The 907,848-nt window shown below is 69.9% G+C and carries 862 protein-coding genes, 17 tRNA genes, 1 other RNA gene, 4 pseudogenes and 2 riboswitches (2 of these 886 cut by a window edge); of the genes and pseudogenes, 554 read left to right on the top strand and 330 right to left on the bottom strand.

The genetic code is table 11. The features are described 5' to 3' along the window. The 8 genes from QNO21_RS10960 to tmk all read left to right on the top strand — a co-directional run. Nucleotides 1-767 carry the 3' portion of a type II secretion system F family protein gene (locus tag QNO21_RS10960; RefSeq protein ID WP_257517956.1) on the top strand. Its footprint begins 121 nt before the window's first position, so the window shows 767 of its 888 coding nt (coding positions 122-888); the start codon falls outside the window, past its left edge; the stop codon is at nt 765-767. A 34-nt stretch (nt 768-801) separates the two neighbouring features. Next, nucleotides 802-1,011 carry a DUF4244 domain-containing protein gene (locus QNO21_RS10955; RefSeq protein ID WP_257515365.1) on the top strand — a complete coding sequence of 70 codons (210 nt, stop codon included), beginning with the start codon at nt 802-804 and terminating at the stop codon, nt 1,009-1,011. Beyond that, on the top strand, nt 1,011-1,352 hold the full coding sequence (locus QNO21_RS10950) for a TadE family type IV pilus minor pilin (protein ID WP_257517955.1): 342 nt from the start codon (nt 1,011-1,013) through the stop codon (nt 1,350-1,352). Before QNO21_RS10955 ends, QNO21_RS10950 begins: the two co-directional genes overlap by 1 nt. Continuing rightward, nucleotides 1,352-1,690, top strand: coding sequence for an Rv3654c family TadE-like protein (locus QNO21_RS10945; RefSeq protein WP_257515363.1), 339 nt, complete (start codon nt 1,352-1,354; stop codon nt 1,688-1,690). Before QNO21_RS10950 ends, QNO21_RS10945 begins: the two co-directional genes overlap by 1 nt. 230 nt (nt 1,691-1,920) lie before the next feature. Further along, nucleotides 1,921-4,305 (top strand): thioester domain-containing protein, encoded by a 2,385-nt coding sequence (locus QNO21_RS10940; RefSeq protein WP_257517954.1) that lies wholly within the window; start codon nt 1,921-1,923, stop codon nt 4,303-4,305. A 223-nt stretch (nt 4,306-4,528) separates the two neighbouring features. Next, on the top strand, nt 4,529-6,280 hold the full coding sequence (locus QNO21_RS10935; protein WP_257517953.1) for a thioester domain-containing protein: 1,752 nt from the start codon (nt 4,529-4,531) through the stop codon (nt 6,278-6,280). Nucleotides 6,281-6,420: 140 nt separating this feature from the next. Further along, nucleotides 6,421-9,138 carry a type I DNA topoisomerase gene (gene topA / locus QNO21_RS10930; protein WP_257517952.1) on the top strand — a complete coding sequence of 906 codons (2,718 nt, stop codon included), beginning with the start codon at nt 6,421-6,423 and terminating at the stop codon, nt 9,136-9,138. Next, on the top strand, nt 9,135-9,833 hold the full coding sequence (gene tmk, locus QNO21_RS10925) for a dTMP kinase (RefSeq protein WP_257517951.1): 699 nt from the start codon (nt 9,135-9,137) through the stop codon (nt 9,831-9,833). The genes topA and tmk overlap by 4 nt, the downstream gene beginning before the upstream one ends. A 46-nt stretch (nt 9,834-9,879) precedes the next feature. Here tmk and QNO21_RS10920 read toward each other — a convergent pair whose 3' ends face one another. From QNO21_RS10920 to QNO21_RS10905, 4 genes are read right to left on the bottom strand one after another with little or no spacing between them, the layout of a single operon-like run. Continuing rightward, on the bottom strand, nt 9,880-10,578 hold the full coding sequence (locus QNO21_RS10920) for a response regulator (protein ID WP_257518382.1): 699 nt from the start codon (nt 10,576-10,578) through the stop codon (nt 9,880-9,882). Between the two features lie 2 nt (nt 10,579-10,580). Next, nucleotides 10,581-11,834: a sensor histidine kinase gene (locus QNO21_RS10915; RefSeq protein ID WP_257517950.1), complete on the bottom strand. Its 1,254-nt coding sequence runs from the start codon at nt 11,832-11,834 to the stop codon at nt 10,581-10,583. Continuing rightward, nucleotides 11,831-12,676, bottom strand: coding sequence for an ABC transporter permease (locus QNO21_RS10910; protein ID WP_257516254.1), 846 nt, complete (start codon nt 12,674-12,676; stop codon nt 11,831-11,833). The genes QNO21_RS10915 and QNO21_RS10910 overlap by 4 nt, the downstream gene beginning before the upstream one ends. Further along, complete coding sequence (locus tag QNO21_RS10905; protein WP_257516253.1) at nt 12,673-13,602, bottom strand: ABC transporter ATP-binding protein; 930 nt, start codon at nt 13,600-13,602, stop codon at nt 12,673-12,675. Before QNO21_RS10905 ends, QNO21_RS10910 begins: the two co-directional genes overlap by 4 nt. Nucleotides 13,603-13,765: 163 nt before the next feature. Between QNO21_RS10905 and QNO21_RS10900 the strand changes: the two genes are divergently transcribed. The 6 genes from QNO21_RS10900 (at nt 13,766) to QNO21_RS10875 (ending at nt 20,593) form a co-directional block, all read left to right on the top strand. Continuing rightward, nucleotides 13,766-14,929, top strand: a complete 1,164-nt coding sequence (locus QNO21_RS10900; protein WP_257517949.1) for a DNA polymerase III subunit delta' — start codon at nt 13,766-13,768, stop codon at nt 14,927-14,929. Beyond that, nucleotides 14,926-16,482, top strand: coding sequence for an alpha/beta hydrolase (locus QNO21_RS10895; RefSeq protein ID WP_257517948.1), 1,557 nt, complete (start codon nt 14,926-14,928; stop codon nt 16,480-16,482). The genes QNO21_RS10900 and QNO21_RS10895 overlap by 4 nt, the downstream gene beginning before the upstream one ends. A gap of 73 nt (nt 16,483-16,555) precedes the next feature. Further along, a tRNA-Thr gene (locus QNO21_RS10890) sits at nt 16,556-16,628 on the top strand. Between the two features lie 66 nt (nt 16,629-16,694). After that, complete coding sequence (locus tag QNO21_RS10885) at nt 16,695-17,087, top strand: hypothetical protein (RefSeq protein ID WP_257517947.1); 393 nt, start codon at nt 16,695-16,697, stop codon at nt 17,085-17,087. Nucleotides 17,088-17,131: 44 nt separating this feature from the next. Further along, nucleotides 17,132-19,558: an MMPL family transporter gene (locus QNO21_RS10880; protein ID WP_257517946.1), complete on the top strand. Its 2,427-nt coding sequence runs from the start codon at nt 17,132-17,134 to the stop codon at nt 19,556-19,558. Nucleotides 19,559-20,011: 453 nt separating this feature from the next. Next, nucleotides 20,012-20,593, top strand: coding sequence for an isochorismatase family protein (locus QNO21_RS10875; RefSeq protein WP_257517945.1), 582 nt, complete (start codon nt 20,012-20,014; stop codon nt 20,591-20,593). A 3-nt stretch (nt 20,594-20,596) separates the two neighbouring features. Here the strand turns inward: QNO21_RS10875 and QNO21_RS10870 are convergent, their stop codons facing one another. Together QNO21_RS10870 and QNO21_RS10865 are read right to left on the bottom strand one after the other, a co-directional pair. Further along, a complete protein-coding gene (locus QNO21_RS10870) occupies nt 20,597-20,722 on the bottom strand; it encodes a methionine/alanine import family NSS transporter small subunit (RefSeq protein ID WP_257517944.1) in 126 nt (41 codons plus the stop codon). Beyond that, nucleotides 20,719-22,317 (bottom strand): sodium-dependent transporter, encoded by a 1,599-nt coding sequence (locus tag QNO21_RS10865; protein ID WP_257517943.1) that lies wholly within the window; start codon nt 22,315-22,317, stop codon nt 20,719-20,721. Before QNO21_RS10865 ends, QNO21_RS10870 begins: the two co-directional genes overlap by 4 nt. A gap of 145 nt (nt 22,318-22,462) precedes the next feature. Between QNO21_RS10865 and QNO21_RS10860 the strand changes: the two genes are divergently transcribed. Continuing rightward, nucleotides 22,463-23,821: a D-alanyl-D-alanine carboxypeptidase family protein gene (locus QNO21_RS10860; protein WP_257517942.1), complete on the top strand. Its 1,359-nt coding sequence runs from the start codon at nt 22,463-22,465 to the stop codon at nt 23,819-23,821. Between the two features lie 20 nt (nt 23,822-23,841). Here the strand turns inward: QNO21_RS10860 and QNO21_RS10855 are convergent, their stop codons facing one another. Then, nucleotides 23,842-24,408, bottom strand: a complete 567-nt coding sequence (locus QNO21_RS10855) for a DUF2510 domain-containing protein (RefSeq protein ID WP_257517941.1) — start codon at nt 24,406-24,408, stop codon at nt 23,842-23,844. A gap of 338 nt (nt 24,409-24,746) precedes the next feature. Then, on the bottom strand, nt 24,747-24,947 hold the full coding sequence (locus tag QNO21_RS10850) for a hypothetical protein (RefSeq protein ID WP_257495480.1): 201 nt from the start codon (nt 24,945-24,947) through the stop codon (nt 24,747-24,749). Nucleotides 24,948-25,282: 335 nt separating this feature from the next. Here QNO21_RS10850 and QNO21_RS10845 point away from each other — a divergent pair, with 335 nt between their 5' ends. From QNO21_RS10845 to QNO21_RS10815, 7 genes are read left to right on the top strand one after another with little or no spacing between them, the layout of a single operon-like run. Further along, nucleotides 25,283-25,372 carry a potassium-transporting ATPase subunit F gene (locus tag QNO21_RS10845; RefSeq protein WP_257495481.1) on the top strand — a complete coding sequence of 30 codons (90 nt, stop codon included), beginning with the start codon at nt 25,283-25,285 and terminating at the stop codon, nt 25,370-25,372. Next, nucleotides 25,372-27,045, top strand: a complete 1,674-nt coding sequence (kdpA, locus tag QNO21_RS10840) for a potassium-transporting ATPase subunit KdpA (RefSeq protein WP_257517940.1) — start codon at nt 25,372-25,374, stop codon at nt 27,043-27,045. Before QNO21_RS10845 ends, kdpA begins: the two co-directional genes overlap by 1 nt. Before the next feature lie 2 nt (nt 27,046-27,047). Next, complete coding sequence (gene kdpB / locus QNO21_RS10835; protein ID WP_257518380.1) at nt 27,048-29,195, top strand: potassium-transporting ATPase subunit KdpB; 2,148 nt, start codon at nt 27,048-27,050, stop codon at nt 29,193-29,195. 22 nt (nt 29,196-29,217) lie between these two features. Beyond that, the gene (gene kdpC / locus QNO21_RS10830) at nt 29,218-29,826 is read left to right on the top strand and encodes a K(+)-transporting ATPase subunit C (RefSeq protein ID WP_257517939.1); all 609 of its coding nucleotides are present in this window, start codon (nt 29,218-29,220) and stop codon (nt 29,824-29,826) included. A gap of 21 nt (nt 29,827-29,847) precedes the next feature. Beyond that, the gene (locus QNO21_RS10825; RefSeq protein WP_257517938.1) at nt 29,848-32,385 is read left to right on the top strand and encodes a DUF4118 domain-containing protein; all 2,538 of its coding nucleotides are present in this window, start codon (nt 29,848-29,850) and stop codon (nt 32,383-32,385) included. Continuing rightward, nucleotides 32,382-33,074 carry a response regulator gene (locus QNO21_RS10820; RefSeq protein ID WP_257517067.1) on the top strand — a complete coding sequence of 231 codons (693 nt, stop codon included), beginning with the start codon at nt 32,382-32,384 and terminating at the stop codon, nt 33,072-33,074. The genes QNO21_RS10825 and QNO21_RS10820 overlap by 4 nt, the downstream gene beginning before the upstream one ends. 53 nt (nt 33,075-33,127) lie before the next feature. Beyond that, on the top strand, nt 33,128-33,811 hold the full coding sequence (locus tag QNO21_RS10815) for a hypothetical protein (protein ID WP_257517937.1): 684 nt from the start codon (nt 33,128-33,130) through the stop codon (nt 33,809-33,811). 51 nt (nt 33,812-33,862) lie between these two features. On the opposite strand, the gene QNO21_RS10810 is transcribed toward QNO21_RS10815, so the two are convergent. After that, nucleotides 33,863-34,126 (bottom strand): hypothetical protein, encoded by a 264-nt coding sequence (locus tag QNO21_RS10810; protein ID WP_257517936.1) that lies wholly within the window; start codon nt 34,124-34,126, stop codon nt 33,863-33,865. A 795-nt stretch (nt 34,127-34,921) separates the two neighbouring features. Here QNO21_RS10810 and QNO21_RS10805 point away from each other — a divergent pair. Next, on the top strand, nt 34,922-35,671 hold the full coding sequence (locus QNO21_RS10805; protein ID WP_257516856.1) for a hypothetical protein: 750 nt from the start codon (nt 34,922-34,924) through the stop codon (nt 35,669-35,671). Nucleotides 35,672-36,125: 454 nt separating this feature from the next. On the opposite strand, the pseudogene QNO21_RS10800 reads toward QNO21_RS10805, so the two are convergent. Both QNO21_RS10800 and QNO21_RS10795 read right to left on the bottom strand, forming a co-directional pair. Then, nucleotides 36,126-36,476 (bottom strand): annotated as a pseudogene (locus QNO21_RS10800) (recombinase family protein); the annotation flags it as partial. A 70-nt stretch (nt 36,477-36,546) separates the two neighbouring features. Beyond that, nucleotides 36,547-37,011: a GNAT family N-acetyltransferase gene (locus QNO21_RS10795; protein WP_257516859.1), complete on the bottom strand. Its 465-nt coding sequence runs from the start codon at nt 37,009-37,011 to the stop codon at nt 36,547-36,549. A 173-nt stretch (nt 37,012-37,184) separates the two neighbouring features. Between QNO21_RS10795 and QNO21_RS10790 the strand changes: the two genes are divergently transcribed. Together QNO21_RS10790 and QNO21_RS15400 are read left to right on the top strand one after the other, a co-directional pair. Next, on the top strand, nt 37,185-37,448 hold the full coding sequence (locus QNO21_RS10790; protein WP_257517935.1) for a tautomerase family protein: 264 nt from the start codon (nt 37,185-37,187) through the stop codon (nt 37,446-37,448). Between the two features lie 3 nt (nt 37,449-37,451). Next, the gene (locus tag QNO21_RS15400; protein WP_350338831.1) at nt 37,452-37,580 is read left to right on the top strand and encodes a tautomerase family protein; all 129 of its coding nucleotides are present in this window, start codon (nt 37,452-37,454) and stop codon (nt 37,578-37,580) included. A gap of 155 nt (nt 37,581-37,735) precedes the next feature. Here QNO21_RS15400 and QNO21_RS10785 read toward each other — a convergent pair whose 3' ends face one another. The 3 genes from QNO21_RS10785 to QNO21_RS10775 form a co-directional block, all read right to left on the bottom strand. Continuing rightward, nucleotides 37,736-38,128, bottom strand: coding sequence for a hypothetical protein (locus tag QNO21_RS10785; RefSeq protein WP_257517934.1), 393 nt, complete (start codon nt 38,126-38,128; stop codon nt 37,736-37,738). 205 nt (nt 38,129-38,333) lie between these two features. Beyond that, the gene (locus tag QNO21_RS10780) at nt 38,334-39,026 is read right to left on the bottom strand and encodes a hypothetical protein (protein WP_257516343.1); all 693 of its coding nucleotides are present in this window, start codon (nt 39,024-39,026) and stop codon (nt 38,334-38,336) included. 149 nt (nt 39,027-39,175) lie between these two features. Beyond that, complete coding sequence (locus QNO21_RS10775; protein ID WP_257516342.1) at nt 39,176-39,403, bottom strand: hypothetical protein; 228 nt, start codon at nt 39,401-39,403, stop codon at nt 39,176-39,178. A gap of 136 nt (nt 39,404-39,539) precedes the next feature. On the opposite strand from QNO21_RS10775, the gene QNO21_RS10770 reads away from it, so the two are divergent. Beyond that, nucleotides 39,540-39,947 (top strand): hypothetical protein, encoded by a 408-nt coding sequence (locus tag QNO21_RS10770; RefSeq protein WP_257516341.1) that lies wholly within the window; start codon nt 39,540-39,542, stop codon nt 39,945-39,947. Between the two features lie 35 nt (nt 39,948-39,982). Here the strand turns inward: QNO21_RS10770 and QNO21_RS10765 are convergent, their stop codons facing one another. Next, nucleotides 39,983-40,732 (bottom strand): hypothetical protein, encoded by a 750-nt coding sequence (locus QNO21_RS10765; protein ID WP_257516340.1) that lies wholly within the window; start codon nt 40,730-40,732, stop codon nt 39,983-39,985. Nucleotides 40,733-41,375: 643 nt separating this feature from the next. Here QNO21_RS10765 and QNO21_RS10760 point away from each other — a divergent pair. Next, nucleotides 41,376-42,446 (top strand): serine hydrolase domain-containing protein, encoded by a 1,071-nt coding sequence (locus tag QNO21_RS10760; protein WP_257516339.1) that lies wholly within the window; start codon nt 41,376-41,378, stop codon nt 42,444-42,446. A gap of 171 nt (nt 42,447-42,617) precedes the next feature. Here the strand turns inward: QNO21_RS10760 and QNO21_RS10755 are convergent, their stop codons facing one another. Further along, nucleotides 42,618-43,328, bottom strand: a complete 711-nt coding sequence (locus QNO21_RS10755) for a hypothetical protein (protein ID WP_257517933.1) — start codon at nt 43,326-43,328, stop codon at nt 42,618-42,620. A gap of 225 nt (nt 43,329-43,553) precedes the next feature. Between QNO21_RS10755 and QNO21_RS10750 the strand changes: the two genes are divergently transcribed. Beyond that, on the top strand, nt 43,554-44,222 hold the full coding sequence (locus QNO21_RS10750) for a VOC family protein (RefSeq protein WP_257517932.1): 669 nt from the start codon (nt 43,554-43,556) through the stop codon (nt 44,220-44,222). A gap of 261 nt (nt 44,223-44,483) precedes the next feature. On the opposite strand, the gene QNO21_RS10745 is transcribed toward QNO21_RS10750, so the two are convergent. The 5 genes from QNO21_RS10745 to QNO21_RS10725 form a co-directional block, all read right to left on the bottom strand. Then, entirely contained in the window at nt 44,484-44,783 is a 300-nt protein-coding gene (locus QNO21_RS10745; protein ID WP_257517931.1) for a winged helix-turn-helix transcriptional regulator, read from the bottom strand. Beyond that, nucleotides 44,780-45,184, bottom strand: coding sequence for a VOC family protein (locus QNO21_RS10740; protein WP_257516744.1), 405 nt, complete (start codon nt 45,182-45,184; stop codon nt 44,780-44,782). Before QNO21_RS10740 ends, QNO21_RS10745 begins: the two co-directional genes overlap by 4 nt. 105 nt (nt 45,185-45,289) lie before the next feature. Continuing rightward, nucleotides 45,290-45,362 (bottom strand) — tRNA-Lys (locus QNO21_RS10735). A 23-nt stretch (nt 45,363-45,385) separates the two neighbouring features. Beyond that, the gene (locus tag QNO21_RS10730; RefSeq protein WP_257517930.1) at nt 45,386-46,855 is read right to left on the bottom strand and encodes a serine/threonine-protein kinase; all 1,470 of its coding nucleotides are present in this window, start codon (nt 46,853-46,855) and stop codon (nt 45,386-45,388) included. Nucleotides 46,856-47,043: 188 nt separating this feature from the next. Beyond that, a complete protein-coding gene (locus QNO21_RS10725) occupies nt 47,044-47,697 on the bottom strand; it encodes a fasciclin domain-containing protein (RefSeq protein WP_257517929.1) in 654 nt (217 codons plus the stop codon). 129 nt (nt 47,698-47,826) lie between these two features. On the opposite strand from QNO21_RS10725, the gene QNO21_RS10720 reads away from it, so the two are divergent. The 5 genes from QNO21_RS10720 (at nt 47,827) to QNO21_RS10700 (ending at nt 53,491) form a co-directional block, all read left to right on the top strand. Continuing rightward, nucleotides 47,827-49,545, top strand: coding sequence for a cytochrome c biogenesis protein CcdA (locus QNO21_RS10720; RefSeq protein ID WP_257517928.1), 1,719 nt, complete (start codon nt 47,827-47,829; stop codon nt 49,543-49,545). Between the two features lie 35 nt (nt 49,546-49,580). After that, nucleotides 49,581-50,180 (top strand): ECF RNA polymerase sigma factor SigK, encoded by a 600-nt coding sequence (gene sigK / locus QNO21_RS10715; RefSeq protein ID WP_257517927.1) that lies wholly within the window; start codon nt 49,581-49,583, stop codon nt 50,178-50,180. Next, nucleotides 50,177-51,412, top strand: a complete 1,236-nt coding sequence (locus tag QNO21_RS10710) for an anti-sigma factor (RefSeq protein ID WP_257517926.1) — start codon at nt 50,177-50,179, stop codon at nt 51,410-51,412. Before sigK ends, QNO21_RS10710 begins: the two co-directional genes overlap by 4 nt. 47 nt (nt 51,413-51,459) lie before the next feature. Further along, entirely contained in the window at nt 51,460-52,101 is a 642-nt protein-coding gene (locus QNO21_RS10705; RefSeq protein WP_257517925.1) for a DNA-directed RNA polymerase subunit beta, read from the top strand. A gap of 505 nt (nt 52,102-52,606) precedes the next feature. Continuing rightward, the gene (locus QNO21_RS10700) at nt 52,607-53,491 is read left to right on the top strand and encodes an aminotransferase class IV (protein WP_257517924.1); all 885 of its coding nucleotides are present in this window, start codon (nt 52,607-52,609) and stop codon (nt 53,489-53,491) included. 34 nt (nt 53,492-53,525) lie between these two features. Here the strand turns inward: QNO21_RS10700 and pstB are convergent, their stop codons facing one another. The 7 genes from pstB to QNO21_RS10665 all read right to left on the bottom strand — a co-directional run bounded on the left by pstB (nt 53,526) and on the right by QNO21_RS10665 (nt 61,596). Next, nucleotides 53,526-54,305, bottom strand: coding sequence for a phosphate ABC transporter ATP-binding protein PstB (gene pstB, locus QNO21_RS10695; RefSeq protein ID WP_257516453.1), 780 nt, complete (start codon nt 54,303-54,305; stop codon nt 53,526-53,528). Nucleotides 54,306-54,345: 40 nt separating this feature from the next. Then, nucleotides 54,346-55,458 (bottom strand): phosphate ABC transporter permease PstA, encoded by a 1,113-nt coding sequence (gene pstA, locus QNO21_RS10690; protein ID WP_257517923.1) that lies wholly within the window; start codon nt 55,456-55,458, stop codon nt 54,346-54,348. Further along, nucleotides 55,458-56,414 carry a phosphate ABC transporter permease subunit PstC gene (gene pstC / locus QNO21_RS10685; protein ID WP_257517922.1) on the bottom strand — a complete coding sequence of 319 codons (957 nt, stop codon included), beginning with the start codon at nt 56,412-56,414 and terminating at the stop codon, nt 55,458-55,460. Before pstC ends, pstA begins: the two co-directional genes overlap by 1 nt. A 73-nt stretch (nt 56,415-56,487) precedes the next feature. After that, complete coding sequence (gene pstS, locus QNO21_RS10680) at nt 56,488-57,588, bottom strand: phosphate ABC transporter substrate-binding protein PstS (RefSeq protein ID WP_257517921.1); 1,101 nt, start codon at nt 57,586-57,588, stop codon at nt 56,488-56,490. 144 nt (nt 57,589-57,732) lie between these two features. Then, nucleotides 57,733-58,677, bottom strand: coding sequence for an NUDIX hydrolase (locus QNO21_RS10675; protein WP_257517920.1), 945 nt, complete (start codon nt 58,675-58,677; stop codon nt 57,733-57,735). Further along, nucleotides 58,674-60,842 carry an RNA degradosome polyphosphate kinase gene (locus tag QNO21_RS10670; RefSeq protein WP_257516077.1) on the bottom strand — a complete coding sequence of 723 codons (2,169 nt, stop codon included), beginning with the start codon at nt 60,840-60,842 and terminating at the stop codon, nt 58,674-58,676. The genes QNO21_RS10675 and QNO21_RS10670 overlap by 4 nt, the downstream gene beginning before the upstream one ends. A gap of 52 nt (nt 60,843-60,894) precedes the next feature. Then, nucleotides 60,895-61,596, bottom strand: a complete 702-nt coding sequence (locus QNO21_RS10665) for a response regulator transcription factor (RefSeq protein ID WP_257516076.1) — start codon at nt 61,594-61,596, stop codon at nt 60,895-60,897. Nucleotides 61,597-61,710: 114 nt separating this feature from the next. Here QNO21_RS10665 and QNO21_RS10660 point away from each other — a divergent pair, with 114 nt between their 5' ends. The 3 genes from QNO21_RS10660 (at nt 61,711) to ygfZ (ending at nt 63,820) form a co-directional block, all read left to right on the top strand. Next, complete coding sequence (locus tag QNO21_RS10660; protein ID WP_257516075.1) at nt 61,711-62,001, top strand: hypothetical protein; 291 nt, start codon at nt 61,711-61,713, stop codon at nt 61,999-62,001. Nucleotides 62,002-62,135: 134 nt separating this feature from the next. Then, complete coding sequence (locus tag QNO21_RS10655) at nt 62,136-62,735, top strand: nitrobindin family protein (RefSeq protein WP_257517919.1); 600 nt, start codon at nt 62,136-62,138, stop codon at nt 62,733-62,735. Continuing rightward, nucleotides 62,735-63,820, top strand: coding sequence for a CAF17-like 4Fe-4S cluster assembly/insertion protein YgfZ (gene ygfZ / locus QNO21_RS10650; RefSeq protein WP_257517918.1), 1,086 nt, complete (start codon nt 62,735-62,737; stop codon nt 63,818-63,820). The genes QNO21_RS10655 and ygfZ overlap by 1 nt, the downstream gene beginning before the upstream one ends. Nucleotides 63,821-63,871: 51 nt before the next feature. Here the strand turns inward: ygfZ and QNO21_RS10645 are convergent, their stop codons facing one another. Beyond that, a complete protein-coding gene (locus tag QNO21_RS10645) occupies nt 63,872-64,687 on the bottom strand; it encodes a class I SAM-dependent methyltransferase (RefSeq protein WP_257517917.1) in 816 nt (271 codons plus the stop codon). A 51-nt stretch (nt 64,688-64,738) separates the two neighbouring features. Here QNO21_RS10645 and QNO21_RS10640 point away from each other — a divergent pair, with 51 nt between their 5' ends. Continuing rightward, on the top strand, nt 64,739-65,488 hold the full coding sequence (locus tag QNO21_RS10640) for a phosphoglyceromutase (RefSeq protein WP_257517916.1): 750 nt from the start codon (nt 64,739-64,741) through the stop codon (nt 65,486-65,488). Nucleotides 65,489-65,547: 59 nt separating this feature from the next. Here QNO21_RS10640 and phoU read toward each other — a convergent pair whose 3' ends face one another. Next, nucleotides 65,548-66,228, bottom strand: coding sequence for a phosphate signaling complex protein PhoU (gene phoU / locus QNO21_RS10635; protein ID WP_257516904.1), 681 nt, complete (start codon nt 66,226-66,228; stop codon nt 65,548-65,550). Nucleotides 66,229-66,417: 189 nt separating this feature from the next. On the opposite strand from phoU, the gene QNO21_RS10630 reads away from it, so the two are divergent. Beyond that, nucleotides 66,418-67,644: a sensor histidine kinase gene (locus QNO21_RS10630; protein WP_257517915.1), complete on the top strand. Its 1,227-nt coding sequence runs from the start codon at nt 66,418-66,420 to the stop codon at nt 67,642-67,644. Beyond that, nucleotides 67,641-68,324, top strand: coding sequence for a response regulator (locus tag QNO21_RS10625; protein ID WP_257517914.1), 684 nt, complete (start codon nt 67,641-67,643; stop codon nt 68,322-68,324). The genes QNO21_RS10630 and QNO21_RS10625 overlap by 4 nt, the downstream gene beginning before the upstream one ends. A 39-nt stretch (nt 68,325-68,363) precedes the next feature. Here the strand turns inward: QNO21_RS10625 and QNO21_RS10620 are convergent, their stop codons facing one another. Continuing rightward, nucleotides 68,364-68,876 (bottom strand): DNA modification methylase, encoded by a 513-nt coding sequence (locus QNO21_RS10620; protein ID WP_257517913.1) that lies wholly within the window; start codon nt 68,874-68,876, stop codon nt 68,364-68,366. Nucleotides 68,877-68,995: 119 nt separating this feature from the next. On the opposite strand from QNO21_RS10620, the gene QNO21_RS10615 reads away from it, so the two are divergent. Both QNO21_RS10615 and ispD read left to right on the top strand, forming a co-directional pair. After that, nucleotides 68,996-69,478: a CarD family transcriptional regulator gene (locus QNO21_RS10615; protein ID WP_257516966.1), complete on the top strand. Its 483-nt coding sequence runs from the start codon at nt 68,996-68,998 to the stop codon at nt 69,476-69,478. A 35-nt stretch (nt 69,479-69,513) separates the two neighbouring features. Continuing rightward, nucleotides 69,514-70,713 (top strand): 2-C-methyl-D-erythritol 4-phosphate cytidylyltransferase, encoded by a 1,200-nt coding sequence (ispD, locus tag QNO21_RS10610; protein ID WP_257517912.1) that lies wholly within the window; start codon nt 69,514-69,516, stop codon nt 70,711-70,713. A gap of 142 nt (nt 70,714-70,855) precedes the next feature. Here the strand turns inward: ispD and QNO21_RS10605 are convergent, their stop codons facing one another. Together QNO21_RS10605 and QNO21_RS10600 are read right to left on the bottom strand one after the other, a co-directional pair. Then, nucleotides 70,856-71,323 carry a GNAT family N-acetyltransferase gene (locus tag QNO21_RS10605; protein ID WP_257517911.1) on the bottom strand — a complete coding sequence of 156 codons (468 nt, stop codon included), beginning with the start codon at nt 71,321-71,323 and terminating at the stop codon, nt 70,856-70,858. 11 nt (nt 71,324-71,334) lie between these two features. Next, nucleotides 71,335-72,285, bottom strand: coding sequence for a DMT family transporter (locus QNO21_RS10600; RefSeq protein WP_257517910.1), 951 nt, complete (start codon nt 72,283-72,285; stop codon nt 71,335-71,337). 220 nt (nt 72,286-72,505) lie between these two features. Here QNO21_RS10600 and cysS point away from each other — a divergent pair, with 220 nt between their 5' ends. Continuing rightward, nucleotides 72,506-73,924 carry a cysteine--tRNA ligase gene (gene cysS, locus QNO21_RS10595; protein ID WP_257517909.1) on the top strand — a complete coding sequence of 473 codons (1,419 nt, stop codon included), beginning with the start codon at nt 72,506-72,508 and terminating at the stop codon, nt 73,922-73,924. After that, nucleotides 73,917-74,903 carry a 23S rRNA (guanosine(2251)-2'-O)-methyltransferase RlmB gene (gene rlmB / locus QNO21_RS10590; protein WP_257517908.1) on the top strand — a complete coding sequence of 329 codons (987 nt, stop codon included), beginning with the start codon at nt 73,917-73,919 and terminating at the stop codon, nt 74,901-74,903. The genes cysS and rlmB overlap by 8 nt, the downstream gene beginning before the upstream one ends. Nucleotides 74,904-74,913: 10 nt before the next feature. Here the strand turns inward: rlmB and QNO21_RS10585 are convergent, their stop codons facing one another. Then, nucleotides 74,914-76,341 carry an amidohydrolase family protein gene (locus QNO21_RS10585; protein ID WP_257517907.1) on the bottom strand — a complete coding sequence of 476 codons (1,428 nt, stop codon included), beginning with the start codon at nt 76,339-76,341 and terminating at the stop codon, nt 74,914-74,916. Between the two features lie 282 nt (nt 76,342-76,623). Between QNO21_RS10585 and QNO21_RS10580 the strand changes: the two genes are divergently transcribed. From QNO21_RS10580 to QNO21_RS10520, 13 genes are all read left to right on the top strand, one after another. Further along, nucleotides 76,624-77,514, top strand: coding sequence for a cupin domain-containing protein (locus QNO21_RS10580; RefSeq protein WP_257517906.1), 891 nt, complete (start codon nt 76,624-76,626; stop codon nt 77,512-77,514). Next, nucleotides 77,511-78,218: an SDR family NAD(P)-dependent oxidoreductase gene (locus tag QNO21_RS10575; RefSeq protein WP_257517905.1), complete on the top strand. Its 708-nt coding sequence runs from the start codon at nt 77,511-77,513 to the stop codon at nt 78,216-78,218. The genes QNO21_RS10580 and QNO21_RS10575 overlap by 4 nt, the downstream gene beginning before the upstream one ends. A gap of 49 nt (nt 78,219-78,267) precedes the next feature. Next, entirely contained in the window at nt 78,268-79,656 is a 1,389-nt protein-coding gene (locus QNO21_RS10570; protein ID WP_257517904.1) for a M24 family metallopeptidase, read from the top strand. 110 nt (nt 79,657-79,766) lie between these two features. Then, complete coding sequence (locus QNO21_RS10565) at nt 79,767-80,633, top strand: branched-chain amino acid ABC transporter permease (RefSeq protein WP_257517903.1); 867 nt, start codon at nt 79,767-79,769, stop codon at nt 80,631-80,633. Then, nucleotides 80,633-81,718 carry a branched-chain amino acid ABC transporter permease gene (locus QNO21_RS10560; protein WP_257517902.1) on the top strand — a complete coding sequence of 362 codons (1,086 nt, stop codon included), beginning with the start codon at nt 80,633-80,635 and terminating at the stop codon, nt 81,716-81,718. The genes QNO21_RS10565 and QNO21_RS10560 overlap by 1 nt, the downstream gene beginning before the upstream one ends. Continuing rightward, on the top strand, nt 81,715-83,016 hold the full coding sequence (locus QNO21_RS10555) for an ABC transporter substrate-binding protein (protein WP_257517901.1): 1,302 nt from the start codon (nt 81,715-81,717) through the stop codon (nt 83,014-83,016). The genes QNO21_RS10560 and QNO21_RS10555 overlap by 4 nt, the downstream gene beginning before the upstream one ends. Beyond that, nucleotides 82,944-83,816, top strand: coding sequence for an ABC transporter ATP-binding protein (locus QNO21_RS10550; protein ID WP_308211283.1), 873 nt, complete (start codon nt 82,944-82,946; stop codon nt 83,814-83,816). Before QNO21_RS10555 ends, QNO21_RS10550 begins: the two co-directional genes overlap by 73 nt. 8 nt (nt 83,817-83,824) lie before the next feature. Next, nucleotides 83,825-84,529, top strand: a complete 705-nt coding sequence (locus QNO21_RS10545) for an ABC transporter ATP-binding protein (RefSeq protein ID WP_257517899.1) — start codon at nt 83,825-83,827, stop codon at nt 84,527-84,529. An 11-nt stretch (nt 84,530-84,540) separates the two neighbouring features. Continuing rightward, the gene (locus QNO21_RS10540; RefSeq protein ID WP_257517898.1) at nt 84,541-86,184 is read left to right on the top strand and encodes an amidohydrolase; all 1,644 of its coding nucleotides are present in this window, start codon (nt 84,541-84,543) and stop codon (nt 86,182-86,184) included. Between the two features lie 25 nt (nt 86,185-86,209). Next, the gene (locus tag QNO21_RS10535) at nt 86,210-86,701 is read left to right on the top strand and encodes a RidA family protein (RefSeq protein ID WP_285178393.1); all 492 of its coding nucleotides are present in this window, start codon (nt 86,210-86,212) and stop codon (nt 86,699-86,701) included. Further along, nucleotides 86,698-88,008: a M24 family metallopeptidase gene (locus QNO21_RS10530; protein ID WP_257517896.1), complete on the top strand. Its 1,311-nt coding sequence runs from the start codon at nt 86,698-86,700 to the stop codon at nt 88,006-88,008. Before QNO21_RS10535 ends, QNO21_RS10530 begins: the two co-directional genes overlap by 4 nt. A gap of 100 nt (nt 88,009-88,108) precedes the next feature. Then, nucleotides 88,109-88,774, top strand: a complete 666-nt coding sequence (locus QNO21_RS10525) for a cupin domain-containing protein (RefSeq protein ID WP_257517895.1) — start codon at nt 88,109-88,111, stop codon at nt 88,772-88,774. A 16-nt stretch (nt 88,775-88,790) separates the two neighbouring features. Further along, nucleotides 88,791-89,426, top strand: coding sequence for a helix-turn-helix domain-containing protein (locus QNO21_RS10520; protein WP_257517894.1), 636 nt, complete (start codon nt 88,791-88,793; stop codon nt 89,424-89,426). Nucleotides 89,427-89,455: 29 nt separating this feature from the next. On the opposite strand, the gene QNO21_RS10515 is transcribed toward QNO21_RS10520, so the two are convergent. Genes QNO21_RS10515 through QNO21_RS10505 form a run of 3 tightly spaced genes read right to left on the bottom strand, consistent with a single transcriptional unit; the run spans nt 89,456 to nt 92,065 of the window. Next, complete coding sequence (locus tag QNO21_RS10515; RefSeq protein ID WP_257517893.1) at nt 89,456-90,832, bottom strand: NADP-dependent succinic semialdehyde dehydrogenase; 1,377 nt, start codon at nt 90,830-90,832, stop codon at nt 89,456-89,458. Nucleotides 90,833-90,852: 20 nt separating this feature from the next. Next, nucleotides 90,853-91,536, bottom strand: coding sequence for a GntR family transcriptional regulator (locus tag QNO21_RS10510; RefSeq protein WP_257517892.1), 684 nt, complete (start codon nt 91,534-91,536; stop codon nt 90,853-90,855). 4 nt (nt 91,537-91,540) lie between these two features. After that, nucleotides 91,541-92,065 (bottom strand): VOC family protein, encoded by a 525-nt coding sequence (locus tag QNO21_RS10505; RefSeq protein ID WP_257517891.1) that lies wholly within the window; start codon nt 92,063-92,065, stop codon nt 91,541-91,543. Nucleotides 92,066-92,239: 174 nt separating this feature from the next. On the opposite strand from QNO21_RS10505, the gene QNO21_RS10500 reads away from it, so the two are divergent. Genes QNO21_RS10500 through QNO21_RS10490 form a run of 3 tightly spaced genes read left to right on the top strand, consistent with a single transcriptional unit; the run spans nt 92,240 to nt 97,354 of the window. After that, nucleotides 92,240-94,429: an alpha-ketoacid dehydrogenase subunit alpha/beta gene (locus QNO21_RS10500; protein ID WP_257517890.1), complete on the top strand. Its 2,190-nt coding sequence runs from the start codon at nt 92,240-92,242 to the stop codon at nt 94,427-94,429. Next, nucleotides 94,429-95,802 (top strand): pyruvate dehydrogenase complex dihydrolipoamide acetyltransferase, encoded by a 1,374-nt coding sequence (locus QNO21_RS10495; protein WP_257517889.1) that lies wholly within the window; start codon nt 94,429-94,431, stop codon nt 95,800-95,802. Before QNO21_RS10500 ends, QNO21_RS10495 begins: the two co-directional genes overlap by 1 nt. A 37-nt stretch (nt 95,803-95,839) precedes the next feature. Then, nucleotides 95,840-97,354 (top strand): aldehyde dehydrogenase family protein, encoded by a 1,515-nt coding sequence (locus QNO21_RS10490; RefSeq protein WP_257517888.1) that lies wholly within the window; start codon nt 95,840-95,842, stop codon nt 97,352-97,354. A 22-nt stretch (nt 97,355-97,376) separates the two neighbouring features. Here QNO21_RS10490 and QNO21_RS10485 read toward each other — a convergent pair whose 3' ends face one another. Continuing rightward, nucleotides 97,377-98,255 carry a substrate-binding domain-containing protein gene (locus tag QNO21_RS10485; RefSeq protein WP_257517887.1) on the bottom strand — a complete coding sequence of 293 codons (879 nt, stop codon included), beginning with the start codon at nt 98,253-98,255 and terminating at the stop codon, nt 97,377-97,379. Between the two features lie 166 nt (nt 98,256-98,421). On the opposite strand from QNO21_RS10485, the gene QNO21_RS10480 reads away from it, so the two are divergent. From QNO21_RS10480 to QNO21_RS10445, 8 genes are all read left to right on the top strand, one after another. Continuing rightward, nucleotides 98,422-99,546, top strand: a complete 1,125-nt coding sequence (locus tag QNO21_RS10480) for an MFS transporter (protein ID WP_257517886.1) — start codon at nt 98,422-98,424, stop codon at nt 99,544-99,546. A 27-nt stretch (nt 99,547-99,573) separates the two neighbouring features. Then, nucleotides 99,574-100,602, top strand: coding sequence for a LacI family DNA-binding transcriptional regulator (locus QNO21_RS10475; RefSeq protein ID WP_257517885.1), 1,029 nt, complete (start codon nt 99,574-99,576; stop codon nt 100,600-100,602). Nucleotides 100,603-100,750: 148 nt separating this feature from the next. Beyond that, the gene (locus tag QNO21_RS10470) at nt 100,751-101,977 is read left to right on the top strand and encodes an amino acid ABC transporter substrate-binding protein (RefSeq protein ID WP_257517884.1); all 1,227 of its coding nucleotides are present in this window, start codon (nt 100,751-100,753) and stop codon (nt 101,975-101,977) included. Between the two features lie 21 nt (nt 101,978-101,998). After that, a complete protein-coding gene (locus tag QNO21_RS10465; protein ID WP_257517883.1) occupies nt 101,999-102,880 on the top strand; it encodes a branched-chain amino acid ABC transporter permease in 882 nt (293 codons plus the stop codon). After that, on the top strand, nt 102,877-104,748 hold the full coding sequence (locus tag QNO21_RS10460) for a branched-chain amino acid ABC transporter ATP-binding protein/permease (protein WP_257517882.1): 1,872 nt from the start codon (nt 102,877-102,879) through the stop codon (nt 104,746-104,748). Before QNO21_RS10465 ends, QNO21_RS10460 begins: the two co-directional genes overlap by 4 nt. Next, the gene (locus QNO21_RS10455) at nt 104,745-105,536 is read left to right on the top strand and encodes an ABC transporter ATP-binding protein (protein WP_257517881.1); all 792 of its coding nucleotides are present in this window, start codon (nt 104,745-104,747) and stop codon (nt 105,534-105,536) included. The genes QNO21_RS10460 and QNO21_RS10455 overlap by 4 nt, the downstream gene beginning before the upstream one ends. Then, on the top strand, nt 105,533-106,462 hold the full coding sequence (locus QNO21_RS10450; protein ID WP_257517880.1) for an NAD(P)-dependent oxidoreductase: 930 nt from the start codon (nt 105,533-105,535) through the stop codon (nt 106,460-106,462). Before QNO21_RS10455 ends, QNO21_RS10450 begins: the two co-directional genes overlap by 4 nt. A 210-nt stretch (nt 106,463-106,672) precedes the next feature. After that, entirely contained in the window at nt 106,673-107,311 is a 639-nt protein-coding gene (locus tag QNO21_RS10445) for an NAD(P)-dependent oxidoreductase (RefSeq protein WP_257516235.1), read from the top strand. A gap of 9 nt (nt 107,312-107,320) precedes the next feature. Here the strand turns inward: QNO21_RS10445 and QNO21_RS10440 are convergent, their stop codons facing one another. Then, entirely contained in the window at nt 107,321-108,634 is a 1,314-nt protein-coding gene (locus QNO21_RS10440; RefSeq protein ID WP_257517447.1) for a DUF4032 domain-containing protein, read from the bottom strand. 71 nt (nt 108,635-108,705) lie between these two features. Then, nucleotides 108,706-109,809 carry an ABC transporter ATP-binding protein gene (locus tag QNO21_RS10435; RefSeq protein WP_257517879.1) on the bottom strand — a complete coding sequence of 368 codons (1,104 nt, stop codon included), beginning with the start codon at nt 109,807-109,809 and terminating at the stop codon, nt 108,706-108,708. Nucleotides 109,810-110,010: 201 nt separating this feature from the next. Between QNO21_RS10435 and QNO21_RS10430 the strand changes: the two genes are divergently transcribed. The 3 genes from QNO21_RS10430 (at nt 110,011) to QNO21_RS10420 (ending at nt 111,795) form a co-directional block, all read left to right on the top strand. Beyond that, on the top strand, nt 110,011-110,982 hold the full coding sequence (locus QNO21_RS10430) for a DsbA family protein (RefSeq protein ID WP_257516062.1): 972 nt from the start codon (nt 110,011-110,013) through the stop codon (nt 110,980-110,982). Between the two features lie 90 nt (nt 110,983-111,072). Next, nucleotides 111,073-111,148: transfer RNA gene (locus QNO21_RS10425), tRNA-Thr, on the top strand. 482 nt (nt 111,149-111,630) lie between these two features. Beyond that, on the top strand, nt 111,631-111,795 hold the full coding sequence (locus tag QNO21_RS10420; RefSeq protein WP_257517878.1) for a hypothetical protein: 165 nt from the start codon (nt 111,631-111,633) through the stop codon (nt 111,793-111,795). A gap of 44 nt (nt 111,796-111,839) precedes the next feature. On the opposite strand, the gene QNO21_RS10415 is transcribed toward QNO21_RS10420, so the two are convergent. Both QNO21_RS10415 and QNO21_RS10410 read right to left on the bottom strand, forming a co-directional pair. Beyond that, nucleotides 111,840-112,088: a hypothetical protein gene (locus QNO21_RS10415; protein WP_285178392.1), complete on the bottom strand. Its 249-nt coding sequence runs from the start codon at nt 112,086-112,088 to the stop codon at nt 111,840-111,842. Nucleotides 112,089-112,133: 45 nt separating this feature from the next. Beyond that, nucleotides 112,134-112,520, bottom strand: coding sequence for an ArsR/SmtB family transcription factor (locus QNO21_RS10410; protein ID WP_257517876.1), 387 nt, complete (start codon nt 112,518-112,520; stop codon nt 112,134-112,136). Between the two features lie 121 nt (nt 112,521-112,641). On the opposite strand from QNO21_RS10410, the pseudogene QNO21_RS10405 reads away from it, so the two are divergent. The 5 genes and pseudogenes from QNO21_RS10405 to QNO21_RS10385 all read left to right on the top strand — a co-directional run. Further along, nucleotides 112,642-112,842: pseudogene (locus QNO21_RS10405) on the top strand (flavoprotein); the annotation flags it as partial. Beyond that, a complete protein-coding gene (locus QNO21_RS10400; RefSeq protein WP_257517875.1) occupies nt 112,839-113,186 on the top strand; it encodes an eS19 family ribosomal protein in 348 nt (115 codons plus the stop codon). The pseudogene QNO21_RS10405 and the gene QNO21_RS10400, both read left to right, overlap by 4 nt. Then, on the top strand, nt 113,183-114,286 hold the full coding sequence (gene arsB / locus QNO21_RS10395; protein WP_257517874.1) for an ACR3 family arsenite efflux transporter: 1,104 nt from the start codon (nt 113,183-113,185) through the stop codon (nt 114,284-114,286). Before QNO21_RS10400 ends, arsB begins: the two co-directional genes overlap by 4 nt. A 51-nt stretch (nt 114,287-114,337) precedes the next feature. Continuing rightward, on the top strand, nt 114,338-114,742 hold the full coding sequence (locus tag QNO21_RS10390) for an arsenate reductase ArsC (RefSeq protein WP_257517873.1): 405 nt from the start codon (nt 114,338-114,340) through the stop codon (nt 114,740-114,742). A gap of 328 nt (nt 114,743-115,070) precedes the next feature. Further along, nucleotides 115,071-115,367 (top strand): LacI family DNA-binding transcriptional regulator, encoded by a 297-nt coding sequence (locus QNO21_RS10385; RefSeq protein WP_306813219.1) that lies wholly within the window; start codon nt 115,071-115,073, stop codon nt 115,365-115,367. Between the two features lie 229 nt (nt 115,368-115,596). Here the strand turns inward: QNO21_RS10385 and QNO21_RS10380 are convergent, their stop codons facing one another. Next, complete coding sequence (locus QNO21_RS10380; protein WP_257517872.1) at nt 115,597-116,598, bottom strand: SDR family oxidoreductase; 1,002 nt, start codon at nt 116,596-116,598, stop codon at nt 115,597-115,599. 178 nt (nt 116,599-116,776) lie between these two features. Between QNO21_RS10380 and QNO21_RS10375 the strand changes: the two genes are divergently transcribed. After that, nucleotides 116,777-117,661, top strand: a complete 885-nt coding sequence (locus QNO21_RS10375) for a DMT family transporter (protein ID WP_374211400.1) — start codon at nt 116,777-116,779, stop codon at nt 117,659-117,661. A gap of 5 nt (nt 117,662-117,666) precedes the next feature. Here the strand turns inward: QNO21_RS10375 and QNO21_RS10370 are convergent, their stop codons facing one another. Then, complete coding sequence (locus QNO21_RS10370) at nt 117,667-118,203, bottom strand: nitroreductase family protein (protein WP_257518379.1); 537 nt, start codon at nt 118,201-118,203, stop codon at nt 117,667-117,669. A 14-nt stretch (nt 118,204-118,217) separates the two neighbouring features. Beyond that, nucleotides 118,218-118,625, bottom strand: a complete 408-nt coding sequence (gene msrB / locus QNO21_RS10365) for a peptide-methionine (R)-S-oxide reductase MsrB (protein WP_257517870.1) — start codon at nt 118,623-118,625, stop codon at nt 118,218-118,220. Nucleotides 118,626-118,693: 68 nt separating this feature from the next. Here msrB and QNO21_RS10360 point away from each other — a divergent pair, with 68 nt between their 5' ends. The 5 genes from QNO21_RS10360 to groL all read left to right on the top strand — a co-directional run bounded on the left by QNO21_RS10360 (nt 118,694) and on the right by groL (nt 122,716). Then, entirely contained in the window at nt 118,694-119,704 is a 1,011-nt protein-coding gene (locus tag QNO21_RS10360) for a DUF2332 domain-containing protein (RefSeq protein WP_257517869.1), read from the top strand. A gap of 9 nt (nt 119,705-119,713) precedes the next feature. After that, nucleotides 119,714-119,974: a DUF3263 domain-containing protein gene (locus QNO21_RS10355; RefSeq protein WP_257517337.1), complete on the top strand. Its 261-nt coding sequence runs from the start codon at nt 119,714-119,716 to the stop codon at nt 119,972-119,974. A 9-nt stretch (nt 119,975-119,983) separates the two neighbouring features. Beyond that, the gene (locus QNO21_RS10350; protein ID WP_257517868.1) at nt 119,984-120,556 is read left to right on the top strand and encodes a LytR C-terminal domain-containing protein; all 573 of its coding nucleotides are present in this window, start codon (nt 119,984-119,986) and stop codon (nt 120,554-120,556) included. A 163-nt stretch (nt 120,557-120,719) separates the two neighbouring features. Beyond that, nucleotides 120,720-120,920 carry a cold-shock protein gene (locus QNO21_RS10345; RefSeq protein ID WP_257495561.1) on the top strand — a complete coding sequence of 67 codons (201 nt, stop codon included), beginning with the start codon at nt 120,720-120,722 and terminating at the stop codon, nt 120,918-120,920. A gap of 176 nt (nt 120,921-121,096) precedes the next feature. Beyond that, complete coding sequence (gene groL / locus QNO21_RS10340; protein ID WP_257495562.1) at nt 121,097-122,716, top strand: chaperonin GroEL; 1,620 nt, start codon at nt 121,097-121,099, stop codon at nt 122,714-122,716. A 68-nt stretch (nt 122,717-122,784) separates the two neighbouring features. On the opposite strand, the gene QNO21_RS10335 is transcribed toward groL, so the two are convergent. The 4 genes from QNO21_RS10335 to QNO21_RS10320 form a co-directional block, all read right to left on the bottom strand. Beyond that, entirely contained in the window at nt 122,785-123,072 is a 288-nt protein-coding gene (locus QNO21_RS10335) for a WXG100 family type VII secretion target (protein WP_257495563.1), read from the bottom strand. A gap of 122 nt (nt 123,073-123,194) precedes the next feature. Then, entirely contained in the window at nt 123,195-124,934 is a 1,740-nt protein-coding gene (locus QNO21_RS10330) for a sensor histidine kinase (RefSeq protein ID WP_285178391.1), read from the bottom strand. 40 nt (nt 124,935-124,974) lie between these two features. Further along, on the bottom strand, nt 124,975-125,667 hold the full coding sequence (locus tag QNO21_RS10325) for a response regulator transcription factor (RefSeq protein ID WP_257495566.1): 693 nt from the start codon (nt 125,665-125,667) through the stop codon (nt 124,975-124,977). A gap of 274 nt (nt 125,668-125,941) precedes the next feature. Next, nucleotides 125,942-127,087 carry an ROK family transcriptional regulator gene (locus QNO21_RS10320; RefSeq protein ID WP_257517866.1) on the bottom strand — a complete coding sequence of 382 codons (1,146 nt, stop codon included), beginning with the start codon at nt 127,085-127,087 and terminating at the stop codon, nt 125,942-125,944. A 103-nt stretch (nt 127,088-127,190) separates the two neighbouring features. Between QNO21_RS10320 and QNO21_RS10315 the strand changes: the two genes are divergently transcribed. The 6 genes from QNO21_RS10315 (at nt 127,191) to QNO21_RS10290 (ending at nt 134,587) form a co-directional block, all read left to right on the top strand. Then, nucleotides 127,191-128,582, top strand: a complete 1,392-nt coding sequence (locus tag QNO21_RS10315; RefSeq protein WP_257517865.1) for an ABC transporter substrate-binding protein — start codon at nt 127,191-127,193, stop codon at nt 128,580-128,582. 140 nt (nt 128,583-128,722) lie between these two features. Next, nucleotides 128,723-129,610, top strand: coding sequence for a carbohydrate ABC transporter permease (locus tag QNO21_RS10310; RefSeq protein WP_257517864.1), 888 nt, complete (start codon nt 128,723-128,725; stop codon nt 129,608-129,610). Beyond that, nucleotides 129,607-130,512: a carbohydrate ABC transporter permease gene (locus QNO21_RS10305; protein WP_257517863.1), complete on the top strand. Its 906-nt coding sequence runs from the start codon at nt 129,607-129,609 to the stop codon at nt 130,510-130,512. The genes QNO21_RS10310 and QNO21_RS10305 overlap by 4 nt, the downstream gene beginning before the upstream one ends. A 21-nt stretch (nt 130,513-130,533) precedes the next feature. After that, nucleotides 130,534-131,586: a zinc-dependent alcohol dehydrogenase gene (locus QNO21_RS10300; protein ID WP_257517862.1), complete on the top strand. Its 1,053-nt coding sequence runs from the start codon at nt 130,534-130,536 to the stop codon at nt 131,584-131,586. Then, nucleotides 131,583-132,863, top strand: coding sequence for a glycoside hydrolase family 36 protein (locus QNO21_RS10295; RefSeq protein ID WP_257517861.1), 1,281 nt, complete (start codon nt 131,583-131,585; stop codon nt 132,861-132,863). Before QNO21_RS10300 ends, QNO21_RS10295 begins: the two co-directional genes overlap by 4 nt. After that, nucleotides 132,860-134,587, top strand: a complete 1,728-nt coding sequence (locus QNO21_RS10290; RefSeq protein WP_257517860.1) for an alpha-amylase family glycosyl hydrolase — start codon at nt 132,860-132,862, stop codon at nt 134,585-134,587. Before QNO21_RS10295 ends, QNO21_RS10290 begins: the two co-directional genes overlap by 4 nt. A 248-nt stretch (nt 134,588-134,835) precedes the next feature. Here the strand turns inward: QNO21_RS10290 and QNO21_RS10285 are convergent, their stop codons facing one another. Then, nucleotides 134,836-136,509 (bottom strand): DNA repair helicase XPB, encoded by a 1,674-nt coding sequence (locus QNO21_RS10285; protein ID WP_257517859.1) that lies wholly within the window; start codon nt 136,507-136,509, stop codon nt 134,836-134,838. 77 nt (nt 136,510-136,586) lie between these two features. Between QNO21_RS10285 and QNO21_RS10280 the strand changes: the two genes are divergently transcribed. After that, nucleotides 136,587-136,877, top strand: a complete 291-nt coding sequence (locus QNO21_RS10280; RefSeq protein WP_257517858.1) for a DivIVA domain-containing protein — start codon at nt 136,587-136,589, stop codon at nt 136,875-136,877. A gap of 1 nt (nt 136,878) precedes the next feature. Here the strand turns inward: QNO21_RS10280 and QNO21_RS10275 are convergent, their stop codons facing one another. Continuing rightward, entirely contained in the window at nt 136,879-138,585 is a 1,707-nt protein-coding gene (locus tag QNO21_RS10275) for a helicase-associated domain-containing protein (RefSeq protein WP_257517857.1), read from the bottom strand. Nucleotide 138,586: 1 nt separating this feature from the next. Then, on the bottom strand, nt 138,587-138,853 hold the full coding sequence (locus tag QNO21_RS10270) for a multidrug ABC transporter ATPase (protein ID WP_257516885.1): 267 nt from the start codon (nt 138,851-138,853) through the stop codon (nt 138,587-138,589). 102 nt (nt 138,854-138,955) lie between these two features. On the opposite strand from QNO21_RS10270, the gene QNO21_RS10265 reads away from it, so the two are divergent. Together QNO21_RS10265 and QNO21_RS10260 are read left to right on the top strand one after the other, a co-directional pair. Next, on the top strand, nt 138,956-139,339 hold the full coding sequence (locus QNO21_RS10265; protein WP_257517856.1) for a cold-shock protein: 384 nt from the start codon (nt 138,956-138,958) through the stop codon (nt 139,337-139,339). After that, entirely contained in the window at nt 139,323-139,964 is a 642-nt protein-coding gene (locus QNO21_RS10260; RefSeq protein WP_257517855.1) for a DUF3027 domain-containing protein, read from the top strand. The genes QNO21_RS10265 and QNO21_RS10260 overlap by 17 nt, the downstream gene beginning before the upstream one ends. A gap of 62 nt (nt 139,965-140,026) precedes the next feature. Here QNO21_RS10260 and serC read toward each other — a convergent pair whose 3' ends face one another. Continuing rightward, nucleotides 140,027-141,139 (bottom strand): phosphoserine transaminase, encoded by a 1,113-nt coding sequence (gene serC, locus QNO21_RS10255; RefSeq protein ID WP_257517854.1) that lies wholly within the window; start codon nt 141,137-141,139, stop codon nt 140,027-140,029. Between the two features lie 108 nt (nt 141,140-141,247). Between serC and QNO21_RS10250 the strand changes: the two genes are divergently transcribed. From QNO21_RS10250 to QNO21_RS10225, 6 genes are all read left to right on the top strand, one after another. Continuing rightward, nucleotides 141,248-141,949 carry an iron-dependent transcriptional repressor DtxR gene (locus QNO21_RS10250; protein ID WP_257513667.1) on the top strand — a complete coding sequence of 234 codons (702 nt, stop codon included), beginning with the start codon at nt 141,248-141,250 and terminating at the stop codon, nt 141,947-141,949. 362 nt (nt 141,950-142,311) lie between these two features. After that, complete coding sequence (locus tag QNO21_RS10245) at nt 142,312-143,103, top strand: M23 family metallopeptidase (protein ID WP_257513668.1); 792 nt, start codon at nt 142,312-142,314, stop codon at nt 143,101-143,103. A gap of 313 nt (nt 143,104-143,416) precedes the next feature. Further along, nucleotides 143,417-143,914, top strand: a complete 498-nt coding sequence (locus tag QNO21_RS10240; RefSeq protein WP_257513670.1) for an HNH endonuclease — start codon at nt 143,417-143,419, stop codon at nt 143,912-143,914. A gap of 254 nt (nt 143,915-144,168) precedes the next feature. Then, nucleotides 144,169-144,873, top strand: coding sequence for a DnaE2-dependent mutagenesis accessory factor ImuA' (gene imuA' / locus QNO21_RS10235; protein ID WP_374211393.1), 705 nt, complete (start codon nt 144,169-144,171; stop codon nt 144,871-144,873). After that, a complete protein-coding gene (locus QNO21_RS10230; protein WP_257517853.1) occupies nt 144,870-146,405 on the top strand; it encodes a DNA polymerase Y family protein in 1,536 nt (511 codons plus the stop codon). The genes imuA' and QNO21_RS10230 overlap by 4 nt, the downstream gene beginning before the upstream one ends. 30 nt (nt 146,406-146,435) lie before the next feature. Beyond that, nucleotides 146,436-149,930 carry an error-prone DNA polymerase gene (locus QNO21_RS10225; RefSeq protein WP_257517852.1) on the top strand — a complete coding sequence of 1,165 codons (3,495 nt, stop codon included), beginning with the start codon at nt 146,436-146,438 and terminating at the stop codon, nt 149,928-149,930. Between the two features lie 65 nt (nt 149,931-149,995). Here QNO21_RS10225 and QNO21_RS10220 read toward each other — a convergent pair whose 3' ends face one another. Both QNO21_RS10220 and QNO21_RS10215 read right to left on the bottom strand, forming a co-directional pair. Next, nucleotides 149,996-152,164, bottom strand: coding sequence for an alpha-galactosidase (locus tag QNO21_RS10220; protein ID WP_257517851.1), 2,169 nt, complete (start codon nt 152,162-152,164; stop codon nt 149,996-149,998). Nucleotides 152,165-152,361: 197 nt separating this feature from the next. Then, nucleotides 152,362-153,477 (bottom strand): ROK family transcriptional regulator, encoded by a 1,116-nt coding sequence (locus QNO21_RS10215; RefSeq protein ID WP_257517850.1) that lies wholly within the window; start codon nt 153,475-153,477, stop codon nt 152,362-152,364. 289 nt (nt 153,478-153,766) lie between these two features. Here QNO21_RS10215 and QNO21_RS10210 point away from each other — a divergent pair, with 289 nt between their 5' ends. The 4 genes from QNO21_RS10210 to QNO21_RS10195 all read left to right on the top strand — a co-directional run bounded on the left by QNO21_RS10210 (nt 153,767) and on the right by QNO21_RS10195 (nt 159,050). Next, nucleotides 153,767-155,062 (top strand): ABC transporter substrate-binding protein, encoded by a 1,296-nt coding sequence (locus QNO21_RS10210; protein ID WP_257517849.1) that lies wholly within the window; start codon nt 153,767-153,769, stop codon nt 155,060-155,062. A gap of 66 nt (nt 155,063-155,128) precedes the next feature. Then, the gene (locus QNO21_RS10205; RefSeq protein ID WP_257517848.1) at nt 155,129-156,064 is read left to right on the top strand and encodes a carbohydrate ABC transporter permease; all 936 of its coding nucleotides are present in this window, start codon (nt 155,129-155,131) and stop codon (nt 156,062-156,064) included. Continuing rightward, nucleotides 156,061-156,960 carry a carbohydrate ABC transporter permease gene (locus QNO21_RS10200; protein WP_257517847.1) on the top strand — a complete coding sequence of 300 codons (900 nt, stop codon included), beginning with the start codon at nt 156,061-156,063 and terminating at the stop codon, nt 156,958-156,960. The genes QNO21_RS10205 and QNO21_RS10200 overlap by 4 nt, the downstream gene beginning before the upstream one ends. A gap of 68 nt (nt 156,961-157,028) precedes the next feature. Next, nucleotides 157,029-159,050 (top strand): beta-galactosidase, encoded by a 2,022-nt coding sequence (locus QNO21_RS10195; protein WP_257517846.1) that lies wholly within the window; start codon nt 157,029-157,031, stop codon nt 159,048-159,050. A 179-nt stretch (nt 159,051-159,229) separates the two neighbouring features. Here the strand turns inward: QNO21_RS10195 and QNO21_RS10190 are convergent, their stop codons facing one another. Next, entirely contained in the window at nt 159,230-159,511 is a 282-nt protein-coding gene (locus tag QNO21_RS10190; protein WP_257517845.1) for an iron-sulfur cluster biosynthesis family protein, read from the bottom strand. 171 nt (nt 159,512-159,682) lie between these two features. Here QNO21_RS10190 and QNO21_RS10185 point away from each other — a divergent pair. Then, nucleotides 159,683-159,754 (top strand) — tRNA-Arg (locus QNO21_RS10185). 57 nt (nt 159,755-159,811) lie between these two features. Here QNO21_RS10185 and QNO21_RS10180 read toward each other — a convergent pair. Further along, nucleotides 159,812-160,444, bottom strand: a complete 633-nt coding sequence (locus QNO21_RS10180; RefSeq protein WP_257517844.1) for an SHOCT domain-containing protein — start codon at nt 160,442-160,444, stop codon at nt 159,812-159,814. Nucleotides 160,445-160,607: 163 nt separating this feature from the next. On the opposite strand from QNO21_RS10180, the gene QNO21_RS10175 reads away from it, so the two are divergent. Then, nucleotides 160,608-161,495: a YDG/SRA domain-containing protein gene (locus tag QNO21_RS10175; RefSeq protein ID WP_257517843.1), complete on the top strand. Its 888-nt coding sequence runs from the start codon at nt 160,608-160,610 to the stop codon at nt 161,493-161,495. Here the strand turns inward: QNO21_RS10175 and QNO21_RS10170 are convergent. Beyond that, nucleotides 161,492-161,890, bottom strand: a complete 399-nt coding sequence (locus QNO21_RS10170; protein ID WP_257517842.1) for a (deoxy)nucleoside triphosphate pyrophosphohydrolase — start codon at nt 161,888-161,890, stop codon at nt 161,492-161,494. The two genes, QNO21_RS10175 and QNO21_RS10170, sit on opposite strands and share 4 nt — an antisense overlap. 922 nt (nt 161,891-162,812) lie before the next feature. Here QNO21_RS10170 and QNO21_RS10165 point away from each other — a divergent pair. The 3 genes from QNO21_RS10165 (at nt 162,813) to QNO21_RS10155 (ending at nt 167,110) form a co-directional block, all read left to right on the top strand. Then, nucleotides 162,813-163,625 (top strand): hypothetical protein, encoded by an 813-nt coding sequence (locus QNO21_RS10165; protein WP_257517841.1) that lies wholly within the window; start codon nt 162,813-162,815, stop codon nt 163,623-163,625. 1,056 nt (nt 163,626-164,681) lie between these two features. Beyond that, nucleotides 164,682-166,370, top strand: coding sequence for an Eco57I restriction-modification methylase domain-containing protein (locus QNO21_RS10160; RefSeq protein WP_257517840.1), 1,689 nt, complete (start codon nt 164,682-164,684; stop codon nt 166,368-166,370). After that, complete coding sequence (locus tag QNO21_RS10155; protein ID WP_257517839.1) at nt 166,370-167,110, top strand: PaeR7I family type II restriction endonuclease; 741 nt, start codon at nt 166,370-166,372, stop codon at nt 167,108-167,110. The genes QNO21_RS10160 and QNO21_RS10155 overlap by 1 nt, the downstream gene beginning before the upstream one ends. Nucleotides 167,111-167,221: 111 nt before the next feature. Here QNO21_RS10155 and QNO21_RS10150 read toward each other — a convergent pair whose 3' ends face one another. Next, nucleotides 167,222-168,088, bottom strand: coding sequence for a hypothetical protein (locus tag QNO21_RS10150; protein ID WP_257517838.1), 867 nt, complete (start codon nt 168,086-168,088; stop codon nt 167,222-167,224). A 607-nt stretch (nt 168,089-168,695) separates the two neighbouring features. Between QNO21_RS10150 and QNO21_RS10145 the strand changes: the two genes are divergently transcribed. Together QNO21_RS10145 and QNO21_RS10140 are read left to right on the top strand one after the other, a co-directional pair. After that, nucleotides 168,696-169,178, top strand: a complete 483-nt coding sequence (locus QNO21_RS10145) for a hypothetical protein (RefSeq protein WP_257517837.1) — start codon at nt 168,696-168,698, stop codon at nt 169,176-169,178. After that, on the top strand, nt 169,175-169,345 hold the full coding sequence (locus tag QNO21_RS10140; protein WP_257517836.1) for a hypothetical protein: 171 nt from the start codon (nt 169,175-169,177) through the stop codon (nt 169,343-169,345). Before QNO21_RS10145 ends, QNO21_RS10140 begins: the two co-directional genes overlap by 4 nt. A gap of 286 nt (nt 169,346-169,631) precedes the next feature. Here QNO21_RS10140 and QNO21_RS10135 read toward each other — a convergent pair whose 3' ends face one another. Beyond that, entirely contained in the window at nt 169,632-170,456 is an 825-nt protein-coding gene (locus tag QNO21_RS10135; RefSeq protein WP_257517835.1) for a CPBP family intramembrane glutamic endopeptidase, read from the bottom strand. A 200-nt stretch (nt 170,457-170,656) separates the two neighbouring features. Between QNO21_RS10135 and QNO21_RS10130 the strand changes: the two genes are divergently transcribed. The 4 genes from QNO21_RS10130 to QNO21_RS10115 all read left to right on the top strand — a co-directional run bounded on the left by QNO21_RS10130 (nt 170,657) and on the right by QNO21_RS10115 (nt 175,603). Continuing rightward, nucleotides 170,657-171,904 carry a hypothetical protein gene (locus QNO21_RS10130; protein WP_257517834.1) on the top strand — a complete coding sequence of 416 codons (1,248 nt, stop codon included), beginning with the start codon at nt 170,657-170,659 and terminating at the stop codon, nt 171,902-171,904. 116 nt (nt 171,905-172,020) lie between these two features. After that, complete coding sequence (locus tag QNO21_RS10125; RefSeq protein ID WP_257517833.1) at nt 172,021-173,226, top strand: SNIPE associated domain-containing protein; 1,206 nt, start codon at nt 172,021-172,023, stop codon at nt 173,224-173,226. Between the two features lie 29 nt (nt 173,227-173,255). Further along, nucleotides 173,256-174,503, top strand: a complete 1,248-nt coding sequence (locus QNO21_RS10120) for an MFS transporter (RefSeq protein WP_257517832.1) — start codon at nt 173,256-173,258, stop codon at nt 174,501-174,503. A gap of 197 nt (nt 174,504-174,700) precedes the next feature. Continuing rightward, nucleotides 174,701-175,603 carry an Ltp family lipoprotein gene (locus QNO21_RS10115; protein WP_257517831.1) on the top strand — a complete coding sequence of 301 codons (903 nt, stop codon included), beginning with the start codon at nt 174,701-174,703 and terminating at the stop codon, nt 175,601-175,603. 134 nt (nt 175,604-175,737) lie between these two features. Here the strand turns inward: QNO21_RS10115 and QNO21_RS10110 are convergent, their stop codons facing one another. After that, nucleotides 175,738-176,304, bottom strand: a complete 567-nt coding sequence (locus QNO21_RS10110) for a TetR/AcrR family transcriptional regulator (protein ID WP_257517830.1) — start codon at nt 176,302-176,304, stop codon at nt 175,738-175,740. 59 nt (nt 176,305-176,363) lie between these two features. Here QNO21_RS10110 and QNO21_RS10105 point away from each other — a divergent pair, with 59 nt between their 5' ends. Genes QNO21_RS10105 through QNO21_RS10095 form a run of 3 tightly spaced genes read left to right on the top strand, consistent with a single transcriptional unit; the run spans nt 176,364 to nt 178,999 of the window. Further along, nucleotides 176,364-177,542 (top strand): DUF418 domain-containing protein, encoded by a 1,179-nt coding sequence (locus QNO21_RS10105; RefSeq protein WP_257517829.1) that lies wholly within the window; start codon nt 176,364-176,366, stop codon nt 177,540-177,542. 33 nt (nt 177,543-177,575) lie between these two features. Next, a complete protein-coding gene (locus QNO21_RS10100) occupies nt 177,576-178,112 on the top strand; it encodes a PadR family transcriptional regulator (protein WP_257517828.1) in 537 nt (178 codons plus the stop codon). Next, nucleotides 178,109-178,999 carry a CPBP family intramembrane glutamic endopeptidase gene (locus tag QNO21_RS10095; RefSeq protein ID WP_257517827.1) on the top strand — a complete coding sequence of 297 codons (891 nt, stop codon included), beginning with the start codon at nt 178,109-178,111 and terminating at the stop codon, nt 178,997-178,999. Before QNO21_RS10100 ends, QNO21_RS10095 begins: the two co-directional genes overlap by 4 nt. On the opposite strand, the gene QNO21_RS10090 is transcribed toward QNO21_RS10095, so the two are convergent. The 4 genes from QNO21_RS10090 to QNO21_RS10075 all read right to left on the bottom strand — a co-directional run bounded on the left by QNO21_RS10090 (nt 178,996) and on the right by QNO21_RS10075 (nt 181,935). Next, a complete protein-coding gene (locus QNO21_RS10090; RefSeq protein WP_257517826.1) occupies nt 178,996-179,247 on the bottom strand; it encodes a DUF3626 domain-containing protein in 252 nt (83 codons plus the stop codon). The two genes, QNO21_RS10095 and QNO21_RS10090, sit on opposite strands and share 4 nt — an antisense overlap. Before the next feature lie 174 nt (nt 179,248-179,421). Beyond that, on the bottom strand, nt 179,422-180,183 hold the full coding sequence (locus QNO21_RS10085; RefSeq protein WP_257517825.1) for a hypothetical protein: 762 nt from the start codon (nt 180,181-180,183) through the stop codon (nt 179,422-179,424). 106 nt (nt 180,184-180,289) lie between these two features. Beyond that, on the bottom strand, nt 180,290-181,150 hold the full coding sequence (locus QNO21_RS10080; RefSeq protein ID WP_257517824.1) for a hypothetical protein: 861 nt from the start codon (nt 181,148-181,150) through the stop codon (nt 180,290-180,292). Between the two features lie 83 nt (nt 181,151-181,233). Beyond that, the gene (locus QNO21_RS10075; RefSeq protein ID WP_257517823.1) at nt 181,234-181,935 is read right to left on the bottom strand and encodes a hypothetical protein; all 702 of its coding nucleotides are present in this window, start codon (nt 181,933-181,935) and stop codon (nt 181,234-181,236) included. A 162-nt stretch (nt 181,936-182,097) separates the two neighbouring features. On the opposite strand from QNO21_RS10075, the gene QNO21_RS10070 reads away from it, so the two are divergent. Then, complete coding sequence (locus tag QNO21_RS10070; protein ID WP_257517822.1) at nt 182,098-184,992, top strand: helix-turn-helix transcriptional regulator; 2,895 nt, start codon at nt 182,098-182,100, stop codon at nt 184,990-184,992. A 9-nt stretch (nt 184,993-185,001) separates the two neighbouring features. Here QNO21_RS10070 and QNO21_RS10065 read toward each other — a convergent pair whose 3' ends face one another. Further along, nucleotides 185,002-185,274, bottom strand: coding sequence for a nickel-binding protein (locus QNO21_RS10065; protein ID WP_257517821.1), 273 nt, complete (start codon nt 185,272-185,274; stop codon nt 185,002-185,004). A gap of 152 nt (nt 185,275-185,426) precedes the next feature. Between QNO21_RS10065 and QNO21_RS10060 the strand changes: the two genes are divergently transcribed. Continuing rightward, nucleotides 185,427-185,630, top strand: coding sequence for a hypothetical protein (locus QNO21_RS10060; protein ID WP_257513687.1), 204 nt, complete (start codon nt 185,427-185,429; stop codon nt 185,628-185,630). Next, the gene (locus QNO21_RS10055; protein ID WP_257517820.1) at nt 185,627-185,995 is read left to right on the top strand and encodes a type II toxin-antitoxin system death-on-curing family toxin; all 369 of its coding nucleotides are present in this window, start codon (nt 185,627-185,629) and stop codon (nt 185,993-185,995) included. Before QNO21_RS10060 ends, QNO21_RS10055 begins: the two co-directional genes overlap by 4 nt. 73 nt (nt 185,996-186,068) lie before the next feature. On the opposite strand, the gene QNO21_RS10050 is transcribed toward QNO21_RS10055, so the two are convergent. Beyond that, the gene (locus QNO21_RS10050) at nt 186,069-186,467 is read right to left on the bottom strand and encodes a CPBP family intramembrane glutamic endopeptidase (protein WP_257517819.1); all 399 of its coding nucleotides are present in this window, start codon (nt 186,465-186,467) and stop codon (nt 186,069-186,071) included. A gap of 90 nt (nt 186,468-186,557) precedes the next feature. Here QNO21_RS10050 and QNO21_RS10045 point away from each other — a divergent pair, with 90 nt between their 5' ends. Together QNO21_RS10045 and QNO21_RS10040 are read left to right on the top strand one after the other, a co-directional pair. Further along, nucleotides 186,558-187,442, top strand: coding sequence for a PaaX family transcriptional regulator (locus QNO21_RS10045; RefSeq protein WP_257517818.1), 885 nt, complete (start codon nt 186,558-186,560; stop codon nt 187,440-187,442). A gap of 142 nt (nt 187,443-187,584) precedes the next feature. Next, nucleotides 187,585-190,356, top strand: coding sequence for a DUF6351 family protein (locus QNO21_RS10040; protein ID WP_285178390.1), 2,772 nt, complete (start codon nt 187,585-187,587; stop codon nt 190,354-190,356). A gap of 52 nt (nt 190,357-190,408) precedes the next feature. On the opposite strand, the gene QNO21_RS10035 is transcribed toward QNO21_RS10040, so the two are convergent. The 5 genes from QNO21_RS10035 to QNO21_RS10015 all read right to left on the bottom strand — a co-directional run bounded on the left by QNO21_RS10035 (nt 190,409) and on the right by QNO21_RS10015 (nt 196,278). Beyond that, a complete protein-coding gene (locus QNO21_RS10035; protein WP_257517816.1) occupies nt 190,409-190,804 on the bottom strand; it encodes a GNAT family N-acetyltransferase in 396 nt (131 codons plus the stop codon). 49 nt (nt 190,805-190,853) lie between these two features. After that, nucleotides 190,854-191,726: an ABC transporter permease subunit gene (locus QNO21_RS10030; RefSeq protein WP_257517815.1), complete on the bottom strand. Its 873-nt coding sequence runs from the start codon at nt 191,724-191,726 to the stop codon at nt 190,854-190,856. Then, a complete protein-coding gene (locus QNO21_RS10025; RefSeq protein WP_257517814.1) occupies nt 191,723-192,637 on the bottom strand; it encodes an ABC transporter ATP-binding protein in 915 nt (304 codons plus the stop codon). Before QNO21_RS10025 ends, QNO21_RS10030 begins: the two co-directional genes overlap by 4 nt. 129 nt (nt 192,638-192,766) lie before the next feature. After that, on the bottom strand, nt 192,767-193,474 hold the full coding sequence (locus QNO21_RS10020; protein ID WP_257517813.1) for an NAD(P)H-binding protein: 708 nt from the start codon (nt 193,472-193,474) through the stop codon (nt 192,767-192,769). Between the two features lie 50 nt (nt 193,475-193,524). Continuing rightward, on the bottom strand, nt 193,525-196,278 hold the full coding sequence (locus QNO21_RS10015; RefSeq protein ID WP_257517812.1) for a helix-turn-helix transcriptional regulator: 2,754 nt from the start codon (nt 196,276-196,278) through the stop codon (nt 193,525-193,527). A gap of 160 nt (nt 196,279-196,438) precedes the next feature. Here QNO21_RS10015 and QNO21_RS10010 point away from each other — a divergent pair, with 160 nt between their 5' ends. The 4 genes from QNO21_RS10010 to QNO21_RS09995 are packed head-to-tail and all read left to right on the top strand — an operon-like array spanning nt 196,439 to nt 198,740. Next, a complete protein-coding gene (locus QNO21_RS10010) occupies nt 196,439-196,630 on the top strand; it encodes a hypothetical protein (RefSeq protein WP_257517811.1) in 192 nt (63 codons plus the stop codon). 9 nt (nt 196,631-196,639) lie between these two features. After that, a complete protein-coding gene (locus QNO21_RS10005; RefSeq protein WP_257517810.1) occupies nt 196,640-197,401 on the top strand; it encodes a helix-turn-helix domain-containing protein in 762 nt (253 codons plus the stop codon). A 51-nt stretch (nt 197,402-197,452) separates the two neighbouring features. After that, nucleotides 197,453-198,037: a small multidrug efflux protein gene (locus tag QNO21_RS10000; RefSeq protein ID WP_257517809.1), complete on the top strand. Its 585-nt coding sequence runs from the start codon at nt 197,453-197,455 to the stop codon at nt 198,035-198,037. 7 nt (nt 198,038-198,044) lie between these two features. Continuing rightward, on the top strand, nt 198,045-198,740 hold the full coding sequence (locus QNO21_RS09995; RefSeq protein ID WP_257517808.1) for a hypothetical protein: 696 nt from the start codon (nt 198,045-198,047) through the stop codon (nt 198,738-198,740). 209 nt (nt 198,741-198,949) lie between these two features. Here QNO21_RS09995 and QNO21_RS09990 read toward each other — a convergent pair whose 3' ends face one another. Next, entirely contained in the window at nt 198,950-199,312 is a 363-nt protein-coding gene (locus QNO21_RS09990) for a cupin domain-containing protein (RefSeq protein ID WP_257517807.1), read from the bottom strand. Nucleotides 199,313-199,623: 311 nt separating this feature from the next. Between QNO21_RS09990 and QNO21_RS09985 the strand changes: the two genes are divergently transcribed. Next, nucleotides 199,624-200,295 (top strand): VOC family protein, encoded by a 672-nt coding sequence (locus tag QNO21_RS09985; protein WP_257517806.1) that lies wholly within the window; start codon nt 199,624-199,626, stop codon nt 200,293-200,295. An 8-nt stretch (nt 200,296-200,303) separates the two neighbouring features. On the opposite strand, the gene QNO21_RS09980 is transcribed toward QNO21_RS09985, so the two are convergent. Beyond that, nucleotides 200,304-200,465 carry a helix-hairpin-helix domain-containing protein gene (locus tag QNO21_RS09980; protein ID WP_257517805.1) on the bottom strand — a complete coding sequence of 54 codons (162 nt, stop codon included), beginning with the start codon at nt 200,463-200,465 and terminating at the stop codon, nt 200,304-200,306. A gap of 100 nt (nt 200,466-200,565) precedes the next feature. Further along, on the bottom strand, nt 200,566-201,582 hold the full coding sequence (locus QNO21_RS09975; protein ID WP_257517804.1) for a zinc-dependent alcohol dehydrogenase: 1,017 nt from the start codon (nt 201,580-201,582) through the stop codon (nt 200,566-200,568). Between the two features lie 92 nt (nt 201,583-201,674). Between QNO21_RS09975 and QNO21_RS09970 the strand changes: the two genes are divergently transcribed. Together QNO21_RS09970 and QNO21_RS09965 are read left to right on the top strand one after the other, a co-directional pair. Continuing rightward, nucleotides 201,675-202,286 (top strand): TetR/AcrR family transcriptional regulator, encoded by a 612-nt coding sequence (locus QNO21_RS09970; RefSeq protein WP_257517803.1) that lies wholly within the window; start codon nt 201,675-201,677, stop codon nt 202,284-202,286. Between the two features lie 43 nt (nt 202,287-202,329). After that, the gene (locus tag QNO21_RS09965) at nt 202,330-202,722 is read left to right on the top strand and encodes an ester cyclase (protein WP_257515485.1); all 393 of its coding nucleotides are present in this window, start codon (nt 202,330-202,332) and stop codon (nt 202,720-202,722) included. A 53-nt stretch (nt 202,723-202,775) separates the two neighbouring features. Here the strand turns inward: QNO21_RS09965 and QNO21_RS09960 are convergent, their stop codons facing one another. Then, nucleotides 202,776-203,138: a nuclear transport factor 2 family protein gene (locus QNO21_RS09960; RefSeq protein WP_257517802.1), complete on the bottom strand. Its 363-nt coding sequence runs from the start codon at nt 203,136-203,138 to the stop codon at nt 202,776-202,778. A gap of 74 nt (nt 203,139-203,212) precedes the next feature. On the opposite strand from QNO21_RS09960, the gene arfB reads away from it, so the two are divergent. After that, complete coding sequence (gene arfB, locus QNO21_RS09955; protein ID WP_257515007.1) at nt 203,213-203,650, top strand: alternative ribosome rescue aminoacyl-tRNA hydrolase ArfB; 438 nt, start codon at nt 203,213-203,215, stop codon at nt 203,648-203,650. Between the two features lie 108 nt (nt 203,651-203,758). After that, entirely contained in the window at nt 203,759-204,418 is a 660-nt protein-coding gene (locus QNO21_RS09950; protein WP_257517801.1) for a DUF6226 family protein, read from the top strand. Between the two features lie 147 nt (nt 204,419-204,565). Here QNO21_RS09950 and QNO21_RS15420 read toward each other — a convergent pair whose 3' ends face one another. Both QNO21_RS15420 and QNO21_RS09945 read right to left on the bottom strand, forming a co-directional pair. Beyond that, a complete protein-coding gene (locus QNO21_RS15420; RefSeq protein WP_502883128.1) occupies nt 204,566-204,679 on the bottom strand; it encodes a DUF8730 family Cys-rich protein in 114 nt (37 codons plus the stop codon). Between the two features lie 53 nt (nt 204,680-204,732). Beyond that, complete coding sequence (locus QNO21_RS09945; protein WP_257517800.1) at nt 204,733-204,918, bottom strand: DUF8730 family Cys-rich protein; 186 nt, start codon at nt 204,916-204,918, stop codon at nt 204,733-204,735. Nucleotides 204,919-205,027: 109 nt separating this feature from the next. Between QNO21_RS09945 and QNO21_RS09940 the strand changes: the two genes are divergently transcribed. Further along, entirely contained in the window at nt 205,028-205,321 is a 294-nt protein-coding gene (locus QNO21_RS09940; protein WP_257515490.1) for a metal-sensitive transcriptional regulator, read from the top strand. 8 nt (nt 205,322-205,329) lie between these two features. On the opposite strand, the gene QNO21_RS09935 is transcribed toward QNO21_RS09940, so the two are convergent. The 3 genes from QNO21_RS09935 to QNO21_RS09925 are packed head-to-tail and all read right to left on the bottom strand — an operon-like array spanning nt 205,330 to nt 209,980. Next, nucleotides 205,330-206,304, bottom strand: a complete 975-nt coding sequence (locus QNO21_RS09935; RefSeq protein WP_257517799.1) for an NAD-dependent epimerase/dehydratase family protein — start codon at nt 206,302-206,304, stop codon at nt 205,330-205,332. Next, complete coding sequence (locus tag QNO21_RS09930) at nt 206,301-208,961, bottom strand: alpha/beta fold hydrolase (protein ID WP_257517798.1); 2,661 nt, start codon at nt 208,959-208,961, stop codon at nt 206,301-206,303. Before QNO21_RS09930 ends, QNO21_RS09935 begins: the two co-directional genes overlap by 4 nt. Then, entirely contained in the window at nt 208,958-209,980 is a 1,023-nt protein-coding gene (locus tag QNO21_RS09925) for a 3-oxoacyl-ACP synthase III (protein WP_257517797.1), read from the bottom strand. The genes QNO21_RS09930 and QNO21_RS09925 overlap by 4 nt, the downstream gene beginning before the upstream one ends. 288 nt (nt 209,981-210,268) lie before the next feature. Between QNO21_RS09925 and QNO21_RS09920 the strand changes: the two genes are divergently transcribed. The 4 genes from QNO21_RS09920 (at nt 210,269) to QNO21_RS09905 (ending at nt 213,411) form a co-directional block, all read left to right on the top strand. Continuing rightward, a complete protein-coding gene (locus tag QNO21_RS09920; RefSeq protein WP_257517796.1) occupies nt 210,269-210,892 on the top strand; it encodes a hypothetical protein in 624 nt (207 codons plus the stop codon). Nucleotides 210,893-210,999: 107 nt separating this feature from the next. Next, nucleotides 211,000-211,599, top strand: coding sequence for a copper resistance CopC family protein (locus QNO21_RS09915; protein WP_257517795.1), 600 nt, complete (start codon nt 211,000-211,002; stop codon nt 211,597-211,599). Between the two features lie 31 nt (nt 211,600-211,630). Then, nucleotides 211,631-212,170 carry a copper chaperone PCu(A)C gene (locus tag QNO21_RS09910; protein ID WP_257517794.1) on the top strand — a complete coding sequence of 180 codons (540 nt, stop codon included), beginning with the start codon at nt 211,631-211,633 and terminating at the stop codon, nt 212,168-212,170. Next, nucleotides 212,170-213,411: a Dyp-type peroxidase gene (locus QNO21_RS09905; RefSeq protein WP_257517793.1), complete on the top strand. Its 1,242-nt coding sequence runs from the start codon at nt 212,170-212,172 to the stop codon at nt 213,409-213,411. Before QNO21_RS09910 ends, QNO21_RS09905 begins: the two co-directional genes overlap by 1 nt. Nucleotides 213,412-213,526: 115 nt before the next feature. Here QNO21_RS09905 and QNO21_RS09900 read toward each other — a convergent pair whose 3' ends face one another. After that, nucleotides 213,527-214,270, bottom strand: coding sequence for a phosphotransferase (locus QNO21_RS09900; RefSeq protein ID WP_257518377.1), 744 nt, complete (start codon nt 214,268-214,270; stop codon nt 213,527-213,529). A 96-nt stretch (nt 214,271-214,366) separates the two neighbouring features. Beyond that, complete coding sequence (locus QNO21_RS09895) at nt 214,367-216,745, bottom strand: HAD-IC family P-type ATPase (RefSeq protein ID WP_257517792.1); 2,379 nt, start codon at nt 216,743-216,745, stop codon at nt 214,367-214,369. Nucleotides 216,746-216,986: 241 nt separating this feature from the next. Here QNO21_RS09895 and QNO21_RS09890 point away from each other — a divergent pair, with 241 nt between their 5' ends. The 3 genes from QNO21_RS09890 to QNO21_RS09880 are packed head-to-tail and all read left to right on the top strand — an operon-like array spanning nt 216,987 to nt 220,148. Continuing rightward, nucleotides 216,987-218,258 (top strand): ABC transporter substrate-binding protein, encoded by a 1,272-nt coding sequence (locus tag QNO21_RS09890; RefSeq protein WP_257517791.1) that lies wholly within the window; start codon nt 216,987-216,989, stop codon nt 218,256-218,258. A 22-nt stretch (nt 218,259-218,280) separates the two neighbouring features. Continuing rightward, complete coding sequence (locus QNO21_RS09885; RefSeq protein WP_257517790.1) at nt 218,281-219,228, top strand: carbohydrate ABC transporter permease; 948 nt, start codon at nt 218,281-218,283, stop codon at nt 219,226-219,228. Beyond that, complete coding sequence (locus tag QNO21_RS09880) at nt 219,228-220,148, top strand: carbohydrate ABC transporter permease (RefSeq protein ID WP_374211392.1); 921 nt, start codon at nt 219,228-219,230, stop codon at nt 220,146-220,148. Before QNO21_RS09885 ends, QNO21_RS09880 begins: the two co-directional genes overlap by 1 nt. A gap of 18 nt (nt 220,149-220,166) precedes the next feature. Here the strand turns inward: QNO21_RS09880 and QNO21_RS09875 are convergent, their stop codons facing one another. The 4 genes from QNO21_RS09875 to QNO21_RS09860 form a co-directional block, all read right to left on the bottom strand. After that, a complete protein-coding gene (locus QNO21_RS09875; RefSeq protein ID WP_257517789.1) occupies nt 220,167-220,838 on the bottom strand; it encodes an esterase/lipase family protein in 672 nt (223 codons plus the stop codon). Beyond that, a complete protein-coding gene (locus QNO21_RS09870) occupies nt 220,835-221,572 on the bottom strand; it encodes an alpha/beta fold hydrolase (RefSeq protein WP_257517788.1) in 738 nt (245 codons plus the stop codon). Before QNO21_RS09870 ends, QNO21_RS09875 begins: the two co-directional genes overlap by 4 nt. Nucleotides 221,573-221,619: 47 nt before the next feature. Then, entirely contained in the window at nt 221,620-221,976 is a 357-nt protein-coding gene (locus tag QNO21_RS09865; protein WP_257517787.1) for a histone-like nucleoid-structuring protein Lsr2, read from the bottom strand. A 66-nt stretch (nt 221,977-222,042) separates the two neighbouring features. Beyond that, on the bottom strand, nt 222,043-222,900 hold the full coding sequence (locus QNO21_RS09860; protein WP_257517786.1) for a helix-turn-helix transcriptional regulator: 858 nt from the start codon (nt 222,898-222,900) through the stop codon (nt 222,043-222,045). 178 nt (nt 222,901-223,078) lie between these two features. On the opposite strand from QNO21_RS09860, the gene QNO21_RS09855 reads away from it, so the two are divergent. Together QNO21_RS09855 and QNO21_RS09850 are read left to right on the top strand one after the other, a co-directional pair. After that, nucleotides 223,079-223,429 carry a DUF485 domain-containing protein gene (locus QNO21_RS09855; RefSeq protein WP_257517785.1) on the top strand — a complete coding sequence of 117 codons (351 nt, stop codon included), beginning with the start codon at nt 223,079-223,081 and terminating at the stop codon, nt 223,427-223,429. After that, nucleotides 223,426-225,042 carry a monocarboxylic acid transporter gene (locus QNO21_RS09850; RefSeq protein WP_257517784.1) on the top strand — a complete coding sequence of 539 codons (1,617 nt, stop codon included), beginning with the start codon at nt 223,426-223,428 and terminating at the stop codon, nt 225,040-225,042. Before QNO21_RS09855 ends, QNO21_RS09850 begins: the two co-directional genes overlap by 4 nt. A 61-nt stretch (nt 225,043-225,103) precedes the next feature. Here the strand turns inward: QNO21_RS09850 and QNO21_RS09845 are convergent, their stop codons facing one another. Next, nucleotides 225,104-225,613, bottom strand: coding sequence for a methylated-DNA--[protein]-cysteine S-methyltransferase (locus QNO21_RS09845; RefSeq protein WP_257517783.1), 510 nt, complete (start codon nt 225,611-225,613; stop codon nt 225,104-225,106). Nucleotides 225,614-225,788: 175 nt separating this feature from the next. On the opposite strand from QNO21_RS09845, the gene QNO21_RS09840 reads away from it, so the two are divergent. Continuing rightward, a complete protein-coding gene (locus QNO21_RS09840; protein WP_257517782.1) occupies nt 225,789-229,520 on the top strand; it encodes a DEAD/DEAH box helicase in 3,732 nt (1,243 codons plus the stop codon). 190 nt (nt 229,521-229,710) lie between these two features. Here the strand turns inward: QNO21_RS09840 and mscL are convergent, their stop codons facing one another. Genes mscL through QNO21_RS09825 form a run of 3 tightly spaced genes read right to left on the bottom strand, consistent with a single transcriptional unit; the run spans nt 229,711 to nt 231,121 of the window. Then, on the bottom strand, nt 229,711-230,121 hold the full coding sequence (gene mscL, locus QNO21_RS09835) for a large conductance mechanosensitive channel protein MscL (RefSeq protein WP_257517781.1): 411 nt from the start codon (nt 230,119-230,121) through the stop codon (nt 229,711-229,713). Nucleotides 230,122-230,153: 32 nt separating this feature from the next. Then, entirely contained in the window at nt 230,154-230,504 is a 351-nt protein-coding gene (locus tag QNO21_RS09830; protein WP_257517780.1) for an FmdB family zinc ribbon protein, read from the bottom strand. A gap of 20 nt (nt 230,505-230,524) precedes the next feature. Continuing rightward, nucleotides 230,525-231,121 carry a 5-formyltetrahydrofolate cyclo-ligase gene (locus tag QNO21_RS09825; protein WP_257517779.1) on the bottom strand — a complete coding sequence of 199 codons (597 nt, stop codon included), beginning with the start codon at nt 231,119-231,121 and terminating at the stop codon, nt 230,525-230,527. A gap of 66 nt (nt 231,122-231,187) precedes the next feature. Here QNO21_RS09825 and galU point away from each other — a divergent pair, with 66 nt between their 5' ends. The 4 genes from galU (at nt 231,188) to QNO21_RS09805 (ending at nt 234,155) form a co-directional block, all read left to right on the top strand. Continuing rightward, entirely contained in the window at nt 231,188-232,072 is an 885-nt protein-coding gene (galU, locus tag QNO21_RS09820) for a UTP--glucose-1-phosphate uridylyltransferase GalU (RefSeq protein ID WP_257517778.1), read from the top strand. A 20-nt stretch (nt 232,073-232,092) separates the two neighbouring features. Next, nucleotides 232,093-232,719 carry a GNAT family N-acetyltransferase gene (locus QNO21_RS09815; protein ID WP_257517777.1) on the top strand — a complete coding sequence of 209 codons (627 nt, stop codon included), beginning with the start codon at nt 232,093-232,095 and terminating at the stop codon, nt 232,717-232,719. Nucleotides 232,720-232,804: 85 nt separating this feature from the next. Further along, nucleotides 232,805-233,872, top strand: a complete 1,068-nt coding sequence (locus QNO21_RS09810) for a SepX/GlpR family protein (RefSeq protein ID WP_257517776.1) — start codon at nt 232,805-232,807, stop codon at nt 233,870-233,872. Between the two features lie 210 nt (nt 233,873-234,082). Then, nucleotides 234,083-234,155 (top strand) — tRNA-Ala (locus tag QNO21_RS09805). Between the two features lie 52 nt (nt 234,156-234,207). On the opposite strand, the gene QNO21_RS09800 is transcribed toward QNO21_RS09805, so the two are convergent. After that, a complete protein-coding gene (locus QNO21_RS09800; protein ID WP_257517775.1) occupies nt 234,208-235,518 on the bottom strand; it encodes a cellulase-like family protein in 1,311 nt (436 codons plus the stop codon). Next, nucleotides 235,515-238,775, bottom strand: coding sequence for a DUF5107 domain-containing protein (locus QNO21_RS09795; RefSeq protein WP_257517774.1), 3,261 nt, complete (start codon nt 238,773-238,775; stop codon nt 235,515-235,517). The genes QNO21_RS09800 and QNO21_RS09795 overlap by 4 nt, the downstream gene beginning before the upstream one ends. A 94-nt stretch (nt 238,776-238,869) precedes the next feature. Here QNO21_RS09795 and QNO21_RS09790 point away from each other — a divergent pair, with 94 nt between their 5' ends. Next, nucleotides 238,870-239,733, top strand: a complete 864-nt coding sequence (locus tag QNO21_RS09790; protein WP_285178389.1) for an AraC family transcriptional regulator — start codon at nt 238,870-238,872, stop codon at nt 239,731-239,733. Between the two features lie 10 nt (nt 239,734-239,743). On the opposite strand, the gene QNO21_RS09785 is transcribed toward QNO21_RS09790, so the two are convergent. The 3 genes from QNO21_RS09785 to QNO21_RS09775 form a co-directional block, all read right to left on the bottom strand. Further along, the gene (locus tag QNO21_RS09785) at nt 239,744-240,610 is read right to left on the bottom strand and encodes a carbohydrate ABC transporter permease (protein ID WP_257517773.1); all 867 of its coding nucleotides are present in this window, start codon (nt 240,608-240,610) and stop codon (nt 239,744-239,746) included. Further along, nucleotides 240,604-241,518 carry a carbohydrate ABC transporter permease gene (locus QNO21_RS09780; RefSeq protein ID WP_257517772.1) on the bottom strand — a complete coding sequence of 305 codons (915 nt, stop codon included), beginning with the start codon at nt 241,516-241,518 and terminating at the stop codon, nt 240,604-240,606. Before QNO21_RS09780 ends, QNO21_RS09785 begins: the two co-directional genes overlap by 7 nt. Before the next feature lie 64 nt (nt 241,519-241,582). Continuing rightward, the gene (locus QNO21_RS09775; RefSeq protein WP_257517771.1) at nt 241,583-242,899 is read right to left on the bottom strand and encodes an ABC transporter substrate-binding protein; all 1,317 of its coding nucleotides are present in this window, start codon (nt 242,897-242,899) and stop codon (nt 241,583-241,585) included. A 185-nt stretch (nt 242,900-243,084) separates the two neighbouring features. Between QNO21_RS09775 and QNO21_RS09770 the strand changes: the two genes are divergently transcribed. Beyond that, complete coding sequence (locus QNO21_RS09770) at nt 243,085-245,205, top strand: beta-galactosidase (protein WP_257517770.1); 2,121 nt, start codon at nt 243,085-243,087, stop codon at nt 245,203-245,205. 147 nt (nt 245,206-245,352) lie between these two features. Here the strand turns inward: QNO21_RS09770 and QNO21_RS09765 are convergent, their stop codons facing one another. The 3 genes from QNO21_RS09765 to QNO21_RS09755 all read right to left on the bottom strand — a co-directional run bounded on the left by QNO21_RS09765 (nt 245,353) and on the right by QNO21_RS09755 (nt 247,752). Continuing rightward, entirely contained in the window at nt 245,353-246,078 is a 726-nt protein-coding gene (locus QNO21_RS09765; protein WP_257517769.1) for a VIT1/CCC1 transporter family protein, read from the bottom strand. Between the two features lie 51 nt (nt 246,079-246,129). After that, entirely contained in the window at nt 246,130-247,203 is a 1,074-nt protein-coding gene (locus QNO21_RS09760) for a Glu/Leu/Phe/Val dehydrogenase family protein (protein WP_257517768.1), read from the bottom strand. A gap of 105 nt (nt 247,204-247,308) precedes the next feature. After that, complete coding sequence (locus tag QNO21_RS09755; RefSeq protein WP_257517767.1) at nt 247,309-247,752, bottom strand: pyridoxamine 5'-phosphate oxidase family protein; 444 nt, start codon at nt 247,750-247,752, stop codon at nt 247,309-247,311. A 23-nt stretch (nt 247,753-247,775) separates the two neighbouring features. On the opposite strand from QNO21_RS09755, the gene QNO21_RS09750 reads away from it, so the two are divergent. Continuing rightward, on the top strand, nt 247,776-248,252 hold the full coding sequence (locus QNO21_RS09750) for a YbaK/EbsC family protein (protein ID WP_257517766.1): 477 nt from the start codon (nt 247,776-247,778) through the stop codon (nt 248,250-248,252). Nucleotides 248,253-248,255: 3 nt separating this feature from the next. On the opposite strand, the gene QNO21_RS09745 is transcribed toward QNO21_RS09750, so the two are convergent. The 5 genes from QNO21_RS09745 to QNO21_RS09725 form a co-directional block, all read right to left on the bottom strand. Further along, nucleotides 248,256-249,302, bottom strand: a complete 1,047-nt coding sequence (locus tag QNO21_RS09745) for a 2,3-butanediol dehydrogenase (protein ID WP_257517765.1) — start codon at nt 249,300-249,302, stop codon at nt 248,256-248,258. 104 nt (nt 249,303-249,406) lie between these two features. Further along, nucleotides 249,407-251,302: a glycogen debranching N-terminal domain-containing protein gene (locus QNO21_RS09740; RefSeq protein ID WP_257517764.1), complete on the bottom strand. Its 1,896-nt coding sequence runs from the start codon at nt 251,300-251,302 to the stop codon at nt 249,407-249,409. Then, nucleotides 251,299-252,210 carry a carbohydrate ABC transporter permease gene (locus QNO21_RS09735; protein WP_257517763.1) on the bottom strand — a complete coding sequence of 304 codons (912 nt, stop codon included), beginning with the start codon at nt 252,208-252,210 and terminating at the stop codon, nt 251,299-251,301. The genes QNO21_RS09740 and QNO21_RS09735 overlap by 4 nt, the downstream gene beginning before the upstream one ends. After that, nucleotides 252,207-253,328, bottom strand: coding sequence for a carbohydrate ABC transporter permease (locus QNO21_RS09730; RefSeq protein ID WP_257517762.1), 1,122 nt, complete (start codon nt 253,326-253,328; stop codon nt 252,207-252,209). The genes QNO21_RS09735 and QNO21_RS09730 overlap by 4 nt, the downstream gene beginning before the upstream one ends. Nucleotide 253,329: 1 nt before the next feature. Continuing rightward, complete coding sequence (locus tag QNO21_RS09725) at nt 253,330-254,595, bottom strand: sugar ABC transporter substrate-binding protein (RefSeq protein ID WP_257517761.1); 1,266 nt, start codon at nt 254,593-254,595, stop codon at nt 253,330-253,332. Between the two features lie 140 nt (nt 254,596-254,735). Between QNO21_RS09725 and QNO21_RS09720 the strand changes: the two genes are divergently transcribed. Then, the gene (locus QNO21_RS09720) at nt 254,736-255,713 is read left to right on the top strand and encodes a LacI family DNA-binding transcriptional regulator (RefSeq protein WP_257517760.1); all 978 of its coding nucleotides are present in this window, start codon (nt 254,736-254,738) and stop codon (nt 255,711-255,713) included. A gap of 21 nt (nt 255,714-255,734) precedes the next feature. On the opposite strand, the gene QNO21_RS09715 is transcribed toward QNO21_RS09720, so the two are convergent. Genes QNO21_RS09715 through QNO21_RS09695 form a run of 5 tightly spaced genes read right to left on the bottom strand, consistent with a single transcriptional unit; the run spans nt 255,735 to nt 259,789 of the window. Further along, nucleotides 255,735-256,208: a SixA phosphatase family protein gene (locus QNO21_RS09715; protein WP_257517759.1), complete on the bottom strand. Its 474-nt coding sequence runs from the start codon at nt 256,206-256,208 to the stop codon at nt 255,735-255,737. After that, nucleotides 256,205-256,555 carry a gamma-glutamylcyclotransferase gene (locus QNO21_RS09710; protein WP_257517758.1) on the bottom strand — a complete coding sequence of 117 codons (351 nt, stop codon included), beginning with the start codon at nt 256,553-256,555 and terminating at the stop codon, nt 256,205-256,207. Before QNO21_RS09710 ends, QNO21_RS09715 begins: the two co-directional genes overlap by 4 nt. Nucleotides 256,556-256,568: 13 nt before the next feature. After that, nucleotides 256,569-257,840: a DUF445 domain-containing protein gene (locus QNO21_RS09705; RefSeq protein ID WP_257517757.1), complete on the bottom strand. Its 1,272-nt coding sequence runs from the start codon at nt 257,838-257,840 to the stop codon at nt 256,569-256,571. Nucleotides 257,841-257,861: 21 nt separating this feature from the next. Then, nucleotides 257,862-259,031, bottom strand: coding sequence for an acyl-CoA dehydrogenase family protein (locus QNO21_RS09700; protein WP_257517756.1), 1,170 nt, complete (start codon nt 259,029-259,031; stop codon nt 257,862-257,864). Next, the gene (locus QNO21_RS09695) at nt 259,028-259,789 is read right to left on the bottom strand and encodes an alpha/beta fold hydrolase (RefSeq protein WP_257517755.1); all 762 of its coding nucleotides are present in this window, start codon (nt 259,787-259,789) and stop codon (nt 259,028-259,030) included. The genes QNO21_RS09700 and QNO21_RS09695 overlap by 4 nt, the downstream gene beginning before the upstream one ends. Before the next feature lie 84 nt (nt 259,790-259,873). Here QNO21_RS09695 and QNO21_RS09690 point away from each other — a divergent pair, with 84 nt between their 5' ends. Then, nucleotides 259,874-260,281 (top strand): pilus assembly protein CpaE, encoded by a 408-nt coding sequence (locus QNO21_RS09690; protein WP_257517091.1) that lies wholly within the window; start codon nt 259,874-259,876, stop codon nt 260,279-260,281. An 18-nt stretch (nt 260,282-260,299) separates the two neighbouring features. Here the strand turns inward: QNO21_RS09690 and QNO21_RS09685 are convergent, their stop codons facing one another. Continuing rightward, nucleotides 260,300-261,505: an MFS transporter gene (locus tag QNO21_RS09685; RefSeq protein WP_257517754.1), complete on the bottom strand. Its 1,206-nt coding sequence runs from the start codon at nt 261,503-261,505 to the stop codon at nt 260,300-260,302. A gap of 343 nt (nt 261,506-261,848) precedes the next feature. On the opposite strand from QNO21_RS09685, the gene nrdH reads away from it, so the two are divergent. From nrdH to QNO21_RS09625, 12 genes are all read left to right on the top strand, one after another. Then, the gene (nrdH, locus tag QNO21_RS09680) at nt 261,849-262,082 is read left to right on the top strand and encodes a glutaredoxin-like protein NrdH (RefSeq protein WP_257496167.1); all 234 of its coding nucleotides are present in this window, start codon (nt 261,849-261,851) and stop codon (nt 262,080-262,082) included. A gap of 51 nt (nt 262,083-262,133) precedes the next feature. Beyond that, a complete protein-coding gene (nrdI, locus tag QNO21_RS09675) occupies nt 262,134-262,565 on the top strand; it encodes a class Ib ribonucleoside-diphosphate reductase assembly flavoprotein NrdI (protein WP_257517468.1) in 432 nt (143 codons plus the stop codon). Nucleotides 262,566-262,570: 5 nt separating this feature from the next. Then, entirely contained in the window at nt 262,571-264,703 is a 2,133-nt protein-coding gene (gene nrdE, locus QNO21_RS09670; RefSeq protein WP_374211399.1) for a class 1b ribonucleoside-diphosphate reductase subunit alpha, read from the top strand. Nucleotides 264,704-264,745: 42 nt separating this feature from the next. Continuing rightward, nucleotides 264,746-265,720 (top strand): class 1b ribonucleoside-diphosphate reductase subunit beta, encoded by a 975-nt coding sequence (nrdF, locus tag QNO21_RS09665; RefSeq protein WP_257517752.1) that lies wholly within the window; start codon nt 264,746-264,748, stop codon nt 265,718-265,720. Between the two features lie 289 nt (nt 265,721-266,009). Further along, the gene (locus tag QNO21_RS09660) at nt 266,010-266,282 is read left to right on the top strand and encodes a hypothetical protein (protein ID WP_257517751.1); all 273 of its coding nucleotides are present in this window, start codon (nt 266,010-266,012) and stop codon (nt 266,280-266,282) included. Continuing rightward, nucleotides 266,279-268,102: an alpha/beta hydrolase gene (locus QNO21_RS09655; RefSeq protein WP_257517750.1), complete on the top strand. Its 1,824-nt coding sequence runs from the start codon at nt 266,279-266,281 to the stop codon at nt 268,100-268,102. The genes QNO21_RS09660 and QNO21_RS09655 overlap by 4 nt, the downstream gene beginning before the upstream one ends. An 82-nt stretch (nt 268,103-268,184) precedes the next feature. Then, nucleotides 268,185-268,571, top strand: coding sequence for a hypothetical protein (locus QNO21_RS09650; RefSeq protein WP_257517749.1), 387 nt, complete (start codon nt 268,185-268,187; stop codon nt 268,569-268,571). Between the two features lie 523 nt (nt 268,572-269,094). Then, entirely contained in the window at nt 269,095-270,294 is a 1,200-nt protein-coding gene (locus tag QNO21_RS09645; protein WP_257517748.1) for a CaiB/BaiF CoA transferase family protein, read from the top strand. After that, on the top strand, nt 270,291-271,040 hold the full coding sequence (locus tag QNO21_RS09640; RefSeq protein WP_257517747.1) for an enoyl-CoA hydratase/isomerase family protein: 750 nt from the start codon (nt 270,291-270,293) through the stop codon (nt 271,038-271,040). The genes QNO21_RS09645 and QNO21_RS09640 overlap by 4 nt, the downstream gene beginning before the upstream one ends. 145 nt (nt 271,041-271,185) lie before the next feature. Continuing rightward, nucleotides 271,186-271,980 (top strand): SDR family NAD(P)-dependent oxidoreductase, encoded by a 795-nt coding sequence (locus QNO21_RS09635; protein ID WP_257517746.1) that lies wholly within the window; start codon nt 271,186-271,188, stop codon nt 271,978-271,980. After that, nucleotides 271,977-273,605 (top strand): FAD-binding protein, encoded by a 1,629-nt coding sequence (locus tag QNO21_RS09630; protein ID WP_257517745.1) that lies wholly within the window; start codon nt 271,977-271,979, stop codon nt 273,603-273,605. Before QNO21_RS09635 ends, QNO21_RS09630 begins: the two co-directional genes overlap by 4 nt. Before the next feature lies 1 nt (nt 273,606). Beyond that, entirely contained in the window at nt 273,607-275,052 is a 1,446-nt protein-coding gene (locus QNO21_RS09625; protein ID WP_257517744.1) for an NAD-dependent epimerase/dehydratase family protein, read from the top strand. A gap of 44 nt (nt 275,053-275,096) precedes the next feature. On the opposite strand, the gene QNO21_RS09620 is transcribed toward QNO21_RS09625, so the two are convergent. Then, nucleotides 275,097-276,689, bottom strand: a complete 1,593-nt coding sequence (locus QNO21_RS09620; protein ID WP_257517743.1) for an ABC transporter substrate-binding protein — start codon at nt 276,687-276,689, stop codon at nt 275,097-275,099. A 117-nt stretch (nt 276,690-276,806) separates the two neighbouring features. After that, nucleotides 276,807-278,270, bottom strand: coding sequence for an FAD-dependent oxidoreductase (locus QNO21_RS09615; protein WP_257517742.1), 1,464 nt, complete (start codon nt 278,268-278,270; stop codon nt 276,807-276,809). A gap of 147 nt (nt 278,271-278,417) precedes the next feature. Here QNO21_RS09615 and QNO21_RS09610 point away from each other — a divergent pair, with 147 nt between their 5' ends. After that, nucleotides 278,418-278,774 (top strand): ArsR/SmtB family transcription factor, encoded by a 357-nt coding sequence (locus tag QNO21_RS09610; RefSeq protein WP_257517741.1) that lies wholly within the window; start codon nt 278,418-278,420, stop codon nt 278,772-278,774. Nucleotides 278,775-278,786: 12 nt separating this feature from the next. Here QNO21_RS09610 and QNO21_RS09605 read toward each other — a convergent pair whose 3' ends face one another. The 3 genes from QNO21_RS09605 to QNO21_RS09595 are packed head-to-tail and all read right to left on the bottom strand — an operon-like array spanning nt 278,787 to nt 281,409. Beyond that, complete coding sequence (locus QNO21_RS09605) at nt 278,787-279,905, bottom strand: ferredoxin--NADP reductase (protein ID WP_257517740.1); 1,119 nt, start codon at nt 279,903-279,905, stop codon at nt 278,787-278,789. Then, entirely contained in the window at nt 279,902-280,222 is a 321-nt protein-coding gene (locus QNO21_RS09600; protein ID WP_257517739.1) for a hypothetical protein, read from the bottom strand. Before QNO21_RS09600 ends, QNO21_RS09605 begins: the two co-directional genes overlap by 4 nt. Continuing rightward, nucleotides 280,222-281,409 (bottom strand): 3-ketosteroid-9-alpha-monooxygenase, oxygenase component, encoded by a 1,188-nt coding sequence (locus QNO21_RS09595; RefSeq protein ID WP_257517738.1) that lies wholly within the window; start codon nt 281,407-281,409, stop codon nt 280,222-280,224. Before QNO21_RS09595 ends, QNO21_RS09600 begins: the two co-directional genes overlap by 1 nt. 348 nt (nt 281,410-281,757) lie before the next feature. Between QNO21_RS09595 and QNO21_RS09590 the strand changes: the two genes are divergently transcribed. From QNO21_RS09590 to QNO21_RS09555, 8 genes are all read left to right on the top strand, one after another. Then, nucleotides 281,758-282,933 carry an acyl-CoA dehydrogenase family protein gene (locus QNO21_RS09590; protein ID WP_257517737.1) on the top strand — a complete coding sequence of 392 codons (1,176 nt, stop codon included), beginning with the start codon at nt 281,758-281,760 and terminating at the stop codon, nt 282,931-282,933. Between the two features lie 45 nt (nt 282,934-282,978). Beyond that, the gene (locus QNO21_RS09585; protein WP_257517736.1) at nt 282,979-284,013 is read left to right on the top strand and encodes a VOC family protein; all 1,035 of its coding nucleotides are present in this window, start codon (nt 282,979-282,981) and stop codon (nt 284,011-284,013) included. After that, entirely contained in the window at nt 284,010-284,888 is an 879-nt protein-coding gene (locus QNO21_RS09580; protein ID WP_257517735.1) for an alpha/beta fold hydrolase, read from the top strand. Before QNO21_RS09585 ends, QNO21_RS09580 begins: the two co-directional genes overlap by 4 nt. Nucleotides 284,889-284,954: 66 nt before the next feature. Continuing rightward, nucleotides 284,955-285,695 carry an IclR family transcriptional regulator gene (locus QNO21_RS09575; RefSeq protein ID WP_285178388.1) on the top strand — a complete coding sequence of 247 codons (741 nt, stop codon included), beginning with the start codon at nt 284,955-284,957 and terminating at the stop codon, nt 285,693-285,695. A gap of 86 nt (nt 285,696-285,781) precedes the next feature. Further along, the gene (locus QNO21_RS09570; RefSeq protein ID WP_257517733.1) at nt 285,782-286,564 is read left to right on the top strand and encodes a 2-keto-4-pentenoate hydratase; all 783 of its coding nucleotides are present in this window, start codon (nt 285,782-285,784) and stop codon (nt 286,562-286,564) included. Then, nucleotides 286,548-287,510 carry an acetaldehyde dehydrogenase (acetylating) gene (locus QNO21_RS09565; protein WP_257517732.1) on the top strand — a complete coding sequence of 321 codons (963 nt, stop codon included), beginning with the start codon at nt 286,548-286,550 and terminating at the stop codon, nt 287,508-287,510. Before QNO21_RS09570 ends, QNO21_RS09565 begins: the two co-directional genes overlap by 17 nt. Nucleotides 287,511-287,512: 2 nt before the next feature. Then, the gene (gene dmpG, locus QNO21_RS09560) at nt 287,513-288,553 is read left to right on the top strand and encodes a 4-hydroxy-2-oxovalerate aldolase (RefSeq protein ID WP_257517731.1); all 1,041 of its coding nucleotides are present in this window, start codon (nt 287,513-287,515) and stop codon (nt 288,551-288,553) included. Nucleotides 288,554-288,698: 145 nt separating this feature from the next. Beyond that, on the top strand, nt 288,699-289,019 hold the full coding sequence (locus QNO21_RS09555) for a hypothetical protein (RefSeq protein ID WP_257517730.1): 321 nt from the start codon (nt 288,699-288,701) through the stop codon (nt 289,017-289,019). Here the strand turns inward: QNO21_RS09555 and QNO21_RS09550 are convergent. After that, complete coding sequence (locus QNO21_RS09550; protein WP_257517729.1) at nt 288,965-289,576, bottom strand: TetR/AcrR family transcriptional regulator; 612 nt, start codon at nt 289,574-289,576, stop codon at nt 288,965-288,967. The two genes, QNO21_RS09555 and QNO21_RS09550, sit on opposite strands and share 55 nt — an antisense overlap. A gap of 180 nt (nt 289,577-289,756) precedes the next feature. On the opposite strand from QNO21_RS09550, the gene QNO21_RS09545 reads away from it, so the two are divergent. The 7 genes from QNO21_RS09545 (at nt 289,757) to QNO21_RS09515 (ending at nt 295,635) form a co-directional block, all read left to right on the top strand. Beyond that, complete coding sequence (locus QNO21_RS09545) at nt 289,757-290,692, top strand: SMP-30/gluconolactonase/LRE family protein (RefSeq protein ID WP_257517728.1); 936 nt, start codon at nt 289,757-289,759, stop codon at nt 290,690-290,692. Nucleotides 290,693-290,735: 43 nt separating this feature from the next. Then, nucleotides 290,736-291,626 (top strand): SDR family NAD(P)-dependent oxidoreductase, encoded by an 891-nt coding sequence (locus QNO21_RS09540; protein WP_257517727.1) that lies wholly within the window; start codon nt 290,736-290,738, stop codon nt 291,624-291,626. 47 nt (nt 291,627-291,673) lie between these two features. Beyond that, the gene (locus QNO21_RS09535; RefSeq protein WP_257517726.1) at nt 291,674-292,888 is read left to right on the top strand and encodes a cytochrome P450; all 1,215 of its coding nucleotides are present in this window, start codon (nt 291,674-291,676) and stop codon (nt 292,886-292,888) included. A 19-nt stretch (nt 292,889-292,907) separates the two neighbouring features. Next, the gene (locus QNO21_RS09530) at nt 292,908-293,228 is read left to right on the top strand and encodes a 2Fe-2S iron-sulfur cluster-binding protein (protein WP_257517725.1); all 321 of its coding nucleotides are present in this window, start codon (nt 292,908-292,910) and stop codon (nt 293,226-293,228) included. A 126-nt stretch (nt 293,229-293,354) separates the two neighbouring features. Next, on the top strand, nt 293,355-293,573 hold the full coding sequence (locus tag QNO21_RS09525; protein WP_257517724.1) for a hypothetical protein: 219 nt from the start codon (nt 293,355-293,357) through the stop codon (nt 293,571-293,573). A 74-nt stretch (nt 293,574-293,647) separates the two neighbouring features. Beyond that, nucleotides 293,648-294,079, top strand: a complete 432-nt coding sequence (locus QNO21_RS09520) for a nuclear transport factor 2 family protein (protein WP_257517723.1) — start codon at nt 293,648-293,650, stop codon at nt 294,077-294,079. Beyond that, nucleotides 294,076-295,635: an FAD-dependent oxidoreductase gene (locus QNO21_RS09515; RefSeq protein ID WP_257517722.1), complete on the top strand. Its 1,560-nt coding sequence runs from the start codon at nt 294,076-294,078 to the stop codon at nt 295,633-295,635. Before QNO21_RS09520 ends, QNO21_RS09515 begins: the two co-directional genes overlap by 4 nt. Nucleotides 295,636-295,703: 68 nt before the next feature. On the opposite strand, the gene QNO21_RS09510 is transcribed toward QNO21_RS09515, so the two are convergent. Next, nucleotides 295,704-296,726 (bottom strand): enoyl-CoA hydratase/isomerase family protein, encoded by a 1,023-nt coding sequence (locus QNO21_RS09510; protein WP_257517721.1) that lies wholly within the window; start codon nt 296,724-296,726, stop codon nt 295,704-295,706. Between the two features lie 41 nt (nt 296,727-296,767). On the opposite strand from QNO21_RS09510, the gene QNO21_RS09505 reads away from it, so the two are divergent. From QNO21_RS09505 to QNO21_RS09485, 5 genes are all read left to right on the top strand, one after another. Further along, nucleotides 296,768-297,964: a CoA transferase gene (locus QNO21_RS09505; RefSeq protein WP_257517720.1), complete on the top strand. Its 1,197-nt coding sequence runs from the start codon at nt 296,768-296,770 to the stop codon at nt 297,962-297,964. Then, entirely contained in the window at nt 297,961-299,373 is a 1,413-nt protein-coding gene (locus QNO21_RS09500; protein ID WP_257517719.1) for an amidohydrolase family protein, read from the top strand. The genes QNO21_RS09505 and QNO21_RS09500 overlap by 4 nt, the downstream gene beginning before the upstream one ends. 75 nt (nt 299,374-299,448) lie before the next feature. Then, nucleotides 299,449-300,960 carry a class I adenylate-forming enzyme family protein gene (locus tag QNO21_RS09495; RefSeq protein ID WP_257517718.1) on the top strand — a complete coding sequence of 504 codons (1,512 nt, stop codon included), beginning with the start codon at nt 299,449-299,451 and terminating at the stop codon, nt 300,958-300,960. Continuing rightward, entirely contained in the window at nt 300,950-302,230 is a 1,281-nt protein-coding gene (locus QNO21_RS09490) for an NAD(P)/FAD-dependent oxidoreductase (protein WP_257517717.1), read from the top strand. The genes QNO21_RS09495 and QNO21_RS09490 overlap by 11 nt, the downstream gene beginning before the upstream one ends. A gap of 55 nt (nt 302,231-302,285) precedes the next feature. Further along, on the top strand, nt 302,286-303,785 hold the full coding sequence (locus tag QNO21_RS09485; RefSeq protein ID WP_257517716.1) for a CoA-acylating methylmalonate-semialdehyde dehydrogenase: 1,500 nt from the start codon (nt 302,286-302,288) through the stop codon (nt 303,783-303,785). Nucleotides 303,786-303,849: 64 nt separating this feature from the next. On the opposite strand, the gene QNO21_RS09480 is transcribed toward QNO21_RS09485, so the two are convergent. From QNO21_RS09480 to QNO21_RS09465, 4 genes are read right to left on the bottom strand one after another with little or no spacing between them, the layout of a single operon-like run. After that, nucleotides 303,850-304,782: a TIGR03619 family F420-dependent LLM class oxidoreductase gene (locus QNO21_RS09480; RefSeq protein ID WP_257517715.1), complete on the bottom strand. Its 933-nt coding sequence runs from the start codon at nt 304,780-304,782 to the stop codon at nt 303,850-303,852. Continuing rightward, nucleotides 304,779-305,327, bottom strand: coding sequence for a nuclear transport factor 2 family protein (locus QNO21_RS09475; RefSeq protein WP_257518372.1), 549 nt, complete (start codon nt 305,325-305,327; stop codon nt 304,779-304,781). Before QNO21_RS09475 ends, QNO21_RS09480 begins: the two co-directional genes overlap by 4 nt. A gap of 5 nt (nt 305,328-305,332) precedes the next feature. Further along, nucleotides 305,333-306,565 (bottom strand): cytochrome P450, encoded by a 1,233-nt coding sequence (locus QNO21_RS09470; protein WP_257517714.1) that lies wholly within the window; start codon nt 306,563-306,565, stop codon nt 305,333-305,335. Nucleotides 306,566-306,603: 38 nt separating this feature from the next. Then, nucleotides 306,604-306,906 carry a hypothetical protein gene (locus QNO21_RS09465; protein ID WP_257517713.1) on the bottom strand — a complete coding sequence of 101 codons (303 nt, stop codon included), beginning with the start codon at nt 306,904-306,906 and terminating at the stop codon, nt 306,604-306,606. Nucleotides 306,907-306,988: 82 nt separating this feature from the next. On the opposite strand from QNO21_RS09465, the gene QNO21_RS09460 reads away from it, so the two are divergent. Genes QNO21_RS09460 through QNO21_RS09440 form a run of 5 tightly spaced genes read left to right on the top strand, consistent with a single transcriptional unit; the run spans nt 306,989 to nt 313,825 of the window. Continuing rightward, nucleotides 306,989-307,918, top strand: a complete 930-nt coding sequence (locus QNO21_RS09460; protein WP_257517712.1) for a cyclase family protein — start codon at nt 306,989-306,991, stop codon at nt 307,916-307,918. Nucleotides 307,919-307,942: 24 nt separating this feature from the next. Beyond that, entirely contained in the window at nt 307,943-309,088 is a 1,146-nt protein-coding gene (locus tag QNO21_RS09455) for an acyl-CoA dehydrogenase family protein (protein ID WP_257517711.1), read from the top strand. Further along, nucleotides 309,085-311,136 (top strand): acetate--CoA ligase family protein, encoded by a 2,052-nt coding sequence (locus QNO21_RS09450; RefSeq protein ID WP_257517710.1) that lies wholly within the window; start codon nt 309,085-309,087, stop codon nt 311,134-311,136. The genes QNO21_RS09455 and QNO21_RS09450 overlap by 4 nt, the downstream gene beginning before the upstream one ends. Further along, nucleotides 311,133-312,185, top strand: coding sequence for an MBL fold metallo-hydrolase (locus QNO21_RS09445; RefSeq protein ID WP_257517709.1), 1,053 nt, complete (start codon nt 311,133-311,135; stop codon nt 312,183-312,185). The genes QNO21_RS09450 and QNO21_RS09445 overlap by 4 nt, the downstream gene beginning before the upstream one ends. A 53-nt stretch (nt 312,186-312,238) precedes the next feature. Next, nucleotides 312,239-313,825 carry an ABC transporter substrate-binding protein gene (locus tag QNO21_RS09440; protein WP_257517708.1) on the top strand — a complete coding sequence of 529 codons (1,587 nt, stop codon included), beginning with the start codon at nt 312,239-312,241 and terminating at the stop codon, nt 313,823-313,825. Between the two features lie 30 nt (nt 313,826-313,855). Here the strand turns inward: QNO21_RS09440 and QNO21_RS09435 are convergent, their stop codons facing one another. The 3 genes from QNO21_RS09435 to QNO21_RS09425 all read right to left on the bottom strand — a co-directional run bounded on the left by QNO21_RS09435 (nt 313,856) and on the right by QNO21_RS09425 (nt 316,114). Continuing rightward, the gene (locus tag QNO21_RS09435) at nt 313,856-314,647 is read right to left on the bottom strand and encodes an enoyl-CoA hydratase/isomerase family protein (RefSeq protein WP_257517707.1); all 792 of its coding nucleotides are present in this window, start codon (nt 314,645-314,647) and stop codon (nt 313,856-313,858) included. Beyond that, complete coding sequence (locus QNO21_RS09430) at nt 314,644-315,078, bottom strand: HtaA domain-containing protein (protein WP_257517706.1); 435 nt, start codon at nt 315,076-315,078, stop codon at nt 314,644-314,646. Before QNO21_RS09430 ends, QNO21_RS09435 begins: the two co-directional genes overlap by 4 nt. 94 nt (nt 315,079-315,172) lie before the next feature. After that, nucleotides 315,173-316,114 (bottom strand): MarR family transcriptional regulator, encoded by a 942-nt coding sequence (locus QNO21_RS09425; RefSeq protein ID WP_257517705.1) that lies wholly within the window; start codon nt 316,112-316,114, stop codon nt 315,173-315,175. 55 nt (nt 316,115-316,169) lie between these two features. Between QNO21_RS09425 and QNO21_RS09420 the strand changes: the two genes are divergently transcribed. The 7 genes from QNO21_RS09420 to QNO21_RS09390 all read left to right on the top strand — a co-directional run bounded on the left by QNO21_RS09420 (nt 316,170) and on the right by QNO21_RS09390 (nt 324,885). Then, nucleotides 316,170-316,862, top strand: a complete 693-nt coding sequence (locus tag QNO21_RS09420; protein WP_257517704.1) for a nitroreductase — start codon at nt 316,170-316,172, stop codon at nt 316,860-316,862. After that, entirely contained in the window at nt 316,859-319,249 is a 2,391-nt protein-coding gene (locus tag QNO21_RS09415) for a CaiB/BaiF CoA transferase family protein (RefSeq protein WP_257517703.1), read from the top strand. The genes QNO21_RS09420 and QNO21_RS09415 overlap by 4 nt, the downstream gene beginning before the upstream one ends. Then, a complete protein-coding gene (locus QNO21_RS09410; RefSeq protein ID WP_257517702.1) occupies nt 319,246-320,055 on the top strand; it encodes a crotonase/enoyl-CoA hydratase family protein in 810 nt (269 codons plus the stop codon). The genes QNO21_RS09415 and QNO21_RS09410 overlap by 4 nt, the downstream gene beginning before the upstream one ends. Then, entirely contained in the window at nt 320,052-320,816 is a 765-nt protein-coding gene (locus QNO21_RS09405; RefSeq protein ID WP_257517701.1) for an enoyl-CoA hydratase/isomerase family protein, read from the top strand. The genes QNO21_RS09410 and QNO21_RS09405 overlap by 4 nt, the downstream gene beginning before the upstream one ends. Before the next feature lie 176 nt (nt 320,817-320,992). Continuing rightward, on the top strand, nt 320,993-322,570 hold the full coding sequence (locus QNO21_RS09400; protein WP_257517700.1) for an ABC transporter substrate-binding protein: 1,578 nt from the start codon (nt 320,993-320,995) through the stop codon (nt 322,568-322,570). Nucleotides 322,571-322,660: 90 nt separating this feature from the next. Further along, nucleotides 322,661-323,440, top strand: a complete 780-nt coding sequence (locus tag QNO21_RS09395) for an SDR family oxidoreductase (RefSeq protein ID WP_308211272.1) — start codon at nt 322,661-322,663, stop codon at nt 323,438-323,440. After that, nucleotides 323,428-324,885, top strand: coding sequence for an aldehyde dehydrogenase family protein (locus QNO21_RS09390; RefSeq protein WP_257517698.1), 1,458 nt, complete (start codon nt 323,428-323,430; stop codon nt 324,883-324,885). Before QNO21_RS09395 ends, QNO21_RS09390 begins: the two co-directional genes overlap by 13 nt. Here the strand turns inward: QNO21_RS09390 and QNO21_RS09385 are convergent. From QNO21_RS09385 to QNO21_RS09375, 3 genes are all read right to left on the bottom strand, one after another. Beyond that, complete coding sequence (locus tag QNO21_RS09385) at nt 324,875-325,423, bottom strand: TetR/AcrR family transcriptional regulator (RefSeq protein ID WP_257518370.1); 549 nt, start codon at nt 325,421-325,423, stop codon at nt 324,875-324,877. The genes QNO21_RS09390 and QNO21_RS09385 overlap by 11 nt on opposite strands. Nucleotides 325,424-325,490: 67 nt before the next feature. Next, nucleotides 325,491-326,627 carry an acyl-CoA dehydrogenase family protein gene (locus QNO21_RS09380; protein ID WP_257517697.1) on the bottom strand — a complete coding sequence of 379 codons (1,137 nt, stop codon included), beginning with the start codon at nt 326,625-326,627 and terminating at the stop codon, nt 325,491-325,493. 1 nt (nt 326,628) lies between these two features. Beyond that, nucleotides 326,629-327,666, bottom strand: a complete 1,038-nt coding sequence (locus tag QNO21_RS09375; RefSeq protein WP_257517696.1) for an acyl-CoA dehydrogenase family protein — start codon at nt 327,664-327,666, stop codon at nt 326,629-326,631. A gap of 307 nt (nt 327,667-327,973) precedes the next feature. On the opposite strand from QNO21_RS09375, the gene QNO21_RS09370 reads away from it, so the two are divergent. The 11 genes from QNO21_RS09370 (at nt 327,974) to QNO21_RS09320 (ending at nt 338,112) form a co-directional block, all read left to right on the top strand. Further along, complete coding sequence (locus QNO21_RS09370; protein ID WP_257517695.1) at nt 327,974-328,738, top strand: SDR family NAD(P)-dependent oxidoreductase; 765 nt, start codon at nt 327,974-327,976, stop codon at nt 328,736-328,738. Beyond that, nucleotides 328,735-330,849 carry an acetate--CoA ligase family protein gene (locus QNO21_RS09365; protein WP_257517694.1) on the top strand — a complete coding sequence of 705 codons (2,115 nt, stop codon included), beginning with the start codon at nt 328,735-328,737 and terminating at the stop codon, nt 330,847-330,849. The genes QNO21_RS09370 and QNO21_RS09365 overlap by 4 nt, the downstream gene beginning before the upstream one ends. Beyond that, a complete protein-coding gene (locus QNO21_RS09360; protein WP_257517693.1) occupies nt 330,846-331,310 on the top strand; it encodes an FAS1-like dehydratase domain-containing protein in 465 nt (154 codons plus the stop codon). Before QNO21_RS09365 ends, QNO21_RS09360 begins: the two co-directional genes overlap by 4 nt. Next, nucleotides 331,307-331,702: a MaoC/PaaZ C-terminal domain-containing protein gene (locus QNO21_RS09355; protein ID WP_257517692.1), complete on the top strand. Its 396-nt coding sequence runs from the start codon at nt 331,307-331,309 to the stop codon at nt 331,700-331,702. Before QNO21_RS09360 ends, QNO21_RS09355 begins: the two co-directional genes overlap by 4 nt. Continuing rightward, nucleotides 331,699-332,094 (top strand): Zn-ribbon domain-containing OB-fold protein, encoded by a 396-nt coding sequence (locus tag QNO21_RS09350; RefSeq protein ID WP_257517691.1) that lies wholly within the window; start codon nt 331,699-331,701, stop codon nt 332,092-332,094. Before QNO21_RS09355 ends, QNO21_RS09350 begins: the two co-directional genes overlap by 4 nt. Further along, a complete protein-coding gene (locus QNO21_RS09345; RefSeq protein WP_257517690.1) occupies nt 332,091-333,248 on the top strand; it encodes an acetyl-CoA acetyltransferase in 1,158 nt (385 codons plus the stop codon). Before QNO21_RS09350 ends, QNO21_RS09345 begins: the two co-directional genes overlap by 4 nt. Then, nucleotides 333,248-334,024: an enoyl-CoA hydratase-related protein gene (locus tag QNO21_RS09340; RefSeq protein WP_257517689.1), complete on the top strand. Its 777-nt coding sequence runs from the start codon at nt 333,248-333,250 to the stop codon at nt 334,022-334,024. The genes QNO21_RS09345 and QNO21_RS09340 overlap by 1 nt, the downstream gene beginning before the upstream one ends. Next, complete coding sequence (locus QNO21_RS09335) at nt 334,021-334,821, top strand: enoyl-CoA hydratase/isomerase family protein (protein ID WP_257517688.1); 801 nt, start codon at nt 334,021-334,023, stop codon at nt 334,819-334,821. The genes QNO21_RS09340 and QNO21_RS09335 overlap by 4 nt, the downstream gene beginning before the upstream one ends. Nucleotides 334,822-334,914: 93 nt before the next feature. After that, a complete protein-coding gene (locus tag QNO21_RS09330; RefSeq protein WP_257517687.1) occupies nt 334,915-336,036 on the top strand; it encodes an NAD(P)H-dependent flavin oxidoreductase in 1,122 nt (373 codons plus the stop codon). Nucleotides 336,037-336,091: 55 nt separating this feature from the next. Then, nucleotides 336,092-337,297 carry a cytochrome P450 gene (locus QNO21_RS09325; RefSeq protein ID WP_257517686.1) on the top strand — a complete coding sequence of 402 codons (1,206 nt, stop codon included), beginning with the start codon at nt 336,092-336,094 and terminating at the stop codon, nt 337,295-337,297. Continuing rightward, nucleotides 337,294-338,112 (top strand): SDR family NAD(P)-dependent oxidoreductase, encoded by an 819-nt coding sequence (locus QNO21_RS09320; RefSeq protein ID WP_257517685.1) that lies wholly within the window; start codon nt 337,294-337,296, stop codon nt 338,110-338,112. Before QNO21_RS09325 ends, QNO21_RS09320 begins: the two co-directional genes overlap by 4 nt. 28 nt (nt 338,113-338,140) lie before the next feature. Here QNO21_RS09320 and QNO21_RS09315 read toward each other — a convergent pair whose 3' ends face one another. Beyond that, nucleotides 338,141-338,827 carry a GntR family transcriptional regulator gene (locus tag QNO21_RS09315; RefSeq protein ID WP_257517684.1) on the bottom strand — a complete coding sequence of 229 codons (687 nt, stop codon included), beginning with the start codon at nt 338,825-338,827 and terminating at the stop codon, nt 338,141-338,143. 183 nt (nt 338,828-339,010) lie between these two features. On the opposite strand from QNO21_RS09315, the gene QNO21_RS09310 reads away from it, so the two are divergent. From QNO21_RS09310 to QNO21_RS09220, 19 genes are all read left to right on the top strand, one after another. After that, nucleotides 339,011-340,072, top strand: a complete 1,062-nt coding sequence (locus tag QNO21_RS09310) for an ABC transporter permease (RefSeq protein ID WP_257517683.1) — start codon at nt 339,011-339,013, stop codon at nt 340,070-340,072. Beyond that, entirely contained in the window at nt 340,065-340,958 is an 894-nt protein-coding gene (locus QNO21_RS09305; RefSeq protein WP_257517682.1) for an ABC transporter permease, read from the top strand. Before QNO21_RS09310 ends, QNO21_RS09305 begins: the two co-directional genes overlap by 8 nt. After that, nucleotides 340,955-342,100, top strand: a complete 1,146-nt coding sequence (locus tag QNO21_RS09300) for an ABC transporter ATP-binding protein (protein WP_257517681.1) — start codon at nt 340,955-340,957, stop codon at nt 342,098-342,100. The genes QNO21_RS09305 and QNO21_RS09300 overlap by 4 nt, the downstream gene beginning before the upstream one ends. Next, a complete protein-coding gene (locus QNO21_RS09295; protein ID WP_257517680.1) occupies nt 342,097-343,080 on the top strand; it encodes an ABC transporter ATP-binding protein in 984 nt (327 codons plus the stop codon). Before QNO21_RS09300 ends, QNO21_RS09295 begins: the two co-directional genes overlap by 4 nt. Before the next feature lie 31 nt (nt 343,081-343,111). Then, nucleotides 343,112-343,966, top strand: a complete 855-nt coding sequence (locus QNO21_RS09290) for an enoyl-CoA hydratase/isomerase family protein (protein ID WP_257517679.1) — start codon at nt 343,112-343,114, stop codon at nt 343,964-343,966. 12 nt (nt 343,967-343,978) lie between these two features. Then, entirely contained in the window at nt 343,979-344,914 is a 936-nt protein-coding gene (locus QNO21_RS09285) for an amidohydrolase family protein (protein ID WP_257517678.1), read from the top strand. A 40-nt stretch (nt 344,915-344,954) separates the two neighbouring features. Beyond that, on the top strand, nt 344,955-346,076 hold the full coding sequence (locus QNO21_RS09280; RefSeq protein WP_257517677.1) for an LLM class flavin-dependent oxidoreductase: 1,122 nt from the start codon (nt 344,955-344,957) through the stop codon (nt 346,074-346,076). Nucleotides 346,077-346,079: 3 nt separating this feature from the next. Continuing rightward, nucleotides 346,080-346,886, top strand: coding sequence for a hypothetical protein (locus QNO21_RS09275; protein WP_257517676.1), 807 nt, complete (start codon nt 346,080-346,082; stop codon nt 346,884-346,886). A gap of 46 nt (nt 346,887-346,932) precedes the next feature. After that, nucleotides 346,933-347,790, top strand: a complete 858-nt coding sequence (locus QNO21_RS09270) for an enoyl-CoA hydratase/isomerase family protein (protein ID WP_257517675.1) — start codon at nt 346,933-346,935, stop codon at nt 347,788-347,790. Nucleotides 347,791-347,793: 3 nt separating this feature from the next. Then, nucleotides 347,794-348,981 carry an acyl-CoA dehydrogenase family protein gene (locus QNO21_RS09265; protein ID WP_257517674.1) on the top strand — a complete coding sequence of 396 codons (1,188 nt, stop codon included), beginning with the start codon at nt 347,794-347,796 and terminating at the stop codon, nt 348,979-348,981. 13 nt (nt 348,982-348,994) lie between these two features. Continuing rightward, nucleotides 348,995-350,062 carry an acyl-CoA dehydrogenase family protein gene (locus QNO21_RS09260; protein ID WP_257517673.1) on the top strand — a complete coding sequence of 356 codons (1,068 nt, stop codon included), beginning with the start codon at nt 348,995-348,997 and terminating at the stop codon, nt 350,060-350,062. Then, on the top strand, nt 350,059-352,371 hold the full coding sequence (locus tag QNO21_RS09255; RefSeq protein WP_257517672.1) for a CaiB/BaiF CoA-transferase family protein: 2,313 nt from the start codon (nt 350,059-350,061) through the stop codon (nt 352,369-352,371). The genes QNO21_RS09260 and QNO21_RS09255 overlap by 4 nt, the downstream gene beginning before the upstream one ends. A 24-nt stretch (nt 352,372-352,395) precedes the next feature. Further along, nucleotides 352,396-353,334, top strand: coding sequence for an SMP-30/gluconolactonase/LRE family protein (locus QNO21_RS09250; protein WP_257517671.1), 939 nt, complete (start codon nt 352,396-352,398; stop codon nt 353,332-353,334). Then, the gene (locus tag QNO21_RS09245; protein WP_257517670.1) at nt 353,331-354,497 is read left to right on the top strand and encodes a CaiB/BaiF CoA transferase family protein; all 1,167 of its coding nucleotides are present in this window, start codon (nt 353,331-353,333) and stop codon (nt 354,495-354,497) included. The genes QNO21_RS09250 and QNO21_RS09245 overlap by 4 nt, the downstream gene beginning before the upstream one ends. Continuing rightward, nucleotides 354,490-355,425, top strand: a complete 936-nt coding sequence (locus QNO21_RS09240; protein ID WP_257517669.1) for an SDR family NAD(P)-dependent oxidoreductase — start codon at nt 354,490-354,492, stop codon at nt 355,423-355,425. Before QNO21_RS09245 ends, QNO21_RS09240 begins: the two co-directional genes overlap by 8 nt. Next, a complete protein-coding gene (locus QNO21_RS09235) occupies nt 355,422-356,051 on the top strand; it encodes a PaaI family thioesterase (RefSeq protein ID WP_257517668.1) in 630 nt (209 codons plus the stop codon). Before QNO21_RS09240 ends, QNO21_RS09235 begins: the two co-directional genes overlap by 4 nt. A 4-nt stretch (nt 356,052-356,055) precedes the next feature. Beyond that, on the top strand, nt 356,056-356,721 hold the full coding sequence (locus QNO21_RS09230) for an NUDIX hydrolase (RefSeq protein ID WP_257517667.1): 666 nt from the start codon (nt 356,056-356,058) through the stop codon (nt 356,719-356,721). Continuing rightward, complete coding sequence (locus tag QNO21_RS09225) at nt 356,718-357,842, top strand: FAS1-like dehydratase domain-containing protein (RefSeq protein WP_257517666.1); 1,125 nt, start codon at nt 356,718-356,720, stop codon at nt 357,840-357,842. Before QNO21_RS09230 ends, QNO21_RS09225 begins: the two co-directional genes overlap by 4 nt. 76 nt (nt 357,843-357,918) lie before the next feature. Continuing rightward, nucleotides 357,919-358,212, top strand: a complete 294-nt coding sequence (locus tag QNO21_RS09220) for a hypothetical protein (protein ID WP_257517665.1) — start codon at nt 357,919-357,921, stop codon at nt 358,210-358,212. Between the two features lie 78 nt (nt 358,213-358,290). Here QNO21_RS09220 and QNO21_RS09215 read toward each other — a convergent pair whose 3' ends face one another. The 5 genes from QNO21_RS09215 to QNO21_RS09195 are packed head-to-tail and all read right to left on the bottom strand — an operon-like array spanning nt 358,291 to nt 363,355. Next, the gene (locus QNO21_RS09215; RefSeq protein ID WP_257517664.1) at nt 358,291-359,382 is read right to left on the bottom strand and encodes a flavin reductase family protein; all 1,092 of its coding nucleotides are present in this window, start codon (nt 359,380-359,382) and stop codon (nt 358,291-358,293) included. 24 nt (nt 359,383-359,406) lie between these two features. Next, complete coding sequence (locus QNO21_RS09210; RefSeq protein WP_257517663.1) at nt 359,407-360,180, bottom strand: SDR family NAD(P)-dependent oxidoreductase; 774 nt, start codon at nt 360,178-360,180, stop codon at nt 359,407-359,409. 29 nt (nt 360,181-360,209) lie between these two features. Continuing rightward, the gene (locus QNO21_RS09205; protein ID WP_257517662.1) at nt 360,210-361,157 is read right to left on the bottom strand and encodes a cyclase family protein; all 948 of its coding nucleotides are present in this window, start codon (nt 361,155-361,157) and stop codon (nt 360,210-360,212) included. A 48-nt stretch (nt 361,158-361,205) separates the two neighbouring features. After that, nucleotides 361,206-362,579, bottom strand: coding sequence for an MFS transporter (locus QNO21_RS09200; protein ID WP_257518369.1), 1,374 nt, complete (start codon nt 362,577-362,579; stop codon nt 361,206-361,208). Between the two features lie 5 nt (nt 362,580-362,584). Continuing rightward, complete coding sequence (locus tag QNO21_RS09195) at nt 362,585-363,355, bottom strand: enoyl-CoA hydratase/isomerase family protein (protein WP_257517661.1); 771 nt, start codon at nt 363,353-363,355, stop codon at nt 362,585-362,587. 103 nt (nt 363,356-363,458) lie between these two features. On the opposite strand from QNO21_RS09195, the gene QNO21_RS09190 reads away from it, so the two are divergent. Then, nucleotides 363,459-364,220: an SDR family NAD(P)-dependent oxidoreductase gene (locus QNO21_RS09190; protein WP_257517660.1), complete on the top strand. Its 762-nt coding sequence runs from the start codon at nt 363,459-363,461 to the stop codon at nt 364,218-364,220. Between the two features lie 32 nt (nt 364,221-364,252). Here the strand turns inward: QNO21_RS09190 and QNO21_RS09185 are convergent, their stop codons facing one another. Further along, nucleotides 364,253-365,245: an NADPH:quinone oxidoreductase family protein gene (locus tag QNO21_RS09185; RefSeq protein ID WP_257517659.1), complete on the bottom strand. Its 993-nt coding sequence runs from the start codon at nt 365,243-365,245 to the stop codon at nt 364,253-364,255. A 35-nt stretch (nt 365,246-365,280) separates the two neighbouring features. Continuing rightward, the gene (locus tag QNO21_RS09180; RefSeq protein ID WP_257517658.1) at nt 365,281-366,135 is read right to left on the bottom strand and encodes an SDR family oxidoreductase; all 855 of its coding nucleotides are present in this window, start codon (nt 366,133-366,135) and stop codon (nt 365,281-365,283) included. 78 nt (nt 366,136-366,213) lie between these two features. Here QNO21_RS09180 and QNO21_RS09175 point away from each other — a divergent pair, with 78 nt between their 5' ends. The 3 genes from QNO21_RS09175 (at nt 366,214) to QNO21_RS09165 (ending at nt 369,698) form a co-directional block, all read left to right on the top strand. Next, a complete protein-coding gene (locus tag QNO21_RS09175) occupies nt 366,214-366,900 on the top strand; it encodes a TetR family transcriptional regulator (protein ID WP_257517657.1) in 687 nt (228 codons plus the stop codon). Further along, nucleotides 366,897-368,090, top strand: coding sequence for an NADH:flavin oxidoreductase (locus tag QNO21_RS09170; protein ID WP_257517656.1), 1,194 nt, complete (start codon nt 366,897-366,899; stop codon nt 368,088-368,090). Before QNO21_RS09175 ends, QNO21_RS09170 begins: the two co-directional genes overlap by 4 nt. A gap of 69 nt (nt 368,091-368,159) precedes the next feature. Continuing rightward, nucleotides 368,160-369,698, top strand: a complete 1,539-nt coding sequence (locus QNO21_RS09165) for an ATP-dependent DNA ligase (RefSeq protein WP_257517655.1) — start codon at nt 368,160-368,162, stop codon at nt 369,696-369,698. A gap of 32 nt (nt 369,699-369,730) precedes the next feature. Here the strand turns inward: QNO21_RS09165 and QNO21_RS09160 are convergent, their stop codons facing one another. Beyond that, a complete protein-coding gene (locus QNO21_RS09160; protein ID WP_257517654.1) occupies nt 369,731-370,102 on the bottom strand; it encodes a VOC family protein in 372 nt (123 codons plus the stop codon). A gap of 186 nt (nt 370,103-370,288) precedes the next feature. Between QNO21_RS09160 and QNO21_RS09155 the strand changes: the two genes are divergently transcribed. Beyond that, nucleotides 370,289-370,669 carry a cupin domain-containing protein gene (locus tag QNO21_RS09155; RefSeq protein WP_257517653.1) on the top strand — a complete coding sequence of 127 codons (381 nt, stop codon included), beginning with the start codon at nt 370,289-370,291 and terminating at the stop codon, nt 370,667-370,669. A 10-nt stretch (nt 370,670-370,679) separates the two neighbouring features. Continuing rightward, nucleotides 370,680-370,970 (top strand): DUF4287 domain-containing protein, encoded by a 291-nt coding sequence (locus tag QNO21_RS09150; protein WP_257513412.1) that lies wholly within the window; start codon nt 370,680-370,682, stop codon nt 370,968-370,970. Nucleotides 370,971-370,979: 9 nt separating this feature from the next. On the opposite strand, the gene QNO21_RS09145 is transcribed toward QNO21_RS09150, so the two are convergent. Then, entirely contained in the window at nt 370,980-371,645 is a 666-nt protein-coding gene (locus tag QNO21_RS09145; protein WP_257517652.1) for an SDR family oxidoreductase, read from the bottom strand. A 152-nt stretch (nt 371,646-371,797) separates the two neighbouring features. On the opposite strand from QNO21_RS09145, the gene QNO21_RS09140 reads away from it, so the two are divergent. Then, nucleotides 371,798-372,067 (top strand): hypothetical protein, encoded by a 270-nt coding sequence (locus QNO21_RS09140; RefSeq protein WP_257518367.1) that lies wholly within the window; start codon nt 371,798-371,800, stop codon nt 372,065-372,067. 77 nt (nt 372,068-372,144) lie between these two features. After that, nucleotides 372,145-372,477 (top strand): DUF7882 family protein, encoded by a 333-nt coding sequence (locus QNO21_RS09135; RefSeq protein WP_257517651.1) that lies wholly within the window; start codon nt 372,145-372,147, stop codon nt 372,475-372,477. A 34-nt stretch (nt 372,478-372,511) separates the two neighbouring features. On the opposite strand, the gene QNO21_RS09130 is transcribed toward QNO21_RS09135, so the two are convergent. Further along, complete coding sequence (locus QNO21_RS09130; RefSeq protein ID WP_257513408.1) at nt 372,512-373,018, bottom strand: hypothetical protein; 507 nt, start codon at nt 373,016-373,018, stop codon at nt 372,512-372,514. Between the two features lie 118 nt (nt 373,019-373,136). On the opposite strand from QNO21_RS09130, the gene QNO21_RS09125 reads away from it, so the two are divergent. From QNO21_RS09125 to QNO21_RS09075, 11 genes are all read left to right on the top strand, one after another. Then, nucleotides 373,137-373,286, top strand: coding sequence for a hypothetical protein (locus QNO21_RS09125; protein ID WP_257517650.1), 150 nt, complete (start codon nt 373,137-373,139; stop codon nt 373,284-373,286). Between the two features lie 75 nt (nt 373,287-373,361). Continuing rightward, nucleotides 373,362-373,796, top strand: coding sequence for a MarR family winged helix-turn-helix transcriptional regulator (locus QNO21_RS09120; RefSeq protein ID WP_257513482.1), 435 nt, complete (start codon nt 373,362-373,364; stop codon nt 373,794-373,796). A 9-nt stretch (nt 373,797-373,805) separates the two neighbouring features. Beyond that, the gene (locus QNO21_RS09115) at nt 373,806-374,267 is read left to right on the top strand and encodes a DUF3817 domain-containing protein (RefSeq protein ID WP_257513406.1); all 462 of its coding nucleotides are present in this window, start codon (nt 373,806-373,808) and stop codon (nt 374,265-374,267) included. 31 nt (nt 374,268-374,298) lie between these two features. Next, nucleotides 374,299-374,706, top strand: coding sequence for a DoxX-related protein (locus QNO21_RS09110; RefSeq protein WP_257517649.1), 408 nt, complete (start codon nt 374,299-374,301; stop codon nt 374,704-374,706). A gap of 1 nt (nt 374,707) precedes the next feature. Continuing rightward, nucleotides 374,708-375,475 (top strand): LLM class flavin-dependent oxidoreductase, encoded by a 768-nt coding sequence (locus tag QNO21_RS09105; RefSeq protein ID WP_257513404.1) that lies wholly within the window; start codon nt 374,708-374,710, stop codon nt 375,473-375,475. A 76-nt stretch (nt 375,476-375,551) separates the two neighbouring features. Then, nucleotides 375,552-376,304 carry a DUF1684 domain-containing protein gene (locus tag QNO21_RS09100; RefSeq protein ID WP_257517648.1) on the top strand — a complete coding sequence of 251 codons (753 nt, stop codon included), beginning with the start codon at nt 375,552-375,554 and terminating at the stop codon, nt 376,302-376,304. Between the two features lie 105 nt (nt 376,305-376,409). Further along, nucleotides 376,410-377,924: an ABC transporter substrate-binding protein gene (locus QNO21_RS09095; RefSeq protein ID WP_257513402.1), complete on the top strand. Its 1,515-nt coding sequence runs from the start codon at nt 376,410-376,412 to the stop codon at nt 377,922-377,924. 32 nt (nt 377,925-377,956) lie between these two features. Continuing rightward, nucleotides 377,957-378,904, top strand: a complete 948-nt coding sequence (locus QNO21_RS09090) for an ABC transporter permease (protein ID WP_257517647.1) — start codon at nt 377,957-377,959, stop codon at nt 378,902-378,904. Further along, a complete protein-coding gene (locus tag QNO21_RS09085) occupies nt 378,901-379,776 on the top strand; it encodes an ABC transporter permease (RefSeq protein WP_257517646.1) in 876 nt (291 codons plus the stop codon). Before QNO21_RS09090 ends, QNO21_RS09085 begins: the two co-directional genes overlap by 4 nt. Further along, nucleotides 379,773-380,600 carry an ATP-binding cassette domain-containing protein gene (locus QNO21_RS09080; RefSeq protein ID WP_257517645.1) on the top strand — a complete coding sequence of 276 codons (828 nt, stop codon included), beginning with the start codon at nt 379,773-379,775 and terminating at the stop codon, nt 380,598-380,600. Before QNO21_RS09085 ends, QNO21_RS09080 begins: the two co-directional genes overlap by 4 nt. Beyond that, the gene (locus QNO21_RS09075; protein WP_257517644.1) at nt 380,597-381,382 is read left to right on the top strand and encodes an ABC transporter ATP-binding protein; all 786 of its coding nucleotides are present in this window, start codon (nt 380,597-380,599) and stop codon (nt 381,380-381,382) included. The genes QNO21_RS09080 and QNO21_RS09075 overlap by 4 nt, the downstream gene beginning before the upstream one ends. A gap of 57 nt (nt 381,383-381,439) precedes the next feature. On the opposite strand, the gene QNO21_RS09070 is transcribed toward QNO21_RS09075, so the two are convergent. Both QNO21_RS09070 and QNO21_RS09065 read right to left on the bottom strand, forming a co-directional pair. Then, nucleotides 381,440-382,561, bottom strand: coding sequence for a class I SAM-dependent methyltransferase (locus QNO21_RS09070; protein ID WP_257517643.1), 1,122 nt, complete (start codon nt 382,559-382,561; stop codon nt 381,440-381,442). Continuing rightward, nucleotides 382,558-383,817 carry a DUF4921 family protein gene (locus QNO21_RS09065; RefSeq protein ID WP_306813166.1) on the bottom strand — a complete coding sequence of 420 codons (1,260 nt, stop codon included), beginning with the start codon at nt 383,815-383,817 and terminating at the stop codon, nt 382,558-382,560. Before QNO21_RS09065 ends, QNO21_RS09070 begins: the two co-directional genes overlap by 4 nt. A gap of 105 nt (nt 383,818-383,922) precedes the next feature. On the opposite strand from QNO21_RS09065, the gene QNO21_RS09060 reads away from it, so the two are divergent. Beyond that, nucleotides 383,923-384,312: a DoxX family protein gene (locus QNO21_RS09060; RefSeq protein ID WP_257517641.1), complete on the top strand. Its 390-nt coding sequence runs from the start codon at nt 383,923-383,925 to the stop codon at nt 384,310-384,312. Between the two features lie 40 nt (nt 384,313-384,352). Here the strand turns inward: QNO21_RS09060 and QNO21_RS09055 are convergent, their stop codons facing one another. From QNO21_RS09055 to QNO21_RS09045, 3 genes are read right to left on the bottom strand one after another with little or no spacing between them, the layout of a single operon-like run. After that, nucleotides 384,353-385,222, bottom strand: a complete 870-nt coding sequence (locus QNO21_RS09055) for an NYN domain-containing protein (RefSeq protein WP_257514501.1) — start codon at nt 385,220-385,222, stop codon at nt 384,353-384,355. Between the two features lie 2 nt (nt 385,223-385,224). Then, nucleotides 385,225-386,208, bottom strand: a complete 984-nt coding sequence (locus QNO21_RS09050) for a Gfo/Idh/MocA family protein (RefSeq protein WP_257517640.1) — start codon at nt 386,206-386,208, stop codon at nt 385,225-385,227. Then, nucleotides 386,205-386,804, bottom strand: coding sequence for a hypothetical protein (locus QNO21_RS09045; RefSeq protein WP_257517639.1), 600 nt, complete (start codon nt 386,802-386,804; stop codon nt 386,205-386,207). The genes QNO21_RS09050 and QNO21_RS09045 overlap by 4 nt, the downstream gene beginning before the upstream one ends. A 179-nt stretch (nt 386,805-386,983) precedes the next feature. Between QNO21_RS09045 and QNO21_RS09040 the strand changes: the two genes are divergently transcribed. From QNO21_RS09040 to mmsB, 5 genes are all read left to right on the top strand, one after another. Then, on the top strand, nt 386,984-388,000 hold the full coding sequence (locus QNO21_RS09040; RefSeq protein ID WP_257517638.1) for a LacI family DNA-binding transcriptional regulator: 1,017 nt from the start codon (nt 386,984-386,986) through the stop codon (nt 387,998-388,000). A gap of 170 nt (nt 388,001-388,170) precedes the next feature. Further along, nucleotides 388,171-388,872 carry an L-ribulose-5-phosphate 4-epimerase gene (locus QNO21_RS09035; RefSeq protein WP_285178417.1) on the top strand — a complete coding sequence of 234 codons (702 nt, stop codon included), beginning with the start codon at nt 388,171-388,173 and terminating at the stop codon, nt 388,870-388,872. Nucleotides 388,873-388,941: 69 nt separating this feature from the next. Beyond that, a complete protein-coding gene (gene chvE, locus QNO21_RS09030; RefSeq protein WP_285178387.1) occupies nt 388,942-390,069 on the top strand; it encodes a multiple monosaccharide ABC transporter substrate-binding protein in 1,128 nt (375 codons plus the stop codon). Between the two features lie 89 nt (nt 390,070-390,158). After that, a complete protein-coding gene (gene mmsA, locus QNO21_RS09025) occupies nt 390,159-391,685 on the top strand; it encodes a multiple monosaccharide ABC transporter ATP-binding protein (RefSeq protein ID WP_257514505.1) in 1,527 nt (508 codons plus the stop codon). Between the two features lie 23 nt (nt 391,686-391,708). Then, entirely contained in the window at nt 391,709-392,956 is a 1,248-nt protein-coding gene (gene mmsB, locus QNO21_RS09020; protein WP_257519320.1) for a multiple monosaccharide ABC transporter permease, read from the top strand. 101 nt (nt 392,957-393,057) lie between these two features. Here mmsB and QNO21_RS09015 read toward each other — a convergent pair whose 3' ends face one another. The 21 genes from QNO21_RS09015 to QNO21_RS08915 all read right to left on the bottom strand — a co-directional run bounded on the left by QNO21_RS09015 (nt 393,058) and on the right by QNO21_RS08915 (nt 428,534). Then, the gene (locus QNO21_RS09015) at nt 393,058-394,377 is read right to left on the bottom strand and encodes an O-acetylhomoserine aminocarboxypropyltransferase/cysteine synthase family protein (protein ID WP_257519319.1); all 1,320 of its coding nucleotides are present in this window, start codon (nt 394,375-394,377) and stop codon (nt 393,058-393,060) included. A gap of 91 nt (nt 394,378-394,468) precedes the next feature. Further along, entirely contained in the window at nt 394,469-395,416 is a 948-nt protein-coding gene (locus QNO21_RS09010) for a quinone oxidoreductase family protein (protein WP_257519318.1), read from the bottom strand. Nucleotides 395,417-395,443: 27 nt separating this feature from the next. Beyond that, nucleotides 395,444-399,442 (bottom strand): ATP-dependent RNA helicase HrpA, encoded by a 3,999-nt coding sequence (hrpA, locus tag QNO21_RS09005; protein WP_257519317.1) that lies wholly within the window; start codon nt 399,440-399,442, stop codon nt 395,444-395,446. Between the two features lie 205 nt (nt 399,443-399,647). Next, on the bottom strand, nt 399,648-400,274 hold the full coding sequence (locus QNO21_RS09000) for a hypothetical protein (protein WP_257519316.1): 627 nt from the start codon (nt 400,272-400,274) through the stop codon (nt 399,648-399,650). Beyond that, nucleotides 400,271-400,750 carry a hypothetical protein gene (locus QNO21_RS08995; RefSeq protein ID WP_257515677.1) on the bottom strand — a complete coding sequence of 160 codons (480 nt, stop codon included), beginning with the start codon at nt 400,748-400,750 and terminating at the stop codon, nt 400,271-400,273. The genes QNO21_RS09000 and QNO21_RS08995 overlap by 4 nt, the downstream gene beginning before the upstream one ends. Further along, entirely contained in the window at nt 400,747-402,375 is a 1,629-nt protein-coding gene (locus QNO21_RS08990) for a hypothetical protein (RefSeq protein ID WP_257519315.1), read from the bottom strand. The genes QNO21_RS08995 and QNO21_RS08990 overlap by 4 nt, the downstream gene beginning before the upstream one ends. Then, a complete protein-coding gene (locus QNO21_RS08985) occupies nt 402,372-403,085 on the bottom strand; it encodes a hypothetical protein (RefSeq protein ID WP_257519314.1) in 714 nt (237 codons plus the stop codon). Before QNO21_RS08985 ends, QNO21_RS08990 begins: the two co-directional genes overlap by 4 nt. Nucleotides 403,086-403,157: 72 nt before the next feature. Then, nucleotides 403,158-403,451 (bottom strand): WXG100 family type VII secretion target, encoded by a 294-nt coding sequence (locus tag QNO21_RS08980; RefSeq protein WP_191717944.1) that lies wholly within the window; start codon nt 403,449-403,451, stop codon nt 403,158-403,160. 52 nt (nt 403,452-403,503) lie between these two features. Further along, entirely contained in the window at nt 403,504-408,021 is a 4,518-nt protein-coding gene (locus tag QNO21_RS08975) for a type VII secretion EssC family protein (protein WP_257519313.1), read from the bottom strand. Further along, nucleotides 408,018-408,764, bottom strand: coding sequence for a hypothetical protein (locus QNO21_RS08970; RefSeq protein ID WP_374211412.1), 747 nt, complete (start codon nt 408,762-408,764; stop codon nt 408,018-408,020). Before QNO21_RS08970 ends, QNO21_RS08975 begins: the two co-directional genes overlap by 4 nt. A 20-nt stretch (nt 408,765-408,784) precedes the next feature. After that, nucleotides 408,785-410,380: a serine/threonine-protein kinase gene (locus QNO21_RS08965; RefSeq protein ID WP_257519311.1), complete on the bottom strand. Its 1,596-nt coding sequence runs from the start codon at nt 410,378-410,380 to the stop codon at nt 408,785-408,787. Further along, nucleotides 410,377-411,519 carry an FHA domain-containing protein gene (locus tag QNO21_RS08960; protein ID WP_257519309.1) on the bottom strand — a complete coding sequence of 381 codons (1,143 nt, stop codon included), beginning with the start codon at nt 411,517-411,519 and terminating at the stop codon, nt 410,377-410,379. The genes QNO21_RS08965 and QNO21_RS08960 overlap by 4 nt, the downstream gene beginning before the upstream one ends. Further along, on the bottom strand, nt 411,512-412,372 hold the full coding sequence (locus tag QNO21_RS08955) for a PP2C family protein-serine/threonine phosphatase (RefSeq protein ID WP_257515864.1): 861 nt from the start codon (nt 412,370-412,372) through the stop codon (nt 411,512-411,514). The genes QNO21_RS08960 and QNO21_RS08955 overlap by 8 nt, the downstream gene beginning before the upstream one ends. Then, nucleotides 412,372-413,739, bottom strand: a complete 1,368-nt coding sequence (locus QNO21_RS08950; protein ID WP_257519308.1) for a DUF5684 domain-containing protein — start codon at nt 413,737-413,739, stop codon at nt 412,372-412,374. Before QNO21_RS08950 ends, QNO21_RS08955 begins: the two co-directional genes overlap by 1 nt. A gap of 66 nt (nt 413,740-413,805) precedes the next feature. After that, complete coding sequence (locus QNO21_RS08945; RefSeq protein WP_257519307.1) at nt 413,806-416,340, bottom strand: transglutaminase domain-containing protein; 2,535 nt, start codon at nt 416,338-416,340, stop codon at nt 413,806-413,808. Beyond that, nucleotides 416,337-417,692 (bottom strand): DUF58 domain-containing protein, encoded by a 1,356-nt coding sequence (locus tag QNO21_RS08940; protein WP_257519306.1) that lies wholly within the window; start codon nt 417,690-417,692, stop codon nt 416,337-416,339. The genes QNO21_RS08945 and QNO21_RS08940 overlap by 4 nt, the downstream gene beginning before the upstream one ends. Beyond that, on the bottom strand, nt 417,689-418,654 hold the full coding sequence (locus QNO21_RS08935; protein ID WP_257519305.1) for an AAA family ATPase: 966 nt from the start codon (nt 418,652-418,654) through the stop codon (nt 417,689-417,691). The genes QNO21_RS08940 and QNO21_RS08935 overlap by 4 nt, the downstream gene beginning before the upstream one ends. A gap of 34 nt (nt 418,655-418,688) precedes the next feature. Continuing rightward, on the bottom strand, nt 418,689-424,688 hold the full coding sequence (locus QNO21_RS08930) for an Ig-like domain-containing protein (protein ID WP_257519304.1): 6,000 nt from the start codon (nt 424,686-424,688) through the stop codon (nt 418,689-418,691). Nucleotide 424,689: 1 nt separating this feature from the next. After that, complete coding sequence (locus QNO21_RS08925) at nt 424,690-425,781, bottom strand: serine/threonine-protein kinase (protein WP_257519302.1); 1,092 nt, start codon at nt 425,779-425,781, stop codon at nt 424,690-424,692. 173 nt (nt 425,782-425,954) lie between these two features. Then, nucleotides 425,955-426,917, bottom strand: coding sequence for an FHA domain-containing protein (locus tag QNO21_RS08920; protein ID WP_257519301.1), 963 nt, complete (start codon nt 426,915-426,917; stop codon nt 425,955-425,957). A gap of 36 nt (nt 426,918-426,953) precedes the next feature. Further along, on the bottom strand, nt 426,954-428,534 hold the full coding sequence (locus tag QNO21_RS08915; protein ID WP_257519300.1) for a dolichyl-phosphate-mannose--protein mannosyltransferase: 1,581 nt from the start codon (nt 428,532-428,534) through the stop codon (nt 426,954-426,956). A 23-nt stretch (nt 428,535-428,557) separates the two neighbouring features. Between QNO21_RS08915 and rsmI the strand changes: the two genes are divergently transcribed. Beyond that, entirely contained in the window at nt 428,558-429,385 is an 828-nt protein-coding gene (gene rsmI / locus QNO21_RS08910) for a 16S rRNA (cytidine(1402)-2'-O)-methyltransferase (RefSeq protein ID WP_257516846.1), read from the top strand. 1 nt (nt 429,386) lies between these two features. On the opposite strand, the gene QNO21_RS08905 is transcribed toward rsmI, so the two are convergent. From QNO21_RS08905 to QNO21_RS08890, 4 genes are all read right to left on the bottom strand, one after another. Then, on the bottom strand, nt 429,387-430,295 hold the full coding sequence (locus tag QNO21_RS08905) for a sugar ABC transporter permease (protein ID WP_257519299.1): 909 nt from the start codon (nt 430,293-430,295) through the stop codon (nt 429,387-429,389). Further along, on the bottom strand, nt 430,295-431,929 hold the full coding sequence (locus QNO21_RS08900; protein WP_257517097.1) for an ABC transporter permease subunit: 1,635 nt from the start codon (nt 431,927-431,929) through the stop codon (nt 430,295-430,297). Before QNO21_RS08900 ends, QNO21_RS08905 begins: the two co-directional genes overlap by 1 nt. Before the next feature lie 79 nt (nt 431,930-432,008). Further along, complete coding sequence (locus QNO21_RS08895) at nt 432,009-433,241, bottom strand: sugar ABC transporter substrate-binding protein (protein WP_257519298.1); 1,233 nt, start codon at nt 433,239-433,241, stop codon at nt 432,009-432,011. Between the two features lie 105 nt (nt 433,242-433,346). Continuing rightward, entirely contained in the window at nt 433,347-435,365 is a 2,019-nt protein-coding gene (locus tag QNO21_RS08890; RefSeq protein WP_257519297.1) for a beta-galactosidase, read from the bottom strand. A 151-nt stretch (nt 435,366-435,516) separates the two neighbouring features. Here QNO21_RS08890 and QNO21_RS08885 point away from each other — a divergent pair, with 151 nt between their 5' ends. The 13 genes from QNO21_RS08885 (at nt 435,517) to QNO21_RS08825 (ending at nt 447,680) form a co-directional block, all read left to right on the top strand. Next, a complete protein-coding gene (locus tag QNO21_RS08885; protein WP_374113635.1) occupies nt 435,517-436,533 on the top strand; it encodes a LacI family DNA-binding transcriptional regulator in 1,017 nt (338 codons plus the stop codon). A 470-nt stretch (nt 436,534-437,003) separates the two neighbouring features. Further along, nucleotides 437,004-437,504 carry an ArsR/SmtB family transcription factor gene (locus QNO21_RS08880; protein ID WP_257519296.1) on the top strand — a complete coding sequence of 167 codons (501 nt, stop codon included), beginning with the start codon at nt 437,004-437,006 and terminating at the stop codon, nt 437,502-437,504. 42 nt (nt 437,505-437,546) lie between these two features. Continuing rightward, nucleotides 437,547-439,124: a methionine--tRNA ligase gene (gene metG / locus QNO21_RS08875; RefSeq protein ID WP_257519295.1), complete on the top strand. Its 1,578-nt coding sequence runs from the start codon at nt 437,547-437,549 to the stop codon at nt 439,122-439,124. Then, entirely contained in the window at nt 439,121-440,008 is an 888-nt protein-coding gene (locus QNO21_RS08870) for a TatD family hydrolase (RefSeq protein WP_257519294.1), read from the top strand. Before metG ends, QNO21_RS08870 begins: the two co-directional genes overlap by 4 nt. Continuing rightward, nucleotides 440,005-440,859, top strand: a complete 855-nt coding sequence (gene rsmA, locus QNO21_RS08865; RefSeq protein ID WP_257514466.1) for a 16S rRNA (adenine(1518)-N(6)/adenine(1519)-N(6))-dimethyltransferase RsmA — start codon at nt 440,005-440,007, stop codon at nt 440,857-440,859. Before QNO21_RS08870 ends, rsmA begins: the two co-directional genes overlap by 4 nt. Before the next feature lie 9 nt (nt 440,860-440,868). Continuing rightward, the gene (locus tag QNO21_RS08860; protein WP_285178386.1) at nt 440,869-441,933 is read left to right on the top strand and encodes an aldo/keto reductase; all 1,065 of its coding nucleotides are present in this window, start codon (nt 440,869-440,871) and stop codon (nt 441,931-441,933) included. Next, on the top strand, nt 441,930-442,862 hold the full coding sequence (locus tag QNO21_RS08855) for a 4-(cytidine 5'-diphospho)-2-C-methyl-D-erythritol kinase (RefSeq protein WP_257519293.1): 933 nt from the start codon (nt 441,930-441,932) through the stop codon (nt 442,860-442,862). The genes QNO21_RS08860 and QNO21_RS08855 overlap by 4 nt, the downstream gene beginning before the upstream one ends. Nucleotides 442,863-442,877: 15 nt before the next feature. Then, complete coding sequence (locus tag QNO21_RS08850) at nt 442,878-444,200, top strand: GNAT family N-acetyltransferase (protein WP_257519292.1); 1,323 nt, start codon at nt 442,878-442,880, stop codon at nt 444,198-444,200. Between the two features lie 93 nt (nt 444,201-444,293). Continuing rightward, nucleotides 444,294-444,584 carry a DUF427 domain-containing protein gene (locus tag QNO21_RS08845; protein WP_257519291.1) on the top strand — a complete coding sequence of 97 codons (291 nt, stop codon included), beginning with the start codon at nt 444,294-444,296 and terminating at the stop codon, nt 444,582-444,584. A gap of 1 nt (nt 444,585) precedes the next feature. Then, nucleotides 444,586-445,323: an ABC transporter ATP-binding protein gene (locus QNO21_RS08840; RefSeq protein ID WP_257519289.1), complete on the top strand. Its 738-nt coding sequence runs from the start codon at nt 444,586-444,588 to the stop codon at nt 445,321-445,323. Continuing rightward, nucleotides 445,320-446,006 (top strand): ABC transporter permease, encoded by a 687-nt coding sequence (locus QNO21_RS08835; RefSeq protein WP_257514471.1) that lies wholly within the window; start codon nt 445,320-445,322, stop codon nt 446,004-446,006. The genes QNO21_RS08840 and QNO21_RS08835 overlap by 4 nt, the downstream gene beginning before the upstream one ends. Beyond that, nucleotides 446,003-446,740: an ABC transporter permease gene (locus QNO21_RS08830; RefSeq protein ID WP_257519288.1), complete on the top strand. Its 738-nt coding sequence runs from the start codon at nt 446,003-446,005 to the stop codon at nt 446,738-446,740. Before QNO21_RS08835 ends, QNO21_RS08830 begins: the two co-directional genes overlap by 4 nt. A gap of 25 nt (nt 446,741-446,765) precedes the next feature. Beyond that, nucleotides 446,766-447,680, top strand: a complete 915-nt coding sequence (locus QNO21_RS08825; protein WP_257514473.1) for an ABC transporter substrate-binding protein — start codon at nt 446,766-446,768, stop codon at nt 447,678-447,680. A 42-nt stretch (nt 447,681-447,722) separates the two neighbouring features. Here the strand turns inward: QNO21_RS08825 and QNO21_RS08820 are convergent, their stop codons facing one another. From QNO21_RS08820 to QNO21_RS08810, 3 genes are all read right to left on the bottom strand, one after another. After that, nucleotides 447,723-449,546, bottom strand: coding sequence for an ABC-F family ATP-binding cassette domain-containing protein (locus QNO21_RS08820; protein ID WP_257519287.1), 1,824 nt, complete (start codon nt 449,544-449,546; stop codon nt 447,723-447,725). Nucleotides 449,547-449,608: 62 nt separating this feature from the next. Beyond that, the gene (locus QNO21_RS08815) at nt 449,609-450,559 is read right to left on the bottom strand and encodes a pseudouridine synthase (protein WP_257519286.1); all 951 of its coding nucleotides are present in this window, start codon (nt 450,557-450,559) and stop codon (nt 449,609-449,611) included. Nucleotides 450,560-450,579: 20 nt separating this feature from the next. After that, nucleotides 450,580-451,077 carry a MarR family winged helix-turn-helix transcriptional regulator gene (locus tag QNO21_RS08810; RefSeq protein ID WP_257519285.1) on the bottom strand — a complete coding sequence of 166 codons (498 nt, stop codon included), beginning with the start codon at nt 451,075-451,077 and terminating at the stop codon, nt 450,580-450,582. A gap of 160 nt (nt 451,078-451,237) precedes the next feature. Between QNO21_RS08810 and QNO21_RS08805 the strand changes: the two genes are divergently transcribed. From QNO21_RS08805 to QNO21_RS08770, 8 genes are all read left to right on the top strand, one after another. Next, entirely contained in the window at nt 451,238-454,810 is a 3,573-nt protein-coding gene (locus tag QNO21_RS08805) for a glycosyl hydrolase 53 family protein (protein ID WP_285178385.1), read from the top strand. A 44-nt stretch (nt 454,811-454,854) separates the two neighbouring features. After that, a tRNA-Gln gene (locus QNO21_RS08800) sits at nt 454,855-454,926 on the top strand. A gap of 1 nt (nt 454,927) precedes the next feature. Then, on the top strand, nt 454,928-456,388 hold the full coding sequence (glmU, locus tag QNO21_RS08795; RefSeq protein ID WP_257519284.1) for a bifunctional UDP-N-acetylglucosamine diphosphorylase/glucosamine-1-phosphate N-acetyltransferase GlmU: 1,461 nt from the start codon (nt 454,928-454,930) through the stop codon (nt 456,386-456,388). Next, nucleotides 456,363-457,397, top strand: a complete 1,035-nt coding sequence (locus QNO21_RS08790; protein ID WP_257517117.1) for a ribose-phosphate diphosphokinase — start codon at nt 456,363-456,365, stop codon at nt 457,395-457,397. Before glmU ends, QNO21_RS08790 begins: the two co-directional genes overlap by 26 nt. 7 nt (nt 457,398-457,404) lie before the next feature. Next, nucleotides 457,405-460,155: an HAD-IC family P-type ATPase gene (locus tag QNO21_RS08785; RefSeq protein ID WP_257519283.1), complete on the top strand. Its 2,751-nt coding sequence runs from the start codon at nt 457,405-457,407 to the stop codon at nt 460,153-460,155. After that, the gene (locus QNO21_RS08780) at nt 460,152-460,577 is read left to right on the top strand and encodes an FMN-binding protein (RefSeq protein ID WP_257519282.1); all 426 of its coding nucleotides are present in this window, start codon (nt 460,152-460,154) and stop codon (nt 460,575-460,577) included. The genes QNO21_RS08785 and QNO21_RS08780 overlap by 4 nt, the downstream gene beginning before the upstream one ends. Next, nucleotides 460,574-461,455 carry an FAD:protein FMN transferase gene (locus QNO21_RS08775; RefSeq protein ID WP_257519281.1) on the top strand — a complete coding sequence of 294 codons (882 nt, stop codon included), beginning with the start codon at nt 460,574-460,576 and terminating at the stop codon, nt 461,453-461,455. Before QNO21_RS08780 ends, QNO21_RS08775 begins: the two co-directional genes overlap by 4 nt. A gap of 61 nt (nt 461,456-461,516) precedes the next feature. Next, nucleotides 461,517-463,058 (top strand): FAD-dependent oxidoreductase, encoded by a 1,542-nt coding sequence (locus tag QNO21_RS08770; RefSeq protein ID WP_257519333.1) that lies wholly within the window; start codon nt 461,517-461,519, stop codon nt 463,056-463,058. 26 nt (nt 463,059-463,084) lie between these two features. On the opposite strand, the gene QNO21_RS08765 is transcribed toward QNO21_RS08770, so the two are convergent. The 4 genes from QNO21_RS08765 to gnd form a co-directional block, all read right to left on the bottom strand. Next, entirely contained in the window at nt 463,085-464,593 is a 1,509-nt protein-coding gene (locus QNO21_RS08765) for a sensor histidine kinase (protein WP_308211350.1), read from the bottom strand. Continuing rightward, nucleotides 464,590-465,324, bottom strand: coding sequence for a response regulator transcription factor (locus QNO21_RS08760; protein WP_257519280.1), 735 nt, complete (start codon nt 465,322-465,324; stop codon nt 464,590-464,592). The genes QNO21_RS08765 and QNO21_RS08760 overlap by 4 nt, the downstream gene beginning before the upstream one ends. Nucleotides 465,325-465,469: 145 nt before the next feature. Next, complete coding sequence (locus tag QNO21_RS08755) at nt 465,470-465,916, bottom strand: VanZ family protein (RefSeq protein ID WP_257519279.1); 447 nt, start codon at nt 465,914-465,916, stop codon at nt 465,470-465,472. An 11-nt stretch (nt 465,917-465,927) separates the two neighbouring features. Then, nucleotides 465,928-467,508, bottom strand: a complete 1,581-nt coding sequence (gene gnd / locus QNO21_RS08750; RefSeq protein ID WP_257519278.1) for an NADP-dependent phosphogluconate dehydrogenase — start codon at nt 467,506-467,508, stop codon at nt 465,928-465,930. Nucleotides 467,509-467,711: 203 nt separating this feature from the next. Here gnd and QNO21_RS08745 point away from each other — a divergent pair, with 203 nt between their 5' ends. Continuing rightward, nucleotides 467,712-469,148, top strand: a complete 1,437-nt coding sequence (locus QNO21_RS08745) for a gluconokinase (protein WP_257519277.1) — start codon at nt 467,712-467,714, stop codon at nt 469,146-469,148. A gap of 19 nt (nt 469,149-469,167) precedes the next feature. Here the strand turns inward: QNO21_RS08745 and QNO21_RS08740 are convergent, their stop codons facing one another. After that, the gene (locus QNO21_RS08740) at nt 469,168-469,836 is read right to left on the bottom strand and encodes a FadR/GntR family transcriptional regulator (protein WP_257519276.1); all 669 of its coding nucleotides are present in this window, start codon (nt 469,834-469,836) and stop codon (nt 469,168-469,170) included. Between the two features lie 66 nt (nt 469,837-469,902). After that, nucleotides 469,903-470,025, bottom strand: a complete 123-nt coding sequence (locus tag QNO21_RS08735; protein WP_257519275.1) for a hypothetical protein — start codon at nt 470,023-470,025, stop codon at nt 469,903-469,905. 212 nt (nt 470,026-470,237) lie between these two features. Between QNO21_RS08735 and QNO21_RS08730 the strand changes: the two genes are divergently transcribed. Together QNO21_RS08730 and pth are read left to right on the top strand one after the other, a co-directional pair. After that, nucleotides 470,238-470,861, top strand: a complete 624-nt coding sequence (locus QNO21_RS08730) for a 50S ribosomal protein L25/general stress protein Ctc (protein ID WP_257519274.1) — start codon at nt 470,238-470,240, stop codon at nt 470,859-470,861. 123 nt (nt 470,862-470,984) lie between these two features. Next, the gene (gene pth / locus QNO21_RS08725) at nt 470,985-471,569 is read left to right on the top strand and encodes an aminoacyl-tRNA hydrolase (RefSeq protein ID WP_257519273.1); all 585 of its coding nucleotides are present in this window, start codon (nt 470,985-470,987) and stop codon (nt 471,567-471,569) included. A 28-nt stretch (nt 471,570-471,597) separates the two neighbouring features. On the opposite strand, the gene QNO21_RS08720 is transcribed toward pth, so the two are convergent. Beyond that, nucleotides 471,598-472,128, bottom strand: coding sequence for a hypothetical protein (locus QNO21_RS08720; RefSeq protein WP_257519272.1), 531 nt, complete (start codon nt 472,126-472,128; stop codon nt 471,598-471,600). Between the two features lie 78 nt (nt 472,129-472,206). On the opposite strand from QNO21_RS08720, the gene mfd reads away from it, so the two are divergent. Continuing rightward, nucleotides 472,207-475,791, top strand: a complete 3,585-nt coding sequence (gene mfd, locus QNO21_RS08715; RefSeq protein ID WP_306813528.1) for a transcription-repair coupling factor — start codon at nt 472,207-472,209, stop codon at nt 475,789-475,791. A gap of 61 nt (nt 475,792-475,852) precedes the next feature. After that, the gene (locus tag QNO21_RS08710; RefSeq protein WP_257514896.1) at nt 475,853-476,038 is read left to right on the top strand and encodes a DUF1918 domain-containing protein; all 186 of its coding nucleotides are present in this window, start codon (nt 475,853-475,855) and stop codon (nt 476,036-476,038) included. 46 nt (nt 476,039-476,084) lie between these two features. Here the strand turns inward: QNO21_RS08710 and gdhA are convergent, their stop codons facing one another. Continuing rightward, entirely contained in the window at nt 476,085-477,443 is a 1,359-nt protein-coding gene (gdhA, locus tag QNO21_RS08705) for an NADP-specific glutamate dehydrogenase (RefSeq protein WP_257519270.1), read from the bottom strand. Nucleotides 477,444-477,715: 272 nt separating this feature from the next. Continuing rightward, nucleotides 477,716-480,385, bottom strand: coding sequence for a phosphoenolpyruvate carboxylase (locus QNO21_RS08700; protein ID WP_257519269.1), 2,670 nt, complete (start codon nt 480,383-480,385; stop codon nt 477,716-477,718). Between the two features lie 133 nt (nt 480,386-480,518). Between QNO21_RS08700 and QNO21_RS08695 the strand changes: the two genes are divergently transcribed. The 5 genes from QNO21_RS08695 (at nt 480,519) to QNO21_RS08675 (ending at nt 484,774) form a co-directional block, all read left to right on the top strand. Beyond that, nucleotides 480,519-481,721: a Na+/H+ antiporter NhaA gene (locus QNO21_RS08695; RefSeq protein ID WP_257519268.1), complete on the top strand. Its 1,203-nt coding sequence runs from the start codon at nt 480,519-480,521 to the stop codon at nt 481,719-481,721. 85 nt (nt 481,722-481,806) lie between these two features. Next, on the top strand, nt 481,807-482,421 hold the full coding sequence (locus tag QNO21_RS08690; protein ID WP_257519331.1) for a MazG nucleotide pyrophosphohydrolase domain-containing protein: 615 nt from the start codon (nt 481,807-481,809) through the stop codon (nt 482,419-482,421). A 39-nt stretch (nt 482,422-482,460) separates the two neighbouring features. After that, a complete protein-coding gene (gene hisS / locus QNO21_RS08685) occupies nt 482,461-483,732 on the top strand; it encodes a histidine--tRNA ligase (protein WP_257519330.1) in 1,272 nt (423 codons plus the stop codon). A gap of 245 nt (nt 483,733-483,977) precedes the next feature. Continuing rightward, nucleotides 483,978-484,232: a hypothetical protein gene (locus tag QNO21_RS08680; protein ID WP_257514900.1), complete on the top strand. Its 255-nt coding sequence runs from the start codon at nt 483,978-483,980 to the stop codon at nt 484,230-484,232. Next, nucleotides 484,229-484,774: a hypothetical protein gene (locus tag QNO21_RS08675; protein ID WP_257519267.1), complete on the top strand. Its 546-nt coding sequence runs from the start codon at nt 484,229-484,231 to the stop codon at nt 484,772-484,774. The genes QNO21_RS08680 and QNO21_RS08675 overlap by 4 nt, the downstream gene beginning before the upstream one ends. A gap of 4 nt (nt 484,775-484,778) precedes the next feature. On the opposite strand, the gene QNO21_RS08670 is transcribed toward QNO21_RS08675, so the two are convergent. After that, complete coding sequence (locus QNO21_RS08670; protein ID WP_257519266.1) at nt 484,779-485,252, bottom strand: DUF4442 domain-containing protein; 474 nt, start codon at nt 485,250-485,252, stop codon at nt 484,779-484,781. Nucleotides 485,253-485,343: 91 nt separating this feature from the next. Here QNO21_RS08670 and QNO21_RS08665 point away from each other — a divergent pair, with 91 nt between their 5' ends. The 15 genes from QNO21_RS08665 to QNO21_RS08595 all read left to right on the top strand — a co-directional run bounded on the left by QNO21_RS08665 (nt 485,344) and on the right by QNO21_RS08595 (nt 500,075). After that, on the top strand, nt 485,344-485,733 hold the full coding sequence (locus QNO21_RS08665) for a GntR family transcriptional regulator (RefSeq protein ID WP_257519265.1): 390 nt from the start codon (nt 485,344-485,346) through the stop codon (nt 485,731-485,733). Further along, nucleotides 485,730-486,761, top strand: a complete 1,032-nt coding sequence (locus QNO21_RS08660) for a DUF1648 domain-containing protein (protein ID WP_257519264.1) — start codon at nt 485,730-485,732, stop codon at nt 486,759-486,761. The genes QNO21_RS08665 and QNO21_RS08660 overlap by 4 nt, the downstream gene beginning before the upstream one ends. A 50-nt stretch (nt 486,762-486,811) precedes the next feature. After that, nucleotides 486,812-487,480 (top strand): O-methyltransferase, encoded by a 669-nt coding sequence (locus QNO21_RS08655; RefSeq protein ID WP_257519263.1) that lies wholly within the window; start codon nt 486,812-486,814, stop codon nt 487,478-487,480. A 109-nt stretch (nt 487,481-487,589) separates the two neighbouring features. Continuing rightward, nucleotides 487,590-488,870, top strand: a complete 1,281-nt coding sequence (gene eno, locus QNO21_RS08650; protein ID WP_257517228.1) for a phosphopyruvate hydratase — start codon at nt 487,590-487,592, stop codon at nt 488,868-488,870. 33 nt (nt 488,871-488,903) lie between these two features. Further along, entirely contained in the window at nt 488,904-489,407 is a 504-nt protein-coding gene (locus QNO21_RS08645) for a septum formation initiator family protein (RefSeq protein WP_257519262.1), read from the top strand. 38 nt (nt 489,408-489,445) lie between these two features. Beyond that, entirely contained in the window at nt 489,446-489,967 is a 522-nt protein-coding gene (locus tag QNO21_RS08640) for a DUF501 domain-containing protein (RefSeq protein ID WP_257517278.1), read from the top strand. Further along, nucleotides 489,964-491,253 carry a S8 family serine peptidase gene (locus QNO21_RS08635; protein ID WP_257517277.1) on the top strand — a complete coding sequence of 430 codons (1,290 nt, stop codon included), beginning with the start codon at nt 489,964-489,966 and terminating at the stop codon, nt 491,251-491,253. Before QNO21_RS08640 ends, QNO21_RS08635 begins: the two co-directional genes overlap by 4 nt. A gap of 25 nt (nt 491,254-491,278) precedes the next feature. After that, nucleotides 491,279-492,700, top strand: a complete 1,422-nt coding sequence (locus QNO21_RS08630) for an NAD(P)/FAD-dependent oxidoreductase (RefSeq protein WP_257516645.1) — start codon at nt 491,279-491,281, stop codon at nt 492,698-492,700. Nucleotides 492,701-492,753: 53 nt separating this feature from the next. Next, nucleotides 492,754-492,826: transfer RNA gene (locus QNO21_RS08625), tRNA-Leu, on the top strand. A gap of 70 nt (nt 492,827-492,896) precedes the next feature. Continuing rightward, on the top strand, nt 492,897-494,798 hold the full coding sequence (locus QNO21_RS08620) for an FUSC family protein (protein ID WP_257519261.1): 1,902 nt from the start codon (nt 492,897-492,899) through the stop codon (nt 494,796-494,798). 119 nt (nt 494,799-494,917) lie between these two features. Continuing rightward, entirely contained in the window at nt 494,918-496,075 is a 1,158-nt protein-coding gene (locus QNO21_RS08615; protein WP_257519329.1) for an alanine racemase, read from the top strand. Beyond that, nucleotides 496,072-497,385: a D-arabinono-1,4-lactone oxidase gene (locus QNO21_RS08610; RefSeq protein WP_257519260.1), complete on the top strand. Its 1,314-nt coding sequence runs from the start codon at nt 496,072-496,074 to the stop codon at nt 497,383-497,385. Before QNO21_RS08615 ends, QNO21_RS08610 begins: the two co-directional genes overlap by 4 nt. An 83-nt stretch (nt 497,386-497,468) precedes the next feature. Further along, nucleotides 497,469-498,038, top strand: a complete 570-nt coding sequence (locus tag QNO21_RS08605; protein ID WP_257519259.1) for a LemA family protein — start codon at nt 497,469-497,471, stop codon at nt 498,036-498,038. 74 nt (nt 498,039-498,112) lie between these two features. Then, nucleotides 498,113-499,000, top strand: coding sequence for a M48 family metalloprotease (locus tag QNO21_RS08600; protein ID WP_257519258.1), 888 nt, complete (start codon nt 498,113-498,115; stop codon nt 498,998-499,000). Between the two features lies 1 nt (nt 499,001). Next, nucleotides 499,002-500,075, top strand: a complete 1,074-nt coding sequence (locus tag QNO21_RS08595) for a DNA glycosylase AlkZ-like family protein (protein ID WP_257519257.1) — start codon at nt 499,002-499,004, stop codon at nt 500,073-500,075. 24 nt (nt 500,076-500,099) lie between these two features. On the opposite strand, the gene QNO21_RS08590 is transcribed toward QNO21_RS08595, so the two are convergent. Both QNO21_RS08590 and QNO21_RS08585 read right to left on the bottom strand, forming a co-directional pair. Beyond that, on the bottom strand, nt 500,100-501,032 hold the full coding sequence (locus QNO21_RS08590) for a hypothetical protein (RefSeq protein WP_257519256.1): 933 nt from the start codon (nt 501,030-501,032) through the stop codon (nt 500,100-500,102). Then, nucleotides 501,029-502,321 (bottom strand): winged helix-turn-helix domain-containing protein, encoded by a 1,293-nt coding sequence (locus QNO21_RS08585; protein WP_257519255.1) that lies wholly within the window; start codon nt 502,319-502,321, stop codon nt 501,029-501,031. The genes QNO21_RS08590 and QNO21_RS08585 overlap by 4 nt, the downstream gene beginning before the upstream one ends. A gap of 88 nt (nt 502,322-502,409) precedes the next feature. Here QNO21_RS08585 and QNO21_RS08580 point away from each other — a divergent pair, with 88 nt between their 5' ends. Together QNO21_RS08580 and ilvA are read left to right on the top strand one after the other, a co-directional pair. Next, nucleotides 502,410-503,600 carry an AI-2E family transporter gene (locus QNO21_RS08580; protein ID WP_257516979.1) on the top strand — a complete coding sequence of 397 codons (1,191 nt, stop codon included), beginning with the start codon at nt 502,410-502,412 and terminating at the stop codon, nt 503,598-503,600. Then, nucleotides 503,597-504,823 (top strand): threonine ammonia-lyase, encoded by a 1,227-nt coding sequence (ilvA, locus tag QNO21_RS08575; protein WP_257516980.1) that lies wholly within the window; start codon nt 503,597-503,599, stop codon nt 504,821-504,823. Before QNO21_RS08580 ends, ilvA begins: the two co-directional genes overlap by 4 nt. A 9-nt stretch (nt 504,824-504,832) precedes the next feature. Here the strand turns inward: ilvA and greA are convergent, their stop codons facing one another. Further along, nucleotides 504,833-505,324 (bottom strand): transcription elongation factor GreA, encoded by a 492-nt coding sequence (greA, locus tag QNO21_RS08570; protein WP_257515725.1) that lies wholly within the window; start codon nt 505,322-505,324, stop codon nt 504,833-504,835. Between the two features lie 87 nt (nt 505,325-505,411). After that, a complete protein-coding gene (locus QNO21_RS08565) occupies nt 505,412-505,807 on the bottom strand; it encodes a DUF4307 domain-containing protein (RefSeq protein ID WP_257515726.1) in 396 nt (131 codons plus the stop codon). Nucleotides 505,808-505,873: 66 nt separating this feature from the next. Between QNO21_RS08565 and QNO21_RS08560 the strand changes: the two genes are divergently transcribed. Continuing rightward, complete coding sequence (locus tag QNO21_RS08560; protein WP_257515727.1) at nt 505,874-506,137, top strand: hypothetical protein; 264 nt, start codon at nt 505,874-505,876, stop codon at nt 506,135-506,137. Here QNO21_RS08560 and trhA read toward each other — a convergent pair whose 3' ends face one another. Continuing rightward, complete coding sequence (trhA, locus tag QNO21_RS08555) at nt 506,138-506,830, bottom strand: PAQR family membrane homeostasis protein TrhA (protein WP_257519254.1); 693 nt, start codon at nt 506,828-506,830, stop codon at nt 506,138-506,140. Between the two features lie 102 nt (nt 506,831-506,932). Here trhA and QNO21_RS08550 point away from each other — a divergent pair, with 102 nt between their 5' ends. The 3 genes from QNO21_RS08550 (at nt 506,933) to phoH2 (ending at nt 510,412) form a co-directional block, all read left to right on the top strand. After that, nucleotides 506,933-507,724 carry an isoprenyl transferase gene (locus QNO21_RS08550; RefSeq protein ID WP_502883127.1) on the top strand — a complete coding sequence of 264 codons (792 nt, stop codon included), beginning with the start codon at nt 506,933-506,935 and terminating at the stop codon, nt 507,722-507,724. A 36-nt stretch (nt 507,725-507,760) separates the two neighbouring features. Further along, nucleotides 507,761-508,879 (top strand): aminotransferase class V-fold PLP-dependent enzyme, encoded by a 1,119-nt coding sequence (locus QNO21_RS08545; RefSeq protein ID WP_257519252.1) that lies wholly within the window; start codon nt 507,761-507,763, stop codon nt 508,877-508,879. 180 nt (nt 508,880-509,059) lie between these two features. Further along, nucleotides 509,060-510,412 (top strand): RNA 5'-3' helicase PhoH2, encoded by a 1,353-nt coding sequence (gene phoH2 / locus QNO21_RS08540; protein ID WP_257519251.1) that lies wholly within the window; start codon nt 509,060-509,062, stop codon nt 510,410-510,412. Between the two features lie 171 nt (nt 510,413-510,583). On the opposite strand, the gene QNO21_RS08535 is transcribed toward phoH2, so the two are convergent. The 7 genes from QNO21_RS08535 to xseA are packed head-to-tail and all read right to left on the bottom strand — an operon-like array spanning nt 510,584 to nt 516,521. Continuing rightward, entirely contained in the window at nt 510,584-511,237 is a 654-nt protein-coding gene (locus QNO21_RS08535) for a response regulator transcription factor (RefSeq protein ID WP_257519250.1), read from the bottom strand. Continuing rightward, nucleotides 511,234-512,235, bottom strand: a complete 1,002-nt coding sequence (locus QNO21_RS08530; RefSeq protein WP_257519249.1) for a sensor histidine kinase — start codon at nt 512,233-512,235, stop codon at nt 511,234-511,236. Before QNO21_RS08530 ends, QNO21_RS08535 begins: the two co-directional genes overlap by 4 nt. A 10-nt stretch (nt 512,236-512,245) precedes the next feature. Further along, nucleotides 512,246-513,640 carry a class II fumarate hydratase gene (locus QNO21_RS08525; protein WP_257519328.1) on the bottom strand — a complete coding sequence of 465 codons (1,395 nt, stop codon included), beginning with the start codon at nt 513,638-513,640 and terminating at the stop codon, nt 512,246-512,248. 38 nt (nt 513,641-513,678) lie between these two features. Next, on the bottom strand, nt 513,679-514,341 hold the full coding sequence (locus QNO21_RS08520) for a carbonic anhydrase (RefSeq protein ID WP_257519248.1): 663 nt from the start codon (nt 514,339-514,341) through the stop codon (nt 513,679-513,681). Continuing rightward, nucleotides 514,338-514,976 carry a DUF4245 family protein gene (locus QNO21_RS08515; protein WP_257519247.1) on the bottom strand — a complete coding sequence of 213 codons (639 nt, stop codon included), beginning with the start codon at nt 514,974-514,976 and terminating at the stop codon, nt 514,338-514,340. Before QNO21_RS08515 ends, QNO21_RS08520 begins: the two co-directional genes overlap by 4 nt. Continuing rightward, nucleotides 514,976-515,212 carry an exodeoxyribonuclease VII small subunit gene (locus QNO21_RS08510; RefSeq protein WP_374113690.1) on the bottom strand — a complete coding sequence of 79 codons (237 nt, stop codon included), beginning with the start codon at nt 515,210-515,212 and terminating at the stop codon, nt 514,976-514,978. Before QNO21_RS08510 ends, QNO21_RS08515 begins: the two co-directional genes overlap by 1 nt. Nucleotides 515,213-515,222: 10 nt before the next feature. After that, nucleotides 515,223-516,521, bottom strand: a complete 1,299-nt coding sequence (gene xseA / locus QNO21_RS08505; RefSeq protein WP_257519246.1) for an exodeoxyribonuclease VII large subunit — start codon at nt 516,519-516,521, stop codon at nt 515,223-515,225. 124 nt (nt 516,522-516,645) lie between these two features. Here xseA and QNO21_RS08500 point away from each other — a divergent pair, with 124 nt between their 5' ends. Continuing rightward, on the top strand, nt 516,646-517,641 hold the full coding sequence (locus QNO21_RS08500) for a 4-hydroxy-3-methylbut-2-enyl diphosphate reductase (protein WP_257519327.1): 996 nt from the start codon (nt 516,646-516,648) through the stop codon (nt 517,639-517,641). Beyond that, a complete protein-coding gene (locus QNO21_RS08495) occupies nt 517,638-518,195 on the top strand; it encodes a DUF6264 family protein (RefSeq protein ID WP_257519245.1) in 558 nt (185 codons plus the stop codon). Before QNO21_RS08500 ends, QNO21_RS08495 begins: the two co-directional genes overlap by 4 nt. Before the next feature lie 108 nt (nt 518,196-518,303). On the opposite strand, the gene fbaA is transcribed toward QNO21_RS08495, so the two are convergent. Further along, nucleotides 518,304-519,335, bottom strand: coding sequence for a class II fructose-bisphosphate aldolase (gene fbaA, locus QNO21_RS08490; protein WP_257516124.1), 1,032 nt, complete (start codon nt 519,333-519,335; stop codon nt 518,304-518,306). Between the two features lie 184 nt (nt 519,336-519,519). Between fbaA and glpX the strand changes: the two genes are divergently transcribed. Together glpX and QNO21_RS08480 are read left to right on the top strand one after the other, a co-directional pair. Then, complete coding sequence (gene glpX / locus QNO21_RS08485; protein ID WP_257516123.1) at nt 519,520-520,509, top strand: class II fructose-bisphosphatase; 990 nt, start codon at nt 519,520-519,522, stop codon at nt 520,507-520,509. 120 nt (nt 520,510-520,629) lie between these two features. Further along, a complete protein-coding gene (locus QNO21_RS08480; RefSeq protein WP_257496076.1) occupies nt 520,630-520,830 on the top strand; it encodes a UDP-N-acetylmuramyl pentapeptide phosphotransferase in 201 nt (66 codons plus the stop codon). Nucleotides 520,831-520,876: 46 nt separating this feature from the next. Here QNO21_RS08480 and QNO21_RS08475 read toward each other — a convergent pair whose 3' ends face one another. Beyond that, nucleotides 520,877-522,154: a DNA recombination protein RmuC gene (locus tag QNO21_RS08475; RefSeq protein ID WP_257519244.1), complete on the bottom strand. Its 1,278-nt coding sequence runs from the start codon at nt 522,152-522,154 to the stop codon at nt 520,877-520,879. Between the two features lie 43 nt (nt 522,155-522,197). After that, on the bottom strand, nt 522,198-522,830 hold the full coding sequence (locus tag QNO21_RS08470) for an exonuclease domain-containing protein (RefSeq protein WP_257516121.1): 633 nt from the start codon (nt 522,828-522,830) through the stop codon (nt 522,198-522,200). An 81-nt stretch (nt 522,831-522,911) separates the two neighbouring features. Here QNO21_RS08470 and QNO21_RS08465 point away from each other — a divergent pair, with 81 nt between their 5' ends. Further along, a complete protein-coding gene (locus tag QNO21_RS08465; RefSeq protein WP_257519243.1) occupies nt 522,912-523,658 on the top strand; it encodes a class I SAM-dependent methyltransferase in 747 nt (248 codons plus the stop codon). A gap of 24 nt (nt 523,659-523,682) precedes the next feature. Here QNO21_RS08465 and QNO21_RS08460 read toward each other — a convergent pair whose 3' ends face one another. Beyond that, complete coding sequence (locus QNO21_RS08460) at nt 523,683-524,039, bottom strand: hypothetical protein (RefSeq protein WP_257519242.1); 357 nt, start codon at nt 524,037-524,039, stop codon at nt 523,683-523,685. 75 nt (nt 524,040-524,114) lie between these two features. Between QNO21_RS08460 and QNO21_RS08455 the strand changes: the two genes are divergently transcribed. Continuing rightward, complete coding sequence (locus tag QNO21_RS08455) at nt 524,115-525,779, top strand: ABC-F family ATP-binding cassette domain-containing protein (RefSeq protein WP_257519241.1); 1,665 nt, start codon at nt 524,115-524,117, stop codon at nt 525,777-525,779. Between the two features lie 17 nt (nt 525,780-525,796). Here the strand turns inward: QNO21_RS08455 and QNO21_RS08450 are convergent, their stop codons facing one another. Next, the gene (locus QNO21_RS08450; RefSeq protein ID WP_257519240.1) at nt 525,797-526,144 is read right to left on the bottom strand and encodes a LysR family transcriptional regulator; all 348 of its coding nucleotides are present in this window, start codon (nt 526,142-526,144) and stop codon (nt 525,797-525,799) included. A gap of 124 nt (nt 526,145-526,268) precedes the next feature. Between QNO21_RS08450 and QNO21_RS08445 the strand changes: the two genes are divergently transcribed. From QNO21_RS08445 to QNO21_RS08435, 3 genes are all read left to right on the top strand, one after another. Continuing rightward, on the top strand, nt 526,269-527,339 hold the full coding sequence (locus QNO21_RS08445; protein WP_257519239.1) for a hypothetical protein: 1,071 nt from the start codon (nt 526,269-526,271) through the stop codon (nt 527,337-527,339). Between the two features lie 42 nt (nt 527,340-527,381). Continuing rightward, nucleotides 527,382-528,455, top strand: coding sequence for a redox-regulated ATPase YchF (gene ychF, locus QNO21_RS08440; RefSeq protein WP_257519238.1), 1,074 nt, complete (start codon nt 527,382-527,384; stop codon nt 528,453-528,455). 382 nt (nt 528,456-528,837) lie between these two features. Further along, nucleotides 528,838-530,004 carry an IS30 family transposase gene (locus QNO21_RS08435; protein WP_257519237.1) on the top strand — a complete coding sequence of 389 codons (1,167 nt, stop codon included), beginning with the start codon at nt 528,838-528,840 and terminating at the stop codon, nt 530,002-530,004. A gap of 101 nt (nt 530,005-530,105) precedes the next feature. Here the strand turns inward: QNO21_RS08435 and QNO21_RS08430 are convergent, their stop codons facing one another. Next, nucleotides 530,106-531,335 (bottom strand): hypothetical protein, encoded by a 1,230-nt coding sequence (locus QNO21_RS08430; protein ID WP_257519236.1) that lies wholly within the window; start codon nt 531,333-531,335, stop codon nt 530,106-530,108. Between the two features lie 293 nt (nt 531,336-531,628). Here QNO21_RS08430 and QNO21_RS08425 point away from each other — a divergent pair, with 293 nt between their 5' ends. After that, nucleotides 531,629-532,009 (top strand): hypothetical protein, encoded by a 381-nt coding sequence (locus QNO21_RS08425; RefSeq protein ID WP_257519235.1) that lies wholly within the window; start codon nt 531,629-531,631, stop codon nt 532,007-532,009. A gap of 297 nt (nt 532,010-532,306) precedes the next feature. On the opposite strand, the gene QNO21_RS08420 is transcribed toward QNO21_RS08425, so the two are convergent. Both QNO21_RS08420 and QNO21_RS08415 read right to left on the bottom strand, forming a co-directional pair. Then, on the bottom strand, nt 532,307-532,537 hold the full coding sequence (locus QNO21_RS08420) for a DUF2188 domain-containing protein (protein WP_257519234.1): 231 nt from the start codon (nt 532,535-532,537) through the stop codon (nt 532,307-532,309). A 233-nt stretch (nt 532,538-532,770) separates the two neighbouring features. After that, nucleotides 532,771-533,325: a P-loop nucleotide/nucleoside kinase family protein gene (locus tag QNO21_RS08415; RefSeq protein ID WP_257519233.1), complete on the bottom strand. Its 555-nt coding sequence runs from the start codon at nt 533,323-533,325 to the stop codon at nt 532,771-532,773. A 412-nt stretch (nt 533,326-533,737) separates the two neighbouring features. Between QNO21_RS08415 and QNO21_RS08410 the strand changes: the two genes are divergently transcribed. Beyond that, nucleotides 533,738-535,213: an ApeA N-terminal domain 1-containing protein gene (locus QNO21_RS08410; protein WP_257519232.1), complete on the top strand. Its 1,476-nt coding sequence runs from the start codon at nt 533,738-533,740 to the stop codon at nt 535,211-535,213. Nucleotides 535,214-535,608: 395 nt separating this feature from the next. On the opposite strand, the gene QNO21_RS08405 is transcribed toward QNO21_RS08410, so the two are convergent. Further along, nucleotides 535,609-536,541 (bottom strand): oxygenase MpaB family protein, encoded by a 933-nt coding sequence (locus QNO21_RS08405; protein WP_257519231.1) that lies wholly within the window; start codon nt 536,539-536,541, stop codon nt 535,609-535,611. A gap of 174 nt (nt 536,542-536,715) precedes the next feature. Here QNO21_RS08405 and QNO21_RS08400 point away from each other — a divergent pair, with 174 nt between their 5' ends. From QNO21_RS08400 to QNO21_RS08380, 5 genes are all read left to right on the top strand, one after another. Beyond that, a complete protein-coding gene (locus QNO21_RS08400; RefSeq protein WP_257519230.1) occupies nt 536,716-537,405 on the top strand; it encodes an SDR family oxidoreductase in 690 nt (229 codons plus the stop codon). Between the two features lie 12 nt (nt 537,406-537,417). Continuing rightward, on the top strand, nt 537,418-537,999 hold the full coding sequence (locus tag QNO21_RS08395; protein WP_257519229.1) for an IMPACT family protein: 582 nt from the start codon (nt 537,418-537,420) through the stop codon (nt 537,997-537,999). Nucleotides 538,000-538,081: 82 nt separating this feature from the next. Next, nucleotides 538,082-538,366, top strand: a complete 285-nt coding sequence (locus QNO21_RS08390) for a PLDc N-terminal domain-containing protein (protein WP_257519228.1) — start codon at nt 538,082-538,084, stop codon at nt 538,364-538,366. Between the two features lie 304 nt (nt 538,367-538,670). Further along, the gene (locus QNO21_RS08385; RefSeq protein ID WP_257519227.1) at nt 538,671-539,282 is read left to right on the top strand and encodes a hypothetical protein; all 612 of its coding nucleotides are present in this window, start codon (nt 538,671-538,673) and stop codon (nt 539,280-539,282) included. Further along, complete coding sequence (locus tag QNO21_RS08380; RefSeq protein WP_257519226.1) at nt 539,257-539,559, top strand: hypothetical protein; 303 nt, start codon at nt 539,257-539,259, stop codon at nt 539,557-539,559. The genes QNO21_RS08385 and QNO21_RS08380 overlap by 26 nt, the downstream gene beginning before the upstream one ends. Before the next feature lie 39 nt (nt 539,560-539,598). On the opposite strand, the gene QNO21_RS08375 is transcribed toward QNO21_RS08380, so the two are convergent. From QNO21_RS08375 to QNO21_RS08360, 4 genes are all read right to left on the bottom strand, one after another. Further along, the gene (locus QNO21_RS08375) at nt 539,599-540,570 is read right to left on the bottom strand and encodes a squalene cyclase (RefSeq protein WP_257519225.1); all 972 of its coding nucleotides are present in this window, start codon (nt 540,568-540,570) and stop codon (nt 539,599-539,601) included. 31 nt (nt 540,571-540,601) lie between these two features. Then, on the bottom strand, nt 540,602-540,874 hold the full coding sequence (locus tag QNO21_RS08370) for a hypothetical protein (protein WP_257519224.1): 273 nt from the start codon (nt 540,872-540,874) through the stop codon (nt 540,602-540,604). 110 nt (nt 540,875-540,984) lie between these two features. Next, nucleotides 540,985-541,410 carry a GIY-YIG nuclease family protein gene (locus QNO21_RS08365; RefSeq protein ID WP_257519223.1) on the bottom strand — a complete coding sequence of 142 codons (426 nt, stop codon included), beginning with the start codon at nt 541,408-541,410 and terminating at the stop codon, nt 540,985-540,987. Nucleotides 541,411-541,468: 58 nt separating this feature from the next. Beyond that, nucleotides 541,469-542,815, bottom strand: a complete 1,347-nt coding sequence (locus QNO21_RS08360; RefSeq protein ID WP_257519222.1) for an APC family permease — start codon at nt 542,813-542,815, stop codon at nt 541,469-541,471. 135 nt (nt 542,816-542,950) lie between these two features. Between QNO21_RS08360 and glsA the strand changes: the two genes are divergently transcribed. Further along, on the top strand, nt 542,951-543,892 hold the full coding sequence (gene glsA, locus QNO21_RS08355; RefSeq protein ID WP_257519221.1) for a glutaminase A: 942 nt from the start codon (nt 542,951-542,953) through the stop codon (nt 543,890-543,892). Nucleotides 543,893-543,912: 20 nt separating this feature from the next. Here the strand turns inward: glsA and QNO21_RS08350 are convergent, their stop codons facing one another. The 5 genes from QNO21_RS08350 to QNO21_RS08330 all read right to left on the bottom strand — a co-directional run bounded on the left by QNO21_RS08350 (nt 543,913) and on the right by QNO21_RS08330 (nt 548,232). After that, entirely contained in the window at nt 543,913-544,605 is a 693-nt protein-coding gene (locus QNO21_RS08350) for a DUF1345 domain-containing protein (protein WP_257519220.1), read from the bottom strand. Between the two features lie 24 nt (nt 544,606-544,629). Beyond that, nucleotides 544,630-546,324 (bottom strand): aa3-type cytochrome oxidase subunit I, encoded by a 1,695-nt coding sequence (ctaD, locus tag QNO21_RS08345; protein ID WP_374211411.1) that lies wholly within the window; start codon nt 546,322-546,324, stop codon nt 544,630-544,632. Between the two features lie 225 nt (nt 546,325-546,549). After that, entirely contained in the window at nt 546,550-547,125 is a 576-nt protein-coding gene (locus tag QNO21_RS08340; RefSeq protein ID WP_257519219.1) for a DUF3618 domain-containing protein, read from the bottom strand. Then, nucleotides 547,122-547,535, bottom strand: coding sequence for a phage holin family protein (locus tag QNO21_RS08335; protein ID WP_257519218.1), 414 nt, complete (start codon nt 547,533-547,535; stop codon nt 547,122-547,124). Before QNO21_RS08335 ends, QNO21_RS08340 begins: the two co-directional genes overlap by 4 nt. Then, on the bottom strand, nt 547,513-548,232 hold the full coding sequence (locus QNO21_RS08330) for a hypothetical protein (protein ID WP_257519217.1): 720 nt from the start codon (nt 548,230-548,232) through the stop codon (nt 547,513-547,515). The genes QNO21_RS08335 and QNO21_RS08330 overlap by 23 nt, the downstream gene beginning before the upstream one ends. 174 nt (nt 548,233-548,406) lie before the next feature. On the opposite strand from QNO21_RS08330, the gene QNO21_RS08325 reads away from it, so the two are divergent. The 4 genes from QNO21_RS08325 (at nt 548,407) to QNO21_RS08310 (ending at nt 553,175) form a co-directional block, all read left to right on the top strand. Beyond that, a complete protein-coding gene (locus QNO21_RS08325; RefSeq protein ID WP_257519216.1) occupies nt 548,407-550,101 on the top strand; it encodes a long-chain-fatty-acid--CoA ligase in 1,695 nt (564 codons plus the stop codon). Nucleotides 550,102-550,359: 258 nt separating this feature from the next. Next, nucleotides 550,360-550,569, top strand: a complete 210-nt coding sequence (locus tag QNO21_RS08320; protein ID WP_257519215.1) for a heavy-metal-associated domain-containing protein — start codon at nt 550,360-550,362, stop codon at nt 550,567-550,569. Nucleotides 550,570-550,585: 16 nt separating this feature from the next. Further along, entirely contained in the window at nt 550,586-552,847 is a 2,262-nt protein-coding gene (locus QNO21_RS08315; protein WP_257519214.1) for a heavy metal translocating P-type ATPase, read from the top strand. A 10-nt stretch (nt 552,848-552,857) separates the two neighbouring features. Beyond that, on the top strand, nt 552,858-553,175 hold the full coding sequence (locus QNO21_RS08310) for a metal-sensitive transcriptional regulator (protein ID WP_257519213.1): 318 nt from the start codon (nt 552,858-552,860) through the stop codon (nt 553,173-553,175). 9 nt (nt 553,176-553,184) lie between these two features. Here QNO21_RS08310 and QNO21_RS08305 read toward each other — a convergent pair whose 3' ends face one another. Then, complete coding sequence (locus QNO21_RS08305; RefSeq protein ID WP_257519212.1) at nt 553,185-553,670, bottom strand: Lrp/AsnC family transcriptional regulator; 486 nt, start codon at nt 553,668-553,670, stop codon at nt 553,185-553,187. A gap of 112 nt (nt 553,671-553,782) precedes the next feature. On the opposite strand from QNO21_RS08305, the gene QNO21_RS08300 reads away from it, so the two are divergent. After that, nucleotides 553,783-555,003 carry a trans-sulfuration enzyme family protein gene (locus QNO21_RS08300; RefSeq protein ID WP_257519211.1) on the top strand — a complete coding sequence of 407 codons (1,221 nt, stop codon included), beginning with the start codon at nt 553,783-553,785 and terminating at the stop codon, nt 555,001-555,003. 68 nt (nt 555,004-555,071) lie between these two features. Here QNO21_RS08300 and adhP read toward each other — a convergent pair whose 3' ends face one another. Further along, a complete protein-coding gene (gene adhP, locus QNO21_RS08295; protein ID WP_257513730.1) occupies nt 555,072-556,091 on the bottom strand; it encodes an alcohol dehydrogenase AdhP in 1,020 nt (339 codons plus the stop codon). Between the two features lie 190 nt (nt 556,092-556,281). Then, a complete protein-coding gene (locus QNO21_RS08290) occupies nt 556,282-556,833 on the bottom strand; it encodes a type 1 glutamine amidotransferase domain-containing protein (protein WP_257519210.1) in 552 nt (183 codons plus the stop codon). Nucleotides 556,834-556,963: 130 nt separating this feature from the next. Here QNO21_RS08290 and QNO21_RS08285 point away from each other — a divergent pair, with 130 nt between their 5' ends. Further along, entirely contained in the window at nt 556,964-557,089 is a 126-nt protein-coding gene (locus tag QNO21_RS08285) for a hypothetical protein (protein WP_257513715.1), read from the top strand. A 10-nt stretch (nt 557,090-557,099) separates the two neighbouring features. Here QNO21_RS08285 and QNO21_RS08280 read toward each other — a convergent pair whose 3' ends face one another. Then, the gene (locus QNO21_RS08280) at nt 557,100-557,285 is read right to left on the bottom strand and encodes a hypothetical protein (RefSeq protein WP_257513714.1); all 186 of its coding nucleotides are present in this window, start codon (nt 557,283-557,285) and stop codon (nt 557,100-557,102) included. 38 nt (nt 557,286-557,323) lie between these two features. Here QNO21_RS08280 and QNO21_RS08275 point away from each other — a divergent pair, with 38 nt between their 5' ends. Next, complete coding sequence (locus tag QNO21_RS08275) at nt 557,324-559,234, top strand: ABC transporter ATP-binding protein (RefSeq protein ID WP_257519209.1); 1,911 nt, start codon at nt 557,324-557,326, stop codon at nt 559,232-559,234. Nucleotides 559,235-559,257: 23 nt separating this feature from the next. Here the strand turns inward: QNO21_RS08275 and QNO21_RS08270 are convergent, their stop codons facing one another. The 6 genes from QNO21_RS08270 to QNO21_RS08245 are packed head-to-tail and all read right to left on the bottom strand — an operon-like array spanning nt 559,258 to nt 565,836. Next, nucleotides 559,258-560,214, bottom strand: coding sequence for a glycosyltransferase family 2 protein (locus tag QNO21_RS08270; protein WP_257519208.1), 957 nt, complete (start codon nt 560,212-560,214; stop codon nt 559,258-559,260). After that, complete coding sequence (locus tag QNO21_RS08265; protein ID WP_257519207.1) at nt 560,211-561,359, bottom strand: cysteine desulfurase family protein; 1,149 nt, start codon at nt 561,357-561,359, stop codon at nt 560,211-560,213. The genes QNO21_RS08270 and QNO21_RS08265 overlap by 4 nt, the downstream gene beginning before the upstream one ends. A 1-nt stretch (nt 561,360) precedes the next feature. Next, nucleotides 561,361-562,215 carry a carboxylating nicotinate-nucleotide diphosphorylase gene (gene nadC, locus QNO21_RS08260; protein ID WP_257519206.1) on the bottom strand — a complete coding sequence of 285 codons (855 nt, stop codon included), beginning with the start codon at nt 562,213-562,215 and terminating at the stop codon, nt 561,361-561,363. Then, nucleotides 562,215-563,795, bottom strand: a complete 1,581-nt coding sequence (nadB, locus tag QNO21_RS08255) for an L-aspartate oxidase (protein ID WP_257519205.1) — start codon at nt 563,793-563,795, stop codon at nt 562,215-562,217. The genes nadC and nadB overlap by 1 nt, the downstream gene beginning before the upstream one ends. Beyond that, the gene (nadA, locus tag QNO21_RS08250) at nt 563,792-565,147 is read right to left on the bottom strand and encodes a quinolinate synthase NadA (protein WP_257519204.1); all 1,356 of its coding nucleotides are present in this window, start codon (nt 565,145-565,147) and stop codon (nt 563,792-563,794) included. Before nadA ends, nadB begins: the two co-directional genes overlap by 4 nt. Before the next feature lie 11 nt (nt 565,148-565,158). Then, on the bottom strand, nt 565,159-565,836 hold the full coding sequence (locus QNO21_RS08245; protein WP_257513728.1) for an NUDIX hydrolase: 678 nt from the start codon (nt 565,834-565,836) through the stop codon (nt 565,159-565,161). A 119-nt stretch (nt 565,837-565,955) separates the two neighbouring features. Between QNO21_RS08245 and QNO21_RS08240 the strand changes: the two genes are divergently transcribed. Next, nucleotides 565,956-567,149 (top strand): MarP family serine protease, encoded by a 1,194-nt coding sequence (locus tag QNO21_RS08240; RefSeq protein WP_257519203.1) that lies wholly within the window; start codon nt 565,956-565,958, stop codon nt 567,147-567,149. Nucleotides 567,150-567,176: 27 nt separating this feature from the next. On the opposite strand, the gene QNO21_RS08235 is transcribed toward QNO21_RS08240, so the two are convergent. From QNO21_RS08235 to QNO21_RS08220, 4 genes are all read right to left on the bottom strand, one after another. Further along, on the bottom strand, nt 567,177-568,112 hold the full coding sequence (locus QNO21_RS08235) for a carbohydrate ABC transporter permease (protein WP_257513707.1): 936 nt from the start codon (nt 568,110-568,112) through the stop codon (nt 567,177-567,179). Next, complete coding sequence (locus QNO21_RS08230; protein WP_257519202.1) at nt 568,109-569,188, bottom strand: carbohydrate ABC transporter permease; 1,080 nt, start codon at nt 569,186-569,188, stop codon at nt 568,109-568,111. Before QNO21_RS08230 ends, QNO21_RS08235 begins: the two co-directional genes overlap by 4 nt. Nucleotides 569,189-569,277: 89 nt before the next feature. After that, complete coding sequence (locus tag QNO21_RS08225) at nt 569,278-570,567, bottom strand: ABC transporter substrate-binding protein (protein ID WP_257519201.1); 1,290 nt, start codon at nt 570,565-570,567, stop codon at nt 569,278-569,280. Between the two features lie 24 nt (nt 570,568-570,591). Continuing rightward, the gene (locus QNO21_RS08220; protein ID WP_257519200.1) at nt 570,592-572,235 is read right to left on the bottom strand and encodes a GH39 family glycosyl hydrolase; all 1,644 of its coding nucleotides are present in this window, start codon (nt 572,233-572,235) and stop codon (nt 570,592-570,594) included. A gap of 167 nt (nt 572,236-572,402) precedes the next feature. Here QNO21_RS08220 and QNO21_RS08215 point away from each other — a divergent pair, with 167 nt between their 5' ends. The 4 genes from QNO21_RS08215 (at nt 572,403) to gcvP (ending at nt 578,230) form a co-directional block, all read left to right on the top strand. Next, complete coding sequence (locus tag QNO21_RS08215; protein WP_257513703.1) at nt 572,403-573,440, top strand: LacI family DNA-binding transcriptional regulator; 1,038 nt, start codon at nt 572,403-572,405, stop codon at nt 573,438-573,440. 145 nt (nt 573,441-573,585) lie between these two features. Beyond that, a riboswitch (glycine riboswitch) is annotated at nt 573,586-573,674 on the top strand. Beyond that, nucleotides 573,675-573,783: riboswitch (glycine riboswitch) on the top strand. It begins immediately after the preceding riboswitch. A gap of 48 nt (nt 573,784-573,831) precedes the next feature. Further along, nucleotides 573,832-574,962 carry a glycine cleavage system aminomethyltransferase GcvT gene (gcvT, locus tag QNO21_RS08210; RefSeq protein WP_257519199.1) on the top strand — a complete coding sequence of 377 codons (1,131 nt, stop codon included), beginning with the start codon at nt 573,832-573,834 and terminating at the stop codon, nt 574,960-574,962. Nucleotides 574,963-574,985: 23 nt separating this feature from the next. After that, complete coding sequence (gene gcvH / locus QNO21_RS08205) at nt 574,986-575,369, top strand: glycine cleavage system protein GcvH (RefSeq protein WP_257513701.1); 384 nt, start codon at nt 574,986-574,988, stop codon at nt 575,367-575,369. Continuing rightward, nucleotides 575,366-578,230: an aminomethyl-transferring glycine dehydrogenase gene (gcvP, locus tag QNO21_RS08200; protein WP_257519198.1), complete on the top strand. Its 2,865-nt coding sequence runs from the start codon at nt 575,366-575,368 to the stop codon at nt 578,228-578,230. The genes gcvH and gcvP overlap by 4 nt, the downstream gene beginning before the upstream one ends. Before the next feature lie 56 nt (nt 578,231-578,286). Here the strand turns inward: gcvP and QNO21_RS08195 are convergent, their stop codons facing one another. Both QNO21_RS08195 and QNO21_RS08190 read right to left on the bottom strand, forming a co-directional pair. Next, nucleotides 578,287-579,282, bottom strand: coding sequence for a type IV toxin-antitoxin system AbiEi family antitoxin domain-containing protein (locus QNO21_RS08195; protein WP_257519197.1), 996 nt, complete (start codon nt 579,280-579,282; stop codon nt 578,287-578,289). 197 nt (nt 579,283-579,479) lie between these two features. Beyond that, on the bottom strand, nt 579,480-580,295 hold the full coding sequence (locus QNO21_RS08190) for a CPBP family intramembrane glutamic endopeptidase (RefSeq protein ID WP_257519196.1): 816 nt from the start codon (nt 580,293-580,295) through the stop codon (nt 579,480-579,482). 145 nt (nt 580,296-580,440) lie between these two features. Between QNO21_RS08190 and QNO21_RS08185 the strand changes: the two genes are divergently transcribed. From QNO21_RS08185 to QNO21_RS08105, 17 genes are all read left to right on the top strand, one after another. Then, nucleotides 580,441-582,066 carry a peptide ABC transporter substrate-binding protein gene (locus QNO21_RS08185; protein WP_257515094.1) on the top strand — a complete coding sequence of 542 codons (1,626 nt, stop codon included), beginning with the start codon at nt 580,441-580,443 and terminating at the stop codon, nt 582,064-582,066. A 72-nt stretch (nt 582,067-582,138) separates the two neighbouring features. After that, nucleotides 582,139-583,068, top strand: coding sequence for an ABC transporter permease (locus QNO21_RS08180; RefSeq protein WP_257515095.1), 930 nt, complete (start codon nt 582,139-582,141; stop codon nt 583,066-583,068). Further along, the gene (locus tag QNO21_RS08175; protein WP_257515096.1) at nt 583,058-584,005 is read left to right on the top strand and encodes an ABC transporter permease; all 948 of its coding nucleotides are present in this window, start codon (nt 583,058-583,060) and stop codon (nt 584,003-584,005) included. Before QNO21_RS08180 ends, QNO21_RS08175 begins: the two co-directional genes overlap by 11 nt. Next, nucleotides 584,002-585,687: a dipeptide ABC transporter ATP-binding protein gene (locus QNO21_RS08170; RefSeq protein WP_257519195.1), complete on the top strand. Its 1,686-nt coding sequence runs from the start codon at nt 584,002-584,004 to the stop codon at nt 585,685-585,687. The genes QNO21_RS08175 and QNO21_RS08170 overlap by 4 nt, the downstream gene beginning before the upstream one ends. Then, nucleotides 585,684-586,256, top strand: a complete 573-nt coding sequence (locus tag QNO21_RS08165) for a PH domain-containing protein (protein ID WP_257519194.1) — start codon at nt 585,684-585,686, stop codon at nt 586,254-586,256. The genes QNO21_RS08170 and QNO21_RS08165 overlap by 4 nt, the downstream gene beginning before the upstream one ends. Nucleotides 586,257-586,410: 154 nt before the next feature. After that, nucleotides 586,411-588,150 carry an ABC transporter substrate-binding protein gene (locus tag QNO21_RS08160; RefSeq protein ID WP_257519193.1) on the top strand — a complete coding sequence of 580 codons (1,740 nt, stop codon included), beginning with the start codon at nt 586,411-586,413 and terminating at the stop codon, nt 588,148-588,150. 94 nt (nt 588,151-588,244) lie between these two features. Continuing rightward, nucleotides 588,245-589,765 carry an ABC transporter permease gene (locus QNO21_RS08155; RefSeq protein WP_257519192.1) on the top strand — a complete coding sequence of 507 codons (1,521 nt, stop codon included), beginning with the start codon at nt 588,245-588,247 and terminating at the stop codon, nt 589,763-589,765. Then, nucleotides 589,762-590,805, top strand: a complete 1,044-nt coding sequence (locus QNO21_RS08150) for an ABC transporter permease (RefSeq protein WP_257519191.1) — start codon at nt 589,762-589,764, stop codon at nt 590,803-590,805. The genes QNO21_RS08155 and QNO21_RS08150 overlap by 4 nt, the downstream gene beginning before the upstream one ends. Continuing rightward, entirely contained in the window at nt 590,802-592,529 is a 1,728-nt protein-coding gene (locus QNO21_RS08145) for a dipeptide ABC transporter ATP-binding protein (protein WP_257519190.1), read from the top strand. Before QNO21_RS08150 ends, QNO21_RS08145 begins: the two co-directional genes overlap by 4 nt. A gap of 149 nt (nt 592,530-592,678) precedes the next feature. Continuing rightward, nucleotides 592,679-594,589, top strand: a complete 1,911-nt coding sequence (gene typA, locus QNO21_RS08140) for a translational GTPase TypA (protein WP_257519189.1) — start codon at nt 592,679-592,681, stop codon at nt 594,587-594,589. 24 nt (nt 594,590-594,613) lie between these two features. After that, entirely contained in the window at nt 594,614-595,381 is a 768-nt protein-coding gene (locus QNO21_RS08135; RefSeq protein ID WP_257516459.1) for an AzlC family ABC transporter permease, read from the top strand. Continuing rightward, nucleotides 595,378-595,692, top strand: a complete 315-nt coding sequence (locus QNO21_RS08130; RefSeq protein ID WP_257516460.1) for an AzlD domain-containing protein — start codon at nt 595,378-595,380, stop codon at nt 595,690-595,692. Before QNO21_RS08135 ends, QNO21_RS08130 begins: the two co-directional genes overlap by 4 nt. Nucleotides 595,693-595,713: 21 nt before the next feature. Continuing rightward, on the top strand, nt 595,714-596,118 hold the full coding sequence (locus tag QNO21_RS08125) for a histidinol dehydrogenase (protein ID WP_257519188.1): 405 nt from the start codon (nt 595,714-595,716) through the stop codon (nt 596,116-596,118). Further along, complete coding sequence (gene fdxA, locus QNO21_RS08120) at nt 596,115-596,432, top strand: ferredoxin (protein WP_257516462.1); 318 nt, start codon at nt 596,115-596,117, stop codon at nt 596,430-596,432. Before QNO21_RS08125 ends, fdxA begins: the two co-directional genes overlap by 4 nt. Before the next feature lies 1 nt (nt 596,433). Further along, nucleotides 596,434-597,540: a succinyldiaminopimelate transaminase gene (gene dapC / locus QNO21_RS08115; RefSeq protein ID WP_257516463.1), complete on the top strand. Its 1,107-nt coding sequence runs from the start codon at nt 596,434-596,436 to the stop codon at nt 597,538-597,540. Nucleotides 597,541-597,641: 101 nt separating this feature from the next. Then, the gene (locus QNO21_RS08110) at nt 597,642-598,952 is read left to right on the top strand and encodes a citrate synthase (protein WP_257519187.1); all 1,311 of its coding nucleotides are present in this window, start codon (nt 597,642-597,644) and stop codon (nt 598,950-598,952) included. A 105-nt stretch (nt 598,953-599,057) separates the two neighbouring features. Next, a complete protein-coding gene (locus QNO21_RS08105) occupies nt 599,058-600,662 on the top strand; it encodes an L-lactate permease (RefSeq protein WP_257519186.1) in 1,605 nt (534 codons plus the stop codon). A gap of 3 nt (nt 600,663-600,665) precedes the next feature. Here the strand turns inward: QNO21_RS08105 and dapD are convergent, their stop codons facing one another. After that, entirely contained in the window at nt 600,666-601,613 is a 948-nt protein-coding gene (gene dapD / locus QNO21_RS08100) for a 2,3,4,5-tetrahydropyridine-2,6-dicarboxylate N-succinyltransferase (RefSeq protein ID WP_257519185.1), read from the bottom strand. A 43-nt stretch (nt 601,614-601,656) separates the two neighbouring features. Here dapD and dapE point away from each other — a divergent pair, with 43 nt between their 5' ends. From dapE to QNO21_RS08085, 3 genes are all read left to right on the top strand, one after another. Continuing rightward, the gene (gene dapE, locus QNO21_RS08095; protein ID WP_257516244.1) at nt 601,657-602,733 is read left to right on the top strand and encodes a succinyl-diaminopimelate desuccinylase; all 1,077 of its coding nucleotides are present in this window, start codon (nt 601,657-601,659) and stop codon (nt 602,731-602,733) included. After that, entirely contained in the window at nt 602,715-603,938 is a 1,224-nt protein-coding gene (locus tag QNO21_RS08090; protein WP_257519184.1) for a putative hexosyltransferase, read from the top strand. The genes dapE and QNO21_RS08090 overlap by 19 nt, the downstream gene beginning before the upstream one ends. An 86-nt stretch (nt 603,939-604,024) precedes the next feature. Next, complete coding sequence (locus tag QNO21_RS08085; protein WP_257493131.1) at nt 604,025-604,198, top strand: DUF3117 domain-containing protein; 174 nt, start codon at nt 604,025-604,027, stop codon at nt 604,196-604,198. A gap of 57 nt (nt 604,199-604,255) precedes the next feature. Here the strand turns inward: QNO21_RS08085 and QNO21_RS08080 are convergent, their stop codons facing one another. After that, on the bottom strand, nt 604,256-604,888 hold the full coding sequence (locus tag QNO21_RS08080; protein ID WP_257519183.1) for an O-methyltransferase: 633 nt from the start codon (nt 604,886-604,888) through the stop codon (nt 604,256-604,258). Nucleotides 604,889-604,958: 70 nt separating this feature from the next. Between QNO21_RS08080 and QNO21_RS08075 the strand changes: the two genes are divergently transcribed. Continuing rightward, nucleotides 604,959-605,342 (top strand): twin-arginine translocase TatA/TatE family subunit, encoded by a 384-nt coding sequence (locus tag QNO21_RS08075; protein WP_257519182.1) that lies wholly within the window; start codon nt 604,959-604,961, stop codon nt 605,340-605,342. An 11-nt stretch (nt 605,343-605,353) separates the two neighbouring features. Here the strand turns inward: QNO21_RS08075 and QNO21_RS08070 are convergent, their stop codons facing one another. From QNO21_RS08070 to QNO21_RS08060, 3 genes are read right to left on the bottom strand one after another with little or no spacing between them, the layout of a single operon-like run. After that, nucleotides 605,354-606,499, bottom strand: a complete 1,146-nt coding sequence (locus QNO21_RS08070; protein WP_257519181.1) for an Mrp/NBP35 family ATP-binding protein — start codon at nt 606,497-606,499, stop codon at nt 605,354-605,356. After that, nucleotides 606,496-607,098, bottom strand: a complete 603-nt coding sequence (locus tag QNO21_RS08065; RefSeq protein ID WP_257519180.1) for a DUF1003 domain-containing protein — start codon at nt 607,096-607,098, stop codon at nt 606,496-606,498. Before QNO21_RS08065 ends, QNO21_RS08070 begins: the two co-directional genes overlap by 4 nt. Next, a complete protein-coding gene (locus QNO21_RS08060) occupies nt 607,098-608,384 on the bottom strand; it encodes a magnesium transporter MgtE N-terminal domain-containing protein (protein WP_257519179.1) in 1,287 nt (428 codons plus the stop codon). Before QNO21_RS08060 ends, QNO21_RS08065 begins: the two co-directional genes overlap by 1 nt. A gap of 73 nt (nt 608,385-608,457) precedes the next feature. Here QNO21_RS08060 and QNO21_RS08055 point away from each other — a divergent pair, with 73 nt between their 5' ends. Together QNO21_RS08055 and QNO21_RS08050 are read left to right on the top strand one after the other, a co-directional pair. Next, the gene (locus QNO21_RS08055) at nt 608,458-609,105 is read left to right on the top strand and encodes a YflT domain-containing protein (protein ID WP_257516442.1); all 648 of its coding nucleotides are present in this window, start codon (nt 608,458-608,460) and stop codon (nt 609,103-609,105) included. Continuing rightward, nucleotides 609,102-609,767 carry an alpha/beta hydrolase family protein gene (locus tag QNO21_RS08050; RefSeq protein WP_257519178.1) on the top strand — a complete coding sequence of 222 codons (666 nt, stop codon included), beginning with the start codon at nt 609,102-609,104 and terminating at the stop codon, nt 609,765-609,767. Before QNO21_RS08055 ends, QNO21_RS08050 begins: the two co-directional genes overlap by 4 nt. Nucleotides 609,768-609,891: 124 nt before the next feature. On the opposite strand, the gene QNO21_RS08045 is transcribed toward QNO21_RS08050, so the two are convergent. From QNO21_RS08045 to QNO21_RS08030, 4 genes are all read right to left on the bottom strand, one after another. Next, nucleotides 609,892-611,274: an HNH endonuclease signature motif containing protein gene (locus QNO21_RS08045; protein WP_257519177.1), complete on the bottom strand. Its 1,383-nt coding sequence runs from the start codon at nt 611,272-611,274 to the stop codon at nt 609,892-609,894. Nucleotides 611,275-611,400: 126 nt separating this feature from the next. Then, nucleotides 611,401-613,197: a gamma-glutamyltransferase family protein gene (locus tag QNO21_RS08040; protein WP_257519176.1), complete on the bottom strand. Its 1,797-nt coding sequence runs from the start codon at nt 613,195-613,197 to the stop codon at nt 611,401-611,403. Then, on the bottom strand, nt 613,194-614,609 hold the full coding sequence (locus QNO21_RS08035; RefSeq protein ID WP_257519175.1) for an aminopeptidase P family protein: 1,416 nt from the start codon (nt 614,607-614,609) through the stop codon (nt 613,194-613,196). The genes QNO21_RS08040 and QNO21_RS08035 overlap by 4 nt, the downstream gene beginning before the upstream one ends. Before the next feature lie 37 nt (nt 614,610-614,646). Then, nucleotides 614,647-615,663 (bottom strand): endonuclease/exonuclease/phosphatase family protein, encoded by a 1,017-nt coding sequence (locus tag QNO21_RS08030; RefSeq protein ID WP_257519174.1) that lies wholly within the window; start codon nt 615,661-615,663, stop codon nt 614,647-614,649. A gap of 82 nt (nt 615,664-615,745) precedes the next feature. On the opposite strand from QNO21_RS08030, the gene QNO21_RS08025 reads away from it, so the two are divergent. Both QNO21_RS08025 and QNO21_RS08020 read left to right on the top strand, forming a co-directional pair. Next, nucleotides 615,746-616,618 (top strand): PHP domain-containing protein, encoded by an 873-nt coding sequence (locus tag QNO21_RS08025; protein ID WP_257519173.1) that lies wholly within the window; start codon nt 615,746-615,748, stop codon nt 616,616-616,618. Nucleotides 616,619-616,638: 20 nt separating this feature from the next. Then, entirely contained in the window at nt 616,639-617,553 is a 915-nt protein-coding gene (locus QNO21_RS08020) for a carbohydrate kinase family protein (protein WP_257519172.1), read from the top strand. 12 nt (nt 617,554-617,565) lie between these two features. On the opposite strand, the gene QNO21_RS08015 is transcribed toward QNO21_RS08020, so the two are convergent. Beyond that, nucleotides 617,566-619,002: a DEAD/DEAH box helicase gene (locus QNO21_RS08015; RefSeq protein WP_257519171.1), complete on the bottom strand. Its 1,437-nt coding sequence runs from the start codon at nt 619,000-619,002 to the stop codon at nt 617,566-617,568. A 154-nt stretch (nt 619,003-619,156) separates the two neighbouring features. Here QNO21_RS08015 and QNO21_RS08010 point away from each other — a divergent pair, with 154 nt between their 5' ends. Continuing rightward, on the top strand, nt 619,157-619,873 hold the full coding sequence (locus tag QNO21_RS08010) for a ferritin-like fold-containing protein (protein WP_257516694.1): 717 nt from the start codon (nt 619,157-619,159) through the stop codon (nt 619,871-619,873). 34 nt (nt 619,874-619,907) lie between these two features. Here the strand turns inward: QNO21_RS08010 and QNO21_RS08005 are convergent, their stop codons facing one another. Both QNO21_RS08005 and QNO21_RS08000 read right to left on the bottom strand, forming a co-directional pair. Next, a complete protein-coding gene (locus QNO21_RS08005; protein ID WP_257519170.1) occupies nt 619,908-620,195 on the bottom strand; it encodes a hypothetical protein in 288 nt (95 codons plus the stop codon). A gap of 4 nt (nt 620,196-620,199) precedes the next feature. After that, nucleotides 620,200-620,424, bottom strand: a complete 225-nt coding sequence (locus tag QNO21_RS08000; protein WP_257519169.1) for a DUF3107 domain-containing protein — start codon at nt 620,422-620,424, stop codon at nt 620,200-620,202. 135 nt (nt 620,425-620,559) lie between these two features. Here QNO21_RS08000 and QNO21_RS07995 point away from each other — a divergent pair, with 135 nt between their 5' ends. After that, nucleotides 620,560-623,706, top strand: coding sequence for an ATP-dependent helicase (locus QNO21_RS07995; RefSeq protein WP_257519168.1), 3,147 nt, complete (start codon nt 620,560-620,562; stop codon nt 623,704-623,706). After that, complete coding sequence (locus tag QNO21_RS07990) at nt 623,703-626,990, top strand: ATP-dependent helicase (RefSeq protein WP_257519167.1); 3,288 nt, start codon at nt 623,703-623,705, stop codon at nt 626,988-626,990. Before QNO21_RS07995 ends, QNO21_RS07990 begins: the two co-directional genes overlap by 4 nt. A 62-nt stretch (nt 626,991-627,052) precedes the next feature. On the opposite strand, the gene QNO21_RS07985 is transcribed toward QNO21_RS07990, so the two are convergent. Further along, nucleotides 627,053-628,348, bottom strand: a complete 1,296-nt coding sequence (locus QNO21_RS07985; protein WP_257519166.1) for a phosphotransferase — start codon at nt 628,346-628,348, stop codon at nt 627,053-627,055. A 65-nt stretch (nt 628,349-628,413) separates the two neighbouring features. Here QNO21_RS07985 and nudC point away from each other — a divergent pair, with 65 nt between their 5' ends. Next, a complete protein-coding gene (nudC, locus tag QNO21_RS07980) occupies nt 628,414-629,325 on the top strand; it encodes an NAD(+) diphosphatase (RefSeq protein WP_257519165.1) in 912 nt (303 codons plus the stop codon). Continuing rightward, the gene (locus QNO21_RS07975) at nt 629,322-631,079 is read left to right on the top strand and encodes an ATP-dependent helicase (protein WP_257516804.1); all 1,758 of its coding nucleotides are present in this window, start codon (nt 629,322-629,324) and stop codon (nt 631,077-631,079) included. Before nudC ends, QNO21_RS07975 begins: the two co-directional genes overlap by 4 nt. 775 nt (nt 631,080-631,854) lie before the next feature. Here the strand turns inward: QNO21_RS07975 and QNO21_RS07970 are convergent. Then, nucleotides 631,855-633,291, bottom strand: a complete 1,437-nt coding sequence (locus tag QNO21_RS07970) for a zinc-dependent metalloprotease (protein WP_257519164.1) — start codon at nt 633,289-633,291, stop codon at nt 631,855-631,857. Nucleotides 633,292-633,408: 117 nt separating this feature from the next. Here QNO21_RS07970 and QNO21_RS07965 point away from each other — a divergent pair, with 117 nt between their 5' ends. Together QNO21_RS07965 and QNO21_RS07960 are read left to right on the top strand one after the other, a co-directional pair. Further along, nucleotides 633,409-634,530 (top strand): YlbL family protein, encoded by a 1,122-nt coding sequence (locus tag QNO21_RS07965; protein ID WP_257519163.1) that lies wholly within the window; start codon nt 633,409-633,411, stop codon nt 634,528-634,530. Between the two features lie 62 nt (nt 634,531-634,592). Next, nucleotides 634,593-637,517 carry a UPF0182 family membrane protein gene (locus tag QNO21_RS07960; protein WP_257519162.1) on the top strand — a complete coding sequence of 975 codons (2,925 nt, stop codon included), beginning with the start codon at nt 634,593-634,595 and terminating at the stop codon, nt 637,515-637,517. 108 nt (nt 637,518-637,625) lie between these two features. On the opposite strand, the gene QNO21_RS07955 is transcribed toward QNO21_RS07960, so the two are convergent. From QNO21_RS07955 to idi, 7 genes are read right to left on the bottom strand one after another with little or no spacing between them, the layout of a single operon-like run. Next, on the bottom strand, nt 637,626-638,492 hold the full coding sequence (locus QNO21_RS07955; RefSeq protein ID WP_257519161.1) for a prenyltransferase: 867 nt from the start codon (nt 638,490-638,492) through the stop codon (nt 637,626-637,628). Further along, on the bottom strand, nt 638,489-638,794 hold the full coding sequence (locus QNO21_RS07950) for a lycopene cyclase domain-containing protein (RefSeq protein WP_257519160.1): 306 nt from the start codon (nt 638,792-638,794) through the stop codon (nt 638,489-638,491). Before QNO21_RS07950 ends, QNO21_RS07955 begins: the two co-directional genes overlap by 4 nt. Continuing rightward, on the bottom strand, nt 638,791-639,117 hold the full coding sequence (locus tag QNO21_RS07945; protein WP_257519159.1) for a lycopene cyclase domain-containing protein: 327 nt from the start codon (nt 639,115-639,117) through the stop codon (nt 638,791-638,793). Before QNO21_RS07945 ends, QNO21_RS07950 begins: the two co-directional genes overlap by 4 nt. After that, nucleotides 639,117-640,676, bottom strand: coding sequence for a phytoene desaturase family protein (gene crtI, locus QNO21_RS07940; RefSeq protein WP_257519158.1), 1,560 nt, complete (start codon nt 640,674-640,676; stop codon nt 639,117-639,119). The genes QNO21_RS07945 and crtI overlap by 1 nt, the downstream gene beginning before the upstream one ends. Then, nucleotides 640,673-641,536: a phytoene/squalene synthase family protein gene (locus QNO21_RS07935; RefSeq protein WP_257519157.1), complete on the bottom strand. Its 864-nt coding sequence runs from the start codon at nt 641,534-641,536 to the stop codon at nt 640,673-640,675. The genes crtI and QNO21_RS07935 overlap by 4 nt, the downstream gene beginning before the upstream one ends. Further along, a complete protein-coding gene (locus QNO21_RS07930) occupies nt 641,533-642,591 on the bottom strand; it encodes a polyprenyl synthetase family protein (protein WP_257519156.1) in 1,059 nt (352 codons plus the stop codon). The genes QNO21_RS07935 and QNO21_RS07930 overlap by 4 nt, the downstream gene beginning before the upstream one ends. Next, nucleotides 642,588-643,142 (bottom strand): isopentenyl-diphosphate Delta-isomerase, encoded by a 555-nt coding sequence (idi, locus tag QNO21_RS07925; RefSeq protein ID WP_257515073.1) that lies wholly within the window; start codon nt 643,140-643,142, stop codon nt 642,588-642,590. Before idi ends, QNO21_RS07930 begins: the two co-directional genes overlap by 4 nt. A gap of 49 nt (nt 643,143-643,191) precedes the next feature. Here idi and QNO21_RS07920 point away from each other — a divergent pair, with 49 nt between their 5' ends. Beyond that, nucleotides 643,192-643,683: a MarR family winged helix-turn-helix transcriptional regulator gene (locus QNO21_RS07920; protein ID WP_257515074.1), complete on the top strand. Its 492-nt coding sequence runs from the start codon at nt 643,192-643,194 to the stop codon at nt 643,681-643,683. A gap of 92 nt (nt 643,684-643,775) precedes the next feature. On the opposite strand, the gene QNO21_RS07915 is transcribed toward QNO21_RS07920, so the two are convergent. Next, nucleotides 643,776-643,852 (bottom strand) — tRNA-Met (locus QNO21_RS07915). 101 nt (nt 643,853-643,953) lie between these two features. Between QNO21_RS07915 and QNO21_RS07910 the strand changes: the two genes are divergently transcribed. Then, nucleotides 643,954-644,475: a DUF6328 family protein gene (locus QNO21_RS07910; RefSeq protein WP_257519155.1), complete on the top strand. Its 522-nt coding sequence runs from the start codon at nt 643,954-643,956 to the stop codon at nt 644,473-644,475. Continuing rightward, entirely contained in the window at nt 644,472-645,281 is an 810-nt protein-coding gene (locus tag QNO21_RS07905) for a carbon-nitrogen hydrolase family protein (RefSeq protein ID WP_257519154.1), read from the top strand. Before QNO21_RS07910 ends, QNO21_RS07905 begins: the two co-directional genes overlap by 4 nt. Before the next feature lie 27 nt (nt 645,282-645,308). On the opposite strand, the gene QNO21_RS07900 is transcribed toward QNO21_RS07905, so the two are convergent. Beyond that, on the bottom strand, nt 645,309-646,511 hold the full coding sequence (locus QNO21_RS07900; protein WP_257519153.1) for a pyridoxal phosphate-dependent aminotransferase: 1,203 nt from the start codon (nt 646,509-646,511) through the stop codon (nt 645,309-645,311). Between the two features lie 98 nt (nt 646,512-646,609). Here QNO21_RS07900 and QNO21_RS07895 point away from each other — a divergent pair, with 98 nt between their 5' ends. The 3 genes from QNO21_RS07895 to QNO21_RS07885 are packed head-to-tail and all read left to right on the top strand — an operon-like array spanning nt 646,610 to nt 650,866. Then, complete coding sequence (locus QNO21_RS07895) at nt 646,610-648,100, top strand: S1C family serine protease (RefSeq protein WP_257519152.1); 1,491 nt, start codon at nt 646,610-646,612, stop codon at nt 648,098-648,100. A gap of 49 nt (nt 648,101-648,149) precedes the next feature. Beyond that, entirely contained in the window at nt 648,150-649,418 is a 1,269-nt protein-coding gene (locus QNO21_RS07890) for a CDP-glycerol glycerophosphotransferase family protein (RefSeq protein ID WP_257519151.1), read from the top strand. Then, a complete protein-coding gene (locus tag QNO21_RS07885; RefSeq protein WP_257519150.1) occupies nt 649,415-650,866 on the top strand; it encodes a CDP-glycerol glycerophosphotransferase family protein in 1,452 nt (483 codons plus the stop codon). The genes QNO21_RS07890 and QNO21_RS07885 overlap by 4 nt, the downstream gene beginning before the upstream one ends. Before the next feature lie 21 nt (nt 650,867-650,887). Here the strand turns inward: QNO21_RS07885 and QNO21_RS07880 are convergent, their stop codons facing one another. Next, nucleotides 650,888-651,988 (bottom strand): glycosyltransferase family 2 protein, encoded by a 1,101-nt coding sequence (locus QNO21_RS07880; RefSeq protein WP_257519149.1) that lies wholly within the window; start codon nt 651,986-651,988, stop codon nt 650,888-650,890. A 40-nt stretch (nt 651,989-652,028) separates the two neighbouring features. Between QNO21_RS07880 and QNO21_RS07875 the strand changes: the two genes are divergently transcribed. Then, nucleotides 652,029-653,306, top strand: a complete 1,278-nt coding sequence (locus tag QNO21_RS07875; RefSeq protein WP_257519148.1) for a CDP-glycerol glycerophosphotransferase family protein — start codon at nt 652,029-652,031, stop codon at nt 653,304-653,306. Here QNO21_RS07875 and QNO21_RS07870 read toward each other — a convergent pair. The 4 genes from QNO21_RS07870 to QNO21_RS07855 form a co-directional block, all read right to left on the bottom strand. After that, nucleotides 653,273-654,703 (bottom strand): maltokinase N-terminal cap-like domain-containing protein, encoded by a 1,431-nt coding sequence (locus tag QNO21_RS07870; protein ID WP_257519147.1) that lies wholly within the window; start codon nt 654,701-654,703, stop codon nt 653,273-653,275. The genes QNO21_RS07875 and QNO21_RS07870 overlap by 34 nt on opposite strands. A gap of 73 nt (nt 654,704-654,776) precedes the next feature. Next, on the bottom strand, nt 654,777-654,998 hold the full coding sequence (locus QNO21_RS07865) for an SCO4848 family membrane protein (RefSeq protein WP_257519146.1): 222 nt from the start codon (nt 654,996-654,998) through the stop codon (nt 654,777-654,779). Between the two features lie 75 nt (nt 654,999-655,073). Beyond that, entirely contained in the window at nt 655,074-656,030 is a 957-nt protein-coding gene (locus QNO21_RS07860) for a hypothetical protein (RefSeq protein ID WP_257513764.1), read from the bottom strand. A 47-nt stretch (nt 656,031-656,077) separates the two neighbouring features. Then, nucleotides 656,078-656,770 (bottom strand): phosphocholine cytidylyltransferase family protein, encoded by a 693-nt coding sequence (locus QNO21_RS07855; protein WP_257519145.1) that lies wholly within the window; start codon nt 656,768-656,770, stop codon nt 656,078-656,080. A gap of 330 nt (nt 656,771-657,100) precedes the next feature. Between QNO21_RS07855 and QNO21_RS15395 the strand changes: the two genes are divergently transcribed. Genes QNO21_RS15395 through QNO21_RS07840 form a run of 3 tightly spaced genes read left to right on the top strand, consistent with a single transcriptional unit; the run spans nt 657,101 to nt 660,274 of the window. Continuing rightward, complete coding sequence (locus QNO21_RS15395; protein WP_308211346.1) at nt 657,101-658,429, top strand: ABC transporter ATP-binding protein; 1,329 nt, start codon at nt 657,101-657,103, stop codon at nt 658,427-658,429. Then, on the top strand, nt 658,405-659,967 hold the full coding sequence (locus QNO21_RS07845; RefSeq protein ID WP_257519144.1) for a hypothetical protein: 1,563 nt from the start codon (nt 658,405-658,407) through the stop codon (nt 659,965-659,967). The genes QNO21_RS15395 and QNO21_RS07845 overlap by 25 nt, the downstream gene beginning before the upstream one ends. Nucleotides 659,968-660,007: 40 nt before the next feature. Continuing rightward, nucleotides 660,008-660,274 carry a DUF3039 domain-containing protein gene (locus tag QNO21_RS07840; RefSeq protein ID WP_257513760.1) on the top strand — a complete coding sequence of 89 codons (267 nt, stop codon included), beginning with the start codon at nt 660,008-660,010 and terminating at the stop codon, nt 660,272-660,274. An 18-nt stretch (nt 660,275-660,292) separates the two neighbouring features. Here QNO21_RS07840 and QNO21_RS07835 read toward each other — a convergent pair whose 3' ends face one another. Beyond that, entirely contained in the window at nt 660,293-661,645 is a 1,353-nt protein-coding gene (locus QNO21_RS07835; protein ID WP_257519143.1) for a nicotinate phosphoribosyltransferase, read from the bottom strand. Between the two features lie 40 nt (nt 661,646-661,685). Between QNO21_RS07835 and murI the strand changes: the two genes are divergently transcribed. The 4 genes from murI to QNO21_RS07815 all read left to right on the top strand — a co-directional run bounded on the left by murI (nt 661,686) and on the right by QNO21_RS07815 (nt 664,858). After that, nucleotides 661,686-662,504 carry a glutamate racemase gene (gene murI / locus QNO21_RS07830; RefSeq protein ID WP_257519142.1) on the top strand — a complete coding sequence of 273 codons (819 nt, stop codon included), beginning with the start codon at nt 661,686-661,688 and terminating at the stop codon, nt 662,502-662,504. A gap of 14 nt (nt 662,505-662,518) precedes the next feature. After that, nucleotides 662,519-663,265 carry a ribonuclease PH gene (rph, locus tag QNO21_RS07825; protein ID WP_257519141.1) on the top strand — a complete coding sequence of 249 codons (747 nt, stop codon included), beginning with the start codon at nt 662,519-662,521 and terminating at the stop codon, nt 663,263-663,265. After that, on the top strand, nt 663,262-663,876 hold the full coding sequence (rdgB, locus tag QNO21_RS07820; RefSeq protein ID WP_257519140.1) for an RdgB/HAM1 family non-canonical purine NTP pyrophosphatase: 615 nt from the start codon (nt 663,262-663,264) through the stop codon (nt 663,874-663,876). Before rph ends, rdgB begins: the two co-directional genes overlap by 4 nt. A 73-nt stretch (nt 663,877-663,949) precedes the next feature. Continuing rightward, nucleotides 663,950-664,858: a cation diffusion facilitator family transporter gene (locus tag QNO21_RS07815; RefSeq protein ID WP_257519139.1), complete on the top strand. Its 909-nt coding sequence runs from the start codon at nt 663,950-663,952 to the stop codon at nt 664,856-664,858. A 9-nt stretch (nt 664,859-664,867) separates the two neighbouring features. Here QNO21_RS07815 and ligD read toward each other — a convergent pair whose 3' ends face one another. Next, nucleotides 664,868-667,705: a non-homologous end-joining DNA ligase gene (ligD, locus tag QNO21_RS07810; protein ID WP_257519138.1), complete on the bottom strand. Its 2,838-nt coding sequence runs from the start codon at nt 667,703-667,705 to the stop codon at nt 664,868-664,870. A 60-nt stretch (nt 667,706-667,765) separates the two neighbouring features. Between ligD and ku the strand changes: the two genes are divergently transcribed. Beyond that, nucleotides 667,766-668,746 (top strand): non-homologous end joining protein Ku, encoded by a 981-nt coding sequence (ku, locus tag QNO21_RS07805; RefSeq protein ID WP_257514622.1) that lies wholly within the window; start codon nt 667,766-667,768, stop codon nt 668,744-668,746. Here the strand turns inward: ku and QNO21_RS07800 are convergent. The 5 genes from QNO21_RS07800 to QNO21_RS07780 all read right to left on the bottom strand — a co-directional run bounded on the left by QNO21_RS07800 (nt 668,743) and on the right by QNO21_RS07780 (nt 671,470). Beyond that, nucleotides 668,743-669,546 (bottom strand): DedA family protein, encoded by an 804-nt coding sequence (locus QNO21_RS07800; RefSeq protein WP_374113638.1) that lies wholly within the window; start codon nt 669,544-669,546, stop codon nt 668,743-668,745. The genes ku and QNO21_RS07800 overlap by 4 nt on opposite strands. A 59-nt stretch (nt 669,547-669,605) precedes the next feature. Next, nucleotides 669,606-669,687, bottom strand: a tRNA-Leu gene (locus QNO21_RS07795). A gap of 14 nt (nt 669,688-669,701) precedes the next feature. Beyond that, a complete protein-coding gene (locus QNO21_RS07790; RefSeq protein WP_257519137.1) occupies nt 669,702-670,550 on the bottom strand; it encodes a formate/nitrite transporter family protein in 849 nt (282 codons plus the stop codon). Between the two features lie 124 nt (nt 670,551-670,674). Then, a complete protein-coding gene (locus QNO21_RS07785; RefSeq protein WP_257519136.1) occupies nt 670,675-671,211 on the bottom strand; it encodes a thermonuclease family protein in 537 nt (178 codons plus the stop codon). Beyond that, the gene (locus tag QNO21_RS07780; protein ID WP_257519135.1) at nt 671,195-671,470 is read right to left on the bottom strand and encodes a hypothetical protein; all 276 of its coding nucleotides are present in this window, start codon (nt 671,468-671,470) and stop codon (nt 671,195-671,197) included. The genes QNO21_RS07785 and QNO21_RS07780 overlap by 17 nt, the downstream gene beginning before the upstream one ends. Before the next feature lie 112 nt (nt 671,471-671,582). Here QNO21_RS07780 and QNO21_RS07775 point away from each other — a divergent pair, with 112 nt between their 5' ends. From QNO21_RS07775 to QNO21_RS07745, 7 genes are read left to right on the top strand one after another with little or no spacing between them, the layout of a single operon-like run. Next, nucleotides 671,583-672,749 (top strand): TadA family conjugal transfer-associated ATPase, encoded by a 1,167-nt coding sequence (locus QNO21_RS07775; RefSeq protein ID WP_257519134.1) that lies wholly within the window; start codon nt 671,583-671,585, stop codon nt 672,747-672,749. Then, complete coding sequence (locus QNO21_RS07770) at nt 672,746-673,603, top strand: type II secretion system F family protein (RefSeq protein WP_257519133.1); 858 nt, start codon at nt 672,746-672,748, stop codon at nt 673,601-673,603. Before QNO21_RS07775 ends, QNO21_RS07770 begins: the two co-directional genes overlap by 4 nt. A 5-nt stretch (nt 673,604-673,608) precedes the next feature. After that, on the top strand, nt 673,609-674,523 hold the full coding sequence (locus QNO21_RS07765; protein ID WP_308211344.1) for a type II secretion system F family protein: 915 nt from the start codon (nt 673,609-673,611) through the stop codon (nt 674,521-674,523). Between the two features lie 47 nt (nt 674,524-674,570). Further along, a complete protein-coding gene (locus QNO21_RS07760; protein WP_257519324.1) occupies nt 674,571-674,753 on the top strand; it encodes a hypothetical protein in 183 nt (60 codons plus the stop codon). A gap of 29 nt (nt 674,754-674,782) precedes the next feature. Then, nucleotides 674,783-675,133, top strand: coding sequence for a TadE/TadG family type IV pilus assembly protein (locus QNO21_RS07755; protein ID WP_257514615.1), 351 nt, complete (start codon nt 674,783-674,785; stop codon nt 675,131-675,133). Then, complete coding sequence (locus tag QNO21_RS07750) at nt 675,108-675,575, top strand: TadE family protein (protein ID WP_257519131.1); 468 nt, start codon at nt 675,108-675,110, stop codon at nt 675,573-675,575. Before QNO21_RS07755 ends, QNO21_RS07750 begins: the two co-directional genes overlap by 26 nt. Further along, a complete protein-coding gene (locus QNO21_RS07745; RefSeq protein ID WP_257519130.1) occupies nt 675,572-675,985 on the top strand; it encodes a pilus assembly protein TadG-related protein in 414 nt (137 codons plus the stop codon). Before QNO21_RS07750 ends, QNO21_RS07745 begins: the two co-directional genes overlap by 4 nt. Nucleotides 675,986-676,168: 183 nt before the next feature. On the opposite strand, the pseudogene QNO21_RS07740 reads toward QNO21_RS07745, so the two are convergent. The 5 genes and pseudogenes from QNO21_RS07740 to QNO21_RS07720 form a co-directional block, all read right to left on the bottom strand. Beyond that, nucleotides 676,169-676,423 (bottom strand): annotated as a pseudogene (locus tag QNO21_RS07740) (ATP-binding cassette domain-containing protein); the annotation flags it as partial. Between the two features lie 102 nt (nt 676,424-676,525). Next, the gene (locus QNO21_RS07735; RefSeq protein ID WP_257519129.1) at nt 676,526-678,193 is read right to left on the bottom strand and encodes an alpha-amylase family protein; all 1,668 of its coding nucleotides are present in this window, start codon (nt 678,191-678,193) and stop codon (nt 676,526-676,528) included. After that, on the bottom strand, nt 678,190-679,155 hold the full coding sequence (locus QNO21_RS07730; protein ID WP_257519128.1) for a TIGR03885 family FMN-dependent LLM class oxidoreductase: 966 nt from the start codon (nt 679,153-679,155) through the stop codon (nt 678,190-678,192). The genes QNO21_RS07735 and QNO21_RS07730 overlap by 4 nt, the downstream gene beginning before the upstream one ends. 352 nt (nt 679,156-679,507) lie before the next feature. Beyond that, the gene (locus tag QNO21_RS07725; protein ID WP_257519127.1) at nt 679,508-679,849 is read right to left on the bottom strand and encodes a hypothetical protein; all 342 of its coding nucleotides are present in this window, start codon (nt 679,847-679,849) and stop codon (nt 679,508-679,510) included. Beyond that, entirely contained in the window at nt 679,846-681,117 is a 1,272-nt protein-coding gene (locus QNO21_RS07720; RefSeq protein WP_257519323.1) for an MFS transporter, read from the bottom strand. The genes QNO21_RS07725 and QNO21_RS07720 overlap by 4 nt, the downstream gene beginning before the upstream one ends. Before the next feature lie 26 nt (nt 681,118-681,143). Here QNO21_RS07720 and prfB point away from each other — a divergent pair, with 26 nt between their 5' ends. The 8 genes from prfB to smpB all read left to right on the top strand — a co-directional run bounded on the left by prfB (nt 681,144) and on the right by smpB (nt 688,050). After that, nucleotides 681,144-682,253, top strand: coding sequence for a peptide chain release factor 2 (gene prfB, locus QNO21_RS07715; protein WP_257519126.1), 1,110 nt, complete (start codon nt 681,144-681,146; stop codon nt 682,251-682,253). Nucleotides 682,254-682,362: 109 nt separating this feature from the next. Next, nucleotides 682,363-683,184 (top strand): DUF4397 domain-containing protein, encoded by an 822-nt coding sequence (locus tag QNO21_RS07710; RefSeq protein ID WP_257519125.1) that lies wholly within the window; start codon nt 682,363-682,365, stop codon nt 683,182-683,184. Between the two features lies 1 nt (nt 683,185). Continuing rightward, nucleotides 683,186-683,836, top strand: a complete 651-nt coding sequence (locus QNO21_RS07705) for a class F sortase (protein ID WP_257519124.1) — start codon at nt 683,186-683,188, stop codon at nt 683,834-683,836. Next, entirely contained in the window at nt 683,833-684,423 is a 591-nt protein-coding gene (locus QNO21_RS07700) for an RNA polymerase sigma factor (protein WP_257516897.1), read from the top strand. The genes QNO21_RS07705 and QNO21_RS07700 overlap by 4 nt, the downstream gene beginning before the upstream one ends. Continuing rightward, on the top strand, nt 684,410-685,360 hold the full coding sequence (locus QNO21_RS07695; RefSeq protein ID WP_257519123.1) for an anti-sigma factor: 951 nt from the start codon (nt 684,410-684,412) through the stop codon (nt 685,358-685,360). Before QNO21_RS07700 ends, QNO21_RS07695 begins: the two co-directional genes overlap by 14 nt. Before the next feature lie 80 nt (nt 685,361-685,440). Continuing rightward, nucleotides 685,441-686,577 (top strand): cell division ATP-binding protein FtsE, encoded by a 1,137-nt coding sequence (gene ftsE, locus QNO21_RS07690; protein ID WP_257519122.1) that lies wholly within the window; start codon nt 685,441-685,443, stop codon nt 686,575-686,577. Then, complete coding sequence (gene ftsX / locus QNO21_RS07685) at nt 686,574-687,488, top strand: permease-like cell division protein FtsX (protein ID WP_257519121.1); 915 nt, start codon at nt 686,574-686,576, stop codon at nt 687,486-687,488. The genes ftsE and ftsX overlap by 4 nt, the downstream gene beginning before the upstream one ends. Before the next feature lie 85 nt (nt 687,489-687,573). Next, entirely contained in the window at nt 687,574-688,050 is a 477-nt protein-coding gene (smpB, locus tag QNO21_RS07680) for an SsrA-binding protein SmpB (RefSeq protein ID WP_191717717.1), read from the top strand. Nucleotides 688,051-688,054: 4 nt separating this feature from the next. Here smpB and QNO21_RS07675 read toward each other — a convergent pair whose 3' ends face one another. Continuing rightward, complete coding sequence (locus QNO21_RS07675) at nt 688,055-688,720, bottom strand: SIMPL domain-containing protein (protein ID WP_257519120.1); 666 nt, start codon at nt 688,718-688,720, stop codon at nt 688,055-688,057. 148 nt (nt 688,721-688,868) lie between these two features. Between QNO21_RS07675 and ssrA the strand changes: the two genes are divergently transcribed. Further along, nucleotides 688,869-689,239: a transfer-messenger RNA gene (gene ssrA / locus QNO21_RS07670) on the top strand. 277 nt (nt 689,240-689,516) lie between these two features. Here the strand turns inward: ssrA and QNO21_RS07665 are convergent. Both QNO21_RS07665 and QNO21_RS07660 read right to left on the bottom strand, forming a co-directional pair. Beyond that, complete coding sequence (locus tag QNO21_RS07665) at nt 689,517-690,176, bottom strand: DUF1345 domain-containing protein (protein ID WP_257514525.1); 660 nt, start codon at nt 690,174-690,176, stop codon at nt 689,517-689,519. An 84-nt stretch (nt 690,177-690,260) separates the two neighbouring features. After that, entirely contained in the window at nt 690,261-690,536 is a 276-nt protein-coding gene (locus QNO21_RS07660; protein ID WP_257519119.1) for a hypothetical protein, read from the bottom strand. 124 nt (nt 690,537-690,660) lie between these two features. Here QNO21_RS07660 and QNO21_RS07655 point away from each other — a divergent pair, with 124 nt between their 5' ends. Then, nucleotides 690,661-691,500, top strand: a complete 840-nt coding sequence (locus tag QNO21_RS07655; protein WP_257519118.1) for an MFS transporter — start codon at nt 690,661-690,663, stop codon at nt 691,498-691,500. Between the two features lie 60 nt (nt 691,501-691,560). Here the strand turns inward: QNO21_RS07655 and QNO21_RS07650 are convergent, their stop codons facing one another. Next, nucleotides 691,561-691,728, bottom strand: coding sequence for a hypothetical protein (locus QNO21_RS07650; protein WP_257514528.1), 168 nt, complete (start codon nt 691,726-691,728; stop codon nt 691,561-691,563). 158 nt (nt 691,729-691,886) lie between these two features. Between QNO21_RS07650 and QNO21_RS07645 the strand changes: the two genes are divergently transcribed. Continuing rightward, nucleotides 691,887-692,051, top strand: coding sequence for a hypothetical protein (locus tag QNO21_RS07645; protein WP_257519117.1), 165 nt, complete (start codon nt 691,887-691,889; stop codon nt 692,049-692,051). Here QNO21_RS07645 and QNO21_RS07640 read toward each other — a convergent pair. Next, complete coding sequence (locus tag QNO21_RS07640) at nt 692,048-692,632, bottom strand: hypothetical protein (RefSeq protein ID WP_257514530.1); 585 nt, start codon at nt 692,630-692,632, stop codon at nt 692,048-692,050. The two genes, QNO21_RS07645 and QNO21_RS07640, sit on opposite strands and share 4 nt — an antisense overlap. A gap of 35 nt (nt 692,633-692,667) precedes the next feature. Next, nucleotides 692,668-693,498 carry an inositol monophosphatase family protein gene (locus tag QNO21_RS07635; RefSeq protein WP_257519116.1) on the bottom strand — a complete coding sequence of 277 codons (831 nt, stop codon included), beginning with the start codon at nt 693,496-693,498 and terminating at the stop codon, nt 692,668-692,670. Nucleotides 693,499-693,592: 94 nt separating this feature from the next. On the opposite strand from QNO21_RS07635, the gene QNO21_RS07630 reads away from it, so the two are divergent. Continuing rightward, nucleotides 693,593-693,668 (top strand) — tRNA-Lys (locus QNO21_RS07630). A 186-nt stretch (nt 693,669-693,854) separates the two neighbouring features. Beyond that, complete coding sequence (locus QNO21_RS07625) at nt 693,855-694,691, top strand: hypothetical protein (RefSeq protein ID WP_257519115.1); 837 nt, start codon at nt 693,855-693,857, stop codon at nt 694,689-694,691. A gap of 57 nt (nt 694,692-694,748) precedes the next feature. Here QNO21_RS07625 and QNO21_RS07620 read toward each other — a convergent pair whose 3' ends face one another. Further along, the gene (locus QNO21_RS07620) at nt 694,749-695,780 is read right to left on the bottom strand and encodes a tyrosine-type recombinase/integrase (protein WP_257519114.1); all 1,032 of its coding nucleotides are present in this window, start codon (nt 695,778-695,780) and stop codon (nt 694,749-694,751) included. Nucleotides 695,781-695,962: 182 nt separating this feature from the next. Further along, on the bottom strand, nt 695,963-696,688 hold the full coding sequence (locus QNO21_RS07615) for a helix-turn-helix domain-containing protein (RefSeq protein ID WP_257519113.1): 726 nt from the start codon (nt 696,686-696,688) through the stop codon (nt 695,963-695,965). Nucleotides 696,689-696,854: 166 nt separating this feature from the next. Between QNO21_RS07615 and QNO21_RS07610 the strand changes: the two genes are divergently transcribed. The 16 genes from QNO21_RS07610 (at nt 696,855) to QNO21_RS07535 (ending at nt 711,349) form a co-directional block, all read left to right on the top strand. Then, the gene (locus tag QNO21_RS07610; RefSeq protein ID WP_257519112.1) at nt 696,855-697,145 is read left to right on the top strand and encodes a hypothetical protein; all 291 of its coding nucleotides are present in this window, start codon (nt 696,855-696,857) and stop codon (nt 697,143-697,145) included. Then, entirely contained in the window at nt 697,142-697,408 is a 267-nt protein-coding gene (locus QNO21_RS07605; RefSeq protein WP_257519111.1) for a hypothetical protein, read from the top strand. The genes QNO21_RS07610 and QNO21_RS07605 overlap by 4 nt, the downstream gene beginning before the upstream one ends. Further along, nucleotides 697,405-697,746, top strand: a complete 342-nt coding sequence (locus QNO21_RS07600; RefSeq protein ID WP_257519110.1) for a hypothetical protein — start codon at nt 697,405-697,407, stop codon at nt 697,744-697,746. The genes QNO21_RS07605 and QNO21_RS07600 overlap by 4 nt, the downstream gene beginning before the upstream one ends. A 9-nt stretch (nt 697,747-697,755) precedes the next feature. Then, nucleotides 697,756-698,712 (top strand): hypothetical protein, encoded by a 957-nt coding sequence (locus tag QNO21_RS07595; RefSeq protein ID WP_257519109.1) that lies wholly within the window; start codon nt 697,756-697,758, stop codon nt 698,710-698,712. A 1,297-nt stretch (nt 698,713-700,009) separates the two neighbouring features. Then, nucleotides 700,010-700,684 carry a hypothetical protein gene (locus tag QNO21_RS07590; protein ID WP_257519108.1) on the top strand — a complete coding sequence of 225 codons (675 nt, stop codon included), beginning with the start codon at nt 700,010-700,012 and terminating at the stop codon, nt 700,682-700,684. Further along, nucleotides 700,681-701,757 (top strand): hypothetical protein, encoded by a 1,077-nt coding sequence (locus tag QNO21_RS07585; RefSeq protein WP_257519107.1) that lies wholly within the window; start codon nt 700,681-700,683, stop codon nt 701,755-701,757. The genes QNO21_RS07590 and QNO21_RS07585 overlap by 4 nt, the downstream gene beginning before the upstream one ends. A gap of 18 nt (nt 701,758-701,775) precedes the next feature. Further along, nucleotides 701,776-702,048, top strand: coding sequence for a hypothetical protein (locus QNO21_RS07580; protein WP_257519106.1), 273 nt, complete (start codon nt 701,776-701,778; stop codon nt 702,046-702,048). A gap of 654 nt (nt 702,049-702,702) precedes the next feature. Continuing rightward, the gene (locus QNO21_RS07575) at nt 702,703-703,908 is read left to right on the top strand and encodes a substrate-binding domain-containing protein (protein ID WP_257519105.1); all 1,206 of its coding nucleotides are present in this window, start codon (nt 702,703-702,705) and stop codon (nt 703,906-703,908) included. 13 nt (nt 703,909-703,921) lie between these two features. Further along, nucleotides 703,922-704,719: an ABC transporter ATP-binding protein gene (locus QNO21_RS07570; protein ID WP_257519104.1), complete on the top strand. Its 798-nt coding sequence runs from the start codon at nt 703,922-703,924 to the stop codon at nt 704,717-704,719. Beyond that, nucleotides 704,716-705,429: an ABC transporter ATP-binding protein gene (locus tag QNO21_RS07565; protein WP_257519103.1), complete on the top strand. Its 714-nt coding sequence runs from the start codon at nt 704,716-704,718 to the stop codon at nt 705,427-705,429. The genes QNO21_RS07570 and QNO21_RS07565 overlap by 4 nt, the downstream gene beginning before the upstream one ends. Next, the gene (locus QNO21_RS07560) at nt 705,426-706,301 is read left to right on the top strand and encodes a branched-chain amino acid ABC transporter permease (protein ID WP_257514535.1); all 876 of its coding nucleotides are present in this window, start codon (nt 705,426-705,428) and stop codon (nt 706,299-706,301) included. The genes QNO21_RS07565 and QNO21_RS07560 overlap by 4 nt, the downstream gene beginning before the upstream one ends. Before the next feature lies 1 nt (nt 706,302). Continuing rightward, nucleotides 706,303-707,442 carry a branched-chain amino acid ABC transporter permease gene (locus QNO21_RS07555; protein WP_257519102.1) on the top strand — a complete coding sequence of 380 codons (1,140 nt, stop codon included), beginning with the start codon at nt 706,303-706,305 and terminating at the stop codon, nt 707,440-707,442. Continuing rightward, nucleotides 707,439-709,043, top strand: a complete 1,605-nt coding sequence (locus tag QNO21_RS07550) for a class I adenylate-forming enzyme family protein (RefSeq protein ID WP_257519101.1) — start codon at nt 707,439-707,441, stop codon at nt 709,041-709,043. The genes QNO21_RS07555 and QNO21_RS07550 overlap by 4 nt, the downstream gene beginning before the upstream one ends. Then, nucleotides 709,040-709,714, top strand: a complete 675-nt coding sequence (locus QNO21_RS07545; RefSeq protein WP_257514538.1) for a TetR/AcrR family transcriptional regulator — start codon at nt 709,040-709,042, stop codon at nt 709,712-709,714. The genes QNO21_RS07550 and QNO21_RS07545 overlap by 4 nt, the downstream gene beginning before the upstream one ends. Then, entirely contained in the window at nt 709,707-710,459 is a 753-nt protein-coding gene (locus QNO21_RS07540; RefSeq protein WP_257514539.1) for a 3-hydroxybutyrate dehydrogenase, read from the top strand. Before QNO21_RS07545 ends, QNO21_RS07540 begins: the two co-directional genes overlap by 8 nt. Then, a complete protein-coding gene (locus QNO21_RS07535) occupies nt 710,456-711,349 on the top strand; it encodes an alpha/beta fold hydrolase (protein ID WP_257519100.1) in 894 nt (297 codons plus the stop codon). Before QNO21_RS07540 ends, QNO21_RS07535 begins: the two co-directional genes overlap by 4 nt. A 284-nt stretch (nt 711,350-711,633) precedes the next feature. On the opposite strand, the gene QNO21_RS07530 is transcribed toward QNO21_RS07535, so the two are convergent. After that, nucleotides 711,634-712,425, bottom strand: a complete 792-nt coding sequence (locus QNO21_RS07530) for an IclR family transcriptional regulator (protein ID WP_257519099.1) — start codon at nt 712,423-712,425, stop codon at nt 711,634-711,636. Nucleotides 712,426-712,531: 106 nt separating this feature from the next. Here QNO21_RS07530 and QNO21_RS07525 point away from each other — a divergent pair, with 106 nt between their 5' ends. From QNO21_RS07525 to QNO21_RS07515, 3 genes are read left to right on the top strand one after another with little or no spacing between them, the layout of a single operon-like run. Further along, a complete protein-coding gene (locus QNO21_RS07525) occupies nt 712,532-713,305 on the top strand; it encodes a CoA transferase subunit A (protein WP_257519098.1) in 774 nt (257 codons plus the stop codon). A gap of 4 nt (nt 713,306-713,309) precedes the next feature. After that, nucleotides 713,310-713,963: a CoA transferase subunit B gene (locus tag QNO21_RS07520; protein WP_257519097.1), complete on the top strand. Its 654-nt coding sequence runs from the start codon at nt 713,310-713,312 to the stop codon at nt 713,961-713,963. Then, complete coding sequence (locus tag QNO21_RS07515) at nt 713,960-715,144, top strand: acetyl-CoA C-acetyltransferase (protein WP_257519096.1); 1,185 nt, start codon at nt 713,960-713,962, stop codon at nt 715,142-715,144. The genes QNO21_RS07520 and QNO21_RS07515 overlap by 4 nt, the downstream gene beginning before the upstream one ends. A gap of 37 nt (nt 715,145-715,181) precedes the next feature. Here QNO21_RS07515 and QNO21_RS07510 read toward each other — a convergent pair whose 3' ends face one another. Continuing rightward, nucleotides 715,182-715,442, bottom strand: a complete 261-nt coding sequence (locus QNO21_RS07510) for a hypothetical protein (protein ID WP_257519095.1) — start codon at nt 715,440-715,442, stop codon at nt 715,182-715,184. A 129-nt stretch (nt 715,443-715,571) separates the two neighbouring features. Between QNO21_RS07510 and otsA the strand changes: the two genes are divergently transcribed. Both otsA and otsB read left to right on the top strand, forming a co-directional pair. After that, nucleotides 715,572-716,987, top strand: a complete 1,416-nt coding sequence (otsA, locus tag QNO21_RS07505) for an alpha,alpha-trehalose-phosphate synthase (UDP-forming) (RefSeq protein ID WP_257519094.1) — start codon at nt 715,572-715,574, stop codon at nt 716,985-716,987. Then, nucleotides 716,984-717,766, top strand: coding sequence for a trehalose-phosphatase (gene otsB, locus QNO21_RS07500; protein ID WP_257519093.1), 783 nt, complete (start codon nt 716,984-716,986; stop codon nt 717,764-717,766). The genes otsA and otsB overlap by 4 nt, the downstream gene beginning before the upstream one ends. Before the next feature lie 13 nt (nt 717,767-717,779). Here otsB and QNO21_RS07495 read toward each other — a convergent pair whose 3' ends face one another. Genes QNO21_RS07495 through QNO21_RS07480 form a run of 4 tightly spaced genes read right to left on the bottom strand, consistent with a single transcriptional unit; the run spans nt 717,780 to nt 720,224 of the window. After that, nucleotides 717,780-718,532, bottom strand: a complete 753-nt coding sequence (locus tag QNO21_RS07495; RefSeq protein WP_257514548.1) for an energy-coupling factor ABC transporter ATP-binding protein — start codon at nt 718,530-718,532, stop codon at nt 717,780-717,782. Then, the gene (gene cbiQ, locus QNO21_RS07490; protein ID WP_285178416.1) at nt 718,529-719,149 is read right to left on the bottom strand and encodes a cobalt ECF transporter T component CbiQ; all 621 of its coding nucleotides are present in this window, start codon (nt 719,147-719,149) and stop codon (nt 718,529-718,531) included. The genes QNO21_RS07495 and cbiQ overlap by 4 nt, the downstream gene beginning before the upstream one ends. 41 nt (nt 719,150-719,190) lie before the next feature. Then, nucleotides 719,191-719,538 (bottom strand): PDGLE domain-containing protein, encoded by a 348-nt coding sequence (locus QNO21_RS07485; protein ID WP_257519091.1) that lies wholly within the window; start codon nt 719,536-719,538, stop codon nt 719,191-719,193. Then, nucleotides 719,535-720,224 carry an energy-coupling factor ABC transporter permease gene (locus QNO21_RS07480; RefSeq protein WP_257519090.1) on the bottom strand — a complete coding sequence of 230 codons (690 nt, stop codon included), beginning with the start codon at nt 720,222-720,224 and terminating at the stop codon, nt 719,535-719,537. The genes QNO21_RS07485 and QNO21_RS07480 overlap by 4 nt, the downstream gene beginning before the upstream one ends. A 139-nt stretch (nt 720,225-720,363) precedes the next feature. Between QNO21_RS07480 and ilvD the strand changes: the two genes are divergently transcribed. The 6 genes from ilvD to QNO21_RS07450 all read left to right on the top strand — a co-directional run bounded on the left by ilvD (nt 720,364) and on the right by QNO21_RS07450 (nt 729,746). Further along, entirely contained in the window at nt 720,364-722,070 is a 1,707-nt protein-coding gene (ilvD, locus tag QNO21_RS07475) for a dihydroxy-acid dehydratase (RefSeq protein ID WP_257519089.1), read from the top strand. Nucleotides 722,071-722,107: 37 nt separating this feature from the next. Beyond that, complete coding sequence (locus tag QNO21_RS07470) at nt 722,108-723,907, top strand: acetolactate synthase large subunit (protein WP_257519088.1); 1,800 nt, start codon at nt 722,108-722,110, stop codon at nt 723,905-723,907. A 1-nt stretch (nt 723,908) separates the two neighbouring features. Next, entirely contained in the window at nt 723,909-724,418 is a 510-nt protein-coding gene (gene ilvN, locus QNO21_RS07465; RefSeq protein ID WP_257493238.1) for an acetolactate synthase small subunit, read from the top strand. Between the two features lie 36 nt (nt 724,419-724,454). Next, on the top strand, nt 724,455-725,480 hold the full coding sequence (gene ilvC / locus QNO21_RS07460) for a ketol-acid reductoisomerase (RefSeq protein ID WP_257519087.1): 1,026 nt from the start codon (nt 724,455-724,457) through the stop codon (nt 725,478-725,480). Between the two features lie 152 nt (nt 725,481-725,632). Next, nucleotides 725,633-728,362, top strand: a complete 2,730-nt coding sequence (gene adhE / locus QNO21_RS07455; RefSeq protein WP_257519086.1) for a bifunctional acetaldehyde-CoA/alcohol dehydrogenase — start codon at nt 725,633-725,635, stop codon at nt 728,360-728,362. Between the two features lie 121 nt (nt 728,363-728,483). Then, nucleotides 728,484-729,746, top strand: coding sequence for an alpha-L-fucosidase (locus tag QNO21_RS07450; protein ID WP_257519085.1), 1,263 nt, complete (start codon nt 728,484-728,486; stop codon nt 729,744-729,746). A 10-nt stretch (nt 729,747-729,756) separates the two neighbouring features. On the opposite strand, the gene QNO21_RS07445 is transcribed toward QNO21_RS07450, so the two are convergent. Further along, nucleotides 729,757-730,914, bottom strand: coding sequence for an ROK family transcriptional regulator (locus QNO21_RS07445; RefSeq protein ID WP_257513878.1), 1,158 nt, complete (start codon nt 730,912-730,914; stop codon nt 729,757-729,759). A gap of 178 nt (nt 730,915-731,092) precedes the next feature. On the opposite strand from QNO21_RS07445, the gene QNO21_RS07440 reads away from it, so the two are divergent. Genes QNO21_RS07440 through QNO21_RS07410 form a run of 7 tightly spaced genes read left to right on the top strand, consistent with a single transcriptional unit; the run spans nt 731,093 to nt 738,816 of the window. After that, nucleotides 731,093-732,355 (top strand): ABC transporter substrate-binding protein, encoded by a 1,263-nt coding sequence (locus tag QNO21_RS07440; RefSeq protein WP_257519084.1) that lies wholly within the window; start codon nt 731,093-731,095, stop codon nt 732,353-732,355. 45 nt (nt 732,356-732,400) lie between these two features. Then, a complete protein-coding gene (locus QNO21_RS07435) occupies nt 732,401-733,306 on the top strand; it encodes a carbohydrate ABC transporter permease (RefSeq protein WP_257513880.1) in 906 nt (301 codons plus the stop codon). Further along, a complete protein-coding gene (locus QNO21_RS07430; RefSeq protein ID WP_257519083.1) occupies nt 733,296-734,219 on the top strand; it encodes a carbohydrate ABC transporter permease in 924 nt (307 codons plus the stop codon). The genes QNO21_RS07435 and QNO21_RS07430 overlap by 11 nt, the downstream gene beginning before the upstream one ends. Beyond that, complete coding sequence (locus QNO21_RS07425; RefSeq protein WP_257519082.1) at nt 734,216-735,178, top strand: ROK family protein; 963 nt, start codon at nt 734,216-734,218, stop codon at nt 735,176-735,178. The genes QNO21_RS07430 and QNO21_RS07425 overlap by 4 nt, the downstream gene beginning before the upstream one ends. After that, entirely contained in the window at nt 735,162-736,739 is a 1,578-nt protein-coding gene (locus tag QNO21_RS07420; RefSeq protein ID WP_257519080.1) for a M81 family metallopeptidase, read from the top strand. Before QNO21_RS07425 ends, QNO21_RS07420 begins: the two co-directional genes overlap by 17 nt. Then, complete coding sequence (locus tag QNO21_RS07415) at nt 736,736-738,079, top strand: alpha-L-fucosidase (RefSeq protein WP_257519079.1); 1,344 nt, start codon at nt 736,736-736,738, stop codon at nt 738,077-738,079. The genes QNO21_RS07420 and QNO21_RS07415 overlap by 4 nt, the downstream gene beginning before the upstream one ends. After that, nucleotides 738,076-738,816: a copper homeostasis protein CutC gene (locus QNO21_RS07410; protein ID WP_257519078.1), complete on the top strand. Its 741-nt coding sequence runs from the start codon at nt 738,076-738,078 to the stop codon at nt 738,814-738,816. Before QNO21_RS07415 ends, QNO21_RS07410 begins: the two co-directional genes overlap by 4 nt. A gap of 53 nt (nt 738,817-738,869) precedes the next feature. Here the strand turns inward: QNO21_RS07410 and QNO21_RS07405 are convergent, their stop codons facing one another. Continuing rightward, nucleotides 738,870-739,697, bottom strand: coding sequence for an amidohydrolase family protein (locus tag QNO21_RS07405; RefSeq protein WP_257519077.1), 828 nt, complete (start codon nt 739,695-739,697; stop codon nt 738,870-738,872). Nucleotides 739,698-739,763: 66 nt separating this feature from the next. On the opposite strand from QNO21_RS07405, the gene QNO21_RS07400 reads away from it, so the two are divergent. The 4 genes from QNO21_RS07400 to serA all read left to right on the top strand — a co-directional run bounded on the left by QNO21_RS07400 (nt 739,764) and on the right by serA (nt 743,068). After that, nucleotides 739,764-740,444 carry a FadR/GntR family transcriptional regulator gene (locus tag QNO21_RS07400; RefSeq protein ID WP_257513887.1) on the top strand — a complete coding sequence of 227 codons (681 nt, stop codon included), beginning with the start codon at nt 739,764-739,766 and terminating at the stop codon, nt 740,442-740,444. A gap of 47 nt (nt 740,445-740,491) precedes the next feature. Next, nucleotides 740,492-740,980, top strand: a complete 489-nt coding sequence (locus QNO21_RS07395; RefSeq protein WP_257519076.1) for a DNA polymerase III subunit gamma/tau — start codon at nt 740,492-740,494, stop codon at nt 740,978-740,980. Next, nucleotides 740,977-741,327, top strand: a complete 351-nt coding sequence (locus tag QNO21_RS07390) for a bacitracin resistance protein (RefSeq protein WP_257519075.1) — start codon at nt 740,977-740,979, stop codon at nt 741,325-741,327. Before QNO21_RS07395 ends, QNO21_RS07390 begins: the two co-directional genes overlap by 4 nt. A gap of 136 nt (nt 741,328-741,463) precedes the next feature. Then, nucleotides 741,464-743,068 carry a phosphoglycerate dehydrogenase gene (gene serA / locus QNO21_RS07385; protein ID WP_257519074.1) on the top strand — a complete coding sequence of 535 codons (1,605 nt, stop codon included), beginning with the start codon at nt 741,464-741,466 and terminating at the stop codon, nt 743,066-743,068. Here the strand turns inward: serA and QNO21_RS07380 are convergent. Next, nucleotides 743,055-743,606 (bottom strand): TetR/AcrR family transcriptional regulator, encoded by a 552-nt coding sequence (locus QNO21_RS07380; protein ID WP_257513891.1) that lies wholly within the window; start codon nt 743,604-743,606, stop codon nt 743,055-743,057. The genes serA and QNO21_RS07380 overlap by 14 nt on opposite strands. Nucleotides 743,607-743,671: 65 nt before the next feature. On the opposite strand from QNO21_RS07380, the gene QNO21_RS07375 reads away from it, so the two are divergent. The 7 genes from QNO21_RS07375 to QNO21_RS07345 all read left to right on the top strand — a co-directional run bounded on the left by QNO21_RS07375 (nt 743,672) and on the right by QNO21_RS07345 (nt 751,242). Beyond that, on the top strand, nt 743,672-745,228 hold the full coding sequence (locus tag QNO21_RS07375) for an MFS transporter (RefSeq protein WP_257519073.1): 1,557 nt from the start codon (nt 743,672-743,674) through the stop codon (nt 745,226-745,228). A gap of 30 nt (nt 745,229-745,258) precedes the next feature. After that, nucleotides 745,259-746,308: a 3-isopropylmalate dehydrogenase gene (locus tag QNO21_RS07370; protein ID WP_257519072.1), complete on the top strand. Its 1,050-nt coding sequence runs from the start codon at nt 745,259-745,261 to the stop codon at nt 746,306-746,308. Between the two features lie 54 nt (nt 746,309-746,362). Then, nucleotides 746,363-747,463 carry a branched-chain amino acid aminotransferase gene (locus QNO21_RS07365; RefSeq protein WP_257519071.1) on the top strand — a complete coding sequence of 367 codons (1,101 nt, stop codon included), beginning with the start codon at nt 746,363-746,365 and terminating at the stop codon, nt 747,461-747,463. A gap of 27 nt (nt 747,464-747,490) precedes the next feature. Further along, entirely contained in the window at nt 747,491-748,258 is a 768-nt protein-coding gene (locus tag QNO21_RS07360) for a fumarylacetoacetate hydrolase family protein (RefSeq protein WP_257519070.1), read from the top strand. Continuing rightward, nucleotides 748,251-749,483 carry an MFS transporter gene (locus QNO21_RS07355; RefSeq protein ID WP_257519069.1) on the top strand — a complete coding sequence of 411 codons (1,233 nt, stop codon included), beginning with the start codon at nt 748,251-748,253 and terminating at the stop codon, nt 749,481-749,483. The genes QNO21_RS07360 and QNO21_RS07355 overlap by 8 nt, the downstream gene beginning before the upstream one ends. An 81-nt stretch (nt 749,484-749,564) precedes the next feature. Next, the gene (gltX, locus tag QNO21_RS07350; RefSeq protein WP_257519068.1) at nt 749,565-751,079 is read left to right on the top strand and encodes a glutamate--tRNA ligase; all 1,515 of its coding nucleotides are present in this window, start codon (nt 749,565-749,567) and stop codon (nt 751,077-751,079) included. A gap of 91 nt (nt 751,080-751,170) precedes the next feature. Beyond that, nucleotides 751,171-751,242, top strand: a tRNA-Gln gene (locus tag QNO21_RS07345). A 55-nt stretch (nt 751,243-751,297) separates the two neighbouring features. On the opposite strand, the gene QNO21_RS07340 is transcribed toward QNO21_RS07345, so the two are convergent. Continuing rightward, nucleotides 751,298-752,176: a M23 family metallopeptidase gene (locus QNO21_RS07340; protein WP_257519067.1), complete on the bottom strand. Its 879-nt coding sequence runs from the start codon at nt 752,174-752,176 to the stop codon at nt 751,298-751,300. After that, complete coding sequence (locus tag QNO21_RS07335) at nt 752,173-752,712, bottom strand: ArsR/SmtB family transcription factor (RefSeq protein ID WP_257519066.1); 540 nt, start codon at nt 752,710-752,712, stop codon at nt 752,173-752,175. The genes QNO21_RS07340 and QNO21_RS07335 overlap by 4 nt, the downstream gene beginning before the upstream one ends. 87 nt (nt 752,713-752,799) lie before the next feature. On the opposite strand from QNO21_RS07335, the gene QNO21_RS07330 reads away from it, so the two are divergent. The 6 genes from QNO21_RS07330 (at nt 752,800) to QNO21_RS07305 (ending at nt 758,992) form a co-directional block, all read left to right on the top strand. Further along, nucleotides 752,800-753,549 (top strand): hypothetical protein, encoded by a 750-nt coding sequence (locus QNO21_RS07330; RefSeq protein ID WP_257519065.1) that lies wholly within the window; start codon nt 752,800-752,802, stop codon nt 753,547-753,549. 308 nt (nt 753,550-753,857) lie between these two features. Further along, a complete protein-coding gene (locus QNO21_RS07325; protein WP_257519064.1) occupies nt 753,858-754,610 on the top strand; it encodes a hypothetical protein in 753 nt (250 codons plus the stop codon). A 227-nt stretch (nt 754,611-754,837) separates the two neighbouring features. Then, complete coding sequence (locus tag QNO21_RS07320; protein ID WP_257515384.1) at nt 754,838-755,623, top strand: DeoR/GlpR family DNA-binding transcription regulator; 786 nt, start codon at nt 754,838-754,840, stop codon at nt 755,621-755,623. Further along, nucleotides 755,620-756,570: a 1-phosphofructokinase family hexose kinase gene (locus tag QNO21_RS07315; protein WP_257519063.1), complete on the top strand. Its 951-nt coding sequence runs from the start codon at nt 755,620-755,622 to the stop codon at nt 756,568-756,570. Before QNO21_RS07320 ends, QNO21_RS07315 begins: the two co-directional genes overlap by 4 nt. Before the next feature lie 28 nt (nt 756,571-756,598). Beyond that, complete coding sequence (locus QNO21_RS07310) at nt 756,599-758,701, top strand: PTS fructose transporter subunit IIABC (protein ID WP_257519062.1); 2,103 nt, start codon at nt 756,599-756,601, stop codon at nt 758,699-758,701. Between the two features lie 21 nt (nt 758,702-758,722). Continuing rightward, the gene (locus QNO21_RS07305; RefSeq protein WP_257519061.1) at nt 758,723-758,992 is read left to right on the top strand and encodes an HPr family phosphocarrier protein; all 270 of its coding nucleotides are present in this window, start codon (nt 758,723-758,725) and stop codon (nt 758,990-758,992) included. 100 nt (nt 758,993-759,092) lie between these two features. Here the strand turns inward: QNO21_RS07305 and QNO21_RS07300 are convergent, their stop codons facing one another. Next, a complete protein-coding gene (locus QNO21_RS07300; protein ID WP_257519060.1) occupies nt 759,093-759,731 on the bottom strand; it encodes an MBL fold metallo-hydrolase in 639 nt (212 codons plus the stop codon). Between the two features lie 99 nt (nt 759,732-759,830). Here QNO21_RS07300 and QNO21_RS07295 point away from each other — a divergent pair. Both QNO21_RS07295 and QNO21_RS07290 read left to right on the top strand, forming a co-directional pair. Then, a tRNA-Glu gene (locus QNO21_RS07295) sits at nt 759,831-759,903 on the top strand. Between the two features lie 89 nt (nt 759,904-759,992). After that, on the top strand, nt 759,993-761,900 hold the full coding sequence (locus tag QNO21_RS07290) for a heavy metal translocating P-type ATPase (RefSeq protein ID WP_257519059.1): 1,908 nt from the start codon (nt 759,993-759,995) through the stop codon (nt 761,898-761,900). A gap of 86 nt (nt 761,901-761,986) precedes the next feature. On the opposite strand, the gene QNO21_RS07285 is transcribed toward QNO21_RS07290, so the two are convergent. Further along, on the bottom strand, nt 761,987-763,198 hold the full coding sequence (locus QNO21_RS07285; protein ID WP_257519058.1) for a DUF4349 domain-containing protein: 1,212 nt from the start codon (nt 763,196-763,198) through the stop codon (nt 761,987-761,989). Further along, on the bottom strand, nt 763,195-763,749 hold the full coding sequence (locus QNO21_RS07280) for an RNA polymerase sigma factor (RefSeq protein ID WP_257519057.1): 555 nt from the start codon (nt 763,747-763,749) through the stop codon (nt 763,195-763,197). The genes QNO21_RS07285 and QNO21_RS07280 overlap by 4 nt, the downstream gene beginning before the upstream one ends. Nucleotides 763,750-763,969: 220 nt before the next feature. On the opposite strand from QNO21_RS07280, the gene QNO21_RS07275 reads away from it, so the two are divergent. The 7 genes from QNO21_RS07275 (at nt 763,970) to QNO21_RS07245 (ending at nt 771,554) form a co-directional block, all read left to right on the top strand. Beyond that, entirely contained in the window at nt 763,970-765,055 is a 1,086-nt protein-coding gene (locus QNO21_RS07275; RefSeq protein WP_257515312.1) for a TerC/Alx family metal homeostasis membrane protein, read from the top strand. A gap of 155 nt (nt 765,056-765,210) precedes the next feature. Next, complete coding sequence (gene leuC / locus QNO21_RS07270; protein WP_257515313.1) at nt 765,211-766,668, top strand: 3-isopropylmalate dehydratase large subunit; 1,458 nt, start codon at nt 765,211-765,213, stop codon at nt 766,666-766,668. Nucleotide 766,669: 1 nt separating this feature from the next. After that, the gene (leuD, locus tag QNO21_RS07265) at nt 766,670-767,266 is read left to right on the top strand and encodes a 3-isopropylmalate dehydratase small subunit (protein WP_257515314.1); all 597 of its coding nucleotides are present in this window, start codon (nt 766,670-766,672) and stop codon (nt 767,264-767,266) included. A gap of 84 nt (nt 767,267-767,350) precedes the next feature. Next, nucleotides 767,351-768,670, top strand: coding sequence for a UDP-N-acetylglucosamine 1-carboxyvinyltransferase (gene murA / locus QNO21_RS07260; RefSeq protein WP_374113647.1), 1,320 nt, complete (start codon nt 767,351-767,353; stop codon nt 768,668-768,670). Further along, nucleotides 768,670-769,437: a lysophospholipid acyltransferase family protein gene (locus QNO21_RS07255; protein ID WP_257515317.1), complete on the top strand. Its 768-nt coding sequence runs from the start codon at nt 768,670-768,672 to the stop codon at nt 769,435-769,437. Before murA ends, QNO21_RS07255 begins: the two co-directional genes overlap by 1 nt. Further along, a complete protein-coding gene (locus QNO21_RS07250) occupies nt 769,427-770,557 on the top strand; it encodes an NAD(P)H-dependent glycerol-3-phosphate dehydrogenase (protein WP_257519056.1) in 1,131 nt (376 codons plus the stop codon). The genes QNO21_RS07255 and QNO21_RS07250 overlap by 11 nt, the downstream gene beginning before the upstream one ends. Further along, nucleotides 770,463-771,554, top strand: coding sequence for a D-alanine--D-alanine ligase family protein (locus tag QNO21_RS07245; protein WP_257519055.1), 1,092 nt, complete (start codon nt 770,463-770,465; stop codon nt 771,552-771,554). Before QNO21_RS07250 ends, QNO21_RS07245 begins: the two co-directional genes overlap by 95 nt. Here the strand turns inward: QNO21_RS07245 and QNO21_RS07240 are convergent. Next, the gene (locus tag QNO21_RS07240; protein WP_257516373.1) at nt 771,547-772,023 is read right to left on the bottom strand and encodes a DUF3515 family protein; all 477 of its coding nucleotides are present in this window, start codon (nt 772,021-772,023) and stop codon (nt 771,547-771,549) included. The two genes, QNO21_RS07245 and QNO21_RS07240, sit on opposite strands and share 8 nt — an antisense overlap. Nucleotides 772,024-772,095: 72 nt before the next feature. On the opposite strand from QNO21_RS07240, the gene thiL reads away from it, so the two are divergent. Beyond that, entirely contained in the window at nt 772,096-773,091 is a 996-nt protein-coding gene (thiL, locus tag QNO21_RS07235; RefSeq protein ID WP_374211410.1) for a thiamine-phosphate kinase, read from the top strand. Nucleotide 773,092: 1 nt separating this feature from the next. Here thiL and rsmD read toward each other — a convergent pair whose 3' ends face one another. Next, a complete protein-coding gene (gene rsmD / locus QNO21_RS07230) occupies nt 773,093-773,656 on the bottom strand; it encodes a 16S rRNA (guanine(966)-N(2))-methyltransferase RsmD (RefSeq protein ID WP_257519054.1) in 564 nt (187 codons plus the stop codon). 4 nt (nt 773,657-773,660) lie between these two features. After that, a complete protein-coding gene (locus QNO21_RS07225; RefSeq protein ID WP_257516376.1) occupies nt 773,661-774,242 on the bottom strand; it encodes a 1-acyl-sn-glycerol-3-phosphate acyltransferase in 582 nt (193 codons plus the stop codon). A gap of 73 nt (nt 774,243-774,315) precedes the next feature. On the opposite strand from QNO21_RS07225, the gene QNO21_RS07220 reads away from it, so the two are divergent. From QNO21_RS07220 to mutM, 6 genes are all read left to right on the top strand, one after another. Further along, nucleotides 774,316-776,478, top strand: a complete 2,163-nt coding sequence (locus QNO21_RS07220) for an ATP-dependent DNA helicase RecG (RefSeq protein ID WP_257519053.1) — start codon at nt 774,316-774,318, stop codon at nt 776,476-776,478. A gap of 43 nt (nt 776,479-776,521) precedes the next feature. After that, the gene (gene coaD / locus QNO21_RS07215) at nt 776,522-777,019 is read left to right on the top strand and encodes a pantetheine-phosphate adenylyltransferase (RefSeq protein WP_257515389.1); all 498 of its coding nucleotides are present in this window, start codon (nt 776,522-776,524) and stop codon (nt 777,017-777,019) included. A gap of 113 nt (nt 777,020-777,132) precedes the next feature. After that, nucleotides 777,133-777,627, top strand: coding sequence for a YceD family protein (locus tag QNO21_RS07210; RefSeq protein ID WP_257515397.1), 495 nt, complete (start codon nt 777,133-777,135; stop codon nt 777,625-777,627). 2 nt (nt 777,628-777,629) lie between these two features. Then, on the top strand, nt 777,630-777,839 hold the full coding sequence (rpmF, locus tag QNO21_RS07205) for a 50S ribosomal protein L32 (protein WP_013586329.1): 210 nt from the start codon (nt 777,630-777,632) through the stop codon (nt 777,837-777,839). A 12-nt stretch (nt 777,840-777,851) separates the two neighbouring features. Then, a complete protein-coding gene (gene rnc, locus QNO21_RS07200; protein ID WP_257515390.1) occupies nt 777,852-778,544 on the top strand; it encodes a ribonuclease III in 693 nt (230 codons plus the stop codon). Then, entirely contained in the window at nt 778,537-779,442 is a 906-nt protein-coding gene (mutM, locus tag QNO21_RS07195) for a bifunctional DNA-formamidopyrimidine glycosylase/DNA-(apurinic or apyrimidinic site) lyase (RefSeq protein ID WP_257519052.1), read from the top strand. Before rnc ends, mutM begins: the two co-directional genes overlap by 8 nt. A 21-nt stretch (nt 779,443-779,463) precedes the next feature. Here the strand turns inward: mutM and QNO21_RS07190 are convergent, their stop codons facing one another. The 3 genes from QNO21_RS07190 to QNO21_RS07180 all read right to left on the bottom strand — a co-directional run bounded on the left by QNO21_RS07190 (nt 779,464) and on the right by QNO21_RS07180 (nt 781,111). Continuing rightward, on the bottom strand, nt 779,464-780,552 hold the full coding sequence (locus QNO21_RS07190) for a GNAT family N-acetyltransferase (protein ID WP_257519051.1): 1,089 nt from the start codon (nt 780,550-780,552) through the stop codon (nt 779,464-779,466). A gap of 43 nt (nt 780,553-780,595) precedes the next feature. After that, nucleotides 780,596-780,844, bottom strand: coding sequence for a hypothetical protein (locus tag QNO21_RS07185; protein ID WP_257515393.1), 249 nt, complete (start codon nt 780,842-780,844; stop codon nt 780,596-780,598). A 141-nt stretch (nt 780,845-780,985) separates the two neighbouring features. Continuing rightward, the gene (locus tag QNO21_RS07180; RefSeq protein WP_257519050.1) at nt 780,986-781,111 is read right to left on the bottom strand and encodes a hypothetical protein; all 126 of its coding nucleotides are present in this window, start codon (nt 781,109-781,111) and stop codon (nt 780,986-780,988) included. Between the two features lie 112 nt (nt 781,112-781,223). Here QNO21_RS07180 and smc point away from each other — a divergent pair, with 112 nt between their 5' ends. The 5 genes from smc to ffh are packed head-to-tail and all read left to right on the top strand — an operon-like array spanning nt 781,224 to nt 788,756. Next, a complete protein-coding gene (gene smc, locus QNO21_RS07175; protein ID WP_257519049.1) occupies nt 781,224-784,715 on the top strand; it encodes a chromosome segregation protein SMC in 3,492 nt (1,163 codons plus the stop codon). 18 nt (nt 784,716-784,733) lie between these two features. After that, nucleotides 784,734-785,606 carry a signal recognition particle-docking protein FtsY gene (gene ftsY, locus QNO21_RS07170; protein WP_257519048.1) on the top strand — a complete coding sequence of 291 codons (873 nt, stop codon included), beginning with the start codon at nt 784,734-784,736 and terminating at the stop codon, nt 785,604-785,606. A gap of 54 nt (nt 785,607-785,660) precedes the next feature. Then, a complete protein-coding gene (locus QNO21_RS07165; protein WP_257519047.1) occupies nt 785,661-786,161 on the top strand; it encodes a DUF2004 domain-containing protein in 501 nt (166 codons plus the stop codon). Nucleotides 786,162-786,215: 54 nt separating this feature from the next. Then, the gene (locus tag QNO21_RS07160; RefSeq protein ID WP_257519046.1) at nt 786,216-787,160 is read left to right on the top strand and encodes a TetR family transcriptional regulator; all 945 of its coding nucleotides are present in this window, start codon (nt 786,216-786,218) and stop codon (nt 787,158-787,160) included. 45 nt (nt 787,161-787,205) lie between these two features. Next, nucleotides 787,206-788,756: a signal recognition particle protein gene (gene ffh, locus QNO21_RS07155; protein WP_257519045.1), complete on the top strand. Its 1,551-nt coding sequence runs from the start codon at nt 787,206-787,208 to the stop codon at nt 788,754-788,756. 150 nt (nt 788,757-788,906) lie between these two features. Here ffh and QNO21_RS07150 read toward each other — a convergent pair whose 3' ends face one another. Next, entirely contained in the window at nt 788,907-790,070 is a 1,164-nt protein-coding gene (locus tag QNO21_RS07150) for a glutamate--cysteine ligase (RefSeq protein WP_257515960.1), read from the bottom strand. A gap of 180 nt (nt 790,071-790,250) precedes the next feature. On the opposite strand from QNO21_RS07150, the gene rpsP reads away from it, so the two are divergent. The 4 genes from rpsP to trmD are packed head-to-tail and all read left to right on the top strand — an operon-like array spanning nt 790,251 to nt 792,299. Continuing rightward, nucleotides 790,251-790,673, top strand: coding sequence for a 30S ribosomal protein S16 (gene rpsP / locus QNO21_RS07145; protein WP_257515961.1), 423 nt, complete (start codon nt 790,251-790,253; stop codon nt 790,671-790,673). A 4-nt stretch (nt 790,674-790,677) separates the two neighbouring features. Further along, nucleotides 790,678-790,908 (top strand): RNA-binding protein, encoded by a 231-nt coding sequence (locus QNO21_RS07140; protein ID WP_257493292.1) that lies wholly within the window; start codon nt 790,678-790,680, stop codon nt 790,906-790,908. A gap of 1 nt (nt 790,909) precedes the next feature. Next, nucleotides 790,910-791,593, top strand: coding sequence for a ribosome maturation factor RimM (gene rimM / locus QNO21_RS07135; protein ID WP_257519044.1), 684 nt, complete (start codon nt 790,910-790,912; stop codon nt 791,591-791,593). Between the two features lies 1 nt (nt 791,594). After that, complete coding sequence (gene trmD / locus QNO21_RS07130; protein ID WP_257519043.1) at nt 791,595-792,299, top strand: tRNA (guanosine(37)-N1)-methyltransferase TrmD; 705 nt, start codon at nt 791,595-791,597, stop codon at nt 792,297-792,299. Nucleotides 792,300-792,366: 67 nt separating this feature from the next. Here trmD and map read toward each other — a convergent pair whose 3' ends face one another. Beyond that, nucleotides 792,367-793,149, bottom strand: a complete 783-nt coding sequence (map, locus tag QNO21_RS07125; RefSeq protein WP_257519042.1) for a type I methionyl aminopeptidase — start codon at nt 793,147-793,149, stop codon at nt 792,367-792,369. 101 nt (nt 793,150-793,250) lie between these two features. On the opposite strand from map, the gene QNO21_RS07120 reads away from it, so the two are divergent. The 10 genes from QNO21_RS07120 to QNO21_RS07075 all read left to right on the top strand — a co-directional run bounded on the left by QNO21_RS07120 (nt 793,251) and on the right by QNO21_RS07075 (nt 800,884). Then, entirely contained in the window at nt 793,251-793,745 is a 495-nt protein-coding gene (locus tag QNO21_RS07120) for an MFS transporter permease (RefSeq protein WP_257519041.1), read from the top strand. A 158-nt stretch (nt 793,746-793,903) separates the two neighbouring features. Beyond that, nucleotides 793,904-794,251: a 50S ribosomal protein L19 gene (rplS, locus tag QNO21_RS07115; RefSeq protein WP_257519040.1), complete on the top strand. Its 348-nt coding sequence runs from the start codon at nt 793,904-793,906 to the stop codon at nt 794,249-794,251. A 155-nt stretch (nt 794,252-794,406) separates the two neighbouring features. Further along, nucleotides 794,407-795,162, top strand: a complete 756-nt coding sequence (lepB, locus tag QNO21_RS07110) for a signal peptidase I (RefSeq protein ID WP_257519039.1) — start codon at nt 794,407-794,409, stop codon at nt 795,160-795,162. After that, complete coding sequence (gene rnhB / locus QNO21_RS07105) at nt 795,159-795,818, top strand: ribonuclease HII (protein ID WP_257519038.1); 660 nt, start codon at nt 795,159-795,161, stop codon at nt 795,816-795,818. Before lepB ends, rnhB begins: the two co-directional genes overlap by 4 nt. 23 nt (nt 795,819-795,841) lie before the next feature. Further along, entirely contained in the window at nt 795,842-796,165 is a 324-nt protein-coding gene (locus QNO21_RS07100; RefSeq protein WP_257493299.1) for a DUF2469 family protein, read from the top strand. Nucleotides 796,166-796,264: 99 nt separating this feature from the next. Next, nucleotides 796,265-796,627 (top strand): YraN family protein, encoded by a 363-nt coding sequence (locus tag QNO21_RS07095; protein WP_257516017.1) that lies wholly within the window; start codon nt 796,265-796,267, stop codon nt 796,625-796,627. After that, nucleotides 796,624-798,156 carry a YifB family Mg chelatase-like AAA ATPase gene (locus QNO21_RS07090; RefSeq protein ID WP_257519037.1) on the top strand — a complete coding sequence of 511 codons (1,533 nt, stop codon included), beginning with the start codon at nt 796,624-796,626 and terminating at the stop codon, nt 798,154-798,156. Before QNO21_RS07095 ends, QNO21_RS07090 begins: the two co-directional genes overlap by 4 nt. Then, the gene (gene dprA / locus QNO21_RS07085) at nt 798,153-799,343 is read left to right on the top strand and encodes a DNA-processing protein DprA (RefSeq protein WP_308211341.1); all 1,191 of its coding nucleotides are present in this window, start codon (nt 798,153-798,155) and stop codon (nt 799,341-799,343) included. Before QNO21_RS07090 ends, dprA begins: the two co-directional genes overlap by 4 nt. 48 nt (nt 799,344-799,391) lie before the next feature. Beyond that, a complete protein-coding gene (locus QNO21_RS07080; protein ID WP_257519036.1) occupies nt 799,392-800,294 on the top strand; it encodes a tyrosine recombinase XerC in 903 nt (300 codons plus the stop codon). A 38-nt stretch (nt 800,295-800,332) separates the two neighbouring features. Further along, nucleotides 800,333-800,884 carry a DUF3060 domain-containing protein gene (locus QNO21_RS07075; RefSeq protein ID WP_257519035.1) on the top strand — a complete coding sequence of 184 codons (552 nt, stop codon included), beginning with the start codon at nt 800,333-800,335 and terminating at the stop codon, nt 800,882-800,884. A 59-nt stretch (nt 800,885-800,943) separates the two neighbouring features. On the opposite strand, the pseudogene QNO21_RS07070 reads toward QNO21_RS07075, so the two are convergent. Then, nucleotides 800,944-801,198: pseudogene (locus QNO21_RS07070) on the bottom strand (peptidoglycan DD-metalloendopeptidase family protein); the annotation flags it as partial. Between the two features lie 555 nt (nt 801,199-801,753). Between QNO21_RS07070 and rpsB the strand changes: the two are divergent. The 9 genes from rpsB to QNO21_RS07025 all read left to right on the top strand — a co-directional run bounded on the left by rpsB (nt 801,754) and on the right by QNO21_RS07025 (nt 808,441). After that, nucleotides 801,754-802,689, top strand: coding sequence for a 30S ribosomal protein S2 (rpsB, locus tag QNO21_RS07065; RefSeq protein WP_257519034.1), 936 nt, complete (start codon nt 801,754-801,756; stop codon nt 802,687-802,689). Between the two features lie 84 nt (nt 802,690-802,773). Then, nucleotides 802,774-803,601, top strand: a complete 828-nt coding sequence (gene tsf / locus QNO21_RS07060; protein ID WP_257517475.1) for a translation elongation factor Ts — start codon at nt 802,774-802,776, stop codon at nt 803,599-803,601. An 83-nt stretch (nt 803,602-803,684) separates the two neighbouring features. Beyond that, the gene (pyrH, locus tag QNO21_RS07055; protein ID WP_374211408.1) at nt 803,685-804,404 is read left to right on the top strand and encodes a UMP kinase; all 720 of its coding nucleotides are present in this window, start codon (nt 803,685-803,687) and stop codon (nt 804,402-804,404) included. 64 nt (nt 804,405-804,468) lie between these two features. Then, nucleotides 804,469-805,023 carry a ribosome recycling factor gene (gene frr / locus QNO21_RS07050; RefSeq protein ID WP_257517418.1) on the top strand — a complete coding sequence of 185 codons (555 nt, stop codon included), beginning with the start codon at nt 804,469-804,471 and terminating at the stop codon, nt 805,021-805,023. A gap of 7 nt (nt 805,024-805,030) precedes the next feature. After that, the gene (locus QNO21_RS07045) at nt 805,031-806,056 is read left to right on the top strand and encodes a phosphatidate cytidylyltransferase (protein ID WP_257519028.1); all 1,026 of its coding nucleotides are present in this window, start codon (nt 805,031-805,033) and stop codon (nt 806,054-806,056) included. Beyond that, nucleotides 806,053-806,667, top strand: a complete 615-nt coding sequence (locus QNO21_RS07040; protein ID WP_257519027.1) for a DivIVA domain-containing protein — start codon at nt 806,053-806,055, stop codon at nt 806,665-806,667. Before QNO21_RS07045 ends, QNO21_RS07040 begins: the two co-directional genes overlap by 4 nt. Before the next feature lie 46 nt (nt 806,668-806,713). Further along, nucleotides 806,714-807,421 carry an aggregation-promoting factor C-terminal-like domain-containing protein gene (locus tag QNO21_RS07035; RefSeq protein ID WP_257519026.1) on the top strand — a complete coding sequence of 236 codons (708 nt, stop codon included), beginning with the start codon at nt 806,714-806,716 and terminating at the stop codon, nt 807,419-807,421. Nucleotides 807,422-807,432: 11 nt separating this feature from the next. Then, entirely contained in the window at nt 807,433-807,717 is a 285-nt protein-coding gene (locus QNO21_RS07030; protein ID WP_257519025.1) for an Rv1322 family protein, read from the top strand. 1 nt (nt 807,718) lies between these two features. Further along, nucleotides 807,719-808,441, top strand: a complete 723-nt coding sequence (locus QNO21_RS07025; protein WP_257519024.1) for an alpha/beta hydrolase — start codon at nt 807,719-807,721, stop codon at nt 808,439-808,441. Nucleotides 808,442-808,467: 26 nt separating this feature from the next. Here the strand turns inward: QNO21_RS07025 and QNO21_RS07020 are convergent, their stop codons facing one another. After that, entirely contained in the window at nt 808,468-809,541 is a 1,074-nt protein-coding gene (locus tag QNO21_RS07020) for an AI-2E family transporter (RefSeq protein WP_257516555.1), read from the bottom strand. Between the two features lie 160 nt (nt 809,542-809,701). On the opposite strand from QNO21_RS07020, the gene QNO21_RS07015 reads away from it, so the two are divergent. Further along, nucleotides 809,702-811,534 (top strand): DUF8094 domain-containing protein, encoded by a 1,833-nt coding sequence (locus QNO21_RS07015; RefSeq protein WP_257519023.1) that lies wholly within the window; start codon nt 809,702-809,704, stop codon nt 811,532-811,534. Continuing rightward, complete coding sequence (locus tag QNO21_RS07010) at nt 811,531-812,478, top strand: tetratricopeptide repeat protein (RefSeq protein ID WP_257519022.1); 948 nt, start codon at nt 811,531-811,533, stop codon at nt 812,476-812,478. Before QNO21_RS07015 ends, QNO21_RS07010 begins: the two co-directional genes overlap by 4 nt. 103 nt (nt 812,479-812,581) lie before the next feature. Here QNO21_RS07010 and glgB read toward each other — a convergent pair whose 3' ends face one another. The 3 genes from glgB to glgX all read right to left on the bottom strand — a co-directional run bounded on the left by glgB (nt 812,582) and on the right by glgX (nt 818,967). Next, complete coding sequence (gene glgB, locus QNO21_RS07005; protein WP_257519021.1) at nt 812,582-814,723, bottom strand: 1,4-alpha-glucan branching protein GlgB; 2,142 nt, start codon at nt 814,721-814,723, stop codon at nt 812,582-812,584. Then, nucleotides 814,720-816,804: an alpha-1,4-glucan--maltose-1-phosphate maltosyltransferase gene (locus QNO21_RS07000; RefSeq protein ID WP_257519020.1), complete on the bottom strand. Its 2,085-nt coding sequence runs from the start codon at nt 816,802-816,804 to the stop codon at nt 814,720-814,722. Before QNO21_RS07000 ends, glgB begins: the two co-directional genes overlap by 4 nt. Before the next feature lie 72 nt (nt 816,805-816,876). After that, entirely contained in the window at nt 816,877-818,967 is a 2,091-nt protein-coding gene (gene glgX / locus QNO21_RS06995) for a glycogen debranching protein GlgX (protein ID WP_257519019.1), read from the bottom strand. Between the two features lie 60 nt (nt 818,968-819,027). On the opposite strand from glgX, the gene QNO21_RS06990 reads away from it, so the two are divergent. Genes QNO21_RS06990 through ligA form a run of 3 tightly spaced genes read left to right on the top strand, consistent with a single transcriptional unit; the run spans nt 819,028 to nt 823,672 of the window. Further along, a complete protein-coding gene (locus QNO21_RS06990) occupies nt 819,028-820,212 on the top strand; it encodes a cysteine desulfurase family protein (RefSeq protein ID WP_257519018.1) in 1,185 nt (394 codons plus the stop codon). 9 nt (nt 820,213-820,221) lie between these two features. Next, nucleotides 820,222-821,319 carry a tRNA 2-thiouridine(34) synthase MnmA gene (gene mnmA / locus QNO21_RS06985; RefSeq protein ID WP_257519017.1) on the top strand — a complete coding sequence of 366 codons (1,098 nt, stop codon included), beginning with the start codon at nt 820,222-820,224 and terminating at the stop codon, nt 821,317-821,319. A gap of 28 nt (nt 821,320-821,347) precedes the next feature. After that, nucleotides 821,348-823,672, top strand: a complete 2,325-nt coding sequence (ligA, locus tag QNO21_RS06980) for an NAD-dependent DNA ligase LigA (protein ID WP_257519016.1) — start codon at nt 821,348-821,350, stop codon at nt 823,670-823,672. Nucleotides 823,673-823,726: 54 nt separating this feature from the next. Here ligA and QNO21_RS06975 read toward each other — a convergent pair whose 3' ends face one another. Beyond that, nucleotides 823,727-825,427: a long-chain-fatty-acid--CoA ligase gene (locus QNO21_RS06975; protein WP_257519015.1), complete on the bottom strand. Its 1,701-nt coding sequence runs from the start codon at nt 825,425-825,427 to the stop codon at nt 823,727-823,729. 96 nt (nt 825,428-825,523) lie between these two features. On the opposite strand from QNO21_RS06975, the gene gatC reads away from it, so the two are divergent. The 6 genes from gatC (at nt 825,524) to QNO21_RS06945 (ending at nt 831,195) form a co-directional block, all read left to right on the top strand. After that, on the top strand, nt 825,524-825,823 hold the full coding sequence (gene gatC, locus QNO21_RS06970; protein WP_257493326.1) for an Asp-tRNA(Asn)/Glu-tRNA(Gln) amidotransferase subunit GatC: 300 nt from the start codon (nt 825,524-825,526) through the stop codon (nt 825,821-825,823). Next, nucleotides 825,820-827,331, top strand: a complete 1,512-nt coding sequence (gene gatA, locus QNO21_RS06965) for an Asp-tRNA(Asn)/Glu-tRNA(Gln) amidotransferase subunit GatA (protein WP_257519014.1) — start codon at nt 825,820-825,822, stop codon at nt 827,329-827,331. Before gatC ends, gatA begins: the two co-directional genes overlap by 4 nt. Beyond that, nucleotides 827,331-828,860 (top strand): Asp-tRNA(Asn)/Glu-tRNA(Gln) amidotransferase subunit GatB, encoded by a 1,530-nt coding sequence (gene gatB / locus QNO21_RS06960; protein ID WP_257519013.1) that lies wholly within the window; start codon nt 827,331-827,333, stop codon nt 828,858-828,860. Before gatA ends, gatB begins: the two co-directional genes overlap by 1 nt. Nucleotides 828,861-828,981: 121 nt before the next feature. Beyond that, nucleotides 828,982-830,259 carry a DNA polymerase IV gene (locus QNO21_RS06955; protein ID WP_257515686.1) on the top strand — a complete coding sequence of 426 codons (1,278 nt, stop codon included), beginning with the start codon at nt 828,982-828,984 and terminating at the stop codon, nt 830,257-830,259. Nucleotides 830,260-830,306: 47 nt separating this feature from the next. Then, a complete protein-coding gene (locus tag QNO21_RS06950) occupies nt 830,307-830,627 on the top strand; it encodes a hypothetical protein (protein WP_257519012.1) in 321 nt (106 codons plus the stop codon). Nucleotides 830,628-830,691: 64 nt separating this feature from the next. Then, nucleotides 830,692-831,195, top strand: a complete 504-nt coding sequence (locus QNO21_RS06945) for a nucleoside/nucleotide kinase family protein (protein WP_257515688.1) — start codon at nt 830,692-830,694, stop codon at nt 831,193-831,195. 25 nt (nt 831,196-831,220) lie between these two features. On the opposite strand, the gene QNO21_RS06940 is transcribed toward QNO21_RS06945, so the two are convergent. The 6 genes from QNO21_RS06940 to QNO21_RS06915 form a co-directional block, all read right to left on the bottom strand. After that, nucleotides 831,221-831,730 carry a DUF2017 family protein gene (locus QNO21_RS06940; protein WP_257519011.1) on the bottom strand — a complete coding sequence of 170 codons (510 nt, stop codon included), beginning with the start codon at nt 831,728-831,730 and terminating at the stop codon, nt 831,221-831,223. Further along, nucleotides 831,727-832,032 carry an ATP-dependent Clp protease adapter ClpS gene (gene clpS / locus QNO21_RS06935; RefSeq protein WP_257515690.1) on the bottom strand — a complete coding sequence of 102 codons (306 nt, stop codon included), beginning with the start codon at nt 832,030-832,032 and terminating at the stop codon, nt 831,727-831,729. Before clpS ends, QNO21_RS06940 begins: the two co-directional genes overlap by 4 nt. After that, nucleotides 832,023-832,373 (bottom strand): metallopeptidase family protein, encoded by a 351-nt coding sequence (locus QNO21_RS06930; protein ID WP_257519010.1) that lies wholly within the window; start codon nt 832,371-832,373, stop codon nt 832,023-832,025. The genes clpS and QNO21_RS06930 overlap by 10 nt, the downstream gene beginning before the upstream one ends. Nucleotides 832,374-832,395: 22 nt before the next feature. Further along, nucleotides 832,396-832,471, bottom strand: a tRNA-His gene (locus QNO21_RS06925). Nucleotides 832,472-832,509: 38 nt separating this feature from the next. Continuing rightward, nucleotides 832,510-833,136 carry an oligoribonuclease gene (gene orn, locus QNO21_RS06920; RefSeq protein ID WP_257515692.1) on the bottom strand — a complete coding sequence of 209 codons (627 nt, stop codon included), beginning with the start codon at nt 833,134-833,136 and terminating at the stop codon, nt 832,510-832,512. Between the two features lie 40 nt (nt 833,137-833,176). Then, a tRNA-Arg gene (locus tag QNO21_RS06915) sits at nt 833,177-833,249 on the bottom strand. Between the two features lie 102 nt (nt 833,250-833,351). On the opposite strand from QNO21_RS06915, the gene QNO21_RS06910 reads away from it, so the two are divergent. Then, nucleotides 833,352-833,564, top strand: a complete 213-nt coding sequence (locus QNO21_RS06910) for a methyltransferase (RefSeq protein WP_257515693.1) — start codon at nt 833,352-833,354, stop codon at nt 833,562-833,564. 3 nt (nt 833,565-833,567) lie between these two features. On the opposite strand, the gene yczE is transcribed toward QNO21_RS06910, so the two are convergent. Both yczE and QNO21_RS06900 read right to left on the bottom strand, forming a co-directional pair. Further along, nucleotides 833,568-834,185, bottom strand: coding sequence for a membrane protein YczE (gene yczE / locus QNO21_RS06905; protein WP_257515694.1), 618 nt, complete (start codon nt 834,183-834,185; stop codon nt 833,568-833,570). A 65-nt stretch (nt 834,186-834,250) separates the two neighbouring features. Then, nucleotides 834,251-834,499 carry a hypothetical protein gene (locus QNO21_RS06900; RefSeq protein ID WP_257519009.1) on the bottom strand — a complete coding sequence of 83 codons (249 nt, stop codon included), beginning with the start codon at nt 834,497-834,499 and terminating at the stop codon, nt 834,251-834,253. Nucleotides 834,500-834,738: 239 nt separating this feature from the next. Between QNO21_RS06900 and ssb the strand changes: the two genes are divergently transcribed. From ssb to QNO21_RS06880, 4 genes are all read left to right on the top strand, one after another. Beyond that, nucleotides 834,739-835,317 carry a single-stranded DNA-binding protein gene (gene ssb, locus QNO21_RS06895; RefSeq protein WP_257515696.1) on the top strand — a complete coding sequence of 193 codons (579 nt, stop codon included), beginning with the start codon at nt 834,739-834,741 and terminating at the stop codon, nt 835,315-835,317. 261 nt (nt 835,318-835,578) lie between these two features. Next, the gene (locus QNO21_RS06890) at nt 835,579-835,908 is read left to right on the top strand and encodes a DUF6993 domain-containing protein (protein WP_257519008.1); all 330 of its coding nucleotides are present in this window, start codon (nt 835,579-835,581) and stop codon (nt 835,906-835,908) included. Nucleotides 835,909-836,067: 159 nt separating this feature from the next. Further along, entirely contained in the window at nt 836,068-837,747 is a 1,680-nt protein-coding gene (gene ettA / locus QNO21_RS06885) for an energy-dependent translational throttle protein EttA (RefSeq protein ID WP_257515666.1), read from the top strand. Then, nucleotides 837,740-838,234 carry an acyl-CoA thioesterase gene (locus QNO21_RS06880; RefSeq protein ID WP_257515667.1) on the top strand — a complete coding sequence of 165 codons (495 nt, stop codon included), beginning with the start codon at nt 837,740-837,742 and terminating at the stop codon, nt 838,232-838,234. The genes ettA and QNO21_RS06880 overlap by 8 nt, the downstream gene beginning before the upstream one ends. Nucleotides 838,235-838,282: 48 nt before the next feature. On the opposite strand, the gene QNO21_RS06875 is transcribed toward QNO21_RS06880, so the two are convergent. After that, the gene (locus tag QNO21_RS06875) at nt 838,283-839,131 is read right to left on the bottom strand and encodes an acyl-CoA thioesterase (RefSeq protein ID WP_257519031.1); all 849 of its coding nucleotides are present in this window, start codon (nt 839,129-839,131) and stop codon (nt 838,283-838,285) included. Nucleotides 839,132-839,215: 84 nt separating this feature from the next. On the opposite strand from QNO21_RS06875, the gene QNO21_RS06870 reads away from it, so the two are divergent. After that, nucleotides 839,216-839,887, top strand: a complete 672-nt coding sequence (locus QNO21_RS06870) for a DUF8185 domain-containing protein (RefSeq protein WP_257515668.1) — start codon at nt 839,216-839,218, stop codon at nt 839,885-839,887. A 9-nt stretch (nt 839,888-839,896) separates the two neighbouring features. Here QNO21_RS06870 and QNO21_RS06865 read toward each other — a convergent pair whose 3' ends face one another. The 4 genes from QNO21_RS06865 to pepN form a co-directional block, all read right to left on the bottom strand. Further along, nucleotides 839,897-841,561, bottom strand: a complete 1,665-nt coding sequence (locus QNO21_RS06865; protein WP_257519007.1) for an FAD-binding dehydrogenase — start codon at nt 841,559-841,561, stop codon at nt 839,897-839,899. A gap of 54 nt (nt 841,562-841,615) precedes the next feature. Further along, the gene (locus tag QNO21_RS06860; RefSeq protein ID WP_257515670.1) at nt 841,616-842,092 is read right to left on the bottom strand and encodes a globin; all 477 of its coding nucleotides are present in this window, start codon (nt 842,090-842,092) and stop codon (nt 841,616-841,618) included. Next, the gene (locus QNO21_RS06855; RefSeq protein ID WP_257515671.1) at nt 842,089-843,168 is read right to left on the bottom strand and encodes a mechanosensitive ion channel family protein; all 1,080 of its coding nucleotides are present in this window, start codon (nt 843,166-843,168) and stop codon (nt 842,089-842,091) included. The genes QNO21_RS06860 and QNO21_RS06855 overlap by 4 nt, the downstream gene beginning before the upstream one ends. A 111-nt stretch (nt 843,169-843,279) precedes the next feature. After that, on the bottom strand, nt 843,280-845,835 hold the full coding sequence (gene pepN / locus QNO21_RS06850) for an aminopeptidase N (protein ID WP_257519006.1): 2,556 nt from the start codon (nt 845,833-845,835) through the stop codon (nt 843,280-843,282). Nucleotides 845,836-845,975: 140 nt separating this feature from the next. On the opposite strand from pepN, the gene QNO21_RS06845 reads away from it, so the two are divergent. From QNO21_RS06845 to QNO21_RS06820, 6 genes are read left to right on the top strand one after another with little or no spacing between them, the layout of a single operon-like run. After that, nucleotides 845,976-847,187 (top strand): ferrochelatase, encoded by a 1,212-nt coding sequence (locus tag QNO21_RS06845; protein ID WP_257515970.1) that lies wholly within the window; start codon nt 845,976-845,978, stop codon nt 847,185-847,187. Between the two features lie 37 nt (nt 847,188-847,224). Next, on the top strand, nt 847,225-847,770 hold the full coding sequence (locus QNO21_RS06840) for a ribose-5-phosphate isomerase (RefSeq protein ID WP_257515971.1): 546 nt from the start codon (nt 847,225-847,227) through the stop codon (nt 847,768-847,770). Continuing rightward, nucleotides 847,770-848,765, top strand: a complete 996-nt coding sequence (locus tag QNO21_RS06835) for an Fpg/Nei family DNA glycosylase (RefSeq protein ID WP_257515972.1) — start codon at nt 847,770-847,772, stop codon at nt 848,763-848,765. The genes QNO21_RS06840 and QNO21_RS06835 overlap by 1 nt, the downstream gene beginning before the upstream one ends. Nucleotides 848,766-848,810: 45 nt before the next feature. Then, the gene (locus QNO21_RS06830; protein WP_257515973.1) at nt 848,811-849,689 is read left to right on the top strand and encodes a hypothetical protein; all 879 of its coding nucleotides are present in this window, start codon (nt 848,811-848,813) and stop codon (nt 849,687-849,689) included. A gap of 27 nt (nt 849,690-849,716) precedes the next feature. After that, nucleotides 849,717-850,358: an FMN-binding negative transcriptional regulator gene (locus tag QNO21_RS06825; protein WP_257515974.1), complete on the top strand. Its 642-nt coding sequence runs from the start codon at nt 849,717-849,719 to the stop codon at nt 850,356-850,358. Beyond that, a complete protein-coding gene (locus QNO21_RS06820) occupies nt 850,355-851,857 on the top strand; it encodes an amidohydrolase (protein WP_257519005.1) in 1,503 nt (500 codons plus the stop codon). Before QNO21_RS06825 ends, QNO21_RS06820 begins: the two co-directional genes overlap by 4 nt. A 68-nt stretch (nt 851,858-851,925) precedes the next feature. Here the strand turns inward: QNO21_RS06820 and QNO21_RS06815 are convergent, their stop codons facing one another. Beyond that, a complete protein-coding gene (locus tag QNO21_RS06815) occupies nt 851,926-852,411 on the bottom strand; it encodes a Dps family protein (protein ID WP_257517045.1) in 486 nt (161 codons plus the stop codon). 121 nt (nt 852,412-852,532) lie between these two features. Here QNO21_RS06815 and QNO21_RS06810 point away from each other — a divergent pair, with 121 nt between their 5' ends. Both QNO21_RS06810 and QNO21_RS06805 read left to right on the top strand, forming a co-directional pair. Beyond that, entirely contained in the window at nt 852,533-853,072 is a 540-nt protein-coding gene (locus QNO21_RS06810) for a gamma carbonic anhydrase family protein (RefSeq protein ID WP_257519004.1), read from the top strand. 556 nt (nt 853,073-853,628) lie between these two features. After that, on the top strand, nt 853,629-854,936 hold the full coding sequence (locus QNO21_RS06805; protein WP_257519003.1) for a GmrSD restriction endonuclease domain-containing protein: 1,308 nt from the start codon (nt 853,629-853,631) through the stop codon (nt 854,934-854,936). A gap of 12 nt (nt 854,937-854,948) precedes the next feature. On the opposite strand, the gene QNO21_RS06800 is transcribed toward QNO21_RS06805, so the two are convergent. Next, a tRNA-Gly gene (locus QNO21_RS06800) sits at nt 854,949-855,022 on the bottom strand. Nucleotides 855,023-855,140: 118 nt separating this feature from the next. Here QNO21_RS06800 and QNO21_RS06795 point away from each other — a divergent pair. From QNO21_RS06795 to QNO21_RS06770, 6 genes are all read left to right on the top strand, one after another. Beyond that, nucleotides 855,141-855,214 (top strand) — tRNA-Pro (locus tag QNO21_RS06795). Nucleotides 855,215-855,288: 74 nt separating this feature from the next. Further along, nucleotides 855,289-856,893 (top strand): trigger factor, encoded by a 1,605-nt coding sequence (gene tig, locus QNO21_RS06790; RefSeq protein ID WP_257519002.1) that lies wholly within the window; start codon nt 855,289-855,291, stop codon nt 856,891-856,893. After that, nucleotides 856,823-857,674: an ATP-dependent Clp protease proteolytic subunit gene (locus QNO21_RS06785; RefSeq protein WP_257519001.1), complete on the top strand. Its 852-nt coding sequence runs from the start codon at nt 856,823-856,825 to the stop codon at nt 857,672-857,674. The genes tig and QNO21_RS06785 overlap by 71 nt, the downstream gene beginning before the upstream one ends. A 23-nt stretch (nt 857,675-857,697) precedes the next feature. Then, on the top strand, nt 857,698-858,366 hold the full coding sequence (locus tag QNO21_RS06780) for an ATP-dependent Clp protease proteolytic subunit (protein ID WP_257516128.1): 669 nt from the start codon (nt 857,698-857,700) through the stop codon (nt 858,364-858,366). A gap of 163 nt (nt 858,367-858,529) precedes the next feature. Further along, on the top strand, nt 858,530-859,795 hold the full coding sequence (gene clpX, locus QNO21_RS06775) for an ATP-dependent Clp protease ATP-binding subunit ClpX (RefSeq protein WP_257516129.1): 1,266 nt from the start codon (nt 858,530-858,532) through the stop codon (nt 859,793-859,795). Between the two features lie 173 nt (nt 859,796-859,968). Then, a complete protein-coding gene (locus QNO21_RS06770) occupies nt 859,969-860,580 on the top strand; it encodes a hypothetical protein (protein ID WP_257519000.1) in 612 nt (203 codons plus the stop codon). 40 nt (nt 860,581-860,620) lie between these two features. Here QNO21_RS06770 and QNO21_RS06765 read toward each other — a convergent pair whose 3' ends face one another. Continuing rightward, nucleotides 860,621-862,675 (bottom strand): M3 family metallopeptidase, encoded by a 2,055-nt coding sequence (locus tag QNO21_RS06765; RefSeq protein WP_257518999.1) that lies wholly within the window; start codon nt 862,673-862,675, stop codon nt 860,621-860,623. 71 nt (nt 862,676-862,746) lie between these two features. On the opposite strand from QNO21_RS06765, the gene QNO21_RS06760 reads away from it, so the two are divergent. Then, on the top strand, nt 862,747-863,556 hold the full coding sequence (locus QNO21_RS06760) for an NADPH-dependent F420 reductase (protein WP_257518998.1): 810 nt from the start codon (nt 862,747-862,749) through the stop codon (nt 863,554-863,556). 9 nt (nt 863,557-863,565) lie between these two features. Here QNO21_RS06760 and QNO21_RS06755 read toward each other — a convergent pair whose 3' ends face one another. Together QNO21_RS06755 and valS are read right to left on the bottom strand one after the other, a co-directional pair. After that, nucleotides 863,566-863,814, bottom strand: a complete 249-nt coding sequence (locus tag QNO21_RS06755; protein WP_257517140.1) for a hypothetical protein — start codon at nt 863,812-863,814, stop codon at nt 863,566-863,568. Between the two features lies 1 nt (nt 863,815). Then, nucleotides 863,816-866,389: a valine--tRNA ligase gene (gene valS, locus QNO21_RS06750; RefSeq protein WP_257518997.1), complete on the bottom strand. Its 2,574-nt coding sequence runs from the start codon at nt 866,387-866,389 to the stop codon at nt 863,816-863,818. Between the two features lie 418 nt (nt 866,390-866,807). Between valS and QNO21_RS06745 the strand changes: the two genes are divergently transcribed. From QNO21_RS06745 to QNO21_RS06725, 5 genes are all read left to right on the top strand, one after another. Continuing rightward, nucleotides 866,808-867,632 carry an endonuclease domain-containing protein gene (locus QNO21_RS06745; protein WP_257518996.1) on the top strand — a complete coding sequence of 275 codons (825 nt, stop codon included), beginning with the start codon at nt 866,808-866,810 and terminating at the stop codon, nt 867,630-867,632. 270 nt (nt 867,633-867,902) lie between these two features. After that, the gene (locus QNO21_RS06740; RefSeq protein WP_257518995.1) at nt 867,903-869,513 is read left to right on the top strand and encodes an ABC transporter substrate-binding protein; all 1,611 of its coding nucleotides are present in this window, start codon (nt 867,903-867,905) and stop codon (nt 869,511-869,513) included. 29 nt (nt 869,514-869,542) lie between these two features. Continuing rightward, a complete protein-coding gene (locus tag QNO21_RS06735; RefSeq protein ID WP_257518994.1) occupies nt 869,543-870,526 on the top strand; it encodes an ABC transporter permease in 984 nt (327 codons plus the stop codon). Next, a complete protein-coding gene (locus tag QNO21_RS06730; RefSeq protein WP_257518993.1) occupies nt 870,523-871,335 on the top strand; it encodes an ABC transporter permease in 813 nt (270 codons plus the stop codon). Before QNO21_RS06735 ends, QNO21_RS06730 begins: the two co-directional genes overlap by 4 nt. Further along, nucleotides 871,332-872,861 (top strand): dipeptide ABC transporter ATP-binding protein, encoded by a 1,530-nt coding sequence (locus QNO21_RS06725; RefSeq protein ID WP_257518992.1) that lies wholly within the window; start codon nt 871,332-871,334, stop codon nt 872,859-872,861. Before QNO21_RS06730 ends, QNO21_RS06725 begins: the two co-directional genes overlap by 4 nt. Nucleotides 872,862-872,871: 10 nt before the next feature. Here the strand turns inward: QNO21_RS06725 and QNO21_RS06720 are convergent, their stop codons facing one another. After that, nucleotides 872,872-873,531 (bottom strand): hypothetical protein, encoded by a 660-nt coding sequence (locus QNO21_RS06720; RefSeq protein ID WP_257518991.1) that lies wholly within the window; start codon nt 873,529-873,531, stop codon nt 872,872-872,874. Between the two features lie 223 nt (nt 873,532-873,754). Here QNO21_RS06720 and ileS point away from each other — a divergent pair, with 223 nt between their 5' ends. The 4 genes from ileS to ndk are packed head-to-tail and all read left to right on the top strand — an operon-like array spanning nt 873,755 to nt 879,361. Further along, nucleotides 873,755-877,192: an isoleucine--tRNA ligase gene (ileS, locus tag QNO21_RS06715; protein WP_285178415.1), complete on the top strand. Its 3,438-nt coding sequence runs from the start codon at nt 873,755-873,757 to the stop codon at nt 877,190-877,192. Next, nucleotides 877,189-878,541, top strand: a complete 1,353-nt coding sequence (locus QNO21_RS06710) for a bifunctional folylpolyglutamate synthase/dihydrofolate synthase (RefSeq protein ID WP_257516681.1) — start codon at nt 877,189-877,191, stop codon at nt 878,539-878,541. Before ileS ends, QNO21_RS06710 begins: the two co-directional genes overlap by 4 nt. After that, the gene (locus QNO21_RS06705) at nt 878,538-878,945 is read left to right on the top strand and encodes a DUF4233 domain-containing protein (RefSeq protein ID WP_257518989.1); all 408 of its coding nucleotides are present in this window, start codon (nt 878,538-878,540) and stop codon (nt 878,943-878,945) included. The genes QNO21_RS06710 and QNO21_RS06705 overlap by 4 nt, the downstream gene beginning before the upstream one ends. A 2-nt stretch (nt 878,946-878,947) precedes the next feature. Then, nucleotides 878,948-879,361, top strand: coding sequence for a nucleoside-diphosphate kinase (ndk, locus tag QNO21_RS06700; RefSeq protein ID WP_257516683.1), 414 nt, complete (start codon nt 878,948-878,950; stop codon nt 879,359-879,361). A 66-nt stretch (nt 879,362-879,427) separates the two neighbouring features. Here the strand turns inward: ndk and QNO21_RS06695 are convergent, their stop codons facing one another. After that, a complete protein-coding gene (locus QNO21_RS06695) occupies nt 879,428-880,003 on the bottom strand; it encodes a vitamin K epoxide reductase family protein (protein WP_257518988.1) in 576 nt (191 codons plus the stop codon). Between the two features lie 281 nt (nt 880,004-880,284). On the opposite strand from QNO21_RS06695, the gene QNO21_RS06690 reads away from it, so the two are divergent. Next, a complete protein-coding gene (locus tag QNO21_RS06690; protein ID WP_257518987.1) occupies nt 880,285-882,810 on the top strand; it encodes an Rne/Rng family ribonuclease in 2,526 nt (841 codons plus the stop codon). 3 nt (nt 882,811-882,813) lie between these two features. On the opposite strand, the gene QNO21_RS06685 is transcribed toward QNO21_RS06690, so the two are convergent. Further along, nucleotides 882,814-883,092, bottom strand: coding sequence for a DUF4031 domain-containing protein (locus tag QNO21_RS06685; RefSeq protein ID WP_257518986.1), 279 nt, complete (start codon nt 883,090-883,092; stop codon nt 882,814-882,816). 226 nt (nt 883,093-883,318) lie between these two features. Here QNO21_RS06685 and rplU point away from each other — a divergent pair, with 226 nt between their 5' ends. The 9 genes from rplU (at nt 883,319) to rsfS (ending at nt 889,886) form a co-directional block, all read left to right on the top strand. Next, a complete protein-coding gene (rplU, locus tag QNO21_RS06680; protein ID WP_257493390.1) occupies nt 883,319-883,627 on the top strand; it encodes a 50S ribosomal protein L21 in 309 nt (102 codons plus the stop codon). Nucleotides 883,628-883,645: 18 nt separating this feature from the next. Continuing rightward, complete coding sequence (gene rpmA / locus QNO21_RS06675) at nt 883,646-883,903, top strand: 50S ribosomal protein L27 (RefSeq protein WP_257516520.1); 258 nt, start codon at nt 883,646-883,648, stop codon at nt 883,901-883,903. Between the two features lie 83 nt (nt 883,904-883,986). Next, entirely contained in the window at nt 883,987-885,489 is a 1,503-nt protein-coding gene (gene obgE / locus QNO21_RS06670; RefSeq protein ID WP_257518985.1) for a GTPase ObgE, read from the top strand. After that, nucleotides 885,486-886,322, top strand: coding sequence for a glutamate 5-kinase (gene proB, locus QNO21_RS06665; protein WP_257518984.1), 837 nt, complete (start codon nt 885,486-885,488; stop codon nt 886,320-886,322). Before obgE ends, proB begins: the two co-directional genes overlap by 4 nt. A 9-nt stretch (nt 886,323-886,331) precedes the next feature. Next, nucleotides 886,332-887,597: a glutamate-5-semialdehyde dehydrogenase gene (locus QNO21_RS06660; RefSeq protein WP_257518983.1), complete on the top strand. Its 1,266-nt coding sequence runs from the start codon at nt 886,332-886,334 to the stop codon at nt 887,595-887,597. Nucleotides 887,598-887,647: 50 nt separating this feature from the next. After that, nucleotides 887,648-887,872: a hypothetical protein gene (locus QNO21_RS06655; protein ID WP_257516783.1), complete on the top strand. Its 225-nt coding sequence runs from the start codon at nt 887,648-887,650 to the stop codon at nt 887,870-887,872. Nucleotides 887,873-887,881: 9 nt separating this feature from the next. Beyond that, nucleotides 887,882-888,475, top strand: a complete 594-nt coding sequence (gene nadD / locus QNO21_RS06650) for a nicotinate-nucleotide adenylyltransferase (RefSeq protein ID WP_257516784.1) — start codon at nt 887,882-887,884, stop codon at nt 888,473-888,475. Then, the gene (locus QNO21_RS06645) at nt 888,472-889,512 is read left to right on the top strand and encodes a hypothetical protein (protein ID WP_257518982.1); all 1,041 of its coding nucleotides are present in this window, start codon (nt 888,472-888,474) and stop codon (nt 889,510-889,512) included. Before nadD ends, QNO21_RS06645 begins: the two co-directional genes overlap by 4 nt. Further along, a complete protein-coding gene (gene rsfS, locus QNO21_RS06640) occupies nt 889,509-889,886 on the top strand; it encodes a ribosome silencing factor (protein WP_257514197.1) in 378 nt (125 codons plus the stop codon). Before QNO21_RS06645 ends, rsfS begins: the two co-directional genes overlap by 4 nt. Before the next feature lie 3 nt (nt 889,887-889,889). On the opposite strand, the gene QNO21_RS06635 is transcribed toward rsfS, so the two are convergent. Then, the gene (locus QNO21_RS06635; RefSeq protein WP_257518981.1) at nt 889,890-890,315 is read right to left on the bottom strand and encodes a VOC family protein; all 426 of its coding nucleotides are present in this window, start codon (nt 890,313-890,315) and stop codon (nt 889,890-889,892) included. Nucleotides 890,316-890,442: 127 nt separating this feature from the next. Here QNO21_RS06635 and QNO21_RS06630 point away from each other — a divergent pair. The 8 genes from QNO21_RS06630 (at nt 890,443) to QNO21_RS06595 (ending at nt 898,738) form a co-directional block, all read left to right on the top strand. Beyond that, nucleotides 890,443-890,518, top strand: a tRNA-Ala gene (locus QNO21_RS06630). 488 nt (nt 890,519-891,006) lie between these two features. Beyond that, the gene (locus tag QNO21_RS06625) at nt 891,007-892,350 is read left to right on the top strand and encodes a 3-phosphoshikimate 1-carboxyvinyltransferase (RefSeq protein ID WP_257518980.1); all 1,344 of its coding nucleotides are present in this window, start codon (nt 891,007-891,009) and stop codon (nt 892,348-892,350) included. A 412-nt stretch (nt 892,351-892,762) separates the two neighbouring features. Then, nucleotides 892,763-893,902, top strand: coding sequence for an alpha/beta hydrolase (locus tag QNO21_RS06620; RefSeq protein WP_257518979.1), 1,140 nt, complete (start codon nt 892,763-892,765; stop codon nt 893,900-893,902). Between the two features lie 102 nt (nt 893,903-894,004). Beyond that, complete coding sequence (locus QNO21_RS06615) at nt 894,005-894,739, top strand: ABC transporter ATP-binding protein (RefSeq protein ID WP_257514187.1); 735 nt, start codon at nt 894,005-894,007, stop codon at nt 894,737-894,739. Further along, nucleotides 894,739-895,557, top strand: coding sequence for a hypothetical protein (locus tag QNO21_RS06610; RefSeq protein ID WP_257518978.1), 819 nt, complete (start codon nt 894,739-894,741; stop codon nt 895,555-895,557). The genes QNO21_RS06615 and QNO21_RS06610 overlap by 1 nt, the downstream gene beginning before the upstream one ends. Nucleotides 895,558-895,585: 28 nt before the next feature. After that, nucleotides 895,586-896,776, top strand: coding sequence for a serine hydrolase domain-containing protein (locus QNO21_RS06605; protein WP_257518977.1), 1,191 nt, complete (start codon nt 895,586-895,588; stop codon nt 896,774-896,776). 67 nt (nt 896,777-896,843) lie between these two features. Continuing rightward, nucleotides 896,844-898,076: a sensor histidine kinase gene (locus tag QNO21_RS06600; protein ID WP_257518976.1), complete on the top strand. Its 1,233-nt coding sequence runs from the start codon at nt 896,844-896,846 to the stop codon at nt 898,074-898,076. Further along, nucleotides 898,073-898,738: a response regulator transcription factor gene (locus tag QNO21_RS06595; protein ID WP_257514183.1), complete on the top strand. Its 666-nt coding sequence runs from the start codon at nt 898,073-898,075 to the stop codon at nt 898,736-898,738. The genes QNO21_RS06600 and QNO21_RS06595 overlap by 4 nt, the downstream gene beginning before the upstream one ends. Here QNO21_RS06595 and QNO21_RS06590 read toward each other — a convergent pair. Beyond that, a complete protein-coding gene (locus tag QNO21_RS06590; RefSeq protein ID WP_374211409.1) occupies nt 898,676-898,906 on the bottom strand; it encodes a DUF1731 domain-containing protein in 231 nt (76 codons plus the stop codon). The genes QNO21_RS06595 and QNO21_RS06590 overlap by 63 nt on opposite strands. A gap of 185 nt (nt 898,907-899,091) precedes the next feature. Between QNO21_RS06590 and QNO21_RS06585 the strand changes: the two genes are divergently transcribed. Next, nucleotides 899,092-900,285 (top strand): glycoside hydrolase family 3 N-terminal domain-containing protein, encoded by a 1,194-nt coding sequence (locus QNO21_RS06585; RefSeq protein ID WP_257518975.1) that lies wholly within the window; start codon nt 899,092-899,094, stop codon nt 900,283-900,285. Here QNO21_RS06585 and QNO21_RS06580 read toward each other — a convergent pair. The 4 genes from QNO21_RS06580 to QNO21_RS06565 all read right to left on the bottom strand — a co-directional run bounded on the left by QNO21_RS06580 (nt 900,270) and on the right by QNO21_RS06565 (nt 904,142). Beyond that, nucleotides 900,270-901,160, bottom strand: coding sequence for a 3-methyladenine DNA glycosylase (locus QNO21_RS06580; RefSeq protein ID WP_257518974.1), 891 nt, complete (start codon nt 901,158-901,160; stop codon nt 900,270-900,272). The genes QNO21_RS06585 and QNO21_RS06580 overlap by 16 nt on opposite strands. Nucleotides 901,161-901,630: 470 nt before the next feature. Continuing rightward, on the bottom strand, nt 901,631-902,347 hold the full coding sequence (locus QNO21_RS06575; RefSeq protein WP_257518973.1) for an SOS response-associated peptidase: 717 nt from the start codon (nt 902,345-902,347) through the stop codon (nt 901,631-901,633). Nucleotides 902,348-902,403: 56 nt separating this feature from the next. Continuing rightward, nucleotides 902,404-903,453 (bottom strand): App1 family protein phosphatidate phosphatase, encoded by a 1,050-nt coding sequence (locus tag QNO21_RS06570; RefSeq protein ID WP_257514179.1) that lies wholly within the window; start codon nt 903,451-903,453, stop codon nt 902,404-902,406. Between the two features lie 5 nt (nt 903,454-903,458). Beyond that, nucleotides 903,459-904,142 (bottom strand): DedA family protein, encoded by a 684-nt coding sequence (locus QNO21_RS06565; protein ID WP_257518972.1) that lies wholly within the window; start codon nt 904,140-904,142, stop codon nt 903,459-903,461. Between the two features lie 42 nt (nt 904,143-904,184). Here QNO21_RS06565 and QNO21_RS06560 point away from each other — a divergent pair, with 42 nt between their 5' ends. Together QNO21_RS06560 and leuS are read left to right on the top strand one after the other, a co-directional pair. After that, nucleotides 904,185-905,510 (top strand): anthranilate synthase component I family protein, encoded by a 1,326-nt coding sequence (locus QNO21_RS06560; protein ID WP_257518971.1) that lies wholly within the window; start codon nt 904,185-904,187, stop codon nt 905,508-905,510. Nucleotides 905,511-905,577: 67 nt separating this feature from the next. Beyond that, a protein-coding gene (leuS, locus tag QNO21_RS06555; RefSeq protein WP_257518970.1) for a leucine--tRNA ligase crosses the window boundary here: on the top strand, nt 905,578-907,848 show its 5' portion. Its footprint extends 306 nt past the window's final position; only the first 2,271 of its 2,577 coding nucleotides appear in the window; it begins with the start codon at nt 905,578-905,580; the stop codon falls past the right edge of the window.

Raw genomic sequence — 907,848 nt, 5'->3', positions numbered from 1 at the left:
CCTCGTCCGGAAACGCCACGGCGGCGGCGGTGTGCGCCCGGGTCGCGAAGGGCGCCGCGCTGGCGGTGGCCATCGCCGCGGCGGGCGGCACGTGGCGTCATGTCGCCGACGCCTGGTCTGTCGCGACGACCGTCGGAGCACCGTTGGCGGTGAGCCTGCGCGCGGTGGCCGAAGCGCTTCGCGATGCACAGGCGGCCTCCGACGACGTGCGGATCGCGCTGGCCGAGCCGGTCGCCACGGCGCGTCTCATCGCTTGGCTGCCGCTGGTCGCCGTCGCCCTCGGCGCAGCGCTCGGTTTCGACACCGTGGGGGTCGTCTTCAGCCAGCCGTTTGGCGCGGCCGCCGTCGTGGCGGGCGCCCTGCTGATGTTCGCCGCGCGCGGATGGACCGCCCGGCTGATCGCCCGAGCGCAGCCGCCGCCGGGCGTTCCCGGGCTGGACGCCGAGCTGCTCGCGGTCGCCCTCGCCGGCGGCGTCTCGATTCCCCGTGCGCGGGATCTCGTCACCGCGACCGGCGCCGACGAGCACCCGCGCACCGCTGCCGTGCTCGAGCTCTCGCGCACGGCCGGTGCCCCGGCGGTCGAGCTGCTGCGTGCCGACGCCGCCCATGCCCGCCACCGTGCCCGCGTCGAGGGGCGGCTGCGTGCGGCGCGACTGTCGTCACGGCTGCTGCTGCCGCTGGGCGTGTGCACGCTGCCCGCTTTTCTGCTGCTCGGGGTGGCGCCCATGCTCCTCGGCGTGCTCGCGACGACGCCGCTCACGCTCTGACCCGTGCCCGAACCACCTCACGACAAGGAGAATCATGACCCGCACACCCGACACCCTTCCCGCACTCACCCGCCGTCGCGCGGCGCGACTGATCGCCGACGAGAGCGGTGCGGCCACCGCGGAGTATGCGGTGGCGACCATGGCCGCCGTCGCCTTCGCCGGACTCCTGGTGGTGATCATGCGCTCCGACGAGGTGCGCGGCATCCTCACCGATCTCGTCCGGCGCGCGCTCACGGTCGCCTGATGAGCAGCCGCCGGTGGGACGATCGGGGGTCGGCCGCCGCCGAGCTGGCCGTCGCCCTGCCGGCGGTGATCATCGTGTTCCTGCTGTTCGCCGGGGCACTGACCGCATCGGGCCGCCAGGTCAGACTCGAGCAGGGCGCGGCGCAGGGTGCCCGGCTGGCCGCGCGGGGCGAAGCCGACGGGCGCGTGCAGGATGCCGTGTCGCGCGCGGTCACCGGGGCTGCCGCCGCCATCGGATCCGACGGCGACCTCGTGTGCGTCACGGCCACCGCGCCCACGGGACTGCCCTTGCCGCTCGGCGAGCTGCGCGCCACGGCGTGCGCGGTGGGAGAGGGACGCTGATGCCCGGTACGGTCGCCGCCGTCGGCGTGCTCGCCACGGGCCTGCTGCTGGGCGCGTCGCTGCTGAGCGTCGGAACCGCGGCGGCGTGGAGCCAGCGGCTCGCGGGCGCCGCCGATGCCGCCGCGCTCGCCGCCGCCGACGCGGCATCCGGTGCCGTCGCGGGCGTGCCGTGCGAACGTGCCGCGCACGTCGCCGCCACCGTGGGGGCGGAGGTGATCGCGTGCGAGCTCGACGGCCTCGTGGCCACCGTCACCCTCGGCGCGACGTACGGGGTCATGCCCGTCTCGGTGGCCGCGCGTGCAGGTCCGCCGCCGGGTGCGCCTCCCGTTGCGCCCTGAAGCACCGCGACGCCCGCGGAGCATGCACGGGCCGAATCGGCGGGCCCGGCGGATGGAGGAGACAGACGCGCTGACGAGTGCTCTCGGCTTTCTCCAAGGGATTGAAAAGCGGCGGTGCTTATCCTTTCGCACCGTTGAGTGAAGGCGCCGACCGTCCGCCGCGTCCGGTCGGCTTCGAGCGGTGCGGCGTGGGATGTCCGCCGCACTGCCACGCACGTTGGAAGGCAGTGATGAACCCGAACTTCTGTTTCCTTCGCGGCTTCCGCCGCCGCAAGCAGGCCCTTCGCGCCGCACTCGGCACCCTCGCCGCGGCCGCACTGGTCGCTGCGCCCTTGGCAGCTGAACCCGCGCACGCGAAACTGGATGACGCGGCACCGGCTGCCGAGGCCGTGACTGGCCCGAACACCGAGGTCGTGTACACCGGCCACGGAGCGGGGTTGGACGTCCAGGGGTACTTGCCGCCGGCGGCAGAGGTACCCGACCCGCTGGCCGCGTATCCCCCCGCCGGTCGGCCGGCAGGGTATGTCGACGAGTCGGCATTCGCCGGGGTACGCAACATCGCGTCCGTCGAAGACCCGTCCAGCACAGGACAGACGTACTGCATCAACCTGCGCGTGTTGACCGCGGTGGGCACCGGCTACGCGTCGGGGACCTGGGCGGAATCGAACATGCCGAATCTCGGCTACGTCACCTACATCCTCCACAACTACTACCCGGCGGTCGAGGCGCCGGCCGGGCTGACCCGCGATCAGCAGGCTGCCGCCGTGCAGTCGGCGGTCTGGTATTTCACCGACGGCTTCGTGTTGGGCGCGACCCCGGCCAAGGTACGCGAGGCCACCGCGGAGATCGTCGCGGACGCTCAGGCCAACGGCCCGGTCACCGAGCCGCCGGCGCCCGACGTGGAGATCGCCCCGGCCTCGGCTTCATCACCCGAGGGGAACGCGGCGGGTCCCTACGTCGTCACCGCCGAGGGCGCAGCGCCGGTCACCGTCAGCGTGCCGGCCGGCTACACGATGTACGAGGATGCAGCTGCCACCGCGCCGCTGGCGAACCCGAGCACCGTCTCCTCCGGCACATCCGTATGGGTCACCGGCCCCGGTGTCACGGGCATCGAAACCGTCCTGACCGCCCGGGCCACCGTCACGGTGCAGGAGGGGACCGTCTATCTCTACGACGGCAACAGCCCGGGTCGAGACGACGCGCAGCGGCTGATCCTCGCCAAGACGACCCAGCTCGAAGCCCTCGCGACCGCGACGGCGGAGTTCTTCACCGCCGGTGACCTCACCGTCAACAAGGCGTTCGCCGGTGCGGCGGTGGGGCAGCAGGGTGCAGCCCAGCTGGTGATCGACTGCGGCGACGGGTACACGTTCACGCAGGAGATCCCCGCGGGGACCAGCACGAGGCAGACCTACACCTTCACCGGCATCCCGGTCGGCAACACCTGCACGGTCACCGAGCCGACCACGGGGGCGACCACCGAGGTGGGCGTCACCACCGACGCTCCGCAGACAGGCACGATGCTGCCCGAGGGGCTGGCATTGACCGTCACCAACACGGTCGAGCTCAACGACGGCTCGCTCAACCTCGTGAAGGTCATCGCGGGCAGTGCGGCCGGTTCGCAGGACGAGGTGTCGGTGGGCATCATGTGCACCAGCGGCCTGGACGAGACCCTCGTGATCCCGGCAGGGTCGGCGGCGGGGGAGTACACGCGGACGTTCGGCGGCCTTCCCGCCGGGGACGAATGCACCGTGACGGAGCTGGCGACCGGGTCCAACGCGGTGGTGGAGGTGACGACCGATGCCCCGGTGACGGTGCAAATCGCAGCCGGTGCTGCCGTCGAGGCGCGGCTGACCAACACCGTCGAGCTCCGACCCGGATCGCTCGCACTGACCAAGACCGTGACGGGTGACGCGGCCGGCTCGCAGTCGGACATCCAGGTCGGCGTCATGTGCGACAGCGGGCTGGATGAGACCTTCACCATCCCCGGCGGCGCGGCGGCCGGTGACTACACGCAGAAGTACGAGCCGATCCCCGCCGGGTCGGAGTGCGTCATCACCGAGCTGGTGTCGGGGTCCACCACCGAGGTCGAGGTCGTGCCCGGTGACCCGGTCACCGTGACGATCGAGCCGGGGGCGACTGCTGAGGTCGGCCTCACCAACACGGTGACCTTCAAGCCGGGCTCGCTCCGCGTGGTCAAGGTCATCAACGGCATGGGAGCCGGGAAGCAGTCCGCGATCTCCCTGTCGGTGATGTGCACCAACGGGCTGGCTGAGACCGTCGATATCCCCGCAGGGGCGGCCGCGGGGGAGTACACGCAGACGTTCGGCGGCCTGCCCGCCGGCACGGAGTGCACCGTCGCCGAGCCGCAGGCCGGTGCGAACGACTCGGTGCGCATCGTCGCCGACGATCCCGTCACGGTGACGGTCGCGCCGGGTGCCGAGACGGATGCGACGCTGACGAACACCGTGCTGCGGCTGCACACTGCGGCCGGTGGAGGGCTGGCGATGTCCGGAGGCGATGCGCCGATGCCGCTGCTGCCAGTGGCTTCGGGCGTGATCGGTCTCGGGCTGCTGCTGATGCTGGCCGTCCGGGCGAACCGCCGCACGGCGGAGTGAGTTGAGGGGTGGGCGGATGCCGCGGCATCCGCCCACCGTCAGCAACGTTCGGCCCGATCACCGGTGGGGTGCGGTGTGAACACATCCGCCGCGTTGCGACACATATCGGAAGGCAATCATGAACTCACCATTCTCTTCCCCTGGGCGCGCAGGCCATCGGAAACCCGGTCTGCTCGCACTTCTCGGCACGCTTGCTGCAGCAGCCCTGGTGGTGACACCGCTGATGCCCGCACACGCGAGCATCGACGACGCGACGCCGGTGGCCGACGCGAGGACCGGATCCGACACCGAGATCGTCATCACCGGCGTCTCCGAGGGCCTGAGGCTTACGGGTTATCTGCCGCCCACGGCCATCGTGCCCGATCCAGCGATCCCGTATCCCGACAGCCCACCGGCCGATTACACCTCACGATCAGGGTTCATCGGCATCATCACGACCGCGTCGGTGGATGACCCGTCCAGCACGGGCGAGATGTACTGCATCGCCGCGCGCACCCCCACGGCCGTCGGCATCGGCTACCAGTCGGGGACGTGGTCGGAGTCCACCGTGCCGAACATCGGTTACGTCACCTACATCCTCAACAACTACTACCCGGCGGTCGAAGCGCCGGTGGGGCTGACGCCCAACGAGCAGGCGGCGGCCACCCAGTCGGCTATCTGGTACTTCACGGACGGGCTCGTGCTGGGGGCCGAGGACGATGTCGTGCGCGCAGCCACCGAGACGATCATCGCGGCGGCCCAGGCCAACGGCCCGGTAGCCGAACCGGAGGCACCCGTGGCGATCAGCCCGGCATCCGTCTCCGCACCGGCGGGGAGCGCGGCTGGCCCCTACGTCGTCACGGCCGAGGGCGCCGCGGCGGTGACCGTGAGCGTGCCGACGGGCTACACGATGTACAGCGACGCCGCCGCCACGACGCCCATCCCGAACGCGAGCAGCGTCCCCTCGGGAACCTCGATATGGATCACCGGGCCAGGGGTGACGGGCGCCGAAACCGTCCTGACCGCCAGAGCCACCGTGACCGTGCAGCGCGGCAACGTCTACCTCTACGACGGCAACACCCCGTCCTACAGCACCGCGCAGCCGATGGTCCTCGCCGACCAGGCGCAGTTCGATGCCGCCGCCACGGCGACCACGGAGTTCTTCTCCGCCGGTGACCTCACCGTCACCAAGGCGTTCGCCGGTGCGGCGGTGGGGCAGCAGGGCGCCGCCCAGCTCGTGATCGACTGCGGCGAGGGGTACACGTTCACGCAGGACATCCCTGCGGGGACCAGCACGAGGCAGACCTACAACTTCCGCGGCATCCCCGTCGGCAACACGTGCACCGTCACAGAACCGCTCACGGGCGCGACCTCCGAGGTGGGTGTCACCACCGACCTCCCGGAGCCGGGCACGATGGCCGAGGCGGGCATCGCGCTGACGGTGACCAACACCGTCGAATTCAACGCGGGCTCGCTGAGCCTGGTGAAGGTCATCGACGGCACGGCAGCCGGGCAGCAGTCCGCCATCTCCCTGTCGGCCACCTGTGACAACGGGCTGGCCGAGACGTTCGACATCCCCGCCGGCGCGGGCGCCGGGGAGTACGCGCAGACGTTCGGCAACCTGCCCGCCGGTACGGAGTGCACCGTGGCGGAGCGGGAGTCAGGCGCGAACAGTTCGGTACGCGTCCTCGCTGATGACCCGGTGACGGTGACGATCGCGCCGGGGGCGGTGACGGAGGCCAGGCTGACCAACACCGTGGAGCCGGTTCCGGCCGTGCCCGGTGGCGAGGCATCGATGCCCGGTGGCGCGGTGTCGTCGTCCGGTGGCGCGGTGTCGCCGTCGGGAGGCGACGCGGCGTCGATGTCGGGAGGCGACGCGCTGGCGAAGACGGGAGGCGATGCGCCGATGCCGCTGCTCGCGGTGGCTTGGGGTGTGATCGGTCTCGGGCTGCTGCTGATGCTGGCCGTCCGGGCGAACCGTCGCGCGGCGGAGTGAGTTGAGGGTGGGGTGGATGCCGCGGCATCCGCCCCGCCCGCACCCAGCGCCCGGACATGAGGGTACTGAGGGTTGAGCGTACTCAGGTTCTGCTCTGCTTGCCGGTGTGTATGGTGTGCACGGATAGAAAGGCGGCCACCGTGGCACAGGGCAAGAAGCTCGTCATCGTCGAGTCCCCGACGAAGATGAAGTCGATCCAGGGATACCTGGGCGATGGCTACGAGGTGCTGAGCTCGGTGGGTCACATCCGCGATCTCGCCGACAAGAAGGACATCCCGGCCGACAAGAAGAAGGCCTACGGCAAATACTCGATCGACGTCGAGAACGACTTCGACCCGCTGTACGTCGTCAACGACCGCAAGACCAAGACGGTCGCCGAGCTGAAGCGGGCGCTGAAGGGCGCCGACGAAGTCCTGCTCGCCACCGATGAGGACCGCGAGGGCGAAGCCATCGCGTGGCACCTGCTCGAGGTGCTCAAGCCCAAGGTCCCCGTCAAGCGCATGGTGTTCCACGAGATCACGAAGGACGCCATCCGCGCTGCCGCAGAGAACACCCGTGAGCTCGACCACGCCCTCGTCGACGCGCAGGAGACCCGCCGCGTGCTCGACCGCCTCTACGGCTGGGACGTCTCGCCGGTGCTGTGGCGCAAGATCGGCAGCGGCCGCGAGGGCCAGGCGCTCAGCGCCGGCCGCGTGCAGTCCGCCGCCACCCGCATGGTCGTCGAGCGCGAGCGCGAGCGCATGGCGTTCGTCTCCGCGTCGTACTGGGACGTCGAGGCGACGGCGGCGAAGGATGCCGCGAGCTTCGGCACCCGCCTGGCGCGCGTCGACGGTCTGCCGCTGGCCCGAGGCACCGACTTCGACGACAAGGGCGAGCTGAAGAAGGCCGTCATCGTCTTCGACGAGCAGCAGGCCCGGGAACTGGCCGATGCGATCGCCGCGAAGGGCACGGCATCCGTCACCGCCGTCGAGGCCAAGCCCGGCACGCGCAGCCCCAAAGCGCCGTTCACGACCTCGACCATGCAGCAGGAAGCCGGCCGCAAGCTCTCGATGAGCGCCAAGCACGCCATGAGCGTCGCCCAGCGTCTCTACGAGAAGGGCTACATCACTTATATGCGTACCGATTCGACGGCGCTGAGCACTCAGGCCATCGAAGCGGCCCGCGCACAGGCCGTGTCGCTGTACGGCGACCGCGCCGTGCCCGACCAGCCCCGCGTCTACCGCAGCAAGAGCCGCAACGCCCAGGAAGCGCACGAGGCCATCCGTCCGTCGGGCGAGCAGTTCCGCACCCCGTCGTCGGTGGCATCCGACCTCGACCGTGACGAGGCGCGCCTGTACGACCTCATCTGGAAGCGCACCGTCGCCAGCCAGATGTCCGACGCCAAGTACGAGACCACCACGGTGACCTTGACGGCCACGGCCGCCGGCCGCAGCGCCGAGTTCACCGCCTCGGGCACCGTCTACACGTTCAAGGGCTTCCTCGAGGCGTACGAAGAGGGCCGCGACGAGAAGCGCGGCGACGCAGACAAGGATGCCGACCAGTCGCTGCCCGCGCTCGCCGTCGGCGACAGCCTGAGCCTGCGCGACGTCGAGCCCAAGGGCCACGCCACGAGTCCCAAGCCCCGCTACACCGAGGCGAGCCTGGTCAAGGCGCTGGAGGAGAGGGGCATCGGCCGCCCGTCGACCTTCGCCAGCATCATCGACGTGATTCTCGACCGCGGCTACGTCACCAAGCGCGGTCAGGCACTCGTGCCGAGCTGGCTCTCGTTCAGCGTCGTGCGTCTGCTCGAAGAGCACTTCGCGGACCTCGTGGATTATGACTTCACCGCCGCACTCGAGGACGACCTCGATGCCATCGCCCGCGGCGAGCAGCAGCGCGTGGCGTGGCTGAAGGACTTCTACTACGGCTCGAAGGACCACGTGGGCCTGCGTCACATCGTCGACAACCTCGGCGACATCGACGCGCGCGAACTCAACTCCACGCCCATCGGCGACATCGCGACGCTGCGCTTCGGCAAGTACGGCCCCTACCTCGAGGTGCCCGACGTGAGCGGCGACCCCGAGGCCAAGCCCCGCATCGTCAACGTCCCCGACGACCTCGCACCCGACGAGCTGACCCCGGCCAAGGCGCAGGAGCTCATCGACGCTCCCGTCGCCGGCGACCGGGTGCTGGGGGAGAACCCCGAGAACGGCAAGCTCATCGTCGTCAAGGACGGCCGGTTCGGTCCGTACGTGCAGGAGGTCGAGCCCGTCGATCCCGATGCCGCCGACCCGCAGACCGGCGAGGTCGAAGCCGAGGCGCCCAAGAAGAAGACCACGCGCAAGAAGGCGGATGCCGCGCCCAAGCCGCGGACGGCTTCGCTGTTCAAGAGCATGTCGGTGGAGACCGTCGACCTCGACACCGCGCTGAAGCTGCTGGCACTGCCGCGCGTCGTGGGAGTCGACCCCGAGTCGGGTGCCGAGATCACCGCGCAGAACGGCCGGTACGGTCCGTACCTCAAGAAGGGCACGGACTCCCGCACGCTGCAGAGCGAGGACCAGCTGTTCTCCATCACCCTCGACGAAGCGCTCGCCGTGTACGCGCAGCCCAAGTACGGTGCCCGCGCGGCATCCAGCGCGCTCAAGGAGTTCGAGGCGGACCCCGTCAGCGGCAAGCCGATCAAGCTCAAGGACGGCCGCTTCGGTCCGTACGTCACCGACGGCGAGACCAACGCGACCATCCCGCGCGGCGAGAACGCAGAAGAGGTCACGTTCGAGCGCGCCGTGCAGCTGCTGGCCGACAAGCGCGCGAAGGGCCCCGCTCCCAAGCGCACGACCCGCAAGCCCGCGGCACGCAAGCCCGCGGCCAAGAAGAAGTGATCGCGCACGGCGACCCGGTCCCTGAGGCCACCCACCGGGTCGCCGAGCCCGTCGAACGGCCGCGCGGCCTCTGGGTCACATTCGAAGGCGGCGACGGCGCGGGCAAGACGACGCAGGCGGCGCTTCTGGAGCAGTGGCTGCAGCAGCAGGGCCGCACCGTCGTACGCACCCGTGAGCCGGGCGGCACCGAGGTGGGCGTGCTCGTCCGCGACATCGTGCTGCACCACCGCGGCGACATCGCGCCCCGGGCCGAGGCGCTCCTCTACGCCGCCGATCGTGCCCATCACGTCGCCACCCTCGTGCGTCCCGCCCTCGCCCGCGGTGAGGTGGTCATCCAGGACCGCTACCTCGACTCGTCGGTGGCCTACCAGGGTGCCGGTCGGGTGCTGGATGCCGAAGAGGTGCGACGCCTGTCGCTGTGGGCGACCGAGGGCGCCCTGCCAGACCTCACGGTGCTGCTCGACCTCGACCCCTCGGCCGCGCGGGCGCGGCTGGACGCGGACGACAAGCCCTTCGACCGGCTCGAGGCAGAACAGGACGACTTCCACCGTCGTGTGCGCGACGGGTTCCTCGCCCTGGCCGCGGCGGAGCCTGCCCGCTTCGTCGTCGTCGACGCCGGGCTGCCGGTGGACGAGATCGCCGCGCGGGTGCAGCGCCGTGTCGCCGAGGTGCTCGCCGGCGAGTCCGGCTCCTAGGCCCCTGGCGGTCGTCGCCGACGGCAGCAGTAGGCGCCGTCCGACATCAGGAGGCGCTCTCGCGTCCCCCGACGGACACCACGCCCGCTTCGTACGCCTTGATAACCGCCTGCACGCGGTTGGGGAGCTGGAGCTTGGCGAGGACCCGGCCGACGTGCGCCTTGACCGTTGATTCGCTCAGGTGCAGGGCCTCGGCGATCTCGATGTTCGTCAGGCCACGCCCGATCAGCAGGAACACCTCCCGCTCCCGCTCCGAGAGCGCGGACAGGTCGGCGTCACGGCCGCCCCGCTGTTCGAGGTGCGGAACGGCCACCTCGATGAGTTTGGCCGTGACCCTGGGCGAGACGACGGCATCGCCGGTCCTCACCGCGCGCACGGCGGCGACGAGCTCATCGGGGCGGGTGTTCTTCAGCAGAAAGCCGGCGGCTCCCGCGGTGAGCGCCCCGAAGGCGAAATCATCGCGGTCGTACGTCGTCAGCACCAGCACGCGGGTGTCGGGGTGGGTGCGCGAGATCTCCCTCGTCGCGTCGATCCCGTTCAGGTCCGGCATCCGCACATCCATGAGCACGACGTCGGGATGCAGGCGGCGGACCGACTGCAGGGCCTCGGCCCCGGTCGAGGCCTCGCCGACGACGGCGATGTCGGGCTCGGCCTCGAGGACGAGGCGCAGCCCGTAGCGCACGAGCTCCTGATCGTCGACCAGCAGAACCCGGATGCCGTCGCTCACGGCCGCCTCCTCAGTCATCGTCATCCGTTCAGGGGGAGTCGGACGAAAACCCGCCAGCCACCGCCGTCGCGAGGGCCGGCTTCCACCTCGCCATCGTAGAACGCCCCCCTCTCGCGGATGCCGACGAGTCCCCGGCCGGGGGAGTCCGTGGGCACGGCCGGCGCGGACGAGTCCTGCACCAGGATGGTCACCTCATCGTCGGCGAGCCTCACCCGCACGAACACGTCCCGCACGTCGCGGGCGTGGCGCAGCACGTTGGTCAGCGACTCCTGGACGATGCGGTAGACGGTCGGGCCGACGGCGGAGTCGGCGGCGACGACGCCGGTGAGCTCCAGCCGCACCGGCAGTCCGGCGGCGACGAATTCGTCGACCAGGGCAGCAAGCTGTGCGGGGCCGGGCGGCGCCATCGTCGCCGCGTCGTCGTCGACCCGCGCCAGGAGCCGGCGAACCTCGCCGAGCGTGCGCCGGCCGGTGTCGGCCACCCGGGCCATCACCCGCCGGGACTCCTCGGGGCGCGTCGGCGCCACGGCGCTCGCCCCGTCGGCGAGGGCGGTCATCACGGCCAGCGAGTGAGCGATCACGTCGTGCATCTCCCGCGCGATGCGCTCGCGCTCCTGTGCGCGTGCGATGCTGGCCTGCTGGTCGCGCTCACGCTTCATCTGCTCCGCGCGCTCGACGAGCCCCGCGACGTGACGCCGCTGGTGGCCCCGGTTGATCCCGAGGAGCGTCGCGATCAGCGCCGCGCCCCCGAACAGCGCCAGGCTGCTGACCCAATCCGTCGGCCACGCCTCAAGATCCGAACGCGGAACGAGGCCGAGGATCGGCGGGCCGACCCGCACCCGGATCGCCAGGATCAGGCCGGCCACGGCGCCCGCCGCCAGAGCGACACCCAGCGCGCGCCACGCATGCCCTGCTCGGCTCGTGAGACCGACCAGGTACAGCGCGACGACGACCAGCACGGTCTCGGCGCCCGTTCCCCACGCGGCCGAGGCGGACAGGAGCACCAGCAGGGCGAGGAATGACGCGCGCGGCCACCGGTGCCGGCAGAGCACAGCGGCCACCCCGCCCGCGGTCACGAGCATGATCGGCCACAGCGGTGTCACGATCGTCGACTCGACCGACAGGTACCCGAACGCCGCGGCGAGCAGCAGATAGCCCACCAGGATCGAGCCGTCGGCCTGTGGCCAGCGCGCCACCCGGGTCCGCGGTGCGGACGCGGCATCGCCGGGCGCCGCGACGGCGGCACCCGGCGAGGAGACGGACGCCGGCCTCACGCGTCGCGCTTCGTCAGCGCGACTGCGCCCGCCGTCAGCGCCGCCGCGACCCAGAGGCAGACGAACAGCCCGCCCGCCTCGGCGCTGATGTGGCCGCCCCACACATCGAGGAAGGGAGCGCCCTCCGGGGCGACGCGTGCCATGGCATCGCCGGCGTTGCCGAGCAACATGACCCGCAGGACGCGCGAGAACAGGCTGTACGGCAGCACCGAGGTCAGCACCGGCCCGAGGAGCGTGACGACGAAAACGATGATCGCACCCGCGGTCGTGGAGCGCACGACCGCGCCGAGGCCCACGCCGAACGCCGCACAGAGCCCGAGGTACGCCGCAGCGCCGAGCAGCGCCGGCAGCACGCCGGGCGCACCCAGCGGCGCGTCGAGTCCGAACCGCGCGTAGAGCGGGTACGTCGCCGCCCACGAGCCGAAGACGGTCACCAGCGCGACCACCGTCACGACGCCGAACGCCACGATCGCTTTGGCCCACAGCGCCCGCAGCCGCGTCGGCGAGGCGAGCAGGGTGGACTGGATGGCGCCCGAGGAGTACTCCGCGCCGATGGACATGACGCCGAGGATACCGGCGATGATCTGCCCGACGACGACCATCGCGATCGTCACCTCGCCGATCGTGCGCTCGATGGACGGCACCGATGGGACTCCCGAGGACTCCAGCGTGAGTGCGAGGAACAGGCTGCCGCCCAGCCCGATGGCGAGGATGCCGCCGAGCGCGAGGAACGACGACGGCAGGCTGGTGAGCTTGATCCACTCGGAACGGAGGGTTGCCGAGAAGGGTGGACGTTGCGTGCGGGCGTCCGCACGGTGCGCCTTGGTGGTGAGCGACATCATCGGTCCGCTCCTTCCCCGGCGACGGGCGCCGATCGGTATTCGACCGCGCCTGCGGTCAGCGAGAGATAGGCATCCTCGAGGGAGCCTTCGACCGTGGTGATCTCGTAGAGCACCACACCGGATGCCGCGGCGGCATCGGCCACCTGCTCCGCGGTCAGCGACGTGATGTCGAGGGCCCCGTCGTGGCGGGTCGACACCGTGACCTCCGGCGCCGCGATGGCGGCGATGAGCCGGTCGACGTCCCGGGTGCGCACGCGGACGGCGGACCGGGTGGCCCCGGCGACCACCTCGCGCATCGGGCCGTCGGCGAGGATGCGACCCTGTCCGATGACGATGAGGTGATCCGCCGTCTGGGTCATTTCGCTCATCAGGTGGGAGGAGAGCAGCACGGTCCGTCCCTGCGCGGCGAGCTCGCGCAGCAGCCCCCGGATCCACAGGATCCCCTCCGGATCGAGCCCGTTGACCGGCTCGTCGAGGATGATCGTCTGCGGGTCGCCGAGCAGCGCGGCAGCGATGCCCAGCCGCTGGCCCATGCCCAGCGAGAAGCCGCCGACGCGCTTTCCGGCGACGGTGTCGAGCCCGGTGAGTTCGATCACCTGGTGCACCCGCGCGGCGCCGATACGGTGCGTCGCCGCGATCGCCAGCAGGTGCTTGTACGCGGTGCGGCGCCGGTGGGCGGCGCGGGCGTCGAGAAGGACGCCCACTTCACGCAGCGGAGCCGGAAGGTCCCGGTACGCCCGCCCGTTGACCTCGGCCGTACCCGATGTGGGGCGGTCGAGCCCCACGATCATGCGCATGGTGGTGGACTTTCCTGCGCCGTTCGGACCCAGGAAGCCGGTCACTCTGCCCGGCTCGACCGTGAAGTCGATGCCGTGCACGGCCACCTTCCGGCCGTATCTCTTCGTCAGGGACTGAACCCGGATCATCTGTGCACCTTTCGTCGCCTTCGACGCTACGGACGCGCCCACAGCGCCACATCGGCCTGCGGTCGCGACTATCGGCATCCGACCAGTACCCAGGTACACACCGGTGAGGGGCCATGCGCTGACACCGCCGACAGAGTCGGTGCCCCCGGTTAGGCTGGACCCCATGGAGTCCGCCGCGATCGTGCACGAGTTGCCGTGGGGCGACGTGTGGGGGCAGGACGAGGCGGTCGCGCAGCTGCAGGACGCGGCATCCGACCCCGCCTCGATGACCCACGCGTGGCTCATCACGGGACCTCCGGGCTCGGGCCGCTCCACCCTCGCCTACGCGTTCGCCGCCCGCCTCATCGCCGGCGATGGCGACGACGTTGACCACGTCATGAGGCAGGTGCTCGCCGGCACCCACCCCGACCTCACGGCGCTGCGCACCGAGGGCGTCATCATCTCGATCAAAGAAGCCCGGGCGCTCGTCGAGCGCTCGTACTTCTCGCCGTCCCTGGGGCGCTACCGGGTGCTCGTCGTCGAAGACGCCGACCGCATGACCGAGCGCACGTCCAACGTTCTGCTGAAGGCGCTCGAAGAGCCGCCGGAGCGCACGGTCTGGATCCTGTGCGCGCCGAGCGACGCCGACCTGCTTCCCACCATCCGGTCCCGGGTGCGCACGCTGCGGCTGCGCGACCCCGAGGTCGACGACGTCGCGCGCCTCATCGTGCAGCGAACCGGAGTCGACCCCGCCGTGGCGGAGCAGTCCGCCCGCCTGGCCCAGCGCCACATCGGCATGGCTCAGCGCCTGGCCACCGACGCTGCTTCCCGCACCCGCCGCGAGCAGATCCTGCGCGCGGTGCTGGGGGTTCGCGGGGTCGGCGACGCGGTGGAGATCGCCGGGCGTATCGTGCAGGCCGCCACCGAAGACGCCAAGGCGCTCACGGCCGAACGTGACGAGGCCGAGCGGGCGTCGCTGCTGCGCACCCTGGGTGTGCCGGAGGGGGCCGCGGTGCCCGCTTCGGTGCGTGGTCAGATCAATGCGCTCGAAGACGAGCAGAAGCGGCGGGCGACCCGCAGTCTGCGTGACGGCATCGACCGAGTGCTCACCGACCTGCAGTCGATGTACCGCGACACGCTCATGCTGCAGTTCGGCCGTGACGGCGACCTGATCAACCGCGAACTCGAGCAGGACCTGCGGGCCCTCGCCGCCGCGTGGACGAAGCAGCGCACCCTCACCGTGCTCGACCAGATCACCCTCACCCGCAGCAACCTCGAATTCAACGCCGCTCCGGTACTGGCGCTCGAGAGCATGCTCATCACCGTCGCAAGTGGAAGGACCCCGTGAGCATTCGCCGCCGCCTCCTCGTCGTCACTGCCGGCCTCGCCGCGCTGACCCTCAGCCTCACCGGCTGTCTCGCCGCGATGATCCCCGACGCGGCCGCGCCGCCCACGGTCGGCCCCAGCAAGCCGCCCGTCACCGACGGCATCTCCGAGGAGCTGCTGCCGTTCTACGAGCAGACGGTGGAGTGGGAGCCCTGCGAGGGCGCCGACGCGGGCTACTACGACTGCGCCACCGTGACCGCCCCGCTCGACTGGGAGAATCCGGATGCCGGCGAGATCGACCTCGCCGTGATCCGTCGCCACGCCGACTCCGGTGAGCCCATCGCGTCGCTGCTGACCAACCCCGGTGGGCCGGGCGCGAGCGGGCTGGAGCTCATCCGCGACTCTGCCGGCTTCGCCACGGGGGCCGCTCTCCGCGAGGCATACGACGTCATCGGATTCGACCCGCGCGGTGTGGGGGAGTCCACCGCGGTGCGCTGCCTCGACGCCGAGCAGATGGACGCATACCTCTACGACGTTCCCGCGAACCCGCGGGGCAGCGCCGAGTGGGAAGACGAGCTCACCGAACGCAACGCCGCCTTTGCCGAGGCGTGCGAGGCCAACAGCGGCGGCATCCTGCCCTACATCACGACGCTTCAGGCGGCCCGCGACCTCGACCTGCTGCGCGGGGTATTGGGCGATGAGCAGCTGCACTACCTCGGCTACTCGTACGGAACGTTCCTCGGCGCCACCTACGCCAAGCTCTTCCCCGAGCGCGTCGGCCGCCTCGTGCTCGACGGCGCCATCGACCCGGCCGTCTCGGGTCTCGAGGTCGGCACCACGCAGGGAGTGGGCTTCGAGTCCGCGCTGCGCGCCTACATGGCACAGTGCCTCGCGGGGCAGGACTGCCCGTTCCGCGGCACCGTCGACGATGCGATGGCCGACCTCGGCACCCTGTTGGCCAGCGTCGACGCGCGGCCGCTGCCCGCAGCGGACGGCCGGCAGCTGGGAGCGGACACGCTGCTGACGGCGATCATCGCGGCGCTGTACTCCCAGGACAGCTGGCCGTACCTGACCGCCGGACTCACCGACGCGCTCGAGGGAGACCCCGAGATCGCGATGCAGCTGGCCGACTTCTACAACGCCCGCCAGGGCGGTGTCTACCTCGACAACTCCACCGAGGCGTTCCGCGCATACAACTGCATGGACTACCCCGTGGGCGACGAGGCCGAAGACGCGGCGGCCGAGGCGCTGCTGGCGGCCGAAGCGCCCACCGTCGCACCCTACTGGAGCGGGCCCGACTCCTGCTCGGTGTGGCCGTATGAGCCCACCGGCGTGCGCGAGCCGATCACCGCCGAGGGAGCGGCCCCCATCGTGGTGGTCGGCACCACCAACGACCCCGCCACGCCGTACGAATGGTCGGTGTCGCTGGCGGACCAACTCGCCTCGGGCGTGCTGGTCACCCGCGTCGGTGAGGGGCACACCGGATACAACAAGGGCAACGCCTGCGTGGATGCCGCCGTCGAGTCCTACCTCGTGGACGGCACCGTGCCCGAAGACGGTCTGACCTGCGAGTGACGGGTCCGAGCGGTTCGCGAGCGCTCTTTTCAGCATGTAAGATCGATGATCGTGCGTAGCGAAAGCGAAGCGCGCCACCTTAGCTCAGACGGCAGAGCGATTCACTCGTAATGAATAGGTCAAGGGTTCGATTCCCTTAGGTGGCTCAGACCGACTGTGGGGCTCTTAGGGGCCCCACAGCCGTATCCGCAGAATGAGCGCAAGGGGGACTCGTGGACGTCGCGCTCGATGCGATCCTCGAGATCTTCTCGTGGGTCGGCCTCGGCGCCGGCGTCGTCGTCGGGGTGATCGCCGTTGTGCTCTGGGCCATCGACGGCTCGTGGCTTCCCGCCACGGGTGTGGTCGAGCACGAGGACGACGGCGTGGTGGTGCGGTGGTTCGATCATGATGGGGGAGTGGGGGCGGCCGCCGCCGGTCACGCCGAATCCGAGCGTCTGGCCGGGCTGCCCACCGCAGACATCTGGTACCGGGTCGGCGGGCGCGATCGTTTCCGGCTGACGAAGCACTCCCCGGCCGTGCGCGCCACCGCCTGGCTCGCCGCAGGCCTCGCCGCGCTGGGTGTCCTGGCATTCGCGGCATCCTGGATCCTGCTTTTCGCGGGCTGACCAGCGGAGTGGCGTTTCCGCAGATTGCTAGATAAGCTAGCAATATGGCAAATGAGCGAACGGTGCCGAAATGGCTCCGAATCGGCATCCCCGTGGTGCTGGTGCTGGTGTGGTTGGTCGGCGGCGCGATCGGCGGTCCCTACTTCGGCAAGGTCGACGAGGTGGCGGTCAATGACCGGTCGGCGTTCCTGCCGTCGAGCGCTGATGCGACGCAGGTCAATGAGCTGCTGCCGGCGTTCCTCGGTGATGACAGCGTGCCGGCGCTCGTGGTCATGTCCACCGACGACGGCGAGCTGACCGAGAGTCAGCTGACCGAGCTGAACGACCTGGCGGCGGGCATCGTCGATCTCGACGGCGTGGTGGGCGATGTGTCGCCTGCGGTGCCGTCGGAAGACGGCGAAGCCGTGCAGGTCTTCGTGCCGCTGGATGCCGAGGGCGAGGTCGCCGAGCTCGTCACCGAGCTGCGTGAGTACCTCGCCGACGGGGCGCCGTCGGGGGTGGACACCTTCGTGACCGGTCCGGCAGGGTTCTCGGCCGACCTGGTCGAGGGCTTCCTCGGTATCGACGGGTTGCTGCTGGGCGTCGCGCTGCTCGCCGTCTTCGTCATCTTGATCGTCGTGTACCGCTCGCCCCTCCTGCCGATCCTCGTGCTGCTGACCTCGGTGTTCGCGCTGTGCGTGGCGCTGCTGACGGTGTGGTGGCTCGCGAAGGCGGGCATCGTCGTGCTGAACGGTCAGGTCCAGGGGATCCTCTTCATTCTCGTCATCGGTGCCGCCACCGACTATGCGCTGCTGTATGTGGCGCGCTTCCGTGAGGCGATCGCCACCGGCAGGAAGCGGTGGGACTCCACGATCACCGCGTGGCGCGGCGCATTCGAGCCCATCCTCGCCTCCGGCGGAACGGTCATCGCGGGGCTTCTGTGCCTGCTGCTGAGCGACCTCGCGACCAACCGCGCTCTGGGCCCGATCGCGTCCATCGGCATCGCGTTCGCCATGCTGTCGGCCCTCACCTTCCTTCCGGCCCTGCTCGCCCTCACCGGGCGCGCGGCGTTCTGGCCGTTCGCCCCGAAGCCCGGCGCCCTCGGCGTGCCCGAGGACTTCTCCCGCCCGGTCAAGGGCCTCTGGCCCCGTCAGGCGCGCTTCGTCGCCCGCCACCCGCGCGCGGTGTGGATCGTCTCGACGGTGGTGCTGCTGGCCGCGTGCGTCGGTGCTCTCCAGCTGAAGGCCGACGGCGTGCCCTCGAGCGAGCTCGTGCTCGGCACCTCGCAGGCCCGCGACGGACAGGCTGAGCTCGCCGAGCACTTCCCTGCCGGTTCCGGCAGCCCGGTGTACGTGATCGCCCCCGAGGACGACCTCACCGCGGCCGTCGAGGTGCTCAGCGACACCGACGGGATCGACTCGATCGCCGTGGCATCCGAGGATTCGCCCAACGGTCAGGCCGTCGTCGAGTTCGAGGGCGGTGAGGCGGTCATCAGTGCCTTCGGTCCTCCCGGAACCGCGGCACCCGAGCCGACCGTCGCCGAGGGCGACGTGCTGCTCATCGGGACGCTCGCCGACGCGGCCGACTCCGTCGCCGCCGAGGACGTCGTGCGCGACCTGCGCGTGCAGCTGTCCGACGACGTGGGCACGGACGTGCTCGTGGGTGGCGAGACCGCGACCGACATCGACACCAATGACACGTCGATCCGTGACCGCACGCTGATCATCCCGATCATCCTCGTGGTGATCCTGCTGATCCTCATCGCACTGCTGCGGTCGCTGCTGGCGCCGATCCTGCTGATCGGCACGGTGATCCTGTCGTTCGGCTCGGCCCTCGGAGTGAGCGCGCTGGTGTTCAACGGCATCTTCGACTTCCCCGGCGCCGACCCGGCCGTGCCGCTCTACGGATTCGTGTTCCTCGTGGCGCTGGGCATCGACTACAACATCTTCCTGATGACGCGCGTGCGGGAGGAGTCTCTGAAGTACGGAACGAGGCTCGGCATCCTGCGGGGGCTCGTGGCCACGGGCGGGGTGATCACCTCTGCCGGTCTCGTGCTGGCGGCCACCTTCGCCGCCCTGGGAGTCATCCCGATCCTGTTCCTGGCGCAGCTGGCGTTCATCGTCGCGTTCGGTGTGCTGCTCGACACGTTCGTGGTGCGCTCACTGCTGGTGCCGGCTCTGTCGTTCGACATCGGCCGTGCGATCTGGTGGCCGTCGAAGCTGTGGCGCAACGACCCGGGCGGTTCGCGCCGGCTGGCGATGAGTCCCAGCGAGGGTGGTCCCGTCGCGGCTCCCGCGCGGGGGAGTGCGCGCCCTGGGGATGACGACCTGGCAGCGGTCGCGGTCGACACCGCCGCGGGCGTGGGCGCCGCCGAGCACGAGGGGGTGGCCGCGGTTGCCGTCGACACCGCCGCCGGCGTCCGCGCCGTCGAGCAGAAGGTCGCCAAAACGGGCGAGCGGTCGGTGACGCGGCGGTCGCTGCGCCGGCGCTGACCCTGGCGACGTTGTGCACGAGGGGCCGCGGCTGATGCCGTGGCCCCTCGGGCGTTCCCGGCGGGCGCGGCGCTGACGCCGGCACGCCCGGCGGGCGCGGCGCTGCCCGGCAGGCGCGCCGCTGCCCGGCAGAGGAGATCTGCCGGAATGAGGATGGATGCCGGGATTCCATCCGCATGTCGGCAGATCGCCGCATCTCGGCGACGGGATGCCGGGATTCCATCCGCATGTCGGCAGATCTCCGCATCTCGGCGACGGTGGGCCGTGGCGAGCCCGTCGCGGGCGACAGCCGTGCACAACGTCGCCGGTCGGGCCGCGAAACCCCTCAGGCGGCGGCCGAGATCCCCGTGCGCGGCCGCAATGGCGACGTTATGCACGCAGGGGCCGCGGCTGATGCCGTGGCCCCTCGTGGTGCTGCCGGCGGCACGCGACCGGTCGGCGTAGGCTCGGCGCATGGGTAAGGCGCTGTTCATCGTCGACGTGCAGAACGACTTCACCGAGGGTGGGGCGCTCGGGGTCGCCGGGGGTGACGCGGTCGCGGCCGCGATCAGCCGGCACCTGGCCGCCTCCGCAGATCAGTACGCACTGATCGTCGCCTCGCGCGACTGGCACGACGCCGACGGTGACAACGGCGGACACTTCGCCGCCGGCGAGCCCGACTTCGTCGACACCTGGCCCGTGCACTGCGTAGCCGGCACCGAAGGTGCCGAGTACGACCCCGGCCTGGTCACCGATGCCGTCACCCACCACGTGAAGAAGGGGCAGGGCGCTCCGGCGTACTCGCTGTTCGAGGGCACGACCGATGACGGCGACACCGTGGCGGACCTGCTGACCGAGCGTGGCATCCTCGACGCCGATGTCGTCGGCATCGCGACGGACTACTGCGTGCGCGCCTCGGCACTGGATGCCATCGACCACGGTCTGCGCGTGCGGGTGCTGACCGACCTGGTCGCCGGTGTCGCCCCCGCCACCAGCGACGCCGCGCTGGCCGAATTGGCCCACGCCGGCGCAGAACTGGCCGAGTCGGGAGCCTGAGCCTCAGGTCGAGGGCGGCTCGTCGTCGAGCATCTCGGGATGGTTGCGCAGCCGCAGCAGGCTCCACGCCAACCCGCCCCACAGCACCCCCATCGACAGGACGAGGAAGCTGATCGCGGTCGGGGTCATCGGCTGGCCTTTCTCTCGTCGCGCTGCTGGAGCGCGCGCTGCCTGTCGGCCTGCACCTCTCGGGCGAGCTGCTCGGTGTCATCCGGCTCGGTCGTCAGCGCGCCCGGGCGCCGGTACGTGCCGAGGCTCAGCACCCCGCTGAGCACGGCCAGCACGGCCAGCACGCCCCATCCGGCGACCCCCAGGAACCAGGTGGGCAGGCCGCCGTAGCCGTCGACGATGTATCCGTACGCGCCCGTGATGAGGATGACGGTGAGGATCACCGGCGTCACCACCGTCACCATGACGCGCCAGAGCGGACCCACCCGCAGCGACGACACCGCGTTGAGGTGGCGGGCGAGCTCCGGCCCCTTGCGCCCCACGATGACCACGAGCAGGAGGGTGAGGATCGCCGACAGCACCACGCCGATGTTGTTCACGAAGGCGTCGACCACGTCGAGCGTGTACAGGCCGCTCGACGTGGCGAACAGCAGGATCGACGGCACGGCGGTGGCGATGCCGAGGGCGACGCCCGCTCGCCGCGTGCTCCACCCGGTCTTGTCCTGCACCGCCGAGGACTGCACCTGCAGGATCGACAGCAGCGAGCTGAACCCGGCGAGCACCAGGGCGACGAAGAAGAGCACCCCGATGATCTGCCCGCCGGGCATCTGCGACAGCAGTGTCGGGTAGGTCATGAACGCCAGCCCCACACCCTGAATGCTCTCCAGCTCGTCGATGGTGCTGCCCTGCGCCGACGCGAGAAAGCCGAGGGTCGCGAACACGCCGATGCCGGCCAGCAGCTCGAAGCTCGTGTTCGAGAACGCCACCACCAGGCCCGACCCGGTGAGGTCGCTCTTACGACGCAGATACGACGAGTAGGTCAGCATGATGCCGAAGGCGATGGAGAACGAGAAGAAGATGTGCCCGTAGGCCGCGATCCACACGGCCGGGTCCGCCAGGGCCGCCCAGCTGGGGGTGAAGAAGGCGTTGAGTCCGTCGACGGCGCCGGGGAGGAACAGGGCGTAGACGACGATCGCGGTGAAGCTCACTGCCAGCAACGGCAGGGTCACGCGGTTGACCCGGTCGATACCCCGGCGGATGCCGAGGGCCAGGGCCACCACGGCCGTCAGCCACACCAGCACGAGCGGGATGAGCACGGCGGGTGCGAAGTCGAACGTGAAGCCGACGGTCTCGGGCCGCCGCAGGTGCTCGGAGAGGAAGAAGTCGACGGCATCCTCACCCCACGCCAGGGTGACGGCGTAGACGGCGTAGGCGAGTGCCCAGGCGATGACGACGGCGTAGTAGATGCAGATGACGTAGCAGAGCCCGACCTGCCACCAGCCGAGCGGCTCGAATCGGCGGTTGATGCGCCGGAACGCCAGCGGAGCCGACGCGCGGTAGCGGTGGCCGATGGCGTAATCGAGGAACAGGATGGGCAGGCCCGCCGTGACGAACGCGATGAGGTACGGCAGCAGGAAGGCGCCGCCGCCGTTCTCGTACGCGACGCCGGGGAAGCGCCAGATGTTGCCGAGGCCGATCGCCGAAGACACGGCGGCGATGATGAAGGCGCTGCGGCCGCTCCAGGTCTCACGGTGCACAGGTGGGGTGGCGCTCATCCCGGGATTCTAAAAGTTCGGATGCCGCGACGCACCCCGGGCGACCTGCCACGTCATGCGGTATACGCACGGCACCCGGCGGCGGGCGCAACAGCGCCGCCTGCCCCGTGGTGCATGATGAAAAGGCATCGGATGGGGGTCCGCAGTGACGACAGAGCAGCCGCACGCAGATGCGCTCGACGACTTCAGCGAGCTGATTCGCCACGAGCAGGAGTTCGCCGGCCGCCGTTCGGGGCGGGAGATCGATCCGGATGCCCGGCGCACACGGCGGCGCCGGCGGCTGTGGGTGACCGCCGCGGTGCTGGTCCTCCTGCTGGCGGGAGGCGGCGGCTACGGCGGCTGGGCGCTGACCGCACCCCTCGCCGAACCGGTCGCCGCCACGCAGGTCCCCGAGGTCGCCGCACCGCCTGCGGCCGACATCGTGCTGCCGCCGGACGGCGCGTCGGCCATCGCCATCTCGGGCGCCGCCGATTACCTCGGCACCGAGGACGGCACCATCTGGGCGACCACCGGCACCGAAGAGCCCCGCCCCATCGCCAGCATCACGAAGCTGATCACCGCGCTGGTCGTGCTCGACGCCTATCCTCTGGCGGATGCCGCAGACCCCGGACCCACCCTGACCTTCGACCGTGCCGACCACGCGCTCTACGACAAGTACTACGTGATGGGCGCGACCATCGCCGCCATGCCGATCGGCAGCTCGATGTCGCTGCACGACGCGCTCGCGACGATGCTGATCCCGTCGGCGTGCAACTACGCCGAGGCCGTCGCCGGCTGGGCGTTCGGGTCGCAGGGCGCATTCCTGCGGGCGGCGCGGGACTGGCTCGCGCTGAACGGGCTGACGCAGACGACGATCGTCGAGCCGACCGGCATCGACCCGCGCAACACGAGTACGCCGGGCGACATGATCACCCTCGGCCGCATCGCGGCGGCGCACCCGACCGTCGCCGAGATCGCCGCGACGGGAGGGCTGTCGCTCCCCGGACCGGGACGGATGAACAACACCAACTCCCTGCTCGGCCAGAGCGGCATCACTGGACTGAAGACCGGCACCCTCGACCCCGGCGGCAGCAACCTGCTCTACACCGCGCGCCTCGACGTCGGCATCGGCGCGCCCCTCGACATCGTGGGCGTCCTCCTCGGCGCCAGCTCGCGCGCCGCCGTCAACCACAGCGTGCCCACCCTGCTCGAGAGCATCGCGGGCGGGTTCACCGAGGTGACCGTCGCGCGCCGCGGCCAGGAGGTGGGTTCCTTCTCGACCCCGTGGGACGGCGCCGCGCGCATGGTCCTGGGGGAGGAGGCCTCGCTGCTGGTCTGGTCGGACACGCCCATCCTCACGACGATGCAGACCTCGACCCCCACGACCAGGGAGGACGGCGAGGTGATCGGCAGTGCCACCTGGACCGCGGGTCCGCACACCGCGACCGTCCCGGTCGAGTTCGACGGCGCCATCGCGCCGCCGACGTCGTGGTGGCGCCTGACGAACCCGGGCGAACTCGGCTAGCGGGCGCGAGGGCCACAGGGCTACTTGCGCAGGTGGTGACGCGAGACGCTGTTCACCCACGCGACGAACTGGCGGGCCTGCAGCCCGAACGCGGGGCTGACCGGTGCCACCCAGAACTGCTCAGGACCGTCGATCGACAGATAGAACTCGCGGCGATCGACCTTCTTGCGGAGCATGGCGCCCGTGATCATCCCTACCGGGCCGAAGAGCAGTCCGCCTGCCGCCGCGCGGGTCAGAGTGGATCGCTCGCCGATCTCGCCGGCAGTTTCGAACGATGCCACCACGCCGGCGATGGGCTGGCTGAGGTCACCGTAGAAGATCCACTCGCCCGCGACGGTGATTCCCGAGAACGTGTGGTGTTCCGCCAGAAACTGCGCACGCTGGGTCCAGGCATCCCCATCCCACCAGCGCAGGCGGCCACGTCCGTCGTCGTACCACCCCATCGGCTGCCGCGCGGCGGGGTTCGACGTGTGCAGCTCGACCGTGGAGCCGCTCATGTCGGCGTAGTCGTCGGTCCAGGCGTCGCCGTCCCACCAGCGCTGGTAGCCCGCCCCGTCGTCGTACCATCCCGCTTCCGCGTTCCCCATGCGCAGATCGTAGCCACTGCCGTCGTCTCAGCCACCCCAGGATGCCGCGCATCAGGCTTGGCCGAAATGAGGGGATCTGCCGAAACGAGGGCGGATGCCGCGCTTTTGCCCTCATCCGGGAGGATCTCCGCATCTCGGCCGATTGCTGGCGACTGGCTTGCGCGGGCGCGGCGAGCTGCAGACTTGGCCGAAATGAGGGGATCTGCCGAAACGAGGGCGGATGCCGCGTTTTGGCCCTCATTCGGGAGGATCTCCGCATGTCGGACACCCCGCAGACGCACGAACGCCGCGGCAGCCGGAAACCGGCCACCGCGGCGCTGTGCGGGTACGCGCGGGCGTCAGCGCCCGGTCGGCGGCAGCTTGTCCACGCCGTGCCGGTTGGGCTTGCCCGGCTCCGCGGCCGTCGCCGGCGTGACGTCGGCGGTGTCCGCGTGGCCGGTGTCGGGGTACTCGGGCTCTTCGACCTCGATCGCCTTGTCCCGCTCGTCGGCCGGCGGCAGATGGTCAAGGGGCTGCTTGATGTCATCTCGATCGCTCATGGCCCCATGATGCGACGACGGATGCCGCGCCCCCAAGGGGTTGCCGGGCCCACCCGATCCGTGGCACTGGGGCGCCGCGGCCAGGCAGAGAAGGACCGCGGCGTGAGGGAACCGTAAGGATCCGCAGCACCCCCGTATGGGTTGCGTGAGGACGGGCATCGGGGCATGCCGGCAGGAGTTGGATCGCACTGCGCCCGCGAATGAGGGCGTGCGATCAGCGTGCGCGCTGACGCCGTCCTTCAGATGGAGCCTGCTGTGCTTGACCTCGTCTACGTGCTGGGCACGATCGCCCTGTTCGTCGTCGTCGGACTGCTGGGGAAGGCGGTGGAGAAGCTGTGATCGTGTTCCAGCTGCTCGCCGGCATCCTCGGTGTCGCGGCGATCGTGTACCTCGTGTTCGCCCTCGTGAAACCGGAGCGGTTCTGATGGCGTGGGTGTCGGCCCTGCTGTCGATCGCCACTGTCGCCGTCGTCCTCGGCCTGCTCTACCGCCCCTTCGGCGACTACATGGCCTGGGTCTACACCTCGCCGAAGGACACCCGGGTCGAAGCCGGCGTCTACCGGGTGATCGGCATCGACGCGAAGGCCGAGCAGACCTGGCCGGCGTACCTGCGAGCGGTGCTGGCCTTCTCGGCCGTCGGACTGCTCATCGTCTACGGCCTGCAGCGGCTGCAGCAGTGGCTGCCGTACTCCCTCGGGTTGCCGGTGCCCAGCGAGCACCTGTCGTTCAACACCGCGGCGTCGTTCGTCGGCAACACGAACTGGCAGTCGTACTCGCCGGAGCTCACCCTCGGCTACACCGTGCAGGCGCTGGGCCTGGTGGTGCAGAACTTCGTCTCCGCGGGCGTGGGCATGGCGGTCGCCATCGCCCTGGTGCGCGGCTTCGCGGCACGCCGGTCGGGCACGCTCGGCAACTTCTGGGTGGACCTCACCCGCGGCACACTGCGCATCCTGCTGCCGCTCGCCGCGCTCGCCGCGGTCGTGCTGCTGATCGGCGGGGTGGTGCAGAACGTCAACGGTTTCACCGAGGTCACCACGCTCGCCGGCGCGACGCAGTCGATCCCCGGCGGCCCTGTGGCCTCGCAAGAGGCCATCAAGCTGCTCGGCACCAACGGCGGCGGATTCTTCAACGCCAACTCGTCGCATCCGTTCGAGAACCCGAACGCGTGGACCAACGTCTTCGAGGTGCTCCTCATGCTCGTCATCCCGTTCGCGCTGCCGCGCACGTTCGGCCGCATCGTGGGTGACAACCGCCAGGGGTACGCGATCCTCGGCGTCATGGCGACGCTGTACCTGGCATCGTTCGCGCTGCTGACCGCCTTCGAGACCGCCGGCAACGGCACCGCGCCGCAGCTGGCGGGAGCGGCGATGGAGGGCAAGGAGCAGCGCTTCGGCATCATCGGCTCGACGCTCTTCGCCACCACGAGCACCGGCACCTCCACCGGCGCGGTCAACTCCATGCACGACTCGTACACGGCGCTCGGCGGCATGATGCCGATGCTCAACATGATGCTCGGCGAGGTCTCGCCCGGCGGAGTGGGGTCGGGGCTCTACGCGATCCTCGTACTCGCGATCATCGGCGTGTTCATCGCCGGTCTGCTGATCGGCCGCACCCCCGAGTACCTCGGCAAGAAGATCGGGCCGCGCGAGATCAAGCTCGCCGCCCTCACGATCCTCGTCATGCCGACCCTCGTCCTCACCGGCACCGCGCTGAGCTTCGCCCTCCCCGGCATCCGCGAAGAGATGGAGTCCACGTCGATCTGGAATCCCGGCATCCACGGCATGAGCGAAGTGCTCTACGCCTTCACATCCGCCGCCAACAACAACGGGTCGGCCTTCGCCGGACTCACCGCCAACACACCGTGGCTGAACACGGCGCTGGGGGTCGTGATCCTGCTCGGCCGCTTCGTGCCGATCGTGTTCGTGCTGGCGCTCGCCGGCTCGCTCGCGGCGCAGGACTCCGTGCCGACGACCGCCGGAACGCTCCCCACCCACCGCCCGCTGTTCGTCGGGCTGCTCAGCACCGTCACCGTTCTCGTGACGGCGCTCACCTTCTTTCCCGTTCTCGCGCTGGGTCCCCTGGCGGAAGGGCTGATCTGATGATGTCCACATTGACCACCGCGCGTCCCGAGACCGCGCCCACGCCTGCACCGCAGCGCGGGTTCTCGCCGGCGCAGGTGCGTGCCGCCGTGCCGGGCGCGTTCCGCAAGCTCGACCCGCGCCTGCAGTGGCACAACCCGGTCATGTTCCTGGTGTGGGTCGGCGCCGCCCTCACCACCCTGCTGGCCATCGCGGAGCCGTTTATCGGGGGACCGGCGCCCTCGGGCGGCACCCCGGTGCCGTGGTCGTTCACGTGGGCGATCGCCGTCTGGCTGTGGCTGACCGTGCTGTTCGCGAACCTCGCCGAATCGGTCGCCGAGGGGCGCGGCAAGGCGCAGGCCGAGAGCCTGCGCAAGACCCGCACCAGTACGACGGCGCGGCGGGTGGATGCCTACGATCCGCTCACCGATCCCGCGGCCGAGCGGTCCGCCACGACCGATGTCGCCTCGGCCGACCTGCGCCTCGGCGACATCGTGGTGGTCTCGCCTCCCGAGCTCATCCCCGGTGACGGCGACATCGTGTGGGGCATCGCCTCGGTCGACGAATCCGCGATCACGGGGGAGTCCGCCCCCGTCGTGCGGGAGTCCGGCGGCGACCGCTCGGCCGTCACCGGCGGCACCCGCGTGCTGTCGGACCGCATCGTGGTGAAGATCACGTCCAAGCCCGGTGAGACATTCGTCGACCGCATGATCGCCCTGGTCGAGGGCGCCGCCCGCCAGAAGACGCCGAACGAGATCGCGCTCAGCATTCTGCTGGCGGGCTTGTCGATCATGTTCGTCGTCGTCGCGCTCACCCTGAACCCGATCGCGTCTTATGCCGCCGCCCCGGTGAGCGTGCCGGTGCTGGTGGCGCTGCTGGTCTGCCTCATCCCGACCACGATCGGCGCGCTCCTGAGCGCCATCGGCATCGCCGGCATGGACCGGCTCGTGCAGCGCAACGTGCTCGCCATGTCAGGCCGGGCGGTCGAAGCGGCCGGCGACGTGACCACCCTGCTGCTCGACAAGACCGGCACCATCACCTACGGAAACCGGCGGGCGAGCGCGTTCCTGCCGGTCGGCGACGTGCCGGCGCCCGAGCTCATCCGCACCGCGGCGCTGTCGTCGCTGGCTGACCCCACCCCCGAGGGGGCGTCGATCGTCGAGCTCGCCCGGGCGAAGGGCATCGACGTCGGCACGACGGCGCCGGGCGACATCGTGCCGTTCACCGCGCAGACCCGCATGTCGGGCCTGGACACCCCCGACGGCATCCGCATCCGCAAGGGCGCCGCCTCGGCGATCGTGGCCTGGCTCGAGGCCGAGGGGCAGGCACCCAGCGCGGCGGACCGCACTGAGATGACCGCCGCCGTCGAGCGGATCTCGCAGACCGGTGGCACCCCGCTCGTGGTCGCCACGAGCACCCCGGATGCCGGGTCGCGCCTGCTCGGCGTCGTGCACCTGAAGGACGTGGTCAAGGAGGGGCTGCCGGCGAAGTTCGCCGAGCTGCGCTCGATGGGCATCCGCACCGTGATGATCACCGGCGACAACCCGCTGACGGCGGCCGCGATCGCGGCCGAGGCGGGGGTCGACGACTTCCTGGCCGAGGCGACCCCCGAGGACAAGCTCGCGTACATCCGCGCCGAGCAGCAGGGCGGGCGGCTCGTCGCGATGACGGGGGACGGCACCAACGACGCCCCCGCGCTCGCGCAGGCCGACGTCGGCGTGGCGATGAACTCGGGCACGTCGGCGGCGAAAGAGGCCGGCAACATGGTCGACCTCGACTCCGACCCGTCGAAGCTCATCGACATCGTGCGCATCGGCAAGCAGCTGCTCATCACGCGCGGGGCGCTGACGACGTTCTCCATCGCCAACGACATCGCCAAGTACTTCGCGATCATCCCGGCGATGTTCCTCGGCGTGTTCCCGCAGCTCGCGGCGCTGAACATCATGGGGCTGCACTCACCGGCATCCGCCGTGCTCTCGGCGATCATCTTCAACGCGATCGTGATCGTCTTCCTCATTCCGCTCGCCTTGCGCGGCGTGGCCTACCGCCCCGGCGGGGCGTCGCAGACGCTGGGGCGCAACCTCGCCGTCTACGGGCTCGGCGGCATCATCGCCCCCTTCATCGGCATCTGGCTCATCGACCTCGTCGTGCGCCTCATCCCCGGCTTCTGACCCTCAGAGGAAACACACTCACATGAACACCTCCACCCGCAGCACCGCCCGCACCGTCGGTGTCGCCGTGCGCGCCATGGCGCTCTTCACCGTGCTGCTCGGCTTCGGCTACACCGTCGTGCTCACCCTCGTCGGTCAGCTTGCGCTGCCCGCCCAGGCGAACGGCTCGCTCCTCACCGACAGCGGGGGCGAGACCGTCGGGTCGTCGCTCATCGGGCAGGCCTTCACTGATGCCGAGGGCGCCCCGCTGCCGCAGTATTTCCAGTCTCGGCCCTCCGCCGCCGGCGACGGCTACGACGCCGGGGCGTCGTCGGGGTCGAACCTCGGCCCCGAGAACGACGACCTCGTCGCCGCGATCGCCGATCGCCGCGCTCAGGTAGCCGAGTTCAACGGCGTCGCCCCCGACGACGTTCCGGCAGACGCCGTCACCGCGTCGTCGTCGGGCCTCGACCCCCACATCAGCCCGGCGTACGCCGAGATCCAGATCGATCGCGTGGCCGCGGAGCGCGGCATCCCCGCCGCCGACGTGCGCGCACTGGTGCAGGAGCACACACACGGGCCGCGACTCGGGTACCTCGGTGACGCCACCGTGAACGTGCTGGAGCTTAACGTTGCCCTTGACCAACGATGACGACGAGTGAGAAGGACGACCATGACCAGACGCGGGCGGCTGCGGGTGCTGCTGGGGGCCGCCCCGGGCGTGGGCAAGACGGTCACGATGCTCGAGGAGGGCCGGCGCCTGCGGGCCGAGGGCGGGGACGTCGTCATCGGCATCGTCGAGACCCACGGGCGCGCCGCGACCGCCGCGATGGCCGAGGGCATCCCGGTCGTGCCGCGCGCCCGCGTCTCGCACCGCGGCGTCGCCCTCGAGGAGATGGACCTGGATGCCGTGCTGCAGCGGATGCCGCAGGTCGCCCTGGTCGACGAGCTCGCTCACACCAATGCCCCCGGATCCCGCAACGGCAAACGCTGGCAAGACGTCGAGGAGCTGCTGGCCGCGGGGATCGACGTCATCTCGACGCTGAACATCCAGCACATCGAATCGCTGAACGACGTGGTCGAGCAGATCACGGGGGTGCCGCAGCGCGAGACCATCCCCGACAGCTTCCTGCGCAGCGCCGACCAGATCGAGGTCGTCGATCTTGCCCCGCAGGCGCTGCGCGACCGGCTCGCCGTCGGTGCGGTGTACCCCGCCGAGCGCATCGACGCCGCGCTGTCGAACTACTTCCGTCTCGGCAACCTCACCGCACTCCGGGAACTCGCCCTCCTCTGGCTGGCCGACGAGGTCGACCAGGCGCTGCAGGGGTACCGCCAGGCGCAGGGCATCGACAGCCGGTGGGAGGCGCGGGAGCGCGTGGTGGTCGCGCTCACCGGCGGGCCGGAGGGCGAGACGCTGCTGCGCCGCGGCGCCCGCATCGCCGCCCGTTCGGCCGGCGGCGAGTTGATCGCGGTGCACGTCACCAGCCAGGACGGGCTGCGGACGGGGAGCCCCGCCGCGCTCGCCGAACAGCGCGCGCTGGTGGAGAAGCTCAACGGCACCTACCACCAGGTGGTGGGGGAGGACATCCCGACCGCCCTGGTCGAGTTCGCCCGCTCGGTCAACGCCACCCAGCTCGTGCTCGGCGCGAGCCGGCGCGGCCGGCTCGCTGCCCTGCTCACGGGCCCGGGCATCGGCGCGACGGTGGTGCGCGAGTCCGGCGACATCGACGTGCACATGGTCAATCACGCGGCCGCCGGCCGCAGCCCCATGCTCCCGCCCCTGACCGGCGCGCTCACGGCGAAGCGCCGCATCCTCGGCTTCGTCGTCGCGCTCGTGGGCGGGCCGATCCTCAGCGCCCTCTTGTCGCTCTTCCGCAGCGTCGACTCCATCACGACCGACGTGCTGAGCTTCCAGCTGCTCGTCGTCATCGTGGCGCTGGTGGGCGGGCTGTGGCCGGCCCTCTTCGCCGCAGTGCTGTCCGGTATCACCCTCGACTTCCTCTTCATCGAGCCGCTGTACACGGTGCACATCCACGAGGGCCACCACCTGCTGGCGCTGGTGCTCTACGTCGTCATCGCGAGCCTCGTGAGCTTCATCGTGGATCGCGCCGCCCGCTACACCCGGGCCGCGCGGCGCTCGGCCGCGGAATCGGAGCTCATCCAGACCATCGCCGGCAGCGTGCTGCGCGGCGAGAACGCGATCCAGGCGCTCGTCGACCGAGTGCGCGAGGCGTTCCACCTTCCCGGGGTGCGGGTCGTCGTCGGCGGCGAGGTGGTGGCCCGCGCGGGGGAGCCGTTGCCGGACGGGCGGTTCACCGACATCCCGCTCACCGACGAGGCGGTGCTCGAACTGCACGGCGCCGACCTCGCGGCATCCGAGCGTCGTCTGCTGGGTGTCGTCACGGCGCAGCTGCGGGCGGCGCTCGACACCGAGCGGCTGGAGAAGACGGCGCAGCAGATCGAGCCGATCGCGGCATCCGACCGGGTGCGCGGGGCGCTGCTGTCGGCGCTCAGCCACGATCTGCGCCGCCCGCTGGCCGCCGCCTCGGCCGCCGTCGGGGGCCTGCGCGCGGCGGGTCCCGAACTCGCCGCCGCCGACCGGCAGGAGCTGCTCGAGACCGCGGACGAGAGCCTCACCGCCCTCGGCACGCTGCTGACCGACCTACTCGACGTCAGCCGGCTGCAGACCGGCGTGCTCACCATCGCCGACATCGCCACCGACCCTGCCGAGGCCATCGCGCCCGCGCTCGACGAGCTGCAACTCGGCCCCGCCGACGTCACGCTGGCGCTGCAGCACGGCGACGCCGTCGCCCACGCGGACCCGGTGCTGTTGCAGCGCGTGCTGGTGAACCTGCTGGCCAACGCGCACCGCTACGCGCCGGCGGGCGTGCCCGTGCACGTCAGCACGAGTACGTTCGGTGACAGGCTCGAGATCCGCATCGTCGATCGCGGGCCGGGTGTGCCGGCCGAGAAGAAGGATGACATCTTCGTGCCGTTCCAGCGTCTGGGTGACACCGACAACTCCAGCGGGCTGGGGCTCGGGCTCGCGCTCTCGCGCGGGTTCATCGAGGCGATGCGCGGCACGCTGACCTCGGAGGACACCCCCGGCGGCGGGCTGACGATGGTGATCTCGCTGCGCACGGCGGGCGAGACGGATGCCGCGGCGGGCGTCGCCGCCGATGTCTCGGTCGGCGAGGGGGAGCGGGCATGAGGATCCTCATCGCCGACGACGACCCGCAGATTCTGCGGGCGCTGCGCATCACCCTGACCGCGAAGGGGTACGACGTCACGACCGCCCTCGACGGCACGCAGGCCATCGCCGCCGCCGTCGATCACCGGCCCGACATCCTCATCCTCGACCTCGGTATGCCGCACCTCGACGGCATCGAGGTGATCCACGCCGTGCGGGGGTGGTCGGCCGCGCCGATCCTCGTCGTGTCGGGGCGTGCGGGCGCGGCCGACAAGGTCGAGGCGCTGGATGCCGGCGCGGACGACTACATCACCAAGCCCTTCGCCGTGGAGGAGCTGCTCGCCCGCATCCGCGCGCTCACGCGCCGCGTGCCGCAGGACGACGCGTCCCCCGTGGTGCGCCTCGGGGACGTCACGATCGACCTCGCCGCCCACAGCGTCGTGCGCACGACCTCCGACGGCGACCGGCAGATCCGGCTGACGCCCACGGAGTGGCAGTTCATCGAGATCCTCATCCGCAACGCCGGCAAGCTGGTGACCCGGCAGACGGTGCTGCGCACGATCTGGGGGACCGACCACGCCGAAGACACCGGCTACCTGCGGCTGTACGTGTCGCAGCTGCGCAAGAAGCTGGAACCCGACCCGAGCACGCCGCGGTATCTGCTGACCGAGCCGGGGATGGGGTACCGGCTCGACGGGGTCGCGACGTGAGTCCGGTCGCATCGGTGCCACGGTAACTATGAGTCTTCTGTGATACTTCACCTATGAAGAGAAGACTCGGCGTCGCAGTTCTCGCAGCGATGATGATGGTCGGTGTGGCGGGTTGCGCCGGGGGAGGGCCCCGCGACGCAGGCCCCACACCCAGCGGCTCGGCCGTCGCTCCATCGGGGTCGCCGACGCCGAGCCCCACTCCGCAGCCGGACCTCGCCTCGATCGTGGTGAGCGCGACGGACGTCACTCTCCTCGATGACAGCGGCGCCCCGCAGGCCACGCTCACTTTCTCGGGTGATGATCCTGCCTCCTACGTGACCGCGCTCAGCGCCTCGTTGGAGATGGAGCCCACCGAGACGACCTCTCCCAACGGCGCCCAGGGGGCGCAGTTCACGACGACGTACGAGTGGCCGGGGCTGCTCATCAGCACCGGTTTCACCGAGGAGTGCCTCCCTGCGTGCCGACACGTCACGATCGTCGTCTCGGTCCCGGAACTCGCCGGCGTCCCTATCCGCACCGTGTCCGGTATCAGAGTAGGCGACAGTGTCGATGAGGCACGGGCGCTCGGTGCGCAACCCACGCCCGAGATCACCCTTGCCGCCGAGCCTGAGGACCCCGCGCTGTTCGGCTCCACCTCTGAGGCGACGCGCATCGTCATTCTGGATCTCGATGAGGATGAGTCGACGATCGCCGGCCTGCGCGCGAACCCATGGTTCTATACCTTCGGCAATCTGTGACCCAGCCCGCCGATCGCGCATGCGCCGCATCGCGCGACGTCGGATCTGGCCTCAGGTCGCAGGGTCTTGCCGACCTGCGCCCTCGCCATGCTCGGCTTCGAACGCCCGGAGCTCTTTTCGGTACGTCACGAGATTGAAGATTCCCAGGCCACCGAGAAGGAAGGGCGTCAGCGCGGAGAGCCAGCCGCCGATGTTCTGCGGGTCGCTGAGAAGCGACACCAGGCTCACCGCGGCCATGATCGCGCCCAGTACGCAGAACAGCACACCGGTGCTGCGCTTGGCTTCGATCTGAAGTCGCTGCTGCTTGAGGCTCACGGTTCGAGTCTCGCACGGCCGGCAGGAGACGCCGGCTGAGCTGGCGCGTGGTGGCGGCCAGCCGGCCGTGCTCGCGCCGGCAGGGACTGCATCCGCCGCGGATTCGTCGGCAGCGCTGTACGGCGCCCATGCCGGGTCCCGCAGGGCGGGGCACTGCTCGGGGGTCGGCGCCAACGCTCTCGGGAAACTCCGCCATCAACTGCCGCATTGTGACAAACGATCGCGCGACGGCCCTGGAGCGATCCCTAGCGGCCCCATACGCGACTATTGACCACGATTCCCGAGGAGCTGCCCGCTGAGGGATCGGTGCACGGGAGCAGACGCCCGCGAGGATTCCTTGCTCGGGATCTAATCGCGGTGATTGTATGGCTCGGTGCACATGAACTGCTGGGGTGGGTGAGCCGCCGGACACTGAGCACTCGCACCTTGTTGGTGCTCGGCGCTGCCGCCACTTTCCTCAGCACGCTCGTGGTGGGATTCGAGATCGAGAGCCCTGTACTCAGGGTCGTCATCGTCCTAGCCGGGTTCGCGCCGAGCTTGGCAGCGATCTTCACGGTGAACGCGCTTGCCAAGCGCCGACGAGAAGCAGCAGGTATTCCGACGAGCATCACTCGCACCGACTCTCCCTGAAGTATCCGCTTTCGAACATTGCATGCGGCCGGCCGAGTGTTTGGGATGCAGTAGATAGCGGGTTCCATCGACGGCACCTCAGCGGCCATCCTTGCGGTGTAAGCCAGCCAGATCCGTCTGCAGGATGATGTGTCGCGCACCGGGGCCGCTGTAGCGTCTCGAGATGTGGACACCCGTCGGCCGTCGTCTTTGAAGAGCCCGTGGCTCATTGGTTTCGGGCTGGTCGCGGTGGCGCAGCTTGCGTCCGTGGCACTGGGCCTGCCTCTGTCGGGCTTTGTCACGTGGCTACTTGCGCCGCTGCTTGCCGTCTGGGTGTGGGGGGAACAGGGTCCGAAACTCCTGGTGCTTGTGCTGATGTTCTTCTGCGCGGGCGACATCTTGGGGAACCCGGCGATGATCGGTGTCGGCCGAATCGGGCTGTTCTTGAGCGTGGCCGCATTTGCTGTTGCCAACGTCCTCCTCATCATCCTGCTTGTCTCAACTCGGGCGCGCCCGACCAAGCCGACACCAATAGGTGGTTCATTGCGCTGGCGGGGCGGTGTCGCGGTGCTGTTCCTCATCCCGGCAGCCATGGGACTCGCGCTGACTTGGGGCAACCTCAGCCCTGTGCTCCGCCTAGTCGGCTCGCTTTACCTGTTGCTGCTGGTGGTCACAGCTACGACCGCGTTCGTGGTGGACATCTGTACCGGTCTCGGAGCGGCGCTGCTCTTCAGCTCTCACCTCCTGGTCGTGTTGGAGGTCGGAGGTCGCATCGATGGCACGGGAACGGTGTTCCGCTTGGCGGTGTTGGCCCTGTACACGCTAGGAATCCTTCTCATCGCCGCTGGAATCGTCAACCAGGGGCTGCGCACCAAACCACGACGTCACGACGGCACCAGAGCATCACGACCGAGGCGCCGACAAGAAGGCTCCTGAGCTCGGACGCTGGCATGATCCCATTCGCTGAACCCAGCGGAAAGACCTCCTCCGCGAAAGCGTGAACAGATGGGTGCGTGCCCACGGCGAGCGGGGCGGTGTTGGGCCATCGCCGGTTCACTAGCTCACGCGCGTCGGTGGATCCGCATGCGGGCTTTCTGGCTCAAGGCCGCAGTTACGCCTCACCGACGCGGCGCGAGCGGGACGGATCGCCGCCGCCACTACGTTGAAGGCATGCCTCTCGACCCTTCTCAGTCGCACTACTGGATCCTGGTGATATCGGCTGGTCTCTTGGGGCTGATCATCAACCTGCTGCTCATCTACATGGTGATTCGGCTCGCGATCACGCACGGGATGTTGTCATATTCCCGGCAGCTCGCAGACGAGCGACGTCTCCCGGTCCACCGGGACTAACTAGTCCGTTGAAGAAGGTGGACTGACCCACCGCGTGACGGGCGCGTCCGCGCGCCACCATGGCGAGCACGTTGAACAGCAGTCGACCAACGGGATCGGTGGGATCGTATCGGTTCCCGGCGAGGCTGAGTGCGACGCCTTTCGACGTCAACTCATCCGCGATCTCGCGCGCATCTCGCAGCGACCGGGCGAGCCGGTCGAGTTTCGTTACGACGAGGGTGTCTCCGCTTCGCACCGCGGCAAGCGCCTCCCGCAATCCCGGTCGGGCGCGATTCGCGCCGGTCATGCCATGGTCGACGTAGATGTGCGCGTCCTGAACGCCCAAACGCAGCAGTGCGTCGCGTTGAGCGGTGAGGTCCTGATCCGTGGTCGAGACCCTGGCGTATCCAATCTTCCAATCTGTATTCCATCCATAGGCCCAGCGTCCTGCCGCGCTACTGACGCCACACGATGAGGGTCCATCAGCGTTCCTGGTTGAGTCGGCGTTCGAGGAGCCGCGGCGATGCTTCGAAACCTGTCCCCAGGTAGAGTCGCGTCGCAGCATCGTTCGAACTGACGGTGATCCGCGGAATTCCTCGCCGGTCGGCCGCATCGACGAGCGAGCTCACCAACGCATGCCCGATTCCTCGACGCCGGAACTCGGGGTTGACGAAGACGCTTTGCACGTCGCCGGTTCTTCGATTCCTATCGCTGAAGTCCGGGACTCGGTCGAAGACGACGAGCCACGCCATGCCGACAAGATCGCCACGGTGCTCCGCTACCCGCGTCAGCAGTGAATCACCCTGTGACGCCATCCACGAGGCGAGGTCTCGGGCGAAAGATTGACTTTCTTCAACGGTCGCGTGATGACGGTTCGCCCATGCGAGCTTCAGTACCGCCAGACTCGGGGCGTCATCCGGAGTGCCGTCGCGAACCACCACGTCCATCACCCGACGAGACTCACTGAGGGATAGAGGGTTCGCAAGTGGGTCCACTTGCGCGCGTTGCGTGGAGGTTGTGTAGAGGTGGAGGGGGGAGGCAGATGAGCGCCACCCACGATGAGTCGACTAGTCCGGGGCCCACCCGTGACGTGGCCGAACGGCGTGGAGATAATGGTGCGATGCCCGCCGTCATCATCGAAGTCCGCCGTCAGTACGCAGCCGACCAAGAGCTTGCCATCATGAACGCCGTCCACGCAGCGCTCGTTCGCGCGTTCGAGATCCCGGCCGAGGACCGCAACGTGCGTCTGGTCGTCCACGAACCAGAGCGATTCATGTGCGCGCCTGAGCTCGCACATCCGGAGTACCGGACCATCATCTCGATCGACTGTTTCGCCGGTCGAAGCCTGACCGCCAAGCGGCGACTCTATCGAGCGATCGTCTAGGGTTTGGAGCCGCTAGGCATTCCCCGCGATCATGTGTCGACCATCCTTCACGAGATCGCTCTCGAAAACTGGGGCGTCGGCGGCGGGCACGCCGCTAGCGACGTCGACCTCGGCTTCACCGTGAACGTCTGATCTCGCCAAGCATCCCTCGCGCTCGCGTACAGGTCTCTGCCGGAAATCCAGACGGGCGCTATCTTCGCTGACCCTCGAACGTGCCTCCCAGATTCGTGGCTTCTCGCCCACTAGCCGGTCGCTACCCGAGCACACCAGCGTCCGCTGCGTTGTACCTATTTTCGGGCAACCCAGACGTTTTCCGAGATCATCTCCCGACCTTCCCCGCCACGGTGGTCGATCTCGGCCGCGACACTAGCGCTGTCGCTGATCCGGACGGATACAGAGTCGCGCCCGCAATCTGTGCTTTGCCAAACGTCATCGAGAACGAGCGAAAGGCACAGCGTCTCGCTGTTGTCAGATGCGCGCGCGAGATAGACGTCGAAGTCATCCGCGTTTCCGACGTATCGAAGAGTCCCGACGTCGATCCTGTCGGCGGACCCGTCGACGACAGAATCTGGTCGATCCGCTGCAGTCTGCTCCCGCGCAAACTCGGCCGGAGGCGAGCAGGCTGTCAACAGGAAGACGGTCGCGACCAGGCCCGGTGCCACGAAGCGTCGTGAGCTCATACGCCGAAATGTACATGCCTACCAGCCGAAGATCACGAGTTTCCCGCGCTGTCGCGACCCTCCACGGCCATGTTTCTTAGCTGTGCGAATGAGATTCGCCCGCGCAAAGAAGAGTGAACCAAGGCGGTTCTCCCGTCGACCGCGGTCCAGGACGAAGCTGAGCCCGCGGCTCCCCGCAAGCCGGTCCGTCAGCGGGCGGTTTGAGTTACCAGTGGGTTCGGCGCTGGACAAACTCAAGGGTGAGGTACGGCAGGTGCTCACGGGGGACGACCGCGGTCAACGTGCCACCACTAGGTAGCTTCGCACCGACCGCGTAGACAAACGGATCGGTGTCGATCTCCGCTCCTGAGAAGACCACCCCATCGATGGCGACGTCGACGCCACGACGAATCACGCGCTCGGACGTGAGCGCTGGTGAATCCCAGTCATGCAGGCCGAGCCCGAGTTCTTCGCGAAACTGGTTAACGAGGATGTAGTTCGCGTGGTGCACCAACCGGGCATCGAGCGCGCTGTACTCGGAATCTTCGCGTTGCCATGTCGTCCGAACCGCCTCCCACAGCATCGGGTATCGCATGCGCTCGATGTACTCGATGAGCCATGCCGGGCGCGGCCATGGCGGCGCCTCTTCAACCGATCGGAGAGTGCCGTCATCAAGGTCAGCGAGATTCGCCGGATCGGACTTATCGATCGGGTTGCGCCACAGCGTCGCGGAGACGGTCACTGACATCTCCTCAACCCCGCCCTCGCCACTGCCCGCCGTCTCCACGCTGAAGTCGGCGAACTTCACAGCGGCCTGCGGAGTGAGCTCGACGATCGGGATTGGCATCGACTTCACCAACTGCTCACGCTCAAGCCGCGGGTCGGGCGCATCCTCAGGGAGAACTCCGGCGATATGCATGACGCCATCATGACCGCGGATTCCAACACCGCGCCAGATCTGGTGGAGCCTTCACGTCCGTGCGTAGAGCACACGGATATGCGTCGCAGGGACGGGACCTGAACCCGTCATGCCCACCGACCGCTTGCCGGTCCTCCGCCGCGCGCGAATCAGTCGGGTTCGTCATTAGCAGCGGCCTCGATCCAGTCGACTGCTTCGTCCGAGAGAAAGAAGCCATCGGGTCCTGACTCGCCGACCCACCACGCGCTTGAGGTCACGGAGCCGCCGGCCGCCGCGATCTTGCGCATCACCTCCGGCGACACTGCTTCGCCGTTGTGGGCGATGAGCCACGCTTTGGCGTCGGAGTCCAGCTTCGGCCACCACTCGATGATCTCCATGCGGCCACCATCGCACCGGATGGAGTCGACCGAAACCCGGTCCTCCAGCGCGACGGACCCCCTCGAACTGGCCAACACGGCGAAGTACACAGTGACGGGCGGCAACCGTTCCGCGGCGGCGTGCAAGACTCCACTCGTGAAACGCATCGTGCCCGCCGCCATCGGCATGGCGACGCTCTCGCTGTTCGTCGTCGGGTGCTCGGGTGAGCGTGGAGTTCAACAGGCTCAAGGAGTCACTGCCATGGTGGCTGGAAGCAGTCCGGGCGCTGCCATGGATGCGCTGATCTCGGGGACCCTGAGGATCACCGACGCGGGGTGCTTCGCCGTGTCGTCGGGCGGAGTCACGTACCCGCTTCAGTTCCCGTTCGGCACTCGACTCAGCAACGATGGCACCGAGGTCGCTGTCCCGGGGTTGGCGTCGCTCCGCGCTGGCGACGAGATCTCGGGCGGCGGTGGGTACCTGAACCTCACGGATGTCCCATCCGTGTGCATCGCCGACAACGAATACGACGAGTACGCCGTCTGGCAGACCGTGGGCAGGTAGCGCGAAAGCCGGTCCTCTACCGGGCGTCCCTCGCGTTAGATCTCGAGGATGCCGTCTCGCGCGCTGCTCGTGTCGGGGAGCGCCATCGTTTCCAAGTCCTCCATGAGGTGGATGGCCGCATACATGGCCGGGCGGATGCGTCCGGCGTCGTCGAAGACGTGGATGCTTCGGCGGAGGCGCCCCTCTGGATAGTGGGGATGCGTGAAGGACACCGCGACGTGGGTTGTCGGCCACTCATCGACGGCCTCGACGCGCGGATTGCTGAGGCCGGGTGAGAGCGGGGACGTGCGGCCGTCGGGAGCGTGCCAGTAATTCGCGAGGTGATCGAACTCGCGGAGGACACTGCGGACGGCCGAGTTCTTGGCGTCCTCGGAGAGCCTGACCATCTTCCAAGGAATGTTCGGATCAACCGGTGGTTCATCGGGCGGCTGCGGTGCCATGCTCGTCATGGCCTCGAGAAGCTCGTGCTCGTCGAACGGCTCGGTCTCGAGGTCCGCGAGGCGGTTGACGACCACAAGCCCGTCGGCGAGTGGGACGCCAACGTACCGGTACGTGTAGGTCGTCCCGCCGAATCGGCCTCGGGTCGCGGCGGGCGCACCGGTGTAGACGATAAGCCGCGACCGGCCGCTGTCATCAATGGCGAACGCGATCCGACGGTCGATCGTGAATGCCCGAGCAGTCCCGTCCGGGCTGAGCACGGCGGCGTCGTGCTCGCCGTGCCACGCGGCTTCGTTCTCCGGGGCGGGAAACCTCTCCGAGGTGAGCCAGAGCCCGTGGCGGGTCACGCCGAGTGGCGGTTGCTCAGTCAGACCAGTGAAGCGCGTCACATGACCATCGACATCTACGTGCACGGCCGCGGCCGTTCCTTCCGGAAGCGCAGGATCCTCCGCAGCCAGAGGACGGTAGAACACCCACGCCCCCGTCGGTGCACCCAGCACTGTGCACGATGTAGCGCGGGGCCCCACATCGAGGTCCGGCCACGAGACGACGACGTCGCGTGACCCCGGTCGGCGTACAACCGCGTAGGGACCGTCCACGCTGACAACGATGCGCACAGCCCCGACGACGACCTCTGACCATCCGCTCGGAGTGACGTGCATCAGATGAGACTGCCAGACCCCACATCGAACTGCCACGGCAGGGCAACTCTGCACCCGCCACCGCCTGCCCCGAGATCGGTCCTCCAGCGGGCCGGCGAGTCCGTCGGCCCGCACGCCGACCGGAGATAGTGGAACCCTGCGGCGGCCGCGGATCACCGGTCTGGTGGCACTGGTGAAAGTCGGGCATTCTGAAGCCAGCACCGCGTCGGTACCGAGAGTCGGCACGCCGGACTCGACGGGTGAGACCGCGTTGCCCGCCACGCCGGCCTAATAGCCCTCGACTGCCGTAGCGGACCACCGAGAGGGTTTTGTCACCCCGGAGGCGGCAATGTGGCGGCTGTCCCGTGTAGCGCGTGTCGCCATCCTTGTCGTTGGGCTCGCCGCGATGTGTGGTTGCGCTGCTGACCCCGTCGAAGCCAAGCGCACGGCGAGCACGACGATTCTCGAGGCGAGCGTTTCGGACGACGAGCCGGGGTGCTCCGCCGCCGTCGCCGTCGACGGTGACGTCGTGTGGGCTGAGGCGCGCGGGCTCGCGAACGTCGATACGGGCGCAGAGTTCGAGACGTCCACCCCGATTCACATCGGCTCGGTGGGGAAGCAGTTCACGGCGATGGCGGTGCTCATGCTCGCTGATCGAGGTGACCTGTCTCTGGACGAGTCGCCTGCCGTCTACCTGGACGGGCTGCCGGCATGGGCGGAAGATCTGACCGTCAACGACCTGATGCACCACACCTCGGGAATCAACGACGTGCTGTCAATGTCCTTGAGCAACTTCGGCACGCCGCCGCTGAGGAACGCCGACGCCCTCGAGTTCGTGAGAACCAGTCCCCTTGCCCATCTCGGCACCCCCGGCGAGTTCGACTACTCGAACACGAACTACGCGCTGCTGGCGGACATCGTCGCCGAGGTCACCGGCACGGAGTTCGCGGCGTGGATGGAGACGAATGTGTTCGCGCCGTTGGATCTGGAGGCCAGGATCGGGCCGCCAGTTCCCTCTGATCCCAGGGGTTATAAGGATGTGGGCGCCGAGTTCAGCGAGGTGGAGGCATGGCCGTGGGTGCTGACTGGACCGGGCTTCGTCACGATGACGCTCTCGGATCTGGTCCGTTGGGGCGATGAGCTGCGTGAACCGTCGCTTGTGAGCGCGGAGACGCTGGCAGATGCCATGAGCAACGGGGCGCCTGTGGACGACGGATATACCTACGGGCCGGGTCTCCTCGTTTCCCCGGATGGCGTACTCGAACACGATGGAGCGGGAGCAGGTCACTACACCGCGTTCGGGGTCAGCGCGGACCGGCACACCGCGGCCGCCGTGTCGTGCAATCAGGACGGGATCGACATGGCCGGTATTGGCGACGAACTCGTAGAAACATGGTTCACCGAGCGAACGGATCACTGAGCCGTCACAGACCCGCCGCCTATGCTCAGGGGAGGGCGAGGACGATCTGAGTCGGCGCGATTGCGGTGGCGACTGTGATGGTGCGCCTGGACGAGGAAGTCTCGAAATCCCAGCGGCGCGCTACCGCAGTCCGTCCGCGGTGTCCCGCAAGCAGGTCCCGTAGCGCGCGGATTAGGTGCTGGCGTGAGTTATCAGTTCGACTTGGATGAATGGGAGTTCGTCGCGGGTTAGGACGACAGTGACTAGGGCAGAGCCGTCGAGTTCGGTTCCGACGGCGAAGACATGCGGATCTGTGTCGATCAGGACCGCGGGGCGGTCGATTCCGTCGATCCGGAGGATGGCATCGTGTTGCACGGCGGCGGTGGTGATGTCGGGTGCCGGGGGGAGGCTGCCGACTCTGCCGTCGAGTCCTCGTTCTGGCCGGAAGCTTGTGTTCAGCACCTCGGCGGTGTGATCGACGAGCGCTTCGGCGATGGAGGGCCGTTCCGCTGGGTCGCGGTACCAGCTGGTCCTCACGGCTTCCCACAGCATGGGGTAACGCTGCCGGTCGGTCAGTTCGATGAGCCATTTCGGTCGCGGCCAAGGCGGGACCTCGTCCAGCGCGCGCAGGGCCTCTTCGTCGAGATCTGCCAGGTTGGTAGGATCAGCCCGATCTGCGGGGTTACGGATCACGATGTACGACAACCCGACCTGCGCGTCACGCAAGCCGGCGCTGTCCGATCCACTGCCGATCTCGGACGGGCCGAACATCTCGATCGTCGGCTGAGGAGCCAACCCGAACACCGGGATCGGCCACTGCGCGATGCGTTCCCACTGTGCGTCCATTGGGTCCGGCGAGTCCATACCGAGGACTCCCTCGAACTCATAACGAGCAGATCCCATGCGACCGAGTCTCCTCCACGTTTGCGCCCAAACACCACGGCGACGATCGATGCGTGGATTCTCTACAGTCGCTGATCTGACTCGGCGACGTTCGGGCGCTGGTTTATCCCCGCGGCGTCGACGGTCTTCGGGGCTGCACCACACGGCGCGCAAGCCGGTCGATGAACGGCGGTCTGCCCGCGGGCGCGCTCCCGCGCGCGGCGCCGCGCGCGTAGGGTGATCGCCATGAGCGAAGACGGGTGGCGTGCGTTCCTCACCGGCGAAGGCGTCGATGACTGGGTGATTCTTCATGGTGGCCCGACCGCCATGTTCAAGGTGGGCTCGCTCCAGGAGGCTGCGCGGCTGGCGGCGGCCGTGGCGGAGATCCCAGGGCTCGGCCCGCGCACGTTGCTGACAGCGGTCTCGGACCGTCTCACGGTAAAGCTGACTCGCGAGATGTGGGGAACCGAACGGTCGCACCTTGATGTGGCTAGGAAGATCTCGACCATCGCCCGCGACCACGGTGCGGTCGCCGACACGGCCCGGGTACAGGAGGTGCAGGTCGCTGTCGCAGCAATGCCCGACGCGATCGATCTGCCGTTCTGGCGAGCGGTGCTGGGATACGCGCCGTTGCACGAGGACAACTGCATCGATCCGCTCGGTCAGGGATCAACGGTATGGATGCAGGAGTTGGACCCTTCAAAGCCCCTCACTCACGCCATGCACATCGACGTCTCGCTGGCCAAGGAGCACATCGAGGCTCGCGTCGCCGCGGCAGTGGCCGCGGGGGGCCGGGTGGTTGAATCCGTCGAGGCGCCCAGCGGATGGATCCTCGCCGACCGGTCGGGAAACAAGGTGTGCCTGGCAGCCTGGCCAGACGGCGCGGAACCCGCCAGCCCAGAGCAAGCCGCATAAAGTCCACAGCGGCGCAACCAGATAGAGGGCGCGGGACTTCGAAACTAATTATGCGACCGATTGCCGGTCCTCGATCGGGCGCGTTCGTATCGGGGGCCGTCAACTATGGGCGTCACGGCAGTCGCGTTGCAGAACACCCGCCCGCACGAATTCTCAACGAGCGGACCCCATGCGATGTCGAGCATCCTGACGGCATCCTCGGCCCCGTGGGGCTCGAAGCCACGACCCGCGGGCTAAAAGTCCGACGCTCTACCGACGGGGCTAGGGGCCCTTCACATCCAGACCCGCGCTCTGCGCCCACCGTCCGAGGGCGGTGATCGCCTCGCGCAAGGCGAGCCCGCGATCCGTCAAGGCATAGGCGCGGGTGTTGTGGCGGAGCGGCAGACGCGACAGCACGCCGGCGGCTTCGAGTTCGCGAAGCCGTGTCGCCAGCACGCTCGCCGGCACTCCCAGGTCGCGCTGAAGATCGCCGTAACGCTGCGGTCCGTCGAGCAGCCGTTCCACGATGAGGAGGGCCCATCGCCCCCCGACGATGTCCAGTGCCGCGGCGAGGTCGCTCACGCGGTCTGATCGTTTTCCGGCTTCATCCAGAACGGCGAGTAGTGGTACCCGTCGGGGTCATCGAACTGACGCTGATACATGAAGGGGTAGTCGTCGGTGTCCCCGACGCGCCCGCCGGCGGCGGCCGCGCGCTCGATCAGATCATCGACCGCCTCCTTGCTGCCGAGGTCGAACGAGACCGTGACCTTCGAGGGGGTGTCGGGAGCGCCGATCAGTTCCTCGGTTGCGCCGACGTTCGCGTACATCTCGCGGCTGCCGAGCATGACGTACTGCTCGGGCGCGATGGCGAAGCAGGACACGTTGTGATCGGACATGTCCGCATTGAGCGTCCAGCCGAGTGCCGTGTAGAAGTCGGTCGACCGCTGGACGCTCTCGACCGGGCAGGTGATGAAGAGGCTCATGCGGCAGACACTTTCAAAATCGAAGTGCTCTGTCAAGACCCCTCTGTGCGCGGCGATGCACGCGCCTGCCTCGGGAGGTTTGTGCGCACGATCATGCGAATGAAGTGGGCCCCGTGGGGCTCGAACCCACGACCCGCGGATTAAAAGTCCGATGCTCTACCGACTGAGCTAGAGGCCCTCGTGTTCCAGCCTAGTAGGCCGTCAGCGGTTCCCGTTTCCGTTCCCGTTGTTGTTGCCGGGTCCGCGGTTGCCGTTCCCGTTGCCGTTGTTGTTGCCCGGGCCCTTGTTCGGGTTCTCCGCACCGGGGCCGCCGGCGTTGCCAGGCTTCTCCGCCGGCGCGTCCACGGGCGTCACGACGATCGGTTCCGGCGCGGGCGCCTCGACCTCGTCAGTCACGACGGCCGGCGCCGGCTCCTCGGGCACCACCTCGGGCTCGGTCAACACAACCGGCGGCTCCACCGGGGCCGGTTCCTCCTGCACCACCGGGGCGGGGTCCTGAGAGACACTCGCGCCGATCACGGCGGAGAACGCCGACACCGACAGCACCGCCAGCACCCCGACCGTGGCGGCGGCGGCGTACACGCGGCGCGGGTACCGGGGAGCGGGGCGAACGACCGAGGTCAGCCCGGGAACCTCAGGAATCGTCGTGTCAGTGATACGGGCCGACACGGCCGTCGACGCCGACCGGGGCGCAGACACGGTAGGCATCTGCAGGGGAGCGGTCGCTGCGGCTGCAGCTGCAGCCGCGAGCGAGCGCCGCGTCATCGGGGCCGGGTGAGCCACCGGCGCCACGGGCGTCGCGGTGTCGTAGGCGATGGCATCCGGTACGGTCAGCCGCGCGGCCGCGACAGCCACCTCGAGGGCACTGGGGCGGTCCTCGGGGCGCATGGAGGTCATCGCCTGCAGCAGCTCGCGCCACGGGGCGGGCAGCGACGCGGGGATCGCGGGCGGGTCGATGAGGCGCGCGGTGATGGCTCCGATGCCCGAGGCGTCGCCGAACGGACGCTGCCCGGTGATGGCCTCGATGAGCAGGATGCCGAGGGCGTAGATGTCGGCGGCGGGGGTCGCCGCCGCTCCGCGCGCCTGCTCCGGCGCGAGGTAGGCGGCCGTGCCGATCACGAGCCCCGGGGCGGTGGCGCGGGTGGTGTTCTGCAGGTAGGCGATGCCGAAGTCGGCGACCTTCGCGCGCCAGCGTCCGTTCGCGAGCGGAGAGCGCCACAGCAGCACGTTCGAGGGCTTGATGTCGCGGTGCACGATGCCCGAGGCGTGGGCGACGTGCAGCCCTTCGGCGATGTCGAGCGCGATGCCCGCGAGCTCCCTGGCATCCATCTCGCCCTGCCTGAGGCGCTCGCTCAGCGTGAGCCCGGGCACGTACTCCATGACCAGGTAGTTCACGTCGTCGTCGGCGTGACCGATGCGGGCATCGAAGAGCGTGACGAGGCAGGGGTGGTTGAGAGAGGCGAGCAGCAGCATCTCGGCCCGCGCGCGATCCACTGATGCGAGGTCGTCGGCGTGAGGGTGCATGACCTTCACGGCGATCTGCCGCTGCAGGTGCAGGTCGTCGCCGCGGAACACCCTGCCGGCGCCCCCTGCGCCGATCAGCTCACGCAGCTGGTACCGGCGCTCCAGCACCGTGCCCTCGGCGATCTCGGTGACACGCGCGTCGATCATGGCCCTCCCAGCCGATCGGCAGCGGCCCAGCCCGCGCTCCGATCTTTGACGACGCTAACGAATGCGGCTTTTGCCCGTGAAAGCTTGACGAACCGCACGAAACGTGAGAGGGCCGCCGGCGCCATCGCAGCGCGGGCGGCCTCACCGCCTACCACGGACCGCGGATTCCCCGCCGCGGCCCGTTCGACTCACTGTGCCGGAGGCATCAGGACCGTGTCGATGAGGTAGACGGTGGCATTGGCGGTCTGTACGCCACCGCAGATGACCATCGCGTCGTTGACCATCCACTCGTCGCCCGAGCCGGTCACCTCCACGTCTTCGCCCTGCAGGGTGGTGTGCATTCCCGCGATGTCCTCGGGGTCGACCTGACCCTCGACGACGTGGTAGGTCAGGATCGACGTGAGCAGGTCACTGTCGGTCTTGAGGGTTTCGATCGTCGCGGGATCGATCTTCGCGAAGGCCTCGTCCACCGGTGCGAACACGGTGTACTCGCCGTCGTTGAGCGTCTCGACGAGGTTGACGTCGGGGTTGAGCTCGCCGCTGATCGCCGCGGTCAGCGTCGTCAGAAGCGGGTTGTTGGATGCCGCGATCGCGACGGGCTCCTGCGACATGCCCTGGATCGAGCCGGCCCCGTCGGGGACCTCCTCGGCGTAGGCCTCGCAGCCGGCGCCGACCAGCATGGCGCTGGGGTCCATCGTCTCCTCGACCATCTCCTCTTCGACGACCTCTTCGGTCGGGTCGTCGGTGGCCGTGTCGCTCCCCATCGTGCATGCCGAGAGCGCGAACGCACTCGCCAGCGTGAGAGTCAGAGCTGCGGTGATCTTCTTCTTGCTGCTGAGCATGATGTCCTCCGGTTTTGGAAGCCGCCAGGACTGCGGCCATGACACCTCTTCGGAGCGGTCGCCCGATCGGATGGGAAACAATCCGATCCATCCGCCGGCACGAAGAACCCCCGACAGAAACGGGGACCCATGGAGCTCATCGTCATCGGCCTGCTCGGGGGTCTCATCACCGGCATCTCGCCGTGCATCCTCCCGGTGCTGCCGGTCATCTTCCTCACCGGAGGCGCGCAGTCCGCGCGCTTCGAGGGGGATGCCACGGTCATCCCCGCCCGCCGCAGCCGCCCCTACCTCGTCATCGCGGGGCTGGTGACGAGCTTCACCCTCGTCACCCTCGCCGGCTCGCTGCTGCTCGGGGCGCTGAACCTGCCGCAGGACGTCATTCGCTGGGTGGGCATCGCGGTGCTCGTGCTCATCGGTGTCGGATTGCTGGTTCCTCGGGTCGAGCAGCTGCTCGAGAAGCCGTTCCAATGGCTGCCCCGCCGCGAAGTCGCCAACAGGGGGAGCGGCTTCGCGGTGGGGCTCGCGCTCGGCGCCGTGTTCGTGCCGTGTGCGGGACCCGTGTTGGCGGCGATCATCGTCGCCGGCGCGACCGGACAGATCGGCGTGGACACCGTCGCGCTCACGGCATCCTTCGCCATCGGCGTCGCCCTGCCCCTGCTGGCCTTCGCGCTCGCCGGGCGCGGTCTCATCGAGCGGATCCGCGCGTTCCGCACCCGCGAGCGGGGACTGCGCATCGCCGCCGGCGTCGCCATGCTCGCCCTCGCCGTGGGCCTCGTCTTCAACGTGCCGCAACTGCTGCAGCGGCTCGTGCCCGACTACACCGCCGACCTGCAGCGGGACCTCACCGAGAACGAGGATGCCGCGCGCGCCCTGAACCTCGGCGGCATCGTCACCGACGAGAACCGCGAGCTCGACAACTGCACCAACGGCGCGACCGAGCTGGAGTCGTGCGGCACCGCCCCCGGCATCCGGGGGATCGAGGCGTGGCTGAACACGCCAGAGGGCGCCGGCATCGACCTGGCGGATCTGCGTGGCCAGGTGGTGCTCATCGACTTCTGGGCGTACTCGTGCATCAACTGCCAGCGGTCCATTCCGCACGTCGTCGCCTGGGACGACGCCTACCGCGATGCGGGGCTTCAGGTCATCGGCATCCATTCGCCGGAGTACGCCTTCGAGAAGGATGCCGCCAACGTCGCCGCCGGCACGGCGGACTTCGGGATCGAGTACCCGGTGGCCCTCGACAACTCCCTGTCGACGTGGACCAACTACCGCAACCGCTTCTGGCCCGCCCACTACCTGATCGACGCCGAGGGCACCGTGCGCCACATCTCCTTCGGTGAGGGCAACTACGCCGCCACCGAGGCGATGATCCGCGAGCTGCTGCAAGACGCCGATGCGGCTGCCACGCTGCCGCAGGCCACCGACGTCGCCGACCTCACCCCCGAGGCAGGGGCGACGACGCCCGAGACGTTCCTGGGCTCGGGCAAGGACGTCAACTACGGCGGGGAGGAGCGCTACCGCGCCGGTGTTCGCGCGTTCGCGTACCCCGACGATCAGCCCGAGGACTCGTTCGCGCTCGAGGGGGAGTGGGATGTGCAGACCCAGTTCGTCACGCCGGTCGGCGACGAGGGCGGCATCCGCCTGCGCTTCACAGGCGGCGAGGTGCGGATGGTGCTGGCCGGGGAGGGACAGGTGCAGGTGCACGTCGACGGCGAACCGGCGTCGACCCTCGATGTCGGCGGCACCCCGCGGTCGTACCCGCTCGTCGAGGCCGGCGAGCCCCGCGACGGCGTCATCGAGATCTCCGTGCCGGCCGGCGTGCAGGCCTATTCCTTCACCTTCGGGTGACGGGCGGAACCGGGCGCGGACGAGGGGATTAGTGCATGCTGGACTGGATGGTCATCGACGGCGTGGATGTGCCGGAGGACGGACCGGCGCACGACCACGCCGCCGACCTCCTCGTTCGTGTTGCCGCCGGGGACCAGGGCGCCTTCGCCCGCCTGTACGACATGCTGTCGCCGCGAGTGTTCGGCTTGATCGTCCGCGTGCTGGTCGACCGGGCGCAGAGCGAAGAGGTGCTGCAGGAAGTGTTCCTGGAGGTGTGGCAATCCGCCGGGCGGTTCGCTCCGAACAAGGGGCAGGGAAGATCGTGGGTCCTGACCATGGCCCACCGCCGCGCGGTGGACCGGGTGCGGGCCTCGCAGTCCAGCGCCGACCGCGACCGCAGAGCGGGCCTGCGTGACCTCGACGTCGCACACGACGACGTCGCCGACCAAGTGGAGCTGAAGGTGGAGGGGCAGAAGGTGGCCAGTGCGCTGTCGACCCTCCCCGTCGCCCAGCGTGAAGCGATCGTCTTGGCCTACTACGGCGGCTACAGCCAGAGCGAGATCGCCGTGCTGGTGGGTGCGCCCCTCGGAACGGTCAAGACCCGGATGCGCGACGGACTGTCGCGCCTGCGCGCCGCGATGGGGGTGACCGCATGACCGAGCAGGAATTCGCCGAGCTCGCCGCCGGTCATGCCCTGAACGCGCTGTCGCACGAAGATGAGGCGCAGTACTGGGAGGCGCTCGCCGCCCACCCGGAGTGGGAGCACGTGGTGCGAGCGGATGCCGCCACCGCCGCAGCCCTCGCCGAAGGCGTGGCGCCCGTTGCGCCGCCGCTGACGGCGCGGTCGATGCTTCTGGTGCGCGTCGCCGCCCTTGCGCGGGAGCAGGGGGCGCCGGCGGGTGCGGGGGTTGGGGACGCAACGGCCGGGGACGCGACGGCTGGGAACGCGACGGCTGGGGCTGGGGGGCTGGCGGCTGGGGAGCCGCCGGCGGCCGGCGCTGGGGGCCCGGCCGCGACGGCGGCTGTGGCGGCTGCGGACCCGCCGGCAGCGCCCGCTGCGGCGCCTGCGAGCCCACCCGGTGCCGCCGCTACGGGCTTGGGCGACGGCGACGTGCTGAACGCCGATGCGGCGGATGCCGGCGCAGCCGATGACGGTGCGACGGACACCGACGCGACGCAGGTCGTGGGAGAAGCGCGCGCCGGACAGGACACGCACGAGGACAGCCTCGACGGCGGGGATGCGACGCAGGTGTCCGAGACCGCGGAGGCGCCGGCAAGCACCGACACCGACACCACGCCGACCACCATGACCGGGCTCTTCAGATGGGCGACGGTCGACACGTCGTCGGCGCCTGTGCAACCGGCATCCAGTTCCCAGGGCGTGGACGAGCCGCCGACCACGACGGCGGTGCAGGCGACGATGCGTCGCCGGTGGACGCGCGGGCTCATTGCGCTCGCCGCCTCCCTGACCCTGCTCGCGGGCGTCGGGTTCGGAGCCGGTGTCGTGCACACCTGGCTGAACCGACCGGCCTCGGTGGTCGCGCTCGACGAGATCAAAGACGCCCCTGACGCGAGGTCCGCCACCGTGGTGATGGATGGCGGCCTGACCGCGACGGCCTACTGGTCCGCGGAGCGCGGCGAAGCGGTGCTGGTGTCGGAGGGGCTGCCGTCCATCCCCGAAGACGAGACGTTCGAGATGTGGGTCATCCGCGACGATGAGCCGCTGTCCGCGGGTACCTTCCTGCCCGAGGCAGGCAGCCAGGCCACGACGGTGATCGACGGCGAAGTGCAGCCGGGCGACGTGATCGCGATCACGGTGGAGCCGGCCGGGGGTGCGCCCGAGGGCGTGCCGACGAGCGATCCCATCGTCGCCGTGCCGACGGCCTGAGCCGGGCGACCAGGCTCGGTTCCCGGGCCGGGCGGTACCCTGTAGTGATGACCGAAGACGCCGGGAACCCGTTCCACAAGCCTGTGAGGCGGCCCTCGGAGACCTTCGATCGGCGGTTCGCGGCGGAGGATCCTGCCGAAGTGTCGCGCGTCGCACACGCGACCGCCCACGCCCTGCTGACCCGGGTGCGTGAACAGCAGGACGCCGATGTCGTGGAGCGGCTCATCGGGTTCACCGATCGCCACGGCATCCACGACATCGCTGAACTGTGGTCGCAGTCGCCCGCACGATCGCTGCCGGGCGCGCTGTGGCGGCTGTACCTGCTGCAGCTGATGATCCACGACGACCCCCACACGGCGGCGCTGCTCTACGACCGCGGCCGGCTGGCGAGCACCACCGTCGACCCCGTGGTGGCGGGGGCGCCCACGCCGGCCGGGCCGGAGGAGCTGGTGACCCTCGTGGACACGATCCTGCGGGGCCTGTTCACGGGCGACTTCGCAGTCGCGCTGGAGCGGGCCGCGGCCTTCTGCCGCGTGCAGGCCAGCGGTGCGACGCACCTGGCCGACGATTACGAGGGCACCGAGTCCGACCGGGCGAGCGCCCTGACCACGCGTGCCCTGCGGCTGTCGACCTACGCCGGCGACCTGACTTCCTGCGCCGCGCTCTGGCGCCGCGACTCGCTGACCTGACCCGTGGCCGGCCCGGCCCGCGCCGCGCGCCGCCCGGCCGCCCGCGCCGCGGCGCGCAGCCCGCCCGGGACCACCCCTGCCGGTGAGACGAAACCTGGCGGACGAGACAGTGGGAAATACCCATGGTCTCGGCCGCCAGAATTCGTCTCACTGCGGGGCACCGTCTCACGGCGGCGGCGGCGGGACGCTGGGGGCTGCACGGACGGCGGATGCCACGAAGCGCGGAAGCGCGCGGCGCGGCGGACCCCAGGGGCGGCGGGAAAGCCGCAGACGCCGGGCCCGACCCAAAGAAAGTGCCGGGCCGCAGAACGCCTCTCGGCGCGAGGCCGCTCATGGCGGCGAAAGATGGAGCCCGGGGTTACTGCGGCCCGGCTGGTCAAGTGTAACCGAGACCGCCGCGCGGGCATTCCCCGGAATTCCTGCTGTGGGCACGCAAACCACGCAAACCCCGCGCACACCGCGCGCACGCCCCCTCCGCCGCCATCCCGGCGCGTAGGCTCGCCCCATGGCCTGGTATTCCGCGCTCATGATCGACCCCGCCGCCGCAGACGACCCCCGCGACGACTTCGCGGCCACGTTCACGGCCATCGACCCGGCTGCGCCGGCGCTCAGCGTGGGTGAGCTCAGCACGCAGCGCGGCGACGGCATCTTCGAGTCGATCGGCGTGGTCGACCGGCATCCGCAAGAGGTCACCGCCCACCTCGAGCGGCTCGCCCACTCGGCCCGCATCTGCGATCTGCCCGCCCCGAACCTCTCGCAGTGGCGCCAGGCGATCGCCGAGGTCGCGGTCGCCTGCGGTCCGGGGGAGTCGGTGATCAAGCTCATCCTCAGCCGCGGTGTCGAGCACGGGCCTGCCCCGACCGCGTGGGTCACGGCCGCAGCGGCATCCGATTTCACGGCCATCCGCCGTGACGGCGTGCGCGTCGTCACCCTGGACCGCGGCTACGCCATCGACGTGCCTTCACGCGCGCCGTGGCTGCTGCTGGGCGCGAAGACCCTCTCGTACGCGGTGAACATGGCCGCGATCCGCGAGGCCAAGCGCCGCCGCGCCGACGATGCCGTCTTCGTCACGTCCGACGGGTTCGTGCTCGAAGCGCCCACGGCCTCGCTCATCATTCGCCGCGGCGACACGTTCGTGACCCCCGCGGCGAACGGCGGCATTCTGCAGGGGACGACCCAGCTCAGCCTCTTCGCGCACCTCGAGCAGCAGGGGTTCGTCACCGCGTACGAGACGATTCCCCTCGATCAGCTCGCGACGGCGGATGCCGCGTGGCTGGTGTCGAGCGTGCGACTGGCCGCGCCCATCACCGCGGTCGACGGCACCCCGCTCGCGGTGGACGCCGAGCTGACGGCATCCGCCAATCGCTATCTGCTGAGCCCGCGCGACTGAGACCCCGGCAATACCCGCGCCGCCCCCGGAAGGCTCAGCCGAAGCGGCCCGAGACGTAGTCCTCGGTGGCCTTCTGCGACGGCGTGGTGAAGATGGTCGTGGTGTCGTCGTACTCGATGAGCTTGCCCGGCTTGCCGGTGCCCGCGATGTTGAAGAACGCGGTCTTGTCGGACACACGCGATGCCTGCTGCATGTTGTGCGTGACGATCACGATCGTGTAGTCCGACTTCAGCTCGTCGATGAGCTCCTCGATCGCGTACGTCGAGATGGGGTCCAGCGCCGAGCAGGGCTCGTCCATCAGCAGCACCTGCGGCGACACCGCGATCGCCCGTGCGATGCACAGACGCTGCTGCTGCCCGCCCGACAGGCCCGAGCCGGGACGGTCGAGACGGTCCTTGACCTCGTTCCAGAGGTTCGCGCCGCGGAGCGACTTCTCGACGAGGTCGTCGGCGTCGGACTTCGAGATGCGCTTGTTGTTGAGCTTCACCCCGGCCAGTACGTTCTCCTTGATCGACATCGTGGGGAACGGGTTGGGGCGCTGGAAGACCATGCCCACCTGCCGGCGCACGAGCACCGGGTCGACGCTCGGGCCGTAGAGGTCGTCGCCGTCGAGCAGCACCTTCCCCTCGACGCGCGCCCCGGGGATCACCTCGTGCATGCGGTTGAGGGTGCGCAGGAACGTCGACTTGCCGCAGCCGGACGGGCCGATGAAGGCCGTGACGCTGCGCGGCTCGATCTCGAGCGAGACGCCCTCGACGGCGAGGAAGTCGCCGTAGTACACGTTCAGGTCGTTGACTTCGATGCTCTTGGACAACTGGGGTTCCTTCAGGTCGGAAGAATCGGGGGATGCCGCGTCAGCGGCTCGTCTTGGGGGCGAACACCCGCGCGATGAGGCGCGCGAGCAGGTTAAGCGCCATCACGGCGACGATCAGCACGAGGGCGCCCGCCCAGGCGCGGTCGACGTACGCCGAACCCGGGATGCCCTGGTTCATGTACTGCGTGTAGACGAACACCGGCAGCGACGCCATGCGGCCTTCGAAGAGGTTGTAGTTCATCGACGTCGCCATGCCGGCGGTGATGAGCAGCGGTGCAGTCTCGCCGATCACGCGGGAGATCGACAGCATGATGCCGGTCGTGATTCCCGCGATGGAGGTGGGGAGCACCACCTTGACGATGGTCAGCCACTTCGGCACGCCCAGCGCGTAGGCCGCCTCGCGCAGTTCGTTGGGGACGAGGCGCAGCATCTCCTCGGTCGAGCGGACGACGACCGGGATCATCAGCACCGACAGCGCCACCGCGCCCATGATGCCCATCCGTACGCCCGGACCGAAGAACAGTGCGAAGAGGGCGAACGCGAACAGGCCGGCGACGATCGAGGGGATGCCGGTCATGACGTCCACGAGGAACGTGATGCCCCGGGCGAGACGCTTTCCGGCGCCGTACTCGATGAGGTAGATCGCGGTGAACAGGCCGATCGGAATCGAGATGGCCGCCGCCGCGAGGGTGATCAGGAGTGTGCCCACGATGGCGTGCAGCGCGCCGCCGCCCTCGCCGACGACGTTGCGCATCGAGTGGGTGAAGAACTCCGCAGACAGTCCGGCCACGCCGTTGGTGACCACCGTGATCGCCACCGACACCAGCGGCACCATCGCGACGAGGAAAGCCGCCGTCACCACGCCGGTGACCAGGCGGTCCTTGCCCTTTCGAGCGCCCTCGATGACGGTCGAGATCGTGGTGCTGAGTGCGAGGTACACCAGTGCCGAGACGATTGCCCAGCCGGCGACGTTGAAGTCGGAGTCGCCCGCGAGGGCGATGACGGCGAACAGCAGTGCGACGCCGGCGGCGGATCCGGCGAGCATCGCCCAGGGCGCCCAGCGCGGCAGGCGGCCGCTGGTCAGGCGCAGCGAGGCGGGCGCCGGTGCCGGGGACGGCGCCGGCGAGGGAGCGGGGGAAGTGGTGACGGTCATCAGTTGGCCCCCGAGAATTCCTTGCGGCGGTTGACGACCCAGCGCGCCAGCGCGTTGACGGCGAACGTGACCACGAAGAGGATCAGGCCGGTCGCGATGAGCACATTGACGTTGGTGCCGTACGACTCGGGGAAGGTGAGGGCGATGTTGGCGGGGATGGTGCTGGGGTTCGACGGGGTGAACAGGCGGAAGGTCACCACGCCCGTGGCCGAGAGGACCATCGCCACGGCCATCGTCTCGCCGAGCGCGCGGCCGAGACCGAGCATGGATGCCGAGACGATGCCGGAGCGACCGAACGGGAAGACGGCCATGCGGATCATCTCCCAGCGGGTCGCGCCCAGGGCCAGCGCTGCCTCTTCGTGCAGACGCGGGGTCTGCAGGAAGATCTCGCGGCAGATCGCGGTGATGATCGGAACGATCATGACGGCGAGCACGATCGCGGCGGTGAAGATGGTGCGTCCGGTCTGCGAGACCGGGCCGGCGAAGAGGGGGAACCAGCCCGCGTTGGTGACGAGCCAGTCGTAGACCGGCTGCACGGTGGGGGCGAGCACGAGGATGCCCCAGAGGCCGTAGACGACCGACGGCACCGCGGCGAGCAGGTCGACGACATAGCCGAGGGCCGCCGCCAGCCGGCGGGGGGCGTAGTGCGAGATGAAGAGGGCCACCGACACCGACAGCGGCACCGCGATGACCAGCGCGAGGAACGACGCCCACACGGTGCCGAACGCCAGCGGCCAGACGTAGTCCCAGAAGTTGGTCGTCAGCAGCGAGGCATTTTCGCTGGTGGCCGTCAGACCGGGGATGGACTGCACGATGAGGAAGATCGCGACCGCGGCCAGCGTCGCGAGGATCATGGATCCGGCGAAGAGCGCGGCGCCCGAGAACCAGCGGTCGCCCGCGCGCTGCGGAGGCTTGCCGGTCGTGGCCTGGTCGGCCGGGGCGGTGGTGGTGGTCATGGGGTCCTGTTCTCGGGTGCGGAGAGCGGGGTGCTGCCCGGCCCCGGACGCGCCGGGGCCGGGAAGAAGGCGGTCACTCGGTGACGATGAGGTCGATGGCGTCGTTGATCTGGTCGCGCAGCGCGTCGGAGATGGGCGCGTTGCCGGCGCTGGCCGCAGCGGCATCCTGTCCCTCGGGGCTCGCAACGTACTCGAGGAAGCCCTTGACGACGGGGGCGGGGGCGTTCTTGTACTCCGCGCACGCGATCATGTAGCTGATCAGCACGATGGGGTAGACCCCGGCGGCATCCGTCGTACGGTCAAGCGCGACGGCGAGGTCACCGTCGGGGCGGTTCTCCTCGAACTCCGAGGCGTCGACGGCGGCCGCGGCGGCCTCGGGGGAGTACGTGACGAACTCGTCCCCGACCTTGATCGCGGCCGTCGACAGCCCCTCTTCGCTGGCGCGCGAGGCGTCGGCGTAGCCGATGGTGCCGTTGCCGGCGGTGACCGAGGAGATGACGCCCGAGGTGCCCTGACCCGCTTCGTTCGCGGCGCCGGTGGCGGGCCAGACGCCGTCGGGCTCCCAGGTCCACTCGGCGGGGGCGGCCTGGTAGAGGTAGTCGGTGAAGTTCTCGGTCGTGCCGGAGTCGTCGGCGCGGTGTACGACGGTCACGGGCAGGTCGGGAAGCGTGACATCGGGGTTGAGCGCGGCGATGGCCGGGTCGTTCCAGTCCGCGATCTTGCCCGAGAACAGGCCCGCGAGGGTGGTGGCATCCAGGTCGAGGGAGTCGACGCCGGCCACGTTGAAGACAACCGCGATGGGGGAGATGTAGGTCGGCAGCTGCAGGATGTCGGAACCCTCGGTGCAGCCGGCGAAGGTGCCTTCGAGCTCCTCGGTCGTGAAGGCGCGGTCTGAGCCGGCGAACGCGACGGCGCCTGCCTGGAACGACTCGCGGCCGGCGCCCGAGCCGGCGGAGTCGTAGGTGACCTCGACGCCGGGGTTGGCGGTCTGGAAGCCCGCGGTCCACGCCTGCACGGCGACCTCCTGCGACGAAGCGCCGGCGCCGGCGATGTCGCCGGACAGATCGCTGTCGCTGACGGCTCCGAGGTTGCGTTCGTTGACCGCGCAGCTGGTGAGGGTCAGGGCGGCCACGGCGGTCAGCGCGCCGATCTGGGCGAAACGGGGGAGCTTCACTGTGATCCTTCGGTGTCGGGCGGGCCCGCGTACGGAACCCGCCGCGACGGTAGAGAGCGACTGTTACGAGAGTGCGCTTTCCAAGTGAACGAAAGGTGAACAGCCCCCGCGAGCACGAATACTCACTCGCCGGCGGCGGCAGACTCAGCGGGAGGGGTTCGGGACGTGCGTCTCGATCGCCACGATGCCGGAACCCGGGTTCGTGGCCGACAGGTGCACCACCGAGAAGGCCCCGACCTCCAGCGCCGAGGCGCTTCCCAGGTACGAACCCCGCATCGTCCCCGTCGCCAGCGCGATCTCGGTGAGGATCTCGGGCAGCACCGGACCGTGGCTGCACAGCACCGCGGCCTTGCGCGCCCGCACGCGTTCGCCCACCACGGCGCGCGCGTCGGAGCGGCCGTCTTCCCAGGCATCCTGACTGATCAGGGGGGTGGTCTCGACGCGCCGCTCGAGGGCGGCCGCCAGCGGCGCCACCGTCGCCGTGCACCGCTCGGCTGGGCTGGTCACGATGCGCCGCACCCCGAACGACGACAGCGGGCCCACCAGCGCCGCGGCCTGCCGCACGCCCTTGGGTGACAGCGGCCGCTTCGCGTCGGCCTTCTTCCAGTCCTCCCGCGGCACCGCCTTGGCGTGACGCAGCACGATCAGGGGGAACGTCTCCAGCACCCCGTCATCGACGAACTGCGCGAACCCGTCGAGGATCTCGATGTCGACCGGGTAGCTCAGCCGCGCGCGCGCCTTCTTCAGGCTCACCCACTCGAGCGCGGCGATCTCCTTGTTCGGCACGAACGTCGACGCGCGGATCGCGGCCTCGGTCGCCTGCGCCGACCAGTAATGCACGATCTTCTGCTTCTTGCTCGGCAGCCGGTACCGCGACACCCCCAGTGCGACGCCGAGGGAGACTCGGATGCCGGTCTCCTCATGGATCTCGCGCACCGCTGTCTCGGCCAGCGTCTCGCCGGGATCGACCTTGCCCTTGGGGAGCGTGATGTCGCGGTAGCGGGTGCGGTGGATCAGCAGCACGCGCAGCTTGCCGTCCACGACGCGCCACACGACGCCGCCCGCGGCGTAGACGGCGAGGTCGGTCATCGCACCGCCCGCACGCGCCGACGTCGCTGGATCGCCGCCATGGTCTGGTCCTGCAGGTCGGCCAGGGGCTTGCCCTTCGCGTCGAGGTGGTGCCGGGTCCATTCGCCCTCGGGGCCGAGGTGCCACGAACTGGTGCGGTCGCTCATCGCGAGGTCGAACAGGTCGACGAGCTCCTTGACGTGCGCGGGCTGGGTGACTCGCACCAGCGCCTCGACGCGCCGGTCGAGGTTGCGGTGCATCATGTCGGCGCTGCCGATGTACACCTGCGGGTCGCCGCCGCCCTCGAAGGCGAAGATGCGGGAGTGCTCGAGGTAGCGACCGAGGATGCTGCGCACGGTGATGTTCTCGCTGACACCGTCGAGCCCCGCCTTGAGGGAGCAGATGCCGCGCACCCACACGTCGACCTTCACGCCGGCCTGGCTCGCGCGGTAGAGCGCGTCGATGATCTGCTCGTCGACCATCGAGTTGACCTTGATGCGGATGGACGCGGGCTTGCCGTCGAGGGCGTTGCGCCGCTCGGCGTCGATGAGCCGCAGCAGCCCTTTGCGCAGGTGCAGCGGGGCCACCAGCAGGCGCTTGAACTTCTTCTCGATCGCGTAGCCGCTGAGTTCGTTGAACAGGCGGGTGAGGTCACGGCCGACCTGCTCGTCGATCGTGAACAGGCCGAAGTCCTCGTAGAGGCGGCTGGTCTTGGGGTTGTAGTTGCCCGTGCCGATGTGGCTGTAGCTGCGCAGCGCGCCGTCTTCCTGGCGGATCACGTGCAGCAGCTTGCAGTGGGTCTTCAGCCCCACGAGGCCGTAGACGACGTGCACGCCGGCCTTCTCGAGCTTGCGGGCCCAGACGATGTTGGCGGCCTCGTCGAAGCGCGCCTTGACCTCAACGAGCACCAGCACCTGCTTGCCCGCCTCGGCCGCATCGATGAGGGCCTTGACGATCGGGCTGTCGCCCGATGTGCGGTACAGGGTCTGCTTGATGGCGAGCACGTGCGGGTCCTTGGCCGCCTGCTCGAGGAAGGCCTGCACGCTCGTGGTGAACGACTCGTACGGGTGGTGCACCAGCACGTCGCCCTTGCGGATCGCGGCGAACAGGTCGGTCCGGCCGTTCTGCTCCACCGGCTGGAAAGCCGGTGCGGTGGTGGGCACGTGGGGCGGGTAGTGCAGCTCGGGCCGGTCGATGCGGGCGAGGTCGAACAGTCCGCGCAGGTCGAGCGGACCGGGGAGCCGATAGACCTCCTGCTGGGTGATGTCGAGCTCGTTGATGAGCAGGTCCAGCGTCAGCTCGTCCATGTCGTCGCCGACTTCGAGGCGGATGGGCGGACCGAAGCGGCGCCGCAGCAGCTCGGCCTCCAGCGCCTGGATGAGGTTCTCGGTCTCGTCCTCCTCGATGACCACGTCTTCATTGCGGGTGAGGCGGAAGGCGTGCTGGTCGAGGATCTCCATTCCGGGGAAGAGATCCTTGAGGTTGTGGGCGATGAGGTCTTCGAGCGGGATGTACCGCACGGTCTCGCCGTCGCTGCGCACCGGCACGAACCGGGGGAGCATGGGCGGCACCTTCAGGCGCGCGAACTCCTGGCGACCCGTGCGGGCGTTGCGGATGCGGATGGCGAGGTTCAGCGACAGTCCGGAGATGTACGGGAAGGGGTGGGCCGGGTCAACGGCCAGCGGCATGAGCACGGGGAAGACCTGCCCCTGGAAGTACTCGTACAGAAGCGTCCGCTCTTCATCGCTGAGGTCGTGCCACGTCACGATGTCGATGCCGACCTCGGACAGCGCCGGACGCACGAGCGTCGTCCACGCGTCAGCGTGACGCAGCTGCAGCGCGTGCGCCTCGGCGGAGATGTCGCCGAGCACGTCCTGCGGGGAGCGGCCGACGTTCGTGGGCACGGCCAGCCCTGTGACGATGCGGCGCTTGAGGCCCGCCACCCGCACCATGAAGAACTCGTCGAGGTTGCTGGCGAAGATGGCGAGGAAGTTCGCCCGTTCGAGGACCGGCAGTGACGGGTCCTCCGCGAGCTCGAGCACGCGCCGGTTGAACGCGAGCCAGCTGAGCTCGCGGTCGAGGTACCGGTTCTCGGGCAGGCGCGAATCGTACGTCTCGACGGCCTGGTCGAAGTCGTCGTCGTCGGCGTCGCCCAGGCCGCTGTCGAGTGCTTCGGAGTGGATCATCAGCCCATCATGTCAGGGGCCGGGGCAGCGGCGGGGACGCATGCCGATCCGTTCAGGCCTGCGATCGTTCGCGGGGCGCGGGGACCTGGTCGTCGTCGTCGTAGACGTTGAAGCGGTACCCCACGTTGCGCACCGTGCCGATGAGCTGCTCGAGGTCGCCGAGCTTGGCACGCAGGCGCCGCACGTGCACGTCGACGGTGCGGGTGCCGCCGAAGTAGTCGTAGCCCCACACCTCGCTCAGCAGCTGCTCGCGCGTGAACACCCGCGAGGGATGCGTGGCGAAGAAGTGCAGCAGCTGGAACTCCTTGTAGGTGAGGTCCAGCGGCTTGCCGTGGACCTTCGCGGAGTACGAGGACTCGTCGATCGTGATGCCGGAGGTCTGGATGCGCGTGGAGACCTGCTCGGCCGACTGGCGGCCGACCGCGAGGCGCACCCGCGCGTCGACCTCGGCGGGACCGGCCGAGACGAGGATGACATCGTCGATGCCCCAGTCTGTGGAGACCGCCGTGAGCCCGCCCTCGGTCACGATGAGCACGAGCGGAGCGTCGAGGCCCGTGGTGGTCAGTATCTTGCACAGCGATTTCGCGCCCACGAGGTCGAAGCGGGCGTCTATGAAGATGACGTCGGCGCTGGGGGCGTTCACCAGCTGCGCGGGCTCGGCGGGAATCTGGCGGACGCGGTGGCTCAGAAGTTCGAGCGCGGGCAGCGGCGGGGTGCCGCCGGGCGCGGAGCTGAGCACGAGAAGCTGGGCCAAAAGAAGATCCTCCCAGGCGCGGCGGGCCGCGTCGTGCCCCCATCCTAGGGCGCGGTGCTCGACCTGCTGGCACCGCTCCCGCACGAGTGGCGGCCGGTGCGTAACAATGGATCCATGACCATTCCCGAGCTGGCACCACGGCGCACCTTCGGGGGCATCGTCGCCGTGTGGGTCGTCGCCGCCGTCGCGGCCGTTCTCATCGGCATCTTCGCCCCGGCTGAGTGGCGAGCCCCGTGGGTGACCGTGGCGCTGGGTGGATGCCTCGTGCTCTCGTTCGCGGTGCAGCTGGCGTACGGCCGGTCGCAGAACTTCACGCAGCGCATGGCCGCCAGCATTCTCGGCGCCCTGCTGGTGATGGGGGTCATCGGGTTCGGGTTCGGTCTGGCGACCCTCGTTCCGGCGTAGAGTGGGCACCATGGATCTCTTTGCCCTCGAGATGTTCTTCGTCGGGTTGCTCGGCCTGGCCGGGCTCGCGATCGCCTTCGTGTCGGCCGTGGTCGTCAAGAACCTCTACCGCGGCCAGCGCTGACGGCTGCCCCGTGATCGAGCTGCCGACCGACCTTCCCGCGGATCTCGTACCGCTGTCGTGGCTGCTCGGCGTCTGGGAGGGCACCGGGGTCATCGACTACGAGACGGCAGACGGACTGCGCCTCGAGGGTGAGTTCTCGCACCGGGTGAGCTTCAGCCACGACGGCGGCGACTACCTCAACTACTCCGCGCAGGCACGGCTGCTCACCGAGCCGCAGACGCCGCTGGTCGCCGAGACCGGCTTTTGGCGTCTGGGTCGTCCCGCCACCGCGTCCGACGCGGGGCCCGGACTGCTCCCGGCCACGGCAGAGGCGCCGCCGCGCACTGTCGACGACATCGAAGCGATGCGCACCCCAGAGGGCGGTTTCGCCATCGAGGTCGCCCTCGTGCATGCCGACGGCGTCAGCGAGTTGTACATGGGCCAGGTGCGCGGCCCCCGCATCGACATCGCGACGGATGCCGTGATGCGCTCGGCATCCACCAAGCCCTACGCCGCCGCGACCCGCATGTACGGCCTCGTCGACAACCACCTGCTGTGGGCGTGGGACATCGCCGCCCTCGGCTCGCCGCTGGCCTCGCACGCGTCGGCCCGCCTGGCGCGGGTGCAGTGATGACCGACCCATTCCTCTCGGTGCCTGCCGCCGTCGTCGACGACGGCCGGCTGCTGCACCTCGGCACCCCCGCCACCGAACAGCGCGCACTCGCCGCCGGCAACGCCCTCGCACCGCTGGGCGACCGCGCCGTGCTGGCCGTCACCGGCGAGGACCGCCTGTCGTGGCTCGATTCGCTGTCGTCCCAGGCGCTCACGGGCCTCGCCGCCGGCGACAGCACCGAGCTGCTCATCCTCGACCCGCAAGGTCACGTCGAACACGCGGCATCCGTCATCGACGACGGCGAGACCACCTGGCTCATCGTCGACCGCGCCGATGCGGCGGGCCTGCTGGCCTGGCTCACCCGCATGCGCTTCCGGCTGCGGGTCGCCCCGCGCGACGCGTCGGACGAGGTCGCCGTCGTCGGCGGCACGGCCGCCGCGGTCGAGCGCGAGGTTCCCGACGCCGTCGCGGTGTGGTCGGATCCCTGGCCCGGCGTCGCCGCCGGAGGCTGGGGATACGCGCCGGCCGATCCGCACCCCGGCGCTGAACGCGACTGGAGCGAGGCCGTCGTGCCGCGCGCGGTGCTCGATCGCCTGGCCGAGGCGGCGAAGGACGGTCGACTGGCCCTCGCCGGCACCCTGGCCGCCGACGCCCTGCGCATCGCCGCATGGCGGCCGCGCGCGTCGAACGAGGCGGGGGAGCGTACGTTGCCGCACGAGGCGGACTGGATGCGCACCGCCGTGCATCTCGACAAGGGCTGCTACCGCGGGCAGGAGACCGTCGCCAAGGTGCACAACCTGGGACACCCGCCCCGGCGCCTGGTCGCCCTGCAGCTCGACGGCAGCGACGCCCTGCTGCCCGAGGTCGGCGCGGCCGTGCGCCGCGACGGCGACGCCGTCGGCGAGGTCACCTCGGTGGCGCGGCACTTCGAAGAGGGCCCGATCGCGCTGGCGTTCGTGAAACGCTCGGTGCCGGTGGATGCCACGCTGACGGTCGACACCGACGGGGGCGCCGTGGCCGCCGCACAGGAGACCATCGTGCCGCCCGACGCCGGCGCCACCGCTTCGATCCCCCGACTGCCCCGGCTCTCGCGCCGACGCTGAACACCCGGCGCGCTCAGACCGACGTGGACCCCGGCCCGCCGGCCGCTGCCGTCAGCGGGGCGCGACCGCGCTCCAGGGCACCGTGACCTCGCCCAGCCGCCACCGCGCGGGCGCGCTCAGTGGCCAGCCGGCATCGACCATGCCCTGCATCGCGGTGCGCCACCGGTGCACGGGGCCGAACGGCGAGACGACCGCGGCTTGATGCCACTGTCCGTCGAGGGCGCGCACGAAGTCGTAGACACGCTCGCCCGGGACGTTGCGGTGGATGAGCGCCTTCGGCAGGCGCTCGGCCGCGATCGAGGGCGACTGCAGCGCGCTCAGCCGCAGCGACAGACTGAGTGAGCGCGGCGCGGCATCCGCCCCGACCTCGACCCACGTCGAGACCCGGCCGATCTCGTCGCAGGTGCCTTCGACGAGGATGCCGCCGGGGGTCAGTCGCGCCGACATCCGCCGCCACGCGGCGGAGACGTCTTCTTCGTCGTACTGGCGCAGCACGTTGAACGCCCGCACGACCGAGGGGGCCCGCGGCGCCGGCACCTCGAAGCCGCCGCGGGCGAACGACACCCGGGCGTCGGGGGAGAAGGAGGTGGCGCCCTGACGCACCTCGGCGAGCTGGGCGTTCGCCCTCGCGACGCGCGCCGGGTCGATCTCGAGTCCCAGCACCTCGACGTCGGGCCGAGCGGTGCGCAGCCGCGCCTCGAGCTCGAGCGCCGTCACGCCGCTCGCTCCGTATCCGAGGTCGATCACGAGGGGGTCGGCGGGGGCTGCGCGCAGCGCAGGGTGACGGGCGATCCAGCGGTCGACACGACGCAGCCGATTGGTGTTCGTCGTGCCGCGCGTGATCTGCCCTATCGGGGAGGGCGTCATACGTCAATCATGTCAGGGGTGCGCTGGGGGCCCGCCGAGTAGGATCGAAGCATGAGTGAGTCGCACACACTGATCCTCCTTCGCCACGGCCAGAGCGAGTGGAACGAGCTGAACCTCTTCACCGGCTGGGTCGATGTCCGCCTGACCGAGCAGGGAAAGGCCGAGGCCGAGCGCGGCGGCCGGCTGATGGCCGAGGCAGACGTGCTGCCCGACGTCCTGCACACCTCTGTGCTCAGCCGCGCGATCCAGACCGCGAACATCGCGCTCGATTCCGCCGACCGGCTGTGGATTCCGGTGAAGCGGTCGTGGCGCCTGAACGAGCGTCACTACGGCGCGCTGCAGGGCAAGGACAAGGCGCAGACGCTGGCAGAGTTCGGCCAGGAGCAGTTCATGCTCTGGCGCCGTTCGTTCGACGTGCCGCCGCCGCCCCTGGCCGCCGACGACGAGTACAGCCAGGTCGGCGACCCGCGCTACGTCGGCATCGACGGCGAGATTCCCGCCACCGAGTCGCTGAAGCTCGTGATCGACCGCATGATGCCGTACTGGCAGAACGACATCATCCCCGACCTGCAGGCCGGCAAGACGGTGCTCGTCACCGCCCACGGCAACTCGCTGCGGGGTCTCGTGAAGCACCTCGAAGGCATCAGCGACGACGACATCGCGCAGCTGAACATCCCCACCGGCATTCCGCTCGTCTACCGCCTCGGTGCAGACATGATGCCGCTGGAGCCCGGACGTTACCTCGACCCCGAGGCCGCCGCTGCGGGAGCTGCCGCCGTGGCCGCGCAGGGCAAGAAGTAACGCGTCACGCACGAGAGGGGCGGATGCCACTGGCATCCGCCCCTCTTCGCGTGTGCGGGTCAGACGTTCTGCTGGGCGCGCAGCAGCATCTCGGGGTCGGCCGCCCAGTCGCCGGTGGCGAGGTAGAGCACCTTCTTGGCCACCGACTCGGCGTGGTCGGCGAAACGCTCGTGGTAGCGGCTCGCGAGCGTGGCATCCACCGTCGCCGCAGCCTCGCCCTGCCAGTTGTCGCCGAGCACCTTCTCGAAGACCGAGATGTGCAGGTCATCGAGCTTGTCCTCGGCGATGCGGATCTGCTCGACCAGCGACAGGTCCTCGGTACGCAGCAACTCGGTCAGCAGGCGCGCCACCTGCACGTCGAGCTCGCCCATCTTGGTGAACGTGTTCTTGAGGCCACGCGGGATCGCGCGCTCAGGAAAGCGCATGCGGGTGAGCTGAGCGATGTGCTCGGCGATGTCACCCATGCGCTCGAGCGAGGCCGACACGCGCAGCGCAGCAACCACGATGCGCAGGTCGCGTGCCACAGGCTGCTGACGGGCGAGGATCTGGATGGCGAGCTCGTCGAGTTCGATCGCCTTGTCGTCGATGACCTGGTCGGCCTCGATGACCTCTTCGGCCAGTGCCACGTCGCTCGTCCCGAAGGCGCGGGTGGCCTTCTCGATCGCGACCGTGACGAGCTCGGCGATCTCAACCAGACGTCCCTGCACGTCCTCAAGGGACTGGTGGAACACTTCGCGCATGGGGGCACCTTCCTTTTCGCGGGGCACAGCACCGCTTCGTCCTCGCGGCTCGGCGTGATTCGCAAGCTCGGCGATTCTGGTCGGCGAAGGTTAACGAACAGTGCCGCCCCAGTGAATAGTATCCCGCACCACCCCGTGCGGGGCTGAAACCGGCCGTTCGCAGTGACACCGCCCGTTTACGCTGGAGACATGGATTCGACGCGGCTGGCGCTGCTCGCCCTGCTGGCCGGCATGCTCGTGGGGGTATCGATCGCACTGCTGATCGCGCTCGCGCTGCGCGCACGCGACCGAGCGGTCGCGCAGGAATCGTCGCACCTGCCCGACGGCCTGCACGCTGTGCTGGAGGGCATGGAGGATCCCGCGGCGGTCGTCGACGCCTCCGCGACCGTGGTCGCGGCATCGGGCGCCGCGGAGCTGTTCGGCATGCAGGAAGGCGCGGTGCTGCCCAGTCAGGCGCTGCGGGCCCTCGTCCGCGTCGCCCGCGCCAGTGAGCGCCCCGCCACCGAGACCCTGCGGCTGGAGCGCGACGCCGACCTCGCGCGGACGCGGCTGGTGGCCGCACGCGCGTACCCCGTGACGCCGCGGCTCGTGCTGCTGGTGGTGCGCGACATCACCGAACGCGAGCGCGTGGAGGAGATGCGGCGGGACTTCGTGACCAACACCAGCCACGAGCTGAAGACCCCCGTGGGCGCCATCATGCTGCTGTCCGAGGCGATCGAATCGGCCGCCGACGATCCCGAGCAGGTGCGCACCTTCGCCGGCCGCCTGCACGCGGAGGCGCAGCGCCTCAGCCGGTTGACCGGCAGGATCATGAACCTCTCCCGCCTGCAGGCCGCCGATGATCTGTCCGAGGTGCGTGACGTCTCGATCGACCAAATCGTCGCGTCGGCGGTCGAGGCCCACGAGACGCAGGCGGATGCCGCGGGCGTCGAACTCGTGCGCGGCGGGGACCGCGGCCTCTACGTGCGGGGTGACGCCCAGATCCTCGGCGAGGCGGTCGGAAACCTCATCGCCAACGCCATCGCCTACTCCTCGGCGGGGTCGCGTGTGGGCGTCGGCGTCAAGGGCACGGACCGCGTTGTGGAGATCGCGGTCACCGACCGGGGCACCGGCATCGCCGAGAGCGAGCAGCAGCGCGTCTTCGAGCGGTTCTACCGCGCCGACGCGGCGCGCTCCCGCCAGACCGGCGGCACCGGACTGGGCCTGGCCATCGTCAAGCACGCGGCGCACCGCCACGGCGGCGACGTGCGACTGTGGTCGCAGCCCGGACAGGGATCGACCTTCACGATCCGGCTGCCGCGCGCTGAGGCGCCGGATGCCGACGCACGGCGCGGCGAACAGCGCCCCGGCAAGAAGAAATCCCGCAGCAAGCCCAGCCGCACCACCGCGGCGGTTCCGAACGGAGAGCCCCGATGACCCGTGTCTTGATCGTCGAGGACGAGCCCGATCTCGCCGACCCCTTGGCCTACCTGCTGCGGCGGGAGGGGTTCGACGTCGATATCGCCGAGGACGGACCCACCGCGCTGCGCGTGTACGGTGCGGACGGCGCGGACATCATCCTGCTCGACCTCATGCTGCCGGGCATGCCGGGTACCGAGGTGTGCCGCCAGATCCGGGCGACCTCCACCGTGCCGATCATCATGCTGACCGCCAAGGACGCCGAGGTCGACATCGTGGTGGGGCTCGAGCTCGGCGCCGACGACTACGTCACGAAGCCGTATTCCTCGCGCCAGCTGCTCGCCCGCATGCGCGCGGTGCTGCGGCGCAGCGCGCCCTCGGACGACCACCTGGACGAGCGGGTGCTCACCGCCGGGCGGGTCACGCTCGACATCGACCGCCACGCCGTGAGCGTCGACGGCACCGAGATCAGCATGCCGCTGAAGGAGTTCGAGCTGCTCGAGGTGCTCATGCGCAATGCCGGCCGCGTGCTGACGCGTGGCCAGCTCATCGATCGGGTGTGGGGCAGCGACTACTACGGCGACACGAAGACGCTCGACGTGCACATCAAGCGCATCCGGTCGCGCATCGAGAAGAATCCCGGTGAGCCGGTCATGCTCGTGACGGTGCGCGGGTTGGGCTACCGCTTCGAGGCGTGACGGCACCCTCGCAGCTCAGGCCGCGGGGGAGGGCCGTGCTCAGTCCTCGATGAACTCTTCTTCGACCGGCTCGAACTCGGTGTAGTACGGCAGCGCGCCGTCGAGCACCGGGATCTGGGCGACCGTGCCGGACTCCAGGCCTGTCTGGAACGCCATCGGCACGGTGGCGCCGGCGGGCACGCCGAGGTCGGTGAAGAGGATCGGCTCGAGGTCGACGCCCAGGCTGACGCTCTCGCCGGCGTCGAGCTCGATGATCTCGGCCTCGCCGTTCTCGAGTGCGACGGTGATCTCCTGCGGCTCGAGCGAGTTGTTCACGAACGCGGCGATGAAGTTGCCGGCGGAACCGTCTTCGTTCGCGATGACCATCGCGTTGAGCACGTCGACGGGACCCGGAGCGGGAACATTGACCCCGTCAGAGGGGGAGTACGCGATGGTGGTCGCCTGAGGGGCGAGCATGTTGCAGCCGGTCGCTCCGAGGACGACGACAGCACCCATAGCGAGCGACGCGAGCAGGCGCGATTTCACGGTTCCTCCCGGAGAAGCAGACGACATCCTGAGCAGTCTACGCGGTGCCGTGCCGCGATCCGGGACGGGTGCATCGACCGCAGGCCGGCAAACCTTAGCGCAAATCGCCTGTGGTATCCTGGAGGTTGCCGAAAGGACACAACTGCATGCTTTTTGAGGTTGGCGAGACGGTTGTCTACCCGCACCACGGGGCCGCAACGATCATCGAAGTCAAAGAACGGGTGATCAAGGGCGAGACGAAGAAGTATCTCAAGCTGAACGTCACGCAAGGCGATCTGGTCATCGAGGTACCGGCGGACAACGTCGATCTGGTGGGCGTCCGCGACGTCATCGGTCAAGAGGGACTGGACCGCGTTTTCGAGGTGCTGCGTGCACCTTTCACCGAGGAGCCGACCAACTGGTCGCGCCGCTACAAGGCGAACCTCGAGAAGCTCGCGTCGGGTGACGTCATCAAGGTGAGCGAGGTCGTGCGCGACCTGTGGCGCCGCGACCAGGACCGCGGCCTCTCTGCCGGTGAGAAGCGCATGCTCGCCAAGGCACGCCAGATCCTCATCTCCGAGCTCGCGCTGGCCGAGAAGACCGACGAGGAGCGCGCGAGCGTCGTCCTCGACGAGGTCCTCGCCAGCTGACACCGGCGCAACCCGTCGGCGGGTAGGTTCGAGGCGTGAGCATCACGCCTGTTCCCCGTGTCGCCGTCATCGTCGTCGCCGCCGGATCGGGCACCCGTCTGGGTGCGGCCGATCCGAAGGCGTTCGTCGGGCTCGACCAGCACACCATCCTGCGTCACTGCCTCGAGGGCGTCTTCACCGCGCCGAGCGCGCAGGTGATCGTCGTCGCCCCGCCGGGACGCGAGGGCGACGCGCAGACCGATGCCCTTGAGGCCGCCGGCGATCGCCGCGACCTCGTGCAGGTCGTCTCCGGCGGCGCGACTCGTCAAGCATCGGTCGCCGCGGGGCTGCACGCGGTGTGGTCGGATGTCGAGGTCGTGCTCGTGCACGATGCCGCCCGCGCGCTCACGCCGCCGGCGGTGTTCGAGCGCGTCATCGCGGCGGTCGGCGCTGGCGCTGCAGGCGCCATTCCGGTGCTGCCCGTCGTCGACACCCTGAAGCGGGTCGACGGTGCGCGCATCATCGCGGGCGTGGACCGTGCCGAGCTGGCAGCCGCGCAGACCCCGCAGGGGTTCCGTCGGGACGTGCTGGATGCCGCGTACGCGGCTGCCGAAGAGGAGTTCACCGATGACGCGGCGGTGGTGGCATCCGCCGGTCATGAGGTCGTGATCGTCGACGGTTCCGAGATGAGCTTCAAGATCACCACTCCCGCCGACCTCGAGCGCGCCCGGTCACTGGTGTCTCCCGTCCACCCGGCGGCCAGCCGCCTGGATGCCCAGCAGCCCGCCGCGCGCGTGGGGGTCGGCACCGACGTGCACGCGGTCGGCGGCGAGGGGACGCTGTGGCTCGCGGGCCTGGAGTGGCCGGGGGAGCAGCCGCTGTCGGGGCACTCCGACGGGGATGCCGTCGCGCACGCCATCGTCGACGCGCTGCTGGCCGCGGCCGGCCTCGGCGACATCGGCACCCACTTCGGCACGGACCGGCCCGAGTACGCCGGTGCGCACGCCGACGCGTTCCTCGCGCGCACCCGCGCGCTGCTCGGCGAAGCAGGCTGGGCCGTGGGCAACGTCTCGGTGCAGGTGCAGGCGCGGCGCCCTCGCTTCGCCGACCGGCGCGCCGAGGCGGAGCGGGTTCTCTCTGCGGCCCTCGGCGGCGCCCCTGTCTCGGTCTCGGCGACGACCACCGACGGATTGGGCTTCACCGGCACCGGTGAGGGCGTCGCGGCGTTCGCGGTCGCGATGATCGTCCCGGCCTGAGCCCGGCCACTTCCTCGCGGCTTCGCGGCTTCGCGGCTTCGGTCGTCGCGAATGGCCCGCCGGGGGCAGGCGAAGGGCGCAGGCGCGACGACCGAAGCACACGTGGCCACGAGCCCCGGGCGCGTCGGGGTCGTGTGGCGCGCTATTGCGGCAGATCTTGCGCGAAGTAGGTCGAGAGTGGGTCGTCGGTGTAGTCGGCGAACGGCCCGCAGGGCGTGAATCCCTCGCCAAGGTAGAGCGCCCGTGCGGCGGCGAAGTCGGCCCCCGAGCCCGTCTCGAGCTGCAGGCGCACCAGCCCCATGGCACGTGCCTCGGCCATGATGTGGCGCAGCAGCGCCCGAGCCACGCCGCGTCGCAGGTGGGTGGGGGCGACCCGCATGGACTTGATCTCGCCGTGGGCGGCATCCCGCCGCTGCAGGGCGCCCACGCCTGCGAGGTCGTCGCTGTCCCAGGCCGACCACACCGTGATGTCGGGATGCCGTAGCTGCTCGACGCCCAGCGCGTGCACGCTCTCGGCCGGGGTCTGCGCGTGCATCGCGTCGAGGTGGGCGGCGATGAGCGCGCAGGTGGCCTCGCCGGTGAGGTCGTCGACGCGTATCTGCAGGGTCATGTGGTGCCTCCTCAGCCTTCGACCGCATACGGTGCGGGGTCTCGGGGCGCGCGCGACCCGACGGCCAGCAGCACCAGGCCCGCAACCAGCACAGCCAACCCGACCATGGCCGCCGTGCTCAGCCGTTCGCCGAGCACGCCGATGCCCAGCAGTGTTGCGGTCAGCGGCTCCGCCAGAGTGAGGGTCGCCGCCGTCGCGGCGGTGAGCCGCAGCAGCCCCCACGTGAACAGCGTGTACGCGATGCCGACCGTCGCGAGCCCGAGCCACAGCGCCATCGCGAGTCCGTCGGGCGATGCCAGCCACGCCAGGTCGGCGAACAGCAGCATGACGACGCCCCAGGCCGCGCCCCCGAGCCCCATGGCCCCGCCGACGGTGAACGGGTCCCAGCCGGCATCCATCAGTCGCCGCTGCACGTTGGCCTGTACGGCGAAGGCGGCGCCCGCCGCGAGGGATGCGAGAAGCCCCAGCGGATCGCTGCCGCCGGAGGCCGCGCCGCCCGCGCCCAGCAGCACTACCCCCGCGGTCGCGAGCGCCGTCGCCACCAGCCACGCGCCCGAGGGGATGCGGCGGGTCAGCGCCCACTCGACCAGCCCCGCGATCACCGGCGCCGAGCCCAGCGCGATCACGGTGCTGACGGCGACGCCGTTGCGCTCGGCGCCGAGAAAGAACAGCGGCTGGTAGAGCGCCAGGCAGGTGCCGGTCGCCGCCATCAGCAGCAGGGCGCGGCGGTTCAGCACCGGCCGCGGGGCGGGGGTGACGGCGGCGGGGCTGCCGGTGGCCGCTGCGCGGCGGCGATGCCGTGCACCCAGCGAGAACGCGAGGATTGCCAGCGCAGCGCCGCCGATCGTCAAGCGCACCGCCCCGACTGCCCAGGGCGTGCTGTCGTCGGGACCCAACGCCTGCGCGGTGCCGGTCGTGCCGAAGAGCACGGCGGCAGCGAGGACGGCGAGGACGGGGAACATCACGTCAGTTCTAGCGGACGCGTGCGTCGCGCGTGTGACGCGCGCCTCAGGCTCTGCCCCGCGGCCCGCCCACACCCCGGGGCTTCGGTCGTCGCAGACGTCCCTTCCGGCGCCCGTAGAGGGCGCAGACGTGACGACCGAAGCGCAGGCCGCCGCACGCGCGCGCCCGTGGCGCCGCGCGCGCCCAGGAACCGAGCGCCGCCGCCGGTAGGCTAGAGCAGTGAGTAATGGCGGTACGGGCGTGAAGCTCTATGACACGAAGGCGCAGCAGCTGCGCGACTTCGTCCCCGCCGACCCCGCGAACGTCACCGTTTACGTCTGCGGACCCACTGTGCAGTCCGGCCCGCACATCGGTCACCTGCGCGGCGCGCTGAGCTTCGACATCCTGCGCCGGTGGCTCGGCCACCGCTTCGGGCGGGTCACGTTCGTGCGCAACGTCACCGACATCGACGACAAGGTGCTCGCGAACGCGACGGCAAGCGAGCCCTGGTGGGCTCTGGCGTACCGCATGGAGCTCGCGTTCTCCCGCGCCTACGCGACCATCGGCATCCAGCCTCCGACGTACGAGCCGCGGGCGACGGCATCCATCCCGCAGATGCTCGAGCTCATCGCCCGCCTCGTCGACGCGGGTCACGCGTACCCCGCCGGCGAAGGCGACGTGTACTTCGACGTGCGTTCGTGGCCCTCGTACGGTGAGCTGACACGCCAGTCGCTCGACGCCATGGAGCCGGCGGCCGACGCCGACCCCCGTGGCAAGCGCGACCCCCGCGACTTCGCGCTGTGGAAGGGCGCCAAGGCCGACGAACCTGCGGATGCCGCATGGGAGTCGCCCTGGGGCCGTGGCCGGCCCGGCTGGCACATCGAGTGCTCCGCGATGTCGCGGCGCTACCTCGGTCCGTCGTTCGACATCCACGGCGGCGGCCTCGACCTGCGCTTCCCGCACCACGAGAACGAGCTGGCGCAGTCCACCGCGGCCGGTGACGCGTTCGCGGCGTACTGGGTGCACAACGGCCTCGTGACCGTCGGCGACCAGAAGATGTCGAAGTCGCTCGGAAACTTCCTGCTCGCCGATGACGTGCTGAGCCGGTACGAGCCGCTCGTCGTGCGCTACGCCCTGGCGGCGGCGCACTACCGCTCCAACCTCGACGTCACGGCGGCGTCCTTCGACGAGGCAGCCGCGGCGCTGGATCGCATCCGCACGTTCCAGACCCGCGCGGCGCGCGTGCTGGGAGCCGGCAGCTGGCTCACCGTCGCCGACCTGCCCGACGCCTTCGCCACCGCGATGGACGACGACCTCGGTGTGCCACAGGCCCTCGCCGTCGTGCACGAGCACGTGCGCGCCGGCAACGCCGCCCTCGACGCCGACGACCGGGATGCCGCAGCTCGCGCTGCCGTGCAGGTGGGCCGCATGACCGGCCTGCTGGGGCTAAACCCCGAAGACCCGCAGTGGCGCACCGGCGACGGGGGAGCGGCGGCATCCGCGCTCGACGCGCTGGTGCAGACGATGATCACCCAGCGCGCGCAGGCGCGCATCGACAAGGACTGGCCTGCGGCCGACCGCATCAGAGATGCGATCGCGGCCGCAGGCATCACTCTGGAGGACACTCCGGACGGAACACATTGGAGTTTCAATGGCTAAGCCAGGGCGCCCCGGCGCAAGCAAGAGCGGCAAGAAGGGCCCGACCAAGGGCACCGGCGGCAAGAACAAGCGGTCCCTCGAGGGTCGCGGCCCGACGCCCAAGGCCGAAGAGCGCGCCTGGCACCCCGCGGGCAAGCGCAAGGCGGCAGCCGAGCGCTACGCCGCCGCAGGAGGCAAGGGCGCGCCCGGGCAGAAGCCCGCGCCGCAGCGCCGTGCCAAGAAGGAAGACGACACCGAGATCGTCACCGGCCGCAACTCGGTGCTCGAGGCACTGCGCGCCAAGATCCCCGCGACGGCGTTCTACATCGCCCAGCGCGTGGAGATGGACGATCGCGTCAAGGAGATGCTGTCGATCGCGACTCACCGCGGCATCCCCGTGATGGAGGTCACCCGCCCGGAGCTGGACCGCATGGCCGGCTTCGACGGCGTGCACCAGGGCGTTGCGATCAAGGTGCCGCCGTACGAGTACGGTCACCCGCAGGATCTGCTGGAGCAGATCATCGACCGCGACCAGGTGCCGCTGCTCGTGGCCCTCGACGGCGTGACCGACCCTCGCAACCTGGGTGCGATCATCCGCTCCACGGCCGCCTTCGGCGGGCACGGCGTGATCCTTCCGCAGCGTCGCAGTGCGAGCGTCAACTCCGCCGCCTGGAAGACCAGCGCAGGAGCTGCCGCGCGCATCCCCGTCGCCATCGCGCCGAACCTCACCAGCACGCTCAAGGAGTTCAAGAAGCAGGGCGTGTTCGTGCTGGGCCTCGACGGCGGCGGCGAGGTGTCGCTGCCCGAGCTGAAGCTCGCCGACCGGCCCGTGCTCATCGTCGTGGGTTCCGAGGGCAAGGGCCTGTCGCGCCTGGTCACCGAGACCTGCGACCAGATCGTCTCGATCCCGATCTCGGCGGCGACCGAGTCGCTGAACGCCGGCATCGCGGCATCCGTCGCGCTTTACCAGGTGTCGACGATGCGCTCGACGACCGAGTAGCCCTCCGCGCTCACTTCTTGTACTGATACGGGTTCGTGAGCACTTCTGCTTCAGGGATGTCGGGGTGCTGTCCGGCGACCCAGTCGTCGCCTACCTCCCGTTCGAGGTAGGCGACGGTGTCGTCGAGCTTGGTCCGGACACCCCGCAGGTCTCCTGCGGTGACCTTGCCGTTCCACTTGACGACCTCGCCGCCGACGAGAACGGTGTGCACGTCGCCGCGTTGGGCCTGGTAGACGATCTGGCCCCACGGGTTGATCAGGGGTGCCCAGGTCGGGGAATCCTCGTTCTTGAGCAGGACCACGTCGCCGAGCTTGCCGACCTGCAGCGACCCGATGACGTCGTCCTTTCCGAGGGCTTGAGCACCGCCTCGCGTCGCCATATGCACGACGTCCTCGGCGCGCAGCCGCACGTGGGTGACGGTCTCGGCCGGCTCACGGCGGTGCGCCTGGTAGTGCTCGAGCACGCGGTCGGCGTTGACGGTCGCGCGCATCGCGGAGAAGAGGTCCGCGCTGAACCACACGCTCGTGTCCACCGACAGCGAGGTCGGGATTCCGTGCCGACGCAATTGATGCAGGGGTGGATAGCCCTGACCACAGGTGTCTTCCGACTCCGTCGCGAGCGAGACGTTTCCGCCGGTCGCGGCGATCATCTGGTACGACTCCTCGGAGAGCGAGGCAGCGTGCACATACGTGAAGCCCGGCTCCATGACGCCGGCCGCATACGCGTTGCGGATGCCCCAGTCATTGGTCGCCCCCCACACGCCGGCATGGGTGGTCACCCGCAGTCCGAGTTCCTTCGCCACCTGGTAGGCAGCCAGCTCGGGGAACTGCTCGTCCTGGTTCGGAACGTCGAACGCGATCTGCGTGCCGAACATCCGGGAATCGTCGCGCGATGCAGCGAGCAGCCGCTGGATGTCGGGGTCCGCCGTCCACTCCCAGGGGGAGCGGTGGATATTGCCGTACGCGAAGACGAAGCGACCGGGGGAGGAGACGAGGGCGTCGTACGCGGCCTCGCCGTGCTCGATGGTGCGCAGACCGTGGGACCAGTCCACGCTCGTCGTCACCCCGGATTCGATCGCATCCAGCGCGGAGATCAGATTGCCGGCCGCGTAGTCCTGGGGTCGGAACTTCGCGCCGTGCTGGAGGTAGTACCAGACGAAGTACTGGGTGAGCGTCCAGTCCGCGCCATAGGCACGCATGGCGGTCTGCCACATGTGACGGTGCGTGTCGACCATGCCCGGCATGACGATGCCGCCTGACGCGTCGATGACGCAGACGCCTTCGGGTGCCGGCACGTCCACGCCGACCTCGACGATGACGCCATCCTTGACGAGCACGTCGCCCCGGGGGAGGACGGTGTGCGCATCGTCCATCGTCAAGACGATTCCATCCTTGAAGAGGACCGGCTGCCCCGCTTGCGGGTTCGGTGAATCCGGCATCGCTCATCTCCTTTGATCAGCTGTCTCATCGGGCGTTCAGCGCTCTGTACAGTCGCACCGAACGCTACGTGGCATACAGCATGGCGCACGCTCGCGCGATGCGAAAGGGCCATTCCGTCAATGCGTGGAAACGCAGGCATGCCGGCCCATCTGGTGCTTGACAATCGTGCGGCGGTGCCGTTTACATGGGGTTTAGTGAGACTGAACAGCGGCCTGCGGGCGGCTCAGGTCTTCGGCGGCGCAACGCTGCGCCGCCTTGTTCTCACCTCGGGGAGGAAGAGCATGACCAGGTTCATCGTCCGTCGCGCAGCGGAGGCCGAGTACGTCGACGCGGGCCCACTCGCACCCGGATCTGTCGGAATGACCCGCTGGCGCGGCGTCGGGGAGGACGACGGCGCGGCGCACACCGACTTCGGGATCACGCGCCTGGCCGCCGGGGGTCGCACGGCGACCCACGTGCACTCCTTCGAGGAGAGCTTCTATGTCATCGAGGGGGAGGTGGTCATCGCCACCCCTGAGGCGACGGTGCGGCTGGTCGCCGGGGACTACGGGGTGATCCCCATCGGTGTGCCCCACGCTTGGCGATCGACCGGCAGCGATGCGGCGTGGGCTGACCTGTTCACCCCGCCCGCTCGCGCCCGCCACGGTTCGGACACATACCGGGTGGAAGAGCTGGCCGAGCGCGAGCCGACCGCCGTCGACACCCGGGATCCTCGTACGCGCTCCTTCGGCAACATCACGACCGAGCACATGGATGCTGGCAGGCAGTCGCAGCAGTTGCTGGCGGTCTCGGCGAGCATGCGCACCGCGCTGCTGGTGTACAGCGGCATCACGCTGAAGATGATGGTCGACTCCGACCTCGGCGCCACTCTCGGCACGTCCTTCATGGTGCGCTATGCGCCGGACGGCAAGGCCGGACCGCACGATCACCCCCTCGAGGAGGCCTACCTCATCACCGAGGGTGAGGTTCGAGCGCACTTCGACGGTCAGGAGTTCCTCCTGACCGCGGGGGACATCGCCTGGGCGGGCGTGGGCTGCGTGCATTCGTTCGAGGCCACCGGCGCCGAAGTGCAGTGGCTCGAGACCCAGTCGCCGCAGATGCCCCCACGACACGCGTATCGATTCGTGCGCGATTGGCAGTACCTGGAAGAACGCCTCGAGGAGAAGCTGTGAGCGGACGCACCATATTCATCGCCGGAGGATCCTCCGGCATCGGACTCGAGCTGGCGAAGGACCTGGTCGCTGCCGGCGACCGGGTGATCCTCACCAGTCGCAGCCGGGAGCGGGCGGAGGACGTGGCGGCGGGGCTCGGCGAGCGGGCGACCGGTGTGGCACTGGACGTGTCGGAGCCGGAAGGCATCGCCGCGCAGCTCGCCGACGTCGGGCCGCTCGATGGGCTCGTCATGGCCGCGATCGAGCGCGACGCGAACAGCATCCGCGACTACGACATCGCGCGTGCGCGCCGGCTGGTCACGCTCAAGCTCATCGGCTACACCGAGACGATCCACGCGCTGCTTGATCGGCTCGAACCGTCGGTGCAAACAGGCATCGTCCTTTTCGGGGGTCGCGCGAAGGACGCGCCTTACCCCGGTTCCACCACGGTGTCCACGATCAACGGCGGCATCGATGGGCTCATGAACACGCTCGCCCTCGAGCTCGCGCCCGTCCGCGTCAACGCACTGCACCCGGGCATCATCGGCGACAGCCCATTCTGGGCGGCCAAGCCGGACGGCGTCGTCAGCGGCTACGAGAGTCGCACGCCGGGTGGTGCTCTGGCGACCATGGCCGACGTCGTGGATGCCGTGAAGTTCCTCCTGTTCAACCGCGGCGTCTCGGCGAACAGCCTCAACGTCGACCGCGGCTGGCGCATCACCTGACCTCCGATACCACCACGACTTCCACGCACACGCGAGCAAGGAGCAGATCATGAGCACGGCCACACGCGGCACGATGGGCGTCGACTGGGAAGCGAGAGTCGACTTCGAGCGGCTGAGGGACGAGCGGCTGGCGCGGCTGCATGCGGAGCTGGAGCGCTCCTCGGTCGGTGCCGTGCTCGCGTTCGACTTCGCCAACATCCGGTACGCCTCCGCGACCCATATCGGCACCTGGGCGATGGACAAGCTCATCCGGTTCTGTCTTGTCACGCGCAAGACGGACCCCATCGTGTGGGACTTCGGTTCGGCGGCGAAGCATCACGCCCTGCTGAACCCCTGGCTGCATGAGACGCATATGGAAGCCGACGCCGATCCCCACGCGCCGCATCACGGCGCGACCCGCCCGCGCCAGGAATCCGGCGCGCGCGCGGGCATCTCGACGCTGCGTGGAGCGTTCCCTCCGGACGCCGGCATCGCAGAGGAGGTGGCGCGCAAGATCAAGCGCGAGCTGGAGCGGTTCGGCCTTGCGGACGAGCCCCTCGGCGTGGATGTCGTGGAGCTGCCGATCCTCTTCGCGCTGCAGCGGGAGGGCATCGAGGTCGTCGACGGCCAGCAGATCTTCATGGAGGCCCGGCGCATCAAGACCCCGGACGAGATCACACTGCTGACGACCGCCGCGTCCATGGTGGATGCCGCCTATGACCAGCTCTACGAGTTCCTGCGCCCCGGTGTCCGGGAGAACCAGTGCGTGGGGCTCGTGGCGAAGTCGCTCTACGACCAGGGGTCCGAGTACGTCGAGGGAGTCAACGCGATCTCGGGTGAGCGGTGCTCGCCGCATCCGCACGTGTATTCCGACCGCGCCGTGCGCCCGGGCGACCCGGCGTTCTTCGACATCCTGCACTCCTATAACGGATACCGCACGTGCTACTACCGCACGTTCGCAGTCGGGTCGGCCAGTCCCGCCCAGCGCGATGCCTACAAGAGGTGCCGTGAGTACATGGATCGGGCCATCGCGGCGGTCAAGCCGGGAGCAACCACGGCCGACATCGTCGAACTGTGGCCCACGGCGCAGGAGTTCGGCTTCCCTGACGAGGAGGCCGCTTTCGCCCTGCAGTACGGGCACGGCGTGGGGCTGTCGATCTGGGAGAAGCCGATCTTCTCGCGTCTCACCTCGCTCGATCACCCGGAGGTGCTCGAGGAGGGCATGGTGTTCGCCCTGGAGACGTATTGGCCCGCCGCCGACGGTTGGGGCGCCGCCCGCATCGAGGAGGAGGTTGTCGTCACGGCGGACGGCTGCGAGGTGATCACCAAGTTCCCGGCCGAGGAGCTCCTCGTCGCCGGCGGCGGGCGCTACTTCACCGTCAATGGGCCGCTCCCCGGCATCCGTGACTCGCAGTCCCACCTCAACACGCCCGAGGGGAGAGGGGAAGCGACGGCCTGACCCTGGGTTCACTGTCACTGGACAGGTGTGCACTGACACTTGACAGCCTGTTCAGTCGTTGATTGACTGAATCCGCCAACTCCCCGACGCAGTGGAAGGCCTGATTAACGGTGCCCGAACCCGTATTCCTCGCCCAGCAGGTCCTCAACGGACTGAGCTTCGGCGCGCTGCTGTTCCTTCTGGCCAGCGGCTTGACCCTTGTCTTCGGACTCATGCGCATCGTCAACATGGCGCACGGGGCCTTCTACATGCTCGGCGGCTACATCGGCGTCGTCATCGCGACCCTCACGGGAAACCTGTTGGTCGCGGTGATCGCGGCGATCGTCGCCGTGGGGGTCACGGCCTTCCTCGTCGAGGTCGTGCTCCTGCGCTTCGTGCGCGGGCAGGAGATGCCCGAGGTCCTACTGACGATCGGCGTGTCGTTCGTCATCGCCGATCTGTGTCTCGCCTTCTTCGGCGGTGACCCCCAGAACCTTCCGAACTCGGTGCGCATCCCCGGGGCCCTCGCCATCGGCGACCTGGTCTACCCGTGGTACCGGATCTTCGTGATCGGACTGGCTGTCGCGATCGGGGTGGCGCTCGCGCTCGTACAGAGCCGCACCCGCGTCGGTGCGATCGTCCGTGCCGGCGTCGACGACCGAGAGATCATCTCTGCGATGGGCGTGAACATCCGCTGGGTGTTCACGGGCATGTTCGTGGTCGGCGCCGCTCTCGCAGCCATCGGCGGCACGATCGGCGCCGGCATGCAGAGCATCCTCCCCGGGGTGCAGAACGAGGTGCTCCTGTACGCCCTCGTCGTGATCATCATCGGCGGGCTGGGCAGTGTCGCCGGAGCAGCGGTCGGCAGCGTGCTGATCGGGCTGATCGACGCCTTCGCCAAGGCCTGGATCCCCGAGCTGGCGTACTTCACCATCTTCCTGCCGATGGCGCTCGTGCTCGTCTTCCGCCCGACGGGCCTGTTCGGAAAGGCTGCCTGATGAGCAACCGCATCGTCGAGACCCGCACCGTCCGCACCTTCGGACCGCCGCGCCGGGATCGCGCCCAGATGACCAACATTGCGCTGCTCGCGCTGCTGCTGGTCGCCGCCATCGCGCTGCCGTACCTCGGAGCATCCGGGTTCATGGTGTCTCTGGCATCCACGATCCTCATCGCGGCGACGCTCGCCTCGAGCGTCAACTTCCTCGCCGGCAATGGCGGCATGGTCTCGCTCGGACACGCCGGCATCGCCGCAGCGTCGGCGTACGGCGCGGGCTGGGCGTCGCGGCAGGGCCTGGATCCCGGGATGCAGGTGCTCGTCGCGCTGGGGATGACACTGCTGGCATCGTGCCTCTACGGTCTGCTGTCGATGCGGACGAGCGGCATCTACTTCCTGATGGTGACCCTCGCCGTGGGGATGCTCATCTACGGCCTCGCATTCCGGCTGTCGTCGGTGACCGGCGGTGAGAACGGCATCTCAGGGATCGCGCGATTCGAGTGGCTCGATTCGTACTGGATCTACTACTACTTCGTGCTCGGCGTGTTCGTCCTGGCGACAGCGGCGCTCTGGATCGTGAGCAACTCCCCGTTCGGAGCGAGCCTGCGCGGCATCCGCGACAGCGAGAGCCGGATGCGCAGCCTGGGCTACAGCGTGCGCTCCTACAAGCTCGGCGCGTTCATGATCTCCGGGAGCGTCGCCGGCCTGGCCGGGCTCCTGTCCGTCTGGCACACCCACTTCGTGAGCCCGTCCTCGGCGGGCGTGGACCGCTCGGTGCACCTCATCGTCATGGTCATCCTGGGCGGGATCGGCACGCTGCTGGGTCCTCTCATCGGTGCCGCTGTGGTCGTGATGGTTGAGAACCTCCTCTCCAGCTACGTCGACCGCTGGCCGACGTTGCTCGGACTCATCTTCATCCTCGTGATCCTCTTCGCTCGCGCGGGAATCGCCGGCAGCGCCGGAAAGCTCTTCCGGCGGCTTCGCGCCCGATCGAAGGCGGCGTCCTCACCCGAAGGGGACGCACCGGGGGGCGCAGCCGCGCCCCCCGGAGACCGCCACGCAGTTCACCAAGGAAAGGACCCGCAATGACGTCAATGAAGACCCGCGGTCGCCGCTCGGCGCTCGCCGCGGCAGGCATCGCGGCCATCACCGCACTCGCGCTGACCGCCTGCGCCCCGCCTGGAGCCAGCGAACCCGCGCCGAGCGCAGGCTCGAACGGCGAGGACGGTGGGGCGCTCAAGGTGGGCTTCATCTCGCCCACGACGGGAAACTTCGCCGTCGCCGGCCAGGAGATGGTCGACGGATGGAATCTGTACTGGGACATCAACGGCGCCGAGGTCGAGGGCATCACGATCGAAACGATCGTGGAGGATGACGCCGGCAACCCCGAGACCTCGCTCACCAAGGCGAAGAAGCTCGTCGAGCAGGATGAGGTCGATTTCATCGTCGGTCCGCTCATCGCCAATACGGCTCTCGCCGTCGCGGCGTACACGGCGAGCGTCGACGTGCCCAATCTCCACCCTGTCGCCGCCTCCGACGACCTCACCCAGCGCGCCGCAAACGACCTCACGGTCCGCACCGGCTCGATGGGAGGTTCTCAGGCGAACTACCCGGGCGGCGAGTGGGCCGCGACGGAGGGGGGCTACGACACGGCCGTCACGCTCTGCGCCGACTATGCGTTCGGCTGGGAGTCCTGTGCCGGTTTCGTGCAGGGGTTCACGCAGAACGGCGGCGAGGTCCTCGAGCAGATCTGGTTCCCGAACACGACCACCGATTTCTCGACCTACGTTTCGCAGATCCAGGCGGCGGGAGCCGACGTCGTGTACGTCGCGACGGCGGGTGGGGCTCCGGGGCCGAACTTCCTCAACGCCTACCTCGGTCTCGGCCTCGACATGGACGACCTGCTGCTGAACTGCTGCGCCGCCGACCAGGGAACGCTGCGCGCGATGGGCGATCAGATCGTCGGACTGAAGTCGGTCAGCTACTGGGCGGAGGGCCGCGACAGCGAAGCCGTCGCCGAGTTCATCGACGCGTACGGGGAGTTCGCCGACGGCAAGGTGCCCGGCGCCTACGTCGCGGGCGGATACATGACCGCGTCGCTGGTCGCATCCGTGCTGGCCGAGCGCGGCCTCGTGACCGGCGAGGACCTCGTCAGTGCGATCACCGAGTACACCTTCGAGGACAGCATCTTCGGGCGGGTCTCCTGGGACGACTACAACCAGATGGTCGGACCGGTGTACGTGCGCGAGGTGACGGCGGGCGATGACGGCAACTTCTACAACACGCCCATCGCGACGTTCGAGGACGTGGACCAGTGGCTGGGTCGTTCTCCCGAGGACGCGCTCGCGCAGCCGACGTACTCGCAGAGCTTCCAGGGGCTCGAGTGATTGCATCGGCAACGGCGGCGACCCCGGATCCGACAGGATCCGGGGTCCCCGCCCCCGCGCTCACGGTCAAAGGCCTCGGCAAGCGCTATGGCGGAGTCCAGGCCGTCGACGACATCTCCCTGCGCCTCGGCGCAGGCGAACGCATGGGCGTCATCGGCCCGAACGGCGCGGGCAAGACCACATTGTTCAAGATGGTGGCGGGCGATGTCGCGCCGACCACCGGCTCCATCGACCTGTTCGGCAGGGACGTCACGAAGCTGGACACCGCGCGTCGCGCTCGGCTCGGCGTCGGGCGCACGTTCCAGGTCTCGAACCTGTTCCGCGACATGACCGTGCTCGACAACGTGCGCGTCGCCGCCCGCGGCGGCTCGGCACAGGCCCGCATCTTCTGGCGAACCCAGGGCCAGCGCGACCAGATCACGACGCGCGCCACCGAGATGCTCGACTCGGTGGGTCTGTTCGACCGCCGGGAGGACACGGTCGCCGACCTCTCGCATGGCGAGCAACGTCAGCTGGAGATCGCGATGGCGCTCGTCGGCGAACCCCGGATCCTGCTGCTCGACGAGCCGGCCGCCGGACTGTCGGCCGCGGAGCGCACCACGCTGCGCCGCCTCATCGAGGCGCTGCCGCGCACCCTCCCGATCCTCCTGATCGAGCACGACATGTCGCTCGCACTGGGGCTGACCGATCGCGTCATGTGCATGGAGAATGGCCGGCACGTCGTGACCGGCACGCCGGACGAAGTGCGGGATCACCCGGTCGTCAAAGAGATCTATCTCGGAAGGCGGGACAAGAAGTGACACTCCAGGTGACCGGACTGCATGTCGGCTATGCCACGGCCCAGGTGCTGCACGGTGTCGACTTCGAGATCGGCGACGCCCAGAGCGTCGCGCTGCTCGGACGCAACGGCATGGGCAAGACGACGCTCGTCCGTGCCATCTGCGGCCTGCGCCCCCCGACGGTGACGGCAGGGTCGATCGTCTACAACGGCGCCGAGCTCACACGGATGCCGGTGTACCGAATCGCCCGCGCGGGAGTCGCCCTGGTTCCGCAGGGCCGGCGCGTCTTCGGCTCGCTGACGACGCTGGAGAACCTCACCGTCGTGCCGCGTCATCGGCGCGCCGAGTCGACGGAACCGTGGACGGTCGAGCGCGTGTTCGAGTTCTTCCCGCGGTTGTCCGAGCGCTCCGGGTCGATGGCCCGGGCGCTATCCGGTGGCGAGCAGCAGATGCTGGCGATCGGCCGCGCGCTGATGACCAACCCGTCTCTGCTGATCATGGACGAACCGAGTGAAGGCCTCGCGCCGAGCGTGCTCGATGTGATCCAGGACCGGCTCGAGGGCCTCCGCGCCTCCGGTCTGTCGATCCTCATCGCCGAGCAGAACGTCGACTTGGCGCTGGACATCGCCGAGACGGCGATCGTCATCGACGACTCGGGAACGATCGCGTGGAGCGGGCCGACGTCGCAGCTCCGTGCCGACGACGTGCTGCTCGAACGACACCTCAGCATCTGAGAGGACGCCGCATGCCCGCCTCCCCCCGCGCCCTTCCTCTGGTCGACCTCGTCCTTCGAGGCGGCCGGATCACGACCTTCGCCGACCCGCAACAGGCGCCCGAGCACGCTCAATCCGTCGCGGTCGCGGGCGGACGCGTCATCGCCGTCGGGACGGACGACGAGCTCGCGCCTCATGCGGACCTCGCCGCCCGAGTGATCGAACTCGAGGGCCGCGATGTGATCCCCGGCCTGAACGACTCCCACATCCACGCCGTCCGCGGAGGGAACTCGTGGAGCCGCTCCCTGCACTGGGAGGGCGTCCGCTCGGTGTCCGAAGCGCTGAACAGCATCCACGACGCGGCCACCCGGCTCGGGCCGGGGCAGTGGATCTCGGCGGTCGGCGGTTGGCACCGATCCCAGTTCGAGGAGGGGCGCACGCCGACGCCGACCGAGCTGGAGGAGGCCGCACCGCACAACCCGGTGTACGTCCAGGAGCTGTACGACGTCGGCATCCTCAACGAGGCGGGTCTGGCCGCATGCGGCTTCGCGGACGGCGCCGAGGATCCGCCGCGCGGGCGGATCGAACGCGACGACACCGGTCGGCCCACGGGCCGCATCCACGGTGTGGGCGCGTTCGCCGCGCCGATCGGCCACGCTCTCGCCGCCGACGAGGCACAGGCCGGGGACGGCTTGCGCTCGATGCTGGCGGAATTCGCACGGCACGGTCTTACGGGGGTGGTCGACGGCGGCGGGCTGCTCATGACGCCACGTGACTACGACCCCGTCTACGGGGTGTGGCGCGACGGCGCCCTCGACGTCCGGGTGCGGCTCTTCTTCTCCGCGTGGACGCGTGGCGGCGAGGTGGGCGACATCGATGCACTCACCTCTCTCGTGCCGGCCGACGTGGGCGACGGTCTTCTCCGCGTGGTCGGAATCGGCGAGATCCCGCACCTCGGATGCCACGATCTGGAGGGACTGGATCCCTTCGCCGTATCCGATGCCGCGTTCGAGGAACTCGTCGACATCGTGCGACTCTGCGCACGCCGCCGGTGGCGGATGAGTATCCACGCCGTCCTGGACGACACGCTCGGCCGGGTCCTGGACGCGTGGGAGCGCATCGAGGCGGAGACGGGTCTCATCGCCGGCCGCGGATGGTCGATCGTCCACGCCGACGAGGCGAGTCGTGCCAACCTCGAGCGCGTCGCGCGGCTCGGTGCAGGCATCCTCGTGCAGAACCGACTCATCCTCAAAGGCGGCGACTACGTCGAGGCGTGGGGGCCGGAGGCAACGGCTCAGGCGCCGCCCCTCGGGACGATGCGTGAACTCGGCATCGTCATCGGCGGCGGCACCGATGCCACCCGCGCGAACTGGTTCTCGCCCTGGGCCTCGATCTGGTGGCTTGCGACGGGAAGAACCCTCGACGGCCGGGGGACGCGCCTCGAGCAGCACCGCCTCACCCGGCGCCAAGCGATCGCCGCGTTCACCCGGGACGCAGCGTGGTTCACCGGTGAACAGGATCATCGCGGCCGCATCGCGCCCGGCTACGACGCCGACTTCTGCGTGCCTTCTGCCGACCCCTTCGGCTGCGCGGACGACGCGCTGCGCGACATCCGCAGCGACCTCACGGTCCTGGCCGGACGCATCACCCATCAATCGACAGCACTCGTCCCGTGACGAGTGCGGAGCAACAGGAGACGACGTGACCCGCATCCCCGCGCCCCGGCGTGTCGGCCAGGCCGACATCATCCACCACGACGGATACGACGACGCCATCGTGAGTCCGTTCGTCCCCGCGATGCGGGTCGTGTCACCGGCCAGCCTCGTCTTCATCAGCGGTGTCACCGGCGCACCCGTCTACCACGATCACCCGCACGTGCCCGAGGTGTTCGATGCGATGCCGATGGACGCGGCGGGTCAGGTGAAGAACGCGTTCGACCACCTCGACCTGGCGCTCGCTGCGGCCGGGTGCGGCCGCAGCGACGTGGTCAACCTCATCCGCTTCTTCACGGACGTCGAGGCCGACCAGGACGTCGTGAACGCGCACCAGAAGGAGTGGTTCGGCGGGCACATCCCCACGAGCACGACGGTGGAGGTGACGCGTCTGGCCACCGATCCGCGGCTGCGGTTCGAGTTCCACGTGGTGGCCGCCGCCCCCGCCGACGCCTCCGCGCAGGCGGGTGCACAGGCATGAGCGGTAACCACGGACACAGCCATGCCACGCGACGATTCGAGCGGCCGGCCGATCGGCCGGCCGGCGTGCGTCCCCTCGGCGCCCCCGGCATCATGGGCGTCGACTACGAGAACCGTGTCGACTTCGATCGCCTCCGCGACTATCGGCTGGGACGTGCGAAGGCCGCGCTCGAGGCGAGCGAATGCGGCGCCTTCCTCCTGTTCGACTTCTACAACATCCGGTACACGACGCAGACCTGGATCGGCGGCGCGCTGGGCGACAAGATGATCCGCTACGCACTGCTGATCCGCGGCCAGGAGCCGATCCTGTGGGACTTCGGCTCGGCGGTGCGCCACCACAAGCTGTATTCCGACTGGGTGCCCGACGAGAACTATCGCGCCGGCTTCCTCGGATTCAAAGGCGCCGTGGCGCCCGAGGGCGGCGCGGACCTCATGAAGACGGCGATCGATGAGATCGAGTCGCTGCTGGCGGCCGCAGGGGTGAAGGATGCGCCGTTGGGTGTCGACATCATCGAGCCGCCGTTCCTGTTCGAGTTGCAGCGCCGCGGCATCCGCATCGCCGATGCGCAGCAGCACATGCTTGACGCGCGCGTCATCAAGAACCAGGACGAGATCATGCTGCTCAATCAGGCGGCGGCGATGGTCGACGGTGTCTATCAGGACATCGCCGAGGCGCTGAAGCCGGGTGTGCGAGAGAACGAGATCGTCGCCCTCGCCAACGCGCGACTCTACGAGTACGGCAGCGATCAGGTCGAGGCGATCAACGCGATCTCGGGGGAGCGGTGCAACCCACACCCGCACAACTTCACCGACCGCATCATCCGCCCCGGCGACCAGGCGTTCTTCGACGTCATCCACTCGTACAACGGCTATCGCACGTGCTACTACCGCACCTTCGGCGTGGGGTGGGCCACGCCCAGCCAGTACGATGCCTACAAGCAGGCGCGGGAATGGATGGATGCCGCACTCGACGCGCTTCGCCCGGGCGTCGGGACCGACGAGGTCGCCGCAGTGCTGCCCAAGGCGCAGGACTTCGGTTTCGAGAACGAGCTGGCCGCCTTCGGCCTCCAGTTCGCGCACGGCCTCGGGCTCGGCCTCCACGAGCGGCCCATCATCTCGCGCCTGAACTCGATGGCCGACCCTGTCGAGCTGCGGGCGGGGATGGTGTTCGCGATGGAGACGTACTGCCCGGCGTCTGACGGTTCGTCTGCCGCACGCATCGAAGAGGAGGTCGTCGTGACCGACTACGGTATCGAGGTGCTCACGAAGTTCCCTGCGCAGGATCTCTTCGTGGCGAACCCCTATTGATCTGCCGTGCCCTGCGGCTGGCCGGCTCGCCGGCCGGCCGCCGTGGCGCTCGGCGGCAGAGATGGGGCCGAGGTAGGGTCGGACACGCGAAAGGACGCTCATGACGGCTCAGTTGGGCGAACGAATACGTGCGGCGCGCACCGCGAGAGGCCTGAGTCTTCGCGCCACCGCGGCGGAGGCGGCCATATCTCCGAGCCTCCTCTCGCAGGTCGAGACCGGCAAGGTGCAGCCCTCGGTGAGCACCCTGTATGCGATCGTGAGCTGCCTCGGACTGTCTCTGGACGAGGTCCTCGGCAATCGTCCTCCCGCGGAGGTCGCTCCGGCGCCACGCGTGCGCAGCCGCCCGGTGCAGGAGCTGTCGGACGCCCCCGAGATCGCCATGCAGAACGGTGTCACCTGGCGCAGCCTCGCGGCCGGAGGCGACGAGGGGCTCGATGCCGTCCTCGCGACGTACGAGCCAGGCGCGGCCAGCTCGCTCGACGAGACCCACATGCGACACATCGGGGTGGAGCACGGCTACATCGTGCGCGGGGAGCTCACACTCAAGCTCGACTTCGACACGTTCGTGCTTCGCGCCGGAGACTCGCTGTGCTTCGACGCGCAGCGCCCGCACTACTACTTCAATCACGGCGACACCGTCGCCGAGGGCGTCTGGTACATCCTCGGATCCCGCCGCACGCCTGCGGTCGATGCGCCCGTCGACATCCGCAACGCCGTGGACGTGCTCGATGCCATGGGTCGTCTGAACAGCCGCAGTTACGGCTGAGTGAGGAGACGATCCCATGTCCGAACTCGAGACGCCGTGGAACACCGTCGGCGAGCGCGTGCGCGAACTGCGCGGCGCCGCCGGGCTCACCGTGCGCGAACTCGCCCGCCGCATCGGCGTATCCGCGAGCCACGTCTCGCAGGTCGAGCGCGGGATCGGCTCTTTCAGCGTGCCCGCGCTGTATGCCGTCGCCGCTGAGCTCCGGGTCCCGATGCACGAGATCCTCGACCCTCAGGCGCCGCCGGCGCCGCCCGTGACGCCGACGCTCGTGCCCGGGGAGCGGGACCTGGTCACTGCGGGCATCGTGCAGAGAGCCCCCGATCATCCCTCGATCAAGCTCAGCTCCGGTCCGCGATGGAGTCGGCTCACCGCGATGGGCGAGCTCGACGCGGAGTTCCTCGAGGTCGTCTATGCGCCGGGCACCGAGGCGCCCGCCGACCACATCGTCCACCAGGGCAGGGAGTACGGCGTCATCATCTCGGGGCAGCTCAGCGTTGAGCTGGAGGGCGAGTCGACGGTGCTTCGCCCTGGCGATTCGATCGTCTTCGATTCGACGATCCCTCACCGGTTCTGGAACGCCGGAGACGAGGAGGTGCGGGCCATCTGGTTCGTGCGGGACCGGAAGGCGAACGACCCCGTCCCGCACGCATAGGCTGTGGGCTGCCGCCGCGCTCGAACCCGTCAGGCCTTCCAGATCGACTTCAGATTGCAGAACTCGCGGATGCCCTCCGCGGACAGCTCGCGGCCTACACCGGAGTCCTTGACTCCGCCGAAGGGCAGCTCGGGATACGACACGGACATGCCGTTGATGAACACGGCGCCGGCTTCGAGCCCTGCCGTGAGCAGATGCTCTTCGGCGGGATCCTGGGTCCATACCGCTGAACTCAGCCCGAAGGTCGTGTCGTTGGCGATGCGCAGCGCCTCGGCGGCGTCGGCCACGCGATAGACGGTGGCGACAGGGCCGAACGCCTCCTCGCGGTAGAGGCGCATTCCGTCGGTGACACCGGTGAGTACGGTCGGAGGGTAGAACCAGCCCTCGCCGTCGGGAGTCCGGCCGCCGGTGACCGCTCGCGCACCGGCGGCCAACGCGTCCTCGACGAGCTCGGCGAGCTCCGTGCGGCCCGATCTCGTCGCCAGCGGTCCTACCTCGGTGCTCTCCTCAAGCGGGTCTCCCACGCGGAGCGCGCGCATGGCGGCGGCGAACTTCTCCACGAACTCGTCGTGGACGTCCGCGTGCACGATGAAGCGCTTGGCGTTGATGCAGGCCTGGCCGTTGTTGGAGGTGCGAGAGGCGACGGCTGTGGCGACGGCTTCGTCGAGCTCGGCGGAAGGCATCACGATGAAGGGGTCCGATCCGCCCAGCTCGAGCACGACGTGTTTGACCTCGGAGCCCGCGATCGAGGCCACCGAACGGCCGGCTGGCTCGGAGCCGGTGAGTGTCACGGCGACGACACGGCGGTCGCGGATCACGTTCTCGACCTTGCCCGCCGAGATCAGCAGCGAGCCGAAAGAACCGGTGGGGAATCCGCCCCGATCGAAGAGGGTGTCGAGGTAGAGCGCCGCCTGCGGCACGTTGGAGGCATGCTTGAGCAGTCCCGCGTTGCCGGCCATGAGGGCGGGAGCGGCGAAGCGCACCACCTGCCAGATCGGGTAGTTCCAGGGCATGACCGCGAGGACCACGCCGAGGGGCTGGTACACGGTGCGCGCGGCCGACGCTCCCACGGCGCTCGGGTCCTCGAGCGCCGAGCCGGACAGGAAGGTCTCGGCATTGTCGGCGTAGAAGCGCATGGCCTTTGCTGACTTGCGCACCTCGCCACGCGCCTGGGCGAGCGTCTTGCCCATTTCGCGGGAGATCAGCTCCGCGACCACATCGACATCGGCTTCGATCACGTCGGCGGTGGAGTGCATCCATGCCGCGCGGGTCGCGAAGTCGGTGGCGCGCAGCGCCTGGTATGCGTCATGGGCCGCGGCGATCCGTGCGTCGATCTCCCGATCATCGTGCTCGTCGAACTCGGCGAAGATCGCTCCTGTCGTGGGGTTGATGGATGCGATGGGCATGAGGGCTCTCCTGATCGGGGTCAGTGCGCGTGGTCGTCGAAGATGTGGGGCGTGCGCGCGAGGTGCCGCCGCGTGCGGCGGATGTGTCCGCCGAGCACGCGTTCGGCCTCCTCGAGGTCGCCGTCCTTGAGGGCGGCGACCATGAGGTGGTGCTCCTCGTGGGCGATGCGGCGCGCATCGGCATCCCAGGATGAGACGTAGGCCCTGCGGTAGGGCGCGGTGGTGTTCCAGAGCTTGCGCACGAGCGGGTCGAGCTGCGAAGTCTGGGCCGTGGCGTAGCTGGCGAGGTGGAACTCGCGATCAAGCCTGAGGAATGTCTCGGTGTCCTCGCCCACCTCGCTGATCCGCTGAGCGAGCTCGGCCAGGCGGCCCAAGTCGTCTGCGCCGAGCTGTGGAGCGGAGTAGCGCAGAAGGAGCGGTTCCAGCCGCTCGCGCATCTGGTAGACCTCCTCGCACTCGGCGAGCGTGAGGCGGGACACCCACGCGCCGGAGTTCGGCACCACCGTGACCAGTCCCTCGTACTCGAGCTGCCGGATCGCCTCTCTGACAGGGACGCGGCTCGCACCGAACTCGGCGGCGACATCCTCCTGGCGGATGCGGGTGCCCGGGGGATAGGTGCCGGCGACGATGCGGCTGCGGATGCCGTCGGCGATGCGCGCACCGGCGTCTCCGTCCCGCGTGCGGGTGGTCTCGAAATCGCTCATCGCTCTACTCTGCCGGATGCGACGGATGCCACAGCTTGGTGTCCGCTTCACTCTCATAGGCCTTGCCTGTGGGGTACGAGACGAGCTCGAACTGCATGCCCCAGGGGCTGCGGAAGTAGAGCCAGCGCTGGCCTGCGGACGCCCCGGCGCTGCGCACCGGCTCGCCCATCACCTCGACGCCGCTCTCGCGCAGGTACTCGGCTGCGGCATCGAGGTCGTCGACGTAGAGGGCGAGGTGGTGGCCGCCGATGTCGCTGTTGCGGGGCTGAGCGCCCTGCCCATCGGCGCTGGCGTAATGGAAGAGTTCGATGTTGCTGCCGTTGCCGAGCCGGTAGAAGCGGATCTCGGTGATCTCCGTGCGCGGGTGGACGCCGAGCTGAACTGCCATGAAATCATCGTCCGCGCGTTTGGGGCCGAGGGTGTAGATGGGCACAGCGCCCAGGATGTCCACGAAGAAGCGCTCTGCCTCGTCGAGGTCCGGCACGGTGAAGCCGACGTGGTCGGTGCCTGTCATTCCGGGGATCGGCATCCCGGCTCCTCTCGTCACGGCGGCGTGAGCGGCCACACCAGGGTGGGCACTGCGATTGTATCCAGATTGCGATCCGAGGCGCCAGTTGTGCGGTAAATCTCCGCCTGAGGGTTGCCATTGGATGCAATCATCGTCTACGTTGAGTCCACTGCATGAAGATCGATGGAGACAGACATGCCGCGACGCCGCAAACTCTCGACCGGGGTGCCCTGGATCGAGCTGAGCACCACCTCGGCCGACTGGAGGGCCGCCGACCCGGCGCTGCTCACGACGATGCTCGCCGAGCTGCACCTGATCCGGGCGTTCGAAGAGAGCGTGCTCGAACTTGCCGGCGCGGGCCTCGTGCATGGTCCCGCGCACTCGAGCATCGGGCAGGAGGGCGGGGCCGTCGGGTCGATCGTCTCCCTCCGCTCCACGGACGCCGTCAACGGATCCCACCGGGGTCACCATCAGTTCCTCGCCAAGGCCATCACCCACGTGGCGGGCGGCGCGCTCGACCCCGCGGCAATCGTCGACGAGCGGATGCAGCAGCTGCTCCAGCGCACGCTGGCCGAGATCCTGGGCCTCGCGCAGGGATTCTCGGGCGGACGCGGCGGGTCGATGCACCTGCAATGGCTGGAAGCCGGCGCCCTCGGCACGAACGCGATCGTGGGAGGCGGTGCCCCCATCGCCACAGGAAACGCGTGGGCGCAGAAGCACTCGGGCACTACCGACGTCTCCATCAATTACTTCGGCGACGGCGCCAGCCAGATCGGATCGGTCCTCGAGTCGATGAACCTCGCAGCGGCCTGGCGGCTGCCGGTCATGTACTTCATCGAGAACAATCTCTACGCAGTCTCGACTCGGGCTGAGGAGGTCACCGCAGACCCCCGATTCTCGGTGCGCGGTCAGGGCTTCGGGATCCCCTCGTGGCGAGTCGACGGGATGGATCCGCTCGCGGTGCATCTGGCGACTCAGGAAGCCCTGGAGCGCATGCGCGGCGGCGAAGGCCCCGCGATCATCGAGGCCGAGGTCTACCGGTTCTTCCACCAGAACGGCCCATACCCCGGAAGCGCATTCGGCTATCGCACGAAAGGCGAGGAGAAGAGCTGGCGCGAACGCGACCCGATCACACGCGTCGCGAAGGAACTCGCTGCCCTCTCCGTGCTCAGCCCTGATGAGGCGGCCCAGATGCGGACCCAGGCGCAGGAGGCGATGGCCCAGGCGGTGGCGCAGCTCGTCGAAGACGACCCCGACAAGCCGGGCAGTCGCCGCATCGTCCCGACCTTGTGGCCGGACCCCGCCGTCGTGGACCGCGGCATCCGCGGCGATGCGTCCGAGCTCGCGGGGCTGTCGACGAACGAGCCCGACCCGGCGTCGGGGTCGTGGACCGACATCAAGTTCGTCGACGCCATCGCGGGCGTGATGCAGCGCCGGATGGCCGCCGACGAGCGCATCATCGTGCTCGGCGAAGACGTGCATCGCCTGAGCGGCGGCACGAACGGGGCCACGAAGGGTCTGCTCGCGGCCTTCGGTCCCGATCGGGTGATCGGCACCCCGATCAGCGAGAACGCGTTCTTCGGTCTCGCCGGCGGCATCGCGCTCGACGGTCGCTTCCGGCCCGTCGTCGAGTTCATGTACCCCGACTTCATGTGGGTAGCGGCAGACCAGGTCTTCAACCAGGTCGGCAAGGCCCGCCATATGTTCGGAGACAACAACACGATGCCTCTCGTGCTGCGCACGAAGGTCGCGATGGGATCCGGATACGGGTCGCAGCACCTCATGGACCCCGCGGGCATCTTCGCGACCGCTCCCGGCTGGCGCATTGCCGCCGCGTCAAGCGCAGCGGACTACATCGGCCTTCTCAACGCGGCGCTCGCACTCGAGGACCCCGTCCTGATCATCGAGCACGTCGACCTGTACGGCGCCGCTGATCGGATCCCCGAGGGCGACCTCGACTACGTCATCCCACCCGGGCGCGCTGCCGTGCGCCGGGAAGGATCCGAGGTGACCGTGCTGACGTACCTGTCGATGGTCGCGCACACGCTCGAGGCGGTTCAGAGCACGGGTGTGGATGCCGAGGTCATCGACCTCCGCTGGCTCGACCGTGCATCGCTCGACTGGGAGACGATAGAGCGCAGTGTCAAGAAGACGGGCGCTGTGCTCATCGTCGAGCAGGGCGCGCGCGGCACGTCGTACGGCGGCTGGCTCGCTGATGAGGTGCAGCGCCGGCTGTTCGACTGGCTCGATCAGCCGGTTGAGCGCGTCACCGGCGGCGAGGCCAGCCCCAGCATCTCCAAGGTGCTCGAACGCGCCGCGATCGCCCGCACCGAGGAAGTCGTCGACGGGCTCGAGCGCGTGCGCACGAACGCGGGAGGCCGCTGATGGCCGCCATCATCCGCATGCCGGCACTCGCAGCGGGAGCCACCGAAGCGGCCGTGCAGTCGTGGCTCGTCGCCGTCGGCGACCGCGTCGAGGCAGGCCAGGAGATCGTCGAGATCGAGACCGAGAAGGCAACCGTAGAGTACGAGGCGGAGCAAGCGGGTGTGGTCGCCGCGATCCTCGTAGATGCCGGCGCCGTCGCCGCGGTCGGGTCCCCGATCGCCGTGCTCGCCGCAGAGGGTGAGTCTGCTGAGGAGGCCGTCGCCGCGGCCGGGGTGTCCTCCTCCGGCGCTGCTCCCCACTCCGCCGCGGTTCCCGCGCTCGCGCCGACGGCTGCTCCCGAGCCGGAGACCGCTCCCGAGCCGGAGACCGCTCCCGAGTCGCCGGGGGAGCCGGCAACCGACCGGACGTCCGCGCCCGAACAGGAGGCCCCGCCGTCGTCGGTTCCGGCACGGCCCGAGCCGGGCGGCAAACCCGTGCGCCTGTTCGCGAGTCCGCTGGTGCGCAAGCTCGCTCATGAGAAGGGCGTCGACCTCACCGGCCTGAGGGGCACGGGACCGAACGGACGCATCGTGCGCCGCGATCTCGACGACTTGCCGGCGAGCTCCGCCCAGGCACCTGCCCCCACCGCCCCGGCACGTGCCCCCACCGCCCCGGCTCCCGCCTCCACCGCCTCGGCGGTGAGGCCGGCCGCCGCCTTCACCGACATCCCGCACACGGGGATGCGGCGGGCCATCGCGCGCCGGCTCACCGAGAGCACCACGACCGTGCCACATTTCCTCCTCTCGGCGGACTGCATCGTCGATGAAGTGCTCGAGCTGCGCGCGCGCATCAACGACCGCTCCGACGTGAAGATCTCGGTCAACGACTTCGTGCTCAAGGCCGTCGCCGCGGCGATGGTCGCGGTGCCGGACGCCAACGCGATCTGGACCAGCGAGGCCACGCGCCGCTTCACCGGGGTCGACATCGGCGTCGCCGTTTCGATCCCCGGGGGTCTCGTTACGCCCGTCGTCCGCGGCGTGGAGGCCCTGCCGCTGAGCGCGATCAGCCGCACCGTGCGGGATCTGGCCGAGCGGGCGCGGGCGGGCGGACTCAAGCAGCCGGAGCTGGAGGGCGGATCATTCGCGGTCTCCAACCTCGGCATGTACGGCACTGCCCGCTTCTCCGCCATCATCAACCCGCCGCACGCGGGCATCCTGGCCGTCGGTGCGGCCGAGAAGCGCCCGGTCGTCGGCCCCGACGGAGAGCTGTCCATCGCGACGGTCATGACCGTCACTCTCTCAGCCGACCACCGTGTGCTGGATGGGGCGCTCGCCGCCCAGTGGCTGGCTACCTTCGCCGACCGCATCCAGCACCCGCTCTCCCTGCTCGTGTAGCGGGCGGCATTCCCATCTCGGACGCAGAGGCGCGCTCATGACATCTATCCCGGCAGCGATGGCCGACATCCACCCGCCCCTCGCGCGAAGGCGCTGGAACTGCTTCATCGACGGACAGTTCCTTCCGGACGGTTCCCGCGACGTCTTCGACGTGCACGAGTCGGCAACGGGAGAGGTGCTGGCGACGGTCGAGGCGGCGGATGAGGTTGTTGTCGATGCCGCGGTCGCATCGGCGGCGAAGGCGCAGCGCGCGTGGGCGGCGCTGTCGCCGCGAGAGCGCGGCACTGTGCTCAGGCAGGTGGCCGACCGGATTCGCGCACATGCCGACGAACTCGCGACGCTCGAAGCGCGGGAGGTGGGAAAGCCCAAACGGGATGCCGGCAGGTTCGACGTGTCGTTCAGTCACGCTGCGTTCGACTATTTCGCCGGTCTCGCCGACACACTGCACGGCGAGCTGCTCGACCAGGGGCCGATCGAGGCCCGCGTGGTGCTGGAGCCCTACGGTGTCGTCGCCGCAATCCTGCCGTTCAACTGGCCGCCCATCCACTTCGCAAAGAAGTGCGCGCCGGCGCTCGCTGCGGGCAACGCCGTCGTCATCAAGCCGGGGGAGCAGGCGCCGCTCACCGTGCTGCGTCTGGTCGAGATCGCGGGCGAGGTGCTGCCTCCCGGCGTCCTCAATGCGGTCACCGGCATCTCTGCGGGAGCTGCTCTGGCCGGCCACAAGGGGGTGCACCGCATTACGTTCACCGGCGCCACGGCGACGGGGCGGCGTGTCCTGCAGTCCGCGGCGGCCCATCTGACGTTCGCGACGATGGAGCTCGGCGGCAAGAACGCCCTCATCGTCCTCGAGGATGCCGACATCGCGCAGTCCGTCGACGTCGCCATCGAGGGCATGTTCTACAACCAGGGTGAAGCCTGCACGTCGACGGCACGCATCCTCGTGCACGACGCCGTCTACGACGACTTCGTCGACGCCTTCAGCCGCAAGGCGGCGGCGCTCGTGGTCGGCGACGGGCTCGACGCCGCCACTGACATCGGGCCCATGGTCGACGCCAGGCAACGCGATCGCGTCCTGGCCTACCTCGACACTGCGCTCACTGAAGGCGCCCGCATCGTCGCGCAGGGCACCCTGCCCGACGACCCGGCGCTCGCCGGTGGCTACTGGGTGGCACCCACGGTGCTCGTGGACGTCACCCCCTCCTCCACGTTCGGCCAGGAGGAGGTGTTCGGACCGATCGCAGGCATCATGCGGTTCTGCGACGAGGAGGAGGCCATCCGGATAGCGAACGGCACGGAGTACGGGCTGACCGCCGCCATCTGCTCCCGGGACGAGCAGCGGGCATGGCGGATGGCCCAGCGGTTGGAGGCCGGGATGGTGTTCGTCAACAACTACATGCGCCGCGCTTTCCTCGGGTCGCCCTTCGGCGGCGTGAAGGGTAGCGGGTTCGGCCGAGAGAACGCGGCCGAGACGCTGCGCGAGTTCGTCCGCTCGAAGAACGTCCGCTTCCGATCCGGACGGGCCACCGTGCCCGTGTGGCCCCCCGCCGACTGATGGGCCGCGCGCAGCCGCCGCTTCAGGCGGCCCGCCCGGAGGCTGTCGCGAGCAGCAGGTCCACCGCGGCGGCCAGCGGTTTCTCTGGCTGGACCCCTCGTCGCAGGCGGGCGAGTGTGAGCAGCGCCTTCCGCTCAAGCCGACCGTCGGGCACCACGCCGGTCTTCGGTGAACAGAGCACGTCGAGGTGACGGCGAGCAGAACTGGGAGACAATCCCAGCAGGCGTTCGGCTGCCGAGACCGCCAGGGCATGGTGGTGGCCGGCGGCGATTTCTGCGCCGGTGTCCACGAGCGCGCTCGCCGCGACATCCGCAGCTCGGGCGCTCTCGGTCGGCGCGTTCGTGAGGCGGCATGCCACCGCCCCGAGGTACTCACCGAGTTCGTCGACGGATGCCACCCGGTGACATCCGTCCTCCTCCGCCCGCAGTTCGTTCCCCGATCCGAGGATTGTCACATCGCAGTCGCCGGCGCCCAGTGCCGCCCGGCGCCGCGGGGTGGATCCGAGCGACACCGTCTCGAGGGCATCGGGATCCACGCCGAGACGCTCCAGGAGGGCCCGGCCTGCGATGGCGAATCCGGAGACCGGAACATCCACCCCGAAAACTCGCGCTTCCGAGAGGCGGATGCCCGGACGCGTCCACAGCGACAGGCCGAGGCCCCGGTCGAGTGCCGCCGTGATCGTCAGGGGCAGACGGCGTCCGCGCGGGTTATCGTCGAACCCCGCGTAGAGCAGCACGTTGTCGGGGCTCGTGACGGCGAGATCGATAGAGCCCTCCTCGAGCGCCGCGAACTGCGCCGGCGACGACGTCATCAGATGCTCCTCCGCGTCGATGCCGAGATCGGCAACGCGACCGATCTGCCGGGCGACGTCGAGCACGACAGAGGGAGTGAAGGTGCCCACACGCACCGTCCGGGCTTGTACGGACACTGGGCTCCGTCTCGTTCGAGGGGCGCTCGTCATCGAGCGGCAATCGATTGTATCGAGGCGCTCGATGGCGTGAGGGCCGTACCTCGAACCCCGCGATCCCATGACTGAGCGTGGGGCGCGTGTGGTCACGGTCGCACTGATGGCTGCAGCCTTCCTCGCGTTCTATGACCGTGCGCTTCTCGCGCCGATGATCACCGCGGCCGCGCGCGATCTGCACGCCGATCCCCCGGAGATCGCCCAGGCGGTCACGGTCTACGTGCTGACGTACGCCGCGACCCAGGTGCCGTGGGCAGCCGTCTCGGGGAGGCTGGGGCAGTTGCCGACGCTCTCGATCGCGGCCGGCATCGCGAGCGCGGGCGCGCTCTTGTCGGGGCTCGCTTGGGACGCGGCGTCCCTCACCGTCGCCCGCGCCCTGAGTGGGGCTGCCCTCGCGGCGATCGTCCCGACGATCCTCGTGCACATCGGCGACACGATGCAGCTCCACCGGCGTGCGGTGGCGGCGGTCAACCTCGCCACGGCGCTCTCGCTCGGGATGACCGTGGGCTCTGCGCTGTCCGCGGCGCTCGCCGAGTGGTGGACGTGGCGGGTCGCCTTCTTCTCCAGCGCCCTTGTCGCCGTCGTGGTGTGCGTCGTCTTCGCCCTGGCGGGCAGAGGCGGCCGCGGAGTACCCGTGGCGTTCTGGTCATCGTTCCCACGTCTGGCACGTAATCCCTGGGTTCCTGTGGTCCTCGTCCTCGCGGTCGTCGAGGGAACGGTCCTGGTGGGCGTCATCAACTTCATTCCGGTCGCCCTCGAGGCGGACGGCGTGCCGGTGAGCATCGCCGGCTTCGCTCTCGCAGCCTTCGGCATCGCGGTGGTGGGCTGGAGCTTCGTCGTGCGGCGCCTCGTGCGGCAGCTCCCCGCATGGGCGCTGCTGGCCGTCGGCGGGTTGGCGGCTGTCGCCGCGTTCGCCGTGCTGTGGGCAACGCGCGGGGTCGGCACAGCGATCGTCGCCGTCGTCCTCCTCGGGTTCGCGTGGTCGTGTGCGCATACCCAGCTGCAGACCTGGGCGACCGACGTGGTCATGGGTGCGCGGCCGCTCGGGATGGCGCTGTTCGCTGTGGCGCTGTTCGGCGGCGGAGTCCTCGGCTCGGCATTGGGGGTGTGGGCGGTCGCCCGGAGCGACTATGCCGCCCTCTTCGCCGTCGCCTTCGCCGTCGCGCTCATCTTCACGCTTGCCGCTTCGCTGCTGCGGGTACGGTACATACCCCGCGAAACCGAGTGAAGGATGTGGATTGGCTAAGGTCGGCTCATGGCGAAACGGGTCACCCTCGATGATGTGGCAGAGCACGCCGGAGTGCACAAGGGCACCGCGTCACGGGCGCTGAACGAGCGCACGCAGCACCAGGTGAACGCCGCGACCCTCACCCGCGTCCGCCGCGCCGCGCGCGAACTCGGCTATCGGCCCGATGTCGTGGCGCGGAGTCTGCGCACGGCATCCACCCGGACGATCGGCATCATCATCCCCGATCTCATGAACCCGATCTTCCCCCCGCTCGTGCGGGGAATCGAGCACTTCCTGCAACCCCAGGGCTACAGCGCGCTCATCACCAACACCGACGGCTTCGACCATGCCGAGTCGGCCGCCTTCGATTCCCTCATGCAGCGACGCGTCGACGGACTCATCCTCGCGACCGGTCGCCTCGCGCCGCAGGACTTCCTCGCCGACGCGAGGGAGCGCGGCGTCCGCATCGTGATGGCCAACCGCGATGCGCAGGCGGGATATCCCGTTGTGATGGCGGACAACGCGGCCGGAATCGCGGCTGCCGTGCACCATCTGGTCGGGCTCGGGCACCGCCGCATCACGCACCTGGCTGGACCGGACGACTTCTCCACCACCCGCGCCCGCGCTCTCGCCTTCGCGCAATCGACCGCGCAGACGCGTGTGGCTGGGGAGGTCATCTCCAACGTCGCCCTCACAGCAGACGCGGGGGAGAAGGCGATGGACGAGCTGATCGCCCGCCCCGGGCCGCGGCCGTCCGCGATCGTCGCCGGCAACGATCTCGTAGCACTTGGGGTCCTTCGCTCGATGCGTGCGCACGGCCTCGACTGCCCGCGCGACGTCAGCGTCGTGGGGTTCAACGACATGCCGTTCGCGGGAGACTTCTCCCCGTCGCTGACCACGGTGCGCGTCCCGTTGCGTGATATCGGAATCGAAGCAGCGCGCCGTCTGCTGGCGGCGATCGAGGGGCCGGAAGCGATCGGGCAGGAGCGCGTGACGATCACCCTGCCGGTCTCGCTCATCGTTCGGCAGTCGACCGGACCTGCCCCGCGCGGGTGACGTCGAGTCGTCGTCTGAGACCGGGACGGCGAACACGGTTGACATTGGATGCAATTGTGTCCTAGGTTCAGTGCAATCGATTGCAGAATCGGTGCGACGGCGCCCGACCCTTCGCGCGCCAGAGGTAGCTAACAGAGAGGTTAGTTCCATGCAGAGGTCCGCCATCACTCGAATCCTGGGGGCAGCCGCCGGCATCGCAGCGGCCACCCTCGTCCTCTCCGCGTGCGCGGCCGACGCGCCCGGTGATACCGACGCCGGTCCGATCCGGATCGGCGCTTCCCTGCCTCTGACCGGCGAGTTCAGCCAGGGCGGCCTCGACACGCGGCAAGGCTACGAGGTCTGGGTTGAACTCCAGAACGAGGCGGGTGGCCTGCTCGACCGCGACGTCGAGATCATCGTCAAAGACGACGCCACCAACCAGAACACCGTCGTCACCAACTACAACACGCTCATCGATCAGGACAACGTCGATCTGCTGCTCGGCAGCCAGTCCTCGCTCCTGAATATCCCCGCATCGTCCGTCGCGGAGCGTGCCGAGATGGTCTTCGTCTGTCCCTCCTGCGGCTCACCCGACATGTACAACCGTGGGTTCGAGTTCATCTTCTTCTCTCAGCAGGCCGTCGCGACCGACCAGGCGAAGGTTTTCGCCGAGTGGGTGGCCGCTCTCCCCGAAGACCAGCGACCGAAGACCGCCGCGTATCCCTCGCTCGACGACCCCTTCGCCGGGCCTGTCGTCGAGGGTGCCGAGGCGATCCTCTCGGCCGCGGGCATCGAGACGGTCTACAAGGACGTCTACCCCGCCACGACGAAGAATTTCGACTCGATCGTCAACACGATCAAGGAGGCCGACGCCGACATCATCGTGCAGGGGGCGCAATACGAGGATGGCGTGAACTTCGTCCGCTCCCTGCTGCGGGCCGGCTTCAGCCCCGAGATCCTGTATCAGTCATCGTCGCCGACCTACGGCCAGCAGTACGCGGAAGGCGTCGGCGCCGAGAACGCCGAGGGCGTCTTCTTCTCCTCGAGCTACCACGTGGCAGCCGACACACCCGGCAACACCGAGTTCGTCGCCAAGTACGAGGAGATGTTCGGGGGAGAGCCCCCCGAGGACGCCGCTGACGGGTTCGCCGCTGCCACCGTGCTCGCCGCCGCCGTCGAAGCGGTCGGCTCGCTGGAAGACCAGCGCGCACTGGCCGACTGGATCCGCGCCAACGAGGTCCCGACGATCCTTGGCACGCTCAGCTGGAACGCCGACGGAAGCCCGAAGGGCGACTTCCTCGTGGGGCAGTGGCAGGACGGCGTCTCCCAGGTCGTGCTGCCGGAGGACGCCTCCACGACCGACACCATCCTCCGCTGGAAGAGCCCGGCGTTCTGACCGCCGGACACCAGTGCACCCATGATCCCCCTCCTGCAGACACTCATCCTGGGGCTGCTCATCGGCGCGGTATACGCCCTGATGGCATCCGGACTCACGCTGATCTTCGGTGTGATGCGCGTCATCAACCTCGCGCATGGCGCTCTCGCCATCTTCGCGGGGTTCCTGACCTACACGCTGTGGAGCGCGTGGGGCTGGGATCCGCTCGTGGCCATCCCGCTGCTCGCCATCGTGATGTTCGGTGTCGGCTGGCTGCTGTACGTGACGGTAATCAAACGCGTCCGCGGTCAGCACGTCAGCATGACGGTGCTTGCGACCTTCGGGATCGCGCTTGTGCTCGAGGGGATCATGGGGTTCGTCTGGGGCAACACATCGCACTCGGTGCGCACGCCGTATACCGACGCCTCGCTGGTCATGGGTCCGTTCTACGCGCCGACAGCCCTTCTCATCGCTGCTGCGGTCGCCGTGGTCGTGCTGGGTGTCCTCGCGCTGGTACTCAACCGCACGTGGCTCGGGCGGGCGATTCGCGCGGCCTCGGTGAATGAGAACGGCGCGCTCCTGGTGGGAGTCAGCGTCGTGACCGTCGCGGCCGCCACCTTCGCGATCGGGATATCGACCCTCGCGGCGAGCGGAGCGATGATCAGCACGATCTACCCGTTCCTGCCCGGCTCCCACTACCAGTGGATCGCGCGTCTGCTCGCCATCGTCGTCCTCGGAGGCCTCGGCAGCCTCCCAGGCGCCGTCGTGGGGGCGCTCGTGATCGGAGTGACGGAGCTGCTGGCCACCGCTTACATCGGTGCCGCATGGCCGGTCGCGGTGCCCTTCATCATCATCTTCCTCGTGCTGCTGGTGAGACCGCAGGGACTCCTCGGCACCCGACTCCGAGAGGACGCCGTCGCATGAGCGCGCCCAGGACCACCCCTTCGCTGCGCGACCGACTGCTCGACGAGCGGCTGTGGAAGATCGGCTCGCGCGTCCTCCTCGTCGTCGCCGCGGTCGTGCTGCTGCTGTTCCCGCTATCGCCGTCCGCCTCGGCCCAGAACACCGTCATCCTCGCCCTCGTCCTCGCAATCGGCGCCGTCGGACTCAACATCATCACGGGCTACGCCGGCTACCTCTCCCTCAGCCAGGGCGCATTCCTCGGCATCGGCGCCTACATCGCGGCGGTGATGACCCGTGTCGCACCTGAGGTGAGCCCGTTCGTCTGGATGCCGCTGTCCGGCATCGGCGCCGCGCTCATCGCGATGCTCCTTGCCCTCGTGACGTACCGCTCACGCGGTCCGTCCTTCGTGATCATCACGATCGCCTTCCTCTTCCTCGTGCAATTCGTCGCGATCGAGTGGACCGAGGTCACCAACGGCAGCGCCGGCATCACCCTGCCCCTGCCGGACTGGCCGCGGGAGTGGCGCAACTGGCCGTTCCACCTCGCGCTCGTCGTGCTGCTCGCCCTGTCGCTGCTCATGTCGTGGGCCATCCGGCGCACCAAATTCGGTACGGGGCTCATCGCCATCCGGGAGGACGAGGGCAAGGCCGGCACGATCGGCATCAACGCTCCGATCTACAAGGTGCTCGCATTCGGCCTCAGCGCAGTGTTCGTCGGCATGGCGGGCGCGGTATACGGGTATTACCTGTCGTTCGTGGACCCGGTGGGCATGTTCTCCATCATCATCTCGGTGCAGATGGTGCTCGCGGTGATCCTCGGTGGTCGGGGAACGCTCTTCGGACCCGTCCTCGGCGCGTTCCTCATCGAGCCGCTCAACGCCCTCGCGAACAACTCGTTCGGTGGCGGCAACGCCCGTCTCGTGCTGTTCGGCGGGCTCCTCGTCCTCCTCGTCGTGCTCCTTCCGCAAGGCATCATCCCCGGCATCCGTTCGGTGCTGGTGAAGGCGCGCACACGGGGGTCGGTCGGACTGTCGGGAGCGCGGCTTGAACCGCGCCCTGCAGTCGTGGTCGAACGCACCGAGCCGAAGGCTGCGGCCCGGCCCCTCCTGGAGGTTCGCGGGCTCCACAAGAGCTTCGGCGGTAATCACGCCGTCGACGACTGCACGTTCACGGTGCCTGAAGGATCGATCACGGCGCTGATCGGCCCCAACGGCTCCGGCAAGACCACCGTGTTCAACCTCATCTCCGGCACCATGACCGCCGACGAGGGACAGGTGCTGTTCGACGGCGAGGCACTCGGGCGCAACCCGTGGTCGCGAGCCCACCGCGGCATCGGACGCACGTTCCAGATCACGCGCCTGTTCCGCGAGATGACGGTCCTCGAGAACCTCGTGGCACCGCTGCGCGACTTCTCGTTCCGCCAGCTCGGCCTGGGCGCGGTGAGCGGGACCGAGGCGGCCAAAGCCGAGGAGCTGCTGTCCTTCGTCGGGATGTCGGCCTACCGCGACGCCCCCGCTTCCTCCCTCAGCTACGGCCAGCAGAAGCTCGTCGAGCTCGCGCAGGTGCTCATGCTCGACCCGAAGCTGATCATGCTCGACGAGCCCGCGGGCGGCATCAATCCGACGCTCATCGCGCGGATGGGCGATCTCATTCGTGAGCTGAACGCGCAGGGCACCACGTTCCTGCTCGTCGAGCACAACATGCCGTTCGTGCTCGACCTGTGCGATCCCATCCGTGTGCTGGCGAAGGGCAAGGTGATCGCGGAGGGGCCGCCTGACATGATCCAGAAGGATCCCGTCGTCCTCGACGCCTACCTCGGCGACGATTATCTGCTCGACCAGCAGTCCAAGACCGGCGGCGTGGCGGTCGTACGGGGGGTGCGGCGATGATCCGTCTCGAAGGAGTCGTCGCCGGCTATGGCGGAGGCAACGTGCTCCAGGGTGTCACCCTCGAGGTCGCCGGCGGGGAGCTCGGCTGCATCGTCGGACCCAACGGTGCGGGCAAATCCACCGTCCTGCGAGTGGTGAGCGGTCTGCTGGCACCCTCGGCCGGGACCGTTCACCTCGACGGCGAGGACATCACCGGACTCCCGCCCCACGAAGTGCTCGCGCGCGGTGTCACCCAGGTGCCGCAGACCAACGGCCTGTTCTCCAACCTGACGGTGCGAGACAACATCCTGATGGGCGCATACGTCATCCGTCGGCAGCGCGCCCTCGTGAAGGAGCGCTACGAACGGGTGCTCGATCTGTTCCCGCTCGTGAAAGACCGCACGGGCATCAAGTGCGGCAACCTGTCGGGCGGGCAGCGCCGCATGGTCGAGTTCGCGCGATCCCTCATGCTCGATCCCGGCCTCGTGCTGCTCGACGAGCCGTCGCTGGGACTCGACCCGAAGTCGCTCGGTGTCATCGACGAAGCCGTCGCGATCATGCTCCAGGAGGGCAAAGCCGTGCTCATGGTCGAGCAGAACGTGCGGTTCGGCCTGCGCATGGCCGACACCGGCATCGTGATGGAGAGCGGGCGCGTGCTGATGACCGCCCCCGCCGACCAGGTGCTGGATAACCCGGAGATCGCCGACCTCTACTTCGGCGGCGCTGTTCGCAAGGACCTCGACACCGACACCGACACCGACACCGCCGTCGTTGCAGACCCCCCACAGAAAGAAGGAAGTACACCATGACCGACAACCTGCCCACCATCGGCTGGATCGGGGCGGGCCGCATGGGCACGCAGCTGATCCAGCGTCTGCTGCATGCCGGGTACGACGTCGCCGTCTACAACCGCACCGCCGCGAAGGTGCAGCCGCTCGTGGACGCCGGAGCGACCCACGTGGCCCGGCCCGCGGACCTCACGGATCGCGACATCGTGTTCAGCATGGTTTCCGCAGACAAAGATCTGGAGGCGGTGCTGCTCGGCGCCGACGGGCTGCTGGCGGGTGCGTCCGGTCCTCGTATCCTGGCGGATGTCTCGACGGTTTCGATGGCGACGAGCGAGAAGGTGCGCTCCGCCGCGAGCGAGCGCGGCACCGCGTTCCTCGCGACGCCCGTCTCGGGAAACCCCGCCGTGATCGCGGCAGGCAAACTGACGGTGGCGGTATCCGGTCCGCGTGCGGTGTTCGACGAGATCGAACCGGTCCTGCAGGAGTTCGGACGCGGCGTGACCTACGTCGGCGAGGGCGAGGTCGCGCGGCTGGTGAAGATTGCGCACAACGTGTTCCTCGGCGTCGTGACCCAGTCTCTTGCGGAGATCACGGTGCTCGCCGAGAAGGGCGGTGTTTCCCGTGCCGCCTTCCTGACTTTCCTCAACGAGTCGGTCATGGGGTCGATCTTCACCGGCTACAAGACGCCCGCGTTCGTGAACCTCGACTTCACCCCCACCTTCACCATGCCGCTGCTCCAAAAGGACTTCGACCTGGGCCTGGATGCCGCCTACCGCCTGGGGGCCCCCATGCCAGTGGCTTCCGCGACGCGCCAGATCGTCGCGCAGCAGGTCGGCGAAGGCAACACCGAACGCGACTTCGCGACGCTGTTGGTCGGTGTCGCGCGCGGCGCCGGCCTCGAGCTGCAGCCCGAGAACGCCGACGTGACGGACGGGCTCGAGGACTGACGTCTCAGAAGCACGGCGGAGATCCCGGCGGTCAGGCGCGCGCCGATGCTGCGCGCACGCCGGGATCTTCGCGTCGACACTGTCGCCGAGGGCGTCCTTCCGGCAGTCCGACGCGTCGTGCCGCCGGTCCTGGCATGATTGCCGGAGCGACGGGAACGCGCTCGCCACCGCGCGCCTTGCTACCGAAGAACGCCTGACGGAAGGAACACCATGACCCGCATCGCCGTCATCGGCGGAACCGGCTTCGCCGGCCGCAACATCGTCACCGAAGCGCTCGAGCGCGGTCACACCGTGATCTCGGTCGCCCGCACCCTCCCCGGCGACCGGATCGAGGGGGCCATGTACCTCGTCGGCACGATCCTCGATGTGCCCACCCTCGTCGGCCAGCTCGAAGGCGTCGAGGTCGTCGTGGTGGCGACCTCGCCGCGCGGCGACATGGAAGGCAAGATGCGTGACGCCGTCGGCGAACTGATCGCCGCCCTCCCCGAGGATGTGCGCGTGGGTGTCATCGGCGGCGCCGGCGGCAGTCTCGTCGCCCCGGACGGCCCGCGGCTCATCGACACCGACTTCCCCGAGGAGTTCAAGTCCGAGGCGTTCGAGGCCATCGGCATCCTCGAGGACCTTCAGGCGACGGATGCCGCGCGCGACTGGTTCTTCGTGCATCCGGCGGCCGGCTTCGGTGCGTTCAACCCGGGCGAGCGCACCGGCAACTACCGCAAGGGCGGCGACGTGCTCGTGAGCGACGAGGCGGGTGAGTCGTACATCTCGGGCCCCGACCTCGCGGTCGCGGTGCTCGATGAGATCGAGAACCCGCGACACGTGCGCGAGCGCTTCACCGTCGGGTACTGACCCGGGGTCTCAGACCAGGTCGCGCCAGTCGATGGCGTCTTCTTCTTCGGTGGTGGCGGGGATCGCCTCGGTCTGCGCCATCATCGCAAGTGACAGGGTCTCGGTCTGTGGGCCGACGACCGTCGCCTCGTCGCGGCGGTGGCGCAGCACGTTCTCGATGTAGCTCGTGAGCGTCTCGGCCAGCGGCACCGAGCGTCCGCGCGCCTGCGACATGTACCAGCGGTGCTCGAGCACCTGGTGGAAGACCTCTGCCGGCTCGAGCTTCGCGCGCAGGTCCCAGGGGATGGCCTTCACGACCGGCTCGAAGACGCGCGTGAGCCATTCGTGGGCGACCATGTCTTCGTCCGACCCCAGCCGTGAGACTCGGGCGGCGAACTCGTCGAGGTCGTTGAGCAGCCGGCGCGCCTGGTTCTCTTCGACGTCGAGTCCCGTCAGCCGCAAGAGGCGTCGCTGATGGTGCCCGGCATCCACGACCTTCGGCTGGATCGACACGCGGGTGCCGTCGGAGGTGGACTCGATCGACATCTCGCCGATGTCGAAGCCGAGGTCGTTGAGGCGCTTGACGCGTTCGGTGATGCGCCACGACTCGTTGGCGGAGAACGTCTCGCGGTCCGTCAGCGCGCCCCACAGCGAGTGGTAGGACGAGACGATGCCGTCGGCGATGGCGACGGCATCCACCCCGCCCTCGAGCCGGCCGCCGGCTTCGAGGTCCATGATCTCGCCGGCGATGTTCGTGCGCGCGACGTCGAGGTCGTGCTCGCGCTGGCCGCGGGTCAGGCCCGACTCGTGCAGCTCGCCGGTCTCGGCGTCGACGAGGTAGGCGGCGAACGCGCCGGCATCGCGCCGGAACAGGGTGTTCGACAGCGACACGTCGCCCCAGAAGAACCCGACGTTGTGCAGACGCACGAGCAGCACCGCGAGGGCGTCGACGAGGCGGGATGCCGTGTCAGGCCGCAGCACCTGGGTGAACAGGGCCCGGTAGGGGAGGGAGAACTTGAGGTGCGCCGTGACGAGCGCGGCCGGCAGCGGGTCGCCGTCGTCGTCGGTGCGGCCGGCGATGACAGCCACCCGGCTGACGCAGGGCACGTCGAGACGGGCGAGGTTGCCGAGCATCTCGTACTCACGCCGGGCCATCTGCTCGGTGGTCTCCTTGATGGCGACCACGCGGTTGGAGAGGTTCGCGAATCGCACCAGGTGGCGCGACAGGCCCTTCGGGAGGAACACGATGTGGTGTGTGGGCCACTCTGCGAGAGAAGTGGACCAGGGGAGTGTCAAGAGGCCGGGGTCGACCGAACTCGCGGTGATGCTGAGGGCTGAAGACACGGGAACTCCTGGCGGAAACGACACGGCGCGGGTAGCCCCAAGGCTACCCGCGCCGCGCGGTTGCTGTCGGATCAGGCCGAGACGACCGGCTTGTCGTTCAGACGCTCGCCGGACTCGATGTCGAACGCGTGCACGTGGCCGGCGCTCGCGGCCAGGGTGACCGTCTCGCCCGCGTTCGGGTGGTTGCGACCGTCGACGCGCGCGACCAGGTCGGCGCGCTTGCCGTTGATCTCGGTGTGGCCGTAGAGGTATCCGTCGGCGCCGAGCTCCTCGACGAGGTCCACCATGACCGAGAGGCCACGGCCGTCGGCGGGGCCGACGACGATGTCCTCGGGGCGGACACCGACGGTCACCTGGCTGCCGTTGGCGCGGCCGACGGTGTCGCGGTCGAGCGGCACGACCTCGTCACCGAAGCGCACGCCACCCTCGGCGAGGTCGGCGGCGAACAGGTTCATCGCGGGCGAGCCGATGAAGCCGGCGACGAACACGTTGTTCGGCTTCTCGTACAGGTCGCGCGGGGTGCCGACCTGCTGCAGCAGACCGTCCTTGAGCACCGCGATGCGGTCACCCATGGTGAGGGCCTCGGTCTGGTCGTGGGTCACGTAGACGGTGGTGACGCCCAGGCGGCGCTGGAGCGACGCGATCTGGGTGCGGGTCTGCACGCGGAGCTTGGCGTCGAGGTTCGACAGCGGCTCGTCCATGAGGAACACCTGGGGCTGACGCACGATGGCGCGGCCCATGGCGACACGCTGACGCTGACCACCCGAGAGTGCCTTCGGCTTGCGGGTCAGGTACTCCTCGAGGTCGAGCAGCTTGGCGGCCTCGAGCACGCGGGCGGCGCGCTCTTCCTTGCCGACGCCGGCGATCTTCAGGGCGAAGCCCATGTTCTCGGCGACCGTCATGTGCGGGTACAGCGCGTAGTTCTGGAACACCATCGCGATGTCGCGGTCCTTCGGCGGCACGTCGGTGACGTCGCGGTCGCCGATGAGGATGCGGCCGGAGTTGACCTCTTCGAGGCCGGCCAGCATGCGCAGCGACGTGGACTTGCCACAGCCCGACGGGCCGACGAGAACGAGGAACTCACCGTCGGCGACCTCGAGGTTGAGCTTGTCCACAGCGGGGCGCGTGCCCCCGGGGTACAGACGCGTTGCGTTGTCGAATGTGACGGACGCCATGGTCTCTTCTCCTTCACCGGCAGGTACGTGCCGGACGATCCGTAGTGAATGAGCGGGGGGATGCCCGCGCGCCCGTCATCGGGCGTGCGTTCAGTATGCCACGTCTGGGTTTTTCCCAGGCACTCTGACTAGCATCGGACCAGCCGCGCACCCCGAGCGGCATCAGCCGGACACCCGGCCGCATTCTTTTAGAAGGTCTCCATGTCCAGCGACGAATCCTCGAACGCCCCCGCCCGGCGCGACGCCCGCGAAGCGGTGCGCGAAAAGGCGCAGCAGGTGCGGGCGCGGCAGGCGCGCATGAGGATCGTGCAGCGATCGCTGATGGCCGCGGTGGGCCTCGCGCTGATCGCCGTCATCTCCGTCTCCCTCGTGTGGGCCTTCTCGTCCGACGCGTCGAAGCCGCAGGCGGCGCCCGAGAACGTCACCGACAATGGATTCGCGATCTCGTCGGTGGCGGGAGCGATCGGCACGGCGCAGGTGCAGGACACCGATGCCGCGGCCGCAGAGGCCACGGCGCAGCCGGCCGAGCCCGCCGCCCCGGCAGCCACCCCCGGAGCGACCGCCCCGGCCGAGGGCGACGCCGCCGTCGACATCCGGGTCTACGTCGACTACCTGTCCGAGGGGTCGCGCACCTTCCAGATGGCCAACATGGCGCAGCTGGCCGCGTGGGTCGAAGACGGCTCTGCGAGCCTCACGTACCATCCGGTGGCGATGCTGAGCGCGAAGTCCAACGGCACCAAGTACTCCCTCCGCGCCGCCAGTGCAGCGGCGTGCGTGGCGACGCACTCGCAAGAGGCCTTCTTCTCCTACACCAACGAGCTGCTCTCCAAGCAGCCGGGCGTGGACGACGCCGGCATGTCCGATGAGGAGCTTGCCGACCTGGCTCAGGCATCGGGCGTGGACGCGCCGAAGGACGTGCGCGCGTGCATCGAAGAGGGGCGCTTCGCCTCGTGGGTGCGCGAAGCCACCGATGGTGCGCTGAAGCGCATTCCGGGCACCGACAACCTCGCCCTCACCGGCACGCCCACCGTGCTCGTCAACGGCGAGCCGTACGTCGGCGCACTCGACGACCCGGCGGAATTCGCCCAGTTCGTCATGACGCTCGCGAGTGACGCGTACTACCAGGGCTCGCCGTCTCCCGCGCCGGCGCCCACCCCGACGCCCACCCCGTAGGCCGGCAGCGGCACGTCGTCGGCGCGAGGATGCCGCGTCGTGACGCTCTAGACTTGTGTGGCCCATCGCTCCTCGCGGAGAAGGGCACCAGCCGGCTTGGCGCAATTGGTAGCGCACCGTACTTGTAATACGGGGGTTGCAGGTTCAAGTCCTGTAGCCGGCACCACACTCCACCTCCGGGCTGTTGGCAGAGCTGAGATGCAAGCGCCGGAGTTCTTCAGGTGCTTTGGGAGTGCTCTGCGAGATATGCCCTCATCCTTTGCAGAATCGATGCCCGAAACGGCCGCTGCTCGCTGCACGCAGCGGTGACAGGCCATCGACAGACTTGGTCGTGAAGTCGAGATGCGGCTGTTCAACCACAAGTCGTATACGGGTTGAAGATCCGCGTCGGCGAGCTTCATCTGTATGACCTCGGTGAAAACAAGCCGGTTCGCGTCGTCCACCGCGTTCACGTCAGCGCCCAGACTGATCAACTGCCGCAGTTACCGGCGCGGTGAGGCCGGCAATGCGTCGCAGCTCCGCAAGGTGGCCGCGTATTGCCCTATACGTTCGAGAGAGACAGCGAGAGCAGCAGCCGGCGGAAGGCAGAGGGTGGGAGTGCTTCGTAGGTTGGGCGCCAGGGTAGGACGCGACATCAAGGATTGCTGGGTGTGGCTGCCCTACCCGGTCAAGGTCAAATGCGTGATTGTCGGTGTATGCGTGATGTTCCTCGTGGTGATCAACATCGAGCTGATCTGGCCTCTGCTCGTGCTTCCGGCGATCATCGGCGTAGTCATCGCTGTGCGGAGAAAGCGCCACAACCGGAGCGGCTGATTCTCCATAGGCCACGGCAGACATCGGCCCACGGACAAGTCGCGCTACTTCGTGGCCACCCTGTGCTCGAGCGCTCCACAGAAGATGGCGACGATGCCCGCGACCAAGACGACGATCCCCGCGATCGTCATGGCCGTGTCTTGGGGGAGCGCAGTGCAGGCGATGGCGACGTCCTCGTTATCGCATGCGCGCCATGGCTGGAATACGAAAACCAGAGCGACGACGAATCCCAGTGAGGCTGCGATCACGCCCGCCGTGATCAGCCGTGCCGCCCCGCGCTCTGTCATGGTCACGAACGTAGCGCAGCCCTCCATCCGGCCGGGGTGCTTGAATGCCCCTCAACCGTGCGGTGGACGGCTGCCGCCGCCAGCTCGACCGCCCGCGGCAAAGACCTCTGCCACGCGCTCGAGCGAACCGGGAACAAGCGAGAAGTATGCCCACGTGCCCCGCTTGCTGCGGCTGAGAAAGCCCGCCGCGGTGAGGACCTTCAGATGGTGCGACACCGTGGGCTGGCTGAGCCCGAGGGGCTCGATGAGGTCGCAGACGCAGGCTTCGCCACCCTCGGATGCCGCGACGATCGACAGCAGCCGCAGTCGAGCCGGGTCGGCCAAGGCCTTCATCATGGTCGCCAGGCGCTCTGCCTCGGCTGCCGAGATCGGCTCACGCGACAGGGTGGCCGTGCAGCACGGAGCACTGACTTCTGATGCGTCGAGGGCGGTGGCCATGCATCGACACTAGCAAATATTGACAAGCATCGATATGTCGGTTAGGACTATATCGACTGTTGTCGATGCCCGGAGGTAACCCGTGACACTGCTGGACCTGGCGCCCCGTGCCGCGACGAGCGAGAGAGGGTTCTTCATCGTCGGGATGAAGTCCTACGGCCGTGCGCCGACGTTCCTGCTGGCCACCGGATATGAGCAGGTGCGCTCGGTCGTCGCGTGGCTCGCGGGCGACACCGCCGCCGCCACTCAGGTGAAGCTGGTGCTGCCTCCAACCGGCGTCTGCTCCACCGATCAGACCTCCGGCGGCGGCTGCTGCTCGTGACCCGTCCGTCAGAACAGACCCACGTCCGCCGGCATCTCACCGGCGTGCGCCGGCGTGTGCTGCAGATCGTAGCCGCGTGCGGACCGATCACCGTCGACGAGATCGCGGTGGAGTGGGCGGCGGCGCAGCCGTCGATGTCCGAGCGCCAGAAGGACGGGCTGCCCCGCATGGCGTCGCAGGTCGTGTGGCGGTTGGAGAACCTCGGGTGGATACGCCGTCACGGCGACGGGTACGTCGCCACGCCGGCGGGACGGTCCCTGGTCGACGGCGCCTGGTTTGAGAACTGTCACGATGGACGCATGTCGAATCAGGATGCCGCGTCGCGCGAGGTGCCACCCGCATGACCGCCGCGACGAGCACCTCCGCGACCGCTCCGTCGCCCACGCGTCGCCTGTCGAAGCTCGACCGGTGGCTGCCGCTGTGGATCGGTCTGGCCATGGTCGCCGGCCTGCTGCTCGGTCAGTTCGTGCCCGCCGTCTCGGATCTGCTGGTCACGCTCGAAGTGGGCGGGCTCTCCATCCCGATCGCGGTCGGGCTGCTGGTGATGATGTACCCGGTGCTCGCGAAGGTCCGCTACGACAAGATCGCCGCCGTCACCGGCGACAAGAAGCTGCTTGTCTCGTCGCTGGTGCTCAACTGGATCGCCGGTCCCGCGCTGATGTTCGCCCTCGCCTGGGTGTTCCTCCCGGACCTCCCCGAGTACCGGACGGGGCTCATCATCGTCGGCCTCGCGCGGTGCATCGCCATGGTCGTCATCTGGAACGACTTGGCCTGCGGCGACCGCGAGGCGGCCGCCGTGCTCGTGGCCATCAACTCGGTGTTCCAGGTCGTCGCGTTCTCGCTGCTCGGCTGGTTCTACCTGACGGTCCTGCCCGGCTGGCTGGGGCTGGATACGCAGGGGCTGGAGATCTCCGTCGGGCAGATCGCCCTGAACGTGCTGATCTTCCTCGGCATCCCCCTCGTCGCAGGATTCGCATCGCGCCTCATCGGCGAGCGCCGCAAGGGGCGGGAGTGGTACGAATGCACCTTCCTGCCGCGTGTGGGACCTTGGGCCCTGTACGGACTGCTGTTCACCATCGTGCTGCTGTTCGCCCTGCAGGGGGAGCAGGTGATCGCCCACCCCGGCGATGTCGCCCGCATCGCGCTGCCATTGCTGGTGTATTTCGCGGTCATGTGGTTCGCCGGGCTGTTCACCGGCAAGGCCCTGGGCCTCACCTACGCCCGCTCGTCCACCCTGGCGTTCACGGCGGCCGGCAACAACTTCGAGCTCGCCATCGCCGTTGCCATCGGCACGTTCGGCGCCGCCTCCGGCCAGGCCCTCGCCGGTGTCGTCGGCCCGCTGATCGAGGTCCCCGTGCTCGTCGGGCTGGTGTACGTCTCGCTGTGGGCGGCGCGCGCCTGGTTCCGCACCGACCCGGTGACCGGCGAACGGGTGACCCCGTGATCATCGTCGCCGACCACCTGACCTGACCGCTCTCTCTCACCGGGAATCACCATGACCACCCACACCACGCCGTCCGTCCTTTTCGTCTGCGTCCACAACGCCGGCCGATCCCAGATGGCAGCCGGGTTCCTCCGTGACATCGCCGGCGACCGCATCGAGGTGCGCTCCGCCGGGTCCATGCCCGCCGAGCAGATCAACCCGATCGCCGTCGAGGCGATGGCGGAGGTGGGCATCGACATCACCGCCGAAGAGCCCAAGGTGCTCACCACTGAGGCGGTGCAGGCATCCGACGTCGTCATCACGATGGGATGCGGGGATGCCTGCCCGATCTTTCCCGGCAAGCGCTACGAGGACTGGAAGCTCGAGGACCCCGCCGGCCAGGGCATCGAGTCGGTGCGTCCGATCCGCGACGAGATCCGCACGCGGATCGAGCAGCTGGTGAGCGAGCTGGTCTGAGCCCGCTGGGCGGCGTCACTCCTCGGTCGCGAGCAGAACCTCGACGGTGGTGAAGGTGTCCTCCGGTGGGGACCCGAACACGCGGATGTGTTGCCCGTCGGCGGTGACCACGTGCATCTCGAAGCGGTCTCCGTCGTGCAGACGCGGGGTACGCGGATCACGGGGCGGGTTGGCAGGCGCACGCGGAAGACCTGGAGGCGCTCGTGGCGGGCGGTGAGCCCGGAAGCTGGCTCGACCGCTGGCGAGAACTCAGCTCGGCATACTCAGCACTCGCCCGCGGGGAGAACGACGCAACGCCGTGAGCATCCGCAGGGCACCGACGCGCGAAATGTCGATCCCCCTGCTCATGATTCGACGTACAAGGGGTACGCCACGTCTTGGAGGTCAATCGATGAGCGTCGAGAAAGCACCCACGATCGAGGATGTCGCCACGGCAGCCCACGTGTCGCGATCGACAGTCTCGCGTGTGATCAATCACGATCCGCGGGTGAGTTTCGCGGTGTGGGAGGCGGTGACCCGCGCGATTCACGAGCTCGCTTACACCCCTGACCCGTCGGCCCAGGCGCTCGCGCGCAGGCGGGGCGCAGCGCCGGTTTCGGAGCCTGACGCGGGTCCCGCTGCCTGACGCGGACGTCAGGCCGACGTCGTGATCACGATGGGCTGCGGCGACGCCTGCCCCCCCCGTGGCGCCGGTCGCCGGCCGACATCGTCGCCCAGGTGCGGCAAGCCGCGGCAAGCTGACCCTGCGCGCACGCCCCTGCGTAGCGGGGCCGCTCCGGTGTCGCGAAAGGCGGGTTCCAGCCGCGGGCCGCCACCATTCGCGACACTCGAGCGATGTCGGCCCTGCCCGGCCCTCAGTCGGCCGTGGCGACACCGTCGGCGTGGGCGACCAGGGCGTCGAAGGCGGCATCCAGCTTCTCGTCGACACGCTGACGGTCGGGGTGCGCGTCGTAGAACGCCAGGATGCGGCGGGCGCCCTCGTCGAACGTGACCGTCGTGCGGAACTCGGGCGCCAGGCGCGTGACCTTCGCGGTGTCGAAGATCATCGAGTGCGCCTTGTCGCCCACGAGCGAGGGACCGACGTCGGGCAGCGCCGCGGCGATCGTGTCGCTGGCTACGTGCACAAAGCGCGGCTCGGAGACCCCCGCGGCATCCGCCAGCCAGCCGTAGATCTGGTTCCAGGTGGGGGCGTGAGTGCCGGTGATGGTGAAGGCGTCGCCGATCGCGGCCGGGTTGCCGAGCAAGCCCGTGAAGGCCACGGCGAAGTCGTCGGAGTGGGTGATCGTCCACAGGCTCGTGCCGTCGCCGTGGATCACGACCGGCTTGCCGGCGCGCATGCGGGCGATGTCGGTCCATCCGCCTGTCGTCGGGATCATCGTCTCGTCGTAGGTGTGCGACGGCCGCACGATCGTCACCGGAAGTGCCCGGTCGCGGTGGGCGCCGACCAGCAGGTCCTCGCAGGCGATCTTGTCGCGGGAGTACTGCCAGAACGGGTTGCGCAGCGGAGTCGACTCGGTGACCGGCAGGTAGCGCGGGGGCTTCTCGTAAGCGGATGCCGAGCTGATGTAGATGTACTGCCCGACGCGACCCTCGATCGCCGAGAGCACGGTCTCGACGTGCTCGGGGACGAACGAGAGGAAGTCCGCCACGACGTCGACGCCCCCGCCGACCGCGGCGCGCACCGCGTCGGCGTCACGCACGTCGCCGGTGATACGGCGAACCCCACCGGGAAGGTCGCGGTCGCGGTTGCCGCGGTTGAGGACGGAGACGTCATGGCCTGCGGCGACGGCAGCGCGCACGCACGCGGTGCTGATGGTGCCGGTGCCGCCGAGGAAGAGTACGCGCAGTGAGCTCATGGGACGACGATAGTCATCTGCGGCATCAGGTCACGGGGCTTGAAGCGGCGCCCGTGGTGTGTCTGAGGCTGCCCGCACCGGGCGCGCCCGCGCCCGCCGCTAGACTTCCTCGGTGCACGACGACGCCCCCCGCCTCCCTGTCTGGGTGGCGTTGACGGGTGCGGTGCTCATCGGCGTGATGACGGCCGTGCAGGCCAGGATCAACGGCCAGCTCGGCGTGCGGCTGGAAGACGGCCTCGTCGCGGCCCTGATCTCCTTCGGATCGGGCCTGCTCATCCTCACCGTCATCTCTGCCGCGCTGCCGGCCGGCCGCCGCGGGTTCGCGCGACTGGCATCGGGGGTGCGGGAGCGTCGCATCCCGTTCTGGATGCTGTGCGGCGGTGCGGCCGGCGCCCTCACCGTGGCCACTCAGGGGCTGGCCGTCGGGATCATCGGCGTCTCGCTTTTCACCGTCGGGGTCGTCGCCGGCCAGACGGTGAGCGCCCTCGTGCTCGATCGCGCCGGCTACGGACCCTCAGGCGTCGTCGCGGTCACCCCGGGTCGCGTGCTCGGGGGCGCGTTGGCGCTTGTCGCCGTGGCGATCGCACTGACAGGGCGCACCGTCGAGGTGCCGCTGTGGATGCTGCTGCTCCCGTTCGCCGCGGGTGTCGGCATCGCCTGGCAGCAAGCGACGAACGGACGACTGCGCCAGCGGGTGGGGACGCCGCTGACGGCGACGCTGGTGAACTTCATCGGCGGCAGCCTGTGCCTGGCGGTGCTTGCCGCCGTGAGCATCGCCGTCTCGGGGGCACCCGCCGCGCTGCCCACAGACCCGTGGCTGTATCTCGGCGGCGCGCTCGGGGTGGCGTACATCTTCCTCGGCGCGGCGCTCGTGGTGCACACCGGGGTTCTGCTGCTCGGACTCGCGTCGGTGGTGGGGCAGCTGTTCGCCTCCCTGGCGCTCGACGCGGCCTGGCCCGCTCCCGCCGGCCCGAGCCTTGCTGCATCGCTGACGATGATCGGCGTCGCCCTCGCCTCGGTCGTCGTCGCGGCGGTGCCGTGGCGCCGGCGCCGCGCGCGCTGACGCCGCTACGTGATCGGCTTCTTGGGTGCCGGCATCCGGCTGACGAACTTCTCGGCGTCGATCACCTTGTCACGCCCCTCGCGGGAGCGCTCCGGCCTCCCGCCGACGTAGAGCCATCCGAGCAGGCGCTCGTTCTTCTTCAGACCGTGCGCCTTCGCGACCGCCTTGGCGCGGGTGTAGTGGCCGGTGCGCCAGATGACGCCCCAGCCGGCTTCGTCGAGCAGCAGGCTGAGGGCGTGGGCGACGCCGGATGCCACGACCTGCTGTTCCCAGTGCGGCACCTTCTCGCTCTTGCGATAGCTGGCGACGACCGCGATCAGCAGGGGAGCGCGCAACGGCTTGGACGACGCGCCCTTCTCGCCGAGAGCCTTGTTGATCGCGCGCCCCAGCGTCAGCCGGTCGTCGCCGCGCAGCTCGATCAGCCGCCAGGGCTTCAGCTCGGAGTGGTCGGCGACGCGACCGGCCGCGCCGACGAGCTCGAGCAGCTCGTCGTGCGTGGGGGCGTCGTCGGTCACCTTCGACAGCGACCGGCGACGCCGCATCGCGTCGCGTGCGGTCACGCCTGCTGTTCCGGCGTGAACTGCAGCGCGAGCGAGTTCATGCAGTAGCGGTCGCCGGTGGGCGTGCCGAATCCGTCGGGGAACACGTGCCCCAGGTGCGAGCCGCAGTTGGCGCAGCGCACCTCGGTGCGCACCATCCCGTGGCTCGAGTCGTCGATCAGCTCGACCGCTTCGGGCCGCACCGACTCGTAGAAGCTCGGCCAGCCGCAGTGCGAGTCGAACTTGGTTCCGCTCTGGAACAGCTCCGCGCCGCACGCCGCACAGGCGTACAGCCCCGCCCGGCTCTCATCGAGTAGCTCACCTGTCCAGGGGCGTTCGGTCCCCGCCTGCCGCAGCACCGCGTACTGCTCCGGGCCCAGCTCCTCGCGCCACTCGTCTTCACTCTTGTTCACCGCGTACGTCATGTCTCTCCTTCGTCACTTCATTCAACCCGACGCAGGGCGGGAGTGTTCCGCTCGCGCAGAATGAAGAGATGACGAGTACTGCGGATGCCGCGTCCACGGCGCGCGAACGCTACGCGCGGTTCGCGCGCGACGAGGCGCCCGGCCGGTCCGAGGTGTACCGGGAGTGGGCCGCCGGGGTCGCCGGCGACCCCGACATGCAGCAGCTGCTCGCACGCATCGCGCCTGCCCGGCGCCAGCCGCCGCTCGTCTTCGCCGTCACGCGAATGCTCGGAGCGCCCGAAGCGGGGTACGCGACCTGGGCCGCGTGGACCCGCGCCCACGCCGACGCCGTGATCGCCGAGTGCGACCGGCGGAGCGTGCAGACCAATGAGCCGCTGCGGTGCGCGGCGCTGCTGCCGGCCCTCGCCCTGGTGCCCGGCCCGATCGCGCTGCTGGAGGTGGGCGCCAGCGCGGGGCTCTGCCTGTACCCCGATCGGTACGGCTACCGGTACCAGCGGGCCGACGGTGACGAGGTGGTGCTCGAGCCCGCCGACGGGCCATCACCGGTGACGCTCACGAGCGAACTGCGGGGTGACCGGATGCCGCCGCTGGCGCTCCCCGAGATCGTGTGGCGTGCCGGAATCGATCTGGAGCCCCTCGACCCGCGCGACCCCGACACCGAGCGCTGGCTCACCGGTCTGGTGTGGCCGGGGGAGACCGGCCGCGCCGAGCGCGTGCGTCGGGCGCTGCGCATCGCGGCATCCGACCCGCCCCTGCTGGTCGCCGGAGACGGGGCGGAGCAGATCGCGCAGGTCGCCGCCCTTGCACCGCCCGATGCCACGCTCGTCGTCACCACTCCCGGCGTGCTCGCGCTCATGCCCTGGCCGGTGCGTCACGCGACGATCGCCGCGGCCCGCGCCGCGGGGCGATGGGTGACCATCGACGCCCCCGCCCTGCACGAGGGATGGACGGCCCCGATCGACGTCGCCGAGTGGCCGGGCGGCTTCGCCGTGGCTCTCGACGGCGAGGTGGTCGCCGCGGCCGACCCGCTCGGCGGGTGGCTGGAGTGGCGCGCGGGCGATGCCGCGCCGCCGCGTTAGCGTGGAGGGGTGCCCCTGACTCCTCGCGACCGCGCGATTCTCGACTTCGAGGCGAACTGGTCACGTCACGGGCCGCGCAAAGAAGAGGCGATCCACACCCATCTGGGTCTGTCGCCGGCGCGGTACTACCAGCTGCTGGGGCGGCTGCTCGACACCACCGAGGCACTGGAGTACGACCCCATGCTGGTGTCGCGTCTGCGCCGCATCCGCGATGCCCGCGAGCAGGCGCGGCGAGCCCGCGTCGCGATGAGCCCGCGCGTGGCCAGGTAGCATTCCAGGGTGGCCAGAACGACCTACCCGAAGGATCGCTTCGACCAGCTTCCGGCCGGCAGCGGCCGCACCGGCGCGCACCGGGCCGAGAATCCGCACATGCGGGGCTGGGTCGTGCTGCTGTGGGCTGCGCTCGCCACGGTGGTGCTCGTCGCCGCGGGAATCTTCGCCACCCTCGTTCTCACCGGGCGAGTGACGCTGTCTCCCGCACCCGAGCCGACGGTGGCCGCGCCCACGGTGGTGGCACCCGAGCTCGACACGACCTATGACGTGCTGGTGCTCAACGCCACACCAGAGACGGGCCTTGCCGCCCGTACGCGAGACGACATCATCGCCGCGGGATGGTCGGCGGACCTCGTGATCGCCGGTGATGCCGGATCCGAGGATTTCCCCACGACGACCGTGTACTACCCCCTCCCGTCGGACGAGCCGGCGGCGCTCGCCCTCGCCGAGGTGATCGGCGGTGCAGAGGTGGTGCAGAGCGACGTGTACCAGCCCGTCGACGCCCCGGACTCGCGGCAGCTGGCGGTCGTGCTGGGCCTGGATCGCGTCGCAGCCGGAGAGTCCACGCCCACGCCGTAGGCTGCGCGCGCCCGCTCACGCCCGTTGTCCGCCCCTGTTGGGGCGCCGTGTTTCGCGCGTGTGAAGACTTCGATGCGCCTGCGTCAAAAGTCCGCTGATCAGGGTGGACGGGTGAATCCTGCTGGATACGCTTTCGTCGTTCCACCAGCAACAGGAGATCCGCATGGCACAGGGCACCGTCAAATGGTTCAACGCCGAAAAGGGCTTCGGGTTCATCACCCAAGCCGACGGCGAGGACGTCTTCGTCCATTACTCGAGCATCGAGATGAGCGGGTTCCGCGTGCTGGAAGAGGGCCAGCAGGTGGAGTTCACCCTCGGCACCGGCCAGAAGGGCCCACAGGCGGAGGCCGTGCGCCCGCTCTGAGCGAGCGGTGGATGCCGGCGGCGCGACCGCGACGGCATCCACCGAACCACGTGTCGATGTGTGTCGGCGCGCCCGGCGTGGCTTGCACTCCCCAGGGGCGAGTGCCAGAATGGCTTAGCACTCACTCCTGTTGAGTGCTAAAGACATTCCGACGTCCGGGAGGGACGAACACACACATGGCAAAGATCATCGCTTTCGACGAAGAGGCTCGACGCGGCCTCGAGCGCGGCCTGAACATCCTCGCCGACGCCGTCAAGGTGACGCTCGGCCCGCGCGGTCGCAACGTCGTGCTCGAAAAGAAGTGGGGCGCCCCCACCATCACGAACGACGGCGTCTCGATCGCCAAGGAGATCGAGCTGGACGACCCGTTCGAGAAGATCGGCGCGGAGCTGGTGAAGGAGGTCGCCAAGAAGACCGACGACGTCGCCGGTGACGGCACCACCACCGCTACCGTTCTGGCTCAGGCGCTCGTTCGCGAAGGCCTGCGCAACGTCGCTGCCGGCGCCGACCCGATCTCGCTCAAGCGCGGCATCGAGAAGGCTGTCGAGGCCATCACCGCCGAGCTGCTGTCGTCGGCCAAGGAGGTCGAGTCCAAGGAGCAGATCGCTGCCACCGCGTCGATCTCGGCCGCTGACGCCTCCATCGGCGAGCTCATCGCCGAGGCGATCGACAAGGTCGGCAAGGAGGGCGTGGTCACCGTTGAGGAGTCCAACACCTTCGGCACCGAGCTCGAGCTCACCGAGGGCATGCGCTTCGACAAGGGTTACATCAACCCGTACTTCGTCACGGACCCGGAGCGCCAGGAAGCGGTCTTCGAGGACCCGTACATCCTCATCGCGAACCAGAAGATCTCGAACATCAAGGACCTTCTGCCCATCGTCGACAAGGTGATCCAGGAGGGCAAGGAGCTCCTCATCATCGCCGAGGACGTCGAGGGCGAAGCTCTCGCGACGCTGGTGCTCAACAAGATCCGCGGCATCTTCAAGTCGGTTGCCGTCAAGGCTCCGGGCTTCGGCGACCGTCGCAAGGCGCAGCTGCAGGACATCGCGATCCTCACCGGCGGCCAGGTCATCACCGAAGAGGTGGGCCTCAAGCTCGAGAACGCCACGACCGACCTGCTCGGCCGTGCGCGCAAGGTCATCATCACCAAGGACGAGACGACCATCGTCGAGGGTGCGGGCGACTCGGCTCAGATCGAGGGTCGCGTGACCCAGATCCGTCGCGAGATCGAGAACACCGACAGCGACTACGACCGCGAGAAGCTCCAGGAGCGTCTCGCCAAGCTCGCCGGCGGCGTTGCCGTCATCAAGGCGGGTGCGGCGACCGAGGTCGAGCTGAAGGAGCGCAAGCACCGCATCGAGGACGCCGTTCGCAACGCGAAGGCCGCCGTCGAAGAGGGCGTCGTCGCCGGTGGTGGCGTCGCGCTCATCCAGGCCGGCAAGAAGGCGCTCGACGCCCTCGAGCTGACCGGTGACGAGGCGACCGGTGCGAACATCGTTCGCGTCGCGATCCAGGCGCCGCTCAAGCAGATCGCCCTCAACGCGGGCATGGAGCCCGGCGTCGTGGCGAACAAGGTCGCCGAGCTGCCGCTCGGCCACGGCCTGAACGCCGCGACCGGCGAGTACGGTGACCTGTTCGCACAGGGCATCATCGACCCGGCCAAGGTGACCCGCTCGGCTCTGCAGAACGCGGCATCCATCGCCGGTCTGTTCCTCACGACCGAGGCCGTCGTCGCCGACAAGCCCGAGAAGAACTCGGCTCCGGCCGGCGACCCCACGGGTGGCATGGACTTCTGATCTGATCAGAACCCGATGAACGAAGGGCCCCTCCTCGCGGAGGGGCCCTTCGCCGTTTCCGGCGGGGGTTACCGGAACAGTCCCGCCGTGGCCGCCTCGGTCTGCGCATACTGCTGCCCGGCGGTGGCGAGGGCGGCGCTGATGTCGGCGAGCGAGGTCTCGACCTCGCGCTGAGTGGCGCGCCAGCGATCGATGACCGACTGGAAGCCGAGGGCGGCGCTGCCGGTCCATGAGGACTGCAGCGCGGTCAGCTGCGCCAGCATGGCTGAGGTTTCGCCGGCCAGGCGGTCGGCGGTGCCGCGCACGGCGGCGGTGGCGGTGAGGACGGCGTCGCTGTCGACGGAGAAGACGGCCATGGGTGCTCCCTTCACGAGCGTTGCGCGCCACGTTAGGGCGCGCGCGTCTCGGGCTGGCCGCTCCCGCATCCGTATCGGGATGGATCCCGCGAGTGGTGCGCTGGGGAGGGGGAGGTGAGCTCTCAGTTCTCGGCGGTCGCTCGGCCGGGGGCGGGTGCGACCTTCGGCATGGGCTGCGTCTCGATCGCGAGGTGCTCGGCGGGCGTGGGGGAGTTGGAGGCCAGGGGGAACGCCACCCGGAACGTCGCTCCGCCGCCGGGGGTGTCGCCGACCTCGATCGTGCCGTGCAGCGACTCGACGATCGCCGCGACGATCGACAGGCCCAGACCCGACCCGCCGGTCTCGCGCGTGCGAGACGTGTCGGCCCGCCAGAACCGCTGGAAGATCTTGTCGCGGATCTGCGGCGGCACGCCCTCGCCGTGGTCGCTCACGGCGATCCACCCCGTGCGCGCCTCGCGGTCCACGCCGACGGTCAGCTCGATCGGCGAGTCCTCGGGACTGTACCGGCGCGCGTTGCCCAGCAGGTTCGCGACCACCTGCCGGATGCCGTTCTCGTCACCGAGCACGATGGGCGCGAGCGGAGTGGTCGCGGCCGGCTCCGACACCCGCGCGCTCGCCTGCGCCTCCGGAGTCGGAGCGGGCTGCTTCGGCCGGCGACGCAGCAGCGACAGGGTCGCGCCGGCGAGGCCTGCCGCGGGAGCGTGCGGGGCGCGCTTGCGCCCGGTGTGGGTATCGGCGTGCTCCGCGGGGGAGTCCGGCGCGGGATGCGGCCCCGGGCCTGGCGCGGCCGTGGTGTCCGACGCCGTCACGGCGCGCTGCGGCGCCGCGGCGCGGGCGTCGAGGGCGGCGTCGCGCGCGATGGGGCGCAGGTCCACCGGGGCCAGGGTCACGCCGCGGCGCTCGTCGAGTCGGGCGAGGGCAAGAAGGTCCTCGACGAGCACCCCCATGCGGATCGCCTCCTTCTCGATGCGATCCATCGACTGGGCGACCTGCTCCTCGCCCGAGATGGCGCCCATGCGGTAGAGCTCGGCGTAGCCGCGGACTGTGACCAGCGGCGTCCGCAGCTCGTGGCTGGCGTCGCCGATGAAGCGGCGCATCTGGCGCACCGTGGCATCCCGTTCGGACAGGGCGCCGTCGATGCGTCCGAGCATCGCGTTGATCGCCGTCTTCAGTCGGCCCACCTCGGTCGTGGCCGGTTCGATGTCGGTCATGCGCAGGCTGAAATCACCCGCGGCGATGGCGTCGGCCGTCGCTTCGACCTGACCGAGGCTGCGGAAGGTGAGGGTGACGATCCACCGCACGAGAAACGCGCTGGCGATCACGGTGATGAGCGCCAAGAAGCTGTAGATGCCGAGGAACGCGGCCAGGAAGCGCTCGTTGGGAGCGGTCGGCAGGGCGACCAGCTGCGTGTAGAAGATGCCCACCGGGGTGTCTTCGACCCCCACCGCCGCCCGGTAGCTGGCTCCGCCCTGGCTGTTGCGCAGATCGAACACCGTTCCGGTGCCGTAGATCGTCGCCTGGGCGAGGGTGAAGGTCTCGGGGAAGATCGGCGGGGGTTCGTCGTTGCCGCCGCCGCTGGTGATGAAGCGGCCGTCGGGACCATACACGGCGACGAAGTACGCCGTGGCATCCGACTTCACCGCGAAGTCGTCACCGTCCTCGGTGACCGTGCCGGTGAAGACGCTGCTGACGGCATCGGTCTCGGCCAGCTGCTGCACCTGGGAGTCGAGGTTGGTCGCCAGGGTGTTGCGGAGGAACCCGAGCGTGCCCACACCCGCGGCGACGAGTCCGATCGCCAGCACCGCGACGGTGACCCCGGTGACCTTCGCGCGCAGGCTGACGCCGCGCCACCAGTCGGTCAACGCGTCGGTCCTGCCTGCGTGTGCGGCTAGTGCCACGAGGTCACGCGGACTTGCCCGCCTTCAGCATGTAGCCGAAGCCCCGCTTGGTCTGGATGAGGGGCTCGGACGAGTGCGGATCGATCTTGCGCCGCAGGTAGGAGATGTAGCTCTCCACGATGCCGGCGTCGCCGTTGAAGTCGTACTCCCACACGTGGTCGAGGATCTGCGCCTTGCTGAGCACCCGGTTGGGGTTGAGCATGAGGTAGCGCAGCAGCTTGAACTCGGTGGGGGAGAGGTCGATCGACACGTCGCCGACGAGCACGTCGTGGGTGTCCTGGTCCATCGTCAGCTCGCCTGCGCGGATGATCGACTCCTCGTCGGCCTGCATCGTACGGCGCAGGATCGCCTGGATGCGCGCGACGATCTCGTCGAGGCTGAACGGCTTGGTGACGTAGTCGTCGCCGCCGGCGTTGAGGCCGGTGATCTTGTCCTCGGTCTCGTCCTTCGCGGTGAGGAAGAGGATGGGCGCGGTGTAGCCGGCGCCGCGCAGACGCTTTGTGACGCTGAAGCCGTTCATGTCCGGCAGCATGACGTCGAGCACGATCAGGTCGGGTTCCTCTTCGAGGACGGCCGAGATGGTCTGCGCGCCGTTTGACACGGCACGCACCTGGAAACCTGCGAAGCGCAGGCTCGTGATGAGCAGGTCGCGGATGTTCGGCTCATCGTCGACGACAAGGATGCGAGGCGCGGTCATGCCCTCATTATGGCCACGGAACCCATGCGCTGTCTGGACATCGGTCGGAGCGCCCGTCATGCGGTATGGCGACCGGGTGTCTGCGGAGCAAGCCGCGCCGGGCCCGACCAAGGGCCAGCGGCCGCCGCAGGCCTCGGCGCCGGCCCGGATGAGGGGATCTGCCGGAATGCGGATCCTTGCGGCCCAAGGGACCGCATCTGGGCGGATCTCCTCGTTACGGCAACGGGGGTCGTCGGTGCCAGGGCGCCGCGCGGACGCGCGGTCGCGGGCGGGGCTATGCGCCCAGCGCGGCGTTCACGGCGCCGGCGGAGTACTCCCGCTCGACCACGAGGGTCGCGAGCCCCACGATCGCGGCGCGCTCGCCGAGGGTGGATTGGCTGATGGCCAGGTGCCGTGTCGCCCGCGGGAGCGAGCGGGGGTAGAGGGTCTCCCGCACGCCGGCCAGCAGCGGCGCCGATGCGAGCATGCCGCCCAGTACGACCTCGGCCGGGTTCAGCAACGTGACCACCGTCGCGACCACCTCGCCGATCACCCTGCCGGCAGCCTGGGTGAGCCGCGCGGCGTCGGCATCGCCGGCGGCGAGGTACGCGCCGACATCCGAGCCGGAGGTCGCGGGCTTGCCGAGCGCGCTGAGCTTGCGGGCGACGGCGCGACCGGATGCCACGGCCGCGAGACAGCCGTGCGCTCCGCACTGGCACGCGTCGTCGTCGTGGCCGGCGAGCTTCACATGACCGATGTCGCCCGCCCCGCCGTCGGCGCCGCGGTAGACCTGGCCGTCGAGGATGATGCCGGTGCCGATGCCGGAGGACACCTTGATGAAGCACAGCGAGCGGGAAGCAGGGTGGGCGCTGCGCTGTTCGCCGAGGCCCGCAGCATCCGCGTCGTTGGCGACGAGCACCGGCGCGCCCAGTGCGTCACGCAGGTGGTCGCCGACCGGGTAGGCGTCCCACCCCGGCATGATGGGGGGCTGGCTGGGGCGCCCGCTGTCGGGATCGACCGGTCCCGGGATGCAGATGCCCACACCGCCGAGCCGCTCCGCGCGCCCGTTCGCGTCCAGGATGCCGCGGGCACTGTCGACGATGGCGTTGAGGGTGCGATCGGGGCCATCGGCGACGGCGACCTCTACGCGTTCCTCGGCGGTCACGCGACCGGCGAGATCAGTGAGGGCGACGGTGGTGTGGGTCGTGTCGACCGTCGCGATCACGAGCGAGGCGCGCGACGTGTTGAACTCCAGGCGTCGCGATGGTCGGCCGCCGGTGACGCGATCAGTCCCATTCTCGATGACGAGGTCGGCGTCCCGCAGGGCGTCGACGCGCGCCGACACCGTCATCCGCGACAAGCCTGTCACCTCGAGGATTTCCCCGCGGGTGACGGCGCGACCGCTGCGCACCAACTCGAGGATGTCACCGGGTCCCGGCATGGAGTCTCCCTACTTATGCTTGACAGCTAGACATTACACGCCTAGTTTCTAGGCATTACGGCGCCTGGCGCCACCGGCAACATCCAGCGCAAGGAGGCGCGCGATGAAGACTCGTGCCACAGCAGTCACGATATCGGCGGCCTGCGCCGTGATCCTGCTCGGTGGGTGCACCGCCGGCAGTGACGACGGCGGGGGCGACGGCGGCGGCGCGCTGACGTTCTGGGTGCAGGAGGACCTGCCCGATCGGGTCGCCGCCACCCAGGAGATCGTCGACGCGTTCACGGCGGACAGTGGCATCGAGGTGGAGATGGTGTCGGTCGCCGAAGACCAGTTCAGCCAGCTGATCACCTCCGCAGCCGCGGCGGGCGATCTGCCCGACGTCATCGGCGGCATTTCGCTGCCGCAGGTGCGGACGCTCTCGGCTAACGAGCTGATCGACACCGACGCCGTCGCTGCCGTCATCGACGCCCTCGGCCCGTCGACCTTCTCCGAGAAGGCTCTCGAGCTCACGGCCGACGGCGACATGGCGCTCGCCGTGCCGAGCGAGTCCTGGACGCAGATGCTCTACTACCGCACCGATCTGTTCGACGCGGCGGGACTCGATGCGCCCGACTCGTATGACGCCATCCTGGAGGCGGCGGCGGCCCTGGACAGCGACGAGGTGGCCGGCTTCGTCGGTGCGACGGCGCCCGGCGACGCGTTCACCGAGCAGACCTTCGAGCACATCGCACTCGGCAACGGCTGCGAACTCGTCGATGACGAGGGCGAGACCCAGCTCGATTCGGATGCCTGTGTGGCGGCATTCGACTTCTACGGCGACCTGGTCACGAACTACTCGGTGCCGGGTGCGCAGGATGTCGACACCACCCGCGCGACCTACTTCGCCGGGGATGCCGCCATGTTCATCTGGTCGAGCTTCGTGCTGGACGAGCTTGCAGGGCTGCGAGAGGATGCCAAGCCGTCGTGCCCGGAGTGCGTCGACGATCCGGCGTTCCTGGCGGCCAACACCGGGGTCGTGACCGCGATCGCTGGCCCCGATGCCGATGCGCCCGCGCAATTCGGAGAGATCACGTCGTGGACCGTGACCGAGGGGGCGGACACCGAAGGGGCCCAGACATTCATCGAGTACATGATGAGCGACGGCTACGAACCGTGGATCGCCATCGCGCCGGAGGGCAAAGTGCCGGTGCGCACCGGGACATCCGACGAGCCGACCCTGTACGCAGACCTCTGGAGCACGCTGCCTGCGGGGGTCGACACGAAGGCGCCGCTGTCGGATTTCTACGCACCGGAGGTGCTCGAAGCCGTCGCCGCCGGCCCGGAGGACCTCGCACGCTGGGGCATCACCCAGGGTCAGGGCACCCTGCTGGGCGCGCTGCAGGGCGAACTGCCCGTCGCCGAAGCGGTCAGCCAGGTGGCGCAGGGCGACGACCCGGCCACAGCCGCAGCGAACGCCGCAGAGGCGGTGCGCGCCGTCGCGGAGTCGATCCAGTGACCCAGGTGGCCGGGGGGCCGGGGCTCGTCGGCGCGGCTCCGCGCCCACCGGCGCCGCCGACGCCGGGTGGAGCCTCCCGCGCGCGCCGGGGACGCCGGTCGAGGCGGAGCGCGGAGGAGAATCGCGCCGGTCTGCTGCTGATGTCCCCGACGCTCATCATCGTGACCGTCGCGGTCGTGCTGCCCATTCTGTGGGCCGTCGCCCTGGCCTTTCAGGACGTGCGGCTGATCAACATCCGTGGCACCGGGTTCTTCGGCGAATACACCCTGGAGAACTTCGCCAACGTTCTGACGTCCCCCGGATTCCTCGGCGCGTTGTGGACGACCCTGGTGTATTCGGTGTGCGGCACGGCCCTGGCCGTCGGCATCGGGCTCGTCGCCGCGCTCGCGCTGCGCTCGCCCTTCCGGGGACGCGGCTTCATCCGGGCGTCGCTGCTGCTGCCCTATGTCGCTCCAGTCGTGGCGGCCACCTTCGTCTGGTCGACCGCGCTCAATCCGCAGTACGGCATCGTCAACTGGTTCGGAACGACCGTGCTCGGCTGGGCCGAACCGGTCGCGTTCCTCTCCGACCGCGCCCTGCCGGTGTCGATCTTCGGGTGGCAGGTGGACCTGCCTGTCGCGCTCATCACCGTCATCTGCTTCGAGGCGTGGCGGTCCTTCCCCTTCGCCTTCCTCTTCCTCACCGCGAGGCTCCAGGCCGTTCCGGAGGTGCTCGACGAGGCCGCCCGCATCGACGGCGCGACCCCCACGCAGCGCTTCCGGCACATCCTGCTCCCGCAGCTGCTGCCGACGATCGCCGTGTTGTGCGTGCTGCGGTTCATCTGGACCTTCAACAACTTCGATGACATCTACCTGCTCACCGGTGGCGGTGCCGGCACCGAAGTGGTGTCGGTGCGCGTCTTCGACTACCTGACGGCGCGAGGGGACATCGGCGCCGCCGCCGCACAGGCGCTGCTGCTCGCCGCCATCCTCGCGGTGCTGGTCGGGCTGTACCTGAAGCTCTTCGGCCGGCAGGAGGAGCAGGCATGACCACGGCGGTCGGCAGACGCAGCGCATCGCCCGGGTTCAACCGCGATCGCTTCGAGATCGTGCTGTTCGGCATCCTGCGCCCGATCGTCATCGTGGTACTCCTGCTCGCTGCCGTGGTGCCGTTCTACTACATGGTGCTGCTGAGCTTCCGGTCGCTGGACTCACTGCTGCAGAATCCCGGCGCCCTGTGGATCTCCGTCGACGAGTTCAACCTCGGCACGTACTTCGAGGTCCTCGCCCCCGTCGCCGATGGGGGACAGGGGTTCGTCGTGTTCATGCGCAACTCGCTTCTCGTGGCGCTCGGCACGGTGGGCCTGACTCTGCTCGTGGCCATCCCGGGGGCCTACGCCATCAGCCGTCTGGAGTTCTTCGGCCGGCGCCAGGTCTCGGGATTGTTCCTCGCGGTGTACTTCTTCCCCAGCATCCTGCTCGCCGTTCCGCTGTTCGTGTTCTTCACGCAGATCGGTCTGCGCGGCTCGCTCGTGGGACTGCTCATCGTGTACGTGTCTCAGGTCGTCGCCGTCTCGATCTACACCCTGCGCAACTACTTCGCGACGATCCCGGTCTCACTGGAAGAGGCCGCGGCGATCGACGGCTGCAGTCGGCTGCAGATCATGCGCCGCGTCAGCCTGCCCCTCGCGATGCCGGCGATCGTTTCCAACGGCCTGTTCATCTTCATGATCGCGTGGAACGAGTTCCTCTTCGCCTTGCTGTTCCTCGTCGAGCGGCGTGATTCCTGGACGGTGTCGCTCGGGCTCTCGCAGCTGTCCGGCAGCATCGAGGTGCCTACAACCGTGCTGATGGCGGGGTCGGTGATCCTGACGCTGCCGATCATCGTGCTGTTCTTCGCCTCGGAGCGGCTGCTCGTCGGCGGTCTCACCGCCGGCGCGGAGAAGGGGTAGCGCCTCGGCGCGGATGCCGCTGTGCCCCAGATCGTGCAGTTCACCGCCCCGGGCGTGGTCGAGCTCGTCGAGACGGATGCCATGCCTCTCGGGCCCGGAGACGTGCGGGTGCAGACCCTGTACTCCGGCATCTCGGCCGGAACCGAGCTCACCGCGTATCGCGGGACGAACCCGTATCTCACCTCGACGTGGGATGCGCAGCGGCGGTTGTTCGTCCCCGGCGAGCCGAGCTTCGGGTATCCGGTGCAGGGCTGGGGGTACTCCGAAGTGGGGCGGGTCTGCGAGGTCGCGCCGGACGTGACGTCGCTGCGCGAGGGTGACATCGTCCACGGCATCTGGGGACACCGCAGCGACGCGGTGCTGCCGGCATCCGCCCTCGACTGGCGGGTGATGCCGGCGGATGCCGATCCGATCCTCGGCACGTTCGCGCGGGTCGCGGCGATCGCGCTGAACGCCGTGCTCGCCGCTGAGGTGCGGCTCGGGGAGCAGGTCGCGATCTTCGGGCAGGGCGTGATCGGGCTCCTGGCGACGCGGCTGACGGTGCTGTCGGGCGCGCGCGTCGTGGCCGTGGACACCCTGCCGGAGCGGCTGGCGGTCGCCCGGGATTTCGGTGCAGACGTGACCGTCGACGCCACGGAGCAAGGCGGTGCCGGCGCAGCTGTCAGAGCGGCATCCGACGGGGGCGTCGACAGCGCGATCGAGCTGTCGGGCTCGGATCGGGCCCTGCACGAGGCGGTTCGGTCGGTCGTGCCCGACGGTCTCGTGGCGGCAGTCGGGTTCTACCAGGGCGGTGCGCCGCAACTGCGGCTCGGTGAGGAGTTCCACCACAACCGGGTCCGCATCGTCGCAAGCCAGATCTCCGGCGTGCCCGCAGGCCTGGTCGGCCGCTGGAGTCCCACGCGCCTCGTACAGACCGTCATGCGGCTGATCTGCGCCGGGGCCATCGACGCCGGCGCGCTCGTGACCGATGTCGTGGACGCCGAGGACATCGCGGCGACGTTCCAGCGGCTGGACAGCGGGGAGCGCGGCATGCTGCAGGCGGTGCTGCGGTTCGGGCAGGCGGGACAGAAGTGACCGTCGTCGACGAGGTGCCGGTGTCGTCGCGGGCGCAGGTGTACGCGGAGGGCTGGCAGAGCTGGAGTCCCACCGGTTGGTATCGGCGGGAAGACGCCGTGCCGCGGCCGGCGGAGACGTGGGAGCACCTCATGCGCTTCCGCCCCGGCGTGCCCGTCGCCGCGCACGGCGTACAGGGTGAGGGATTGCTGGTGGTCGATCCGCGGGACGGTTCCGCGGTACGCGTGTACTGCGCGGTGGATGCCACCGCGGCGGTGCCGTCGATCCGCGCCGAATGGCGCGACGACCACGTCGTCGTCGACGCGACAGGGCCGGTGTGGTGCGGGGAGGTCGGGGCCGACGCCGGGGCTGCGCTGGCCGCGGTGGGCGAACGGATCGGGACGGCGGCCGGCGCGCGGACGACCGCGGTGGTGCCTCGGGTCTGGTGCACCTGGTACCGGTATTTCGAAGCGGTGACGGCCGCCGACGTCAGCGAGAACCTCCGCGCGATCGACGCGCTGCGGCTGCCGGTCGACGTCATCCAGATCGACGACGGGTGGAGCCTCGGCACGGGGGAGTGGACGACCCCCAAGCCCGCGTTCGGAGCGCTCGGCGCCACCGTCGACGCGATCCGTCAGAGCGGCCGCCGTGCCGGTCTGTGGCTCGCGCCGTTCACGGTGGGTGCCTCCTCGGATCTGGCCCGCCGGCATCCGGATTGGCTCACCGGCCCTGCCGGCCGCAACTGGGGCGACGACCTCTTCGGGCTGGACCCCACCCACCCCGGCGTCATCGATCACCTCGCGGGGGTGTTCACCTGCGTGCGGGACACCGGGGTCGACTACCTCAAGCTCGATTTCCTCTACGGCGGCGCGGTGCCGGGGCCCAGGCACGACCGCGATGCCTCCGCGATCTCGGCCTACCGGCGCGGCCTGCGGCTCATCAGAGAGGTGATGGGGGAAGGGACGTACCTTCTCGGCTGCGGCGCGCCGGTGCTGCCGAGCGTAGGGCTGGTCGATGCGATGCGCATCTCGCCCGACACGTTCCACGAGGGCGGCGAAGACGGGTCCCAGGGTCTTCGCGGTCGTACGTCGCTGCGGGCGAGGGCGTGGCAGCACGGGCGACTGTGGACGACCGACCCCGACTGCCTGGTAGCACGCCCGCAGTTCGCGCTCCGGGAGGAGTGGGCGCGTGAGGTGTTCGCCGCCCCAGGACTGCGCGGCTTCTCCGACCGCATCGAGGAGCTCGACCAGCGCGGCATCCAACTCGTCCGGCAGCTGCTGCAGGGGACACCGGCATGATCGACAGGCAAACCCTGCGGGCGAGGCTCACACCGCTGGTGACGCGGCTCTACCCGGATCAGGCATCCGAGGTGCTGTCCGGACTGCTCGCGCTCGCCGAGCGTTGGGCGCCCGTGCTGCCATCGGCGCCCCGAGCTCGGCCCGATCAGGGAACCGCGTACCTGATCACCTACGGGGACGCCTTCCGCAGGCCCGGGGAACCGCCGCTGCGCACGCTCGCCACCGTCCTGCGGGAGCATGTCGGCGACGCCATCACCGACGTGCATCTGCTTCCGATCTATCCCTGGACATCGGACGACGGGTTCGGCGTGGTCGACCACCGTGAGGTGAACCCCGACCTGGGTTCCTGGGACGATGTCGCAGACCTGCGGTCCGATCATGCCCTCGCGCTGGACTTCGTCGCCAACCATGTCTCCAGTGCGAGCCCCTGGTTCCGCGGCTGGCTCGCGCGTGATCCGCGGTTCGCGGGTTACTTCCTCGAGCCGGGTCCCGAGTTCGACACCTCCCGCGTGGTACGTCCGCGGACGACACCGCTGGTGCACGAGTACGACCGGCCCGACGGCACAGTGGCGCGTGCGTGGACGACGTTCGGACCCGATCAGATCGACCTCGACCCCCGGACGCCGGCGGTGCTCCTGGAGCTGACCGACGTGCTGCTCGGATACCTCGCTCACGGGGCGTCCACGGTGCGCCTGGATGCGATCGGGTTCCTCTGGAAGGAGTCGGGATCCACCGGCATCCACCTGCCTCAGACCCACACCGTCATCCGGATCTGGCGGGTGCTCGTGGATGTGCTGGCGCCGGGCACCCTGCTGCTGACCGAAACGAACGTGCCCCACGCCGACAACATCCGCTACTTCGGCGACGGGTCGGATGAGGCGCACATGGTGTACCAGTTCGCCCTTCCCCCGCTCGTGCTGCATGCGTTCGTCACGGGGCGGGCGACGGCGCTGACGCAGTGGGCCGCGGGGATCGAGCCGGTCAGTCCGACCGCGACCTGGTTCACCTTTCTCGCCAGCCATGACGGGATCGGCCTGCGGCCCACCGAGGGGCTGCTCAGCGACGATGACCGGGCGCTGCTGGTGGAGCGCACGCTCGCTCGCGGCGGACGGGTGTCGATGGCGCGTCGCCCTGACGGCAGCAGCGGCGTGTATGAGCTGAACACCAACTACCTCGATGCGCTGGTCGCGCCCGACAGCGTCGATCCCGACGGCGACGCGGTGGCACGCGGCTTGGCGGCGCATGCCATCCTGCTGTCGCTGGTGGGAGTGCCGGCCATCTACTACCACTCGCTGCTGGGGTCGGGACAGGACGAGACCGGCCTGGCGCAGTCCGACATCGCGCGCCGCATCAATCGGGAGGTGCTGGATGCCGACCGGCTGCGGGACGAGTTGCGGTCGTCCCCGCGGCGCGCGGGCATGCTGGCGGGGCTGCGGCGGCTCCTCGCCGCGAGGCGGGCATTACCGGGGCTGTCACCTTTCGCGTCGCAGGTCGCGGCGTCCCTCGACGATCGGGTGGTGGGGATCCGCCGGGCAGCGGGGACCGCCGACGAGGTGCTGGCGGTCGCCAACGTCAGCGGCGACGAGGTGCAGCTGCCGTCGGTCTCCGGGACGGACGTGCTCACCGGCATCCGACACGAGGGCCTGCGGCTGGGCCCGCATGGGTACGCGTGGCTCGTGGCCGAGCCGCCGGCGGGCGCCACCGCGCGTCGGAACTCAGGCTGAGGAGCCGGACGCCGCCGGATCCGGCCGCGGTCTGCTCGTGAGGCTGAATTCCGACAGGGGATCTCGCGGGTGGGTGGGCGCCGTGGGCGGTGCCGCCGGCCCGAATGAGGGGATCTGCCGGAATGCGGATGCCTGCGGCCCGAGGGACCGCATCCGGGCGGATCTCCTCATTCCGGCAACGGGAGCCAGCCGGCGCCCGGCGCGGCGCCCGCGCGGCGCAGGGGCGCCGCGGGGCCCCGCAGCCCGCGTCAGGCGCCCAACGCCGCCCGGCCCGAGACCTGCTCGGCATCCAGGATCGTGTACGAGTACCCCTGCTCGGCGAGGAACCGCTGCCGGTTCTGCGCGAAGTCCTGGTCGACGGTGTCGCGGGCGATGAGCGTGTAGAAGCTCGCGGTGTGCCCGTTGGTCTTCGGCCGCAGCAGCCGGCCGAGGCGCTGGGCCTCTTCCTGGCGGGAACCGAACGATCCCGACACCTGGATGGCGACGGATGCCTCGGGGAGGTCGATCGAGAAGTTCGCGACCTTCGACACCACCAGCACCGGCACCTCGCCGACCCGGAACTGCTGGTACAGCTGCTCGCGCTCGTCGACGGGCACGGCGCCGGTGATCTTCGGCGCCCCGAGCGCCTCGGCCAGTTCATCGATCTGGTCGAGGTACTGCCCGATCACCAGGATCTGCTCGCCCTCGTGGCGGGCCACGAGGTCGCGCACGACATCGATCTTGACCGGCGCCGTCGCGGCGATGCGGTAGCGGTCTTCGTCGGCGGATGCCGCGTACTCCAGCCGCTCGTCGACGGGCAGGTCCACGCGCACTTCGTAGCAGATGGCGGGGGAGATGAAGCCCTGGGCCTCGATCTCCTTCCACGGTGCATCGAACCGCTTGGGCCCGATGAGGCTGAAGACGTCTCCCTCGCGGCCGTCCTCGCGCACGAGCGTCGCCGTGAGACCGAGCCTGCGTCGGGCCTGCAGGTCGGCGGTGAGCTTGAACACCGGCGCCGGCAGCAGGTGCACCTCGTCATAGACGATGAGACCCCAGTCGAGGGCGTCCAGCAGCGACAGGTGGGCGTACTGGCCCCCGCGCTTGGCGGTGAGGATCTGGTAGGTGGCGATGGTGACCGGCTTGATCTCCTTGAGCTGACCGGAGTACTCGCCGATCTCCTCTGGCGTGAGGCTCGTGCGCTTGAGCAGCTCGTCGCGCCACTGCCGGGCGCTGACGGTGTTGGTCACGAGGATCAGGGTCGTCGTCTTCGTCTGGGCCATCGCGGCCGCGCCCACGAGCGTCTTGCCTGCGCCGCAGGGGAGCACCACGACGCCGGACCCGCCCTCGTGGAAGGTGTCGACAGCGGTGCGCTGGTACGGACGCAGCGACCAGCCGTCCTCGGCGAGGTCGATGGGGTGCGGGGTACCGGGGGTGTAGCCGGCGTGGTCCTCGGCCGGCCAGCCGATCTTCAGCAGCTCCTGCTTGATCTGCCCGCGCGCCCACGCATCGACGACGAACGTGTCGGGGGTGGGGCGGCCCACGAGCAGCGGACTGATGCGCTTGTTGCGCGAGACCTCGGACAGCACGGCGTTGTCGGTCGAGCGCAGCACGAGCACGCCCTCGCCGAAGCCCTCGACGTCGGCGCGCTCGATGACCAGGCGGCCGTAGCGGTTGACCGTCTCACGCAGGTCCATCGACACCGATGCCGGCACCGGGAACCGTGACCAGCGCTCGAGGGTCGCGAGCATGTCGTCGGCGTCGTGGCCGGCGGCCCGCGCGTTCCACAGGCCCAGCCGGGTGATGCGATACGTGTGGATGTGCTCGGGGGCGCGCTCGAGCTCGGCGAAGATCGCCAGTTCGTGGCGCGCGGTCTCAGCGTCCGGGTGGGCTACTTCCAGCAGCACCGTCCGGTCGCTCTGCACGATGAGAGGGCCGTCAGCCATAACGTGCAAGTCTAGTCCGCGCGCGGCGGGGTGAGGTCGCCCGCCCGCCGCCCGCGTCTGTCCGTTACCCTCGCGGGATGCACAGCTCCGAGCTCCGCCGCGTCAGCTTCCCCGCGGGCACGCGCACCGGCCTGTTCCGCGTCGAGGGGTTCGCCGCTCCCGACGTCGACGACTTCCTGCAGGAGTGCGAAGTGGCGCTCGGTGCCCACGAAGAGGGCCGCGTTGCGCGCCTGACCAGCGAGGACGTCGTGACGAAGGGGTTCCGCACGTTCGTGCGCAAGGCCGGCTGCTACGACATGGATGCCGTCAGCGAGTTCCTCGACCGGGTCGCCGACGCACTTCGCCAGCACGAGCAGCGCGTGCCCTGACTCAGAGGGCGCGCACCGCCTCGATGCTCGCCACCGGCAGGGTGCGTTCGACATCGGCCGCCTTGTCGCGCCCGCGCAGGCGTCCGCCGCCCAGGCCGCTGGCCTCGAGGGTGAAGTCGCGGCTGCTGCCGTCGGGAAGGCGCACCGTGACGGTGATGAGCGCCTTGGCGCGCACGGCCTGTTCGAGCTCGCGACCGAGCCACGCGGCATCCGAGTCGGACTCCCGCGCCCCGCGCAGCCGCCCGATCAGCGGCTCGTACGGGCTCGCCGTCGGCGGGGCCGGGGGAGCGGCCAGCTTGTGACGCAGCACGGTGCGGGTGTGGCCGGAGGTGTCCTCCATGCTCACGGGGTAGCGCGCGTCGGCGAGCGCCCAGAACACTGCGTCGGCGTTGGAGCGCGATGTCAGGCCTTCGGAGTGCCGCATGAGGGCCAGAGACCGCAGGGCCTGGTCCACGGCGAGCGTGTCGAGCACGGCGCGGTCGTCGCTGCGCACGAGCGTGACACCGGATGCCGGGTCCTCGACGACCCGGATCAGGCCGTGCCGTGCGGCGGTGCGCTCGATCTCGTATGCCAGGGGCTGGGGGAGGCCGGTCAGCGAGAGCGCGGTGAGAAAGTCGCGCAGCGACTCGGCCGTTTCGCCGCCCGTGATCGCCGCCCCGATGGAATCGGGCGTGAACCGGTAGCTCGAGGCCTGCGCGCGGGACTCGCGCAGCGCCATGGTGCGCAGGCGCATGTCGAGGTGCGGCGCCAGCGGCCCCGGGGCGATGGCCGTCAGGTCGTTCTGCAGGAAGACGCGGTCTACTTCGGGTGGCAGCAGGCTGCGGAGCGCATCGAGGTCGGCGTCGCCGCCGGCGGCGAGTCCGCGAGCCCAGGGGGCACTGGAGCCGTCGGGGCCGATCAGGGCCCACCGGTGCAGCAGCGAGCGCCACTGCTCGGCGCGCGCGGGCCAGGTCGGGTCGAACGGATACGCCTGTGCCCACTCGGCGGGTGACGACCAGCCGCCGTCGTCGGTGCGCAGGGCAGCCGGCAGCGCGTCGCGCAGGCGGCGTGCGACCTGGTCCCAGCGTTCGACCGTCCCCGCCTGGAGCCACTCCAGGCCGTCGGCGGTGACGAACCATTCCTTGTCGGTGGGGGCGGTGAGGCCCGCCACCGACGACAGGGCCACGAGTTCGTCTGCGGTGGCGGCATCGGTGACGATGCCGGCATCCATCAGCCGTCGACGCTCGGTCGCGCCCAGCGCGCCCGAGCCGATGCGCGAGAGCGGCGTGGTCAGCGCGAGCTGCAGGATGTCGGCGAGGGTCGCGGCGGCGGTGAAGGCCCGTTCTGCGGCCGCGTCGGCGGGCTCCGGATCGGGTCGAGGTGCCTCGGAGGGCGTTGCGGCGGGAGGCGCGGCCGCGATCGCCTGCACGACGGCGCGGTAGACGGTGCCGTCGGGGGCGGCCAGGGCGCGGGAGATCAGTGCCGACCGTGCCGGTTCGGCCACGGTGCCGCCCTGCGCGGCGACGAGCGCCTCGGCGAGGGGCCGGGGGAGCGCAGCGAGGGCACGCGCGAGAGGCGCGGCATCCTGCACACCCTCGGCCGCGTCGAAGAAGTCCGCCCACGTCGCCGACGGCGAGATGCCGCGTTCGGTCAGCAGCGCGGTGAGCGCGGCATCGTCCTGCCCGGCGAGCCAGCTCGCCAGAACACGGGAGTCCGCCGAATGCGCCACGTCAGCCTTCCCTGTTGGCACGAGCCCTTCGTGCGAAGCTCATGATCAGCAAAGCGATCAGCAGGACGAACGCCACGGGCGGGGCGAACCAGACCAGCGCGCCCACCGTGGGCCACAAGCCTTCGCGCATGTCGGCACCGGTGGCGGAGCCGATCATGATCGCCAAGAACGACACGATCGACAGCAGCAGCAGACCGAAGGACATGTACGCCAAGATCCGGTCGATCCTGCGGACCGGCACCTCTCCGCGTGAAGTGGGTGTGCTCATCGGCACCAGACTACTGCGTGGTCGGTACCGGTAGGCTTTGTTTGGGGCCGATTTGGCCGCATTTCGTCCTGCCCGTCACGGGCACGATTCAGTGGAGTTCGCATGCCCACCGGCAAGGTCAGGTTCTACGACGACGAGAAGGGGTTCGGCTTCATCTCCGCCGATGACGGCCAGGACGTCTTCCTGCACGCCTCCGCCCTCCCCGCCGGCACGACCGGCCTCAAGCCGGGCACCCGCTTGGAGTTCGGCGTCGCCGACGGCAAACGCGGTCTGCAGGCGCTGTCGGTTCGCGTGCTCGAGGCTCCCGTCAGTCTCGCCAAGCGCTCCCGCAAGCCCGCCGACGACATGGCGATCATCGTCGAAGACCTCGTGAAGCTGCTCGACGACATCGGCGGCGATCTGCGCCGGGGGCGTTACCCCAATGGCTCGCACGCCAAGAAGGTCGCGGCCGTGCTGCGCAAGGTAGCCGATGACTTCGAAGCCTGAGCCTGCCGACGAGCGGCTGCTCCACGCGCACGACCTCGCCCGCGCGGCCCTGCGCGAAGTGACGCCGGACGCCACGATCGGCGACGCCGCCGGCTACACGGTCGAAGACGGCGGAGTCGTCTCGCTGCGCTTCAACAACCGCATGCCGGGATACCCCGGCTGGTTCTGGACCGTGAGCATCGCCGTGGTCGAAGGCTCGGATCCGACCGTGCTCGAGGTGGAGCTGCTTCCCGGCGACGGTGCGCTGCTGGCCCCCGAGTGGGTGCCGTGGGCGGTGCGCCTGGCCGACTACCAGGCCGCGCAGGCGGCTGCGGCCGCGGCGGCCCTCGAAGCGGGCGAGCTGCCCGACGCGGATGCCGACGAACGCGACGCCGATGAGGACGACGACGTCGACGACCTCGACGACCTGGATGCCGCGGACTTCGACGAGGACGGCTCGGCGATTCTGCACGGCGGCGACCTCGACGGGGTGGACATCGACGAGCTCGACGAGAGCGTGGTTGTCGACGAAGACGACGAGGACGACGAAGACGAGGACGACGACGACGAGGACTCGGACGACGAGGACGACGACGACTCGGACGACGAGGACTCGGACGACGACGAGGACGACGGCGTCAGCTGAAGCCCTAGCTCCGGCGAGCACGCGCCCGAGGTCCGGCGCGTGCTCGACGGCGTTCCCTCGGTTCAGAGGTTGTCGACGACCATCTCGATGCAGCGGGTGAGCTGACGCACGTCGGCGGGCTCGATCGAGACGAACGTCGCCACGCGCAGCTGGTTGCGGCCGAGCTTGCGGTAGGGCTCGGTGTCGACGATGCCGTTGGCGCGCAGGACCTTGGCGACCTCTGCGGCATCCACCGAGTCGTCGAAGTCGATCGTGACGACGACCTGCGAGCGGTCGGCCGGGTCGGCCACGAAGGGCGTCGTGTATGACGTCGCCTCGGCCCATTCGTAGAGCACCGTCGACGACTCGCGCGTGCGCGCGTCGGCCCACTGCAGTCCGCCATTGCCGATGATCCAGTCCAGCTGGTTGTCGAGCAGGTACAGCGTCGTCAGCGCGGGGGTGTTGAGCGTCTGGTTCAGGCGCGAGTTGTCCAGCGCGTTCTTCAGGCTCAGGAACTCGGGGATGTACCGACCGGATGCCGCGATGCGCTCGATCCGCTCGATCGCGGCGGGCGAGACGAACGCGAACCACAGGCCGCCGTCGGATCCGAGGTTCTTCTGCGGCGCGAAGTAGTAGACGTCGGCCTGGCTGACCGAGCAGTCGATGCCGCCGGCGGCGCTGGTGGCGTCGATGACGGTGAGCGCGCCGTCATCGCCGCGCACGCGCTGCACGGGCGCCATGACGCCGGTGGAGGTCTCGTTGTGTGGCCAGGCGTAGACGTCGACGCCCTCGAGCGGCTCGGCGACGGCCCGGGTGCCGGGCGCGGCCTTGCGCACGTCGGGCGCCTGCAGCCACGGGGTGGTGGCCGCGGCGGCGAACTTGCCGCCGAACTCGCCGAAGACGAGGTTCTGGCTGCGGTTCTCGATGAGGCCGAAGGCGGCGGCATCCCAGAAGGCGGTCGAGCCGCCGTTGCCCATGATGACCTCGTAGCCGTCGGGCAGGCGGAACACCTCACCGAGGTTGGCGCGCACACTGCCGACGAGGCTCTTCACCGGTGCCTGCCGGTGGGAGGTTCCGAGAAGCGCCAGCCCTGGGCCGACGAGCGCTGCGATCTGGTCGGCGCGCACCTTCGAGGGGCCGCATCCGAAGCGACCGTCGACGGGCAGGATCTCTCGGGGCAGCGTCACGTGGGCCATGTGCCGATTCTAGGGCCGTGCCCGGCGGCTTCCCGGCCGCTCCGGAGTCGTATGACGGCCACGCGATAGGCTGGAAGGGCTGGCACCGCTCCTGACATCGAGGCTTTGATGACCGATCTGATCGACACGACCGAGATGTACCTCCGCACCATCCTGGAGCTGGAGGAGGAGGACATCATCCCCCTGCGCGCACGCATTTCGGAGCGGCTCGGGCACTCCGGCCCCACCGTGTCGCAGACCGTCGGACGCATGGAGCGCGACGGTCTCGTCGTCGTCTCGGAGGACCGGCGGCTGGAGCTGACGGATGCCGGCCGGCAGAAGGCCGTCGACGTCATGCGCAAGCACCGGCTTGCGGAGAGGCTGCTCAGCGACGTCATTGGCCTCGACTGGGCGTACGTGCACGAAGAGGCCTGCCGCTGGGAGCACGTGATGAGCGAGCAGGTGGAGCGCCGCCTCATCGAGCTGCTCGGCCACCCCACCGAGTCGCCGTACGGCAACCCGATCCCCGGTCTCGACCAGCTGGGCGACGTGCCGGCAACGACCTTCGACAAGGGCGTGGTGGGACTCGTTCGACGCCTCAACGCCGTCGACGCGCCCATTCGCGGCACCGTGCGGCGCCTGGCCGAACCGGCGCAGGTCGACCCCGAGCTGCTCATGCAGCTGCGGCTGGCCGGGGTCGTTCCGGGGGGAGTGGGGGACTTCCGGTTCAACGAGGGATACGTGCTCGTGCAGATGGACGGCAACGACGAGGCGCTCGAGCTTCCGGTCGAGGTGGCCTCGCACATCTTCCTCGTCGACGACCGCAGTTGAGCGGCACGGCGACGCCTCCCCAGCAGGTAGGTTCGGGCAGCTGTGCACCAGAGCGTGACATGTTCGTTATCTTGAGGTAGCGTCGGAAGAGTCCAACGGCGAGAAGCACGCCAACGGATACCACGGGGATCGCCTCTGCGGCTCGTCGTCCCCGAGGGAAACCCCGCAAATCTGTGCCCCGACACCGATTGCCGACGAGCCAGCGTCCACCCGGCGCCGAGGCGCCGGAGGGTGATTTGACCGAAAACCTTGATCTGTCTCGTGATGACGCTGAGATCGCTCCCACGGGGGCGACGCGCCGGACGCGCCTCGGTTCCACGCTGACAGCTTCGCGGCTGGTTCGCCGCCGTTCTGCGGCGACGGTGCCCGCCTCGCCGCTCGCCCGTCGCGAGAAGGCGAAGCCCGCTCGCAGCTTTGCGATCGTCGCCATGGTCGTCGGACTCATCGCCACTGTCGCGCTGCCCGCCTACGCCGCGACCACGCGCCCGGTCGACCAGGCCGAAGCGGTGACGCTGCACCAGGCGGCCGCCGACAACGCGCAGTCCCTCGTCGTCGCCTCCGAGGCGACGCCCGAGGCCCTCGATCGCTACAGCTACTCGGCGACGACGCCCGAGGAGATCGAGAAGAAGAAGGCCGAAGAGGCCGCTGCCGAGGCCGCCGCCGCCCGCGCCGCCGCGACCGCGGCTGCCGCCACCACCGCCCGCCGCACCGGATCGGTCGCGTCCGTCGACCTGTCGATGACGGCAGCGGGATCGGGTGAAGTGCGTTGGCCGGTCGCCTCGTTCAACTACCAGAGCTACAACCTCTTCGGCGGATACGCCGGGCACAAGGGATTCGACATGATGACGGGGACCGGCACGCCGATCTTCGCCGCGGCATCCGGTGTCGTCCGCACCTCGACTGACGGCGGCGGCAGCTACGGCGCCGTCGTGATGATCGACTCGGTCGTCGGCGGCCAGAAGGTCAGCACCACCTACGCCCACATGTCTTACGGCACCCGCGTCGTCTCGGCCGGCCAGACCGTGGAGGCCGGACAGCTGATCGGACAGGTCGGCCAGACCGGGTACGCGACGGCCCCGCACCTGCACTTCGAGGTGCAGGTCAACGGCTCGTACATCGACCCGCTGGCGTGGCTGCAGTCCAACGCCGGCTGACGACACGCGCACACCGTTCGAATCCGCGCTCCGGCGCCGGTGGGGTGTGGGTGGGTTAGCCTGATCCCGACGCTGAGAGAAGGCGGAGGGAAGCCGATGGGCGGCACACGACGCATCCGAACCACGGATGTGCTCGGGCTGTTCGCCCTTCGGCATCATGAGAGCGGATGCTGCGGCTCTGCCGCCGCGCCCCAGGCGCTGTCTGTGAAGACAGCGCCTTTTTTCATGCCCTTTTTCGTGCCCGCCGCCGATCGATCGTCACGTGAGTCGAATATCCGAGAATCCGTCCCGGCCATTCGAGAGGACATCGATTGTGCGCACACTGGTGCTGAACGCCGGCTACGAGCCGCTCGCCGTGGTCTCCTTCAAGCGGGCACTGGTGCTCGTGATGAACGACAAGGCCACCATCGTCGAACGCGTCGAGGGTGACCCGGTCTGGGCCGCGAGCGGGGCGTATGACCGCCCCGCCGTCATCCTGTTGACCCGCTACGTGCGGGTACCGGGGGCCCGCGCGGTGCCGGTGACCCGCCGCGGCGTGCTGCGCCGCGACGCGCACCGCTGCGGATACTGCGGCAAGACCGCGACGACCATCGACCACGTGCTGCCGCGCTCGCGCGGGGGTGCCGACTCGTGGGAGAACCTCGTGGCCGCGTGCGTGCGCTGCAACAACACCAAGGGCGACCGCACTCCGCAGGAGATCGGGTGGGAGCTGCGCCTCGTGCCCCGCGCCCCGCGCGGCGCACAGTGGACCGTGCGCGGCACCGAGCGTGCCGATCCGCGGTGGGAGCCGTACCTGGCGCTGGCCGCGTAGCGCAGGGGTTGCGGGGTCGGCTGGGGCGTTGCGGCATCCGCTCCTGTTACGGCATCCGCTCGCCGGCGCGCCCTCCGTTCCCCGGCGCCCCCGGGTGAGAAACCAGTTTTCGGATGAGAAACCACGCACTGCGGTGTTTCTCATCCGAAAAGTGGTTTCTCGTGCGCGGGGCGGCCCGCGAAGCGATGTCGGAACCCGAGCGTATCTTCGACCCTGACGTTGATGATCTAGAACATCCGTTCTAGTCTGTGTTGGTGAGGTCGATCGTGCGGAACCAAGCTGCGGCAGAAGACGTGCAGCGTCTGCGCGCCCAGCTCGAGCGCGTGCAAGGGCGGCGGATGGATGCCCCCGTGCTGCCGGCCGACCCGGCCCTCGCGGGCCTGCTCCCGGGGCGGGGGCTGCGGCCGGGGTCGGCATATTCGCTCGGACCCTCGCTCACGCTGCTGTCGGCGCTGCTGGCACCGCCCTCGCAGACCGGCTCCTGGTGCGGGGTGGTCGGCATGCCGGAGTTCGGCGCCGAAGCGGCCGAGCGGGTGGGGGTCGCCCTCGACAAGCTGGTGCTGATCCCCGAGCCCGGCACCCGGTGGCTGGCGGTCACGTCCGCCGTCGCCGAGGTGCTGCCGGTGGTGGCGGTACGCCCGCCTTCGCGCGCTCGGGATGCCGACATCTCGCGGCTGGCCGCCCGCCTGCGGGAGCGCGGCGCGGTGCTGCTGGTGCAGGGCACCTGGCCGCAGACCGAGGCGATGATCGACGTCAGCGACCCGGTGTGGTCGGGGGTCGGCGACGGCTACGGCTACCTCGCCGCCCGCGAACTCACCGTCACCGTCAGCAGCCGCCGCACCCCGGTGCCGCGCCGCGCGCGCGTGCAGCTGCCGGCGTCGTCGGGGCAGGTTGCCGCGGCATCCACTCCGGTGCCGCGCTCGGCACCGATGCCGCTTCCGATCCGGGCGGCGGGATGAGCACCGCACCCGATGCCCCCGTGCCCCGCACCCTCGTGCTGTGGCTGCCGGACTGGCCCGTCGTCGCCCTCGCCCGCGAGGCGGGGGTGGATGCCGCCGCGCCCGTCGCCGTGCTCGACAAGGGGGCGGTGGTCGCCTGTTCCGCCGCCGCCCGCGCCGAGGGGGTGCGCCGTGGCCAGCGCCGCCGTGACGCGCAGGCCCGTTGCCCGCAGCTGACGGTCGCCGACGCTGACCCCACCCGCGACCAGCGGGTGTTCGCCCCGCTCATCGCCCGCATCGAGGAGCTCGCCCCCGGGGTGCAGCTCATGCGGGCGGGATTGTGCGCGCTGCGCGCCCGGGGGCCGGCTCGCTATTACGGCGGCGAAGAGCGCGCCGCCCACACCCTGCGCGACGCGATGGGCGACACCGATGCCCGCATCGCCATCGCCGACGGCCCCTTCACCGCCGAGCAGGCCGCCCGCCGCACCCTCGCCGAGGCGCCGGTGCGCATCGTGGCGGCGGGGGAGTCCGCCGCCTTCCTCGCTCCGCTCCCGATCACGGTGCTCGACGAGCCCGACGTCGTCGACCTGCTGGGGCGGCTCGGTGTGCAGAGCCTCGGGCAGTTCGCGGCCCTCCCCGCCGAGCGCGTCGGCGAGCGGCTGGGGGAGCGCGGCATCCGCCTGCACTCCCTCGCAGCGGGGCGCGACTCCCGTCCCGTGCAGCCGCGCACGCCCCCGCCGGACCTCGACCGCGAGGTGGCGTTCGAGCCGCCGCTCGAGATCGCCGACCAGGTGGCCTTCGCCATGCGCGTCGCCGCGGAGGAGTTCATCGGCGCGCTCGGCGCCCTCGACCTCGTGTGCACCGAGCTGCGGGTGCAGATCACCGGCGACCGGGCCGAGAACAGCGAGCGGGTGTGGCTGCATCCCGGCGCGTTCACCGCCGGCGAGGTGGTCGACCGGGTGCGCTGGCAGCTGGGCGAGGCGGGGCTGCGCAGCGCCGTCACGCGGGTGCGCATCGCCCCCGAGACGGTGGATGCCGCCTCCCACCACGTGCGCTCCCTCTTCGGCGGCGGTCCGGACGAGCGCGTGCACCATGCCTTGTCGCGGGTGCAGGCGATGCTCGGGCATCGCGGGGTGGTGACCCCCGTCGTCGGCGGGGGCCGGTGGCTGAGCGAACGGCAGGTGCTGGTGCCGTGGGGCGACCGCCCGGTGGTGCCGCGGCCCCGCGAGCGGCCGTGGCCGGGGAGCCTTCCCGATCCGCTGCCGTCGACCGTGTTCGACCCGCCGCGGCCGGTGACGGTGATCGATGCCGACGGCGACACGGTGGCCGTCGGCGACCGAGACGCGCTGACGGCGCCGCCGGCGGTGCTGGTCGAGAGCGGCCGCCGCCGCCGCATCGACGCGTGGGCGGGGCCGTGGCCGGTGCGCGAGCGGGGGTGGGATGCCGCTCGCGCGCGGCGCGCCCACCGGTTCCAGGTGGTCGACGCCGAGCAGTCGGCGTGGCTGCTGGTGTGCGAGGCGGGCGACTGGTCGGCGGAGGGCCGCTATGACTGACCCCCGCCCGAAGACGACGGACCCCCGCTGATGGGCTTCAACAACCCCTCGGTGTCGTGGTCCGAGATGGAGCGGCTGCTCAGCGGCCGCAAGCCCGCCGGGGCCGACGGCGGCGACAGCCCCGCCTGGTCCCGCAAGCGCGGGCCGTACACGCCGCCGCCCATCGCCCGCCCCGACGACGTCGTGCCGTACGCCGAGCTGCACGTGCACACGTCGTTCTCGTTCCTCGACGGCGCCTCCTCCCCAGAAGAGCTCGTCGAAGAGGCCGAGCGCCTGGGTCTGCACGCCCTCGCCGTCACCGACCACGACGGGTTCTACGGCATCGTGCGGTTCGCCGAGGCCGCCGAGGCCCGCAGCGTCAAGACGGTGTTCGGCGCCGAGCTGTCTCTTGGGCTGCCCGGCCCGCAGAACGGCGAGCCCGACCCGCACGGCCGACACCTGCTCGTGCTCGCCCGCGGCGAGGAGGGCTATCACCGCCTCGCGGCGGCCCTCACCCACGCGCAGCTGGCCGGCGGGCAGAAGGGCCGCCCCGTCTACGACCTGCACGACCTCGCCGCCCGCGCCGGCGGCCACTGGGCGGTGCTGACCGGATGCCGCAAGGGCTCCGTCCGCGCCGCGCTCGCCGCCGAAGGTCCCGCCGGCGCCGCCCGCGAACTCGACCTGCTCGTCGACATCTTCGGCCCCGATGCCGTCAACGTCGAGCTGATCGACCACGGCGCACCGACCGACTCGCGGGACAACGACGTACTGGCATCCCTCGCCGCCGACCGCGGCCTGCCGGTGCTCGCGAGCAACAATGTGCACTACGCCGCCCCCGAGCGGGCCGATCTCGCCGCCGCCGTCGCGGCCGTCCGCGCCAACCGCAGCCTCGACGAGCTCGACGGGTGGCTCCCCGCGGGCGCCGGCGCGCACCTGCGCTCGGGCCGCGAGATGGCGCAACGCTTCGCCCGCTATCCCGGCGCCATCGCCCGCACCGTCGAGCTCGCCGACGAGCTGGCCTTTCCGCTGCGGCGCGCCAAGCCCGCGCTGCCGAAGCTCCCCGTCCCCGAGGGGCACACCACCATGACGTGGCTGCGGCACCTCGTCTGGGAAGCCGTGCCCCGCAAGTACCCCGACGCGACCGACGCCGACCGCGCCCGCATCGAGAAGGAACTCGGAGTCATCGAGCAGAAGGACTTCCCGGGGTACTTCCTCATCGTCCACGGCATCGTGCAAGAGGCACGCCGCCGCGGCATCCTGTGTCAGGGGCGGGGGTCCGCCGCCAACAGCGCCGTCTGCTATCTGCTGGACATCACGGCGGTCGACTCCATCGCCTACGACCTGCCGTTCGAGCGGTTCCTCTCGGCGCTGCGCGATGAGGAGCCCGACATCGACGTCGACTTCGACAGCGATCGCCGTGAGGAGATCATCCAGTGGGTCTACGCGACCTATGGGCGGGAGCGGGCGGCGCAGGTGGCCAACGTCATCCAGTACCGGCCGAAGAACGCCGTGCGCGACATGGCGAAGGCGCTCGGGCATTCGCCGGGGCAGCAGGATGCCTGGTCGAAGCAGGTGGAGCACTGGGGGCCGCTTCCCGAAGCAGACGCCGCCGCCGAGATGCACGACATTCCCGAGCGGGTGCTGCAGTATGCGACCGAGCTGCTGAAGGCCCCGCGACATCTCGGCATCCATTCGGGTGGCATGGTGCTGACCGACCGGCCCGTGGGCGAAGTGGTGCCGATCGAGCACGCGCGCATGGAGAACCGCACGGTCATCCAGTGGGACAAGGACGACGCGGCGTGGATGGGGCTGGTGAAGTTCGACCTGCTGGGGCTCGGCATCCTCGCCGCCTTGCAGTACAGCTTCGATCTCATCGCGGATGCCACGGGGGAGCGGTGGGAGCTGTCGACCCTGCCCAAAGAGGAGCAGGGCGTCTACGACATGCTGTGCCGGGCCGATTCGATCGGGGTGTTCCAGGTGGAATCGCGCGCGCAGATGGGCCTGTTGCCCCGCCTGCAGCCGCGCAGGTTCTACGACCTCGTCATCGAGATCGCGCTGATCCGGCCCGGGCCCATCCAGGGCGGGGCGGTGCACCCGTACGTGCGGCGCAAGCTCGGGCACGAGCCCGTGACCTACCCGCACCCCAAGCTGAAGCCGGTGCTGGAGCGGACCCTCGGCATTCCGGTCTTCCAGGAGCAGCTCATGCAGATGGGCATGGCCGTGGGCGGGCTGAGCGGAGCGGATGCCGACGTCCTCCGCCGCGCGATGGGCTCCAAGCGCGGCATCGAGCGGATCGATTCGCTGAAGAAGAAGCTGTACGCCGGCATGGCCGAGAACGGCATCACCGGGGACCTCGCCGATGACATCTACGCCAAGATCCAGGCGTTCGCGAACTTCGGGTTCGCCGAGAGCCATTCGCTGTCGTTCGCGCTGCTGGTGTACGCCAGCTCGTGGCTGAAGCTGCACTACCCGGCGGCGTTCCTCGCCGGACTGCTCCGCGCGCAGCCGATGGGGTTCTACTCTCCGGCCACCCTCACCGCCGACGCCCGCCGCCACGGCGTCGAGGTCCTCCGTCCCGACCTGTACCGCTCGGGAGTAGAGGCCGTCCTGGAGCCGGTGGGGGAGGCGGGCGCAGCGGCGGGGTCGCCGTCGTCGCCGGCACAGGAGGAATCACCGGAACAGGACGCTTCCGGGCGCAATCGTCCTGTCTTCGGTAGCCTGCCTGTCTCCGGGAGGGGGCCGACGGGGCGGGATGCCTGCACCGACCGCAAGCAACCCCCCGTCCCCGAGTTCGACCCCACCGCTCCCGACGAGTCCGCCGCGCACCGCCGCGACGGCGCCTTCGCCGTCCGCCTTGGCCTCGCGGCCGTCAAAGGCATCGGCCAACCGCTCGCCCAGCGCATCGTCGCCGAGCGCGAGGCCTCGGGGGAGTACCGTGACCTGCGCGACCTCGTGCGGCGCACCGGAGCGACCGCCGCCCAGCTCGAGGCCCTCGCCACCGCCGGGGTGTTCGGATGCTTCGGGCTCAGTCGCCGCGAGGCGATCTGGCTCGCGGGGTCGGCGGCGCAGGACCGCGCAGAGTTTCTCCCCGGCACCCTCGTGGCGGTGCAGCCGCCGCTGTTCTCCGACCCCACCAGCTACGAGGTGCTCGCCGCGGATCTGTGGGCCACCGGCATCTCCACCGATGACCATCCGCTTGCCCACTACCGGGCGAAGCTCGATGCCCGCGGGGTGCTCACCTCGGGCGAGCTGCGCACGCACGAGACCGGCCGCCGGGTGGAGGTGGCGGGCCTGGTAACGCACCGGCAGCGGCCGGCGACGGCATCCGGGGTCACGTTCCTCAACCTCGAGGACGAGCACGGTCTGGTGAACATCGTCTGCTCGGTGGGGGTGTGGAACCGCTATCGGCGGGTGCTGCGCGATGCACCGGCTCTCATCGCGCGCGGGTTGCTGGAGCGCTCGCCGGAGGGGGTGACGAACCTGGTGGCGGATGCCTTCGAGGATCTGCGGGTGGGGGTGATGCACCGGTCGCGCGACTTCCGGTGACCTGGCGCTGGCTCTCGGGTTGCTGCTCGGCTTGTGACGAGTTGCGACACAAGAGAAGCCGGAGCTCAAGCGACCGGGGTGTGCGCTTCGCGTGTCACCTCGAGAACGAGAGCCTGTCCAGGGGCCAGCAGAGGCATTGCCACACCGTGCTGCGCGAGCGCGGCGCCCGGGAGCCGGACGGACCCGCGTTCCAGCCAGGGTGTGGCGGTGGGTTCTATCCGCTGTGGCAGCCGCAACTCCGGAACCGCGCGCACGGTGTACTGCGCGTCTGGGGTGAGGTCGGGAATGCGGAGTTTGCGGGGCAACGCCCGGTCAGAGCTGCTTACGCGCGCCACGCGCACCAGCGCGTGATCGGTGCTCGCGGAGGTCACAGCGGTGACACGAAGGCCCTCGTCGCCGCCGTCCAGATTCGCCAGCGTCCCGCCGTGCAACAGATTCCTCAGCCGCCCATAGGCCGTTATCGCGTCGCGCAACTCCTCCAATTCATCCGAAGAACACTGGGTGATGTCCCATTCGATTCCGAAGGAGCCGAACATCGCCACAGCGATGCGGAACCCCAGGTTCGTCGCGCGTCGTGTCGTATGGCTGACTGGTGGGCCAACATGAGCGCCGATGAGTTCCAAAGGAATCAGCAGTGACGTCCACCGCTGGATGTCGAGGCGTTCGAACGGATCGTTGGTGTCCGATGGCCACACTCGGTCGGTGTGCTCCAGCACGCCGAGGTCTACTCGGGCGCCGCCCGAAGCGCACGACTCGATCTCCAGCTGAGGGTGACGGGCGCGCACAGCGTGCAGCAGTGCGTACACCGCCCGAGTCTGTTGATGCACCGCCGCCTGTCCGCCGTGCATGGCTTCCAACAGGTCGCGATTCTGGTCCCACTTGATGTAGTCGAGTCGATACTCGCTGACGAGCTGCGAGATGGATTCAAGAAGATAGTCGAACACGTCGGGGATGGCGACGTCGAGTACGAACTGGTTGCGCCACGATCGCGGACCGGCGGCCGGGTCCTGAAGCAGCCACTCCGGATGCCGCCGAGCAAGCTCCGAGTCCATGTTGACCATCTCCGGTTCCAGCCACAGACCGAACTGCATGCCGTGTCCGCGAACCGCATCCACCAGCGGGTGCAGCCCGGATGGCCAGACCTCCGTGTCGACCGTCCAATCTCCGAGGCCCGACTGGTCGCTGCGTCTACCGCGGAACCATCCGTCGTCGAGAACGAAGCGCTCGACCCCGATGTCTGCGGCCGTCTGAGCCAGCGCGAGCAGCCGAGTCGCATCGTGCTGGAAGTAGACCGCTTCCCAGGTGTTCAGCGTGACCGGACGGGGTGTGAGGGGATGCCGCGGCCGTGCGCGAAGTGACCGGTGAAGCCTTTCGCTGATACCGTCCAAGCCCTTGTCGCTCCACAGAAAGACGGTCGTCGGCGAACGGAATCGACCGCCCGGTGCAAGACGCACCTCGCCCGCGCGGAGTAGTGCCCCGGCGCCGAGAACAGTACGGGACTCGGGCAGGGCGTCGTAGCGATAGATCGAGTCGGCACTCCACGCGAGGTGAACTGCCCAGATCTCGCCGGTGCGATCACTGAAGCCCGGTGTGCCCAGCGCGAGCATGGTCGGTGAGTCGTGACCCGTCCTCCCGCGGCGGGACTCGCGGACGCGGCTTCCCTCGCGAAGGCTGCTGCGCTGCGGGCTGCGCTCACGCGTCCACCTGCCCGAGAAGTCCAAGGTCTCGCCGGCAGCGTCGCCGACGGGCATGGTCGGTTCGAGAGTGGTCAGTTCGAGATCATCGTCTCCCTTGTTGGTGATTTCGTGAGTGATGCGAAGCACGCCTGAAGAATCGAGGTGCAGCTCGCTATGCAGCCGAAGAGTGGCGGCCTCGGCAGTCACGGTCAGCCGCGACTGGTCGCCGGATGCACGTATCGTGCCCCATTGCGTCTTCTCGATCACGCCTGATCGATGGGCCGAGAACCCGGGCCGCCCCTGCCAGCCATCGTGCTCGGTCGGAAGAAGCGTCAGCGGCCACGCCTGGTCGAGCGCGCTGGAGGAAACTTGCCGTCGAGACGCGAGAATCAGTTCCTCGCAATCCACCGGGCCGAGAGGTGCACCCCAATGCACCACCTCCGGCAGAACGCCCGACGTGATGAGAACGACCTCTACACCGCCGTTGCGAAGCACGTGGGTCCCCGCATGGGAGCCATCGAGGTTCGGGCAGCTTCCGGTGTGCTGAGTGAGCGTCATTGCAGTCGGTTCCTGGGAGGCGGACGTCGGTGCGCGGGCACGGGGGCGATGCTCCCGGGTCCGGTCGGCAAACGCGCCTGATCCGGCGACGTCACTGGGCGGGCGGTGTGAGGGCGACCCACTCGATATCGGGCGCCGCACGATGTCTGTCAGACTGCCCAGCGAGCCCTAGTTTGTCAAGTAATGAAACTAAGAAGCTAGAACCGAAGGATCGTACGCATTCCTACGACGGCAGCAGCTCGAGCCCATTCGTTGAACTCGAACGGCTGCACGTCAACGGCGACGGGTGGACTCCCGACGACGAGGGTGCTCCGGATCGCGGCGGCGATCTGCTCCTCGGCGAGATCCCACACGGCCAGCCCGTCCCCGGTGAGGATGATCTTCTGGGGATCGAGGATGTTGGTGACAGTGCCGATGATCGTTCCGAGCGCCTTGCCCGCGTCCTCGAAGGCGCGCACCGCGCCTGGATGACCTGTGCGGCACAGTGCGACGGCTCCGACGAAGTCGGTGTCCACCCCCTGGATCGACCTCACGATGGCGTCGCTGGTGAGATAGGCCGAGGCGCAGCCTCGGTGGCCGGCGGCACAGATCGGCCCGGCGCCATCGACCTGGATGTGGTCCAGGCGGCCCGCCCGGCCGTGCGCACCGGCCACGAGCTTGTTGTCGACGACGAAACCGGTGCCGATGCCCGCCCCGATCGTGATGAGCGCCATCGCGGAGCAGCCGGCACCCGGCCCGAACCAGTGCTCTGCCGCTGTCAGCGCCCTCACGTCGTTCTCGGTGGCGATCGGGATCCCGAGTCGGTCGGTGAGCAGTGCGGCGAGTGGTACCTCCGACCACCCCAGATAAGGCGCGTCGACGACGACCGCGCGGTCTTGCGTCAGATCGCCGCCCAAGCACACGCCTCCGGCGACGATGTCGTCAAAGCTCGCCGCAAACGTCGCGTGCAGGGCTTCGATGCGCGTCACGACATCCGCGAGTGCGCGAGAGGCCAGTTGCTCATCGAGGGAGGCGACCTCCCGTGCCGCCATGTCCGTGACAACCGCGTAGATGGCATCTCCGGTCAGTTTCACGCCGAAGAAGTGACGGGCATCCGGCGCGATGATGAAGAGTTCGCTGGGCCGACCAGTCCACGCGCGCTGCTCGATGGCCCCCTCACGGATCAGGCCGTGCTCGGCGAGTATGCGCGTCACGCGCGTCAGGCTCGCGCGGGAAAGCCCCAGTCGGCGGGCGATCTCAGCGCGGGGGAGTGGTCCGTGGATAAGGAGTTCGCGGAGCGCGCCTCGCTCAGCAGCGTTCAGGTTGGGCCACATCTGCGCAGCGTCACCGCCCTCTACGTGTCGTACATGTGTGGTCATCGCTGCGCTCCCCTCGCCATCCTGCCTCATCGCGTATCGGACGCGTTAGTTTTGCTCGTTGACAAACTAAATCCGCAGCGGCAATGTGTACAGCGCCGGGAGTCAACCGGTACACGCAGCTGTCGAAGGAGACACACATGCGCTCATGTGCACGGAACCAGGCTCGGGCATTGCGTCAGCGCAATGCATCGGCGGCATCGTCCGACTCTCATCTCGGCCATCCCATCTCGAAGGAAGTGCGCCCATGAACCGCAAAGTCCCGCTTGTCGTCACCACCGCAGTCGTAGTCCTCGCGCTCGCGGGATGCTCAGCGGGAGGGAGTTCCGATGCCGACTCGGAGGACGGCCCCGTCACGCTCGAGTATTGGGCGTGGGGAACGGCGCAGAAGCCCCTCGTGGATGCGTGGAACGCCAGCAACCCTGACATCCAGGTCAATCACACAGACGCCGGCGGCGGCTCTGACTCGTCGGCGAAGCTCGTGACCGCCGCGCGTGCGGACAACGCCCCGGACGTCGCATTGGTCGAGTACAACACGCTCCCGGCGATGATCGTCGCAGGTGTGGCGTCGGATATCACCGAGCACATCGGTGACCTTGAGGAGCAGTTTTCCCCCGGGGTCTGGGGTCAGGCGACGTTCGACGGTGCGAGCTACGGAGTCCCTCAAGACGCCGGTCCCCAGGCCCTCACGTACAACAAGGCCCGCTTCGACGAGCTCGGCATCGCGGTGCCGAAGACCTGGGCGGAGTTCGCGGACGCCGCCGCGGCGGTTCGCGCCGCCGATCCTGATTCCTACATCACGACATTCGCTCCGGCGGAGTTCGGTGGATTTGCCGGGCTCGCCCAACAGGCGGGCGCGGAGTGGTGGACGGTCGACGGCGACACGTGGACGGTCGGGTTCGATGATGACGCTTCTGTCGCGGTCGCCGAATACTGGCAGGACCTCATTGATCGCGATCTGGTGAGGGCCGAACCCCTGCTCACTCCTGAGTGGAACGCTCAGCTCAATGACGGCAAGATCCTTTCTTGGCCGGCAGGGCTCTGGGCAGCTGGCGTGATCAACGGCGTGGCCGGCGACATGGCCGGACAGTGGGCGATGGCGCCGCTCCCGCAGTGGACAGAGGGGGATCCTGCGGTCGCCTTCCAAGGCGGGTCGGCGGTGGTGGTCACGAGCTCGAGCAAGCACCCTGAAGCCGCGGCCAAGTTCGCCTCGTGGATGGCCTCGGAGGAGGCATCCGCCATCCAGATCCAGGAGGGTCAATACCCTGCGTCGCTTGTTGGTCAGCGTCTGACACTCGAGAGCGAGCCGCCCAGCCTCATGTCGGGTCAGACCGACTACTGGGAGATCGCTGCGCAGATCGCCGCCGAAACCATTCCCGAGATCACCTGGGGACCGAACGTCAATGTCGCATCGAGCGCCTTCCAGGACGCCATGTCGGCCGCGGCGACGAACGGAACACCTCTGCGCGACGCTCTGACCGAGACCGAGGAAGTCGTTCTGCGCGACATGGAAACCTCCGGATTCACTGTCGAAGCTCGCTGATTCGTGACGGATGCCGGTGGCTGCGGCCGCCGGCATCCGTCGCCCCACTCGAAGGAGAGGCCCGCCGTGACTGTTGCAACCGGCGTCCGCCCGAAGTCGGCCCGCCGTACGCCTCGCTGGGTCGCGCCGTACGTGTTCCTGCTGCCCGCAGGCTTGCTTTTCGTTCTGTTCCTGGCTGTGCCCATCGCCTACGCGATCTTCCTGAGTTTCCGCGGGCTGCGCGTCACCGGAGTCGGCCCGTTCGGCGTTCGTGAGGAGACCTGGGTCGGCCTCGACAACTACGCCCGCACCTTCACTGATCCGCAGTTCCTCGCGGGGTTCGGCCGCCTGGCGGTCTATGGACTCATCGCCGTGCCGCTCACACTCGGATTGGCCCTGCTGTTCGCTCTCCTGCTGGATCTGCCCGGCGTGCGAGCAGCGCGGTTCTCCCGCACGGCGATCTTCATCCCGTACGCGGTCCCCGGCGTCATTGCATCGCTTCTCTGGGGGTTTCTCTATCTGCCCTCGACGAGCCCTCTGAACTGGATTCTCAACCAGTTCGGACTGCCTGACCTGATCGTGCTGAGCGGGTCATCGCTGTTTCCGGCCGTCGCGAACATCGCGATCTGGGGCGGCATCGGCTTCAACATGATCATCATCTACACGTCGCTCCGCGGCATACCGAGTGAGATCTACGAGGCGGCGCGCATCGACGGCGCAAGCGAGTGGCAGATCGCGTGGCGAATCAAGATCCCACTGGTCTCTCCTGCGCTGGTCCTCACCGGCCTGTTCGCGCTGATCGGCACGCTGCAGGTGTACGGCGAACCGCAGACCCTGAGACCGATGACGAACGAGATCTCGCAGACATGGGTGCCGCTCATGAAGATCTACCGCGACGCGTTCACACGTGACGACCTGTCGCTGGCTGCAGCATCCTCGGTCGTACTGGCCCTCGGTACCTTGCTGCTTTCGATCATCCTGCTGCGTGCAACGCAGAAAAGCGCGTTCGGAGGAAGCGAATGACCACCGCCACCACTTCCCGCCCCGCGGCACGCATCACAGTGGAGTCGAGCATCGCACCCCGCCGACGGCGGCCGAGAACGTTCTTGGCCACGTCGGTGCTGCTGCTCGGCGCGATCTACTGCCTCATCCCCGTGCTGTGGGTGCTCGTGGCTTCGACCAAGTCGAACAGCGAGCTCTTCACCACCTTCACCTTCGTGCCGGGAACTGGCCTGTGGGAGAACTTCAGCGACCTCTTCAGCTACGGCGGGGGACAGTTCGGGCTGTGGGCCTGGAACAGCGTGATCTTCGCCGGAGTCGGTGCGGTCCTCTCAACGATCATCTCGACCATGGCCGGCTTCGCCCTCGCCAAGTACGACTTCCCGGGCCGTCAGGCATGGTTCTACGCCATCCTGGCCGGGGTACTGCTGCCAGGAATCACGCTGGCGATCCCGCAGTACCTCCTCATGTCGGAGATCGGCTTGGCCGGGACGTATTGGTCGGTGCTGTTGCCGGTCCTCATCTCGCCTTTCGGGATCTTCCTCGCGCGGGTGTATGCGGCATCCGCCATACCGTCCGACACGATGGAGGCTGCGCGCATCGACGGCGCCGGCGACTTCCGGATCTTTCGTTCGATCGTTCTGCCGATGATGGTGCCCGGTATGGTCACCATCTTCCTGCTGCAGTTCGTCGGCATCTGGAACAACTTCCTGCTGCCTTTCATCATGCTCTCCGACGAACGCATGTACCCACTGACGGTCGGCCTCTACACGCTGCTGTCCAAGGGCTCGGGCACGCCCTCGCTGTACAGCCTGGCCATCATCGGCGCCGCAGTCTCGATCATCCCGCTCATCATCATGATGCTGGTGCTGCAGCGCTACTGGCGGCTCGACCTGGTCAGCGGCGGGCTCAAAGGATGACCGTCGAATGCCGCCGATCGCTCGGTACCACTAGCTTGCAGACCGACTCATGAGGAGACAGACACCACATGTCGAAGACCCCCTACGCACCCGGCTTGTTCCTCTTCGGCGGAGACTACAACCCGGAGCAATGGTCGAGAGATGTGTGGGCCGAAGACATCGCGCTCATGACGCAGAGCAAGGTGAACACCGTCACCATCGGCGTGTTCGCGTGGGCAACGCTCGAGCCGAGCGAGGGGGTCTACGACGCCCTGTGGCTCGATGAGATCATCGGGCTTCTTCACGACGCGGGCATCGGGTTCTTCCTCGCGACGCCAACCGCTTCACCGCCGCCCTGGTTCAGCGCGAAACACCCCGATGGGCTCCCGGTTCGGGCCGACGGTACGCGCCTGACCCACGGCTCGCGCGACACCTATGCCGTCAGCGCCCCGTCGTATCGCGAGGCGTGCCGCCGCGTCGCGCGCTTCCTTGCCGACCGGTACGGCGCCCACCCGGGTTTACGCGGCTGGCATGTGCACAACGAGTACGGGACGATCGACTACGGGCCACACGCGGCCGTTGCGTTCCGTCGGTGGCTGCAGGCCCGGTATGGCCGCATCGAGGCGCTGAACGAAGCCTGGTACACGGCGTTCTGGTCGCAGCGTTACGGATCGTGGGACGAGATCGAGCCTCCGCGCGTGACCCAGTACCTGCACAACCCGGCGCAGGTCGTGGATTTCAAACGCTTCTGCTCGGACGAGATGCTCGCCGCGTTCGAGGAGCAGAAGCAGGAGATTCGCGCGGCCGGCTCAACCGTGCCCGTGACGACCAACTTCATGCTTCCGACCTGGAATCACCTCGAGCAGTGGTCGTGGAGCGATGCGCAGGATGCCGTATCGATCGACCATTATCTGGACGACCCCGGCCCCGAGGGGGATGCGCACGTCGCCTACGGATCCGACCTCACCCGTTCGTGGGCGGGAGGCCCGTGGTTGCTGATGGAGCAGAACGCGGTGGGGATCCGGCTCGGAGACCGCACGGTGGTCAAGGAGCCGACGAAGATGATCAGGAACTCGTTGGGCTACATCGCCCGAGGGGCACAGAGCTCCCTGTTCTTCCAATGGCGAGCCTCCGCAGGGGGCTCTGAGCAGTGGCACGGTGCGCTGGTGCCGCATGCCGGCGCCGACACCGACGCCTTCCGCGCTGTCGTCGAGCTGGGCGGCATCCTCGAGCGGATCACCGAGGTGGGGGCGCTGCCGACAGAGGGGCCGATCGTCGACGCGCGCGTGGGCATCGTCTGGCACGCCGAGGGCTGGTGGTCTTTGGAGACGCCGCACCTGCCCAACGATGCACTGGACTACTCCGACGAAGTGCGATCCACCCACCGCTCGTTGTGGAGAGCCGGGCACACGGTTGATTTCGTCCGACCTGGGGCTGCGGTGTCCGACTATCCAGTGCTCGTCGTACCCGCGATGCCGGCGATGAGCTCCACAGACGCGGCGTGGCTGCGGTCGTACGTCGAAGCAGGCGGGCACCTCGTCGTGTCGTTCTTCACCGGGGTGCTGGACGAGCATCAGCGGGTCATTCCCGGCGGCTTCCCCGGGCGTCTGCGAGAGCTGATCGGCGTGCGGGTTGAGGAGTTCCGGCCCTTGGACCCGGGCGGCCGTGTGGTCCTGGGCAACGGCGCGAAGGGGGAACTGTGGTCTGAGAAAGTCCACCTCGAGAGCGCCTCGGTGCTGACGACGTATGCGGAGGGTGACTTGGCGGGATGGCCCGCCATCACACGGAGGCAGGTTGGCGAGGGCACCGTGACATATGTTTCGACGCGCCTCAGGCAGGAGGACCGGGACGCATTCCTCGCCGAACTGGTGCACGATGCCGGCATCGCCCCGACTGTGCCCGGTGCGTCGGCCCTGGGCGTCGAGGCGGTGAGGCGCCGTGGTCGTACGAACGATTACCTGTTCCTGCTGCACCACGGGACAGCCCCTGTACGCATCGAAGGCGAAGGCACGGACCTCATCTCTGCGTCGGAGACGCCGCTCACGTTGCAGCCCGGCGCCGTAGCGGTCGTACGCGAATCCGGTACCGCATGGACGCTCAGCCCTGCATGATTCGCTCGGGGTGCCGCGAACGAATCTGATCGCGGACGCCTTCGACGATCTGCGGGTGGGGGTGATGCACCCCTCGCGGGACTTCCGGTGACCCGGCGCTGGTGATGGCTATGCCTGCCGCCCGGCACGACGAAGGCCCCGGGTTGCAACCCGGGGCCGGCCGTGTCTCGTGGTGCGCGTCAGGCGCGCACGCCGAGGGCGAAGCTCAGTGAGCCGTCGTCGCCGATCTGGGCGTCCAGAACTCGGTCGTCCAGCGGCAGCGCGGCTGCCTGCTCGACGAAGACGCGGGCGCCGTCGGTCTCGATGACGGCATCCTCAGGCTCAGGCGACGACACGAGGGCGAGCTCAAAGCCGGCCTCGGCCTGGTCCGCACCGCGGATGCGCAGACCGCCCTCTTCCGTCGGGATCTGCGACGTGAGCGTCTTGACGGCACTGGTGGCGTTCTCGGTGAGTGTGAGCATGATGCTCCCTTCCGTGGATTGCGGCGAAGACGGCCACGATTCCGAGAACGGGCCGCGGATGCAACCCGCGACGCACCTTCGCGCCGGACTCTCACCGGATACGGAGGTTCGGCGCTGGCGGGCGCTGCTGGCCCGGGGCGTCGGCTGGTCGCGGCTAGAATCGATCAGCCAGCCTCTGTAGCTCAATGGAAGAGCAGTTGCGTCCTAAGCAAACGGTTGGGGGTTCGAGTCCCTCCAGGGGCACTCTGTGCGCGATGAGTCGCGCCGCAGGAGACATCACTCGCTGGCAGCGCAAGGAACTCAGAAGCGCGCGAGAATCTCCGCTTTCTTCGCAGCGAACTCTTCGTCGGTAAGGATGCCAGCGTCGCGCAACGATGCGAGCTTCGTTAGCTGCTCCGTAATGTCGGGCTGCGCAGTGGGTGCGACTGCGGCCGTGTCTTGAGCCGTGCTGCGGGCCGGAAATCGCTCCTTCACGATCCCAGAGACCAGACCAAAGGCCTGTTCCGTGATAGTCGGCTTCTCGGGCGTCGCCGCTGGAACGTCGACCGTGGACGGCTCCGGGTCCGGCACATGGCGGTCCTTGAGCATCACCTCGAAGTGCTTGTAGAGCGGGTCGGGCATCTTGATTAAGGACTGTTTGCCATCCGCCCAGTCGACGCGCACGACATGGGACGGGCCCATTGCGTCGAACGACGCGCCCACGGCGGCGCTTGCGGCCTTCCCGAATCGTCCCGGTATAGCCGCAGCGGCGACGGCTTGTCCGACAGCGCTGAACGGATTACCCCTCGAATCGGTCGGCACCTCTGCCCATGCGGCAACGTTGGCCGAAATGAGCTTCCTGAACTTGAGGGGCGCTTGCACGACGAGCGTGCTGCCCATCGGCGAGACAAACGAGTTCAGGTAGTGCCCGCCAACGACTTTTCCTGTTGCCATGAGGGAACTCTAATCCCGACCCCCGACGCCGCTTCACCGACATGAGTCGGTGGCGTCAAAGATTCGTAGGAAAGACAGGCGTCGGGCAGGCGGAGACACCCGATCGAGAAGAAAGCAGGTGGGGCTCCAGGGGTAGTTTCGGGCGCGCTATGGTGACCATGACATGGCTAGGTTTTTCGGAACGCCCGACGGAGTGCGAGTCGGCCAGTTCTTTATGGACCGCAGGGAGCTGCAACTCGCCGGCGTCCATCGACCCGGTCAGGCCGGGATCAGCGGGACGAAAGCCGAGGGTGCCGACTCGATTGTGGTTTCTGGCGGCTACGTTGATGACGAGGACCACGGCTCCTATCTCATTTACACAGGGCACGGGGGCAATCAGCGACACCCGAACAGGCAGATTGCTGACCAAGACCCAGACGCGCCCGGCAACGCAGGCCTAATCACGAGCATGGTGCAAGGACTTCCTGTGCGCGTCGTTCGCGGCAAACACGCCCGGTCCCCGTTTGCGCCTCCTGTCGGCTACGTCTACTCAGGGCTCTATTCCGTCACCAGCTGGTGGATGAAGAAGGGCCGAGACGGCTTCCAGATCGTTCGATTCAGGCTCGACGCGATCGACAATCAGACGGTGATTGAGCCCGCACCCAGGGTGGAGCATGACCCCGCGTTCGCGTCTGCCATAGTCGCCCGGAGAATTCGAGACACTGCTGTGGCTCGCGAAGTGAAGGAGCTCTACGACTTTACCTGCCAGGTCTGCACCATTGGTTTGCGAGGTTTCGAAGCTCGACGCTATGCGGAGGGCGCGCATGTCCGTCCGCTCGGGCGGCCGCACCTCGGTGCCGACAACACCGAGAATCTGCTCTGCCTATGCCCCAACCACCACACGCAGCTGGATATCGGCGGCCTGTGGATCAGCGACGACATGGTTGCGATCGATGCCTCTTCGAGCGCCACGATCGCCACCCTGGTCTGGAGAAAGCATCACCGCGTCACGCGCGACAACGTCGCCTACCATCGCTCTCTCTGGCCGCGCGTCCGCGGGACGGTCATCTAGCGCCTCGGCGGATCTTCCTCGATCTTTTCGACTGTGGGGACGTCAGCGGGAGCCCATTCGAGCGTGTGCAGCTGGGTGGGATCTATCCATCGCAGCTCCGCGTGCTCTGTCGCGGTGGGAGCGCCGGCTATCAGTCCGCAGTAGAAAGTTTGAAGCCTGACAACTCCGAACGCGTAGCGGTGTGTAGTGCAAGCAACCTTTGCGCCGACGGCAACGCGACACACGAGTTCTTCGACGATCTCGCGTTCGAGCGCCTGTTGCGGCGTCTCGCCCAGCTCGATCTTTCCACCTGGGAACTCCCATAGTCCACCTAGCGGCCCGCCTGTGCCGCGGCGTGCACACAGCACGAGACCGTCCTTGACGATCACAGCCCCGACCACGTCGTACTGCTTCACTCCGCTCCCTTGTCCAGCCTCAGATCAATGCGAGGCGGGTGCAGCGTGGCGCCCAGAGCCCACGCGACCCGCGGGGTAGCGTGCCGTCTTTCCGCTGGAAGCGAGATATCAACGCAGAGCAGATGTACCCGCGCCCCCCGATTATTACTTCATAGTAGGGAGGTGGTTCCGGAAGATCAGGGACACGCTGGTGCACTGGAACCGCGTCGCGTACCCCACCGCTTCATAGATGTCGTTCGGGTCGTTGCCGCGGTGCGGTCGTTTCTCAGATCGACGACGGCCAGAATCTCGATGCCGTCGCGCACGACGACATCGGGGCGGATCTTGGTCCGTCTCTTGTGATCGAGATGGTTTCCGTCTTGCAGGTCGAGCGACGAGCCCACGGGCGCAAGCGCTTAGATACGGGCGGTTCCGCCCACACTGTGCCGCGGCCGAGGCGACAGAGCGCTCTCCCCGGCAACGGTCTACAGCGCCATGACCCAGTGCTTCGACGGCATGGACAAGATGGCGCGCTAGTTGCGCGGGCGCGGGCCCGAGCCCGGGATGGGTGGTGCACGTGGATCGTGGATCGCAATAACCCTCTCTCGACTGTTCGGGCAGCGGCTCCGCCGAGCCGGGCTGCTCGGCACATGGGCAGAGGCGCCTCCAACGTTGGTACTCTCATCGAGTCGTGCTCGGCGACCTCGTAACGCGAGCTCCTGGACCGGACCGCCTGGGATTCCCGGCCGCACCTGTCGTCACCGATAGTCGAGTGGATCGAACGGCTTTAGAGCGCGGCCGGCACAACTCGCTTGGCAACCTCAGCCTGGCCGACTATGAAGCCCTTCACATCGCCGAACGGGCTTAAGTAACTCGTGCATATGGACGATTGGCCTTTTCCGTGCACACACGGCCCTCTGTATGGTGAGGAGCGTGACTTGGGATGATGAGGTCGATCTCGCAACTCGCGTTCGATTTGCAAGCGCGTATCGAGAGGGAATTGGTTCGAGTGGCGCCGGCCGCTCCATCGTCGCATCGCCCGCCGGACGTCTATTTCTCGCACCCTGATGTGTCTGAGGACGCGCTGCTGAAGATGCTAGTAGCGATGCAGCCTTCGGTACTCTTCGTGAGCGCCGAACCGTTCGACCCAGAAGACCTTGATTCAGAGGACATCAATCTCCGTTCATCCGCGCGGGCACACGCTGACGAGATCTACCGCGTGACGGTCATATGGGCGGTGGACGGGCTGCTCTTGATGTGGTTGGTCACGGCCCCGTGGTACGAGGAGCTCCAATCTGAGACCGAAATCGCCGAGTACCAAGCTCAGGGTCTCGACCAGGTCGAACGGGAACTGCGTTTTGAACGGGCACGTACTGCCCACAGCGAGCTGATGGCGCTTGTCCTCGCATCGCCGGAGTTTAGGGCGGCCAGTACGAGCCGCCGCACCGCAGAAATGAAGCTCGTGATGGTGGCAAACAAAGAGCTCGTAGAGGACCTGCTGTTCCCGCGAGACTTCGAAAAAAGGGTCCGCACCGAAGCGGCGACCGAGGTCGCCCGCTGGGAGCACGATCTTGCAGCCGACGATGGCGCCGTGCTGCGAGTCGCGGGAGCAATCCGCGGACTGCGGACTCAACGCGACAAGCGATCGCGGACGGCCGACACTTTGCGTCTAATGGCAGACGGATGGTCATTGACGCAGGGGTTCATCGATTTGGTGTTATCTCGCGCGGAAGCCCTCAACGAACGACGGAGCTGAGAACGCGGTCAGCTGGTCAATGGGACCGAACAGAATGAGGGCTCGCCTGGTCGTGACCGGCCGTCGTGGGTGTGGCGACCGTGCCGGAGGCCCTCTTGCGGAACTCAGGTGGCACGTGACGCCGCTCAGGTGGACAAACGACGGCGCTGGCGCCGCGCACCATCTACGCTCCATCCATGGACCCGCTCGATGACCTCGCGCAACCTCGGTGCCCTATATGCGGGACCGTGCTGTATTCCGTCCTCCGCGGCTACGAATGCAGGTGGTGCGACATCGTGCTCATCGGGGCGGTTCCCTTACCCGGCCGCCCCGGCGTGCGGATCATGCAACCTGGGGAGGGTCGACCACATCCGCCCTCTGGGCGTCGGTGAAGACGTGGTCCGGAGGCCCGTATCTGGGATTCACGCGGTTCGGGGGTGGGCCTGCAACTCGCGCCAAACGCGCGCATACGTTCCGCGTATCGTGCCTTGCGTATTTCCGCCTCATATTGGTCGTGTTCCCGTTTCGGCAGTCGCTGTCTAGCTGGTCCGAGAGAAACCGACCCACTTTCGTCCAGCGCGAAGGCCGGTGCGAAGCACCAGCGGGCTAGCCATATGGTGGCGTCAGCCCCCTGTCGGCGGTGCGTGTCCTTCGCAGTTCGGCGCGGAGAGTCGACGGCACCGACTACCTTCTGAGGACCGAGCCACAGTAGGCAGCGCAAGTGAGGGGTCGACTCGAATCGGCGCACGCCCTTCGCTAGGAGGCGGTCGAGGCTGCGGAGATGAGAGGCCATCGCCGCCGCCCTCCTACATGAGCACGCGGCAACCATCCTCCGCAAGCTCGGACGCCGGAACGATCGCTGTGCTCAAGCGCGGCCTGGAAGCGTTCCCCCGCAGTCGAGCTGAGAGACCCGCGTTGAGGGCCGGCTAGGCAAGCTGTCGCTCTAGGTCAGCTGCTCCCGCCCGCAACCGATCGTGGGCCACCAGGACACCTGGTCCGCTCGAAGCGAGTCCGCTGCGCGGCCGAGCGGAGCGGCTCTCAGGCAGTGTCGGATCGCCTGGTTACCCTAGGAGTCTAATGACTCTCGCACCCGTCGATGCCGCAACCGAAGCGGTTCTGCTACCCATCGCTGAGGCCGCCTACGGCCTAGAAGAAAAAACTCGTGGCGCTATCTTCACGCGCCAATCCGTGGTCGACTTCATGCTAGACCTGATCGGTTACACACCCGACCGGCCTTTGCATCAGATGGCGATTCTGGAGCCATCGTTCGGGGGAGGCAGGTTCGTTCTGTCCGCGGTTGACCGCCTCCTCGAATCGTGGCGTACGGCCCGCGGGATTAACGCCGAGGACCTCGTCGATGCCCTGCGGTGTGTTGAACTGGACACCGATACGGTTAACCGGTTCCGTCCCGTGCTTCGGAGCCATCTCGTCTCGTCGGGCCTCTCCGAAAGCGACGCGGAGATGCTTGTCTCCGCATGGATCAAGCACGAGGACTTCCTTCTCGCTGGATTCGACCGGGATTTCGACTTCGTTGTCGGGAATCCGCCCTACGTGAGGCAGGAGCTGATCCCCGATGATCTGCTCCGGGTCTATCGCAGCACTTATCCGACGATGGTGGGGCGGGCCGACCTTTACATCGCGTTCATGGAGCGCTCACTGGACCTGCTTCGCACTGGCGGGCGTCTCAGCTTCATCTGCGCAGACGCCTGGGTCAAGAACGATTACGGCCGGGGAATCCGCGCCAAGATTGCCAACGAGTTCCACCTCGCGTATTACGTCGACATGTATGGGCTCGATGCATTCGAAGTGCAGGTTGGCGCCTACCCGTCGATCACGGTGATCGAGCGCAGCACCGCGGGGCCCGTTGAAGTGGCCCGCGCCACCTCGGTCGCGGCGAATTACCTAGACGGATTGGCTGAGAGTTTGAAATCCGGCCAGATAGACCGGCCAGACGTAATCGTGCTAAACGCGGTGCGCGGTCCTGCGCCGTGGTTGTTGTCGACCAGCGCGAGCCTCGCGATCATCTCCGACTTGGAGTCTCGATTCCCGACACTCGTGGAAACCGGGTGCCGCGTTGGAATCGGCGTGGCAACAGGGGCAGACAAGGCGTACATCGGACCGTTCGAATCGCTCGACGTTGAGGCGGATCGCAAGCTGCCGCTCGCCACGAACAAGGACGTCCCCGGAGGGCGGCTCGTGTGGTCGGGTAAGGGCGTCGTCAATCCTTGGCGGGACGAGGGCGGGTTAGTTGACCTCGCCGAGTATCCCAAGCTGGCGGCGCACCTGGAGCAGTTCCGGGAGCAGCTTGAGCGTCGACACACGGCGAAGAACGACACGAAACGAAAGTGGTACAGGACGATCGACCGCATCACTCCATCGCTGACATACGAGCCGAAGCTCCTCATCCCGGACATCAAAGGTAATGGCGACGCGATCGCCTTCGATCCGGGCACGCTGTACCCGCACCACAACTTGTACTTCATCACGTCAGAGTCGTGGAACCTGCGTGCGTTGCAGGCGCTCCTACGAACGGGGATCGCGCACATGTTCGTTGCCGCATACAGTGTCAAGATCGGCGGCGGATATCTTCGATTCCAGGCGCAGAATCTCAAGCGTATTCGTGTGCCATTATGGGAGTCAATTGCTCCCATGGATCAGTCCGAGATGATCCGGGCGGGCGAGGCAGGCGAAAAGCTCAGCACATCGTTGCTGGAGCGCATCTATCAGCTTCAAGACGGAACCCTCGCGTTCCTGGGGGAAAACTAATGGGCATCGATCTTGAAGACTTCGAGGAACGAACATCACACGCGGTGCGGGTGTTCTGGGACACGCGTGCTGCTGCGGTCGAGCGTCAGCGGCTGAACGGTGTCATTGATCAGGGGGAGCGGTCGGCCGTCACCGGGGGCAAGACCATGGACGGCTTTGTGACGCTCATCGCAGATCTCGTCGCAGCAAACGGTCTTCCCGACGCCGATCTTTTTATGACGCGGGGCGTAAACACGCTGCCGGGCTATTTTCGCCCGACGAAAGACTGGGATCTACTCGTCATGCGACAGGGGGTCCTCATCGCGGCCATTGAGCTGAAGAGCCAGGTCGGCCCGTCATTCGGCAATAACTTCAATAACCGCACCGAAGAAGCAGTCGGCTCCTCACTTGACCTCTGGACCGCTTACCGCGAAGGAGCCCTAGGTGATCAACCCACTCCGTTCGTCGGGTGGCTCATGCATGTTGAGGATGCGCCGGAATCGAATCGTGCTGTTCGTGTCACGGAACCGCACTTCGCCGTGTTCCCCGAGTTCAGGAACATGTCGTATCTGCAGCGATACGAAGCTCTGTGCCGACGCCTTGTGCTGGAGAAGCTATACACCGAGGCGGCGCTCATCGTCTCATCGCGACGGGGTGGGCTCGAAGGCGAATATGGCCAGATGAGTGACGCAACGAGCTTTAGGCGATTCGTCGTCTCATTTGCGGCCCATATCGCAGCGGAGGCTGCGCTTCTCAGATAGCCGATCGGCTCCCGTCTGTCATGCTTCGCGTGCGGGACATGCACTCGTGCGCCCAGGGCCCACCACGCTGTACCGCACTCGATGCTCCGTTCTGCAGTGCGCGTTTGCGTATCAGAAGGAGGCGGCCCGGATGACGTCGATGAGAGCGCCGGGAACAGGGGAGTCGGTGATGGCGCCCAGGGGCGGGAGTGTGCCGTCGAGGCGAAGCCCGTCCGCGAGCACTACCGTGTTCGGACGGCGCCAGGTGACCGCGTTGAAGGGCAAGAGAGGGAGGTCGGCGAGATCACCCTTGTGGGCAGAGTGAAGGAGTTCCCACGCCGCGCCGCCAGCGACTAGCGGATGTTCGATGTCCCATCCGGGATGGGAGACGAGCGTCAAGCAAATGCCTTCGAGCGTGATCATCGTCATCGGGAAGCGTGTCGTGCTGCCGTCGTCGAGTTGAACCACCTTTGGAAGAAAGACGCGCGCAGCGGGCGCCCCCTTTTCTCGATCGGCGCGGAACGCCCACAGGGAGAGCCCGGGGGGCGGGGGAGTGCCTCCGATGAGCCACGCGAAGTCTTCGGTCTCCCAATCTCCGATGATTCGGTGCTTATTGATCTCGGGATGCTGGTGCAGAGCAAGCGGATGAGTTGCGAGGAGAAGGATCTTCGCGAACCACATTCCTACGGCCGCCCACTCGTTCGCCTTCGCCGCGCCGGTCCAGGTGTTCGGTGCTAACCGCCGGACGACCTCCTTTGCTGGCTGCTCAAAACGGGTGTTGAGGTTTGCGTTGCAGTCCGCACAAGCGGGCACAAGCAAGCGTTGACGCTCGGGGAGATGCAGAGGCTCATGGTCACGGTTGAGGAGGGCCTCACCGTTGGACGACCACCCGAAGGACGGTGGCCCAGAGGCGTCGGCGTCTTTAAGGAACCATGCCGGCCAGACGTGCTCTCCCTTGCCCGCGGCGGGTCGGATCCCGCAGATTACGCAGTCGTTCATGTGGAGAAACCTAGTGTGTCAGCGTGGCCAAAGAACCGGCCCCACGATCGCACAGGCAGCCAATCGCGTGCACGTATTAGTCCCACATTCGACACCGCCCGTATGAGGATCCTCGGTCAGGCGAACGCGGAGCGGGTCCCTCGCGGGCGACGGCCACGGCGAACGGAGGCTCGCGGCCGCGCAGCTGGTCTGCGACGAGTTCGCCGGTCCTCCGCGCGGTGGCATCCTCTTCGCGTCGGCGGCCACCGCGCAGGTCTTGGTGATGGGCGGCGGGCCCTGGGTCGGCGCGGGGTTGGTCGTTCAAGCGCTGCCCATCAGGCGCTCCAACCATATGCTGACATCCCGCCCGTGCGGCGCTCGGTCTGCGCCGAGGCGAGAAAAGGAGTTACCTGGCTCGCGCGCCACCGGCTGATCGGCATGCTCGCGCTCATCGGGGCGCTCGCGAGCGTTGGGTATCTGGTGCCCCTTTCAGGTCTCAGCCTGCTGTCAGAAGTCCCTTGTGGCGCTGGCCTGTACATCGGCATCATGTAGGAGTCCGAGCCACAGGAGGCCGCAGTGCCGCAGCCCAGTCCGTCAACCGCAGAGCTCAAAATCGAACTCACCCGCGATGGCCAGCACTGACGCTCGGGCGACCGCGGCGGTCCGGTCGTTGCGGTGGTGGCCACTAGTGATCGCAGCGCTCGTAGGCATGGTTGGCGGCTTCACCGTTGGAAGGGCCATGCCCCCCTTCTACCCAGATGGGCAATGGTGGAGCACCTTTCTTACCTCCGCTGGGTTCGCGGGCAGCCTTGCTGTCGTCGCCGCAATCATCGCCGCAATGATCACGTGGTACAACTCGCACCGCGACCGCCGGGCGAATCGGGAAGCGGACGATCGCACCACGTGGTGGGGTCGCTTCACGTGGGGCTGCGAGAAGGCAGTCAGCACCAAGCACGGGGAATCGGAGATGGGCCTCTCCGTCCTCAAGGCGCTCCTAGACGCCCCATGGGCGAGGGAGGAAGATAATGTGATGGTGGTCGACGTTGCAAACGTCATCTTCAGCAACCCAGCGACACGGCCAGAGCCAAAGAAGAGGTGGGGGAGGAAATGAGCGGATACAGCGAGCAGTCCCAACAACTCGCCGAGGAACTCGTCGCGAAAGCCAAGCGTAACCTCGAACGCTCCGGCCGCACCGTTGAGCGCCAAGGACCTACTGGGCGCTACATCGTGCGTGAGAAGGCAGCCGTCGGCCGGACCGCCCAGCCGCGCAACAGCTGACTAACTCACCATCCGAATCCGGCCGTCACCAGGCATTCTGAAGGCTGCGGCGCGGTCCTCGTAACTCACCGCGCGACGGGGCGCGGTCGCGGCGGCCGCCTCTGAGGTGGAGCCGACATCGGTGACATCGGTCAGTGCGGCACCCGCCCATCAGCTGCGTGGTCCGGCCCGAACGGTTGCCGGACGCGCACTAGAGACGGGACCATCGACCGGCGCCCGCTCGATGACTCAGCCCGACAACCGGCCCATCATGCGTGGTTTCACGCTAGTCCGGTGCGCGCTGGGCCTAGACCGCCACCGCCTCCTCGCGCTCCCCAGCCTCCACCGGCACCCGAACCGTCCCCTTCCCGCGCGTCCACACCCACACGACCGCGACGGCGATGACGATCACGGCCATCGGCGCCAGCGTCTCCACCGAGGCCACGCCCGCCGACCGGTCGTACGCAGTGGCCATGTCCGCGCGCAGGGCGACGTCGAACACGAAGTTCACCGTGTTGAACATTGCATGCAGCACGATGGCGATCTCGATGCCACCGGTGCGCCAGGTGATCAGCGACAGCCCGACGGCGAAGACGAGGTACCAGGCGTTCAGCCAGACGTCGGTGGAGAGGTGGACGATGGCGAACACCACGCTCGAGACGACGATGCCGAGCACGAGCCCCGCCCGGGCGCCGCGCGCCCATCCGCCGGCGACACGGAAGATCAATCCGCGGAAGCCGTACTCCTCACCTGCGCCCTGCAGCGGCGTGAGCAGGATCGTGGCCAGCAGGAACCAGAGCACATCCGTGTGGCTCCAACTGGCCTCGGGCAGCGGCGACCAGTACAGCACGACCGAGACGATGCTCCACGCCGGAACGACGAGCAGCAGCGCCTTCCCGAAGATGTCGAACCGGAAGCGCGAGAACACCGAGTGCAGCGACGCGCCCTTCACGCCGTAGAGCCACTTCTGGATGAGCATGCTCCACGGGGTCAGCAGTGCCGCCGATGCCATTCCCGCAGCGTGGAGTAGCGGCGTGTAGACCGCACCGCCGTCCTGCTGAACCTGGTTCACCATGACCGCGACAGCGGCGAAGAGGATGTTGAGGAAGAAGATCCCACCGATCGACAGCACGATCGCGACAATCCCGCACGTACATGTACGTCTGCGACACGGCGCTCCGGGAGTCTATCGAGGGTGCGGTTAACGGCCGGTTTCATCGTGCTGGCCTTCGATGAAGAAGTCGGACGGCACCGACCTCGGGGAGCTGGCGCTGCGAGAACTCAAGTGCGGACTGACTCATAGACTACGAGCAGTCGAGCGTTGGAGGACAGGTGGCACGTCGTCGTGGATTCTTTGCAGAGTTGCAGCACCAAGCGAAGCTCGCTGAGCAGCGTCAGCAGGCAGCGTTACGGCAGCAGGCGGCGGGAGTCCGCCGTGCAGAGCAGGCACAACGCGCCGCTGAGCGGGCGCAACTTGCCGCGCAGCGCGCGTCTGAAGCGGACCGCAAGCGGCTCGAGAAGGCGGCCGCAGATGCCCACGTCGCCGCGCAGATGGCAGAGGTAGAGGACTTGAATGCCGACCTCCGCAGCCAGTATGAAGTCCTGGACTCACTCCTGCAGGCCACGCTCGAGGTGGACGACTTCGTGGACCTCGAGAAGCTCCGAGTGGTGGTTAAACGCCCGGCGTTTCCGCGCCCGGACCTCCGGCGCCCCTTCCCCGCGCCCACTCCCGTCGCAGACCCACCCTTCCCTGTCCGACGCACTCCTGCCGAGGTCAAAGGGCTCTTGGGAAGGAAGAAAAAGGAAGCCGAGGAACTCGCCGCAGTGGAGCGCGAGTACGCGGCGGACTATTACGCCTGGCAAGCAGCGGTGGATGCTCTGCCCACGCAGAGAGCTGCGCAGGTTGAGAAGCACCAGGAGGTTGAGCGGCGCCGCACGGAGCAACTGTCGCTTGAGACAGCGAAGTATGAGGCCGAGTGTGAGCGCCTCGAGAAAGAAGCGGCGGAACAGAATGAGGCGCTGGATCAGCTGATCGCTGGACTGGGTTACGGCACGGTCGAAGCTGTCCAAGAATACGTAAGCATCGTTCTCGCGAACTCGGTCTACCCCGATTGGTTCCCGGTGTCGCACACGGCGACATTCGAGCCCAGTACCGCTGAGCTGGTCATCCGCGTTCTGATCCCTGGGCCCTCTACCATCCCCGCGATCAAGCATTACAAATTCACGAAGGCAACTGACGAGATAACTCCGGTGGCTGCTACGCAGAAGGAGACGAAGGACCGCTACGCCAGCATCGTCCACAACGTCGCGCTCCGGACATTGCATGAAGTGTTCGAGGCGGACCGCAGAGGCTTGATCAGAGCAATCTCCCTCGAACTCGGGACCGAGACTACGAACCCGGCCACGGGTCGTCCGACATATGTGCCCTTTGTCGCCGTCGCGACCGAGCGAGTGCGTTTCGAGGAGCTTGACCTGTCGGCGGTAGTACCCGGTCTGACTCTCGAGCACCTGGGCGCGGCTCTGTCAAAGAACCCGCACGGACTGGTGGCGATCGCTGCGGGCGGGGTGAGACGCGTCTAGTGTCTGCCGGCCGCGTTTTCAACCCGCCACCAGGATGGCCGAAGCCGCCAGCAGGTTGGGAGCCCCCTGCCGGCTGGCAGCCCGACCCGGGTTGGCCGGCTCCGCCGACCGACTGGGTGCTTTGGCTCGCACCTGAAGGTTCAGCCGAAGGAACTGAGCTTCGGTCCGAAGGGCAAACGCCGGATCTCCAACCTCCTGTCGCATCGGAGGGGGCGGGAGGGATCGAGAAGGAACTCGCGCTGGTAAAGGCGGAGAACCATGCGCTGCGCGCAAAGCTAGAGAGTCTCCGCTCTGAGGAGCCCGTCGAACTCAGCGACGCACTAGTCCTTCAGCATGTGGGTATCTATCGTTACCACCATCCACTGGAATCTGCCGCGGCGTATCAAACGCGGCTGGAGTCGATCGAATCGCGCGTCGCCGAGATGGTTAAGTCGGGGCAGGCAATCGTTAAGTCTGAGATGTTCACCTTCAACAACTCGATCGCTCAGGGGCGGAGGATGACCGAGGATCTCGCCAAGCTAATGCTTCGCGCGTACAACTCTGAAGCTGACAACGCGCTCCGGACGCTGCGCGCGGGCAACGTCCACACGGCCAAGCGGCGGCTTGACGCCTCTCGCACTGCGATTGCCAGGCTGGGCAACATGATGGAGATGCGGATCAGCGACGCGTACCACGATCTGCGTTTTGAGGAGCTCGAGCTAACAGCGGATTGGCTCATGAAGAAGCAGGAAGAGAAGGAGGCGGCGCGGGAGGAACGCGCCCGCCTTCGTGAGGAGCACCGCGTCGCCAAAGAGCTGGCCGAAGAGCGGGCGCGCCTGGACAAGGAGCGGGCTCATCTTGAAAACACGCTCGCTGCGCTCCGGGCGCGTGGTGAGGACGATCCGATCCTCTCCGCGCGGCTCGCGGAAGTCGATGAAGCAATCGCTCAGAACGACTTCCGCCTTGCGAATATTCGTGCTGGCTATGTTTACGTGATCTCTAATGAAGGTGCATTCGGAGCAAACGTCGTGAAAATCGGACTTACTCGAAGGCTTGAGCCTCGCGAGCGCATCTTCGAACTTGGCGGGGCGTCGGTGCCCTTCAGGTTCGACACACACGCTCTGTACTTCTCTGAGGACGCCGTCACGCTGGAGTTGGAACTGCATCGACACTTCGCCGCGAGAGCGGTGAACCAGGCAAACCCGCGCAAGGAGTTCTTCTTCGCGAGCCCGGCGGAGGTTCGGGAAGTCCTTCTGGAGAAGGTCGGCAACATCCTTGAGTTCACCGAGGAAGCCGAGGCCACGGAGTATCGGCAGTCGAGAGGGCTGTGGCCGGAGCGGTAACCGCAGAGGACCGCCCATAGGCTGGCGACATGTCGCGCGGTCGCGGGTTCGGCGTGCTCTGGAGCGCGAACGCTCTATCGAACCTGGCCGACGGTCTCGCCTTCGTATCGATGCCGCTGCTCGCGGCATCCATGACCGACGATCCGCGCCTGGTCGCGGGGCTGGCCACGCTCTACGCGCTGGTGCGTCTGCTGGTCGCCTTGCCAATCGGGGTCTGGGTCGACCGGTGGGACCGCCGCACCCTCATCGTCGCGGCGAATCTGCTGCGAGGCGTCGCGCTGCTCGTGCTGGCGCTCACCGTTCAGTTCGGGGTCTCATCGCTGGTGATCCTGTACGCGGCGATGGCCGTGGTCGGCACGTTGGAGAGCGTGGCCGACAGCGCTGCCGTGGCCATGCTTCCTTCCCTCGTCGACCGGAAACGACTCGGCTCCGCGAACGGACGCGTTGCGGCCGCGCAGCTGATCTGCGATGAGTTCGCCGGTCCTCCGCTCGGTGGCTTCCTGTTCGCGCTGGCGGCGGCCGCGCCCGTCTTGGCGATGGGCGGGCTGTGGGCCGCTGCCGGGCTCGTCGCCCTCGCGCTGCCGATTCGGCGCTCGACGCAGCCGCACGCTGACGCGCCGCCCGCGCGGCCCTCGGTGTACGCCGAGGCGCGAGAAGGGATCGCCTGGTTCGCGCGGCACCGGGTGGTCGGCTTCCTCGCGCTCATCGGAGCACTCGCGAGCGTCGGCTACATGCTGCCCTTCTCGATCCTCGTCCTGTTCGCCGAGGAGCGGCTGGGGCTGGACGCCACCGGTTACGGACTGCTGCTCGCCTTCTCTGCGCTCGGTGGGCTGCTCGGCTCGTTCCTCGCGCCCCGGTTGCGCACATGGCTGGGATACCGGTGGACGATCGTGGCCAGCCTGCTGCTGGGTGCGCTGAGCCTGGGCGGTCTTGCCGTCACGACAGATCCGATCCTCGCCGGCGTGCTCCTGGCGCTGTACATCCTGCACGCCGTCGTCTGGAGCATCTGCGCACTCTCATTGCGCCAGCGTCTCGTGCCCGACGCCCTGCTCGGACGGGTCGGCGGCGCAACGCGCGTTCTCGGACTGCTCGGCCTGGCCGCCGGATCTGCGCTGGGCGGCGTGCTCGGGGCGATCGACCTGACGATTCCCGTTGCCGGGGGAGCGGTGGTGTTCGTGGGGTGCTACCTGCTCGCGGCGGTCACGCTGCGCGGCGAGCTCACGCCCGACGACCGCAGCGTGGTTGCGACTCGCGAAGTGGATGCCGCGACTCGGTAGGGGCGGAGCGCAGTCCCGGACCGGGTCGGGCTCCAGTCCTTGACGGAATGTCCTATGTGTTCGCTATGGTGAAATCACGCGCCGGAGGAGAGGCAGCGACTCGCAGAGAGTCGGCATCACTCACCGTTGGGGAGACGGTTGGGCGCGTCATGACTGGGGGCGCTCGACCCTTGGCGATTCATTAAAGGGGAACTTCGATGACTACTTCCGATGACGGCCGCCCTACGTTCGCAGCGGGCTGGTACGCCGATGTCAAGGCGCCGGGTACTGAGCGCTGGTACGACGGCACCGCCTGGACAGAGCACGTCCGCCCGATCTCAGCGCCGGGGACGGTCGCCGCAGCCCCCACCGCCCCGCACGCCGATGCGGTCTCCGCGCCGGTGGCGCCCGCGAACGCCTCGAAACGCCCGTGGTTCAAGCGCAAGGGCATCGTCATCCCGGTCGCCATTGTCGGTGGCATCATCGTGGTTTCCGGCATCGGTGGCGCATTGGGCGGTGGCGGCGACGACATCGCGGCTGAGAAGCCCCTCGCATCGCAGACCCCCTCGACAGGGACCGAGGACGAGGCCGAGGAAGAGGTCGAGCCGGTCATGGTCGACGTCCCGAACGTCGTGGGGCTGACCGGTGCGGACGCTCAGGCGGCGCTTTCGTCGGTGGGCCTGCAGGTCGACGTCGCTGGCGGTGACGTCACCATGCCGGTCACCACACAGGATGTCGCCGCAGGCGCGCAGGCCGAAGAAGGGTCCACCGTGCGGCTGACGCTTCAGGAGAAGCCGAAGTTGACCCTCGCGCAGGAGAACGCGATCCGCAACGCCGAACAGTACCTCGACGTCATGCCGTTCAGCCGCGCCGGGCTCATTCAGCAGCTGAGCAGCGAGTACGGTTCCGGGTTCGCGGCTGAGGATGCCGAGTTCGCCGTGGCCACGCTCGAACAGTCTGGGCGTGTCGATTGGAACGCCGAGGCGGCCGAGGCGGCTCAGTCGTACCTGGACGCGATGGCGTTCAGTCGCGATGGGCTGTTCGAGCAGCTGACCAGCGAGCACGGTTCCGGCTTCACGCCGGACCAGGCCAACGCCGGGCTCGCCGCCGTCGGCTACTGACGGGGGCGCACCGGACGCGCACGCATCCTGGGGCGGGCTCTCGTCAGCTGGACGGGAGCCCGTCACCGGCCGGCGGCCGCAGACCGCCGCGCCAGTCGGGCGAACGCCGCCGCCCCGGATCCGCGCCCCGTGGCCTAACCGGCGAGAAGTCGCGCAAGAACCGCATCGATGAGCGCGCTCGCGCGGGCGGGGGGCATGCGCTGGGGCTCCACGAGAGCGGCCGTCGCAAGACCGTCGATGACGGCGAGAAGGGTGGCTGCCTCGTCGCGCGCCCATGCGGGGTCGCGGTGGGGCAGACACTGCTGGATGAGCCAGACCAGGAGGTCCTCCACCTGCTGCCACTCTGCGGCGTGCGCGGCCGCAAACGAGGGATCGATGGCGGATCGTGCCAGTCGGGCCACCCAGAGCACACTAGCCGCTCGTCGTTCCGGGCCCATCCCCAGCAGCTCATCCACGACCGCGCGCAGCGCCTGTTCGGCTGACGCGTCGGGGCCGGCCCGCTGCTCGAGTCTGTCGCGGAACTGCCGGGAGGCGGCATCCATGGCTGCGGTGAGCATGGCGGCCTTGGTCGGGAAGTGGTGCTGGACGGCGCCGATCGAGACGCCCGCGCGATCGGCGACCTTGCGCACGCTGATGCCCTCGAAGCCTTCCTCAACGAGCAGTGCGGTGACTGCGGCGAGGAGGTCCGGCGGGGGCGGCATAGCTCATTCTCACACACGCGACCACCCCAACAATACGATCGTATGGTACGGTCGCTCGCATGTCCTCAGGCGCTGTTCGCTACGGATCCCTCGACCTGCTGCGGGGGATCGCGATACTCGGAACACTGGCAACCAACATCTGGATCTTCACGAATCCAGAGGGGTTCATCGGGTATCTCAATGGCTCGACCATTGCCACCACGCCGCCCGTGTGGCGGGCAGTGGAGTCCGTTCTCCAGCAGTTCGCGCAGGGGAAGTTCCTCGGGTTGCTCACACTCATGTTCGGGATCGGGCTCGAGTTGCAGCGACGCTCCGCCGTGCGCGCGGGGGCGGCCTGGCCTGGTCGCTACCCGTGGCGGGCCGCGTTGCTCTTGATCGACGGCATCCTGCATTTCGTGCTCGTCGTCGAGTTCGACGTGCTGATGGGGTACGCGGTCACCGGCATCGTCGTCGCCTACCTGCTGGCCACCACGGAACGAGCCCAGCGAGCGTGGATGATCGCGGCCGCCGCCGTGCATCTCGTGCTGATCACCGCGCTGACGGTCGTGCTCGCGGTGGCTCCCGTTGCGTCCGGGGGCAGCCAACTTGATCCCAATCCCTATGCCGACGGAACCTGGATCGACCTCGTGGTGTTCCGGCTGCAGAACCTGGTGGTGTTCCGGCTCGAGCCGGTGCTGATCATCGCCCTCTCCATCGCGATGTTCCTGCTGGGCGCACTGCTGGTTCGGCGTGGCCTGCTCGATCCCACGGGCCATCGACTGCGTCGGAGGCTGATGATCATCGGGTGCGTCGCGTTCGTCGCCGACATGGTGATCGGCCTCGGCGGCGGGATCGCTGGGCTCGTCTTCACCCGATACGGCACGGCGCCGCTGGTGGCGCTGGGGATCCTCGCTCTCGTCGTCGAGTTCGTCGAGCGTCGACCCGGGCGGGGCTTCGTGGGTCGACGCATCCAGGATGTCGGGCGTACCGCGTTGAGTTCGTACGTCCTTCAGAATCTTGTGGCATCCGCCATCTGTTACGGCTGGGGGCTGGGTCTTGCGGCACGCCTCGACCCCGCCGCGCGCGTGCCGGCGACGATCGGGATCTACGTCGTGGTCGTGGTTGTGGTGGTCACCGCAGCGGGGATCTGGCTGAAGCGCTTCTCGCGCGGACCGGTCGAACTGGCGTGGCTGTGGAGCTTCGAGCGCATCACGCGGGCTCTGGACCGTCGCGCCGCGGCTCCCGCCCCGGTCTCGTAGCGTCGCCGACACCTGGGCTGCTACGGTTGCCGGATGCCATCGTCCGATGTGGACCGTCCGTTACGGCCGGTTTCCTATACCGTTCTCGGCCTGCTGGCGACGGTGGGCCCGCAGACGTCGTATGAGCTCGAGCAGAACTTCGAGGCATCCATGTCGTTCTTCTGGCACGTGACCCGCTCCCAGCTGTATGCGGAGCCGCAACGACTCGTCGGACTGGGTCTCGTATCGTCGACGCAGGAGTCGACTGGCCGCCGACGCCGCACCTTCACCATCACCGAAGACGGACATCGCGCTCTGGTGCAGTGGCTCGGAGAGACTCCGGAGCCTTCCCAGTACCGCGATCCCGCGATGCTGCGGCTGTTCTTCATGGATGCCGCGCCGAGCCTCGTCACCTCCCTGGCGCAAAGCCGCATCCGCGAACTGACCGAGACGCTCCACTTTCTCGAACAGCCGGGTCTGGGCGGTGCGCAACCCAGCCATCAGCGAGTCCTGTCGTGGGGTCGAATGACCGTGCGCGCAGACCTGGCCTTCTGGCAATCCGTGCTCGACGACACCGAAAGACAGCCATGACCGATCTGATTCAACGACGCCCGCTGACCGCGTTCTTCATCCTGGCCTTTCTCGGCTCGTGGGTGGCCTGGAGCCCGTGGTGGCTGTCGCAGAGTGGCATCGGACTGCTGCCGTTCCAGCTTCCCTTTGCTGCCATCGCAGGCATCAACCAAGTGGGTCTGTTTGCGGGTCCGTTCGCAGCGGCTTTCTTGGTCACCCGCGTCTGCGAGGGGCGCCAGGGGGCGCGGCGACTCCAGCTGAGCATGGTGAAGTGGCGCGCCCGGCCGGCCTGGTATCTCCTCGCCCTCCTCGTCATCCCGCTCGCAACGGCACTCGGCTACTTCTTGCTGCCCGGAACGTCCTTCGCCCTGGAGGGCGGCTTCATCGCTGTGCTGGGGTTGCTCGCGATCACCTACGTGACCTACCTGCTCGGGGGTCCGATTCAGGAGGAGCCGGGCTGGCGAGGCTTTGCGCTGCCGCGGCTGCAGCAACGGCTTCACCCGATGACGGCGGCGCTTGCTCTCGGAGTCATCCACTGTTTGTGGCACGCGCCGCTGTTTCTGACTGCCGAATGGGATACCGCGCGACAGGAGCCGAGCCAGTTTCTGGCGTACCTCGTGCTGGTGGTCAGTATGTCGTTCGTCATGTCGTGGCTCTTCAACGGATCTCGCGGCTCTGTGCTCTTGGTGATCCTCGGGCACAACGGCATCAACTGGGCGCTCTTCGCGGTAGGCACCTTCTCTGGTGAGGCGGTCGCCAACAACTGGCCCGCTGCGCTCGGCCTCGCGGGGCTCGCGGCCATCACGATTGCCGCGACGCGCGGACGATTGGGTCATCCTCGGTCAGAGGTGACGGCAGAACCCGTGTCCACCTCACCCGTTCACAACCTGCCGGGGAAGAACAACTAGCTGGCTTGGTCGTCCGCGCGCCGCCCATACCGCGCGGATGCCGCGAGGGCTGCGTACCGCGGCCCTCGGTACCCGGGGTCGAGCGTGCTGGTCTTGACGCTGAAGCCGGGATGGAAGTCGACCTGCGAAAGGCGCGCCGCTGCCGGATGAACGGCCGTTCCTCGGTGACAGGGGTCGAGAACGATTGCTTCGACATCCGTTGCGAAGGTGACGCCCCCGTGGACGTGCGCCTCGACATAGCGATCCAATGGTTCGAGGTCTTCGGACAGGCGTCAGGCGGCCGGCGGCGCTCCGCCCGCCGCCGCGAACCGCCCCGCCAGCCGTGTGAACGCCCACTCAGCTCGTGTGTTTCGTCTTGCTGGGTTCGCTCCGCGACCGGGGCCGCAGGCCCGCTCGCTCAACGACCGGGGCTGCACAGTCGCTCACTCGGCCGACGCGTCGGCTTCCACGAGCAAGCTGGCGCCGGCGATAGCAACGCCGTCGGACGCACCGACGACATCGACATCGAGGGTGTAGTCACCATCGCCACGGAGGTTGGGGATCCAGATGTCGACGCTGGCGCCGTCATCGGTGGTGGGCTGCAGCCGGGCTCCCAGACGACTGGCACCCCAATGGGCGCTGACATCCGCACCGCTGAGTGACCAGGTCACCAGCAGCGGCACCCCGGCGATGCCGTCGGTGGTGACATCGACGGTGACGGTGTAGCCGAGGGGATCCACGGAGTCATTCACTGCGACAGCATCGACCTCCCACAGGACCGCCGCGAGATGACTCGCCAGGGCGCCGGTGGTCACCGCCCGGTCATGGGGATGCGTGGGGGAGATGTCGTGGGCGGTGGCCGTGGGCAGGGGCGACAACGCCATAGCCTCCTCCGTCGTCAGCCGGTACGGTTCCAAGCGCTGGTCGTACACTGCGGCGCTCGGCGTTGCCGCCATGGGATCCGGCAGCGGCACGCCCCTGATATTTCGGGGACCGCTGAACGCATTTCTCGCCGGAAAGTCGAACTCGTGCAGTGTCGATTCGCCGGTGAGGGCGAGGTCGACGCCGGCGGCATCCTGCCCCTGGCCGGGGCTCGTGCACCCGCTGAGGCCGACGACAGCGATCATTCCGGTGGCGATACCCGCACTGATGACGAGTGTGTTCTTCCGCTGCGGTCCAGTCGGAATTGTGCTGTTGATGGACACGATCCACTTCCTCTCGAATGAGCGTGACCTGATACGGGCGACGCTAGGCGTGAGGGGCTGACCGCCACATGACATGAAATGCCCATTTCGACGCGCATGGCGCGGCCTACTCTCCGGTGGTTGTTGCGGTGACCAGGAGGTTGCCGCTTGTCAGTGCCGCCCCACCGGACGCGCGGACGATCTTGACCTCGACGATGTAGTCGCCCGGCGAACTGAGGTTGGGGACCCAGATGTCCACACTGCCGCTGTCATGGTCGGTCGTCGGCTCAAGACGGATACCGAGACGCGGCGCTCGCCAGTTCGCACTGACGTCCACGCCGTTGAGGGACCAGGTCAGCACGAGCGGCACTCCCGCCAAGCCGTCGAAGACGAAGTTGACGGCCACTCTGTAGCCCAGTGGATCTACGGAGTCCTGCGTCGTCACCGCCTCCACCTCAGCCAGGGCTTCCGCGAGCGATGTCTCCACCTCATCGCTCGTCAGCGGCATCGGCGATGGACCGTCGAGTGACACATCTTCGACGCTCGTGATGAGTGCCAAGGCCCGCTTCTCCTCCTCCGTGAGTTGATACGCGTCCACCGGGGGGTCGGTCGCCATGGTGCCGCCCGTGGAAGGCACGGTGTTGCGGTCCTGATCCGTCTGCGGCGTGGGCGATGGGGTCGGTGGTGCCGTCTCGGACGGTCGTGGCGGTGCGGCCGGCTGCGGTGTGGCAACGACGAGAGCGAGTCCCGCGTCGACGGGATGTTGCGGGAGCCCGTCGAAGTCCTGCTGGGTCTGGAACGAATACTCGTGCAGCGTGGATCGGCTCACGAGAGCGAGCTCCACGCTCGCTGCATCCTGCACGTCGCGAGGACTCAGCCAATTCCAGACGCCCACCACGGCGATCACGGCGGTGGCCAGGGCGCCGGCGCTGACGACGACGCCCTTCGCCCGCTGCCACACGGTCTGGCGTTCCGGGTTGATGGACACGAGCAGTCCCCTCGTTGCGGCATCGGCAGAGGCCGGGTCCCTCGACGAGCAGCGTCGTCGAGGGACCGCGGTCGGATCGGGTGTCACACCCCGAGGTAGTCCTTGAGCAACTCCTTGGCAGCGGCCCATGCGAGGGGTCCCAGTTTGGATTTCGCCTGGTCCCACCACGTCTTGCTGTCGGGCCATCCCAGGTCGCCTCCGACCGTGCGGTCGAAGTAGATGAGGAAGTTGCCCGGCGAGGCGTCGGAGCCGGCTTCGTCGTTGTAGATGGCGACGCTGGCGCCATCCTTGATCGGCGTGCCCGGCGTTCCCCCGACGAACCGCCATTCGTAGACCGGTTTGTTCGACCAGTCGAGGTTCACGCCCACAAAACGGTCGGCATAGCGGATGAACGACGGATCTTTGCCGTTGCCGAGCGCAATGCGCTCGCCGAAGGTCACGGGCCCGTCGGCGGACCCCGGACGATCCACGAACCAGCGGGTCACCTTGGCCCGGGTGGCTGCCGAGTCATCGTCCGTCCAGCCGAGGTTGATGCCGTACGCCTGATCTTCGTGCTGCAGGTACCGATCGGGGACGGTGCCGTAGAGGGCGAAATTGCGCTCACGCTGGACCCCGAATTCCGGCTTCTGGCGTAGTTGCCCACCAGTGCCCGGCAGCAGGATGCGCCACTGCTTGAGCTTTCCGGCCACCTCGGCGATAGCTTCCGTGGGCGGCGCGGCGGACGGTCGGGGGGTCTTCCTTCCGGCTGCCTCCGGCGTGATCGTCGTTGCGTGTGTGGCGACCATGATGCTTCCTCTCCTGAGTCCGACTGACGTCCAGCCGTGACAAGGGCGACGCTAAGCGTGAGGGGCTGACCGCCACATGACATGAAATGCCCATTTCGCCGTGGCGTTCGAACCGCTGATGCGGGGATCGACGTGAGCCGGTGGCGGGCATATGTTGGCCGCATGCGGGCCTGGAAACCACCGCTCTTGCCCCGCGCATGGCGCAGCTCCGATCAGCCGCCGTTCGTCGCGCGGGAAGAGGAACTGGATGCCGTGGTCTCGGTGTGGCCCGACGTGGTGAGCGGGTCGGTGCACTGCGTCTTCGTCACGGGAGAGCCGGGAGTCGGCAAGACCAGGCTCATCGCCGAAGCCGCGACCCGGCTCAGCGCGCACGGTGCCGCCGTCTTCGCAGGCTCGTGCGTCGCCGAGTTCGGTGCGCCGTTCGAGCCGCTCGACGCCCCGTTGCGCAGGCTGCTGGACCTTGTCCGGGGGGCGACGGCGACGGATGCCGCCAGCCGCTTGATACGCCAGGCCATCACGGCGGACCGCGCAGACCCTGGGCCGGAGGCACGGGACCCGGGCGATCAGCACCGGCTGGCGACGGCGATCGTCGGTCTGCTGAGTGAGGCCGCCGAGAGCCGGCCCATCGTGATCGTCCTGGACGATCTGCACTGGGCCGATGAGGCCGTGCTGCGGCTGCTGCCCAGGATGCTCGCCGGACTCGAAGACAGCTCGGTGCTGCTGCTCGGCGGTGTGCGGTCCACGCATCCGGATCGCTCAGCGGTCGTGGACCGGGTCCTGGCGAACCTCTCGTCCTTCGAAGGAATGCGGCGCATCTCGCTGCGGGCGCTGACGCTGGACGAGGTGCTCACCTATGTGCGCACCCGGGCGACGGCATCCGCCACAGACCTGCTCGAGGTGGCAACGCGACTGCGGTTCCTGACGGGAGGCAACCCCTTTCTGCTGCGCGAGGCGTGGCGCTATGCCGGCGACATCGCCGGCCCCGATGTCGTCGGCATCTCCTTGCCCGAGTCGGTCAACGATCTGCTGTACACAAGGCTGGACACGATCGATCCCGCGCAGCGCCATCTTCTCGAGGCGGCAGCGGTGCTGGGCATGGACGTTGTTGTGGTCGAGTTGGCCGCGATCTCCGGGGAATCGGCCGAGACCGTGCTGGATGCGCTCGAGCGGGCCCTGGCGGCGGGACTGCTCGAAGCGCCCCATGGCGCAGGCGACGACCTGCGCTTTCCGCACGCGATCGCGCGGCAGGCGGTGCTCGACGGCATTCCCGCGCGAGACCGGCCGGCACTGCACGCACGCGCGGCCGCGATGCTCGAGCAGCGTGCGCCCACCCCCGCCCGGCTGACGCAGCGGCTCGCCTACCACTACGTCCACGCACTCAGCCTCGGATTCCGGGATGAGGCGGTTTCGTACACGGCCGCGGCGGCGGAGCTCGCGGCATCCAGAATCGCGTACGAAGAGGCGGCGCGACTGTTCGAGCAGGCGGCGGACCTGACCCAGTCGCCGAGCGGGCGCGACGAGCTGCGCCTGGCGGCAGCGCGCAACTGGCTACTCGCGGCAGATTTCGCCCGAGCGCGCGCTCTCGCCGAGCGGGTCTGCGCGCTGGGTACCCCGCTCGATCAGCTGCGCGGCGCGATCCAGTACGAAGAAGCGACCTGGCGGCCGGGCATCCACGGCGGGCGGGCGGTGGAGCTGCTGATGGGCGCGCTGGACTTTCCCGCCGAGCCCGGTTCTCGCGCGGAACGGGTGGAGGCGCTCGCGGCGCTCGCGCGGGCGACGTCGTTTTCGGGGCGCCTGGACGAGGCGCGGGTGCGGGCGACAGAGGCCACTCGGCAGGCTCGCGCGCTCGGTGATGCGCAGCTGCTGTTGCGGGTGCTGCGGACCGCATATCTTCACAGCCTCCGGCCCCAGATCCTCAGAGAGGCGTACGACCATGCCGGCGAGATCTGGACAGTCGGCACCGCGGGTGCGACCAGCCCGGCGGACATCGGCGAGTGGTTGTATGCCGCCCCCAACTATCGGGCCGCCGCAGCGTACGTCCTCGGCGACAAAGGCGGACTGGAGCAGGCCGAAACAGCCCTCATCGCGGCAGCGGCGCGCGCGGGAAGCTACTGGCAGTACTGGCGCGACTGCGTCGACTACGGCCGGCACTTCATCGCCGGCCGGCTGGGGGCAGCAAGAACCGCATACCGGCGGGCAGCGCGAGCCGAAGCCACGTTCCTGTCGGATGCGCGGTCCAGCGTCGCCGCACAGCAGCTGTACATGATCAAGCGAGAACTCGGACAGCTCGCGCCGGTGCGCGGGATCATCACCGGAACCGAATCACCCCACGAGCACTGGGCGCCGGGGCTGCTCGGCCTGTACACCGAGTTCGAGATGAGGCGGCCGGCGGCGAGGATGCTGGCGTGGCTGCTGGATCAGGACACCGCCATGGCGCATGAGTCCGCGGAGTGGCCCGCCGTGCTGGCACTGCTCGCCGAGGCTGCGATGTTCCTCGAGGACCGCGACGCGGCCGCGCGGCTGCGCCCTCTGATCCTGGAGTACGCCGGTCTGAACCTCATGTCGGGCTACTTCGTCTCGTGCTTCGGCTCGGCGGACCGTTACCTCGGACAGCTCGATGGTCTGCTGGATTCCGGCGACCCGCAGACCTCTTTCGACGCTGCGCTGGCGCTGGACGATCGGCTCGGCGCGGCGCTGGATGCCGCCCACACCCGCACCGCCTTGGCGCACTGGCTGGTCTCGCGCGATGCCCGGTCGCGAGAGGCGCTCGTCCTCGCCGAGCGCGTGTGGGCGGATGCCACAGCCGCAGGCTGGGCCCGCGTGATGCGCGCGGTCGAGCGGGATGCGAGACTGCGCGGTCGCGCCGACGGGCTGACCCCCCGCGAGATCGAGATCCTCCGTCTGATCGATCAGGGCCTGACCAATCGCGACATCGCCGCCCGGCTGTTCATCAGCGAGCACACCGTGGCCAACCACATGCGCAGCATCTTCACCAAGACCTCGAGTTCCAACCGATCCCATGCCGTCCGCTACGCCCGAGATGAGGGCTTGATGTGACGGTGCGCACTACTCCGCTTCGATGAGGTGGCCATTGGGCATGACGCGGCCGGCGACTTCGATCACGCTGTCCGCAGGGAGGCCGGCCCGCTCGGCGGCGGCGCGGATCGCCTCTGCCGAGGGCGCCTCGTAGAGACAGTAGGTCTTGGTTCGGTCGAGGGAGAGATAGGAGAACACCCACCGCACATCTTCTTCATCGTTGATGAGGTTGATGTCGTCCGCGGCATCCACGGGCAGGGCCACCGGTTCGTCGAAGGTTCGCTCGATGACGAAGTACGGCATGCCATCACCACCTTGGATGTGGGGTCAGGGAGTGCTCGGTGGGGTCAGCCTACTCACGCTGCGGCGGGAGACAAGCAGCACTGTGCCCGGATGGTACCGCGTGGTACCTTCCGTGTTACCGTCGAAGCACGTACTCAGGGAGGGGCTTTCGCATGGCGATGAATCTACGTCTCGACGCGGCGCACGAGGAACTCCTCGACGCGCTCGCCGCTCAGGAGCGGCGCACCAAGACAGAAGTCGTCAAGCTTGCGATCGAGGAGCGCGCGGCCAGAGCTGACAAGAGCGCGCGAACTCGCGCCATCTTCCAGCGGATCCTCGACGAGGACGCTGCCCTGCTGGACGCACTTTCGCAGTGACGGATTACCTCGAGCCCAGCGACGTTGAAGACCTCATCGAGTTGGTGGGTTTCCACCTTCGCGACCGAAATCTTCTGCTCTCAGCACTTGCCGCGCCGCTGCCTGTCTTTGGCGAAGAGGTCTATCCAGCGCTCCACGACAAGGCTGCCGCGTTGATGATCGCGATCAATCGCGATCATCCTCTCTCGGACGGGAACAAGAGGCTCTCCTGGCTGGTCGCGAAGGCGTTCCTTGCCCTTAACGGGCATCATCTGGCTGCCGAGAATGTTCGCGATGGTGACGAATTCGTTCGGGCAGTGGGTGACGGTCGGCTGGAGTTCGCCGAAGTGGTCGACTGGATCGACACGCACACGACGAGACTGTAGACGGCTCGCGACGGAGCCCGGCCGACCTGGAGCCGGGAGTCGGCACCGGTGGGGACCGGCGGGCACCCCGTCCCTAGACCGCCCGTACCGCCTCCGCGCGAGCCTCGGCATCCACAGGCGTCCGCACCGCCGCCGCACCCCGCGTGCGCACCCACACCACCGCGACGGCGATGACGATCACGGCCATCGGCGCCAGCGTCTCCACCGAGGCCACGCCCGCCGACCGGTCGTACGCGGTGGCCATGTCCACGCGCAGTGCCACGTCGAACACGAAGTTCACGGTGTTGAACATCGTGTGCAGCACGATCGCAATCTCGATGGCACCCGTGCGCCAGGTGATCAGCGACAGCCCGACGGCGAAGACGAGGTACCAGGCGTTCAGCCACACATCGCTCGAGAGGTGGACGATGGCGAACACCACGCTCGAGACGACGATGCCGAGCACGAGCCCCGCCCGGGCCCCCGCGCCCATCCACCCGCGACGCGGAAGAGCGCGATCGGCGCCGGCCCCGCGTGCGGGACGCGTACTCCGCGAAGAAGCGGCAGATGTGAGGATGGGGCCGTGTCAGAAGTGCTCCCGCCCGCCCGATCCGTGCGACGTCGGTCTCCCGTCCTGCAGGTGCTGACGCTGTTCGGGGACTACTGGTGGGGCGTGAAGAAGCCGTTGCCCACCGGCGCGATCCTGGCGGCGATGGCGGACCTCGGGGTCAAGCAGCCCGCTGCGCGCGCCGCTCTGGTGCGGATGACGCAGGACGGCATTCTCGAGGTCTCCCGCGCAGGCCGCCGCACGAGCCATGCGCTCGCTTCTCGCGGGGCGGAGCTCGTACGGGAGGAGGCCGGCTGGCTGCGCCGGTTCGGCAGGATCGAGCCGGAGTGGGATGGATGCTGGAGCGTGCTGATGTTCTCGATCCCCGAGGCCGAGCGCGCGCTGCGCCACCGGGCTCGCGCCATCCTGCGGTGGTCCGGCTACGCGCCTCTCTACGACGGGGTCTGGATCTCCCCTACCGGTTCCGTCGAGGACACGACCGCTCAGTTGCGCGCCGCGGGCGTGTTGGACGTCACGTCGCTGCGTGCACCGCTGGCCATGACGTCGACGGACGGGCCGCTGCGGGCATGGGGCATCGCGGCCGTCCGGCAGGAGTACGCGCGCTTCCTCGACCGCCTCGCCGCCGGGCCGCGCACCGAAGCCGGGGGAGCGGCCCTCGCGACGCGCACCGACCTGATGCTCGACTGGCAGGCGTTCCGTCACATCGATCCCGGTCATCCCGCCCGGCTTCTGCCGGCTGACTGGCCCCGCGCCGCCGCACGGGGCGTGTTCGTCCGCACGTACGACGCCCTCGGCGAGAGTGCGGAGGAGCGGATGCGGGACCACGTGCGTGCCGTCGACGACGCGCTTGCGGCGTTCGTCACGCCGCAACGCCTCGGTGAGGAGGATGCCGTTCAATAGTTCACGGCTCATTGACGCGCGTCACCTAGCTTTCTACTATCAGTGCCACGGGGCGACGGGGCCCCGACGACGACGACGTCGATAGCGGAGGACGCACATGAGTCACCGACCGTTCGTACGCCCGGGGGCCTGCGCTGCTGCGTTGGCCGGCCTGATCATCTCGCTGGCACTTCCGTTGCCGGCGACCGCCGCGGTCGGCGATGCCGCGCTGGACGTCTCGGTCGTCTCGAGCCGGCCCGATAGCGTCACCGGTGGCGATGCGCTCCTGCGCATCAGCGCCGCACAGGGCGACGTGCGCGTAACCGCTGCGGGCGTCGACGTGACCGGTGTCTTCGCACCCCACGACGACGGGCTGATCGGCCTGGTCGAGCAGCTCCCGCTGGGGGTGAGCGATGTCGTGGTCGAATCCGGTGGTGACCGCGCGTCGGTCGAGCTGGAGAACCACCCGATCACTGGCCCGGTGTTCTCGGGCCCCCAGCATCCGATGTACTGCACCGCCTCGACGCCCCCGTGGAACCTCGGCGAGGTCGATGAGAACTGCCATGTCGCCGAGCCCACGGTGAGCTACCAGTACCGCACGACGGACGGTCGCTTCCTGCCCTATCCCGCCGACGGGACCGTCCCGGGCGACCTCGTCACCGCGACGATCGACGGACGCACCGTCCCGTATGTCGTCCGACTGGAACGAGGGACGATCAACCGGGCCGTGTACGAGACGGCCGTGCTGCACCAGCCCGGCGAGCCTGCGCCGGCGCCGGGCGCCGCGCCGTCCGGGTGGAACGGGAGACTCGCCTACACGTTCGGCGGGGCCTGCGGGGTCGGCTACTGGCAGGGCACCGGCACGGGCGGGGTGCTCACGGATGAGCTGCTGGCTCGGGGGTATGCCGTGGCATCCGCCACGTTCAACGTCTACGCGCAGAACTGCAACGACGTCACCAGCGCGGAGACGGCGATGATGGTCAAGGAGCACGTCATCGAACAGTTCGGCCCCGTCACGTACACGATCGGATGGGGCGGCTCGGCCGGCACGATGCAGCAATTGCTGCTGTCGAACAACTACCCCGGCATCATCGACGGTGTCTTGGGGGAGATCGGGTACCCGGACGAGCGCACCACCACCGTGACCGGACACGACTGCAGCAACCTGCTGGGCTACTGGGCTTCGGCCGAGGGTGCCGGCTGGACCGACGAGCAGAAGCTGGCGGTGACCGGTCAGGCCGTGATGCAGACCTGCGTCGGATTCAGCTGGTTCACCGGTGTCGACACCGATCCGGCCGCCTGCAACGCCCTCATCCCCGCGGAAGAGCGCTGGTCCACGGCGAATCCGGACGGTCTGCGGTGCACGATCTCGGACATGGTCAAGAACGTCTACGGCGTCGACGAGCAGGGGCGGGCACTCCGCCCCATCCCTGACGGTGTGGGTCTGCAGTACGGCCTGTCGGCGCTTCAGGACGGCGTCATCTCGGTCGACCAGTTCCTGAGTCTGAACGCGAACGCGGGTGGCTTCGACATCGACGGCGCCCGCACCGCATCCCGTTCCGAGGCCAGCATCGTGGCGATCACGCGCGCGTTCGAGACCGGGCGGGTCAACACCATGACCGGTGGGCTCGCCTTCACCCCCGTGATCGAGATCCGCCCTTACGCCGATCTCACCGGCGACTTCCACGACCGGTACCGGTCCGCCATCATCCGGGAGCGCATGCTGGCGGCGCACGGCGACGCGGCCACCCACGTGAGCTGGACGAGCGGCTCGAGTCCTGCCAGCTCCGGGCCGATGCGCGCGCAAGCGCTGACGCAGCTCGAGCAGTGGCTCGACAACATCATCGCGCGGGGCGGCCAGGAATCGCGGGAACGCACCATCGAGGCACGTCCGGCAGGACTGACCGACGGGTGCTTCGACGCCTCGGGTACGTTCATCGCCGAACCGCTGGACTACGCCGACCCGGCGAAGGCCTGCAACCAGCTATACCCGTACCACTCCGACCCGCGCTTCGAGGCAGGGGAGCCGCTCACGCGTGACGTGCTCAAGTGCGAGCTCACCGCTCCTGTTCGCGGCGACTACCCCGTCCTGACGGACGAGCAATGGCAGGAGCTGCAGAACGTCTTCGCAGACGGCGTGTGCGACTGGAGCAAGCCCAGCCAGGGGTATGCCGAACTGAGCGGCACCTGGCTGGACTTCGGGACCACGCAGCGCGCGGAGCTGGGCGAGCCGCAGTTGCGCGGCGACGCATGGATCGGCCGTGAACTGACGGTCGACGTGGCGGGCGACAACTCCGCCACGCTGACCTACCAGTGGCTGGCGGACGGTTTTCCCATCGCCGGCGCGCAGGGCGCCACCTTCGTCGTCACCGAGGATCAGCGCGGATCGGCGCTCACCGTGCGCGTCGGCGCGAGCATGGCCGATCGGATCGCGGTGACCCGGGTCTCGGCACCCAGTGCGGCCGTGGCGGACGCGCCCGTCGACCCGACGCCCGCACCGACGCCGGTTCCGACCGTCCCTGCCCCGGACCCGACGGATCCGGATGCCGGTGCTTGGGCAATCGTGGATGTGGGCGACGGCCGGGTCGCGCAGGGTGGCACCCTGCTCGTGCGCGTCAGCGGGCTCACCCCGGGACAGCAGATCGGCGCCGAGGTGCAGAGCGATCCGCTGGTGGTGCGGAACGTGCCTGCGGCGGGCCCGGAGGGGCGGGTCGAGTTCCGGGTGGCGATCCCGGCGTCGTTCCCAGTCGGTGCACATGCCCTCGTCATCAGCGCGGCAGGGGAGTCCGACATCCGCACGCCCATCACAGTGCTGCGCGCGGGTGCGCTCGGGATCACCGGCGCCGAGGCGCCGTGGGGCATCGCGCTCCTCAGCGCCGCGCTGCTCTGCGCGGGCGGGCTCATGTACGTCCTCCGCCGGCGCCGGACGGTGTGAGTGTCACGCCGCCGCGGGTGCCCACCCTGGGTCGAGCGCAGTGGGCACAAGCTCAGCGTGCAGGACCTGTGACCGCGCGCTTCACGAGATCGATGTCCGCCAGCCGGGGCGTGCGATAGGCACCGCCCTCGGCGACGTACTCCCCGCCGTGCTTCGTGAGGTGGCGGGCGAACAGCGGGCACACCGGCACCACGGTGACGCCCTGGCGGATGCTGTCGGCAAGCGCCTCGCGCAGCAGCAGCACGCCGATGCCACGGCCGCCGTACGCCGGATCGACCTCGGTATGGAAGAAGATCCGCTCGGCACGTCCCTCCGGCGCGTCGATGAAGTCCGCCCGTCCGGCGACGCGCCCGTCGGCGAACCTCGCGATGTGACTGCTGATCCGTTCCCCGATAGTGAGGTGCACTGTCGCGGTTTCGCCCGCGGCGGTCGTCGTCTCCTGAGTCATGTCCTTCTCCTTGTCTGTAGCCATGGTTCGAAACCCGGGGCCGTGAAGCTCAGGCATCCCGGCGCTTGAGAAGCACGGCTGCGGCGGTGAACAGCACCACGGCCCAGGCAACGAGCACGAGCCCGCCCTGCCACGGTTCGGTGAGCCAGCCGGCGGATTCCGGTGCGAGAAGGTCCACCCAGCTCTGCTCCGTCGGGTAGCTGAAGAGGATGCTGCCGGCGGTCGAGGGCAGCAGCATCGCGAGGTTCTCCACCCAGCCCGGCGACGCGAAGCCGATCACGAGGGCCAGCACGAGCGGTGCCGCCAGCACCAGGCCGAGGGCCACCGCGATGCCTCCGGCGGTATTGCGCAGGAGCGCTCCGATGCCGAACGCGATGAGACCCACCAGCACGAGGTAGCCCACACCCCCGAGCAGCGCGAGCCAGTACTGCGGGTCGTCGAGGGCGACATAGAGGCCGTCGGCTGCGAACAGCGCCGCCGAGACCGGAGCCGTGATCGCGAACGTAACGGCGCTCACGACGAAGGTCACGGCGGCGAAGACGAGCGCCTTGGCGAGCAGCGCAGGCACGCGCTTCGGCACGGTAGTGAGGGTCGACCGGATCATGCCGGTGCCGTATTCGCCGGCGATGATGAGCACGCCGAGCACGCTCACGATGAGTGCGCCGACGTCGGTGCTGACCATCACGGCGTACACCGCCATGTCCTGCACCGCGTCTTGGGTGGGAACGGCTTCGACGCCCTGGAAGCTGAGCGACGCGGACATCTGCGCCCCGAATCCGACCGTGAGCACCACCAGGATCGCGTAGGCCCACCAGGTGGAGCGGATGCTGCGGAGCTTGATCCACTCCGCGCGCACCACACCGGTGAAGCGCAGATCGTGACCGACGGGGGAGAGGGCGGGGTGCGTGGCGGTGGTGCTCATCGGGTCGCCTCCGTGCTGCGGTATTCGACGTCGTCTCGAGTCAGCTCCAGGTAGGCATCTTCGAGAGTCCGGGCCACGGGGGTGAGTCCGTACACGACGATGCCGGCGGCTGCGGCGATCTCGGCGATGCGCGGCGCGGTGAGTCCGATCACCGACACCAGGTCGTGTTCCAGGGGCGTCACGGTCGCACCCTCCGTTTCGAGCAGGCGGGAGAGCCCGACGACCCGCGGCGTGCGCACCTGCACCGACTCGCCCTCGGTGCCCGCGAGGATCTCGCTCACGGGAGCGTCGGCGACGATGCGGCCACGGCCGAGGATGATGAGGTGATCGGCCGTCTGCGCCATCTCGCTCATCAGATGAGAGGAGAGAAAGACGGTGCGCCCCTCCGCCGCGAGGCTTCGCGCGAGCCGGCGCACCCACACCACGCCTTCGGGGTCGAGCCCGTTCACCGGCTCGTCGAGGATGAGGGTCGCCGGGTCTCCCAGCAGCGCGACGGCGAGCCCGAGCCGCTGACCCATGCCCAGCGAGAACCCACCCACGCGCTTGCGCGCGACGGAGTCGAGCCCGGTGAGCGCAATCACCTCGTCCACGCGCTTCGACCCGATGCGATGCGTTGCTGCCACCGCGAGCAGATGGTTGCGGGCGCTGCGCCCGGGATGCACCGCGTTGGCATCCAGCAGTGCGCCCACCTGACGAAGCGGGGTCCGGTGCCGCGCGTACGGCATGCCGTTGACCGTCACCGAACCGTACGACGGGCGGTCCAGGCCCATGATCATGCGCATCGTGGTGGACTTTCCGGCCCCATTGGGACCCAGAAACCCGGTCACCACCCCGGAACGCACAGTGAAGTCGATGCCGTCGACGGCGGTCTTCGCGCCGTAGCGCTTGGTCAGAGAGTTTGCTTCGATCACGGAGATGCTCCAGGTGTTTCTGCGTCCGATGACGCTGTGAGAGGGGGGAGTCGAGGCGGCTCCCGCGGGACGAACCCAGTGGACACCGTGTTGTCGGCACAGGGTCAAGCGGGGGCGGGAACTCACCCGTCAGAAGCCGCTGCAGACGGCGCGCGGACGGGCGGCCCGAACCGCCTGCGCGATCGGCGTCGCGCCCTGGGTGAGTTCGAGGATCTGCCGGGAGATCCCGGGCTCGTGCAGCAGCTCAGCGAGGGTGGTGGCGACGTCTTCGCGGGGGATCTCGTCGTGCGGCTGGGCGGGGCCGAGCGCCACGGTGCCGTTCGCGGGATCATCCACGAGCATCGACGGTCGCAGGATCAGCCAGTCGACGTCGCTCATGCTGACGGTGACGTCGACGAGCTTCTTCACGGCGTAGTAGAACTCCTCGTCGGCGCTGAGATTCTGCCCGCGACCGGCCTCGGGCAGTACCGACACCAGCGCGAAGCGCCGCACTCCGGCGAGGGACACGGCCTCGAGGGCCGTCACCACTCCTTCGCCGTCGATCGCGACAGTATCGGGGCGGGCACCGGCGTTCGAGCCGGCGGTGTAGACGACGGCATCCATTCCCGTCAGCAGGGATGCCATCGCGTCGGGCTTCATGGAGGCAAGGTCGCCGACGCGCGCGTCCACGCCACGGGCAGCCAGCTCGGTTCGCTGCTGCTCGCGGCGCACGAGACCCGAGACCTCGTCGCCTCGGTCACGCAGCTCTCGCGCCAGCAGCCCTCCGACGGCCCCGCTGACCCCGATGATGAAGACCTTCATTCCCATGCTCCCTTCGTCGAAGACGACGTGGGACACACTCCACCCCCTGTTCCCGCCACCGGGTCAAGAGGGGGCGTGAACGCGGGTCAGGACAGCGGCATGTCGCGCAGTTGCCGGCGGGACGTGATGCCGAGCTTGCGGAAGATGTTGCGCAGGTGCGCCTCGATCGTGCGCGGGCTGAGGAACAGCTGCGTGCCGACCTCGCGCGACGTCGCGCCCGCCGCCACCAGCCGTGCGATGTGCAGCTCCTGGGCGGTGAGGGCGTCGGTCGGCTGAGCGGTGCGCTTCTGGGGATGCTCGCCGGTGGCGCGCAGCTCGCGGGCCGCGCGTTGGGCGAACGCCTCGGCGCCCATGGTCGTCAGCATGTCGTGGGCGGTGCGCAGCTGTTCGCGGGCGTCCTGACGCCGGCCCTCGCGGCGCAGCCACTCGCCGTAGACGAGGTGCGTGCGGGCCAGGTGGGCCGCCATGCGGCTGCGCGCGAGGTGGTCGATCGCCTCGCGGTAGTGGTCCTCGGCGGCCGGCCCAGGGGTGGTCAACGCTTGCGAGCGGGCGGCCAGTCCGAGGGCCCAGGGGGTGCCGGCGGCGTTCGCTCGTGCTGTGAGCTCTGCGAGTGCTTCGGTCGCGCTCTCGGGCTGGCCGGAACGGCTGGCCGCCTCGATGAGTTCGGAGTAGATGAGGTTGTTGTACTTCAGGCCTTCGGATTCGGTGCCGCGTGCCGCGGCGCTCTGTGCCGCCGCGTAGTCGCCCGAACCGTTGTGCAACACCGCCAAGGCGTACCCGGCAATGGTCATCTCGGCGCTGCGCCCGCGGGCGGGGCCCGCCTGGCCGATCATTGAGGTGATCTCCGCGGTCTCCTCGGCATGGCCGCGCCACGCAGCCAGGATGAGGCGCGCGTGGAGGTGGAGTCCGGCCTTGGTGGCCGCTGCGGCCTCGGTCTGCTCGGCCGCCCGGGTGAACTCACCGGAGAGCACGAGCATGACGGACTGGACGAGGAGAGCCGCGGGGAGCGTGGCCAGCGCGCCGGCTTCACGGGCCGACCGCATATGGTGCGCGCCGAGCGTGAAGAAGAGGTCCTCGTCGAAGACCGTCATCGCCGTCCGCGCCGCGAGCCATCCCCAGCGGCGGATGTCTGCGTCGGCCGCCGGGTCACCGCTTACGCCGTCGCAGAATGCGGCCAGCGCCTGCCGCAACTCCGGCACGCCCGCCGCGTGCCCCCGGGTGAACGTGGTCACCAGCCCGTCGAGCAGCAGATCCGCCGGTCGTGGTGACCCAGGCGGGGCGGGTGCCCTGCGGGCGGCCTCAGCCACGTCCCGCACCGCGGAGCCCATCCCGGGGTCGCCGGTGCTGATCGCGGCGTCGAGTGCGTCGAGGTAGGTTTCGCGTGAGAGCGCCGGATGCAGGGGGGCAAGGCTCTCGGCCGCCTTCAACAGCATCACCGGCCCCTCACCGTCGCGTGCGACATGGTAGGCGATCCGAGCGCGCAGCAACTCCAGGCGGGCCTGCTGCAGCGCGTCGAGCGGCCCCGCGCCGGCCATCGCCAGCAGTTCGGATGCCGCTTCGGACGCGCCGGCCTCGTGCTTGGTGTGCGCAGCTTCCAGCGCGCGGCGCGCCCGCGCGCCCGGCTCCGGAGTAAGCGTCGCCGCCTGCTGCATGAACGCCGCCGATGCGGCCAGCCCGCCGCGGGCACGTGCGCGACCCGCCGACCGCTCCAGCTCGGCGGCGGCATCCTCATCGGTGCCCTGCACCGCCTGGGCGCGGTGCCAGGCGCGGCGGTCGGGGTCGGTGTCGGGGTCGGTGGCGGCCGCCAGGGCGTCGTGCGCGCGACGCACGTCGGGCGGCGGCGCATCACGATAGACGGCCGAGCGTACGAGCGGATGCCGGAAGGTGACCCGATTGTCGACAACCAGCAGCCCGGCGGCCTCGGCAGGTGCGAGGGCGTCTTCAGCGACGCCGAGCTGCGCCGACACGCGGCACAGCAGCGCCGCGTCTCCGGTGGGGTCCGCTGCCGCGGCGAGCAGCAGCAGCTGGGTGTCGGCGGGCAGGCTGCGGGATCGGCGGCGGAAGCTCTCTTCGACGCGGCGCGGCACATCCAGAGCGCTCGGCACCTCGTATCCGCCGGCCAGCTGTGCGGCCGCCGCACTGAGTGGCAATTCGACCAGCGCAAGCGGATTGCCGTATGACTCGGCGATGATCCGCTCGAATACCCTCTCGTCGAGCGGAGCGGGCAGCCCCGACGTCAGCAGTTCCCGCGCATGCGCCTCGCAGAGAGCGTCGAGGCGCATGCGCGGCAAGTCGGCCAGCGCCGCCGGCTCTGCTGCGGCATCCTCCCGCGCGGCGTCGCGCACCGCGAACAGGAGCGCGAACCGCTCGGCTGACACCCGTCGCGCCACGAACGCGAGCACCTGCGAAGAGGCATCGTCGAGCCACTGCGCATCGTCGACGAGGCACAGCAGCGGCCGCTCCTCGGCCACTTCGGCCAGCAGGTTGAGGGTCGCGAGCCCGACGAGAAAACGGTCGGGGGGATCGCCCGCCTGCTGTCCCAACGCCACCCCCAGCGCGGTCTGCTGCGGTTCGGGCAGGGTGCTCGCGTGATGCAGCAGCGACGCGCACAACTGGTGCAGGCCGGCGAACGCGAACTGCGACTCCGACTCCACACCGACCGAGATCTCCACCCGGAACCCCGACGCCGCCGCGGCCGCACGGGCGTGGTCAAGCAGCGCGGTCTTTCCGATGCCGGCCTCACCGTGCAGCACGAGCGCTCCGCTGTGCCCGCTTCGTGCCCGGGTGAGGAGCTTTTCGACTGCTTCGCGCTCGGCATGTCGGCCGAGAAGGTGGGTCACGGGTGGCTCCCTTCGGGTGGTCGCCACCGTACTAGGTGATTGTCACCGACGCGAACAAATACCCCCGCGGTCTGCGGGCTTTTCGCGTAGGGACGGCTACCGACGCGACGGTGAGGGCGCCGGTGCGAGCCTGACGGGACCATCAAGGAAAGGGACCCCGATGAGCACCTCATCACCCGCGGCGGAGGTCGGCGCCGTCGTCCGACCGCCCACCGTACCGACGCCCGGCAGCCTGACCCGCGCACCTCTAGCGCGGGACGACGCCGACACGCATGACGCGGTTGCCGTCAGCCTGGCCGCAGCCCTCGCCGGCATCCTGCTGGGCGCACGCGGCGCCGGCATCGCACAGTAGGAGCGAGCCATGGCGTGGAGCACCCGCGAGCTCGCCGACCTGGCGGGCACGACCGTCAACACGATCCGGCACTACCACCGGCTCGGCCTGCTCGACGAGCCCGAACGCCGCTACAACGGCTACAAGCAGTACGGGGTGCGGCACCTCGTGCGGCTGCTGCGCATCCGTCGGTTGGTGCAGCTCGGCATCCCCCTCTCTCAAGTGGGTCCCGTGGGCTCGGGCGACGAGAGGATGCCCGCCGCGTTGCGGGCGCTGGATGCGGAGCTCGCGGCCCACATCGAGCGCCTGCAGCAGGCACGCGCGGACATCGCCGAGATCCTGCGTGATGACGCCCCCGCCGATGCCCCCGCCGGGTTCGCGTCGGTTGCGGCGCACCTCTCCGAGGCCGACAGCTCGATCCTCCACATCTATAGCCGGCTCTACGACCAGGAGGCGATGGCGGATCTGCGCCGCATGGTCGAAGTGGATGCCGCGACCGGCGCGGTCGGCGATGAGATCACCGCCCTGCCGGCCGACGCCGACGAGGCGACCCGCCAGCGGCTCGCCGAGCGGCTCGCGCCGACCCTGGCGCAGAACCTCATCGACTATCCGTGGCTCTACGACCCCGCAGGGCATGCGTCCCACAGCGCGCGCGTGACGCGGCAGACCTTCGTCGAGGCGGTGGGGGAGCTTTACAACCCCGCGCAGATCGACGTGCTCTCCCGCGCCGGCTTGCTCGTGCAGGAGCGAGTGCTGACAGCCGCACGATCCGACGATTTGACCCTGTTCTGAGAACAGGGGATCTCCTTACTCTCCGCCCACCACAACAGAAATGGAAATGCCATGAACTTCGTGCAAGAACTCATCCTGAACCTGCAAGAGCTCGCCACCCAGGTGCCCGAGCTCGTCAAACCTCTCGTCGTCGCGCTCGCCGCCGCGATCCCGATGGTCGAGGGGGAGGTGGGGGCGGTGATCGGCATGATCGGCGGGATGCACCCGGTCGCCGCGGCAGCGGCCGCGGTTGCGGGCAACTTCCTGACCGTGCTGATCATCGTGCTGCTCACGTCGCAGGCACGCACCGCCGTCGTCAACCGCAGCAGCGCGCGGGTCGGCGCGACCGTGGGCGCTTCGTCGCTCGCTGGTCTCGAGGACGAGGGGGATGCCGCGGCCATCGTGCCGCCGGCATCCGCCAAGCCCGAATCGAAGGGGCGCCAGCGCGTCAAGACGTGGCTCGTGCGCTTCGGGGTGCCGGGTGCGAGCATTCTCGGGCCTCTCGCGATCCCGACCCAGTTCACCTCGGCCATGCTCGTCGCCGCAGGAACCTCGCGGGCGTGGGTGCTGCTCTGGCAGGCCGTCGCCATCGTGCTGTGGACGACGGTGACCACCGTCGGGTTCTGGCTCGCCCTGACCTACGTCGTGGGGGTGTGAAGCGGCGATGGCTTCGCAATCCGACGAGCCGCTGGACGGCGGAATGGCCTGGGGTGGCACGCATCGCCCGTCGCGCCATTCCGCCGCCGGAGACGGGCACCCGCTGCCGCGCTTTCGCTGGTGGCAGTCCTTCGCCCGCTCGCTCTTTCATCTCCGCCTCGTCGACCCCAGCGGTCGGCTCGGGACGTGGTCGGTCGACGTGCGGCACGGGGGAGACGACGACGGCGTGGTGTGGGCCGACCTCTACCGCGACGGTCGTCACGCAGGCCGGTCACGGCTTCCGGGGGTGTTCCCGGTGCCGGGCGGACGCATCGAGGTGGTGACCAGCGGCTTCGGGCTGCGGCGCGCGCATTACGTCGCGTACGACGGGTCGGAACGGCAGCTCACCCCCGACCCGGCATCCGCCGAGGGTCGGCGCGCACGGCTGGACCGGACCGCCCCGGCGCTCAGCCACGCGATCAGCGCCGCCTCGCTGATCGTGCTCGTCGTGGCTCTCGTGCTCGCCGTGCCGCAGTTCATCGAGACCGTCACGCAGTTCCCGCTGATCGCGGAGCGGATCGGCACATTCGTCAGTCCCATCCGGCTGCCGGCGTGGCTGAACATCTCGCTGGTCGTGGCAGGCCTGGCCGCCAGCACGGAACGCGCGCTACGGCTGCGCTACAACCGCATCCTCGACGGGGGGCTGTTCGATGGCGACGAATAGGTCCACCACCGGTTCGCCGGCTCGGTCGTCTCGCGCGGTGGTGCCCGGTCACCGTGCGACGGTTCCCCGGAGGGATGACATTCCCCTGCCTCAGCCGAGCGACATCGGTGTGCGGCCGATCTTCTCGGTCGATCTGACCCACCTCGTCACCGCGGGGCTCGAGGGCGTGCCGAAAGGTACGCCGTCGTCAGCTGCGTGACCTCAACGGCTCACGACATCGACCTCGAAGGCATGTAGCGGGCGGGGTCGAGCTCCGCGCTCTCGATGACAAGCGCGGTCAATCCCTGTTCGGATGTCGTCTCGTGCCACTCGCCCCTCGTCCAGAAGACGGCATCCCCTGGGCCGATGCGGACGGATTCCTCTCCGCTTCGGACGGCGCCCTGCCCGCTGACGACGAGCAGCAGCTGAGGCGCCGCCGTCTGGTGATATCCGACAACGCCGTTCGCGCCCAAATGCATGCAGCCGATGTTCACGGCGCTGTCGGTGCGGACGATGCGGGAGAGAACGAAGTCCGAGTCGAAGTGCGAGACCTTCTCGCCGCTGCCAGCATCGAACCGGTAGAACTCCATCATCACCCTCCCAGGGCTCGCGAAAACGACTGCTCCCCGGCGGGATTGACGGCCGGTAGTGCCGCACCGGACCATACCTTTTTGGGATCGTCGAGGCCAAACCGCGGCGCGGGGAGAAGTGGCGACTGCATCGCGCGGATCCGACGATCATGCACGTCGCGAGCGCCAGATCGGGCGCCCGTAGCCCCCGACGGGCGGATGCCGACGGCATCGGCGCCCGGCCCTGACGTATCGCCCACCCGCCTCCGCGAGTACCGTGTTGCCCGCCAGGCGCCGCCGATGATGACGATGCCGCTGCAGAAGGGGTTCTTCCGATGGACGAGTCGACGAACGCGCCCGCGGGCATTTCCGCTGCGGAGTTTCACCGTGCCCCCGACGTCGTGGACTGGCGGGTCACCGAGGTCGGCCCGCACGCCGTCTTCACCGCGACGTCGCTGGCGCAGGCAGCCGAGCTCATCGGCCCGATCGTCGCCGCGGCCGAACGCTTCGGCATCCTGCCCGATGTCGACCTGCGGCCCGAAGGCGTCGTCGTGCGCGTGCCCAACCGCACGCAGCAGGGCATCCCCGCGGCCGCGCCGCAGTTCGCCGCCGCGGTCTCGCTCGCTGCCGCCGAACACGGATTGACCGCTGACCCGTCGCTGGCCCAGTCGGTCGGCATCTACGTGGCACAGCACTCGCAGGTCGACGTGCGGCCGTTCTTCCTGGCGGCGCTCGGCTACGAGCCGCTCGGCGAGACGGATGCCATCGACCCGCTGCGGTGTGGCCCGCAGCTGGCGTTCAACCCGATCACCGGGGACACCCCGGCGCGCGGGCGCACGCACTTCGATGTCTTCGTTCCCGCCGATCGGGCGCAGGCGCGGGTGGATGCCGCGCTCGCCGCAGGTGGCCGCCTGGTCGATGACACCCAGGCGCCGGCGTGGTGGTCGCTGGCCTCCCCGGACAACCACGGCGTCGACATCGCCTCGTGGACCGACACCTCCGGGTGAGCGCCGGGTCAGTCCGTCAGTGCCTCTCGCAGCAGCTCGATGGCCTTCGGGCCCACTCCGTGAAGCGTCGCGATGTGATCCAGCCCCACGCGTCGCACATCGTCCATCGTGCGGATCTGAGCCTGCTCCAGGGCACGGCCTGCGGGTGCGCCGATCTTCGGGAGGTCCATGCGGTGGACCCTATCCCCGAAGGCGCGCTTCGGGCACCTGACGAATGAGGGCGGCCCGCCCCGCGAATCGCAGAGACGGGCCGCCGTTCAGCGCGCGGTGTCAGTCGAAGACGACGGTCACCTTGTCTGCCGCGCCCGGCGTCGCGGCGAGCTCGAGCGCCTCAAGGGTCTGCTCGAACGGGAACCGGTGGCTGATGATCTTGGCGTACTTCTCCCAGTTCTCCACGATGTCGTCGGTCACCTCGAAGATCTCGGTCGGGTAGCCCATCGCCCACACGATGTTCATCTCGCTCTGGAGGATGCCGCCGAAGTCGAGCTCGACCGGCTTCTTGTGCACCGCGACGACGCCGAGCGTTGCGCCGTGCTTGGCGATGCGGGTGACGGTCTGGGGTACGACGGCGACACCCGCGGCATCCAGGTAGATGTCGGTGGCGGGGCGGACGCCTCGCACCCACGGGGTCGCGCCGTCGCCGTGGAGTTCGACCAGGCGTGTGCCGACGTCCTCCTTGGAGGAGTCGATGACGGCATCCGCGCCGATCTCCAGCGCCTTCTCGAGGCGGGAGGGGATCACGTCGACGACGACGATGTGGCTCGCGCCCTTGCGGCGGTAGCCGAGCAGCGCGCCCAGGCCGATGGGGCCGGCGCCGAAGATGACGACCTTGTCGCCCTCCTTCACGCCAGTGCGGTTGACGGCGTGCAGGGCCACGGCCATCGGTTCGTTCAGCGCGGCGACATCCCACGGCACGTGGTCGGGGATGACCTTCAGCTGCACTCCCGGGGTGGCGTCGCGCACGACGACGTAGGGGGTGAAGCCGCCCTGGGCGCCGCCGGAGCCGAGCAGCCCGTCGGTGAAGCGCATGGTGTCGATGACGACGTGGTCGCCCACGGCGAAGCCCTCGACCTCGGCGCCGACCTCGACGATCTCGGCGGCAGGCTCGTGCCCGAGGGGAGTGGCACCCTGACGGGGCGGGATGCCGCCGTAGCTGGCGTACATGGCGTCGGAGCCGCAGATGCCGCACGCGCGGATGCGCAGCAGCACATCCCGCGGGCCGACCTCGGGCTTGTCGACCTCGACCCAGTCGATCTGGTTCACACCGGTGACGTGGACGGATTTCATGGCGGCCTCCTGATGCCTTCGGGTCTGGTCGGCGGGGTTTCCCGACCGATTCCACAATATCCGAACGGTGTTCGGAAATGTAGAGTGACGGGGTGAGCGCGAACGGTGGAATGGCGGCCAAAGGCCCGGGACGCCCGCGGCGCGCGAGCCGGGACGAGGTGCGCGCCATCGCCATCGGCCTGTTCGCGAAGCAGGGGTACGCCGCGACGTCGCTCACCGAGATCGCGCGGGAGGTCGGCGTCAGCCGCACGACGCTGTTCTCGTACTTCCCTGCCAAGCGCGACCTCATGTGGGACGAGTTCGACGCACGGGCCGAGCGGATGCGGCAGAGCTTGGCGGCTTCCGAGGGTCTGCCCGCGATGGACGCCATCGTCGCCGCGATCCTCGCCCTCGCGCACTACAGCACCGCCGACCGCGCGTCGTTCACCGCACGCTGGCGCATCGTGGATGCCGATGACGAGCTGCGGGCGGCGGCGGCTCTGCGCACCGCGGCGCTCAGCGGGGAGATCCTGGAGCACGTGCACCGGTGCGCGCCCGAGCTCGATCGTGACCGCGCGGGGGATGTGATCCGCGCGCTCATGGCCATCGGCGAGCGCGCGACCTCGGACTGGGCCGCTGCCCCCGAGGTGAGTGAGCCGCTCGACACGGTCATGGCGCGGCGGATGCATCCGTTCGTGGAGGCACTGCGCCCGCTGCTCGGGTGACGCCGACCGGCTCCGTGTCGGCATCCGCCTCGATAATGGACGGATGGAGTCGTGGGAGCTGCGCGAGTGGTTCGCGGACTACGTCGACGCGGTCAATCGCCACGACCTCGAGGCCATCCGGTCGTTCCTCGACCCGGCTGTGCGTCGGGCGCACCTTCCGGGAGGGGCGGATGCGTGGATCGAGGATCTCGCGGATCTGTTCCACGCCTTTCCGGACTGGCGCTGGCGCCGCATTCAGCTCGTCGTCGAAGACGACCGCGTCGCCGCGCACCTGCGCGGCAGCGGCACGCACCAGAACGCTTTCCGGGGCATCGCGTCGACGCGTCGTCACGTCAATGTGGCGGAGTTCGCCTTCTACCGCGTGGCCAACGGGCGGATCGTCGAGGCCACCGGCAGCGGCGCCGCCGAACTGCTCGCCCAGCTGCGCGGGGAGTGACGCTCGCCCGCCCGTAGCCCGAACGCATGCCCGACGTGCACGCGGCTCCGCCGTCACTCCTGCGCGACGAACGTTCCCTGATGGAAGCGCAGCCGTACGCGTCCGTCGGATTGCACCCACAGGGACGAATGCCGGCTCGGCTGCCCAGGTCCGGTGATCGTGTAGGTGACCAGCGCCAAATCCGGCGCGAGCTGCACTGCCTCCCACTCGTCGGTCACGACCGGGAGGGGGTGTTCGTCGACGAGGGCCGTCACGATATCGTCGCGAGACCAGCGCCGGCCCGACCGGCCCACCTCGACGAAGTCCGGGTGCAGCAGTTCTCGCACCCGCTTGGGATCGCGCCGGAGCTCAGGAGTCAGCATCGCCTCCTCGGTGGCGCGGGCGGAGGTCAAGAGTGCGTCGGCGTGAGCCATCATGCGCCCCACGGTAGCGACGATGGCGACGGGCGTCTCCGGGTGACCTCCCATCGCCCAGACGCCAGAATGAACCCATGCCCGCCGCCTATCGACCCGGACTGCGCGTCACGCCTGGGCTGACGATCGCGGAGTCAGAGCTGACCTGGCGATTCTCACGCTCCTCTGGACCCGGCGGGCAGGGCGTGAACACCACCGACTCGCGGGTGGAGCTGGTATGGGATGCCGCCGGCTCGGCATCCCTGACCCCGCATCAGCGCGAGCGGATCCTCCAGCGACTGTCGGGTCGTCTGATCGGGGGAGTGCTGACCATCACGGCATCCGAGCATCGCGCCCAGGTGCGCAACCGCGACGCCGCGCGCGAACGGCTGGCGGCGCTCGTCGCCGACGCACTGCGACCACCGGCGCCATCCCGCCGCGCGACGAAGCCGACCCGGGGAGCGAAGGAGCGGCGCCTGACCGCGAAGAAGCAGCGCACCGACGTCAAGCGGCTGCGCCGCCGGCCCGAGGACTGAGCACGGTCACGACGTCTCACCGATCGATTCGCAGTGACCTGGGTCATCGACGCCGTCCGCTCTGAGTGACCTGGTGACGCCGCGGCCCCCGCGCGGTACCGTTCCGGCATGACCGACTACGTGCGGCCCGACGTTGCGCCGCAGACCTTCACCGACGAGGCCGGCACCACCGTCGACTACGGCGGTCGGTGGCCGCAGTCGCCCCCGTCGGAGTCCTACTCCGTCGTGAGCAACCGTGAGCGGTTCGCCCCGCTGCACGCCGTCGCCGAGGCCCTCATCGCGTGGCTCGCCGAGACCTTCGACGTCGCCGTCGTCGACGACCCTGCGGCATCCGATGATCTGCTGCGCCTGCCCGCGTCGGTGACGCGGGCAGTGCGGGTGACGCCCAGCGACCCGGATGCCGCCGTGCTCACCTTCGTGTTCACGGCCTTTCCCGGAGTGATCCTGCACGCCGGGCTGCTGCACGATTTTCCGTTCCCGGTGTGCGGGTGCGACGCCTGCGACGAGACGTGGGAGCGGGGTGCGGATGAGATGGAGTGGACGGTGCGCACCGTGGTCGAGGGCGGGTTCGCCGAGGGGATCGATCGGCGGCGCCAGTTGCCGGTGTTCTTCTCGCTCGACGAGCCGGGCGTCGCCACGTCTTCGGGATCGGGGCGTGCCGAGGACTATCCCGCCGACCGCCTGCTCGTCGCGGCGCCGCTCCTGCCGCGCGATGAGCTGTGGGCGCCGTGGCCGTTTCCGGAGGGCGAAGCGGCGTTCGGCGGCTGACGCGGCGGAACGGGCCTTCGGTCGTCGTCGACGCGGGTCGGCGGTCAGCGCACGAGCGGAAGCCCCGTCGCGTCCGAGGCGTGCGACACGGAGCCGAGGTCGGCGGGGAGAAAGCGGGGCATGGGAGTCCTCAGGAGAAGAGCGGGGTCAGCAGCTGCAGCGGTCGGCGGGGGCGACCCCGGCTAGAGCTTCTTCGATGTGGTTGCCGCAACCGTCCCAGGTCGGCTTCAGGCAGCGGGGGCAGGTGACGCGTGCGCACATGGTGGTGTCTTTCTTTCGGGGTTCTCGGGCTGGGTGGAGGTGAGGGGCCGGGATCAGCGGCCGAACAGGCGGGCGAAGAATCCGCCGCGGTGGCTCTTCGACGCCGCGATCTGGTCGGCGGTGTGCGAGCCGTTGCACCAATCGGATGCCGCCACGCTGCGCTTCACGCTCTGCACGTGCTGGCCGCAGCCGGCCCAGGTCGTCTTGCCGCAGACGCGGCAGGTCACTGCTCGACACATGTCGTGTTTCCTTCGTTCGAGGGGGAGGGGTCATACCCCCTGGGGTATCTCGAACATACCCCGTGGGGTATTGTGGATGTCAAATCGGCCGCACCGAGGAAGGCTCCCTATGACCGACTCCACCGCTACCGCGGCCGTCGTCGTCCACGACCCCGAGGCGCAGCGCAAGATCGCCAACCGGCTGCGCCGCGCGCATGGTCAGCTGGCCGCAGTGATCGCCGCCGTCGAGTCCGACGCCTCGTGCCGCGACATCGTGCAGCAGCTCTCGGCCGTGTCGAAGGCGCTCGACCGCGCCGGGTTCCTGGTGATCTCCACCGCGCTCAAGGAGTGCCTGAACGACCCCGACGCCGAGGGCAGCTCGAACCCCGAGGAGCTGGAGAAGCTCTTCCTCTCGCTGGCCTGACCGCGGCGTCAGGCGGTCGCGGCCGCGTGCGCCGCGAGCCGCCGCAGCCCCTCATCGATGCTCACCGACGGCGCCCACGCGAGCGCCCGGCGGGTCTCGCGCTGGTCGAACCAGTGCGCCGTCGACAGCTGCTCGGCCAGGAACCGCGTCATGGGCGGCTCGTCCGCTCCGGGCCGCAGCGCCCAGGCGCGCTCGATGAGCGAGCCGGCGGCGCGCGCGAGGCCCGAGGGCACGCTCCACCGCGGCGGGGTGACGCCCGCCGCGAGGCAGATGCCCGCCAGCAGCTCGCCGACCGGCCGCGGCTCGCCGTTCGTGATCACGAACGCGCGGCCGTGCGCCTCGTCGGCGCGGTGCAACGCGGCGACGATGCCGGTGGCCGCGTTGTCGACGTAGGTGGAGTCGATGAGCGCCCGCCCGCCGTCGAGCAGCGGCAGGCGTCCCCGCCGCGCGCGGTCGACGATGCGGCCGACCAGCTGGGTGTCGCCCGGCCCCCACACGAGGTGGGGGCGCACGGCCACGACGCGCATCGCGGGGGAGTCGCGGTCGAGGGCGATGAGCTCGGCCTCGGCTTTCGTCCGCGCATATTCGCCGCGGGCGTGCTGCGGGGATGCCGGTTCGGCCCCCACGCCTGCAAGCGCCACTCCGGCGTGCGCCACCGAGGGCGACGACACCTGTACGAAGCGGGATGCCCCGGCGTGCTCTGCCGCGACGAGCAGGGCTCGCGTGCCCTCGACGTTGACCTCATGGAACTCGGCGGGGTCTCCCGCCAGCGACACCTTGGCGGCGAGGTGGACGATGCCCTCGGCGCCGTCGACGACGCGGGCGACGGCCTGCGAATCGGTGACGGACCCGAGAACGTCGGTGACGCCCTCGACGCGGCTGGGCCGTCGCTGCAGCGCGCGCACCTCGTGGCCGGCGGCGACGAGCTCGGCGGCGACTGCGCGCCCGAGGTAGCCGGACGCTCCGGTGACGGCGACGATCACGGCCGGCCCACCCGTCCGCCGGCGAGCGTGCGCTCGGCCCACTGCGACAGCCGGGTGCGGTCGATCTTGGAGTTGTGGCGGATGTCGGTGGGCAGCTGCGGCACCGCCAGCACCGCGACGAGCGGAAGATCCGTGCGCCGACGCAGCTCGGCAGTCAGCTCAGGCGACGCCAGCCCCGGCCGAGCGACGGCCGGGACCGTCTCGACGACGGCGACGGCCTGCCGCAGCCGGTGCGGGCCGATGCCGACGACCGCGGCACGCCGTACCCCGTCGGCACCTTCGACGTCCTGCTCCGCACCGACGGGCGCGACCGGCCCGTCGGCGGTGGCCAGCACGTGCGGCAGCCGGCCCTCGATCCAGAGCCGGCCCTTGGCGTCGAGGTGCCCGACGTCGCCGGTGCGGTGCCAGCGCCCTTCGGCAGGGGTGTCGAGCACGGCGCGGCGGTCGGTGAGCCACAGTCGGTCGTACGACGCCTTCAGGTGCGGCGCCGACACGACGACCTCCCCGAGCACACCGGGCTCGGCGCTCGGGATGCCGGTCGCCCGACCATCGGCATCCAGAGCGCTGATCAGCACCTGGTTCACCCCGATCGGCGAGCCGACGCAGACGCCGCGGTCGGCGGCATCCGCCACGGCACGGATGCCGTCGAGCGTCACGTCCGTGACGAGCAGGCACTCGGTCATGCCGTAGGGGGTGTGCGGCTCGGCGTTCGGCATGAGCTCCGCCGCGGCCGCCAGCAGCGACTCGCCGACCGGTGCTCCGGTCGAGAGGAACGTGCGCACCGTGGCGAGCGCGCGGCGGTCGTCGTCCGACAGCGCATCGGCCGTGGCGACGACGTTGAGGATCGCCGCCGGCGACAGGAACACGATGCGGGCGTCGGAGGCCCGCACCGCGGCGGCGACGGCTCGCGCCGTGAGGGTGCGGGGCGCCGAGACGTCCATGTCGGGGGTCGCCGAGCGGGTGCCGAGCGCCGGGCCGAGCAGGGCGAACGGTGCGAAGCCCGTGACGAGCCCGGTGTCGCCTGTCACGTCGAAGTGGGCGGCGAGCACGTCGCGCAGCGCCGAGAGCTGCCGATGCGTATAGGCGACGCCCTTCGCCGGCCCTGTCGACCCGGAGGTGAAGAGGATCGCCGCAGGGTCGTCGGGTGCCGGCTCGTCGGGGAGGGGAGCGCCTGCCCCGAACGCGGCCACCGTGGTGAGGTCGGCAGCGACCCCGAGCAGCTTCGCGGATGCCGCGGGCAGCCGCGGCACCGAGATGCGGATGCCGGGCCACCCCAGCGCGCGGGCGGCGCCCAGGCCCGGCAGCTCGCCGATGACGACGTCGGGCCACGCGCCGCGCACGGCGCGGGAGAGTCCCCGCACCCCGAGCCCGGCGTCCGCAACGACGACGACGGCGCCGATGCGCAGGCACGCATAGACCACGGCCGTGAGGGTGGGCCCCGGCGGGACGAGCACCGAGACGCGCTGACCCTTCTGCACCCCCATGCGCGCGAGACCGGACGCCAGGCACCGCACGCGGTCGTCGAGCTGCCGCCAGGTGACGCGGCCCTCGCCGCCGCCCCGCGTGGCCATGTCGATGACGGCGACGTCGTCGTCGTCGTGGCGGGCGTCGAGGGCGGCCCACAGGGGGGTGAAGTCCGCGGGGCTGTGGTCGGCGGGCGCGGCGCCGGCGGGCTCGGGCGCTGCGGGGCCGGCATCGCCGGTCAGACGCGCGGCGTTGTCGCCCAGCCACGTGAGGATGGCGTCGGCGTACGGCCGGTCCTCGGCGATCAGGTGGCCGGCGCCTTCGAAGCGGTGGACGTCGGCGTGCGGCATCCGGTCGACGAGGTCGTCGAGATAACGGTCGCTGAAGATCGGATCGGCCGGCCCCCACAGCAGCAGCGCCGGCACGTCGAGGTCGGCGACGCCGGCGGCGATGCGCTGCAGCTCGTCGAAGCTCTCGTGCGCGCCATCCACCGGAATGTCCGCGACGAACGCGCCGATGCCCTGCCGGCGGGCGGCGGTGCGGTAGGGCGCGCGGTAGGCGTCCTTCACATCCGGTTCGAGCGCGGGGTGGGCGAGCGCCAGCGTCGTGTCGAGGAACGCGGGCGTGGCGACGGTGGATGCCGCGAGCACACCGCGCGTTCCGGCGAGGCGCAGCGGGGCGGGGATCGGTTCGCCGGCCGGGTGGTGCACGGCGGTGTTGAGCGCGACGACTCCCGCGAGCAGTGCCGGGTGGTCGACCGCCCAGCCGAGCGAGACCACGCCGCCCCAGTCGTGGCCGAGGGTGACGACCGGGCCCTCGAGGCCCAGCGCGTCGGTGAACGCGCCGAGATCGCGCACGCGCTGCGCGAGGGCGCGCGGCGCACCGGTGCGGGCCGAGAACCCCATGTCGAGCTGGTCGACGGCGATCACGCGCCAGGCCGGCTGCCCCTCCTCGGCCGCGCGCAGCGAGGCCGACACGAGGCGCCGCCAGAGGTAGGACCAGGTCGGGTTGCCGTGCACCGCGAGGATCGTGCCGACGACCTCGACACCGAGCCGCGCGAGCTCATCGCCGGTGTCGAGGTAGTGCCACTCGTGCGCGGCATCCGTCTGGCGCTCGGTGACGACGCATGTGCGACTGAAGCGGACGTCGAGACCGGGGAGGCCCGCGAGGGCCTCGGCGACCCCGCCGTTCACCAGGCGAGTTCCATCATCGCGGTGTTGAGCCCCGAGCCGACGCCCATGAGCAGAACCCGGTCGCCCCGCTGCAGCGTCGCTTGCTCTTCGACGAGGGTGATGGGGACGGATGCCGGGCCGATGTTGCCGAGCCGGGGGAACGTCGTCGGCACGCGGTCCCTATCGAGGTTCACCGCCTTGACGATGGCGTCGGTGTGCACCGACGACACCTGGTGCGTGATGTAGCGGTTCATCGACTTCCAGTCCCATTCCGCCGCCGCCTCTTTCCACGCCGACACGACGAGCGCGAGGCCGCCCTTCAAGAGCGCTTTGGCGTCGGTGAACATGCCGTCGACGCTGCCGACGCAGAGGCGGTGGAATTCGGTGGCGGCACGCGTCACGCCGCCGAGGATGCGGTGGCCCGCGGGGTGCTCGTCGGCGCGCCCCAGCACCGCCGCGGCGGACCCCGAACCGAGGGTGAGGGAGGCGAACTCGCTCAGGAAGCCGGCGCGGCCGCTCTCGGACTGCAGTAGTCGCTCGATCGTGTTGACCTGGATCTCATCGGCGTCCTCGCCGGCGACCACGATGGCGTAACGGATCTGGCCGGAATCGATCATCGTCGCCGCGAGCGACATGCCGTTGATGAACCCGAGGCAGGCGTTGGCGACGTCGAAGTTGATGGCCGAGCTCGGCAGGTCCAGGCCGTGGTGGAGGGCCACGGCCACGGAGGGCTCCAGGTTCGTGCGCGTGACCGAGGTGTTGATCAGCAGGCCGACCTCGGATGGGCTGACCCCGGCATCCGCGAGCGCTTGCTTACCCGCGGCGATCGTGGCGGCGTCGACGGTTTCGCCCGCCGCCCAGTTGCGCCGCTCGAGCACTCCGGCGACGCGCTTCAGCATTCCGCTGTGGAGCCGGAGGCGCTTGAGCGAGGGCGCGAGACGCTCCTCGATGTCGTCCGAGGTGGTCACCCGACCGGGGAGAACCCTCGCGACCGAGAGCAACGCGACGTTATCGAAGCGGGCGGTGGCGTTACCGGGCACTGATCCTCCTTCGGGAGGTCGGTACATACCTCCTCGTAGGTTTTACCCCACTCTGTCTGTGTGTTGCCGGGGGTTGCGCTTCGCTCACCCGCCTGCTTTCGCTTGCCCGCCCCGAGGGCGTGCCGTCCCGCGGACGTGCACCCATCGCCGCCGTGGCCAGGGTGGCGGCGTGCGGCTCGGGCACGCCCGCGACGACGAATCCATGCGCTCATCTTGGCGGAGCGGGCCGCGCCGCGATACGGCTGCGCAGGGGAGGGCGCAACCGGGCGGGCCTGCCAGAATGGGACGGTGCACCCGTCCCGAGCCTCCCGCGTCGTCCGCGGCGCGCTCGCGGCTGCGGTGGCGACCTTCGTCGCTTTGGTGTCGCACGTCACCGCCGGCGGCCAGATGCCCGGCTGGGTCGGCATCGTCGTCCCGCTGATCCTCTCGCTCGCCGTGTGCACCGTTCTGGTGGGTCGCCGGCTGTCGCTGTGGCGGCTCTCGCTCGGCGTCGCCCTCAGCCAGGCGCTGTTTCACACCCTCTTCGTGCTCGGCACGTTCTCGTCCTCCGCTGCGGCGGGCGGCACTCCCGGTCACCATGCGCACGGCGCCGCTGCGTCGACCCCGCTTGCCGACACGCTCGTCTCGGCGCAGCCTCCGGCGGATGCCACGATGTGGCTGATGCACGGCCTCGCCGCCGTCGTGACTGTGGCCGCGCTGTATCGGGGAGAGCGCGCGCTCATGCGGATGCGGGCCGTCGCGGGGGAGTTCGCGCGCTGGGCGCGACGTCGTCTCATCCCCGTGGTGTGCCTGCCGGCGCCTGCGCCGTCACGCCGTCCCGCTGTGTCCTCCGCCGAACCTGCGCGTCCGCTTCGCCCGCGGTTCGCCTCGTCGGTCGCCCGTCGCGGCCCACCGCTCACCCTGACGTTCTGACGTTCGCCGACGCATCCCGATAGCGGGCCGCTTCGGCGTGTTCTGCGCTCGTTCCGAGCGCCCGCTGTCTGCGCGCCCGTGTGCCGGGCGCTGGCGAAAGGTCTGTCATGTCCCCGTTCCGCAAGTTCACCGCCGGTGTGGCCGCCGCTGTCGTCGTGGTGCTGGCGGTCGCCGGCCCCGCCTCGGCCCACGACGAACTGTCGTCGAGCAGCCCGGCCGCCGACGAGCGGCTGGAAACCGCGCCGGCATCGGTGTCGTTGGAGTTCACCGCCGATGTGATGCAGGTGGGCGCGCTCGTCATGATCGCCGACGCCGACGGCGGCGACTGGGCGGCCGGCGAACCGGTCGTCGAGTACAGCACCGTGACGGTGCCGGTGGAGGAGGGCATGCCCGAGGGCGGCTATGAAGTGCGGTGGCGCGTCGTCTCGTCGGACGGCCACCCCATCTCCGGCGTGATCCCGTTCACGGTGGGCGACGCCGAACCGCTGCAGCGGCCGGCGGATGCCGATGCCGACACCGGCGCCGACGACGCGGCATCCACCTCGGAGCCGGAACAGCAGAGTCAGAACACCTCGCAGGACGGCGGTCTTGCCCGGGTCGCCGTCATCGGCGCGGCCGGGGCAGCGGTCGCTGTCGCCGCCTTCGCCGGCATCCACTTCCTTCGCCGCCGGCGCTCCGCCGGTGGCACCGACGAGTCGGGCAACTGAGACCCGCATCGGCTTTCTGAAAGGCAATTCTGTGATCACTCGCTCCACCCGCATCCGTCTCGGCGCTCTTCTCGCCGCCGGCGCCCTCGCCCTCAGCGGCTGCGCATCCGCCACGCCCGCAGCCGAGACCGACCCGGTCGCCATTGCCGCGGGCGACGTCGTCACCATCAGCGACGCCTGGGTGAAGGTCGCAGAGTCCGGCATGTCCGCCGGCTTCGGCGAGCTCATCAACGACGGCGACACCGACGTCACCGTGGTCTCGGCCACGACCGAAGCCGCATCGACGGTCGAGCTGCACGAAACCGCCGCCGACGATAGCGGTCAGACGGTCATGCGCGAGGTCGAGGGCGGCTTCGTCATCCCGGCGAACGGCGCGCTCACGCTCGAGCCCGGCGGCAACCACCTCATGCTCATGGGCCTCACCGCTCCGCTGGCCGCGGGCGAGGAAGTCGAGGTCACCCTCATCTTCTCGGACGACACGACGTACGCCTTCACCGCACCCGTGAAGGACTACGCCGGCGCGAACGAGACCTACGAGGGTGAGGACATGCACGAGAAGACCGACCACTGATGGGCACCCGCGATCGGGCCGGCCGTTCTGGTCGCCCCGGACCCACGCGGCGACAGTTCCTCTTCGGGGGAGCCGTCGCCGGCGTCGGCGCCGTCAGTGCCATCGGGATCGACGCCGCCCTGCGCAGCGCAGCCGACTCCGGGCAGGTGGATGCCGGCGCCTCGGTGCCGCTCAATGGCGAGGTGACCGTGCCGTTCTACGGCGCGCACCAGGCCGGTATTGACACCGACGCGCAGGCGCACGGCGTCTTTCTCGCGCTCGACCTGCTGCCCGGCACCGATCGGGACGGGTTGCGGCGGATGATGCGCATCCTCACCGACGACGCGGCGCGGATGACGCAGGGTCGCCCGGCGCTGGCCGACTCGGAACCGGAGCTCGCCATGGCCCCGGCCCGGCTGACGGTGACCTTCGGGTTCGGGCCGGGATTGGTCGCGCGCGCCGGCGCCTCGGGCCCGCGGTGGCTGGCCCCGCTGCCGCCGTTCGGCATCGACCGCCTGCAGCCGGAATACAGCGACGGCGACCTCGTCATCCAGATCGCCGCCGACGACCCGATCACGGTCGCCCACGCCTCGCGGATGCTGCTGAAGGATGCCCGCAGCTTCGCGTCGCTGCGCTGGACGCAGCAGGGCTTCCGGCGGGCGCACGGCTCGGTGCGGCCCGGCACGACCATGCGCAACCTCTTCGGCCAGGTCGACGGCACCACCAACCCGCAGCCGGGCACCACCGACTTCGACACTGTGGTGTGGAACACGACCGACGGGTGGGCTGCCGGCGGCACCGGCATGGTCATCCGGCGCATCGCGATGGACCTCGACAAATGGGACCGCCTCGACCGCCCCGGCCGCGACCAGAGCGTCGGGCGGTTCCAGTCCAACGGCGCCCCGCTCACCGGCACCGACGAGTTCGACGAGCCGGACTTCGAGGCGACGACGGCTCTCGGGTTCCCCGTCATCCCGGAGTTCTCGCACCTGCGCCGCTCACGCAGCGACAACCCGCAGGAGCGCATGTTCCGCCGGGCATACAACTACGACGACACCCCGGCGGCGGGGCAGATCTCCAACGCCGGGCTCATCTTCGTGGCGTTCCAGGCCGACGTCGAGCGCCAGTTCGTCCCGATACAGCGGCGCCTGGATGAGCTCGACCTGCTCAACGAGTGGACGACCCCGATCGGCTCGGCCGTCTTCGCCGTCCCGCCCGGGTGCGCCGAAGGCGGGTATATCGGCGAGACCCTGCTCGGGTGAGCGGACGGATGCCGGGCGTTGAGCGAGCGGAGCGAGTCGAAACGCGGTGCGTCCGACAGTTGTCTCGGGGTTTCGTTTCGGGCGCTTCGCGTCCTCGCTCAACGACCGGGGTGGGTTAGAGGGCCGCGCGCCATACCCCTTCGTGGGCTTGCACGTAGCGGGAGACCGCGTGCCAGTGCTCGCCGTGACCTGCGGTGAACATCGACGCCCAGGGCTCGGTGCCGTCGTGGTGCGAGGAGCGCAGCAGGTCGTACATCGCCTCGGTCCGCCGGATCATCGCCGCGGGGAGGTCGCTCCTCATGCGCGGGTCGGCGCCGTATCCGTCGACGAACGCCGCGAGGTCCTGCGCCGACTCGTCGGGGGGGCGCGTGGTGTCGCTCAGTGTGAACGACTGAGCCGCGTAGGCGAGGTCCCACAGGCGGGTGCTGGGCGCTGCGGCATCCCAGTCGATGAAGACCCATCGCTCCCCGATGAGCAGGTTCCAGGGGGCGAGGTCGTTGTGGCAGATCAGCTCGTCGCCGGGCGCCGGAATCGCCGTCTCCCAGATCGCGTCGGGCTCCGCGATGTACGTCGCGCTCGCGTCGTGGATGCCTCGGACGATCGACCCCACGCGGTGCAGGTCGGCGGGCGAGAATCGGCCGGCGTCGATTGCGAGCGTGCCCGGGATGAATTCCTGAACCTGTCGCCCCTGGTCGTCGCGGCCCAGAGGAGCGGGGGCATCGATGCCGGCGGCGCGGAGGGTCTCGACGTAGCGGACGACGCTCGGCGTCGAGGCCGTCCACGGCTTGCGGACGGTGTCGCCCACGCGCACGACCTCGGCGCCGCTGGCGTTGCCGCCCGCGAGGGCCTGCTCTTCGATCACCTGTGAAGGCTACCGGCTCGAGGACGCTCGCCCGGCGGCATCCGTGCACTGGTCGCTCGCAGTTCGTGCGGCTTGGGTCCGCGCCCAGCTGCGTCACCCCCGGCGCCCCACCCCCGCGTCGCGTGCGAGCACGCGGCGCTGCACCAGTCGCACCACCGTGATGAACACGGCGCCGGCGCCGGCCGTGACGGCGACGGCGGTCACGGTCGTCGGGCCCAGCGTGACGAGCTCGAAGAAGTCGCGCGAGATCGGCACGAGGTACATCAGCGCCAGGCCGCCGATCATGGCGGCGACGATCCCCACGGTGACGAGGGTGAGCGGCCGCGCCAGCACAGCGAGGATCCACAGCCCCAGCATGCCGAGCACGAGCGTCGCGCCGGCGCGCACCTCGATCTCGGGGATGCCGCGCGCGGCGAGCACGCGGGTGTAGACGGCGATGCCCGCCGCGACGACGACGCCCGCCGGCACCGCGAACGACAGCGACCGCCGCAGAAACCCCGGGATGTAGCGGCGCGCGTTCGGGATGAACGCGAGGAAGAACGCCGGGATGCCGATGGTGAGCCCGTCGGTGAGCGACAGCTGCCGGGGGAGGAACGGGAAGGGGAGGAAGAGCACCCCGAAGGTGATCGCCAGCACCGTGGCGTACGCCGTCTTCGTGAGGAACAGCATCGACACCCGCTCGATGTTGGCGATCACCTGCCGGCCCTCGGCCACCACCGCCGGCAGGTGCGAGAACTTGCCGTCCAGCAGCACGAGGCGCGCGACGGCCTTGGTGGCGGCGGAGCCGGAGTTCATCGCGACGCCGATGTCGGCCTCTTTGATCGCGAGCGCGTCGTTGACTCCGTCGCCGGTCATCGCGACGGTGTGGCCCGCCGCCTTCAGCGCGACCACCATGCGCCGCTTCTGGTCGGGCGTGACCCGGCCGAACACGACGTTCTGCTCGAGCACGCGGGCGAGCTCGCCGTCGTCGTCGGGCAGCCGGCGGGCGTCGAAGCCGTGCGCGACGTCGAGCCCCACGTCGCGGGCGATGGCCGCAACCGTCTGCGGGTTGTCGCCTGAGAGGATGCGCACCGCGACGTCCTGCGCGGCGAAATAGGACAGGGTCTGCGCGGCATCCGGGCGGATCCGCTCGCGAAAGGTCAGCAGCGCGACGGGCACGGCGTCAGCGGGCACCGTCTCGTCGCCGGTGCGGGTGCCGCGCGCGAGCACGAGGGTGCGGCGCCCGCGCGCCGCCAGCTCCGCGGCCTGCGCCGCCATGCGGCCGACGTCCGAATCGGGCGGTGCGGTGCCGGCGAAGACCATCTCGGGGGCGCCCATCACCCACATGCCGTCGGCGAAGGTGACCGCGCTCCACTTGCGGGCGGAGGAGAACGGCACCTGGTTTGACGCCTCCTCCTCCCGCGCCTCGGTGAACGATGCAGCGAGGCTGCCGGCCGTCGCGTTGGCCGCGGGCTGCACCGCGTACCAGCCGAGCACCTGGTTCCACCCGGGCACCTCGACCAGAGGATAGGAAGCGTCGAACACCACGTCGCCCTGCGTGAGGGTGCCGGTCTTGTCCAGGCAGATCACGTCGACGCGGGCGAGCCCCTCGACCGCGGCCAGTTCCTGCACCAGCACCTGCTGGCCGGCCAGCCGCACGGCGCCCACCGCGAACGCGATGCTCGTCATCAGCACCAGTCCCAGGGGGATCATGGCGATGATCGCGGCGATCGCGGAGGTCGCCGCCTCACGCCACGCGCCGCTCTGCCACGCCTGCGCCCACCCGCCCTGCGCGACCATCTGCGAGTTGAGCACCAGCAGGGCCACCGGGAAGATGATCCACGTCACCCAGGTGAGCACGCGGTCGATCGAGGAACGCAGCTCGGATGCCACGAGCGAGAACCGCTTCGCCTCGTCGGTGAGTGAGTTGGCGAACGATTCCGCGCCGACGCGGTCGACGCGGGCCAGTCCCGAACCCTCGACGATGACCGAACCCGACAGCACTCGGTCGCCGGACGTCTTGTCCACGGGCTCGGATTCGCCGGTGAGGAGGGATTCGTCCACCTGCAGGCCGTCGGCATCGATCACCTCGGCATCCGCCGGGATCTGATCTCCCGCTCGCAGCACGAGCAGGTCGCCGAGCACGACGTCGTCCACCGCGACGGTTGCCTCGTCGCCGTCGCGCCGTACCCGGGCGGTCGGCGCGTTGAGCAGGGCCAGCCGGTCCAGCGCCCCCTTGGCGCGGAACTCCTGCACGCTGCCGATCACGGTGTTGGCCAGCGCGCTCAGTCCGAAGAGGGCATCCTGCCAGCGGCCGATCACGAGCAGCAGCGTGAAGCAGCCCAGCACGAGCGCGTTGAACAGGGTCAGCACGTTGGCGCGGATGATGCTCCACGCGCTGCGGCTGGTGTGCTCCTGGTAGGCGTTGGTCTGCCCGGCCGTGACGCGCTGCTGCACCTCCTGCGCGGTGAGGCCCGAGACAGCAGCATCCATGGGGCCTCCGCACGCCTGTCGGTACGCGTTCAGAGTAGGCGGGCGGGCGGCGCGGCGGGAGGGTGCGCGTTTCGTCTCGGGCGCGGCGCGCCCCCGCTCAACGGCCGGTGCAGGCTTGCGCGGGAATGGTAGACCTCTGGCGGGCGCGACTCAATCACTGTCCGCGCCGGTGGCCATGTGCTTGCATCAGCGCAAGCGTTTCCCCAGGGCGCTGCGCAACGAGGCGGCGGAAGGACGACGGATGCCTGTTTCCACACGGTCGACGAGGCGCACACGCCGAGCGATCGGCGCCACCCTCACCGCGGCGCTCGCCGTGACCCTCGCCGCCTGCGCCGGCGGCAGCGGCCCCACCGAGATCCGCTTCCACCTCAGCAAGCCCGAGGCGATCCCGTACTTCCGGGAGCTCATCTCGGAGTACAACTCCTCGCAAGACGACGTGCGCGTCGTCTTCGACACCTCGTCCAACCTGCAGGCCGGGTTCTTGCGCGGCAACCCGCCCGACCTCGGGCTGCTCAACTACAACATGGAGATGGCCCGCTTCATGGAGCGCGGCGCCCTCAGCGACCTCAGCGACATGCCCGAGGCCGACCGCATCCTCCCCGAGGTGCAGGACCTCGTCGACCAGTACGCCACCTACCCCGGCCGCACCAGCGTGCTGCCGTACTCGGTGATGGCGGCATCGGTCATCTACAACCAGGAGATCTTCGAGCAGCAAGGTCTCGAGGTGCCGCAGACGTGGGATGAGCTGAAAGCGGTCTGCGACCAGCTGCTGGATGCCGGCATCACTCCGTTCTACGCGACCTTCAAGGACCCTTGGACGGTGGGGCAGGGATGGTTCGACTACACCGTCGGCGGCTCGGTCGACGTCGCCGGTTTCTTCGAGGAACTGAACGAGCTGGGCACCGACGTCGGCCCTGACTCCGAGGTGTCGTTCGCGACCACCCTCGCCGAGCCCGTCGAGCGCATGACCGAGCTGACCTCCGCCTACGTCAACCCGGATGCCGCCAGTCGCGCGTACGGCGACGGCAACCTCGCCTTCGCCAACGGCGAGGCGGCGATGTACCTGCAGGGGCCGTGGGCGTTCGGCGAGATCGCCAAGACCAACGACCAGATGCAGCTGGGCACGTTCCCGCTGCCGATGACCGACGACCCAGACGACCTGCGCGTGCGCGTCAACATCGACCTGGCGGCGTGGATCCCCGAGGCATCCGCCCATCAGCAAGAAGCACGGGACTTCTTGAGCTACCTGTTCGACCAGGAAGTGATGGACGAGTACAACGCCGCCTTCCTCGGGTACGGCACCACCACCGAGGCTGCGCCGGTGACCGACGAGCGCATCGTCGGCATGAAGGAGTACTACGATTCGGCGCGGTTCTACCAGGGGCCGTCGAAGGCGATCCCGCTGACCATCCCGACCGACAACTACATGCAGGGCATCGTGACCGGAGCGGATCCCCAGCGCATGCTGCGGACGCTGGATGCCGATTGGGCTCGACTGGCGCTGCGCCAGTAGCCCGGGCCGAAAGGGGAGACAGATGGCATCCACGACGGTGACGGCGGGAGCACCTCCCGCGCTCAGAGCGCGCGGCCGCGGCGCCGCGAATGTGAAGGTGAAGGCCCGCGCCAAGCGCAAGGTCGACGGGGTCTACTACCTCTTCCTGCTGCCGAGCCTGATCCTCTTCACGCTCGCGATCACGCTGCCCGCGGTGATCGGCATCTTCTTCAGCTTCACCAACTCGATCGGCTTCGGCGACTGGGAGTTCATCGGGCTGATCAACTACATCGCCGTGTTCAGCGACCCGGCGATTCTGCAGAGCTACCTGTTCACGTTCTTCTTCGCCATCACCACCGTGATCGTGGTGAACGTGGTGGCGTTCCTGCTCGCGGTGGGCCTCACCTCGAACATCCGGCTGAAGACCGGGCTGCGGGCGGTGTTCGTCATTCCGATGGTGATCTCGGGCATCATCATCGCCTACGTCTTCAACTTCCTCTTCTCCAACTCCATCCCCGCGCTGGGCGAGGCGTGGGGGATCGGCTGGCTGAGCCAGAGCGTGCTGGCCAACCCAGACCTGGCGTGGCTGGCGATCGTGATCGTCGCTTCTTGGCAGGCGATTCCCGGAACGCTGCTCATCTACATCGCCGGACTGCTCTCCATTCCCGGCGAGGTGTACGAGGCGGCGTCCATCGACGGCGCCGGCAAAGGCCAGCAGATGCTGCGCATCACCCTGCCGCTGGTGGCAGGGTACGTCGTCATCAACGTGATCCTCGGGTTCAAGAACTTCCTTAACGCCTACGACATCATCGTTGGCCTCACCAACGGTGGCCCGGGAACGGCGACCCGCAGCATCGCGATGACGATCTTCACCGGGTTCTCGGGCGGCGACTACGCCTACCAGATGGCCAACGCGACGCTGTTCTTCCTCATCGCCGTCGTGCTCTCGCTGCTGCAGCTGCGGCTCACCCGCGGAAGGAACGTGTTCTGATGTCCTCCACGCAGATCTCCCTGGCCGTCGAAGACGTCAACGCCGAGCGCGTGCTCGACGGCGACAGTCCCCGCAAGAAGCCCGCCGCCCGCCAGCGGGGGGAGCGGTGGAACTGGTCGGGCACCGTCATCCTCATCCTCTGCGCGCTCACGGTGCTCGTGCCGCTGTACGTCACGGTGTCGATGGCGTTCAAGACGAGGTCGCAGTCCGTCGACGGCAACGCGTTCTCGCTGCCGGCGCCGTTCAGCATCGACGGCTTCGTCGAGGCGTGGGAGCTGACCGACTTTCCCCGCGCGTTCCTCATCTCCGCGCTCGTGACCGCCTTCACCGTCGCCGGCACGGTGCTGCTGGCGGCCCTCGCGTCGTTCGCGATCTCGCGCAACTGGGACCGCAAGCTCTTCCGCTACTCCTTCTACTACCTGCTCGCGGCGATGTTCCTGCCGTTCCCCGTCGTCGCGCTGCCGCAGATCCAGCTGACGGGGCTCACCGGGCTCGACAATCCGGTCGGGGTGACGATCCTGCACATCATGTTCCAGCTGAGCTTCAGCATCCTGCTCTTCACCGCGTTTCTGCGCTCGATCCCCGCCGAGCTCGAGGAGAGCGCCCGCATCGACGGCGCCAGCACCTGGCAGACGTTCTGGCAGCTGATCTTCCCGCTGCTGGCACCCATGAGCGCCACGGTCGGCATCTTCGCCTTCCTGGCGTCGTGGAACGACTTCATGATGCCGTCGCTCATCATCTCGGACCCCGGATCGCAGACGCTGCCGGTGGTGCAGAACATCTTCCAGACCCAGTTCAGCAACAACTACAACGTCGCTTTCGCCTCGTACCTCATGGCCATGGCGCCGGCGATCATCGTCTACCTGTTCACCCAGCGGTGGGTGGTGGAGGGCGTGACGCAGGGGGCGGTCAAGGGCTGAGGATGCCGCGGGCAGTTGTCACCGCGCCCGGGCGAGCAGCGTGAACTCCGCGAGCACCCGCGGGTGGGCGAGGATGCGGAAGTGTCCGCCCGTCTCGAGCTTGACGTTCTTCGCGCCGGCAAGTTCGCTGCCCCCGGGGATGTGCGGGTCGAACCGGCCGTAGACCGACACGATGCGGGAGTTGACCGTCTCTTGGCGGGCCAGCGCCACGATCGTGGCATCCATCGGGGAGAAGATGCGCAGGGTGGGCGGGAGCATCAGCAGGGCGTAGCGGGAGCCGCCGAAGGGCGTCGAGACGGCGAGCATGCTGCGCACCCGGTCGGCGGAGGGGCCGATCATGACCTGCTTGCCGATGAGGCCGCCCTTGCTGTGGGCGACGATGATCACGTCGTGGAGGTTCTGCTCAGTGAGGTACGCGGTCACCTGCTCGGCCGCCTCGACCACGGGGCGTTCGTTGCGGTGCAGGGCATCCAACACGTGCACCGGATGCCCGCGCTCGTGGATCGCCGCGACGAGCGGCTGGAGGAACTTCCAGGTCTCGTAGATTCCGGGGAGGACGACCACCGGCGTGCGCTCGCCGCTGAGGAACGATTCGGGATGGGTGCGGTTGAACAGCGCCCGTATCTGCCACGCCGAAGCGTATGCGTAGTCCCGCACCCACCAGGCGGCAGCCTTCGCGGCGTCGATCACACCGCCGCCGGCACGCCGATATGCGCCACGATGGCCGACGCCACGGCTTTGGGTGCGGTGCGATGCGCCACGTGATGACCGCCGGGGATCATCACCACCGCGGCGTCGCGCGCGCGGGCTGCCAGACGGCGACACCAGGAGAGGCCCGCGATCGGGTCGTGCTCGCCGCGGATGATCAGCAGAGGCGCGGCGAGATCGCCCACGCGCTGCTCGATGGGGTAGCTCACCATGTGGCGCACCTGCGCGAGGTAGTACGGAACGCCGCAGCGGAGGTAGTCGGTGAACACGATGGCGTTGGTGATCGGGGACTCACCGAGGGTGTCCAGCGCCAGCGTGCCGGCCTGCGCGGGGACGGTGCGGTGACGGTCGTCCGAGACGGGGCCGATCACGACGACGCCGGCGACGGACTCGGGGCTCTGGCAGGCCGCCTCGACGACCCACTGCGCACCCATCGAATGCCCCACCAGCACCGCAGGGGCGATGTCGAGAGAATTCACGACCGAGGCGAGTTCGGCAGCCATTTCGGCGACGTCGACATCATGGTCGGGCTTGGGCATGCCGCCGTAGCCCGGCAGGTCTATCGAGAAGACGGTGCCGTCCGCCGCCAGTACATCGTGCAGCCGAGTCAGATAGCGGTGCGACATTCCGATGCCGTGAACGAGCACCATGGGCGGTCGAGACACCGACGACGGCGTGCCGCTCGCGACCACGCGGAAATGCAGCGAACCGCGCACAATTCGCTGCTCGGTGCGCGCCGGAGAAACGCCCCGCGTCACGCCGATCAGTGGGCGGCTTCGTAGGCCTCGATCACGGCGGCCGGCACGCGGCCCCGCTCCGAGACGGTGTAGCCGTTCGCCTTGGCCCATTCCCGCATCGGGCCATAGTCGTTCTGGCCGGTGCGGCGGCGCTTTCGTCCGCCGTTGCTGCCGGCGGACGATGCTCCGCGGCCGCCCGAGACGCGACGCCCCGCCGACACGTAAGGCTCGAGAGCATTGCGCAGCGCCTGGGCATTTTCGTCGGTCAGATCGATCTCATAAGCGATGCCGTCCAGCGAGAAAAGCACGGTCTCACCCGAGCCGACCTCGAGTTCGGTTCCGTCGAGGTCGTCGACGAGCTGGTGCACAATTCTGCGGGCCATGCGCACACCATACTGTCGATAAGGCCTTTTGCGACAGGCCCCGTCCCATTCTCATGATGTGTGTTATCAGGGCAGGATTCCGACGCGCCGCGCGCGCGTCACAGCCGCGTGACGGGTGGAGGCGTCGAGCTTCGACATCGCCGAGGCGAGGTACGACTTCACCGTCCCCTCTTTCAGCCCGAGCGTCGTCGCGATCTCGGCGTTGGTCGAGCCGAGCGCGCAGCAGGCCAGCACGTCGACTTCGCGCGGCGAGAGCGTGGATTCCACCCGCTCAGCGGGGCGGTTGCCGTCGGCCGAGAGGGCCGCCAGCCGCTTCTCGAGCTGTGTGAGCCGGTTGCGCAGGCCGGCATCCTGCACCGACGCGGCGATGCTGCGCAGCTCGGCGTAGCTCTCCCGGAGCTCTTCGCGCGCTGCCGTGGGCAGCCGCGCCGCGGCCTCGGTGGTGGGTGAGAGCGCCAGTCGACGACGCACCTCGTCTCGCACGCGCAACTCGGTCGACAGTGACTCGGCGGCCGCGAACACCGGCCGTGACACCACGTCGCCGACGGGGGAGCGCTGCCAGGAGCCGCAGTAGATGATGCCTCGCGCACGGCCCGACACCATCACCGGTACGGCCAGAAGAGTTGAGATGCCTTCGCCGAGGATGGCGCGGTCGTAATCGTGGGTGATGCTGCGGCTGGTGCGGTAATCCAGTGCCAGGCGGGGGCGACCCTCGACGAAGGAGGCTCCGCCCAGACCTTTGCTGGCCTGCACCACAAGCCCTTCGATGCTGCGCGTGCGTGCGCCGGCGATGGCCGAGACGTGAATGGCGCCGGAACGTTCGAGGCCGCCGAAGACGACGGGGAATCGGGTGCGGCGCGAGAGGTCGCCGACCGCACGCGCTATCAGTTGGTCATCTGTGTCGAATCCGGTTTGTGCTGCCACGCACTACCTACTTCCGGGGGTGACGGCGCCATCGCCGACTTTCGTAGCGTCGACGCTATCACGCGGCGGGGGGCAGATCCCGGGCTCTCCGTGGGTTGTGAGACCCCTCGCGAGGGGAAGCCCCGCACAGGCGCGGAGCTCCCGAGCGGACAGCACGAGTGGCAAGGAGGCCGCACAGATGACCGCACGACCCAACGAGACCGCCCCGCCGGGCGCGATCGACTACGTCGCGGTGGAGGACTCACCGCAATTCCGCAATCTCAAGCGCAGTCAACGCAGTTTCGTCTTTCCCTTGGCCGTGGCGTTCCTCGTCTGGTACTTCGTCTACGTGCTGCTGTCGTCCTTCGCGACCGACTTCATGAGCCAGCGCGTCTCGGGGGACATCACGGTGGGCCTGCTCTTCGGCCTGGGGCAGTTCGTGACCACGTTCGCGATCACCATGACCTATGTCTGGTATGCCAACCGCAAGCTGGACCCTCAGGCGACGGCGATTCGTGAGCAGCTGGAGAAGCAGGAGGCGGGGGCATGAACGAGATCTTCGGCGCGATCGACGCCGCGGTGCAGACCGCGGAGAACAACCCCATCCTCAACATCTCGATCTTCGGCGCGTTCGTCGCGGTGACGCTGTTCATCGTCATCAGGGCGAGCCGCAACAACAAGACCGCGGCGGATTACTACGCGGCGGGGCGCTCGTTCACAGGACCGCAGAACGGGTTCGCCATCTCGGGCGACTACCTCTCGGCGGCATCGTTCCTTGGAATCTGCGGCGCCATCGCCATCAACGGCTACGACGGCTTCCTCTACTCCATCGGCTTCCTGGTGGCGTGGCTGGTCGCTCTGCTGCTGGTGGCGGAGCTCATGCGCAACACCGGCAAGTTCACGATGGCCGACGTGCTGTCGTTCCGTCTCAAGCAGGCTCCGGTGCGCATGGCCGCGGCCATCACGACCCTCGCGGTGTGCTTCTTCTACCTGCTCGCGCAGATGGCCGGCGCCGGCGGTCTGGTGTCGCTGCTGCTGGGCATCGACGACAGGATCGGGCAGTCGATCGTGGTCGCCGTCGTCGGCCTGCTGATGATCCTCTATGTGCTCATCGGCGGCATGAAGGGCACCACGTGGGTGCAGATCGTCAAGGCGTTCCTGCTCATCGGTGGCGCGCTGGGCATGACGATCTGGGTGCTCGCGCTCTACGGCTTCAACTTCAACTCGCTGCTCGAGGCCGCCGTGGCCGCGTCGCCGGCGGGCGAGGACGTGCTCGGCCCCGGCCTGCAGTACGGCGCCAACCCGTGGGACTTCATCTCCCTCGCGCTGGCCCTGGTGCTCGGCACGGCGGGTCTGCCGCACGTGCTGATGCGGTTCTACACGGTGCCGACCGCCAAGGAGGCGCGTCGCTCGGTGGTCTGGGCCATCTGGCTGATCGGTCTGTTCTACCTGCTCACCCTCGTGCTGGGCTACGGCGCCGGCGCCCTGGTCACGCCCGAGGTCATCGCCGCCGCTCCTGGTGGTGTGAACTCCGCAGCCCCGCTGCTGGCGCTGGAGCTCGGCGGACCGATCCTGCTCGGGTTCATCTCGGCGGTGGCGTTCGCGACGATCCTCGCGGTCGTCGCCGGGCTCACCATCACCGCGGCAGCCTCGTTCGCCCACGACATCTACGCCAACGTGGTGAAGAAGGGCAAGGTCGCACCCGACGCCGAGGTCAAGATCGCTCGGCGCACGGTGATCGTGATCGGCGTGCTGTCGATCCTCGGTGGCATCGGAGTGCAGGGCCAGAACGTGGCGTTCCTCGTGGCACTGGCCTTCGCGGTCGCCGCCTCGGCGAACCTGCCGACGATCCTGTACTCGCTGTTCTGGCGCAAGTTCACCACGCGCGGCGCGGTGTGGAGCATGTACGGAGGCCTCGCCGCCGCCGTCATCCTCATCTTCCTGTCCCCGGTCTTCTGGGGCACGGAGACGAGCGTGTTCAAGGACACCGGCCCCGCGATCTGGCCGCTGAACAACCCGGGCATCGTCTCGATCCCGCTCGGGTTCTTCCTCGGCTGGCTCGGAACGGTGACCTCCAGCAAGAAGGAGGACCCGCGGCTGGCAGCCGAGATGGATGTGCGCTCTCTCACCGGCTTCGGTGCGGAGAAGGCCACCAACCACTGACGCGACCGCGTCGATTGAGCGGCCCCGGGCGATGCCCGGGGCCGCTCTGCATGCGGGCGGCCTACTCGCCCGCCGCAGCTTCGAGGTCGAGCAGGAACCGCTTGACGCCGGGGTGGCCGCCATACTCGCCGATCGAGCCGTCGGAGCGCACCACCCGGTGCACGGGGACGATCAGCGAGAAGGGGGTGCGGGCGCAGGCGGTGCCGACGGCCCGGTGAGCGTTGGGGTGGCCGGCGCCGAGTGCGACCTCGCCGTACGACGCCGTCTGGGCATAGGGGATGCGGCACACCACCTGCAGCGCCTCGCGCATGAATCCCCTGGTGAGGCGCCAGTCGATCGGCACGTCGAACGCGCGGCGCCGACCGGCGAAGTACTCGTCGAGCTCGGCGGTGACCCGGCCGGTCGCGGCGGGATCGCGGTCGGGAACGGCGCCGAGTGCCGCCGACAGGGCGGCGAGCGCATCGCCCGCCGGCCCGTCGATCAGCTGGAGGGCGACGAGGCCCTCATCGCTCATCACGATGAGGGCGTCGCCGACCGGTGTCGGGTGCACCGAGTACGCGCTGGAGGTCATAGGCCCATCCTGGCCGCGCGTCTGCGGCTGCGGAGGGCATGGGGCCCGATCGGGGGATGGGCCGCCCGTATTCGCCGCGGGGGAGGAAGCGCCGATAGCCCGGCGTGTCGGGCAATACCGCGAAACTCGGGTGCATGTCCGGCCGCAGCGGCGCGGTCGGCTTAGTCTGGCTCGTGTGTGGCGAGGAGACGGCAGTGCGACGGTGGATGCCGCGGAAGCGGATCGTGCCGCGTCTGTGGCGCCCGGCGATCTCGGCGTGGCCGACCCCGGTGTGACGGTGACGCACGTCGCCGAGGGCGAGCGGGCACGACTGAGGCATGAGGCGGCCCGCCTGGGCGGACGGTCCAGCCTCCTTCACTACGTCGACGCCGGCGACGCGGGCATCGAGATCACCAAGGCCCATCCGGGAAGCCTGCCGCAGTTCATCACCGGTCGCTCGACCCTGCTGTCGAACCTGTTCCGCGACGAGGTGGCCCTCCGCGGCGCGCGGCTCGCCGCCGAGCGCATCACGGCGCGCGACGTCGAACTGCGCACGGCGCGTGGCCTCGACACCGTGAACCTGGCCGTGGGCCTGGCCACCTGGCGCATGGGCGGGCTCGCCTGCAGCGCCCCGGTGCTGCTGCGTCCGCTGGCGATCCGTCGGCATCACAGCGACTTCGAGCTGAAGCTGCACGGCTCGTTCACGATCAACCCCGAGCTGGTGCGTGCCGCCCGCACACACTTCGGCATCGAGCTCGACGGCCGGGCGCTCGCCGCGCTCGCGTATGACGGCGGCGTGTTCAAGCCGCAGCCGGTCATCGACCATCTGCGCGCCCTCACCGCGCGCATCCCCACCTTCACGGTGCAGCCTCGGCTGGTCGTGTCGACCTTCGCCGACGTCGGCTCGGCGATGGAGACCGACCTCGCCCGCCTCGACCACCCGGTGCTCAACGCGCTCGCCGGCCACGCCGCCGACCGTGAGCAGCTCACCGCGGTGCGCACGGTGCCGCCCATGCTCGGTGCCGACGAGCGCTCGCCCACCGCCGACACGCTTCTGCTCGATGCCGACTCCGAGCAGGAAGGCGTGCTCGCCCGCATCGCGGCGGGGCAGTCGCTCGTCGTGCACACCCTCCCCGGCACCGGCGGCACGCAGACCGTCATCAACGCCGTCGGTTCCCTGGTGCAGGAGGGAAAGCGGGTGCTCGTCGTCAGCGCCCGCCGCTCGACCCTCGAGGGCGTGCGCCACCGTCTGGCCGGGATCGGTCTGCCCGGTCTCGCCGTCACTCCTCGGCAGCTTCACCGCGACCTCGTGCGGGCGATCGCCCGCAACGAGAAGGCCGAGCAGCCCAAGGTCGCCGACATCGACGACGCGCTCGTGCGTCTGCGCAGTGTGCTGCGCGACTACCGCGGGGCGCTGACGACCCGGCATCCGACCATCGGCGTCTCACCGCTCGAGGCGTTGCGCACGCTTACGACGCTGGCCGCGCGGGATCCGCAGCCCTCGACCAGCGCGCGGCTGGATCTCACGACACTGGTGCGACTGTCGACCCGGCGAACCGAGGCAGGCGCCAAGCTCGCGGCGGCCGCCCGGCTGGGGGAGTTCCGCTTCGGCCCCGACGACTCGCCGTGGTACGGCGTCAGCTTCGCCACGACCGAAGACGCCCGCGGCGCGCACGCCCTCGCCTCGCGGCTGCAGCGCACCGATGTGCCCTCGCTGCTCGAGCGGGGCTACGAGCTGATCGGCCAGACGCGCATGCGTCCGTTCCAGACCGTCGCCGAGCTCGGCGGCTACCTGCGACTGCTGCAGGGCATGCGCGACTCGCTCGACCGATTCAGCCTGACCGTCTTCGAACGGCCGCTCGCGGAGTTGATCCAGGCGCACGGCAACCGTCGCGACGCGCCGGAGATGACCGGGGCGAACCGCCGACGGCTCAAGAAGCTGGCCCGCGAGTACGTGCGCCCCGGGATGCACGTCACCGACATGCACGCGGGGCTGCTGCGCGTGCAGCAGCAGCGCGCCGAATGGCAGCGCTACGTCGAGCCGGGCGTGCTGCCCGAGGTGCCGCTGGGACTTGCCGACGTGCACACCGCGTGGCAGCGCGTCGACGCCGACCTGACCGCGCTCGACGCGGTGCTCGGCCGCAGCGCCGTGCAGTCGCTCACCCACATGCCCATCCCGCAGCTGCTGCGGACGCTTGCGAGCCTCGCAGCCAAGTCGGACGTGTTCGACAACCTCGTCGAGCGCGCGACCCTGCGCACCGAGCTCGCCGAGCTCGGACTCGAGCCCTTGCTGACCGAGTTGTCGGTGCGCCACGTGCCCGAAGACCAGGTGACCGCCGAGCTGGAGTTCGCGTGGTGGCAGTCGGCGCTGGAGCACCTGCTGCGCAGCGACCGTGCGCTGCTGGGCGCGAACACGTCGGTCGTCGATCGCCTGGAGCGGGACTTCCGGCTGGTCGATGAGGCTCACGCAGCGGCATCCGGCCCCCTTCTGGCTGCCCAGCTGGCGACGCGGTGGAAGATCGCGATCGTCGATGAGCCGGTCGAGGCGGCATCGCTCAAGCAGGCGCTGCGCGAAGGCTCCGCCACCGCTGAAGAGCTCACCGGCTACGCGCCGACCCTCATGCGCGCTCTCGCGCCGGTGTGGCTGGCATCGCCGTACGAGATTCCGCAGATCCCGGATTCGCCGCAGTTCGACGTGGTGATCGTGGCGGATGCCGCCGCTCTCAGCCTCGCCGAGGCTGCGCCGGCCCTGCGGCGTGCGCGCCAGGTGGTGCTGCTCGGCGACCCCGTGACGCAGAAGCCCACCCCGTTCCGGGTGTCGGCGGCGCTTGCGGGCGCGGTCGAGGACGACGAGCCGCAGATCGACCCCGACGAGCCCAGCGTCTTCGAGCGTCTGGCGGAGCTGCTCCCGGTCGAGACGCTGACCCGCAGCTACCGCGCCGGCGGCGAAGACCTCGCCGAGCTCGTCAACGACGCCTTCTACGGCGGCGAGATCACCTCTCTGCCGTGGGCGGGTTCGTACCTCGGGCGCGGAAGCCTGGGCGTGGACTACGTGGAGGGCGGTGTCGGCGCGCCCGACCCCGTCACCGGAGCGGTGGAGAGTCCCGACGCCGAGGTCGCCCGTGTGGTCACACTCGTGGTCGAGCATGCCGTCAACCGCGGCTCCGAGTCGCTGATGGTCGTCACCGCCAGCGCACGGCACGCCGAGCGGGTGCGCGCCGCCGTCGAGGCCGCGTTCGCCGGCCGGTCCGACGTCGCCGACTTCCTCTCGCGCGACACCGCAGAGCCGCTCGCCGTGCTCACGCTCGAAGAGTCGGTGGCCGAGAGCCGCGACCGCGTCATCTTCTCCCTCGGCTTCGGCCTGACCCGGCACGGCCGGGTGCTGAGCGACTTCGGTGATCTGTCCACGCCCGACGGGGAGCGGTTGCTCACGGTCGGCATGACCCGCGCGCGGCGGTCGATGGTGATCGTGTCATCGATCCGCCCGTCGGCTTTCGATGAAGGACGCCTCGAGTACGGCGCCGCGACCCTCATGTCCATCCTCGGCGGCATCGCCGCCCGGTCTCGCGAAGCCCGTCTCGAAGACCTCGCCGACCCGCTGACCCTCGCGCTCGCCCGCGAGCTGCGCCGACTGGGCGTCGCGGTGGATGTCGACTACCGGGGACTCCTGCCCCTCGTCGCGCAGCACCGGGGCAAGGCCGTCGTCGCCGAAAGCGACCCCGAGACGATCGGGGAGTCGCTGCGAGAGTCGCTGCGCCTGCGCCCTCTGATCCTCCGGCGCCTCGGCTGGCACTACGTGCGGGTGCACGCGTTCGACCTGTACAGCGACCCGGCCGGTGTCGCCGCCCGCATCGCCGCCATTCTCGGCGTGCAGCCCGAGACCCCGACGGCCGACACCACGACCCAGCCCATCGATGTCATCGAATGAGCGTCAGCACATTCAGCGCGTTCCCGGAGCGCGCCGGGCGAAGCTGACCCCGGCACCCGGCACCAGCGCCGAGCCGGTCCCCGCAGACGCCGACGGCCCGGATCCCGCGCCTCCTGTGACGGGGGCTGCGGCATCCGGGCCGAACGACGAGCAGCTGCGCAGGGACGTCCCCCCGCACTGGTGAGGACGGCTACGCGCGCTGCTTCTCCAGCAGGTCGCGGATCTGCACGAGCAGCTCCTGCTCGGTGGGGAGCTTGTTCTCCTCGGCCTCGGTGACGCCGGCCTTGCGCGCCTGGCGCTCCTTCCACCGGTTCATCGGCACGACGAAAACGAAGTAGACGACGAGCGCGACGGCGAAGAAGCTGATGACCGCGCTGATGAGCTCGCCCAGCGGGAAGGTGACCGGCTGACCATAGATGCCGTAGATGGTCGGTCCGGCGATGCCGTCTTGGTTCTCCTCATAGAAGAGAGCGACGATCGGCGTGATGATGGTGCTGACGACTGCGTTCACCAGGGCGGTGAACGCGCCGCCGATGACGACCGCGACGGCCAGATCGATGACATTGCCGCGCATGATGAAATCTTTGAAGCCCTTGATCACGAGGACTCCCTTCGTCTCGCCGGCCACGCCGGTCAGGAACCCGCCGCGGCGGGGGAGGCGGATGCCCCTGAAGACGATGATGACGAAGAAGAGGTCGATGCGGTAGACGAGGAGCTGGCAGCGGCATCCTTCTTGGGCTCGCTCTTGCCGCCGCTCTTGCCGCCGCCGTTGCCGCCGCCGTTGCCGCCGCCGGAGCCGCCTGCGGCGGCCCGAGAGTCGGTGCGGTAGAAGCCGGAGCCGTTGAAGGTGACCCCGATCTGGCCGTACTCCTTGCGCAGCACGCCGCCGCACTCGGGGCACTCGGTCAGTGAAGGATCGGTGAAGGACTGGACGGCATCGAAGCGGTGGCTGCACTGCTTGCAGGCATACGCGTAGGTAGGCATGGTGTTCTTCCTCGGGGGGATCAGTGGCGGTCGTGCGCGAGCACGACGGTCTGGGTGGGGGTGACGACGCCGGTTACGGGCTGGTCGTGAACGTCGCGGGGCACCTCGTCGAGCAGCTCCGCGTCGAAGACCACGGCGTACACCGGCGGGCAGCGTTCCATCGAGCCGATCGTCTTGTCGAAGTATCCGCGACCCCAGCCCAGGCGCATGCCGGAACGGTCGACGGCGGCGGCGGGGATGATGAGCAGGTCCACGTCGCCCACGGCGATGGGGCCGAGCAGCTCGCCGACGGGCTCGGGCAGTCCGAACAGTCCGTGGGTGACGTCGCCGTCGGGCGTGGCGACAGCCCAGTCCAGCAGTCCATCGGTGCGGGTGACGGGAAGCAGCACCCGGACGCCGCGCTCCACGGCCGCGTTCACGAACGACCGGGTGCCCGGTTCGGTGGGCGTGGAAAGGAAGCACGACACCGAGCGTGCGCCGGTGCGGTCCACGAGAGCATCGAGCTGCGCGCGCACGCCTTCTTCTGCGGTTTCGCGAGCCTGATCGCTCAGCTGCTGCCGGCGCTCGCGCAGCTCCGCGCGCAGTGCACGCTTGGCGTCATCTATGCCGTCGGACATGGACTCGATTCTAGGTCGCACCAGGGCATGTCCCGGCGCATTGGACGCCACCGATACACTGACGGCATGCCACTGCCCTTCAAAGCCGTCATTCCCGCGGCCGGACTCGGTACCCGGTTCCTGCCTGCCACCAAGGCCATGCCCAAAGAGATGCTGCCCGTGGTGGACAAGCCCGCGATCCAGTACGTCGTGGAAGAGGCGACGCAGGCCGGCATCCAAGATGTGCTCATCATCATCGGCCGCAACAAGAACAACATCGCCAACCACTTCGACCAGATGCCGGAGCTCGAAGAGCGTCTGCGCGCGAAGGGCGACCACGAGAAGCTGAAGAAGGTGGAGCAGTCCACCGACCTGGCGGACATCCACATGGTGCGCCAGGGTGACCCCAAGGGACTGGGCCACGCCGTGCTGCGCGCGCGTCGCCACGTCGGGGACCACCCCTTCGCGGTGCTGCTCGGCGACGACCTCATCGACGAGCGTGATCCGCTTCTCACCCGCATGATGGAGGAGCACGAGCGCACCGGCGCCGCCATCGTGGCGCTCATGGAGGTGGAGCCGTCGCAGGTGCACATGTACGGCGTCGCGGCGATCGAGCCGACCGATGACGACGACATCGTGCGGGTGACCGGCCTCGTTGAGAAGCCGAAGGCCGAGGATGCCCCGTCGAACTACGCCGTGATCGGCCGCTATGTGCTGGCCCCGAGCGTCTTCGCCATCCTCGAGCACACCGAGCCGGGCAAGGGCGGAGAGATTCAGCTGACCGACGCGCTGCAGGAGCTCGCTACGGCCCCCGAGGGTCCCGGCGTGCGCGGTGTCGTGTTCCGCGGTCGCCGGTACGACACCGGCGATAGGGTGGACTACATCAAGGCCATCGTGCAGCTGGCGAGCGACCGGGACGACCTCGGTCCGGAGCTGCGTCCCTGGCTCAAGGACTTCGCGGCCAACCTCTGACGCCGCGCCGAGGGGGATGCGTGGAACTTTCGCCCCGCGAACACGGTCCCATCTCGATCCGGATCGTGCGCCCGCGTGATGCGCGGACGCTGCAGAACGAGCTGATGGAGAACCGCGCCTGGCTGCGGCCCTGGGAGGCGACGAGTCCTGACGGACCGACGTCGTTCGACATGCGGCTGGGCGTCAAGCGCCTGCTGCAGCAGTATCGCGACGGGCTCGGCGTGCCCTTCGTCATGGAGCACGCGGGCGAGGTCGCGGGGCAGCTGAACGTATGGGGCATCGCCCGCGGCTCGCTCGCCTCGGCCACCATCGGCTACTGGGTCAGCAAGCGGTTCGCGGGCCGCAACATCACGCCCACCTCCGTGGCGCTGGCGACCGATGTGTGCTTCACCGAGTTGGGGCTGCACCGCATGGAGATCTGCATCCGGCCGGAGAACACCGCGAGCCTGCGCGTGGTCGAGAAGCTGGGGTTCCGGTACGAGGGACTGCGGCGGCGTTTCATCCACATCGACGGCGACTGGCGCGATCACTACACCTTCGCGCTGGTGCGCGAGGAGGTGCCCGAAGGCGTGCTGCGGCGGTGGATCAACGGGGCGGCGCCCCAGGATGCGGCCGCCATCCCGCCCGCGGACCGGCTTTCGAGCTGAACTTCACCTTCTTGTTGAAGGAGAGAGTCCGACACGCGCACGGATGCGCGGCCTGTGAGGGTCGCGGTCGCATACCGTGGTCGGCATGGGTGGGCAGGTATTGGGCGGCGGCGTGATCGTCGCCGTCGTGGTGGGGCTGTGGTTGGTGTACCTGCTGCCGTCCTGGCACAGCCGCCATCAGTACGAGGCCGCGGAGCGCAATGCGCTGCGCCTCGGTCGGGCGATGCGTGTGCTGGCAGAGACGAGCGAGGCGCCCGAAGAGGTGCGGCTCGAACTGAACGCCCGCACCGCACTCACCCAGCAGCGACTCGCCAAGCGGGTCGAGGCGGAACGCGCCAGCGCCTCGTTGGAGGTGGCGCGCGCCGAGCTCGCCCTCGCCCGTGAGAAGGCTCGCGTCGACGCCGCTGCCGCCAAGGAACTCGCTCGCATCGAAGCCGAGGCCGCGCGCGAGCAAGCGCAGGCGGCCGCCGAGCAGGCCCGTGCCGAGGCCGAGGCCGCGCGCGAACGTGCCCGTGCAGACGCAGAGACGGCTCGCGCCGACGCGGCAGCCGCTCGGGAGCGCGCCCGTGCCGCCGCTGCTGCAGCCCGCGCCCTGCCGGCCGCCCGGCGCGCGCGTGCCCGTCGCCGCGCCCGCCTGGTGACGACGATGGTCGGTCTCGCCGGCTTGCTCGCCGCATCGTGGGGTGCGGTCGAACTGGTCCTGTGGGGCGCTCAGACGCTGCTGTGGGTCGGGGGAGCGGTGGTCGCCGCTTCGGGACTGCTGCTGCACCGCATGGCGCGCGTGGGCTCGCGCGGGGTCGCGGTCGCCGCCGTGGCCGCGGAGGTGCGCCACGTGGCCACCGCGCACGTGCAGGATGTCTCGCTGGTCGACGAACGCGCCTGGACGCCGCGCGAGCTGCCCCGCCCGCTCACGGCATCCGCCGGCTCGCGTGCCGCTGCCGCCCTCGATGCCGCTGCCGCGCACGACGCGCTGCGCCAGGCGGCTCTGGAGGAGTCGATGCGGGAGCGCGCCGAGCGCGCGGCACCCCCGTCGATCGTCGCCGCCCGCGCCGCCCGGACCGCGCAGGCTTTCACCGGCACCGCGGCATCGGCCGACGCAGACATCGAGGCGCACGTGCGCGATCTGCTGCTCCGCCGCGCCTCGGGCCAGTAAGGACTTCTCCTCCTCTCGTTAGCTCGTCGGGTGGCGGGCGGCTTGCGGGTGGCTTGCGGGTCGCAACTCCTCAAGAACCGGCTGATTCGGGGTCCGCAAGCGGCTCTCGGCAGCGGCGGCGTCGATTGTTGAGGAGTTGCGGCCGGGCGGAGGCGGGGCCGCGCGCGGCGGGACAGGGCCGGCGGTCGTGATAGTCTTTCTGAGGTTCACGGGCCTGTGGCGCAGTTGGTAGCGCGCTTCGTTCGCAATGAAGAGGTCAGGGGTTCGAATCCCCTCAGGTCCACGAAAAAAGCCCCCGATTTCGGGGGCTTTTTCGCGTCTTGGATGCCGCGGGGTCAGGCCCGCCGCGCCAGGATCTCGGCGTTGAGGCGCTGCTGCCAGTCGCGCAGCTTCCACATCGGGTGGTGCGGCGCCGCGTTGGAGCACAGGACCACGCCCCAGACGCCGTGGTCGAGCGCCGTGCGCACACCATGCTCGGCCAGCGCGCGCCCGATGTCGCCCTCTTCGAACCCGCCGTGCAGCGGGGTGTATCCGACCCAGCCTTCGCCGACCACGGCGGGGACGCCCCGCCACCTCGCCCACGCCGCCACGGCGATGACGCGTGAGGCGATCTCGCGGTGCATCACCTCGGCGTAGGGCGGGTAATGCTCCTCGAGCCAGTCGTCCCACGCGGAGGCATCCACCCAGTCGTACCCGTAGATCATCTGGTCGGTGACGACCGTCGCCTGCAGCTTCCACGGCGCCGGCCGGCCGTACTCGGCGACGGAGGGCGCGTCGGCGCGCAGCAGCTGCCGGAAGGCGGTGTTGGGGAACCCGGCGGTGCCCTCGGAACGGATGTCGATGCGCTGCTGCAGGGCGTCGAGCACCCCGTACGAGTACACGTGGCACTGTGCCGCGCCGAGCGCCTCGGGCACCCGGTGCATCGCCAGGTGCGGCGGCTTGCCGTAGCTGGCGGTGACGAAGAGGTCCGGGTGGTCGGAGCGCAGGCGTGCGACGGATGCCGCGCCGTCGGCGGCGATGTCGGGGAGGATCGAGAAGTCGACCTCGTTGTGCACTTCGACCAGCGCGATGCGCTCACGGTGACCGAGCTCGGTGAGCCAAGCGATCATGCGCGTCCAGGCGTGGGCGAGCACGTCGTAACGCTCGGCCAGCGGCACGGCGTCGATCGCATCGAACCAGCGGGAGGATGCCGCGAACGCGGGGGACTGCTGATACTCCCAGCTGGCGAGGATGATCACCATGCCGTGATGCGCCGCGGCGTCGAAAAGCTCCCGCAGGCGCGCCTTGAGGTCGATGCGGTAGCCGCCGGGGGTGTCGTACCAGCGGGTGCACTGGCCGTAGAAGCCGCCGGTGGCCGCGGCCCCCAGACCCTCGATTTCGAGGTCTTCGGCGAGGTCGTCCAGGCCCAGCCCGCCGAACAGCAGCAGGGGAGCCGCGCAGATGCGGATGGCGTTGTACCCGAGGGACGCCGCATCGGCCACGGCGCCCTCGAGGTCGGCGTAGGGCTGTCCGGGACCGGCCTGGGTGTACCAGGAGAAGTCCCACAGGGTGATGGTCAGGCGCTGCGGCAGATGGGCGGGGATCTCGGCGGTCAGGGAGCTCTCGTCCACGGGGGTGGCGGCGGAGCCGAGGTAGCGCTCGGTCATGATCCGATCCTTCCTGATGCGGCGGTGCGGCCCTGACGGGCGAGCTGCCGCAGGTGTGCTGCGGTGACGCGGCGGGCGGCGGCGGTGTCGACGTCGAAGACGAGGAGTTCGGGGAGCGACGTGGCGAAGTAGTCGACAGCATCCTTGGCCGCTTCGAGTTCGACCGCCCGGCGCTCCAGGCGTGCCCACACCTCTTCGGCCGCTTCGCGCTCGCCCAGGCGCTGGTGCGCCATGCCGATCCAGTAGTCGGCTTCGTCCGCGGGTCGCGGGGCGACCGCCAGAGGGCTGTGACTGCGGGCATCGGACCACGCCCGGCGCGCGCCCTCCGCGTCGTCGAGAGCCACGAGGGCGTCGCCCAGAAGCACGAGCCGTTCCGCCTGCGGCACGGCGGGGTGGCGACCCTCGCCCAGGGATGCTGGAGGCACGAGCCCGTCCGACAGCAGCGCGGCCGCGGCCTGCGCGTTTCCCGCGGCGAGCATCCGCCGGGCGAGCACGCACGAGGCTCGGTCGAAGGCGGCGATCACGCGTCCCTCGCCGCCTTCGAACGGCCGGAAGACCCGGCCGGTGAGCAGGGTCCACGCCTCGTCGACGCGCTCGGCGTCGAGCAGCAGCGTCGCGTGCACGAGGGCGAGGTCGTCGCGCTCGTGCAGCCGGTCGGGGTGCTCCTCCAGCAGCGCGAGGCGCTCGGCGGGTCCGAGACCGCGCACCTGGGCCAGCAGGTCGCGCTCGAAGACGAGACGCGCGTCGACGGCGAGGCCGAGGGCATGGGCGTACGCGGCATCCGCCTCAGTGGGGGAGCCGCCGGTGTGCATGATCGCCAGCGCCAGGTTGCGCCACGCAACGGTGTCGGCGGTTCCGGCAGCCGTGGCCGCACGCAGGTCGCCGAGGGCATCGCCGGCGCGTCCCGCTTCGAGCAGCCACATGCCGCGCAGCGCCCGCGCGACGGCGTGCTCGGGCTCGGCGGCGACCGCCGCAGAGAGGGCGTCGAACTGGTCGAGGCCTGCGGGGAACGCCAGGGCCGGGTCGCTCGCCGCGGCCGCCGCCCGCTCCTCCGCCGCAGCCGTCTCGTCACCGAGCGCGGCGAACCACACCGCCCGCAGCAGGTGGCGCATCGGCTCGGCGTTGCCGAACGCCGCCGGGGCCGGCGCGGCCGGCTGGGCCGTGGCGGCGAGGGCCTCGTCGTAGGCCCCGGCGCGGGCGAACTCGGCGGCGACGTCGAGCGGGGTGCGGGGGTCCACGGCGATGCGGTCGCCGGTGAGGGCGCGGGTGGCGGCGTCGAGGGGATCGGCGTCGATGAGGCGCTTCAGTGCGGCGTCGGCGTCGCCGGCGCAGCCGAGCCGGCGCAGGGCGAGCACCCGCAGGCGGGCTGCCTCGGGGACGTGGGGGAGTCCGGTCGCCAGCTCCAGGGCGTCGTCCGGTCGTCCCGCGTGCAGCGCGAGGCGGGCTCGCGCGAGCACTGCCGGCGTACGCCAGCCCTTCAGCCAGGATGCGGTCGCGAACGCATCGTCGGCGGCCTGCCGCTCGCCCCGGCGCTCGAGCACCAGACCCAGCAGGTAGTGCGCCTCGCCGTCGCGGGGGTTGAGGTTGCGGCGGGTCAAACGCGCGACGGCGGTGTTGAGCAGCGCGTGCGCGGCGTCGTAGCGGCCTCGCGCGAGGTGCGAGGCCGCCAGCGCGGTGGCGGCGCGGGTGTCGCCGGGGTCCCGACGCAGCGCCTCTTCGAGATACGGCACGGCCGGCCGGGAGGGGTGCCGGTACTGCAGCAGGTGCTGCGCGGTGAGGAACAGCTCGTCGTTGGAGTCCAGGTCTTCGGCGGCATCGGGCGCCTCGGCGACCCAGGGCTCGGGCGCGCTCTCATCGCGGCGTCGCCAGGTGACCAGCTCCCGGCCGTCGGCAGCGCGCACGGTGATGGTGCGGATCGTCGACTCGGGCACGGACACCTCCCGCACCGTCGGTGCGTCGGGGCCGAGGTCGCAGGTCCACCGCGCGGTGCCGGCCGACGCCGTCTGCACCGTGACGACCGCGCCGGGCACGGCACGCGTGGCGATGACACCGACGCGGGCGCCGTCGGGGTGCGCGGCCAGCGAGACGGCGGCATCCGTCGTCGCCTGCCGCGCCGGGCCGATGGCGTGGATGGGGTACCAGAACTGCGAGAACGTCTTCGTCTCACCAGGAGCGAGCCACGAGAAGTCCGGCTGGTTGTCGGTGTAGACCCCGGCCATGAGCTCGACGTAGGGGCCGTCGTCGTCGGTGAGCTGCGCGTCCCAGGCACGGCCGATCGGCCCGTCGCCCCAGGTCCACTGCTTCTTGCCGGGCGAGATGGCCCGGTCGGCCCAGTGCACGAAGCCGGCCTGGGCGGCGTGGTCGTAGCCGCCGAAGAACGAATCCGCGGTGTCCGTGATCATGTACGACGTCGGCACCGGGATGTTGCTGTAGATATCGATGCGGTCGGAGTCGGGTCGCTCGGCGGCCAGGGCGGGATAGTCGACGCCGTAGTACGGCCGGTCCGCACGGGGGAACGCCGTGATCGCGCGTCGGGCGTGGTCGGCGACGTACGCCACGTCGTCGGGGAAGAACGACTGGTACTGCTCGTGCGAGCGCGCGGCGACGTTCGCCCACCACAGGAAGGTCTGCGGCACGTCGGTGCGGTTGTGCAGCCTGGCCTCGAGCTCGATGAGCGACGAATCGGGCCGCAGGCGGATGCCGTGGACGCCCCGCATCCGCTGCAGCGGATCGAGGTCGCTGTGCCAGACGACGACGGCGCCGTCGTCCTCGCGCTCGATGCGGCTGTCGACGGGCAGGTAGGTCGCCGGCCGGTGGTGCTGCGGCCAGTTGAACTCCACGCCGCCCGAGATCCAGGGGCCGGCGAGGGCCACCAGGGCGGGCTTGATGACGTTGTTGCGGTAGAAGAAGTCGTACCCGGCGACCTTGTCGTAGCCGATGTGGACGCGGCCGCCGAGCTCGGGCAGCAGCATGAGCCGCACCGAGGCGTTCTCGAGGTGGATGGCCTGCCACAGTCGCGGGTGCTTCTCGTGCGCGATGTGATCGGTCATCGGCAGCGGGTACACCCGGCCGCTCGAGCCTTGGTACACGCGTCGGTCGAGGAACAGCGGGTAGCGGTCGGGCTCGCCGGCCTCGTAGGTGTCGATCTGCACCGGCTCGCTCCAGCAGGCCACGCCGCCACCGTCGAGGATGAGCTGCTGGTCGGCGGGGGCCGTGGGGAGCTGGATACGGCTCGGGGCGGATTCGTCTCGGGTCACCCTGCCGAATCTAGGGCGCCGGCCAGCGCCCCGCCATGGCGGATTGATCGGTGCGGATGGACGATCCGACGATCGCACGTGCCAGGATGAGGGAATGGAGCGCCGCGACGGATTCGATCACCAGCGCATGAGCGTCGTGCCGTATCCCCTGGTGGATGCCGCACTCAGCCGACCCGCCACCCGGCGCATCGTCGTCACCGACGCGGGGCACTTTCCCCACGCGCACGGCCACGCGCGTCACCGGCCTGCGGGGGCGCCCGAGACCATCGTGATCGTGTGCGTCGCGGGCAAGGGATGGATCGACATCGACGGCGTCCACACCCGGATCGGCAGCTCCACGGCGCTCGTGATCCCGCACGGCGTGCCGCACTCCTACGGAGCGGACGCAGAGGACCCCTGGACGATCTGGTGGTGTCACATGCGGGGAAGCGACGTGCCGGAGCTGCTGGAGGCCGCCGGCGTCAGCGCCGCGAAGGTGACGATGTCGCTGCGGGCCGTCGACCGTGCCACGGCGCTGCTGGACGAGATCGCGACGTCACTCGAGCGCGACACCACTCCCGCCCGGCTGCTCGCGGCATCCGGCATGGCCTGGCGTCTTCTGACGCAGCTGGCCGTCGACCGGGCGCTGCCGGAGGACGGCACCCCGCTCGAGCGCGCCATCCGGTACCTCGAGGAGCGGGTCGACGGCCGAGTGCAGGTGCCGGACCTCGCCGCGATGGTGGGGGTCTCGACGTCGCACCTGGCGGCGCTGTTCCGGGAGGCCACGGGCGGGGGAGTGCTGGCCTACCACCTGGCGCAGAAGATGGCGCGGGCCCGGCAGTTGCTGGACACCACGGGACTGCCGGTGGCCGAGATCGGGCGCGCCGTCGGGATGGATGATCCGTTCTACTTCTCCCGGCAGTTCCGCCGCACCCACGGAATGAGCCCTTCCGCGTACCGGAGCACGCGGAAGGGCTGATCCGGCGTGCTCAGCCCTTGGTGGCGCCGGCGGTGAGGTCGGCGCGCCAGAACCGCTGCAGGGCGACCATCAGTGCGACCAGCAGGATCGCCGACACGGCGGAGCCGGTGACCACCAGCTGGTAGAACATGGGGTCGCGCTGCGTCTGCGAGTTCCACAGGGTTAGGCCGAGGGTCACGGGGAAGGTGCGGGTGTCGTTGAGCATGACCAGCGGCAGCAGGTAGTTGTTCCAGATGGTGACGAACTGGAACAGGAAGATCGTCACCAGCGCCGGCATCATCATGCGCGCGGCGATGGACCCGAAGATGCGCAGGTCGCCGGCGCCATCCAGGCGGGCCGCCTCGATGATCTCGTCGGGAACGCTGGCGTTGGCGTGGATGCGGGCGAGGTACACCCCGAACGGGCTCACCATGCTCGGCAGCAGTACCGCCCAGTACGACCCCGTGAGGCCCACGGTGTTGAGCAGGAAGTACAGCGGCAGGGCGATGACCGTCGCCGGCACCAGCACGCCGCCGAGGATCACCGAGAACAGCGCCTCGCGGCCGCGGAACCGGTACTTGGCGATGGCGTAGCCGCACGCGCTCGCGATGACCATGGCGACGGCTGCGCCCACGCCGGAGTACACGATGCTGTTGAGCACCCAGCGGGTGAAGGCGCCGCCATCCTGCGTGAACAGGCGCGTGAGGTTCTCCCATGCCTGCGGGGTGTCCGAGAACCACAGCCCGAAGGTGGCGAAGAGGTCTCCGGGCGACTTCGTCGCGGCGATGACGACCCACACCAGCGGCAGGACGAAGTAGATCGCGGCGACGAAGAGGACGACGTTGACGGCGACGCTGCTGGGGGCGACGCGCGATGCGGGACGAGCTGGGCTCACCATGCGCGGTTCCCCTTTCGGTTGACGAGGCGGAGGAAGCCGAACGAGAACGCGAAGCCCAGCACGGCGACGATGACGGCCATCGCGGCGGCGAGGTTCGGGTTGCCCTGGGCGAACGCCTGGTTGTACGCGGCCAGGTTGGGGGTGAAGGTGGAGCTGATGGCGGTCGTCAGCGGACGCAGCACGAGCGGCTCGACGAACAGCTGCAGGGTGCCGATGACGGTGAAGACCGTCACGAGGATCAGCGAGGGGCGCACCAGCGGCAGCTTGATGCTCCAGATGATCGACCATGCCGAGGCGCCGTCGACGCGCGCGGCCTCGTACAGCTCCGAGGGGATCGCGTGCAGGGCCGAGATCAGGATGATCATGTTGTAGCCCGCGAAGCCCCACAGGGCGATGTTGGCGATCGCGAAAAGCACGTTGTCGCCGGAGAGCGGGTTGATGCTCACGCCGATGCCGTCGAGCATCTGCAGGATGGGGCTCGTGGCGGGCACGTACAGGAACCCCCAGAGCAGCGTGGCCACGACGCCGGGCACGCCATAGGGGGCGAAGTACAGCACCCGGAAGAACTTGCCGCCCCAGGCGCGGCCCGAGTCCAGCAGCAGGGCCAGGCCGAGCGCCGTGATCACCATGAGGGGAACGAGGATGGCCGAGAACAGCAGCAGGCGGCCGAGGCTCTCGACGAACGTGGCATCGCTCAGGGCGCGGGCGTAGTTGTCGAAGAAGACGAAGACCGTCTCGGGGCGGCCGAGGCCGAGGCCCGAGCTCTTGGTGGCGAACATGCTCTGCACCAGGGCGTAGATGATCGGCGCGATGAAGAACAGCGCGAACATCACGACGAAGGGCAGCAGCAGCGCCCACAGCGCCGGGCGAGGGCGGCGCCGGGTGCGGCGGGGGACGAGGGTGCTCATGGGGTGCTTTCAGCGAGGAATGAGAAGCGGGGGGAGGGACACCGGTCCCTCCCCCCGCCGGGGATCACTTGACGGCGATGCCGCGCTCTTCGAGCGCGTTCACGACGTCGGACTGCGTCTTGCGGTAGGCATCCGCGATCGGGGTTCCCGCATCGACGGCCGCCTTGACGTTGTCGGTCAGCGACGCGAAGAGGGTGGATGCCAGCGGCGGCCACTGCCAAGAGGTGTCGACCGCAGCATCCGACTCGGCGAAGACGTCCCAGATGTCCTGACCGCCGTAGAAGGCGAAGACCTCGGGGTCCTCCTGCAGCGACGCGACGCCGCTGGTGTCGGCGATGGCCGGCCAGCCGGCGCCCACCGAGGTGAGGATGTCGACGCTCGCAGGGTCGGAGTTCATCCACAGGGCGAACTCGGCGGCAGCCTCGGGGTTCTTCGACCCCTTCAGCACGACGCTGGCGGACCCGCCGGCCCAGGTGGCCGAGACGTTCTCGCCGGCCTGCCACTGCGGCACGGGTCCGACCGCCCACGATCCGGCGGTGTCCGGCGCCGTGCCGCGCAGGATCGCGTCGGCCCAGGAACCCGAGATCCACGTGACGACGTTGCCGCTCTGGATGTCGGCGTTCCACTCGCTCGAGAAGTCGGCCTCGATCTTGACGAGGTCCTCATCGATGAGCTTCTGCCAGTAGTCGGCGACGCTGATGGTGGCATCCCCGTCGATGTCGACGACCCACGCGTCGTCCTCGGTGTCGAACCAGTTCGCGCCGCCCTGCTGCGCGAGCCCGATCATCCACGGTGCCTGGTTGAAGGCGAACGCCGCGATGTAGCGGTTGGGGTCGGAGGCACGGATGACCTTGGCCGCCTCGTAGTACTCGTCCCACGTGGTGGGGTAGGCAAGGCCCAGCGAGTCGAAGATGTCCTTGCGGTAGAACTGGCCGAGCGGACCCGAAGCCTGCGGCACGGCGTAGACGCGGTCGTCGAAGACGCCGGTCTCCCACTGCCACGGCACGAAGTCGTCGGCCGAGTCGCCGACGTAGTCGGTGATGTCCTCGAGGGCGTCGTTGACGAGGAAGTCGGGGATGGAGTCGTAGCCGACCTGGGCGACGTCGGCGGGGTTGCCGGCCTGCACCGCCGAGAGCATCTTGGCGTAGCCGCCGTCGGGCCCGGCGGTGATCGTCTCGAGCGTGACGTGGATGTCGTCGTGCTCTTCGTTGAAAGCGTCCACGACCTGGTCGATGTTGGGCACCCAGGACTGGAACGTGATCTCGACGGGGCCGTCGGCCGTGCCTTCGGCGTCGCCGGCGCAGCCCGAGAGCGCGAGCGCCCCTGCCGCGCCGATGGCCACGGCGGAAAGAAGCCGCCTGCGGCGTTGTGGCTGATTCATGGACATAATGCTCCCTCGCATGTGCTCGTGGATCCTCTCGGATATGGCGCGATCCGAGATTTCCCCCGACTCTACGGGCGGCGACATGTCGGATGCCGCGCTGTGCCTGGACGATTCAGTGGTCGACTCTCGGTGCCCTGGGTGATGCTTCCGTAGACTGGACAGGCCCCCACGAAAGGTCCGCTGTGCCCCCCACGAACTCCCTCCACGTCCACGCGCCCGAGGCGTCCCACACCACGGACCTGGGGGCTGGGGCGGTCACCGTCACGAACCGATCGGTGCTCGTCGACGGCGCACCGGTCTTCCCGCTGACCGGTGAGGTGCACTTCTCGCGTCTGCCGCGGGCGCAGTGGGACGACACGCTGCGCCGCGTGCGCGCCGCCGGCATCACGCACGTCGCGTCGTACGTGCTGTGGAACCACCACGAGCCCGTGCGCGGAGAGGTCTCGTTCGACGGCGGCCTCGACGTGGGCGCGTTCCTGCGCGCCGCGCGCGCACAAGGGCTCGAGATCGTGCTGCGCATCGGTCCCTACGCCCACGCCGAGACGCGCCACGGCGGCCTGCCGGACTGGATCGCCGAGTCGGGCATGGCCGTGCGCACCGACGATCCCGCCTACCTCGCCGAGGTGGAGCGCTGGTACACCCTGCTCGAGGAGCAGGTGCGCGGCATCCCGCTGTTCGCCATCCAGGTCGACAACGAGCTCTACGACCAGCCGCAGCACCTGAGCACGCTGCGCGCTCTGGCCGAGCGCGTGGGCTTCTCGGCGCCGCTCTGGGTGGCCACAGGCTGGGGCGCGGCCGACCTCCCCGACGACGTGCTGCCGGTGTTCGGCGGGTACTCCGATTCGTTCTGGATCGAGGCCTCCGACGTGCGGGACCTCCGCAGCGAAAGCAACTTCTACCCGTCGGCGCGTCGTGACGACGACGGCATCGGAGCCGATCACCGCACCGGCGAGCCCGGTGAGGCCCGCGAGTACGACCTGCCCTTCGCGACCTGCGAGATCGGGGCCGGCATGGTGGCCGCCTACCACCGCCGCCCACTCGTGACCGCCGACGACGTCGATGCGCTGACCCTCGCCAAGCTCGCGTCGGGGAGCGTGTGGCAGGGCTATTACATGTTCTCCGACGGCCGCAACCCGCGCGTCGGCCTGCAGGAGGCCCACGCCACCGGCGAACCCAACGACTTCACCGACATCTCGTACGACTTCGGTGCGCCCTTGACGGTCGATGGGATGCCGCGCGCGAGCTGGTATCGCCTGCGACGTCAGCACCACCTGCTGCAGCAGTGGGGCGCGCTCCTGGCCGACATGCCGGCATCGTTCCCCGACGATGCCCCCGTCGCACCCGACGCCGAGGGGCTGCGCTGGTCGGTGCGCTCGGACGGCTCCGCGGGGTTCGTCTTCGTCGTGAACCACCAGCCGGGCGTCACCCTGCCTGCCCACGCCGGCGTCGCGTTCGGCGTGACGACGGATGCCGGCGAGGTCGAGTTCCCCGCCGTGGACATCCCCTCCGGTGCGGCGTTCGTCTGGCCGTTCGGACTGCGCGTCGGCGCCGCCACGGTGCGCTGGGCGACGGCGCAGCCGCTGACACAGGTCACCTGGCGCGGGGCTCCGCTGCTGGTGCTCACGGCGACCGACGGCATCCCCGCCCGCTTCGACGCCGACGCCGAGGTGCGCCCGGCGGAGCTGGACGGTCCGGGGGAGCTCTCGGAGCTGGTCATCGATGGGGAGGTCGTCGCCCGCGTGCTCGTGCTGAGCGAGACCGACGGCCTGCGACTGGGCGTGCGCGGCGATGACCTCGTGCTCGCGGACGGCCCGGTTGCGCCGGACCGTGTCGAGCTGTTCGCCGCCGGCGAGGTGCAGCGGCTGACCGACGACGGCTGGGTCGCCGTGGGTTCGGCGTCGCCGCGACGCGCCGACGTCGCGGTCACGACCGTGCGCGCCGCCGGCACGCCGCCCGAGCGGCACGCCGCCCCCAACGGGCGCGCGTCGATCCCCACCGACTGGAGCGGCGCCGCCCAGATCGCCCTCGATCTCCCCGACGACGCGGAGGGGACCCTCGTGATCGACTGGGAGGGCGATGTCGCGCGGGCGTGGGTCGGCGACCGGCTGCTGTCGGATGCGATCTACCGCGGCGAGCCGTGGCGTATCCCCTCGCACGATCGGCGGGGGGCGCAGCGCGTCGCGATCGAGATCCTGCCGCCGCACCCCGACGCGCAGGTGCTCATCGGCGGGGGACGCGTGCCCACGGGCGCCCGGGTGACCTCGGCGCGGCTCGAGGCGCCGGCCACGGTGGCTCTGGACTGACGCGGGGCGGGACCGTCGGCGTGCACAACGTCGGCAACGCGTAGGCGTCGGGCGGCGTCAGGCCCCCGGGGCCGGTGACTTCCGCCGGGATCGGCGTCGTTGTGCACGCCGATCCCGCGGGCCGGCGGCCACGTGGCCCGCGGAAGGCTAGACCACGCCGGTGGTATCCAGCAGCAGGCCCACCGCCCACGTCGCGCCGAGGGCCAGCGCGCCGCCCACCACCGTTCGGGTCATGGCACGCAGCGCCGGCGCGCCACTCATGCGGGCGGCGACGGCGCCGGTGACCGCGAGCGCGATCAGTACCGTGACGAAGGTCGCCGGCACGCGCCAGTCGGCCGGCGGCAGCAGGATCGCCGCCATGGGCAGGATCGCTCCCAGCACGAACGCGATGCCCGAGGTGAAGGCCGCCGCCCACGGGCTCACGACCCCCTCGCGGCTGATCGCGTACTCGGCCTCGAGGTGCGAGCCGAGGGCATCCTGCTCGGTCAGCTCCTGAGCGACCTGCCGCGCCGTCGCCTCTGACAGCCCTCTGTCGCGGTACACCCCAGTGAGCTGGTCGAGCTCATCACCGGGGGTGTCGCGCAGCTCGTTCTTCTCCTTCTCGATCAGTGCGCGCTCGGTGTCGCGCTGGCTGCTGACCGACACGTACTCGCCGACGGCCATCGATATGGCGCCGCCGATGAGGGCGGCAGCTCCCGCCGTGATGACGTGCGACGACTGCGCGTTGGCGCCGGCGACGCCGACCACGACGGCCGCGACCGACACGATGCCGTCGTTTGCTCCGAGTACCCCCGCCCGCAGGCGGTTCAGCCGTGAGGCGAGGGCGCCGCCGCCTGTCCTCGAGGTGCCGCCGGTCGTGCCCGATGCGCTCATGGGGCACACGATGTCACGACCGGCGGAGGCGAGGAAGACCCACGCGCGTTGTTAGGTCAGGGCGGTCTCTCGCGACCCTGCCGCCAGGCGCTCCGCGGCGAGCTCTTCCGCCGCGGCCAGCGGGGTGACGCCGGCTTCGGCGGCTTCGTCGAAGATGCGCCGCAGCGTGTCGCCGATGCCCGCGACCCGCTCGAAGATCTGCGGGCGGGTGCCCAGCTGCTTCGCCGCGGAGTCGAGGTAGATGACGCCGCCGGCGTTGACGACGAAGTCGGGGGCGTAGAGGATGCCACGGGCGGCCAGCCGATCCGCCCCGGCATGGGACGCCAGGGGGTTGTTGGCGGGGCCGCAGACGGCGGTGGCATCGAGGGCGTCGATGACGTCGTCGGTGAGCAGGCCGCCGATGCCGGCCGGAACGAAGACGTCGGCGGGCGTCAGGTGCTCAGTGCCGGGCTCGACCCACGCGGCGCCCAGGTCGGCGGCGAGGTGCCGCTTGGCGGGGTTGACGTCCGTGACCGTGAGGGCGGCGCCTTCGGCGGACAGGCGCACCGCGAGTCGGCTCCCGACCTGGCCGAGGCCGGAGATCGTGATGCGGCGGCCGGCGACATCCGGGGAGCCGGTGACGCGTTCGAGGGTGGCGCGCAGCGACTCGTAGACACCGAGGCTCGTGGGGCCGGCGGGCTCCCCGGAGCCGCCGACGGCGTTGGGGAGGCCCACCACGTGGGCGGTGCGCTCGGACACCACCAGCATGTCGTCGGTGGTTGAGCCGACGTCCTCCGCGGTGCGGTACAGACCGCCGAGGGATTCCACGGCGTCGCCGAGGTCGAGGAAGGCGGCCCGGCGGCGTGCAGTGTCGAGCACGGTGCCGGGCTCGAGCCCGATCACGGCTTTGCCACCGCCGGCATCGAGACCTGCCGCGGCGTTCTTCAGGGTCATCGCGGCCGAGAGGCGCAGGGCATCGCCGAGCGCGTCGCTCCAGTGCGGATACGTCCACAGGCGGGCGCCGCCGAGGGCGGACCCGAGAACCGAGGAGTGCAGGGCGACGACGAGGAACAGGCCACTCCGTCGCCCCGTGATCACCTCCACGCGCTCGTGGGTGACATCAGGCAAGGGCAGGGCGGTGGTCATCGCGATCCTCTTTCGGCGGGCCTTGTGGGCTGCACTCCCGAAGCCGCGGCGTTGCGGCATCATTCCCCATTGTGCATGACCGGTGCCGCCGGATCGAGGCCCGGCTCAGCCGCCCCAGGCCACCAGGCGCGTCGGCGTGAACACGATGCGCGTCGAGAACGTGTGGCCGAACTGCTCCAGCGGCATGCCGTAGGCGGCGATCGCGCTGTGGTACTTCGCGTCGTACGGCTCGCGGAACTCTTCGAGCCAGGGGGCCGCGCCGTCCGGCTCGAGGCGCGCGTCGCCGTGCAGCACTACGATGTCGTCACCGAACGCCCCGCCCGAGTCGAGGTGCACGACGGCCTGCGACCCCCGCTCCAGATGCTTCACCTTGAGGGTGTCCGGCTCGCTGAGGATCGTGATGGCGCCGTCGTGCCAGAAGAACCACACCGGTGTCGGGTGCGGGCGTCCTTCGGCGGTGGTGGTCACCAGCCAGGCGATGAGATCGGTGCTCAGGCGCGTACGGGCCATGGCGTGGGCGGGTTTGTCGACGTCGAACAGGTCGGCCATGGCCTGACTCTAGGCTGAGGAGCGTGACAGCGCACCTCCCTCCTCGCAGCAAGCTCGTTCACGCGGCGCTTCGGGCATCCGGCATTCCGGGCGAGATCGTCGTGCTGCCTGATGCCGCCGCCACCGCTGCGCAGGCCGCCGCCGCCCTCGGGGTCGAGGTCGGCGCCATCGCGAACAGCCTCGTCTTCTGGTCGGACGGCGAGCCGCTGCTGGTGATGACCAGCGGTGCGCACCGTGTCGACACCGCCGCGCTCGCCGCCCGGCTGGGCCGCCGGCGTATCGAGCGGGCCACCGCACAGCAGGTGAGGGATGCCACGGGTCAGGCGATAGGGGGAGTGGCTCCCACCGGCCACCCCGCGCCCCTCCCGACGATCGTGGACGAAATGCTCGCGGAGTTCCCCGAGATCTGGGCGGCCGCGGGCACGCCGCACACCGTGTTCCCGCTGACTTTCGACGAGCTGGTCGCCCTCACCGGCGGCCGCGTCGCAGCGGTGGACTGAGCCTCAGGCGCGCACGAGGATCTTCGCGCCGGCTCCCGAGCGCAGCCGGTGGAAGGCGTCGACCACGCCGTCGATGTCCACTTCTTCGACCCATCCCGTCGTGTCGTACGCCCCGGCGGCCATCGCCGCGATGACGGCGTCGAAGTCCTCGGGAAGGTAGGCGAGGCTGCCGGCGATGCCGGTCTCGGCCATGACGAGCTGCGTGGGGTTGAACTCCATGGCCCGCTCGTGCAGGGCGACCACGATGACCCGGCCACCGGGGGTCAGGCTGGCGAGCCCCGAGGTGATGGCGGGACCCGCCCCGGCAGCGTCGAATGCGACGTCCACGCCGTCGCCGTCGGTGAGTTCGGCGACGGCCGCGGCGAGGTCACCGTCCACCGGGTCGACGGTGCGCGCACCGAGCGCCTCGATGATCGCCCGGCGCTGCGCGCTCGGCTCCGAGACGAGCACGCGGTCCACGCCCTGGGCGCGGAGGGCGAACCACACGCCGATGCCGATGGGTCCCGCTCCCGCGACCAACGCCGAGCCGCCTGCGGGCACGTCGCCGAGCGAGACGGCGTGCCACGCCACCGACATCGGCTCCACGAGGGCGCCCAGTCGCAGGTCGACGTTCTCGGGGAGAACATGCAGCATCGACGCCGGCACAGTGGTGAACTCGGCCATGCCGCCGCCGTCGGAGGTCAGCCCGTGGAACCCAATCTTCTGGCACACGTTGTACATGCCCTTGCGGCACGCAGGGCATTCACCGCAGTAGTAGATGGGCCAGACCGCCGCGCGGTCCCCGACCGAGATGCCCTCGACGCCCTCACCCACTTCGACGACCGTGCCGGCGAACTCGTGCCCCAGCACCTGCGGGGGCATCGCCCCGGTGATCGGGTGCGGATGCTCCATGTCGATGCCGGCGGCCTCCGGCGTGTAGTAGACGTGCAGGTCCGACCCGCAGATGCCCGAGTAACCGTTGCGCAGCTTCACCTGACCCGGACCGGGGCTGGGCTCGTCGATCTCCTCCACGCGGAGGTCCTCTTTGCCGTGGAAACGTGCAGCGCGCATCGGTGCGTCCTTCCGTCGTCGATCCGGTGAGCCTATCCGTGACGCCGTCGGCCGTCGACGGGGCATCGCCGCGCACGACCGTCGGGCGCCGTCGCCCGGCCCCGTCAGCGCCGCGTCGCGATCTGCAGGCACACGATCGCCGCGGCCGCCGACCAGGCCTGCGGTCGGCACGCCGCCGGATACGGTGCCGGCGCCGGGGCGGTCGTCGCGGCATCCCCGGCGTGAAGCTCCGGCATGCGGAACTCGAACGCCTCCGCCGCCGCGAGCAGCCCTTCGACGACGACGCGGGCGTCTTCCTCACGTCCCGCACGCGCCATGCCGCGGGCGATGATCGCGGAGTCGTGGGCCCAGACGCTCCCGCCGTGGTAGCTGAGCGGCCAGTATCCCGCCGCGGCCGTCGACATGGTGCGCACACCGAACCCGGACGACATCGTGGGCCCGACCAGCAACGCGGAGACCTCGGCCTCTTCTGCGGGGGAGAGGATGCCGGTGCCCAGCAGATGACCGATGTTGCTGGTCAGCGTGTCGACGCCTCGGCCGTCGCGGTCCAGCGCGATCGCGGGGTACCGGCCCTCTGGCGTCTGCACCCAGAACCGATCGCGAAAACGGTCCCGCAGAGACTCCGCCCACGCGCGCAGGCGCTCGCCGCCGGGCTCGCCCAGACTGTCCAGCAGCGCGGCAGCCCCGGCCGCGGCCTCGTAGGCGTAGCCCTGCACCTCGCACAGGGCGATGGGTCCTGCCGCCAGGGTGCCGTCGCGCCACTGGATCGAGTCGCCGGAGTCCTTCCATCCTTGGTTCGACAGCCCATGATCGGTCTCATCGAGGTATTCCACGAAACCGTCGGCGGCGGCGTGGTCGATCCACTCGAGCGCTGCCCGCAGGTTCGGAAGCAGCTGGCGCACGTCGTCCTCGGGCATGCCGGCGCTCGCGGCATCCACGAGCAGGCACACCCACAGCGGTGTGGCGTCGACGGTGCCGTAGTACAGCGGAGGCAGCACGATGCCTTCGCCCGGCATGGCGAATTCCACCGCCCGCAGCTCGTGCGCGATCTTGCCCGGCTGTTCGGCGCTCTCCGGATCGTCTTTCGTGCCCTGCAGTCGGGCGAGCACACGCAGGGTGGATGCCGCCATCGTGGTGTCCACCGGCAGCAGCATGCGCGCGGTCCACAGGGAGTCACGTCCGAAGAGCGTGAAGAACCACGGGGCGCCGGCGGCGAAGAATTCGTCATGAGGCGCAATGGGCAGCGCCAGGCGCAGGGCGTCGAGATCGGACAGCGCGTAGTGCACCCACATGCGCAGCCGGGGGTCGATCTGCTCCGGGAGTTCCACTGACCACGGCACGGGGCGCCCGGCGGGCAGCACGACCAGCGCCGGATCGACCAGCTGCGCCCGCCACGTCACCTCGGTCGAAGAGCGGGGCTCGCAGCGCACCTGCCAGACGAGCGTCACCTCGTTGCCCGGCTCGTCCACGGTTGTGGTGGCCGTCGGTGCCACCAGATCGATGCACGTCTGCCCGCGGCGCACCTGCACGGTGGATCCCGCGCCGGTGGCGGACCAGTCCGTGCGAGGCGCCGCCCCGGATTTCACCTCCTGCAGCGGCGAGAAGTCGGGGGTGAGGCGAACGCGCAGCAGCACGACGAGCGGCCGGTTCAGGTGTGAATGCAGTCGCAGCGTCTCGGTCACGACACCGCTGCGCACCTCGCGGAGGCGTTCCAGACGCACCTTCGGGTCGGGCGTGGCGTCGTCGACGCCGCGCAGCAGGCTCCCGAAGATCACCGTGGCGGCATCGCGGGACATCACGGAAATGGGCTCGGGTGGCTGCCACTTTCCCTCGGGCGCGCGGTATTCGAGGCGCACGTGCCTCAGGAAGCGGGTGTCGCCGTGGTAGATCCCCTCGATGGCGGTGCCCCCGGCGTCACCGTCGCGCCCCGACCAGACCTGGGTCGGGGCACGCAGCGCCACGACGCGGTCCGAGAGGAACGGCTGCCAGCCCGCACTCATTCCTTGACCGCGCCCTCGGTCGTGTTCATGATCCGCTTCTGGAAGATGAAGAACATCACCGCGACGGGGATCGTCATGATCGCCGCGGCGGCGAGCTTCAAGGGGTACTGGTTGCCCTGGCTGAGCTGGCCCGATGCCAGCGAGGCGACGCCCTTGGTGAGGGTGGTCAGCTCCGGGGACTGCGTCGACACGATGAAGTGGCTCAGCTCGTTCCACGACCCCTGGAACGAGAGGATCACGATCGTCACGACGGCGGGGCGGGCCATCGGCAGCACGATCGACCAGAAGATGCGGAAGGTCCCCGCCCCGTCGATGCGCGCCTGCTCCTCCACCGACGGCGGGATGGACTCGAAGAAGTTCTTCATGATGAACACCCCCGCGGCATCCACCAGCAGGGGTATGACCATGCCGGCGTAGGAGTCGTAGATGCCGAGCTGGTTCAGGACCAGGAACTTGGGGATCAGCAGCACCACCGAGGGGACGGCCATGACGCCGACCACCATGGCGAACACGAAACCGCGTCCGCGGAACCGCAGGCGTGCCAGGGCGTAGCCGGCGAGGGAGACGAAGAACACACGGCCGAGGGTCACGAGCACCGTGACGACCGCCGAATTGGCGAACCACAGGGGGAAGTCGCTGCGGGTGAAGAGGCGCTCGTAGGCGGCGAAGCTGACGGTCGCAGGGATCAGCGAGACGGCGTCGGTGGTGGCCTCGTTGTCGGTCTTGAACGAGGTCGCCACCTGCACGAGGAACGGGAAGATGTAGATGATCGCCAGCAGGATGAGCAGCACGTACAGCAGCACCTGCATCGTGAGGCGCCCCGGTGGCAGTCGGCGGGGGCGCCGCGCCGGACGGTCGGGCGGCTGATCGAAGAGGGCCTCCTGGGTGAGGGCCGTGGTGGTGGTCATGGCGCTTCCTTCCCGCGAGCGGCAGCAGCGGCGGCGACGGCCTGCTCATACGGCCGGCGGCGCCGCATCGAGACCGCCCGTTCGCGCAGCGCCCAGCGCTGGAACACGGTGAACACGATGATGATGAGGAACAGGATGAACGAGATCGCCGCGCCGATTCCCCACTGCTGATCGGTGAAGGCCGACGTGTACGACAGGTAGGCGGGGGTGATCGTGGTCTTGCCGGGCGCGCCCTGGGTGCCGGTGTAGATCTGGTCGAACACCTGCCAGCATCCGATCAGCCCCAGAGTCAGCACCGTGAACAGCGTCGGGCGCAGCTGGGGGAGCGTGATCAACCAGAAGCGCTGCCAGGCGTTGGCGCCGTCCATCATCGCCGCTTCGCTCAGCTCTGCGCCGATGTTCTGCAGCGCCGCGAGGAAGAGCAGCATGAACGTGCCGCTGGTGGTGAACACTGCCATCAGGATGAAGGCGGTCATCGCCACCGACGGCCCGGCGAGCCAGTCCCACCAGGTGACGCCCAGGAACTGCCCCGACGTCAGCGCAGCGGGACCCGGTTCGCCGCCGGCGCCCAGGGCGATGTGGACGATGCCGCGCGGGTCGTTGAACCAGTTCGGCCCGGCGATGCCGATCCACGACAGCACCTCGTTGATGACGCCGGTCGTGGAGAAGAGGAACAGCCACAGCACGGTGATGGCCACGGAGCTGGTGACCGAAGGGAAATAGAACGCGGTGCGGAAGAACCCCCGGCCGCGCAGCACCGCGCGGTTGACCAGCACCGCGAGGAACAGCGACAGCGCCGTCTGCAGCGGCACGACCAGCAGCACGTACCAGGCGTTGTTGCGCAGTGCGATGCCGAAGTTGCGCTCGGCGAGGCCCCCGCCGGTGGTGATGGCGGCGTAGTTGTCGAGACCGATGAACGACACGGTCGAAGAAAGAGGGCTGCCGCGTCCGCTCCAATCCGAGAAGCTGACCCACAGCGCCATGAGGACGGGGATGAAGAGGAACAGCCCGAGGATCACGACGATCGGCAGGGTGAACAGCCACCCCGCGGCGCCCTCACCGCGACGGATGCCGCCGGACGAGCGGCTGCGGTGGGACGCCGGCGCGGCGGTGGCCACGTCAGCCGCCGACCACGGCCTCGAGGTTGGACTGCACCGTCTGCAGAATCTGCTGCGGATCGCCCGTCGCCAGCGACTCGAGCTGCGCGTTGAAGTCGGTGAGCACTTCACCGACGCCCACGTTGGTCGGCATGCCGATCGCGTACGCGGAGCCCGCGAGGAAGGGTGCGAGCTCGGGGTTCGCCTGCTCCCAGTCGGCTGCCGCCGACTCGATCGAAGGCATGGGACCGAAGGCGTCGGAGAACGCCAGCTGCTGCTGGGTGTCCGTCAGGTACTCGACGAGGTCGAGCACCCCCTCCTGGTTGGGGCTGTCCGCGGCCATGCCCCAGCAGTTGGTGAACTGCAGCGTGCCCTCACCGGCAGGACCGGCGGGAAGCTCGGCCACGGTGTACTGCACGTCGGGGTAGTCGGCGCTCAGCCCGCCGGTGATCCAGTTGCCTTCGATCACCATCGCCGCCAGCTCCTTGCCGAACGCCTCGCCGCCCCAGCCCGCGCCGACGTCGGCGGCGAAGGCGAACGTGCCGTCGGCAAGGTGCTCCTTGACGTAGGTGAGGGCCTCGACGTTCTCGGGGGAGTCGGCGACCGCCTCGGTGCCGTCCTCGTTGACCAGCCGCCCGCCGGCTTCTGCCATGAAGGCGCCCACCCGCTGGTACTCCGCGCCGAAGGCGAGGCCCACGCGGCCGTCGGTGGTCAGGGTCTGAGCGACCGTCGCGAGTTCATCCCACGTCGTCGGGATGTCCGCCTCGGTGAGTCCGGCCTGCTCCCACAGGGTCGTGTTGATGATGAGCGCCAGCGTCGAGAAGTCCTTCGGCGCGCAGACGAATTCGCCGTCCACGGTGAAGTTGGCCACCAGGGAGGGGTAGAAGTCGTCCTTGTTGTCGAGCAGATCGCCGTAGGCGCGCACCGAGCCGTTCTCGACGAATCCGGCGAGCTGGTCGGTGGAGAGGTAGAACAGGTCGGGAGGAGAGCCGGCGGCGAAGCCCTGCGCCAGCTCCTGGCTGAGGTTGGTCGCGGCGACGACCTCGGCGTCGACCCCCTCGTCCGCGGCCCACGCCGCGACGGCGTCTTCGACGGCAGCCGTCTCGGCCTCGCCGCTGGAGCCGATCATCACGCGGATCGGGTCGTCGGAGTCGGTCAGCCCGTCGTCCGAGTCCGATGCGCCGCCGGAGTCGCCGGCGAATCCCTGCCCGCACCCGGCCAGCACGAGCGCGGCGGTGGCGGCGAGAGCTCCGGCGCCCAGCAGGCGAACCGCAGTGTGTCGCTTCATGGGAATCTCCTTCGATGCCTCGGCGGAGCGGACCGGACGCCCGAATTTGATCGTTCAAAATCCCGCCGGTGGTGACAAGCTAAGTCGGACGGGAGAGTGTGTCAACGGGATGCGCGGGCGACGGTCAGCGGGAGGCGACGATGCGGCAGCCGACGGTCGAGGACGTCGCGCGCCTCGCGGGGGTGTCCCGCCAGACGGTGTCGAATGTGCTGAACAGTCCCGCGGTGGTGCGCGCGGGTACCCGTGAGCGCGTTGAGAACGCCATCGTGCAGCTCGGCTACGCCCCGTCGATGGCGGCGCGTAGATTGCGTACGCGGCGCAGCGACACCATCGGCGTGCACCTCGACCCCTACAGCGGGGGCATCTCGGGGGTCGTGCTCGACCGGTTCGTGCACGCACTCACCGACCGCGCCACACCCCGGGGTCTCGGCATCTTGGTCTACGCCGCCACCGACGCCCAGGAGGAGCTCGAGAGGCTGCGGGCTCTGCGCGACGGCGGCGAGATCGACCGCGTCGTGCTGACCGGCACGGTCGAATGCGACCCTCGCACCGCCTGGCTGCGCGAGGTGGGACTGCCGTTCGTGTCCTTCGGGCGGCCGTGGGGCGCCGAGTGGACTGTTGCCGACCACGCCTGGGTCGACGTCGACGGCGCAGCCGGCACACGCGCGGCCACAGCGTTCGCGCGCGGTCACGGGCGCCGGGTGGCCTTTCTCGGCTGGCCGCGCGGCAGCGGCACCGGGGATGACCGCGAGCGCGGATGGCGCGAGGCGATGGGGGAGGATGCCGCCGAAGACCTCCGCCGCACGAGTCTGGACACGGTCCAGGCCGCTCGCACCGAGATCGAGCTGCTGCTCGCGACGACGACGGTGGATGCCGTCGTGTGCGCGAGTGACACCCTCGCCGTCGGTGCGCACCTCGCGGCCTCGCACGCAGGCAGGGCCGACGTGACCGTCGTGGGTTTCGACAACACCCCCGTCGCGGCCGCACTGGGGCTGTCCAGCGTGGAGCAGCGCCCCGAGCAGGTGGCCGAGGCGGTGCTCGACCTGCTCGTCAGCGGTGCGGAGCCCGGTGGCCGCCTCATCGAACCCGAGCTCGTGGTGCGCACCGGCGTCGTCTGACCCGACCGGCCGCCGCCAGGATCAGCGCGGCGAGTCGAACGTCCACTCGTCGGGGTCGAGGGCCGCCGCGACCTCCCAGTCGTCCTGATCGCGCCAGGTGAAGGTGGCCACCCCGCAGGTGGGCATGTGGCCGATCGCGTCGTCCGACAGCCGGGCGGCGAGCACGCTCATGCCCGGGTCGTGGGCGACGACCAGCACCGACGGGGCGCCCTGGTGCACGGCTGCCTCGAGCAGCTCTTCGGCCGGCGCTCCGTAGAGCCCCGGACGCAGCACGGGCTCGAGCCCGAAGCGCTCGCCGAAGACCGCGGCGGTCGTTCGGGCCCGGAGGGCCGTGGACGTCACGATCGCGTCGGGCACGAAGCCGCTGTCGGCCAGGCGCGCGGCCATGATCGGCGCGTCGCGCAGCCCGCGCTGATTCAGCGGACGGTCGTGGTCTGCGATCCCGGGTGAGCCCCACTCGCTCTTGGCGTGCCGCGCCAGCGCGAGGCGGATCATGTCGTCGCCACCACGTACACCCACGCGCCGCGTCCGCTTTCGAGCGTCACGGGCCGGCGGTGAAACGGCGGGCTCAGCAGCTCGTCGGCGGCATCCAGTTCCGCCTCGCTGAGGCGCAGCACCGTGCCGATGATCTTGTCGCGCGGGTCGCCGGTGCGGCGCAGCTCGCGTTGCGGGACAGGGCCGATGCGGTCGGTGATGCGGGGGTCGGGCCGCTCCGTGAGCGAGGTCGTGTATCCGGGCAGCACGTCGGGTTCGGTGTGCACGACCCGCCCGAAGGTGTCGAGCTGCAGCCCGCCGCCCTCCAGCGAGCCGTAGCTGAACAGCAGCTCGACGGTGTCGCCCATGCGCCCAGGGTAGTCAGCCCACCAGGGCGTGCGCGATGGTGAAGATGGTGAGTCCCGCCAGCGCGCCGACGACGGTGCCGTTGAGGCGGATGTACTGCAGGTCCCGGCCGACCATGAGCTCGATCTTCTCGGTGGTCTCGGCGGGGTCCCACCGTTCGACGGTCTCGGTGATGATCGAGGCGATGTCGTGCCGGTACCGGTCGACCAGGAAGACCGCGGCATCCGTCGCCCAGCCGTCGACCCGCTGCTGCAGCGCGGTGTCCGTCGACAGGCGCGTGCCGGAGTCGATGAGTGCCTGGGTCATGCGCGCGCGCAGGCCACTATTGGGATCGGAGAGCGAGCGGAGCAGGCCGGACTTGGTGGTGTCCCAGGCCTCGGCGGCGAGCTCCCGCACCCGGGGGGAGTCGAAGACGCCCGACTTGGCGTCTTCGAAGCGGCCAATGGTGGCCGGGTCGTTCTGCAGGCTGTCGGCGAGCCGCGTGAGGTACTGGTCGATCGCGCGGCGCGCGGCGTGGTCGGGGTGGCCCCGCACATCGCGGACGAACGACAGCGCCTCTTTGTAGAGCGTGTCGTCGATGAGGCGCAGCACCATCGAGGGCACCCACGAGGGCAGGCGGCTCGAGACCAGGCCGTCGAAGGACTCGCGGTTGCCTTCGAGCCAGACGCCGACGGAGTCCGCCGCCATGTCGACCGCGCCGTGATGTGCGCCGGAGTCGACCAGGCGCGCCAGCCATCCGCCAACGGAGGGGCCCCAGTCCGGCTCGACGAGGTGCTCGCGCGCGACGTCTGCGATGAGGTCCTGCACGTCGCTGTCGCTGAGGGCGCGCAGCACGCCGGCGGCCATCGCCGAGCCTTCGTCCGTGACGCGCGCAGCATGCTCGGGGCTCGCCAGCCACTCGCCGAGGCGGCGCGACACGCTGATCGACTCCAGCTTGGTGCGCACGACCTCGGTGGAGAGGAAGTTGGTCTCGACGAACTCCCCGAGGGTGCGCCCGATCTCGTCTTTGCGGCTGGGGATGATCGCGGTGTGCGGGATGGGGATGCCGAGCGGATGCCGGAACAGAGCCGTGACCGCGAACCAGTCCGCCAGCGCGCCCACCATGCCGCCTTCGGCGGCGGCCCGCACGTAGGCGAGCCACGGCACGTCATTCTGCAGCGGGAACGACACGGCGAAGACGACTGCCATGAACACCAGCGCTCCGAGTGCGACGGCCTTCATCCGTCCGAGGGCGCGCCGGCGCACCTGGTCGGCCGGGCTCAGCGCGGCGAGGGGGGTGCGGGACATTCCGTCATCCTCGCACGCGGGTCACCCGACCGGGCCCAGCCAGGCGGTGGCCGCCGTCGCGTGCGCGGACTCCGGATCGGAGGGGTGGAAGAGGCCCGCGAGCACGTCCCGGTACAGCCGGCCGAGTTCTGCGCCGGCGAAGTACGACGAGCCGCCGGCCACCAGCACGGCATCGTCGACGACCGCCTTGGCCGTGGTCACGGCGCGGTGCTTGACCCCGGCGAGCAGCGAGAACCAGCGCGGGCCGTGGTCGGCCCGCGCGTCGACGTCGCGGCAGAGCGCGGCGAGCTGGGGTGGGAGCGCGTCGTACGCGATCGCCATGTCGGCCACGCGCCAGCGGATGTCGGGATCCTGGCTGTACGTGAGCCCGGTCTTCTTCGAGCGTCGTCGCGCCGCCGTGTCGACGGCCACGTCGAGCGCCCGCCGGGCGAGGCCGGTGTACACCGAAGCGAGCAGCAGCTCGAAGACGCTGAAGATCGCGAACACGATGGGGTCGGGGCTGGGCCCGGGCGGAATGCGCCGGGCGATGCGGTCGGCGGGTGCCACCGCCGCGTGCAGCACGGTGGTGCGGGACTGCGTGCCCCGCATGCCCACGGTGTCCCAGTCGTCGCGGGTCACCACGCGCCCTTCCTGCTCCTCGCTGCGGGGTACGAAGCCGTAGACCAGCCGGGGCGCGTCGGCAGACGTGGTGTCCAGGCCGTGCAGCCCCAGCTGCGTCCACACCGGGGCGAGCGAGGTGAAGATCTTGATGCCGGTGAACGCGTAGCCGCCGTCGGGGCGGGGCGCGGCATCGGTGTCGCTGCCGAACAGCACGAGGTCATTGCCTGCTTCGCTGATGCCGAAGGCGTAGACCTCCCCGGCCACCGCGCCCTCGAGCACATGGTCGAGGTCATGGATGCCGCGATCGCGCAGCACCTTGGCGACGCCGGTCCACACCAGATGCATGTTGACCGCGAGCGCGGTGGCGGGCGCGGCGCCCGCGAGCCGCTGCTGCAGCAGCGAGACGTCGGCGAGATTCAGGCCCCCGCCGCCCAGCTCGGTCGGGGCGAGCACGGCCAGGTAGCCGGCGGCGGCGAGGTCGGCGAGGTCGTCGTGGGGGAAGGTGTTGTCGCTGTCGTGCCCCGCAGCGCGCGCGCGGATGCGCTCGATCAGGTCGTCCGGCAACAGGCTCGCGGGATCGAAAGCGGTCATGAGAGTGCCTTCCTGAGGTGACGGAGCGTGTCTGCGGGCTTATCGCGGTGCGGCGAGTGCCCGGCGCCGGTGACGACCGACATGGTGACCTGCGGATTGGCGAGCACGTCGTCGACCACGGCGCCCGTGAAGATCGAGTACACCTCGGGGTCGCTGGCGATGACGTGGGTGGGCACGCTCAGCCGCGCCGCATCCTCGCGCACGTCCCACACGCCGTTCTGCTCGCTCGTCTGCTCCACCGCCCAACGGCTCGCCTGTCGGGCCGCGAGGGCCTTGAGTTCGATGTCGTTCGGATGCCAGGTCGGGTGCTCCGCGCGCACGGCCGCCTCGGACGGGTCGGCGAAGGCGCGGGCCTGGCTGTTGCGCACGATGGCGCGGTCGTGGCCGGCGAGCAGGATGCCGGGATCGATGAGGATCAGCCGGCGGGTCCACTCCGGGTGCGCGGCCGCGGCGACGGTGGCGGCGGCCCCGCCGAGGGAGTGGCCGACGACGAGGTCCCACGGGGTGGCGCCGGGGCCCTCCGGCTCGGTGGCGGCGACGTCGGCGGCGTACGCCGCGATCGTGTAGTCCAGCGCCCGGGGCGCCACCCCGTGGCCGCGCAGGTCCACGGCGGTCGCGTGCCAGCCGGCATCCGCCAGGGCCGTGCCGTAGAGCCACATGAGAAGTCCGTTGGACCCCAGGCCGTGCAGCAGCAGGGCGCGGTGCGACGACGACGGCTCGCCCCAGGCGTACCGGGGCAGGGTCACGGGGGAGGGCATGCCCCCAGCCTAGGTCTGGCGGGGGTGCGGGGTCCCGACCGATTCCGCCGCCCTGACCGCGCTGTGGCGGGGGATGATGGTGAAGTGATCTCCACCGACCTGGCCCGGGAACTGCGCGCCGCCGGCCTCAGCTGGCGGCCGCGTTCGGGTGACCGCTTCCAGCTGGACGAGCCCGAGTTCGAGGCCGACGTCTTCACCGTCAGCGACATGACGATCGAGGCGCGCAGCTATCCGACCGGCACGCTGCTGGCCTTCAACGGCACCACGGAGTGGGCGCTGGACTCCGTCGCCCTGGGCGATGCGCTGTGGCTGCCTTCCGAGGCGCAGCTGCGCGAGATGCTGCGGGGCGCGTTCCGCTCGCTCGTGCGGCTTCCCGACATCTACGAGGTGGAGATCGAAGTCGATGGCGCGCGCCACCGGTTCCGGCATCCGGAGCCCGCCGACGCGTACGCGCAGGCGGTGCTGTTCCTGCTGGCTCGCATCGCCGCGTGAGGTGTCGCCGTCGCCGCGTCAGGTGACGAGGGGAACGGGCTCGGTGTCGGGGATGGGGCTGGCGTCGCGGCCGCGCAGGTCGGGGAAGCCGCGCACGAACACGATCGAGACGAGCACGCCGGCCACGGCGAACAGGGCGCCGGCGACGAACGCGCCCTGCGGTCCCACGCCGTCGATGAGGAACCCGGCGGTCGCCGACCCCGCGGCCGAGCCGATCAGCTGACCGGTGCCGACCCAGCCGAACGCCTCGGCGGTGTCGCTGAATTTCACGCTCGCCGTCGTCATGGCGAACATCACCGCGAGGGCGGGCGCGACGCCTGCACCGGCGATCAGCAGCGAGCCGCCGAGCCACCAGATATCGAGCGACACCATCGCGAGGCACAAGCCCGCGGCGACGATCGCGAACCGGCGCGCCATCGCCCAGCGGCCGATGGGGATGTGGCCGAACCCGAGCCCGCCGGCAAGGCTGCCGACCGAGAACACCGCGAGCACGAGGCCGGCCTCGAGTCCGCCGTGGTCGAAGGTGGCGACCACGCCCGCCTCCACCGCCGCCGCGGCGCCGATGAGGAGGAAGCCGGTCGCCGTGGCGAGGATCACCGCGGGACGGGTGAGCACCTTGCCGAGCTTGCGGCGGCTGCGGGGAATGCGCACGCGGCCGACTTCGGGGGAGAGGATGAACCACGAGCAGCCGGCCAGCAGGATCACCACGATGCACACCAGCGCCGGAACGGTGCCGGCCTGCGTGGCGATGAACGTGATCATCACCGGCGCGATGATCCAGATGATCTCCTGCAGCGATGCGTCGAGCGAGAACAGCGGTGTCAGCTGGCGCGAGGTGACCATCTTCGGATAGATGGTGCGCACCGCCGGCTGCACGGGTGGAGTCGACAGGCCGGCCACCAGCGCCAGCAGCATGTATACGGGCACGACCGTCTGCACGAAGGCCAGCGTGGTGAGCGTGACGGCGCACACGATGGTCGTCAGGGTGAGCACCTTGCGCATGCCCCAGCGGCCCATCCACCGGCTGGTCACGGGGCCGGCCACGGCCTGGCCCACCGACGTCGCCGCCAGCACGAGTCCCGCGGCGCCGTAGGAGCCGGTGACGTTCTCGATGTGCAGCAGGATGGCCAGGCTCGTCATGCCGTTGGGGAAGCGCGCCGTCAGCTGCGCCGCCATGATGCGCGCCACGCCCGGACTGCGCAGAAGGTCCCGATATCCCGCCACGTGTATCCACGCTACCGGGACCCGCGGCGACACGCCGGGGCGGCGAGTCCACAGGATGTTCGGTGTCGGAGGGGGTCCGTAGCGTGGTGCCTGTGGATGGATCTGCCGCGGCGGGGCGAGACCCGCGTGATTCAGCGGCTGGATCCGCCTCGACGAAGATGGCGTCCTGTGGATGAAACGGTGGACAACATGTGTTGTACATGGGGAGAGCGGTGGAAAACTACACGGATGTAACTACTATCCCTAGTGGTGCTTCGGAACGTCGGCACCCATATGTAGTATTGGACTCCCGGCACGGTGAGGTCGGGCACAGCGAAGACTTTTGAAGGGGAACACACTCGACATGGCCATCACGGTTTACACGAAGCCCTCCTGTGTCCAGTGCAACGCGACCTACCGCGCACTGGACTCGAAGGGCATCGAATACGAAGTTCTCGACGTCTCTGAGGATGCCGCAGCGCTCGAGCACGTGAAGTCGCTCGGCTACCTGCAGGCTCCGGTCGTCGTCACCGACGAGGACCACTGGTCGGGCTTCCGTCCCGACAAGATCAACGAGCTCGCGTCGCGCCTGGCCTGATCTCGACCTGCCGCACGGGCGGCGGGTCACTCGATACGGGAAGGAGTTGATGTGCTGACGGCAACGCAGGCACCTCTGCTCGTGTACTTCTCGAGTGTCTCCGGCAACACCGCGCGGTTCATCGAGAAGCTCGGGATGCGCGCCGTGCGCATCCCCGTTCACGCGAACGACGCGCCGCCGCAGGTCGACGAGCCCTTCGTCTTGGTCACCCCCACCTACGGGGGCGGCCAGGGGCGGGGCGAGGAGAAGGGCGCCGTTCCCAAGCAGGTGATCCGGTTTCTCAACGACGAGAAGAACCGACGCCTCATCCGCGGAGTCATCTCCGCGGGCAACACCAACTTCGGCGCGGCCTTCTGCCTCGCCGGTGACATCATCAGCCGCAAGTGCAACGTGCCGCACCTGTATCGGCTCGAACTTTTCGGCACGCCAGAAGACGTCGATCGCGTGAGCGAAGGACTGGAGCAATGGTGGAATCAGCACTGACCGACATGGGTTTCAAGAGCGAGGCGCGATTCGAGGGCATGGACTACCACGCCCTCAACGCGATGCTCAACCTCTACGGCCCGGACGGCAAGATCCAGTTCGACGCCGACAAGAGGGCGGCGCGGGAGTTCTTCCTGCAGCACGTCAACCAGAACACGGTGTTCTTCCACTCCCTGCAGGAGAAGCTCGACTACCTCGTCGAGAAGGAGTACTACGAGCCGGCCGTGCTGGCGAAGTACTCGATGGAGTTCATCCAGCAGCTGCACGACTTCGCCTACAGCAAGAAGTTCCGCTTCGCCACGTTCCTCGGCGCGTTCAAGTACTACACCAGCTACACGCTGAAGACCTTCGACGGCAAGCGCTACCTGGAGCGGTTCGAGGACCGCGTCGTCATGACGGCGCTGGGCCTGGCCGACGGTGACGAGACGCTCGCAACCGAGCTCGTCGACGAGATCATCTCGGGGCGTTTCCAGCCGGCCACCCCGACCTTCCTCAACACCGGCAAGGCACAGCGCGGCGAACTCGTGTCGTGCTTCCTGCTGCGCATCGAGGACAACATGGAGTCGATCGCCCGCGGCATCAACTCCGCCCTGCAGCTGTCAAAGCGCGGCGGCGGCGTGGCGTTGCTGCTGTCGAACATCCGCGAGGCGGGCGCCCCGATCAAGCAGATCGAGAACCAGTCCAGCGGCATCATCCCCGTGATGAAGCTGCTCGAAGACAGCTTCAGCTACGCCAACCAGCTCGGTGCACGTCAGGGCGCCGGCGCGGTGTACCTGTCGGCGCACCACCCCGACATCCTGCGGTTCCTCGACACCAAGCGTGAGAACGCCGACGAGAAGATCCGCATCAAGACGCTGTCGCTCGGCGTCGTGATCCCCGACATCACCTTCGAGCTCGCCAAGAACGACGAGGACATGTACCTCTTCTCACCGTACGACGTCGAGAAGGTCTACGGCGTGCCGTTCGGCGACATCTCGGTCACCGAGAAGTACCGCGAGATGGTCGATGACGAGCGCATCAAGAAGACCAAGATCAACGCGCGCGAGTTCTTCCAGACCCTTGCCGAGATCCAGTTCGAGTCCGGCTACCCGTACATCATGTTCGAGGACACGGTGAACAAGGCGAACCCGATCAAGGGTCGTATCAACATGTCGAACCTCTGCTCGGAGATCCTGCAGGTCAACACGCCCACGACGTACAACGAGGACCTCTCCTACAAGGAGATCGGCAAGGACATCTCCTGCAACCTCGGCTCCATGAACATCGCGCTGGCGATGGACGGCGGCGACCTGGGCAAGACGGTCGAGGCCAGCATCCGCGCCCTCACCGCGGTCAGCGACCAGAGCCACATCCGCTCGGTGCGCTCGATCGAGGACGGCAACGACCGGTCGCACGCGATCGGTCTCGGGCAGATGAACCTGCACGGCTACCTCGCCCGCGAGCACGTGCACTACGGCTCCGAAGAGGGCCTGGACTTCACGAACATCTACTTCTACACGGTGCTGTTCCACGCGCTGCGCGCCTCGAACCTCATCGCGATCGAGCGCGGCACCGCCTTCGAGGGCTTCGCCGACTCGACCTACGCGTCGGGGGAGTTCTTCGACAAGTACATCGAGCAGGAGTGGGTGCCGCAGACCGAGAAGGTCGCGCAGCTGTTCTCCGGCATCCCGATCCCGACCCAGGACGACTGGCGCCGGCTGAAGGAGTCCATCCAGAAGCACGGCATCTACAACCAGAACCTGCAGGCCGTGCCGCCGACCGGCTCGATCTCGTACATCAACAACTCGACGAGCTCGATCCACCCGATCGCGTCGAAGATCGAGATCCGCAAGGAAGGCAAGCTCGGTCGCGTCTACTACCCGGCCCCGTTCATGACGAACGACAACCTGGAGTACTACCAGGACGCCTACGAGATCGGCTACGAGAAGGTCATCGACACGTACGCCGCGGCCACGCAGCACGTGGACCAGGGCCTGTCGCTGACGCTGTTCTTCAAGGACACCGCCACCACCCGCGACATCAACCGCGCGCAGATCTACGCGTGGCGCAAGGGCATCAAGACCATCTACTACATCCGCCTGCGTCAGCTCGCGCTCGAAGGCACCGACATGGCGGAGTGCGTCTCCTGCATGCTGTGACGCCGGTCGACGACTAAGCGAACCTCTGAGGAAGAAACCCGAATGACCGAGAAACTGCCGCTGCTGGACCACGTCCAGGCCATCAACTGGAACCGCATCGAGGACGACAAGGACCTCGAGGTCTGGAACCGCCTGGTGAACAACTTCTGGTTGCCCGAGAAGGTGCCGCTGTCCAACGACATCCAGTCGTGGAACACGCTCACCCCCGACGAGCAGACCCTGACGATGCGGGTCTTCACCGGCCTGACGCTGCTGGACACGATCCAGGGCACGGTGGGCGCCGTCTCGCTGATCCCCGACGCGCTGACCCCGCACGAAGAGGCGGTGTACACCAACATCGCGTTCATGGAGTCGGTGCACGCCAAGAGCTACTCGTCGATCTTCTCGACGCTGTGCTCGACGAAGGAGATCGACGAGGCGTTCCGCTGGTCTGTGGAGAACCCGAACCTTCAGAAGAAGGCTCACATCGTCATGGATTACTACCGTGGCGACGAGCCGCTCAAGCGCAAGGTGGCATCCACCCTGCTCGAGAGCTTCCTGTTCTACTCGGGCTTCTACCTGCCGATGCACTGGTCTTCGCGGGCGAAGCTCACCAACACCGCCGACCTCATCCGCCTCATCATCCGTGACGAGGCCGTGCACGGCTACTACATCGGCTACAAGTTCCAGAAGGGGCTCGAGAAGATCTCGCAGGCCGAGCGCGACGAGATCAAGGACTACACGTTCTCGCTGCTTTACGAGCTCTACGACAACGAGGTGCAGTACACGCAGGACCTCTACGACGGCGTCGGCCTGACCGAGGACGTCAAGAAGTTCCTGCACTACAACGCCAACAAGGCGCTGATGAACCTCGGCTATGAGGCGATGTTCCCGGCAACCACCACGAACGTGAACCCCGCGATCCTGTCGGCGCTGTCGCCCAACGCCGACGAGAACCACGACTTCTTCAGCGGGTCGGGCTCGTCGTACGTCATCGGCAAGGCCGTCGCGACCGAAGACGACGACTGGGACTTCTAGAAGATTGAACCAGTTCACCGCGAACGCGACCAAGGAGTCGAAGTCTGCCTCGACGGCTTGACCACCTCGTCCATTCTTTTTCGTCCACCATGACCACCCCCTATTCAGTTGTGTATTCAGTTGTGGTGAGCAGATTCGCTCGCTAACCATTCTGGAGGACGCGCCTGACATAGCCGTGGGTTTAGGGCGTCTGCTGCTTCTTCGCGACCGTCAGTGGTCGGGTGGTGGGTCGATCATCTCGCGGCGCAATTGATGGCCTCAGGCAGGGTGATCCCTATACGCTTCGGTGATGGCCGACTTGCGGGTGGATGCGGGCGCACTCAGCGACATCTCCGCACGCATGCACTCCGCCGAAACTGCCCTGTCCTGGGACCTGCACTCGCTCACATTCGATGTGATGGGGGATGCCGATGTGGCAGATGCCGCCGCGCGGGTGCGAGCGCACAGCAAGGCGCGTGCGCAGATCGTGGCGGAGATGACCGCGGCCGCCGCGGCGTACCCGGAGAACGTGTCCACCGAGTTCGACGGACTCGACGGTCGGCTGCAGCGGAGCGTGCGGTGAGCGTGGACCCGGCCGATCCCGGCCGCGGGGATGTCGCCGGTATCCTGCAGGGTGCAGCGGAACGCTCCCGCAAAGCGATCACCGCCCGGGACGCCGAACGAGAGGTCACGGCCGCGATCTCGGCTGTGACCCCTGAGGTGTGGGCAGGCCGCGCGCGAGACTCGTTCGCCGACGCCGCTGACCGTGTGGCCGTGGAGCTGAGGGTGCTGGCGGAGCGCTGGGACGCGGAGGCCGCCGCGCTGACCGCCTACGCCCGCGCGGTGCAGGGCATCAAGGACCAGCAGCGCGCGCTGACCGCGCGCCGCGACGTCGCGCAGGAGGACCTCATCTCACTGCGGTGGCGCCAGGGTTCCGCGAAATCAGACCTGCAGGCCGCAGCCCAGGGCGACCTCGGTGACGCGCAGGCCCGTGCGCGTGCGCTGGACTGGAGCATCACCGAGGTCGGGGCCACGCTCACCGCCATCCAGAACGAGTGGGACGCCCTCACGCAGCAGCGAGACCGAGTGAATCGGGAGTGCGTCGCCGCGCTCTCCGGCACCAGTGTCCTCGGACCACTCGCCCTCGCCGCCCGTGCACGCAACGGCGACGCCTACCTGCGGGACCTGTCCGCGACCGACCTGCTCGTCCTCGCCCGCACCCACCCGGGCTTCGCCTCCCGACTGGCCCGCACGGATCCCGCTGAGGTCGCCCCCTGGTGGGCTGACCTTCCCGAAGTGGAGCGGTCCGAACTCATCGCGGCCTTCCCCGCACTCATCGGGAACCTGGAAGGCGTCAGCTACCGAGACCGTGACAGCGCGAACCGGGTATGGCTGAAAGAGCAGCTGGCGGAAGCCAAGGCAGCGCTCGGAGTTGCGGAGGAGCCGCCGAGCTTCTGGGAGCTTGCCACCGGAGGCGAAGGCGCCGGGTTCCGTCACGCCATGTCTGCTGCCACTGCCCAGGAACGGTTGGAAGGCCTGGAAGGGATCCAACGCGCACTCAAGACACCCCCAGGCACTCCAAGCCGGTACCTTGTAACCCTCACCGACGACAGCCCGCCGCTGGCTGCGGTCTCCGTCGGCGACCTGGACAGCGCCGACGTCGCGACCTGGGCGGTCCCGGGCATGGGATCCTCGGCGGCGGGACTACCCGCATGGGCGAACACCGCCATGAAACTCGTGCAGGCTCAGGGCCTCGTGGACGAGGACCATACGCACGCGGTCGTGGCCTGGGTCGGATACAAGGCGCCGGCTGTGGGTGCCCTATCGGTCCTTGACACCAATCTCGCCTCAGCTGGCGCCGCCACCCTGAGCCAGGCTCTGGTCGGGTTCAACGCGACGAGGGAAAGCGCCATGCTCAACGTCGCCAGCCACTCCTACGGGACAACCACATCGGCTCTAGCGTTGGTGCGGCCGGAGGTTCAGGTCGATGTGTTCGTCAGCCTGGCGTCGGCGGGCCTGCCGGCGGAGGTGGACCACGCATCGGACTTGAACGCCAACCAGGTCTACGCCGGGCAAGCCCAGGACGTGTGGGCCGTCGACCCCGCGCCGGGCGACCAATGGGCGTGGGTCGGCCGAGGTTTCAGCACCCATCCCGTGAACCCGGCAGCAGAAGCGTTCGGTGCGGACGTGTTCGGAGTGGACACCGGCGCTGGTGGGGCCAGCGTCACCGACCATGGCACGAGCACAGAGTCCGGCACGGGATACTTGGACCCGGACACCGAATCTCAGATCAACGTCGCCTACGCCACCACCGGGCAAGGTGACCGGATCACCAACTCCGTCGACCACGAACCGACCCCGTTCCAACGGGCACTGATTGAAGGGATGCGCGGTGCGTACTGACCGACATCGCCCGTGCGCCGTGGCCGCGACCCTCGCTGCCGTCGTGGTCATACTCGCCGGTTGCGGACCCCAGGAGGCAGACGTGACACCGGACGAAGCACGCGAGACGCTGACGAGCGTCATCCATGACACAGCGAAACTGCTCGGCGCCCCTGGGTGGGAGGACGCCGGAGACCCCGGTGTTGAAACTTGCGACGGCGGCAGTGGCGTGAAGTGGAGCTATCTCTACAAAGCCCCGCGGGGTGACGTGGATCTGATGGGAGACGCGGAGAAGGTCGCGGACTACTGGGAGTCTCTCGGTATGAGCGTGCGGGTGAACACCGAACACGAGCCCATCGTCTTCGCCACGGGAGGTCCCGTCCAAGGGCTGAGGTTTACGACCGGCCCCGCCATGTACGGCATCGGCGGCACGTCGGCGTGCGTCCCCGGAGACGCCAACCAGATCATCGACGACGAGTACGTCGACTGACTGGGAACATCGATACGACTTTGCGGGGGCAGCCGCTAGTAGGCGGCGAAGCTGGCAGCCACTGTTGGCTCGGCGAACGTCGGTGCGGCGGCTAGGTTTCGTCAGGATTGAAGCGGACGAGGACCCCGGAGGCTGATCTCCGTGTCGCGGAGCGACGAGCCCTGACCACCCGGGCGCCGAGATTGCTCCGCACCGTGCCGATTACTGTGACGGATCGGACGACTGGTGCCGGCTGGCGCTTCAGCGGAGTCTTGAGCCAACTGCGTCGCAACCGCGCCAACTGTCTTGACACCGCACATCCGCCGACTCTGGCCCAAGACGGCTGGTGAGAGGCCCCTCGCAGGATTCTGCGGGTTCGGGCCCCTTCTGTTTCTTCAGTCGAGGGAGGAGGCCCCACGATCTGTGTGAATGAGCGCGGCTCGGGACCGAGATGGATCAGACAGTCCCGCGTGCGCACCGTTTCCGGTTCGCGTCAGTCGATATATGATCAAGTATCGTATCAGCCGAGGTTCAGGGGACTGCAGTGAAGGACGCACGCATGCCGTTGCAGGGAATACGAGTGCTGGATCTCTCGCGAGCGCTGGCCGGACCGCTCTGCGCCACCCTCCTGGCGGACATGGGAGCGGAGGTCGTCAAGGTCGAGCCGGTCGACGGTGATCCCTCTCGGGCATGGGGGCCCCACGACGGCCCGGAGAGCCTCTACTACGCATCGGTCAATCACGGCAAGCGCGCGCTCGCCCTGGATTTCCGTGCTCCGGAGGCGAGCGAGATCCTGCTCTCCCTCGTCCGCCGATCCGATGTGCTGATCGAGAGCTTCCGGCCCGGCGTCCTGGACGCGTTGGGACTCGACGCCGAGGCACTCCGCAGGACCAACCCGCGGCTCGTGGTCGCGAGTGTGAGCGGATTCGGTACGGTGGGGCCGCTGCGGGGCGCCGCTGGGCTGGACCAGATCGCGCAAGCGATGTCGGGCCTGATGTCGGTCACGGGGGAGTCCGCCGAGCAGTCGTATCGAGTCGGCGTGCCCATCGTCGACTTCATGACCGGATTGGTCTCGGTGATCGGCGTGCTGTGCGCGCTCCTGGGGCGCGAGGAATCGGGGATGACCGTCGAAACATCGCTGCTCGAGACGGCGCTGTACTCGCTGGTCTTCCAGTTGCAGAAGGCCATGTTGACCGGATCCAACCCCGAGCCCCAGGGGAACATGCATCCCACGATCCAGCCATACGGCGCGTATCAGACGGCCGACGGTGCGATCGTGCTCGCCGCGAGCACCCAGCGGCACTGGCGGCAACTGTGCGATGTGCTCGGTATCGCGGATGTCGCCGACGACCCGCGTTTCGCCGGTCCCGCGGACCGGGTGGAGCACCGGGATGCTCTCACCACAGCGATCGAGCGAGCGCTCGCGGCGGCGCCCGTTGCGGACTGGCTCGTGCGCCTGCAGGCGGCGGGCATCCCCGCCGGGCCGGTGCTGGGCATCGCGGACGCGCTCGCCCACGAGCAGGTCGAGGCGCTCGGGATCGTGAGGGAGGTGCCCGCGCCTGATGGGCTCTCGTCTCGTCGCCTGCTCGCGGCGCCGTTCCGAATCGATGGAGAGCGTCTTGAGATCCGCGGGTATCCGCCCGCGCTCGGCGGCGAGACACGGGACATCCTGGTCGAACTGGGGTGGAGCCCCGACGACATCTCAGCACTTGTCAAGCGCGGCGTCGTGAGGGAATCCGCGTGAGCGGCAGCATCCGCGTCGACAGCGGCGGAGTCATCTGCCGCATCACGATCAGCAGTCGGCGGAGGAACGCACTGGACGCCGCCATGTGGGCTGATCTCGCCGATGCCGTCCGTCGTGCGGATGCGGATGCCGCGGTGCGGGTGATCCTCGTGACCGGCGACGGCGAGGACTTCTCCACGGGTGTCGACCTCGCGGCGGCGTGGGCGGCCGGTCAGCGCGTCGATCCGTCGGTGCTGACGACGCAGGCCGAGTCAGCCCTGATGAACACCCGGACCCCGACGATCGCCGTCATCCGAGGGCTCTGCATCGGCGGTGGTGCGATGATCGCGGGCGCCTGTGACTTCCGGATCGCGTCCCACACCGCGAGCGTCGCGGTGACCCCGGCCAAGTTCGGGGTGATCTACCCCGCCACGTCGGTGCGGCGTCTGGCACGGCTGGTCGGCCCATCGGTCGCGAAGCGGATGCTGGTGGCGGCGGAGGCGTTCTGCGCGGCGGATGCTCTGGCCGCCGGATTCCTCGACGCCCTGCACGCAGACGACGAGGTGGACGCCGAGGCCGAAAGCTTCGCTCAGCGCCTCGCGGACCTCGCGCCGCTGAGTCAGGCCGCAGCGAAGGAGTTCATCGACGGGCTCGGTCCTGACGGCGAAACCGCGATCGCCGCCACCGAACGTTGGGAGGCGATCGCCCGCGCCGACCCCGAGCAGCACGATCGTGTCCGGGCGTTCCTCGACCGAAACCGGGCGTGATTGTCGGGGAGGCCCCCTCCCGCTGACCGGGAGGGGGCGCTGCCGCACCTCTCCGCGGTCTGCTTGTCTGGCCACCGGCCTCGGGCGGCGACGGAGCGGTTCCGCCGCGTAGGCGTCGGCTGCTGTGCACAACGAGGGAGTTGCGATGCAGATCAGGCACCGGGTGTTCGTCGTCACTGGCGCGGGCAACGGCATGGGGCGGGAGGTCGCCATCGGGCTCATCCGCAAGGGTGCGAAGGTGGCCGCCGTCGACCTCAGGGCGGACGGGTTGGCCGGGACGGCGAGACTCGCCGATGCCGGCGACCGCCTCTCCACGCACGTCGTCGATGTCACCGATCGCGCGGCGGTGAGCGCGCTTCCCGACGCGGTCGTCGCCCGCCACGGTGTGGTCGACGGTGTCGTCAACATCGCCGGCGTGATCCATCGATTCGCGTACGTCGCCGACCTCGAGGAGGCCGAGACGGACAGGGTGATGCGGATCAACTTCGACGGGACGGTCAACGTCTGTCGAGCGTTCCTCCCTGCGCTGAAGGCCCGCCCCGAGGCGGTCCTGGCGAACATGTCGAGTCTGTCGGCCCTGATTCCGTTTGCCTCGCAGACCGTGTACGGCGCGAGCAAGGGCGCCGTGAAGCAATTCAGCGAAGGCCTCTACGCTGAGCTCCACGGGTCTGGCGTGCAGGTATGCACGATCTTCCCCGGGAATGTCAGCACCGACCTCACCGTCAACTCCGGGGTGACGATGATAGACGCGGGGACGCGTGCCGTGCGTGCCACGACCCCGGCGGCGGCCGGCCGAAAGATCCTCCAGGGCATCGAGAAGGGTCGGTTCCGGATCCTGGTCGGGCAGGATGCCATGGTCCTGGACGCGCTCGTGCGGATCAGTCCGGGCGGGGCCACGCGCTTCGTGGCGCGGCAGATGAAGTCGGTGATGCCCGCATGAGGCGTTCCCGTGGCGCGACCGGCACGCCGGAGCCGCTGGAGTTCGACGTCATCGTCGTGGGCCACGGTGCGGCCGGAGCCGCCACCGCGATCGAAGCCGCAGACCGAGGGGCGCGGGTGCTCATCATCGACCGCGCCTACGGCGGGGGAGCGAGTGCGCTCTCAGGTGGCGTCGTCTACGCCGGCGGTGGCACGCCCTACCAGTGCGCGGAAGGCTATGACGACCCGGTCGAGGAGATGTACCGCTACCTCGCCCGGGAGACGGGGGACGCGGTCTCGCCCGAGACGCTCCGCCGATTCTGCGACACGAGTGTCGAGATGATCGCGTGGCTCGAGGAGCAGGGCGTCCGGTTCGCCGGCGGGGTGCCCGGATACAAGACCTCCTACCCGACTGACGAGCACTATCTGTACCACTCGGGCAATGAGAAGGCGTACCCCTACTGTGAAGTCGCCGCGCCGGCACCGCGAGGACATCGAGCACTGGCGAAGGGACTGTCCTCCGGCAAAGCCATGTGGACGGCGCTCGCCGAGTCGGCCGCTGCGAAGGGCGTCGATGTGATCACCGCGGCGCGCGTCGAGGAACTCGTGCTCGATGGTCCGCGCGTCGTCGGGGTCAGGTTCCGGACTCTGGACCCGCATTCGGGCGGGGCATCGTGGCATCGACGTCTGCTGCGGTGGGGCGGGAAGATCGGGAACTGGATGCCGCCGATCGGCCGCATCTTCACGGATCGGGCGGACGCGTTGTGGCAGCGGCGAGCTGAGCCGCTCATCGCCCGCGCGGGGGCCGTGGTCCTCGCGGCCGGGGGTTTCATCCACAATGCGGAATGGGTCCGCCAGCACGCGCCGCAGTTCGTCGACATCAGCCCGCTGGGCACGCCCGGCGACGATGGTGCGGGGATCCGTCTGGGACAGGCCGCGGGAGGCGCCACCGGCGCAATGGGCAACGTCACGGCGTGGCGTTTCCTGACGCCGCCCAGTGCTCTGCTGGAGGGCATCGCCGTCGGGCAGGATGGCGCGCGCATCGCGAACGAAGACCTCTATGGTGCCGCGCACGGCGATGTGATGATGCGTCGCCACGGTGGGCGGGGCTGGCTGGTCTGCGATGCGGCGACGTGGCAGCGCGCGCGTGCGCAGCTGCGCACCCAGACGCAGTCCTTCCAGCTGCTGCAGCTGGTCCCGCTGTTCACGTTCGGTTTCCGCAAGGCGGCCACACTCGAGCGGCTTGCGGTGAAGATGGGCGTGGACGTGACGGGGCTGCGTTCCTCCGTCGATGCCTACAACGACGGCGTGCGCTCCGGAGTGGGGGACCCGTTCCACAAGGCGCCGGAGTACTGCGCGCCGATCGAGCGAGGGCCGTTCTACTCGATCGACATCTCGGCCAAGAACGTCCTCTACTACCCGTTGCCGGGGCTCACCCTCGGTGGGCTGATCGTCGATGAGATGACGGGCGGCGTGCTGCGCGAGGACGGGACGCCCATCGACGGCCTCTACGCGGCCGGTCGCAACGCGGTGGGGATCTGCGCGAACGGATACGTGTCGGGACTGTCGCTGGCCGACTGCGTCTTCAGCGGGCGTCGCGCGGGTGAGCACGCCTCGGTGCGGGCTGCGCGCGCGGTGGCTGACTGACATGGTTCACGGGTCCCCCGTCGCGGACGATCGCCGCACGGTACTGCTGACGGGCGCGACGGGCAACTGGGGGCGGGCGACCCTTCGCGCGTTCCGAGATCAGCCGGACATCGTCGTGCGCGCATTCGCTCTGGCAACCGCCGCCGATCGGGCGGTTCTCGCGGGGTTCGCCGACATGGAGAACCTCGAACTCTGCTTCGGCGATCTCACCCGATACGACGATGTCGTCCGCGCGATCGACGGCGTGGACGTCGTCCTGCACGTGGCGGCGGTGGTTTCGCCGCTCGCCGACGCGAACCCGGGACTGGCTCGCCGCGTCAACGTCGGCAGCATCCAGAACATCATCCGCGCCGTCGCTGCCCTTCCCGATCCGCGCGCCGTCGCGGTCGTCGGTGTCGGTTCGGTCGCCGAGACGGGCGACCGTCCGGAACCTTGCCACTGGGGCCGCGTCGGCGACCCGATCCGGGTCTCGCAGTTCGACGAGTACGGTCAGACCAAGGTCATCGCCGAGAAGCTCCTGGTCGATTCCGGGCTGCCCCGGTGGGTGTGGCTGCGGCAGACCGGCATCTTCCACCCGGCGATGCTCGAGATCCGTGACCCGATCATGACGCATTCGCCATTCACCGGGGTCATGGAGTGGGTGTCCGTCGAGGACGCTGCCCGCCTGCTGATCGGTGTGTGCGCGCCGGACGTCCCCGAGGAGTTCTGGCAGAGCGTCTACAACATCGGCGGTGGCGAAGGCTGGCGATTGACCAACTGGGAGCTGCAGACCGCGATCAGCGGCGCAATGGGGGTACGAGACGTCCGTCGATGGTACGACCGCAACTGGTTCGCGACGGGCAACTTCCACGGCCAGTGGTACAGCGACAGCGACCGGCTCGAGGAGATGGTGCCCTTCCGGCGGGACAGCTTCGATGCCGCGATGGCGCGCGCCGTGGCCACGCTGCCGCCGGCCGTGCGCAACGCCGGGCGGGTTCCCGCGTTCATCGTGAAGCACATGGTGATGCGGCCCATCACGCGCAAGCCTCGTGGCACCATGCACGCCATCACGCGCCATCGCACCGATGAGATCGCCGCGCACTTCGGGTCTTATGAGGCGTGGCGGAGCATCGGCGGCTGGTCGACCTTCGAACCGCCTGCGCCGTCACGCACCCCCGCCGTCCTCGACCACGGGTACGACGAGGAGAAGCCGCCCGGCGCCTGGGGTGTGCTGGACTACGCCCAGGCGGCGGCTTTTCGCGGGGGCGCACTCCTGAGCGATGATGCCGGACGCGGCCGGCCGGGTACCCCGCTCGTGTGGCGTTGTGCGTTCGGCCATGTGTTCGCCGGGAGTCCGAGGTTGATCCTCACTGCCGGCCACTGGTGCCCGGAGTGCGTGCGCGACAGCAGCGCGTATGCCCTGCAGGCCGAGAAGAACAGGTTCCTGGCGCAGCTGGACGCGCCCTGACCGTGAGTGAGCCCGCACCTGATCCAGATGCGGGCTCACGGTCGTCAGCTCTCAGATGACAGCCACGCGTCATCGAAGTACACGATCAGCGTGCCCTTATAGGCGTCCTCATCGCCGAAGCGCAGCGAGGTGGAGTAGCCCACACCCGAGGTGTACGGCGCTGTCCACTGCAGCACCGCATTGTCGTGCAGGAACTCCACGGCACCGCTCCACGCCTTGTTCCGCTCGTCCAGCGTCAGGTCGTCCCGCGCGTGCATCAGCAGCTCATCGAGTTCGGGGTACGCGACGCGACCCCACTGGAGCGGCGACCCGGAGTGCAGTCGGCTGAACAGGTACGGGTATCCGCCGGAGCCGACGAAGATGTCGTACGTGCCGGTGGCCTCGGCCTGGAAGTAAGCGGCGATGTCCACCGGCTCGAGCACTATGTCGAGTCCGATCTCGGTGAACTGCTGCTGGTAGTAGGTCGCCTGGTCGACGAGGCCCTGGTGGTAGGTCATCGTCATCGTCGGGTCGCCGCCGTCGGCGACGTAATCGGCGACCAGCTCCTTGGCCTCCGCGAGATCCTGCTCGTAGACGGAGCCCTCGACGCAGATGGGCGACCCCGTGGCCCACGGCAGGCAGGTGGTGTCGCCGTCCCAGTACTCGGTGCCGCCGAACAGCACCTGAGCGGTGGTCTCGCCGCTCAGGGTCATGGCCATCGCCGTGCGGACGCGCTCGTCGGCGCCTGCGCCCTTGGAGGCATTCGGCACGATGACCATGGCGATGCCCTCCACCGGCACGATCTTCACGTTGGGGCTGGCGCCGATCGCGTTCCAGCGGATCGACGGCACCAGCGCGCTGTCGATTGTGCCGGACACCAGTTCGTCGGCGCGGGTCTGCAGGTCCGGCAGGACACGGAACACCAGCCCGTCGAGGTACGGCTTGCCCTCATCCCAGTAGTCGTCGTTCCGGGTGAGGACGAGCTCGTCATCCGGTGTCCAGGACTCGACCTTGAACGGCCCCGCGCCCACCGGCGACGTGTTGAAGGCGTCCGGGTCGGCGAGCGCTTTGGGGGAGCCGATGAGTCCGGCTGAGGATGCCCACGTGAAGGCGAGTGGGAACGAGCCGCTCGCCTGCGCCAGCACGAACGTCACCTCATACGCGCCGGTCGCCTCCATGGTCTGGACGGGGGCGAGCGTCGCCTTAGCTGCACTCACCGAGTCCGGCGCGATATGCCGCTGGAGGTTGAAGAGGACGGCTTCGGCATCCAGCGGTTCGCCATCGGTGAAGGTGACGCCCTCACGCAGCGTCATGACCCAGGTGATCCCGTCGTCGCTGACCATGGACTCTGCCAGCCGCGGGGTGATCTCGCCCGACACCTCGTCGTAGTCCATGAGGAAGTCCAGCACCTGCGCGACCTTCTCGGTGCCCGCGCCGACGCCGCGGACCTTGATGGGGTCGAAACCGGGCATCTCGGCGCCGGTGGCGACCTCGGCGACGCCACCCGTGACGATCTCACCGACGGTGGCGGCGGGGACGGGCGCGGTGGCCGGCTCCGCCGACGCGCAGCCTGCCAGGGCAAGGGCGGCGGCCCCGAGGGCAGCGAACGAGGTTCGCAGCAGACGTCGACCGGGGCGGAGGGGGCGGGTACGCGTCATTGCGCTCCTTCGGATGTGGCCGCAGCGCTGCGGCGGGTGGACCGCCCGGCGTCGCCGGTCGGTGCAGTGGAGTCAGGAAAGCGCCCATCCGGGTCCGGCGACAACGTCACGTCCCGGTCAGCGGACGCCGGCGGTGCCGCGCGCCGCGCGCGTGGCCGCGTGGGCTCCGGCGATGCGCCCGAAGGTGATCGCGTCGGCGATGTGGAATCCGCCGTCCTTCGCCCAGCTGTAGGTCGAGCTGACGCCGCCGGCCGCATACAGCCCCGCGATGACCTCCTGCGACGTCCGGAGTACCCGCGCGTGTTCGTCACGACGCGGACCGCCGTTCGTCCAGGCGAGGACGGGGCGGCTGCAGAACGCGTAGTACGGGCCGTCTGCCAGCGGATCCAGCGTCGCGGGTGCCCGGCCGAATCGCTCGTCGACGCCCGCGGCGCACGCGTCGTTGTAGGTCGCCACCGAACGCTGCAGCGCGGGCGCAGGAACGCCGATCGCCGCGGCGAGCTCCGGGAGGGTGTCGGCACTGAGGATCCAACCGGCGGCGATCTCGGCGGTGTTGTCGGAGCTCCAGGCGTATCCGTCCATGACGACCGACCAGCCCACCGGGTAGACCGATGCATCCGGGCTGATCGGACCGGCGCGACGCGTACCCTCGTCGAACACGACCCACGCGGGCCGGTCTGGCTTGAGTACGTACTGCCCGTCGATGAGGGCCTGACCGTGGCCGGCGGGTGCGGTCTCGTCGACGAAGCGCTCTCCGGCACCGTCGACCCAGATGTATCCGCGTCGGCGCAGCATCATGGCGAACAGCCCGTGCCGGGATCCGTGGGGAGTGATGCCGGTGACCGCCATCATGTTGTCGGTGTGCCAGAGGTCTGCGCCGATCCGCTGCGCCATGCGCAGGCCGTCGCCCGTGCAGGCCGGACTGCCCCAGATCGAGGCTCCCTCGAGATCGAGATGCTCTCGAACCAACTCGGCGTCGGCCTCGAACCCGCCGGTGGCCAGCACGACTCCGCCCCGGGCGTGCACGACGCTTCCGTCCTCCGTGACGACCCCGATCACCCCGCCCTGCGCGTCGGTCACGAGCTCGACGGCGCGCACGCCATACCGGATCGGGATGCCGCGTTCGGTGACCGCGCGAATCAGCGAGCGGTGGAGGCGCCCGTCGCCCATTCTCCCATCCACGCTGCGGTAGCCGCCGTAGGCCTCGCTTCCCGGCAGCTCCGGGTACTCGGGCGCGAAGTCGCCGGGGACGCCGACCTCGACGCCGAGGGCGGACATCCACTCCGTGACGGTGCGCGTGCCGTGCGCCCAGGCGTGCACGACGGGTTCGGGGAGGGCGCGCCTGCCCGACAGGGCGCGCAGGTACCGGGCGATGCCGTCGGGGTCGTCGTGGTGGAACCACGAGCCGCCGGAGACGCGCGTGTTGCCGCCGGCGCGCGCGGCATCCATCTTCTCCAGGATGACGACCGATGCGCCGGCGTCCCGAGCGGTGATCGCAGCGGCGGCCCCGGCAGCGCCTGAGCCGATGACCACGACGTCAGCAGTCCACTCCTCGTCTGCGATGGGCGAGGGCAGCGGCATCGGTTCTTCCTTGTCTTCGATGAGCCGCCAGCATGCGTCTGTGTCCGCCGTGTAGGCCACGCCGGCTCCCACTGACCGGGAACCCGGTCCAATGGTCCGCGCGTGTGGCGTAATCTGATCAAAGATCAGAAAAGCCTGGAGGAGTTCATGACCAATGAACACGACGCACACGAGGGCGAGCGTGGCCTCTCGCTCGTGTTCGGAGCGCTCGCGAATGTCGATCGGATCGCGATAATCGACATGCTGCGCGGGGTCGCGGCGGAGCATCCCGGAGGCGTCTCGATCTCTCGCGTGGCGGAGGCGACCGGGCTCACCCGGTTCTCCGCGTCGCGCCACCTGCGCATCCTGCGCGACGCGGGGCTCGTGTCGGCCACGCGACGCCGGCCCTCCGTGATGCACCGGCTCGATGCTCGCGGCTTCGACGCGGTCGAGGACTGGCTGTGCGGGACGACACTGGGCGAAGGCTGGTTCGACGCGTTCGCCTCGCTGGACCGGCCCGCCTGAAGCGACGGGGTCTCAGTCGTAGGTCACAGACACCGGCTCGTCGCCGTCGACGACGGCTTGGCAACCGAGGATCCACCCCTCGTCCAGATCCTCCTTCTCGAGGATCTGGTTGTTGACCATCGACACCCTGCCCGACGTCAGGCGGCAGGAGCACGCGCTGCACGCGCCCTCCCGGCAGGAGAACGGGGCATCGATCTGCTTCGACCGGAGGAAGTCCAGCAGCGTCACTCCCGACGGCCAGGCGAGCTCGTGCTGTTCGCCGTCCAGCTCAACGGTCAGGGGGACGGCATCCCCGGTGCTCTCGGCGGTCCGGACCGCCTCGATGTCGACGGCGGCGAACGGATCCGCCGTGAGCGAGACGAACCGCTCGATCACGATGTGCTCGCGGGGCATGCCGGCCTCGCGCAGGGCGCGCTCCACCCCGTCCATGAACGGGGCCGGTCCGCAGACGAACGCGGTCGATGCGTCCAGGTCCGCCATCCGGGTGATGCCCGTCAGGAGCGCCGCCGACGGGAGACCCTGGACGCTCGTGAGGAGGTGGACCGTCAGCAGGCGGTCGGGGAAGTCGCGGGCGAGGTGCTTCAGCTCCTCCGCGAAGATTACGGAGCGCTCGTCACGGTTCGCGTACGCGAGGATCACGCGATTGGTCCCGTTGTGCAGCGCGTCTCGCAGGATCGACATCACCGGGGTGATGCCGCTGCCACCGGCGAACATCAGCAGATCGCGCGACGTGTCGCGGACGGTGAAGATTCCGGTCGGAGGGAGCGCGTCCAGTTGCGCGCCGGCCTCGAGGCTTTCACACAGCCAGCCCGATGCCGCGCCGCCGGCGATGCGCTTCACGGTGATCTTGGGTGCGGCGTTGAGACCGGGGGTGCTGCTGAGGGAGTAGCACCGGGCGACGGCGGAACCATCCGGCAGCACGACACGCAGGGTGAGGAACTGGCCCGGCTGGTAAGTGAACGCCTCGGCCGACTCCTCCGGGATGTCGAAGACGACAGAGCGCGCATCCTCCGTCTCGACGATCACCTCCCGTACCGTGAGTCGGTGTCCGGGGCCGCCCGCCGCCACTTCTGCGAGGACGACCTCCTCCGTCTCGTCGATTTCCATCTCCACTGCGATCGGGCTGTTCACTGCGTCTGTCTCTGCTCCTGGTGCCCGTCGAGCTGCGCGGACAGACGGATGTCTCCCACGAGGACGGCATCGTCGATGGCGTTGTTCAAGGTGGGGCAGCTGTCGACCAGCGCGCGCTCGGCCGCGCTCGATGCCGCGCGCAGCACGGGGCACCGCAGATGCTCCGTCCACTGCACGGACGTCTGCGCGGGGCCGTTCTTGCGCACCAGCACCCGGTTGTCGCAGCTGGGGCACGCGAACGGGGTCATGTCGGGCTGCTCTCCGCCCGCGCCGTAAGTGAGGAAGTGCTCCTCCTCCAGGGAGAGGCGGGCTGCCATCAGGCGTCCTCGAAGGACTCGACCACGTGCATCTTGCCGTCGTCGCCGATCTTCAGCAGATGGTGCGTCTCGAGATTCTCCGTGACCTCGTCACGCCAGAACTGCACGGCGCGGTTGGTGTCGATCTCGAACTCGAATCGTTCGACCATCTGCTCGGTGACCTCGTCGACATCGACGTAGAACTGCTCGTACCAGCGGCGCAGCTGATAGATCGGGCCGTCCTCCTCGCACAGGAGGGGGTTTTCGATCTTGGCTTTGTTCTGCCAGATCTCAACGTCCTGCTTGAAGCCGACCGCGACGCCGTCGGACGTGGCCTTTGCGACGGCGTTCGCCATCTCGTCGGTCATCCCCGGCATCTTCTTGACCATGATGCCCCACTGAAGCACGAAGCTCGTCGGTGTCACGGGGTAGTGGCAGTTGATGAGCACCGACTCCGACTTGTGGGTCGGCGACTCGCTCCACAGGTAGTCGATCATGTACGACGGGCCGTAATACGCCGCCTCGGAACGACTGGTGGAGGTTCCGGGCTTGCGGCCCGGGAACAGCATCACATCCTCGCGCGACGACGACGTCATGATCTGGGAGGCCGTGTGTCCTTCGAGGACGTTCTTGAAGTACGTCGGGAAGGAGTAGTGGACGTAGAAGAAGTGCGCCATGTCGACGACGTTGTCGACGATCTCCCGGCAGTTGGAGCCTTCGATGAGCACGGAATCCCACGTCCACATCGTCCACTCGGGGTCGCCGAATGCGGCGATCTCGGGGATGGTGACGTCTTCGGGCGGCGGGTTGCCTTCGGGATCGTTCCACACGAACAGCTGCCCGTTGCGCTCGAGGGTGGTCCAGGCCTTGGTGCGGGCGCGCGGAGGGACCCGCTTGGAGTACGGGATCCCGGCGCAGCGGCCGTTTCCGCCCCAGCGCCAGTCGTGGAACGGGCAGGCGATCGCGTCGCCTTTCACCGTACCCATCGTGAGGTCGCCACCCATGTGCGGGCAGTAGCCGTTGAGGACGCTCAGGGCGCCGGTCGAGTCGGCGAAGACCACGAGTTTCGTGCCGAACGCCTGGATGCCGTGCGGCTGGCCGTCACGGAAGGACTCGGCCAGGCCCAGGCAATGCCAGCCGCGGGCGAACCTCGCCGGCGGCGCCTTCGTCTCGATGATGCGCGCACCCGGTGCTTCAGCAATGGACATATCCGTCTCCTTCGACCGATCATTCCCGGAACCTGAGGCGTCCCGTCGTCTGCGTCTGGGATGAATCAGAAAACTCGGCTCAGCTCCGTTAGCGCAACATCGTATCCCGATGACCGGAAAATGCAACGATCGATGCGAATCCGCCGATCGGGAGGAGCGCGCTGTTCTGCGGCATTGTCTTCGCGACGCGGCATGCGTCGATTGACGTAATCCAAACAACTGTTTAGGCTCCCGCTGAGCGGGACGCCCGCACGCACGCCGCCGTGCGCTGCTCCTAATGTCATGAACCCGCCGATCCATCGGGTGGCGGAGAAAGTGCACCGTCGCACCGCGAAAGGACACCAGGCAATGACGCACACTGTCGTGCAGAAGATCATCGAATCCGGGCCCGCTTTGGCTGCGACGGTCGAGGAGAGCAACCGACTCGGACGACTTTCCGACGAAGCGGTGCGGATCATCCGGGACGCGGGGACCATCCGACTACTGCAGCCGGAAGAGCGTGGTGGGCTTCAGGTGCATCCCGCCGACTTCGCCGAAGCCGTCATGGCCACGGCGAACTACTCGCCGTCGGCGGGGTGGATCACCGGCGTGGTCGGGGTGCATCCGTGGGAGATGGCGCTCATGGACGCGCGGCTCCAGGACGAGGTGTGGGGAGAGGACCAGGACACCTGGATCGCCTCGCCGTATGCCCCTGGCGGGCTCGCCATTCCAGCCGAGGACGGATCCGGCTACACCGTCACCGGACGCTGGCCGTTCTCGAGCGGCACCGATCACTGCCAATGGGCGTTCCTCGGGGTGATGGTCGGGACGGCGGAGGGTAAGCCGGTGCAGCCGCCGCGCGGGATGCACATCGTGCTGCCTCGCAGTGACTATCGGATCGACGACGAGTCGTGGGATGTGATGGGCCTGAACGGCACCGGGTCGAAGGACCTGATCGCTGAGAGCGTCTTCGTGCCGACGTACCGCACCATCGGGGGACATGTCCTGGGAGGCAGCACCGGCATCCGCCCGGAGCCGCTATACAACCTGCCCTTCTACTCGATCTTCCCGATCGGCATCACCTCGGCAGTCATCGGTATGGCGGAGGGAATGCTCCGGATCTTCCTCGAACAGCAGAAGGCGCGCCACGGCTGGGATGGCACCGGCTACCTCCACGAGCCGCACACCACCTACGCGGTCGCCTCCGCGGCCTCCGAGATCGCGGCTTCGCGAGCGCTCCTCATCGAAACCGTCACGCAGATGTACGACCTCGTGGCGTCCGGACAGGACGTATCCCTCGCCGACCGGACGATCGCGCGTCGTAACCAGGTCAGCTGTGCGTGGCGGGCCGCGCGCGCAGCCAACGAGATCTTCGCCCGCTCGGGTGGCAACTCGATCCGACGATCGAACCCGTTGCAGCAGTACTTCCGCGATATCAACACCGGGCTGCAGCACGCGATCCACTCACCCGGCACGGTGTTCGCGGCGTCGACGACCCTCGAGGGTGGTGCGGATCTTCCCGCCGGCGCTTTCGTCATGGCCTAGCCGTCGCCCGACCCCACATCCATCCACCTCGAAGGAGAGCTGTTCATGGCACCCCGTCCCATCTACGATCCCGGCCCCACGATCTCCCACGCAGGCGGTGTCAACATCGGCACCCCCGACCTGGAGAAGTCGTTGTGGTTCTTCCGCGACATCTTCGGCATGGAGGTCACTGCCGAGGAGGACGGTGTGGCCTACCTCCGCGGGTATCAGGAGCATGTCCACCACTCGCTGGTGCTGACGCGCCAGGATGAGGCGAAGGTCAACGCGATGAGTCTGCGGGTGAGCAGACCGCAGGACGTCGAGCTCTTCCACGACCAGTTCGTCGAGGACGGGATCGACGTGCGTCACATCACCGCCGGCACTGAGACCGGCCGGGGCGAGGCCATCCGGTTCCTCCTGCCGGGTGGTGGGCACCCGCTCGAGCTCTTCTACGACATCGAACGGCCCGTCGCGCCGGAGGGGATGCGCTCCAAGCTGCACGGCAACAGTTCGCGACGACGCGGCCTCGGCGTGCAGCGCATCGACCACCTCAACGTGCAGGCGAGCCCCGAGAACATGGCGGAGGCGGAAGGGTGGCTGCGCAGCGCGCTGGGGATGAAGCGCCGTGAGGCGATGATGCTGCCGGGCGAGCCCGAGGTGCCGATGGTGTCGTGGCTCTCGGTCAACTCGAAGATGCACGACATCGCCATCGGCGCCTCGATGAACGGCAAGAACTCGCAGTTCCACCACGTGGCCTTCTCGCTCGAGAACCTGCACGATGTGCTGACGGCCGTCGACAAGCTGCGCGACCTCGATATCCAGATCGATGCCGGTCCGGGAAAGCACGGCATCGGCCAGGCCATGTACCTGTACGTCCGTGACCCTGGCTCGAACTACCGAGTCGAGCTGTACTCGGGCGGCTACCCGTTCTTCGACCCGGATCACCCCACGCAGGTGTGGGAGCAGCAGGACTTCGGCTACGGCATGACCTGGTACGGCGACTTCCCCGACGTCAATCCCGATACGAGCACGTACATCGAGACGATGGATGTCGCCGGGCTCGACGCCTCCGCCAAGACGGACAGCGTGATCCCTGTATGACCGGGGCCGCGGCGACCTTCGAGGCGACCTCCCGCTCGCTCGAGGGTGACGAGGCGATCCACTACCACGTGTTCGGTGACGGGCCCGCGCTGCTCCTGCTGCACGGATCCGGCCCAGGGGTGAGCGCGTGGGGGAACTTCGGCGAGCTCCTCGAGACGATCGGCGCGCAGCACCGCATCATCGCGCCGGATCTGCCCGGCTACGGCAGCAGCTACATCCCCGAGCTCGACGGCGACTACGCGCTCACCGCCATCGCCGCCATCCGGCGGGTGCTCGAGGCGGAGTCGGTCGATCGCGTCCATGTGCTGGGCAACTCGCTCGGGGGCATGATCGCCTTCCGTCTGACGCTCGAACACCCGGAGCTGGTCGACCGCATCGTCGCGATGGGGCCGGGAGGCGCGACCTTCCCGCTGTTCGGGCCGCAGCCGACCGAGGGCATCCGTCGTCTGGTGGAGTTCACCACGCAACCGACGCGCGAGCGTCTCATCGCCTGGATGCACTCCATGGTCGGAGACCCGTCCTTCGTCACGGAGGAGCGCGTCCAAGCGCGATGGGAGATGGCGAGCACTCCGGAGGCGCTGGCCTTCACGCGGTCCTTCTACGCCGCCGCCATGCGATCGATGGCCAAGGGGGCGCCTACGGTGCCCCTGTGGGCGCGCCTGGGTGAGATCGGGAACGACGTGCTGCTGGTGTACGGACGCGACGATCGCGTCACGCCGCTCGAAAGCGCGTTCCTGCCCTTGCGGCTGCTGCGTCGGTCGGAACTCCACGTGATCGCGAACACCGGGCATTGGGTGATGCTCGAACGTCCTGACGCCTTCGCCGGAGTGGTCTGCGAGTTCCTCGGGCGGCGCAGTGCTGCCTCGGCGCGCTGACGGGACGCCCAGTCGGATGCCGGCGACTGGGCGGGCGGGGGAGTGATGGCCGAGACTCCTGCGGCGATGGTCGACCGCGTGACGCTGATCCTCTCCGCGTTCGCCTCGCGGGAGAGCCAGAGTCTCGCCGACATCGTGGCGCGCACCGGCCTGCCGCGTTCCTCGGTGCACCGGATCCTGCAGCAGCTCACGGCCGCTCGTTGGCTCGAACGCGTCGACGCGGACTATCGTCTGGGCCTGGCGATCTTCGAGCTCGGGTCACTGGTCGCGCATCGCAGCCACATCGTGGCCGCGGCGCGACCGTTCATGCAGCAGCTCAGCGAATCCGGAAGATTCGTCGTGCACCTGGCGGTGCTCGATGGCCAAGACGTGGTCTATCTCGAGAAGGTCGGCGGTGCTCTGGCGGGACGCCTGCCGTCCCGGGTGGGAGGCCGTCTTCCGGCCCACTGCACCGGAGTGGGCAAGGCGATGCTGGCGCACGAGTCATCGCGGGTGGTGGCGGATTTCCTGCGGGCCGGGCTCGCTCCCCGCACCAGCGCCACCATCGTCGATCCGGAGGCCTTCGCGGCGGAGCTCGCTCGTATCCGTCACCAGGGCTACGCGATGGATCGCGGTGAGGCGGTGCCGGGCCTCACGTGCATCGCCGCGCCCGTGTTCGATGTGGGTATGGTCGCCGCCGGCATATCGGTGTCGGGGCCGGCCCGGCAGGTCGACATCACCCAGGTGCGCAGAAACGTCCAGTACGTCGCGACCCAGATCTCCCGTCGCGTGACGGGAAGCGAATGGGCACCGCTGCCCTCCTCATGAGCCACGCGCAGCACCACGCCCCGGGCAGTCCCGGTGAGCGGGATATCCCGGCGCAGACCGTGGATGCGCCGTGTCAGCATGAGCGCGTGATCGACGTCTCTGCGCGACAAGACCTGGCCCGGCGTCTCTGGGATGCGAGGACGGCCGTCCGGCCGGTACCGCCGCTGATCGAGACGCACCCCGCCCTCGACGTCGCTGATTCCTACGAGATCCAGTCAATCAACATCCGTCGGGAGCTGGACGACGGCGCCCGCCTCGTGGGCCACAAGATCGGTCTCACGTCCGCGGCGATGCAGCAGATGATGGGGGTCGACGTCCCCGATTTCGGGCATCTGCTCGACACGATGGTCCTCGACATCACCCGCCCCGTTCCGCTCGCCGGATTCGTGCAGCCGCGCGTGGAGGTCGAGATCGCCTATGTGCTCGGCTCCGAACTCCGAGGTCCCGGCGTGACACGTGAGGATGTGGAGGCTGCGGCCACGCACGTGCTGCCGTGCCTCGAACTGATCGACAGTCGCATCCGGGACTGGCGCATCGGTCTAATGGACACGATCGCCGACAACGCCTCATCGGCTGCCGTGCTGCTGGGGGCGCACGAGTATCCGGTCGACGCGATCCGCGATCCGCGGGATGCATCGCTCCTCATCAACGGTGCTGTCGTGGCCGAAGGGTCCACGGCCGACGTGCTCGGGCACCCCGCCGAAGCCGTGGCCTGGCTCGCGAATGCGCTCGGCGAGTTCGGGGTGCCGCTGAAGGCGGGACACCTCGTGCTGTCGGGCTCGTGCACGCGCGCGGTCGACGTGCGTCCCGGCGATCGGGTGAGCGCACGCTTCGACGGGCTCGGATCTGTCGATGTCGACTTCGAATGACTCGGCCGCGGCCGACGAAAGGACAGGAATGAACAAGGTCTCCGCCGCCATCGTCGGCTCAGGCAACATCGGAACCGACCTGATGTACAAGCTGCTGCGCTCGGACATCATCGAGCTGAAGTGGATGATCGGAGTCGACCCCGGCAGCGAAGGACTCCGTCGCGCGCGGGACCACGGCATCACGGCATCCCACGAGGGTGTGGACTGGCTGCTGGCGCAGGAGGAGCTTCCCGGCATCGTCTTCGAAGCGACGTCCGCGTACGCGCACATCGAGAACGCTCCGAAGTACAAGGAGCTGGGCATCCCCGCCGTCGATCTCACCCCCGCCGCGCTGGGCCCGGCCATCGTCCCCGCCGTCAACCTGGGTGACACCGCATTCGAGGAGAACGTCAGCCTCATCACCTGCGGCGGCCAGGCGACGATTCCCATCGTCGCCGCGGTGTCCGACGTCGTCGACGTGCCGTACGCGGAGATCGTCGCGAGTGTGGCCTCCCCCTCCGCGGGGCCGGGCACCCGCGCCAACATCGACGAGTTCACCCGCACCACCGCCCGGGGGATCGAGACGATCGGAGGCGCCGGTCGAGGCAAGGCCATCATCATCCTGAATCCGGCCGAACCGCCCATGCTCATGCAGGACACGGTCTTCTGCCAGATTCCCGACGGCGCGGACGCATCGGCCATCGATGCGGCGATCCGTGCGCGCGTGGACGAGGTCGCCCGCTACGTCCCGGGGTACCGGCTGCGTGCCGATCCGCAGTTCTTCGAGGCGGACGCGGAGACGGGTTCGCCCGCTCGGGTCGCCGTGTTCCTGGAGGTCACCGGAGCCGGCGACTTCCTCCCGCCGTACGCGGGAAACCTCGACATCATGACAGCCGCCGCCACGAGTGCGGGCGAGGCGATCGCCCGTCGCCTGCTCGCCGCGTCGGGCGCCACGGGAACGGAGTGACCATGCCCTTCAACGACGACCTCGACTTCCGGATCACCGACTCGACCCTGCGCGACGGATCGCACGCGATGCGGCACCGCTTCACGGCGGATCATGTGCGTGACGTCGTCGCCGGCCTCGATGCCGCCGGCGTCCCCGTCATCGAGGTCAGCCATGGCGACGGGCTGGGCGGATCCTCTTTCAACTACGGCTTCGGCGCGGAACTGGATCTGGACCTCATCGGCGTCGCCGTCGACACCGCGCAGCAGGCGAAGATCGCCTTCCTCATGCTCCCCGGGCTGGGAACGAAGGATCACATCCAGGCCGCCGCGGATCGTGGGGCCGGGGTCTGCCGCATCGCGACCCACGCGACGGAGGCCGACGTGTCGATCCAGCACTTCGGCATGGCTCGCAGCCTGGGACTTGAGACGGTCGGGTTCCTGATGATGTCCCACAGTGTCACGCCCGAGGTGCTCGCGGCGCAGGCGCGGATCATGGCGGATGCCGGATGTCAGTGCGTCTATGTCGTCGATTCCGCCGGAGCGCTCGTGCTCGATGAAGTGGGGGACCGGGTCGGCGCTCTCGTCGCGGAGTTGGGCGGCGACGCTCAGGTCGGCTTCCATGGGCACGAGAACCTCGCCCTCGCGGTGGCGAACTCGGTGATCGCAATCCGGTCCGGCGCGGTGCAGATCGACGCGTGCACCCGACGGTTGGGCGCAGGCGCGGGGAACACGCCCACGGAGGCGCTCGCGATCGTCGCGGAACGGCTGGGCTACCGAACGGGTGTCGACCCGATCGCGATGATGGACGTGGCTGAGGACGTCGTCCGGCCGATCATGGACGAGGACTGCCGCCTGGACCGCCTCGCGCTCACGATGGGGTACGCCGGGGTGTACTCGAGCTTCCTCAAGCATGCCGAGCGCCAGGCGGCGCGCTACGGGGTGCCGGGGGCACTTGTGCTCCGTGAGGCAGGTCGACGCCGACTGGTGGGCGGCCAGGAGGATCAGCTGATCGAGATCGCGGCGAACCTCGCGCAGAGCCGCCTCGAGCCCGTCGCCGGATAGAAACGACCGGGGCTCGACGTGAAAACGCGCCAAGGGGTGCTGGTGCGGGGTAGCATGTCCCGCATCAGCCCGCCCGCGGGTGCGGCTGAGAGGTCGAAGAAGACCGGAGCGTCCGCTGGGGACGGCATCCGAGAGGAGCTGGGTGATGGACGACGCGCTCGCGAACGACCAGGGGGCCCAGGGGCTCACCGCCGACATGACGGTGCGAGACTGGTTGATCGAGCCGCAGGGGAGAGCGACTCTGGCCGCCGCGCTCGCGACGGCAGGGCTGTCGCTGGACGCACTCAGACCGCTGTCCGGGTTCACGATCCGGTCGGTCGCTGCGATGGTGGGTGGTCCCCTACAACCTGTCGACGAGCTCGCGGGCCGCGCGCGGGAGAACCTAGTGTCCGAGGACTGGGGGGCGCACACTCACTGGGCGTCGGCCGCCCTCGGCCGCCAGCCGTCCAGCACCACGTCGGTGTAGGTGTCCGCGAACTGGGCGACCGAGATGCCCCCGGTCGACCCGACGCGTTCGTACACGCGGTGCAGGTTCTCGCTGAACGCCGCACTCGCGATCGGCTGCGGGGCGAGCGGGCGCAGCACGCCCTGGGCTTCTCCGTCGCGCAGGATCTTCTGCAGTCGCTCGTCCAGCGCGCGCCGACCCCGCAGCACACGTTCCAGCGCGTCGCCGGTGAGGTGGCGGTACTCCGTCTCGTAGACCAGGTACCAGTCGCGGTGCTCGACGTGGACGCCCAACTCCCCACGGGCGATAAGGCGCAACGCCGTCAGGCTGTCGGTTCCCAGCGATTCGACATCGTCGAGGTTGCGTTCGAGCAGGTCCAGGACGAACTCGCAGATCGACTGGAGAAGCTGCTCCTTCGAGCGGATGTACAGGTAGAGGCTGCCCGGATTCAGCGAGAATTCCTCTGCGATGTTCCGCATCGACGTGCCGTGGTAGCCGCGCTGTGCGAACAATCGCGCGGCCGCGTCGACGACCGCACGCGCCTGCTCAAGCGTGGCAGGTCTCGGTGTGCGGGCCACACATCCCCCTCGGCGGTCATCGGGCACGAGGAACAATACACGGCGTCCCCGGACCCCGTTGCGCGCCCGCGCCGTATCTCATTGCTTGACACCGGGGCCTAGCGGTCCTACAGTCGCAACGACCGTTGCTAAACGCTCGTTGCGAGAAGCAAGTTCGACTATTCAAGGAGGAATAGCCAGATGGCCGATGGACCGTTCGACGGGGCTGAGGTTCTGCCCGCGACACAGCTCGTTTCCGGGGGCCTCAGCTGGCCCGAAGCCCCCCGCTGGCACGACGGCGCGCTTCACGTTTCCGACATGTACGCCGGCCGCGTCGTCCGCATCGGCGACGACGGATCGATCGAGACGGTCGTGGACGCCACCACCCGCGAGACGCTCGACGGCGTGAGACTCGTGACCATCGGCACCGGCTGGCTGCCGGACGGTCGCCTGCTGATCAACTCGATGGACGAGAAGGTCGTGCTCGTGTGGGACGGCGAATCGCTCGATGTCTACGCGGACCTGCGCGAGATCGCCCGCAGCCCGATCAACGACATGGTCGTCGACGGTCGGGGACGCGCCTACGTCACCCAGATGGGCTTCGACCTCTGGGCCGGAGAGCTGCCTGAGGACTCCCCGATCATCGTCATCGAGCCGGACGGATCGGCGCGCGTCCTCGAATCGGCCGGCGACTTCGGCGCAGCCAACGGGATCGGCATCACCGCGGATGGGAAGACCGTCATCACCGCGGAGAACTTCGGAGTGAAGATCTCCGCATTCGACCTCGACGACGCCGGAGAAGCCGTCAACCGACGGGTCCTCGCCGCCACGCCGCCGATCTCTCCCGGCGTCGGTCCCGACGGCATCGCCGTCGACGAGCTGGGCGGCGTCTGGTACGGACTGCCGGGCTCCGAGCACATCGTGCACATCACGGCCGCGGGCGTCATGGACTACGTCGTGCGGCTGCCATGGGAGGACGGCATCGGGGTCGCCTGCGCGCTGGGTGGTCCGGACCGTCGCACCCTGTACATCACGGCCGGCCAGGAGGTGATGGACGGTGAGAAGTCCGTCGCAGAGGCCGAGGGCACGATCTGGACCGTCCAGGTTCCGGTCGGCGCCGGCACGGCCCTGCCGTGAGCCCCACCCGACCATCAACTGACCCGAGAGTGTGGGAACAACCATGACCGAGCTCGACTTCACCGGCCGGAACATCATCATCACCGGCGCCGGCCGCGGCATCGGCCGCGCACACGCCCTCCTGTTCGCATCCCGAGGAGCCAACGTCGTCGTCGCGGACCTGGGGTCCGGAATCGACGGCGGCGTGGCGGGCGATGACCCCGCCACGGATGTCGCGAAGGAGATCACGGATGCCGGGGGCTCGGCTGTCGCCGTCCGTGCCGACGTCACGACAGCGGAGGGCGCGCAGGCGATCGTCCATGCCGCAGTGGAGGCCTTCGGTGGTGTCGACGTCGTCATCAACAACGCCGGCATCGTCGCGCAGGCATCCTTCGAGGAGACGACGACCGCTGATCTGCAGAAGTACCTCGACGTCCACTACTTCGGCCCCTTCCTCGTCACGCAGGCGGCCTGGGAGCACCTCAAGAAGTCGGGCTCCGGGCGCGTCATCAACACGATCTCGCCCGCGTTCCTCGGCGTATCGGGGCTGCTGGCCTACGGCGGTTCCAAGGGTGCGCTGGTGTCGCTGACGCGGACGCTCGCCATCGAGGGGGCGCCTCACGGCATCACGTCGAATGCGATCTCACCCGGCGCCGCCACCCGCATGCTCGATGCGACCAGCGGATCGATCCCCGAGGACGTCATCCAGTGGATGAAGGAGGCCGTGCTGCCGGAGCAGATCTCGCCCGCGGTGGCCTACCTCGCCCACCCCGACGCGCAGGGGATCACCGGTGAGATCGTCTTCACCGCGGGCGGTTCGGTTGCCCGCCAGGTGTTCACACAGGCGATGGGCATTGTGCAGCAGGACCAGACGGTCGAGGACATCGCTGCGCAGATCGACCAGATCATGGACCTCGATCTGAACTTCCCGCAGTTGGTCGAGCTGCCCGAGTGACCGTCGGCGCAGCCTCACCCTCATCCGCACCCGACCGGAGGACACCGATGTCTGACAGCCTGACCGAGTACCCGTTCGATCTCCGACCCGCGCCGGAGGCCGTCGCCCACCAGCAGCGCATCGCCGTCGACCGTCCGCTCACGCGCGTGGCCATGCAGTACGGCGACGAAGCATGGGCGATCCACCGCTACGGCGTCGCGCAGCAGGTGCTCACCGATCCGCGATTCGTGCGCGGTCCCTTCGCCCGGCGCGAGCGGACCGTGCCGGCGGCGTTCGAGTTCCCGGAGTTCCTGCTCGACACGCTCCAGTTCGCGGACGGCGATGAGCACAAGAAGCTACGCCGCCTCGTCCAGGTGGCCATCTCGCCGCGGCGCGTGCAAGCGCTGCGCGAGCGCACCGCCGAGATTGCGAACGAGCTCATCGACGACATGATCGCCAAGGGCGACACCGCGAACCTCGCCGAAGACTATGCGACCCCGCTGCCCATCCGCGTGCTCAGCGAGTTCATCGGCGTTCCCGTGGAGGACCAGCCGAAGTTCATCCTCTGGGCGACCACGGTCCTCTCGCTGGACACGCCCGAGGACGAGGTTCTGGCGACGGGGATGGAGCTGTACAGCTATCTTCTCGACCTGATCGCGGCTCGCCGGGAGGATCCCCGTGAGGATCTGCTGTCCTCGCTGGCCAACGCGCGGGACAAGGACGACACCCTGACGGATGCCGAGATCATGCCGATCGCGATGATCCTCCTGGTGGCGGGCTTCGACAACACGGCCGGCTTCCTGGCCGCCGGTGTGTCGGCGCTGCTGCGCAACGGTGACCAGCGTGAGCGGCTCCTCGAAGACCTCGACGGCCGCATCGCCCCGGCGGTCGAGGAGATCCTGCGGCACGCGATGTTCGAGGTCGGCTCCCCGATGGCCGGAGGAATGGGCACGGTGGCCATGGTGGCGACCGAGGACGTCGACCTCGACGGGGTGCTGGTGAAGGCGGGGGAGGCGGTCTACGTCGACCCGGCCAGCGTCAACCACGACCCGGCGGCGTTCAAGGATTCGCAGATATTTGATATTCTGCGAGAGGACAGCCCGCAGATGATGCTCAGCTACGGCATCCACAGCTGCCTCGGGGCACCCCTGGCGCGCATGGAGATGCAGGTCGGCATCGCGGAACTGTTCCGTCGTCTGCCGACACTCCGGCTGAACGGCGAGATCGTGCGCAACATGCATGTGCTCACCATTCCGGTCACGGACCTCCCCGTGGCCTGGTAGGGCCGCGGAAGGGAAACCAATGGGAAGCGTCGTCTACACGCAGCCGGACGGCACGGTGCGCGAGCTGGAGGCCGAGGCGGGTCAGTCGGTGATGCAGCTGGCGACGAAGAACGGCGTCCGCGGCATCCTCGCTCAGTGCGGGGGCACGCTGTCGTGCGCGACGTGTCACGTCTACGTCGATGAAACGGATCTCGCGGATTGCGGTCCGCTCGCCGACTTCGAGGACGACATGCTCGACACCACAGCGGCGGATCGCCTGGACTGCTCGCGCCTGTCCTGCCAGGTGAAGGTCGGCGAGGGTCAGACCATCCGCGTCACGATCCCGCCGACCCAGCTCTGACTTCCGGAACTCCGGAGTGAATCGCAACACCCGTTGCGATGCAAGACCGTCGGGCCGCGGAGGCCCGGCACAACGTCCCTGCATCCGCAGGGGCGCATCAACGACGATGTGAAGGCAGGACCAGACATGGCCGGAAAGTACGACCTCGCCAAAACCAAGCTCGGCGACATCCTGAAGGACCCCGAAGCGGAGGCGATCTTCGACGAGGTCGTTCCCGATCTGCGCAAGCACCCGATGATCAAGATGGCGATGGGTATGCCCGTCCTGCAGATCATCAAGCTCTCCGGTGGCCAGCTCAGCGATGAGCAGATCACCGGGCTGCAGGAGCGACTCGCCGCGCTGTGAACGCACGGGAGCGCTGACCGCGGGGTATCCCGGGCCAGCGCTCCCACGCGTTCGGCATGCCGGCGACCGAGCCCATGACCGACACCACCTTTCCCACCCGGGCGCAGATGCGCGACGTCGTCGAGCGATACCTCGCGGCCGTCGCCGACGGGACGCCCGATCAGATCGCCGACCTCTATGCCCCCGACGCCACCGTCGAGGACCCGGCAGGCTCGTCGCCCCATGTGGGGCGCGCGGCGATCACGGACTTCTATCGGCCACTGGCCGTGTTGACCAGACGCACGCACCTGCGTGATTTCCATGCCGCCGGTGACATGGCGGTCTTCGGGTTCGACGTCGATGTCCTCGTGCCGGGACGGTGCATCACGACCTCACCCGTCGACGTGATGACCTTCGACGCCGAAGGCAGGATCACCTCGATGCGTGCCGTGTGGTCGAACGAGGACCTCCGCATTGTAGAGAACGAGCAGAACGAGCAGAACGAGCAGGACGAGGGAGCGCAATGACGTCACACGAGTGGGATGACGAAGCCGATGTCGTCGTCGTCGGATCCGGCGCAGCCGGGCTGAGCGCGGCGTACACGGCGGGGCGGTCCGGGCTCGACGTGGTCGTCCTCGAGAAGAGCGCGGCCTTCGGCGGCACCACGGCGTACTCCGGGGCCGGGATCTGGCTGCCGGGCAACCACATCGTCCGCGAGGCGGGCGTCGAAGACTCCGTCGAGCTGGGGCTTGAGTACCTCACGGTGCTGGTGGACGGGCGTACACCGGAGCATCTGCAGCGCACGTACGTGGAGACCGGGCCCGAGCTCGTGCGATTCCTCACCGACACGAGCCAGTGGCTGAGGTTCATCCACACACCGTTCCCCGACTACTTCCCGGGGCGCGGCCGATTCGATCTCGGCCGCGGCCTCTTCCCGGCACCTGTGGAGCGTGCAGACCTGGGGGAGGCCGTCGACCACCTGCGCGCCACCGTCGCCGTGGACACCTTCGGCATCCTGGACGGTCACCCGGCCACCACCCTCGTCGGCGGCCAGGCGCTCATCGGACGCTTCCTGCGCGCCCTCGCCGACCTCGACACCGTCGACCTGCGCCGCACCTCGCCCGTCACCGGCATCATCGAGGCAGACGGTGAGGTCACGGGTGTGGTCGTCGATTCGCCGGAAGGCGCCCGCCGCATCCGTGCTCGACGCGGTGTCATCCTCGCGGCCGGCGGATTCGAGGCCGATGCCGATGCCCGACGAGAGCGCCACGACATCCCCGGCAGCGACTGGACGGCCGGGCCGGTCGGGGTCAACACCGGTGAGATGATCACCGCGGGCATGGACCTGGGCGCGGATAGCGACCTGCTCGACGAGGCCTGGTGGATGCCGGCGGTGCTCTTCCCGAACGGGCACTCCGCCTTCGCCGTCGGCCTGCAAGACGGCATTTTCGTCGGCCCCGACGGCAAGCGATTCGCGAACGAGCTGCAGCCGTACGACCGGATGGGCCATGCGCTCAAGGCGTACTACGAGGAACGGGGCGGGTATCAGCGGGTGTGGTGGATCCTGGACTCCCGTCACCAGATCCCGCCGTCGTTCATGCAGCCGTCGCCCGACGAGCAGGCGTTCCGGGAAGCAGGCCTGTGGGTGAGCGCGGATTCCGCGGCGGAATTGGCCGAGCTCATCGGGGTGCCGGCTGACGCGCTCGTCGCGACCCTCGAGCGCTATGACGCGGACGCGGCCGCCGGCGTCGACACCGAGTTCCACCGCGCCGAGGATCCGTACGATCTCTTCTTCGTGCGCTTCGACCGCGCCCGTGCGCTGCATCCGCTGGATCAGCCCCCGCTGTACGCCGTGCAGATCGTGCTGGGCGACCTCGGCACCAAGGGCGGGCTGCGGATCGACGAGGATGCTCGCGTCGTGCGCGCCGACGGCACGCCGATCGCCGGCCTCTACGCCGCGGGCAACACCGCCGCGAACGTCACAGGGGCGATCTATCCCGGCCCTGGCGCGCCCATCGGCACCGGCATGGTGTGGGGTTACCGCGCTGCGCGTCATCTCGCGGGGGTCGCCGCACCCGCATGACAGAGGTCTCCCTCTCCGCAGGTCTGCGCGACGCACGGGTACGACAGGGCTGACAGGCCGTGCAGGTCCTATCCCTCGGGGTCGACGGCGTCGACCAGGCCCCACTCCAGCGCCGTCGAGGCGTTGATCGCGGCCCCCGTCACCGCGAGCCAGTAGGCGCGGTGGCGTCCGATGCGGCGCGGGATGCTGACGGTTCCGCCGGCGCCGGGGATGAGGCCCATGTGCACCTCGGGCAGACGGAACGTGGCCTCGCCGCGCACGCGCAGCGTCGAGGCGAAGGCGGGCAACTCGATGCCTGCGCCGATGCAGGAGCCGTGCACCGTGACCTGGACCTGCGCTGCCAGCCGGTGCATGAGCGCCCCGGCGCCGCCGCGGGTGCGCAGCAGGTGGCTCTGGGCGCCGTCGGGATTCGTCCCGAACTCGGTGAGATCCCCGCCCGCGCAGAACGACGGTCCTTCGCCGGAGATCAGGACGCGAGTGATCGTGTCATCGGCCTCGGCGAGACTCAGGGCGTCCACGAGCGCGTCGCGCATCGCCGCCGAGTAGGCGTTGCGGCGCTCGGGATGGTCGAACACGAGATGCAGATCCGCGGCGCTGCGTTCGACGCGCACGGGCGCGCGGTCGGGGACGACCGCGGTGCGTGCAGCGCGGGCGTCGAGCCAGGCGCGGAACTCGGATCCCGCGAGCAGCGCCGAGTAGGCGAGCGACTCCACGTGGAGGGCGTCGATCACCGGAGCCGACTCGGCCGCCCGCAGCACATCGGCCAGCACCACCGCCGCGTACGGATTGCGGCCGATGGCGGTGAACACGCGATCCACTTCGGCCGAGAGGTCGCTCGCGGGGACCGACGACGGGTGTCCGTCCTCGCCCGCGAGGATGAGGTCGCACGCCGCGACGACGTCGGCGGCCGGGGAGGTCGATCCCCGCAAGACGCCGATGACGATGCGCCGGCGTGCGCGCAGGGATGCCGCGGCGGCGGGGACTTCGGTGTCATCGTCGATCCACATCGCGGTCGCCGGGAAGGCGAGCGGCGCCGCCGGAACCAGCCGGTCCGCCAGCACATCGGCGGCCTCCTGCACGGTGGGCGACATGTTGCTCCTCTTGTTGAAGGCCGGTGTCTACGATGGTAGGCATGTCGACGGAGGCCGCCGGCCCCGCCGAGGCCGGTGCGCACGAGATCGAGGGCCGCTTCGTCGACCTTGCCACGGCGTGGGCGAGCACCGGTGTCGCCCATCTCACCGGCCACGCCGACGGGCCGGCTTTGCTGCCGCCGGGCACCGCGCCCATTGTGGCGGATGAGCTGGCCCGGCGCGTCGCCGAATCGGCGGCCCTCGGCGGCGTGGCCGTCGCATCCGAGGGTGCACGCCTGTTCGGCCAACGCAGTCGCCATCGCGCGCTCCGACGGGCGGGGCGGACGTCGGCGGGCGGGAGCAGCCGGCTGATTCCCCATCGAGACGGATGGATCGTGGTGAGCGCCGCCCGCGAGGACGACGCCTGGCTGCTCGCCGCCGCCGTCGGCACCACCATCGCGGAACCCGTCGTGCCCTGGGATGCGATCGCGACGTGGGCTGCGCAACGGGATGCCGACGAGATCTCCGAGGTGTTCGAAACGCTGGGCATCACCGGCGCTCCGGTGCGCCCCGCCCCGTGGCAGGACGCTGCGGAGCCCTCCGCGCTCCGGGGGGTGCCGGCCGAAGTGCGGGGACGGGTGGCGAGGCCGGTCGCGGGGTTGCGCGTCGTCGACTTCAGCGCCATGTGGGCGGGGCCACTGGCCGCGTGGCTGCTGGGCAGAGCGGGTGCCCAGGTCACCACGATCGAGTCGGCCACGCGTCCGGACGGATCGCGCCGGGGCGATCCGCGATTGCATGCCGAACTGCACGCGGGGCATGACCTGCGCGTCGTCGACCCGGATGCCACGAGCGACCGGGCGATGCTGCGTGACCTCGTCGGGGCTGCCGACATCGTCATCGAAGCGTCGCGTCCACGTGCCCTGCGGGCGTGGGGCCTCGATGCCGAGGCCCACGCGCAGCGCGGCGGGACGTGGGTGTCGATCACCGCGGCGGGGCGGGGGAGTGCCCGGGTGGGATTCGGTGACGATGTCGCGGCCGCCGCGGGGCTGCTCGCCACCGATGACGCCGGCGGCCCCGTGTTCGTCGGAGATGCGATCGCCGACCCGCTCACCGGGCTCACCGCCGCCGCATTGGCGGCATCGGCCACGGACGGCGGTGTCCTGTGGGACTGCTCGATGACCGCGATCGTGGCGGCGACGCTCGGATCGGATGCGTTCCGCGGCCCCACCAGGCAGCCCTCTGCGGAGGCGGCGCGGTGACGGTGGGCGGCGGTGACGCCCGGCTTCTCGGCGTGATGTGGGGTCCGTTCTCGCAGCAGCCCGTCGATGCCGACATCCGGGACGGCCGCATCGTCCGCGTCTCGCCCGCGCGCCCCGACCGCGGCCGAGGCGCTTCCGATGCCGCAGGCCGGCAGCGTGTGCTGGCCGGGATCCACGATCGGCACCTTCATCTGTTCGCCATGGCCGCGGCGGCGGCATCGCTGGTCTGCCCCGCGGACATGTCCCGAGCACAGTGGCGCGATGCGGTTCGGGCGCACGCGGTCGGCGCGGACGGGTGGCTCCGAGTGACCGGAGCGCACGAATCCTTCACGGGCGATCTGGACGCGCGTGCGCTGGACGCGCTGCGCCCCGACGTTCCGGTGCGCGTGCAGCACCGCACCGGGATGGTGTGGATGCTCAACAGCGCGGCGCTGGGACGCCTCGGGCCGCTCGATCACGAGGGGATCGAACGTGATGCCCGCGGTGAGCCCACCGGGCGGATCTGGCGGGCGGACGCGTGGCTCGGCGAGCGAATGCCTCGGCGTGCACCGGACCTCGCGGCCGTCGGCGCGCGACTGCTCCGTCACGGTGTCACATCCGTCACGGACGCGACCCCCGACCTGGATGCGTCGTCGCTGGCGCTGCTGACGGACGCGGTTCGCCGAGGCGATCTGCCGCAGCGTGTCACGCTCCTCGGCGCGCCCCTCGGCTGGAGAGTGGAGGAGCCCCGTGTGCAGGTCGGGGCGTTCAAGATCGTGCTCGACGAGGCCGCACTCCCTGAGCTGGACACGCTCGCGGGCGACATCGCCCGCATCCATGACGCGGGCCGCCCGGTCGCGGTGCACTGCGTCACGGCCGCCAGTGCGCACCTGCTGGTGCTGGCCTGGGAACTGGCGGGCACGCGTCGAGGGGACCGCATCGAGCACGGATCGGTTCTGCCGCCGAGCGTGATCGCCCGACTGGCGACGATGCGGATCGAGGTGGTCACGCAGCCGGGGTTCCTGTCCGCACGCGGTGACGGCTACCTGCGCGACGTCGACCCCGTCGATCAGCCGTCGCTGTACCCGTTGCGCGAGCTGCGCGACGCCGGCGTCCGTTCGCGGTTCTCCAGCGACGCGCCGTACGGGCCGCTCGATCCCGCTCGGTGGCTGAGAAGTGCGGTGGATCGGCGCAGCGCGTCCGGGGCGACGGTCATCCCGGCGCAGCGTCTCTCCTGGAATGAGGCGGTGTGCGCACTGGGCGTCGTACCGAGGGTCGGCGACGCAGCCGATCTGATCGTGGTCGACGACGACCTCGAGCGGACCGTTCGCGTCGATCGATCGCCGCTGTCTCCGCACCGCGTGATGATCAACGGCGTCGACGCGCCCCTGGAGGAGATGCGGAAATCGCTTAGTGGCGATATTCGATAAATGATATTGTTTGATGGACCCGACGACGGCGCGGGTCGATCACCCCCCCCGCTCACGGTCGAGAAGGAGATGCGGATGAACGTGTTCATGCTGCTGGACATGCTCGCGGACACCGACCCCGAACGCGTGATCGTGGGGGACCGCACCGTGGGACTGACCTATGCGGCCCTTCGCGATGAGGCGCGCCGAGCGGCCGGACGCCTCCACGCGGAGGGTGCGCTTCCCCTCGTGTACGTCACCGTCGCGTCGGAGGCATACCCGATCGCGCTCTTCGGCGCGGCGCTGGCCGGTACCCCGTTCGTGCCGGTGAGCTACCGGCTCGCCACCGGCCCCCTGGGCGATATCCTGCGAGACCAGAGCCCCGCTCTGCTGGTGGCCGAGGCAAGCGTCCTCGCCCTCGGGGCCGACGTGGCCGGGCGGGAGATCGTTCCGGTCGACGCTCGGGGGTTCCGTGCCGCCATCCACGACAGCGCATCGTTCGACGCCGCTGCGCCGGACGACGACGAAGCCCCCGCCGTGCTCCTGCACACCAGCGGCACGACCGGCAAGCCCAAGGTCGCCATCCTCCGGCATCGCCACCTGACCTCCTACGTGCTGTCGTCGGTCGACTTCCTCTCCTCGCCTCCCGACGAGGCGCAACTGGTGGCCGTGCCGCCCTACCACATCGCGGGTGTGGCGGGCATGCTCACCGCGCTCTACAGCGGCCGCCGCATCGTCTACCTTCCGAACTTCGACGCAGCCGAGTGGGTGCGCGTCGCCCGGGAGCAGCGGATCACCCATGCGATGGTCGTGCCCACCATGCTCGCGCGCATCGTCGAGGTGCTCGCGCAGACCGGCCAGACCCTGCCGGACCTGCGCAACCTCTCGTACGGCGGGGGGAGGATGCCGCTGAGCGTCGTCGCGCCCGCGCTGGACCTGCTGCCGCACGTCGACTTCGTCAACGGCTACGGACTCACCGAGACGACTTCGTCGATCGCGGTGCTCGGTCCCGAGGACCATCGGCAGGCGATCGCGTCGGACGACCCCGCCGTGCGCCGACGCCTCGGTTCGGTCGGGCGCGCGTTGCCGTCCGTCGAGCTCATCGCCTGCGACCCTGCCGGTCGCGTCCTCGGGCCGGACGAGCGCGGCGAACTGTGGGTGCGCGGACCCCAGGTCTCCGGAGAGTACTCGCACTCCTCCGTGACCGATGAGGACGGCTGGTTCCACACCAACGACGCCGGGTGGATCGACGCGGACGGCTATGTGTTCGTGGACGGGCGCCTCGACGACGTGATCGTGCGCGGCGGGGAGAACCTGTCGCCGGGAGAGATCGAGGAGGTGCTCACCGCGCACGCCGCAGTGGCGGAGGCGGCCGTGGTAGGTGTGCAGGACGACCAGTGGGGTGAGATCGCGGTCGCCGCGGTCGTGGCCGCGCCCGGGTACTCCGTCACCGAGGCGGAGCTCAAGAGCTGGGTGGGTGCGCAGCTGCGCAGCACGCGGGTCCCCGAGCGCGTGCTGTTCCGCGAGGCGCTCCCGTACAACGAGACGGGCAAGCTGCTGAGGCGCGTGCTGAAGACCGAACTGATGGAGGCGCAGCATGGCGCATGACGTGGACGCCGACTTCGACACGGGGGTGCTGATCGTGGGCGGCGGCCAAGCCGCCGTCCAACTGGCGACGACACTGCGTGAGGCGGAGTACTCCCAGCCGATCACCATCGTGGGGGATGAACCGCATCTGCCTTACAGCCGTCCGCCGCTGTCGAAGAGCTATCTGCTCGGGGACGAGACGTTCGGCGGACTCGAATTCAGATCCTCCGAGTTCTTCTCGGAGAGCGACATCCGAGTCCTCCCCGGCGAACCTGTCTTGGCGGTCCGCCGCACGGCGATCGGCGGGGTCGCGCAGACCGCATCGGGGCGGACGATCACCTGTGATCGCCTGGTCCTCGCCGTGGGGGCATCGCCGCGCCGACTCCCGATCCCCGGAGCCGATGCCGACGGAGTCGTGACTCTCCGCGATGCGGACGACTCGGTGCGCCTGGGGGAGCGGCTCACCGTCGCCCAGGACGTCGTCGTGATCGGCGGCGGCTTCATCGGGCTGGAGGTCGCCGCCAGCGCGCGCAAACTCGGGCGCCGCGTGACCGTGCTCGAGGCCGCCCCGCAATTGATGGGCCGCGCGGTCGGTGCCGAGACGAGCGCCTACTACCTCGACGCCACCCGGCGCCGCGGCATCGACGTGGTGCTGAGTGCACGCATCACCGGCATCCGCACCTGCGAGGACGGGGAGGTCGCCGGTGTCGAGATGGCCGACGGGTCGTTCGTCCCGGCACAACTCGTCGCCCTCGGTGTCGGCGTCGCGCCCCGGGTGGAACTCGCCGAGCAGCTCGGCCTGCTCATCGACAACGGCATCGTCGTCGACGACCACTCGCTCGCCTCCGACGGCTGGACGATCGCCATCGGCGATTGCGCGAACCTGCCCAGCCCCTATCCCGTTGATCCGGCCCTCACGCGGGTGCGCCTCGAGAGCGTGAACAACGCGGTCGAGCAGGCGAACCATGCCGCCCGGACGATCCTCGGCACCCCCGTGCCGTACCGCAGCGTCCCCTGGTTCTGGTCGGATCAGGGTGACCTCAAACTGCAGATCGCGGGCCTGTCCAGCGGCCACGATCAGGTCATCGTGCGCGGTGACCCCGCGACGGACCGCGTGTCATTCCTCTACCTGCGGCAGGGGCGACTCATCGCCGCCGACTGCGTCAACTCACCGGCGGATTTCGCGGCCGTACGTCGAGCGCTCGCCGGTGACGTCCGCGTGGATCCGCGTCTGCTCGTCGACACATCCCACAAGCTCGCCGTCGTGCTGCGCGACGCGGTGAGCGTCTGAACGACCATCACCACGACAATTGACCGCGAGCCGGTCGGATACGGAGAGACCACCCATGGTCCGTGAACTCACGCATTTCATCGGCGGCCGCCACGTCGAAGGCACATCCGGTCGATTCGCGGATGTCTTCGACCCCAGCAGCGGCCAGGTGCAGGCGCGCGTCCCGCTGGCCAGTGCCGACGAGGTCCGCGCCGCCGTGGCCGATGCCGAACGTGCCCAGATCGAGTGGGGGGCGGCGAACCCGCAGCGTCGCGCGCGGGTGCTCATGCGGTTCGCGGATCTGGTCAAGCGCGACACCGAGGAGCTGGCCCGCCTCCTCTCCAGCGAGCATGGCAAGACGATCGACGACGCCAAGGGTGACATTCAGCGCGGCGTCGAGGTGATCGAATTCTGCATCGGCGCGCCGCACCTGCTGAAGGGGGAGTACACCAGCGGAGCCGGTACCGGCATCGACGTGTACTCGATGCGGCAGCCGCTCGGCGTGGTGGCGGGGATCACGCCGTTCAACTTCCCCGCGATGATCCCGCTGTGGAAGGCGGGACCCGCGTTGGCCGCGGGCAACGCGTTCATCCTGAAGCCCAGTGAGCGGGACCCCTCCGTGCCGCTGAGGATCGCCGAGCTCTTCCTCGAAGCCGGTCTGCCGGCCGGCGTGCTGAATGTCGTCAACGGGGACAAGGAGGCCGTCGACGCGCTCCTCGAGGACGACCGGATCAAGGCTGTCGGATTCGTCGGCTCCACTCCGATCGCGCACTACATCTACACGTCGGCTGCTCAGCAGGGCAAGCGCGCCCAGTGCTTCGGTGGAGCCAAGAATCACATGATCGTGATGCCGGACGCCGACCTCGATCAGGTCGCGGACGCCCTGATCGGCGCCGGTTACGGATCCGCCGGTGAGCGGTGCATGGCGATCTCCGTCGCGGTGCCGGTCGGCGCGGCAACCGCGGATGCCCTGGCGGCGAAGCTCGCCGAGCGGGTGAAAGAACTCCGAATCGGGCCGGCGCTGGCCCCCGACGTCGATTACGGTCCACTGGTGACACGGGAGGCGGTGGAGCGGGTGAGCGGATACATCCAGCAGGGAATCGACGAGGGAGCGACTCTGCTCGCGGACGGACGCGGGTACGTGGTTCCCGGCCACGAGAACGGCTTCTACCTCGGCCCGACCCTGTTCGATCACGTCACCACCGACATGACGATCTACCGCGAAGAGGTCTTCGGTCCCGTTCTCGTCATCGCCCGCGCGGACGACTACGAGCAGGCACTGGCGATGGCCAGCGACCATGAGTTCGGCAACGGCGTGGCGATCTTCACCCGGGACGGTGACACCGCCCGCGACTTCACCGCCCGTGTGAACGTCGGCATGGTCGGGGTCAACGTGCCGATCCCGGTGCCGATCGCGTACCACACCTTCGGAGGATGGAAGAAGTCGGGTTTCGGAGACCTCAACCAGCACGGTCCCGATGCATTCCGCTTCTACACGAAGACCAAGACCGTGACCAGCCGCTGGCAGTCGGGGATCAAGGAGGGCGCGAGTTTCGTCATTCCGACGATGCAGTGACCCACCGGGATGCACGGACAGGGCCGCCGGCGAGGGCGCGGGCGGCCCTGTCCGTCGCCCGCGCCTACCCCGCGCCGACCGCTTCGATGATCTCGGCGTCGAACCACTCCAGGTAGGCGAGGAACTCGTCGGTCGACGCGATCGTCGCCGGTCGGGGGACCGCCGCGCGGTGTACGCCGATGGCGGGGAACACCTCGGTGTAGGCCTCGATGGCGCGGTCGCGGAAGGAGCGCAGGGTGGCGGGGTCCGCGCGGCGGAACCCGTCGGGAAGATCCAGGCCCTCCGGCGCGCCCAGCCAGTTCACCTCGAAGGGGTATGTCGCCCGCGCGGCATCCCGATGCTCCTCTATGTACGCGATCATGGCGGGCAGCGCGTCGAGCGGGGTACTCAGGGGGTTGGGCTGCCAGCCATCCCAGCGCGCGGCGCGACGCAATGCCGGTCGCGAGTTGCCGCCGATCGAGATCCGCGGCCGGGGGTCCGGCTTCGGTTCGACGGCGAGACCGGAGATGTGGAAGAACTCGCCCTCGTGCACGGGTTCCGCTGCCGTCCACAGCTCCATGAGCGCGGCCAGGGCCTCATCGGTGATGCGGCCGCGCGCCGCGAAGTCGACCCCGAGCGCCGCGAACTCCTGTTCGGCGTGGCCGACACCGAGCGACAGCGAGACCCGGCCGCCGCTGAGCGCGTCCAGGGTTCCGATCGCCTTCGAGAACCGGAGCGGGTGGTGGTAGGGCAGGACCAGCAGGCAGCTGTCGATCATCACGCGCTCGGTTACCCCGGCGATGAACGACATCGTGGTCAGGGCGTCGTGCCAGTAGGGGCCGAGCCGCGGGACCTCGAACGAAGGCATGGCGAGGTGTTCGGAGACGAGGATTGCGTGGAACCGTCCCCGATCGATGCACTGCAGGATGCGGCGCTGGTCGCCGGGAGCGAGCTGATGGGCCCACTCGTACATCCCCGGAATGTGGTTGGTCCCCGGCATCATGACGTCGAATTTCATGCTTGTCCTCCGTGTGCGAGCGGAGTGGGGAAGCCCGCCAGCGTGTAGAGATCGTCCGCCCCGGATGGGTGACTGCGTCTTCCCTCGGCGGGCCGATCGACCAGCACCCCGTCCACCCGAGTCCAATCCCGGATGGCGTAGCGTTCCGCGATCGCCCAGCGCCCCGCGCGTCGCTCCATGCGATCGACGTAGCGGAAGCCGGTGACGAGATCCGCGGGCGCGGCGTCGCCACCGTCTGACCAGTGCGAGGCCATGCCGTACGTCTCGCACCGTGCGACATCGCCGTGCAACTCGATGAGCTGTTGGCCGATCAGGTGCTGGGTCATCGGGAATCGCCGGAGCCCGACGCGGATCCATTCGATGTACTCGTCGACAGGACCCGTGAACCCGGTGTGGTGATCGATGGCGTCATCGTGGTAGCAGGAGCGCACGAGGGCGAAGTCGCGCCGGTCGACGCCGCGGCAGTAGCGCGCGATGACGTCGGTGATCCGCGCCCGGTCGACCAGCGTCGCCAGCGCGACGTGTTCGTCGTCGGCGTGCGGCATCGCCTTCACCAGGTCACGTTGAGCTCGACGATCGGCCGGCTGAGGTGGTTCTCATTGACGACGGGGTCGCCATCGAGCGCCAGATCCGGGAAGCGGGTGAACAGCCGCGCGAGGGCGACCTGCATCTCCATTCGTGCCAGCGGTGCGCCCAGACAGTGATGCAGGCCGTAGCTGAGGGTCAGGTGCGCGTTCTGTTCGCGGGTGATGTCGAGTCGCTCGTCGTGTTCGGTCGCCACGCCGTCGTGGTTCACGGACGCCGGATCGACCAGGACGGCCTCGCCCTCGGCGATGAGAACACCATCGACCTCCACCGGTTCGGTGGCGACGAAAGGCACCAGGCCGCCGATGCCCGCAACGGGTGTGCCGAGCGAGAACCGGCCGTGACGGAGGATCTCCTCCACGGCGGGCGCGGCGAGGCCGGCGGGGTCTTCGCGGAATGCGGCGAGCTGGTCAGGGTGGTGCAGGAGCGAGGAGACCCCGATAGTGATGAAGTTCGCGGTGTTGTCGAAGCCGGCCACGAGCAGCAGCATGGCGATCGTCAGGATCTCGTCGTCCGCGAGGGTCTCGTCCTTGTCCCGCGCGCCCGCGAGGCTCGAGATGAGGTCATCGCGCGGATCCGTCCGGCGAAGGGCGATGAGGTCGGTGAGGTAGGCGTGGAGATCGGCCATGTCCCGGGCGATGTCCTCGGGCGCGGCGCCGGCGACGGCCAGCGTCGAGGAGGCCCACCGTTCGAATCTGCGATGATCGGCGGCCGGCACCCCGAGCAGGGTCGCGAGCATCTGGATCGGCAGGGCCAGGGCGTACTCGGTGACGAGATTCGCGCGGTTGCCCTTGGCCGCCATCGCTTCCAGCAGTTCGTCCGCGAAGGCCGTGGCCGACTCGCGCATGGCTTTGACGGCGGCGGGGGAGATCGCCCGTTGCACGAGCCTGCGGAGCTTGGTGTGGTGCGGCGGGTCCTCGAACTGGATTGTGCTCTTCAGGAACGCCGGGAACTGCACGAAGTACGGCACCTCCCGCCGGCCGGTCCGGAACGGCTCGCGGACGAAGCGGGCGTCGGCCAGGACCTCGCGCGCCGCGGCATTGCGGTGGACCACCCAGACGTCACCGCCGAACGGCATGGTGACGCGCGTCATCGGCCGATCGGCGGCGACCCGGTGGAATTGAGCGACGGCCTCGGCGGCGGGACGTGCCGCGAAGGGGTACTCGACGGACGGATCGACTGACGCAGGTGCGGACATGCGGTCTGCCTTTCGGGGTTGAGGCGGTGGCGGTGATGTCAGATAGAGCGGAGGTGTGCGCGGATGAGTGCCTGCTCCGCATCCCACCAGCCGTGGGAGACGGCGAAGTCGATCATTCCCCGGTACAGGGCCGGCCACTCCGGGTCCGAGACCAGTGCCGCAGCGCGTGACTCCAGCGCGTCGGCCGAGACCCATGCGTGGCCGTCCCGGACGTGTCCGAGGTCCGCAGCGCGCAGCGCGGCGTCGATCTCCGACGGGGGCAGCGCGCTGAGCACTGAGAATGAGGAGAGTGTCTCGGGATCGGCGATGCGAACCCCGGCGGTGTCGACAACGATGTCCATGGCAGCTCCTTCGCTACACTTGATCTTTGATCATATTGTATGGTCGTAGCAGAGGTTCAATGTGGAACGAAGGGATCCGTTCGTGAGTACGTCGCAGTTCACGCCGCGCTCGGCCGACGGCGACACCCCGCCCCGCCCGGACTTCAGCAATTGGGGCCGGTGGGGGGCCGACGATCAGCGCGGCGCCGCGAACCACTCGACCCCCGCCGCAGTGCTCGCCGCGCTGGCCCTCGCGCAGACCGGCGAGATCGTCCCCCTCGGACAGGTGATCGGCGACCGCGACGCGCCGCGGAACGGAGCTGCCCCGCAGCACTTCATGATGCGCGATGCCGGCGATTTCCTCGCCGGCATGACCGCACCGAGCGGCTTCCAGTCCGCGACCGATCACGTGAGCCTCGCTGTGCACGGAGGCACCACGCACCTCGACGCGCTGGGCCACGTCTGGTACGACGACACGCTCTACAACGGGTACCCCCAGACCGAGGTGCGCTCCGGCGGCCTGCGCAAGCTCGGGATCGACAAGGCGCCGCCACTCGTCTCCCGTGGGGTGCTGGTGGACCTCCCACGCCATTTCGGTGTCACGCGGCTCGAACCCGGGTACGAGGTCACCGGGGCGGACATCGACGCGACCCTCGAGGCGCAGGGAGTCTCGCTCCAGCCGGGGGACGCCGTGCTGATCCGCACCGGCTGGATCAGTGCGTACCGCGAGGAGGGCGTGGAGTACCACGGCGATCGCCCGGGTATCGGGCTGGATGCGTCCGAGTACCTCGCCCGTCGCGACGTCACGCTCGTCGGCGCCGACAACAGCGGCGTCGAGGTGATCCCGTGGGCTCCCGGCACGGTGTGCCCGGTGCATCAGTTCCTCATCCGCGATTGCGGGATCTACCTGCTGGAGTTCCTCGACCTGGAAGAACTCAGCCGTCGAGGCGCAGCATCCTTCCTCTTCATCGCCCTGCCGCTGCGCTTGCGTGGTGGCACCGGCAGCCCCATATCTCCCGTCGCCGTGCTCTGACACGGCCCGACACGAAGGCCCTCCGTGACCGTCGAATCCCGTCCGCTCGACCCCGATCTGCTCGACATCCTGCGCGAGGTCGGTCGAGAGCGCATCCGCGACCTCGCCACCCAGGTCGACCGCACCCAGGAGTTCTCCCGCGAACTGTGGGACCTGTTGTGCGAACTCGGCCTGCCGACCATGCCCTTCGTCGACGAGGAGGCCGGACACGACGGATCGTTCCGCGCCTACGTCGAAGGGATCGAGGAAGTGGCCAGTCACGGCGCGTGCGCCGCCCTGTACTCAGGGCCGACGGTGCAGGTGGCGACCGCGATCGACCGCTTCGGCACGCCCGAGCAGAAGGCGCGGTGGGGCGCCGGCCTCATAAGTGGCGGGATGCTGGGCGCCTGGTCCTTCACCGAGCCGCAGACCGGCTCGGACCCGCAGCAGATCCGGACGTGGGCGCGGCGCGACGGCGACGATTGGGTTATCACCGGCTCGAAGATGTTCACGTCGTTCGCGCCGTATGCAGATGTCGCGCTCGTGTTCGCCAAGACGAGTGAGCGGCGGCTGGGTGCGTTCCTCGTCGACACCAGCGACCCCGGCTGGCAGCCGGGTCCGCCGATCAAGATGCTCGCGTTCGGCGGGCAGGGGACGGCACCTGTGTCGATCGACGTGCGCGTTCCCGCGGACGCGCTGCTGGGCGCGGAGGACGGTGGGTTCGACATCATGGTCGGGACCGAGTCGGAGGCGAAGGTGCGCGCAAGCGCGATCACCATCGGGATCGGCCGCCGGGCTCTCGAGGAAGCGGCCATCTATGCGCTGGGCCGCGAGCACCGGGGCGAGCCGATCGGGGAGAAGTTCCCGACCATCCAGGGGATCCTCGGCGAGATGGCCGCGCAGGTCGACGGTGCCCGCGCAGTCGTTCACGCGGCCGCCGAGGCGGTGGACCGCCGTGATCCGAATCTCAAGGTGATCGCCGCTTCCACGCGCATCGTCTGCGCCCGGATGGCACGCGAGGTGACGAGCCTCGCCATGCAGGTGTGCGGTGCGTACGGGTTCACCCAGGAGATGGTGCTCGAGCGGTTGTACCGGGAGGGCAAGTTCTACGAAGTCGGGCAGGGGGTCATCGAACTGCAGAAGATGATCGTCGGCAAGGACGTCCTGAAGCGGTTCGGAGGCCAGCGATGACGGTTGCGACGGTGGTTGAGGTGCAGTGGGATGCGGCGCTGGCCCGGATGTGGGAGAGCCCGGCGATCACGATCGTCGGGGCGAACGAGTCCGCCGGCACGACGCGGTTGATCCTCGATTCCGTCGAGCGGTTCGATCGTCCCTGGCAGGGCGCCCTGAACCTCGTCAACCCACGTGGCGGCAGCGTGTACGGGTATCCGGTCGCGCCGACCCTCGCCGATGTCGACGGCGAGCTCGGGATCGTGTGGCTGCTGGTCAAACGCGAGATCGTGCTGTCGACGCTCGACGAGCTGGCCGAGCGCGGTGCGCGCGGAGTGATCGTGTTCAGCGGCGGCTTCGCCGAGCAGGGCAACGTCGCCGATCAGGATCGTCTCGCGGACTGGTCGCGCACGACCGGCATCCCGCTCTTCGGTCCACAGTCGATCGGGTTCCTCGCGCCGGTGCACGGAGTCAACGTGCTCGACGGGTCGCTGCGCGGCGAGATCACGCCGGGCCGCGTGGCATTGGTCAGCCAGTCCGGCGCCGTGCTGATCCAGATGGCGAACACCGTCATCGAGCGCCGGATCGGGCTGCATTCCGCTTTCACGCTCGGCGGCGGCGCGGTCATGGACTACGTGACGCTCGCGACGGTGCTGCTGGAGGACGCCGAGGTCTCTGCGCTGGGTCTGTACGTGGAGAGCATCGGCTCGCTCACCGGGTTCGCGTCGCTCGCGCGCCGCGCTGCCGAGGTCGGCACGCCCGTGGTGATGCAGTTCGCCGGGCGATCCGAACAGGGCCAGGCGCTGGCCGCCTCGCACACCGGCGCGATCGCGACCCCCCTCCGCCTGGTGCGCGGCATCGCGGAGCAGTACGGAGTGAGTCTGGTCACGAATCTCGATGACCTCGCGTCGAGCCTGGAGGGCCTGCAGAGTGCCGGCTTCCGGCGCTGGGGGGATGGCCGCGTCGGGGTCTACACCGGCAGCGGTGGTCTGGGCATCACGTTCAGCGACGAGGTCGCAGGCACGGACGTCTCGGTGCCGCAGCCCACGCACGAGACCGTGGTCGCGCTGGCGGGCGCGGATCATGCCGACGCGCCGCTGAACCCGTTCGACATGGGCGCCGGCCTGCTGGGGGCGCCGGACGAGTTCCGCCGGCTGGTGTCGACCTTTGTGGCCGACCCGAACATCGACATCGCGGTGCAGATCTTCGATGTGCCCGACAAGGCACTCACCGCACAGTACGCGTGGATCACCGAAGGTGCGCGGCTCACCCAGGAGGCCGGCAAGCTCGCCGTGCTGGGCACCGGAATCGATCGCCGCGGCCTGCTGGCGGCGGAGGTGCTCGGCGAGGATGTCGTGGTCGGTCTCGGCATGCGGCAGACGATCGCGAAGCTGCAGGCGCTGTCGACCTGGGCGCGCGGCGACGCGGGGCCGATGCCGGCCATCGCCACGGCTGTTCGCGACGGGGCGAGCACTCGTGTCGTGCTGGGGGACGAGATGCGGGCGCTGCTCGCGGACGTCCCCCTGGCCTGGCCCGAGGAATGGGTGGTCGACCGCGAGGCCGATCCGGCGGCCGCGCTGGCCGCGGCGCGCTACCCCCTTGTCGCGAAGGCCGAGGCGGGCCTGGCGCACCGTGCCAAGGCGGGCGGGGTGCTGACGCATGTACCGGATGCCGCGGCGGCCGCCGCGGCGACGGAGTACCTCCGTGCGCTCTTCGACTCGGCCGTCACGTTCTCGGAGCGTGTCGCCTTCTCGGAGGAGTTCTTCGTGGGGCTCTCCCGGGGCGCGGACGGCGAGACACTTCTGGCGGTCGGACCGGGTGGATCCGGCGTGGAGGACAAGGATGTGGGGCTGCGCCTGCTTCCGCTCTCGCCGCGCCAGCAGGAGGTGGCGCTCGCCCGATACGCGCCCGGCGTCGCGGATCATCCGGGGTTCCGGGAGGTGCTGGACGCACTGTCGGAGCTGATGCTGCGCGACGCCCGGATCGAGTCGGTCGACCTGAACCCGCTCGTCATCGACGCGGCGGGGCGAGTTGTCTCGCTCGACGCCAAGGTGCACCTGTACGCGTGACGGAGGCGACGGTGCAGTCTCCGGTGGCCCAGGTGCTGCCGGGGATCTGGCGCGCGACGAACGAGGTGGTCAGTGGCCGCTACCGGCTGACCAACAACGCGTACCTCATCGTGGACCAGGGTGAGGCGGCGCTCGTGGATACGGCCTGGTGGCACGATGAAGGTGCTCACTTGGACGCCCTCTTCGCGGCATCAGGTGTGGCGCCCTCGGCTGTCACGACAATCGTCCTGACCCATGCGCACCGCGATCATGCAGGAAACGCGGATCGGCTCGCGGCCCGGACCGGCGCGACGGTGGCCCTGCACCGGGCCGAGCAGAGTACCGTCGAATCACTTGCGGGATATCAAGGACTTCCCGACGAGGCATCCGCAGTGCGCTGGTACGAAGCACAGGGCTTCCCGACCGGCGAAGCGCAGCGGATCGTGCGGGGGAAGCTGCCGGATCGTGAGTTCGACGTGTCCCGCCCGCGCTGGCTCACCGGAGACGAGACGATCCGCGTGGGCTCCCGCAGGCTGGAGGTCATCGAGACTCCGGGGCACACCCCGGGTCACGTCTGTCTGCTGGAGCGGGCGACCGGCGTGCTGTTCTCCGGCGATGCGCTGCTCCCGCGCGGCCACGGGAATCCGCACGTGACCGTGCGCGCATTCACGCCGCCCGACCCGCTGTCGGACTACGTCGCCGGCATCGAGTCGCTGCGCGCCGAGGGCGGCGCGATCACCGTCTGCCTGCCCGGTCACGGGCCCGTCGTGGCGGATCCCCTCCGCCTCATCGACGATCATCTCCGCTACGCAGAGGCGAAGCTCGAACCGGCCGCAGCCGCCCTCGATTCGACCCCCCGCACAGCCTTCGACATCGTCTCTCGAATGCCGTGGCGTGGCGGCTCCGCGACGTTCGCCGACCTCGACGGCGATGAGCTCTTCCTCTCGTTCGCCGACGGGCTCGCGCGGCTGCGCCGTCTCGTCTCGCTGGGCCACGCCGCCCGACGGCTCGACGGCGCCCTCGAGCTGTATTCATTGGCTTCGTTGCCGGAGAGCGACGGTCCGCGCTAACCTGATCAAAGATCTGCGAACGCCGATGTTCACAGATACCTGAGGGAGCGCAAATGTTGAAGCCTCGCCGTTCTGCCCTTTCCGCCATCGCCGGCTGCGCTGTCGTCTCCTTCCTGCTCGTCGGCTGCGGGAGCGGCGGCGATGCCGGTGGCGCCGGACAACCGAGCGCCGGCGCTTCGGAGATCCAGACCGGCGGCGTCGCGCAGATCGCGGCACTGACCGAGATGCAGGGCTTCGACCCGGTCAAGGTGACCAACGTCGGTTCGGGGCTCGAGCGCGCCGCAGCCATCATGGACACGCTGCTCTATCGCGACGAGCTGACCGATGAGGTGTTCCCCAAGCTGGCCGAGGGCATCTCCTCCGCCGACGGTCAGACCTGGGTGCTGGAACTGCGCGAGGGGGTGGAGTTCACCGACGGCACGGCGTTGGATGCCGAAGCGGTGATCTTCAACCTGCAGCGCCACATCGCGCCCGACTCGACGAGTACGGCGAAGGCGATGCTCTCAGCGATCGACACGATGACGGCGACCGATGAGTACGAGGTCACGATCACCTTGACGCAGCCGAGCGGCTCCTTCCCCCTGGCTCTGACGGGTTCGTCGCCGGCGAGCTTGATCGGCTCGCCGACGGCACTGGCCGACCCCGAGACCTTCAATGCGAATCCGGTGGGGGCGGGCGCCTTCGTGCTGGAGTCGTGGGTGCGGGACGACACCCTCACGCTCACCAGGAACGAGGACTACTGGGACGAGGGCAAGCCCTATCTCGACGGCGTCGAGTACCAGGTGCGGGTGGATCCGCAGACCCGCACGGACGACCTCATCGCCGGCGGGACAGACCTCGCCCTCGTGCCCGGGTCATCCTGGACGCAGGTGGGCGGCATCCCCACGATCGAGTTGACCACCATCCCCACCGGCGGAGAAGCCTTGATCCCCAACTCGTCGACGGGGCCGTTCACCGACGAGCGGCTGCGTCAAGCGCTGCTGTACGCCTTCGATGGTGCGACGACGGCCGGCGTCCTGTTCGGGGGCACGCAGTACTGGGACGGGACGATGGATTGCACGCCGGTCCCGATCGGCTCCCCGGCCTGCCTCCCGGGGGCGACCTACCCGCAAGACCTCGAGAAGGCCCGGGAGCTGGTCGCGGACTACACCGCCCAGCACGGTGAACCGGTCGTCGACTATGTCCACTACGCGATCCCGTCGTTCGCCACGGAGGCGCAGTACGTGCAGTCGCAGCTCGCGCAGATCGGCATCACCGCCAACCTGCGGGCGGTCGACACGGCGACGCACACGCAGGCGCAAGCAGCCGGCGATTACGAGCTGCTCCAGGGATCGACGGCGTCCTCGGGATTCCCGACCGTGTGGAGCCGTTACTACTCCGGCGGGCAGAACTGGGGCCGCGGGGCGATCCCCGCGCTCGATGCCGCCCTGCTCGAGGCGCGCGACGCCGTCGAGTTGGACGACCGGAACGCGGCCTGGCAGGAGGTCGCCAGCATCATCCGCGACGATGCGGTCCTCCTGTGGATCGCGCCGTACCAGATGGCGATGGCGCACTCGAGCGACCTGCACCTCGGTATCACCGGTCACCCGTGGGAAGGCAGCACGATGGTCTACCTCGACGAGGCCTGGCTGTCGCGCTGATTCCAGCGACAGCAGGCCCGTTCGCCGCGCTCAGTGTCCCGTCCACCGGGGCGGGCGCTTCTCGGCGAACGCCCGCGGACCCTCCTGCGCGTCCGATGATGCGCCGACGATGCGCCGGAGCTGCGCGTTGAGCGCCCAGGCCTCCTGGTCCTGCTCGAGGGCGAGCATGATGCGACGTGTGGCGTCGACGGCCAGCGGGGAGCCGGCGGTGAGGCGATCCGCCAGCGCGAGCGCCGCAGTGCGCAACCGATCGGCGGGCACCACCTCTGACACGATGCCCCACGCGAGCGCGGTGTCGGCATCGACGGATTCGCCGGTCGCCGCGAGGCGCAGAGCCCGCTGGCGGCCGATCACCTGCGGGAGTCGGACGATCCCGCCGCCGCTCGCGAGGATGCCGCGCGTGGCTTCGGGGAGAGCGAAACGGGCATCCGGTGTCGCGATCGCGAAGTCGCAGCTGAGCACGAGTTCCAGTCCGCCGCCGTACGCGAGCCCGTTGACGGCGGCGATCGAGAGCGTCGATCGCCGCCGTTCCAGGAGATCGTGGGCGAACCGCTCGCGCTCGGCCGGCGTCTCTTCGGCCGACACGCGCTCTTTGAGATCTCCGCCGGCGCTGAACGCACGGTCGCCCGCGCCTGTCAAGATGACGACCCGCACGTTCGGATCGTCATCCGCCGCGAGGAACTGCTCGATGAGGGCGTGGCCGAGCGAGCGGGAGATCGCGTTGAGGGACCGGGGCCGGTTGAGCGTCAAGACCCTCACGGCGCCGGTGTCCTCGACGAGCAGCTCCGGCTCTGCGTCCGACGTCACGCGGAGGGTGGTCATGTGGTGATGCGCAGGTCGTCGAAGGGCGTCCCCGCGACGTAGGGGCCGAAGGTCAGCAGGAGCGAGCCCGGTGAGGCCAATGCCACGCCGCGACCGAGGATGGTGCCGTCCGGCTGCGGTTCGAGCCGTGCGATCGTGACGAGGCGGATCCGCGAATCGGGCGCGGCGGGGTCTTGGATCGTGAGGCGGAATCCGCTCTCCTCGGAATCGATCCAGGGATCGACGATGGGAAGGGTCAGCGCGCCCTCATATCCGGTCACGGTCACGGATCCGGCGAAACGGAGGACGTCGCCGTCGGGCTCGCAGGCGGACGGGAAGACGTATCCGGCGGGGGAGTCCCGTGCGCCACCCGCGAGCAGAACCTCGCCGTCATCGAGGTCGCCTACGTAGGCGATCAACGATCGGCGGATGGGCCATTCCAGTGACGCCACGGTGCGCCTCCTCCCCGCGGGTGCGGGCTCCGAATGCCCATCCGCCCCAGAAGCCTATCTGATCAAAGATCAAGATGCGAGGATCCTGCCGCGCTCAGGCCGAGGACGCGGCGAACTGCGCGTAAAGTCCGTCGGCGAGGGCGCGCACGGCGCTCAGAGTCGCATTCATCTCCGCCGGTTCCCAGGAAGACATGGCTCGGCCGATCGGTGCGAGTTCAAGCGACTCGATGACCTGGAGCACGTGACGGCCGCCGATGGTCGCCGTCGCGACGGTGCTGCGGCCGTCGTCGGGGTTGGTGTGACGGCTGAGGAGCCCGTCGTCCGCCAGTCTCGCCACATGGCGGCTGACCGACGAGGGGTCGATGTGCGCGCTTGCGGCGAGATCGCCGATATCCATCTGCGGGGAGCCCGCGCAGATCCGCAGGACGAAGAGTGATTGCGGACTGAGGTTCGTGCTGCTGCGCTCGATCAGGCTGCGGGCGTACGACGGGTGGTAGAGGATCGGCGCCGCCCATTGTGCGAACGCCACCAGGGCGGAGATGTCGCGTGCGTCGACTGTGGGTGCCGACCCCGGGTCCAGCCCACGCAGCTCCGGCTGCCGGGCCAGGTCTGCGTGCAGACGCGGCACCCCGGTCCAGAGCGCCTCTCGGGCGACCGGGTCGAGAGTCGTGATGGCGGCCTCGTAGTCGGCTGGCCAACGCTGTCCCCATCGTCCCCGCACGTCGTGTCCCGCGGCCGATAGGGAGAGCACTGCGGCGCGGGCGTCGTGCGCAGCGGTCGTGCGGGTGAGCAGACCGAACTCCTCGAGTCTCGCCACCTGGCGGCTGGCTCGTGCGACGCTCACGCCGGTGGCGGCGGCGAGGCGCGAGATCGTGAGGTGCGGCTCCCGCTCGACGACGACCAACGCGGCGTTGTCGAGGGGCGTCAGCGGCAGTCCTGTTTCGCCCGCGACCCGATCGCGCACGGCGGTACTCCGTGCCCGGAGTTCGAGGATGCGGAAATAGTCGAGCACCGGATGTCTGAGCTGCGAGCGCACGGCACCACCCTACTTCCTGCTTGCAAGTATTTGCTGAATCTCATATACCTGGATCATGACCTCCACTGCCACTGTCGTCAGTACGGCCACGTTCGCCGATATCGCCTTCACCCGTCACAGCGTCCGCGCCTTCCTCCCCGACCCGGTCCCCGCCGCCACGCTGCAGCGCGTGTTCGAACTCGCTCAGCGGACCGCCTCCTGGTGCAACGCGCAGTCCTGGAACGTGGATCTCACCGGGCCGGTCACGACGCGCCGGCTGGCCGACGCGCTGCTGGAGGACGTGTGCGCGAATCCCGCAGGAGGCAGCGACATCCCGCCCCCGGCGAGCTACGAGAACGAGTATGCCGACCGGCGACGCGCCTCGGGCTACGCGCTGTACAACGCACTCGGGATCGAGCGTGATGACCGAGCCGGCCGTGGGCGGCAGATGATGCGGAACTACGAGTTCTTCGGCGCGCCCCACGTCGCCATCGTCTCGAGCCCGGCCGCACTGGGCTCGTACGGTTACGTCGACTGCGGCGCTTACGTGGCCAACGTGCTGAATGCGGCGCAGAGCCTCGGCCTCGGCGCGATCGCGCAGGCGGCCGTCGTCCTTCGTCCCCGGGCGGTGCGCAGCGTCCTGGGGATCCCCGAGGACCGCCACCTGGTCTGTGGCATCGCCCTGGGGCTCGAGGACACCGACCACCCGGCGAACGTGTTCCGCACCGAGCGGGCGACGTTCGAGGAGACGGTGAGGGTCCATTCGTGAGCGGTGCGGCCGCTCGGCCGTCGCTGTGGGAGGGCCTGCGCGTCCTGGACGTCTCCAGCGGGATCGCCGGCGGTTACGCGGCACGTGTGTTCGCCGGACTCGGCGCGGACGTCGTGAAGGTCGAGACCGTGCGGTGGCCCGACCCGCTCCGCGGTCTCGGTGCGGATCTCGGTGACGGGATCACGACCGGCTTCGCGGCGTGCAATGCCGGCAAACGATCGGTCCTGCTCGACACGGACTCGGCTGGGGGCGCCGATGCGCTCGAGCGGTTGCTCGCCGCATCCGACGTCCTCATCGACTCCGCAGGCACGGCGCAGCGCGCCGCACTGCGGCTCGGAGCCGATGAGATCGCCGCGCGCCACGGGCACCTCGTGCATGCCTCGCTGAGCCCGTTCGGGGACCGTGGACCGTACGCGCGGGACGAGGCGGATGACATCATCATCGCCGCGCTGGCAGGGCTCATGGCGGTGCAGGGCGAGCAGGGGCGCGAACCCATGTCGACGGGGACGGACGCAGTCGCTTACCTCACGGGCAATGCGGCCGTCGTCGGTATCTCGGCGGCGCTCCTGGCACGGGACCGGAGCGGACGCGGGCAGCACGTGGACGTGCGGGCGCTCGAGGTGGCCGTCGCCACGCAGATCTTCGACACCGTCGCGTACTCGTACACCGGTGTGGAGCGTCCCCGACGCGCGAACGACCCGGCCGAGCCGTGGGCGGTGCTGGCGACACGGGACGGCCATATCGTCGTCGCCCGCTCGGCCCTGCAGGCTTGGGAGGAACTGTGGCTCCCCGTCTTCGGTGACGCAGTGCCGGCCTGGGTCCTCGACCCGACCATCGCCGCGCGCGGCGATGAGGTCCGGGCGGCGCTGTCCGTCCTGGTCGCGACGCGGGAGAAGCGGGAACTGGTGGAGCTGTGCCAGCTGCTCGGTCACATCGTCGGCGAGGTGCTGAGCATCCCGGAGGTGCTGGCGTCGCCGCAGCACGAGGCCCGTGCGTTCTTCGACATCGTGGACTATCCCTCGCGGCGAGTGCACGCGCCAGGGCCGCCGGTACGCCTCTCCGCCACGCCCTGGCGCACGGCTGCCGACGGCGTGCGGCGCGCGCCGTCGCGGGGAGAGCACACCGCAGAAGTGCTCGCGGAACTCGGCGACCGACCCGGGCGTACCGCGGCGGACTCCTCCGCCGCGGCCGAACCACCCCTGCGCGGTCTGCGGGTGCTCGATTTCACGATGGGGTGGGCCGGCCCCTACGCCACGGAGCTCCTGGCCGACCTCGGTGCCGACGTGGTCAAGGTCGAGTCGGTGACGCGGACCGACTGGTGGCGCACCGCCCGACGCATGTTCACCGGTGGCGTCGACGACCCCGATTGGCTCTGGGAGGCGTCGCCGCTGTGGAACAGCGTCAACGAGTCCAAACGCGGCATCACTCTCGACCTCACCTCCCAGGAGTGCCGCGACATCGCCCGCAGGCTCGCCTCGGTCGCCGACGTCGTGATCGAGAACTTCACACCCCGTGTGATGGCGTCGTTCGGGCTGTCCTCCGACGCGATCCGCGCGCTCAATCCCCAAGCCGTCACGGTGTCGATGCCGGGCTTCGGTGCGGACGGACCCTGGGGCGCCTTCCGCAGTACGGCGCTCGTGACAGAGGCCATGGCGGGACTCACCGGCCGTGGGGGCTACCTCGATGGGCCGCCCCAGGTGTTCCAGATGAGCCCCGCCGACCCGAACGCGGGGCTCGTGGCCGCGTGGGCGGTGCTCGGGGCGGTCCGTGCGGGGCGGTACTCGCGGGAGGGACAGCACATCGAGGTCGCGCAGGCGGAGGCGATGACGCACCATCTCTCCTACGACCTGCTGGAGTTCCAGGCGACAGGTCAGGAACCCCCGCGCCGCGGGAACTCCGTACCCGGCGCGGCGATCTCGGGGTGCTGGCCGGCATCCGGTGTCGACGAATGGGTGGTGGTATCGACGGCCGATCCGGCGGCGATCGCGCGCGTCGCAGGCTCGGCGACGCCGCACGCGCTGGCGCGCTTCATCGCCGAGCGTGACCGCCGCACGGCCGTCGCCGAACTGCGGGACGGGGGAGTGGCCGCGGCGCCGGTGCAGTCGGCGCGAGAGGTGCTCGCGGATCCCCACCTTGCGGCGTCCGGGTTCTTCCACCACACCGATCGTGCGTTCGTCGGCGAGCATCCGTACCCGTCGGCCCCCTTCCGGCTCTCGACGTCGCGGATGCTGCCACGCACCCCGGCGCCGACTCTGGGTGCCGACACGCGGGCCGTGCTCGCCGATTGGCTCGATGTCGGGCCGGGAGCCGTGGATGGGCTCGAAGCGCGGGGCCTGAGCGGGACCGAGCCCAGGGGCTCGCGGGACGGAAAGGTGCTGACTCCGTGAGCCGCGTCGAACCCGTGGTGCTGACCGCAACGAGCGGTCGCATTCTGGTGATCACCCTCAACCGGCCGAACGTGCGCAATGCGGTCGACGGCGCCGTCGCGCGCGGCATCCACGCAGCCCTGGACGAACTCGACGCGGATCCGTCACTCAGCGTCGGCATCGTCCAGGGGGCGGGTCCGGGGTTCTGCGCCGGCAACGACCTGAAGAATCTGGGTGACGCGGCCGAGTCGCCGGTGACCGGCCGTGGGTTCGCGGGGATCGTCGAGCGGCCCGCGGCCAAACCCCTGATCGCCGCGGTGGAGGGTTTCGCCGCCGGGGGAGGGTTCGAGATCGCGCTTGCCTGCGACCTCATCGTGGCCGGCCGATCCGCGCGGTTCATGCTGCCCGAGGTGACCAGGGGGCTGGTGGCCGGTGGGGGCGGCATCCTCCGGTTGCTCCAGCGTGCGCCCCGCGCGCGGGCGGTGGAGCTGCTGCTCACCGGCGCCGTCGTGACGGCGCAAGAGCTCGGCGAGTGGGGCGTGCTCAATCGCGTCGTGGACGACGGTGATGCGCTCGAGGCGGCCCATGCCCTGGCCGAGGCGATCGCCGCCAACTCGCCGGTCGCGGTCGCCGCAACCAAACGCATCATCGACGAGTGCGCCGACTGGCCCGAGTCGGAGTTCTTCCAGCGGCAGCGGCCGATCCTCACCGAGGCGGTCCGTTCACCCGATGCACGCGAGGGCGCCCGCGCCTTCCTCGAGAAACGGGCGGCGCAGTGGCCGTCCGCTCAGGTCCCCACGGCCCCCGACGAAAGGAACCCGACATGACAGACGCGACAGAGACCTTCGTGGAGTTCGAACGATCCGGCGAGGTGGCCGTGATCCGGCTGAACCGTCCGGAACGCATGAACGCGATGGGCGCGATCATGCTCGGCCAGCTCCGCGGTGCCTACCGCCTCCTCGCCGAGGACGACTCCCTCCGAGTGGGGGTCCTCACCGGTACCGGCCGAGGGTTCTGCGCGGGGCGGGACATCAAGGAGGGCGCCGAAGCCGGCGCCCGGCTGCAGGATCAGGCGACCACGGCGAACACCGATCTGTTCATGGAGAACAATTCGGCCAAGCCTGTGGTGGCCGCGGTCAACGGCTACGCGGGTGGTGCCGGCTTCTATCTGGGCACCCGGGCCGCGGACTTCAGTGTCGCCGCGCGGTCGGCGGTGTTCCAGATCGCCGAGGTGCCGCGCGGCATCCTGCACGGCTGGCAGACCGGCTTCTGGATGAACCTCAGCCGCGCCGCGGCACAGGAGCTCGCCCTCGGCATGAAGGTGTCCGGTCAGCGCGCCTATGACATGGGCCTGGTCAATCGCTTCTGCGAGGACGAAGAGCTGCTCGACGTTGCGCTGTCCGTCGCCCGCGAGATCGCCGCGATGCCGCAGGAGGTCATCCGCGACAATCGCGCCCTGCTGCGCGGCATCGCGCCCACGGTGCCACGCGAGGTCGTGGATGCGGCGCTGGAGATGCGCCTGGAAATACAGCGCCGGCGCGGCGACGGAGACGCCGAGTTCGTGAGTTCACGCGCGCGACAGGCCTGATCCACGTAGGGATGGCGCGACGGCCCCGCTGCCGAGCAAGGGTGCAGCGACCTCGTTACGTGATATTTATCAACTTACCTAGTGACGTTTGATCAAAAATCGGGTATTACTGGGTCTGAGCCGCGGAGTTGCGGCGGGGATCGCCGCGCGACGATGCGCGGCGGAAAGGATGCTCGATGAAGAACAAGCGAATGCGTCTCGGTGTCATGGCCGCGGCAGCGACGGTGTTTGCCCTGACGTTGAGCGGGTGCGGCGGCGTGAGCGAGAACTCCGCAGCGCCTGCGGCGAACGCCACGGCCGAGATCCAGATGGGCGGCATCGCACAGATCGCCGCGCTCTCCGAGATGCCCGGTTTCGACCCGGTGAAGCTCGCGAACGTCGGCACCGGCGTCGAGCGCGCTGCGCAGGTGATGGACACGCTGCTCATGCGTGACGACCTGACCGACGAAGTGTTCCCGAAGCTCGCCTCTTCGATGACCTCGGACGACGGCCTGGTGTGGATCCTCGAACTGCGCGAAGGCGTCACGTTCACCGACGGGGAGCCGCTGGACGCCGAGGCTGTCATCTTCAACCTCGAGCGTCACATCGCCCCCGATTCCACCAGCACCGCGAAGGCGCTGCTGTCGGGTATCGCCACGATGGAGGCAACCGGCGAATACGAAGTCACCATCACGCTGTCCGCGCCGAGTGGCTCCTTCCCCCTCGCGCTGACCGGGTCATCGCCGGCCAGTCTCATCGGCTCGCCCAAGGCGCTCGCCGACCCCGCCGCGTTCAACGCCAACCCGGTCGGCGCCGGCCCGTTCGTCTTCGAGTCGTGGACGCCGGATGACAAGCTCGTCCTCAACAAGAACCCCGACTACTGGGACGAGGGCAAGCCCTACCTCGACGGCATCGTCTACACGGTGATGGTGGACCCGCAGACCCGTACCGACGACCTCATCTCCGGCGGCAAGCACATGGGACTCGTCCAGGGCAACGCCTGGAACGCGGTGAGCGGCCTGCCGAACCTCGTCATGATTCCCGTGCCGACCGGTGGTCAGGCGCTCGTGCCCAACGGCACGACGGGGCCGGGCAGTGACCAGCGCGTCCGCGAGGCGATGACGATGGCGCTGGACCCCATGGTGACGGCGCAGGTGCTGTTCGGTGGCACCGAGGTGTGGGACGGTGACGTCTCCTGCGTTCCCTTCGCACCGGAATCGCCCGCGTGTGCCCCGGGGGCGACGAACGCGCAGGACATCGAGAAGGCGCAGGAGCTCGTTCAGGAGTATCTGGCCGAGGGTGGCAGCCCGGACATGGAGTTGGTCTACTTCCAGACGCTCACCGACCAGGCGACCTACTACCAGCAGCAGTTCAACGAGATCGGCCTCAACGTGACGGTGACCGCGGTGGACGCCGCGACGCTCGCTCAGCGCCAGGCCGCGGGTGACTACGGGGTCTTCTTCGGCTCGACCGCATCCGCCGGCTTCCCGACGGTGTGGACCCGGTACTACTCCGGCGGCACGAACTGGGGCATGGTCACCTACGACGACCTCGATGCGGCCCTGCTGCGTGCCCGCGACGAGCTCACGCTCGAGGATCGGAACAAGGCCTGGCAGGACGTGACGAAGATCATCCACGACAAGTCCATCCTGTTCTGGACGTCGCCGTACACCGCTGCGATGGCTCACAGCACCAAGCTGCACCTGGGCACGCCGGAGCAGCCTTACATGGGCAGCACGATGGTCTACCTCGACACCGCGTGGCTCGAGCAGTGACCTGATGCCCACGGGGTGTGCAGCGCCGCGCTTTGCGTTGCTGTGCACCCCGCGGGCACAACCCGCAGTGAATGACCGACGAAGACCGGAGTGCGCGTGCGTTATGTCGTGACTGGAGCATCCACGGGGATGGGCGCTCGATTCGTCAGCGAGGTGCGGCGAGAGGGCGTGGAAGTGATCGCGCTGGACGTCGCCGACCCGACGGTAGCCGTGGATGATTTCATCCGGGTCGACCTGGCGGACCCGCTCGCCATCTCGGACGCGGCTGACGCGATCGCGTCCCTCGACGCCCTGGTGAATTGCGCGGGCGTCGCCGCCGGCGGCTCGGCACCGGACGAGACGGTCTTCGCGGTGAACTATCTCGGTCTGCGGGCACTCACCGACGCGCTGGTGTCGAAGATCCGCGATGGTGGAGCGGTGCTCAGCATCGGCTCCATGGCCGGCCATCGCTGGCGGGATCGTTCCGACGCCTACCGGCGGCTGCTCGCCGCGGGCTCCTTCGAAGCCGGGCTCGAGTGGCTGCGCACGGCGGCGGAGGTGCGGGAGCGCCCTGTCTACGGCGTCTCCAAGGAGGCCGTGTGGGCTTACACGAGCGTGCTGGCGACGACGCTGTTCACCCGGGGCATCCGTGTGAACTCCGTAGGGCCCGGACTGGTCGACACGCGTCTGCGTGCCGCGTTCGAGGGCGCCATGTCCGACGCCACCCGAGACCGTATGAACGAGATCGTGGGGGCGCCGATCGCGCCTGCTGAGATCACCGCGGTGATGCGATTCGTCCTCAGTGACGCCGCATCGCGGATCAATGCCCAGAACATCGTCGTGGACGGTGGATACCTCGCGGGAGCGGAGTTCGCGCAATGGACGCTGTGACCCGACTGATCGAACCGGCGCTCGTGATCGCAGGCGTCGCCCGCGACACCGTCGCACGCATCGAGGTGGAGGATCCCGCCACCGGCCTCGTCTTCGCGACCGTGGCCGACGCGACTCCCGCCGATCTGGACGACGCCTTCCAGGCGGCCGCCGCCGCACAGCCCGCGTGGGCCGCCCGGCCGTACGCGGACCGCGTGGCTCTGCTGGAAGCCGTGTCGCGCAGGCTCGGCGAGCACGCCGACGAGCTTGCCGCCCTGCTGACCCGAGAGCAGGGCAAGCCCCTCGCGAACGCGCGGGGAGAGGTCGCGGTGGCACAGCGCTGGATCGCCGTGATGTCGCAGTACGACCTCGAGCCGGAGGTCTTGGAACGCACCGAGGAGAAGATCGTCGAGCTGCGGCGCGAGCCCATCGGCGTGATCGCCGCGATCACCCCGTGGAACGTGCCGTTGGGGCTGGCGGCGTGGAAGTTCGTGCCCGCGCTGCTGGCCGGGAACACCATGGTGCTCAAGCCCTCGCCGTTCACTCCGGTGGCGACCGCGCGTCTGGGTGAGCTCGTCGCCGACATCCTGCCGGCCGGCGTGCTCACCGTGGTCACGGGTGGTGACGAACTCGGCGCGGCGATGTCGCAGCATCCGATTCCCCGCAAGGTGACCATGACCGGATCGGTCGCGACCGGGCGCAAGGTCGCCGTCGCCGCCGGTCACGACCTCAAGCGGGTCACCCTCGAGCTGGGCGGCAACGACCCGGCTATCGTGCTGGCGGACGCCGACATCGCCGACATCGCGCCGCGGCTGTTCACCGCCGCGTTCGCCAACAACGGTCAGGTGTGCACCGCGGTCAAGCGCATCTACGCGCACGACGACGTCTACGACGACCTCGTGGCGGCCCTCGCCGCGATCGCCGCCGAGACGAGCGTCGGCAACGGCTTGGACGAGGGCGTGCGGCTCGGGCCGCTCGCCAACCGGGCGCAGCGGGATCGCGTCGAGGGTTTCGTCGACGCGGCCGTTCGAGCCGGAGCGCGCGTCGCGGCCGGCGGGCGGCGGCTCGATCGCCCGGGCTGGTTCTACCAGCCGACGATCGTGGCCGACCTTCCGGAGGGCACCGATCTGGAGACCCAGGAGCAGTTCGGGCCGGCGGTGCCGGTGATCCGCTATCGGGATCTCGACCAGGCGATCGCGCGCGCGAACGCGGGCGACTACGGCCTCGGCGCCTCGGTCTGGGGCACGGATGCGGGTACCGCCGTCGCGGCCGCCGGTCGGCTCGAGGCCGGCACGGTGTGGGTGAACGCGCACCTCGCACTGTCGCCCTCGCTGCCCTTCGGCGGACACAAGCACTCCGGGCTGGGCGTCGAGAACGGCCTGCTCGGTCTGCACGAATACACGCGCGTGCGGGTCGTGCACCTGCCGATCACGAACGGCGACGCTGCGGGCCGCGTCAGCCCATGACGGCGCGGAGCATCTTCCGCTCGACGGCGACGACCTCGGCGATGTAGGCCAGGGCGTCGACGTCGTCGTCACAGAGCTGCACGCCGCGCACCCAGCCGCCCAGGGCGCCGGTTATGGCGGCGGCGATTGCGTCGGCGCGCGGCGTCCCCAGAACCAGGCCCAGCTGACGCGCGTTCCGCTCCAGCCAGATCTCCTGCCCGGAACGGATGGACGAGACGTCGATCTCCGCAGTGCCGATGGTGTGGAACAGGCGTCCGAGAGCGGCCTCGCGGAAGGCCCCCACGAGATAGGCATGTGTTCCGGCGACGAACAGATCGACGTCATCGGCCACACCGGCGCTACGGGCGCTGGCGATCGCATCGCGCACCCGTTCGCCCTGTCGGCGCCCGTACGAGCGGAACACTTCCAGGAACAGGTCGGACTTGCTCGGGAACCGGTTGTACAGCGTGCCGACGCTCATGCCCGCGTGACGGGCGATGTCGGACATCGCCGTTCCCTGGTAGCCATGCTCGACGAACAACTCGGCGGCGGCATCCAGGGCCGCCCCGGTCGTGGGGGCGGCCGGGGCGGATCTGCTGGTGCGGGTGGAGATGTCGATGCTCCGATCAGGCGCGTGGCATGCCGAGGATGCGGGAGGCGATGACGTTGCGCTGAATCTGCGCCGAGCCGCCGTAGACGCTCATCGGTCGCGTCTGGAAGTACTGGCTGACGACGTCGGGCGCCCGGCCGGTCACGATGTCCGCGTCGTGGAGTTCCAGCGCGAGGTGCGCCAGCGCCTGGCTCGCCTCCGTCTGCAGGACCTTCGCGACCGATCCCTCCTCGCCCACGAGCTTGCCCGTCGCGCGGGAGCTGAGCTGCTCGAGCGCCATCAGCCGCACCACTTCGCCGCGGACGTACGCCCGTGCGAGTTCGAGCCGAACCCGAGGATCGGCGGTGGCGCCGGTGGACTGGGCGTGACGCTCGAGGCGGGCGAGTTGCTTGTTGAGGGTCGAGATCGCGCCGACATCCGAGGGGCCGCGCTCGTAGGCGACGGTCGTCATGGCGATCTTCCAGCCGTCGCCCTCCTGGCCGACCAGAGCCGAAGCCGGGACGCGCACGCCGTCGTAGAACACCTCGCTCGTCTCGGGGTCGCCGTTGGCCAGGACGATCGGCTGCAGCACCAGGCCGACCGAGTCCATCGGAACCAGGAACGCCGAGATGCCCTTGTGCTTGGGCGCGTCAGGGTCGGTGCGGGCCAATACGAGGCACCAATCCGCCCACTGGCCGGCGGAGGTCCACATCTTGTGGCCCGAGATGACGTACTCGTCGCCCTCTCGGACGGCCTTCGTCGTCAGGGAGGCGAGGTCTGAGCCCGCGCCGGGTTCACTGAACCCCTGGCACCACTGGATCTCCCCGCTGAGCGTCGGCGGGATGAAGCGAGCGCGCTGCTCGTCGTTGCCGAACATCTGAAGGGCACGGCCGATGTAGCCGACCATGGCGGGCAGCGACGGCGCATCGGCGTTGCCGTTCTCCTCATTGAGGATCGCGTCCATCGTGGGGCTGAGGCCTTTGCCGCCCCACTCGACCGGCCAGGACTGCCCGATGTAGCCGCCCTCGTAGAGTTTGCGGTGCCAGGCGAGCCGTTCTGCGGCGATCTCCGCGTTGGTCCGTTCTCCGCTGTGCGGTGCCGGCACGTTCTCGGCCAGCCACGCGCGCAGTCTCGCGCGGTACTCCGCCTCTTCCGGGCTGTCACGGTAATCCATGTCACTCTCCTCCGAGTCGTGCGTCGGCGATCGCTCGCAGCTGCGCGTCCTCGCCGCCGAACAGGACGGTGTCGAAGATGGCGCGGCGCGTGTAGAAGTGCGCGATGTGCTCCCAGGTCTGGCCGATACCTCCGTAGAGCTGCATGACGGCCTCTGCGGTCGGGCGCCCGTTGCGCGCGGCGACGGCCTTCGCGGTGCGTGCCGCGAGCAGAGCTGCATCGGCATCGAGTTCGTCGACGGCCCATGCCGCGTAGTTCACCGCCGCGGCGATGGCCTCGATGGCCACGTGCGCCTCGGCGGCGATGTGCTGCACGGCCTGGAAGGATCCGATGTGCACGCCGTAGGCGACTCGCTGCTTCGAGTACTCCACCACTCCCGTCAGCGCCGCGCGGAGGGCGCCCGCGGTGTCGGCGGCGAGTCCGGTCAGCGCGAGTGCGGTGAATCGGTCGAGGTCGTCCTGAGACAGTGTGCCCCCGGGCTCCCATTCGGCCTCCACGGGCGGTTCCCACAGCTCGTTGGTGAGCGAGATGGAGTCGAGCCTGCGCGCGCCGGCGATCGGGCGCCGGGCGACACGGATCACGCCGTCATCGCCACGCAGCACGGTGACGGCGAAGCCGGCGTCTCGGGAGGCTCCCCACAGGACGCCCGGTTCGCCGGCGGTGCCGCCGAGCGCATCCAACGCCGGGGTCAGCAGCAGGCTGTAGTGATCGGTGCCGGCGAGCAGTCCCGGCAGCCAGCCGTTGACGTCGCCGGAGCGGCTGATGAGATCCACCGCCAGCGCCCCGCCGGCCAGATACGGGGCGGGGGACAGGGCGGCCCCGAGCGCCTGCGACAGCAGTGCGACCTCGACGCCGCCGGCCAGCGGTGCGCCGTCTGTGCGCTCGCGCAGCTCGAGGACGCCCGCGGACTGGAGTGTGCGCCATCCCGCCAGGGGATCGGCGCCGTCGATGTCGGACGGGTTCGTGATCCCGATGGAGGCGGCGATGTCGTCCGCCAGCTCCCGGAACTCCTGCTGCGTCTCGTCGATGAGTGCCTGCATGCGACTCCTTCGTGCGTGTGCTGGATTCGTGCGTGTGCTGAAAGGTGATGTGTGAATCAGATTCATCCTCGGACCCGCTTCGCCGCGTCGGCCGAGCCGATGCGGTCCGCGGGTTTTGAGGACTGCGTCCGGAGTGCCGTGGTCGGGGTCGCCGACTGTTTGGTCTAGCAATCCCAGATCAAAGGCATTTTCGACGCATCATTGCGGAGAAGATTTCTGATCAAGTATTTGACACTGTAGCAGTGGACGGCTACGAATGAACTGCTCGATTCTTTCCGAATCGGATTCAGCATCAAAGGAGCTGCCCATGAGTCCGTGGTCCCCGTCCGAGTTCGAGGGCACTGTCGTCGCCGTCACCGGAGCAGCCCAGGGCATCGGCCGCTCGATCGCCCTCGCCTTCGCCGAGCACGGCGCCCACGTGGCCGTGATCGACGTCCAGGAGCGCGCCGCGCAGGCGGTCGTGCGCGAGATCGAGGATGCCGGCGGTCGCGCCGTGGCGATCGGCTGCGACGTCGCGAAGCGCGAGAGCGTGCGTGCCGCGGTCGCATCCGTCACCGCGAGTCTGGGTCCCATTCGCGTCCTCGTGAGCAATGCCGGCATCACACGCCCCGCCATGATCCGCAAGATGACGGACGAGGAGTGGGAACAGGTGATGGGGGTCCACCTCAACGCCTCGTTCTACTGGCTGAAGGAGGTCGTCGAGCCCATGATCGAAGCCGGTGGCGGCCGGATCATCTTCACCTCGTCGTCGACCGCGCAGAACGGATCGATCGGCCAGGTCAACTACGCGGCGGCGAAGTCCGGCATGCTCGGCCTCATGCGCAGCGCCGCCAAGGAGCTGGGGCGCTACAACATCCTCGTCAATGCCGTCGCGCCCGCGGCGCTGACCGACATGACGCGGAAGGTCATGACCGATCCCAAGTTCGGTGCTGATCCCAGCAAGAGCACGTTGCGCCGCTTCGCCGAGCCCGAGGAGATCGCGCCGGCATACATGTTCCTGGCCAGTTCCGCGTCGAGCTACATGACCGGCCAGGTGCTGTCGGTCGACGGCGGATCGATGATGGTCCGATGAGCGCGGACGCCATGGCGGTCAGCGTGTCCGACCTGACCCGGCTGCTCTCTCCGCGCTCCATCGCCGTCGTCGGCGCCTCCGACAAGCCGGGACGCATCGGCACGCAGCTGCTCGACAACATCGTGCGACTCTTCGCGGGCGAGATCTACCCGGTGAACCCCCGCGCCGACCTCCTCGCCGGGCTGCCGGTGGTGGCGGACGTCGATGCGCTGCCGGACGGCGTCGACATGGCCATCGTCGCGGTTCCGGCCGAGCAGGCCGTTGCCGCCGTCGCCCGGCTGGCCACGAAGGGCGTCGGCGGAGTGACGCTGCTGAGCTCGGGATTCTCGGAGTCCGGGCCGGAGGGCATCGCCCGTCAGGCCGAGCTCGCCCGCATCGTCCAGGAGACCGGCATCCGGGTCCTCGGCCCGAACTGCATCGGCTACATGAACCTCCACGAGGGTGTCATGGCGAACTTCGCCATGTCCGGCGCGGTCGCCCTGCCCGAGCCCGGGCCCGTCGCGCTGGTCTCGCAGAGCGGCGGCTTCGCGTCGTATCTGACGAACGCGTCACTGCGCGCCGGCATCCGACTCGGCTACTTCGTCTCCACCGGCAACGAAGCAGGCGTTGTGCTCGCCCATGCGGTCGAGCACCTGGTCGAGCGCGAGGAGGTGGGCACGGTGCTCGTGTTCAGCGAGTCGCTCAAGGAGCCCGAGACGCTCATCCGAGCCGCACGCCGCGCCCACGAGCTCGACAAGCCGATCGCGCTGCTCAAAGCCGGGCGCACCGAGGCGGCCGCGCGCGCCGCGATGAGCCACACCGCCTCGGTCACCGGCTCGGCGGATGTGCTCGACGCGGTGTGCCGGCAGTACGGCATCCACATCGCCCACTCGATGGAGGAGCTGATCGATCTCGGCCTGGCGTTCCAGGACGGCCGGCGTGCCCGTCGCGGCGCGGTGAGTATCGTCACCGCTTCCGGCGGCGCCGGCGTGCTGCTGACGGATGCCGCGGCCTCCTCCGGCCTGGAGGTCCCGCCGCCGCCGGCGGAGGCGGTGGAGCGGATCACGGCCGTCATGCCCCAGCCGTTCTACGGCAGCATCGAGAATCCCGTCGACATCACCGCGCAGGGGACGGCATCGCCGCAGTCGTTCGGCTTGGTGCTGGATGCGGTCCGGGATCTGGACACGTACGACAGCATGGCGGTCGTGACGTGGCAGGGCGAGTTCGCCTCGAACGACCGGATCGTCGAGACGTACCTGTCCACCGACAAGCCGTACTTCGTGCTGTCCACCGGCTACATGGACAAGTTCCAGGCCGCGGGCGTGCCGATCTATCTCGACCCGCACCGGCTGATGCGCTCGCTCGCGGCGGTTGCCCGCCAGTCGCAGCGAACGCCCCTTGAGGATGCCGGCGTGCAGGGTGCGGCACCGACCGATCTGCCGCGGTTGCTGATGCCGGCCGCGGGCCGGCCCACCATGCTGGAGCACGATGCCAAGGCGCTCCTGGCCGCTTACGGCGTCACGGTGACGCGCGAGCGTCTGGCGATCGACGGGACGGATGCCGCGGCCTTCGCGGGAGAGATCTCGGGTCCGATCGCACTCAAGGCCATGAGCTACGATCTTCCGCACAAAACGGAGTACGGTGCGATCCGGCTCGGTGTGCGGGCCGCTGACGCGGTCCAGGCGACCGACGACATGCTCGCGGAGGTCGCACGCAAGGCCCCGCACGCAGAGGTCGTCGGCGTGCTCGCACAGGAGATGGTGCCCGCCCGGCTCGAGCTCACCGTGGGGATGCGCCGCGATCCCGTCTTCGGCCCGGTCGTCGCCGTGGGGCTCGGGGGCGTGGCCGTGGAGATCATGGCCGCAGCGGTGCTGCTGCACGCGCCGTTCTCGCACGAGATGGCCCGCCGGACGATCGCAGGGCTGCTCGATGGGCGGATCACATCGGCCGCCCGCGGTCTCGACGAGGCCGAACTCGATGAGCTGGCGCGGACCGCGGTCGCCGTGGGGCGACTGGCGCTCGATGCGCCCGAGATCGTCGAGATCGATGTCAACCCCGTCCGGGTCCACGAGGGTCGGGCGGTCGCCGCCGACGCCCTCATCGTGTTCGACCGGACGGGAAGCACGTCGTGAGCCGTCTCAGCGAGCTCGTCGGCACGACCGCGGAGCCGTTCCGGTTCGTCGTCGAGGAGGGCAAGGTCGCCGAGTTCGCCCGCGCGGTGCAGGCGACGGATCCGCTCTTTCGCGACCCGGCCGCCGCGGCCGCAGCCGGCCTGTCCGGGGTCCTCGCTCCGCCGACCTTCAGCGCGGCGAGCGCGCACTGGTCCGCCCCGGCATCATCGCCCGCACTCGGCCTCGATCTCACGCGCGTGCTCGCCGGCGGAGGGGAATGGGAGTACCTGTCGCCCATCGTCGCCGGGGACCGGCTCGAGGCGGTCACCACCGTCGAGTCCGTCGTCGAGAAGGTTGGCAGCCGTGGCCCTATGGCCGTGATCCGTGTGCGCACCGATTACGCACGCGACGGCGAGGTGGTCCAGCGGTACACCTCGAATATCATCCAGTTCGGTCCCGTCGACGAGGGGAGTGCCGCATGAGTGTCGGTGACCTCGTCCTCCAGCGGGACTTCGGGCCGGTGACCCGCACCGACCTGGTGCGATACGCCGGTGCCGGAGGCGACTTCAACCCGATCCATCACGACGAGACCTTCGCTCGTGCAGCCGGGTATCCGTCGGTCTTCGCGCACGGTCTGTACACCGCCGGGCTCGCCGGCGCCGCACTTGCCGAAGCGATCGGTCCGCTGGCCCTGCGCCGTTTCGCGGTGCGCTACGTCGGGCAGGTGTGGCCGGGCGACACCCTGACCGTGACCGTTCGCGAGACGGACGCCGGGACAGCTTCCGGTCGGACGTTCGACGTGACCGTCGAAGCGGCCGCGGACGGCCGTGATCGACGTGTCGCGATCACCGGGACCGCGGAGACGCAGCCGTGACCGCGGCCGATCTGGTCCCCGCCGAACCGGCGCCCTGGGCGACGTTCGCCGCACGTCGTGCGGAAGGACGTATCCCCTTCCAGCACTGTTGGTCGTGTGAGCGCGCGGTGTTCTACCCCCGTGTGCTGTGCCCGCACTGCGGTTCGGTGGAGCTCGAATGGCGCGATAGCGCGGGCGTCGGGGTCGTCTACTCCGCGACCTACCTTCCCGCACGCGACGGCGGCGGCCGTCATGTGCTGCTCGTCGACCTCGACGAGGGCTTCCGCGTCATGGGCTCGGCGACGGACGACGCCGGTGCGTACGCGATCGGCTCGCGGGTGCGCGGCGCTGTCGACGTGGGCAACCCCGAGGCCGAGCCCCGCTTCGTCTTCGCCGAGGAGGGGCCACGATGACGCACGCGCTGCGCGGGTCCGCCGTGATCCGCGGGGTGGCCGAATCCGAACTCGGTGAGGTCGGACCGCACCGTTTCCCGCTCGATCTCCTGGGTGAGGCGGTGGCGGGCGCGCTCGCCGATGCCGGCATCGCGAAGTCGGAGGTCGACGGGCTGTTCACCGCGGTGGGCGGCCGGATGATGTCGAACCTCGATGTCGGCGAGTATCTCGGCATCGCTCCGTCGTTCACCGACGGCACGATGATCGGGGGCAGCTCGTTCGTGAGCCATGTGCACCACGCCGCACTCGCCCTCCAGGCGGGGGCCTGCAAAGTCGCCCTCATCGCGTACGGGAGCACCCAGCGCACCGACCAGCGCCGACCCGGCCGGCTCCCGTACCCGCCGGAGCTGCCGAGCTATGAGGCGGCGGCCCGCCCGGTGCACCCCGTCACGGGATACGCCCTCGCCGCCGCGCGGCACATGCACGAGTTCGGCACGACGCGGGAGCAACTCGCCGAAGTCGCCGTTGCGGCGAGGCGCTGGGCGCAGCTGAACCCGAAGGCGTTCAAACGCGACCCGTTGACCGTCGAGGACGTGCTGTCCGCGCGCGTCGTCGCGACGCCCTTCACGACGCTGGACTGCTGCCTGGTCACCGACGGTGGTGGCGCGATCGTGATGACGCGCGCCGATGCGTACACCGACCGGGGGACCGCGCCGGTGTACGTGCTCGGAGCGGGCGAGGCGCATTCGCATCGCTCGATCTCGCAGATGCCGGATCTGACCACGACCTCGGCACGGGAGTCCGGGCGGCGGGCGTTCGAGATGGCGGGCCTGCGGCCGGCCGACATCGACGTGCTGGAGCTGTATGACGCCTTCACGATCAACCCGATCCTCTTCCTCGAGGATCTCGGCTTCTGCGCGAAGGGTGAAGGTGGTGCCTTCGTCGAGGGCGGACGGATCGCACCGGGGGGAGCGCTGCCGGTCAACACCAACGGCGGCGGCCTGTCGTTCTGCCACCCCGGCATGTACGGCATCTTCGCCCTGATCGAAGCGGTCCGCCAGCTGCGCGGCGATGCCGGCGAGCGTCAGGTGGCGGGTGCGACGACGGCGCTCGCCCACGGCAACGGCGGCCAGCTGTCGAGCCAGGTCACCGCGATCCTCTCCTCGGAGCTGTGATGACGCAGGACATCGTGCTGACCCGCCTCGAAGAGGGCGTGCTCGTGGTGACACTGAACCGACCCGCGGCGATGAACGCGCTGTCGGTGGCGCTTTCCCTCGAACTCACCCGCGTGTTCGCTCGCGCCGCACAGTCGGATGTGCGCGCCGTGGTCCTCACGGGCGCCGGCCGCGGCTTCTGCGCGGGGGCGGACCTCCGGGACGCGCGTACCGGCGATGTTGCACGCGAGAGCCTGCGCGCCACCTACCACCCGATGGTGCTCGCCCTGATCGCGCTGGAGAAGCCGGTCGTGGCGGCGGTCAACGGTCCGGCGGCGGGGGCGGGCCTCGCGCTGCTGCTCGCCGCCGACGCGCGCATCGCCGCGCCCGCGGCGAAGCTCGTCCCGGCCTTCGCCACGATCGGTCTCGTGCCGGACTCCGGCGTGGGCTATCTCGCCGCGCGAGTGCTCGGCTATGCCCGCGCCCTCCGCTGGCTGGCCGGTGGCGAACCCATGCTCGCCGACGAGGCGCTGGCGCGCGACGTGTTCGAGGCTGTCGTCGACGAGCCGCTACCCGCCGCGGTTGCCCTCGCGAAGCGGCTCGCCGCCGTTCCGGGGCGTGCGTACGGGCTGACGAAGCGGATGCTGTGGGTCGAGGGTCGGCGCCTGCTGGCCACGAACCTCGATCTCGAGGTCGACCTCCAGCAACTCGCAGTGTCCGATCCCGAGCGTGCGGCCGCCCGCGCGCGTGTGGCCGAGAACATGGGGACGAAGACCCCGGAGAAGGAGCAGTCGTGACCGATGTCGAGATTTCGCCCGTGCTGGTCGACGTCGCCGACGGGGTGATGACGATCTCGTTCAACCGCCCCGCGCGCCACAACGCGGTCACCGGGCAGATGCACCGCGAGTTCGTCGCCGCCCTGGAACGCGCCCGCGCCGACAAGTGCGTACGGGTGGTGCTGCTCCGCGGTGAAGGGCGGTCGTTCTGCTCGGGGGCGGATGTCGCTGACTTCCGGACGCCCGAGGTGCCGCCGACACCCGCCGAACGCGCGCTCGCCGTGATGGGCGGTCGCGAGCTGGTCGATGCGCTGCTGGCTGTTCCGCAGCCCATCGTCGCCGCCGTACGCGGGTACGCGATGGGGCTCGGCGCGACGATCGCGCTGTTCTCGGACGTCGTGATCGCCGCGGAGGATGCGGTGCTCGCCGACACTCACGTGAACATCGGCGTCGTCGCCGGGGACGGGGGAGCGGTCATGTGGCCGCTGTTGGCGGGCCTCGGCCGCGCGCGCTTCCATCTGCTCACGGGCGAGCGCATCACCGGTGCGCTGGCTGCCGAGTGGGGCCTGGTGTATCGCGCAGTCGCCGCAGAGACCGTGGACGACGAGGCGCGGACCGTGGTCGAGAAGCTGGCGGGTCTTGCGCCGCTGGCCGTGCAGGGCACGAAGTCGACGCTGAACCGGATCGTGCGGCAGAAGGTGGAGCTGGTGCTCGATCACGGACTGTGGAGCGAGGCCGTGACCTTCCTGTCCGACGATCATCGCGAGGCGACCTCCGCATTCATGGACAAGCGCACACCGGCGTTCGAGGGCCGCTGATCCGGATCGGCCGAATCCCCGAGCTTGAATGCGCGACGATTCACAAATATGATCGAATATCAAAACTTCCCTTCTCCGAGGATGTGCCCGTAGATGAACAAGCTCAGTCGTGACTTCGGCATCGAGTACCCGATCTTCGCCTTCAGCCACTGCCGTGACGTCGTGGCGGCGGTCTCCAAAGCCGGCGGTATGGGCGTGCTCGGCGTGGTGGCGATGTCCCCCGACGAGATCGACGTCGAGATCGCCTGGCTCAAGGAGCAGTGCGGCGACGTTCCGTTCGGAGTGGACGTCGTGATGCCCGCGAAGACGGCCGACCGGGAGCAGGGCCTCACCGATACCGAGAGTCTCGTGGCGGATCTGGACAAGCTCATCCCCGAGGGGCACCGTGCGTTCGCGGAAGCGCTGATGGACCGCTACCAGGTGCCGATGCCGGTCGACGCGGCACGCCGCTTCGGAGCGAAAGGGCTGAGCGCGTCATATGGTGCAGCGCAGCTGGAAGCCGTCTTCGCCCACGACATCCCGTTCCTCGTCAGTGGACTGGGTGCTCCTCCGGTCGAGACGATCGAGCGGGCGCATGCGCGGGGCGCCAAAGTCGGTGCGCTCGTCGGGAAGCCCGAGCATATCGCCAAGAGTGCCGGTACCGGCATCGACGTCTACATCGCCCAGTCGTACGAGGCTGCCGCGCACACCGGCGACATCGGTTCGATGGTGCTGACCCCGGATGTTGTGGATGCCGCTGATGGGACACCCGTTCTGGCGGCGGGCGGGATCGCGACCGGTCGGCAGATGGCGGCGGCGATGGCGCTCGGTGCCGAGGGCATCTGGACGGGGTCGATCTGGCTGACCTCGCAGGAGTCGTCCACCGACCAGCGCGTCAAGGAGCACATGCTCGAGATGACCTCGAGTGACACCGTGCGCTCCAAGTCCCAGACGGGCAAGTACAACCGTCAGATCCGCACGCCCTGGACCGAGGCGTGGGACGGGCCGGACAGCCCGGGCAACCTGCCGATGCCGTTGCAGCAGATGCTCTACTCGGAGTACACCGACCGCGCCCGGCGTGCCGGTGTGTGGGACCTCGTCGGTGGTCCGGTGGGCCAGGGGGTCACCCGCATGAACGCCATCAAGTCGTGCAACCGGATCATCCTCGAGATCGTGGAGGAGTACGCCGAGACGCTCGACCGCCTCGCGTCGCTGCGCGACGAATTGATGGGCTGAATCCGCACACCCACCATGGCGGCGGCGTCTGCGTCGCCCCGAGACAGGAGAGACGATGATGTCGACCCCGCGAGCCGTGTACGACACCCCGACCACGACCGAACAGGCCAAGGCGATCCTCGACGAGGCGCCCCTGGCGCGGGTCGCCGTCCCGACCGGCGGTGACGTCTGGATGGTCCTCGGCCATGAGCTCGCCCGCGAGATGCTCGCCGATCCGCGTGTCGGGCGGGAGCCGCTGGTCACTCGGGGCGACATCCCCTACAAGGCGAAGTTTCCCGTGTACCTCACCCGGACGCTGCTGTTCAAGGACGACCCTGAGCATGCGCGGCTGCGTCGCTCGGTCGGCAAGTGGTTCGCGCCTCGTCAGATCAGGGCCCTGCAGTCCGAGATCGAGGCGGAGTGCGAGCGCCTGCTCGACGCCATAGAGCAGCGCGGCCCCCAGTTCGATCTCGTCCAGGACTACGCGGTCCCGGTGCCGATCTTCGCGCTCACGAGGGTCCTCGGTGCGGACCGCGGGATGGCGGCCGATTTCCTGCGCTGGAACCAGGTGCTGTTCGGCACCGGTGCCGGGCTCGGTGCGGGGGAAGTTGCGGCCGTCGAGGCGGAGTGCGTCGCGTATCTTCGCGCCGAGATCGCCCGCAAGCGAGGTGGGGACGGTGGAGACCTGCTCTCCGTCCTCGCCAACATCCCGGAGGGCGAAGGGACGCTCAGCGAGGACGAGATGATCTCGATCGCCATGCTGATCCTCGTGGCCGGGTTCGACAACACCGCCAATTTCATCGGCAACGGCGCACTCGCACTGCTGCGGCACCCGGCGCAGCTCGAACACTTCCTCGAGGACATCAACGGGCGCATCGTGCCCGTCGTGGAGGAGCTGCTGCGGCACGGTCGCCAGTCGGTCGGCAGTGGTGTGCGCAACATCGGCATGCCGTTCGTGGCACTCGAGGACATCGAGATCGGCGACATCACGATCCGCAAGGACGAGGTCGTGATGGTCAACCGCAACGCCGCGAACCACGATGACAGCGTGTTCGAGCGTCCGCTCGAGCTGGACGTCACGCGCGAGGAGAACCCGCACCTGTCCCTGAGTTACGGTGTGCACGCATGCCTCGGCGCTCCGCTCGCACGCCTCGAGCTGCAGGCCTCGCTGGCGGCGCTGTTCCGCCGCTTCCCGCATCTGAAGGTCGTCGGCGAGCCGGTGACCCAGAAGGAGACGATGTCCGAGGCGATCGAGCACCTGCCCGTCGCAAGCGGCGCGTGAGCGACATCTCGGCCGGCATCGCCGGTATTCACCAGCCGCGAGGGCTAGCGCCGGACGCGTTCCGGCTCGACGGCCGCGTCGCGGTGGTCTCCGGCGGGTCCAAGAACATCGGGCTGGAGATCGCCGCGGCGCTGCTGCAGGCGGGCGCCGCCGTCGTGATCACGGGGCGCAAGGAGGAGCAGCTCGCCGCCGCGCGAGCGGGGTTGCGGGACCTTGTCCCGGCCGGCGAGGTGACGACCGTCGTCGGCGATGTCTCGGCGAACGACGGTCCCGAACGCATCGCGGACACGGTGCTGCAGGAGTTCGAGACCGTCGATGTCCTCGTCAACAACGCACACCTCACCGGTGCGACGCGGGACCTGCACACCTTCGACATCCCCCGTGGGATCTTCCGCGAGGTGTTCGACACGAATCTGTTCGGACCGTTGGAGCTGACCGGACGCCTCCTGAGACCGTCGATCGCGGCCGGTCGGCCGGCATCCGTCATCAACGTGCTCTCGGGTGCGGCGTTCCGCACCACCCCCGGGCTGCCCGCCTATTCGTCGAGCAAAGCCGCGCTGTGGATGCTGACGCGCCACCTCGCGGAAGAATGCGGGCCGCTGATCCGCGTCAACGCGGTGTGCCCGGGCATCGTCACCGAAGACGGCCAGCCGCGGTTCGCCTACGGGCGCGCGCTGGTGGAGTCCGGTGGCATCCCGATGGGACGCATCGGGAGCCCGGAGGAGGTGTCGGCGGCCGTTCTCTACCTGGCTTCGGATGCCGCGTCCTATACGACGGGCGCGGTCATCCACTGCAACGGCGGTCGGCCCTGGTGAGCGGGCGGTTAACCGCCCGCCGGCGGCGCTAGTCGTCGGCGGGGAGGGTGTAGCCGACCAGGTCGGAACCCTGGATGAAGTGGGACTCCATGAGTGCGCGGGCAGCGTCCGCATCGCCGGCGGCGATGGCGTCGATGATCGCGGGGTGGTCGCGCAGTGCGCCCTCGGTCATGCCGGGCACCGAGTCGAACAGGTCGCGGCGCACGAAGCGATTCGTCAGACGCAAGAACCAGCGCAGGCGGTCGCCCGTCGGGATCTTGTTGATGTGACGGTGGAAAGCCCCGTTCAGCTGTTCCAGCAGCGCGGACCGTTCCTCGCCGACGGGAAGCCGACTCGCTTCCTCCAGCTCGGCATGCAGGCGGCGCAGCGTCTCGACGTCCTCCGCAGTGGCCTCGCTGGCTGCACGCGCGGCCAGGATGCCCCCCAGCTGCGCCTGGATCTGGAAGATGTCGTCGAGGTCCGCCTGCGTCAGCGGGTTTGCGCGGAAACCGCGACGGGGCTCCGCAGTGACCAGGCCCTCGTTGCTGAGGGCGATCAGGGCCTCGCGCACGGGCATGATGCTCACACCGAGTTCCTCGGCGAGTTCCTCCATCCCCAGCTTCGCGTCCTTCTCGTACACGCCGCGCAGGATCGCCTGGCGTAGCGATTCGGCGATCTCGTCGGCGAGCTTCGGCCGAGCGGCTGGGCGATCGAGCCGTGCATGGTTTTTGGCCATTGGAGCGGTTCCTTGATCAGGTATCGAATGTTGTCGCTGAGAACACTAGCAACGCAGCGCGCGGATTTCAGTGGAGACTCCCGAATTGGATCACATGAGCATTCCTTTCAGATGATCATTCACATCCGATGATTGATCAGATATATTTTCTGGTATCCACGAGCACAGAGAGGTGTCGAACGGATGACAGCCCAACCTCCGTCGATCGCTGCGCACACCAACAAGCGATCAGGCCCACCACCGACGGTGACGATCTCCACGCGCACCGTCAGGCGCCGGTACGTTCCTCCGCGCTGGCTCGGCTTCACCGCGAAGAAGCTCGGTCACCTGCTGATCGTGCTCGTCGCCGTGACATTCCTGGTGTCGTTGATGCTCGACTTCCTGCCCGGCGATCCGGCGCGGGCCATCCTCGGTGAGGACGCCAGCCCCGACCAGGTCGCGCAGCTGCGCAGCGAACTCCGTCTCGACGATCCGGTGCTGGTGCGCTATCTGGACTGGGTCATGTCCGCGCTGCAGGGCGATCTGGGCACCTCTTACCGCACCGGCCAGCCGGTCGGCGAGGCGATCCTGCAGCGCCTGCCCGTCTCCGTCGAGCTCATGCTGCTCGTGCAGATCATCGCGCTCGTCACCGCTGTCGTCCTCGCGGTGTGGGCGGTCTATCGTCCCAACGGGATCGTGGACCGGATCGGGACCGCCTGGTCGTTCGCGGCCATCTCGGCGCCCCACTTCGTCGTCGGGCTGTTCCTGGTCTTCGTCTTCGCGGTCACCCTCGGATGGCTGCCGGCGTCCGGGTTCGTGCCCCTGACTGACGGTCTCGGGCCGAACCTGGCGACGATGATCCTGCCCGCGCTTGCACTGTCCCTCGAGCCTGCCGGCATCTACCAGCGGCTGCTGCGTGGAGACATGCAGGCGACGATGAAGGAGGACTTCGTGCTGGCGGCGCAGGCGAAGGGGATGTCGACGATGAACATCCTCTTCCGTCAGGTGTTCCGCCCGTCGTCCTTCTCGCTGGTCACGCTCGCCGGGATCAACACCGCGCGCCTCATCGGCAGCGCCGTGGTCATCGAGACGCTCTTCGCCCTGCCCGGTGTCGGGCGCCTGCTCGTCGACTCGATCAACGCCCGCGACTTCATCATGATCCAGGCGATCGTCGCGGTCATCGCCGTGTTCTACGTCTTCGTGAACATCCTGATCGATCTTCTCTACCTGTTGCTGGACCCGAGAGTGAGGGCGGATCGTGGCTGACGTCAAGACGATCGCGGAGGAAGCACCGGCCGCTGAGGTGCTGGTCCCTGTCAAGCCGCGACGGCGCGCCGGTCGCGTCCCCGTCGCGGTCTGGGTGGCCATGGCATGGTCGGCCCTGATCGTGCTGGCAGCGACCTTCGCGCCGCTCCTGCCGCTGGCGGACCCGAACACCCCGGACTACGAACACATCGCTGCACCTCCCATGCCCGGTCACGTGCTCGGGACGGATCAGCTCGGTCGCGACATGCTGTCCCGATTGATCTGGGGTGCGCAGGCATCGTTGCAGGTCGGCTTCGTCGCGGTGGCGCTCGGGCTCACGGTCGGCCTCGCGCTGGGACTGCTCGCCGGGTACTACCGGGGGTGGGTCGACAGTGTGATCAGCGTGTTCGTCGACATCGTCCTGGCCTTCCCCTCGCTCATCTTCATCATGGTCCTTGTCGCGATCCGGGGGTCCAGTGCACCGGTTCTCATCGTCGGCCTGGGCGCGGTGATGATTCCGACGTTCACCCGTCTCGCGCGTGCCAACACCCTCGTATGGACCCAGCGCGACTTCGTGACGGCCGCGACGGTGCTCGGCTCGCGTCGGCAGCGGACGCTGATGCGCGAGGTCTTCCCCAACGTGCTGCCGTCGATCCTGGCCTACGCCTTCGTCGTCGTCGCGGTCGTGATGGTCGCGGAGGGCTCGCTCAGTTTCCTCGGGTTCGGCATCCAGCCGCCCACCGCCAGCTGGGGGAGCATGATCGCCGGCGGCCGCACGCTGCTGTACACCGCGCCGTACATCGTGCTGTTCCCCTCCCTCGTGCTGCTGCTGACGGTGCTGTCCTTCAACTTCATCGGCGACTACCTCCGCGGTCGGACCGCGGGGCGAACGGAAGTGACGCTATGACCAACGACATCCGTGTCGACGCATCCGCCGCCGCTGCGACCGCGGTGGGAGACGTGATCCTCGACGTCCGCCACCTCAGCACCGTGTTCACCGCCGGGTCCGCCCCGGTCACCGCCGTCGACGACGTCAGCATCACCGCGCGCCTCGGCCAGACGCTGGGGGTGGTGGGGGAGTCGGGGTCGGGCAAGTCGGTGCTCGCGCGATCGATCATGGGCCTGGTCTCGCCCGGCACCCGCATCGAGCGCAGTGGCGAGATCGTCTTCGACGGCATCGAGCTCACCGCGCTGACGCGCAAGAAGGTGCGGCGGATGTGGGGCAGTGAGATCGCGATGGTCCTGCAGGATCCGCTCACCTCTCTCAACCCCGTGAAGAAGATCGGTGCCCAGGTCGTCGAGACGGTGCGCCGGCACGATCCGAAGCTGTCCAAGAAGCAGGCCCGCGCCCGGGGCGTGGAACTGCTGCGCAGCGTCGGGATTCCGGAGCCCGAGCGGCGCATGAAGGTGTATCCGCACCAGATGTCCGGCGGCATGCGCCAGCGCGTAGGGATCGCGATCGCGCTCTCCGGCAATCCCCGCCTGCTGTTCGCGGACGAACCGACCACCGCGCTGGACGTCACGGTGCAGATGCAGATCCTCGATCTGTTGGCGCGGCAGCAGCGGGAGCGGCAGATGACGATGGTCCTGGTCACCCATGATCTCGGAGTCGTCGCGACCCGCACTGACCACATCGTGGTGATGTACGCCGGGCAGATCGTGGAGAGCGCGCCCACGCGCGCGCTGTTCACAGACGTGAAGATGCCGTACACCCGGGCGCTGCTGGACGCGCTGCCGAAGCTCGATGAGCCGAGCCACACCCGGCTGAAGGCGATCCCGGGTCATCCGCCCAACCTGGCGGCACCGCCGGCGGGGTGCCGCTTCGCTGCGCGGTGCCCGGCAGCCCAGGAGACCTGTCGCGCCAGCGCTCCGCCCCTGGTCGCCAGTGCGGACGACCCCGATCACCTGTACCGCTGCTGGTTCCCGGTCGGTACAGCCGAGTACGAGACCGCGCGCGCGGAAACCGAGGCCAGAGTGGCCGCCCAGAACGCCGCCGTCGTCGCCGCAGCAGCGGCGGCGGCGCACCAGCTGATCGAGGAGACGGCATGAGCGTGGATTCGAAGTCCGAGGTGCGCCTGGCGGTAGAGGACCTCGTCGTCGAGTACGCGACCCGCGCGGGTACCGTCTACGCCGTGTCGCAGGTCAGCTTCGAGCTGAAGGCCGGCGAGACCCTCGGTGTCGTCGGCGAGTCCGGCTGCGGGAAGTCCACCATGGCGCGTGCCGTGCTCCAGCTCCCCGCTCCGAAGTCGGGGTCGGTGACCTTCGAAGGCGCCGATCTGACGACCATGAGCGCCGAGCAGGTGAGACGGCTCCGTCCGGAGCTGCAGATGGTGTTCCAGGATCCGGTGTCATCCCTGAACCCGCGCCGTACCGTGCGGCAGATCGTGGCCGAACCGTTGACCATCTGGCGTCGCGGAACCCGTGCGGAACGAATGGTGCGAGCCGACGAGATGCTGCGGGCGGTCGGACTCAACCCCGACGACTACGGAGACCGCAAGCCCACGCAGCTGTCCGGTGGCCAGTGCCAGCGGGTGGCGATCGCGCGCGCATTGGTCGCCGGTGCGAAGGTGCTGGTCTGCGACGAGCCGGTGTCCTCGCTGGACGTCTCGCTGCGGGCCACCGTCCTGAACATGCTCGAGGACCTGCAGGCGGAGTTCGACCTGTCGATCCTGTTCATCGCGCACGACCTCGCGGTGGTGAAGAACATCTCGGATCGCGTGATGGTGATGTATCTCGGCAAGGTCGTCGAGGTCGGCGATTCCGAGTCGCTGTACGCGTCGCCCGCGCATCCGTACACCCTTGCGCTGCTCGAATCGATCCCCGAACCTGATCCGTTCGCGCCGGAGCCCCGGGCGGCGATCGCGGGCGACCCGCCCTCGCCGGTGAACCCGCCGTCGGGTTGCCGGTTTCGCACGCGCTGCCCGCTCGCCCAGCCCATCTGTGCGGAGATCGAGCCGGCTCTCACCCCGGTTTCGGAGACGCACTCCGTCGCCTGCCATTTCCCCTTGATTCCCGTCCTGAATAGTTGACATTTGATGTTTGATCAGAAATGATGGCTACGTGAACGAGTTGACGACCGTGGTGGGGACGGAGCGCATCTGTGTCCGCACGGCGGGCGACACCATCCACGTCACGCTGGACGACCCGCAGACGCGCAACGCGGTCTCGCGCACCATGTACCACGAGCTCGCCTTCGTGCTCTCGCAGATCGCGGGGAGGCAGGATCTGCGGTTCGTCGTGCTGGGTGGCGCCGGTGGGGTGTTCTCCAGCGGTGGCGACCTGCGCGAACTCGCCGACGGCCTACCCGACGACTACGTCACGGACTACTGGCAGCGGATGTCCGGAACGATCCTCACGTTGCGGGCGATGCCTCAGATCGTCATCGCCGGAGTCCGCGGTGCAGCCGTGGGTGCCGGCGCAGCGGTGGCCCTCGCAAGCGACATGGTCGTCATGGAGCGCGACGCGCGCATGCGCTTCACTTTCACCCGCATCGGCTTCCTGCCGGATGCGGGCACCACGGTGATGCTTCCCCGACTGCTCGGCCCCGCGATCGCGCGAGACCTGCTCTTCACCGGACGCTGGATCGGTGCGGAGGAGGCGTGTCATCGGGGCATGGTGGCGCGCGTGTGCGAGCCCGGCGCGGTGGACGACACTGTGGACGACCTCATCGCCGAACTGCGCCATTCTCCCGCGGGAGCGCTCGGCATGGTGAAAAACCTGGTGGATGCCAGCGCCCTCGGCGACCTGACCTCCGGAGTCCGCGCGGAGGGCGTCCAGCAGTACGCCGCCGCCGCGTCGGGGGAGTACCGCGAATACCTCGCCCGAGTTCTCGCCGTCATGGCGGGACCTTCCGCGCCGGCCACGCCGGCGACCGACCCTGACCCTGACGCTGACGTCACGATCAAGAGCCACTGAACAGGAGACAACGTGCCCTACAACGGACCCGTCATCGATGCCTTCTATCACCCGGGTTGGGCGGCGACCACCGCCGACACCTTCGGTGACCAGGAGTCATGGCGCCAGGACCCGCAGCGAGCCCGCGCCATGCGCTTCTTCGACCAGGGCGGTGACAAGCCGGTGACCAAGCCCGCCACGGCCGCCGAGAGCCGGCAGGAGCTCGTGGACAACAACGTCGAGCTGGCCATCTTCCAGGCATCGCTGTACTACCAGAGCACCCGCGCCGAACTCGACAGCCGCATCCTCGAGCACGTCGACATCATGAACCAGTTCCCCGGGCAGTACGAGCACGCCGGCACGATCCTCCCGCCCAAGCAGGGACCCGCCACATTCTGGGACGTGATGGAGAACCCGCGCATCCTGGAGGAGCACAAGGAGAAGTACGGCATCCGCGGGGTGCACATCCTGCCGAGCCCCTACGGCCTTCCGCCGAGCGACCGTTGGTTCTACCCGCTGTTCGCCAAGTGCGTCGAGCTCGACCTGTTCGTGTTCACCTACATCGGGATGCCGGGACCGCTGTGGCCCACGCACCCCAACTACCCGCTGCACCTCGACGATGTCTGCCTCGCCTTCCCCGAGCTGACGGTCGTCGGTCATCACATCGGCGACCCTTGGGTCGGCATGATGACCCATCTGGCGGCGAAGCACCAGAACCTCTACATCTGCACGTCGGCCTGGTCACCCAAGCGCTATCCCAAAGAGCTGCTGGAGTTCATGAACGGACGCTGGCACGCACAACCCGGCGCCGACAAGGTGATCTTCGGGACCGACTACCCGCTGATCAACCTCACCAAGGCCGTCACCGACGCGCGCAACCTCGACCTGCCCGAGGACGTGATCGAGAAGTTCATGTACTCCAACATGAAGAAGATCCTCGACGCGCAGGACGAGCGCGCGGGCAAGTGATGATCTACGGCATCCTGAATCGACAGAAAGAAGGCCACCGATGAAGTTCGGTCTGCTCTTCGAGCTCGGGGGACCTCCCGGCTCGACCCGCGAGGACGTCAAGAAGATCTATGACGACGCCCTCGACCAGATCACCCTCGCCGACGAGCTCGGGTTCGACCACATGTGGGCGGTCGAACACCACTTCTCGCCGCCGCACTCCTTCTCGACGGCGCCCGAGGTGTTCCTCACCGCTGCCGCGGTGCGCACCAAGCGCATCCGGATCGGCCACGGCATCGTGGTGTGCACGCCGCCGGTGAACCACCCGGCGCACATCGCCGAGCGCGCCGCCGTACTCGACATCATCTCCAACGGCCGCCTGGACGTCGGCACCGGCCGCTCGAACACGTGGCTGGAGCTGGGCGGTTACGCCGCCGAGCCGCACGACACCAAGCAGTCGTGGGACGAGTACGTCCGGGCGCTCCCGAAGATGTGGACCGACCCGTCGTACTCGAACCCCAACGGGCGCTTCTTCAAGATGCCCGAGCGCGCCATCGTGCCCCAGCCGCTGCAGGATCCGCACCCGCCCCTGTGGGTCGCGGTGACCAGCCCCGGCACCGAGTTCGACGCCGCCGACCGCGGTCTCGGCGTCTTCGGTCTGAGCATCGGCAACTACAAGGCTCAGGAAGAGAAGATCAAGAACTACCGCCGACGCATCCAGAACTGCGAACCGATCGGTCCCGCCGTGAACGAGCAGGTTCACGTCGTCAACTTCATGCACTGCGGCCTGGACGAGACGGCGGCCCAGCGCGGACGCGTCATGCTCGACACCTTCAACCACAACACCGCCCACACGGTCCCCGTGAAGGAGGTGTACCCGTCGCCGCTGTACCAGATCGGCGGGTTCCTGCCGACGCTCCGCCAGGAGGCGCTCGGCCCCGGTGATGCGACAGGCATCCCCGAGGGCCTGGCGATCGGCGAGCCCGACCGCATCATCGAGGTCGTCAAGCACTGGGAGTCCATCGGCGTCGATGGCATGAACTTCGTCATCCAGGCATCCGAGGTGCTCTCCCACGAGGACGTCATGGAGAGTCTGCGCAACTTCGCGAAGTACGTCATGCCCCAGTTCAAGTCCCCCGGGGAGCTGGCAGCGCCGGTCGCCACGGGCCTGAGGAAGGTGTAAGCCATGTCGGAGACCGCTGGGCCCAAGATCACGGGCAGCTCCGAGACGATCAAGCACATCGCCGACTACGCCGAGTTCGGCAAGCTCGACCCCGAGCTGCTGCTCGCGGACGCGCCGGTGATGCCGAACCTCGACGTCGAGCCGATCACGTTCGAACGAGCCGAGCTGATCCAGGTCTTCGCCGAGATCCCCATGGGCTCGCTCGAGGAGCAGATCCCGCCGGCGCTGGCGCCGACCAACCCGAGCTTCGTCTCGTGGCGTGGACTGCACCTGCCTGAGACCCCGTGGGGCCCGGTGACCCTGGCCGAGACCCGTTTGGTCGTGCGGGCCGGCTTCCGGCCCCGTGTGTTCCTCATCGAGGGTCGCACGGACAACGCGGAGGCCGCCAAGGCCCTCGCCGAGGGATGGGGCTACCGGCTGCGCGTCGCCGACCGCGTGAGCCTGCGCCGCTGGGCGGACGAGACGGTGCTCGAGGTCGAGGACGAGGGTCAGACGATCCTCAAGGTGCGGATGGTCGAGCCGTGGCCGACCAACGGAACCTCGTTCGGCCTCAATGCCAACGTCAACATCGCGCACACCCCGCTCGGACCCAAGCTCGTGCAGGCGGGTGCCGACTGGACCTTCCACAGCGCCGACCTCGGCCGCCCGCGCATCGACGCGTTCGTGTCCGAGGCGTGGGGACGAGGCGGTGTCGTGCCGACATATCCTGTCTCCGCGGTCGCCGGAACGGCCGATGTGACATTCCGCGAGATCAAGTTCGTGTCGGATGTCTCCCAGCCGGCCCTGTTCGGGACAACAGCCATCCGCTGACCCGCCCGCTCGACAGCACCACCACGCACCAATGAAGGAGCACCCCATGGCCAGTGAGTCTGAGGACCGCGTGTTCGAGGATTCGCCGGTTCCGGAGTATCCGGCGTTCGAGGCGATCCAGGTCGGCGTAGACGACGGCATCGCCATCGTGACGCTCGGCGCCGACCCGGATCGCCCCAACCCGACGACGGCGATGACGCCGGAGCTGCTCCGGTTCTTCCGGATCGTTCGAGACGACCCGACCGTGCGGGCCATCGTCATCGTCGGTCGAGGCAAGGTCTTCTCCGCCGGCGGCGACGTCAAGGTGATGGGGGAGCGCTCCAAGCGCATGGACCCCTCGACCAACCCCGCGTGGGTGAAGCGACTGCCCGTCGACCGGGCCGCCGACTTCATGACGGCGTTGCTCGAGGTCGACGTGCCCGTCATCGCCGCCGTCAACGGCCATGCGGTGGGCGCGGGCCTGCGCATCGCGATGCTCTGCGACTACGTGGTCGTGGCGGACGACGCCAAGGTCGGCGACCCGCACGTCAAGCGCGGGCTGGTCGCACCGCAGGCGGTGCTCCTGGCCGAGCTCATCGGCGCGCGCCGGGCGCGCTCCCTCGTCCTCACCGGACGACTGCTGCTCGGCGACGAGGTCGTGGAGTGGGGCCTGGCCGACGAGGCGGCCCCGCGCGACGAGGTGCTGGAACGCGCGCTGGAGCAGGCTGCGGCGATGGCCGCGCTTCCGCCGCTCGCGTTCCGGTGGACCAAGCGCGCGCTCAACAACCGGGTGAAGGCGGCCGTGGCGCAGTATGCCTCCGAGGGCTACGCGCTCGAGAGCCTCACCATGCTTTCCACCGATCATGCGGAGGCCGCGGCGTCGTTCGCCGAGAAGCGCGAACCGCGAGCGTACGAGGGGCGATAACCGATGGAGTTCGGAATCGAACGGGCCGAGCGCGAGGTGCTTGCGCAGTTCCGCGCGTATCTCGACGACCTGCATGCGGAGGGCTTCACACCCGCCGTCCCGCCGCTCGTGCGTCCAGACCATGCGATGGCGCCGGAGGACATCGCCGAGCGTCGTCGCTTCATCCAGCGGCTGGGCCGCGACGGATGGCTCGGCATCGCGTGGCCGGAGGAGTTCGGCGGCCGCGACCTCGGCTACCTGGCGCAGTGGCTCGTCATCGAAGAACTGTCGTGGCGCAAGCTCCCCGAGATGCTGATGTCTGTCACGATGATCGGCCCGACGCTCATGCGCGCGGGCTCCGACGAGCACAAGCGCCGCTACCTCGGTGGCATCCTCGCGGGCGAGATCGAGTTCTGCCTCGGCTTCAGCGAGCCGGGTGCCGGTACCGACCTGGCGGCGCTGCAGACGCGCGCCGTGCTCGAGGGCGACGAATATGTGATCAACGGACAGAAGGTGTACACCACCGGGGCGCAGTACGCCACTCACATCTGGCTCGCCGTGCGCACCGGTGCTCCGGACTCGCGTCACCGCGGCATCACGTTGCTCATCGTTCCGATCGACACGCCGGGCATCACCATCCGCCCCATGATCACGCAGGCGGACTACCGCACCAACGAGGTCTTCCTGGACAACGTGCGGGTGCCGGTGGCCAATCGCGTCGGCGATGAGAACGGCGGCTGGGCCGTCATCGCGCTGTCCCTCGACCTCGAGCGCAACCTCAACGCCAACCTGCAGGTGCGGGAGCTGGACGAGATCATCCAGTGGGCGGAGGAACCGGATCCCGAGGGCCACCGCCCCGCGGACGACGACCTCGTGCGGGTCGAGCTCGGCATGCTCGCCGCGCGCGTCGAGATCGTCCGGCTCATGTCGGCTCAGGTCGCCTCGCTGATCGCCCGGCAGGAGCCGTTGGCGTCGGAAGCGTCGATGGCCAAGGTGTGGAGTTCGGAGACGTTCCAGGAGTTGCCGAGCGTGGCGCTCGACCTCATCGGCCCGCAGGGCCTGCGTTCGGTCGGTTCCGCCGGCGCTCCGGCGCACGGGCTTCCCGAGTTGGACTACCGGGAGTCCCCGGTCCGCAAATTCGCCGCCGGCACCAACGAGGTGCAGCGCGACATCATCGCGCAGCGCGCCCTCGGGCTGCCGCGCAACCGCTGACGGAAGGAGTCCCGTGGACACGCGTCTGTCGGAGATCCAGCAGGAACTGGTCGCTGCGGCCCACGCCGCGCTCGAGAAGCACGCCGGCATCGACACCATCGATGCCACCGTGGCGTCGGCGCGAGGGTACGACGAGCGGCTGTACGCGCTGTTCGCCGAGCTGGGCTGGACATTCCTCGGCGTCGAGACCGATGACGAGTCGACGCTCGTCGAGCTCGGCCTGGTCGTGGAGCGGGTGGGCTACTTCGGCGTCCCGACGCCCCTGCGCGCGGTCATGTCCGCGGCGAACCTCGTGGCCCGCGCCGGCGGCGGCGAGTCGCCGTTGCTCGGGCAGATCTCCGAGGGGGCGATCGCCATCTGCGTCGACCTCACGCGCAGCCCTGCCCTGCCGCGCCTCGTGGAATGGGCGGGGGCGGCGAGCGTGCTGATCGTGGCCACGCGCGACGGCGAGGAGATCGTCGTGCGCGCGGTGGATGCCGCATCCGTCCGCATCGAGGCGGTGCCGGTGTTCGACGCGGAGCGCACCGACGAAGTGACGGTGGGGGACGCCGCCGGGGATGTGATCGGGCGACTGAGTGACGGTGAATGGCAGCAGTGGCGGGCCGTCGATCGGCTGCTGCGCGCGGCCGACATCCTCGGCGCCGCACGCCGGTCGCTGGATCTGACGGTGCAGCACGCGAAGACCCGCAACCAGTTCGGGCGGCCGATCGGTGCCTTCCAGGCCGTGCAGCATCGCGCGGCCGACATGCGCATGGACATCGAGGCGACGTCCCTGCTGGTGTGGTCGGGGCTGTGGCGCCTCGCCAACGGCCACGATGCGATCCGAACCTCGCTGATGGCTGCGTGGCAGGCGTCCGAGACGGGGGAGCGCGCGTCGAAGAACGCGGTGCAGCTCCATGGCGGCGTCGGGTTCATCAAGGAGTACCCGCTCCATCACTTCTACCGTCGCACCAAGGCGCAGCGGCTGCGCTTCGGCGCGTCGCGGGACCTGCTGCGGGAGCTCGGCGGGGCCGTGCTGACGGCGGCGCGCACCGGCGACTTCCGCGAGCGGTTCGTGGACTGGCCGGAGTCGTCCGAATGAGCGCGTCCGCACCGCTCGCGGGCCTCGTGGTGATCGAGCGTTCGCGCGGCATCGCCGGGGCGTTCGCGGGGCGTCAGTTGGTCGACGCCGGCGCGGACGTCGTCGTGGTGCGACCGGACGCCCCCGAATGGTGGACCGAGGACGTGTCCGATGAACTGCGCGGCTACCTGGATGCCGGCAAGCGCGTGGTGGCGGACGGGTCGTTCGCGGTGTTCGCCGACCTGGCGGCCTGTGCGGACATCGTCGTGTGGGAGTGCGCGGTGCCGCCCGCCGCCGAGGAGATCGCCCGCATCGGCGCCGATCGTGCCCTCGTGCTGATCACCCCCCGTGGATTGACGGGCCCTCGCGCGCACGAGCCGTGGACGGAGTTCACACTGCAGGCGGAGGCGGGATCACTGCACCTGCGCGGCGATGAGGATCGGCCGGCGGTGCGCAGCGGCAGCGGCGAGACGCTGTGGCTCGCGGGCGCCGTGGCGGCCACCGCCTCCCTCGCCGCCCTCACCCTCGGACGCGCGAGCGTCACGGACTGCTCGCTGCTGGCCGTCGGGATCTGCGCCACGAACAACTTCATCGACGTGGGCTCGTCGCTGTCCGGCGACACCCCCGAGACGCCGCGCGCGCGACGACGGCTGCTGCCCTCCGTGGAGCCGGCGCGTGACGGGTGGGTGGGGTTCAACCTGGGTTCGGCGCAGAACCTCGAGGACTTCCTCGTGATGATCGACCGCCCGGAGCTTCTCGCCGACGAGCGGTTCCGCTCCGCCGCGGGCCGCTACGACAGCGGCGGCGAGTGGAACGACATGGTGCGGGCGTGGACGCGGACGCACACCGTGCAGGAGATCCTCGAGGCGGCTAGCCTCTTCCGCGTGCCGGTCGCGCCCGTCAACGACGGCCGATCGATCCTCGAAGACCCGCAGGTCGTGGCGCGCGAGTTCTTCCAGCCGGCGCCCGATGGTGTCGGCGTGCATCCCGTGGCGCCGTTCCGGTTGGCGGGGGAGCGCCCGGGCCGCAGCCGTGCCGCAGCCGCGACCGTCGACGCCGTCGACCTCCGGCTCGCCGCCCGGCCTGCGCGGTTCGACGCGTCGCTGGACGGCGTGCGCGTCGCGGACTTCGGGTCGTGGTGGGCGGGGGCGCTCGCCAGCGAGGTGCTCGGCGCCTACGGCGCGGAGGTCGTCAAGGTCGAATCCACGCGCCGCATGGACGGCGCTCGCTCAATGATGGGCGCGCTGCGCATGAAGCAGCGCCCCGAGCGATGGTGGGAGGTGAGCCACTACTTCCTGGCGAACAACCACAACAAGCGTGGGGTCACCCTCGACCTCACGCAGCCCGAGGGCAAGGCCCTCGCCGATCAGTTGATCCGCTCCAGCGACGTACTCATCGAGAACTACGCCCCGCGCGTGCTCGAGAAGGCCGGGCTCGACTGGCCCGCGGTGCAGGATCTCAACCCGCGCCTGGTCATGGTGCGCATGCCCGCGTACGGGCTGACCGGACCTCGCCGGGATCAGGTGGCGTACGCCCAGACCGTCGAGCAGTTCTCCGGGCTGTGCGCGCGTACCGGGTACGCCGACCGCCCGCCACTGAACCCGAACGGCCCGGGCGACCCGATGGGTGGGTTCAACGCCGCCTTCGCGACGCTGGCCGCATTGCACGCTGCGCGCTCCCGCGGCGAGGGGATGCTGGTCGAGGCCGCCCTCGCCGAGGGTGCCGTCGTCCTCGCCGCCGAGCAGGCCATCGTCTACAGCCGCACCGGCGAACTGCTCGGCCGCGACGGCAACCATGCGTCGTCGGCCGCGCCGCAGGGTGTCTATCCCGTGTCAGGCGCACCCCACGGCATCGCGATCTCGATGCTGGACGATGTCCAGTGGCAGGGCTTCGCCGACCTGGCGCGCGACGAGGCGTGGGCGAGCGACCCGCGCTTCGCCCGGTTCGACGGGCGCCGCGCGCACCGCGAGGAGCTCGACGGACTGCTCGCGTCCTGGACGACCGTCCAGGACGCCGTGACCCTGCGCGACGCGCTCCGCGCGCTCGGCATCCCGGTGGCGTTCGCCGTCGATGCGAGGTTCACCCACCTTGACCCCCAGGTGCAGGCCACGCGCTACTACGAACAGATCACGCACGACGTCGCCGGAACCCTTCCGATCCCCACCCTGCCGTTCCGCGTGGACGGCATCGACCGCTGGTCGCGCACACCCCCGCCCGGGCTCGGTCAGCACAACGAACTCGTGCTGACGCAGGTGCTGGGACTCGGAGACGCCGACATCGCCGGGTTGCTCGAGGCCGGCGTGATCGGCACCGAGCCCGCGCGCCGATGACCCCGCGCTCATGACCTGACAACGATGATCCACCCGCAGGACGAGAGGAACGAGATGCACGAAGTGGTGCAGGAGTACGCGGCACAGCAGGTCGCGGTGGGCTTCAGCTGGACGGAGTGCCCGCGCTGGCACGATGGCGCGTTCTACTTCTCCGACATGTATGCCGCGCGCGTGATCCGCGTCGACACGGACGGCTCGTGGTCGGTCTACGCCGACTTCTCCGACCGCGTGGGTCTGGACGGAGCCCGCGTCGTGACGGTCGGCATCGACTTCCTCCCCGACGGCCGTCTCATCGCGAACTCCATGTTCGAGCGGGTCGTGCTGGTGTGGGACGGCCGGCAGGCAGAGGTGTACGCCGACCTCCGCCCGTTCGCACCCGGTCCCGTCAACGACATGGTCGTCGACGCCGACGGCCGCGCCTACGTCACGCAGCTGGGCTATGACATCTGGAAGGGCGAAACGCCGGTCCAGACCCCCCTCCTCCTCGTCGAAACCGACGGGTCGGTGCGGGAGCTGCGGGAGGCCGGTCCGCTCACGGCGGCCAACGGCATCACGATCAGCGCCGACGGACGCACCGTGGTCACCGCCGAGGCTCCCGAGAACCGGTTGATCGCCTTCGATCGCGCCTCCGACGGTACCCTCACGGCGCCGCGGGTCTTCGCTGAGCTCGACCTGCTGCCCGATGGCATCTGCTTCGACGCCGACGGCGCGGTGTGGGTGGCGCAGCCCGGAGGCGGCGCGGTGATCCGCGTGGTCGAGGGTGGCGAGATCACCGCGCGCGTGCCGGTCGACCCCGAGCGCGGCGGCCGCACCACGGCGTGCGGCCTCGGTGGCGAGGGCCGGCGCACCCTCTACGTCTGCTGCGGCTTCGAGGTGTGGGACTTCGACGCGTCGGTGCGCGGCGCGCAGGGGTCGATCTGGGTCGCAGAGGTGCCCGTCGGGGCAGGCCAGGCGCGCCCGTGACCGAGCGCTCCGGCCCGCTTGCGGGCATCCGTGTGATCGAACTCGCCGCGCAGGGCCCGCTGCCGCTCGCGGCGACGCTCCTCGCGGACAACGGGGCCGAGGTGATCCGCGTCGACCGCCCCGGTGGTCCGCGGCGGGCCGACGCGGCATCCGACGTCTTCGGTCGTTCGCGGCAGACGATCGTGCTCGATCTCAAGGATCCGCGCGGCGTCGACGCGCTGCGCGAACTCGTGGCGAACGCCGACGTGCTGCTCGAGGGGTTTCGACCCGGTGTGCTGGAGCGGATGGGGCTCGACCCCGCCGACCTCCTCGCCGCCCACCCGTCGCTCGTGGTCGGCCGGATGACCGGGTGGGGACAGGACGGGCCGCTGGCGCTCGCGGCCGGCCATGACATCAACTACCTCGGTCTCACCGGCCTGCTCGACGCCATCGGCGAACCGGGACGCGCGCCGGTGCCGCCGCTGAACCTCGTCGCCGACTACGGTGGGGGCGGGATGATGCTCGCGTTCGGCGTCGTGTGCGCGGTGCTGCGGTCTCGTGCGACCGCGGTCGGCGAGATCGTCGACGCGGCCATGATCGACGGCGCCGCCTTCCTCGGCTCGCTCTTCTACGGCCTCGCGGAACGCGGCGCGTGGGGCGACCGGGGCACGAACACGATCGACGGCGGCGCGCATTTCTACCGCGCCTACGAGACATCCGACGGCCGGTGGATGTCGGTCGGCGCGATCGAGCCCATCTTCTACGCTGCCCTCCTGGCGGTGCTCGGCATCGATCCCGACGGTGCCCCGCAACGCGACAGAACCCGCTGGCCCGAGCTGTCGGCGACCTTCGCCGCGCTGTTCGCGACGCGCACGCAGGCGCAGTGGGTCGAGGCGTTCGACGGCGTCGACGCGTGCGTGGCGCCGGTGAGAACGCTGAAAGACGCGGCGACCCACCCGCATCTGGCGGCCCGCGGGGTGCTCACCCGCGTGGACGGACACGTGCAGCCCGCGCCCGTTCCGCGGTACGCCAGCGGGGTGCTGGACGAGCCGGAAGCGGCGCGCCCGCCGGGTGCGGACACCCGAAGGGTGCTGTCCGGATTGGGGTTGAGCGACGAGCGCATCGATGAACTGGTCGCGGCGGGCGTCGCGGGCGACGCCCAGGAGGTGGGTGCGGATGTCTGATGCGATCGGACTGGCGGGTGCATCCGTCATCGTCACCGGCGCAGGTCGCGGCATAGGCCGCGCCGAAGCGAAGCTGCTGGCTGCGCGGGGGGCACGCGTGTGCGTGGTCGACCTCGGCGCCAGCGTCGACGGCTCATCGCAGACGGCCGAGGATCCGGCCGCCGAGACGGTCGCCGAGATCCTCGCGGCCGGCGGCGAGGCGTTCGCGGTGCGGGCATCGGTGTCTGACGCCGATGCGGTGGCGCGCATCGTCAGCGAGACCGTGAGCACGTTCGGCGGTATCGACGCGCTCGTGTGCAACGCCGGCAACTTCGCGGTGCACGACTTGCCGGACATCGACCGCACGACCGTGCAGCGGTTCCTCGACGTCCACCTGTTCGGTTCGCTGGAGCTGGCGCGCGCGGCGTGGCCGCACCTCGAGCGCAGTGCCGCCCCACGGATCGTCAACACCGTGTCGTCCGCGCTGTGGGGCGTGCCGGGCATGGTGCCATACGGCAGCGCCAAGGGCGCCGTGCTGGCACTCACGCACAACCTCGCCGTCGCGGGGGCTCCGCACGGAATCCTCGTCAATGCGATCGCTCCCGGCGCCGGCACACGCATGGTCGACGCGACCGGCGATGCGCTCCCGCCCGGTTTCGCGGAGACCATGAAGCAGACCATGCCGGCCGAGCTCGTCGCGCCGGTCGCGGCCTTCCTCGCCTCGCGCGACTGCACGTTCACGGGAGAAGTGCTTTCGGCCTCGGGCGGCGCAGTGGCGCGCCTGGTGACGGTGCGCACCCCCGGCATCCGTGATCCGCATCTCACGCCAGAGAGCGTCCGCGACCGCATCGACGCCATCCTCGACCTCGACGGCGCGAAGCTGCACGAGACCGGGGCGCGCGTGCCGACCGGCGCCGGACGCGTGCTGGCGGACGGCGGGTCGCGATGACCGCCGAACGCCCGCTGGATGCGGCACACGTCGACGACGCGCTCAGACTGACCGTGGCACTGCGCGACCTGGCCGACACGGCGGTGCGCTCTCGCCCCGGTGCCCACACGGCCGCCGCGGCGGAGCAGATCGAGGCGGTCGTCGCCCAGTTGGAGCAGCACACGGTCGACGACGTGCTGCCGTGGTCGTACGCGCTGGATCCCATGCAGAAGCAGCTGCTGGTCCGTCTCAGCGGCGGCGACCCCGCCAGCAGCGCCGGACGAGCGTGGTCGAGCTTCAATCCGATCGCGCCGCCCGTCGACATGGTGATGGACGGTGAGGAACATGTGGGCCGTGTCTCGCTGGGGGCAGCCTTCACGGGCCCGCCCGGACGCGTGCACGGCGGAACCGTCGCCACTGTGCTGGATCATGCCATGGGAGCGCTGCTGTTCCACCTGGGCCGGCCGTCCTTCACGGCGCGTCTCGAGATCGACTACCTCGCGGCCGCGCCCCTCGGTGCTCCGCTCGACCTCCGCGCGAACGTCGAGCGCGTCGACGGCCGCAAGTCATACGTGCGGGCGACGGTCTCGATCGACGGCGCGGTGGCTGCTCGCGCCACCGGGCTCTTCCTCACGATGGCGCGGTGACGAGATGACCGGCGATGACACGCGCCTGGCGGCGACCGTCGTGATGACGCGCCCCGGGCCGACCGGCCCCGAGGTGTTGATGCTGCGGCGATCGGCCGGGTCGCCCGCGTTCCCTGGCATGTGGGTGTTCCCTGGAGGCACGGTGTCGGAGGCCGACCGCGCGAGCGACGGCGACGCGCTGCGCGCGGCAGCGGTCCGCGAGGTCGAGGAGGAGTGCGGGCTCGTGCTCGCGGCGGACGACCTCGAGCCGCTTTCGGAGTGGCTTCCGCCAGAGCAGGCCCGCGCGCGGTTCCGCACGAGCTTCTACCGGGCGGCGTACGTCGCGGGCGAGGTGCGCACCGATGACTTCGAGGTCGTCGAGCACGCGTGGATCACCGCCGCGGGAGCGCTCGCACGACATGCCGAGGGCGCGTGGGACTTCGGGCCCCCGACCTGGGTGACCCTCGCCGCCATGGCGACCGAAGACTCCCACCCCGCTCGCGAGTTCCACTCCCACGTCGTGGGCAGCGAGCCCACCATACTGGCGTGGGCGGGCGACGAACGGCATCCCGACCGTCCGGGACCCGCGGGGGCACGGCACCGCATCACGCTGGGACCGCGTCCGTGGGTGTACCTGCGCTGCAACGCGCACGAACCGGCCGCGCCGGAACCGAAGGAGGCAGCCGCATGACGGCGACCATCACCACGCTCGACGAGTTCGAGCGCGAGTTCCGGGACGGCCTCGGTGTGCCGCTCACGCCCCGGGCATGGCGGACGGTCACGCCGGAGTGGGTGCAGCGCTTCTCCGACGGCGTCGGGGACTACAACCCGCTGTACCGCGACGAGGAGTACGCGGACACGGCGCGCTTCCACCAGCTCGTGGCTTCGCCGGCCTTCATCTTCTCGATCAACTTCGGCGCCATGGCATCGATCTGGGGTCACCTCGCCCCCGGGTCCGTGCCGATGAACGCGCTCACGATCCTCTACGGCGGAGCCCGCATCCAGTGGCACCGCCCGATCTGGGTCGGCGACCGCGTGCGCGCGATCGAGACGCCCGAGGCGATCACGCGCAAATCGCTGCGGCAGATCCCCGAGGCGCTGGTGTGCACTGGCCGCACGGAGTACTTCAACCACCGCGGCGAGAAGATCGCGACCCTGCACAACGACATGCTCCGCTTCCCGAACCAGGGCCGCGGCGTCGAGGCGGCACCGCGCGATCTCGGCGAGCAGATCGCGCCCGACCCGCTGGTGTGGTCGCGCGAGCGCCGCGGCTCCGCGCCGCTTTACGGCGCCGAGGTGGCGGTCGGCGACGAACTCCCCGAGCTGGCGAAGGGCACCTTCACGCGCACCGAGCTCTACCTGTTCGCGCACGGGGCACTCAGCACGAAACGTGCGGCGAAGGTCGCGCCGGGCGCGGTGGATGTCGGCGCCGGCGGCCGCGCCGACCCCGAGTACGCCCGCAGGGAACGTGCGCAGGAGGGCAGCTTCGACTTCGGCCCGCAGCGCTTCTGCTGGATGATCCAGCTCGTGACGGACTGGATGGGCGACCACGGCACCCTCGAATCGTTCACGGCGCGGCTGCACCGCCCGAACATCGTGGGCGACACCAACCGGGTGCGGGGGCGGGTCACCGGCATCCGTCGGGAGGGCGACACCTTTGTCGCCGAGGTCGCCGTCGAAGTCCTCAATCAGAGCGACGCCACGACGACGGCGGGAACCGCGACCGTGCGGCTGCCCTCCGATGGTGCGGGCCTGGACCACGAGATCTTGTTCACGAAGGACGTCGCCTCGAACACCGGAATGTACGGCTGACCCCGGCCGTCCCGCAGACGCAAGACCACATGTAGCCGCGCGGCGTCGCCGCCGCGCGATCCAGGAAGGAACCCCCATGCAGCTCAAGCCCGGACTCAAGCTCGCGAGCGCCGTCTCACCCGCACAGTTCGTCGTGATCCGCGGCGCCGGAGAGATCGCACTCACCCACGGCGGTGTCGCCGTCGGGACCGAAGCACCGGCCGAGGTCGCCGCCGACGGGCTTGCCGGCGAGGTGCTCGTCGGCAAGCGGTACTCGGACGAATCCGGAGACCTGGAACTCCTGTGCGTGAAGCCCGGCGCAGGTGTGCTCGCCGCCGACGGCGTGGAACTCACCGTCAAGGCAGCCAAGGCGCTCCCCGCGTCGGACTGACGCGCGGGAGGACGAAGAAGCGGGCCTGCCATCCGGCAGGCCCGCTTCTTCGTCCTCCCGGCGGATGCCGGGCCGCGCTCAGTCGGACGAGAGCTGGCTCGCGACGGCGCGCTCCGCCTTGCGGGCGGCCATCACCAGGCGGTCCGCGGCGTCGGCGAGGTGCGAGCGCGCGTAGTCGACCGTCATGCCCGACAGCGAAAGCGAGAGGCGCACCGAGCCGTCGGGGCCGAGCACCGGCACGCTCACATTGCGAGGGTCGATACCGTCGGGACCGACCGGCAGCGTCCCGTGCGAGTTCGCGGCGATCATCCGCTGCACCGCATCACCGGCCGGCTCCGGACGCACGGAAACGGCCCAACCTCGCTCAGCGGCAGTGTCGAGCACGGTCTCGGCCGCACCCCGCTGGGCGTCGGGCACACCCTGCAGCCACTGCCGCCGCCGCTCCGCGGTGCCCCACACGGCGAACGGGAGGGCGAACGGCGGACGGAACGGCACCCGGTCGCCGGCGCGGACCGCGGCGCGGTCGCTGAAGGGCGACCACGTGGTCGCGACGAGGACGAGCTTTCCGTCGATCTCGGCCGTGGCGCTCGCCTCGACGCCCAGTTCGGACGCGACGGCCTGCATCTCGTCGCGCACCGCGTTGACGAGCCTCACCTGGTGCTGGTCGTGGAAGTTCTCGGCGACGAGGGGACCGGAGCTGAACTTCCCGTAGCCGCCGCGGAAGAACACGAGAGGAAGCGCGGGGGTCCCCATGCGGAGATCGACGACGTCGCCGAGCACGATGTAGTGATCACCCGCGTCGAGCACATCGCGTACCGTGCACTCGATCCACGCGAGCGCCCCGTCGAGTGCGGGGGCACCGGTCACCCCCTCCGTCCATGGCAGGCCGGCGAACTTGTCGTCGCCGCGTGCGGACATCGCGCGACAGACGTTCTCCTGCTCGGACGTCAGGACGTTCACGCAGAACGTGCCCGCCGCCTCGATCTGTGGCCACGAACTCGAGGTCTTCGTCGGAAGGAACCCCACGATGGGGGGATCCATCGAGACCGACGTGAAGGAGCCCACGGCCATACCGACGGGCTTGCCCTCGGCCGTGCGGGCCGTGACAGCGGTGACACCGGTGGGGTACTGGCCCAGTACCTGACGGAAGACGTTCTTGCTATCGGACATTTCGTGTCTCCTTCGTGGGGCGTCTCAGAACAGGCCCGACAGTGCGCCACCGTCGACGTACAGGTTGGTCGCCGTCACGTACTCTCCCTCGTCGCTGAGGAGGTAGGTCACCATCTTCGCGACGTCGGCACCCGTGGGCAGGCGGCGACGCAGCACCTTGCGGGGGACATGGGTGCGCTCGGTGGACTCGCCGTCGTTGCGCATCGTGGTGGCCATCATGCCGGGGCCGACGTTGTTGACGCGGATGTTGTGTTCGGCGAGGTCGGCGGCGAGACCGAACACCATCTGCCGCAGGGCGCCCTTCGTCCCGCCGTACGGGACGTGGCCGAGCACGCCGCGCTCGGCATTGGTTGAGGTGATCGTGACGATCGCGCCGCCCTCGCCCTGCTCGGCCATGACGCGTGCGGCCGCCTGGATGAGGAAGAAGGCGCCCTTGAGGTTGATGGTGTGGATGCGATCCCAGTGCTCCTCGGTCACGTCGAGCGTGTTGGCCGAGCCGCTGACGCCGGTCGAGTTCACGAGCGCGTCGATGCCGCCGAGTGCTGTCTTCGCGGCGTCGATGCCCGCATCGATGGAGGCGAGGTCGCCCACGTCGATGGGCACGGCGTGCGCCTCGCCTCCGGCGGCGACGATGGCGTCGACCGTCTCCTGCGCGTACTTCTCCGAGATGTCGGCGACCACCACGCGCGCGCCCTGTGCGGCGCAGGCGAGCGCGATGGGGGCGCCGATGGCGCCGCCACCGCCGGCGACGACGACTCGCAGCCCTTGGAGGCGTTGGCTGTGCAGGATGTCGGTCATGCGTGCTTCTTTCTCTCTGCGATCGGGGGTCAGAGCATCGCCACGGCGTTGCCGGTCGAACCGACCCCGCCCGGGATGTTCAGGGGAACGGCCATGAACAAGAACGACGCCCTGTTCTGGGCGTGCAGCGCGACGGCGAGGGCGTCGAAGTCGAAGAGCTCGCCGAACGGCATGCCTAGCAGCGCCAGTGCGCGGCGGTGGAGGGTTCCCGATCCGCGACGGCCCGGGGCCGCCTCCACGCCGGGGTTGTCTGCGGCGACGGCGGCGAAGCCGCTGTCCCACAGCAGCTGTGCCATGTCGCTCGACCCCGACAGACCCGGCCACGTGAAGCGGCCCGCGACGGCCTCGCGTTCGGCGGCATCGGCACCGTGGTAGTACTGCATCCATCCGGTCCGCACGCACAGGATGTCGCCGGCGCGCAGCGGCTCTCCCGTCGCGTCGATCGCGGCTTGCAGTTCATCGGCCTCGATCGGGTCGATCGGCTTGGAGGGATCGTCGGTGAGGGCGGCGAGGGTGCGCTCGGAGACGTCGACGAGCACGCCGCGACCGATGATGCCCGACGCCCAGTGCTGGATTCCGAGCGTGTCGCGGTCGGTTTCGAAGTCGATCTGGACGCCGCCGAACCAGCCGTGACCGGGGATGACGAGGTGGCGGAAGCCGTCCCACTGCGTGGATGCCTGCGGGAAGAGATCGTCGATACGGTCGTCTATGAAGTTCCGCTGGCTCGGCCCGCTGAAGGTGTGCCGGTAGGGGCGGCGTCCGAACAGCGTCGGGTAGGGCTCGTCCAGGGGGAGGTCGAGGTTGATCGTCTCGCCCGTGCGCACCGTGGCCACGGCGTCGCGGCGGACGTCGGGGGTGATGCGGTTCAGGGTTCCGAGCGGATCGCCGGCGCCCCAGTGCTCCCATGCATGCCGCTCGTCGCGGTCGGCGGCCAGCAGCGGCAGGTCGGCGTATCTCGCGTCTGAAAGGTTCCCCATCGAATCCATCCTCTTCTCGTCTCAGCAAACGTCTTTCTTGATTAAATGTCAAGTATCAAAAATCGGTTTTCGGGTGTCCGCGCCGGTTTCGTCGTCATCGTCATCCCCGACGTCGGCGCCGGTGGGCGCGCGGAACGGGCCGGTTGCGTCGAGGGCGGATCCGGGGATGAGGGGCTCGGGAAGCGGGTGCCGCGCCGGCGGTGTCGCCGGCGACGGTGTCACCGGTGGCAGCTCCGGACGCGGGCCCCAGCGCAGCCACGCCGCACCGGCGATCGTCGCGGCGCCGGCGGCGACGGCACCGACGGCGACCGACCAATGCCCGCCCCATGTGTCGGCGACGATGCCCAGTGTCGGAGATCCGACCGTCGAGCTGCCCATCAGGACCGCCATGTACGCGGCGAGCACGCGCCCGCGCACCAGCACGTGCGTGGTCGACTGCACGTAGCCGTTGGCGGTGGCCAGCGCCAGGATCACGGCGAAGCCGGCGAACACCACGGAGACCGTGTACCAGCGGATGTCGGGAGCGACCGCGCCGCCGATCGCCGCGACGGTGAGGAGGGCGAACGAGCCGACCATGATGCCAAGCCTCGCCCGCTTCGCCTGGGCGGCGTACAGCGCGCCGGCCAGCGAACCGATCGCGACAAGGGAGTTGACGATGCCGAAGTCCGCGGCATCCCCGCCGAAGGTCTCGACCATGATCGACGACGTCAGCGGGATGTTGATCGCGAAGGCGCCGACGACGAACATGCTCGCGCAGATGAAGATGAGATCCGGGCGTTTGGCGAGGTACCGCACGCCGCCCCACACCCGCGGCGGTCGCGGACGCGTGGCGCGTGGCACCAGTTCCCGAGGGCTGATCAGCAGGAGCGCGATGACGAGTGCGAGGTACGTCGCCCCGTTCGCGACGAAGGCCCACCCCGCGCCGACGGCCACCAGGAGCGCCCCCGCCACCGCCGGGCCGGCGAGGCGCCCGAGATTGTAGGAGGCCGAGTTCAGCGCGATCGCGTTGGCCACGTCGTCCTGGCGCACCAGATCCGTGACGAACGTCTGTCGTGCGGGGATGTCGCACGCGTTGAGGATGCCGAACGCCAGGCACAGCACGAACATCAGTTGCAGCGTCATCGCGCCGGCAAGGGTGATCGCGCCCATCCCCGCCACGAGGACCAGCATGAGCAGATTGACCACGAGGATGAGGCGTCGCCGGTCGAAGCGATCGGGCAGCCAGCCCGTCAGGGGGAGCAGCAGCAGCGGCGGGGCGAACTGCAGGCCGAGCGCGACACCGACGGCGGTGGCATCGCCGTCGGTGAGTTCGGTGAGGATGAACCAGTTCATCGCCGTCGACTGCACCCAGGTGCCGGCATTCGACACGATGCCCGAGAGGAACCAAATGCGGTAATTGCGAGCACGCAGCGACCGGAACATCGTGCTCACCGCGTCGTCCCCGCGTCCTCGCGGTACCGGTACCCGCCCCCCGTGGCCTGTTGGAAGTCCTTCGACCCGTGGAGCGCGGTCTGCGCCGCGCGCTCATGCGCGATGGCCGCCGCGAATCGTTCGCGCAGGGGCGCCCGCATGGTCTCCCGAATCGCGGCGAGGGCTTCGCGGGGCTGTGCGGCGAGTTCCGCGGCGAGGGTGTGCGCGGCGGCGGTGATCTCCTCCAGCGGTGCGACCCGGTCCACGAGACCCCACTGATGGGCCTCGTCCATGCCGACGCGGGCACCGAGAGAGAGCAGTTCGGTGGCGCGCTGCGGCCCGACGAGCCAGGGGAGGGTGGCGGTGAGGCCGAAGCCGTGATGGATGCCGATCCGCACGAATTTCGGCCAGAGGTAGGACGTGTCGGCGGCGACGCGGTAGTCGGCGCACAGGGCCAGTCCCATGCCCACCCCGATGCTGCCGCCGGTCAGTTCGGCGATCCACGGGGTCCTCAGTTCCAGCAGCCCTGGCGCGACGGCGTAGATCGCCTCGGCGCTGTCCTCGGGGTCGCGTGCGGTGGCCCAATCCCGCCCTGCACAAAAGTGCTTGCCCTCGCTGCGCACGATGATCGCGCCGCAGTGCGGGTCGGCGTCCAGTTCGCGAAGGGCGGCGAGGAGGTCCCTCAGCACGAAGACCGTCACGTAGCTCTCCGGTCCGTGGAGAACCTCGACGACACCGACGCCATCTTCGTCGGGATGCGAAATGCGCACATTCGTCTGCGTTGACACTGGCCCTCCTCATCGACGCGATCAGTCTACTGATTTTTGATATGCTCGCGACCGCACGACCCATACGTCATGCCGCCGGTGCTGGCGGCTCGAAGGAGAGCACATGTCGATCGGCGGTTCCAGTGCCTTGGTCACCGGGGGTGCGAGCGGTCTCGGTCTCGCCACGGCGCAGCGCCTCGCAGCGGCCGGGGTGAGGGTCGTCATCGTCGACCTGCCGTCGTCGCCGGGCGAGGCGGTCGCGCAAGAGCTCGGGGGAGTGTTCGCACCCGCCGACGTCACCGACCCCGCTGCGGTCGCCATCGCGATGGAGGCGGCTGCGGCCCACGGTCCGCTGCGCGTGGTCGTCAACTGCGCGGGCATCGCCCCGCCCGTGAAGGTGCTCGACCGGCAGGGCCAGCCGTCACCGCTCGCGGATTTCGCGAAGACCGTCCAGATCAACCTCGTCGGCACCTACAACGTGCTCTCGCAGGCTGCGGCGGCGATGGCCGCCACCGACCCCGAAGCCGACGGGAGCCGTGGCGTCATCGTCAACACTGCGTCCGTGGCCGCCTTCGACGGGCAGATCGGCCAGCCCGCGTACGCCGCGTCGAAGGGCGGCGTGCACGCGATGACCCTGCCGATCGCGCGCGAGCTCGCTCGCTACGGCATCCGTGTGTGCACGATCGCGCCGGGCATCATGGAGACGCCGATGCTCGCCGGACTCCCGCAGGCGGCGCAGGACTCGCTCGGTCAGCAGGTGCCCTACCCCCCTCGGCTCGGCCGGCCGGCGGAGTACGCGGCGCTGGTGATGTCGATCGTGGAGAACGGCTACCTCAACGGTGAGACGATCCGCCTGGACGGCGCCATCCGGATGGCGCCGAAGTGACCGGACGCTTCGGGTGCACGCGAAGCGTCCGGTCAGGCCTCCCGCATCCGGATGATGAGCTTGCCCACAGCGCTGCGATCGTCGAGGCTGGCGATCGCCGCGGGCGCGTCGGCGAGCGCATGAACGGTCGCCGACGGCGGGCGGAATGTCCCCGCGCCGACCGCGTCGCCCAGCGACTCCCACTGGTCGCGCGGCGAGATGGCGCCGGTCGCCATGAGCCCGCCCCACGCGACGCCGATGACCGCAGTGTTCGTCAGCAGCAGCCGGTTCACCTTGACCTCAGGGATGCTGCGTCCGGTGAATCCGAGCACGAGCAGACGCCCGTTGGTGGCGAGGCAGCGCAGGGAGTCGGTGAAACGGTCTCCGCCGACGGGATCCGCCACGATATCGACGCCCCGACCGTCGGTGAGCTCACGGACCGTCTGAAGGAACCCCTCGGGGACGATCGTCTCGTCGGCGCCGGCGGCGCGCGCCACGGCGGCCTTCTCCGCTGAGGAGACGACCGCGATCACCCGGGCCGATGCGAGCTTCGCCCGCTGCACGAGCGCGGTGCCGAGGCCGCCGGCCGCACCGTGCACGAGGACGCACTCCCCGGCCAGGAGGCCGCCCCGATGAGTCAGGGCGAAGTCCGCGGTGAGCACGTTCATCGGCAACGCCGCGGCATCCTCGAACGAGAGCTCATCGGGAAGCGGCAGCACTTGCCTGCTGCCGACGAGTGCGTACTCCGCGAATGCACCGGAAGGTCCGATCGCCGCGACGCGCTGGCCGGGCACCACGCCGGCGTCCGGTCCTGCGGCGACGACCACGCCCGCGAACTCGCAGCCCACGGTGAACGGCAGCGGGATCCGCAGTTGGTAGTCCCCGCGGGTCTGGAGGACGTCCGGGAAGGTCACACCGGCGTAGTGCACCTCGATGAGGGCCTGATCGGCGGCGGGTGCGGGGACGGGAACCTCCGTCACCTGCAGTCCCGCAGGTCCGGTGTTGTCGACGTTGCGGACGGCCTGCATCAGGCGAGGTAGTGGCATTCGTTCATTCTCGTCGCACGACCGTGCACAGTCGGTCACACTCGCTCGGCGAACGCCCGCATGCGCTTGAGGTACCAGGGCACACGCCGCGCGGGGACAGCCCGCGGCCAGTCGTCTGCCCGGAACCAGGCGTCGGACCCGCCGTCGACGAAGACGATGCTGCCGCAGAGGAAGTCCGCAGCGTCCGAGAGCATGAAGACCACCCAATCGGCGAGCTGGCCGGCGGCGCCGAAGCCGCCGATCGGCACGGGGAACGCGCGGATGGCCTTCGCCTCGGCGGGTGTCGCCAGCTGCTTCTCGAGGAGCGGCGTGAGGATCGCGCCGGGCGCGAGAGCGTTGAGGCGGATGCCGGCCCCGGCCCAGCGGGCGGTCACGGCCTGGCGGCGCACCCAGCGGCTCACCGCGATCTTGGAGGCGCCGTAGGCCATCGCCGGGGCGTTCTTCCCGAAGATCCGGGTGGCTTTGACGGCCTTCTCCGGTGAGCCGGCGAGCATCGCCCGGATCGCGCGCCCGGGAACCGCCGGCGTCGTGGTGGTCGCGTTGGAGGAGAAGACCACGACCTTGGCGCGATCAGCCTTCGCCAGCGCGTCGTGCCAGCCGTCGAGCAGTTCGACGACGCCGAAGTAGTTCACCTCCACGATCAGTCGCGGACGTTCGGCGCCGGGAGCGGGGCCCAGACCCGCCGCCAGGACGGCGCCGTCGAGCGTGCCGCCCGACGCGGCCAAGACCCCGTCGACGGCCGCCTTGCGGCCCTGCGGAGTCGAGAGATCCGCCACGATGTCGGCCGACTTGATGTCGACGCCGATGACGGTGTGCCCCTGCGATCGCAGCTTCTCGGCGACCTCGGCGCCCATGCCCGATGCTGAACCGGTGACCGCGTAAACGCCCATCGCGACGCCTCCCATCTGTCGACGGCCGTCGACGCCTGTTTATTGACACGTTATGCCAAAAATGGTCGACTAGGCCACATGTCCGAGGAGATCGCCGACGAAGCGAGCTTCCGCGGCCGAGGGAGGCCGAGCGTGATCGACGCAGAGCGCATCGCCGAGGCCGCGATCGCCCTGTGGCGCGAGCGCGGCTTCCGGACGACCGGGTGGAAGGACATCGCCGAGGTCACCGGTGTCAGCGTCCGCACCCTGATGCGCCACTTCGGCAGTCGCGCCGAGATCCCGTGGACGGGGGTGGATGCCGCGGCCCAACGCCTCGCCATTAGCCTCGCGGCGATGCCGGACGATGTGCCCACCGGCGAAGCCCTCCGGCGCGCCATCGTCGACTCGGTTACGCACTCCGAGCAGGTCTTCCGGGTGGCACCCGACTGGTTGGCCGTCGTCGCGAACGAGCCGGATCTGATGGTCGCCGCTCCCCGTGCCTACGCGCCCTGGACCGTGGCGATCGCCGTGTTCATCGCCCACCGCCACCCCGAGGCGCCTCCCGCGACCTGCCGGGCGCTCGCGACGGCCTTCCAGTCCGCCACCTTCGCCGCGCTCGGCGCTTGGGTCGAAGAAGGCGCACGCGAAGACCCCGATCGTGCCGTCGACCGCGTGCTCGGCTGGCTCGACGTCTCCATCCCCACCGCCGCAGACGGCGGACATCCCGAGCCCGGCCCCGTCGGTGAAGACGGTGTCGACACCCGAACACAGGAGAACAAGCCATGACCCAGAACATCCCCGACCCGCTTGCACCGGCGCAGCTCGGTCCGATCACGCTGCGCAACCGCGTCATCAAGTCCGCGACCTTCGAGGGCGTGACACCCGGCGCGCTGGTGACGGACCGTCTCATCGACTTCCACGTGAAGGTCGGCGAGGGCGGCGTCGGCATGACGACCGTCGCCTACCTGGCCGTCGCACCCGAGGGACGCACGGAGTTCGGTCAGGTCTATTGGCGACCCGAGGCGCTCGCGGGCCTGCGTGAACTCACCGACGCGGTGCACGCGACCGGCGCGAAGGTGTCGGCCCAGATCGGCCACGCCGGCCCCGTCGCGAACTCCCGCTCCACCGGCCTGCCGTCGCTCGCGCCGTCGAGGCGCCCGAACGCGCTGGCCATGGGGATCGACCGCAAGGCGACTTCGGACGACATCCGGCGCATCGTGAGGCAGCACGCGGAGGCCACGCGCTATGCGATCGACGTGGGGTTCGACGCGGTCGAGGTGCACGTCGGGCACAACTACCTGGCGAGCTCGTTCCTCAGCCCGAACATCAACAAGCGCAAGGACGAGTGGGGCGGGTCGCTCGAGAACCGGGCACGCTTCCCCCGCATGATCCTCGAGGCGGTGCGGGAGGCCGCAGACGGTCAGATCGCGGTCCTGGCCAAGACCAACATGGCAGACGGGGTGCGCGGTGGCCTGTGGCTGGACGAATCCCTCGCATTCGCCCGCCTCGTCGAGGCGGACGGCCACCTCGACGCGCTCGAACTCACCGGAGGTTCGTCGCTGCTGAACCCGATGTACCTCTTCCGCGGCGACATCCCGGCCGCGGAGATGGCGGCGACGCAGAAGCCGATCATCAAGTTCGGCATGAAGATGTTCGGGTGGGCGGTGTTCCAGAAGTACCCCTACGAGCCGATGTACTTCCTCGACTACGCGCGGCAGTTCCGTGAGGCGGTCTCGATGCCGCTGGTGCTGCTCGGCGGCATCACGGACCTCGACGCGATGCGGTCGGCGATGCGCGACGGATTCGAGTACGTCGCGATGGCTCGGGCGCTGCTGCGCGAGCCCGATCTCATCCGGCGCCTGGAGCGCGACGCAGGCGCCCGCTCGGCCTGCATCCACTGCAACCTGTGCGCAGCGAGCATCTTCACCGGCACGCGGTGCCCTCTCGTGGCGGGTGCGGCCCCGGTCACGCGTTGACATCGCGACGCCCGCGTCGCGATCACGCCGCACGCCGCGGGCGTCGGATGCCGGTGGCAGACTGACCGCATGCTGCTCGCCGAGCTGGTCGACACCGCGGATGCCGTGACGTCCACGCGATCGCGGCGGGCGAAAGTCGATGCGCTGGCCGCGCTGCTGCAGCGCCTGGACCCGGACGACCTCGCCCCGGCGCTGGGCCTGCTGCTGGGCAAGCCGCGCCAGGGACGCATCGGTGTCGGGTGGCGTGGTCTCGCCGCCATCGTGGGTGAGCCGGCGGGGGAGCCCACGCTGACGATCGCCGACGTCGACAGGGCGCTCGACGCGCTGGCGTCGGCATCCGGTCAGGGCTCGGCCACACGTCGCTCGTCGACGCTCACCGGAATGCTCGGCCGTGCCACCGCACGGGAACAGGACTTCCTCCGCAGAGCCATGGTCGGGGAGATGCGCACCGGCGCACTCGAGGGAGTGATCACCGACGCGATCGCCGAGGCTGCGGAGCGGCCCATCGCCACGGTGCGGCGCGCGGCCATGCTCTCCGGCGACCTCGGCGAGACCGCACGCATCGCGCTGCACGGCACCGAGGCCGATCTGGCGGAAACGGGCCTGGTCGTCGGACGTGCCGTGCTGCCGATGCTCGCCAGCACTGCTGCCACGGCCGCGGAGGCGCTGGCGACCGTGGGCGAGGCATCGGTGGAGTACAAGCTCGACGGTGCACGCATCCAGGTGCACCGCAGGGGCGACGACGTGCGCATCTTCACCCGCAACCTCGCCGACATCACCCAGCGCCTCCCCGAGATCGTCGACATCGTGCGGGCGATGCCGGTGCGCGACGTGGTGCTCGACGGCGAGACCCTCGCGCTCGATGAGAACGAGGCCCCGCGACCGTTCCAGGAGACGATGGCGCGGTTCGGTGCCGAGGCGGCGCGCGAACTCGTGCTGCATCCGTGGTTCTTCGACGTGCTGCACCTGGACGGTCGGGATCTGATCGATGAGCCGCTTCGCACCCGTATGGCCGCACTCGCCCGGATCGCGCCGGACCATCGCGTCCGCGGCGAGGTCACGGCCGTTCCCGAGGTAGCCGAACGGGTGAGCCGCGATGCCCTCGCCGCCGGCCACGAGGGCGTCGTCGTCAAGGCGATCGACTCGACCTATGCAGCCGGCCGCCGCGGGGCGAGCTGGATCAAGGTCAAGCCCGTCCACACCTTTGACCTCGTGGTGCTGGCCGTCGAGGCGGGGTCGGGCCGCCGCGCGGGCATGCTCTCGAACATCCACCTCGGCGCCCTCGACCCCGTCGGCGAGTTCGGCGAGCCCGGCGGATTCGTCATGGTCGGCAAGACCTTCAAAGGGCTGACGGATGCCACGCTGCGCTGGCAGACCGCGCACTTCCCGACGATCGCCACCCACCGCACGCCCGGCACCCACCGCACGCCCGGCACGCTGTGGCTGAAGCCGGTCACGGTCGTGGAGATCGCGATCGACGGCGTGCAGCGGTCGCCGCGGTATCCCGGGGGCATCGCGCTGCGGTTTGCGCGCGTGAAGGCGTACCGCGACGACAAGCGGGCAGAGGATGCCGACACGATCCAGACGCTGCGCGGACTGCTGCGGTAGTCGGCCAGGGTGCGGGCGGGCAGTCGCGGAGGTCAGTCGCGGAACGGCAGCTGCTGCAGCGTCCAGGTGTTGCCATCCGGGTCATCGAAGGTCACGAACCGTCCCCACGCCTGCTCGTCGACACCCTGGGCCTCGACCCCCGCAGTGCGCAGCTGGGCCAGCGCGGCATCGGCATCCGGCACGACGACCTGAATGGAGTCCTGGCTGCCCGGTCGCATCCGGGAGCCCAGCCCGGTGCCGAACGCGATCGAGCACGCCGACCCGGGCGGGGTCAGCTGCACGAACCGCAGACCCTCGTACGGGACCTGGTCGTGATCGGCGGTGAAGCCGATCCTCGTGTAGAACTCCTTCGCGCGGTCGACGTCCGTCACCGGAACGAAAATGAGCTCGATCTTCCAGTCCATGGCGTTTCCTCAGCCTGGGATCCCGGCGGGATCGCTGTATCGCTGACGGTACGCGGCAACGCGGACACGTCGTGTCCTCGGTTGGCGGGCGTGGTCGGAGTGTTCGTGGGCCCGAGGGGATCGGGTCTTGGGTCGAGGGGCAGCGCGTGTCACGCTTGGAGCAGCGACGACGCTGGGGAGGGAACGATGGACGACGTGCAGCCGATCCCCGCGGAGGCGCTGCGAATCGGCAGCGGCCGCACCCGCCGGTTCGTCGGGCGCGAGCACGGCGCCGGCCTGTCGTACTTCTTCGTCGACAACGACCCCGGTCAGGGCCCGGAGCTGCACCGGCATCCGTACACCGAGACGTGGATCGTGCTGGAAGGTGAGGCTGAGGTGACGATCGGCGATCGCGTCTTGCGGGCGACGGCCGGGGACACCGTCACCGCGCCGCTGTGGACCTGGCATCGCTTCGTCAACTGCGGCACATCGGGGCTGCGGATCGTCTGCATGCACGCGTCGCCGGTGATCATCCAGGAGTGGTGGGATTCCCGCGGCACCCTCGACATCCCCTCGCTGACCGACTGAAGGAGTGCACATGTCTTTCCAGGCGTACCTCGACGCCGTCGAGAAGAAGACCGGGCTCACCCCGCGCCAGCTGGTGGATATCGCCGCGGAGAAGGGTTTCGATTCGTCGACCCCTGCCGCTCCCCTCGTGCAGTGGCTCGCCGAGGACTACGGCGTCGGCCGTGGACACGCCATGGCGATGGTCCACGTCATCACGAAGGGGCCCCAGATCAGCGCGAAGCACGTCGGCAGCGGCGGCACGCACACCGACCCCACCGACATGCTGTGGCTCGACGGAGCGGCGACGAACCCGCATCCCTGAGGCCGCGGATCAGAAGCGGGCCGAGAACCCGCCGTCGGTGTGCAGCAGCTGCCCGGTCACCCAGCGGCCCTCGGGCGACAGCAGGAACGCGACCACCCCGCCGATGTCGCGGGGCGTGCCCATGCGCCCGAGCGGGTGCATCCCGGTGAGGGCGGTGCGCGTCTCGTCGTCCATCCAGCCGGTGTCGATCGGGCCCGGGTTGACGACGTTCGCCGAGATGCCGCGGGGACCCAGCTCGCGGGCCGCGGAGATGACGATGCGGTCGAGGGCCCCTTTGGAGGCGCCGTAGGGGAGGTTGCCGGTGGTGTGGTCGCTCGTGAACGCGACGATCGCGCCGCCGGCGGGAGGTGCCTGACGGGCGAACGCGGCGATCAGCAGCAGGCTCGCGCGGGCGTTGACCGCGACGTGACGGTCGAAGCTGTCGGCGGTGGTGTCGAGGATGCCGGATTCGACATCGTGTGCGTGACTGAGGATCAGGGCATCGAGGGGCCCGTGGTCGCCTCGCACGGCTTCGATCAGGGCAGCGGGGGAGGCGGGGTCAGACAGGTCCGCTGGGTAGTCCGCGGCCGTGAGGTCGCTCGTGACCACGTGCCAGCCGTCGGCGACGAGGCGCGGTGCGACACCGGCGGCGATGCTGTTCGCGCGCGCGGCGCCGGTGAGAAGGGCGAGGGGCATAATCCGATGCTAAGGCCGCGGGGGCGGAGGCCTTCGCGGCGCGGGCCCTTGTCGATGGGTGAGGGCCCGACCGTCCTAGTCGCTGGACGTGCCGGGGCGCAAGGCCTTCATCGCGCTCAGGTCGGTCACGTAGTGTGGGGCGCGTGACGGAGATGCAGACGATGGTTCGAACCGAAGTGCGGATCAACGGGGAGGGCTATCTCCTGGCGCAGGGCGAGGATCTCAACGAACTCCGACGTCAAATGGAGAGCGCCTCCCGCGAAGGCGGCCGGTTCGTGGACTTCACTGTGGTGGGCAACCGTTCGGTTGCGGTGCTGGTCTCACCCCGCACCGAGGTCGTCATCGCCGAGGAGACGGTGCAGTTCGACCCTCGTGACACGGGGGACGACGAAGACCCGTTCGGTGGGTTCTTCGACTTGTGAGGGCGGGCCGCGTTCGCAGCGGCTCACTAGGACAGAGATAGACCTCGTGCGCCGCCGCGCGCAGACCGGAGGCCCCGATGGGGAAGTTCACCTACAACTCACAGACCAGCGCGACCTTCGATGATCGGCTGCTGGCCCACCTGCAGGTCGTGATGGGTGCAAAACTCCGTCGCTCCGAGGGGTTCTTCTTCACCTGGAAGGACGACACGAGCCTGGGGAGCGGCCGTACGTCGCTGTGGATCCATCCGGGGGCCTCGTTGACCTTCAAGTTCAGCGGCAGCCGCCAGCCCCGCATCAACCGTGCCTGGATCGACGCACTCGCCGCGACGGCGAACTCGCCGCGTGGCCTGTATGCGGTTCCCGAGCCGCAGGGGTCGGATAGCGACGTCGAGCGGGTCCTGCTGGGTTGACCCCGGCCGCCGGGGGCTGACGGATCCGTCCGGGTCAGGCGACGGTTGCGGGGGAGGGGGAGGCGGCGGCGCGCGATGCGCGGCGGCGCCGCACCAGCGCGAGGATCCACTCGACGACGAGACACGCCCAGGTGACCAGCCAGACGAAGACGGCGAGCGTGAAGACCGCGGTCGACACGGCAGCTGCCCCCGAGTCACCGGCCAGACCCGTCCACAGCATGAACGTCGAACCCAGATCCCCGGTGCCGCCGTCGACGAGGAAGAGGCCGGCGAACACGACGGCGATGCTCGTGGCCCAGGAGTACACCAGTCCGCGGGTGGCGACCGGTCCCTCGCGCAGCGCGCCGCGCGACCTCAGGTAGCCGCTGACGGCGACCGCGACCTGCAGGGCGTATCCGATGATCCACAGCGGCGCGGTCACGAAGAGGGCGAAGACCATCCAGCCCAGCGAGGCCAGCTTCAGCGCCATCGCGAGGACGGGCAGTGTGAGGAGGGCGATACCGGTGAGGGTGGCGGTCGTGTCGCTCAGTCGGCGGGTCATCGCTCCATCATGCCGTCACCGCGGCACGGCAGATGAACGCCCCCACGCGGCGCGTCCGCGGGGCCGCTTCATGTCAAGTCGTTGCATCCGCCCGCCGCCGTGCGCTCTGATGGACCGCATGGATGACGACCGCACCCTGCCGCCGATCACCCCCGGCCCGGAGCCCGACACGACCGATGCTGCCGAGCCCGACGACGTCGATGCGCCGCTGGATGCCGAGGACGCGCCGCCCATGGTGGACGGCGACGGCCAGATCGTCGGGAACTGAAGCGCGTCGGTGTGCGGGAACCGACGTGCGGCGTCGATAGCATCGAGTGTCGGTGCGAATGAGGGAGAAGACGTGATGGGCGCTGAGCGACCTCCCTTCAGTCCTGTCATCTCCCTGCTCACGGTGTCGTCGATCTGGGACGGGCGCCTGGGTGCCGCGCTGAAGACCGTCGGTCTGACGACCCGCAAGTACGCACTCCTCGCGCACATCGGCGCGGAGCCGGGCATCTCGTTCAGCGAACTGGCGCGACGCAGCCAGATCACCGTGCAGACCGCCCACACGGCGGTGCGTGCCCTCGCCGCCGACGACATGGTGACTGACGCCACCGCTCATGCCGGTGCCGCTTCCGATCTGCGCGTCACGGCCAAGGGCCAGCGCGCTCTGGCCGCAGCCGAGGCGCTGCTGGCGTCGCTGGACGCAGAGCTCACCGCAGAGCTGCCGTCGCTGACCGGCGCGCTGCAGGGCCTGCATGAGAATCCGTTCAGCGGTCAGACAGCTTCCTTCAGCTAGCCTGAAGGTATGTTCCGCACGCCGCTGACGCTCTTCCGCACGCTTGCGATCGCCGAGGCGGTGTCGTGGACGCTGCTCATCGCCGGACTCATCCTGCGGGCCACGCTGGGACTGGACATCGCCACGACGATCGGCGGCAGTATTCACGGGTTCGTCTTCCTCTCCTACGGGGCGACGGCGATCCTGGTGGCCAAGAACAACCGATGGGCGCCCGGCCCCACGGCCGTGGCCGTCATCTCCGCAGTGATCCCGTACGCGACGATCCCGGTGGAGATGTGGCTGAACCGCACCGGCCGACTCAACGGCCAGTGGCGACTGGAGGAGACCGACGACCCCCGCGAACGCGCCTGGCACGACCGGCTGCTGCGTGCGCTGCTGCGCCGGCCGCTGCTGTTCGGACTGGCCCTGCTGGCCGCGGTGATCGTGGCGTTCACCGTGCTGCTGATCATCGGACCTCCCGGCGGACGCTGAGTTCAGCGCGGGCGGATGCCAGGATGGGGGCGTGTCGACGTCGATCCTCCGCACCGCCGCCCGCTGGGCGCTGGCGGGCCTGCTCGCCGCGGCGGGCCTCGCGCACCTGTTCTGGCTGCGACGCGGTTTCCGCATCGCCGTGCCGGACTGGGCGACCCGGGTGCTGCGCACCGACAAGGACATGATCGTCCTGGCATCCGGCGCAGCCGAGCTGCTGCTGGGCACGGCGCTGGTCACCCTGCCTCGCGAGCGACGGCGCATCGGCGTGGCCGTGGCGGCATTCTTCGTCGCCGTGTTCCCGGGGAACGTCCACCAGTGGCGCACCCGCCGGCCTGCCCCGGGCCTGCGCACCGACCGGGCGCGCCTGCTGCGACTGCTGCTGCAGCCGGTGCTCGTGGCGTGGGCGCTGTGGGCGACCGCGCCACAGGAGAGGAGCTGACATGCTGTCGATCGGCATCGCCGCCGCCGCAGGACCCGAGGTCGCGGCGCGGCTGGCGCCCGTGCTCGAACGGGGCGGTTTCCACGCGCTGTGGGTCAACGACACTCCGCACGCCGACGCGCTCGAGGTGCTGGCGGCGGCTGCCGCGGTGACCGAGCACCTGGTGCTGGCAACCGGCGTGCTTCCCGTGGACCGCCGTGCGGCCCCCGAGATCGCCGCGACGGTGACGAGACTCGGACTGCCGCAGGAGCGACTGGTGCTCGGCATCGGGTCGGGACAGCTGCGCGCGGGGGCGCTGGACGCCGTCGGCCGCGCCGCGGAGGCGCTGCGGGAGACCACCGCGGCGCGTGTCGTCGTCGGGGCGCTGGGCCCTCGCATGCGGCGGCTCGGCGTGCGGACGGCGGACGGCCTGCTGCTGAGCTGGCTCGACCCCGAAACGGCCGCGCGGCAGACGATCGCCGCCCACGCGGACGCGGCCAACGCCCACGTCGCGCTGTACGTGCGCGCCTCCGTCGACCCCGCTGCGGACCCGCGGCTGCGCGCCGAGACGGATCGCTACGCCGGGTTCCCGAGCTACGCCGCCAACTTCGCGCGGCTCGGGCTGGCGCCGCACGCGACCGTCATCGACAGCGCGGCGGACCTCGGGAGCGCGGTGGCGGCGTACGAGTCCGTCGTGGACGAGGTCGTGCTGCGGGCGGTCACCTCCGCCGACGGTCCCGAAGCGTACGTCGCGTTCGCCGAGCACGTCGCCGCTGCAGTGTCGGAATAGCCCGATCGCGCAATCTGTCTCACGGAAACACGCGGAAACGGAATTTCTGAAGGGTGACCGCGTTTGGTTACCTGTCATGGTGAGCACTGAAACGATTCCGACCGCGTCCGACGCCTACGCCCAGTGGGCGCGCGCCCGTCGCGAGACCGTCACCGCCCCGCAGGGCGCCCTCTCGCTCGTGCTCACGCACTGGTCCGCTCCCGGCGAGCCCCCGGTCGACGAGGCCGCGGCCCGCGTGGGCCAGCCCGACGACGCGATCTTCACACGGCTGCAGCGCACCGACATCGACACCGGGCTGCCGCAGGAGGGCTACCGCATCTGGCGGCGGGATTCTCCTGCACAGCAGGCCTTCGAGGACATCGAGCGCTACCCGTACGACCCGGCCTGGGTGCTCGAAGGACGCTTCGAACTTGTCGACGAGCAGCGCGTCGTGCCGTTCGAGCACATCAAGGATGCCGGCGCCACCCGTGGCCTGCCGGTGTCCGGAGACCTGGTGTTCTCCGTCGACGGCACCGAGTACCGCCTGAACGCGTTCGACACCGTCTACGGCGGCACCGCCAAGCTGCAGCTCGTCTTCGGCGACCGCACCAACGGCACGGAGACGTACGGCGCCGGGCGCTTCCTGTTTCTGGACCGCCCTGCCGAATCGCGCGACCTGCGCCCCGGCGACAGCGTCGCACTGACGGTCGACTTCAACCGCGCGACCGTGCCGCCGTGCGGGTTCTCGAACCAGATGAACTGTCCGCTGCCTCCGGTGCAGAACCGGCTGCCGTTCGCGGTGCGTGCCGGGGAGAAGCGCGTGCGCTTCGCCGACGGCTTCACCCTCTGAGCGACTCCCCCCTCTGACCTTCCCCTCTCGAGTCGGTTCCCCCTCTGACCGACCTCCCCCAATCCGGCAGTTCTTGCCGTCGCCCCCCACAGCAAAGGACCCGACGTGACCTCACGCCGCCTCACCCGATATCTCGCCGCGCCCGCGATGGCATCCGCAGCCCTCCTCGTGCTCGCCGGCTGCGCCTCCGGCGGCTCCTCGTCGTCGGGATCGGGCCAGCCCGACGCCGCGGCCGAGATCGTCATCGGCTCGCAGAACGAGCCCACGAACCTCGACCAGATCTTCGGCGGCTCCTCCGGTGTCACCGAGGTCTTCACCGGCAACGTGTACGAAGGGCTCTTCCGCATCACCGACGACGCCGAGGTCGAGCCGCTCCTGGCTGCCGAGACCGAGGTGTCCGACGACGGCCTGGTGTACACCTTCACCCTCGCCGACGCAGCTTTCCACTCCGGTGACCCGCTGACCGCCGACGACGTCAAGTACAGCCTTGAGCGCTTCGTGGGCGAGGATTCCATCGCCGCCCGCAAGAACCAGCTGAAGGTCATCGACACCGTCGAGGTCGTCGACGACACCACCGTCGCGGTCACGCTGAGCCAGCCGTCGATCAGCTTCACGTACAACCTCGGCTACGTCTGGATCGTCAACGACGAGGCGGGGGAGCTGACCACCAGCGCCGACGGCACCGGGCCCTACGCCCTGGCCGACTACCGCAAGGGCGACTCGATCACCCTCGAGGTCAACGACGACTACTGGGGTGACGCACCCGCCAACGGCGGCGTCGTGTACCAGTACTACGCCGACCCGACCGCGCTGAACAACGCGCTGCTGACCGGCGCCGTCGACCTCGTCACGAGCCAGTCGAACCCCGACAGCCTCGCCGAGTTCGAATCGGCCGGCTTCCAGATCATCGAGGGCACCTCGACGACGAAGGAGCTGCTGGGTCTGAACACCCGGATCGCACCCTTCAACGACGCTGCCGTGCGCAAGGCGCTGTACTCCGCGATCGACCGCGAGAAGCTGCTCGACGCCATCTGGGACGGCCGCGGCGAGCTGATCGGCTCGATGGTGCCGCCGTCGGAGCCGTGGTACCTCGACCTCGCCGACAACAACCCGTACGACCCCGCCCTGGCCGAGCAGCTGCTCGCCGACGCCGGCTACGCCGACGGATTCACCTTCACGATCGACACCCCCGACTCGGGCGTGCACTCCACAGTCGCGGAGTTCCTCAAGTCCGAGCTGGCGAAGGTCGGCGTGACGGTGGAGATCAACATCATCACCGACGACGAGTGGTACCAGAAGGTCTACACGGACAAGAACTTCGAGGCGACCCTGCAGGGCCACGTCAACGACCGTGACATCAACTTCTACGGCAACCCCGACTTCTACTGGGGCTACGACAACGCCGACGTGCAGACGTGGCTGGCTCAGTCCGAGGCGGCATCCACCGTCGAGGAGCAGACCGAGCTGATCGCGAAGGCGAACCAGCAGATCTCCGACGACGCCGCGAGCGTCTGGCTCTACCTGAACCCGCAGCTGCGCATCGCGGCGGAGGGTGTGAGCGGCGTGCCGGAGAATGGACTGAACTCCCTCTTCTACGTGTACGACATCACGAAGGCGTAGCGATCACCCGGTACCTGCTTCGACGGACAGGATTGCTGCTGCTGGCGTTCGCGCTGGCGGTGACGATCCTGTTCGTCGTGCTCCGGGTGCTGGGAAACCCCGTCTTCGCCCTGATCTCGGTGGGGGCGACGGATGCCGAGATCGCCGCGGCCGCCGCCCGCCTGGGGGTGGACCGGCCGATCTGGGAACAGTTCCTGTCGTACGTCGGGCAGCTGCTGTCGTTCGACCTCGGCCAGTCGTTCACCAACCACCTGAACGTCGGCGATGAGATCGTCCGGCGCATGAACGTCACCCTGCCGCTGACGCTGCTGTCGTTCGCGCTCTCGGTGCTGATCGCGGTGCCGGTGGGCTTCTTCGCCGCCTGGAAGTCGCGCACCTGGTACGGCACGGCGTTCTCGGCGGTGTCGCAGCTGGGTGGCGCGATCCCGGTCTTCTGGGTCGGCATCCTGCTCGTGGCCGTCCTGTCGCTCGGGTGGCGGGTGTTCCCGGCCGGGGGGTTCCCGCGCACCGACTGGGAGGATCCCGGTGCCGCGCTCTACGCCCTGACCCTGCCGGTGATCACGATCGCGATCGTCGCCGGCAGCGACCTCGCCCGGTACGTCCGCAGCGCGACGCTCGACATCCTCGGGCAGCAGTACCTGCGCGCAGCACGAGCGACCGGGCAGAGCTTCGCAACGGCGCTGTGGCGCCACGGGGTGCGCAACGCCGTCGTGCCGCTCATCTCGATCCTCGCGATCCAGCTGTCGACGACCTTCGTGGGAGCCGTCATCATCGAGCGCGTGTTCGCGCTGCCGGGGCTCGGCGACATGCTGCTCGTCGGCATCAAGGAGCAGGACTTCCCCAGCGTGCAGGGCGTGCTGCTGTTCTCCACCGCGCTCGTGCTGGTGCTGGGATTCATCGCCGACGTGCTGCAGCGCATCATCGACCCGCGCCTGCGCGATTCGCTGTCGGGCAACCGCCGGGTGAAGGCCGTCGCATGAGCGCCACGATGCTCCCGACCACCGCGCCGGCCCCCGTCGTGCCGCCCGGCCGCCGCCGCGCGCGCCGGTCGATCAACCTCGCCGTTGGCGGAGCGCTCTTCGGCCTCATCGCCGCCATCGGCATCGTCTCGCTCGTGTGGACCCCGTTCGAGTACGCCGACACCGGCGGTGGCCGCCTGCAGCCGCCCTCGGCCGAGCACTGGGCCGGCACCGACCGGCTCGGCCGCGACCTGTTCACGCAGCTGATGATCGGCGCGCGACTGGCGCTGGCCGTCGGCTTCGGGTCGGTCGTGATCGCTGCGGTGCTCGGCATCGCGCTGGGTCTTCTCGCCGCCGTCGCCCGCCGCTGGGTGGACGACGCGATCTCGAGTCTGCTCGACATCGCCATCGCCTTCCCGACCCTGCTGCTGGCCATGCTCATCGTCGCGTGGCGGGGGGCGTCGCTGGAGTCCGCGATCCTCGCGATCGGACTCGCCGGCGCCGCCGTCATCGCCCGCCTGACGCGCATCACGGCGACCCGGGTGATGTCGATGGACTTCGTCACCGCGGCGCGCACCTCCGGCACCGGAACCCTCGGCATCCTGCGCCTGCACGTGCTGCGCAACGTCTGGCCCACCCTCATCGTGCCGCTCGCGTTGCAATTCGGCGGTGCTGTGGGAGCCGAGGCGTCGCTGTCGTACCTGGGACTCGGATCACCGCCGCCCAACGCGTCGTGGGGGCGGATGCTGCAGGAGGCGCAGAGCACGGTGCTCGTCGCCCCGACGGCTGCGATCCTGCCCGGCATTCTGCTCGTGGCCCTCATCATCGGTGTGAACCTGCTGGCCGACGGTCTGCGGGACATCGCCGACCCGACCTCCCGGAGCATCCGATGACCGCGCTGCTGGCGATCGAGAACCTCGGGGTGCGCCTCGACGGCCCCGAGCCGATCGACCTCGTGCACGCCGTCGACGTCGCGCTCGCTCCGGGCGAGCGGCTCGGGATCATCGGCGAGTCGGGGTCGGGCAAGTCCCTCACGGCGCTGGCCGTGCTGGGGCTGCTGGGGCACCCGCTCGCCGCGCGCGGCTCGGTGCGCGTGGACACCGGCGGCGACGTCGTCGAGGTCATCGGCACCCCGTCGCGGCGGCTCGACCGGGTGCGCGGCACGACGATGGGCGCCGTGTTCCAGGAGCCCTTGGCGTCGCTGGACCCCCTCATGCGGGTCGGCAAGCAGCTCGCCTGGCCGTTCGCGCACCACAAGGGGCTCCGCGGCGAGGCGCTGCGGGGCGCCGTGCTCGACGCCCTCGCCGACGTTCAGCTGAGCGAGCCGGAGCGGGTCGCCCGGTCGTACATCCACGAGATCTCCGGTGGGCAGCGTCAGCGCGTCGCCATCGCGCTCGCGCTGGCCGCGGGGCCCCGGCTGCTGATCGCGGACGAGCCCACCACGGCGCTGGACGTCACCGTGCAGGCGGGCATCGTGGAGCTGCTGCAGCGCGAGGTCACCGAACGCGGGATGACGCTGGTGTTCATCAGCCACGACCTTCCCGTCGTCTCGGGCATCGCCGACCGGGTGCTGGTGATGCGCGACGGACGACAGGTGGAGCTGGGCGACACCGCGCGGATCCTCGCCGCGCCCCGCGACCCGTACACGGCGCAGCTCGTCGCGGCATCCCGCCGGCTCGACGACTTTCTGCCCCGGGGCGCCGGAGGTTTCGCATGACCGGGGTGACGCCGCTGCTGGCGGCTGAGGACGTGCGCTTCTCCTACGGGCATGGACAGCCGGTGCTGCGCGGGGTGTCGCTGTCGGTGGCGCCGGGCGAGAGCCTGGGCCTCGTGGGCGAGTCGGGGGCCGGCAAGACCTCGCTGCTGCGGCTGCTGCTCGGGCTGTCGGCGCCGACGGGCGGGCGGGTGCTCTTCGACGGCGCACCGCTGGACCGGCGGTCGGCCGCGACGATGCGGCGGTTCCGGCAGGCAGTGCAACCGGTGTACCAGGATCCGTTCTCGTCGCTGGATCCCCGTATGACGGTGGGGGAGTCGATCGCCGAGCCGCTGCGGTCGCTGCGGGTCGCCGGGGATCGCGCAACGCGTGCGGCGCGGGTGGCCGAGCTGCTGGCGGCGGTGGATCTGCCGGCGGATGCCGCCGGGCGCTACCCCGATGCCTTCTCGGGCGGGCAGCGGCAGCGCATCGCGATCGCCCGGGCGCTGGCGCCGAAGCCGCGGCTGATCCTGGCGGACGAGCCGGTGAGCGCCCTGGACACCTCGGTGCGCATGCACGTGATCGAGCTGTTCCAGCGCCTCGCGCGGGAGCAGGGGATCGGCATGCTGCTGGTCTCGCACGACCTCACGATCGTGTCGGCACTGTGCGCGCGGATGGCGGTGCTCGAGTCGGGGCGGATCGTCGAGGAGGGCCCGACCGGGCGCCTGCTCACCGAGCCGCAGCATCCGTACACCCGGCGCCTGCTGGCGTCGGTGCCGCGGCTGCCGGCCTCTCCCGGTCGTTGAGCGAGCGCAGCGAGTCGATACGCGGTTCGTTTCGTCTCTGTCGCTGCGCGTCCTCGCTCAACGACCGCGGCGGGTGGAGACCGTGACGGTGAACTTCGCGTTGCGGGCGACCTGTCGCGTCGGGCCCACGAGGCGGTCGAGGGCGGGGCGGTAGTGCAGCGGCGAATTCCACACGCACCACAGCTCGCCTCCGGGGCGCAGCACCCGCGCCGCGTCGGCGAACAGCCGCGGAGCGAGGGCATCGGTGACGGCCGCGCCGCTGTGGAACGGCGGGTTCAGCGCGATCATGCCCGCCACGCCGTCGGGCATCGCCGATAGTGCGTCGTCACGCTCGACGGTGACCCGCGCCGAGACCGCGTTGGCCTCGGCCGTCGCGCGCGCCGACGCCACGGCGGCGGCGGAGGCGTCGCAGGCGTACACGCGCAGATGCGGATGCCGCATGGCCAGCGCCGCCGTGATGACGCCGGTGCCACACGCGAGGTCGATCACGAGGTCGCCCGGGGCGCCGGAGGGCACCTGGTCGGGAAGGTTCGCCAGCAGCAGCCGGGTGCCGATGTCGATGCGCGGGCCGGCGAACACGCCGCCGTAGGCGCAGACCGTGAGGCCGTCGTGCTGCTCGTGGCTGGGCTCGGGATCTGCGCCGTCGTGCGGCCCGCGGGCGATGAGCACCCGCGACTTCTGGCGCGCGTGGGTGACATCCAGGCGGGTGAAGCGCTGACGCAGCACGTCGTTCATCGCCATGGTCATGTGCTTGAGGCGGCCCCCGGCGAACACCACGACGTCGGGGTGAGCGTGGGCGGCGACGAGTCCGGCGATGTCCTCCAGGGCCGTCAGCGACCGGGGGAGGCGCAGCAGCACCAGGCGGGCGCCGGCGACGAGCGAGGCATCCAATGGCAGCGAACGCACGTTTGCGCCGAGGCCGAAGCTGCGGGCGTTGGCGGCCAGCGCCCGCTCACCGGTGATGAGGTCCTGGTGCACGCGGATGCCGGTGGCCCCGGCATCCGCCGCTCCCAGCGCCAGAGCACCGTACGCGTCGTTGATGACGACGATGTCGCCATCGCCCAGCCCGGCACGTGTCGAGGCCGATTCATCCAGCAGCAGCCGGTCGGCGGCGTCGCAGGCGGTCAGCCCGGCCGCTTCGACATCGGGCCAGCGGCGCAGCGCAGCGAGGTCGATCATGCGTCCTCGGCGTAGCGCAGGCGCACGTCAGCAGGTGTGCACTCGTCTCCGATGCGGATGCCGGGGGCGAGCCTTCCCGCCTCACGCAGCCGCGTCAGCTCGGCGACGGCGCGTGCACGCAGCTGCCACGGGTCGATGGTGTTCACGTAGATCTTGGTGTCGCCTTCGAATCCGGCCGGGTTGGAGATGCGCCACTTCAGCACGACGCGCCACGGCATGGGCCACGGGGCCCCCGGCGGGCGGTAGTGCCACTCCTCGTTGGTGGGCACGTGCTCGCCGGTCGCCGCGTGCAGCGCGTGCACGAGGTCGGACACCGCGCGCACCTCGCCTGCGGAGTGCTCGTGGGGCAGGTTCGCCGCGGCGGTGGAGTAGACCTCGAACGCCGGGTACCGGTGCCCCACGCCCGCGAAGGCGACGGCGCCGTCGGTCGCCGCCACCAGCAGCCCGTGCTGCACAGACATGTCGACGATGGCGTGCTGGTACAGGCCGCGGTCGGAGGCGAGCATGCGCAGCTCGCGGTCCAATTGCGGGCCGGGCTCGTCGATCGCGACGAGCTGTTTGTGCAGGTGCTCGAACGATGCGCCGGCGGGCCGCAGCCAGTTCTGGAAGACCGCCACGTACGCCGCGTGGGGCTGTGCCCGCGCTATGTCGCTGAGGCTGCGCACGGTGAACGCGGTGTAGGCGCCGTGCTCGTCGGGGGTCAGCCGTCCCGCCGAGGCGAGCTGGTCATCGGTGCGGGCGCCGTCGACGACGTGGCGGCGTGCCACGACGACGTCGTGCGATCCGCCGACGAGGTCCAGCGCCGCCTCCTCCAGGCTCTGGGGCACGCCCGAGGCCTGCTCCCGCACCTGTGCGAGCCCGCGGATATGCTCGTGGCCCACGGGGTCGGCGAGGTACTCCTGTGCCCACCGCACCACCTCGGACGGCTGGCGGAACCCGTGGTTCTCTCGCCAGTACTCCGCCGAGACGATCTCGAAGAGGTTGCCGAAGCGGCGGAACTCCGCGACGGTGTCCGACAGTGCGCTGGCGGGGACGCGCCGCAGCTCCGTGAAGTCGGGACCGACGAGGCGCGCCTTCTCCGGCGTCGTGTCGAGGTAGCGGTCCTGGCAGAACGCGCACAGGCGGCGTTCCTGTCCAGGAGCGAGCCGGGCGACGTCCGCCCGGGGCGTGAAGAGGGGTCGACTGGCGCGGCCCGGCACGGTCCACACGCGCGTGCCGGTGAGGGGGCCCACCTGCTTTACGGTGCCGTCCGGCATCCGCAGCAGCGGCGGGCTCTGCAGGGCATCGCTCACCCCCTCAGCCTACCGAGGACCGGTGTCAACCCGTCGGCGGCCCGCCCTGCGGTCTGATTCACTCCGCTCATGAGAAGTGTCGCGCGGTGGTTGCTGGCCGGGTTCATGCTCTTCGCCGGACTCAGTCATCTGTTCTGGGGTCGTCGCGAATTCCAGGCGCAGGTGCCGGATTGGACCACGCGGGTCGTGCCGATCGACAAGGACGGCGTGGTCGTGGCATCCGGGGTGGTCGAAGCGGCTTTCGGGGTGGCACTGATCGCGCTGCCGAAGGAGCGGCGTCGCATCGGGGTCGCGCTGGCGGCGTTCTTCACAGCGGTGTTCCCCGGGAACATCGCCCAGTACACCGAGCATCGCGACGGCTTCGGACTCGACAGCGACGCGAAGCGCCTGGCGCGGCTGTTCTTCCAGCCGCTGCTCGTGGCGTGGGCGCTGTGGTCAACGTCACCTGCGCGTCGGTAGCACCCGCGCGCTCGGAAGCCCAGTCGCGCGGGCGTCTGCGTCAGCGTGCGTCGGCGTGGAACCGCACCTGCCGGGTGTTGCCCTCTTCGCGCAGGTCGACGACCTTGGGGTGGTCGCGCAGGAAGTCGGTGAACGTCTTGTGGCCGAGCTCCTTCTCATTGAAGGACGGGTCCATGCGGCGCATGAGGTCCTTGACCGCCGAGGCGTTGACCCACTCGTCGTCGGTGCGCACGCCCTCCAGTCGCAGCGCCCGCTCGAGCAGCTCGGTGGACGGGTCGACGACGCGCTTGCGTGCGCGGGCACGCGCCGGCGCGGCATCCTTCTTCTCCTCCGGCGTCTCGGGACGGGTCACGCCGGGAAGGGAGTCGTAGGAGTCGAACTGGTCGCACGCCGCCGCGAGCGACTTCGCCGTCGATCCCGCCACGCCCACGCCCACCACGATGCGGCCGAGCCGCTTGCAGCGCTGGGCGAGCGGCACGTAGTCGCTGTCACCGCCCACGATGACCACGTGGGTCAGGTCGGGCAGGCGGAACATGTCTTCGACGGCGTCGACGGCCAGGCGGATGTCGGCGCCGTTCTTGGCGTAAGCGGCCGCAGGAAAGAGCTGCACGAGGTCGACGGCGCGGGCGACGAGCTGCGCCCGGTACTCCGCGTTGACCGGCATGGACCAGTCGGCGTAGGCGCGGGTGAGCACGAGTGTGCCGAAGGATGCCGCGTAGTCGATGATCGCGCCAACGTTGATGGTCGCGGCGGCGAGGCGCTCGGCGACTTCGGGGTCGTTGATGTCGGCCGCGATCTTCTGGCGGTCGCGGGAGTAGGCGTTGCGGCCGTGGACGCGGTCGTACCAACTCATGACGATGTTGTCGAAGTCGAGGTAGACCGCGACGCGTGCCGGCTGCGGGTCAGCCATGTTCATGCCTCCTGGGGGTAGCGCACACCGATCTGCGCGCGGATGTCGTCGAGGGTGCCCATGATCGCGACGGTCTCGTCGAGGGGCAGCTCGTCGCTGTCGGTGCGTCCCTCGGCGATGAGGCGTTCGGCGGCCAGGGCCTGGTACTGCATGCCGCGTCCGTCGATGTCGGAGACGAACTCCTCCCGCACGGTGCCGTCGGGGGCGGTCAGGCGGAACGTCGTCGGGGCGTACCAGGTGCGGTCGATGTCGATGCGCCCCTCGGTGCCCACGACGTGCGCGGTGTTGGGGCCGGCGGCGCGCGAAGACGACACCGTGCTGGAGACCGCGCCGCCGGCGTGGGTCATCACGGTGGCCACCTCGGCGTCGGCGCCGGTCTCGGCCAGGCGTGCGACGGCGCGCACGGATGTAGGTGCGCCCAGTACGTCCCACACGAACGAGACGGGGTAGATGCCGAGGTCCAGCAGTGCGCCGCCACCGAGCTCGAGGGCATTGAGACGATGCGAGGGATCCGCGGTGATCTTCTGGGTGTGGTCGGCGAAGACCGTGCGCACCTCGCCGACGGCGCCCTCGGCGATGAGCGTGCGGATGCGCACCATGTGGGGCAGGTAGCGCGTCCACATGGCCTCCATCGCGAGCAGCCCGTTGCGGCGCGCGGCGTCGCGCACGGCGGCGGCTTCGGCTGCGGTGAGCGTGAACGGCTTCTCCACGAGCACGTGCTTGCCGGCATCGAGCATGGCGATGGCGTTCTCGGCATGGGCGGGATGCGGCGTGGCGATGTAGACGATGTCCACGTCGGGGTCGGCGGCGAGGTCGGCGTACGACCCGTGAGCCCGCGCGATGCCGAACTCGTCGGCGAAGCGCTGCGCGGATGCCGCGCTGCGCGAGCCGACAGCGGCGACGTCGAGGCCCGCAGTGCGCAGGTCGCTCGTGAAGGCGTGGGCGATACCACCCGTGGCAAGGATTCCCCAGCGAAGACCGGTCATTCTTCGAGCGTACCCGGCGCGGCACCCGCCGACCGGCGCGGGGGCTCGTCGGTGACGCCCAGCAGGAACGAGACGATCTGCACTGCGCTGCCGGCAAGCAGCGGACCGCGTCCGAACTGCCAGCCATGGTCGACCGCTTGAACGGTGTGGCCGGCGATCGCGGCGCGGCGCGCGAACGGGGCGGTCGTGGAGGCGGAGAGGGCGACCGCGCCGGTGACGGCGGCGCTCAGCTGCGGTGCGACCTTCGCGTCGCGCGCGAGCAGCAGGTAGGCCCGCGTCGCGCGGGCGAGGTGCCGCCCGCTGCGGCGTCGCCCGCCCCGCACGCGCTCGGCGACGGTCGCGAGGGTGGCGAGGGCCGGGGTCGTGCCGGGCCCGGTGTCGGCGGGTGGGGTGCTGGGTGCGGCATCCCTCTCGAGTCCGGCGGTGGCCAGGAAAGCGGAGGCGAGGGACGGTGCCCTCTCGGGGGCGCACTGACCGATCACACCCGCGGCGGCGGTCACGATGTCGGCGATCTGCCCGCGGCGGTCTCCCGAGACGGCGGATTCGTCTGCGGGCGGACGGTTGCTCAGCGGCAGGAAGCGTCCGAGATCCGACATGCGGGCAGTCTAGGCGCCGCCCGCGGCGCGCGGGCCCGGGGTTCGGTGGGCGCATCGGGCCCGATGCGGGGCCGGGGCGGGGAGGGCGCCGGCCCGGGCGCGCGGGCCGGGCATAATGGGCGGGACCGATGTGACCGTGCACACGGATGCGCGGCGAAGACGGGCGAGGACGGGCGGGCATGACCGACGACGCGATGGGGCGACGGCCCAGCATCCGCGATGTCGCGCGCCTGTCCGGTGTGTCGCATCAGACAGTGTCACGAGTGCTCAATCACCACCCCAGCATCCGGCCCGAGACACGTGAGCGGGTGCTCTCGGTCATGGCCGACCTGCAGTACAGCCCCAATCGCGCGGCCCGGGCGCTGGTGACCAGCCGCTCTCAGACGATCGGCATCCTGGCCGCATCCAGCAGTCAGTACGGACCCGCCTCGAGCATCGCCGCGATCGAGGCCGCTGCCCGCGCTCGCGGGTACTGGGTCTCCACGGCCAACATCGAAGCCGCAGACCCGCAGTCCATCCCGGCGGGGCTGTCGCACCTCATGGCGCAGTCGATCGAGGGTCTGGTCGTGATAGCGCCGCAGGTGCGGGTGGTCCGGGCTCTCGCCGCCCAGCGTCTGGACATCCCGTACGTGACGCTGCAGTCCACCGATCTCGACCCCGGCCACACGCTGTCCGTCGACCAGATCGCCGGCGCGAGGCTGGCGACCCGGCACCTGATCGAGCGAGGGCACCGCGACATCTACCACATCGCCGGTCCTCAGGACTGGATCGAGGCCGAGGCCCGCATGCGCGGTTTCCTCGAGGAGATGAGTGATGCGGACATCCCGACGACGGCGCCCATCCTGGGGGACTGGACCGCGGAGTTCGGTTACTACGCGGGACGGGAGCTGCTGCGGGTGCGCGACTTCACCGCCATCTTCGCCTCGAACGACCAGATGGCCCTCGGGCTCATGCACGCGATACGTGACGAGGGACTCGACGTGCCGGGCGACATCAGCATCGTCGGCTTCGACGACATTCCGGATGCCGCGCACTTCTGGCCGCCGCTGACCACCGTGCGGCAGGACTTCGCCGAGCTCGGTCGGCGCTGTGTCGACCTGCTGCTGGGCGGTGCCGCCTCCGCAGCGCCGGTCGCCAGCGCCATCGTGCCCGAGCTGGTCGTGCGGGCGTCGACGGCGTTCCGCCCGTCCCGCTGACGGCCGTTACCAAGCCGAAACGTGCGTCGGCTTGACACGCACCCGCTGAGAGTTGCTATGGTTTCCGCGATGTGAACGGTCACATGGCCGGAATCCGAACACTCACATCATGCGGGCGAGGGAGCCGAACCGTGGGCACTGGCAGTGACGCCGAGCAGAAGGACCGCTACGTGACAGGGGTGAAGATCGAGGTCGCCGTGGCGCGTGTGCGCGCCGAGGTCGCGGCGCTGCACGCCGAGCTGGTGCGGTATGGCCTGGTCGTGTGGACCGGCGGCAACGTGTCGGGGCGGGTGCCGGGTGCTGACTTGTTCGTGATCAAGCCGTCGGGGGTGTCGTATGACGCCCTGGCGCCGGAGAACATGATCCTGTGCGACCTGGACGGCAACGTCGTCCCGGGAACGCCGGGCAGTGAGCGTTCCCCGTCGAGTGACACCGCGGCGCATGCGTATGTGTACCGGAACATGCCGCAGGTGGGCGGGGTGGTGCACACGCATTCGCCGTATGCGACGGCGTGGGCGGCGCGTGGCGAGGCGATCCCGTGTGTGATCACGGCGATGGCGGATGAGTTCGGTGGCGAGGTGCCGGTGGGGCCGTTCGCGATCATCGGTGACGATTCGATCGGCCGTGGGATCGTCGACACGCTCACCGGGCATCGGTCGCGGGCGGTGCTGATGCAGAACCACGGCCCGTTCACGATCGGTTCCAGTGCGAAGGATGCCGTCAAGGCGGCGGTGATGGTGGAGGACGTCGCCCGCACCGTGCATCTGGCCCGGCAGGGCGGGGAGCTCATCCCGATTGCGCAGGATGCGATCGACCGGCTCTACGACCGGTACCAGAACGTCTACGGACAGACCACCGACGACCGCCGGTAGCCCTCACCCGGGGCAGCGGTCACGACATCTGAACACCAAGACAGTGCAGTCAGAAGGAAAGGAAACACAGTGAAGACGAAGAAGTTCTTCCTCGCCACGGCCACCCTGGCCGCCGGCGCCCTCGTGCTCTCGGGATGCTCCGGAAGCGGCGACGGCGGCGGTTCTGAGGGCGAGGGCGACGGCGGCCTGATCGGCGTCGCAATGCCCACCAAGAGCTCCGAACGCTGGATCCAGGACGGCAACGCCGTCAAGGAGGCTCTCGAGGCCGAGGGATACACCGTCGACCTGCAGTACGCCGAAGACGACATCCCCACGCAGGTCTCGCAGATCGAGAACATGATCACCAAGGGCGCCGAGGCGCTGATCGTCGCCTCGATCGACGGCACGACGCTGTCGGAGGTGCTGCAGGATGCCGCCGACGCCGACATCCCGGTCATCGCCTACGACCGCCTCATCCGCGACACCGAGAACGTGGACTACTACGCCACGTTCGACAACTTCCTCGTCGGACAGCAGCAGGCCCGCTCGGTGCTCAACGGCCTGGGCCTGACCGACCTCGAGGGTGAGCCGCTCGCCGACGCTCCCGCCGGTCCGTTCAACATCGAGCTGTTCGCCGGTTCGCTCGACGACAACAACGCCAAATTCTTCTGGGACGGCGCGATGGACCAGCTCGAGCCGCTGATCGAGGACGGCACGCTGGTGGTGCAGTCCGGCCAGACCGACATCGAGCAGGCAGCCACCCTGCGCTGGGACGGCGAGACCGCCCAGAGTCGCATGGAGAACATCCTCACGGCCGACTACTCCGACGGCACGCAGGTCGACGCGGTGCTCTCGCCCTACGACGGCATCTCGCGCGGCATCATCTCGGCCCTCACCGACGCCGGGTACAGCACCGGCGACGAGTGGCCGATCATCTCCGGCCAGGACGCCGAGGTCGACTCGGTGAAGGCGATCCTCTCGGGTGAGCAGTACGCGACCATCTTCAAGGACACCCGCGAGCTCGCCAAGGTGGCCGCGGCGATGGCCGTCGCGCTGCTGAACGACGAGGAGCCCGAGGTCAACGACACCGAGACGTACGAGAACGGCGTCAAGGTCGTTCCCTCGTACCTGCTGGGACCGGTGCCCGTCGTCGCGGAGAACGTCGAGTCGTCGCTGGTCGACACCGGCTACTGGACCGCCGAGGAACTCGGCCTGTAACACCCGCGCCGGTGGCGGTGGCGGCATCCGTGCCCGCCGCCGCCACCGGCCGGAATCCCTCCCCACCCACCCCCGAGGAAGCGGGCACAGTGACTGACAACATCCTGGAGATGCGCGACATCACCAAGACCTTTCCCGGTGTGAAGGCGCTCTCCCACGTCACGCTGGCGGTCGAGCGCGGCGAGGTGCACGCCATCTGCGGCGAGAACGGCGCCGGCAAGTCAACGCTCATGAAGGTGCTCTCGGGGGTCTACCCGCACGGCACGTATGACGGCGACATCGTGTTCGAGGGCGAAGAGGTGTCGTTCAAGAGCCTGCGCGACAGCGAGGCCAAGGGCATCGTCATCATCCACCAGGAGCTGGCGCTCAGCCCGCACCTGTCGATCGCCGAGAACATCTTCCTCGGCAACGAGCGCACCGCCGGGGGCCTCATCGACTGGAACAAGACCAACTTCGAAGCAGCGGCCCTGCTCAAGCGCGTGGGGCTGCGCGACAACCCGACGACGAAGATCCGCCAAATCGGGGTGGGCAAGCAGCAGCTCGTCGAAATCGCCAAGGCGCTGTCGAAGAAGGTCAAGCTGCTCATCCTCGATGAGCCGACCGCGGCGCTCAACGACGCGGACTCCGACCACCTTCTCGATCTGATCCTCAGCCTCAAGGACGAGGGGATCACGTCGATCATCATCAGCCACAAGCTCAACGAGATCAAAAAGGTCGCCGACTCGGTCACCGTGATCCGCGACGGCAAGACGATCGAGACGATCGCCAAGGCCGAGGTCACCGAGGACCGCATCATCAAGGACATGGTGGGCCGCGACCTCGAGCACCGCTACCCCGACCACGAGCCGCAGATCGGTGAGGAACTGCTGCGCGTGGAGGAGTGGACCGCACACCACCCGCAAGACCCCACCCGGGTCATGGTCGACAACGTCTCGATCACGGTGCGGGCAGGAGAGATCGTCGGCATCGCCGGGCTCATGGGTGCAGGGCGCACCGAGTTCGCGATGAGCCTGTTCGGCCAGAGCTACGGCTCCCGCATCTCTGGACGGGTCTACATGCGCGGCAAGCAGGTGAAGACTCGCAGCGTGGCCGAGGCGATCGAGGCCGGCATCGCCTATGCCACCGAGGATCGCAAGACCTACGGACTCAACCTCATCGAGGACATCAAGCGCAACATCTCGATGGCTTCGCTGCACAAGCTCAAGAAGGCCGGACTCGTCAACGACAACGAGGAGTTCAAGGTCGCCAACGAGTACCGGGGCAGCATGAACATCAAGGCTCCGAGCGTGCTGGCCAAGACAGGCAAGCTCTCCGGCGGCAACCAGCAGAAGGTCGTGCTGTCGAAGTGGATCTACTCCGATCCCGACGTGCTGATCCTCGACGAGCCCACCCGAGGCATCGACGTCGGCGCGAAGTACGAGATCTACACGATCATCAACAAGCTCGCCGCGGCCGGTAAGGGGATCATCGTCATCTCCTCCGAGCTGCCGGAGCTGCTGGGCATCACCGATCGCGTGTACGCACTGTCCGAAGGCCGCATCACCGGCGAGCTTCCCGTCGCTGACGCCACCCCCGAATCCGTCCTCAAGCTCATGACCATGGAAAAGCCCCGCTGACGGGCGACGCAGGAGACACGATCATGTCCAATTCCACGCAGACCCCGTCCGCCCCCAGCGAGTCGCAGGCGGCCGGTGCTCTCGTCCAGCCCGCCGACAACCCCTTCACCCGGTGGCTGTCCACCGTTCTCGCCGATCTCGGCAAGAACGGCATCTTCATCGCGCTGATCGCGGTGGTGGTGCTGTTCACGATCCTCACCGACGGCATCCTGCTGCGCCCGCAGAACCTGTCCAACCTGGTCGTGCAGAACGGGTACATCCTGGTGCTCGCGATCGGCATGGTGATGGTCATCATCGCGGGCCACATCGATCTGTCGGTGGGCTCGGTCGCCGCTTTCATCGGCGCGGTGTCGGGTGTGCTGGCGGTGAAGATGGAGTACCCCTGGTGGCTCGCGATCGTGCTGTCGCTGCTGATCGGCGCGCTGGTGGGGGCATGGCAGGGTTTCTGGATCGCCTACGTCGGCATCCCGGCGTTCATCGTCACCCTCGCGGGCATGCTCATCTTCCGCGGGCTCGCGCTGGTGGTGCTCGGCAACGCGAACATCGGCTCGTTCCCCACCGAGTACCGGGCGATGGGCAACGGGTTCCTCTCCGGCATCTTCGGCGAGAGCGATCCGGACCTGTTCACCCTCGTCATCGGCGCCGTCGCGATCGTCGCGCTCGTCGTGCAGCAGCTGCGCACGCGCGCCGGCCGGGCCAAGTACGGCCAGGAGGTCGAGCCGCTCGTCTGGGTCGTGGTGAAACTCGCGGCCTTCGCCGCGGTGATCGGTTTCTTCACCTGGGCGCTGGCGTCGTACAAGGGCGTGCCGGTCACCCTCATCGTGCTGGCGCTGCTGGTGATGGTCTACGGCATCGTCATGAACCGCACCGTCTTCGGGCGCCACATCTACGCCATCGGCGGCAACCGTCACGCCGCCGAGCTGTCGGGCATCAAGACCCGCCGCGTGGACTTCTGGCTGTTCGTCAACATGGGCTTCCTCGCGGCGCTCGCCGGCCTCATCTTCACCGCGCGGCTGAACCTCGCCGGTCCCAAGGCCGGTGACGGCTTCGAGCTCGAGGCCATCTCTGCGGCCTTCATCGGCGGCGCGGCCGTTCAGGGCGGTGTCGGCACGATCGGCGGCGCCATCATCGGTGGCCTCATCATCGGCGTGCTCAACAACGGCATGTCGATCATGGGCATCGGCATCGAGTGGCAGCAGGCCGTGAAGGGTCTCGTGCTGCTGCTGGCCGTCGCGTTCGACGTCTACAACAAGCGGCGCTCGGGCAACTGACCCGACGCGGTGACGGAGCGCGGTTCCCTTTCGGGGGAGCCGCGCTCCGTCGTTCGCGTTGCGTCTCGCTTCGCTCGCTCAACGACCGGTGGGGCGCTCGCTCAACGACCGGGGGACAGGGTGTCGAGGGCGTCGGTGAGGTCGGCGACGATATCGGCGGGGTCCTCCAAGCCGATGGACAGCCGGATCGTCGCCGAGGTGATGCCGCCTGCCGCCAACTGCGCGGGGCTCAGATGACTGTGCGTCATCGACGCCGGGTGGGCGACAAGCGTGCGTGCGTCGCCGATGTTGGCGACGAGCTGCGCGACCTGCAGCCGGTCGATGAGCGCGGCGGCGCGGGTGAAGTCGTCGTCGGCATCCGCGCCGGGGTGCAGCTCGAACGAGAAGACGGATGCGGCGCCCCGCGGCAGGTATCGCGTCGCAGCGTCGTGCCACGGGCTGGAGGCCAGGCCGGGGTGGTGCACGCGGGCGACCGCCGGGTGCGTGTCGAGCGCCTCGGCGACCGTCTGGGCCGTGGCGCTGTGCCTCGCCATGCGCAGATCGAGGCTCTCGAGCCCCTGCAGCAACTGGAACGCGTTGAAGGCCGACAGCGACGGGCCGAGGTCCTGCGAGTACTTCGTGCGCAGCAGCGTGAGGTAGGCCTTAGGACCGAACTGCTCGGTGAGAGCCGCACCAGGGACGCGGGCCAGGGGCGTGTTCAGCTGGGGCCAGCGCGCGGCATCCGCCGTGAAGTCGAAGGTGCCGAGGTCGACGACGAGGCCGCCGAGGGCCGCACCGTGCCCGCCGATGAACTTCGTCGCCGAGTGCACGACGATGTCGGCGCCGTGCTGCTTCGGGCGCTGCAGGTACGGGGTGGCGACGGTGTTGTCGATGATCAGCGGCACGCCGGCGTCGTGGGCGATGTCGGCGACGAGGCGGACATCTAGTACCTGGGCGAGGGGATTGGCGACCGTTTCAGCGAAGAACGCCCGCGTGGTGGGGCGCACGGCTGCCCGCCACGCGGCGGGGTCGTCCTGATCGACGAAGGTGACCTCGATGCCCCAGTCGGCGAACGTATCGGCGAGCAGGTAGATCGTGCCGCCGTACAGCTGGTGGGCCGCGACGATGTGCTCGCCCTGGCGTGCGAGCGTCAGCAGCGCGAGCGCGACGGCGGCCTGCCCGGATGCCACCGACACCGCGCCCACGCCGCCTTCGAGGGTCGCGACCCGCTGCTCGAGCACCGTGGCGGTGGGGTTTCCGGTGCGGCTGTAGACGTTGCCCTCGCGGCGGAGAGCGAAGAGGTCCCGAGCCTCGGCGAGTGAGCCGAACCGGTAGGCGTTGGACTGGTAGATCGGCGGCACCGACGCGTACTGCACCGCGGCGGGGTCGTATCCGGCCTGCACCTGGGCGGTCGCGAACGAGGGACACGGAGCGTCGGGCATGGCCCCCATCATCGCGCCGGCCCGGGGAGGGCTTCGGTCGTGTGTCGCAGTGTTGCGGCATCCGGCGGTGTGTGACGGACGCGTTTGTAGGTCAGGGGACGAGCGTGATCTTTCCGTCCACGCCGTGAGCCACGAGGCGGTGGGCCTCGGCGGCCTCGGTCAGCGGCAGGGTCGGGCCGAGCTCCACCTGGAAGGCGCCGGCGGCCATCAGCGCCAGGGCGACCGGCACCGCCTCGGCGCGCCACGCCTGCTGCTGGGCGGTGAGGGGCCACGGGGCCCCGCCGGAGAAGGCGCGGATGCCGAGGCGTTCGGCATCCGGCCCCCGAACGATGGTCGCGATGCGGGTGCGGTCGTCGAGCAGCTCGAACGAGGCGTCCAGCGCTTCGTCGGTGCCCGCGCAGTCGAGGATCGCGGTGACGCCGTCGCCGGCGACGGCCCGCACGCGGTCGGCCACCCCTTCGCCGTAGATCACGGGCGTGGCGCCCAGGGCGGCGACGCGGTCGGCGCGACGCTCCGACGAGGTCGCGATGACGTCGGCACCGGCCAGCCGTGCGAACTGGATGACGGCCTGGCCGACGCTGCCGGACCCGCCGTGCACGAGCAGGGTCTCGCCCGCACCGATCGCGAGCGACCGCACGCACTGGTAGGCGGTGCCGACCGGAATGCCGAGAGCCGCGCCCATGGCGGCGCTGACGGCGGCCGGGCGGGCGAAGACCTTGTCGGCGGCGGCGACGACCTCTTCGGCGTAGCAGCCGTTGACACCCGAGATCACGACCGGGTCGCCGGGGCGGAACCCGTCGACGTCGTCTCCGACGGCGGTGACGATGCCGGCGGCATCCATCCCCAGATGGCGGGGCTTGTCGACGCTCGGCGGCGCCGAGGCCCGCAGTCCCGAGCGCAGCTTGGCATCGATCGGGTTGACGCCGGCGGTCTGGATGCGCACCGCCACCTGCCCGGCACCCGGCTCGCGGGTGGGCACGTCGATCTCGTGCAGCACTTCGGGATCACCGAACTCGGTGTAGACGATCGCACGGGACATCGGAACCTCTTCCGTAGGGGAACGGCTCTATCCTCGCAGAGCCTTCTGGATCCGTTGCGGTGAAACCGGTTCGGCGGTGCCGAGGCGCTGCGCGAACAGGCTCACCCGGTATTCCTCGAGCAGCCAGCGGACGTGCGCGAGGTTCGGCGGCGCATCCTCGGCGAGGGGGATCGTCCCCCCAGCCTCGGCGTAGAGCGCCGCCATGCGCTCATACTCCGTGAGGCGCTGGCGATCGCGGCCGGGGTTGTCGCCCAGCTGGGCGACGCGCTCCGCGGCGCCTGCCAGATAGCGCGGCAGCTGCGCCAGGCGGGCGATGCCGATGCGCGAGACGAAGCCGGGGAACACCAGGCCCGCGAGCTGGCCCTTGATGTCGCCGAGCGCGGCGAGCAGCGTCATGGAGTTCTGCGCGCGCACCGCCTTCTCGACGTCGCGGGCGGCGGTCAGGATGCGGGCGGTCAGCGACACCGTCTGGAACAGTTCGTCCACGACGACGCGGGAGAACTCCGCGCGGACGCGGGCGAAGTCCGCAGGCGCCCGCACGACCGCTCCCGGCACCGTGCGGGCGAGCACGGCGTCGGCGACGGCCACGCGCGCGTCTTCGATGAGGGCCTTCGCAGACGGATAGGGCGATGCCGCGAGGGCGAGCTTCTCGTGCGCGGTCAGATGCTCCAGCACGTACGGGGCGGGCGAGGGGACCGTCAGCAGCAGCAGACGGCGCACCCCGGCGTGTGTCAGCCGCTCGGCGGCCTCGGGGGTGGCCTGGATCCGCAGCGCGACGGACGCGCCCTCGTCGACCAGCGACGGATACCCGCGCACCACGCCGCCCGCGACGCGCGTGTCGACGAGCGCCGGCAGGTCGCCGATCGTCCAGTCCACCAGGCCCGTCTGCTCCGCGACGCCCGCGCTCCCGGTTCCCGCGCCGGCAACGCCGGAAGGGCCCGCGGGACCGAACCCGGGCGCGGCGCCAGGCGCCGAGCCGACGGCACCGGGACGCGGCGGCCGGTCGCCGCGCGGCGCGGTGAGCGACTTCGTCACCGCGCCGCGGGCGCGATCGGCGAGCCTGTCCTGCAGGGCGCGCAGGTCGCGATCGGATGCCACGGTGCGGCCACGTTCGTCCACCGCCCGGAACGACATCCACAGGTGCCCGGGGACCCGCTCGAGATCGAAGTCCGAGGCGGTGACGGGCTGGTTCGACACACGCTGCACTCGGGCGGCGAGAGCTTCGCGCAGCGGGCGGGGCGGCAGCCCGTCGTGGGACTCGGGACCGTCGCCGGCGAGCTCGTCGGCGAAGCGGGAAGCCCAGTCCGCGGCCGGGACGACGCTGCGGCGGATCGCCTTGGGCAGCGCCCGCAGCAGTCCCGCGATGAGCTCACCGCGCAGCCCCGGCACCTGCCAGTCGAACCCGTCCGGTTTCAGCTGGGCCAGCAGGGCGAGCGGCACCACGACGCTCACCCCGTCGTCGGGGGCGCCGGGCTCGAAACGGTACGCCAGCGAGAGCACCTGGTCGCCCTGCTGCCAGCGCATCGGAAAGTCGCGTTCATCCGCGCGCGAGGCGTCGTCGACGAGGTCGGCCTCGGAGAGGTCCAGCAGCCGCGGGGTCCGTGCCGAGGCTTCGCGCCACCACGCCTCGAACGAGCGCACGTCATAGACGTCCTGCGGCACGCGGGAAGCGTAGAAGGCGTAGACGGCCTCGTCGCCGGCCAGGATGTCGCGGCGACGCTCCCGCTCCTCGATCTTCTCGAGCCGCCTGCGCAGCTCGAGGTTGCGGCGCTCGAACGCGGTGAGCCGCTTGTCGAGGTGGGTGACGTTCCAATCGCCGTCCACCAGGGCGTGGCGCAGGAACAGCTCACGCGCGAGGGGACGGTCGATGCGGGCCAGCTGCACGCGGCGGCGGGGCACGATCTCGAGCCCGAACAGCGTCACCTTCTCGGCGGCGACGGCCGCGCCGGCATCCTTCGACCAGTGCGGGTCGCTGAGGGTGCGGTGCGCCAGGTCGCCGGCGAGCTCTTCGGCCCACTCCGGGTCGATCGCGGCGACCGTGCGGGCGTACAGGCGCGACGTCTCGACGAGCTCGGCGGCCATGACGGCGTCGGGCGAGGCCTTGCGCAGCCCCGACCCGGGGAAGATGGCGAAGCGGGCGCCGCGGGCACCGCGGTACTCCGCGCGCGGGCGGCCCTTCGGCGCCTTGGCAGCCCGACCGCCGGTCGCGGTCGCCGAGGAGGTCGAGCGGGTGTCGAGGATGCCGAGATGCGACAGGAGCCCGGAGAGGATCGCCCGGTGCACCCGGGCGGGGTCGGCGGCGCCGTCCTGCGGCCGCGGGGCGGCCGTCAGCTGCCGAAGCTGCCGGTGCACGTCGAACCATTCCCGGACCCGCACGTAGTTCAGGTGCTCGGCACGGCACATCCGGCGAAACGCGCTCGAGCCGAGCTCGGACTGCTGCTCGCGCAGGTGGTTCCACAGGTTCAGCAGGCTGAGGAAGTCGCTGGTGGGGTCGGTGAACCGCGCGTGCAGGCGGTCGGCCTCTTCACGGCGCTCCTCGGGGCGCTCCCGCACGTCCTGGATCGACAGACCTGCGACGATCGCCAGCACGTCACCGGCGACCTCGAGGCGCCGTGCCTCGATGAGCATGCGCGCGAAGCGGGGATCGATGGGGAGTCGGGCGATCTCGCGCCCGATGTCGGTGAGGCGCCAGGCTCCGCGGGTCCGCCCGGTCCCTGAGCCTGTCGAAGGGCCGCTCCCTGAGCCCGTCGAAGGGCGCACGGCCCCGAGCTCGACCAGCAGGTCGAATGCCGCCTTCACGCCGCGGGAGTCCGGGGGAGTGAGGAAGGGGAACTCGGTGATGTCGCCGAACCCGAGCGCCAGCATCTGCAGGATGACCGACGCGAGGCTCGTGCGCAGGATCTCGGGCTCGGTGTACTCCGGCCGGGAGGTGAAGTCCTCTTCGGTGTACAGCCGGATCGCAATGCCATCCGATGTGCGGCCCGCGCGCCCGGAGCGCTGCTGTGCCGACGCCTGCGAAACCGCCTCGATCGGCAGCCGCTGGATCTTGGATCGGGCGCTGTAGCGCGAGATACGGGCGGTGCCGGCGTCGATGACGTACTTGATGCCCGGGACGGTGAGGCTCGTCTCGGCGACGTTGGTCGCCAGGATCACGCGGCGGCGGAGCCCTGCCACCGTCGAGCGCTCGAACACCCGGTGCTGCTCGGCCGACGACAGCCGGCCGTAGAGGGGCAGCACCTCGGTGGGCGCGGTGTCGCTCGCGTACATGCCGCGGACGGCATCCATCGCATCGCGGATCTCGGCTTCACCGGGCAGGAACACCAGCACGTCGCCGGCCGGCTCGCGATCGAGCTCTCGCAGGGCGCCCAGCAGTGCGTCGACGTCGTCGGGGCCGTCATCGTCGGAACCGGCCTCGGCGACGCGGCCGCGGTAGCGGATCTCCACCGGGTACGTGCGTCCGGACACCTCGATGATGGGCGCCGGGTTGCCTGCGGCATCCGCGAAGTGCTTCGCGAAGCTCTCGGGATCGATCGTCGCCGACGTGACGATGATCTTGAGATCGGGGCGGCGGGGCAGGATGCGACGGAGGTACCCGATGAGGAAGTCGACGTTCAGCGACCGTTCGTGCGCCTCGTCGATGATGATCGTGTCGTAGCGGCGCAGCAGCTTGTCGCGGTGGATCTCGTTGAGCAGGATGCCGTCGGTGACGAGCGCCACGCGGGTGTCGGCCGAGACGTTGTCGGTGAAGCGCACCTTGTAGCCGACCGTGGTGCCCAGCGGCACCTGCATCTCCTCGGCCACGCGCTCGGCGATGGTGCGCGCGGCGATGCGGCGGGGCTGCGTGTGCGCGATGCGGGTGCGGCCGAGCTCCAGGCAGATCTTCGGCAGCTGCGTGGTCTTGCCGGATCCCGTCGCACCGGCGACGATGACCACCTGGTTCTCGGCGATGGCGCGCGCGATCTCGTCCCGCGCGGCGCTGACGGGCAGCTCGGGCGGGTAGACGATGACGGGCTCTGGTGCGGACACAGCCCTCCATCGTATGCCCGCGGATGCCGGCTCGGTGCGCGGCGGCGCGGGGCGGCGGCCGGCGCACGAGGACAGGAGGACTCACCGGGACAGGACGATCGGGCGCGAAACCACCTGTGCCGGTGATTCTTCCTGCGTCGAGGCGGGCGCCGTGGCGGATGCGGCGGGCCGGTGGATGCCGCGCTCGCGCGGATGCGCGACGGGCTCAGGCCTCTTGGAACGCCGAGGCCGCCACGATCGCGTCGAAGTACGACAGCAGCGTGTGCGGGATGTCACCCAGCGGCGTGGTCAGCACGACGGTGAGCAGGCGCTTGGTCCCCGGGAGCGGGTACCAGTACTGCGCGACGAGGCGCCGCTGGGTGTACCGCTCGCCGTCCTCGATTTCGACCGTCTCCTCGATCTCGTGGACCCGCACGACGTCGCCGTCCATGCAGCGCCGCCTCACCATGGTCTCGGCGCGCGACGGGTCCATCAGCGGGATCGACTTCTCGAACACCGCGAGCACGGATGCCGCGTCCGTGCCGATCGCGGGACTCATCCGCATCCGCTCGTCTTCGAACACCGTGAGGGTCGCCGACATGGGCTGACCGGGGCCGAGCTCGGTCTGGATCATCAGAAGCTGCGCATCGGCGTCGGCGGCCGCCGTGGCGGCCTTGCCCAGCTCGTCGCGCAGACGCGCGCGGCCCGTCGCACGGTCGTCTGCCCGGCCGAGCACGCCGGTGGCGATCTGCTTGGTGGAATCGGCGATCGCCTCGGGCGAAGTCAGGTCGATCCGCCACCACGTCCCGACCATGCGGAAGACCAGCTGGCGCGTGGCATCGGTCGTGGTCATCCGGCGCTCAGCTCCGACAGATCCGCGCCGATCAGCTGCAGGCTGGAGCTGAGCCACACCCACTCCACGTCGGCGGGAAGCCCCTCTCCGGCGGGCGACAGATCGAGGATGACGTCTGTGTCTGCGGCCGACCGGGCCAGGATCTTCAGGTCGTCGATGTCGGACTTGGCGTTCTGCAGCGCCGCGACGGCGATGTTGACGACGGTCTCGGTACTTACCGGCTCGTCTCCCGAGATCGACACCGCGATGCTCATCACGCGGGCCATACCCGACTCGGTGACTTTGACGGTGAGCACGTCGGCGACGCGCGGGTCGGACGCGGCCACGGCGTCGGTGACGGTGGTCATGGTGGTTTCCTCCTGGTCGGATTGCGTCGCCGTCGGGCCGGTCGACGCGGGGGCGCAGCTGCTGAACAGCCCCACCAGCACCACGACCGTGGTGAGGCGGATCGCGTGTCGTCGGCGCGCTTTCGTCATTCGGACCACCCGTAGTACCTCTGCTGGTATCCGTAGGCGTTGTCGTCGCCCGTGAAGTACGCGTCGAGGTCGTCGGTGGTCCCGGCCGGCACCATGCCGACCCGGTTCTGCAGCGTCTGGTCGTAGGCGTCGGCGCTGTGGATGCCGTGCAGGCCCTCGTCCGCGCGCGGGGACTCGGTCTGGATCGTGGTCCAGTTCGGCTGCTGCCGCGCCTGGCCGTCCAGTCCGAGCGTGACGACGGAGTCCAGATGCGGGACGGGATCGCCGTCATGCTGCACCGAGACGACCTGGACGCTCGACGGGATGGGCATGTGGTCGATCGGGGCGCCGGCGGCGACGACCGCAGACCAGTTGTAGTCCCGGTTGTAGGCGGCCAGGGTGCCCGCCATGATTCCGCCCTGGCTGAAGCCGACGAGCATGACCGGATCGTTCGGGCCGACACCGGCCTGCTGCATCGCCTCGATGACGGCGCGCTCGTACTGCGAGCGCAGCGACGGGGTCAGCACGAGCGCGAGGTTGCTGTCGAGGTCGTGCACGCCTCCCTGGTCGCCGTTGAGGCGGGAGAGCCATTCCTGAGTGCTCGGCAGCGCGACACGCCACCTCACCACGCCGTCGGCATCGACGACCCGCGTCACGCCGACGACGGTCTCCTCCACCCCGGTCACCTCACCATCCGCGTCATAGGTGCGCCCCAGGGTGTCGACGAAGCCGGCGTCGGCGAGAGCCCCGGACAGATCGGACGGCTGGCCCGGGTCGTCCCCGGCCTCGTGATCGGTGAGGTCCCGCTGGTCGACGGACGGGGTCGGCTTGCCCACATCCGACAGCACGCTGGCGAGGAGGAATCCGGCCAGCACCGTCGTGACGAGGGCGGCGATGGCCGGCCCGATGACGGGGATCATCGCCAGGAGCGCGTACACGAGCAGCAGGATCACGGCGACGCCCAGCAGCGCGACGAGGGTCGAGACGAGGCGCTGCAATTCGGCGTAGACGTCGGCGAGGAAGCCGCCGACCCACCGGGCGATGGTGGCAAGGAAGTCGCCGACGTCGTCGAGGAAGTTCTTGACCTTGTCCCAGAACCCCTCGTTCGTGCCGTCGATGGCGGAATCGATGCGGTCAATCGCGATCTGAGCCGCGCGCTCCATGTCCTGGCGGGCGGCGTCGAGCTCGATGCGCGCGGCGTCGGCTGCGGCATCCATGCGGGCGTTGCGCGCTCGGGCGGCCTCGACCTCGCTCGCCGCGGTGCGAAGGTTCCCCGCCGGAGCATCGGCTTCTTCCAACTGCTCCAGGCGTCGCTCGGACACCAGCAGTTCGTACTCGGCGGTGGCGCCGCCGGCATTGGCCCGGGCCTCGGCGATCTCGGCGTCGTCGGCCCTTTCGTGGGCGGCCTTCAGTGCCACGGCATACTCCACCAGCGCGCGGGCCGTGCCGGAATAGCGTTCGTGCGCCCGGTCGAGGTCGCGGGCGACCTCGGCGCTGCGGTCGCGGATGACGTCCATCGAGCGGGCGGTGCTGTCATACGCGATGGCGCGCAGGTCATCTGCGGCCTGCTGGATGAGCGAGGCCGAGGAGACGTAGGAGGCGGAGCGTTCCGCGAGGGAGGTCGGGTTTCCGGGCAGGACGCTCATCGGGTTGCTCCGTCGGTGCTGTCGTCGGCGACGAGGTGTCGCGCCCACGAGGGGACTTCGGACTCATCGAGGATGGCAGGGAGGGTCTTGTAGACGGGTCCGCCGGTCGCGGGTCCGACCACGGGGCGTCCGTCGTTGTAGTCCTGAGGGTTGGGGATCGGCTCGAGACGGGGTCCGCCCGATCCGGGCCCGAAGCCGATGATGCCGGCGCCGGCGCCACCGGCGCTGCCGGATCCCGGTGTAGGGGACGGCGCGGGCGTCGGTGACGGACCCGGGGACGGCGATGGCGTGGGTGACGGACCCGGCGACGGCGATGGCGTCGGTGACGGCCCCGGCGACGGGGATGGCGTGGGGGCGGGTCCCGGGGCAGGGGCACCGGGTGCCGGTCCGCCCGGCGCGGGCTGCGGCGCGGGGTCGGGAGCGTTCTGTGCCGGCTCGAGGGCGGCCGCGAGGTCGGTGTCGAGGTCGCTGAAGGTGTCGACCACCGCGCGGAGATAGTCCGCGATGAATTGCAGATTGTCTTCGAGCTTTCCTCGGGCGATGTCCCACTTGTCGCCGAACTCGCGCACCTTCCCGCCGAGACGGTCGTGGCCGGTGTCGGCGGCGGCAGCGCCCGCGATGCTCTCGGCGCGGGCGAAGCTGCTCGCCACCGTCTCAGCCGTGCGGGCGCTGCTGCGCAGCTCCGCGAAGTCCAGTTTCAGATCGACCATGGCCGTTTCCCTCCCGCTCAGACGACGAAGCGGGGCCGGCCGAAAGGACCGGCCCCGCTTCTGGGACTGTGATCAGCCGATCGAAGAGGCCAGCTGCTCGTCCGTGGACTGCAGCGCCGAAGCGGCCTTCTCGAGGAACTGCGCCATGCCGTCGATGCCCTGCACGGTGCGCTGGGCGCCCGAGGTGAACTGCTCGTAGGAGGAGTCGAAGGCACCCGAGGCGCGGGTCGTGGTGAAGCCGTCCTGCACGAGCTGGCTGACCAGGGAGCGCAGCTCCTGCAGCTTGCCCTCCAGGTCGGACTGGCCCGCACGCAGACGGTTCGCGGCGCTCTGCATCTGGTCGTACGTGACGTTGAGGTTCGCCATTGTCTCACTCCTTGTGTCCGGAAGCGGCAGTTCCTCTGCCGACATGTTCAACCTATGGGACCGCTATGGCGTCGGCCAATGGGGAGTACTCCCCATCTTTCGGGGCCGCCTCGCCGACGAGCGGGAACTGCACCCGCACCGTCTTGCCGCTGGCGGCGAGCATGGCGCGGCCGACGGGGAATTCGCGCTTGAGCAGCCGTGGGAACGCCGTCTTGAGCACCACCTCGCCGTCGTGCGTGTCCGGCTGCAGCACCACACCGCGGCGGGCCGATTTGATGTCGCCCAGCAAGCCGAAGCCCGTGGTCCAGTCGCTCGTCTCGCCCTCGGCGACGAGCAGGCCGTCGCCGCGCTTGACCCGCTTGGCGAAGTCCGACAGCGGCATCTCGGCGAGGGAGGTAGCGTACTCCGAGGCGCCTTCGAGGAAGACCGCGACTCCTTCGAGTCCCCGCTCGTCCTGCAGGATGCTGTCGATGAGCCGGCTCGCCGAGCCGCCGTCGACGGCGCTGTCGTCCCAGGCCACGGCATCGCGCAGCGGCGACCGCGCGCTGCCGATGTAGTACCGCCGTACCGCGGGGTTCGCCCGCCGTACCGCCTCTGCCATGGCGTGGAGCGCATTCGAGCGGCCGCTCTGCGGGGCGCCCGCCAGCACGAAGAGCCCGTTGGGGTCGAAGGCGATGGGACCGAGCGTGTCGCCGGACAGACCCAGCACCGGGCGGCCGTCGAGGTGGGGCGGCAGGTCGTCCATGCTGAACGCCTCGGGCAGCGCCCGAACCGGCGGCGCTTCGGCGCGGTCCTGTCGGCGCATGGCTTCGGCGAACTCGCCGATCGCCTGCGCCTGGGCGCGCGGGTCGGTCGTGCCGGCGATGACGGCGATCTGCGTCTCGAGCCCGTCGACGATGGCACGACCGGCGACCGACTCGGGCGACAGCACGTCGCGAGGAGCCCCGACCATCGCGTAGGCGTCGGAGTCCGACAGGCGCAGCACCACACGCTTCTGGATGGTGGACTGCAGCGCCGTGGGCACCGCCTGGCCGCGGTCGGCGGTGAGTGCGACGTGGATGCCGACCGAGCGGCCGTCGGTCATGATCTGCTGGAACACCTGGTACGCGTCGGCCCGCCCGGTGACCGCCTCGTACTCGGAGCGGAACGTGGGGAAGCCGTCGATCAGCACCAGGATCCGCGCCTCGTCGGGACGCCCCGCCAGTGAGCGGTACTGCGAGATCGTGCCGGCGTTGACCGCGGCATACGCCTCACCGCGACGGTCGAGCTCCGCTTTCAGCATGCGGAACAGGCGGGTCACCCTCTCGCCGGCGTCGGCGGGGATGACCGCGCCGACGTGCGGCATCGCCTCGAGCATACGCAAGCCGCCGGAGCCGAAGTCGAGGCCGTACACGTGCACGGGGCCCCCGCGCGGGGTGATGCCCGCTGCGACGGCGAGGGTGCGCAGCGTCGAGCTCTTGCCCGCGCCGCCGGTGCCGAAGATCGCAAGGTGGCCCTCGTTGTCGGGCTCGAAGTACACGGTGTCCTGCGCCTGGCGCTGGGGCACGTCCTGCACGCCCAGCAGCAGCTTCTCATCGGTGCGCTGCCGCAGCAGGGTGAGGTCGTAGACGGTGGCGAGCTCGTCGAGCCACGGACGGCGCGGCGGCTCGATCGCGGCCGCCTGCGACGCCTGCACCATCGTCGCCACGAGGCGCTGCTGGTCGGTGGGGCCGAGATCGCGCTCCGCCGAGGCAGAGTCGGTCTTGGGGGCCTCCCACCGGCGCGGCGGGCCGAATGCGAACGACTCCAGCTCGACCTCGGGGGCGTCCTCCTCCACGAAGCTCCAGCCGCCGGTGTAGGCGGACTGGAAGACCGTGAGGCGGCCGGGTCCCGTCTTGGCCGCACCGCGGCCCGGGATGCCGGGATCGAAGCCGGCGGCATCCTTCGTGCCGATGACGTCGTCGGAGTCGACCTCGTCGGCCATGCGCAGGGCGACGCGCATGTTGGTGTTGGCGCGCAGGTTGTCCTTGATGACGCCGGCAGGGCGCTGGGTGGCCATGATCAGGTGGATGCCGAGCGAGCGGCCTCGTTGGGCGACGTCGACGACTCCGTCCACGAAGTCGGGCACCTCGTTGACGAGCGCGGCGAACTCGTCGATCACGATGACGAGCGCCGGCGGGGTGTCGGGGTCGCCGCGCTTCTCGAGCTCGAGGATGTCCTTGGCCTTCTTGCGGGTGAACAGCGTCTCGCGGTGGTGCAGCTCGGCCCGCAGGCTCACGAGCGCCCGACGCACCAGGTGGGGACTGAGGTCGGTGACCAGCCCGACGCAGTGGGGGAGCGCCGTGCACTCCGCGAAGGCCGCACCGCCCTTGTAGTCGACGAAGAGGAAGGTGACGCGCTGCGGGCTGTACTCGGCAGCCATTCCGAGCACCCAGGCCTGCAGGAACTCGCTCTTGCCGGAGCCGGTCGTGCCGCCGACAAGGGCGTGCGGGCCCTGCGCGCGCAGGTCGAGGTGCATCGCGCCGGAGCCCGCCTGTCCGACGATCGCGCGCAGCTTCGGGGTAGCCGGTGCGCGGGTGGCGGCGGAGAGGATCGAGCCGTTCTGCTCCCAGCGGTCGACGACGGCGCCGGGCGCGGTGGCCATCTCCTTGCCGATCAGCTGCAGCATCGGCACCGAGCGGGGGACGTCGCTGGTGTCGGCGCCGATCTCGCCGGCGTCGACGTACGAGGCCAGCCGGCGGCAGAACTGCGCGAACTGGGGTGCGGTGAGCCCTTCCACCTCGACGGGGGTCAGCGTGCGGCCGAGGCGCACGTAGCCGACGGCGGCCGACCCGTCGGCGCCGAGCTCGACGAAGGTGCGGCAGGCGGCGGGCAGTGCCGCGGTGTCGGGGGCCATCCAGATCGGATACACCCCTCGACCGGCGGCACGCTCGAGCACCTGGATGAGCCGCGCGCGGTCGACGGGGGCGTCATCGGAGATGAGCACGACGATCGCAGGCAGCGGTCCGTCGAATCCGTTCTCGGAGCGGGAGTCGGACCCCACCGCCGCGCCGGCGGTCAGCGCGGCCCGCTTGTCGTCGATCGCGCCCAGCTGCACCGGACCTTCCGCCCCGCGCGGCGAGCGGGCGCTGAGGGTCTCTTCGAGCCGGGACAGCAGGTTCGCCGCAGCCGAGGCGGTGTCGGCGAACGGTGCGCCGCCGAACACGGCCTCGGACTGCATGGCGTGCGGGAGCCACTTCGCGTCGGCGAACTGCGCGGCCCAGGCGGGGCCCAGCAGCCCGCCGATGACGACGTCGCTCGGGGCGTGCAGTCCCGCCAGCTGTGCGGCCAGCGCGCGACCGTACGCGGCGACGGCGGCGGTGTCGCCGGCGATGCCGAGCGCACCGGCATCCGACAGCCTCTCGACGACAGGCGTGCGGGGGACGAGCTCGTAGGTGGCGATGAGCTCTTCGAGCTGTTCCACTTGCTCGGGGACCGCGCGGTCGGTGTTGCCGGTCTCCTTCACGGTGTTGCGGGTCGGGACGTCGCCGACCCCCAGGCGCACCTGCAGGAACGACCAGTGCTCGGGCCGGCGCGTCCACACGAGCGGCGCGCACTGCTGCACGGCGTCGTAGATCTCGTGCAGGGGCACCGCTTCCCGCGCGCGGATGCGGGATTCGTCTTGCCGCTCGCGCGCCAGGCGTGCCGACAGTCGCTCCATCTGTGCGACGAAGCGGGTGTGCTCGATCTTGAGCTTGCGCCGCTGCTGCGACTTGGCCGTCGCCCACGTGCTGATCATCATCAGCGGCGAGATCGCGACGAAGATGAGGGTGATGGGTCGCTGGGTGGCGGCGAACATGGCGAGGCCGGCGATGGCGGGCAGGAGCGCGGCGGCCCAGGGGAACGGCTGCGGGTCGGCGGGGATGGGCGGGTCCGCCCCCTCCAGCTCACGACCGATGTAGCGCGGCTCCACACTCGGCGAGCGGGTGAGCCGCACTTCGCCGATGGGGGAGGACTGGGTCACCTCGGACGGCAGGAACCCGGCACGGATGACGGTGCTTCCCAGTACCGCTTCCTGCCCGTGCTGCATCTCGAGGCGACCCACCGGCGCCCCCTGCACGATGATGCCGTTCGCGGAGTTGAGGTCGATCAGCTCGATGCGGTCGCGCCCGACGTGCAGGCGCGCGTGGCGCTTTGAGACCATGGCGTCATCGAGCACGATGCCGCAGTCGTCGCCGCGCCCGATGACCGTCGAACCCCGCGGCACCGTGTAACGCCGTCCGGCGAGGCGGCCGCCGACGATCTCGATGTACGCCACATCTGCGCGCGGGGCGTCGTCGAGCCCGACGACGGCGACCTCCACGCCCGATGCCAGCGCGAGGTCGGCGAGGGTGTCGTCGGGGTCGAGTGCCTCGGACGCGCCGCCGACGGCGGGGGCGTGCGCTTCGAGGGTCACCGTGCCGGGAGCGTAGGCGGGGCCGTTGTAAGCGCCTGCTGGGTCGCGGGCGACGATCGAGTCGGCCACCTCGCCCACGCGTACGCCCGGCTCGGCGGCCAGGGCGATGTCCTCGGTCGAGCCGTCGGGACGGCGCAGGGTGACGCGGATCTTCATCGGACGCTCTTCTCACTCGCTGCCGCTGCGACCTCGAGCAGGTCGAGGTCCTGCGGCGTGACCAGGCGGGACAGGATGGCATGCTCGACCAGGCGCGCGCGGCGGTTGGTGGCGAGCTTGCCCACCCCGCCCCGCAGACCCTGCACGCCCTCGCGGTCGAGTTTGTCGCAGACGTTGTCGAGCTTGCGGTTGAAGGTCGTCAGCGGCCACCCCAGCCGGGCGGCCGCCGCGGCCGACGAGGGCAGCTGGCTGGCCCCCACCATCCCGCCGCGCAGGATGGGCTCGCACAGGGCGATCAGCAGCAGCCGCTGACTCGGCGTGAGGGTGACCGCGCCGATCGTCGTGGTGCCGTCGCCGACGTCGCTGGTCGCCTGCGGGTCGCGCCCGGTGAAGCTCGCCGCGTGATTGCGCACCCCCAGCTCGTACGTGTACGCCCCGGCGGAGAACATCACCGTCACCTCGGGGAAGACCAGCGGCACGCGCGCGCCGGCCCCGAGCACCGCCTGGTATGCACCGTCGGGTGTGGCGATGCTCACCGAGATCGACTGGCCGATGTTCGACATCCACCAGAGGTCGCCATCGGCGTCGAAGGCGAGCAGACGGCGGTGCAGGTACTGGTTGGTGTCGACTGTGAGGTCGGCGTCCCTGCCCACCGAGAACGTGGTGCCCGGCGTCGGGTGATGCCACTCCCCGCAGAACTCGATTCCGAGCGTGCCCTCAGCGGTCGCGCGCGCGTGCGTCATCGTCATCCCATCCCTCGTCGTCATAGCCCCACCAGCACACCGATGCCCGCGATGGCGGCGGCGATGACCGCCACCGTTGCCCCGATCGCGATCGCCGCGATCGCCACCCGCCGCCCCCGGGCAGGACGGCGCGGTTCGGTCGCCGCAGCAGTCGGGACCGGCGTGGCGGGCGCGGGCGCGGAGCGCACCACCGGTGCCACAACGGGCGAGCTGCGGATGCCGTACGCCTCGCGTGCCGCTTCGGCGGCCGGATCACGGGCGGTGCGTCCCGGGGACGGAGCTGCGGCGAGGGGGTCGGTGGCGGGCGCGTCGCGGTCGCCTGCCGCACCGGAGCGGCGGGCTGCGAGCTGCGTGTGCTCGTCGTCGGCGTCGTCGGCGGCGGCGGGCGGGGCGTCGGCGCCGGCGGGGGCGGACCGTCGGGCCGCGAGCCGCGTGTGCTCGTCGTCGGTTTGTCGGGCGGGCTCAGTGGGGACGCCGCTGCGGCGTGCGGCGAGCAGCGTGGCGTCGGCCGGTGGGGGAGCCTCGTCGCCCGTGCCGGCCGTTGCGCGGCTGGACAGCAGGGTGTGGTCGTCGGCGGCGACGGCACCGGGGGCGGCATCCGCGTCCGACGGCTGCTGCGCAGCGGCGGGCGGGCGGCTGGAAAGCAGAGTGTGGTCATCGGGCGCCGGTTCCGGGCTCCGGCGTGTCACGAGACGGGTGCGCTCCGGAAGGTCGGCGTCGTCGATCGCCGGCGGCATCGGGGGCGCCGCTGTCGGCGCCAGGGCGGGGATGTCGAGATTCGTCACGGGCAGGTGCAGGTCCTGCTCGATGCGCTGGAGGGTGCGGGCGAACTCCGAAGCGGTCTGCGACCGCCGGTCGGGATCCTTGGCCAGCGCGGTGATGATGAGACGCTCCAGCGCGATCGGCACGTCGTCGCGGCCGATGGGTGGAACGGCCTCGGTCAGCACCCGGGTCACGTGGGCGGTGAGGTCCGTGCGCGCTCGCGGGTCCTCGAAGGGCGTCCGTCCGGCCAGTACGGTATAGGCCGTCGCCGCGAGGGCGTAGACGTCCGAGCGGGCGTCGAAGCCGCGTCCGCTGACCAGCTCCGGGGCGGCCCACGGCACCGACACCCCGGCGGCGTCGGCCGCGGCGCCGGCGAGCGACGACAACCCGAAGTCGGTCAGCGCCGGCCACCCGTAGTCGGTGGTCAGCACGTTCGCCGGCTTGATGTCGCGGTGCAGGATTCCGGCGCGGTGCGCAGTCTCGACCGCGCCGCAGAGCCGCACGAGCGTCTGCAGCAGTTCGGGGACGCTGACCGTCCGGTGCGGGTACGTCTCGGCCAGGGTGGGGCGCGAGCAGTATTCCATCACCAGGTACGGTCGGCCGTTGTCGGCGACAGCGGCGTGATGGATGGTCACGATCGACGGGTGGGTCGACAGCGCCGCCATCAGGTTCGCTTCGCTTTCGAAGCGGGCGCGGGCGGCGGGATCATCGACGGGCTCGTGCATGATCTTCACCGCCACGAGCCGGCGCGGCAGGTGCTGCTCGTAGAGGAACACGTCGGCGTAGCCGCCCGAGCCCAGCGGGCGCTGCAGCGTGAAGCCGGGGACATCGACCGGTCCGTAGCGGGCGCTCACGGGACACCCGCGAACGTGATGCGGCTGCGGGGGCCGAGGTCTGCCACGGCGCCGTCGGTGACGAGCACCGCCTCGCCGGGGCGGATGCGTCGCGGTCCGGTGCCGAGCGCGGTGAAGACGGTGCCGTTGGTGGAGCCCAGATCCTCGAGGAGCACCTGCCACCCTTCGATGAGCACGCGCACGTGGGTGCGGGAGACGTCGGGGTCGTCGATCACGACGAGGGTGGGGATCGCGTCGCCGTCGGTGCGGTCGACCCGTGGGCTGCGGCCGATGAGCAGGGCTCCGACGAGGGGCACCTCGCGACCGTCGGGCAGCACGACGGCACCCAGCTCCGGACGCGGCACGCGCGAGAGCACCGCCCCCGTGAGCGACGCGCCGCAGCGGGTGCAGGTCACCCGCGCGAGGGGATTGGGGTGGCCGGCGACACAGACGATCCCGCTGACGGCGGCGGCCGGTTCCTCTAGCGCGTGCTCTTCGTCATCGTCGTCGGGCGGTCGGACGGCCGCTGCCTCGACGCCGAAGTGGATCGTGGCACCGAAGAGGTCGTCGTAGCGTCCGGTCGCGGGGCCGTCGGCCCGTGCCGCGGCCAGCGGTGACGCGGGGACCGCCCGAGCTTCGTCGGGGGCCGTCGCCGGTTCGAGGAAGTCCGAGAACTCCAGCGTGAGTGCAGGGTCGGACGGTGACGGTGCCGGTGCCGGCACGGCGGGCGCCATGACCCAGCCGAGCTGTGACACGGCGAGGGGGCCGGGGCGTGCCGGGGTGAGCGGGAGACCCGTGCCGGGGCCCGCGTCGGCGGTGAACGCTGCCACGTCTTCCAGCCGGAACTCGCGCCAGGTGCGCAGACCGACGCCGTCGAGCTGGGTCGTGCTGCCGTCGAGGTGGGTCGCGGTCAGCCGCGCGTCGCCGCGCACGGCACCGGCCAGTACCGTGCCATCGACCTGACCGGCGAAGAAGTCCGGGAGGCCGCCCAAGCCGCCGCGCAGCATGAGGTCCAGGACGCTCTCCCAGCCGTCACCGGCGGCGGTGTGAGACAGCACCGCCCGCGCCGCGCGTGTGGCGTGGGTGCCTGAGAACAGCAGCGCCAGGTCGTCGGTGACGATGGCAGGCAGCTGACCGGGCGCAGAGGACCACTCAGCCACGGCTCCTCCTCGTGCGCATCGAGCGGAGGGTGGACACTTCGACCGTGGCGGACGTCTCGTCGGCGAAGGGCAGCCCTCCGGTGGTGGCCTCCTGCCGAGGGTTGACTCCGCCGGCGACCACATCGATGACGATCGCGGAGATGTTGTCCCGTCCGCCGTGGCCGATCGCCTGGGCGACGAGCGAACCGGCGGTCTGGCCGGGGGCACCGCCCAGGGTGAGCCCGGCGCGGATGGCCTCATCGGTGAGCTCTCCCGACAGACCGTCGGAGCAGACCAGCAGCCGTTCTCCGGTCACGATGGGAAGCAGCCAGTAGTCCGCGCGACTGCGCTCCTGGCCGATCGCACGGGTGATCACGTTGCGGCCGCGGAACGACGACATCTCGTGGCGGGCGAGCCGGCCCTCGTCGACGAGCTCCTGGGCAACGGAGTGGTCGACGGTGAGCTGTTCGAGCTGATCTGTCAGCAGCCGGTAGACGCGGGAGTCGCCGACGTTGACCACCAGCCACCGCCGTACGCCGTCCTGCCACACCGCGACGACGCCGGTGAGCGTGGACCCGGCCCCCCGCGGCCGGTTCGCGGCGATGTCCGACACCGCCGTGTGTGCGCGCTCGACGGCCGCGGCGACATCGTCGGGGGTGAGGTCGTCACGACCGGCCAGCGGCCGGAACACCTCGATGATCGCCGCGCTGGCGAGGTCCCCGGCGTCGTGACCGCCCATGCCGTCGGCCACGATGTACACCGGGTGCTCGGCGAACAGCGCATCCTCGTTGACGGGTCGCCGCAGCCCCGGGTCGGTGTGCGTGCCGCACGTGACCTGCAGACTGCTCGCGGTGGGCATGGGCGTGGCGGGCATCACGCGTCGGCGAGCAGTTCCAGGCGCGCGTCGCCCAGGAAGAAGACCCCCGACACCGTGGCGGTGCCGGTGACTTCGCTCTCATCGGCGAGGAAGACGCCGTTGGTGGATGCCAGGTCGGTCACCTTCCACCCCGAGTCGGCACGATGCAGCAAGGCGTGGGTCTTCGACACCGTGCGGGTGACGTCGTCCACCGCCACGACCTGCGCCCGCGGCATCGCAGCCGGTGCCACGGGGTTGCGTCCGAGCACCGCGGCATCCGAGAGCAGCGACACGTGTGCGCCGTCAGGGAGGACCAGCGTCCACCCGCCCAGCCGCCGCGCGGCCAGCACCGTGCGCTCATCGAGGTCCTCGTCCCCGCCGGCCGGGGTCGGAGCGGCGGCAGCGGCGGCGGGGATGGGGGCAGCGACGACCGCGGCAGGCGCGGCGGGGGTGGCCGCCACGGGTGCGGCGGCCACCGGCGCGGCGGTCACGGGCGCGGCGGTCACAGGTGCCGCCGCAGCGACGGGCTCTGAGAGGACCGGGGTGGGGACGGGGGGTGCCGCGGGCCGCGCAGCAGGGGCGGCGCTGGGAGGTGCGGGCGGCGCCCAAGGATTGCCGCCCATCGTGGGCGGCGGCGGAACGGCGGGGATCCCAGAGGCTCCCGCCGGCGCGGGGACGTGGATCGGGCCTGCTGCCGGCGAGGGGGGAGCCGAGGCGGCATCCATCGCCGGGCCGGCCGTGCCACCCAGTGTGAACGGGCTTGCGGGCGGCGGCGGCGGCGGAGCGGTCAGCGTGGGCTGCGCCATCGCGGGCGGCAGGCCGATCCACCGGGAAGATCCCCAGCCGACGATGCTCGCCCACACCGGCAGCAGCAGCGCGCCGAGCACCGTGTAACCGGCGCCCAGTCCGAATCCGCGGTTCACCCCGTGCACCATGCGGATCTGCAGGATGAGCGCGAAGACGCCGTAGCCGCCCCAGATGACGAGAGGGATGAGCAAGGCCGCGAGCACCGAAGCCCCGGCTGCCCCCGCTTCGCCGGCGGTGGCCGCGCCGATGGCGCCGGCAGTGAAGGCCCCGGCGGCCACAAGACTGCCCACTGCGGCGATGAGCCCCAGCACCGCCAGCACCACCGCCCACCAGCCGCGCATGCCGGCGAGGGTGAACAGCGTCCATGTGTTCACCACCGGCACCCATGCCTTCCAGGTGGGCAGGCTCGTCTTGCGGAAGACCGCGGCGAGCGCCAGAGCCACCCAGACATAGACCCCCACCACGAGCAGCAGCTGCATGGTCAACAGGATCACCGGCGTCTGACCGGTCATCCCGCCGTTGTAGTAGGCAAGCGCCCCCGCCACGGCCCCCGCCGTCGTCCCCACCAGGCCCGTCATCTCTGCTCCTCGATATCGTGTTGAATCCGACACCCGGTGATGTCGGTGCCGGTCGCCTTGCACACCCTAGCGGCGTTCACGGCGACCCCCGGACGGCCCGCGGCGGGCTGTGCGCGCCCTCGCCGACCTCAGGAAAGACCGCAGCGACAGGCGCGCGCGCAGGCGTGCCCACCAGCCGGCCTCGGTGGCGAAACGCGCGCGCTCCTCCTCGACGATGCGCCAGAACCGCTCGCTCTCGTCCGTGTCCGGCGGTTCGGCGTCGAACACCGAACGGTCGGCCCAGCGGGCGAGCACCGCGCCGCCGTCCGAGCCCTCGGCCCCGGCCGCGGCGTACTGCGCCGCCAGCTCGGTGCGGGTGTGCGTGCCCGGTGCCGGATAGCCGTGGTCCACGGCCGCGTCCACGTACTCGTCCCAGCCGCCGGTGAACCGCCCGACGACATCGGGGGCCTCGCGGCGGCCGCGGCGGCGCAGCACCTTCAGCACCACGACCAGCAGGAAGGGTCCCACCAGCACGAGCAGGCTCAGCAGCGCGATTCCGCCGATCCGCAGCGCCGCCCACAGCGCCGAAAGGTCGGTCTCGGTCGTCGTGTCGTCGTCCTCGCGCTCGCCGCTGTCTGCGGGATCCGCCTCGGCAGGCGGCACCGGCTCCGCGATCTCCTGCCGCACCTCGGTGGGGTTCTGCGGGTCCCGACGCTGTTCGAGGTCCGGCGTCATCCCGACCTCGTGCTGCGGTGTCACATCGAGCGGCACCCACATGCCCGAGGCATCCTGCACCTCGATCCAGGCCGCCATGTCGCCGCCGCGGCACGCCCCGTCGGCGCAGGTGCGCAGCCCCTCGGCATCCGGCCCCGCCGCGAGGCGGGCGCCCAGCACGATGCGGGCGTCGAAACCCAGCTGGTCGGCGATGAGGGCTGCGGCGACGGCGAACTGCTCGTCGTCTCCCGTGGCTGCCACCAGGGCCGCATCGTCGGTGCCGCCGACGTCGTTCTGGCGCTCGAGGAGGGCCGTGAACAGCCGGTCGATGCGGTCGGTGGAGTGTCCGGCCCTGCTGGGCTCGAACGAGTAATCGCCCAGCCCCGCCGTCCACAGCGGCGGCGCCTCGGCGTCGACGGTGAGGGCGTGGCTGAGCAGCCCTCGAGCGCGCAGCCGATCGATGAGCACTTGCAGACCCTCGCCGCCGGCCGGTGCCTCCTGCGCCCTGATCCAGTCGGTGAGGCTGTCGGGGACGAGCGCGGCGTCGATCTGCGGGGTGTCCCTCGTCGGGGCGAGGTCGACGACGGCGGGCGGCTCGGCGTCGACCGCGCCGTGCTGTCGGTAGGTGGCGCCCGGCTGCAGTCCCGGGTCGGGGAGCGCGACTCCCATGCGGGTGTCGACGTTGTAGAAGAACCCGTCGGCGCGATCGCCGCCCGTGCCGCCGTCGAAGGTGATGGCCGTGACGGAGCCGACGGTGGGCACCCAGACTCCCTCATACGCCGCGATCTGCACGTCGGCGACGATCGGCACGGTGCGGTCGGGTGCAGGCAGCGCTGACGGCACGCGCACGAACGCGGTGGTGGGGTCTGCCGAGCCCGCCTCGGGGTCGCTGACGCGGGCGACCTGCCCGTCGAAGAACGACAGCGTCGCCAGGCGCACGCGGTCGGCACCCTCGGCACCCTCGACGGTGAACAGCACGGTGTCGAATTGGTCGTCGGAGAAGAATCCGCGGTACTGCGAGAGCGGGCTCAGCTGCGCCGCGAGCTCGATACGCGGGTCGATCCCCGACCGCAGCACCTCACGCGGCTGCCCCGCGACGGCCCAGGGGCCGACGGCGACTCCGACGGTCACCGCGACGACGAGCATGCCCGCGGCGATGGCCGCGCGCCCCGCCGCCGCCGACCCTGCCCGAGCCAACGCGCGGACGCCGCTGGCCGCCTCTGCAGCGCGCAGGGCTCGCCGCCGTTCGTACCGTGTGCGCCAGACGGTGTAGACGAGGGCGGTGAGCACCGCCGCCGCGCCGGTGAAGACCTCGGCGGCCCCGGCCAGGGGGGTGCCGGCGATCACCGCAGTGCTGAGCGTGCGGGCACCGAACAGCACACCGAACGCGGTGAGCACGAGGCCCAGGGGAGCGGCCAGCACCCAGAGCCGTCGCGCGCGCCATGCCAGCGACAGTGCGGCGGTGGGGATGCCGAGGAACAGCAGGAGCGCCGGCGCGAGCGTGCTCTGGTAGGTGCCCAGCGGCAGCTCGAGCGTGAGCAGGTCCTTCCAGCCGGTGACGGGCGCGGTCAGCACCCCCAGCAGCGCCGGCAGCAGCGAGTCCGGGCGGGAGAGTGACGTCGGGGCCGCGAGCGGCACCCCGGCCGCGATGTAGGCGCCGATGGTCGCCAAGGCGACCCACCATCCCGACCATCCCCACCGGATGCCGGCGAGGGCGATGAGGTGGGCGAGCGTCAGGGCGCCGGCGACGAGCACGAGGAAGGCGGGTCCCTGGTAGATCGGCCACACCGCGACCGCGCCGACGAGGAAAAGCGCGTCCAGCAGCAGGGCGTTGGCGACGAGGAAGCGCGCGGTCGACATCGGAGGACGCCGGCGGGAGCGCCGCTGCGCCCCGGCCTCGCCGCTCACGTCTGCGCTCCTCGGGCCAGCATGTGCCTCAGATCGTCCAGCAGGCCGATCGTCAGCACCGTCACGGTTCCCAGGCGCCGGAAGCCGGGCTCGGCCTCGGGGTTGCATACGACCGCGACGACGGCGACATCGGAGGGGAAGGCGAGCGCCGCGGCCTGCAGCAGGCGCGGGGTCTGGGTGGAGCCGCAGACGAGGAACGCGATCGACGCGTCGCCGTGGGTCTCACGGGCCAGCGAGGTGACGTCGGCGAGCGGACCGACCAGGGTCGTGCGCTGGACACCGGAGAGCTCGTCCAGCAGGGTGCGGGTGCTCACGGTCGCGAGCTCCCGGATCGTCCGCACGGTGCGGCGGGCGAACTCGGGCACCTCGCCGCCCACGACGACGTCCACGTCGCGCCCGTCGCGGATGCCTCGGATGCCGATGGAGGCGGCGGCGCTGACGGCCAGCTCGAACTCGTCGTCGGTGCCGTACTCGCCCTCGCCGAGCGCGAGGGCGACGATCATGCGCGAGCGGCGGGTCTCTTCGTACTGGCGCACCATGAGAGTCCCGGTCTTGGCGGTCGACTTCCAGTGGATCTGCCGTGGCGAATCGCCGGGCACGTACTCGCGCAGGGCGTGGAAGGAGATGTCCGCGTCGACGATCATGCGCGACGCCTGACCTTCGAGGTCGCGGATGAACCCGGTGCTCGTGCTGTGCAGAGCCGTGGTCACCGGGTGGATGTACAGGGTGTGGGTGTCATCCCACGTCGCTTCGCGCTTGAGGATGCCGAGCGGGTCGCCGCGCACGGTGTGGGCGGGGCCCACCGTGATGACGCCGCGCCGCTCGGCGGGAACGACGACCTGCTGCACGTGCTCGTGCCCGTGACGCAGAATCGGCACGTAGACGTCGACGAGACCCTCGCCGACCGGGACGTCGATGCGACCGGGCAGGGCGATTCCCCGGCCGATGTTCGTGACCCGGAGCGTTCCCTGCACCTGCGCGCCGGCGACCACACGGTCGTGACCGAGAGTGAGGTCGACGTCGTAGGCGCGGGCGCTGAAGAGGAATGGCACCGAGAGCAGCAGCAGCGCCGTGGCGATCGCCCCCGCCACCGTGAACTCGACCCAGCCGAACGCCAGGCCCAGCCCGATTCCCGCCGCCGCGGCCGTCAGCAGCAGCCAGCCCGCGGGCGTGACCGTGTCCGACACCCCGCGCCAGGCGCTGATCACCGCCGTGCGGGCGCGACGCCACGCGCGGTCGCCACGTACCGCCAGCACGGTCGTGGACCGCGCGGTGGCGTAGCGCGTGCGCGCGTTCGCTGTGCCGGTGGACCCGACAGTGCGCGTGAGGCGGGACTCGGACGGAAGGGTCACACGGCATCCCGCTGACTGGGAGGCGCGGTGTCGAGCAGCACCTGGCCGATCACGGCCCCGGCGGTCACGCCGTCGAATTCCGCTTCGGGGTCGAGGATGAGTCGGTGGGCGAGTACCGGCTCGGCGAGTGCCTTGACGTCGTCGGGCGTGACGTACCCGCGGCCGTGGGCGACGGCCCAAGTCTTGGCGGCCTTGGTCAAAGCGATCGCGCCGCGCACGCTGACTCCGAGGCGCACCTCGGTGGCGAGCCGTGTCGCCCCGACGATGCGGGCGATGTAATCCAGTACCAGCGGGTTGAGGTACACGTCGCGGGCGACGTCGGCGAGGCTCACCACGCCCTGCGGCGTGATGACGGACTCCACCTCGCGGCGGGCGCTGCCGCTGCCTTCGAGGATGCGCACGGTCGCGGCGTGGTCGGGGTAGCCCAGCGACGTCTTCAGCAGGAACCGGTCGAGCTGCGCTTCGGGGAGGCGATAGGTGCCCGCCTGCTCGACGGGGTTCTGGGTCGCCACCACCAGGAACGGCACGCCGACCTGACGCGTCACGCCGTCGACGGTGACGTGGCCTTCTTCCATCACCTCGAGGAGGGCCGACTGCGTCTTCGGCGATGCGCGGTTGATCTCGTCAGCGAGCAGGATGTTCGCGAACACCGGGCCCTGGTGGAAGTCGAACTCGCCGCGCTTCTGGTCGTACACCGTGATGCCGGTGACGTCGCCCGGCAGCAGGTCGGGGGTGAACTGGATGCGCGTGCTCGTGCCCGCCACGCTCTGGCCCATCGCTCGCGCCAGCGAGGTCTTGCCCGTGCCCGGGAAATCCTCCAGCAGCAGGTGCCCCTCGGAGATCATCGCGGTGAAGGCCAGCTCGATCACGTGCCGCTTTCCCAGCACGACCTGCTCGACGTTGTCGACGAGCTTCGCGAACGTCTCCTGGAACCAGGCGGTCTGCTCGGCGGTGATGGTCATGGGTTCCTCTCGGGGCGGGACGGGGGTGCGCCGGTCACGGCGTGCGATCGCCGGTCGGCGGGGGTTCTGCCGGCGGGGGTTCGGCGGGCGGGGGTTCGGCCGGCGGCGGCTCGGCCGGCGGCGGCGGGGGCGGAGGCGGCGGCTCACAGCGGAGCTCGTACGCGTTGCCGTCGGAGACGTCGCGCAGCCCCGCGAGGGCGCCCTGCCACGTCACGGTGTAGGTGAGTGTCACCACGCCGCTCGCGTCCGTGGTGGAGGTGACGGCCCAGGTGTAGTCGGCGGGGTTCGCCGCGATGGCGTCCGGCGAGATCCCCGGGGCGTCCTGATCGCTCAGGCAGCGGTTCGGGAAGGTGACCTCGGCGGTGTAGGCCGGTCCGCTCGGGCTGACGGGGACGCCGGGGGAGCTGCAGCCGAACAGGTCGTTGCAGGCGAACGCCTCGATCAGCCCGGGGTTGCGGCCGAGCGCGAACAGGCTGGCGAAGTCGGTGGTCTCGGTCGCGCCGGCGCGGAAGCGCAGCTCGAACGGCCAGTCGACGTCGAGGTCGGGCGTTCCCGAGAGGCGGCCCCACGTGTACACGTTGCCACTGCGGGTGAACCCGGGGTCCACGGTGTACGACGCGTTGCCCTCGGGCACGTCGATGCCCGCGATCGGAGTGGCTGTGCCGGTCGCCTCGGCGCTGCCGAACCGCGCATCGCCCCGCTCTGTCACGGCGCACGCGGTGACCGTCACCGGCTGCCAGAGGGGCGTGTCGCTGAACGTCGTGGTGGTCGTGCCGCCGCCGGCGGCGACCGCCTCGGTCGGGCGGCACGTTCGGCCGTCGCTGAAGCCGACGAGGATGCGCTCGCCGACGCCGTGGGGGGTCACCGTGGCGGTGGCCGTCACCGACCCCGGGCGCCCGGTGGTCGACGCGGTGACGGCGAGCTCGAGCATCGGTGCGCCGATGCCGTTCGCGGGGAACGACAGCACGCCGCCGGTGTCGCTGCCGCCGGGGATCGGGGGCAGTTCGTGGCGGGTGAGCGGTGTGGCCGTCAGGGTGACCGGGTTGTTCGATCCGATGACGTAGTCGCGGAAGGTCACGCTGTCGCCCTGCACCGGCAGGGTGACCTCACCCCCGGAGCCGCCGGCGAGGCGCACCCATCCCGACGACCGGTCGATTCCGGTCACGGTGATGGTCGCCATACCGCCGGCCGTGCCGTTGGGCGTGGGGGACACCTGCACCCCGGTGGGCGCGTTCGGCGCGCGGTACGCCCAGGCGGTGGCCGACACGGTGCCGCGGGATTCGCCGACGGCGTTGAACGCGCGTGCCTCGTAGGCGATTCGCTCGCCCAGGGGGGCCTCGATCGGCGGGCACTCGCCCGACGCCGAGCACGTGGCGACGACCTCGCCGCCTCTGAGGATGCGGTAGCCCTCGACGGCGGGGTACGACGCGGAGTCGGAGACGACGCGCACCGTCACCGAGGTGGGGCCGTACCGGGTCCAGTCCAGGCGGGTGGGGCTTGCCGGCAGGCCCTGCAGGTCGAGGATCACCCGGCCGTCGCGGTCGCCCGCGGACTGCCGGCCCTGCGCATCCTCGACGACGAACGAGCCGGTGCAGTCGGCCGCGCCCGCGGCATCCGCCGCCCATGTGGCGCGCACGGCGTTGTCGCCGGCCAGGCTGAAGCTGACGGCGGCGCAGTTGGCCGGGCCACCGGCGGCGACGACACGAAGCGGGGTCCCCGGCAGTGGGTTGACCTCACCCGAGGCGCCGACGACGGGGATGGTGCACGACGTCGCGCCGCCGGCCTGCGAGCAGCGCTGCACGACCGTTCCGCCCTTGGGGAGGGCCGACGGTGCAGGACCGACGGTCAGCACCAGGCTCGCGGCGGCGGCGTCGGGGTGGCTGGGCAGGCTCACGGCGACGGCCTCTTCGCGTCCGGGCCGGGCGGCGTCGCGCGCGGTCACCGACACGATCGACCCCGTCTGGGTCACGTCGAACTGGTCCCCTCGGTACGCGGCGGCGTACTGCAGCGCGTCCCAGTCCTCCTTGCCGGCCCAGCCGACCATCCCTCGCAGGTCGTACTCCGCGGTGGATCCGGGGCTTACGCCCATCGAGGCGCTGCGCAGCACCGGCTGCGGCATCTCCGCCTCGACGACGATGCGCACGGTGAGGAAGGTGTACTGGTCCTGGATGCCGAGCTTGACCGGCACGACGCACGTATCCGCCCACGGGGCGCCGGCCCCGGCCGAGTAGCGCACCGTCGTACCCGAGACGAGCGTGCACGTGCCGCCGGCGCGCGCTCCACCGGCGCGCACGGCGCCGCCGTCGACCTCGAGGGTCTGCCCGGCGGGAACGGCGACCGCCTCGGCAAGGTCCACGTCGACGGACTCGTTCTCACGCACATCGAGCGTCGACATCGTGCTGCGCAGACTCAGGCGCACATCGCGGTCGCCGGGCACCCGCAGGAATCCGTACGAGGTCACCTCGGTGCCGTCGAACGCCGTCCCGGAGACCTCGAACGGGATGAGGAGGGTCTCGTCGGGGATCGCTCCCGAGATGCGCCACCCGTCGACCGTGATGCCGGGATGCGTGCCCCACAGCGTCAGCGTGAGGTCGGAGACGTCGCCGTTGCGCCACGACACCTTGCCGCTGAGTACATCCACGCCGCGGGGGAACGCCTCGCGCGTCTCGATCGTCAGCGCCGTGTCGCGCACGACGGGGTAGTCCGGCACCGGACCGCGCACGACCTTCATCACGAGCAGACCGATCGCCGTGTCGCCGTTGTCGTTGCGCACCGTGTACGAGTACGAGAAGGTCCCCAGCTCCACACCGGCCTTCACGGTGACCCGGCCGTCGTCGACGGGGCCCAGGCGCGCCTGCAGCTGCGCGTACTCGTCGCTGCCGGGCGGCGCGACGGGCGACACCGAGACGAGTTCGAGCGTGCCGCCGGCGGGGTCGATGTCATTGTCGGCGGGCCGCACGACCGCCTCGGCGGTCTCGCCCGCCTGCACCTGGATGTAATCGCTGTAGGTCACCGGGCTCGGGTCGGACTGGGTGTCGAGCACACCCACGCGCACGTCCGCGGTGCCGGTGGCGCCCTGGGCGTCGCGCACCTGGTACTGGAAGCGCACCTGACCGCTGAAGGCCTCGGGGCTCGTGTAGACGATGGCGTCGCCCTCGGCCGTGATCGTCGCGGAGCCGTGCTCGGGCTGAGTGGTGATGCGATCCAGGGTCACGGCGTCACCGTCGGGGTCGACGTCGAACGAGGTGAACGGAATGCGCACGGTCTGGCCGCTGAGCACCCGCCCCTCCAGCGTGCGGGGGACGGGCGCCTGGTTCGCTTCGCCTCCGATCACCGTGATCACCACTCGGGCGGAGTCGACGACCTCGGGAAAGCCGAGGCGGAAGATCGTGTACCCGACCGCGTAGACGCCAGGCTCGCTGGGGGCGAGGTAGCGCAGCAGTCGGTCGGTGGCGAAGGCGAGCCCTGCATCGTTCTCGTTGACCACGCGCGAGGGGTCGAGGCCGATCAGCGCGCCGGACGGGGCACTGTCGTTGTCGAGCACGGGGATGTCGATGAGGCTGCCGGCGCGCACGGTGACGGTGTCGTCCACGGCGATGGGAGGGTCGGCGCTGGGAGAGGGGAGCAGAATGACCGTCAGCTCACCCTGCGTCGTGGCGGCGGGCGAGCCGGTGCCGTCCGAGACGGTGTAGCGGATCACGCCGAGACGCCCGGGCTGCTCGTCGTCGGTGGAGCCGCTCACCCGCAGCATGCTCTGCCCCACGAGGTCCACGCCCAGCGACGCGCGGGCGTCGCTCTGGGGGCGGATGTCGCTGAGCAGCAGCACCAGCCCTGCCGGGTTCGCGACGGCAGGGAAGACGTCGACGGTGGCATCCTCATTCGGTCGTACGAAGGCGGTCAGCGGCGGCGTGGAGATGGATGCCGCGTCGGCGGGCTTCACCGTCACCCGCACGGTGGCCGTGACCTCGGTGCGGTCGTCGCGCACGGTGTACTGCACGAGGTAGGACCCCGCCTCGGCCGCGGTGACGACTATGCTCAGTCCCGACGCGTTGGCGGTGACGCTCGCGCGCGCCTCGTCCAGGGCGACGGCTTTGGACAGGGCGACCGCGCCGGAGGCGCCCGAGACGTACGGGGCGATGTCTACGGCGACCGGCTCGCCCACGACGCCGACGACCGCGAACGACTCGGCGGCGAGTTCGGGGGTCGGGGTCACGGCGATGCTGAGGGGGCGCTCCGCTGTGGCGCCGAAGGCGTCCGCCACCGTGATGCCGAGCGTCACCGTCACCGACTCCTCGGCCTGCGGGTCCGGATGCTGGTAGGTCACCGTGCCTGCGGGGGAGGTCGTGACCGTGCCGCCGGCGGCGTCGCCGGTGGCACCCGCGAGGTACACCGGGTCGCCGTCGGGGTCGACCCAGCCCTCGAGCACGTCCGCGCTGACGGTGCCGCCGGGAGCCACGCTCGGCGACGGCCAGGGCGCGAGGCATCCTTCGACCCCGCACCAGACGGGTGGGCTGTTCTGCGACGGCGGGACGACGGTGACGGTGACGGTCGCGGCATCCGACAGCAGCCCGCCGGTCGCGGTGCCGTCGGTCGCCCGATAGCGCAGGCTCGCCGATCCGCTGGCGTCCTGGGCGACGTTGAGGACCAGCTTCTGGTCGGCGCCGGCGGTCGAGAGCGTGCCGAACGCCGGGTCGAGGCCCTCCACGGAGGCCGGGTCGATGCTGAGGACGTCCTCGTTCGGATCGTGGTCGTTCAGCAGCACCGGCAGCACCGCGACCGACCCCGCCCGCACCCCGAAGGCGTCGTCGACGGCGACCGGGGGCTTCGGATCGAGCACGCGCTCGGCTTCCAGCTCGTTCTGCTGTTCGACCTCGGCGGGCTCCTCCAGGTCCCATGCCTGCGACGACGGCACGAGACGACCCTCGGGCACGGTCCAGACCCAGCCCGAGCGGCGCTCGTTCAGTGCCAGGCGGGTCCCGTTGCCGATGAAGACGGGGTCCAGCCCTTCGCCGATGTCGATGCCGCCGTAGTCCAGCGGCACCGCCTCGCCGCTCGCGCCGGACCACAGGGTGCCCTCGGCGGAGCCTTCGGGAAGCCATGCCGCGTACACGCTCCCCGACACGGTCGCCGGGGCCACGGGGGTTCCGAGGGCGGCCGCGGAGTGGGCCCGGGCGGCCGTGAGGGAATCGAGGGAGACCCGCACGAGACCCGCCGTGTCGGCGATGTGCACGGCGGTGCCGGTCGCCGCTGCCCGCTGCACGACGGCACCCGCGTCGACACCGGTTTCGACGGGCTCGTCGCGGCCGTCGATGAAGAGCTCGCCGCTGCTCTCATCCAGCAGCGCCCACCGGCCGGCCACGGCCGTCAGCTGGGCGTCGGTGGGGGAGCGGGGCGTGTCGTCCTCGCCGAGGATGCGTCCCGTCGCCGCCTCGGCACGCAGCACGCGCCCCTCGTCGGCCGAGTAGGCGTAGACCACGCCGGAGTCGTCGACGGCCACGGCGGTGGCGACGAACCGCGGGCGCTCCTGTCCCTCTTCGACGTCGGCGTCGGCGTACGGGTCGATGGGGGTTGTCTGACCGCCGCTGGACAGGGTGGCGCCGTGTACGGCACCGGCCTCCGTGCGATACACGAGGAAGTCACCCGCGACGGCGATGTCGGCGGTGCCGGCTGGCGTGGGGGCGAAGGCGTCTTCGGAGTCGGCGGTGAGATCGTCCGGCGTTGCCATGTCGACGTCGGCGAACTGCGTGCCCCCGTCGCTGAAGACGAACAGGCGTTCGCCGTTCTGCGCGAGCGAGCTGCCGTTCTCCACCTGCTTGACGGTGTCGAGCTCGGCCAGCTCGAGATTCACGCGGGCGTACCCGCTGCCACTGCCGTTCTGCATGGCCCACACCGTCGCATCGTCCAGCGGCGTCTGCTGCGCGTCGTAGCCGGGCCACACGGCGGCGAGGGTGGCCACGAGCGCAACCACCACGCCCACGGCGGCAGCGCCGATGACGTTGCCGGAGGGTCTCCGGCGGGCGACGGGGGATGCCATCTCAGCCGTTTCCCGTCAGCAGCAGCACGGCGGCGGTGATGCCGCCGGCCACCACCACGGCGGCGGCGGAGGCGATGAGCGCGATGCGGACGGCGCCCGGCCGCCGGAGCGGCCGCGCGCCGGCGAGCACCGTGCCCTCATCGAGTCGGCGGCGGGCGCCGCCGCGAGCGCGCGGCGGGCGCTGCGTCGCACGTTCGACGCGGGGCCGCACCGGCCCGCGTGCGCGGTCGTCCTGGAAGTCCACGGCGACGCCGGCCATCGCCCATTCGTCGACGGCGACTTCGAGCGCCGTGTGCGGCATTCCCAGCTCGTGCTGCACCAGCTGCAGCTCGTGGGCGAACTCGGCCGCCGAAGCCTGGCGTGCAGCGGGGTCCTTGCTCATCGATCGCGCGAGCACGGCCTCGAGGCGTTCTGGCACGTCCGGACGACCGATGGGGGTGTAGGACGCGCGCCGGATGCGGCTCTTCAGCTGGTCACGGGAGTTCTGACCGCTCCCGGAGCGCTCGAACGGGCTGCGTCCGGCCAGCAGCGAGTAGACCGTCGCGCCCAGCCCCCAGATCTCCGCGGGGATCGACCCCGACACCCGTTCATCGACGATCTCGGGGGCGCTCCACGGCACCGACATCGCGAACACCTCGTCGGCGCCGGTGCGTCCGTTGACGGCTGCGGCGATGCCGAAGTCGCTGAGCACGGGTGAGCCGAAGGCGGTGACGAGGATGTTCGACGGCTTGATGTCGCGGTGCAGCAGGCCGGAGCGGTGGGCGGTCTCGAGCGCCGAGGCGATCTTGACCGACAGTTGAAGCACTTCGGCCACGGGCATGACCTCGCGCCGGTAGCGATTGGTCAGCGAGGTGGGGCAGTACTCCATGACCAGGTAGGGCCGGCCGTCGGCGGAGATGCTCGCCTCGTAGATCGTCAGGATCGAGGGGTGCGAGCTCAGGCGGGCCATGACGTCGGCCTCGGCGTTGAACATACGCAGCAGGCCCTCGTCGACGATGTCCTCCAGCAGCACCTTCACGGCGACCGGGCGCCGCGGCAGATTCTGCTCGAAGAGGAACACGTCGGCGAAGCCGCCGGTCCCGAGGGGACGCACATAGGTGAACCCTGGAAGCACGGGGGGCGCAGAAGGAAGCCTGTTCGCCACCGTTCACCTCACGTGCCCTGGGAGTCGACGGGGGCCGCGGAGCGAGAAGCCGAGCCCCCGCTGTACGGCTTCCTTAGAAGTTTCTAACACAGGGCGCACGTGCCTGGAAATCGTCGCTCGCGCTACGGCGCGGCGTGGAAGCGGGCGACGTTGCCGTCGCCGATGTCCAGCACTGCTCCCTCGGCCAGACGCGCCGTCGCGCCGCCGCGCAGCAGCATCGCCGAGCCGTCCGCGTGGCGCACCACGGTGCCGTTCGTGGAGTCCAGATCACGCACCAGCAGGTGGTCGCCGTCGAGCACCACCTCGATGTGCGTTCCCGATATCTCGCGCCGCGGGGACGACAAGGGCACGAGCCTCGCCCCGGGGTGCGCCCCCGGATCGGGGGCCCGTCCGAACACCACCGGAAGATCGAGCTCGAGCACCCGTCCGCCGTCCATGGCGAGCACGAGCCGGCGCGGGGCGTCCGGCCGGGCGGCAGCACGCGCGCGGTCGGGACGTGCACCCACGGCCGCCGAGACGAGCGCTGCCAGTTCTTCGCGGTCGAACACGGTCGTCGACTGTGCGGCGTCGTCCTCCAGGTCTGCGGCCCAGTCCGGGACGACACCAGCACGGTCGGCGGGGGCGGGGCGCTCTGGCGGCACCGTGCCCCACTGCAGGCGGTCGGATCTCACGACCCCCCGCCCGAGCGGCAGCAGCGCCGTCGGCGATGTCGCTCCCAGGGTCAGCGCGATCCCCGCCACGTGCTGGGCGGACCCCTCGACCCACGTGCCGATGCCCGGTCCCGCGAGCGTCGTACGCTCCGGTCCGTGCAGCTGGGCCTCGGCGGTGCCGCGCACCGCGACATTGACCGAGCTCGTCCGCGCGTCGACCAGCTCGACGAGCGCGAAATCGGGGAGCAGCTCGATGCCGCGCTCGGCGAGCGCGGACAGCACATCTTCGAGCGCCGTGTCGCCGGTGGACAGCAGCGTCCACAGCTCCCGGGCGGACGCGTCCCCGATCTCCGACGACGCCACGAGCAGAAAACGATCGCCGACCATGGCGAACCCGGCCTCGGCCGCCACCGGCGCCACACTGTAGCTGAACACGCCTCCACCCTATGGTGGCGGTGCGCTCTGTGCCGGTCAGATCCAGCCGGGCAGCCAGTTGTGTGCGCGCCAGAAGTCGTACGGCACGGTGACGGCCGACACCAGCGGGTACCAGAAGGCCGAGACGAGCAATGCGATGGTGAGGAAGACGATCACGACGCGCTGCCCCGCACGACGTCGCACCGGGTCGGCGCTGTGCGGCGCCGCGATGTCCTGCAGAGCGAAAGTGAGCGCGAGCAGTGAGAACGGCAGGATGACCACCGTGTAGAACTGGAAGACCGTGCGCTCGGGGTAGAACAGCCACGGCACCCATGTCGAGGCGATGGCCGTCAGCACGAACGCATCCCGCCATGACCGCCGCACGATGAACCGGTACACGAGGTAGACGGCCGCCGCCGCGGCCGCCCACCACACGAGCGGGTTCGGCATGCTGTAGATGATGTCCATGCAGCCGTTGGCCGCGTCGCAGCCCGCGTCGCCGTCTGCGGTGCGGGCGGCGTACATCGAGGTGGGGCGCAGCAGCAGCGGCCACTGCCAGGCGGGACTGGCGTAGCTGTGAGGCGAGTCCATGCCCGCCGCCGACGCGTAGATGGCCTCGTGATAGCGCCACAGGCTCTGCAGCGCCGCGGGCACCCAGGCCCACACACCGCCCGCCGGCGAGGTGTCGGCGCTCTGGCGCCCGTAGCCGCCCTCGGTGACGAGCCACCCCGTCCACGAGGCCAGATACACCGCGGCCGCCACGGGAACGAGCAGCACGAACGAGGCGGCGCCCTGGCGGACGGCATCGGTCGGCCACTGCCAGATACCGAGGCGGCGACGGGCGAGCGCGTCGGTGACGACGGCGTAGAGCCCGATGGCTGCGAGCACCCACACGCCCGACCACTTCACCGCCGCCGCCGCACCGGCGGCGACCCCTGCGGCGACCAGCCACGGGCGGTTCCACAGCACCGGACCCCACACCGGTGGCTCGCCCGCGTGACTCCGAGCCGTCACGGCGGCGGCGAGGCGATCCAGGTGTCCGGCTCGGTCCAGCAGCGCGAACCAGAATGCCACCAGCACGAAGAGCATGAGCGGCGTGTCCAGCAGGGCGACGCGGCTCATCGAGATCGCGAGCCCGTCGACCGCCATGAGGCCCGAGGCGACCGCGGCGAAGGCGAGCGAGCCGGTGAGGGCACGGGCGACGAAGTACAGCACCAGCACCGCGGCGGTGCCCGCGAGCGCGACGCCCACGCGCCAGCCGAACGACGAGTCCGGTCCGAACAGCGCCATGCCGGCCCCGATGATCCACTTTCCCAGCGGCGGGTGCACCACGAAGCTGCCGATGTCGGTGAACGCGTCGGTGTCGCCGGCGGCGAAGGCGGCATCCGCCTCCTCGGGCCAGGTGGCGGCGTAGCCGAGGTTCCACTGGCTCCAGGCATCCTTCACGTAATACGTCTCGTCGAAGACGATGGCGTGGGGGTGCCCCAGGTTCCACAGCCGCAGGATGCCGGCGATCACCGTGATCACCAGCGGGACGATCCAGCCCAGGCGGCGCTCGAGCCGAGGGTCGGCGCGCACGCGGGCCGCCAGGCGGTCGTACCACGACGGCGCCTCGGGAAGCAGCGTCTCGGCGGTCACGCAGACCACCTTATGCTGGCTCGATGATCATCCTTGCGGCCACCCCGATCGGCAATCTGGGCGACGCGTCCAGGCGTCTGATCGAAGCACTCGAGACCGCTCAGGTGGTCGCCGCGGAGGACACCCGCACCACCCAGCGCCTGCTGGCGGCGCTCGGTGTCGCCAACCGTCCCCGCCTCATCGCGCTGCACGACCACAACGAGAAGGCACGTGCGGGTGAGCTCGTCGCCCTCGCGCGCGAGCAGGATCTGCTCGTGCTCAGCGATGCCGGCATGCCGACCGTCAGCGACCCCGGCTACGGGCTGGTCGCGGCCGCCGCTGCGGCGGGCGTGACGGTCACCGCGATCCCCGGGCCCAGCGCCGTGCTGACGGCGCTGGCGGTGGCCGGCCTTCCGACCGACCGCTTCACCTTCGAGGGCTTCCCGCCGCGCAAGGCGGGGGAGCGGGCGTCGACGTTCGGCGCGCTGGCACGCGAGCCGCGCACCATGGTGTTCTTCGAGGCGCCGTCGCGGCTGGCGACCACGCTTGCCGCGATGGCCGTGGCTTTCGGCGACGACCGGCCGGCGGCGGTCTGCCGCGAGCTGACGAAGATGCACGAGGAGATCGTGCGCGGCGGACTGGCTGAACTGGCCGCATGGGCCGAGGGCGGCGTCCGCGGCGAGATCGTCGTGGTCGTCGGCGGGGCGCCGGCTCGCGCGTCCGATCCCGACGACGCACTCGCCCACGTGCAGGAACTCGTCCGTGACGGCGTGAGACTGAAGGATGCCGCGGGCCAGGTGGCCGCGGCATCCGGTCTGTCCTCGCGCGAGCTGTACCAGGCGGCTCTCGCCGCCCGGTCAGCCGGCCGCTGACTCAGCCCTTGACGGAGCCGGCGGTGAGGCCGCCGACGATGTAGCGCTGCAGCGACAGGAACAGCACGAGCACGGGGATCGAGGCCAGCACCGCTCCGGCGGCGAAGAGCCCCCAGTTCGACGAGAGCTGGTTGGACACCCACTGGTACATGCCGACCGCGAGGGTCCATTGATCCTCGGAGACGAGCACGATCTTGGCGATGATGAAGTCCGCGAAAGCCGAGATGAACGCCAGCAGCGCGACGACGGCGAGGATCGGCGTCACCAGCGGGATGATCAGCTGCCAGAAGATCTGCGCGTGCGTGGCGCCGTCGATCTTGGCGGACTCGTCGATCTCCATGGGGATCGTGTTGAAGAACCCGTACATGAGGAACGTGTTCGCACCCAGCGCGCCGCCGAGGTACACGCAGATGAGCGCGATCTTGGAGTTCAGCCCCAGGGCGGGGATGACCTCGCCCAGCGTCAGCAGCATGAGGAAGATCGCCACGAAGGCCAGCGCCTGCGGGAACATCTGCACGATGAGCAGCGTCGTCAGGCCGGCGCGGCGGCCGCTGAAGCGGAATCGCGAGAAGGCGTACGCAGCGGCGGCGCCCATGAGCACCGCGCCGATCGACGAGATGCCCGCGACGATGAGCGTGTTGCCGGCCCAGGCCCAGTACTTGGTGTCGGCCAGCGCCATGTAGTTGGACAGGTCGAATGCGCTGAAGAGCGCGTTCGCCGAAGAGAGCGTGCCCCGCGGGTTGAGCGAAGCCGACAGCACGTACACCAGCGGGAACGTGGCGTAGAAGATGATCGCGATCGCGACGAGGTACTTCCAGCCGACCTCGAGGAACCAGCGCCGGCGCTGGCCGGCGCGCCGCTGATCGGTGGCGGGAGTCGCCGGAACGGCCTGCGCAGTCGTGGTGGACATCACTGGTACTCCTCGAGCTTGCGGGTCTGTCGGAAGGCGACGGCGGAAATCGCTCCGACGATGATGAAGATGATGATCGACAGGGCGCTGGCCAGGCCGTAGTCGGCCACACCGCCCGAGATTCCGGCGATGTCATAGATCGCCGAGATGAGGATGTCGGTGGCACCCAGCGCATACGGCGCCCCGGGTATGGCCGGCCCGCCGTTGTTGAACATGTAGATGATGGTGAAGTTGTTGAAGCTGAACGCGAAGGACGAGATCAGCAGCGGAGCGGTCGACACCAGCAGCAGCGGCAGGATGATCGAGCGGAACTGGCGGAACCGCCCGGCACCGTCCAGCGCCGCCGCCTCGAGGGTGTCCGCCGGCAGCGCCTGCAGCGCGCCCGTGCACACGAGGAACCAGTACGGGTAGCTGAGCCACAGGTTCACCCACAGCACGGCGATCCGCGCGAGCCAGGGGTCACCCAGCCAGTTGATCTCGGCGCCGAAGAAGAAGAGGTCGTTGATCACGCCGAACTCGGCGTTGAACATGCCTCGGAACAGCAGCGCGGACATGAAGGCGGGGAAGGCGTACGGGAGGATGAACAGCGTCCGCAGCCACTTGCGCGCCCGCACGCGCGGATCGTTGAAGATGATGGCGAAGAGCAGTCCGACGCCGAAGCTGAGGACCACCGACAGGATCGCGAACGCGAAGGTCCATCCGGCCACCATCAGCAGGGGCTCCACGAGCCGGGGCTCGGTGAACAGCCGCACGAAGTTGTCGAAGCCGACGTTGACGTACCACCCGGTGGTGAGCGCGGTGCCGTCCTCAGCGACGAAGCTGCCGCGGTCGTCCGCGCTGTACACCGTGCCCGTCGTCGTGTCGGTGATCGTCTCGGCGTTCTCGTCCCACACCAGCGTGGATTCGTAGATCGCGCCGGTCGTACCCTCTCGGGTGCGGATGGACCCGTCGTTCGGGTCGTCCGAGACGGGCACGCGCAGGCTCTGCACGGTCTGCTGCAGGGTCTGGTCGGTGAGCAGGTCCGCGCGCGGCACGACGTTCCAGCCGGGGACCTCGGTGGCGGAGCCCGCTGCGCCGATGACGGCGTCGTCGACCTCGCTCAGGGGTTCGTCGCTGTCGCCGGCGTACACGTCGCCGTCGTCGACGATGGCGAAGCCGTACTCACCGCCGCGCTCGATGACGGTCAGCGGGAAGGTGGGCGAGTCGTCGATGCGTCGCTCGCCCTGGATGAGAGCGGCGTTGACAGCCTGCTCCTGCGTGCCGATGTGGCCGCTGCCGTAATTGGTGAAGGCGATGTAGGCGGTGTACGCGAAGATGAACACCTGGAAGACCAGCAGGAAGATCAGGCCCGGCACCAGGTATTTCAGCGGCAGAGCGCGCTTGGTGAAGTAGACGACGTTGGCGATGATCAGCAGCAGGATCGAGACCGACAGGATCAGCCACGACTCCGCGCGCACCGCGCTGATGGCCGCCATGATGCCGAAGGCGTTGACCACCGCCATCAGCAGCAATTTGACGACGAAGCCCCATCCGATGCCGCGCCAGCTGCGCGCGTGCGACTCGCCACGGGGGGTGAGTGAGGGTGAGGACGTCTGCGGCGCGGGCGCTGCGGCTTTTTCCTGCGGTACCGACATGTGCTTCTCCTGCATCGGGGGCTCGCGGTGTGCGAGAGGGTGCGGGGCGGGAGGGATGAGCCTCCCGCCCCGCGGGGTATCAGCCGATGGCTGCTTCGACGTCAGCGACCATCTGGTTCCACGTCGACACGGGGTCGGCGCCACCGATGATCTGAACCTGCGCGGCGTTCCACAGGTCCCAGACCGAACCCATCTCGGGGATGGACGGCATGGGGACGCCGTTCTGCGACGAGGCGACGAAACCACCGATGATCGGGTCGCTCGAGACCTCCTCGGCCAGCTCGCTCCACGCCGGGATGCGCGGGTCGGCCTCGTACAGGGCCTTCTGCGCCTCGGGGGTGGCGAGGTAGTTCGTCAGGAACTCCTGGGCCAGCAGCGCGTTCTCGCTCTGCGAGCTCAGGTAGAAGCCCTGCACGCCCACGAACGGCGCGGCGGTCTCGCCACCGGCGGACGGGATCGGGTTGACCGTGACGTTGACGCCATCGGCGGTCAGCGCCTCGATCGCCCACGGGCCCTGAACGGTGTACGCAGCCTGGCCGGACGCGAACAGCTCGTTGTTGGTGTCGTAGTCGATCGTGGTGGAGATGATGCCGGTGCCGTTGGCGCCGTTGGCGCCGAGCCACGTGGCGAACGCCTCACCGGGCGCGCCGCCCATGCCGACCTGGGCCGTGTACGAGCCGGTGTCGTCCTGCTCGAAGACGGGGGCGCCGAACGAGGTCTGGAAGCCGTACATCGTGTAGGCGTCACCGGTCTGGCCGGCGGTGTTGATGACGATCGGACGCTCCGCGCCGGCAGCCTGCGCGGCGGCGACCATGTCGTCCCACGTGGCCGGAGCCTCTTCGCCGACCATGTCGGTGTTCTGGACGAGCGCGATCGTCTCGAGCGAGTAGGGCAGGGCGTACAGCTGGCCCTCGTACGTCATCGCGTCGATCGCGACCTGCTCGAAGGAGCTCGCCTTGTCGCCGAGGTCCACCGTGTCCACGACGCCGGCGGCGACAAGCGCGCCGAGCCAGTCGTGCGCGCCGATCGTGATGTCGGGGCCCTCGCCGGTCGGCACCTGTGCGATGAAGTCGGCGCGGATGTCCTCGAAGTTCTTCTGGACGAGCTCGATCTTGGCGCCGGTCTCCTCCTCGAAGGCCGCAGCGGCTGCTTCGATGGCGGGCTCGCGGTTCTCGTCGGTCCAGACGGTCAGGACAGCGCCCGAACCTTCGGTGCCCTCCGACTCGTTGGCGGTGTCGCCGCCGCCCGAGCAGCCGGCGAGCAGGACGGCAGTCGACGCGATTGCGACGATGCTCATTCCCATCTTGCGCATGGATTTTCCTTCCGTGGGGTGGTCGATCCTGCGGGCCTCTGACGAGGTCGCGCCCTTACGACCGGTGGTGAGTGTTGGGCCGGGTGGCCGCAACGGGTACATCTCTCAGTGCGGAGTGTGCTGTTCCTCCGAGCGGATGACGGCTACGCCGCCGGCCGCAAGTTCAAGCATGCCCTTGACCTCGGCCCCCGTCAGGAGGTCGACGCCATCGGCGGGGAGCGCGGCGCTGTTCGCGCCGTGGTTGATCGCGACGAGGTATTCCACCTCGTCGCGACGGCGACGGATGGCCTCGACCCCGACGGGCAGGTCGGTGGGGCGGATGCCGGCGTCGGCGTAGACCGCCTTCATGATGGCATCCAGTCCCTCGGCATCCGGGCGGGTGCTGACGTACCAGCCGGTCCCGCTGCCGTGGTGGTGGCGGGTGATGGCCGGTTCGCCGGCGGCGGGTCCCTCGAGGTACGTCGCGCGGACCTCGGCTCCTGCGAGCACCAGGTCTTCCTGCCAGACGTCGGCGCTCAGACGTGTGCCGTCCCAGTCGATCGCGGCCGTCGCACCCTCGCGCAGCGGCAGGTGCTCCTCGACGCGCACGCCCAGGGCGGGCTGCAGCGGGGCGCCGAATCCGCCGGCGTGCACCGCGTCGTGCTCGTCGACGACGGCGGAGAAGAACGAGACCACGAGGGTCCCGCCGCGCTCGACGTAGCGGTTGAGGTTGTCGGCGTCGGCCTGGCTCAGCATGTACTGGGCCGGGGCGATGACGAGCTTGTAGCCGGAGAGGTCCTGCCCGGGCAGGGCGAAGTCCACCGTGATGCCGTCGCGCCACAGCCGCTCGTAGTACGCGCGGATGCGCTCGTCGTGGCTGACGTCCTCGGACGGACGCCACTCGAGGTCCTGGGCCCAGAAGGACTCGAAGTCCCACAGGATCGCGACGTCGGCGTGCACGCGGGAGCCGCGCACCTCGCCGAGACGCCCGAGCTTGCCGCCGAGGTCGACGACCTCACGCCACACCCGGGAGCCGGTGCCGGCGTGCGGAAGCATCGCGGAGTGGAACTTCTCGGCGCCGGAGCGCGAGGCGCGCCACTGGAAGAAGAGGATGCCGTCGGCGCCCCGACCGAAGTGCGACAGCGAGTTGCGGGCCATCTCGCCCGGGCGCTTGGCGATGTTGCGGGGCTGCCAGTTGACCGCCGACGTGGAGTGCTCCATCAGGATCCACGGCGCGCCGCCGCCCACCGAACGGGTGAGGTCGGCGGCGATGGCCAGGCCGATCTCGCCCTCTTCGTCTGCCGCCCACAGGTAGTGGTCGTCCGAGACGATGTCGACTTCGCGCGCCCACGCCCACAGGTCGCAGCCGTTGTGCTGGTTGGCCATGAAGTTCGTGGTGATGGGGCGGTCGCTGTGCGCGCGGATCGCGTCGCGCTCGGCGATGAAGCAGGCGCGCAGCTGGTGGTCGGTGAAGCGGGCGTAGTCCAGGCGCTGCGCGGGGTTGACGACCGACGGGGCGGCTGCCGGCGCGCCGACGTGCTCCCAGTCGGTGTAGTGCTGGCCCCAGAAGGCCGTGCCCCATGCCTTGTTGAGCCCGTCGAGCGAGCCGTAGCGCTGCTGCAGCCACAGGCGCCATTCACGCACCGCGTGGGGGGAGTAGTCCTCGCCCACCGGCACGCCGAACTCGTTGTGCACGTGCCAGAGCACCACCGCGGGGTGCCCGCCGTAGCGCTTGGCGAGCTCGGTGGCGATGCGCACGGCCGCCGTGCGGTAGGCGGGCGCCGAGTGCGAGGCCATGCCGCGGGCGCCGAAGCCCATGACGACACCGTCGCGGGTGATGACGCGGGCGTCGGGGTGCTCGGCGAAGAACCACGCCGGCGGCGACGCGGTGGGCGTGCCCATGTCGATGCGGATGCCGTTGGCGTGCAGCAGCTCGACGACCTCGTCCAGCCAGCTGAAGTCGAAGACCCCTTCGCTGGTTTCCAGCAGCGCCCACGAGAAGATGCCGATGCTGACGAGGTTCACGCCTGCTTCGCGCATGAGCGCGACGTCTTCGCGCCAGGTCTCGGGCGACCACTGCTCAGGGCTGTAGTCGCCGCCGTAGGCGATGCCGTCGATGTCGGGCCAACGCGGCGTCGAGGTCATGGAACGCTTCCTCGGGTCAGGGTTTGTGTGGGTCCGGCTGTGACCGGTCCCAGCTGGGAACAGCATACGTGATCGCGGGCGCTCGGTAACTCGACGTTATGGAACCGTGACCGGTCCCAGTCCGAGGCGCTCGGGGGGTAAAGTCCTGCACGTGGGCGAGATCAGCGAGACCCGCCGCCGACCGACGATCCGAGACGTCGCGGCGGCGGCAGGCGTGTCGCGTGGCACGGTGTCGCGCGTGATCAACGGCGGGCATTGGGTGTCCCCGGACGCCCGGCAGGCGGTCGAGGATGCCATCGCGCGCACCGGATACACCGCGAACCACGCCGCGCGGAGCCTCGCGACGGGGCGGTCGAACTCGCTGGCGTTCCTGCTGACCGAGCCGCAGCATCTGCTGTTCTCCGACCCCACCTTTGCCCTGCTTCTGCGCGGGGCTACCCAAGCGCTCGCCCAGCGGTCGATGACCCTCGTGCTGCTCGTCGCGGACACCGCCTCTGAGCGGGCGAACGTCGAGCACTATGTCAGCGCCGGCCACGTCGACGGCGTTCTGCTCATCTCGTCCCACGAATCGGATCCGCTGCTGGTCTCGCTCATCGAGGCGGGCGTGCCCACTGTGTGCACCGGTGTGCCGCTCGGATACCGCGCCCAGGTGCCGACGGTGTCGGTGGACGAGGTCGGTTCGGCGCGGGTGATGACCCGGTACCTGATGGACCGCGGTCACCGCAGGATCGCGCTCATCACGGGCCCCGACGACACCTCGGGCGGCCGCTATCGACTGGTGGGCTTCCGCGAGGAGATGGGGGACCGGTTCGACCCGGACCTCGTGGAGCAGGATGTCTACTCCCGCGAGGCGGGTGATGCGGCGATGACGCGGCTGCTACAGCGCGCCCCCGACATCGACGCGGTCTTCGCGGCATCCGACGTGATGGCGGTGGGGGCGATCGCGGCCGCGCGCCGGGCGGGGCTCAGGGTGCCCGAGGACCTCGCCGTCGCCGGCTTCGATGATTCGGGACTGGCTGAGACGCACGAGCCGCCCTTGACCACGATGCGTCAGCCGTGGTCGGAGATCAGCAGCGCGATGGTGGAGATCCTGATCGACGTGATCAACGGGGTTCCCCGCACCGACCTGGTGCTGCCGACGACGCTCGTCGTGCGCGGCACCGCCTGAGGCGCAGCCTCGCGCCCCGCGCCCGCGCCCGTCTGCCGACTCGCACCCTGCGCCTCGCGTCCGTTCGCCGACAGTCTCCCGATTGCGCATGTGAGTTCCCGTTCACACTGTGCCGTGTGAGTTCCCGTTCACACTGTGCCGTGTGAGTTCCTGTTCACACTGTGTCGTGTGAGTTCCCGTTCCACTGTGCCGTGTGAGTTCCCGTTCACGCATGGGGTTGGAACCAGCTCGCCCGCATGTGAGTTCCCGTTCACGCGGGGAGGGGCTGCCGAGCCGAGTCCGCCAGGCGGATGCTCCCGCCGCACGGCACAGCCACGCTCGCCGGCCGCGGCGTGGCTGTGTGAGCGGGAACTCACATGGTGAAACGAGAGGACGTCGAAAGTTCGGCCCGGTGCGCGCCGGTGACGGCTCGCGGAGCGTCGCCCGCCGCGGCATCCGTCGATGTCGGAGGGTGGCCGTATCGTCCGCGCATGGACAGGTACCGGCGCAGGATCAACCCCTTCGAAGCGATGGCCGAGCCCGCGCGGCGGCGCATCATCGACGTCCTCGCCAGCGGCGAGCACACCGCCGGGCAGCTCGCTGAGGCCGTGGGCGCCGAGTTCGCCATCTCGCGCACGGCGGTCTCGAAGCACCTGCGCATCCTTCGCGACGCCGGTTTCATCGAGGTGCGCGCGGATTATCAATGGCGCTGGTACTTCCTGACGCGCGACGGGCTCGACGGGCTGGAGTCCGCGGTCGAGCAGCTCCGGCTGAAGATGGCGGGCGGACTGGGGTGGGACACCGACCTGCGTGACAAGCGCGATCCCCTGGGCGGGCCGGCCTTCGACGGGCGACCGGTGTTGCGCAAGGGGCCCGGCCGGGAGCCCGCCCGGGGGCGGCGTGGGCACCAGACCAGTGCAACCCGGGCCAGCGACCCCGAGGCAGGCCTGTACCCGGTGCTACCCGTGGTGGAACCTATGCCGCCCGCGTAACAGGGGGCGGGCTCACAGCGCGGCCCCACCTAGAATCGACGGGTGACCTCAGGCCGATCCTTCTACATCACGACGCCGATCTACTACCCGAGCGACGTGCCCCACATCGGCCACGGCTACACGACCGTGGCGGTGGACACCCTCGCGCGCTGGCACCGCCAGGCCGGCGACGACACCTGGATGCTCACCGGCACCGACGAGCACGGTCAGAAGATGCTGCGCGCCGCCGCGGCGAACGGCGTCACGCCCCAGCAATGGGTCGACAAGCTCGTCACCGAGTCGTGGTTCCCGCTCCTGCAGACGCTCGACGTCGCCAACGACGACTTCATCCGCACCACGCAGGAGCGCCACGAGCGCAACGTGCAGGTCTTCTTCCAGACGCTGTACGACCGGGGATACATCTACGCAGGCGAGTACGAGGCGCTGTACTGCGTCGGTTGCGAGGAGTTCAAGCCGGAGTCCGAGATCGTCGACGGCACCGGGGCCTTCGAGGGTCTCAAGGTCTGCGCGATCCACTCCAAGCCGCTGGAGCTGCTGCAGGAGAAGAACTACTTCTTCAAGCTCAGCGAGTTCCAGGACAAGCTGCTCGAGCTCTACAAGACGGTGCCCGACTTCCTGCGCCCCGACTCGGCGCGCAACGAGGTCGTCTCGTTCGTCAAGAACGGCCTCAAGGACCTCTCCATCTCGCGGTCCACGTTCGACTGGGGCATCAAGGTGCCGTGGGACGAGTCCCACGTCATCTACGTGTGGGTCGACGCACTGCTGAACTACGCCACCGCCGTCGGCTACGGCAGCGACCAGGAGCAGTTCGACCGGCGCTGGCCGGCCTACCACGTGGTGGGCAAGGACATCCTCCGCTTCCACGCCGTCATCTGGCCGGCCATGCTCATGGCCGCCGGCCTCGAGGTGCCCCGGGGTGTCTTCGCCCACGGCTGGCTGCTCGTCGGCGGCGAGAAGATGTCGAAGTCGAAGCTCACCGGCATCGCGCCCACCGAGATCACCGACGTGTTCGGCTCGGACGCCTATCGGTTCTACTTCCTCTCGGCCATCGCCTTCGGCCAGGACGGGTCGTTCTCGTGGGAGGACCTCTCCGCCCGCTACCAGGCGGAGCTCGCCAACGGATTCGGAAACCTCGCCTCGCGCACGGTCGCGATGATCGAGCGCTACTTCGAGGCCATCGTGCCGCCGGCAGGCGCGTACACCGAGGCCGACCTCCACATCCAGCGGACCGTGGCGGATGCCGCGACCGCCGCGGATGCCGCGATGGAGCGCTTCCGCCCCGACGAGGCCATCGCCGCCATCTGGACGATCGTCGACGCGCTCAACCTCTACATCACCGAGAACGAGCCGTGGGCGCTGGCCAAGGACGCAGCGCAGCGCGAGCGGCTGGGTACGGTGCTCTACACCGCAGCCGAAGGGCTGCGCGCGCTCACCGTGCTGCTCTCGCCGGTCATGCCGCACGCCACCGGCATCCTCTGGGACGCCCTCGGCGCCGCCGCCACTCTCGGCGCGCTGCAGGACCAGCCGATCCGCGACGCGGGCACCTGGGGGCAGCTGCCCGCCGGGGCCTCGGTGAGCGGCCTCGCACCGCTGTTCCCCCGCGTCGAACAGAGCGCATGACCGACCCCAGCCAGTACGTGCGACAGCGCGAGAAGGGTGCGCGCGACGTCAGCTATCCGCCGGCTCCGGAGCCGCTGACGGTGGCGGTGTACGACAACCACGCCCACCTCGAGATCGAGGACGGCGAAGTGGGGCTGAGCCTGGACGAGCAGCTGTCGCGCGCGACGGCCGTCGGGGTCATCGGCGTCGTGCAGGCCGGCGGTGACGTCGACTCGAGCCGCTGGTCGGCGTGGGCGGCGGCATCCCACCCGCAGGTGCTGGCGGCGGTCGCGATCCACCCCAATGAGGCACCGGCATACGCCGAACGGGGCATGCTCGACGAGGCCATCGCCGTCATCGACGACCTCGCCGCACAGCCCCGGGTGCGGGCGATCGGCGAGACCGGGCTCGACTTCTACCGCACGGGTCCCGAGGGTCTGCCTGCGCAGTACGAGAGCTTCGAAGCGCACATCGCCATGGCCAAGCGCCACGACGTCGCGATGCAGATCCACGACCGCGACGCGCACGACGAGGTCCTGGCCACGCTCATGCGGGTGGGCGCCCCCGAACGCACCGTCTTCCACTGCTTCTCGGGCGACGCGGACATGGCGCGCATCGCCGCCGACGCCGGCTACTACCTCTCGTTCGCCGGAAACGTCACGTTCAAAAACGCCCAGAATCTGCGGGACGCCCTCGCCGTCACGCCGCGCGAGCGCATCCTCGTCGAGACCGACGCCCCGTTCCTGACGCCGGCGCCGTTCCGCGGCCGCCCCAACGCGCCGTATCTGATCCCGGCGACCGTGCGGTTCCTGGCCGACGAGCTCGACGTCGACCTCGACGAGCTCTGCGCCCAGCTGGCATCCAACACCCTGGCCGTCTACGGCCCCTTCGAGGAGACGCCGTGACCGTGACCCTCCTCGGCGCCACCGAGATCCGCACGCTCGCCGCCGAACTCGACGTCACCCCCACCAAGAAGCTCGGGCAGAACTTCGTCGTCGACGCCAACACGGTGCGCAAGATCGTGCAGGTCGCCGGTGTGCGTCCCGAGGACCGGGTCGTGGAGGTCGGGCCCGGGCTCGGCTCGCTGACGTTGGCCATCCTCGAGACCGGCGCCGCGGTGACGGCCGTCGAGATCGACCACCGCCTCGCCGCGCGGCTGCCCGCGACCGCAGCCGCCCACGGCGTGCCCGACGGCGCACTCACGGTCGTCGACGCCGATGCGCTTCGCATCACGGAGCTTCCCGGCGACCCCGAGGTGCTGGTCGCCAACCTCCCGTACAACGTCAGCGTGCCCGTGCTGCTGCATTTTCTCGAGACGTTCCCGCACCTCGACCGCGGCGTGGTCATGGTGCAGGCCGAGGTGGGGGAGCGCCTCGCCGCGCAGCCCGGCACCAAGGCGTACGGCAGCCCCAGCGTGAAAGCGGCCTGGTACGGCCCGTGGCGCCTGGCGGGCACCGTGTCACGCCAGGTGTTCTGGCCGGTGCCCAACGTCGACAGCGTGCTGGTGGCCTTCCGCCGCGACGCCGAACCGCGCGGGACCGAGGCCGAGCGGCGGCGCACCTTCGCGATCGTGGATGCCGCGTTCGGTCAGCGCCGCAAGATGCTGCGGCAGGCGCTCGCCGGTGTGCTGGGCGGCTCGTCGGCAGCGGCATCCGCCGTGCTCGAAGCGGCGGGCGTTGCCCCGACGGCGCGCGGCGAAGAACTGGTCGTGGCGGACTTCCTCAGGATCGCGCGCGCGGCACCCCTCGCGCAGTAGCGTGGGAGCGTGACCGAATCGCCCCGCACCAAGCCGCCCGTCGCCGACCTTCACCGCCCGTACACGGCCGCTGAAGACCGATACGCCTCCGTCGACTACCGCCGCGTCGGGGCATCGGGCCTGCGTCTGCCCCCGATCTCGCTGGGCCTGTGGTGGAACTTCGGCGACAACGTGCCGTTCGACCGCCAGCGCGAGGTGCTGCGTCACGCCTTCGACATCGGCATCACGCACTTCGACCTCGCCAACAACTACGGCCCGCCCTACGGCTCCGCAGAGACCAACTTCGGCCGCATGATGCGCGAGGACTTCGCGCCCTACCGGGACGAGCTGATCATCTCGTCCAAGGCCGGCTACGACATGTGGGCGGGCCCCTACGGCGACGGCGGGTCGCGCACCTACCTGCTTTCGAGCGCCGAGCAGTCGCTGCGCCGCATGCAGCTCGACTACGTCGACATCTTCTACTCGCACCGCGACGACCCGACCGTGCCGCTGGAAGAGACCATCGGCGCGCTCGACACCCTCGTGCGCCAGGGCAAGGCCCGCTACGTCGGCATCTCGTCGTACAGCGCCATGCGCACCGTCGAGGCCGTCGCCATCGCGCGCAGCCTCGGCACTCCGCTCGTGATCCACCAGCCCTCGTACTCCATCGCCAACCGCTGGATCGAGGACGGCCTCACCGGCGCGCTCGAGCAGGAGGGACTGGGCGCCATCGCGTTCTCGCCGCTGGCGCAGGGCCTGCTGACGGACAAGTACCTCGGCGAGGGCGCGGCCGACCGCTCGGTCGAGCGCTGGTCGGTGCCGCGGGACACGGTCTCCGAGTCCGGGCGCGGCCGCCTCGTGGGCCTTGACGCGATCGCCAAGGAGCGCGGCCAGAGCCTGGCGCAGATGGCCCTGCAGTGGGTCCTGCGCAACGAGGTGGTGGCGTCGGCCCTCGTCGGCGCCTCCCGCCCGGCGCAGCTCGACGAGAACCTCGCCGCCGTCAACGGACCCGCCTTCGACACCGAGGAGCTGGAGCGCATCGACGCGCTCTCGGACGGCATGGACGTCGGGATGTGGGAGTCGGCGGACTCGTGAGTCCGGCCGCGTCGTCCCGTCGGGTGCACGTGCGTGCGCCCGGCAAGATCAACGTGTTCTTCGAAGTCGGCGACGTGCAGGACGACGGCTACCACGACGTCGCGTCGGTGTACCAGGCCGTCTCGGCGTATGAGGACGTCTATGCCTCTCACGCCGACGGCTTCTCGATCTCGGTCGAGGGTGTCGTCGACGTGTCCGGGGTGCCGGTCGACGACCGCAACCTCGCGGTGCGGGCGGCGAGGCTGCTGGCAAGTGAGATCGGCTACGACGGCGGGGTGCACCTCGAGGTGCGCAAGGCCGTCCCCGTGGCCGGCGGCATGGGCGGCGGATCGGCTGACGCCGCCGCGGCCCTGCTCGCATGCGATGCGCTGTGGGATGCCGGACTCTCCGCCGTGCGCCTGCAGCGACTTGCCGCACGGCTCGGGGCGGACGTCCCCTTCGCCCTGATGGGCGGCACCGCCGTGGGCACCGGCCGCGGCGACCAGCTGAGTCCCGCGCTCGCTCGGGGACGACTGGACTGGGTCATCGTGACCAATCCGGTGGGACTTTCCACTCCGGAGGTGTATCGGGAGCTCGATCGACTGCGCGAGCGCAGCGCCCCCGACATCGCGCCGCCGGCCGGGGCTCCCGACGTCGACCCCGCCGTGCTGCAGGCGCTGCGCACCGGCGACGCCGCTGCCGTTGCCGCCGCGGTGCACAACGACCTGCAGGATGCCGCCTTCTCGCTGCGTCCCGAGCTGACCGACCTGAGGGACCTCGGCTGCGGGCTGGGCGCGCTGGCGGGAATGGTCTCCGGCTCCGGCCCCACCGTGGCGTTCCTCGCCGGCGACCCGGATGCCGCCGTGCAGCTGAGGACCGCCCTCAGCGCCACCGGCTATGACGCGCTGACCGTGCACGGACCGGTCCCCGGCGCGCGCGTCGTCGGCTGACGGCACAATGGAGCGATGGTCCCCGTGAACAACGCCGTCTGGCACGACGCGCCCGTCGATCTGCGATCCCGCGCCGCGCTGGCCGTGCGGGACCTGCAGTACCGCACCGTCTCGCACGCCGATGACGCCGACTACGCCGCCTGGCTGCAGGCCAACGCGCGCGGCTTTCAAGACGAGGAGCGCAACGACGAGCAGATCGCGACGAGCCGCGAACTCAGCGCCCACCGCCGGCTGACCGGTGTCTACGACGGTGCCGGCCCCATGCCCGAGATGCCGGTCGCGACCCTGTCCTCCTGGGTCGGCGAGCTGACGGTGCCGGGTGGGCGCGGCATCCCCTCGTGCGCGATCAGCTCGGTGACCGTGGCGCCCACGCACCGCCGGCGGGGCATTGCCCGGGCGATGCTCGAGGGTGAGCTGCGGGGAGCCGCGGCGGCCGGGCTGCCGATGGCGATGCTCACCGTCAGCGAGTCCACGCTCTACGGGCGCTACGGTTTCGCGCCCGCCGCGGCCTCGGCGGCGTGGACGATCGAGAACAGACGCGCCGGCTGGCGAGGCCCGCGCGCCCCGGGTCGTGTCGACTTCATCCCGCGCCGGCGGGTGCGCGAGCTGATGCCGATCCTGCACGACCGCGTGCGACTCAGGGCACCTGGCGAGATCGAGGTGCCGGGGGAGTTCTGGGATCGCTTCGCAGGAACGCGGCCCGACGTGAAAGACGGCGGCAAGGTGCGCGCCGTGCAGTACACCGATCCCGCTGGAGACGTGCGAGGGCTGGCGCTGTACACCGTCACCGGAAACGACGAGGACTTCACGAAGGCGCGCGTGCACGTGCCGTACCTGCTGGCCGAGACCGATCACGCGTACGCCGCTCTCTGGCGATTCCTCCTCGAACTCGACCTCGTCGGCACGGTGACCGCACACGAGCTGTCGGTCGACGAGCCGCTGCTGTGGCTGATCGAGGATCAGCGCGCGGCGAAGGTGACCGTGCGCGATCACCAGTATCTGCGCATCCTCGACGTGCCTTCCGCCCTGCAGGCCCGCACCTACGCGGCGCCCGGCCGGTTCTCGCTCGAGGTCACCGACCCGCTCGAAATCGCCGGCGGACGTTACCTGCTCGACATCGCCGGCGACGGCCGCGCCACGGTGTCGCGGCTCCGCACGGGGCAGTCGGCGGATGCGGTGGCCGTGACCCTCGATATCCGCGAGTTCTCGGCGGTGTATCTCGGGGGAGTGTCGGCGCTCACGCTCGCGCGGGCCGGGCTCGTGCAGACGAGTGATGCCACGGCGTTCGCGCGGTCGCTCTCGTGGCACGTCGCCCCGCGCCTGAGCTTCTGGTATTGACTCGCCGCTAGTGCACGCGGGCGGCTGATGCAAGGCCGCGTGCGTGTCGGCGCCCGGCGTTACCCTTGACGCTCACCCACCGAGGGAGCGGCCATGCAAGCACGACTGGGCGACACGATCGTCGCAGATGCCGACGAGTCCGACCTCATCCGCATCGAGGGCAACTGGTACTTCCCGCCCGCGAGCGTGAACTGGGATCTCCTCACCCCGAGCGACACCCCGTACACCTGCGCGTGGAAGGGGGAGTGCCAGTACTACGACGTCGACGGGCACGCCGACAACGCGTTCGCGTACCCGGATCCGAAGCCGGGGTCGGTCGAACGGGTCGGCCGGGACTTCTCCGGGTACGTCGCGTTCTGGCAGGACGTCCAGGTCGGCGCCTGACGTGATCGAGTTCCGTGGGGTCTCCAAATCCTTCCCCGACGGCACCCGGGCGGTGGAGGACTTCTCCCTCGTCATCCCGCCCCGCCGCACAACGGTGTTCGTGGGGTCCTCGGGGTGCGGCAAGACCACGCTGCTGCGCATGATCAACCGCATGGTCGAGCCCTCGTCGGGCACGATCACCATCGACGGCGAAGACATTGCGGGCCGCTCGCCGGTGCAGCTGCGCCGCAGCATCGGCTACGTGATGCAGAACTCCGGTCTGCTGCCGCACCTGACCGTCGCCGCCAACATCGCCACGGTGCCGCGCCTGAACGGCGTCGCCCGCGGCGTCGCGCGGGAACGTGCTCTGGAGCTCATGGGGACCGTGGGGCTCGACACCGCGATGGCGGACCGCTATCCGAGCCAGCTCTCGGGCGGCCAGCAGCAGCGCGTCGGCGTGGCGCGCGCGCTCGCGGCGGAACCGAACATCCTTCTCATGGACGAGCCGTTCGGCGCCGTCGACCCGATCGTGCGCACCGAGCTGCAGGACGAGCTCATCCGGCTGCAGCGCGACATCGGCAAGACGATCGTGTTCGTCACGCATGACATCGAGGAGGCGTTCTTCCTCGGCGACCAGATCATCATCCTCGAGCGCGGCGCGCGCATCGCGCAGCAGGGCACCGCCGACGACATCCGTCAGAATCCCGCGTCGCCTTTCGTCGAGGCGTTCGTCGGTGCCCGGGAGCGACGCGCGCCGTGAACTGGGTCATCGACAATCTGGGACTGATCGCTTCGCTGTCGCTCGAACACGTGCGGCAGAGCATCGTCCCGATCGTCGTGGGGCTGGTGCTCGCGGTGCCGCTCGGATGGGTGGCGTGGCGTTACCGACTGCTGCGCGGTGCGCTGCTGACAGTCAGCGGCCTGCTCTACACGATCCCGTCGCTCGCCCTGCTGGCGCTGCTCCCCGGCATCCTGGGGATCAGCTTCCTCAGTGAGGTCAACCTGCTCGTCGCCCTGACGCTCTACGCCGTCGCGCTGCTGACCCGGTCAGTCGCGGACGGCTTCGACGCGGTCGACCCCGATGCCCGGCTGGCGGCAGTGGCGATGGGCTACGGATCGGTCCGGCGGTTCTGGGGCGTCGACCTGCCGCTGGCCGGTCCCGTCATCCTCGCGGGCCTGCGCGTCGCCGCCGTCAGCACGGTGTCGCTGGCCACGGTCGGGGTGCTCATCGGCGTCACCAACCTCGGCTACCTCTTCACCAACGGTCTGCAGCGGCGTATCGTCCCCGAGGTGCTCGCCGGCATCGTCGCAGTCATGCTCATCGCCGTCGTCATCGACCTGATCCTCGTCGCCGCCGGTCGCCTCCTGATGCCGTGGAGCCGGGCAGCCACGCCGAGCGCGCGTGCGCGCTTGGCGTTGCGCACCGCGGAGGCGCCGGCATGACCCTCTTCCTCGACGCCCTCGCGTGGATCGTCGCCCCCGAGCAGTGGACAGGGCGGGGCGCGATCGGCACGGCCATCGGCGTGCACCTGCTGTTCACCGTCATCTCCGTCGTCCTCGCCGCCGCTGTGGCCGTGCCGCTCGGGTGGCTCATCGGCCACACCGGGCGCGGCCGGGAGCTCGCCGTCATCGTCTCGGGCGCCGCGCGGGCCGTGCCCTCGTTCGGCCTGCTGATCCTGCTGGTGCTGCTGTTCGGGGTGCTGAACAGACCGGAGGCGGCCGTGGTCACCTTCGTGCTGCTGGCGATTCCGTCGATCCTCGCCGGGGCCTATGCCGGCGTCGAGGCGATCGATCCCGCCGTACGCGACGCCGGGCGTGCGATGGGCATGACGGGGTGGCAGGTGCTCTGGCGCATCGAGGCGCCGCTGGGACTGCCACTGCTGGTGGCCGGCCTGCGGTCGGCGACGCTCCAGGTGGTGGCCACGGTCACGATCGCCGCCTACGTCAATCTGGGGGGCCTCGGGCAGTACATCATCGCCGGCATCCCGCTGCGCCGCTATGAGATGGTGCTCGGCGGCGCGCTGCTGGTGATCGGCCTGGCGCTGCTGCTGGATCTGCTGTTCGCGGTGCTGCAGCGCGTCGCGGTGCCCCGGGGCCTGCGCGCCGGTCGCAGCGCCCGAACCACCACCCGCTCGTCGACGGTGCGGACCGCCGCGAGCACCCCTGTCCCGTCCTGATCCATCCCACCGAGGAGACGCATCCATGTCCACTGCACGCATCCCGCGCCGTCTGGTCGCCGGCGCAACCGCCTTGGCGTTCGCCGCAGCCGCCCTCGTCGGCTGTTCGACGGCCGACCCGCTCGATCCCGAGGCGGGCGACACGACCGACAACGAGACGATCGTCATCGGCTCGCAGGCCTACTACTCCAACGAGATCATCGCCGAGATCTACGCGCAGGCCCTGGAAGACGCGGGCTATACCGTGGAGCGCTCGTTCAACATCGGTCAGCGCGACGCCTACATGCCCGAGATCGAGAGCGGGGCGATCACCCTGTTCCCCGAGTACACCGGCAACCTGCTGCAGTACTACGAGCCCGACACCGATGCGCGCACGGCCGACGACGTGTACGAGGCGCTGATCGAGGCGCTGCCGGATGGGCTGACGGTGCTCGAGCAATCCGAGGCGACCGACCAGGACTCCTACACGGTGACCGCGGCCTTCGCCGACGAGAACGGCGTCACCACCATCGCCGACCTCGCCGACATCGGCGGCACGCTGACCGTGGGTGGCCCACCCGAGCTCGCCGAGCGTCCCTACGGACCGTCGGGCTTGGCCGAGACGTACGGGGTGAACGTGGACTTCGAGGCCACCGGCGACACGACCGTCGAGGCGCTCACCGCGGGCGAGGTCGACATCGCCAACGTCTTCACCGCCGACCCGCGCATCCAGACGCAGGACCTCGTCGTGCTGGAGGATCCTGAGGGCCTGTTCCTCGCTTCCAATGTCGTCCCGCTCGTCAACGAAGAACTCGCCGACGAGCTGGCCGAGGTCATCGACCCCATCAGCGCCGCGCTCACGCCCGAGGGACTGGTCGCGCTGAACGTCCAGAGCACCGAGGACGAGATGTCGCCCGCCGCCATCGCCACGGCGTGGCTGCAGGAGAACGGCATCATCTGAGCGACGTGAGGCGGTGAGCGCTGAGTCGCGCGCTCACCGCGCTCAGTCGAGCGCTTCGCCGAGCTCGAGCCAGCGTTCCTCGAGCTCGGCGATCTCGGCCGCCTGCGCGTCCCGTCGCCGGTAGAGGTCTGCCACGTCGTCGTAGTCGGTGCCGCCGGCCGCGTTCGCGATCTTCACGTCGAGGTCGTCCAGCCCCTTCTGCAGCTTCTGGATCTTGCGGTCCAGCGCCGACAGCTCCTTCTCGGCATTGCGACGATCGGCGCCGGACAGCGCCGAGGCGGATGCCGGCGCAGCGGCGGCCTTGACCGGCCCGGCATCCACAGCGCGCTGCTGCGCGTGCCGCAGACGCAGGTACTCGTCAATGCCGCCCGGCAGGTGTCGCAGGTGCCCGTCGAGGATGGCGTACTGCTGGTCGGTCACCCGCTCGAGGAAGTAGCGATCGTGGGAGACGACCAGGAGGGTCCCGGCCCACGAGTCCAGCAGATCCTCGATGGCCGCGAGCATGTCGGTGTCGAGGTCGTTCGTGGGCTCGTCGAGGATCAGCACGTTGGGCTGCTCCAGCAGGATGAGCAGCAGCTGCAGGCGCCGCTTCTGTCCGCCCGAGAGGTCCTTCACCGGCGTCGACAGCTGCTCGCTTGCGAACCCCATGCGCTCGAGCAGCTGGCCGGGGGTCAGGTCCTGCGCTTTGGACCCGGTGCCGAGGGTGTAGCTGGTGCGCAGCCCCGAGATCACGACCCGCACGGGGTCGTTCAGGTGCGGGTCCAGCTCGTCCATACGCTGCGAGAGGGTCGCGACCTTGACGGTCTTGCCGCGCTTGACCCGGCCGGCGGTCGGCTCCACCGTGCCGGCGATGAGACCGAGCAGGGTGGACTTGCCGGCGCCGTTGACGCCGAGGATGCCGGTGCGCTCGCCCGGGGCGATGCGCCACTCGACCCCGCGCAGCACGTCTCGCGTGCCGGTCCCTGAGTCTGGCGAGGGGTAGGAAACCGACACGTCCAGCAGGTCGACGACGTCCTTGCCCAGCCGGGAGACGGCGAGGGACTGCAGGGTGACGGGGTCGCGGATCTCCGGCACGTCGGCGATGAGCTCGTTGGCGGCGTCGATGCGGAACTTCGGCTTCGAGGTGCGCGCGGGCGCTCCGCGGCGCAGCCACGCCAGCTCCTTGCGGGCCAGGTTCTGCCGTCGGGCTTCGATCACCGACGACTGCCGGTCGCGCTCGACGCGCTGCAGCACGTACGCCGCGTAGCCGCCGTCGAACGGCTCGACCATGCGGTCGTGCACCTCCCACGTGCGGGTGCAGACCTCGTCGAGGAACCACCGATCGTGGGTGACGACTAGGAGGGCCCCCGACGACGCCGACCAGCGGCGCTTCAGGTGCTCGGCCAGCCATGAGATGCCCTCGACGTCGAGGTGGTTCGTCGGCTCATCGAGCATGAGCACGTCCCAGTCGCCGGTCAGCAGGCGCGCGATCGCGACGCGGCGGCGCTGACCGCCCGAGAGGGTGCCGACGGCGGCATCCCACGGCAGGTCCGACGCGAGGCCGGCGACGACGTCGCGGGTGAGCGGGTCGCCCGCCCACTCGTGCTCGATGCGGTCGCCCACGATGGCCTCGCCCACGGTGATGTCGTCGGGGAGGGTGTCGGCCTGGTCGAGCACGCCGACGGTCACGCCGCCACGTACCGTCACACGCCCGGAGTCGGGGATGACGCGGCCGGCGAGCATCGCCATGAGGCTGGACTTGCCGTCGCCGTTGCGGCCGACGATGCCGATGCGGTCGCCCTCATCGACGCCGATCGAGACGCCGTCGAAGACGACACGGGTGGGGTATTCGAGATGCAGGGCTTCGGCCCCGAGAAGATGCGCCATGTTCCCTCCAGCGTAGGCGGCGCGGCTGGGGACTCCGCCCGCGGTGCCGTCACGCGGCAGGCTCAGCCCCGCGGCGGGGCGTCGGCGAGCCGGCGACGGGTGGTGAAGGCCCGCGGCCGTCCGGTCAGCGGGTCGGTGAACCGCAGGTGGGTCGCCAGCAGCTGCATCGGGCGGTCGGGGTCGTCCTGCGGCGTCTCGGGGAGGAGCTCCGGGTAGTAGCGATCGCCGAGGATGCCGAGACCGAGCTGTGCCAGGTGCACGCGCAGCTGGTGCATGCGCCCGGTGCGCGGGCGCAGCCGGGTGTGGACGACCTCGAGTCCGGCGTGGCCGCCGGTGCTCGTTCCCGTGCCCACGAGTTCGATGAGCGTCTCCGCGTTCGGTTCGCGGTCGGGGCGGGTCTGCACACAGAGGTTGTCTCGGAACTTCTCGATGTGGCTGCGGTGGACCAGCGGAAAGGCCGGCAGCCCGCCCGGGGGGAGGGCCGAGACCGCCTCGTAGACCTTCTGCACCTCGCGGCGCTCGAACATCGACTGGTAGGCGCCACGGGTGGCGGGGCGGGCCGAGAACATCAGCACCCCCGCGGTGGCGCGGTCCAGCCGGTGGATGGGCACGAGGTCGGGGTTGTCCAGCCGCCGCCGCATGCGTACCAGAGCGGTGTGGTTCAAGAAGCGCCCGCCGGGTGTCGTGGGAAGGAAGTGCGGCTTGTCGATCACGACGAGGTCGTCGTCGATGTGCAGGATCTCCTCGTCGAACGGCACGGTGCGCTCGACCGCCGGCGGCTCACGGTGGTACCAGATGAACTCCGTCGCCCCGAGCGGAGTGTCCCGGCGCACCGCCACGCCCTGCGCGTCGACGACGTCGCCGCGGTCGATGCGGTCGTGCAGCACCTGCCTGTCGATGTGCTCGAACCGTTCCAGCACGTAGTCGGCGATCGTCGCCCACGGGCCCGTGGTGGGCACACGCAGACGGGTCGCACCGACGCCGTCACGCACGGGACGAGGGGAGACGGGCATGCTCCCATCGTCCCAGACGCTCAGGCGTCGAAGCTGAGGCTCAGCTTGCGCAGCAGGGATGCCAGCCGCTCTCGGTCACTGCGCGACAGCGACGCCAGCAGGGTCGCCTCAGCGTCGACGAGCCGCGTGATCGCGGCATCCACGCGCGTCTTTCCATCGCCGGCGAGGGTCACCAGCACGCTGCGTCCGTCGACAGGGTCCGCTTCGCGACGCACCAGCCGGCGCGCGACGAGGCGGTCGATGCGGTTGGTCATCGTGCCGCTCGAGACGAGCGTCTGCTGCAGCAGCTGCTTGGGGCTGAGCTGGAACGGCTCGCCCGCCCGGCGCAGTGCCGACAGCACGTCCCACTCCCACGGCTCCAGCTCGCTGCGCCGGAAGGCGTCGCGACGTGCCCGGTCGAGGTGGCGGGAGAGCCGGTCGACCCGCGAGAGCACTTCGAGCGGGGAGAAGTCGAGATCGGGGCGCTGGGCCATCCACGCGCCGACGATGCGGTCGACCTCGTCCGTCTGCTGAGCCATCCCCCCATTATCGGCCCCGTCCTCGGTCACGGTTCGGTAACGACGACCACCATCCTCTTGGCAGGCGCTCTGCAGGCGTCGAAGACTGTGACCGGTCACAGAAAGTCATCCGTCAACGGAGATCGGAGCAGTCGTGCGCGCACGCGGGTCGAACAGGTGGATGCGGGGCGCAGCGGCGGCCGCGGCGCTCGTGCTGGTGGCGAGCGGCGTCGCCCTTCCCGCCGCCGCCGACGACGGTCCGGTCGAAGCGGGGATCGTGGTGCCCAAGGTCGAGGGGATGCCGGCGGACTTCATCGCCGGCGCCGATGTCTCCTCGGCGATCGCGCTCGAGCAATCGGGCGTGGTCTTCCGCGACACCGCCGGTGCGCCGGCCGACCTCTTCGACGTGCTCGCCGACGCGGGCATCACCGACGTGCGCGTGCGCGTGTGGAACGACCCGTTCGATGCAGGCGGCAACGGGTACGGCGGCGGCGACACCGATGTCGCCCGCGCGGTCGAGATCGGGGAGCGCGCCACGGCGGCCGGCCTCGGTGTCCTGGTGGACTTCCACTACTCCGACTTCTGGGCCGATCCCGCCAAGCAGCACGCTCCCAAGGCGTGGGAGGGCTTCACCGCCGAGCAGACCGCCGACGCCGTCGGCGAGTTCACGGCCGAGGCGCTCGCCGACTTCGTCGCCGCGGGCGTCGACGTCCGCATGGTGCAGATCGGGAACGAAACCAACGGCGCCGTGGCGGGCCTCACCGGCTGGGACGGCATGGCGCAGGTGTTCTCCGCCGGCTCCGCCGCTGTGCGCTCCGCCGTTCCCGACGCGAAGGTGGTCGTGCACTTCACCAACCCCGAGACCGCCGGCCGCTATGCCGGCTACGCCAGGGAACTGGCCGACCGCGGCGTCGACTACGACGTGTTCGCCTCGTCGTACTACCCGTTCTGGCACGGCACGCTCGACAACCTCACCACGGTGCTGCGGGACGTCGCCGACACGCATGGCAAGCAGGTCATGGTGGCCGAGACGTCGTGGGCGTACACGCTCGAAGACGGCGACGGTCACGGCAACGTGATCGATCTGCCCTCTGAGGCGACCGCCTACCCGGTGAGCGTGCAGGGGCAGGCCACCGCCCTGCGCGACGTCATCCAGGCCGTGGTCGACGTCGGCGATGCCGGCATTGGCGTCTTCTACTGGGAGCCGGCCTGGCTGCCGGTGGGTCCGCCGTCGCAGCTCGAGCGCAACCGCGAGCTGTGGGAGAGGTTCGGCTCGGGGTGGGCCACCAGTGCCGCGGGCGAGTACGACCCCGACGACGCGGGCCAGTGGTACGGCGGCTCGGCGTGGGACAACCAGGCCCTCTTCGCCTTCGACGGCACGCCCCTGGAGTCGCTGCAGACGTTCCGCTACGCGCGCACCGGCGCCACCGCCCCGCGAGAGGTCAGCTCTGTCGAGCAGCCGGTGATCACGCGCCAGGACGGCGATGACCTCGCCCTGCCGGACACCGTCGCGGTCACCTACAACGACGGGTCCGTCGAGCAGGATCCCGTGACGTGGTCGGATGCCGCGGACTGGATCGCCGGACCCGGCGTGTACCGCGTGAGCGGCGTCACCGCGTCCGGGCACGCCACGGTGGCCACGGTCACCGTGCAGGCGGTCAATCACCTGCGCAACCCCGGGTTCGAAGACGCCGACCTGTCGATGTGGCAGAGCTCCGGGGCGCTCACGCTCCGTGCGTCCGACGATCCCCGCAGCGGCACCCGCTCGGGACACTTCTACGCGGCGGATGCCTACGGCTTCACCCTCTCGCAGACCGTCACCGGTCTGCCGGCGGGGGACTACACCGCCTCGGGCGCGCTCCAGGGCGACGGGGAGGGCAGCGGAGGCGTCACGCTGCAGCTCTCGTCTTCGGCAGGGGATGCCGCGGAGGAGCCGTTCGCCCTCTCGGGCTGGCGTGTCTGGTCCGAGCCGACGACGTCCGTCGTCACGATCGCCGAGGGCGAGACCCTCACCGTTACGGTGCGCGCCGACCTCGCAGGCGGCGCGTGGGGGACCCTCGACGACCTCGTGCTGGCCGCGGCCGCCGAAGCCGGCGCGGACACCGCCGCGCTCGATGACGCTGTGGCCCGTGCCGCGGCCGTCGACCGCGCGGTGGCCACCCCGCAGTCGCTGGCAGGGCTGGATGCCGCCCTCGAGATCGCTGAGGTCGTGCGGGGCGCCGTGGCACCGACCGCCGCGCAGGTCGCCGACGCACTGGCCCTGGTCGAAGACGCGCTCGCCGCCCTCGAGCCGGTGGGAGCAGTGCCGGCTGCCGTCGTGTCCCCGGTCGAGATGACCATCGAGGAGGGCGCGGAGATCACGCTGCCCGCCACCGTGCGTCGCACCGCCTGGAACGGCATCGTCGACGAGGTACCCGTGACGTGGTCCGACGCCGTGCGGTGGATCGCCGGGCCCGGCGTCTACACCGTGCCGGGCGCGGCGGAGGATGCCGCTGCCGTCGCCCTCATCACCGTCACCGAGCGCGCCTGGGTGCTCGACGGCGGGTTCGAGGGCGACGGGTCGGCGTGGACCGTCTCGGGGACGGGGGCCGCGATCGCCGATACCGCGGATGCCGCGAACGGCACGCGAGCGGTGAGCTTCTGGAACGACGCCGCGTACGGGTTCGAGGTGACGCAGCAGATCGACGGCATCGCGCCAGGCACCTACGCCCTCTCGGCGACCGCGCAGGGCGACGGCGAGGCACCCGGCGACGTGCTGGAAGTCACCGCCGTCACCGCGTCCGGCATGCAGGCCGCGCCGCTGGCGCTGGACGGCTGGCAGGCGTTCGCAACGGCGACGACCGCGCCGTTCACCGTGGCCGAGGGTGAGACGCTCACCGTCGGCATCCGTGGCGCGCTGGCCGCGGGCGTGTGGGGCACCGTGGACGACCTGCGCCTGGTGCGTGCGGGGGAGCGGACCGACACGTCGGGTCTTGCGGCCGACATCGCCGGCGCGCGGGTGCTCGACCCCGGCGCGCACACCGCCGCCTCGTGGGAGGCGCTGGCCGAAGCCGTCGCGGTTGCCGATGTCGTGGTGGCCGCGCAGTGGCCGACTCCCGAGGCGGTCGCCGCTGCGCGGGCGCAGCTGGCCGAGGCGACGTCGCTGCTGGTGCGCCGCAACGCCGACGCGTCGACATCCGCCCCTGCCGTCGGCACGCTGTCGCACGACAACGGGTGGGACAACGGCCTGCGCGACGGCGACTACACCGTGCGCATGAACCTGTGGTGGGGTGTCAACGGCTCGTCGTTCCGGCTGTACGAGAACGGTGCGCTCGTCGCCGTGCAGCCCCTCGTCTACGGCGGCACCGCCGCGCAGACGGCGGCAGTGCCGATCACCGGCCGCCGCGACGGCAGGTACGTCTACACGGGCGAGATTGTCAACGCCTCGGGCGTCACCGCGACGCGGTCGGTGACCGTCACGGTGACCGACGCGTCGCCGGGCACCCCGGTGCTGCGGCACGACAACTGGGATCGAGATGGGCGCTACACCGTGACCGCCGACATGTGGTGGGGGACCAACGCGACGGGCTACCGGTTCTTCGCCGACGGTGCCCTCGTGGCGGAGGGGACGCTCGAACCGCGCACACCGTGGTCGCAGAGCGCGCGGCTGGAGGTGGCGGGTGCCGCACGGGGCACGCACCTGTACCGGGTCGAATTCGTCAATGCCGCTGGCACGACCTCGAGCAGGACCCTGGCGGTGACGGTCACCCGCTGACCGGGCCTCTGGCAGACTTGTCACGTCGTCCTGCGGGACGACGGTCCGCCGTGGTGTAACGGCAGCACGACAGCCTTTGGAGCTGTTAGGCCCAGGTTCGAATCCTGGCGGCGGAGCATGACAGACAACGCACTCGCCGTCATCGTGCTCGCCGCGGGCCAGGGCACCCGCATGAAGTCGAAGCTTCCGAAGGTGCTGCACCGCATCGGCGGGCGTCCGCTGATCGGGCACGTGCTGGACATCGCCCGCGACCTCGGCCCGGCACAGGTGCTCGTCGTCGTGCGTCATGAGCGCGACCAGGTGGCCGACGCCGTGGCCGGCATCGGCCCCGACGTGCACATCGTCGACCAGGACGACGTGCCCGGCACCGGGCGGGCCGTGCAGGTGGCCCTCGACCGGCTCGACGGCTTCACCGGCGACGTGCTGGTGCTCTCGGCCGACGTGCCGCTGCTCGAAGCCGACACCCTGGCGCACCTGGTCGAGGTGCACCGGGCCTCCCACGCCGCGGCCACGTTGCTGACCGCCGTGCTCGACGACGCCACCGGCTACGGCCGGGTGATCCGGGATTCGACCGGCGCCGTCGCGCGCATCGTCGAGCAGAAGGATGCCAGCGACGCCGAGGCCGCCGTCACCGAGATCAACGCCGGCGTCTACGTGTTCCGCGCCGACGCGCTGCGCGCGCAGCTGGTGCGGGTGGGCACCGACAACGCCCAGGGCGAGATGTACCTCACCGACGTCATCGGGCTTCTCCGCGCCGACGACGCGCCCGTGGCCGCCGTCACCGCCCCGGACGCCGCCAGCGCCCTCGGCGTCAACGATCGCGTGCAGCTCGCCGACGCCGCACGCACGCTCAATGCCCGCGTCGTGCGGCGCTGGCAGCTCGAGGGGGCGACGATCCTCGACCCCGCCACGACCTGGATCGACGTCACCGCGACCCTCGCCCCCGACGTGACCGTGCTCCCCGGCTCGCACATCCTGCGTGCCACGTCCGTGGCATCCGGCGCGGTCATCGGACCCGACACGAGCCTGGTGGACTGCGAAGTGGGGGAGGATGCCACGATCAGCCGCAGCGACGCGACCCTCGCTGTCATCGGTGCGGGCGCGACGGTGGGCCCGTTCGCGTACCTGCGGCCCGGCACGTACCTCGGAGACCGCGGCAAGATCGGCACGTTCGTCGAGACCAAGAACTCCACGATCGGCGAAGGCAGCAAGGTGCCGCACCTGTCGTACATCGGCGACACGACCATCGGCAGCGGGGTGAACCTCGGCGCCGGTGCGATCACAGCGAACTACGACGACATCGCCAAGCACCGCACCGAAATCGGCGACGAAGTGCACACCGGCTCGCACAACGTCTTCGTCGCGCCGGTTAGGATCGGAGATGGCGCGAAAACCGGTGCGGGTGCCGTCATCCGCAAGGATGTCCCCGCCGGCGCACTGGCACTGAGCGTGGCCCCCCAGCGCAATATCGAGGGGTGGGTCGAGACGAATCGACCGGGAACCAAGGCCGCAGATCTGGCGGCCCAGGCTCGGTCCGCACAGAAAGCGGACGATGGCTCGCAAGAACAAGACGGTTGACCTCGACAGGGCGAAGGACATCGCGCCCGGCGTCGTCGCGAAGACGAAGAAGCGCTTGGTCGTGGCTTCCGGCCGCTCCCACCTGGCGCTGGCCAGGGAGGTCGTCGGACACATCGGCACCGAACTGGTGCCGACCGAGTACCGCACGTTCGCGTCGGGTGAGATCCTCACCCGCTTCGAGGTGTCGATCCGCGGCTGCGACGTGTTCCTCATCCAGTCCTTCGGCCCGCCGGTCAACGAGTGGCTGATGGAGCTGCTGATCATGCTGGATGCCGCCAAGCGCGCGTCCGCCAAGCGCATCACCGTCGTCGCGCCGTACTTCGCCTACTCGCGTCAGGACAAGAAGGGCCGCGGCCGTGAGCCGATCTCGGCCCGCCTGGTCGCCGACCTGCTGCGGACGGCGGGCGCCGACCGCGTCATGAGCGTCGACCTGCACGCCGCGCAGATCCAGGGGTTCTTCGACGGTCCCGTGGATCACCTCTTCGCCAAGCCCGTGCTGCTGGAGTACTTCCAGCGCACGCTGTCGCCCGAGGACCGCGCCGTGCTCACGGTGGTCTCGCCCGACACCGGACGTGTGCGCGTCGCCGACACCTGGTCCGACAGCCTCGGCGCCCCGCTGGCGATCATCCACAAGCGCCGCGACCCGAACGTGGCCAACCAGGTGACCGTCAACGAGATCGTCGGTGACGTCGCGGGCCGGGTGTGCCTGCTCGTCGACGACATGATCGACACCGGCGGCACCATCGTGAAGGCGGCCGAGGCGCTCAAGCGCAACGGCGCACAGCGCGTCATCGTCGCGGCCACGCACGCCATCTTCAGCGACCCGGCGACCGAGCGCCTCCAGAGCGACGCCATCGACGAGGTCGTCGTCACCGACACCATCCCGGTGCCCGAGCACAAGCGCTTCGAGCGTCTCACCATCCTTCCGATCGCGCCGCTGCTGGCGCGCGGGATCCAGGAGGTCTTCGAGGACGGCTCCGTCACGAGCATGTTCGACGGCGCCGCGTAGGGGCATGATGACCGACCGCGACGCGCAGGTCCCCATGACGGTCGCCCGGCCGTTCGCTCAGGACGTCGCGGAGGTCGAGCGCGAGCTGGATGCGCAGCGCACCGGACTCAGCTCTTCCGACGCGGCCGCGCGCCTCGCGGACTTCGGCCGCAACGAGCTGCCGGAGCCGCCCCGCAAGCCCGCGATCCTGCGGTTCCTCGCCCACTTCAACGACACGCTGATCTACATCCTGCTCGGTGCGGCCGTGATCAAGGCGATCATGGCCGACTGGCTGGACTTCTGGGTGATCATGGCGGTCGCGATCATCAACGCGATCATCGGCTTCGTGCAGGAGGGGCGCGCCGAGAAGGCGCTCGCCGGCATCCGGGGCATGCTGTCCAGCGATGCCAGCGTCCGTCGCGACGGCGCCTGGGCGACCGTTCCGGCGACGGAGCTCGTGCCGGGGGACGTCGTGCGGCTCATGCCGGGCGACAAGGTGCCCGCCGACATGCGCCTCTTCCAGGCGTTCCAGCTGCGCATCGACGAGGCCGCGCTGACCGGCGAGTCCCAGCCGTCCTCGAAGGACGTCGAGCCGGTGCCGGCGGATGCCGGTGTGGGCGACCGCGCCTGCATGGCGTTCTCGGGCACCATCGTCTCGGCCGGGCAAGGCCGCGGCATCGTCACCGCCACCGGCGGACGCACCGAGATCGGCACCATCCAGGCCCTCGTCGGCGAGGCGGGTTCGATCGCGACGCCGCTGACCAAGCAGCTGGACTCGTTCGGCCGCGTGCTCACGATCGTGATCCTCGGCATGGCGGCGATCATGCTGCTGATCGGCCGGTTCCTGCACGACATGCCGTTCGGCGACCTGATATCGGCGACGATCGGGTTCGCCGTCGCGGCGATCCCCGAGGGCCTGCCGGCGCTGGTGACCATCACGCTCGCCATCGGGGTGCAGCAGATGGCGCGTCGCCACGCCATCACCCGCAAGCTCCCCGCGGTCGAGACGCTCGGCGCGGTCACGACCGTGTGCAGCGACAAGACCGGCACGCTCACCAAGAACGAGATGACGGTGCGACGCCTCGTCACCGCGCGCGGCGCGTATGTGACGACCGGCCTCGGCTACGACCCCACGGGCGAGATCAGTGCGGTCGGCGCCATCGGCGCGCTGGATGCCGCCGTGCAGCGCCGCGACCTGGCGCCGCTGCTGGCAGTCGCGACCCTCTGCAATGACGCGCACATCGTGCCAGATCCCTCGGTCGCCGCCGGCGACGGGCCCGGACGCTGGACCCTCGTGGGCGAGCCCACCGAGGGGGCGCTGAAGGTCGTCGCGATGAAGGGCGGCGTCTCGTCCGACGGCGCACGCCGCGTGGGTGTCGTCCCGTTCGACTCCGCCAACAAGTTCATGGCGACGCTCAACGAGGCGTCCGACGGCTCGCGGGCGATTCTGGTGAAGGGTGCGCCCGACCGCCTGCTGGAGCGCTCGCGCACGCAACGCGGAGAGCGGGGTCCGGTCCCGATCGACATCCCGTACTGGGAAGGTGCGATCGACGACCTGAGCGCTCAGGGCCTGCGCGTGCTCGCGGCCGCGCGTCGCCCCGCCGCCGCGGACGGGCTGAGCATCGACGACCTGCACGAGCTGGAGTTCCTGGGGCTCTGGGGCATCCTCGACCCGCCTCGTCCCGAGGCGATCGAGGCCATCGCCGACTGTCACACCGCAGGCGTGCGGGTCAAGATGATCACCGGCGACCACGCCGGAACGGCCGTCGCGATCGCGCGCGAGATGGGACTCGTGTCGGGCGACGACATCACCGTGCTCACGGGCGGCGAGCTCGAGGCGATGAGCCAGGACCAGCTCGCCCGGGTGGTGCGCGACGTGGACGTCTACGCCCGCACCAGCCCTGAGCACAAGATCCGCATCGTGCGCGCACTGCAGTCCCATGGCGAAGTCGTCGCCATGACCGGTGACGGCGTGAACGACGCCCCCGCCCTGACCCGGGCCGATGTCGGCATCGCGATGGGCATCAAGGGCACCGAGGCCACCAAGGAGGCGGCCGAGATCGTCCTGGCCGACGACAACTTCGCCACGATTCGCAGCGCCATCCGCGAGGGGCGGCGCATCTACGACAACCTCCGCAAATCGATCGTCTTCCTCCTGCCCACCAACGGCGCACAGTCGCTCGTGATCCTCGTGGCGATCGTGTTCGGGCTCGCGCTGCCGCTGACCCCTGTGCAGGTGCTGTGGATCAACATGGTCACCGGCATCACGCTCTCGCTCGCGCTGGCCTACGAGCCGGCCGAGCGCGGCATCATGACGCGTCGCCCGCGCGCGCCCGGCGGGTCGCTCGTGAGTGCACGCGAACTCGGATTCGTGCTGATCGTCTCGGCCCTCATCGGCGGGGCGGCGCTGGGACTGTTCTACTCGGTCGCCGCGACCGGCGTCGACATCGCCTACGCGCGCACCGAGGCGGTCACGATGCTCGCCCTCGGCCAGCTGGCATACCTGTTCAACTGCCGATTCCTCAGCCGCTCGAGTCTCACCCCCGACGTGCTGCGCGGCAACCGGATCATCTGGTGGTCGGCGGCCGCCCTCATCGCGGTGCAGCTCGTGTACACCTACGTGCCCTTCATGAACGACCTGTTCGGATCCCGCCCCCTCGCGCTGCAGTCGTGGCTTCTGCCCATCGCCCTGTCGATCATGATCTTCCTCGCGGTCGAGGGACTGAAAGCCATCCGTCGGCGCACTGAGCTCCCGACGACACGGAAAGGACCTGCGTGATCCCCAGCGATATCTCCTCCCGCGCGGCGCGCGTCGGTGCGGCCCTCGCCGGCACAGCCGGGGTGCTGGTGCTCGCCGGCTGCGGTACGGCCGACGCTGCGGGCGGGACATCCGCAGGTGACGCCTCGTACGCGGACGGCACGTACGAGGCATCCGGCTCGTACGCGACGCCCGAGTCGGTCGAGACGATCGACGTCACCGTGGAACTCACCGACGGCGTGATCTCGGTGGTCGAGGTGGCGGGCGACCCGACCCGACCGGAGTCGGAGCGGTACCAGGAGCGCTTCATCGGCGGCATCTCGGACGAGGTCGTCGGCAAGAGCCTCGACGAGATCTCCGTCACCCGCGTGGCGGGCTCGTCGCTCACCAGTGGCGGCTTCAACGAGGCGATCGAGCAGATCAAGGCCGACGCCCGGCAGTGACGACCGCGCGTGCGCAGTGGCGCTTCGACGCCATCGGCACCCGGTGGGAGGTGCAGACCGCCGCGGTGCTGCCGGGCGACGCGCGCCGGGCGGCATCCGCCGTCATCGAGCGGTTCGACCGGGAATGGTCGCGCTTCCGGCCGGACTCGGTCGTGAGCACGCTGGCCCGCGTCGGCGGGGAGGTCACCGTCATCGCGCCCGCCGACGCGCCCGCGATGCTCGACGCCTACGGCGAGATGTCCGAGGCGACCGCGGGCGCCGTCAGCCCGCTCGTGGGCAAGGCGCTGGCCCATCGCGGCTACGACGCGGACTACTCCCTCGTCGACCGCGGACCGGTCGCCGCGATCGGCGACTGGCGGGAGCGCCTGACGTGGGATGCCGACACGCTGACGCTGCGCGAGCCGGCGCTCATCGACGTCGGGGCCCTCGGCAAGGGGCGCCTGGTCGACCTGGTGGCCGGCTGCCTGTCTGCCTGGGGCGGCGGCGGGATCGTCGTGGACGCGGGCGGCGACATCGCGGTATGCGGCGTCACCGAGCGCATCGGACTGGAGCACCCCTACGACCCGACGCGGGCGATCGGCGTCTGGGAGGTGGCGGATGCCGCGCTCTGCGCATCGGCCGTGAACCGTCGGGCGTGGGGCGACGGTCTGCACCATGTGCTCGACGCCCGCACCGGGCAGCCGGTGCGCACGGTTGCGGCGACCTGGGCCGTTGCGCCGACGGCGATGCGTGCGGACGCCGTCGCCACGGCGCTCTTCTTCGCCGGCGGTGAGGCGCTGGCGGCCCGCTGGGGTGTGTCGTGGGTGCGGATGGCGACCGACGGGCGGGTGGACTGGTCGCCGGGCTGCACGGCCGAGCTGTTCACCGCGACGCGCTAGCGTGGATGCCATGGCAGCAGCACCCACACGGCATCCCTCCGCCTCATTCCCGGGACGCCTGATGGGTTCGCTGACCGCCGCCTGGAGCCGTGTCTTCGCGGTGCTCGGCAAGGTGTCGATGTACCGCCTCGTGCTGTCCGCGCTCGGCGCGCTGGCCGCGATCGCGTTCGTGACCTCGCTGTTCGGCGTGCTCGTGCCGTCGCCACTGGAACTCGTCGCCACCCTGGTGGTGCTCGCCGCTGCCTGCAGCGTCGTCGACGCGGCCGCCCAGCGGGTGCTGAAGCTCCCCTGGCGGGTGGAGTCGTCCCTCATCACGGCGCACATCCTGCTGTTCGTGCTGACGCCGTCGATCGAGTTCCTGCCGCTCGTGGGCGTCGCCGTCGCCGGGGCGGTCGCCTCACTGTCGAAGTACGTGCTCGCGTGGCGCGGCCGGCACGTGTTCAACCCCGCCGCAGTGGGGGCCACCGTGGTCACGCTCGCCGGTCTCGGGACGTCGGCGTGGTGGGTGGGCTCACCGTACCTCGCGCTGCCGGTGCTGGTGCTCGGCGGCATCGTGGTGATGCGCACCGAGAAGGTGCGCGTCGTGGCGGTCTTCTGGGTGATCGCCGTGGCGGTCGCGATCGTGCGCACCTTCGTGCAGTACCAGCAGGCCGGCGTGCAGGTCGAGGGCGCAGACATCCTCTGGCAGATCGTGTCGGCGTCGCCTTTCCTCTTCCTCGGCGCCTTCATGCTGTCCGAGCCGCTCACGCTGCCCCCGCGCCGGTGGCAGCAGCTGACGGTCGCTGCCGTCGTCGGCGTGCTCGCCGGGTGGCCGATCGATCTCGGCATCCTGAGCCTGGGTCAGGAGCGGGCCCTCCTCGTGGGCAACCTGGTCGCCTTCTTCTTCTCCTGGCGCGCCGCGGTGCGGCTCACACTCACCGCGCGCACTGCCCTCACGCCGACCGCCCGGCAGCTGAGCTTCCGGACCGAGCGACGGCTCGCGTTCGTCCCCGGACAGTTCCTCGAGCTGGAGGTGCCCCACCACCATCCCGACGCCCGCGGCACGCGACGGGAGTTCAGCATCGTCTCATCGCCCGAAGAGCTTCCCGAACTGCGCATCGCGTTCCGCGAGGGCGGGGGACCGCAGTCGAGCTACAAGAAGGCGCTGGCCGAGGTGAGCGCGGGGGACCCCCTGGCGGTCACCGGCGTCTGGGGCGACTTCGTGCTGCCCCGGCGCCGTCAGAGTCCTGTGCTCATGGTCGCCGCCGGCATCGGGGTCACGCCGTTCGTCTCGCAGCTGACGCACATGCGCCTGGCCGGCGAGCAGCGCGACGTCGTGCTGGTGTACGTCGCGTCAGATGCGTCGGAGCTGGCCTTCCGCGATGAGATCGCCGCGTCGGGGGTTCCCGTGGTGGTCTTCACCCGCGATCGGCCGGCGGATCTGCCCGCCCACTGGCGGTGGGGCGAGGGCGTGCGCCTGGACGCCGAGGGCCTGCTGCGAGTCGTGCCCGACATCGCCGCGCGGCACGCGTACATCTCGGGGCCTCCCGGGCTGATCGCGGAGCTGGCGCCCGCGCTGGAGCGCGCGCGGTCGATCACGACGGACGCCTTCTCGGGGTACTGAGCCGCGGTCGCCCGGCGCCGGCGCCCTCAGCCCGCGTCGACCCCCGGCTCTGCGACGCCCGCGTCCCCGCCGGCGCGTGCGGGCAGGCGCACCTCGAACGTCGTGTCCCCGGGCCGGCTGTGCACCGACAGCTCCCCGTGGTGGGCGTTGACGATGGCACGCGCGATCGACAGCCCCAGGCCCGTGCCCCCGGTGTGCCGCGCGCGGGAGCGGTCGGCACGTGCGAAGCGCTCGAACAGCTCGTCCGCGAGCGCCGGATCGATGCCTGGCCCGTCGTCGTGCACGCGCAGCACCGCGCTGTTGCCCTCGTACGCGACGGTCGTGGTCACGGTCGTGCCTGCGGGGGTGTGCACGCGCGCGTTGGCCAGCAGGTTCGCGGCGACCTGGTGCAGGCGCGCCGCATCGCCGGCGATGACGACCGGCTCCTCGCCGACCTCCAGCCGCCACGTGTGGTCGGGACCGGCGGCGCGGGCGTCGCCCACCTCCTCGACCGCGAGCCGAGTGAGGTCGACCGTTCCGACGACGAGCTCCTTGCCCTCGTCCAGACGTGCCAGCAGCAGCAGGTCCTCCACGAGGGCCGTCATCCGCAGCGACTGCGCCTGGATGCGTTCGAGGGCCTGTTCGGTGTTGGCGGCCGTCTCCGGCGCGGTCGGCGACTGGTGGAGCGCGCGCAGCGACAGCTCCGAGTACCCCCGGATGGATGCCAGCGGGGTGCGCAGCTCGTGGCTCGCGTCGGCGACGAACGCGCGCATGCGCTCCTCATTGCGCTGACGGGCGGTGAGCGATTCGCCCACGTGGTCGAGCAGCGTGTTCAAGGCGGCACCGACCTGCCCGATCTCGGTGTGCTCGTCGGCTTCGGACTCCGGCACGCGCTCGGTGATCGAGACCTCGCCCTCGGCCAGGGGAAGGGATGCCACACGCGTGGCGGTGTCGGCGACCGCACGCAGCGGCCGCAGCGACGTGCGGATGATCAGCGCGATCGCCGCCGAGAGCAGCAGCAGTCCACCCGACGTCAGCAGGGTCACGGTGGTGAGGATCTGCGCGACGGTGTCTGTCACCTCGGTCGTGGGCTTTCCGAGCACCGCCGAGAAGCTGGAACGATCCGCGGGCATGAGCACGCGGTATTCGCCGAGCCCGGGCAAGCTCACCGTCGCGCCCCGCTGATCCTCGATGGCCGTCAGGATGTGCGCGATCTCGTCGTCGTCCAGGGCCACCACCGATTCGTCGTCGGTGACGTACGCGCCGGAGAGCTCGGTGACCGTGCCGAGCACGAGCAGGGTGCCCGGCTCCTGCCGGCTGCCAGAGAGTGCTTCGAGGGCGGTGGCATCCGGGCGCACGGCGATGCGCGACGCCGCCTCGCGGATCTGCGCGTCGAGGTTCTGCATCATGATGTTGCCGAGGATCGTGCCGGTGGCCAGCCCGATGCTCACGAGGATCAGCGCCACCATGGACACCACTGCCGTGATCAGCCGCGTCTGCAGACTCCAGCGGCGCCCGGTCGGGCGGTGTGCGCGTCGCGTGGAATCCGCGGTCACTGCGGCGCTTTGATCATGTAGCCGACGCCGCGCACCGTGTGGATGAGCGGCTCGCGACCGTGATCGATCTTCTTGCGCAGGTACGAGATGTACAGCTCAACGACCGAGGAGCGGCCGCCGAAGTCGTAGTTCCACACCCGGTCGAGGATCTGCGCCTTCGACACCACTCGGCGCTGGTTGCGCATGAGGTAACGCAGCAGCTCGAACTCGGTGGCCGTCAGCTCGATGGCCTCGCCGTCGCGCTCGACCTCGTGGGAGTCCTCGTTGAGGGTCAGATCACCGACGCGCAGGATGGGCTCGTTCCCGACGACGGCCGCAGTCCCGGCACGGCGCATCAGTCCGCGCAGGCGCGCGACGACCTCTTCGAGACTGAAGGGCTTGGTCACGTAGTCATCGCCGCCGGCGGTGAGCCCGGCGACCCGGTCGCCGACGGAATCCTTCGCGGTGAGGAAGAGAACCGGCACGTCGTTGCCCGAGTGGCGCAGTCGCTGCAGCACGGACATGCCGTCGAGGTCGGGCATCATGATGTCGAGCACCAAGGCGTCCGGCTCGAAGTCGCGCGCGGCCTGCAGAGCGTCGAATCCGGAAGCAGCGGTGCGCACCTCCCAGCCCTCCATCCGCAGCGCCATCGACAGCAGGTCGGTCAGCATCTGCTCGTCGTCGACCACGAGCACACGCACGGGGGAGCCGTCGGGACGGCGAAGAGCGGGCACGGATGCAGGCGCGGTCATGCCCCCATTGTGAACCGCGATGTGCACGATTCCTATGGGGTGCGCTATGCGCAGGCTGTGAGCTTGCCCGCAGCGTGGGTCGGGCACGGCTTCGCCCGACGCAGCCGCACGGACCGCCGAGGGGCGTCTCGGGATTGAAACACCCTCAGCGGCCCCTTCGGGGCCCTCGCGGGGGTCGGCCGATCCGGTCGGCGCCGGCAACGACGGCCGCCCCGAGGGCGGCGCCCAGGGTGTTCGCGATGAGGTCGCGCACGTCCGGGTAGCGGGCGGGGAGCGCCAGAGCCTGCGTCGCCTCGATCGCGCCGCTGAGGGCCAGACCGGCCAGGGTGGCCAGCCACCAGCGGCGTCTGCCCACCCACGCGACCCACAGCAGGCCCAGCGGCAGGAACAGCACGACGTTCGCCACGAACTCCAGTACCGCGAAGGTGAGCCAGGCCGTGCCCTCCCAAGCGCCGAACCAGTCGCCGAGGGTGACGAGGGTTCCGCCCACCGTCTCGGGCTGAGGGCCGAGGGTCAGCGACGCCAGCACCGCCAGGTACAGCGCCGAAGCCGCCGCGAGCAGCACACGCCCGCGACGGCTTCGCACCGGCATCCGGGGCCGGCTCAGTGCGTGTCCTCGGCCTCGATCTCGCTGCGGTCGCCCGACCACAGCGTGTGGAAGGTGCCCGGCTTGTCGATGCGCTTGTAGGTGTGCGCTCCGAAGAAGTCGCGCTGCCCCTGGATGAGCGCCGCAGGAAGACGCTTGGCCCGCAGCCCGTCGTAGTACGCCAGCGACGACGAGAACGCCGGGGCCGGGATGCCGGAGGTCGCCGCCGTGGCGACGATGCGGCGCCAAGCTTCCTGGGCGCGGCCGAGCGCGTCGACGAAGTACGGCGCCGTCAGCAGCACCGGCAGGTCGGGGGTGGCGGCGTACGCGTCGCTGATGCGGTTGAGGAATTGCGCGCGGATGATGCAGCCGCCTCGCCAGATCTTCGCGATCGCGCCCAGGTCGATCGCCCAGTCGTACTCCGCCGCGCCCGCGCGGATCTCGTCGAAGCCCTGGCTGTAGGCGACGATCTTCGAGGCGTAAAGAGCCAGGCGCACGTCCTCGATGAACGCGTCGGCGTCGTCGACCGAGAGCGTCTCGCCGGCACCGGGCAGGTCCTGTGAGACTTCGCGCTGCTCGGGGTGGCTCGACAGCGAGCGGGCGAACACAGCCTCGGCGATGCCCGAGACGGGGGTGCCGAGGTTCAGCGCGGTCTGCACGGTCCAGGCGCCGGTGCCCTTGGCCCCGGCCTGGTCGAGGATGACGTCCACGAGCGGCTTGCCGGTGGTGGCATCCACCTGTCGCAGCACCTCAGCAGTGATCTCGATCAGGTAGGACTCCAGCTCGCCCCGGTTCCACTCGGCGAACACCTCGGCGATCTCGGCAGGGGACATGCCCGTGCCGCGGCGGATGAGGTCGTAGGCCTCGGCGATCAGCTGCATGTCGGCGTACTCGATGCCGTTGTGCACCATCTTCACGAAGTGCCCCGCGCCGTCGTGGCCGACGTGGGTGACGCACGGCTCGCCCTCGGCGACCGCGGCGATCGACTTCAGGATGGGGCCGAGTGTGACCCAGGACGCGTCGGAGCCGCCCGGCATGATCGACGGCCCATTGAGGGCCCCCTCCTCGCCGCCCGAGATGCCCGCGCCGACGAAGTTGATGCCCGTCTCGCGCACCGCCCGCTCGCGGCGGATCGTGTCGGTGAAGAGGGCGTTCCCGCCGTCGACGATGATGTCGCCGGGTTCGAACACCTCGGTGAGGGCGTCGATGACGGCGTCGGTGGGGCCACCGGCCTTGACCATGATGATGGCCGTGCGCGGCTTCTCCAGCGACGCGGCGAACTCGTCGTACGAGAACGCGGGCACGAATCCCGCCTCGGGGTGCGCTGCGACGAGCTCATCGCTCTTGGAGCGGGAGCGGTTGAACACCGCGACGGTGTTGCCCTCGCGGCTGGCGAGGTTGCGGGCGAGGTTCGAGCCCATGACGGCAAGGCCCACCACGCCGATGTTGGCGACCGGGGCCGCGGGGGACTCGGGTCCCTCGGCGGAGGGTGCTTCGCGGGGCACGTCTTCCGGCGACGGGGCTCCCTCGTGCAGGCCGGCGGAACCGGGGGTGTCGTCGCGGTCGTCGGACATGTTGGTCTGGGCGTTGTCGTTCATGCTTCTCCTCGTGCCTGCCGACCTGCGGTGCGCCGCGGTCTGGCCGCACCCCGGCCCGTCCAGCGTAGTGCGGCCACCGGTCCGATCTCCGCGCGTGTGACGGAGCCCGCGACGGCGTGGTTCACCGCGCGAAGACCCGAATGATCATATCATTGGGGTGCGGCGCCGATGCGGCGCCGCACCCGCCCACGACGGATGCGCCCATGAAGATTCTCGCCCTCGAGGCCAGCACGACGTCGGCCAAGACCATGCTCTTCGACACCGAGACCGGCGATGTGCAGGCAGCCTCCCGCCGTTTCGAGCACGACGGAGCAGACGCGGCGGTGCGCGACGGCGACGCGATCTGCGCCCAGCTGCTGGCGCTGGGGCGCGAGAGCGCCGGCGGTGGCCCGGTCGACCTGATCGTGCTGAGCGGCACCTGGCACGGCGTGACCCTGCGCCGCCGCGACCTGACGGCGGTCACCCCCGTGATGGAGTGGCCCTACACCGGCGCCCAGGACCTCTCGGCGCGGCTGCGCCGTGACGACGAGTTCACGCGCTGGTTTCACGACCGCACCGGATGCATGGTCAACGCCTCGTATCCGGCGTTCAAGCTGATGCATCTGCGGGAGCAGGGGATCGACCTCGCGGGAACACTGGCGCTCGACCAGCCCACCCTCATCTTCGCGCGCCTGACCGGTGAGACCTGGACGAACGCGTCGCTCGCGTCGGGCACCGGCCTGCTCAACGCGCGCAGCGCGGAGTGGGATGCCGAGGTCGCAGACCGCCTCGGGCTCGGCGACGTCGCGCTGCCTCCGCTGCACCCGTCGACGGCGGCGGCGCCGCTGACGGCCGAGGGCGCAGCAGCGCTCGGGTTGCGCGCGGGCATCCCCGTGCTGACCCCCGGCCCCGACGGCGGGCTCAGCCAGGTCGGTGACCTCGCGACCGAGCCGGGGGAGATGACGTTCTCGATGGGCACGAGCGGGGCGCTCCGCATCGCGACGCGGCATCCCTCGCCGTCGCCCTCGTTCAGCACCTGGTCGTACCGATCGCCCGTCGGGCCGCTGAGCGGAGCGGCGACGTCGGGCTGCGGCAACTGTGTGGACTGGGCGCGCGAGCGGCTCTTCGGGGCGGACGTCCACTACGCCGACCTCGAACCGCTCCTGTCGCCTGACGCCACCGATCTGCCGGTGTTCCTGCCGTTCCTCTTCGGTGAGCGAAGCCCCGGGTGGCAGGACCAGCGCCGCGGCGGGTGGCTGGAGCTGCAGCCGCACCACACCCGCGCGGACATGTACCAGGGCGTGCTCGAGGGCATCGTCTACTCGCTGTACCACTGCTACCGCGAGCTCGTCGCGGCGCACGGCGTGCCGCGGCGCATCGTCCTCTCGGGCGGCGTGCTCTCGTCGCCGATGTGGACGCAGCTGACGGCCGATGTCTTCGGGGTCGACATGGAGGTGTCGACCCGCCAGCACAGCTCCCTCGTGGGCGCGGTGCGGATGGGCCTGCGCGCCACCGGGCACGATGTTCGCCACCCCGCTCTGGACGGCGGCGATCCCGCTCTCATCCGTTCGCGTGGGGAACGGCGCGACCGGTACGACGCCGGGTTCGCCAGGTACCTCGACCAGTACGCCCGCACTGCGCCGCCGCAGGTCAGTCGCTGATCTGGCGAGGCGCCGCAGGTCAGTCGCTGGACTGGACCTCGCCCAGCACCGCCTCGACGTAGCGGCGGGTGTGGTGCTCGGCGGCCTCGGCGTCGCCGCGCGCGATCGCGGCGGCGGTCTGCACATGGTTGTGCAGCGCCTCGGCATCCGGAACGCCCGGGGTGAGCCCGGCACGGGAGCGCCCGGTGATCACGGCCGCGACCGCTGGCTTGACCGCGGCCAGCATCGGATTGCCGCTGGAATCGAGAACGAGGTCGTGAAAGGCGATATCAGCCGTCAGGTATTCATCGCCGTCACCGCGGCCCTCGGCGCCCAGTTGCTCGAGGCGATCGGCGAGCCGGACGATGCGCTCGCGTTCGTCGGGCGTGGCGCGCTCCGCGCTCAGGCGCGCGGCGATCGGCTCCACCGCGGCGCGCAGCTCGTTGGCGACGACCAGCTGTCGATCGCGACCGGGACCGCGCAGCTGCCAGCCGATGAGGCGACCGTCCAGTGCGCTCCACTCCGCCGTGGGTCGCACGGTGACGCCGACGCGACGGCGCGACAGCAGCATCCCCATCGCCTCGAGGACGCGCACGGCTTCGCGGATCACGGTCCGAGAAACGCCGTACTGCTCTTCGAGCCCGGCGAGGGTCAGGATCGACCCCGGAGGCAGCTGCCCCGACGCGATCCGCATGCCCAGATCGTCCATGACCGATCCGTGAGAGGCCTGGGCCACCGGAATCTCCGATCGACGACGAGCGGGTGGGACTGCGGGTCAGCCCTTCTTGTACCCCTGGCGTCCCATGGACCACAGTGCACCCACGGCGCCGACGGCGGCGACCACGCTCATGACGCCGATGAGCCACACGAGGGCGTGGGAGATGAAGCCGTATTCCATGGGAGTCCTCCGGGCAGGTGAGTGGGCGTCTTCATGGTACCGGCGCCGCTGGTAGACTCGGGACCGAACTTCGGCGAGGGATGCCGCGCGTCATGCGCAGCCATCCGTGATCGACGCGGTGATGCAGGCCTTGCGGCTTTCCTCACGCGCATGCGTTCGAGTCGAACCACAGACCCAGATCTGGGCTGAAGAGCCCGCAAGGAGAAATCAACATGTCGACGGACACCGACACCAAGGTCATCGCCACCAAGCGCGAAAACTTCGGCAAGGGCTACGCCCGGCGCCTGCGCGCGTCCGGCCAGATCCCCGCCGTCATCTACGGCCACGGCACCGACCCCCTGCACGTGGCTCTGCCCGGGCACCAGATGGCGCTGCTCATCCGCCGCGCCAACGCGGTGCTCGAGCTCGAGCTCGACGGCACGCAGCAGCTGACGCTGGTCAAGGACGTGCAGAAGGACCCCGTGCACCAGATCATCGAGCACATCGACCTGCTCGTGGTGAAGAAGGGCGAGAAGATCGAGGTCGACGTGCCGATCTCGGTGCACGGCGAGCCCTACCCCGGCACCATCGCGAACCTCGACGCCGTCAGCATCCTGCTCCAGGTCGAGGCCACCCACATCCCGCAGTCGATCGAGATCGACGTCGAGGGCCTCGAGGAGGGCGCGCACATCACCGCTGCCGACCTGAAGCTGCCCAAGGGCGCGACGCTGGCCGCCGACCCGGAGACCCTGATCGTCGCCATCTCGGTGCCGTCTGCGACCCTCGCCGCCGAGGACGAGATCGCGGCGGCCGACGAGGCTGTCGCCGTGGAGCAGTCCGAAGAGGCGTCCGAGTAAGGACCTGCACGAAGAGGGGGTGCGGATTCCGCACCCCCTCTTCGCATCTCACGGCGAGGCGCGTGCGCGCCTCGCTCGTGCCGATCGCGCGCGGGCGCGCGTCGCTCCGACAGGATGGATGACATGGCTGACACCTGGCTCGTGGTGGGGCTCGGCAATCCCGGCCCCCGGTACGAGATGACACGGCACAACATCGGGCAGATGGTCGTCGACGAACTCGCCTCGCGGCGATCCGAGACCTTCCGTGCGCACAAGGCCAATGCCCGTGCCGCCGAGACGTGGCTGCGTCCGGGCGGCGACAAGATCGTGCTGGCCAAGCCCAACAGCTTCATGAACGTGTCGGGTGGGCCGGTGGCGAACCTGGCATCCTTCTACGGTGTGACGCCCGAGCGCGTGGTCGTCGTGCACGATGAGCTGGACATCCCGTTCGACACCATCAAGCTGAAGGTGGGCGGCGGGCACGGGGGACACAACGGCGTCCGCGACGTTGCCAAGGCTCTCGGCACCGCCGACTTCGCGCGTGTGCGGGTGGGGATCGGCCGTCCGCCCGGGCGGCAGGATGCCGCGGATTGGGTGCTGGACCCGTTCGGGCCAACGGAGCGCAAGACGCTGCCCGTGCTGGTCTCCGATGCCGCCGACGCCGTGGAGCAGCTCATCGGCGAGGGCCTCCTCGCCGCGCAGCAGCGTCATCACGCCCCTCGCGAGTGAGTATTCGCGCCCGAATACTCACTCGGCGTCAGAAGGCGAGTGGGCCGGAGGCGCCGGCGCTGAGGCCGATCACGACGGCCACGGCGAACACCACGGGACCGAGCGCCGCGACGACCACCGCGGCGATGCCCTGCCCGCGACCCCGCTGCTGCACGATCGCGACGATGCCCTGCACAAGCGCCCAGATCCCCAGCGCGGTACCGGCCCAGAAGCTCAGCTCCGCAGTGAGCACCGATCCCCGCGCGGGCGCGAGGTAGGCGAAGTCGAATTCGGAGGCCGGCCCCGCGAGGATCGCAGCTCCGGCCACCTCCCCGACGCGTACGCACGCGACGGCGGCGATCACCGAGGCGAGCACGGCCGCTGCGAGCGCCAGCACGAGTGCGACGGTCCCGAGCGTGCCCGGCCGCGGCCCCTGCGGTTCTCGCAAGGGCGGTCTCCCGACGGGCCCGGCAGGCGGGCCGGCATAGGGCTGCGCCGGGTAGCCGTACGGCGGCGGCGGCGCGGCGGACGGCGTGGGGTACGGAGGCTGGGATGCCGAAGGCGCGGGGTGGTCGCTCACGGCCCCATCCTACGAGTCGGTGTCCGCCGGCGGTCGTAGACTCGTAGCGTGACAGTTCCCGGGATCGTGCGCGCCCTCATGCAGGCCGACTCCTTCCGGGAGGCGGTGGATTCTTCGTCGGTCGACACCGACTTCTCGATCGTCGAGGGCCTCGACGCGCCCTTGCTCGCCGCGCTCGTGGAGCGACGCCGTGAGGCCGGCAAACCGGCCGCACTCTTCGCGATAGCTCCCACGGGCCGTCGCGCCGAGTCTCTCGGCACCGCCCTGGGCGAGATGCTTCCTGGCGCCATCGTGCACCACTTCCCGGCGTGGGAGACGCTGCCGCACGAACGGCTGAGCCCCAGCGCAGAGACCGTCGGTCAGCGCCTTGCGGTGCTTCGCGATGTCGCGGCGTGGGACGGCACCGTGCCCCTCATCGTCACGGCGTCGGTGCGCAGCGCCGTGCAGCCCATCGCCGGCGGGCTCACCGACATCGAGGCCGTGCACCTCGTCGCAGGCGGCCGCGGGCACGACCTCACCGATGTGTCCCGGCGCCTCGTCGAACTCGCCTACCACCGCGTCGACATGGTCTCGCGACGGGGCGAGTACGCGATGCGCGGCGGCATCCTCGACGTCTTCCCACCGGTGGCCGACCACCCCTACCGCGTGGAGTTCTTCGGCGACGAGGTCGACGAGATCCGCGCCTTCTCGGTCGCCGACCAGCGGTCGCTGCCGGGAGAGGTCAAAGAGGTCACCCTCATCCCCAGCCGTGAGCTGCTGCTCACCGAGGCGGTGCGCGAGCGCGCCCGTGGGCTCGCCGGTCAGTACCCGGGACTCTCCGGCATGCTGGAGAAGATGGCGGAGGGCATCCCGGCCGAGGGCATGGAGTCCCTCCTGCCGGTGCTCGTGGACGAGATCGTCACCATCGCGGACTACCTCCCGCGCGGAACCGCCGCCGCGCTCGTCGACCCCGAGCGGTCGGTGACCCGCGCGATGACCCTCGGCGACACCAACCGCGAGTTCCTCGAGGCGGCGTGGAGTGCGGCGACGGCGGGCGCCGACAGCCCGGTCGACCTGGGTGCCGGCGACTTCCTCACCCTCCCGCAGCTGCAGCAGGCCGCGCACGACCGCGACGGGGTGTGGTGGACGTTCAGCGCGTTCGACTCCGGCGCAGCGGATGCCACGGCCGAAGGCCTCATCGACATCGACGTCGCCCTCGAGGGTGCCGCGGCGGTGCGGGTCGACGCGCGACCGGTGCCGTCCTTCCAGGGCAACGTCGACGGTGCGACCGCCCACATCGGCGAGCTGCTGTCGGACGGGTGGCGCGTAGTCGTAGCGGCATCCGGTGCAGGCCTGGTGGAGCGCGCCCGCACCGTGCTGGCAGAGCGCGGCCTTGCCGCGCGTGAGGTCGAGGACGTCCACGGCATCCCCGAAGCCGGTGTCGCGCTGACGGTGGTCGCGACGCTCGAGCGGGGCTTCGAGGTGCCCGACGCGAAGCTGGCGGTGCTGACCGAGTCCGAGTTCTACGGCCGCACGATCGGCAGCGACGGCCGGGTCGTGAAGAAGCTGGCCTCGCGTCGGCGCAATGTCGTCGACCCGCTGCAGCTGAAGGCGGGGGACTATGTCGTCCACGCCACCCACGGCATCGGCCGGTTCGTTGAGCTGATGCAGCGCGAGGTGTCCAGCGGCGGCCGCAACGCCGTGAAGACCCAGCGCGAGTACCTCGTGCTGGAGTACGCGCCCTCCAAGCGCGGGTATCCCGGCGACAAGCTGTATGTGCCCACCGATCAACTGGACCTGCTGTCCAAGTACGTCGGCGGCGAGGCCCCCGCGCTGTCGAAGATGGGCGGCAGCGATTGGTCGCAGGCCAAGAGCAAGGCGCGCCGCGCGGTGCGGGAAATCGCGGTGGACCTGGTCAAGCTCTATTCGGCGCGCATGTCGGCCAAGGGCCATGCCTTCGGCCCGGACACGCCCTGGCAGCGGGAGCTCGAAGAAGCCTTCCCCTTCGCCGAGACCCCCGACCAGCTGCAGACGATCGACGAGATCAAGGCAGACATGGAGAAGCCGATCCCGATGGACCGGCTGCTGTCGGGCGACGTCGGATTCGGCAAGACCGAGGTAGCCGTGCGCGCGGCCTTCAAGGCGATCCAGGACGGCAAGCAGGTCGCCATGCTCGTGCCGACCACGCTGCTGGTCAAGCAGCACATCGAGACGTTCACCGAGCGCTTCGCCGGGTTCCCGGTCAAGGTGCGCGCCCTCTCTCGCTTCCAGACCGACAAGGAGGCGCGCGAGGTCGTCGCCGGCCTCTTGGACGGCACCGTCGACATGGTCATCGGCACACACCGCATCCTCACCGAGAAGGTCATCTTCAAGGACCTGGGCCTGCTGATCATCGACGAGGAGCAGCGCTTCGGTGTCGAGCACAAGGAGCAGCTGAAGAAGCTGAAGACGAACGTCGACCTTCTCGCGATGAGCGCGACGCCCATCCCGCGCACGCTGGAGATGGCGGTCACCGGCATCCGGGAGATGTCGACGCTGCAGACCCCGCCCGAGGACCGGCATCCGATCCTCACCTATGTCGGCGCGCGCAGCGACAAGCAGATCGCCGCGGCCATCCGGCGCGAGCTGCTGCGCGAAGGACAGGTGTTCTACGTGCACAACCGGGTGTCGTCGATCCAGCGGGTCGCCGCGCACCTGGCCGAGATCGTCCCCGAGGCCCGGGTCGCCGTCGCGCACGGCCAGATGGGCGAGCACGCTCTGGAGCACGTCGTCGACGACTTCTGGGAGCGCCGCGCCGACGTGCTGGTGTGCACCACGATCATCGAGACGGGTCTGGACATCTCCAACGCGAACACGATCATCATCGACCGCGCCGACAAGTACGGTCTCAGCCAGCTGCACCAGCTGCGCGGACGCGTGGGACGCGGGCGCGAGCGGGCGTACGCCTACTTCCTCTACGACGACATGAAGCCGCTGAGCGAGACCGCCGCCGACCGTCTGGAGACCATCGCGGTCAACAACGACCTCGGGTCGGGGATGCAGGTGGCGCTCAAGGACCTCGAGCTGCGCGGCGCCGGGAACCTCTTGGGCGCCGAGCAGGCCGGACACATCGCGGGAGTCGGCTTCGACCTGTACCTGCGGATGATCGGCGAGGCCGTCGCCACGTTCCGCGGCGAGGATGTCGAGGGCCCGGCCGAGCTGCGGCTCGAGCTGCCGGTGCAGGCCCGCATCCCGGAGTCCTACATCGACAGCGAGCGGCTGCGCCTCGAGGCGTACCAGAAGCTGTCGGCCGCGGCATCCGCCACCGCCAAGGACGACGCGATCGATCTCGTCATCGAGGAGCTGACCGACAGGTACGGCGACCTGCCGCCCGAGACGGAGGGGCTGTTCGCCGTCGCGCGCCTGAGGCGCCGGGCCGCCCAGTCCGGGCTCACCGACGTCGTGGCGATGGGTCCGAACCTGCGTGTCGCGCCCGCGCACCTGCCCGACTCGCTGCGAGTGCGCCTGCAGCGGCTGTACCCGAAGGGCAAGCTGCTCGCCGGGGGAGACGCGATGGTCGTGCCGCTGCCGACCGCCGGCGGCGAGGCGCTGGCCGACCGGGATCTGATCGCGTGGGTTTCGCAGCTGCTGGATCAGTTCTTCCCGCTTCCGGCGCCCGCGGTGCCGGAGAAGGCGGCCGGCTGACGCGCACCCCCTCGCGCGTGCGGCCGGGGCGTCGTACGGTGGGCGGCGGAGGTGGCCGACGATGAAAGCCGCAGTGGGGGATCGCATCCGCATCCACGGTCGTACCGTGGGCGCGCCGGAGCGCGAAGGCATCGTGACCGAGGTGACCGGCGACCCGGCGTCCCCGTTGCTCACCGTCACATTCGACGACGGCCACGAGGGCATTCTGTCGCCCGGCTCGGACTGCGAGATCACGCACGTCGAGTGACGGGATCCGCCGAGTTAGTATTCGGCGGCGTGAATACTCACTCGCGTCAGATGACGCCCTGGGCCAGCATCGCGTGGGCGACCCGCTCGAAACCGGCGGAGTTCGCGCCGACCACGTAGTCGCCCGGGTGCCCGTAGCGCTCGGCGGCGGCGAAGGCGGAGTCGTGCACGCCCTTCATGATCGCCTGCAGCTTGCGCTCGCTGTCGGCGAAGCTCCAGCGCTGGCGCGAGGCGTTCTGGCTCATCTCCAGTGCCGACGTTGCGACACCTCCGGCGTTCGCGGCCTTGCCCGGCCCGAACAGCACCCCGGCCCGCTGGAAGGCGGCGACCGCACCCGGCGTCGACGGCATGTTCGCGCCTTCGGCCACGGCACGCACACCGTTGGCGATGAGCATGGCAGCGTCGCCCTCGTCGAGCTCGTTCTGCGTCGCCGAGGGGATGGCGATGTCCACCGGCACCTCCCACGGGCGCTTGCCCTCGACGAAGCGGGCGCTGGGTCGCCGGGCCGCGTACGCCGAGATGCGCTCGCGGTCGACTTCCTTCACCTGGCGCAGCAGCACGAGGTCGATCCCGGCGTCGTCGACGACGTACCCGGACGAGTCCGAGGCCGTCACCGGTGTCGCGCCCAGCTGGTAGGCCTTGTCGATCGCGTAGACGGCCACGTTGCCCGAGCCCGAGACGGCGACGCGCTTGCCGTGCAGCGAGTCACCGTGAACGCCCAGCATCTCCTGCGCGAAGAACACCGCGCCGTAGCCGGTGGCCTCGGTGCGCACCTCGGCGCCACCCCACTGCACGCCCTTGCCGGTGAACATGCCGGACTCGTGACGGTTTGTGATCTTGCGGTACTGGCCGAAGAGGTATCCGATCTCGCGGGCGCCCACGCCGATGTCGCCGGCCGGCACGTCGGTGTGCTCGCCCAGGTGGCGGTACAACTCGTTCATGAACGACTGGCAGAAGCGCATGATCTCGGCATCCGACCGGCCGTGCGGATCGAAGTCGCTGCCGCCCTTGGCGCCGCCGATTCCCTGACCGGTGAGGGCGTTCTTGAAGATCTGCTCGAATCCGAGGAACTTGATGATCGACAGGTTCACCGACGGGTGGAACCGCAGGCCGCCCTTGTAAGGGCCCAGCACCGACGAGAACTGCACTCGGAATCCACGGTTCACCTGCAGGCGACCGGCGTCATCGAGCCACGGCACCCGGAACAGGATCTGCCGCTCGGGCTCCACGATGCGCTCGAGGATGCCGCCTTCGACGAACTGCGGATGCCGCTCCAGCACCGGGACGATGGACAGCAAGACCTCATGCACCGCCTGCTGGAACTCGGGTTCGTGCGGGTTCCGCGCGACGACGGTATCGAAAACGTCGCGTACGGAGGCGGGAAGGGCGACGAGGGTCTCGGTCACGGGTGGTGCTTTCTTGCCGACGGGTGAGGCAGGCCGCGCGAGCGGCCCGCTCCACCCTACCTGCGGTTCTTGAGGGCCCCGACGCGTGTGACGTCACGGACGCCGCGGGCACGGGCCCGGCGCGCGGACGAACAGCTCCGGCATCCGTCCGGCGTTCTCAACTCCTCAAGAACGGGCCCCGGTGGGCCGAATCCGGGCTGATTCCGCGCTCAGGCGCACGAAGTCGAGGAGTTGGGGACCCGCGCGCCCCGCGAAACGACCCGCCCGCCCGCTCACCCGGTGTTCTGCAGGCCCGCAGCGACCCCCGACACCGACAGCAGCAGCAGGTGGCGGGTATCGGCCGCCTGCGACTCGTCGAGGCGGTCGTCGCGCAGTGCCCGCAGCGCACGCAGCTGCAGCAGCGACAGCGCGTCGACGTAGGGGCTGCGCATCTTCACCGCGCGCTGCAGCACCGGCTTGCTCGCCAGCAGCTGCCTGCCGCCGGTCAGGCGGATCACCCAGTCGCGAGTGAGGGTCATCTCGTCCATCACGAGGTCGGCGAGATCGGGTCGGTCACCCAGCTGCAGGTACTCGCGGGCGATGCGGGGGTCGGCCTTGGCGAGGCTCATCGCGACGTTGTCGACGAGGGTGTGCAGGAGCGGCCACTGCTCGTAGGCCTCCCGCAGCAGTGCCTCGTCGCCCACGGCCTGCAGCGCCGTGCCCAGGCCGAACCAGCCGGCCAGGTTGATGCGCGCCTGCGTCCACGCGAACACCCAGGGGATGGCGCGCAGGTCCTCCAGCGATTCCACCGAGAGGCCGCGCCGCGCGGGGCGCGACCCGAGCGCGAGCAGGCCGACTTCCTCCATGGGCGTGACGGTCGCGAACCAGGGGGCGAACCCGGGCGCCTTCACGAGCGAGAAGAACCGCTCCCGCGAGGCGGCGTCCATGGTGGCGGCCACGTCGGCGTACCGCGCCGCCGCCGCGCTGTTGCGCTCCTCGTTGGAGGGGGCGGATGCCAGCAGGATCGCCGCGGCGACCTGGTCGATGTGACGCATCGCGATGGCGGGGTCGCCGTAGCGGGCGAAGATCACCTCGCCCTGTTCGGTGAGCTTGAACCGGCCGTCGACCGAGTGCGGCGGTTGGGCGAGGATCGCGGAGTTGGCCGGTCCGCCGCCGCGCCCAAGGGCGCCGCCGCGTCCGTGGAACAGCGTCAGCTCGATGCCCTCGCGCTGCGCCCACGCGCCGATCTTCGCCTGCGCCTCGTAGAGGGCGAGGTTCGCGGCCACGGGGCCGACGTCCTTCGACGAGTCCGAGTAGCCGAGCATGACCTCGAGCCGTCGTCCCGTCGCTTCCAGACGCGCCTTGAACTGCGGGTGCTCGACGATCTCGGCAAGGATGCCGGGGGCCGCCTGCAGGTCGGCGAAGGTCTCGAAGAGCGGGATGACGTCGAGCGTCGGGGGAGTGCCCCCCGTGCCGACGGCGTAACGGGCCAGGCGGTGCACGGCGGCCAGATCGTCGGCGGTGCGGGTGAACGAGACGATGTAGCGACCGGCCGCGCGGATGCCGTACCGCTCCTGCACGAAGGCGACGGCGCGGAAGGTGTCGAGCACCTCCTCGGTCAGCTCGCTGCGCGGTCCGCCGGCGTCGAGCTCGGCGAGCACCTTCTTGTGCACGTCGGAGTGCTGCCGCACCTCGAGCTCGGCGAGGTGGAACCCGTAGGTCTCCACCTGCCAGATCAGCTGCTGCAGGGCGCCGTACGCCTGGCGTGCGGCGCTGCCCTGCGCGAGGGAGTCCTGGATGACCCGCAGGTGCGCCAGTAGCTGCTCGGGGTCGGTGTAGGCGAGGTCGGCGTTGCGGGAGCCGGTGGCGGCGATCCGCCGCGCGATCAGCAGAAGCACCCGGCGGTGAGGCTCATCGGGGGAGCGCTTGGCGATCTCGTCGGCGGCGTCTTCGTCGCTCGCCCGCAGTCGGTGCCAGAGGGCCAGGAGCTCGTCGCTCGGCGGGGTCGTGGCGGCATCGAGGGTGAGGGCGCGCCCGATGCGGTTGGCTGCGCGCTCGAGACCCATCAGCACGTGCTCGCTCGCGATCCCCGCGGCGCGGCGGGTGACGGCGGCGGTGACGAACGGGTTGCCGTCGCGGTCTCCGCCGACCCAGGTTCCCAGGCGCACAAAAGGGGCGATGACGGGCGGGCGGCTGCCGGCGAGGGGACCCTGCAGCGCGTCGTCGACGCGGCGGTAGACCTGCGGCACGGCGGTGAACAGCGTCTCGTCGAAGACGCTCATCACCGAGCGCACCTCGTCGGTCGGTGACGGCTTCTCGGGGCGCAGTGGGGCGGTGCGCCAGAGGGTGTCGATCTCCTCGAGCATGCGGCCTTCGACGCGGCGTCGCTCGGTGCTCGCCGGCAGCGACGCGTCATGTTCGATCAGCAGGCCGGCCAAGCGCCGGATGCCGGTGGACACCGCACGGCGCCGCGCCTCGGTGGGGTGCGCGGTGAAGACCGGGTGAAACCGCAGGGCGCGAAGCCGCTCGAGGGCGACGTCGTCGCCGACCTCGTCGGAGAGGCGTGCGTACGCGGCGGCCACCGTGTCGACGTCCGCGCGGTCGGGATCGGCGTCGCGCTCGCGCAGGATGCGCACGCGCTGGTGCTCCTCGGCGAGGTTCACCAGGTGGAAATAGCAGGTGAAGGCGCGGGCGACTTCACCTGCTCGGGCCAGCGTGAAGCCGTCGGCGATCGCCGCGGCACGGCGGTGGGCGGCATCCGTCTCGTCGGTGTAGGCCTGGATCGAGGCCGTGCGCAGGCGCTCCACGTCGTCGTACAGCCCTGGGGTGCCGCTCTCGCGCAGCACGTCGCCGAGGAGCCCGCCCAGAAGGCGCACGTCGGCGCGCATCTGCTCGGGAAGCTCCTGACCTGCTTCGAAACGTCCGACCAGATCGATGGCCTCGGTGGGGGTGACATCACGCATGCGTTCAACGCTAACCCCAGAGCGCCGGGCCGTTTCGCTTCGCTACGATGGACGCCGGTGCGCCGGGAAGTCTGGTCGGCTCGCGCTCGGATATCGAGGGCGGAAGCCCCCAACCCGACCCTCTGGAGGTCCGATGTCCCTGTTGCGCTCCGCGCGATTCCCCGCCGTCATCCTGCTGACCGCGGCCATCGCCGCCCTCGTCATCGCGAACACACCGCTCGGCGAGGCCGTCGTCGGTGTCAAGGAGACCTACGTCGGCATTCCCGGCATCTTCGAGATGTCGGTGGGCCACTGGATCCAGGACGGGCTGCTGGCGATCTTCTTCTTCATGGTCGCCGTCGAGCTGCAGTTCGAGCTCACCAACGGCGAGCTCAACTCCGCGCGCAAGGCGCTGCAGCCGGCGATCGCCGCCGCGGGTGGCGTGCTGGTGCCCATCGCGATCTTCCTGATCTTCGCCGGCGGGTCAGACGCCGCCGTCGGGTGGCCCGTCCCGACCGCCACCGATATCGCGTTCGCCCTCGGGGTGCTCGCCGTCTTCGGCAAGGGGCTGCCCTCAGGCATCCGCATCTTCCTGCTGGCGCTGGCGATCCTCGACGACATCGTCGGCATCCTCTTCATCGCCGTGCTGTTCACTGCCGACGTCAACATCGGGCTGCTTGCCCTCGCCGCGCTCGCCGTCATCGTCTTCGGAGTGCTCAGCAGACGCCTCGACACGCGCGCGCGTGTGCCGATCGCCGTGCTGCTGGTGGTGCTCGGCATCGTCACCTGGGTGCTGGTCTACCTCTCGGGCGTGCACGCCACGATCGCCGGTGTCGGGCTGGGCCTCGCGATGGCCCAGCGGCCGGCGCTGCGCACCCGCCACGCGCTCGAGCCGTGGGTGAACGGCCTGATCCTGCCGCTGTTCGCCTTCTCCGCGGCGCTGGTCGCCATTCCGCGGGTGTCGCCCACCGAGCTGTCGCCGGCGTTCTGGGGCATCGTGGTGGGGCTGCCGGTCGGCAAGATCATCGGCATCACGCTGTTCGGCTGGATCTCGCTGCGCATCGGCAACCGGGGGGCCGCTCCCCACCTGTCGATCATGGATCTGCTCGCCGCGGGCGCCTTGGGCGGCATCGGCTTCACGGTGTCGCTGCTGCTGGCGGAGCTCGCCTTCGCGGGCGACCCGCTCGTGCGCGACGAGGCCACCCTCGGCGTGCTGGCAGGCTCCGGCATCGCCCTGATCGTCGCGGGCCTGCTCGTCTCGCAGCGCGCACGCCACTTCCGGCGCCTGGCCACGTCCGAAGCGGAACGCGTGCAGGGGCCCCACCCGCCGTCGCCCACGGGCGGACAGATCAACTGACGGGCACAATGGTGCGGTGACCACCCGCGACGCTTCCGCACTGCCCCAAGCTGCCGGCGACCCGCTCCGCGCGGCCGCCGACACGATGCGCGCGGTGCGCGAACGGTGCGTGTGGACGCAGCAGATCGACCACCGCGCGCTCGTCCCGTACCTCGTGGAAGAGGCGGCGGAACTCGTGGATGCCGTCGAAGCGGGGTCCCGCGAAGACCTGCGCGAGGAGCTCGGCGACCTGCTCTGGCAGGTGCTCTTCCACGCTCAGGTCGCGGCGAGCGATGCCGACGACCCGTTCGACATCGACGACGTCGCCCGCGACCTGACCGAGAAGATGGTGCGCCGGCATCCGCATGTCTTCGCCGGCGAGACCGCGACCACGCCCGAAGAGGTGCTCGTGCACTGGAACGCCGCGAAGGCCGCCGAGAAGCACGCCCGCACGAGCGTGCTCGACGGGGTCTCGCGCCACATGCCGTCCCTGGCCCTCGCGCAGAAGCTGCTGGGCAAGGCGGCGTCGGTGGGCGTCCAGGTCGTCGACGGGAATGCCCCGGAGCCGGCGCCCGACGACGAGGCTGCGCTCGGTGACGCCCTGCTCGCACTCGTCGCAACGGCGCGCGCCCGCGGGTGGGATGCCGAGCGTGCGCTGCGCGAGCGACTGCGGGGTCTGGAGGGGGAGATCCGCGCGGCGGAGCACCCCCGGGGTTCCTGAGAGAATCGTTCCGTGGCATCCGTCAATCCGCCGCGCGGCATGCGCGACTTCCTCCCCGCTGACAAGACCCGTCGCGAGCGCGTGCTCGCCGTGATCCGCGAGCGCTACCGCGCACACGGGTTCGATGAGATCGAGACCCCCGTGCTCGAAGAGTACGGGCGCCTCCATGCCGGCATCGGCGGCGACAACGAGAAGCTCGCCTTCAACATCCTCAAGCGAGGTCTGGATGCCGACGCGGTGCGTGCCGCCGCCGACGGGCCGGCCCTCGACGTCGCGGCGCTCGCCGACCTCGGCCTGCGCTACGACCTCACGGTGCCCCTGGCGCGGTTCTACGCCACCCACCGGGCGGAGCTTCCGAGCGTGTTCCGCTCGGTCCAGATCGCCCCGGTGTGGCGCGCCGAGCGCCCGCAGAAGGGTCGCTACCGCCAGTTCGTGCAGTGCGACATCGACATCATCGGCGACGCATCGGCGCGCGCCGAGGCCGAGCTCATCGTCGCGAGCCTCGACGCCCTCGACGCGCTGGGCCTCGAGGGAGGCAGCATCCGCATCAATGACCGCCGACTGCTGGACGCGATGCTCGACGTGTTCGGCTTCGCGGCCGAGGAGCGCCCCGGGGTGCTCATCACGATCGACAAGCTCGACAAGATCGGGCCGACTGGCGTCGCCGCTGAGCTGCGCGAACGCGGCGCGACCGCTGCGGCCGTCGACGCGTTCGAGCAGTTCCTGGCGGGCGTGGCCGGCGGCGAAGACCGGCCCTTCGGCGAGGACCAGATCCGCGCCTCGCTGCCCGAGGGTGTGCCGGACGACATCGTCGCGCACCTCGTCGGCCTGGGGGAGACGGTCGCTGCAGCACGCGGCGGCGGCGTTGAGACCCCGCTCGTGTTCGACCCGTTCCTCGTGCGGGGGATGGGCTACTACACCGGCACCATCTTCGAGCTGGCCCACCCGAGCGTCGGCTACTCGCTCGGCGGCGGCGGGCGTTACGACGGCATGATCGGCAGGTTCCTCGGTCAGGACGTTCCTGCGGTCGGGTTCTCGATCGGCTTCGAGCGCATCGTCGACCTGCTGGCGGCATCCGACGCGGCCGACGCGGCGAGCGTCGTGCTCGTGCACGACCGCGACGTGCCCGTGTCGGAGCTGCTCGCCCACAAGGCGGCCTTCGTGGCATCCGGTGCGCGGGTGCGGCTGGAGCAGCGGACGAAGAACCTCAAGGGTCTGCTCGAGCGCGCGTCGAACGACGGCTACACCGCGTTCGCGCTGCTGCCGGCCGGTGCCACGCCGGGCGAGGTCGAGGTGAAGCCGCTCGGCTGACCCCCGCGCCGCGTCTGCGCGCTCCCGCCGGGCCGCCCGCTGGGCTGCCCGCTGGGTGCCCGCTGTCGCGCCCTGTCTGTCGCGCCCCGCCTTTCGCGTGCGGCCGCCCGCCTCGCTCATTTCGCCCTCGCCTGTCGCATATCGCCGGGTCCGGTACCGGGAAACCGCGATCCGGGACAGGCGAGCAGGGACCGCGTGTCAAGAGGGGGTTGACATTGCCGTGACGTCAAGGATACGTTGACGTCATGAAGCAGATCAGCAGCCGGGCGTCCGCCGTGATCGGGCGCATGAAGTGGATCGCGATCGTCGGAATGATCGCGGGGATGGTTCTCCTTCTCCTCGCGGTCGGGTTCGAGTGGCGCGGATTCTGGGGAGGGGCGGTGCAGGGTGCCGCCATCGGCATCATCGCCGCGGGCGCCTACTTCTGGGGCTTCGGCAACGGCATCGGGCGAGGGATGCCGGCGGCGGCGTGGCTGCCGAGCCAGTCCGATCAGGCATGAGCGACCTCGCCGACGCGGTCGGCCGGGCCGTGCTGGCGGCAGCGCAGGTCGATGACAGCGCCCCGCTCGGTGTCGACGAGCACCTGGCGCTCATCGCCGCCAGTGCGCGCGCCGAGCGGGAGGTGCGGGAGATCCTGCAGCGCTCTGTCGCCGCCGCGCGCGGAGGGGGAGCGAGCTGGGCTCTCATCGGTGCGGAGCTCGGCATGTCCCGTCAGGCCGCGCAGCAGCGCTTCGGAGGTCCGACAGAGGCGGGCGCCGCCCTGGGTCCTGACGCCGTCGGGGCGGAGCGCTGGCTCGGGCCGGTCACCGCGTTCGACGAGATGACAGAGCTCGACGCCGCCGGCCGCGCGGGGTGGCGCACGGTGGAGGTCGGGATGCTCTCGCACCGGATGGTGCGCACCGACACGCAGTGGGAGCCCCGGCGCATCTTCTGGCGGGCGTCGCCGGCCGCTGAGGAGCGGGACGGCTGGCAGGTGGCGTGCCGCGCCTTCCCGTGGATCTACCTCGTGCGCGACCGGGGGATCCCGCCCGAGGGCACCTGAGCTCTCAGGCGGGCGCGGTTTCGCTCACGCGGCGCTTCTCGCGCACGTAGAGCTCGCGGCGCACCCGCGCGACGACGTCGCCGGCGGCATCCGTCACATCCGTCTCGAACCACTCGAGCACCTTCGCCCCGCCGCGCGCCCGCTCGCGCAGCTCGTCCGCCTTCTCCGGGGGCACGTGGAAGTGCGCCGTGAGCACGCCTCGGCCAGGCTTGACGAACTCGATCTCGCCGCGGGTGTCCCAGACGACGTAGCCGCGGCCGAGCTGGTGCATCACGAGCATGAAGAAGTACGGATCGGTCATCGCCGACATCGACCCGCCGAACGCGGTCTTCACGTAGTTGCGGGTGATCACGTTCACGTGCAGCTCGACCGTGGCTTCGGTCCAATCCGGCGAGAAGCGCCGCACGCGGATGCCGCTGAAGAGGTTCGGAGCCCACAGGCTCATGCCGACGGCCATGCGGCGGGGAGTGATTCGCATGACCGGCATTGTGGCGGACGTGTAGCGACGCCGCACATGTGCTGGCGGAAACCGACAATCGCACTTGTTCTAGGCGTACTAGAATAAAGACGTGCTGATCAGAATGGACCCCCGCGCCGACGCGCCCCTGTTCGCGCAGATCGCGGCGTCGGTGCGTGCCGAGATCGCCGCCGGACGGCTGCGCGCCGGAGAGAGGCTGCCGTCGGCGAAGCAGATCGCGCCGTCGCTCGGCGTGAACCTTCACACCGTGCTGCACGCCTACCAGGAGCTGCGCGACGAGGGCCTGATCGAACTGCGCCGGGGGCGCGGGGCGGTCGTGACGGATGCCGCGACGCGCGTGGCGGAGCTGCGCGCGGAACTCGCCGACCTGGTGGCACGTGCCGCCGACGCCGGCATCGGACCCGACACCCTCGCCGCGCTGATCGCCGATCTCGCTCCCTCCGCGACCGCCCCCGAGCCTCAGGAAAGGCCGACACCGTGACCCGACGCCCCGCCGACCCCACCCGCCGCTTCATCATCGTGGCGCTCATCGCTCCGATCACGATCGCGCTCGCCGCATCGGTCGTGCAGCTCATCATGCTGCCGAACCTGGCCGCCACCGTCGCGATCCACTGGGACTTCAGCGGCACGCCCGACGGCTTCGGGCCGGCGTGGTCGTTCCCGGCGTTGACCGCAGGTCTGGGCATCGGCCTGTCGGCGCTGCTGGCGGGCACGGCCCTGGCCTCTGATCGTGCCGCCGCCCGGCGAGACGGCCGCCCGGCGGTCCCGACCGCGAACAGCCGCTTCGTTGGCGCGCTGCTGCTGGGGGCCGTGGCGTTCCTCAGCGTGCTCGCCACGGCGCTCGCGGCGGTGCAGGTGGGCGCTCCGGATGAGCAGGCGGTGGGAGCGGGTCTCCCGATGCTCGGCGCTCTCGCCGCCGGTGTCGCCGCCGGGCTGGCCGGCTGGTGGGCGCTGCCGCGCGCGACCGCGGCGCCGGTCGCGGGGGAGGCGGCGCACGCGCTCGACCTCGGAGCCGACGAGAGTGCTGTGTGGGTGCGTACTGCCACGATGTCCCGTTTGCCTCTGGCACTGCTGGGCGGCGCTGCGCTCGTCACTGTCGGGCTCGGCGTGGTGCTGCTGGTGACCGGTGACGACGCGGCGGGGTGGATCGCGCTGGCGTCCGGCGTCGTCGTGACGCTGCTCGTGGCCACGGGCACGGCCTATCGCGTGGTCGTCGACAACCGCGGCCTGACAGTGCGGGCGTTCGCCGGGGTGCCGCGCTGGCGCCTGGAACCGAGCGGCATCCGTGCCGTCGAGGTCGTGTTCGTGAACCCGACCGGGGACTTCGGCGGCTGGGGGTGGCGCTGGACGCCGGGCCGGTTCGGCGTGGTGACGCGCGCGGGTGAGGCGATCCAGGTGACGAGAGCCGACGGCAGGCAGTTCGTGGTCACGGTCGACGACGCCGAGACGGGCGCCGCGGTGCTGCAGGCGGTGGCCGATCGGGCGCGGCAGGAAGGCCCTCGGACGTGACCCGCGCCGGGGGTTGACCCCGCGGCGAGCCGTTCGCGAGGGTGGATGGCATGACCGAACCCACCGAAGAGACCTGGCGGCGCGTCGACCGCTACTTCGCCGACACGCTCGTCGGACACGACGCGGCGCTGGAGCAGGCCGTCGCCGACCAGAACCGCGCCGGGCTTCCTCACATCGAGGTCGCGCCCGTGAACGGCAAGTTCTTGAATCTTCTCGCCCGCATGAGCGGAGCCGAGCGCGTGCTGGAAATCGGCACCCTCGGCGGGTACTCCACCATCTGGCTCGCCCGCGCGCTGCCCGAAGGCGGCCGGGTGGTGACCATCGAGGCTGAGCCCGCCAACGCAGCCGTCGCGCGTCAGAATCTGGCGCGCGCGGGCGTCGGAGACAAGGTCGACATCCTCGTAGGCCGGGCAGAGGCCGTGCTCCCCACCCTCGCCTCGGAAGCGCCGTTCGACCTGGTGTTCATCGATGCCGACAAGGAGTCCAGCAGCCTGTATCTGGATTGGGCTGCGCGGCTCGGTCGCCCCGGCACCGTCGTCGTGGTGGACAACGTCGGCCGCGGCGGCAGGGTGGCCGACGCCGACTCGAGCGACCCCGGCGTCACCGGGATGCAGCGGGGACTGCGGATGCTCGGCCAGGACCCGCGATTCGACGCCACGGCGCTGCAGACGCTCGACGCGAAGGGCTGGGACGGCGTCGCGATCGCGCTCGTCGTCTGACCTTTCGCACGGCCGGTGGCCTGTGGCGCCGCCGCGGTCGTCACTAGAGTGGGGAGCAACGGACCGACGACGTTTCCGAGATCCACCCTCCACAAGCAAGGAGTCATCCGTGGCACTGATCGATGCTGTAGGCGCGCGAGAAATTCTGGATTCGCGCGGAAATCCCACCGTTGAAGTGGAGGTGCTGCTCGACGACGGAATCGTCCAGCGTGCGGCCGTCCCCTCCGGCGCATCCACCGGCGCGTTCGAAGCGTACGAGCTGCGCGACGGGGACAAGAGCCGCTACGGCGGCAAGGGCGTGCTGAAGGCCGTCAACGCCGTCATCGACGAGCTCGGCCCCGCCGTGGAGGGCATCGACGCGAGCGAGCAGCGCATCGTCGACGAGATCCTCATCGCGACCGACGGCACCGAGAACAAGTCGCGCTGCGGCGCGAACGCCATCCTCGGCGTGAGCCTCGCCGTGGCCAAGGCCGCCGCCGACAGCTCGGACCTGCCCCTGTTCCGCTACCTCGGCGGCCCGAACGCCCACGTGCTGCCCGTGCCGCTGTTCAACGTCATCAACGGCGGCGAGCACGCCGACAACGGCATCGACATGCAGGAGTTCTTCCTCGCGCCCATCGGCGCGGAGACCTTCGCCGAGTCGCTGCGCTGGGGTGCCGAGGTCTACCAGGTGCTCAAGAGCGAGCTCAAGGCCGCCGGCTACGCCACGGGCCTCGGTGACGAGGGCGGCTTCGCCCCTGACCTGCCGAGCAACCGCGAGGGCCTGGAGTTCCTTGTCCGCGCGATCGAGAAGGCCGGCTTCACGCCGGGTGCCGACATCGCCCTGGGCCTGGACGTCGCCGCCACCGAGTTCTTCAACGACGGGGTCTACCGCCTCGACAACAAGGACTGGACCGCCGCCGAGCTCACCGATTACTACGTGGGCCTGGTCGACGACTTCCCGATCGTGACGATCGAGGATGCGCTGGCCGAGGACGACTGGGACAACTGGACCGCTCTCACCGAGAAGCTGGGCCGCAGGGTGCAGCTCGTGGGAGACGACCTCTTCGTCACCAACCCCGCGCGCCTGGCTGACGGCATCGCCCGCGGTGCCGCCAACTCGCTGCTGGTCAAGGTCAACCAGATCGGCACGCTGTCCGAGACGCTGGATGCCATCGACCTGGCGCACCGCTCCGGCTACACCACGATGCTCTCGCACCGCTCCGGCGAGACCGAGGACACCACGATCGCCGACCTCGCGGTCGCCGTCGGCTCGGGTCAGATCAAGAGCGGCGCGCCCGCGCGCAGCGAGCGCGTGGCGAAATACAATCAGCTTCTGCGCATCGAAGAGGAGCTGGGCGACGCCGCGACGTTCGCCGGCCGCTCCGCCTTCCCCCGCTTCAAGGGATAAGCGCACAACGCAGACCGAATGAGAGGGGGAGCCGTGGCGAGATCGACGGCTCCCTCTTCTCGTTCCGCCCAGGTGGACGTGCGGCAGTGGATGGGCGGTATCCGCCTGTCCGGCTTCATGATGATCATGCTGGCGCTGGTCGTGCTCGGCGCCCTGGTGCTGGTGCCGACGGTGGGCACCTACCTCGACCAGCGACAGCAGATCGCCGCGCTAGAGCGCTCGGTGCGCATGAGCGAGGAAGAGGTCGCCGAGCTCGAGGCGACGCGGGACCGCTGGGGAGACCCGGCCTACATCACGACCCAGGCGCGCGAGCGGCTGTACTACCACCGCCCCGGCGAGGTGGTGTTCCTCGTCGACAACGATCTGCCCGCGCTCGAGGTGCCGCAGGAGAGGGCACCGGTGAGCTCTGCCGTCGAAGAGACCCCACGCGACTGGATGACGCTCCTGGTGCGCTCGGTCGTCGCAGCCGGGACGGCCGAGACGGTGACGTACGAGATCGGCGTGCCCGACGAGCCCATGGAGCAACCCGCGCCCTGACAGGCATCTGTCCAGCCTGCTCACGGTAGCCTGGTGCAGTGAGCACCCCGCCGTTCGACCCTGCCGACGACGCCGACCTCGCGGTGCTCCGCGAGCAACTCGGTCGCCCCCCGCGGGGTGTGCTGGGAATCGCCGCTCGGTGCGTCTGCGGCAACCCGACCGTCGTCGCGACGGCTCCGCGGCTGTCCGACGGAACGCCGTTTCCGACCTTCTACTACCTCACCCACCCGGGTGCGACCGCCGCGATGTCCAGGCTCGAAGCGGAGCAGGTCATGAAGGACCTCTCGGACGAACTCGCCGCGGACGAGGATCTGGCCGCCGCCTACCTGCGTGCGCACGAGGCGTACCTGCGTGACCGTGCGCCCTACGGCGAGGTGCCCGAGATCGACGGGATCTCCGCCGGCGGCATGCCCACGCGGGTCAAATGCCTGCATGCGCTGGCGGGGCACGCGCTGGCGGCGGGACCCGGTGTGAACCCGATCGGCGACCGCGCGCTGGAGCTGTCGGACTGGTCGCCCGAGCGGTGCACGTGTGCACACCCGGGCGGGCGGGTGTCATGAGCCGCAGGCTCGCAGCAGCCACGGTGATGCTCCTCAGCTTCGGGCTGCTGGGAGCCGCGCCCGCACCTGCGCCGTCGCCGGCCCCGGTGAGCGTTCCCGACCCGGTGCGCGCCGCGCAGTACTGGCTCGACGACTACGGCATCCGCGAAGCCTGGGAGACCACGCGCGGCGCCGGCACCCGCATCGCGATCATCGACACGGGCGTCGCGCGGGGACCGGTGGAGCTGGGCGGCGTCGTCGCCGGCGCGGACTTCTCGGGACTGGGCTCGCCCGACGGCCGCACCCCCGTGGGAGCGGTGGATGCCGCGCACGGCAGCCTCGTGGCATCCCTCGCCGCCGGCCGGGGCACCGGCCCCGACGCCGGCGTGATCGGGGTGGCGCCCGAGGCGGAACTGCTGTCGCTGTCGCTGTCGTTCGGCGCGGCCGCGTCGACACCGTTCGCCGATCAGGTGGCCGAGGCGATGCGCTGGGCGGTGGACCACGGGGCGGACGTGATCAACCTGTCGTTCACGACGAACACCCTCGACTGGCCGCAGAGCTGGGACGACGCGTTCCTCTATGCCCTCGAGCACGATGTCGTGGTGGTCGTCGCCGCAGGTAACCGCGGCAGCGGCACCGACCGGGTGGGGGCGCCGGCCACGATTCCCGGCGTGCTCACGGTCGGCGGCGTGGACCGCACGGGCAAGGCGAGCGTCGAGGCATCCACCCAGGGCATCACCATCGGGATCAGTGGTCCGAGCGAGGACCTGCTCGGCGTCTCCCCGGACGGGAACATCGTCCAGTGGAACGGCACGAGCGGTGCCGCGCCGATCGTCGCGGGCATCGCGGCGCTGGTCCGCTCGGCGCATCCGGAGCTCGACGCCGCCAACGTCATCAACCGCATCGTGAAGACGGCGACCCCGGCGGCGGGGGCGTCGGGCCCGCGCGACCCGCTCTACGGCTACGGCCTGGTCAATGCGTCCGCGGCGGTGGCGCAGCCGGTGGCTGCCGTCGAGGCCAACCCGATGGGTGACCTCAGGGAGTGGATCCGCCTGTACCGCCGAGCGGATGCCGCGCCCGCCCCCGTACCCACGACGGGCCCCGTCACCGTGCCCCCGCTGCCGGCCGCAGACACGGTCACCCGGCCGACCACGCCGCTGCTGCCGTCGGAACACACCCTCGTCTACGGCACGCTTCCGCTCTCGCTGGCCACCCTGGCCGGTATACTGGTTGCGCTCGGTGTCACTGCTGCTACCCGGCGCATCAGATCGGCTCGCGCGCAACGTGTGCCGAGCAGCCAAATCTAGGAGTTGTCTTCCCGTGACCAGCACCGTGCCCAGAATCCTCATCGTCGGCGGCGGCTATGCGGGGTTCTACACCGCATGGAAGCTCGAAAAGCACCTTCGCAAGGGCGAGGCCGACGTGACCATCGTCGACCCCCTGCCCTACATGACGTACCAGCCCTTCCTCCCCGAGGTCGCCGCGGGTGAGATCGAGGCGCGTCACGTCGTGGTGGGGCTGCGACGTCACCTCAAGCGCACGCGGGTGGTGGCCGCCAAGGTCACCGGCATCGACCACGCACACAAGGTCGCGACCATCACGCCCGCCGAGGGCGAGCCCTGGCAGCACGAGTACGACCAGATCGTCGTGACCGCCGGCGCCGTCTCGCGCACCTTCCCGATCCCGGGCATCGCCGAGAACGCGATCGGCCTCAAGTCGATCGAAGAAGCCGTCGCGATCCGTGACCGCATCCTCACCAACTTCGACCGTGCGGCGAACCTGCCTGCCGGTCCCGAGCGCGATCGCCTGCTCACCGTCGTTGTGGTCGGCGGCGGCTTCGCCGGCATCGAGGTCTTCGCCGAGATGCGCGCGCTCGCCTCGTCACTGCTCAAGGACTACCCGACGCTGACGTTCGAGGACACGCACTTCCACCTCATCGAGGCGATGGGTCGCATCATGCCCGAGGTGTCGCTGAAGACGAGCGAGTGGGTGCTGAAGGACCTCGCCAAGCGCGGCGCCAACGTGCACCTCGACACGCAGGTCAAGGGCGCAATCGACGGCAATGTCGAACTTTCCACCGGTGAGGTGATCCCGACCGACCTCATCGTCTGGACCGCCGGCGTCATGGCCAACCCCACCGTCGTCCGCGGCAGCGACCTGCCCGTCGAGGAGCGGGGCCGCATCCGCACCCGCCCCGACCTGCGCGTCGGCACCGCCGAAGAGATCGTCGAGGGCGCCTGGGCCGCCGGTGACATCTCCGCGGTCCCCGACCTCACCGGCAAGGGCGTCGGCGGCTACTGCGTTCCGAACGCGCAGCACGCCGTCCGTCAGGCGAAGCTTCTGGCCAAGAACCTCACGGCGGTCCTCCGCGGCGAGCTGCCCAGCGAGTACATCCACCACAACCTCGGTGCCGTCGCAGGTCTCGGCCTCTACAACGGTGTCTTCCAGTCGGGGAACATCGCGCTGAAGGGCTTCATCGCCTGGGTCGCGCACCGCGGCTACCACGGTCTGGCCATGCCGTCGTGGGAGCGCAAGTGGCGCGTCATCGGCGACTGGTGGCACAACCTGTGGCTCGGCCGCGACAACGTGTCGCTGCAGGCCGTGCAGAACCCCCGGTACGTCTTCGAGGAGTTCGCCGCTCGCCCGCGTCCGGCCGCGTCCGACGCTCCGGCGCCGGCACCCGCCATCGACCCCAAGACGGTCGTGGCGGAGAAGGCCGGCAAGGCACCCGAGCAGACGACCGCATCCCGCTGAATCTCGCGCCCCGCGTCGGGGCGATAGGGTGGGCGCGGCGTGCCGAGCGTCGCGCCCCCGTAGCCCAATGGCAGAGGCAGGCGACTTAAAATCGCTTCAGTGTGGGTTCGAGTCCCACCGGGGGTACGAGAGCATCTTCGGGGCCCGGCGATCGGGGCCTCTAGTGCCTCCCGCGCTTGCGCCCTACTGTCGGGGGATGAACGCGCCAGCCGACCCTCAGGGCGTCCCTGTCGGAGGCTCCGGCGACGCCCAGGTGCGCGAGCGCCGCAGGCGCCCCCAGCGCACTAGGCGACCCAAAGGCACCCCGACGCTCCTGGTGCTGATGATCATCGTGGTGCTGCCCTCCGTTCTGCTCGCCGACGCCTGGGGGGCGGGCGCTGCGGGGATCATCGGAGGCCTCACCGGCATGTTCTCGCTGGTGGCATTCATGGGCGGCCCGCTGCGAGCCGACCTGCGCATCGCTGTGTCGATGGGGCCGCTGCTGATCATCGCCGCGGCCGTCCCGCGCCTCGTGGCCGAGACCTCGCGCCCCGCAGCGATGGCGCTCGTTGTGCTGCTGACCGTCGTCGCAGCGCTCCTGCCGCTGATCGGTCCGCGTTTCGGGACCGCCGGAATGGGGCTGGGGATGACCACGATGTTCGGCTACGGCTACGCCCCGCAGGGCGGGGCGGACCACCAGCAGGTGATTGCCGCAGCCGTCGCCGGCGTCGTGGTGGCGCTGCTGCTGCGCATCGTGATGGGGATCTCCGACCCGTCCAAGCCGACGCGGGAGCAGGTCGCCGCCGTGCTCACGGCCGACGATCCCAGTGCGGCAACCGCCACCGCGTTCGGCACCTGGCTCAGCGACGGCAGGCAGCGCTGGCTCGCCGACGCACTCGAGGGTGCCTCGCGGTACCGGCTGGCCCTGCGCACCGCAAGAGTCGGGCGGGCCGGCGGCTCCGCCGACGCCACCGCGCTCCAGGAGCGCGCCCGCGAGCTGGCCGAGAAGCTGAAGGCCAAGCCGCGACGGGACACGGGAGGACAGTCAGAGCCTGCCACAGCGACGGCGACGACCCCGCCGGCGTCCGCAGTCATCGACGTGCCGCTCACAGAGGCCGCGCGCGCCCTCGACACCGTCGAACAGGCGATCCGCGAGCACGACACCTCTGCGGTACAGCTCGAGCGCGACCGGCGCCACCAGCTGAAAGACGCGGTGCTGCACCCGTCTGCGCGGCTGCAGTCCATCCAGCTCCGCCACGCGCTGCGCGCAGGGCTCGCCGTGCTGCTGATGCTGCTGATCACGTCCGGGCTGGAGCCGGGCGATCCGCTGGTCTCCACGGCGCTGCTGACCACCTTCAGCATCCTCCAGGCCAGCTGGGGCGACACCGCGACCAAGACGAGGAACAAGATCATCGGCGTGGTCGCCGGCTCGCTCACCGTCGCGGTGATCCTGCTGCTCGTGCCGCACACCTACCTCGTCGCGATCGCCGCCGTCTCCCTGTGCCTGGGGCTGTGGTACATCGTCACGCGCCCGGCGCTGGGCGGGGCGTTCATGGTCGTCGTCAGCGTCGGCTTCAACGCCGTCAGCCGGGATCTCGACCCCGTCACCCTCTTGCTGCAGTACGTCGGGCTCACCGCGAGTGCCGTGCTGGTCGGGGTCATCCTCGGGTTCGTCGTGATCCCGGGCCTGCGACCGGCCCCCCTGCGGCGACGTATCGAGAACGCCACCGCGGCCACCGCGAACGCCCTGCGGGCCTCGTCGAACGGCGGGGGCGCGTCGGGACCCGACGAGATCGCCCTGTTCCGCGATGCCGCACGCGCGCAGGACGAGCTGGTGCCCGACCGCGACCGGCTCGACGACCGGCAGCTCGCCGAGCTGGACGATCTGCAGACGGGGCTGCGCGACCTGACCACGCTGGCCGCCGCCACGACGCTCACCCGCGAGGAACTGGAGCAGGTCCTCGGGATACTGAGCCGCGCGGACGGCACCGAGCCGGACGAGCAGGACGGGACCGCCGCCGAGGGCGCAGGCACGGCATCGTCGACACTGTGGGACCTGGCCCAGCAGGCCGCTTCGGCCGAGCGATACCTGCTGCGGACGCTGCCGGTCACCCGCTGACCCGGCGCCTCTGCGCCCGTTACGCACCGGTTCCCCGTCGGCCCTAGGCTGGCGTCGTGCTCGACCTGCTCGGCGCCGCCGCCGCTTCGCCCGCTGCCCCCACCGGCCACTGGGAGGCGATGACGGCCGCGGTCGCGGATCTGTCGGGACCCATCGCCGCGATCAGCCTGAGCGCGCTGAGATTCAATGCACTCGACCTCGTGGTGCGTGCCGGCGGTGTGCCGATCCGCCTGGCCAGCAAGTCGGTGCGCGTGCGCGAGGTGCAGGATGCCGCGCTGGCACTGCCTGGCTACCACGGCATCCTCGCCTTCACCCTTTCCGAGGCCCTGTGGCTGGCCGAGCGGCACGACGACGTCGTTCTCGGGTACCCCAGCGTCGATCGCGCCGCCATCGCCCGCCTCGCCGCGGACGCGAGGGCGGCGGCGCGCATCACCCTCATGGTCGACGACCTTGCGCAGCTCGACGTCGTCGACGCAGTGGCGCCGCCCCGTTCGCGCCCGCGCCTGCGGGTGGCGCTCGACGTGGATGCCTCGTGGCAGGCACCGGGCCTCGGGCACATCGGCGTGCGCCGTTCGCCGGTGCACGACCCGGCCGAAGTGGCACGCCTCGCACGGGCGGTCGCCGATCGTGACGGCTTTCGCCTCGTCGGTCTGATGATGTACGAGGCGCAGATCGCGGGGCAGCCCGACGCCACCGGCGCGGGCGACGGCGTCGTGCGGTGGATGCAGCGCCGCTCCGGCCACGAATTGCGAGAGCGCCGCGCGGCGGTGGTCGCAGCGGTGCGCGAGATCGCTCCGCTCGAGTTCGTCAACGGTGGGGGCACCGGATCGCTGGAGTACACCGCCGCCGACGAGTCCGTCACCGAGGTCACGGCCGGCAGCGGCCTGCTCGCCGGGCACCTGTTCGACGGGTACCGCGCCTTCGAGCCGGCGCCCGCAGCGGCGTTCGCCCTCGAAGTGGTCCGCAAGCCGGCGCCCGACATCGTCACGGTGCTCGGTGGCGGATGGATCGCGTCCGGCCCCGCGGTACCGTCGCGGCAGCCCGCGCCGGTGTGGCCGGCGGGGCTGCGCACGCTCGCGCGCGAGGGTGCGGGGGAGGTGCAGACTCCGCTGCAGGGTGCCGCCGCACGCAACCTGCGGGTCGGCGATCGCGTGTGGTTCCGTCACGCCAAGAGCGGAGAGCTCGCCGAGCATGTCGACCGTTACCGCCTGATCGACGGCGGCCGGATCGTGGGGGAGATGCCCACCTACCGGGGCGAGGGGATGAGTTTCCTGTGACCCGGCCCGGCGGCGTCTGGCACAACTGGGGCCGCAGCGCGCAGGTGCGCCCGCAGCGGGTGGAGTTCCCCGCAACCGTCGCGGCTGTCCGCCGGTGCGTGCAGGCCGCGGCGGCCCGCGGTCTGCGGGTGAAGGCGGTGGGGGCCGGTCACAGCTTCTCGGAGATCGCCGCCGCACCCGGTGTGCTGGTCGATCTCAGCGACCTGCGTGGCCTGGTCTCGGTGGACCGTGAGCGCGGTCGGGTGCGACTGCGGGCGGGCACACGGCTCCACAGCATCCCGCGCCTGCTGGCGCCCTACGGATTGGCGATGCCCAATCTGGGGGACATCGACCGTCAGACCATCGCCGGAGCCGTTTCGACTGGCACGCACGGGACGGGTGACCGCTTCGGCGGCATCGCCACGCAGGTCGTGGCGGCAACGCTCGTCACGGCGGACGGCGAGGTGCTCACCGTCGACGACGACGAGAACCCCGAGCTGCTGCCTGCCGTCGCCCTGGGACTCGGTGCCCTCGGCATCCTCGTCGACATCACCCTGCAGTGCGTCCCGGCGTTCGTCCTGCGCGCCGTCGAGCGTCCCGAGCCGCTCGACGCCGTCGTCGAGGCGCTGCCGAGGCGACACGCGAACGTGGACCACTTCGAGTTCTACTGGTTCCCGCACACCGAGATGGCGCTGACGAAGACCAATACGCGGCTGCCCGAGAGCGCACCACGCCAGAGGCTCTCCGCCCCCGCACGCTGGGTCGACGACACGCTCCTGGCCAACGGGCTGTATCGGGTGACCTGCGCTGCCGGTCTGGCCGCGCCGCCCCTCGTGCCCGGGATCAACCGGCTCGCCACCCGGCTGACCGGCGATCGCGAGTACACCGACGAGTCCCACGCCGTCTTCACCCAGCGCCGCACGGTGCGCTTCAGGGAGATGGAGTACGCCGTGCCTCTGGATCGCCTGTCCGCGGCGTTCGGCGACCTCCGGGCCCTCATCGCCGATCGCGGCTGGCGACTGTCGTTCCCGATCGAGGTGCGCACCGCGGCCGCCGATGGGCTCTGGCTGTCGACGGCGTCCGGGCGGGACTCCGGCTACATCGCGGTGCACCGCTACTGGCGGGAGGACCCGGCGGAGTACTTCGATGCCGTGGAGCAGGTCATGCTGCGCCACGAGGGCCGACCGCACTGGGGAAAGATGCACGGGCTGGATGCCGCGCAGCTGCGGCAGCGTTACCCGCGCTTCGCCGAATTCATCGCGCTGCGCGATCGGCTCGACCCCACGCGGATGTTCCACAACGCCTACCTCGACCGCGTAATGGGTGGGTAAAAACTGGGAGTGGGCGACTGTGCGCAAGCGGGTTCCCCGCGTGCGATTAGGATGAGAGAAACTCGGAGGGGAGTCGGGGGCACATGTGGGAATGGTTGATCCCGGTACTGATCGTCGTCGCGCTGGTCATCGTCGTCGGCGTCTACCTGTGGGCGACGTACAACTCGCTCGTGGCGCTGAATGTCCGCGTCGATGAGGCGTGGAGCGACATCACGGTGCAGCTCAAACGTCGCGCCGATCTGCTGCCGAACCTGATCGAGACGGTCAAGGGCTACGCCGCGCACGAGAAGGCGGTCTTCGAGAACGTCACCCGCGCGCGCGCCGAGACGCTCTCCGCCACCGGGCCCGCCGACGCCGGTGTGGCCGAAGGGCACATGCAGCAGGCGCTGAAGTCGCTGTTCGCCGTCGCCGAGGCGTACCCGCAGCTGCAGGCCAGCCAGAACTACCTGCACCTGCAGCAGTCGATCGTCGACACCGAGGACAAGATCCAGGCCTCGCGCCGGTTCTACAACGGCGGTGTCCGCGAGCTCAACACGAAGATCCGGGTGTTCCCGAACAACCTCTTCGCGCGCAACCTCGGCTTCCACGAGCGGGAGTTCTTCGAGGTCGTCGACGGCGCGGCCATCTCCGAGCCCCCGCGCGTCCAGTTCTGACACGAGATCGATCGATGCCTCGTAGCATGCATGCACGGGCGTCGCTCTTCCACGCACGTTGAGGCGAACGCGCCGTGTACTCCGCGATAGCCCGCAACAAGCGCAACACATGGCTGATCCTGATCGGCTTCGTGCTGGCGATTGCCGCGGTGGGAGTACTCGCCGGCTGGCTGGCGGGGAACAACTGGTGGATCACCGCGTTCGTGCTGGTGTTCGCCGTGGGCTACGCCACGGTGCAGTACTTCGCCGCCGACCGCGAGGCCCTCGCGCTGTCGGGAGCGGTGGAGGTGTCTCAGGCCGACGCCCCGCGCTTTCACCGCATCGTCGAGAACCTCTGCATCACCACCGGCACCCCCATGCCGAGGCTCTACGTCGTCGACGATCCGGCCCCCAACGCCTTCGCCACCGGGCGCACGCCCGACAAGGCCGCGATCACGGTCACGACGGGGCTGTTCGAGCTGCTGACGGATCGCGAGCTGGAAGGCGTGCTCGCGCACGAGCTCGCCCACATCCGCAACTACGACATCCGCGTCTCGCTCGTCGTGTTCGGCCTCGTCGTCGCAGTGGGGGCCCTGTCGGACATCGTGATGCGCATGGCGTTCTTCGGCGGCGGCAGGCGGGGCGGCAACAACCAGTCCCAGCTGATCTTCCTCCTCTTCGGCATCGTCGCCGCCGTCATCTCGCCACTCGTGGCAGCCGTCGTGCAGGCGTCGATCTCGCGGCAGCGCGAGTACCTGGCCGACGCCACGGGGGCGCTCACGACGCGCGACCCCGACGGGCTGGCATCCGCGTTGGAGAAGATCGGCAATGCGGCGCAGCCCCTGCAGCGCGCCAACACGTCGATGGCACACCTCTGGCTGGCCGACCCCCTGCGCCCGGGCGGGATGACCCGGCTCTTCGCCACCCACCCGCCCCTGCCGGAGCGCATCGAGCGCCTGCAGACGATCGGCGGACGGTTCTGACATGCCCGCCCCGCTGCGGCTGTCGCGGCGCGACGCGCGCCGTGTGGCGGTGCGGGCCCAGCTGCTGAGCGAGCCCCGCCCGGCCGGCATCGTCGAGACGGTGTACGCCCTGACCGCAGTGACGGTCGACCCGACCGCCGCGGTCATGCCGAGCGCGGACCACATCCTCTACAGCCGTCTGGGCTGGCCCTACCAGCTGTCCGACCTGAGGCAGGCGGTGGAGGTCGACCGGGACCTCTTCGAGTTCGACACGGCCTACCGCGTGATGTCCGACCTGCCGCTGTACCGGGCAGCCATGGCCCGCCGGCCCGAGTACCCGCGCACGCGGGACTGGCTGGTGGCCAACGACGGGTTCCGTCGCGATGTGATCGATCGGCTGCGCGCAGAGGGGCCGCTGCACGCGGCGGAGATCCCCGACGGTGCGCAGGTGTCGTGGACGTCCACGGGATGGACCCATAGTCGCAACACGACGCAGATGCTCGAGATCCTCCTCGCCCGCGGCGACGTGGCGGTGTGGGGGCGCGACGCGAAGGGACGGCTGTTCGACGTCGCCGAGCGGGTGTACCCGGCGGACCTTCCCGACGTCGACGAGCCCGACGCGGTGCGGGAGCTCGCCGAGAGGCGCCTGGCCGCGCAGGGCATCGCGCGGGCGAAGGGCCCCGACGCCGAGGTGGGCACCGCCGCCGTCGTCGAGGGCACCGAAGGGACGTGGCGGGTGGATGCCGAGATGCTCGCGGATTCCGCGGTGTTCACCGGGCGCACCGTGCTCGTCTCGCCCCTGGATGCCCTCGTCGCCGACCGGGGCCGGCTGCAGACGCTCTTCGGCTACGAGTACCTGCTGGAGATGTACAAGCCGGCATCCACCCGGCGGTGGGGCTACTTCGCGCTGCCCATCCTGCACGGCGACCGGTTCGTGGGAAAGCTGGATGCGCGCGCCGACCGACGCGCGGGTCTGCTCCAGATCAACGCGGTGCACGAGGACGACGGCTTCGACGACGAGGCGCGTGCGGCGGTGGCCACGGAGGTCGAGACGCTCGCGGAGTGGCTGGGCCTGGAGCTGCGGGGCTGGGAATGAGCGTCGCCGAGAACCCGACGGGCCTCAGAAGACCGTCAGCAATGCCTGCCCCTCGGTGAACGTCAGGGCGCCGCGCACGGTCCAGGCGTCGGTGCGGTACGTCGCCGATACGGTGGCGCCGCCCTGGTCCACGCCCACAGCGGTGGCGACGACGACGCCGTCGGTCGCGATGAACGACAGCGTCGCGGGATCGATCGAGAGCGCGGGATACGCCTCGATGCGCAGGTTCAGCCCCGTGAGCTCCACCAGGTCGGCGGCCCAGGGGATCGCGAGTCCGCAGCGCGGAGGCACCTCGGTCGTCGCCTGGGCGCAGCCGTCGAGGTACGCGTCCAGCTGCGGCTGAGCGCGCGTCGCGGCATCCGGGGCGAGCAGCGCATCGATGAAGACCGGTGCGGAGTGATCGGTGATGGCGGCGAACGTCGCGTCGCCGTCGAGGAAGTCGGTGGGTGCCGCCTGCGCCGTGTAGACGGCGGGCAGGAGGGTGAGCGCACCGTCGGCACCCTGCGCGCCGTCGGTGCGCAGCGACAGCACCGTCTCGCCGATGGCGACCGCCTCGCCCAGCGTCGTGGTCGTCTCGATCACCGCGAGGGAATCGTCCGTGAGCGTCCAGCTTCCGGAGTCATCGGTCAGCGCGAAGCGGATCGTCGTGGCGTCGCCCTGCAGCCGCACGGAGGCCCGGTAGGTCCTCACCTCGCCGTCGGGTTCGCTGTCGGTGATCTCGGGTTCCTGCACGTACGCGTCGGCAGCCGCGAACGTCGCCAGCAGCGTGTCGGCCGGCGCGTCCTGCGGCAGCAACGAGCGCATCGCATCGGCATCACCGGCTGCGAGTGCGCGCAGGTAGCGCTCGGCCGCGTCATCGGCCGAGCCGGGCCGCGCGAGGTTCCAGGCCAGAGCCGCCAGGGCGACGACGAGCACGGCGGATGCCGCGACGATCGCGATGACGGTGGTGCGTTTCACTCCTCCACGGTAACGGCGGGCGAGGACGGTGCGAGCGTGCGGTCGTGTCGCGCCGCGCCTCCCAGTGCGGCGGCCAGCCCGTCGGCGGCGTCACCCCACCGGCCCACCGAGAGGTCTTCGAGCCCCTGCCAGCGGGCCGCTGCGCGCAGCTCGGCCGCCAGCCGGTCGGCGGCCTGGGGAGGCCGGCCGTGTTCCCACCAGGCGGACTGCACCAGGAGCGTCGAGCGTTGCCGGTCGGCCTTGAGGTCGACGCGCGCCACGACGTCGTCGCCGATGAGGACCGGGAGCGAGTAGTACCCGAAGCGTCGCTTGTGTGCGGGCGTGTAGATCTCGATGCGGTAGTCGAAGCCGAACAGACGCTCGGCACGCTCCCGGAACCACACCAGCGGATCGAACGGGGTGAGGAGGGCAGTGGCATCGACACGGCGGGGGAGTGCGGCATCCCGATGCAGCCACGCGTTCGCCGGCCTGCCCGCCGACTCCCACCCCTCCACCGTCACCGGTCGCAGGACGCCCGCGTCGACGAGCTCGCCGACGGCCCGCAGCACGGCGGCGCGGTCGGCGACGCGCCAGTAGTCTGCGAGGTCGGCGGCCGTCGCCACTCCGTAAGCGGCGGCCGCCCGCCCGACCAGCTCGCGGATCGCGTCGGCGCGCGGGACCGGCGCGCGGGCAGCTTCGGGGATGACGTCGGCGGTCAGCCCGTAGCGGCGCTCGAAGCCGCGCCTGCCGGCGATGGCGACCTCGCCGAAGAGGAACAGGTACTCCAGTGCGTTCTTGACAACGTCCCAGTCCCACCAGGGGCCCCGGCCGCCCACCCGTGACGCGTGGTCGATCTGCGCAGGCCGCAGCGGCCCGCGGGCGGCCAGCTGTGCGCGCACCTCGTCGACGACTCCGCCATGCTCGCGGAACCAGGCCGCGTCGCGGCGCAGGTACCGTTCGCGTGCGGCCGCGTGGCGGAAGGCGAAGAGCCCCCAATCGGCGGTGGGGATGAACGACGCCATATGGGCCCAGGACTCGGTGTAGCGACCGCCGGGCGAGAACAGCAGCCGATCGAGCAGCGCCGGATCGTACGGGCCCAGACGCGAGAAGAGCGGCAGGTAGTGGGAACGCGCGAAGACGTTGACGGAGTCGATCTGCAGCGTCGCCATGCGCGTCAGCGCGAGATTCAGCTGCCGGGTGCCGACGGTTTCGGGTCGCGGGCGCGCGAAGCCCTGGGCGGCCAGCGCGATACGACGAGCCTCGCCGCGACTGAGATCACGTGGGCGCTGTGCTGCGGTGCTCGTCGTCACGGCGGCGAGCCTACCGAACGCCTCGGACATCGCCGCGTGCGCCGTCACGGGGGAGGGAACGGCGCGCCGGCGACTCTAGAATGACGTGGTGACCGGCACCCCCGATGACAAGCCGCGCACCGCGTTCTTCGATGCGGTGCGGCGGCGCAACGCGCCAGGCGACGTCGCCACCGTCGTGCCGCACCCGCTGCGCGTGGCGACGGCCTACGCGTGGCGCTTCCTCGTGCTCGCGGCCGCGATCGGGGTCGCGATCTGGCTCGTCATCCAGCTGAAGCTGCTCGTGATCCCGCTGCTGGTCGCGATCCTCGTCAGCGCGCTGGTGTGGCCGGGCTTCTCCCTCATGCTGCGTTACCGGTTCCCGCGCTGGCTGGCCATCGTCATCTCGGTGCTCGGCACGATCGCGGTGATCGGCGGTCTGCTGTGGCTGGCGGTGTGGCAGATCACCCGCGATCTGGGATCGGTGCAGGGGCGCACATCCGCGGCGCTGAACGACTTCCGGCGGTACCTCATCGACGGCCCCCTCCACCTGACTGCCCAGCAGATCGATGACCTGCTCACCCAGGGCGCGACGCTGATGGAGCAGCAGGCGGAGCTGCTGCTCTCGGGCGCCCTCGCCATCGGCAGCACCGTGGGACACGTGGCCACCGGCACGCTGCTGGCCCTCTTCATCCTGCTGTGCATCCTCGCCGACGGTGCCGGCATCTGGCGCTGGACGGTGCGCCTGTTCCCTGAGCGCGCACGCGCGGCCGTCGACGGCGCCGGCCGCGCCGGGTGGGTCACCGTCATCAACTACGCGCGGACCCAGCTGCTCGTCGCGACGATCGACGCGATCGGCATCGGACTGGGCGCGTTCCTGCTCGGTGTGCCCCTGGCGATCCCCATCGCCGTGCTGGTGTTCCTGGGAGCCTTCGTGCCCTTCGTCGGGGCCGTGCTCACCGGAGCCGTCGCCGTCTTCCTCGCCCTTGTCTACAACGGCCCCTGGATCGCGTTCTGGATGCTGATCGTCGTGCTCGGGGTGCAGCAGCTGGAAGGCCACGTGCTGCAGCCGCTGCTGATGGGCTCCGCCGTCAAGGTGCACCCCCTGGCCGTCGTTCTGGTCGTCGCCGGCGGTGCGATGATCGGTGGCATCCCGGGCGCACTGTTCGCCGTGCCGCTGGCCGCATTCGTCAACGTCGTCTGGGTCTACCTGGCGCGCCGAGGCTGGGAGACCGGCGCCAGGCCGCGTCCCGACGATCTCATCTGGAGCACTGTGCCCCGCGACTGGAGGAACCCCGCGTGACCACCCCCACCCTGGCGGAGTTCGAGGACGCCGCCGAGGCGCTGCGCGGCGTCATCGTGCGAACGCCCCTCGAGGACTCCGAGCATCTCAGCGACGTGCTCGGGGCCCCCGTGCACCTGAAGCTCGAGAACCTCCAGCGCACCGGCTCCTTCAAGATCCGCGGGGCGACCTACCGGTTGTCGCGGCTCACCGCCGAGGAGCGCTCGCGCGGCGTGGTGGCCGCGTCGGCCGGCAACCATGCCCAGGGCGTTGCGCTGGCGGCCCAGAAGCTGGGGATTCCTGCGACCATCTTCATGCCGCTCGGGGTGCCCGTGCCCAAGCTCCTGGCCACGCGTGGCTACGGCGCCGAGGTGATCCTCGAGGGCGAGACCGTCGAGACCCCGCTGCGTCTGGCGGCGGAGTACGCCGAGCGCACCGGAGCGGTGCTCATCCATCCGTTCGACCACCGCGATGTGATCATCGGGCAGGGAACGCTGGGACTGGAGCTGTGGGACGAGATCCCCGAGCTCGAGACGGTCATCGTCGGTATCGGCGGGGGAGGCCTTGTGGCGGGGATCGCCGCGGCCGTGAAGGCCCGAGCCGCCGCTGAAGGCCGCGCGGTGCGGATCATCGGCGTGCAGGCGCAGAACTCCGCCGCCTACCCGTCGTCGCTCGAGGCGGGCCGTCCGCTGGTGGTCCCCACCACGCCGACCATCGCCGACGGCATCGCCGTCGCGCGCCCCGGTGACGTGCCCTTCGCCATCATCCGGGATCTGGTGGACGAGGTCGTCACCGTCAGCGACGACGACATCGCCCGAGCCCTGCTGGTGCTGCTGGAGCGCGCCAAGCAGGTGGTCGAGCCGGCGGGCGCCGCCGGAGTGGCCGCGATCCTCGCCGGCAAGGTGCAGGCCTCGGGTCCCACCGCTGTGGTGCTCTCGGGCGGCAACATCGACCCGCTGCTGCTGCAGCGCGTCGTCGCCCACGGACTCGCGGCATCCGGACGCTACATGACCCTGCAGATCCCGCTTCCCGACCGGCCAGGGCAGCTCGCACGGGTCTCGGAGCTTCTGGCCATCGCCGGGGCGAACGTCATCGAGGTGCTGCACACCCGCCACGGACAGGGGCTGCAGATCAGCGAGGTGATCCTTCAGCTGAGCGTCGAGACGCGGGGCGCGGAGCACCGCGCGCTCGTCATCCAGACCCTGACGGATGCCGGCTACGCGCCGGCCATCGTCAAGGACTGATCTGGCGGCTCACTGCCCGGTGTAGGTCTCCACCTTGACGACCTCGACGCTGATCTGGCGGCCGTTGGGGGCGGTGTACGACGTGGAGTCGCCCTCCTTCAGCCCCAGGATGGCGGAGCCGAGCGGCGACGCCTCGCTGTAGACATCCAGCTCGGAGTTGGCGGCGATCTCGCGGTTGCCCAGGAGGAAGACTTCTTCGCCCCCGGCGACAACGGCGGTGATGACGGTGCCGGGCTCGACGACCCCGGTGGACTGCGGGGCGGTGCCGACCTTGGCGTTCTTCAGAAGGTGCTGCAGCGTGCGGATGCGCGCCTCCTGCTTGCCCTGCTCGTCCTTGGCAGCGTGGTAGCCGCCGTTCTCCTTCAGATCGCCTTCTTCGCGCGCGGATTCGATGCGCTTCGCGATCTCCTCGCGCCCGGTGGTCGACAGGTGCTCGAGTTCGGCGACGAGACGGTCGTAGGCATCCTGCGTGAGGAACGTCTCGGGGGCGTCGGTGGACACGGCGGTCTCCTTCGTGGGGCGGTGGTGGCGCTCGGGCCTAAGCCAAACGCCCCGGCGACAGCCGGGGCGCGATGCGTTCACAGCAGACTACGCGAACCAGCAGGAGTTCACCAAACCTGTCGTGGCCTCGGCGGTGGTCGGGATCTTCTCGGTGAACACCTGGATGCGGCCGGCCTCGAGCGGCATCTCCACGACGCGCCAGCCGACCACGCCGTGCTCTTCGTCCTGGGCCTCCAGGGCGCACGCGACGGTTCCGTCGACGGGTGCCACGACCTGGAAGGTGACGGTCACGGTGTGCTCGTCGACGACGGAGTACGCCGTGGCATCCACATCGACGGACGACATGCTGGTGGCCACCGTGCTCCAGCCCAGCGCGACGGTGGCGCTCACGGCGACGGCCGCGACGATGATCCACCACGCGCGGGTGCGGCGGCGTGAGGTGCGCCGGCCGTAGCGCTCGTCGAGGAACTGCTGCGTCGTCATGGGTGGGTCTCCGGGAGATTAGGCTTGAATCAAGGTTAGGCGCTCCGGCGCGGAACGAGGTTCTCCATGCTGTCTGTGATCGACGCCCTCACGCTGATGGCGGCGTCTGTGCCGACCCCCGAATCGACCGTCGATCCGGATCTCGTGACCCCCGGACCCTGGGGGTTCGCCGCGATCGCCTTCATCGCCCTCGCGGTGATCGTGCTCGTCTGGGACATGCTGCGGCGCGTCCGCCGCGGCCGGTATCGCTCCGAGATCCGCGAAGAGCTCGACGCCGAGGAGCAGCGTTCCGACCGCGACGACAGCACGGGTACTCCGCCCACGCGCTGATCAGCCGCGGTGGAAGGCCGGATGCAGTGCGATGAGCAGGCACGCCGTCCAGTGGCAGAGGAATGCCAGCACTGTGCAGGCGTGGAAGATCTCGTGGAAGCCGAAGTGGCCGGGCCACGGGTTCGGCTTCTTCATGCCGTAGACGATCGCGCCGGCGGTGTAGAGCAGTCCGCCGACGACGACCAGCACCATCATGGCCACATTGGCGGCGAGAAGGTCGCCCAGGTACATCACCGCGGCCCATCCGAGTACGAGGTACAGGGCCACGTAGAGCCAGCGGGGTGCGTCGATCCAGAAGACGCGGAAGAGGATGCCGAGCAGCGCGCCGCCCCACACCAGGGACAGCAACAGCACGGTCTTCGGCGTCGGAAGCGCGAGCACGGCGATGGGGGTGTAGGTCCCGGCGATCAGCAGCAGGATGTTCGCGTGGTCGATGCGCTTGAGTACCGCGAGCGTACGCGGCTTCCAGTGGAAGCGGTGGTACAGCGCGGAGTTGCCGAACAGCAGCAGCGAGGTGGCCATGAAGACCGCTGAGGCCCACTTGGCCGGAGCGCCCTGCGCCGCCGAGATGAGCACGATCCCCGCGACGATGGCCACGGGGAAGGTGGCGGCGTGCAGCCAGCCGCGCCAGGTCGGCTTCAGCTCGACGTGGCCGCTGACGGCGGCAGCGTCGATGAGGGGCAGTTCGGGCATGTCAGCGCCCTCGGATTCGGTACGTCGCGACACGATTTCCACCCTACGCGCGCCTGCATGCCGATGGCCGCACATGATCCATCCCGCCGGGCGCGCTAGCGTATGACCGTGACGACCGGCGGGACGAACCAGGGGCGCGGCCTGCTCTATCGGCTGTACATCGCGCGTCTGCGCCGACAGCTGGCGGGAGCGACCGTGCCGAACCACGTCGCCATGATGATCGACGGCAACCGCCGCTGGGCGCGGCAGCTGGGCTACGCGTCGGCAGCGCAGGGGCACCGGGCGGGCGCAGCGAAGATGCACGAGTTCCTGCGTTGGTGCGACGACCTCGGCATCCCCGTCGTCTCGCTGTACCTGCTGTCCACCGACAACCTGCAGAAGCGCGACTCCCGGGAGCTCGCAGATCTCATCGAGATCATTGCGGAGCTGGCCGAGGAGCTGTCGCACGAACCGGGCTGGCGGGTGCGCCCGGTGGGTCGCACCGATCTGCTGCCGCCGGAGCTCGCCCGCGTCCTGGCAGATGTCGAGGCGCGCACCCGGGACAACACCGGCCTGCACGTGAACCTCGCGGTGGGCTACGGGGGGCGCTCCGAGATCGTGGACGCGGTGCGCCGCATCATCTCCAAGCACGACGAGCAGGGCGGCTCGCTGGAAGAGCTCGCCGCGAGCCTCACCCCCGAGCAGATCGGCGAGCATCTGTACACCGGCGGACAGCCCGATCCCGACCTCGTGATCCGCACGTCGGGCGAGCAGCGACTGAGCGACTTCCTTTTGTGGCAGTCCGCCCACAGCGAGTTCTACTTCGTCGAGGCGCTCGGGCCTGACCTGCGCGAAGTCGACTTTCTGCGTGCCATCCGCGACTACGCAACGCGGGACCGACGTTTCGGAGGCTAGCCCGACCCGTCGCGGTCACCGTGAGAGAATGGAACCGTGACCGGGTTGCAGTCCTATCTGGATACCTTCGATGCGGAGCCGGGGTACCTCGACTGGGCGAAGTTCGGCCCGCTGTCCCCGTCCGTGCGCGCCGAAGCACACGCCGATGCGGAGCTTCTGGGCTCGGGGCGCACGAGCGGCATCGACCTCGTCGCCGGTCGCGCCGATGAGGCGCGCGCGCTGCTGGCCGAGCTTCTCGCCACCACGGCCGACCACGTGACGCTGCAGCCCTCGACGACGCACGGACTGATGCAGGCCCTGTTCGGGCTCACCGGCGCCGTGGTCGTCTCCCGCCACGAGTTTCCGAGCCTCAGCGTCGCGGCCGAGCGGGCCGCGGCGCTCGGGGGAGCGACCCCGCGCTGGCTCGAGACCCCGGACACCCTGGTGACCCCGGATGCCGTGCGCGCGGCGCTCACGGACGATGTCACCGCCCTGGCTGTCAGCGCCGTGGACTACCGCACCGGCTACCGGGCAGATCTGGCTGGGCTCCGCGACGTCATCGGCGATCGCCTCCTCATCGTCGACGCCATCCAGGCGTTCGGCGTGGTCGACGAGCAGTGGGACGTCGCAGACGTCGTGTGCGGCAACGGGTACAAGTGGCTCCGCGCCGGGCGCGGGACGGGCTTCGCCTCTTTCTCGGACCGGGCGCTCGAGCGCCTCACGCCCGTGCTCTCGGGGTTCGCCGGCATGGGGGGCGCGCTGGGCGCCTTCCCGGTTCCCTCGCCGGTGCCCGGCGCGCAGGCGTACACGGTCACCGAGCCCGACCACCTCGCGACGGCTCGGCTCGCGACGGCTGTCCGCGATATCCGAGATGCCGGTGTGTCCGAGGTCGCCGACCTGGTGCGCCAGCGCGCCCGCGAGATCGCTGCCGTCGCCGAGCGGTTCGACTTGACGGTGGTGACACCCCGCGAGGCCTATCGCCATGCGGGCATCGTGTCGCTCGCGCCCGAGCCCGGCGACACGGCACCTCTGGCGGCAGCGCTGGCCAATCACGGTGTCGCGGCCTCGCTGCGGTCGGGGTTCGTGCGCATGGCCGCGCACGCGGGGACCGGCGAAGACTCGCTTCGACTGCTCGAAGGCGCGCTGGCCGAGTTCGCCGGCACGCGCATGCGCTGAAACGCAGATGTCACCTGACGGTCACACATCTCGGGCGTGTCGGACAGCGCGGGGTCGGGGGCCTGGACGTACCGTGATGCCAGCGGGCAAGGCGCCCGTTCGGGTCGGCCGGAGATCGCGACCCGTGACCCCTCGGTCGACTCGTGACTGCCGGGTGAGCACCCGGGTCGGGAGTGGGTTGTGACCACACGAGCACCACACGCGCAGCAGGGCCGGATCGAGAACGACGTCACCGCGGACCAGGATCTTCGCACCTATGTGCTCGACACGTCGGTGCTGCTCAGCGATCCGCGGGCGTTCTTCCGTTTTGCGGAGCACTCGGTCGTGATTCCCGTCACGGTCATCACCGAGCTGGAGGGCAAACGCCACGACCCTGAGCTGGGGTACTTCGCCCGTCAGGCGCTGCGGCATCTCGACGAGTTGCGGATCGAGCACGGGCGGCTGGACTTCCCCGTCGCCGTCGGCGCCGGGGGGACGCTGCGCGTAGACCTCGCCAACACCGATCCCGGCGTGCTTCCCGCGGGCCTGCGGCTGGGCGACAACGACACCCGCATCCTCGCTGTGGCGATGCACCTCGCGCAGAACGGCCAGGAGGTGACGGTGGTGTCCAAGGACCTCCCCATGCGGGTCAAGGCCGCCTCGCTCGGCATCCCTGCGGAGGAATACCTCGCCGAGCAGGCGGTGGACTCCGGGTGGACGGGCGTGGCCAGCATCGACGTTTCGGGGGATGAGATCAGCGACCTCTACGAGAGCGAGGTCGCCGCCGCCGACACCGTCACCGGCCTGCCGGTGAACACCGGGCTGATCATCCACTCCGAGCGGGGATCGGCTCTCGGACGGGTCACCGGCGACGGGGGGTACCGCCTCGTACGCGGCGACCGCGAGGTGTTCGGGCTTCACGGGCGTTCGGCAGAGCAGCGCATCGCGATCGATCTGCTGCTGGACCCGGAGGTGGGCATCGTGTCGCTGGGCGGCCGTGCCGGCACAGGCAAGTCGGCACTGGCGCTCTGCGCCGGACTGGAGGCGGTGCTCGAGCGTCAACAGCAGAAGCGGATCGTGGTGTTCCGCCCGTTGTTCGCCGTGGGCGGGCAGGAGCTCGGCTACCTTCCCGGCGATGCGCAGGAGAAGATGAACCCCTGGGGTCAGGCGGTCTTCGACACGCTCGGTTCGATCGTCTCGGGAAACGTCGTGGAAGAAGTCATCGCCCGAGGCCTGCTCGAGGTGCTGCCGCTGACCCACATCCGAGGACGATCGCTGCACGACGCCTTCGTCATCGTCGATGAGGCACAGTCTCTGGAACGCAACGTGCTGCTCACCGTGCTCAGCCGTATGGGCCAGAACTCGCGGGTGGTCCTCACCCACGACGTGGGCCAGCGGGACAACCTGCGGGTGGGGCGCCACGACGGCATCGCATCCGTGATCGAGACGCTCAAGGGTCACGCCCTGTTCGGACACGTCACGCTCACGCGTTCTGAGCGGTCGGCCATCGCCGCGCTGGTCACCGAGCTGCTCGAGGCCGGCGAATCGAGTTGATGCCGGATGGGGCACCATGAGAACAATCTCATGGCCGGGCATTCCCATACGAACCGGCATGGGCGAACATAGAACTACCGCCTAAGCGGCTAGCGCGAAGACCCCCAGCTTCGCCTCACGAGAACCCCCGGCGCATTCCGCCCCGGGGGTTCTCGCTGTGGGAGGCGGCAGTCACTCCCAGCGGTAGCCGGAGCCGCGCACGGTGGCGATGTGGTGCGCACCGAACTTGGCTCGCAGGTATCTCACGTACACGTCCACGACGTTCGAGCCCGGATCGAAGTCCATGCCCCACACGCGGCTGAGCAGCGCCTCACGGCTGAGGACGTCGCCGGCGTGGCGCAGGAACTGCTCGGCGAGGGCGAACTCGCGGGCGGAGAGGTCCACCTCGCGGCCGCCGACCGTCGCGCGGCGCGCCAGCACGTCGAGGGTGACGTCGCCGTGGGTGATCACGCCGGCCGCCGCCGCGCTCTCCCGCAGCCGGGACCGCACGCGCGCGAGCAGCTCGGCGACGACGAACGGCTTCGGCACGTAGTCGTTGGCCCCGGCATCCAGGCCGTCGACGGTGTCACGCGTGCCCGAGCGGGCCGTCAGGATGATGACGGGTACCGTCGATCCGAGCGCGCGCAGGCGACGCAGCACCTCGATGCCGTCCATGCCGGGGAGCCCGACGTCGAGCAGCACGAGATCCACACCGGGATCGGTGGCCCGTGCGAGCGCGTCGGGGCCGTTCTCGGCCACGTCGACGCTATGGCCCTCGGCCGTGAGGGCGCGACTGAGCAGCGCCGCGATGTGCGGCTCGTCGTCGACCACCAGGATGCGCGTCATGCGCTTGCCTCTCTCTGCAGCACCACATCGCCCGCGCGCACGGGCGCGGGCGCGGCTGCCCCCGTCCCCAAAGGTACGGCTATCGTGAACGTCGCGCCGCCACCCGGTGTGTCGGCGACCGTGCAATGACCGCCGTGTGCGCGTGCGATCGTGTCGACGATCGCCAGGCCCAGCCCTGATCCGCCGACGCTGCGCTTGCCGACGTTACGGTCGAATCGTCGGAAGATGCGGTGCCGGGCTGCCGGCGGGATTCCCGGCCCGTGATCGCGCACCCACAGCTGCGCTCCACTGGCGTGCAGAGAACTGCCGATCTCGATGGGGGCTCCCTCAGGGGTGTACTTGGCGGCGTTGTCGGCCAGCTGCAGCCATGCCTGCAGCAGCCGGTCACAGTCGGCTCTGATGCGCCCGGACGCGGCGGTCTCGATGTGCCAGTCGTGGTGGGGGATCACCGACACCAACTCTCCCACCCGCTGGGTGAGGGCGCCGAGGTCGACGACCGAAAAGCTGAAAGAGTCGCCGTCCACCGATGCCAGCAGATCGATGTCGTTCACGAGCCGTGTCATGCGGTCAAGCTCCCCGATGCCGATGTCGCGCACAGCGGTGACATCGGCGGCGTCGTCGACGTTCATCGTCTCGAGATGGCCGCGCACAATCGTGATCGGGGTCTTCAACTCGTGCCGCACATCGTCGAGCAGCTGACGCTGCGTCTCGAACGACGCCTCCCACCGCTCCGCCGCATCGCCTTCGCCGGCGCCGGCGCCGGACGCCGCCGGCTGCGCAGCCAGCCAGTACGCCACAGCGAGCACACCGACCGCGAGCAGGGCTGCGAGCAGGTAGACCGCTCCGCCGAGAAGCACCCGCTCGGGGGGCAGGTCGGATCCGAGCGCAAGGACGGCGGCGGTGACGGCGCCGGCCATCACGAATCCAGCCGATGCCACTCCGAGCGTGATGCCCAGGGTGCGGCGCTGCGCGCGGCCCTGCCGTGGCGTGCGGTTCACCCTCCGATTATCAACCAGGGCGGGTCATTGACAGCAGGTCGAGTTTCTCATCGAGCTGCTCCTCGGTGATCTCACCCCGCTCGACGTAGCCGAGGCCGATGACGGCCTCGCGCACGGTGATGCCCTCTGCGACGGCGTGCTTGGCGATCTTGGCCGCCGCCTCGTACCCGATGAGCTTGTTCAGCGGCGTCACGATCGACGGCGACATGCCGGCGAAGGCGGCGGCGCGCCCGAGGTTCGCCTGAAGCCCGTCGATCGTCTTGTCGGCCAGCACCCGCATGGCGTTGGAGAGCAGTCGGATCGACTCCAGCAGTGCCGTGCCCATCACCGGGATCGCCACGTTGAGCTCGAACGATCCCGACGCACCCGCCCAGGCGACGGTTGCGTCGTTGCCGATCACACGCGCGCACACCATGAGGGTCGCCTCGGGAACGACGGGGTTCACCTTGCCGGGCATGATCGACGAGCCGGGCTGCAGATCGGGGATGTGCAGCTCGCCGAGACCCGTGTTGGGGCCGGAGCCCATCCACCGCAGGTCGTTGTTGATCTTCGTCAGCGACACCGCGATCGTGCGCAGGGCCCCGGATGCCTCGACGAGGGCGTCGCGGTTGGCCTGTGCCTCGAAGTGGTCCTTGGCCTCGGTGATCGGCAGCTCCGTCTCGGCGGCCAGCAGCGCGATGACCTGCTGCGGGAATCCGAGGGGTGTGTTGATGCCGGTGCCGACGGCGGTGCCGCCGAGCGGGACCTCGCCCACACGGGGGAGCACCGCCTGCACGCGCTCGATGCCGAGGCGGATCTGGCGGGCGTAGCCGCCGAACTCCTGGCCCAGGGTCACGGGGGTGGCATCCATCAGGTGCGTGCGACCGGACTTGACCGCGTCCTTCCAGAGCTCCGCCTTGGCCTCGAGCGCGACGGCGAGGTGGTCCAGAGCGGGGATGAGGTCGTCGATGAGCGCCTGGGTGACGGCGATGTGCACCGAGGTGGGGAACACGTCGTTCGACGACTGCGAGGCGTTGACGTGGTCGTTGGGGTGAACGGGGGAGCCGAGCTTGGCGGTCGCAAGGGTCGCCAGCACCTCGTTCATGTTCATGTTCGACGAGGTGCCGCTGCCGGTCTGGTACGTGTCCACGGGGAAGTGGGCGTCGTGCCGGCCGGTGATGACCTCGTCGGCGGCGGCGGCGATCGCGTCGGCGATGGCGCCGTCGAGGGTGCCGAGCTGCTTGTTGGCCAACGCCGCGGCCTTCTTCACGCGGGCGAGCGCGGCGATCTGGGTCGACTCGAGGCCGGTGCCGGAGATCGGGAAGTTCTCCACGGCACGCTGGGTCTGCGCGGCGTACAGCGCGTTCTTGGGCACCCGCACCTCGCCCATGGTGTCGTGCTCGATGCGGTACTCGGTCTCTGCCATGACGGTCACGTCCTCGTTTCCTTGCTGGTGATGGGTTTTCAGTGCTCGGCCGTGATGTCCCCGACGATGACGTCCGGGACCGCGGTGCCTTCGGCCAGGCGGTAGTTGGCGCCGACGACGGCGACCTTGCCCTCGGCGACGGCGTCGCTGATGAGCTCGGAGGACTGCAGCAGCGCGGCGATGGTCTCGCGCAGGTGCTCCCGCCCGACCTGGTCGGCATCCACCGTTTCGGGTGTCACCCCGGCGTCCGCGCCCTGGCGCAGCACTCGGCGCACCGCCGGCACGATCGGCGCGATCTGTCGCCACACGTGCACGGGGAGGGCGGGGGCGTCGGCGGCGGTCGACTCGATCGCCGCGCGCACCGCGCCGCAGGCGTCGTGGCCCAGCACGACGATGAGCGGCACCTCCAGCACGGCGACGGCGTACTCGAGGCTTCCGACGACGGACTCCGAGATGACCTGGCCCGCGTTGCGGATGACGAACAGGTCACCCAGCCCCTCGTCGAAGATGATCTCGGCCGCCAGGCGCGAATCGGAGCACCCGAACAGCGCTGCGGTGGGGTACTGGGAACCGGCGGTCTCATGGCGTCTTTCGACGTCCTGACGCGGATGGCGGGGCTCGCCCGCGACGAACCGCGCGTTCCCCAGCCGCATGTCGTCCCACGCTTGTTGCGGGCTCGGACGTGTCGCGGGAGCGGTCATGAATCCTCCGCGCGCAGCGCGCGCACATCGTCGGCGAGGCCTTCGGCAACCTCGGTGGCGGTGGCGGCATCGGTGGCGCCGTAGATCAGGATCGTGTCGTCGCCGGCGGGCGTGCTCAGGGCGTACGAGATGTTCGCAGCAGTGGTGGGGTCCGAGACCTCGTAGACGGTCCACTCGATGCCGTCGATCGTGGCGGTGTCGGTCGCTCCGCGGCCGGACAGCACGCGGGAGGGCCACGCCTCGTCGGCGTCGAAGCCCTGCGCGACGTTGATGAAGCCGCGTTCCGGGGCGTAGACGACGGTCCACGCGCGCACGTCGCCGTCACCCTCGACCGACGCGCGGTTGACGCTCCACTCCTCGGGTGTCTCGGCCACGACCACGGTGCGATCGAGCGACGCCTGCACCCGCGCGGCCTCGGCGGCCACGTCGATCGGTTCCGGCGCGGGGATGGACCCGCGAGGGACGCCGAACACGATCACGAGAACGACACCCAGGGTCACCAGCAAGGCTGCGATGAGGTTGCGGGTGCTGCGGCTGGCGCGGTGCACGCGGGACGACTCGGCCTTGCGGGCGGCGGTCTCCTCTGGGGTCTCCGGCCGGCCGAGCTCGGCGACGATCCGGGGGGAGGAGGCCATCACGCCTCCCCGGGCGACGGGGCGTCGGAGCGCGCGGCGTCGAGACGGCGCTTGGCGCCCAGCAGCCACTGCTCGCAGTGGGCCGCGAGCGCCTCGCCGCGCTCCCAGAGGGACAGGGACTGCTCGAGGGTGGGTGAACCCTGTTCGAGCTCGGCGACGACGCGCACGAGTTCGTCGCGCGCCTGCTCGAACGAGAGGGCGGCGACGTCGGGGGCGTCGTCGCGTGCGGCGGTCATGTCCACCATCCTAGTTCGACCCTTGCGTGGGCCCTGGCGCTGCCTGCTCGTCGACTTCGCCGTGCGATCGCGCGGTGAACGAGCCCCGCGCCACCGTGACGGTCACCTCCGCGCCGTCGGGGGCCTGGGCGGCATCGCGCACGATCACACTCCCGGTGAGCTGCGCGATCGCGTACCCGCGCTCGAGCGTCGCGGCGGGGGAGAGGGCACGCAGCGACGCCCGCAGCTCTGCGGTGGTCCGCTCGGCGGCATCCACCCGCCTGGTCATGATCTCGCGGCCGCGGGAGATCTGGAACCACAGATCCTGCGCGCGGGAGTCGAGCATGGTCTCCGGGTCGCGCAGCACCGGCCGCGAGCGCAGCTGCTGCAGCTGGGCGATGTCGTGGGTGATGCGCTGGGTCAGACGCGATCCGGCACGCGAGCGCAGCTGGCGCACCAGCGCGCGCTGCTCGGACACGTCGGGAACGATGCGCTTGGCGGCGTCGGTCGGGGTCGACGCGCGCAGGTCCGCGACGTCGTCGAGCAGGGGGTGGTCGTTCTCGTGACCGATCGCGCTCACGACGGGAGTGGATGCCGCAGCCACCGCCCGCAGCAGCTTCTCGTCGCTGAACCCCAGCAGCGTCTGGGGATCGCCGCCGCCGCGCGCGATGACGATCACGTCGACCTCGGGATCGGCGTCGAGCGCCTGCAGCGCTGCGACCGTCTCGGGGACGCACCGCTCGCCCTGCACGGCGACATGCACGGTGCGGAACGACACCGCGGGCCACCGCAGCTCGGCGTTGCGGTGCACGTCCTTCTCGGCGTCGCTGCGCTCACCGGTGATGAGGCCGATGCGGTGGGGGAGGAAGGGCAGCGGCTTCTTGCGCGCCGGCTCGAACAGGCCCTCCTTGCGCAGCTGCGCCCGCAGGCGTTCGAGCTTCTCGAGCTGCTCACCCAGGCCCACGTGCTTCATCGCGGAGACGATGAAGCTGAAGTCACCGGTCTTGACGTAGAACTCGCTCTTCACGCACGCCACGACGTGGTCGCCGGACTTGAGGTCGGCGGGGATGCGCTGTCGGGTCGTCGACCACAGTCGGAACGACAGCGAGGCGTCGGAGGAGAGGTCCTTGAGCCTGCCGAAGATGTTGCCGCCACGCACGTTCCATGACGTGATCTCGCCTTCGACCCACACCGCGCCCCACTTCTGCACGAAGTCGCGGATCGTCTCGTTGAGCCTCGAAACCGAGGTCGGAGCGTCGGGGGAGGACGCCCCCGGGTGCACCGCATCGGCCGGCGGCGTCTGCCCCGGCGCGGGTTGGAACGTCGTCATCTGCGTCTCCCTCGCGGTGCCCGGCCTCTGTCCAGCCGGCGACTCATAGAATCGTCGTGTGAGCACTTCAGCCGTCCGACTGCCCCTGCCCCGCATCCCGGGGCGGCGCGGCCACCTCAAGGATATGCCGGTGGCGGGACACAAGCGGGTGCTCCTGGCCGCCCCCCGAGGGTACTGCGCGGGGGTGGACCGCGCCGTGATCGCTGTGGAGAAGGCGCTGCAGCGATTCGGCGCCCCGGTGTACGTGCGCAAGCAGATCGTGCACAACATCCATGTCGTCACCGAGCTCGAGGCGCTGGGCGCGATCTTCGTCGAAGAGGTCGATGAGGTGCCGCCCGGGGCGCACGTCGTCTTCAGCGCGCACGGTGTCTCACCCGCCGTGGTCGACGCGGCGGCCGACCGCGGGCTGCAGGCGATCGACGCCACCTGTCCGCTCGTGACCAAGGTGCACCGCGAAGCGGTGCGCTTCGCACGCGACGACTTCGAGATCCTCCTGATCGGCCACGCCGGTCACGAGGAGGTCGAGGGCACCGCCGGCGAGGCCCCCGATCACGTCACCGTTGTGAACTCACCCGAAGAGGCGGACCTGGTCGAGGTGAAGGACCCCTCCAAGGTGGTCTGGCTCTCGCAGACCACCCTCTCGGTCGACGAGACGATGGAGACGGTGCGACGACTGCGCGAGCGCTTCCCGCAGCTGCAGGACCCGCCGTCGGATGACATCTGCTACGCCACCCAGAACCGGCAGGTGGCCATCAAGAAGGTCGCCGTCGGCGCTGACCTCGTGATCGTCGTGGGATCGGCCAATTCCTCGAACAGCGTGCGTCTGGTCGAGGTCGCCCTGGAGTACGGCGCGAAGGCCGCCTACCGCGTGGACTACGCCCACGAGATCAAGCAGGAGTGGCTCGACGGCGTCGAGACGGTCGGGGTCACCAGCGGAGCCTCGGTTCCCGAGGTGCTCGTCAAGGAGGTCTTGGAAGACCTCGCCGGTGCCGGCTACCGCGACGTCGAGGAGGTGCGCACCGCCGAGGAGGACCTGCTGTTCTCGCTGCCCAAGGAGCTGCGCCAGGATGCCTCCGGCAAGCGGGACGAGCGCGCGCTCGGTGGACGGGGGCGCGCGTGAGCGATACCGACCCGCGTCCGCGGCCCCAGTACGGCGAGTACGCCACCGCCGAAGAGCAGCAGGCGCGCATCGCGCGGCCCGACGCCACCGATGCCCTCTCGGCCGGAGTCTCGCCCGAGGCTTCGACGCCGCGGGATCGCATGCCCGCTGTGCCCCCGACGACCTCGGCCGCCCGTCCCACCCGCACGGCAGACCGCGTGTTCGCGTTCGTGCTGCTCGGGTACGGACTGCTGACCGTGCTTGCGGCGGCCCCCCAGATGCTCGATGTGGGCGCGTTCGCGCAGACCCTGTTCCAGACGCTCGGTGTCGACGCGCAGCTGGCAGACCCCGATTCCCTGCGTGGCTGGGGAGTGGCCGGTGCCTCGGTGCTGGTGATCGGCTGGCTGCTCACGGCATGGCTCTCGTGGCGGAGCCTCGCCGCGCGCCGGCTGACGTGGTGGATCCCGCTCGTCGGCGGCATCCTCTGCAACTTCGTCTCGGGAACCCTCATGGTGATCCCGATCATGAACGACCCGGTCGCGTGGGAAGCCCTGCAGCGCACGGTCTCCGGCTGACCTGACGAGCGCTGCGCGCCTCGGACCGAGGTCGCCGAGCCCCGGCACCGACGCAGAACGCCCCGACCATCAGGCCGGGGCGTTCCGCGTGAGAACGGCAGTCGGGCGTCAGGCGCCGAGCGACTGCCCGGCCGAGCCGAGCTGACGGGTCGCCTCCACGACGCGTGCGGCCATCGCCGACTCGGCGACCTTGCCCCAGGCGCGGGGGTCGTAGGCCTTCTTGTTGCCGACCTCGCCGTCGATCTTCAGCACGCCGTCGTAGTTCTGGAACATGTAGCCGGCGACAGCACGCGTGAAGGCGTACTGCGTGTCGGTGTCGATGTTCATCTTCACGACGCCGTTGGCGACGGCCAGGGCGATCTCCTCCGGCGTCGAGCCGCTGCCGCCGTGGAAGACCAGGTCCAGGGGCTTCGGGCCGGTGCCGAACTGGGCCGCGATGCCTTCCTGGATCTCGCCGAGCAGCTCGGGCTTGAGCTTGACGTTGCCGGGCTTGTAGACGCCGTGCACGTTGCCGAAGGTCAGCGCGGCGATCCAGCGTCCCTGGTCACCGAGGCCGAGGGCCTCGACCACCTGGGCGACGTCACCGGTCGTCGTGTACAGCGCGTCGTTGGTGCCCTCGTGCTTGACGCCGTCCTCTTCGCCGCCCACGACGCCGATCTCGACCTCGAGGATGGCGTTGATGTTCTTCATGCGGGGGAGCAGCGTCTTCGCGATCTCGATGTTCTCGGCCAGCGGCACCGCCGAGCCGTCCCACATGTGGGACTGGAAGATCGGGTTGCGGCCGGCCTTGACCTCTTCTTCGGAAGCGGCGATCAGCGGCAGCAGGAAGTCGTCCAGAGCCGGCTTCGGGCAGTGGTCGGTGTGGAGGGCCACGGTGATGGGGTAGTTCTTGGCGACCTCGGTCACGAACCTCGCCATGGCGAGGGCGCCGGTTGCACGACCCTTGACGGTGTGGCCGGCGAAGTAGTCCGCACCACCGGTGGTCACCTGGATGATGCCGTCGGAGCCGGCTTCGGTCAGGCCCTGCAGCACGGCGTTGATCGACTGCGAGCTGGCGGCGTTGATGGCCGGGTACGCGAAGCCGCCGGACTTCGCGCGGTCCAGCATCTCGGCGTACTGGTCGGGGGTTGCGACGGGCATGTCTGCTCCTAAAAGTCGGCGGGTGTTCGCCTTCACTCTAGCGAAGCGGTCCCTTCCGGTCCCGGGGGTGGGGCCGTGCGTATCCCGGTGCCGACTTGTCATCAGCGAAAGAACCGGGGTTCCTTCGGCTCTCGCGCACCCGAACTTCCGGCGTCGGCGGCATCCGCAGGCATAGGCTGACCCCATGGTGAGCCTGACCGCGGATATGAGTCCCCTGCACCCCGACCGGAACCTCGCGCTGGAGCTGGTGCGCGCTACCGAGGCGGCGGCGATCCGATCCGTGCCGTTCATCGGGCGGGGGCGCAAAGAGCTCGCCGACGGTGCGGCGGTGGATGCCATGCGCGCCTTTCTCACGACGGTCAACTTCGACGGCACGATCGTGATCGGCGAGGGGGAGAAGGACAACGCCCCCATGCTCTTCAACGGCGAACGCGTCGGCACCGGCCGCGGCCCGCAGTGCGACGTGGCGGTCGATCCCATCGACGGCACCTCGCTGACGGCGGCAGGGCGCAACAACGCGCTGTCGGTGCTCGCGGTCTCGGACCACGGCACCATGCTCGATGCCTCGACCGTCTTCTACATGGACAAGCTCGTCACCGGTCCCGCAGGCGTCGGCGTCGTCGACATCCGCCTGCCCATCGGCGAGAACATCCGCCTGCTGGCGAAGGCGCTCGGAAAGCCGGTGGACGAGATCGTCGTCTCGGTGCTCCACCGACCGCGTCACGACCGGCTCATCGATGAGATCCGCGAAGCCGGCGCCGGCACCCGGCTGATGAGCGACGGTGACGTCGCCGGCGGGATCAACGCCGCGCGCCACAACGCCCGCACCGACATGTGCGTCGGCATCGGCGGCAGCCCCGAGGGCATCGTCACCGCCTGCGCGATCAAGGCGCTCGGCGGTCACATCCAGGGCCGGCTGTGGCCGCGCGACGACGACGAGAAGCAGAAGGGGCTGGATGCCGGGCTGAAAGTCGACGGAGAGGTGTACGAAGCCGAGGACCTCGTGCGCGGCAAGAACACCATCTTCGTCGCCACCGGCGTGACCAACGGCGAGCTCGTCGCGGGTGTTCGCCGGGAGCGGGACTACGTCTACACCGAGTCGGTCGTGCTGCGCGGCGCCTCGGGAACACTCCGCCGCATCACGTCGGAGCACCTCACCTCGAAGTGGCTGTGACGGGCGCGGCCGACACCGTGATGTCTCTGTGACCGTTCTCTCAGGCGGGGCTCTGTAACAATGGTGAACGGTGTCGACGGCGATGCAGACCATCGTTCACAAGCCCGAGGGGACCCCCACATGAGCACTCAGGCGCAGAGCCCGAAGACCGGACAGATGCCGGTCATCGTGTCGACAGACCCCTCCCGTCGGCCCGATGTGCTCTTCCGCCGGCGCATGCCCGAGGGTCACCAGATGAGCGCCTGGTGGATGATCGGCGCCTTCCTGGGCGTCTCGCTGGCCGTCATCGGCCTCATGACCTTCTTCCCCGGCGGCGTCTGACGACAACAGCTGCCCACCGGCTCCCGCCCGGCGCGCACCGTGGCGCTCAGTCCGGGGCGACGCGGTCGCGCACCGCACCCACGTCCGCCGACAGCAGCGTGTCGTCGGCGACGAACTCAGGCGCGGTCAGCCGCCGCGGCGTGCTGGTGATCGCCGCCGGAGCGTCGACGGAGCTGAGCTTGGTCTCGTCGATGCCGGGGAACCGGCGCGCCGTGACGAGCACGCGGCTCTCGAGCGAACCCACGAGCTTGTTGTAGGTGTCGACCGTGCGTTCGATCGCGCGCCGCAGGTCGTCGGCGTGGCCGGTGAGCGATCCCAGGCGCTCGTAGAGCTGCGTGCCGAGCGCGAGGAGCTCCCGCGCCTCGGACGAGACGTCCTGTTGCGTCCACGTGTAGGCGACCGTCTTCAGCACCGCCCAGAGGTTGACCGGCGAGGCGAGTGCGACGCGTTTGCCGAACGCGTGGTCGAGCAGGGTCGGGTCTTGGGCGAGCGCCGCCGAGAGCAGCGATTCGCTGGGTACGAAGCAGATGACGAACTCGGGACTGGCATCGAGCCCCGCCCAGTACGCCTTCTTCGCCAGCGCGTCCACGTGCGCGCGGACGGCCTTGACGTGCCGGTCGAGCAGTGCGCTACGTCGAGCACCTTCTTCGCCCTGAGCCGTCTCAGGGATGGCACTGGCTTCGAGGTAGGCGTCCAGCGGCACCTTCGCGTCGAGCGCGAGCGACTTGCCGCCGGGAAGCCTGATGATCATGTCGGGCCGGCCTGCTCCCGCGTCGGAGGAGATCGACGCCTGCAGGTCGAAGTCGACGTAGCGCGTCAGACCGGCCGATTCGACGATGCGCTTCAACTGTGTCTCGCCCCACACGCCGCGCGTGGAGTTGGAGCGCAGCGCGCCGGCGAGCGATTCGGTGGTCGAGCGCAGCGCCTCGTCGGATTCCTGAGCCCGGCGCAGCTGCTCGGCAAGCGACCCGTACTGGTGGTGACGCTCCCGTTCGAGGTCCTCCACCTTCTGCTGCATCGACGTCAGCGACTCCTGCACGGGCGCCAGCGCCCGCAGCACCGACTGCTCGCGGCGCTCCCGCTCATCGCGGGCGGCCTGTTCGTCGCGCGCCTGCAGGCTGAGCTCACGCTGCAGCGCCCGCTGCTGATCGAGCTGCGCGCCGAGCGCATCGCGCGCCGTCTCCGCCGCGGCGGCGCGCGCGGCCAGCTCGGCCCGCTCCCGCCCGGCGCGCTCGCTCGCGCGGGCGGCTCCGGCGAACCAGCCGGCGAGCACCCCGACCACAAGGGCGAGGATGATCAGGAGGGGGATTGCTGCGGCGTCCATGCCTCGACAATGCCACCGGCCACCGACATCGGCGCGACGACGCTCAGGCCAGCGCCAACGGCGCCGACGCCGGGACCGACGCGCCCAGCGACACCGGTGCGGTCTCGGGCACGGGGATGCACCCCACACGCAGGCCGAGGGCTGCCGCGAGATCCGAGATGTCCGAGACCCCCGCGCGTGCGGCGGCGTCGATCATGATGTGCGCGCAGGCCAGGGCGTCGGCGGTCGCGTCGTGATGCGGGAAGTCGAGAAAGCCGACGGCGGCGGCCACCGAAGGCAGACGGTAGGAATCCAGCTCGTACGTCTTGCGCGCGACCTGCAGGCTGCAGACGTAGCGGTAGGGCGGGCACACGTCGCCGGTGACCTCGCACGCGCGCCGCAGCACCGCCATGTCGAAGCCGGCGTTGTGCGCGACCATCACATCGGTGCCGACGAACGCGGCGATGTCGTGCAGCTGATCGGACCAGGTCTTCGCGGTGAGGACGTCGTCGGCGCAGATGCCGTGGATGCCGGTGTTGATCGCGAAGAAGCGGTCGTGCCCGGCGGGCGGGCGGATGAGCCAGCCGGCTGAGGCGACGACCTCGCCACCGCGCACCCGCGTGAGGCCGACCGCGCACGCCGAGGCGCTCGAGGAGTTCGCCGTTTCGAAGTCGATCGCGGTGAAATCCAAGGGCACACCTCCACCCTCGCCCGCAGACGGGCCGCGCCGAGGAGGACGCGCCGACCGCGCCCGGATCGGCCGTCTTACAGTGGTGGCATGGCAGATTTCGGAGATCAGGCGATGTCGTTCGGTGCCGCGACCGGCCACTACGAAGCCGGCCGGCCGGACTATCCGCTCGAGGCGGTGAGCTGGCTGCTGCCGCCCGTCGCAGGCCGCGCCGTGCGCGTCGCCGACGTGGGGGCGGGCACCGGAAAGCTCACCCGCGGCCTTCGCGACCTGGGCGCGGACGTGGTGGCCGTCGACCCCGATCCGGGCATGCTCGCCGCGCTGCGGGCGGCGAGCGGCGGCATCCCCGCCTTCCTCGGTCGTGCTGAGGAACTGCCGCTTCCCGACGACAGCGTCGACGCGGTCGTCTTCGGGCAGGCGTGGCACTGGGTCGACCCCGAGCGCGCGTCCCTCGAGGCGGCGCGGGTGCTGCGGCCGGGGGGTGCACTGGGGCTCCTCTGGAACATCCGCGACGAGTCGGTCGAGTGGGTGCGGCAGATGAGCGTGATCATGCACGGAAGCAACGCCGAGCGCATGCTGGCGGCCGGGCACCCGCCGGTGACGTCGCCGTTCGGTCCGCTGGAGGAGCGACGGTGGGAGTGGTCGCGCATGATGACCCGTGCTGGGCTGCGTGCGATGGCCTTCTCGCGCAGCTACGTCATCACGGCACCCGACGAGGAACGCGACCGCATCGACAGCGAGCTCTCGGACCTCTTCGACGAGATCGGGGCGGTCGGCGATGACGTGGTCGAATTGCCCTACATCAGCTACGCATTCCGAGCCGTCAGCGCGGAATGACCCGAAGACCGCCCGGGACGGCGCTCAGCCGCGCTCGATCCGGCCACGCCCGAACGGCAGCACCGGGGCCCGGTAAACCAGACTCGGCGCATCGCCCGGTGCCAGCGCGAACTCCGCCTGGCCGAACCGCCAGAGGCGATTGAACAGGTACACCCCGATCACGGCGGTCTCGTCGGCCGGCACCTGCCAGGTGCCGACTCCCCACTGCGTCGGCTGGCCGCGGCCGCCGATCACGAGGGCGGGACGGATGCGCGCGTACAGCGCGAAGGCGGGTCTGCGGAACATGATCTCGATGCGACGGGATGCCGGCGGCGGAGGATCCGCGATCGGCTGCGCAATCGGGGTGGCGGGGGACGAGGCGTCGTGCGGCGAACTGGGCATGCTTGACGCTAACGCGGTCGGCGGCATGCCCGTGAACGCAGCGTCCGCACGTCGCGGTGGTGGGAGGATGGACGGATGACCGCCACGCTCGTCGCCCGAGACCTCGCCGGCGGGTACGGACATCGCACGCTGTTCGACTCGTTGAACCTCACCGTCGCCCCCGGGGACGTGCTCGGCGTCGTCGGCGCCAACGGCGCCGGCAAGTCCACACTCCTGCGCCTGCTCGCCGGCATCGACGAGCCTCAGTCCGGCAGTGTCGCCCTGTCGCCGCCGGACGCGTTCGTCGGCTGGCTTCCGCAGGAGCACGAGCGAGTCGAGGGCGAGACCGTGGCCCAGTACATAGCCCGGCGCACCGGCTGCGCCCAGGCGACGGTCGACATGGATGCCGCGGCGGCTGCGCTGGCCGACCCCACCCCGGCGGGAGGCGCGGCCCCCGACCCGGCCGATGTGTACTCCGCGGCGCTTGACCGCTGGCTCGCCAGCGGCGCCGCCGACCTCGATGAGCGCCTTCCGGTGGTCTTGGCGGACCTCGGGCTTGAGCTCGGCGGCGCGCCGACCGAGGCGCTCATGACCTCTCTCTCGGGCGGGCAGGCAGCGCGCGTGGGGCTGGCGGCGCTGCTGCTGTCGCGCTTCGACATCGTGCTGCTGGACGAACCCACCAACGACCTCGATCTCGACGGTCTCGAGCGACTCGAAGCCTTCGTGCGGGGGCTGCGCGGCGGCGTGGTGCTGGTCAGCCACGACCGCGAGTTCCTTGCCCGAAGCGTCACGCGGGTGGTGGAGCTCGACATCGCGCAGGGGTCGAACCGGGTCTTCGGCGGCGGCTACGACGCCTACCTGGAGGAGCGCGCGACGCTGCGCCGGCACGCGCGCGAGCAGTACGACGAGTTCGCCGACAAGAAGGCCGACCTCGTCTCGCGGGCCAAGACGCAGCGCGAGTGGTCCAGCCAAGGCGTGCGCAACGCGATGCGCAAGTCTCCGGACAACGACAAGCTCCGCCGAAAGGCCGCGAGCGAGTCCAGCGAGAAGCAGGCGCAGAAGGTGCGCCAGATGGAAAGCCGCATCGCGCGTCTCGACGAAGTCGACGAGCCGCGCAAGGAGTGGCAGCTGCAGTTCACGATCGGGTCGGCTGCACGCTCGAGCTCCGTCGTTGCGACCCTCAGCGGCGCGATCGCCCGGCAGGGGACGTTCACGCTGGGCCCGGTCTCGTTGCAGGTCAACGCGGGCGAGCGCATCGGCATCACCGGCCCGAACGGGGCGGGCAAGTCGACGCTGCTGCGCCTGCTGCTGGGGCGACAGAGCCCCGACGAGGGCACGGCCAGCCTCGGCACCAGTGTCGAGATCGGTGAGGTCGACCAGGCCCGGTCGCTGTTCGTCGGCTCGGCGGCGTTGGCCGACACCTTCGAGGCGCTCGTGCCGCAGATGGCATCCGGTGAGGTGCGCACGCTCCTGGCGAAATTCGGGCTCAAGGCCGATCACGTAGGACGCCCCGTCGACGAGCTCTCGCCGGGGGAGCGCACGCGGGCGGGCCTTGCCCTGCTGCAGGCCCGCGGCGTCAATCTGCTCGTGCTCGACGAGCCCACCAACCATCTGGATCTCGCGGCCATCGAGCAGCTCGAGCAGGCGCTCGAGACCTACGACGGCACACTGCTGCTCGTGACGCACGACAGGCGCATGCTCGACACCGTGCAGACCGACCGCCGCTGGCATGTGGAGGGTGGCCAGGTCACCGAGCTGTAGCCCGGCGGATGCCGCGCCTAGCGGCCCTGTCGCTTCTTGTACGGCTTCGGCTGGCCCTTGACGACGGGCGCTCGGCCCTTGCCCTTGGACGCCTTGGCCTTGCCGCCCGCGGGGACGACCGGCTTCGGCGCCGCGGCGGGGGCCGCGGCGATGCGGTCCTTCGCCTCGTCGAGGAACAGCTCGCCGACCTTCGTCAGCCGGGTTCCGGCGCCGTCGCGCGTGAACAGCGCCTGCCCGACCTCGGCCTCGAGCTTGTCGATCGAGGTGTACAGCGACGCCAGGGGGATGCCGAGTTTCTCCGCCGCCCGCGGAAAGTGCAGCGCATCGGCGACGGCGACGAACCGCTCCAGGTGCGTGATGTTCACAGGGTGCCTTCCTCCGCCGGACGGGACCGGCAGGGTCCATTGTCTCAGCACGCGCCAGTGGGCGTTGGCGGCTGCGCGCCCGCGCCCCATAGTCTTCTCACAGAGTTCGGAGCCAGGGGGGCCGATGACGACGGCGCAGGCCACGACGTACTTCGACACGACCGCGCTGGTCGAGTCGATCGACCGCAAGGCCGTGCGCAAGTTCGGCCGCGACCCGAGCACGGGCGACCGGGTGGCCTCGGGCTGCGGCATGGTGCTCGTCGTCGCGATCCTCGCGCCCTTCGTGCTGGCCTTCTTCGGCGGCGGCATCCTGCTGACCGGATTCCTCGCCGCGACGGCGGGGCCTCGGGCTGCGGTGCCGGTGGGCGGGATGCTGGGGCTTTGGGTCCTGGTGATCATCGCCTGCCTCATCTCGGCAACGCTGCGCACCCGCACGGAGAACGAGCGCGCCTATCGCCTGCGCCGCTTCGCCGCCGCGAACAGCCTGGAGTACCAGCGCACCGAAGTGGTGACGGACAAACCCGGCATGCTCTTCCCGCGCGTGCGCTCGCGGTATGCGCAGGACGTCGTGAGCGACGATCGGGGCAGGGCGATGGAGATCGGCAACATCCGCTGCGAAGGGCGGGCGCGGATCGGACGGACGCGGCGCTGGGGCTACCTCGCCCTCCGTCTCGACACCCCGCTGCCGCACATCGTTCTCGATGCGGTCGGCACCAACAGCCTGGGGGATTCCAGCCTGCCGGTCGGCTTCAAGGCTGCGCAGCGGCTCAGCCTCGAGGGCGACTTCGACCGCGCGTTCCGCCTCTACTGCCCGGCGGGCTACGAGCGCGACGCGCTGTACCTGTTCACCCCCGACATCATGGCGCGCTTCATCGACAACGCCGCCGAGCTCGACGTCGAGATCGTCGACGACTGGATGTTCTTCTACCGGCGCGCCGACCTCGCCACCCTCGACCCCGCGACCTGGGAGTGGCTCGGAAGCGTGCGCGACGCGATGACCGGCAAGCTGGCGCAGTGGGAGCGCTGGCGCGACGGCCGGGTCGCGACGGCGGGCGAGGACGGCATCCCGCTGCTGCGTCCTCCGCGCGGCGTCGCCGAGCCGGGCCAGCGCCTGCGTCGTACCCTGCCCTGGGCCACGATCGCGCTGGCCGCGGCGAGCATCGTGACGGTGTATCAGGCGCTCAGCGCCATCTGACCGGTCGGGTCCGGTGCCGCCCGCCGCGTAGACTCGATGCCCGTGGCTCTTACCATCGGAATCGTCGGGCTGCCCAATGTGGGCAAGTCCACCCTGTTCAACGCTCTGACCAAGAATCAGGTGCTCGCGGCGAACTACCCGTTCGCGACGATCGAGCCGAACATCGGGGTGGTGAACCTGCCCGATCCGCGCCTGGACAAGCTCGCCGAGATCTTCCACTCCGAGCGCATCCTGCCCGCAGCGGTGTCGTTCGTCGACATCGCCGGTATCGTGCGCGGCGCCAGCGAGGGGGAGGGCCTGGGCAACCAGTTCCTCGCGAACATCCGCGAGGCCGACGCCATCGCGCAGGTCGTGCGCGGCTTCGCCGATGACGACGTCGTGCACGTCGAGGGCGCCGTGAACCCGAAGAACGACCTCGAGACGATCAACGCCGAGCTGGCGTTGGCCGACCTGCAGACCCTCGAGAAGGCGATCGCCCGCTACGAGAAGGAAGTGCGCGGCAAGAAGGCAGAGCCCGTCGTGCTCGAGACGGCGCTCGCCGCGAAGGACGCGCTCGAGCGCGGACAGCTGCTGTCGTCGTCGGGCATCGACGTGACGCCGATCCGCGAGCTGGGCCTGCTCACCGCCAAGCCCTTCATCTACGTCTTCAACGTCGACGAGGCCGTGCTGACGGATCCCGCACGCAAGGCTGAGCTCGAAGCGCTCGTCGCCCCCGCGAAGGCCGTGTTCCTCGACGCGAAGATCGAGTCCGAGCTCATCGACCTCGACCCCGAGGATGCCGCCGAGCTGCTGGCATCCACCGGTCAGGACGAGTCGGGCCTGGACCAGCTCGCCCGCATCGGCTTCGACACGCTGGGCCTGCAGACCTACCTCACGGCGGGTCCCAAGGAGGCCCGCGCCTGGACGATCGGCAAGGGCTGGAAGGCGCCGCAGGCCGCGGGCGTCATCCACACCGACTTCGAGAAGGGCTTCATCAAGGCCGAGGTCATCTCCTTCGACGACCTGGTCGCCACCGGCTCGGTGGCCGAGGCCCGCGCGAAGGGCAAGGCGCGCCTGGAGGGTAAGGACTACGTCATGCAGGACGGCGACGTGGTGGAGTTCCGCTTCAACGTGTGAGTAGGGTCCATCTGCCGCGTGATTCGGCGGAATGCCAGGCTGTGGGTCCGGTTTCGTCCGCGGAGCATGTCGCTTCACGTTGTGGAACCACCTGCACAGGAGCCCTTGTCGCGCTGCCCGGCGTCTTCGACCACGGTCAGGAACGAGTGAGTCCCGACATGTTTGGAAGGGCCGCCGTTCGCAGGGCGCCCGTAGGCGCTGAATTGCGCCCGCGTCACCCGAGCGAACGATTCTGCCGTTCGCATAGGGGAGTTCGACCGTTCATCTTCCAGCGCGGGCTTTGCGGGCACTGATCCTCGACGCCCATCGCGAAGCGGATCTCAGTGTGAGAGTGCACGGTGGACGACCCTTGGGTTCTTGCGGTGGTCGCAACACTTACTGAATGGAGAGTGTTGTGGCGGAGTTGGCGTTGAGGTTCCGGCTCGATGCGGTGCAGCAGGCGTGGGACGGTTTCCAGGCCGGGCTGTTCGCGAGTGAGGTCGGCGATCAGATTGGGGTGGACCGCACGACGGCGAAACGGATGCTCGTCGCTGCCGGTGGCGTCCGGCCGCGACGCGGACGGGACCTGCAGGGCCGGTATCTGTCGTTCGTCGAGCGGGAAGAGATCGCGGTCGGCGTCGCGAGGGGCGAGTCGGTGCGGGCGATCGCGAGGCGACTCGGACGCGCGCCGTCGACGGTGTCTCGGGAACTGTCCCGGAACGCCGTGCGTGGCCGGTATCGGGCGTCGATGGCGCAGATGACGGCGATGGGGCGGGCGTGCCGGCCGAAGCCGGCGAAGCTGGCGACCAACCAGCGGCTGCGTGCGAGAGTGGAGCAGGACCTGGCTAAGCGTCGATCGCCGGAGCAGATCGCTGGCCGGCTGAGGCGAGAGTTCCCCGATGATCCAGAGATGCAGGTGAGCGTGGAGACGATCTACCAGTCGCTCTACGTGCAGTCGCGGGGCGCGTTGAAGCAGGAGCTGACCCGGTATCTGCGCACCGGGAGAGGGTTGCGTCATCCCAGTCGGAAGGTCGGGCAGCGCAAGAACCGGATCCCGAACATGGTCAACATCTCGGAGCGTCCGTCGACGGCGAGTGATCGTGCCGTTCCGGGAAGTTGGGAAGGCGATCTGATCATCGGCGCGGGGAACTTGTCTGCGATTGGCACGCTCGTAGAACGGCATTCGAACTTCACGATGCTCGTCCACCTCCCCGACGGCTACAAGCCCGACCAAGTCGCCCCCGCGCTGACCCGGAAGATCCAGCAGCTCCCGGTGCAGCTGCGCGGCGCACTGACCTGGGATCAAGGACCGGAGATGCGCGACTGGGAGAAGGTCCGCATCGACACCGGCATCGAGGTGTTCTTCTGCGACCCGCACTCACCGTGGCAGCGCGGCATCAACGAGAACACGAACGGGCTGCTGCGGCAGTACTTCCCGAAAGGCACCAGCCTCGACGGGTTCACCGAAGGCCAGCTCGACGCCGTCGCTCGTGAACTCAACGACCGACCCCGCAAGCGGCTCGAGTTCCAAACCCCGAATGAGATCATCAAATCGGTCCTGTTGCGATGACCGCTTGAATCCGCCGACCGGCCACCGGGCGACTCCGTTGGAGGCGCCGATCCGCGCTACTCAGCTAGATACGCGCACTCACGGCCAGCGCAGGTGCGTCGTCAGGCGGCCTGCGCGAACTTGTGCTGGAGCTTCTCGTAGCGTTCGGTGCCCGTCACCCAACTGACGCGGAACAGGAAGGTGATGGCCCCGCGTGCCGCTTGCATGAGGGTGCGGAGCTCAGCGGCCTCCTCGGGCGTTCCGTGGTCGTTGTGCTTTATTTTTTGAGCAGCGGCGCGGGCTCGGACGAGGCTGTTTGCCAGCATCTCCTGGAGCCTGGGGTCGTCCGGCGGAGCCTCGCCAGCGTGCGCGAAGCAAAGCGCTTCGGCGCGCTTTGTCGGAAGCGCCCTTCCTCCACGCTCGTAGACGAGCGCGGCGTCGTCTGGCCTGTGGGCCAGTACCCAAGCCAGCACCTCGTTGGTAGAGAATGCCGTCCGGAGCAGCCGGTCGATGAGCTCGATCAGGCTCGTGGCAGCCTGTCCCACCCCGTCGTCAGAGTTGTTGAGCGCCTGATCGAAGCCGCGGAATTTGCGACGCAGTGTGTCGCTGAGTTCGCTCGTGCGTGCCTCCATCTCGACGTCGAGAACGAGGCGAAGCATTTCCATTAGCTGGATCATGTCGACGTCGAGTGTCGCGGTCTCACCGTCGCGGACAGGGTATCCGAGCCCAGCGAACGCCATAGACCTCTTGTTGAGGAAGGCCTCGATCAGGTCATCGGTCTTGAGTATGAACCCTAGAAACACTGACTCGCTCGCGGTCGCCTTGATGAAGCCATCCCGTTCCTCGCCGGTAAGCGGGATCACCGCATCCTCGAGCGCCTGGGCGAGCGGCAAGGTGGCTCGCAATGCCCTGCGCACTGCCAGGAGGCACAAGGCCCAGTCCTCCTCGCATGCCTGCTGGAGCCGAAGGAAGCGGTCCGCCCCCAGCAGCCGACGCAGAAAGCGCGGGGCGCTTCCGTTCTTAAAGCGGCGCGCATAGCGTTCGACGTCGGCCTTCAAGCTGTCCTGGCCAGCCGTCTCGAACCAGGTCTCCAACTTGCGCAGTTCGCTGTCAAGGTCAGCGCCCGGCATCAAGCCCTCGAACCGCTTTGGGAGAACCTCGAGCCGCTCGGCCAAGCTACGCGAGTCGCTTGTCGCGAGAAGGTCATGCAGAGTGGCGACTATGGCGTCGAGAAACTCAGGCGTACGTGGCGGGACGCGGAAAGCACTCAGTACGCTCCGCGGCATCATTCTCAGCTCTGCCGCGAGTGCCGATCCCGGAGTCCGCGGATGAGAACTGTCGTCCTGTTGCATGGTCGCTCCAATCCCGGTTTGAGATTGGCTCGCACCGATGGCGTTATGAACGTGAAATCACACTGAGATTCTACGTGCGACCACCGACACTGCGATTGGACCCTCGGGCGTGTCACCATCGGCAGGGCCAGTTCTCAGCTTCACGAAGCACCCGCTAAGCCGCTATGCGGTGCTCGGAGCAGGGACCGATGCCAGGCACCGCGCGGGCGAGACGATTCCTAACGAAGCACTCGATCACGGACCGGCTCGCGGGCAGCGGCTACTAGGCTCGTCGCGGCCGCTACGCTCAAGCTGTGACCAAGAAACCCGGTGTCCTGACCGCACGCGTGGTCTCGTGGCCGGCAGTCGCAACCATCGGACTCACCGCACTTGCCTCCGCCGCGGCCATTTGGCTGATCGCTGTTCCGTTCGCCCCGGAAGTCTGCGCGCTCTCTCTGCCGGGCCCGCGCAACTGCTTCACGTCTCAGCGCATTCAGGCTGCCTTTCTTCCCACACTCGCGATCATGACGATCGCAGTTCTTTCCATTGTGGTGACCCTCGTTCGGCCACGAATCTCTCGATTCGTCAGCTTCGTAGCGGTTCTTCTGCTGCTGGCGATGACACTCATCGCGCACGTGCTGGTCGCGTGGATTCCAGCCTTTGCCTGGTCGGGGTTGTCAGGCGTGAACCTCTAGCACCTACGAGGCGCCCCACTCCGGGGCTTGCATGGGATCCGGTTACGCGACTGCACCTGTCGCGCTCATGGAGCGACTTACGGGCGACCTGACATAGTCAAGACGCGCGCCTCGCAATCTATTGATCACGACCGACGCATGCGGCCCGCGGCCTAGCGGGCCCCAACCAACCTGCTGACTTGAACTTGTTGGGCAACATCAGGTCGGGGACGTTAGGTCGGCGGCCAACAGGTCGCCGACCTAACGCCTTCCATAGTCAGCCGTGAGCTTCCCCGCCCACGCGGCTGACGCCGGGCATCAGCCCTTGATATCGCGCGGATCGTTACCCGGCGCGATCGTGTCCTTTGCGCGGATCGCGCCGTTACGGCCGTGAACGTTCAGCTCACCGCCGCCCTGGTTGCCCAGGTATCCGCGTGCAGCGGCAATCGCGTCGGCCTGCGTGTCGTGCATAGACGATGCTCGCGCACCGCCTGCCTTCTGTGCTGCCCACTGATCGCCCTGCGGCGTCACGTGATACGAATTCGGCATGTCATCACCTCCTCTCTTTGTCGGTGGACTAGCACGCTAGATCGCGGGTCGAACGAGGCACGGGCAAGACACGACCCGCTCAGGTTCTCTTACCGATTTCCTATGGGTTCGCTGAGGTGACGTCCGTGAAGACATGCGCATCGGAGAGAGCGAGCCCCGCGCTGTACATCGCAGGGAGCCGCCCGGTCAGCGCGGAGCGATAGACGCACACGAAACGCCCGGCGAGGGACCGGTCATTGTGCGCGTTCGCGGATGCTGTTTGCAATCGTTACCGCGATCTGCGGCCTCGCGGTGTCGTCGGCGTCGACGATGAAGGGATCCTCGGTCAGCGGGGCTTCGAAGTTGGCTACGTGCGAATCCAACACGTCGTCTACGACGTCGTGACGTTTCCCGTCCGCGCGATTGGCGAGAAGACGCTTCCTCTGACGCGCGGGGTCGATCTGGACCCAGACAATCGAGAACGCGGCTTGCGTTGCTGCAGCGACCGCCCTCCACCCGTCCCTGATGAATCGAGGTGAACCCGTGTCATCAATCACCACATCTCGTCCCGCTCGTAGCGCTTCAGCAGCGCGCGTCTGAGCGGTCTCGTTGGTGCGCGCCCACTCCTCGACCGGGATGCCTTGGCCGCCGTACAATCCGCGCTCGGCGTTGATCGCGTCCAAGCTGATGAGGTCGGCGCGAAGCTCGTCAGCCAGTAGCACGGCAAAAGTGCTCTTCCCCGAGAAAGAGAGGCCGCACATCAAGATCAGTGACACCTGATTGGTCGCCTTCCACTTCCACCCCAGCATTTGGTCAGGCTAGCGGGCAGAGGGGATTGTGTGGCACAGAAGGATCCGGATTGCACGCGACGGTCCGCCTTTCGAACGATGCCCGTATACGGATCAACGGCGAACGGCACGTCGCCCGAAGCCCAGACGAAGAACATCGTTCACGCGCTTCGAGCGATTGCCTCCAACGTGGCTGAGATCAGACGCTAGACGGAAATGCGCTGCGGCACCGCGCCCAGGGCTAGCGATGGTGTTGACGTTCACGTCCGAGCTACAGCGACTCCCGACCGAAATCAACACTCCGCTGCTGCATGTAGTTGCTGACCCCGGACGTGCGGTCGCGTCGGGGGCGATCGGTACAGTCTCTGCTATCGGAAGGGCAGCTCTGCCCCTTGTGACTGGCTCATCGAATGCGACCAGAACGGAGCTCCATGTGAGCGTTGAACACCTCGACTTCGGCGACAGCCTCGCGGGCCTCCTCGTCGACGGCGTCGAAGCGACCCCCTACGTGGGAGCGACGCTTCGCCTCAGCCAAACCGGCGTCGAGGTGGAGATCCCCTACCTTCCTGGGTTCGAGGTCGATCAGTTCGCGCACGTCGACGATTGGTTTCGGCGGATGAAGCCGCAGGAGAACCTGCTACTTCGTACGCGCGACGGCGCCGTCATGCTCTATGGGTGCCGCTGGGCAGGGCATTCGGCGGCGGCGGGTTCGCGGATCGGTAGTGGACGGATCGCGCCGCAGGAAACCCTGCTCTTCGAACGCGACGGCGCTCTCTCCGATCGGCTGACCGTAAAGACATGCCGGAGTCGGATGGATGGGCTGAATCGGTGGTCGCGGCTAAGTGCAGTGGAGTCCGAGTCGCGACGGGACCAGGACGGACGTTCCACCGGCGTCGACATCACGGTGGAGAGTCCCGAGCCTGTCGAGTGGGCTCAAGGAGAGGCCAGGATGCGTATCCGCACGACGTGGACGTCGAGCGAAACCAGTGACGGCTACGAGCGATCGCATGTCGTAGCGGACAACGTCGTGATCGAGTCCGGGTGGGCGGAGGCCCGTCCGTTCTTCGACCACCTCGTCGAGCTGAGAAAGGTTGCGCACCTTCTAGTCTTCGTGTTCGGGACGGCGCTATCGATTCGCGAGCATCGGGTGCAGGACGAGTCAATTCCGGCGCGCTTGATGGGGGGCGAGGTCTATGACCATCCGTTCATCGAGTTGATCAGCGCCCGAACCGTGCGCGAACGAACGCAACCCATCCCGACCGAGGAGAAGCTCGGACAGCCACTGCTAGTGCTACAAGAGATCGGCGCGGAGGGGCTCACCCGCTGGGCCGAGAGGTACGACCAGTGGGATCGCTTCATCCTGCCCGCCGTCGCGGTGATCGGACGACGGCAGCGCTTCACCGAGGACGTCGTCATGTCGACCTCGATGGCGCTCGAGGCGGCAGGCCAGCTGATCGGCCCGCGCCCAGACGAAGATGCCACCTACGACCGTGGACGGGGGCGCCCGACGATGGCCACCTACGTGTACCGCTGTTTGGAGCTACTCGGCGTCCAGTGGGGCGACTACATCCACAGCCAGGTGGGACTGGCTCGCGCGATCTCGAACAACTACAAGCGCGTCAAGCACGCTGACAACGGGGCATTCCCGGATCACGTTGAGACCTATCTCGTCAGCACCGTCAACGAGCTCGTAGTGCGGCTGCTCGCCGCCTACCTGACCGGCTCGGCGGGCGAATTACTCGCCAGGTATCGGGCGGGCTCGGAGCTGTGGACAGTGCAGCAACAGTTCGAAGCAAACCATGCGCGTATCGGGGACGATGAAGGGACGTGGGTGTCCACGGCCGTGGAGGAGCCCGCCGACCAGGCTGATCATGCCGTCGACCCTTCGCTTCCGCGATCCAGCTCATAGACCGTCCCCTGCAGCTAACTGATCAGCACGACCGTGATGACGCAGTTGCGTTCGCTCACCTGGTCCGGGCCCAGCTTGTGGGGACACGACATGGCGCGTGACCTGCGTCGAGCGGGGCTTGCCGGACTTCCCGTTCCAGTCGTCGTAGAAGCGCACGAGCGGCGCCTCGTCGCCTGCTCCGTGAGTCGTCCCGGTCCTGCCCCGATCCGCGCCCCATCGGACGTAGAACTCGAAGAGGGACGTCGATCACACGGCGTCACGCTCGTATCCCTCTTTCCCACTTCGCGCAGTGCCCGCAAGAGGATGCTCTGCCGGCACCGGGTCTCCAGATTTCGGATCACCTGCTGGCCGTCGCTGTTCACCCGTGCGGGGTAGCTCGGCGACCAATCACAACTTCATGATCCGTCATCCGCCGCGGATGGGATCGCCGACTCATCTGCAATCATTGCGTGCTGCAAGCGCCGGTGTCGTTGTCGGGCGAAGTCTTGGGCGCGCGGACCTGATCCGAGGGCCCGGGACGAGACCGCGAGCACGATCCGCGTCGCGGTGACCACCGGGAGAGGTGTGCGCCGGAGACCGAGGAGCTTGCGATACCGCCCGGGAAGGCTCGCGACAGCAGCGGCGAAGAGCACGCGGTAGGCGAGTCGCATCGATCCGGTGAAGGGGACGTCACGGAGGAATCGAACGACCTCGGCGACGCGCGCGTCATAGACCAGCTCGCCGCGGTCGAGGTACGCATCCATCCGCGACCGCAGAGCGGCTTCGGTCTCGGGCGGATCGGCGACGTGCATCAGCCGACCGGCCTGCGCCCATTCGCGCACGTACGCGTCGGCACCGCCGGGGATCGGGCCGCCCCAGCGCTGGTGGGCGCCGAGAAATGCCTCGGTGAAGGCGAGGTGGACCCATTCCACAAGCGCCGCGTCTGACGCCGAGTACGTGCGGGGACCGGCATCCGTCGAGTAGGTGCCGGCAACCCTTCGATGAAGACGACCCACGCGTGCCGTTTCGGCGTATGCCTGCTCGGTTGAGCCGTAGGTGACGCAGATGATCCAGCGCACCGTGCCCGTGAGGCGTCCGATGGGATCTTCCCGATAACGCGAGAAGTCGTGGACGCCCGCCATCGCGCCCGGGTGCAGCGCCTGGATGAGGAGGGCCCGGATACCCGCGACGAAGGTCGCCGTGCCGGAGTGCACCGTCCAGACGGCGCCGCCGTCGGCGAAGTAGCCGCGATCGTCGCCTTCAGCCAGAGCCCGCACCCACGAGGGCGCGCCATCCGGATCGCCGGCCAGCGCCGAAAGAAGCCGCGCGCGCAAGGGAATCCGAGTCACCGTTCAAGCGTGTCACGGCGCAGTGAGGTGTGCACCCAACGAATGGCGCGAATGAACCAGCCGACATCGTGCTTTTCGAGACGGCTCCCGTCGAGAGGTGGATGCCGATGCTACGTCGGGTGCGCCGGTGCACCCAGTCCCTGCCGTGGTCCGTCGCCGTGGGACGATGACAGTATGTCTGTGCACTTCCTCACCGGCGCCGGCTCCGGCATCGGCGCTGCCCTCGCGGCGCGTCTGCATGCGCGCGGGGACGATCTCATCCTGCTCGCCCGCAGTGAGGCACGCGCGGCGGAGCTCGGCGAATGGTTCCCCGCAGCACGCACCGTCGTCGCCGACCTCTCGGCTCCGGGCGAGCTGGCCGCCGCGCTCGCCGCGCAGGAGCTCCCCACCCGGCTGGACTCGGTGCTCCACGTCGCGGGCGTGGTCGACCTCGGCCCGGTCGCCGAACTCTCCGTCGATGCATGGTCGTCGCAGCTCGACGTGAACCTCGTGGCCCCGGCGGAGCTGACCCGGCTGCTGCTGCCGGCGCTGCGCGCGGCTAAGGGTCAGGTGGTGTTCGTGAACTCCGGCGCGGGTCTGCGTGCGGCGCCCGAGTGGGCGGCCTACGCGGCATCCAAGCACGGGCTCAAGGCGCTCGCCGACAGCCTGCGCGCTGAGGAGGCCGCGCACGGCGTGCGGGTGTCGTCGGTGTACCCCGGGCGGACTGCCACGGCGATGCAGGAGCGCGTGCACGAGCAGGAGGGGCGGGATTACGACCCCGCCGCCTTCATCGATGCGGGTTCGGTCGTCACGAGCATCCTCACCGTGCTCGACCTGCCGCGGGACGCGCAGATCCCGGACCTGACGATCCGACCGGGCGTCTGACGCCGGCTGCCCATGCCGTTCACCCTCGCCGGGCCCGTCCACAGCGAACTCGTCATCAAGAAGAGCCGCTTCCTGGGGTGCGTCGAACCGGTGGCCGGGCGCGAGCAGGCCGTGGCCCGCGTGCAGGAGCTGTGGGCTGAGCATCCGGATGCCCGCCACATCTGCTGGGCGCTCATGGCGGGCGGGCACTCCGCCGCCAACGATGACGGCGAACCGAGCGGAACGGCCGGCCGCCCGATGCTCGAGGTGCTGCGGCACCAGGAGCTCGAGGGCGTGCTCGCGACCGTCGTGCGCTACTTCGGCGGGGTGAAGCTGGGCGCCGGAGGACTCGTCCGCGCATACACGGATGCCGTGGCGCAGGCGCTCCTCGGCGCCGAGCGCGTGCCGCTGATCCGCACGCGGGTGTTGCAGGTGACCGTGCCGTACGCGTTCGAGGGCGCCGTGCGCCGCGAGCTCGACGCGCACGGGGCAGTGCTCGAGCAGGTGCAGCATGGTGTCGACGTCGAGCTGACCCTGGAGGTGCCCGAGGACCGTGCGGAAAGCCTGCGCAGCCAGGTCGATGACGTCTGCCAGGGCCGGGCCGAGTGGGCCTGAACGGCCGCAGGGAGGCGCGATGACCACCCAAGGGCTAGCGTGGGTCGGGAGCGGAGCCGCTCGCCGACCGGGGGAGATCAAGATGGCCAAGAAGACGGACGTGCAACTGCCTGACCGCGCCAAGGAGGCGCTGGGAGTCGCCAAGGAGGCGGTGCAAGTCGCCACGGTAGCGCGGGGGTTCGGCAAGGTGGCGCTGGGGCTGCTGGGTGTGGTGCAGGTGGCCTTCGCCTTCCTGGCGTTCTGGGACCTGGCGTGGCGGGACGGCGACGACGTGCGCGGCCCGAAGCCCGTCTGGGTGCCGGTGATCCTGATCAACTGGATCGGCCCGGCGGCGTACTTCCTCGCCGGCATCCGTCACAAGCGCTGAGGCGTCCGCGCACACTGGCGGGCTGACTCCCGCGCGTCTGTAACTCCTCAATACCGCGCGGATCCGGCTGCTCTCGGGCCGTTTCCGGCCCATCCGCGCCCGTTCTTGAGGAGTTGGCGCACGGCTGACGGCGGCCGCCGCCCCACCCGTGGCGCGCAGCGCCGTGGAAGTGGCGTACAGTAGACATCGATAGGCGGATTTCTCATCCGTCTCGCCCCGGCCGCGTGGTAACGGTCGGGGCTTTCTCTTTGCCCGGACGCCGGTCGGCGAAGCCGTGTGCGCCGGCATCCGATAGCGTCGGACGATGACGCCCGACGAACACCGCTTCAATGCGCTGATCCTGATGTTCGCCAACCTGCAGCGGCTGATGGTCTTCCACAACTCCCTCGCCATGCGCGACGGACGGGAGATGGACCCGGCCCTGCGGGAAGAGCTGACGTCTCGCCTCGACCTGGTCGGCCAGGTGCTCGAACGCGCCAGCGAGGCCAAGTCCGTGAGCGAGGCCGACGCCGCGGCGGTCGCCCCGATCGTCCCCTACCTGCAGCGCGAAGTGCGCACGCTGCTCGACACTCCGGTCGACGCCGACCTCGGCACGCAGGCCGCCCTCGGTGCGGCGGAGGTCTACGCGTCGATGTGGATCGATGAGGGCACCATCCAGATGGGGAAGGTGTTCGACCGCCCGCAGTGGGTGGACCGGTCGATGCAGAACAAGCCGATGTTCTTCGCCCTGCAGAACCGGGCGAACGCGGCTGTCGTCGCCGCCGCCGCCAAGGGCGAGTACTCCGACGAAGTGCTTGCCGACATCGCGGACCACGCGCAGGCGGCGCGCAGGAACCGCGCGCAGGCGCTGTCGCAGGTTGACGGCCTGCCGATCATGCTCGACGGACGGGATGCCCGCGAACCCTCCCGTGCCTGAGGGCGAGCGCGCCCGACGTACGGCGGGCCAGGCTCTCGAACGATTGCTGTTCGAGGAGGACCCGCTCCATATCTGCTGCGACGGCGTGAACATCGACGAGTACCGACCCGAGGCGCAGACGATCGCCGCGAGGATGGATGCCGCCGTCTCGCTGGAAGACACGCTGACCATCGTCCACGAGGAGTTCGTCATCTGGTTCGGCCACGATACCGCCGGCCCGCGCCGACGCTACCGACGCATCGCAGAACGCACCTGGGAGCTGTGGCGGGACCGCTGACCGCCGAGCGGGGAAGATCGGATGCCACAGCGCGGCCGGTCAGGCGGCAGCGGCATCCCACCAGTCCAGGACGCGGGTGCCGGCGAGGGTGAGCCATTTCGACGGCTCGCCCTCACCGGCATCCACGGCGAACCAGGTGCGGCCGGCCAGGGGAGTGGTCTGCAGCCACGTGCCGTCCGGCTGGCGGACGTCGCGCACGACCGCCACGGCATCCGCGAGGCGGGGGTCGGGCGCGCCGCCCTCATGCAGTGCGACGTCGCGGAAGTGGTCCAGCGCCGTGAGGGCGCTGTAGCGGTGGCGGGAGGGGGCGACGAAGCGCGTGGTGAAGTCGCCCACCGGCTCGCCCGTGCTGAGCCGGTACAGCAGGCGCCGCTGGAGCAGGTACTCCTCGCCGCCGTGGCGGGCGGCCTGCACCGAGGTGTCGCCGGTGGATCTCTCGTAGGCGAGCAGTCCGCGTGCCGCGTTGAGCGTGGAGTGGAAGGACGAGCGCACCGAGTGGCCCTCCTCGGCCTCGCAGTTCCAACCGCCGTCGGCCAGGCGATGGTCGACGAACCACCGCGCAAGCGGCGTCATGTCCACTCCGAGCCATGCGCCGGCGGCGAGGGTATAGGAGTTGATGCAGATGTCGACCTCACCCTCCCAGTACGGCAGGTCGTTGTAGTCCCAGCGACTGTTCGCGGCGAGGCGCTCGGCGGTGTCGCCGAGCGCGGCGGCATCCAGGCCCCACTCCCGCAGGTCCTTCAGGGCCCAGTTGGTGGCGACCCAGGGTTGGCCGGGCTGCTGTGGTTCGTCGCTGTCGAAGAACCCCGCAGGGAAGAACGCGCCGCCGGCCCACTGCCCGTCGGCATCCTGCAGGCCGAGCAGCCGGGCGCCGAAGCCCTCGGTCGCCACCCGTGCTCGCGTGCGCTCCCAGTGCTCGGGCGGAGCTCCGAGCAGGTCGCGCTCGACCTGCCATCGCACGGCGGGGTCCGAGTCGAGCAGCCAGCCCAGAACGGCCGGATCAGTGGTCATGCCGGAACGATAGACCCGTCCAGCCCTGGCGTCACCGTCCCCCGCGCGTGCGCCCGGGATCCAGGGCGACGAGGGCGTCGGTCCACACCAGGGACTGGGCCACCTCGACGGCACGGGCGTAGCGGGGTCCGGCCAGGCTGACGTAGACCGAGCCGACGATCTCGATGAAGCCGACGGTGGCGCCGCGCAGCGTGACCTCGAAGCGATCCGCGGTGACGGGATGCCACTGCAGTCGCGACGAGCGCGGCGCGACGGGCGGGAGGGACAGTCGCTGCTGTGCGTGCGGCATGACCTCGGTCGTCACGATGATCCCTTCGCTCTTTTGCGGTGCGACCAGCCTGTCCGCGGTTCCGGAATCGCGCAGAGGGTTGACGTTGGATCTTGCGTTCGATACGCCATCGACCGCTGGCGCGATCAGCCCCGCAGGGCCGCGCTGAGCCAGCGTGCGTAGAGCTGCCACGGGTCTCCGTCGGCGCGCAGCCGCGCCACGTGCGTGGTCAGCGGGTCGGTGAGGGTGAACCACTCGCCGCCCTCGCGAAGTGGGGCGAACTCCCGATGCCGTTGCTGCTCCACGGCGCGACCGCCGCGTTCGAATGCGAGCAGCTCATCGTGCCAGATCGCTGCGAGGCGTCGGCGCGGCTGGGCGCTCGTGCCGATTTTGACCCGTGCGTCGAAGCGCAGGTAGTACACGACGTCGATGCGGGGGAGCGGAAGGTCGGGGTCGGGCACGTCGCCGTACCGCCACCCGCAATCGGCGCAGACCCACCCGCCGTCGCACCGGGCACCGTGGGAGCCGCCGCAGAGGTGGCACGGGCCCGGCAGGCCATCGCGTCTCACCACGCGGTCGACCCTACGCGCCGGCACCGACATGCCCGCGGCGGCTTATCCCACGGGCGCCTCAGGCGCGCGCCTGGAGCTTCCTGTCGCCGCGCTTGCGGCCGTAGCGGGCGACGAAGAAGAGCACGGAGCCCACCGCGACGTACGCCAGCGACCCCAGCCAGACCGTCCACGACTGCTGGGCCAGCAGCACGAGGCACGCGAGGATCCCGAGAACGGGGATGAACCGCGGCACCGAGAAGTGACGGTGATCGACCTTGTCCTTCTTCAGTGCCAGCACGCTGACATTGGCCGAGAGGAACACCAGCAGAAGCAGCAGCACCGTCGTCTCGGCCAGGGTGGAGACATCTCCCACCAGGGTGAGGGCCATCGTGATGCCGGCGACCACGAGGATCGACACCCACGGCGTGCGGCGGTTGGGCAGCACGCGGGCGAACGCGTGCGGCAGCAGGCCCGCCTCGGCCAGGCCGTAGGTGACGCGACTGGCCATCACCATGAAGAGCAGGGCGCCGTTCGCGATGGCCACCAACGCGATGAGTCCGAACAGCCACGCGGGGATGCCGACACCGCTGGCGGCGACGACGTCGAGGAGGGGGCCGGTGGACGTGGCCAGTTCCTCGGGCGGCAGCACGATCACCGCGCCGATCGCGATGAGCAGGTAGACCACGGCGGCGGTGATGATGGCGCCGAACAGTGCCCGCGGGTAGGCCCTCGACGGATTCTTGACCTCTTCGGCCATGTTCGCCGCAGCCTCGAAGCCGAGGAACGAGAAGAAAGCGATGATGGATGCCGCGAATGCACCCTGCACCGGGGGGACGTCGGGGGCGAACTCGAAGATGCGTGCCGGGTCCCCGTCGCCGTTGCCGAAGACGATGGCGCAGACGACGATCACGATGACCAGGCCGCTCACCTCGATCACCGAGGCGACCAGGTTCGCACCGAGGGACTCCCGCACCCCCCTGAGGTTGATGAGGGTGAGCACCGCGATGAACACGATCGCCGCGGGGACCTGCGGCACGTCGATGAGAGCACTGAGGTAGTCGCCGGCGAAGGCGTTCGCCAGGGCGGCCGCGGTCGTGATTCCCGATGCCATCATCAGGAACCCGACGAGGAACGACACATACGGTTTGCCGAACGCGCGGTCGATGTACCGGGCCGCGCCGCCCGCATGCGGGTACTTCGTGATCAGCTCCGCATACGTGCCCGCGGTGAGCAGGGCGACGACGAGCGCGAGCAGCAGCGGCAGCCAGATGACGCCACCCACGTCCGCGGCCATCGAGCCGACGAGCGTGTAGATGCCGGCACCGAGCGTGTCGCCGACGATGAACGCGAAGAGCAGGGGCGTGCCCACCGCTCGTTTCAAACCGATCGGCGCCGTGGGCGTGATCGCTGCGATTTCTCTGCTCATCGCACCACTTCACTGCCGGAACGAATCCTGCGCAATCCCTATTGCAGATGCCGCCCGTGTCTTATCCTGTCGGCCTTCTCGGCCCACGCGCTGCAGGGCATCGGGAACGGCGCGGCTTCATGGGAGGCTGGACCGATGAGCGGACCCCGCGACCCCCGCACCTACGACCTCGACGCGCTGCGCGACGAAATGCGCGAGCACCACAGCGGCGAGGTGAACGACAGCATCCCCGAGCTCGCTGAGGCGGACCCGGACCTCTGCGCCATCGCGCTGGTGCTCGCCGACGGCACCGTCCATGAGAGCGCGCAGGCCGACCTGCCCTGCAGCGTGCAGTCCGCCGTCAAACCGTTCCTCTTCGCGCTCGCCCTCTGCGACACCGGCGGTGAGGCGCTCGATCGCATCGGCATCGAGCCGACGGGCGAGGCATTCGACGCGATCAAGCTCGAAAGCGGAACCGGGCGCCCGCCGAACCCGATGGTCAACGCGGGCGCCCTGCTGACGGCGTCGCTGGTCGACGGCGACACCGCTGCCGACCGTGACGAGCGCATTCTCCGCGGGCTTTCGGCGTTCGCGGGCAAGCCGCTCGAGGTCGACGAGGACGTCGCCCACAACGAGCACCTGCTCGGCGACCGAAATCATGCGCTGGCGCACCTCATGCGCGCCGAGGGCACGCTGCAGGCGAGCGCCGACGACGCCGTGGCGGTGTACGCCCGCGCGTGCGCCATGCTGGTGGATGCCCGCACCCTTGCGGTGATGGGCGCGACCCTCGCCTGCGGGGGAGTGAACCCCCTCACCGGCGAACGTGTGGTCCCGCGTGAGGTGGCGCGCGACGTCGTGTCGGTGATGGCGACGTGCGGCGTGTACGACGGCTCCGGGCGCTGGATGCGTCGGGTCGGCGTGCCGGCCAAGTCCAGTGTGTCCGGGGCCATCGTGCTGTCGGCTCCGGGGGTCCTCGGCGCCGCAGTGATCAGCCCGCCCCTGGACGAGCAGGGCACCAGCGTGCGCGGCGCCCTCATCAGTGAGCGACTGAGCGCCGACCTGGGTCTGCACGTGTTCGGGCGTGTCCCGCAACGCTGAGGGCCAGCGTCCCCGCCCGCTCAGCCGGCGAGGCCTCCGAGCAGCAGCGAGACGACCATCGCCACGATCACTGAGTTGAAGGTGAAGGCGAACAGCACGTTCGTGCGCACCACCGACCAGGCTTCCCGCGTGCGGATCGTCGCCGACACCGTCGCCGCCATGGTCGACAGCAGAATGGTCAGGTTGAGGTAGTCGCCGAACCGCGTCGGGCCGGGCACCTCGAACCCGATGTGGGTGTCGTCGTCGGCGCCGGCCTGCAGTCGCAGGTACTGCAGCGCGAAGGAATACACCATCAGCGCCCAGGAGGATGCCACGCACAGCAGACCCAAGGCGACGTACAGCACGTCGCCGCGGTAGGCCGGCGTCTGGGCGACGATGACCGTCACCACCACGGCGCCGAGCGCGGCGGTGAGCGTCCAGCTGGACGCACCGCCGTAGCCGATCAGCGACCACCACCAGCGTCGCTGCAGCTCCCGCTCGCGGCGTGCGCGTGCGGCGATCCCGTCACCGCTGTAGGCGGCGTGCGTCCAGACGAGGTAGATCACCCCGAAGGACGGCCACGCGAACAGGTAGATCTCGACCCCGACGGTCAGCGGATCGATGCGGCCCTTGACCGCTGCCACCGAGAGGGCAAGGGCCACACCCACGATCGCGGAGAGCAGTGAGCTCCAGTTCGCTCTGGCGGTGTCACTGACGTATCGGGCTGCCTGCACGCGACAAGTCTAGAAACCGTCCGGTCACTCCCGTGTCACCTCGCCGTCGGCCTCTTCCACCGGTGCGTCGGGCGCATCGCGCGCGGGTCCGACTCCGACCGGCACACCGGCCTCGGGATGGTTGACGTCGAATGCCGGGCGCTCGCTGCGGATGCGCGGGATCGAGGTGAAGTTGTGCCGCGGCGGCGGGCAGCTGGTCACCCACTCCAGCGAACCGCCGTAACCCCACGGGTCGTTGACGGTCACCTTCGGTGCCTTGCGCGCCGTGATCCAGACGTTGAGGAAGAACGGGATCATCGAGGCGCCGAGGATCATCGCACCGACTGTGGAGACCTGGTTCTCCCAGGTCCATTCATCGAAGGCGGAGTACTCCGCGTACCGTCGCGGCATGCCGTCGACACCCAGCCAGTGCTGCACGAGGAAGGTCATGTGGAAGCCGATGAACAGCATCCAGAAGTGCACGTAGCCGAGACGCTCGTTGAGCATGCGGCCCGTCCACTTCGGCCACCAGAAGTAGAACCCGGCGAACATCGCGAACACGACCGTGCCGAACACCACGTAGTGGAAGTGCGCCACCACGAAGTACGAGTCAGACAGGTGGAAGTCAAGCGGCGGCGACGCCAGGATCACGCCGGTCAGACCACCGAACACGAACGACACCAGGAACCCGAGAGCGAACACCATGGGAGTTTCGAAGGTGAGTGATCCCCGCCACATGGTGCCGATCCAGTTGAAGATCTTCACCCCTGTCGGCACCGCGATCAGCATCGTCATCAGTGCGAAGAACGGCAGCAGCACCGCCCCGGTGACATACATGTGGTGCGCCCACACCGCCACCGACAAAGCCGCGATCGCGATCGTGGCGTACACCAGCGTCTTGTACCCGAAGATCGGCTTGCGGCTGAACACCGGGAAGATCTCCGACACGATGCCGAAGAACGGCAGCGCGATGATGTACACCTCAGGGTGACCGAAGAACCAGAACAGGTGCTGCCACAGCAGCACGCCGCCGTTCTGCGGGTCGAAGATGTGCGAGCCGAGGATGCGGTCCGACGCCGCCGACAGGATCGCCGCGGCCAGCACCGGGAACGCCAGCAGGATCAGGATGCTCGTGATCAGGGTGTTCCACGTGAAGATCGGCATGCGCCACATCGTCATACCCGGCGCGCGCATCGTGATCACGGTCGTCACGAAGTTCACCGCACCCAGGATCGTGCCGAAACCACTCATGCCCAGGCCCAGCATCCACAGGTTGCCGCCGGCGCCCGGAGTGAAGGTCTCGCTCGCCAGGGGCTGATACGCGGTCCACCCGAACGATGCCGCACCCTGCGGCGTGAGGAAGCCCGACAGCGCGATCAGCGAGCCGAAGAGGAAGAGCCAGAAAGAGAAGGCGTTGAGCCGGGGGAAGGCGACGTCGGGAGCGCCGATCTGCAGCGGCATGATGGCGTTGGCGAAGCCTGCGAACAAGGGGGTCGCGAACAGCAGCAGCATGATCGTGCCGTGCATCGTGAACAGCTGGTTGTACTGCTCCCGCGTCGGCACGATCTGCATGCCCGGCTCGAACAGCTCGGCGCGGATGATCAGTGCCATCACGCCGCCGAGCAGGAAGAACAGCACCGAGGCGATCAGGTACATGTACCCGATGGTCTTGTGGTCGGTGGAGGTGATCCACCGCACCAGCAGGTTCCCCTTCTGCTCGACGCGCGTGGCGGCAAGCAGGGCGGCCTGACGGGGCGGCAGGGTGTCGGGTGGACGCGTGGTCTGCGACACGATGGCTCCTTCCCGCGCTGACGGGCGAGCCGGCGCTGGGGGAACGGTAAGACCGAGCCCGGCGATGCCGGAACGGGATTGCGCGCATCCGGACCGTGACGTATAACCCAACGACATCCGGACAGCGAGAGGGCGGGGGCCGCAAACGCGACCCCCGCCCTCTCACCTGTCGGCTCAGCTGCCCGAGACGTTCTCCCGGCTGTGCTGCGCCTGGTCCTTGACGTCTGCGGCGGCGGACTGCGTCTCGGCCTTGACGGCGTCGACCGACTCGCTCGCGGCATCCTTCACCGCGGTGGCTGCTTCCTGGGCGGGCTCCTTGAGGTTCGCGCCCACTTCCTTCGCGAGGTTGCTCGCTTCGTCCATGAGCGGCTGGGCGGCATCCTTCACATCGGAGGCCATCTGCTTCTCGCGCGATGACGCCGGGACGAGCGACGCTGCGAGCAGGCCGGCACCGAAGGCGATGAGTCCGACGGCGAGGGGGTTGCCCTCCGCCTTCGCCACAACGCGGTCCTTGGCGTCGCCGACGTGGCCCATGGCGGACGAGCCGGCGCCCGACATGGCCGAACCGGTGTCGTCGGCTGCGCCCATGATGCGCTCGCGCACCGATCCGACGGCGCTGCGCACCTTGTCTTTCTGGCGATCGACGATCTTCGACGGCGTCACCTTGTCGGCCAGCGCGTCGACGTCGCCGCCGAGCTCCTCACGCGTCCGCTCGATGTCGGCGCGGATCTGATCCGGGGAATCACTCATCGGTTCTCCTCATTCCTCTTCAGCGTTTCGGGGATCTCCTTGAGGGTCTCCACGGTCTGGGGAGCGCCCTCGACTTCCTTCATCTTGTTGCGGCCGATCACGTAGAGGATCGCCGCGATGACGCCCCACAGCACGGCCACGATGACGCCGGACCAGCCGCCGCCGACCAGCGTTCCCAACGCCCACCACAGGGCGAACGAGAGGAAGAACACCGCCATCAGCGCCGCGTAGCCGGCACCGCCCAGCAGGCCGGCTCCCTTGGCGGTGCGGGTCGCGGACTCCTTGAGTTCAGCCTTCGCCAGGGCGACCTCCTGGCGCATCAGCGTGGAGATGTCGCGGGTCACCTCGCCCAGCAGGTCGCCGAGCGACGTGGTCGCCGCTTTCTGCTCAGATGGTGTGGCGTCGGACATCCTGCTCACCTTCTCCGGGCAGGCCGGGCGTCTGCGTCCCCGTGGACTGCTCGTACAGCGGCGCGTCCATCGGTGCGGCAACGTGTGCCGGCGGAACGGGTGCGGTCGTGCTCACGACTGCGGGTGCAGGCGTCGCGGGGACTGCGGGCATCGAGGCCTGCGCGGACTTCTCGTCCGAGGCGTTCGCCGCGAGGGCGCGCGTGAGGCGACCGACGACGACTCCCGCGATGGCGGCGCCGGCGATGAACATGCCGGGCTTGCGCCGCGCGTAGCTCTTCACCTCGTTGAGGACCGAGCCCGGGTCGCGATCACCGAGCCACGATGCGGCACTCGAGATGCGGTCGGCTGCCTGGTGCACGAGGTCGGCTGCGACTCCGTGCTGGTCGCCGCTGGTCGACATCGACTCCAGTTCGGAGCTCACGGACCGCAGGCCCGACGCGAGGCGCTGCTGCTGCGTGCCCGCCTGCTCCTTCAGCTCGCGCTGTGTCTGCGCGTACAGCTGCTTGGCCTGGGTGCCGGCCTCTCCCAGGACGGTGGAAGCTTCACTCTTGACCGTGCTCGCGACATCCGTCGCCTTCGAGACAGTCGTGTCCTTCAGGTCGCTCGCCTCCGCCTTGGCGGTGTCGACCTTGCCTGATGCGCCGCCGGTGGCGGCACCCGTCGTGGTCGGCGTGCCCGACCCATAACTCTGTGACATGGTTGCCCCTTTCAGGCCGGGAGTTCTCCGGCATCCCCCTTTCTTACGCGGCCCCATCGGCGCGGCTAAGGGCCTTGCGGGATCCAGTGATTAGTGCATCGCACGGGTGAACGCGCGTGTCAACCTACGGGTCCCTGGACGAGACGAGCAGTGCCGATAGGCGAAAATGGAGTCATGCCCAACCCCTTCGACTCCCGCCCCTGGCTCGCCGCCTACGCCCCGGGCGTCCCCGCCGACATCGATGAACCGACGCAGACGCTCACGCAGATGCTCGAGGCCAGCGTGAAGACCCACGCGCGCCGTCCTGCCCTGGAATTCTTCGGCGCGGTGACGACCTACGGGCAGCTGGGGGAGCAGATCGGGCGCGCCGCCGAAGGGCTGCGGCGCCTGGGGGTGAAAAAGGGCGACAGGGTGGCGCTGGTGCTGCCGAACTGCCCGCAGCACGTCGTGGCGTTCTACGCCGTGCTGCGCCTGGGTGCGATCGTGGTCGAGCACAACCCGCTGTACACCGCGCGTGAGCTGCGTCACCAGTTCGAGGACCATGGCGCATCGGTCGCGATCGTCTGGGACAAGGTTCTGGACACGGTCGCGGACTTCCCGAAGGACGTCCGTCCCGGCCGCATCGTGAGCGTCGACATGACCACGTCGCTGCCCCTCGCCAAGCGCGTCGCACTGGCGCTGCCGATTCCGAAGGCCCGCACGTTGCGCGCCCAGATGACCACGACCCCCAAGCTCCGCCACCCCTACCGGTGGGACCAGCTGCTCGACCACCGTCGGGTGTCGTCGCGCGTCCCCGGTCCGGCGGTCGAGGACATCGCGGTGCTGCAGTACACCAGCGGAACCACGGGCTCTCCGAAGGGGGCGATCCTCACCCACGCGAACCTTCGCGCCAACGCCATGCAGGGTCGTGCCTGGGTGCCGGGCCTGGTGGACGGTGAGGAGACGTTCTACGGGGTGCTGCCGCTGTTCCACGCGTACGGCATGACACTCTGCCTCACCTTCGCCATGAGCATGGGGGCGAAGCTGGTGCTCTTCCCGAAGGTGGACATCGGACTGATGACCGATGCCGCGCGCAAGAGCCCGCCGACCTTCCTTCCGGGGGTGCCCCCGATCTACGACCTGCTCTCCCGCGCCGCTGAGCGAGGCACCATCGACCTGTCCACGGTGCGCTTCTCGATTTCGGGGGCGATGAGCCTGCCGGTGGCGACGGTGAGCCGCTGGGAGGAGGCCACCGGCGGCCTGCTGGTCGAGGGGTACGGGATGACGGAATCCTCACCCGTCGCTGTGGGCAACCCGATGGGGCACAGCAGGCGCCCCGGCACGGTGGGGGTGCCGTTCCCCAGCACCGAGATCCGGGTCGTCGACCCGGAAGATCCGGAAACGGACCGGCCGCTGGGGGAGTCCGGCGAGCTGCTCGTGCGTGGCCCTCAGGTGTTCCAGGGCTACTGGGGTCGTCCGCAGGAGTCGGCCGCCGCGCTGATCGACGGCGGGTGGCTGCGCACCGGCGACATCGCGTCGGTGTCGGCCGACGGCTTCGTGACGATCGTCGACCGGCTCAAGGAGCTGATCATCACCGGCGGGTTCAACGTCTCGCCCACTGAGGTGGAAGACACGCTGCAGTCCCATCCCGACATCGAGGCTGCGGCCGTCGTCGCCATGCCGCGCCCGCACGGCGGCGAGGAGGTCGCCGCGGCCGTGGTGCTTCGCGACGGCGCGACACTCGACGTCGAGGGCCTGCGGGACTACTGCCGCACCCGGCTGGCCGCGTACAAAGTGCCCAAGCGCATCGTCCAGATGGACGACCTGCCACGCTCCCTCATCGGCAAGGTGCTGCGACGCGAGGTGCGGGAGCAGATGCTGGCCGGCTGAGAGAATTATGGCCCCGGCGGGAAGCCTTCCCACCGGGGCCTGCAGCTGAGGCCGGGAGGCGCTGATGACCCGAACATCAACGCCTCAACCGGGGTCTCTCGAACTGACGGGATCAACGCTACGCGGGCACTTCCCGCCCGGCTGGACCTTGACGCGCACCCCCGCTTCTGGTACGCCCTGCGACCGGCCTCCCGGCGGCATCCGGTTGTATACTGGCTATACCCCGAGGGGGTATCCAGGATGCGACGAGGAGCGATCATGACGACGAGCGAGTACCAGGTGACGGGAATGACGTGCGGCCACTGCGAGGCGGCAGTGCGCAGCGAGGTCGCGAAGATCTCGGGCGTCGACGACGTGCAGGTGAGCGCGCAGACCGGTCGGCTCGTGGTGTCGGCGGGCGCTCCTGTCTCGGACGCCGATGTGATCGCCGCCGTCGACGAGGCCGGGTACGCCGCCTCCCGCGCCTGAGGGAGGACGACCCACGATGACGACCCTCGGCGCTGACCAGACCCGCTTCGAGCTCGAGATCGGCGGCATGACCTGCGCGTCGTGCGCCGCCCGCATCGAGAAGAAGCTCAACCGTCTCGACGGCGTGTCGGCCACGGTCAACTACGCCACCGAGAAGGCCCTGGTCACCGGTCCCGCGGGCCTCGCGGCGGCCACGCTGATCGCCGAGGTGGAGCGCACCGGCTACACCGCGGCGCTGCCGGCGCCGCCACAGGAGACCGAGCGCGACGCAGGCGACACGGATCCGGAGCTGGCGAACCTGCGTCACCGTCTGCTGGTGTCGACCGCCCTCGCGGTGCCGGTGATCCTCATGTCGATGATCCCGGCGCTGCAGTTCCCCAACTGGCAGTGGCTGTCGCTGGTGCTCGCCGCCCCCGTGGTGGTGTGGGGGGCATGGCCATTCCACCGCGCCGCGTGGATCAACCTGCGCCACGGCGCCGCGACGATGGACACCCTGATCAGCCTGGGCACCTCCGCCGCCCTGGCATGGTCGCTGTACGCGCTGTTCTTCGGCACGGCGGGCATGCCGGGCATGACTCATCCGTTCTCGTTCACGATCGGCACCGCGGATGCTTCGGGTGACATCTACCTCGAAGTGGCAGCCGGCGTGACCATGTTCGTGCTCGCAGGGCGCTACGTCGAGAAGCGGGCCAAGCGGCAGGCCGGGGCGGCGCTGCGCGCCCTACTGGAGCTCGGGGCGAAGGATGTCACCGTGCTCCGCGACGGCGTGGAGGGCCGCATCGCCATCGGCGACCTGCGGGTCGGTGACGAGTTCGTCGTGCGGCCGGGGGAGAAGATCGCCACCGACGGCGTCGTCATCGCCGGATCGTCGGCCGTGGACGAGTCGATGCTGACGGGGGAGTCCCTGCCCGTGGAAGTCGGCGCTGGGGACGCCGTTACCGGCGCGACCGTCAACGCCGGCGGCCGCCTGATCGTCCGCGCCACTCGCGTGGGCGGGGACACCCGGTTGGCGCAGATGGCCCGCCTGGTCGAGCAGGCCCAGTCCGGCAAGGCCGACGTGCAGCGACTGGCCGACCGCATCTCGGGCGTCTTCGTTCCCATCGTCATCGTCGTCGCCCTCGCCGCGCTCGCGGGGTGGCTCATCGCGGGGTTCCCCGCGAGCTCGGCGTTCACCGCCGCCGTGGCGGTGCTGATCATCGCCTGCCCCTGCGCGCTGGGACTCGCGACGCCGACGGCACTGCTGGTGGGCACCGGCAGAGGTGCTCAGCTCGGCATCCTCATCAAGGGTCCCGAGGTGCTCGAGTCCACCCGCCGCGTCGACACGATCGTGCTGGACAAGACCGGCACCGTCACGACCGGTCAGATGAGCGTCGTCGACGTCGTGGCAGCCGAGGGCGAGGATGCCGACGAGGTGCTGCGCCTGGCCGGCGCCGTCGAGCACGCCAGCGAGCACCCGATCGCGCAGGCGATCGCCGCCGCCGCGGCGCGGGTCGGCGGTCTTGATGCCGTGGAGGACTTCCGCAGCTCCGCCGGCGCGGGGGTGGCGGGCGTCGTCGACGGGCATGCCGTGGTCGTGGGCCGCAGCGGGCTGCTCGACGAGTGGGCGCTTCACCCGGGAGATGACGTCCAGGCCGCTGCCGCAGCGGCCTTCTCGCGGGGCCAGACCGCGGTGTTCGTCGCGTGGGATGGGCGCGTGCGGGGGGTCGTGGTGGTGGCCGACCGTCCGAAGACCACGAGCGCCGCCGCCGTCGCGCAGCTGCGACGGCTGGGGCTGACCCCTGTGCTGCTCACCGGAGACAACACCGCCGTCGCGCGGCACATCGCCGCCGAAGTCGGCATAGACGAGGTCATCGGCGACGTGCTGCCGGCCGACAAGGTGGCCACGGTCGCGCGACTGCAGGCCGAGGGCAAGGTGGTTGCAATGGTGGGTGACGGCGTCAACGACGCCGCGGCACTGGCGCAGGCCGACCTCGGCATGGCCATGGGGACGGGCACGGATGCCGCGATGGAGGCAGCCGACATCACGCTCGTCCGCGGTGATCTCGTTGCGGCGGCCGACGCCGTGCGCCTGTCACGCCGCACCCTGCGCATCATCAAGTCGAACCTGTTCTGGGCCTTCGCGTACAACGTCGCCGCCATCCCGCTGGCCGCGTTCGGCCTGCTCAATCCCATGCTCGCGGGCGCGGCGATGGCGCTGTCGAGCGTCTTCGTGGTGGGGAACAGCCTGCGGCTGCGCAGCTTTCGCCCGCTCTCGCCCGCACCCGCCGATCCGAAGTGAGGAACCCGTCATGACCACCGTCGAACACGACGCCCACGACGCCCACGTGCACGGATACATCACCGACAAGGAGAGGTACCTCAAGCGACTCAAGCGCATCGAGGGCCAGGCCCGGGGCGTGCACAAGATGATCGACGACGAGAAGTACTGCATCGACATCCTGACGCAGATCAGCGCGCTGACCAGCGCCCTCAATTCCGTCGCCGTTGGCCTGCTCGAAGATCACCTGAAGCACTGCGTCGTCGATGCCGCGCGCCTGGGCGGTGACGAAGCCGACGCGAAGGTCGCCGAGGCGACGGCCGCCATCGCGCGTCTCGTTCGCTCCTGATCGGCAGGATCAGGCCCGCGGCAGCACGCCCACTCCGTCGCGCCGATCGAACACCAGGTGCGTCTCTGTGGAGCGCACGCTCGGGTGCACCGTGATGTGCTCGAGCACGAGGTCCCGCAGCGCGTGGGCGTCGGCGGCGGCCACGTGCAGCACGAAGTCGTCCTCGCCGGCGACGTGGAAGACCTCGATGACGCCGGGGATGTCCGTGAGCGCCTGGAAGAGCTCGGTGACGCCGCTCTTGGTGTGACTGCCCAGGCGCACGTTGACGATGGCCCGCAGGGGAAAGCCCAGCGCGGCGGTGTCGACCCGGGCGCGGGTGTCGACGATGAGCCCGCGCTGCCGCAGCATGCGCACGCGGTGGGCGCAGGTGGACTCCGCCAGGTGCAGGCGGTGGGCGAGCGCCTTGTTGGTGACGTCCGCCCGTGTGCTGAGTTCGGCGAGGATCGCCCGGTCGATGTCGTCGATCTCGTCGACGTCGGGTTGGGATCTGACCAACGGTGCGTCCTTCCTGACGGGTGCCGAGGCACGAAACACGGGATCTTCGACTCGGTGCGGCACATTCTGCGGCGATGCCGCGTGTGTGCGGTGATTCCCGCATCATATGGGCATGGACCTCTCTCACCGGCATCCCGACACCGCCGCCGTCCACGCCGGACGCGCCGACCTGGGCGCGCTGGGGGTGCACGCCCTCCCGCTGGACCTGTCGACCACCAATCCGCTGCCCGATGTGGAGCGCGGCGGCGACTCGTACGAGACCCTCGCCACCGGGGGCCGACCCACGGCGGAGGACAGCTTCGTCTATGCCCGGCTGTGGAACCCCACCGTCGCGCGCTTCGAGGATGCGCTCGCCGAACTCGAGGGGGCCGAGGCTGCGGTCGCCTTCTCGACCGGCATGGCTGCCGTGACGGCGGCGATCCTCGCGCACACCCAGGCGGTGGGTCGCCCGCATGTCGTCGCGGTGCGGCCGCTCTACGGAGGCACCGATCACCTGCTGGCGGGCGGCCTGCTGGGCACAGAGGTCACCTTCTGCAACGAGGCCGACGTGGCCGGTTCCCTGCGCGCCGACACCGGGCTCGTCATCGTGGAGACCCCGGCCAACCCCACGCTCGACCTCGTCGACATCGCCGCTGTGGTCGAGGCCGCCGCCGGCGTGCCGGTGCTGGTCGACAACACCTTCGCCACTCCGGTGCTGCAGCAGCCGCTCGCACTGGGGGCCGCGATGAGCCTGCACAGCGGCACGAAGTACCTGGGCGGGCACGGGGACACGATGGCCGGGGTCATCGCCTGCTCCGAGCACACCGCGCAGGCGCTGCGGCGGGTGCGGGCGATCACGGGCGCGCTCCTGCATCCCCTCGGTGCGTACCTGCTGCACCGGGGTCTCGCAACGTTGCCGCTGCGCGTGCGTGCCCAGCAGGAGAGCGCCGCCCGCATCGCCGCGTGGCTCCAGACGCACCCCGCCGTCGGGCGAGTGCACTACCCGGGGCTCGAGGAGGACCCGCGCGGACTCATGGGGCGTCAGCTGCGCGGTGGTGGTGCCATGGTGGCCTTCGAGATGCGCGGCGGGTACCCGGCCGCCGCCGCCGTCGCCGAAGGTGTGGAGCTCTTCACCCACGCGGTGTCGCTCGGCGGCGTCGACTCGCTCATCCAGCATCCGGCAGCGCTCACGCACCGGCCCGTTGCGGCCGAGGCCCGTCCGTCGGCGGCGGTGCTGCGCGTGTCGATCGGGCTCGAGCACGTCGATGACCTCGTGGCCGACCTCGACCGGGCACTGCGCGCGGCCGAGGGCGCCGAAGCGGTGGCGGACGCCGAGGTCGCCCTGCAGGTCTGAGGAACACGTGGACGCAGAATGCCCCGGACCGGGTCCGGGGCATTCTGCTGTGGGCTAGGGCTGGAGACTCAGTCCTGGGCGTACCGCATCACGATGCGGCCTTCGATCTTGCCCTCTTCCATGCGGTGGAAGATGTCGTTGATGTCGTCGAGCTTCTCGACGGTGATGGTCGGGTGGATCTCGCCGCGGGCGAAGAAGTCCAGCGCCTCGACCATGTCCTGGCGGGTTCCGACGATCGAGCCGCGGATCGTGATCGCCCGCAGCACCGTGTCGAAGATGTCCGCGGGGAACTGCCCCGGGGGGAGCCCCACGAACACGACCGTGCCGCCGCGACGGCTCATGCCGGTGGCCTGCCCGAACGCCTGCGGGTGCACGGCGGTGACGAGCACGCCGTGGGCGCCGCCGGTGCGCTCCTGGATCTCGGCGATCGGGTCAGTCTTGGCCGCGTTGACCGTGATCTCGGCGCCGTGGCGGCGGGCGAGGAAGAGCTTGTCGTCGTCGATGTCGACGGCGGCGACGCGCATGCCCATCGCGCGGGCGTACTGCACGGCGATGTGGCCGAGGCCACCGATGCCGGAGATGACGACCCACTCGCCGGGCTTGACCTCGGTCATCTTCAGGCCCTTGTAGACCGTGACACCGGCGCACAGGATCGGGGCGACCTCATCGGGGTCGACGCCGTCGGGGATGCGGGCGGCGAAGCGCTCGTCGACGAGCATGTACTCGCCGAAGCTGCCGTCGATGGAGTAGCCGCCGTTCTGCTGTTCGGGGCACAGGGTCTCCCAGCCCTTGCGGCAGAACTCGCACACGCCGCAGGCGCTCCAGAGCCACGCGTTGCCCACCTTATCGCCGACGGCGAGCGTGGTGACGCCTTCGCCCAGCGCGACGACCTCGCCGTAGCCCTCGTGGCCGGGGATGAGATCGGACTTCGGGGGCACGGGCCAGTCACCGCGGGCGGCGTGCAGGTCGGTGTGGCAGACGCCGCTGGTGATGACGCGGACCAGAGCCTGGCCAGGGCCGGGGGTGGGGATCGGCACCTCGGTGACGCTCAGTGGCTGGTCGGGAGCGGTGACGACGGCCGCACGCATGAGGCCGTCCGGAACGATGCCGCGGCCGGCGTTCTCGGCCGCGTTCGTCATCGTCGTCATGACAATCACTTCCTTCGGACGGACGGTCGCCGTCCCTCGGCCAAAAATCATAGCGCTATGGTCAGACCACAGCAAGGGCCGCAAGAAAAGCGGCGACCCCCGCGGAGGATCGCCGCTTTCCTCGGGTCGCTCAGGCCGTCTGTCCGGAGTGCTCGCCCTCGGCGATCTCCTCGACCACCTTGGCGTTGAAGGCGGGCAGGTCGTCGGGGGTGCGGCTGGAGACCAGCCCGGCATCCACGACCACTTCCTCGTCGACCCACGACGCGCCGGCGTTGCGCAGATCGGTCTTCAGGCTCGGGTAGCTGGTGATCGTGCGTCCGCCGAGCACGTCGGCGTCGGCGAGGATCCACGCGCCGTGGCAGATCACGCCGACCGGCTTGTGCTGGGCGAAGAAGTCGCGGGCGAAGGCCACCGCCGCTTCGTCCATGCGCAGGTCGTCGGCGTTGACGACTCCGCCCGGAAGGACGAGTGCGTCGAAGTCCGCAGCCTGTGCCTCTGACACCGAGAGGTCGACCGTCTGCTCATGGCCGTTCTTGCCGGTCACGGACCCGTCTGCGGGGGAGACCAGCGTCGCTGCGGCGCCGGCCTGGGTCACCGCCTGCCACGGGGAGGTCAGCTCGCTGTCTTCGAAGCCGTCGGTCAGCAGGAACGCCACGCGCTTGCCGGTGATGTCCTCGGTCATGTCGTCGTCCTTTCGTCGGTGCGCCGGGACTGCCCCCGGCGCGCATTCCACGGTAAGGACGACCGGCGGCGGGTGGCGCGGGCTTGCGCATGCGGCGCAGGTGACCTACAGCGGGGCTAGTGTGGAGCGCATGGCCACCACCCCGAACGCGCCCCTGACCCAGCCCCTCGCACCCGTCGCCGAGGAGAAGAACCTGCTGCCCCTCGCCGAGGAGAGCTCCTCGTGCTGCGGCGGCAGCTCGTGCTGCGGCAGCTGACCCGCGCTCTTTAGCGGTCGTCGCCCCAGTCCTCGGTCCCGGGGGCGTCGGTGGGTTCCGGCTCGAGTTCGCCCTCGTGTCCCTTCGCCGGGGACGGGCTGACCAGTTCCTCTTCGGGGATCTTCTTCAGCGCATCGATCTCTTCGCGCAGCTCGTCCAGCTGCGCCCGGTCGGCGTCGTCGGGAGTGTGGTTCATGCCGACACCCTACCCGCGGGCGGACGTAGGCTGAACGGATGACCATGGGCATGGGCGGCGGCGGACCGCGCGGCGGATTCCGCGGCGTCGACGAGTCCGCACAGCGGCGCATCAACGCCCAGGCCCCCCGCATCCCCGGCCTCGGCCGGCGGGTGGTGGAGCTGTTCCGGCCCTACCGCGCACGCATCGCGGTCACCGGCCTGCTGGTGATCCTGGGCTCGGCGCTGGCGGTCGTCCCGCCGCTTCTGGTGCAGCGGGTGTTCGACGACGCGCTGTTCCCGACCGACGGCTCGGGGCCGGACCTCTCGCTGCTCCTTCGTCTGGTCGCCGTCATGATCGGGCTCTTCCTGGCGTCGGCCGGGGTCAACGTCCTGCAGACGTGGCTGACCGCGACGGTGGGCAACCGCGTGACCGGCGACCTGCGGGTGCGATTGTTCGACCACCTGCAGGCCATGGAGCTCGCCTTCTTCACCCGCACCAAGACCGGTGTCATCCAGTCGCGCCTGCAGAACGACGTCGGCGGCGTCTCGGGGGTCCTCACCAATACCGTCACGAGCATCCTCGGCAACGCGGTGACGGTCGTGGCCTCGCTCGTGGCGATGATCATCATCGACTGGCGCCTGACGATCGTCGCCGTCGTGCTCATGCCTGCGCTGGTGCTCGTGCAGCGCAAGGTCGGTCAGGTGCGTGCGCGCATCGCGGGGGAGACGCAGGAGTCGCTGTCGGAGCTGACGGCGATCACGCAGGAGACCCTGAGCGTCTCGGGCATCCTGCTGTCGAAGTCGTTCAACCGGCAGCGCACCGAGTCTGCCCGCTACCGCGCCGAGAACGGCAATCAGGTCGTGCTGCAGGTGCGCCGGGCGATGAGCGGCCAGGGCTTCTTCGCCGTCGTGCAGGTGCTCATGGCGAGCGTGCCCGCCGTGATCTACCTCGTCGCGGGCTACCTCATCGTCGGAGGAAGTCCCGACATCACCGCCGGCACCATCGTCGCCTTCACCACGGTGCAGGCGCGGCTGCTGCAGCCGCTCACCGGCCTCATGCGCGTGGCGCTCGATCTGCAGACCTCCTCGGGGCTCTTCGCGCGCATCTTCGAATACCTCGACCTCACGCCGGCGATCGGCGACGCCCCCGACGCCGTCGACGTCGCGCAGGGGCCGGGGCCGCTGGGACGGGTGGAGTTCCGCGACGTCGTCTTCCGCTATCCGGATGCCACGGGCGACACCCGACCCACGCTGAACGGCGTCTCGTTCGTCGCGGAACCCGGGCAGCACGTCGCCTTCGTCGGCCCCTCGGGGGCAGGAAAGACCACCGTGCTGTATCTCGCGCCGCGGCTCTACGAGGCCTCGGACGGCACCGTGCTCTTCGCGGGCACCGATGTGCGCAGGCTCCGCCACGAGTCGCTGATCGACCAGGTCGGGATCGTGTCGCAGGAGACCTACCTCTTCCACGCCACGATCCGGGAGAACCTTCGCTACGCCAAGCCCGACGCCACTGACGAGGAGCTCGCTGCCGCGTGCGCCGCGGCGAACATCGACCACATCATCAGCGGCTTCCCCGCCGGCTACGACACGGTCGTCGGTGAGCGCGGCTACCGGCTCTCCGGCGGTGAGAAACAGCGCATCGCCATCGCCCGCGTGCTGCTGAAGGACCCGCCCGTGCTGCTGCTGGACGAAGCGACCTCGGCGCTGGACACCGTCTCGGAGCGCGTGGTGCAGGACGCCCTGGATGCCGCCGCCCGCGGCCGCACGACCCTGTCGGTGGCCCACCGGCTCTCGACGGTGATCGGTGCGGACGTGATCCACGTCGTCGAGGCTGGGCGCATCGTGGAGTCGGGCACCCACCGGGAGCTGCTGGCCGCCGGCGGGCTGTACGCCAAGCTCGCCGCCGAGCAGGTCGCCGCCTCCCGGGTGCTCGAGACCGAAGAGTCCATCGCGCGGCGCGTGGAGTAGCCCGCGCCCGCGGCCCGCGCGGCTCAGAACAGCAGCGCTGCGGCGGCCAGCCGTGCCGTGCGGTCGTCCAGCGGGGCGTGCGCGCCGCCGCGCGCCCAGACCTCGCGGACGAAGGCGCCGAGCGCGCGCCGATAGGCATCGTCGGGGTGGATGCGGGCGATCTCCACGAGCGGGGGGAGGTCCATCGAGAGGATGAGCTGCACGCGGGCGCGCACCGCGGCATCGTGTCCGCCGGCGGCGAGCACCTCGAGGCCTTCGGTCATGGCGGAGAGGTAGTCCCGCAGCACTGGCAATGCGCTCTTGCCCTGGGTGATCGACGAGCCGTCCGCGCGCTCGCGCCAGTGCACCACGACGTCGGGCACCGTGTCGAACCGGCGCGCGCGGCTGTACATCTGCTGCGCGACGATCTGGTCCTCGTACAGGCGCCCGTCGGGAAAGCGCAGCCCGGCGCGTCGCCAGAAGTCGGTGCGGCTGACCTTGGACCAGGCCACGATGTTGCCCGACGCCTCGGGGTGCGCCTCGATCGTCGTGCCGCGGCGCGCCGGGTCGGTGGCAGCCGCGACCCACGGCTGCACGAGCCCGGCGGCGTACTCTCCCGTGGCATCCGGACGCAGGCGCACGTAGGCGCCCACAGCGAAGTCGCTTCCGGTCTCGTCGAGCACGCCGACGAGCCTCTCCAGGGCCGTCGGGGTGAGCACGTCGTCAGCGTCGAGGAAGCCGAGGTAGGGGGTCTCCACGAGGGCGACGCCGGTGTTGCGGGCGGTGCTGAGGCCCCGGCGCTTCTCGTGGCGCACGAGGCGGAAGCGCGGGTCGGTTGCTGCAGCGGCGGCGAAGATCTCGCCGGTGGCATCGGTGGCGGCGTCGTCCACGAGGATCGCCACCCAGTTCGTCAGGGTCTGCCCGCGGAGGGACTGCAACGCCTCCTCGGCGTAATCGGCGACGTCGAACCCGGGCACGATGACGGTGATCGCGGCTCTCACGTGCCTGATCGTACCGCCGCGACCGATGAGGCGACGGCCGCGGACAGTGCCGCCGGGTCGGGGACGGGGCCGTGCCCGAAGGTGAAGCGCACCGCCGTCTGCGCGACCTCGGGCGCGATGCCGAGGGCCAGGAGCACGTGCGACGGCTCGTCGCTGCCGGCGGCGCAGGCTGACCCGCTGGAAGTCACGATGCCGCGGCGCTCGAGCTGCAGCAGCACCGCTTCGCCGCTCGCCCCGGCGAAGGTGAAGCTCGCGCTGCCCGGAAGGCGGCGGACGCGGTGGCCGGTGAGCTGGGCGCCGGGGACGGTCGACAGCACCGCCTCGATGAAGGCGTCGCGCACCGCGGCGACCCGTGCTGCGGCATCCGCCCGTTCCGCCTCGGCCATCTCCAGCGCGACAGCGAGCCCCACGGCGCCGGCGACGTTCTCGGTGCCGCTGCGGCGGCCGCGCTCCTGACCACCGCCGTGCACGAGCGGCTCGAGCGGGACGCGGCCGCGCACGGCGAGGACGCCCGTGCCCTGCGGGGCGCCGACCTTGTGCCCCGCGATCGACAGGGCATCGGCGCCGGTGCCGGCGAGGGGAAGCCACCCCGCGGCCTGCACGGCGTCGAGGTGCAGCGGTACGCGGTGCGCGGTGCAGACGGCCGCGAGCGCTGCGGCATCCTGCACCGTGCCGACCTCGTTGTTGGCATAGCCGATCGACACGACGGCCGTGCGGGGACCGATGGCCTGGGCGAGCCGATCGGGGTCGATGAGGCCGGTTGCGTCGACGGGGAGGAGGATGACCTCCGCACCGTGCAGGCGTTCCAGGTAGTCGCACGACGCCAGGACCGACTCATGCTCGATGGCGGTCGTGATCACCTGGCGTCTCTGGGGGTCGACGTTGCGGGCGCCCAGGGCGATGCCCTTGACCGCCAGGTTGTTGGCCTCGGTGCCGCCGGCAGTGAAGACGACGTCGGCCGGGCGCATGCCCAGCACCCGCGCGACGCGGGAGCGCGCATCGGCGAGTGCGCCGGCGGCCGCCTCGCCGACGGTGTGGTGGCTCGACGGGTTGCCGAATCCGTGCGTGAGAAAGGGCTCCATCGCCTCGAGCACCGCGGGGCGCACGGGCGTCGTCGCGGCGTGATCGAGGTAGAGGAGCGACACGTCAGGCCTCGAGGGCGATGTCGAGGCCGAGATCCAGGGCCCGCGCCGAATGGGTGAGCGCGCCCACCGAGATGACGTCGACCCCCGTCTCGGCGATGGCCCTGACGGAGTCGAGGGTGACCCCGCCGGATGCCTCCACCGTCGCCCTGCCCGCGATGATCTCGACGCCTGCGCGCAGCATGTCGAGCGTGAAGTTGTCGAGCATGACCGTGCCGACGTCGGCGGCGAGCACCGCTTCGATCTGGTCGATGCTGTCGACCTCGACCTCGACGTGCGCCGTGTGCGGCAGCTGGGCGATCGCGCCCTGCAGGGCCGCGGTCACGGACACGCCCTTCTGCCGCAGCACGGCGAGGTGGTTGTCCTTGACCATGACGGCATCCGACAGCGAGAAGCGGTGGTTGTGGCCGCCGCCGTTGCGCACGGCGTGGCGCTCGAAGGCGCGCAGTCCCGGCGTCGTCTTGCGGGTGTCGGCGATGCGGGCGCCGGTGTGGGCGACTTCGGCGACGTAGAGCGCGGTGAGGGTGGCGATGCCGCTCATGCGCTGCACGAAGTTGAGCCCCACCCGCTCGGCGGTGAGCACGGCCCGTGCCGGACCGGTGACGACGGCCAGCGTGTCACCCGCCGCGAACAGCTCGCCGTCCTCGACCCGCAGTGACACGTCGCAGCGGGGGTCGGTGAGGCGGAAGGCGGCCTCGAAGACGTCGCCCCCCGAGAACAGGCCCTCTTCGCGGGCGACCAGCGCGGCGCGGGCCGTCGCGGTGTCGACGATGAGGCTCTCGCTCGTGAGGTCGCCCCATGGTGCGTCCTCGTCGAGGGCTGCGCGGACGGTGCGGTCGATGACGGTGCGGGTGAGCATCACACGGCTCCTTGGGTGACGAGGGCGGGAACGGCGTCCCGCCGGTGGTGAGCCCCGACCGATGCGGTGCGGGCATGGGCGGCGGCGACGAGGTGCTCGGCAACGAGCAGCAGGTTCGCGTCCTCGTGCTCAGCGGCGGTGCGGGGCTCGCGCGCGTCGGCGCGCCAGCCCGCGAGGACGGATGCCGCGTGGGCGAGCCCGGGCTCGTCGCGCTCGAGGCCCGCCGCTTGCCACATCAGCCGCTGCAGCGCCCCACGGGTGAACGCAGGGAGCGCGGCGGCTGCGGGCGTGGCCGTGGCGATGGTCGTCGCGGCGGCGGTGGGAGCCGAGGCGGGCCAGGGGAGGCGGGCGTCGCCGGCGATCACGTCGCCGGCGCGGGCGCCGAAGACGGCTCCCTCCAGCAGCGAGTTCGACGCCAGCCGGTTGGCCCCGTGCACGCCGGTGCGGGCGACCTCACCCACGGCGTAGAGCCCGGGCACGCTGGTGCGGCCGTGCAGATCGGTGTCGATGCCGCCCATCAGGTAGTGCGCCGCCGGGGTCACCGGGATCGGCTCGCGCGCCCAGTCCCAGCCGCGGGCGCGGACGGCGGCGTCGATCGTGGGGAAGCGCTCGGCGAGGAACGCGGCGGTCGCTCCCGGAGTGGGTCGGATGCCGGTGGCATCCAGACGCACGGGTCGGCCGTTCTGCGCCGTCACCTGCCGGGCGATGGCCCGGGCGACGACGTCCCGCGGCGCGAGCTCGCCGTCGGGGTGCGCGTCGAAGGCGAACCGGCGGCCGTCGTCGTCGATCAGCACCGCGCCTTCGCCGCGGACAGCCTCGGACACGAGGAACGGCTCATCGCCGGGGAGGACGGTGGGGTGGAACTGGACGAACTCGAGGTCGCTGACCGCGGCGCCGAGGCGGAGAGCCGCGGCGATGCCGTCGCCGGTGGCCACCGGAGGGTTCGTCGTGTGCGCGTACAGCCGGCCCACCCCGCCCGTGGCGAGCACGACCGCATCGGCGTGCAGGCGCAGCGGGTCGGGGACGGCGCGCCCCGCCCCGCCTGCGGCACCGGCTGCCGGCGCCGGTGCTGTGCGCGCCACATCGATTCCGGTGACGCGACGCGGGGTCTGCACGACGCCGAGGAGGAACGCGTGCTCGATGACCCGCAGGCCGGCGGCGCGCACCGCACGCACGAGCGCGTGCTCGATGGCCCGGCCGGTGGCATCGCCGCCGGCGTGCACGATGCGCGGGTAGGAATGCGCGGCCTCGCGACCCTTGCGGAAGGCGCCGTCGGCGTCGCGGTCGAAGGCGACCCCGAGTTCCACGAGCTCCCCGATCCGCAGGGCGCCCTCGGTGGCCAGCACCCGCACCGCGGCGGGGTCCGAGAGCCCGGCCCCGGCGGCGAGGGTGTCGCGGATGTGCGCGTCGACGCTGTCGTCGGGGAACAGCACGCCGGCGATGCCGCCCTGCGCGAACCGGGTGTTGGTGTGCCCGAGCACGTCCTTCGTCACGAGGGTCACCGTGCACCCCGCAGCCCGGGCGTGCAGCGCCGCGGCGAGGCCGGCGATGCCGGAGCCCACCACGACGACGGTGGTCACGGCCGTTCCTGTGCGGACGCGGGTGGCTTCGCGGCGAGCATGCGCTCCAGCGCCACCCGGGCGGGGTCGGCGACGTCCTGCGGCACCGTGATGCGGTTGACGACGGTGCCGGCGACGAGGGACTCGAGCACCCAGGCGAGGTAGCCCGGGTGGATGCGGTACATGGTCGAGCACGGGCAGACCACGGGGTCGAGGCAGAAGATCTCGTGCTGCGGGTGCTCCGCCGCCAGGCGCCTGACGAGGTTGATCTCGGTGCCGACGGCGAAGGTCGTGGGACCGGGCGCGGCCTGGATCGCCTTGCGGATGTAGTCGGTGGACCCGGCCTCGTCTGCGGCATCCACGACGGGCATGGGGCACTCCGGGTGCACGATCACGCGCACGCCGGGGTGCTCGGCGCGGGCCTTGTCGATCTGCTCGACGGTGAACCTGCGGTGCACCGAGCAGAAGCCGTGCCACAGGATCACCCGGCTGTCCTGCAGGGTTGCGGCATCCGTCCCGCCCCAGGGCTTCGTCGGATTCCACATCGGCATCTGCTCGAGCGGCACGCCCATGGCCTTGGCGGTGTTGCGGCCGAGGTGCTGATCGGGGAAGAACAGCACCCGCCGTCCCCGCTCGAAGGCCCATTCCAGCACGGTGCGGGCGTTGGACGAGGTGCAGACGATGCCGCCGTGGCGGCCGACGAATCCCTTGATCGCGGCGGAGGAGTTCATGTATGTCACCGGGATCACCGGCACGCGTCCGTCGGCGCCGGCCGCGGACATGTCCCCGAAGACGTCCTCGAGCTGCTCCCAGCACTCCTCGACCTGGTCGATGTCGGCCATGTCGGCCATCGAGCACCCGGCGGCGAGGTTGGGCAGGATCACTGCCTGGTCGGGCTGTGAGAGCAGGTCGGCGGTCTCGGCCATGAAGTGCACGCCGCAGAAGACGATCGCCTCGGCCTCGGGGTGCGCCTTGGCGGCCCCGGCGAGCTGGAACGAGTCGCCCACGTAGTCGGCGTGGCGCACGACCTCGTCGCGCTGGTAGAAGTGGCCGAGCACCACGACGCGCGCGCCGAGGGCGAGCTTGGCGGCGCGGATGCGCAGGTCCAGCTGCTCGTCGGTGGCGTCCCGGTACTCGGCGGGAAGCTCGCCCTGCCGCGGTGCGCCGGTGGGGATGACGTCGCCCATCGACGCGCCGGGCCCGTAGCCGGGCCGGGTGTCGAACTCCCAGGGTCCGGCGGCGAGGTCGGTGTTGCAGGTGGCGCCGGGGGCGACACCCGAGACGATGGCCTGGATCTCGACGTCGACGCTCGGGGAGGCGATGGGCCGGCCCGCCGCGGGGCGCGGCTGCAGAGTCAGTGGGGTGGGGGTCATGACGGTGTCCTTCAGCGGGGGAGGGGGCCGCGATCGGCCAGTTCGACGTCGTGGTTGTAGCGGTACAGCCGCGCCGGGCGGTGGCTGCCGGTGCGGAAGTCGTCGGTGGGGATGAGGGTGCCCGACGTGTCGACCTGACGGCGGAAATTCGCCGGGTCCAGCCGGCGCCCGAGGATCGCCTCGTAGACCTCCCGCAGTTCGGCCAGGGTGAACTCCGCCGGCAGCAGGCCGTGCGCGATGCGGCTGTAGCCGACCTTGTTGCGCAGGCGCCACAGGGCGTAGTCGACGATCTGGGCATGGTCGAAGGCGAGGGGAGGGAGGGATGCCGCGTCGAACCACGCGACGTTGTGCTGTGCTTCGGCGGCATCCGCCTCGTCGGGGCGCACCAGGGCCCAGTAGACGATGGAGATGACCCGGCTGGGTGAACGGTCCACGTCGCCGAACGCGTAGAGCTGCTCGAGGTAGCTGGGGGCGAGCCCTGTCGTCTCGGCGAGGGTGCGCGCCGCTGCGGCGTCGAGGTTCTCGGCGACGTCGAGCCACCCGCCGGGGAGCGCCCAGCGCCCTTCGTACGGGTCGCGGGTGCGTTTGACCAGCGGCAGCACCACGGCGGCCCGCTCGTCGCCGGCAGTGCGGCGCAGGCTGAAGATCACCGTCGAGACGGCGACGCGGATGCCGGGCGTTCGTGTCATCATGACCCTAACTGTGTGCTGGCGATCTTAGTGTCGAGATGACCTGAACCGCAACCGCCCCCGGACGGGCGTCATCACAGGCGAGTCCCCTACGCTGACGGTTTCGGGGGAGGGCGCGCATGATCGTCGACATCGTGGTGATCGCGGTGCTCGTGGTCGCACTCGTGATGGGAATCCGCAGCGGGCTGCTCGCCGGGGTCGGCGCCCTGGTGGGCCTCGCGGTGGGAGCGCTCGTGGCCTACTGGGTGGTGCCGATGGTCCTTCCGGCGCTCAGCGACGTGCTTCCCTCGCCGGGATGGCGCAGCGTGGCGGTCATCGTCGGCACTCTCGCTTTCGTGGGACTCGCCGCGGGACTGGGGTCGGCCCTCGGCTCGATCGGACGCCGGGGAGTCGACCGCATACGACTCGGATGGCTCGAGCGCGTGCTCGGCGGCGCCCTGAGCGTCGTGGTCGCGGCGCTCGCGGTCTCGCTCGTCGCCCAGACCGTGGTGGTCTCGGGTAATCCGCTGCTGTCCACGATGGTGTCGTCCTCGCGTCTCGTGCGCACGATCGACACCCTGACCCCGCCGCCGGTCGACGCCGCCCTCGCCCAGGTGCGCGGCGCCTTCCTGGAGGAAGGGCTGCCCCGGCTCGGCGACCTGTTCGGCCCGAGCGTCGTGCTCGATCCCGCAGCGCCCGCGCCCGAGCTCGCGCTGGACGATCCGCGCCTGCAGGCGGCGGCGCAGGCGGTGGCCCGCATCTCAGGGGTGGCGTACGCGTGCGGCACCAGCTCGACGGGGACGGGCTTCGTCGCCGCGGACGATCGCATCGTGACCAATGCCCACGTCGTCGCAGGGGTCACCGACCCGGTGGTGGAGCTGCCGGACGGGACGGTCCGGCAGGGGCGGGTGGTGTACTTCGACGCGGCGGACGACCTCGCCGTCATCGCCGTCGCCGACATCGAGGTCGCGCCGCTCACCATCGCCGCCACACTCACCACCGGCGACGAGGCGATCGTGCAGGGCTACCCCTTCGGCGGCCCCTTCTCGATGGGCGGTGCCCGCGTGCTGTCGGTCGGTGCGGTGGAGGTCCCCGACATCTACGAGACCTCGTCGTCACCGCGCGAGATCTACGCCCTGTCCGCCTCGGTGCGCCCCGGCAACTCGGGGGGACCGCTGCTGACGCCCGGGGGAGAGGTGGCCGGCGTTGTGTTCGCCCGCGCGGAGTCGGGGGAGGACATCGGATACGCCATGACGCCGGCCGAATTCGCCCCGGTCGTGGATCAGGCGCCGTCGCTCACGCAGCCGGTGTCGACGGGTTCCTGCGCGCAGTGACGCCGCTCATCGCCACGCAGGCGATCCTCAACCCTTGACGGCACCGGCCATGACACCGGCTACGAGCTGCCTGCCGAGGAACACGAACGCGACGAGCAGAGGCAGCGCGATGAGGAAGACGCCCGACATGATGAGGGCGTGATCGGCCGTGAACGCGCCGCTCAGCTGCGGGATCACGAGCGGGAGCGTCTTCTGGCTGCGCAGGACCACCGACGGCCAGAAGAAGTCGTTCCATGAGCCGACGAAGGTGAACAGCGCCAGTGTGGCTGCCGCCGGCCGTGCTGCCGGGAGGGCGATCGACCAGAACGTGCGGAAGACCGTCGCGCCGTCGACGCGCGCCGCCTCGATGAGCTCGTAGGGCAGCGCCTCCTTGAGGTACTGCGTCATCCAGAACACCCCGAACGCCGTCACGAGGCTCGGCACGATCAGAGCGGTGAGCGAGTCGATCCACCCGAACTCGTTCATCATGATGAACATGGGGACGGTGCCCAGCTGCATCGGGATCGCCAGCGTCGCGATCACGAAGACATAGAGGGCGTTGCGGGCGCGGAATCCCAGCTTGGCGAAGGCGAACCCGGCGAGGGTCGAGAAGAAGACGGTCGCGGCCGACACGAGCACGGCGACGATGAGCGAGTTGGCGAACGACGTCCAGAAGTCGATCTGGTGATTCGAGATGATCGCGCCGATGTTGGCCAGGAGGTTCGGGCCTGGCACGAGACGCGGCAGCGCCGACTGCGCGATCTCCAGCCGCGTCGACGAACCCAGGATCGCGGCGTAGTAGAGCGGGAAGATCGACGCCACGACGACCACCGACAGGAGCCCGTAGGTGACCCAGCCGGGCCGGCGGCCACCCGAGTCGTCGCTTGGCCTGCTGAGGTTGACCGGCTTTCCCTTCGCCGCGCGCCGCTCTGCATACTTCTTGGCCCCCGGGCCGGAGATGTTCTCGATCAGCGCGGTGCTCATCGCTGGGATCCTTCCGTGAGGGTGGGGCGTTCGGCGTGGGTGGTGGGGGCGTTGGCCTCGGCACGCACCTGCGCGACGAGCTTCTTCGCTGCCGCACGGGAGGCCCGCGTCGGCCTGGAGCCGCTGTCGGCGATCGCGCGGGTGAGGAAGAAGTTCAGCAGGGTGAAGACGATGATCACGAGCGCGAAGAGCCACGCGACGGCGGCGGCCTGGCCCATGCGGTCCTGCCAGTCGCCGAAGCCGAGGTTGAACAGGTACAGGACGGTGGTCAGCCACTGGTCATCGGAGCCGCCCTGGCCCGTGCCGCCGCTCCCGCTGCCGTCGAAGACGCGCGCCTCGTCGAAGACCTGCAGACCGCCGATGGTCATCGTCAGGATGACGAAGATCATCGTGGGGCGGATGCTCGGGATCGTCACCGAGAAGAACTGTCGGGCCCGGCCGGCGCCGTCGATTGTGGCCGCCTCATAGAGATCCCGCGGCACGGCCTGCATCGCGGCGAGGAAGATCAGCGCGTTGTACCCGGTCCAGCGGAAGACGATCATCGTCGCGATCGCAACATGGGAGAGGAACCGGTTGTGGAAGAAGGGGGAATCCACGTCGGTGAACCACCCGAGGTCGTGCAGCAGCGGCGTGACGAGCCCGAACTGCCCGAAGACCTGCGAGAAGATCATCGCCGAGGCCACGGGCATCACCACGAACGGGATGAGGATGCTCATGCGCCAGAAGGTCTTGGTGCGCAGGTTCTGATCGAGAATCGCCGCGATCAGCAGCGACAGGATCAGCTGCGGCACGAGCGCCAGCACGAAGATCGAGAACGTGTTCTGCAGCGAGGTCCAGAACGCCGGCTGGTTGAGGACCCAGGCGAAGTTGTCGAGCCCGACGAACTCGCCCTGGCCGAGGCGCCGGTCCCACTCGTGCAGGGCGACCCAGATGTTGAAGATGATGGGGAAGAAGCCGAAGACCGCGAAGCTGAGGAAGAACGGCGAGATGTAGAGGTAGGGCGAGACCTTGATGTCCCACCTCGACAGCTTGCGGGAGAATCCGACGCGGCGCGGCGCCGGCGTGAGGGGTGTCATGTCTCGGCCTCTTTCATTCATCGTCGAATTCCGAAATGCCGCCCTGGCCCGGCGTGAGGAGGCCGGGCCAGGGCAGCGATGAGGGGTGATCAGTCGGTCAGGCCGAGGGCGTCGAACTCCGACACCGTCGACTTCCACGCGGCCGAGGTGTCCTCGTTGCCGGTCTCGATGCGACGGATGCCGTCCATCACCAGCGTCTGGATGCCGGCGAAGTTCACGCCGCGGTATCCGCCGGCCGCCTTGTCGCCTGCCGACTCGGCCAGAGCGGCGTAGATGCCGCCGGTGGGCTGGTCTCCGAAGAACTCGTTCGGTGTCTCGGAGACCGTCGGGTCCGCCATGGCGTCCAGCTGCGAGGGGAACTGGCCGTTCAGCAGGAACATCTCCACGGCCGCGTCGGGTGAGGTGAGGAAGTCGGCGAGCTCCGTGGCCGCCTCGGTGTTGTCACCGGTGGCCGGCACCGCGAAGAACGAGCCGCCCCAGTTGCCGCCGCCGTCGGGGAAGATCTCCGCGATCTGCCAGCCCTCCAGGCCGGCTGCGTTCTCCGCGATGATGCCCGTCGCCCACGCGGGGGTGATGACCGTGGCCCACCGGCGCGCCTGGAACCCGGCGTCCCAGTCGGCATGCCCGATGCCGACCCCGGCCGAGACGCCGTCTTCGGCGGCCTGGCCGAACAGGGTGAACAGGTCCTCGATGTCGGTGTTGTCGGCCAGCGGCATCGCGTCGCCGCTGTCGGGGTCCTCGAAGGCGCTCGGCAGCTGGTTGATCGCAGCCTGGAAGGCGGTGCTGGTCGAGTCGATCCAGGCGGCGTCAGAGACCCCGGTGAACTGCCGGCCGGCGTCGAGGAACGATTCCCACGTGGCATCCTCGCCGCCGATGAACTCCGTGAACCCGGCAGGGTCTGCGGGCAGGCCCGCAGCCTGCATCAGGGTGGAGTCGTAGGCGATCGCCAACGGACCGATGTCCATGCCGTAGCCCTTGATCTCGTCGCCCACCGAGCCCTGGGAGACCTTCCAGTCGACCCACCGGTCCTCGACGGCCGGCAGCGTCACCCAGTCCTCGGGAACGGCCATCATCTCGGTCCACCAGTCGAGCTCGACCAGGTGCACGTCGGACAGTCCCGCACCGTTGGACCCGAGTCCGTTGCGCAGCACGGTCTGGGCAGAGGCGCCGTCGGCGAAGGAGTTGATCTCGACGGCGATGCCGGTCTCCTCGGTGAACTGCTCGAGAAGGGTCTCCGGGATGTCGACCCAGGTCGCGATCGTCAGCGCGTCGGGCGAGTCGCCGCCGTCCTCGCCGCCGCCCGCGCTGCATCCGGAGGTCACGAGCGCAGTGGTGGCGATGAGCGCGACGAACGCTCCGGTCTTGCGGGTGAATCTCATCATCGAGTCCTTTCGTGTGGATGGTCAGGGCAGGTCGGGGGCAGCGGCGAGGGAGGCCACGGCCCACGGGGGCAGCTCGAGGTCGATCCGGAGAGTGCCGTCTTCGGAGGCGGTGACGATGCTGCGCCGCAGCCGGTCGGCGACGTCGCGGAGCTGCTCGGTCTGGGCGGGGCTGAGGTTCAGCGGCGCTCCCATGGCGTACCAGGCCTCGGCGACGTTGCCCGACTCCCAGTCGACGATCTCGAGCGTGAACCGCGCCCGCGGGGGCAGGCCCTCGAGCGTGTGCCGGATGCGGCGGGCCGGGCCCATGCGGGCGAGCTCGCGCGTGTCGGCGTAGGTGCGACGCGCCTCCAGGCCGGTCGTCCCCATGTCATCGGGGTAGTTGTAGAAGACCGCCGACACCGCGCCGGTCAGCGAGGACCTTGTGATGATGCCGTGGGGCGTCTCGGCTACCACGCGGTCGCCCAGGCGGTTGAGCATCGCCATCGCGTGGAACGTCGGCTTGTGCAGCCCCTGCTCGTTGATCAGTCCGAACCCGCCGTGGAAGGGGCCGATGCCGCCGCCGCCCTCCTCGAAGACGTCCGTGAACGTCCAGTATGAGATCGACTCCGCCATCGAGGCGCCCTTGAGGAATGCCCGCACGATGTAGGCGGCCGCGAAGAGCGTGTCGTGCATCGCGTCGCGACTGGAGGGGGACGTCGACCACTCGGTGATGTGCAGCTCGGCATCGGGGTAAGGGCTGTCTGCCATGAGCCGGCGCATGAGCTGCAGGTCCACGTGGGTGGCGTCCCTCTGGCGCGTGATGGCCTTGCCGCGACCGGTGGAATCCGCGGCGTAGTCGGTGGGGTACAGGTGAGTGGAGAGGAAGTCGAGGGGGACGTCGCGCTCGGCGCAGTACGTCAGGAACTCGTGGATCCACACCGGCTGCCAATCGAGGGAGTCGGGGCTGTCCGCCTCGGCGGTTGCGACCTCGAGCGAGGGGTCGTGGTACTCGCCGGCGTAGCGGGCATCGGGCACGAACACGCTCGTCGACGGGCCGCCCACCCGCAGCCGGGGGTCGATCTCCTTGATCGCCTTCGCCGTGGCCTCGTACAGCTCGAAGTACTCCGTGCGGCTGCCGGTCCAGAAATGGGGGACGAGGTTGGGCTCGTTCCACACCTCGAACGGCCAGCGGCGCACCTCGTGGATGCCGTAACGGTCGATCCAATGGCGCACAGTGCTCGTGACCAGCTCCACCCAGCGCCCCATGTCGTTCGGCGGGCTGCAGTGCGCCTTCCACCAGAACAGCGTCTCGGTCTGCGTGGCGAGCGCTCGTGGCATGAACCCCAGCTCGACGAAGGGGCGCGCACCGGTGGCGAGGATCGCATCGAAGACCTTGTCGACGTAGGAGAACGTGTAGACGGGTTCCGGCAGCGGCTGGGGCGGGCCGAAGCCTCCGCCGTCCTCGGTGCGATACACGAACATGTCGTCGTGGAACAGTCCATGGAAGCGCACGTGCCGAACCCCGAGGAGGTCGACGGCTTCACGGAAGTGCGCCTGCCAGTCGGCTCGCAGTGCTTCGCTCGCCCGGCCGGCGCCGACGCATTCGTTCCAGACGTGGCGCAGCGTCAGGTCGGTCGCCACGTGGCCATCGGCCAGTACGGTGGACACCGGCGCGTCGAGAACCATGCAGAACTCCTTTGGTCTTCTGGATATCGAAACTCTTTCGTCACCTTTCGGTGCGCAGATCACGGTACAGCCAGGGCAGTGACGTGTCGACGGCACGTTTATCACGGTTTGGTAACGGCGAGCGCGGGCCGTGTAGATTGAAAATGTTTCGACGGAAGAGGTGGGCGATGACGGATTCCGCACGGCGGCGCAGGGCGACCCTTTCGGACGTCGCGGCGGCGGCCGGGGTGTCCCAGGCCACGGTCTCCAAGGCTCTCAACGGACGCGATGACGTCGCCGCGGAGACGCGGGAGATCGTGCTGGCGGCCGTGGCCGAACTGGGCTATCGGCCGACGACCGCCCCCGCCACCTCGTCGCGGCGGGCGATCGCGGTGACCTTCGACATCCCCGCCTCCCCGTACATCCTGAACGTGCTGCAGGGCGTGCTGGTCGCGGCGACCGAGAACCGCCTCGACCTGCTCACCCGCCTGCCTCCCGATCGTGCCGCGCGCGGTCAGCGTGCCGTCGGTCGCGACTGGATCGCCGAGCAGCGCGCCAGCGGCGCGATCGGCGTGGTCGGGCTGACGCTGTCCCACCCGGACGCGCTGCTGGATGCCGCAAGCGAGGCGGGTCTCCCGTTCGTCATGGTCGACCCCGTCGATGCCACCCACAAGCGGCTCGTGAGTGTCGCCTCGAGCAACTGGGCCGGCGCCCGCACCGCGGCGGACTACCTCATCGGCCTCGGTCACCGCCGGATCGCGTGGATCGGCGGCCCGGAGGCGTCCGCCGCAGCGCGCGACCGTCTGTACGGCTATCGGGCCGCGCTCGACGCGGCGGGGCTGGAGATCGACCCGGCGCACGTCGTCGCGGACCAGTTCGATGCGGCAGCAGGAGCGCGACATGCCCGCGCGATGCTCGGGATGGACCTCCCGCCCACGGCGATCATGGCGGCAGACGACGAGATCGCGGTCGGTGTGCTGGCGGCGGCGCGAGAACTCGGCGTGAGCGTCCCCCGCGATCTGAGCGTCATCGGCTTCGACGACACGCCGCAGGCATCCTGGACGACGCCCCCGCTCACGACGGTGCATCAGCACCTGGACGAGATGGGGCGGATGGCCGTCCACACGGTCGTCGCGATCGCCGAGGGCCGGCGTCCCGTCTCGCGGCACGTCGAGCTGGCCACCTCGCTGACGATCCGCGAGACGACGGCACCGCCGCCCGCCTGAGCGGATCCGCGGCCGGGGTGCGCCGGCCGGGCGGCGCGCGGCGCGGAGTGGGGGATGTTCTGCTCGGCGTCGGCCGCGCGCTATGCTGGCCGCGCGTCTCGCCTTCTGGCCGTCGCCGGCTGCGGCCGACAATCGAACATCGGCCATCACCCTCGCGGGAGAGCCCCGGTCACCGGGCACCGAAGGAGCAAGCCTCCCCGCCAATCTCTCAGGTACGCGTACCGTGCGGGTTCGGCCACTCTGAAAAGCGATCCGCGCCGCGCGCGTGTCCGCCGACGGTGAAAGCGCCCCTCCCGCCCGCGGGCCGGCGCGAAGCTCTCAGGCCCATGACAGAGGGGGAGTTCACAGCCGTCGGTCCCCGGCGTCTGCCCGTACGAGATCGGGAGAACTCATGACCGGACCCCGCTACACGCCCCTTCGCGACCGACACGAAGCGCTCGGCGCCGCCTTCACCGATTTCGGCGGATGGATGATGCCGGTGCGGTACTCGTCGGACCTCGCCGAGCACCACGCGGTCCGTCAGGCCGCAGGCCTGTTCGACATCTCGCACATGGCGGAGTTCGACGTCGAGGGCGCCGATGCGGCGGCATTCCTGGATTACGCCCTCGCCGGCCGGGTGTCGGCCATGGCCGTCGGCAAGGCGAAGTACTCCCTCGTGCTCGCCGAATCGGGCGGGATCGTCGACGACGTGATCGTCTATCGACTGGGTGAGCATCGGTACCTCGTCATCGCCAACGCCGGTAACCGCGAGGCGGTCGCCCGGGCGCTCACCGCGCGCGTGGCGGACTACCGCGGCGCAGACACGGGCCGCGACGTGAGCGTCGAGGACGTCTCGGATGCCTTCGCCCTCATCGCCGTGCAGGGCCCCGCCGCACGCGGCATCCTCGAGGCGCTCGACGACATCGCCGACCTCGACCGGCCGCTGTCGGAACTGCCCTATTACGCCGCCGCGCAGGGCCGGTTCCGGCAGTGGCCGCTGCTGGTGGCGCGCACCGGGTACACCGGCGAGGACGGCTTCGAGCTGCTCGTGCCGGCGGAAGCCGCCGGCGACCTGTGGGACGCCCTGCTCTCGGCCGGTGAGCCCCACGGTCTGGTACCGGCCGGCCTCGCCGCGCGCGACACGCTGCGACTGGAGGCGGGGATGCCGCTGTACGGCCACGAGCTCTCCCTCGACATCGTGCCGGCCCAGGCCGGCCTCGGCCGGGTCGTCGCGGCCGACAAGGAGGACTTCGTCGGCCGAACCGGGCTCGACACGGTCGACGCGGGCGACGCGCCCGTGCTGGTCGGCCTCGTCGGCGAGGGCAGGCGCGCGGGGCGCGCCGGCTACGAGGTGTTCGACGGCGACGAGCGCGTCGGCGAGATCACCAGCGGCGCCCTGAGCCCCACCCTCGGCCATCCCATCGCGATGGCCTTCGTCGCCCCGGCCGCCGCCGTGCCGGGAACCCCCCTGACCATCGACGTGCGCGGCACCCGCCTGCCCGTGACCGTCGCCGCGCTGCCGTTCTACCGACGCGCACACTGACCACCGAAACCCGGGAGCACACCATGGCCGACCTCACCACCCTCCACTACACCGCCGAGCACGAGTGGATCGCCGTCGACGGCGACGTCGCGACGATCGGCATCACCGACTACGCCGCGCAGCAGCTGGGCGACGTCGTCTTCGTCGAGCTGCCGAGCCCCGGCTCCACCGTCACCGCCGGGCAGGTGTGCGGGGAGATCGAGTCCACGAAGTCGGTCGGCGAGCTCTACGCGCCGGCTTCGGGCGAGGTCGTGGAGGTCAACGAAGACGTCGTGGCCGACCCCTCGGTGGTCAACACCGACGCGTTCGGCAGCGGATGGCTGATCAAGCTGCGCATCGACGGGGCGTCGCTGGGCGACACGCTCGACCGCGCCGGCTATCTCGCCCTCACCGGCGGCGACGCATGACCGGCGCCTTCGCCGCCCGCCACATCGGCACCGACGCCGCTGCCGCGCGCCAGATGCTCGACGTGCTGGGATACGACAGCGTCGACGCCCTGCTCGAGCGCGCCGTGCCGGCGTCGATCCAGGTGCAGCCACGCCCGACGAGCGACATCCCGCCGGCGGCCACCGAGCACGACGCGCTTACGGAGCTGCGGGAGTTCGCGGCATCCAACCGGCCGGCGAAGGCCATGATCGGCTTGGGCTACTACGACACGCACACCCCCGCGGTGATCCAGCGGAACGTCTTCGAGAACCCGTCCTGGTACACCGCGTACACGCCGTACCAGCCGGAGATCTCGCAGGGTCGGCTGGAAGCGCTCATCAACTTCCAGACGATGGTGACCGACCTCACGGGGCTCGCGACGGCGAACGCGTCGATGCTCGATGAGGCCACCGCCGTCGTGGAGGGCATGCTCGTGGCCCGGCGGGCCTCGAAGGGCGCGTCGAATGCGTTCCTCGTCGACACCGACGCGTTCCCGCAGACCAAGGCGCTGCTGCGGCACCGGGCCGAGGCACTCGGGATCGAACTCATCGAGACCGATTACGCCGGCGCTGTGCCGGAGGGGGTTTTCGGCGCGTTCATCCAGTACCCGGGGGCGACCGGTCGGGTGTGGGACCCCAGCGCGGCGATCGCCGCCGTGCAGGCGCAGGGTGGGCTCGTCGTCGTGGCGGCCGACCTGCTGGCGCTGACGCTGCTGCGCTCACCGGGCTCGCTCGGGGCGGACATCGCCGTGGGCACGACGCAGCGCTTCGGCGTGCCGATGGGCTTCGGCGGGCCCCACGCCGGATACATGGCGGTGCGTTCGGGCCTCGAGCGGCAGCTGCCCGGGCGTCTGGTGGGGGTCTCGCAGGATGCCGCGGGGCACCCGGCCTACCGCCTGGCGCTGCAGACGCGCGAACAGCACATCCGACGCGAGAAGGCCACGTCGAACATCTGCACCGCGCAGGTGCTGTTGGCGGTCATGGCATCCATGTACGCCGTCTACCACGGGCCCGAAGGGCTGCGCCGCATCGCGACCGACGTCGCGAAGAAGACGGAGGCGCTCGCGACGGAGCTGCGCGGATACGGGCTGACACTGGCATCCGACGCGGTGTTCGACACGCTGCGGGTGTTCGTGCCGGGCGATGCCGCACGGGTGATCGAGCGCGCGCGCAGCCGCGGGTACCAGCTCTTCTGGGCCGACGACGCGTCGGTCGGGGTATCGGTGGACGAGACGACCACGGCGTCCGACCTCGCCGCCGTCGCGTGGGCGTTCGGCGCCGTGGAGGAGCCCGGGGCGGAGCTGTCGTTCGCCGACGCCCAGCCGCTGGCGGCGGTCGACGGGGTGCTGCGGCGCGATGACGAGTACCTCACCCATCCCGTCTTCACGAGTCACCACTCGGAGACGGCGATGATGCGCTACCTCAAGCAGCTCGCCGACCGCGACTATGCTCTGGACCGTGGCATGATCCCGCTCGGGTCCTGCACGATGAAGCTCAACGCCGCGACCGAGATGGCGGCGGTGTCGTGGCCGGAGTTCGCGAAGGTGCACCCGTTCGCGCCCGCCGACGATGTCGCCGGATACCTCGCGATGATCGAGCAGCTGGAGTCGTGGCTGGCCGAGGTCACCGGCTACGACGCGGTGTCGCTGCAGCCCAACGCCGGTTCGCAGGGCGAGCTCGCAGGGCTTCTCGCGATCCGCGGCTACCACCGGGCGAACGGCGACACGGAGCGCACCGTGTGCCTCATCCCGTCGTCGGCGCACGGCACCAACGCCGCCTCGGCGGTGCTGGCGGGTATGTCGGTCGTCGTGGTGGCGTGCGACGAGGCCGGCAACGTCGACCTCGGCGATCTGCGCGCGAAGATCGGCGCGCACGCCGATCGGCTGGCGGCGCTCATGATCACGTACCCCTCGACGCACGGGGTGTACGAGCACGACGTGCGGGAGATCACTCAGGCGGTGCACGACGCGGGCGGTCAGGTGTACGTCGACGGGGCGAACCTCAACGCGCTGCTGGGCTTCGCCCGCTTCGGCGACCTCGGCGGGGACGTGTCGCACCTGAACCTGCACAAGACATTCGCCATCCCGCACGGCGGCGGCGGGCCGGGCGTCGGACCGGTGGCGGCCAAGGCGCACCTCGCGCCCTATCTGCCGTCGCACCCGCTGTCGCAGCGCGCCGACCACGCCGGCGGCTTCGTCTTCGACGGCGGTCCGGTCTCGGCGGCGCCGTACGGGTCGGCCTCGATCCTGCCGATCTCGTGGGCGTACGTGCGGATGATGGGCGCCGAAGGCCTGCGCGAGGCGACGGGGGCCGCCGTGCTCGCGGCCAACTACATCGCCGCGCGGCTGCGCGAGCACTACCCGGTGCTGTACGCGGGGGAGGGCGGGCTCGTCGCGCACGAGTGCATCCTCGACCTGCGGCCGCTGCGGGAGGCCACCGGCATCACCGTCGACGACGTCGCCAAGCGGCTCATCGACTACGGCTTCCACGCTCCGACGATGTCGTTCCCGGTCGCGGGGACCCTGATGGTGGAGCCGACCGAATCCGAGGACCTCGGCGAGATCGAGCGGTTCATCGAGGCGATGGTCGCGATCCACGCCGAGGCGCACGCCGTCGCGGCGGGGGAGTGGCCGGCATCCGACAATCCGCTCGTGAACGCGCCGCACACCGCGCAGTCGGTCATCGCCGGGGACTGGTCGCACCCGTACTCGCGCGAGACCGCGGTGTATCCCGTGCCCGCCCAGGTGCGCACGAAGTACTGGCCGCCGGTGCGGCGCATCGACAACGCGTACGGCGACCGCAACCTCGTGTGCGCGTGCCCGCCCCCGGAGGCGTTCGCGTAACCGCGCCTCGCTCGCCCGCGCGCTGAGACGAATCCTGGCGGCCGAGACCCTGGGTGTCACCCGCGGTCTCGGCCGTCGGCATTCGTCTCACGGGTGGCGGCGGTGAGCGCGCGACGGAGAGAGAACAGGGCGGCGGTGTCTTCGGGGGCCTTGGGGCGAAGGCCGGCGCCGATGAGGATGTCGCGCAGCGGTGCGGCAGGTACGACATCGTGCCACCCCCAGTGGGCGACGGTGCGCACGTGCCGACGCAGTCGTGCATCCCGCGCACCTTGGCGGGCGATGACGTGCTGCGCCGGACCGAACCGGCCGTCGTACTTCATTCCGCCGTCGCATTCGCCGGCGACCGACGCTGGTTCCCACACCATGTCGCTGCGATCATGGCCGCCGTCGTTTGTTCGGAAGGAGACCTGGAGCGCGGGTTCGGGGAAGCCGAGCCATTCGACCACGGCGCGGCTCACGCTCTCGAGCGCGGTCTCCGCCAGCCGGTTCGCCCGGCTCAGCGCCCACCGCGCGACGGCGCGCCCGCGCTTGCTGATGCGCTGCTCGTTGCCCTCGCGCATGGCGGCGGCCTCCAGCGAGGGGTCGGCGCGCAGCGCGGCATCCGCCACGGAGAGTCCGATCGCCCCGTGCCGTGATCGGGCCAGATCGACGGCGGTGTCGAGGATGCCCGTGACGAGCAGCCCGCCGATCTCGAGGATCTCGCGTTCGCCCCGGTGGGTGTGCACGCGGATGCCGGATGCCAGGCGCGAGCGGCCGAGCGGATTCTGGAGCACGTGGACGACCATCGGGTCGCCGAACACCGGCAATCCCATGAGGGCAGCGGCGGACTCGTGGCTGAACACCGCGTCGGGGTAGCCGAGCGCCACCGCGTGGACGCGCGCGAGGTACCTTCCCCAGGGAGCGAGGTCGCGCCAGGCTTCCGCCGGCACGTAGACACCGGGTCTGACGCGCGCGAGCTCGCCGCGGGCGACGGCGCGTTCAGGGTGGGGAACCTCCGCGGTGCGCAGGAGCGGGATCGGAGCCGGCTGCGGGCCGGCGAGCAGGATCGGCATCCGGCCACCCTGCCTGGGATGCGGCTGCGGCATGCGTCGGGACCATCGCCGCCGGGACAACTCCCGCGTTCCCGCCGCTGTGCAGGAGCCCCCGCCGACCCGCCCGGTCACCGTGAGACGAATGCGGGCGGACGAGACCGTGGGTGGCACCCGCCGTCTCGTCCGCGAGTATTCGTCTCAGCGACCGATGGCGCGCGTCAGCGCACGGGCGCGAAGACCGCGGGCCAGAGGGCGGCGGCCAGCGGGTAGCCGACGAACGACACCACGTCGAGGATCGTGTGGGCCACGACGAGTGGCATCACCCTGCCCCACCGGCGGTAGCACCAGCCGAAGACGATCCCCATCACGAAGTTGCCGACCATCCCGCCGACTCCCTGGTAGGCGTGGTACGCGCCGCGCAGCACAGCCGAAGACAGGATGATCGGCCACCAGCCCCAGCCCAGGCGGCGGAGCCGGTCGTACAACCACCCCAGCATGATGACTTCCTCGAGCAGCGCTGCGCGCACGGCGGCGAACAGCAGGATCGGGACCGTCCACCACGCGGCATCCAGGGGCGACGCGACGACCGCCACCGAGAACCCGAGCAGGCGGCCCACTGCGTAGAGTGCGAGCCCGGGGATGCCGATCACCGCCGTGACCAGCACGCCGCGTGCCAGGTCGCCGCCGAATCGGGTGAAGTCGAGCCCGATGCGGCGCAGGGCGTTCGTCCCCGGTTCCCACAGCAGGTAGACGACGAGGGCGACCAGAGCCAGGTCGAAGAAGATGTCGAGCAGCTGGTAGAGCGCATCCCACGCGGCCGCCGCATCGCGCGACGGGTTCAGCTGCGTCTGCTGCTGGCCCAGGGGGGTGGGGGAGAGCAGGCGCCGCACGAGCGTGAGCACCGAGTACAGCGCGGACTGGCCGAGCGTGATCGACAAGACGATCGCGATCTCCCACCACAGACGGATCCGGGTAGCGCCTTCCGCACTCGGTACGCGCGGACTGGGAGCGGTCACGCTGTCAGATTGCCACATCGGACGGGGATTTAGTAAAGAGCATGTAACGCTTTCGGCCAGATCCTGGTCAGGGATGCGCGGGCGCCATAGCGTGCCTCAACTCGTGTGCCACTGCCGCGCTCTGCGAGACCGTGACTCACAACATCCCTGCACAGGAGGAAACGTGGATCGCAACAAGAATGCCCTCGCCGGCCTGACGCTGCTGACGGCGGGCGCACTCGCCCTCGCCGGTTGCGCCGGAGGCGGCGGAGACGAGCCCGAGGAATCCGGTGACGCCGTTGCCACCGCGATCATCACCACCAACGGAAGCGAGCCGGAGAACCCGCTGATTCCCACCATGACCAACGAGGTCGGCGGTGGCATGATCCTCGACTCGGTCTTCGCCGGTCTGGTGTCGTACGAGGCCGACGGCACCGCCGTCAACGACATGGCCGAAGAGATCACGGTCGAAGACCCGCAGAACCTCACCGTCAAGCTCAAAGAGGGTCAGCTCTTCACGGACGGCGAAGAGGTCACCGCCGACAACTTCATCAACGCGTGGAACCAAGGCGCACTCGCGTCGAACAAGCATTACAACAGCTACTTCTTCGAGGACATCGAGGGATTCAGCTACGACGAGGACACGGAGTTGACCGGCCTCGAGATGGTCGACGACTACACCTTCACGATCGCGCTCAACAAGCCCGCGTCGGACTTCGCGCAGCGCCTGGGCTACTCCGCCTACTACCCGCTTCCGGATGTTGCGTTCGAAGACATGGAGGCGTTCGGCGAGAACCCGATCGGCAACGGCCCGTACATGCTCGACGGTGAGGGCGCGTGGCAGCACAACGTGCAGATCGACCTCGTGAAGAACGAAGACTACGACGGTGTGCGTCAGGCCCAGAACGGTGGCCTCACCATCACCTTCTACTCCTCGCAGGATGCCGCGTACGCCGACCTGCTCGGTGGCCAGGTCGACGTGATCGACGTGATTCCGCCGACGTCGCTGGCGACCTTCGAGTCCGACCTCGGCGAGGGTGCCGTCAACCAGCCGGCCGCCATCTTCCAGTCGTTCACGATCCCGGAGCGCCTCGCGCACTTCTCGGGTGAGGAAGGCCAGCTGCGCCGTCAGGCCATCTCGATGGCGATCAACCGCGACGAGATCACCGAGAAGATCTTCCAGGGCACCCGCACCCCCGCCAGCGACTTCACCTCGCCCGTCATCGACGGCTGGTCCGACTCGCTCGAGGGTGCCGAGGTGCTGGAGTACAACCCCGAGCGTGCCGCCGAGCTGTGGGCCGAGGCTGACGCCATCTCACCGTGGGACGGTTCCTTCCAGATCGGCTACAACGCCGACGGCGGCCACGACCAGTGGGTCGACGCGGTGTCGAACTCGCTCAAGAACAACCTCGGGATCGAAGCGTCGGGCGCTCCCTACCCGACCCTCGCCGAACTGCGCGAGCTGGTGAACAACGACGCCATCACCACCGCCTTCCGCACCGGCTGGCAGGCGGACTACCCGGGTCTGTACAACTTCCTGGGACCGCTCTACGCGACCAACGCCGGATCCAATGACGGTGACTACTCCAGCGCGGAGTTCGACGGGCTGCTGACGGCGGGCATCTCGACGACCGACACGGAGGAGGCGAACGCGCTCTTCTCCGAGGCTCAGAGCGTGCTGCTGCAGGATCTGCCGGTCATCCCGCTGTGGTACGCCAACGTGACCGGCGGCTTCGCCCCCACGGTGCAGAACGTGGAGTTCGGCTGGAACTCCGTACCGCTGTTCCACCTGATCACCAAGGCCGAATAGCCACCTCACTCGCGAGGCGGTGGCCGTCCGTCACCGCCTCGCGAGTCGTTCCGATTCCCAGGGAGAGCGGACGTGCTCGGTTACATCGTCAGACGAGTGCTGCAGGTGATCCCCGTATTCTTCGGGGCCACGCTGCTCATCTACTTCATGGTGTTCGCCATGCCCGGCGACGCCATCCTGGCCCTGTTCGGCGACCGCACGCCGAACCCGGCGCTGCTGGCGCAGATCCGCGAGGAATACCATCTCGACGATCCCTTCATCGTGCAGTACTTCTTCTACATCACCGGCGTCTTCCAGGGGGACTTCGGCGTGAGCTTCTCGGGTCAGCCGGTGAGCGAAGTGCTCGCCCGCACGTTCCCCGTGACGATCCGCCTGGCGGCGCTGGCCATCGCGATAGAGCTCGTGCTCGCGATCGTCATCGGCACGATCTCGGGGCTGCGCAAGGGGAGGATCTTCGACAACGCCTCGCTCGTGATCGCGCTCGTCTTCGTCGCCGTTCCCGTGTTCGTCCTCGCCTTCCTCGCGCAGTACTTCCTGGCGATCCAGCTCGGCTGGTTCCGACCGACCGTGGGGGTGCAGAACGGCTGGATGGACCTGTGGCTGCCGGCCATCGTGCTCGGCCTCAGCCTCTACGCCACCAGCATGCGTCTGACCCGCGCATCGGTGATCGACACGCTCAACCAGGACTGGGTGCGCACCGCCTACAGCAAGGGCCTCTCGCGGCGTCGCGTCATCCCCGTGCACGTGCTGCGCAACTCGCTCATCCCCGTGGTCACGAACACGGCGACCAACTTCGGCGTGCTGCTGGTGGGCGCGACCGTCACCGAGGGCATCTTCAACGTTCCCGGCGTCGGCAACGTGCTCTTCGAGGCGGTCCGCCGCCAGGAAGGCCCCACCGTCGTCTCCTTCGTGACCGTGTTCGTCATCGTCTACGTCCTGGTCAACCTGGTCATCGACCTGTTGTACGGCCTGCTCGACCCGAGGATCCGCTATGCCCAGTGATCGCTTCCCCACGGCGCACTACGTCGCTCCCGTCAAGACCACCACGATCAACGTCGACGCCGTGCGCGTCGCGGCAAAGCCCAGCAACCTCTGGCGCGACGCCTGGCGCGACATCCGCCGCCGCCCCACCTTCTGGGTCACCGGAGTGCTCGTGCTCCTGGTCGTCCTCATGGCTGCGTGGCCCACGCTGTTCACGCCCGTCCCGCCCGACACCGAGTGCTTCCTCGCCAACAGCAACGGCGGTCCGAGCTCCGGCCACCCGCTGGGCTTCACCTTCCAAGGGTGCGACATCTGGTCCCGCATCGTGTGGGGCGCACGCACTTCGCTCCTCGTTGGCCTGCTCGCCACCCTGATCAGCACCGTCCTCGGGGTCGTCATGGGCGCGCTCGCCGGGTTCTACGGCGGATGGCTCGACTCGGTGCTTTCGCGCGTCGGAGACATCTTCTTCGCGATCCCGTACATCCTCGCGGCCATCGTCGTCATGAGCGTCTTCTCGCAGAACCGCACACCGCTCCTGCTCGCCTTCGCCATCGGCGGGTTCGCCTGGGCGTCGACGGCGCGCGTCATTCGCTCCGAGGTGCTGCGGGTGCGACAGGCGGACTTCGTGACCGCGTCGCGCGCGATCGGCCTCTCGCGGTTCCGCACCCTGCTCGCGCACGTGCTGCCCAACGCCCTGGCACCCGTCATCGTCGTGGCCACCATCACGCTGGGAACCGCGATCTCGGCCGAGGCGACCCTGTCGTTCCTGGGTGTCGGTCTCGGCAGCGGCACCATGTCGTGGGGGCTGGACATCAGCCAGGCGCAGTCCTCGCTGCGCGTCGCGCCCCTGGCGCTGATCTATCCGTCCATCGCGCTGACCGTGACGGTCCTTGCGTTCATCATCCTGGGCGAGCTCCTGCGAGACGCCCTGGACCCGAAAGCGAGGGCACGTCGATGATGCCGGCGAACCGCACGCCTCTGCTGTCCATCCGCGATCTGACCGTCGCATTCGACGCGGGAAAGACCTCCACCGAAGTCCTGCACGGGATCGATCTGGACATCCACCCCGGCGAGACCGTCGCCATTGTGGGGGAGTCCGGCTCGGGCAAGTCCACGACCGCCTCGGCGATCGTCGACCTGCTGCCGGGCACCGGCCACGTCACCGGCGGGTCCATCACGCTCGAAGGTCGCGATCTCACGACGCTCACGCCGCCGCAGATGGAGCGCATCCGCGGCCGCGAGATCGGCTACGTGCCCCAGGACCCGATGTCCAACCTCAACCCGGTGTGGAGCATCGGCTTCCAGGTCAAGGAGGCCATCCGCGCCAACGGCATCGCCACCGGACGCAAAGAGGTCGAGCGGCGCGCCGTCGAGGTGCTGCAGCAGGCGGGACTGGCGGATGCCGAACGCCGGCTGCATCAGTTCCCGCACCAGTTCTCCGGAGGCATGCGCCAGCGGGCCCTCATCGGCATCGGCCTCGCCGCCGACCCGAAGCTGCTCATCGCCGACGAGCCGACCTCGGCCCTCGACGTCACCGTGCAGCGGGTCATCCTCGACCACATGGCGTCGCTCGCGGCGGAGAAGGGGACATCGGTGCTCCTCATCACGCACGACCTGGGGCTCGCCGCGGAGCGCGCCGACACGATCGTCGTCATGCACCAGGGCGCGATCGTCGAGTCCGGGCCCAGTCGCGAGATCCTCGAGAACCCGCAGCACCCGTACACCCAGCGGCTGGTCGCCGCCGCGCCGAGCCTGGCGTCCCAGCGCATCCAGGCCCGCGCCGAGGACCGCGGCATCCGGCACGAGGCGGATCTGGCCACCGGTGCGCCGGCGGTCGTGGTGCAGGGCCTGGTCAAGGAGTACAAGATCCGGCAGGGGTCGTTCCGCAGCGAGCGGTTCCGCGCCGTCGACGACGTCTCGTTCGAGATGCCGCGCGGCCGCACGTTGGCGCTGGTGGGTGAGTCCGGGTCGGGCAAATCGACGATCGCGAAGATGGTGCTCGACCTCGAGAAGCCGACGTCGGGCACCATCCTCATCGAGGACGAGAACATCGCCCGGCTCTCGGGGCGCAGGTCCTTCGCGCTGCGGCGACGCATGCAGCCGGTCTTCCAGGACCCGTACGGGTCCCTCGATCCGCTGCGCAGCATCGGCGGCACGATCGCCGAGCCGCTGGACGTGCACCACGTCGGCGACGCGACGTCCCGCCGCGCCCGGGTGGCCGAGCTGCTGGACCAGGTCTCGCTGCCGCAGGAGCTGGCATCCCGTTACCCGAACGAGCTCTCCGGAGGGCAGCGACAGCGTGTCGCCATCGCGCGCGCGCTGGCGCTGAAGCCCGACATCGTCGTGCTGGACGAAGCCGTGTCTGCGCTGGACGTGCTGGTGCAGGACCAGATCCTGCAGCTGCTGGCCGACCTGCAGTCCGAGCTCGGGCTGACCTACCTGTTCATCACGCACGACCTCGCGGTGGTGCGTGTGGTCGCCGACTTCGTCTGCGTCATGGAGCGCGGCAAGATCGTCGAACAGGGCACGGTCGACGAGATCTTCGCCAACCCCGCCGAGGAGTACACCCGGCGTCTGCTGGAAGCCATCCCCGGCGCGTCCATGACACTCGGTGCCGGCGTCGTAGACACCGAGACATGAGTCAGGCCGCAGGCGCGGGTCGCCGCGCCTATCGGTCGGGCTCGGGGACGGTCGCCTTGGTCGCCGCGGGCGCTATGACGGCGTTCCTGCTGGGGGATGCCGTCCTGCGCGCCGGGTTCGGGCAGATGCTGGTGCTGGCGCCGGGGATCCTGCTGGTGGACTGGATCATCTTCGCTGCGCTGTACGCCCCGACGGTGCACACCGATGCGCAGGGCATCACGGTGGTCAACCCGTTGCGGCGCGCCGCGGTGCCCTGGGCGCGGGTGCGTGACATCACGACCCGATGGCAGTTGACGTTGCAGCTCGACGACGGCTCGAAGGTGGTCGCCTTCGGCGGACCAGCCCTCAGGCCACCCCGCCCACGGCGTGGGCGGGGTGCGGATGCCGAGCGGCACGTCCCCGCCTGCTCGGACGTGGAGCTCATCCGCCGTCATTGGGAGGCCGCCGTCGACCGTGGCCCCGCCACAGGGCAGGTGAAGCGAGGGTGGAACCTGCCCGTCGTGCTGTCCCTGGCCGGTGTGATCGCGTGGGCGCTGCTCGCCCTCATGGTCGGCGGGAGCCGCGCCTGAGCCCGTGTCCGGGTTAACGGTTTGTAACTATTTTCGGCCCGCGCCGATCGGCCAGGTGACGTTCACCTATAGTTTCGGTATTCGCAGCCCGAGCGATGTAGGTCAGTCGAAGCAGGCCGCGAGTGCCATTGCCCGCACCAATGTAGGAGACCAAATGCGTTCACGTCGAACCCTTATCGCCGGGGCCGCCATCGGCGTCACCGCCCTGGCGCTCACCGCCTGCGCACCGCCCAGTGACGACGGCAGCGGTGACACCAACGAGCCCACGGGGTCCGCGTCGATCGCCGTTTCCGTGGGACCGAACGACTTCATCAGCTACAACGGCTACACGCCCGAGACGTACAGCACGTACAACTCGGCGATCACGGACCAGATGAAGACCGGCTTCACGTACTTCGCTCCGGACGGCTCGATCGAGGACAACACCGACCTGGGCTCGTACGAGCTGGTGTCGGAGGACCCGCTGACGGTCGAGTACACCATCTCGGACGACGCCGTCTGGTCTGACGGCACCCCGATCACCGTCGCCGACGCCGTGCTGGCGTGGGGCGTGCAGAACACCAACCTCGCCGGCCCCGACGGCCCGCTGTTCAACTCGGTTTCTCAGGACATGGGCCAAGAGGTCCCCGCGGGCCCGCAGGGCGAGCTCGACGGCAAGGAGTTCACGGTCGAGTTCGCCGTGAAGAACCCGGACTGGAAGATCCAGACCTGGATGCTCGACCCCGCGCACATCGTCGCGGAGCAGGCCGGCATGGAGACCGAAGAGCTCGCCCAGGCGATCCTCGACGGCGACACCGCCGCCCTCGAGCCCGCCGCCGAGTTCTGGAACACCGGCTGGTTCACCAACCCCGGCGAGCTGCCCGACGAGGCGCTGATGCCCTCCTCGGGTCCGTACAAGCTCAGCTCGTGGGATGCCGGTCAGTCCGTCACCCTCGTGGCGAACGAGGAATACTACGGCGAGAAGCTCGCGCCGCAGAACGCCGAGATCGTCTTCCGCTTCGTCGGCCAGGACGCCATGGTCCAGGCCCTCGACAACGGTGACCTCGACGTCATCGCGCCGCAGCCGACCGTCGACACCCTCGCGCAGCTCGAAGAGCTCGGCGACGCGGTCAACATCCTGTCCGGCCCGTCGCTGACGTGGGAGCACCTCGACTTCAACTTCATCGAGGGCTCGCTGTTCGCCGACAACCTGGAGCTGCGTCAGGCCTTCGCCATGTGCGTGCCGCGCCAGCAGATCGTCGACAACCTGATCAAGCCGATCGACCCCGCGGCGGTCGTGCTCAACGCCCGCGAGGTGTTCCCCTTCCAGGACAGCTACGAAGAGGTCGTCGAGGCGTCCTACAACGGCGAGTACGACGAGCCGAACATCGAAGAGGCAGCGCGCATCGTCGCGGAGCAGGGTGCCCAGGGCGCTGAGGTCCGTATCGGATACTCCGCACCCAACCCGCGCCGCGCGGACCAGGTCGCTCTGATCAAGTCGTCGTGCGACCAGGCCGGCTTCAACATCGTCGACGCGGGCAACGAGGACTTCTTCCAGCCGGGCGGCACGCAGGAGCGCGGCGACTACGAGGTGGCGCTGTTCGCTTGGGCCGGCTCCGGCCAGATCGCCTCTGGCGAGAACATCTACGCCACGGGCAAGCCGCAGAACTACGGTGGCTACTCCAACCCCGAGGTCGACGCCGCTTGGGCGACGCTGAAGAACAGCCTCGACCCCGAGGTGCACCTGGAGCAGACCAAGGTGATCGAGGAGCTCCTGTGGGCCGACCTGTTCGGCATCCCGGTCTTCGCCCACCCGGGCGTGGACGCAGCGAGCGCCAGCGTCGACGGCGTTGAGCGGACCACCACGCAGAGTGGTATCTCCTGGAACGCGTACGCTTGGAGCAGCGCCGAGTAATTCGGCCGATGTTCGGATGTGCGGGTCGGCCTGCGGCCGGCCCGCACATCTGTGATCGCGACCGTTCCCGATAAACCCGAAGGGAAGCACTGTCGTGCTGAAGTTCATCCTGCGACGCCTCGTCCAGGCCGTCGGCATCATGCTGGGCGCCTCGGTACTGATGTACGTACTGGTCATCAACTCCGGGGATCCGCTCGCAGAGTTGCGCGAGAGCAACGCGCGCAACCGCGAGCTCCTGATCCAGCAGCGCATCGAGTACATGAATCTCGACCTGCCGTGGTGGCAGCGCTATCTCGATTGGCTGGGCGGCGTCAGCCGATGCGTCATCGGCCAGTGCGATTTCGGCACCAACCGCTCCGGCGTAGATGTCGGCACCCTCCTCGGCCAGGCTGCTTCCTCGACACTGCGCCTCGTCCTCCTTGCCACCGTGCTCGCCCTCATCATCGGCGTCGCGGTCGGCATCCTGACCGCCGTCCGTCAGTACTCGGGCCTCGACTACGCGGTGACCTTCGGCACCTTCCTCTTCTTCTCACTTCCCGTGTTCTGGGCCGCCGTGCTCCTCAAGGAGTACATGGCCATTGGGTTCAACAACTGGCTGCAGGACCCGGGCTTCACTCCGGTACAGATCATCCTCATCTCCGTGGTCCTCGGATTCGTGATGCAGGTGGTTCTCGCGGGCTCCGTCAAGCGGCGGATAGCGACCTTCCTCGTCACCACGGCGTTCTTCGCCGTCGCGATGCCGACCTTCACGGCACTCGACCTCTTCCGCAACCCCCAGCTCGGCATGATCGGTGTCGCCGTCCTGACCTTCGGTGTGGCGCTCAGCGTCACCGCCATGACCGTGGGGCTGCGCAACCGGGAGGTGCTCGTTCCGGCGCTCATCACGGCTGCCGGCGTCAGCATCATGCAGCTGGTGCTCTTCAACGTCTTCGTCTACTACATGAACTGGGGCGTGCTCATCCTCGGCATCGTCCTCGCGATCGCCCTGCCCTGGGTCCTCGCGCGGTTCATGAGCCACCGTTACCGCACCCAGGCGATCATCGCCGCCACGGTGACGGGCGTGATCGGTGCGGGACTCACGACACTCGACCACCTCTTCCGGGTGTGGCCGAACTTCCTCGGTCTCAAGCCCCGGCCGATCTCCACCATCGGCTCACAGACACCGAACTTCCGCGGTGGCTTCTGGGAGACCTTCCTCGACTACGGCACGCAGATGCTGCTGCCGACGCTGCTGCTGACGCTCATCTCACTGGCGAGCTACAGCCGCTACACCCGCACCTCGATGCTCGAGGTCAACCGCCAGGACTACATCCGCACCGCACGCGCGAAGGGCGCACCCGAGCGCACCGTCATCTTCCGGCACGCGCTGCGCAACGCCCTCATCCCCATCGCGACGATCGCCGCGTTCGACTTCGCGGGCCTCATCGGCGGCGCGGTCGTCACCGAACGCGTCTTCGGATGGAAGGGGATGGGCGACCTGTTCGCCGTCGGCCTCGACCAGGTCGACCCCGCGCCGGTCATGGCGTTCTTCGTGATCACCGGAGGCGTCGCGGTTCTGTTCAACCTGCTCGCCGATATTTCTTACGCCTACCTCGACCCCAGGATCCGAGTATGAGCAACAACTCCACACCCCAGAACGACGCGATCTACGACCTCGCAGAGGCCGAGGACGCGGCCCTCGCCGCCAAGGACACCAAGCCGCTCTCACAGGGACGGCTGGTGCTGCGACGGTTCCTCCGTCACCGTGCGGCGCTGATCTCGACCGTCCTCCTCTTCGCGATCATCATCGTCGCCTTCACGTCGATCGGCTTCGCCGGCATCCCCGGCTGGTGGGACAAGAGCTACCTCGCGGCGGGCAACGTCATCGACGGCGGCCGTCCGACGCTGAGCCTGATCCCGACGTGGCTCGGCGGGGACGGCATCCGCTGGGGCGAGCACCCCTTCGGGCAGGACAACGTCGGCAAGGACTACTTCTCGCTCGTGATGGTCGGCACCCAGCGGTCGCTGATCATCGCCTTCACCGTGGGTATCGTCGCGACGACGATCGGCGCCGTCATGGGCGCGGTCGCGGGCTACTTCCGCGGCTGGGTCGACAACGTGCTGATGCGCATCACCGACATCTTCATCGTCATCCCGCTGCTCGTCCTCGCCGCCGTGCTCGGCAAGATCTCCGGCGGAGGCATCTTCGCGCTCGCCCTGATGATCGGTCTCGCCTCGTGGACGGGCCTGGCGCGTCTGGTGCGCGGAGAGGTCCTCTCGCTCCGTGAGCGCGACTACGTCGCGGCCGCCCGTTCGACCGGTGCGAGCGCGTTCCGGATCATCTTCAAGCATCTGGTGCCCAACACGATCGGCATCATCGTCGTGAATGCCACGTTCGCGATCGGCGGCGCGATCCTGCTCGAGAGTTCGCTGAGCTTCCTCGGGTTCGGTGTGAGGGCGCCAGAGACATCCCTCGGCCTGCTCATCAGCACGTACCAGGGTGCCTTCACCAACCGGCCGTGGCTGTTCTGGTGGCCGGGCATGATCATCCTGGTCATCGTGCTGGCGGTGAACTTCATCGGGGACGGTCTGCGCGACGCCTTCGATCCGCGGCAGACCCGCAAATGGAGTCCACGCAGACTGGAACGCCTGCGCGCTGAGAAGGGACTGTCGTGACGTACACGGATACGCACCCCGCGGGTGCGGATGCCGCCCTGCGGCTCACCGATCTGCGGGTCGACTTCGCCGTCGAGTCCGGACTCGTCCGCGCTGTCAAGGGTGTGAGCCTCGATCTCCGCGCCGGCGAGGTCGTCGCGATCGTGGGTGAATCGGGTTCGGGCAAGTCGGTGAGCTCATCGGCCGCCATGGGGCTGCTCCCCGAGAACGCCCTGGTCACCGGCTCCGCCGAGGTCGGCGGCACCGAGGTCGTCGGTATCGCGCCGGAGAAGATGCGCGCGATGCGGGCCACCCAGGTGGCGATGATCTTCCAGGAGCCGATGTCGGCGCTGAACCCGGTGCTGACGGTGGAGCGGCAGATGACCGAGGTCTTCGAGCTGCACGACGTCGCCTACGGTGCGGACGCGCGGGAGCGCTCGGTCGAGCTGCTGCAGCGCGTGGGCATCCCCGACCCCGAGACGCGCATCTCGCAGTACCCGCACCAGTTCTCGGGCGGTCAGCGGCAGCGCATCGTCATCGCGATGGCGATCGCCCTGAACCCTCGCGTGATCATCGCCGACGAGCCCACGACGGCTCTCGACGTCACGGTGCAGGCCGAGATCCTCGACCTGCTGCGGTCGCTCAAGGACGACCTCGACGTCGGCATCCTGCTGATCACGCACAACATGGGCGTCGTGGCGGACCTCGCCGACCGCGTGGTCGTCATGTACAAGGGCGAGCTCGTCGAGCAGGGCCTGGTGACGGACGTGCTCAAGAACCCGCAGCACCCCTACACCCGCAAGCTGCTCAACGCCGTGCCGCGCCTGTCGGGTTCCGCCCTGGGTGCGGGTACCGCGGTCACCGAGACGCGCGAGCGCGAGCGCGCCGCCGCGACGCCGGCCGAGCGCGACCTGGTGCTCGTGGCCGAGGATCTCGCACTGGACTACGTGATGCGCGGCAAGGCGTTCCGCGCCGTCGAAGGGGTCTCCTTCGACCTCGGCAGGCGCGAGGTGCTCGGCGTCGTGGGTGAGTCCGGATCGGGCAAGTCCACGATCGCGAAGGCGGTGCTGGGCCTGCTTCCCGTGGCCTCGGGTTCGCTCAAGGTGCGCGGTGAGGACTTCGCCAAGCTGCGCGGGCGCGCCGCGAAGAACGTGCGTCGTCACATCGGCGCGGTCTTCCAGGACCCTGCGTCGTCGCTGAACCCCCGCTTCCCGATCGGCGAGTGCATCATCGAGCCGATGGTCGTGCACCGTGTGGGCGACAAGCGGTCGCGTCAGGCCCGTGCCCGCGAGCTCCTCGACGCCGTGCGCCTTCCCACCGACGTCGTCAACCGCTACCCGCACGAACTCTCCGGCGGCCAGCGGCAGCGTGTATCGATCGCCCGGGCGCTGGCGCTCAAGCCCGAGCTGCTGATCGCGGACGAGCCGACGTCGGCGCTCGACGTCTCGGTGCAGGCCGCCGTGCTCGAGATGCTGCGCGAACTGCAGCGCGAGTTCGACTTCGCCTGCATGCTCGTCAGCCACGACCTGGCTGTCGTGGACATGCTCGCCGATCACGTGCTGGTGATGAAGGACGGTCACGCGGTCGAGCAGGGCGAGACGAGCACCGTGCTTCACGACCCGCAGGACGACTACACCAAGCGTCTTCTCGCCGCGTCTCCCGTGCCCGACCCGGTCGAGCAGCGTGAGCGCCGGCTGGCCCGGCGGGCTCTGCTGGACTCGCTCGGAGACACCCCCGACGCGTAGGTTCGGACCCGGCCGGCGCCGGTGAGCGCACCCTGAACGGGGCGGGGTCGACCAGACCCCGCCCCGCTTCCTGTATCCTGGAGTGTCGGCCCTTCGGTTTCGCCTGGGGACGGCGCAGATTCTTTCCCCTCTCCCCGCAAGGAAAATCGATGGCGCACGCCCTCCGTCCGGACCTCCGTAATGTCGCGATCGTCGCGCACGTCGACCACGGCAAGACCACGCTCGTCGACGCGATGCTCCGCCAGACCGGGTCCTTCGGCTCTCACGAGCACATGGAGGAACGCGCGATGGACTCGAACGACCTCGAGCGTGAGAAGGGCATCACGATCCTCGCCAAGAACACGGCGATCACGTACAACGGGCTGCACACCGACGTTCCGGTGACGATCAACGTCATCGACACGCCGGGTCACGCCGACTTCGGCGGCGAGGTCGAGCGCGGCCTGTCGATGGTCGACGGCGTGGTGCTGCTGGTGGATGCCAGTGAGGGTCCGCTGCCGCAGACGCGCTTCGTGCTGCGCAAGGCGCTCGAGGCGAAGCTGCCCGTCATTCTGCTGGTCAACAAGACCGACCGCCCGGACGCGCGTATCGCAGAGGTCGAAGAAGAGGCCCACGATCTGCTGCTGGGCCTCGCGTCCGACCTGCAGGACGATGTTCCCGACCTCGATGTCGACGCTCTGCTCGACGTTCCCGTGGTCTACGCCTCGGGTCGTGCGGGAGCCGCCTCGACCAACCGTCCCGAGAACGGCAGCCTTCCCGACAACGACGACCTCGAGCCGCTCTTCGAGGCGATCCTGCAGCACGTCCCCGCGCCGTCGTACGACGACGAGGCACCGCTGCAGGCGTGGGTCACGAACCTCGACTCATCGCCGTTCCTCGGTCGCCTTGCGCTCCTGCGCGTCTTCAACGGCACGCTGAAGAAGGGCCAGACCGTCGCCTGGGTCCGTGCTGACGGCACCACCAGCAACGCCCGCATCACCGAGCTGCTCAAGACCCGCGCCCTCGACCGCTACCCGGCCGAGTCCGCAGGCCCGGGCGACATCGTCGCCATCGCCGGATTCCCCGACATCACGATCGGCGAGACGATCGCCGATCCCGATGACGTGCGACCGCTGCCGCAGATCCACGTCGACGAGCCCGCCATCTCGATGACGATCGGCACCAACACCTCGCCGCTGGTCGGCAAGGTGAAGGGTCACAAGCTCACCGCGCGCATGGTCAAGGACCGCCTCGACCGCGAGCTCATCGGCAACGTCTCGCTCAAGGTCGTCGACATCGGGCGTCCCGACGCGTGGGAGGTGCAGGGCCGCGGCGAGCTGGCGCTGGCCATTCTCGTCGAGAACATGCGCCGTGAGGGCTTCGAGCTGACCGTCGGCAAGCCCCAGGTGGTCACCAAGAAGATCGACGGCAAGACGTACGAGCCGTTCGAGCACCTCACGATCGACGCCCCCGAGGAGTACCTCGGGGCGATCACGCAGCTGCTGGCCGCCCGCAAGGGCCGCATGGAGAACATGACCAACCACGGCACCGGCTGGGTGCGCATGGAGTTCATCGTCCCCTCGCGCGGTCTCATCGGCTTCCGCACCGAGTTCCTCACCACCACCCGCGGCACCGGCATCGCCAACGCGATCTCGCACGGCTACGAGCCGTGGGCAGGGCACATCCAGACGCGTCAGAACGGCTCGGTCGTGGCTGACCGCTCCGGTGTGGTCACGCCCTTCGCGATGATCGCGCTGCAGGAGCGGATGTCGTTCTTCGTGCAGCCCACGCAGGAGGTGTACGAGGGCATGGTGATCGGCGAGAACTCGCGCGCGGACGACATGGACGTGAACATCACCAAGGAGAAGAAGCTCACCAACATGCGTGCGGCGAGCTCCGACACCTTCGAGTCGATGACGCCGCCGCGGCTGCTGACGCTCGAGGAGAGCCTCGAGTTCGCCCGCGACGACGAATGCGTCGAGGTCACTCCCGAGATCGTGCGCATCCGCAAGGTGAACCTGGACGGCAACGAGCGCGCCCGCAACACCGCCCGGCTCAAGCGCCAGGACGCCAACGCCTGACGCCCTCGCCGCTAGCATCTTCGGGTGAGCGAAGGGACGTCTGCTGACGGGGCGGATGCCGCCCGTCAGGTTCGCCGGGCGACGCGCGAAGGGCTGGGGGTGGCACTTGCCACCAGCGCCTACGGCGTGTCGTTCGGCGCCCTCGCAGTGGCATCCGGTCTCGACGTCTGGCAGACCTGCGTATTGAGCCTGGTGATGTTCACCGGCGGCTCGCAGTTCGCCTTCGTCGGGGTCATCGGCGCCGGCGGACTGGCCGCCGTCCCCGCGGCGATCGCCTCGGCGTCGCTGCTGGGGGTGCGCAACGTCGCCTACGCGATGCGCATGGCGCCGGTCATCGGAGGGCCGCTGTGGCGGCGAGCGGCGGCGGCGCAGTTCACCATCGACGAGTCGACGGCCGTCGCTCTCGCCCAGACCGCGCCCCGGGCGCGGCAGATCGGCTTCTGGGTCACGGGCCTCGGCATATACGTCGGGTGGAATCTCTCGACGCTGATCGGCGCGCTTCTCGGGGACCTGCTGGGCGATCCGCGCGCGTATGGGCTCGACGCCGCCGCTGCCGCAGCGTTTCTCGCGTTGCTGTGGCCGCGCCTGCGCGAGCGCCAGGCGATCGCGGTGGGCAGCGCGGCCGCCGTGGTGGCGACAGTGCTCACGCCCCTGCTCATGCCGGGACTGCCCGTGCTCATCGCCGCCCTGGTGGCTGTCGTGGTGGGTCTGTTCAACTGGTTCGCCTCACCCGCGAGCGCCAACGCCTTCGGTGACCCCGACGACGTCCCCGAGCGGGAGGGGCTGCCTTGACCCTGTGGAACGCCGTTGTCCTGGCGGCGATCATCTGCGTCGCGCTGAAGGCTGTCGGGTATCTCATCCCGCCGAAGGTGCTCGAAGCACCCCGCCCCGCACGCGTGGCCGACCTGCTCACCGTGGCGCTGCTGGCGGCCCTGGTGGCGGTGCAGACGCTCGGCGTCGGACAGGGCGTCGTCATCGACGCGCGTCTGCCCGCCCTCGTCGTGGCGGCGGGGCTGCTGCTGCTGCGCGCCCCCTTCCTGGTGGTCGTGCTGGCCGCCGCGGGCACGGCTGCGCTGCTGCGGCTGTGGGGGTTGGCGGCGTGACCGGCCGCCTAGACTGCTGAGGTGGAATCGACCAGGGCGCGCGTGCTGACGTGGATCATCGCCGTCGTGACCGGCTTCGTGTACGGGGTCGCCGGGACCGTCTCTCATTCCTACGCCCTCGGGTGGTTCCCGCTCGGTCTCGTGCTGTCCATCGTCGGAGTGTCCGCGCTGCTGGTGGCTGTGCGGCTGCTGACCGCGGACCGGTGGGTCGCCTTGGCAGCTGGTATCGGTGCGATGGCCGCGACCCTCCTGTTCTCGGGCCCCGGCCCCGGCGGCTCGGTCATCGTCCCCGCCCCGACGGACGGAATGCTCTCGGCCGGCGTCGTCTGGACGATCGCCGTGCCCCTCGTCGTCGCGGTCGTCGTCGCCTGGCCCGACCTGTCACGCCTCCCGGATGCGAAGAGGTCGCCTAGACTGGGGGAGTGACGTATGTGATCGCCCTCCCGTGCGTCGATGTCAAGGACCGCGCCTGCATCGACGAGTGCCCTGTCGACTGCATCTACGAGGGTGAGAGGTCGCTGTACATACACCCCGATGAGTGCGTGGACTGCGGCGCCTGTGAGCCGGTCTGCCCCGTCGAGGCGATCTACTACGAAGACGACCTGCCCGCCGAGTGGGCGGACTACTACACCGCGAACGTCGAGTTCTTCCAGGACATCGGCTCGCCCGGTGGTGCCGCGAAGACGGGTGTGATCAAGCACGATCACCCGATCATCGCCGCTCTCCCGCCGCAGGCCTGACGTGGGGGTCAGTGACCTCGCCGACTACCCCTGGGATGCCGTGGCGCCCTATGCGGCCACAGCACGATCCCATCCGGGCGGCATCGTCGACCTCTCGATCGGGTCTCCCGTCGATCCCACGCCCGCGGCCGTAGCGGGGGCGCTGGCGGCAGCCACCGACGCCCACGCCTACCCGCAGACTGCCGGTACGCCGCTCCTGCGCGAAGCGATCGTGCACTGGTTCGAGCGTCGGCGCGGCGTGCCTGCGCTCACGCCCGATCACGTGCTGCCCACCGTCGGCTCGAAGGAGCTCGTGGCGCTGCTGCCGCTGCTGCTCGACCTCGGACCCGGCGACATCGTCGTGCACCCGCGTGCGGCCTACCCGACCTACGAAGTCGGAGCGCGGCTGGTGGGCGCGACTCCGCTGGCGACCGACGACCCGGCCGAATGGCCCGAAGCGACCCGTCTGGTGTGGCTGAACTCGCCCGGCAACCCCGACGGACGTGTGCTCGACCACGACGAGCTTCGCCGCGCCGTCGCGCGGGCTCGCCAACTCGGCGCCGTGATCGCAAGCGACGAGTGCTATGCCGAGCTCGGCTGGGAAGGGCGTTGGGCCGACGATCCGGTTCCCAGCATCCTCGACCCGCGCGTCACGGATGGCGACCTCGGCGGCGTGCTGTCGGTGTACTCCCTGAGCAAGCAGTCGAACCTCGCCGGTTACCGCGCGGCGTTCCTCGCCGGGGATCCGGCTCTGGTCTCCCGCCTGCTGACCGCCCGTAAGCACCTGGGTCTCATGCTGCCGGCGCCGGTGCAGGCCGCCGCGGCGGCGGCCCTCGCCGACGACGCCCATGTCGCGGACCAGAAGGCGCGCTACCGGAGTCGGCGCGAGGTGCTCAAGCCTGCGCTCGAGGCTGCCGGTTTCCGCATCGACCGCAGCGAGGGCGGGCTGTACCTGTGGGCCACCGAGGGTCGCGATGCGTGGGAGAGCCTCGGCCGGCTGGCCGAGCATGGCATCCTGGCGGGCCCCGGCCACTTCTATGGGCCGCACTTCCCCGAGCACGTGCGCTTCTCTCTCACCGCGACCGATGAGCGCATCGCCGAGGCGGCGCGGCGGCTCACGCATCCGTAGCATTCATCCACCGGATCTCCCCATCCTTTGGCGGGGAACGGAGTAGGCCCGACAGCCCGTTAGGCTGTATTCACCGACGACCCCGACCGCAAGGAGGCTTCGTGAGCGACGCGAGCACCCAGCAGCCAGAAGCCCCCCAGTCCGTAGCCACGGTCACGATCGGGGAGCGCACGGCAGAACTGCCCATCCTGCGCGGGACGGACGGTGCCGCCGGCGTCGATCTGTCGACCTTCACCAAGCAGACCGGGCACACGACCCTCGACTACGGGTTCGTGAACACCGCGGCGACGAAGTCGGCGATCACCTACATCGACGGTGATGAGGGGATCCTCCGCTACCGCGGCTACCCGATCGAGCAGCTGGCCAAGAACAGCACGTACCTCGAGGTGGCCTGGCTGCTGCTGTACGGCGAGCTGCCCACTGCCGACGAGCTCGGTGCGTTCGACGAGCGCATTCGCCGGCACACCCTGCTGCACGAGGACATCAAGCGGTTCTTCTCGTCATTGCCGCACACGGCGCACCCCATGTCGGTGCTCTCGTCGGCGACGGCGGCGCTGTCGACCTACTACGAGAACCAGTCCGACCCGAACAACCCCGAGCACGTGGAGATCAACACCATCCGCCTGCTCGCGAAGCTCCCCGTCATCGCCGCCTACGCGCACAAGAAGAGCGTGGGTCAGGCGTTCCTCTACCCCGACAATTCGCTGAGCTTCGTCGACAACTTCCTGCGCCTGAACTTCGGCGTCATGAGCGAGCAGTACGAGATCAACCCGGTCATGTCACGGGCGCTCGAGCGTCTGCTGATCCTGCACGAGGACCACGAGCAGAACGCGTCCACCTCGACCGTACGCCTGGTCGGCTCCACCGGCGCCAACCAGTTCTCGTCGATCTCCGCCGGGATCAACGCCCTGTACGGGCCGCTGCACGGCGGCGCCAATGAGGCCGTTCTCGACATGCTGGCTCGCATCCGCGACTCCGGCGAGAGCGTGCAGCGCTTCGTCGAGCGTGTGAAGAACAAGGAAGACGGCGTGAAGCTCATGGGCTTCGGGCACCGGGTGTACAAGAACTACGACCCGCGCGCGAAGCTCGTGAAGGAATCGGCCGACGAGGTGCTCACCGAGCTCGGGGTGCACGACCCGCTGCTGGACCTCGCCAAGGAGCTCGAAGAGATCGCACTCAACGATGCGTACTTCCAGGAGCGCCGGCTCTACCCGAACGTCGACTTCTACACCGGCGTCATCTACAAGGCCATGGGCTTTCCGACCCGCATGTTCACCGTGTTGTTCGCGATCGGCCGGCTTCCGGGCTGGCTCGCCCACTGGCGCGAGATGCAGAACGACCCGCAGACGAAGATCGGCCGCCCGCAGCAGCTGTACACCGGCGCCGGACGCCGCGACTACCCCGGGGTGTAAGCCCGTTCCGCGGCGGCCCGCGCCGTCGCAGCGGTAGGGGTGACCAGGATGCCCCTCGCCGGGTAGCGTGACTCCCGCACGACCTGCCGTACGAGCGGAGGCGCCATGTGGGAACAGACGACTGACCCTTTCGGGAGCATCGGACTCTCGGCCCTCGTGGCGGCCATTCCGATCGTGGTGTTCCTGGTCTGCCTGGTCGCGATCAAGCTGAGCGGCATCCTCTCGGCCATCATCGCCCTGGTCGTGCAGATCATCGTGGCCATGTGGCCGTTCGGGATGCCGCTGGAAACGGTCGGCGGGTCGGCGCTGATCGGCGTGCTCACCGCGATCTGGCCGATCGCCTACATCATCGTCATGGCCGTGTGGCTGTACCGACTGGCGGTGGCCAGCGGAAGATTCGACGTCATCCGCGCCTCGATCGGGGGCATCTCCGGCGACCAGCGCATCCAGGTGCTGTTGATCAGCTTCGCGTTCGGGGCCTTCCTCGAGGGCGCGGCCGGATTCGGCGTTCCGATCGCCATCTGCGCGGCGCTGCTGGTGCAACTCGGGTTCCGGCCGGTGCGCGCCGCCATGATCTCCCTGGTGGCGAACGCCGCGGCCGGAGCCTACGGCGCCATCGGCATCCCGGTGATCGTCGGCGCACAGGTCACCGGTATCGACGTGATGGTGCTGTCGCGGTCGATGGTCGTCATCCTGCAGCCGCTGACCCTGCTGATCCCGTTCCTGCTGGTGATGATCCTGGACGGGCGGCGCGGCCTGCGCGAGACGCTGCCGGCGACCCTGCTCGTCACCGTGGTCTTCAGCGGCATCCAGGGCGGTGTGCTGTGGTTCCTGGGCCCGGAGCTCGCCGACCTCGGCGCGGGGCTCGGCGCGATGGTGGCCCTCTTCCTGCTTGGGCGGGTCTGGCAGCCCAGGCGGCAGTTCCGTGAAGACGGGTCGGAGGCCCCGGCCGCCGAGCGCCACAGCCTCGGCCAGATCGCGTCCGCCTGGAGCCCCTTCTACATCCTGACCGCCTTCATCCTGGTGTGGAGCCTGCCGGCGTTCAAGAACCTCTTCGCGGAGGGTGGCGCGCTGGCCGGCACCGTCTTCGCCATTCCGATCCCGGGGCTGACGGGCGAAGTGACTACGGCAGCGGGCTCGGTCGTCACCGCGACCTGGGGCTTCACGCCACTCAATGCGACCGGCACGGCCATCCTCCTCGCGGTGATCGTGTCGTACCTCACCACCCCGAGATCCCGCCGCCCGTCGCTGGGCGGGGAGCTCGTCGGCACCGTGCGGTCGCTCTGGCAGGCGCTGGTGCTCATCGCGCTGATCCTGGCGCTGGCGAACATCGCCAACTACGCCGGGGCGTCGACGTCCATGGGCAACGCCCTCGCCGCGATCGGCCCCCTCGTGCCGCTGCTGGCGCCCATCATCGGCTGGATCGGCGTGTTCCTCACCGGGTCGGTGGTCAACAACAACACCCTCTTCGCGCCGCTGCAGGTCGCGACCGCGCAGGGCATCGGGGCCGACCCGGCCCTGCTGGTGGCAGGAAACACCGCCGGCGGCAACACAGGGAAGGTCATCTCGCCGCAGTCGATCGCGATCGCCGCGGGGGCGGTGGGGCTCTCGGGCCGCGAGAGCGAGATCCTGCGGGCGTCGATCCTCTACAGCGTCGGGATGCTGGCCTTCATCTGCCTCTGGTGCTTCACGCTGTACATGGCATTCTGACGCTCAGGCGTGCAGGGCTTCGTTCAGCGTGACGCCCACGCCGGTGCGCTCGACCGCCTCGACCGCACCGGTCAGGGAGTTGCGACGGAACAGCAGGCCCGACCGCCCGGAGAGCTCTGCGGCCTTCACGACCTGCGGCGTGCCGTCATGGCGGGTGGGCCCGCCCGCGAGAACGACCTTCGTTCCGGCCGTGACGTAGAGACCGGCCTCGACGACGCAGTCGTCGCCCAGTGAGATGCCGATGCCGGCGTTCGCGCCGAGCAGCGTGCGGGCGCCGATCGACACGCGGTGGCTGCCGCCCCCCGACAGCGTGCCCATGATCGACGCGCCCCCGCCGACGTCGCTGCCGTCGCCGACCACCACCCCCTGCGAGATGCGGCCCTCGATCATGCAGGCGCCGAGCGTGCCGGCGTTGAAGTTGACGAAGCCCTCGTGCATGACGGTGGTGCCGGGGGAGAGGTACGCGCCCAGTCGCACGCGAGCCGTGTCGGCGATGCGCACCCCGGCAGGCGTGACGTAGTCGGTCAGACGCGGGAACTTGTCGAGGCCCTGCACCTGGATGCCGTGGCGCTGCAGCGACGGCCGCAGTGCGGCGGCGTCTTCCGGCAGCATCGGGCCGGCGTTGGTCCACGCGACGATCGGGAGGTGACCGAAGATGCCGTCGAGATTGAGGGCGTTCGGCTCGACGAGGCGGTGCGACAGGGCGTGCAACCGCAGATAGGCGTCGGGCGTGGAGGACGGTGCGGCATCCAGGTCGATCTCCAGCGACACCGGCGACACGGTCACGCTGCGACGCTCGTCGCGTCCGGTGAGTCCCTCGAACTCAGCCTGGGCGTCGACGTCCACTGGGCGGTGCCCCGTCTCGGGGTGGGGGAACCAGGCGTCGAGCACCGTGCCGTCAGCGGCGGTGGTCGTCAGTCCCGTGGCCCAGATCCATCGTGCATCGCTCATCCCTCCAGAATATCGGCCGGTGCGCGCTGGCTAGACTCGGGGGATGCCACGGCTCGACCTCAGCGCATCCTCTCTCGACCTCACGCGGGCGATCTGCGACATCCCCAGCGTCTCGGACGACGAGACGACGCTCGCCGACGCGATCCATGAAGCCGTTGCCGCGCTGCCGCACCTGCAGGTGCACCGCGACGGCGACACGATCGTGGCGCGCACCGACCTCGGCCGCGCGCAGCGCGTCGCCATCGCCGGGCACATCGACACCGTTCCCGTGAACGCCAACCTGCCCACGCGCGACATCGAGATCGACGGCGAGCCCTACCTGTGGGGACGGGGCACCGTCGACATGAAGGCGGGAGTGGCGGTACAGCTCAAGCTGGCCGCAGAGCTCGTCGACCCGCGGGTGGACATCACCTGGCTCTGGTACGACCACGAAGAGGTCGAGGCGTCGCGCAGCGGGCTGACGCGCCTCGCGCGCACCCGCCCCGACCTGTTCGCCGCGGACTTCGCGATTCTGGGCGAACCCTCCGACGGCGAAGTCGAAGGGGGATGCAACGGCACGCTTCGGGCGGTGGTGCGCACCCACGGCTCCCGCGCCCACAGCGCGCGGGCCTGGATGGGAGTCAACGCGATCCACGCCGCAGCCCCCGTGCTCGCGCGCTTGACGGACTATGAGCCGCAGCAGATCGAGGTGGAGGGCCTGGTCTACCGCGAGGGTCTCAACGCGGTGCGCATCACCGGCGGCGTCGCCGGCAACGTCATCCCCGATCTCTGCGAGATCGAGGTGAACTACCGGTTCGCCCCCAGTCGCGACGCCGCCGAGGCGGAATCGCACGTGCGCGAGATCTTCACGGGATACGAGGTGGAGATCACCGATGTCGCCGAAGGCGCGCGTCCCGGCCTCGACGCCGCGCTGGCACAGGAGTTCGTCGCGGCTGTCGGCGCGGTGCCCCGCCCCAAGTACGGCTGGACCGACGTCGCGCGGTTCTCGGCGCTGGGGGTGCCCGCCGTGAACTACGGTCCGGGCAACCCGCACCTGGCCCACCACGACGAGGAGCGCGTGGCGGTCTCGCAGATCGAGGCCGTGGAGCGCGGTCTGCGCGCATGGCTGAGCGGCGCCTGACCACCCGCATCGCTGGACGTTGGGAGGCGCTCCCGGCGTCCCTGCGCATCGGGGTGCTCTACCTCGGTGCGCGTCTGGTCACGACCGGCTTGCTGCTGCTGGCCGCCCGCGCCTCGGGGCCGGGATCGCGGTTCGGAGCGGACGCCTCACTGGCGGACCTCCTCGCCGGGTGGGACGCGCAGTGGTACTGGCTGGTGGCGGTCTCGGGCTACCCCACCGAGCTGCCCCTCACCGACGGCGGCCAGGTGGCCGAGAACGCGTGGGCCTTCCTCCCGGTGTACCCGGCGGTCGCGGCCGTGGTCGGCGCACCGCTGGGATCGTGGGTGGCCGGGGCGTCCATGGTGTCGCTGGTCGCGGGGTACGGCGCCACCTACGTGCTCTATCGGCTGCTCCGCGAGCGGATCGGCGCACGCGCGGCGCTCTGGGCCGCGGTGCTGTTCGCATCGTCGCCGCTGGCGGCCCTGTTCCACGTCGGTTACGCGGAGTCGCTGTTCCTCCTCCTGCTCCTGCTCGCACTGTGGCAGGTGCAGCGACGCCGGTACGCATGGCTCTACCTGCTCGTGCCTCTCATGGGGTTCACCCGCCCCGGAGTGCTGGCGGTCTCGCTGTTCCTCGCGCTCCACGGCATCCACCGATGGGTGATCCGTCGTGACACCCCCCTTCCGGGGCGGGATGTCGTGCACATCGTCGCGACAGGGCTCCTCGCCGCCGTGGTCGGGTTCTCGTGGATCGGCATCGCGGCGCTGGTGACCGGGCGGCCCGACGCGTATCTGGCCACCGAGCTGGCGTGGCGCCGCGTCTGGCTTCCGAATGCCGAGGCGGGCTTCGTGCCCTTCGAAGGCGTCGTGCAGGCGAGCGCCTTCTGGGCGAGTCAGCTGGGTCTGCCGCCGGCGGTGGGGGTGGTGGTGCTCGTGGCCGCGGTTGCAGGAGCGGCGCTGTGGCTGTGGCGAGGGCGAACGGCGCGCCGTCTGGGGGTCGACCTGCGCCTGTGGTCGGCGAGTTACCTGCTCTATCTGCTCGCGGTCTTCTTCCCGCAATCGAGCACATTCCGGCTGCTGCTGCCGCTTTCGCCGCTGTGGGGAGCGGTCGCCGTGCCCCGATCGTGGGTATGGCGTATCGGGGCGCTGGTGGTGTGTCTGGTCGCCCAAGGGTGGTGGATCCACGAGATGTACGCCCTCGGCGACACCTTCTGGCGCGTGCCCTGAGCGACTCCTCCGCGCGCCTCGTTCATCCGGCGTCGGTTTCACACGATAAACTCAGGGACCACACCTATATGGAAAAGGAGCCCGTAATGGCAGCCATGAAGCCGCGAACCGGGGATGGACCGATGGAGGCCGTTAAGGAGGGGCGCCTGATCATCGTGCGCGTCCCGCTCGAGGGTGGGGGTCGCCTGGTCGTTTCCGTCAACGACGACGAGGCGAAAGAGCTGTACAGCGTCCTCGGCGGCGTTGTGAACCCTGCGTGACACGCTCCCTCCGCGAAGCGGCCGGTCAGTTCTGACCGGCCGCTTCGTTGTTCGCCGTCAGTGGGCGACGGTGGTCAGCTGCAGCAGCCCTTCGCCGACGATCGACAGTGCCCCGATGACAGCGGGGGAGGACTGCGTCTCCTGGATGAGGGAACGGTAGGCGCTGGTCACCGCGTCGCGCCGTACCGGGTCGGCCACCGCACCGCCGTGCAGCACACGCGGCACGAGGACCGTGCCACCGGCGCGGACCAGTCGCAGACCGTGCTCGACGTACTCGATGACGCCCTCCGGATCGGCGTCGATCAGGACGATGTCGTAGGACGCCTCGTTCATGCGAGGCAGGACGCTCGATCCGCGCCCGGTGATGAAACGTGCCCGGGCGGGCGCGACACCCGCCGCGGCGAAGGATTGGCGGGCCGCGCCCAGGTGCTCGGGCTCGACGTCGATGGTGGTCAGCGTCGCCCGCGGCGAACCGTGCAGCAGCCAGAGCCCGGAGACCCCCGCCCCGGTGCCCACCTCCACGATGTTCAGCGCCTTGGACGCCGCGGCGATGACCGCGCACTGGGCACCGACCGGAGCGCTGATGGGATCGGCGCCGAGCTCCAGCGCGTGCGCGCGTGCCCTGCTGATCGCGTCGGGTTCGACTGTGACTTCGGCTGCGAACCTGCGGTTCGCGTCGTGCTCGCCCATGGGACCTCCAGCTGTCAGCGTACGCGGCCGGAGCGCCGCGACCGGTCAGGCGCACGGGTAACCTGGAGGCATGGTTTTCGGGCTCACGTGGGAGAAGCTGCTGCTGATCGCCGTGATCGCCGGCATGCTGATCGGACCCGACCGACTGCCCGGGTACGCCGAGGCCCTTGCCCGGTTCACCGTGCGTGTGCGGGAGTGGGTCTCGGGTGCGAAGACCCGCGTCAAGGAGGAGATGGGCGAGGACCTCGACGACGTCGACTGGCGCAAGCTCGATCCTCGCCAGTACGACCCCCGACGGATCATCCGTGAGGCGCTCCTCGACGACGCGCCCACGCCCACGGTGCGAGCGGCAGCGGCCGGCGCCGCGGTGACCGCTGCTGCGGCCCCGACGCCGACGTCACCGCCGGTGAAGCGCCCCGAGGGGCCGCCACCCTTCGATTCGGAGGCGACCTGAGCCGCTGAGGTTCAGGCGGGGGAGAAGGGCAGGGATCGGCCGACGAGACCGCGCCCCTGCGCGAGCAGAATGTCTGCGAGTGCGGTGATCGCAGCCGCTGCCGGGTCGCCGGGGGCACCGAGCACCACGGGGACCCCGGCGTCGCCGCCGGCACGCAGCGCCGGGCTGAGCGGCACCGTTCCCAGCAGCGCAACGGCGTGACCGTCGGTCGACAGCGCCTGAGCCACCGCTTGCCCGCCGCCCGAGCCGAACAGGTCGAGCACGGTGCCGTCGGGCAGGGTCATGGCGGCCATGTTCTCCACGACGCCGATCACGCGCTGACCGGTCTGGCGCGCCACCAGCCCGCTGCGCACAGCCACATCGGATGCCGCCGCCTGGGGCGTCGTGACCACGAGCACCTCGGCGTGGGGGAGGAACTGACCCACCGAGATGGCGACGTCTCCGGTGCCGGGAGGCATGTCCAGCAGCAGTACGTCGAGGTCCCCGAAGTACACGTCGGTGAGGAACTGCTGCACTGTGCGGTGGAGCATGGGTCCGCGCCAGGCGACGGCGCCGGGCGTGGCGGCATCGCGGGGGAGGAACATGCCGATCGAGATCGTCTTCACTCCGTAGGCCACCGGCGGAAGCATGAGCTCGTCGATGCGCGTGGGCTGGGGCGGCAGCCCGTCGGGTCCGACGAGTCCCAGCAGCGCCGGAATCGAGAACCCGTGCACGTCGGCGTCGATCAGCCCGACGGCCGTCCCGCGGGCGGCGAGGGCCACGGCGAGGTTGGCGGTGAGCGTCGACTTGCCGACGCCGCCCTTGCCGCTGGTGACGGCGATCACGCGGGTGAGGGAGTCGGGACCGAAGGGAATCTGCCGCGCAGCGCGCCCGCCGCGCAGGCGCTCCGTCAAAGCAGCACGCTGCGCCGGGGTCATCACACCCACGCGTACGTCGACGGCGGTGACGCCGGGGACGGATGCCGCGGCGGTGCGGACGTCGGATTCGATGCGGGCGGCGGCGGGGCAGCCGACGATGGTGAGGTCGACCCCGACCTGAGCGACGCCGTCGTGCACCGCGACGTCGCGCACCATGTCGAGCTCTGACAGGGGGCGGCGCAGCTCCGGGTCGACCACAGCGCCGACTGCCGCGCGCACGGCGTCGTCGAGGGGGGTCACGACCGGCCCGTTCCGTCTTGGTGTCCCTCGCGCCCGCCGTCGGCCTCGAGGTCGGGGTGTCGGGGTGCGGGGGCGTCCTGTGCGGCCCGGTCGCGCGCGGCATCCCGGTCGTCGAGCTGCTCGAGGGCACGGGCCAGCTCCTGGCGTAGGACGTCCTTCGTGACCACCTCCCTGGTCACATCCGTCAGCGCCATGCGCAGCGCCACGATCTCGCGGGCCAGGTACTCGGTGTCGGCGAGGTTGCGTTCGGCGCGCTGGCGGTCCTGCTCGATCTGCACGCGCTCACGGTCGTCCTGGCGGTTCTGCGCCAGCAGGATGAGTGGCGCCGCGTACGACGCCTGGAGCGAGAGCATGAGCGTCAGCGCAGTGAAGCCGTTGGCGGCGGAGTCGAACCGCAGGTTCATCGGCGCCAACGTGTTCCAGCTGAGCCAGACGATGCAGAACAGGCTCAGGATCAGCAGGAACAGCGGCGTGCCCATCGCGCGGGCGATCCACTCGGTGAAACGGCCGAACCGGTCGCTCGACGGCTGCGGCTGGCGGGGAAGCACGCCGGGCCGCCCGCGGGGCGCCTCGAGCGAGGCCTTCTTCGCGCGTACCATCAGCGCTTCCCCGTCGGCGTTCCGGGCCGCAGGGCTGCCGCGGCGTGTGGAGCGGGTTCGGGTGAGCGCCAATCCTCGGGCAACAGGTAATCCAGCACGTCGTCGACGCTGACCGCTCCGACGAGGTGGTGCCCCTGGTCGACCACGGGAAGGGACACGAGGTTGTAGGTGGCGAGCAGCCGCGCCACCTCGGAGGCGGGAGCCGTCGCCGGGACCGCTTCGATCGAGTCGTCGATGATGGCACCCAAGCGCTCGTGCGGCGGGTAGCGCAGCATGCGCTGGAAGTGGACGACCCCGAGCAAACGCCCGGTCGGCGTCTCGAACGGGGGGAGGGTGATGTACACCGAGGCGGCGAGGGCGGGGTGCAGCTCGTGGCGGCGGATGAGCGCGAGCGCTTCGGCGACGGTGTTCTCGGCCGACAGCACGATCGGCTCGTTGGTCATGAGACCGCCGGCGGTTTCCGGACCGTACTCGAGGAGCGCGCGGACGTCCTCGGCCTCGTCAGGCTCCATCAACTCGAGCAGCTGGGCGATGCGCCCCTCGGGGAACTGGCCGAGCAGGTCGGCGGCGTCGTCGGGCTCCATGTGGTCGAGGATGTCGGCGGCGCGCTCGTCGCCGAGGCGCTCGAGGATGTGCATCTGGTCCTCCTCGGGCATCTCCTCGAGGGCGTCGGCGAGCCGGTCGTCGGGCAGCTCTTCAGCGACTTCGAGCAGGCGCTCGGCGGGGAGGTCCAGCAGGGTGTTCGCCAGGTCGGCCGCGTGGAGCTCGGAGTATGTCGCCACCAGCTGCTCGGCTGACTGGGCCTCGCCGGGCGCCTGGTCCTCACGCACCTCGTTCCACGCCGCGAACGTCGTGGGGCCCTTCGCGAACGGCGAGGCGCTCGTCTTGGGGCGCCGCAGGAAGAGCTGAGACACGTCCCAGTCGCCGATGCGGTTGCGGTCGATCGCAACGTCTTCGATAACGGCGGTGCCGCTGCCGTCGCGCAGGTAGACCCGGCGTCCCAGCAGCTCGGCCATCACGCGCACCTCGCCGCCGCGCTGCTGGAACCGCCGCACGTTGATGAGGCCGGTCGTGATGACCTGGCCGGTCGCGATCGAGGTGACGCGCCCGATGGAGAGGAAGACGTGGCGCCGGCCGGGGATCTCGACCACCAGCCCGATCACGCGTGGCGGGTCGTCCTTGCGGAAGATGACCACGACATCGCGGACCTTGCCGAGGCGGTCGCCGGCGGGGTCGAAGACCGCGCAGCCGACCAGCCGCGCGACGAAGACCCTCTGCGTGCTCACCCGACCCAGCGTAGTCGGCGTCGCGGGCCGCCCGCCCCGGGCCCGCCGCGACACCGCGTGCGAAGATGGGGGGATGAGCATGATGGGGCCGTTCGGCTCGGGGCGCAACGCGGTCGGCGATACGGTGGCGAGCTTCACCACGTACGAGGCCGCCCAGAAGGCCGTCTCGGCGATGATCGCGGCAGACGTGCCGGCGCGTGACATCGCGATCGTCGGGCAGGACCTGCGGTCCATCGAGAAGGTGACGGGCCGGCTCGGCTACGCCACCGCCGCCCGGCAGGGCGCCATAAACGGACTGCTGCTGGGACTGCTCTTCGCCGCGATCTTCGTGCTCGGCACACCCGAGGTGCCGATCCAGCTGTTCGTCGGGGTGCTCTTCGTCGGCATCGCCGTGGGCATGCTGATGAGCATCATCACCTATTCGCTCATCCGCCGACGCCGGGACTACGCCTCGATCACCCAGGTCGTCGCCGACCGTTACGACGTGACGGTGTTGCCGGCGAGCGTGCACAAGGCCCGCCAGGCGCTGGGACGCGTCGATGCGCCGGTGGCCTCGCCCGTAGACCCCGGCGCGACGCCCGCGCCGGGCCAGGCGCCCGCGCCGCGTCCCCCGCTGGACGACCCGAACGAGCCGCCCCGGTACGGTGAGCGAATCGTGCCGCCCACTCCGGCCGCGCCGCAGGGCGACGACGCCGCCGGCGAGGGCTCCCCGAGGACATGATCGACGGACTCACCGTCGCGCTTCCCGCCGGTGAGGTGACGGTCTCCGCCGCATTCGAGGCGCCCGAGGACGCCTGGGCGACGATGGCGGTCGCTCACGGTGCCGGTGCCGGATACTCGTACCCGTTCCTCGTCGGTTTCGCGCGCGGCATGCGTGCCGCGGGCGTCGCGACCCTGCGTTTCAACTTTCCGTACGTGCAGGCGGGCCGTCGCATGCCGGGGCCGGCCGCACACGCGGTGGCCACCTGGCGGGCGGCCGAGGCGGCACTGCGCGCCGAGGCGCCGGGGCTGGCGATGTGGGCGGCGGGCAAGTCGTACGGCGGCCGCATGGCGTCGATGGCTGCGGCGGAGGGCCTCATCTCGCCCGCGGGACTGGTGTACCTCGGCTACCCCCTGCATCCGCCGGGCCGCCCCGACAGACCGCGCGTCGCGCATCTGCCCGATGTCGGGCCGCCGCAGCTGTTCGTCGAGGGGACGAACGACCCGTTCGTCGACCCGCACGAGCAGCTCGCCGATGCGGTCGCGTCGTGCCGGGATGCCGCGGTGCACTGGATCGACGGGGGAAACCACTCGTTCGAGGTGAAGGGGCGCAAGCGCCCCGCGGACGACGTGGGAGAGAGTCTGGCGCCGATCGTCGCCGCGTGGATGCGCGCGCACTCCTGACGCTGCCGGCGGGACACCGCGCACCTCGCTACGGTGCGCTGCCTTGCGTCGTCGGGAGCGCGGCCGGGAGTCCGCGCTCATCCGCAACCCTGTGCTGGCTACGCACCAGCTTGATCGACACGGCCTAAAACGGTGGCGGAGCCCCGCTGGCGGCCGACGCTGTGAACTCGAGGGTGCGGGGCGGCACGTCGGTGTACACCCGGCCGGTGGGACTGGTCCACACGAGCACTCCACCGCCGTGCTGCACCACGGTCCATGCGGTGTTGTGCTTGAGGGTGTGGTGCCGCTTGCAGAGGTGTGCCAGGTTGCAGACGCGGGTGGGGCCGCCGTGGGCGTGGTCGATGGCGTGGTCGATGTCGCAGTGCCAGACGCTGGTGCGGCAGCCGGGGAACCGGCAGTGCTCGTCGCGGGCGCGGAGAAGGCGGCGTTGGGCCTGGGTGGGGCGGTAGTTGTCGGTGTGTTCCACGGCCCCGGTGTCGGCGTTCAGGTGCAGCCGGTCCCAGGCGGGGGCGAGGGAAGCGAGGTGGCGGGCGGTGTCGGGGTCGACCGGCCCGTGTCCGCGGAACGTGGCCGGGATGTTCTGGCCGGTGAGGGTGGCGGCGGGGATGGTGACCTCGATGTGGGCGATGAGCGCGTCGGTCTCGCAGAGGGTCGCGTCGGAGGCTTCGGCGGTGGCGTGTGCGGTGAGCAGCAGGTCGGAGAACACGTCCGCGCGCCGCTGATCCATCGTCCGGCAGTCTGCGGCAGTGGGTGGTTCTGACGTGTCGTCCGCTACGTCGGCCGCCTCGCCCACCTCGGCCGCCTCGCCCGCGGTACGGTCGCGGAGCGCGCGGGCGTATCGGGTGAGGCGGTCGCGGATGCCGTAAGCGAGCGGTGCCGGCAGCAGGGCGACCAGTTCCGCCATCCCGTCGTCCAGGTCCCGCACCCACAGCCGCCGAGTCTCCGCCGCGGTGGCGTGTCGTTCCGTGAGCGGGACGGGGTCGATGCGGTGCGCGAGGGTGGTGATGACCGGCTTCGCCCGCCCCGCCGTCTCCCGCTCCGCCACGGCCAGCGCGGCCTGCTCGAACACCGCCCGCACATCAGGGTCGGTGATCCGCGCCCCGGCGTCGTCGATGACCCGGACGTGGGCGATGTCGATCCGCCCCTGCGCCAACGCCGTCACGGTGGCGGGGAACCGTTCGCGCAGCAGGGTGGCGTGGTGGATGCGGTTCTGCATGCCCCGGTCGGACTGGCGCAGCGCCGCGCCCAGTTCCGCCGCGACGGACCGCAACGGCATCTCCCGCTCCCGTTGCGCGGCGATCGGGATCTGCGCGGTCTGCGCCGCGGCGATCGCCCCCGCCCGCGCCAGCAGTCCCAACTGCCAGGCTTGGAGCGCGGCGAGCTGACGGTCGGCATCCACCATCGCGGCCACCACATCCGTCAACGACGACACGTCATCCGTCAACGACAACACGTCATCCGTCAACGACAACACGTCGTCGCGAGTGGTGGTCGGGGAGCTGTTCATGCCCCTTATTCTGCCGAGGGCCACCGACATTGACGGAACGCAAATCCCCGGTCACCCGCTGGTTGTGGATAACCCGCACCACGCGCGTCCTGGGGAGGAAACGACGGCTGGCGCCGCCCCCGTGACTCACCGCCCCGCGGCGTACCCCTGCATCCCACGCGGATTGGCCGCTGCCCACAGCACGCCGCAACTGCGGTCGATGCCGACGGCGCTCAGGCGGCCGAGACTCCACGGGCCGCTCACGGTGACATCGTGTCCACGCGCGGTCAGCTCGTCGATGACCTGGTCGCCCACGCGGTCCTCGGCGATGACGCCCGCGGGCGTCCGGGTGCGCGGCCAGAACGAATCCACCAGGGCCGTGGTGTGCAGCGTCGCCGCATCGATCGCCTGCTGCGCGGTGTATCCGCCCACCAGCATCCGCAGCAGCATCGGCAGCTGCCACTGCTCCTGCTGGTCGCCGCCCGGAGTGCCGAGCGCCATCACCGGTGCGCCGTCGCGTGACACGAGCGTGGGGGTGAGCGTGGTGCGCGGCCGCATGCCCGGCCGCAGCGCGGCGGGGGACGCCTCGTCGAGCCAGGTCATCTGCACGCGGGTGCCGAGGCAGAATCCGAGTTCGGGGACCGTCGGCGACGACTGCAGCCATCCGCCCGACGGCGTGACCGCGACGATGTTGCCCCAGCGGTCGACGACGTCGATGTGGCAGGTGTCGCCTCGGGTCGCGCCGGATTTCGCGACGGTCGGCTCGCCCACGCCGGCCGGTGCGCCGTCACCGGCCGGTTCCTGATTCAGCGGCGGATAAAACGGCGCGATGCCCGGCAACGCGCCCGGCCGCCATTCTCGCGATGCCCGCTCGCCGATCTCCGCACGACGCGACGCGACGTACTCCTCCGACAGCAGGCCGGCGACGAGCGCCGGGTGCGCTGCATCGCCGAAGTAGGCGTCGCGGTCGGCCAGCGCCAGCTTCAGCGCCTCGATGATCGTATGGGCGCCCCGAGCGGTCGCGGGGTCCAGCGCCTCGTCCTCGAAGCCGTCGAGGATGCGCAGGGCCTCCAGCAGCGCGGGTCCCTGCGTCCACGCCCCCGCCTTGGCCACCACGTAGCCTCGGAAACCGGTGGTGACCGCAGGCTCGTAGCCGGCGTCGAAGGCAGCGAAGTCCTCCGGAGTGATGACGCCCGCGTGATCCGTGCCCGAGGAGTGCCGGTGCGGCCGGGCGAGAAAGTCGGATGCCGCCTGCGCGACGAGCCCGGTCTTCCACTCCCGACGCGCGGCGTCGATGCGTGCGCCGCGATCGGCGGCACCGTCGCCGGCAGCCGCGAGCCGCTCGAGCACGGCGGCGTATGCCGGATTGCGCACGAGCGACCCGGCCGCCGGCACGTCGCCGTCCGGCATCCACAGGGCCGCGGAGCTCGGCCACGCCTCGCGGAACAGCTCCGCCAGCCGCGCGATGGTGGCCGCCGCAGCGGGCAGCAGGGGGTGCCCGTCGCGGGCGTAGCCGATTGCGAACGACAGCACGTCGCCCAGTTCCCACGTGCCGTGGTCGCGCAGCAGCACGAGCCAGGCGTCCACGGCCCCGGGCACGGCGGCGGCGAGCCCCCCGGCGCCGGGCACGAGATCGAGCCCTTCGCCCCTGAAGTGGGCGATGGTCGCCCCCGCCGGCGCCGGGCCCTGCCCCATGAGGACGGTCGGCTCGGCGGCTCCCGCAGACTGGAAGATGCCGACGAGGTCACCGCCGGGGCCATTGAGGTGCGGCTCGACGATGTGCAGTACGAAACCGCCCGCCACCGCGGCGTCGAAGGCGTTGCCGCCGCGCTCGAGCACTGCCTGGGCCACGGCTGTCGCCGTGGCGTGCGTGGACGCCGCCATGCCGAAGGTGCCCTCGAGGGTGGGGCGCGTGGTGAACCCGGACGGCGGCGTGAACCTCACGCGCTCGCGCCTGCGATCCAGGCCTCGACCTCGTCGGCGGTACGCGGGATGGCGGCGGAGAGGTTCACGGGGCCGTCCTCGGTCATGAGGATGTCGTCCTCGATGCGCACGCCGATGCCGCGGTACTCCTCAGGGACGGTGACGTCGTCGATCTGGAAGTACAGACCCGGCTCGATCGTGAACACCATGCCCGGCTGCAGGATGCCGTCGTAGTACATCTCCCGACGCGCCTGCGCGCAGTCGTGCACGTCGATGCCCAGGTGGTGGCTGGTGCCGTGCACCATGTAGCGGCGGTGGTGCCCGCCGCGGTCGGCGTCGAGGGCTTCTTCGGCGGTGACCGGCAGCAGCCCCCACTCCGCGGTGCGGCGCGCGAGCACGGCGAGGGCGGTCTCGTGCAGCGTGCGGAAGGTCACGCCCGGCCGCGCCGCGGCGAAGGCGGCGTCGGCCGCTTCGCGGACGGTCTCGTAGATGCGGCGCTGGATGTCGGTGAACCGCCCCGAGACCGGCAGTGTGCGGGTGATGTCGGCGGTGTAGAGGCTGTCGACTTCGGCGCCGGCGTCGACGAGGATCAGGTCGCCCGGCAGCACGGCCCCGTCGTTGCGGGTCCAGTGCAGATAGCAGGCATGCGGGCCGGAGGCGGCGATCGTGTCGTACCCGACGGCGTTGCCGTCGCTGCGGGCGCGCTGGTGGAATACGCCCTCGACGACGCGCTCGCCACGCGGGTGCTCGATGATGCGGGGAAGGTTCGCGACGATGTCGTCGAACCCGGCGGCGGTGACGTCGACGGCCAGGCGCATCTGCGCGATCTCGTAGTCGTCCTTGATGAGGCGCAGCTCGGAGACGAACCGGGTGAGGTCGGGGTCCACGCCCACGACGAGATCGTCGTCGGATGCCGTGAACGCGTCGAGGTGGTCGGTCGCGAGGGCCAGGTCCGCAGCGACGCCCTCCAGCGCGGGGCGAGGGCCGATCCAGAACTCGCCGATCGAGGCGTCGGAGTAGAACTCCGCCGTGGTGCGGTCCGCGCGTTCGCGGAAGTACAGGGTGGCGGCGTGGCCGTCGTCGGTCGGCTCGAAGACGAGCACGGAGTCCGGCTCGCTGTCGGAGCCCCAGCCGGTGAGGTGCGAGAACGCGGAGTGCGCGCGGAAGGGGTAGTCGGTGTCGTTGGAGCGCTGCTTCATCGACCCCGCGGGAACGACCACGCGCTTTCCGGGGAACGCCGCGGACACGGCTTGGCGGCGGGCGGCGGCGTACGCGGCCTGCTCGCGTGCCTCGGGCAGCGTCGCCGGACGCTCGGCCCACCCCGTGGAGATCGTGTCGAGGAAGCCCTGGCCGTAGTTCTGACGCCGGTTCGTGGTGGTGTCGGTCTGCTGCGGTTCGGTTGCGGTCGCGTCGTTGTCGCCTGACGTGTTCATACCACCAGTCTGGCACCGCTCGGCTGAGCGGTCGCAGTCAGTCCGCCGGCTCGAGCTGCACCACGAGGGGACGGTGGTCGCTGCCGGCGTCGTCCATCGACGTCAGCACCACGGACCCGGAGACCTCCCAAGCATCCGTCGCCATCACGTGGTCGATGGGCGAGCCCACGAGGGTCGGCACCTGTGCCGGCCAGGTGCCCGCCACGCCGCTGCCGGTGAGCGCCGCGGCGTCGCGGCAGCGGCCGAGGTGCCCGCCGTCGACCCCCAGGCGCAGCATGTGGTCGAGGGTGGCGTTGAAGTCGCCGGCCATGATGACGTCATCCGCGGCGCACTGGTCGGCGAGCCACTGCAGGTCATCGCGCCAGGCCTGCATCGCGGACTGGCGGGGGGCGACCGCGTGCGCGGCCACGATGATGGGTCCTGACCCGTCGACAGGCATGGCGACGGCACTGGGCACCACCGAGGTGTTGCTCGTGCCGTCGCGCGAGGACTCGATGACGGCGTAGTCACCCATCGCGGGCGAGATGAGCAGCGTCGTGGAGTCGGCATCCCACAGCCCCCGCTCGGTGTGGTGCGCCCACATCGGATGGCCCATCTCGCGCATCGCGATCGCGACGGCTTCCCCTGTCTCGATCGTGGTCTCGGGCAGCGCGACCACGTCGGCGGCCATCGCGACCGCGGTCTTGGCGATGGTGTCGGGGGAGGTCGCGGCGCCTCCGGCGGTGTTCCAGGTCATGACCCGTACGCTCTGCTCGCCCTTGGTCGGGAGCGCCTCGGATCCGGCCCCACGCTGCACGACGGTCACTCCGGTCGCTACGGCGGCGATCGCGCACACCGCGGCGATGGACAGCGCCATAGCCCGCAACGGCCGGGCGACGGCCAGAAGCAGGGCGACGATGACACCGGCGGCGAAGGCGAGCGCCATGAGCGGACGGAACGAGACGACCTGCGCGATCGGGAACGTGCGCTCGAGCCGGAAGAACGACGGCCAGGTGAGGATCGCTGCCGCGATGGCGAACAGGACCGTCACGAGGATCCCGGTCAGTCGCAGCACGTCGCGACTCTATGACAGCTGTCTGGGAGATCGGCGGATGCCGCACCCGTCTGTCCCGCCCCTGCGCCGCTACGCTCGTGGGGTGAGTTCAGCACGGCAGAGGTTCGAGGGCCCCAGCGACCTCCACCTGCACTCGGTCTACTCCGACGGCACGGAGTCGCCCGCGGAGGCGATGCTCGCGGTGCACCGGGCGGGGGTGCGCACCGCCGCCCTGACCGACCACGACACGACCGCGGGCTGGGCGGAGGGTGCAGAGGCGGCCACGTCGCTGGGTATGACCTTCCTTCCGGGCATGGAACTCAGCGCCACTGACCGCTGGCGGAGCGTGCACGTGCTGGCCTATCTGTTCGACCCCGACGACCCGGGCCTGCGCGCCGAGACCGAACGCATCCGCCGCGCCCGGCTCGGGAGGGCGGAACGGATCGTCGAGGCGATCGGGCGCGATTACGACCTCACTTGGGCAGACGTCGTGGCCGAGACCGGCGACGGCGCGACGGTCGGCCGCCCGCACATCGCCGACGCCCTCGTCGCACGCGGCCTCGCCCGTGACCGGGCCGAGGCGTTCTCCGGCATCCTCGCCCCCACGAGCGGCTACTACGTGCCGCACTACGCCCCGGACGTCCGCGATGCGGTGCGCCTCATCGTCGCCGCGGGCGGCGTGCCCATCATCGCCCATCCGACTCCCGCCGGCCGCGACCGCATGATGCCGATGCCGCTCATCGACGAGCTCATCGCGCTCGGCCTCGGCGGGTTCGAGCTCGGGCACCGAGAGAACACCCCGGAAGGCATCGCCGTGCTGCAGGCGGTGGCCGACGAGCACGACCTCATCGTCACGGGATCCAGCGACTACCACGGCCGGGGAAAGCCCAACATGCCGGGGGAGCACACCACCAGCGACGAGATGGTGGCCCGCATCATCGCGCGCGCCACCGGCAGCGCGCCGGTCTACCCCTGAACAGGGGGAGAGGAACACGCATGCACACCGGCTCCCCGCCCGCGGTCGTGGTGATCGGCGAGGCGCTCGTCGACATCGTCCACACTCCCACGGGCACCAGGTCCAGCCCCGGCGGCAGCCCGGCCAACGTCGCTCTCGCCTTGGCCCGGCGCGGCCTTCCCGTGCGCCTGATCACCCAGTTCGCCGACGATGAGCATGGGCGGGCGGTGAGAGGGTGGCTCGACGCATCAGGGGTGAGCGTGCAGGTGGCGGGATCGCCTGCCCGTACCTCCACGGCCGCCGCCCGTCTCGGCGATGACGGCGCGGCCACCTACGACTTCGACATCACCTGGGCGCCGGCGCCGTGGCATCCCGTGGCCTCGCCCGTCGTGCACACCGGGTCCATCGCCACGGTGCTGCAGCCGGGTGCCGACACCGTCGAGAGCGCGCTGCGCGCGGCACGACAGGACTCGGCGATCACCTTCGACCCGAACATCCGCCCGTCCCTCATCACCGACCCCGACGACGTGCGGGCGCGGGTGGCGCGGCTGGTGGCTCTGTCGGACGTGGTGAAGGTCAGCGGTGAGGACCTGGACTGGCTGCACCCGGGCCGGGACCACCGTGTCGTGGCGGGGGAGTGGCTCAGCCGGGGCCCATCCGTCGTGGTCGTCACCGAGGGTGGGGCGGGCTCGTTCGCCGTCCACGCAGCCGGCGTCGCAGAGGTGCCGGCGGCACCGGTGGACGTGGTCGACACCGTCGGTGCCGGCGACACCGTCATGGCGGCGCTCATCGCCGAGATCCACGCGCCGACGGCCGCTGCGGTGCGCGCGCGGATCGCCGGCTGGGATGCCGATGACCTCACAGCCGTGCTCCGCCGGGGCGCGGATGCCGCCGGCGTCACCGTGTCGCGTCCGGGAGCCGACCCGCCGTGGCAGCACGAGCTGCCTGCCCGGTGAGGGGCGGCAGGCTCAGCTCGCGGCGGGAGCGCCCGTGCCCGAACCGCGACGACGCCGGCGCCGACGCGGAGCCGTCTTGCCGTCGTGGTGCTCTTTGCCGCCGCCGTCGTGCGTGCCGGCGCCCTCGGTCGCGCGGGCAGAGGAAGCCTCGCGGTCGGCGGAGGCCTGCGGGGCGCCACTGTCGTCACGCCGACGGCGGCGGCGACGCTCGGAGTCGCCCTCGCCGGTGGCTTCCTGCGTCTTCACCGTCTGGGTGCGGGGCGCGGTGACGATGCGTCCCTTGGTGCCGGCGGGGATGTCCAGGTCGCTGAACAGGTGCGGGCTGGACGAGTACGTCTCGACCGGCTCGGGCTGACCGAACTCGAGCGCCCGGTTGATGAGGGCCCACTTGTGCAGATCGTCCCAGTCGACGAAGGTCACCGCGATGCCGGTCTTGCCGGCGCGGCCGGTGCGGCCGGCGCGGTGCAGGTAGGTCTTCTCGTCGTCGGGGATCGTGTGGTTGATGACGTGGGTGACGTCGTCGACGTCGATGCCGCGGGCGGCGACGTCGGTGGCGATGAGCACGTCCTTCTTGCCCGCCTTGAAGGCGGCCATCGAGCGCTCGCGCGCCTCCTGGCTCATGTCTCCGTGCACCGAGGCGGTGTTGAAGCCGCGGTCGCTGAGCTCGTCGGCGAGCTTCTGCGCGGCACGCTTGGTGCGGGTGAAGACGACGGTCTTGCCGCGGCCCTCGGACTGCAGGATGCGGGCGATGATCTCGTCCTTGTCCAGTGAGTGGGCGCGGTAGACGAGGTGCTTGATGTTGGCCTGCGTCAGACCCTCGTCGGGGTCGGTGGCGCGGATGTGGATGGGGTTCGACATGAACCGCCGCGCCATCGCGACGATCGGGCCGGGCATGGTGGCCGAGAACAGCTGCGTGTGACGCACCGGCGGCACCTTCGAGAAGATCTTCTCGATGTCGGGGAGGAAGCCGAGGTCGAGCATCTTGTCGGCCTCGTCCAGCACCACCTCGGTGGCGTGCGAGAGGTCGAGCAGACGCTGGCCCGCCAGGTCGATGAGGCGGCCGGGGGTGCCCACGACGATCTGCGCGCCGGCCTTCAGCTGGTCGATCTGCCCCTCGTAGGCCTTGCCGCCGTAGATGGCCACGACGCTCGTGGAGCGGCCCGAGGTGAGCATGTCCATGTCCTCGTAGACCTGGACGCACAGCTCGCGGGTCGGCACGACGATGAGGGCCTTCACGCCGGGCTCGGGGTTCAGGCCCAGGCGCTGCACGACCGGGATGCCGAAGCCGAAGGTCTTGCCGGTGCCTGTCTTGGCCTGGCCGATGATGTCCTGGCCGGGAAGACCGAGGGGGATCGTCTGCTCCTGGATCGGAAAGGCGTCCACGATGCCGCGAGCGGCAAGGGTGTCGACGATGTCCTGATCGACGCCGAGTTCGGCGAAAGTCGTCACGATATTGAGCCTGTCTGGCGGTGAGAGTCCGCCGGGGTGAGAGTTTCCACGCCCTTCACTCAGCCGCAGGCGCGGGGCCCCGATCCGTCGCCGGGGCGGCTCCAGCCTACCGGAGATGCGGGAACGCCCCGTCGGGTGCGTATCGTGGTGTCTCGTGGCCTGGTGGAATCTCAAGCGCGCGCGGCCGGCCGCGCGTACGCTCTCGCTCCGTTCGCGCGGCGACGTCGGCAATGCCCAGCGGGTGGCATTCGAAGCCCTCGCGCCCGACATCGACACCTTCCTGGGCCAGGCCGCCTACCTCCAGCTGGGCTTCTTCGAGACTCTGAGCGAACTCATCGCCCCCACCCCCGAGCTGTCGCAGAAGGAGTCGCTGTCACTCGCCGCCGGGGCTGCGTTGCTCAAGCACCGCGGCCTCGTCGAGCTCATCCGTGGGCGCGGCGACGATGCGCTGGAGATCATGCTGCCGTTCCGCGAGCCGCTGGACGCCTTCCGTCGCGCGACGCACGGTGCGCGGCCCCTCGAGACCATGCTGTCGGTGCACATCACCGCGGGCATGCTCGACGACTTCTACCTCGCGCTGTCGTCCAGCTACGGCGAGACGGGTCGTGAAGCGGCCGCGATCCTCGGCGCCGACGACGATCGGCAGGCCCTCGTCGACATGATCGTCGCGGCGATCGACTCCGACGAGGAGTGGCGCGCGCTGCTGGCGATGTGGGGCAGGCGTCTGGTCGGCGACACCCTGCTCATCGCCCGCGCCGCGCTGCGACCGACGACACTCGACGCCGCCGATGAGCAGAAGGTCGAGCCGGTGTTCAGTAACCTGCTCGCGGCCCACTCCCGCCGCATGGGCGCGATGGGCCTGGACGCCTGAGGCTCGAGCGCCTCGGGCGAGCTTGAGACGCTCGTCAGGCCAGCTTGAGGCGCGCGCGCTCGCGGGCGTCGTGCTGCACCCGCGCGCGGGTGAGCACGGCGAGAGCGGGGAAGACCACGACGGGGGCGGCGAACGACGCGACCCAGATCCAAGGGCTCTCGATGCCGACTCCCGCCCACGTCAGCACCATCCAGACCAGTCCGCCGACAACGGCGCCCAGCATGGGGCCGACGACGGCTCCGCGGGTGTCGCGGCCGCCGACGGTGAAGTGGGCTGCCAGTCCCAGGGCGGCCCCGGCGATCAGGGCCAGAAGGATCTGCACGGTGTCAGCCGACGAAGCCGATGCGACGGGACTCCTCGGTGCCGACCTCGATGTACGCCAGCGCGGCGGTCGGGACGATGTAGGAGCTGCCCCGCGAGTCGACGAACGACAGGTGGGTGGCGCCGGAGTCCAGCGCCTGGGCGACGGTGGTCTTGAATACCTCGGCGGACTCGTTCGTCTCGAAGCCGAGCTCGCGGCCGGTGTTGACGATGCCGATGCGGATCTCCACGGGTGACTGCCTTTCCGGCCCCGGCCATCGCCGCGGGCGCAGTCCGACTCTACGACACGGGCGGGCGCCGTCGGCGGTCCGACGGGTCGCGCTCGCTGTCGGCGAACGTCGGTGGGGGCGGCTACCGTGGCTTCGATGCGACAGAGTGAACCCAGGGCACCCGAGCCCGGCTCCGATGCCGCCTTCGTCCCCGACGCCGCTCAGCGGCAGGTCCTCGCCCTTGCGCCGGAGACGTCGGCGGTGGTGGTCGGTGCGCCCGGGACCGGCAAGACCGCAACGCTCGTGGCGCGCGTGCGGGCGCTCGTCGACGCCGGCGTCGACCCCGACACGATCGTCGTGCTCACCTCGAGCCGCACGGCGGCGACGGCGCTGCGTGACCGCCTGGCACTGGCGGTGGGCCGGGCGACCGCCGGCCCGCTGGCGCGCTCGGTGGCCTCGCTGGCCTTCCAGCTCGTCCGCGCCGCGGCGGTGCACGGCGGCGGCGAGCCCCCGCAGCTGCTCACGGGCGCCGACGAGGACCAGCTGCTCCAGGACCTTCTCGCCGGTGACGCCGAAGACGAGGCCTCGGGAGCGTCCCGCTGGCCGGACTGGCTGCCCGCTCCCATCCGCGGCACGGCGGGGTTCCGCGCCGAGGTGCGCACGTTCCTCGCGGAGTGCACCACCCTCGGGGTCACGCCTGCCCGTCTCGGCGCGTTCGCCCGGCGGCTGGAGCTGCCTGCCTGGGAGTCGCTCGCATCGTTCGCGACGGAGTACGAGCGCGTCCGCGCCGACATGCGCGGGGCGCACCGAGACGCCGCCGGACTCGTGCGCGAAGCCGTCGGCATCCTGCGGACCAGCACGCCTGGCGCGGCGGTGCTCGGACCTTTCGCCGCGGTGCGGGTGCTGCTGGTCGACGACGCGCAGGAGCTGACCCTCGGCGGCGTCGAGATGCTCGAGGCATGCCGCACGCACGGCATCGCCGTCATGGCATTCGGCGACCCCGATGTCGGCTCGGGCACGTTCCGCGGCGCGTCACCGCGCAACTTCGCACGGCTGGCGGCGGCGGCCCCGCCGATCGTGCTCACCGGGGTGCACCGGGGAACCCCGGCGCAGCGGTCGCTGCTGGCGTCGGTGACCGAGCGCATCGGCGCCGTCGGGATCGTCAGTCACCGGGTGCGCCCGGCCGAGCCCGACGATCGGGTCGCGCCGCACGCCTCGGTGCGCGCCTTCACGCTGCGTTCGGCGTCGGAGGAGTTCGACGCCATCGCGCGACTGCTGCGGGAGCGGCACCTGCGCGACGGGGTGCCGTGGGACCGATGCGCCGTCATCGCCCACGACACCCGCCAGGTCTCTGCGCTCGAGGCGGAGCTGGCGGCGCGCGAGGTGCCAGCGCGCGCGAGCGGCCCCGGGCAGGCGCTGGGCGTCTTGCGCCCGGTGCGCGACCTGCTGCGGGTCGTGGAGCTGTCGGCCCGTCCGGCCGAGCAATGGACGGCCGACGACGTCACCGACGTGCTGCTGGGCGTGACCGCAGGCATGGACCCGGTCGAGCTGCGGCGGCTGCGCACGACTCTGCGGCAGACGGAGCTGGCGGCGGGGGGCGAGCGCAGCGGGCACGACCTGCTCGTGTCGGGCATGGCGCGGCCGCTGGAACTGGAGCTCATCGACACGCGAGAAGCCCGCCGGGCGGCCAGGGTGGCCGGCACGCTCGCGCTTCTGGCCGCGCAGCACGCCGCCGGCGCGACCGTGCACGAGATGCTCTGGACGGCCTGGGAACGCTCGGGGCTGCAGACCCCGTGGGCCGAGGCCGCGCACGGTCACGGACCCCTGGCGGAGCAGGCGAACCGGGACCTCGACGCGGTGGTCGCGCTCTTCCAGGCTGCGAAGCGGGCCGTCGAACGCGAGGACGGGGCTCCGCCGCTGGCGTTCGTGCGCGGCATCCTCGACAGCGACGTGGCCGAGGACCGCCTCACGGCGCCCCCGCCCGAAGCGAGCGTGCGGGTGCTGACTCCGGCCGGCTCGCTCGGGCTGGAATTCGACACGGTCGTGGTGGCGGGCGTGCAGGACGGCGTGTGGCCGAACACCCGCCTGCGGGGCAGCCTGCTGGAGACCTGGCGGCTCGCGGGAGCGGTCGAGGGCGACGACGCCACCGACGTGCTCGACCGGCGGCGGCAGGCGATGCACGACGAGCTGCGTCTGTTCGCCCGCGCGGTCTCCCGCGCGACCTCGCAGCTCATCGTCACTGCGGTCGACGACGACGACACCGGGCCCAGCGTGCTGTTCGAGCTTCTGCCCGATCCGCAGCCGGCACCGCGAGAGGCCGAGCATCCACTCACCCTGCGCGGACTCGTCGCCCTGCACCGCCGCGCGCTGACCGACCCCCGCGCACCCGCAGCGTCCCGCGCCGCCGCCGCCGGCCAGCTGGCACTCCTCGCCGATGCCGGCGTCGCGGGCGCTGACCCCGCCCAGTGGTACGGAGTGGCCGGCCCGACCACCACCGCGCCGCTGCGGGATCTCGACCGTGAGGACGTGCGGGTGTCTCCGTCGCGCCTGCAGGCGTTGGAGCAGTGCCAGCTCGACTGGGTGATCGCCGAGCTGGGCGGCGACGCGGGCGGGGCGGTCGCCGGCCTCGGCACCCTGATCCACGCCGCCCTCGAACACGGTGCCGGACTGGATGAGGAAGATCTTTGGGACATCGTGCAGCAGCGCTGGAAGGAACTCGACTTCGACGCGGCATGGCGCGACCGCGCCGAGCGCACCCGAGCGCGCGACCTCGTGCGGCGCCTGCACCGGTACCTGCGCGACGCCGAGCGTGAGGGCGTGACCCTCGTGAGCGCCGAGCCGCACTTCGAGGTGCCGATTCCGCTTGCCGATGCCGGTGAGCACAACGCGGTGCTCAGCGGCTACATCGACCGCGTCGAGATCGGGCCCGACGGATCCGTGGTGATCGTGGACCTCAAGACGGGCAAGAGCGAGCCGCAGACAGACAAGGCAGTCGCGGACAACCCCCAGCTGGCGGCATACCAGCTGGCGTTCGAGTCCGGCGCCGTGGCTGCACCCGAAGGCGCGCGCCCGGGTGGGGCGAAGCTGCTGGTGCTGCGGCCCAGCGCGGCATCCAAGGACTATGTCACCCCGCGCCAGCTGCCCTTCGACGACGACACTCGTGCCGCCTTCGTGGCGCGCGTCGTCGCGGCCGTCGACGTCATGCGCGGAACGTCCTTCGTCGCACCCTACGAGGAGCACTGCCGCGACGAGCACTCCTACGGGCTCTGCCGCATCCACACGATCGGCGCGGTGAGCTCATGACCGGTGTCATCTCCGCCCAGGCCATCGCCTCGGCGCTCGGGCAGTTCCCGCCGACGCCGGAGCAGGCGGCCGTCATCGAGTCGCCCCTGCAGCCGGGCCTCGTCGTCGCCGGCGCCGGCAGCGGCAAGACCGAGACGATGGCGGGCCGGGTGGTGTGGCTGGTCGCCAACGGCCTGGTGCGCCGCGATCAGGTGCTGGGACTGACCTTCACCCGCAAGGCCGCCGGCGAGCTGGCCGAGCGCATCCACAAGCGGCTGCAGCGCCTGGCGGAGTTCGAGAGGCGAGGGCTGCTGGCGCACCTGCCGGCCCTTCACGCCGCGGGACGCCTCGATGCCTTCGCCGACGCGCCCAACGACGCCGCGCGGCGGGCCCTTCTCGCGGGCCTCGTCGCCGCCACGGGCGCCGTACCCGACGACGCCGACGACGAGTCGCTGCTGCACCGGCCCACGGTGTCCACGTACAACAGCTTCGCCGACGCGATCGTGCGCGAGCACGCCGTGCGCATCGGCCGCGACGGTCAGGCGGCGGTGCTCAGCGACTCGGCGGCCTGGCTGCTCATGCGACGCGTCGTGCTCGCCTCCGAGGACCCGCGCCTCGAAGAGCGCGGCGAGTCGGTGCGCAGCATCATCGACGCCGCCCTGCGCATCGCCCGTGACAGCGTCGACAACCTCGTGCCCCTCACAAAGCTCGCCGCCTTCCCTGAGCGGTTCGCGGACGTGCTCGAGCGCCCCTCCGAGAACAAGCGCACGGTCGTGTACGCCGAGGTCGCACGCGCCGCCGAGAAGGTCGGTGCGCTGTCGCTGCTGGCGGAACTGGCGGCCGAGTACGACAGGCAGAAGGCGCGGCTTGGGGTCATCGACTTCTCGGATCAGGTCGCCGGCGCCCTCGAAGTCGTGCGCAGCCACGAGTCCGTGGCCGCCGAGCTGCGCGATCGGTACCGGGTCGTGTTGCTGGACGAGTACCAGGACACCTCGGTCGTGCAGACGGATCTGCTGGCCACCCTCTTCCGCGGCACCGGCGTCATGGCGGTCGGCGACCCGCACCAGTCGATCTACGGATGGCGGGGGGCGAGTGCGGGCAACCTCGGTGACTTCGCGCGCGCGTTCGCCGGTGACGGCGAGAGCGGTCGCTTCGCCCTGCGCACCAGCTGGCGCAACAGTCGGCGGGTGCTGACGGCGGCCAACGCCGTGCTCGCCCCCCTCGCGTCGACCGCCCCGGTGCCGGTCGACGAACTGCTGGCGCGCCCCGCAGCCCCCGAGGGCGACGTGCAGATCGCCTTCGACGACGACCTGGATGCCGAAACCGACCGCGTCGCGCAGTGGTTCGCCGACGTGCGCGACCGCCGCGCGGCCGCGGGGCAGGCGACCACAGGGGCGATCCTCTTCCGGAGCAAGAAGCACATGGTGCGCTTCGGCGATGCGCTCGCGCGCCGCGGCATCCCACACCGCATCCTGGGGCTCGGCGGACTGCTGTCGACGCCCGAGGTCGTCGACGTCGTCTCCGCGCTGCGGGTGATCGCCGACCCGACCGCGGGTTCTGCCCTCATCCGGCTGCTCTCCGGGCCGCGCTGGGCCATCGGCCTGGCGGACCTGCGCGCCCTGGCGGAGCTCGCCCGCCGCATCGTGCGGCACGACCATGCCCTCCGGCCACTCGCTCCCGAGGTCGCGGAGCGCCTGCGCGGTTCGGCGGGCCAGGACCAGGGTTCGCTCATCGATGCGCTCGACTTCGTGCTGCGCCACCCCGCGGACCACGGGTGGCTGGCCGGGTTCACGCCTGCGGCGCGCGAGCGGCTGCGCGAGGCCGGGGCCGTCTTCGCGGGACTGCGGCGCGCGGCGCGGCTGCCGATCCCCGAACTCGTCCGGCTCATCGAACTCGAGCTGCGGCTCGACGTCGAACTCGCCGCGAACGAGGCGCGCGGTCCCGCCCGCATCGCCTCCGAGCAGCTGCGCGCTTTCGTCGACGAGCTGCACGGCTTTCTCGCCGCCGACGAGACCGGGTCGCTCACGAGCCTGCTGGCCTGGCTCGACCACGCCGAGAAGCTCGACGAATTCGCGCCCCGCACCGAGCCGCCCGAGGACGACGTCGTGCAGCTGCTCACGATCCACGGCTCCAAGGGACTCGAATGGGATGCCGTGGCGGTGGTGCGTCTGGTGAAGGACGAGCTGCCCACCGCGGCGAAGGACACCAAGGGGTGGCTGTCGTTCGGCGTGCTGCCGTACGAGTTCCGTGGCGACGCCCCGTGGCTGCCGCGGCTGCGTTGGCACCGTGAGGACGCGCCGACGCAGCAGGGGCTGAAGACGGCCCTCGAGGACTTCGTCGCCGCGCAGCGCGCGCGCCAGCTCGAAGAGGACCGCCGACTGGCCTATGTGGCGGTCACCCGCGCGCGGGACCACCTGCTCATGACCGGCTCGAGCTGGTCGGGCACGCGCAGCGCGCGCGATCCGAGCGTCTTCCTGCTCGAGATGGCGGAGGCGCTCGGTGTCGAGCCGCCCGAACCGCAGCCCGACGAGAACCCGTACCTGGGGGAGCGCCGCCTGCTGACGTGGCCGATCGACCCGCTGGGTGCCCGCACGCACGCCGTGCACGCCGCCGCCGAGGCGGTGCGCGCCGCGCAGGCGGGAGACCGGCCCGAGCCGCATCCCGAACTCGAGCTGCTGCTGGCCGAACGGGCCGCGCGCGCCGCCGACCGGGTGCGCTCAGCACCCACCCGCATCCCGGCCTCGCGGTACAAGGACTACGTCAGCGACTTCGCCGGCACCGTGGCCGCCGTCGCGCGTCCCCTGCCGGAGCGGCCATACCGCCAGACGCGTCTGGGCACCCTCTTCCACGCCTGGGTGGAACACCGATCGGGCCTGGTCGGCGCCGGGTCGTCGACCGACGATGCGCTGTGGGAGCTCGACGACGACGCCGGCGACGGCGCTGCGCCCCTGTCCACCGACGACGCTGAGGCGATGGCGCAGCTGAAGCAAGCGTTCGCCGCCACCGAGTGGGCGCCGCTGCGCCCGATCGAGGTCGAGACCGAGATCGACTTCACCATGACCGGGCCCGACGGCCGGGAGCACGTGATCATCTGCAAGCTCGACGCCGTCTACCGCCGGGGAGAGCGCTACGAGATAGTCGACTGGAAGACCGGCCGCCCGCCGACGACCGCCGCCGAGCGCGAGCAGCGCATGGTGCAGCTGGAGCTGTACCGCGCGGCGTACCACGCCAAGCACGGGGTGCCGGTGGAGCTCATCGACGTCGCGCTCGTCTACGTCGGCGCGGGGGTCGTGCTGCGGGGGTGACCCCGCCTGCCCGCGGCGTCCGGGACGCGGCCCGGCTTCACCGCGCGACGCGCCGAACGTCGTTACTCGGTGGTGCTCCAGCGACGCAGCGCGTTGCGGGCGGCCTCGTCGCGCTCCTGCTCGTGGGCAGGGCCCGCGGAGCTGTCGTCGCGGTCGGCCTCGGCTGCGGCTGCGGCTGCGGCTGTGGCCTCGGCCGAGGTCTGGGCCGCGGCCGGCGCGGCGTCGTCCGACGAGAACAGCGAGAGCTCGAGGGGCTGGGTCGGCTGGGCCGTGGGGTCGGGGTCGCTGTCGGCGGTGTCCTGGGCGAACATCGAGAGCATCGAGGGGTCGTACGTGTCGGTCTGCATCGACGTGTCGACGATCTCACCTGTCGCATCCGACATGCGGCCCACCCTGGCCAGTGCGTCGTCGACGTCGACCGCATCGGTCGAGACGAGCGGTGTCTCCCCGACTCCATCGGCGAGGGATTGCAGCAAGGCGACCGCGTCGCTGACGACGCTCTCGCTGCCTGCGGCCTGGCCGTGCACCAGCCACTTCGCGAACTCCAGCTCGGCGTAGAGGCGTGCGCGGTCGCGCAGGCGCGCGTCGGGTGCGCGGTGGGCCCGGCCCAGGTAGCCCGCGTACACGTCCTCGGCGGCCTCCGGCGCGGATGCCAGCCACCGCAGGTCAGCCGCAGGGTCGCCCACGCTCAGGCCGTGCCAGTCCAGCAGGCCGGTGACGGTGGGGACGTCGTCGACGTCTTCGAGCAGGAAGGCGGTGGGCTCGGCCCCGCCGAGCGTCACGGCGGCCTCGAACCGCCAGAGCTCGTCCGCGGCGAGGGCCGTGCTCCATCGCCGCAGCAGGGCGAAGGGGAGCAGCCCCGTGGCCTCGGCCCGATCCAGCATCCGTTCGGCTTCGTCGCGCACCTGCGCGGGGGTGCGGGCGGGAAGGCCCGCATCGCGCACGACCGAGATGGGCAGGCCGTGGATGTCGGCGATCGCGGCGCCCAGCGACGTGGCGACGCCGCGCCCTGGGGGCACATGGGCCGCCTCGACGCGGTAGCCCGGCAGCAGGTCGGACACGAACACCCGTGAGCCGCCGAGGCCTGCTTCGCCCAGCACCTCGGGAGCGCGGAAGGGCAGCACGCCGCGCACCCCGGCCGACAGGGCCCGCAGCACGCGCACCTGGGCGACCAGCTCGTCGGCGGCCTCGGCGGAGTTGGCCACCCGCACCACCACGCGGCGGCCGTCGTCGAGGTCGGCCACCGCCGAATCGAAGCGGCCGGCGGCGCTCTCTGTCAGCTCCCCGACCCCGACGACGGCGACCCGGGGAAGGGCCGACGTGACTGACGCGGCTAAAGTGAGGGGAGAGCGTGCCATGCCCCCCAGGGTAGGTCGCGCGCGCTCCGTTCACCCCCGCGCCACGCCCGCAAGAGAGGTCCCGGATGACGGTGCCCGAGAGCCCGCACCCCGCGTCGCCCGTGCATATCGGGCTCGACCGCGCTGCGCACGAACGCGCTGTGGAAGGCCTGCTCGACGATGCCCGCGCGCGACCCGACGCCCGAGTGCTCGTGGTGCACGGTGACCGTGCGCCGCTGGCAGCGGACGGGGCCCTCCGCTGGCTGCGCCCGCACGAAGTCGGCTCCGAGGCGACCTGGGCCTTCCTCGGGCGCGACGGCGCCGGCGTGCCGCTGCTGCTCGCGGCGACCCCGGCCGACGCCGAGGCTCCCGCCATCGCCGAGACCTGGGGCGCCCTTCGCGCGGTGGGCGGTGAGCTCGGCAGCGCCGACGCCGACGCCTTCGTCGCCGCGCTGAGTCTCGGGCGGTGGCTGCTGGAGGCCCCGTTCTGCCCCGCGTGCGGCGCGGTGACCCGCGTGCACGCCGCCGGCTGGGCGCGCACGTGCCAGGGCTGCGGCCGCGAGCACTTCCCCCGCACCGACCCCGCCGTCATCGTCGCCGTCACCAGCGCGGATCGGCAGCGACTGCTGCTCGGATCCAACGCGATGTGGGCACAGCACAACCGCTACTCCACCTTCGCCGGCTTCGTCGAGGCGGGGGAGTCGCTGGAGTCCGCTGTCGAGCGTGAGGTGCATGAAGAGGCCGGCGTGCGGCTGAGCGAGCTGCGATACGGCGGGTCGCAGGCCTGGCCTTATCCGCGTTCGCTCATGCTGGGCTTCCACGCCGTGGCCGATGATGAGCAGGCGGCGCGCGCCGACGGTGACGAGATCGTGGCCGTGCGCTGGTTCACCCGTGATGAGATCGCCGAGGCCCTCGCCGGTGGTGGCGACGTGCTGCTGCCGGGCACGGCGTCGATCGCGCACCGCCTCATCACCGACTGGCTCGAGGGGCGCGCGTGAGCATCGTTCCCCTCGCCGGATTGGACGACGCGCAGCTGCAGGCGGCCACCGCCTTGCGGGGACCGGTATGCGTGCTCGCCGGTGCCGGCACGGGCAAGACCCGGGTCATCACGCACCGCATCGCCCACGGCGTCGACACCGGCGCCTACTCGCCCTCGCGCGTCATGGCGGTCACCTTCACCACCAAGGCCGCCGGAGAGCTGCGTGGCCGGCTGCGGGCGCTCGGTGTGCCGGGCGTCGCCGCCCGCACCTTCCACGCGGCGGCCCTGGCGCAGCTGAACTTCTTCTGGCCGCAGCTCGCGGGCGGCAGCGCGCCTTCGATCGTCAACGGCAAGGTGCGCGTGCTCGCCCACGCCGCAGACACACTGGGGTTCGATCCGGGGCCGATGGCGCTGCGCGACGTGGCCGCCGAGATCGAGTGGCGCAAGGTCACGATGCGCAGCATCGAGGAGTACGCCGTCGCGCGCCCGCGCGGGGTCGCGGGACTCGACCTGTCGCAGGTGGTCGACCTGCAGCGCGCGTACGAGAAGCTCAAGGACGAGCGACGCCAGCTGGACTTCGAGGACGTGCTCCTCGCGTGCGCCGGCATGATCGAGACCGAGCCGCACGTGGCCGCCGCGGTTCGCGAGCAGTACCGTCATTTCACCGTCGATGAGTTCCAGGACGTGTCGCCGGTGCAGTACCGGCTGCTGGAGCTGTGGCTGGGGGAGCGCCGCGACCTCTGCGTCGTGGGCGACGCCAGCCAGACGGTGTATTCGTTCGCCGGCGCCGACCCGCAGTTCCTGGTGGGGTTCGCCGAGCGGCATCCCGACGCGCGGGTGGTGCGACTCGAACGCAACTACCGGTCGGATGCCGCCGTGCTGGCGGTGGCCAACGAGCTCATGCGCGACCGGCCCGGCGCCCTCGCGCTGGTGTCGGCCGCCGGCGACGAGCCGGGACCCATGCCCACCGTCACGACCTACCCCGACGACGCCGCCGAGGCGGCGGGCGTCGCACGGGCGGTCGCCGCCCAGCTCGCGGCAGGCGTCGACCCCGAGAGCATCGCGGTGCTCTATCGGGCCAATTCGCAGTCCGCGCCGATCCTCACCGCCCTCGCGGAGCGGCAGATCCCCGCCACCGTGCTGGGGGGCAAGCGCTTCTTCGACCTGCCCGAGGTGCGTCAGGCGATCCTCGAGTTGCGCGCGGCGACGGTGGCGCCCCTCGACACCGCGTTCCTGCCGACGGTGCGCGACATCCTGCGTCGCGCCGGGCTGACCGACGAGCCGCCGCCGGCAGGCGGCGCGGTGCGGGATGCCTGGGAAGCGCGGGCGGCGATCCTGCGCCTTGCCGAGGAATCCCGGGAGGGAACGACCCTCCGCGCCTTCACCGACGACCTGATAGCTCGTGCGAAGGACCAGCACGAGCCCGCGCTGCGCACCGTGACCTTGGCGACCCTTCACGCCGCCAAGGGTCTGGAGTGGGACCACGTGCACCTCATCGGCATGGCCGAGGGACTGCTGCCGATCTCGTACGCGAACACCCCCGAGACGATCGACGAGGAGCGCAGGCTGGCGTACGTGGGCATCACGCGCGCCGCGCGGACACTGTCGCTGTCGTGGGCCCGGGGAACGGGACAACGGGAGCGAGCGGTGTCGCGCTTCGTGCGTGAGATCGGCACAGGCACGCTTCGTGTGGCGGATTCGCGTGCCACGTCACCCGCCCGCGGCGGCCGCGGATCGTCGCCGACCGGCCCGCGGGGTCCGGCCCGGCGCTGAGCAGCCGAACGGCGAGAGCGGCGGCGTCGTACAGCATGCCCCGCGGCGTCTCCGGTGCCGGGAGGGTGAGCAGCTGCGCGGCGATCGCGGGCCAGGCCTCGTCGGCATCCCGTCGGTGGGCGTGCGTGCACGCGGTGCAGGCGGTCACCCCCGGCACCACAGACGGCCCCACGTCAACGCGGTCATGCGCGAGCACGACCGGGAGGTGCGGGATGTCGTCGCGCATGAAGCGCGCCGTTCGCCGCGGATCGAGCACGTGCGCGGCGACCGCCACCACGGGGGCGCCGCCGCCCACGGGGAGAGCCGGCACGTCCCACCACGGCGCCGCCTCGGGCGCGGCACCGGCCTCGATGAACGCGTCGGTGAGCACCTCGGCCATGCGCGGCGGCAGATCGTGGGGCAGCTCGAGGCGCACCGGCCGGGCGGGCGGATCGTCGCCGTCGCGCAGCACCGGCGACAGCAGCAGCCGCAGCTCCGCCGCCGCCGGGGCGTCGGCGCCGAACGCCCGCGCGCAGGCGTCGTAGGCGCTGGCGGGGATGCCGTTGACCAGCGCCGCCACCATGCGCTCCTGCCAGGGCGCCAGGTGGTCGATGACCGCGAGGGGCTCGGTGCCGAACTGCAGGCTCGTGGCGCTGCGCCACAGCGGCGGATGGCGGGGATCGAGGTGAAGCATGACCCGATTGTGCGCCGGTGCGTCGTCCGCCGTCCCCGCTGTCCACAGATCGCGCCCGCCCGCGGCCGCCTGAGCGGCCTGGGGAGGAGGAGACGAGAAAGCTCAGACGGGCCGAGGTCCTTCGGGATCGTCGCCGGGTGTGCCGTCGTCGTCCGTCGCCCCGTCACCGGCGGCGGGCGTCTCGCCGTCGTCCGCGGCGGCGTCGTCCGACGCCGCCTGGTTCAGCAGCGCCTCGAGGGCGTCGTCCATCGCGTCGCGCTGGGGCTCGTCGCCGCGCGCCCGAGCCTGCAGGCGTGCCACGAGCGCCGCGGGGTCGTCGATGTCTTCGGCCGTGGGCATGAGGTCGGGGTAGTCCCACAGGCTGTCGCGGTCGCCCGCGCCCACCGCCTCGGTGACGGCGCGCCACATCGCTGCGGCCTCGCGGAGACGCCGGGGGCGCACCTCGAGGCCCACGAGCGACCCGAGGGCCTGCTCTGCAGGTCCGCCCACCGCGCGGCGGCGACGCACGACCTCGGCGATGCGATCGGCCTCGGGAAGTCGGGCGGTGGCGGCGTCCGTCACGACGTCGACCCAGCCTTCGATGAGGGCGAGCAGATTCTCGAGCCGCGCCAGCGCCGCCGTCTGGGCCTCGGAGCGCTGGGGAAGCAGCGCGCCGCTCTCGAGCGCCTGACGCAGCTCCTCGGGCTGTGACGGGTCGAACCGCGAGGCGAGGTCCTCCAGGGCGCTGGTGTCGACGTGGATGCCGCGGGCGAATTCGGTCACCTGGGAGATGACGTGCAGCCGCAGCCACCGGGCGTGGCGGAACAGGCGCGCGTGGGCGAGCTCGCGCGTGGCCAGGTACAGCGCGAGCTGGTCGTCGGCGATGCCGAGGTCGCGGCCGAAGTCGGCGAAGTTCTGCGGCAGGATCGCCGCCTCGCCGGCGGGCATGACCGGAAGGCCCACGTCGCCGCCGCTGACGACCTCGGTCGACAGTCGCCCGACGACGGCGCCCAGCTGCGCGGCGAACAGCGAACCGCCCACGGTGCGCATGAGCTTGCCTGCGCCCTGTACGACGGACCGCATCTCTTCTGGCACCTGTTCGTCGAGGGCCGCGGTGAGCGCGTCGGCGATGCTGAGGGCGACGGGCTCCGCGAGTTCCTGCCAGACGGGCAGGGTGGCTTCGACCCACCCGCCACGGGTGAGGGTGCGCGGCGGCTGGGAGAGCTCCGAGATCGTCGTGGCCTCGCTCAGCCACAGGTTCGCCAGTGCGAACGCCTCGCCGAGGTCGGTGCGCTCACCGCTGCTGATGCCGAGACCGCCCTGGTTGGCGATGTGCAGGGCCTGGCGCTTGGCGAGGTCCCACGAGATGCCGTCCGACGGGGCCTGCGAGAACGCGCTCTGCATCTGCTGCATCATCGCGGCCATCATCGCGGGGTCGATCCCCATGCCCGACAGGCGCGAGAGCTGTTCCGGGTCGATCGCCCCCGGCTGGCCCCCCAAGAGCCGACGCAGCAGTTCCTGGAAATCATCCTCGGGGGAGCGGTCTTCGCCGTCGGCCATGTCAGGCGCCTTTCAGCAGGTAGGGGGTGTCCCGCTCTACGCTAGTGGCACCCCTCCCTCGCACCACCCGGCTGGTTTTCGCCGGTCGCGAACGACCTGGCACAGAAAGGCCCGCCGTTGGCCCTCTTCGATGAGAACGTCACCCTCGTCCCGGCACCGCGCCGTCGGCTGCCGCGGGGTGCGGTGGCGGGCATCTGGTCACTCGTCGTGGCGCTCGTGGTTCTGCTTGTGCTGACGTTCCTTCCCACCGCGTACGTCATCCAGCAGCCGGGGCCGGTGTACGACACCCTCGGCACGGCGCGCACGGGCGACGGCGAGGAGGTGCCGCTCATCTCGGTCGAAGGTGCCGAGACCTATCCCACCGCCGGCACGCTCGACCTGCTGACGGTGCAGGTGCGAGGCAACCGCGAGCACCCCATTTCGTGGTTCGAGCTGGCGCTGGCCTGGTTCGACCGCACCCGCGCCGTCGTCCCCATCGACGAGGTGTTCCCCGCAGGTCAGACGACCGAGCAGCGCAACGAGGAGAGTTCGGCCATGATGGTCGACTCCCAGCAGGAGGCTACGGCCGCTGCCCTGAGCGAACTCGGCTACGACGTCGGCGCGCAGCTGACGGTGTACTCGCTGACCGACGACTCCGCCGCGAGCGGCGCCGTGGAGACGGGCGATGTCATCGTCGCCGTCGAGGGGCGGAGTGTCGCCGACGCCTCTGAGGTGCGGGCGATCGTCGCGGAGCGCGCCGGCGAGCCGGTGACCCTGACCGTGGAACGCGAGGGGACGGCCCGCGACGTGACGGTGACGCCGCGAGAGGAAGAGGCCGACGGCGAGACGGTGTGGCTCTTGGGGGTCACCCTGATGCAGGAGTACGACTTTCCGCTGGACATCACCATCCAGCTCGACAACGTCGGCGGCCCGAGCGCGGGCATGATGTTCGCCCTCGGGATCATGGACGTGCTGACCCCGGGCGAGCTCAACGGCGGCGCCGATGTGGCCGGCACCGGCACGATCACCGGAACCGGCGACATCGGCCCGATCGGCGGTATCCGCCAGAAGATGTGGGGGGCCGAGGATGCCGGAGCGGACATCTTCCTCGCCCCCGCGGCGAACTGCGGCGAGGTGGTCGGCTACATCCCCGACGGGCTGCAGGTCTTCGCCGTGACGACGCTCGACGACGCGCTCGAGGTGCTCGAGACGGTGCGCGACGACGGGGATCTGACGGCCCTGGCGTCGTGCGAATCGTGACCTGAGCAGGTCTCGGCATCTCCTCGGCATCCCGTCGGAGCAGGGGCGCCTAGGATTAGGGGGTGACCACGACCTCACCGCCGAACCAGGCCACGCCCAGCACCTCACGCCGCGCAATAACGATCACGCTCGCGATCATCGCGGCGCTCGTGGTCGCGTTCTTCGCGTTCTCCAACCTCTACGCCGATTGGCTCTGGTACGAGCAGCTCGGCTTCGACAGCGTTCTCGTCACGCAGTGGACCGCGCGGGTGACGATGTTCCTCATCGGGTTCTTCGCGATGGCGGTGCCGGTGTGGATCGCGATCCAGCTCGCCTATCGCCTCCGACCGGTTTACGCACGGCTCAGCTCGCAGCTGGACCGGTACCAGGAAGTCGTCGAGCCGCTCCGTCGCCTGGCGATGTGGGGCATCCCCATCTTCTTCGGCTTCTTCGCCGGCTTCGCCGCGTCGTCGCAGTGGGAGACGACGTGGCTGTGGCTCAATGGCGTCGCCACCGACGTGACGGACCCGGAGTTCGGCCTCGACACCGGCTTCTACCTCTTCGCGATGCCGTTCTACACGGCCGTAGTCGGGTTCGTGTCGGCGGTGCTGCTGGTGTGCCTGCTGGTCACGGCCGTCGTGTCGTATCTCTATGGATCCGTGCGCGTGGGGCAGCGGGAGCTGCGCATCTCCAAGTCGGCGCGCATCCAGCTCGCCATCCTCGCCGGACTCTACCTGCTCGTGCAGGCGGCGAGCCTGTGGCTGGATCGCTACCGCAACCTCGTGCAGGACAGTGACCGCATCACCGGCGCCAGCTACATCGACGTCAACGCGATCATCCCCGGTCAGGCGATCCTCGCCGTCATCGCCGCGCTCGTCGCGGTGCTGTTCTTCGTCACCGCCATCATCGGCCGGTGGCGCTACCCCCTGATCGCGACCGCGCTGCTGATCGTGTCCTCCCTCGTGGTGGGCGTCGCCTACCCGTGGTTCGTGTTCAACGTGCAGGTGCGGCCGAACCAGCAGACGCTGGAGATGCCGTACTTCGAGCGCAACCTCGAGGCCACGAAGGCCGCCTACGGCATCGACGCCCTCGAGCGCACCGACTTCGAGGCCGTCACCGACGTCGAGCCCGGGCAGCTGCGCGAGGACGCCGATACCACGGCATCCATCCGCATCATGGACCCGGCGATCATCAACCCGACGGTGCGCCAGATCGAGCAGTACCGCTCGTACTACCAGTTCACCGACCCGCTCGACGTGGACCGCTACCAGATCGACGGACAGTCGCAGGACACCGTCGTGTCGGTGCGCGAGCTCAACCTCGCCCAGCTCGGAAACGCGGCGTCGTGGTACAACACGACCCTCGTCTACACGCACGGCTACGGCCTCGTCGCCGCCAAGGGCAACGAGCGCACCGCCGACGGCAACCCGGTGTTCATCGAGCGCGGCATCCCCGTCACCGGTGAGCTCTCCGACCTCGGCGACGGCTTCGAGCCCCGCGTCTACTTCGGCGAGTACTCGCCGACGTACTCCATCGTCGGCGCCCCCGCCGACCGTGCCCCGATCGAGCTGGACTACCCCAGCGGCGAAGACGGCGCCAACGAGACCAAGACGACCTTCGAGGGCGACGGTGGCCCGAGCGTGGGCAATATGTTCAACCGCCTCATCTACGCCCTGAAGTTCCAGGCGACGGACCTGCTCTTCTCCGACGCCATCAACGAGGACTCGCAGATCCTCTACGACCGCGATCCGCTGAGCCGCGTGGAGAAGGCCGCACCGTACCTGGAGCTCGACAACGACCCGTACCCGAGCGTCGTGGACGGCCGGATCGTCTGGATCGTCGACGGCTATACCCTCAGCGCCAACTACCCGTACTCGAGCACGGTGAGCCTGAGCGACGCGATCTCGGATACGACCAACCCCACCCCGACGGTGGCGCTGGACAACATCAACTACATCCGCAACTCGGTCAAGGCCACCGTCGACGCCTACGACGGGTCGGTCACCCTCTACGCGTGGGACACCGAGGACCCGCTGCTGCAGGCGTGGCAGAACGTCTACCCGTCGACGCTCCAGCCCATCAGCGAGATGTCCGGCGAGTTGATGAGCCACGTGCGCTACCCGACCGACCTGTTCAAGGTGCAGCGGGCCATGCTCGGCAACTACCACGTCGAGGACGCGCAGTCGCTTTACCAGCGTGACAACGCGTGGAAGACGCCGAACGACCCGCAGGAAGACTCACAGCTGCAGCCGCCGTACTACCTGACGATGCAGATGCCTGGTCAGGAGGCTCCCGCCTACTCGATGTTCACCACCTTCATCCCCGGTGGTGAGGACACCCGCAACGTGCTCATGGGCTACCTCGCGGTGGACTCCGACGCCGGTGCGGAGGCGGGCTCGAAGGCCGAGGACTACGGCAAGCTCCGCATGCTGATCGTGGATGCCGAGACTCCCGTGCCCGGTCCCGGACAGGTGCAGAACACGTTCAACGCCGACCCCGGCGTGTCGTCGTTCGTCAACATCCTGCAGCAGGGACAGTCCCAGGTGCTCAACGGCAACCTGCTGACGCTGCCTGTCGGCGGCGGTCTGCTCTACGTGCAGCCGGTGTTCGTGCAGTCCTCTGGTGCCACCAAGCTGCCGACCCTGCAGAAGGTGCTGGTCGGCTTCGGCGACGAGGTCGCGTTCGAAGACACGCTGCAGGACGCGCTCGACGTGCTGTTCGGCGGCGACTCCGGCGCGGTGACCGGTGACGAAGGCGTGACGCCGACCGATCCGATCGACCCGGACGCCCCGGTGGATCCGGACGCCCCGGTGGTCACCCCGGTCGTGCCCGGCGACGAATACCAGGCGGCGCTCGATTCGGCGCGGGACGCGATCGCCGCTCGCCAGGCGGCCCTGCAGGCCGGTGACCTCACGGCCTTCGCCGAGGCCGACAAGGATCTGACCGCGGCGGTCGAGACGCTGCTGCGGCTGAGCGAGCAGGGTGAGACCGGCACCGGGGGCGAGTGAGCCGGCGCGTCGCGGACGCGTGATCTGACGAGAAGGCCTCCGGGTGGAGTGGGCGCACAGCGCACCGGCTCCACCCGGAGGCCTTCCTCTTACCCGGGCGGGATCGGTCTAGGGGTGCAGCAGCACCCACCAGATCAGCAGCAGGGTCACGCCGAACCCGGCGAACTGGTTGAGCCAGAGAAAGCGGCGCCAGCCCCGCGTGGCATCCTCTGCGGTCTCGTCGGTGATCGACCGGTGCGGCCACAGGGTGGCGAGGTAGGGGATCACCAGCAGCGCAGCGAGGGGCCCGGGCCACGCGGTGAAGAGCATGACGACGCCGGCGGCGGCATAGCAGGCCAGCGCGAAGCGCACCGTCCAGCGGGCGCCGCGCGCGGTCGCCAGGGACGAGATGCCTGCCTCGCGGTCGGCGACGACGTCCTGCACGGCGCCGAAGGCGTGGGAGGCCACCCCCCACAGCGCGAAGGCGACGACGATCAGCACGAGCTGCCACGTCCACACGGCGCCGGCGAGCACGAGGGCGTAGACGGCGGGGGAGAAGAAGTGGATCGAGCTCGTGACCGAGTCGGCGAACGGGCGCTCCTTCAGCCGCAGCGGCGGGGCGCTGTAGAACACGACGAAGAAGAGGCTCGCCGCCAGCACGGCCCACGACGCGGGCGAACCCACGACGACGAGATAGACGACGAAGGGAAGGCACGACAGGGCCGCCGCCCACAGGGTCGGCGCGTGCAGGCTCCGGTCGAGCACGGCCCCGTGCACGCCGCCCTTGCGGGGGTTGCGCAGGTCCGATTCGTAGTCGAACACGTCGTTGATGCCGTACATCGCCAGGTTGTACGGCACGAGGAAGAAGAGCGTGCCCACGATCAGCACGGTGTCGATCTCGCGGGTGGTGAGCAGGTAGGCCGCAGCGAACGGGTAGGCGGTGTTGATCCAGCTCACCGGCCGCGAGGACACCAGCAGCTGTGTCGCGGGGTTCACGTGCGGCTCCGCGGTGTCAGCAGGGTCCAGACCGCCGGCACCAGGAAGGCGGCGCACAGCGGATAGGAGAAGTCTTCGATGGGCGCGAGGCCGATGCGGATGCCGCTGATGTTGTGCTCCGGGTAGGTGAAGAGGTCTGCCGCGATCATGACGTTGTCGAAGACGGCGGTGAGGACGACGAGGACGACCGCGGCCACCGCGGAGGCTCCCATGCGGCGGGCGAACCGCGGCCGGACGGCGCTGGCGAGGGTCGTGACGAAGGTGATCAGGGCGAACGGGACGATGATCCAGGCGTAGGTCACGCGGCGTCCTCCCGGCGCTCGCGCAGCCGCTCGGCGCCGCGGAAGGCGACGAGGGCGAGGTAGCACAGGAACGCCAGGAACACCGGCTCTTCCACGGGGAGGTGCGGCGCCAGGTCGATGCCGAGCAGCAGGGGGCTCTCGCCCTTGACGAACACACCGGCCGCTATGCCGGCGGCATCCCACGCCAGAAAGAAGGCCGTGCCGATCAGCACGACCGCAGCGGTGCGCCCGCGGGCGTGCCACCAGGCCAGTCGGAAGCGCGCGTCGAGGGTCGCGATGCCGGCGGCGGACAGCAGGATCGCCAGCAGGTACAGCCCCGGCATCACGCGTCCGCGGCGGCGGGGACGGGGAGGGGCCCGGCGGAGTGGTCGCCGCGCAGACGCTTGAGCACGAGCTCCGCAGAGATGAGGCACATCGGCAGTCCGATGCCCGGCAGTGCCGAGGTGCCGGCGTAGTAGAGATTGCGCACCTTCTTCGACGCGTTGCCCGGGCGGAACATCGCGCTCTGGCCGAGAGTGTGCGCGAGCCCGAGCGAGTTGCCGCGCCACGAGTTGAGGTCGGCGGCGAAATCGCCCGGGGCGACGGTGCGGCGCACCGTGACCCGCTCGGCGAGATCCGGGATGCCGCACCACTGCGAGATCTGCGCGATGGTGGCATCCGCCGCCCGCTCGATGAGAGCGTCGCCGTCACCGTCGATGCCGCCGCGTCCGAGAGAGGGGTCGGCCGGGATCGGGACGAGCACGAAGAGGTTCTCGCTGCCGGCGGGCGCGACGGAGTCGTCGGTCGCGCTCGGGCGGCAGACGTACAGCGACGCGGGCTCGGGGATGCGGGTGTGGCGACCGAAGATGTCGGAGAAGTTCTCCCGCCAGTCGCGCGCGAAAAGCAGGGTGTGATGGGCGAGCTGGGGGAGCTCGCCCTCGACGCCGAGCATGAGCAGCAGCGCCCCGGGACTCGGGGTGCGCGACCGCCACCACTTCTCGGGTCGCTCGCGCTGATGCTCGGGCAGCAGCACCGTCTCGGTGTGATGCAGGTCGGCCGTTGAGACGACGACGTCGGCGTCGATGCGCGTGCCGTCGGCGAGATCGACGCCGGTGGCGTCGCGTCCGGACGTGCGGATGCCGGTGACCGGCGTGCCCGTGCGGATCTGCACGCCGCGGGCGCGCGCGAGGCGTTCGATCGCGGCGATGACCGTCGTGAACCCGCCCCGGGGGTAGAGCACGCCCTCGTCCAGGTCGAGGTGACTCATCAGGTGGTAGAGGCTCGGCACGCCGAAGGGCGACCCGCCCAGGAAGACGGCGGGGTAGCCGAGCACCTGCCGCAGCAGCGGGTCGGCGAACCGGCTTTCGACGAGTGTCGAAAGCCGCCGGGTCAGCAACGGCGCCAGCTGCGGCAGTCGCCGCAGCAGCGCCGGGTCGCGCAGCCCCGCGGTCGATTCGTACGTGTCGTAGAGGAAGCGGGTGACGGCGAGGTCGTAGGCATCGCCGGCCGAATCGAGGTACTCGGTCAGGCGGGCGCCGGCGCCGGGCTCGCGCCCCTCGAACAGCGCGACGGCCTCGGCGCGGCCCGAGACGATGTCGAGCGGCTCGGACGTCGTGCCGGGGTCGGGCTCGCCGTAGACGCGGTACGCGGGCCGCAGCGGAACGAGGTCGAGTTCGGCGGCGGCGCTCGTGCCGAGCAGGGCGAAGAAGTGGTCGAACACTTCGGGCATGAGGTACCAGCTGGGACCGGTGTCGAACCGGAAGCCGTCGCTCTCCCACGACCCGGCGCGCCCCCCGAGCTCATCGCGACCCTCGACCAGGGTGACGTCGTGCCCCTCGTCACCGAGAAGAGCGGCCGTGGCGAGCCCGGCGATGCCGCCGCCGATGACGACCGTGCGCGTCATGTGCGTGCTCCCTTCGGGGCGAAGCCCAGCATCGCCCGTGCTGCGAGCGTAGCCTTCACCGGGTCGGGGACTCGCACCCGCACGCCCGTCCGAGGGTCCTCGGCACGCAGGCGGTGGGCGAGGCTGGCGAACAGATCGTGGGCCGCTGTGACGGCGCGCCGGCAGTCCGCCGGCAGCTGCGGCACCACCGCCGCCGCCGCGGCGAGGTCGGCGTCGATGCGGTCCAGCACCTCGATACGGGCCGGGCCGCCCTCTCGGAGCCCCAGGTAATCCCGCCCGAGCGCTTCGGCGTCGTGGGAGAGGTCGCGCAGGAAGTTGACGTCCTGGAAGGCGGCGCCGAGCCTGCGGGCCCCGTCGACGAGCGCCGGCTCCGGAAGGGTGGCGGCGGCTCCGCCGGCGTTGACGAACACCTGCAGGCACATGAGCCCCACCACCTCGGCCGACCCGTAGACGTACGCGTCATGGCTGCCGGCGTCATGCGAGGTCACCTCGAGGTCGGTGCGCATCGAGGCGAAGAAGGGGCGGATGAGTTCGGCACCGATGCCGGTCTCGCGCGCGGTGCGGCAGAAGGCGTGCACGACGAGGTTGGCCGAGAACCCGCGCGTGACGGCGGTCAGCGTCTCAGCCTCGAGCTCGTCGAGCACCCGCCGCAGCGTCTCGGGGGCGAGCCCGGCCTCGGCGGCGGGGCCGTCGACGATCTCGTCTGCGATGCGCACGAGTGCGTAGACGTTGCGCACGTGCGGCCGAACCCGGGGTCCCAGCAGGCGACAGGCCAGGGCGAACGACGTCGAATACGCCCCGATGACCGTTGCCGCCGCTTCCTGCGCCGCGCGGTTGTAGAGATCCAGTCCCGTACTCACGGAATACGTGCTCCGATCGCATCGCACACCTGCGCGAGCAGCACCGTCGCACGAGCGGGCAGGGCGTCGTCGGCGGCTGCGACGCGCGCGTCGGCCAGCGTGTTCTGCACCAGCAGCACCAGGCGCTCGCGCGCGCCGCTGGCATCGAGCACCCGCTGCGCCTCTCGGACGGCCACGGGGCCCGTCCACGCCAGGGCGATCGCGTCGTCGACCTGCGACCACACCGGGCTCTCGCGGGCGAGGGACACCAGCGGTGTGCGCTTGGCCTCGCGCAGGTCGGCGCCTTCGGTGCGACCGGCGCGGGCGGCGGGCGCGAACGCTCCGATGAGGTCGTCCACCAGCTGGAACGCGAGCCCGGCAAGGCCCCCCGCACGTCCCAGCGCCGCCTCGGTGGCGGCCGGCGCCGACGCCAAAAGGGCGCCGGCGCGCAGGGGAGCGGCGAAGGAGTAGACCGCCGTCTTGTCATGGGTGGCCACGAGCAGTTCCGACGTGTCGGGGCAATCCCGGCGGACGGCGTTGGCGACGTCGGAGAGCTCACCGGCGGCCGAGATGAGCACGGCTTCGTTGAGCAGGTCCAGCAGACCCACGCGCGTGGCGGGGGCGACGTCGACGAGGGCGATCATGCGGGTCGCCTCGTGCAGCAGCACGTCTCCGGCGAGAATGGCCGCCGCCTCGCCCAGCTGAGCGGCGTCGGCGTCGGGGACCCCCTGATCACGGGCCCGTCCGGCGAACTCGCCCGCGACGTTGGGCTCGCCGCGCCGCTCGGTGTCGCGGTCGATGACGTCGTCGTGGATCACGAAGGCGGTGTGGAGCAGCTCGAAGGCCGCGGCGACCTCGTACACCGCGTCGTCGAGCGCGTCGCCGCCACAGGCGCGGTGGGACGCCACGACCAGCGCGGGGCGGAACCGCTTGCCGCCCGCGGCCGCACGTCGCATGGCGCCGCCGAGCGGGCGCATGTCGCCGGACAGGGCCGCGAGGCGGGCGTCGAGGCGGTCGAAGGCGGCCGCGATCGCGCCGTCGATGGCGGCGCGATCCTCAGTCGAGACGGCGATCATGTCGCACCGCGCCCGGCGGGCGAGAGGGAGTCGAACACGCGCATCTGCTCGGCCTGCAGCACCAGCCACGGGCTGAAGGCCCAGGGAGTCGCACCCAGGGCGCGGGCGAGGTCCTCGGGCGCGACCCATCGAGCCTCGGCGACCTCGAGCGGGTTGAGCACCGGCTCCCCGGACGCGCGGGCGGTGTACACGGGGCAGATCTCGTGCTCGACGATGCCGCTGGCATCCACTGCGCGGTAGCGGAACAGGGGGAGCGAGAGCTCGATGTCGGTGATCGTCAGGCCGATCTCGTACTCGGCGCGCCGCCGTACGGCTGCCAGCACAGGCTCAGCGGGACGGGGATGACCGCAGAAGGAGTTGCTCCACACTCCGGGCCAGGTGAGCTTGTCCAGTGCCCGACGCGTGACCAGGACCTGGCCCGCGTCGTTGAGGACATGGCAGGAGAACGCCAGGTGCAGGGCTGTATCAGTGCCGTGCACGCTCGACTTCGGGGCGGTGCCGATTTCTCGTCCGTCGTCGTCGAGGAGGACGACCAGCTCTTCTTCGCTCATTAGTACTCCTGGTTGCTAGTTTATCTAGCGATCTGGCACGATGATACCGATGGCGAGCGGGGGTGTCCACACGATGGCGGAGCACCGGGAACCCACGGATCACGACCGGGCGGTGCGCTCGGCACTCGAGGCCGTGCGGACGTTCAGCGACGCCGTCGACCGCATGGCCAGCGGGATGAAGGACGAGATGGACATGAACGCCACGGACGTGGCGGCGCTGCGCATGCTGGTCATGCGCGAGCAGCGTGGGCAGGCGGTCAGCCCTCATGACGTCTCGCGGCACCTGCGCATCTCGACGGCTTCGACGACGAAGCTGCTCGATCGGCTCAGCGAGTCCGGTCACATCGAACGTCGTAGGCACCCTTCCGACCGGCGGGCGCTCATCGTGGCGTTGACACAACGCACCCGCGACGACTTCCACCGTCATTTCGGGGGCCGCATGCGCGCCCTGCGGGCGGTGGCCGACCAGTTCGACGACGATCAGCTGGCGGCGGTCGTGCGCTTTCTCGACGGCATCTCCGAGGTGCTCGACCCGGACTGATCCTCGGCCGGGCGCGAGCGGGCCAGGGGCCGGCGGGTGTCGCGCGGCGGGCAACGAAGAAGGCCCCCGCTTTCGCGAGGGCCTTCTTCTCTTGGTTGCGGGGGCAGGATTTGAACCTACGACCTCTGGGTTATGAGCCCAGCGAGCTACCGAACTGCTCCACCCCGCGGCACGTTTAATAGCCTAACACGCTCTCGGAGTGGTCGATGCCATCGCGTGCCCTGCACCCGTCCGGTTGCCCCGGTTCGGCCGCCTCGCCAGGATGAACGCATGTCCGGCCCGACCGATCCCCGCCCACCCGACGCGCCGCGACCCGTCCCGGACGGACGTGATGAATCGCCCGCCGAGCGTGCCGATCGCAACTGGAACGAAGTGCTGCAGGAACTCCGGGTGCTGCAGACGGGGTCGCAGATCATCACCGGGTTCCTCCTCGCGCTGGCGTTTCAGCCGGCCTTCGCAGACCTCAGCGGCGGGCAGCGTGGGTTCTACCTCGTGCTCATCGCCGTGTCGGCCCTGAGCGCGATCGTGGCGCTGGCGCCGGTCGCTCTGCATCGCTTCCTCTTTCAGCATCGCGCCAAGCGCACGGTCGTCGCGTACGGACACATCGCACTGCTCACCTCGCTGCTGACGGTGTCGCTGCTGCTTGTGGGCGTTGTGACGTTCGTGTTCGACGTCGTGCTCGGCGGCACGGCATCATGGATCGCAGGCGCCGTCCTCGGCGGCGTGATCATTGTCCTGTGGGTCGCCGTTCCGCTTGTGGTGCGGGTGCGCCGGGAAGGAGCCAGCAGGTGAGTGCAGACACAGTCGGCGTCGCCGTCGCGCAGTTCGGCCCGACGGCAGACACCGAGGCGAACCTCGCGCAGATCGAGGACTTCGTCCGCCGTGCGCAGGGGCGGGGGGCGCAGGTCGTGCTCTTCCCCGAGTACTCGAGCTACTTCGTCGACCCCTTCGACGAGTCCCTTGCGCGCAACGCCCAAGACGTCGACGGCCCGTTCGTGCAGGCCCTGACCGCGATCGCGGCCCGCTACGACGTGCACGTCGTGGCGGGTCTGGTCGAGCGCGGCACCGACGGCCGGCGGGTGCACAACACCGCCGTCGCCGTGGACGCGCGCGGGCTGCGGGCCCGCTACCGCAAGCTGCACCTGTACGACGCGTTCGGCCAGCGGGAGTCGGACTGGGTCGAGCCGGGGGAGGTGGTCGAGCCGGAGACCTTCGACGTCGGCGGCCTGAGGTTCGCGCTCATGACCTGCTACGACCTGCGGTTCCCGGAAGTCGGGCGGGTGCTGGCGGATGCCGGAGCGGACGTGATCCTGGTCGCCGCCGAATGGGTGCGCGGTGCGCTCAAGGAGCATCACTGGCGCACCCTGCTGACAGCGCGGGCGATCGAGAACACGCTCTTCGTCGCCGCTGCCGACCATCCGCCGCCGCTGGGCGTGGGGCATTCCCTCATCGTCGATCCGCAGGGCGTGCAGGTCGCCGCGGTGGGAACGGCCACCGACGTCGCCGTCGCGCACCTCGACGTCGACGCCGTGGCACGGGTGCGCCGGGTGAATCCGGCGCTCGCGCTGCGGCGCTTCACGGTGCAGCCGCGCCGCTGATCGTCAGGGCGGCGGCGCGCGCCGGGCTCAGGCGTTCAGCACCGCGAGCCGGGCGACGGCGTCTTCGAGCACATCCGTGCGCTTGCAGGCGGCGAACCGCAGGAGCGTGGCGTAGTCGCCGCGGTGCTCGGTGGTGACGAACGCCGTGAGGGGAATGGCGACGACCCCGGCCCGGGCCGGCAGCTCGCGGCAGAACTGCGCGGCATCCGTCGCACCGAGGGGTGCGGCGTCGGCGACGGTGAAGTACGAGCCGCGCGGTGTGGAGACATCGAACCCCGCTCCCCGCAGTCCCCGCCCGAGAAGGTCCCGCTTGTCCCGGAGTGTGGCGGTCAGTTCGGCGAAGAACGAGTCGGGCAGTCGTAGGCCGGTGGCGATCGCGGGCTGGAAGGGCGCACCGTTGACGTACGTGAGGAACTGCTTGACCGCCAGCACCGCCTGGATGAGGTCGGTGGGGCCGGACACCCAGCCGATCTTCCATCCGGTCGTGGCGAAGGTCTTGCCCGCGGACGAGACGGTGAGAGTGCGCTCCCAGGCGCCCGGGAGCGTCGCGATGGGCACGTGCTGCGCGTCGAAGACGAGGTGCTCGTAGACCTCGTCGGTGACGATGACGGCGTCGTGCCGGTCGGCCAGGCGCACGATCTCTTCGAGGGCGTCGCGCTCGAAGACTGCGCCGGTCGGATTGTGGGGGTCGTTGACGAGGATCACCCGGGTGCGGTCGGTGACCGCCCGCCGCAGATCCTCGATGTCCGGCTGAAAGTCCGGCCACCGCAGCGGCACCGGCACGAGCCGCGCGCCGGCCAGCGCGATGCAGGCCGCGTAGCTGTCGTAGTACGGCTCGAACACGACCACTTCGTCATCGGGACCGTCCACGAGCGCGAGGAGCGTCGCCGCGAGCGCCTCCGTCGCGCCGGCGGTGACCAGGATGTGCCGGTGGGGATCCAGTTGCAAACCGTAGAAGCGGTGCTGGTGCTCGGCGATGGCTTCGAGAAGATCCGGCATGCCGCGACCGGGCGGGTACTGGTTGACGCCGTGGGCGATCGCGTCCCGTGCGGCCTCGAGCACTTCGGCCGGGCCGTCCTCGTCGGGGAAGCCCTGCCCGAGGTTCACCGCACCGGTCTGGGTTGCCAGGGCGCTCATCTCGGCGAAAATGGTCGGAACGGATGTCCCGTCCGCTGCCAGGAGACCCGCACCACGGGCCGTGCGGCGCCAGGCGCCGGGAATCTCTCGCACCTCGCCCACGCTACACGCATAGGGTGATCCCACTCAGGGCATAAGAAAAACACAGCAACGGGCCGCACTCTGGAAGAGCCCGTCAGAAGGAGTTTTCCATGAGCGACACCGAGGGCATCCGCCCCACTGAGACCCCCGCCGGCACCGAGCCGGCCATTGTTCCCCCCGTGCCCCAGCAGCCCGCCGCCCACGCTGCCCAGCAGCACCCCGCCCCCGGCCAGCGCCCCTCGCCGGCGGCGCCGCCGTACCCCGGTGCGCCGTCCTACGGCGCGGGGCCGGCGTACGGCGCTGCGGCATCCGGCTACGGCGCGCCGCACCAGCCCGCCGGCGCCACGTCTGCCCCGGCCGCGCCGTCATCGACGTCGGTGTCCGGTGCCGAGCCGACCGCCTCGACCAAGTCCGGAATCGGCGCAGGCAAGGTGGCCGCACTGATGCTCGCCGCCGCCCTCGTCGGCGGCACCGCGGGGATCGGCGGCGCGTACGCCGGCGTCAACATCTGGAGCGCCTCCCAGCCCGTGACGGCGACCGGCCCCGCTTCGGTGACCGTCAACGACACCGACAGCGTCAACCAGACCACGGCCATCGCCGCCAAGGTGGTGCCGAGCGTCGTGACGATCTCCGCCGATGGCGGCTCCACCGGCGGCACCGGGTCGGGCGTCATCCTCAGCGAGGACGGCTACGTCGTCACCAACACGCACGTGGTGACCCTCGACGGCGCCACCTCCGACGCCGCCCTCACGGTGACCACCGCCGACGGGCGTGTCTACGACGCCGAGATCGTGGGCCTCGACCCGATGTACGACCTGGCCGTCATCAAGCTCCAGGACGCCTCGGGCCTCACCCCGATCGAGTTCGCCGACTCCGCCGACCTGAACGTGGGCGACGAAGCCGTCGCGGTGGGTGCTCCGCTGGGCCTGGCGAACACGGTCACCACGGGCATCGTCAGCGCGCTGAACCGGTCGATCTCGATCGCTTCGTCCGCCGCCCCCGAGACGCCCGGTGACGGCACCGAGCAGGCGCCCGAGGAGCAGGACCAGGGGCCGTTCTACTTCGACTTCGGCCAGGGTCAGCCCCAGCAGACCTCGTCGACGATCTCGATCGCGGTTCTGCAGACCGACGCCGCGATCAACCCGGGCAACTCCGGCGGTGCTCTGGTGGATTCGGAGGGCAAGCTGATCGGCATCAACGTCGCCATCGCCACGGCCGGCTCGTCCGGTGAGTCCGGGTCGATCGGCGTGGGCTTCGCGATCCCCTCCGACATCGTCGAGCGCATCACGAGCGAGATCATCGACGACGGCGCAGCCACCCACGGCCTGCTCGGCGCGATGGTCGCCCCGGCCGCGAGCATCGAGGGCGCGACCACGACCGGCGCCTACATCGACGAGGTCACCCCCGGCGGCGCGGCCGCCGAGGCCGGGCTGCGCTCGGGCGACATCGTCACCGGGTTCGATGGTCTGCCCATCACGGACGCGACGGACCTGACCGCGCAGGTGCGGGCTGTGGCGGGCGGCAGCACGGTGAGCCTGACGTACCTGCGTGACGGCGAGACCCGCACCGCCGACGTGACCCTCGGCGAGCTCGTCGACTGACGAGCGTCCGCTGACCGGCCAGGACGCCACCCCGCGATAGGCTCGCGGGGTGGCGTCCTTCTCGTTCGGCGCGGGCAACGCCGGCAAGCTGGCCCGCATCCCGCTCTACGCGGCCGGTCGCCTCTTCACGCTTCTCGTGCCCCGCGCGCGCGACACCTGGGTGTTCGGTTCCGCCGCGGGTCTGGCCGACGGCGGCTGGGCGCTGTGGCGAGAAGCCGTCGATCGGCACGGCGTGGATGCCACGTGGCTCACCGGCACCGCCGCCGAGGCGCGTGAGGCGCGTGAGCGCGGCATCCGCTCGGTGCCCCGCGGCTCGGTCCGAGGACTGTGGCAGACGGCCCGGGCCCGTGTCGTCGTCGTGACGCACGGTTTGGGCGACGCCAACCGCTACGCCGTCTCGGGCGCGTTCGTGGTGCAGCTGTGGCACGGCATCCCGCTCAAACGCATCGGACTGGACTCGCCCGAGACACTCCGCAGCGGCTTTCTTCCCCGCTCGCGGGCGGTGAGGGCGTTCCTGCGCATCATGTACCGCCGCACCGCGGCGGCCATCGCGGTGCTCCCTGCCGCCTCCGATCTCGTGCGCGGACGTCTCGAGTCGGCGTTCGGACTCTACGACGGCCAGGTGGTCGTCACCGGCGAACCCCGCGTCGACGTGCTTTCGATCGGCACCCCCGCCTCCCGTCGTGAGGCGGCGCGCGCGATCATCGCCGGGGCAGTGGGTGCACCGGCATCCGCGTCGCCCGGCACCCGCTGGGTGCTCTACGCCCCGACCTGGCGTGACGGCGATGTGGATCCCTCGATCCCGGACGCCGCGCAATGGCGTCGCATCCAGCAGGTGCTCGAGCGGCACGATGCGACGCTGCTCGTGCGTCCGCATCACCTCGGCGCCGGCCGCTACGCACCGCCCTCGGGCGTCGACCGCGTGCGTCTCATGGGAAGTGACGTCCTCGCCGACGTCACACCGGCCCTGCCTGGCGTCGACGTGCTCATCACCGACTACTCCTCGCTCGCTTACGACGCGGGACTCGTTCCCCTGCCCGTGCTCTTCCTCGCGCCCGATCTCGACGCGTACGCCGCCCGGCGCGGCTTCTACGGCACCTATGCCGACGTCGCGGGCGCCGACCACGCGACGGACTGGGACGGCGTCTGCGCCAGGCTCGACGTCGTGCTGGCAGACCCCGCGGCCCGCGAGGAGTGCGTGAGCCGATCGCGCCGTCTGAGCGAGCGGATGCACGCGTACCGAGACGGACACAACACCGCGCGGGTGTACCGTGCGATCCGGGCAGGCCTCGCCACACGATCGAAGGGACCGGCATGATCCGAGCACGCCTCATCGCCGAGGACGGTGCCACACTCGAGCTGAGCGGCACGGGACCGCGCCCCCAGCGCGCCGAGCTCGTCGGGCCGCGCGCGCGGGTCACGGCGCGCCTTTCGGGTCGCGGCGCCACATGGCGTGCGGTGTTCCCGCTGCGCGCGTCGCGGTGGGGCGGGCCAGAGCTGCCGTTGCCGACCGGCCGATACGACGTGACGGTCGTCGGCGCCGACGGGGAGCCGATGGATGCCGAGGTCTCGGTGCCGCTCAGCATGCTCGGGACCCTCCGTGCCCAGCTCGACGGCGCCGTGCTGCGGGTCGGACCGCCGGTGGACCCGGCCTACGACTCCGGCGACGGGCAGGCGGCCCTGGAGCGCCGGTACGTCACCGGGCGCGGCGAGCTCGAGAACGCCGTGTTCTTCGAGAGCTTCTACGGGCGCAACGCCAGCTGCAACCCGCTGGCGATCGACCGGGAGCTGGCACGTGTGGCGCCTGGCGTGGTGCGGTACTGGAGTGTCGTGGATCTCTCGGTGGCCGTCCCAGAAGGCGCCGTCGCGGTCGTCGAGGGCACCCCGCAGTGGTGGCGCGCCCGAGGGGCGTCCCGCCTGCTGGTGGTCAACGACTGGCTGCGCCGGCGCTTCGAGCGCCGCCGCGGCCAGCGGGTGCTGCAGACCTGGCACGGGACGCCTTTGAAGCGCCTCGCCCTGCATCGACCGGGGTTCGACGCCCGCCGCATGATCGCGGTCGTCCGGGAGGCGCGACGGTGGGATGTGCTGCTCGCACAGAACCCGTACGCCGCTCGCATCATGAAGAAGGCCTATGCCTTCCTCTCGCGGCCGGTGTGGGTCGAGGGTTACCCCCGCAACGACGTCCTCGTCTCGGGCGACGGCGCTGCGACCCGCCGCCAGCTCGGGATCCGAGACGACGAACGCGTGCTGCTGTACGCACCGACGTGGCGCGATGACCGCGAGCAGATGGTGGACTTCGTGGATCCCGTCGAGCTCGCCGCCGCATCCGATGCCGTCGTGCTCGTGCGGGGACACTCGCGCACACTGCTGCCGGGACGGGATGCGACAGGGCCGCGCGTGATCGACGTGACGGCGTTCCCTGACACTGCGCGGCTGCTGCTGGCCGCCGACGCGCTCATCACCGACTACTCCTCGGTCATGTTCGACTTCAGCGTCACCGGAAAGCCCATGTACTTCCTGGTTCCGGATCTCGAGCACTACAGGGGCGAGCTGCGGGGGTTCTACTTCGACCTCGCGTCTCACGCACCCGGCCCGGTGGTGCGCTCGGCGGACGACCTCATCGCGGCGCTGGCCGACGACGGCGTGCCCGCGCAGTACGCCGCGGCGTATTCGGCGTGGCGACGGCGGTTCAACGCGCGCGACGACGGACATGCTGCCGAACGCGTGGTCGCCCGCATCCTCGACCAGGGGTTCGTCGACCGCTGACCGCTCGGACCCTGGGAGGGCTCAGGGGAGGGGGGTGTTGCGGGTGCCCAGCCGGGAGGTGTCGACGGTGTCGTGGGCGCCGCGCAGCACGCCCCCGATGAAGCCGGTGCCCCACGACAGGTGCATCGTCGGGAGCACGGCGAGCGTCCACAGCTTGTCTCGCCACCCTTTGCCGCCACCGCGACCGGCGGCGACGCCGACGACGAGTATCGCGTACGCGATGATCGGCAGGTAGAGCACCGACGCCGCGAGAGACGCCCAGCCGGTGACCACACCGGTCGCCTGCAGCACCGCGAGCAGCAGCGCCAGCACCACCAGCACGACGAGCCCGGGCGGGGCGAAGTAGCGGAGCGAATTGCGTCGGCCGTACCGGCGCACCAGCTCACCGCGCCACTTTCCGGTCGCGAAGAACTGGCGGACCAGTCGCGTCCAGCTCTCGCGCGGCCAATAGGTCACGGCGAGCTCTGGGTCGAACCACACGCGGTAGCCCGCGCGTCGGATGCGCAGGTTCAGCTCCCAGTCCTCGCCCCGCCTCACGGATTCGTCGAACATGCCCACTTCTTCGAGGACCGCCCGCCGCATGACCCCCAGGTAGGCCGACTCCGCCGGTCCCTCGGTTCCGCCGCTGTGGTACGCGCCGCCGCCCAGGCCGATGGGGGAGTTGTACGCGCGTGCGACCGCCCGCTGGAAGGGGGTACGGCCGTCGGCGCGCATGATGCCGCCGACGTTCGCGGCGCGCACCCGCTCGAGAGTCTCGAGGGCACGGCGGGTGTAATCCCCGGTGAGCTCGGAGTGAGCGTCGACGCGCACGATGGTGGGGTACCGGCCGGCCCGGATGGCGAGGTTCAGCCCCACCGGGATGTCGGCGGCGGGGTTGTCGACCAGGACGATCCGGGGGTCCGCCGCGGCCAGCCTTCGCGCGAGCTCGGTCGTGCCGTCGCTCGAGGGCCCGAGGGCCAGCACCAGCTCGACGGGGCGACCGGTGAGGTCCTGCTCGAGCACGGTGCGCACCGCCCGCTCCAGGTACGCCCGCTCGTTGAGCACCGGCATGACGAAGGTGACTCCGGCATCGGCTGCCACGACGGGCGCGTCCTTGGTCGTGCGGGAGGCGGCGTCGTGCATCCGTCGATCATGTCATGCGCGCCCTGGGTAGGCTGAAGGGGTGGGTGTCGTAACCGATGGACGTAAGGCTGCCAGGCTGCTGCGAAAGGCGCTCGACAACCGCGCGGCGGTGCGTGAGGTGCGCCGCGAACTCGCCACACGCGGGCCGGTGCCGCCGATGCACTTCAAGGTCGCGGTCTACTTCGCCGACGGCGCCGTGAACATGTATCAGATGCGGCAGTGGTACAAGCCGCTCGCGCAGCTGGCGCAGCGCTGGCCGGTCGTGGTGCTCAGCCGCTCCGCGACGGGCGCGCGGGAACTCGCAGCCGACGGCGCCCTGCCGCTGGCGTTCGTGCCCACCGTGCGCGACCTCGAGCGCTTCATCGCCGCGCAGGACATCCGAGTGGTGCTCTACGTCAACCAGAACACGCGCAACTTCCAGATGTTCCGGTACGGACGCCGCTGGCACGTGTTCATCAACCACGGCGAGTCCGACAAGATGTACATGACGACCAACCAGTTCAAGGCGTACGACTACGCCCTGGTTGCCGGCGACGCCGCGCGCGAGCGCCTTGCGCGGGTGCTGTGGGATTACGACCTCGAGCGGCGGACCATCGAGATCGGTCGGCCGCAGGCCGACCACTACTCCGGTGCCCTTCCGTACACGCCAGACCAGCGAACGGTGATCCTGTACGCCCCCACGTGGGAGGGGGACCGCCCGTCGGCACACTACGGCTCGATCGCCACGCACGGTGAGGCGCTCACGCAGGCCGTGCTCGCGAGCCCCGACCACCGCCTGATCTACCGGCCCCATCCCCGCTCGGGTGTCGTGGACGACGCGTACGGCCAGGCGAACGCGCGCATCATCGCCGCCATCGCGGCGGCGAACGCCGCCGATCCCACCGCGCAGCACGTCTTCGACGACGGACCGGATCTCGGCTGGCAGCTGTCGGCCGCCGACGTCGCGGTCGTCGACATCTCCGCGATGGTCTACGACCGGCTCGCTGCCGACCGTCCGCTCATGGTGACGCGTCCCGCCGATCCGCGCGCGAGCATCGACGCGCACGGCTATCTGTCGGCCTGCGAATGGCTGGATGCCGCGCACGCCGGACAGATCCTGTCAGAGGCCGAGCGCGTGCTGTCGGACGTCGAGGCTGCGGCGCGCTTGAAGGAATGGGTCCGCCACTACTTCGGCGACACGTCGCCGGGTGCTGCGACCGCGCGTTTCCATGCCGCCATCGAGCAGCTGATGCAGGAGTGGGATCGCTGGCAGAGCCTGACGGCCGGTGATCCGGTCGACGACGATCAGGACGACGCGGAGCTCGACGACGCCGACTGAGCGCCCTCCGGCGGCAGGTCAGGCGTCGCGTCGGCGATGAGGCGCTCGATCGCCCGCAGCGGGATCACGATCCACGCGGGGCGTGAGCGGGACTCATAGATCGCCTCGTACACGGCCTTGTCGAGTTCAAGGGCGTCCAGCAGCGGACCGGCGAGCGTCGTGCGGGTGCCGGCACGGTCGGCGTAGCCCGAGAGGAAGCTGCGTCGCGCGATCGCGGCCCACTCCCGCACGGCGTTCGCTCGGTCGGGGTGATCGAGACGCACCGAACCGGCGACGTAATCGAAGGATCGGAGCATGCCCGCGACGTCCCGCAGGGCGAGGTCGGGCCGCACCCGCTCGGGCATCGGCCGCAGCGGCTCGCCCTCGAAATCCAAGAGGACCCAGCCTCGGCCGGGCACGAGGATCACCTGACCGAGATGGTAGTCGCCATGGATGCGCTGCAAGGCGGGCCAGTCGACGTCGAGTGCGCGGTCGTAGACGGCTTCGATGGCCCGTCGCGCCTGGCCGAGGGGCCCGACCTCGGCCACGGCGGTGGAGAGCCGCCGCTGCCACGCTTCGCGCAGCGCCGCGCGATCGATGGGAGCGGCCTCCCGCACCGGGAACACGTGGGCGAGCGAGCGGTGCACATCCGCGGTGGCGGCGCCCAGATCGAACGCGGCTCCGCCGAAGTCGTCGCCCCCCGCCGCGGCACGCAGGGCCACCCGCCAGGCGTCTTCGACGTCGGGGAAGTACTGCTGTGCGAACGCCAGGGAGCCGGTGCCGGCAGGGTCTGACGGCGTCGGGTCGGGCCAGTCGCCCTCGACCCAGCCGACAGCGCGCGGGACGTGAGGCGAACGCGCCTCGCTGAGCGCTACGTTCAACTCGATGTCGGGATTCCGACCGTGGTGCACCTGCCGGTACAGCTTGCAGATGACCGGCGAGGCGTCGCCGTCGAACCCGTAGCGAATGGAGGTGTTGGACTGTTCGCCGGTGAGCACGCTCGACGTGTGCGCGTCGGCGGCCGCGGTGGCGTGCGCGGATGAGACGGTGTGCCCGGTCGCGGTCGTGTGTCGGCCATGTGCCACACCGCCCGACGTCACGAGTGCCAGCAGCGCCGTGGCATAGGCGGGATCGTGCGGTCCGTCGATGAGTGTGGTGCCGGGGTCAGGGTGACCGATGACGTGCGGACCGAGCGCCGACGGCACCGACGCCGTCGCCCGGGCGACCAGCGGCACCTGGTAGGTCACTGCGGGCAGCGTTCCGTCGTCGGTCACCAGCACCGTGCGCACGCGCACTCCCGACTCCGACGTCGGTACATCCCACGACGCGACGTAACGCAGATGGGGCCTGCGCCCCTTCGCCGCATACCAGCGTTGCCGTGGCATCCAACGAACCAGACACGCCAGCGTACTGTCCATGCCCGTGAGCGTATTGCCGACGCCGCGCACTGTCGAGGCATGGCCCGGGCGAGGGGAGGGTGCGGGTTGTGGCTCAGACGCCCTGGATCGCGGCGACGACCGCGACGACCGCCGACACGACGGCCAGCGCGAGGGCGAGGCCGATCAGCACGGCATGCACGGTGAAGAACCTGGTGCGCTTGCCCGCGGCGTCCTTCGCACGCGGATCCTTCGCCACCCGCCGGAAGAACGCGGGCCAGACCACGACGTTGAAGACGGCGTTGGCCAGGAGCAGTGCGATGAGGAGGGATGCCACCGAACGAGCCTAGCCGTCGGCTCCTGTGACGACGCCGCGCGGCCGACCGCGCCGGCCCTCAGCCGGCGGTCGGCGTCACTCCGCGTCGCGTTCGCCGTCGGTCTCCGCGCCGGTGGGCTCGATGCTCTTGTGCCGTCGCGGCCTCACGGCGCCGCCCACGCGCTTCGCCGCGCGCTGCACGCCATGCGCGGCGCCCATGCCGGCGGAGGCGATGGCGGTGCCGGCGCGACGGACCCCGCGCGCCGCGGTGCGCTCGATCCGGTCGGCCCCCTCTTTCGGCTCGAGCTCGTGCGGGTACTCCAGTGGCGGCGGCCCGAACCCGCGGCGGGCGTTCACGAGCACCCGCCGGCCGAGGATGTTGTTGCCGGCCCCGCCCACGGCGGCGCCGACGCCGAAGGGCAGCGCCTTGCCGAGTATCGAGGCGCCACCCTTGGCCGCGAACTGGCGGACGAACGAGCTCTTCAGCCGGTCGACCAGCGGCCCGACGGCAGCGCGGGGGAGTGTCTTGGTGACGAGCTCACCCCAGTACTTGTCACGCGGCACGCCCTTGCCCGCGACCTGACCGGCGAGCTGGGAGACGAGGTCCACGCCCTCCTTGCCCATCATGAGGGTCAGCACGAGGGCGCGTGCCCGATCGGGGTTGTCGACGGGGATGCCGTGCAGCTCCGCCATCGACTGTGCGAACAGCGCCGTCGCCTCGAGGAAGCCCGCCGTCTCCACCCCGCTGAGCGTGAGGGTGACAGCGGTGCCGATGCCGGGGACGACGGCCGTGGCGCCGACGGCCGCGCCGCTGCCCGTCACTGCAGCGAGGTAGCGGCGTTCGAGCATGCGCGCGATCTCGCTCGTGGTGGCATCCGGATGGCGCAGCCGGATGCTGCGCAGGTGCGCCACCACCGCCGGTCGCTGGATCGCCATGGCCCGGTCGAGCATTCGCACGACGAGCGGGTGCTCGGCGGAGCCCGCCGGCGGCAGGCCGCCGGTCCACGGAGCGTCGTCGGGGAGCGTGTGGATGCGGTGCACCTTGTCGGCCATGGCGCCGATCCTATTCAGGCCACGCTGGGCGTGCCCTGGGGCGCGGCTCAGACGTAGAGGTTCGCCCGCTCGAGGTCTTCGGCGAAGTCAACTTCGACGGCGTAGAGGTCGGAGATGTCCAGCGGCTGCAGGCGCACGCCGTCCTCGACGATCGCAAGCTCGAGGCCGCGCTCGAAGTAGTCCTGGTCATCCACACGGGACAGCTGGCGCATGAACGCCCGCTTGTCCGCTGCAGAGATGTAGTTGATGCCCACGGCCTCGCCGATGCCGCCCGAGACGGTCTTGGACAGCTCGGCGATGTACCCGGCGGCGTCGACGGTGTACTTGACCTCTTCGTCGCTGACCTTCGCGGTGTTGACGGTCACGAACGAGCGCTCGGCCTCGATGAGGGCGATCGCGCGGCCCAGCACCCGCGGGTCGAAGACGACGTCGCCGTTCATCCACAGCACCCCGCTCTTGCCGGTGGCGGCGAGGGCGCGCAGCAGGGACTTCGAGGTGTTGGTCTGGTCGTACCGGTCGTTGTAGACGTAGTCGGCGTCGGGGAAGGCCTCCACGATCGTCTCGGCGCGGTAGCCGACGACCGTGGTGATGCGCGCGGTCTTGCCGAAGGCGGCACGGATGTTGTCGTGCTGCTGCTGCATGATGCTGCGGCCGTCGCTGAGCTCGGTGAGCGGCTTGGGCAGGCTGCGGCCGAGGCGTGAGCCCATCCCTGCTGCGAGGATGACGGTCTGAAGAGTCACGGGGTTTTGCTCCTGAAGTCTGTGTTCACGGTCGGTTCACCGAAAGGACACCCCTTTGTGCCTGCCTATCGTAGCGAGGGCACCTGTGAAGGCACAGAAAGCGGCCGGTCCGTTGTCGTTTCGTGACAAAAGGTCCACAATATGACGCTGCACGCGGTAGGCACTCGTCCTCGCGGATGTGCTTGATACCGTTGACGGGTGACAGCGTCGCTGCCCTTCCCCCACGACTCTGCTCCGGACGATGTGCCGGAGCAGTCCGGTGTGCAGCGCGCGCGGCCCAAGCCGGAGGCGAAGCCCCGGAAACCGCGCCCGGGCAAGGGTCCCCGCCCCGTGGACGCCGTGCCAGCGGCGCCGCCGGTCGCGCTGCCCCCGCTCCCTCCGCTGCCCGCCGCGCAGGCCGCCGCGACACCCCCGCGTCCGCCGCTGCCCGCCGCTCAAGCCGGCGCGCGACCCCCGCTCCCGCCGCTGCCCGCCGCCCGGGCCGCCGCCCAGCCCACGCTGCCGCCGAAACCATCCGACCCGGCCGCCGCTGTCGCAGCGCGCCTTGCGGAGTCGCCCGAGCTCGTGCCCGCAGGCGCGACGCTGCCGGCGCCCGTCCCCGCACCGCTGCCTGAGCCCGCACCGCTGCCTGAGCCCGCACCGCTGCCCGAGCCGCTGCCGGAGCCCGAGCCGACCACGGAGCCGCTTCGGGACCCCGAACCGCTGCCGCAGCGACTCCCTGAACCAGAGCCACTCCCGGATCCTGAGCCGGAACCGCTCCCTGAGCCCGCTCCCTCACCCGCTCCGCAGCCCTCGGCATCCGGTGCACGAGGCACGGCCGCTGACTCCGAGTCGCACGACGCGGTGGCGGTCGTCGTTTCGACGCTCGACGAGCAGGTGCTCACGGACGAGGAGGCTGCGCGGCCCGCGCTGCAGCTGCGCGGGGTGACGAAGATCTTCGGCGGCACCGCGGCCGTCGACGGGATCGACCTGACCGTCCCCGCCGGATCGTTCTACGGACTCGTCGGCCCCAACGGTGCCGGCAAGACCACGACGCTGTCCATGATCGCCGGCCTGCTGCGCCCCGACCGGGGCAGCATCCGCATCAATGACATCGATGCGGGCGCAGACCCCGTCGCCGCCAAGCGGCTGATGGGCGTGCTGCCCGACCGGCTGCGCACGTTCGACCGTCTCACCGGCCGGCAGCTGCTGCACTACTACGGGCTGCTGCGGGGGCTCCCCGCGCCCGTCGCGGACAGCCGCGCCGCCGACCTTGCGCGGGCGTTCGACCTCACCGACGCGCTTTCACGTCCGGTGTCGGATTACTCCGGCGGCATGACGAAGAAGATCATGCTCGCGGGGGCCATGATCCACTCGCCGCGCGTGCTGGTGCTCGATGAGCCGTTCGAGGCGGTGGATCCGGTGTCGAGTGCGGTCATCCTCGACATCCTGGCGGCATACGTCGAACACGGCGGCACGGTGATCCTGTCGAGCCACGGGATGGAGCTCGTCGAGCGCGTCTGCTCGCGGGTGGCCGTCATCGTCTCCGGGCAGGTGCTGGCCGAGGGCACGGTCGCCGAGGTCCGGGGCGAGCTCACCCTCGAGCAGCGCTTCGTCGAACTCGCCGGCGGCCTGGGCGACGTGGAGGGCCTCGAGTGGCTGCACACGTTCTCCGGCTGAGGCTGGCGCTGCTGACGGCGGCGCTGCGCGGTAAGCCCGCGGACGTCGCGCGCACCGTCGCGGGCCTGGCCGTCGTCGTCGGCGCCGTGGCGGTGGCGTGCTGGGCCCTGCTGAGCCTCGCCGACGCCCCCGACAGGGTCGTGCTGACGATCACCGTGCTCGGTGGGTCGGCCGTGACGCTGGCCTTCGCCGTCGCGCCGCTGGTCACCGGTATCGAGGACCCCCTCGACCCGCGTCGGTTCGCCATGCTCCCAGTCACCCCCGCGCGGCTTGCCGGCATGCTGTCGGTCGCCGGATTCCTGAGCCTGCCCGTGCTCGCACTGATTCCCATGGCGGCCTGCCTGGTCGTCGTCTGGACGGCGCACGGCGCCCCGTGGGCGGTGGCGCTGCTGTCGGTCGGCCTCGGCCTCGCGACCTGCGTCCTGCTGGCACGCGTCGGCTTCGCCGTGGCGGCCATCGCGCTCAACGAGCGACGGAGCCGCGAGCTGGCGGGCCTCTTCCTGTTGGTCCTGCTGGTCGTCGTCGTCCCGGTGGGCGTCTACCTGGCCTCGCTCGAGTGGCGCGGACGCGTTCCGGCCCAGCTCGCCGATGTCGCCGACGTCCTCGCGCTGACGCCCCTCGGCGCTGCCCTCGCCACCGCGGGCGTCGCCGCCGTCGACCCCGGCGGGGTCTGGGCGTCGCTGGCGGTGACCGTCGTGACGCTCCTCGTACTCGCGGGCGTCTGGGTGCTGCTGGTGCGCCACACGCTGACCACCACCCCCCGCCCCGTTGCAGTGCGCGAGCGCGGGGGTCTCGGCTGGTTCACACTCACCCCCGGCACGCCGGCCGGCGCGATCGCCGCCCGCAGCCTCGTGTACTGGATGCGCGACCGGCGGTATCTGGTGAACATCGCGGTCATACCGGTGGCCGCAGCGCTCACGATCGTGCCGCTGATGGTCGTCGGCGTGCCGGCATCCGTCATCGCCCTGGTCCCGGTGCCGCTCATGGCCCTCTTCCTCGGGTGGCTGCCGCACAACGACCTCGCCTACGACTCCACGGCGATCTGGATGCACATCGCGGGCGCTGTCGACGGCGTCGCGGACCGGGTCGGCCGCCTGGTCCCCGTGCTGCTGTTCGGTGTGCCACTGCTGGCGGTGACGGTGCCTCTGGCGATCTGGGTGCACGGCGACTGGAACACGATGCCCGCACTCATCGGCGTGTGTGCCGCGCTGTTCTTGTCGGGCCTGGGGCTGTCGAGCATCGCCTCCGCACTGTCGCCGTACCCGGTGACGCGCCCCGGTGACAGCCCGTTCCAGCAGCCGCAGCGCACCGGCGGCACGGCGGCGCAGGCCCTGGTGCTGCTCGGCGCGCTGGCGGCCGCCGTGCCGGCGCTGTGGTGGGGCTGGCTCGCGCTGACCTCCGATCCGGGGGACACCTGGCTGGCATTGTGGGCCGGGGTCGTCGCGGGCATCGTGGTGCTCGTTGGCGGGGTGCTCATCGGCGGCCGGGTGTTCGGACGGGCCAGCGGTCGGATCATGGAGTTCGCCGAAGCGACATGACGGGCCATCGCCGTGGGTGCCGCGACTAGAATGACTCACCATGAGCACGCCGATCGACAGCCCCGACCAGGGGGGTCTCGCGACCCTCGACCGTGAGCTCGAGGAGCTCATCCGCGAGGAGAACATCGAGCCGGGTGACCATGAGCGGTTTTCGCACTACGTCAAAAAGGACAAGATCCTCGAATCCGCCATCACCGGCAAGCCGGTGCGGGCGCTGTGCGGCAAGAAGTGGACGCCCGGTCGCGACCCGGAGAAGTTCCCCGTCTGCCCCGCGTGCAAAGAGATCTACGAGTCGCTGAACACCTGACCCGCCGGCGCGGGCCGCTCAGCCCACGTCGACGAAGCGGGTGGGCAGTGCGGGCTCGGAGCGGCTGAGGGCCAGTGCGCGCACCGGCAGCTCCTCGCGCACCCGCAGGTGGTGCGCGCGCGCGGCCGCGACGCCCTCGCTGCCGAGGTGGGCGGCATCGGTGACACCCTCGTCGACGAGGGTCACGTGCAGCGCCCGCGCCTCGGGGTGGTCGGCGGCGGTCGGCACGGACTCGAACCCGTCGGCCACGGCGATCAGCTCGCTCGTGGCGACGCCCTGGTCCAGTGTGCGGAAAGCCGCCTTGCGTCCGCCCTTCGAGGTCTTGTCGGTGGACGTCTTCTGCACCGAGACCCAGGATCCCGCGCCGTCCTGACGGGCGACGAGCTTGTAGACCATCCCCGCCGTCGGAGCGCCCGACCCGGTGACGACCGAGGTGCCCACTCCGTAGGCATCGACCGGGGATGCCGCGAGAGCGGCGATCGCGAACTCGTCCAGGTCGCTGGTCACCGTGATCTTGGTTCCCGTCGCCCCGAGTTCGTCGAGTTGGCGACGCACCTCGGCGGCGACCGTCGGCAGGTCGCCGGAGTCGATGCGCACGCCGCCGAGCCCGGTGCCGGCGACCCGGATGGCCGTCTCGACGCCCTGGCGGAGGTCGTACGTGTCCACGAGCAGGGTCGTGTCCACGCCGAGCGCGGCGATCTGGGCGCGGAACGCCTCTTCTTCGGTGTCGTGCAGCAGCGTCCACGCGTGCGCGGCCGTCCCCATCGTGGGGATGCCCCACGTGCGCCCGGCCTCGAGGTTGCTGGTGGCATCGAACCCGACGATGTACGCCGCGCGGGCGGCGGCGACGGCGGAGTGCTCGTCGGCGCGGCGGGAGCCCATCTCGGCGAGGGGCCGGTCGCCGGCGGCGATGCTCATGCGGGCGGCGGCGTTCGCGACGGCGGAGTCGTGGTTGAGCACGCTCAGGGCGAGGGTCTCCAGCACCACGGCCTCGGCGAAGGTGCCCTCGACCGTCAGCACGGGGGAGCCGGGGAAGTACAGCTCGCCTTCGCGGTACCCGGTGATGGTGCCGGTGAACCGGTAGCCCTCGAGGAACGCGATGGTCTCGGCATCCACCACCCGGTTGTCGCGCAGGTACCGCAGCTCGTCGTCGCCGAAGTGGAAGTTCTCCAGGTGCTGCAGCAGCCGGCCCGTTCCTGCGACGACGCCGAAGCGGCGGGCTCCCGGCAGTCGTCTGCCGAACAGCTCGAACACGCAGCGGCGCTGCGCGGAGCCGTCGTGCAGCGCCGCGTCGAGCATGGTCAGCTCGTACCGGTCGGTGAACAGGGCGGTGCTCGCCCCGCGGGCGGGGCGTTCGGGCGCTGCGGTCATGCGGGCCAGCCTATCGATGGCGCTCGCGTAGGCTGGGAAGGTGAACGACGCCCCCATCGGAATCTTCGACTCCGGCGTCGGCGGGCTCACGGTGGCCCGCGCCGTATCGGCGCTGCTTCCCCGCGAGTCGATCCTGTACCTGGGCGACACCGCACACTCGCCGTATGGTCCGAAGCCCATCGCCGACGTACGCCGCTACTCGCTCGAGGTGCTGGACACCCTGGTCGACGAGGGGGTGAAGATGCTGGTGATCGCGTGCAACACCGCCTCATCCGCGATGCTGCGCGACGCCCGGGAACGCTATGACGTGCCGGTGGTCGAAGTGATCGGCCCGGCGGTGCGCACCGCGATGTCGACGACCCGCAACGGACGCGTCGGCGTGATCGGCACCGAGGGGACCATCGGATCCCGCGCCTACCAGGACATGCTCGAGGTCAACGAGAAGCTCACCGTCTCGGCACAGGCGTGCCCGCGCTTCGTGGAGTTCGTCGAGGCCGGGGTCACCGACTCGCCCGAGGTGCTCACCGTGGCGGAGGAGTACCTGGCCCCGCTTCGCCATGCCGACGTCGACACGCTCGTGCTCGGCTGCACGCACTACCCGTTCCTCGAGGGTGCGATCAGCTACGTGATGGGTCCCGACGTGTCGCTGGTGTCCAGCGACACCGAGACCGCCAAGGACGTGTACCGTCAGCTCGTCTCGCGGGACCTGCTCGCCGGTCCCGGCGCGGCCGCCCGCCACGACTATCAGGCCACCGGCACCTCGGCCGATGACTTCCTCCACCTCGCCCACCGACTGATGGGGCGCGAGATCAGCACCGTGCGCCTCGTGCAGACCGGCGCGATCGACCTGCCCCGCTGAACACCCGGAGAGACATGACCGACATCACCCGTGCCGACGGACGCACCGTCGACCAGCTGCGACCCGTCACCATCGAACGCGGCTGGAGCGCCCACGCCGAAGGATCGGCGCTGATTTCCTTCGGCGGCACCAAGGTGCTGTGCACCGCGTCGTTCACCAACGGCGTGCCGCGCTGGCTGACCGGCAAGGGCAAGGGCTGGGTCACCGCCGAGTACGCGATGCTGCCGCGGGCGACCAACTCCCGCAACGACCGCGAGTCCATCAAGGGGCGCGTCGGCGGCCGCACGCACGAGATCTCGCGGCTCATCGGCCGCGCGCTGCGCTCGGTGGTCGACACCAAGGCGCTGGGCGAGAACACGATCGTCATCGACTGCGACGTGCTGCAGGCCGACGGCGGCACCCGCACCGCCGCGATCACCGGCGCGTACGTCGCGCTGGCGGATGCCATCGCGTGGGGCCGGGAGAAGAAGTTCATCGCGCAGCGCTCGCAGGTGCTGGTCGACTCGGTCGCGGCGGTGTCTGTGGGCATCATCGACGGCGAGCCCATGCTCGATCTCGCCTACGTCGAGGATGTGCGCGCCGAGACCGACATGAACATCGTGGTCACCGGCCGCGGCCTGTTCGTCGAGGTGCAGGGCACCGCAGAGGGCGCCCCCTTCGACAAGCGTGAGCTCGACGCCCTGCTGGACCTCGGCGTCGCCGGGTGCGCGCAGCTGCGCGACATCCAGGCGGCGGTGCTCGCGGAGGAGGCCGGCCGTTGAGCGAGCGCAGCGAGACGAAACGCGTCGTGCTCGCGACGCACAACCCGCACAAGGTCGAGGAGTTCCAGTCGATCGTGCTCGCCACCCGGCCCGACCTCGAGGTGGTCGGCTACGACGGCCCCGAGCCGGTCGAAGACGGGGTGACGTTCGCCGAGAACGCGCTCATCAAGGCGCGCGCCGCCGCAGCGCACACCGGCCTCCCCGCCCTCGCCGACGACTCCGGGTTGTGCGTCGACGTGATGGGCGGCTCGCCCGGCGTCTTCTCCGCCTACTGGGCGGGGCATGCGAAGGATGCCACGGCGAACCTCGAGCTGCTGCTGGACCAGCTGAGCGACATCGCCGATCCGCGTCGCACCGCTCGGTTCGTCTCCACGATCGCGCTCGTCGTGCCCGGCGGTGCCGAGCACGTCGTGGAGGGTGCCTGGCCGGGGCGCCTCGCGACCGCGCCGGCAGGGGAGGGCGGCTTCGGCTACGACCCCGTCTTCATCCCCGACGGACAGCCGGCGGGCGCCGAGCGCACCGTCGGCGAGTGGGAGGCGGGGGAGAAGAACGCGGCATCCCATCGCGCCCGCGCCTTCGCCGCCCTCGCGCCGCTCCTGGCAGACCTCTGAGCCTGAGAATCACGATCATTCCCGACTAGCGTTCGGAGGGCCGGCGCCGGGGTCGGCGACGTACCGTGGAAGCATGCACGACCATGCCCCCGGCATCCGCGGTGCCGGAAACCGACGGCTGCTGGCGATCTCGCTGACGATCACCACGGTCGTGCTCGTCGTGCAGGTCGCGGGTGCTTTGCTGTCGGGGTCGCTGGCGCTGCTCGCCGACGCCGGTCACATGTTCACCGACGCCGCCGCTCTCGTCATCGCGCTCATCGCGAGCACGGTCGCAGCACGCCCGGCCGACGACCGGGCGACGTTCGGGTATCAGCGTGCAGAGGTGTTCGGCGCGCTCACCAACGCCGTGATCCTGCTGGTCCTCGCGGGATGGATCGTCGTGGAGGCCGTGGGACGACTGGTGCGTCCGGGGGAGGCGGAGATCGGCGGCGCGCTCATGCTGATCGTCGCGACCGTGGGGCTCGTCGCCAATGCCGTGGCGCTGTGGCTGCTGGGGGCGGCGCAGAAGCGCAGCATCAACGTGCGCGGGGCGTACCTCGAGGTGCTCGGCGACCTGCTGGGATCGGCCGCGGTCATCGTGGCGGCGGTGATCATCCTGCTGACGGGATGGACCCCGGCGGATGCCGTGGTGTCGCTGCTCATCGCGGCCATGATCGTGCCGCGTGCGATCTCGCTGCTGCGCGAGGTGGCATCGGTGCTGGGGGAGAGCGCGCCGGAGGGCATGCAGGTCGCCCGCATCCGCAGCCACATCCTCGACACCCCCGGGGTCGTCGACGTGCACGACGTGCACGTGTGGCAGCTGACGCGCGGCGCGCCGGTGTTCACGGCCCACGTCGTCGTCGACGAAGCGTGCCTGGCGGACGGCCGCGCCGCCGGCATCCTCACCGAGCTGCAGGGATGCCTCGCGGAACACTTCGACGTCGCGCACTCGACGTTCCAGCTCGAGCCCGCCGGCCACATCGAGCACGACGCGCACACGTGAGCCGCGCGGTCACTGCTCGCGGGTGACCTCTGCCGGTGACTTGTCGGGGCGCAGACCACGCCACCGGGCGTGGCGCAGCGTGCCGCCCGGGGTGAACTCGGCGAACTCGACCTCGCCGACGATCTCGGGCCGCACCCAGAGTGCGTCGGAGGCATCGGCGCGAGGGATGCCGACGAACGGATTCTCGTCGGTGCGCAGCGGCGTGAGCGTCTCGCCGAGACGGGCGAGGGTGCGGTCGCTGAACCCCGACCCGACGCGGCCCACGTAGCGCAGACCCTCTTCGTCGGGGATGCCGAGCAGGAGCGACCCGATCGATCCACTGCGGCCCCCCTTGCCGGGGCGGATGGCGCCGATGACGACTTCCTGCGTGCTGGTGAGCTTCACCTTGAGCCACTGCTCGGTGCGCTGTCCGCGGCGGTATGTCGACCGCGGGTCCTTCAGGACGACTCCCTCGAGGCGATGCCGGCGCGCCGTGGTGAGCGCGGTGTCGAGGTCGTCGAACACCGGGGGGATGTCGATGCGCGGCGGCGCGGTGTGCAGCTGCTCCAGCAGCCGGCGGCGCTCGGCGAGCGGCAGGTGCGCGATGTCGACGCCCTCGTGCGCGAGCACGTCGAACAGGTACCAGGCGGTCGGCGTGCGCTGCGCTTCGCGCGCGATGTCGCGGGCACCGGTGAGGTGCATGCGGTTCTGCAGCAAACTGAAGCTCGGCCGGCCGGTGTCGTCGAGGGCCACGATTTCGCCGTCAACGGTGAGGGGGGTGTCGCCGAAGACGGCCGGGGCCTGAGCGGTGAGCTCGGGGTAGCGGGCAGTGATGTCGGTGCCGTTGCGGCCGCGCAGCTGCAGCGAGTCGCCGTCCCAGATGCCGAGCGCGCGGATGCCGTCCCATTTCAGCTCCGTCCACGCGCGGTCGCCCCAGCTGCGGACGGCGTCGTGCGCTCGGGCCGGCGTCGCGGACGTGGCGAGCATGGGCCGCACATCCGAAGGGTCGCTCTCCGGTTGCCGGTTGGTGTTCCCGGTTTTCGCATGTGAGTTCCTGCTCACACGGGGGTCTGCGGCCGGGGCCGGGGGCGTGGGAGGTTGGGGGCGTGCCTCCGGGGGGTGGCTTTCCGGTTGCTGCCGAGTGCTTCCCGTTTTCGCATGTGAGTTCCCGCTCACACGGGGGGTGGGGGCGGCGTCCCCGCGGCCGACTGCGCCTGCGCCTGCGCTGGGGTCGGTATCGCCCACTGCGCCGGTGTCCGTGTCTGTGTCGACGTCCGCGTCGCTGTCTGTGTCTGTGTCCGCGTCCGCGTCGCTGTCTGTGTCTGTGTCTGTGTCCGCGTCGCTGTCTGCACCGGGGGCGGCGCCGGTGGTCGGGCTGGAGCCGCTGTCCGTGTCGGCGCCGAGCCCGGCGGCCCCACCGAGGGGGCTGTGTGAACCGGAACTCACATGCGCAAACGGGGGAACGTCGGCGGAATCACGCGCCCGAGCGGCATCAACCTTCATCCGGTGCAGCAGCCACGTCGACTTCTCCCCGGCGCCGTCGGTACGGATGAGCGCGAGACGCACGTCGCCAAGCGGCCCGCCGGGGCGTCCGTGCGCCGTGAAGATCACCTCGTCCTCGCGCCACTTCTCCAGGTCATAGACGCCGGCATCCCAGATGGTCATCGTTCCCGCGCCGTATTCCCCGCGCGGTATCTCGCCCTCGAAGGTCGCGTACTCGAGGGGATGGTCCTCTGTCATCACGGCGAGGTGGTTACGCGAGGGCGTCTCGGGCACGCCCTTGGGCACGGCCCAGCTGACCAGCACGCCGTCGCGCTCCAGGCGCAGGTCCCAGTGCAGGCGCGAGGCGTGGTGCTCCTGGATGACGAACCGGGGGAGTTCGGATGCCGCGCGCCCGCCCAGGGCGTTGTCGGGCACGGGTTCGGGGGTCAGGCCCGCGGTGCGCTTGGCGATGTAGGCGGCCAGAGGGCCGTCGGACGACGCGCGCCCGTCGGCGTGGAATCCCAGCGGGGCCAGCGGATCGCCCATGGTCTCGGCCCGCTCCAGCACCTCGCTGAAGAGGAGGTGCCGCAGGTCGGGGTCATCGAGCTCCTCCCACGCGCGAGGCGCCGCCACCATCGGCTGCTCCCGCCCTCGCAGCGAATACGGGGCGATCGTGGTCTTCGAGCCGTTGTTCTGGCTCCAGTCGATGAAGACCTTGCCGGGGCGCTGAGCCTTCGCCATCTGACTGACCACGAGGTCGGGCTGGTCCGCTTCGACAGCCCGTGCCAGCTCGCGTGCCACCGCTGTGATCTGCTCGCTCGACTGTTCGCCGGGCAATGCCGCGTAGAGGTGGATGCCCTTGCTGCCGCTGGTGACCGGATACGGCTCCAGCCCCATGCCGGCGAGAATCTCCCGCAGCAGGCGCGCCACTTCGGCGCACTCGACCAGGCCCGCACCCGGGCCGGGGTCGAGATCCAGCACGATCCGATCCGGGTTCGCGCGTCCGCCGTCGGGACCGAACCGCCACTGCGGCACGTGCAGCTCGAGGCTCGCCACCTGCGCGAGGTAGACCAGCGTCGGGCGATCGCCGACCAGCGGGTAGTCCTTGGCGCCCGTGGAATGGTCGATCGGCATCCGCCTGACCCAGTCCGGGGCGCCGCGCTCGAGGTCCTTCGCGAAGAACGAGGGCGCATCGACGCCTTCGGGCCAGCGCTTGCGGGTGACGGGGCGGCCCATCACGTGCGGGATCATCAGCGGCGCGATGCGCGTGAAGTAGTCGATGACCTCACCCTTGGTGGTGCCCGTGGCCGGGTAGAGCACCTTGTCGAGGTTCGTCACCCGCAGCCGGCGACCGTCGATGCGGATCAGCTGCCCCTCACCTGCCATGTCAGCAGGTTAGTGCGCAACCTCTAGGCGTGACGGATGCGACGGGTGTTCACTGTGAGCATGAGGGCTATCTGGAAAGGCGCACTGACTTTCGGGCTCGTGAACGTGCCGGTGAAGGTCTACACCGCCACCGAGGACCACGACGTGCCGCTGCATCAGGTGCACAACGCCGACGGCGGGCGCATCCGCTACCAGCGCAAGTGCGAGGTCTGCGGCGAGGTCGTGGCGTATGCCGACATCGACAAGGCGTACGACGACGGAGAGCAGACGGTCGTGCTCACCGCCGATGACATCGCATCGCTGCCGTCCGAGCGCAGCCGCGAGATCGACGTGGTGGAATTCGTCCCGAGCGACCAGATAGACCTGCTCACCCTCGACAAGGCGTACTACCTCGAACCCGACTCCGCCTCGCCCAAGGCCTATGTGCTGCTGCGGAAGACCCTCGAGCAGACCGACCGCACCGCCATCGTGCGCTTCGCGCTGCGGCAGAAGACCCGGCTGGCTGCCCTGCGGGTGCGGGGCGACGTGCTCGTGCTGCAGACGCTGCTGTGGGCCGACGAAGTGCGCGAGGCCACCTTCCCCGCGTTGGATGAGTCGGTGCGCATCTCGGCGAAGGAGCTGGAGTTGTCGGCCAGCCTGGTCGAGAGCTTCGCCAGTGACTTCGACCCGGAGGACTTCACCGACGAGTATCAGCAGGAGCTGCGCACCCTCATCGAGGCGAAGCTCGAGAAGGGCGACGCTCTCGACACATCGGAGACGTTCGGCGAGGTGGAGGAGTCCGACACAGGTGGCGAGGTCATCGACCTGATGGCGGCCCTCCGGGCGAGCGTGGAGCGCTCACGGGCGGCTCGGGGCGGCTCGGGGAGCGCCGACTCCGACGACGCGGCACCCAAGAAGTCCGCCGCCGCGCCAACCGGGAAGAAGGCACCCGCAAAAAAGGCACCCGCCGGGAAGGCACCGGTCAAGACGGCGGCCGCCCAGAGCTCACCGGCTAAGAAGACCCCGGCGAAGAAGGCGCCCGCGAAGAAGAAGGCCAGCTAGCCGCGCGCTGCGGCGGGACCCTCGGGGTTCTCGTCGATGTCATCGTCGAACGCGTCCTGGTCCAGGACCAGTTCCTGAGCCTCTGCGGCATCCGTCACGCCGTCGTCGCCGGCGGCCTTCTCCTGCGCGACCTTGCGGCGCTCGGCGAAGTAGTGCCAGACGACGAAGACGAGCGTCCCTGCGACAGCGGCGAGCAGGATCACGTCGATGTACTCCGACACGAAGTCGCCGACGAAGGGGATGAACCCGATTCCGTAGCCGATCATCGTCAGGCCGAAGCCCCACAGCACGGCGCCGATGAAGTTGTAGAGCGAGTAGCGGCGCCACGGCATGTGTCCGACGCCCGCCGCAACCGGCGCGAACGTGCGCACGATGGGAACGAACCGCGCCAGGATGATCGTGAGGCCGCCGTACCGCTCGAAGAAGGCGTTGGTGCGTTCTACGTTGCGGCGGCTGAAGACGCCCGATTCCTTGCGCTCGAACACCGCCGGGCCGCCCTTGTGGCCGATGAGGTACCCGGCCTCACCACCGACGAAGGCAGAGAGTCCGATGAGCAGCGCCACCCACCACGCGCTGATGCCGAAGACGCCATCGGGCGCGACCGCCGTCGAATGAGACAGCAGGCCCGCCATGATCAGCAGCGTGTCGCCTGGCAGCAGGAAGCCGACCAGAAGGCCCGTCTCGGCAAAGACGATGAAGCACACCACCAGCAGCGCCCAGGGCTGCGAGTTCGTGATGATCGCGGCGGGGTCCAGCCACGGGATCAGCGCGGTCGGTGCGTGCAGTGCGGTTTCGAGCACAGGGGTCCCGTCGGTCGGATGTCGGCGGTGTCAGTGGTGGATGCCGCGGCATCCATCCGTGCGGAAGGTGGGACTTGAACCCACACGCCCGAAGGCACAGGAACCTAAATCCTGCGTGTCTGCCGATTTCACCACTCCCGCCGGGTTGCCCCAGTCTACTGGGGGGAGCGGGGCTCTCCTTCGACGATGACGGCCACGCCCTCGTCCTCGACGGAGGCGCCCTGGGAGCCGCGCGGGGAGCCCGCGACGAACCAGTACCCGAGTCCGACCACCACGGCACCGCCCACGAGATTGCCGGTGCCCACCCAGAGCATGTTGCCGCCGAAGTCGGCCCAGGTCGCCGCGTCGACGCCGGTCATGAGGCCCAGCGCGTACGTGGTCATGTTCGCCACGACGTGCTCGTAGCCCGAGGCGACGAAGGCGAGGATCGCGAAGGCGATCACGGCGATCTTGGGGCCGTCTGAGGTGAGGCGTGCGCACATCCAGATCGCCAGGCACACCAACACGTTGCAGAGGATGCCGCGGAGGAACAGCTCATGCGGCAGCTCCGCCGACTTCGCGGTGAGCATGTCGGTGAGCATCGCCTCGGCGCCCGGATTCGAGTGCAGCAGTCCCGCGCCCGCGACGACCGCCGAGAACAGTGCGGCGCCGACCAGATTGGCGACGAAGGTCACGGCGAGAGCCGCGGCGGCCCGCCCGGGGCGGACGACGCGCATGGCGACGCCCTGGGTCAGGGTCATCATGCTCGAGGTCGCGAGCTCGCCGCCGGCGAAGACGACGAGCGTCAGGGCGGCGGCGAAGACGAGCCCCCCGACGAGCTTTCCGGCGCCGGACCCTGCCGCGATCAGTGGGCCTGCGGTGCTCACCATGAGGATGACGCCGACCCCGAGATACGCTCCGGCGAGCATGCCGGAGACGACGAATCGCGCCGGGGTCAGCAGACCCTGCGCCTTGTGACGCGCGGCGTCGGCCTGCACGTTGAGCGCTTGCGTGATGGTCAGCATCGGGGGTACTCCAGGGCAGCGGGCACGGGGCGGGGAAGTCCCATGATCTCCATGTTCACCGGTCCAGCGCCAGGATCGCTGAAGCGCCGCCGTGAAAAACCTTCAGGGCGGGCGGCTGACGGTGTCAGCCCGCCGGCATCGCGTGCGCGGCGTCGAGCTCGATGTACTCCGCTTCGAGCGGATGCCCGTCGTAGCCGTCGCGGCTGTCATACCGAGCCACCGCCCATCCGGTCTGCAGCATATGGGTGCCCGCGTCGCGGCCGTCGACCCGCACGTAGCGAAGCAGCCGACCGTATCGGTCGGCGTCGTCGTGGCCGGTGACGGCGACGAGGGTGACCGGGCCGGCGGAGAGGAACGCGCCGAGATCCGCTGCGGCATCCGCGTAGCCCGCTTCGCCCCGCTCCGGGGTGTCGATGCCGATCAGGCGCACCTTGCCCTCGGTGGTGTCGATGGTGTCGCCGTCGGTGATGGCCAGCACGTCGACGGTCTGCGCCGTGGGTGCCTCCGTGCTGCGCGAATCGGCGCGCGGTCCGTCGCCCGCGAGCCAGAGGCCGATGACGACGACGGCCCCTGGGAGGAGCGCCAGGACCAGCGCCCAACCCTGGGCGCGCTGGCTTCGTCGCGCGGTGGTCGCGGATCGCGTGTTACGGCGTGCGCACATGCACGAGCTGCCACCCCTCGGGCACCTGCGCCTGCAGGGCGGGCATGTCGTCGGCCTCGATCTCGCGCCCGCCATCGCGTCGCACGATCGTGCCGACGGCGGTGACCGTGATCGTGCCCTTGGTCATGCGCACCGGTGCGTCGCTCAGCTGCCAGCCCGCCGGCATCTGCGCCTCGAGCTTCTCGTGGATCTCGGCGAGGGACTGCGCCTCGACGGTGATCTCGCGGGACTCGACGGGGCGGATGGAACCGATCAGCATGCCTTCCAGCGTAGGCGCGGTCGCCGACACCCCTCGCCACCCCGCCCACCCCGCCGCCCGTCGCTGTGGATAACTCGCGCGCCACGGGCGGGGCGTTGCGAGGATGCATCGGGTGAGCCTGGCCTACGCGTCGACCGGAGCCGCCCACATCGCGGCGGGGGTCACCGAGCGTGTGCGGGAGCGGCTGCGTGCCGAGCCCGTCGATGCCGCCCGCATCGCCGAGGTGGCCACGGAGATCGCGCGGGCCGAGGTGCGTCGTCACAACGACTTCGCGCTCGCGCGAGGGCTGGCCCCGGTCGATGACGAGGGCGCGTGCGTGCGCGAGGTGCTCGCGGCGGTCACCGGGTATGGGCCGTTGCAGCCGTTCCTGGAGGACCCGACGGTCGAGGAGGTCTGGATCAATGCTCCGGACCGCATCTTCATCGCTCGGGCGGGGCGCAGCGAACGGCTGGACCTGGTTCTGACCGATTCCGCGGTGCGGGACCTGGTGGAGCGGATGCTGCACGCCAGCGGTCGCCGCGTGGATCTCAGTCAGCCCTTCGTCGACGCGTCGCTGCCCGACGGTTCGCGGCTGCACGTCGTGATCCCCGACATCACGCGCCGGCACTGGTCGGTCAACATCCGCCGGTTCTTGCCGATGTTCCGCGACCTCGACCGGCTCGTCGCCGCGGGCTCGCTCACCCTGCGGGCCGCCGACATGCTGCGCGGGGCAATGGCTGCCGGGCGCAGCGTGCTGATCTCGGGAGCGACCCACAGCGGCAAGACGACCCTCCTGGGCGCACTCATCGCGGCGTGCCCGCCGGAGCATCGCATCGTAACGGTGGAGGAGACCTTCGAACTCGCCGTCGACGCCGACGACCTCGTCGCCCTTCAGGGCCGACAGCCGAGCCTCGAGGGGACGGGCGAGGTGACCCTGCGGCGCCTGGTCAAAGAGGCGCTGCGCATGCGGCCGGACCGCCTCATCGTCGGCGAGGTGCGCGACGCCGAGGCGCTGGACCTGCTGCTGGCGCTCAACACGGGAGTGCCCGGGGCGGCGAGCATCCACGCGAATTCGGCGCAGGAGGCGCTGGCGAAGCTCGCCGCGCTGCCGCTGCTGGCCGGACGCAACATCGACCCGGGGTTCGTGGTGCCCGCTGTCGCGGCATCCGTCCACCTCGTCGTGCACTGCGAGCGGGATGCCACGGGGCACCGCCGCATCGCGGAGATCATCGCTCCCACCGGCCGGGTCCTCGACGGGGTCGTCGAAGCGCAGTCGCTGTACCGGGCGGGCGCCGGATGACGTTCTTCTGGGGTGGGGCGCTGGCGGCGGGGTTGCTGCTTGCTCTCTCGCCGTGGCTGTGGCCGGCGGGGGTTCGTCGCCCGCGGCCGACGACGGAAGGACGGCTTGCCCGCCTGCTGGCGGCGGCGGGATTCGCGCATGCACGCCCGCGGGCGGTGGGGTCGGCCACCGTGCTGATCGGAGCGGCGGCGGCCGCCGTCGCGTGGCTCGTGACCGGGCTGCCCGCACTTGCACTCGTCGCGGGCACCGCCGGTGCCGCGGCGCCCGTGGTGTGGCTGCGTTCGCGCGCCGCGGGGCGGCAGCGCAGCCGCCGGGCGCTCTGGCCGGATGTCTGCGACCTGCTGATCGCGTCGGTGCGTGCCGGGATGTCGCTGCCGGACGCCGTATCGAGCCTCGCGCAGTCGGCACCCGGCGAACTGCGGCCGGCGTTTGCCGTCTTCGCCCGTGATCTGAGTGCGTCGGGCCACTTCGACTCCGCCGCGCTGCGGCTGAAGCACACGCTGGCCGACCCCGCGGCGGATCGCATCATCGAGACGCTGCGCATGACCCGGCACGTGGGCGGCACAGAGCTGCCCACGGTGCTGCGCTCGCTCTCGGCGTCGGTGCGCGCCGACGCCGCGTTGCGCGCCGAGGTCGAGGCGCGCCAATCCTGGATCCGCGGTGCCGCCGCACTCGGGGTCATCGCCCCGTGGGTGATCCTCGCGCTTCTCGCCCTGCGACCCGAGGGTGCGCGCGCGTACGGCAGCCCGGAGGGCGTCGCTGTCGTGCTGGTGGGTGCGGCGGTGTCGGCGATCGCCTACCGCATCATGGTGCGGATCGGCCGACTGCCCGAGCCGCGGCGGTGGTTCGCGTGAGTGGTGTGACCGAACTCGCCCTCGCGGTCGTCCTCGGCGGCGGCCTGGCCATGGGACTGGCGCTCGTCGTGATGCGGCTTCCGGGCTGGCGAGCGGCTCGGCTGGCCGATCGCCTCGCTCCGTACCTGCGTGACACGGCCGACCCGCTCGGACTGACCCCGCTGGGGGTGCCGGCCCTGGGCGTCGCCGATGCCTGGCGCGCCTGGAGCGATCGGCTCGCCCGTGCCCTCGGCGGCTCGACGGTGATCGCGCGGCGCCTGCGGCAGGCAGGGTGGGAGATGGACGTCACGCGCTTCCGCGCCCGCCAGCTGGGCTGGACGCTGGGTGGGCTCATCGCCGGTGCGCTGGTCGTCGTTGCGCTCGCGGTGGCCGGCAGATTCGTGGCCGGCTCGATCCTGCTGCCGCCGATTGCCGCCATCGCGGGCGCGGCCCTGTGCGACATGCGGTTGACGGGCGCGGCGCGTGCCCGGGTCACGCGGGCGCACGAGGAGCTGCCCACGGTGCTGGAATTCCTCTCCCTGTGCCTCGCGGCGGGGGAGGGCGTGCTCGACGCGCTGCGCCGTGTCGCGGATGTCGGCTCGGGGGAGCTGCCGGGTGAGCTCCGTCGGGTCGTGTTGGCCGTGGGCACCGGCTCGCCCCTGCCTGACGCACTCGTGAGCCTGTCGCGGGACCTCGACATCCCGGCGCTCACGCGCAGCGTCGATCACCTCGTGGCGGCGCTCGATCGGGGAGCGCCCCTCGCCCAGGTGCTGCAGGCCCAGGCCACGGACACCAGGGAAGATGCCAAGCGCGTGCTCATCGAGCAGGCAGGACGCAAGGAGATCCTGATGCTCCTGCCGTTGGTTTTCCTCATCTTGCCGCTCTCGGTGCTCTTCGCGATCTTTCCTGGTGTGTTCATGCTTCGAGTCGGATTCGGGTGACCGCGTGCGGTCGGAAAGGAGCGGCGATGTTCCGCGAACAGAGGGAGATGATGGCGTTGCGTTTGCGCACGGCGTGGGGCGGGGTGCGCGACGACGACCGTGGCGACGTGCCGGGCTGGGTGCTGGTGACGCTCATGACGGCGGGTCTGGTGGTGGTGATCTGGGCCGTCGCCGGGCCCGCGCTGGCGGGCCTGTTCGAGCAGGCGATCCAGAGCGTCAGCGGATTGTAGAGCTCGGGGACGACACCGGCTCGAGCCCGGTGGAGTTCGTGCTGGTCGGGGCATTGCTGACCCTGCTGACCCTCGGAGTACTGCAGTTCGGCGTGGCGGTGTACGTGCGCAACGTGGTGCACGATGCGGCCGTCGAGGGGGCGTTCCACGCGGCGCTCGCCGATACGGCGCTGCATGAGGGCGCCGACCGCACGCGCACGATCATCCGCCGCGCGGTGGGCGGTCAGTTCGCCGAGGCCGTGGAGGTGGTCGAGACGACGCACCTCGGCCACCCGGCGGTGCGAGTGACGGTGCGGGCGACCCTCCCGCTGGTGGGACTGCTCGGCGCGCCCGAGGCGTTGGAGGTGAGCGCGCATGCCCCGGTGGAGAGCCTCGGCTGACGGAGCGGCCGGCGACGATGAAGGTGCTGCCGCGCTGGAGTTCATCCTCGTCGGGGTGATCCTGCTGGTGCCTCTGGTGTACCTGATCGTCGCGCTGGGGGCCGTGCAGGGGCAGACTCTGGGGGCCGAGGCCGGTGCGCGTCACATCGCACGCGCGGTGGCGACGGCTCCGAATGCCGCGACAGCCGCGGCCCGCACCGACGCGATCCTCGCCGCGGTCGTCGACGAGTACGGCCTGGAGCCGGATGCCGTCGAGGTCGCGATCAGGTGCACGCCGGCCGGCTCCGGGTGTCCCGCATCGGGCGCCACGCTGCATGTCACCGTCGCCACGCGGGTGACGCTGCCGCTCGTGCCGCAGGTGCTGGGGCTTGAGCAGGTCGCGAGTATCCCTGTGCAGGCGGCATCCGTGCAGAAGGTCTCGCGGTTCTGGAGCGAGCGATGACGACGCGGCAGGCCGACGACGACGGCAGCATCATGCTGCTGTCGCTGGGGTACGCGGTGCTCGCGATACTGCTGATCCTGGTGTGCGTCGATGCGACGAGCCTGCACCTGGCCAGCAAGCGCCTCGACGCGGTGGCCGATGCCGCGGCGCTCGCCGGAGCCGACGGGTTCACCCTGTCGGTCGACGGCGGGGAGCCGACCGCGCAGCTGACCGACGCCGGGGTCCACGAGCAGGCCGCCGGCATCGTGAGCGCGGTCGGTACTGCCGTGCTCGTCTCGGCGGCAACGCCGGACGGGGTCTCTGCCCGGGTGACGGTGTCGACGGTGTGGCATCCGCCGATCGCGACGCTTCTCGTCCCCGCCGGCGTGCCGCTGGAGTCGACGGCCACGAGCCGCACCGCCCTGCGCTGAACGAGGCGCGCCGACCCGCTCCAGCCGGCGGCTCGGCGTCCCTCACGCGCGGCACCGCGTCGCTCCGCACGTGCGGGTCGACTCGCGGGGTCTCAGTGTCCCGATTTCGTATGTGAGTTCCCGCTCACGCGCGCGTTGTCCGAGCCGCGCCCACGTCCACCTCCGGGCTGTGTGAGCGGGAAGTCACATGGCCGAGAGAGGAAGTGTCTGCAGAATTCGGCGGTCAGACCCGGCTGACCCCGGCCGGGTGGCCTCGCACGGTGCGCCGGTGATCACGACGTTCAGGGATGACGTCGGCTCGTCGCGCGGCAGCAGGGCCGGCCGCGAGACGAGAGCCCGGGTGAGGCCGACGCTCTGCTGCTCGCCGCCGCTCAGCTGCGCAGGGTGATGGTGGGCGGGGTGCGAGAGCCCGACGAACGCGAGGATCTCGTAGACCGCCTGTCGCTCGTCGGGAAGGCAAGCGGCCGGACGGCCTCGGCCGGGCCGGCCCGAGAAGGAGGCGACGCCGGGGCGCGACGTGACGGCCGTCTCCGGCGAGCCTCACGTCACGCGGCCGTCCCCTGGGCGCGACACCCGCAGCCACCGAAAGCCGTAGGCGGGCAGGGTGAACTCGATACCGCGACGATCGTCGAGGGGAAGGCGCTCGGAGTCCAGGATGTCGACCAGTGTCGTTCCCTCCGGTTCGTCCGCAAGGGCGAAAGCGAGCAGCGTGGGCACGTCGGTGAAGTTGTGCACGGCCACGGTGCGGCCGACGTCGGCGCGCAGGGAATGCACGAGCACGCCCGGCGCGTCGTGCGCGATGATCTCCAGCTCGCCCCACCCGAGCTCGGGCGAGATGCGGTAGCGGGAGGCCAGAGTGCGGAAGAAGTGCAGCAGGGAGCCGGGGTCTTCTAGCTGGTCGGCGACGTTGACGTGCACGGGGGAGTATCCGTCGCCGGGCGGCGGCGCCACGAGGCGGGAGGGCGGGGCCGTCGAGAACCCGCCGCCGCGTTCTGCCGACCACTGCATCGGGGTGCGTACGGCATGCCGCTTATCGAGGTCGGCGTTCTCACCCATGCCGATCTCCTCGCCGTAGAAGATCGCCGGCGTGCCCGGCAAGCTGAACAGCAGGCTGTAGGCCATCCGGATGCGGCGGGGGTCGCCTTCGAGCATGGTCGGCAACCGTCGGGTGATGCCCCGCCCGTAAACGCGCTGGCTCTCGTCGGGCGCGAAGGCGTCGAACACCTCCTGACGCTCCTCGTCGGTGAGCTGGTCGAGGGTGAGTTCGTCGTGATTGCGCAGGAAGTTCGCCCACTGAGCCTCGACCGGCAGGCTGGGACGGGAGGAGAGCGCTGCGGCCAGGGGCGTCGGATCGTGACGGGCGAGTGACAGATAGAACGCCTGCATCCCGGCGAAGTCGAACTGCATCGTGAGTTCTTGGCCGTCGTTGCCGGCACCGAAGTACGCTGCCTGCTGCTCGTAGGGGAGGTTCACCTCGCCCAGCAGCACCGCTTCGCTCGAGCGCCGCTGCAGGAAGCGGCGGATGTCGCGCAGCATGTCATGCGGATTGGCCATCTCAGCGCCCTCAGGCACTTCGAGCAGGAACGGCACGGCATCAACGCGGAATCCGGAGATCCCCAGCTGCAGCCAGAACCCGACGGTCTTGGCGATCTCGTCGCGCACCGCGGGGTTGGCGATGTTCAAGTCGGGCTGGTGCGGGTAGAAGCTGTGCATGTACCACTCGCCGGACTTGTCCTCCCGGGTCCAGATTCCGTCGGCCTCACCGGGGAAGACCTCGTTCTGCTGACCCTTGGGCGGCGGGTCGGATCGCCACACGTAGAAGTCGCGGTACGGCGACGAGGCGCTGCGCTTGGCGGATTGGAACCATGGATGCCGGTCGGAGGTGTGATTCACGACGAGGTCGACGATGACGCGCATCCCTCTGTCGCGCGCCGTGCGGATCACCTCGACGAGGTCGCCGTGCGTGCCGAGGCGGGGGTCGACGCCGTAGAAGTCGGTCACGTCGTAGCCGTCGTCGCGGTCCGGCGTCGGGTAGAAGGGCATGAGCCACAGGCACGTGACGCCGAGTTGGGCCAGGTAGTCGATGCGGGATGCCAGTCCCTGCAGGTCGCCCACGCCGTCGCCGTCGGAGTCGAGGAAGGTCTCGACGTCGAGGCAGTAGATGACGGCGGACTTCCACCACAGGTCGCTCGTGTCGGTGATTCTCACAGCAGCTCCTTCAACCGGGGCAGCAGCTGGTCGCGCGCGGCATCGAGGAACGGTGCCTGGTCCTGGCCGACGTGGTGCAGGTAGACCCGGTCGAAGCCGAGCCGCGCGTGTTCGGCGATGCGGTCTGCGAGCTCAGCAAGATCGCTCGAGACGAACAGCGCGTCGCGCATCTGCTGGTCCGTCGGTTCGCCGGCGGCAGCGTCGAAGTCCTCGGGCTGCTCGAGATCCCAGATCGTGGGTGCACTGAGCAGGGCATGCCGCCACTGATCCCGCGCGATCGCGAGGGCCTCGGCATCCGTCGGCGCCCAGCTGAGATGAACCTGCAGGGCCCGCGGACCCGTCCCGCCCGCGGACTCGTAGGCCGAGAGCACCTTTTGCAAGGCCTCCGGCGGCTGGAGGGCGGTAACCAGGCCGTCCGCCCAGGATGCCGCCCACGCCGCGGTCTCGGGACTGATCGCGGCGGCCAGGAGGGGCGGCGGCACGTCCGGCCGCGACCACACGCGGGCGCGGTGCACACGCACCAGACCGTCGTGGTCGACCTCATCGCCCGCCAGTAGCCGACGGATGACCGAGACGCTCTCGGCGAGCCGTGCCTTGCGTTCCGGTTTCGGCGGCCAGGCGTCGCCGGTGACGTGCTCGTTCATCGCCTCGCCGCTACCCAGTGCCGCCCAGAAGCGTCCCGGGAACATCTCCTCGAGCGTCGCGTACGCCTGCGCGGCGATCACCGGGTGGTAACGCTGCCCCGGGGCGTTGACGAAGCCGATCGAGAATTCCGTGCGGGCGAGGGCCGCGCCGAGCCAGCTGGGTGCGAAGCCCGATTCGCCCTGGCGCACGCCCCACGGCGCGACGTGGTCCGAGCACATCGCCCCGTCGAATCCGGCGGCCTCCGCCGCCACGACGTCGTGCAGGAGTTGACCCGGTGGGATCTGTTCGTGGGATGCGTGGAAGCCGAGAAAGACCATGCCCGCGAGTCTGGCGGGTCCCTCTGCCGGCCCGGAACCGTTTGCGTTCGGCCCACGGCGTGCGGTAGGCCGTCACGCTGTCGGCCGGACCTCCGGGATTGTGAGGTGTTCGATTTTTCCGTGTGAGTTCCCGCTCACACGACCGCTTTCGTCGCGGTGGCGCCCGGGCCCACCTCCGGGCGCTGTGTGAGCGGGAACTCACATGGCGAATAGAGCGACTGTCCGCAGAATCGCGATGGTCGGATGCGCGCGGGCGCGCGCCGCTGTCAGCCTTGGGCGGGCAACCTTCGTTACGAGCCCTTCCCCCGTCGACGCCGCCTCCTCCTGGAAGGTCGCTGCATCACCGGTTTCCTCATGTGAGTTCCCGCTCACGCAGCCGGCGCCGAGACCCGCGCCGGGCGGCGATCTCGGCATCGCTTTCGTTCGCCGGTGCCGCATCGTGCTCTGTCAGTCGCCCACGGACGAGAGGCACGAAGGTGAAGCAGCGGCGGCACATCGCCCGGCCGTGCGGGTAGCCGTCGGGCAGGGGCGCGGCGGGGGAGCCGGGTTCGCCGGACCCCGCGCAGCGCTCAGAGTCCGCTCCCACCGACGACCACATGATCGTGCGATGCCGGTGCAAGCCGGGGTGGCCGAGCGGCCGCGTGCAGCGGCGCCCGTCGTTGCGGCTGCGGCAGAAGCGAACGACGTCGCTCACGCGCGCTCTCGCGGCACGAACCGCGGCACGAACCGCACGAACGCCGCCGCTCCCACCAGCCCGAGCACGCCCATCGCCCCCGCGGCGACCGCCAGTGAGAACGCCGCGAGCGCGGAGACGATCAGCGGCGCGACCGCGCCACCGGCATCCGTCAACGTCCGCCAGGACCCCAGGTAGGGGGCGGGGTCGTCCTTGGGGGCGGTGTCGGCGCCGAGGGTGAGGAGGATGCCGCTCGAGAGCCCGTTGCCGACACCGAGCACCGCGGCGAACATCGCGAACCACATCGCCGCCTGGTCGACATCGTGGGTGAAGGACAGGGCGAGGAACCCGGCACTCATCAGCAGCATCGCCGGCAGCGCCGCCCACAGCCGCCCGAACCGGTCCATCACCTGGCCGCTGGCGTAGAACAGGGCGAAGTCGATGGCGCCGGAGATGCCGACGACGAGCGCGATCGTCTGCGCGTCCAGACCGATCGACACGCCCCACAGCGGCAGCACCACCTGGCGGGCAGAGCGCATCGCCGACAGCGAGGCCGCCGCCAGGCCCAGCCGGCCTAGCACGCCGCGGTGGCGCCACATCGTGCGGAAGACCCCGACGCGCTCCTGCACGGGGATCGATCCGGTCACCGGCTCGCCGGTGTCTTCCGCTCCCCGGGAGTCCCCGCGGCCCGCGGCGACCGCCGTCTCGGGGTCGGCTCCGAGCAGCACCAGCAGCACGGTGGCGACCAGGCACGCACCGAAGAACCAGACCGTCGCATGCGCGTCGCCGAACAGGGCCAGAAGGGCCGCAGCGACGAACGGCCCCACGAACATGCCCAGTCGGAACGTCCCGCCCAAGAGCGACAGTGCCCGGGCGCGGAAAGCCAGCGGCACGCGCGTCGTCATGAAGGAGTGCCGGGCCAGCCCGAACGCCGCCGCGCAGAACCCGATGAGGAAGACCGACGCCGCAAGCACCGGCAGGGAGGGTGCCACCAGCAGCCCTGCCACGCCGAGCAGCGACACGGTGCCGGCGATGGTCATCGTCCAACGCTCGCCGAGGCGCGCCACCGCCCACCCGGCCGGGATGTTCCCGCACAGCTGACCGACCACAAGGGCGGATGCCACGAGTGCGGCCGTCGCGAGATCGGCGCCGAGGGCGGCCGCGAAGATCGGCAGCAGGGGGATGACCGCCCCCTCGCCGAGGGCGAACAGCAGGGTCGGTCCGTAGATCATCGGAGCGAACCGCCAGAGCGTCCCGGCGATGCGGGGATCGTCTTCGCCGTGAGCCATCGGCATCCACGTTAGTCTGAAGAGCCATGTTTGAACTCGATCTTTCCGCCGACATCCAGGCGCTGCGCTCCACTTTCTCCGACATCCAGGCGGTGGTGGACGTCGACGCGCTCACGGCCGAGATCGCCCGGCTCTCCGAAGAGGCCGGCGCGCCCGACCTCTGGGACGACGTCGAGAAGGCCCAGAAGGTCACGAGCGCCCTCAGCCACCGCCAGACCGAGCTGAAGCGCCTCACCGAAATCGAGAACCGCCTCGACGACCTCGACGTGCTCATCGAGCTCGCCATCGAGATGGGCGACGAGGACTCCGCCGATGAGGCGCGAAAGGAACTTGCCGAGCTCGAGGACGTCATCGGCCAGCTCGAGGTGCAGACGCTGCTCGACGGCGAGTACGACGACCGCGGTGCGGTCGTGACGATTCGCTCGGGCGCGGGCGGCGATGACGCGACCGACTTCGCCGAAATGCTGCTGCGCATGTACCTGCGCTGGGCGGAGCGTCACAAGTACCCCGTGAAGATCCTCGACACCTCCTACGCAGAGGGCGCGGGCATCAAGTCGGCCACGTTCGAGGTCGACGCCCCCTATGCCTACGGCACGCTCTCGGTCGAGGCGGGCACCCACCGGCTCGCCCGCATCAGCCCCTTCGGCTCCGCCGACAAACGGCAGACGAGCTTCGCCGCCGTCGAGGTCATCCCGGTGATGGCAGAGGCCAAGGAGGTCGAGGTCCCCGAAGGTGACATCCGCGTGGATGTCTTCCGCTCGTCCGGCCCCGGCGGCCAGTCGGTCAACACCACCGACTCCGCCGTGCGCATCACCCACATCCCGACCGGCATCGTCGTGTCGATGCAGAACGAGAAGAGCCAGATCCAGAACCGTGCGGTCGCGATGCGCGTGCTGCAGACGCGACTGCTGCTGCTCAAGCGCGAGGAGGAGGCGGCCAAGAAGAAGGAACTGGCCGGCACCATCACCGCGAGCTGGGGCGACCAGATGCGCTCGTACTTCCTCTACGGCCAGCAGCTGGTGAAGGATCTGCGCACCGGATACGAGGTGGGAAACCCCGCCGCCGTGTTCGACGGCGACCTCGACGGGCTCATCGCCGCCGGCATCCGCTGGCGTAAGCGCAAGATCGAAGACTGATCGCCGCGCAGCCGGAACTTTTTTCCTCCGACTGCATCCACACGGCCCTCTCGGCACGAATACCTCTGTGAAGCGCGAAAAGGTCGCGCAACATCTGAAGGAGTTCCTCGTGCGTAAGACAATCTCAGCGGGCGTGGTGGTCGGCGCCTTCGCCGCCTTCGCGGCTTTCTCGCCGGCATACGCCATCTCGGAGACCACGGCCGACCTGTCCGTGCTCCACGGCATCCCCGACACACCCGTCGACGTGTACGTCAACGGCGAACTGACCCTCGACGACTTCCAGCCCGGAGATCTCGCCGGTCCGCTGGATCTGCCTGCCGGCGACTACGAGGTCGCCCTGACCGCGACGGATGCCGCAGACGACTCCGCGCCGGTGGTCGGGCCCATCACCCTGACGCTCGAGGCCAACAAGAGCTACACCGCGGTCGCACACCTCACCGAGGCGGGCGAGCCCTCGGCGACGCTGTTCACGAACGACACCGCGGCCACCGCGCCCGGTGACGGCCGCCTGACCGTGCGTCACGTGGCAGCCGCTCCCGCGGTGGACATCCTCGCCAACGGTGCGGCGGTCGTCACCGGACTGACCAACCCCGAAGAGGCGACGCTGAACCTGCCCGCCGGTGTGGTCTCGGCCGCCGTCGCCCTGGAAGGCACCACCGACCCGGTGATCGGCCCCGCAGACGTCGACGTGCAGGAAGGCGTGCTCACGATCGCCTACGCATGGGGCAGCGCCGAGGACGGCAACCTCGCCCTCGCCGTGCAGACCGTCACCGGGCTCCACTCCAACCCGGGTGGCGTGAACACCGGCTCGGCCGGGCTCGTGGCCGAGAACCAGCCGATGTCGCTCATCGCCCTGGGTGGCGGACTGGCGCTGGCCCTCGCGGCTGGATCGATCGTCGCCGCTCGCACTGCCACGGCCAAGCGACGCTGACATGACGATGTCGCGAGGTTTCCGAATCGTGGCCGTGCTCACGGCGATGATGACCCTCGCGGCATGCTCACCCCCCGACGCGGAGGGCGTGGCCCCGGCCCCGTCCTCCGCGGCGGCGCGCACCGAGACGGCGGCGCCGGCGCCGACGCCGACGGTTCAGGTTCCCGTCGCACCGGCTCCTCCGCCGCCGGTGCAGGCGCCGAGTGCGGCTCCCCAGCAGCTGGCATCCGCCGATCTCGGGATCGACATGCCGGTGGTGCCCGTCGGGGTGCAGGACGACGGGTCGATGGAGATCCCGGTCGACCCGGCCGTCGCCGGCTGGTACCGATACGGGCCGGCCCCGGCCGACGCCGACGGGACCACCGTGCTCGCTGCGCACGTCGACTCCCGCGTCTACGGCATCGGCCCGCTCTCGGTGCTGCGAGACGCGCAGCCCGGTCAGACCCTGCAGCTCACCGACGCCGACGGCGCCGTGACCTCGTACACGGTAGAGAGCGTCACCTACATCCCGCGAGCCGAGCTTCCCGTCGACCAGCTGTTCGACCGCGACGGCCCCCGCAGCCTCGTCGTCATCACCTGCGGGGGTGAGTTCGACGAGCAGAGCCGCACATACAGCGATAACGTGGTGCTCGTCGCCCGGGCGTCATCATGACCTCCGTCGTGGATGCCGCGGGCTGCGACACACGGAGGGAGACGGTCATCGAGGACGACGGCGCCCTTGCGACGCGATTCAGCGCGGGGGATCCCGATGCGCTGAAGTCGATGTACGACCGTTGGTCGCGTCTGGTGTTCACGATCGCCGTGAGGTCGCTCGGCGACCACACCGAGGCCGAGGACGTCACGCAGCGCACGTTCGTCTCCGCCTGGACCTCCCGCGACGCGTTCGACGCGGACCGGGGCAACCTCGGCGGGTGGGTGGTCGGCATCGCCCGTCGCCGCATCGCCGACGCACACGCGGCCCGCTCGCGCGCGACACGCCTGGAGCAGGCGGTGACGGCCGAGGCGCTCGCCCCCGCCCCCGACCCCGTCGACGTCGAGGATTCGCTGATGATCGCCCAGGAGATCGAGCATCTCGAGCCCGATGCGCAGCACGTCATCCGCCTGGCGTTCTACGACGATCTCACACACGCCCAGATCGCCGACCGGCTCGCCATGCCCCTGGGTACGGTGAAGAGTCACATCCGACGAAGTCTTTCCCGACTGCGCGCACGATTGGAGGCCGCTGATGTCGCACCTTGACCCCGAACTGGCAGCCCTGATCGCCATGGGCGAGCACGACGCGGCCACCGATGAGCAGAGCGCCCACCTGGCCGAGTGCCTCGAGTGCGCCGACGAGGTCGCCGCGTTCGCGATGGCCGTGGGCGCCGCCCGGGGGGCACTCGTGCAGCAGCCGCTGCTCACGCCGCCGCCACGCGTCTGGGAGGCCATCGCCGCCGAGGTCGGCTTCGCCCCCGCCGCGGAGTCGCCGTCGGCGGACGCGGGCCCCACCGTGCCCGCCGAGTCGCCGACCACGCACGGCCCGCCGTCCGCGTCGGACGCGCCGCCGGCGCCCCCGGTGCACGATGGCTCGACGCCGGCATCCTCGCCCGCGGCTGCGGCCCCGACCCCGGCCACGCACACGACGGCATCCCCGTCTCGGCACTCCGTGCCCCCGGCTGGGGCGCCCTCCCCGGCGGATACCGCGTCGCACAGCATGCCGCGTGCGGCCGCGTCGCACCGCGTGCCGCGACGCGCGCGCATCCGCCGGATGCCCTTGATGCTGGCACTGGCCGGCACCTTCGCCGTCCTCGCCATCGTCGCCGGTGTCTGGGCAGTTCAGAGCGCCGTCGCCCCCACTCCGCAGATCGTCGCAGAGGCGACCCTCGACGGCTTCCCGGCACACGAGGGCGCGCACGGCGCGGCGCTTCTCGAGGAGGTGGACGGCCACAACCAGGTGGTCGTGACCCTCGACGCCGCGGTCCCCGACGACGGGTATCGAGAGGTGTGGCTGCTGACTGACGACGGGTCGGATCTGGTGAGCCTCGGCGTGCTCGAAGGCAGTGAGGGCGTGTTCGACGTGCCCGCCGGCGTGGATCTGGCGAAGTTCAGCGTCGTGGACGTCTCTCAGGAGGCCGACGACGGCGACGAGGCGCACTCCGGAGACTCGATCGTCCGCGGAGCGCTGCAGCCCGCGTGAGATGCGCGCCTCGGCGGATGCCGCAACGCCCGGGTGTCGCTCGCGGCTGCGCCACGGCCGCCGCTTAGGCTCATCTGGTCATGATCCGGTTCGAGAACGTCACGAAGCGCTATCGCGGCACCAGCAAACCCGCGCTCAGCGACGTGGACTTCGAGGTGCAACGCGGCGAGTTCGTGTTCCTCGTGGGCGCGTCGGGTTCGGGTAAGTCGTCGTGCCTGCGGCTCATCCTGCGCGAAGACAGCCCCAGCGAGGGCCGAGTGGTGGTGCTGGGTCGCGATCTGCGCACCCTGTCCAACCGCAAGGTGCCGTACTTCCGCCGCCATATCGGCTCGGTGTTCCAGGACTTCCGCCTGCTGCCGAACAAGACCGTGTTCCAGAACGTTGCATTCACGCTGCAGGTGATCGGCTCGTCACGGGCCTTCATCCAGCAGGCCGTGCCCGAGGTGCTCGCTCTCGTCGGGCTCGACGGCAAGCAGAAGCGTCTGCCCCACGAGCTTTCCGGTGGCGAGCAGCAGCGCGTGGCCATCGCGCGCGCTCTCGTCAACCGGCCCCAGATCCTGCTCGCCGACGAGCCGACCGGAAACCTCGACCCGGCGACTTCGGTCGACATCATGCAGCTGCTCGCCCGCATCAACGCCGGCGGCACCACGGTGCTGATGGCCACGCACGAGGCCGGGTTCGTGGATCAGATGCAGCGACGTGTCATCGAGCTCAGCGGTGGCGTGATCGTGCGTGACGAGCGGCACGGCGGCTACGGCGACACCTCGGCGATTCCGAGTCTCATGCCGGTCGAGGAGAAGGGTGCGGCTGCCGTTGCCGCACTCACTGCGGTGCTCGAGCTGCAGCGCGAGATCATCGGCACCTCGGCCGCCGACATCGCCGCCTCGGCGCCGGGCTCGACGGTGCACGTGACCGCGGTCACGCAGGCCGTGGCGTCGGTCACACCGCCCGCCGCGTCCGCGCAGCCTGCGCGCGCCGGTGAGGCGGCGTTCCAGGTCAGCGAGAAGGCACCCCCGCGCGTAGCGCCGGATGCCGAACCGGCGGCATCCGCCCTGCCCGCGACCGCCGACGAGCAGGCCGCCCCCGCTGATCCCGCCCCGCGTACGAACCCGGTGACCATAGAGGTTGCCCCCGTGGAGCTGGACGAGCTCGGCCTCGCGGACCGCCTGGGCCTGGGTGGCCGCTCGGCCGAAGACGAAGTGGGGCCGACCTCGTGAGAATCGGACTGATTCTGGGCGAGGCGCTGTCGGGTTTGCGCCGCAATGTCTCGATGGTGATTTCCGTCGTGCTGGTCACCTTCGTCTCGTTGACCTTCGTCGGCGCCGGCATGCTCATGCAGATGCAGATCGGCAAGATGCAGGATTACTGGGTCGAGCGAGCCCAGGTCGCCGTCTACATGTGCGCCGACAATTCACTCGCCCCCACCTGCGTGGATGGCGTCGCCACCGAGGATCAGGTGGCCATGGTGCAGGAGAAGCTCGACAGTCCCGCGCTGAACCCTCTCATCCGGGACGTCCGCTTCGAGACCCAGGACGAGGCGTACCAGAACGTGATCGACCTGCTCGGCGAGGATTACGCCGGCATCGTCGCCGCCGACCAGTTGAACCAGACGTTCTGGATCAACCTCGTCGACCAGTCCCAGTCGGAGGTCATCATCGAGGCCTTCAGCGGCATGGCCGGCGTGGAAGAGGTCGCCGACCAGCTGCAGTACCTCGACCCGCTCTTCTCCGCCCTGACGGTGGCGACCTACCTGGCTGTCGGCATCGCCGCGCTCATGCTCATCGCCGCCGTGCTGCTGATCGCCACGACCATTCGCCTCTCGGCATATGCGCGTCGTCGCGAGCTGGGCATCATGCGTCTGGTGGGAGCATCGAACCGGTTCATCCAGACTCCGTTCATCCTCGAGGGCGTGTTCGCCGCCTTCCTCGGCTCTCTGCTCGCCTGCGCGGCGATTCTCGCCGGTGTGCAATTCGGGGTGAACGACTACCTGCGAGGCAGGGTCGAGTTCGTCAACACGTGGGTCAACCTGGGCGATGCGGCGATCGTGCTTCCCGTGATGATCATCATCGGCGTCGTTCTCGCGGCGGTGTCAGCCGGCTTCGCCATCCGCCGGTGGCTGCGCGCGTGACCACCGCACGGCGCCGGGGCGCGACGCGCACCCGGTATGCTGGTGGGCTGCCGCGCGCCCGTCGCGGCGTACCGGAGGAGTGAGCATGCCCAGGGAACGCGGGGAGAAGGTCATCGCGACCAATCGTCGCGCGCGCCACGACTACGCCATCGAGAAGACGTACGAGGCGGGTCTCGTGCTCACCGGCACCGAGGTCAAGTCACTGCGGCAGGGTCGCGCCAACCTCACCGACGGCTACGCCTACATCGATGGGGGAGAGGCCTTCCTCGACTCGGTGCACATCCCCGAGTACTCGCAGGGGCATTGGACCAACCACGCGTCCAAGCGCACGCGCAAGCTGCTGCTGCACAAGGACGAGATCGTGAAGATCTCCCACGCCGTCTCCGCAGGCGGGTACACGCTGGTGCCGCTGCGGCTGTACTTCTCCGACGGGCGGGCCAAGGTCGAGATCGCCGTAGCGAAGGGCAAGCGGGAGTTCGAGAAGCGTCAGACGATCCGCGAGCGCGAAGACAAGCGTGAGGCCGAGCGCGCGATGCGCTCGCGCAACCGCCTGGGCGACTGAGCTCTCAGCGCGCGTTGAAGCGGGCTTCCACCGCAGCGCTGACGACGATGTCGTCGGGCTGCAGGCGCAGCTGCGGCGACGTCTCGGCATCCCCGGAGAAGGACGCGCGCATCATGCGTGCGCCGGGGCCGGGCCCCGGCTCGCCGGGTGTGGACAGCAGCCCGACGTCTGCAACCTCGAGCGGCGTGAGCGTGCCCCGCCCGAGGGCAGCCGCGTAGGCGGTGGCGCGGTCGACGGCGACGCCGACGGCTTCGGATGCCACATCGCGCTCGACCGCGGCGCGCGTGACGGGCGTCAGCCGCCACTCCACGTTCGTGATCTCCACCTCGTCGCGGTCAGCGACCGCCGTCACCCAGGCCGACAGCGGGGCTGGATCGTCGAAGGTCGCGGTCAGGTCGACAGACGCGTGGTGCACGGGTGCGAGGCGGTGCCCGTCGCCCCACGGGCGCTCGGACCACACCGCCATACGGTCGCTCGTCCACTCCACCAGACCCGCGCGGCCGCGCCGGGCGGCCAGGGCGTCGGTGAGGGGCGCCGCGACGGACTCGAGCCGCGCGACCACCTCGGAGCGGTCGGGTCCCTCGACGGCGACGCGCAACGTGACGACGGCCTGCTCGGCGGCGACGCGGCGCTCATGCTCTCCGCGGACGGTGATGGTGACGTCGGTCATGGCTGCGACTCTACGCGGCGGACGGCTGGGAGACCGTCCGGGAATGGCGTGGGGGTGGCATCCGTTATAGTCTGTGATGCCCGGAGCTTCGGCTTTCGGGTTGGCAACTCCACAGCGTGACAGCGGTTCCTTCGAAAGAGGGGTTCACGGGGATGATCGGTTTCGACATCGCCTGAGTCTCTGCGAGAAGCGGGCCGAGGATGCAGGGTTATCTCGTTAACGATCTCTGCAAAACCAATAAGTGCCGAAACCAAGCGCACTGACTTCGCCCTCGCTGCGTAAGCGAGCCCGATAGTCCGTCAGACCGTGTGTGATCCCGACACGGACCCTGGCGTCATTTAGGGATCTTGCTGTGTGACGGCGTCTGGACGTCACGCGGGACTTTTCCCAGACTGGGCTCGTCGACTTAGGTGTCTGTGACAAAGGTCGGAGCCGAGCAGAACGTCTCTACAGACTGCGCCCGGAGAAGACGCAGTATCCCAGCGATGGACGGGGGTTCGATTCCCCCCATCTCCACCACGCCGCTGTCACCACGACGAAGGGCCCGGCCCCGCACCACGTGTGCGGGGCCGGGCCCTTCGTCGTGCGACCGCAAGCTGCGATCCCCCCGGTCGTTGAGCGAGCGAAGCGAGTCGAAACGCCGTCAGGCGCCTCGTGAGCGGACGTTGCGCGGTCGCAACTCCTCAAGAACCCGCAGCCGGGCGCCGCAAGCCGCCGAATCGACGGCCCGCGATCGGTTCTTGAGGAGTTGAGACCGCGTGCACGCCGGCAGCACCGTGACGGCGCGCGGCGGCCCTCAGGTTGCGAGGTTGGTGATCAGGCTGATGGTGGTGGCGAGCACGACAACGCCCCACAGGAACGACAGCAGGGCGTGGTGCAGCACCTCGCGCCGCATGACGTGGCTCGTGAGCGCGGTGTCGGAGACCTGGTAGGTCATGCCCAGGGTGAAGGCGAGATAGGCGAAGTCGCGGTAGCGCGGCGGTTCGGTCTGGTTGAAGTCGATGCCCGTCCCGCCGCTGAGGTAATACGTCGCGGCATAGCGCAGCATGAAAAGGATATGGATCAGGAACCACGAGGCGGTCACCGTCATCAGGGCGGCGGCACCCAGGAACAGCGCCTCCGCACCGCGCACCCGCCCGCTTTGGGCCAGCAGCACGCCGATCACCCCGAAGCTCGCCACGCTGGCGAAGATCAACAGGGTGTGGGCGGCGCGGCGCGTGGGGTCGTCGCGCGTCGCGTGGGAGGCGGTCGCGTCGGCATCCATGCCGTTGACGGCGAGCCAGGCCCACGTCGAGTAGATCCCGGCGGCGACGGTCCACCCCACGGCCGGCGCTATCACCGGTGCGCCCAGCAGCCAGACGAGCGCGGTCACCAACACCAGCACGACGAACGTCGCGGCGACCCAGCTGCTCGCGCGGTTCCAGCCCCCGCCGTCGTCGGCTGTCGGCTCACTCACGGTCGCTCCTCTCGCCTGTGCAAGGGAGACTAGCTCGCGTGCGGCCGGCCACCCAGGGGGAGGGCGCACCTGCCATCCGGCCCGTCAGTTCTCAGAACGGCCCGGAAGGTTGAGGTCGGCGGGGTCGACCTCGACATCGCCCACGTCGTCGGGTCCACCGGTTCCGGGTGCCACGTTGATCGCGTCAGTGTCGATGTCGTCGTCGAGCGCGGAGGGCAGCGGATCGTCCTGCTTCTGCTGCGTCTCGGTCTCGCTGGCGGGGCTGTAGGTCATGTCCTTGCGCACCGCGTCGGCATTGGACAGCTCGGACTGCTCTTCGTCCCCGTCTGTCACGGGGCGTGCCTGGTCGTCAGAAGTCATGTCCTCACCCTGCCGTCGCAGGCCGCCGCGTCGGAGGGGGTTGACAGTGCACCCCGAGGGCAGAGGGCAGGATGCCGGCGCGGAACGATTCCTGTGTATCTGCTATGACTGGCAGGATAGGCGGATGAGCAGCCCCCAGACATACCCCGCGCACCCGAACCCGCATCTCCCGCCCGGTCAGCCGTCTGCACCGTCCGGCAAGAAGCCGCTCAATGTGCTCGGACTCGTCTCCCTGATCTCGGCCGGGCTGGGCTTCGTCCTCGCGTGCATTCCGGCTGTGATGATCGTCGGCTGGGTCCTGCTCGTGGTGGGTTTCGTGCTCGGGATCGTCTCCCTCTTCCGCCCGGGGCAGGGAAAAGCCCTGGGAATCTCGGCCCTGGTCGTGTCGCTGGTGGGAACCATCGTCGGGTTCATCGTCTTCGTCGTGGCCGTCGGCTTCGCTTTCGCGGGTCTGGTCTCGACCGCCGCGGCCGAGGGCAGCGAGGTCGTCATCGATCTGCCCGAGGCGACGCAATCGTCGGCAGCACAGCCGGCCGGCGAGGGGACGATCGACAACCCTCTGCCGCTGGACACGCCCATCGTGACCGAGGACTGGGAGGTGACCGTCCACAGCGTCGAGTTCGACCAGACCGCCGCCGTCATGGCAGAGGCGTCGTACAACCCTCCGCCGGCGGAGGGCCTGCAGTACATCCTCGCGGACGTCACGATGACGTACACGGGGGATGCCGGCGAGGGGATGATGCCGATCTGGGTCGGCATCTCGTACGTCACGGCATCCGGTGACACCACCGAGACCGCCACCGCGGCCGCCCCCGGGGAGATGGACGTGCTGCAGAACCTGCTCCCCGGCGACACCGTGACCGGGGCGATCGTGCTGCTCGCATCCGAGGTCGGTGCGGAGAACGGCGTCATCGCGGTGCGATCGGGCGTCACCGCCGACAACGTCTACGTCAGCGTTCGGTAAACGACTGACACGCACGAAGCCCCCGGCGATCGCCGGGGGCTTCGTCGTTCGCAGGCGCTGTCAGGCCTGCTCGTCTTCCTCCGGTTCGAAGTTCGACGCCTCGCCCGTGTGCCCGGCGGCCACGCCGTCGGGGTCCGCGGGAATCGTGCCGTCCTTGCCGAGACCGCCAGGCTTGGGCGTGACCTCCTCGTCCTCAGGACGCTGCTGGTCCGTCGCGTTCTCATCCATGTCCGTCTCCCTTCATCGGATGCGATCACCGTACGCCGCCCCGCCTCGGCGCGCAGGTGATTGACACGGTGACCCCGATGGCGCAGGGGCACGTCACGTCGTGAAAAGGTGGCCGCGCCGCTGGATAGCCTGTACGCGGGGGTCTTGAGAGGACTGGCGTGCTGGAAGCCGAAGAGGGTGTGTCGACGGCCGCAATCAACGCCATCGACGATCGCTGGCGGCATCCGATCGCCGTCGTCGGGTTCGAGCCCGTCGTGTGCGCCCGCGAGGACTCGATGTGTGCGGCCGTTCTGCCCGCCGACGCGCCATCGCAGCAGCCCTAGGGGCGTTCGATGAGCAGCAGACTCTGCTTGGTGTCCGAGAGGGTCACCCAGCCCTCACCGAACAGGTAGGTCATGCCGTAGCCGTCGGCCCCGACGGTGAGGGCGAGGTCGGGGTCCTCGGTGATGTAGAGGCCCTCCTCGCCGTTCTCGCGGAGCCATCCCGCGGAGAGCAGGTCGTCCTGGGCGCGCTCTGCGGCAGCGCCCTCCAGCGGTGCCCACCCGAAGATCTGCGGGGGAGCGCCCGGCGCGCTGAAATCGGCCCAGACACACTGGATGCCGGCGGGCAGCGTGTCCTCGCCGATGCGGAACGGCTCTTCGCGTGAGGTCAGACCCGCACTCTCGAAGCTCGCGATCGTGCTCTCGGAGATGATCGACGTGCAGGTGGGGTCCGCCGTCGCCATCGGAGTCTCCGTCGGCTCGGGTTGCGGCGACGGGGCCGTCGTGTCTCCCGCGCCGACCGTCGGCGCGGGAGTGGCGGCCTGGGTGGGGACCTCGGGCCGGGCGCACGCGGTCAGGGCCATCACAGCGGTCAGCAGGACAAGGGCCGCGGCGGTGCGGCGGTGGGGGTGCAGCGAGGGCATCGATCGTTCCGTCGGGGGTGGTCGGAGGGCGGGGGTCAGTGTGAGGGGTGCAGCAGGCGCAGGAAGTCGTCGTGGAGCACGCCGTTGGTCGCCAGTGACGAGCGCTCGGCGAGGGAGTCGTTGCCGTCGAACGAGGTGAACCGGCCGCCCGCTTCAGAGACGATCGGCACGAGGGCGGCGATGTCGTACTCCTTGACGTCGAATTCGGCCACGAACTCGAGTCGGCCCTCGGCCAGCAGCATGTACGGCCACGCGTCGCCGTATCCGCGGTCGCGCCAGACCGAACGCGTCAGGCGCACGGCGGCGTCGAGGCGGCCTGCCTGGTCCCACTGCGACAGGCTCTGAAAGCTGACGCTCGCCTCAGCGAGCGAGTCGACACCCGAAACGCGCAGGCGGCGCGGGGTGCCGCCGGGCACATCGGTCCAGGCGCCGAGATTCGTCGCCGCCCACCACCGGCGGCCCAGCGCGGGCTGGCTGGCGACACCCACGCGTGGCACGCCGTCGATCACAAGGGCGATGAGCGTGGTCCACATGGGAATGCCCTTGAGGTAGTTCGCGGTGCCGTCGATCGGATCGATGATCCACTGGCGCGCGGCATCCCCGCTCGATCCGTACTCCTCGCCGAAGACGCCGTCGTCGGGTCGCTCCGCCTCGAGGAGCTGCCGGATCGCCCGCTCGGTCGCGAGATCGGCCTCGGTGACGTGCGAGGCGTCCGCCTTCGTGCGTACGTCGAGGTCGGGCGCATCGAAACGAGTCATCGAGACGGCGTCGGCGGCGTCGGCCAACCGGAGTGCGAAGGCGAGGTCTTCGGACAAGTCCCCGTCGAACGGCGCCGACCAGGGCGAGGTCGGGGGAGGGGCGGGCACGATGACAACGATACCGGGCGCGGCGCCCCTCGATTGGCGACCTCGGCCTCGGGATGGTAACGTTGCTCCTCGGTTCGGAAAGTTCGAATCGCCTGCACCTCTAGCTCAATCGGCAGAGCAACTGACTCTTAATCAGTGGGTTCTGGGTTCGAGTCCCAGGGGGTGCACCAAAAAACCCCGCCGCATCAGGGATTCCCTGGTGCGGCGGGGTTTTGCTTTCGGTGGGAACCGCAGTCAATCCCGCGTTTTCACCGCGTTTTGACCCATCACTATGGCGCGTTGGCCCACCTCGGTCTTGGTCGGCTTCGCGCTCATTCGCCTCATCGCCCCGCGCCGATAGGCACTAGGTTCTAGGCATGCGGGTGAAGGCGCGGCTCACTAGTAGCACGGTTCGGCAGTACGCCGCGTCGGGGACCGACGCATCTGAGATCACCGAGTTTCGAGCGCTCAGCATCCTCTTCGATGCGGATCCGCTCGTTGGGTTCGATGAAAAAGGATGGTACTTGTCGGCGACGGCGCTGGATGCGGCTGATGATCGGCGAGAGGCCTTTGCTGTTCGCGACACCGCGGAGCCGCTCTTGCAGGAGATGAACGGGATCGCGGCGCTGCTCAGGTCTGATAGCCATGCGACCCCGGCTCAACTGACTCACGTGTATGACGGGGCCACTGACGTGCCCGCCCTACGTGTCGGAGGCATTTACGCCTACTCAGTGTCGACGAATGGCCTTGATCCAGCATCCGCGGATGCGCTGCTTCGGCTCGCTGAAAGAGAGCCGTGGGTGAGGCGAATCCTTGCACTCCTCCAGCACATCGATCACGACTGGGTATGGATCGATCTCTGGCGGGTGTGGGATCTGCTGATAGGTCATTTCGACGGCAAAGGGGAATTCCTGGAATGGCTGGAAAGCCTCGGTCCGTCGTTTGCTGACCGGTGGGAGAGTTTCGAAAACTCCGCCAATGATCCGAGACTTGGCGACAACCGGCGGCACGGATCGGAGGAGTATTACAAGCGGCTCAAGAGGAGGAAGGGGTACACGACGCCGCCTGCGATGCAGTGGTTCGATGCGATCGAGTTCGTCAAGGCTGTCGCCGCTGAATGGATGATGCACAGATACGGAGTCTCCTTCTCCCGCCAACCAGGAAGCGGCGGCACGGTCACTGCCCTGCTTTCTGACGGGGCGCCGCCCGCCTGAAGGCGCGCGCGGACCCAGGCTCATGGCGGGGTGTGTGGGGAAGAGCTCGTTCGCTCGTCACCTCGACGCGTCAGCGAACCGTTGCAGGGTCTCGGAAACGTCCGGCGCGACCGCGTTTTGCTGGATGTAGTGCTTCTCCGTCATGACGGGGGAACTGTGTCCGAGAACCTTCGCGGAATCGCTCGCGCCATGCTCGCGGTCCAGGATCGTCGCGACCGTCTTGCGGAAGTCGTGCGGGCTGAGGTCGTCGGAGTACCCCATATCGGCCTTGAACCCGCGCCAGGTGCGCCGCCAGTTGTTCGGGGAACGCAGCCCTCCTGTCTCGCTGGGAAACACGTACGGACTCGCGGTGCTCTCGACCCGACGACGCAGGAGCATATCGACGGTGAACCGGGGGAGGGTCACTACAAGCCGCCCCTTGCCGCCCTTACGCGCCGCCTGCCGTTTCAGACCCTCGCCGGTCACCTGAACAACGGTCCCGCTGATAGCGGCGGTAGGACGGTCGGCGCGCAAGTCCAGGTCATCCCACCGGATCGCGAGGGCTTCCCCGATACGGCATCCCGTGCCAAGCATGAAATCCACCACGTCCGGCAGGTCGGCACTACGGCGCGGTCCCATCTGGTGCGGCTCGTGAAGCCACGTCTGCAAGTCGGCGCGCAGTTTCGCCACCGCATCGACGCTGAGCGCGCTTTCCTCGGCAGGATCGACGTCCATGACAATTCGCGGCTTCGGGGCGCGCGCCACGTCGCGGATCGGGTTCCCCGGCAACGCACCATGACGAACCGCGATTCCGAGCATGTTGGAAAGCACCGCGCGGCACAGTTTGCCGTTGGCAAGGCTCTGTGAATACATCCCCGCAAGGAACCGGTCCATCGTCCCCGCGGTCGCCTCACGAACGCGCAGCTGACCGATCCCCGGGATGATGTGCGCGGCAATCACCCACCGGTAACGCTCCAAGCTCGTCGGCGCGAGACTGCCGATCCGCGCCGCCTCTTCCAGATACGCCTCTGCCAACTTTTCAATCGTCGTCGTCGGACTAATCGCCCCGGCGACAACGGCCAGCGATCCCGCGTGAAGCTTCTCTTTCAAGGCCGCTTCCGCGGATGCCCGCGTCGGACCGGATGCCTCAACCTGGCGGGACTTCCCGCTTGCGTCGCGCATCCGCGAACGCGCCCGGAACTTACCCGGTCCCACCTTCGTAACGTTGATCTTCCCCCACTGTCCGAGCGGGGTCGCGCTCCTAGCCATCTCCTATCCCTCTTCTTTCTGCGTCACTTGCTGCGCAGCTCGTCAATCTCGCGCAGGTCGTGAGGATCGATCACGTCGCGGTACTCGTCCGGATCGAATCGCTGCACGAGATACCTCCGTCCGTCGTCTGCTTCTTCCCGGTAGTAGGCGATCCATCTGCGTATCTCGTCACCCAGCCGGTAGCGCCACATTTCAGCAGCGCCCTCCACCTCCGCTGGATCACGCCAGAACGCCGATTCCTCGCCAGTGTCGGGACGCCCCGTGACCACTCGCAGGATCGTCGCGACGTTGACAAGTTCCCTCGTCGTGCGGTCCATCAAGAGCGCCTTCCGCAGCCGCTCCGCGTGGAGTCGGTAACGGTCCTCCGCGTGCGGGTCCTCGTGAGCCGGGGTGAACGGTAGGCGTGTGCTTTCACCGACAACCCAGCGCGCGGCTTCGGCAAAAGGTAGGTCTGCGTCGGGAAGCACCTGAACGTCGGCGTAGGGGTCGCTGGGAAGCAGGAGCGTCATAGGCGGCACGTCCAGGGCGGCGGCGAGAACGAAGATTTCCGGAACGCTCACAACCGCGCGCCGTCCGTTTTCCAGGTTCGCGAGGATCGCCCGGTCAATCCGATGGCCGAACTCTTCGGTCCGATCCGCCAACTCGCGCCCCGACAACCCCCGCCCCTCGCGAAGCGCGGCGATACGCGCCCCAATCGCATACACGAACTGATCTGCCCAGGCGTCTGAATCCCGCGGTTTTGGTGACATAGGAGCACAGTACCTCCCCTTGGCTGTGCCTGCAACTGCCATGATGATACAGGAGCACAGAAACCTCGGGGGGTTGTGACGGTAGATGCGGGGATGTACCGTACCCGGCAAAGGCGCCGCCCGCCCCGAGCGGACGCCCGGTTACACGTCTCGGAAGGATTCGGATATGTCGGCTTCGAACGGAAACGATTGGAATGCCCGGGCGATTCCGTGGGAAACGCTCGACCGGAACACGTTGCTCCGCCCCGCGCAGATTGCGATGCTTCGTGAGCGTTCCATCCACTTCCTCGCAAATGAGCGTTCCGGGGGGCGCGGTCCCCGATACATCCGGGATGGTCGGTCCATCCGCTACCGGCTGGGCGATGTGCTCGACTGGCTGAAAATGCAGGAAGTCGGCACCGCCGAACAGCCGCTCGACGGGTCGCGGGAAACGCAGCCGACAGGTGACGCATCATGATCCCGGACGCGCCCGGGCTGACCGCCCTTCCTGCCCTGACGGATCGTGCCGCACTGCTCCGCCCCGAACAGGTTGCGGATATCCGACAGCGGACGGTGAGTTACCTCGCCAAAGAGCGCACCGCGAGACGCGGGCCGCGCTACATCCGCGATGGGCGCATGATCCGGTACCGGCTGGGCGATGTGCTCGACTGGCTGAAAATGCAGGAAGTCGGCACCACCGATCAGCCGCGCGCCGACCTTTCGGAGAGCGGCGAGACGTGAACTGGCTGACGCCTACTTGCGAGGACCGCGCATCGACCTCCGGGCGGCCGGCAACGGTGACGATCACCGTCGCCGGGGCGAGACGGTCGCGCGAAGTGCGCTTCCCGTTTCATCCGCTCGCGCTCGCGATCCTTCGGGAGACGGTTCCGGAGCATTCCCGCCGCTGGGATCGGTTGGCGCGGGTGTGGACGATCACCGATGAAGAGGGCTTCGCGAGATTCCTACGTGTCGCAGCGTCCCGCGGTTTCACGGTCGCGGACGCGGACGAATACCGCGACGATGCACCCACCCTGGGGGATGTGCTTTCCAGAGTGTTCGGACTCGATGACGAAAAGTGAGCACATCCGATGAACGCACCGAAGGCGGGGAAGCCGTGGGGGATGCACGCGAGCGCCCCGGTCAAATGGCTCATGGATCACACGGAATCGTTGGAAACCTTCGGTGCACACGTTCGCGGACTCATGTATGGCGTGGCGATGGTATCGGAAGGGCTGATACCCGCTCCGCAGCTCCCTAGGGTTATACCGACTCCCTCGTCCGATGATCGCGAATCGATATTGGCCGATCTGGTGGCAGCCGGTCGGTGGGAACGGAACGACGACGGGTCATACCAGATTCTTGATTGGTACGTTTCGCAAACCACACCATCGAAGAACACGGATCTGTACGAGGGCGGAATCAACGTCGATGTCCCGACCCGCTGGTTCTGGGGCATCGATAATGCGGCGATAGGGCTTACGACGGTAGGGCTTACAACCTTCGGCGCGCACGTTCGCGGACTCATGTTCGGCATGGCAAACCGCACTGACGGATTCATCGCCGCGAGCGCGCTCCCTTTGGTAATTGACGGCGTAGAACCTCCCGTGCGCGAATCGATATTGGCCGATCTGGTGGCAGCCGATCTGTGGGAACGGAACGACGACGGTTCATACCAGATTCGCAACTGGGCCGCTTCGCAAACCACCGCCGCGCAAATGGCGAAGCAGAGAAAGGCGGGCGCGCAGCGGGCGCGGAAGCACCGCGCCCGCAAACCTCCCGCCGCCGCTCCCGCCGCCGCTCCCGCCGCCGCTAGTGAGTCAGTAGACGAATTCATGAAGCGTAGGCACGATCCGGGATGGAGTCCCGATGCCGTGGCCGCGCAAGCCGCCGCCGCCCTACGTCTCGCCTACGACGTTCCCCACGAACCGCCCTTTGCGGGAGGGGAACGCGCCGACGATCCGCGCCAGGACGACGACGAAAATTGGCAACTGCTCGACGCCCATTATGACGAAGCCGCAATGCGCCATGACGGAGGATCACGATGAAGGAAAAGCACCTGACCGGGCGGCGGCGAATGTCCCGCGAATCCGACCTCCTGCGTTTCATCGCCCGCAAAGGGTGAACTTTGTCCCACTGGCCTACCCGCGTGCCGGGGCAGCCGTACCGATGGGTGCTGATCCTGGCAGCCCTGGATTCGGGGCGTATGTGTCCCGCGCATTCTCGCGCGACGAAACCCACCGGCCTCTGCGTCGCTTGCGTCGCTGACTGGTACCGGAGTCAGGGAGTCGATCCCGCGCTCGGCAGGTTCTGCCCGGTCTGCATGATGCCGCTGGATTCGGCGCTCCTGCGTGCGTCCGCCGCCGTTCATCCCACCTGTAACGCGCCTGTCACGCCAGGTGCCACGCCGCCTGTCACGCCGCCTGTCACGCCGCCTGTCACGCCGCCTGTCACGCCCGGCGTCACGCCGCCTGTCACGTCCGGCGTCACGCCGCCTGTCACGCCCGGCGTAGTTCAGTTCAGTTCAGTTGAGTTCAGTCTCAGTCTAGGAAAAGCTAATAACTAAGGGAATCTAGATAATGGCACGATGCGTAATTGCGTACGAAACGAAATGCAATCGACTATTGCATTTCAAGTGCACGAATGCATGAAATGCAAATTGCGAAATGTCAGTTTTTGGGGGCGCGGCATCCACTCGTGCAGAGCTCCCTTTCGGATTTACCCGGACCTTTGGAACAAAATGTCGGGAAATGTGCAAATAAAGCGCGAATTCGGAAACTCCGGAGATAGCTATTCGCATTTATGTACAACAGCAGTAATTCGCATTTCTCCCGGCGCTCTCGGATTCCTGGCGCTCTCGCAGCGTTTTCGCATTATCATGGGTCGCGGTATCGTCCGGGAGACGGATCGGTAATCGTGGCGGACAGGGGTAGGCCGACGCTTCTCGCGACTGGGCATTGTGCAGCGGGTCACGAAATCGTCGGGGAAGCATCAATCCTGCGGACCCGCGAAGGCTATGCGCGGTGTCGTGCCTGTATGCGGGCGCACAACCTGCGGCGGCGGCTTCACAAGACGGAGCGGCGGAAGTCGCAACTAGACATTGGTCGGTGCTCGCGGGCGGGTCATCCCTTCGTCGATGGGACGTTTCGCGTCTATGAGTACGAACGTCCGACCGGTACGCAAAGGGTCATCGTCTGCCTCGAATGTCGGCGTTCTGATCGCGCCCCGACAACTCCCAATTGATCCCAAATCATTCTGATAGATGCAACGAGAAGTCGAGTCGCAATAGCCCCTTGGGTTTTACTGTCGCGGGGCATACACTCGGGCCATTCCAAAGCGAAGGGAATGCCCACAATGACTAGCAGGAATGCTGAGAAAACGCCGCTCACAACGACGGGCGATGCCACCCAAAGCGGCGTTCGGGAATGGACGGCTTCGGGCGGGGGGACCGCATTTCCTTCGAATGCCTCCCGCTCGGAGTCCATTCCGGAACGAATCGCCCCGCCGAAGGGGTACCCGGACGACGAATGGCAGGATGAAGGCTTTTTCGCGGTGCCGGAGGACCTTCGTGCCGTATACGTCGAAGTAGCGGAAATGGGTGAGGGCTCAATCACGAAATGGCGGAATGTTCCGCCGACCCTGAAAATCAGCATTCCTGGCCCGAAAGGCGAACGGCGCGAAGAACCCGTCGAATACGAAACATGGGCGCATATCACGCGGCGGGATCGTGCACGCCAGGTCATCGTGACTCGTGCGCGGGCGGAAGAGTACAGGCGCGAGAATGCTCGCGAATGCCCCGTTTGCGGGGCGGTCCAGAATTGGCGCGATATGCGGCTCGTCAAGGCCGGGAGCATCCAAATCCTGGCCTGCGTTGCAGACGCTCCCGATCTGCAAGCCGAACTTCACGCGCAGGAGCGGCTTGCGTCCGGTCGTCCGCGCGGCGCGGTCGTCCGGGAAGTCGCGGAACGGCTGACCGCGAACAGCGATGTGCCGCCCCTGGAACTGCGGGACGAATCGTGATTTCCGCGCCTGCCGACCGCGCCGTGCGGTGCGCCGTTCCGCTCGCGGCGCACGGCACGGGGCACATCAGCGAAGCGTTGCGGAACGGGGCGAACGCACTCGCGCGGATGGGGGAAATCGCAATCGTCGGACGCGCGTTGCCGTGGAACGAATACTCCCTCAGCCATCACGAACGGGTGCATCCCGCGGCGTTCGGAAAGCCGCGCTTCGCCCCGCCGCTTCTGGCCGAGCACACCACGCGGACGCGCGACGGCAACCCGCCGCACGTCATGGGAACGGGGCTGAGGGTTGAAAACTCGTTTGAACCCCACAGTCTCGATCTGGGCGGCACGGGCGGCGGGTTCGATTGCCTCTGGGCGCTGAATCATGACCTCGCCTCTGTGGAATGGCTCTACAGCGAACACCTCGCAAACGGTAATGCTGGGCTGTCTGTCGAAATGCGCGTCTATCTCGACGATCACGTCTGGGAGGGCTGGGATCGCAACGTCGTTCGCCATGTCCGTGCCGCGGAGTGCGTCGCGGTCGCTGTCGTGGGTCGCCCCTCGTACTTCGGCGCGGTGATTGAAGGGATCGTCACCCCCGAAGTCAGTTGGTACCGGCACCGCACCGGTGCACTCGTCCCCGATGTGGAACCGCCCCTCATGGGCGCGGTATTCGGCATCGACTACAAGGCCGCGAAGGAACGCGCTCTCCGCCGCCAGGAAAGCGAACTCGCGGCGATACTCGAACAGGAAGCAGCTGGGGGAGAACCGGCCTACGCGGAAGCCGTCGCGGCGGAACCGGCCTACGCGGAAGCCGTCGCGGCGATGCGCGCATCGATCCTTCTCCCGCCGCTGGAACTGCGGAGCACTGCCGACGACGCGCCGCCGCCTGCCGCTCCGGCAGTGCCGGACCCGGTTGTCGCGGCGATGCTCGGGCGTGCCGCTCGCGACGGCTCGCACACAGCCCAAATCCCGACGCCGCCGCCTGCCGCTCCGGCAGTGCCGGACCCGGTTGTCGCGGCGATGCTCGGGCGTGCCGCTCGCGGCGGCTCCCACGATCCCGACACCTTCGCGCCGCCCACGGGCCGTTAGCGGCGAACGGTCCCCATCATGTCCGATCCTCGCGATGTGTCTCCGTTCTCGTTCTCGCGGGCGTGGGACTGGTTCGATTCGGGCGCGGCACTGGTCGGTCGCGCATTTGAGGCGCACCGCGCGGCGGACCCGATACAGCGGGAACTCTTCGCCGTGGAAGCCGAGCAGCACGTCCAGAAATTCGATCTGCTCGACCCCGAAGAACGCGATTTCATCCTGTGGGTTGCGCTGTCGCACGAACACCGACGCGCCCGCCAAAGCCGCCCACCATCGGCCACAGGAGCGCGCTAGCCGCGTTAGGTCATCATCCCGGTATCCGAACTGCTAGGCCGGTCTCGAAGCCCTCAGGAAGCCCTACGGCGGTCCTCGGGGCTTCGAACGTATGTAGGGCGTCCGGAGGACTTCGAAGGCATGGCGGAGAACGGATGCTCGAAGACTCGCCGCGCCTAGCGTTCGGCTGCGATCCCGTCGAAATCCACCGTTTACTCCGCGTTTTGAGCGAAGAATCTGCGGGTATCTGAGGGCATTGAACATACGTTCGCGGCATCTTCTGGCGCGTCAAGTGACGTATAAAACCGCAGGTCAAGCGAGCAAACCAGGGCCTAGAAGGACGATCTGTGATGACGTCGTAGGAACACAGAACTAGGGCGATTGTGTGCTTAATTAAATCAGTGGGTTCTGGGTTCGAGTCCCAGGGGGTGCACGGTAGCCCCGCACACTCTCGCCAGTGTGCGGGGCTTCTTCTTTTCTCTGCCGCATACCCGTCGCGACGGTGACCGCTCGCCGGCGGAATCGTCGGGCCGTGCGCTGCTGCCGGAGTTCGCCGCACTACGCGTCGGTTTCACTCGGTGTTGCGCCCTTGACTTCCGTGCGCCCTCTCCCTACATTTGCAATACCTGAATCACATCTCAGGTTTGCTCCCTCTCAATGGTGAAAGGCACGCACATGCGCGTTACGAAGAAGTTGCTCCTGGGGTCCGTGGTCGCCGCGGCCGCCCTCGTCCTCACCGCGTGTGCGCCGACGGCGGATGCCGGTGGCGGCACCGCCGAGGCAGGGTCCGACCGCCCCGCCGAGGTCACCGTCGGCGTCATCACCAGCGAGACCGGGCCCCTCGCCGGCTACGGCAAGCAGTACCTCGAGGGATTCCGCGCCGGGCTGGACTACGCCACCGACGGCACGAACGAGGTCGACGGCACCGCGCTGGTGATCGAGTACCGCGACGACGCCGGCGACCCCGACACCGCCGTGACCATCGCCAAGGAGCTCATCGGCGAAGGCGTGAACATCCTCGCCGGCAGCGCATCGTCGGGGGTGGCCCTGGCCCTGGCCGAGCAGGCCGCCCAGAACCAGGTGCTCTTCCTCTCGGGTCCCGCCGCCGCCGACGCGGTGACCGGCATCAACGAGTACACCTTCCGCACCGGTCGCCAGAGCGCACAGGACGTCGCCACCGCCGGCACCTTCCTCGACGACATCGAGGGCAAGAAGATCACCGTCTTCGCGCAGAACAACGCGTTCGGTCAGGGCAACGAAGCCGCCGTCTCGGCGATCCTCGGCGCCCAGGGAGCCGAGGTCGACAGCGTGCTCGTCGCCGAGGACGTCACCGAGTTCACGCCGTTCGCCCAGCAGGTGATCGCCGGCAGCCCCGACCTGGTGTTCGTCGCGTGGGCCGGCGCCACCTCCGGCGCGATGTGGCAGGCGATGAGCCAGCAGGGCGTGCTCGACGCGATCCCGGTCGTCACCGGGCTCGGCGACGCGGCGACCTTCGGCGCCTACGGCGAGGCGTCCGAGAAGATCAGCTTCCTCAACCACTACTTCGCCGGCGGGCCCAGCAACGACGTCAACGAGGCGATGCTCGAACTGGTCGAAGCAGACGGCGGCACGCCGGATCTGTTCACCCCCGACGGCTTCACCGCCGCACTCATGCTGGTGCAGGCGGTGCGCGAGGGCGCCGGGGACGTCGACGCCATGATCGCCGCACTCGAGGGCTACTCGTTCGACGGGCCGAAGGGCCCCACCACGGTGCGCGCCTCCGACCACGCGCTCCTGCAGGAGATGTATCAGGTGAAGCTCGTCGCCTCCGACGGCGCCCTCGTGCCCGAACTCGTCGACACCGCCCCCGCCGACGCGGTCGCCCCCGCCGAAGCCGGCTGAGCGGACGTCACGCATGAGCACCCCTGTCCCGTCCGCGCCCCGCCCCGACAGTGCTCCCGCGGCGCTGCGCGTCGAAGGCCTCGGCCTGCAGATCGGCGGAGCGACCATCCTCCACGACGTCGACCTCGAGATCCCGCCCGGCCTTCTGGTCGGGGTGATCGGCCCCAACGGCGCCGGCAAGACCACGCTGTTCAACGCGGTCTCGGGCATCGTCAAGCCGACCGCCGGTCGCATCCTGATGGACGGCACGGACATCACCTCGCTGTCGGTGCCGGCCCGGGCGCGGGCGGGGCTTGGGCGCACCTTTCAGACCTCCAACCTGTTCCCGCGCCTCAGTGTGCTCGAGAACGTGCGCATCGCCGCGCAGGTCACCGAGGGTGGCGACTACTCGCTGCTGCGGTTCCCCCGGCGAACGGATGCCGCAACCGAGCGGGCCGTGGCGATGCTCGAGGAGGTGGGGCTCGGTCACCGGCTCGACACGCCCGCCGGCGACATGGGGCACGGCGACAAGCGCAAGCTCGAGATCGCGGTGCTGCTGGCCACCGATGCGCGGCTCGTTCTGCTGGACGAGCCGATGGCGGGGGTCGGCTCGGGCGACGTGGCCGGGCTCGTGGAGAACATCCGCCGGATGCACCGCGAGAAGGACTGCAGCGTCCTGATGGTCGAGCACCACATCGACGTGCTGATGGGGCTCGTCGATCTCGTCGCGGTGATGTACTTCGGCACGATCATCGCCCTGGACACGCCGGAGCGGATCATGGCCAACCCGACAGTTCAGCGTGCGTACCTCGGAACGGGGACCGCCGCATGAGCGCCGAGCCGATCCTCGAGGTGACCGAACTGTCGGCCACCATCGCAGGCCAGCAGGTCGTGGAATCGGTGACCTTCCAGGTGCCGCCCACCGGCATCACGGCCGTGCTCGGGCGCAACGGCGTGGGCAAGACCTCGACGCTGCGGGCGGTGCTCGGCCTCATCCACCGACGCGGCAAGGTCGTCCTGGCGGGGGAGCGCATCGATTCCCTCCCCACCCACCGCATCGTGCAGCGCGGCGTCGGGTATGTCCCGGAAGACCGCGAGGTCTTCGCGGGGCTCACCGTCGCCGAGAACCTCCTCCTGGCCGAGCGGCAGCGCAACCCCAGACGCGAGTTCGTCGACGCGCTCTTCCCCGACCTCGTGCAGCGCCGCGACCAGCGTGCAGGCACCCTCTCGGGTGGTCAGCAGCAGATGGTCTCCGTCGCCCGGGCGCTGCTCAACGACAACCGGCTGCTGCTCGTGGACGAGCCGACCAAGGGCCTGGCCCCGATGATCGTCGCCCAGGTGACCGAGGCCCTGCGGGAGGCCTCCAAAGTGGTCCCGATCCTGCTGGTGGAGCAGAACCTCGAGGTGGTGCGCGCCCTCGCCGGCGACGCCGTCGTCATCGCCGGAGGCCGGGTGGTCCACACCGGCAGCGCCCGCGGCATCCTCGACGATCCCGCCCTCACCACCCGGCTTCTCGGCGTCAGTGCGGAGGCCCACGCATGAGCACCCTCGTCCTCACCCTGGTCACGGGCGTCGGCCTCGGGGCGCTGTACTTCCTCGTCGCCAGCGGCTTGAGCCTCATCTACGGCCTGATGCACGTGCTGAACTTCGCCCACGGCGCCTTCCTCACCCTGAGCGCCTTCGTTGGCTGGCAGGTGGCGCAGGCGCTGGGCACCGAGACGTGGGGTGGGTTCCTCGCCTCGCTGCTGGTCGGCGCCGGAGTCGGCGCGGTCTTCGCCACCCTCACGGAGCTCGTGCTCATTCGCCCGCTCTACGAGCGACACATCGAGCAGGTGCTCGTCACGGTGGGACTCTCGTTCGCGGCCGTGGCCCTGTTCGAGGGGATCTGGGGCACGGATGCCATCAACATCTCGGGCCCGCCATGGCTGGCCGCCACCACCCCGGTGCTGGGGGCGAGCATTCCCAACAAGTACTGGGTGCTGATCATCGCAGCCGTCCTCGTGCTGCTGGCCCTCGTGCTGTTCCTGCGCAAGACCCGGTACGGCCTGATCATCCGCGCCGGCGTCGAGAACCGCTCGATGGTGACCGCGCTGGGCATCGACGTGCGCCGATCGTTCACCGTGGTGTTCGCGATCGGCGGTGCGGCGGCGGGAATCGGCGGCGTGCTGGCGATGCACGCCCAGACGTTCGTCTCGGCCCACCTCGGCGCGACGCTTCTCATCTTCGCCTTCATCGTCACCGTCGTCGGCGGCCTCGGATCGCTGACCGGCGCCGCCATCGCGTCGGTCGTCGTGGCGGTGCTGCAGCAGGCGGCGAACACCTACCTGCAGGGCACCGGCGACTTCATCGTCGTGATCCTCCTGGCGGTCGTGCTGCTCGTGCGACCGTCGGGCCTTCTCGGAAAGCGGGCCTGACATGACCACCACCACGGGAATCCCCACCCTGGTCCGCGGCCGCGCCGGCCGGCTGCTGCCTGCCGGACTCGGTGCCGCCCTCGTCGTGCTGATGGCGGTGCTGCCGCTGCTGAACATCTCCATCCCCGGCATCCTGCCCGGCCCCACCTACACCCCGGGCAGCCTCGCCCTGATGTCGCTGTGCATGGTGTTCGCCGCCCTCGCGTTGTCGTACAACCTGCTGCTCGGCACCGCCGGCATGCTGTCGTTCGGCCATGCCCTGTCGTTCGGCGCCGGAGCGTACGGACTCGGCATCCTGCTCAAAGCAGCCGAGCTGCCGCTGGCCGTCGCCGTACCGGTCGCGCTCGTCGGCGGTCTCGCGGTGGCGTTGCTGACCGGCTCCGTGGCGATGCGCGTCTCGGGAATCCCCTTCGCGATGGTCACCCTCGCCTTCGCGCAGGCAGGGTCTGTGCTCGTGCGCCGCAACCAGCAGGTCACCGGCGGCGAGGAAGGCCTGGGGCTGGCCACCGCCCAGGTTCCGGACTGGCTGGTCGGGGTGGTCAACACCCGCAACCTCTACTGGCTGACCCTCGTCGTCGTGGTGCTGGTGTACCTCGTCGTGCTCTGGGTCGACCGCTCGCGCCTGGGACACCTCGCCGAGGCGACGCGCGAGAACGAGTTGCGGGTGCAGGTGCTGGGGCTGTCTCCCTACCGGGCGAAGCTGCTCGTCTTCGTCGTCGCCGCCCTCTGCGCGGGCCTGGCGGGAATGGCCTACCTGCTGCTGCAGTCCGGCACTCAGCCGGCGGCGGTGTCGGCAGACCTCACGATCACCGTGCTGGTGATGGTGGTGCTCGGTGGTGTCGGGTTCCGCTGGGGTGCGATCGTGGGGGGTGTGCTCTACACCCTGCTCGACCAGCGCCTGACGGTGCTGGCCCGCTCCGATGCCATCGACGCGCTGCCCGCCATCCTGCACGTACCGCTTTCGGAGCCGATGTTCCTGCTGGGGGTGCTCTTCATCCTCGTGGTGATGTTCCTTCCCGGCGGCATCGCCGGAACCGTCGACGCGGCGGTGCGCCGGCGCCGCGGCGAACGGACCCGGGCGAGCCTGCACCGGCTGGACGACAGCGAGGCGATCGCCGAGCCCGCCGAGGTGCGCGCGTGACACCCGACGAGCGGGGCGCCGACGGGCCCCACACGATCGGCCGCTGGCTGACCGCCCGCGCCGACGCGACGCCCGGCCGCATCGCCATCGACGACCGGGGCGTGACGATCACGTACGGCGAACTCGCGCAGCGCGCCGCGGCACTCGCGCACCGACTCGCGTCGGCGGGCTACCGCCCCGGCCAGCGCATCGCGACGATCTCGGGCAACTCCATCGACCACGTCGTGGCGTTCTTCGCCTGTGCGCACAGCGGACTGGCGTTCGTGCCGCTGTCCTGGCGGCTCGCCCCGCGCGAGCTCGCGGAGCTGATCGACCGCGCCGCGCCGGCGCTCCTGCTGGTCGACGACGAGTACGCCGCCGCCGCCGAGGATGCCCTCGGCCGCGCGACCAGACGCCCGCCGGTGGCATCGCTCGGCACCACCGGGGTGGAATCCGCAGCGCCCCCGCCGTCGACAGCCTTCACAGCGCCGCTGCGCCCGGTGCGCGACGACGATCCGCTGCTGGTGATCTTCACCTCCGGCAGCGAGGCCGCACCCAAGGGCGTGGTGCTCACCCACGCCAACTGCTTCTGGAACAACCTCGCGCTGTCGGGAGCGCTGCAGCTGACCGCTGACGACGTCGTGCTGGCGATGCTGCCGCAGTTCCACGTGGCCGCCTGGAACGTGCAGCCGCTCCTGGCCTGGTGGGTGGGGGCAACGGTCGTGCTGGAGCGCTCGTTCCAACCGGGCCGCGTGCTGCAGCTCATCGCAGAGCGGGGTGTGACCGCCATGATGGGGGTCCCGACGCAGTACCGGCAGCTGGCCGATGACCCGCGCTTCAGCTCGGAGGGCCTGCGCAGCCTGCGTCTGTCCCTCGTGGGCGGCGCGACGATGGCGCCGGACACCGCGGCCCGGTGGGCGGATGCCGGGGTGGCGCTCACCCAGGGGTACGGACTCACCGAGGCGTCCCCTAATGTGCTGTGTCTGCCCGCGGCCGAGGCCGACGCCCATCCGGGGGCGGTCGGGCGCCCCTACCCGCACGTGGAAGTCGTGCTCGCCGACCCCGAGACCGGCCTCGTGCTGCAGGGCCCTGCCGCGGGCGAGTTGTGGGTGCGGGGGCCGAGCGTCTTCGCCGGGTACCTCGACGACCCGCAGGCGACGGACCGGGCCCGCGCCGGCGAGTGGCTCCGCACCGGCGACATCGCCGCCCGCGACGCCGACGGGATCTACCGCATCGTCGACCGGCTCAAGGACATCTTCATCTCCGGCGGCGAGAACGTCGCCCCCGCAGAGGTGGAGCGGGCGCTCAGCCGGCATCCCGCCGTGGCCGAGGTCGCGGTGGTCGGCGCCCCCGACCCGGTGTGGGGGGAGCGCGGAGTCGCCTTCGTCGTGCGGGCGCCCGGCGCCCTGCTCGGCGTCGACGAGCTGCTCGCGCACGCGCGCAGCGAGCTGGCCGCCTACAAGGTGCCGGCTCGCGTCGCCTTCGTCGACGCGCTGCCGCGGAGCACGATCGACAAGCTCGCCCGCACCCGCCTGCGTGCGCAGGCTGCGGCTCTGATGGCGGCATCCGCCTCCACATCCGAACTCCCGCCGACCCCCACCCTCGAAGGAGACCGCGCATGAGCACCATCGAGGCGTTCGAGCCGCCGGAGGCGGCGCTGTCCACGAGCGGTCGGCCGTTGACCAAGCGGGGTGAGGCCACGCGGCGCCGGCTGCTGGAAGCCGCCGAGGCGGTCTTCGCCGCCTCGGGTTACCACGAGGCGTCGATCGTGAAGATCACCGAGCACGCGGGCATCGGCCTCGGCACCTTCTACCTCTACTTCGACAGTAAGCAGCAGATCTTCGAGGAGCTGGTCGTCGACCTCAACCGCCGCGTGCGTCACGCGATGGCCGAGGCGATGGCCACGACCTCGTCGCGCATCGACGCCGAGCGGGCCGGCTTCGAGGGATTCTTCCGCTTCACGGCGGCGCATCCGGCCCTCTACCGCATCGTGCGCGAAGCCGAGTTCGTCTCGCCCGAGATGCTGCGGCTGCACTACACCCGCATCGTTGCCGGGTATGAGGCCGGCCTGCGCGCAGCCCAGGGGCAGGGCGAGGTGGATGCCGCGCTGGACCCCGAGGTGACCGCGTGGGCGCTGATGGGCGCCGGCGAGCTCATCGGCATGCGCTACCTGCTGTGGGAGCGAGATGCCGACGGCGCGCCGCCCGCGGAGATCCCGACCGAGGTGGTCGATCACATGATGCGGTTCGTGCGCAACGCACTCGCCGCCAGGCAGGGGGAAGACGATGACTGACCGCGATCTGACCGGCCGTCGCGCGCTCGTCACCGGCGGCGGCAGCGGCATCGGGCTGGCCTGCGTGCGCGAGTTCGCCGCGCGCGGCGCCCACGTGATCGTCGCGGACCGCGACGCAGAAGCGGCCACCGCGGCTGCCGAGGCGGCAGGGGGAGAATCGTGGGTCGTCGACCTCTCCGACACCGCGGCGCAGGAGGACCTTCAGCTCGACGTCGACATCCTCGTCAACAACGCCGGAATCCAGCGCGTGGCGCCCATCGAGCAGTTCGATCCCGAGGTGTTCCGGCTGATCCAGCGGCTCATGGTGGAATCGCCCTTCCTGCTCATCCGCGCCGCGCTGCCCGCGATGTACGCCCGTGGGTGGGGGCGCATCATCAACGTCTCCAGCGCCCACGGGTTGCGGGCGAGCGCCTTCAAGTCGGCCTACGTCACGGCGAAGCACGCGCTGGAGGGACTGTCGAAGGTCACCGCCCTCGAAGGCGGACCGCACGGGGTCACAAGCAACTGCATCAACCCGGCGTATGTGCGCACGCCCTTGGTGGAGCGTCAGATCGCCGAGCAGGCGCGCGTGCACGGCATTCCTGACTCCGAGGTCGTCGAGAAGGTCATGCTCACCGAGGTCGCCGTGAAGCGTCTGGTCGAAGCCGACGAGGTCGCCTCGCTCGCCGGGTGGCTGGTGTCGGACAAGGCCGGCATGGTCACCGGCGCCTCGTACACGATCGACGGCGGATGGACGGCGCGATGAGCCGCGAGTACCGCACCCTCGACGTGCCGGTGAAAGGTGGTGCCCTGCGGGTGGGGGTGTGGGAGACGGACGCGCCCGACGCCCCGACCGCGCTGCTCATCCACGGCGTGACCTCGTCTCACCGCGCCTGGCCATGGCTGGCCGAGTGTCTGCCCGACGTGCGCCTGATCGCCCCCGACCTGCGGGGGAGAGGGCGCAGCAACGGCGTCACCGGTGCGGGCGGCCTCGCGGCCCACGCCGACGACATGGCGGCCGTGCTGGATGCCGCGGGGGTGCAGCGCACGCTCGTCGTCGGTCACTCGATGGGCGCCTTCGTCGCTCTGGCTTTCGCGCACCGGCATCCGCAGCGCGTCGCTTCGCTCCTGCTCGTCGACGGCGGACTGCCGCTGGATGTGCCGGAAGGGCTCGATGCCGATACCGTCGTCTCCCACATCCTGGGACCCACGGCCGAGCGGCTGAACCAGCGGTTCGCCGACCATGCCGCGTATCTCGCCTTCTGGCGCGACCACCCCGCGTTCCAGGGAGCCTGGTCGGACCAGCTGGAGGAGTACTTCGTCTACGACCTGTCGCCCGACGGCGATCTGCTGCGCCCGGCCACGAGCTACCGCACCACGGTCGACGACACCGTGGACATGAACACCGGCGCGACCCTTCCCGCGGCCCTGGATGCCCTCTCCCACGACACCGTGCTGCTGACGGTGCCGCGCGGGCTGCGCGACGAGCTGCCCGGGCTGTATCCGCCGGCGCACCTGCAGCCCCTGCTCGAGCGGATGCCGCACGTGCGTCACCACCTCATCGAGGGCATGAACCACTACACGATCGTGCTGTCGGGGCACGGCGCCGCCGCCGTCGCGGGCCACGTGCGGAAGGCCCTCGCGCCGACCCGGTGAGCGCCAGCGCGGAGCGGCCGCCGCCGCGACAGGGGAATCTCACGAGTGCAGGACGTTCGGCGCGGCATCCGTCCTGCCTTCGGGAGATCTCCTGCGCTGGCGTTGCCGTACTCGGCGCGGCACGAGGGCGGCGGGGATTGCTCGCGGTGCTGCCGGCGACCGACACGCGGCGTGTGCTCTAGCGAACGCAGGAGATCCCACGGGCGCAGGTCGTTTCCGGCGGCATCCATCCTGTATTCGCGGTATCTCCTGCGCTCGCGACGACCGGCGGAGAGCCCGCGGCGTCAGGACCGCGCCGAGGCGATGCGCGACGACAGCTGGTGCGCGTGGGCGAGCAGGGTACGGCCGAGCGCCGGCAGCCGTTCGGGGGAGAAGCGGAACTCGACCCCGGTCAGGCTGAGCGCCCACTCCGGCCGGCCGGCGCGGTCGAACACCGCCGCGCCCAGCCCCCACGAGCCTTCGACGATGAGCCCGGGGTTGACCGCGTATCCCCGGTCGCGGGTGTCGGCCAGTCGTGTGCGCAGCACAGCCGGCGCATGGCGCGTGCCGAAGCGGTCGACGAGCTCCGGATGCCGCGCCAGGTAGGCGTCGACGTCGTCGTCCGGCAGGAAGGCGAGGATCGCCAGTCCCGCGGATGCCACGCCGAGCGGAAACCGCACCCCTTCGCTCAACACGAACGAGCGGATGGGGAAGGCGCCGTCCTCGCGGACGAGGCATACGGTCTCATCGCCGCGCCGCACCGACAGGAACGCGCTCTCCTCGGTCTTGACCGCCAGTGACCGCACGATGTCGCGTGCGACATCGGTGATGTCGTAGCGCGCGGCGGCCACCGACCCCATGAGGAAGAGCTCGGGGCCAGGCATCCAGCGCGACGACGTCTCATCCTGATCCACGAGCCCTTCGGCGCGCAGCGCCGACAGCAGGCGATGGGCGGTCGACCGCGACAGTCCCGCATCATGGGCGAGTCGCTGCAAAGCAGCCCCCTCGGCGCCCGCCGCCGTCACGAGCCGCAGCAGGCTGGCTGCGCGTGCCACGGTCTGAGCGCCAGGAACGGCGGCGCGGGAAGGGGTGTCCACATAGTGGAACCTAGACGGGCTGCCGTCCACATCGCAAGAACGCCGTTGCCGCGGCGCGGTGGCGGCACGCAGTCTGGCACCATACCCGGCTCACGAAGGAGTGCCCGTGATCGACAAGACGTTCCCCTCTGCGGCCGAAGCGGTCGCCGACATCCCGGATGGGGCATCGCTCGCCGTCGGCGGCTTCGGCCTCTCGGGCAACCCGATCGCCCTGATCGAGGCGCTGCTCGCGCAGGGCACCACCGACCTCTCGGTCGTCTCCAACAACTGCGGGGTCGATGACTGGGGGCTCGGGGTCCTCTTGGGGGCCGGACGCATCCGCAAGATGACCTCGTCGTACGTGGGCGAGAACAAGGAGTTCGAGCGGCAGTTCCTCAGCGGTGAGCTGGAGCTCGAGCTGACACCGCAGGGCACCCTCGCCGAGAAGCTGCGGGCCGGCGGCGCGGGCATCGCGGCGTTCTACACGCAGACCGGCGTCGGCACCCAGGTGGCCGAGGGCGGATTGCCCCGCCGCTACGACGGGTCCGGCGGCATCGCGGTGGCGTCGCCGCCGAAGGACGTGCGCACGTTCGACACGACGGGCCGTCCGCTGCCCTACGTGCTGGAAGAGGCGATCGTCACCGACTTCGCCCTCGTCCACGCCCTGCGTGGCGACACGCACGGCAACCTCGTCTTCAACAAGGCGGCGCGCAACTTCAACCCGCTCGCCGCGATGGCGGGCAAGGTGTGCATCGCCCAGGTCGAGCAGCTCGTGCAGCCGGGCGAGATCGACCCCGACGACGTGCACCTCCCCGGCGTCTACGTGCATCGCCTCGTCGAGGTCGGCGGCGACATCCCCAAGCGCATCGAGCGGCGCACCGTGCGTCCTGAAGGAAAGTGACCCCATGGCTCTCACACGCGACGAGATGGCGGCCCGCGCGGCCCGCGAGCTGACAGACGGCTCGTACGTCAACCTCGGCATCGGTCTTCCCACCCTCGTGCCCAACCACGTGCCCGACGGGGTGACGGTCGTTCTGCAGTCCGAGAACGGCATCCTCGGGGTCGGTCCGTACCCCACAGAAGACAAAGTCGATCCCGACCTGATCAACGCCGGGAAGGAGACCGTCACGGTGCTCCCCGGCGCGGCCTACTTCGACTCCGCGACCAGCTTCGGAATGATCCGCGGCGGAAAGATCGACGCCGCGATCCTCGGGGCGATGCAGGTGTCGGCGACGGGGGACCTCGCGAACTGGATGATCCCGGGAAAGATGGTCAAGGGCCCCGGCGGCGCGATGGACCTCGTGCACGGCGCGGCACGGGTGATCGTGCTGATGGAGCACGTCGCCCGCGACGGCTCGCCCAAGATCGTCGACGCGTGCTCGCTGCCGCTCACCGGCCGCGGCGTCGTCGACCGCATCATCACCGATCTCGCCGTCATCGACGTGACCCCCGACGGGCTGCAGCTCGTCGAAACGGCACCGGGCGTGACCGTCGCCGAGGTGCAGGCCGCCACCGAGCCGCCATTTGCGGTCTCCGACACTCTTAGGGTGGGAGCATGAACCACGAAGACGTCGTCATCGTCGCCGCCGCCCGAACGCCGCAGGGACGACTCAAGGGCCAGCTCGCCTCGTTCACCGCCCCTGAACTCGGCGCCCTCGCGATCCGCGGCGCACTCGAGCGCGGCGGCATCCCCGCGGATGCCGTCGACGCCGTCATCGTCGGGCAGGTGCTTCCCGCCGGCTCCGGACAGAATCCCGCCCGCCAGGCCGCCGTGGCCGCAGGCATCGGCTGGGACGTGCCGGCATCCTCGGTGAACAAGGTCTGCCTCTCGGGCCTGTCGGCGGTCATAGACGCCAAGCGCATGATCCAGACCGGCGATGCGCGCGTCGTCGTGGCAGCCGGGATGGAGTCGATGACGCGCGCCCCTCACCTGCTCACCGGCTCCCGCGACGGCTGGTCTTACGGGAGCGTCGAAGTGCTTGACCACATGGCCCACGACGGCCTCACCGACGCGTACGACCGCGAGAGCATGGGGGTGTCGACCGAGCGGCACAACGGCGGACTCGGCATGACCCGCGACATGCAGGATCACGTGGCGGCGCTGTCGCACCAGCGGGCCGCCGCGGCACAGGATGCCGGCGTCTTCGACGACGAGATCGTGCCCGTCGATGTGCCCCAGCGCAAGGGCGACCCGCTGCGGATCACGCGCGATGAGGGCGTGCGGCCGGAGACCACGGTCGACACCCTGGCGAAGCTGCGTCCCGCGTTCGCCGCGGAGGGGACCATCACCGCCGGCAACGCGTCGCAGATCTCCGACGGCGCCTCCGCCGTCGTGCTCACGACCAGGAGCCACGCCGATGACCAGGGATGGGACGTGCTGGCCGTGGTCGGCGCGGCCGGCCAGGTGGCGGGTCCCGACAACTCGCTGCACGCGCAGCCGGCGCGGGCGATGGAGCAGGCGCTGCGCAAGCAGGGCCTCGAGCCGGCCGAGCTGGACTTCGTCGAGATCAACGAGGCGTTCGGCGCGGTCGTCGCGCAGTCCCAGGCCGAGCTCGGCCTCGACGAGGAGATCGTCAACATCCACGGCGGAGGCATCGCGATCGGGCACCCGATCGGCGCGAGCGGCAACCGGCTCGTCGTGCACGCCGTGCACGAGCTCGTGCGCCGGGGGAGCGGCACGGCCGGTGTGGCACTGTGCGGCGGCGGAGGCCAGGGCGATGCCCTGATCCTGACGCGCTGAAGCAACCGAGCGGACGCGCCGGCTGCTCGGCCTGAGGTCAGCCGGCCTTCTGCAGACGCTTCTTCATGAGCTTCTGCTCTTTGCCCTTCACCGGGGAATCACCGGGGACGATGTGTCCGCGCTTGGCGCGGCGAGTGTCGACGACGGCGCCGATGGCGAGCGCCAGCGAGATGCCCCAGCTGAGCCAGGCGAGCGCCGTGCGCCAGGTGAAGGGCTCGTCGTTGCGCAGTCCGCGCAGCAGCGTGATGCCGCTGGTGATGCTGGTGATGAGTCCGGATCCGAAGAGATAGCCGCGCATCCCGCCACGCTATCGCGCGGACCGACCTGGGACTCGGTATTGACAGAATCGCGTCACCCGCGCAACCCCGGACGGCGCGCGGGGGTGGGCGATAGCCTGGAGTCCCCGCCCGCCGCACGGAGGATTCTCATGACCACTGCCGATTTCGTCGTCGTCGCCAACCGTCTTCCGGTGGACAGGTCGGGAAGCGGTGAGGGTGAGGAGCAGTGGCGCACGTCCCCGGGCGGGCTGGTGACGGCGCTGGCTCCCGTCATGCGCACGACCGAGGGTGCATGGGTGGGCTGGCCCGGGCAGGCCGACGTCGTGGTCGAGCCGTTCGACTTCGACGACATGCACCTGGTGCCCGTTCCCCTCACGTCTGAGGACGTCGAGCTCTATTACGAGGGCTTCGCGAACGACACCATCTGGCCGCTGTACCACGACGTCATCTCGCCTCCCCGCTACCGCCGCGAGTGGTGGCAGGCCTATGTGCGGGTCAACCGCCGATTCGCCGAGGCCGCTGCGGCGGTGGCCGCAGACGGGGCGACCGTGTGGGTGCAGGACTACCAGCTGCAGCTCGTTCCCCGCATGCTGCGGGAGCTGCGCCCCGACCTCGTGATCGGCTACTTCCACCACATCCCGTTCCCCGCGTACGGCCTGTACTCCCAGCTGCCGTGGCGCCGGCAGGTGCTGGAGGGGCTGCTGGGAGCGGACGTCATCGGATTCCAGCGGGTTGCCGACGCCTCGAACTTCGCCCGCGCGGTGCGGCGTCAGCTGCGCTACGAGACCAAGGCCAGCGGCATCCGGGTGCCCACCGACGACGGGCGTGAGCGCGTGGCGCTGGCCAAGGCATTCCCGATCTCGATCGATGCCGACGACTACATCGCCCTCGCCCAGCGCCCCGACATCCAGGCGCGAGCGGTCGAGATCCGCGAGAGCCTCGGCAACCCCAAGAAGGTGCTGCTGGGGGTGGACCGCCTCGACTACACCAAGGGCATCCGGCATCGGCTCAAGGCCTTCAGCGAGCTGCTGCAGGACGGCAGGCTCTCGGTGGAGGACGTCACTCTCGTGCAGGTGGCCAGCCCCAGCCGAGAGCGCGTCGCGGCCTACGTGCAGCTGCGTGACGAGATCGAGCAGACCGTCGGGCGCACCAACGGCGACTTCGACACGATGGACCACACCGCCATCCGGTACCTGCATCAGGCGTTCCCGCGTGAGGAGATGGTGGCGCTGTACCTCGCCGCCGACGTCATGCTCGTCACCGCCCTGCGCGACGGCATGAACCTCGTGGCGAAGGAGTACGTCGCCTCCCGCATCGACAACCGTGGGGTGCTGGTGCTCAGCGAGTTCGCCGGGGCCGCCGACGAGCTGGGCACCGCCCTGCGCATCAACCCGCACGACATCGAGGGGCTCAAGGACGCGATCGTGCGCGCCGTCGAGATGCCCGCAGCCGAGCAGGGCCGCCGCATGCGGAGCCTGCGACGCAAGGTGCGCGAGCACGACGTGAACGACTGGTCGCGCGAGTTCCTCGAGGCGCTCGACGCCGTGCGGCGGGCCCGCTCGTGACCGGCGACGCGGCAGAGGCCCTGGCGGCGCTGGCATCCACGCCCCGGCTGCTTGTCGCGCTGGACTTCGACGGCACCCTCTCACCGCTTCAGGACGATCCGATGGAATCGCGCATGCTGCCGGCGGCGCGGGATGCCGTGGAGGCGCTGGCCGCGCTGCCCGACACCGTCGTGGCTCTGGTCTCCGGCCGCAGCATGCGGGATCTGCGACTCATCGCCGAGCACCTCGACGACTCGCCGCTGTGGCTGTCGGGCTCTCACGGCGCGGAGTACTGGGAGCCCGGCACGGGCATGCACGCCGCGGACGACGCGCCCGACGCCGCCGCGCTGCGCGGCCGCCTGCAGCGGCGTGCGGAGGAGCTCACGGCACACCTCGACGGCGTGTGGATCGAGCCGAAGGCGTTCGGCCTCGGCGTGCACACCCGCCGGGCCGACGCGACGACCGCCGCAGAGGCCAACCGCCTCGTCGACGAGATCGTCGCCGCCCAGGCGCCGGAGTGGCGTCGCCGGACGGGGCGGGACATCGTCGAGTACGCCTCCCGCCACGAGGGCAAGGATTCCGCGATCGCGGCGCTGCGCGAGCGCACCGGTGCCACGGCGGTGCTCTTCGCCGGCGATGACGTCACCGACGAGGACGCCCTGCAGAGCCTGCAGCCCGGAGACCTCGGCGTGCGTGTGGGGGAGGCCCCGACCGCCGCAAGAGTGACTGTCGCCGGAATCCCTGAGCTGGCCGAGCTGCTGACGCGGCTCGCCGAGGAGCGGGGCGGGCGGGACGCGTGACGCGCGGGGCAGGTCAGCGCCGCCCGTAGGACGGGTCGAAGCCCCACGGCAGCTCCAGCCCGTGGGCTGCCATGAGCGCGGCATCCGACAGCAGCGCACGGGTCGATCCGTCGGCGACGATCCTGCCGCCGTCGAGGATGAGGGCGCGCGGGCAGAGCTCGAGCGCGTACGGCAGGTCGTGGGTCACGACGATCTGGGTCGCCGGGAGCGCGGCGAGGGTCGCCGACAGCTCCCGTCGGGAGCCGGGGTCGAGGTTGGAGGTCGGCTCATCCAGCACCATCACGTCGACGTCCATAGACAGGATGGTCGCAATCGCCGCCCGCCGTCGCTGGCCCAGCGACAGATGCTGCGGCTGACGGTCGGCGACGTCGTGCAGGCCGACCGTCGCGAGCGCGTCATCCACCCGCTTCGTCAGCTCCGCCGCAGGCACCCCATAGTTGGAGGGGCCGAACGCGACGTCCTCGCCGACGGTCGGCATGAAGAGCTGGTCGTCGGGATCCTGGAACACCAGCCCCACCCGTCGGCGCACTTCGCGCACCGTATCGCGGTCGATGCGCGTGCCGCCGACGGCGATCGATCCTCGGTCGGGTGTCAGGATGCCGTTGAGGTGCAGCATGAGGGTGGTCTTGCCCGCGCCGTTCGGCCCGAGGATCGCCACCCGCTCGCCCGCCGCGACATCGAAGTCGACGCCGGCCAGCACGGATTGCGCCCGGCTCCCGGGGTAGCGGTAGTGCAGGGCCCGCACCGAGATGTCGGCGGCGGTCATGCCCGCCCGGCTTCGAGGTATCCGCGCGAGAGCATCGCGAGGTGCACACGCTCGCCGCGGCCGTGGGAGCGCGCGAACAGCGCACCCACCCCACGGGCGAGCACCGGCCACGACCTGTAGCCGCCGGCACCGAACCCCCGCGAGTCCTGGGCCACGCGCATGCGCTTCCACTCTCCGGTGATGACATCGAGGTAGCGCAGCATGAATGCGGCGATGGCGGTGAGCTCCCGCGGCAGCCGCAGCTGTTCGAGCGCCAGGATGATGGCGCGTGGCTCGGTGGTGCTGACGAGGACGATGGATGCCATGAGTGCGAGGGTCGCCTTGGCAAGCAGCCCCCAGCCTCCCCACAGTCCCTCCACGGACAGCTGCAGACCCCACGCGTCCACGCGGGGACCGCTGGCGACGAAGGGCATGAGCATGGCGAACAGGACGAACGGGATCTCGATGCCCATGCGTGCCAGCAGGGTGCGCAGCGTCACCCGGGCGGCGATGAGGAACCCTGCGACGATCAGCCCGTAGACCGCGAACGCGGCGAACCACTCCCGCGGGGTGGCCACGACTACGATCGCGAAGGCCAGCACCGCGAGCAGCTTCAGCCGCGGCGACGCGGTGCGCAAACCCCGTGCTCCCGGCGCGGCGGGGAGAGCGGCGAAGCTCCTCATCGGGGCGACGACTCGGCCACGGCGCGGCGGCGGGCGGCGGCGCCGATGATCCAGGCGAGACCGAACGTCACGAGGCAGCCGATGGCCCCGGCCAATGCCAGCGAGAGCCAGGGGTTGCCGATGAACACGGCGCCGTAGTCCGCGAACGGACTCGTGGCGGTCGCGCTGTCTTCGGCGGCGCCGATGAACCCGGTGCTCTCGGCGACGAACTCCAGCCCGTCGGGGTGGCTCGAGGCCCCGAAGCTCACGACGCACGCGATGAGCAGGATGATCGCGAAGGAGGCGATCGTGAAGGCGCGGGTCGAGATGCGCCGAGACCCGTCGTGCTGAGGCGTCGCGTTCATGCTGTCGCTCCCTGGATGGTGCGTTCGGATGTCACGCGCACGAACCGCATGCCGTAGACGAGGTCGGGTCGGGTGGCGACCACTGCCGAGACGACGAGGGCGGTGATGACCGCCTCACCCACCCCGATGACGGCATGCCAGCCGACCATCGCGGCGAACACCGTGCCCGCGGGCACGGCCACCGTCCCGCCGACGGCGAAGAGCGTTGCGAAGACCGCGGCTGCGACGGGCACCGACACGAAGGCACCCAGCGAGGCGCCCAGCGGCACCGCCCAGCTGCGGCGGGGTGCGAGGGCGACGACACCGCGGAAGACCCACCACCCCACGACGACGGTGACGACGCCGATGAGGGTGATGTTGGTGCCGAGGGCGGTGAGCCCGCCGTCGGCGAAGAGGAAGGCCTGCACGATGAGAACGACGGTCAGACACAGCACTCCCGTGGCCGGGCCCACCAGCACGGCCGCCAACGCCCCTCCCATCAGATGGCCGCTCGTGCCCGCGCCGACGGGGAAGTTGATCATCTGCACGGCGAAGATGAGGGTCGCAACGATCCCCACCATCGGCGCCTTGCGATCGTCGACGGCCTCTTTGCGGGCCCGCGGCAGCGCGACGGCCACTGCAGCGACGGCGACCACACCCGTCGCAACAGAGGTGGGGATGTCCAAGAAACCGTCTGGAACGTGCATTCGCTCTCCAACCGTGTGGGGCGATGTGCCAGTTGCGACACCGTCGTAGATGGGGATGCTAAGCCCGCCTTCCGACCCACACCAGGGGGGCCTCCGACACGCGGCCGGGTTCCCGCGGCGGCGGCAATAGAATTCACCCGTGAGCAATCCCGACGAGACCATCGACATCAAGCCGCGCAGCCGCGTCGTCACCGACGGCATCGAAGCCACCACGTCCCGGGGGATGCTCCGCGCGGTCGGCATGGGCGACGCCGACTGGGACAAGCCCCAGATCGGCATCGCCTCGAGCTGGAACGAGATCACCCCCTGCAACCTGAGCCTCGACCGGCTCGCGCAGGGTGCGAAAGAGGGCGTGCATGCCGGCGGCGGCTACCCGCTGCAGTTCGGCACGATCTCGGTGTCGGACGGCATCTCGATGGGCCACGAGGGCATGCACTTCTCGCTGGTCAGCCGCGAGGTCATCGCCGACTCCGTCGAGACGGTGATGATGGCCGAGCGGCTCGACGGCAGCGTGCTGCTGGCCGGCTGCGACAAGTCGATCCCGGGCATGCTGATGGCATCCGCGCGCCTCGACCTGTCCAGCGTCTTCCTCTACGCCGGCTCGATCGCTCCGGGCTGGGTGAAGCTCTCGGACGGCACCGAGAAGGACGTCACGATCATCGACTCGTTCGAGGCCGTGGGTGCGTGCCTTGCCGGAAAGATGAGCGAGGCTGACCTCAAGCGCATCGAGTGCGCCATCGCCCCGGGAGAGGGCGCGTGCGGCGGCATGTACACCGCCAACACCATGGCCTCTGTCGCCGAGGCGCTCGGACTGAGCCTCCCTGGATCCGCGGCACCGCCCTCGGCCGATCGTCGTCGCGACTACTTCGCCCACCGCTCGGGCGAGGCGGTCGTCAACCTGCTGCGTCAGGGAATCACGACGCGCGACATCCTCACGAAAGAGGCGTTCGAGAACGCGATCGCCCTGGCGATGGCGCTCGGCGGATCGACGAACGTCGTGCTGCACCTGCTCGCCATCGCCAATGAGGCCGAGGTCGAACTCTCCCTTCACGACTTCAACCGCATCGGTGACAAGGTCCCGCACGTGGCCGACATGAAGCCCTTCGGCAAGTACGTCATGAACGACGTCGACCGTCACGGCGGCATCCCGGTGATCATGAAGGCGATGCTCGACGAGGGACTGCTGCACGGTGACGCGCTCACGGTCACCGGCAAGACGCTGGCCGAGAACCTGCGCGAGCTGGACCCGGATCCCATCGACGGCGAGGTCATCCACAGCTTTGCCGACCCGATCCACGCCACCGGCGGGATCACGATCCTGCACGGCTCACTCGCGCCAGAAGGCGCGGTCGTGAAGACCGCCGGCTTCGACGCCTCGGTGTTCGAGGGCCCCGCGCGGGTGTTCGAGCGGGAGCGTGCCGCGATGGACGCGCTCGAGGCCGGCGAGATCGACGCGGGCGACGTCATCGTCATCCGCTACGAAGGTCCCAAGGGCGGTCCCGGCATGCGCGAGATGCTCGCGATCACGGCCGCCATCAAGGGGGCCGGCCTCGGAAAAGATGTACTACTGTTGACGGACGGACGATTCTCAGGCGGCACAACCGGCCTGTGCATCGGCCACATAGCACCCGAAGCGGTGGACTCCGGTCCCATCGCCTTCGTGCGCGATGGTGATCTGATACGGGTCGATATCGCGGCTCGCACTCTCGACCTACTCGTCGGCGACGCAGAGCTGAGTTCCCGCCGAGAAGGCTGGGAGCCCCTTCCCCCGCGCTATACCCGTGGCGTTCTGGCCAAGTACTCCAAACTCGTGCGCTCTGCTGCAGAGGGCGCGGTGACGGGGTAGTCCCGTCAGCAACCCTGGATCTCGAGGTAGTACACCCATGTCCTCAGACACCGTTTCCGCCGTTCCCCGGCCTCCCGCCCGCGCGGCATCCGCTCCCGTCCTCACCGGCGCCCAGGCGGTCGTCCGCTCGCTCGAGCTGCTGGGGGTGACCGACGTGTTCGGCCTGCCCGGCGGCGCGATCCTGCCCGTCTACGACCCGCTCATGGACACCTCGCTGATCCGCCACATCCTGGTGCGTCACGAGCAGGGTGCCGGCCATGCTGCCGAGGGCTACGCCGCGGCATCCAACAAGACCGGCGTGGCGATCGCCACCAGCGGCCCCGGCGCCACCAACCTCGTCACCGCGATCGCCGACGCGTACATGGACTCGGTGCCGATCGTGTGCATCACCGGCCAGGTCTTCTCGACCCTCATGGGCACGGACGCGTTCCAAGAGGCCGACATCGTCGGCATCACCATGCCGATCACGAAGCACTCCATCCTGGTCAAGCGCGCCGAGGAGATCCCCGGTGCCATCGCCGCGGCGTTCGAGATCGCCGGCACGGGGCGCCCGGGTCCGGTGCTGGTGGACATCACGAAGGATGCCCAGCAGGAGGAGGCGCCGTTCGTCTGGCCGCCGCGGGTGGACCTGCCCGGCTATCGACCCGTCACCAAGGCCCACGGCAAGCAGATCCAGGCCGCGGCCCAGCTGCTGGCCACCGCCGAGAAGCCGGTGCTCTATGTCGGCGGCGGCGTGATCCGCTCCCGCGCATCGGAAGAGCTGCTGAAGCTGGCGGAGACCACGGGCGCGCCGGTCGTGACCACGCTGATGGCGCGCGGCGCGTTCCCCGACTCGCACCCGCAGCACCTGGGCATGCCCGGCATGCACGGAACCGTCCCGGCGGTGCTCGCTCTGCAGGAGTCGGACCTCATCGTTTCGCTGGGCGCGCGCTTCGACGACCGCGTGACCGGCAAGGCATCGCTGTTCGCCCCGAACGCGAAGGTCGTGCACGTCGACATCGACCCGGCGGAGATCTCCAAGATCCGCACCGCGGACGTCCCCATCGTCGGCGACCTCAAAGAGGTGCTGGTCGACCTCGAGGGTGCGTTCACGGCGGCGGCATCCGAGCGCGCAGACATCGCCGAATGGTGGTCCTACCTCGACGGCCTGCGCGACGAGTTCCCGCTCGGCTACGCCCAGCCCACCGACGGCCACATGGCGCCCCAGTACGTGATCCAGCGCATCGGCGAGCTCACCGGGCCCGAGGGTGTGTACGCCGCCGGCGTCGGACAGCACCAGATGTGGTCGGCCCAGTTCATCAAGTACGAGCGTCCCAACTCGTGGCTCAACTCCGGCGGCGCCGGCACCATGGGCTACGCGGTGCCCGCCGCCATGGGCGCCAAGGTCGCCGAGCCCGACCGCGTGGTGTGGGCGATCGACGGCGACGGATGCTTCCAGATGACGAACCAGGAACTCGCGACCTGCGCCATCAACAACATCCCCATCAAGGTCGCCATCATCAACAACTCGTCGCTCGGCATGGTGCGGCAGTGGCAGACCCTGGTCTACAACGGCCGATACTCGAACACCGACCTCAACACCGGACACAACACCATCCGCATCCCCGACTTCGTCAAGCTCGCCGAGGCGTACGGCTGCCTCGCGATCCGCGTCGAGAAGGAAGAGGATGTGGATGCCGCGATCAAGCTGGCGCTCGAGACCAACGACCGTCCCGTGGTGATCGACTTCGTCGTGAGCGCCGACGCCATGGTCTGGCCGATGGTCCAGCAAGGGCGCAGCAACAGCAGCATCCAGTACGCCCGCGAGCACGCGCCGACCTTCGACCAGGAGGCTTGAGATGAGCAAGCACGTCCTCAGCCTCCTCGTGGAGGACAAACCCGGTCTGCTCACCCGCGTGGCGGGCCTGTTCGCGCGGCGCGGGTTCAACATTGACTCCCTCGCCGTCGGCGTCACCGAGGTGCCTGGCCTGTCGCGCATCACGGTCGTGGTCGACGTCGACGAGCTGCCGCTGGAGCAGGTGACCAAGCAGCTGAACAAGCTCATCAACGTCATCAAGATCGTCGAACTCGACCCCGCGGCATCCGTGCAGCGCGAGCACATGCTCGTCAAGGTGCGCGCCGACAACCAGACGCGCTCCAACGTCATCGAGGTCGTCAACCTCTTCCGCGCCTCGGTGGTCGACTACGCCACCGACGCCGTCGTGGTCGAGGTGACCGGCGATCGTGGCAAGGTCGACGCGTTCCTGCGCGCCGTCGAGCCCTTCGGCATCAAGGAACTGGCCCAGTCCGGGATGGTCGCGATGGGCCGCGGCGGCAAGAGCATCACCGAGCGCGTCCTGCGCGGCTGACCACACCGAACCACCACTCAAGGAGAAACACACAACATGGCCGAGATCTTCTACGACTCCGACGCCGACCTGTCGCTCATCCAGGGCAAGAAGGTCGCGATCGTCGGCTACGGCTCACAGGGCCACGCCCACGCCCAGAACCTGCGTGACTCGGGTGTCGACGTCGTCATCGCTCTCAAGGAGGGCAGCAAGTCCATCGCGAAGGCGCAGGAGGACGGCTTCGAGGTGAAGTCCGTGGCGGACGCCGCGCAGTGGGCGGACCTCATCATGATCCTGGCTCCCGACCAGCACCAGCGCTCGATCTACAACGATGAGATCAAGCCGCACCTCAAGGCCGGCAAGACCCTCGCTTTCGCACACGGCTTCAACATCCGCTTCGGCTACATCCAGGCTCCCGAGGACGTGGACGTCATCCTCATCGCACCGAAGGCACCGGGTCACACGGTGCGCCGCGAGTTCGTGGCCGGTCGTGGCATCCCCGACATCATCGCCGTCGAGAACGATGCGTCGGGCCAAGCGTGGGACGTTGCGCTGTCGTACGCGAAGGCCATCGGCGGCACGCGTGCCGGCGTCATCAAGACCACCTTCACCGAAGAGACCGAGACCGACCTGTTCGGTGAGCAGGCCGTGCTCTGCGGCGGCGTCTCGCAGCTCGTGCAGTACGGGTTCGAGACCCTGACCGAAGCGGGCTACCAGCCGCAGATCGCGTACTTCGAGGTGCTGCACGAGCTGAAGCTCATCGTCGACCTCATGTGGGAGGGCGGCATCGCCAAGCAGCGCTGGTCGGTGTCGGACACCGCCGAGTACGGCGACTACGTCTCGGGCCCCCGCGTGATCGACCCGCACGTCAAGGAGAACATGCAGGCGGTGCTCGCCGACATCCGCTCGGGCGCGTTCGCCGAGCGCTTCATCAACGACCAGGATGCCGGTGCCGTGGAGTTCGGCGAGCTGCGCGAGAAGGCCGCCGCACACGCCATCGAGGCGGTGGGCAAGGACCTGCGCGCCCTGTTCTCGTGGAAGCAGACCGACAGCGACTACGTCGAGGGCAGCGCCGCGCGCTGAGTCTCAGCCAACCCTGACCCGGTCGCCGCACCCCGAAACGGGGGAGCGGCGACCGGGTTTCTCTATGCCCCTTCCTGTGGTCAGACCACAGGAGTAAGCTGGCATCAGAGCAAGGGTGCGGGCACAGCGTCCGCACCGGGTTGGAGAGAGAAATGTCCCCCGAGATCGATGCACTGGTGGCCCGCGCACAGGACGCGCTGACCGCGTACGCGCGGTACACGCAGGAGCAGATCGACCACATCGTGCGCAAGGCATCGGTCGCGGCGCTGAGCCGCCACGCGGACCTCGCGGTGATGGCCGTCGAAGAGACCGGCCGAGGCCTCTTCGAAGACAAAGCGGTGAAGAACATGTTCGCGTGCGAGCACGTCACCCACTCGATCATCAAGCAGCGCACCGTGGGGGTCATCTCGGTCGACGACATCACCGGGATCACCGAGATCGCCGAACCCGTGGGCGTCGTGTGCGGCATCACGCCGGTGACGAACCCGACCTCCACGACCATCTTCAAGTCGCTCATCGCTCTTAAGACCCGCAACCCCATCGTCTTCGCCTTCCACCCGTCGGCGCAGCGCTGCTCGGTCGCCGCCGCCACCGTCGTGCGCGACGCGGCGATCGCCGCCGGAGCGCCGGCCGACTGCATCCAGTGGATCGAGGCACCCTCGCTCGCGGCGTCCGGTGAGCTGATGAACCACCCCGGGGTCGCCCTCATCCTCGCCACCGGCGGTAACGGCATGGTCCGCGCCGCCTACTCCTGCGGCAAGCCGGCGCTCGGCGTCGGCGCCGGCAACGTGCCCGCGTTCATCGAGCGCAGCGCCAAGGTCGGCCGGGCCGTCAACGACGTCGTGCTGTCGAAGTCCTTCGACAACGGCATGGTGTGCGCCAGTGAGCAGGCGGTCATCCTCGACGAGCCCATCGCCGAGGAGGCGCTGGCCGAGTTCGCGCGCCTGCATGCCCACGTCGTGAACGCCGACGAGAAGCGGATGCTGGAGGAGCTGATCTTCGGCGTGAGCGCGCAGGATGCCTCGTGCGCCGAAGCAAAGCTCAACGCCGCCGTCGTGGGGCAGCCCGCGGCGAAGATCGCGCAGATGGCCGGGTTCACCGTTCCCGAGGACACCTCGATCCTGCTCGCCGAGGTCAGCGGGGTCGGACCCCACGAGCCCTTGACCCGCGAGAAGCTGGCCCCCGTGCTGGCGGTGCTGCGCGCGGCCGACGCCCAGGAGGGCATCGACCTGGCCGAGCAGATGGTGGCCTTCGACGGGCTCGGGCACTCCGGCGCCGTGCACAGCAGCGATCCTGCCGTCATCGCCGACTTCGCCGACCGGGTGAAGGCGGTGCGCATCATCGAGAACGCGCCGGCGGCCCTCGGCGGCATCGGCGACATCTACAACGCCTTCATGCCTTCGCTGACCCTCGGCTGCGGCTCGTACGGGCGCAACTCGGTCGCGGACAACGTCTCGGCGGTGCACCTGCTCAACATCAAGCGGGTGGGGCGTCGCAACAACAACCTGCAGTGGTTCAAGGTACCGGCCAAGACGTACTTCGAGCCGAACGCGCTGCGGTACCTCATCGACATGAAGGGCATCGAACGGGTGACGATCGTCACGGACGCGACGATGACCAAGCTGGGCTTCGTGGACCGGGTGCTCGACGTGCTCGGCCGCCGTCCCCGCCGCGTCCACCTGCAGATCATCGACGATGTCCTTCCGGAGCCGACGGTCGCCAGCGTGCAGCACGGCGCCGCGAAGATGCGGGAGTTCCAGCCCGACACCATCATCGCCCTCGGCGGCGGCTCGCCGATGGATGCCGCGAAGGTCATGTGGCTGCTCTACGAGAACCCCGATGTGCACTTCTCCGACATGCGGGAGAAGTTCTTCGATGTGCGCAAGCGCGCGTTCCGCTTCCCCGAGCTCGGTGCGAAGGCGAAGCTCGTGTGCGTGCCGACGACCTCGGGGACGGGGTCTGAGATGACGCCCTTCGCGGTGATCACCGATGATGAGACCGGCATGAAGTACCCCTTGGCCGATTACGCGCTGACCCCTTCGGTCGCGATCGTGGATCCGCTGCTGACTGCAGCTCTGCCCGCGTTCCTCGTCGCAGATGCCGGCTTCGACGCGCTGACCCACGCAACCGAGGCCTATGTGTCCGTGTACGCGAACGACTTCACCGACGGGCTGGCGCTGCACGCGATCAAGCTCATCTTCGAGAACATCGTGCGCAGCTCGCAGGCAGAGCCGGGAAGCAAGAATGCGGCAGACGCGGAGGCGCGCGAGAAGATGCACAATGCCGCGTCGATCGCCGGCATGGCGTTCGGTAACGCCTTCCTCGGAATCGTCCACGCGATGGCCCACGTCACCGGCTCGAAGTTCCACCTGGTGCACGGGCGCACGAACGCGATCTACCTGCCTCACGTGATCCGTTACAACGGCCAGGTCCCGGCGAAGGTCACCGGGTGGCCGAAGTACGAGCGCTACGTCGCCCCCGAGCGGTACCAGCAGATCGCCGCCCACCTGGGACTGCCGGCATCCACCCCGGACGAGGGTGTCGAGTCCTATGCCCGCGCCGTCGAGGAGCTGCGCGCAGCGGTGGGCATCGAGGACTCGTTCCAGGCGCAGGGAGTGCCGGAGGAATCCTTCATCGGGCGCCTCGAGGAGCTCGCGATGGCCGCCTACGGCGACCAGTGCGCACCGGCCAACCCGCGCATGCCGCTGCTGGCGGACATGCGCACGCTCATGGAGGCGGCCTACTACGGCACGTCCTACGCGGAGGTGCGGGCGCAGCGCGCGCAGACGGCCGTCGCTGCGGCGACCGTCGACACGCAGGCGGCTGCCGAGGAGCCGGCCGCCGAAGACGCGACGCCCGGACGCAAGAAGGCCGCGCGCTGACGCGGATCCGCGCGGCGAAGGCCCGCCTCTCTTCGGAGGGGCGGGCCTTCCGCGTATGCCGTCACATAGACATCGGATGTCTGTGCAAGGATGGTGCGCAGGTTCGATCGGAGAGGTGACGATGAGGCAGCAGTGGTTCGACGAGGCCCGATTCGGCATGTTCGTGCACTTCGGGCTGTACAGCGCCGCAGCCCGGCACGAGTGGGTGCAGAACTACGAGCGTCTCACCGACGAGGACTACCGGCAGTACTTCGAGCACTTCGACCCCGACCGGTTCGACGCTGGTGCACTGGCGCGGCAGGCCAAGCGCGCCAGCATGGGGTACGTCGTGCTGACGACGAAGCACCACGAGGGTTTCGCCCTGTGGGACACCGCGCTGAGCGATTTCGACTCGGTGACCGCCTGCGGCCGCGACCTCGTGCGCGAGTACGTCGACGCGTTGCGGGCGGAAGGACTGCGTGTCGGGTTCTACCACTCGGTGATCGACTGGCATCACCCCGACTTCACCGTCGATTGGAACCACCCCCGCCGGGGCGACGCCGATGTCGCCGCGCTCAACGCCGGCCGCGACATGGATCGCTACCGTGCGTTCCTCCACGGGCAGGTGCGGGAGCTCCTGACCGGGTACGGTCCGATCGACTACCTGTTCTTCGACTTCACCTACCCCCACGACCGTGACGGACTGGCGGGCAAGGGCCCGGAGGACTGGGACGCCGAAGGGCTGCTGGCCCTATGCCGCTCGCTGCAGCCGCAGATGCTCGTCAACGACCGTCTCGGAATCCCGGCCGACTTCGTCACGCCGGAGCAGTACCAGCCCACGTCTCCGCTGATGCGCGACGGCCGGCCGCTCGTGTGGGAGGCGTGCCAGACGATGAACGGGGCGTGGGGGTACGACCGGGACAACGACGACCAGAAGCCGGTCGACCTGCTCGTGCGGATGCTGGTCGACTCGGTGTCGATGGACGGCAACATGCTGCTGAACATCGGACCCGACGGGCGCGGGGCCATCGCGCCACGGGATTGCGCCGCGCTCGACGAGATCGGCGAGTGGATGCAGCTGCACCGCGACGCCGTCGTCGGCGCCGGTCACGCCCCGTTCGCGCCGCCGCGCGAGGGCGTGTACACGCGACGGGGCAACCGCCTCTACCTGCATCTGTTCACGTGGCCGCTGGGGTTCGTGCATCTGGCGGGTCTCGCGGGAAAGGTGACGTACGCCCGGTTCCTGCACGACGGGTCCTGGCTGCGCACCTCGGTGGCCGACCCCGACCAGGTCGCCGACCTCATGACGCCCGAGGGCGAGCCGGAGGGCACCCTGACCGTGCATCTCCCGGTCGCCCGCCCCGACGTCGTGCTCCCGGTCATCGAGCTCACGCTGGCGGACTGACCCGGTCGGATCAGGCGCTGCCCGCGGGGAGCTCGAGGTTGTCCAGGGCCCAGCGGGCGGCGCCGTAGAGGATCGCGTCGGCACCGGTGCGGGCGGCCTCGATGCGCAGCCGCTGAGTGGCCAGGGGGTGGCACGCCTCGTAGACGCGGCTGCGCACCGCGGCGATGAACGGCTCCGACGCGCTCATGCTGCCGGTGAGGAAGACGGCGTCGGGGTTGAAGAAGTTGACCACTCCAGACAGGGCCTGCCCGAGGTGGGTGCCCGCCGTCCGCACCAGGGTCGTCGCCTCGGGATCGGCGTCGCGGGCCAGCGCGAGCACGTCCGCCGTGGTGGCGACGTCGTCCCTGCCGCGCTCGCGCATCTGCCGCACGAGGCTCGCACCGCTGGCCACCGTCTCGAGGCAGCCCGTGTTGCCGCATGAGCAGGGCAGGTCGCCGCTGGCGTCGATGCGCGTGTGGGTGATGTCTCCGGCGGCCGACGTGGCGCCACGGTGCACGGCGCCGTCGATGATCACGCCGCTGCCGATCGCGGTGCCGGCCTTGACCGTGATGCTGTGCCCGACGGATCCGAACTGTTCCCGATGCTCTCCGAGCGCGGCGAGGTTGGCATCGTTGTCGACGGCGACGGTCACCCCGTAGCGGGCGTTCAGATGGTCGCCGACCCGGAAGCCGGGCCACCCCGGCATGCGGGACGGCTGGTGCACGGTGCCTGCTGACACATCGACGGGACCAGGCAGGCTCATGCCGATCGCGCGCACCGACGTGTCGCGCGACAGCTCGTCGAACACTGCGGCGACCGCGTCGAGAGTGGGCTCCGGTCCGTCGGCGAGCGTCACCGGAATGGCGCGGGTGGCCAACAGTGCCCCGCTGAGACGGTGCATGCCGATGCGGGCGTGCTGGCCGCCGAGATCAGCCGTGAGCACGACGCCGGCGTCATCGGGGATGTCCAGCAGGCGGGGTCGCCGTCCGCCGCGCGAGGTCCCCTCGCCGCGCTCGCAGAGCATGCCGGCATCCAAGAGCGCCTGCACGCGCAGGCCGATCGTCGACGGGGCGAGGCCGAGAAGCGCGGCGAGCTCGGACCGGGAGCGCGCCTCGCCGCGGGACACCAGGTCGAGGATGCGCCGGCCGAGGAGGTCGTCGGAGGCGGAGCTGTGGCTGCTGTGGGGCATGGTCGGCTTTCGGCTCGCGTGTTACGGGCAGGTGACGAAACATCACCGGTCGATAAACATCGGATGTTCGTGTTGCGGCTTCGAGGGAAATCTGAAATGTTGACTTTGAACAGAACAGTACAAGGTTGATTCGAGTATCGAAACAACGTTGTTCGACACGAATTGCCAGGAGGCATGGATGAACAGAATGCGCATGGGCGGGGTGGCTGCGGCCACCGGTGTGGCCCTGGTGCTGACGGGATGTGCGGGCGGATCCGACGCCGGTGGATCCGACGGCGACAAGCCCACCATCGTCGTGGACATGTGGGCCGGCAGCGAGTCGGACACCGAGGCGCTGGAGGCGCAGGTGGCCATCGCCCAGGAGCAGAACCCCGACGTGAATATCAAGCTGCAGACCGCTCCGTGGGGCGACTTCTTCACGAAGCTCACGACCAACATGGCCAGCGGCAACATGGCCTGCATCACGGGCATGAGCGGCGCGCAGCTGGGTGGGTACACCGCAGGCTTCCGCGCCCTCTCCGACGAGGACCTCACCACCGCGGGTCTCGACCTTGCGGACTTCAACCCGGGCGCCGACGGCATCATGAGCTTCGAAGGCGAGCTCTACGGCATGCCGTTCGATGTCGCCACGATGCTCGTCTACTACAACCAGGACCTCCTCTCGGCTTCCGGTGCTGCGACGCCCGAGATCGGCTGGACGTTCGACGACTTCGAGCAGATCGCCACCTCCGCCACCGCCGACGGCAAGTACGGCTTCGGCATGGGCATGGGCGGGTACCAGTGGATGTCGCTTCCGATCGCGAAGTCGGGCACGCAGCCGGCATCCGAGGACGGCGCGCTGCGCATCGACGCCCCGGAGTTCGTCGAGGCCGCATCGTGGTTCGCGGGCCTGGTCACCGACCTGGGCGTCGCAGCCCCGGTGGCTTCGGCGTCCGACACGGGCTGGGGTGAGACGCAGTACACCGGTGGCAACGCCGCCATGGCGGTCGACGGCACCTGGAACGCGGTCGGCTACCTGGAGAACGAGTCCGGCTTCGCGGCCGGCATGGCGCCGCTGCCGACGGGAGAGAACGGCAACGCCGGTCCGATCCTGGGTTCCGGGTACGGCATCTCCGCGACATGCGAGCACCCCGAAGAGGCGCTGAAGGTGCTGGGGTCGCTGCTGAGCAAGGACGCGCAGGACTACATCGCATCGTCCGGCCGCTCGTACCCGGCGCGCATCGAGTCGCAGCCGCTGTACTTCGAGTCGATCGACGAGAAGTACCGCGACCACGTCAAGAGCGTCTTCGAGTCGGCGTTCGCCTCGACCGTGCCGATGTACATGACGCAGAACTGGGCGAAGCTCGAGAGCTACATCCAGCCCAACCTCGTCAGCGTCTACAGCGGTCAGACGACGATGGCCGACATGCTCGAAAGCGCCCAGGCGCAGTTCGGCAACTGACCCGGTTCTCTGCGAACCCTTCTTCCTGAGCAAGAGAGCAGTGCAATGACGACCACGACGAAACGTCGCGGGTCGCTCGCCAGGGTCGAGACCCGCCAGGCGCTGGGCTTTGCAAGCCCAGCCCTGGTGGGCCTCGCCCTGTTCACGATCGTGCCTGTCGGGCTGTCGATCGTGATGAGCGTCTTCGACTGGCCGACCTTCGGTGAGCGCACCTTCACAGGCGCCGACAACTACGCGACTCTGTTCACCGCGAGCCCCGACTTCTGGCCGGCGCTTCGGAACTCCGCCGTCTACACGCTGCTGTACGTGCCGCTGAGCGTCGCGCTCTCGCTCGTGCTGGCGATCGGCCTGGGCCCTCGCATCCGCGGCCGCGGCGCACTGCGGGTGCTGTTCTTCATTCCGGTCGTCGTGCCGATGGTGGCGAACGTCCTGGTGTGGAAGATGATGCTGCAGCCGCAAGGCCTGTTCAACGGCATCGCCCAGGGCTGGTTCGGGGTCGGTCTGCCCAACTTCCTCGCCGATCCCTTCTGGGCGATGATGATGGTCGTCGCGATGAGCGTGTGGCAAGGGCTCGGCTACAACATGCTGATCTTCTCGGCCGCCCTCGAGCAGCTGCCCGACAGCGTGCTGGAAGCCGCGAGCATCGACGGCGCGAGGGGGTTCCGGCTCGTGTGGAGCGTCATGATCCCGATGATCTCGCCTGCCATATTCTTCGCCACGATCATGACGATGATCACCTCACTGCAGGTCTTCGCGCAGCCGCAGCTGCTCACCGGGGGCGGGCCGGGCAACGCCACGAAGCCCCTCGTGATGTTCATCTGGGAGCAAGGGTTCACGTTCGGCGATCTCGGGCTCGCCGCAGCGGCGGCCTGGATCCTCTTCGCGATCATCATCGCCATCACCGGCATGCAGTTCGCCGCTCAGCGGAAGTGGGTGCACTATGAGCACTGAAACCGAGACCCGCACTCTGCTCCTGGGAACCGACGATGAGTTCGTCCGCGAGGAGACCGGCCGCCGCGGGGCGATCGCCCGCACGCGCGGCGAACGTGTGCGGCTGGTCATCGCCCACGTCTTCGTCTATCTGGCCGCCGCGGTGTTCGTCGCGCCGCTGGTGTACGCCTTCTTCTCGGCACTCAAGCCCAACATCGAGATCTTCTCGATGCCGCCGACCCTCATCGGCTCGCAGATCAAGTGGGGCAACTTCGCCGAGGTCTTCGCCTACGGACCGTTCTGGACCTACATCGGCAACTCGCTGTTCGTCGCCGTCGCCGGCACGCTGGTCGTGCTGATCGTGTCGACGACCGCCGGCTACGCCTTCGGCCGTCTGCGGTGGAAGGGTCGGGATGCCGTCTTCCTGCTGTTCCTGGCCACCCTCATGGTGCCGGCAGAGGTGCTCGTGATCCCCATGTTCCAGGTCATGCAGTGGTTCGGGTGGGTCAACACCTACCAGGCGCTCATCCTGCCCTTCGCCTTCACCGCGTTCGGCACGTTCCTGATGCGCCAGTTCTTCCGCGGCATCCCCTTCGAACTCGAAGAGGCGGCCCGTGTGGATGGTGCCGGGCCCGTTCGCACCTTCCTGCAGATCATCCTGCCGCTGTCGAAATCCGCCGTGGCGGTGCTGTCGGTGTTCACGTTCTTGTCCTTCTGGAACAGCTACCTGTGGCCGCTGATCGTCACGGTGGACTACGCCTCGCTCGGCACGCTGCCGGTGGGACTGGCCAGCTTCTCGGGCCTCACCGGCACCCGCTGGGACCTGCAGATGGCGGCGGCGATCATCTCGATGATCCCGACGACTCTGCTGGTGATCGTCCTGCAGAAGCATCTCGTCAAGGGCATCGCCATGGCCGGGCTGGGCGGCCGATGAGCGCGGCGAACGGTCGCGTCGTCGCGGGCATCGACATCGGCGGCACGAAGACCGCCGCCGTGCTCATCGCCGCAGACGGGACGGTGATCGCCCGGGCGACGCGGGGCACGCCGGCGCGCGAGGGCGGGGCGGCCATGAGCGAGGCCGCCGCCTGCATGGTGGAGGAGATGTACGGGTCTTCCGGTGTGCGCGCCGACGCGGTCGGCGTCGGGGCCGCGGGGGTGGTCGACCCCGACACGGGCACGATCCGCGCGGCATCCGACACGTTCACCGACTGGGCGGGCTTTGCCCTGGGCGAGCGCCTGTCCGCTCGGCTGTCGCTGCCGGTGAAGGTGGAGAACGACGTGAACGCGTTCCTCCTCGGCGAGCGGGCCTGGGGCGCCGCGCGCGGGTCGGATGTGCTGGGAGTCATGCTGGGCACCGGCGTCGGCGGCGCGCTGGTGCTGGGCGGGCGGCTGCGCCACGGTCCGCACGGGGCCGCCGGTGAGATCGGGCACACGCCCGGCTACGGCGATCTGCCGTGCACATGCGGACTCACCGGCCACCTGGAGACGATCGCCTCTGGCACCTCCATCGCGCGGCGCTATGGGGCGGCGACCGGCAGCCCCGTGGAATCGGCGCGTGTCGTCGCCCAGCGGGCGCGCGCGGGCGACCCCGACGCACTGGCGGTCTTCGCCGACGCGGGGAGAGCCGTCGCGCTGGCCTGTGTGTCCGCGGCCACACTCGTCGATCTGCCCCTCGCGGTGGTCGGCGGCGGCGTCGTCGGCGCCTGGGACCTCCTGGAGCCGGCGGTCCAGAGCACGCTTGCCACCGACCCGCCCGTCTCGGGAGTGCCGCTGCGCATCGTGCCCGGTGCGCTGCGCTCGGATGCCGTGGTGCTCGGCGCTGCGGCGCTCGTCGCCTCACCCTTTTCATCCCCGTCGACCGAAAGCGAGAACAACCGTGGCATCGCGTCCTGACCCCGACCGCGTATGGAAGGGTGCCCTCGATCCGGTGCACCGCGACGGCCTCGAGCGCCCGCGCATCGGCATCGGCGGCATCTCCATCGAATCGAGCACCTTCTCGCCGCACGTCTCGGGCGATGAAGCCTTCACGATCCGCAGCGGCGCCGAGCTGCTGGCCTACTATCCGTTCCTCGCCGAGGGGGAGCAGCTGCGCGACGCGGCGGAGTGGGTGCCTCTGACACACGGCCGTTCGCTTCCCGGCGGCGCGGTCGCGCCGCAGACCTATGCACGCATGAAGCGCGCGATCGTCGACGGCATCCGCGCCCAGGGACCGTTCGACGCGTTCTTCTTCGACATCCACGGGGCGATGAGCGTGGTCGGCATGGACGACGCCGAGGGTGACCTCGCGCTCGCCGTGCGGGAGGCACTCGGTCCCGACACGCTGGTGTCGACGTCGATGGACCTGCACGGCAACGTCTCGGATGCACTGTTCGACACCGTCGACCTGCTGACCTGCTACCGCATGGCACCCCACGAGGACTGGATGAACACCAAGCAGCGCGCGGTGCACAACCTGCTCGCGCGTCTGCGGGGGCCGCACGGCGCCGATCCCGACGCCCGCCGGCCACTGAAGGCGTGGGTGCGGGTTCCGGTGCTGCTGCCGGGGGAGAAGACGAGCACCCGCATCGATCCGGCCCGGTCGGTGTACGCGCTCGTCCCCGAGGTCGAGGAGCTCGACGGTGTGCTCGACGCCGCCGTCTGGGTGGGCTACGCGTGGGCGGACGAGCCCCGGTGCCACGCGACGGTGATCGTGACCGGCGACGACGGTGCGGTGATCGCCCGCGAGGCCGAGCGCATCGCGCGGCGCTATTGGGACGTGCGCGCAGACTTCGCCTTCGTCGGCCCCACGGCAAGCCTCGACGAGGCGCTGGACGAGGCCCTGGCCGACGGCGCCCCGCGCCCGTACGTCATCTCGGACTCCGGCGACAACCCGACCGCCGGCGGCGCCGGCGACGTCTCGTGGACCCTCGGCCGTCTGCTCGAGCGGCCGGACCTCCGAGACCCCGCAAAGACGGTGCTCGTCGCATCGGTCTTCGATCCCGCCGCCGTGGGCGCCGCGGCATCTGCCGGCGTCGGAGCGACGGTGACGCTTTCGGTGGGCGGTCGGGTGGATGCCGGCCCCCGCGGACCCGTTGAGATCACCGGCGAGGTCTTCTCGGTGACGCCCGGCGACCCGGTTGCGGGCACCCAGGTCGTGGTGCGCTCCGGAGCCGTGCACGCCATCGTGACCGAGCGACGCAAGCCCTTCCACCATCTCGACGATTTCCGCATGCTGGGGCTCGATCCGCATTCCGCCGACATCGTGATCGTGAAGATCGGCTACCTGGAGCCGGAGCTGTACGACCTGGCCGCCGGATGGACGATCGCGCTGACGCCCGGCGGGGTCGATCAGGATCTGCTGCGGCTCGGGCACTCGAGGCTGCGCCCGGGGGTCTACCCCTTCGACGTCACCGAGGGCGAGCCGGACCTGGCAGCCCTCGTCACCCGCCGACGCGGCGAGGAGGTCCGCGCATGAACTTCGAGACACGCACCGGCCCCGACTTCGGGGACGCCGCCCCGCAGTACCCCGATGCCACGGTGCCCGAGTGGTACCGCGACGCCAAGCTCGGCTTCTTCGTGCACTGGGGGCTCTACTCGGTGCCCGCGTGGGCGCCTGCCCACCCGCCCGGGGGCGTTCCCGTCGAGGACGCCTACGGGCACCACCAGTACGCCGAGTGGTACGCCAACACGGTGCGCATCGCCGGCAGCCCCACGTGGCGGCGCCATCAGCAGATCTACGGCACCGGCACGAGCTACGAGGACCTTGCCGACCGGTGGGACGCCGGCGGATTCGACGCGGATGCGTTCGTCGGGGAGCTGGTCGGTGCGGGCGCGAAGTACGTGGTCCCCACCACCAAGCACCACGACGGGTTCTGTCTCTGGGACACCGCGACGACCGGGTTCAACGCCGCGCGTCGCGGCCCGCGCCGCGACCTGATCGCCGAGTTCCACGACGCCACCCGTCGCGCCGGCGCGCGATTCGGGGTGTACTACTCCGGTGCATTGGACTGGCATGTGAGCGATTTCCCGCCCATCGAGAGCGACACCGATCTGTTCCGGTTCCGCCGGCACGACGAGTGGTTCTCTCGCTACTCGGCGGCGCAGCTCGACGAACTCGTCGAGCGCTTCTCGCCGGACGTGCTGTGGAACGACATCGAGTGGCCCGACGGCGGAAAGGGCGCGGCGGACCACGGGCTGGCGGCGCTTCTGGGCCGCTACTTCGACAAGGTGCCGGACGGGGTCATCAACGACCGCTGGGGTGTGCCGCGCCACGGCTTTCTCACCCGGGAGTACACCCACGTCGGCGAGGTGCTCGACACCCCCTGGGAATCCACCCGGGGCCTCGGGTACTCGTTCGGCTACAACCAGGCAGAGGATGCCGGGCACTCGCTGTCGGGCCACGCGCTCATCCGGCTGCTCGCCGACGTGGTGTCCAAGAACGGCAACCTGCTGATCAACGTCGGCCCTCGGGCCGACGGCTCGATTCCCGACCTGCAGCTGCAGGCCATGCGCGAGCTCGGCACGTGGCTGCGTCGCGACCGCGGCGCCGTCTACGGCACGCGGCCGTGGATCCGCGCCTTCGAGGAGACGGGCGCGCCCCGTGCCTACACCACCTCTCCCGGCGCGGTGCATGTGATCGCACTGGACCCGTCCGCAGGCAGCATCGACCTGCCAACCGAGCTGTCGAACGGCCACGCGCGATGGGCCGACGGCACCGAGGTGGTCGTGGACCAGCGTGCGGACGGGCGGGTGGATGCCATCGTGCCCGACGCCCTGCGCGGCGAGGCCGCCGTCGCCCTCACGGTGACCTCGTGACGCCCGCTTTCGGGACCGCTGCGGTCGAGATCGCCGTGCAGAGCGCTGCGGGCGCCCGCAGCGCGATCGCCGCCGGCGCGGATCGGCTGGAGCTCTGCCAGGCCCTCGAGGTCGGCGGGCTCACGCCGTCGCTCGCCCTGGTGGAGGCGGTGTGCGACGCGGTCGGCGGTGAGCGGGTGAACGTCCTGGTACGGCCCCGCGGCGGAGGGTTCGTGTACGACGCCGACGAGATCGCCGTGGTGGCTGCCGATGTGCGCGCGATCGTCGCCTGCGGTGCGGGCGGCGTCGTGGTGGGGGCCCTGGACGAGGCGGGACTCGTCGACCGCGCGGCGCTGCAGCGTTGGCGTGCGGCGGCGGGCGACGCGACGGTGACGTTTCACCGCGCGATCGATGCCAGTGCGCACCCGGACGAGGTGCTCGATGCGCTGCTGGCCGAAGGGGTCGACCGGGTGCTCACCTCGGGTGGCGCGCTGCGCAGCATCGACGGCGTCGAGCGGCTCGCGGCCCACGTGACTCGCGTCGGCGGCGCCATGGAGGTCATGGCCGGCGGGGGAGTGACCCCTGCCGACATTCCCGCGATCCTGGCATCCGGTGTCGACGCCGTGCATCTGTCTGCCCGCGCTCGCGCCGGGCTGGGCGCATCGGCGGGTCCCGGCGGCGGCACGGCCGGTCACGACGTCACCGATGCGACGGTCGTTGCCGCCGCCGTTGCTGCGGCACGCCCGCCGCGGGGCTGATCCGCCCGCTGCAGACGGACTGTGGGGCCCGCGCCTACGTCCGGCGTGCCCACTCAGGCCAGGCGGTAGATCCGCTCGGCGTTGGCCCAGAGAATGTCGTCGACGTGGCCGGGGGCGGCGTCTTGTGCCCACTCTGTGACGAAGCGCTCCCACCGTGCGTAGGGCCACGAGACGGGCCAGTCGCCTCCGAAGAGCAGTCGCTCGGGGCCGAATGCGGCCAGCGCGGCATCGAGGAACGGGGTGAGCTGGGCCGCCGTCCAGTCGGTCGAGCACTCCGCGGGCAGCCCGGAGAGCTTGCAGGCGGTGCCCGGCCGGTCCGCCAGCCGCTGCAGGTCGGCCCGCCACCCTGCGCTCGGCAGGGTCGAGACGTCGGGCTTGCCGAGGTGGTCCAGCACGACGGTCAGCTCGGGCACCGCCTCCGCGAACGCGGCGACGTCGGGCAGCTGCGGGTGCCGGACGCAGGCGTCGAAAGCAAGGCCCGCCTCGGCGACCGCGCGCGCAGACGCCACGAACTCCCGTGAGGTCGCCAGCCCGCCGGGCTCGTCCTGCAGCAGACGGCGCACGCCGACGACGAGCCGGCGCCCCCGCAGTGCGCTCAGCCCTTCCCGCGAGGCTTCGTGGTGCTCCATCGGCAGATGGGCGACGATGCCGCGCACCCCCGCATCCGCCGCGAGACCCGACACCCAATCGACCTCGGCCAGACTGTCCGCCGGGGCGCACTCGGCCTGTACGAACACTGCCGATCGGCGGGCGGGGGGCGCTTCGAGGAGAGCCGCCCGACGCTCTTCCACACTGAAACGTCCGAGGAGCCGGCCCTCGAGCCACCCATAGCGCAGAACCGCCGGATCCCAAAGGTGCAGGTGGCTGTCGAGAACGCGCATCCCGCCAGTATCCCGGATCCGCAGCGGACATGGGATGTCTAGGGTTGCGCCCGTACGATGGGTGTCATGGCCGTGACAGACGAGGCGATCGAGAAGATCAAGGCGATGATCGTTTCGGGGGAGCTCGCTCCGGGTGACCGTCTCCCTCCCGAAAAGGAGCTGTCGGAGCGCCTCGGCCTCTCTCGCAATTCGATGCGCGAGGCGGTGAAGGCGCTCGAGGTGATCCGCGTGCTCGACGTGCGCCGCGGCGACGGCACGTATGTCACGAGCCTGGATCCGAGCCTGCTGCTGGAGGCGACCTCCTTCGTCATGGACATGCACGACGACGCGTCGCTGCTGGAGATCTTCCAGGTTCGGCGCGTGCTCGAAGCGCACGCGACAGGCGCCGCAGCCCAGCGTGCCGACGAGGCCGACATCGCCCGGCTCGAGGCCGAGCTGCTCACCGTCGACGCCGACACCGACATCGAGACGCTGGTCGAGCACGACCTGCGCTTCCACGGCGCCATCGTCGCGCTGGGCGGCAACCACTATCTTGCGAGTCTCGTCGAGAGTCTCACCAGCCAGACCGTGCGAGCCCGGGTGTGGCGTGGGCTCACCGAGGCGGGGGCGGTGGAGCGCACCCTGCGCGAACATGCCGCCATCGCCGAGGCGATCGCCACACACGACGTGGAACTGGCCTCGTCCCTGGCCACCGCGCACGTCGCCGGCGTCGAGCAGTGGCTGCGTCGCGCCCGACGTCGAGCGTGAAGGTGCGGCCTCCTTCGATGGGCCCGGTCACGGGCTACCCTGGGGGCATGGCCCGACCCGACGACGACGCGCTCGCGTGGGAGGGGGACGACGATCCCACCCTCGCCGTGAATCCGGCCGCAGCGGCCTCCCTGCCCGAGGGCTACCGCGCCGTCGGTCGCGGAAGCGAGAGGCTCGAAGGGTCTGACGGTGCGGATGCCGCAAGCGACGAGCCCCTCGTCGATGGCGCTGCTCCGGCACCCGGCATGAGCAACGCCGCCCTCGTGGGCGTCGGGGTGTTCGCGGGCGTGTACCTGCTGCTGTCGCTCGGCTGGCTGCTCGGCGCGGCGCGACTGCAGCTGATCGCCCAGCTGTTCCTCGACCCCGTCGCCTTCCAGGTGACGATGTGGATGGCGGTGCTGGCTCCGCCGATCTGGTTCGCCACGGTGTTCCTGCTCACGCGGTCGTCGCGCACCTGGGTGCGCCTGTCCCTGCTCGCCGCGGGAGCGGTGCTGCTGGTGCCGTGGCCCTTCGTCCTCGCCGGGGTGACGCTGTGACCGCCGCCGCGGCCGCCGGCCCCCGGCGCACGGCGCTGCCGACATGGCTGATCGCGGTGGTCGCCGGTGCCTTCCTGCTGCTCTACGCCTTCGTGTTCTGGACGGCTCTGGGGTTCCTTCTCCAGCAGGCCGGGGGAGTGGAGGGTCTCACCGGCTACGGCTGGTTCGTGCTGCTCCTGCCGGTGATCTTCCCGCCCGCCGTCTTCGCGATCGCCTTCGCGATCGGCTGGCGCCGCCGCGCGCTGCCGTTCGTGGCCGTCATGCTGACCGGGCTGGCGTTCGTGGCGGCGTTCTGGCTCGACGTGCTCGCATACGCCGCGGCAGCGCCCTCGCTCTACGGCGCCTGAGTCCTGCCGCGTCACACTGTCAGGAGCGCCGATGCGCTCGCGATAGGCTGAACGCGCCCCGTCCACCTGCTGTGGCGGGCTTCCCCTCAGTCGCGGTGCACGCGATCGCGTGCGCTGCCGCCCCGAAGGATCCAGCGTGCCTCAGCCCGTCGTGCTCATCGCCGAAGAACTCTCTCCCGCCACGATCGACGCCCTCGGGCCCGACTTCGATGTGCGATACGTCGACGGCGCCGACCGCGCAGCCCTGCTCCCCGCCCTCGCCGACGCGCACGCCGTGCTCATCCGCTCGGCGACCAAGATGGATGCCGAGGCCATCGCCGCCGCCCCGTCGCTGCAGGTGATCGCCCGCGCGGGAGTAGGTCTCGACAACGTCGACATCAAGGCGGCGACAACCGCCGGGGTGATGGTCGTCAACGCCCCCACGTCGAACATCATCTCCGCAGCCGAGCTCACCATCGGCCACATCCTGAGCCTGGCGCGCCGCATCCCCGCCGCACACGCCTCGCTCGCGGCGGGCCAGTGGAAGCGCAGCGCGTACACCGGTGTCGAGCTGTTCGAGAAGACCGTGGGCATCATCGGGCTCGGCCGCATCGGCGCGCTCATCGCGGCGCGGCTGCAGGCGTTCGGCATGAACGTCGTCGCCTATGACCCGTACGTCACGAGCGCCCGTGCACAGCACCTCGGGGTGCAGCTGCTGCCGCTGGACGACCTGCTGCAGCAGTCCGACTTCATCAGCATCCACATGCCGAAGACCGCCGAGACGAGCGGCATGATCTCCACCGAGCAGTTCCGCCTCATGAAGCCCACCGCCTACATCGTGAACGTGGCACGCGGCGGACTCATCGACGAAGAGGCACTGTACACAGCCCTGACGACCGGCGAGATCGCCGGCGCGGGCCTCGACGTCTTCACCTCGGAGCCGCCCGCAGAGGGCGGGACCGCGCGCCGCCTGCTGGACCTGCCGAACGTTGTCGTCACGCCGCACCTGGGCGCATCGACCGACGAGGCACAGGAGAAGGCCGGTGTCTCGGTCGCGAAGTCCGTGCGCCTCGCCCTCGGCGGTGAGCTGGTGCCCGACGCGGTCAACGTCGCCGGCGGCGTCATCGATCCGTACGTCCGCCCTGGCATCCCGCTGGTCGAGAAGCTCGGTCAGATCTTCAGCGCCCTGGCCCACTCTCCGTTGACGAGCCTCGACGTCGAGGTGCACGGCGAACTCAGCCAGTACGACGTCAGCGTCCTGAAGCTCGCGGCGCTCAAGGGAGTGTTCACCAACATCGTGAGCGAGAGCGTGTCGTACGTGAACGCGCCGCTGCTGGCTGAGCAGCGTGGCGTCGAGGCCCGTCTGATCGTCGACGACCAGTCCGACGAGTACCGCAACGTCATCACGCTGCGCGGCGCGCTTTCGGACGGCTCGCAGCTTTCGGTCTCCGGCACTCTCACCGGCACGAAGCAGATCGAGAAGCTGGTCGGCATCAACGACTACGCGGTGGAGCTGCCCATCGAGCGTCACCACGTCGTCATGCTCTACACCGACCGGCCCGGCATCGTCGCGGTGTACGGCCAGAAGTTCGGCGAGGCCGGCATCAACATCGCCGGCATGCAGATCGCCCGGCGTACGGCCGGCGGCCAGGCGCTGTCGGTGCTGACGGTCGATTCGCCGGTGGCCGACGAGGTGCTCGACGCCGTCGGCTCGGCGATCCACGCCGATCTGTTCCGTCAGATCGAGATCACCGAGTCCTGAGCGTCGCCTCTTCGACCAGCGCGATGAGCGCGTCCATCGCGGCGCCGCGGGGCAACGGACCCGGCACGGAGCCGCCGGCGAGGGCGTTGTTGAAGTAGAGCCCGTCGCTGACGAGCATCACGAGGTCCAGCGCCGTCTCGTCGCGCACGTGCGGACGCAGCACCGTCGCCCAGTCGTCGCGGATGGTGCGAAGCGCGTCGCCCGCGGTCGCATTGCCGCCCTGGGCCAGCCGCGATGCCGCGAGCAGGGCGCGGTCGAGCGGATCGTTGTCCATGGCCGACGAGCGCAGGAAGTACGCCACCGGCCCGTCGGGGGCGGCCGCCATGGCGGCGACGTCGGCGTCGACGAGCGCGCGCAGCCGCTCGAGAAGCGCCGTCTCCAGCGCCTCCTTGGTGCCGAAGTGATAGAGCAGCCCGCCTTTGGAGACCCCGGCGGCCTGGGCGGTCGCCTCGATCGTGGCGGGACGCTCACCCTCATCGATCAGAATCGCCTCGAAAGCGTCGAGCACCTTCTCGCGGGCAAGCGGGGGACGACTCATGCGCAAGATCGTATCGACGGCGGGTTGGTCATCCTGTTACTATACCGGCTGGACGGTAAACAATCATGATGACGCTGACAGAAGAGATCCGCCTCGCCGACAGCCAGGGCAGACGCGTCGGCTGGCGCGGCTGGGCGGCGCTGGTCGTGCTGATGCTGCCGGTGCTGCTCGTCTCCGTGGACAACACGGTGCTGAGCTTCGCGCTGCCCGACATCGCCCGCGACCTCGCGCCGACGAGCGCCGAGCAGCTATGGATCATCGACGCCTATCCGCTGGTCCTCGCCGGCCTCTTGGTGACGATGGGAACCCTCGGCGACCGCTTCGGGCGCCGACGGATGCTGCTGATCGGCGCCACCGGATTCGCCGCGGTGTCGGTCGCTGCTGCCTTCGCCCCGACGGCCGTGCTGCTGATCGCCGCACGCGCCGGCATGGGAGTGTTCGGCGCCATGCTCATGCCGTCGACGCTCTCGCTGCTGCGCAGCATCTTCACCGATCGCAACCAGCGGCGCTTCGCGATCGCCGTGTGGGCGTCGATGTTCTCCGCCGGCGCGGCGCTCGGCCCCATCGTCGGCGGCCTGCTGCTCGAGCACTTCCCGTGGGGCTCGGTCTTCCTCATGTCGGTGCCGGTGCTCGTTCCGCTGCTCGTGCTCGCCCCGCTGCTCGTGCCGGAGAGTCGCGACCCCCGGCCCGGGCGCATCGACCCGCTCAGCATCCTGCTGTCGCTGGCGACCATGGTGCCCATCGTCTACGCGATCAAGGAGTTCGCCGTGCACGGCCCGGGTGCGCTGCCGCTCGTGCTGCTGATCGCGGGCGTCACCTTCGGCGCGCTGTTCGTGCGCCGCCAGCTTCGGTCATCGTCGCCGATGCTCGACATGCGGCTGTTCTCGCGTGGCACGTTCAGCGGCGCGCTGCTGGTCAACCTGCTGAGCGTTGTGGCCCTCGTCGGCTTCCTCTTCTTCATCTCGCAGCATCTGCAGCTCATCGTGGGGCTGTCTCCGATGGATGCCGGGCTCGCCCTGGTGCCCGGCATGGCCGCCATGATCGCCGCCGGGCTGCTGATCGTGCCGATCGCCAAGCGGGCGGACCCCCGCATCGTGGTGAGTGTCGCGCTGCTGTTCTCGGTGGCGGGCTACGTCACCGTCGCCCTCACCGCCGATCCCGACGCGCTGCTGCCGCTCGTCCTCGCGTTCGTCCTTCTCGGCATTGGCATCGGGGCGGCCGAGACGGTCTCGAACGACCTCATCCTCGCCAGCGTCCCGCCGGCGAAGGCGGGCGCCGCGAGCGCGGTGTCCGAGACGGCGTACGAGCTCGGAGCGGTGCTGGGCACCGCCGTGCTCGGCGGCATCCTCACCGCGATGTACCGAAGCGGGATCGTGGTCCCCGAGGGGCTCCCGGCCGCCGCGGCCGACGCGGCGCGCGAGACTCTCGCCGGCGCCATGACCGCTGCGCGCGGGCTGGATCCCGCGGTGGCCGAGGCCCTAAACTCCAGCGCCGCCCACGCGTTCGACGCGGGGGTCGGTGTCACCGCGCTCATCGGCGCCGGGCTCGTCGTCGTCGCAGCGGTCATCGCGGCCACTACCCTGGGATCATCCCGCGCCGCGCCCGAACAGGTCGCCGACTGAGCTGGGGCGCGGCCCACATCAAGGAGTGTCATGTCGCGCGTCGTCAAGCTCGCCGTCATCCCCGGTGACGGCATCGGGCCGGAGGTCATCGCCGAGGCCGAGAAGGTGCTCGCGGCAGCGACGGCGGGCTCCGAGGTGACGTTCGAATCGACCCGCTTCTCGCTTGGGGCCGGTCGGTACCTCGAGACCGGCGACACCCTCACCGACGACGACCTCGCCGCTGTCGCGGGGCACGACGCGATCCTTCTGGGCGCCGTCGGGGGAGTGCCCGGCGACCCGCGGCTGAAGGACGCCAACATCGAGCGCGGCCTGCTGCTGAAGCTGCGCTTCGCGCTGGACCACTACGTGAACCTGCGTCCCTCCAAGCTCTACCCCGGGGCCGCCGGCCCACTGACACACCCCGGCGACATCGACTTCGTGGTCGTGCGCGAGGGGACCGAAGGACCGTACGTGGGCAACGGCGGGTCGATCCGCACCGGCACCCCGCACGAAGTGGCCAACGAGACGAGCGTCAACACCGCCTATGGCGTGGAACGGGTCGTCCGCTACGCCTTCGACCTGGCTGAGCGCCGGCGCAAGAAGCTCACCCTCGTGCACAAGACCAACGTGCTGGTGCACGCCGGCGGCATGTGGAAACGCATCGTCGATGCCGTCGCCGCGGACCACCCCGATGTCGCCGTAGACTATCTGCACGTCGACGCGGCGACGATCTTCCTGGTCACGAACCCGGATCGCTTCGACGTGATCGTCACCGACAACCTCTTCGGTGACATCCTCACCGACTTGGCCGGCGCCGTCACCGGCGGCATCGGCTTGGCGGCTTCGGGGAACATCAACCCCGGCGGCGCCTTCCCCTCGATGTTCGAGCCCGTGCACGGCTCGGCGCCGGACATCGCAGGACAGCAGAAGGCCGATCCCACGGCCGCGATCCTCTCCGTCGCCCTCCTGCTCGATCACCTCGGGCTCACGGACGAAGCGCAGCGCGTCACCCGCGCGGCCGAGGACGACATCGCGGCACGGGACGGCAGCGCCCGCACCACGGCGCAGATCGGCGACGCGATCGCCGCCCGTCTCGCCTGACTGCGGGCGTACGCTGACATCGGCGCCGCAGGCGCCCCACGCGACAGGACTGACATGACCCTTCTCGACCCCGACGCCGGACTCGCGCCCCTCGAGTTCGCGCACACCCGCAACCTCGCGGCCAAGACGCCCGCCCAGCGCGAGGAGATCCTGCGGGATCCCGCGTTCGGCACCGTGTTCACCGACCACATGGTCGACATCTGCTGGTCGGTCCGGGGCGGCTGGCACCGTCCGCGCGTGCAGCCCTACGGGCCCATCTCGCTGGACCCCGCCGCGGCCGTGCTGCACTACGGCCAGGAGGTCTTCGAGGGCATCAAGGCCTACCGTCACGCCGATGGGTCGATCCACACGTTCCGCCCCGAGCAGAACGCCCTGCGCCTGCAGCGCAGCGCGCGGCGTCTGGCCCTGCCGGAACTGCCCGTCGAGTACTTCCTTCAGTCGCTGCGCGAACTGATCGCGGTCGACGGCGACTGGGTGCCCTCCGGCGAGGACCAGAGCCTGTACCTGCGGCCGTTCATGTTCGCCAAGGAGGCGTTCCTGGGCGTCCGCCCCGCCAACAAGGTGGCGTACTACCTCATCGCCAGCCCCGTGGCCGCCTACTTCAAGGGCGGCGCGAAGCCGGTGTCCATCTGGCTGAGCGAGGACTACGCCCGCGCCGGCAAGGGCGGCACCGGAGCGGCCAAGACCGGCGGCAACTACGCCGCCAGCCTGCTGCCGCAGGCGCAGGCGCACGAAGAGGGCTGCGACCAGGTCGTCTTCCTCGACGCGGACCGAAACGTCGAGGAGCTCGGCGGCATGAACATCGTGTTCGTCTACAAGGACGGCACGATCGTGACGCCCCAGTCGCCGTCGATCCTCGAGGGCATCACCCGCGACTCCCTGCTTCAGCTGGCGGCCGACCGCGGTCACACGGTGGAGGGGCGGCACGTTTCGATCGACGAGTGGCGCCAGGGCGTGGCATCCGGTGACATCGTCGAGGTGTTCGCGTGCGGCACCGCCGCCGTGGTGGCGCCGATCGGGTGGCTGAAGGGCGCCGACTTCATCGACGAGCAGCCCGTGGGCGAGCTCGCGCTGTCGCTGCGTCAGGAGCTGACCGACATCCAGTACGGCCGGGCCGAGGACCGCCACGGCTGGCTGGTGCGCCTGGATGCCTGATGAGCGCCCGCTCGATAGGGTGATGCGGTGAGAATCGCGCGCTTCAGTCATCAGGACGTCATCTCGTTCGGCATCGTCGACGACACCGATCTCGTCGTCCTAGCCGGCGATCCGCTGTTCGCCGGCTTCGAGACGACCGGTCAGCGGGTGCCCCTCGGAGAGGTCACGCTCCTTGCCCCGGTCATCCCGCGGTCCAAGATCGTCTGCGTCGGAAAGAACTACCGGGACCACGCCGCCGAGATGGGCGGCGAGGCGCCTGCTGCGCCGCTGCTGTTCTTCAAGCCGAACACTTCCGTCATCGGCCCCGGCGACACGATCGTGCGCCCCACGCAGTCCCAGCAGACCGACTATGAGGGCGAGCTGGCGGCCGTGATCGGGCGGGTGGCGAAGAACGTCCCCGCCGAGAAGGCGCTCGACTACGTCTTCGGATACACGATCGCCAACGACGTCACCGCGCGCGACCTGCAGCGCTCCGACGGCCAGTGGGCACGGGCCAAGGGCTTCGACACCTTCTGCCCGCTGGGTCCCGCGATCGAGACCGACTTCGACCCGGCGGGCGACGCCCGGGTGGTCACGCGGGTGAACGGCGAGGTGCGCCAGGACGGCGCCATCGCCGACATGGTCCACTCCGTGGCCGACGTCATCGCCTACGCCTCGGCGGCCTTCACGCTGCTGCCAGGTGACGTGATCCTCACGGGCACCCCCGCCGGGGTGGGGCCGTTCGTCGCGGGCGACACGGTCGAGGTCGAGATCACCGGACTCGGGACGTTGCGCAACACCGCGCGCGATGCCTGACAGCACCGCTGTCACCACGCCGGCCGCTGTCGCCGGCCTGCAACGCCGCACCGTCACCGTCCTCGCGGCCGGGCAGGTGCTCGGCGGCATCGCGTTCGGGGCGACGGTGTCGCTCGGCGCCCTGCTGGCAGCCGACCTGTCCGGCGACGATTCCCTCTCCGGGCTCGCGACAGCCTCGGTGACCCTGGGCGCCGCGCTCTGCGCGATCCCGCTCGCGCGGCTCGCGGGCCGGCGTGGGCGTCGCGTCGCGCTCACCCTCGGCAACCTCCTCGCGCTCGTCGGTATCGCCACCGTCATCACCGCCGCCGCAGTCCGATCCTTCCCGCTGCTGCTGGCCGGGGTCGTGCTGATCGGCGCCGGCAACGCCGGCAACCTGCAGTCCCGCTTCGCCGCGACCGACCTCGCGGCATCCGGTCGCCGCGGGCGCGACCTCGGCACCGTCGTGTGGGCGACGACCGTCGGGGGTGTCATCGGGCCGCTCATGCTGACGCCGGGCGAGGTGGTCGGGCAGGCGCTCGGGATGCCGCCGCTCACCGGCTCGTACGCGTTCTCGCTCGTCGCGCAGGTCGCGGCGTGCATTCTGTATCTGACGGCGCTGCGCCCGGACCCGCTGCTGACGGCGCAACGACTCGCCCGGAGCGGCGAGGCCGCCCGGGAGCACATCGTCGAGACCGACCGGCCGCTCGCCGCCCGATACGCGATCTTCGCCGTCGCCGGCTCGCACGTCGTCATGGCCTCGGTCATGGCGATGACGCCCGTGCACCTCGCCCACCTCGATCCCGCGCATGTCACCACGATCGTCGGCGTCACGATCGCCCTGCACGTGTTCGGCATGTATGGGCTGTCGCCGATCTTCGGCATCCTGGCCGACCGCTGGGGGCGGATCCCGACGATCCTCCTCGGGCAGGGCATTCTCGCGGCCTCGCTCGTGACGGCTGCCGTCGCCCCGCAGTCTCAGGTCGCGATCCTCGTGGCGCTGTTCCTGCTGGGGCTCGGCTGGAGCGCGGCGACCGTCAGCGGGGCGGCGCTGCTGACCGAGAGCACGCTCACCGCGATGCGACCGCGCCGGCAGGGACGCAGCGACACCATCATGACGTTCTCCGCCGCCGTCGGCGCCGTGCTTGCCGGCGTCGTGCTGGGCTGGATCGGCTATGGCGGGCTCGCGCTCGTCGCGCTGGTGATCGTCGCGGCGGTCACCGTGCTGTCGCCCTACGCGCGGCGCTGACCCCGGATGCCGGGCGGACCTCTGTCGGAACGGCTCGGCAGCCGCCCGTTCGGGAGGGCCGCGCGAACTAGACTGGGCGGGATGTCCTCTGCACCGCACCCCCTGACCACGACCGCCTCCGGCTCCGACGTCCGCGTCCGCTTCTGCCCCTCGCCGACGGGTCTTCCGCACGTCGGCATGGTGCGCACCGCCCTCTACAACTGGGGCTACGCGCGTCACACCGGCGGCAAGATGATCTTCCGCGTGGAAGACACCGACGCCGCCCGCGACAGCGAGGAGAGCTACCGCCAGCTCGTCGACGCGCTGACCTGGCTCGAGATCGACTGGGACGAGGGGGTCGAGAAGGGCGGTCCGCACGCTCCGTACCGGCAGTCCCAGCGCGGCGACATCTACGCCGGCGTGCTGCAGCAGCTCATCGATGCGGGAGCCGTCTACGAGTCGTACTCCACCGCGGAGGAGATCGACGCCCGCAACGAAGCCAACGGCCGCGCCAAGCAGCTCGGCTACGACAACTTCGACCGCCACCTCACCGACGAGCAGAAAGCCGCCTTCCGCGCCGAGGGCCGCGAGCCGGCGTGGCGCCTGCGCGTGCCGGACGAAGACGTCACCTACGTCGACCTCATCCGCGGCGAGGTCACGTTCCCGGCAGGCTCCTTCCCCGACTTCGTCGTGGTGCGCGCCGGCGGACAGCCGCTCTACACCTTCACCAACCCGGTCGACGATGCGCTCATGGGCATCACCCACGTCATCCGCGGTGAGGATCTCATGCCCTCCACCGCCCGTCAGCTGGCGCTGTACGCCGCGCTGATCGATGCCGGCGTCACCACCTTCGTGCCCCGGTTCGGCCACATGCCGCTCGTGCTGGGCGAGGTGGGCAACAAGAAGCTCTCCAAGCGCGACCCGAAGGCCGACCTCTTCCTGCAGCGGGAGAAGGGCTTCATCCATGAGGGCCTGCTCAACTACCTCGCCCTCCTCGGATGGTCGCTGTCGCACGACCGCGACGTGTTCTCCCTCGAGGAGTTCATCGCCGCCTTCGACATCGTCGACGTCAACCCGAACCCGGCCCGGTTCGACCAGAAGAAGGCCGAGTCGATCAACGGCGACCACATCCGCATGCTGGATGCCGAGGACTTCGCAGCCCGCATCGTCCCCTACCTCGTGAACGCGGGTGTCATCGCCGACCCGCCGACGCCGCAGCAGCAGCAGATGATCGCGGCATCCGCCCCGCTCGTGCAGGAGCGCGTGCAGCTGCTGGGGGAGGTCCCGCCGCTCCTGGGCTTCCTCTTCACCGATGAGATCGAGTACCAGGACGATGCGCTGAAGTCCCTGCCTGCGAACGCCGGTGAGGTGCTCGTGGCATCCGTCGCCGCGCTGGAACTCGTTGCCGAGCAGTCCTTCACGGCGGCCGCCGTGCAGGAGGCGCTGGCCGCGGCGCTCATCGAAGGGCTGGGACTCAAGCCCCGCGTCGCCTACGGTCCACTGCGCGTGGCGCTGAGCGGACGCCGCATCTCGCCGCCGCTGTTCGAATCGATGGAGCTGCTCGGCAAGGCCGAGACGCTGCGCCGCCTCGGCGCGCTGGTCGAGCGCACGGCCTGACCGGACGCGCCACGCCCGGGGTGCCCGGTTTGGTGCGTACGGCGCGGATCGGGTAGGCTTGATCTTCGGTGCGAGGGTGACTTCACACCGATGGGGTATGGTGTAATTGGCAACACGGCGGTTTCTGGTTCCGTTGTTCTTGGTTCGAGTCCAGGTACCCCAGCAAGACGAAAACCCCCGGGAATCCGGGGGTTTTGTCGTTTCCGGTGTCAGTCGGGTCAGGCGCCCCGCTCGGCAGTGCTCAGGTGGCGCGCCAGGAGGTGCTGGCCGTTCTCGGGCACCCCGTCCAGCGGCGCCGACTCGGGTGTCGTGCGGATGCCGGCGAACGCGAGCGGCACACCCTGCGCGGTCCACAGCGACGCGCGGTCCATCAGCTGTGCGTGTACGTGCGGTTCGCTGGTGTTGCCCGAGTTGCCGCACCGGCCGATCTGCTGGCCTGCGGTCACGCGCTCCCCGGGGCTCACCGTGACCGAGCCCTGCTGCAGGTGGGCGACAAGCGCGTAGATGCCGTCATCGCCGCGGATGGTGACGTGGTTGCCCACGATGAATCCCGGGCCGCCGACCTCGCGCAGCATCCCCTCGGCCATCATGTAGGCGACCCCGGCGTTGTTCGCCCGCGCCCGATGGTCCCGACGCCAGTGCGACGCCCGCACGACGACACCGTCGATCATCGCCAGCACCGGCTGGCCCAACGCGGGGTAGTCCGACGCCGGCGGCATTGCGCGCGGGCCGCCGAAGATCGGACGCGGGTTCTCGAGCGGGTCGCTGATCAGGTCGACGGCGTACGCCTGACCGTATGCGCGCACCCCATGACTGGGGACGGCGGAGGCCGGGCTGTTGATGGCGAGCCAGCGACCCTGCACGGGCGAGTGCACCGTCCGGGGGGAACGGGTGGTGAGAAGGCGCGGGCCCAGGACTGCCAGGGCGGCGCAGCCGAGAGCGACGACGACGGCGACACCCATGAGCGCGCTGCGGACGCGATCGGCGGTGCCGCCGTCGAGCACGAGGCCCAGCAGCACGCCGACGATGAGCACCAGCGCGGCGCCGTAGTAGAGCGGGCCGCGGACGCGGTACAGGGCGCGGGCGAACGCGCTCATCGCCCGGTCCCCAGCAGGCTCGACAGCAGGGGCACAACCCGCGCCGCCGGCACCTCATAGGTGCCGCGTGCGCTCTGGCGCACCCAGCCGGCGGCGATCAGCTGGCGCAGGTGGTGGTGGAGCTGGCCAGTGGTGCCGAGGGAGTCGATGCCGGCGAGCTCCGAGGTCGTGGTCGTGCCGGTCAGGATGCGGCGCAGCAGCTCCAAGCGCACCGGATGAGCGAGCGCCTGGAACGCGGCGGCATGCTCCGACCAGTCCGCCTCGAGCAGTCCTTGAGTGGGGGCGCCCTCCTGCCAGGCGACGGGGGCGCCCGTGGGCAGGGTGAGCGACCCGACGATCATGACGACGCCCTCGGCGAGGGGGGGATGGTCGGCGCGCTCCGCCTCCACCCGTCGCAGCGCCCAGAAGGCATCGGCGTCATCGGCGCGCGGCGGGGGAGTGCGGTCGTCGCGTCGGGCCAGCTGCTCCTCCAGCACCGTGACCCGTGCGGCCAGGTTGCGGAGGGCAGGGACGTCGGTGATCTCGTCATCGCTCATTCCGCCAAACTACGGAAGATCGTAGAAACGCACAAACGCATCCGTCGAAACCCATGCTGCCGCCGCACTGCGGCCATAATGGGACCCGTGCCCGACCGGACGACGATGCCCGACTTCTCCGACGAGTTGCGCCGATTGCAGCGCCGCGCCTACGGGCCGGCCGCGCAAGGCGCCCTGGATGCCGCGGACCTTGCACGGCTGCGGGAACTCGAAGCGCTCGTCCGCGCATCGTCCGATCCGGCGCACGACCACACACCGCCGGCGGGCGATGCTGGCGCGGAAGCGGACGCGGACGGTTCCGTCTCCCGGCACGCCGGTGGCGACACCGAGGCCGTCCCGACCCCGCCCCCGAATCCCGGCGTCGCCGGCGTCGGCCCGCGCATCGGGGGGTGGCGCGCCGCCGCGATCGCGGCGGCCGCCGTGACGGGTTGCGCAGTGGGCGGTGCGGGGGTCGCCGTGGCCGTCGCGCCGCCGGCCCCGGACGCCGTGCTGCGACCGATCGCCGACTCCGAGATCCCGAGTGACTTCGACCAGAACGGCATACTGGACTTCCTTCGCATCGACCGTGAGACGGGCATCACCGCCTACGATCCTCATCGAGGCGTGCGCGCTTTCACCTTCACCGGCACCGACGGCACCCCGTGCCTGATCGTGAGCGTCGATGCCGACTTCTTCGACTATGCGTGCGGGCATGGACGGCTCGACCCCACGCTCGACCTCATGCCTGGCCGGACCGCGCCGGCGACGATCGCGAGCGACCTGTCGAAGGCCGTGTTCGTCCGGCTGGTCGCCCGCGACGGGACGGTGCAGATATGGGTGGAGGACCGCCCGGGCTGACCCGAGCGGCCCCGGCGTTCCACGAAGCAGGTTCATGCGCAACGGGGCGACGCGGCTGCGGTAGGCAGGCCGCACCCGACCGCCGCCACGACCGCGATGCCCATGGCGGCGCTTCGGGCGGAAACGTCAGGTGCACGCTCTCCCAGTCGTTACTCAAGCGCCGTGACCCGGGCCGCCAGGTCTCGGAGGATCGTCGCGCTGTCGGTGGTCTCGTCGTCGCTCACTCCATCCACCTGCGGTACACCGTAGGAACGTACAAGCGACGCGACGCGGTCGGCGACTGCGGTGCGGGCGCCATAATGAATCCCGTGCCCGATCGGACGACCATGCCCGACTTCTCTGACGAACTGCTCCGCCTGCGGCGCCGCGCCTACGGGCCCGCCGCTGACGGGGAGTTGGATGCCGCCGGCCTGACTCGACTGCGCGAACTCGAGGCGCTCGCCCGTGAGCAATCCGCTCCGACACCCACGGCGGGCGAACCGGACGAGACGATGGATGCGGCCGGGGCGGCGCCCGCGCCTGCCGCCGTGGCTCCTCACGACGGCGGCGACGACGGCGTCGGCGGCGACACCCTGCCCGATCCCGACATCGTCGCGATGCACGCTCGCTCAGGGGGCCCGCGCGCCGCCGCGATCGCGGCTGCCGCCGTGGTCGGATGCGCGCTCGTCGGGGCGGGGATGACCGTCGCTCTCGCGCCGCCCGCCCCCGATCACGTCCTGAAGCCGGTGCAGGAGACCGGGGTACCCGACCACATCGAACCGGGCTGGCTCGACCACCTCGGTCTCGACCCCGGGGCGCGCCTGGTCGCCTACGAACCCCACCGGGGAATCCAGGCCCACACCTTCACCGGAAGTGGGGGAGACGGATGCCTCATGGTGAGCATCGACGACACCCTCCTCGACTTCGCCTGCGGTCGCGGGCGACTGGATGCGACGGTCGACCTCATGCCCGGAAGGACGGTGTGGGCGGGTAACGACCCGAAACTGCTCACCGGCCTGCTCGTGCGCATGGTGGCCCGTGACGGCGTCGTCGAAGTCTGGGTGGAGGAGCCGGCGCCCTAGCGCGCGCCCACGATCGAGCCGACCAGCATGCGCCCCGGGATCGGGGGCATGCCGGTCGGATTCCGTCAACCGGGATGCCGGTCGGCGCGAGCCGACATCCCGGACGAATCACGCCGCGCCGGCGACGCCGCCTCACAGCGAACTCCCACACAACCGCAGACGTGATCTCTTGTGAGTATCTGTGGCGTTGTTGTAACGTGTGGGAAATCCCGCCGGAAGGACTGCGCGTGTACGCGATGGAACGCCACCAGTTGATCGAGAGACTTGTCGTGCAGGACGGTCGTGTGGCCGTCGTCGATCTCGCCGACCGCTTCGGCGTCACGACGGAAACGGTGCGGCGCGATCTCGACCAGCTCGAACGAGCGGGCGCGTTGCGACGAGTGCACGGCGGCGCGGTGGCGCGCGAGCGCACGAGCCTTGTGGAGCCGTCGCTGGTCGAACGCTCTTCGCAGCGGGGAGCCGCCAAGCAGGCCATCGCCGGCCGTGCCCTAGACGTGCTCGGCGACGGGTTCCGCGGCTCGGTCTACATCGATGCCGGGACCACGACCGCTGCGGTCGCAACGCTCCTTCCCGCTCGCCTCGCCGAAACCGACGGCACCGCCGAGGTCGTCACCCACGCGATGTCGGTGGCGGGCGTCCTCGCCGGTGCGCCCCGTCTTTCGCTCACCGTCATCGGCGGGCGGGTGCGCAGCCTGACCGGGGCCGCTGTGGGTTCCCACACCGTGCGCGCCATCGAGGGGCTGCGCCCCGACGTCGCCTTCATCGGCACCAACGGCATCTCCGCGGGGTTCGGGCTCAGCACCCCCGATCCCGAGGAGGCGGCCGTCAAGCGCGCGATCGTGCAGAGTTCCCGGCGCGTGGTCGTCGTGAGCGATGCCCAGAAGTTCGACGCCGAACTGCTGGTCGCCTTCGCCGGCCTCGACGACATCGACGTCGTGGTCGCCGACCGTGCCCCCGGTGACGCCCTCGGCGCCGCGCTTCACGAAGCGGGGACGGAGGTGTGGACCGCATGATCGTCACCCTCACCGCGAACCCGTCGCTGGACCGTGCGGTCGAGCTCGCAGCCCCGCTCGAGGTCGGGGGCGTGCAGGTCGCCCGCGGCGCCCGGGAGGATGCCGGCGGCAAGGGCATCAACGTCTCGCGGGTGTGTGCGGCGTCCGATGTGCCGACCCTCGCCCTGCTGCCGCTGGCCGCCGATGACCCGTTCGCGGTCTCGCTCCAGGCCACCGGCATCCCTGCCATCACGGTGCCCGTCGCCGGCCACGCCCGCGCGAACATCACGATCACCGACCCGGCCGGCGAGACCACCAAGGTCAACCTCCGTGGGGCAGCCCTCGGTGACGCCGAGCGCGCCGCCGTGGTCGAAACGGTCGTCGAATCGTGTGCGGGAGCGCAGTGGCTCGTGCTGGCAGGATCCCTTCCCCCCGGTGTGCCCGAGGGGTTCTACGTCGAGGTCATCGACGCCGTTCGCCGGCGTTGGGCGGATGCCGCCCCCCGCATCGCCGTCGACACATCGGGGCCGGCGCTGGCGGCGGTGGTCGCGCAGGCCCGTCCCGACCTCATCAAGCCGAACGAGCATGAGCTTGCCGACCTTGCCGGCATTGCGCTGGACCCCGAGGCCGACCTCGTCACCGCAGTGCTGCCGGTCGCCCGGCGACTCGTGCCGGCGCAGGTCGGCGCGGCCTTGGTGACGCTCGGCGGCGACGGCGCCGTGCTGGTCACCGCGAACGGCGCGTGGGCCGGTCGTCCGCCGCGCATCCGCGTGCACTCCACCGTCGGCGCGGGCGACAGCTCGCTGGCCGGCTACCTCATCGCCGACGCGCGCGGCGCCGAACCCGCCGAGCGGCTGCGCAGCTCCATCCGGTACGGCGCCGCAGCGGCGTCACTCCCGGGCACACAAGCACCACGGCCCTCCGACCTTCCGACCGGCGACGTGCCGGTGCGGACCATCGACGACTGACCCACCTTCCGACCCCTTGGAGGTCATCATGACCGAGACCATCACCACTGAGCTCGTCAGCCTCGACGAACCGCTCGGCGACGACAAGCGGGCCGTCATCCACGCTCTCGCGGCGCGGGTGGCGGCACAGGGACGCGCGACCGATGCCGACGCCCTCGCGGCCGACGCGTGGGCGCGTGAGCAGAAAGACGAGACGGGGCTGCCCGGCGGCATCGCGATTCCGCATGCCAAGAGCGCCGCCGTCACGCAGGCCTCACTGGCCTTCGCGCGGCTGAAGCCGGGCGTACCGTTCGGCGCCCCCGACGGTCCCGCGGACCTGGTATTCCTCATCGCCGCGCCCGAGGGAGCGGCCGAGGCGCATCTGGCCGTCCTGTCCAAGCTCGCCCGCTCGCTGATGCAGGAGGACTTCACCTCGGCGCTGCGCTCCGCCACGAGCGCGGACGAGGTGGTGCACATCGTCCGCCGCGCGATCGGGGAAGAGGCGGCGGCAGAGCCGACTCCGGTCAGCGCGTCGGCTGCGGCGTCGTCGACGGCGGCGCCGGCGACGGCCCCGCAGGCTGAGGGCGCGATTCCCCCCGCTCCGCAGAGCTCCGGCGCGACGCCCGAGCTCACCGTCGACGGCCGCCCCGCGCGCATCGTCGCCGTCACCTCGTGCGCCACCGGCATCGCGCACACCTTCATGGCGGCCGACGCTCTCAGTGCCGCAGGTAAGAAGGCAGGGATCGACCTGGTGGTCGAGCCGCAGGGCTCCAGCGGGTACAAGGCATTGCCCAAGGACGTGATCGAGCGGGCGGATGCCGTGATCTTCGCGACCGACGTCGACGTGCGCGAGCCGCAGCGTTTCGCGGGCAAGCCGGTCGTGCGCTCCGGCGTCAAGCGCGGCATCGAACAGCCGACGCAGATGATCGCCGAGGCGGTCGCCGCCGCAAAGGACCCACAGGCACAGCGAGTCACGGGCGACGCGGCCGCGTCAACCCAGACGACCGCCGACCGCCCCGGCGCGGGGGCGAGCATCCAGCGCTGGCTGCTGACCGGTGTCAGCTACATGATCCCGTTCGTCGCCGGCGGCGGGCTGCTGATGGCGCTCGGCTTCCTGCTCGGCGGATACGAGGTCAGCAACGACGCGGCATCCGTCATCATCGAGAACTCCCTGTGGGAGCTTCCTGCCGGCGGTCTCGGCCAATATCTCGGATCCGTCGCCTTCATGATCGGCAACACGTCGATGGGCTTCCTGGTCGCTGCGCTGGCCGGATACATCGCGTTCGCGATCGCCGACAGGCCGGGCATCGCGCCCGGATTCGTCGCGGGCGCCGTCGCAGTGCTCATGAACGCCGGCTTCATCGGCGGCATCGTCGGCGGTCTCCTCGCAGGTGGTGTGGCGTGGTGGCTCGGCAGGCTCGACGCGCCGCGCTGGCTGCGCGGGCTCATGCCGGTCGTGATCATCCCGCTGCTGGCATCCATCGTGGCCTCCGGCCTCATGGTGCTCTTCCTGGGTCGTCCCATCGCCTGGCTCATGGAGCAGATGACCAACGGCCTCAACGACCTCGCCGCCACCGGGCTGATCGTCGTGGTCGGCGTGATCGTGGGACTGATGATGTGCTTCGACCTGGGCGGACCGGTCAACAAGGTCGCGTACGCCTTCGCCGTCGCGGGGCTGGGCACGGCCTCGGCCACGAACACGACGCCGTACCTGATCATGGCCGCGGTGATGTGCGCCGGCATGGTCCCGCCGCTCGCCATGGCGCTGGCCTCCACTGTGCTCGCGCGCAACCTCTTCACTCCGGTCGAGCGCGAGAACGGCAAGGCCGCCTGGCTGCTGGGTGCCTCGTTCATCTCCGAAGGCGCCATCCCGTTCGCCGCAGCCGACCCGCTGCGCGTCATCCCCGCGACCATGGTCGGCGGCGCGGTCACCGGCGCGCTCAGCATGCTGTTCGCGGTGGAGTCGCGTGCGCCGCACGGCGGCCTCTTCGTCTGGTTCGCCATCGAGCCCTTCTGGGGGTTCCTGGTGGCGCTGGCGGCAGGTACCGTCGTGAGTGCGCTCGTCGTCGTGGCCCTCAAGAAGTGGGTCGCGCCGAAGGAGTTCGCCGAGGCCGAGAAGGCTCCCGCCGCTCAGGTTCCGGCAACCGTTTGAAAACCCCACAAGGAGGACCCCATGGCAGAACGCCAGGCCACGATCGCCAGCAGCTCCGGACTGCACGCCCGCCCCGCAAAGCTCTTCGTGCAGGCGGTGCAGGAGAAGAGCGTGCCGGTCACCATCGCGGTCGAGGGCGGACCCGACCTCAACGCCGGCAGCATCCTGTCGCTCATGGGGCTCGGTGCCTCGAACGGCACGGTCGTGACGCTCAAGGCCGAAGGCGAGGGCGCCGAGCAGGCGCTGGACGAGCTCGTCGCGCTGCTGGAGACGGATCTCGACGCGCAGTGACACGCCACTGACGCCGGCTAGGGCCGGACACACGGATGCCGCGGGGTACACCCCCGCGGCATCCGTCGTCTGCGGGCAGCTGTCAGCGCGGTGGTTCTCGCTACAGGTCGACCGAGTTGCCGGGTTCGAGCTCGAGGAACTCGCCGGCGTTCTGCTCCGTCGCCCACTTCAGGCGGGCGCGGCCCATCTGCAGTCCGGCGCGGGAGAGCGTCATGTCGTGGGTGCCGAAGGCCCGGCGGGGCTTCACGGCGAGGACGAAGTCCATCGCCTCGCCGATCTTCAGCCACGGCGCACCCACCGGCGCCGCCAGCAGCCGCACCTCCGCACCCTTGGGCACGGCGTAGGAGTCCCCGGGGTAATAGAAGTCGTCGTTGACGAGCACACCGACGTTGTCGATGACCGGGATGGACTCGTGGATCACCGCGTGCCGTCCGCCGTAGAACACCAGTGTGAACGGGTCGACCGTGACGGTGTCACCGGGGGCGACGACCGTGATGTCGTATCCGGGGGCGGCGGCCGCGACTCCGGCCGGTGCGAAGATGGGCACGCGCGGCGCCAGAGCCGTCAGCCGGTCCAGATGATCGGGCGTCCAGTGGTCGGGGTGCTCGTGGGTGAGGACGATGGCGACGAGGTTCTTCACATCCGTCAGGGGGAGGGTGAAGGAACCCGGGTCGATGATGATCGTCTTTCCATCGCGCTCGAGGCGCAGGCAGGCATGTTCGTGCTTTGTGACTCGCATGAGGAAAGTCAACCGTGCGACACGCCCGGCGGCAACCGCAGCCCGCCTCGATTTGGCCACGTCATGCGAGCCGTGGCATACTTTAACGGTTGTCGAAACGGCCCCATCGTATAGCGGCCTAGTACGCCGCCCTCTCACGGCGGTAACGCGGGTTCGAATCCCGCTGGGGTCACAACACGAAAAACCCCCCGGTTTCTGCCGGGGGGTTTTTCGCTGCCCACGGGGCTGGCGCCGTGAGGGAGCCGCAGGCAGGCTGGCCGCATGTCGGCAATGCGTACGGCGTCACGGTATGGGTCGATCTTCCTCGCAGTCATCGCGTTGGCCGTCGTTCTGGCACTGGCCGCGGCGGGTGCCGATTCCGGCGCTCGCTGGGTCGCCACAGGGTACGTCGCCGTCTTCGTCGTCCTCACCCTCGTGCGCATGGTGCGCGACGTGCTGCACGGACACGTGGGGCTCGACATCCTCGCGGTGGTGGCGATGGTGGCGACTCTCGCGGTGGGGGAGTATGTCGCTTCGCTCATCATCGTGCTGATGCTCTCGGGCGGCGAGGCGCTCGAGGAGTTCGCGGCGCGCCGCGCGCAGCGCGACCTGACTGCCCTGCTGGACCGCTCGCCGCGGACCGCGCACATCGTCGGCGGGCCGGGCGGTCTCCCGGCCGCGGCCGGCGACGAGCGACTGCGCGACGTGCCGGTGGAGGACGTGCAGGTCGGTGATCTGCTGCTCGTGCGCCCATCGGAGGTCGTTCCCGTCGACGGGGTGGTCGTGGGGGATGCCGGCACCTTCGATGAGTCGTCCCTCACGGGCGAGAGCCTGCCGGTGACCCGCTCGGACGGGGACGAGGTGTTCTCGGGCGCCGTCAACGGCAGCCGTGCGGTGCGGCTGCGCGCGGTGCGGCGCAGCGCCGACAGCCAGTACCAGCAGATCGTCGCGCTCGTCGAGGCGGCGCAGACTTCCCGCGCGCCCGTCGTCCGGCTCGCCGATCGGTTCGCGGTGCCCTTCACCGCCGTGTCCCTCGTGCTGGCGGGAACGGCGTGGGGGCTGTCGGGGGATCCCACCCGCTTCGCCGAGGTGCTCGTGCTCGCCACCCCGTGTCCGCTGCTGCTGGCGGCGCCCATCGCGTTCCTGGGCGGGCTGTCCCGGGCAGCGAAGTCCGGGATCATCGTCAAGGGCGGCGCTCAGATCGAGCGTTTGGCGCGCGTGCGGTCGGTGTGCTTCGACAAGACCGGCACGCTCACCTCGGGGCGTCCCGAGCTCGTCGACGTGCTCCCCGCGGCGGGGTTCAGCGCCGACGAGGTGCTGCAGCTGGCCGCCTCGGCCGAGCAGTACTCCTCGCACGTGCTCGCCGACGGCATCCGAGCCGCCGCCGATGCCCGAGGACTGCAGCTGCTGCCGGCCCGAGAAGCCAGCGAGGTCGCGACCAACGGCGTGTCCGCCGTGCTCGCGGGGCGGCAGGTGGCGGTGGGCAAGTCCGCCTTCGTAGCCACCGTCGCCGACGGGGTGCAGCGCCCCCGGCTCGAACCGGGCCAGGTGGCGGCGTACGTCGCGGTCGATGGCCGCTTCGCCGGTGCGCTGCTGCTCGCAGATGCAGCCCGGGAGGAGTCCCGCGAGGTGGTCGCGTGGTTGCGCACCCATGGGGTCGAGCGTGTCGCGATGCTCACCGGCGACGCCGCTCCCACCGCCGAGGCGATCGCGCACGGCATCGGGGTCGACGAGGTGCACGCCGACCTGCTTCCGCCCGAGAAAGTGCACCTCGTCGGGGCGTTCACCCCGCGCCCCACGATGATGGTCGGCGACGGCGTCAACGACGCCCCCGCGCTGGCGGCAGCCGACGTCGGGGTGGCGATGGGGGCGCGCGGCGCGACGGCGGCGGGGGATGCCGCCGACGTCGTCATCACGGTCGACTCGCTCGCGCGCGTGGTCGAAGCGATCGTGATCGGCCGCCACACGCTGCGGGTCGCCCTCACCGCGATCTGGATCGGCATCGGGCTGAGCGTCGGGCTGATGCTCATCGCGATGACGGGCGTGATCCCCGCCGTCGTGGGTGCCCTCGTGCAGGAACTGGTCGACCTCGCAACGATCCTCTACGCCCTCCGCGCCCTGCGCGCGCCCGCCTCCGGCCTCGCGCCCGCGCCGACGCTCGCGCCGGCGCCGACGCCGCGCGACCGGTGAGACGAATACCCGCGGCCGAGACCGTGGGTGGCACCCGCCGTCTCGGCCGTCAGGATTCGTCCCAGCGCCAGGGCGAGGCGGGCGGGTCAGTCGGCGGCTGGGGCGGCGGGGGAGCGGCGGCGGCGCACCGCGCGGCGGATCAGCCAGACGGCCGCGCCGATCACGCCGATCACCGCCAGCCACGGCAGCAGGAAGCCCAGCGCGACCACGATGCCGTTCATCGCGGCCACGAGACCATTCCATCCCGCCAGCAGTCCGTCGGTGAATCCGGCGGGGTCGGCGTCGACACGCTCCGCGGGGGTCACGACGCTGACCGTGAGCGACGACAGCGATACCTGCCCGTCGAGATAGTCCAGCTGCCCCTGCAGCGACTCCAGCTCCGCCTGGCGCTCGGCCAGCGCGTCCTCGGCCGCGATCAAGTCCGACAGCGAGCCGGCTTCGTTCAGCAGGGCGGTGAGCCGCTCTACCGACGCCGCGGCCGATGCCACCCGTGCTCGCAAGTCGACCGCCCCGGTCGTGACGTCCTGACGCGAGATGCGGGATGCCGTGACCTCGCCGAACTCGTCGAGGCGCTCGATCGTGGCGGTCAGCTCCGACGACGGCACGCGCACCGTGATCCAGGTGTCCGACACCGCCGAGGGGTCGGGATACAGCGCGGCATCGCCGTACTGGCCCCCGACGAATCCACCCTCGATCGTGCCGCTCTCGCCGAGACCGCCGGCCCGCCCGAGGCTGAGCGATTCCACGAAGCCGCCCGCCGCTTCGGCCTCAGCCGAGATCGCCTCGAGGGCATCGGCAGCCGCCCGCGCACCTGAGCCCACCTCGAGCGTCGCCGAGGCGGTCGCGATCACCTCGCGTTGCTGCGCACCGTCGCCGCCGCCGTCGGCGGCACCGCCGATGACGCCCAGCCCACTCTCGGCGTCGCCGTCGGCCACGCCGGCCTCCGGCATGACGGCCGAGCCTTCGGTCGTGGTCATCCACGCGCCGTCGATCACCTGGCTGTCTGTCCCCGAGCCGCCCCGGATGAGATTGCCCACGCCCGGTGCGATCACGGCCGCCACGAGCACCAGCGCCGCTGCGGCGCCTCCGGCGATGAGCCAGCTGCGCCGGCGCTGTCGGGCGGTGCGTGCCGGCGTCGCGCCGCGAACGGCCGGCGCCGCCTCGCGCCCCGCCGCCGCGCCGCGAGGCTCTTGGCGGATGCGCGCGAACAGCTCGCCCTCGATGCGGGCGACCGTCTGGTCGTCCAGGTCGGGCAGATCCGCGGAGGCATCCGCCCCGGAAGAAGTCGTCGGGGTCATGCGGTCTCCGTTCCCAGTTCGGTCCGCAGTTTCGTGCGGATGCGGGAGAGACGATTGCGAACGACGCCGTGGCCCACGCCCAGCTGCTCGGCGGCAGCCTGGTAGGCGTGGCCCTCGGCGGCGCACAGGCGGAAGATCTCCCGGTCCAGCGCCGACAGCCCTGCCACCGCGGCGACGATGCGCTCGGCGACGTCGCGGCCGACCACGAGCTCCGCAACGTCGACCGTGTCCGGCGCGGTCTCGTCGACTGTGCCGGCGGTGTGCTCCCGGTCGCGGCGCAGGCGCCGCACCCGGTTGGCGCACTGGAACCGGCAGATCGTCACGAGCCACGGCAGCAGCGAGTCGCCGGCCAGCTGCAGGTCGGGAAGCTTGCGCCACGCCGTGAGGAAGGTCTCCTGCGTCACGTCTTCGGCATCCGCGGCGCTCCCCACCAGACGGTGCGCAAGCCAGTACACCGGCCGCACGTAGGCGCGGTAGAGCGCGCGGAAGGCGTCCTCCGACCCGGTTGCGGCGGCGGCCACCAGGTCCGCGTCGTCGCGATCGTCGCCCATGCGTTCCCTTTCGTCTCTCACCGAGAGAGTGTCGACCCACCGCCGATCGTCTCAGAAACGCGGTCTGGCGCGCACACGCCTGTATCCTGGTGCGAACGAGAGGGAGTATCCCGTCCTCGCGCCTCCGTCATCACGGGCCCCAATCGAGTGGCCCCGGGCGCGCGCCGCTTCACGCGGGGGAGAGACTTTCGGCATCCACCGCACCCTCCGAAAGGCTCCCATGGGCTTCGAGATCCCCCTTTGGTTCGAGATCGGCGCATTCGTCGTGCTGCTCACGATCCTCATCGCCGATCTGCTGCTGATCATCAAGCGACCGCACATCCCCTCCACGAAGGAGTCGACGCTGTGGGTGGTCTTCTACGTCGCCCTGGCGATCGCGTTCGCCGGCATCCTCTTCGGCGTGACCGGAAGCGCCGATGTCACCGGACAGTTCGTCGCCGGCTGGCTGACCGAGTACAGCCTGTCGATCGACAACCTCTTCGTCTTCGTGCTGATCATGGGCCAGTTCGCGGTGCCGCGTCAGTACCAGCAGAAGGTGCTGATGGTCGGCATCATCATCGCGCTGATCCTGCGCGGCATCTTCATCCTGCTCGGAGCGGTGATCATCGAGCAGTTCCTGCCGATCTTCTACCTGTTCGGGGCGTTCCTGATCTACACCGCGTGGAAGCAGGCCTTCCCCGGCAAGGAGCATGAGGACGAGGAGAAGAAGGAGAGCTTCGTGGTGCGGCTGGTCCGCCGCCGCGTGGACATCAGCGACGAGTACGACGGCGCCAAGGTGCGCACGGTCGTGAACGGCAAGCGCATCTTCACGCCGATGATCATCGTCTTCGTCGCGATCGGCATGACCGACCTGCTGTTCGCGCTGGACTCGATCCCCGCGATCTTCGGCATCACGCAGGACCCGTTCATCGTCTTCACCGCGAACATCTTCGCGCTCATGGGCCTGCGCCAGCTCTACTTCCTGCTGGGGGGACTGCTCGACCGCCTCAAGTACCTGCACTACGGCATCGCGTTCATCCTCGCCTTCATCGGCGTCAAACTCATCTTCCACGCGATGCACGAGAACGAGCTGCCCTTCATCAACGGCGGGGAGCACATCGAGTGGGTGCCGGACATCTCCACCTGGATGTCGCTGGGCGTCATCATCGCCTCGATGGTCGTCGCCACCGTCGCGAGCCTCGTGGCTTCGTCCCGCGAGCGCAAGGCCCCGACGCCGCAAGCTGCGGCCGCGGCCGTCGCCGAGGAGCATGTGACGCCCCCCACCGTCGAGGACCCGGGGACGCCGGACCACCGCGCCGGGCGCTGACACACGAGGAGCGAGCGGTCCGCACGGTGCTAATGTGGGCGCGTGCGGATCGCTCGTCTTCTGCTTAGCGGCCGCGGCGAGGCCTCGTTCTGAGCCCTTCCTCGTCGCGGAGTCGGTGGTGGGCTTGATCCCGTTCGCAAGGAGACTTCAGAGCAATGAGCACCCCCGCACCGACGACGATCCCTGATCGCCCCCGCACCCTGGCCGAGAAGGTCTGGGATGACCACGTCGTGGTCAAGGGCGAAGACGGCAGCCCCGACATCATCTACATCGACCTGCACCTGGTGCACGAGGTGACGAGCCCCCAGGCATTCGACGGCCTGCGCGCCGAGGGACGCCCGGTGCGCCGCCTCGACCTCACGATCGCGACCGAGGACCACAACACCCCGACGCTCGACATCGACAAGCCGATCGCCGACCTCACCAGCCGCACCCAGATCGAGACCCTGCGGCGCAACGCCGCCGAGTTCGGTGTGCGCCTGCATCCGCTGGGCGACAAGGAGCAGGGGATCGTCCACGTCGTGGGCCCCCAGCTGGGCCTCACGATGCCGGGGATCACCGTGGTCTGCGGCGACTCGCACACCTCGACCCACGGCGCGTTCGGTGCGATGGCCTTCGGCATCGGCACGAGCGAGGTGGAGCACGTCCTTGCCACCCAGACGCTGCCGCTCAAGCCCTTCAAGACGATGGCGATCACCGTCGAAGGGGAGCTCAAGCCCGGTGTCACGGCGAAGGACATCATCCTCGCCGTGATCGCCAAGATCGGCACCAACGGCGGGCAGGGCTACGTGCTCGAATTCCGCGGCAGCGCCATCCGCGCCCTCTCGATGGAGGGGCGCATGACGATCTGCAACATGTCGATCGAGGCGGGCGCCCGCGCCGGAATGGTCGCGCCCGACGAGACCACCTTCGCCTACCTCAAGGGCCGGCAGCACGCGCCGACCGGTCAGGACTGGGACGACGCTGTCGCCTACTGGCGGACTCTCCCGAGCGACGAGGGCGCCGTCTACGACGCTGAGGTGTTCCTCGACGCCGACACCCTTGAGCCCTTCGTGACGTGGGGCACCAACCCCGGCCAGGGCGTGTCGCTCAGCGACGTCGTGCCGGCTCCCGAGGATTTCGCCGACCCCAACGATCAGGCAGCCGCCCGCCGCGCGCTGGAGTACATGGACCTCGTCCCCGGCACTGCGCTCAAGGACGTGCCGGTGGATGCCGTCTTCATGGGCTCCTGCACCAACAGCCGCATCGAGGACCTGCGCGCCTTCGCGTCGATCGTGCAGGGCCGCACGAAGGCCGAGGGGGTGCGCGTGATGGTCGTCCCCGGGTCCGCGCGCGTGCGGCTGGAAGCCGAGGCGGAGGGGCTGGACAAGGTCTTCCTCGACTTCGGTGCCGAATGGCGTTTCGCCGGCTGCTCGATGTGCCTGGGCATGAACCCCGACCAGCTGGCACCGGGGGAGCGCTGCGCGTCGACGAGCAACCGCAACTTCGAGGGGCGGCAGGGCAAGGGCGGGCGCACGCACCTGGTGTCGCCGCTGGTGGCCGCGGCCACCGCGGTGCTCGGGCGTCTCGCGAGCCCCAGCGACCTGCCGGCGTTCGAGTCAGTGGAGGTCTGACATGGAGAAGTTCACCACCCACACCGGCGTCGTCGCCCCGCTGACCCGCTCAGCCGTCGACACCGACCAGATCATCCCCGCCGTGTACCTCAAGCGGGTCACGAAGACCGGCTTCGAGGACGCGCTCTTCTCGAGCTGGCGGCAGGACCCCGAATTCGTGCTGAACCAGCCCGCGTACCGCAACGCCTCGATCCTCGTCGCCGGCCCCGACTTCGGCACCGGCTCGAGCCGTGAGCACGCTGTCTGGGCGCTGCGCGACTACGGATTCCGCGTCGTGCTCAGTCCGCGGTTCGCCGACATCTTCCGCGGCAACGCGGGCAAGCAGGGGCTGGTGACCGGGGTCATCGACGAGGCCGGCATCGAAGCGATCTGGGCGGTCGCGCAGGCTCAGCCCGGCGTGACGATGACCGTGGACCTGCTGACTCGCACTACCACGATCGGTGACCTAGAGCTTGCGTTCGACATCGATGATTACACTAGATGGCGCCTGCTCGAGGGTCTGGATGACATCGGGCTGACGCTGCGCGACGAAGATGCAATCGCACAGTTCGAAGCCCGCCGCGAGGCGTGGCGCCCACGGACCCTTCCGGTCCGGTAGCTACCAAGTGAGGTCCACCGCATGAAGTCAATTCCCCGCGAGAACACATCGGCGGCGAGCGAGCCGGAGGGGCTGTCGCAGGGAATGACGGGGGACACGATCGCCATCCGCGGCGGTCGTCCGCTGGTCGGCCGCGTCGATGTGAAGGGCGCGAAGAACCTCGCCACCAAGGCGATGGTCGCTTCCCTCCTCGGTGAGAGCGTCAGCGTGCTGCGCGACGTGCCCGACATCAGCGACGTGCAGGTCGTCCGGTCGCTGCTCGAGGTGCACGGTGTGCGCGTCGACGACGGCGAGGAGCCCGGAAGCCTCGTGTTCGATCCCAGTGATGCGAAGTCGGCCCACTTCGAGGAGATCGACGCGCACGCCGGTTCGTCGCGCATCCCGATCCTCTTCTGCGGCCCGCTGCTGCACCTGCTCGGCCAGGCCTTCATCCCCGACCTCGGTGGATGCCGCATCGGCGACCGTCCCATCAACTTCCACCTCGATGCGCTCCGTCGCTTCGGCGCGATCGTGGAGAAGCTGCCCAGTGGCATCCGTCTCTCCGCCCCCGAGGGCCTCCACGGCGCCGACATCGAGCTGCCCTACCCGAGCGTCGGGGCCACCGAGCAGGTGCTGCTGACGGCCGTGCGGGCGAAGGGCACGACCGAGCTTCGCAACGCCGCCATCGAGCCCGAGATCATGGACCTCATCGGCGTGCTGCAGAAGATGGGCGCCATCATCTCGTACGAGCCCAACCGCGTCATCTTCATCGAGGGCGTCGACACGCTCACCGGATACGACCACCGCAGCATCTTCGACCGCAACGAGGCGGCCTCGTGGGCGTCGGCGGCGCTGGCCACGGACGGCGACATCTTCGTGGGCGGGGCCCGCCAGCAGGACATGCTGACCTTCCTCAACATCTTCCGCAAGGTAGGCGGTGCCTTCGACATCCAGGAGGACGGCATCCGCTTCTACCGCGGTGGCCCGCTCAAGCCCGTCATGGTGGAGACCGACGTGCACCCCGGCTTCATGACCGACTGGCAGCAGCCCCTCATCGTCGCGCTGACGCAGGCGGAGGGGACGTCGGTGGTACACGAGACGGTGTACGAGAACCGCTTCGGCTTCACCGATGCCCTCGTGAAGATGGGTGCCGACATCGTCGTGCACAAGGACGGCCTCGAGGGCGAGTACCGCCGGGTGCCCCGCCGAGCACTCGAGCAGGCCGCGGTCATCACCGGCCCCACGCCGCTGCATGGCGCCGAGATCGTCGTGCCCGACCTCCGGGGTGGCTACAGCCACGTGATCGCGGCCCTCACGGCGCAGGGGGAGTCCATCGTGCACAACGTCGGGATCATCCGGCGTGGGTATGAGAACTTCTTCGACAAGCTGCACGCCCTCGGCGCCGACTTCGACGTCATCGGTTGATCGTGGCCCGCACACGTCGCCGCGCCTCGCCCGAGAAGACCCGCCCCAGCATCTTCTGGCCCCTCTCGGGAATCGTCGTCCCACTGGCCGGCATTCTCGCGCGCATCGAGATCGAGGGCGGGGAGAACCTGCCGATGGAGGGCGCCTACGTGCTCGCGCCCAACCACTACAGCGAGTTCGACCCGGTCATCGTGGCCGTCGCGACCTGGCGGCTGGGCCGAGCGCCTCGCTTCCTGGTGAAGGAAGGGCTCTTCCGCGTTCCGGTGTTCGGCTGGGCGCTGCGCGTCACCGGCATGATTCCCGTGGCGCGCGCAGGCTCGGCCGCCACCGCCAAGCAGACGATCGACACGGCCGAGCACCTCATCGCCAAGGGCTCGGGTGTGATCATCTACCCGGAGGGCTCGCTCACGCGAGACCCCGACCTGTGGCCCATGCGCGGCAAGACGGGTGCGGTGCGGGTGGCCCTGTCCGGCGACCTGCCGGTGATCCCCATGGCCACGTGGGGTGTGCAGAAGATCCTGCCGCGCTACGGGAAGCTCAGCCTGTGGCCGCCGCGCAAGCGGGTGCGGATCCTCATCGGACCCCCGGTGGACCTGTCGGCGTACGCGGGTCGCGGGGCCCATCACGCGTCGCTGGTCGAGGCGACCGACGTCGTGATGGATCGCATCGCCGCGCTCGAGGGACAGCTGCGCGGCGAGACGCCGCCGCCCGAGCGGTGGGATCCGACGCAGCACGGACAGAAGGAGACGGGTCGCCTTGAGCCGTAGAGCGGATGCCGCAGCCCCCCGTGTGGCGGTGATCGGCGCCGGAAGCTGGGGCACGACGTTCGGCAAGATCCTCGCTGACGGTGGGGCGCACGTGGTGATGTGGGCGCGCCGGCCGGAGCTCGCGCACGAGATCGACGAGGCGAAGCGCAACAGCCAGTACCTGCCGGGCATCAACCTTCCCCGCAGCATGTCGGCCACGCACCACCTGTCCGAGGCGCTCGACGGCGCCACCCAGGTGTACCTGTCGATTCCGAGCCAGTCGGCTCGCCAGAACCTCAAGGCCCTCAGGCCCCTCGTCACCGGCACCGACGTGCCGATCGTCTCGCTCATGAAGGGCGTTGAGAAGCGGTCGGGTCTGCGGATGAGCCAGGTCATCGAGCAGGAGCTGCACTGCGACCCGGCTCGCATCGCCGTGGCATCCGGGCCGAACCTCGCCCTCGAGATCGCCCGCGAGCAGCCGACCGCCGCGGTGATCTCGTCCACGAGCCGTGAGACAGCCGAGGCGGTGGCGCGGCGTGCGCGCAACCGCTACTTCCGCACGTTCGTCAACACCGATGTGATCGGCACCGAGTTCGGGGGAGTGCTGAAGAACCTCATCGCCGTGGCCATCGGCATCGTCGACGGCGTCGGCTACGGCGAGAACACCAAGGCCTCGATCATCACACGAGGGCTCGTGGAGATGACCGACTTCGCCGTGGCACAGGGCGCCCAGCCCGAGACTCTGCAGGGCCTGGCGGGCCTGGGCGACCTCATCGCCACGTGCCAGTCGCCGCTCAGCCGCAACAACACCGCTGGCCGGCTGCTCGGCCAGGGATACAGCTACCACGACGTCGTGAAGCAGATGGATCAGACGGCCGAAGGTTTGAGTTCGGTCGCGCCGATCCTGAACCTCGCCCGGGAGGCGGGAATCGCCATGCCGATCGTCGAGCAGGTCAAGATGGTGCTCGACGGCACCATGCAGCCGCGCGACATCGCCCCGCATCTGACCACCGACGACGATCAGCCCCAGGGCGAAAGGACGCAGAATGAACAAGCCGGCAGTGGCGGTGCTCTTTGGAGGTCGCTCCAGCGAGCACTCGATCAGCTGCGCAACGGCGGGAGGCGTGCTGCGGGCGATTGACCGCGAGCGCTACCGGGTGATCCCCATCGGCATCACCCGCGAGGGCGCCTTCGTTCTCGAAACGGAAGATCCCGACCGCTTCGTGCTGACCGAGGGGGCGCTGCCGGAGGTCGCCGACAACGGCACACGGGTGCGCTGGCCCGAGTCGACCCTGTCCCGCGAGCTGCGGGTGGTCCGGCCCGACGGCTCTGAGGAGAGCCTCGGCGAGATCGATGTGGTGTTCCCGATCCTGCACGGCCGCTTCGGCGAGGACGGCACGATTCAGGGGATGCTGGAGCTGCTCGGCCTGCCCTACGTCGGCGGCGGTGTGCTGATGTCTGCCATCGGCATGGACAAGCACGTCACCAAGAGCGTGCTGCAGGCGGCCGGGGTGCCGGTGGTGCCGTGGCGCCGAGTGTCCGCCGCGGATCTGCGCCGCGATCGTTCCCGGTGGGAACGTGAGATACGTTCGCTGGGCCTCCCGGTGTTCGTCAAGCCCAACCGCGCCGGTTCGAGCGTCGGCGTGTCGAAGGTGGAGAGCTGGGATCAGCTCGATGCCGCGCTCGAAGTCGCCCTCGCGGAGGATTCCAGTGCGCTCGTCGAGCAGGCCGTCGTGGGTCGCGAGATCGAGTGCGGGGTGCTGCAGGGCCGTGACGGCGACGCCCCGCGAGTGAGCGTGCCCGGGGAGATCGTGGTCACAGGCCGGGCCTTCTACGACTTCGAGGCGAAGTATCTCGATGCCGCGGGCGTCGACCTGGTCTGCCCTGCTCCGATGCACGACGGCGAGCTCGTTGAGATGCGGCGGGTGGCGGCGCGCGCGTTCGAGGCGCTCGGCGGCGAAGGGTTGGCCCGGGTGGATTTCTTCTACACCGGTACGGAGTTCTTCGTGAATGAGGTGAACACCATGCCGGGCTTCACGCCCATCTCGATGTTCCCCACATGCTGGATCGCCTCGGGGATGACCTACCCCGGGCTCATCTCCGAGCTGATCGAACTGGGCCGGGAACGCGTCAGCTGAGCAGTTCGGCGGTCTCGGTGCACTGCCGATCGCGTGGCAGCGTGTCGACGATGTAGGGAGCGAACCGCGACAGCACCTCGTTGGGGGAGACCTCCTCGTTGTCGACGAAGACCTCCACGGCGGGCGTTCGCCCGTACGTCGTGATGCGATACCGCGGCGCGTCGGACTCGTCGACGATCCAGTCCACGCCGTCGATCGTGATGCAGCGGGCCTCGGTGGGTCCCGGGGTCGGGACGCCGCAGCTGAGGATCGCCGCCGTCGGGTCGCCCCAAGCCGCCGTGGACTGCGCGTCGGTCCAGCGGCGGTCGTGACCCTCGATCGACGACGGCAGCCGCACCATGACCTCGGCGCACAGCGGATTGTTCGCGTCGGCGGGGGCGGTCAGCGCCAGCGACGAGCCGCTGCAGCCGCTCAGAACGAGCATGCCGGCGGCGGCGGCGAGCACGGCGAACGGGCGGAATCGGGGCACCACTCCAGCGTAATCGAGACCGCGGCGAGCCCTGCCCGGTCGCCACGCAGGCACGGCCGGTACGGTGGAAAGGTGACGAGCGAACCCGAACAGACGGTGGCCACGGCCGGGGAGGGCGCCGTCTTGCGGGAGGTCTTCGCCGCGCTCGACGGGTCGTCCCGGGCCATCGTCGGACCGGGTGACGACGCTGCTGTGCTGGCGGCGCCGGGGGAGCGGGTCGTCGTCACGACCGACACCCTGGTGCACGGTCCGGACTTCCGCCTGGCGTGGTCGTCAGGCACCGACCTCGGGTGGAAGGCTGCCGCCGTGAACCTCGCCGATGTGGCCGCCATGGGGGCACGTCCGGTCGCCCTCTTCGTCGCGCTGGCGGTGCCGCCCGAGACCGGCGTGCGCTTCGTCGCAGACCTGGCGCGGGGACTGCGCGCCGCGTGCGACGCACTCGCGCCCGGGTGCGCGGTGGAAGGAGGAGACCTCACGATCTCGGACACCCTCACCGTCGCCGTCACCGCGGTGGGCGTGCTCGACGGGGCACTCCCGGTGCGCCGCTCGGGCGCCCGTCCCGGTGACGTCGTCGCCATCGCCGGCGATGTCGGCAGGGCAGCCGCCGGACTCTCGCTGCTCTTCGACCGTTTTCGCGACGACAGCGGCGAGGCCGTGCCGGTCGTGACGTCGCACCTCACGCGGCGCGAGGCAGCCGCGATGCAGGCGCAGCTGCGCCCACGGCCTCCGATCGCATCGGGCCCCGACGCAGCCGCGGCGGGGGCGACCGCGATGATGGACGTCTCGGATGGCCTCGCCCTGGATGCACGGCGGCTCGCCGCGGCATCCGGCGTGACGATCGCGCTGACCTCAGGGGCGCTGGGAACCGACCCGGTGACGGCGCTGGAGGGCGGCGAGGACCACGCGCTGCTGGCCACCTTCGCACCCGACGCGGCCCTTCCCGAGGGATTCCGGGTGATCGGCGAGGTACGCCCCGAGGGGGCGGAATCCTTGCTGGTCGACGACGCGCCGTACGGCGGCCCAGGCGGCTGGGACCCCTACCGCGATTGGGACCGCCACAGCGGCTGAGTCAGGCCGTGGTGGCCCACCACAGCGTGGTGTCGCCGTACCGCTTGTCGCGGTCCAGCACGAAACCCTCGGGAAGCCCGGGCTGGGGAGATCGGCGTGCGCGCTCGATGACGACGGTGGCATCGGGGGCGAGGCGGGACACCAGGAGGGACAGCGTCTGGGTCAGCTCCGCTTCGCCGATGTCGTACGGCGGGTCCAGGAACACGAGGTCGAAGTGGTCGTTGCCGGCACGCAGGAACGCGTCGGCGCTGGAGCGGTGCACCCGCCACGCGACCGAGGGCGCACGGACGGCCCGTGCCACCGCGGCGGCGTTGCGCTGCGCGGTGGATGCCGCCTTGGGTGCCTTCTCGACGAGGTCCACGGCCGACGCTCCGCGGCTGAGGGCTTCGAGGCCGAGGGCACCCGAGCCGGCGTACAGGTCGAGCACGCGGGCGCCGGTGAGCACGTCGGCGGCCTCCAGCGAGCTGAAGAGCGCCTCGCGCACACGGTCGCTGGTGGGCCTGGTGCCGGCGTCGGGGACGACGAGCGTGAGCGAGCCGGCGGCGCCGGAGATGATCCGAGTCACGACTTCACGCTACCGGCCGCGACGACTCGTCGCGCAGCCGCGGCTCGGCACGGTTCTGCGGCCGAAGCCCCGCCTTGTCGGCGTAGAACGCCCGGATGCGGTCCATGTCGGCGCCGACGTCGCCGGTGAGCTCGATCGTGACGCCCAGTCCCGCGGTCATGGTGGTGCGGTCGACGTAGCCGAGGGTGACCGGCATGCCGGTTTCGCGCGCGATGCGGTAAAAGCCCGACTTCCACGAGGCACCCGGCCCTCGCGTGCCTTCGGGGGTCACGACCAGCCCGAACACCTCGCCCGCCCGGATGCGGGCCACGACGTCGTCGACGACCCCGCGGGGGTCGTCGCGATCGACGGGGATGCCGCCGAGGCCCCGCATCAGGGGCCCGCGCCAGCCGCGGAAGAGGCTCTTCTTCCCGAGCCACCGCACCGGGATGCCCAGGCGCCACGCCATCGCGAGCATAATCACGAAGTCCCAGTTCGATGTGTGCGGAGCGCCGATGAGCACGCTGGGGCGCTCGGGTGCGGGCGTCGTGACGAGCCGCCAGCGGCTCAGCGCCCAGAAGCTGCGGGCGAGGGTACGTCTGATCACACGTCCACCGTACGACGCCCCTGCTGTGGGTCCGCGAACGGCGGTGTCGGCTGGCCGACCTAGAATCTCCCTCATGGTGTCGCTCGAGTCGCGTCTGCGCGCCGCGGTGGGCGACAAGACCGCCGGGGCGCTGGAGCGCGCCTTCGGCATGCGGACCGTCGGCGATCTGCTGGCTCACTATCCGCGGCGCTACGCCAAGCGGGGCGAACTGACCCCGATCGATTCGCTGCCGCTGGGCGAGCAGGTGACCATCGTCGCCGAGGTGCGCTCGGCCACCGAGCGACGCATGCGCAACCGGCGCGGATCCATCCTCGAGGTCGTCATCAGCGACGGGCAGGGTGCCCTCGTGCTGACGTTCTTCAACCAGGCATGGCGCGCGGCTGAGCTGACCCCCGGACGGCGGGGGATCTTCTCGGGAAAGGTCGGGATCTACCGCGGCGCGCAGCAGTTCGCCCATCCCGACTATCAGCTGTTCGAGGACGACACCGTCGCCCTCACCGCCGCCCGCGCGCGGTCGACCGAACCGGTCCCCATCTACCCCGCCACGAGCACGGTGGCCAGCTGGCAGATCAAGAAGACCGTCGACACCGTGCTCGACGTGCTCGACTCGGTGCCCGACCCCCTCCCGGAGTCGTTCCGCGTCGCGCGCGACCTGCTCGACGCGCGCACCGCGCTGGAGCGCATCCACCGCCCCGAGACTTTCGAGCAGATCGGCCAGGCCCAGGAGACCCTCCGAACGCATGAGGCGTTCGTGCTGCAGTCGGCCCTGCTGCAGCAGCGTGAGCAGGTGCGCTCCCTGTCGGCGACGTCGCGCACTGCCACGCCCGGGGGGCTGCTTGCACAGTTCGACGCAGCACTGCCGTTCGCCCTCACCCCCGACCAGGAGAGGGTCGGTCGCCGCATCGCGTCCGACCTCGAAGGCGCGTGGCCGATGAACCGGCTCGTGCAGGGCGAAGTCGGTTCCGGCAAGACCCTCGTCGCCCTGCGCGCCATGCTGCAGGTGGCCGAGACCGGGGGACAGGCGGCGCTCATCGCCCCCACCGAGGTGCTTGCCGCGCAGCACGTGCGCTCCATCGCCCGCATGCTCGGCCCCCGCCTGGCTCCCGAGCTCATGCCCACGCTCCTCACCGGACAGCTCACGTCCGCCGAGCGCCGCAAGGCGGCGCTGCGCGCGGCCTCGGGCCAGGCGCGCATCGTCGTGGGCACCCACGCGCTGCTGAGCGCGTCGACGACCTTCGCCGACCTGGGGCTCGTGGTGGTAGACGAGCAGCATCGCTTCGGAGTCGAGCAGCGCGAGGCCCTTCGTGCCAAGGGAACCGCGCCGCACGTGCTCGTGCTGACGGCCACGCCCATCCCGCGGACGGTCGCGATGACGGTATTCGGCGACCTCGACGTGTCGACCATCCGCACCATGCCCGCCGGGCGCGCCGGCATCTCATCCTTCGTCGCACCGCTGGCAGAGAAGCCCGGCTGGTTCGCGCGGGTGTGGGACCGCATCGCCGAAGAGGTGGCCCAGGGCCGCCAGGCGTTCGTCGTGTGCGCGGCCATCGACGCCGAGGCGCTCGTCAAGGACGACACGGCAGATGAGCCCGCAGGCCCGTCAGAGGGGGTTCCCGAGCGCACCCGCTGGGGGGTCGTGCAGGTGCAGGAGCTGCTGGCGCGGCATCCCGCCTACGAGCAGCTGCGCGTGGCGATCCTGCACGGGCGCATGCCGGGGGAGGAGAAGGATGCTGTCATGCAGGCCTTCGCCCGCGGCGACATCGACGTGCTGGTGGCGACGACCGTCGTCGAGGTCGGGGTCGACGTCCCGAACGCCTCGACCATGGTGATCCTCGAAGCCGACCGCTTCGGCGTCTCTCAGCTGCATCAGCTGCGCGGACGCGTCGGTCGTGGCGCGGTCCCCGGCCTGTGCCTGCTCGTGACAGAGGCGCCCGTGGGCACCCCGTCGCGGGAGAGGGTGGAGGCGGTCGCGGCGACGACGGACGGGTTCGAACTGGCCGAGGTCGACCTCGAGCTGCGGGGGGAGGGTGACGTGCTCGGCGACGCCCAGTCCGGTGCCCGGTCGTCCCTGCGCCTGCTGCGCGTCGTCAAGGATGCCGATCTGATCGCCATCGCCCGTGAGGAGGCGGAACGCGTCCTGGCCGAGGATCCGGCACTCACCGCACACCCGGGCCTGGCCGCCTCCATCGACCGGCGCCTCGACGTGGAGGAGCGCGCCGCCCTCGCCAAGAGCTGAGCCCGCGTCAGGAGCGTGCCGCCGACGGCGATACGCTGGGGGCATGAACCCTCGGATCGCCGTTGTTCCCGGTTCCTTCGACCCCCCGACGCTCGGGCACCTCGACGTCATCCGCCGCGCCGCCGCGCTGTACGACCGGCTGCACGTGCTGGTGGTGCACAACCCGGGCAAAGAGGCGATGCTTCCCATCGCACAGCGCCTGACGCTCCTGGAGCAGTCCATCGCGGAGAGCGAGATCCAGGGCGACGTCGTGGTCGCCTCCTGGAGCATGGGGCTTCTCGTCGACTACGCCACCGACGTCGACGCCGGGGTGCTGGTGAAGGGCATCCGCTCACAGGTCGATGTCGCGTACGAGACGCCGATGGCGATCGTCAACCGGCACCTGGCCCAGATCGAGACGGTCTTCCTGCTGCCCGACCCCGCGCACGCGCTCGTGTCGAGCTCGCTCGTGCGTCAGGTCGCCGCGCTCGGCGGAGATGTCGCGCCGTTCGTGCCCGCTGCCGTCGCGCGTTTCCTCGACACGGGTGCCCGCGACATCTGACCACGCGACGCCGGCGCGGTCCGACGCCGGTAACATGGTGGACCGTGGTGAGAAAGCATGTCAGCGGCCCCTTCGTGTTCCCCGTCCGGGACATCGTGCGCCGTCCCGGTGAAATGCGGGAGTTCGAGGTCGAGGCCGCCGCACCCCAGCGCTGGGGTGAGTCGCTCGTAACCGTCGAGCAGGGCGAGCCGGTGCACCTGGATGTCCGTCTGGAGTCCGTCCACGAGGGGATCCTCGTCACCGGTGAAGCCGACACGCTGTACCGCGGCGTGTGCGGCCGCTGCCTCACCGACATCGTTCAGCCGGTCGAAGTCGAGTTTCAGGAGCTCTTCGGTTATCCTGGGGAGGGAGCGACTGACTTCGAGCTGCGCGACGACATTGTCGACACGGAGACTCTGGTCAGGGATGCAATAGTCCTGTCGCTTCCGTTCCAGCCGGTCTGTCAGCCGGATTGTCCCGGGCTCGACCCGATCACGGGCGAGCGGTTGACTGCGGAAGCGGTGCACGAGCCCCGCGAACCCGTCGATCCGCGCTGGGCGGCCCTCAAGACCTTTACCAACGACGACGTGGCTGACAGCCGCGGCGCCGAGACCACAGAAGAGAGCTAGCCATGGCAGGCAACCCCCCGAAGCGCAAAGTTTCGCGTTCCAACACCCGCTCGCGTCGCGCGCAGTGGAAGGCCGAAGCCCCCGCGCTGGTCAAGACCATCGAGAACGGCAAGGTCGTCTACAGCCGTCCCCACCAGGCCAAGGTCGTCACCGACTCGCAGGGTACCGAACTGTTCCTGGAGTACAAGGGACGCAAGGTCGCCGACGTCTGATCGGCGGACGGCGTGACTGACGTCACCCACGAGCGTTCCACGCTCGTCGACAAGCTCGGGGTCGATATCGACCCCGAGCTTCTGTCGCTTGCATTGACGCACCGCTCGTACGCGTACGAGGCCGGCGGCATCCCGCACAACGAACGTCTCGAGTTCCTGGGCGACTCCGTGCTCGGACAGGCGGTGACAGTGCGTCTGTTCACGGCGCACCCCGACCTCGACGAGGGCGAGCTGGCCAAGCGTCGCGCGAGCGTCGTGTCCACCGTCGCCCTGGCAGAGGTGGCGCGCGGCATCGGCCTCGGCTCCTACCTGCTGCTCGGCCGCGGTGAGCAGCAGACCGGCGGCCGCGACAAGGACTCGATCCTCGCCGACACGATGGAAGCCGTGATCGGCGCGACCTACCTATCGGCGGGACCCGATGCGGCGACGGCGCTCGTGCTGCGCTTGGTCGAACCCCTGCTGCAGGACCCCGAGCGCTACGGCGCGGCCATGGATCCCAAGACGAGCCTGCAGGAGCTCGCGGCGCGCAACGCCCTCAGCCCGCCGGTGTACGCCATCGAGGCGTCCGGCCCCGACCACGACCGCGTCTTCACGGCGTCGGTCACCGTGGGCGACCTCACCGCGGCCGGGTCGGGCACGAGTAAAAAACAGGCGGAGATGGCGGCGGCGCTCACAGCGTGGCGCGAGCTCAGCACCCGTGCCTGAACTGCCCGAAGTCGAGGTCGTGCGGGCGGGCCTCGCGCCCGCCGTCGCGGGGGCCCGCATCACGGGGGTCAGCGTCGTCGATGCGCGCGCGATCACGCGGCATCGCGGTGATGCCGCGTCGTTCGAAGACCACCTGCAGGGCCGTGGCATCGTCGCCGCCGCCCGGCGCGGAAAGTTCCTGTGGCTCCCACTCGACGGCGGTGTCGACGCGGTGATCGCACACCTCGGCATGAGCGGCCAGATGCTGCTGCGGGAGCCCGGCGCCGCGCCGGAGCGGCACGAGCGCATCCGCCTCGACATCGCCCATCCGGTGCACGGCGATCTGGCGGTCGTTTTCGCAGACCAGCGCACCTTCGGCTCACTCGCCGTCGATGCACTCATCCCGACGCCCGACGGAGCCCCGGGCGGTTGGGGGACGGATGCCGCGACCGTTCCGACCCAGGTGGCGCACATCGCCCGCGACCCGCTCGATCCGGCGTTCCGGGACGCCGGGTTCCGTGCGGCGCTGTCCCGCAAAGGGTCCGCGGTCAAGCGCGTGCTGCTGGACCAGACGGTACTGAGCGGCGTCGGCAACATCTATGCCGACGAGGCGCTGTGGGCGTCACGGGTGCACCCCGAAACGCCTGCTGCCGTGCTGTCGGCCCGCACCGCGAATCGGCTGCTGCACGAGATCCGCGTCGTGCTCGAGAAGGCGCTGGCCGAAGGCGGCACGAGCTTCGATTCGCAGTATGTCAACGTCAACGGCCAGGCCGGGTACTTCGCGCACTCGCTCAACGCCTACGGCCGTACCGGCCAGCCGTGTCCCCGGTGCGGGTCCGCCATCGTGCGGGTGTCGTTCACCAATCGCTCGAGCCATTTCTGCCCGCGCTGTCAGAAGCCGCCGCGGTCGCGGAGCTGACTCCGCGACCGCGGGCAGGCATCAGTCCTGCAGGGTTTTCTTCCACGCGCCCTCGTACGAGATCGGAACGAATCCGATCGCCTCGTTGATGTCGAGCATCGGGCGGTTCTCCTCGGCGTTGTAGGTCATCACCCGCGGCGACTCCGGGGCGAGCCTTGGCCACGACAGCAGCCCCGCGCACTTCACGAGCATGCCGAGACGGTGCCCGCGGTGCTCCTTAAGCACGAGGGTGTCCTCCTGGTGCGACGCGGCGGTGCCGTCCTGGCCGAGAACGAGCTCGTTGAAGGCGCAGAGTTCCCCGGTCGCGATGTGCTGCGCGGCGGTCACCTGCAGCGTGCGCCCGCCCTCCAGATAGCGACGGTCGTGGCGTTCGACGCGTGCGGCATCCCACGTCTCCTCGTCGAACTCCATCGCGCCCGCCGGCACATCGGTGGACATGCGCGACTTCATCCACGCATAGCCTTCGAGATGCTCCTGCGGTGTCGGAGCCTGCCACTGCACGACGCGGTAGCCCTTCGCCGCGGCCTGCGCCTCGGCGTAGAGCTGCTCGATGCGATCCATCGGCGCCGTCAGGTCCAGAGCGCTCGCCCGCTCCACCTGCTCGAGGGTGTGGCCGTGGCGCAGGAAGAAGCGTGCGATGTGGTCCCGGGGCACTTGACCGAATCCGGTCGGCGGGGCGAGGGCGTCGCCGTCCGCCACAGGCGGCTGCTCTGCCCAGGCCTGCAGCACGGTGCGACCGTGCTCACGGGCGGTGCGCTCGACCAGCTCGTAGGCGTGTGAGCCGATGCCGTGCCCCCACGCCTCGCGCAGCAGCTCGATGAACCAGTACGCGGTGCGTGAGCCCTGCTCGCGCGGCAGGTCAACGCCCACGCGGCCGACGAGGGTGTCGCCGACCTCGACCAGCCACATGAAGCGTTCTTCGTCTTCGGTGTCCTGGAAGTGGGGCAGCAGCTCGGCCGCGGTGAAGGTGTGGTCGGTGTGGCCCGAGATCTGCTCGAAGATGCGGTTGCGCACGTCGACCATTGCGGTGAAATCTGCGGCGTCGGGCGCATCGAGCGATGCCGGCACGGTGAGCGGGCGCAGCCGCACGTCGGCCAGGAGGGTGGTCATGGTGTTCCGTTCCGGTCCGCGGCGCGGACCTGGGTGAAGGGGGTCAACGAAAGGAGGTGTGGTTCTGCAGCAGCAGCCACGCTCGTTCGCGTTCGACATCGGCCAGCCGGCGCTCGCGTCGGGCCAGGTCGTCGAACGTGGGCTTCGAACGCCGCGGCCGGGTGCTCCACAGCAGCAGCGCCAGCGCTGCGTGCATGGCGAGCCGGTCGAGCAGCGGCGCGTGCGTTTGTCGGTCGGTCGTTCGGACGGTGTCCAGCGCGCGGGCGGCGCGCGAGACCGTGAGGGTGTTCATGGTTTCTCCGAGAGAGGATGCCGCCACGACAGCGGCGGAGGGACGTGCCGAGCACGACGGAATGGAGAGCCGCCGAAAGACGGGCGGCGGGACGCGGAGGAGATTCTCCTGCGTGGCGGACGGAGCTCTGGTGCGCTCAGGTCACGCGGCGGCTGACGTGCGGCCGGTGACCCCGGCCCCGAAGGAGGCGGCGGTTCCCGTGGGGCGGCGCAGCGACGTGGACGCGACGAACGCGGTGGTCAACGCTGGGCAGTTGATGTAAAACATGTGGGAACCTCCTCTCAACTTCTGACGCGATCAAGGAACATAGCGCGTGGCGGTGCGCACGTCAAGCCCGCGCCACAGTAGCGTGGTCGGGAAACCGTGACGGAGGGCGCCCATGCACCTGAAGAGCCTGACGCTCAAAGGTTTCAAGTCGTTCGCCCAGCCGACCACCTTCGCCCTCGAACCGGGCGTGACCTGCATCGTCGGGCCCAATGGGTCGGGCAAGTCCAACGTCGTCGACGCCCTCGCGTGGGTCATGGGGGAGCAGGGGGCCAAGACCCTTCGCGGTGGAAAGATGGAGGACGTCATCTTCGCCGGCACGGCGACCCGCGGGCCGCTCGGGCGGGCCGAGGTGCAGCTGACGATCGACAACTCCGACGGGGCCCTGCCGATCGAGTACAGCGAGGTGACGATAAGCCGCACGCTCTTCCGGAACGGCGCGAGCGAATACGCGATCAACGGCCAGAGCTGCCGCCTGCTCGACGTGCAGGAGCTGCTGAGCGACTCGGGACTGGGCCGCGAGATGCACGTCATCGTGGGCCAGGGCCGGCTCGACAGCGTGCTGCAGGCGTCGCCCGAGGACCGCCGCGGGTTCATCGAAGAGGCAGCCGGCATCCTGAAGCACCGCCGTCGCAAGGAGAAGACGCTTCGCAAGCTCACCGCGATGGAGGCGAACCTCACCAGGCTCTCCGATCTCGCCGGTGAACTGCGGCGTCAGCTGAAGCCGCTGGGCAAGCAGGCCGAGATCGCCCGCGAGGCGGCCACCATCGCTGCGGTCGTGCGCGACGCGAAGGCGCGGCTCTACGCCGACGACCTCGTCGCCCTCAAGGCTCAGCTGGCCGACCACGCGCGCAACGAGCGGGAACGCCACGCCGAGCGACTGGTGCTGCAGGACCAGGCCGAGCAGTTGCGCGTCCGGGTGGAACGACTCGAAGCCGAGCAACGCTCGGAGGCGGTTGACCGGGCCCGTCGCACCACCTTCGCGCTCGAGCAGGTGCAGGAGCGGCTGCGGGGCCTGTATTCGCTGAGTAATCAGCGCCTTGCCCTGCTCTCGGGTGACGATGCGCCGCTGTTCGAGCAGACGACCGTCTCACAGGCGGTCATCGACGAGGCGCGCGCCGAGATCGACCGCATCAGCGCGGGCCTGGGGGCGGCTCAGGATGCCGCCGAGGCGGCGGGTCGCAGCGTCATCCGCTCGCGCGCCGAACTCGACGCGCTCGACGCCGACATCGCCGCCCAGAGCGCTCTGGTGTCCGAGCACGACATGCGGCTGTCGAAGCTGCGGGGCGCTGCCGACGCCGCCCGTTCGGAGCTGACCGCCGTGCGGGCGGGCGTCGAGCGGCAGCAGAAGGCATTGGATGCCGCCCTGGCTCGTCGGGCCGAGGCCGAGGAGGTGCTCGCGGGCATCGACCCCGATCTCGTCCCCGAAGGCTCGTCTGCCGAGTATGCGGCGCTGTACGAGCGGGCACAGCGCGAGGCGAACGACGCCGAGGCGTCAGTGGGTGGCATCCGCGAGCGCCTGCACGCCGCGGAGCGTGAGGTCGAGGCGCTGACGGCGCAGACTGCGGCTCTCGGCCGGGCGCTGGATGTGCGCAACGCTGCGGCCGAGATCATCGCCCGGGGCAGAGCCGGTGTGCGCGGGCTCGTCGGCGATGCGGTCAAGGTCACGGCCGGCTACGAGGCGGCGATCGCCGCGGTGCTCGGCCCGCTGGCCGAGGGCGTGCTGGTCGACACACCCGACGAGGCGTATGCCATCGCCCGTCTCGCCCGCGACGCGGACCTCGGCAGCGTGGACATCGCCATCGGCGGCGCCGGGGCGGGGGCTGCGCGGGTCGAGGTGCCGAACACGGTGTCGGCCGCGGACGTGGTGACGGCCCCTCCCGGCATCCTCGGGCTGTTGTCGTCGGTCGTGATCGCGGAGGACTTCGACGCACTGGGGGAAGTGCCGGCCGGGATCACCGTGGTCACCCGGGCCGGCGAGATCATCACGGCCCACACGGTGCGCGCGGGCAGCGGGGGAGAGCGGTCGCGTCTCGAACTCGCTGCCGAGCGCGACGCCGCCGTTGACCGGCTGTCCGAGATCGTCGTCGTCGCGGACTCGCTGCGGGACGCCCTGCGTGACGCTCAGCAGCACCTCGACGGCACGCGCCACCGCACCCGGACAGCGCTGGAGACCCTGCGTGCGCACGACGCCGCCCTTGCCGCCCACACCGAGCAGGTCAACCGAGCGACCGTGCGTCATGAAGCCGCGATCGCCGAGTGCGAACGTCTGGCGTCGGGCCTGCGGCCGGCCGAGGCGGCCGTCGCCGAAGCCGAGGCGCGCGTGCGCGCGGCCGACGACGCGCTGCAGCAGGCGCTCGAGACACCACGTCCCATCCTCGACGCATCGGCTCGGGAGGGCATGCTGGCGGCGCTCGAACAGGCCCGGGATGCCGAGATGCGTGCGCGGCTGGATGTGGAGACGCTCCGTGAGCGGATCCGCGCGGGCGAGCAGCAAGTCGTGCAGCTGGAGCGCCAACGAGAGCGGGAGCGGGCCGCGGCCGAAGAGTCCGCCCGGCGCGCCGTTATCCGCCGTGCCCAGCGCGCCGTCGCGGCCGACGTCGTCGCGCAGCTGCCGCCGCTTCTGGACTCGATTGACCGATCGGTGTCGCAGGCCCGGGTCGAACTGGCATCCGCCGAATCTGCCCGCACGGCCGTGACGGCCGAGCTCGCCGAGCTGCGCGTGCAGGAGAACGCCGTGCGCGATCGTCTCGCCGGCCTCACCGAGAGCGTGCACGGGCTCGAGATGCAGATCCACGAGAAGCGGCTCCACGTGACGAGCCTGCGCGAACGTGTGGCCTCGGAGCTGGGCCTCGATGAGAATATTCTGATTTCGGAATACGGTCCGGACCAGCCGGTTCCGGCTCCGACAGCCGACGACGACGAACACACCGAGCCGTACGACCGCGCGGCTCAGCGCCGGCGTCTGCAAGATGCCGAGCGCAAGCTCGGTCAGCTGGGCAGGGTCAACCCGCTCGCGCTGGAGGAGTTCGCCGCGCTGGAGCAGCGGCACGCGTTCCTCACCGAGCAACTCAACGACCTGACGCAGACCCGCGCAGATCTGATGACGATCATCGAAGAGCTCGACGAGCGGATGCAGACGATCTTCCTCGCCGCCTTCGAGGACACCAAGGAAGCGTTCGCGGAGGTCTTCCCGATCCTCTTCCCTGGCGGGACGGGGAGCATCTCGCTGACCGATCCCGACAATCCGCTCACCACCGGGATCGACGTCAGCGTGCGGCCGGTGGGAAAGAAGATCGAGCGGCTGTCGCTGCTTTCCGGAGGGGAGCGGTCTCTCGCGGCGGTCGCGTTGCTGACGGCGATCTTCATGGCGCGGCCGAGCCCGTTCTACATCCTCGACGAGGTCGAGGCGGCGCTGGACGACGCCAACCTCGGACGTCTGCTCGGAGTCTTCGAGAAACTGCGTGAGTCCAGCCAGCTCATCGTCATCACCCATCAGAAGCGCACGATGGAGATCGCCGATGCGCTCTACGGCGTCTCGATGCGTCAGGACGGCGTCTCTGCGGTGGTCGGTCAGCGCGTGGTGCGCGACAGGCAGAGCGCTTAGCACGCCTAGGCTGGAACCATGGCGGAGAACTCCTGGTCGCTCGGCCGCGCACTGCGCGGCATGTTCGTCAAGCCCACGATCGACGAGAACACCTGGGAGGACCTCGAGACGGCGCTGCTGACCGCGGACTTCGGTCCCGACATCACCGAGCGCATCATCGACGAGCTGCAGGAGAAGGTCGAGCGCTACCGCACGACCGATCCGCGCGACCTGCAGCGCATGCTGAAGGAGACGCTCGAGGAGCGCTTCGCGAAGTTCGACAGCACCCTGCGCCTCACCGAGCGTCCCGCCGTCGTCCTGGTCGTCGGCGTCAACGGCGTCGGCAAGACCACGACCATCGGCAAGTTCGCCAAGTTCCTGCAGCGGTACGGGCGATCGGTGGTCGTCGGCGCGGCCGATACATTCCGCGCGGCCGCAGTGGACCAGTTGGCCACTTGGGCCGAGCGCGGCGGTGCGGCGATCGTGCGCCCGCAGCAGGAGGGCCAGGACCCGGCGTCGGTCGCGTTCCAGACGATCGAGTACGCCAAACGCACCGGCACCGAGATCGTGCTGGTGGACACCGCCGGGCGCCTTCACACCAAGGGCGGACTCATGGACGAGCTCACCAAGATCCGCCGGGTCATCGAGAAGCAGGCGCCCATCAGCGAAGTGCTGCTCGTGCTGGATGCCACGACCGGCCAGAACGGCGTCATGCAGGCCGAAGCCTTCCTGCAGCACGCCGGGGTCACCGGGCTCGTGCTCACGAAGCTCGACGGCTCCGCCAAGGGCGGATTCGTCCTCGCGGTGCAGGAGCGCACCGGCATCCCGGTGAAACTGCTGGGGCAGGGCGAGGGCATCAACGATCTCACCGGATTCACGCCGCACGTGTTCGCCGCTTCGCTGGTCGACTGAACCACCCGGCGCGCCGGACTACCGCCCTGGGTGCAGGACTGGTTTCATAGAGGCATGGCGATCGAGCACGACTACTTCGGACTCTTGGAGACCGGCCCCGACGGGTCGATCTTCTGGTCGGAGAACGTCGAGTTCGCCGACCAGATCGTCACCGTCGACCTCACGGCTCCCGATCAGGACGACGTCTCACCAGCAGCGCTCGACATCGCTGCGGCGATGATCACGACCCTCGAGAGCATCGACATGACCGCGCGCAACGCCATGGTCACCGAGCTCGACGACCGCACGAGCGAAGTGACCGAGTACATCCTGCAGCAGCAGCACCGCATGGGCGATCGCCTCGAGGAGTACCTCGTCGACATCTCCGGCGACGTCCACGTCGATGTGATCCGCTCGCTGCAGCTGATGAGCATGACGATCCTCGCCGACGAGCACGGCGGAAAGGACCCGTTCGCGGTCCTTGAGTACGCTCTCGACCCGGATGCCACCGACGACGTGCTGCTGGTGAACCTCGCCTCCGACGGCGAAGTGCAGTCCGTCACCAGCGCCGAGTAGGCGCGGGCGGGCTCGGATCACCCCGTGCAGACGGACGATCCGTACGCTGGAGACATGAATCGGGTGGGTAGGCCCAGAGCCTCATCGCGGGACACTCTGGCCGAGGCGGCCTGCGAGCTCTTCCTCGAGCAGGGGTACGACGCGACGTCGGTCGCCGACATCACCACCCGCGCGGGAGTGAGCAGGTCGAGCTTCTTCAACTACTTCTCGTCGAAGGCCGATGTGCTGTGGTGGGGACTCGACGAGCGACTGGATGCCGCGACGACGGCGCTGCGGTCCGGCCTGCCGGTGCGCGACGCCTTGGCGGCCATCGGAGAGGACTTCGCGCCCGACCACCTCGCCCTCGCGATCACCCACGAGGCGGCGATGGGGCTGGCGGGGGAGCTCGACCGGGAACGTGCCGCGCGCCAGCTGCGGCTGGGTCGCGCCGTCGCCGAGCGGCTCGACCGCGACGGCAGCGGGGGTCTCATGAGCGAGGTCACGGGCAGCGCGTACGCCGGCGCCGTCTTCGCCGCGGTCTGGGCGTGGGCGCAGGGCGGCCCCGGCGGGGCGGCCCTGGTGCCGCTCCTGCACACCGCGCTGTCGGCCGTCCCTGCCCCCGGGCCGGTACGGCAGCTGCGCCTCGTGGTGCGCGCCGACCGGTTCGACGAGGCCCTGGAGTTCTACCGCGACGTCCTGGGGATGCCGCAGGCTGGGGCCTACGAGGCCGAGGGCGGTGCCCGGGTGGCGATCCTCGATGCGGGTCGGGCGACTTTGGAGCTCGCGAACCCCGCGCAGGCGGACTACATCGACGCCGTCGAGACCGACGGTGACGCCCCGAGCGACCCGCTGCGGGTCGCGTTCGAAGTCGCGGACGCCGATGCGGCGGCATCCATGCTCACCGCCGCGGGGGCCGAGCTGCTGGCATCCGCCCGCGTCACCCCGTGGCGCTCCGTCAACGCCCGGCTGCGCGCACCCGCCGGGCTGCAGGTCACGCTCTTCCAGGAGCCGACCGGCTAGCAGAGTCGGCAGCGGGGTCGCGCGTCCGCGTAGAATCGGGGAATCATGGCTACCTTCGGCACGCTCTCAGATCGTCTCACAGAGACCTTCCGCAACCTCCGCACCAAGGGCAAGCTCACTGCCGCCGACGTCGACGGGACGGTACGAGAGATCCGTCGGGCGCTCCTGGACGCCGACGTCGCGCTGCCGGTGGTCAAGGAGTTCACCGCGAAGGTGCGCGAGCGGGCGCTGGGCGACGAGGTCAACCGTGCGCTCAACCCGGCGCAGCAGGTCGTGCAGATCGTCAACGAGGAGCTCGTCGCGATTCTCGGTGGCCAGCAGCGTCGCCTGCAGTTCGCCAAGAACCCGCCGACGGTCATCATGCTCGCCGGCCTCCAGGGCTCGGGTAAGACCACGTTCGCGGGCAAGCTCGCGAAGCAGCTCGAGAAGGAGGGTCACACGCCTCTTCTCGTGGCTGCCGACCTCCAGCGCCCGAACGCCGTGAACCAGCTGCAGGTCGTCGCCAAGCAGGCCGGTGCGGCGATCTACGCCCCCGAGCCCGGCAACGGCGTGGGAAACCCGGTGCAGGTCGCCCGCGATGGCGTCGAGACCGCCCGCCGACAGCTGCACGACGTCGTCATCATCGACACCGCCGGACGCCTCGGCGTCGACGCGGAGCTGATGAAGCAGGCATCCGACATCCGCAAGGCGACCGACCCCGACGAGGTGCTCTTCGTCATCGACGCGATGATCGGCCAGGACGCCGTCAACACGGCCAAGGCCTTCCAGGAGGGCGTCGACTTCACCGGCGTGGTGCTGTCGAAGCTCGACGGCGACGCGCGCGGTGGTGCCGCGCTGTCGGTCGCCTCTGTGACCGGCCGGCCCATCATCTACGCGTCCACCGGCGAAGGGCTCGACGACCTCGAGGCCTTCCACCCCGACCGCATGGCCAGCCGCATCCTGGACCTCGGCGACATCCTCACCCTCATCGAGCAGGCCCAGCAGGCCTTCGACGAGGAAGAGGCACAGAAGGTCGCGGAGAAGTTCGCGACCGACAGCTTCACGCTCGAGGACTTCCTCGACCAGATGCAGCAGCTCAAGAAGATGGGCTCGATGAAGAAGATGCTCGGCATGCTGCCGGGCATGGGCCAGATGAAGCAGCAGCTCGAGGATTTCGACGAGAAGGAGATCGATCGCACCGAGGCGATCATCCGGTCGATGACCCCCGCCGAGCGACGCAACCCCAAGGTGCTCAACGGCTCCCGCCGGCTGCGCATCGCCCGCGGTTCCGGCATGACCGTCACCGACGTCAACCAGCTCGTGCAGCGCTTCGAACAGGCCGCGAAGATGATGAAGACCGTCGCGCGCGGCGGCGTCCCCAACATCCCCGGCATGGGAGCGGTGGGCGGCAAGCCGGGCGCCTCGAGCAAGCGCGGCAAGCAGCAGAAGAAGAAGGCCGTGTCCCGGTCGGGCAACCCCGCCAAGCGCGCCGCAGAGGCCGCCGGGCTGGCAGCGGCCACCGCTCCCACCGGGTCGGGCTTCGGACTCGGCGCGGCGCAGACCCCGCCGAGCGAGGCCGACCTCGCCGAGATCCAGAAGCTCTTCGGCAAGAGCTGAGTCCGGGGCCGCGACGTTTGCGGCATCCGCCCGTCGCACCGTCGCGAGAACAGGTGATCTCGCGAGCGCAGGACGGATGCCGCCGGATTCCGCCTGTGCCGGGGAGATCTCCTGTGCTCGGCGCGGAATCCGGGCCCGTGTGACCGCGCGTCAGCGCGCGAGAGTCAGCAGGTGCTCGCGCAGTGTCGGACCGTTGCGGAACTCGCGGATGAGGTGCTGCACGACTTCGCGCAGGTCGCCGCCGGCTGCCTCGGCCACCGTCAGCTGCCGGGAGTAGCTCGCTCCGCCGCTGACGATGGCGTCCACACCGGCGAACTCGCGGGCGCATTTGAGCTCCGCAGCGACGTCGGCGAGCCGGTCGATCGTCTCGCGCAGGTGCTCGGCGACAGGCACCTGCGTTCCCGCGCGGTCGACGATCAGACGCGCGTCCATCCCGTACCGCGCCGCGCGCCACTTGTTCTCGCGTATGAACCACGGCTGCAGGATCGGAAGCTCCCGCCCCGCGTCGAGCTCGCGCGAGAAGTGTTCGACGAGCACCTGCACGAGCGCGGTGACGGCGGCCAGCTCGGGGAGCGTCGACATGCCGTCGCAGGCGCGCACCTCCACCGTGCCCCAGCGCGGAGCCGGGCGGACGTCCCACCGCACCTCGGTGGCATCCGCCATCACGCCGGTGGCGGCCATGTCATCGAGGTAGGACTCGTACTCCGCCCAGTTCTGCAGCGGCCAGGGGAGACCCGCGGTGGGCAGCTGCTGGAACACCAGCGCCCGGTTGGAGGCATACCCCGTGCTCTCGCCGGCCCAGAACGGGCTCGACGCAGACAGCGCCTGCAGGTGAGGCAGGTACGTCGCGAGTGCGTTGACGATGGGCAGCACCTTGTCGACGTCATCCACGCCGACGTGCACATGCACGCCCCAGATCATCATGTTGCGACCCCACCACTGGGTGCGCTCGATCAGCTTGTGATACCGGGTCTTGTCGGTGACGCCCTGCTCGAACCACTGCGCGAACGGGTGGCTGCCGGCGCACAGCAGCTCCAGTCCCATCGGGTCGGTGACCGTGCGGACGGCGGCGATCGCGTCGGCGATGTCGTCGACGGCGGCCGCCACGGTGCTGCCGACACCGCTCGTGACCTCGAGGGTGTTGGTGAGCAGTTCGCCGGTCACCGTGAAGCGCTCATGCGCGGTGGATTCCGCGAGGGCGTCGATGACCTCGGGCGCCCGAGGCGCCAGGTCACCGGTCTTTCCGTCGGCGAGCATGAGCTCCCATTCCAGTCCGACAGAGGAACGTGCGGATGTCGCGAAGGGCACCGTCATGCGCACATTCTGACACGCGGTCAGGGGTGGTTCGCGGGATGGCTCCGCATCTGGCAAAATAGAAGGCTGGACCGCCTGCTCGACCCTCTATCCAGCGCGCGATCCTCCCTCAGAGCTTTTGCCGGGTGTGCACCCCACGCTCCAGGCGACGTTCATCCTTCCAACACATTCAGGAGAATTGTGGCTGTCAAGATCCGTCTCAAGCGGCTCGGCAAGATCCGTGCCCCGTACTACCGCATCGTCGTCGCCGACTCGCGCACCAAGCGCGACGGCCGTGTGATCGAGGAGATCGGCAAGTACCACCCGACCGAGGAGCCCTCGTTCATCGAGGTCGACTCCGAGCGCGCGCAGTACTGGCTCTCCGTGGGCGCCCAGCCCACCGAGCAGGTCGCGGCCCTCCTCAAGCTGACCGGCGACTGGGGTCAGTTCAAGGGCGACAAGAACGCCGTGTCGACCGTGAAGGTCGCCGCGCCGAAGGAGCCGTTCCAGCTCGACGCCGCGAAGAAGTCCGTTGTGAAGCCGAAGGCGGAGAAGAAGGCCGACGAGCCCGCTCCCGCCGAGGCGACGTCCGACGAGGCACCCGCCTCGACCGACGCAGAGTAATCCGTTGCTGGCCGCCGCGCTCGAGCACGTCGTCAAGGGGATCGTCGATCACCCGGACGATGTGAAAGTCCACACCTCCACGTCGCCTCGCGGTGACGTGATCGAGGTGCGCGTGCACCCCGACGACCGGGGTCGCGTCATCGGGCGCGGCGGACGCACGGCGAAGGCGCTGCGCACCGTCGTGTCGGCACTAGCCGACGGGCGCCGCGTACGCGTCGACGTCGCGGATGACTGACATGTCCGATGCGAAGACCCCGCGTGCCCAGCTGCGCGTCGGGCGCCTGGTCAAGGCGCACGGCCTGAAGGGCGCGCTGAAGCTCGAGCTGTACACCGACGACCCGGACGGACGATTCGTCCCCGGCTCGTCGTTCACGCTGCAGGTGCCCGAGGCCTCGCCCTGGCACGGCAAGACCATCACGGTGCGCGAGTTCCGGTGGATGAACTCCCACCCCGTCGTCTTCTTCGACGGCGTCGACGACCGCGAGGGCGCCGAGACGCTCGTTCGTGCGATCCTGTGGATCGACCAGGACGACACCGATGTGGCGCCCGAGCCGGATGCCTGGTACGACCACCAGCTGGTCGGCCTCGACGTCGTCCGCGACGAGCAGATCGTCGGCCGCGTCGTGCGGGTGGATCACCTCCCCGCGCAGGACCTGCTGATCATCCGCCCCGTCGGCGCTGACGAGGAGCGCGAGATCCTCGTGCCGTTCGTCAAGGCGATCGTCCCCGAGGTCGACGTGGCCGCCGGTCGCCTGATCGTCACGCCCCCGGCGGGACTGTTCGAGGAGCTGCCGACGGAGCCCGCACGGGACTCTGACGAGGCGGATGCCGCAGACGCTCCGTCGGCGGAGGTCCCCTCACCGGCCGACGCCGCCGCGCCCGACGCGGACGCTCCCGAGGCCCCGCGCGCCGAGGACTGACGTGCGCATCGACGTCGTCACGATCTTTCCGGCGTTCTTCGACGTGCTCGAGGTGTCGCTGCTGGGCAAGGCCCGCGGCAACGGCCTGCTCGACGTGCGCGTGCACGATCTGCGCGACCACACGCACGACCGGCATCGGACCGTCGACGACACCCCGTACGGCGGCGGCGCCGGCATGGTGATGAAGCCGGAACCCTGGGGCGAGGCGCTGGATGCCATCGCCGCCGAGGCGGCCGAAGCCGGCATCCGTCCCGTCTTCATCTTCCCGTCGCCGGCGGGGGAGCGGTTCACGCAGGCCACGGCGCGCGAACTCTCGACGGCCCCGCACCTCGTCTTCGGGTGCGGTCGGTACGAGGGGATCGACGAGCGCGTCTTCGACTACGCCGCCACCCTCGGCGAGGTGCGGCTGATCAGCCTCGGCGACTACGTGCTCAACGGCGGCGAGGTCGCCGCGATGGCCATGATCGAGGCGATCGGCCGGCTCGTTCCCGGCGTCGTCGGCAACCCCGAGAGCCTCGTCGAGGAATCGCACGAGGACGGGCTGCTCGAATACCCGTCGTACACGAAGCCGTCGTCATGGCGCGGCCGTGACGTGCCGCCCGTCCTGTTGAGCGGCAACCACGGGGCCGTCGCGACCTGGCGGCACGAGCAGCAGGTCCAGCGCACGCGGGAGCGTCGCCCCGACCTGCTCGCCGACGGAGTCTGACCGCGCTCAACCGGGACGCCTGATCCACGCGCCACACGACTGAGCCCGGACGACTCCGACGCTCCGCTCAGTCGACGCCGAGGAACGACCGGTCGGTCAGCACGATGGGTCCGTCGGCGGTGACGGCGATGGTGTGCTCGGAGTGGGCGCCGCGCGAGCCGTCGGCGCTGCGCAGCGTCCAGCCGTCGGGGTCGGTGACGAGCTTGTCGGTGGTCTGCAGGAACCACGGCTCCAGCGCGAGCACGAGCCCCGTTCGCAGCGGGTAGCCACGCCCGGGCTTGCCGTCATTGGGCACGTGGGGGTCGCCGTGCATGGTGCGGCCCACGCCGTGACCGCCGAAGTCGGTGTTGATCGAGTAGCCGTCGCGGTGGGCGACCTCGGCGATGGCGTGCGAGATGTCGCCGACCCGGTTTCCGACGACGGCGGCCGCGATCGCGGCATCCAGTGCGCGCTCGGTGGTGTCGATGAGGGCGAGGTCCTCGTCGCGGGGCGTGCCAACGACGAACGAGATCGCCGAATCCGCAACCCAGCCGTCGACGGCGACGGCGAAGTCGAGCGTGACCAGATCGCCGTCGCGCAGGGCGTAGTCGTGGGGGAGGCCGTGCAGCACGGCGTCGTTGACCGAAGTGCAGATGACCTTGCCGAACGGGCTCGCCCCGAAGGAGGGGTGGTAGTCGATGTAGCAGGACTCGGCGCCGGCGCGTCGGATCATGTCGTGGGCGCGGCGGTCGATCGCGAGCAGGTTGGTGCCCACCTTCGTCTCGTCGCGCAGGGTGGCCAGCACCTCGGCGACGAAGCGGCCGGCCGGGCGCATCGCATCGATCTCGGCAGGGGTGCGCAGCTCGATCATGGGTTTCCTTCCGTCGTGTCCATTGTCCCCGATGACGCGCATGGTCTGGTCGCCCTCGATATCCGGCGCCCGGCGCGCCCCACAGGCGTAGCATCGACAACATGTGGCTGCGACGGGCGTTCTTCTACTGGCTTCTGCCGGCCGCGTTCGTGCTGCCGCTGTGGCTGCTGGTCGGATGGGTTGCCTTCGACGGCGGCGGCTGGGCGTTGCTGTGGATGCTGTTCATCGCGCTTCCCAGCGTGCTGATCGTGCAGCTGGTACTGATGCTGCTGGTGCGCGCCCGCGGGACCGTGCGGGCACAGCGCGCCGTGTCGTGGTGGGACGTACTCGGGTTCACGCTCTGGCACCTTTCGGTCATCTCGCTGGGGTTCTACGGATCCACGTGGGTGGCGCAGGCCTTCGTCTCCGCCGTCATCGCCGTGGGTCTGTTCTGGCTGCTGCTGTGGCAGCTGTGGTCCGAGGCGCGACCACGGGTGACGCTCGTGCGTGCCGGCGACGGAACGGCGTTCATCCCCCCGCCGGAGCGCCCGCAGGAGCCGGCCGCAGAGCCGCGAGTGGTCGTCATCGAGGAGAAGACCACGCCGCCGAGCGTCTGACGTTTTGGCGGGTAGCCTGCGGCATGGCAGAATAGGCCTTCGTGCCCTGAGCGTCTCTGCCTCAGGGGAGCGGACCGCGCAGTCGGTCCCGGGGCACCGATTCTCTTTTACTCCTCTATCTCGCGGTCGACCTGTGGCGGCTGCAGGAAGTGACGATCATGCAGATCCTCGACTCAGTCGACGCAGCATCCCTGCGTTCCGACATCCCCGACTTCGGTCCCGGCGACACCGTGAAGGTGCACGTCAACATCACCGAGGGCAACCGCTCGCGTATCCAGATCTTCCAGGGCGTCGTGCTCGGTCGCTCGGGAGACGGTGTGCGTGAGACCTTCACCGTCCGCAAGATCAGCTTCCAGGTCGGCGTGGAGCGCACCTTCCCGGTGCACAGCCCCACGATCGACCACATCGAGGTCGTCACCCGCGGTGACGTGCGTCGCGCGAAGCTCTACTACCTGCGCAACCTTCGCGGCAAGAAGGCCAAGATCAAGGAGAAGCGCGACCGCTGATCGCGTCTTTCCAACGGATGCCCCGGGGTCACCCCCGGGGCATCTGTGGCTTCACGGTGGGCGCACGGCGTCGCATGCGCCCAACCGAATGCCGAATGTGCGACGCTTGACACTGCCGCCCCGTCTGACCGTGGGGCGCCGGAAGAGGATTCTCGATGACGGCTGAGCAGACGGCCCCGCCGCACGATCCCGGGGTGCCTCGTCGCCGCCGAGGGTTGTGGCCGTTCGTGCGTGACGTGCTCATCATCGTGCTGATCGCGGTCGTGGTCTCTTTCCTCGTGAAGACCTTCGTGGTGCGCTCCTTCTACATCCCGTCCGGCTCCATGCAGCAGACGCTGCAGATCGAGGACCGCATCCTCGTCGACGAGCTCACCCCGCGCTTCGGCGGGTACGAGCGCGGCGACATCGTCGTCTTCCGCGACCCGGGTGGCTGGCTGCCTGCCACGCCGGAACCGGAGCGGTCGGCCGTCGCCGAGGCTTTCGACTGGGCCATGTCCGTCGTGGGCCTGTCGGCGCCGGACAGCAAGGATCACCTGATCAAGCGGATCGTCGGGCTGCCGGGCGACCACGTCGTCTGCTGCAACGTGCTCGGACAGCTGACCGTCAACGGCGTGCCCGTCGACGAGGCTCCGTACCTCAACCTCCTCGCCGGCGAGAGCGCCCCCGAGAGGGTCGAGTTCGACGTCGTGGTACCCGAAGGCACCCTCTGGGTGCTGGGCGACAACCGCGATCACTCCCGCGACTCCCGGTACAACCAGGAGCAGCCGGGCAAGGGCTTCGTCCCTCTCGACAACGTGGTCGGACGCGCTTTCCTGATCACGTGGCCGTTTGAACGCGTAGGACTGATCGACGGTCACCACGACGTCTTCGTCGGCGTGCCCGACCCCGAGCAGGAGCCTGCGGCGCCATGACGGTCGTCGAACCACGACTGACGCTCGAGCGTCGCCTGCTGCGCGAGCACGCGATCGTCATCGCATGCGACGAGGTGGGGCGCGGCGCGCTCGCGGGCCCGGTGGCGGTCGGTGCCGTGGCGGTGGATGCCGCGCGGGCGCGCCGCCGGGTGCCGGAGGGCCTGCGGGACTCCAAGCTCGTCCCCGAGGCCAAACGGCCCGTCGTGGCCGAGCGGGCGGCCGGGTGGGTGCAGGCGTCGGCGGTGGGCTGGGCGACGGCGGCGGAGGTGGATGCCGTTGGCATCATCCGCTCCCTGGGGCTTGCAGCCCTCCGTGCGATCAACCAGCTGCGTGATCAGGGGGTGGTGCCCGAAGACGGGATCGTTCTGCTGGACGGTAACCACGACTACATCACCCCGGCGGGGGGCTCAGGTCTCCACGTGCGGCCGGTGGTCAAAGCGGACCGCGACTGCGCCAGCGCCGCGGCGGCATCCGTCATCGCCAAGGTCGCCCGGGACGGACACATGACCGCTCTTCACGACGACTGGCCCGACTATCAGTGGGCGCGTAACAAGGGCTACGCGAGCCTCGAGCACCGCGCCGCGATCCGCACCCTCGGCCTCAGCGCACACCACCGTGCGTCGTGGTCGATCGTCGAGGCGCCGACTCTGTTCTGACCCGGGCCTAGGATGGAATCACCATGGACGACGAGGGCTTCGAGGACTACGACCGCGAACTAGAGCTGGCGCTGTATCGCGAGTACCGCGATGTCGTGTCGCAGTTCGCCTACGTGATCGAGACCGAGCGTCGCTTCTACCTCGCCAACGAGGTGAACGTCGTGCGGCGCGACACCGAGCACGACTTCTACTTCGAGATCTCGATGACCGACGTCTGGGTGTGGGATATCTACCGCGCAGACCGGTTCGTGAAGTCGGTGCGGGTGCTGACCTTCAAGGACGTCAACGTCGAAGAGCTCACCCGGCGGGACTTCCACCTGCCCGAGGAGCTTTCGCTCGACTCCTGAGCGCCCTCGAGCCCTCCACAGCCGGCTCGTTCGATGAGCTGTCCCCCAAGCCGGGGGTAACGGCTCACGGGCCGCCGGGCAACGCGCGACGATCGCTGCATGGCAGCCAAGGACGAGCGCGGCAGAGCGGGTGAGCAACGTGCTGCTCGGTATCTGGAGCAGGCCGGGTGGCGGGTGCTCGACCGCAACTGGCGGTGCGCGCAGGGCGAGGTGGACATCGTCGCAACGTGCGCTGACTCGCTCGTGGTCGTGGAGGTCAAGACGCGGCGCTCCGATGCGTTCGGCCACCCCCTTGAGGCGGTCGACGAGCGCAAGCGCCGCCGGCTGTGGCAGCTCGCCTTCGCCTGGCTGGCCGCACACCCCGATCTCGTGCAGGGACGCCGCCTGCGGCTCGACGTCATCGCCATCACGGGCGATGACCCGGCGACCGCACCGCTCGAGCACGTGCAGGACCTGAGATGAGTGTCGCGAGGACGTGGGCGGTCGCACTGACGGGGCTCGACGGCGCTCTGGTCGAGGTGGAGGCGGACCTGTCGCGGCAGACGCCGGACTTCAAGATCATCGGGCTGCCGGACAAGGCACTGGGAGAGGCCCACCAGCGGGTGCACAACGCGTGTGAGAACTCCGGCGTGCTGCTGCCGCGCAGACGGATCACCGTCAACCTGTCGCCGGCGAGTCTGCCGAAGCACGGGGCGGGCTTCGACGTCGCGATCGCCGTGGCCGCGCTGGCGACCGAGCGCAGCCTCGACCACGCCTCGCTGCGGCGCACGGTGCATGTGGGGGAGCTGGGCCTCGACGGACGTCTGCGACCGGTGCCGGGAGTGCTGCCGGCCGTCATCGCCGCCGCGCGGGCGGGGATCACCCGCGTCGTCGTGCCGCATGCCAACCGCGCCGAGGCGGAGCTCGTCGAAGGTGTGGAGGTGCTGGGCGCGGTGAGCCTGCTCGATGTGCTGCGCTGGCACGGCCTGGCCGTTGACGATCGCCCACTCCCGCCGGTGAGCGTCGAGACGCCACCGGAGCCCGCGGCGCCCAGGCTCGAGCTCGCCGAGGTGATCGGGCAGCGCGACGCCGTGGATGCGGTCGTGGTCGCCGCCTCCGGGGGACACCACGTGCTCATGAGTGGACCACCCGGCGCCGGCAAGACCATGCTGGCCCGGCGCCTGCCCGGCATCCTCCCCGATCTCGACGATGCGGCCGCGCTTCAGGCCGCGTCGGTGCGCTCCCTCGGCGGTGCGCGCGTGGCGCGGCTGGAACGCACGCCGCCGTTCGAGGCGCCCCACCACACGTCGAGCGTCGCCGCCCTCGTCGGGGGTGGCAGTCGCACGATCCGTCCCGGCGCGATCGCGCGCGCAAGCGGGGGTGTGCTCTTCCTCGACGAGGCGGGCGAGTTCGCCTCGGGTGCGCTGGACGCCCTGCGGGAGCCGTTGGAGCACGGATCGATCCAGATCGAGCGCGCCGGCGCGAGCGCGACGTTCCCCGCACGATTCCAGCTGGTGCTCGCAACCAATCCCTGCCCCTGCGGGGCCTACGGCGTGCCCGGCGGCGACTGCGTCTGCCCGCCCGCGGGAATCCGTCGCTACCTGGGGCGGCTCTCCGGGCCGATCCGCGACCGGATCGACATCGAGTTGGCCGTGACGCGGGTCTCGGTCGCCCACGCGCAGTTCGCCGCCGAACGGGCCATCACCACGGCACAGGCCCGCGATCGCGTCGCCGAGGCGCGTGGCCGCGCGGCCCGGCGGCTGCGGGAGACCCCATGGCGCACCAACGCGGAGGTCTCCGGCACCTGGCTTCGACAGGGACCGGTCGCACCACCGCCGGCGGTGCGACGACCGCTGGATGCGGCGCTCCAACGGGGTGCGCTGACCTTGCGCGGCTATGACCGTGTGCTGCGCGTCGCCTGGAGCCACGCCGACCTTGCGGGGCGCGAGCGCCTCGAACTCGATGACATCGGCCGTGCGCTCTACCTCAAGAAGGGAACCACCCCACTGTGAACCCACTCCAGGACGACCCCGAGGCTGCGCGCGAAGCGCTCTGCGGTCTCATCTCGGCTGATCTCGACGACGACGCCGTGCTGGATCGGCGGGCGCGAGGCGTGTGGTCGGCGCTCTGCGAGCCGGGCGACGGTGATGCAGGGGTGCTCTTGGCTGCCGTGGGCGCGGCCGAGGCCTTGCGGCTCGTCATCGTCGACGATGTGCGCGCCGTCGCCGTCGCCGCAGGCGCAAAGGCCGAACGTGCCCGCGAGGCTCTGGACCGGTGGCGACCACGCCTGCAGCCGGGTGCGGTGGCAGCGGCGTTCGACACCGCCCGCCGCGCCGGCGTGCGTCTCGTGGTGCCGGGCGACGCCGTCTGGCCGACGCGCGTCGATGATCTGGGCCCTCACGCACCGCTGTGCCTGTGGGTGCGCGGGGCGCTTCCGGCGCGGGTGGGTGCGGCCGTCGCCATCGTCGGCGCCCGCGCGGCGACGTCGTATGGCGAGCACGTGGCGATGGAACTGGCTGCCGACCTCGCCGCCGACGGCATCCGCATCATCTCGGGAGCCGCCTATGGCATCGACGGGGCTGCCCATCGGGCGGCGTTGGCGGCGGGAGGAGCCACGGACGCGCTGCTGGCCGGCGGCGTGGACCGTTCCTACCCGTCGGGGCACGAGGATCTGCTGGGCCGCGTGGCGCGGACCGGCGCCGTCCTCAGCGAGGTGGCGTGTGGCGCCGCGCCCACCAAGTGGCGGTTCCTCGCCCGCAACCGCCTCATCGCGGCGATGGCGGACGCGACGGTGGTCGTCGAGGCGGGCTGGCGCAGCGGCTCCCTCAACACGGCGGGCCACGCCGCATCCCTCGGTCGCGGGCTCGGGGCGGTCCCGGGCCCCGTGACGAGTCCGTCGTCGGCGGGATGTCACCGGCTGCTGCGTGATTACGACGCGCGGTGCATCACGAGCGCGGCCGATGTCCGTGAACTGCTCGGCGCCACCCAGGAGGTGCTCCCCGGGGCGGAGGACTGGGTCGACGAGATGACGGCGCTGCGCGACGCACTGAGCGCGCGCGTCTGGCGCACGCCGGACGACGTCGCCCGCCGGTGCGGTCAGAGCATCGCCGACGTCGAGCGCGGCCTCGGCCTACTGCTCCTGGAGGGGCGGGCACAGCACGGGCCGGGCGGGTGGCGGCTGATCGCGGCGCGACGCTGACCGGTGCGTCGGCGGGGGAGGAAGAGCCGGACGCGGCATCCTTGTCTCATGCAGGTGTCCGAGGCGATCGAGCGGTACGTACGCCACCTCGTCGATGTACGCCGGCTGTCGCCCTCAACCGTGCGCGCCTACCGGTCGGATCTCGCCGACATGACCGCGGCTGTCGGCGACGGCCCGCTCGGCGACGTCGACCTCGAGGCGCTGCGCTCGTGGCTGTGGCAGGCCACCAAGCGCGGCGATGCGCGCACCACACTCGCCCGCCGCACCGCCGCCGCGCGGGGGTTCTTCTCGTGGGCCACCGAGTACGGTCACGTCGCCGTCGACCCCAGCCTGCGTCTGGTCGCACCCAAGCGGGGCCGTACGCTTCCGCGCGTCGCTTCGGCCGAAGCCCTCGGCGCGGTACTGGACGACCTACGGGGCCGTGCCGCGGAGGGCGACCCGCGCGACCTTCGGGATGCCGCCATGCTGGAGCTTCTCTACGGCGCCGGCCTACGGGTGTCGGAACTGTGCGGCGTGGATCTCGGTGACCTCGACCCGGCGTCGGCCACGGTCCGCGTGCTCGGCAAGGGATCCAAAGAGCGAGTCGTCCCGTTCGGTGCACCGGCAGCCCGCGCACTGGATGCCTATTTGGTGCGCGGGCGCCCGGCGCTGGCCGCCCGCGCCGACGCGGCCACCTCGGCGGTGTTCCTGGGGCTGCGCGGCGCTCGCATCGGACCGCGAGCCGTCTACGATCTCGTCGCGCGAGAGGTCGCCCCGCTCGTGGGCGCCGAGACGGTGGGGCCCCACGCGCTGCGACACTCTGCCGCGACGCACCTTCTCGACGGCGGCGCCGACCTGCGCGCCGTGCAGGAGATGCTCGGCCACGCGAGCCTCGGCACCACGCAGATCTACACCCATGTTTCCGGGGAGCGACTGGCGGCAGCGTACCGCCTGGCCCACCCCCGGGCGTGAGGGTGGTGGTCCCTCAGACGGCCGCCTACCGTGGAGGAATGTCTCGTCGCGCTCTCTCCCTGGCCATCGCCGCCGCCGCGGTCGCGCTCTCCCTCGCCGCCTGCAGTCCCATCGACACCGACGGCGCTCAGCCGGCGGTGACGGTGCGGCCATCCAGCGTCGCACCCGCCCCCAGTGCATCGGCAGACGCCGCCACCCCAGCGCCCGACGGCGACTGCGACGGGCTGGCGGTCACGGTGTCGGCCGGACGGGACCTGCGGCTGACGGGCGATTGCCCGCAGGTGACGGTCAGTGGCTCTGAGGTCGAGATCGACCTCACCGCGGCAGTGGTGACCGAGCTGGTCGTGGAGGGCGACCGCCATGACGTCGAGGCGGGCGACGTGACGAGTGTGCGTGTGGCCGGTCAGGACAACGACTTCGAAGCGACGTCGGTGGGGTCGCTGGAACTCGCCGGCGACCGCAACGAGGTCGACGTGCGCGGCGAAGTGGGAGCCGTCACGGTGAACGGCAACGACAACGAAGTGGATGCCGGCGCGCTCGGCGAGGTCACCGACTCCGGAGACCGCAACGTCATCGCCATCGACCGCTGACAGCACGGCAGCAGCACCGCTCGCGGTAGGGAGCCGAACAGCACCATCGGGTTGATGTACTCGCCGTCGCGGCGGACGCCCACGTGCAATGCGCCGGAACGGGTGTGTCCGCCGGTGGACAGTGTTCCCACCTGCTCGCCGCGCGCGACCGGCCTGCCGGCGTCGACCTGCGGGCTCACGGGCTCGAAAGTCGTCACAAGGCCGTTGCCGTGGTCGATCGTCAACAGCGGGCGCCCCGCGACGGTCCCCGAGAACGCGATGACGCCGTCCGCGGGGGCGACCACAGCCGCGGTGCCCCCGCCGGCGAGGTCCATGCCGCGGTGGCCGGGGCCATACCGGTGCGCCGGCGCTGCGAACGGCGTCTCGACCCGCGCGCCGGGCTGCGGCCACGTCCAGGGCACGCCGGTGATAGCGCCAGCCTCGCCGGCCTCGCCCGTCCCAGCAGCCCGCGCGCCCGACCCGATGCCGCTCCCGGCCGCCGTGGCCGCCCCGGGGGCAAGGGAGATCAGCGCGACGGCGACCAGGAGCGCGGCGGACGTGACGTGGTGACGGCGGATCATCTCCCCATGCTCCGCAGCCCGGCCCGCCGCCGCGGCCCGAACGAGGCCGGATGCGGAGAACTTCCCACATCGGTGAGAGGGGGAGGAGTCGGCGGCTGATAAGATGACACTGCACCTCGCCTCGGCGGGGTGACTCCGCGTGCCCACAGCACAGCGTTCGCTCCGGCGACTGCGACGCGGCATCCACACCCCAGGTCATCCCGCATCCGCGGGTTGCGGGTGTGCGCCGGGCACCAGGCTCGCCGGTCATTCGACCAGGCGTGGACAACCGAAACAACGGCGCATCGCGCCGAGAACAGGAGAACGGCCATGGCCGTCGTCACCATTCGCCAGCTGCTCGACAGCGGCGTCCACTTCGGACACCAGACCCGCCGGTGGAACCCGAAAGTCAAGCGCTTCATCCTCACCGAGCGCAGCGGCATCCACATCATCGACCTGCAGCAGTCGCTCGGGTACATCGACAAGGCGTACGAGTTCGTCAAGGAGACCGTCGCCCACGGCGGCACCATCCTCTTCGTCGGCACCAAGAAGCAGGCTCAGGAGATCATCGCCGAGCAGGCGACCCGCGTGGGCCAGCCCTACGTCAACCAGCGCTGGCTCGGTGGTCTGCTGACCAACTTCACCACCATCTCCAAGCGTCTGGCCCGCATGAAGGAGCTCGAGGAGCTCGACTACGAGACCCCGGCCAACAGCGGCTTCACCAAGAAGGAGCTGCTGCTCAAGAAGCGCGAGCTCGACAAGCTGCACAAGTCGCTCGGTGGTATCCGCAACCTGCAGAAGACCCCGTCGGCCATCTGGGTCGTCGACGCCAAGCGCGAGCACCTCGCCATCGACGAGGCCAAGAAGCTCGGCATCCCCGTCATCGGCATCCTTGACACCAACGCCGACCCGGACGAGTTCCAGTACCCGATTCCCGGCAACGACGACGCGATCCGCGCCGTGGGCCTGCTTACCCGCGTGATCGCCGACGCTGCGGCCGAGGGCCTCATCCAGCGTCACCAGCCCGCCGCCGGCGAGGCCGAGGCCCCCGCCGAGCCCCTGGCCGAGTGGGAGCGCGAGCTGCTCGAGCAGAGCGCGCCCGAGCAGTCCTCCGCTGCGACCGAGAAGGTCGCGGATGAGGCGGAGGCGCAGGCCGAGGTCAGCGAGATCGTCGCTGACGAGCAGGCCATCGAGGGCGAAGCCGCCACGGAGTCCGCTGCGGACGCCGAGGGCGCCGAAGCCGCCGAAGCCGCCAACGCCGAGTAAACAGCACGGATCAGGCCGGGGTGGGCGCAGTGCGCCCACCCCGGCATCCCCGCAGTCATCCCACGAACCTAGGAGCCAGTACCCATGGCAAACTTCACCATCGCCGACATCAAGGCGCTGCGCGAGCAGCTCGGCACAGGCATGGTCGACACCAAGAAGGCGCTGGAGGAAGCTGACGGCGACCTCGAGAAGGCTGTCGAGATCCTCCGCCTCAAGGGCGCGAAGGGCAACGCGAAGCGTGCGGACCGCTCCACCAGCGAGGGACTCGTCGTCGCGCGTGAGCAGGACGGCAAGGTCACCCTGATCGAGCTGAACACCGAGACCGACTTCGTCGCCAAGAACGACCGGTTCATCGCGCTGGCCGACAAGGTGGCCGACGCCGCCGCCGCTGTCGCCGCGGACTCCGTCGAGGCCGCTCTGGCCGCTGACGCGAACGGTCAGACCGTCGCACAGCTCATCGACGACGAGGCCGCCATCATCGGCGAGAAGGTGGAGCTGCGCCGCGTGCGCACGCTCACCGGCGACAACTTCGAGATCTACCTGCACAAGACCAGCAAGGACCTGCCGCCGCAGATCGGCGTCGTGGTCGCCTACTCGGGTGATGACGCCGAGACCGCGCGCAGCATTGCGCAGCACATCTCGTTCGCGAACCCCACCTACCTCTCGCGTGAGGACGTCCCGACCGCCGAGGTCGAGAAGGAGCGTGAGATCGTCACCGAGATCTCCCGCAACGAGGGCAAGCCCGAAGCTGCCCTTCCGAAGATCGTCGAGGGTCGCGTCAACGCGTTCTTCAAGCAGGTCGCCCTGCTCGACCAGGACTACGCGAAGGACAACAAGCTGTCCGTCGCCCAGGTCGCCAAGGACGCCGGCATCACGGTCACGGACTTCGCCCGCTTCAAGGTCGGCGCGTAAGCACCGCGAAAGGCCCGCATCGCTGCCGGTGCGGGCCTTTCCCATGCCCGACGCTAAGTTGTACCCAGATGAGAGGATCACACGTGATCGATGAGGCCACCGGACGCCGGCGCGTCCTGCTGAAGCTGTCCGGCGAAGCGTTCGGGGGTGGCCAGCTCGGCGTCAATCCCGACATCGTCAGCCAGATCGCACGCGAGATCGCCGCGGCGGTCGACCGCGTAGAGGTCGCCATCGTGGTGGGCGGGGGCAATTTCTTCCGCGGGGCAGAGCTCAGCCTGCGCGGCATGGACCGGGGGCGTGCCGACTACATGGGCATGCTCGGCACGGTCATGAACGCGCTGGCCCTGCAGGACTTCCTCGAGCAGGCGGGGGCAGCCACACGGGTGCAGTCGGCCATCTCGATGACCCAGGTCGCCGAGCCGTACATCCCGCGGCGCGCGGAGCGTCACATGGAGAAGGGTCGCGTCGTGATCTTCGGCGCGGGCGCCGGTCTGCCGTACTTCTCGACCGACACCGTCGCCGCCCAGCGCGCGCTGGAGATCGGCGCGAACGAGGTGCTCATGGCCAAGAACGGCGTGGACGGCGTCTACACCGCCGACCCGCGCGTGGATGCCACGGCCACCAGGCTCGAGCGCGTGACGTACAACGACGCCCTTCAGCAGGGTCTCAAGGTCGTCGACTCCACGGCGTTCAGCCTGTGCATGGACAACCGCATCGACATGCGGGTCTTCGGCATGGAGCCTGCCGGCAACGTCACGCGCGCGCTGCTGGGTGAGCAGATCGGCACCCTGGTCACGGCGTAGCGCCCGTGGGGGCCCACCGGCCTCAACTAGACTTGAACGACTTGTACCGACGAATGGAGTGACCGTGATCGCCGATGTGCTGGCCGATGCCGGAACACGCATGGACCGCGCCGTGGAGGCTGCGAAGGATGACTTCGCCACCGTCCGCACCGGGCGCGCCAACCCGCAGCTGTTTCAGAAGATCCTCGTGGACTACTACGGCACCCCCACCCCGCTCGCCCAGCTGGCCTCGCTCAACAACACCGAGGCGCGCACTCTCGTCGTGACCCCTTACGACAAGTCGGCGCTGAAGGCCATCGAACAGGCCATCCGCGACACGCCGAACCTCGGCGCGAATCCGTCGAACGACGGCACCATCGTGCGTGTCACCATGCCCGAGCTGACGCAGGAGCGGCGCAAGGAGTACGTCAAGCTCGTGCGCAACAAGGCCGAGGACCACAAGGTGCACATCCGGGGCCTGCGCCGCAAGGCGAAGGACGACCTCGACGCCCTCAAGAGCGACGTGGGCGAAGATGACCTCGCTCGCGCCGAGAAGGAACTCGACGCCCTCACCCGCGCCCACGTCGACGCCATCGACGAGGCGCTGAAGCGCAAAGAGACCGAGCTGCTCGAAGTCTGAGGCCACGATGACCGACCCGTCCGACGACCCGGAGGGCCCGCCCGAAGCACCCCTGCGGCGCTCGGAGGCCCGCCGGCCTTCCGCGGACCCTGCCGCGGAGTTCACGACGCATCTGCGCGCGGCACGTTCGGAGTTCGAGCAGCAGGTCGAGCGGGCACGCGCGGACTTCGACGTCGCCAACGAGAAGATCAAGGAGCGCACCGGCCGCGACCTCATCGTGGCGACCCTGATCGGTCTCGCCTTGGGAGTCGTGGTCATCGGATCGCTGATGTTCTTCAAGGAGATCTTCCTCATCTTCGCGGTGCCGGTGGCCGTGCTCGGGGTGTGGGAGTTCGGGCGCGCGCTGCAACTGGCCGGGCGTCGTGTCGACCTCGTGCCGCAGGTCGTGGCCGCGCTCGCGCTCGTGCTGTCGGGGTACTTCCTGGACTATTGGACGCACTGGGCGGTCGCCTTCGCCGCGGTCGCGTTCGTCATCGTGTGGCGCCTGGTCGCACAGATGGCCTCGGACGACGCTCGCACCTACGGTGACGTGCTTTCAGACACGCTGATCGCCGGCTTCATCCAGCTCTATGTCGGCTTCCTCGGGAGCCTGCTGCTGATCCTGCTGCGCCAGGAGCAGGGGGAGTGGTGGGTGCTGGCCATGATCGGCACCGCCGTCGCTGCCGACACGGGCGCCTACGCGTTCGGCCTCATGTTCGGAAAGCACCCGATGGCGCCTCGCATCAGCCCCAAGAAGACCTGGGAGGGCTTCGGCGGCGCTGTGCTGGCCGCGGTGGCATCCGGCGTGCTGTTCGGCATCTTCCTGCTTCAGGTGCCGTGGTGGGCTGGTCTCATCCTCGGGCTGGCGATCCTCGCCACCGCGACGCTCGGCGACCTCGGCGAGTCCATGATCAAACGCGACCTCGGCATCAAGGACATGAGCTCGTGGCTTCCCGGCCACGGCGGCGTGCTCGACCGGCTGGATTCGATCCTGCCGTCCACGGTGCCCGCGCTCGGTCTGTACTTCGCGTTCTTCCCCCTGGTGGTGGCATGACGCTCTCCGACGCCGGCACAGACGCCGCCAGCGACACCGCCACCGACCCCGCGGAGCCTCAGGCGGCCCCGCCCTTCCCCGAGACCCGCGGACGCGAAAAGGGCTACGACAAGGCCGCCGTCGATGCGTTCCTCGAACAGGCGCGCAAGGCCTTCGAGGCGGATGCCGCCGACGCGGCGCTCACCAGCGGCGATGTGCGCCGGGCGGGTTTCCCGCTCGTTCGTCACGGCTACGTCATCGCTGCCGTCGACGCGGCCCTGGGACGCATCGAAGACGCCTTCGCTGCGCGGGAACGTGAGCGGGCGCTCTCGCGCGCCGGCGCGCGAGCATGGGTGGGGCGCTCGCGCGACCTGGGCCAGGAGATCCTCGACCGGCTGTCCCGCCCGCCCGGGCACCGGTTCGCCCGCGTGGGACCGCTTCGTTACGGCTACCGCATCGATGAGGTCGACATCGTCGCCGACAAGCTGGCGTCGTACCTCGAATCGGGGGAGCCGCTGACTGTGGAGCAGGTGCGCACGGTCGCGTTCCGCATGCAGCGCGGCGGCTACCGCGAGGCTCAGGTCGACGCGGTGCTGGACGCCGTGGTCGAAGTCATGCTCGCGATCGGCTGACGCTCCGGATGCCGCGCATGGACCGACCCGATAGACTCACGACACTGTGACTTCCGGCGACGCGATGACCCCTTCGGATCCCGGGCGGACCGCCGTCCTGGCCTCAGGAGGCACCCGCCGGGCGGCGCGGGCCGCCCAGTCGGCGCGATGGTCCCGCCGCCGCGGTGTGCTGAGCGTGTTCGCCTGCCTGGCCGTCGCCGGATTCGTCGGTGCCTACGTCGGCCCGATGGGCGGGGCCCTGTCCCAGGCGGTCGCCAAGGACGGCGAAACGGTGTCGCTGTACGCCGAGTCGATCGGCGACGCCCAGGCCTTCGCCGGGGGACGGGGCGAGGCGACACCCGAGCCGGTCACCTTCGAGCGCAGCGGCTACAGCGTCTACGTCACCCCCAAGCCGACGCCGACGCCCGAACCGCCCGCAGCGACGGGCTCGTCGGCATCGTCGTCATCACGTGCGGCGCCGCTTTTCTACACCGGAGGCGGCAGCGCCGCCGAGTGGATGGCGGCTGCGGGAATCCCGCAGAGCGACTGGGGATACGTCGACCACATCGTCGGCCGCGAGAGCGGATGGAACCCCAACGCGACGAACCGGTCCTCGGGTGCGTGCGGACTGGTGCAGGCGTACCCGTGCAGCAAGGTGCCGGGCAACGGCTACGACCCCGTGGACAACCTGAGGTGGGGCAACGGCTACGCAGTCGGCCGCTACGGCAGCTGGGCCGCGGCGTACGACTTCTGGAACAGCAACCACTGGTGGTGACCGCTTCGCCCATGGCCCGTTCTCGTCGGCGTCGTCCCGCCCCCGCGCGTAACGACTCGCTCGACCGGCTCATCGCCGGGCTCGCTCGCACGGAGGTGCGCCGCGGGGGCGAGTGGACCGTGCAGCCGGTCGCAGCGTCGAAGGCGCAGAAGACGTACATCTGCCCGGGGTGCGCACGCGCAGTCGAGCCGGGAGTGGCGCACCTCGTGACGTGGCGCGCCGACGACGTGCGAGGGGATGCCGCGGCGCTGGCCGACCGGCGTCACTGGCACACCGCATGCTGGAGGATCGGCTGACATGGAAATCCGAGGTCCGGTGCAGCTTCCCGCGCGCCGTGAAGACATCGAACTGCACACCGCCGACGGACTCACCCTCGTCGGTGAGCTCGCGACGCCTCTCGGCCACGACCCGGTCGCGACGCTGGTGACGCTGCATCCGCTGCCCACCGCCGGCGGTTTCATGGACTCCCACATCCTGCGCAAGGCCGCCGGCCGGCTGCCGGCCCTCGCCGACCTCGCTGTGCTGCGCTTCAACACCCGCGGCACCACGTCGCCGCGGGGTACCAGCGAAGGCGAGTTCGACGGCGGCAGGGCTGAAGCCCTCGATGTCGCCGCTGCCATGGCTTTCGTGCGGGAGCGAAGCCTTCCCCGGCCGTGGCTGGTCGGATGGTCGTTCGGGACGGAACTCGCGCTGAAGCACGGTCGTGACCACGACGACTTCGAGGGCCTCATCCTGCTGTCCCCACCGCTTCACCGCACCACCGCCGACGAGGTGGCCGCCTGGGCCGAGGATGGTCGCCCGGTGGTCGTGATCGTCCCCGAGTTCGACGACTATCTCCGCCCCGCCGAGGCCGCGGAGCGCTTCGCGTCGATCCCGCAGGCCGTCCTCGTGCCGGTGGAGGGCGGCCGGCACCTGTGGGTGGGCGAGACGCAGACGCGACGGGTGCTGAACGAGATCGTGGGAGTGGTCAACCCCGCGGCCGTGCCGCTGCCCACCGAGTGGCCCGATTCGGCCGACTGAGGCCGCTGACGCCGCGCCGTGCGGTGTCAGCGCTCGTTCTGCCGGGGAATGATCACCTGGCGGTAGATGATCAGGATGCTCGCGGCGACGGGGATGGCGATGAGCGCGCCCAGCAGGCCGAGCAGTGAGCCACCGGCCAGCGCCGCGATCACCACCACGGCACCGGGAATCGACACGGCACGGTTCATGATGCGCGGCGACAGCAGGTAGGCCTCGAGCTGCATGTAGATGACGTAGTAGATCAACGCCACGAGCGCGGTGCTGGGAGAGCCCAGCCCGGGGATGAGGCACGTCAGCACGATGATGGCGGATCCCGTCAGCGTGCCCACCAGGGGGATCAGCGAGAAGAAGAACGCGACGACGGCGAGCACCGCCGGGAAGGGGGCGCCGATGATGGACAGGAAGATCGCGCTCAGCACGCCGTTGATGACACCGAGACTGCCCTGGCCGATGACGTAGTAGCCCACCGACTTCGTGATCTGCTCCGACAGGTCGATGAAGCGCTCACGCTTGGATGCCGGAACGAGCTGATAGACCGCGGCTTTGAGGGACGGCGTCGATGCCGTGAAGTAGATGGTCAGGATCAGCACGATGAATGCACCGGTGAAGCCCGCGATGAGCGCCCCGCCGAGAGCCAGCAGGCTCTCACCGACGGACGTCCCGATCTCGCCGACGTCGAGCGTCGCGTACCAGTCCTCGAGATAGCCGAACACGACGTCGACGTCCAGGGCCGGGAAGACCCCGTGCATCCAGTCCTTGATCCCGGTCACCGGGTCGTCGAGGGCTCCGGAACGGAAGAGCTTCTGAATCTGGGCTACCAGCTGTGAGATCTGCCCGACGATGATCGGCACCACCATCAGCACGATGCCGGCGAAGGCGGCGAGCACAGCGAGGATGGTCGTGAGCACGGCCGACCAGCGGGGGAACCGGCGCCGCTCCAGCCACGAGATGATCGGGTCCAGGCCCAGCGACAGGAACAGGGCCGTCCCGACGTAGAGCAGCACCGTCTGCAGGGTGGACACCCCGGAGATGATCAGGAGGCCGACCCCGACACCGAGCGTTGCGATCAACGCCGTGCGGAACGGGTACTGGATCTTCACGTGCAGCCTCCTGCTTTCTCGGTTCCGCCAGGATACGCAGGCGCAGCCCTTCACCACGTCGGCGCGCCCTCCCGGGCGACATTCAGGTCGTTATCGCTAGGCTGAAACGTCGATTGTGTGCCCGCACGCGCGGTGAGGCGGGCTCAGAGAGGTGTTCTTCGTGCGATTCGTATGGGCAGTGGTGGCATTCGTGCTGGCCGCCCTGATGATCGGCGCCGGCCTCGCGCAGCGCACCGTGTTCCAGGGTCCCACTTCGCAGAGCGAGACGATCGAGGTTGCCGAGGACGTTCCCTACGTGCTCGTCGACGGCGGCGTGCTGCGCAGCCAGCCCGGTTCTCAGACACTGCGCGCACAGGGGGAGGGCGCGATCTTCGCCGCGTACGGCCGCACTGCGGACCTCGAGGCCTGGCTGTCGCCCTGGGAGTACGCCCACGTCGCGCTGGACGACGGCGTCGTGGCATCCGAGGTCGTCTCTCCGGCGGCGGAGCCCGCGACCGGTGATTCCCCAGAAGCCGCCGACGCAGCAGCGGGCACCGCATCCACCGATGCTGCGGCGACGACCGTCGCTCCGATGTCCCCGGCAGGGTCCGACCTCTGGCTCGACGAATTCACCGATGAGGACCTGCTCATCCAGACGCTGCAGCTCCCCGAGGACATGAGCGTGCTGATCGCCGCCGACGGCAGCGCCCCCGCGCCGTCGCGCCTGACGATCACCTGGCCGATCGCGAATGCGACTCCGTGGGCAGGCCCCCTCATCGCGGGTGGGATCATCGTCTTGGCCATCGGAATCGTTCTCTACATCCTCGGCATCCGCCATGTCCGACGCTCGCGCGGCCCGCGCCGCAAGGGCATTCCGATGCCGCACACGCAGCCGATCGACCTCTCCGTCGAGGAGGAGGCGAAGGGGGTCGTCAGCTCCTCTCCGAGGCGCCGTTCCCTTACCGGCAAGCGTCGCGGATTCATCGCGATTCCGGCCGTGGCCATGAGTGGCCTGCTCTTCGCCGGCTGCTCTTCGGAATCCTGGCCGCAGTTCGAAGCCTCACCGACACCGACGCCGAGCGCGACAGTGATCGCACCGGAGAGCCAGCAGCCGCCGGTGGTCACCGAACCCCAAGCCGAGCGCATCCTTCAGCGCGTCGCCGAGCAGGTGGCCGCTGCCGACGAGTCACTCGACGCCGACGTCGCAGCCACGCGGCTGACGGGACCCGCTCTCGCGGAGCGCCGCACGAATTACACCCTGCGCGGGGCGATCCCCGAGCAGAAGGCGCTGCCGCCGGTGCCAGCGGGTCCGCTGCCGATCCTGCTGCCGCAGGCGTACGAGGGGTGGCCCCGCACGTTCATGGCGGTGGTCGGCGATGAGGAGTCCGGCAACACGATCATGTTCCTGTCGCAGGAGGACCCGTGGTCGGAGTACAAGCTGTCGTACCTGGGCGGCCTGGATGCCACGACCGAGCTCCCGCTCGCGCCGGCGTACGTGGGCGCCACGCAGGTCTCACCCGACAACGCGTTCCTCGCCATCGCGCCGGAGGATCTGGCCACGGCCTACGCCGACGTACTCAACAACGGTGACCAGAGTCAGTACGCCGAGCTCTTCGACGACGCCGCTGACCAGTTCCGCGTGGGCGTGACGACCGACCGCGCCGCCCGTCTCGCCGCGTTCAATGAAACGGGTGCACAGACCGGCAGTCTCACGTTCGAGTCGGTGGCGGGATCCCAGCCGCCCGTCGCGCTGTCCACCCTCGAGAACGGCGCCATCGTCGCAGTCACCGTGAACGAGAACGAGACGGTGAAGCCGACCACCGAGGATGCCGTCATCAAGCTCGACGGCAACCCCACGGTGTCGACGCTCACCGGGGCCACGCAGTCGGCCTCCGGGTTCACGACGACCTTCGGGGACCAGCTCTTCTTCTACGTGCCTGCGAAGTCCTCCACCGAGCGGATCCAGCTGCTCGGGTACAGCTCCCACATCCTCGACGCGAAGGTGATTCCGTGACCGACCCCACCAGCTCCGTTCTGCGCGGCGCCGTAGACCTCTCCTCGCTGCGCAGCCGCCCGCAGCCGCCCGCCGCGGCCTCCGGTGACGGTGCTGCAGGTGCCGGCCCTTCGGCATCCGTTCCGAGCCTCATCGTGGACGTGACCGACGCCACCTTCGGCGAGATCCTCGAGCTGTCGCGCACGGTTCCCGTCGTCGTGGACCTCTGGGCCGAGTGGTGCGGGCCGTGCAAGCAGCTGAGCCCCGTGCTCGAGAAGGTGGTCACCGAGCTCGCCGGCCGCGTCGTGCTCGCGAAGGTCGACGTCGACGCCAACCCGCAGCTCGCGCAGGGCTTCCGTGCCCAGTCCATCCCGATGGTCGTCGCGCTCGTCGCAGGCCAGCCGGTGCCGCTGTTCACCGGCGCCGTTCCCGAGGCGCAGGTGCGCGAGGTGTTCGGCCAGCTGCTGCAGCTCGCCGCGCAGAACGGCGTGACCGGCACCGTTGATGCGGGGGAGCCGGGCGCTGCCGCCACCGAGGTGTCCGAGCCTGCGTTGCCGCCGCTGCACGCCGAGGCCTTCGACGCCATCGAGTCCGGCGACTACGCGCGGGCAGCCGCCGCATACGAGCAGGCTCTCGCCGAGAACCCCCGCGATGAAGAGGCCCGCTCGGGCCTCGGACAGGTGCGACTGCTCGAGCGCGTGCAGGGGCTGGACCTGCAGGCGACCCGCGCCGCCGCGGCCGCCGCGCCGCATGACGTGCAGGCGCAGTTCGCCGTCGCCGACCTGGATGTCGCGGGCGGCCATGTCGAGGACGCCTTCACGCGCCTGCTGCAGCTGTTCGCGGAACTTCCGACGGACGAGCGTGCTCCGGTGCGCGAGCGTCTGCTGGAGCTGTTCGGGCTCGTCGGCGACGCCGACCCCCGCGTGCTGCACGCCCGTCGCGCACTGGCCAACCTCATGTTCTGACCCGCGCGGGTCGCGCGGTCACTGCACCGAATCACGCGACATCGCGCAGGCGTCGGGGCCGCGTGGCGGGCAAGCCACGCGGCCCGAAAGCCGCAAGCGTGGGTCAGCCCTCGTGGCGGAGCCAGAGCACCCCGAGCGGGGGGAGCACCATCGTCGCGCGGCCGCCCTCGCCGGCGTGGACCGAGCCCATGTTGCCGACCCCCGACCCGCCGTACTCCGCGGCGTCGGTGTTGAGCACCTCGCGCCACGTGCCGGCAGCGGGCAGATCGAGCTCGAACCCGTGGACCGGCACACCGGAGAAGTTGCAGACGACCGTGACCACACCGCCGTCATCGTCGCGGCGCGCGAAGGCGAGGACGTTCGGGTTCCACACGGGGCCGCCCACCCGCGAGAACGCGGCGCCATCGTGGTCGCGCTGCCAGAGGGCGGGGTGCTCCCGGTACAGCCGGTTGAGCGTCGCGACATAGGAATGCAGCTGCTGGTGTGCCGGCTGGTCCAGCAGCCACCAGTCGAGGCTGCGCCCCTCGGACCACTCCGCGATCTGCCCGAACTCCTGACCCATGAACAGCAGCTGCTTGCCGGGGTGCCCCCACATGTACGCCAGGAAGGCACGCATGTTCGCAAGCTTCTGCCAGTGATCGCCGGGCATGCGGCTGAAGAGCGTGCCCTTGCCGTGCACGACCTCGTCGTGGCTGATCGGCAGGATGAAGTTCTCGCTGAAGGCGTAGACGAAGGAGAACGACAGCTCGCCCTCGTGGTGCGCGCGGTACATCGGATCCCGCTTGATGTACTGGAGCGAGTCGTTCATCCAGCCCATGTTCCACTTGAACCCGAACCCCAGCCCGCCCTCGCTGGTCGGCGCGGTGACTCCGGGGAAGCTGGTGGACTCCTCGGCGATCATCGCGATGCCGGGGAAGCGCTTGTACGCCGTGGCGTTGACCTCCTGCAGGAAGCCGATCGCCTCGAGGTTCTCGCGGCCGCCGTGGATGTTGGGGACCCATTCGCCCGGTTCGCGGGAGTAGTCGAGGTACAGCATGGATGCCACGGCATCCACGCGCAGCCCGTCGACGTGGAACTCCTCGAACCAGTACAGGGCGTTTGCCACCAGGAAGTTGCGCACCTCACGGCGCCCGTAATCGAAGATGAGCGTGCCCCAGTCGCGGTGCTCGCCCCGGCGCGGATCGCCGTGCTCGTACAGGGTGTCGCCATCGAATCGGGCGAGCGCGAAGGCGTCCTTCGGGAAGTGTCCCGGCACCCAGTCCATGATCACGCCGATGCCGGCCTGGTGAAGGCGGTCGATCAGGAAGCGCAGGTCATCGGGGTCGCCGAACCGGCTGGTCGGCGCGTAGTACCCGCTGACCTGGTAGCCCCACGACCCGCCGAACGGGTGCTCGGCGAGCGGCATGAACTCCACGTGCGTGAAGCCCTGCGCGGTGACGTATTCGATGAGCTGGTCGGCGGCATCGCGGTACGACAGCCCTGGACGCCACGACCCGAGGTGCACCTCGTACGTCGACATGGGCTGCGCGTGGGGCGAGCTGCGCTCCCGCGCAGCAACCCAGTCGCCGTCCTCCCATCGGTACGCGGTGTCGGTGACGACGGATGCCGTGCCGGGCGGAATCTCGGCCAGGCGAGCCATCGGGTCGGCCTTGAGGATCCACTGCCCGCCACGGGTGAGGATCTCGAACTTGTAGACGGTGCCGACGCCGATGTCGGGGATGAACAGCTCCCACACGCCGCTGCCGCCGAGCGACCGCATCGCGTGCCCCTGTCCGTCCCATCCGTTGAAGTCGCCGACCACCCGCACCGCCTGGGCGTTGGGCGCCCACACGGTGAATCCCACGCCCTCTACGCCCTGCGAACGGCGCACGTGCGCGCCGAGCGCGAGCCAGAGCTGCTCGTGCCGACCCTCGCCGATCAGGTGCAGATCGAGTTCGCCGATCGTCGGGAGAAAGCGGTACGGGTCCTCTGCGATGTAGCCGGTGCCGTCGTCGTAGGTCGAAGCGAGGACGTATGCCGGAGCGTCCGACGCGGCGAACTCGCCCTCCCAGATGCCGGCGCGCAGGTGGTGAAGTGCGACCTTGCGTCCGTCGGCGAGTTCCGCGGTCACCGTCGCCGCGAGGGGGCGGCGTGCGCGGATCACCCAGCGTCCATCACCGGCGGGGTGGATGCCGAGCACCTCGTGGGGCGCGTGGTACGAGCCGGTTGCGACCGTATCGAGTATCCGGTCATCGGGCGGGGTCATCGGCGCTCCTTCACGTGCAGGATGTGGGCTGGCTCGTGGAAGGCATCCAGCCGCACGAAGTTGTGGTCGGTCCAGGTCCATTCGGCCCCGCTGACCAGGTCGACGACGTCGAACGCCTCGCCCGGATTGACGCCCCACTGGGCGGTGTCGAGGTGCACCATCGTCTGGCGGGCCGAGTGCGGGTCTACGTTGGCGACCACGATGATCGTGTCGGCGACGCCGTCGGGTGACAGCGCGGCCGGCAGGTGCTTGGAGTAGACGAGGATGGCGTCGTCGTCGCTGCGGTGGATGCGGAGGTTGCGCAGCTGCCGCAGCGCCGGATGCGCGCGACGGATCTCGTTGAGCCGCGTGAGGAACGGCGCCAGCGAGTCACCGCTCGCCTCGGCGGCCGCCCAGTCGCGCAGCTTGTACTCGTACTTCTCGTTGTCGATGTTCTCTTCGGAGCCCGGGCGCGCGACGTTCTCGTAGAGCTCGTATCCGGCGTAGACGCCGTACGAGGCCCCGGCGGTCGCCGCGATCGCCGCACGCACCCGGTAGGCGGGACGGCCTCCGTACTGCAGGTACTCGGTCAGGATGTCGGGCGTGTTGACGAAGAGGTTCGGCCGCATGAAGTCGGCGGTCTCGTCACTGACCGATCCCAGGAACTCCTCGAGCTCGGCCTTGGTGTTGCGCCAGGTGAAGTACGAGTAGCTCTGCTGGAAGCCCGCGATCGCCAGACGCTGCATCGGCGCCGGGCGGGTGAACGCCTCGGCGAGGAACACCACGTCGGGGTCCTCGTCGTTGACGGTGGCGATGAGCCACTCCCAGAACTGCAGCGGCTTGGTGTGCGGGTTGTCGACGCGGAAGATCTTCACGCCCTGCGCGATCCAGTGCCGGACGATCCGCAGCACCTCGGCACGGATGCCCTCGGGATCGTTGTCGAAGTTCACCGGGTAGATGTCCTGGTACTTCTTCGGCGGGTTCTCGGCGTAGGCGATGGATCCGTCGGGCAGGGTGGTGAACCACTCCGGGTGCTCGGTGACCCACGGGTGGTCGGGCGCGGCCTGCAGTGCCAGGTCGATGGCGACCTCGAGGCCGTGACCGGCGGCGGCCTTCACGAAGGCGCGGAAGTCCTCGATCGTGCCGAGATCGGGGTGCACCGCGTCGTGTCCGCCCGCCGCGGAGCCGATGGCCCAGGGCGAGCCGGGGTCGCCGGGCTGGGGGTCGAGCGTGTTGTTGCGGCCCTTGCGGTTGGTTTCGCCGATCGGGTGGATGGGCGGGAGGTAGAGCACATCGAAGCCCATCGCCGCCACTGCCGGAAGCCGCTCGGCGGCGGTGCGGAACGTCCCGCTCTGCACCGTGCCGTCGGTGCGTCTCACGGCACCTTCGGAACGGGGGAAGAACTCGTACCAGGCGCCGACGCCGGCGCGCTCGCGCTCCACCAGCAGCTCATGGGTCGGGCCGACGGTGAGGAGGGACTGCAGCGGGCGCGCGGCGAACAGTGCCGCGATCTCGGGGTCCCGGACGATCTCGAGCGCAGCGCTGTCGGAGAGTGACGCGTCACGCAGCCGCGCGGCGGCGGCTTCGAGCCGGCGCCGTTCCGCGGCGGGACGCGACCTCTCCACGGCAGCACGCTGGAACAGCAGCGCCCCGGATTCCCGCATGAGCTCGGCATCCACGCCGGCCGCGATCTTCAGATCGGCTGCGTGCTCCCAGGTGGCGAAGTCATCGCCGAAGGCCTCGAACCGGAACCGCCAGACCCCCTGCGCGGTGGGGGAGACCAGCACGCTCCACCGGTCGAATCCGTCGTTCAGCGGCGACAGGCGGTGCAGCGACTCCTCGCCGTTCGGAGCGAACAGCCGAAGGTGCACGCCGATGAGGTCGTGGCCCTCACGGAACGCGGTGACGCGGAACGGCACCGCCTCGCCGACGAAGGCGGTGGGCCGGAAACCGGGGTCGGGAACGCTTGGCCGGGGAAGGGCGAGGGGAATGCGGCCCGCGACGGTGTCGGATGCCGACTGCCACGGCACAGCGGGGCGGAGCGGCAGTTCGGCGGTGCTCCGCCAGGGGCGCGACGGGGGTGTTTTCTTCGTTGTGGCCACCTCTCGAACCTACCGTTCCCGACGATCGGGGCGCAGGACTTGCGCATCGCTGAGCGGCATGACAGTTGCGCGTCACTCCACGCGGAACAGCCGCATCGATGTGCCGGGTATCGCGATGGTCTCCCCGGGAGCGTGGACCGTCGCGGTCGTGTCCGGAGTCTCGTCGGCGCTGGACCAGAGGCTGACGAAGCGCTCGGCGTCGTCGAGGCGGGGGAGGGTGACCTCGACGTCGCGTTCGTAGCCGTGCACGATCAGCAGGATGCGGTTGGGCGCCTCGTGCTCCCGCGTCGAGGCCGCGACGTACTGCAGGGTGCGGTGGGAGGGATCGGTCCACCGTTCACCCGACATGGTGTTGCCGTGCTCGTCGTACCAGTGCATCCGCGACGCGCCGGGGACCTCTCGCTCTTCGGAGGCGAAGCGGGTGGGGCGCAGCGCCGGGTTCTCCTGCCGCAGCCGGATGAGCCTCTGCACGTGGGCGAACTGGTCGCGCTGCCAGGGCTCGTGATCCCACGACAGCCAGGTCAGGGAGGAGTCGTGGCAGTAGGCGTTGTTGTTGCCGCGCTGGGTGCGCGCGAACTCGTCGCCGGCGGTGAGCATGGGAACGCCGGCAGACAGCAGCAGGGTGCCGAGCAGATTGCGCATGGCCTTGCGGCGGGTCGCGAGGATGCCGGGGTCATCGGTGCGGCCCTCCGCACCGTGGTTGAAGGAGCGGTTGGTGTCGGCGCCGTCGCGGTTCTGCTCGCCGTTGCCGAGGTTGTGCTTGACGTCGTAGGACACCAGGTCGCGCAGGGTGAACCCGTCGTGCGCCGTGACGAAGTTCACGCTCGCCAACGGCCCGCGTTCGCCGCTGAAGGTGTTGGACGAGCCCGCCAGGCGCGTGGCGAAGCCACCAACGCCGACGGGGGCGGTCGAGGCGCGCCGGATGTAATCGATGTCGCTCAGCCAGAAGTTGCGCACCCGGTCGCGGTAGCGGTCGTTCCACTCCTGCCAGCCCTGGCCGAAGTTGCCGGTCTGCCACCCGCCCATCCCCACGTCCCAGGGCTCGGCGATCTTCTTCACACCGACCAGCGCGGGGTCATCGACGATCGCGCGCAGCAGGGCGTGGTCGGGCGTGAACTCGTGGTTGCCGTCCCTGCCCAGGGTCACGGCCAGGTCGAAGCGGAATCCGTCGATCTGCACGTCGTTCGCCCAGTAGCGCAGCGAATCCAGCACCAGGCGCGCCGCGGCATCCGTCGCCGTGTTGACCGAGTTTCCGCATCCCGTCACGTCGATGTAGGAGCCGTCGTCGTGCTGGCGGTAATAGCCGCGGTTGTCCAGCCCTCGCAGGCTCGTGCGCGGCCCGCCGATGTCTGCCTCGGCGGTGTGGTTGTAGACCACGTCGAGGATCACTTCGAGGCCGGCGGCGTGAAGGTCCTTCACCATGGTCTTGAATTCCCGCAGCACCGCGTCCGGGCCCTCTCGCCGCGACGCCTCGGTGGCGTACGCGTCGTGCGGAGCGAAGTAGCCGACGCTGTTGTAGCCCCAGTAGTTGGTCAGGCCGAGGTTCAGCAGCCGCGGCTCCGACGCGAAGGCGTGCACCGGGAGCAGTTCGATGCTGGTGACGCCGAGACTGCGGAAATGCTCGATCATGGCGGGGTGCGCGAGCCCGGCGTACGTGCCGTGGAGCGCTGGCGGCACATCCGGATGCCGCTTGCTGATGCCCTTCACGTGGGCTTCGTAGATCACGGTGCGGTCCAGCGGCACGGCGGGCTTGGTCACGCCCTCCCAGTCGAAGGCGCCGTCGACGGCGACGCAGCGCCACTCGCCCACACCCCGCGAGATCAGTCCCCGTGCGTACGGCTCAACCAGCAGGGTCTGGAAATTGAACATGTCTCCGGCGCCGCTCGGCCCATCTGCCCGCACCGCATAGCGCGTACCCGCTTTCAGCGCCGGCGACGACCCCTGCCACACGTCACCCGGTCCCCGCTCGAGGGCGACGGCGTCGGTGGCCCAATCGGGGTCCTCAGGGTCGAACAGCACCAGCTCCATCGACGTCGCACGGGCGGACCAGACGCGCAGCGTGCCGCCGTCGTCGTCGAGGGTCACGCCCAGGTCGTCGAGCTGCGGGTTGCGCAGCGCCGCGGTGACGGGGTCGATCAGGGGGGTCGGACTCGGGGTGTCCATGGCGCCCAGACTAACCGTCGCCGACTGGCGCTGTGTACGCCCCTGGGCGAGAGTGGACGGGTGAGCGTCTATCTCGACCATGCCGCCACCACGCCGCTGCGGCCCGAGGCACGCGATGCGTGGGTGGCCGCGAGTGCGACCGTCGGCAACCCCTCATCGATCCACGGCGGGGGCCAAGCGGCGCGACGCGTTCTCGAGGATGCCAGGGAGCGCATCGCCGCTGCGCTTCACGCCGACCCCATCGAGGTCGTGTTCACCTCGGGTGGCACCGAGTCGGTCAACCTGGCGATCAAGGGGCTGTGGTGGGCGCGGGCAGCAGGCGCGCAGGCCGTCGTGCTTCCCGACGGGGAGCACCACGCGACCCTCGACACGGTCGCCTGGCTGAACGCGCACCAGGGCGCGGAGGTGCGGGCCGTGCCCCTGCACCCGACGGGCGCGATCGACACCGATGCGTTCGCCGCTGCTCTCCCCGGCGCCGCGCTCGCCACGGCGCTCGTCGCCAACAACGAAGTGGGCACCGTCAACGACGTCGTCGCGCTCGCCGCCGCCTCAGCAACGGCGGGCGTACCGCTGCACCTGGATGCCGTCGGCGCGTTCGGGCATCTGGACGTCGACTTCGCGCTCTGGCGGGGCGATGCCTCGGGGGCCGCGGGGCTGTCGACCCTGAGTGTCTCCGCCCACAAGGTCGGCGGGCCGGTGGGAATCGGCGCCCTCGTGGTCTCGCGACACGTGACCCCCGCCGCTCTGCTGCACGGCGGAGGTCAGCAGCGCGGACTGCGCTCGGGCACGCAGGATGTCGCCGGTGCGGCAGCGTTCGCTGTGGCCGCCGAGCTCGCCGTCGCGGAACGAGAGAGCGAGGCCGCACGCCTCGGCGCACTCCGGGATCGCCTGGTGGACGGCATCCGCCACGTCGTCCCCGAGGCTCAGCTGCTGGGCGACCCGCTGCGCCGGCTGCCGGGGAATGCGCACCTGCTCTTCCCGGGGGTCGCGGGGGAGACCCTGCTGTTCCTGCTCGATCAACAGGGCATCGCCGTGTCGACAGGCTCCGCCTGCCAGGCCGGCGTGCCCGAGCCCTCCCACGTGGTGCGCGCACTCGGGCGTTCCGACGACGAGGCGCGCAGCGTGCTGCGCGTGAGTCTCGGCCGCACGACGACGGCCGCCGACGTCGACGCCCTGCTGGCGGCGCTGCCCGAGGCGCATACCCGAGCAGCGGCGGCAGGAGCCCGGGCGCGCGCCCGCTCGTAGACTGGGATGATGCGAATTCTTGCAGCGATGAGCGGTGGCGTCGATTCCGCCGTGGCCGCCGCGCGCGCGGTCGACGCCGGGCATGACGTCGTCGGCGTGCACCTGGCGCTCTCCCGCGCGGGTGGCACGCTGCGCGCGGGGAGCCGCGGGTGCTGCACCGTGGAGGACGCCCTCGACGCCCGTCGGGCAGCAGACCGGCTCGGCATCCCGTTCTACGTGTGGGACTTCTCCGAACGCTTCCGCGACGACGTCGTGGCGGACTTCATCGCCGAGTATCAGGCCGGTCGCACGCCGAACCCCTGCATGCGCTGCAACGAGAAGATCAAGTTCGCCGCCCTTCTCGAGCGGGCCCTCGAACTGGGATTCGACGCCGTCTGCACCGGGCACTACGCGACCCTCGTCGACGGACCGGACGGCCGCGAGCTGCACCGCGCGTCGGACGCGGCCAAGGACCAGTCGTATGTCCTGGGAGTGCTCACCGCCGAGCAGCTGGCACACACGTACTTCCCGCTCGGCACGACCCCCTCCAAGGCGGTCGTGCGCGCCGAGGCCGAAGCGCGGGGATTGACCGTCGCGCACAAGCCCGACAGTCACGACATCTGCTTCATCCCCGACGGCGACACCCGCGGGTGGCTCGCCGAGCGCGTGGGCGCCGAGCAGGGCGAGATCCTCGACCGCAGCGGAGCGGTCGTGGGCACCCATGAGGGCGCGCACGCGTTCACGGTGGGGCAGCGCCGCGGGCTGCAGCTGGGCGTACCGGCACCAGATGGCAAGCCGCGTTTCGTCCTCGAGGTGCGCCCCGTCACCAACACCGTCGTCGTGGGTCCCAAGGAGGCCCTCGCCACCGCGCAGATCGCGGGGGAGCGCTTCACCTGGGCCGGCCGCCCGCCCGCTGAGAACGCCTTCGACTGCGACGTGCAGATCCGGGCGCACGCAGATCCGGTGCCGGCACGCGCGGAGATCGCCGACGGGGTGCTGACGGTGACCCCGCAGACGCCGTTCGACGGTGTCGCTCCGGGGCAGACCGCTGTGCTGTACGTCGGCACGCGCGTGCTCGGGCAGTTCACCATCGACCGGACGGTGTCGGCGGCTCCCGTCCCGGCGTGACGTCGGCGGCTCGTCCTACACTTGCGGGGTGACGGATGCCGCTGACTTCACGCCCGCGCCCCTCGACGAAGCCCGAGCCGAGGCGGGTGATCTCACCGAACGCATCCTGAACGCACGCGACGCGTACTACGGCGAGAACGCCGAGATCGTCGACGACGCCACCTACGACGGATGGATGCGGCGGCTCGAGCAGCTCGAGCGTGAGCACCCCGAGCTTGCGGGTCAGGACTCGCCGACGCAGACCGTGGGTGCGGCGCAGTCGTCGATGTTCGCGCCGGTGGAGCACGCCGAGCGCATGCTCAGTCTCGACAACGTCTTCAGCGTGGACGAGCTGCGCGACTGGTGCATGAAGACGCAGGCCGCTGCCGGTCGCACCGTCCGGTGGCTGACGGAGCTGAAGATCGACGGCCTGGCGATCAGCCTGCGCTACGAGAACGGGGTGCTCACCTCCGCCGCCACGCGCGGTGACGGCCGCGTGGGCGAGGACGTCACGGTGAATGCGCTGCGCGTGGCCGGCATCCCGTCGAGGTTGTCGGGAACCGGGCACCCGCCGCTGGTGGAGGTGCGCGGTGAGGTGTTCATCCCGGTGGCGGCGTTCGACGAGCTCAACGCCCTCCAGGCGCGCCTGCGCGACCGTGTGCTCGCCGAGTCGCTCGCCCGCGGCGTCGACGAGGAGAAGGCGACGCGCAGCGCCGCCCGACGCTTTCCTGCCTTCGCCAATCCGCGCAATGCCGCCAGCGGTGGCCTGCGACAGCAGCTGGAGAAGAAGAGCGGGATGGAGCTCGAGGCCGGGCAGGCGCGCCTGGCTTCGCTGCGCCTCTTCGTGCACGGCATCGGCGCCTGGCAGAACCCGCCGGTGGCCACGCAGAGCGAGGTCTACGGGCTGCTCGCCGAATGGGGGCTGCCCACGAGCCCGTACTTCCGAACCTATGACGACGTCGACGGCGTGGTGTCGTTCGTGGAGCAGTACGGCGAGCACCGGCATGCCGTCGAGCACGAGATCGACGGCGTGGTGGTGAAGATCGACGAGCTCGACCTGCACGGCGAGCTGGGCGCCACCAGCCGTGCTCCGCGGTGGGCGATCGCCTACAAGTATCCGCCGGAGCAGGTGAACACGAAGCTGCTCGACATCGTGGTGTCGGTGGGCCGCACCGGCCGCGCCACCCCGTTCGCGATCATGGCGCCGGCCCAGGTGGCCGGCAGCGTCGTGCGGCAGGCGACCCTGCACAACCAGGAGGTCGTCAAGGCGAAGGGCGTGCTCATCGGCGACACGGTGGTGCTGCGCAAGGCGGGCGATGTCATCCCTGAGGTGCTGGGCCCGGTCGTGGAGCTGCGCGACGGCTCGGAGCGCGCGTTCGTCATGCCTGCGAACTGTCCCGAGTGCGGCACGCCGCTCGCGCCGGCGAAGGAGGGCGACATCGACCTGCGTTGCCCCAACACGCGCGCCTGCCCGGCTCAGGTGCGAGGGCGGGTGGAGCACATCGGCTCTCGCGGCGCCCTCGACATCGAGGCGCTGGGAGAGGTGACCGCTGCCGCCTTGACCCAACCCACCGTGCCGGACGTTCCGCCGCTGCAGACCGAGGCAGGACTGTTCGACCTGACCCTGGAGCAGCTCGTACCCATCGAAGTGGTGGTGCGCGATGCCGAGACCGGCGAGCCCCGTGTCGACGACACCACCGGTGAGCCCGTGCGCCGGGCGCCCTTCCGGCGCAACCCCAGCCCGGCCGAGAAGAAGCAGGGCCTGACGGGTCCGCAGCCCTCGGCCCAGGCGCTGACCCTGCTCGACGAGCTCGAGAAGGCCAAGACCAAGGAGCTGTGGCGGTTCCTCGTCGCGCTGAACATCCGCCACGTCGGGCCGGTGGCCGCCCGCGCGCTGGCGCAGTGGTTCGGCTCCGTCGCCGCGATCCGCGCGGCATCCCGCGACGAGCTCGCCGCCGTCGACGGCGTGGGTGGCATCATCGCCGACGCTCTCATCGACTGGTTCGAGGTGGACTGGCACCGCGACATCGTCGAGCGCTGGCAGGCCGCCGGCGCGCAGTTGGCCACGCCCGGTCACCCGGGACCCGGCGCGGCGACCGCCGGCGGCGGGGTGCTCGACGGCGTGACGGTCGTCGCCACCGGGTCGCTTGAGGGCTACACCCGCGAGGGGGCACTCGAGGCGATCATGGCGGCAGGGGGCAAAGCGGCATCCAGTGTCTCGAAGAAGACCGACTTCGTCGCCGCCGGGCCCGGGGCGGGATCCAAGCTCGCCAAGGCCGAGCAGCTGGGCGTGCGCATCATCGACGCCGCGCAGTTCAAAGTGCTCGTCGAGCAGGGGCCCGAGGCTCTGGGGGCGCCGCCCGCCGCGGAGTGAGGGTGCCGCCGACGCGGGTCGCCCTGATCAGGGTTCGCCCCGCGGCGGCTGCGCTCACTCGGCCGCGATGAGCTTTTCCAGCGATTCGCGCACCTGTCGGCGCAGTACCTTGCCGATCATCGATCGCGGCAGCTCCTCGACGACGAAGATGCGTCGGGGCACCTTGTAAGGGGTGAGGATGCCGCGTGCGAACTCCCGCACCGCCTCGATGTCCACGTGGGCGTCGCCGTCGACGACGATCGCGGCGGCGACCTCTTCGCCGGAGTGGGCGCTGGGAAGGCCGACGACGGCGGCATCCAGCACGTGCGGGTGCTGGCGCAGGGCGATCTCGACCTCGGTGGGCGCCACGTTGAACCCGCCGGTGATGATGAGCTCCTTGATGCGGTCGACGATGCGCACGAAACCGGCGTCGTCGATGGTCACGATGTCGCCGGTACGGAACCAGCCGTCAACGAACGCTCGCTCGGTCTCCTCGGGGTGGCCGTAGTAGCCACGGAACACTTGGGGCCCGCGTACGACGAGCTCGCCGCGTTCCCCCGGGGCGACGTCGACGGTCGGCTCGTCGGGATCCACGACGCGGCACTCGGTGCCCGGGAGGGGGAGACCCACGGTGCCCGGCTCGCGGTTGGGTGCGACGGGGTTCACGATCAGAACGGGGGAGCACTCCGACAGGCCGTATCCCTCCACGAGGTATCCGCCGGTGGCCTCCTCGAAGGGCACCACCAGTTCGTGGGGGAGCGCCATGGCGCCCGAGATGGCGATCTGGATGCCCTGCAGCGATACGCCGCGCTCGCGCGCCACGGTCAGCAGGCGCTCGGCGATGGGGGGCACCAGGGGGAAGACCGTGGCGGGACGCTTCTTGACCACGGCCAGCACGAGGTCCGCATCGAACTTCGGGAACAGCACCAGCCGCGCGCCCATCGACATCGCGAACGTGACGCACAGGGTCAGTCCGTAGGCGTGGAACATCGGAAGCACGGCGTAGAAAACGCACCCCTTGCCACGCTCGACGCTGGGCACCCACGAACGCGCCTGCACGGCGTTGGCGAGCAGGTTGCGGTGGGTGAGCGCGGCGCCCTTGGGGCTGCCGGTGGTGCCGCTGGTGTACTGGATGATCGCGAGGTCATCGGTACCGGGGCCGGGGTGCGATGCCGGCAAGGGCTCGTGCGCGACGATCTGCTGCCACGGCGTCACATCGACGACCGGCTCGGTGAGGGCATGACGCGATGCTCGGGCCTTGGCCACCGGTAGCCGCAGGGCGATCTGCTTGGTCGTCGGCAGTGCGGTGGTGATGTCGACCGAGATGATGTCGGGGACGGGGAGATCGTCGGGGAAGTCCTGCAGCGTCGCGACCACCTTGCTCCACACGATCGCGTGACGTGCGCCGTGGTCCTCGAACTGCTTGCGCAGCTCGCGGGCGGTGTAGAGCGGGTTGTGCTCCACCACCACCGCGCCCAGGCGCAGCACGGCGTAGAACGCGACGATGTGCTGTGGGCAGTTGGGGAGCACGAGCGCGACAGGATCGCCTGCTCGCACGCCTCGGGCGTGCAGGGCGGCGGCGGCCCGGTCGATCTGGTCCTGCAGGGCGCGGTAGGTGGTCTCGCGTCCGAAGAATTCCAGCGCCGGCGCGTCGGGGAAGTCACGGGCGGAGGTGGCTACAAGGTCCACGAGAGAGCCCGTCAACGGGGCGAGGTCGGCGGTAACCCCTTCTGCGTAGCTGCGGATCCAGGGGCGCGGCGGGTCGACGTCGATCACCTGGACAGCCTAGGCCGCGTTCGGGGGTGCCCCTGTCGCGCTCAGCGGCACGCTCATCCGCACGGCGCTGCCGAGCGGCCCAAGTAGACTTGCGGGGTGTCAGAAATCACCCCCGATCTCGTCCGCCACCTCGGTGTGCTCGCCCGGATCCAGCTCAGCGACGAGGAGGTCGAGCAGCTCACCGGCCAGCTCGACGTGATCGTCGACAACATCGCGAAGGTGTCGCAGGTCGCCACGGCCGACGTCCCCGCGACGAGTCACCCGGTTCCGTTGCAGAACGTGTTCCGTCCCGACGTTCCGGGCGACATGCTCACCGTCGACCAGGTGCTGCAGAACGCACCCGACGCCGCCGACGGCCGCTTCCGCGTGACCGCGATCCTGGGAGAAGAGCAGTGACCGATCTGACCCGCCTGACCGCCGCGGACCTCGCCTCCGCTCTGACCGCCGGCGAGGTGTCCAGCGTCGAGGCCACGCAGGCACATCTCGACCGCATCGCCGCCGTCGACGGCGACGTGCACGCGTTCCTCCACGTCAGCGACCACGCGCTCGACGTCGCCGCGGACATCGACCGCCGCCGCGCCGCCGGAGAGCAGCTCGGCCCCGTCGCCGGCGTCCCGCTGGCGATCAAGGACGTGCTGGTCACCACCGACATGCCCTCCACGAGCGGGTCGAAGATCCTCGAGGGCTTCATGTCGCCCTACGACGCGACGGTCGTCGCGCGCTCACGCGCCGCCGGCCTCGTGCCGCTGGGCAAGACCAACATGGACGAGTTCGCCATGGGCTCCTCCACCGAGCACTCGGCGTACGGCCCCACCCACAACCCGTGGGATCTGGACCGCATCCCCGGTGGCTCGGGTGGCGGCTCGGCCGCGGCCGTCGCCGCTTTCGAGGCGCCCCTCGCGCTCGGCTCGGACACCGGCGGCTCCATCCGCCAGCCCGCGCACGTCACCGGCACGGTCGGTATGAAGCCGACCTACGGCGGCGTGAGCCGATACGGTGCGATCGCCCTGGCATCCAGCCTCGACCAGGTCGGGCCGGTCTCGCGCACCGTGCTGGACTCGGCGCTGCTGCACGACGTCATCGCCGGTCACGACCCGCACGACGCGACCTCGCTCACCGACCGGTGGCCGTCGTTCGCCGAGGCTGCCCGCGAGGGCGCCCGGGGCGAAGTGCTCAAGGGACTGCGGGTCGGCGTCATCAAGGAGCTCCCCGACAGCGGTTTCCAGGCCGGGGTGTCGGCATCGTTCCACGAGGCTCTCGAGGCGATGCAGGCCCAGGGCGCCGAGATCGTCGAGATCAGCGCCCCGCACTTCGAATACGGCGTCGCCGCGTACTACCTGATCCTGCCCGCCGAGGCATCCAGCAACCTGGCGAAGTTCGATTCGGTGCGCTTCGGCATGCGCGTGAACGTTCCCGGCGGCACCGTCGAGGACGTCATGGCGGCCACGCGCGACGCCGGGTTCGGTCCCGAGGTCAAGCGGCGCGTGATCCTCGGCACCTACGCACTGTCGGCCGGCTACTACGACGCGTACTACGGCTCCGCCCAGAAGGTGCGAACGCTCATCCAGCGGGACTTCGACGAGGCCTTCACGCAGGTGGACGTCATCGCCACGCCTTCTGCGCCGACGACCGCGTTCCGCCTCGGCGAGAAGATCGACGACCCGCTGCAGATGTACCTCAACGACGTCACCACCATCCCCGCGAACCTCGCGGGGGTTCCGGGCATCTCGATCCCCTCGGGGCTCGCGGCCGAGGACGGCCTGCCCGTCGGCATCCAGTTCCTCGCCCCGGTGCGCGAGGACGCCCGTCTGTATCGAGTGGGCGCCGCCGTGGAGGCGATGCTCGTCGACCGCTGGGGTGGCCCGCTGCTGGACCGCGCACCGATCCTGGGAGGGACCCGCTGATGGCCAAGGCAAAGCTGATGGACTTCGACAAGGCCCTCGAACTGTTCGAGCCCGTTCTCGGGTTCGAGGTGCACGTCGAGCTCAACACCGAGACGAAGATGTTCTCCGGCGCGGGCAACCCCGCCAACGAGAAGAACCACGCCGCGGGTCCGAACACCCTCGTCGCGCCGGTGGACATGGGTCTTCCCGGCTCGATGCCGGTGGTCAACGCCGAGGCCGTTCGGTCGTCGATCAGCCTGGGCCTGGCCCTCGGCTGCTCGATCGCGCCGTCGAGCCGCTTCGCGCGAAAGAACTACTTCTACCCGGACCTGGGCAAGAACTACCAGATCTCGCAGTACGACGAGCCGATCGCTTTCGAGGGCGAGGTCGAGATCGAGCTCGCCGACGGCGACACCGTGGTGATCCCGATCGAGCGCGCGCACATGGAGGAGGATGCCGGCAAGCTCACCCACATGGGCGGGTCGACCGGTCGCATCCAGGGCGCCGAGTACTCGCTCGTCGACTACAACCGCGCCGGCGTGCCGCTGGTCGAGATCGTGACGAAGCCGATCATCGGGGCCGAGCACCGCGCGCCCGAGATCGCCAAGGCGTACATCGCGACGATCCGCGACATCGTGCGTGGCCTCGGCATCTCCGAGGCCCGCATGGAGCGAGGCAACCTCCGCTGCGACGCGAACGTGTCGCTGCGTCCCCGCGTCGCCCCCGGTGAGCCGACGCCGCCGCTGGGCACCCGCACCGAGACGAAGAACGTCAACTCGATGCGGTCGGTCGAGCGGGCGGTGCGGTACGAGATCCAGCGGCAGGCGGCCATCCTCGCCGACGGCGGCACGATCATCCAGGAGACGCGCCACTGGCACGAGGACACCGGCACCACCTCTCCCGGTCGGCCGAAGTCCGACGCCGACGACTACCGGTACTTCCCGGAGCCCGACCTGCTGCCCGTGGTGCCCTCCGCGGAGCTGATCGAAGAGCTGCGTGCGGCGCTTCCGGAGCCGCCGGCTGCCCGGCGCCGCCGGCTGAAGGCGGACTGGGGATTCACCGACCTCGAGTTCCAGGACGTCGCCAACGGCGGCCTGCTGGGCGAGGTCGAAGCGACCATCGCCGCCGGCGCATCGCCCGCCGCCGCCCGCAAGTGGTGGACCGGCGAGATCACGCGCCTCGCGAACGCGGCGGGCCGGGAGCCGAGCGAACTGGTGTCGCCGGCCGATGTCGCCGCGGTGCAGGTTCTCGTCGATGCCGGCACGCTCAACGACAAGCTGGCCCGGCAGGTGCTCGAGGGCGTCATCGCCGGCGAGGGCTCGCCACAGGAGGTCGTCGACGCCCGCGGGCTCGCGGTGGTCTCGGACGACGGCGCGCTGATCGCGGCGATCGACGAGGCGCTGGCATCCCAGCCCGACGTGATGGCGAAGATCCGCGACGGCAAGGTGCAGGCCGCCGGAGCGGTGATCGGCGCCGTCATGAAGGCGATGAAGGGCCAGGCCGACGCCGCGCGCGTGCGCGAGCTGATCCTCTCCCGCGCCGCCGAGTGAGTATTCGCCGGCGCGAGTGAGTATTCGCGGAGCCGAGTGAGTAATCACCCGTCGTACCGAATACTCACTCGCGAACCCGAATACCCACTCGGGTGTCGGGGGATGCGGGGATGATGGGGTTATGGGACGCGGGGACGGAACGGGGCGCATCGTCTCGCCGGACGGCGCCGACGACACCGGCACGCGCATCCTCCACGTCGACATGGATGCCTTCTATGCCGCCGTGGAGGTGCTCGACGACCCGTCGCTGAAGGGCAAGCCCATCATCATCGGGTCGCCCGAGGGGCGCAGCGTCGTCTCGAGCGCCTCGTACGAGGCGCGCCGCTTCGGCGTACGGTCGGCCATGCCGGTCAGCCAGGCCCTGCGCCTGTGCCCGCAGGCGACAGTCGTCGCCCCGCACTTCGACCGCTACCTCGCCCTGTCCCAGCAGGTCATGGAGATCTTCCACTCGATCACCCCGCTGGTCGAGCCGCTGTCGATCGACGAGGCGTTCCTCGACGTTCACGGAGCGCGCCGCCTCTGGGGATCGCCCGGCGAGATCGGACGGCTGCTGCGGGTGCGCGTGCTCGACGAGACCGGGTTGACGTGCAGCGTCGGGGTCGCGGCCACCAAGCACGTCGCGAAGATGGCATCCACCATCTCCAAGCCCGACGGCTTGTTGATAGTCCGCGCATCCGACACCCAGGCGTTTCTCGCCGCGCGCCCGGTGAGCGCCCTGTGGGGGGTCGGCCCCAAGGCGACCGTGGCGCTGGAGACCCGCGGCATCCGCACCGTGGCCGATGTGCTCGCCACCCCGCGCGGTGTGCTGAACCGAGCGCTCGGTCCGGCGATGGGCGAGCGGGTGTGGCACCTCGCGCGAGGCGTCGATGCCCGTGAGGTGCAGACCGAGCGCATCGAGAAGAGCGTCGGACATGAGGAGACCTTCCACGACGACATCGCCGACCCCGCCGTGCTGCGCACCGAACTGCGCCGGCTCGCCGACCGCGTCGGCGCCCGCTTGCGCGGGAACGGCTGGGAGGCGGCCACCATCGCCCTGAAGCTGCGCTTCGCCGACTTCAGCACGCTCACCCGGTCGCAGACGCTTCCCGAACCGACCGCGGTGGGGCAGCGCATCGGGGATGCCGCGTGGGACCTGTTCCACCAGATCGACCTGCGCATGCCGGTGCGGCTCATCGGCGTGCGCGCCGAGAACCTGCGACCCGCCGGCGGCGCGCCACTGGCCCTCTGGGACGACGACGAGGACTGGCGCCGCGTTGAGGAGGCCCTTGACGGAGCCCGCGAGCGATTCGGCCGCGCCGCCGTCACCCGCGCGACGCTGCTGGGCGGCACCCGGGACCTCGGCGCTCTGCCGACTAATCCCCGCCCGGAGCGCCGCCCCCAGGGCCCACCCGAGCACTGACCCACCGGATGCTGGGCCGCAGGCGCGCGGCCCGGTACGGTGGGGGAATGGCCAACATCGCACTGGACCTCGGCAAGCAGTCCGCTTCTTACGGCGTCACCAGCGTCTACGGAGAGAAGCAGGAGCTCGACGGCATCACCCTCGTCCCTGTCGCCCTCGCCTGGACGGGGTTCGGCGGCGGAGCGGATGCCGACGGGAACGGCGGCGGGGGCGGTGGCGGCTATGCCATCCCGCTCGGCGCATACGTGCGCAAGGGCGATGATCTGCGGTTCGAGCCGAACATCGTCTCGTTCCTCGCGGTGGCGATTCCCTTCGTCTGGGTCGCCGGTCGCGCACTGAGCCGTGTCATCCGCGCCCTCAAGAAGTAACGACCGCGCGCTGTCCCCGGCTCTTCGCGCGGCGACGGATCGTCTCGTCGCTGCGGTACGAGCCGTGGGCGCGTCCAATCCGGTGGTCCTCATCGACGGCCGCAGCGGCGCGGGAAAGTCCACGCTCGCGCGCGAACTGGTGGCCCGATGGCCGCAGCGCGGTCGGGTGCAGCTGGTGGCGCTGGACTCCCTGTATCCCGGGTGGGACGGCCTCTTTGAGGGTGCCGTCTACGCGCGCGACCAGATCCTCCGCCCCCACGCGCGCGGGTTGATCGGTGTCTGGCAGCGGTGGGACTGGGAGTCCGGCACGCGCGCCGAGGCGCACGCGGTGGACCCCTCCCTGCCACTGATCGTCGAGGGCGCGGGCCTGCTCACCCCGGAGAACGCGCGGCTCGGCGACGTGCGCGCGTGGCTCGAGTCGCCGGCGGTCTCCCGCCAAGCGCGGGCACTGGCGCGCGACGGCGACGGTTTCCGCCCGTACTGGACTCGCTGGGCCGAGCAGGAAGAACGCCACCTCGCACGCAACAGCCCTCGCGAGCGCGCGACGCACGTCTTCCAGATCCCCTGACGAAACGGCCGCGAAGCGGCTCAGGTCATCGCCCGAGTGCGGCGACCAATCCGTCCAGCCGATAGCCGAGCCAGTCGTAGATGGCGAAGCGCCGGTCACCGGCGTCGTGGTCGTCCTCGCCGTCGATGCCCAAGCGGGTCGCCAGCACGAGGCGCAGCGCGTTCAGGGTGCGCAACCAGGCGCGGCCGCGCTCGCCCGTGAGCGTCACCGCGAGTGTCTCGGCAAGGGAATCGGGAGGCACGTCAGTGAGATGCAGCCCCTGTCCGCCGGGGGAGAGGTCGTCGAGCACGGCGCGCGCATCGTCGCGGCGGCGACCCAGCAGATCGGATGCCGTCAGCGCGCGGAATTCACGCGCGGCATCCGCGTCGTCCCGGTACGCGTCCGGGACGAGTCGCGCGATGGCCGGGTCATCGGGCGGGCGAGCGCCCGAACGGCCGCCCTCATCGAGCAGCTCGAGGAATTGCGAGACGAGGTCGGCGAGGTGGGCACCCTCGACGAGGGTGATCTCCATGACGATGGGACCGGTGTCGGTCATGCCGGCGCCTGCTGCACGGTCGCCCAGAGCCCGTAGTCGTGCATCGCCTGCGTGTGCAGCTCCATCTGTTCGCGTGCACCCTCCGCGACGACCGCGCGTCCTTCGTGGTGGACGGCGAGCATGAGGCGGGTCGCGACCTCGGGGGAGTGCCCGAAGTACTCGCGGAACACGTGCACGACGTAGCTCATGAGGTTGACCGGGTCGTTCCACACCACCGTCTGCCACGGACGGTCAGCTTCGGCGAGCTCGTCCAGACGTGTGATCTCGTCGAGATCCGGCGTTGCGAGGCCCATCAGGCCCATCCCAGTTCGTGCAGGCGGTCGTCGTCGATGCCGTAGAAGTGCGCGATCTCGTGCACCAGCGTGGTGTGCACCTCGTCGCGAAGCTCTTCGACCGACCCGCAGGCGTGCAGGTGCGGCTGCCGATAGACGATGATGCGGTCGGGCAGTTCGCCCATGCCGTAGCGGTCGCGCTCGGTGAGGGCCCAGCCGTCGTACAGGCCGAACAGATCGAGGCTGCCGTCTTCGGGGAGGTCCTCGACGACGAACACGACGTTGTCGAGTCCGCCGACCATGTCATCCGGAAGGCGATCCAGTTCGTCCACGACGAGCGCCTCGAACGCCGCAGCATCCATATCGATCATCATCGTGCCTCTCGGCACTTCTTGGGGTGAGTAACGGGGCTCGAACCCGCGACATCGGCCACCACAAGGCCGCGCTCTACCAACTGAGCTATACCCACCATGTCTTCCCGCCTGAGCGGGCAACCTCTAAATTCTCTCACATCTCTGGAGCGAATGACGACACGGCCGATGCCGCGGCGGCACGTGCCTCGTCGCTGGAGGGACCCGGCTCGGGCACGAAGACCGCGGCGCGGTAGTACGCGAGTTCGCGGATCGATTCCTGGATGTCCGCGAGGGCCCGGTGCCCGCCCTCTTTCGCCGGCGCGTTGAAGTACGCGCGGGGGTACCAGCGCCGCGAGAGCTCTTTGATGCTCGAGACGTCGACGTTGCGGTAGTGCAGCCAGCGGTCGACACGCGGCATGTACTTGGCGAGGAACATGCGGTCGGTGCCGATCGTGTTGCCCGCGAGGGGAGCCTTGCCCTCGACGGGGACGAAGCGCTGGATGTACTCCAGGGCCTCGTGCTCGGCCTGCGCGAGGCTGACGCCCTGCGGCAACTCGGCGAGCAGTCCGGAGGACTCGTGCATCGTGGTCACGAAGTCGTTCATGTTCGCCAGCGCCGAGGCATCCGGCTTGATGACGATCTGGAAACCCGGATCGACTGCGCGCAGTTCGAAGTCGGTGATCACGATGGCGATCTCGACGATCTCATCGACGGCGAGGTCCAGTCCCGTCATCTCGCAGTCGATCCACACGAGCCTGTCGTTTTCTGAAGCCGCCACCATGGGCTCCATCCTACGTGTGGCCCCCGACGCCGACCTGACGTCCCCCCGAGGCGATTCGAACGCCTGACCAAGAGATTAGAAGGCTCCTGCTCTATCCACTGAGCTACGGGGGGTCCCGTCCAGGCTACCGGGATCACGTGCCGACTTCGGTGGGGGGGTCCATGGCGGTCCGCCGATCTGCGGCGTAGCGTGCACGTGTCGAAAGGGGTTCGAGGATGAGTGCAGGTGAGAAGCGCACGCAGCTCTGGGTGGCATACGGGAGCGGGGGCGTCGCCGGAACGATCCGAAAGATGGAGGAGGCCTACGTCGTCACCATGGCGGGAGCCGACGACGTGCACGGGATGTATCCGTCGATGGAGGCTGCGAAGGGTGCACTGCACGCGCAGATGACCCCGGGCTCGGAGTGGCCGCAGTTCCGCGAGCACTGAGGGTCACGCGGAAGGCTGCGGCGCCTCGGCGGGTTCCTTCGCCGAGGGACGCCGCGTGTCGAACCACGGCAGCGTGGCGTGCACGAGCGGTCCGATGAGCACGGCGAACAGCACGGTTCCCAGTCCGACCGTGCCACCCAGCAGCCACCCGGCCACCAGCACGGTCGCTTCGACCACCAAACGGCAGGTCCAGATCGGCCAGCCGAACCGCGCGTTGAGGCCCGTCATCAGCCCGTCGCGCGGGCCGGGTCCGAACCGCGCGCCGATGTAGAGGCCGGATGCCACGCCTACGGCCACGAGCCCGGCGAAGAACACCGCACCCTGCGCGAGCCAGCCGGTCGGCGGGGGGACGACCCAGATCGTCAGCTGCATGCTGGTGCCGACGAGGGCGATGTTGGCCACCGTGCCAACCCCGGGCCGCTGACGCAGCGGGATCCACAGGAGAAGCACCAGGAATCCGAGCAGGTTGGCCACCCAGCCGATGCCGATCCCGGTCTGCCGAGAGATCCCCTGGGCCAGCACGGTCCAGGGATCCAAACCGATGCCCGCCTGCACCATCAGAGCGCAGCCCGCCCCGAAGAGCAGCAGCCCTCCCAGCAGTTGCAGCACCCGTCGTGTCACACCGTCAGTCAACCGCACGATTCGCGGGCCGGGCGCGTTTGTGACGCGGGGCGTCCTCGCCGACGTCACCGGCTCGAGAACAAGCACTGCACGGCATCGTCGGCAGACCAGAACTCGCCGATCGGGATGAGCCGGCCCCGGCCCGGGTGGTAGCGGAGCGCCCTGTACCTCACGTCGGATCCCTCGGCTACGCGGCCGAGGTGCCCGACCACGCGTCCGTCGCGGCTGACCACGCGCCAGAGGTCAGGCGCGGCGTCGACGAGCTTGCTGCCCGTCGCGGACTTCACCAGCACGGGGGCCTGCATTGTGATCATCGACGCCTCCTGGACTCGAACGTATGTCCGACCACGGACATCCCGGTTCGCGCCGGGCACAGCAGGCACCGCGCCCTCCACAGGAGGGGATCGCGCGGATGCATCCCCGGAACGGGTGCCTGCCCGCATCGCCTGCGGTCCGGCATGGGCATGGTGGAAGCGCTTCGGCACCCGACGGGCACGCGGGTGCCGAAGCGGCGGGGAAACCCCCGCTCCACATCGAGAGGACAGGTCCCACCATGAGCGAATTGATCACCGTCACCGGCAACCTCGCCGCCGATCCGGAGCGGAGGTCCACGGCCGGCGGCGACGTCGTCGTCGCCTTCCGTGTCGGCAGTACTCAGCGTCGGTTCGACAAGGAAGCGAACACGTGGGTCGACGCCTATACGAACTGGTACCACGTGTCGGCGTTCCGCAGCCTGGCCGAGCACGCGCTGAGGTCCTTGCGCAAGGGAGACCGCGTCATCGTGGTCGGCACCCTGCGCCTGCGCACCTGGGAGAACGACAGTCGCAGCGGGGTCACCGCCGATGTCGACGCGCACGCCATCGGGCCCGACCTGCGCTGGGGCACCACCACCTTCACCCGCGCGGCGCGTGGAGCCGAGGCGCCCGGTGGCGTGCCGGCGGAGCCTGCTCCGACCGCTCACGTCGACGCCGACGGCTGGGCGCTGCCGCCCGCGGGTGGTTCGGACGACGAAAACGGGAACACCGCCGGGCCGGGTGCAGCGGGGGACCCCTCGACCCCGTCGACGGGGGAACCCGCGCTCGTCACCGCGGGCGCGCCGCACCTCGCAGACGGCGAGGAGACGCCCTTCTGACCTCGTGGGGAGGCGCACTCACCCTAGACTTCCGGGGTGCTCCGTCATCCCACGTCATCTGCCCCTGAACCAGGAACTCCGGTCGCGGTTGCGCGCGGTGGGCGTTCGGGTGGGCGCGCCGGGCGAGCCGCGCTGACCCTCGCGAGTGCACTGCTCCTCGCGACGGGGTGCGCGGCGACTCCGGTACCCGAGCCGGCGCCCACGACGGCCGTCGAGCCGGCGCCTACGCCCTCCGCCTCGACGCCTGAGCCGACCGGTCCGGTGCTCTTGCCCGACGGCTCCGCCGAAGACAACCTGCCCCTGTTCACCGCCGTCGCGCAGACGGTGTGGGAGTCGCCGCAGAACGCCGAAGGGCGAGCCTACGTCGATGCCCTGGTCGCCGCGGGCTTCGACAAAGGGGCGATGCAGGTGACGGAAGACATGTCGACGATCGGCAACGCGGCCGAGACGCTGGAGTTCTCCGTCCAGTGGGGAGAGGAGTGCCTCCTGGGTCAGGTCGGTCCGGTCACCGGCGCCCTCGTGACGTCGGTCGTACCGGCACTCGCCGGCGGCGTCTGCCTGCTGGGCGAGACCCGCCCCATCGACTGGTGAGTTCGGCGGTCCCGGGCGCCCCCGGCGCCCCGGGCGGGGCCGACCAGAACGCCCCGTAGACTTGACCGGGTGTGGCTGAGGACCTCTCGCATGTCCTGTCGCCGCGCGACGATGCTCTCGAGCATCCGATTCCCGCGCATCTAAGGAGCGTTTACCCCCGTGGCTGAGTACATCTACCAGATGGTCCGTGCCCGCAAAGCGGTCGGCGACAAGCTGATCCTGGACGACGTCACCATGTCGTTCCTGCCGGGCGCGAAGATCGGCATGGTCGGACCGAACGGCGCCGGCAAGTCGACGATCCTGAAGATCATGGCGGGGATGGACACCCCCTCCAACGGCGAGGCGAAGCTCACCCCCGGCTTCACCGTCGGCATCCTCATGCAGGAGCCGGAGCTCGACGAGTCCAAGACGGTGCTGGAGAACATCCAGGAGGGCATCGCCATCAAGGCGAAGGTCGACCGTTTCAACGAGATCTCGGCGCTCATGTCCGACCCCGATGCCGACTTCGATGCGCTTCTGGCGGAGATGGGCACGCTGCAGGAGGAGATCGACGCGGCGGATGCCTGGGACCTCGACTCCCAGCTCGAGCAGGCGATGGACGCCCTGCGCACGCCCCCGGCCGACGCCTCGGTGGCGAACCTCTCCGGCGGCGAGAAGCGCCGTGTCGCGCTGACGAAGCTGCTGTTGCAGAAGCCCGACCTGCTGCTTCTCGACGAGCCCACCAACCACCTCGACGCCGAGAGTGTGCTCTGGCTCGAGCAGCACCTGCAGAAGTACTCGGGCGCCGTCATCGCCGTCACACACGACCGGTACTTCCTCGACAACGTCGCGCAATGGGTCGCCGAAGTCGACCGTGGTCGGCTGATCGCCTATGAGGGCAACTACTCGACGTACCTGGAGAAGAAGGGCGAGCGCCTCGCCGTTCAGGGCAAGAAGGACGCCAAGCTCGCCAAACGGCTCGCCGACGAACTCGAATGGGTCCGCTCCAACGCCAAGGGGCGCCAGGCCAAGTCGAAGTCGCGTCTGGCGCGCTACGAGGAGATGGCCGCTGAGGCGGACCGCACCCGCAAGCTGGACTTCGAAGAGATCCAGATCCCGCCGGGGCCGCGCCTGGGTGGGATCGTCATCGAGGCCAAGAAGCTCGAGAAGGGCTTCGACGGCCGTCCGCTGATCGAGGGCCTGAGCTTCAGCCTGCCGCCGAACGGCATCGTCGGAGTCATCGGCCCGAACGGCGTCGGCAAGACCACCCTTTTCAAGACGATCGTGGGGCTCGAGCCGCTCGACGGCGGCCAGCTGAAGATCGGCGAGACGGTCAAGATCAGCTACGTCGACCAGACCCGCTCGAACATCGACCCCAACAAGTCGCTGTGGGAGGTCGTCTCCGACGGTCTGGACATCATCACGGTGGGCAAGATCGAGATCCCGTCGCGCGCGTACGTGTCGAAGTTCGGATTCAAGGGACCGGACCAGCAGAAGAAGGCCGGCGTGCTCTCCGGTGGTGAGCGCAACCGTCTGAACCTCGCCCTCACCCTCAAGGAGGGCGGCAACCTGCTGCTGCTCGACGAGCCCACCAACGACCTGGACGTCGAGACCCTGCAGTCGCTCGAGAACGCCCTGCTGGAGTTCCCCGGCTGCGCGGTGGTCATCACCCACGACCGGTGGTTCCTCGACCGCATCGCGACGCACATCCTCTCCTACGAGGGCACCGAGGAGAACCCCGGCCAGTGGTACTGGTTCGAGGGCAACTTCGAGGCCTACGAGGCGAACAAGATCGAGCGACTCGGCCCCGACGCGGCCAACCCGCACCGGTCGACGTACCGCAAGCTCACGCGTGACTGACGCCGCCCCGTTGCGGATCCACGTCCCCATCCCGCTGCGGTGGGGCGATCTGGACGCACTCAATCACGTCAACAACACCTCGATGCTCAAGCTGCTCGAGGAGGCTCGCCTTCGTGCCTTCTGGCGCCCTGACGCGGGCATGGAAGGTCCTCCGACCGCCGTGCTCGATTCCGGCCTGAGCGCCGGCGCGGAGACGATGACCCTCATCGCGCGCCAGGAGATCGAGTACCTCGCTCCGGTGCCCTACCAGCAGCGACCGCTCGATGTGCAGCTGTGGATCGGGCGCCTCGGCGGCTCGAGCATCGACGTCTGCTACGACGTCTACAGCCCGCTCGGGGAGTCGCCGCGCACCCTCTATGCCCGCTCGACGGCGGTCGTGGTGATGGTGAGCAGCGCCACCGGCCGCCCCGTGCGCCTCACCACGGAGATGCGGCAGGCCTGGGCGCCGTACGTTGGTGAGCCGATCGTGTACGCACACCGCCGCTGAAGACCCGCAGCCACGGCGCCGAACACCCGCGGCCGTCGCGGCCGGCCGTCAGCTGCCGCCGGGGACCCGGATCATGATCTCCTGGGCGACCGTGGCCAGCAGCCGGCCGTCGCGGCTGTGGATGCGGCCCGTGGCGAGCCCGCGGCCGCCACGCGCGCTCGGCGATTCCTGCGTGTAGAGCACCCACTCGTCCACCCGACCGAACCGGTGCCACCACATCGCGTGATCGAGGCTCGCCACCTTGAGCCCCGGCGTCGACCACGGCAGCCCGTGAGCGCGCAGCACGGTCTCCTGAATCGTCAGATCGCTCAGGTACGCCAGCACGGCCCGGTGGACCGCCGGGTCGTCGGGCAGGGGAGAGCGGGTGCGCATCCATACCGCCTGGTGCGGCGTGTGAGCGCCCTCGACGGTGTCGTAGATCGGGGAGGTCACGTACCGGCACTCGATGGGGCCACCGCCCAGTACCCGCACAGACAGCGGGTGGCGGGAGGGGTCGAGCACCTCCGTACCGGGGAGGTCCTCGGGTGCGGGCACGTCCGACGGCATCGGCGCTCCGTGCTCGACCCCGGGGTCCTCGTCTTCGAAGGACGCGATCATCGAGAAGATCGGCACGCCCTCCTGATAAGCCTGGGTGCGGCGGGTCGAGAACGACCGACCGTCGTGGATGCGGTCCACCGACAGGGTGATCCCCTTGGTGACGTCGCCCGGGCGCAGGAAGTACCCGTGCATCGAGTGCGGCACGCGCTCGGGCGGGAGGGTCCGCGCGGCGGCGGTGATCGCCTGCGCCAGCACCTGCCCTCCGAATACGCGACCGCTCGGCATCGCGTGCGAGGCCCCCGTGAAGATGTCCTCGGTGGTACGGGCAGCGGACGCCGCCAGGTCGATGACCGAGAGCATCGTGGCGACGGGATCGGTGGACGAATCGGGCACTTCACTCCTGTCTGCGCGGCGCGCACAGCGCCGCTTGGTAGTTTAAAGCCGATGCCGCACCACCTCCGTTTCCCCGATCACCGCGCCGCGACCGACGCAGCGACCTTCGCCTCCCGCGCGTCGCGGATGGGGGACGGTGCGGTGCGGCTGCAGGCGGCATCCGGAACGCTCGTCATGACCTGCGCGCCGCTGGCCCCCCGCGGACTGCTCGATTCCACCCCCACGGTGCTGGGACTTCGGGCCTCGACGGTGGATCCGGAACTGCTCACCGACATCGTTGTGGATGCCGCGACTCTCGTCGTCTCCGACGACCCCCTCGCCCTCACACTCCCCGACGCCGCGGTGTCGGCTCCGTGGGCGGGCGTCGCCCCGCCCCGCGGCGGCTGGGACGCCGCCGGCACGCTGGATGCCGCGACGATCGCCACCCGCGCCCAGTGGGGCATCGCCGCCGTCGCCGAGTCGGTGCCGCGAGATGCCGGTGACGACGCCGTGCGCGCCGTGCGCGCGTCGGTGTGGGGCGCACAGGATGCCGCCATGGCCGGGCTGCCGCTGGGCGTCGCGTTCGCCGCGTTCGGCCTCGGTTTCATCGGCGGGGCCGAGACGGTCGAGCTGCGCACCGCCGGGCCGTGGACGCGTCTGAGTCTGCGCCGCGGCCACGTGCTCGTGCGCGGTCCGGTGAAGGCCGGGCTCACGCCCGTCCGCGCGACCGGCGCGAGGGCCTGAGCGGCGGATTCAGACCGCTGCGGCAGCCGCCCGTCCGGCGGCGCGCCCCGAGAAGAGGCATCCGCCGAGGAAGGTCCCCTCGAGCGCGCGGTAGCCGTGCATGCCACCGCCGCCGAAACCGCTCGCCTCGCCCGCCGCGTAGAGCCCCGGCACGACCTGCCCGTCGGCCGCGAGCGCACGCGACTGCAGATCGGTCTGGATGCCGCCCAGCGACTTGCGGGTGAGCACGTGCAGCTTCACTGCGATGAGGGGACCTGCGGACCGATCCAGGATCCGGTGGGGTGTGGCGGTGCGCACGAGGCGGTCGCCGCGGAAAGCGCGCGCGGAGCGCATCATGGCGATCTGCGCGTCCTTGGTGAAGTCGTTCTCGATCTCGCGATCGCGCGCCTCGACCTCGGTGCGCACCCGCGCGGCATCGAGGACCTCGCCGCCGGGAAGGTCGCGCATGCCCGCGATGAGGTCATCGAGGGTGTCGCGTACGACGAAGTCGGCGCCGCGGTCGAGGAAGGCCTGCACGGGCTCGGCGGTGCCCTTGGCCAGCCGCGACGAGACCAGAAGTCGCACGTCCTTGCCCGTGAGATCGGGGTTCTGCTCGCTTCCCGAGAGTGTGAACTCCTTCTCGATGATCTTGCGCGACAGCACGAACCACGAGTGGTCGTACCCCGTGCGCCGCAAGTGGGCCAGGGTGCCGAGCGTGTCGAAGCCGGGGAACAGCGGCACCGGCAGACGCCGGCCCGTCGCGTCGAGCCAGATCGACGACGGCCCGGGAAGGATGCGGATGCCGTGCTGCGGCCAGACCGGCCGGAAGTTCTGGATGCCTTCGACGTAGTGCCACATGCGGTCGCCGTTGATTTCGCGCGCTCCCGCCTGTTCCGCCACCGCCAGCATGTGACCGTCGACGTAGGCGGGGACCCCCGCGATCATCGATACGGGCGGGGTGCCGAGCCGTTCCGGCCAGCGTCGGCGGACGAGCTCGTGGTTGCCTCCGATGCCGCCGGACGTGACGATCGTCGCGCCCGCCGTCATCTCGAACGCCCCCACGACCTCACGCGAGGTGGCCGTGCCGCGCGCCGCGCCGGATGGCGCGAGCAGGTCGCCGGTGGCACCGGTCACGACGCCGTCCGCGACGGTGAGCGCGGTGACCCGATGCCGCGGCAGAATCGTCAGCCTGCCCTGCCGCTCCGCCTCTTCGAGCGCAGCCTGGAAGGGCGCCACGACCCCCGGCCCGGTGCCCCACGTGATGTGGAAGCGCGGCACGGAGTTGCCCGGTCCTGTCGCGGTGTAGCCGCCGCGCTCGGCCCATCCCACGATGGGGAAGAAGCCCAGCCCCTTCTGTCGCAGCCAGGCACGCTTCTCATGGTGCGCGAAGTGCAGGTACGCCTCCGCCCACCGCCGCGCCCACACGTCCTCCTCGCGGTCGAAGCCGGCGGCGCCCAGCCAGTCCTGCCGGGCGAGGTCGAAGGAATCTCGGATGCCGAGACGGCGCTGCTCGGGGGAGTCGATGAAGAACAGCCCGCCGAACGACCACCACGCCTGCCCGCCGAGGTTGGTGCGAGGCTCCTGGTCGACGATGGCGACGTGCTTGCCGGCGGCGACGGCTTCACTGGCCGCGACGAGGCCCGACAAGCCCCAGCCGATGACCAGCACGTCGGCGCGGATGGTGGCGGTGGTCATGGCGACTCCTTCGTCGTCGGCCGGGCGCACAGCCCGGCGTGTCTGCCTCGGCGCTCAGCCCGCCGTGTTTCCTTCGGGCCTTCGCGCGACCACCGAGAGACCCGTCGCCTCGCGGCCGGCCGGTGCCGGACCGATCCCCGTCGGCTCGAACGTGTTCACCATGGCGTGCGCCGCCCTGTCGAGATACTCCCACAGGGTCGCCTCGTGGAGGGGCGACAGGCCGAGCTCGTCGACGGCGACGCGCATGTGCGCCAGCCACCGGTCCCGGGCGTCGGGGTTCACATGGAAGGGGGCGTGCCGCATGCGCAGGCGCGGGTGACCGCGCTCCTGGCTGTATGTGCTGGGGCCGCCCCAATACTGGGCGAGGAACATCTCCAGCCGACGCGCGGCGGGTTCGAGGTCGACCTCGGGGTACATCGGGCGCAGCACATCGTCCTCGGCGACCTCGCGGTAGAAGACCGCGGCGAGCCGGACGAACGTCTCGTGCCCGCCGACCTCGTCGTAGAACGAGCGGGGTGCGGCATCCGTCATTTCTTCGTCTCTTCGTCGGAGGGCGGGGGCGCCGAGCCGTCGCCGTCGCCCGACCCGCTGCCGGACTTGCCGGTGCGCTTGGGCTTCCACGTCGGGCGGGCATCGTTCGACACCGGGTTGGGCCTCGTCATCGGCGGGTTGGCGCCGCGCACGCGCTGGGCGCCCTCGGGGCCGGTCAGCGTGATGGAGTTCAGGTGGGGGAGTGTCAGCCCCATCTCATCGATGGCGTGCTTGAGCCGCATGCGCAACTCCCGGGCCACGTCGTCTTTCGCGTTGGGCCGCGTCTTCATCACCAGGCGAATCACGAGCGCTTCCCCGCTGACGGACTCCAGACCCCAGACCTCGGGGTCCTCGAGCACGCGGGTGCGCCACTTCGGGTCCTTCTGCAGACTCCTGGCCGCAGCGAGCATCTGCTTCTCGACCGCGTCGACGTCGGCGTCGACGGGAACGGCGAGGTCGATGATGACGCGCGACCAGCCCTGCGACATGTTGCCGATGCGGGTGATCTCGCCGTTGCGCACGTACCAGAGAGTGCCGTTGACGTCGCGCACGTGGGTGACGCGCACCGAGACGTACTCCACGACCCCGGTCGCGAGCCCCACATCGACGACGTCGCCGATGCCGACCTGGTCCTCGGCCACGATGAAGATGCCGTTGAGCACGTCCTTGACGATGTTCTGGGCGCCGAAACCCAACCCGGCGCCGATGGCGGCCGACAGCAATGCGAACGAGCCGAGGGTGTTGGGGGCGAGAACCTGCACGATCAGCAGCACGGTGATGATGACGATGGCAACGTTGACGATGTTCTGCAGGATCGTGCCGAGTGTGCGGGTGCGCTGCACGAGCCGCACCTGGGCCAGCGGCGAGCGTTCGAGCGCCTGCGTGTCGTCGACCCGCGCCTTGCTCTTCGCGCCCGAGACGATGCGGTTCACCGTTCGACGGATGAAGATGCGCAGCACCCACGACGCCAGAACCGCGCCCACGAGGATGAGCGCGACGGTGAGCAGGTTCCAACCCGCCTCGATGAGCCACTTGAGCACCTGCGCCCAGAAGTCGGGATTCGTCGGGTCATCCATCGCACCAAGCCTACCCATCCCGCATCCGGACGGGCTGTGTGCACACGCCTGGACGCACTGACGCCCCGGCGCCGCATCGCGGCATCGGGGCGTCAGAACATGCTCGGATTGCTACTCGGCGTCGCGTTCCTGCACCGCGAGCGCGCGCTCGACTCCGGCGAGGTTCTCGGCGACCAGACGCCGCAGCGCCGGCGGCGCATCCTGGTGATCGGCGAGCCACGAACGGGTCGCGTCACGCAGCGCCACGTCGGCGAGCGGCGCGGGGTACAGCCCGACGATGAGGTACTGGGCGATCTGGTAGGTCCGCGACTCCCAGATCGGCAGCAGCATGTCGAAGTAGGGGGCGACGAACTCCGACAGCAGCTCACGTCCGGCGGGGTGCACGAAACCGGCCGCGGCGGCGCGCACGATCGTGTTCGGCGCGTCGGCCTGGTCGATCAGCGACGCCCACGCGGCGCGCTTGGCCTCGAGGGTCGGCAGGGCGGCGCGCGCCTGCGCAGCGAACTCTCCGCCCTTGGCCGTGTTGTCCGCGGCCAGCGCGGCGTCGATGTCCTCGGCGGTGACCGCGCCGGCGGCGGCGAGCGACACCATCAGCTGCCAGGACAGATCGGTGTCGATCGTCAGCCCCTCGAGCACCGTCTCGCCGTCACGCAGGGCCGTCACGGTCTGCGTGTGCGCCGCTGTACTGGCGGCGGAGGCGAAGGCGGTGACGAACTGCAGCTGGCTGTCGCTGCCGGGCTGGGCCTGCTGCGCAAGCTTCCACAGACCGTCGGCGACGCGTGCGCGCGTTGCCTCGCGGGTGGCGGGGGTGACGTAGGAGTTGGCGGCGAGCTGCAGCTGCCCCAGCGTCGTGCGCACGGTGGTCGACTCGGTCTCGCTGCCGATGTTGCGCAGCACGAGGTCGACGTAGTCACTGGCGGCCGTCTCACCGTCGCGGGTCTGGTCCCAGGCCGCGCCCCACACCAGCGAGCGGGCCAGCGGGTCGCTGATGTCCTTCAGGTGCGCGATGGCGGTGCGAAGGGAGTGCTCGTCGAGGCGGATCTTGGCGTAGGCCAGATCCTCGTCGTTGAGCAGCACCAGGTCGGGCCGCGCGAGACCCTTCAGCTGCGGCACCTCGGTGAGGTCGCCGTCGACGTCGAGTTCCTCGTGGTGCACACACACCAGCGAATCGCCCTGCAGGCGGTAGAAGCCGATGCCCAGCCGGTGGGGGCGGATCGTGGGGTAGTCGGCCGGAGCCGTCTGCACCACGGCGAACCGCGTGATGATCCCATCGTCGGACGTCGCGATCTCGGGCGACAGCGTGTTCACCCCGGCCGTCTCGAGCCACTTCTTCGACCAGGTCGACAGCTCGCGACCGCTCGTGCGCTCGAGTTCGACGAGCAGATCCGACAGCTCCGTGTTGGACCACTCGTTCTTCTTGAAGTACGCCGCGACACCGGCGAAGAACTCCTCGATGCCCACCCACGCGGCGAGCTGCTTGAGCACCGAACCGCCCTTGGCGTAGGTGATGCCGTCGAAGTTGACCTGCACGTCTTCGAGGTCGTTGATCTGCGCCACCACGGGGTGGGTCGAGGGGAGCTGGTCCTGGCGGTACGCCCAGGTCTTCTCCATCGCGTTGAAGGTGGTCCACGCCTCGGTCCACTCGGTCGCCTCGGCGGTGGCCATGGTCGACGCCCACTCTGCGAAGGACTCGTTCAGCCACAGGTCGTTCCACCAGCGCATCGTGACGAGGTCACCGAACCACATGTGCGCGAGCTCATGCAGGATCGTGACGACGCGGCGCTCCTTGACCGCGTCGGTGACCTTGCTGCGGAAGACATAGGTCTCGGTGAAGGTCACCGCGCCGGCGTTCTCCATCGCTCCGGCGTTGAACTCGGGCACGAACAGCTGGTCGTACTTGGCGAACGGGTAGGGGTAGTCGAACTTCTCCTCGAAGTACGCGAATCCCTCGCGCGTCTTGTCGAAGACGTAGTCGGCGTCGAGGTGCTGCCAGAGGCTCTTGCGGGCGTAGACGCCGAGCGGAATGACCCGGCCCGAGGCGCTGGTGAGCTCCGAGAAGGTCGCCTCGTACGGCCCCGCGACGAGCGCGGTGATGTACGACGAGATGGTCGGGGTGGGCTCGAAGGTCCACGTGGCGGTGCCGTCGCCGTGGCGCTGGGGCGCGGGCGTGGGCGAGTTGGACACGACCTTCCACTGCTCGGGCGCCGTGACGGTGAACTGGAAGGTGGCCTTCAGATCGGGCTGCTCGAACACCGCGAAGACGCGGCGCGAGTCGGGCACCTCGAACTGCGAGTAGAGGTAGACCTCGCCGTCGACGGGGTCGACGAACCGGTGCAGACCCTCACCGGTGTTGGTGTACAGGCAGTCGGCGTCGACGATCAGCTCGTTCTGCGCCTCGAGGCCCGACAGCGCGATGCGAGAGTCGGCGAACGCCGTCGCGGGGTCGATCGAGCGGCCGTTGAGGGTGATCTCCCGCACGTCGCGTGCAATGAGGTCGATGAACGTGTCGGCGCCGGGCGTGGCGGCGAAGCGAAGGGTGGTGCGGGAGCCGAACACCTCCGCACCACGGTTGAGGTCGAGCGCGATCTCGTACGACATACCGGCCGTCGGGTCGACGACGGCGCGGCGCTCCTGCGCCTCGATGCGGGTGAGGTTCTCTCCGGGCACGGCGGTTCTCCCAAGGTCTTCGGGTGGGTCAGTGCCCGGGCGTGCCGGGCGATCCCTCAGCCTACGCTCTGGAGCGGCCACCACCCGGAAAGACCCTGTAGCGGGCCCTAGCATCGCCACCGCGGTGGGAGGATGGAGGGGTGAGTGCAACCGACGCCGCCCGACCCGTCAACGAGCGCGAAGAGCCCCAGGTTCTCTTCGCTTCTCCCGCATCCGCATCGGGTGCGCGCCATATCGAGGTACCCGTCGCCTATGACGGCATCCTGCTCGCCGGCTTCGGCGGGCCCGAGGGCCAGGACGACGTGATCCCGTTCCTTCGCAACGTCACGCGGGGGCGCGGCATCCCCGACGAGCGACTCGAAGAGGTGGCGCACCACTACCGCCACTTCGGGGGCGTCAGCCCCATCAACGACCAGAACCGTGCGCTGAAGACGGCCATCGAGGACGAACTGGCCCGACGCGGCATCGATCTGCCCGTGTACTGGGGCAACCGCAACTGGGCTCCCTACCTGGAGCAGGCGGTGCAGGATGCCGCGGCAGCCGGTGACACCACGCTCATCGCCGTCGCCACGAGCGCCTACAGCTCGTTCTCCAGCTGCCGGCAGTATCGCGAGGACTTCGCACGTGTGCTCACCGAGACGGGCCTCGGCGACGTCGTGACGATCGACAAGGTGCGTCAGTTCTTCGACCACCCCGGTTTCGTCGCGCCCTTCAGCGCCGGAGTGCTCGCGGCCGTCGCCGGGTTCCTCGACGAGGGTCTCGCACCCGAGCAGATCCGGGTGCTCTTCTCCACCCACAGCGTCCCGATCGACGACGCGAAGCGCTCCGGCCCGCGCGACGTCGACTGGGGCGACGGAGGCGCCTACGCCGCGCAGCACCGCGCCGTGGCCGAGGTGATCATGACGGACGTCGCCGCCGAGCGACCCGACGCGGCGTCGGTGCCCTGGGATCTGGTGTACCAGTCGCGCTCCGGCCCGCCGTCGCAGCCGTGGCTCGAACCCGACGTCTGCGACGTCATCGAGACGCTCCCCGACGCCGGGGTGAAGGCCGTCGCGATCGTGCCGCTCGGATTCGTCAGCGACCACATGGAAGTGCTCTGGGACCTCGACACCGAGGCGATCGAGGCCGCGGAGGAGGCCGGACTGCGCGCGGTCCGCACGCCGACCCCGGGAGTCGATCCGGCCTACGTGTCGGGCCTGGTCGACCTCGTCGTCGAGCGTCTCGAGGGAGCGCCCGCCGCCGAGCGGCCGCACCGTACCGCGCTCGGGCCGTGGTTCGACGTCTGCCGTCCCGCCTGCTGCGAGAACGTCCGCGCCGGGTTCAAACCGGCAGCCGCGGGCATCGCGCCCTGACCCGCCGCCACCGAGCGCCGACCCTAGGATCTTGACCATGCGCATCCACATCGCGACCGACCACGCCGGCCTCGAGTTCTCGACCCAGCTGCAGCATCACCTCGCAGCAGAAGGTCACGACCTCGTCGATCACGGCCCGCTCGAGTACGACGCGCAGGACGACTATCCCGCCTTCTGCATTCGGGCTGCACAAGCCGTCGTGCGCGATCAGGAGGCCGGGGTCGAGGCCCTGGGCGTGGTCTTCGGCGGATCGGGCAACGGCGAGCAGATCGCCGCCAACAAGGTGCGCGGTGTGCGGGCGGCCCTGGTGTGGAGCATCGCGACCGCGGAACTGGCCCGTGAGCACAACGACGCCAACGTCATCGCCGTCGGCGCCCGTCAGCACACGTTCGACGAGGCGGCCGCGTTCATCGACCGCTTCATCGCGACGCCCTTCTCGGGCGAGGAGCGCCACGCGCGGCGGATCGCGCAGCTGGCGGCGTTCGAGACCGACGGCACGCTCGAGCCGGACCCCCGCGCGCCGGGGCTTCAGCCCGACGTGCTGGCCGCCGACGACAGCAGCTTCGACCCGGAAGCGGGCTGATGCCCGAGGGCCATTCCGTCCACCGCATCGCCCGCCAGTTCCAGCGCAACTTCGTCGGGCGGACGGTAGCGGCATCCAGCCCGCAAGGGCGGTTCGCCGAAGGTGCCGCAGTGCTCGACGGCCGCACGCCGACCGAAGCGCGGGCGGTCGGCAAGCAGATGTTCCTCGCCTTCGACGACCTGTGGCTGCGCGTGCACCTCGGTCTCTACGGCGCGTGGGATTTCGCCGGCGAGATCCTCGTGGACCCGACGATCGCCTCCGCCAACGGACGCATGGGACAGACGAACCAGCGCGGCACGGTGCTCGGCGACGAGCCGATCCTGGATGCCGCTGGGGAGAACTCCCTGTCATCGATCGGCGCGCCGCGGCGCACCCGTGTTCACGTGCGCATGTCGGAGCAGACGACGGGCCTGGGGGACGACCTGGAGTGGCCCCCGCCCGTGGTCGGCCAGGTGCGCCTGCGGCTCATGACCGACATCACCTGCGCCGACCTGCGCGGTCCCACCGCGTGCGAGCTGCAGAGTACCGACGAGATGCTCGCAACCGTCGCGAAGCTCGGCCCCGACCCGCTCGTGGGCGACGTGGCCGAGGGGGAGGAGCGCTTCACCCGCACGGTGCGCCGCAAGCCCACCCCCATCGGGCAGCTGCTCATGGACCAGAACGTCGTCAGCGGCATCGGCAACGTGTACCGGGCCGAGATGCTGTTCCGTGCCCGCCAGAACCCGCACACGCCCGGCCGGGAGGTGCCCGAGGAGACGGTGCGTGCACTGTGGCGCGACTGGGTGCGTCTGCTGGCCATCGGCGTCGAGACCGGGCAGATGATGACGATGGACGACCTGGCGCCGGAGGACTACCGCAAGGCGATGGCCTCCCGCGACGATCGGCACTGGGTCTACCACCGCGCGGGGCTGCCGTGCCGCGTGTGCGGCACCGCGATCGTGGTCGAGGAGATGGCCGCGCGCAAGCTCTACTGGTGCCCTTCCTGCCAGGCCTGAGAACAACGCCACCAGGCCCCTGTGGCCCTGACGAAGGAGTCACGCGTGCCCAAAACCAAGAAGCGCAAGAAACCGAGCAACCGTTCTGAAACGCCCGCCTCGCGTCCGCGGGACGCGCAGGGCCGACGCACGACCGGCTCGATCGCCACCACGCGAAAGGTCGTCGCCGTCGTCGGCAACCTCGTCGGTGCACTCGCGCTCGCGGCTGCCGTCGGGATGGTCGCCTGGCTGCTGATCTACACAGCCGGCGGTGGCGTCATCGGAGACGTGTTCGAGGACACCGTCATGGCCATCGCCACCCCCTTCCTGCTGACGCTGCTGTCGCTGACGGGATTCATCTTCGGCCAGTTCGCCGTCCGTGGTCGCTGGGGTCTGGGCGGCGGGGCCCTCTTCGAAGGCGGGTTCACCCGCGTCGAGCTCCGCCCCATCAGCGTGCTCCTTCACATCGTCTTCGCGGGCCTCGCTGTGGCGGCGTGGGTCCTCGTCGTCGTGGTGCCCGTCGTCCGGGACGCTCAAAGCCAGGCCGAAAGCGGCTGGGGGGCGAGCGGCGGGATGTACTTCTGGTACACCGTGACCGTGTATGCCGTGGTCACGGGTGCGATTGCCGCCATGGTCGCTGTGTCCCTGTTGAAGAAACTGACGTACAACCGATCACTGTCGCGCAACGCCGACAGCATCATTCCGGGGTCCCACGCGCAGTTGTGGTGGCGGAAGTTCTCGCACATCTGGCGCGCGGAACTGGGGATCGCCGGCTTCGCCGGCGCCGCGTTCGGACTCAGCCCGCTCGGGGTGCATCTCCAGAGCCCGCTCTACGGGTTCGGCGCCCTCGGGATCGGCATCGCGCTCATGGCCATCGCCGTGGCGCTGGCGCTCAACTCCTGGCGGTCGGGCCTGCCCGTGGAGCGGGTGGAGTCGTACACCTGACGGTTCCACCCCAAATAGGCTGAGGGAATGCGCCAGAACCCGAGCTTCGTCCTCGGCGACACCGCCGAGCTGCGCCGGCTCATCGACCAGAACCCGTGGGTGACGCTCGTCAGCAGCACGCCGGACGGCCTCGTCGCCTCGCACTATGCCGTGCTGCTCGACGACTCGCGCGAGGATCTCACGATCGTCGGGCACGTCGGCAAGCCCGACGACCTGATCCACGGCCTGGGGCAGCGCGAGCTGATGGTCATCGTGCAGGGACCGCACGGGTACATCTCGCCCGGCTGGTACGGCGACGGCCCGGCGGTGCCGACCTGGAACTTCATCTCCGCGCACCTGAGCGGCGTTCCCGAGCTGCTCACGGCCGACGAGAATCTCGCGGTACTCGATCGCCTCGTGGCCAGGTTCGAAAGCGGCATGCCGCAGCCGCGCCTCATGTGGGAGCGGCCGAACGACGCCGACTTCGTGCACCGGCTCGAGAAGGGCACCGTCGGGTTCCGGCTCACGCCCTCGCGCGTCGTGGCCAAACGCAAGCTCAGTCAGAACCGGCCTGATGACGTGGTCGAGACGATCATCGGCGAACTGGATGCCGGATCGGGCCCGTACGGCGATGCCCGCCTGGCAAGCGAGATGCGTCGCGACCTCGACGCGCGAAGGAGCAGCAGATGACCTGGGCCGCAGGCGACCATGTCGCCGTCGTCGCGAACGCGAGGCTGACCGGCGCGGACCGCACCGACCCGTTCGGCGATGACCTGGTCGACGTGCACCTGCAGGCGGGTACCATCGCCGATATCGCCCCTGCCGGTGCACTCCCGCGCGCCGGCGTCGTGCTCGATGCCCAGGGCGGCTGGCTGATCCCGGGTCTGTGGGACCACCACGTGCACGCGGTGCAGTGGGCGCTCCTCACGCAGCGCGTTCCCCTCGGGCACGCAGACAGCGCCGCCCACGCGGCATGGCTCATGGCCGATGCCCCCGTGCTCGATGACGGCCGCCGTATCGGAACGGGGTTCCGCCACGCGTTCTGGCCCGACGCCCCGACGCTCGAAGTGCTCGATGCCGCGACCGGAGACGTCCCCACCTACCTCATCAACGCGGACGTCCACAGCGTGTGGCTCAACTCCGCCGCACTGCGTCGCGAGGGTCACCCTGTGGCCGGCTCGGGATTGCTGTGGGAGGAGCCGGCATTCGAGATATCCCGACGCCTCAACCTCGTCCCCACCGACGTCGCCGACGCGTACGTGGCGCGCATGGCGCACGATGCGGCATCCCGCGGCGTCGTCGGCATCGTCGACCTCGACATGGCCTGGAACGCCGACGCCTGGGCCCGGCGCGCCGCCGCCGGCTTCGACACCCTCCGCACACGGTTCGGCATCTACCCGCGCGATCTGCAGCGGGCCCTCGACCTGGGAATCGAGACCGGTGACGCCGTCGACCCCGCGGGGCTCCTCCGCGTCGGCTCCCTCAAGGTGATCAGCGACGGCTCGCTGGGCACCCGCACGGCGGCGTGCTCGCACGCCTATCCCGGCGACCCGCTGAACCACGGCCTGCTGACCATCCCACCCGACGAACTGGTCGATCTGATGATCCGCGCGACCGGGGGAGGGCTCTCGTGCGCCATCCACGCCATCGGCGACATCGCGAACACCCACGCGCTCGACGCCTTCGCCCTGACGGGCGCGACGGGCACGATCGAGCACGCGCAGCTCGTCGCGCACGCCGACGTGCCGCGCTTCGCCGCGCTGGGCGTGGGAGCAAGCGTCCAGCCCGAGCACGCGCTGGACGACCGCGACCTGACCGACACGGTCTGGGCCACCCAGACCTCGCAGCCCTACCCGCTGCGTGCGCTGGCCGACGCGGGCGCCAACCTGCTGTTCGGCTCCGACGCCCCCGTCTCGCCGCTGGATCCGTGGGCGGCGATGTCGGCCGCGGTGCACCGCACGCGCGACGGCCGTGAGCCGTGGCAGCCCGGGCAGGCGGTGGATGCAGCCACCGCTCTCGCGGCATCCACCGCCGACGGCTCCTCCGGCGGCTCGGCGCTGCGGATCGGTGGCATCGCCGACCTGGCCGTCGTCGCCCACGACCCCTTGACGGCGGACGAGAAGACGATGCGCGGAATGCAGGTTGCGGCCACCATGATCGCCGGTCGCCTCACGCACGTCTCCGCCTGACACCGCCGGACAGCGCCTGACACGACGAAGCCCCGACCCTCGCGGGCCGGGGCTTCGTGGAGACGTGATTACTCGGCGAGGTGGGCGAAGAGGAACCAGCGGTCCTTCTCCAGGCCCGCCTTGATGCCGATGGCGACATCCTGGCTGGTGAGGTCGACCTCGTCGAGACCGTCGATCGCGGCCTGCACATCGACGAGGATGCCGTCGATGTCGGCCAGCACGCTGCGCACCATGGCGTCCCACGGGGTGAACCCGGCGGGCACGGTGGTGGGCTTGGCCTTCTGGGCGACGGTGGTCAGGCGGGCGTCGATGGGGAGGCCCAGGGCGACGATGCGCTCGGCGGCTTCGTCGGACCAGCCCTGCGCGTGCTCGACGACCGTGTCGAGGAGTTCGTGGATCGACTGGAAGTTCGCGCCGCGCACGTTCCAGTGCGCCTGCTTGCCGTTGACCACGAGCGCCTGCAGGCCCATGACGACGGGCGTGAGGAACTGCGCGGTGCCGGCGGCGACGGTCGGGTCGGCGGCGGTGGCCGGAATGATCTGATTCTTCGTCATGCTGTCGTCTCCTATCGGCGGGGAGTCGCCCCACCTTCTGCAACGGTACTCAGGCGGGGCTATTCCGCAAGCAAGCTGAGGCTGGGCTTATGCGGCTTGACGGCCGCCCTAGAGTCGTGGCATGACGATCGCCGATGATGCCTCCGTCCTGTCCGTCTCCGGCCGCGAGCCGCTCGTTCCCGCCTCGGCGTTCGTCGCGGCGGGGGCGCGGATCATCGGGGCGGTGACACTGGGCGAGCAGTCGAGTGTCTGGTACAACGCCGTGCTGCGCGGCGACAGCGACAGCATCACGCTGGGGGCGGGCAGCAACGTGCAGGACAACGTCTCGGTACACGTGGACCCGGGGCACCCCGTGGTCATCGGAGCCGACGTCTCGATCGGGCACAACGCGGTCGTGCACGGCTGCACCGTGGAGGACGGATCGCTCATCGGCATGGGCGCGGTCGTGCTGTCGGGCGCCGTCATCGGTGCGGGGTCCCTCGTGGCCGGGGGAGCGGTGGTACTCGAGGGGACCGTGGTGCCGCCCGGTTCGCTGGTGGCCGGCGTGCCCGCGAAGGTGCGCCGCGAGCTCACCGAGGACGAACGCGGCAAGCTGCTGCGCAACGCCGAGGTGTACCGTGCGCATCTGCAGAACCACCGAGACGCGACGTCCGCGGGCTGACTGTCCGACCACGGCGCCACAGTGCCGGCAGGGCGACGAGAACCGACACTATCGGGGCTTTACGCGCCCAATATGCACCGATGCGTCGAGCGCGGTGACGGCCGCCGGTGCGCCCCGCCGCCGGTGAGTGCGGCCCGGACCGCTTCGCCGAGATGCGGACTTCTGCCCGGATGCGGCGTTGTAGGCGGCATCCGGCCCTTGCCCGGGCAGATCTCCGCTTCCGGGTGAACGGAGTCGACGGATGGGCGGATGCCACGGCGCGTGCGCCGTCCGCGCGTCATCGGCGGACAAGAACCAGAAGTGGAGGGGATGACGGGAATCGAACCCGCACCATGAGTTTGGAAGTTCTGACCTCTGTGTGCCGAGATCCGTGGGTCGCGAACGGGTCCCTCACGACGGGGTTCAGCGTATGAAAGAGATGGATTTGTTATCCCTGTGGTCAGTCGAGATTTGGGGCCCGGATAGCCTTGAAAACGTTGCCTGAACAAGGGAAGTCCATGGGGACCTGGGGCGAAAACCCAACAAACTTGCGGCATGCGACTGACGGGAACGTGTCGTGACTACACCTGCTGGTTGGCATATGGATCCGCAGAACGAGCAGCAGCAACGCTGGTGGGACGGTGGCCAGTGGACGGACCTGGTGCAGCCCGCGTCGCCACTCGCAACCATGCCGCCTCCTCCAGCGCTGCCAGCTGAGCCGGATCGACGATTCCCGGTATGGCTCTGGGTGGTGGTCGGGGTGGTCGGTCTGCTGGTCGGGGTCCTGTTGTCCCCGATCTTCGCGTTGATCTCACTGGCGGTCCTCATCACCGGAATCGTCGCGCTGGCCAAGAACACGCCGACGTGGCTGCGGCTGCGCTCACGAAGGACCGCGTGGGTGGTCACCGCTGCCGCGGCGGCGATGTTCCTGGTCACCGGCACTGTCAGCTCGACGTTCTTTCCTGGTGACGCGCCGGTGGCAGCGCAGATCGCCACGCCCTCCGCGCCGACGCCCACCCCCGAGCCCACGGTCACCGTCGAGCCCGTGGACGAAGAGATCACCGATCCGACGTTCCAAGGCGAGGCCTCGACCGCGGCCGACAGCGCGGCGACAGCGGACCAGACCGCGCTGGCGGTGCTGTCCACTCTCGAGGTGAAGGGGAGGGCGTCGAAGACCGGTTACGACCGCGACCAGTTCGGGCAGCGGTGGTTGGACGTGGACCGCAACGGGTGCGACACCCGCAACGACATTCTCGCCCGCGACCTCACCGACATCGAGAAGTCCGGCCCTTGCAAGGTCATGAGCGGCATCCTCGCCGACCCCTTCACGGCGCAGACCATCGGGTTCGTCCGCGGCCAGGACACCTCCGCAGAGGTCCAGATCGACCACGTGGTTTCGTTGTCCGATGCGTGGCAGAAGGGGGCGCAGCACCTCACGGCAGACCAGCGCGCTTCGTTCGCGAACGATCCGCTCAACCTGCTCGCGGTCGACGGCGGCGCGAATGCGCAGAAGGGCGACGGTGACGCGGCCACCTGGCTGCCGAGCAACAAGGCGTTCCGCTGCGCGTATGTCGCCCGTCAGGTGTCCGTCAAGGCGACCTATGGATTGTGGGTGACGCAGGCGGAGCACGACGCGATCGCCCGGGTCCTGGCCGAATGCCCCGACGAACCGGCCGTCACGTCCGCGTTCGCGCCAGTTCCCGCAGCGCCGGCGCCCGCACCCGCACCAGAACCCGCACCGGCACCGGCACCCGCACCGGCACCCGACGTCTATTACGAGAACTGCACGGCGGTCCGCGCGGCGGGTGCGGCGCCGATCCACGCGGGAGACCCCGGATATTCCAGCAAGCTCGACCGTGATGGCGACGGGGTCGCCTGCGAATGACGGGCTGATAAGTGGAGGGGATGACGGGAATCGAACCCGCACCATCAGTTTGGAAGACTGAGGCTCTACCATTGAGCTACATCCCCGCGGCGGAAAGCTCCGCGGCCTCCGCCAGTGTAGTCGAACCTCCGGCTCAGCGCGGACACGGCGCGGTCGGCTAGACTTCCCGGGGTCGTTTCAGCGCACGCGTGCGTGCACACAGCCCGGGGCGTAGCTCAGCTTGGTAGAGCGCCCGCTTTGGGAGCGGGAGGCCGCAGGTTCAAATCCTGTCGCCCCGACGTAACGACCCCCAGACATCCAGACTTTCCGCCTCCGCGCGTCTGCGCGGATCACCCAAGGAGAAGCAACAGGCATGGTCAACGCCACGGTCGAGAAGCTCAACCCCACCCGGGTCAAGCTCCACATCACGGTCACCCCGGACGAACTCAAGCCCGCCATCGCGCACGCGTACGAGCACATCGCCCAGGACATCCAGATCCCCGGCTTCCGCAAGGGCAAGGTGCCGGCGCCCATCATCGACCAGCGCGTCGGCAAGGGTGCGGTCATCGAGCACGCCGTCAGCGAGGGCCTCGACGGGTTCTACCGCGAAGCCGTCCGTGAGACCGAGGTGCGCGTCGTCGGGCGGCCTTCCGCCGAGGTCATCGAGTGGCCGAGCGACAAGGACTTCTCCGGCGACCTCGTCGTCGAGGTCGAGGTCGATGTGCGCCCCGAGTTCGAGCTTCCCTCCTACGACGGCATCACCATCGAGGTCGACGCCGTCGAGACCGACCAGGCCGCCGTCGACGCCGAGCTCGACCGCCTGCGCGGTCGCTTCGGCACGCTGGTGACGGTTGACCGTCCCGCTGCCAAGGGTGACTTCGTCGAGCTGAACCTCGTCGCCACGATCGATGGCAACGAGATCGACCGCGCCGAGGGCGTGTCCTACGAGGTGGGTTCGGGCGAGCTGCTCGAGGGCACCGACGAGGCCATCGAGTCCCTCACCGCCGGCGAGGAGACCACCTTCCGCTCCAAGCTGGTCGGCGGCGACAACGCCGGCCAGGAGGCGGAGGTCGCCGTGACCGTCGTCGCCGTCAAGGAGCGCGAGCTGCCCGAGGCCGACGACGACTTCGCCCAGATGGCCAGCGAGTTCGACACGATCGACGAGCTGCGCGCCAGCCTCGCCGAGCGCGTCTCCGAGCAGTCCGGCTTCGCCCAGGCATCCTCCGCCCGCGACAAGCTCGTGGAGAAGCTCATCGAGCTCGCCGACATCCCCGTGCCGGCGCAGCTGGTCGAGGACGAGGTGCACCAGCACCTCGAGGGCGAGGGTCGCCTCGAGGACGACACGCACCGCGCCGAGGTCACCGAAGCCAGCGAGAAGCAGTTCCGCACGCAGATGGTGCTCGACAAGATCGCCGAAGAGTTCAAGGTGCAGGTCTCTCAGGACGAGCTGACCCAGTACCTCATCCAGTCGGCGGCCCAGTACGGCATGGCCCCGCAGGAGTTCGTCAACACGCTGCAGCAGAGCAACCAGCTGCCCGCCATGATCGGTGAGGTCGCCCGCAACAAGGCGCTCGCGCTGGCCCTGGGCAAGGTCACCGTCGTCGACACCGCCGGCAAGCCGGTGGACCTGAGCGGCTTCATCGCCCTCGAGGACGAGCCGGCCGCTGAGGCGGACGTCGTCGAAGAGGCCCAGGAGATCGCTGACGCCGCGGCCGACGCCGACGAGATCATCGAGGCTGAGGAAGCCGCCGAGAAGCCGGCCAAGAAGGCCCCTGCCAAGAAGGCTCCCGCGAAGAAGGCCCCCGCGAAGAAGGCGGAAACGGACGCCGACGACGCTGCGGCCGAGAAGGCGCCCGCCAAGAAGGCTCCGGCCAAGAAGGCCGCCGCGAAGAAGGACGACGCGAAGGATGCCGCCAAGGCGGCCCCCGCGAAGAAGCCCGCGGCGCGCAAGACCACCAAGAAGGCCGACTCCGAGTAATCGGACCGGTTCGGACAGCGGGGCGGATGCTGCGGCATCCGCCCCGCTGTCGTTCCCGCCGTGCGCCCCGACGGCACGACGCGCACGATCTGCCCAGGGCGAACACGGCCGGGTCGCCCGCGCCGCGCCGGTAGATTCGATCCGACGGACCACGGAAACAGGAGTGAACATGGCCGAACCACTTGTCGCCACGAGCGTCTTCGACAGACTGCTGAAGGACCGCATCATCTGGCTGGGGTCGGAGGTGCGCGACGACAACGCCAACGAAATCTGCGCGAAGATCCTGTGGCTGGCGGCGGAGGACTCCGAGAGGGACATCTACCTCTACATCAACTCGCCCGGCGGCTCGATCACGGCCGGCATGGCCATCTACGACACGATGCAGTTCGTGCCCAATGACATCGTGACGGTCGGCATCGGCATGGCCGCATCGATGGGTCAGCTGCTGCTCACCAGTGGCACCAAGGGCAAGCGGTACATCACGCCGAACGCCCGCGTGCTGCTGCACCAGCCGCACGGCGGCTTCGGCGGCACCGCGAGCGACATCCAGACGCAGGCTCAGCTGATCCTGTCGATGAAGCGCCGCCTCGCCGAGATCACCGCGGCGCAGACGGGCAAGTCGGTCGAGCAGATCAACCTCGACGGCGACCGCGACCGCTGGTTCACCGCGGAAGAGGCGCTCGAGTACGGCTTCGTCGACCACATCCGCGAGCACGCCGCAGACGTCACCGGCGGCGGCGGAACCGCCGTCGACGGCGTCGGCGACGACACCGCCAACTGAGACCCCCGAAGGAGACACAGAACATGAACACACCCACCTTCGGCGGCGCCACTCAGGGCCTGCAGATGCCGAACAGCCGCTACATCCTGCCGCAGTTCGAGGAGCGCACGGCCTACGGCTACAAGCGCCAAGACCCGTACAACAAGCTCTTCGAGGACCGCGTCATCTTCCTGGGCGTCCAGGTCGACGACGCCTCCGCAGACGACGTCATGGCCCAGCTGCTCGTTCTCGAGTCGCAGGATCCCGACCGTGACATCGTCATGTACATCAACTCGCCCGGTGGCTCGTTCACCGCGATGACGGCGATCTACGACACCATGCAGTACGTGTCGCCCGAGATCTCCACCGTTGTCCTGGGCCAGGCGGCATCCGCTGCTGCCGTGCTGCTGGCGGCCGGCGCCCCCGGCAAGCGGCTCGCCCTGCCCAACGCCCGCATCCTGATCCACCAGCCCGCAGTGGGCGAGGCCGGGCACGGACAGGCGTCGGACATCGAGATCCAGGCCGCCGAGATCCTGCGCATGCGCACGTGGCTGGAGGAGACGCTCGCCAAGCACTCCCACCGCACTCAGGAGCAGGTGAACAAGGACATCGACCGCGACAAGATCCTCTCGGCGCACGATGCCCTCGAGTACGGCCTGGTCGACCAGGTGCTGACAACGCGCAAGCGTCAGCCCGCCGCCATCACCAGCTGACAACCGCACCGCCCGAAGCCCCGCCGTCGCCTGTCGATGCGCGGGGCTTCGTCGTTCTCCGCCGCAAGTGTGACGACATGGTGACGTGCAAATGCGGCCCGATGTCGCACCCAGCGGTTAGGCTCGCAAGTGCTCCCGACCCGGGGGAAGTGAGGAGGGCCTGATGGCTCGCATCGGTGAAAGTGCCGACCTGTTCAAGTGCTCCTTCTGCGGCAAGAGCCAGAAGCAGGTCCAGCAGCTCATTGCAGGCCCGGGCGTCTACATCTGCGACGAATGCGTCGAGCTGTGCAACGAGATCATCGAAGAGCGCATGGCCGAGTCCGGCACCGGCGAGGTCGCCGACTTCGATCTGCCGAAGCCGCGCGAGATCTTCTCGTTCCTCGAGGAGTACGTCGTCGGTCAGGAGCCCGCGAAGCGTGCACTGTCGGTCGCGGTGTACAACCACTACAAGCGCATCCGCGCGCTCGGCACGCTCAAGCCTGCCGAGCAGCGCGCCGACGACATCGACATCGCCAAAAGCAACATCCTGCTGCTGGGTCCCACGGGTTGCGGAAAGACCTACCTCGCGCAGACTCTCGCGAAGCGCCTGAACGTGCCGTTCGCGGTGGCGGATGCCACGGCACTCACCGAGGCGGGCTACGTCGGCGAAGACGTCGAGAACATCCTCCTGAAGCTGCTGCAGGCGGCGGACTTCGACACCAAGCGCGCCGAGACGGGCATCATCTACATCGACGAGGTCGACAAGATCGCCCGCAAGGCCGAGAACCCCTCGATCACACGCGATGTCTCCGGTGAGGGAGTGCAGCAGGCGCTGCTGAAGATCCTCGAAGGCACGGTCGCCTCGGTCCCGCCGCAGGGCGGCCGCAAGCACCCTCATCAGGAATTCATCCAGATCGACACCACGAACGTGCTGTTCATCGTCGCGGGCGCCTTCGCCGGACTCGAGGAGATCATCTCCTCCCGCGTCGGAAAGCACGGTGTCGGCTTCGGCGCACCCCTGCACGACAAGGGGCAGAACCTCAACCTCTTCAGCGACGTGCTGCCGGAGGACCTTCACAAGTTCGGTCTGATCCCCGAGTTCATCGGTCGTCTTCCCGTCGTGGCATCCGTCTCGCCGCTCGACCAGGACGCGCTCATGGAGATTCTCACCGAGCCGCGCAACGCCCTCGTGAAGCAGTACCAGCGCATGTTCGAGCTCGACGGAGTGCAGCTCGAGTTCGAAGAAGAAGCACTTCGCGCCATCGCCGACCTTGCTGTGGCCCGCAAGACCGGTGCGCGCGGCCTGCGCGCCATCCTCGAGGACGTGCTGGGACCCATCATGTTCGAGATCCCCTCTGCAGACGACGTCGAGAAGGTCGTCATCACGCCCGCCGTCGTCGAGGGTGCTGCTCCGACCCTGCTGCTGCGGCAGAAGCGCAAGAGCGCCTGACCCCACCCCGGCGAGAGCCCTTCCGCCACGGTAGGGCGGCCGCATGCGGCGAACCTGCACAAGGGCAGAAGACCCACGTTGCTGCATCAAGCCGCAGAAAGTCAATTGCCGAAAGATGCTCGGCCCCAGGCCGTTAAGCTCGCCCCACGACACATATCGATGGGGATGCAGCCATGTCCGATCAACCCGAATACATGCCCGTCCGCCACCACGAGGGCAGCGTTGCGGGATCGGGCGAGCGGATGCGCATCGCCCCCCTGCGCTGGTACGGCTTCAGCACCGGCGGCGGCAGATTCGTCGTGAGGACTGACCCTCGCTCCGCGCTTCGGGCCGCGGTCGCCCAGCTGCAGGCGGTCGGCTTCGCGCTGGGCGACGAGACGTTCCAGCGGCGGCTGACCGAGTCGGGTTCGGAGTGGCTGGCGCAGGACCTGCGGCTAGGCAACATCAAGGAGTCGTGGAAACGCGGATTCATCTCCTGGGTGGTAGAAGATACGGGCCTTGAGTTCTTCCGGCGGTTCTGGCGCGGCGCGGCGCCGACACTCGTCGTGGCGGCGGTACGCGAGACGGCCAGCGGGACAGAGCTGGTCATCTACCCGCACACGTCGTGGCGCGGCGGATCTGATCAGAACGACGCCGCACCGCTGATGCGCACGACCCTTGCGGCGCTGGGGGACCACTTCTCCAACAGCGGCGCCTTGATCTCCTTCGAAAAGCTCCGCGGGATCAAGAACGACGGTTCGCCGGCCTCGCAGGCCGTGGTCCGCGAAATGCTCGGCTGGCGCTGAGACCTGCGGCGACGCGATCTCCGCGCCGCCGCAGCGACGGTCAGTCGGCCAGGCCGCGACGCTCCAGAAGGGGCGCGATCTCGGCATCCCGACCACGGAAGTCGCGGTAGGCCTCGAGCGGGTCCTTCGACCCGCCGACACCCAGCAGTCGCCGGCGGAAGCGGTCGCCGTTCTCACGCGTCAGGCCGCCGTTCTCCTCGAACCACTTCACGGTGTCCGCGTCGAGCACCTCGCTCCAGATGTACGAGTAGTAGCCGGCGCTGTAGCCGCCGGAGAACACGTGCGCGAAGTAGGTCGACGAGTAGCGCGGGGGCACGACGGGGGAGTCCAGCCCGATCTCGGCCAGGGCGGCGGCCTCGAAAGCGGCGACGTCGATGTGCTCAGCCGCCTCGGCAGCGCCCAGCCGGTGCCAGGCCTGGTCGATCCACGAGGCGGCGAGGTACTCGCTGGTGGCGAAACCCTGGTTGAACGTCTCGGACTCCGCGAGCTTCTCGACCACGTCGGCAGGCAGCGGTTCGCCCGTGTCGATGTGCCTGGCGTAGTTGGCCAGCACCTCCGGCCAGTAGATCCACATCTCGTTGACCTGGCTGGGGAACTCCACGAAGTCGCGGTACACGTTCGTGCCGGCGAAGCTCGGGTATGTGACGGTGGCGAAGAGGCCGTGCAACGCGTGCCCGAACTCGTGGAACAGCGTGTTGACCTCATCGAGGGTGAGCAGCGTCGGCTGTCCCGGCGCCGGCCGTGACACGTTGAGGTTGTTGACCACCACCGGATCGGTGCCGCGCAGACGCGACTGCAGCACGATGGAATTCATCCACGCCCCGCCGCGCTTGGTGTCGCGGGTGTAGAGGTCCAGCACGTAGAGGCCCAGCGGCGAGCCGTCGGCGTTGTGGATCTCGAAGACGCGCGCCTCGGGGTGGTACGCCGGCAGGTCGGGTCGCTCGGTGAACGTGATGCCGTAGAGGGCGGATGCCGCGTAGAACACCCCGTCCCGCAGCACTCGCTCGGCTTCGAACCATGGCCGCAGCGCCGAGCGGTCCAGCGCGTACCGCGCCTCGCGCACGCGCTCGGTGTAGAACGCCCAGTCGTGCGCTTCGAGCGGGAAGGGCTCACCCTCGCCGTCGATGATCTCCTGCAGCGCGGCACGCTCTCGCTCCGCGTTGCGGGCTGCGGGCGCTGCAAGCCGGAACAGCAGGTCGCGCACCGCATCGGGCGACCCCGCCGTCTCGTCCGACGTGATGTAAGCGGCGTGGCTGGCGTATCCGAGCAGTTCGGCACGCTCGGCGCGCAGGCGCACGATCTCGCGGAGCACTTCACGGTTGTCGTTGTCGTTGCCGCGGGAGCCGCGTGAGCGGGAGGCCGCCATGATGCGTCGGCGCGACTCGCGGTCGGTCAGCGACGACAGGTACGGGTGCCCGGTGAAGAGCGTCAGGGTGACGACGTACGACCCGTCGAGTCCACGGTCTGCGGCTGCTTGGGCAGCGGCCGACAGCTCGCCCTCGGTGAGGCCCTGCAGCTCTGCGACATCGTCGAACACAACGGCGAGATCATTGGTGTCGGCGAGGAGATTCTTCTCGAACGTGTTCGTCAGCACGGAGAGGCGCTGGTTGAGCGCGGTCAGGCGCTCTTTCTCGGCATCCGACAGTCCGGCGCCGGCGTGGGTCATCTGCGTGTAGCGGCGCTGCACGAGATAGCGCTGCTCCGCGGTGAGGTCGAGCTCCTCGAGACGCTCGAAGAGCGACCGCACCCGCTCGTAGAGTCGGCTGTCGAGCTGAATGGCGTCCTGGTGGGCGGACATCAGGGGGGCGAGGGATTCCTCGACCTGCTGGATGTCGGGCGTGGCATCCGCCGATGACACCGTGTAGAACGTGCGGGCAACCCGGCCCAGCAGATCGCCGGAAGACTCCAGGGCGGTCATGGTGTTCTCGAACGTCGCCGCATCCGCGTTCGCGGTGATGGCGTCGACCTCCGCGCGCTGCTGGGCGAAACCGACCTCGAACGCCGGCAGATAGTGCTCGGCGCGGATGGCCGGGTAGTCCGGCAGTCCATAGGGGAGGGGGCTCGGCTGCAGCAGGGGGTTGGTCTCGTCCGTCATCGTCTCAGCCTAGGGCGCGGGTGCGGCCCTCGCGGCGGGACGCACACGACGCACGGCGGCTGCGGCCGGGAATGCTCGGCGTGCGCGCAGGGTTCCACTCCGTACGGGCCGCAGCAGCGACCCTGCGGCGGACACCACGCCGGAGCCCGATCGAAGGAAGCACAATGGCGACGCTGGGAATCATCGGAAGCGGACACATCGGATCGGCGGTCGCCCGTCTGGCGGTCGCGGCGGACATGAACGTGATCATCGCCAACTCGCGCGGACCCGAGACGCTGCAGGATCTGGTCACCGAACTCGGCCCGCTGGCCCAGGCCGGTACGGTGATCGACGTCGCCGACGGGGCCGATGCCGTCGTGCTCTCCATCCCGCTCAAGGCGGTTGCGGACCTGCCAGAAGGTCTGCTGGCCGACACGCTCGTCATCGACACGAGCAACTACTACCCGTCCCGCGACGGGAGCATCCCGGAACTGGCGGACAACACCGTGACCACCAGCGAACTGGTCCGCAATCAGCTGGGCGCCACCCGCTACGTGAAGGCCTTCAACAACATCGTGTCCGCGCACATCACGGCCTTGGCCCGGCCGGCCGGCGCGGCCGACCGCACCGCGCTGCCGATCGCGGGGGATGACGCACAGGCGAAGTCCGAGGCTGCCGCAATCATCAACCGCCTCGGCTTCGACACGGTCGACGCCGGAACGCTCCACGAAAGCTGGCGCTTCGAGCCCGAGACCCCCGCCTACGGGAAGATCTACTTCAGCGACCCGGCGCTGCCCGAGGATCAGATGATGGACGCCGAGCCGGCTCCCACCCCGGCGTCTGAGGTGCGTGAGGCGCTCGACGCCGCGACGCGGGTCGACATCGCCGCACGGCGGTTCTAGCCGGCCGGCTCAGCCGAACTCGTCGTCCGGGTCGTGTCCGACCACCGCGTTGCCGTCGGCGTCGAGCGACACCACGACGCCCGTCTCGAGTTCTGCGACGGGTCGCCCCTCGAGAAAGGTCAGCGTCCAGCGCGGCCGCGGCTGACCCAGCTCGTCGGTGGGCATCGCCCGATCGACGGCGTGGATCTGACCGCGGATGCTGTCGGGCACCGACCGGGGCGGTTCGTCGCCGGAGGTCCAGCGTGTTCCGAGCTGCATGTCAGGCCTCCTGCGGGACGAGCACGATGTCGAGCACCGAGGTGGACTCGGCCTCCTGGTAGGTGATCTCGGCGATGCGTCCCACGGCCTTGAGGTCGCCCTCGGCCTCACGCAGCAGCGCTGCGATGGCGGGGGTGGCGCCCATCGTCACGCGCTCCACGGCGGTCTTCTGCGACGCCTTCGCCTCGGTCTTGGCGCGGCGGATGCCGATCAGCGCCTCGCCGACGGCCGACAGCACCGCGGGGTCGCCCTGGATGCCGAGCGGTTCGGGCCACGCCGCGGTGTGCACCGACCCCTCCTCGAACCATGACCACGCCTCCTCGGTGGCGAAGGCCAGCACGGGGGCGAGCAGTCGCAGCAGCGTCGACAGCGCAAGGCGCAGGGCGAGCGCGGCCGAAGCCTGACCCACGTCGGCCTGGTTGTAGGCGCGCTCCTTGACGAGCTCCAGGTAGTCGTCGCAGAACGTCCAGAAGAACGCCTCGGTGACTTCCAGCGCGCGGGCGTGGTCGTACGCGTCGTAGGCCTTGGTCGCTTCGCGCACGACGCCGTCGAGGGCGGCGAGCATGGAGGCATCCAGCGCGTGGGTCACCTCGGCGCCCTCGGGCACGGGGAACGACAGCACGAACTTCGCCGCGTTGAGCACCTTGATCGCGAGGCGCCGACCGATCTTGACCTGTGTGGGGTTCTGCGGGTCGAACGCCGCGTCGGCGCCCAGGCGGCTGGAGGCGGACCAGTACCGCACGGCATCCGTTCCGTGCTGCGCGAGGATGTCCGCCGGAGTCACGACGTTGCCCTTGGACTTCGACATCTTCTTGCGGTCGGGGTCGACGATGAAGCCGGAGATCGCGGCATCCGACCAGGGGGCGCGGTCGTCCTCGAGGGCGCTGCGCAGCATGGTGGAGAAGAGCCACGTGCGGATGATGTCCTGGCCCTGCGGGCGCATGTCGAACGGGGCCACGAGCTCCCAGAGCTCGGGGTCGCGCTCCCAGCCGCCGGCCAGCTGCGGCGTGAGCGACGACGTCGCCCACGTGTCGAAGATGTCCCGCTCGGCGTCGAAGCCACCCGGCACGCCGCGCTGCTCCTCGGTGTAGCCCGGCGGCACGTCGACGGTGGGGTCGACCGGCAGGGCGGCGAGGTCGGGGGTGAGCACGCGGCTGTAGTCCCGCTCGCCGTTCTCGTCGAGGCCGTACCAGACCGGGATCGGCACGCCGAAGAACCGCTGGCGTGAGACCAGCCAGTCGCCGGTGAGGCCGTTGGTCCAGTTCTCGTAGCGCACGCGCATGAAGTCCGGATGCCAGTCCATGCCGGCGCCCAGCGCGATGAGCTTCTCGCGCAGCTGCGGGTCTCGCGCGCCGTTGCGGATGTACCACTGGCGCGTGGAGACGATCTCGAGCGGGCGGTCGCCCTTCTCGTAGAACTTCACCGGGTGGGTGAAGGGCTTGGGGTCGCCGATCAGCTCGCCCGACTCGCGCAGCAGCTCGACGATGCGCTTCTTGGCGCTGAACACGGTCTTGCCCGCGAGCTCGGCGTATGCGGCGAGGGCGGCATCCGTCGTGATGACATCCGGGGCGTCGGCGACGACGCGGCCGTCCTTGCCGAGGATGGTGCGGTTGGGAAGGTCGAGCTCGCGCCACCAGATGATGTCGGTCACGTCTCCGAAGGTGCAGATCATGGCGATGCCCGATCCCTTGTCCTTCTGCGCGAGGGGGTGCGCGAGCACCGGCACCTCGACGTCGAAGAGGGGGGTGCGCACCGTCGAGCCGAAGTAAGGCTGGTAGCGCTCGTCGTCGGGGTTGGCCACGAGGGCGACGCAGGCGGCCAGCAACTCGGGACGGGTGGTCTCGATCTCGATGTCGCCGGTGCCGTCGGTGAGGTGGAAGGCGACCCGGTGGTAGGCGGCAGGCTGGTCGCGGTCTTCGAGCTCGGCCTGGGCGATCGCGGAGCGGAAGTCGATGTCCCACAGGGTCGGGGCCATCGCCTGGTAGGCCTCGCCGCGCTCGACGTTGCGCAGGAACGCCAGCTGGCTGGTGCGCACCGTCTCGTCCGAGATGGTGCGGTAGGTCTGGGTCCAGTCCACGCTGAGACCGAGCTGGCGGAACAGCGCCTCGAAGTGCTTCTCGTCCTCGACGGTGAGGCGCTCGCACAGCTCGATGAAGTTGCGGCGGCTGATGGGCACCTGGTCGGCGGCCTTGCTGCTCTTGTTGTCGCCGCCCTCGAACGGAGGGGTGAAGTCGGGGGTGTAGGGGAGCGACGGGTCGCAGCGGACGCCGTAGTAGTTCTGCACGCGCCGCTCGGTGGGCAGGCCGTTGTCGTCCCAGCCCATGGGGTAGAACACCGTCTTGCCGCGCATGCGCTCGTAGCGCACCTTCACGTCGGTGTGGGTGAACGAGAAGACGTGCCCGATGTGCAGGCTTCCGGATGCCGTGGGCGGGGGAGTGTCCACCGAGTACACGCCGGCGCGGCCCTTGGCCTTCGCGGCGTCACGGTCGAACAGGTAGGTGCCCTGCTCGCTCCAGGCGGCATCCCACTTCTGCTCGAGGCCTTCCAGCGCGGGCTTGTCAGGGATCTGCGACATGGGTGTCTCCTCGAGCGATATGTGCGGCACTGTGTGAGCGTGCCTGAGTGTGGACCGTCCGCACAGTTTACCGGGGCCGCGCTGTGACCGTGTCGCGGGTGCGGGGTGCGCCGGGCCGTGGGCGATGCCGCGCGTGCGCCTGCCGCGCGAGCCGTGCGAGCCCCGCGGGCCGTGCGGGCCGCGCGGGCCGGGACCGGCGTGCCGCAACGAGGGGATCTGCCGGAATGAGGGTCGGATGCCGCTTCCAGCCCTCAGCCGGGCAGATCTCCTCATCCGGGCCGCGCGTGACCCCTGAGCAGGGCACCGGGTCGGCCCCGGGATCAGCGTCGGCTCCTCCCCAGGCGCTGTCGTCGTCCCTCGTCTCCCCGTTCGCGCCGGCGCGTCTCGCAGCGAGAGGCGACATCGGCACACTCGGTGCATGGAGCTGTCAGCACAGGTGAGGGCGGCCGGCGGCGTAGCGCGGTGCACGTCGCTGCGCGCGACGGGTGTCAGCAAGCACCGGATCGCGCAGGCTGTCGCCCGGGGCGAGCTCGCGCGGGTGCGCCGGCTGTGGGTGGCCGCGCCGGATGCCGACCCGTACCTCGTCGCCGCCGCGCGCGAGGGCGTCGTGCTCACGTGCGTGACCCAGGCTCGGCGGCTGGGCCTGTGGGTTCTCGCTGAGACCGAGGCGCACGTGGCTGCCAAGCCTCACGCCGGCGGAATCCACGACGCCGGCACCCGCATTCACTGGGGTCGGCCGCTCATCCCGCGGCATCCGGATGCCCTCGTCGACCCCATCGAGAACGTCCTCGGTCTGGTGGCGGAGTGTCGATCCTTCGAGCACGCGCTCGCCATCTGGGAATCGGCGCTGCGTCGCCGGCTTGTCGAGCGCGATGCGATGGCGCGGCTCCCGCTGACGGCGACCGCGCGACGTATCCTGACCGCCGCGAGCCCGTTCGCCGATTCCGGCCTCGAGAGCTTCGTGCCGCCGCGGCTGCGATGGATGCGGCTGTCGATCGTGCCGCAGGCATGGATCGCGGGCCATCGCGTCGACTTCCTGATCGGCGAGCGCCTGGTGCTGCAGATCGACGGCGCGCACCATGTCGGCGCGCAGCGGCGATCCGACATCCGGCACGACGCGGCGCTCATGCTGCTCGGGTACCACGTGATCCGCGTGGACTACGTGGACGTCGTCGAGAACTGGCCACGCGTGCAGGACCTCATCCAGCGGGCCGTGGGGCAGGGGCTGCACCGGGCGCGCTGATGGCACGGGGCCCGCGCGAGGGCGGTGCGCGCGAGGGCGGTGCCGGAATGAGGGCGTCCGCGCGAGTGCAGTGCCGGAAGGGCAGCGCCCGCGCGAGGGCGGTGCCGGAATGAGGGGATCTGCCCGAATGAGGGACGGATGCCGGGTTCGGCCCTCATCCGGGCAGATCCCCTCACGTCGGCCGCGTCCCCCTGACCCACCCAATTGATCCACCCCGTCCAAAAACGGGGTAGCGTGGAACGGCTCACCCCTGACACCCCGAGGTTCCGCATGCCTTCGCTTCGCCGCACCCTGTCCGTCTCCGCCGTCGCGATGGCGACCGCGCTCGTCCTGAGCTCCTGCGCGGGAGCGAGCGGTGACACCGCCGACGACGGCGGCGAGGTCGTGTGGGCCATCGAGGGGGCGAACCTCTCCGCCGGGCACATGGACCCGCAGACCAGCCAGCTCGACGTCTCGTCGCTCGTGCAGCGCGCCGTGCTGGACTCCCTGGTGTTCCAGGAGGCCGACGGCACGTTCTCGCCGTGGCTCGCCGAGTCGTGGGAGATCTCCGACGACGGCACCAGCTACACGTTCGAGCTGCGCGACGACGTCACGTTCCACGACGGCGAGCCGTTCGACGCCGCCGCGGTGAAGGCGAACTTCGACCGCATCGTCGACCCCGAGACGGCATCCGCACAGGCGGCCAGCATGATGGGCGCCGAGTTCTACGCCGGCACCGACGTGCTCGACGACCACACCGTGCGCGTGGACTTCACCCAGGCCTACGCGCCCTTCCTGCAGGCGGCCAGCACCGCACAGCTCGGCTTCTACTCGCCCGCCGTGCTCGAAGAGTCGGCCGACCGACTCAAGGCCGGCGGCCCCGGCGTCACCGTCGGCACCGGCCCGTTCGAGCTGACCGACTACACACCCGACCAGGAGATCGTGTACACCCGCAACGACGACTACGCCTGGGGCCCCGACGGCCAGGGCGCCCCGTCGTTCGAGACCCTGCGGGTGAGCATCCTCCCCGAGGCCGCGGTCCGCATCGGGGTCGTCGAAAGCGGTGAGGCCGACCTTGCCAGTCAGCTGCCGCCGAACCTCGCCGCCGATCTCGGCGACCCGCTCACCGTCGACTCGCTCGAGTACCCCGGCCTGCCGTACTCGCTCTACCTCAACGAGGCGTACGGGGTGTTCGCCGACCAGCGCGTGCGTCAGGCGCTCAGTCGCGCGATCGATGTCGACACAGCCGTCGAGCAGATCTACTCCGGCCAGTTCCCGCGGGCCTGGAGCATCCTCGGTTCGACGACTCCCGGCTACGACGAGACTCTGGAGGGCACCTGGCCCTTCGACCCCGCCGCCGCGAACGCGCTGCTCGACGAGGCCGGCTGGACCGAACGCGACGCCGACGGCTACCGCACCAAGGACGGCGAGCGCCTGTCGGCCCGCTGGATCGCCTGGACCCCGGTGCCCGACGACCGCGCGGCGCTGGCCAATGCGATCCAGTCCGACCTCAAGGCCGTGGGCTTCGAGATCGTGCGCGAGGTGCTCGAACCCGGCGCCTACAACGAGCAGTACGGTCCCAAGACCTTCGACCTCACCGATTGGGGCTTCTCGGGCGTCGACCCCGATCTGCTGCGCAGCCACCTGCACAGCGAGGGATTCCAGAACGCCTCGCAGGTGAACGACCCGGCGATGGATCTGATGCTCGAGGATGCCGTGACGAGGACGGATGCCGCCGAGCGCGCGGTGCTGTACCGCGAGGTGCAGCAGTGGAACGCCGAGCACGTCGCCATCGTGCCGCTGTACAACCCCGCGTTCATCACAGCCGTCGGAGAGCGGGTGGAGGGACTGTCCTACGATCTGTACGGACGCCCCCTCTTCTACGACGTGACCGTCGGGTGAACGAGCGCCCTCGGGGCGCGGAGGTCACCATGACGCCAGTGGCGCAGCGCGCCCGGGGCATCGCCCTGCGCGCCGCCGGCATCGCGGCATCCGTCGTCATCGTGCTGTGGGGCGCCGCCACCGTCGCCTTCCTGGCGTTCCGGGTGATCCCCGGCGACCCCGTGGACGTGATGCTCGGCCCGCAGGCGCAGGTGAGCGACGCCGTGAAGGACGGCATCCGCGCCGAGCTCGGGCTTGACCGCCCACCGCTGGAGCAGTACATCGCGTACCTGGGCCAGCTGCTGCGGGGGGACCTGGGGGAGTCGTACCAGCTGCGCATGCCGGTGGCCGAGGTCATCGGCCGCCAGCTCGGCGCCACGCTGCAGCTGACCGCCCTCGCCCTGCTCATCGCCGTCGCCGTGGCGTTCGCCGTCGCCCTGCTCGCCCGGGGGCGTGTGGCGCGCACCCTGACCGCGGGCGTCGAACTGGTGGTGCTTTCGTCGCCGGTGTTCTGGATCGGGCTCGTGCTGCTGAGCGTGTTCGCGTTCGGGCTCGGCTGGTTCCCGGTGTCGGGGTCGCGCAACCCCGCGACGCTGGTGCTGCCCGCGATCACACTCGCGCTCCCGGTGGCGGCGCTCCTCGGCCAGGTGCTGCGTGACGGCATCGAAGCCGCCGAACGCCAGCCGTTCGCCACGACGGTGCGCGCACGGGGCGCCAGCCCGACCCGGCTGACGCTGCACCACACCCTCCGTCACGGAGCGACGGGGGCCCTCACGCTGGCCGCGTACCTCGTCGGGTCGCTGCTGGGCGGAGCCGTGCTGGTGGAGACCGTCTTCGCCCGCCCGGGCCTCGGCCGGGTGACCCTCGCCGCGATCGCCGATCGCGATCTGCCGGTGATCACCGGCATCATCCTGCTGAGCGCGCTGGTGTTCGTCGTCGTCAACACCATCGTGGAGCTGGTCTACCCGCTGATCGACCCGCGCCTGCGCCGCCTGCCGTCGCCGGCGGCGCCGCGTACGGGGGTGCCGGCGTGAGGCCGGCGCAGCGGGTGCTCCTCACCGGAGCCGTCGCCGTGCTGGCGGTCGTGGCCGCGGCCGCGTTCGCGCCGCAGCTGTTCACCTCGCTTGATCCGCTGCAGACCGACGTGCGTCAGGCCCTCCTCCCGCCCTCGGCGGAGCATCCGTTCGGCACCGATCAGAGCGGACGCGACGTCTACTCCCGGGTGGTGCACGGCGCGGCAAGGTCCGTCGGCATCGGCCTGCTCGCCACCGCGCTCGCCTTCGGTGTCGGGCTCGTGGTCGGCTCGCTCTCGGGCGTCGCCCCCCGGGTGGTGGATGCCGTCGCGATGCGCGCCACCGACATCCTGCTGGCGTTTCCCGAGTTCCTCATCGCGCTCGTGGTGGTCGCCGTGCTCGGCCCCGGCCCGACCAACGTGGCGCTCGCCGTCACCATCGCCGCGGTGCCGGTATACGTACGGCTGGCGCGCGCGCAGACTCGCACGCTGCGGACGGCCGAGCATGTGGAGGCCGCCCGCATCCTGGGCGTCCGCCCGCCGCTCGCCTTCGTCCGCCACGTCGCACCGGGCGTCATCGGGTCGCTCAGCGTGCTCGCGACGATCGGCATCGGCTCCAGCATCCTCGCCGCCGCCGGCCTGAGCTTTCTGGGGCTCGGCCCGACCGAACCGACGCCGGAATGGGGCCTGATGCTCTCGGGCGGTCGCAACGTCATCGGGCAGGCATGGTGGGTGTCGGTGTTCCCCGGTGCGGCGATCACGCTCACCGTCATCGCCGCCACCGTCGTCGGCCGCATCCTGCGCTCTCGCGCCGAGGGGCGGCCGTCATGATCGCGCTGCAGGTGTCGGGGCTGCAGATCTCGATCGGGCCCGCCACTCCCGTCGCCGGCGTATCGCTCACCGTCGCCCCCGGTGAGTGCCTGGCGATCGTGGGGGAGTCCGGCGCCGGCAAGTCGCTGACCGCGCGTGCGCTGCTGGGTCTCGTTCCCGACGGCGCGCGCATGTCGGCCGACGAGCTCACCGTCGACGGCGTCGATGCGCTGCGGCTCGACGAGCAGGGCTGGCGCCGACTGCGCGGGTCGCGTGTCGCGCTAGTCTCGCAAGACGCCCTCGTCTCCCTGGACCCGCTCCGTCGCGTCGGCGCGGAGGTGGCCGAGCCCCTGCGCATCCACGAGCCGCGGATGTCACGCGCCGCCCGTGACGCCCGGGTCGAGGAGCTCCTCACCGACGTCGCCATGCCTGATGCCGCCCGACGGGTGCGGCAGTACCCGCACCAGCTGTCCGGGGGCCTGCGTCAGCGCGCGCTGATCGCCTCGGCGCTGGCGGGGGAGCCGGCCGTACTCGTCGCCGACGAACCCACGACGGCGCTCGACGCGACGGTGCAGGCCCGCGTGCTCGACCTGCTGCGCTCGATCGCCGACCGCGGCACGGCCGTCGTCTTCGTCAGCCACGACTTCGCCGCGGTGCGCCGGGTTGCCGATCGCGTCGCGGTGATGCAGGGCGGCAGATTCGTGGAGCAGGGCACCGTCGCCCAGGTGTTCGATGCGCCTCAGCACCCTCACACCCGCGAGCTCGTCGCCGCGTCTCACCACGAACCGCCGGCCGCGCAGCCGGACGCCCTTGGTGAAGAGCCGCTCGTCTCCGTGCGGGGGCTGTCGAAGTCGTTCGATCGCCCCGCGGTGCGGGAGGTGTCCTTCGACCTCCTGCGAGGACGCACCCTGGGGGTGGTGGGGGAGTCGGGTTCGGGTAAGACCACGCTGGCGCGGATGATCGTCGGCATAGAGCGACCTGACGCGGGCTCGGTCAGCATCGGCGGCGCGCAGTGGTCCCGGCGCGACGAGCAGGCGCTGCGCCGCCGGGTGCAGCTCGTGCACCAGAACCCGCTGGGCGCGTTCGACCCCCGATGGACGATCGGCCGTTCGGTGCGCGAGGCGCTCGCCGCAGGCGGGATGCCACGGTCAGGCCGCTCCGCCCGGGCCGCGGAGCTGCTGACTGAGGTGGGGCTGGATGCCGCCCTCGCGCGACGCCGGCCCGCGCAGCTGTCGGGCGGGCAGCGTCAGCGTGCCGCGATCGCTCGGGCGCTGGCGGTGGACCCCGAGGTGCTCGTGCTCGACGAGCCGGTCTCGGCGCTGGATCCCACCGTGCGGGAGCGCGTGCTGGCGCTGCTTCGCCGGCTGCGCGCCGACCGCGACCTCACGATGGTCTTCGTCTCGCACGACCTCGACGTGGTCGCCGCCGTCGCCGACGACGTGCTGGTGATGCAGGATGGCGCGGTCGTCGAGCAGGGACGGGTCGCCGACGTCTTCGCGTCGCCGCAGCATCCGTTCACGCGAGAGCTGCTCGCCGCCGGACGATGACCGGGCTGGCTCAGTCGCGCACCTGCACGCCGAGCGCCGCCGCGAACGACTCCGCCAAGGCGGATGCCTGGTGCGGCGCGAGGGTGGCGCCTCGAAGCGCCGCCGGATCGGTGTACCCCAGCGCCTGCAGTCCCCGCAGGTCGAGGTCCGTTGCCCGCATCTCGCGGGTGTCCACGTCGTCGGCCCGGCTTTCTTCGAACCGCACCCGCTCCAGCGTCGCGCCCGGCAGATCCAGCGAACCGATCACGCAGTCCGCGATCAGCAGGTCCGCCACGACGGCCTGGCCGAGCGCGAGGTAATCGATACGGGCACCGCGCACCTCGACGGCATCCATCTGCGCGCGGGAGAGGTCAAGGGTGCCGACGCGGCCGCCGGTGATCGCCACCGAGCGCCACGTGCCGCTGATGGCGGCGACCGTGGTGGCCCGCAGCTCCTCGATCGCGACGTCGATCAGCGTCGCCCCGGTGAGGTCCAGCCGATCCACCGCGCTCGCTCCGAGCACACACTCCACCAGCCGCGCGTGAGCGGCATCCACGTCGCCGGTGAGGCCCTCGATCCTCGTCTGCGACACGTCGCTGCGGCGGCCGAGCGTCGTCCCCGCCGACAGTCGGGGCGGCAGATCGGGGAGCGCCTGGCGGGGCGGACGGGGGCGGTTCTCGCGGGGCGGCATGCACTCCAGCCTACGGACGCGTAGAATCGGACGACCAGCATCGATCCGGCCATCACCGGGGAGCTCTCGGAAGAACGCGGGAAGCCGTCAGTAGAACCGAGCGGGGCAGGCCCGTCACAGCCGCAGTGAGAGAGGGTCCACGGCGTCAGCCGGGATCACGCGGGGTGGTACCGCGGCCTACGGGTCGTCCTCGCAGGACGCAATCGCAACCTGCTGGAGTGACATGACCTATCCCCGCCCCTCGATGAGTTCACCGAGCGCCGCGAGCGGTACGCCGTCGACGCCCGGCGCCTCGTTCGGCCCCGCCGCCGGCGTCGTGCCCAACCCGCGCTTCCCCGACATTGAGAAGGACGTCCTGGAGTTCTGGCGCAAGGACGACACCTTCCAGGCCTCGATCGCCCAGCGCGAGGGCGCTCCGGAGTGGGTGTTCTACGACGGCCCGCCGTTCGCCAACGGCCTGCCGCACTACGGCCACCTGCTCACCGGGTACGCCAAGGACCTCTTCCCGCGCTTCCAGACCATGCGCGGCAAGAAGGTCGACCGCGTCTTCGGCTGGGACACCCACGGCCTCCCGGCCGAGCTCGAGGCGATGAAGCAGCTGGGCATCACCGAGAAGAGCCAAATCGAGCAGATGGGGCTCGCGGCGTTCAACGACAAGGCGCGCTCGTCGGTACTGGAGTACACGCGCGAGTGGGAGGACTACGTCACCCGTCAGGCTCGCTGGGTCGACTTCGATCGCGGGTACAAGACCCTCGACACCAGCTTCATGGAATCGGTGCTGTGGGCGTTCAAGCAGCTCTACGACAAGGACCTCGCCTATGAGGGCCACCGCGTGCTGCCGTACTGCTGGCGCGACGAGACCCCACTCTCCAATCACGAGCTGCGCATGGACGACGACGTCTACAAGATGCGCCAGGATCCGTCGGTCACCGTCACCTTCCCGCTCGTCGGCGTGAAGGCCGAGTCGCTCGGACTGACGGCCGTGCGGGCGCTCGCGTGGACCACGACCCCGTGGACGCTGCCGACCAACCTCGCCCTCGCGGTCGGTCCCGACATCACCTACGTCGTCGTGCCGGGTGGCCCCAACGGGGCGGCGGACGTGCACGAGGACCGCGCCGAGGGGGAGTCGCACCGCTATCTGCTGGCCGAGGACCTGCTGGCCGGCTACGCCAAGGACCTCGGTTACGACAGCGCCGAGGACGCCCGCGCCGCCGTGCAGCAGACCGTGCGGGGCGCCGACCTCGCCGACGTGCACTACGACAGACTGTTCGACTACTACGCCGACGCCGAGGCCTGGGGAACGCAGAACGCGTGGCGCATCCTCGTCGACGAGTACGTCACCACCAGTGACGGCACCGGCATCGTGCACCAGGCCCCCGCGTACGGCGAGGACGACCAGCGCATCACCGAGGCCGCCGGCATCCCCCTGATCATGAGCCTCGACGACGGCGGACGCTTCCTGCCGCAGGTCTCCGACGTCGCCGGTGAGCTGTGGATGGATGCCAACCGGCCGCTGATCCGCCTGCTCAAGGCCGAGGGTCGCCTGCTGCGCGAAGCCAGCTACGCGCACTCGTACCCGCACTGCTGGCGCTGCCGCAACCCCCTCATCTACAAGGCCGTCTCGAGCTGGTTCGTGCGCGTGACGGCGATCAAGGACCGCCTGATCGAGCTCAACGAGCAGATCACGTGGGCGCCCGAGAACGTCAAGCACGGGCAGTTCGGTAAGTGGCTCGAGGGGGCTCGCGACTGGTCGATCAGCCGCAACCGGTACTGGGGCTCGCCCATCCCGGTGTGGCGCAGCGACGACCCCGCCCACCCGCGCGTGGACGTCTACGGCTCGCTCGAAGAGATCGAGCGGGACTTCGGCCGCCTGCCGCGCAACGCCGAGGGCGAGGTGGACCTGCACCGCCCCTACATCGACGAGCTCACCCGCCCGAACCCCGACGACCCCACCGGCCAGTCCACGATGCGCCGCATCGAGGACGTGTTCGACGTGTGGTTCGACTCCGGTTCGATGCCGTACGCCCAGGTGCACTACCCGTTCGAGAACCGCGAATGGTTCGACGAGCACGCCCCGGCGGATTTCATCGTCGAGTACATCGGACAGACCCGCGGCTGGTTCTACGTCATGCACGTGCTCTCGGGCGCGCTGTTCGACCGCCCCGCGTTCACGGGCGTCGCCTGCCACGGCATCGTGCTCGGCAGCGACGGCCTGAAGATGTCGAAGTCGCTGCGCAACTACCCGGACGTCTCCGAGGTGTTCGACCGCGACGGCTCCGACGCGATGCGCTGGTTCCTGATGGCCAGCTCGGTGCTGCGCGGCGGGAACCTGATCGTCACGGAGGAGGGCATCCGCGCGGGCGTCCGCGAGTTCCTGCTGCCACTGTGGAATACGTGGTACTTCTTCGCGACCTACGCCAACGCCGCCGGCGGTGCGGGCGGCCAGGGCTACGAGGCGACCTGGCGCACCGATTCGACGAACGTGCTCGACCGCTACATCCTTGCGCTGACCGGCGACCTGGTGCGCGATGTGGCCGTCGAGCTCGATGCGCTCGATTCCACCACCGCGGCGACCAAGCTGCGGGAGTTCGCCGAGGCGCTGACCAACTGGTACATCCGCCGGTCGCGCGACCGGTTCTGGACGGGCGTCGTACCCGGAGATGAGTCGACGAAGGAAGCCTTCGACACGCTGTACACGGTGCTCGAGACCGTCACCCGCGTCGCGGCGCCGCTCATCCCGCTCGTGTCCGAGCAGATCTGGCAGGGACTCACCGGCGGGCGCAGCGTGCACCTGCAGGACTGGCCCGACGCCGATGCGTTCCCCGCGGCATCCGACATCCGCACCGCGATGGACACCGTCCGCGAGGTCACGAGCGTCGCCAATGCGCTGCGCAAGCGCGAGGGCAAGCGGGTGCGTCTGCCGCTGCCGCGGCTGACGGTCGTGACGGCCGACCCCACCGGTCTCGCGCAGTTCGACGACATCCTTCGCGACGAGCTCAACGTCAAGGCGGTGCAGCTCGTCGAGCTGCGCGATGAGACAGCGGCCGAGTACGGCATCACCCATCGGCTGTCGGTCAACGCCCGCGCCGCCGGCCCCCGCCTCGGCAAGCAGGTGCAGCAGGTGATCCGCGCCGCCAAGGACGGCGACTGGTCGCAGCACGACGGTGTCGTCACCGCCGGAGGCGTCACGCTGGAGCCGGGGGAGTACGAACTGGTTCTCGAGACGAGCGGTCGCCCCGAGGGTGAAGCCCTGGCGCTGCTGCCCGGCGCGGGCTTCGTGCTGCTGGACACCACCACGACCCCCGAACTCGAAGCCGAAGGCTTCGCCCGCGACGTCGTGCGCGCCGTGCAGGACACGCGCAAGGCGGCAGGGTTCGAGGTGAGCGATCGGATCCGACTGCAGATCCTCTTCGAGTCCACGGCGGATGCCGCCGCACTCGAACTCGGTGTCGATGCCGCAGATGTCGCGGGCGAGACCCTGGCCGTGGACCTCGCCGCGCGCGTGGCGGGTCGCGACATCGAGGTGCCGGGCGACGCGTCCGACAACGGGTGGTACGCGGAGGTGTTCGGCTCGAGGCCCGACCACGTCGCGTACGTGCCGCCGGGGACCTATGCCAACGAGGGCGGCTTCCACGTCGCGGTGAGCCGGGTGAGCGCATGAGCGACCGCAGCAGGGCCGACGCCGTCTACGAGACGCTGCTCGCGCGTGCGGGCGAGCGCTGGGTGGAGCCCCGCAAGGAGCGCACCGGACGGCTGTTGGAATACCTCGGGGACCCGCAGCGCAACTATCGCGTCGTCCATGTCACGGGGACCAACGGCAAGACGTCGACGAGCCGCATCATCGAGTCGCTCATCCGTGCCCACGGGCTGCGCACCGGCCTGTTCACGAGCCCCCACCTGGAGCGGTTCACCGAGCGCGTCATGATCGACGGTGAGCCGATCGCGGACGCCGCCGTCGCCGACGCCTGGGACGAGATCGCGCCCTTCGTCGAGATCGTCGACGCCGAGCTGGCCGAGGCCGGGGAGGAGCCGCTGACGTTCTTCGAGCTGCTGACCGCACTCGCGTTCGTCGCGTTCTCCGACGCCCCCGTGGACGTCGCGATCATCGAGGTCGGCATGGGCGGGTCGTGGGACTCCACCAACACCGCCGACGGCGACGTGGCGGTCTTCGCTCCGATCGACCTGGATCACGCGGATCGCCTGGGCGGAACGATCGCCGAGATCGCCGAGGTCAAGTCCGGCATCATCAAGGACGGCGCGGCCGTCGTCTCGGCCCGGCAGGATGCCGCCGCCGAACGGGTGCTGCGTGCAGCGGCGGCGGCGCACGGCGCATCGATCGCGTTCGAGGGGCAGGACTTCGCGCTCACCGAGGATCACCTGGCCGTGGGCGGGCAGTTCATGGCGGTGCGCGGCCTTGCCGGCACCTACAGCGACCTGTACCTGCCGATGTACGGCGAGCACCAGGCGCACAACGCCGCGCTCGCGATCGCCGCGGTCGAGTCGCTGCTCGGGGCTGCCACCCAGCCTCTCGCGGCCGACGTGCTCACCGAGGGTCTGGCCGAGGCGACGTCTCCCGGCCGGCTGCAGCTCATCGGCATCGCCCCGACGGTGATCGTCGACGGCGCGCACAACCCGCACGGGGCGCACGCGCTGGCTGCCGCCCTGCGCGACGCGTTCGACTTCGACGAATGGGGCCTGGTGCTCGGCGCTCTCGCCGACAAGGACGTCGCCGGTGTCGTGGCCGAACTCGCCCCCCTGGCCGCACACGTCTTCGCGACTGCCCCGCAGTCCGACCGCGCGACGGACCCCGACGCGATCGCCGACCTCGCCGAAGGCCTCGGTCGGCAGGTGAGCGTGCACGCCGACATCGCCGAGGCGGGAAACGCCGCGCGGGAGTGGGCGGCGGCATCCGATCGGCGTGCGGTGATCATCGCCGGAAGCGTCGTGCTCGCCGGTGAGGCGATGACCGTGGCATCCGATGAGGACTGGAAGAGCGGGTGGCAGGCATGAGCGCCGCACGCACGCCCCGTCCCCGCCGCGCGCGCGGCGCCGCGGAGTCCCTCGGCTCCATCGTGCTCGGCTTCGAGGCGGTCATCGCGTTCCTCGCGGGGCTCGTGATCTACGGCCTGGACGCCCTGCCCGGCGGCATCGAACCGTGGTGGGGGATCGTCGTCGGCACCGTCGTGGCTGTGCTGATGGTGATCACCGCCGGCCTGTTGCGGCACCGGTGGGCGATCGCGGTCGGCTGGGTTCTGCAGGTCGTGGTCGCCCTCGGTGCGCTGATGGTTCCCGCGCTGCTTCTCGTGGCGCTCATTTTCGGCGGCATGTGGGCGTATGCCACCATCAAGGGGGCCTCTCTCGACCGACGCAACGCGCGTCTGGCCGCCGAGGCCGAACAGCGAAACGGAGACTGAGTATGTCCACCGAAGAAACCCTCGTCCTGATCAAACCCGACGGCGTCGCTCGCGGCCTGACCGGCGCGATCCTCGCGCGCATCGAGGCGAAGGGGTACTCCCTCGTCGACCTGCGGCTCGTCGAGCCCGACCGCGAACGGCTCGAGCAGCACTACGCCGAGCACGCCGGCAAGCCGTTCTACGAGCCGCTCGTGGAGTTCATGATGTCCGGCCCGTCGGTCGCGATCCGCCTCGCGGGCAACCGTGTGATCGAGGGATTCCGCTCGCTCGCCGGGACCACCGACCCGACGACGGCAGCTCCCGGCACGATCCGCGGCGACTTCGGCCGCGACTGGGGCGTCGCCGTGCAGCAGAACCTGGTGCACGGTTCCGACAGCCCCGAGTCCGCCGCCCGCGAGCTCTCGATCTGGTTCTGACCGGCGCTGCCGAGTGAGTATTCGGCCCCCGAATACTCACTCGGAGCGGCGAATACTCACTCGGCGTCAGAACTGAGCGAGCCAGTTCAGTTGCACCTGCGCGATCACGGCGACCACCGCGTACGTGAGGATCGCCATCAGCGGGACCCACGGTGCCAGGCGGCGGGCCCACCCCACGCCTGAGATCCGCAGGGCGTGCACGGTCACCGCGTAGAACGTCGGGATCGTCACCGCCCAGGTCACCATGCACCACGGGCAGAGCGTGCCCAGCGCGAAGACGCTCTGGCCGATCAGCCACAGGACGAACCCGAACGCGAAGGCCGTGCCGGCCCAGAAGCACCACCAGAACCACCGGGCGAACCGCGCGCCGGCCAGCAGCGCGAACCCGACCACGATCGGCGCGACCCAGCCTGCCAGTCCGATGATCGGGTTCGGAAAGCCGAAGATGCTGCCCTGCGCCGACTCGAGATTCGCCGTGCACTGCACCAGCAGACTGAAGTCGCAGGTCGCGATGGCCTCCGGATCCGCCAGCAGCGCGAACCGCTCCATGGTGAGGGAGAACGCAGCCCACCACCCGATCGCGCCGGCCACGATGAGCCACACGGCGAGGGCGGTAGGGCGCTCAGATCGGGTATCGGGCATGCCCGGATTATCCCATCGCCGCGCCAGGCCACACGCCGCGAGAAGACGCGCGAACACAAGACACGCCGAAAGTGCGATAATGGTCCCTGATGCACCCGCGGCCGCGCCGCGACCGCATCACCGAAGACTTCGGGCGATGAACGCCCAGCGCAGCCCGCCCATGAGCCGGCTGCAGACCGAGTGAGAGTTCGCGAGCCGCATCGTGAGAGACAGGCGACTGCGGCGCCGCACGAGATTTCGCCGGGCGACGCGCGGTGTCGCCCGCAAGGAGTACCCCGGTGATGACCGATGACACCCAGGCTGGCCACGATTCCGATCTTCAGGGCGCGCTGACGCCGCCGCTGTTCGACGTCGACACGCCCACCGAACCGGCAGACGCACCCGAGCCGGATGCCGCAGCGCAGCCGGACGACGCGACGGCGCCTGCGAACGCGAGCGACGAGACGGATGCCGCCGACGCCGCAGCCGCAGAGAGCCCCGCGCCCGCCGACACCGTCGCGGCGGAGGCGCCCGCGTCGACTGGCGACGCCGCAGTCGCTGCCGCCGACGACGTGCCGTCCGCGCCCGCATCGAGCGACGAGCCCGCAGCCGGGGAGGCGAACACCGACGAGGCGAACACCGGCGCCGCCGCACCCGATGAGGCATCCAAGGCCGCAGAGCCCGACAAGCCCTCAGGCCCGCTGACCGCCGTGAGCCTCGGCCTGCTGCCCGAGAACTTCGTCTCGGCTGTGACGACCGAGCTGCACTTCTACGCTCCCGAGGTCGTTCCGCTGCCGGCGGCTCCGTCCCGGCCCGGGCGACCTGTGGTCGACCAGGACGACGACGAGCAGCCGAGCGGCTCCTCGCCGCGACGTCGCGGCCGTCGCCGTGGCGGCGACGACAGCGACGACACCCCTCCGGCGCCCCGCCAGCGTGCGGTGGAGCTCATCACCGAGCCGCAGCGCATCAAGGGCTCCACGCGGCTCGAAGCGAAGAAGCAGCGGCGCCGTGACGGCCGTGAGGCGGGACGTCGCCGCACCGTCGTGACCGAGGCCGAGTTCCTCGCGCGCCGCGAGTCGGTCGACCGCGAGATGATCGTGCGATCGAAGAACGGGCGGGTGCAGATCGCCGTGCTCGAGGACAACGTGCTCGTCGAGCACTACGTCGCGCGCAGCCAGGACGCCTCGCTCATCGGCAATGTGTACCTCGGCCGTGTCCAGAACGTCCTGCCCAGCATGGAGGCCGCCTTCGTCGACATCGGCCGCGGCCGCAACGCCGTGCTGTACTCGGGCGAGGTCGACTGGGATGCCGTCGAGACGGGCAACCAGCCCCGCCGCATCGAGCTGGCGCTCAAGTCCGGCGACCGCGTGCTCGTGCAGGTCACCAAGGACCCCGTGGGCCACAAGGGCGCCCGCCTGACGAGCCAGATCTCCCTTCCCGGCCGTTACCTGGTGTACGTGCCCGGCGGTGCGATGAACGGCATCTCGCGCAAGCTCCCCGACACCGAGCGTGCCCGGCTCAAGCGCATCCTCAAGGAGGTGCTGCCCGAATCGAGCGGCGTCATCGTGCGCACGGCTGCCGAGGGTGCGACCGAGGACCAGCTGACCCGCGACGTGCAGCGCCTCACCAACCAGTGGGAGCACATCAGCAAGCAGGTCGAGACGGTGGGCGCTCCCGCGCTGCTGCACTCCGAGCCTGATCTGCTGGTGAAGATCGTCCGTGACGTCTTCAACGAGGACTTCACGAAGATGCTGATCCAGGGCGACGACGCTTACGAGACGATCACGAGCTACCTCGCCGGGGTTGCGCCGGACCTGCTGGACCGCGTGCAGCGCTTCGAAGGCGACCACGACCCGTTCGACGAGTTCCGCGTCACGGAGCAGATCGAGAAGGCCCTGGACCGCAAGGTGTGGCTTCCCTCGGGCGGCTCGCTCGTCATCGACCGCACCGAGGCCATGACGGTCGTCGACGTGAACACCGGCAAGTTCGTCGGCTCCGGCGGCAACCTCGAAGAGACCGTCACGAAGAACAACCTCGAGGCGGCCGAAGAGATCGTGCGCCAGCTGCGCCTGCGCGACATCGGCGGCATCATCGTGGTCGACTTCATCGACATGGTGCTCGAGACCAACCGCGACCTCGTGCTGCGGCGCCTCGTCGAGTGCCTGAGCCGTGACCGCACGAAGCACCAGGTCGCCGAGGTCACCTCGCTCGGCCTCGTGCAGATGACCCGCAAGAAGCTGGGCCTGGGACTGCTCGAGACGTTCAGCGAGCCCTGCGAGGTGTGCGCGGGCCGTGGCGTGGTCGTGCACCACGACCCCGTCGTGAAGCACCGCGGAAACGGCGGCAACAACGGCAACGGGTCGTCGGCACGTCGCCCGCGCCAGGCGGCGCCGGCAGCAGCTCCGACCGGCGGCACGCACGTCATCACCGAGGGCGTCAAGTCCGCTCTCGCGCAGATCGCGGCATCCACCATCCAGCCCTCGGCCGACGACGTCGCAGCCGCGCAGGCCGCGCTCGCCCCGGTGGCGGCAGCCGCGGCCGCGGCGGCCCCGGCGGCGGAGCAGCGCGAGGACCGTGAGCAGCGCGACGAGCGGGGAGAGCGCCCCGAGCGCGACCGTCCCGAGCGCAACGGCGATCGCCCCAAGAAGGCACGCAAGAAGCGCACCGAGAGCGCCGCGCCCAAGACCGAGAAGGACCTGCTGCTCGACTCCGTGCTGCAGGCGCTGCCCGAGCCGAAGGCGCCGGGTCAGGGGAGGGGTCGCCGCCGCGTGTCGACGGCCGCGCTCACCGGCACCCCGGTGCCGCACGTCGCCGACAGCAGCGAGTAAGCCTCAGCGCCGCGTGCGGGCCCGGTCACGGGCCCGCACGCGTAGCCCCGACCCGATGAGCCGTCGCACGAGTTCATGTCCACTGACGGGTGTGGCGCCGGCCGCGACCAGTCGAGCGTGCGCCGAGTCGGGAACGTCGTAGTGGTCGAGGTCGAAACTGCGCGAAGGGATGCCGTTGGCTGCGGCGAACGCGTGCAGCTCGTCGAGCGAGGTGTCACTGACCAGGTGCGCCCACATGCGGCCGTGGGCGGGCCAGCGTGGATCGTCGATCAGAATCGCCATCCGTCGATCCTAGGCCGCACGCACGACACGCGGCCCGGCCCTTTTGCGCATGTTGCCCAGCATCGGCTAAACTCGTCCCTTGGTGCGTGGCGTTTCTTCGTCGCAGGGCGGAACGCGCACGTCGGAGGCTCACAGCCACCGGCCAGGCACCCAGACTTATCTTTCCCAGAGCGAGTCTCGCAAAGACAACCGGAGCCTCGCGCTCCCGAACGAAAACAGGTGTGAAGTGGTTTACGCAGTTGTGCGCGCCGGTGGCCGCCAGGAGAAGGTCGAGGTCGGCACGATCGTCGTCCTGGACCGTCAGCAGGCGAAGGTCGGCGAGACCCTCGAGCTGCCCGCGGTCCTGCTCGTCGACGGCGACGCCGTCACGACCGATGCCGACAAGCTTGCGAAGGTCACCGTGACCGCCGAGGTCCTCGGTGAGTCGCGCGGCCCCAAGATTGTGATCCAGAAGTTCAAGAACAAGACCGGTTACAAGAAGCGCCAGGGGCACCGTCAGGACCTCACGCGCGTCAAGGTCACCGGCATCAAGTAAGCCAGGGGAGACGCAGAGATGGCACACAAAAAGGGCGCAAGCTCCACCCGTAACGGTCGTGACTCCAACGCTCAGCGCCTTGGCGTGAAGCGCTTCGGTGGCCAGGAGGTCAACGCCGGCGAGATCATCGTCCGCCAGCGCGGCACCCACTTCCACCCCGGCGCGAATGTCGGCCGCGGCAAGGACGACACCCTGTTCGCTCTCTCCGCCGGTGCGGTGGAGTTCGGCGCGAAGGGCCGCCGCAAGGTCGTCAACATCGTCGCGACCGCGGAGTGACCGCAAGGTCGCATTGAATATCGGCGGGGGGCGGGCTACGGCTCGCCCCCCGCTTGTTTGTACCAACAGCTGAGGAGCAACCCATGGTCACCTTCGTCGATAGAGTGACGCTCCATCTGCGCGCCGGAAAGGGCGGCAACGGCTGCGTGTCGGTCAAGCGTGAGAAATTCAAGCCGCTTGCCGGCCCCGACGGCGGCAACGGCGGCAACGGTGGCGACATCGTGCTGGTGGCCGACCCCCAGGTGACGACGCTGCTGTCGTACCACCACTCGCCGCACCGCACCGCGGGCAACGGCGGCTTCGGCATGGGCGACCACCGCTCCGGCGCGAACGGCGAGTCCCTCGAGCTGACGGTGCCGGTCGGCACGGTCGTGAAGGATGCCGAGGGCCAGACCCTCGTCGACATGGTGGAGCCCGGCGCACGCGTCGTGGTGGCCCCTGGCGGCCAGGGTGGCCTGGGCAACGCGTCGCTGGCCAACCCCAAGCGCAAGGCCCCCGGCTTCGCGCTCTTGGGAACCCCCGGGTGGGAAGGCGACATTCAGCTCGAACTGAAGACGGTCGCCGACGTCGCCCTCGTGGGCTTCCCGTCTGCCGGCAAGTCGAGCCTCATCGCGGCGATCTCCGCGGCGCGCCCCAAGATCGCGGACTACCCGTTCACCACGCTGCACCCCAACCTGGGCGTCGTGCAGGCCGGAGAGGTGCGCTTCACCGTCGCCGACGTGCCCGGGCTCGTCGAGGGCGCGAGCGAAGGCAAGGGCCTGGGGCTGGAGTTCCTCCGTCACGTCGAGCGCTGCACCGCGCTCGTGCACGTGCTGGACTGCGCGACGCTCGATCCGGGCCGCGACCCGCTGAGCGACCTCGATGTGATCCTCGCAGAGCTGGCCGCGTACCCCGTGCCCGAGGGCCAGACGCCGCTTCTTGAGCGCCCGCAGCTGATCGCGCTGAACAAGGTCGACGTGCCCGAGGCGAAGGACCTCGCCGACCTGGTGCGCCCGGAACTCGAGGCACGCGGCTACCGCGTCTTCGAGATCTCCGCGGTCAGCCACGAGGGACTGCGCCAGCTCACCTTCGCGCTGGGCGACATCGTCGCGCAGCACCGAGCGACCCTGGCGGCGACCCCCGCACCCGAGCGGGTCGTCATCCGCCCGAAGGGGTCGGAGAAGGAATTCGAGATCCGCGTCGAAGGCGGAACGTACGGCAACATCTATCGCGTGCTGGGCGCCAAACCCGTGCGCTGGGTGCAGCAGACCGACTTCCAGAACGAAGAGGCCGTCGGCTTCCTCGCCGACCGGCTCGAGAAGCTCGGGGTCGAGAACGGCCTCTACAAGGCGGGCGCGCAGGCCGGTTCCACCGTCGTCATCGGCGAGGGCGACGGCATCGTGTTCGACTGGCATCCCACGATGAGCTCCGCAGCCGAGCTCATGACCGCGCCGCGAGGCACCGACCCGCGACTCGATCTCAACCCGCGCCGCACGACGTCGCAGCGTCGCGAGCGCTACCACGAGCGCATGGATGCCAAGGCCGAGGCGCGCGCCGACCTCGAGGCCGAGCGCATCGCGCAGCGAAACGAGGAGAACGCACGGTGACCGTGACCGATCGCGCGGCGGTCCGGACGGCCCGCCGCCTGGTGGTCAAGGTCGGATCGTCGTCGATCAGCGGCGAGAACGCCGGCAAGATCCAATCGATCGTCGAAGCCCTGGCGGCAGCACACGCGCGTGGCGTCGAGGTGGTGCTGGTGTCTTCGGGAGCGATCGCCACCGGCATGCCGTACCTCGAGCTCGACGAGCGGCCCGATGACCTGGCGACCCAGCAGGCCGCCGCAGCGGTGGGCCAGAACATTCTGATCTACCGCTATCAAGAGGCTCTGCGCGCCTTTCGCGTGGTCGCGGGACAGGTGCTGCTCACCGCCGGGGACCTCGAGAACCCGACCCACCGCTCCAACGCCCGCCGGGCGATGGAGCGGCTGCTCGGCCTGCGCATCCTCCCGATCGTCAACGAGAACGACACGGTGGCGACCCATGAGATCCGCTTCGGCGACAACGACCGGCTCGCGGCTCTCGTCGCTCGGCTCATCGGGGCCGACGCCCTCGTGCTGCTCAGCGACATCGAATGCCTCTACACGCGCCCGCCCTCCGAACCGGGCGCGGAGCCCATCCGCCACGTGGAGTTCGGTGACGATCTCAGCGGCTTCGAGTTCGGCTCGGTCGTCGTCAACAGCGTCGGCACCGGGGGAGCGGCCACGAAGGTCTCGGCTGCTCGTCTCGCCGCGGCATCCGGGGTGGGGGTGCTTGTCACCAGCGCCGATCTCGTGGGGGAGGCGCTGGACGGGGCGGACATCGGCACGTGGTTCGCGCCGGGCCCCGTCGTCGCCGGTGCGATCACGGGCGCGGTAGATACCGACGCGATCACCCGCGGCTAAACTGGGCCGATGACCACCCTCACCGCCCCGACGACGGCGCGCGAGCGGATGATGCTCGCGCGTGAGGCGGCCCGCAGCGTCGCCCTTCTGGATGACGGAAAGAAGGCGGCCGCGCTGCACGCGATCGCCGACGCCATCGACGCCGCAGTGGACGAGATCGCCGCCGCCAACGCGCGGGATCTCGAGCGGGGACGCTCTGCCGGTCTGTCCGAGGGCCTGCAGGATCGACTGCGGCTGGATGCCGCCCGCATCGGCGCCCTCGCCGCAGCGGTGCGCGACGTCGCGGCACTTCCCGATCCGGTCGGCCGCGTGCTCGACGACCGACAGCTTCCCACCGGCGTGCACCTGCAGAAGGTCTCGGTGCCCTTCGGCGTGATCGGCGCCATCTACGAAGCGCGCCCGAACGTCACCGTCGACATCGCCTCGCTGGCGCTGCGCTCGGGCAATGCGGTGGTGCTGCGCGGCGGCACGGCCGCCGAGCACTCGAACGCTGCGCTCGTGCGCGTCATGCGCGACGCCCTCGCCTCGCAGGGGATCGACCCCGAGGCAGTGCAGACCCTCGACGACTTCGGCCGCGACGGCGCACGTGAGCTCATGCAGGCCCGAGGCCTCGTCGATGTGCTCGTGCCCCGCGGCAGCGCCCAGCTGATCGAAACAGTGGTCACCGAGTCGTCCGTGCCCGTCATCGAGACCGGCGCCGGCGTGGTGCACATCGTGCTCGACACCACGGCGCCGCTGGAGTGGGCGCGAGACATCGTCGTCAACGCGAAGGTGCAGCGCCCCAGTGTCTGCAACGCCGTGGAGACGGTGCTGGTGCTCGCCGACGCCGCCCCGCGCCTCGTGCCGCCGGTCGTCGCGGCGCTGCAGGCCGAGGGTGTCACGGTGCACGGCGACGACGCCACCCGCGATCTCGCACCCGGCGTCGTGCCCGTCACGGACGCCGAGTACGCCGTCGAGCACATGAGCCTCGACCTGTCGATGCGCGTGGTGGCAGACCTCGATGAGGCGCTCGCCCACATCCGCAGCTATTCGACCGGCCACACGGAGTCGATCATCACCACCGACGACGCGCGGGCTGAGAGGTTCCTCGCGGAAGTGGACTCGGCCGTGGTCATGGCCAATGCCTCGACCCGCTTCACCGACGGCGGCGAATTCGGCTTCGGCGCCGAGGTCGGCATCTCGACCCAGAAACTGCACGCCCGCGGCCCGATGGGCCTGCCGGAACTCACCACCACCAAGTGGCTCGCCCGTGGTGGCGGGCAGATCCGCGCCTGACGCAATAAGCTGGACACCGCGCCACCAACGCAACCCGAAACGGAGCCCGCATGACCCTCGCTACGATCACCGCCCTCGCTGCGGCGGAGACCGAACACCACGTCGGCCTCTTCGACAACGTCGGCTACGGCATCGTCGCGCTGGTGGTGTTCCTGCTGCTCGGGCTCGTCACGGTGTCGTTCCGCAACGTCGCCAACCGTCACTCGCCGAAGGCCGAGGCTTACGCCCGCACCCACGCAGACCAGCTGACGCAGGCGGGACACGGCCACCACTAGGCCTTCTGCATGACTTCTTCGCGACCGCGCATCGGCGTCATGGGTGGGACATTCGATCCCATCCATCACGGTCACCTGGTGGCGGCCAGCGAGGTCGCGCAGTCGCTCGATCTTGATGAAGTCATCTTCGTGCCCACGGGCCAGCCGTGGCAGAAGCATGAGGTCTCGGCGGCCGAGCACCGCTACCTGATGACCGTGATCGCGACGGCATCCAACCCGCGCTTCACGACCAGTCGCGTCGACATCGACCGTGGCGGGCCGACGTACACCACAGACACACTGCGCGATCTTCGGGCGCAGCGACCGGATGCCGAGTTCTACTTCATCACCGGCGCCGACGCGATCGCGCAGATCTTCACGTGGCGCGACCATGCCGAGCTGTGGCGGTTGGCTCACTTCGTGGCCGTCTCACGCCCCGGCCACGTGCTGAACATCGAGGATCTGCCCCCGGAGGGCGTCAGCCAGCTGGAGGTCCCGGCCCTGGCCATCTCGTCGACGGATTGCCGGGATCGCGTACAGCGGGGTTTCCCGGTGTGGTATCTCGTCCCCGACGGCGTCGTCCAATACATTGCGAAGCATCACCTCTATCGGAGCCAGGCATGAGCACACCCGAGCAGCCCACTCCGCCGCTGACGCGCAAGCAGATGCGCGAACTGCGCAACACGGCGGCGACACCGATCATCACGTCGACCGAGCCTCCCGCCGAGCCTCCCGTGGTGGCCACACCGCTGCCCCGACCGGCGACGCCGACGGCGGTGCCGCCCGCCCCCGAGCCCGACGCCAGCGTCGACCTCGATGCGCACCCGCTGACCCGCCGGCAGGCGCGACAGCAGGAGCGCATCCGCACGGCATCGGTCCCGGTCCTGACGTCGGAGCTGCTGGCGGCACACGCGGCGGAGAAGCAAGCGCAGAGCGCAGAAGCCGAGGCGCAGGCTGAGCAGTCTCAGGATGCCGCTGTGGAGGGCACGGGGGACCAGCCCACCGTCGCGACGCCTGATTCCGACGACGAGGCAAAGCCCGAGGCCGGCGAGCCCGAGATCACCGAGGCCGACGAAGAGGTCGTTGACGAGGTCGCCGACGAGCACGGAGTCGAGTCGGAGGTCGATGCCGCCGAGGTCATCGACGCGGCCGCCGAGGCTCCCGTCGTCAACAGCGCCCTGGGTGCCGACCTACTGGCGGGCGACGCCGCCGTCGAGCTGCCGGCATCCTTCGACAACATCCTCGCGCGGGGCGCCGGCAGCACCGGCAGTCTCGCGACCTCCAACGCGCTGATCCTTTCGCAGACGCCCTCGTCCGGGCCGCTCGTCGGCGCGGTCACCGCCACCGGCGAGGTGCTCATCACGGGCACGTTCGCCCTGCCGGAGGGCCTCGGCTCCAACGGCCACGCCCCGGGTGTCGCAGACGGCAAGGACGTCGACGCCGTTCTCATCGACGGCGAGCTGCCCGCAGCATCCTCACCCACCCCCATCGCGGCAAGCGCCGCTGTGAGCACGTCCAAGAGCGCTGGGGAGATCATCCAGCCGCCCGCGCCGGAGAAGGGCGGGCGACTCATGATGGCTCTTGCCATCACCGCCGGAGCCCTCGCCCTGGCCCTCATCGGCGTGCTCGTCTTCGCAATCACCACAGGAGTCTTCTCATGACCGCCAGCGCCCAATCGCGTGAAATGATCCAGATCGCCGCGCAGGCCGCAGATGCGACCGGCGGAGAGGACATCGTCGCGCTTGACGTTTCCGAGCCGCTGCCGCTCGTCGATGCCTTCCTCATCGTGTCCGGCAACAGCGAGCGCAATGTCGCCGCAATCGCCGACCGCATCGAGGAGAAGCTCCTCGAAGCGGGACACAAGCGCCTCCGCCGCGAGGGGCGTGAGCAGGCCCGGTGGATTCTGCTGGACTTCGGTGACCTCGTCGCGCACGTCTTCCACCAGGAGGAGCGCGTGTTCTACGGCCTCGAGCGACTGTGGAAGGACTGCCCGGTCATCCCGGTAGAGCTCCCCGCCACCACGTCGGCCGACTGAGGCTCACTGCAGGCAGAACTCGTTGCCCTCGGGGTCGCGCAGCTGGTAGTACAGCTCGGGCCACGGGCCCCAGTTCTGATCGACGAGTCTGACGACCTCGGCACCCAGCGCGACCAGTCGATCCTTCTCGGCATCCAGCTGAGCGCGGGTAGGTCGCCCTTCGGCGACCGTCTGCACGTCCAAGTGCAGCCGGTTGCGTCGCCGCTTCGGCCCATCGGCGTGGTGGAAGAAGAGTCTGGGACCGACGCCGCGCGGGTCTTCTGCGAGAGCCCGCGTGCCGAGATCCTCCTCGGTGAGCCCGGCGTCGAGCAGCTGCTGCCGCATCGGATCCTCCCACTCCAGGGGCGGATAGCCGAAGTCTCCCGCCCAGAAATGGGAGAGCGCGCGCGGGTCGTCCGCGTAGAAGGTGATATTGCCCAGGGTTGCCATACCGCACCTCTTCCGATCGAATGCGGGCCACTCTACGGACACGCCCGGACATCGCAGCGGATTCGGTTCCCCGCGCCGAGGTGTTGTAGGCTTAACGAGTTGCCGCGCGAAAGTGCGAGCATCGTCTGGGCCTGTGGCGCAGCTGGTAGCGCACCTGCATGGCATGCAGGGGGTCAGGGGTTCGAGTCCCCTCAGGTCCACCAAAACTCCCGGTAAAGTCCCAAATCTTCACTCCCTGATCAGGGAGTTTGAATGTTTGGTAGTCGTTTACTGGACTCGCCGCCCCTCCAGAGACGCGGTCCATCATCGCCGTGGAAGCGAAGGACTTTGAGATCGCGCGGACCGCGGCCGAGATCGCCAACGCGTGGGACAAGCTGTTCTCCGGAAAGTCGTCCCTATCGAACCCAGTCACGGGAGGTTTCGTTTCGGGGAAGGACCTCCTCGGTCCCTCCCGCGGTGCTCCTCCGTTCGTTTGGAAGACGTGTTGGGGTTGGGGACGATCGCGATTCGTCCTCGGTGTGAGCGACTGTTCGCGGCCAGTCGCCACCGACGCCAGCCAGATGGCACGCCCCCGGGAACGGCGCGAGTGACCCGGCATCACGCGTTGCCCATGGGTCACGATTCGCAGTCGCAGCTGTACGGGGCGAGTGGGGGTCTTTCGCAACTAGGCGGCGCCTCCTATCGTGCACGCATGGCCAACGCACAGCTATCTCCAGGGTTCATCGCCCCTCCCGCTGAGTGGACGGCCCCCAATGCCGCGGGGCCCTTCGATGACATGGTCGCTGTGCCGGGCTCACAGGCGCTGACCTATCTCGAAATCGCTCTTGCTGCCAGTGCAGAGGGCTCAAGCCTGCTGATGCGGCCGTCGCATTCTGACTATTTGGCGGGCGTGATCGAGACCGCGCGCGCGCTGGACGTGGATATCCGGGAGGTCGCCGGTACTGGGCCTTTCGGCCCGGATCTGGTCGTCGATCCCCCCGCTACGCTCGCCAGCGATGCGGTGTTGAGCATCAGCCAGCCCGACCTCGTTGCCCCCATCGCTGTCGGCCTGGCCGGCCTCGCCTCGGGCAGTGTGACCGTGACAATTCCCGAGAGCCGTTCGCGCCGTCCGATGGGCGAGGCGATCACGGTTCTACGCAGCATCGGTTGCGACATCAACGACGCGGGCAAATGGACTGTGCCGCTGACCGTGCACGGGCGCGGACACATACGGGGTGGCCACGTGGAGATCGACGTCAACCGTTCATCCCAGCTTGTCCAAACGCTGCTGCTGGCCGCTCCGCGGTTCGACGTCGGTCTGACGCTGCGCCACGTCGGCCAACCGCTGGGAAGCCTCCCCGACATCGACATGACGGTCGAAGCACTCCACCGCCGCGGCGTGTACGTCGACCAGCCGACACCTACCGAGTGGATCGTTCCTGCGGGCCCGGTACGGGCCAGAGCCGCGACCATTGAGCCCGATCTGTCACTTGCGGCACCGTTCGTCGCCGCCGCGATGATGGCCGGCGGCCGCGTATCCGTCCCAGCATGGCCCGCTCATTCAGCGCAGCCAGCTGCCCGGCTCGCCGAGATTCTGGTGCTGATGGGAGCACGCGCACGCCGACGGGGCGGAGCTTTGACTGTCACCGCTGGTGCCGAGCGCATCATCCGGCGCGTGTGCGTCGATGTGTCGGAGATCAGTGAACTCACCCCCATCCTGGCCGCCCTCGCCGCCTTCGCGGACGGGCCGTCGACTTTCACCGGACTGAAGCCCCGCACCGGGAACGAGAGCACGCACATCGACGCACTAGTGGACAATCTTCGTGCCATCGGCGGTGAGGTGGAGGAACTACCTGACGGTATCCGCGTGGTTCCCCGCCCACTTACCGGCGGGGTGTGGCGAGCCGACCATGATTACCACGTCGCCACCGCCGGAGCACTGATCGGACTTGCTGTACCCGGCGTCACCGTCGACGACATCCGTTCGGCGACTGCAGACCTGCCGGAGTACACGAAGATGTGGGAGCACTTGGTGCGCGGTTCCCGTGCCCGATAACGGTCCATGAGCGGGAGAAGAACGGCTGACCGGCATCAGGGTCAAGACATGCCTGCCCACCGTGAGCCCTCCTGGCCCAAGACCTCGCTCGAACAACTCCCACTGCTCGTCGTGAACGCCCGATACCGCGAACCCGTAGACCTCACCTTGTAAGCGTCCCGAGAGCCTCACCGAACACATGGGAGACACGCCCTAACGCCAATCATCCTCGTCGAAGTCGGCACAGGCGGGCCGATCGGTCTTGTCGTAGCAGAAGCCGACGACAAACCCACGATCGAGGAGGTCGCTGCATCGGCATCCATTCCCGTCGGTGCTGCGCAGACGGCCCACGCTGTCTGCTGCGATCTCCTCGATCCGCGAGTCGCTATGCTCGCCGGAAGAATGCCGGAAGCTACGTGGAGGCACGTGAGTCATGCGCGGTCTGGGGTGGTTCGTCGCCGCGGCCGCGATGGCTGGTGGAGTCGCGGCGGCGCTGTTTCTTCCCGTGCGCTTTCCGCGGCCTGGCGGCGAGTTGCGGATCGGTACGACGACTCGACAGTGGGTCGACCGCTCCCGACCGGAGATCTTCTCCCACGACGACGATGAAGCGCGTGAGCTGTCGGTGCAGATCTGGTACCCGACGGGCCAAACCGGGGGTGCACGAAGCAGATACCTCCCGGATGCCCACGTGGTGTTCGCTTCTCTGCTGGATGCATTGCGGGAGGTGACCTCAGGGCGGACATCACTGCCGTCGTTCCTGTTCCGAAAGCTCGCCGTGTCGAGGACGCACGCGTTCGTCGACGTGCCCCCGCTGCCAGGAACCACGTTCCCCGTGATCGTCTCACTCTCGGGATTCGGTGGTTTCCGTAGGGCCAACACCATCCTCATCGAAGAACTCGTCTCACGCGGCTACATCGTCGTCGCGATGGATCAGCCCTACGTGTCCGCCAGGACGCAACGAGCCGATGGTCGGGTCGTGAAGATGAAGCGACGAGGGCGACTCTACGACGATCATCCGCGCTCGCGGATACTCGCCCATCTGGCCGCCGACGTGAGCTTCGTTCTCGATACGTTGAAGAGTGATCCCGATCTTGGCCAGCGCGTGGATGCGTCGCGAGCCGGCGTCATGGGGGTTTCTCTCGGTGGAACCGTTGCGGCAGTCGCGGCCTCAGCAGACGAACGGATCGCAGCGTGCCTCATGATGGACGCCGCCATGCCGGATGACGTCGCGACCAGAGGTTTGCCCTGCCATGCGCTGTGGTTGACCCGGCCCGCGGAGGACATGCGACGTGAACGCCGCCACGCCGGCGGTTGGCCAGACCCGGTCATCGCGGAGACCATCGGATCGATGACCGCTACCCTCGAGCATCAACGCGCGGGTACCGGACAGCTCGTCAGCATTCCCGGCATGTACCACATCGACTTCACCGACGCCCCGCACTGGTTCCCCTGGGCGCGATGGGTGGGACTGTCGGGACGCATCGGCGCAGGCAGAGCCCAGAGCATCGTCGCTCAGCACGCCGATTCATTCTTCGATTCGGCGCTCCGCGCACGCAATGCGAGTGCGCTCTGACAGCCGCCGAGATCAGGCGTGCCGCCGCGACTGTCCGATCGGACAGGCGCGACTGTCCCCGCGGCCGGGGCGCGCACCGGCGCCCGCGAGCACGCTGGGGACATGGACATCACACAATCACCCCCGATCGAGGCGCGTGCCCTGCGGAAGAGCTTCCGCGGCCGCGTGCGCGTCGACGACGTCACCTTCACCGTCGGCTCCGGTCGCATCACCGGACTGCTCGGCCCCAACGGCGCCGGCAAGACCACCACCATCCGCATGCTGCTGGGCCTCGCGGCTCCGGCATCCGGCGACGCGCTCGTGTTCGGGCGCCCGTACCGGGAGCTCGAGGCTCCCGGCCGCACCGTCGGCGCCGTGCTCGACTCGGGCGGATTGCACCCGTCCCGCAGCGGCCGCACTCACCTGCGCATCGTCGCGGCGCGTTCCGGCATCCCTGCCGCCAGGGTCGATGAGGTGCTCGCCGAAGTCGGCATGACGGCAGACGCCGACCGACGCGCCGGGGGCTACTCGCTGGGAATGCGCCAGCGCATCGCCCTGGCATCCGCCCTGCTCGGCCAGCCCCGCATCCTCGTGCTGGATGAGCCGGCGAACGGGCTCGACCCGACCGGCATGCACTGGCTCCGCCAGCGCCTGCGGGCCTTCGCCGATGCCGGTGGCTCGGTGCTCCTCTCCTCGCACCTGCTGTCGGATGTGCAGGACATCGCCGACGACATCGTGATGATCGTCGACGGCTCGGTGGCGGCGGCATCGTCGCTGCAGGACGCGCTCGACGCATCGGACGGCGACCTCGAGGGCTTCTACCTCGCTGTCGCCGACGGCCGGGCGGGGGTGCGCTGATGCTCCGTGCAGAACTGCTGAGCCTGGTCAGCACCACCTCCGCCAGGATCACCGCGGTGCTCGCCGTGGCGGGACTGCTCGCCACGCAGATCACCTTCGTCTCGCTGATACCCGCCATCGTGCGGGGCGACATCGGCGCCGCCGAAGGCGCGGCCGACGACATGCCCGCGTTCGACCTCGCCTCAGGGGCGACCCAGCTCGACGCGCTCAGCCCGCTGGGAGCGTCGATGAGCGCAGGATCGGTCGGGATAGCGATCCTCGCAGTGGCGATCCTCGGCGTGCTCGCCGGAACGAGCGACTACCGCTTCGGCGGCATCGTCACCGCGGCGCTCGCGGCTCCCCGCCGCTGGCGCATCGTCGCCGCCAAGGCCGGCGCGTCCGGCGTTGCAGGGCTCGCACTGGGCGCGACACTCGTCGGCGTGAGCGCGGCCGTCCTGGCGATCACGCTCGCGGTCACCGGTGCGCCGTTCGCCGTCGACGTCGCGGAGGCCGCGGCAGTGCTGGGACGAGGCGTCGTGGCGGTGACCTGCCTCGTGCTCATCGGGCTCGCGGTGGGCCTGCTCACCCGCAGTCAGCTCGGCGGCGTGCTCGTCGTGCTGACGGTCATGCTCACCGAGCCGCTGATCACCGCCGTCGCCGCGCTCGCCACCGGCACCGTGCCGGTGTGGACGCAGCTGCTTCCCGTGGCCCTCGCCCACGCGACGATCGGCGCCGGCCCGGCGCAGCTCTCACCCATGGTCGCCGGCGGCATCCTCGTCGGGCTGACGCTCGTGGCGCTCGCAGCGGCCACGATCGCCGTCCGGCGACGTGACATCTGATCCGCAGACAGGGAAAGGACACGACATCATGAACGACACCACCACCACCGCGGCATCCACAGGTCGCCCTCCGCTGCGGGTCTGGATCGCGCTGGCAGCGGTCCTCGCGCTCGCTGTGGCCGCCCTCTCGGCCGGCGCCTGGTTCCGCACCTCGGCAGGCTCGTCCACCGAATCCGCTCTCGAAGAGCGACTCCAGAGCTTGGTCGACGCCGGCTACCCCGGGGTGCTGGCTTCGGTGACGCGGGCAGACGGCGAGCGGATCGATGCCACCATCGGCGAGGTCGGGGAGCTCCCGGCCGAGCCGGAGGTGCGCATCGGGAGCAACACGAAGATGTTCGTGGCGACCGTCGTGCTGCAGCTCGCCGAAGAAGGACTCGTCGAGCTCGACGAGCCGATCGACGCCTACCTGCCCGGCATCGTCACGGGGGAGGGGATCGACGGCACCGCCATCACCGTCCGGCAGCTGCTGCAGCAGACCTCGGGACTGCCGGAGTACAGCAACGAGGTGGCGGCGGACGCGTTCGGAGTGCAGAACGTGTACATCTCGGCGCGCGACATGCTCGACATCGCGCTGAGCGAGCCCGCCGTCTTCGCGCCCGGCACCCAGTGGCGCTACACGAACACGAACTACATCGTCCTCGGTCTGCTCGTCGAGCGGGTCACCCAGCGGGCGCTGTGGGAGCAGATCGAGGACCGCATCGTGACGCCGCTGAAACTGCAGCACACCTATCTGCCGGGTCCCGGTGAACGAGAGCTGCGTGGGCCGCACCCGCCGGCCTTCCACGCGGACGAGCCGGGTCGGCTGCGGGAGATCACCGACATGGATCCATCGTTCGGGTGGTCCGCCGGGGCGATGATCTCGACTCCGGGGGAGCTCAACGAGTTCATGCGGGCACTGCTGGCGGGGGAGCTGCTGTCGGAGGAGAGCATGGCACAGATGCAGGATGCGGTGGCGGCGCCCGATGACCTCTGGCCCGAGGCGATGTACGGGCTGGGGCTGCAGAGCTTCCCGCTCAGCTGCGGGGGCATCGCATGGGGTCACGGCGGTGACATCCCGGGCACGCAGACCCGCAACGCCGTCGCTCCCGACGGCACCACCGCGACGATCGCCGTGACCGCCCTGCCATGGGCGCTGGTGGATGCCGCGGACGAGGAGCTGCTGCTGGAGCAGTACCGCATCGTCGTCGACGCGCTCGATGAGACGCTCTGTGCGCGGTGATTCCGCCCCCGCGCCGGGTGCGGTCGGCCGTTCCGCGGCTCCGCACCCGGCGTGGTTGACTCATCGCATGGCCCACGCGAACACACGGCGACCCGGGGCGACCGTCCGCGCGGCGGTCGCCCCGGCGTTGACCGCGGCGCTCGCGGTCGGGTACGTCGGCATCGATCTCACCGGGGCGTTCGAGGATCAGTCCGCGGTCACCCTCACGCCCATCGTGCACGGCGCCCTCGTGGCGCTGCAGGCGGTGGCGCTGCTGTGGCGGCACCGAGCGCCGAACGCCGTGGTGGTGGCGGTGGTCGCGCTGGACCTGATCATCCTCGCCACCAGCGGGGGAGAGCTGGGCGTCGGCGCCCTCGCGGTGATCATCGCCACCTACGCCGCGATGCGATGGGGAACCCCCCGCCGCGCCACGTATGGCGTGGTGGCCGGGGCCGCCGCGGCGACCACCCTGGTCGGCAGTGTCGCCATGGCCGCCGTCGGCATGCCGTTTCTCCTCGTGCTGCTGGTGGCGCTCGCCCGCATCGTGATCCTCTACGCCCTCCCGGCGGCCGCCGCGGAATACATGCTCGGCCGCGAGCGCCTGGCCGACGCGGTGCAGCAGCAGAAGGCCGCGGCAGAGCGGGAGCGGCAGGCAGCTGCCGAGCGCGAGCTGCGCGCGGAGCGCACGGCTCTCGCCCGCGAACTGCACGACATCGCCGGCCACCACCTCAGCGGCATCATCGTGAGCGCGCAGGCGGCGGCGGCGCTCACGCGCTCCGACCCCGACGAGGCGCGCGCGACGCTGCAGACGCTGCAGCAGAACGCCCGCACCGCGCTTACCGACCTCCGCCGCACGGTCGGCCTGTTGCGCGAAGACGAGAGCGCCGGCGCCGGTCCCGACGTTCCAGGCCCGACGCCCGCGATCGCCGCCATCCCGGCGCTGGTCGATGCTGCACGGCGACGCGGACAGGACGTCACGCTGCACTTGTCGGGCGACTCGCGGCCGCTCGGGGTGCTCGCCGAGACCGCCGCTTACCGCATGGTGCAGGAGTCCCTCGCCAACGCGGCCCGCCACGCGGCCGACGCCACCTGCGATGTCACGGTGGCGTACCGCCCCGATACGGTCGAGGTCGCGGTGCGCAACACCCCGCCGGCCGTCCCCACCGCCGCGCGCCGGGACGTTGACGCAGGCTTCGGGATCGCGGGCATGCGAGAGCGCGCCGACCTCGTCGGCGGCCGACTCGTCTCCGGCCCGCAGCCCGACGGCGGTTGGCTCAACCGTCTCACGATCCCCCTCGAGACCGAACGGAGCGCACCGTGATCCGACTGCTCATCGCCGACGACCAGGCCGTCGTCCGCACGGGGCTCGCCGTCATCCTCGGCGCCGAAGACGACATCGAGGTCGTCGGGCAGGCGGAGGACGGGCGGCAGGCGGTGCAGCTGGCGCGCAGCCTTCAGCCGGACGTGGTGTGCATGGACATCCGGATGCCGGTGATGGACGGCATCGCCGCGACCCGCGAGATCACGGCGGACCCCGATCTCGACGTCGACGTGCTCATGCTGACGACCTTCGACGTCGACGACGACGTGTTCGCGGCCCTCGACGCCGGAGCGGCGGGCTTCCTCCTCAAAGGAGCGGACGAAGCGACCCTCGCCGGCGCGGTGCGATCGGTGGCCGCGGGGGAGGGGACACTCGACCAGCGCCTCACCCGGCGCATCCTTCACGAGTTCGTCGCCACCCGCCGAACGGCGCCCGCACCCCGCCCCCAGCCGGCCGTGCCGGCTCCCCTGACCGACCGCGAGGTCGACGTGTTGAGGCTGCTTGCCGAGGGGCTCTCGAACGCCGAGATCGCGGGGCGCCTGTTCGTCGAGCCGACCACCGTGAAGTACCACCTGGCCGGGCTGCTGCAGAAGACCGCGTCACGCGACCGTCTGCAGGCGGTGCTCTGGGGGATCCGCACGGGGCTGGTACAGCCGGGGTGACCCCGCCGACCGGCCCCGCCTGGGGCGAGCAGGCCAGCGCGTGGCGAGTTCCCTCACCGCGGGTTCAAAGTGCGGATGCCGGAAGGCGAAACCCGCCTCAGTGAGCATGCCGGGGACCACCCAGCGGCTCTTGAGCACGAGCTCCGGCTCGGTGCGCAGCACCCACATCGCCGGCTCCAGCATCCAGCGCCTGGCGGGGAGTCCGATCGGCATGGGACACCGCAGCGCGCGGTACGGCGGGCTCACCCGGCGGCGGTCGCGACGAGGGCTCTTGCCACCGCACGCGCGGACCGCACGTCCCATCACCGACCACGCACGGGGTCCGGTCAGGACGACCGACCTACACTGTCGGGATGCACCGATCCGGCCGTCTGCTGAGCGTCCTGGCGACCGTCGTGGCACTGGGCGCGGCCCTCACGCCTGCGACGGGCGCGAGGGCGGGCGAGGCATCCGCGCCACCGGCGTCGGCGACCGTGACGGCGGCCGACGGCGCTGCTGTCGAGGCACGCGCGCGCCAGCTGGTCGCCGCGATGTCGACCCGCGAGCGTGCGGCATCCGTCGTGATGGGACACATCCCCACGAGCGACCCGAGCGCGCTGCGCGACTACATGACCGCGACCGGCGTGGGCGGGTTCATCCTCATGGGGTCCAACATCCCGGCAGATGAGGCGGCGCTGCGCGAGGTAACCCGCGCACTCACCGTGGACCCGATGCTCCCCGCCGTCATCGGCATCGACGAAGAAGGCGACGACGTCACCCGGCTGCCCTGGGACGCGCTGCCCGGGGCGACCACCCTCAAGAGCGCGCCCCCTCCCGACACGGCCTCGGCGTTCGCCGCGCGCGGCGCCCTGCTGCAGCGCGCCGGTGCGACGGTGAACTTCGGCATCGTCGCCGACGTCGCGCCCGACCCCGCGAGCTTCATCCACCGCCGCGCCCTGGGCACGACGCCTGAGGCCGCCGCCGGACGCGTCTCGGCCGCCGTCGCCGGCGAGGCGGGCGCGGTGGCGAGCACGCTCAAGCACTTCCCCGGCCACGGTGCGGCCCCCGGCGACTCGCACCACATGCTGCCGACCACCGACCTCTCCCAGGAGGCGTGGGGCCAGACGGATGCCGTGCCCTTCCGTGCCGGCATCGATGCGGGCGCCGAGCTGCTGATGTTCGGGCACCTCGTCTACACGTCAGTCGATGCCGCACCTGCCACGATGTCGGCCGAGTGGCACCGCATCGCGCGCGAGGATCTGGGCTTCACCGGGGTCGCCATCACCGATGACCTCGGCATGCTGCAGAACACCGGCGATCCTGCGTACGCCGACCCCGTGGCCAACGCGGTGGCCGCCCTCGTCGCCGGCAACGACATGGTGATGGCGGTGATGCTGTCGGATGCCACCACGGCGACGCGCCTGGTCGACGGGATCGCCGCCGCAGTCGACACCGGCGCCCTTCCCGCCGAGCGACTGGAAGAGGCGGCGACCCGGGTGACCGCGCTGCGCCTGCAGTCGAACACCGGCGCCCTGACGCCCTGCGACTCCTGTCAGCCGGTCGGCTGAGGCCCACGCCACGCGGCGAGGATCGCCTGCCGCAGCGCGTTCGCCCGGTCGGCGAACTCACGCTGACCCCGCACGTACTCGGCCTTGCCGTCGGCCGTCTCGATGCGCACCGGCTCGACGCCCCAGTCCTCGAGGTCGTAGGGCGAGGCCGCCATGTCGAGGGCGCGGATGTCGCGCGCGAGCTGGAACGAGTCCAGCAGCAGCTCTCCTGGCACCAGCGGGCCGAGCTTCATCGCCCACTTGTAGACGTCCATGCCGGCGTGCAGGCAGCCAGGCTGCTCCCGCAGCGGCTGGTCTTCCCGCGTCGGCACGAAGTGGTTGCGCGGACCGGCGTCGGGGGTGAAGAAGCGGAACGCGTCGATGTGCGTGCACCGCAGCTCGTGGGCCTCGACGACCGCATCCGTCCCCTCCTGCCCGAGGCGCAGCGGAACGGTGTGCCGCGGCTGCGGGGCCCGGTAGACCATCGCCCACTCGTGCAGCCCGAAGCACCCGAATCGGCCCGGGCGCGCGGCCGTGAGGCGCAGCATCCGCTCGCAGATGTCGAGCAGCTGCGGCTTCGCGGCCTCCAAGCCCGCCGCGTCGACCCGAAGGCTTGCCGGGGCGCTTCCCGCCGCGTACCAGCGCCACGCGGCGCGCGGGGTGACCGCGGCGTCGGCGAGGTCGACGCCGACCCCCGGATGCCAGCGGCGCAGCAACGCGGGCTTGTAGGAGTAGTACGTGTACAGGAAGTCATCCACGGGGTGGGTCTTACCGCGGGCTGAGCGCTCGCGCCGCCCGGCGGTGAGTTCATCGGCGCGGGCGTGGTGCGCGTCCTCACGCTCCTGCCACTCGGCGCGGCTCAGCACCATGGCGGTGCGAGATGCGAGCGCGGTCATGCTTCGAGCCTACGTGGGAGGGCCGCGAGGGGCGTCGTGGTGTGCGGGGCGTGCTGCGGCGGCCGCCGTGCCCGAATGAGGAGATCCGCCCGGATGCGGACCGACCCCGGCATCCGCATCCGCATCTCGGCAGATCCCCGCATCTCGGACGCCGGGGCCAGCAGACGGACGGTGGATGCCGCAGGCCAGGACCGCCCGACGGCAGCGACACCTACCAGGCCCAGCGGCATCCGCAGTGCCCGGATGCGGAGATCTGCCCGGATGCGGACCACCACCGGCATCCGGTCCGCATCTCGGCAGATCTCCGCATCTCGGACGCCGGGGCCACGGGGCATCACGTCACGGCGCCCAGGCACCGAGGCACCAAGGCACCAAAGCACCGAGGCCCCGGCACCGAGTCCCGCCCACGGACGGTGGATGCCGCACCCCGGCACACCGCCCAACCCGGGCGACCCCGCGAGAGTCGCGGACTACGCCGCCGGCTCGATGAGTTCCGGGGAGTCGTTGCGCACGTTGCCGACGGCAGGCGAAACCGGATAGTCGTCGAGTGTGTCGGCCAGCGCGGGCGCCGCGTCGATCGCGGCATCCAGCAGGTCGCGCACGTTGTGGTCGTCGGTGTCGGTGTCGAGCCACGCGTCGGCGAAGTCGCCATCGATGAACAGCGGCATGCGGTCGTGGATCGATCCGAGCCGCCCGATCGAGTCCCGGGTCAGGATCGTGAAGCTCAGCAGCCAGCGCTCAGGGTCATCGTCCGCCTTCTGCGGGTCCTTCCACCACTCGTACAGCCCGGCGAAGAACATCGGCTGGTCGTCGGCGGGGTGGATGTAGTGCGGCACTTTGCCGCCCTCTGTCTGCTTCCACTCGTAGTACCCGGATGCCGGCACGACGGCACGGCGCTTGATCAAAGCGTTGCGGAACATCGGCTTGTCCTCGAGCTCCTCGGCCCGCGCGTTGAACGCGCGGGACCCGATGCTCGGGTCTTTCGCCCACCCGGGAACCAGGCCCCACCGAGCGGACTCCAGGCGGCGGGTCGCCGGCTCCGTCTTGGCGGAGTCGAGCACGATCGCCGCCCGCGCCGTGGGCGCGATGTTGTACGACGGCTGGGGGAGCACGTCACCCTCGACATCGACGCGGAGAACGCCGACCAGTTCGGATGCCACGTTGGCGACGACGAAACGACCACACATGTCAGCCAGCGTACGCGGGGCCTGCGACACCGGCCCGAACCGACCCGGGAACCGCCTCAGGCAGGCGGGTCCGGCTTCACGACCCCGATGTCGGCGAGCCTGTCCAGCAAGCCGGCACCGTCGGAATCCGTCACGAAGGGCACGGTCGACGCCGAGTGGTCATCGACGACGGTGCGACCACCGGCGAGAACCGCCTCGGCCGTCGACAGGCGTCGGATCGCCACTGCGGTCACGTGGTCGGGGTGCTCCACTGCGAAGGCGGTGTAGATGGGATCGTCGTGCTGGCCGTCATCGCCGATCAGCAGCCACTTGATGTGCGGGAACTCCTTCGCGAGCCGCGTGAGGTTGCCCGCTTTGTGCTGCTGGCCACTGCGGAACCAGCGGTCGTGCGTCGGCCCCCAGTCGGTGAGCAGCATGGCCCCGGGCGGAAAGACATGGCGCCGGAAGAAGCGCATCAGCGTCGGCGCGACGTTCCAGGCGCCCGTCGACAGGTAGATGACCGGCGCTCCCGGGTTCTCCCGCGCGATGCGCTCGAGAAGCACGGCCATGCCGGGAACGGGCTGTCGCGCGTGCTCGTCGAGGACGAACGAGTTCCAGGCCGCCACCAGGGGGCGGGGGAGCGCGGTGACCATGACGGTGTCGTCGACGTCGGAGACGATGCCGAATCGGACGTCCGGCCCGACGATGAACACGCGGGTCTCGACCGGTTTCCCGCCTTCGACCGACATCGTGATCGGCTGCCACCCTGCCGGCAGCGTGCCCGGCAGCGTGGCGTCGATGACCCCGCCTCGGTCGGCGACGACCTCATGCCGCACGCCGTCGATCTCGATCGTCACCTGCGCGAAGCCGACGGGAACCGAGGCGAAGCTGCGCCATCCGCGCACGCTCGCATACTCTCCGCGCGGATCCGCGGGCACCGACGGCACCATCAGCACGCGGCCCAGCACGCGCACCCAGTCCGGTCCGCCGTACCCGGGGAACGCCGCCACCGTCGGCAGCTGCCCACGTCGGCGCGCGCGGCGTTCTCGCCAGGAGTGGAAACGGTACTCGAGGCGGGCGATCCAGAGGATCTTGGGACGTGGGGGTGCGGGGTCGGTGCCGGGCATCGCCCTCAGTCTCCCATGCCCTCCGCAGCACTCGGAGCCACCGTGCTGTCGTCGGCTTCCAGATGACGCCTCTCGCGGCGCGCGATGAGCCGCTTGGCCAGATAGGCCAGCAGCAGGAACGCCAGGATGATGCCGACGAAGATGTAGCCGGCGAAGTGGATGGTGTCGGACAGCTCGCGGTACGTCCCTGCCGCCGCGACCGCCACACCGACGTACATCGCCGACCACAGCATGCACGCGGGGAGGGTCCAGGCCAGGAAACGGCGGTAGGCGAAGCCGCTCATACCGACCGTCAACGGCACGAGGGAATGGAAGACCGGAAGAAACCGCGAAAGGAAGATGGCGGGACCGCCGCGGCGACGCAGGTAGGTCTCGGCCCGCTGCCAGTTCTTCTCACCCAGCTTGGCGCCGATCTTCGAGTAGCGGATGCGAGGCCCCAGCACCCGGCCGAGCCAGAAGCCGATGCTCTCGCCGATCAGAGCGCCGATGACGACCACGACGGCCAGCACCACGGCCTCCAGCGGCGAGGCCACCGCGGTCCCCGCGACGATGACGACGGTGTCTCCGGGAACGACGAGACCGACCAGCACACTCGTCTCGAGCATGACGGCCACACCGGCCAGCACCGTCCGCAGTACGGGGTCGACACTCTGGACCGCGTCGAGCAGCCAGGTGAGGAACTCGTTCACGCTCCGAGCCTAGAGCGGTCAGCCGACCCCTAGCCTGGAAAAATGCCCGGTACTCTCGCTGCCCGTCCGCTCGAATGGGCAGACCCTGCGGCACTGTTCGCGGCGGGGCCCTCGCGGGCGCGCCACGCCTTCTGGCTGGATGCCGGCCCCGGCGCCGCCGCCGGGTGGAGCTGGCTGGGAACGGGGGAGCCAGAGACCGATCCCGGTGCCGTCGACGCGGTCCGCCTCGGGGCCACCCCCACGAGTGACCAAGACCCGGTCCCGTGGGGACCGTTCCACGGCGGCTGGGTGGGCTGGCTCGGCTACGACGGCGCCGCCGACCGCGCAGGTGCGCCATGCGACTTCGACGATCTCGCGCCCGACCGGCTCTGGCTGCGGGTGTCCCGCTTCGTCGCCGTGGACCACGGCCGACGACGCCTGTGGGCCGTCGCGCCGGCGGACGAGGTGGATGCCTTCGCCGCGCAGGCAACGGGGTGGGCTGCGGCATCCGTCCCTTCCCCCCTCGCGCCCGAACTCACACCGCTTCCTGCCCAGGCCCGCGTCAGCGCCTCGGCGTACGCGGCTCAGATCGAGCGCTGCCGCGACGCGATCCGTGAGGGCGACGCCTATCAGCTCTGTCTGACGACGCGGTTCGACGTCGCGGCGCCGGGGGGCATCGACCCGCTCGACGTGCACCGGCGCCTGCGCGCGTCATCGTCGGCTCATCACGGCGGGCTCATCCGCAGTGACGACGTCGCTCTGATCTCCGCGAGTCCCGAGCGCTTCCTCGATGCCGCGGACGGGGTCGTGCGCACGCGCCCCATCAAGGGCACCCGCCCGCGTGGGCACGATGCCGACGACGACGCCCGCCTCGCCGCAGAGCTGCGGGCGAGCCCGAAGGAGCGCGCCGAGAACGTCATGATCGTGGACCTCATGCGCAATGACCTGTCGCGGGTGTGCGCGCCGGGCTCGGTGGTCGTCGAAGCCCTGCTCGAGGTGGAGTCGTACCCCGCCGTGCATCAGCTGGTGAGCACGGTTCGCGGGCAGCTGCGTCTCGAGGCGACGGTGGGCGATCTGCTCGATGCGGCCTTTCCCGCCGGCAGCATGACCGGGGCGCCGAAGCTGTCGGCGATGTCGATCCTGCACGGACTCGAGGCCGCCCCGCGGGGCGTGTTCGCGGGCTGCTTCGGGTGGGTGGGCTCGGACGGCGCACTGGATCTCGCCATGGTGATCCGCTCGGTCGTCGTGCACCCGGGTGGCGCGTACGTGGGGGCCGGCGGGGGCATCACGTGGGGCTCGGATGCCGCCGCCGAGGTGGCGGAAGTGGCGCTGAAGGCCACGGCACCGCTCGCCGCACTGGGCGCCCGGCTACCGGCCGGATGGGGATGAGCGCGGTCCGGTAATCTGGATAGACGCGCACCGCGCCGACCCGACCCCCACGATTGGCTCTTTCCACGTGTCTCAGACCCTTCCTCCCGACACCGCCGGCGACGCCGGCGCGTTCGACGTGCACGCCATCCAGGAGAAGTGGCAGCGCCGCTGGGAGCAGGACGACCCTTTCCGCGCCGGCGGCGACGACGACACCCGCCCCCGCAAGTACGTGCTGGCGATGTTCCCGTACCCCTCGGGCGACCTGCACATGGGGCACGCCGAGAACTACCTCTACTCCGACATCGTCGCGCGCTTCTGGCGTCACCGCGGGTACAACGTGCTCAACCCCATCGGGTGGGACTCCTTCGGCCTGCCCGCCGAGAACGCCGCCATCCAGCGCGGTGCCGACCCGCGCGAGTGGACCTACGCGAACATCGCCCAGCAGCGCGAGAGCCTGAAGCGCTACGGCGTCTCGTTCGACTGGAGCCGCGTGCTGCACACCAGCGACCCGGAGTACTACCGCTGGAACCAGTGGCTCTTCCAGCAGCTGTACGAGCGGGGCCTGGCGTACCGCAAGGACAGCCCCGTCAACTGGTGCCCGAAGGACCAGACGGTGCTGGCCAACGAGCAGGTCGTCGACGGCCGGTGCGAGCGCTGCGGCACCGAGGTCGTCAAGAAGAAGCTCACCCAGTGGTACTTCCGCATCACCGACTACGCCGACCGGCTGCTCGACGACCTGAACCAGCTCGAAGGGTTCTGGCCGCACAAGGTGCTGCAGATGCAGCGCAACTGGATCGGCCGCTCCGTCGGTGCCGACATCGACTTCGAGATCGAAGGCCGCGCCGAGAAGGTCACCGTCTTCTCCACCCGCCCCGACACGCTGCACGGCGCGACCTTCTTCGTCGTGGCACCTGACTCCGACCTCGCCGCCGAGCTCGCGGCCGGCGCGTCGGCCGAGGTGCGCATGCGATTCCAGGACTACCTCGAGGGCGTGCAGAAGGCGACCGACATCGATCGGCAGGCCACCGACCGCCCGAAGACCGGCGTCTTCCTCGACCGCTACGCGATCAACCCGATCAACGGCGAGCGACTGCCCATCTGGGCCGCCGACTACGTACTGGCCGACTACGGCCACGGCGCCGTCATGGCGGTGCCGGCGCACGACCAGCGCGACCTGGACTTCGCCCGCGCGTTCGACCTGCCCGTGCGGGTGGTCGTCGACACCAGCGCACCGGTCACCGGCGCGATTCCGGTGATCGAGCTGGACGATGAGGGTGTGCCGATCGATCCGGGCACGGATGCCGACGACACCGACCCCGCCAAGACCGGCATCGCGCTCACCGGCGAAGGGCGCATGATCAACTCCGGGCCGCTCGACGGTCTGAGCAAGCGCAACGCGATCGCGCGCGCGATCGAGCTGCTCGAGGCATCCGGCACCGGCCGCGCGTCGAAGACGTATCGCCTGCGCGATTGGCTGATCTCCCGCCAGCGGTTCTGGGGCACGCCGATCCCGATGATCCACACCGCGGACGGTCGCATCGTGCCGGTGCCCGACGACCAGCTGCCCGTCGAGCTGCCGTCGCGCGAAGGACTGGACCTCACGCCCAAGGGATCCTCGCCGCTGGGTGCGGCGACCGACTGGGTGACCACCGTCGACCCCGAGACGGGCGAGCCCGCCCGGCGCGACGCCGACACGATGGACACCTTCGTCGACAGCTCGTGGTACTTCCTGCGCTTCCTCTCGCCCGGCGACAGCACGCAGGCGTTCTCGCAGCGCGAGGCGGACCGCTGGGGTCCCGTCGACTTCTACATCGGCGGCGTCGAGCACGCCATCCTGCACCTGCTGTACGCGCGCTTCATCACCAAGGCGCTGTACGACATGGGCCATGTCGAGTTCACCGAGCCGTTCTCGAGCCTGATCAACCAGGGCATGGTGATTCTCGACGGCGCGAAGATGTCCAAGAGCAAGGGAAACCTGGTGCTCTTCCAGGAGGAACTCGAGGCGCACGGCGCCGACGCCCTGCGCGTGGGTCTCGCTTTCGCGGGTCCCGTTGAGGACGACAAGGACTGGGCCGACGTCTCCACGGTGGGCGCGGCGAAGTTCCTGGCGCGTGCACTGCGCGTGGCGGGCGACGTCACCAGCCGTCCCGACGTGGTCTGGGCCGATGGCGACACGGCGCTCCGCCGCATCACGCACCGGCTGCTGGCCGATGCGCCGGGGCTGGTCGAGCAGACGAAGTTCAACGTCGTCGTCGCTCGACTCATGGAGCTCGTCAACGCCACCCGCAAGGTCATCGACAGCGGAGCGGGCGCGGCCGACCCCGCCGTGCGCGAGGCGGCCGAGGTGACTGCGCTG

It is taken from the genome of Microbacterium sp. zg-Y818 (genome assembly GCF_030246905.1).
GTDB lineage: Bacteria > Actinomycetota > Actinomycetes > Actinomycetales > Microbacteriaceae > Microbacterium.
The sequence above is the reverse complement of the archived record's forward strand: the minus strand, read 5'-3'. Positions and strand labels throughout refer to the sequence as shown.

Bases quoted from the DNA above. Each gene is read 5' to 3' on its own strand.
- QNO21_RS10955 (WP_257515365.1), top strand. From the start codon at position 802: ATGACCCGCACACCCGACACCCTTCCCGCACTCACCCGCCGTCGCGCG.
- QNO21_RS10950 (WP_257517955.1), top strand. From the start codon at position 1,011: ATGAGCAGCCGCCGGTGGGACGATCGGGGGTCGGCCGCCGCCGAGCTG.
- QNO21_RS10945 (WP_257515363.1), top strand. From the start codon at position 1,352: ATGCCCGGTACGGTCGCCGCCGTCGGCGTGCTCGCCACGGGCCTGCTG.
- QNO21_RS10940 (WP_257517954.1), top strand. From the start codon at position 1,921: ATGAACCCGAACTTCTGTTTCCTTCGCGGCTTCCGCCGCCGCAAGCAG.
- QNO21_RS10935 (WP_257517953.1), top strand. From the start codon at position 4,529: ATGCCCGCACACGCGAGCATCGACGACGCGACGCCGGTGGCCGACGCG.
- QNO21_RS10920 (WP_257518382.1), bottom strand. From the start codon at position 10,578: ATGACTGAGGAGGCGGCCGTGAGCGACGGCATCCGGGTTCTGCTGGTC.
- QNO21_RS10910 (WP_257516254.1), bottom strand. From the start codon at position 12,676: ATGATGTCGCTCACCACCAAGGCGCACCGTGCGGACGCCCGCACGCAA.
- QNO21_RS10905 (WP_257516253.1), bottom strand. From the start codon at position 13,602: ATGATCCGGGTTCAGTCCCTGACGAAGAGATACGGCCGGAAGGTGGCC.
- QNO21_RS10900 (WP_257517949.1), top strand. From the start codon at position 13,766: ATGGAGTCCGCCGCGATCGTGCACGAGTTGCCGTGGGGCGACGTGTGG.
- QNO21_RS10880 (WP_257517946.1), top strand. From the start codon at position 17,132: ATGGCAAATGAGCGAACGGTGCCGAAATGGCTCCGAATCGGCATCCCC.
- QNO21_RS10875 (WP_257517945.1), top strand. From the start codon at position 20,012: ATGGGTAAGGCGCTGTTCATCGTCGACGTGCAGAACGACTTCACCGAG.
- QNO21_RS10870 (WP_257517944.1), bottom strand. From the start codon at position 20,722: ATGACCCCGACCGCGATCAGCTTCCTCGTCCTGTCGATGGGGGTGCTG.
- QNO21_RS10865 (WP_257517943.1), bottom strand. From the start codon at position 22,317: ATGAGCGCCACCCCACCTGTGCACCGTGAGACCTGGAGCGGCCGCAGC.
- QNO21_RS10855 (WP_257517941.1), bottom strand. From the start codon at position 24,408: ATGGGGAACGCGGAAGCGGGATGGTACGACGACGGGGCGGGCTACCAG.
- QNO21_RS10850 (WP_257495480.1), bottom strand. From the start codon at position 24,947: ATGAGCGATCGAGATGACATCAAGCAGCCCCTTGACCATCTGCCGCCG.
- kdpA (WP_257517940.1), top strand. From the start codon at position 25,372: ATGGCGTGGGTGTCGGCCCTGCTGTCGATCGCCACTGTCGCCGTCGTC.
- kdpB (WP_257518380.1), top strand. From the start codon at position 27,048: ATGTCCACATTGACCACCGCGCGTCCCGAGACCGCGCCCACGCCTGCA.
- kdpC (WP_257517939.1), top strand. From the start codon at position 29,218: ATGAACACCTCCACCCGCAGCACCGCCCGCACCGTCGGTGTCGCCGTG.
- QNO21_RS10825 (WP_257517938.1), top strand. From the start codon at position 29,848: ATGACCAGACGCGGGCGGCTGCGGGTGCTGCTGGGGGCCGCCCCGGGC.
- QNO21_RS10820 (WP_257517067.1), top strand. From the start codon at position 32,382: ATGAGGATCCTCATCGCCGACGACGACCCGCAGATTCTGCGGGCGCTG.
- QNO21_RS10815 (WP_257517937.1), top strand. From the start codon at position 33,128: ATGAAGAGAAGACTCGGCGTCGCAGTTCTCGCAGCGATGATGATGGTC.
- QNO21_RS10795 (WP_257516859.1), bottom strand. From the start codon at position 37,011: ATGGACGTGGTGGTTCGCGACGGCACTCCGGATGACGCCCCGAGTCTG.
- QNO21_RS10790 (WP_257517935.1), top strand. From the start codon at position 37,185: ATGCCCGCCGTCATCATCGAAGTCCGCCGTCAGTACGCAGCCGACCAA.
- QNO21_RS10785 (WP_257517934.1), bottom strand. From the start codon at position 38,128: ATGAGCTCACGACGCTTCGTGGCACCGGGCCTGGTCGCGACCGTCTTC.
- QNO21_RS10780 (WP_257516343.1), bottom strand. From the start codon at position 39,026: ATGCATATCGCCGGAGTTCTCCCTGAGGATGCGCCCGACCCGCGGCTT.
- QNO21_RS10775 (WP_257516342.1), bottom strand. From the start codon at position 39,403: ATGGAGATCATCGAGTGGTGGCCGAAGCTGGACTCCGACGCCAAAGCG.
- QNO21_RS10760 (WP_257516339.1), top strand. From the start codon at position 41,376: ATGTGGCGGCTGTCCCGTGTAGCGCGTGTCGCCATCCTTGTCGTTGGG.
- QNO21_RS10755 (WP_257517933.1), bottom strand. From the start codon at position 43,328: ATGGGATCTGCTCGTTATGAGTTCGAGGGAGTCCTCGGTATGGACTCG.
- QNO21_RS10750 (WP_257517932.1), top strand. From the start codon at position 43,554: ATGAGCGAAGACGGGTGGCGTGCGTTCCTCACCGGCGAAGGCGTCGAT.
- QNO21_RS10740 (WP_257516744.1), bottom strand. From the start codon at position 45,184: ATGAGCCTCTTCATCACCTGCCCGGTCGAGAGCGTCCAGCGGTCGACC.
- QNO21_RS10730 (WP_257517930.1), bottom strand. From the start codon at position 46,855: ATGATCGACGCGCGTGTCACCGAGATCGCCGAGGGCACGGTGCTGGAG.
- QNO21_RS10725 (WP_257517929.1), bottom strand. From the start codon at position 47,697: ATGCTCAGCAGCAAGAAGAAGATCACCGCAGCTCTGACTCTCACGCTG.
- QNO21_RS10720 (WP_257517928.1), top strand. From the start codon at position 47,827: ATGGAGCTCATCGTCATCGGCCTGCTCGGGGGTCTCATCACCGGCATC.
- sigK (WP_257517927.1), top strand. From the start codon at position 49,581: ATGCTGGACTGGATGGTCATCGACGGCGTGGATGTGCCGGAGGACGGA.
- QNO21_RS10710 (WP_257517926.1), top strand. From the start codon at position 50,177: ATGACCGAGCAGGAATTCGCCGAGCTCGCCGCCGGTCATGCCCTGAAC.
- QNO21_RS10705 (WP_257517925.1), top strand. From the start codon at position 51,460: ATGACCGAAGACGCCGGGAACCCGTTCCACAAGCCTGTGAGGCGGCCC.
- QNO21_RS10700 (WP_257517924.1), top strand. From the start codon at position 52,607: ATGGCCTGGTATTCCGCGCTCATGATCGACCCCGCCGCCGCAGACGAC.
- pstA (WP_257517923.1), bottom strand. From the start codon at position 55,458: ATGACCGTCACCACTTCCCCCGCTCCCTCGCCGGCGCCGTCCCCGGCA.
- pstC (WP_257517922.1), bottom strand. From the start codon at position 56,414: ATGACCACCACCACCGCCCCGGCCGACCAGGCCACGACCGGCAAGCCT.
- QNO21_RS10675 (WP_257517920.1), bottom strand. From the start codon at position 58,677: ATGACCGACCTCGCCGTCTACGCCGCGGGCGGCGTCGTGTGGCGCGTC.
- QNO21_RS10670 (WP_257516077.1), bottom strand. From the start codon at position 60,842: ATGATCCACTCCGAAGCACTCGACAGCGGCCTGGGCGACGCCGACGAC.
- QNO21_RS10660 (WP_257516075.1), top strand. From the start codon at position 61,711: ATGACCATTCCCGAGCTGGCACCACGGCGCACCTTCGGGGGCATCGTC.
- ygfZ (WP_257517918.1), top strand. From the start codon at position 62,735: ATGACCGACCCATTCCTCTCGGTGCCTGCCGCCGTCGTCGACGACGGC.
- QNO21_RS10645 (WP_257517917.1), bottom strand. From the start codon at position 64,687: ATGACGCCCTCCCCGATAGGGCAGATCACGCGCGGCACGACGAACACC.
- QNO21_RS10640 (WP_257517916.1), top strand. From the start codon at position 64,739: ATGAGTGAGTCGCACACACTGATCCTCCTTCGCCACGGCCAGAGCGAG.
- phoU (WP_257516904.1), bottom strand. From the start codon at position 66,228: ATGCGCGAAGTGTTCCACCAGTCCCTTGAGGACGTGCAGGGACGTCTG.
- QNO21_RS10630 (WP_257517915.1), top strand. From the start codon at position 66,418: ATGGATTCGACGCGGCTGGCGCTGCTCGCCCTGCTGGCCGGCATGCTC.
- QNO21_RS10625 (WP_257517914.1), top strand. From the start codon at position 67,641: ATGACCCGTGTCTTGATCGTCGAGGACGAGCCCGATCTCGCCGACCCC.
- QNO21_RS10620 (WP_257517913.1), bottom strand. From the start codon at position 68,876: ATGTCGTCTGCTTCTCCGGGAGGAACCGTGAAATCGCGCCTGCTCGCG.
- QNO21_RS10615 (WP_257516966.1), top strand. From the start codon at position 68,996: ATGCTTTTTGAGGTTGGCGAGACGGTTGTCTACCCGCACCACGGGGCC.
- QNO21_RS10605 (WP_257517911.1), bottom strand. From the start codon at position 71,323: ATGACCCTGCAGATACGCGTCGACGACCTCACCGGCGAGGCCACCTGC.
- QNO21_RS10600 (WP_257517910.1), bottom strand. From the start codon at position 72,285: ATGTTCCCCGTCCTCGCCGTCCTCGCTGCCGCCGTGCTCTTCGGCACG.
- rlmB (WP_257517908.1), top strand. From the start codon at position 73,917: ATGGCTAAGCCAGGGCGCCCCGGCGCAAGCAAGAGCGGCAAGAAGGGC.
- QNO21_RS10585 (WP_257517907.1), bottom strand. From the start codon at position 76,341: ATGCCGGATTCACCGAACCCGCAAGCGGGGCAGCCGGTCCTCTTCAAG.
- QNO21_RS10580 (WP_257517906.1), top strand. From the start codon at position 76,624: ATGACCAGGTTCATCGTCCGTCGCGCAGCGGAGGCCGAGTACGTCGAC.
- QNO21_RS10570 (WP_257517904.1), top strand. From the start codon at position 78,268: ATGAGCACGGCCACACGCGGCACGATGGGCGTCGACTGGGAAGCGAGA.
- QNO21_RS10560 (WP_257517902.1), top strand. From the start codon at position 80,633: ATGAGCAACCGCATCGTCGAGACCCGCACCGTCCGCACCTTCGGACCG.
- QNO21_RS10555 (WP_257517901.1), top strand. From the start codon at position 81,715: ATGACGTCAATGAAGACCCGCGGTCGCCGCTCGGCGCTCGCCGCGGCA.
- QNO21_RS10540 (WP_257517898.1), top strand. From the start codon at position 84,541: ATGCCCGCCTCCCCCCGCGCCCTTCCTCTGGTCGACCTCGTCCTTCGA.
- QNO21_RS10530 (WP_257517896.1), top strand. From the start codon at position 86,698: ATGAGCGGTAACCACGGACACAGCCATGCCACGCGACGATTCGAGCGG.
- QNO21_RS10525 (WP_257517895.1), top strand. From the start codon at position 88,109: ATGACGGCTCAGTTGGGCGAACGAATACGTGCGGCGCGCACCGCGAGA.
- QNO21_RS10520 (WP_257517894.1), top strand. From the start codon at position 88,791: ATGTCCGAACTCGAGACGCCGTGGAACACCGTCGGCGAGCGCGTGCGC.
- QNO21_RS10515 (WP_257517893.1), bottom strand. From the start codon at position 90,832: ATGCCCATCGCATCCATCAACCCCACGACAGGAGCGATCTTCGCCGAG.
- QNO21_RS10510 (WP_257517892.1), bottom strand. From the start codon at position 91,536: ATGAGCGATTTCGAGACCACCCGCACGCGGGACGGAGACGCCGGTGCG.
- QNO21_RS10505 (WP_257517891.1), bottom strand. From the start codon at position 92,065: ATGCCGATCCCCGGAATGACAGGCACCGACCACGTCGGCTTCACCGTG.
- QNO21_RS10500 (WP_257517890.1), top strand. From the start codon at position 92,240: ATGCCGCGACGCCGCAAACTCTCGACCGGGGTGCCCTGGATCGAGCTG.
- QNO21_RS10495 (WP_257517889.1), top strand. From the start codon at position 94,429: ATGGCCGCCATCATCCGCATGCCGGCACTCGCAGCGGGAGCCACCGAA.
- QNO21_RS10490 (WP_257517888.1), top strand. From the start codon at position 95,840: ATGACATCTATCCCGGCAGCGATGGCCGACATCCACCCGCCCCTCGCG.
- QNO21_RS10480 (WP_257517886.1), top strand. From the start codon at position 98,422: ATGGCTGCAGCCTTCCTCGCGTTCTATGACCGTGCGCTTCTCGCGCCG.
- QNO21_RS10475 (WP_257517885.1), top strand. From the start codon at position 99,574: ATGGCGAAACGGGTCACCCTCGATGATGTGGCAGAGCACGCCGGAGTG.
- QNO21_RS10470 (WP_257517884.1), top strand. From the start codon at position 100,751: ATGCAGAGGTCCGCCATCACTCGAATCCTGGGGGCAGCCGCCGGCATC.
- QNO21_RS10465 (WP_257517883.1), top strand. From the start codon at position 101,999: ATGATCCCCCTCCTGCAGACACTCATCCTGGGGCTGCTCATCGGCGCG.
- QNO21_RS10460 (WP_257517882.1), top strand. From the start codon at position 102,877: ATGAGCGCGCCCAGGACCACCCCTTCGCTGCGCGACCGACTGCTCGAC.
- QNO21_RS10455 (WP_257517881.1), top strand. From the start codon at position 104,745: ATGATCCGTCTCGAAGGAGTCGTCGCCGGCTATGGCGGAGGCAACGTG.
- QNO21_RS10450 (WP_257517880.1), top strand. From the start codon at position 105,533: ATGACCGACAACCTGCCCACCATCGGCTGGATCGGGGCGGGCCGCATG.
- QNO21_RS10445 (WP_257516235.1), top strand. From the start codon at position 106,673: ATGACCCGCATCGCCGTCATCGGCGGAACCGGCTTCGCCGGCCGCAAC.
- QNO21_RS10435 (WP_257517879.1), bottom strand. From the start codon at position 109,809: ATGGCGTCCGTCACATTCGACAACGCAACGCGTCTGTACCCCGGGGGC.
- QNO21_RS10430 (WP_257516062.1), top strand. From the start codon at position 110,011: ATGTCCAGCGACGAATCCTCGAACGCCCCCGCCCGGCGCGACGCCCGC.
- QNO21_RS10410 (WP_257517876.1), bottom strand. From the start codon at position 112,520: ATGGCCACCGCCCTCGACGCATCAGAAGTCAGTGCTCCGTGCTGCACG.
- arsB (WP_257517874.1), top strand. From the start codon at position 113,183: ATGACCGCCGCGACGAGCACCTCCGCGACCGCTCCGTCGCCCACGCGT.
- QNO21_RS10390 (WP_257517873.1), top strand. From the start codon at position 114,338: ATGACCACCCACACCACGCCGTCCGTCCTTTTCGTCTGCGTCCACAAC.
- QNO21_RS10385 (WP_306813219.1), top strand. From the start codon at position 115,071: ATGTCGATCCCCCTGCTCATGATTCGACGTACAAGGGGTACGCCACGT.
- QNO21_RS10380 (WP_257517872.1), bottom strand. From the start codon at position 116,598: ATGAGCTCACTGCGCGTACTCTTCCTCGGCGGCACCGGCACCATCAGC.
- QNO21_RS10375 (WP_374211400.1), top strand. From the start codon at position 116,777: ATGACGGCCGTGCAGGCCAGGATCAACGGCCAGCTCGGCGTGCGGCTG.
- QNO21_RS10370 (WP_257518379.1), bottom strand. From the start codon at position 118,203: ATGCGGCGTCGCCGGTCGCTGTCGAAGGTGACCGACGACGCCCCCACG.
- msrB (WP_257517870.1), bottom strand. From the start codon at position 118,625: ATGACGTACGCGGTGAACAAGAGTGAAGACGAGTGGCGCGAGGAGCTG.
- QNO21_RS10360 (WP_257517869.1), top strand. From the start codon at position 118,694: ATGACGAGTACTGCGGATGCCGCGTCCACGGCGCGCGAACGCTACGCG.
- QNO21_RS10345 (WP_257495561.1), top strand. From the start codon at position 120,720: ATGGCACAGGGCACCGTCAAATGGTTCAACGCCGAAAAGGGCTTCGGG.
- groL (WP_257495562.1), top strand. From the start codon at position 121,097: ATGGCAAAGATCATCGCTTTCGACGAAGAGGCTCGACGCGGCCTCGAG.
- QNO21_RS10335 (WP_257495563.1), bottom strand. From the start codon at position 123,072: ATGGCCGTCTTCTCCGTCGACAGCGACGCCGTCCTCACCGCCACCGCC.
- QNO21_RS10325 (WP_257495566.1), bottom strand. From the start codon at position 125,667: ATGACCGCGCCTCGCATCCTTGTCGTCGACGATGAGCCGAACATCCGC.
- QNO21_RS10320 (WP_257517866.1), bottom strand. From the start codon at position 127,087: ATGCCGGGACCCGGTGACATCCTCGAGTTGGTGCGCAGCGGTCGCGCC.
- QNO21_RS10315 (WP_257517865.1), top strand. From the start codon at position 127,191: ATGAAGACTCGTGCCACAGCAGTCACGATATCGGCGGCCTGCGCCGTG.
- QNO21_RS10310 (WP_257517864.1), top strand. From the start codon at position 128,723: ATGTCCCCGACGCTCATCATCGTGACCGTCGCGGTCGTGCTGCCCATT.
- QNO21_RS10305 (WP_257517863.1), top strand. From the start codon at position 129,607: ATGACCACGGCGGTCGGCAGACGCAGCGCATCGCCCGGGTTCAACCGC.
- QNO21_RS10290 (WP_257517860.1), top strand. From the start codon at position 132,860: ATGATCGACAGGCAAACCCTGCGGGCGAGGCTCACACCGCTGGTGACG.
- QNO21_RS10285 (WP_257517859.1), bottom strand. From the start codon at position 136,509: ATGGCTGACGGCCCTCTCATCGTGCAGAGCGACCGGACGGTGCTGCTG.
- QNO21_RS10280 (WP_257517858.1), top strand. From the start codon at position 136,587: ATGCACAGCTCCGAGCTCCGCCGCGTCAGCTTCCCCGCGGGCACGCGC.
- QNO21_RS10270 (WP_257516885.1), bottom strand. From the start codon at position 138,853: ATGAGCACACCCACTTCACGCGGAGAGGTGCCGGTCCGCAGGATCGAC.
- QNO21_RS10265 (WP_257517856.1), top strand. From the start codon at position 138,956: ATGCCCACCGGCAAGGTCAGGTTCTACGACGACGAGAAGGGGTTCGGC.
- QNO21_RS10260 (WP_257517855.1), top strand. From the start codon at position 139,323: ATGACTTCGAAGCCTGAGCCTGCCGACGAGCGGCTGCTCCACGCGCAC.
- serC (WP_257517854.1), bottom strand. From the start codon at position 141,139: ATGGCCCACGTGACGCTGCCCCGAGAGATCCTGCCCGTCGACGGTCGC.
- QNO21_RS10250 (WP_257513667.1), top strand. From the start codon at position 141,248: ATGACCGATCTGATCGACACGACCGAGATGTACCTCCGCACCATCCTG.
- QNO21_RS10230 (WP_257517853.1), top strand. From the start codon at position 144,870: ATGAGCACCGCACCCGATGCCCCCGTGCCCCGCACCCTCGTGCTGTGG.
- QNO21_RS10225 (WP_257517852.1), top strand. From the start codon at position 146,436: ATGGGCTTCAACAACCCCTCGGTGTCGTGGTCCGAGATGGAGCGGCTG.
- QNO21_RS10220 (WP_257517851.1), bottom strand. From the start codon at position 152,164: ATGACGCTCACTCAGCACACCGGAAGCTGCCCGAACCTCGATGGCTCC.
- QNO21_RS10215 (WP_257517850.1), bottom strand. From the start codon at position 153,477: ATGTGGCCCAACCTGAACGCTGCTGAGCGAGGCGCGCTCCGCGAACTC.
- QNO21_RS10210 (WP_257517849.1), top strand. From the start codon at position 153,767: ATGAACCGCAAAGTCCCGCTTGTCGTCACCACCGCAGTCGTAGTCCTC.
- QNO21_RS10200 (WP_257517847.1), top strand. From the start codon at position 156,061: ATGACCACCGCCACCACTTCCCGCCCCGCGGCACGCATCACAGTGGAG.
- QNO21_RS10195 (WP_257517846.1), top strand. From the start codon at position 157,029: ATGTCGAAGACCCCCTACGCACCCGGCTTGTTCCTCTTCGGCGGAGAC.
- QNO21_RS10190 (WP_257517845.1), bottom strand. From the start codon at position 159,511: ATGCTCACACTCACCGAGAACGCCACCAGTGCCGTCAAGACGCTCACG.
- QNO21_RS10180 (WP_257517844.1), bottom strand. From the start codon at position 160,444: ATGGCAACAGGAAAAGTCGTTGGCGGGCACTACCTGAACTCGTTTGTC.
- QNO21_RS10175 (WP_257517843.1), top strand. From the start codon at position 160,608: ATGGCTAGGTTTTTCGGAACGCCCGACGGAGTGCGAGTCGGCCAGTTC.
- QNO21_RS10165 (WP_257517841.1), top strand. From the start codon at position 162,813: ATGATGAGGTCGATCTCGCAACTCGCGTTCGATTTGCAAGCGCGTATC.
- QNO21_RS10160 (WP_257517840.1), top strand. From the start codon at position 164,682: ATGACTCTCGCACCCGTCGATGCCGCAACCGAAGCGGTTCTGCTACCC.
- QNO21_RS10155 (WP_257517839.1), top strand. From the start codon at position 166,370: ATGGGCATCGATCTTGAAGACTTCGAGGAACGAACATCACACGCGGTG.
- QNO21_RS10150 (WP_257517838.1), bottom strand. From the start codon at position 168,088: ATGAACGACTGCGTAATCTGCGGGATCCGACCCGCCGCGGGCAAGGGA.
- QNO21_RS10145 (WP_257517837.1), top strand. From the start codon at position 168,696: ATGGCCAGCACTGACGCTCGGGCGACCGCGGCGGTCCGGTCGTTGCGG.
- QNO21_RS10140 (WP_257517836.1), top strand. From the start codon at position 169,175: ATGAGCGGATACAGCGAGCAGTCCCAACAACTCGCCGAGGAACTCGTC.
- QNO21_RS10120 (WP_257517832.1), top strand. From the start codon at position 173,256: ATGTCGCGCGGTCGCGGGTTCGGCGTGCTCTGGAGCGCGAACGCTCTA.
- QNO21_RS10115 (WP_257517831.1), top strand. From the start codon at position 174,701: ATGACTACTTCCGATGACGGCCGCCCTACGTTCGCAGCGGGCTGGTAC.
- QNO21_RS10110 (WP_257517830.1), bottom strand. From the start codon at position 176,304: ATGCCGCCCCCGCCGGACCTCCTCGCCGCAGTCACCGCACTGCTCGTT.
- QNO21_RS10105 (WP_257517829.1), top strand. From the start codon at position 176,364: ATGTCCTCAGGCGCTGTTCGCTACGGATCCCTCGACCTGCTGCGGGGG.
- QNO21_RS10100 (WP_257517828.1), top strand. From the start codon at position 177,576: ATGCCATCGTCCGATGTGGACCGTCCGTTACGGCCGGTTTCCTATACC.
- QNO21_RS10095 (WP_257517827.1), top strand. From the start codon at position 178,109: ATGACCGATCTGATTCAACGACGCCCGCTGACCGCGTTCTTCATCCTG.
- QNO21_RS10075 (WP_257517823.1), bottom strand. From the start codon at position 181,935: ATGGTCGCCACACACGCAACGACGATCACGCCGGAGGCAGCCGGAAGG.
- QNO21_RS10070 (WP_257517822.1), top strand. From the start codon at position 182,098: ATGCGGGCCTGGAAACCACCGCTCTTGCCCCGCGCATGGCGCAGCTCC.
- QNO21_RS10065 (WP_257517821.1), bottom strand. From the start codon at position 185,274: ATGCCGTACTTCGTCATCGAGCGAACCTTCGACGAACCGGTGGCCCTG.
- QNO21_RS10060 (WP_257513687.1), top strand. From the start codon at position 185,427: ATGGCGATGAATCTACGTCTCGACGCGGCGCACGAGGAACTCCTCGAC.
- QNO21_RS10050 (WP_257517819.1), bottom strand. From the start codon at position 186,467: ATGGGCGCGGGGGCCCGGGCGGGGCTCGTGCTCGGCATCGTCGTCTCG.
- QNO21_RS10035 (WP_257517816.1), bottom strand. From the start codon at position 190,804: ATGACTCAGGAGACGACGACCGCCGCGGGCGAAACCGCGACAGTGCAC.
- QNO21_RS10030 (WP_257517815.1), bottom strand. From the start codon at position 191,726: ATGAGCACCACCGCCACGCACCCCGCCCTCTCCCCCGTCGGTCACGAT.
- QNO21_RS10010 (WP_257517811.1), top strand. From the start codon at position 196,439: ATGAGCACCTCATCACCCGCGGCGGAGGTCGGCGCCGTCGTCCGACCG.
- QNO21_RS10005 (WP_257517810.1), top strand. From the start codon at position 196,640: ATGGCGTGGAGCACCCGCGAGCTCGCCGACCTGGCGGGCACGACCGTC.
- QNO21_RS10000 (WP_257517809.1), top strand. From the start codon at position 197,453: ATGAACTTCGTGCAAGAACTCATCCTGAACCTGCAAGAGCTCGCCACC.
- QNO21_RS09995 (WP_257517808.1), top strand. From the start codon at position 198,045: ATGGCTTCGCAATCCGACGAGCCGCTGGACGGCGGAATGGCCTGGGGT.
- QNO21_RS09990 (WP_257517807.1), bottom strand. From the start codon at position 199,312: ATGATGGAGTTCTACCGGTTCGATGCTGGCAGCGGCGAGAAGGTCTCG.
- QNO21_RS09985 (WP_257517806.1), top strand. From the start codon at position 199,624: ATGGACGAGTCGACGAACGCGCCCGCGGGCATTTCCGCTGCGGAGTTT.
- QNO21_RS09980 (WP_257517805.1), bottom strand. From the start codon at position 200,465: ATGGACCTCCCGAAGATCGGCGCACCCGCAGGCCGTGCCCTGGAGCAG.
- QNO21_RS09975 (WP_257517804.1), bottom strand. From the start codon at position 201,582: ATGAAATCCGTCCACGTCACCGGTGTGAACCAGATCGACTGGGTCGAG.
- QNO21_RS09965 (WP_257515485.1), top strand. From the start codon at position 202,330: ATGGAGTCGTGGGAGCTGCGCGAGTGGTTCGCGGACTACGTCGACGCG.
- QNO21_RS09960 (WP_257517802.1), bottom strand. From the start codon at position 203,138: ATGATGGCTCACGCCGACGCACTCTTGACCTCCGCCCGCGCCACCGAG.
- arfB (WP_257515007.1), top strand. From the start codon at position 203,213: ATGCCCGCCGCCTATCGACCCGGACTGCGCGTCACGCCTGGGCTGACG.
- QNO21_RS09950 (WP_257517801.1), top strand. From the start codon at position 203,759: ATGACCGACTACGTGCGGCCCGACGTTGCGCCGCAGACCTTCACCGAC.
- QNO21_RS15420 (WP_502883128.1), bottom strand. From the start codon at position 204,679: ATGTGCGCACGCGTCACCTGCCCCCGCTGCCTGAAGCCGACCTGGGAC.
- QNO21_RS09945 (WP_257517800.1), bottom strand. From the start codon at position 204,918: ATGTGTCGAGCAGTGACCTGCCGCGTCTGCGGCAAGACGACCTGGGCC.
- QNO21_RS09940 (WP_257515490.1), top strand. From the start codon at position 205,028: ATGACCGACTCCACCGCTACCGCGGCCGTCGTCGTCCACGACCCCGAG.
- QNO21_RS09915 (WP_257517795.1), top strand. From the start codon at position 211,000: ATGTCCCCGTTCCGCAAGTTCACCGCCGGTGTGGCCGCCGCTGTCGTC.
- QNO21_RS09905 (WP_257517793.1), top strand. From the start codon at position 212,170: ATGGGCACCCGCGATCGGGCCGGCCGTTCTGGTCGCCCCGGACCCACG.
- QNO21_RS09895 (WP_257517792.1), bottom strand. From the start codon at position 216,745: ATGGATGCTGCTGTCTCGGGCCTCACCGCGCAGGAGGTGCAGCAGCGC.
- QNO21_RS09890 (WP_257517791.1), top strand. From the start codon at position 216,987: ATGCCTGTTTCCACACGGTCGACGAGGCGCACACGCCGAGCGATCGGC.
- QNO21_RS09885 (WP_257517790.1), top strand. From the start codon at position 218,281: ATGGCATCCACGACGGTGACGGCGGGAGCACCTCCCGCGCTCAGAGCG.
- QNO21_RS09880 (WP_374211392.1), top strand. From the start codon at position 219,228: ATGTCCTCCACGCAGATCTCCCTGGCCGTCGAAGACGTCAACGCCGAG.
- QNO21_RS09865 (WP_257517787.1), bottom strand. From the start codon at position 221,976: ATGGCCCGCAGAATTGTGCACCAGCTCGTCGACGACCTCGACGGAACC.
- QNO21_RS09855 (WP_257517785.1), top strand. From the start codon at position 223,079: ATGACCGCACGACCCAACGAGACCGCCCCGCCGGGCGCGATCGACTAC.
- QNO21_RS09850 (WP_257517784.1), top strand. From the start codon at position 223,426: ATGAACGAGATCTTCGGCGCGATCGACGCCGCGGTGCAGACCGCGGAG.
- QNO21_RS09845 (WP_257517783.1), bottom strand. From the start codon at position 225,613: ATGACCTCCAGCGCGTACTCGGTGCACCCGACACCGGTCGGCGACGCC.
- QNO21_RS09830 (WP_257517780.1), bottom strand. From the start codon at position 230,504: ATGCCTACCTACGCGTATGCCTGCAAGCAGTGCAGCCACCGCTTCGAT.
- QNO21_RS09825 (WP_257517779.1), bottom strand. From the start codon at position 231,121: ATGTCCGACGGCATAGATGACGCCAAGCGTGCACTGCGCGCGGAGCTG.
- galU (WP_257517778.1), top strand. From the start codon at position 231,188: ATGCCACTGCCCTTCAAAGCCGTCATTCCCGCGGCCGGACTCGGTACC.
- QNO21_RS09810 (WP_257517776.1), top strand. From the start codon at position 232,805: ATGGGTGGGCAGGTATTGGGCGGCGGCGTGATCGTCGCCGTCGTGGTG.
- QNO21_RS09800 (WP_257517775.1), bottom strand. From the start codon at position 235,518: ATGACCGAGCGCTACCTCGGCTCCGCCGCCACCCCCGTGGACGAGAGC.
- QNO21_RS09790 (WP_285178389.1), top strand. From the start codon at position 238,870: ATGGAGCGCCGCGACGGATTCGATCACCAGCGCATGAGCGTCGTGCCG.
- QNO21_RS09785 (WP_257517773.1), bottom strand. From the start codon at position 240,610: ATGGTGAGCCCAGCTCGTCCCGCATCGCGCGTCGCCCCCAGCAGCGTC.
- QNO21_RS09780 (WP_257517772.1), bottom strand. From the start codon at position 241,518: ATGAGCACCCTCGTCCCCCGCCGCACCCGGCGCCGCCCTCGCCCGGCG.
- QNO21_RS09775 (WP_257517771.1), bottom strand. From the start codon at position 242,899: ATGAATCAGCCACAACGCCGCAGGCGGCTTCTTTCCGCCGTGGCCATC.
- QNO21_RS09765 (WP_257517769.1), bottom strand. From the start codon at position 246,078: ATGAGCGCATCGGGCACGACCGGCGGCACCTCGAGGACAGGCGGCGGC.
- QNO21_RS09760 (WP_257517768.1), bottom strand. From the start codon at position 247,203: ATGACCACCGCCCTGCCCTTGCCTGATGTCACCCACGAGCGCGTGGAG.
- QNO21_RS09755 (WP_257517767.1), bottom strand. From the start codon at position 247,752: ATGGCCGACCTGTTCGACGTCGACAAACCCGCCCACGCCATGGCCCGT.
- QNO21_RS09745 (WP_257517765.1), bottom strand. From the start codon at position 249,302: ATGCGCGCTGCACGTTTCCACGGCAAAGAGGACCTCCGCGTGGAGGAG.
- QNO21_RS09740 (WP_257517764.1), bottom strand. From the start codon at position 251,302: ATGAGTGCGGGCTGGCAGCCGTTCCTCTCGGACCGCGTCGTGGCGCTG.
- QNO21_RS09735 (WP_257517763.1), bottom strand. From the start codon at position 252,210: ATGACCACCACCACGGCCCTCACCCAGGAGGCCCTCTTCGATCAGCCG.
- QNO21_RS09725 (WP_257517761.1), bottom strand. From the start codon at position 254,595: ATGAAGCGACACACTGCGGTTCGCCTGCTGGGCGCCGGAGCTCTCGCC.
- QNO21_RS09720 (WP_257517760.1), top strand. From the start codon at position 254,736: ATGCGGCAGCCGACGGTCGAGGACGTCGCGCGCCTCGCGGGGGTGTCC.
- QNO21_RS09715 (WP_257517759.1), bottom strand. From the start codon at position 256,208: ATGATCCGCCTCGCGCTGGCGCGGCACGCCAAGAGCGAGTGGGGCTCA.
- QNO21_RS09710 (WP_257517758.1), bottom strand. From the start codon at position 256,555: ATGGGCGACACCGTCGAGCTGCTGTTCAGCTACGGCTCGCTGGAGGGC.
- QNO21_RS09705 (WP_257517757.1), bottom strand. From the start codon at position 257,840: ATGTCCCGCACCCCCCTCGCCGCGCTGAGCCCGGCCGACCAGGTGCGC.
- QNO21_RS09700 (WP_257517756.1), bottom strand. From the start codon at position 259,031: ATGACCGCTTTCGATCCCGCGAGCCTGTTGCCGGACGACCTGATCGAG.
- QNO21_RS09695 (WP_257517755.1), bottom strand. From the start codon at position 259,789: ATGCCCTCCCCCGTGACCCTGCCCCGGTACGCCTGGGGCGAGCCGTCG.
- nrdH (WP_257496167.1), top strand. From the start codon at position 261,849: ATGGCCATCACGGTTTACACGAAGCCCTCCTGTGTCCAGTGCAACGCG.
- nrdE (WP_374211399.1), top strand. From the start codon at position 262,571: ATGGGTTTCAAGAGCGAGGCGCGATTCGAGGGCATGGACTACCACGCC.
- nrdF (WP_257517752.1), top strand. From the start codon at position 264,746: ATGACCGAGAAACTGCCGCTGCTGGACCACGTCCAGGCCATCAACTGG.
- QNO21_RS09660 (WP_257517751.1), top strand. From the start codon at position 266,010: ATGGCCGACTTGCGGGTGGATGCGGGCGCACTCAGCGACATCTCCGCA.
- QNO21_RS09635 (WP_257517746.1), top strand. From the start codon at position 271,186: ATGCAGATCAGGCACCGGGTGTTCGTCGTCACTGGCGCGGGCAACGGC.
- QNO21_RS09630 (WP_257517745.1), top strand. From the start codon at position 271,977: ATGAGGCGTTCCCGTGGCGCGACCGGCACGCCGGAGCCGCTGGAGTTC.
- QNO21_RS09625 (WP_257517744.1), top strand. From the start codon at position 273,607: ATGGTTCACGGGTCCCCCGTCGCGGACGATCGCCGCACGGTACTGCTG.
- QNO21_RS09620 (WP_257517743.1), bottom strand. From the start codon at position 276,689: ATGACGCGTACCCGCCCCCTCCGCCCCGGTCGACGTCTGCTGCGAACC.
- QNO21_RS09615 (WP_257517742.1), bottom strand. From the start codon at position 278,270: ATGCCGCTGCCCTCGCCCATCGCAGACGAGGAGTGGACTGCTGACGTC.
- QNO21_RS09610 (WP_257517741.1), top strand. From the start codon at position 278,418: ATGACCAATGAACACGACGCACACGAGGGCGAGCGTGGCCTCTCGCTC.
- QNO21_RS09600 (WP_257517739.1), bottom strand. From the start codon at position 280,222: ATGGCAGCCCGCCTCTCCCTGGAGGAGGAGCACTTCCTCACTTACGGC.
- QNO21_RS09595 (WP_257517738.1), bottom strand. From the start codon at position 281,409: ATGTCCATTGCTGAAGCACCGGGTGCGCGCATCATCGAGACGAAGGCG.
- QNO21_RS09590 (WP_257517737.1), top strand. From the start codon at position 281,758: ATGACGCACACTGTCGTGCAGAAGATCATCGAATCCGGGCCCGCTTTG.
- QNO21_RS09585 (WP_257517736.1), top strand. From the start codon at position 282,979: ATGGCACCCCGTCCCATCTACGATCCCGGCCCCACGATCTCCCACGCA.
- QNO21_RS09580 (WP_257517735.1), top strand. From the start codon at position 284,010: ATGACCGGGGCCGCGGCGACCTTCGAGGCGACCTCCCGCTCGCTCGAG.
- QNO21_RS09575 (WP_285178388.1), top strand. From the start codon at position 284,955: ATGGTCGACCGCGTGACGCTGATCCTCTCCGCGTTCGCCTCGCGGGAG.
- QNO21_RS09565 (WP_257517732.1), top strand. From the start codon at position 286,548: ATGTCGACTTCGAATGACTCGGCCGCGGCCGACGAAAGGACAGGAATG.
- dmpG (WP_257517731.1), top strand. From the start codon at position 287,513: ATGCCCTTCAACGACGACCTCGACTTCCGGATCACCGACTCGACCCTG.
- QNO21_RS09555 (WP_257517730.1), top strand. From the start codon at position 288,699: ATGGACGACGCGCTCGCGAACGACCAGGGGGCCCAGGGGCTCACCGCC.
- QNO21_RS09545 (WP_257517728.1), top strand. From the start codon at position 289,757: ATGGCCGATGGACCGTTCGACGGGGCTGAGGTTCTGCCCGCGACACAG.
- QNO21_RS09540 (WP_257517727.1), top strand. From the start codon at position 290,736: ATGACCGAGCTCGACTTCACCGGCCGGAACATCATCATCACCGGCGCC.
- QNO21_RS09535 (WP_257517726.1), top strand. From the start codon at position 291,674: ATGTCTGACAGCCTGACCGAGTACCCGTTCGATCTCCGACCCGCGCCG.
- QNO21_RS09530 (WP_257517725.1), top strand. From the start codon at position 292,908: ATGGGAAGCGTCGTCTACACGCAGCCGGACGGCACGGTGCGCGAGCTG.
- QNO21_RS09525 (WP_257517724.1), top strand. From the start codon at position 293,355: ATGGCCGGAAAGTACGACCTCGCCAAAACCAAGCTCGGCGACATCCTG.
- QNO21_RS09520 (WP_257517723.1), top strand. From the start codon at position 293,648: ATGACCGACACCACCTTTCCCACCCGGGCGCAGATGCGCGACGTCGTC.
- QNO21_RS09515 (WP_257517722.1), top strand. From the start codon at position 294,076: ATGACGTCACACGAGTGGGATGACGAAGCCGATGTCGTCGTCGTCGGA.
- QNO21_RS09510 (WP_257517721.1), bottom strand. From the start codon at position 296,726: ATGTCGCCCACCGTGCAGGAGGCCGCCGATGTGCTGGCGGACCGGCTG.
- QNO21_RS09505 (WP_257517720.1), top strand. From the start codon at position 296,768: ATGTCGACGGAGGCCGCCGGCCCCGCCGAGGCCGGTGCGCACGAGATC.
- QNO21_RS09495 (WP_257517718.1), top strand. From the start codon at position 299,449: ATGAACGTGTTCATGCTGCTGGACATGCTCGCGGACACCGACCCCGAA.
- QNO21_RS09490 (WP_257517717.1), top strand. From the start codon at position 300,950: ATGGCGCATGACGTGGACGCCGACTTCGACACGGGGGTGCTGATCGTG.
- QNO21_RS09485 (WP_257517716.1), top strand. From the start codon at position 302,286: ATGGTCCGTGAACTCACGCATTTCATCGGCGGCCGCCACGTCGAAGGC.
- QNO21_RS09480 (WP_257517715.1), bottom strand. From the start codon at position 304,782: ATGAAATTCGACGTCATGATGCCGGGGACCAACCACATTCCGGGGATG.
- QNO21_RS09475 (WP_257518372.1), bottom strand. From the start codon at position 305,327: ATGCCGCACGCCGACGACGAACACGTCGCGCTGGCGACGCTGGTCGAC.
- QNO21_RS09470 (WP_257517714.1), bottom strand. From the start codon at position 306,565: ATGTCCGCACCTGCGTCAGTCGATCCGTCCGTCGAGTACCCCTTCGCG.
- QNO21_RS09465 (WP_257517713.1), bottom strand. From the start codon at position 306,906: ATGGACATCGTTGTCGACACCGCCGGGGTTCGCATCGCCGATCCCGAG.
- QNO21_RS09450 (WP_257517710.1), top strand. From the start codon at position 309,085: ATGACGGTTGCGACGGTGGTTGAGGTGCAGTGGGATGCGGCGCTGGCC.
- QNO21_RS09440 (WP_257517708.1), top strand. From the start codon at position 312,239: ATGTTGAAGCCTCGCCGTTCTGCCCTTTCCGCCATCGCCGGCTGCGCT.
- QNO21_RS09435 (WP_257517707.1), bottom strand. From the start codon at position 314,647: ATGACCACCCTCCGCGTGACGTCGGACGCAGAGCCGGAGCTGCTCGTC.
- QNO21_RS09420 (WP_257517704.1), top strand. From the start codon at position 316,170: ATGACCTCCACTGCCACTGTCGTCAGTACGGCCACGTTCGCCGATATC.
- QNO21_RS09405 (WP_257517701.1), top strand. From the start codon at position 320,052: ATGACAGACGCGACAGAGACCTTCGTGGAGTTCGAACGATCCGGCGAG.
- QNO21_RS09400 (WP_257517700.1), top strand. From the start codon at position 320,993: ATGAAGAACAAGCGAATGCGTCTCGGTGTCATGGCCGCGGCAGCGACG.
- QNO21_RS09390 (WP_257517698.1), top strand. From the start codon at position 323,428: ATGGACGCTGTGACCCGACTGATCGAACCGGCGCTCGTGATCGCAGGC.
- QNO21_RS09380 (WP_257517697.1), bottom strand. From the start codon at position 326,627: ATGGATTACCGTGACAGCCCGGAAGAGGCGGAGTACCGCGCGAGACTG.
- QNO21_RS09375 (WP_257517696.1), bottom strand. From the start codon at position 327,666: ATGCAGGCACTCATCGACGAGACGCAGCAGGAGTTCCGGGAGCTGGCG.
- QNO21_RS09370 (WP_257517695.1), top strand. From the start codon at position 327,974: ATGAGTCCGTGGTCCCCGTCCGAGTTCGAGGGCACTGTCGTCGCCGTC.
- QNO21_RS09365 (WP_257517694.1), top strand. From the start codon at position 328,735: ATGAGCGCGGACGCCATGGCGGTCAGCGTGTCCGACCTGACCCGGCTG.
- QNO21_RS09355 (WP_257517692.1), top strand. From the start codon at position 331,307: ATGAGTGTCGGTGACCTCGTCCTCCAGCGGGACTTCGGGCCGGTGACC.
- QNO21_RS09345 (WP_257517690.1), top strand. From the start codon at position 332,091: ATGACGCACGCGCTGCGCGGGTCCGCCGTGATCCGCGGGGTGGCCGAA.
- QNO21_RS09340 (WP_257517689.1), top strand. From the start codon at position 333,248: ATGACGCAGGACATCGTGCTGACCCGCCTCGAAGAGGGCGTGCTCGTG.
- QNO21_RS09330 (WP_257517687.1), top strand. From the start codon at position 334,915: ATGAACAAGCTCAGTCGTGACTTCGGCATCGAGTACCCGATCTTCGCC.
- QNO21_RS09325 (WP_257517686.1), top strand. From the start codon at position 336,092: ATGATGTCGACCCCGCGAGCCGTGTACGACACCCCGACCACGACCGAA.
- QNO21_RS09315 (WP_257517684.1), bottom strand. From the start codon at position 338,827: ATGGCCAAAAACCATGCACGGCTCGATCGCCCAGCCGCTCGGCCGAAG.
- QNO21_RS09310 (WP_257517683.1), top strand. From the start codon at position 339,011: ATGACAGCCCAACCTCCGTCGATCGCTGCGCACACCAACAAGCGATCA.
- QNO21_RS09300 (WP_257517681.1), top strand. From the start codon at position 340,955: ATGACCAACGACATCCGTGTCGACGCATCCGCCGCCGCTGCGACCGCG.
- QNO21_RS09295 (WP_257517680.1), top strand. From the start codon at position 342,097: ATGAGCGTGGATTCGAAGTCCGAGGTGCGCCTGGCGGTAGAGGACCTC.
- QNO21_RS09280 (WP_257517677.1), top strand. From the start codon at position 344,955: ATGAAGTTCGGTCTGCTCTTCGAGCTCGGGGGACCTCCCGGCTCGACC.
- QNO21_RS09275 (WP_257517676.1), top strand. From the start codon at position 346,080: ATGTCGGAGACCGCTGGGCCCAAGATCACGGGCAGCTCCGAGACGATC.
- QNO21_RS09270 (WP_257517675.1), top strand. From the start codon at position 346,933: ATGGCCAGTGAGTCTGAGGACCGCGTGTTCGAGGATTCGCCGGTTCCG.
- QNO21_RS09265 (WP_257517674.1), top strand. From the start codon at position 347,794: ATGGAGTTCGGAATCGAACGGGCCGAGCGCGAGGTGCTTGCGCAGTTC.
- QNO21_RS09255 (WP_257517672.1), top strand. From the start codon at position 350,059: ATGAGCGCGTCCGCACCGCTCGCGGGCCTCGTGGTGATCGAGCGTTCG.
- QNO21_RS09250 (WP_257517671.1), top strand. From the start codon at position 352,396: ATGATCCACCCGCAGGACGAGAGGAACGAGATGCACGAAGTGGTGCAG.
- QNO21_RS09240 (WP_257517669.1), top strand. From the start codon at position 354,490: ATGTCTGATGCGATCGGACTGGCGGGTGCATCCGTCATCGTCACCGGC.
- QNO21_RS09235 (WP_257517668.1), top strand. From the start codon at position 355,422: ATGACCGCCGAACGCCCGCTGGATGCGGCACACGTCGACGACGCGCTC.
- QNO21_RS09230 (WP_257517667.1), top strand. From the start codon at position 356,056: ATGACCGGCGATGACACGCGCCTGGCGGCGACCGTCGTGATGACGCGC.
- QNO21_RS09225 (WP_257517666.1), top strand. From the start codon at position 356,718: ATGACGGCGACCATCACCACGCTCGACGAGTTCGAGCGCGAGTTCCGG.
- QNO21_RS09220 (WP_257517665.1), top strand. From the start codon at position 357,919: ATGCAGCTCAAGCCCGGACTCAAGCTCGCGAGCGCCGTCTCACCCGCA.
- QNO21_RS09215 (WP_257517664.1), bottom strand. From the start codon at position 359,382: ATGTCCGATAGCAAGAACGTCTTCCGTCAGGTACTGGGCCAGTACCCC.
- QNO21_RS09210 (WP_257517663.1), bottom strand. From the start codon at position 360,180: ATGACCGACATCCTGCACAGCCAACGCCTCCAAGGGCTGCGAGTCGTC.
- QNO21_RS09205 (WP_257517662.1), bottom strand. From the start codon at position 361,157: ATGGGGAACCTTTCAGACGCGAGATACGCCGACCTGCCGCTGCTGGCC.
- QNO21_RS09200 (WP_257518369.1), bottom strand. From the start codon at position 362,579: ATGTTCCGGTCGCTGCGTGCTCGCAATTACCGCATTTGGTTCCTCTCG.
- QNO21_RS09190 (WP_257517660.1), top strand. From the start codon at position 363,459: ATGTCGATCGGCGGTTCCAGTGCCTTGGTCACCGGGGGTGCGAGCGGT.
- QNO21_RS09185 (WP_257517659.1), bottom strand. From the start codon at position 365,245: ATGCCACTACCTCGCCTGATGCAGGCCGTCCGCAACGTCGACAACACC.
- QNO21_RS09180 (WP_257517658.1), bottom strand. From the start codon at position 366,135: ATGGGCGTTTACGCGGTCACCGGTTCAGCATCGGGCATGGGCGCCGAG.
- QNO21_RS09175 (WP_257517657.1), top strand. From the start codon at position 366,214: ATGTCCGAGGAGATCGCCGACGAAGCGAGCTTCCGCGGCCGAGGGAGG.
- QNO21_RS09170 (WP_257517656.1), top strand. From the start codon at position 366,897: ATGACCCAGAACATCCCCGACCCGCTTGCACCGGCGCAGCTCGGTCCG.
- QNO21_RS09165 (WP_257517655.1), top strand. From the start codon at position 368,160: ATGCTGCTCGCCGAGCTGGTCGACACCGCGGATGCCGTGACGTCCACG.
- QNO21_RS09160 (WP_257517654.1), bottom strand. From the start codon at position 370,102: ATGGACTGGAAGATCGAGCTCATTTTCGTTCCGGTGACGGACGTCGAC.
- QNO21_RS09155 (WP_257517653.1), top strand. From the start codon at position 370,289: ATGGACGACGTGCAGCCGATCCCCGCGGAGGCGCTGCGAATCGGCAGC.
- QNO21_RS09150 (WP_257513412.1), top strand. From the start codon at position 370,680: ATGTCTTTCCAGGCGTACCTCGACGCCGTCGAGAAGAAGACCGGGCTC.
- QNO21_RS09145 (WP_257517652.1), bottom strand. From the start codon at position 371,645: ATGCCCCTCGCCCTTCTCACCGGCGCCGCGCGCGCGAACAGCATCGCC.
- QNO21_RS09140 (WP_257518367.1), top strand. From the start codon at position 371,798: ATGCAGACGATGGTTCGAACCGAAGTGCGGATCAACGGGGAGGGCTAT.
- QNO21_RS09135 (WP_257517651.1), top strand. From the start codon at position 372,145: ATGGGGAAGTTCACCTACAACTCACAGACCAGCGCGACCTTCGATGAT.
- QNO21_RS09130 (WP_257513408.1), bottom strand. From the start codon at position 373,018: ATGACCCGCCGACTGAGCGACACGACCGCCACCCTCACCGGTATCGCC.
- QNO21_RS09125 (WP_257517650.1), top strand. From the start codon at position 373,137: ATGGATGACGACCGCACCCTGCCGCCGATCACCCCCGGCCCGGAGCCC.
- QNO21_RS09120 (WP_257513482.1), top strand. From the start codon at position 373,362: ATGGGCGCTGAGCGACCTCCCTTCAGTCCTGTCATCTCCCTGCTCACG.
- QNO21_RS09115 (WP_257513406.1), top strand. From the start codon at position 373,806: ATGTTCCGCACGCCGCTGACGCTCTTCCGCACGCTTGCGATCGCCGAG.
- QNO21_RS09105 (WP_257513404.1), top strand. From the start codon at position 374,708: ATGCTGTCGATCGGCATCGCCGCCGCCGCAGGACCCGAGGTCGCGGCG.
- QNO21_RS09100 (WP_257517648.1), top strand. From the start codon at position 375,552: ATGGTGAGCACTGAAACGATTCCGACCGCGTCCGACGCCTACGCCCAG.
- QNO21_RS09085 (WP_257517646.1), top strand. From the start codon at position 378,901: ATGAGCGCCACGATGCTCCCGACCACCGCGCCGGCCCCCGTCGTGCCG.
- QNO21_RS09080 (WP_257517645.1), top strand. From the start codon at position 379,773: ATGACCGCGCTGCTGGCGATCGAGAACCTCGGGGTGCGCCTCGACGGC.
- QNO21_RS09075 (WP_257517644.1), top strand. From the start codon at position 380,597: ATGACCGGGGTGACGCCGCTGCTGGCGGCTGAGGACGTGCGCTTCTCC.
- QNO21_RS09070 (WP_257517643.1), bottom strand. From the start codon at position 382,561: ATGATCGACCTCGCTGCGCTGCGCCGCTGGCCCGATGTCGAAGCGGCC.
- QNO21_RS09065 (WP_306813166.1), bottom strand. From the start codon at position 383,817: ATGCCGGACGGCACCGTAAAGCAGGTGGGCCCCCTCACCGGCACGCGC.
- QNO21_RS09060 (WP_257517641.1), top strand. From the start codon at position 383,923: ATGAGAAGTGTCGCGCGGTGGTTGCTGGCCGGGTTCATGCTCTTCGCC.
- QNO21_RS09055 (WP_257514501.1), bottom strand. From the start codon at position 385,222: ATGGCTGACCCGCAGCCGGCACGCGTCGCGGTCTACCTCGACTTCGAC.
- QNO21_RS09050 (WP_257517640.1), bottom strand. From the start codon at position 386,208: ATGACCGGTCTTCGCTGGGGAATCCTTGCCACGGGTGGTATCGCCCAC.
- QNO21_RS09045 (WP_257517639.1), bottom strand. From the start codon at position 386,804: ATGTCGGATCTCGGACGCTTCCTGCCGCTGAGCAACCGTCCGCCCGCA.
- QNO21_RS09040 (WP_257517638.1), top strand. From the start codon at position 386,984: ATGACCGACGACGCGATGGGGCGACGGCCCAGCATCCGCGATGTCGCG.
- mmsB (WP_257519320.1), top strand. From the start codon at position 391,709: ATGTCCAATTCCACGCAGACCCCGTCCGCCCCCAGCGAGTCGCAGGCG.
- QNO21_RS09015 (WP_257519319.1), bottom strand. From the start codon at position 394,377: ATGCCCGACGCTCCGTGTCCCTCGTTCGCGACCGCCCAGGTGCAGGCC.
- QNO21_RS09010 (WP_257519318.1), bottom strand. From the start codon at position 395,416: ATGTCCCGTGCGATCGTCTACACCGAGTTCGGTGATCCCGAAGTGCTG.
- QNO21_RS09000 (WP_257519316.1), bottom strand. From the start codon at position 400,274: ATGACCACGACCGATGCCACGCGCCAGCTGGTCTTCCGCATGGTCGGG.
- QNO21_RS08995 (WP_257515677.1), bottom strand. From the start codon at position 400,750: ATGACGAAAGCGCGCCGACGACACGCGATCCGCCTCACCACGGTCGTG.
- QNO21_RS08990 (WP_257519315.1), bottom strand. From the start codon at position 402,375: ATGAGCGTCCTGCCCGGAAACCCGACCTCCCTCGCGGAACGCTCCGCC.
- QNO21_RS08985 (WP_257519314.1), bottom strand. From the start codon at position 403,085: ATGGTCGATCTGAAACTGGACTTCGCGGAGCTGCGCAGCAGCGCCCGC.
- QNO21_RS08980 (WP_191717944.1), bottom strand. From the start codon at position 403,451: ATGGCGAACCTCAACGTCACGTACGACCAGATGCAGAGCGCCGCGAAC.
- QNO21_RS08975 (WP_257519313.1), bottom strand. From the start codon at position 408,021: ATGAAGATCCGCGTCACCCTGCGCCGTCCCGACGGCTCGACCGAGGAC.
- QNO21_RS08970 (WP_374211412.1), bottom strand. From the start codon at position 408,764: ATGACGCACGCGCGCGCGACCGCTGAGGGCACGCTCGGAATCGAGTTC.
- QNO21_RS08955 (WP_257515864.1), bottom strand. From the start codon at position 412,372: ATGCCCGCCACGCCCATGCCCACCGCGAGCAGTCTGCAGGTCACGTGC.
- QNO21_RS08950 (WP_257519308.1), bottom strand. From the start codon at position 413,739: ATGACGGGCCTGGTGGGGACGACGGCGGGGGCCGTGGCGGGGGCGCTT.
- QNO21_RS08935 (WP_257519305.1), bottom strand. From the start codon at position 418,654: ATGACCATCACCGCCGAGCAGACCGCCTGGTTCCAGGAGACGTTCGCG.
- QNO21_RS08930 (WP_257519304.1), bottom strand. From the start codon at position 424,688: ATGGCATCCCCCGTCGCCCGCCGGAGACCCTCCGGCAACGTCATCGGC.
- rsmI (WP_257516846.1), top strand. From the start codon at position 428,558: ATGATCATCCTTGCGGCCACCCCGATCGGCAATCTGGGCGACGCGTCC.
- QNO21_RS08905 (WP_257519299.1), bottom strand. From the start codon at position 430,295: ATGTCCACCACGACTGCGCAGGCCGTTCCGGCGACTCCCGCCACCGAT.
- QNO21_RS08900 (WP_257517097.1), bottom strand. From the start codon at position 431,929: ATGTCGGTACCGCAGGAAAAAGCCGCAGCGCCCGCGCCGCAGACGTCC.
- QNO21_RS08895 (WP_257519298.1), bottom strand. From the start codon at position 433,241: ATGCGCAAGATGGGAATGAGCATCGTCGCAATCGCGTCGACTGCCGTC.
- QNO21_RS08890 (WP_257519297.1), bottom strand. From the start codon at position 435,365: ATGACCTCGACGCCGCGTTGGCCCGACATCGACGGCATCGCCTACGGC.
- QNO21_RS08880 (WP_257519296.1), top strand. From the start codon at position 437,004: ATGGACAGGTACCGGCGCAGGATCAACCCCTTCGAAGCGATGGCCGAG.
- QNO21_RS08870 (WP_257519294.1), top strand. From the start codon at position 439,121: ATGACCGACCCCAGCCAGTACGTGCGACAGCGCGAGAAGGGTGCGCGC.
- QNO21_RS08850 (WP_257519292.1), top strand. From the start codon at position 442,878: ATGGTCCCCGTGAACAACGCCGTCTGGCACGACGCGCCCGTCGATCTG.
- QNO21_RS08845 (WP_257519291.1), top strand. From the start codon at position 444,294: ATGCAAGCACGACTGGGCGACACGATCGTCGCAGATGCCGACGAGTCC.
- QNO21_RS08830 (WP_257519288.1), top strand. From the start codon at position 446,003: ATGACCCTCTTCCTCGACGCCCTCGCGTGGATCGTCGCCCCCGAGCAG.
- QNO21_RS08825 (WP_257514473.1), top strand. From the start codon at position 446,766: ATGTCCACTGCACGCATCCCGCGCCGTCTGGTCGCCGGCGCAACCGCC.
- QNO21_RS08820 (WP_257519287.1), bottom strand. From the start codon at position 449,546: ATGGCGCATCTTCTCGGGGCCGAAGCCCTGCATCTCGAATACCCCACC.
- QNO21_RS08815 (WP_257519286.1), bottom strand. From the start codon at position 450,559: ATGCCCGTCTCCCCTCGTCCCGTGCGTGACGGCGTCGGTGCGACCCGT.
- QNO21_RS08810 (WP_257519285.1), bottom strand. From the start codon at position 451,077: ATGGCTCAGCAGACGGACGAGGTCGACCGCATCGTCGGCGCGTGGATG.
- QNO21_RS08805 (WP_285178385.1), top strand. From the start codon at position 451,238: ATGCGGGGCGCAGCGGCGGCCGCGGCGCTCGTGCTGGTGGCGAGCGGC.
- glmU (WP_257519284.1), top strand. From the start codon at position 454,928: ATGACAGACAACGCACTCGCCGTCATCGTGCTCGCCGCGGGCCAGGGC.
- QNO21_RS08790 (WP_257517117.1), top strand. From the start codon at position 456,363: ATGGCTCGCAAGAACAAGACGGTTGACCTCGACAGGGCGAAGGACATC.
- QNO21_RS08785 (WP_257519283.1), top strand. From the start codon at position 457,405: ATGACCGACCGCGACGCGCAGGTCCCCATGACGGTCGCCCGGCCGTTC.
- QNO21_RS08770 (WP_257519333.1), top strand. From the start codon at position 461,517: ATGGGTTCGCTGACCGCCGCCTGGAGCCGTGTCTTCGCGGTGCTCGGC.
- QNO21_RS08760 (WP_257519280.1), bottom strand. From the start codon at position 465,324: ATGACCGCGCCTGCATCCGTGCCCGCTCTTCGCCGTCCCGACGGCTCC.
- QNO21_RS08755 (WP_257519279.1), bottom strand. From the start codon at position 465,916: ATGCCGGTGCGAAGCCGTCGCGGGCGTGTGCTGCTCGCGGCGGCTTCG.
- gnd (WP_257519278.1), bottom strand. From the start codon at position 467,508: ATGAACGACAACGCCCAGACCAACATGTCCGACGACCGCGACGACACC.
- QNO21_RS08745 (WP_257519277.1), top strand. From the start codon at position 467,712: ATGAAGATTCTCGCCCTCGAGGCCAGCACGACGTCGGCCAAGACCATG.
- QNO21_RS08740 (WP_257519276.1), bottom strand. From the start codon at position 469,836: ATGGACGATCTGGGCATGCGGATCGCGTCGGGGCAGCTGCCTCCGGGG.
- QNO21_RS08735 (WP_257519275.1), bottom strand. From the start codon at position 470,025: ATGGAATACGGCTTCATCTCCCACGCCCTCGTGTGGCTCATCGGCGTC.
- QNO21_RS08730 (WP_257519274.1), top strand. From the start codon at position 470,238: ATGTCGACGGACACCGACACCAAGGTCATCGCCACCAAGCGCGAAAAC.
- pth (WP_257519273.1), top strand. From the start codon at position 470,985: ATGGCTGACACCTGGCTCGTGGTGGGGCTCGGCAATCCCGGCCCCCGG.
- mfd (WP_306813528.1), top strand. From the start codon at position 472,207: ATGCAGGCCGACTCCTTCCGGGAGGCGGTGGATTCTTCGTCGGTCGAC.
- QNO21_RS08710 (WP_257514896.1), top strand. From the start codon at position 475,853: ATGAAAGCCGCAGTGGGGGATCGCATCCGCATCCACGGTCGTACCGTG.
- QNO21_RS08700 (WP_257519269.1), bottom strand. From the start codon at position 480,385: ATGCGTGATGTCACCCCCACCGAGGCCATCGATCTGGTCGGACGTTTC.
- QNO21_RS08695 (WP_257519268.1), top strand. From the start codon at position 480,519: ATGTCCCTGTTGCGCTCCGCGCGATTCCCCGCCGTCATCCTGCTGACC.
- QNO21_RS08690 (WP_257519331.1), top strand. From the start codon at position 481,807: ATGCGCGCGGTGCGCGAACGGTGCGTGTGGACGCAGCAGATCGACCAC.
- hisS (WP_257519330.1), top strand. From the start codon at position 482,461: ATGCGCGACTTCCTCCCCGCTGACAAGACCCGTCGCGAGCGCGTGCTC.
- QNO21_RS08680 (WP_257514900.1), top strand. From the start codon at position 483,978: ATGAAGCAGATCAGCAGCCGGGCGTCCGCCGTGATCGGGCGCATGAAG.
- QNO21_RS08675 (WP_257519267.1), top strand. From the start codon at position 484,229: ATGAGCGACCTCGCCGACGCGGTCGGCCGGGCCGTGCTGGCGGCAGCG.
- QNO21_RS08670 (WP_257519266.1), bottom strand. From the start codon at position 485,252: ATGCGAATCACTCCCCGCCGCATGGCCGTCGGCATGAGCCTGTGGGCT.
- QNO21_RS08655 (WP_257519263.1), top strand. From the start codon at position 486,812: ATGACCGAACCCACCGAAGAGACCTGGCGGCGCGTCGACCGCTACTTC.
- QNO21_RS08635 (WP_257517277.1), top strand. From the start codon at position 489,964: ATGAGCCGCAGGCTCGCAGCAGCCACGGTGATGCTCCTCAGCTTCGGG.
- QNO21_RS08620 (WP_257519261.1), top strand. From the start codon at position 492,897: ATGAACGCGCCAGCCGACCCTCAGGGCGTCCCTGTCGGAGGCTCCGGC.
- QNO21_RS08615 (WP_257519329.1), top strand. From the start codon at position 494,918: ATGACGGCCGCGGTCGCGGATCTGTCGGGACCCATCGCCGCGATCAGC.
- QNO21_RS08605 (WP_257519259.1), top strand. From the start codon at position 497,469: ATGTGGGAATGGTTGATCCCGGTACTGATCGTCGTCGCGCTGGTCATC.
- QNO21_RS08595 (WP_257519257.1), top strand. From the start codon at position 499,002: ATGCCCGCCCCGCTGCGGCTGTCGCGGCGCGACGCGCGCCGTGTGGCG.
- QNO21_RS08565 (WP_257515726.1), bottom strand. From the start codon at position 505,807: ATGACGACGCAGCAGTTCCTCGACGAGCGCTACGGCCGGCGCACCTCA.
- QNO21_RS08560 (WP_257515727.1), top strand. From the start codon at position 505,874: ATGCTGTCTGTGATCGACGCCCTCACGCTGATGGCGGCGTCTGTGCCG.
- trhA (WP_257519254.1), bottom strand. From the start codon at position 506,830: ATGCCCGAACTGCCCCTCATCGACGCTGCCGCCGTCAGCGGCCACGTC.
- QNO21_RS08550 (WP_502883127.1), top strand. From the start codon at position 506,933: ATGACCGTGACGACCGGCGGGACGAACCAGGGGCGCGGCCTGCTCTAT.
- QNO21_RS08535 (WP_257519250.1), bottom strand. From the start codon at position 511,237: ATGACGCGCATCCTGGTGGTCGACGACGAGCCGCACATCGCGGCGCTG.
- QNO21_RS08525 (WP_257519328.1), bottom strand. From the start codon at position 513,640: ATGGCAGAGACCGAGTACCGCATCGAGCACGACACCATGGGCGAGGTG.
- QNO21_RS08520 (WP_257519248.1), bottom strand. From the start codon at position 514,341: ATGACCGCTCCCGCGACACGTCCGAGCCCGCAACAAGCGTGGGACGAC.
- QNO21_RS08515 (WP_257519247.1), bottom strand. From the start codon at position 514,976: ATGGCCTCCTCCCCCCGGATCGTCGCCGAGCTCGGCCGGCCGGAGACC.
- QNO21_RS08510 (WP_374113690.1), bottom strand. From the start codon at position 515,212: ATGACCGCCGCACGCGACGACGCCCCCGACGTCGCCGCCCTCTCGTTC.
- xseA (WP_257519246.1), bottom strand. From the start codon at position 516,521: ATGACGACGTTCCAACCCGCGCCGGGGCAGACGCCGCCGGCCGATGCG.
- QNO21_RS08500 (WP_257519327.1), top strand. From the start codon at position 516,646: ATGCCGGTGGCGGGACACAAGCGGGTGCTCCTGGCCGCCCCCCGAGGG.
- fbaA (WP_257516124.1), bottom strand. From the start codon at position 519,335: ATGCCCGTCGCAACCCCCGACCAGTACGCCGAGATGCTGGACCGCGCG.
- glpX (WP_257516123.1), top strand. From the start codon at position 519,520: ATGGTGAGCCTGACCGCGGATATGAGTCCCCTGCACCCCGACCGGAAC.
- QNO21_RS08480 (WP_257496076.1), top strand. From the start codon at position 520,630: ATGAGCACTCAGGCGCAGAGCCCGAAGACCGGACAGATGCCGGTCATC.
- QNO21_RS08475 (WP_257519244.1), bottom strand. From the start codon at position 522,154: ATGGACGCCGCAGCAATCCCCCTCCTGATCATCCTCGCCCTTGTGGTC.
- QNO21_RS08465 (WP_257519243.1), top strand. From the start codon at position 522,912: ATGGCAGATTTCGGAGATCAGGCGATGTCGTTCGGTGCCGCGACCGGC.
- QNO21_RS08460 (WP_257519242.1), bottom strand. From the start codon at position 524,039: ATGCCCAGTTCGCCGCACGACGCCTCGTCCCCCGCCACCCCGATTGCG.
- QNO21_RS08455 (WP_257519241.1), top strand. From the start codon at position 524,115: ATGACCGCCACGCTCGTCGCCCGAGACCTCGCCGGCGGGTACGGACAT.
- QNO21_RS08445 (WP_257519239.1), top strand. From the start codon at position 526,269: ATGACGACGGCGCAGGCCACGACGTACTTCGACACGACCGCGCTGGTC.
- QNO21_RS08435 (WP_257519237.1), top strand. From the start codon at position 528,838: ATGGAGAGTGTTGTGGCGGAGTTGGCGTTGAGGTTCCGGCTCGATGCG.
- QNO21_RS08430 (WP_257519236.1), bottom strand. From the start codon at position 531,335: ATGCAACAGGACGACAGTTCTCATCCGCGGACTCCGGGATCGGCACTC.
- QNO21_RS08420 (WP_257519234.1), bottom strand. From the start codon at position 532,537: ATGCCGAATTCGTATCACGTGACGCCGCAGGGCGATCAGTGGGCAGCA.
- QNO21_RS08415 (WP_257519233.1), bottom strand. From the start codon at position 533,325: ATGCTGGGGTGGAAGTGGAAGGCGACCAATCAGGTGTCACTGATCTTG.
- QNO21_RS08400 (WP_257519230.1), top strand. From the start codon at position 536,716: ATGTCTGTGCACTTCCTCACCGGCGCCGGCTCCGGCATCGGCGCTGCC.
- QNO21_RS08395 (WP_257519229.1), top strand. From the start codon at position 537,418: ATGCCGTTCACCCTCGCCGGGCCCGTCCACAGCGAACTCGTCATCAAG.
- QNO21_RS08390 (WP_257519228.1), top strand. From the start codon at position 538,082: ATGGCCAAGAAGACGGACGTGCAACTGCCTGACCGCGCCAAGGAGGCG.
- QNO21_RS08385 (WP_257519227.1), top strand. From the start codon at position 538,671: ATGACGCCCGACGAACACCGCTTCAATGCGCTGATCCTGATGTTCGCC.
- QNO21_RS08380 (WP_257519226.1), top strand. From the start codon at position 539,257: ATGCCCGCGAACCCTCCCGTGCCTGAGGGCGAGCGCGCCCGACGTACG.
- QNO21_RS08375 (WP_257519225.1), bottom strand. From the start codon at position 540,570: ATGACCACTGATCCGGCCGTTCTGGGCTGGCTGCTCGACTCGGACCCC.
- QNO21_RS08360 (WP_257519222.1), bottom strand. From the start codon at position 542,815: ATGAGCAGAGAAATCGCAGCGATCACGCCCACGGCGCCGATCGGTTTG.
- glsA (WP_257519221.1), top strand. From the start codon at position 542,951: ATGAGCGGACCCCGCGACCCCCGCACCTACGACCTCGACGCGCTGCGC.
- QNO21_RS08340 (WP_257519219.1), bottom strand. From the start codon at position 547,125: ATGAGTGATTCCCCGGATCAGATCCGCGCCGACATCGAGCGGACGCGT.
- QNO21_RS08335 (WP_257519218.1), bottom strand. From the start codon at position 547,535: ATGTCCGACGCCACACCATCTGAGCAGAAAGCGGCGACCACGTCGCTC.
- QNO21_RS08330 (WP_257519217.1), bottom strand. From the start codon at position 548,232: ATGTCACAGAGTTATGGGTCGGGCACGCCGACCACGACGGGTGCCGCC.
- QNO21_RS08325 (WP_257519216.1), top strand. From the start codon at position 548,407: ATGCCCAACCCCTTCGACTCCCGCCCCTGGCTCGCCGCCTACGCCCCG.
- QNO21_RS08320 (WP_257519215.1), top strand. From the start codon at position 550,360: ATGACGACGAGCGAGTACCAGGTGACGGGAATGACGTGCGGCCACTGC.
- QNO21_RS08315 (WP_257519214.1), top strand. From the start codon at position 550,586: ATGACGACCCTCGGCGCTGACCAGACCCGCTTCGAGCTCGAGATCGGC.
- QNO21_RS08310 (WP_257519213.1), top strand. From the start codon at position 552,858: ATGACCACCGTCGAACACGACGCCCACGACGCCCACGTGCACGGATAC.
- QNO21_RS08300 (WP_257519211.1), top strand. From the start codon at position 553,783: ATGGACCTCTCTCACCGGCATCCCGACACCGCCGCCGTCCACGCCGGA.
- adhP (WP_257513730.1), bottom strand. From the start codon at position 556,091: ATGCGTGCGGCCGTCGTCACCGCTCCCGACCAGCCACTGAGCGTCACC.
- QNO21_RS08290 (WP_257519210.1), bottom strand. From the start codon at position 556,833: ATGACCGAGGACATCACCGGCAAGCGCGTGGCGTTCCTGCTGACCGAC.
- QNO21_RS08285 (WP_257513715.1), top strand. From the start codon at position 556,964: ATGGCCACCACCCCGAACGCGCCCCTGACCCAGCCCCTCGCACCCGTC.
- QNO21_RS08280 (WP_257513714.1), bottom strand. From the start codon at position 557,285: ATGAACCACACTCCCGACGACGCCGACCGGGCGCAGCTGGACGAGCTG.
- QNO21_RS08275 (WP_257519209.1), top strand. From the start codon at position 557,324: ATGACCATGGGCATGGGCGGCGGCGGACCGCGCGGCGGATTCCGCGGC.
- nadC (WP_257519206.1), bottom strand. From the start codon at position 562,215: ATGCTCACCCGCACCGTCATCGACCGCACCGTCCGCGCAGCCCTCGAC.
- nadA (WP_257519204.1), bottom strand. From the start codon at position 565,147: ATGACCCCCACCCCACTGACTCTGCAGCCGCGCCCCGCGGCGGGCCGG.
- QNO21_RS08245 (WP_257513728.1), bottom strand. From the start codon at position 565,836: ATGACACGAACGCCCGGCATCCGCGTCGCCGTCTCGACGGTGATCTTC.
- QNO21_RS08240 (WP_257519203.1), top strand. From the start codon at position 565,956: ATGATCGTCGACATCGTGGTGATCGCGGTGCTCGTGGTCGCACTCGTG.
- QNO21_RS08235 (WP_257513707.1), bottom strand. From the start codon at position 568,112: ATGAGCACCGCGCTGATCGAGAACATCTCCGGCCCGGGGGCCAAGAAG.
- QNO21_RS08230 (WP_257519202.1), bottom strand. From the start codon at position 569,188: ATGACACCCCTCACGCCGGCGCCGCGCCGCGTCGGATTCTCCCGCAAG.
- QNO21_RS08225 (WP_257519201.1), bottom strand. From the start codon at position 570,567: ATGAGATTCACCCGCAAGACCGGAGCGTTCGTCGCGCTCATCGCCACC.
- QNO21_RS08220 (WP_257519200.1), bottom strand. From the start codon at position 572,235: ATGGTTCTCGACGCGCCGGTGTCCACCGTACTGGCCGATGGCCACGTG.
- QNO21_RS08215 (WP_257513703.1), top strand. From the start codon at position 572,403: ATGACGGATTCCGCACGGCGGCGCAGGGCGACCCTTTCGGACGTCGCG.
- gcvT (WP_257519199.1), top strand. From the start codon at position 573,832: ATGACCGGACCCCGCTACACGCCCCTTCGCGACCGACACGAAGCGCTC.
- gcvH (WP_257513701.1), top strand. From the start codon at position 574,986: ATGGCCGACCTCACCACCCTCCACTACACCGCCGAGCACGAGTGGATC.
- gcvP (WP_257519198.1), top strand. From the start codon at position 575,366: ATGACCGGCGCCTTCGCCGCCCGCCACATCGGCACCGACGCCGCTGCC.
- QNO21_RS08195 (WP_257519197.1), bottom strand. From the start codon at position 579,282: ATGCCGATCCTGCTCGCCGGCCCGCAGCCGGCTCCGATCCCGCTCCTG.
- QNO21_RS08190 (WP_257519196.1), bottom strand. From the start codon at position 580,295: ATGTGGCAATCTGACAGCGTGACCGCTCCCAGTCCGCGCGTACCGAGT.
- QNO21_RS08175 (WP_257515096.1), top strand. From the start codon at position 583,058: ATGCCCAGTGATCGCTTCCCCACGGCGCACTACGTCGCTCCCGTCAAG.
- QNO21_RS08170 (WP_257519195.1), top strand. From the start codon at position 584,002: ATGATGCCGGCGAACCGCACGCCTCTGCTGTCCATCCGCGATCTGACC.
- QNO21_RS08165 (WP_257519194.1), top strand. From the start codon at position 585,684: ATGAGTCAGGCCGCAGGCGCGGGTCGCCGCGCCTATCGGTCGGGCTCG.
- QNO21_RS08160 (WP_257519193.1), top strand. From the start codon at position 586,411: ATGCGTTCACGTCGAACCCTTATCGCCGGGGCCGCCATCGGCGTCACC.
- QNO21_RS08150 (WP_257519191.1), top strand. From the start codon at position 589,762: ATGAGCAACAACTCCACACCCCAGAACGACGCGATCTACGACCTCGCA.
- typA (WP_257519189.1), top strand. From the start codon at position 592,679: ATGGCGCACGCCCTCCGTCCGGACCTCCGTAATGTCGCGATCGTCGCG.
- QNO21_RS08105 (WP_257519186.1), top strand. From the start codon at position 599,058: ATGTGGGAACAGACGACTGACCCTTTCGGGAGCATCGGACTCTCGGCC.
- dapD (WP_257519185.1), bottom strand. From the start codon at position 601,613: ATGAGCGATGCACGATGGATCTGGGCCACGGGACTGACGACCACCGCC.
- dapE (WP_257516244.1), top strand. From the start codon at position 601,657: ATGCCACGGCTCGACCTCAGCGCATCCTCTCTCGACCTCACGCGGGCG.
- QNO21_RS08090 (WP_257519184.1), top strand. From the start codon at position 602,715: ATGGCTGAGCGGCGCCTGACCACCCGCATCGCTGGACGTTGGGAGGCG.
- QNO21_RS08085 (WP_257493131.1), top strand. From the start codon at position 604,025: ATGGCAGCCATGAAGCCGCGAACCGGGGATGGACCGATGGAGGCCGTT.
- QNO21_RS08080 (WP_257519183.1), bottom strand. From the start codon at position 604,888: ATGGGCGAGCACGACGCGAACCGCAGGTTCGCAGCCGAAGTCACAGTC.
- QNO21_RS08075 (WP_257519182.1), top strand. From the start codon at position 604,959: ATGGTTTTCGGGCTCACGTGGGAGAAGCTGCTGCTGATCGCCGTGATC.
- QNO21_RS08065 (WP_257519180.1), bottom strand. From the start codon at position 607,098: ATGGTACGCGCGAAGAAGGCCTCGCTCGAGGCGCCCCGCGGGCGGCCC.
- QNO21_RS08055 (WP_257516442.1), top strand. From the start codon at position 608,458: ATGAGCATGATGGGGCCGTTCGGCTCGGGGCGCAACGCGGTCGGCGAT.
- QNO21_RS08050 (WP_257519178.1), top strand. From the start codon at position 609,102: ATGATCGACGGACTCACCGTCGCGCTTCCCGCCGGTGAGGTGACGGTC.
- QNO21_RS08045 (WP_257519177.1), bottom strand. From the start codon at position 611,274: ATGAACAGCTCCCCGACCACCACTCGCGACGACGTGTTGTCGTTGACG.
- QNO21_RS08035 (WP_257519175.1), bottom strand. From the start codon at position 614,609: ATGAACACGTCAGGCGACAACGACGCGACCGCAACCGAACCGCAGCAG.
- QNO21_RS08020 (WP_257519172.1), top strand. From the start codon at position 616,639: ATGCACACCGGCTCCCCGCCCGCGGTCGTGGTGATCGGCGAGGCGCTC.
- QNO21_RS07995 (WP_257519168.1), top strand. From the start codon at position 620,560: ATGCGACAGAGTGAACCCAGGGCACCCGAGCCCGGCTCCGATGCCGCC.
- QNO21_RS07990 (WP_257519167.1), top strand. From the start codon at position 623,703: ATGACCGGTGTCATCTCCGCCCAGGCCATCGCCTCGGCGCTCGGGCAG.
- QNO21_RS07985 (WP_257519166.1), bottom strand. From the start codon at position 628,348: ATGGCACGCTCTCCCCTCACTTTAGCCGCGTCAGTCACGTCGGCCCTT.
- nudC (WP_257519165.1), top strand. From the start codon at position 628,414: ATGACGGTGCCCGAGAGCCCGCACCCCGCGTCGCCCGTGCATATCGGG.
- QNO21_RS07970 (WP_257519164.1), bottom strand. From the start codon at position 633,291: ATGGCCGACGGCGAAGACCGCTCCCCCGAGGATGATTTCCAGGAACTG.
- QNO21_RS07945 (WP_257519159.1), bottom strand. From the start codon at position 639,117: ATGCCGGGGCTGTACCTGCTGGCGATCCTGCTGTCCGCCGCCGGCATC.
- crtI (WP_257519158.1), bottom strand. From the start codon at position 640,676: ATGACGCGCACGGTCGTCATCGGCGGCGGCATCGCCGGGCTCGCCACG.
- QNO21_RS07930 (WP_257519156.1), bottom strand. From the start codon at position 642,591: ATGATCGCCGTCTCGACTGAGGATCGCGCCGCCATCGACGGCGCGATC.
- idi (WP_257515073.1), bottom strand. From the start codon at position 643,142: ATGAGCGAAGAAGAGCTGGTCGTCCTCCTCGACGACGACGGACGAGAA.
- QNO21_RS07920 (WP_257515074.1), top strand. From the start codon at position 643,192: ATGGCGAGCGGGGGTGTCCACACGATGGCGGAGCACCGGGAACCCACG.
- QNO21_RS07910 (WP_257519155.1), top strand. From the start codon at position 643,954: ATGTCCGGCCCGACCGATCCCCGCCCACCCGACGCGCCGCGACCCGTC.
- QNO21_RS07895 (WP_257519152.1), top strand. From the start codon at position 646,610: ATGAGCGACACCGAGGGCATCCGCCCCACTGAGACCCCCGCCGGCACC.
- QNO21_RS07885 (WP_257519150.1), top strand. From the start codon at position 649,415: ATGATCCGAGCACGCCTCATCGCCGAGGACGGTGCCACACTCGAGCTG.
- QNO21_RS07880 (WP_257519149.1), bottom strand. From the start codon at position 651,988: ATGCACGACGCCGCCTCCCGCACGACCAAGGACGCGCCCGTCGTGGCA.
- QNO21_RS07870 (WP_257519147.1), bottom strand. From the start codon at position 654,703: ATGGACAGTACGCTGGCGTGTCTGGTTCGTTGGATGCCACGGCAACGC.
- QNO21_RS07860 (WP_257513764.1), bottom strand. From the start codon at position 656,030: ATGGCCGACAAGGTGCACCGCATCCACACGCTCCCCGACGACGCTCCG.
- QNO21_RS07840 (WP_257513760.1), top strand. From the start codon at position 660,008: ATGAGCACGCCGATCGACAGCCCCGACCAGGGGGGTCTCGCGACCCTC.
- QNO21_RS07835 (WP_257519143.1), bottom strand. From the start codon at position 661,645: ATGACCGCAGCGCCCGAACGCCCCGCCCGCGGGGCGAGCACCGCCCTG.
- rph (WP_257519141.1), top strand. From the start codon at position 662,519: ATGACCGACATCACCCGTGCCGACGGACGCACCGTCGACCAGCTGCGA.
- QNO21_RS07815 (WP_257519139.1), top strand. From the start codon at position 663,950: ATGCACGACCATGCCCCCGGCATCCGCGGTGCCGGAAACCGACGGCTG.
- ligD (WP_257519138.1), bottom strand. From the start codon at position 667,705: ATGGCAGGTGAGGGGCAGCTGATCCGCATCGACGGTCGCCGGCTGCGG.
- ku (WP_257514622.1), top strand. From the start codon at position 667,766: ATGAGGGCTATCTGGAAAGGCGCACTGACTTTCGGGCTCGTGAACGTG.
- QNO21_RS07790 (WP_257519137.1), bottom strand. From the start codon at position 670,550: ATGCTGACCATCACGCAAGCGCTCAACGTGCAGGCCGACGCCGCGCGT.
- QNO21_RS07785 (WP_257519136.1), bottom strand. From the start codon at position 671,211: ATGTGCGCACGCCGTAACACGCGATCCGCGACCACCGCGCGACGAAGC.
- QNO21_RS07780 (WP_257519135.1), bottom strand. From the start codon at position 671,470: ATGCTGATCGGTTCCATCCGCCCCGTCGAGTCCCGCGAGATCACCGTC.
- QNO21_RS07770 (WP_257519133.1), top strand. From the start codon at position 672,746: ATGACGTTCTTCTGGGGTGGGGCGCTGGCGGCGGGGTTGCTGCTTGCT.
- QNO21_RS07760 (WP_257519324.1), top strand. From the start codon at position 674,571: ATGATGGCGTTGCGTTTGCGCACGGCGTGGGGCGGGGTGCGCGACGAC.
- QNO21_RS07750 (WP_257519131.1), top strand. From the start codon at position 675,108: ATGCCCCGGTGGAGAGCCTCGGCTGACGGAGCGGCCGGCGACGATGAA.
- QNO21_RS07745 (WP_257519130.1), top strand. From the start codon at position 675,572: ATGACGACGCGGCAGGCCGACGACGACGGCAGCATCATGCTGCTGTCG.
- QNO21_RS07730 (WP_257519128.1), bottom strand. From the start codon at position 679,155: ATGGTCTTTCTCGGCTTCCACGCATCCCACGAACAGATCCCACCGGGT.
- QNO21_RS07720 (WP_257519323.1), bottom strand. From the start codon at position 681,117: ATGGCTCACGGCGAAGACGATCCCCGCATCGCCGGGACGCTCTGGCGG.
- prfB (WP_257519126.1), top strand. From the start codon at position 681,144: ATGTTTGAACTCGATCTTTCCGCCGACATCCAGGCGCTGCGCTCCACT.
- QNO21_RS07705 (WP_257519124.1), top strand. From the start codon at position 683,186: ATGACGATGTCGCGAGGTTTCCGAATCGTGGCCGTGCTCACGGCGATG.
- QNO21_RS07700 (WP_257516897.1), top strand. From the start codon at position 683,833: ATGACCTCCGTCGTGGATGCCGCGGGCTGCGACACACGGAGGGAGACG.
- QNO21_RS07695 (WP_257519123.1), top strand. From the start codon at position 684,410: ATGTCGCACCTTGACCCCGAACTGGCAGCCCTGATCGCCATGGGCGAG.
- ftsE (WP_257519122.1), top strand. From the start codon at position 685,441: ATGATCCGGTTCGAGAACGTCACGAAGCGCTATCGCGGCACCAGCAAA.
- smpB (WP_191717717.1), top strand. From the start codon at position 687,574: ATGCCCAGGGAACGCGGGGAGAAGGTCATCGCGACCAATCGTCGCGCG.
- QNO21_RS07675 (WP_257519120.1), bottom strand. From the start codon at position 688,720: ATGACCGACGTCACCATCACCGTCCGCGGAGAGCATGAGCGCCGCGTC.
- QNO21_RS07660 (WP_257519119.1), bottom strand. From the start codon at position 690,536: ATGACTTCTGACGACCAGGCACGCCCCGTGACAGACGGGGACGAAGAG.
- QNO21_RS07655 (WP_257519118.1), top strand. From the start codon at position 690,661: ATGAGCAGCCCCCAGACATACCCCGCGCACCCGAACCCGCATCTCCCG.
- QNO21_RS07650 (WP_257514528.1), bottom strand. From the start codon at position 691,728: ATGGATGAGAACGCGACGGACCAGCAGCGTCCTGAGGACGAGGAGGTC.
- QNO21_RS07640 (WP_257514530.1), bottom strand. From the start codon at position 692,632: ATGCCCTCGCTGCACCCCCACCGCCGCACCGCCGCGGCCCTTGTCCTG.
- QNO21_RS07625 (WP_257519115.1), top strand. From the start codon at position 693,855: ATGCGGGTGAAGGCGCGGCTCACTAGTAGCACGGTTCGGCAGTACGCC.
- QNO21_RS07615 (WP_257519113.1), bottom strand. From the start codon at position 696,688: ATGTCACCAAAACCGCGGGATTCAGACGCCTGGGCAGATCAGTTCGTG.
- QNO21_RS07610 (WP_257519112.1), top strand. From the start codon at position 696,855: ATGTCGGCTTCGAACGGAAACGATTGGAATGCCCGGGCGATTCCGTGG.
- QNO21_RS07605 (WP_257519111.1), top strand. From the start codon at position 697,142: ATGATCCCGGACGCGCCCGGGCTGACCGCCCTTCCTGCCCTGACGGAT.
- QNO21_RS07595 (WP_257519109.1), top strand. From the start codon at position 697,756: ATGAACGCACCGAAGGCGGGGAAGCCGTGGGGGATGCACGCGAGCGCC.
- QNO21_RS07590 (WP_257519108.1), top strand. From the start codon at position 700,010: ATGCCCACAATGACTAGCAGGAATGCTGAGAAAACGCCGCTCACAACG.
- QNO21_RS07580 (WP_257519106.1), top strand. From the start codon at position 701,776: ATGTCCGATCCTCGCGATGTGTCTCCGTTCTCGTTCTCGCGGGCGTGG.
- QNO21_RS07575 (WP_257519105.1), top strand. From the start codon at position 702,703: ATGCGCGTTACGAAGAAGTTGCTCCTGGGGTCCGTGGTCGCCGCGGCC.
- QNO21_RS07570 (WP_257519104.1), top strand. From the start codon at position 703,922: ATGAGCACCCCTGTCCCGTCCGCGCCCCGCCCCGACAGTGCTCCCGCG.
- QNO21_RS07565 (WP_257519103.1), top strand. From the start codon at position 704,716: ATGAGCGCCGAGCCGATCCTCGAGGTGACCGAACTGTCGGCCACCATC.
- QNO21_RS07560 (WP_257514535.1), top strand. From the start codon at position 705,426: ATGAGCACCCTCGTCCTCACCCTGGTCACGGGCGTCGGCCTCGGGGCG.
- QNO21_RS07555 (WP_257519102.1), top strand. From the start codon at position 706,303: ATGACCACCACCACGGGAATCCCCACCCTGGTCCGCGGCCGCGCCGGC.
- QNO21_RS07545 (WP_257514538.1), top strand. From the start codon at position 709,040: ATGAGCACCATCGAGGCGTTCGAGCCGCCGGAGGCGGCGCTGTCCACG.
- QNO21_RS07540 (WP_257514539.1), top strand. From the start codon at position 709,707: ATGACTGACCGCGATCTGACCGGCCGTCGCGCGCTCGTCACCGGCGGC.
- QNO21_RS07535 (WP_257519100.1), top strand. From the start codon at position 710,456: ATGAGCCGCGAGTACCGCACCCTCGACGTGCCGGTGAAAGGTGGTGCC.
- QNO21_RS07520 (WP_257519097.1), top strand. From the start codon at position 713,310: ATGGCTCTCACACGCGACGAGATGGCGGCCCGCGCGGCCCGCGAGCTG.
- QNO21_RS07515 (WP_257519096.1), top strand. From the start codon at position 713,960: ATGAACCACGAAGACGTCGTCATCGTCGCCGCCGCCCGAACGCCGCAG.
- QNO21_RS07510 (WP_257519095.1), bottom strand. From the start codon at position 715,442: ATGCGCGGCTATCTCTTCGGATCCGGACTCATCACCAGCATCACCAGC.
- otsA (WP_257519094.1), top strand. From the start codon at position 715,572: ATGACCACTGCCGATTTCGTCGTCGTCGCCAACCGTCTTCCGGTGGAC.
- QNO21_RS07495 (WP_257514548.1), bottom strand. From the start codon at position 718,532: ATGACCGCCGCCGACATCTCGGTGCGGGCCCTGCACTACCGCTACCCC.
- QNO21_RS07485 (WP_257519091.1), bottom strand. From the start codon at position 719,538: ATGAACGCGACGCCTCAGCACGACGGGTCTCGGCGCATCTCGACCCGC.
- QNO21_RS07480 (WP_257519090.1), bottom strand. From the start codon at position 720,224: ATGCACGTTCCAGACGGTTTCTTGGACATCCCCACCTCTGTTGCGACG.
- QNO21_RS07470 (WP_257519088.1), top strand. From the start codon at position 722,108: ATGTCCTCAGACACCGTTTCCGCCGTTCCCCGGCCTCCCGCCCGCGCG.
- ilvN (WP_257493238.1), top strand. From the start codon at position 723,909: ATGAGCAAGCACGTCCTCAGCCTCCTCGTGGAGGACAAACCCGGTCTG.
- ilvC (WP_257519087.1), top strand. From the start codon at position 724,455: ATGGCCGAGATCTTCTACGACTCCGACGCCGACCTGTCGCTCATCCAG.
- adhE (WP_257519086.1), top strand. From the start codon at position 725,633: ATGTCCCCCGAGATCGATGCACTGGTGGCCCGCGCACAGGACGCGCTG.
- QNO21_RS07450 (WP_257519085.1), top strand. From the start codon at position 728,484: ATGAGGCAGCAGTGGTTCGACGAGGCCCGATTCGGCATGTTCGTGCAC.
- QNO21_RS07445 (WP_257513878.1), bottom strand. From the start codon at position 730,914: ATGCCCCACAGCAGCCACAGCTCCGCCTCCGACGACCTCCTCGGCCGG.
- QNO21_RS07440 (WP_257519084.1), top strand. From the start codon at position 731,093: ATGAACAGAATGCGCATGGGCGGGGTGGCTGCGGCCACCGGTGTGGCC.
- QNO21_RS07435 (WP_257513880.1), top strand. From the start codon at position 732,401: ATGACGACCACGACGAAACGTCGCGGGTCGCTCGCCAGGGTCGAGACC.
- QNO21_RS07430 (WP_257519083.1), top strand. From the start codon at position 733,296: ATGAGCACTGAAACCGAGACCCGCACTCTGCTCCTGGGAACCGACGAT.
- QNO21_RS07425 (WP_257519082.1), top strand. From the start codon at position 734,216: ATGAGCGCGGCGAACGGTCGCGTCGTCGCGGGCATCGACATCGGCGGC.
- QNO21_RS07415 (WP_257519079.1), top strand. From the start codon at position 736,736: ATGAACTTCGAGACACGCACCGGCCCCGACTTCGGGGACGCCGCCCCG.
- QNO21_RS07405 (WP_257519077.1), bottom strand. From the start codon at position 739,697: ATGCGCGTTCTCGACAGCCACCTGCACCTTTGGGATCCGGCGGTTCTG.
- QNO21_RS07400 (WP_257513887.1), top strand. From the start codon at position 739,764: ATGGCCGTGACAGACGAGGCGATCGAGAAGATCAAGGCGATGATCGTT.
- QNO21_RS07395 (WP_257519076.1), top strand. From the start codon at position 740,492: ATGGCCCGACCCGACGACGACGCGCTCGCGTGGGAGGGGGACGACGAT.
- QNO21_RS07380 (WP_257513891.1), bottom strand. From the start codon at position 743,606: ATGAGTCGTCCCCCGCTTGCCCGCGAGAAGGTGCTCGACGCTTTCGAG.
- QNO21_RS07375 (WP_257519073.1), top strand. From the start codon at position 743,672: ATGATGACGCTGACAGAAGAGATCCGCCTCGCCGACAGCCAGGGCAGA.
- QNO21_RS07370 (WP_257519072.1), top strand. From the start codon at position 745,259: ATGTCGCGCGTCGTCAAGCTCGCCGTCATCCCCGGTGACGGCATCGGG.
- QNO21_RS07365 (WP_257519071.1), top strand. From the start codon at position 746,363: ATGACCCTTCTCGACCCCGACGCCGGACTCGCGCCCCTCGAGTTCGCG.
- QNO21_RS07355 (WP_257519069.1), top strand. From the start codon at position 748,251: ATGCCTGACAGCACCGCTGTCACCACGCCGGCCGCTGTCGCCGGCCTG.
- gltX (WP_257519068.1), top strand. From the start codon at position 749,565: ATGTCCTCTGCACCGCACCCCCTGACCACGACCGCCTCCGGCTCCGAC.
- QNO21_RS07340 (WP_257519067.1), bottom strand. From the start codon at position 752,176: ATGAGCGCGTTCGCCCGCGCCCTGTACCGCGTCCGCGGCCCGCTCTAC.
- QNO21_RS07335 (WP_257519066.1), bottom strand. From the start codon at position 752,712: ATGAGCGATGACGAGATCACCGACGTCCCTGCCCTCCGCAACCTGGCC.
- QNO21_RS07315 (WP_257519063.1), top strand. From the start codon at position 755,620: ATGATCGTCACCCTCACCGCGAACCCGTCGCTGGACCGTGCGGTCGAG.
- QNO21_RS07310 (WP_257519062.1), top strand. From the start codon at position 756,599: ATGACCGAGACCATCACCACTGAGCTCGTCAGCCTCGACGAACCGCTC.
- QNO21_RS07305 (WP_257519061.1), top strand. From the start codon at position 758,723: ATGGCAGAACGCCAGGCCACGATCGCCAGCAGCTCCGGACTGCACGCC.
- QNO21_RS07300 (WP_257519060.1), bottom strand. From the start codon at position 759,731: ATGCGAGTCACAAAGCACGAACATGCCTGCCTGCGCCTCGAGCGCGAT.
- QNO21_RS07290 (WP_257519059.1), top strand. From the start codon at position 759,993: ATGTCGGCAATGCGTACGGCGTCACGGTATGGGTCGATCTTCCTCGCA.
- QNO21_RS07285 (WP_257519058.1), bottom strand. From the start codon at position 763,198: ATGACCCCGACGACTTCTTCCGGGGCGGATGCCTCCGCGGATCTGCCC.
- QNO21_RS07280 (WP_257519057.1), bottom strand. From the start codon at position 763,749: ATGGGCGACGATCGCGACGACGCGGACCTGGTGGCCGCCGCCGCAACC.
- QNO21_RS07275 (WP_257515312.1), top strand. From the start codon at position 763,970: ATGGGCTTCGAGATCCCCCTTTGGTTCGAGATCGGCGCATTCGTCGTG.
- leuC (WP_257515313.1), top strand. From the start codon at position 765,211: ATGAGCACCCCCGCACCGACGACGATCCCTGATCGCCCCCGCACCCTG.
- leuD (WP_257515314.1), top strand. From the start codon at position 766,670: ATGGAGAAGTTCACCACCCACACCGGCGTCGTCGCCCCGCTGACCCGC.
- murA (WP_374113647.1), top strand. From the start codon at position 767,351: ATGACGGGGGACACGATCGCCATCCGCGGCGGTCGTCCGCTGGTCGGC.
- QNO21_RS07245 (WP_257519055.1), top strand. From the start codon at position 770,463: ATGAACAAGCCGGCAGTGGCGGTGCTCTTTGGAGGTCGCTCCAGCGAG.
- QNO21_RS07220 (WP_257519053.1), top strand. From the start codon at position 774,316: ATGGTGTCGCTCGAGTCGCGTCTGCGCGCCGCGGTGGGCGACAAGACC.
- coaD (WP_257515389.1), top strand. From the start codon at position 776,522: ATGAACCCTCGGATCGCCGTTGTTCCCGGTTCCTTCGACCCCCCGACG.
- QNO21_RS07210 (WP_257515397.1), top strand. From the start codon at position 777,133: ATGCGGGAGTTCGAGGTCGAGGCCGCCGCACCCCAGCGCTGGGGTGAG.
- rpmF (WP_013586329.1), top strand. From the start codon at position 777,630: ATGGCAGGCAACCCCCCGAAGCGCAAAGTTTCGCGTTCCAACACCCGC.
- QNO21_RS07190 (WP_257519051.1), bottom strand. From the start codon at position 780,552: ATGACCACCCTCCTGGCCGACGTGCGGCTGCGCCCGCTCACCGTGCCG.
- QNO21_RS07185 (WP_257515393.1), bottom strand. From the start codon at position 780,844: ATGAACACCCTCACGGTCTCGCGCGCCGCCCGCGCGCTGGACACCGTC.
- QNO21_RS07180 (WP_257519050.1), bottom strand. From the start codon at position 781,111: ATGTTTTACATCAACTGCCCAGCGTTGACCACCGCGTTCGTCGCGTCC.
- smc (WP_257519049.1), top strand. From the start codon at position 781,224: ATGCACCTGAAGAGCCTGACGCTCAAAGGTTTCAAGTCGTTCGCCCAG.
- ftsY (WP_257519048.1), top strand. From the start codon at position 784,734: ATGGCGGAGAACTCCTGGTCGCTCGGCCGCGCACTGCGCGGCATGTTC.
- QNO21_RS07165 (WP_257519047.1), top strand. From the start codon at position 785,661: ATGGCGATCGAGCACGACTACTTCGGACTCTTGGAGACCGGCCCCGAC.
- QNO21_RS07160 (WP_257519046.1), top strand. From the start codon at position 786,216: ATGAATCGGGTGGGTAGGCCCAGAGCCTCATCGCGGGACACTCTGGCC.
- ffh (WP_257519045.1), top strand. From the start codon at position 787,206: ATGGCTACCTTCGGCACGCTCTCAGATCGTCTCACAGAGACCTTCCGC.
- QNO21_RS07150 (WP_257515960.1), bottom strand. From the start codon at position 790,070: ATGACGGTGCCCTTCGCGACATCCGCACGTTCCTCTGTCGGACTGGAA.
- rimM (WP_257519044.1), top strand. From the start codon at position 790,910: ATGTCCGATGCGAAGACCCCGCGTGCCCAGCTGCGCGTCGGGCGCCTG.
- map (WP_257519042.1), bottom strand. From the start codon at position 793,149: ATGATCGAGCTGCGCACCCCTGCCGAGATCGATGCGATGCGCCCGGCC.
- QNO21_RS07120 (WP_257519041.1), top strand. From the start codon at position 793,251: ATGTGGCTGCGACGGGCGTTCTTCTACTGGCTTCTGCCGGCCGCGTTC.
- rplS (WP_257519040.1), top strand. From the start codon at position 793,904: ATGCAGATCCTCGACTCAGTCGACGCAGCATCCCTGCGTTCCGACATC.
- lepB (WP_257519039.1), top strand. From the start codon at position 794,407: ATGACGGCTGAGCAGACGGCCCCGCCGCACGATCCCGGGGTGCCTCGT.
- rnhB (WP_257519038.1), top strand. From the start codon at position 795,159: ATGACGGTCGTCGAACCACGACTGACGCTCGAGCGTCGCCTGCTGCGC.
- QNO21_RS07100 (WP_257493299.1), top strand. From the start codon at position 795,842: ATGGACGACGAGGGCTTCGAGGACTACGACCGCGAACTAGAGCTGGCG.
- QNO21_RS07095 (WP_257516017.1), top strand. From the start codon at position 796,265: ATGGCAGCCAAGGACGAGCGCGGCAGAGCGGGTGAGCAACGTGCTGCT.
- QNO21_RS07090 (WP_257519037.1), top strand. From the start codon at position 796,624: ATGAGTGTCGCGAGGACGTGGGCGGTCGCACTGACGGGGCTCGACGGC.
- QNO21_RS07080 (WP_257519036.1), top strand. From the start codon at position 799,392: ATGCAGGTGTCCGAGGCGATCGAGCGGTACGTACGCCACCTCGTCGAT.
- QNO21_RS07075 (WP_257519035.1), top strand. From the start codon at position 800,333: ATGTCTCGTCGCGCTCTCTCCCTGGCCATCGCCGCCGCCGCGGTCGCG.
- rpsB (WP_257519034.1), top strand. From the start codon at position 801,754: ATGGCCGTCGTCACCATTCGCCAGCTGCTCGACAGCGGCGTCCACTTC.
- tsf (WP_257517475.1), top strand. From the start codon at position 802,774: ATGGCAAACTTCACCATCGCCGACATCAAGGCGCTGCGCGAGCAGCTC.
- QNO21_RS07045 (WP_257519028.1), top strand. From the start codon at position 805,031: ATGACCGACCCGTCCGACGACCCGGAGGGCCCGCCCGAAGCACCCCTG.
- QNO21_RS07040 (WP_257519027.1), top strand. From the start codon at position 806,053: ATGACGCTCTCCGACGCCGGCACAGACGCCGCCAGCGACACCGCCACC.
- QNO21_RS07030 (WP_257519025.1), top strand. From the start codon at position 807,433: ATGGCCCGTTCTCGTCGGCGTCGTCCCGCCCCCGCGCGTAACGACTCG.
- QNO21_RS07025 (WP_257519024.1), top strand. From the start codon at position 807,719: ATGGAAATCCGAGGTCCGGTGCAGCTTCCCGCGCGCCGTGAAGACATC.
- glgB (WP_257519021.1), bottom strand. From the start codon at position 814,723: ATGACCCCGCCCGATGACCGGATACTCGATACGGTCGCAACCGGCTCG.
- glgX (WP_257519019.1), bottom strand. From the start codon at position 818,967: ATGGACACCCCGAGTCCGACCCCCCTGATCGACCCCGTCACCGCGGCG.
- mnmA (WP_257519017.1), top strand. From the start codon at position 820,222: ATGCGAATTCTTGCAGCGATGAGCGGTGGCGTCGATTCCGCCGTGGCC.
- gatB (WP_257519013.1), top strand. From the start codon at position 827,331: ATGGCCAAGGCAAAGCTGATGGACTTCGACAAGGCCCTCGAACTGTTC.
- QNO21_RS06955 (WP_257515686.1), top strand. From the start codon at position 828,982: ATGGGACGCGGGGACGGAACGGGGCGCATCGTCTCGCCGGACGGCGCC.
- QNO21_RS06950 (WP_257519012.1), top strand. From the start codon at position 830,307: ATGGCCAACATCGCACTGGACCTCGGCAAGCAGTCCGCTTCTTACGGC.
- QNO21_RS06940 (WP_257519011.1), bottom strand. From the start codon at position 831,730: ATGACCGACACCGGTCCCATCGTCATGGAGATCACCCTCGTCGAGGGT.
- clpS (WP_257515690.1), bottom strand. From the start codon at position 832,032: ATGGGCCTGATGGGCCTCGCAACGCCGGATCTCGACGAGATCACACGT.
- QNO21_RS06930 (WP_257519010.1), bottom strand. From the start codon at position 832,373: ATGATCGATATGGATGCTGCGGCGTTCGAGGCGCTCGTCGTGGACGAA.
- orn (WP_257515692.1), bottom strand. From the start codon at position 833,136: ATGGTGGCGGCTTCAGAAAACGACAGGCTCGTGTGGATCGACTGCGAG.
- QNO21_RS06910 (WP_257515693.1), top strand. From the start codon at position 833,352: ATGAGTGCAGGTGAGAAGCGCACGCAGCTCTGGGTGGCATACGGGAGC.
- QNO21_RS06900 (WP_257519009.1), bottom strand. From the start codon at position 834,499: ATGATCACAATGCAGGCCCCCGTGCTGGTGAAGTCCGCGACGGGCAGC.
- ssb (WP_257515696.1), top strand. From the start codon at position 834,739: ATGAGCGAATTGATCACCGTCACCGGCAACCTCGCCGCCGATCCGGAG.
- QNO21_RS06875 (WP_257519031.1), bottom strand. From the start codon at position 839,131: ATGCTCTCGGTCATCGACCTGGCGGCGTCCGCTGCCCGTACCACCGAG.
- QNO21_RS06870 (WP_257515668.1), top strand. From the start codon at position 839,216: ATGCCGCACCACCTCCGTTTCCCCGATCACCGCGCCGCGACCGACGCA.
- QNO21_RS06865 (WP_257519007.1), bottom strand. From the start codon at position 841,561: ATGACCACCGCCACCATCCGCGCCGACGTGCTGGTCATCGGCTGGGGC.
- QNO21_RS06860 (WP_257515670.1), bottom strand. From the start codon at position 842,092: ATGACGGATGCCGCACCCCGCTCGTTCTACGACGAGGTCGGCGGGCAC.
- QNO21_RS06855 (WP_257515671.1), bottom strand. From the start codon at position 843,168: ATGGATGACCCGACGAATCCCGACTTCTGGGCGCAGGTGCTCAAGTGG.
- QNO21_RS06840 (WP_257515971.1), top strand. From the start codon at position 847,225: ATGCGCATCCACATCGCGACCGACCACGCCGGCCTCGAGTTCTCGACC.
- QNO21_RS06835 (WP_257515972.1), top strand. From the start codon at position 847,770: ATGCCCGAGGGCCATTCCGTCCACCGCATCGCCCGCCAGTTCCAGCGC.
- QNO21_RS06825 (WP_257515974.1), top strand. From the start codon at position 849,717: ATGCGCCAGAACCCGAGCTTCGTCCTCGGCGACACCGCCGAGCTGCGC.
- QNO21_RS06820 (WP_257519005.1), top strand. From the start codon at position 850,355: ATGACCTGGGCCGCAGGCGACCATGTCGCCGTCGTCGCGAACGCGAGG.
- QNO21_RS06815 (WP_257517045.1), bottom strand. From the start codon at position 852,411: ATGACGAAGAATCAGATCATTCCGGCCACCGCCGCCGACCCGACCGTC.
- QNO21_RS06810 (WP_257519004.1), top strand. From the start codon at position 852,533: ATGACGATCGCCGATGATGCCTCCGTCCTGTCCGTCTCCGGCCGCGAG.
- tig (WP_257519002.1), top strand. From the start codon at position 855,289: ATGGTCAACGCCACGGTCGAGAAGCTCAACCCCACCCGGGTCAAGCTC.
- QNO21_RS06785 (WP_257519001.1), top strand. From the start codon at position 856,823: ATGCCGCCAAGGCGGCCCCCGCGAAGAAGCCCGCGGCGCGCAAGACCA.
- QNO21_RS06780 (WP_257516128.1), top strand. From the start codon at position 857,698: ATGAACACACCCACCTTCGGCGGCGCCACTCAGGGCCTGCAGATGCCG.
- clpX (WP_257516129.1), top strand. From the start codon at position 858,530: ATGGCTCGCATCGGTGAAAGTGCCGACCTGTTCAAGTGCTCCTTCTGC.
- QNO21_RS06770 (WP_257519000.1), top strand. From the start codon at position 859,969: ATGTCCGATCAACCCGAATACATGCCCGTCCGCCACCACGAGGGCAGC.
- QNO21_RS06765 (WP_257518999.1), bottom strand. From the start codon at position 862,675: ATGACGGACGAGACCAACCCCCTGCTGCAGCCGAGCCCCCTCCCCTAT.
- QNO21_RS06760 (WP_257518998.1), top strand. From the start codon at position 862,747: ATGCTCGGCGTGCGCGCAGGGTTCCACTCCGTACGGGCCGCAGCAGCG.
- QNO21_RS06755 (WP_257517140.1), bottom strand. From the start codon at position 863,814: ATGCAGCTCGGAACACGCTGGACCTCCGGCGACGAACCGCCCCGGTCG.
- valS (WP_257518997.1), bottom strand. From the start codon at position 866,389: ATGTCGCAGATCCCTGACAAGCCCGCGCTGGAAGGCCTCGAGCAGAAG.
- QNO21_RS06745 (WP_257518996.1), top strand. From the start codon at position 866,808: ATGGAGCTGTCAGCACAGGTGAGGGCGGCCGGCGGCGTAGCGCGGTGC.
- QNO21_RS06740 (WP_257518995.1), top strand. From the start codon at position 867,903: ATGCCTTCGCTTCGCCGCACCCTGTCCGTCTCCGCCGTCGCGATGGCG.
- QNO21_RS06735 (WP_257518994.1), top strand. From the start codon at position 869,543: ATGACGCCAGTGGCGCAGCGCGCCCGGGGCATCGCCCTGCGCGCCGCC.
- QNO21_RS06725 (WP_257518992.1), top strand. From the start codon at position 871,332: ATGATCGCGCTGCAGGTGTCGGGGCTGCAGATCTCGATCGGGCCCGCC.
- QNO21_RS06720 (WP_257518991.1), bottom strand. From the start codon at position 873,531: ATGCCGCCCCGCGAGAACCGCCCCCGTCCGCCCCGCCAGGCGCTCCCC.
- ileS (WP_285178415.1), top strand. From the start codon at position 873,755: ATGACCTATCCCCGCCCCTCGATGAGTTCACCGAGCGCCGCGAGCGGT.
- QNO21_RS06710 (WP_257516681.1), top strand. From the start codon at position 877,189: ATGAGCGACCGCAGCAGGGCCGACGCCGTCTACGAGACGCTGCTCGCG.
- QNO21_RS06705 (WP_257518989.1), top strand. From the start codon at position 878,538: ATGAGCGCCGCACGCACGCCCCGTCCCCGCCGCGCGCGCGGCGCCGCG.
- ndk (WP_257516683.1), top strand. From the start codon at position 878,948: ATGTCCACCGAAGAAACCCTCGTCCTGATCAAACCCGACGGCGTCGCT.
- QNO21_RS06695 (WP_257518988.1), bottom strand. From the start codon at position 880,003: ATGCCCGATACCCGATCTGAGCGCCCTACCGCCCTCGCCGTGTGGCTC.
- QNO21_RS06690 (WP_257518987.1), top strand. From the start codon at position 880,285: ATGACCGATGACACCCAGGCTGGCCACGATTCCGATCTTCAGGGCGCG.
- QNO21_RS06685 (WP_257518986.1), bottom strand. From the start codon at position 883,092: ATGGCGATTCTGATCGACGATCCACGCTGGCCCGCCCACGGCCGCATG.
- rpmA (WP_257516520.1), top strand. From the start codon at position 883,646: ATGGCACACAAAAAGGGCGCAAGCTCCACCCGTAACGGTCGTGACTCC.
- obgE (WP_257518985.1), top strand. From the start codon at position 883,987: ATGGTCACCTTCGTCGATAGAGTGACGCTCCATCTGCGCGCCGGAAAG.
- QNO21_RS06660 (WP_257518983.1), top strand. From the start codon at position 886,332: ATGACCACCCTCACCGCCCCGACGACGGCGCGCGAGCGGATGATGCTC.
- QNO21_RS06655 (WP_257516783.1), top strand. From the start codon at position 887,648: ATGACCCTCGCTACGATCACCGCCCTCGCTGCGGCGGAGACCGAACAC.
- nadD (WP_257516784.1), top strand. From the start codon at position 887,882: ATGACTTCTTCGCGACCGCGCATCGGCGTCATGGGTGGGACATTCGAT.
- QNO21_RS06645 (WP_257518982.1), top strand. From the start codon at position 888,472: ATGAGCACACCCGAGCAGCCCACTCCGCCGCTGACGCGCAAGCAGATG.
- rsfS (WP_257514197.1), top strand. From the start codon at position 889,509: ATGACCGCCAGCGCCCAATCGCGTGAAATGATCCAGATCGCCGCGCAG.
- QNO21_RS06635 (WP_257518981.1), bottom strand. From the start codon at position 890,315: ATGGCAACCCTGGGCAATATCACCTTCTACGCGGACGACCCGCGCGCG.
- QNO21_RS06625 (WP_257518980.1), top strand. From the start codon at position 891,007: ATGGCCAACGCACAGCTATCTCCAGGGTTCATCGCCCCTCCCGCTGAG.
- QNO21_RS06620 (WP_257518979.1), top strand. From the start codon at position 892,763: ATGCGCGGTCTGGGGTGGTTCGTCGCCGCGGCCGCGATGGCTGGTGGA.
- QNO21_RS06615 (WP_257514187.1), top strand. From the start codon at position 894,005: ATGGACATCACACAATCACCCCCGATCGAGGCGCGTGCCCTGCGGAAG.
- QNO21_RS06610 (WP_257518978.1), top strand. From the start codon at position 894,739: ATGCTCCGTGCAGAACTGCTGAGCCTGGTCAGCACCACCTCCGCCAGG.
- QNO21_RS06605 (WP_257518977.1), top strand. From the start codon at position 895,586: ATGAACGACACCACCACCACCGCGGCATCCACAGGTCGCCCTCCGCTG.
- QNO21_RS06600 (WP_257518976.1), top strand. From the start codon at position 896,844: ATGGCCCACGCGAACACACGGCGACCCGGGGCGACCGTCCGCGCGGCG.
- QNO21_RS06590 (WP_374211409.1), bottom strand. From the start codon at position 898,906: ATGTGGGTGCTGCGCACCGAGCCGGAGCTCGTGCTCAAGAGCCGCTGG.
- QNO21_RS06585 (WP_257518975.1), top strand. From the start codon at position 899,092: ATGCACCGATCCGGCCGTCTGCTGAGCGTCCTGGCGACCGTCGTGGCA.
- QNO21_RS06580 (WP_257518974.1), bottom strand. From the start codon at position 901,160: ATGACCGCGCTCGCATCTCGCACCGCCATGGTGCTGAGCCGCGCCGAG.
- QNO21_RS06575 (WP_257518973.1), bottom strand. From the start codon at position 902,347: ATGTGTGGTCGTTTCGTCGTCGCCAACGTGGCATCCGAACTGGTCGGC.
- QNO21_RS06570 (WP_257514179.1), bottom strand. From the start codon at position 903,453: ATGCCCGGCACCGACCCCGCACCCCCACGTCCCAAGATCCTCTGGATC.
- QNO21_RS06560 (WP_257518971.1), top strand. From the start codon at position 904,185: ATGCCCGGTACTCTCGCTGCCCGTCCGCTCGAATGGGCAGACCCTGCG.